The organism is Bacillus sp. FSL W7-1034 (assembly GCF_038593365.1).
In the GTDB taxonomy this organism is placed as follows: Bacteria; Bacillota; Bacilli; order Bacillales; family Bacillaceae; genus Bacillus; species Bacillus altitudinis.
Window position 1 is genome coordinate 1153012 of record NZ_CP151989.1, and the last position, 922746, is coordinate 2075757.

950 protein-coding genes, 1 tRNA gene, 2 other RNA genes, 8 pseudogenes, 11 riboswitches and 1 other annotated feature (2 of these 973 cut by a window edge) are annotated in these 922746 nt (G+C 40.9%); of the genes and pseudogenes, 647 read left to right on the forward strand and 314 right to left on the reverse strand.

Annotated features, from left to right (window positions below; all coding sequences use genetic code 11):
* The 3 genes from cls to pepF form a co-directional block, all read left to right on the forward strand.
* Positions 1 to 887, forward strand: the 3' portion of a protein-coding gene (gene cls, locus NST73_RS05755; RefSeq protein ID WP_008348473.1) for a cardiolipin synthase. It extends 634 nt beyond the left edge of the window; the window shows 887 of its 1521 coding nt (coding positions 635–1521); its start codon lies off the left edge, out of view; its stop codon occupies positions 885 to 887.
* Between the two features lie 161 nt (positions 888 to 1048).
* On the forward strand, positions 1049 to 2209 hold the full coding sequence (locus NST73_RS05760; RefSeq protein WP_338706115.1) for a competence protein CoiA family protein: 1161 nt from the start codon (positions 1049 to 1051) through the stop codon (positions 2207 to 2209).
* Between the two features lie 214 nt (positions 2210 to 2423).
* Entirely contained in the window at positions 2424 to 4250 is a 1827-nt protein-coding gene (pepF, locus tag NST73_RS05765) for an oligoendopeptidase F (protein WP_282746884.1), read from the forward strand.
* A gap of 226 nt (positions 4251 to 4476) precedes the next feature.
* Here pepF and NST73_RS05770 read toward each other — a convergent pair whose 3' ends face one another.
* From NST73_RS05770 to NST73_RS05790, 5 genes are all read right to left on the reverse strand, one after another.
* The gene (locus NST73_RS05770) at positions 4477 to 4650 is read right to left on the reverse strand and encodes a hypothetical protein (RefSeq protein ID WP_041092061.1); all 174 of its coding nucleotides are present in this window, start codon (positions 4648 to 4650) and stop codon (positions 4477 to 4479) included.
* A gap of 295 nt (positions 4651 to 4945) precedes the next feature.
* Positions 4946 to 5857 carry a ClpXP adapter SpxH family protein gene (locus tag NST73_RS05775; protein WP_007499002.1) on the reverse strand — a complete coding sequence of 304 codons (912 nt, stop codon included), beginning with the start codon at positions 5855 to 5857 and terminating at the stop codon, positions 4946 to 4948.
* Complete coding sequence (locus NST73_RS05780; RefSeq protein WP_007499001.1) at positions 5854 to 6252, reverse strand: thiol management oxidoreductase; 399 nt, start codon at positions 6250 to 6252, stop codon at positions 5854 to 5856. Before NST73_RS05780 ends, NST73_RS05775 begins: the two co-directional genes overlap by 4 nt.
* Before the next feature lie 277 nt (positions 6253 to 6529).
* Positions 6530 to 7294, reverse strand: coding sequence for a lytic transglycosylase domain-containing protein (locus NST73_RS05785; protein ID WP_008348461.1), 765 nt, complete (start codon positions 7292 to 7294; stop codon positions 6530 to 6532).
* Between the two features lie 25 nt (positions 7295 to 7319).
* A complete protein-coding gene (locus NST73_RS05790) occupies positions 7320 to 7895 on the reverse strand; it encodes a CYTH domain-containing protein (RefSeq protein WP_025207157.1) in 576 nt (191 codons plus the stop codon).
* A 217-nt stretch (positions 7896 to 8112) separates the two neighbouring features.
* Here NST73_RS05790 and NST73_RS05795 point away from each other — a divergent pair, with 217 nt between their 5' ends.
* The 4 genes from NST73_RS05795 (at position 8113) to NST73_RS05810 (ending at position 10918) form a co-directional block, all read left to right on the forward strand.
* Positions 8113 to 8478 carry a hypothetical protein gene (locus tag NST73_RS05795; RefSeq protein WP_340940637.1) on the forward strand — a complete coding sequence of 122 codons (366 nt, stop codon included), beginning with the start codon at positions 8113 to 8115 and terminating at the stop codon, positions 8476 to 8478.
* A gap of 33 nt (positions 8479 to 8511) precedes the next feature.
* A complete protein-coding gene (locus NST73_RS05800; RefSeq protein WP_008348457.1) occupies positions 8512 to 9141 on the forward strand; it encodes a GTP pyrophosphokinase family protein in 630 nt (209 codons plus the stop codon).
* 65 nt (positions 9142 to 9206) lie between these two features.
* On the forward strand, positions 9207 to 10007 hold the full coding sequence (locus tag NST73_RS05805; RefSeq protein WP_008355343.1) for an NAD kinase: 801 nt from the start codon (positions 9207 to 9209) through the stop codon (positions 10005 to 10007).
* A 17-nt stretch (positions 10008 to 10024) separates the two neighbouring features.
* On the forward strand, positions 10025 to 10918 hold the full coding sequence (locus NST73_RS05810) for an RluA family pseudouridine synthase (protein WP_342499550.1): 894 nt from the start codon (positions 10025 to 10027) through the stop codon (positions 10916 to 10918).
* A 40-nt stretch (positions 10919 to 10958) separates the two neighbouring features.
* On the opposite strand, the gene prpE is transcribed toward NST73_RS05810, so the two are convergent.
* Positions 10959 to 11702: a bis(5'-nucleosyl)-tetraphosphatase PrpE gene (prpE, locus tag NST73_RS05815; protein WP_335352294.1), complete on the reverse strand. Its 744-nt coding sequence runs from the start codon at positions 11700 to 11702 to the stop codon at positions 10959 to 10961.
* A 160-nt stretch (positions 11703 to 11862) separates the two neighbouring features.
* Between prpE and NST73_RS05820 the strand changes: the two genes are divergently transcribed.
* From NST73_RS05820 to NST73_RS05865, 10 genes are all read left to right on the forward strand, one after another.
* On the forward strand, positions 11863 to 13710 hold the full coding sequence (locus tag NST73_RS05820) for a monovalent cation:proton antiporter family protein (protein ID WP_007498989.1): 1848 nt from the start codon (positions 11863 to 11865) through the stop codon (positions 13708 to 13710).
* Between the two features lie 53 nt (positions 13711 to 13763).
* Positions 13764 to 13873: riboswitch (TPP riboswitch) on the forward strand.
* A gap of 78 nt (positions 13874 to 13951) precedes the next feature.
* The gene (tenA, locus tag NST73_RS05825) at positions 13952 to 14662 is read left to right on the forward strand and encodes a thiaminase II (protein ID WP_017367022.1); all 711 of its coding nucleotides are present in this window, start codon (positions 13952 to 13954) and stop codon (positions 14660 to 14662) included.
* On the forward strand, positions 14637 to 15254 hold the full coding sequence (gene tenI, locus NST73_RS05830) for a thiazole tautomerase TenI (RefSeq protein ID WP_342499451.1): 618 nt from the start codon (positions 14637 to 14639) through the stop codon (positions 15252 to 15254). The genes tenA and tenI overlap by 26 nt, the downstream gene beginning before the upstream one ends.
* On the forward strand, positions 15238 to 16350 hold the full coding sequence (thiO, locus tag NST73_RS05835) for a glycine oxidase ThiO (RefSeq protein ID WP_342499452.1): 1113 nt from the start codon (positions 15238 to 15240) through the stop codon (positions 16348 to 16350). The genes tenI and thiO overlap by 17 nt, the downstream gene beginning before the upstream one ends.
* Entirely contained in the window at positions 16347 to 16550 is a 204-nt protein-coding gene (gene thiS, locus NST73_RS05840; RefSeq protein ID WP_017367025.1) for a sulfur carrier protein ThiS, read from the forward strand. Before thiO ends, thiS begins: the two co-directional genes overlap by 4 nt.
* A gap of 4 nt (positions 16551 to 16554) precedes the next feature.
* On the forward strand, positions 16555 to 17322 hold the full coding sequence (locus tag NST73_RS05845; protein WP_342499453.1) for a thiazole synthase: 768 nt from the start codon (positions 16555 to 16557) through the stop codon (positions 17320 to 17322).
* On the forward strand, positions 17319 to 18332 hold the full coding sequence (locus NST73_RS05850) for a thiazole biosynthesis adenylyltransferase ThiF (protein WP_342499454.1): 1014 nt from the start codon (positions 17319 to 17321) through the stop codon (positions 18330 to 18332). The genes NST73_RS05845 and NST73_RS05850 overlap by 4 nt, the downstream gene beginning before the upstream one ends.
* A 17-nt stretch (positions 18333 to 18349) precedes the next feature.
* Positions 18350 to 19156 carry a bifunctional hydroxymethylpyrimidine kinase/phosphomethylpyrimidine kinase gene (gene thiD, locus NST73_RS05855; RefSeq protein ID WP_047945548.1) on the forward strand — a complete coding sequence of 269 codons (807 nt, stop codon included), beginning with the start codon at positions 18350 to 18352 and terminating at the stop codon, positions 19154 to 19156.
* Between the two features lie 148 nt (positions 19157 to 19304).
* Positions 19305 to 20081: an enoyl-ACP reductase FabI gene (gene fabI, locus NST73_RS05860; protein ID WP_003211867.1), complete on the forward strand. Its 777-nt coding sequence runs from the start codon at positions 19305 to 19307 to the stop codon at positions 20079 to 20081.
* A 113-nt stretch (positions 20082 to 20194) separates the two neighbouring features.
* Positions 20195 to 20770, forward strand: a complete 576-nt coding sequence (locus NST73_RS05865) for a CotO family spore coat protein (RefSeq protein WP_047945549.1) — start codon at positions 20195 to 20197, stop codon at positions 20768 to 20770.
* A gap of 37 nt (positions 20771 to 20807) precedes the next feature.
* On the opposite strand, the gene NST73_RS05870 is transcribed toward NST73_RS05865, so the two are convergent.
* The 5 genes from NST73_RS05870 to NST73_RS05890 form a co-directional block, all read right to left on the reverse strand.
* Positions 20808 to 21251 carry a CotY/CotZ family spore coat protein gene (locus tag NST73_RS05870; RefSeq protein WP_008348434.1) on the reverse strand — a complete coding sequence of 148 codons (444 nt, stop codon included), beginning with the start codon at positions 21249 to 21251 and terminating at the stop codon, positions 20808 to 20810.
* 212 nt (positions 21252 to 21463) lie between these two features.
* Positions 21464 to 21955, reverse strand: coding sequence for a CotY/CotZ family spore coat protein (locus NST73_RS05875; RefSeq protein ID WP_144666782.1), 492 nt, complete (start codon positions 21953 to 21955; stop codon positions 21464 to 21466).
* A gap of 147 nt (positions 21956 to 22102) precedes the next feature.
* Entirely contained in the window at positions 22103 to 22588 is a 486-nt protein-coding gene (locus NST73_RS05880) for a spore coat protein (protein ID WP_008348431.1), read from the reverse strand.
* A gap of 88 nt (positions 22589 to 22676) precedes the next feature.
* Positions 22677 to 23012, reverse strand: a complete 336-nt coding sequence (locus NST73_RS05885; RefSeq protein WP_035392394.1) for a hypothetical protein — start codon at positions 23010 to 23012, stop codon at positions 22677 to 22679.
* Between the two features lie 44 nt (positions 23013 to 23056).
* The gene (locus NST73_RS05890) at positions 23057 to 23443 is read right to left on the reverse strand and encodes a spore coat protein (RefSeq protein WP_007498962.1); all 387 of its coding nucleotides are present in this window, start codon (positions 23441 to 23443) and stop codon (positions 23057 to 23059) included.
* A 177-nt stretch (positions 23444 to 23620) separates the two neighbouring features.
* Here NST73_RS05890 and NST73_RS05895 point away from each other — a divergent pair, with 177 nt between their 5' ends.
* The 5 genes from NST73_RS05895 (at position 23621) to NST73_RS05915 (ending at position 25093) form a co-directional block, all read left to right on the forward strand.
* Complete coding sequence (locus NST73_RS05895; protein ID WP_058337473.1) at positions 23621 to 23971, forward strand: DUF1360 domain-containing protein; 351 nt, start codon at positions 23621 to 23623, stop codon at positions 23969 to 23971.
* A gap of 71 nt (positions 23972 to 24042) precedes the next feature.
* The gene (locus tag NST73_RS05900; protein ID WP_008348422.1) at positions 24043 to 24171 is read left to right on the forward strand and encodes a hypothetical protein; all 129 of its coding nucleotides are present in this window, start codon (positions 24043 to 24045) and stop codon (positions 24169 to 24171) included.
* Between the two features lie 84 nt (positions 24172 to 24255).
* Positions 24256 to 24477 (forward strand): hypothetical protein, encoded by a 222-nt coding sequence (locus tag NST73_RS05905; RefSeq protein ID WP_008348420.1) that lies wholly within the window; start codon positions 24256 to 24258, stop codon positions 24475 to 24477.
* 84 nt (positions 24478 to 24561) lie between these two features.
* The gene (locus NST73_RS05910) at positions 24562 to 24699 is read left to right on the forward strand and encodes a YjcZ family sporulation protein (protein WP_008348419.1); all 138 of its coding nucleotides are present in this window, start codon (positions 24562 to 24564) and stop codon (positions 24697 to 24699) included.
* A 136-nt stretch (positions 24700 to 24835) separates the two neighbouring features.
* On the forward strand, positions 24836 to 25093 hold the full coding sequence (locus NST73_RS05915; RefSeq protein WP_008348417.1) for a stage VI sporulation protein F: 258 nt from the start codon (positions 24836 to 24838) through the stop codon (positions 25091 to 25093).
* Positions 25094 to 25109: 16 nt separating this feature from the next.
* Here NST73_RS05915 and NST73_RS05920 read toward each other — a convergent pair whose 3' ends face one another.
* The gene (locus NST73_RS05920) at positions 25110 to 27419 is read right to left on the reverse strand and encodes an ATP-dependent helicase (RefSeq protein WP_342499455.1); all 2310 of its coding nucleotides are present in this window, start codon (positions 27417 to 27419) and stop codon (positions 25110 to 25112) included.
* A 126-nt stretch (positions 27420 to 27545) separates the two neighbouring features.
* Between NST73_RS05920 and NST73_RS05925 the strand changes: the two genes are divergently transcribed.
* Positions 27546 to 27803 (forward strand): hypothetical protein, encoded by a 258-nt coding sequence (locus NST73_RS05925; RefSeq protein WP_008348414.1) that lies wholly within the window; start codon positions 27546 to 27548, stop codon positions 27801 to 27803.
* 83 nt (positions 27804 to 27886) lie between these two features.
* Here NST73_RS05925 and NST73_RS05930 read toward each other — a convergent pair whose 3' ends face one another.
* Genes NST73_RS05930 through NST73_RS05940 form a run of 3 tightly spaced genes read right to left on the reverse strand, consistent with a single transcriptional unit; the run spans position 27887 to position 29636 of the window.
* Positions 27887 to 28321 (reverse strand): GNAT family N-acetyltransferase, encoded by a 435-nt coding sequence (locus NST73_RS05930; RefSeq protein WP_047945552.1) that lies wholly within the window; start codon positions 28319 to 28321, stop codon positions 27887 to 27889.
* A gap of 6 nt (positions 28322 to 28327) precedes the next feature.
* A complete protein-coding gene (locus tag NST73_RS05935; RefSeq protein WP_024720139.1) occupies positions 28328 to 28843 on the reverse strand; it encodes a YjcG family protein in 516 nt (171 codons plus the stop codon).
* Positions 28844 to 28895: 52 nt separating this feature from the next.
* Entirely contained in the window at positions 28896 to 29636 is a 741-nt protein-coding gene (locus NST73_RS05940; RefSeq protein ID WP_019743058.1) for an esterase family protein, read from the reverse strand.
* A 220-nt stretch (positions 29637 to 29856) separates the two neighbouring features.
* A riboswitch (SAM riboswitch) is annotated at positions 29857 to 29978 on the forward strand.
* A 79-nt stretch (positions 29979 to 30057) separates the two neighbouring features.
* Between NST73_RS05940 and NST73_RS05945 the strand changes: the two genes are divergently transcribed.
* The 3 genes from NST73_RS05945 (at position 30058) to NST73_RS05955 (ending at position 32552) form a co-directional block, all read left to right on the forward strand.
* Entirely contained in the window at positions 30058 to 31176 is a 1119-nt protein-coding gene (locus NST73_RS05945; protein ID WP_326242333.1) for a methionine biosynthesis PLP-dependent protein, read from the forward strand.
* Complete coding sequence (metC, locus tag NST73_RS05950; RefSeq protein ID WP_025207169.1) at positions 31173 to 32351, forward strand: cystathionine beta-lyase; 1179 nt, start codon at positions 31173 to 31175, stop codon at positions 32349 to 32351. The genes NST73_RS05945 and metC overlap by 4 nt, the downstream gene beginning before the upstream one ends.
* A gap of 128 nt (positions 32352 to 32479) precedes the next feature.
* Positions 32480 to 32552 (forward strand) — tRNA-Val (locus tag NST73_RS05955).
* A gap of 782 nt (positions 32553 to 33334) precedes the next feature.
* On the opposite strand, the gene NST73_RS05960 is transcribed toward NST73_RS05955, so the two are convergent.
* Positions 33335 to 33553: a hypothetical protein gene (locus NST73_RS05960; RefSeq protein ID WP_224563074.1), complete on the reverse strand. Its 219-nt coding sequence runs from the start codon at positions 33551 to 33553 to the stop codon at positions 33335 to 33337.
* A 494-nt stretch (positions 33554 to 34047) separates the two neighbouring features.
* On the opposite strand from NST73_RS05960, the gene NST73_RS05965 reads away from it, so the two are divergent.
* Complete coding sequence (locus tag NST73_RS05965; protein WP_017359644.1) at positions 34048 to 34272, forward strand: hypothetical protein; 225 nt, start codon at positions 34048 to 34050, stop codon at positions 34270 to 34272.
* A 412-nt stretch (positions 34273 to 34684) separates the two neighbouring features.
* Here NST73_RS05965 and NST73_RS05970 read toward each other — a convergent pair whose 3' ends face one another.
* Together NST73_RS05970 and NST73_RS05975 are read right to left on the reverse strand one after the other, a co-directional pair.
* Entirely contained in the window at positions 34685 to 35629 is a 945-nt protein-coding gene (locus NST73_RS05970) for an acetyl-CoA carboxylase carboxyltransferase subunit alpha (protein WP_342499456.1), read from the reverse strand.
* Positions 35630 to 35661: 32 nt separating this feature from the next.
* Positions 35662 to 36108, reverse strand: coding sequence for a MarR family transcriptional regulator (locus tag NST73_RS05975; protein ID WP_072367639.1), 447 nt, complete (start codon positions 36106 to 36108; stop codon positions 35662 to 35664).
* A 250-nt stretch (positions 36109 to 36358) separates the two neighbouring features.
* Between NST73_RS05975 and NST73_RS05980 the strand changes: the two genes are divergently transcribed.
* The 4 genes and pseudogenes from NST73_RS05980 (at position 36359) to NST73_RS05995 (ending at position 38960) form a co-directional block, all read left to right on the forward strand.
* The gene (locus NST73_RS05980; protein WP_342499457.1) at positions 36359 to 37189 is read left to right on the forward strand and encodes a sialate O-acetylesterase; all 831 of its coding nucleotides are present in this window, start codon (positions 36359 to 36361) and stop codon (positions 37187 to 37189) included.
* Positions 37190 to 37316: 127 nt separating this feature from the next.
* Positions 37317 to 37464: pseudogene (locus NST73_RS05985) on the forward strand (CatA-like O-acetyltransferase); the annotation flags it as partial.
* A gap of 226 nt (positions 37465 to 37690) precedes the next feature.
* Positions 37691 to 38809, forward strand: coding sequence for a Rap family tetratricopeptide repeat protein (locus NST73_RS05990; protein ID WP_342473996.1), 1119 nt, complete (start codon positions 37691 to 37693; stop codon positions 38807 to 38809).
* Positions 38799 to 38960 carry a RapH phosphatase inhibitor gene (locus NST73_RS05995; protein ID WP_178930054.1) on the forward strand — a complete coding sequence of 54 codons (162 nt, stop codon included), beginning with the start codon at positions 38799 to 38801 and terminating at the stop codon, positions 38958 to 38960. The genes NST73_RS05990 and NST73_RS05995 overlap by 11 nt, the downstream gene beginning before the upstream one ends.
* Before the next feature lie 543 nt (positions 38961 to 39503).
* Here NST73_RS05995 and NST73_RS06000 read toward each other — a convergent pair.
* Complete coding sequence (locus NST73_RS06000) at positions 39504 to 39692, reverse strand: hypothetical protein (protein WP_045035248.1); 189 nt, start codon at positions 39690 to 39692, stop codon at positions 39504 to 39506.
* A gap of 51 nt (positions 39693 to 39743) precedes the next feature.
* Entirely contained in the window at positions 39744 to 40250 is a 507-nt protein-coding gene (locus NST73_RS06005) for a hypothetical protein (protein WP_342499458.1), read from the reverse strand.
* 609 nt (positions 40251 to 40859) lie between these two features.
* Between NST73_RS06005 and catA the strand changes: the two genes are divergently transcribed.
* The 5 genes from catA to NST73_RS06030 all read left to right on the forward strand — a co-directional run bounded on the left by catA (position 40860) and on the right by NST73_RS06030 (position 44861).
* Positions 40860 to 41522 (forward strand): type A chloramphenicol O-acetyltransferase, encoded by a 663-nt coding sequence (gene catA, locus NST73_RS06010; RefSeq protein WP_342499459.1) that lies wholly within the window; start codon positions 40860 to 40862, stop codon positions 41520 to 41522.
* A gap of 504 nt (positions 41523 to 42026) precedes the next feature.
* On the forward strand, positions 42027 to 42521 hold the full coding sequence (locus NST73_RS06015) for a hypothetical protein (protein WP_342499460.1): 495 nt from the start codon (positions 42027 to 42029) through the stop codon (positions 42519 to 42521).
* A gap of 56 nt (positions 42522 to 42577) precedes the next feature.
* Positions 42578 to 43459 (forward strand): hypothetical protein, encoded by an 882-nt coding sequence (locus NST73_RS06020; RefSeq protein WP_342495374.1) that lies wholly within the window; start codon positions 42578 to 42580, stop codon positions 43457 to 43459.
* A gap of 287 nt (positions 43460 to 43746) precedes the next feature.
* Positions 43747 to 43920, forward strand: a complete 174-nt coding sequence (locus tag NST73_RS06025) for a RapH phosphatase inhibitor (protein ID WP_216894933.1) — start codon at positions 43747 to 43749, stop codon at positions 43918 to 43920.
* A gap of 110 nt (positions 43921 to 44030) precedes the next feature.
* Complete coding sequence (locus NST73_RS06030) at positions 44031 to 44861, forward strand: SMI1/KNR4 family protein (protein WP_342499461.1); 831 nt, start codon at positions 44031 to 44033, stop codon at positions 44859 to 44861.
* Positions 44862 to 44902: 41 nt separating this feature from the next.
* Here NST73_RS06030 and NST73_RS06035 read toward each other — a convergent pair whose 3' ends face one another.
* Complete coding sequence (locus tag NST73_RS06035) at positions 44903 to 45151, reverse strand: DUF2651 family protein (protein WP_039168808.1); 249 nt, start codon at positions 45149 to 45151, stop codon at positions 44903 to 44905.
* A 599-nt stretch (positions 45152 to 45750) separates the two neighbouring features.
* On the opposite strand from NST73_RS06035, the gene NST73_RS06040 reads away from it, so the two are divergent.
* Entirely contained in the window at positions 45751 to 46647 is an 897-nt protein-coding gene (locus NST73_RS06040; protein WP_072367645.1) for a macrolide 2'-phosphotransferase, read from the forward strand.
* A 42-nt stretch (positions 46648 to 46689) separates the two neighbouring features.
* Here NST73_RS06040 and NST73_RS06045 read toward each other — a convergent pair whose 3' ends face one another.
* Together NST73_RS06045 and NST73_RS06050 are read right to left on the reverse strand one after the other, a co-directional pair.
* Entirely contained in the window at positions 46690 to 47565 is an 876-nt protein-coding gene (locus NST73_RS06045; protein WP_008348346.1) for a LysR family transcriptional regulator, read from the reverse strand.
* A 23-nt stretch (positions 47566 to 47588) separates the two neighbouring features.
* Positions 47589 to 48287: an amino acid racemase gene (locus tag NST73_RS06050; RefSeq protein WP_047945578.1), complete on the reverse strand. Its 699-nt coding sequence runs from the start codon at positions 48285 to 48287 to the stop codon at positions 47589 to 47591.
* A 192-nt stretch (positions 48288 to 48479) separates the two neighbouring features.
* On the opposite strand from NST73_RS06050, the gene NST73_RS06055 reads away from it, so the two are divergent.
* Complete coding sequence (locus tag NST73_RS06055) at positions 48480 to 49004, forward strand: DinB family protein (protein ID WP_079919373.1); 525 nt, start codon at positions 48480 to 48482, stop codon at positions 49002 to 49004.
* Between the two features lie 4 nt (positions 49005 to 49008).
* On the opposite strand, the gene NST73_RS06060 is transcribed toward NST73_RS06055, so the two are convergent.
* Positions 49009 to 49572 (reverse strand): GNAT family protein, encoded by a 564-nt coding sequence (locus tag NST73_RS06060; protein WP_035700391.1) that lies wholly within the window; start codon positions 49570 to 49572, stop codon positions 49009 to 49011.
* 16 nt (positions 49573 to 49588) lie between these two features.
* Complete coding sequence (locus tag NST73_RS06065) at positions 49589 to 50494, reverse strand: LysR family transcriptional regulator (RefSeq protein ID WP_019743043.1); 906 nt, start codon at positions 50492 to 50494, stop codon at positions 49589 to 49591.
* A gap of 112 nt (positions 50495 to 50606) precedes the next feature.
* Between NST73_RS06065 and NST73_RS06070 the strand changes: the two genes are divergently transcribed.
* The 3 genes and pseudogenes from NST73_RS06070 to NST73_RS06080 all read left to right on the forward strand — a co-directional run bounded on the left by NST73_RS06070 (position 50607) and on the right by NST73_RS06080 (position 53517).
* On the forward strand, positions 50607 to 51767 hold the full coding sequence (locus NST73_RS06070) for an MFS transporter (protein WP_327861973.1): 1161 nt from the start codon (positions 50607 to 50609) through the stop codon (positions 51765 to 51767).
* Positions 51768 to 51841: 74 nt separating this feature from the next.
* Positions 51842 to 52279, forward strand: a pseudogene (locus NST73_RS06075) (GNAT family N-acetyltransferase).
* A 104-nt stretch (positions 52280 to 52383) separates the two neighbouring features.
* Positions 52384 to 53517, forward strand: a complete 1134-nt coding sequence (locus tag NST73_RS06080) for a tetratricopeptide repeat protein (protein WP_096881305.1) — start codon at positions 52384 to 52386, stop codon at positions 53515 to 53517.
* Between the two features lie 785 nt (positions 53518 to 54302).
* On the opposite strand, the gene NST73_RS06085 is transcribed toward NST73_RS06080, so the two are convergent.
* Positions 54303 to 54566: a hypothetical protein gene (locus NST73_RS06085; RefSeq protein ID WP_024720168.1), complete on the reverse strand. Its 264-nt coding sequence runs from the start codon at positions 54564 to 54566 to the stop codon at positions 54303 to 54305.
* A 251-nt stretch (positions 54567 to 54817) separates the two neighbouring features.
* On the opposite strand from NST73_RS06085, the gene alr reads away from it, so the two are divergent.
* Positions 54818 to 55999: an alanine racemase gene (gene alr, locus NST73_RS06090; RefSeq protein WP_342499462.1), complete on the forward strand. Its 1182-nt coding sequence runs from the start codon at positions 54818 to 54820 to the stop codon at positions 55997 to 55999.
* 78 nt (positions 56000 to 56077) lie between these two features.
* Here alr and NST73_RS06095 read toward each other — a convergent pair whose 3' ends face one another.
* Positions 56078 to 57190 carry an NAD(P)-dependent alcohol dehydrogenase gene (locus NST73_RS06095; RefSeq protein ID WP_007498906.1) on the reverse strand — a complete coding sequence of 371 codons (1113 nt, stop codon included), beginning with the start codon at positions 57188 to 57190 and terminating at the stop codon, positions 56078 to 56080.
* A 214-nt stretch (positions 57191 to 57404) separates the two neighbouring features.
* On the opposite strand from NST73_RS06095, the gene NST73_RS06100 reads away from it, so the two are divergent.
* The 4 genes and pseudogenes from NST73_RS06100 (at position 57405) to hag (NST73_RS06115) (ending at position 61940) form a co-directional block, all read left to right on the forward strand.
* A complete protein-coding gene (locus tag NST73_RS06100) occupies positions 57405 to 58019 on the forward strand; it encodes a TetR/AcrR family transcriptional regulator (RefSeq protein WP_159159569.1) in 615 nt (204 codons plus the stop codon).
* Between the two features lie 145 nt (positions 58020 to 58164).
* Positions 58165 to 59696 (forward strand): annotated as a pseudogene (locus tag NST73_RS06105) (kelch repeat-containing protein).
* A gap of 225 nt (positions 59697 to 59921) precedes the next feature.
* Complete coding sequence (gene hag, locus NST73_RS06110; protein ID WP_058337454.1) at positions 59922 to 60824, forward strand: flagellin Hag; 903 nt, start codon at positions 59922 to 59924, stop codon at positions 60822 to 60824.
* 294 nt (positions 60825 to 61118) lie between these two features.
* Positions 61119 to 61940: a flagellin Hag gene (gene hag / locus NST73_RS06115; RefSeq protein WP_024719584.1), complete on the forward strand. Its 822-nt coding sequence runs from the start codon at positions 61119 to 61121 to the stop codon at positions 61938 to 61940.
* A gap of 32 nt (positions 61941 to 61972) precedes the next feature.
* On the opposite strand, the gene NST73_RS06120 is transcribed toward hag (NST73_RS06115), so the two are convergent.
* The gene (locus tag NST73_RS06120) at positions 61973 to 63442 is read right to left on the reverse strand and encodes an FAD-dependent monooxygenase (RefSeq protein WP_342499463.1); all 1470 of its coding nucleotides are present in this window, start codon (positions 63440 to 63442) and stop codon (positions 61973 to 61975) included.
* 221 nt (positions 63443 to 63663) lie between these two features.
* Here NST73_RS06120 and NST73_RS06125 point away from each other — a divergent pair, with 221 nt between their 5' ends.
* Positions 63664 to 64488, forward strand: coding sequence for a methyl-accepting chemotaxis protein (locus NST73_RS06125; protein ID WP_019743472.1), 825 nt, complete (start codon positions 63664 to 63666; stop codon positions 64486 to 64488).
* Positions 64489 to 64527: 39 nt separating this feature from the next.
* Here the strand turns inward: NST73_RS06125 and NST73_RS06130 are convergent, their stop codons facing one another.
* The gene (locus NST73_RS06130) at positions 64528 to 64899 is read right to left on the reverse strand and encodes a DUF5412 domain-containing protein (protein ID WP_017359605.1); all 372 of its coding nucleotides are present in this window, start codon (positions 64897 to 64899) and stop codon (positions 64528 to 64530) included.
* A 244-nt stretch (positions 64900 to 65143) separates the two neighbouring features.
* Between NST73_RS06130 and NST73_RS06135 the strand changes: the two genes are divergently transcribed.
* Positions 65144 to 65767 (forward strand): poly-gamma-glutamate hydrolase family protein, encoded by a 624-nt coding sequence (locus tag NST73_RS06135; RefSeq protein WP_024719586.1) that lies wholly within the window; start codon positions 65144 to 65146, stop codon positions 65765 to 65767.
* Here NST73_RS06135 and NST73_RS06140 read toward each other — a convergent pair.
* Positions 65758 to 66342 carry an ImmA/IrrE family metallo-endopeptidase gene (locus tag NST73_RS06140; protein WP_342499464.1) on the reverse strand — a complete coding sequence of 195 codons (585 nt, stop codon included), beginning with the start codon at positions 66340 to 66342 and terminating at the stop codon, positions 65758 to 65760. The two genes, NST73_RS06135 and NST73_RS06140, sit on opposite strands and share 10 nt — an antisense overlap.
* A 311-nt stretch (positions 66343 to 66653) precedes the next feature.
* On the opposite strand from NST73_RS06140, the gene NST73_RS06145 reads away from it, so the two are divergent.
* Positions 66654 to 67553, forward strand: a complete 900-nt coding sequence (locus NST73_RS06145) for an N-acetylmuramoyl-L-alanine amidase (protein ID WP_017359601.1) — start codon at positions 66654 to 66656, stop codon at positions 67551 to 67553.
* On the opposite strand, the gene NST73_RS06150 is transcribed toward NST73_RS06145, so the two are convergent.
* The 6 genes from NST73_RS06150 to NST73_RS06175 form a co-directional block, all read right to left on the reverse strand.
* On the reverse strand, positions 67542 to 67673 hold the full coding sequence (locus NST73_RS06150) for a hypothetical protein (protein ID WP_256734188.1): 132 nt from the start codon (positions 67671 to 67673) through the stop codon (positions 67542 to 67544). The genes NST73_RS06145 and NST73_RS06150 overlap by 12 nt on opposite strands.
* Positions 67674 to 67772: 99 nt before the next feature.
* A complete protein-coding gene (locus tag NST73_RS06155; RefSeq protein ID WP_008346289.1) occupies positions 67773 to 67949 on the reverse strand; it encodes a type II toxin-antitoxin system SpoIISB family antitoxin in 177 nt (58 codons plus the stop codon).
* Entirely contained in the window at positions 67918 to 68688 is a 771-nt protein-coding gene (locus NST73_RS06160; protein WP_342499465.1) for a type II toxin-antitoxin system SpoIISA family toxin, read from the reverse strand. The genes NST73_RS06155 and NST73_RS06160 overlap by 32 nt, the downstream gene beginning before the upstream one ends.
* 146 nt (positions 68689 to 68834) lie before the next feature.
* Positions 68835 to 69833: an inorganic phosphate transporter gene (locus tag NST73_RS06165; RefSeq protein WP_017359158.1), complete on the reverse strand. Its 999-nt coding sequence runs from the start codon at positions 69831 to 69833 to the stop codon at positions 68835 to 68837.
* Positions 69834 to 69848: 15 nt separating this feature from the next.
* Complete coding sequence (locus NST73_RS06170) at positions 69849 to 70466, reverse strand: DUF47 domain-containing protein (RefSeq protein ID WP_017359157.1); 618 nt, start codon at positions 70464 to 70466, stop codon at positions 69849 to 69851.
* Positions 70467 to 70672: 206 nt separating this feature from the next.
* Positions 70673 to 71131 (reverse strand): ASCH domain-containing protein, encoded by a 459-nt coding sequence (locus NST73_RS06175; RefSeq protein WP_073414248.1) that lies wholly within the window; start codon positions 71129 to 71131, stop codon positions 70673 to 70675.
* Positions 71132 to 71358: 227 nt separating this feature from the next.
* Between NST73_RS06175 and ggt the strand changes: the two genes are divergently transcribed.
* The 18 genes from ggt (at position 71359) to NST73_RS06265 (ending at position 88694) form a co-directional block, all read left to right on the forward strand.
* The gene (ggt, locus tag NST73_RS06180; protein WP_342499466.1) at positions 71359 to 73113 is read left to right on the forward strand and encodes a gamma-glutamyltransferase; all 1755 of its coding nucleotides are present in this window, start codon (positions 71359 to 71361) and stop codon (positions 73111 to 73113) included.
* A gap of 262 nt (positions 73114 to 73375) precedes the next feature.
* A complete protein-coding gene (locus NST73_RS06185; RefSeq protein ID WP_045034931.1) occupies positions 73376 to 74407 on the forward strand; it encodes a sulfate ABC transporter substrate-binding protein in 1032 nt (343 codons plus the stop codon).
* An 11-nt stretch (positions 74408 to 74418) separates the two neighbouring features.
* Positions 74419 to 75264, forward strand: coding sequence for a sulfate ABC transporter permease subunit CysT (gene cysT, locus NST73_RS06190; RefSeq protein WP_024719596.1), 846 nt, complete (start codon positions 74419 to 74421; stop codon positions 75262 to 75264).
* 5 nt (positions 75265 to 75269) lie between these two features.
* On the forward strand, positions 75270 to 76139 hold the full coding sequence (gene cysW, locus NST73_RS06195; protein ID WP_159145609.1) for a sulfate ABC transporter permease subunit CysW: 870 nt from the start codon (positions 75270 to 75272) through the stop codon (positions 76137 to 76139).
* Positions 76140 to 76154: 15 nt separating this feature from the next.
* Entirely contained in the window at positions 76155 to 76886 is a 732-nt protein-coding gene (gene cysA / locus NST73_RS06200; RefSeq protein ID WP_024719598.1) for a sulfate ABC transporter ATP-binding protein, read from the forward strand.
* A 240-nt stretch (positions 76887 to 77126) separates the two neighbouring features.
* A complete protein-coding gene (locus NST73_RS06205; protein WP_008346265.1) occupies positions 77127 to 77594 on the forward strand; it encodes a PTS sugar transporter subunit IIA in 468 nt (155 codons plus the stop codon).
* 50 nt (positions 77595 to 77644) lie between these two features.
* On the forward strand, positions 77645 to 79018 hold the full coding sequence (locus NST73_RS06210; protein ID WP_007498866.1) for a PTS transporter subunit IIC: 1374 nt from the start codon (positions 77645 to 77647) through the stop codon (positions 79016 to 79018).
* Between the two features lie 19 nt (positions 79019 to 79037).
* The gene (locus NST73_RS06215) at positions 79038 to 79316 is read left to right on the forward strand and encodes a PTS sugar transporter subunit IIB (RefSeq protein WP_017367077.1); all 279 of its coding nucleotides are present in this window, start codon (positions 79038 to 79040) and stop codon (positions 79314 to 79316) included.
* A 62-nt stretch (positions 79317 to 79378) separates the two neighbouring features.
* Positions 79379 to 79825 (forward strand): hypothetical protein, encoded by a 447-nt coding sequence (locus tag NST73_RS06220; protein ID WP_008346260.1) that lies wholly within the window; start codon positions 79379 to 79381, stop codon positions 79823 to 79825.
* On the forward strand, positions 79822 to 80853 hold the full coding sequence (locus NST73_RS06225) for an alcohol dehydrogenase catalytic domain-containing protein (RefSeq protein WP_017367078.1): 1032 nt from the start codon (positions 79822 to 79824) through the stop codon (positions 80851 to 80853). The genes NST73_RS06220 and NST73_RS06225 overlap by 4 nt, the downstream gene beginning before the upstream one ends.
* A gap of 178 nt (positions 80854 to 81031) precedes the next feature.
* On the forward strand, positions 81032 to 82015 hold the full coding sequence (gene pdhA / locus NST73_RS06230) for a pyruvate dehydrogenase (acetyl-transferring) E1 component subunit alpha (protein WP_048001645.1): 984 nt from the start codon (positions 81032 to 81034) through the stop codon (positions 82013 to 82015).
* Between the two features lie 31 nt (positions 82016 to 82046).
* Complete coding sequence (locus NST73_RS06235) at positions 82047 to 83027, forward strand: alpha-ketoacid dehydrogenase subunit beta (RefSeq protein WP_026050078.1); 981 nt, start codon at positions 82047 to 82049, stop codon at positions 83025 to 83027.
* Positions 83028 to 83044: 17 nt separating this feature from the next.
* Entirely contained in the window at positions 83045 to 84367 is a 1323-nt protein-coding gene (locus NST73_RS06240; RefSeq protein ID WP_342499467.1) for a dihydrolipoamide acetyltransferase family protein, read from the forward strand.
* 12 nt (positions 84368 to 84379) lie between these two features.
* Positions 84380 to 85762 (forward strand): dihydrolipoyl dehydrogenase, encoded by a 1383-nt coding sequence (lpdA, locus tag NST73_RS06245; protein ID WP_056407862.1) that lies wholly within the window; start codon positions 84380 to 84382, stop codon positions 85760 to 85762.
* 31 nt (positions 85763 to 85793) lie between these two features.
* Entirely contained in the window at positions 85794 to 86489 is a 696-nt protein-coding gene (locus NST73_RS06250) for an SDR family NAD(P)-dependent oxidoreductase (RefSeq protein ID WP_024719603.1), read from the forward strand.
* Entirely contained in the window at positions 86467 to 87252 is a 786-nt protein-coding gene (locus NST73_RS06255; protein ID WP_024719604.1) for an SDR family oxidoreductase, read from the forward strand. The genes NST73_RS06250 and NST73_RS06255 overlap by 23 nt, the downstream gene beginning before the upstream one ends.
* A gap of 92 nt (positions 87253 to 87344) precedes the next feature.
* Complete coding sequence (locus NST73_RS06260) at positions 87345 to 88301, forward strand: sugar-binding transcriptional regulator (protein WP_017359143.1); 957 nt, start codon at positions 87345 to 87347, stop codon at positions 88299 to 88301.
* A 63-nt stretch (positions 88302 to 88364) separates the two neighbouring features.
* The gene (locus tag NST73_RS06265; protein ID WP_008358910.1) at positions 88365 to 88694 is read left to right on the forward strand and encodes a hypothetical protein; all 330 of its coding nucleotides are present in this window, start codon (positions 88365 to 88367) and stop codon (positions 88692 to 88694) included.
* A 13-nt stretch (positions 88695 to 88707) separates the two neighbouring features.
* On the opposite strand, the gene NST73_RS06270 is transcribed toward NST73_RS06265, so the two are convergent.
* Complete coding sequence (locus NST73_RS06270; RefSeq protein ID WP_136944426.1) at positions 88708 to 90033, reverse strand: amino acid permease; 1326 nt, start codon at positions 90031 to 90033, stop codon at positions 88708 to 88710.
* Between the two features lie 329 nt (positions 90034 to 90362).
* Here NST73_RS06270 and NST73_RS06275 point away from each other — a divergent pair, with 329 nt between their 5' ends.
* Positions 90363 to 91313 carry a ring-cleaving dioxygenase gene (locus tag NST73_RS06275; protein ID WP_342499468.1) on the forward strand — a complete coding sequence of 317 codons (951 nt, stop codon included), beginning with the start codon at positions 90363 to 90365 and terminating at the stop codon, positions 91311 to 91313.
* A 42-nt stretch (positions 91314 to 91355) separates the two neighbouring features.
* Here NST73_RS06275 and NST73_RS06280 read toward each other — a convergent pair whose 3' ends face one another.
* Positions 91356 to 92675, reverse strand: coding sequence for a trypsin-like peptidase domain-containing protein (locus NST73_RS06280; protein WP_024719608.1), 1320 nt, complete (start codon positions 92673 to 92675; stop codon positions 91356 to 91358).
* A gap of 169 nt (positions 92676 to 92844) precedes the next feature.
* Here NST73_RS06280 and proG point away from each other — a divergent pair, with 169 nt between their 5' ends.
* From proG to NST73_RS06330, 10 genes are all read left to right on the forward strand, one after another.
* The gene (gene proG / locus NST73_RS06285; RefSeq protein ID WP_342499469.1) at positions 92845 to 93669 is read left to right on the forward strand and encodes a pyrroline-5-carboxylate reductase ProG; all 825 of its coding nucleotides are present in this window, start codon (positions 92845 to 92847) and stop codon (positions 93667 to 93669) included.
* A 189-nt stretch (positions 93670 to 93858) separates the two neighbouring features.
* Positions 93859 to 94683: a M55 family metallopeptidase gene (locus NST73_RS06290; protein WP_274660228.1), complete on the forward strand. Its 825-nt coding sequence runs from the start codon at positions 93859 to 93861 to the stop codon at positions 94681 to 94683.
* 18 nt (positions 94684 to 94701) lie between these two features.
* A complete protein-coding gene (locus NST73_RS06295) occupies positions 94702 to 95637 on the forward strand; it encodes an ABC transporter permease (RefSeq protein WP_048001639.1) in 936 nt (311 codons plus the stop codon).
* Positions 95634 to 96596: an ABC transporter permease gene (locus tag NST73_RS06300; protein ID WP_024719611.1), complete on the forward strand. Its 963-nt coding sequence runs from the start codon at positions 95634 to 95636 to the stop codon at positions 96594 to 96596. The genes NST73_RS06295 and NST73_RS06300 overlap by 4 nt, the downstream gene beginning before the upstream one ends.
* A gap of 7 nt (positions 96597 to 96603) precedes the next feature.
* On the forward strand, positions 96604 to 97617 hold the full coding sequence (locus NST73_RS06305; RefSeq protein WP_326113135.1) for an ABC transporter ATP-binding protein: 1014 nt from the start codon (positions 96604 to 96606) through the stop codon (positions 97615 to 97617).
* Positions 97614 to 99233, forward strand: coding sequence for a peptide ABC transporter substrate-binding protein (locus NST73_RS06310; RefSeq protein ID WP_072367664.1), 1620 nt, complete (start codon positions 97614 to 97616; stop codon positions 99231 to 99233). The genes NST73_RS06305 and NST73_RS06310 overlap by 4 nt, the downstream gene beginning before the upstream one ends.
* Before the next feature lie 115 nt (positions 99234 to 99348).
* The gene (locus NST73_RS06315; RefSeq protein ID WP_212361525.1) at positions 99349 to 100290 is read left to right on the forward strand and encodes an LD-carboxypeptidase; all 942 of its coding nucleotides are present in this window, start codon (positions 99349 to 99351) and stop codon (positions 100288 to 100290) included.
* On the forward strand, positions 100287 to 101366 hold the full coding sequence (locus tag NST73_RS06320; protein ID WP_342499470.1) for a dipeptide epimerase: 1080 nt from the start codon (positions 100287 to 100289) through the stop codon (positions 101364 to 101366). The genes NST73_RS06315 and NST73_RS06320 overlap by 4 nt, the downstream gene beginning before the upstream one ends.
* Positions 101366 to 102283, forward strand: a complete 918-nt coding sequence (locus NST73_RS06325; protein WP_342499551.1) for an NlpC/P60 family protein — start codon at positions 101366 to 101368, stop codon at positions 102281 to 102283. The genes NST73_RS06320 and NST73_RS06325 overlap by 1 nt, the downstream gene beginning before the upstream one ends.
* The gene (locus NST73_RS06330; RefSeq protein ID WP_008346217.1) at positions 102273 to 103241 is read left to right on the forward strand and encodes an oligopeptide/dipeptide ABC transporter ATP-binding protein; all 969 of its coding nucleotides are present in this window, start codon (positions 102273 to 102275) and stop codon (positions 103239 to 103241) included. Before NST73_RS06325 ends, NST73_RS06330 begins: the two co-directional genes overlap by 11 nt.
* Positions 103242 to 103302: 61 nt before the next feature.
* On the opposite strand, the gene NST73_RS06335 is transcribed toward NST73_RS06330, so the two are convergent.
* Positions 103303 to 104163, reverse strand: coding sequence for a dimethylarginine dimethylaminohydrolase family protein (locus NST73_RS06335; protein ID WP_268449365.1), 861 nt, complete (start codon positions 104161 to 104163; stop codon positions 103303 to 103305).
* 179 nt (positions 104164 to 104342) lie between these two features.
* On the opposite strand from NST73_RS06335, the gene NST73_RS06340 reads away from it, so the two are divergent.
* The 5 genes from NST73_RS06340 (at position 104343) to NST73_RS06360 (ending at position 107222) form a co-directional block, all read left to right on the forward strand.
* Positions 104343 to 104864 carry an acyl-CoA thioesterase gene (locus NST73_RS06340; protein ID WP_008346212.1) on the forward strand — a complete coding sequence of 174 codons (522 nt, stop codon included), beginning with the start codon at positions 104343 to 104345 and terminating at the stop codon, positions 104862 to 104864.
* 114 nt (positions 104865 to 104978) lie between these two features.
* Positions 104979 to 105305, forward strand: coding sequence for a PadR family transcriptional regulator (locus tag NST73_RS06345; RefSeq protein ID WP_017367090.1), 327 nt, complete (start codon positions 104979 to 104981; stop codon positions 105303 to 105305).
* A 4-nt stretch (positions 105306 to 105309) separates the two neighbouring features.
* Positions 105310 to 106062, forward strand: a complete 753-nt coding sequence (locus NST73_RS06350) for an NADH dehydrogenase (RefSeq protein WP_047945981.1) — start codon at positions 105310 to 105312, stop codon at positions 106060 to 106062.
* Between the two features lie 110 nt (positions 106063 to 106172).
* Positions 106173 to 106661 (forward strand): small multi-drug export protein, encoded by a 489-nt coding sequence (locus tag NST73_RS06355; RefSeq protein ID WP_007498817.1) that lies wholly within the window; start codon positions 106173 to 106175, stop codon positions 106659 to 106661.
* 15 nt (positions 106662 to 106676) lie between these two features.
* Complete coding sequence (locus NST73_RS06360) at positions 106677 to 107222, forward strand: GNAT family N-acetyltransferase (RefSeq protein ID WP_342499471.1); 546 nt, start codon at positions 106677 to 106679, stop codon at positions 107220 to 107222.
* A gap of 18 nt (positions 107223 to 107240) precedes the next feature.
* On the opposite strand, the gene NST73_RS06365 is transcribed toward NST73_RS06360, so the two are convergent.
* On the reverse strand, positions 107241 to 108284 hold the full coding sequence (locus NST73_RS06365; RefSeq protein ID WP_268373179.1) for a trifunctional transcriptional activator/DNA repair protein Ada/methylated-DNA--[protein]-cysteine S-methyltransferase: 1044 nt from the start codon (positions 108282 to 108284) through the stop codon (positions 107241 to 107243).
* A gap of 197 nt (positions 108285 to 108481) precedes the next feature.
* A riboswitch (guanidine-I (ykkC/yxkD leader) is annotated at positions 108482 to 108591 on the forward strand.
* 66 nt (positions 108592 to 108657) lie between these two features.
* On the opposite strand from NST73_RS06365, the gene NST73_RS06370 reads away from it, so the two are divergent.
* Positions 108658 to 108987, forward strand: a complete 330-nt coding sequence (locus tag NST73_RS06370; RefSeq protein WP_024719620.1) for a multidrug efflux SMR transporter — start codon at positions 108658 to 108660, stop codon at positions 108985 to 108987.
* On the forward strand, positions 108984 to 109298 hold the full coding sequence (locus tag NST73_RS06375; protein WP_017359126.1) for a multidrug efflux SMR transporter: 315 nt from the start codon (positions 108984 to 108986) through the stop codon (positions 109296 to 109298). The genes NST73_RS06370 and NST73_RS06375 overlap by 4 nt, the downstream gene beginning before the upstream one ends.
* A gap of 33 nt (positions 109299 to 109331) precedes the next feature.
* On the opposite strand, the gene NST73_RS06380 is transcribed toward NST73_RS06375, so the two are convergent.
* Positions 109332 to 109517, reverse strand: coding sequence for a hypothetical protein (locus NST73_RS06380; RefSeq protein WP_017359125.1), 186 nt, complete (start codon positions 109515 to 109517; stop codon positions 109332 to 109334).
* Between the two features lie 163 nt (positions 109518 to 109680).
* On the opposite strand from NST73_RS06380, the gene purU reads away from it, so the two are divergent.
* The 6 genes from purU (at position 109681) to NST73_RS06410 (ending at position 115251) form a co-directional block, all read left to right on the forward strand.
* Entirely contained in the window at positions 109681 to 110583 is a 903-nt protein-coding gene (gene purU, locus NST73_RS06385; protein ID WP_342499472.1) for a formyltetrahydrofolate deformylase, read from the forward strand.
* Between the two features lie 43 nt (positions 110584 to 110626).
* Positions 110627 to 110846 (forward strand) — a binding site (T-box leader).
* A gap of 56 nt (positions 110847 to 110902) precedes the next feature.
* Complete coding sequence (proB, locus tag NST73_RS06390; protein ID WP_058337559.1) at positions 110903 to 112000, forward strand: glutamate 5-kinase; 1098 nt, start codon at positions 110903 to 110905, stop codon at positions 111998 to 112000.
* Positions 112001 to 112012: 12 nt separating this feature from the next.
* The gene (locus NST73_RS06395) at positions 112013 to 113260 is read left to right on the forward strand and encodes a glutamate-5-semialdehyde dehydrogenase (protein WP_081114173.1); all 1248 of its coding nucleotides are present in this window, start codon (positions 112013 to 112015) and stop codon (positions 113258 to 113260) included.
* A gap of 125 nt (positions 113261 to 113385) precedes the next feature.
* Positions 113386 to 114522, forward strand: a complete 1137-nt coding sequence (locus NST73_RS06400) for a Rap family tetratricopeptide repeat protein (RefSeq protein ID WP_024719625.1) — start codon at positions 113386 to 113388, stop codon at positions 114520 to 114522.
* A complete protein-coding gene (locus NST73_RS06405) occupies positions 114512 to 114646 on the forward strand; it encodes a hypothetical protein (protein WP_008346190.1) in 135 nt (44 codons plus the stop codon). The genes NST73_RS06400 and NST73_RS06405 overlap by 11 nt, the downstream gene beginning before the upstream one ends.
* Positions 114647 to 114822: 176 nt before the next feature.
* A complete protein-coding gene (locus tag NST73_RS06410) occupies positions 114823 to 115251 on the forward strand; it encodes an organic hydroperoxide resistance protein (RefSeq protein WP_007498801.1) in 429 nt (142 codons plus the stop codon).
* A 33-nt stretch (positions 115252 to 115284) separates the two neighbouring features.
* Here the strand turns inward: NST73_RS06410 and NST73_RS06415 are convergent, their stop codons facing one another.
* Positions 115285 to 115731, reverse strand: a complete 447-nt coding sequence (locus NST73_RS06415) for a MarR family transcriptional regulator (protein WP_008346188.1) — start codon at positions 115729 to 115731, stop codon at positions 115285 to 115287.
* Between the two features lie 161 nt (positions 115732 to 115892).
* Here NST73_RS06415 and NST73_RS06420 point away from each other — a divergent pair, with 161 nt between their 5' ends.
* Positions 115893 to 116309 carry an organic hydroperoxide resistance protein gene (locus NST73_RS06420; RefSeq protein ID WP_047945985.1) on the forward strand — a complete coding sequence of 139 codons (417 nt, stop codon included), beginning with the start codon at positions 115893 to 115895 and terminating at the stop codon, positions 116307 to 116309.
* Between the two features lie 76 nt (positions 116310 to 116385).
* Here the strand turns inward: NST73_RS06420 and NST73_RS06425 are convergent, their stop codons facing one another.
* The 3 genes from NST73_RS06425 to NST73_RS06435 all read right to left on the reverse strand — a co-directional run bounded on the left by NST73_RS06425 (position 116386) and on the right by NST73_RS06435 (position 120707).
* Positions 116386 to 116856 carry a nucleoside deaminase gene (locus NST73_RS06425; protein WP_008346184.1) on the reverse strand — a complete coding sequence of 157 codons (471 nt, stop codon included), beginning with the start codon at positions 116854 to 116856 and terminating at the stop codon, positions 116386 to 116388.
* 141 nt (positions 116857 to 116997) lie between these two features.
* Complete coding sequence (gene metE, locus NST73_RS06430) at positions 116998 to 119286, reverse strand: 5-methyltetrahydropteroyltriglutamate--homocysteine S-methyltransferase (RefSeq protein WP_047945987.1); 2289 nt, start codon at positions 119284 to 119286, stop codon at positions 116998 to 117000.
* 155 nt (positions 119287 to 119441) lie between these two features.
* A riboswitch (cobalamin riboswitch) is annotated at positions 119442 to 119634 on the reverse strand.
* Positions 119635 to 119747: 113 nt separating this feature from the next.
* Complete coding sequence (locus NST73_RS06435; protein WP_007498796.1) at positions 119748 to 120707, reverse strand: S8 family peptidase; 960 nt, start codon at positions 120705 to 120707, stop codon at positions 119748 to 119750.
* Between the two features lie 461 nt (positions 120708 to 121168).
* Here NST73_RS06435 and NST73_RS06440 point away from each other — a divergent pair, with 461 nt between their 5' ends.
* From NST73_RS06440 to NST73_RS06480, 9 genes are all read left to right on the forward strand, one after another.
* Complete coding sequence (locus tag NST73_RS06440; RefSeq protein ID WP_041092341.1) at positions 121169 to 121471, forward strand: hypothetical protein; 303 nt, start codon at positions 121169 to 121171, stop codon at positions 121469 to 121471.
* Entirely contained in the window at positions 121461 to 121676 is a 216-nt protein-coding gene (locus NST73_RS06445; RefSeq protein WP_169476040.1) for a helix-turn-helix transcriptional regulator, read from the forward strand. Before NST73_RS06440 ends, NST73_RS06445 begins: the two co-directional genes overlap by 11 nt.
* A gap of 199 nt (positions 121677 to 121875) precedes the next feature.
* Complete coding sequence (locus NST73_RS06450) at positions 121876 to 122562, forward strand: response regulator transcription factor (protein WP_019743445.1); 687 nt, start codon at positions 121876 to 121878, stop codon at positions 122560 to 122562.
* A 3-nt stretch (positions 122563 to 122565) separates the two neighbouring features.
* On the forward strand, positions 122566 to 123915 hold the full coding sequence (locus NST73_RS06455) for an ATP-binding protein (protein WP_268361394.1): 1350 nt from the start codon (positions 122566 to 122568) through the stop codon (positions 123913 to 123915).
* A gap of 66 nt (positions 123916 to 123981) precedes the next feature.
* The gene (locus tag NST73_RS06460) at positions 123982 to 124671 is read left to right on the forward strand and encodes a PepSY domain-containing protein (protein ID WP_342499473.1); all 690 of its coding nucleotides are present in this window, start codon (positions 123982 to 123984) and stop codon (positions 124669 to 124671) included.
* A 93-nt stretch (positions 124672 to 124764) separates the two neighbouring features.
* Positions 124765 to 125283, forward strand: coding sequence for a PepSY domain-containing protein (locus tag NST73_RS06465; protein ID WP_008346169.1), 519 nt, complete (start codon positions 124765 to 124767; stop codon positions 125281 to 125283).
* A gap of 174 nt (positions 125284 to 125457) precedes the next feature.
* Positions 125458 to 125601 (forward strand): hypothetical protein, encoded by a 144-nt coding sequence (locus tag NST73_RS06470; protein WP_008346168.1) that lies wholly within the window; start codon positions 125458 to 125460, stop codon positions 125599 to 125601.
* Between the two features lie 131 nt (positions 125602 to 125732).
* Positions 125733 to 125896: riboswitch (M-box (ykoK) riboswitch) on the forward strand.
* A 207-nt stretch (positions 125897 to 126103) separates the two neighbouring features.
* Positions 126104 to 127462, forward strand: a complete 1359-nt coding sequence (gene mgtE / locus NST73_RS06475) for a magnesium transporter (RefSeq protein ID WP_007498785.1) — start codon at positions 126104 to 126106, stop codon at positions 127460 to 127462.
* Positions 127463 to 127563: 101 nt separating this feature from the next.
* Positions 127564 to 127962 (forward strand): lipoprotein, encoded by a 399-nt coding sequence (locus NST73_RS06480; RefSeq protein ID WP_039170299.1) that lies wholly within the window; start codon positions 127564 to 127566, stop codon positions 127960 to 127962.
* 145 nt (positions 127963 to 128107) lie between these two features.
* On the opposite strand, the gene NST73_RS06485 is transcribed toward NST73_RS06480, so the two are convergent.
* A complete protein-coding gene (locus NST73_RS06485) occupies positions 128108 to 128971 on the reverse strand; it encodes a LysR family transcriptional regulator (RefSeq protein ID WP_039170301.1) in 864 nt (287 codons plus the stop codon).
* A 205-nt stretch (positions 128972 to 129176) separates the two neighbouring features.
* On the opposite strand from NST73_RS06485, the gene NST73_RS06490 reads away from it, so the two are divergent.
* Positions 129177 to 129539 (forward strand): cupin domain-containing protein, encoded by a 363-nt coding sequence (locus tag NST73_RS06490; RefSeq protein WP_163116621.1) that lies wholly within the window; start codon positions 129177 to 129179, stop codon positions 129537 to 129539.
* 258 nt (positions 129540 to 129797) lie between these two features.
* On the opposite strand, the gene NST73_RS06495 is transcribed toward NST73_RS06490, so the two are convergent.
* Positions 129798 to 130127, reverse strand: a complete 330-nt coding sequence (locus tag NST73_RS06495; protein ID WP_007498778.1) for a MerR family transcriptional regulator — start codon at positions 130125 to 130127, stop codon at positions 129798 to 129800.
* A gap of 192 nt (positions 130128 to 130319) precedes the next feature.
* On the opposite strand from NST73_RS06495, the gene NST73_RS06500 reads away from it, so the two are divergent.
* The 3 genes from NST73_RS06500 (at position 130320) to NST73_RS06510 (ending at position 131500) form a co-directional block, all read left to right on the forward strand.
* The gene (locus NST73_RS06500) at positions 130320 to 130475 is read left to right on the forward strand and encodes a hypothetical protein (RefSeq protein WP_008346151.1); all 156 of its coding nucleotides are present in this window, start codon (positions 130320 to 130322) and stop codon (positions 130473 to 130475) included.
* A gap of 38 nt (positions 130476 to 130513) precedes the next feature.
* Positions 130514 to 130678, forward strand: coding sequence for a hypothetical protein (locus tag NST73_RS06505; RefSeq protein ID WP_008346148.1), 165 nt, complete (start codon positions 130514 to 130516; stop codon positions 130676 to 130678).
* 357 nt (positions 130679 to 131035) lie between these two features.
* Entirely contained in the window at positions 131036 to 131500 is a 465-nt protein-coding gene (locus tag NST73_RS06510) for a MarR family transcriptional regulator (RefSeq protein ID WP_088004396.1), read from the forward strand.
* A 30-nt stretch (positions 131501 to 131530) separates the two neighbouring features.
* Here NST73_RS06510 and NST73_RS06515 read toward each other — a convergent pair whose 3' ends face one another.
* Positions 131531 to 133954 carry an EAL domain-containing protein gene (locus NST73_RS06515; RefSeq protein ID WP_342499474.1) on the reverse strand — a complete coding sequence of 808 codons (2424 nt, stop codon included), beginning with the start codon at positions 133952 to 133954 and terminating at the stop codon, positions 131531 to 131533.
* A gap of 248 nt (positions 133955 to 134202) precedes the next feature.
* On the opposite strand from NST73_RS06515, the gene NST73_RS06520 reads away from it, so the two are divergent.
* The 4 genes and pseudogenes from NST73_RS06520 to NST73_RS06535 all read left to right on the forward strand — a co-directional run bounded on the left by NST73_RS06520 (position 134203) and on the right by NST73_RS06535 (position 138051).
* Positions 134203 to 134817 (forward strand): DedA family protein, encoded by a 615-nt coding sequence (locus tag NST73_RS06520; RefSeq protein ID WP_039169164.1) that lies wholly within the window; start codon positions 134203 to 134205, stop codon positions 134815 to 134817.
* Positions 134818 to 134895: 78 nt separating this feature from the next.
* Positions 134896 to 135002, forward strand: a riboswitch (yybP-ykoY riboswitch).
* A pseudogene (locus NST73_RS06525) lies at positions 134998 to 135890 on the forward strand (TerC family protein). It overlaps the preceding riboswitch by 5 nt.
* Before the next feature lie 215 nt (positions 135891 to 136105).
* Positions 136106 to 136861: an RNA polymerase sigma factor SigI gene (gene sigI / locus NST73_RS06530; protein ID WP_008346139.1), complete on the forward strand. Its 756-nt coding sequence runs from the start codon at positions 136106 to 136108 to the stop codon at positions 136859 to 136861.
* The gene (locus NST73_RS06535) at positions 136858 to 138051 is read left to right on the forward strand and encodes an anti-sigma factor domain-containing protein (RefSeq protein WP_335352266.1); all 1194 of its coding nucleotides are present in this window, start codon (positions 136858 to 136860) and stop codon (positions 138049 to 138051) included. Before sigI ends, NST73_RS06535 begins: the two co-directional genes overlap by 4 nt.
* Before the next feature lie 39 nt (positions 138052 to 138090).
* Here the strand turns inward: NST73_RS06535 and NST73_RS06540 are convergent, their stop codons facing one another.
* Positions 138091 to 138285 carry an alpha/beta-type small acid-soluble spore protein gene (locus tag NST73_RS06540; protein WP_008346135.1) on the reverse strand — a complete coding sequence of 65 codons (195 nt, stop codon included), beginning with the start codon at positions 138283 to 138285 and terminating at the stop codon, positions 138091 to 138093.
* A gap of 124 nt (positions 138286 to 138409) precedes the next feature.
* A complete protein-coding gene (locus NST73_RS06545) occupies positions 138410 to 139126 on the reverse strand; it encodes a DUF1836 domain-containing protein (protein ID WP_024719639.1) in 717 nt (238 codons plus the stop codon).
* Positions 139127 to 139406: 280 nt separating this feature from the next.
* Here NST73_RS06545 and htpX point away from each other — a divergent pair, with 280 nt between their 5' ends.
* The 5 genes from htpX (at position 139407) to NST73_RS06570 (ending at position 142758) form a co-directional block, all read left to right on the forward strand.
* Entirely contained in the window at positions 139407 to 140306 is a 900-nt protein-coding gene (gene htpX / locus NST73_RS06550; RefSeq protein ID WP_342499475.1) for a protease HtpX, read from the forward strand.
* 143 nt (positions 140307 to 140449) lie between these two features.
* Positions 140450 to 141796 (forward strand): TrkH family potassium uptake protein, encoded by a 1347-nt coding sequence (locus NST73_RS06555; protein ID WP_007498761.1) that lies wholly within the window; start codon positions 140450 to 140452, stop codon positions 141794 to 141796.
* A gap of 98 nt (positions 141797 to 141894) precedes the next feature.
* Positions 141895 to 142422 (forward strand): YetF domain-containing protein, encoded by a 528-nt coding sequence (locus NST73_RS06560; protein ID WP_008346127.1) that lies wholly within the window; start codon positions 141895 to 141897, stop codon positions 142420 to 142422.
* Entirely contained in the window at positions 142419 to 142583 is a 165-nt protein-coding gene (locus NST73_RS06565; RefSeq protein ID WP_008346124.1) for a hypothetical protein, read from the forward strand. The genes NST73_RS06560 and NST73_RS06565 overlap by 4 nt, the downstream gene beginning before the upstream one ends.
* Positions 142576 to 142758 carry a hypothetical protein gene (locus NST73_RS06570; protein ID WP_008346122.1) on the forward strand — a complete coding sequence of 61 codons (183 nt, stop codon included), beginning with the start codon at positions 142576 to 142578 and terminating at the stop codon, positions 142756 to 142758. Before NST73_RS06565 ends, NST73_RS06570 begins: the two co-directional genes overlap by 8 nt.
* Before the next feature lie 33 nt (positions 142759 to 142791).
* On the opposite strand, the gene NST73_RS06575 is transcribed toward NST73_RS06570, so the two are convergent.
* Positions 142792 to 143811 (reverse strand): acyltransferase family protein, encoded by a 1020-nt coding sequence (locus NST73_RS06575; RefSeq protein WP_007498757.1) that lies wholly within the window; start codon positions 143809 to 143811, stop codon positions 142792 to 142794.
* A gap of 293 nt (positions 143812 to 144104) precedes the next feature.
* Between NST73_RS06575 and NST73_RS06580 the strand changes: the two genes are divergently transcribed.
* From NST73_RS06580 to NST73_RS06590, 3 genes are all read left to right on the forward strand, one after another.
* Positions 144105 to 146300, forward strand: coding sequence for a PAS domain-containing sensor histidine kinase (locus tag NST73_RS06580; RefSeq protein WP_024719640.1), 2196 nt, complete (start codon positions 144105 to 144107; stop codon positions 146298 to 146300).
* Position 146301: 1 nt separating this feature from the next.
* Positions 146302 to 146793, forward strand: coding sequence for a methylated-DNA--[protein]-cysteine S-methyltransferase (locus NST73_RS06585; protein ID WP_058337424.1), 492 nt, complete (start codon positions 146302 to 146304; stop codon positions 146791 to 146793).
* Between the two features lie 89 nt (positions 146794 to 146882).
* Entirely contained in the window at positions 146883 to 147017 is a 135-nt protein-coding gene (locus NST73_RS06590) for a hypothetical protein (protein ID WP_017359454.1), read from the forward strand.
* Positions 147018 to 147041: 24 nt separating this feature from the next.
* Here NST73_RS06590 and mtnA read toward each other — a convergent pair whose 3' ends face one another.
* Together mtnA and mtnK are read right to left on the reverse strand one after the other, a co-directional pair.
* Positions 147042 to 148103 carry an S-methyl-5-thioribose-1-phosphate isomerase gene (gene mtnA, locus NST73_RS06595; RefSeq protein ID WP_039169153.1) on the reverse strand — a complete coding sequence of 354 codons (1062 nt, stop codon included), beginning with the start codon at positions 148101 to 148103 and terminating at the stop codon, positions 147042 to 147044.
* 6 nt (positions 148104 to 148109) lie between these two features.
* Positions 148110 to 149303, reverse strand: a complete 1194-nt coding sequence (gene mtnK, locus NST73_RS06600; protein WP_342499476.1) for an S-methyl-5-thioribose kinase — start codon at positions 149301 to 149303, stop codon at positions 148110 to 148112.
* 79 nt (positions 149304 to 149382) lie between these two features.
* A riboswitch (SAM riboswitch) is annotated at positions 149383 to 149546 on the reverse strand.
* Between the two features lie 163 nt (positions 149547 to 149709).
* On the opposite strand from mtnK, the gene NST73_RS06605 reads away from it, so the two are divergent.
* From NST73_RS06605 to NST73_RS06630, 6 genes are all read left to right on the forward strand, one after another.
* Positions 149710 to 150900 carry a pyridoxal phosphate-dependent aminotransferase gene (locus NST73_RS06605; protein WP_342499477.1) on the forward strand — a complete coding sequence of 397 codons (1191 nt, stop codon included), beginning with the start codon at positions 149710 to 149712 and terminating at the stop codon, positions 150898 to 150900.
* Between the two features lie 44 nt (positions 150901 to 150944).
* A riboswitch (SAM riboswitch) is annotated at positions 150945 to 151046 on the forward strand.
* Between the two features lie 99 nt (positions 151047 to 151145).
* The gene (gene mtnW, locus NST73_RS06610; protein ID WP_342499478.1) at positions 151146 to 152363 is read left to right on the forward strand and encodes a 2,3-diketo-5-methylthiopentyl-1-phosphate enolase; all 1218 of its coding nucleotides are present in this window, start codon (positions 151146 to 151148) and stop codon (positions 152361 to 152363) included.
* Positions 152364 to 153059 (forward strand): 2-hydroxy-3-keto-5-methylthiopentenyl-1-phosphate phosphatase, encoded by a 696-nt coding sequence (locus NST73_RS06615; RefSeq protein WP_017367123.1) that lies wholly within the window; start codon positions 152364 to 152366, stop codon positions 153057 to 153059.
* Positions 153023 to 153655, forward strand: a complete 633-nt coding sequence (locus NST73_RS06620; protein WP_048002296.1) for a methylthioribulose 1-phosphate dehydratase — start codon at positions 153023 to 153025, stop codon at positions 153653 to 153655. Before NST73_RS06615 ends, NST73_RS06620 begins: the two co-directional genes overlap by 37 nt.
* 16 nt (positions 153656 to 153671) lie before the next feature.
* A complete protein-coding gene (locus NST73_RS06625; protein ID WP_024719646.1) occupies positions 153672 to 154202 on the forward strand; it encodes a cupin domain-containing protein in 531 nt (176 codons plus the stop codon).
* Positions 154203 to 154503: 301 nt separating this feature from the next.
* Positions 154504 to 154746 carry an aspartyl-phosphate phosphatase Spo0E family protein gene (locus tag NST73_RS06630; RefSeq protein WP_008346101.1) on the forward strand — a complete coding sequence of 81 codons (243 nt, stop codon included), beginning with the start codon at positions 154504 to 154506 and terminating at the stop codon, positions 154744 to 154746.
* A 51-nt stretch (positions 154747 to 154797) separates the two neighbouring features.
* On the opposite strand, the gene NST73_RS06635 is transcribed toward NST73_RS06630, so the two are convergent.
* On the reverse strand, positions 154798 to 156297 hold the full coding sequence (locus tag NST73_RS06635) for an ATP-binding protein (RefSeq protein WP_007498739.1): 1500 nt from the start codon (positions 156295 to 156297) through the stop codon (positions 154798 to 154800).
* A gap of 204 nt (positions 156298 to 156501) precedes the next feature.
* Between NST73_RS06635 and NST73_RS06640 the strand changes: the two genes are divergently transcribed.
* Positions 156502 to 156957, forward strand: coding sequence for a MarR family transcriptional regulator (locus tag NST73_RS06640; RefSeq protein ID WP_003211701.1), 456 nt, complete (start codon positions 156502 to 156504; stop codon positions 156955 to 156957).
* Between the two features lie 186 nt (positions 156958 to 157143).
* Here NST73_RS06640 and motB read toward each other — a convergent pair whose 3' ends face one another.
* From motB to NST73_RS06655, 3 genes are all read right to left on the reverse strand, one after another.
* Positions 157144 to 157911, reverse strand: coding sequence for a flagellar motor protein MotB (motB, locus tag NST73_RS06645; protein WP_024719648.1), 768 nt, complete (start codon positions 157909 to 157911; stop codon positions 157144 to 157146).
* Positions 157904 to 158698, reverse strand: a complete 795-nt coding sequence (gene motA / locus NST73_RS06650) for a flagellar motor stator protein MotA (RefSeq protein ID WP_008346088.1) — start codon at positions 158696 to 158698, stop codon at positions 157904 to 157906. The genes motB and motA overlap by 8 nt, the downstream gene beginning before the upstream one ends.
* 562 nt (positions 158699 to 159260) lie before the next feature.
* The gene (locus NST73_RS06655; protein ID WP_039169142.1) at positions 159261 to 161366 is read right to left on the reverse strand and encodes an ATP-dependent Clp protease ATP-binding subunit; all 2106 of its coding nucleotides are present in this window, start codon (positions 161364 to 161366) and stop codon (positions 159261 to 159263) included.
* A 245-nt stretch (positions 161367 to 161611) separates the two neighbouring features.
* On the opposite strand from NST73_RS06655, the gene NST73_RS06660 reads away from it, so the two are divergent.
* The 6 genes from NST73_RS06660 (at position 161612) to NST73_RS06685 (ending at position 165742) form a co-directional block, all read left to right on the forward strand.
* Entirely contained in the window at positions 161612 to 162655 is a 1044-nt protein-coding gene (locus tag NST73_RS06660; protein WP_058337417.1) for a hypothetical protein, read from the forward strand.
* A gap of 71 nt (positions 162656 to 162726) precedes the next feature.
* Positions 162727 to 162771: riboswitch (PreQ1 riboswitch) on the forward strand.
* Between the two features lie 159 nt (positions 162772 to 162930).
* Entirely contained in the window at positions 162931 to 163587 is a 657-nt protein-coding gene (gene queC / locus NST73_RS06665) for a 7-cyano-7-deazaguanine synthase QueC (protein WP_008348090.1), read from the forward strand.
* Complete coding sequence (queD, locus tag NST73_RS06670; protein WP_024719651.1) at positions 163588 to 164028, forward strand: 6-carboxytetrahydropterin synthase QueD; 441 nt, start codon at positions 163588 to 163590, stop codon at positions 164026 to 164028.
* Positions 164021 to 164752: a 7-carboxy-7-deazaguanine synthase QueE gene (gene queE, locus NST73_RS06675; RefSeq protein WP_047946004.1), complete on the forward strand. Its 732-nt coding sequence runs from the start codon at positions 164021 to 164023 to the stop codon at positions 164750 to 164752. Before queD ends, queE begins: the two co-directional genes overlap by 8 nt.
* Positions 164753 to 164767: 15 nt before the next feature.
* Complete coding sequence (gene queF, locus NST73_RS06680) at positions 164768 to 165265, forward strand: preQ(1) synthase (RefSeq protein ID WP_003211403.1); 498 nt, start codon at positions 164768 to 164770, stop codon at positions 165263 to 165265.
* A 258-nt stretch (positions 165266 to 165523) separates the two neighbouring features.
* Positions 165524 to 165742 (forward strand): hypothetical protein, encoded by a 219-nt coding sequence (locus tag NST73_RS06685; RefSeq protein WP_019743915.1) that lies wholly within the window; start codon positions 165524 to 165526, stop codon positions 165740 to 165742.
* A gap of 124 nt (positions 165743 to 165866) precedes the next feature.
* On the opposite strand, the gene NST73_RS06690 is transcribed toward NST73_RS06685, so the two are convergent.
* Complete coding sequence (locus NST73_RS06690) at positions 165867 to 166055, reverse strand: DUF2187 family protein (protein ID WP_003211747.1); 189 nt, start codon at positions 166053 to 166055, stop codon at positions 165867 to 165869.
* A gap of 167 nt (positions 166056 to 166222) precedes the next feature.
* Between NST73_RS06690 and NST73_RS06695 the strand changes: the two genes are divergently transcribed.
* The 16 genes from NST73_RS06695 to NST73_RS06770 all read left to right on the forward strand — a co-directional run bounded on the left by NST73_RS06695 (position 166223) and on the right by NST73_RS06770 (position 184610).
* Entirely contained in the window at positions 166223 to 166417 is a 195-nt protein-coding gene (locus tag NST73_RS06695; RefSeq protein WP_008348081.1) for a hypothetical protein, read from the forward strand.
* 306 nt (positions 166418 to 166723) lie between these two features.
* Positions 166724 to 167377: a cell wall hydrolase gene (locus NST73_RS06700; RefSeq protein ID WP_045035134.1), complete on the forward strand. Its 654-nt coding sequence runs from the start codon at positions 166724 to 166726 to the stop codon at positions 167375 to 167377.
* A 113-nt stretch (positions 167378 to 167490) separates the two neighbouring features.
* Complete coding sequence (locus tag NST73_RS06705; RefSeq protein WP_041092385.1) at positions 167491 to 168807, forward strand: polysaccharide biosynthesis protein; 1317 nt, start codon at positions 167491 to 167493, stop codon at positions 168805 to 168807.
* A 54-nt stretch (positions 168808 to 168861) separates the two neighbouring features.
* A complete protein-coding gene (gene stoA, locus NST73_RS06710; protein WP_047946017.1) occupies positions 168862 to 169350 on the forward strand; it encodes an endospore biogenesis thiol-disulfide oxidoreductase StoA in 489 nt (162 codons plus the stop codon).
* A gap of 294 nt (positions 169351 to 169644) precedes the next feature.
* Positions 169645 to 171564: a heavy metal translocating P-type ATPase gene (locus tag NST73_RS06715; protein WP_342474019.1), complete on the forward strand. Its 1920-nt coding sequence runs from the start codon at positions 169645 to 169647 to the stop codon at positions 171562 to 171564.
* A 104-nt stretch (positions 171565 to 171668) separates the two neighbouring features.
* Positions 171669 to 172763 (forward strand): Xaa-Pro peptidase family protein, encoded by a 1095-nt coding sequence (locus NST73_RS06720; RefSeq protein ID WP_326242489.1) that lies wholly within the window; start codon positions 171669 to 171671, stop codon positions 172761 to 172763.
* Positions 172764 to 173055: 292 nt separating this feature from the next.
* Entirely contained in the window at positions 173056 to 174045 is a 990-nt protein-coding gene (locus NST73_RS06725) for a LacI family DNA-binding transcriptional regulator (protein WP_268361441.1), read from the forward strand.
* Between the two features lie 55 nt (positions 174046 to 174100).
* A complete protein-coding gene (locus NST73_RS06730; protein WP_017359435.1) occupies positions 174101 to 174955 on the forward strand; it encodes a transcription antiterminator in 855 nt (284 codons plus the stop codon).
* 202 nt (positions 174956 to 175157) lie between these two features.
* Positions 175158 to 177257, forward strand: coding sequence for a glucose-specific PTS transporter subunit IIBC (gene ptsG, locus NST73_RS06735; protein ID WP_024719659.1), 2100 nt, complete (start codon positions 175158 to 175160; stop codon positions 177255 to 177257).
* Between the two features lie 93 nt (positions 177258 to 177350).
* Positions 177351 to 177617 (forward strand): phosphocarrier protein HPr, encoded by a 267-nt coding sequence (locus NST73_RS06740; protein WP_003211078.1) that lies wholly within the window; start codon positions 177351 to 177353, stop codon positions 177615 to 177617.
* Positions 177617 to 179335: a phosphoenolpyruvate--protein phosphotransferase gene (gene ptsP / locus NST73_RS06745; RefSeq protein WP_008348058.1), complete on the forward strand. Its 1719-nt coding sequence runs from the start codon at positions 177617 to 177619 to the stop codon at positions 179333 to 179335. The genes NST73_RS06740 and ptsP overlap by 1 nt, the downstream gene beginning before the upstream one ends.
* Positions 179336 to 179433: 98 nt before the next feature.
* Complete coding sequence (locus NST73_RS06750; protein ID WP_034646394.1) at positions 179434 to 179676, forward strand: transcriptional regulator SplA domain-containing protein; 243 nt, start codon at positions 179434 to 179436, stop codon at positions 179674 to 179676.
* A gap of 80 nt (positions 179677 to 179756) precedes the next feature.
* Positions 179757 to 180785 (forward strand): spore photoproduct lyase, encoded by a 1029-nt coding sequence (splB, locus tag NST73_RS06755; RefSeq protein ID WP_007498710.1) that lies wholly within the window; start codon positions 179757 to 179759, stop codon positions 180783 to 180785.
* A gap of 115 nt (positions 180786 to 180900) precedes the next feature.
* Complete coding sequence (locus NST73_RS06760; RefSeq protein WP_024719660.1) at positions 180901 to 182862, forward strand: methyl-accepting chemotaxis protein; 1962 nt, start codon at positions 180901 to 180903, stop codon at positions 182860 to 182862.
* Between the two features lie 76 nt (positions 182863 to 182938).
* Positions 182939 to 183724, forward strand: coding sequence for an SDR family oxidoreductase (locus NST73_RS06765; RefSeq protein WP_017367137.1), 786 nt, complete (start codon positions 182939 to 182941; stop codon positions 183722 to 183724).
* A gap of 13 nt (positions 183725 to 183737) precedes the next feature.
* Positions 183738 to 184610 (forward strand): NAD(P)-dependent oxidoreductase, encoded by an 873-nt coding sequence (locus NST73_RS06770; protein WP_041507385.1) that lies wholly within the window; start codon positions 183738 to 183740, stop codon positions 184608 to 184610.
* Positions 184611 to 184724: 114 nt separating this feature from the next.
* On the opposite strand, the gene NST73_RS06775 is transcribed toward NST73_RS06770, so the two are convergent.
* A complete protein-coding gene (locus tag NST73_RS06775) occupies positions 184725 to 185522 on the reverse strand; it encodes a CAP domain-containing protein (protein ID WP_007498701.1) in 798 nt (265 codons plus the stop codon).
* A gap of 336 nt (positions 185523 to 185858) precedes the next feature.
* On the opposite strand from NST73_RS06775, the gene NST73_RS06780 reads away from it, so the two are divergent.
* A complete protein-coding gene (locus NST73_RS06780; protein ID WP_047946013.1) occupies positions 185859 to 187982 on the forward strand; it encodes a penicillin-binding protein 2 in 2124 nt (707 codons plus the stop codon).
* Between the two features lie 156 nt (positions 187983 to 188138).
* Positions 188139 to 189965, forward strand: a complete 1827-nt coding sequence (locus tag NST73_RS06785; RefSeq protein WP_144678870.1) for a PAS domain-containing sensor histidine kinase — start codon at positions 188139 to 188141, stop codon at positions 189963 to 189965.
* Between the two features lie 25 nt (positions 189966 to 189990).
* Here the strand turns inward: NST73_RS06785 and NST73_RS06790 are convergent, their stop codons facing one another.
* Entirely contained in the window at positions 189991 to 191163 is a 1173-nt protein-coding gene (locus NST73_RS06790) for an aminotransferase A (protein ID WP_007498694.1), read from the reverse strand.
* Between the two features lie 294 nt (positions 191164 to 191457).
* On the opposite strand from NST73_RS06790, the gene NST73_RS06795 reads away from it, so the two are divergent.
* Positions 191458 to 192342 carry a cation diffusion facilitator family transporter gene (locus NST73_RS06795; protein WP_039169114.1) on the forward strand — a complete coding sequence of 295 codons (885 nt, stop codon included), beginning with the start codon at positions 191458 to 191460 and terminating at the stop codon, positions 192340 to 192342.
* A gap of 64 nt (positions 192343 to 192406) precedes the next feature.
* On the opposite strand, the gene NST73_RS06800 is transcribed toward NST73_RS06795, so the two are convergent.
* Positions 192407 to 192559 carry a hypothetical protein gene (locus NST73_RS06800; RefSeq protein WP_017367142.1) on the reverse strand — a complete coding sequence of 51 codons (153 nt, stop codon included), beginning with the start codon at positions 192557 to 192559 and terminating at the stop codon, positions 192407 to 192409.
* Between the two features lie 300 nt (positions 192560 to 192859).
* Here NST73_RS06800 and NST73_RS06805 point away from each other — a divergent pair, with 300 nt between their 5' ends.
* From NST73_RS06805 to NST73_RS06815, 3 genes are all read left to right on the forward strand, one after another.
* Positions 192860 to 193399 carry an RDD family protein gene (locus NST73_RS06805; RefSeq protein ID WP_045035146.1) on the forward strand — a complete coding sequence of 180 codons (540 nt, stop codon included), beginning with the start codon at positions 192860 to 192862 and terminating at the stop codon, positions 193397 to 193399.
* A gap of 124 nt (positions 193400 to 193523) precedes the next feature.
* Complete coding sequence (locus NST73_RS06810; protein ID WP_144678869.1) at positions 193524 to 194834, forward strand: MFS transporter; 1311 nt, start codon at positions 193524 to 193526, stop codon at positions 194832 to 194834.
* A 73-nt stretch (positions 194835 to 194907) separates the two neighbouring features.
* Positions 194908 to 195816 (forward strand): chemotaxis protein, encoded by a 909-nt coding sequence (locus NST73_RS06815; RefSeq protein ID WP_024719666.1) that lies wholly within the window; start codon positions 194908 to 194910, stop codon positions 195814 to 195816.
* A 238-nt stretch (positions 195817 to 196054) separates the two neighbouring features.
* On the opposite strand, the gene NST73_RS06820 is transcribed toward NST73_RS06815, so the two are convergent.
* The 4 genes from NST73_RS06820 to NST73_RS06835 all read right to left on the reverse strand — a co-directional run bounded on the left by NST73_RS06820 (position 196055) and on the right by NST73_RS06835 (position 198675).
* A complete protein-coding gene (locus tag NST73_RS06820) occupies positions 196055 to 196516 on the reverse strand; it encodes a YkyB family protein (RefSeq protein WP_007498684.1) in 462 nt (153 codons plus the stop codon).
* A gap of 165 nt (positions 196517 to 196681) precedes the next feature.
* Positions 196682 to 197839, reverse strand: coding sequence for a tyrosine-type recombinase/integrase (locus tag NST73_RS06825; RefSeq protein WP_243173004.1), 1158 nt, complete (start codon positions 197837 to 197839; stop codon positions 196682 to 196684).
* A gap of 44 nt (positions 197840 to 197883) precedes the next feature.
* Positions 197884 to 198357: an ImmA/IrrE family metallo-endopeptidase gene (locus NST73_RS06830; protein ID WP_342499479.1), complete on the reverse strand. Its 474-nt coding sequence runs from the start codon at positions 198355 to 198357 to the stop codon at positions 197884 to 197886.
* 12 nt (positions 198358 to 198369) lie between these two features.
* On the reverse strand, positions 198370 to 198675 hold the full coding sequence (locus tag NST73_RS06835) for a helix-turn-helix transcriptional regulator (RefSeq protein ID WP_106032416.1): 306 nt from the start codon (positions 198673 to 198675) through the stop codon (positions 198370 to 198372).
* Positions 198676 to 198946: 271 nt separating this feature from the next.
* Here NST73_RS06835 and NST73_RS06840 point away from each other — a divergent pair, with 271 nt between their 5' ends.
* From NST73_RS06840 to NST73_RS07070, 47 genes are all read left to right on the forward strand, one after another.
* Positions 198947 to 199147 carry a helix-turn-helix domain-containing protein gene (locus tag NST73_RS06840; RefSeq protein WP_243173037.1) on the forward strand — a complete coding sequence of 67 codons (201 nt, stop codon included), beginning with the start codon at positions 198947 to 198949 and terminating at the stop codon, positions 199145 to 199147.
* Positions 199134 to 199406, forward strand: coding sequence for a hypothetical protein (locus NST73_RS06845; RefSeq protein WP_243173006.1), 273 nt, complete (start codon positions 199134 to 199136; stop codon positions 199404 to 199406). The genes NST73_RS06840 and NST73_RS06845 overlap by 14 nt, the downstream gene beginning before the upstream one ends.
* A 138-nt stretch (positions 199407 to 199544) precedes the next feature.
* Positions 199545 to 199712: a hypothetical protein gene (locus NST73_RS06850; protein WP_326378895.1), complete on the forward strand. Its 168-nt coding sequence runs from the start codon at positions 199545 to 199547 to the stop codon at positions 199710 to 199712.
* Positions 199709 to 199960 (forward strand): hypothetical protein, encoded by a 252-nt coding sequence (locus NST73_RS06855; protein ID WP_243173008.1) that lies wholly within the window; start codon positions 199709 to 199711, stop codon positions 199958 to 199960. The genes NST73_RS06850 and NST73_RS06855 overlap by 4 nt, the downstream gene beginning before the upstream one ends.
* 57 nt (positions 199961 to 200017) lie before the next feature.
* Complete coding sequence (locus NST73_RS06860; protein WP_326378897.1) at positions 200018 to 200254, forward strand: hypothetical protein; 237 nt, start codon at positions 200018 to 200020, stop codon at positions 200252 to 200254.
* Positions 200255 to 200421: 167 nt separating this feature from the next.
* Positions 200422 to 200823 (forward strand): hypothetical protein, encoded by a 402-nt coding sequence (locus NST73_RS06865; protein WP_326378899.1) that lies wholly within the window; start codon positions 200422 to 200424, stop codon positions 200821 to 200823.
* Between the two features lie 10 nt (positions 200824 to 200833).
* Complete coding sequence (locus tag NST73_RS06870) at positions 200834 to 201604, forward strand: Replication protein O (RefSeq protein WP_326378901.1); 771 nt, start codon at positions 200834 to 200836, stop codon at positions 201602 to 201604.
* Positions 201597 to 201956: a replicative helicase loader/inhibitor gene (locus tag NST73_RS06875; RefSeq protein ID WP_326378903.1), complete on the forward strand. Its 360-nt coding sequence runs from the start codon at positions 201597 to 201599 to the stop codon at positions 201954 to 201956. Before NST73_RS06870 ends, NST73_RS06875 begins: the two co-directional genes overlap by 8 nt.
* Complete coding sequence (gene dnaB, locus NST73_RS06880) at positions 201953 to 203281, forward strand: replicative DNA helicase (protein WP_326378904.1); 1329 nt, start codon at positions 201953 to 201955, stop codon at positions 203279 to 203281. Before NST73_RS06875 ends, dnaB begins: the two co-directional genes overlap by 4 nt.
* On the forward strand, positions 203278 to 203493 hold the full coding sequence (locus tag NST73_RS06885) for a hypothetical protein (protein WP_144531709.1): 216 nt from the start codon (positions 203278 to 203280) through the stop codon (positions 203491 to 203493). The genes dnaB and NST73_RS06885 overlap by 4 nt, the downstream gene beginning before the upstream one ends.
* Positions 203490 to 203648, forward strand: a complete 159-nt coding sequence (locus NST73_RS06890) for a BH0509 family protein (RefSeq protein WP_216099811.1) — start codon at positions 203490 to 203492, stop codon at positions 203646 to 203648. The genes NST73_RS06885 and NST73_RS06890 overlap by 4 nt, the downstream gene beginning before the upstream one ends.
* A gap of 35 nt (positions 203649 to 203683) precedes the next feature.
* Positions 203684 to 204349 (forward strand): dUTP diphosphatase, encoded by a 666-nt coding sequence (locus NST73_RS06895; RefSeq protein WP_326378907.1) that lies wholly within the window; start codon positions 203684 to 203686, stop codon positions 204347 to 204349.
* A 102-nt stretch (positions 204350 to 204451) separates the two neighbouring features.
* The gene (locus NST73_RS06900; protein WP_326378909.1) at positions 204452 to 204646 is read left to right on the forward strand and encodes an XtrA/YqaO family protein; all 195 of its coding nucleotides are present in this window, start codon (positions 204452 to 204454) and stop codon (positions 204644 to 204646) included.
* A 100-nt stretch (positions 204647 to 204746) separates the two neighbouring features.
* The gene (locus NST73_RS06905; protein WP_326378910.1) at positions 204747 to 204938 is read left to right on the forward strand and encodes a hypothetical protein; all 192 of its coding nucleotides are present in this window, start codon (positions 204747 to 204749) and stop codon (positions 204936 to 204938) included.
* Positions 204939 to 204952: 14 nt separating this feature from the next.
* Entirely contained in the window at positions 204953 to 205456 is a 504-nt protein-coding gene (locus NST73_RS06910; protein ID WP_342499480.1) for a sigma factor-like helix-turn-helix DNA-binding protein, read from the forward strand.
* The gene (locus tag NST73_RS06915; RefSeq protein WP_243173019.1) at positions 205446 to 205880 is read left to right on the forward strand and encodes an ArpU family phage packaging/lysis transcriptional regulator; all 435 of its coding nucleotides are present in this window, start codon (positions 205446 to 205448) and stop codon (positions 205878 to 205880) included. The genes NST73_RS06910 and NST73_RS06915 overlap by 11 nt, the downstream gene beginning before the upstream one ends.
* Before the next feature lie 81 nt (positions 205881 to 205961).
* The gene (locus NST73_RS06920; protein WP_185107928.1) at positions 205962 to 206183 is read left to right on the forward strand and encodes a hypothetical protein; all 222 of its coding nucleotides are present in this window, start codon (positions 205962 to 205964) and stop codon (positions 206181 to 206183) included.
* 146 nt (positions 206184 to 206329) lie between these two features.
* Positions 206330 to 206551 carry a hypothetical protein gene (locus NST73_RS06925; RefSeq protein ID WP_326377917.1) on the forward strand — a complete coding sequence of 74 codons (222 nt, stop codon included), beginning with the start codon at positions 206330 to 206332 and terminating at the stop codon, positions 206549 to 206551.
* 115 nt (positions 206552 to 206666) lie between these two features.
* Positions 206667 to 207011 (forward strand): structural protein, encoded by a 345-nt coding sequence (locus tag NST73_RS06930; RefSeq protein ID WP_326377918.1) that lies wholly within the window; start codon positions 206667 to 206669, stop codon positions 207009 to 207011.
* 127 nt (positions 207012 to 207138) lie between these two features.
* Entirely contained in the window at positions 207139 to 207300 is a 162-nt protein-coding gene (locus tag NST73_RS06935; protein ID WP_185106914.1) for a hypothetical protein, read from the forward strand.
* Between the two features lie 3 nt (positions 207301 to 207303).
* Positions 207304 to 207681: an HNH endonuclease gene (locus NST73_RS06940; RefSeq protein ID WP_342499481.1), complete on the forward strand. Its 378-nt coding sequence runs from the start codon at positions 207304 to 207306 to the stop codon at positions 207679 to 207681.
* Positions 207682 to 207942: 261 nt separating this feature from the next.
* Positions 207943 to 208431: a phage terminase small subunit P27 family gene (locus tag NST73_RS06945; protein ID WP_061418885.1), complete on the forward strand. Its 489-nt coding sequence runs from the start codon at positions 207943 to 207945 to the stop codon at positions 208429 to 208431.
* The gene (locus NST73_RS06950) at positions 208418 to 210145 is read left to right on the forward strand and encodes a terminase TerL endonuclease subunit (RefSeq protein WP_342499482.1); all 1728 of its coding nucleotides are present in this window, start codon (positions 208418 to 208420) and stop codon (positions 210143 to 210145) included. Before NST73_RS06945 ends, NST73_RS06950 begins: the two co-directional genes overlap by 14 nt.
* A gap of 14 nt (positions 210146 to 210159) precedes the next feature.
* Positions 210160 to 210360 carry a hypothetical protein gene (locus NST73_RS06955; RefSeq protein WP_216942384.1) on the forward strand — a complete coding sequence of 67 codons (201 nt, stop codon included), beginning with the start codon at positions 210160 to 210162 and terminating at the stop codon, positions 210358 to 210360.
* 6 nt (positions 210361 to 210366) lie between these two features.
* Positions 210367 to 211602, forward strand: coding sequence for a phage portal protein (locus NST73_RS06960; protein WP_144739477.1), 1236 nt, complete (start codon positions 210367 to 210369; stop codon positions 211600 to 211602).
* Positions 211580 to 212170: an HK97 family phage prohead protease gene (locus NST73_RS06965; protein WP_342499483.1), complete on the forward strand. Its 591-nt coding sequence runs from the start codon at positions 211580 to 211582 to the stop codon at positions 212168 to 212170. The genes NST73_RS06960 and NST73_RS06965 overlap by 23 nt, the downstream gene beginning before the upstream one ends.
* Before the next feature lie 54 nt (positions 212171 to 212224).
* Entirely contained in the window at positions 212225 to 213406 is a 1182-nt protein-coding gene (locus NST73_RS06970) for a phage major capsid protein (RefSeq protein ID WP_342499484.1), read from the forward strand.
* Between the two features lie 12 nt (positions 213407 to 213418).
* Positions 213419 to 213721 (forward strand): head-tail connector protein, encoded by a 303-nt coding sequence (locus tag NST73_RS06975; protein WP_211063501.1) that lies wholly within the window; start codon positions 213419 to 213421, stop codon positions 213719 to 213721.
* Positions 213703 to 214035 carry a head-tail adaptor protein gene (locus NST73_RS06980; protein ID WP_342499485.1) on the forward strand — a complete coding sequence of 111 codons (333 nt, stop codon included), beginning with the start codon at positions 213703 to 213705 and terminating at the stop codon, positions 214033 to 214035. The genes NST73_RS06975 and NST73_RS06980 overlap by 19 nt, the downstream gene beginning before the upstream one ends.
* Positions 214035 to 214418 carry an HK97-gp10 family putative phage morphogenesis protein gene (locus tag NST73_RS06985; protein ID WP_073206589.1) on the forward strand — a complete coding sequence of 128 codons (384 nt, stop codon included), beginning with the start codon at positions 214035 to 214037 and terminating at the stop codon, positions 214416 to 214418. Before NST73_RS06980 ends, NST73_RS06985 begins: the two co-directional genes overlap by 1 nt.
* On the forward strand, positions 214415 to 214807 hold the full coding sequence (locus NST73_RS06990; protein WP_212362278.1) for a hypothetical protein: 393 nt from the start codon (positions 214415 to 214417) through the stop codon (positions 214805 to 214807). Before NST73_RS06985 ends, NST73_RS06990 begins: the two co-directional genes overlap by 4 nt.
* A gap of 14 nt (positions 214808 to 214821) precedes the next feature.
* Positions 214822 to 215430 (forward strand): major tail protein, encoded by a 609-nt coding sequence (locus NST73_RS06995; protein ID WP_342499486.1) that lies wholly within the window; start codon positions 214822 to 214824, stop codon positions 215428 to 215430.
* 74 nt (positions 215431 to 215504) lie between these two features.
* The gene (locus NST73_RS07000) at positions 215505 to 215828 is read left to right on the forward strand and encodes a hypothetical protein (protein WP_061418915.1); all 324 of its coding nucleotides are present in this window, start codon (positions 215505 to 215507) and stop codon (positions 215826 to 215828) included.
* 235 nt (positions 215829 to 216063) lie between these two features.
* The gene (locus NST73_RS07005; protein WP_342499487.1) at positions 216064 to 219726 is read left to right on the forward strand and encodes a phage tail tape measure protein; all 3663 of its coding nucleotides are present in this window, start codon (positions 216064 to 216066) and stop codon (positions 219724 to 219726) included.
* The gene (locus NST73_RS07010; protein WP_340937675.1) at positions 219723 to 220550 is read left to right on the forward strand and encodes a phage tail domain-containing protein; all 828 of its coding nucleotides are present in this window, start codon (positions 219723 to 219725) and stop codon (positions 220548 to 220550) included. Before NST73_RS07005 ends, NST73_RS07010 begins: the two co-directional genes overlap by 4 nt.
* Positions 220551 to 220555: 5 nt before the next feature.
* Positions 220556 to 222460 carry a phage tail protein gene (locus tag NST73_RS07015; protein WP_342499488.1) on the forward strand — a complete coding sequence of 635 codons (1905 nt, stop codon included), beginning with the start codon at positions 220556 to 220558 and terminating at the stop codon, positions 222458 to 222460.
* Positions 222461 to 222501: 41 nt separating this feature from the next.
* A complete protein-coding gene (locus NST73_RS07020) occupies positions 222502 to 224406 on the forward strand; it encodes a right-handed parallel beta-helix repeat-containing protein (RefSeq protein ID WP_340937672.1) in 1905 nt (634 codons plus the stop codon).
* Positions 224403 to 224702, forward strand: a complete 300-nt coding sequence (locus NST73_RS07025; RefSeq protein ID WP_342499489.1) for a hypothetical protein — start codon at positions 224403 to 224405, stop codon at positions 224700 to 224702. The genes NST73_RS07020 and NST73_RS07025 overlap by 4 nt, the downstream gene beginning before the upstream one ends.
* Positions 224683 to 226182: a BppU family phage baseplate upper protein gene (locus NST73_RS07030; RefSeq protein WP_340937668.1), complete on the forward strand. Its 1500-nt coding sequence runs from the start codon at positions 224683 to 224685 to the stop codon at positions 226180 to 226182. The genes NST73_RS07025 and NST73_RS07030 overlap by 20 nt, the downstream gene beginning before the upstream one ends.
* A gap of 10 nt (positions 226183 to 226192) precedes the next feature.
* Positions 226193 to 226540 (forward strand): XkdW family protein, encoded by a 348-nt coding sequence (locus tag NST73_RS07035; protein ID WP_165378956.1) that lies wholly within the window; start codon positions 226193 to 226195, stop codon positions 226538 to 226540.
* Positions 226530 to 226706: an XkdX family protein gene (locus tag NST73_RS07040; protein WP_340937665.1), complete on the forward strand. Its 177-nt coding sequence runs from the start codon at positions 226530 to 226532 to the stop codon at positions 226704 to 226706. Before NST73_RS07035 ends, NST73_RS07040 begins: the two co-directional genes overlap by 11 nt.
* 33 nt (positions 226707 to 226739) lie before the next feature.
* A complete protein-coding gene (locus NST73_RS07045; protein WP_034324986.1) occupies positions 226740 to 226952 on the forward strand; it encodes a BhlA/UviB family holin-like peptide in 213 nt (70 codons plus the stop codon).
* Between the two features lie 20 nt (positions 226953 to 226972).
* The gene (locus NST73_RS07050) at positions 226973 to 227236 is read left to right on the forward strand and encodes a phage holin (RefSeq protein WP_340937663.1); all 264 of its coding nucleotides are present in this window, start codon (positions 226973 to 226975) and stop codon (positions 227234 to 227236) included.
* Between the two features lie 59 nt (positions 227237 to 227295).
* Positions 227296 to 228096: an N-acetylmuramoyl-L-alanine amidase gene (locus NST73_RS07055; RefSeq protein WP_061418942.1), complete on the forward strand. Its 801-nt coding sequence runs from the start codon at positions 227296 to 227298 to the stop codon at positions 228094 to 228096.
* Between the two features lie 307 nt (positions 228097 to 228403).
* Positions 228404 to 229126 (forward strand): hypothetical protein, encoded by a 723-nt coding sequence (locus tag NST73_RS07060; protein WP_061418945.1) that lies wholly within the window; start codon positions 228404 to 228406, stop codon positions 229124 to 229126.
* A gap of 324 nt (positions 229127 to 229450) precedes the next feature.
* On the forward strand, positions 229451 to 230584 hold the full coding sequence (locus tag NST73_RS07065) for a RapH N-terminal domain-containing protein (protein ID WP_061418948.1): 1134 nt from the start codon (positions 229451 to 229453) through the stop codon (positions 230582 to 230584).
* The gene (locus NST73_RS07070) at positions 230574 to 230711 is read left to right on the forward strand and encodes a hypothetical protein (protein ID WP_165378952.1); all 138 of its coding nucleotides are present in this window, start codon (positions 230574 to 230576) and stop codon (positions 230709 to 230711) included. The genes NST73_RS07065 and NST73_RS07070 overlap by 11 nt, the downstream gene beginning before the upstream one ends.
* A 27-nt stretch (positions 230712 to 230738) precedes the next feature.
* On the opposite strand, the gene NST73_RS07075 is transcribed toward NST73_RS07070, so the two are convergent.
* Positions 230739 to 230930 (reverse strand): hypothetical protein, encoded by a 192-nt coding sequence (locus NST73_RS07075; RefSeq protein ID WP_144739449.1) that lies wholly within the window; start codon positions 230928 to 230930, stop codon positions 230739 to 230741.
* Between the two features lie 783 nt (positions 230931 to 231713).
* Positions 231714 to 231929: a hypothetical protein gene (locus NST73_RS07080; protein WP_058337408.1), complete on the reverse strand. Its 216-nt coding sequence runs from the start codon at positions 231927 to 231929 to the stop codon at positions 231714 to 231716.
* A 165-nt stretch (positions 231930 to 232094) separates the two neighbouring features.
* Between NST73_RS07080 and NST73_RS07085 the strand changes: the two genes are divergently transcribed.
* Positions 232095 to 232271 carry a hypothetical protein gene (locus NST73_RS07085; protein ID WP_162837046.1) on the forward strand — a complete coding sequence of 59 codons (177 nt, stop codon included), beginning with the start codon at positions 232095 to 232097 and terminating at the stop codon, positions 232269 to 232271.
* Between the two features lie 220 nt (positions 232272 to 232491).
* On the opposite strand, the gene NST73_RS07090 is transcribed toward NST73_RS07085, so the two are convergent.
* The 3 genes from NST73_RS07090 to NST73_RS07100 form a co-directional block, all read right to left on the reverse strand.
* Entirely contained in the window at positions 232492 to 233769 is a 1278-nt protein-coding gene (locus NST73_RS07090) for an MFS transporter (protein ID WP_083588753.1), read from the reverse strand.
* Between the two features lie 73 nt (positions 233770 to 233842).
* The gene (locus NST73_RS07095; RefSeq protein WP_024719572.1) at positions 233843 to 234340 is read right to left on the reverse strand and encodes a L,D-transpeptidase family protein; all 498 of its coding nucleotides are present in this window, start codon (positions 234338 to 234340) and stop codon (positions 233843 to 233845) included.
* 156 nt (positions 234341 to 234496) lie between these two features.
* Positions 234497 to 235354 carry a metallophosphoesterase gene (locus NST73_RS07100; protein ID WP_024719571.1) on the reverse strand — a complete coding sequence of 286 codons (858 nt, stop codon included), beginning with the start codon at positions 235352 to 235354 and terminating at the stop codon, positions 234497 to 234499.
* A 139-nt stretch (positions 235355 to 235493) separates the two neighbouring features.
* Between NST73_RS07100 and fadH the strand changes: the two genes are divergently transcribed.
* From fadH to NST73_RS07175, 15 genes are all read left to right on the forward strand, one after another.
* Entirely contained in the window at positions 235494 to 236258 is a 765-nt protein-coding gene (gene fadH, locus NST73_RS07105; protein ID WP_019743904.1) for a 2,4-dienoyl-CoA reductase, read from the forward strand.
* 64 nt (positions 236259 to 236322) lie between these two features.
* A complete protein-coding gene (locus NST73_RS07110; RefSeq protein WP_039168704.1) occupies positions 236323 to 237543 on the forward strand; it encodes an EAL-associated domain-containing protein in 1221 nt (406 codons plus the stop codon).
* 261 nt (positions 237544 to 237804) lie between these two features.
* Positions 237805 to 238701 carry a manganese catalase family protein gene (locus NST73_RS07115; RefSeq protein WP_019743902.1) on the forward strand — a complete coding sequence of 299 codons (897 nt, stop codon included), beginning with the start codon at positions 237805 to 237807 and terminating at the stop codon, positions 238699 to 238701.
* A gap of 184 nt (positions 238702 to 238885) precedes the next feature.
* A complete protein-coding gene (locus NST73_RS07120; protein WP_003212254.1) occupies positions 238886 to 239128 on the forward strand; it encodes a DUF1797 family protein in 243 nt (80 codons plus the stop codon).
* Between the two features lie 139 nt (positions 239129 to 239267).
* Positions 239268 to 239783: a ribonuclease H-like YkuK family protein gene (locus tag NST73_RS07125; protein WP_268382301.1), complete on the forward strand. Its 516-nt coding sequence runs from the start codon at positions 239268 to 239270 to the stop codon at positions 239781 to 239783.
* Between the two features lie 149 nt (positions 239784 to 239932).
* On the forward strand, positions 239933 to 240124 hold the full coding sequence (gene abbA / locus NST73_RS07130; RefSeq protein WP_008347999.1) for an antirepressor AbbA: 192 nt from the start codon (positions 239933 to 239935) through the stop codon (positions 240122 to 240124).
* 146 nt (positions 240125 to 240270) lie between these two features.
* Positions 240271 to 240714 carry a cyclic-di-AMP-binding protein CbpB gene (gene cbpB / locus NST73_RS07135; protein ID WP_007498671.1) on the forward strand — a complete coding sequence of 148 codons (444 nt, stop codon included), beginning with the start codon at positions 240271 to 240273 and terminating at the stop codon, positions 240712 to 240714.
* Positions 240715 to 240810: 96 nt separating this feature from the next.
* Entirely contained in the window at positions 240811 to 241692 is an 882-nt protein-coding gene (locus NST73_RS07140; protein WP_039168691.1) for a LysR family transcriptional regulator, read from the forward strand.
* Between the two features lie 95 nt (positions 241693 to 241787).
* Positions 241788 to 242195: a DUF4275 family protein gene (locus NST73_RS07145; RefSeq protein WP_058337405.1), complete on the forward strand. Its 408-nt coding sequence runs from the start codon at positions 241788 to 241790 to the stop codon at positions 242193 to 242195.
* Between the two features lie 199 nt (positions 242196 to 242394).
* A complete protein-coding gene (locus tag NST73_RS07150; protein WP_008347992.1) occupies positions 242395 to 242871 on the forward strand; it encodes a flavodoxin in 477 nt (158 codons plus the stop codon).
* The gene (locus NST73_RS07155) at positions 242861 to 243754 is read left to right on the forward strand and encodes an exo-alpha-sialidase (protein WP_342499490.1); all 894 of its coding nucleotides are present in this window, start codon (positions 242861 to 242863) and stop codon (positions 243752 to 243754) included. The genes NST73_RS07150 and NST73_RS07155 overlap by 11 nt, the downstream gene beginning before the upstream one ends.
* 16 nt (positions 243755 to 243770) lie before the next feature.
* Positions 243771 to 244229, forward strand: coding sequence for a flavodoxin (locus tag NST73_RS07160; RefSeq protein ID WP_008347989.1), 459 nt, complete (start codon positions 243771 to 243773; stop codon positions 244227 to 244229).
* A 109-nt stretch (positions 244230 to 244338) separates the two neighbouring features.
* Positions 244339 to 245049 (forward strand): 2,3,4,5-tetrahydropyridine-2,6-dicarboxylate N-acetyltransferase, encoded by a 711-nt coding sequence (gene dapD, locus NST73_RS07165; RefSeq protein ID WP_058337403.1) that lies wholly within the window; start codon positions 244339 to 244341, stop codon positions 245047 to 245049.
* 34 nt (positions 245050 to 245083) lie between these two features.
* Entirely contained in the window at positions 245084 to 246262 is a 1179-nt protein-coding gene (locus tag NST73_RS07170; protein WP_046527697.1) for an N-acetyldiaminopimelate deacetylase, read from the forward strand.
* A gap of 50 nt (positions 246263 to 246312) precedes the next feature.
* Positions 246313 to 246555, forward strand: a complete 243-nt coding sequence (locus NST73_RS07175; RefSeq protein ID WP_024424725.1) for a YkuS family protein — start codon at positions 246313 to 246315, stop codon at positions 246553 to 246555.
* Between the two features lie 22 nt (positions 246556 to 246577).
* Here the strand turns inward: NST73_RS07175 and NST73_RS07180 are convergent, their stop codons facing one another.
* Positions 246578 to 247387, reverse strand: coding sequence for a mechanosensitive ion channel family protein (locus tag NST73_RS07180; RefSeq protein WP_058337402.1), 810 nt, complete (start codon positions 247385 to 247387; stop codon positions 246578 to 246580).
* A 271-nt stretch (positions 247388 to 247658) separates the two neighbouring features.
* On the opposite strand from NST73_RS07180, the gene ahpA reads away from it, so the two are divergent.
* The 3 genes from ahpA to NST73_RS07195 all read left to right on the forward strand — a co-directional run bounded on the left by ahpA (position 247659) and on the right by NST73_RS07195 (position 250000).
* Entirely contained in the window at positions 247659 to 248201 is a 543-nt protein-coding gene (gene ahpA / locus NST73_RS07185) for a biofilm-specific peroxidase AhpA (RefSeq protein ID WP_007498654.1), read from the forward strand.
* Between the two features lie 276 nt (positions 248202 to 248477).
* The gene (locus NST73_RS07190) at positions 248478 to 248936 is read left to right on the forward strand and encodes a TlpA disulfide reductase family protein (RefSeq protein WP_008345174.1); all 459 of its coding nucleotides are present in this window, start codon (positions 248478 to 248480) and stop codon (positions 248934 to 248936) included.
* 482 nt (positions 248937 to 249418) lie between these two features.
* A complete protein-coding gene (locus tag NST73_RS07195; RefSeq protein ID WP_007498648.1) occupies positions 249419 to 250000 on the forward strand; it encodes a hypothetical protein in 582 nt (193 codons plus the stop codon).
* 62 nt (positions 250001 to 250062) lie between these two features.
* Here NST73_RS07195 and NST73_RS07200 read toward each other — a convergent pair whose 3' ends face one another.
* Complete coding sequence (locus NST73_RS07200) at positions 250063 to 250980, reverse strand: sigmaE regulated sporulation protein (RefSeq protein WP_342499491.1); 918 nt, start codon at positions 250978 to 250980, stop codon at positions 250063 to 250065.
* 83 nt (positions 250981 to 251063) lie between these two features.
* Here NST73_RS07200 and NST73_RS07205 point away from each other — a divergent pair, with 83 nt between their 5' ends.
* The 6 genes from NST73_RS07205 to moaD are packed head-to-tail and all read left to right on the forward strand — an operon-like array spanning position 251064 to position 255194.
* Positions 251064 to 251645 carry a molybdenum cofactor guanylyltransferase gene (locus NST73_RS07205; RefSeq protein ID WP_208755865.1) on the forward strand — a complete coding sequence of 194 codons (582 nt, stop codon included), beginning with the start codon at positions 251064 to 251066 and terminating at the stop codon, positions 251643 to 251645.
* Between the two features lie 29 nt (positions 251646 to 251674).
* Positions 251675 to 252691, forward strand: coding sequence for a thiazole biosynthesis adenylyltransferase ThiF (locus tag NST73_RS07210; protein ID WP_113766986.1), 1017 nt, complete (start codon positions 251675 to 251677; stop codon positions 252689 to 252691).
* A 9-nt stretch (positions 252692 to 252700) separates the two neighbouring features.
* Positions 252701 to 253975 (forward strand): gephyrin-like molybdotransferase Glp, encoded by a 1275-nt coding sequence (gene glp, locus NST73_RS07215; protein ID WP_342499492.1) that lies wholly within the window; start codon positions 252701 to 252703, stop codon positions 253973 to 253975.
* Positions 253957 to 254484: a molybdopterin-guanine dinucleotide biosynthesis protein B gene (gene mobB, locus NST73_RS07220; RefSeq protein WP_144678859.1), complete on the forward strand. Its 528-nt coding sequence runs from the start codon at positions 253957 to 253959 to the stop codon at positions 254482 to 254484. Before glp ends, mobB begins: the two co-directional genes overlap by 19 nt.
* A complete protein-coding gene (locus NST73_RS07225) occupies positions 254477 to 254968 on the forward strand; it encodes a molybdenum cofactor biosynthesis protein MoaE (protein WP_008345161.1) in 492 nt (163 codons plus the stop codon). Before mobB ends, NST73_RS07225 begins: the two co-directional genes overlap by 8 nt.
* A complete protein-coding gene (gene moaD / locus NST73_RS07230; protein ID WP_008345159.1) occupies positions 254961 to 255194 on the forward strand; it encodes a molybdopterin converting factor subunit 1 in 234 nt (77 codons plus the stop codon). The genes NST73_RS07225 and moaD overlap by 8 nt, the downstream gene beginning before the upstream one ends.
* A 47-nt stretch (positions 255195 to 255241) precedes the next feature.
* On the opposite strand, the gene NST73_RS07235 is transcribed toward moaD, so the two are convergent.
* Entirely contained in the window at positions 255242 to 255619 is a 378-nt protein-coding gene (locus tag NST73_RS07235; protein ID WP_039168668.1) for a hypothetical protein, read from the reverse strand.
* Positions 255620 to 256136: 517 nt separating this feature from the next.
* Here NST73_RS07235 and NST73_RS07240 point away from each other — a divergent pair.
* From NST73_RS07240 to lepB, 8 genes are all read left to right on the forward strand, one after another.
* Positions 256137 to 256757: a YIP1 family protein gene (locus NST73_RS07240; RefSeq protein WP_024719557.1), complete on the forward strand. Its 621-nt coding sequence runs from the start codon at positions 256137 to 256139 to the stop codon at positions 256755 to 256757.
* Between the two features lie 20 nt (positions 256758 to 256777).
* A complete protein-coding gene (locus tag NST73_RS07245) occupies positions 256778 to 257884 on the forward strand; it encodes an efflux RND transporter periplasmic adaptor subunit (protein ID WP_144678858.1) in 1107 nt (368 codons plus the stop codon).
* The gene (locus tag NST73_RS07250) at positions 257881 to 258567 is read left to right on the forward strand and encodes an ABC transporter ATP-binding protein (RefSeq protein WP_045034218.1); all 687 of its coding nucleotides are present in this window, start codon (positions 257881 to 257883) and stop codon (positions 258565 to 258567) included. Before NST73_RS07245 ends, NST73_RS07250 begins: the two co-directional genes overlap by 4 nt.
* Positions 258568 to 259761 carry an ABC transporter permease gene (locus NST73_RS07255; protein ID WP_024719554.1) on the forward strand — a complete coding sequence of 398 codons (1194 nt, stop codon included), beginning with the start codon at positions 258568 to 258570 and terminating at the stop codon, positions 259759 to 259761.
* A gap of 335 nt (positions 259762 to 260096) precedes the next feature.
* Positions 260097 to 260852, forward strand: coding sequence for a DeoR/GlpR family DNA-binding transcription regulator (locus NST73_RS07260; RefSeq protein WP_008345143.1), 756 nt, complete (start codon positions 260097 to 260099; stop codon positions 260850 to 260852).
* A complete protein-coding gene (gene pfkB / locus NST73_RS07265; protein ID WP_047946873.1) occupies positions 260849 to 261760 on the forward strand; it encodes a 1-phosphofructokinase in 912 nt (303 codons plus the stop codon). The genes NST73_RS07260 and pfkB (NST73_RS07265) overlap by 4 nt, the downstream gene beginning before the upstream one ends.
* 13 nt (positions 261761 to 261773) lie before the next feature.
* On the forward strand, positions 261774 to 263666 hold the full coding sequence (locus NST73_RS07270) for a PTS fructose transporter subunit IIABC (protein WP_008345139.1): 1893 nt from the start codon (positions 261774 to 261776) through the stop codon (positions 263664 to 263666).
* A gap of 210 nt (positions 263667 to 263876) precedes the next feature.
* A complete protein-coding gene (gene lepB, locus NST73_RS07275; protein ID WP_039168702.1) occupies positions 263877 to 264449 on the forward strand; it encodes a signal peptidase I in 573 nt (190 codons plus the stop codon).
* Between the two features lie 63 nt (positions 264450 to 264512).
* Here the strand turns inward: lepB and NST73_RS07280 are convergent, their stop codons facing one another.
* Entirely contained in the window at positions 264513 to 264788 is a 276-nt protein-coding gene (locus tag NST73_RS07280) for a hypothetical protein (RefSeq protein WP_024719551.1), read from the reverse strand.
* 144 nt (positions 264789 to 264932) lie between these two features.
* Between NST73_RS07280 and NST73_RS07285 the strand changes: the two genes are divergently transcribed.
* Complete coding sequence (locus NST73_RS07285) at positions 264933 to 266552, forward strand: ATP-binding cassette domain-containing protein (RefSeq protein WP_007498620.1); 1620 nt, start codon at positions 264933 to 264935, stop codon at positions 266550 to 266552.
* A 40-nt stretch (positions 266553 to 266592) separates the two neighbouring features.
* On the opposite strand, the gene NST73_RS07290 is transcribed toward NST73_RS07285, so the two are convergent.
* The 3 genes from NST73_RS07290 to mreBH form a co-directional block, all read right to left on the reverse strand.
* On the reverse strand, positions 266593 to 267825 hold the full coding sequence (locus NST73_RS07290; RefSeq protein WP_046527027.1) for an aminopeptidase: 1233 nt from the start codon (positions 267823 to 267825) through the stop codon (positions 266593 to 266595).
* 107 nt (positions 267826 to 267932) lie between these two features.
* Entirely contained in the window at positions 267933 to 268064 is a 132-nt protein-coding gene (locus NST73_RS07295) for a protein YkpC (protein ID WP_003210922.1), read from the reverse strand.
* Between the two features lie 74 nt (positions 268065 to 268138).
* On the reverse strand, positions 268139 to 269146 hold the full coding sequence (gene mreBH / locus NST73_RS07300; RefSeq protein ID WP_017359401.1) for a rod-share determining protein MreBH: 1008 nt from the start codon (positions 269144 to 269146) through the stop codon (positions 268139 to 268141).
* Positions 269147 to 269422: 276 nt separating this feature from the next.
* Between mreBH and NST73_RS07305 the strand changes: the two genes are divergently transcribed.
* From NST73_RS07305 to ade, 5 genes are all read left to right on the forward strand, one after another.
* On the forward strand, positions 269423 to 269701 hold the full coding sequence (locus tag NST73_RS07305) for an AbrB/MazE/SpoVT family DNA-binding domain-containing protein (RefSeq protein WP_017359400.1): 279 nt from the start codon (positions 269423 to 269425) through the stop codon (positions 269699 to 269701).
* 144 nt (positions 269702 to 269845) lie between these two features.
* Positions 269846 to 271135: an ATP-binding protein gene (locus tag NST73_RS07310; protein ID WP_017359399.1), complete on the forward strand. Its 1290-nt coding sequence runs from the start codon at positions 269846 to 269848 to the stop codon at positions 271133 to 271135.
* A 27-nt stretch (positions 271136 to 271162) separates the two neighbouring features.
* Complete coding sequence (locus NST73_RS07315) at positions 271163 to 272005, forward strand: gamma-glutamylcyclotransferase family protein (RefSeq protein ID WP_047946864.1); 843 nt, start codon at positions 271163 to 271165, stop codon at positions 272003 to 272005.
* 37 nt (positions 272006 to 272042) lie between these two features.
* Entirely contained in the window at positions 272043 to 272711 is a 669-nt protein-coding gene (locus NST73_RS07320) for a TrkA family potassium uptake protein (RefSeq protein ID WP_008345123.1), read from the forward strand.
* Between the two features lie 263 nt (positions 272712 to 272974).
* A complete protein-coding gene (gene ade / locus NST73_RS07325) occupies positions 272975 to 274705 on the forward strand; it encodes an adenine deaminase (protein WP_342499493.1) in 1731 nt (576 codons plus the stop codon).
* 99 nt (positions 274706 to 274804) lie between these two features.
* Here the strand turns inward: ade and rnjA are convergent, their stop codons facing one another.
* On the reverse strand, positions 274805 to 276472 hold the full coding sequence (gene rnjA, locus NST73_RS07330; RefSeq protein ID WP_012009818.1) for a ribonuclease J1: 1668 nt from the start codon (positions 276470 to 276472) through the stop codon (positions 274805 to 274807).
* Between the two features lie 5 nt (positions 276473 to 276477).
* A complete protein-coding gene (locus tag NST73_RS07335; protein ID WP_008345114.1) occupies positions 276478 to 276687 on the reverse strand; it encodes a DNA-directed RNA polymerase subunit epsilon in 210 nt (69 codons plus the stop codon).
* Between the two features lie 394 nt (positions 276688 to 277081).
* Here NST73_RS07335 and NST73_RS07340 point away from each other — a divergent pair, with 394 nt between their 5' ends.
* The gene (locus NST73_RS07340) at positions 277082 to 277861 is read left to right on the forward strand and encodes a Cof-type HAD-IIB family hydrolase (RefSeq protein ID WP_342499494.1); all 780 of its coding nucleotides are present in this window, start codon (positions 277082 to 277084) and stop codon (positions 277859 to 277861) included.
* 38 nt (positions 277862 to 277899) lie between these two features.
* On the opposite strand, the gene def (NST73_RS07345) is transcribed toward NST73_RS07340, so the two are convergent.
* The gene (gene def, locus NST73_RS07345) at positions 277900 to 278457 is read right to left on the reverse strand and encodes a peptide deformylase (protein WP_008345111.1); all 558 of its coding nucleotides are present in this window, start codon (positions 278455 to 278457) and stop codon (positions 277900 to 277902) included.
* A 112-nt stretch (positions 278458 to 278569) separates the two neighbouring features.
* Positions 278570 to 278743, reverse strand: a complete 174-nt coding sequence (locus NST73_RS07350) for a YjcZ family sporulation protein (protein WP_117590933.1) — start codon at positions 278741 to 278743, stop codon at positions 278570 to 278572.
* Between the two features lie 235 nt (positions 278744 to 278978).
* Here NST73_RS07350 and NST73_RS07355 point away from each other — a divergent pair, with 235 nt between their 5' ends.
* From NST73_RS07355 to lpdA (NST73_RS07375), 5 genes are all read left to right on the forward strand, one after another.
* A complete protein-coding gene (locus NST73_RS07355; RefSeq protein WP_342499495.1) occupies positions 278979 to 279647 on the forward strand; it encodes a YkyA family protein in 669 nt (222 codons plus the stop codon).
* 567 nt (positions 279648 to 280214) lie between these two features.
* Positions 280215 to 281330, forward strand: coding sequence for a pyruvate dehydrogenase (acetyl-transferring) E1 component subunit alpha (gene pdhA / locus NST73_RS07360; RefSeq protein WP_007498599.1), 1116 nt, complete (start codon positions 280215 to 280217; stop codon positions 281328 to 281330).
* A 3-nt stretch (positions 281331 to 281333) separates the two neighbouring features.
* Entirely contained in the window at positions 281334 to 282311 is a 978-nt protein-coding gene (gene pdhB, locus NST73_RS07365; RefSeq protein ID WP_007498597.1) for a pyruvate dehydrogenase complex E1 component subunit beta, read from the forward strand.
* 108 nt (positions 282312 to 282419) lie between these two features.
* Positions 282420 to 283763, forward strand: coding sequence for a dihydrolipoamide acetyltransferase family protein (locus NST73_RS07370; RefSeq protein WP_342499496.1), 1344 nt, complete (start codon positions 282420 to 282422; stop codon positions 283761 to 283763).
* A gap of 4 nt (positions 283764 to 283767) precedes the next feature.
* Entirely contained in the window at positions 283768 to 285180 is a 1413-nt protein-coding gene (gene lpdA, locus NST73_RS07375) for a dihydrolipoyl dehydrogenase (protein ID WP_003211097.1), read from the forward strand.
* A 325-nt stretch (positions 285181 to 285505) separates the two neighbouring features.
* On the opposite strand, the gene NST73_RS07380 is transcribed toward lpdA (NST73_RS07375), so the two are convergent.
* Positions 285506 to 285886, reverse strand: coding sequence for a hypothetical protein (locus tag NST73_RS07380; protein WP_223255627.1), 381 nt, complete (start codon positions 285884 to 285886; stop codon positions 285506 to 285508).
* A 316-nt stretch (positions 285887 to 286202) separates the two neighbouring features.
* On the opposite strand from NST73_RS07380, the gene NST73_RS07385 reads away from it, so the two are divergent.
* Positions 286203 to 286322, forward strand: a complete 120-nt coding sequence (locus NST73_RS07385) for a GapA-binding peptide SR1P (RefSeq protein WP_003212464.1) — start codon at positions 286203 to 286205, stop codon at positions 286320 to 286322.
* 43 nt (positions 286323 to 286365) lie between these two features.
* Here the strand turns inward: NST73_RS07385 and NST73_RS07390 are convergent, their stop codons facing one another.
* The gene (locus tag NST73_RS07390) at positions 286366 to 287838 is read right to left on the reverse strand and encodes an aminotransferase class I/II-fold pyridoxal phosphate-dependent enzyme (protein WP_138278475.1); all 1473 of its coding nucleotides are present in this window, start codon (positions 287836 to 287838) and stop codon (positions 286366 to 286368) included.
* Between the two features lie 190 nt (positions 287839 to 288028).
* On the opposite strand from NST73_RS07390, the gene NST73_RS07395 reads away from it, so the two are divergent.
* Positions 288029 to 288298: a UPF0223 family protein gene (locus NST73_RS07395; protein WP_008345089.1), complete on the forward strand. Its 270-nt coding sequence runs from the start codon at positions 288029 to 288031 to the stop codon at positions 288296 to 288298.
* A gap of 27 nt (positions 288299 to 288325) precedes the next feature.
* Here NST73_RS07395 and NST73_RS07400 read toward each other — a convergent pair whose 3' ends face one another.
* The gene (locus tag NST73_RS07400) at positions 288326 to 288961 is read right to left on the reverse strand and encodes a DUF1054 domain-containing protein (protein WP_045034227.1); all 636 of its coding nucleotides are present in this window, start codon (positions 288959 to 288961) and stop codon (positions 288326 to 288328) included.
* Positions 288962 to 289247: 286 nt separating this feature from the next.
* Between NST73_RS07400 and NST73_RS07405 the strand changes: the two genes are divergently transcribed.
* From NST73_RS07405 to NST73_RS07430, 6 genes are all read left to right on the forward strand, one after another.
* Positions 289248 to 289436: a hypothetical protein gene (locus NST73_RS07405; RefSeq protein ID WP_008345085.1), complete on the forward strand. Its 189-nt coding sequence runs from the start codon at positions 289248 to 289250 to the stop codon at positions 289434 to 289436.
* A gap of 133 nt (positions 289437 to 289569) precedes the next feature.
* Positions 289570 to 290376, forward strand: a complete 807-nt coding sequence (locus NST73_RS07410) for an inositol monophosphatase family protein (protein WP_100324953.1) — start codon at positions 289570 to 289572, stop codon at positions 290374 to 290376.
* 111 nt (positions 290377 to 290487) lie between these two features.
* A complete protein-coding gene (locus NST73_RS07415; RefSeq protein WP_342499497.1) occupies positions 290488 to 292413 on the forward strand; it encodes a hypothetical protein in 1926 nt (641 codons plus the stop codon).
* Entirely contained in the window at positions 292403 to 292666 is a 264-nt protein-coding gene (locus NST73_RS07420; protein WP_178897104.1) for a hypothetical protein, read from the forward strand. Before NST73_RS07415 ends, NST73_RS07420 begins: the two co-directional genes overlap by 11 nt.
* A complete protein-coding gene (locus NST73_RS07425) occupies positions 292666 to 293184 on the forward strand; it encodes a sigma-70 family RNA polymerase sigma factor (RefSeq protein WP_072367728.1) in 519 nt (172 codons plus the stop codon). The genes NST73_RS07420 and NST73_RS07425 overlap by 1 nt, the downstream gene beginning before the upstream one ends.
* On the forward strand, positions 293181 to 293474 hold the full coding sequence (locus NST73_RS07430; protein WP_058337387.1) for a zf-HC2 domain-containing protein: 294 nt from the start codon (positions 293181 to 293183) through the stop codon (positions 293472 to 293474). The genes NST73_RS07425 and NST73_RS07430 overlap by 4 nt, the downstream gene beginning before the upstream one ends.
* Before the next feature lie 43 nt (positions 293475 to 293517).
* Here the strand turns inward: NST73_RS07430 and NST73_RS07435 are convergent, their stop codons facing one another.
* Both NST73_RS07435 and NST73_RS07440 read right to left on the reverse strand, forming a co-directional pair.
* Positions 293518 to 294153: a hypothetical protein gene (locus NST73_RS07435; RefSeq protein ID WP_072367717.1), complete on the reverse strand. Its 636-nt coding sequence runs from the start codon at positions 294151 to 294153 to the stop codon at positions 293518 to 293520.
* A 273-nt stretch (positions 294154 to 294426) separates the two neighbouring features.
* Positions 294427 to 294606, reverse strand: a complete 180-nt coding sequence (locus tag NST73_RS07440) for a DUF5325 family protein (protein WP_003211596.1) — start codon at positions 294604 to 294606, stop codon at positions 294427 to 294429.
* Positions 294607 to 294719: 113 nt separating this feature from the next.
* Between NST73_RS07440 and typA the strand changes: the two genes are divergently transcribed.
* Together typA and NST73_RS07450 are read left to right on the forward strand one after the other, a co-directional pair.
* Positions 294720 to 296558: a translational GTPase TypA gene (gene typA, locus NST73_RS07445; protein ID WP_012009833.1), complete on the forward strand. Its 1839-nt coding sequence runs from the start codon at positions 294720 to 294722 to the stop codon at positions 296556 to 296558.
* Positions 296559 to 296612: 54 nt separating this feature from the next.
* Positions 296613 to 296936: a YlaH-like family protein gene (locus tag NST73_RS07450; protein WP_007499841.1), complete on the forward strand. Its 324-nt coding sequence runs from the start codon at positions 296613 to 296615 to the stop codon at positions 296934 to 296936.
* A gap of 29 nt (positions 296937 to 296965) precedes the next feature.
* On the opposite strand, the gene NST73_RS07455 is transcribed toward NST73_RS07450, so the two are convergent.
* A complete protein-coding gene (locus NST73_RS07455; RefSeq protein WP_008345063.1) occupies positions 296966 to 297196 on the reverse strand; it encodes a YlaI family protein in 231 nt (76 codons plus the stop codon).
* Positions 297197 to 297504: 308 nt separating this feature from the next.
* On the reverse strand, positions 297505 to 298122 hold the full coding sequence (locus NST73_RS07460) for a YhcN/YlaJ family sporulation lipoprotein (RefSeq protein WP_342499498.1): 618 nt from the start codon (positions 298120 to 298122) through the stop codon (positions 297505 to 297507).
* Between the two features lie 140 nt (positions 298123 to 298262).
* On the opposite strand from NST73_RS07460, the gene NST73_RS07465 reads away from it, so the two are divergent.
* Positions 298263 to 299585: a PhoH family protein gene (locus NST73_RS07465; protein ID WP_259254357.1), complete on the forward strand. Its 1323-nt coding sequence runs from the start codon at positions 298263 to 298265 to the stop codon at positions 299583 to 299585.
* Positions 299586 to 299600: 15 nt separating this feature from the next.
* Here the strand turns inward: NST73_RS07465 and NST73_RS07470 are convergent, their stop codons facing one another.
* Positions 299601 to 300083, reverse strand: coding sequence for a peptidyl-prolyl cis-trans isomerase (locus tag NST73_RS07470; RefSeq protein ID WP_173407980.1), 483 nt, complete (start codon positions 300081 to 300083; stop codon positions 299601 to 299603).
* A 120-nt stretch (positions 300084 to 300203) separates the two neighbouring features.
* Between NST73_RS07470 and glsA the strand changes: the two genes are divergently transcribed.
* The 5 genes from glsA (at position 300204) to NST73_RS07495 (ending at position 308019) form a co-directional block, all read left to right on the forward strand.
* Complete coding sequence (gene glsA / locus NST73_RS07475) at positions 300204 to 301133, forward strand: glutaminase A (protein ID WP_019743436.1); 930 nt, start codon at positions 300204 to 300206, stop codon at positions 301131 to 301133.
* Between the two features lie 122 nt (positions 301134 to 301255).
* Complete coding sequence (locus NST73_RS07480; RefSeq protein WP_003212509.1) at positions 301256 to 301537, forward strand: YlaN family protein; 282 nt, start codon at positions 301256 to 301258, stop codon at positions 301535 to 301537.
* 210 nt (positions 301538 to 301747) lie between these two features.
* Positions 301748 to 302959 carry a putative lipid II flippase FtsW gene (ftsW, locus tag NST73_RS07485; RefSeq protein WP_008345051.1) on the forward strand — a complete coding sequence of 404 codons (1212 nt, stop codon included), beginning with the start codon at positions 301748 to 301750 and terminating at the stop codon, positions 302957 to 302959.
* Positions 302960 to 303038: 79 nt separating this feature from the next.
* Positions 303039 to 306485 (forward strand): pyruvate carboxylase, encoded by a 3447-nt coding sequence (gene pyc, locus NST73_RS07490; RefSeq protein WP_041092203.1) that lies wholly within the window; start codon positions 303039 to 303041, stop codon positions 306483 to 306485.
* A gap of 100 nt (positions 306486 to 306585) precedes the next feature.
* Positions 306586 to 308019 (forward strand): deoxyribodipyrimidine photo-lyase, encoded by a 1434-nt coding sequence (locus NST73_RS07495; protein ID WP_146270188.1) that lies wholly within the window; start codon positions 306586 to 306588, stop codon positions 308017 to 308019.
* A 39-nt stretch (positions 308020 to 308058) separates the two neighbouring features.
* Here NST73_RS07495 and NST73_RS07500 read toward each other — a convergent pair whose 3' ends face one another.
* Positions 308059 to 308982, reverse strand: coding sequence for a heme A synthase (locus tag NST73_RS07500; protein WP_024720295.1), 924 nt, complete (start codon positions 308980 to 308982; stop codon positions 308059 to 308061).
* 389 nt (positions 308983 to 309371) lie between these two features.
* Between NST73_RS07500 and cyoE the strand changes: the two genes are divergently transcribed.
* The 6 genes from cyoE (at position 309372) to ctaG (ending at position 315556) form a co-directional block, all read left to right on the forward strand.
* Positions 309372 to 310289 (forward strand): heme o synthase, encoded by a 918-nt coding sequence (gene cyoE / locus NST73_RS07505; protein ID WP_007499825.1) that lies wholly within the window; start codon positions 309372 to 309374, stop codon positions 310287 to 310289.
* Between the two features lie 278 nt (positions 310290 to 310567).
* A complete protein-coding gene (coxB, locus tag NST73_RS07510) occupies positions 310568 to 311635 on the forward strand; it encodes a cytochrome c oxidase subunit II (protein WP_039168612.1) in 1068 nt (355 codons plus the stop codon).
* Between the two features lie 188 nt (positions 311636 to 311823).
* Complete coding sequence (gene ctaD / locus NST73_RS07515) at positions 311824 to 313695, forward strand: cytochrome c oxidase subunit I (protein ID WP_007499823.1); 1872 nt, start codon at positions 311824 to 311826, stop codon at positions 313693 to 313695.
* Positions 313692 to 314315, forward strand: a complete 624-nt coding sequence (ctaE, locus tag NST73_RS07520; RefSeq protein WP_089374148.1) for a cytochrome c oxidase subunit III — start codon at positions 313692 to 313694, stop codon at positions 314313 to 314315. The genes ctaD and ctaE overlap by 4 nt, the downstream gene beginning before the upstream one ends.
* Before the next feature lie 2 nt (positions 314316 to 314317).
* Entirely contained in the window at positions 314318 to 314647 is a 330-nt protein-coding gene (gene ctaF, locus NST73_RS07525; RefSeq protein WP_003211520.1) for a cytochrome c oxidase subunit IVB, read from the forward strand.
* A 30-nt stretch (positions 314648 to 314677) separates the two neighbouring features.
* The gene (gene ctaG, locus NST73_RS07530; RefSeq protein ID WP_017367183.1) at positions 314678 to 315556 is read left to right on the forward strand and encodes a cytochrome c oxidase assembly factor CtaG; all 879 of its coding nucleotides are present in this window, start codon (positions 314678 to 314680) and stop codon (positions 315554 to 315556) included.
* Between the two features lie 30 nt (positions 315557 to 315586).
* Here ctaG and NST73_RS07535 read toward each other — a convergent pair whose 3' ends face one another.
* Entirely contained in the window at positions 315587 to 315952 is a 366-nt protein-coding gene (locus NST73_RS07535; RefSeq protein WP_008345035.1) for a YugN family protein, read from the reverse strand.
* A 161-nt stretch (positions 315953 to 316113) separates the two neighbouring features.
* Between NST73_RS07535 and NST73_RS07540 the strand changes: the two genes are divergently transcribed.
* The 9 genes from NST73_RS07540 to coaD all read left to right on the forward strand — a co-directional run bounded on the left by NST73_RS07540 (position 316114) and on the right by coaD (position 321175).
* Entirely contained in the window at positions 316114 to 316536 is a 423-nt protein-coding gene (locus tag NST73_RS07540; protein ID WP_039168696.1) for a CBS domain-containing protein, read from the forward strand.
* A gap of 122 nt (positions 316537 to 316658) precedes the next feature.
* Entirely contained in the window at positions 316659 to 317702 is a 1044-nt protein-coding gene (locus tag NST73_RS07545; protein WP_058337381.1) for a CAP domain-containing protein, read from the forward strand.
* A 109-nt stretch (positions 317703 to 317811) separates the two neighbouring features.
* Positions 317812 to 318225 carry a YlbD family protein gene (locus NST73_RS07550; RefSeq protein ID WP_024720298.1) on the forward strand — a complete coding sequence of 138 codons (414 nt, stop codon included), beginning with the start codon at positions 317812 to 317814 and terminating at the stop codon, positions 318223 to 318225.
* A 19-nt stretch (positions 318226 to 318244) separates the two neighbouring features.
* Positions 318245 to 318493: a YlbE-like family protein gene (locus NST73_RS07555; protein ID WP_017359376.1), complete on the forward strand. Its 249-nt coding sequence runs from the start codon at positions 318245 to 318247 to the stop codon at positions 318491 to 318493.
* A 73-nt stretch (positions 318494 to 318566) separates the two neighbouring features.
* On the forward strand, positions 318567 to 318974 hold the full coding sequence (locus NST73_RS07560; protein ID WP_007499810.1) for a hypothetical protein: 408 nt from the start codon (positions 318567 to 318569) through the stop codon (positions 318972 to 318974).
* Between the two features lie 57 nt (positions 318975 to 319031).
* Complete coding sequence (locus NST73_RS07565; RefSeq protein WP_017359375.1) at positions 319032 to 319481, forward strand: YlbF family regulator; 450 nt, start codon at positions 319032 to 319034, stop codon at positions 319479 to 319481.
* A gap of 65 nt (positions 319482 to 319546) precedes the next feature.
* Positions 319547 to 319819, forward strand: a complete 273-nt coding sequence (locus tag NST73_RS07570; protein ID WP_008345023.1) for a YlbG family protein — start codon at positions 319547 to 319549, stop codon at positions 319817 to 319819.
* 312 nt (positions 319820 to 320131) lie between these two features.
* A complete protein-coding gene (gene rsmD / locus NST73_RS07575) occupies positions 320132 to 320689 on the forward strand; it encodes a 16S rRNA (guanine(966)-N(2))-methyltransferase RsmD (RefSeq protein WP_007499805.1) in 558 nt (185 codons plus the stop codon).
* A gap of 3 nt (positions 320690 to 320692) precedes the next feature.
* Positions 320693 to 321175 carry a pantetheine-phosphate adenylyltransferase gene (coaD, locus tag NST73_RS07580; RefSeq protein WP_007499803.1) on the forward strand — a complete coding sequence of 161 codons (483 nt, stop codon included), beginning with the start codon at positions 320693 to 320695 and terminating at the stop codon, positions 321173 to 321175.
* Between the two features lie 13 nt (positions 321176 to 321188).
* Here coaD and ylbJ read toward each other — a convergent pair whose 3' ends face one another.
* A complete protein-coding gene (gene ylbJ / locus NST73_RS07585) occupies positions 321189 to 322397 on the reverse strand; it encodes a sporulation integral membrane protein YlbJ (RefSeq protein WP_061418996.1) in 1209 nt (402 codons plus the stop codon).
* 156 nt (positions 322398 to 322553) lie between these two features.
* On the opposite strand from ylbJ, the gene NST73_RS07590 reads away from it, so the two are divergent.
* Complete coding sequence (locus NST73_RS07590) at positions 322554 to 323333, forward strand: patatin-like phospholipase family protein (protein ID WP_017367186.1); 780 nt, start codon at positions 322554 to 322556, stop codon at positions 323331 to 323333.
* A gap of 4 nt (positions 323334 to 323337) precedes the next feature.
* Complete coding sequence (locus NST73_RS07595) at positions 323338 to 324366, forward strand: SepM family pheromone-processing serine protease (RefSeq protein ID WP_017359372.1); 1029 nt, start codon at positions 323338 to 323340, stop codon at positions 324364 to 324366.
* Positions 324367 to 324399: 33 nt separating this feature from the next.
* Here NST73_RS07595 and NST73_RS07600 read toward each other — a convergent pair whose 3' ends face one another.
* A complete protein-coding gene (locus tag NST73_RS07600) occupies positions 324400 to 325827 on the reverse strand; it encodes a nucleotidyltransferase (protein ID WP_342499499.1) in 1428 nt (475 codons plus the stop codon).
* Between the two features lie 26 nt (positions 325828 to 325853).
* Here NST73_RS07600 and NST73_RS07605 point away from each other — a divergent pair, with 26 nt between their 5' ends.
* From NST73_RS07605 to gerR, 3 genes are all read left to right on the forward strand, one after another.
* Complete coding sequence (locus tag NST73_RS07605) at positions 325854 to 326372, forward strand: DUF177 domain-containing protein (protein ID WP_061419002.1); 519 nt, start codon at positions 325854 to 325856, stop codon at positions 326370 to 326372.
* 21 nt (positions 326373 to 326393) lie between these two features.
* Positions 326394 to 326567, forward strand: a complete 174-nt coding sequence (gene rpmF / locus NST73_RS07610) for a 50S ribosomal protein L32 (RefSeq protein WP_008354700.1) — start codon at positions 326394 to 326396, stop codon at positions 326565 to 326567.
* 138 nt (positions 326568 to 326705) lie between these two features.
* Positions 326706 to 327245, forward strand: coding sequence for a sporulation-specific transcriptional regulator GerR (gerR, locus tag NST73_RS07615; RefSeq protein WP_342499500.1), 540 nt, complete (start codon positions 326706 to 326708; stop codon positions 327243 to 327245).
* 53 nt (positions 327246 to 327298) lie between these two features.
* On the opposite strand, the gene NST73_RS07620 is transcribed toward gerR, so the two are convergent.
* Positions 327299 to 327778, reverse strand: coding sequence for an N-acetyltransferase (locus tag NST73_RS07620; RefSeq protein WP_007499784.1), 480 nt, complete (start codon positions 327776 to 327778; stop codon positions 327299 to 327301).
* Positions 327779 to 327988: 210 nt separating this feature from the next.
* Between NST73_RS07620 and NST73_RS07625 the strand changes: the two genes are divergently transcribed.
* The 59 genes from NST73_RS07625 to NST73_RS07915 all read left to right on the forward strand — a co-directional run bounded on the left by NST73_RS07625 (position 327989) and on the right by NST73_RS07915 (position 390410).
* Complete coding sequence (locus NST73_RS07625; RefSeq protein ID WP_058337377.1) at positions 327989 to 328882, forward strand: 2-dehydropantoate 2-reductase; 894 nt, start codon at positions 327989 to 327991, stop codon at positions 328880 to 328882.
* A gap of 65 nt (positions 328883 to 328947) precedes the next feature.
* Positions 328948 to 330567, forward strand: a complete 1620-nt coding sequence (gene bshC, locus NST73_RS07630) for a bacillithiol biosynthesis cysteine-adding enzyme BshC (RefSeq protein ID WP_058337376.1) — start codon at positions 328948 to 328950, stop codon at positions 330565 to 330567.
* A gap of 128 nt (positions 330568 to 330695) precedes the next feature.
* The gene (mraZ, locus tag NST73_RS07635) at positions 330696 to 331127 is read left to right on the forward strand and encodes a division/cell wall cluster transcriptional repressor MraZ (RefSeq protein WP_003211163.1); all 432 of its coding nucleotides are present in this window, start codon (positions 330696 to 330698) and stop codon (positions 331125 to 331127) included.
* Positions 331128 to 331193: 66 nt separating this feature from the next.
* Positions 331194 to 332126 (forward strand): 16S rRNA (cytosine(1402)-N(4))-methyltransferase RsmH, encoded by a 933-nt coding sequence (rsmH, locus tag NST73_RS07640; RefSeq protein ID WP_125588912.1) that lies wholly within the window; start codon positions 331194 to 331196, stop codon positions 332124 to 332126.
* A gap of 36 nt (positions 332127 to 332162) precedes the next feature.
* Positions 332163 to 332510 (forward strand): cell division protein FtsL, encoded by a 348-nt coding sequence (gene ftsL, locus NST73_RS07645; protein WP_058337375.1) that lies wholly within the window; start codon positions 332163 to 332165, stop codon positions 332508 to 332510.
* Positions 332511 to 332517: 7 nt separating this feature from the next.
* Positions 332518 to 334668, forward strand: coding sequence for a penicillin-binding protein (locus NST73_RS07650; protein ID WP_024720306.1), 2151 nt, complete (start codon positions 332518 to 332520; stop codon positions 334666 to 334668).
* A gap of 125 nt (positions 334669 to 334793) precedes the next feature.
* The gene (locus tag NST73_RS07655; RefSeq protein WP_017359366.1) at positions 334794 to 336713 is read left to right on the forward strand and encodes a stage V sporulation protein D; all 1920 of its coding nucleotides are present in this window, start codon (positions 334794 to 334796) and stop codon (positions 336711 to 336713) included.
* A gap of 211 nt (positions 336714 to 336924) precedes the next feature.
* Complete coding sequence (locus tag NST73_RS07660) at positions 336925 to 338400, forward strand: UDP-N-acetylmuramoyl-L-alanyl-D-glutamate--2,6-diaminopimelate ligase (protein WP_058337374.1); 1476 nt, start codon at positions 336925 to 336927, stop codon at positions 338398 to 338400.
* A gap of 136 nt (positions 338401 to 338536) precedes the next feature.
* On the forward strand, positions 338537 to 339511 hold the full coding sequence (mraY, locus tag NST73_RS07665) for a phospho-N-acetylmuramoyl-pentapeptide-transferase (protein WP_007499771.1): 975 nt from the start codon (positions 338537 to 338539) through the stop codon (positions 339509 to 339511).
* Positions 339512 to 340867: a UDP-N-acetylmuramoyl-L-alanine--D-glutamate ligase gene (gene murD, locus NST73_RS07670; protein ID WP_144678839.1), complete on the forward strand. Its 1356-nt coding sequence runs from the start codon at positions 339512 to 339514 to the stop codon at positions 340865 to 340867.
* Positions 340868 to 340926: 59 nt separating this feature from the next.
* Positions 340927 to 342027 carry a stage V sporulation protein E gene (gene spoVE, locus NST73_RS07675; protein ID WP_039166797.1) on the forward strand — a complete coding sequence of 367 codons (1101 nt, stop codon included), beginning with the start codon at positions 340927 to 340929 and terminating at the stop codon, positions 342025 to 342027.
* A gap of 198 nt (positions 342028 to 342225) precedes the next feature.
* Complete coding sequence (gene murG / locus NST73_RS07680; protein ID WP_024720309.1) at positions 342226 to 343320, forward strand: undecaprenyldiphospho-muramoylpentapeptide beta-N-acetylglucosaminyltransferase; 1095 nt, start codon at positions 342226 to 342228, stop codon at positions 343318 to 343320.
* Positions 343321 to 343350: 30 nt separating this feature from the next.
* Positions 343351 to 344262 (forward strand): UDP-N-acetylmuramate dehydrogenase, encoded by a 912-nt coding sequence (gene murB, locus NST73_RS07685; RefSeq protein WP_144678838.1) that lies wholly within the window; start codon positions 343351 to 343353, stop codon positions 344260 to 344262.
* A gap of 136 nt (positions 344263 to 344398) precedes the next feature.
* Positions 344399 to 345178, forward strand: a complete 780-nt coding sequence (locus NST73_RS07690; RefSeq protein ID WP_017359362.1) for a cell division protein FtsQ/DivIB — start codon at positions 344399 to 344401, stop codon at positions 345176 to 345178.
* Positions 345175 to 345864, forward strand: a complete 690-nt coding sequence (locus NST73_RS07695; RefSeq protein ID WP_007499760.1) for a DUF881 domain-containing protein — start codon at positions 345175 to 345177, stop codon at positions 345862 to 345864. The genes NST73_RS07690 and NST73_RS07695 overlap by 4 nt, the downstream gene beginning before the upstream one ends.
* A gap of 20 nt (positions 345865 to 345884) precedes the next feature.
* Complete coding sequence (locus tag NST73_RS07700; protein ID WP_007499758.1) at positions 345885 to 346610, forward strand: DUF881 domain-containing protein; 726 nt, start codon at positions 345885 to 345887, stop codon at positions 346608 to 346610.
* The gene (locus NST73_RS07705) at positions 346610 to 346978 is read left to right on the forward strand and encodes a small basic family protein (protein WP_003210988.1); all 369 of its coding nucleotides are present in this window, start codon (positions 346610 to 346612) and stop codon (positions 346976 to 346978) included. The genes NST73_RS07700 and NST73_RS07705 overlap by 1 nt, the downstream gene beginning before the upstream one ends.
* 159 nt (positions 346979 to 347137) lie before the next feature.
* Positions 347138 to 348460, forward strand: a complete 1323-nt coding sequence (gene ftsA, locus NST73_RS07710) for a cell division protein FtsA (RefSeq protein ID WP_007499754.1) — start codon at positions 347138 to 347140, stop codon at positions 348458 to 348460.
* A 33-nt stretch (positions 348461 to 348493) separates the two neighbouring features.
* Entirely contained in the window at positions 348494 to 349639 is a 1146-nt protein-coding gene (gene ftsZ / locus NST73_RS07715; RefSeq protein WP_007499752.1) for a cell division protein FtsZ, read from the forward strand.
* Between the two features lie 307 nt (positions 349640 to 349946).
* On the forward strand, positions 349947 to 354260 hold the full coding sequence (locus NST73_RS07720) for a S8 family serine peptidase (protein ID WP_342499552.1): 4314 nt from the start codon (positions 349947 to 349949) through the stop codon (positions 354258 to 354260).
* Positions 354261 to 354509: 249 nt separating this feature from the next.
* Positions 354510 to 355439 carry a sigma-E processing peptidase SpoIIGA gene (gene spoIIGA, locus NST73_RS07725; RefSeq protein ID WP_017367198.1) on the forward strand — a complete coding sequence of 310 codons (930 nt, stop codon included), beginning with the start codon at positions 354510 to 354512 and terminating at the stop codon, positions 355437 to 355439.
* A 59-nt stretch (positions 355440 to 355498) separates the two neighbouring features.
* Positions 355499 to 356218, forward strand: coding sequence for an RNA polymerase sporulation sigma factor SigE (gene sigE, locus NST73_RS07730; protein ID WP_007499746.1), 720 nt, complete (start codon positions 355499 to 355501; stop codon positions 356216 to 356218).
* 143 nt (positions 356219 to 356361) lie between these two features.
* Complete coding sequence (gene sigG, locus NST73_RS07735; RefSeq protein ID WP_003211879.1) at positions 356362 to 357141, forward strand: RNA polymerase sporulation sigma factor SigG; 780 nt, start codon at positions 356362 to 356364, stop codon at positions 357139 to 357141.
* A gap of 150 nt (positions 357142 to 357291) precedes the next feature.
* Positions 357292 to 358230 (forward strand): sugar-binding transcriptional regulator, encoded by a 939-nt coding sequence (locus tag NST73_RS07740; RefSeq protein WP_024720314.1) that lies wholly within the window; start codon positions 357292 to 357294, stop codon positions 358228 to 358230.
* 243 nt (positions 358231 to 358473) lie between these two features.
* Positions 358474 to 359718, forward strand: coding sequence for an SAF domain-containing protein (locus NST73_RS07745; protein WP_274660257.1), 1245 nt, complete (start codon positions 358474 to 358476; stop codon positions 359716 to 359718).
* Between the two features lie 12 nt (positions 359719 to 359730).
* Positions 359731 to 360162, forward strand: coding sequence for a transcriptional regulator GutM (locus NST73_RS07750; protein ID WP_008354650.1), 432 nt, complete (start codon positions 359731 to 359733; stop codon positions 360160 to 360162).
* A 17-nt stretch (positions 360163 to 360179) separates the two neighbouring features.
* Entirely contained in the window at positions 360180 to 360710 is a 531-nt protein-coding gene (locus tag NST73_RS07755; RefSeq protein WP_003210918.1) for a PTS glucitol/sorbitol transporter subunit IIC, read from the forward strand.
* Between the two features lie 13 nt (positions 360711 to 360723).
* Complete coding sequence (locus NST73_RS07760; protein ID WP_024720315.1) at positions 360724 to 361734, forward strand: PTS glucitol/sorbitol transporter subunit IIB; 1011 nt, start codon at positions 360724 to 360726, stop codon at positions 361732 to 361734.
* Positions 361735 to 361760: 26 nt separating this feature from the next.
* Positions 361761 to 362117, forward strand: coding sequence for a PTS glucitol/sorbitol transporter subunit IIA (locus tag NST73_RS07765; protein WP_007499733.1), 357 nt, complete (start codon positions 361761 to 361763; stop codon positions 362115 to 362117).
* 128 nt (positions 362118 to 362245) lie between these two features.
* Positions 362246 to 363022 carry an ABC transporter ATP-binding protein gene (locus NST73_RS07770; protein WP_019743283.1) on the forward strand — a complete coding sequence of 259 codons (777 nt, stop codon included), beginning with the start codon at positions 362246 to 362248 and terminating at the stop codon, positions 363020 to 363022.
* A 79-nt stretch (positions 363023 to 363101) separates the two neighbouring features.
* Complete coding sequence (locus tag NST73_RS07775; protein WP_008344958.1) at positions 363102 to 363338, forward strand: YlmC/YmxH family sporulation protein; 237 nt, start codon at positions 363102 to 363104, stop codon at positions 363336 to 363338.
* Positions 363339 to 363550: 212 nt separating this feature from the next.
* Positions 363551 to 364414 carry a peptidoglycan editing factor PgeF gene (gene pgeF, locus NST73_RS07780; protein WP_035700679.1) on the forward strand — a complete coding sequence of 288 codons (864 nt, stop codon included), beginning with the start codon at positions 363551 to 363553 and terminating at the stop codon, positions 364412 to 364414.
* A gap of 6 nt (positions 364415 to 364420) precedes the next feature.
* Positions 364421 to 365110, forward strand: coding sequence for a YggS family pyridoxal phosphate-dependent enzyme (locus tag NST73_RS07785; protein WP_026050091.1), 690 nt, complete (start codon positions 364421 to 364423; stop codon positions 365108 to 365110).
* Position 365111: 1 nt separating this feature from the next.
* Entirely contained in the window at positions 365112 to 365570 is a 459-nt protein-coding gene (gene sepF / locus NST73_RS07790; protein WP_342499501.1) for a cell division protein SepF, read from the forward strand.
* Between the two features lie 3 nt (positions 365571 to 365573).
* Positions 365574 to 365858, forward strand: a complete 285-nt coding sequence (locus NST73_RS07795; RefSeq protein ID WP_255290858.1) for a YggT family protein — start codon at positions 365574 to 365576, stop codon at positions 365856 to 365858.
* Between the two features lie 54 nt (positions 365859 to 365912).
* Positions 365913 to 366689: an RNA-binding protein gene (locus NST73_RS07800; RefSeq protein ID WP_216895060.1), complete on the forward strand. Its 777-nt coding sequence runs from the start codon at positions 365913 to 365915 to the stop codon at positions 366687 to 366689.
* 26 nt (positions 366690 to 366715) lie between these two features.
* Positions 366716 to 367210 (forward strand): DivIVA domain-containing protein, encoded by a 495-nt coding sequence (locus NST73_RS07805; protein ID WP_008344947.1) that lies wholly within the window; start codon positions 366716 to 366718, stop codon positions 367208 to 367210.
* Positions 367211 to 367566: 356 nt separating this feature from the next.
* The gene (gene ileS / locus NST73_RS07810; protein ID WP_342499502.1) at positions 367567 to 370332 is read left to right on the forward strand and encodes an isoleucine--tRNA ligase; all 2766 of its coding nucleotides are present in this window, start codon (positions 367567 to 367569) and stop codon (positions 370330 to 370332) included.
* Between the two features lie 160 nt (positions 370333 to 370492).
* On the forward strand, positions 370493 to 370867 hold the full coding sequence (locus NST73_RS07815) for a hypothetical protein (protein ID WP_008344944.1): 375 nt from the start codon (positions 370493 to 370495) through the stop codon (positions 370865 to 370867).
* 94 nt (positions 370868 to 370961) lie between these two features.
* The gene (gene lspA / locus NST73_RS07820; RefSeq protein WP_008344942.1) at positions 370962 to 371429 is read left to right on the forward strand and encodes a signal peptidase II; all 468 of its coding nucleotides are present in this window, start codon (positions 370962 to 370964) and stop codon (positions 371427 to 371429) included.
* Positions 371426 to 372340: an RluA family pseudouridine synthase gene (locus NST73_RS07825; protein WP_024720321.1), complete on the forward strand. Its 915-nt coding sequence runs from the start codon at positions 371426 to 371428 to the stop codon at positions 372338 to 372340. The genes lspA and NST73_RS07825 overlap by 4 nt, the downstream gene beginning before the upstream one ends.
* 170 nt (positions 372341 to 372510) lie before the next feature.
* Entirely contained in the window at positions 372511 to 373053 is a 543-nt protein-coding gene (gene pyrR, locus NST73_RS07830) for a bifunctional pyr operon transcriptional regulator/uracil phosphoribosyltransferase PyrR (RefSeq protein ID WP_007499718.1), read from the forward strand.
* Positions 373054 to 373207: 154 nt separating this feature from the next.
* Positions 373208 to 374536 (forward strand): solute carrier family 23 protein, encoded by a 1329-nt coding sequence (locus NST73_RS07835; RefSeq protein WP_024720322.1) that lies wholly within the window; start codon positions 373208 to 373210, stop codon positions 374534 to 374536.
* 130 nt (positions 374537 to 374666) lie between these two features.
* On the forward strand, positions 374667 to 375590 hold the full coding sequence (locus NST73_RS07840; protein ID WP_017367206.1) for an aspartate carbamoyltransferase catalytic subunit: 924 nt from the start codon (positions 374667 to 374669) through the stop codon (positions 375588 to 375590).
* Positions 375574 to 376860: a dihydroorotase gene (locus tag NST73_RS07845; protein ID WP_008344934.1), complete on the forward strand. Its 1287-nt coding sequence runs from the start codon at positions 375574 to 375576 to the stop codon at positions 376858 to 376860. The genes NST73_RS07840 and NST73_RS07845 overlap by 17 nt, the downstream gene beginning before the upstream one ends.
* Positions 376857 to 377951, forward strand: a complete 1095-nt coding sequence (locus NST73_RS07850; protein WP_019743288.1) for a carbamoyl phosphate synthase small subunit — start codon at positions 376857 to 376859, stop codon at positions 377949 to 377951. The genes NST73_RS07845 and NST73_RS07850 overlap by 4 nt, the downstream gene beginning before the upstream one ends.
* Positions 377936 to 381151, forward strand: coding sequence for a carbamoyl-phosphate synthase (glutamine-hydrolyzing) large subunit (gene carB / locus NST73_RS07855; protein ID WP_039166760.1), 3216 nt, complete (start codon positions 377936 to 377938; stop codon positions 381149 to 381151). Before NST73_RS07850 ends, carB begins: the two co-directional genes overlap by 16 nt.
* Positions 381148 to 381924, forward strand: a complete 777-nt coding sequence (locus tag NST73_RS07860) for a dihydroorotate dehydrogenase electron transfer subunit (protein ID WP_007499709.1) — start codon at positions 381148 to 381150, stop codon at positions 381922 to 381924. Before carB ends, NST73_RS07860 begins: the two co-directional genes overlap by 4 nt.
* On the forward strand, positions 381918 to 382850 hold the full coding sequence (locus NST73_RS07865) for a dihydroorotate dehydrogenase (protein WP_017359348.1): 933 nt from the start codon (positions 381918 to 381920) through the stop codon (positions 382848 to 382850). Before NST73_RS07860 ends, NST73_RS07865 begins: the two co-directional genes overlap by 7 nt.
* On the forward strand, positions 382822 to 383526 hold the full coding sequence (gene pyrF, locus NST73_RS07870; RefSeq protein ID WP_039166754.1) for an orotidine-5'-phosphate decarboxylase: 705 nt from the start codon (positions 382822 to 382824) through the stop codon (positions 383524 to 383526). The genes NST73_RS07865 and pyrF overlap by 29 nt, the downstream gene beginning before the upstream one ends.
* 7 nt (positions 383527 to 383533) lie before the next feature.
* A complete protein-coding gene (gene pyrE, locus NST73_RS07875) occupies positions 383534 to 384172 on the forward strand; it encodes an orotate phosphoribosyltransferase (protein WP_017359346.1) in 639 nt (212 codons plus the stop codon).
* Positions 384173 to 384330: 158 nt separating this feature from the next.
* Positions 384331 to 384433: riboswitch (SAM riboswitch) on the forward strand.
* Between the two features lie 74 nt (positions 384434 to 384507).
* On the forward strand, positions 384508 to 384654 hold the full coding sequence (locus NST73_RS07880) for a YezD family protein (RefSeq protein ID WP_008344920.1): 147 nt from the start codon (positions 384508 to 384510) through the stop codon (positions 384652 to 384654).
* Between the two features lie 45 nt (positions 384655 to 384699).
* Complete coding sequence (locus NST73_RS07885) at positions 384700 to 385401, forward strand: phosphoadenylyl-sulfate reductase (protein WP_008344917.1); 702 nt, start codon at positions 384700 to 384702, stop codon at positions 385399 to 385401.
* A 13-nt stretch (positions 385402 to 385414) separates the two neighbouring features.
* Entirely contained in the window at positions 385415 to 386479 is a 1065-nt protein-coding gene (locus tag NST73_RS07890) for an inorganic phosphate transporter (RefSeq protein ID WP_008344915.1), read from the forward strand.
* Between the two features lie 57 nt (positions 386480 to 386536).
* Positions 386537 to 387673 carry a sulfate adenylyltransferase gene (gene sat, locus NST73_RS07895; RefSeq protein WP_045034247.1) on the forward strand — a complete coding sequence of 379 codons (1137 nt, stop codon included), beginning with the start codon at positions 386537 to 386539 and terminating at the stop codon, positions 387671 to 387673.
* Between the two features lie 13 nt (positions 387674 to 387686).
* The gene (cysC, locus tag NST73_RS07900; protein WP_008344911.1) at positions 387687 to 388280 is read left to right on the forward strand and encodes an adenylyl-sulfate kinase; all 594 of its coding nucleotides are present in this window, start codon (positions 387687 to 387689) and stop codon (positions 388278 to 388280) included.
* 28 nt (positions 388281 to 388308) lie between these two features.
* A complete protein-coding gene (cobA, locus tag NST73_RS07905) occupies positions 388309 to 389064 on the forward strand; it encodes a uroporphyrinogen-III C-methyltransferase (RefSeq protein WP_144678834.1) in 756 nt (251 codons plus the stop codon).
* Between the two features lie 76 nt (positions 389065 to 389140).
* Positions 389141 to 389926 (forward strand): sirohydrochlorin chelatase, encoded by a 786-nt coding sequence (locus NST73_RS07910; RefSeq protein ID WP_146270213.1) that lies wholly within the window; start codon positions 389141 to 389143, stop codon positions 389924 to 389926.
* Complete coding sequence (locus tag NST73_RS07915; protein ID WP_039166748.1) at positions 389907 to 390410, forward strand: NAD(P)-dependent oxidoreductase; 504 nt, start codon at positions 389907 to 389909, stop codon at positions 390408 to 390410. The genes NST73_RS07910 and NST73_RS07915 overlap by 20 nt, the downstream gene beginning before the upstream one ends.
* Before the next feature lie 31 nt (positions 390411 to 390441).
* Here NST73_RS07915 and NST73_RS07920 read toward each other — a convergent pair whose 3' ends face one another.
* The gene (locus NST73_RS07920) at positions 390442 to 392151 is read right to left on the reverse strand and encodes an NFACT RNA binding domain-containing protein (RefSeq protein ID WP_024720332.1); all 1710 of its coding nucleotides are present in this window, start codon (positions 392149 to 392151) and stop codon (positions 390442 to 390444) included.
* 165 nt (positions 392152 to 392316) lie between these two features.
* Here NST73_RS07920 and NST73_RS07925 point away from each other — a divergent pair, with 165 nt between their 5' ends.
* From NST73_RS07925 to spoVM, 17 genes are all read left to right on the forward strand, one after another.
* The gene (locus tag NST73_RS07925; RefSeq protein WP_041090558.1) at positions 392317 to 394992 is read left to right on the forward strand and encodes a calcium-translocating P-type ATPase, SERCA-type; all 2676 of its coding nucleotides are present in this window, start codon (positions 392317 to 392319) and stop codon (positions 394990 to 394992) included.
* Positions 394993 to 395075: 83 nt separating this feature from the next.
* A complete protein-coding gene (locus NST73_RS07930; protein WP_007499682.1) occupies positions 395076 to 395951 on the forward strand; it encodes a YicC/YloC family endoribonuclease in 876 nt (291 codons plus the stop codon).
* 76 nt (positions 395952 to 396027) lie between these two features.
* On the forward strand, positions 396028 to 396297 hold the full coding sequence (gene remA, locus NST73_RS07935) for an extracellular matrix/biofilm regulator RemA (protein WP_008344898.1): 270 nt from the start codon (positions 396028 to 396030) through the stop codon (positions 396295 to 396297).
* Positions 396298 to 396306: 9 nt separating this feature from the next.
* The gene (gene gmk / locus NST73_RS07940; RefSeq protein WP_007499680.1) at positions 396307 to 396921 is read left to right on the forward strand and encodes a guanylate kinase; all 615 of its coding nucleotides are present in this window, start codon (positions 396307 to 396309) and stop codon (positions 396919 to 396921) included.
* A 3-nt stretch (positions 396922 to 396924) separates the two neighbouring features.
* Entirely contained in the window at positions 396925 to 397128 is a 204-nt protein-coding gene (rpoZ, locus tag NST73_RS07945; RefSeq protein ID WP_008344896.1) for a DNA-directed RNA polymerase subunit omega, read from the forward strand.
* A 115-nt stretch (positions 397129 to 397243) separates the two neighbouring features.
* Positions 397244 to 398461, forward strand: coding sequence for a bifunctional phosphopantothenoylcysteine decarboxylase/phosphopantothenate--cysteine ligase CoaBC (gene coaBC / locus NST73_RS07950; protein ID WP_144678832.1), 1218 nt, complete (start codon positions 397244 to 397246; stop codon positions 398459 to 398461).
* On the forward strand, positions 398458 to 400866 hold the full coding sequence (priA, locus tag NST73_RS07955) for a primosomal protein N' (RefSeq protein ID WP_024720335.1): 2409 nt from the start codon (positions 398458 to 398460) through the stop codon (positions 400864 to 400866). Before coaBC ends, priA begins: the two co-directional genes overlap by 4 nt.
* 15 nt (positions 400867 to 400881) lie before the next feature.
* A complete protein-coding gene (def, locus tag NST73_RS07960) occupies positions 400882 to 401364 on the forward strand; it encodes a peptide deformylase (protein WP_017359337.1) in 483 nt (160 codons plus the stop codon).
* Positions 401365 to 401369: 5 nt separating this feature from the next.
* The gene (gene fmt, locus NST73_RS07965; RefSeq protein ID WP_017359336.1) at positions 401370 to 402323 is read left to right on the forward strand and encodes a methionyl-tRNA formyltransferase; all 954 of its coding nucleotides are present in this window, start codon (positions 401370 to 401372) and stop codon (positions 402321 to 402323) included.
* The gene (gene rsmB / locus NST73_RS07970) at positions 402310 to 403653 is read left to right on the forward strand and encodes a 16S rRNA (cytosine(967)-C(5))-methyltransferase RsmB (protein ID WP_058337363.1); all 1344 of its coding nucleotides are present in this window, start codon (positions 402310 to 402312) and stop codon (positions 403651 to 403653) included. The genes fmt and rsmB overlap by 14 nt, the downstream gene beginning before the upstream one ends.
* Positions 403654 to 403656: 3 nt before the next feature.
* On the forward strand, positions 403657 to 404745 hold the full coding sequence (gene rlmN, locus NST73_RS07975) for a 23S rRNA (adenine(2503)-C(2))-methyltransferase RlmN (protein ID WP_024720337.1): 1089 nt from the start codon (positions 403657 to 403659) through the stop codon (positions 404743 to 404745).
* Positions 404746 to 404748: 3 nt separating this feature from the next.
* Complete coding sequence (locus NST73_RS07980; RefSeq protein WP_034647887.1) at positions 404749 to 405519, forward strand: Stp1/IreP family PP2C-type Ser/Thr phosphatase; 771 nt, start codon at positions 404749 to 404751, stop codon at positions 405517 to 405519.
* Positions 405513 to 407468, forward strand: a complete 1956-nt coding sequence (gene pknB, locus NST73_RS07985; RefSeq protein ID WP_135008918.1) for a Stk1 family PASTA domain-containing Ser/Thr kinase — start codon at positions 405513 to 405515, stop codon at positions 407466 to 407468. Before NST73_RS07980 ends, pknB begins: the two co-directional genes overlap by 7 nt.
* Before the next feature lie 12 nt (positions 407469 to 407480).
* Positions 407481 to 408377 (forward strand): ribosome small subunit-dependent GTPase A, encoded by an 897-nt coding sequence (gene rsgA / locus NST73_RS07990; protein WP_326241488.1) that lies wholly within the window; start codon positions 407481 to 407483, stop codon positions 408375 to 408377.
* Between the two features lie 3 nt (positions 408378 to 408380).
* A complete protein-coding gene (gene rpe / locus NST73_RS07995) occupies positions 408381 to 409031 on the forward strand; it encodes a ribulose-phosphate 3-epimerase (protein WP_017367226.1) in 651 nt (216 codons plus the stop codon).
* Between the two features lie 59 nt (positions 409032 to 409090).
* Positions 409091 to 409735: a thiamine diphosphokinase gene (locus tag NST73_RS08000; RefSeq protein WP_342474041.1), complete on the forward strand. Its 645-nt coding sequence runs from the start codon at positions 409091 to 409093 to the stop codon at positions 409733 to 409735.
* Between the two features lie 71 nt (positions 409736 to 409806).
* The gene (gene spoVM, locus NST73_RS08005; RefSeq protein ID WP_008354550.1) at positions 409807 to 409887 is read left to right on the forward strand and encodes a stage V sporulation protein SpoVM; all 81 of its coding nucleotides are present in this window, start codon (positions 409807 to 409809) and stop codon (positions 409885 to 409887) included.
* A gap of 69 nt (positions 409888 to 409956) precedes the next feature.
* On the opposite strand, the gene rpmB is transcribed toward spoVM, so the two are convergent.
* Positions 409957 to 410145, reverse strand: a complete 189-nt coding sequence (gene rpmB, locus NST73_RS08010) for a 50S ribosomal protein L28 (protein ID WP_003212514.1) — start codon at positions 410143 to 410145, stop codon at positions 409957 to 409959.
* 271 nt (positions 410146 to 410416) lie between these two features.
* On the opposite strand from rpmB, the gene NST73_RS08015 reads away from it, so the two are divergent.
* The 93 genes from NST73_RS08015 (at position 410417) to NST73_RS08475 (ending at position 504268) form a co-directional block, all read left to right on the forward strand.
* Positions 410417 to 410779: an Asp23/Gls24 family envelope stress response protein gene (locus tag NST73_RS08015; protein WP_008344871.1), complete on the forward strand. Its 363-nt coding sequence runs from the start codon at positions 410417 to 410419 to the stop codon at positions 410777 to 410779.
* A 15-nt stretch (positions 410780 to 410794) separates the two neighbouring features.
* Positions 410795 to 412468 carry a DAK2 domain-containing protein gene (locus NST73_RS08020; protein ID WP_017367228.1) on the forward strand — a complete coding sequence of 558 codons (1674 nt, stop codon included), beginning with the start codon at positions 410795 to 410797 and terminating at the stop codon, positions 412466 to 412468.
* Positions 412469 to 412617: 149 nt separating this feature from the next.
* Positions 412618 to 413280, forward strand: a complete 663-nt coding sequence (gene sdaAB, locus NST73_RS08025; RefSeq protein WP_017367229.1) for an L-serine ammonia-lyase, iron-sulfur-dependent subunit beta — start codon at positions 412618 to 412620, stop codon at positions 413278 to 413280.
* A gap of 20 nt (positions 413281 to 413300) precedes the next feature.
* On the forward strand, positions 413301 to 414203 hold the full coding sequence (gene sdaAA / locus NST73_RS08030; protein ID WP_024720342.1) for an L-serine ammonia-lyase, iron-sulfur-dependent, subunit alpha: 903 nt from the start codon (positions 413301 to 413303) through the stop codon (positions 414201 to 414203).
* Positions 414181 to 416229 (forward strand): ATP-dependent DNA helicase RecG, encoded by a 2049-nt coding sequence (gene recG / locus NST73_RS08035; protein WP_041507316.1) that lies wholly within the window; start codon positions 414181 to 414183, stop codon positions 416227 to 416229. Before sdaAA ends, recG begins: the two co-directional genes overlap by 23 nt.
* Before the next feature lie 112 nt (positions 416230 to 416341).
* Positions 416342 to 416908, forward strand: coding sequence for a transcription factor FapR (fapR, locus tag NST73_RS08040; RefSeq protein ID WP_008344859.1), 567 nt, complete (start codon positions 416342 to 416344; stop codon positions 416906 to 416908).
* A 15-nt stretch (positions 416909 to 416923) separates the two neighbouring features.
* Positions 416924 to 417922 (forward strand): phosphate acyltransferase PlsX, encoded by a 999-nt coding sequence (gene plsX / locus NST73_RS08045; RefSeq protein WP_017359101.1) that lies wholly within the window; start codon positions 416924 to 416926, stop codon positions 417920 to 417922.
* A 15-nt stretch (positions 417923 to 417937) separates the two neighbouring features.
* A complete protein-coding gene (gene fabD, locus NST73_RS08050; RefSeq protein ID WP_342499503.1) occupies positions 417938 to 418882 on the forward strand; it encodes an ACP S-malonyltransferase in 945 nt (314 codons plus the stop codon).
* Complete coding sequence (fabG, locus tag NST73_RS08055; RefSeq protein ID WP_008344855.1) at positions 418882 to 419625, forward strand: 3-oxoacyl-[acyl-carrier-protein] reductase; 744 nt, start codon at positions 418882 to 418884, stop codon at positions 419623 to 419625. The genes fabD and fabG overlap by 1 nt, the downstream gene beginning before the upstream one ends.
* A gap of 81 nt (positions 419626 to 419706) precedes the next feature.
* On the forward strand, positions 419707 to 419940 hold the full coding sequence (acpP, locus tag NST73_RS08060) for an acyl carrier protein (protein ID WP_003212028.1): 234 nt from the start codon (positions 419707 to 419709) through the stop codon (positions 419938 to 419940).
* Positions 419941 to 420124: 184 nt separating this feature from the next.
* Entirely contained in the window at positions 420125 to 420868 is a 744-nt protein-coding gene (rnc, locus tag NST73_RS08065; protein ID WP_017367233.1) for a ribonuclease III, read from the forward strand.
* Positions 420869 to 420973: 105 nt separating this feature from the next.
* Positions 420974 to 424534 carry a chromosome segregation protein SMC gene (gene smc, locus NST73_RS08070; RefSeq protein ID WP_342499504.1) on the forward strand — a complete coding sequence of 1187 codons (3561 nt, stop codon included), beginning with the start codon at positions 420974 to 420976 and terminating at the stop codon, positions 424532 to 424534.
* Between the two features lie 21 nt (positions 424535 to 424555).
* Positions 424556 to 425542 (forward strand): signal recognition particle-docking protein FtsY, encoded by a 987-nt coding sequence (gene ftsY / locus NST73_RS08075; RefSeq protein ID WP_017359097.1) that lies wholly within the window; start codon positions 424556 to 424558, stop codon positions 425540 to 425542.
* 141 nt (positions 425543 to 425683) lie between these two features.
* Complete coding sequence (locus NST73_RS08080; RefSeq protein WP_008344844.1) at positions 425684 to 426016, forward strand: putative DNA-binding protein; 333 nt, start codon at positions 425684 to 425686, stop codon at positions 426014 to 426016.
* A 13-nt stretch (positions 426017 to 426029) separates the two neighbouring features.
* Positions 426030 to 427373, forward strand: a complete 1344-nt coding sequence (gene ffh / locus NST73_RS08085) for a signal recognition particle protein (protein ID WP_008344842.1) — start codon at positions 426030 to 426032, stop codon at positions 427371 to 427373.
* Positions 427374 to 427478: 105 nt separating this feature from the next.
* Positions 427479 to 427751 carry a 30S ribosomal protein S16 gene (rpsP, locus tag NST73_RS08090; protein WP_003212139.1) on the forward strand — a complete coding sequence of 91 codons (273 nt, stop codon included), beginning with the start codon at positions 427479 to 427481 and terminating at the stop codon, positions 427749 to 427751.
* Complete coding sequence (locus NST73_RS08095) at positions 427751 to 427996, forward strand: KH domain-containing protein (protein WP_012009937.1); 246 nt, start codon at positions 427751 to 427753, stop codon at positions 427994 to 427996. The genes rpsP and NST73_RS08095 overlap by 1 nt, the downstream gene beginning before the upstream one ends.
* 103 nt (positions 427997 to 428099) lie before the next feature.
* Entirely contained in the window at positions 428100 to 428486 is a 387-nt protein-coding gene (locus NST73_RS08100; RefSeq protein WP_008344839.1) for a YlqD family protein, read from the forward strand.
* A 9-nt stretch (positions 428487 to 428495) separates the two neighbouring features.
* Positions 428496 to 429020 carry a ribosome maturation factor RimM gene (rimM, locus tag NST73_RS08105; RefSeq protein ID WP_138278510.1) on the forward strand — a complete coding sequence of 175 codons (525 nt, stop codon included), beginning with the start codon at positions 428496 to 428498 and terminating at the stop codon, positions 429018 to 429020.
* A complete protein-coding gene (gene trmD, locus NST73_RS08110; protein WP_007499635.1) occupies positions 429017 to 429751 on the forward strand; it encodes a tRNA (guanosine(37)-N1)-methyltransferase TrmD in 735 nt (244 codons plus the stop codon). The genes rimM and trmD overlap by 4 nt, the downstream gene beginning before the upstream one ends.
* Before the next feature lie 137 nt (positions 429752 to 429888).
* Positions 429889 to 430236 (forward strand): 50S ribosomal protein L19, encoded by a 348-nt coding sequence (rplS, locus tag NST73_RS08115; RefSeq protein WP_008344834.1) that lies wholly within the window; start codon positions 429889 to 429891, stop codon positions 430234 to 430236.
* Positions 430237 to 430326: 90 nt separating this feature from the next.
* On the forward strand, positions 430327 to 431175 hold the full coding sequence (ylqF, locus tag NST73_RS08120) for a ribosome biogenesis GTPase YlqF (protein ID WP_007499632.1): 849 nt from the start codon (positions 430327 to 430329) through the stop codon (positions 431173 to 431175).
* Positions 431176 to 431251: 76 nt separating this feature from the next.
* Positions 431252 to 432016 carry a ribonuclease HII gene (locus tag NST73_RS08125; protein ID WP_268431951.1) on the forward strand — a complete coding sequence of 255 codons (765 nt, stop codon included), beginning with the start codon at positions 431252 to 431254 and terminating at the stop codon, positions 432014 to 432016.
* 28 nt (positions 432017 to 432044) lie between these two features.
* Positions 432045 to 433775, forward strand: a complete 1731-nt coding sequence (locus NST73_RS08130; RefSeq protein ID WP_342499505.1) for a glycosyltransferase — start codon at positions 432045 to 432047, stop codon at positions 433773 to 433775.
* Positions 433772 to 434047, forward strand: a complete 276-nt coding sequence (locus NST73_RS08135; protein ID WP_008344827.1) for a FlhB-like flagellar biosynthesis protein — start codon at positions 433772 to 433774, stop codon at positions 434045 to 434047. The genes NST73_RS08130 and NST73_RS08135 overlap by 4 nt, the downstream gene beginning before the upstream one ends.
* Before the next feature lie 176 nt (positions 434048 to 434223).
* Positions 434224 to 435384: an ADP-forming succinate--CoA ligase subunit beta gene (gene sucC / locus NST73_RS08140; RefSeq protein WP_008344824.1), complete on the forward strand. Its 1161-nt coding sequence runs from the start codon at positions 434224 to 434226 to the stop codon at positions 435382 to 435384.
* Positions 435385 to 435406: 22 nt separating this feature from the next.
* On the forward strand, positions 435407 to 436309 hold the full coding sequence (sucD, locus tag NST73_RS08145) for a succinate--CoA ligase subunit alpha (RefSeq protein ID WP_007499624.1): 903 nt from the start codon (positions 435407 to 435409) through the stop codon (positions 436307 to 436309).
* Between the two features lie 63 nt (positions 436310 to 436372).
* Positions 436373 to 437275: a DNA-processing protein DprA gene (gene dprA, locus NST73_RS08150; RefSeq protein WP_041090524.1), complete on the forward strand. Its 903-nt coding sequence runs from the start codon at positions 436373 to 436375 to the stop codon at positions 437273 to 437275.
* Positions 437276 to 437469: 194 nt separating this feature from the next.
* Positions 437470 to 439545: a type I DNA topoisomerase gene (gene topA / locus NST73_RS08155; RefSeq protein ID WP_008344821.1), complete on the forward strand. Its 2076-nt coding sequence runs from the start codon at positions 437470 to 437472 to the stop codon at positions 439543 to 439545.
* A 70-nt stretch (positions 439546 to 439615) separates the two neighbouring features.
* The gene (trmFO, locus tag NST73_RS08160; RefSeq protein ID WP_007499618.1) at positions 439616 to 440920 is read left to right on the forward strand and encodes an FADH(2)-oxidizing methylenetetrahydrofolate--tRNA-(uracil(54)-C(5))-methyltransferase TrmFO; all 1305 of its coding nucleotides are present in this window, start codon (positions 439616 to 439618) and stop codon (positions 440918 to 440920) included.
* A gap of 62 nt (positions 440921 to 440982) precedes the next feature.
* Positions 440983 to 441900 carry a tyrosine recombinase XerC gene (gene xerC, locus NST73_RS08165; protein ID WP_039166693.1) on the forward strand — a complete coding sequence of 306 codons (918 nt, stop codon included), beginning with the start codon at positions 440983 to 440985 and terminating at the stop codon, positions 441898 to 441900.
* Between the two features lie 14 nt (positions 441901 to 441914).
* Positions 441915 to 442460 carry an ATP-dependent protease subunit HslV gene (gene hslV / locus NST73_RS08170; protein WP_007499614.1) on the forward strand — a complete coding sequence of 182 codons (546 nt, stop codon included), beginning with the start codon at positions 441915 to 441917 and terminating at the stop codon, positions 442458 to 442460.
* Between the two features lie 16 nt (positions 442461 to 442476).
* Positions 442477 to 443877: an HslU--HslV peptidase ATPase subunit gene (hslU, locus tag NST73_RS08175; protein WP_008344818.1), complete on the forward strand. Its 1401-nt coding sequence runs from the start codon at positions 442477 to 442479 to the stop codon at positions 443875 to 443877.
* Positions 443878 to 443911: 34 nt separating this feature from the next.
* Positions 443912 to 444691: a GTP-sensing pleiotropic transcriptional regulator CodY gene (gene codY, locus NST73_RS08180; protein WP_144678823.1), complete on the forward strand. Its 780-nt coding sequence runs from the start codon at positions 443912 to 443914 to the stop codon at positions 444689 to 444691.
* A gap of 289 nt (positions 444692 to 444980) precedes the next feature.
* Entirely contained in the window at positions 444981 to 445370 is a 390-nt protein-coding gene (gene flgB, locus NST73_RS08185) for a flagellar basal body rod protein FlgB (protein WP_186365886.1), read from the forward strand.
* Positions 445370 to 445822 (forward strand): flagellar basal body rod protein FlgC, encoded by a 453-nt coding sequence (flgC, locus tag NST73_RS08190; protein ID WP_007499610.1) that lies wholly within the window; start codon positions 445370 to 445372, stop codon positions 445820 to 445822. The genes flgB and flgC overlap by 1 nt, the downstream gene beginning before the upstream one ends.
* A gap of 11 nt (positions 445823 to 445833) precedes the next feature.
* Positions 445834 to 446151 carry a flagellar hook-basal body complex protein FliE gene (fliE, locus tag NST73_RS08195; RefSeq protein ID WP_007499609.1) on the forward strand — a complete coding sequence of 106 codons (318 nt, stop codon included), beginning with the start codon at positions 445834 to 445836 and terminating at the stop codon, positions 446149 to 446151.
* Between the two features lie 50 nt (positions 446152 to 446201).
* Complete coding sequence (gene fliF, locus NST73_RS08200; protein ID WP_017359091.1) at positions 446202 to 447794, forward strand: flagellar basal-body MS-ring/collar protein FliF; 1593 nt, start codon at positions 446202 to 446204, stop codon at positions 447792 to 447794.
* An 11-nt stretch (positions 447795 to 447805) separates the two neighbouring features.
* A complete protein-coding gene (gene fliG, locus NST73_RS08205; RefSeq protein ID WP_034281776.1) occupies positions 447806 to 448822 on the forward strand; it encodes a flagellar motor switch protein FliG in 1017 nt (338 codons plus the stop codon).
* The gene (gene fliH, locus NST73_RS08210) at positions 448815 to 449579 is read left to right on the forward strand and encodes a flagellar assembly protein FliH (RefSeq protein ID WP_024720351.1); all 765 of its coding nucleotides are present in this window, start codon (positions 448815 to 448817) and stop codon (positions 449577 to 449579) included. Before fliG ends, fliH begins: the two co-directional genes overlap by 8 nt.
* Positions 449576 to 450892: a flagellar protein export ATPase FliI gene (gene fliI / locus NST73_RS08215; RefSeq protein ID WP_008344803.1), complete on the forward strand. Its 1317-nt coding sequence runs from the start codon at positions 449576 to 449578 to the stop codon at positions 450890 to 450892. Before fliH ends, fliI begins: the two co-directional genes overlap by 4 nt.
* A gap of 8 nt (positions 450893 to 450900) precedes the next feature.
* The gene (fliJ, locus tag NST73_RS08220; protein ID WP_024720352.1) at positions 450901 to 451344 is read left to right on the forward strand and encodes a flagellar export protein FliJ; all 444 of its coding nucleotides are present in this window, start codon (positions 450901 to 450903) and stop codon (positions 451342 to 451344) included.
* A gap of 12 nt (positions 451345 to 451356) precedes the next feature.
* Positions 451357 to 452043 (forward strand): MotE family protein, encoded by a 687-nt coding sequence (locus NST73_RS08225; RefSeq protein ID WP_144665396.1) that lies wholly within the window; start codon positions 451357 to 451359, stop codon positions 452041 to 452043.
* Positions 452044 to 453366: a flagellar hook-length control protein FliK gene (locus NST73_RS08230; protein ID WP_342499506.1), complete on the forward strand. Its 1323-nt coding sequence runs from the start codon at positions 452044 to 452046 to the stop codon at positions 453364 to 453366. It abuts the gene before it with no gap.
* Positions 453366 to 453809, forward strand: a complete 444-nt coding sequence (gene flgD, locus NST73_RS08235) for a flagellar hook assembly protein FlgD (protein WP_144678821.1) — start codon at positions 453366 to 453368, stop codon at positions 453807 to 453809. Before NST73_RS08230 ends, flgD begins: the two co-directional genes overlap by 1 nt.
* Positions 453810 to 453830: 21 nt before the next feature.
* Positions 453831 to 454625: a flagellar basal body rod protein FlgG gene (gene flgG, locus NST73_RS08240; protein ID WP_144678820.1), complete on the forward strand. Its 795-nt coding sequence runs from the start codon at positions 453831 to 453833 to the stop codon at positions 454623 to 454625.
* 37 nt (positions 454626 to 454662) lie between these two features.
* Complete coding sequence (locus NST73_RS08245; RefSeq protein WP_008344794.1) at positions 454663 to 454878, forward strand: flagellar FlbD family protein; 216 nt, start codon at positions 454663 to 454665, stop codon at positions 454876 to 454878.
* Positions 454875 to 455303, forward strand: coding sequence for a flagellar basal body-associated protein FliL (gene fliL / locus NST73_RS08250; protein WP_041507304.1), 429 nt, complete (start codon positions 454875 to 454877; stop codon positions 455301 to 455303). Before NST73_RS08245 ends, fliL begins: the two co-directional genes overlap by 4 nt.
* 32 nt (positions 455304 to 455335) lie before the next feature.
* Positions 455336 to 456334: a flagellar motor switch protein FliM gene (gene fliM, locus NST73_RS08255; RefSeq protein WP_008354483.1), complete on the forward strand. Its 999-nt coding sequence runs from the start codon at positions 455336 to 455338 to the stop codon at positions 456332 to 456334.
* Positions 456324 to 457445 (forward strand): flagellar motor switch phosphatase FliY, encoded by a 1122-nt coding sequence (gene fliY, locus NST73_RS08260; protein WP_007499588.1) that lies wholly within the window; start codon positions 456324 to 456326, stop codon positions 457443 to 457445. The genes fliM and fliY overlap by 11 nt, the downstream gene beginning before the upstream one ends.
* A gap of 27 nt (positions 457446 to 457472) precedes the next feature.
* Positions 457473 to 457835 carry a response regulator gene (locus NST73_RS08265; protein ID WP_003212360.1) on the forward strand — a complete coding sequence of 121 codons (363 nt, stop codon included), beginning with the start codon at positions 457473 to 457475 and terminating at the stop codon, positions 457833 to 457835.
* An 18-nt stretch (positions 457836 to 457853) separates the two neighbouring features.
* The gene (fliZ, locus tag NST73_RS08270; RefSeq protein WP_041090515.1) at positions 457854 to 458513 is read left to right on the forward strand and encodes a flagella biosynthesis regulatory protein FliZ; all 660 of its coding nucleotides are present in this window, start codon (positions 457854 to 457856) and stop codon (positions 458511 to 458513) included.
* On the forward strand, positions 458506 to 459171 hold the full coding sequence (fliP, locus tag NST73_RS08275; RefSeq protein ID WP_007499580.1) for a flagellar type III secretion system pore protein FliP: 666 nt from the start codon (positions 458506 to 458508) through the stop codon (positions 459169 to 459171). Before fliZ ends, fliP begins: the two co-directional genes overlap by 8 nt.
* A 16-nt stretch (positions 459172 to 459187) precedes the next feature.
* On the forward strand, positions 459188 to 459457 hold the full coding sequence (gene fliQ, locus NST73_RS08280; RefSeq protein WP_003211206.1) for a flagellar biosynthesis protein FliQ: 270 nt from the start codon (positions 459188 to 459190) through the stop codon (positions 459455 to 459457).
* 6 nt (positions 459458 to 459463) lie between these two features.
* The gene (gene fliR, locus NST73_RS08285; protein ID WP_007499578.1) at positions 459464 to 460243 is read left to right on the forward strand and encodes a flagellar biosynthetic protein FliR; all 780 of its coding nucleotides are present in this window, start codon (positions 459464 to 459466) and stop codon (positions 460241 to 460243) included.
* Positions 460240 to 461328, forward strand: coding sequence for a flagellar biosynthesis protein FlhB (gene flhB / locus NST73_RS08290; RefSeq protein ID WP_008344784.1), 1089 nt, complete (start codon positions 460240 to 460242; stop codon positions 461326 to 461328). The genes fliR and flhB overlap by 4 nt, the downstream gene beginning before the upstream one ends.
* A 29-nt stretch (positions 461329 to 461357) precedes the next feature.
* Positions 461358 to 463391 carry a flagellar biosynthesis protein FlhA gene (gene flhA, locus NST73_RS08295; RefSeq protein WP_045034262.1) on the forward strand — a complete coding sequence of 678 codons (2034 nt, stop codon included), beginning with the start codon at positions 461358 to 461360 and terminating at the stop codon, positions 463389 to 463391.
* Entirely contained in the window at positions 463391 to 464509 is a 1119-nt protein-coding gene (gene flhF / locus NST73_RS08300) for a flagellar biosynthesis protein FlhF (RefSeq protein ID WP_017359083.1), read from the forward strand. Before flhA ends, flhF begins: the two co-directional genes overlap by 1 nt.
* The gene (locus NST73_RS08305; protein WP_342499507.1) at positions 464506 to 465411 is read left to right on the forward strand and encodes a MinD/ParA family protein; all 906 of its coding nucleotides are present in this window, start codon (positions 464506 to 464508) and stop codon (positions 465409 to 465411) included. Before flhF ends, NST73_RS08305 begins: the two co-directional genes overlap by 4 nt.
* The gene (locus NST73_RS08310) at positions 465408 to 466490 is read left to right on the forward strand and encodes a chemotaxis response regulator protein-glutamate methylesterase (RefSeq protein ID WP_024720361.1); all 1083 of its coding nucleotides are present in this window, start codon (positions 465408 to 465410) and stop codon (positions 466488 to 466490) included. The genes NST73_RS08305 and NST73_RS08310 overlap by 4 nt, the downstream gene beginning before the upstream one ends.
* Positions 466491 to 466495: 5 nt before the next feature.
* Positions 466496 to 468523 (forward strand): chemotaxis protein CheA, encoded by a 2028-nt coding sequence (locus tag NST73_RS08315; RefSeq protein WP_039166663.1) that lies wholly within the window; start codon positions 466496 to 466498, stop codon positions 468521 to 468523.
* 24 nt (positions 468524 to 468547) lie between these two features.
* Positions 468548 to 469009: a chemotaxis protein CheW gene (locus tag NST73_RS08320; RefSeq protein WP_007499568.1), complete on the forward strand. Its 462-nt coding sequence runs from the start codon at positions 468548 to 468550 to the stop codon at positions 469007 to 469009.
* Between the two features lie 12 nt (positions 469010 to 469021).
* Positions 469022 to 469648 carry a chemotaxis protein CheC gene (locus tag NST73_RS08325; protein WP_024720363.1) on the forward strand — a complete coding sequence of 209 codons (627 nt, stop codon included), beginning with the start codon at positions 469022 to 469024 and terminating at the stop codon, positions 469646 to 469648.
* Positions 469648 to 470148: a chemotaxis protein CheD gene (locus tag NST73_RS08330; protein WP_007499566.1), complete on the forward strand. Its 501-nt coding sequence runs from the start codon at positions 469648 to 469650 to the stop codon at positions 470146 to 470148. The genes NST73_RS08325 and NST73_RS08330 overlap by 1 nt, the downstream gene beginning before the upstream one ends.
* A 24-nt stretch (positions 470149 to 470172) precedes the next feature.
* A complete protein-coding gene (locus NST73_RS08335) occupies positions 470173 to 470940 on the forward strand; it encodes a FliA/WhiG family RNA polymerase sigma factor (protein ID WP_007499565.1) in 768 nt (255 codons plus the stop codon).
* A gap of 21 nt (positions 470941 to 470961) precedes the next feature.
* Entirely contained in the window at positions 470962 to 471501 is a 540-nt protein-coding gene (locus tag NST73_RS08340) for a hypothetical protein (protein ID WP_045034267.1), read from the forward strand.
* 155 nt (positions 471502 to 471656) lie between these two features.
* The gene (gene rpsB / locus NST73_RS08345; RefSeq protein WP_007499561.1) at positions 471657 to 472391 is read left to right on the forward strand and encodes a 30S ribosomal protein S2; all 735 of its coding nucleotides are present in this window, start codon (positions 471657 to 471659) and stop codon (positions 472389 to 472391) included.
* Between the two features lie 91 nt (positions 472392 to 472482).
* Positions 472483 to 473364: a translation elongation factor Ts gene (gene tsf, locus NST73_RS08350; protein WP_007499558.1), complete on the forward strand. Its 882-nt coding sequence runs from the start codon at positions 472483 to 472485 to the stop codon at positions 473362 to 473364.
* 134 nt (positions 473365 to 473498) lie between these two features.
* Complete coding sequence (pyrH, locus tag NST73_RS08355) at positions 473499 to 474221, forward strand: UMP kinase (protein WP_008344767.1); 723 nt, start codon at positions 473499 to 473501, stop codon at positions 474219 to 474221.
* A 1-nt stretch (position 474222) separates the two neighbouring features.
* Positions 474223 to 474780: a ribosome recycling factor gene (gene frr / locus NST73_RS08360; protein WP_008344764.1), complete on the forward strand. Its 558-nt coding sequence runs from the start codon at positions 474223 to 474225 to the stop codon at positions 474778 to 474780.
* Positions 474781 to 474909: 129 nt separating this feature from the next.
* Positions 474910 to 475692 carry an isoprenyl transferase gene (locus NST73_RS08365; protein ID WP_342499508.1) on the forward strand — a complete coding sequence of 261 codons (783 nt, stop codon included), beginning with the start codon at positions 474910 to 474912 and terminating at the stop codon, positions 475690 to 475692.
* Between the two features lie 12 nt (positions 475693 to 475704).
* On the forward strand, positions 475705 to 476499 hold the full coding sequence (locus NST73_RS08370; protein ID WP_007499550.1) for a phosphatidate cytidylyltransferase: 795 nt from the start codon (positions 475705 to 475707) through the stop codon (positions 476497 to 476499).
* A 39-nt stretch (positions 476500 to 476538) separates the two neighbouring features.
* Entirely contained in the window at positions 476539 to 477690 is a 1152-nt protein-coding gene (dxr, locus tag NST73_RS08375) for a 1-deoxy-D-xylulose-5-phosphate reductoisomerase (protein WP_017359078.1), read from the forward strand.
* A 6-nt stretch (positions 477691 to 477696) separates the two neighbouring features.
* Positions 477697 to 478962: an RIP metalloprotease RseP gene (rseP, locus tag NST73_RS08380; RefSeq protein WP_007499546.1), complete on the forward strand. Its 1266-nt coding sequence runs from the start codon at positions 477697 to 477699 to the stop codon at positions 478960 to 478962.
* Between the two features lie 80 nt (positions 478963 to 479042).
* On the forward strand, positions 479043 to 480740 hold the full coding sequence (locus NST73_RS08385) for a proline--tRNA ligase (RefSeq protein ID WP_024720366.1): 1698 nt from the start codon (positions 479043 to 479045) through the stop codon (positions 480738 to 480740).
* A 135-nt stretch (positions 480741 to 480875) separates the two neighbouring features.
* Positions 480876 to 485129: a PolC-type DNA polymerase III gene (locus NST73_RS08390; RefSeq protein WP_342499553.1), complete on the forward strand. Its 4254-nt coding sequence runs from the start codon at positions 480876 to 480878 to the stop codon at positions 485127 to 485129.
* Positions 485130 to 485552: 423 nt separating this feature from the next.
* A complete protein-coding gene (locus NST73_RS08395) occupies positions 485553 to 487403 on the forward strand; it encodes a glycoside hydrolase family 9 protein (protein WP_035392050.1) in 1851 nt (616 codons plus the stop codon).
* A 17-nt stretch (positions 487404 to 487420) separates the two neighbouring features.
* Positions 487421 to 489529 carry a glycoside hydrolase family 48 protein gene (locus NST73_RS08400; RefSeq protein ID WP_342499509.1) on the forward strand — a complete coding sequence of 703 codons (2109 nt, stop codon included), beginning with the start codon at positions 487421 to 487423 and terminating at the stop codon, positions 489527 to 489529.
* Positions 489530 to 489608: 79 nt separating this feature from the next.
* The gene (locus tag NST73_RS08405; protein ID WP_041507294.1) at positions 489609 to 490835 is read left to right on the forward strand and encodes an endo-1,4-beta-xylanase; all 1227 of its coding nucleotides are present in this window, start codon (positions 489609 to 489611) and stop codon (positions 490833 to 490835) included.
* A gap of 23 nt (positions 490836 to 490858) precedes the next feature.
* Complete coding sequence (locus NST73_RS08410) at positions 490859 to 491989, forward strand: cellulase family glycosylhydrolase (protein ID WP_268431946.1); 1131 nt, start codon at positions 490859 to 490861, stop codon at positions 491987 to 491989.
* Positions 491990 to 492230: 241 nt separating this feature from the next.
* Positions 492231 to 492704: a ribosome maturation factor RimP gene (gene rimP / locus NST73_RS08415; protein ID WP_008344744.1), complete on the forward strand. Its 474-nt coding sequence runs from the start codon at positions 492231 to 492233 to the stop codon at positions 492702 to 492704.
* A gap of 32 nt (positions 492705 to 492736) precedes the next feature.
* Positions 492737 to 493852 carry a transcription termination factor NusA gene (nusA, locus tag NST73_RS08420; RefSeq protein WP_007499530.1) on the forward strand — a complete coding sequence of 372 codons (1116 nt, stop codon included), beginning with the start codon at positions 492737 to 492739 and terminating at the stop codon, positions 493850 to 493852.
* A gap of 15 nt (positions 493853 to 493867) precedes the next feature.
* Complete coding sequence (locus tag NST73_RS08425; protein ID WP_008344742.1) at positions 493868 to 494152, forward strand: YlxR family protein; 285 nt, start codon at positions 493868 to 493870, stop codon at positions 494150 to 494152.
* Positions 494145 to 494447 (forward strand): YlxQ family RNA-binding protein, encoded by a 303-nt coding sequence (locus tag NST73_RS08430; RefSeq protein ID WP_007499528.1) that lies wholly within the window; start codon positions 494145 to 494147, stop codon positions 494445 to 494447. Before NST73_RS08425 ends, NST73_RS08430 begins: the two co-directional genes overlap by 8 nt.
* A gap of 19 nt (positions 494448 to 494466) precedes the next feature.
* Positions 494467 to 496587, forward strand: a complete 2121-nt coding sequence (gene infB / locus NST73_RS08435) for a translation initiation factor IF-2 (RefSeq protein ID WP_007499526.1) — start codon at positions 494467 to 494469, stop codon at positions 496585 to 496587.
* Complete coding sequence (locus tag NST73_RS08440; protein ID WP_017359071.1) at positions 496584 to 496862, forward strand: DUF503 domain-containing protein; 279 nt, start codon at positions 496584 to 496586, stop codon at positions 496860 to 496862. Before infB ends, NST73_RS08440 begins: the two co-directional genes overlap by 4 nt.
* Positions 496863 to 496879: 17 nt before the next feature.
* A complete protein-coding gene (rbfA, locus tag NST73_RS08445; RefSeq protein WP_007499525.1) occupies positions 496880 to 497230 on the forward strand; it encodes a 30S ribosome-binding factor RbfA in 351 nt (116 codons plus the stop codon).
* Positions 497231 to 497298: 68 nt separating this feature from the next.
* Positions 497299 to 498228 carry a tRNA pseudouridine(55) synthase TruB gene (gene truB / locus NST73_RS08450; protein ID WP_144678816.1) on the forward strand — a complete coding sequence of 310 codons (930 nt, stop codon included), beginning with the start codon at positions 497299 to 497301 and terminating at the stop codon, positions 498226 to 498228.
* Between the two features lie 18 nt (positions 498229 to 498246).
* On the forward strand, positions 498247 to 499197 hold the full coding sequence (gene ribF, locus NST73_RS08455; protein ID WP_039166641.1) for a bifunctional riboflavin kinase/FAD synthetase: 951 nt from the start codon (positions 498247 to 498249) through the stop codon (positions 499195 to 499197).
* 155 nt (positions 499198 to 499352) lie between these two features.
* Positions 499353 to 499622 (forward strand): 30S ribosomal protein S15, encoded by a 270-nt coding sequence (rpsO, locus tag NST73_RS08460; RefSeq protein WP_008354438.1) that lies wholly within the window; start codon positions 499353 to 499355, stop codon positions 499620 to 499622.
* A 183-nt stretch (positions 499623 to 499805) separates the two neighbouring features.
* Positions 499806 to 501923 carry a polyribonucleotide nucleotidyltransferase gene (gene pnp / locus NST73_RS08465; protein WP_007499522.1) on the forward strand — a complete coding sequence of 706 codons (2118 nt, stop codon included), beginning with the start codon at positions 499806 to 499808 and terminating at the stop codon, positions 501921 to 501923.
* Positions 501924 to 502108: 185 nt separating this feature from the next.
* A complete protein-coding gene (locus NST73_RS08470) occupies positions 502109 to 503002 on the forward strand; it encodes a polysaccharide deacetylase family protein (RefSeq protein WP_223255630.1) in 894 nt (297 codons plus the stop codon).
* A gap of 33 nt (positions 503003 to 503035) precedes the next feature.
* On the forward strand, positions 503036 to 504268 hold the full coding sequence (locus NST73_RS08475) for a pitrilysin family protein (RefSeq protein WP_041090488.1): 1233 nt from the start codon (positions 503036 to 503038) through the stop codon (positions 504266 to 504268).
* 52 nt (positions 504269 to 504320) lie between these two features.
* On the opposite strand, the gene NST73_RS08480 is transcribed toward NST73_RS08475, so the two are convergent.
* Positions 504321 to 504584 (reverse strand): acyl carrier protein, encoded by a 264-nt coding sequence (locus NST73_RS08480; protein ID WP_052463354.1) that lies wholly within the window; start codon positions 504582 to 504584, stop codon positions 504321 to 504323.
* A 170-nt stretch (positions 504585 to 504754) separates the two neighbouring features.
* On the opposite strand from NST73_RS08480, the gene NST73_RS08485 reads away from it, so the two are divergent.
* The 3 genes from NST73_RS08485 (at position 504755) to NST73_RS08495 (ending at position 509330) form a co-directional block, all read left to right on the forward strand.
* Complete coding sequence (locus NST73_RS08485) at positions 504755 to 505675, forward strand: aminoglycoside phosphotransferase family protein (protein ID WP_235672179.1); 921 nt, start codon at positions 504755 to 504757, stop codon at positions 505673 to 505675.
* 173 nt (positions 505676 to 505848) lie between these two features.
* On the forward strand, positions 505849 to 507618 hold the full coding sequence (locus NST73_RS08490) for an ABC transporter ATP-binding protein (RefSeq protein WP_160757700.1): 1770 nt from the start codon (positions 505849 to 505851) through the stop codon (positions 507616 to 507618).
* The gene (locus tag NST73_RS08495) at positions 507615 to 509330 is read left to right on the forward strand and encodes an ABC transporter ATP-binding protein (protein WP_144678815.1); all 1716 of its coding nucleotides are present in this window, start codon (positions 507615 to 507617) and stop codon (positions 509328 to 509330) included. Before NST73_RS08490 ends, NST73_RS08495 begins: the two co-directional genes overlap by 4 nt.
* Here the strand turns inward: NST73_RS08495 and NST73_RS08500 are convergent.
* The gene (locus NST73_RS08500) at positions 509317 to 509577 is read right to left on the reverse strand and encodes a phosphopantetheine-binding protein (RefSeq protein WP_041507289.1); all 261 of its coding nucleotides are present in this window, start codon (positions 509575 to 509577) and stop codon (positions 509317 to 509319) included. The two genes, NST73_RS08495 and NST73_RS08500, sit on opposite strands and share 14 nt — an antisense overlap.
* Positions 509578 to 509678: 101 nt before the next feature.
* Between NST73_RS08500 and NST73_RS08505 the strand changes: the two genes are divergently transcribed.
* The 4 genes from NST73_RS08505 to NST73_RS08520 are packed head-to-tail and all read left to right on the forward strand — an operon-like array spanning position 509679 to position 513634.
* Positions 509679 to 510692, forward strand: a complete 1014-nt coding sequence (locus tag NST73_RS08505) for a hypothetical protein (protein ID WP_082627052.1) — start codon at positions 509679 to 509681, stop codon at positions 510690 to 510692.
* Positions 510693 to 510711: 19 nt separating this feature from the next.
* Complete coding sequence (locus NST73_RS08510; RefSeq protein WP_342499510.1) at positions 510712 to 511290, forward strand: CYTH domain-containing protein; 579 nt, start codon at positions 510712 to 510714, stop codon at positions 511288 to 511290.
* A gap of 5 nt (positions 511291 to 511295) precedes the next feature.
* Positions 511296 to 512441, forward strand: coding sequence for a nucleotidyltransferase family protein (locus NST73_RS08515; protein WP_342499511.1), 1146 nt, complete (start codon positions 511296 to 511298; stop codon positions 512439 to 512441).
* A 23-nt stretch (positions 512442 to 512464) separates the two neighbouring features.
* Complete coding sequence (locus NST73_RS08520) at positions 512465 to 513634, forward strand: hypothetical protein (protein ID WP_342499512.1); 1170 nt, start codon at positions 512465 to 512467, stop codon at positions 513632 to 513634.
* Here NST73_RS08520 and NST73_RS08525 read toward each other — a convergent pair.
* Positions 513631 to 514713: a serine hydrolase domain-containing protein gene (locus tag NST73_RS08525; RefSeq protein WP_268363000.1), complete on the reverse strand. Its 1083-nt coding sequence runs from the start codon at positions 514711 to 514713 to the stop codon at positions 513631 to 513633. The two genes, NST73_RS08520 and NST73_RS08525, sit on opposite strands and share 4 nt — an antisense overlap.
* A 109-nt stretch (positions 514714 to 514822) precedes the next feature.
* On the opposite strand from NST73_RS08525, the gene NST73_RS08530 reads away from it, so the two are divergent.
* The 53 genes from NST73_RS08530 (at position 514823) to NST73_RS08790 (ending at position 578365) form a co-directional block, all read left to right on the forward strand.
* On the forward strand, positions 514823 to 516052 hold the full coding sequence (locus NST73_RS08530) for a methionine adenosyltransferase (RefSeq protein WP_058337555.1): 1230 nt from the start codon (positions 514823 to 514825) through the stop codon (positions 516050 to 516052).
* Positions 516053 to 516057: 5 nt separating this feature from the next.
* On the forward strand, positions 516058 to 517092 hold the full coding sequence (locus NST73_RS08535) for a hypothetical protein (protein ID WP_342499513.1): 1035 nt from the start codon (positions 516058 to 516060) through the stop codon (positions 517090 to 517092).
* 14 nt (positions 517093 to 517106) lie between these two features.
* Positions 517107 to 517658 carry an AAA family ATPase gene (locus NST73_RS08540; protein ID WP_052463351.1) on the forward strand — a complete coding sequence of 184 codons (552 nt, stop codon included), beginning with the start codon at positions 517107 to 517109 and terminating at the stop codon, positions 517656 to 517658.
* Between the two features lie 4 nt (positions 517659 to 517662).
* The gene (locus NST73_RS08545) at positions 517663 to 518652 is read left to right on the forward strand and encodes a phosphotransferase (protein WP_342499514.1); all 990 of its coding nucleotides are present in this window, start codon (positions 517663 to 517665) and stop codon (positions 518650 to 518652) included.
* Positions 518649 to 519377 (forward strand): SDR family NAD(P)-dependent oxidoreductase, encoded by a 729-nt coding sequence (locus tag NST73_RS08550; RefSeq protein WP_045034282.1) that lies wholly within the window; start codon positions 518649 to 518651, stop codon positions 519375 to 519377. Before NST73_RS08545 ends, NST73_RS08550 begins: the two co-directional genes overlap by 4 nt.
* 14 nt (positions 519378 to 519391) lie before the next feature.
* Positions 519392 to 520165 (forward strand): SDR family oxidoreductase, encoded by a 774-nt coding sequence (locus NST73_RS08555; protein ID WP_100325000.1) that lies wholly within the window; start codon positions 519392 to 519394, stop codon positions 520163 to 520165.
* Positions 520166 to 520181: 16 nt separating this feature from the next.
* Entirely contained in the window at positions 520182 to 520988 is an 807-nt protein-coding gene (locus NST73_RS08560; protein WP_144678989.1) for a histidinol-phosphatase, read from the forward strand.
* 24 nt (positions 520989 to 521012) lie between these two features.
* Positions 521013 to 522095 (forward strand): myo-inositol-1-phosphate synthase, encoded by a 1083-nt coding sequence (locus tag NST73_RS08565; protein WP_268374141.1) that lies wholly within the window; start codon positions 521013 to 521015, stop codon positions 522093 to 522095.
* 3 nt (positions 522096 to 522098) lie between these two features.
* A complete protein-coding gene (locus NST73_RS08570) occupies positions 522099 to 522950 on the forward strand; it encodes an HAD hydrolase family protein (protein WP_342499515.1) in 852 nt (283 codons plus the stop codon).
* Positions 522951 to 524087 carry an aminoacyl--tRNA ligase-related protein gene (locus NST73_RS08575; RefSeq protein WP_052472182.1) on the forward strand — a complete coding sequence of 379 codons (1137 nt, stop codon included), beginning with the start codon at positions 522951 to 522953 and terminating at the stop codon, positions 524085 to 524087. It abuts the gene before it with no gap.
* A complete protein-coding gene (locus tag NST73_RS08580) occupies positions 524074 to 525204 on the forward strand; it encodes a nucleotidyltransferase family protein (RefSeq protein WP_041507277.1) in 1131 nt (376 codons plus the stop codon). The genes NST73_RS08575 and NST73_RS08580 overlap by 14 nt, the downstream gene beginning before the upstream one ends.
* A gap of 4 nt (positions 525205 to 525208) precedes the next feature.
* The gene (locus NST73_RS08585) at positions 525209 to 526465 is read left to right on the forward strand and encodes an ATP-grasp domain-containing protein (protein ID WP_342499516.1); all 1257 of its coding nucleotides are present in this window, start codon (positions 525209 to 525211) and stop codon (positions 526463 to 526465) included.
* Entirely contained in the window at positions 526452 to 527762 is a 1311-nt protein-coding gene (locus tag NST73_RS08590) for a hypothetical protein (protein WP_161565247.1), read from the forward strand. The genes NST73_RS08585 and NST73_RS08590 overlap by 14 nt, the downstream gene beginning before the upstream one ends.
* A complete protein-coding gene (locus NST73_RS08595) occupies positions 527728 to 528921 on the forward strand; it encodes an acyl-CoA dehydrogenase family protein (RefSeq protein WP_161565248.1) in 1194 nt (397 codons plus the stop codon). Before NST73_RS08590 ends, NST73_RS08595 begins: the two co-directional genes overlap by 35 nt.
* A 25-nt stretch (positions 528922 to 528946) precedes the next feature.
* Entirely contained in the window at positions 528947 to 529942 is a 996-nt protein-coding gene (locus NST73_RS08600; RefSeq protein WP_058337322.1) for a hypothetical protein, read from the forward strand.
* Positions 529911 to 530465, forward strand: coding sequence for a hypothetical protein (locus NST73_RS08605; protein ID WP_058337321.1), 555 nt, complete (start codon positions 529911 to 529913; stop codon positions 530463 to 530465). Before NST73_RS08600 ends, NST73_RS08605 begins: the two co-directional genes overlap by 32 nt.
* A gap of 12 nt (positions 530466 to 530477) precedes the next feature.
* Positions 530478 to 532445, forward strand: a complete 1968-nt coding sequence (gene asnB, locus NST73_RS08610) for an asparagine synthase (glutamine-hydrolyzing) (RefSeq protein WP_326241454.1) — start codon at positions 530478 to 530480, stop codon at positions 532443 to 532445.
* 61 nt (positions 532446 to 532506) lie between these two features.
* A complete protein-coding gene (locus NST73_RS08615; RefSeq protein WP_282747179.1) occupies positions 532507 to 532779 on the forward strand; it encodes a YlmC/YmxH family sporulation protein in 273 nt (90 codons plus the stop codon).
* A 123-nt stretch (positions 532780 to 532902) separates the two neighbouring features.
* A complete protein-coding gene (dpaA, locus tag NST73_RS08620; protein ID WP_017359065.1) occupies positions 532903 to 533805 on the forward strand; it encodes a dipicolinic acid synthetase subunit A in 903 nt (300 codons plus the stop codon).
* Positions 533802 to 534395 carry a dipicolinate synthase subunit B gene (dpaB, locus tag NST73_RS08625; RefSeq protein ID WP_017367267.1) on the forward strand — a complete coding sequence of 198 codons (594 nt, stop codon included), beginning with the start codon at positions 533802 to 533804 and terminating at the stop codon, positions 534393 to 534395. The genes dpaA and dpaB overlap by 4 nt, the downstream gene beginning before the upstream one ends.
* Positions 534396 to 534534: 139 nt before the next feature.
* Positions 534535 to 535554: an aspartate-semialdehyde dehydrogenase gene (gene asd / locus NST73_RS08630; protein WP_017359063.1), complete on the forward strand. Its 1020-nt coding sequence runs from the start codon at positions 534535 to 534537 to the stop codon at positions 535552 to 535554.
* Positions 535555 to 535646: 92 nt separating this feature from the next.
* Positions 535647 to 536861, forward strand: a complete 1215-nt coding sequence (gene dapG, locus NST73_RS08635) for an aspartate kinase (protein WP_342462535.1) — start codon at positions 535647 to 535649, stop codon at positions 536859 to 536861.
* Between the two features lie 30 nt (positions 536862 to 536891).
* Entirely contained in the window at positions 536892 to 537758 is an 867-nt protein-coding gene (gene dapA / locus NST73_RS08640) for a 4-hydroxy-tetrahydrodipicolinate synthase (RefSeq protein ID WP_008344717.1), read from the forward strand.
* A gap of 171 nt (positions 537759 to 537929) precedes the next feature.
* Positions 537930 to 539597, forward strand: coding sequence for a ribonuclease J2 (gene rnjB / locus NST73_RS08645; protein WP_008344715.1), 1668 nt, complete (start codon positions 537930 to 537932; stop codon positions 539595 to 539597).
* Positions 539598 to 539718: 121 nt separating this feature from the next.
* Complete coding sequence (locus NST73_RS08650) at positions 539719 to 540447, forward strand: ClpP family protease (protein WP_008344713.1); 729 nt, start codon at positions 539719 to 539721, stop codon at positions 540445 to 540447.
* Positions 540444 to 540680 (forward strand): YlzJ-like family protein, encoded by a 237-nt coding sequence (locus NST73_RS08655; protein ID WP_008344712.1) that lies wholly within the window; start codon positions 540444 to 540446, stop codon positions 540678 to 540680. Before NST73_RS08650 ends, NST73_RS08655 begins: the two co-directional genes overlap by 4 nt.
* Before the next feature lie 110 nt (positions 540681 to 540790).
* Positions 540791 to 543166 (forward strand): DNA translocase FtsK, encoded by a 2376-nt coding sequence (locus NST73_RS08660; RefSeq protein WP_178930159.1) that lies wholly within the window; start codon positions 540791 to 540793, stop codon positions 543164 to 543166.
* 164 nt (positions 543167 to 543330) lie between these two features.
* Positions 543331 to 544056, forward strand: coding sequence for a GntR family transcriptional regulator (locus tag NST73_RS08665; protein WP_008344706.1), 726 nt, complete (start codon positions 543331 to 543333; stop codon positions 544054 to 544056).
* 100 nt (positions 544057 to 544156) lie between these two features.
* Positions 544157 to 545389 (forward strand): MFS transporter, encoded by a 1233-nt coding sequence (locus tag NST73_RS08670; RefSeq protein ID WP_173408013.1) that lies wholly within the window; start codon positions 544157 to 544159, stop codon positions 545387 to 545389.
* A gap of 319 nt (positions 545390 to 545708) precedes the next feature.
* Positions 545709 to 548825, forward strand: coding sequence for an MMPL family transporter (locus NST73_RS08675; protein WP_058337318.1), 3117 nt, complete (start codon positions 545709 to 545711; stop codon positions 548823 to 548825).
* A 145-nt stretch (positions 548826 to 548970) separates the two neighbouring features.
* A complete protein-coding gene (locus tag NST73_RS08680) occupies positions 548971 to 550251 on the forward strand; it encodes a pitrilysin family protein (RefSeq protein WP_342499517.1) in 1281 nt (426 codons plus the stop codon).
* The gene (locus tag NST73_RS08685) at positions 550248 to 551540 is read left to right on the forward strand and encodes a pitrilysin family protein (RefSeq protein ID WP_342499518.1); all 1293 of its coding nucleotides are present in this window, start codon (positions 550248 to 550250) and stop codon (positions 551538 to 551540) included. The genes NST73_RS08680 and NST73_RS08685 overlap by 4 nt, the downstream gene beginning before the upstream one ends.
* Before the next feature lie 152 nt (positions 551541 to 551692).
* Entirely contained in the window at positions 551693 to 552169 is a 477-nt protein-coding gene (locus NST73_RS08690; RefSeq protein ID WP_024720380.1) for a MarR family transcriptional regulator, read from the forward strand.
* Positions 552147 to 555266 (forward strand): MMPL family transporter, encoded by a 3120-nt coding sequence (locus NST73_RS08695; protein ID WP_144678802.1) that lies wholly within the window; start codon positions 552147 to 552149, stop codon positions 555264 to 555266. Before NST73_RS08690 ends, NST73_RS08695 begins: the two co-directional genes overlap by 23 nt.
* A 29-nt stretch (positions 555267 to 555295) precedes the next feature.
* Complete coding sequence (locus NST73_RS08700; RefSeq protein ID WP_135008876.1) at positions 555296 to 556024, forward strand: SDR family oxidoreductase; 729 nt, start codon at positions 555296 to 555298, stop codon at positions 556022 to 556024.
* A gap of 72 nt (positions 556025 to 556096) precedes the next feature.
* Positions 556097 to 556354, forward strand: a complete 258-nt coding sequence (locus NST73_RS08705; protein WP_003211590.1) for a DUF3243 domain-containing protein — start codon at positions 556097 to 556099, stop codon at positions 556352 to 556354.
* A 131-nt stretch (positions 556355 to 556485) separates the two neighbouring features.
* On the forward strand, positions 556486 to 557277 hold the full coding sequence (locus NST73_RS08710) for a DUF3388 domain-containing protein (protein ID WP_003211480.1): 792 nt from the start codon (positions 556486 to 556488) through the stop codon (positions 557275 to 557277).
* A gap of 23 nt (positions 557278 to 557300) precedes the next feature.
* Positions 557301 to 558212, forward strand: coding sequence for a helix-turn-helix domain-containing protein (locus tag NST73_RS08715; protein ID WP_335352771.1), 912 nt, complete (start codon positions 557301 to 557303; stop codon positions 558210 to 558212).
* Positions 558213 to 558287: 75 nt separating this feature from the next.
* A complete protein-coding gene (pgsA, locus tag NST73_RS08720; RefSeq protein WP_070325845.1) occupies positions 558288 to 558869 on the forward strand; it encodes a CDP-diacylglycerol--glycerol-3-phosphate 3-phosphatidyltransferase in 582 nt (193 codons plus the stop codon).
* A 16-nt stretch (positions 558870 to 558885) separates the two neighbouring features.
* A complete protein-coding gene (locus tag NST73_RS08725; RefSeq protein ID WP_342499519.1) occupies positions 558886 to 560136 on the forward strand; it encodes a competence/damage-inducible protein A in 1251 nt (416 codons plus the stop codon).
* A gap of 177 nt (positions 560137 to 560313) precedes the next feature.
* Complete coding sequence (gene recA / locus NST73_RS08730; RefSeq protein WP_007499478.1) at positions 560314 to 561357, forward strand: recombinase RecA; 1044 nt, start codon at positions 560314 to 560316, stop codon at positions 561355 to 561357.
* Positions 561358 to 561657: 300 nt separating this feature from the next.
* Positions 561658 to 563220 (forward strand): ribonuclease Y, encoded by a 1563-nt coding sequence (gene rny / locus NST73_RS08735; protein WP_003211958.1) that lies wholly within the window; start codon positions 561658 to 561660, stop codon positions 563218 to 563220.
* Positions 563221 to 563309: 89 nt separating this feature from the next.
* Positions 563310 to 564104, forward strand: a complete 795-nt coding sequence (locus tag NST73_RS08740) for a TIGR00282 family metallophosphoesterase (RefSeq protein ID WP_342499520.1) — start codon at positions 563310 to 563312, stop codon at positions 564102 to 564104.
* Positions 564105 to 564306: 202 nt separating this feature from the next.
* Positions 564307 to 564567, forward strand: coding sequence for a stage V sporulation protein SpoVS (gene spoVS, locus NST73_RS08745; RefSeq protein WP_003211281.1), 261 nt, complete (start codon positions 564307 to 564309; stop codon positions 564565 to 564567).
* A gap of 203 nt (positions 564568 to 564770) precedes the next feature.
* Positions 564771 to 567815, forward strand: a complete 3045-nt coding sequence (locus NST73_RS08750; protein ID WP_138278535.1) for an efflux RND transporter permease subunit — start codon at positions 564771 to 564773, stop codon at positions 567813 to 567815.
* Positions 567816 to 567993: 178 nt separating this feature from the next.
* Positions 567994 to 569058 (forward strand): L-threonine 3-dehydrogenase, encoded by a 1065-nt coding sequence (gene tdh, locus NST73_RS08755; protein WP_342499521.1) that lies wholly within the window; start codon positions 567994 to 567996, stop codon positions 569056 to 569058.
* Positions 569055 to 570236, forward strand: a complete 1182-nt coding sequence (locus tag NST73_RS08760; RefSeq protein ID WP_007499472.1) for a glycine C-acetyltransferase — start codon at positions 569055 to 569057, stop codon at positions 570234 to 570236. The genes tdh and NST73_RS08760 overlap by 4 nt, the downstream gene beginning before the upstream one ends.
* A gap of 158 nt (positions 570237 to 570394) precedes the next feature.
* Positions 570395 to 571921, forward strand: coding sequence for a tRNA (N6-isopentenyl adenosine(37)-C2)-methylthiotransferase MiaB (miaB, locus tag NST73_RS08765; RefSeq protein WP_007499471.1), 1527 nt, complete (start codon positions 570395 to 570397; stop codon positions 571919 to 571921).
* Between the two features lies 1 nt (position 571922).
* A complete protein-coding gene (locus NST73_RS08770; RefSeq protein WP_008344661.1) occupies positions 571923 to 572357 on the forward strand; it encodes a RicAFT regulatory complex protein RicA family protein in 435 nt (144 codons plus the stop codon).
* A gap of 462 nt (positions 572358 to 572819) precedes the next feature.
* The gene (gene cotE / locus NST73_RS08775; protein WP_007499466.1) at positions 572820 to 573365 is read left to right on the forward strand and encodes an outer spore coat protein CotE; all 546 of its coding nucleotides are present in this window, start codon (positions 572820 to 572822) and stop codon (positions 573363 to 573365) included.
* Positions 573366 to 573489: 124 nt separating this feature from the next.
* The gene (mutS, locus tag NST73_RS08780; RefSeq protein WP_342468026.1) at positions 573490 to 576066 is read left to right on the forward strand and encodes a DNA mismatch repair protein MutS; all 2577 of its coding nucleotides are present in this window, start codon (positions 573490 to 573492) and stop codon (positions 576064 to 576066) included.
* A gap of 22 nt (positions 576067 to 576088) precedes the next feature.
* Positions 576089 to 577990, forward strand: coding sequence for a DNA mismatch repair endonuclease MutL (gene mutL / locus NST73_RS08785; protein WP_268382660.1), 1902 nt, complete (start codon positions 576089 to 576091; stop codon positions 577988 to 577990).
* Positions 577991 to 578191: 201 nt separating this feature from the next.
* Positions 578192 to 578365, forward strand: coding sequence for a hypothetical protein (locus NST73_RS08790; protein ID WP_155720697.1), 174 nt, complete (start codon positions 578192 to 578194; stop codon positions 578363 to 578365).
* Between the two features lie 145 nt (positions 578366 to 578510).
* Here NST73_RS08790 and bslA read toward each other — a convergent pair whose 3' ends face one another.
* Complete coding sequence (bslA, locus tag NST73_RS08795; RefSeq protein ID WP_024720390.1) at positions 578511 to 579047, reverse strand: biofilm surface layer hydrophobin BslA; 537 nt, start codon at positions 579045 to 579047, stop codon at positions 578511 to 578513.
* Between the two features lie 125 nt (positions 579048 to 579172).
* Complete coding sequence (locus tag NST73_RS08800) at positions 579173 to 579574, reverse strand: hypothetical protein (protein WP_178896752.1); 402 nt, start codon at positions 579572 to 579574, stop codon at positions 579173 to 579175.
* 590 nt (positions 579575 to 580164) lie between these two features.
* On the opposite strand from NST73_RS08800, the gene NST73_RS08805 reads away from it, so the two are divergent.
* The 3 genes from NST73_RS08805 to NST73_RS08815 all read left to right on the forward strand — a co-directional run bounded on the left by NST73_RS08805 (position 580165) and on the right by NST73_RS08815 (position 583016).
* Positions 580165 to 580638 carry a CarD family transcriptional regulator gene (locus NST73_RS08805; protein WP_007499456.1) on the forward strand — a complete coding sequence of 158 codons (474 nt, stop codon included), beginning with the start codon at positions 580165 to 580167 and terminating at the stop codon, positions 580636 to 580638.
* Positions 580639 to 580952: 314 nt separating this feature from the next.
* Positions 580953 to 581702 (forward strand): poly-gamma-glutamate hydrolase family protein, encoded by a 750-nt coding sequence (locus NST73_RS08810; protein WP_056704764.1) that lies wholly within the window; start codon positions 580953 to 580955, stop codon positions 581700 to 581702.
* A 165-nt stretch (positions 581703 to 581867) separates the two neighbouring features.
* Positions 581868 to 583016, forward strand: coding sequence for a Rap family tetratricopeptide repeat protein (locus tag NST73_RS08815; RefSeq protein WP_056704766.1), 1149 nt, complete (start codon positions 581868 to 581870; stop codon positions 583014 to 583016).
* 89 nt (positions 583017 to 583105) lie between these two features.
* Here NST73_RS08815 and NST73_RS08820 read toward each other — a convergent pair whose 3' ends face one another.
* Positions 583106 to 584431, reverse strand: coding sequence for a S8 family peptidase (locus tag NST73_RS08820; RefSeq protein ID WP_342499522.1), 1326 nt, complete (start codon positions 584429 to 584431; stop codon positions 583106 to 583108).
* A 584-nt stretch (positions 584432 to 585015) separates the two neighbouring features.
* On the opposite strand from NST73_RS08820, the gene NST73_RS08825 reads away from it, so the two are divergent.
* Both NST73_RS08825 and NST73_RS08830 read left to right on the forward strand, forming a co-directional pair.
* Positions 585016 to 585750 (forward strand): poly-gamma-glutamate hydrolase family protein, encoded by a 735-nt coding sequence (locus tag NST73_RS08825; protein WP_041507253.1) that lies wholly within the window; start codon positions 585016 to 585018, stop codon positions 585748 to 585750.
* 76 nt (positions 585751 to 585826) lie between these two features.
* Complete coding sequence (locus NST73_RS08830) at positions 585827 to 586276, forward strand: OsmC family protein (protein ID WP_047945891.1); 450 nt, start codon at positions 585827 to 585829, stop codon at positions 586274 to 586276.
* A gap of 46 nt (positions 586277 to 586322) precedes the next feature.
* On the opposite strand, the gene NST73_RS08835 is transcribed toward NST73_RS08830, so the two are convergent.
* The 4 genes from NST73_RS08835 to NST73_RS08850 form a co-directional block, all read right to left on the reverse strand.
* Positions 586323 to 586691: a multidrug efflux SMR transporter gene (locus NST73_RS08835; protein WP_047945890.1), complete on the reverse strand. Its 369-nt coding sequence runs from the start codon at positions 586689 to 586691 to the stop codon at positions 586323 to 586325.
* Positions 586692 to 586706: 15 nt separating this feature from the next.
* Entirely contained in the window at positions 586707 to 587024 is a 318-nt protein-coding gene (locus NST73_RS08840; RefSeq protein ID WP_268363049.1) for a multidrug efflux SMR transporter, read from the reverse strand.
* Positions 587025 to 587026: 2 nt separating this feature from the next.
* Positions 587027 to 587569 (reverse strand): TetR/AcrR family transcriptional regulator, encoded by a 543-nt coding sequence (locus NST73_RS08845; RefSeq protein ID WP_041507251.1) that lies wholly within the window; start codon positions 587567 to 587569, stop codon positions 587027 to 587029.
* 113 nt (positions 587570 to 587682) lie between these two features.
* Positions 587683 to 587946: a hypothetical protein gene (locus NST73_RS08850; RefSeq protein ID WP_017359036.1), complete on the reverse strand. Its 264-nt coding sequence runs from the start codon at positions 587944 to 587946 to the stop codon at positions 587683 to 587685.
* A 104-nt stretch (positions 587947 to 588050) separates the two neighbouring features.
* On the opposite strand from NST73_RS08850, the gene NST73_RS08855 reads away from it, so the two are divergent.
* From NST73_RS08855 to NST73_RS08895, 9 genes are all read left to right on the forward strand, one after another.
* A complete protein-coding gene (locus NST73_RS08855) occupies positions 588051 to 588452 on the forward strand; it encodes a YmaF family protein (protein ID WP_007499437.1) in 402 nt (133 codons plus the stop codon).
* A 68-nt stretch (positions 588453 to 588520) separates the two neighbouring features.
* Positions 588521 to 589471 carry a tRNA (adenosine(37)-N6)-dimethylallyltransferase MiaA gene (miaA, locus tag NST73_RS08860; protein ID WP_342495453.1) on the forward strand — a complete coding sequence of 317 codons (951 nt, stop codon included), beginning with the start codon at positions 588521 to 588523 and terminating at the stop codon, positions 589469 to 589471.
* Positions 589472 to 589496: 25 nt separating this feature from the next.
* Positions 589497 to 589718: an RNA chaperone Hfq gene (hfq, locus tag NST73_RS08865; protein WP_003211269.1), complete on the forward strand. Its 222-nt coding sequence runs from the start codon at positions 589497 to 589499 to the stop codon at positions 589716 to 589718.
* Between the two features lie 161 nt (positions 589719 to 589879).
* Positions 589880 to 590212 (forward strand): YmzC family protein, encoded by a 333-nt coding sequence (locus tag NST73_RS08870; RefSeq protein ID WP_035391989.1) that lies wholly within the window; start codon positions 589880 to 589882, stop codon positions 590210 to 590212.
* A gap of 79 nt (positions 590213 to 590291) precedes the next feature.
* Complete coding sequence (locus NST73_RS08875; RefSeq protein WP_045035119.1) at positions 590292 to 590504, forward strand: hypothetical protein; 213 nt, start codon at positions 590292 to 590294, stop codon at positions 590502 to 590504.
* A gap of 265 nt (positions 590505 to 590769) precedes the next feature.
* Positions 590770 to 591162: a class Ib ribonucleoside-diphosphate reductase assembly flavoprotein NrdI gene (nrdI, locus tag NST73_RS08880; protein ID WP_017359034.1), complete on the forward strand. Its 393-nt coding sequence runs from the start codon at positions 590770 to 590772 to the stop codon at positions 591160 to 591162.
* Complete coding sequence (gene nrdE / locus NST73_RS08885; protein WP_017359033.1) at positions 591122 to 593224, forward strand: class 1b ribonucleoside-diphosphate reductase subunit alpha; 2103 nt, start codon at positions 591122 to 591124, stop codon at positions 593222 to 593224. The genes nrdI and nrdE overlap by 41 nt, the downstream gene beginning before the upstream one ends.
* A gap of 17 nt (positions 593225 to 593241) precedes the next feature.
* Positions 593242 to 594222, forward strand: a complete 981-nt coding sequence (gene nrdF / locus NST73_RS08890) for a class 1b ribonucleoside-diphosphate reductase subunit beta (RefSeq protein WP_024720404.1) — start codon at positions 593242 to 593244, stop codon at positions 594220 to 594222.
* Between the two features lie 84 nt (positions 594223 to 594306).
* The gene (locus NST73_RS08895) at positions 594307 to 594924 is read left to right on the forward strand and encodes a hypothetical protein (protein WP_007499431.1); all 618 of its coding nucleotides are present in this window, start codon (positions 594307 to 594309) and stop codon (positions 594922 to 594924) included.
* Positions 594925 to 594979: 55 nt separating this feature from the next.
* On the opposite strand, the gene NST73_RS08900 is transcribed toward NST73_RS08895, so the two are convergent.
* On the reverse strand, positions 594980 to 595738 hold the full coding sequence (locus tag NST73_RS08900) for an N-acetylmuramoyl-L-alanine amidase (RefSeq protein ID WP_138278542.1): 759 nt from the start codon (positions 595736 to 595738) through the stop codon (positions 594980 to 594982).
* A gap of 320 nt (positions 595739 to 596058) precedes the next feature.
* Here NST73_RS08900 and spoVK point away from each other — a divergent pair, with 320 nt between their 5' ends.
* From spoVK to glnA, 5 genes are all read left to right on the forward strand, one after another.
* Positions 596059 to 597018, forward strand: coding sequence for a stage V sporulation protein K (gene spoVK, locus NST73_RS08905; protein WP_008344008.1), 960 nt, complete (start codon positions 596059 to 596061; stop codon positions 597016 to 597018).
* A 120-nt stretch (positions 597019 to 597138) separates the two neighbouring features.
* On the forward strand, positions 597139 to 598401 hold the full coding sequence (gene hflX, locus NST73_RS08910) for a GTPase HflX (RefSeq protein ID WP_342499523.1): 1263 nt from the start codon (positions 597139 to 597141) through the stop codon (positions 598399 to 598401).
* An 18-nt stretch (positions 598402 to 598419) separates the two neighbouring features.
* Entirely contained in the window at positions 598420 to 599700 is a 1281-nt protein-coding gene (locus NST73_RS08915) for an aminotransferase class I/II-fold pyridoxal phosphate-dependent enzyme (protein WP_342499524.1), read from the forward strand.
* Positions 599701 to 599791: 91 nt separating this feature from the next.
* Positions 599792 to 600202, forward strand: a complete 411-nt coding sequence (locus NST73_RS08920) for a MerR family transcriptional regulator (RefSeq protein ID WP_007499423.1) — start codon at positions 599792 to 599794, stop codon at positions 600200 to 600202.
* A 60-nt stretch (positions 600203 to 600262) separates the two neighbouring features.
* Entirely contained in the window at positions 600263 to 601597 is a 1335-nt protein-coding gene (glnA, locus tag NST73_RS08925; RefSeq protein WP_007499421.1) for a type I glutamate--ammonia ligase, read from the forward strand.
* Between the two features lie 115 nt (positions 601598 to 601712).
* Here glnA and NST73_RS08930 read toward each other — a convergent pair whose 3' ends face one another.
* Positions 601713 to 601973, reverse strand: coding sequence for a YesK family protein (locus NST73_RS08930; protein ID WP_024720407.1), 261 nt, complete (start codon positions 601971 to 601973; stop codon positions 601713 to 601715).
* Positions 601974 to 602007: 34 nt separating this feature from the next.
* Entirely contained in the window at positions 602008 to 602427 is a 420-nt protein-coding gene (locus NST73_RS08935) for a hypothetical protein (protein ID WP_024720408.1), read from the reverse strand.
* A 190-nt stretch (positions 602428 to 602617) separates the two neighbouring features.
* Here NST73_RS08935 and NST73_RS08940 point away from each other — a divergent pair, with 190 nt between their 5' ends.
* The 5 genes from NST73_RS08940 (at position 602618) to NST73_RS08960 (ending at position 607614) form a co-directional block, all read left to right on the forward strand.
* Positions 602618 to 603463 carry an SMI1/KNR4 family protein gene (locus tag NST73_RS08940; protein ID WP_284725267.1) on the forward strand — a complete coding sequence of 282 codons (846 nt, stop codon included), beginning with the start codon at positions 602618 to 602620 and terminating at the stop codon, positions 603461 to 603463.
* Between the two features lie 398 nt (positions 603464 to 603861).
* On the forward strand, positions 603862 to 604971 hold the full coding sequence (locus tag NST73_RS08945; RefSeq protein WP_039166523.1) for a RapH N-terminal domain-containing protein: 1110 nt from the start codon (positions 603862 to 603864) through the stop codon (positions 604969 to 604971).
* Entirely contained in the window at positions 604972 to 605106 is a 135-nt protein-coding gene (locus NST73_RS08950; protein ID WP_259254329.1) for a hypothetical protein, read from the forward strand.
* A gap of 88 nt (positions 605107 to 605194) precedes the next feature.
* On the forward strand, positions 605195 to 607120 hold the full coding sequence (locus NST73_RS08955; protein WP_144665462.1) for a T7SS effector LXG polymorphic toxin: 1926 nt from the start codon (positions 605195 to 605197) through the stop codon (positions 607118 to 607120).
* Between the two features lie 5 nt (positions 607121 to 607125).
* Positions 607126 to 607614, forward strand: a complete 489-nt coding sequence (locus NST73_RS08960; RefSeq protein ID WP_144665464.1) for an immunity protein YezG family protein — start codon at positions 607126 to 607128, stop codon at positions 607612 to 607614.
* Between the two features lie 69 nt (positions 607615 to 607683).
* Here the strand turns inward: NST73_RS08960 and NST73_RS08965 are convergent.
* A pseudogene (locus NST73_RS08965) lies at positions 607684 to 608150 on the reverse strand (macro domain-containing protein).
* 185 nt (positions 608151 to 608335) lie between these two features.
* Here NST73_RS08965 and NST73_RS08970 point away from each other — a divergent pair.
* Together NST73_RS08970 and NST73_RS08975 are read left to right on the forward strand one after the other, a co-directional pair.
* Positions 608336 to 608867 (forward strand): annotated as a pseudogene (locus NST73_RS08970) (GNAT family N-acetyltransferase).
* A 140-nt stretch (positions 608868 to 609007) separates the two neighbouring features.
* Positions 609008 to 609589, forward strand: a complete 582-nt coding sequence (locus NST73_RS08975) for an undecaprenyl-diphosphatase (protein ID WP_342499525.1) — start codon at positions 609008 to 609010, stop codon at positions 609587 to 609589.
* A 57-nt stretch (positions 609590 to 609646) separates the two neighbouring features.
* Here the strand turns inward: NST73_RS08975 and NST73_RS08980 are convergent, their stop codons facing one another.
* Positions 609647 to 610018 carry an iron chaperone gene (locus NST73_RS08980; protein ID WP_024720418.1) on the reverse strand — a complete coding sequence of 124 codons (372 nt, stop codon included), beginning with the start codon at positions 610016 to 610018 and terminating at the stop codon, positions 609647 to 609649.
* A 385-nt stretch (positions 610019 to 610403) separates the two neighbouring features.
* Between NST73_RS08980 and NST73_RS08985 the strand changes: the two genes are divergently transcribed.
* The 5 genes from NST73_RS08985 to NST73_RS09005 all read left to right on the forward strand — a co-directional run bounded on the left by NST73_RS08985 (position 610404) and on the right by NST73_RS09005 (position 614637).
* On the forward strand, positions 610404 to 611057 hold the full coding sequence (locus NST73_RS08985) for a CotZ-related putative spore coat protein (protein WP_096881450.1): 654 nt from the start codon (positions 610404 to 610406) through the stop codon (positions 611055 to 611057).
* Positions 611058 to 611131: 74 nt separating this feature from the next.
* Positions 611132 to 611476 (forward strand): S-Ena type endospore appendage, encoded by a 345-nt coding sequence (locus NST73_RS08990; RefSeq protein ID WP_008343952.1) that lies wholly within the window; start codon positions 611132 to 611134, stop codon positions 611474 to 611476.
* 44 nt (positions 611477 to 611520) lie between these two features.
* Positions 611521 to 612594, forward strand: a complete 1074-nt coding sequence (locus NST73_RS08995) for a collagen-like protein (protein WP_342499526.1) — start codon at positions 611521 to 611523, stop codon at positions 612592 to 612594.
* A 245-nt stretch (positions 612595 to 612839) separates the two neighbouring features.
* Positions 612840 to 613952, forward strand: coding sequence for a tetratricopeptide repeat protein (locus NST73_RS09000; protein WP_342499527.1), 1113 nt, complete (start codon positions 612840 to 612842; stop codon positions 613950 to 613952).
* A gap of 463 nt (positions 613953 to 614415) precedes the next feature.
* A complete protein-coding gene (locus NST73_RS09005) occupies positions 614416 to 614637 on the forward strand; it encodes a hypothetical protein (RefSeq protein WP_178930202.1) in 222 nt (73 codons plus the stop codon).
* A 38-nt stretch (positions 614638 to 614675) separates the two neighbouring features.
* On the opposite strand, the gene NST73_RS09010 is transcribed toward NST73_RS09005, so the two are convergent.
* Positions 614676 to 615371, reverse strand: a complete 696-nt coding sequence (locus tag NST73_RS09010) for a YoaK family protein (protein WP_008343947.1) — start codon at positions 615369 to 615371, stop codon at positions 614676 to 614678.
* A gap of 34 nt (positions 615372 to 615405) precedes the next feature.
* Positions 615406 to 617271, reverse strand: a complete 1866-nt coding sequence (locus tag NST73_RS09015) for a DNA ligase D (protein WP_342499528.1) — start codon at positions 617269 to 617271, stop codon at positions 615406 to 615408.
* A gap of 115 nt (positions 617272 to 617386) precedes the next feature.
* Between NST73_RS09015 and NST73_RS09020 the strand changes: the two genes are divergently transcribed.
* A complete protein-coding gene (locus NST73_RS09020) occupies positions 617387 to 618235 on the forward strand; it encodes a Ku protein (protein WP_035391954.1) in 849 nt (282 codons plus the stop codon).
* Positions 618236 to 618263: 28 nt separating this feature from the next.
* On the opposite strand, the gene NST73_RS09025 is transcribed toward NST73_RS09020, so the two are convergent.
* A complete protein-coding gene (locus NST73_RS09025) occupies positions 618264 to 618707 on the reverse strand; it encodes a DUF2188 domain-containing protein (RefSeq protein ID WP_007499382.1) in 444 nt (147 codons plus the stop codon).
* Between the two features lie 159 nt (positions 618708 to 618866).
* Between NST73_RS09025 and NST73_RS09030 the strand changes: the two genes are divergently transcribed.
* The 7 genes from NST73_RS09030 (at position 618867) to NST73_RS09060 (ending at position 624901) form a co-directional block, all read left to right on the forward strand.
* Positions 618867 to 619340 carry a VOC family protein gene (locus NST73_RS09030; protein WP_053215847.1) on the forward strand — a complete coding sequence of 158 codons (474 nt, stop codon included), beginning with the start codon at positions 618867 to 618869 and terminating at the stop codon, positions 619338 to 619340.
* A gap of 48 nt (positions 619341 to 619388) precedes the next feature.
* The gene (locus NST73_RS09035) at positions 619389 to 619802 is read left to right on the forward strand and encodes an Rrf2 family transcriptional regulator (protein ID WP_144678744.1); all 414 of its coding nucleotides are present in this window, start codon (positions 619389 to 619391) and stop codon (positions 619800 to 619802) included.
* A 135-nt stretch (positions 619803 to 619937) separates the two neighbouring features.
* Positions 619938 to 620786: an SDR family oxidoreductase gene (locus NST73_RS09040; RefSeq protein WP_342499529.1), complete on the forward strand. Its 849-nt coding sequence runs from the start codon at positions 619938 to 619940 to the stop codon at positions 620784 to 620786.
* Positions 620787 to 620978: 192 nt separating this feature from the next.
* Entirely contained in the window at positions 620979 to 621695 is a 717-nt protein-coding gene (locus NST73_RS09045) for a (Fe-S)-binding protein (protein ID WP_007499377.1), read from the forward strand.
* Positions 621696 to 621716: 21 nt separating this feature from the next.
* On the forward strand, positions 621717 to 623141 hold the full coding sequence (locus tag NST73_RS09050) for a LutB/LldF family L-lactate oxidation iron-sulfur protein (RefSeq protein ID WP_342462572.1): 1425 nt from the start codon (positions 621717 to 621719) through the stop codon (positions 623139 to 623141).
* A complete protein-coding gene (locus NST73_RS09055; protein WP_268363534.1) occupies positions 623138 to 623860 on the forward strand; it encodes a lactate utilization protein C in 723 nt (240 codons plus the stop codon). Before NST73_RS09050 ends, NST73_RS09055 begins: the two co-directional genes overlap by 4 nt.
* Positions 623861 to 623992: 132 nt before the next feature.
* Positions 623993 to 624901, forward strand: a complete 909-nt coding sequence (locus NST73_RS09060; protein ID WP_039167701.1) for a DMT family transporter — start codon at positions 623993 to 623995, stop codon at positions 624899 to 624901.
* Between the two features lie 13 nt (positions 624902 to 624914).
* Here the strand turns inward: NST73_RS09060 and NST73_RS09065 are convergent, their stop codons facing one another.
* The gene (locus NST73_RS09065) at positions 624915 to 625106 is read right to left on the reverse strand and encodes a hypothetical protein (protein ID WP_326242680.1); all 192 of its coding nucleotides are present in this window, start codon (positions 625104 to 625106) and stop codon (positions 624915 to 624917) included.
* 107 nt (positions 625107 to 625213) lie between these two features.
* Here NST73_RS09065 and NST73_RS09070 point away from each other — a divergent pair, with 107 nt between their 5' ends.
* The 8 genes from NST73_RS09070 to NST73_RS09105 all read left to right on the forward strand — a co-directional run bounded on the left by NST73_RS09070 (position 625214) and on the right by NST73_RS09105 (position 637076).
* Positions 625214 to 627430 carry an RNA ligase gene (locus tag NST73_RS09070; RefSeq protein ID WP_342499530.1) on the forward strand — a complete coding sequence of 739 codons (2217 nt, stop codon included), beginning with the start codon at positions 625214 to 625216 and terminating at the stop codon, positions 627428 to 627430.
* A 64-nt stretch (positions 627431 to 627494) separates the two neighbouring features.
* A complete protein-coding gene (locus NST73_RS09075; protein WP_047946233.1) occupies positions 627495 to 628205 on the forward strand; it encodes a DUF421 domain-containing protein in 711 nt (236 codons plus the stop codon).
* A gap of 228 nt (positions 628206 to 628433) precedes the next feature.
* Positions 628434 to 629015: a TetR/AcrR family transcriptional regulator gene (locus NST73_RS09080; protein WP_058213736.1), complete on the forward strand. Its 582-nt coding sequence runs from the start codon at positions 628434 to 628436 to the stop codon at positions 629013 to 629015.
* Between the two features lie 21 nt (positions 629016 to 629036).
* Complete coding sequence (locus tag NST73_RS09085) at positions 629037 to 632180, forward strand: bifunctional cytochrome P450/NADPH--P450 reductase (protein ID WP_342499531.1); 3144 nt, start codon at positions 629037 to 629039, stop codon at positions 632178 to 632180.
* Positions 632181 to 632425: 245 nt separating this feature from the next.
* On the forward strand, positions 632426 to 633334 hold the full coding sequence (locus NST73_RS09090; protein WP_160757649.1) for a trypsin-like serine protease: 909 nt from the start codon (positions 632426 to 632428) through the stop codon (positions 633332 to 633334).
* 146 nt (positions 633335 to 633480) lie between these two features.
* Positions 633481 to 635475, forward strand: coding sequence for a glycosyltransferase family 39 protein (locus NST73_RS09095; protein ID WP_326242675.1), 1995 nt, complete (start codon positions 633481 to 633483; stop codon positions 635473 to 635475).
* Positions 635476 to 635702: 227 nt separating this feature from the next.
* Positions 635703 to 636083 (forward strand): NucA/NucB deoxyribonuclease domain-containing protein, encoded by a 381-nt coding sequence (locus NST73_RS09100; protein WP_224559893.1) that lies wholly within the window; start codon positions 635703 to 635705, stop codon positions 636081 to 636083.
* Between the two features lie 144 nt (positions 636084 to 636227).
* Complete coding sequence (locus tag NST73_RS09105) at positions 636228 to 637076, forward strand: STAS domain-containing protein (RefSeq protein ID WP_017359585.1); 849 nt, start codon at positions 636228 to 636230, stop codon at positions 637074 to 637076.
* Between the two features lie 32 nt (positions 637077 to 637108).
* Here NST73_RS09105 and NST73_RS09110 read toward each other — a convergent pair whose 3' ends face one another.
* Complete coding sequence (locus NST73_RS09110; protein WP_017359584.1) at positions 637109 to 637651, reverse strand: IseA DL-endopeptidase inhibitor family protein; 543 nt, start codon at positions 637649 to 637651, stop codon at positions 637109 to 637111.
* Between the two features lie 296 nt (positions 637652 to 637947).
* Here NST73_RS09110 and NST73_RS09115 point away from each other — a divergent pair, with 296 nt between their 5' ends.
* Entirely contained in the window at positions 637948 to 638391 is a 444-nt protein-coding gene (locus NST73_RS09115) for a hypothetical protein (RefSeq protein ID WP_144678736.1), read from the forward strand.
* Positions 638392 to 638438: 47 nt separating this feature from the next.
* On the opposite strand, the gene lexA is transcribed toward NST73_RS09115, so the two are convergent.
* On the reverse strand, positions 638439 to 639059 hold the full coding sequence (gene lexA / locus NST73_RS09120) for a transcriptional repressor LexA (RefSeq protein ID WP_326242672.1): 621 nt from the start codon (positions 639057 to 639059) through the stop codon (positions 638439 to 638441).
* 159 nt (positions 639060 to 639218) lie between these two features.
* Here lexA and yneA point away from each other — a divergent pair, with 159 nt between their 5' ends.
* From yneA to NST73_RS09150, 6 genes are all read left to right on the forward strand, one after another.
* Complete coding sequence (yneA, locus tag NST73_RS09125) at positions 639219 to 639530, forward strand: cell division suppressor protein YneA (RefSeq protein WP_007499348.1); 312 nt, start codon at positions 639219 to 639221, stop codon at positions 639528 to 639530.
* Between the two features lie 17 nt (positions 639531 to 639547).
* A complete protein-coding gene (locus tag NST73_RS09130) occupies positions 639548 to 640195 on the forward strand; it encodes a recombinase family protein (RefSeq protein ID WP_017359583.1) in 648 nt (215 codons plus the stop codon).
* Between the two features lie 69 nt (positions 640196 to 640264).
* Positions 640265 to 640495, forward strand: coding sequence for a DUF896 domain-containing protein (locus NST73_RS09135; protein ID WP_061419189.1), 231 nt, complete (start codon positions 640265 to 640267; stop codon positions 640493 to 640495).
* A 188-nt stretch (positions 640496 to 640683) separates the two neighbouring features.
* The gene (gene tkt, locus NST73_RS09140; RefSeq protein ID WP_144678735.1) at positions 640684 to 642687 is read left to right on the forward strand and encodes a transketolase; all 2004 of its coding nucleotides are present in this window, start codon (positions 640684 to 640686) and stop codon (positions 642685 to 642687) included.
* A gap of 198 nt (positions 642688 to 642885) precedes the next feature.
* Positions 642886 to 643332 (forward strand): sporulation inhibitor of replication protein SirA, encoded by a 447-nt coding sequence (gene sirA, locus NST73_RS09145; protein ID WP_041507216.1) that lies wholly within the window; start codon positions 642886 to 642888, stop codon positions 643330 to 643332.
* Between the two features lie 84 nt (positions 643333 to 643416).
* The gene (locus NST73_RS09150) at positions 643417 to 643635 is read left to right on the forward strand and encodes a YneF family protein (RefSeq protein WP_003212379.1); all 219 of its coding nucleotides are present in this window, start codon (positions 643417 to 643419) and stop codon (positions 643633 to 643635) included.
* A gap of 268 nt (positions 643636 to 643903) precedes the next feature.
* Here the strand turns inward: NST73_RS09150 and NST73_RS09155 are convergent, their stop codons facing one another.
* On the reverse strand, positions 643904 to 644071 hold the full coding sequence (locus tag NST73_RS09155; protein ID WP_008343814.1) for an aspartyl-phosphate phosphatase Spo0E family protein: 168 nt from the start codon (positions 644069 to 644071) through the stop codon (positions 643904 to 643906).
* A 214-nt stretch (positions 644072 to 644285) separates the two neighbouring features.
* Between NST73_RS09155 and NST73_RS09160 the strand changes: the two genes are divergently transcribed.
* Both NST73_RS09160 and NST73_RS09165 read left to right on the forward strand, forming a co-directional pair.
* Positions 644286 to 644993, forward strand: coding sequence for a cytochrome c biogenesis protein CcdA (locus NST73_RS09160; protein ID WP_008343813.1), 708 nt, complete (start codon positions 644286 to 644288; stop codon positions 644991 to 644993).
* A gap of 94 nt (positions 644994 to 645087) precedes the next feature.
* On the forward strand, positions 645088 to 645570 hold the full coding sequence (locus NST73_RS09165) for a cytochrome c biogenesis protein CcdC (protein WP_056703240.1): 483 nt from the start codon (positions 645088 to 645090) through the stop codon (positions 645568 to 645570).
* Positions 645571 to 645591: 21 nt separating this feature from the next.
* Here NST73_RS09165 and NST73_RS09170 read toward each other — a convergent pair whose 3' ends face one another.
* The 4 genes from NST73_RS09170 to sspO all read right to left on the reverse strand — a co-directional run bounded on the left by NST73_RS09170 (position 645592) and on the right by sspO (position 647080).
* A complete protein-coding gene (locus tag NST73_RS09170; RefSeq protein ID WP_007499335.1) occupies positions 645592 to 646020 on the reverse strand; it encodes a DUF2621 domain-containing protein in 429 nt (142 codons plus the stop codon).
* Between the two features lie 257 nt (positions 646021 to 646277).
* Positions 646278 to 646667, reverse strand: a complete 390-nt coding sequence (locus NST73_RS09175) for an Hsp20/alpha crystallin family protein (RefSeq protein ID WP_024719083.1) — start codon at positions 646665 to 646667, stop codon at positions 646278 to 646280.
* Between the two features lie 102 nt (positions 646668 to 646769).
* The gene (locus NST73_RS09180; RefSeq protein WP_058337579.1) at positions 646770 to 646916 is read right to left on the reverse strand and encodes a small acid-soluble spore protein P; all 147 of its coding nucleotides are present in this window, start codon (positions 646914 to 646916) and stop codon (positions 646770 to 646772) included.
* A 17-nt stretch (positions 646917 to 646933) separates the two neighbouring features.
* The gene (sspO, locus tag NST73_RS09185) at positions 646934 to 647080 is read right to left on the reverse strand and encodes a small acid-soluble spore protein O (protein ID WP_017359581.1); all 147 of its coding nucleotides are present in this window, start codon (positions 647078 to 647080) and stop codon (positions 646934 to 646936) included.
* Between the two features lie 220 nt (positions 647081 to 647300).
* Between sspO and acnA the strand changes: the two genes are divergently transcribed.
* The 7 genes from acnA (at position 647301) to NST73_RS09220 (ending at position 652093) form a co-directional block, all read left to right on the forward strand.
* Positions 647301 to 650030: an aconitate hydratase AcnA gene (gene acnA / locus NST73_RS09190; RefSeq protein WP_342499532.1), complete on the forward strand. Its 2730-nt coding sequence runs from the start codon at positions 647301 to 647303 to the stop codon at positions 650028 to 650030.
* Between the two features lie 66 nt (positions 650031 to 650096).
* Positions 650097 to 650600, forward strand: a complete 504-nt coding sequence (locus NST73_RS09195) for a TlpA disulfide reductase family protein (RefSeq protein WP_008343807.1) — start codon at positions 650097 to 650099, stop codon at positions 650598 to 650600.
* A gap of 76 nt (positions 650601 to 650676) precedes the next feature.
* Entirely contained in the window at positions 650677 to 650802 is a 126-nt protein-coding gene (locus tag NST73_RS09200; RefSeq protein ID WP_003211002.1) for an FbpB family small basic protein, read from the forward strand.
* Between the two features lie 51 nt (positions 650803 to 650853).
* Positions 650854 to 650997, forward strand: coding sequence for an acid-soluble spore protein N (locus NST73_RS09205; protein ID WP_008357830.1), 144 nt, complete (start codon positions 650854 to 650856; stop codon positions 650995 to 650997).
* Positions 650998 to 651012: 15 nt separating this feature from the next.
* Positions 651013 to 651255, forward strand: a complete 243-nt coding sequence (gene tlp, locus NST73_RS09210) for a small acid-soluble spore protein Tlp (protein ID WP_017359579.1) — start codon at positions 651013 to 651015, stop codon at positions 651253 to 651255.
* Between the two features lie 103 nt (positions 651256 to 651358).
* Entirely contained in the window at positions 651359 to 651781 is a 423-nt protein-coding gene (locus tag NST73_RS09215) for a thioesterase family protein (RefSeq protein WP_008343800.1), read from the forward strand.
* Positions 651782 to 651784: 3 nt separating this feature from the next.
* Positions 651785 to 652093, forward strand: a complete 309-nt coding sequence (locus NST73_RS09220; protein ID WP_144678734.1) for a hypothetical protein — start codon at positions 651785 to 651787, stop codon at positions 652091 to 652093.
* 41 nt (positions 652094 to 652134) lie between these two features.
* On the opposite strand, the gene NST73_RS09225 is transcribed toward NST73_RS09220, so the two are convergent.
* The gene (locus NST73_RS09225; protein ID WP_008343795.1) at positions 652135 to 652422 is read right to left on the reverse strand and encodes a HesB/YadR/YfhF family protein; all 288 of its coding nucleotides are present in this window, start codon (positions 652420 to 652422) and stop codon (positions 652135 to 652137) included.
* 96 nt (positions 652423 to 652518) lie between these two features.
* Entirely contained in the window at positions 652519 to 653100 is a 582-nt protein-coding gene (gene plsY / locus NST73_RS09230; protein ID WP_008343794.1) for a glycerol-3-phosphate 1-O-acyltransferase PlsY, read from the reverse strand.
* Between the two features lie 155 nt (positions 653101 to 653255).
* Between plsY and NST73_RS09235 the strand changes: the two genes are divergently transcribed.
* From NST73_RS09235 to parC, 3 genes are all read left to right on the forward strand, one after another.
* Entirely contained in the window at positions 653256 to 653669 is a 414-nt protein-coding gene (locus tag NST73_RS09235; RefSeq protein ID WP_007499324.1) for a CoA-binding protein, read from the forward strand.
* A 415-nt stretch (positions 653670 to 654084) separates the two neighbouring features.
* Entirely contained in the window at positions 654085 to 656052 is a 1968-nt protein-coding gene (gene parE, locus NST73_RS09240; protein ID WP_007499323.1) for a DNA topoisomerase IV subunit B, read from the forward strand.
* A gap of 2 nt (positions 656053 to 656054) precedes the next feature.
* Complete coding sequence (gene parC, locus NST73_RS09245; RefSeq protein ID WP_217967110.1) at positions 656055 to 658496, forward strand: DNA topoisomerase IV subunit A; 2442 nt, start codon at positions 656055 to 656057, stop codon at positions 658494 to 658496.
* A 53-nt stretch (positions 658497 to 658549) separates the two neighbouring features.
* Here the strand turns inward: parC and NST73_RS09250 are convergent, their stop codons facing one another.
* The 3 genes from NST73_RS09250 to NST73_RS09260 form a co-directional block, all read right to left on the reverse strand.
* On the reverse strand, positions 658550 to 658675 hold the full coding sequence (locus tag NST73_RS09250; RefSeq protein ID WP_008343787.1) for a hypothetical protein: 126 nt from the start codon (positions 658673 to 658675) through the stop codon (positions 658550 to 658552).
* A gap of 29 nt (positions 658676 to 658704) precedes the next feature.
* The gene (locus NST73_RS09255) at positions 658705 to 659052 is read right to left on the reverse strand and encodes a hypothetical protein (RefSeq protein ID WP_008343786.1); all 348 of its coding nucleotides are present in this window, start codon (positions 659050 to 659052) and stop codon (positions 658705 to 658707) included.
* Positions 659053 to 659246: 194 nt separating this feature from the next.
* On the reverse strand, positions 659247 to 660419 hold the full coding sequence (locus tag NST73_RS09260) for an MFS transporter (protein ID WP_025207405.1): 1173 nt from the start codon (positions 660417 to 660419) through the stop codon (positions 659247 to 659249).
* A 77-nt stretch (positions 660420 to 660496) separates the two neighbouring features.
* On the opposite strand from NST73_RS09260, the gene NST73_RS09265 reads away from it, so the two are divergent.
* Together NST73_RS09265 and NST73_RS09270 are read left to right on the forward strand one after the other, a co-directional pair.
* The gene (locus NST73_RS09265) at positions 660497 to 661660 is read left to right on the forward strand and encodes an isocitrate/isopropylmalate dehydrogenase family protein (protein ID WP_326378386.1); all 1164 of its coding nucleotides are present in this window, start codon (positions 660497 to 660499) and stop codon (positions 661658 to 661660) included.
* Between the two features lie 2 nt (positions 661661 to 661662).
* Positions 661663 to 662217, forward strand: coding sequence for a sugar O-acetyltransferase (locus tag NST73_RS09270; RefSeq protein ID WP_326241979.1), 555 nt, complete (start codon positions 661663 to 661665; stop codon positions 662215 to 662217).
* A 211-nt stretch (positions 662218 to 662428) separates the two neighbouring features.
* Here NST73_RS09270 and arsC read toward each other — a convergent pair whose 3' ends face one another.
* The 5 genes from arsC to NST73_RS09295 form a co-directional block, all read right to left on the reverse strand.
* Entirely contained in the window at positions 662429 to 662821 is a 393-nt protein-coding gene (gene arsC / locus NST73_RS09275) for an arsenate reductase (thioredoxin) (protein WP_144678728.1), read from the reverse strand.
* Positions 662822 to 663454: 633 nt separating this feature from the next.
* Positions 663455 to 663907: a VOC family protein gene (locus NST73_RS09280; RefSeq protein ID WP_135008836.1), complete on the reverse strand. Its 453-nt coding sequence runs from the start codon at positions 663905 to 663907 to the stop codon at positions 663455 to 663457.
* Between the two features lie 188 nt (positions 663908 to 664095).
* Positions 664096 to 664809 (reverse strand): DsbA family oxidoreductase, encoded by a 714-nt coding sequence (locus NST73_RS09285; protein WP_342499533.1) that lies wholly within the window; start codon positions 664807 to 664809, stop codon positions 664096 to 664098.
* A gap of 125 nt (positions 664810 to 664934) precedes the next feature.
* The gene (locus NST73_RS09290; RefSeq protein ID WP_041507208.1) at positions 664935 to 665555 is read right to left on the reverse strand and encodes an NAD(P)H-dependent oxidoreductase; all 621 of its coding nucleotides are present in this window, start codon (positions 665553 to 665555) and stop codon (positions 664935 to 664937) included.
* A 127-nt stretch (positions 665556 to 665682) separates the two neighbouring features.
* On the reverse strand, positions 665683 to 666327 hold the full coding sequence (locus tag NST73_RS09295; RefSeq protein WP_113747409.1) for an NAD(P)H-binding protein: 645 nt from the start codon (positions 666325 to 666327) through the stop codon (positions 665683 to 665685).
* A 227-nt stretch (positions 666328 to 666554) separates the two neighbouring features.
* Between NST73_RS09295 and NST73_RS09300 the strand changes: the two genes are divergently transcribed.
* Positions 666555 to 667136, forward strand: coding sequence for a TetR/AcrR family transcriptional regulator (locus NST73_RS09300; RefSeq protein WP_135009132.1), 582 nt, complete (start codon positions 666555 to 666557; stop codon positions 667134 to 667136).
* Between the two features lie 562 nt (positions 667137 to 667698).
* On the opposite strand, the gene NST73_RS09305 is transcribed toward NST73_RS09300, so the two are convergent.
* From NST73_RS09305 to NST73_RS09325, 5 genes are all read right to left on the reverse strand, one after another.
* A complete protein-coding gene (locus NST73_RS09305; RefSeq protein ID WP_144680412.1) occupies positions 667699 to 668802 on the reverse strand; it encodes a threonine synthase in 1104 nt (367 codons plus the stop codon).
* A 72-nt stretch (positions 668803 to 668874) separates the two neighbouring features.
* Complete coding sequence (locus NST73_RS09310) at positions 668875 to 669249, reverse strand: RidA family protein (RefSeq protein WP_017367342.1); 375 nt, start codon at positions 669247 to 669249, stop codon at positions 668875 to 668877.
* An 11-nt stretch (positions 669250 to 669260) separates the two neighbouring features.
* The gene (locus tag NST73_RS09315) at positions 669261 to 669911 is read right to left on the reverse strand and encodes a PAS domain-containing protein (RefSeq protein WP_046343659.1); all 651 of its coding nucleotides are present in this window, start codon (positions 669909 to 669911) and stop codon (positions 669261 to 669263) included.
* A 162-nt stretch (positions 669912 to 670073) separates the two neighbouring features.
* Positions 670074 to 670733 carry a TetR/AcrR family transcriptional regulator gene (locus NST73_RS09320; RefSeq protein ID WP_342499554.1) on the reverse strand — a complete coding sequence of 220 codons (660 nt, stop codon included), beginning with the start codon at positions 670731 to 670733 and terminating at the stop codon, positions 670074 to 670076.
* 63 nt (positions 670734 to 670796) lie between these two features.
* Complete coding sequence (locus tag NST73_RS09325; RefSeq protein ID WP_326241986.1) at positions 670797 to 671966, reverse strand: NAD(P)/FAD-dependent oxidoreductase; 1170 nt, start codon at positions 671964 to 671966, stop codon at positions 670797 to 670799.
* Positions 671967 to 672222: 256 nt separating this feature from the next.
* On the opposite strand from NST73_RS09325, the gene NST73_RS09330 reads away from it, so the two are divergent.
* The 3 genes from NST73_RS09330 (at position 672223) to NST73_RS09340 (ending at position 673549) form a co-directional block, all read left to right on the forward strand.
* Entirely contained in the window at positions 672223 to 672411 is a 189-nt protein-coding gene (locus tag NST73_RS09330) for a hypothetical protein (RefSeq protein WP_326241988.1), read from the forward strand.
* Positions 672412 to 672519: 108 nt separating this feature from the next.
* Positions 672520 to 672624 carry a YdhR family protein gene (locus NST73_RS09335; protein WP_256689349.1) on the forward strand — a complete coding sequence of 35 codons (105 nt, stop codon included), beginning with the start codon at positions 672520 to 672522 and terminating at the stop codon, positions 672622 to 672624.
* Between the two features lie 157 nt (positions 672625 to 672781).
* On the forward strand, positions 672782 to 673549 hold the full coding sequence (locus tag NST73_RS09340; RefSeq protein WP_326241990.1) for a pentapeptide repeat-containing protein: 768 nt from the start codon (positions 672782 to 672784) through the stop codon (positions 673547 to 673549).
* Between the two features lie 43 nt (positions 673550 to 673592).
* On the opposite strand, the gene NST73_RS09345 is transcribed toward NST73_RS09340, so the two are convergent.
* From NST73_RS09345 to NST73_RS09370, 6 genes are all read right to left on the reverse strand, one after another.
* The gene (locus NST73_RS09345) at positions 673593 to 674015 is read right to left on the reverse strand and encodes a cytidine deaminase (RefSeq protein WP_024719066.1); all 423 of its coding nucleotides are present in this window, start codon (positions 674013 to 674015) and stop codon (positions 673593 to 673595) included.
* A gap of 224 nt (positions 674016 to 674239) precedes the next feature.
* A complete protein-coding gene (locus NST73_RS09350) occupies positions 674240 to 675166 on the reverse strand; it encodes an alpha/beta hydrolase (protein ID WP_326241992.1) in 927 nt (308 codons plus the stop codon).
* 26 nt (positions 675167 to 675192) lie between these two features.
* On the reverse strand, positions 675193 to 675594 hold the full coding sequence (locus tag NST73_RS09355; RefSeq protein WP_048002667.1) for a MerR family transcriptional regulator: 402 nt from the start codon (positions 675592 to 675594) through the stop codon (positions 675193 to 675195).
* A gap of 236 nt (positions 675595 to 675830) precedes the next feature.
* Positions 675831 to 677297, reverse strand: a complete 1467-nt coding sequence (locus NST73_RS09360) for a family 1 glycosylhydrolase (protein ID WP_167493205.1) — start codon at positions 677295 to 677297, stop codon at positions 675831 to 675833.
* 23 nt (positions 677298 to 677320) lie between these two features.
* On the reverse strand, positions 677321 to 679213 hold the full coding sequence (locus NST73_RS09365; protein WP_342499534.1) for a beta-glucoside-specific PTS transporter subunit IIABC: 1893 nt from the start codon (positions 679211 to 679213) through the stop codon (positions 677321 to 677323).
* Between the two features lie 118 nt (positions 679214 to 679331).
* On the reverse strand, positions 679332 to 680174 hold the full coding sequence (locus NST73_RS09370) for a PRD domain-containing protein (RefSeq protein ID WP_212361881.1): 843 nt from the start codon (positions 680172 to 680174) through the stop codon (positions 679332 to 679334).
* A 375-nt stretch (positions 680175 to 680549) separates the two neighbouring features.
* On the opposite strand from NST73_RS09370, the gene NST73_RS09375 reads away from it, so the two are divergent.
* Positions 680550 to 680858 carry a DUF4870 domain-containing protein gene (locus NST73_RS09375; RefSeq protein ID WP_024719064.1) on the forward strand — a complete coding sequence of 103 codons (309 nt, stop codon included), beginning with the start codon at positions 680550 to 680552 and terminating at the stop codon, positions 680856 to 680858.
* Between the two features lie 56 nt (positions 680859 to 680914).
* On the opposite strand, the gene NST73_RS09380 is transcribed toward NST73_RS09375, so the two are convergent.
* The 18 genes from NST73_RS09380 to NST73_RS09465 form a co-directional block, all read right to left on the reverse strand.
* The gene (locus NST73_RS09380; RefSeq protein ID WP_342499535.1) at positions 680915 to 682318 is read right to left on the reverse strand and encodes a HAMP domain-containing sensor histidine kinase; all 1404 of its coding nucleotides are present in this window, start codon (positions 682316 to 682318) and stop codon (positions 680915 to 680917) included.
* Positions 682319 to 682320: 2 nt separating this feature from the next.
* Positions 682321 to 683028 (reverse strand): response regulator transcription factor, encoded by a 708-nt coding sequence (locus NST73_RS09385; RefSeq protein WP_024719062.1) that lies wholly within the window; start codon positions 683026 to 683028, stop codon positions 682321 to 682323.
* A 131-nt stretch (positions 683029 to 683159) separates the two neighbouring features.
* On the reverse strand, positions 683160 to 684425 hold the full coding sequence (locus tag NST73_RS09390) for a glucuronoxylanase (protein ID WP_326241997.1): 1266 nt from the start codon (positions 684423 to 684425) through the stop codon (positions 683160 to 683162).
* A gap of 41 nt (positions 684426 to 684466) precedes the next feature.
* Entirely contained in the window at positions 684467 to 686011 is a 1545-nt protein-coding gene (locus tag NST73_RS09395) for a glycoside hydrolase family 43 protein (RefSeq protein ID WP_326241999.1), read from the reverse strand.
* A 224-nt stretch (positions 686012 to 686235) separates the two neighbouring features.
* The gene (locus NST73_RS09400; protein WP_274660332.1) at positions 686236 to 687696 is read right to left on the reverse strand and encodes a CoA-acylating methylmalonate-semialdehyde dehydrogenase; all 1461 of its coding nucleotides are present in this window, start codon (positions 687694 to 687696) and stop codon (positions 686236 to 686238) included.
* Between the two features lie 366 nt (positions 687697 to 688062).
* Positions 688063 to 689394, reverse strand: coding sequence for an alpha-glucosidase/alpha-galactosidase (locus NST73_RS09405; RefSeq protein WP_007499268.1), 1332 nt, complete (start codon positions 689392 to 689394; stop codon positions 688063 to 688065).
* Between the two features lie 31 nt (positions 689395 to 689425).
* A complete protein-coding gene (locus NST73_RS09410) occupies positions 689426 to 690256 on the reverse strand; it encodes a carbohydrate ABC transporter permease (protein ID WP_039167804.1) in 831 nt (276 codons plus the stop codon).
* Entirely contained in the window at positions 690256 to 691188 is a 933-nt protein-coding gene (locus tag NST73_RS09415; RefSeq protein ID WP_342499536.1) for a sugar ABC transporter permease, read from the reverse strand. The genes NST73_RS09410 and NST73_RS09415 overlap by 1 nt, the downstream gene beginning before the upstream one ends.
* Before the next feature lie 30 nt (positions 691189 to 691218).
* The gene (locus NST73_RS09420) at positions 691219 to 692475 is read right to left on the reverse strand and encodes an ABC transporter substrate-binding protein (RefSeq protein ID WP_342499537.1); all 1257 of its coding nucleotides are present in this window, start codon (positions 692473 to 692475) and stop codon (positions 691219 to 691221) included.
* A 217-nt stretch (positions 692476 to 692692) separates the two neighbouring features.
* Entirely contained in the window at positions 692693 to 693733 is a 1041-nt protein-coding gene (locus tag NST73_RS09425) for a LacI family DNA-binding transcriptional regulator (RefSeq protein ID WP_326242006.1), read from the reverse strand.
* Positions 693734 to 693916: 183 nt separating this feature from the next.
* Positions 693917 to 694609: a D-allulose 6-phosphate 3-epimerase gene (gene alsE / locus NST73_RS09430; RefSeq protein WP_039167812.1), complete on the reverse strand. Its 693-nt coding sequence runs from the start codon at positions 694607 to 694609 to the stop codon at positions 693917 to 693919.
* 17 nt (positions 694610 to 694626) lie between these two features.
* Positions 694627 to 695889 (reverse strand): PTS ascorbate transporter subunit IIC, encoded by a 1263-nt coding sequence (locus tag NST73_RS09435; protein ID WP_268382090.1) that lies wholly within the window; start codon positions 695887 to 695889, stop codon positions 694627 to 694629.
* Between the two features lie 26 nt (positions 695890 to 695915).
* The gene (locus NST73_RS09440) at positions 695916 to 696182 is read right to left on the reverse strand and encodes a PTS sugar transporter subunit IIB (protein ID WP_017359544.1); all 267 of its coding nucleotides are present in this window, start codon (positions 696180 to 696182) and stop codon (positions 695916 to 695918) included.
* A gap of 15 nt (positions 696183 to 696197) precedes the next feature.
* Positions 696198 to 698270, reverse strand: coding sequence for a BglG family transcription antiterminator (locus NST73_RS09445; protein ID WP_342499555.1), 2073 nt, complete (start codon positions 698268 to 698270; stop codon positions 696198 to 696200).
* Between the two features lie 397 nt (positions 698271 to 698667).
* Complete coding sequence (locus NST73_RS09450; RefSeq protein ID WP_024719051.1) at positions 698668 to 698967, reverse strand: contact-dependent growth inhibition system immunity protein; 300 nt, start codon at positions 698965 to 698967, stop codon at positions 698668 to 698670.
* Between the two features lie 160 nt (positions 698968 to 699127).
* Positions 699128 to 699583: a hypothetical protein gene (locus NST73_RS09455; RefSeq protein ID WP_024719050.1), complete on the reverse strand. Its 456-nt coding sequence runs from the start codon at positions 699581 to 699583 to the stop codon at positions 699128 to 699130.
* 14 nt (positions 699584 to 699597) lie between these two features.
* Entirely contained in the window at positions 699598 to 701193 is a 1596-nt protein-coding gene (locus tag NST73_RS09460; protein ID WP_342499556.1) for a T7SS effector LXG polymorphic toxin, read from the reverse strand.
* A 168-nt stretch (positions 701194 to 701361) separates the two neighbouring features.
* Positions 701362 to 701781, reverse strand: coding sequence for a MarR family transcriptional regulator (locus tag NST73_RS09465; protein ID WP_052463405.1), 420 nt, complete (start codon positions 701779 to 701781; stop codon positions 701362 to 701364).
* Positions 701782 to 701951: 170 nt separating this feature from the next.
* On the opposite strand from NST73_RS09465, the gene NST73_RS09470 reads away from it, so the two are divergent.
* On the forward strand, positions 701952 to 703475 hold the full coding sequence (locus NST73_RS09470; RefSeq protein ID WP_017359534.1) for an MDR family MFS transporter: 1524 nt from the start codon (positions 701952 to 701954) through the stop codon (positions 703473 to 703475).
* 41 nt (positions 703476 to 703516) lie between these two features.
* On the opposite strand, the gene NST73_RS09475 is transcribed toward NST73_RS09470, so the two are convergent.
* From NST73_RS09475 to NST73_RS09495, 5 genes are all read right to left on the reverse strand, one after another.
* A complete protein-coding gene (locus NST73_RS09475) occupies positions 703517 to 704386 on the reverse strand; it encodes a class II fructose-bisphosphate aldolase (protein ID WP_024718283.1) in 870 nt (289 codons plus the stop codon).
* Positions 704387 to 704388: 2 nt separating this feature from the next.
* The gene (locus NST73_RS09480; RefSeq protein ID WP_178930230.1) at positions 704389 to 704847 is read right to left on the reverse strand and encodes a fructose PTS transporter subunit IIA; all 459 of its coding nucleotides are present in this window, start codon (positions 704845 to 704847) and stop codon (positions 704389 to 704391) included.
* 15 nt (positions 704848 to 704862) lie between these two features.
* Positions 704863 to 706278 (reverse strand): PTS fructose transporter subunit IIBC, encoded by a 1416-nt coding sequence (locus tag NST73_RS09485; RefSeq protein WP_039167833.1) that lies wholly within the window; start codon positions 706276 to 706278, stop codon positions 704863 to 704865.
* Between the two features lie 12 nt (positions 706279 to 706290).
* The gene (gene pfkB, locus NST73_RS09490) at positions 706291 to 707205 is read right to left on the reverse strand and encodes a 1-phosphofructokinase (RefSeq protein ID WP_041092776.1); all 915 of its coding nucleotides are present in this window, start codon (positions 707203 to 707205) and stop codon (positions 706291 to 706293) included.
* 130 nt (positions 707206 to 707335) lie between these two features.
* Positions 707336 to 708112 carry a MurR/RpiR family transcriptional regulator gene (locus NST73_RS09495; protein WP_007499235.1) on the reverse strand — a complete coding sequence of 259 codons (777 nt, stop codon included), beginning with the start codon at positions 708110 to 708112 and terminating at the stop codon, positions 707336 to 707338.
* Positions 708113 to 708272: 160 nt separating this feature from the next.
* Between NST73_RS09495 and NST73_RS09500 the strand changes: the two genes are divergently transcribed.
* On the forward strand, positions 708273 to 709679 hold the full coding sequence (locus NST73_RS09500) for a phospholipase D family protein (RefSeq protein ID WP_342499538.1): 1407 nt from the start codon (positions 708273 to 708275) through the stop codon (positions 709677 to 709679).
* 12 nt (positions 709680 to 709691) lie between these two features.
* Here the strand turns inward: NST73_RS09500 and NST73_RS09505 are convergent, their stop codons facing one another.
* From NST73_RS09505 to NST73_RS09515, 3 genes are read right to left on the reverse strand one after another with little or no spacing between them, the layout of a single operon-like run.
* Positions 709692 to 710177 carry a DMT family transporter gene (locus NST73_RS09505; RefSeq protein WP_024718278.1) on the reverse strand — a complete coding sequence of 162 codons (486 nt, stop codon included), beginning with the start codon at positions 710175 to 710177 and terminating at the stop codon, positions 709692 to 709694.
* A gap of 21 nt (positions 710178 to 710198) precedes the next feature.
* Positions 710199 to 710885 carry a Crp/Fnr family transcriptional regulator gene (locus NST73_RS09510; RefSeq protein WP_041092782.1) on the reverse strand — a complete coding sequence of 229 codons (687 nt, stop codon included), beginning with the start codon at positions 710883 to 710885 and terminating at the stop codon, positions 710199 to 710201.
* Between the two features lie 13 nt (positions 710886 to 710898).
* Entirely contained in the window at positions 710899 to 711324 is a 426-nt protein-coding gene (locus tag NST73_RS09515; protein ID WP_008343684.1) for a DMT family transporter, read from the reverse strand.
* A 212-nt stretch (positions 711325 to 711536) separates the two neighbouring features.
* Here NST73_RS09515 and NST73_RS09520 point away from each other — a divergent pair, with 212 nt between their 5' ends.
* From NST73_RS09520 to cysI, 3 genes are all read left to right on the forward strand, one after another.
* On the forward strand, positions 711537 to 712964 hold the full coding sequence (locus tag NST73_RS09520) for an aldehyde dehydrogenase family protein (protein ID WP_135008810.1): 1428 nt from the start codon (positions 711537 to 711539) through the stop codon (positions 712962 to 712964).
* 213 nt (positions 712965 to 713177) lie between these two features.
* Positions 713178 to 714989, forward strand: a complete 1812-nt coding sequence (locus NST73_RS09525) for an assimilatory sulfite reductase (NADPH) flavoprotein subunit (protein WP_340936643.1) — start codon at positions 713178 to 713180, stop codon at positions 714987 to 714989.
* A 33-nt stretch (positions 714990 to 715022) separates the two neighbouring features.
* Positions 715023 to 716741, forward strand: a complete 1719-nt coding sequence (gene cysI, locus NST73_RS09530) for an assimilatory sulfite reductase (NADPH) hemoprotein subunit (protein ID WP_342499539.1) — start codon at positions 715023 to 715025, stop codon at positions 716739 to 716741.
* 29 nt (positions 716742 to 716770) lie between these two features.
* Here the strand turns inward: cysI and NST73_RS09535 are convergent, their stop codons facing one another.
* The 10 genes from NST73_RS09535 to NST73_RS09580 all read right to left on the reverse strand — a co-directional run bounded on the left by NST73_RS09535 (position 716771) and on the right by NST73_RS09580 (position 728977).
* The gene (locus NST73_RS09535; RefSeq protein WP_342499540.1) at positions 716771 to 718705 is read right to left on the reverse strand and encodes an AMP-binding protein; all 1935 of its coding nucleotides are present in this window, start codon (positions 718703 to 718705) and stop codon (positions 716771 to 716773) included.
* A gap of 14 nt (positions 718706 to 718719) precedes the next feature.
* Entirely contained in the window at positions 718720 to 720243 is a 1524-nt protein-coding gene (locus tag NST73_RS09540) for an acyl-CoA carboxylase subunit beta (protein WP_338705070.1), read from the reverse strand.
* A gap of 18 nt (positions 720244 to 720261) precedes the next feature.
* A complete protein-coding gene (locus NST73_RS09545; protein ID WP_338705071.1) occupies positions 720262 to 721044 on the reverse strand; it encodes an enoyl-CoA hydratase in 783 nt (260 codons plus the stop codon).
* Positions 721045 to 721059: 15 nt separating this feature from the next.
* Positions 721060 to 721965 carry a hydroxymethylglutaryl-CoA lyase gene (locus tag NST73_RS09550; protein WP_342499541.1) on the reverse strand — a complete coding sequence of 302 codons (906 nt, stop codon included), beginning with the start codon at positions 721963 to 721965 and terminating at the stop codon, positions 721060 to 721062.
* 12 nt (positions 721966 to 721977) lie between these two features.
* Complete coding sequence (locus NST73_RS09555) at positions 721978 to 722193, reverse strand: acetyl-CoA carboxylase biotin carboxyl carrier protein subunit (RefSeq protein ID WP_212356232.1); 216 nt, start codon at positions 722191 to 722193, stop codon at positions 721978 to 721980.
* Positions 722190 to 723539, reverse strand: coding sequence for an acetyl-CoA carboxylase biotin carboxylase subunit (locus tag NST73_RS09560; protein ID WP_342499542.1), 1350 nt, complete (start codon positions 723537 to 723539; stop codon positions 722190 to 722192). The genes NST73_RS09555 and NST73_RS09560 overlap by 4 nt, the downstream gene beginning before the upstream one ends.
* Positions 723540 to 723547: 8 nt before the next feature.
* Positions 723548 to 725185, reverse strand: coding sequence for an AMP-binding protein (locus tag NST73_RS09565; RefSeq protein WP_342499543.1), 1638 nt, complete (start codon positions 725183 to 725185; stop codon positions 723548 to 723550).
* Positions 725186 to 725227: 42 nt separating this feature from the next.
* Positions 725228 to 726370, reverse strand: coding sequence for an acyl-CoA dehydrogenase family protein (locus tag NST73_RS09570; protein ID WP_342499544.1), 1143 nt, complete (start codon positions 726368 to 726370; stop codon positions 725228 to 725230).
* A 159-nt stretch (positions 726371 to 726529) separates the two neighbouring features.
* Positions 726530 to 728065 carry a family 10 glycosylhydrolase gene (locus NST73_RS09575; RefSeq protein WP_342499545.1) on the reverse strand — a complete coding sequence of 512 codons (1536 nt, stop codon included), beginning with the start codon at positions 728063 to 728065 and terminating at the stop codon, positions 726530 to 726532.
* Between the two features lie 24 nt (positions 728066 to 728089).
* Positions 728090 to 728977: a tyrosine-protein phosphatase gene (locus NST73_RS09580; protein ID WP_096881502.1), complete on the reverse strand. Its 888-nt coding sequence runs from the start codon at positions 728975 to 728977 to the stop codon at positions 728090 to 728092.
* A gap of 90 nt (positions 728978 to 729067) precedes the next feature.
* Here NST73_RS09580 and NST73_RS09585 point away from each other — a divergent pair, with 90 nt between their 5' ends.
* Together NST73_RS09585 and NST73_RS09590 are read left to right on the forward strand one after the other, a co-directional pair.
* On the forward strand, positions 729068 to 729820 hold the full coding sequence (locus NST73_RS09585; protein WP_017359514.1) for a DeoR/GlpR family DNA-binding transcription regulator: 753 nt from the start codon (positions 729068 to 729070) through the stop codon (positions 729818 to 729820).
* Between the two features lie 121 nt (positions 729821 to 729941).
* Positions 729942 to 730331, forward strand: coding sequence for a tautomerase family protein (locus NST73_RS09590; protein WP_035704432.1), 390 nt, complete (start codon positions 729942 to 729944; stop codon positions 730329 to 730331).
* Between the two features lie 33 nt (positions 730332 to 730364).
* Here the strand turns inward: NST73_RS09590 and NST73_RS09595 are convergent, their stop codons facing one another.
* A complete protein-coding gene (locus NST73_RS09595; RefSeq protein WP_342499071.1) occupies positions 730365 to 730919 on the reverse strand; it encodes a branched-chain amino acid aminotransferase in 555 nt (184 codons plus the stop codon).
* A gap of 125 nt (positions 730920 to 731044) precedes the next feature.
* Here NST73_RS09595 and NST73_RS09600 point away from each other — a divergent pair, with 125 nt between their 5' ends.
* The 6 genes from NST73_RS09600 to NST73_RS09625 all read left to right on the forward strand — a co-directional run bounded on the left by NST73_RS09600 (position 731045) and on the right by NST73_RS09625 (position 738778).
* Positions 731045 to 732178, forward strand: coding sequence for a sugar diacid recognition domain-containing protein (locus tag NST73_RS09600; RefSeq protein ID WP_326111955.1), 1134 nt, complete (start codon positions 731045 to 731047; stop codon positions 732176 to 732178).
* A 77-nt stretch (positions 732179 to 732255) separates the two neighbouring features.
* On the forward strand, positions 732256 to 733665 hold the full coding sequence (gene glcD / locus NST73_RS09605) for a glycolate oxidase subunit GlcD (RefSeq protein ID WP_024719419.1): 1410 nt from the start codon (positions 732256 to 732258) through the stop codon (positions 733663 to 733665).
* Positions 733662 to 735002 (forward strand): (Fe-S)-binding protein, encoded by a 1341-nt coding sequence (locus NST73_RS09610; protein ID WP_340959539.1) that lies wholly within the window; start codon positions 733662 to 733664, stop codon positions 735000 to 735002. The genes glcD and NST73_RS09610 overlap by 4 nt, the downstream gene beginning before the upstream one ends.
* 78 nt (positions 735003 to 735080) lie before the next feature.
* A complete protein-coding gene (locus NST73_RS09615; RefSeq protein WP_041507167.1) occupies positions 735081 to 736568 on the forward strand; it encodes a spore germination protein in 1488 nt (495 codons plus the stop codon).
* Positions 736569 to 736580: 12 nt separating this feature from the next.
* Positions 736581 to 737681: a GerAB/ArcD/ProY family transporter gene (locus NST73_RS09620; RefSeq protein WP_025207468.1), complete on the forward strand. Its 1101-nt coding sequence runs from the start codon at positions 736581 to 736583 to the stop codon at positions 737679 to 737681.
* Positions 737678 to 738778, forward strand: a complete 1101-nt coding sequence (locus NST73_RS09625) for a Ger(x)C family spore germination protein (RefSeq protein WP_342499072.1) — start codon at positions 737678 to 737680, stop codon at positions 738776 to 738778. Before NST73_RS09620 ends, NST73_RS09625 begins: the two co-directional genes overlap by 4 nt.
* Positions 738779 to 738821: 43 nt before the next feature.
* On the opposite strand, the gene NST73_RS09630 is transcribed toward NST73_RS09625, so the two are convergent.
* Positions 738822 to 739052: an excisionase family DNA-binding protein gene (locus NST73_RS09630; RefSeq protein WP_008346618.1), complete on the reverse strand. Its 231-nt coding sequence runs from the start codon at positions 739050 to 739052 to the stop codon at positions 738822 to 738824.
* Between the two features lie 155 nt (positions 739053 to 739207).
* Between NST73_RS09630 and NST73_RS09635 the strand changes: the two genes are divergently transcribed.
* The 3 genes from NST73_RS09635 to NST73_RS09645 are packed head-to-tail and all read left to right on the forward strand — an operon-like array spanning position 739208 to position 741169.
* The gene (locus tag NST73_RS09635; RefSeq protein ID WP_056703132.1) at positions 739208 to 739627 is read left to right on the forward strand and encodes a GtrA family protein; all 420 of its coding nucleotides are present in this window, start codon (positions 739208 to 739210) and stop codon (positions 739625 to 739627) included.
* A 4-nt stretch (positions 739628 to 739631) separates the two neighbouring features.
* Positions 739632 to 740513 carry a UTP--glucose-1-phosphate uridylyltransferase GalU gene (gene galU, locus NST73_RS09640; RefSeq protein WP_061419301.1) on the forward strand — a complete coding sequence of 294 codons (882 nt, stop codon included), beginning with the start codon at positions 739632 to 739634 and terminating at the stop codon, positions 740511 to 740513.
* A gap of 53 nt (positions 740514 to 740566) precedes the next feature.
* A complete protein-coding gene (locus NST73_RS09645; RefSeq protein WP_007499192.1) occupies positions 740567 to 741169 on the forward strand; it encodes a DedA family protein in 603 nt (200 codons plus the stop codon).
* A 39-nt stretch (positions 741170 to 741208) separates the two neighbouring features.
* Here NST73_RS09645 and NST73_RS09650 read toward each other — a convergent pair whose 3' ends face one another.
* Positions 741209 to 742030 carry a uroporphyrinogen-III synthase gene (locus tag NST73_RS09650; protein WP_342499073.1) on the reverse strand — a complete coding sequence of 274 codons (822 nt, stop codon included), beginning with the start codon at positions 742028 to 742030 and terminating at the stop codon, positions 741209 to 741211.
* A 148-nt stretch (positions 742031 to 742178) separates the two neighbouring features.
* On the opposite strand from NST73_RS09650, the gene NST73_RS09655 reads away from it, so the two are divergent.
* Positions 742179 to 742799 (forward strand): GPR1/FUN34/YaaH family transporter, encoded by a 621-nt coding sequence (locus NST73_RS09655; RefSeq protein WP_007499188.1) that lies wholly within the window; start codon positions 742179 to 742181, stop codon positions 742797 to 742799.
* 38 nt (positions 742800 to 742837) lie between these two features.
* Here the strand turns inward: NST73_RS09655 and NST73_RS09660 are convergent, their stop codons facing one another.
* Positions 742838 to 743863 carry an LLM class flavin-dependent oxidoreductase gene (locus NST73_RS09660; RefSeq protein ID WP_342499074.1) on the reverse strand — a complete coding sequence of 342 codons (1026 nt, stop codon included), beginning with the start codon at positions 743861 to 743863 and terminating at the stop codon, positions 742838 to 742840.
* Between the two features lie 175 nt (positions 743864 to 744038).
* Between NST73_RS09660 and NST73_RS09665 the strand changes: the two genes are divergently transcribed.
* The gene (locus tag NST73_RS09665) at positions 744039 to 749981 is read left to right on the forward strand and encodes a hypothetical protein (RefSeq protein WP_342499075.1); all 5943 of its coding nucleotides are present in this window, start codon (positions 744039 to 744041) and stop codon (positions 749979 to 749981) included.
* A gap of 21 nt (positions 749982 to 750002) precedes the next feature.
* Here NST73_RS09665 and NST73_RS09670 read toward each other — a convergent pair whose 3' ends face one another.
* The 9 genes from NST73_RS09670 to nirB (NST73_RS09710) form a co-directional block, all read right to left on the reverse strand.
* Complete coding sequence (locus NST73_RS09670; RefSeq protein WP_058336768.1) at positions 750003 to 750563, reverse strand: CatB-related O-acetyltransferase; 561 nt, start codon at positions 750561 to 750563, stop codon at positions 750003 to 750005.
* Positions 750564 to 750627: 64 nt separating this feature from the next.
* The gene (locus NST73_RS09675; RefSeq protein ID WP_035703202.1) at positions 750628 to 751995 is read right to left on the reverse strand and encodes an MATE family efflux transporter; all 1368 of its coding nucleotides are present in this window, start codon (positions 751993 to 751995) and stop codon (positions 750628 to 750630) included.
* A gap of 19 nt (positions 751996 to 752014) precedes the next feature.
* Positions 752015 to 753499, reverse strand: a complete 1485-nt coding sequence (dacB, locus tag NST73_RS09680; protein ID WP_324657967.1) for a D-alanyl-D-alanine carboxypeptidase/D-alanyl-D-alanine-endopeptidase — start codon at positions 753497 to 753499, stop codon at positions 752015 to 752017.
* 131 nt (positions 753500 to 753630) lie between these two features.
* Positions 753631 to 754611, reverse strand: coding sequence for a pectinesterase family protein (locus NST73_RS09685; protein WP_008346597.1), 981 nt, complete (start codon positions 754609 to 754611; stop codon positions 753631 to 753633).
* A gap of 99 nt (positions 754612 to 754710) precedes the next feature.
* On the reverse strand, positions 754711 to 755403 hold the full coding sequence (locus NST73_RS09690) for a DUF421 domain-containing protein (RefSeq protein ID WP_024718337.1): 693 nt from the start codon (positions 755401 to 755403) through the stop codon (positions 754711 to 754713).
* Between the two features lie 66 nt (positions 755404 to 755469).
* Positions 755470 to 755793, reverse strand: coding sequence for a nitrite reductase small subunit NirD (nirD, locus tag NST73_RS09695; protein WP_008346593.1), 324 nt, complete (start codon positions 755791 to 755793; stop codon positions 755470 to 755472).
* A 23-nt stretch (positions 755794 to 755816) separates the two neighbouring features.
* Complete coding sequence (nirB, locus tag NST73_RS09700) at positions 755817 to 758228, reverse strand: nitrite reductase large subunit NirB (RefSeq protein ID WP_058336766.1); 2412 nt, start codon at positions 758226 to 758228, stop codon at positions 755817 to 755819.
* Between the two features lie 89 nt (positions 758229 to 758317).
* Entirely contained in the window at positions 758318 to 760456 is a 2139-nt protein-coding gene (locus tag NST73_RS09705) for a nitrate reductase (protein WP_342499076.1), read from the reverse strand.
* Complete coding sequence (gene nirB, locus NST73_RS09710; protein WP_342499077.1) at positions 760453 to 762714, reverse strand: nitrite reductase large subunit NirB; 2262 nt, start codon at positions 762712 to 762714, stop codon at positions 760453 to 760455. The genes NST73_RS09705 and nirB (NST73_RS09710) overlap by 4 nt, the downstream gene beginning before the upstream one ends.
* Positions 762715 to 762883: 169 nt before the next feature.
* Between nirB (NST73_RS09710) and NST73_RS09715 the strand changes: the two genes are divergently transcribed.
* On the forward strand, positions 762884 to 764086 hold the full coding sequence (locus NST73_RS09715; RefSeq protein ID WP_008346586.1) for a nitrate/nitrite transporter: 1203 nt from the start codon (positions 762884 to 762886) through the stop codon (positions 764084 to 764086).
* Positions 764087 to 764149: 63 nt separating this feature from the next.
* On the opposite strand, the gene gltD is transcribed toward NST73_RS09715, so the two are convergent.
* On the reverse strand, positions 764150 to 765634 hold the full coding sequence (gene gltD / locus NST73_RS09720; protein ID WP_024718332.1) for a glutamate synthase small subunit: 1485 nt from the start codon (positions 765632 to 765634) through the stop codon (positions 764150 to 764152).
* Between the two features lie 16 nt (positions 765635 to 765650).
* Positions 765651 to 770222 carry a glutamate synthase large subunit gene (gene gltB, locus NST73_RS09725; RefSeq protein WP_159159710.1) on the reverse strand — a complete coding sequence of 1524 codons (4572 nt, stop codon included), beginning with the start codon at positions 770220 to 770222 and terminating at the stop codon, positions 765651 to 765653.
* A gap of 153 nt (positions 770223 to 770375) precedes the next feature.
* On the opposite strand from gltB, the gene NST73_RS09730 reads away from it, so the two are divergent.
* The 3 genes from NST73_RS09730 to NST73_RS09740 all read left to right on the forward strand — a co-directional run bounded on the left by NST73_RS09730 (position 770376) and on the right by NST73_RS09740 (position 774932).
* Entirely contained in the window at positions 770376 to 771278 is a 903-nt protein-coding gene (locus tag NST73_RS09730; protein ID WP_024718330.1) for a LysR family transcriptional regulator, read from the forward strand.
* Between the two features lie 94 nt (positions 771279 to 771372).
* Positions 771373 to 773106, forward strand: a complete 1734-nt coding sequence (locus tag NST73_RS09735; RefSeq protein ID WP_046526851.1) for an ABC transporter ATP-binding protein — start codon at positions 771373 to 771375, stop codon at positions 773104 to 773106.
* Positions 773103 to 774932, forward strand: a complete 1830-nt coding sequence (locus NST73_RS09740; RefSeq protein ID WP_024718328.1) for an ABC transporter ATP-binding protein — start codon at positions 773103 to 773105, stop codon at positions 774930 to 774932. Before NST73_RS09735 ends, NST73_RS09740 begins: the two co-directional genes overlap by 4 nt.
* A 59-nt stretch (positions 774933 to 774991) precedes the next feature.
* Here the strand turns inward: NST73_RS09740 and NST73_RS09745 are convergent, their stop codons facing one another.
* The gene (locus tag NST73_RS09745) at positions 774992 to 775813 is read right to left on the reverse strand and encodes a MerR family transcriptional regulator (RefSeq protein WP_342499078.1); all 822 of its coding nucleotides are present in this window, start codon (positions 775811 to 775813) and stop codon (positions 774992 to 774994) included.
* An 88-nt stretch (positions 775814 to 775901) separates the two neighbouring features.
* Here NST73_RS09745 and NST73_RS09750 point away from each other — a divergent pair, with 88 nt between their 5' ends.
* Together NST73_RS09750 and NST73_RS09755 are read left to right on the forward strand one after the other, a co-directional pair.
* Complete coding sequence (locus NST73_RS09750; RefSeq protein ID WP_268360977.1) at positions 775902 to 776471, forward strand: GNAT family N-acetyltransferase; 570 nt, start codon at positions 775902 to 775904, stop codon at positions 776469 to 776471.
* Positions 776472 to 776525: 54 nt separating this feature from the next.
* Positions 776526 to 776819: pseudogene (locus NST73_RS09755) on the forward strand (IS5/IS1182 family transposase); the annotation flags it as partial.
* Positions 776820 to 776872: 53 nt separating this feature from the next.
* Here the strand turns inward: NST73_RS09755 and NST73_RS09760 are convergent.
* The 4 genes from NST73_RS09760 to proC all read right to left on the reverse strand — a co-directional run bounded on the left by NST73_RS09760 (position 776873) and on the right by proC (position 780801).
* Positions 776873 to 777436: a GNAT family protein gene (locus NST73_RS09760; RefSeq protein WP_178896681.1), complete on the reverse strand. Its 564-nt coding sequence runs from the start codon at positions 777434 to 777436 to the stop codon at positions 776873 to 776875.
* Between the two features lie 86 nt (positions 777437 to 777522).
* The gene (locus NST73_RS09765) at positions 777523 to 778791 is read right to left on the reverse strand and encodes a glutamate-5-semialdehyde dehydrogenase (protein ID WP_058336760.1); all 1269 of its coding nucleotides are present in this window, start codon (positions 778789 to 778791) and stop codon (positions 777523 to 777525) included.
* A gap of 18 nt (positions 778792 to 778809) precedes the next feature.
* A complete protein-coding gene (proB, locus tag NST73_RS09770) occupies positions 778810 to 779928 on the reverse strand; it encodes a glutamate 5-kinase (RefSeq protein ID WP_008346569.1) in 1119 nt (372 codons plus the stop codon).
* Between the two features lie 27 nt (positions 779929 to 779955).
* Complete coding sequence (gene proC / locus NST73_RS09775; RefSeq protein WP_342499557.1) at positions 779956 to 780801, reverse strand: pyrroline-5-carboxylate reductase; 846 nt, start codon at positions 780799 to 780801, stop codon at positions 779956 to 779958.
* A 422-nt stretch (positions 780802 to 781223) separates the two neighbouring features.
* Here proC and NST73_RS09780 point away from each other — a divergent pair, with 422 nt between their 5' ends.
* Positions 781224 to 782420, forward strand: a complete 1197-nt coding sequence (locus NST73_RS09780; protein WP_024718322.1) for a cytochrome P450 — start codon at positions 781224 to 781226, stop codon at positions 782418 to 782420.
* 117 nt (positions 782421 to 782537) lie between these two features.
* Complete coding sequence (locus NST73_RS09785; protein ID WP_342473274.1) at positions 782538 to 784577, forward strand: molybdopterin oxidoreductase family protein; 2040 nt, start codon at positions 782538 to 782540, stop codon at positions 784575 to 784577.
* Positions 784578 to 784623: 46 nt separating this feature from the next.
* Here NST73_RS09785 and NST73_RS09790 read toward each other — a convergent pair whose 3' ends face one another.
* The 3 genes from NST73_RS09790 to xylA all read right to left on the reverse strand — a co-directional run bounded on the left by NST73_RS09790 (position 784624) and on the right by xylA (position 788269).
* Positions 784624 to 785310, reverse strand: coding sequence for a glycoside hydrolase family 11 protein (locus NST73_RS09790; RefSeq protein WP_007500674.1), 687 nt, complete (start codon positions 785308 to 785310; stop codon positions 784624 to 784626).
* A 94-nt stretch (positions 785311 to 785404) separates the two neighbouring features.
* Positions 785405 to 786898, reverse strand: a complete 1494-nt coding sequence (gene xylB / locus NST73_RS09795) for a xylulokinase (protein WP_342467384.1) — start codon at positions 786896 to 786898, stop codon at positions 785405 to 785407.
* A 33-nt stretch (positions 786899 to 786931) separates the two neighbouring features.
* The gene (gene xylA, locus NST73_RS09800; protein WP_342499079.1) at positions 786932 to 788269 is read right to left on the reverse strand and encodes a xylose isomerase; all 1338 of its coding nucleotides are present in this window, start codon (positions 788267 to 788269) and stop codon (positions 786932 to 786934) included.
* A 213-nt stretch (positions 788270 to 788482) separates the two neighbouring features.
* On the opposite strand from xylA, the gene NST73_RS09805 reads away from it, so the two are divergent.
* Positions 788483 to 789643, forward strand: a complete 1161-nt coding sequence (locus NST73_RS09805) for an ROK family transcriptional regulator (protein ID WP_035703222.1) — start codon at positions 788483 to 788485, stop codon at positions 789641 to 789643.
* Positions 789644 to 789689: 46 nt separating this feature from the next.
* Here NST73_RS09805 and NST73_RS09810 read toward each other — a convergent pair whose 3' ends face one another.
* The 3 genes from NST73_RS09810 to csaA form a co-directional block, all read right to left on the reverse strand.
* Positions 789690 to 791297, reverse strand: coding sequence for a glycoside hydrolase family 43 protein (locus NST73_RS09810; protein ID WP_159145746.1), 1608 nt, complete (start codon positions 791295 to 791297; stop codon positions 789690 to 789692).
* Between the two features lie 25 nt (positions 791298 to 791322).
* Positions 791323 to 792714 carry an MFS transporter gene (locus tag NST73_RS09815; protein ID WP_024718316.1) on the reverse strand — a complete coding sequence of 464 codons (1392 nt, stop codon included), beginning with the start codon at positions 792712 to 792714 and terminating at the stop codon, positions 791323 to 791325.
* 517 nt (positions 792715 to 793231) lie between these two features.
* Positions 793232 to 793564, reverse strand: a complete 333-nt coding sequence (gene csaA / locus NST73_RS09820; RefSeq protein ID WP_017367427.1) for a chaperone CsaA — start codon at positions 793562 to 793564, stop codon at positions 793232 to 793234.
* A 267-nt stretch (positions 793565 to 793831) separates the two neighbouring features.
* Here csaA and NST73_RS09825 point away from each other — a divergent pair, with 267 nt between their 5' ends.
* Entirely contained in the window at positions 793832 to 794311 is a 480-nt protein-coding gene (locus NST73_RS09825; RefSeq protein WP_007500681.1) for a hypothetical protein, read from the forward strand.
* On the opposite strand, the gene NST73_RS09830 is transcribed toward NST73_RS09825, so the two are convergent.
* The 7 genes from NST73_RS09830 to NST73_RS09860 form a co-directional block, all read right to left on the reverse strand.
* Positions 794308 to 795933, reverse strand: a complete 1626-nt coding sequence (locus NST73_RS09830; RefSeq protein ID WP_342499080.1) for a YndJ family protein — start codon at positions 795931 to 795933, stop codon at positions 794308 to 794310. The genes NST73_RS09825 and NST73_RS09830 overlap by 4 nt on opposite strands.
* Positions 795926 to 796531, reverse strand: a complete 606-nt coding sequence (locus tag NST73_RS09835) for a DUF4166 domain-containing protein (RefSeq protein ID WP_135009153.1) — start codon at positions 796529 to 796531, stop codon at positions 795926 to 795928. The genes NST73_RS09830 and NST73_RS09835 overlap by 8 nt, the downstream gene beginning before the upstream one ends.
* A complete protein-coding gene (locus tag NST73_RS09840) occupies positions 796494 to 797375 on the reverse strand; it encodes a hypothetical protein (RefSeq protein ID WP_058336751.1) in 882 nt (293 codons plus the stop codon). The genes NST73_RS09835 and NST73_RS09840 overlap by 38 nt, the downstream gene beginning before the upstream one ends.
* 151 nt (positions 797376 to 797526) lie before the next feature.
* Positions 797527 to 798099 carry a TetR/AcrR family transcriptional regulator gene (locus NST73_RS09845; protein ID WP_008346533.1) on the reverse strand — a complete coding sequence of 191 codons (573 nt, stop codon included), beginning with the start codon at positions 798097 to 798099 and terminating at the stop codon, positions 797527 to 797529.
* A 3-nt stretch (positions 798100 to 798102) separates the two neighbouring features.
* Entirely contained in the window at positions 798103 to 798822 is a 720-nt protein-coding gene (locus tag NST73_RS09850; RefSeq protein WP_342499081.1) for an MBL fold metallo-hydrolase, read from the reverse strand.
* A gap of 38 nt (positions 798823 to 798860) precedes the next feature.
* The gene (locus NST73_RS09855) at positions 798861 to 799337 is read right to left on the reverse strand and encodes a GyrI-like domain-containing protein (RefSeq protein ID WP_046526860.1); all 477 of its coding nucleotides are present in this window, start codon (positions 799335 to 799337) and stop codon (positions 798861 to 798863) included.
* A gap of 53 nt (positions 799338 to 799390) precedes the next feature.
* A complete protein-coding gene (locus NST73_RS09860; protein WP_160757592.1) occupies positions 799391 to 800314 on the reverse strand; it encodes a YafY family protein in 924 nt (307 codons plus the stop codon).
* Between the two features lie 118 nt (positions 800315 to 800432).
* On the opposite strand from NST73_RS09860, the gene NST73_RS09865 reads away from it, so the two are divergent.
* The gene (locus tag NST73_RS09865) at positions 800433 to 800957 is read left to right on the forward strand and encodes a mother cell-specific membrane sporulation protein (RefSeq protein ID WP_160757591.1); all 525 of its coding nucleotides are present in this window, start codon (positions 800433 to 800435) and stop codon (positions 800955 to 800957) included.
* Positions 800958 to 800992: 35 nt separating this feature from the next.
* On the opposite strand, the gene czrA is transcribed toward NST73_RS09865, so the two are convergent.
* Complete coding sequence (czrA, locus tag NST73_RS09870) at positions 800993 to 801322, reverse strand: Zn(II)-responsive metalloregulatory transcriptional repressor CzrA (RefSeq protein WP_007500691.1); 330 nt, start codon at positions 801320 to 801322, stop codon at positions 800993 to 800995.
* 187 nt (positions 801323 to 801509) lie between these two features.
* Between czrA and NST73_RS09875 the strand changes: the two genes are divergently transcribed.
* Both NST73_RS09875 and NST73_RS09880 read left to right on the forward strand, forming a co-directional pair.
* Positions 801510 to 802835 carry an APC family permease gene (locus NST73_RS09875; RefSeq protein ID WP_017359483.1) on the forward strand — a complete coding sequence of 442 codons (1326 nt, stop codon included), beginning with the start codon at positions 801510 to 801512 and terminating at the stop codon, positions 802833 to 802835.
* 97 nt (positions 802836 to 802932) lie between these two features.
* On the forward strand, positions 802933 to 803595 hold the full coding sequence (locus tag NST73_RS09880) for a lysozyme family protein (RefSeq protein ID WP_017359484.1): 663 nt from the start codon (positions 802933 to 802935) through the stop codon (positions 803593 to 803595).
* 34 nt (positions 803596 to 803629) lie between these two features.
* Here NST73_RS09880 and prpB read toward each other — a convergent pair whose 3' ends face one another.
* The 4 genes from prpB to NST73_RS09900 all read right to left on the reverse strand — a co-directional run bounded on the left by prpB (position 803630) and on the right by NST73_RS09900 (position 807848).
* On the reverse strand, positions 803630 to 804547 hold the full coding sequence (gene prpB / locus NST73_RS09885) for a methylisocitrate lyase (RefSeq protein WP_144679497.1): 918 nt from the start codon (positions 804545 to 804547) through the stop codon (positions 803630 to 803632).
* A gap of 12 nt (positions 804548 to 804559) precedes the next feature.
* Positions 804560 to 805996 carry a bifunctional 2-methylcitrate dehydratase/aconitate hydratase gene (locus NST73_RS09890; protein WP_277518536.1) on the reverse strand — a complete coding sequence of 479 codons (1437 nt, stop codon included), beginning with the start codon at positions 805994 to 805996 and terminating at the stop codon, positions 804560 to 804562.
* Positions 805997 to 805998: 2 nt separating this feature from the next.
* Positions 805999 to 807141: a citrate synthase gene (gene mmgD / locus NST73_RS09895; RefSeq protein WP_342499558.1), complete on the reverse strand. Its 1143-nt coding sequence runs from the start codon at positions 807139 to 807141 to the stop codon at positions 805999 to 806001.
* Positions 807142 to 807308: 167 nt separating this feature from the next.
* The gene (locus NST73_RS09900; protein WP_008346516.1) at positions 807309 to 807848 is read right to left on the reverse strand and encodes a DUF420 domain-containing protein; all 540 of its coding nucleotides are present in this window, start codon (positions 807846 to 807848) and stop codon (positions 807309 to 807311) included.
* 204 nt (positions 807849 to 808052) lie between these two features.
* Between NST73_RS09900 and NST73_RS09905 the strand changes: the two genes are divergently transcribed.
* Complete coding sequence (locus tag NST73_RS09905) at positions 808053 to 808559, forward strand: GNAT family N-acetyltransferase (RefSeq protein WP_039165503.1); 507 nt, start codon at positions 808053 to 808055, stop codon at positions 808557 to 808559.
* Between the two features lie 152 nt (positions 808560 to 808711).
* On the opposite strand, the gene NST73_RS09910 is transcribed toward NST73_RS09905, so the two are convergent.
* The 8 genes from NST73_RS09910 to NST73_RS09945 form a co-directional block, all read right to left on the reverse strand.
* A complete protein-coding gene (locus NST73_RS09910; RefSeq protein ID WP_007500712.1) occupies positions 808712 to 809503 on the reverse strand; it encodes a 3D domain-containing protein in 792 nt (263 codons plus the stop codon).
* Positions 809504 to 809759: 256 nt separating this feature from the next.
* On the reverse strand, positions 809760 to 811541 hold the full coding sequence (gene recQ, locus NST73_RS09915; RefSeq protein WP_274660366.1) for a DNA helicase RecQ: 1782 nt from the start codon (positions 811539 to 811541) through the stop codon (positions 809760 to 809762).
* 135 nt (positions 811542 to 811676) lie between these two features.
* A non-coding RNA gene (gene ssrS, locus NST73_RS09920) (6S RNA) lies at positions 811677 to 811862 on the reverse strand.
* A 133-nt stretch (positions 811863 to 811995) separates the two neighbouring features.
* Positions 811996 to 812496, reverse strand: coding sequence for a TraR/DksA C4-type zinc finger protein (locus tag NST73_RS09925; RefSeq protein WP_144679491.1), 501 nt, complete (start codon positions 812494 to 812496; stop codon positions 811996 to 811998).
* Between the two features lie 89 nt (positions 812497 to 812585).
* On the reverse strand, positions 812586 to 813233 hold the full coding sequence (locus NST73_RS09930) for an SDR family oxidoreductase (protein ID WP_144679489.1): 648 nt from the start codon (positions 813231 to 813233) through the stop codon (positions 812586 to 812588).
* A gap of 177 nt (positions 813234 to 813410) precedes the next feature.
* On the reverse strand, positions 813411 to 813752 hold the full coding sequence (locus tag NST73_RS09935; RefSeq protein ID WP_008346505.1) for a PH domain-containing protein: 342 nt from the start codon (positions 813750 to 813752) through the stop codon (positions 813411 to 813413).
* Positions 813753 to 814029: 277 nt separating this feature from the next.
* Positions 814030 to 814173, reverse strand: coding sequence for a YozQ family protein (locus tag NST73_RS09940; RefSeq protein ID WP_242730570.1), 144 nt, complete (start codon positions 814171 to 814173; stop codon positions 814030 to 814032).
* 43 nt (positions 814174 to 814216) lie between these two features.
* Positions 814217 to 814429, reverse strand: coding sequence for a DUF6501 family protein (locus tag NST73_RS09945; protein WP_017367443.1), 213 nt, complete (start codon positions 814427 to 814429; stop codon positions 814217 to 814219).
* Positions 814430 to 814638: 209 nt separating this feature from the next.
* On the opposite strand from NST73_RS09945, the gene NST73_RS09950 reads away from it, so the two are divergent.
* The 4 genes from NST73_RS09950 to NST73_RS09965 all read left to right on the forward strand — a co-directional run bounded on the left by NST73_RS09950 (position 814639) and on the right by NST73_RS09965 (position 820017).
* Complete coding sequence (locus NST73_RS09950; protein ID WP_017359492.1) at positions 814639 to 816123, forward strand: aldehyde dehydrogenase family protein; 1485 nt, start codon at positions 814639 to 814641, stop codon at positions 816121 to 816123.
* 100 nt (positions 816124 to 816223) lie between these two features.
* Positions 816224 to 818101 (forward strand): prenyltransferase/squalene oxidase repeat-containing protein, encoded by a 1878-nt coding sequence (locus NST73_RS09955; protein ID WP_144679487.1) that lies wholly within the window; start codon positions 816224 to 816226, stop codon positions 818099 to 818101.
* A complete protein-coding gene (locus tag NST73_RS09960) occupies positions 818094 to 818915 on the forward strand; it encodes a superoxide dismutase (RefSeq protein ID WP_144679485.1) in 822 nt (273 codons plus the stop codon). The genes NST73_RS09955 and NST73_RS09960 overlap by 8 nt, the downstream gene beginning before the upstream one ends.
* Positions 818916 to 819066: 151 nt before the next feature.
* Positions 819067 to 820017 (forward strand): bile acid:sodium symporter family protein, encoded by a 951-nt coding sequence (locus NST73_RS09965; RefSeq protein WP_024718578.1) that lies wholly within the window; start codon positions 819067 to 819069, stop codon positions 820015 to 820017.
* A 31-nt stretch (positions 820018 to 820048) separates the two neighbouring features.
* On the opposite strand, the gene odhB is transcribed toward NST73_RS09965, so the two are convergent.
* The 7 genes from odhB to cdaS form a co-directional block, all read right to left on the reverse strand.
* The gene (odhB, locus tag NST73_RS09970) at positions 820049 to 821305 is read right to left on the reverse strand and encodes a 2-oxoglutarate dehydrogenase complex dihydrolipoyllysine-residue succinyltransferase (RefSeq protein WP_007500721.1); all 1257 of its coding nucleotides are present in this window, start codon (positions 821303 to 821305) and stop codon (positions 820049 to 820051) included.
* A 14-nt stretch (positions 821306 to 821319) separates the two neighbouring features.
* Positions 821320 to 824154 (reverse strand): 2-oxoglutarate dehydrogenase E1 component, encoded by a 2835-nt coding sequence (gene sucA, locus NST73_RS09975; protein WP_017359494.1) that lies wholly within the window; start codon positions 824152 to 824154, stop codon positions 821320 to 821322.
* 224 nt (positions 824155 to 824378) lie between these two features.
* Positions 824379 to 826295, reverse strand: coding sequence for a VWA domain-containing protein (locus NST73_RS09980; RefSeq protein WP_058336741.1), 1917 nt, complete (start codon positions 826293 to 826295; stop codon positions 824379 to 824381).
* An 11-nt stretch (positions 826296 to 826306) separates the two neighbouring features.
* The gene (locus NST73_RS09985; protein WP_008346487.1) at positions 826307 to 827185 is read right to left on the reverse strand and encodes a MoxR family ATPase; all 879 of its coding nucleotides are present in this window, start codon (positions 827183 to 827185) and stop codon (positions 826307 to 826309) included.
* An 89-nt stretch (positions 827186 to 827274) separates the two neighbouring features.
* The gene (locus NST73_RS09990) at positions 827275 to 827853 is read right to left on the reverse strand and encodes a superoxide dismutase family protein (protein ID WP_008346485.1); all 579 of its coding nucleotides are present in this window, start codon (positions 827851 to 827853) and stop codon (positions 827275 to 827277) included.
* Between the two features lie 77 nt (positions 827854 to 827930).
* Complete coding sequence (locus tag NST73_RS09995) at positions 827931 to 829262, reverse strand: peptidoglycan endopeptidase (protein WP_144679481.1); 1332 nt, start codon at positions 829260 to 829262, stop codon at positions 827931 to 827933.
* Positions 829263 to 829666: 404 nt separating this feature from the next.
* Positions 829667 to 830293, reverse strand: coding sequence for a sporulation-specific diadenylate cyclase CdaS (cdaS, locus tag NST73_RS10000; RefSeq protein WP_024718575.1), 627 nt, complete (start codon positions 830291 to 830293; stop codon positions 829667 to 829669).
* Positions 830294 to 830374: 81 nt separating this feature from the next.
* Here cdaS and NST73_RS10005 point away from each other — a divergent pair, with 81 nt between their 5' ends.
* The gene (locus NST73_RS10005) at positions 830375 to 830500 is read left to right on the forward strand and encodes a hypothetical protein (protein WP_003215647.1); all 126 of its coding nucleotides are present in this window, start codon (positions 830375 to 830377) and stop codon (positions 830498 to 830500) included.
* A gap of 59 nt (positions 830501 to 830559) precedes the next feature.
* Positions 830560 to 831927: an MATE family efflux transporter gene (locus NST73_RS10010; protein ID WP_144679479.1), complete on the forward strand. Its 1368-nt coding sequence runs from the start codon at positions 830560 to 830562 to the stop codon at positions 831925 to 831927.
* A 21-nt stretch (positions 831928 to 831948) separates the two neighbouring features.
* Here NST73_RS10010 and bshB2 read toward each other — a convergent pair whose 3' ends face one another.
* The 4 genes from bshB2 to rarD all read right to left on the reverse strand — a co-directional run bounded on the left by bshB2 (position 831949) and on the right by rarD (position 834241).
* Complete coding sequence (bshB2, locus tag NST73_RS10015; protein ID WP_024718573.1) at positions 831949 to 832614, reverse strand: bacillithiol biosynthesis deacetylase BshB2; 666 nt, start codon at positions 832612 to 832614, stop codon at positions 831949 to 831951.
* 17 nt (positions 832615 to 832631) lie between these two features.
* Positions 832632 to 832982 (reverse strand): YojF family protein, encoded by a 351-nt coding sequence (locus tag NST73_RS10020; protein WP_008346474.1) that lies wholly within the window; start codon positions 832980 to 832982, stop codon positions 832632 to 832634.
* Entirely contained in the window at positions 832979 to 833260 is a 282-nt protein-coding gene (locus NST73_RS10025) for a hypothetical protein (RefSeq protein ID WP_008346472.1), read from the reverse strand. The genes NST73_RS10020 and NST73_RS10025 overlap by 4 nt, the downstream gene beginning before the upstream one ends.
* Before the next feature lie 78 nt (positions 833261 to 833338).
* Complete coding sequence (gene rarD, locus NST73_RS10030) at positions 833339 to 834241, reverse strand: EamA family transporter RarD (RefSeq protein ID WP_024718571.1); 903 nt, start codon at positions 834239 to 834241, stop codon at positions 833339 to 833341.
* 95 nt (positions 834242 to 834336) lie between these two features.
* Between rarD and NST73_RS10035 the strand changes: the two genes are divergently transcribed.
* On the forward strand, positions 834337 to 834810 hold the full coding sequence (locus tag NST73_RS10035) for a spore gernimation protein GerT (protein ID WP_024718570.1): 474 nt from the start codon (positions 834337 to 834339) through the stop codon (positions 834808 to 834810).
* A gap of 40 nt (positions 834811 to 834850) precedes the next feature.
* On the opposite strand, the gene NST73_RS10040 is transcribed toward NST73_RS10035, so the two are convergent.
* Both NST73_RS10040 and NST73_RS10045 read right to left on the reverse strand, forming a co-directional pair.
* Positions 834851 to 835069: a hypothetical protein gene (locus NST73_RS10040; RefSeq protein WP_003215921.1), complete on the reverse strand. Its 219-nt coding sequence runs from the start codon at positions 835067 to 835069 to the stop codon at positions 834851 to 834853.
* A gap of 75 nt (positions 835070 to 835144) precedes the next feature.
* Positions 835145 to 835477 (reverse strand): winged helix-turn-helix transcriptional regulator, encoded by a 333-nt coding sequence (locus NST73_RS10045; RefSeq protein ID WP_144679477.1) that lies wholly within the window; start codon positions 835475 to 835477, stop codon positions 835145 to 835147.
* 141 nt (positions 835478 to 835618) lie between these two features.
* On the opposite strand from NST73_RS10045, the gene NST73_RS10050 reads away from it, so the two are divergent.
* The 3 genes from NST73_RS10050 (at position 835619) to NST73_RS10060 (ending at position 838170) form a co-directional block, all read left to right on the forward strand.
* Positions 835619 to 836236 (forward strand): nitroreductase family protein, encoded by a 618-nt coding sequence (locus tag NST73_RS10050; RefSeq protein WP_008346464.1) that lies wholly within the window; start codon positions 835619 to 835621, stop codon positions 836234 to 836236.
* Between the two features lie 237 nt (positions 836237 to 836473).
* Positions 836474 to 836692 (forward strand): DUF3311 domain-containing protein, encoded by a 219-nt coding sequence (locus NST73_RS10055; RefSeq protein ID WP_017359680.1) that lies wholly within the window; start codon positions 836474 to 836476, stop codon positions 836690 to 836692.
* Positions 836677 to 838170 (forward strand): sodium:solute symporter, encoded by a 1494-nt coding sequence (locus NST73_RS10060; RefSeq protein ID WP_041507073.1) that lies wholly within the window; start codon positions 836677 to 836679, stop codon positions 838168 to 838170. The genes NST73_RS10055 and NST73_RS10060 overlap by 16 nt, the downstream gene beginning before the upstream one ends.
* Before the next feature lie 40 nt (positions 838171 to 838210).
* Here the strand turns inward: NST73_RS10060 and NST73_RS10065 are convergent, their stop codons facing one another.
* On the reverse strand, positions 838211 to 839596 hold the full coding sequence (locus tag NST73_RS10065) for a S41 family peptidase (protein ID WP_135009166.1): 1386 nt from the start codon (positions 839594 to 839596) through the stop codon (positions 838211 to 838213).
* Between the two features lie 151 nt (positions 839597 to 839747).
* Here NST73_RS10065 and NST73_RS10070 point away from each other — a divergent pair, with 151 nt between their 5' ends.
* A complete protein-coding gene (locus tag NST73_RS10070; RefSeq protein ID WP_144679475.1) occupies positions 839748 to 840446 on the forward strand; it encodes a class I SAM-dependent methyltransferase in 699 nt (232 codons plus the stop codon).
* Between the two features lie 92 nt (positions 840447 to 840538).
* Positions 840539 to 840802 (forward strand): hypothetical protein, encoded by a 264-nt coding sequence (locus NST73_RS10075; RefSeq protein WP_024718566.1) that lies wholly within the window; start codon positions 840539 to 840541, stop codon positions 840800 to 840802.
* 49 nt (positions 840803 to 840851) lie between these two features.
* On the opposite strand, the gene NST73_RS10080 is transcribed toward NST73_RS10075, so the two are convergent.
* The 5 genes from NST73_RS10080 to NST73_RS10100 form a co-directional block, all read right to left on the reverse strand.
* Positions 840852 to 841682 (reverse strand): M15 family metallopeptidase, encoded by an 831-nt coding sequence (locus NST73_RS10080; RefSeq protein ID WP_017367458.1) that lies wholly within the window; start codon positions 841680 to 841682, stop codon positions 840852 to 840854.
* 68 nt (positions 841683 to 841750) lie between these two features.
* Entirely contained in the window at positions 841751 to 842446 is a 696-nt protein-coding gene (deoD, locus tag NST73_RS10085; protein ID WP_144679473.1) for a purine-nucleoside phosphorylase, read from the reverse strand.
* A gap of 110 nt (positions 842447 to 842556) precedes the next feature.
* Complete coding sequence (locus tag NST73_RS10090) at positions 842557 to 842874, reverse strand: hypothetical protein (RefSeq protein WP_007500756.1); 318 nt, start codon at positions 842872 to 842874, stop codon at positions 842557 to 842559.
* A gap of 54 nt (positions 842875 to 842928) precedes the next feature.
* The gene (locus NST73_RS10095; protein ID WP_047946640.1) at positions 842929 to 843537 is read right to left on the reverse strand and encodes a phosphatase PAP2 family protein; all 609 of its coding nucleotides are present in this window, start codon (positions 843535 to 843537) and stop codon (positions 842929 to 842931) included.
* A 51-nt stretch (positions 843538 to 843588) separates the two neighbouring features.
* On the reverse strand, positions 843589 to 843759 hold the full coding sequence (locus NST73_RS10100) for a YozD family protein (protein WP_008346445.1): 171 nt from the start codon (positions 843757 to 843759) through the stop codon (positions 843589 to 843591).
* A gap of 119 nt (positions 843760 to 843878) precedes the next feature.
* Here NST73_RS10100 and NST73_RS10105 point away from each other — a divergent pair, with 119 nt between their 5' ends.
* Positions 843879 to 844013: a hypothetical protein gene (locus NST73_RS10105; protein WP_017359686.1), complete on the forward strand. Its 135-nt coding sequence runs from the start codon at positions 843879 to 843881 to the stop codon at positions 844011 to 844013.
* Here NST73_RS10105 and NST73_RS10110 read toward each other — a convergent pair.
* The 7 genes from NST73_RS10110 to cgeC all read right to left on the reverse strand — a co-directional run bounded on the left by NST73_RS10110 (position 844010) and on the right by cgeC (position 850111).
* Positions 844010 to 844690: a hypothetical protein gene (locus NST73_RS10110; RefSeq protein WP_144679471.1), complete on the reverse strand. Its 681-nt coding sequence runs from the start codon at positions 844688 to 844690 to the stop codon at positions 844010 to 844012. The two genes, NST73_RS10105 and NST73_RS10110, sit on opposite strands and share 4 nt — an antisense overlap.
* A gap of 147 nt (positions 844691 to 844837) precedes the next feature.
* The gene (locus NST73_RS10115) at positions 844838 to 845062 is read right to left on the reverse strand and encodes a YozE family protein (protein WP_003215834.1); all 225 of its coding nucleotides are present in this window, start codon (positions 845060 to 845062) and stop codon (positions 844838 to 844840) included.
* Between the two features lie 79 nt (positions 845063 to 845141).
* Positions 845142 to 845423 carry a YokU family protein gene (locus NST73_RS10120; RefSeq protein ID WP_024718564.1) on the reverse strand — a complete coding sequence of 94 codons (282 nt, stop codon included), beginning with the start codon at positions 845421 to 845423 and terminating at the stop codon, positions 845142 to 845144.
* A gap of 2 nt (positions 845424 to 845425) precedes the next feature.
* Positions 845426 to 846826 (reverse strand): lysine 2,3-aminomutase, encoded by a 1401-nt coding sequence (ablA, locus tag NST73_RS10125; protein WP_008346434.1) that lies wholly within the window; start codon positions 846824 to 846826, stop codon positions 845426 to 845428.
* 116 nt (positions 846827 to 846942) lie between these two features.
* Positions 846943 to 848319 carry a sigma 54-interacting transcriptional regulator gene (locus NST73_RS10130; protein WP_065460575.1) on the reverse strand — a complete coding sequence of 459 codons (1377 nt, stop codon included), beginning with the start codon at positions 848317 to 848319 and terminating at the stop codon, positions 846943 to 846945.
* Between the two features lie 157 nt (positions 848320 to 848476).
* Entirely contained in the window at positions 848477 to 849772 is a 1296-nt protein-coding gene (locus tag NST73_RS10135) for a glycosyltransferase family 2 protein (RefSeq protein ID WP_144679469.1), read from the reverse strand.
* Between the two features lie 18 nt (positions 849773 to 849790).
* On the reverse strand, positions 849791 to 850111 hold the full coding sequence (gene cgeC, locus NST73_RS10140) for a spore maturation protein CgeC (RefSeq protein ID WP_007500768.1): 321 nt from the start codon (positions 850109 to 850111) through the stop codon (positions 849791 to 849793).
* A gap of 208 nt (positions 850112 to 850319) precedes the next feature.
* Here cgeC and NST73_RS10145 point away from each other — a divergent pair, with 208 nt between their 5' ends.
* On the forward strand, positions 850320 to 850721 hold the full coding sequence (locus tag NST73_RS10145) for a hypothetical protein (protein WP_007500770.1): 402 nt from the start codon (positions 850320 to 850322) through the stop codon (positions 850719 to 850721).
* A gap of 183 nt (positions 850722 to 850904) precedes the next feature.
* Positions 850905 to 851699: a DUF3880 domain-containing protein gene (locus NST73_RS10150; protein WP_235672201.1), complete on the forward strand. Its 795-nt coding sequence runs from the start codon at positions 850905 to 850907 to the stop codon at positions 851697 to 851699.
* Positions 851700 to 851727: 28 nt separating this feature from the next.
* Here the strand turns inward: NST73_RS10150 and NST73_RS10155 are convergent, their stop codons facing one another.
* Positions 851728 to 852450: an acylneuraminate cytidylyltransferase gene (locus NST73_RS10155; protein WP_058336733.1), complete on the reverse strand. Its 723-nt coding sequence runs from the start codon at positions 852448 to 852450 to the stop codon at positions 851728 to 851730.
* Between the two features lie 254 nt (positions 852451 to 852704).
* Here NST73_RS10155 and NST73_RS10160 point away from each other — a divergent pair, with 254 nt between their 5' ends.
* A complete protein-coding gene (locus NST73_RS10160; protein ID WP_342499082.1) occupies positions 852705 to 853736 on the forward strand; it encodes an SDR family NAD(P)-dependent oxidoreductase in 1032 nt (343 codons plus the stop codon).
* 53 nt (positions 853737 to 853789) lie between these two features.
* Here the strand turns inward: NST73_RS10160 and msrB are convergent, their stop codons facing one another.
* Both msrB and msrA read right to left on the reverse strand, forming a co-directional pair.
* Complete coding sequence (msrB, locus tag NST73_RS10165; protein ID WP_007500777.1) at positions 853790 to 854221, reverse strand: peptide-methionine (R)-S-oxide reductase MsrB; 432 nt, start codon at positions 854219 to 854221, stop codon at positions 853790 to 853792.
* Positions 854221 to 854754, reverse strand: coding sequence for a peptide-methionine (S)-S-oxide reductase MsrA (gene msrA, locus NST73_RS10170; RefSeq protein WP_017367464.1), 534 nt, complete (start codon positions 854752 to 854754; stop codon positions 854221 to 854223). The genes msrB and msrA overlap by 1 nt, the downstream gene beginning before the upstream one ends.
* Positions 854755 to 854892: 138 nt before the next feature.
* Between msrA and NST73_RS10175 the strand changes: the two genes are divergently transcribed.
* From NST73_RS10175 to NST73_RS10185, 3 genes are all read left to right on the forward strand, one after another.
* Positions 854893 to 855324, forward strand: a complete 432-nt coding sequence (locus NST73_RS10175) for a MarR family transcriptional regulator (protein ID WP_007500780.1) — start codon at positions 854893 to 854895, stop codon at positions 855322 to 855324.
* Positions 855325 to 855376: 52 nt separating this feature from the next.
* Positions 855377 to 855637 (forward strand): hypothetical protein, encoded by a 261-nt coding sequence (locus NST73_RS10180; protein WP_008346413.1) that lies wholly within the window; start codon positions 855377 to 855379, stop codon positions 855635 to 855637.
* Between the two features lie 117 nt (positions 855638 to 855754).
* Positions 855755 to 856423: a DUF4397 domain-containing protein gene (locus NST73_RS10185; protein ID WP_144679467.1), complete on the forward strand. Its 669-nt coding sequence runs from the start codon at positions 855755 to 855757 to the stop codon at positions 856421 to 856423.
* 188 nt (positions 856424 to 856611) lie between these two features.
* Here the strand turns inward: NST73_RS10185 and ypmT are convergent, their stop codons facing one another.
* The 7 genes from ypmT to ilvA all read right to left on the reverse strand — a co-directional run bounded on the left by ypmT (position 856612) and on the right by ilvA (position 861440).
* Positions 856612 to 856809 (reverse strand): protein YpmT, encoded by a 198-nt coding sequence (gene ypmT, locus NST73_RS10190; RefSeq protein ID WP_144679465.1) that lies wholly within the window; start codon positions 856807 to 856809, stop codon positions 856612 to 856614.
* Positions 856810 to 856833: 24 nt separating this feature from the next.
* A complete protein-coding gene (locus NST73_RS10195; protein WP_024718556.1) occupies positions 856834 to 857400 on the reverse strand; it encodes a YpmS family protein in 567 nt (188 codons plus the stop codon).
* A 9-nt stretch (positions 857401 to 857409) separates the two neighbouring features.
* Complete coding sequence (locus NST73_RS10200) at positions 857410 to 858171, reverse strand: SGNH/GDSL hydrolase family protein (RefSeq protein ID WP_017359696.1); 762 nt, start codon at positions 858169 to 858171, stop codon at positions 857410 to 857412.
* A 69-nt stretch (positions 858172 to 858240) separates the two neighbouring features.
* Positions 858241 to 858831, reverse strand: coding sequence for a cytochrome c oxidase assembly protein (locus NST73_RS10205; RefSeq protein ID WP_007500791.1), 591 nt, complete (start codon positions 858829 to 858831; stop codon positions 858241 to 858243).
* 22 nt (positions 858832 to 858853) lie between these two features.
* Positions 858854 to 859696, reverse strand: coding sequence for a DegV family protein (locus NST73_RS10210; protein WP_135009175.1), 843 nt, complete (start codon positions 859694 to 859696; stop codon positions 858854 to 858856).
* A 187-nt stretch (positions 859697 to 859883) separates the two neighbouring features.
* A complete protein-coding gene (locus tag NST73_RS10215) occupies positions 859884 to 860135 on the reverse strand; it encodes a YpmP family protein (protein ID WP_008346400.1) in 252 nt (83 codons plus the stop codon).
* 36 nt (positions 860136 to 860171) lie between these two features.
* Positions 860172 to 861440: a threonine ammonia-lyase IlvA gene (gene ilvA / locus NST73_RS10220; protein ID WP_045035067.1), complete on the reverse strand. Its 1269-nt coding sequence runs from the start codon at positions 861438 to 861440 to the stop codon at positions 860172 to 860174.
* A 180-nt stretch (positions 861441 to 861620) separates the two neighbouring features.
* On the opposite strand from ilvA, the gene NST73_RS10225 reads away from it, so the two are divergent.
* Together NST73_RS10225 and NST73_RS10230 are read left to right on the forward strand one after the other, a co-directional pair.
* The gene (locus NST73_RS10225) at positions 861621 to 862589 is read left to right on the forward strand and encodes a sigma 54-interacting transcriptional regulator (protein WP_024718555.1); all 969 of its coding nucleotides are present in this window, start codon (positions 861621 to 861623) and stop codon (positions 862587 to 862589) included.
* A 13-nt stretch (positions 862590 to 862602) separates the two neighbouring features.
* Positions 862603 to 863238 (forward strand): hemolysin III family protein, encoded by a 636-nt coding sequence (locus tag NST73_RS10230; RefSeq protein ID WP_008346394.1) that lies wholly within the window; start codon positions 862603 to 862605, stop codon positions 863236 to 863238.
* A 38-nt stretch (positions 863239 to 863276) separates the two neighbouring features.
* Here the strand turns inward: NST73_RS10230 and NST73_RS10235 are convergent, their stop codons facing one another.
* From NST73_RS10235 to NST73_RS10290, 12 genes are all read right to left on the reverse strand, one after another.
* Positions 863277 to 863900 (reverse strand): acyltransferase, encoded by a 624-nt coding sequence (locus NST73_RS10235; protein ID WP_035703293.1) that lies wholly within the window; start codon positions 863898 to 863900, stop codon positions 863277 to 863279.
* A gap of 19 nt (positions 863901 to 863919) precedes the next feature.
* On the reverse strand, positions 863920 to 864408 hold the full coding sequence (folA, locus tag NST73_RS10240) for a type 3 dihydrofolate reductase (protein WP_024718553.1): 489 nt from the start codon (positions 864406 to 864408) through the stop codon (positions 863920 to 863922).
* Complete coding sequence (locus tag NST73_RS10245) at positions 864405 to 865199, reverse strand: thymidylate synthase (protein ID WP_017367468.1); 795 nt, start codon at positions 865197 to 865199, stop codon at positions 864405 to 864407. The genes folA and NST73_RS10245 overlap by 4 nt, the downstream gene beginning before the upstream one ends.
* A 103-nt stretch (positions 865200 to 865302) precedes the next feature.
* Positions 865303 to 865830, reverse strand: a complete 528-nt coding sequence (locus NST73_RS10250) for a phosphatidylglycerophosphatase A (RefSeq protein ID WP_008346387.1) — start codon at positions 865828 to 865830, stop codon at positions 865303 to 865305.
* 18 nt (positions 865831 to 865848) lie between these two features.
* Complete coding sequence (locus tag NST73_RS10255) at positions 865849 to 866466, reverse strand: YpjP family protein (protein WP_024718552.1); 618 nt, start codon at positions 866464 to 866466, stop codon at positions 865849 to 865851.
* Positions 866467 to 866732: 266 nt separating this feature from the next.
* The gene (locus tag NST73_RS10260) at positions 866733 to 867530 is read right to left on the reverse strand and encodes a class I SAM-dependent methyltransferase (protein WP_144679463.1); all 798 of its coding nucleotides are present in this window, start codon (positions 867528 to 867530) and stop codon (positions 866733 to 866735) included.
* A 65-nt stretch (positions 867531 to 867595) separates the two neighbouring features.
* Entirely contained in the window at positions 867596 to 868030 is a 435-nt protein-coding gene (locus tag NST73_RS10265) for a BrxA/BrxB family bacilliredoxin (RefSeq protein WP_008346384.1), read from the reverse strand.
* A gap of 81 nt (positions 868031 to 868111) precedes the next feature.
* The gene (ilvD, locus tag NST73_RS10270; RefSeq protein ID WP_007500822.1) at positions 868112 to 869788 is read right to left on the reverse strand and encodes a dihydroxy-acid dehydratase; all 1677 of its coding nucleotides are present in this window, start codon (positions 869786 to 869788) and stop codon (positions 868112 to 868114) included.
* 310 nt (positions 869789 to 870098) lie between these two features.
* A complete protein-coding gene (locus NST73_RS10275) occupies positions 870099 to 871238 on the reverse strand; it encodes a conserved virulence factor C family protein (RefSeq protein WP_017367471.1) in 1140 nt (379 codons plus the stop codon).
* 30 nt (positions 871239 to 871268) lie between these two features.
* Entirely contained in the window at positions 871269 to 871892 is a 624-nt protein-coding gene (locus NST73_RS10280; RefSeq protein ID WP_039165605.1) for an HD domain-containing protein, read from the reverse strand.
* A gap of 2 nt (positions 871893 to 871894) precedes the next feature.
* Positions 871895 to 872377, reverse strand: a complete 483-nt coding sequence (locus NST73_RS10285) for a glutathione peroxidase (RefSeq protein ID WP_007500827.1) — start codon at positions 872375 to 872377, stop codon at positions 871895 to 871897.
* A gap of 74 nt (positions 872378 to 872451) precedes the next feature.
* Complete coding sequence (locus tag NST73_RS10290) at positions 872452 to 874134, reverse strand: formate--tetrahydrofolate ligase (RefSeq protein ID WP_144679461.1); 1683 nt, start codon at positions 874132 to 874134, stop codon at positions 872452 to 872454.
* A 138-nt stretch (positions 874135 to 874272) separates the two neighbouring features.
* Between NST73_RS10290 and metA the strand changes: the two genes are divergently transcribed.
* Together metA and NST73_RS10300 are read left to right on the forward strand one after the other, a co-directional pair.
* Positions 874273 to 875181, forward strand: a complete 909-nt coding sequence (metA, locus tag NST73_RS10295) for a homoserine O-succinyltransferase (RefSeq protein WP_008346374.1) — start codon at positions 874273 to 874275, stop codon at positions 875179 to 875181.
* A 227-nt stretch (positions 875182 to 875408) separates the two neighbouring features.
* A complete protein-coding gene (locus NST73_RS10300) occupies positions 875409 to 876560 on the forward strand; it encodes a diglucosyl diacylglycerol synthase (RefSeq protein WP_007500831.1) in 1152 nt (383 codons plus the stop codon).
* Positions 876561 to 876595: 35 nt separating this feature from the next.
* On the opposite strand, the gene NST73_RS10305 is transcribed toward NST73_RS10300, so the two are convergent.
* Complete coding sequence (locus NST73_RS10305) at positions 876596 to 877297, reverse strand: AIM24 family protein (protein WP_007500832.1); 702 nt, start codon at positions 877295 to 877297, stop codon at positions 876596 to 876598.
* Between the two features lie 267 nt (positions 877298 to 877564).
* On the opposite strand from NST73_RS10305, the gene cspD reads away from it, so the two are divergent.
* A complete protein-coding gene (cspD, locus tag NST73_RS10310; protein ID WP_003215784.1) occupies positions 877565 to 877765 on the forward strand; it encodes a cold-shock protein CspD in 201 nt (66 codons plus the stop codon).
* Positions 877766 to 877816: 51 nt separating this feature from the next.
* Here the strand turns inward: cspD and NST73_RS10315 are convergent, their stop codons facing one another.
* From NST73_RS10315 to NST73_RS10325, 3 genes are all read right to left on the reverse strand, one after another.
* Entirely contained in the window at positions 877817 to 877999 is a 183-nt protein-coding gene (locus tag NST73_RS10315; protein WP_008346368.1) for a hypothetical protein, read from the reverse strand.
* A gap of 171 nt (positions 878000 to 878170) precedes the next feature.
* A complete protein-coding gene (locus tag NST73_RS10320) occupies positions 878171 to 878353 on the reverse strand; it encodes a zinc-finger domain-containing protein (RefSeq protein WP_008346366.1) in 183 nt (60 codons plus the stop codon).
* Position 878354: 1 nt separating this feature from the next.
* Positions 878355 to 879026 carry a ribonuclease H family protein gene (locus tag NST73_RS10325; RefSeq protein WP_024718547.1) on the reverse strand — a complete coding sequence of 224 codons (672 nt, stop codon included), beginning with the start codon at positions 879024 to 879026 and terminating at the stop codon, positions 878355 to 878357.
* 94 nt (positions 879027 to 879120) lie between these two features.
* On the opposite strand from NST73_RS10325, the gene NST73_RS10330 reads away from it, so the two are divergent.
* Genes NST73_RS10330 through NST73_RS10340 form a run of 3 tightly spaced genes read left to right on the forward strand, consistent with a single transcriptional unit; the run spans position 879121 to position 880376 of the window.
* Entirely contained in the window at positions 879121 to 879810 is a 690-nt protein-coding gene (locus NST73_RS10330) for a queuosine precursor transporter (RefSeq protein ID WP_007500834.1), read from the forward strand.
* Between the two features lies 1 nt (position 879811).
* The gene (locus NST73_RS10335; RefSeq protein WP_017359712.1) at positions 879812 to 880207 is read left to right on the forward strand and encodes a reverse transcriptase-like protein; all 396 of its coding nucleotides are present in this window, start codon (positions 879812 to 879814) and stop codon (positions 880205 to 880207) included.
* A gap of 43 nt (positions 880208 to 880250) precedes the next feature.
* A complete protein-coding gene (locus tag NST73_RS10340; protein ID WP_008346357.1) occupies positions 880251 to 880376 on the forward strand; it encodes a hypothetical protein in 126 nt (41 codons plus the stop codon).
* A gap of 40 nt (positions 880377 to 880416) precedes the next feature.
* Here NST73_RS10340 and NST73_RS10345 read toward each other — a convergent pair whose 3' ends face one another.
* The 7 genes and pseudogenes from NST73_RS10345 to NST73_RS10375 form a co-directional block, all read right to left on the reverse strand.
* Positions 880417 to 881304: a 5'-3' exonuclease gene (locus NST73_RS10345; RefSeq protein WP_024718545.1), complete on the reverse strand. Its 888-nt coding sequence runs from the start codon at positions 881302 to 881304 to the stop codon at positions 880417 to 880419.
* A gap of 274 nt (positions 881305 to 881578) precedes the next feature.
* The gene (locus tag NST73_RS10350; protein ID WP_100325388.1) at positions 881579 to 881842 is read right to left on the reverse strand and encodes a YpbS family protein; all 264 of its coding nucleotides are present in this window, start codon (positions 881840 to 881842) and stop codon (positions 881579 to 881581) included.
* Positions 881843 to 881883: 41 nt separating this feature from the next.
* The gene (locus NST73_RS10355) at positions 881884 to 885477 is read right to left on the reverse strand and encodes a dynamin family protein (protein WP_342499083.1); all 3594 of its coding nucleotides are present in this window, start codon (positions 885475 to 885477) and stop codon (positions 881884 to 881886) included.
* A 131-nt stretch (positions 885478 to 885608) separates the two neighbouring features.
* Complete coding sequence (fbpC, locus tag NST73_RS10360) at positions 885609 to 885716, reverse strand: Fur-regulated basic protein FbpC (RefSeq protein WP_306172627.1); 108 nt, start codon at positions 885714 to 885716, stop codon at positions 885609 to 885611.
* A gap of 64 nt (positions 885717 to 885780) precedes the next feature.
* Positions 885781 to 886290, reverse strand: coding sequence for an isoprenylcysteine carboxylmethyltransferase family protein (locus NST73_RS10365; protein WP_144679456.1), 510 nt, complete (start codon positions 886288 to 886290; stop codon positions 885781 to 885783).
* The gene (locus tag NST73_RS10370; RefSeq protein WP_144679454.1) at positions 886290 to 887387 is read right to left on the reverse strand and encodes a 3-oxoacyl-[acyl-carrier-protein] synthase III C-terminal domain-containing protein; all 1098 of its coding nucleotides are present in this window, start codon (positions 887385 to 887387) and stop codon (positions 886290 to 886292) included. The genes NST73_RS10365 and NST73_RS10370 overlap by 1 nt, the downstream gene beginning before the upstream one ends.
* Before the next feature lie 307 nt (positions 887388 to 887694).
* Positions 887695 to 887886, reverse strand: a pseudogene (locus tag NST73_RS10375) (IS5/IS1182 family transposase); the annotation flags it as partial.
* Positions 887887 to 888197: 311 nt separating this feature from the next.
* Between NST73_RS10375 and NST73_RS10380 the strand changes: the two are divergent.
* Positions 888198 to 889052, forward strand: a complete 855-nt coding sequence (locus NST73_RS10380; RefSeq protein ID WP_144679452.1) for a polysaccharide deacetylase family protein — start codon at positions 888198 to 888200, stop codon at positions 889050 to 889052.
* A 64-nt stretch (positions 889053 to 889116) separates the two neighbouring features.
* On the opposite strand, the gene pbuX is transcribed toward NST73_RS10380, so the two are convergent.
* The 12 genes from pbuX to NST73_RS10440 all read right to left on the reverse strand — a co-directional run bounded on the left by pbuX (position 889117) and on the right by NST73_RS10440 (position 902269).
* A complete protein-coding gene (pbuX, locus tag NST73_RS10385; RefSeq protein ID WP_039165638.1) occupies positions 889117 to 890436 on the reverse strand; it encodes a xanthine permease PbuX in 1320 nt (439 codons plus the stop codon).
* Complete coding sequence (gene xpt / locus NST73_RS10390; protein WP_144679449.1) at positions 890433 to 891017, reverse strand: xanthine phosphoribosyltransferase; 585 nt, start codon at positions 891015 to 891017, stop codon at positions 890433 to 890435. The genes pbuX and xpt overlap by 4 nt, the downstream gene beginning before the upstream one ends.
* Before the next feature lie 118 nt (positions 891018 to 891135).
* Positions 891136 to 891235, reverse strand: a riboswitch (purine riboswitch).
* 338 nt (positions 891236 to 891573) lie between these two features.
* Positions 891574 to 893079 (reverse strand): carboxypeptidase M32, encoded by a 1506-nt coding sequence (locus NST73_RS10395; RefSeq protein WP_024718539.1) that lies wholly within the window; start codon positions 893077 to 893079, stop codon positions 891574 to 891576.
* Between the two features lie 127 nt (positions 893080 to 893206).
* Entirely contained in the window at positions 893207 to 895144 is a 1938-nt protein-coding gene (locus NST73_RS10400) for an ATP-dependent DNA helicase (RefSeq protein WP_025207526.1), read from the reverse strand.
* A 75-nt stretch (positions 895145 to 895219) separates the two neighbouring features.
* Positions 895220 to 895417 (reverse strand): hypothetical protein, encoded by a 198-nt coding sequence (locus NST73_RS10405; protein ID WP_017359721.1) that lies wholly within the window; start codon positions 895415 to 895417, stop codon positions 895220 to 895222.
* A gap of 105 nt (positions 895418 to 895522) precedes the next feature.
* Positions 895523 to 896677, reverse strand: a complete 1155-nt coding sequence (locus NST73_RS10410; protein WP_039165648.1) for a class I SAM-dependent RNA methyltransferase — start codon at positions 896675 to 896677, stop codon at positions 895523 to 895525.
* 108 nt (positions 896678 to 896785) lie between these two features.
* An RNA gene (gene rnpB / locus NST73_RS10415) (RNase P RNA component class B) lies at positions 896786 to 897167 on the reverse strand.
* 60 nt (positions 897168 to 897227) lie between these two features.
* Positions 897228 to 897533 (reverse strand): cell division regulator GpsB, encoded by a 306-nt coding sequence (gene gpsB, locus NST73_RS10420; RefSeq protein WP_008344631.1) that lies wholly within the window; start codon positions 897531 to 897533, stop codon positions 897228 to 897230.
* Positions 897534 to 897608: 75 nt separating this feature from the next.
* Positions 897609 to 898151 carry a DUF1273 domain-containing protein gene (locus NST73_RS10425; RefSeq protein WP_202394241.1) on the reverse strand — a complete coding sequence of 181 codons (543 nt, stop codon included), beginning with the start codon at positions 898149 to 898151 and terminating at the stop codon, positions 897609 to 897611.
* Positions 898152 to 898200: 49 nt separating this feature from the next.
* The gene (cotD, locus tag NST73_RS10430) at positions 898201 to 898437 is read right to left on the reverse strand and encodes a spore coat protein CotD (RefSeq protein ID WP_072368252.1); all 237 of its coding nucleotides are present in this window, start codon (positions 898435 to 898437) and stop codon (positions 898201 to 898203) included.
* 314 nt (positions 898438 to 898751) lie between these two features.
* The gene (locus NST73_RS10435) at positions 898752 to 899999 is read right to left on the reverse strand and encodes a ribonuclease H-like domain-containing protein (RefSeq protein WP_144679447.1); all 1248 of its coding nucleotides are present in this window, start codon (positions 899997 to 899999) and stop codon (positions 898752 to 898754) included.
* 23 nt (positions 900000 to 900022) lie between these two features.
* Positions 900023 to 902269 (reverse strand): DEAD/DEAH box helicase, encoded by a 2247-nt coding sequence (locus NST73_RS10440; protein ID WP_144679445.1) that lies wholly within the window; start codon positions 902267 to 902269, stop codon positions 900023 to 900025.
* 160 nt (positions 902270 to 902429) lie between these two features.
* Here NST73_RS10440 and NST73_RS10445 point away from each other — a divergent pair, with 160 nt between their 5' ends.
* Positions 902430 to 903548 (forward strand): NADH-dependent flavin oxidoreductase, encoded by a 1119-nt coding sequence (locus NST73_RS10445; RefSeq protein ID WP_024718533.1) that lies wholly within the window; start codon positions 902430 to 902432, stop codon positions 903546 to 903548.
* Between the two features lie 49 nt (positions 903549 to 903597).
* Here NST73_RS10445 and NST73_RS10450 read toward each other — a convergent pair whose 3' ends face one another.
* Positions 903598 to 904104 (reverse strand): PTS glucose transporter subunit IIA, encoded by a 507-nt coding sequence (locus NST73_RS10450; RefSeq protein WP_008344623.1) that lies wholly within the window; start codon positions 904102 to 904104, stop codon positions 903598 to 903600.
* A gap of 168 nt (positions 904105 to 904272) precedes the next feature.
* On the opposite strand from NST73_RS10450, the gene NST73_RS10455 reads away from it, so the two are divergent.
* On the forward strand, positions 904273 to 904692 hold the full coding sequence (locus NST73_RS10455; protein WP_007500867.1) for an Hsp20/alpha crystallin family protein: 420 nt from the start codon (positions 904273 to 904275) through the stop codon (positions 904690 to 904692).
* 21 nt (positions 904693 to 904713) lie between these two features.
* Here the strand turns inward: NST73_RS10455 and NST73_RS10460 are convergent, their stop codons facing one another.
* The 3 genes from NST73_RS10460 to NST73_RS10470 all read right to left on the reverse strand — a co-directional run bounded on the left by NST73_RS10460 (position 904714) and on the right by NST73_RS10470 (position 905920).
* Entirely contained in the window at positions 904714 to 905145 is a 432-nt protein-coding gene (locus NST73_RS10460) for a YppG family protein (RefSeq protein WP_025207531.1), read from the reverse strand.
* Positions 905146 to 905253: 108 nt separating this feature from the next.
* Positions 905254 to 905625, reverse strand: coding sequence for a YppE family protein (locus NST73_RS10465; RefSeq protein ID WP_017359730.1), 372 nt, complete (start codon positions 905623 to 905625; stop codon positions 905254 to 905256).
* Between the two features lie 58 nt (positions 905626 to 905683).
* A complete protein-coding gene (locus NST73_RS10470; protein ID WP_024718530.1) occupies positions 905684 to 905920 on the reverse strand; it encodes a DUF5446 family protein in 237 nt (78 codons plus the stop codon).
* A 193-nt stretch (positions 905921 to 906113) separates the two neighbouring features.
* Here NST73_RS10470 and sspM point away from each other — a divergent pair, with 193 nt between their 5' ends.
* Positions 906114 to 906218 carry an acid-soluble spore protein SspM gene (gene sspM, locus NST73_RS10475; protein ID WP_017359731.1) on the forward strand — a complete coding sequence of 35 codons (105 nt, stop codon included), beginning with the start codon at positions 906114 to 906116 and terminating at the stop codon, positions 906216 to 906218.
* Between the two features lie 23 nt (positions 906219 to 906241).
* Here the strand turns inward: sspM and NST73_RS10480 are convergent, their stop codons facing one another.
* Complete coding sequence (locus NST73_RS10480) at positions 906242 to 907198, reverse strand: DUF2515 domain-containing protein (protein WP_024718529.1); 957 nt, start codon at positions 907196 to 907198, stop codon at positions 906242 to 906244.
* 46 nt (positions 907199 to 907244) lie between these two features.
* On the opposite strand from NST73_RS10480, the gene recU reads away from it, so the two are divergent.
* Positions 907245 to 907880, forward strand: coding sequence for a Holliday junction resolvase RecU (gene recU / locus NST73_RS10485; protein WP_017359733.1), 636 nt, complete (start codon positions 907245 to 907247; stop codon positions 907878 to 907880).
* Positions 907881 to 907899: 19 nt separating this feature from the next.
* On the forward strand, positions 907900 to 910572 hold the full coding sequence (locus NST73_RS10490) for a PBP1A family penicillin-binding protein (protein ID WP_035702944.1): 2673 nt from the start codon (positions 907900 to 907902) through the stop codon (positions 910570 to 910572).
* 35 nt (positions 910573 to 910607) lie between these two features.
* Here the strand turns inward: NST73_RS10490 and NST73_RS10495 are convergent, their stop codons facing one another.
* From NST73_RS10495 to bshA, 13 genes are all read right to left on the reverse strand, one after another.
* Positions 910608 to 911117, reverse strand: coding sequence for a YpoC family protein (locus NST73_RS10495; protein ID WP_144679443.1), 510 nt, complete (start codon positions 911115 to 911117; stop codon positions 910608 to 910610).
* Positions 911114 to 911776 (reverse strand): endonuclease III, encoded by a 663-nt coding sequence (nth, locus tag NST73_RS10500; protein ID WP_144679441.1) that lies wholly within the window; start codon positions 911774 to 911776, stop codon positions 911114 to 911116. Before nth ends, NST73_RS10495 begins: the two co-directional genes overlap by 4 nt.
* Positions 911777 to 911793: 17 nt before the next feature.
* Positions 911794 to 912498, reverse strand: a complete 705-nt coding sequence (locus tag NST73_RS10505) for a DnaD domain-containing protein (RefSeq protein ID WP_144679439.1) — start codon at positions 912496 to 912498, stop codon at positions 911794 to 911796.
* A gap of 97 nt (positions 912499 to 912595) precedes the next feature.
* A complete protein-coding gene (asnS, locus tag NST73_RS10510; protein WP_024718525.1) occupies positions 912596 to 913888 on the reverse strand; it encodes an asparagine--tRNA ligase in 1293 nt (430 codons plus the stop codon).
* Between the two features lie 117 nt (positions 913889 to 914005).
* Positions 914006 to 914491, reverse strand: coding sequence for a cell wall elongation/penicillin-binding protein regulator TseB (gene tseB, locus NST73_RS10515; protein ID WP_144679437.1), 486 nt, complete (start codon positions 914489 to 914491; stop codon positions 914006 to 914008).
* A 12-nt stretch (positions 914492 to 914503) separates the two neighbouring features.
* Positions 914504 to 914674 carry a YpmA family protein gene (locus NST73_RS10520; protein ID WP_008344594.1) on the reverse strand — a complete coding sequence of 57 codons (171 nt, stop codon included), beginning with the start codon at positions 914672 to 914674 and terminating at the stop codon, positions 914504 to 914506.
* Between the two features lie 132 nt (positions 914675 to 914806).
* Entirely contained in the window at positions 914807 to 917599 is a 2793-nt protein-coding gene (gene dinG, locus NST73_RS10525; protein WP_144679435.1) for an ATP-dependent DNA helicase DinG, read from the reverse strand.
* Between the two features lie 115 nt (positions 917600 to 917714).
* Positions 917715 to 918098 carry an aspartate 1-decarboxylase gene (gene panD / locus NST73_RS10530; RefSeq protein WP_017359738.1) on the reverse strand — a complete coding sequence of 128 codons (384 nt, stop codon included), beginning with the start codon at positions 918096 to 918098 and terminating at the stop codon, positions 917715 to 917717.
* The gene (panC, locus tag NST73_RS10535) at positions 918091 to 918957 is read right to left on the reverse strand and encodes a pantoate--beta-alanine ligase (protein ID WP_144679433.1); all 867 of its coding nucleotides are present in this window, start codon (positions 918955 to 918957) and stop codon (positions 918091 to 918093) included. Before panC ends, panD begins: the two co-directional genes overlap by 8 nt.
* A complete protein-coding gene (gene panB, locus NST73_RS10540; protein WP_008344587.1) occupies positions 918954 to 919793 on the reverse strand; it encodes a 3-methyl-2-oxobutanoate hydroxymethyltransferase in 840 nt (279 codons plus the stop codon). The genes panC and panB overlap by 4 nt, the downstream gene beginning before the upstream one ends.
* A 199-nt stretch (positions 919794 to 919992) precedes the next feature.
* Complete coding sequence (locus NST73_RS10545) at positions 919993 to 920976, reverse strand: biotin--[acetyl-CoA-carboxylase] ligase (protein ID WP_144679431.1); 984 nt, start codon at positions 920974 to 920976, stop codon at positions 919993 to 919995.
* Positions 920949 to 922151, reverse strand: a complete 1203-nt coding sequence (locus tag NST73_RS10550) for a CCA tRNA nucleotidyltransferase (RefSeq protein ID WP_144679429.1) — start codon at positions 922149 to 922151, stop codon at positions 920949 to 920951. Before NST73_RS10550 ends, NST73_RS10545 begins: the two co-directional genes overlap by 28 nt.
* On the reverse strand, positions 922144 to 922746 hold the 3' portion of the coding sequence (gene bshA / locus NST73_RS10555) for an N-acetyl-alpha-D-glucosaminyl L-malate synthase BshA (protein WP_144679426.1). The gene runs 543 nt beyond the window's last position; 603 of the gene's 1146 nt are visible here — the last part of the coding sequence; its start codon lies off the right edge, out of view; its stop codon occupies positions 922144 to 922146. The genes NST73_RS10550 and bshA overlap by 8 nt, the downstream gene beginning before the upstream one ends.

Here is a 922746-nt window from a genome sequence, read left to right on the forward strand (position 1 = left end):
CCCGTCAATATATTGCTGACTTAGAAAAGGCTGGCGTGCAGATCGTTCCGTTTTTACCAGTGAGACTGCCCTTATTAAATAATAAAATCAATTTCCGAAATCACCGGAAAATCGTGGTGATTGATGGAGAAGTAGGATTTGTCGGCGGACTTAACATTGGGGACGAATATATGGGTAGAAGCAGACAATATGGATTTTGGCGTGATACCCACCTGATGATTAAAGGTGAGGCCGTTCGTGATTTGCAGCAGATTTTTATGCAGGATTGGTATTACATGACCAACGAAAGGTGCTCGGGTGTGGATTATTTTAAAGATTTCAGCCATATGGAGAGTCGAGCAGAAGGCGTACAAATGATTGCGGGTGGTCCTGATAAACAGTGGGAAGTCATTAAAAATCTTTTTTTCTCCATGATTATCTCCGCCAAAAAATCAATTTGGATTGCTTCACCATATTTTGTACCTGATGATGATATTTTGTCCGCACTGAAAATTGCTGCGTTGAGCGGAGTCGATGTGCGAATCATTGCGCCGAAAAATCCAGATAAACGCATCGTATTTCATGCGTCCCGTTCATACTTCCCCGAACTTTTAGAAGCAGGTGCGAAGGTATACGAATATGATCAAGGCTTTATGCATAGTAAGTTTATCATTGTGGATAGTGAGCTAGCTTCAATTGGTACAGCAAATATGGATATGAGAAGTTTTCATCTGAACTTTGAAGTGAATGCTTTCCTCTATAAAACAAAAAGCACAGAGAAGCTGGTCAACGATTTCTTAGGTGATTTAGAGCAGTCACATGAAATTGTTCCAGAAGAATTTGCGAAGAGACCTTTGAGGGTGAGGCTGTTTGAATCAACAGCAAGATTATTATCACCACTTTTATAAAAATTGTATTTCCCCCTTTTCTAAAAGGGGGATTTTTGATTTTACTAAGGGAAAGCAGGTTGAAATCGTGTTTTGACACGTTAAAAGTTCATTTTCCATATTCGCTTTCTTGTGAGAGAAAAAGCTATAATACGGTCATCAAAGAGCAAGGGGCGAAATATATGAATGCAGCGATCATGGAGAATGGCGAGCTGGTTCGCATCACACAACATCTGACTAAAAGGCGGCTAGAGCATGTAAGAGCTACGTGCAAATTTTACTGTCCTGAATGTAGGCAGGAGGTTCTATTAAAGCTAGGTGAGCATCGTGTCCATCATTTTGCACATAAACAGCTCTCGGCATGTCCATTAGCGTCCACCGGTGAAACAGCTTATCATCAGGCAGGGAAAATGGATCTTAAGGATTGGCTCACGCAGCTTGGATATGAGCCGTTACTAGAGAAATATGTTTCAAACATTCAGCAGCGCCCTGATGTGACCGTTGCTATAGAAAATAAAAGCTATGCCATCGAATTTCAATGTGCAAATATTTCGTGGAAAGAGCTACATAAACGAACGGAAGGTCTCCATGCTGCGGGGCTCTATCCTATATGGATCATAGGGGCGAATCGTTTAAAACGAATGGCTGGCCAGCTCTTTTCATTCTCCTCCATTCATTGGGGAATTTTAAGGCAGTCAAAGAATAGGAGACTCATTTTTTATTGTCCGATCCAAAATAGATTCATCCACCTGGATCAACTTCTCGTGTTTCAGCCAACGAAAATATGTGCCTCAATGACCGTTAGACCGCCTTCAGCTTATCGCCAACTACCAGCACTCTTATCTGTTTCCTCGAGCAATCATCAATTGTATAAAGAGTGGCTCAAGTGTATTCGGCAATTTAGGGAGCGGCCACCCCGCATTTTAGCAAATGAAAGCAAGCGTTTAAGAACCATTTTTTATGAGCATCATCAAACAGCATGGCCATTTCTACCGACAGAATTATTTATCCCCCTGACAGAAGCATATATCTTTTCAAGCCCTGTTTATGTGTGGCAAGGATGTCTTTATGATTGGATGGTTAGAAAGGGAAAAGAACAAGTGACCATTCATCTACTTTTAAAAGAAATTAAGCGATGTGTCCAGAATAAAGAAGTGAAGCTCCGATATACCAATGTCACAATAGAAGAAATCAAAGGGGTGATCATTTCATATGTACGGGCGCTTGTGAATCTAGGGTTTTTATACATGACGAAAGAGGGTAATTATCAAGTAACGTCGAATCAAAAGCCTATACAAACAGCAGATGAAGCGATAAAACGAGATGCTTTCTTATTTCATTAGCATGTTTCATGCCCACTTTGATCATGATAAGAAAAAGGTGGTGCTGCTATTGAATAGAAAGAAACGCTTTTTTCTCATTTTTTTAGTTTGTTTGGTATTTATTTCTGCATATGATTTGACAAATATAGTTCAAAACAAAGAAGATAAATACAACACCAATTTCTTTCACTTTCCGAAAGGTTGGTTCAACACAACTCATGCAAGGGGGATTCATATGACTTCACAAAATAACAACAATCATTTACCAGACAGAAGCGAAGTAAAAGAAGAAAACAAATGGCGCCTTGAAGATATTTTTGAAAGTGTCGATTCTTGGAATAAGGAATTCGAAGCTGTAAAAAAAGAAATTCCGAAGCTCGCCCAATTTAAAGGCAAGCTGGCCCATTCTGCTGATGTCTTGTATGAAGCCCTAACATTTCAGGATCAACTTTCTGAAAAGCTTGGTAAGCTTTATACATATGCGCACATGAAATACGATGAAGATACAACAAATTCATCATTTCAGGCTTTAAATGATAAAGCATCCAATTTATTTACACAGCTGTCTAGTACATCTGCCTATATTGTTCCGGAAATTTTATCTATTCAAGAAGATAAGCTGCAGCAATTTATTTTGGAAAAAGAAGAATTAAAACTTTATTCTCACGCTCTCGAAGAAATTAACAAAGAGCGTCCGCATATTTTAAGTGAGGAGCAAGAAGCTTTATTAGCTGAAGCCTCTGAACCTTTATCAACATCATCCACTACGTTTAGTATGTTTAATAATGCAGATATTTCGTTCCCTTCTGTTAAGGATGAAAATGGAGAAGAAAAGAAAATTACTCATGGCAACTTCATTACCTTTTTAAACAGTGATGATCGTGAAGTGAGAAAGAATGCTTTTAAAGCCGTTTATAAAACGTATGATCAATATAAGAATACTTTGGCGTCTACACTCAGCGGCTCGATTAAAAAGGATAATTTTTATGCGAAAGTACGTCATTACAAATCTGCAAGAGAAGCAGCGTTATCACGCAACAGTATTCCTGAAGAAGTGTATGACAATCTAATTGATACAGTTCATCAATATTTACCGTTATTACACCGCTACATTGAATTGCGTAAAAAGGTATTAAAGCTTGATGAAGTGCACAATTATGACTTGTATACACCATTAGTAAAAGATGCTGGCATGAAGCTGACCTATGATGAAGCAAAAGATTATATGCTGAAAGGGTTAGCGCCATTAGGAGAAGAATATGTTTCGGTATTAAAAGAGGGACTCGAAAATCGCTGGGTAGACGTTTATGAGAATAAAGGGAAACGAAGCGGTGCGTATTCTTCTGGAAGCTATGGTACGAATCCTTATATCTTAATGAACTGGCAAAATAATATTGATAATTTATTTACACTGGCTCATGAATTTGGTCACTCTGTTCATAGCTACTATACAAGAAAGCATCAGCCATATCCGTACGGAAACTACAGTATTTTTGTAGCGGAAGTAGCTTCTACAACAAATGAAGCATTACTAGGTGAATACTTACTGAATCATTTAGAGGACAAAAAGCAGCGCTTGTATGTGCTCAATCATTTGTTAGAAGGATTTAGAGGGACGGTATTCAGACAAACGATGTTTGCAGAGTTCGAGCACCTGATTCATGTGAAAGCGCAAGAAGGGGAGGCATTAACGCCAGAGTTTATGACGAACCTGTATTACGACCTGAATAAGAAGTATTTTGGCGAAGGTATGGTTGTGGATAAGGAAATCGGATTAGAATGGACGCGAATTCCGCATTTCTATTACAACTATTATGTGTATCAATATGCGACAGGCTATAGTGCGGCTCAGGCATTAAGTAAACAAATTTTAGAAGAAGGGAAACCTGCGGTGGAGCGCTATACAGACTTCCTTAAAGCAGGAAGCTCTGACTATCCAATCAACGTGCTGAAAAAAGCTGGTGTAGATATGGCATCGAAAGAGCCAATTGAGGCAGCATGTCAATTGTTTGAAGAAAAATTAAAGGAAATGGAAGAGCTCATCTCAAAGACTGGTGAGTAACGAGAAGACTTCTGTCAGGTGTGTGAGTGCAAACTCACCTTTTGGCAGGAGTTTTTTCTTGAAATAAAAAGACCAGATTGTTGACAAAGGGCTAAAATGAACTTGATTTTAGCCCTTTGACTTCTTTGTAGCTTGATAGAAAACCTTTGCAGGACTGACACGGAATGCGAGGGTTTGCCTACACGCTAGACCTCGTCTATATGAACGAGGTTTGTACATTCAATGATTACGTTTTAAATCCTTTGAAGGTTTTTCGGTGATTCATTCGATAGAGTGTAAAGAGAATGGAAGCGAATAGGAGTGGAGATGTCAGGTAAAGAGGCAGCATCTTCATTAAGCCTAATATATTTAAACAGAAACATAAGCCAATGGCAACAAGTCCAATGGTTGTGCTGCGCATGCAGATCCCCCCATTTTTTTGTTACTTTCACTATATGAAAGTGACAGTCCTCTTATGTTTTGTGACAAAAATATGAACATATAGTATATCGGTTGTCATAAGTCGACAAAATTTGATATACTACAGATGTGAAATTAATCACATACAAACATTACCCCTTTGTTTGACCGTGAAAAATTTCTCCCATCCCCTTTGTTGTCGTTAAGACATAGTGAAACCGCGCTTATCCCGGCGCGGTTTCTTCGTACTTATAAATAGAACAAGTGTTCCTTTGAGAGTGAAGAAAAAACATGGGTCAGCACCCATGTTCATTCTCACAGCGGTAGACATCAAGATCTGAATGATTGTCTCCTTCTGTATAACGCCAAAACATTTCTTGATGTACTTGTACACGTTCTACCTTTTTAGCAAATGCGAGCTTTTTCATCTCGCGTTCAACTTCTTCAAGTGTCAGGTCATATACAACGGCAATTTCTTTTGCTGATGCAAATTGAAAGTAAGCGATAAACCATTCAATTGGCGGTCGTTCTGAAGGTGTTGGTTTTTCGCCAATCATTTCAAAGAGAATTTCCTCGTAAATATCATAAGAATATGCACCTGAAATTTTTAATCCTTCTTCACCATTTATCGTATTAAAAAAGGCGAAAGTGGGAAGCTCAGACACATCCATTTCAGCTGCGATTTTCATATCACATTGGAGCGCTTTGACAGCACTTTGAGAATGGATATCTCGCTGGAACTCTTCAATGTCCAGTCCAGCCGTTTTTGCATTTTCTAGCAAGACTTGTTCACTGGTGACGTCCTGCTGATGGCAAAAAAGCGATTCTTGAATGAGTCGTAAAAATTTCATTCCGCATTTTCTGCCCTGAAGTTCAGCTGCTTTTAATGCAAGAGAGGCGAGATAAGGTGATGTCACAATTTGTTCAGACAGCATTTGTTCTTTTTTGGTCTGAGTTTTCGTGGCAAATTTCCCCCACGCTTCTGTTAGTAAATGTTTTTTTCGTTTCCGGTTCAAAGCATTAATACTAGAACTTGTAACCGTTCGTAAAGTGAAGAAACGGCCATATTTCATTTTCAACTTTTTAATTGATGGCTCTAATAACCAGCAGTCCGGGCTGAGAGGATCAATGAATACATAGATTTCAATCGGCTTTTGAGGATGTCCGTGACAATGTGAGAAATATTGCTCATGCGGATTGCAGCTCAAGATCGTCCGTCCTTTTCAGGTATTTGGTTGACCATGTGACGAGCCGTCAAAGACAGTCGCTCAAATAAAAAGTCACGAATATCGCCGGTTAGTCCTACTTGATCCATTGCATCCTCCATGCATTCAAGCCATGCGTCCGCTCGCTCCTCAGTAATCGGAAAAGGGAGATGTCTCGCCCGTAGCATTGGGTGACCATGCTCCTCAGTATAAAGCGGCGGTCCGCCTAAATATTGAGTTAAGAACTGTTTTTGTTTTCTTGCTGTTTCTTTTAAGTCATCCGGGAAAATAGGATGAAGCAAAGGATGACACTTTACATTTTCATAAAAAGTATCAACAAGTTGCGATAGAAGTTCCTCTCCAACCGCTTCGTAAGGTGCGTTAAACGATTGTACCATGTTGACTACTCCTTTAACTCGTAGCTAATAGGATGGCTCACCCTATTGCGAATTTCATGTATTTCAAAAGTGATATTCAGTTTGTTCTATTTTGTTGTTTCTATTCTTGTATACTTATTTTAACAACCTCTACTCAATTCCACAAACAAACCGCTTTGGTCCTTTGGGAATAGTGAGGGAGACAGGGTCCGTGTTCAATTGACCATATCATAACACATTCAGTCAAAAAAGGGTGAAAAGCGACATACAAAAAACCGAAGAGGTTATTCTCTTCGGTTTAGGCGAAATATTGAGCTGTGATTTTCTTTACATAATTTTGTGTTTCTTTAAATGGAGGAATGCCTCCGTACTTATCTACATTCCCTGAGCCTGCGTTATAAGCGGCTAAGGCAAGTGAGACATTTCCATTATATTTTTGCAGCATTTGTTTTAAATACTTCGTTCCGCCTTCAATGTTTTGGGCTGCATCAAAGGCATTGTTCACGCCAAGTGATTTAGCAGTAGACGGCATAAGCTGCATCAGTCCAAGTGCACCAGCATGGCTGACAGCATTCGTGCGATAACCGGATTCTTGCTTGATCACTGCGTGGATCAGCTTTTCTGGAACTCCGTGCTTTTGAGCCATTTGTGAGACGATCTGATTAATCTCTTTTGATGAAGAGCCTGAAACAGCTTTTTGAAGCGGCGGTGTGTAGCTGTTATTTAAGACGTTTCCAATACCATTTGCGGTATTCAATTGGCTGTCATTTGCATAAAGAGACTGAGATTGAAGCTGTTCACTGCCCGCTATCGCAGATAAATATGGATTCATGCGTGCATATTGCGTGTTCGGAGACGTTGATGGGTCCGATCCCATGAAAGCAGAAATGGAAAGCGGGAGACGAGATAATTCTGATCCGCCTAAAAAATCTTGCAACAGCGACTGGAATGAAGTCTCAGCGCTTGATTCTTGTCCAGCTGTGAGTTGTGTTTGTCCATTATCAGATTGTAACGTTTTGAGTGCTTGAAGCTGCATAAAGGATTGAAGTTGATTGACGTTCATCATGTTCCTCCTTCAAGGAATTCATCTATTCTTTTGTTTTCATTTTTTCTTCATAAAAACGTACGACTTTGTTTTTCGTGTGTCTTGGTGGGATTTGAAATAGCTGAAGCAATGCTGTGAAAGCGGCTTGTCCAATGTCTAAATCGCTCACTTCAAATTCAAGTTCATAGTCCTCTACTGTTAAATATCGGCTATGATCCAAAACAATTAAGCCTTCTTTGATCATTTTTTCTGCTCTTGACGTTTCCAGTGAACCAAAATACACGATTTGATCCTTTTGAATGTGAAGGTGTACTAATCTGTCTGCCACTTCACCTTCTGGCAGGTGGAAATGTTCAAGACTTTCGGGAGGATCGATCGTTTGGTGAGTTTCCAAAAGGCCGATCTCATGCGGTTCCTTTAATGTGAGGACCCATTGCCCGCCTTTTTCTCTCATTCGTAATGCAGCGAATTTGGATTTTATATCAAATTGAGGTGTATCAAAATAATAGTTGGTTTGAGTGTGGAAGTCCTCGTCCTTTAATTGAAAATATTCTTTTAGCTGTTCAAATTCTTCTTTCATTAATAATTGTTTTAGTTCTATCTCAATTTCCTGTGCCATTTTGACATCAACCTTTCATTTAGAGGAAATATGATTATTGTACATGAAAAGCTTCTTTTTTTCTTATTTATTCCTTAAAAAGAGACGTATATAGATGTTAAATGAGGCAAAATGAACAACGAAATGGAGAAATCAAATTTTCTCAAAAAGTTCGGTTTATCAATATTGAACTTGATATGATAAAATAAAGCTGTACTTTGTTGTAAAGGAGATCATGATGCAAAACAGAATTGAAATCACAGAAGCAACTTTAAAAGAAGACAGGCTGATCTTGACGGTCCAGTCAGATGAGCAAATTCAAAAAGCAAAAGCATCAGGACAAATGCTTGTTGATTCTGATCACTTTGCGTTCGTTTACATACTTGAGACTGAGGAGTCTTTTACGTATCTTATTTTAGGAGAACATACATGGACTCCATTAAAAGAAGCAATGAATCGTGAAATCCCTGTCTATTTGGCGGCGGAAGAGCAAACGCTAGAACTCATTCAACTTCATCAGGAATTAAACTATTTAATCGACAATATTAAAGACAATGCCAATTACGGAGATATGGAAGAGAAAGTGAAGAGCACATTCCTCTGAAATAATTAGGTATTTGGAATTGGGGGAAGTTTCATGGACAAAAAACAATGGGATCAATTCCTCGCACCATATAAGCAAGCAGTCGAAGAATTAAAAGTGAAACTAAAAGGCATTCGAAAACTGTATGAATTTGAGGATGACCATTCACCAGTAGAATTTGTCACTGGCCGAGTGAAACCCGTTGCCAGCATATTGGAAAAGGCAAAGCGTAAAAACATCCCGATGCATGAGATTGAAACGATGCAGGATATTGCAGGGCTTCGCATTATGTGCCAATTTGTAGAAGATATACAAGTCGTCAAGAAAATGCTCCAGTCACGAAAAGATTTCGTGGTTGTAGATAAACGCGACTATATTGCAGAACATAAAGAAAGCGGATACCGCTCGTACCACCTTGTTGTGTTATATCCGCTACAAACGATCAATGGAGAGAAGCAGCTCCTCGTCGAAATCCAAATCCGTACATTAGCCATGAATTTTTGGGCGACCATCGAGCATTCTCTGAATTATAAATATAGCGGGAATATCCCGGAGAAGGTCAAGCAGCGCCTTCAAAGAGCTTCTGAGGCAGCATCTCTTCTTGATGATGAGATGTCTGAAATCAGAGGGGAAATTCAAGAAGCGCAAGTGGCATTTTCCCGGAAAAAGAAAAACGATAGCTGAGCCTAAGCTTGATCAAATATGATGCTGCTTTCTCGTCGCAGCAAGGTGGAAAAGGAGAAGAATTCATGAAATTTGCAGTTTCTTCGAAAGGGAATTCTGTATCTGACACACTTAAAAATAAAATACAGACCTACTTATTGGATTTTGGAATGGAATTAAATGAAGAGGAACCCGATCTCGTCATTACAGTTGGCGGAGACGGAACCCTTTTATACGCTTTTCACCGGTATAGCAACCGTCTGAACGAAACCGCTTTTGTCGGCGTACATACAGGCCATCTTGGTTTTTATGCGGACTGGGTCCCGAGTGAAATTGAAAAGCTTGTGTTAGCCATTGCCAAAACGCCTTATCATATTGTGGAATATCCGATTCTTGAAGTCATCGTCAGGTACAACGATGGGGGCAGGGAAGAAAAATATTTAGCAATGAATGAATGTACGATTAAAAGTATGGAAGGTACACTTGTGGCAGATGTTGAGATTAGGGGTCAGCTTTTTGAAACATTCAGAGGAGATGGTCTTTGTTTGTCTACACCATCTGGCAGTACAGCCTATAATAAGGCACTTGGCGGGGCTATTATTCACCCATCCATTAGGGCGATCCAGCTGGCAGAAATGGCTTCAATCAACAACAGAGTGTTTAGAACGGTCGGTTCGCCGCTCATTTTGCCCGACCACCATACGTGTGTGATCAAACCGATTAATGATGTGGATTTTCAGGTGACGATAGATCATTTGTCGCTGCTGCATAAAGATGTGAAATCCATTCAATGCCGAGTGGCAGACGAGAATGTCCGGTTTGCCCGATTTAGACCATTTCCGTTTTGGAAAAGGGTGCAAGATTCCTTTATCGGCAAAGGAGAATAAGAAAGAGGTTGTTCTCGCTGGAATACTTTAAGATAAACAAAACCATATCAGCCAAAGAAGAAGGCAGGCTGCTGAAGGACTATTTAATCGATCTTGGCATTTCAAAACGAATGCTGACAGATATTAAATTTGATGGCGGTGACCTTCTGATTAATGGAGAGCATGTGACCGTGAGATATGAGCTACGCGAGGGAGACAGGCTCACCATTTTATTCCCCGAGGAAAAAGTGAGTGAAGGGCTAAAACCTGCGGCCATTCCGCTTGATATTTTATTTGAGGACGAGCACGTGCTTGTGCTGAATAAAAAGCCGTATATCCCATCGATTCCTTCTCGAGAGCACCCTGAGCATAGTATTGCAAATGGGGTGCTTCACCATTATGCTGAGCAGTCCGTTCGGCTGACTGTCCACTTGGTGAACCGTCTTGATCGTGATACTTCTGGTGTCATGTTAGTCGCTAAACATCGCTTTGCACACAGCCTTTTATCAAAGGCGCAGAAAAAAGGGGAAGTCAAGCGAACGTATAGAGCCCTTACACATGGCATGATCACGCAAAAGGCAGGAACAATTAGAGCAAAAATTGCTCGAAAAGGGGACAGCATTATTGAACGAATGGTGGATGAATCTGGTCAGGAAGCCGTAACACATTATACGGTGCGGGCGGTACATACTCATTTAGATATGTCTGAAGTGTCCCTTATCCTTGAAACGGGAAGAACTCATCAAATTCGTGTTCACATGCAATTCCTTGGTCATCCGCTTGTTGGAGATACGCTATATGGTGGAACAAGCGAGAGAATAGGCAGGCAGGCACTTCATAGTGAAACCCTTGTTTTTCCGCATCCGATAACAGGGGAGTCCATGACCTTTTCGGCTTCTTTGCCGGATGATATGACATTATTGCTTCAGTAAACAAGTAAACCCGGTCACCTGTCATGGTGGACCGGGTTTTTTATTGCGTGAAAAGCTGAAATCTTGAATCATCATATGGCATAGATGAAGGAACAGATACTGTCTCAAGCTCTGGATATCTAAGGGCAGAGAGCTTGTGGCCAAAGACGCAGCCTGTATCAATGTTAACCGTTCTACCGATAAATCTTGGTTCTTTTACGGGTGTATGCCCGTACACAATCCATGGTTTTCCGTGATATTCCTTTGCCCAGTCCTTCCTGACAGGTCGACCGTCTGGCCATGTTTCTCCGGTGACTGCTCCAAATAATAGATAAGACCTCATCTGTTTGTTCGGTTTTTTGCCAATATCCTTTTCCTTCATCGCTGCGTGTGCAATGATCAGTTCATTCGGAATCAGTACATCATAAAGCGGTGCCTTTTCAAATAAATGTTTAAATTCACGTGATAAAATGGTTTGTTCATCATGCGGCAGGTTTTTGATTTCGTTCACCGTTGTTTCAATGCCATGCAGTAATTTTACGGGATTTCCTTTCAAATAGCGATACAGCTTAAAACAATGGTTGCCAGGCACATAGCGGATTGCGCCCTTAGAATAGGCGTGTATGACAAATTGCATGACGGCAACTGATCGAGGGCCGCGGTCTGTTAAATCACCAACAAGGGCCAGTGTTCTCTTATCAGGGTGGACAGGTAGTCCATGTTTGAGTTCGTATCCTAGTTTGTGTATGAGGGTAAGTAGCTCTTCGTAGCAGCCGTGGATATCGCCGATGATATCGAATTTCATAAAGGTTCCTCCTGATTTTTTCATCCATTGATCGGATATAAAGAAGTTTGAATTTTAGAAAATATAACGAATGGCTTTCATTTATTTTAAGCAATTGTTAGAATCAATGCTTTAACGTAAAACTTAAAAATTAAACAAGAATGTTAGGAGGCTTTAGCCAATGGAGCATACATCTGTTTCATCACTCGTTGTCGTTATTATTGTAGCCTTTTTCACCCCCATTTTATTGCACCGATTTAAGCTGACCATCCCGGTCGTTGTCGCTGAAATCATCATGGGGCTCATCATTGGAAAAAGCGGTCTTCAACTAGTTGTTGAACACGACGCATGGCTAGATACGTTATCCATGCTAGGTTTTATTTTTCTTATGTTTTTAAGTGGACTTGAAATAGATTTTTCTTCTTTTGAATCAAAGAAGAAAGCGCGAGAACTGCCAAATGGTTTAAAAGAACCGAATACATTTAAAACAGCGACCATTATTTTTGTTGGCGTATTTTGTATGTCCTTTATCCTGTCTTATGCGTTTGTCCTTGCAGGATTTATTCAAAATGCCTTTTTAATGACGCTTATTATTTCCACCATCTCATTGGGTGTCGTGGTTCCTACCTTAAAAGAGGAAAAGTTGATGCAGACGAATATTGGTCAAATCATTTTGCTTGTAGCCGTCATTGCTGATTTGGTGACAATGATTTTACTTGCTGTGTTTTCCTCCATTTATGGCGATGGAACAGGGAACATGTGGTTGCTCTTATTATTATTTGCGGCAGGTATTCTTCTTTATTTATTTGGCCGGGTATTTAAGACAAAGTCCATTTTTCAGTCCATGTCAAAAGGAACGGTGCAAATTGGGACAAGAGCCATCTTTACTCTCATTATAGTCTTAGTTGCCTTATCTGAATCACTCGGTGCTGAAAATATTCTTGGGGCTTTTTTAGCAGGTGTGCTTGTGTCTCTTCTTTCACCTAATAAAGAGCTCGTACAGCAGCTGGACTCGTTTGGCTATGGATTTTTAATTCCGATCTTTTTTGTGATGGTCGGTGTGGACCTGAATATATGGTCACTCTTTAAAGATCCAACCATCATGATCATGATTCCGCTGCTGTTTATCGCATTATTGCTTAGTAAACTCGTTCCGATTCTTTATTTAAAAAAATGGTATGACATGAAAAAAGTCATCGGTTCTGGTTTTTTATTAACCTCGACGTTATCCCTTGTCATTGCTGCTGCAACGATTGGTGAGCGGCTTGGTGTCATTGATCATAAAATGTCAGGAGCCCTTATTCTAGTCGCTGTGCTCACGAGTGTTTTAACACCTGTTTGGTTTAAGGCGTTATTTAAACAAGAACGTGAAACCAATCATAAAAAGCGTGTGACGTTTATTGGAGCGAATCAGCTGACGTTACCTGTGACGCTTGATTTGCATCAGGATGAATATGACATCCGTATTTTACACGTCTTTCAGGAAAATAAAGAAGCCTTGCTTGCTGACTCCATCTTTGAAGTTGAAGCGATTGAACAATATGACGATGATACGCTCAGGCAGGCTGGCATCGGGCAAGAGGATGTGCTCGTTGTGGCTACAGGCAGTGAAACGAAAAATAAGGAAATTGCTTTATTTGCAAAAGAAGAAGGGTCTAAACAAGTCATTGCAAGTGTTAACAAAGCGGAAGCCGAGCTGACTTTAAAGGAAGCAGGGATCGATACCTTTTCTAACTTCTTATCATCTAAAACGGTGCTGAGGGCATTGATTGAAGCACCTGATGCGATTCGCTTGTTAACAAATGAGGATTCTTCTTTGTATCAAATTCAAATGAACAATCATCGGTATCATAATGTCATGCTGAGGGAATTTCCTTTTACCGGCGATTTGGTGTTTGTCCGTATTTTTAGAGGAATTGACAGCTTAGTACCGCATGGGGATACGACGCTTAGAAGCGGTGACCGCGTGCTTGTGTCTGGCTCCCGGGAGTATGTGGCAGGACTTAGAGCCCAATTAGAGTTGCAATGAACCCTTGACCGATGAACAAATCCTGATTAAGATAGAGGTACAACAATATATGTTTGATCCACTAGGGGAGTCCTTTAAAAGGGCTGAGATAAAAGTGTAGACTTTTAGACCCTCATTACCTGAACAGGTTCATACCTGCGTAGGGAAGTGGTGCGGTGTTTGACTATGCTTTTTACAAATTCCAAACCACTTTCCACGCGGAAAGTGGTTTTTTTATATGGAAAAACAGGAGGAGAGGAACATGACATTTTCGAACGAATGTAAAGAAGCAGCAGCTAGATGGTGGAATGGGAGCTTTACACACCCTTTTGTGAAAGGGATTGGTGATGGCACACTTTCACTCGATCGTTTCACTTATTATGTGATGCAGGATTCGTACTATTTAACTCATTTTGCAAAAGTACAATCGTATGGAGCCGCTATTAGTGAGGACTTACATACGACAGGCAGAATGGCATATCATGCGCAGGGTACGTATGAAGCAGAGCTATCACTGCATAGAAAGTTCACAGAACTGCTCCAGATATCTGATGAAGCGCTGGCAAACTTTAAACCTTCTCCAACTGCTTATGCATATACCTCGCATATGTACCGATCTGTGAAAAGCGGTCGTTTTGAAGAAATTTTAGCCGCATTATTGCCGTGCTACTGGCTTTATTATGAGGTAGGAGAAAAACTGAAACAAACAACACCTGACCATCCGATTTATCAAGAATGGATTTTGACATATGGCGGGGATTGGTTTAAAGAGCTTGTTTTTGAACAGGTGAACCGTTTTGATGAACTTGCAGAAAAAGCGCCAGAACATGTGCGGGCTAATATGAAAGAAAATTTCGTGATTTCAAGCTATTACGAATACCATTTCTGGGAGATGGCGTATGAAAAAGAAATGTGGCAGACAGCATGCTTAGATGGGGTTGGTGCAAATGGAACTCCATGCAGTGACAAATGATACGCTTCCTGTCAGGGAGCTCATCAAGCAAATAAAAGACATTGCGTCTGAAGTAGACTTTATTCATATTCGTGAACGATCGAAGGCAGCAGGTGAGCTGGTTCACCTCGTGAAACAACTACTAGCAGAAGGTGTTCCGAAAGAAAAGCTGATTATAAATGACCGAGTTGACGTTGCGCTGCTGACCAATATTCACCGGGTTCATCTTCCAGGACACAGCTTTTCGCCAAAGGAATTAAGACAAAAATTTCCTCACCTCCATGCGGGAGTATCGGTTCATTCGATAGAAGAAGCCAAAGCAGCAGAGAAGAACGGGGCAGAGTATGTCATGTTTGGGCATGTGTATGATACCGCATGCAAACCCGGACTTCAGGCGAGAGGCATAAAGATTGTGGAAGACATGACTTCTGAGCTGTCCATTCCAGTCGTTGTCATTGGTGGAATCACACCAGAACGACTGCCAGAATTGATGCATGTTGATTTAAAGGGAATAGCCGTCATGTCGGGAATTTTTGCTCATCCTCAGCCGCGCAAAATGGCGCAAACATTTTCTGAAAAGCGAAAGGAGAATCCTTATGAACAAGCATTATGATGTTGCAATCATTGGTGGTGGAATCATAGGGATGTCGATCGCTTATCACCTTGCAAAAGCAGGAAAGCAGATTGTCTTATTTGAGGCAAATGAGATCGGGAAGCAAACGACGAGTGCGGCTGCTGGCATGCTGGGTGCTCACGCTGAAGGAGAAGGTGATGAAGATATTTTCTTTCAAGTAGGCAGACAAAGTCAGGTTTTATATGAAAAATTAACGGTCGACCTTCAGCATGAATCGGGCATTGATATTCGGACATCAGTGGGCGGGATTATGAAGGTGGCTTTTACAGAACAAGAAAAGCGAGCGCTTTGCCGGATGCAGCATTTGCCCACATTTGAATGGCTTGAAGCAAGCAGCGTAAAAGAACGTATGCCTCAAATAGCAGATGACATCGTAGGAGCAGGCTTGATAGCAGATGATGTACATGTCGAGCCATATGCGGTATGCAGGGCTTTTTGGCAGGCGGCTGTTCGGCACGGAGTGGATGTGAAGGAGTTTACCCCCGTTATCGATGTGAAGAGGGGAAAAGAAACTTTGACAGTCAGTACAGCTAAAGGCATCTTCACATGTGATCATCTGACTGTAGCAAGTGGTGTATGGTCAGGCCGTTTTTTAGAAGAACTGGGGTTATCAAATTCTCTCTATCCTGTAAAAGGAGAATGCGTGTCTGTTTGGAATAACGGTCCAGCGCTTGCACACACCATCTATCATGATCATTGTTATATCGTTCAAAGGGATAGCGGTAAGCTAGTGATTGGTGCAACGATGAAACCGAATGACTGGCAGGCCGTTCCGACACTTGGCGGTATTGAAGCAGTTATTCACAAAGCATCTCAGCTCATGCCTTCTATTCGAGAGATGCCGATTGATCAATGCTGGGCAGGTCTACGGCCAGCGACAAGCGACCGGCACCCCTATATCGGAAAACATCCGGAAGACGAGCGTATTCTTTTTGCAACGGGACATTACCGAAATGGCATTTTACTTGCGCCGATTACGGGGGAAATCATTCGCGGCTTGATAGTAGGCGAGTCTGTGAATAAGGAATGGCTTCATGCGTTTCGTATTGGGCGAAAGGAGGCATTGTTTGTATGAAAATTCAATTGAATGGAAGAATGGTTGATTTCGATAAGGAAAATGGCACGATTTTTGATCTGCTATCAGCCTATCAACTTGAAAACCGAGTGGTGATCGTTGAAAAAAATCAAGAAATTATAGATAAAGAAGCCTTTCAACAGGTAAAAATTCAACCAAATGACACGATTGAAATCGTTCACTTTGTAGGAGGAGGATGACACCATGCTGCGCATTGGCGGAAAAACATTTACATCAAGACTATTACTAGGGACAGGAAAGTATCCATCATTTGAAGTTCAAAAAGAGGCGGTCAACGTATCAGAAGCTGAAATTTTGACCTTTGCTGTGCGAAGAATGAACATATTTGAACCATCACAGCCTAATTTTTTAGAGCAGCTCGATTTATCAGCCTATACATTGCTGCCAAATACTGCCGGGGCAAGTACAGCGGAAGAAGCGGTGCGGATTGCCTGTTTAGCGAAAGCTTCTGGACTGTGTGACATGATCAAAGTAGAAGTCATTGGCTGTTCAAGGTCACTTCTGCCAGATCCAGTCGAAACGTTAAAAGCATCTGAAATGTTATTAGAAGAAGGTTTTATCGTGCTGCCATATACGTCAGATGATGTGGTGTTGGCAAGGAAATTAGAAGAACTTGGTGTCCATGCCATTATGCCAGGTGCTTCTCCAATCGGTTCAGGTCAAGGGCTTTTAAACCCTCTGAATCTATCGTTTATTATCGAACAGGCAAAGGTGCCAGTTATTATTGATGCGGGTGTAGGTTCTCCGAAGGATGCTGCTTATGCGATGGAATTGGGCGCTGATGCTGTATTACTGAATACAGCCGTGTCTGGCGCAAAGGACCCTGTGAAAATGGCTAAAGCGATGAAGCTGGCGATTGAATCTGGAAGACTCGGGTTCGAGGCAGGCCGTATTCCACTCAAAAACTATGGAACAGCCAGCAGTCCGCAGGAAGGAATGCCAGCATTTTGAGCACACGTTATTCACGCCAAGAGCTTTTTAGGCCTATTGGAGAGGAAGGACAAAAACGGCTACATGCCTCAAAGGCCGTCATTATTGGGGCTGGGGCACTTGGAACAGCTAGTGCCGAAATGCTCGTTCGTGCCGGCGTAGGATCTGTCACCATTTTGGATAGAGATTATATTGAATGGAGCAACCTGCAGCGTCAGCAGCTATACACAGAACAAGATGTTCTTGATCGGCTGCCAAAGGCTGTGGCTGCTGAGAAAAGACTCAAGCAGGTGAACAGTGATGTTCACGTGAGAGGAATCGTCCTTGACGTGACCGCTCAAAATATTGATGAGTACGTCAGCGGGGCATCCATCATCGTGGATGCAGCGGATAATTTTGAGGTGAGAATGATTGCGAACGATGCAGCCGTCAAACATCAAATTCCGTTCCTTTACGGAGCCTGTGTAGCAAGCTACGGTATTCAATTCACAGTGATTCCTGGTGAAACACCATGTTTACACTGCCTACTTGAGCATTTACCTGCACAAGGCATGACATGTGATACAGCAGGAATTATTAGTCCAGTTGTGCAACAGGTTGCGGCCTATCAAGTGGCGGATGCACTGAAGCTTTTAACAGGACACCAAATCACTCCGGTATTAAGATCGTTTGATTTATGGACAAACGAGCGATCTGACATACGATCCGTTTCGTCTTTAAAAAAGAAACAATGCCCAAGCTGCGGTCTTAAGACATATCCATTTCTATCATATGATCAAAGAGCAAAAGCAGATGTATTATGTGGACGAAATACCGTACAAATTCGCAGTGCACTAGGGGCACCCCCGGCGCTGCATGAAGTAGCCCGTCAGCTAAAGAAAGCAGGAATGGATGTGCTGGAAAATCCTTATTTACTTTCGTGTCAGAAGGATGAGTACAAGCTCGTTTTATTCAAAGATGGCAGAGCGCTTGTACATGGGACAAATGATATTGCGAAAGCGAGAACGATTTATCATCAATGGATTGGCTAATGAGAGGGTGAGATGACATGACGATTAAAAAAGCATTAACCATCGCAGGTACTGATTCTGGTGGTGGAGCAGGTATTCAAGCAGACTTGAAAACCTTTCAGGAGCTTGGTGTGTACGGAATGTCCGCCATTACGGCCATTACAGCTCAAAACACACTTGGTGTTCACGGTATTTATCCACTGTCTATCGAGGCGCTCGAAAGTCAAATTGATGCAGTAGCAGAAGACTTGTTGCCAGATGCCGCTAAAACAGGGATGCTGTGGAGTGCCGACATGATCAGTGTCGTTGCTGAAAAGACGAAGCAATATGACTTGAAACTAATTGTCGATCCAGTCATGATTGCCAAAGGCGGCGCTTCTTTATTAAATGAAGATGCGGTCTCTGCTATGAAAACACAGTTACTACCTGTCAGTTATGCAGTCACACCGAATCTCCCTGAGGCAGAAGTGCTGACAGGCATGCGCATTCAGACAAAAGACGATCGCCATAAAGCAGCAGAACGACTTTATGAGCTTGGCACGTCCTATGTTGTGATCAAAGGAGGTCATAGCCCTTCAGACGGCCTCATTACAGACCTTTTGTACGATGGAAAAAGCTTTTTTGAACTCAGTAATGAACATATTGATACACCACATACACACGGAACAGGCTGTACATTTGCAGCGGCATTAACGGCAGAAATAGCAAAAGGTCGTTCCATGAAGGAAGCCTTTGAAACGGCAGAAACCTTTGTCCATGAGGCGATCAAATTCCCTCTGAATATTGGCGCTGGGCACGGACCGACTAACCACTTTGCTTATCAGCAAAACAGAGTCAAAGCATAAAAAGAAGACTGTCTTCACTTGTGAGGGCGGTCTTTTTGCTGAAATAAAAACTTTCTTTCAGCAAAATTGTCAATATCTCATGATTTGTGATAAGATTATGATCAGGTACTAATACTATGTCTTGAAAAAATAGGAGGCTTTAATACATATGAACTTTTCTTTAGAAGGCCGTAATATTGTGGTGATGGGTGTTGCCAATAAACGAAGCATCGCTTGGGGAATTGCTCGTTCACTTCACGAAGCAGGAGCTCGTTTGATTTTTACTTATGTTGGAGATCGTCTGGCAGAATCAGTAAAAGAGCTAGCAAGCACGCTAGAGCGTGATGATTCCATTATTCTTCCGTGTGATGTGACAAGTGATGAAGAAATCGAAAAATGTTTTGCAACGATTAAAGAAAAAGTACAAGTCATCCATGGTGTTGCACATGCGATTGCATTTGCGAACAAAGAAGAGCTTGTCGGTGAATATTTGAACACGAACCGTGAAGGTTTCCTTTTAGCGCACAACATTAGTGCCTATTCACTAACAGCTGTAGCAAAAGCAGCACGTCCGCTCATGACAGAAGGCGGAAGCATTGTCACACTTACTTACCTAGGCGGAGAGCGCGTTGTCTCTAACTACAATGTCATGGGTGTAGCAAAAGCAGCCCTTGAAGCAAGTGTGAAATACTTAGCAGCTGATCTTGGAGCGGAAGGCATCCGTGTGAACAGCATTTCTGCTGGTCCAATTCGTACGTTATCTGCAAAAGGAATCAGCGGCTTTAATACGATCCTGAAGGATATTGAAGAGCGTGCACCGCTTCGCCGTACAACGACTCCTGAAGAAGTTGGCGATACAGCACTATTCTTATTCAGTGATTTATCGCGCGGCATGACAGGTGAGAATCTTCATGTTGATTCTGGCTTCCATATCATTGCCCGCTAAACGAATAAATGATTTGCAGCATACCAATCACTGGTATGCTGTTTTTTATTTTTCTTCTGATTTGGGGTGTCCTCTCATATATATAAGGAATGAATCATTCGGGAGGGATCAGTATGTCAAATAAAGGTGATGAGAATCAAAAGCCGCTTATGTATATTGTTCAGCCGAGCTATGATGAATCAGCGCCGGCCATGCAAAATATTGTGAGAAAGCGCAAGAAGTCAGAAAAACCTTCAGAAACCAAAAAAAGCGCCAAAGAGGATGCAATCGAAGAAAGCGTGCAAGAACCTGTATCACAGGAAGTAAAGCAGAAAAAAGAAGAGCCGCCTGCGCTACAGCAAGAGCGGGAGATCAATCAAGAAAAAGATAATTCACAAAATCGAGAGCCAGTACAAGAACAAGAAAAACAGCCAGAAGGCGTATTTCATGAAACAAAAGAAGAACCAAGAAGAAAACGAGTGAAGAAGCCGTTAAGCCAAATGAATATCGAGGAGAAAGTCGATTTTCTTACAAGTCTGCCGCATAATATGCCGAGAGCGCTTTGCCTCATTGAAGCCGATGGAAAAACATACAGAGGAATCATCATGGAGAGAAAAGACAATATGGTGGTCATCCGCACAGCAGGCGGCGGTAATCCAGTGGAATTAGCGATTGGTGATATTTCTTCTATTCATCCACTTGGTTTTTAATGAACATAAAAAAAGTCCCATAACGGGACTTTTTTTGTTAGCAGCTACGGTTGATGAGTCTTGGATTTAAGCACTCGATTGCGCAGAAGCAGTCAAGGTCTACTTCAATGCAATATTTTGATTTTTCTAAACGGAACACATCACATACGGAATCTTTATCTGTAAAATCTAAAATATGACGATCTTTGTCAAATGCAATAAGCAAGCTGAGTGTTGCGCAGTGATCAGAGATGTGTTCGACTCTGAAAAATGCAGTGCTGAAGCAAGGGCCAGCATCTACTTCTCCGACGTTTCCGAATGCGACGAATGGTTTTGATTTTGAGGTAAATAGAACAAACGGGACAGTGTCACCTAATGAATGTGATGGAGAAAGGAGATTGCTGTAACAGCTGGTCGGGCAATCCTCTTCGACGGCATTTTGTAAGTCGTTTATGTTTTCAACAGCCTCTGCTACACAGTTCCATGAATGTTTGCGGCTCATATTCAACCCTCCTATACAAGGAAATTTGTTTGAGTGTTTGAGCACTGTCATCATCATCTATAAGCTTTATTATGTGTCTCGCCGGTTGATGCATCTAATGTCAATCAATGCGGAAGCGGCCGCCTTTTGCTGACTGCTCCGCATGATTGGTTGTCATTCGTGAGGAAGGGGATGCTTTGACTTATGACAAGTTAGATGAGCGAGCGATTGGTTTAGCCGTGGTGATGATGCTTTTTATCTTTTGTTGGCAGGACTCTGTCGACAAGTTCTGGATTTAAACATTGGATCGCGCAGAAACAGTTCAAATCAACTTCGATACAAAAGTCCGCTTTTTCTAAACCAAAGAAGTCAGGATCGCAAGGGTGACAAACGCTTAGCGTATGTCCGTGTACATCAACAGGTCTTAATACAGATAATGTGGCACAGCAGTCATGCAATTTTTCAACCCGGAAGAAAATGGATTCGAAGCATTGGCAATCGTCAACAAATCCTCCAATGTTTCCGAAAGTAGAGAACAATCCGCCCTTTTTATCAAAAAGTAAAAACGGAATCGTATCTTTTCCAGAAACTGTCGGGCTTAATAAATTACTGTAGCAGCTCGTAGGACATTTATCTTCTACAGCTTCCTGCTCTGCTAAAATCTTATCAACCGCATCGCATACACAGTTTTCATCATGTCGGCCATGGTGTTTTCCGCAGCTCATGGATTTCAGCTCCTTTAACAAGGTATTTGACTTTAGTCCTTAACAACATATGTATGCGCCCTCTAGTTGGTGTGGGTAAATGACTATTTATCTTTGTTGTATTTTTAGAAAAAGGAAAAGCAGAGCTTTTCGCTCTGCTTTTGTACATTAGAGGATACCAATTGCAACGATCGTCGCAACAAGTGTCTGTGTAAGCGTTTGGATGGCAATAGAGATGTCTGCATCGATTGTAGAAACTGTAACGTTTCTAGAGTTTTCGATAACAAGTTTCTGGCGATTTGTTTGTTTGTGGCTAGCTGCTTGCAATAGATCTTGCGTGACGCGGTCAGCTAGGTCACCATCAGCGATTGAGATGTTTGTAATGGTGATGATCGCTGTTTGAACAGCTGCTTGGATAGATGCTGCAACCTGTGCATCAACAGAAGAGACGTTAATGTCACAAGAATCTCTAACGATAATGACTTCCTCAGATGTCTGCTTTGTTACACTCACTTGATCAAAGTCTTGTAAAACATCTTCATCATCATAATAGTGGCCGTCACAAACTGCTTTTCTTTCGTAGTTATGATGGTAATCGCCGTGGTGTGTACAGTTGCGATCTAGAGCGACCCAAGAGTATGGTTTAGAATCCATTTCTTTTCCTCCTTCCGTTTACTTTATTAAATGCTGGAATGATTGGTTTTGTCTCGGGCATTTATCCTAGCAGGCAACCCATTTTTATTTAATCGTTATTTTGCTGCGCTTGACGACGCTGCTGGATACGTTCTCGAAGTGAATTTCGTTTAGGGCGCACTTGTGGTTCAGGCTCGACCTCTTCTGCATGTTTTGCTGCCTCTGCCTGACGCTTTTTCTCCTGCTGCTGCTGTACGAAATCATCTGCTTTCTTTTGTAAATCCTGAACCAGCTTCAAAATCATCCTTCTTTGATCTTCTGAAAGGTTTGCTTTCTGATCATCTGTGACATTATTTTTGTTTAAAATATCACTCACAAGAAGGCTTGTTAATGGATCAACATCAGTGTTGATTTGAAACTCCTTTTTTTCGTTCTCTTCAGCCACGATTATTTCACCTCTTTCATACATGATGTTAGAAAAAGAAAGGGTCAAAGAATGCCGGCTTCAACTAAAAGTACATTCAGTGTTTGAGTGAGAATTTGTACGGAGTTCATAATGGATGCATCAGATAATGTAATCGTGACGTTATAACAATTGATGATTTGAATCACTGTTTTCTTTTGAACTGTCACTTGTTGTGCAGCTAAAAGCTGTTCTGTGATGTCTGCAGCCAATTCATCATCTGGTACAAGAATTTGAATTAAAAGAGTAATGATTGTCGTTACGGTCGCTTGAAGGGAGAGTGCGGCTGTTACATCTGTTTTATGAATCGTGACATTTTCGGAATCCTTGATCTCGATGAAATCATCATAATTGCTGATTAATTCGTTTAACAGTTGTGTGTATAATAAATCAGCACTTTCTTCAATAGACAATACTTTCACTCCTTTCTTATCTATACATTATTTAATGCAGCAGAGGCTCAAGGTGGAATCGGAAAGCATGAAAAAGTACAACCCAATTTTATTTGCACCCGATTCATCATGGTGGTCTTTCTTTTTGCATATATAAAGAAAGGACGGAAAAAGAAGAATGAAGGAGGTGGAGGTTCCATGAGCGGCGCTTTGTCATTTACTATATTTGCCCTCGCATCCTTTAGGCTGACGAGATTGATCGTGTTTGATACGATTACAGCCCCCTTTCGCCGTCTATTTCATGAAGAGCAAGAAGAGGTAAACGAACAAGGTGAAGTCGAGACCTATATCGTCATTAAGGGGAAGGGACTGCGATCGTGGATAGGAGAGCTGTTAAGCTGTTATTGGTGTACGGGTATATGGTGCACTGCTGCTTTATTACTGATATACATATTTTTTCCTGTCATCAGCATGTGGCTTAATTTACTATTAGCGATTGCCGCCGCAGCAGGCTTGATTGAAGCAGTCGTGTCGAAGCTTGTGAAATAAACAGGCATTCTGATCAGACACGCTTAAAGAAAATGCATATACTAACATGGAATAGGAAAGGAAGGGTTGCGATGAAACCAACTGAAACACCGTCACATATGCTTCAAGGGTATCCAGCGCAGTCAAATCAACAATCTGTATATACGAAGAAAATCAAGAAGACTGGCTGCGGCTGCGGGAAGAAAAAGAAACCTCAATAGGGAAAAACAAAAGCCGGATTTATCCGGTTTTTTTGTTGCCCTTTTTTTGGGTGATGCATATGTAAGAGAGAAGGGGTGACCAGAATGGATGCATTCGAACAATTAATCGGTTCCTTGTTCACTAAACCCCATGATGGGAAAGAGCAAGCGCACGAAAAAGCTGAAATGGATCTAGCGAATAAAGCGAAGGATCTTGAAGAGCACTTAAAAGCATTTGGCGAGAAAATGGACACTTTTGCGAAAGAAACAGAAGCATTCATGATCCGTCATGGAGAGGCAGATTACGTCTTTAAACAGCAGAAATAAAAATTCCGCACTTTTTTATGTGATCGTCCAAACCATTTCATGTATTTTTCATATTTTGTAAGGGAGAAGAGGAGGTGCTTAAATATGAGTTGTTACGGTTACGGTGGCGGTTATTGCGGAGGTTATGGTGGCGGCTACGGCGGCGGTTATGGTTCAACTTTTGTTCTTGTCGTCGTGCTTTTCATCCTTCTAATCATCGTTGGTGCTTCTTTCTTTAACTAAACAGTAAGAAGGTGAGGGAAGCAATAGGGAAGCCTTTTGCTTTCCTTTCTCTTTGCTAACAAGGCAGCAGGATAGGCACATATCTCGCCTATTTTCATATAGTAAGGTGATTACTCCACAAAGAGGAGGCAAAGGAATGGATAATAAGTTCTTTAAAAGTGTGGAAAATAAAACAGGTGTAAATATGAATGATGTCTTTAAGCTTGCAGGTTCTTTGCAAAACGCGAACTTTAAAGATGAGAATACCGTTCGAGGTGTCATTAAAAAAGTAGCGCAGCTTGCAAACAAACGTGTACCTAAAGAAATGGAAGACAAAATCGTTCAATCGATTACAAGTGGAAAAGAAAAGCTTGATTTTAATACAATCGCTAAAATGATGAACAACAAAAAATAAACAACAGGCTCTCCATTTAAAGGGGGGCCTGTTGTTTTTGGGTAAAACCTTCACGATGTTTCTTTAAAAGAGGGTACAAAAAGCGGGAACGGTGAGCAGTTTTTCCTCTTCTATATGATGGAACGGATAGATAAAGGGATTGTTCTGCTCTCGTCATGGCAACGTATAATAAGCGCCGCTCCTCTTCAATGGCTTCTTCATCACCGCTTCTCAGCTCATCAAGTGCAAAGTCATGAGGGAGCGCCCCATCAACCACGCTCGTGATGTACACTGTTTGGAATTCTAGTCCCTTCGCACGGTGGATCGTCATGAGCTGAACGCCTGGTTCATCTGATTTTTCCTTTTCAGCAGATTTCATATGTTCGGCATGAGCGAGGAAGGCTTCAATTGTTTCAAAACGTTTCGCCGCTGTTTTCACATCTCGTACATCATCTGTTCCTTTTTCAAGCACATTCGTATCATTCACACGTTTTTTTAAATAATCACCAAGTCCCATCCTTTGTTCAATAAACGCTACAGCTTCAGATGGCTTTAACGATTTTAACGTTCGAAACAGGGGAACGATCGATTGTAGTTTTTTGCGCTGAAACGGCTGAATGTCTGTTAGCTTTCCAAGTGCCTCTACCATAGAACAATCTTCCGTAATGGTCAGCGCCTTCAGGGTATTCAGTGTTTGCTGCTTTAAAAAGAAAACGGGCAGCAGCAGCTTCATTGCGGCGACATCATCTGCATCCTGACTTAGCGAAAGAAAAGCGAGCAGCACCCGAACAATTCTTCTGCTATAAAAGGCTTTTACACCAGCATCGGTTTGATACGGAATCGCCGATTGATGAAGACGTTCATAAATCGCACGGCCTCCTGTATTCGTTCTAAACAGCACGCAAAAGTCATTCGGTTTTGCACCGTTTTTAATTTTCTCCTGAATATCTGCTACGATCATGGTCGCTTCCTCTTCCTCGTCATATGGATAAAAAAGAGTCGGCGGAATTTTCTCCACGCGAACGGCTTTTAACGTTTTCTCGTAACGATGCTGGTTCTTCTTAATAATGGCGTCTGCACTTGCGACAATCGTATGATGAGAGCGGTAATTTGCATGTAAATGGACGATCTCGGCCGAAGGATAGTCCTGTTTGAAGTCAAGAATAAAAGCAGGATTGCTTCCTCTAAATGCATAGATGGCTTGATCATCATCGCCTACACAAAATAGCTGCTCGGATTCTCCAGCTAAAAGCTGGATTAATTGATATTGTACGGGATTAATATCTTGAAATTCATCTACTAAAATATACTTGAATCGTTCTTGATATTGTTTGAGCAATTCAGGCTGCTTATTCAGCATGTGTAAACAGGCAATCGCCATGTCATCAAAGTCAAATTGTTGATTTTCACGCTTTTGCTGTTCGTATGACTGATAGATTGTCCACATTTGCTTTTCCTTTTCATCTTTCAGCTCAGGAAGTTCGTTTGGTAAAAAAGCATTTTTCCAATAGCCGATTGATTGCAGCACTTGATCGGTTGGATAGTCTTTTTCATCAAGTCCTTCATTCATGATCGCTTTGCGAATATACTGCTCTTTTTGCCAGTCGAATTTAATCAAATGCTGTCCGTTCCATTTACCCCGATCATCGTGAAGCAGCATTTTATAAAATAGACTGTGGAATGTGCCTGTCACAACTTGGCTCGCCTGTGAAGGATGAAGCTGATACTGCATACGCAGTCTTTCTTTCATTTCACTGCTTGCTTTTGTGGTGAAGGTCACGAGCAGGATATGGTGAGCAGGGATTTGATGGTATGACATCAGATAAGCAGCTCTTGCTGTCAGTACCCTTGTTTTCCCGCTGCCGGCGCCAGCTAGCACAAGCATCGGACCGTCTTTGTGTGTGACTGCTTGAAGCTGTGGTGCGCTAAAGGTGATGTGTGGAAAGAGGTCAATGGTATGCACTTCTTCATTCTTTTCTAAATGAAAGGTTTCGCCAAATTGAATGGACCGTGGTTCCTGCCAGTCATCCGATTCTTCTGTTTGTGAGCTGATCTGTTTGCCGGTTGGAAAGCGAAAGCCGCCAAGTTCTTTGTAGGATGCATCTTCCTCTCGTTCAGCCGGTTTCTTTTCCTCTTGTTGTTCTCTTTTTTCGCAAATCTCTTGCTGAGATATTTGCTTATGGATAAAGGCAGGTTCTTCATGTATATTTAATCTAAAAAAGACGGGTTGTCCGCAATATGGGCAAGATAAATGCCCTTTTTTCCCCTCATCATGGAGGAATTGATAGTGTTCTCTCGAATATGTATGTAATGAGATCGTTCGATCATGTCGTCGTGCGCATTTCAAAGCTAGTCCTCCAATAGTCAATCAATCTTAAAAAGAAACACATCTAATCATATCAAATGAGGCGTGTTTCAAACAGTCATAATTAGGGAATAGTAGAATAGAAGAGAAGCAAAGGAGGCGTTCTTGATGGGATATATAGCCCCGATTCAGCCGGATCTGTATTTTCAATATATCAATCGTCCTGCTCCTCAGGATAAAGAAGACTATGCGAAAGTGACGAAGGTCACCCGCACCTTTCATGACAAGGTATACAGAGAGCTGGAGAAAAAAGAGGATTTAGTGACAGAAGCGGAAACGAAAGTACAGCAAAAAAAGCGGGAACGCTTTGTACGAGATATGTTTATGGAAGAAGGTAAGGGCGTTCATATCAATACTTACGTCTAAATGACTGCGCTTTCTTCCTGAGCGAACGAGATGGAATCAATAAAAAGCCAGAGCATCCATGATGCCCTGGCTTTTTATTTTCGTTAAACGGATAGTGTTTTTGTCATTTTGACATGTGTAATCCCTGCTTCTTCAAACGGTTCTGAAATGGCTTTGTAGCCTTTCTTTTCGTAGAAAGGAAGAGCTTGGACTTGTGCATGCATGACAGCTTCTTTCGCTCCGTTTGCCATCGCTTCAGACTCAAGTGCTTCTAAAAGCTGGTGGCCAAGACCGAAAGAGCGCGCCTCTTTTAATACACAAATTCGTTCAAGCTTTGCCTTATGACCTTCAATTATGCGCAGTCTAGCAGCAGCTTGTGGTTTGTTGTCATCATTATAAATGACAAAGTGAATGGCTTCGTCCTCAAGTTCATCAATTTCGATCTCTAACGGGACTTCTTGTTCTTTTACGAAAACTTCTTTTCGAACATAATAAGCATCTTCTCGTTGTGTTTGTTCTTTTACGATGACTGTATTCAAATGTCTTTAACCCTCTTCTCCTAAGATAAATGTTTCATAAACGGTCCAAGAACCGTTCTCTAATTGATATAAAAGGTGGAAGCGGTCAACCGTTTCCTCGTGATCAATTTTTCTCAGCTTCAATGTGCCTAGAACGTCTGAATGCTCATCGTCTGATAACTTTTGAGCCACTGTCACATGCGGAACAAATGCATATTCAGGTGTACCAGCAAGCGGATCAGTGTACAACTTCTCATTGAGAGTCATTAATTCTTCGTTCGGTTCTACTTTCATATAAATCACGTTGTTTACAGGAGCGAATGAACTGAATTTTTTAATACGTAACGTAATAGGAGAAGCATTTTTTGCGTACTCTCGCAAGGTGGAGACGACCTCAGCTGCTTCTAGATCCGTTAATTCAAAAGGTGTTCTTAATGTTAAATGAGGTGGTATGAGTGCATAGTTCGGATCATAACGTTTCCGATAAGAGTTCGCAATGTCTTGCAATTTTTTTGATGGAAATAAAACAACTCCGTATTTCATCATGTTCCCTCCTGATTAAGAAAGTATTTATTATTTTTTATTATAACAAAATTCAGTTGATTAACGAATATGGGAGCATTCTTTTTAACGAAGGTGAAATGAGCGGTTGCCAAAACGTCCATTTATGATCGCCTTCGAATGTCTCAAATAAATAATCCGCACCAGACTTCTCCAAAAGGACCTTTAATTCTTCGTTCGGCTGAATAAAGTCTAGCACTTGCCCATCTGTCGTTTTCACAGCTGTTTCTTCTAACCCGATTTGATGGATAATCGCATAATGAGCAAGGGATGATGACTGTTTGACTGCTTGAAGGACCGACTCATCCACGTAAGGAGACTGCAAAATCAATCCGCCAAATAACGAAGGATAATCAATGGCTGTCATAAGTGAGATCGTAGCACCTAATGAATCACCAATAAATGTACGACCTGATCCAACTTGATACGTTGGATAGTGTTCATCAATATACGGAACTAGTTCATTTGCCAAAAAGCGTTTATACGCCTCGAACTTTGGTCCGTCTGGATGATACGTATTTCGCCTTTCAGTAACATTTTCATATGGGACACCAATGATAATCGAGCGTTCCATTTCTTTGTTTTGCATTAATTCTTCCGCTTGTCTGCCTATTTTACCTAGACGGAAATAATCATGACCATCTTGTGCAATGATGACATGATATGTATAAAGGGGGGAGTAATTGACTGGCAAATAAATCAAAATGGTCATATCTGCCCCAAGTTCTTTTGACTGTAAGGTTTCTTCTTGAATGATGCCTGTTTTCTTCACCATAATCCATTCCTCCAGCTAACCAAATTCATCATAAGTGAAACGTTTCCATTCATTGTAACACGAAAAACAGCGTTGTTCCTATATGCTAACATGCAATCAAATTGACTGACATTCAATCTAGTGCAAAATACAGAAAATTTTAATTAATCGTTACATTTCCCCTTGAAAAATGAGGTTTAATGCGTTACAGTATTAAGAATTAGAACAGACAGACAACACATTCTTATCGTGAGAGGTGGAGGGACTGGCCCTTTGAAACCTCAGCAACCGGTATGCATCACTTCATGTGATGTACCAAGGTGCTAAATCCAGCAAGCAGCTTTTTTGCTTGGAAGATAAGAGGAAGCGATTAAACCCCTTCTTCTTATGAAGAAGGGGTTTTTCTGTTTTGAAATTAGATTTTTACTTAGGATGGTGTCAAATGACAGAACATGTGGAAACGAAGTTAGCGCAAATTGGAAACCGCAGCGAAGAGGTGACTGGTACTGTCAGTCCTCCCGTTTATCTTTCAACAGCTTACAGACATAGAGGCATTGGGGAATCAACAGGATTTGATTATATTCGGACGAAAAACCCAACAAGGCAGCTTGTAGAAGATGCGATTGCTTCACTCGAAGAAGGAACGGCCGGTTTTGCCTTCAGTTCGGGAATGGCTGCCATCCAAACGATCATGGCGCTGTTTGAGAGCGGGGATGAACTCATTGTTTCATCAGATTTATATGGCGGTACATACCGTCTATTTGAAAACGAATGGAAAAAGTACGGACTGCGCTTTGTTTATGATGATTTTTCAGATGAAGACTGTTTACGCTCTAAAATGACGCCAAATACAAAAGCCGTCTTTATTGAAACGCCAACAAACCCACTCATGCAGGAAGCGGATATTCAAAAGGTTGCGAAAATCGCAAAAGAACACGGTGCATTGGTCATTGTGGATAACACCTTTTATACGCCCGTCTTGCAAAAACCGATTACACTCGGAGCGGATATTGTCATTCATAGTGCAACCAAATATTTAGGCGGACATAACGATGTTCTTGCCGGACTTGTCGTCACAAAAGGAGAGAAGCTATCTGAAGACATGTTCCAGCATCAAAACGCCATTGGGGCGGTTTTATCTCCATTTGACTCATGGCTTTTAATGAGAGGAATGAAAACATTGGCGCTGAGAATGCGTCAGCACGAAGCAAATGCGAAGGAATTAGCTGATTTTCTAAAGCAGCAGCCTGAAATTCAAGATGTCCTTTACCCAGGAAAGGGAGGCATGCTGTCATTCCGAGTAGCCAAAGAGGACTGGGTCAATCCATTTTTGAAGCAGCTGAAAACGATTTGTTTTGCTGAAAGCCTTGGCGGAGTGGAAAGCTTCATTACGTATCCTGCAACGCAAACCCATATGGACATCCCAGAAGAGATTCGTATTGCAAACGGTGTGTGTAACAAATTGCTCCGTTTCTCAGTCGGGATTGAGCATGTGGAGGACCTAAAAGAAGACCTGAAACAGGCACTATCAAATGTGAAAGAGGAGGTACACACGAAATGACCACACACGATTGGACATTAGAAACACAACTCGTTCATAATGCATTTAAAACAGACCGTTCAACAGGTGCAGTCAGTGTACCGATTCAACATGCATCGACGTTTCACCAAAGCAGCTTCGATGACTTTGGTCAATATGACTACTCCAGATCGGGAACTCCGACACGTCAAGCATTAGAGGATACGATTGCAGCGCTAGAAGGAGGAACGAGAGGGCTTGCCTTTGCGTCAGGTATGGCAGCCATTTCAACCGCTTTTCTTCTGTTATCAAAAGGAGATCACGTTCTTGTCACAAGAGATGTGTACGGCGGGACTTTCCGAATGATCACCCAAGTTCTTTCAAGATTTGGGATTGAGCATACCTTTGTGGACATGACCAATTTGAATGAAGTGAAACAAGGCATTCAATCAAATACAAAAGTCATTTACATGGAAACACCGTCAAACCCTACACTCGGTATTACGGATATTGAAGGTGTCGTACAGATTGCGAAAGAACATGACTGTCTGACTTTCTTAGATAATACGTTTTTAACGCCTGCGCTTCAGCGTCCGCTGGACCTTGGTGTTGACGTTGTGCTGCACAGCGCAACGAAATTTTTAAGCGGCCACAGTGATGTACTTTCAGGCTTAGCCGTGGTGAAAGATGAGAAGCTAGGAGACGAACTTTATTCGCTGCAAAACTCCTTCGGGGCGGTGCTTGGCGTACAGGATTGCTGGCTTGTGCTTAGAGGATTAAAGACCCTTCAAGTCAGATTAGAAAAAGCCAGTCAAACCGCATTAGAACTAGCTTCATTCCTCAAAGAACATCCTGCGGTCAAAAAAGTATATTACCCAGGATTAGATGATCACCCAGGGGCAGACATTCAGCGGAAGCAGGCGAGCGGTGCAGGTGCTGTTCTTTCATTTGAACTAGAAAACCAAGCGGCTGTCAAAGAATTGGTCGATGGCGTCACATTACCTGTATTCGCCGTCAGCCTCGGAGCAGTCGAATCCATTCTTTCCTATCCGGCCAAAATGTCCCATGCCGCTATGCCAAAAGAAGAAAGAGAAAAAAGAGGTATCTCGGATGGTTTACTTCGATTAAGTGTGGGCGTAGAAAACGGAGAAGACCTCAAAAGGGACTTCAAACAAGCACTAGATCAACTAAAGCCAGCTCTTGTAAATCAATCATAAAAGTCAGTGAAAAGCCGGTATGGATACCGGCTTTGTGCCTTTTTTGAACAAAACCATTGACGACTGATCATGATGGTTATATAATAGAGATTGTCAGTAACAGAAAGCCCAGAACTGATACATAACCCGATTCCGTAGCTCAGCTGGGAGAGCGCTACCTTGACAGGGTAGAGGTCGCTGGTTCGAGCCCAGTCGGAATCATCGTTTAAACCCTTGCCTAGCAAGGGTTTTTTGTTTTTTTTTGACAACGAATGTTTGTTCTGTTTCTTTTGTTTGGGGGCGAATTGGGGACGAACTTTATCCACCAGATTGTTTCTCAGTATCTTTAGGATCAAAACGATTAAAGTGTTCTGCAGTGTTTTAAGGGTTAATTTCTAATAATTCGCGAGCTTCTTCTTCTGTAATTTCTCCATCTCGAGAAGCGATTAATGTTTCGAGATCTTTTTAATATTCGACTTGTTGTTTCTACCTTTGGGAAGAACATCAATCGAGACATCTAAAATGTTCGATATAGCTATTAACGTATTATGGTCTGGTTCTCTTGTCCCTAATTCATAGGCTGTATATGCTGAGATACCAAGTTTATTTCCATATATTGTTGCGTTAGCTATTTCTCTTTTCTATTTGTTGTTGCCTACCCTTTAATAAATACATTCTAACGTAACGTTTAGTTACATATAAGCGCATGTAACAAAAAGAAACGTTTTTTCTCAAAGTGGTTGATTTTGTAACAAACGGTGGAAACATAAGCATAAGGGGGGAAAAGTAAACGGACTAATACCAACTTTTCAATGTTAATATTCTTAGATGGGAACAAACAAAAGGTATTTGGAACTCATCAACAGACAGTAATTATCAAGGTTGAATTAAAATCTTGAAATCACTAACATAGGCATAGTGAAGGCGGCTATATATTTTAAAGTTAGCTAATTAAAAATGATAGGAGGGTCACCCCCCTATCTATTTTGCCTGTCCAAGTACCATCACCCTTTTATGCATCTTTTAATAAAGAGACCGAAACATTTGATAGATTCTTTTTGTGTATTGGCTTTTAGATGAATAGTTTTCAGCTCATCTTGAGGAGTTATTACCTTTTGACTCATGTTGCTGTCTGCATTAGAAGTTGAAGCGAATGCAGGAGATGCAGAAACAAGTAAAGCAAAGGATAATGCCGAAAAAGTTAAAACTTTTTTTAATCTCATTTAAAACTCTCCCTTGTTTATTTTGATATTCCTGATTATCCCATTTTTTATAATAAAATCAAGGGCGTTTTGTAAAAATATGAACGGTTTTTAGAGTTAGATAGATTATAAGAAAATTTCAATATGAACTTTCAAGGAGTGGTAAGGTGAAATCTGTATATTACCAGGGATCGATGAGAAGCAAGTTGAAATGCTCTAATCAAGGAGCTGAAGGTCTATAGGGCTCTGAAGGTGAAGGAAGAAAGGAACAGTTACATTAATTATATTGATGATCTTTTATACTGCTATTATAGTTTGGCTAAACAAAAAATTAAAGAAATTAGAACGCGAGAGCCGACTAATGATGAAATTAAAGCATCGTTCTAGGCGTATAAAAATATTAGGATTGTTGGTGCATCAGAAGCGTCTTTGTCTAAACAAGGTGAATTGATTGAGGATTTTAAAAGAACTCATGTTATCATAGAAGAAAATGGATATTGGAGGATTGTCGTTAAATGCTCAAATCAAAGTTAGTTGTTTGGACGTTTATCGTTGTGACTGGATTCTATATGCTGGTGAGTATATGGAACATTGCTGTATTTCCTGATAAAACATGGACAGATTACGCAGGACAGATTTTGATTGTAGTTTTTGGAAGTATGGTGAATGGTTTAATCGCTGCATTCTTTATGTACGCAGCAGCTATGTTAGTGAAATATATTAATGGTGATAAAGCTTAAAACAGGTGTATAAAAAAGTAATAAAAAAGGTAACATTTTTTTCGGTTTTTAAAAAATACGAAGGAACACCAGAGGATATCGGTGATAATCACAGGATCTACATATCTACCTTGACAGGATAGAGGTCGCTGGTTTGAGCCCAGTCGGAATCATCGTTGAAACCCTTGCCTAGCAAGGGTTTTTTGATTGTCGGTAACAAATGTTTGTTCTGTTTCTTTTGATTGGGGGCGAATTGGGGGCGAATTTTATCCACCAGATTGTTTCTCAGTATTTTTAGAATCAAAAAATCCCTTTTCCATACCGATCGCACACTTTTAATAGTATCAGCATATCCAGTTTAAGAGGTTACTTACAAAATATCTAGAACTTTTTAGTAAGAATTCTCAGAAATGTAATACGGTTTTAAGTATTTTCATTTATAATTCTCTATTTGTCTATACTTGTCATACCGCTGTTGTATAAGTTTTTCCGAGGATAATCGTATCAATTTTTTAAGAGATGATTCGATTGCAGATTCAATCAATTTTGCTTGTGATTTTATATCATTTTGTGCTCCACCCTTAATTTCAGGAATGATTTCATCAATAATTCCTAAATGCTGTAAATCTTTTGCTGAAATTTTCATATGTTCAGCAGCTTCTGGAGCATACTTAGCGTCCTTCCATAGGATAGATGCTGCTCCTTCTGGCGAAATGACCGAGTACCATGAATACTCTAACATATGGATATGATTACCGACACTAATACCAAGAGCTCCACCACTTGATGCCTCTCCAATTACAATACAAACAATTGGCACTTTAAGTGTAGCCATTTCCAATAGATTTCGAGCTATCGCTTCAGAAATTCCACGTTCTTCAGACCCTTTGCCTGGATAGGCGCCAATTGTATCAATAAATGTAATAATAGGGCGATTAAATTTATCAGCTTGTTTCATCAGTCTTAGCGCTTTTCTATATCCTTCTGGATGTGACATTCCAAAATTTCTTTCTATATTTTCCTTTGTACTTCTCCCTCTTTGATGACCAATAACCGTAACGGGCATCCCTTTAAATTTTGCAATACCACCTATCATTGCTTGATCATCACCATATAATCGATCACCATGAAGTTCTAGAAAGTTTGTAAACAATAAAGGTATATAATCCAATGTCGTGGGCCGGTTACGTAGCCTTGCAATTTGAACTCGTTGAAAAGGTGTAATATTAGAATAAATTTCATCTTGCATTTTATTTAAACGTTTTTCTAATTCTTGAATTTCTGATGATAAATCTACATTATGTTCTTCCATCATTTTCTTTAATTCATCAAATTTCTCTTTTAATTCAATAATAGGACGTTCAAAATCCAAACTCATTTTATCCTCCAAAGGGTATGATTTACCTCACTCTAATCAAAAGACTTAGAAATAGAATCAATAAATAATTCAAAACCATCCACAACTATTTTTTGTTCTGATTCTGATAAATTATTGAGGATACGTTGATAAAATGTAAGGGATTGTTCTCTTAAGCGATTAACAGTAATGTGGCCTCTTTCTGTGAGGTGCAGAAAAAGTTCTCTTCTGTTTTCTTCATTTACTTCACGATAAACAAGTCCCTTTTTTACTAACTTATCTACCAATCTACTTACAGTTGAAGTCTCTAATCTAAGTTTATTGGATAGTTGCCAAACAGTTAATTTTTCCATCTCTATTTCCTCTAACGCCATCATTTGAGAGGTTGGTAGAGGTTTTTCAAATGGTCCATTGGGCAAATTTTGAGATTCAAAAACCCCAGTTATTATAATCATTTTTTTAATATCTGATCTTAGTTTTAAGGCATCTTCTCTTTTCAAAAAGGTCACCCTCCTAAAATTCATGTATGATACATCAATTGTATTATACATGAATATGTTTTTTTCACAAGTTTAACGTAAGCCCATATGACAACATGGACAAGAGATTTCTTCTTGTTAAAATGGTTTAAGTGGATTGATCATAGTCGATCCACCTGATTGATAGATGCATCAGGATCTTACCCTAAGTAATTGCTGTTTACTGTTCTTTCAACAAAAATATGAAAAATAAAGAGAGGGGGAGAAAAATATGAAGTCATTTTTACTAATTGGACAATCAAATATGGCGGGTCGAGGCTTTAAGCATGAAGTGCCGCCAATTTATAATGAAAGAATCATGATGCTGCGAAATGGAAGATGGCAAATGATGACTGAACCGATTCATTTTGATAGACCGGTAGCTGGTGTAGGACTGGCGGCTTCCTTCGCGGAGACTTGGTGTAAGGATCATGAGGGAGAAAAAATTGGTCTTATCCCATGTGCCGAAGGTGGCAGTTCCATTGATGAGTGGTCACGAGATGGGGCATTATTTCGTCATGCAATAAATGAAGCTACATTTGCAAAGGAAGATAGCGAATTGGCCGGGATATTATGGCATCAAGGAGAAAGTGACAGCCAAGATGGGAAATACAAAGAATACGATGAAAAAATAAGAAGATTATTTCATGAGCTAAGAACTGAATTATCTGTACCTAACATTCCGCTTGTGATAGGTGGTTTGGGCGATTTCTTAGGAAAGACAGCATTTGGCTCAGGATGTGTGGAATATCAACTGATCAATGAGGTACTACAAATATATGCAAATCATCATGAAAATTGTTATTATGTTACTACGAAAGGCCTTATACCTAATCCGGACGGAATTCACATTAATGCGTTGTCCCAAAGAATATTTGGTATAAGATACTATGAAGCATTTCGAAAAACAGAACATATACATGAACCATTACCAAATGAACATGAGCTAGTGAATGACTGTCATAATAGAATGAATACCTCAGCGGAGAATACATATATAGCACTAGAAAAATTCACGTTGGGCAAGATAACTTACGAAGAGTTGCTGCAGGCTTTAACGTAGGTAAAGGTCATGGTAGTCTTTGAATAGACAGAAACATGATATATCTTTTGAAAGGATGATTGTGGTGGTAAAAACAGATAAAGCTTCCTCCTGAATACAAGAAATTACATTCAGGAGGAGATAAAAAATGTTTAAACAAATAGATGAAAATTATCCGAGAAAAGAGCACTTTCATCATTATATGACATTATATGACGGTAACCCGATGCTCATATAGTCTGGTGATCGATCTAGACATCACGAAATTGTATGCAATATTAAAAGAAAAAAGGCTAGATTCAATGCAAATTACCTGAAGACAAAAGGTATTCTCATGGAAATCTAGAAGATGAAGGCAGACTGAAATGAGTCTGCCTTTTAGTTTTGTGATGATAAAGACATGTGCCAAAGGTTTATTGATGTACAATGGTTCTTTTTGCGGTTTCTTTTCGGTGTCTTGTAAATTTCTGTATGTCATAATAAATGTAATATAAGGAAATCTTGTAGAAGGGGAGTAAGGGGATGGAGAAGGTTCTTTCTTCACATGTTGGTGTGAAAATAAATGAATGGTATAAAATGATTCGTCAATTTAGTGTTCCAGATGCAGAGATTTTGAAAGCTGAGGTAGAACAAGAAATTGAACGAATGGAAGAAGACCAGGATTTACTGATTTACTATCAATTGATGTGCTTTCGTCATCAGCTTATGCTTGATTATATTAAGCCCTCTGATCAACGCTCTTTATCCATTGCAGACTTAGTTGATAAAATAGAAAACTCCAATCATAAATTGTCCGGCATGCTGCAGTATTACAACGCTTTTTTTCGTGGGATGTACGAGTTCAGTATAAAAGAATATGTACAGGCCATCCAATACTATAAAATGGCGGAGAAACAACTTACGCTAGTTATAGATGAAATTGAACAAGCTGAATTTCATTTCAAGGTGGCTGAAGCTTACTATATTATGAAACAAACCCACGTCTCGATGCATCATATTTTAAAAGCTCTGGAAATCTACGATCAATATGATCTGTATAAAGTAAGAAAAATTCAATGTTTATTTGTCATAGCAGGAAATTATGATGATTTGGCTCGACATGATAAATCAATTCCTCATCTAAAGAATGCAATTAAAATAGCAGAGGAAATTGGAGATCAAAAAATCCTAACTAAAGCATTTTTGAATATTGGCCATACATTTGATAGAGACGGTCAATGGGATGAAGCAATCAATTATTTTGAGAAGGCTATTCTAAAGGCAGATGATGATTCTGAGCTTCTTACAAAATTGTATTTTGCGATTAGCTGTACGCAATTTAAAGCAGGAAGACTTAAAGAAGGAGAAGCATCTTTAAAACAAGGAACTAATATACTTAAGGAAGCCCCTAATAAGCTTTATGAAAATCTATTTAACTTCTTAGAAGCGGTTTATGTTAATAATATAAATGAGGAGCAGCTGGCCGAAGTATTTCAGTATCTAGAACAGAAACAGCTTTTCGCTTACGCTGAGGCATGCTATATAGTGTATGCAGATGAGTATGGGAAAAAAGGTCAATTTGAAGAAGCAACAGCTGCTTATCAAAAGGTATTAGAAACACAACTCAAAATTCAGAGAGGGGATTGTTTGTATGAGTTTTAAGAAGGGTTTTAAGATGATTGCTCTTACTGTGGTTGCAGCTGCAGGAGTGTACACTATTGCAACTGATCGAAACACAACATCGATACAAATACAAAAAATCGATCGAAACACGACTATGATCGATCGAAACACAACTTCTCAAAACGTATAGGCAAAATTAAAACAGACCCTGCATGGTCTGTTTTTTATGGGGACGGATTGGGGACGAACCCTTTCAGCTCTCTTCAGAAATGCACATTTTTTATCAGAAAGGCTCATCATAGAATCTTATTAAATCAGCCTTTTTCAGGGAAGGTCTGTTTGCTTCGGATGAGGTCATTCACCTTGACAGGATAGAGTTCGCTGGTTCGAGCCAGTCGGAATCATAGATGTTGATACAGAGCCACTCTCGAGATAATCGAGAGTGGCTTTTGTATTTTTAAAACCAAAAAGAAAAAGGTAACATTACCAAAATAAAAACCACACTGAAAATATAGTGTGGTTAATTTAAAATGCCGTCCATTTGATCAGCTATCTGTTGGCCTGTTGAAGTTAGTACATGAGCATATGTTTGAAGCGTTACTTTTATACTTTTGTATCCTAGTCTTTCACTCACTACTTTTACAGGTGCACCATTTAACAATAAAATAGGTGGTGGTTCGTTGACCTGTTTTTCTTAATCAGGGAGCTACATAAAGTGGCTCTCTGCACAGAATCAATCTTTCTTTTTTTTGTAGTCTTTTACTAAGCTTGAAACAGTTAAACCCATTACACCGAAAGCTACTACATAAAATAAAATATTTGTTACAGGTGTATCAATTTTCCCTAAAATCAAGACAACAGCTATAATAGCGATGGGTAAAGTAATTAACAAACTTTTGGATGCTTTATTTTCCTGTGTCATTAACCAAGAACCTCCTTTTTGTTTCAGCATCTAGGTGTGTTTTAGTACATTTTAAAAAACGAACAACATGATGGTTTTAGCAACCCACCATGCTGCATTTTCACTTCCAGTAACTTTAAGAGCACCTAAATAAATACCATGTTCAAGAGTGCCTGTATAATGTTCAATAGTTATTAGAATTGTTTCTAACCCTGTAACACCGCCTATCATTACTTTCAGTTTTGTAGGTAATTGATCATAAGCTTCTTTTATTTCTTTTATAGCCCATGTGAATTTACCGTGTGTAATAGCTTCTCCATTTGTTTTTGATTGAGCTCCTTTAATTGCTTTTTTGAACTTTTCTGTTTCTACTTCATTTAAATTCCAATACTGTGTTATTTCATCTATTGTAGGCTCTTTTGCTTGATCAAAAGAAGATTTTACAAATGAATAAGAATAGAACTGTTCTTTCTCAAAAGCTTTAGATGCATTTGCTTCTGCAAAAGGTGAGAGTATAAAAACAGAAATTCCTGCAACCATTGATAATATTAAACCTTTGGAAGTACTTGATTTTCCCATAATAAGCTCCTACTTTGGAATATTTTTTAGATTAAGCTTTCAACTAATTAATAATTCAATAATTGTTTTAGTTGTTAGAAATATTCTTCCTTCTTTAAATAATGTTATCATTTGTAAATAAATGAAGTAAATAGGTTATTTGTTATAGGATAGAATGGTATAATATACATATTAATTACGAAAAGACATGACTAGCAAAGAATTTAAATCATTCGTAGAATATAAAAAAGGAATATCTTTTTTGCTCTTAAAAACGAAGAAATACCAGAGGGGGATATTAAAGAAGAAGAGGAGGATAAATAGCTTCTACAGAAAAGATAGAAGTGAATACAGTATATCGTTAATAATTACAGGATTTTTATATCTTCTTTGTAAGCTGAGAAAGATATAGAGCACTAGAAAAGTTCACGTTAGTCAAGATCACTTAAGAAGAATTGCTGAAGGCTTTATCGTAGGCTAAGCTTATGGTAGCCATTGAATGAAAACGTTATAACTTAGAGTAGTGGTAGACAGAAACATAACCTACCGGTTGAAAGGATGATCGTGGTGGTAAAAACAGATAAAGCTTCCTCCTGAATACAAGCAATTACATTCAGGAGGAGATAAAAAATGTTTAAACAAATAGATGAAAATTATCCGAGAAAAGAGCACTTTCATCATTATATGACGGTAACCCGATGCACATATAGTCTGGTGATCGATCTAGACATCACAAAATTGTATGCAATATTAAAAGAAAAAAGGCTAAAAGTATATCCTGTGCAAATTTATTTGTTAGCAAGAGCTGTGCAGCAAATTCCTGAGTTTCGGATGGATCAAGTGAACGATGCACTTGGTTACTGGGAGATTCTCCATCCTAGTTATACGATTTTAAATAAAGAAACAAAGACATTTTCAAGTATCTGGACGCCTTATGACGAAAACTTTGCTCGGTTTTATAAAAGCTGTGTAGCGGACATGGACACTTACAGCAAAAGTAATAACCTATTTCCGAAACCTCATATGCCAGAAAACATGTTCAATATTTCAAGTCTGCCGTGGATTGATTTTACTTCTTTTAACCTTAATTTATCTACAGATATAACTTATTTACTACCAATATTTACGGTAGGTCAATTTAAGATGAAAGAAGAAAAAATCACCTTGCCAGTCGCGATTCAAGTCCATCATGCTGTTTGTGACGGCTATCATGCCGGTCAATATGTGGAATATTTGAGGTGGCTTATTGAACATTGTGAAGAGTGGTTAGACGATTCATTGGATATGTCCTAAATGTCAGGAGTGATTTGCAAGAGGTTTCCAATGGTTTATAGAAGTTAGCATAAAGCAGACTTTAACGAGTCTGCTTATTTGTTGTGTGATGAAGAAGTTATTAGTTTGCAAATAAGGCAATCATGTTTTGTTTCTCAATTATTTTTGCGGTTTCTTTTCGGTGTTTTATAAATTCCATTATGTGATAATAAATGTAATATAAAGGGAATTGATGGAGTGTGGATAGGGGTATAGAAATTTTCAGCTTGAAACTGTCTTCAAGAGTAGTAGGCCTGAAAAATGATTCTGAGTGTTTGTCATGTAAGCTTCTAAATTAATTAATGATAGGTGATGAACTACGGAGTAATGGAATATTTTGAAACTGTAAAAAGGGCGGGAGATTCTTATAGAAGAAAGCAGTGATTTTGTCGGATGTGAAAAAATGTATGCTCACTCTATCCTAAAATCATTATATTGAATTAAATGTATATGTATTTACTCTAAAAATTGATAAAGGTGGTTTACATGATGAAAAAAAGCAATACATTATTACTGTCTTCAATATTTTTAGCTAGCACGATATTCCCTGCAACTGTTTCAGCAACTACTGTTGAGAAAAATGAAACTGAATGGATAACAATTGCAGAGGATACTTCAACGGATTCTGTATCGCATTCAACTAACAAAAAATCGGCAAAAGCTGACTATGTTACGAATTGGAAACTAAGAAAAACTGGTGGATTGATTGGCGAGATATTTCAATGTAACTACAGCATGTTAACGACAGCGAAGTCAAAGGGTAAAATTGATTATATAGAAGCAAAATCACGACTATATGGAGGAGATGGAGGACTTTCTAAAAGCAAGACCGATTCTGCGAAGAAATCAAATTATGCTGGAGCGAATGCTGCCGGTGGTGTTGATGGTGGCTGGGGATGTAAAGGTAGAGCGATTGGAAACTCTTTATATAAAGATAGTGGTTATAAAACTGTTAGTCGCCAAAAGACTTTTAAAATTTAATAGTCGTGATGAGACATAGAACAATTTTATTCATAACCATTTTCATCGTATTACTAATGACTTTTATTTTATTTGTCAGACAAGGAAAAGTCTCTGGCGATATAGACTATAATGATGAAATGTTGGATGTTACTGGACCAGGAACGGAGACCGTATCATATGGTATGTATGAACCTGAGGGGAAGCTTCTTGATACTCTAGATATCGGTTTGATTAAGAAGAACCAAATGAACAAAGTTCTTTCCTTCTCACACTACATAGACGCAGATAGAAAGTACACGTTATTCTTACTAGCAAATTTTAATCAAATAGCATTTTCTGCAGATAATCATAGACCAGCTAAATCATACACATTTGAGATGACTAAAGACCAGGTGATGACATTACCAATCAAAGCGACATTACCAAAAGATGTTGGAGAAATAGCGTTTATTATTGTTCCCGAAGCAAAGTATCATTTGAAAGATAGTCATATAGATATAGCGACAGGTTTACAAGAAAATTATATTATGCGATTCATTACAAAAAAAGCTTCATCTCATCATATTAGAAGTGAATTTTCTCCAATATATAAAACGGATGAATTAACTGGAGAAGAAATTTTCATGGCTTCAGGAAAGGTTTCAAATAAAGTGCTGTATACTTCAAAAAGTCAAATGCCGGTCTATCTCCAAGTGGATAATACAAGTAAAGAAAAAATGAATTATGCTTTAGTCGCATTCTCGGAATTCGATCAACAAAAATTCAATGGAAAACCTGTGATGTATGTATCTGTAGAAAGTGAAAAAACAAATGTTTATCAAATAAAATTGCCAAAAGTGAAAAAGGAAAAGAATTTTCAAGTCATTGCTTTTCCTGCACCTTTTGATAATAGTACTAAATTTGAGGAAGTTAATTTTAGAGGCTATTCTTCTATTAGAACGTTAATTCAACCATAGGAGGCAATTTTATGTGGATGATCATTATTTTATTCATTATATTGATAGGATTTACAGGGAACATGGTATCGATTTAGAGAAATATTCAACAATCTAATGAAAAGATTATAAAATTATTAGAAGAAAATCAGACACACAAGTAGTCCATTGAGTTATGGTTTATGACAGCGTATTTAGCACACTGCTCCTGAGAGGGAGCTCTTTATTTACGGTTTCTTTTTGGAAAGAGTAGCAGAATAGAAAGGCTCTTAAAGCTCAAAATGATATTCAAAAAGGAGAGTGTCTGTATGGTGATTAAAAGACTCCTAATCATTGTATCCATTGTATTGTTAAGTGTTTCAACAGCAGAAACTTTAAAAATCATTGAAACAAAATCAATTCGGAATACAACAATGGAGGAACAAAAATCATATCGAAACACGACTATGATTGATCGAAATACAACTTCTGAAAACGTATAGACAAGATTAAAACAGACTTTAAGAGTCTGTTTTTTTATGAAGTAGAATGAGTAAATGAACAGTTGGTCAATGTTATACTTATCTCAGATAGATACGAGGAGGCATCCACTTTGAAATCATTCTGGGAGAAAGATGAAGAGAGTCCTTTTACGTTAGAAAAGATAGATGAGGAACAAATTCATGAAGCAGAGGGAACGCTTGGTGTCACTTTACCTGATACATACAAAAAACTCATTTTAGAATGGAATGGTGGTTTTACAGTTCGCAATGCTTTTCCAACCGAACGGCCGAATTCATGGGCAGAGGATCATGTTCAATTCGACCATCTAAGAGGAATCGCCAAAGATGATGTAATTATGAATAGTGTTCAGTTAAGTGATGAATTGGAGCTGCCTGAGGGACTTATTTTCATCAGCGGGGAAGAAGATACATGGATCGCCATGGATTATCGAGAAACGAAGGAACATCCTCCTATTCACTATTTCGATTTAGAGCTGGAAGTAGATTTTAAGCTGGCAGATAGTTTCGATGAATTTGTTGAGCGGTTATATACAGCTGACGACGCCATGGTTGAAGTAATAGAGATTGAGGAGGAAGCTTCGGATTTATATATCAGTAAAGAAGAGCTTGAACACATTTTTGAGAGAGGAGACCTTCGTCAGCAGAATCTCTTCAAAATAGCGCATTATCCGATGGAAGACATTGAAGAGATTGCATGGTTTTTCTTGCGCATGAAACAGTGCATTCAACAGATAAAAGATCAACATGTCTTGTATGAAACAGCTACTGCTATTCACTCCAACCTTCTGTTAAACCCAGATATGCCAAGGAATGACCGTATCAATCAAGAGCTGCAAGAAATGGCTGAATTTCTAGAAAATAGTGGAGATCCGAATATCGCCTTTTTGGGAGGGGACATTCATCCAGTGAAAGAACGATAGTGAAAGATGAAAAGCCCTTTCTAGGGCTTTTCGAATGTAGTTTATGATCTCTTTTTATTTAAAATTTTCATAATGAATAATGCTATATATGAAGCAATGAATGAGCCCAAAGTGTAAACAACAGCCCAGCCAAAGAAAGAGACATTAAAAAGTGTAAATGTCAGAATGAGCAAAATGATAAAGCTCACAACTGGCATGAAATAAACCTTTTGTACAAACAATGTGACGATTAATGAAGCGATCAAAATACTTACTGGAAGCAAGCCGAATGCGAATTCTAAATGAGTCATATCCATTCTCCTTTTAAAAATGACTTAGCTACATTTGATTTGTTCTCATTGTCTCTCATACACTCAAAATTCATAGTACATCGGGTTTTTGAGTTTAATAAATTATATTAGACAGAAGAATCAATAGCCATATCATAACACAGAAAAATGAAATTATTTCATTTTATGTAATTTAAAGGATGTTTGATGATTTTAAATCCTTCTTTTTGTCATCTTATTGAAAGTCATATTTAAATAAAGTATAGTAAATTTATATGATAAAGAGGAGGATGGTTAAAGATGATGCATTCAGGAAGATTACGCCAGAAAACTTTGAACAATCAGTAATTTCATATGTTCAAAGGCTCTGTTTTCATCAAACGGAGTAAACGGGGTAGTCTGCACATTTTTAATGATCTTCAGCGGGAAAGTATGCAATTTCACTAGAAAAGAGGCAGCTAATCGATCTGTCTTTTTTTTGTATGTTTTTTATGATGCAAAGAAAGGCATATGTCTAGCTTTGTTTACTCTGACCACATAAAGTAGCCTGTTTGTGGGTTTTGTGATGATATTCTTGGTGCCTATTGATCATGACTAAATGAGCAATTGGAGGAATGGATATGAACAGACTGGAATTAAAGCAGTTAGTCAAACATCACGGATTAGAGATTTTAGAGAATACCATCAAAATAAATGAATCAGGTGTGGATTTCCGTGTCGCTCACGTCGAAGATTTACATGGTGATCAATGGATATTAAGAATGCCTCGCAGACCTGAATCAATGAAACATACCTTACAAGAAAAAAAGACATTAGATTACATTAGTAATCAGGTTCACTTTCAGGTTCCTAAGTGGTCTATCTTTACAGAAAATCTGATTGCTTATAAACAATTAGAGGGGGTACCGGCAGCTAGTATTGATGTGGAACAGCAATCTTATGTGTGGAGTTTTGACCAAACGAATGTACCGCAAGCTTATTATGAATCATTAGGAAGAGTTTTAGCGAATGTACATTCCTTAGATCAACAGCCTTTTAAAACGATCGGTGTGGAGATGATCAGTGCACATGAATTAAGAGGATCAATGAAACAGCGAATGGAATGTGTCAAATCGCAATACACCATTAACAGCGGTTTATGGGAGCGTTGGCAAGAATGGCTAGCTAAAGATTCTTTATGGCCGCCTTTTGTGGGAGTGAAGCATGGAGATTTGCATCCTGGCCACATTCTGATTGATGAAAATCAATGTGTTACCGGTGTGATTGATTGGTCTGAAGTGGGGATTGGTGATGTATCTGCCGACTTTTTGTCGCATCAACTTCTGTTTGGGAAAGAAGGATTAACGAAACTTATCCATGCGTATGAAAAAGCAGGCGGGAGAACTTGGTCAGGAATGGATGAACATATAATAGAACTTCTGACGACAAGTGCGATCACTGTGGCCGAGTACGCACAGAGATCAGGATTGAAAGATATGCATGAATCTGCCGAATACATGTTGGCAAACGAAAGCTGATCAATCAGAACGAATCCAAAAAAGCCCCAAAAAGGGCTTTTTTTAATCTAATTCATGAAAAAACTGTTTGAGTTGATCAATGAAAACGGATTTGGATTTTCCCTTTTTATAGATAAACTCAATATTGATGTTGAAATTGATAGATGGATCGATTGAAATTTGTTTTAATGTTCCTTGTTTTACTTCATTTCTAACACAATGATGAGGAAGAAACGATAGTCCCATTCCTTGCAGCACCAAATTTTTTGCAGTTTCCATATGATCAACCTCAATGGAAATGTTCGGTGTGATGTTGTTTTTTTGAAATAATCGGTGGAGCATCAACCAATCAAATGACCCATAGTCAAAGAAAATAAAAGGTTGTTCTTCTAGTTCTTTCATATTGATGTTGCCATGGCTGGCGAGCGGGTGATGAGTTGGGACGAACAGCCCGATTGGATCGCTGAAAATCGGGATTGATTCAATTTGAGGATGTGTTTCAGTCCTGACAATGCCAAAGTCTACTTGGTTGTTAATCACTTTTTGGACAACATCCTTTGAATGTCCTGTTACAATTTTCACTTTCAGGTTTTCGTATTTTTCTTTTAGGGCGGGCAATATGTTAGGCAATAGATTATTGGAAATAGAGGATGCGCATCCAATCGTCAATTCATAAGGGATCATCGTTTGTTTAAGACTATGCTTTGCTTCTTGATAAGAATGGAGAATCTTTTTGGCATGAGGGTAAAACTGTTCACCTTTTTCCGTCAGAGATAATTTATTTCTCTGTCTATCAAATAATTTCAGATCTAATTCTTTTTCTAACGATTGAATACGTGCCGATACAGAAGGCTGGGTTAAATACAGTGCTTCTGCAGCTTTATTGATACTGCCTAGTTGGCATACATAAATAAACGCTTCTATATTCTCAATATTCATGTTATCCCCTTATATGACGTTCTTTAAATGTTTAGCTTTTCAAGCTCATACACTAATTTTACAGCTTCTTTCGCCAAAATGACAGTAGGGTCAATCACTTTCACAGCTTTGGTTGACCTTAGAACTAAAGGAATTTCTGTACAGCCGGCAATGATGGCTTCTGCTCCTTGATTGATTAGAATTTCTGCAGCTAACGCCAGTTCACTTTCGCCTTTACTCAATTTCCCTGCTTTCACGGCATAAATCCCATTCATCACGTTTTTCTGAAGAGTTTCACTAGGAGTCATGACATCAATCTTGTGATGGGCACAAGCCTTTTGATAGAGCTGGGTTTTTAATGTGCCATCAGTACATAGTAAGCCCACAGACGTATAGTGATGTTTGTTCAGGTGCTTTGCGGTTTCTAATGGCATATTCATGATAGGGATATGAGTGGATTGTTGTACGTTTTCTAAAAAGAAGTGAGCGGTATTGCATGCAATCAGAATAAAGTCCGCTCCTGCGCGTTCTAATCTTTTAGCTGATGCAATCATATATTCTGTAGGATCTTCGCCTTTTCCAAATATGGCATTGGTTCTATCAGGGATTTGCGGATAATTATCAGCAATCACATGGAGATGATCCTGATCTTTAATAGCTGGTGTATGAGAGATAATTTTTTTCATCAGATCAATCGTCGCTAAAGGGCCCATACCACCCATAATCCCAATCGTTGTAGACATCACTATCACCACATTTCATTTTTTTCTATTATAAAAAAAGAAAGGAGGGTGAGTGTTATAGAAAAGTTCTATTTGTATATAGAAGGTTGATCAAAAGCACCTTTTATTTTCTTCTTTATCTGTTTTGCGGTAAGAGTTGCAATCTAATCAAAAAACATTAGAATAAAGAAAAATTGATAAAGGAGCAGCCATATGAATTTCAATTTGGATGAAGCTTTAGATATGTTGAGTCGAACTCCTCGTACATTAGAAAGTCTTTTGTCAGGTTTATCGAAGGATTGGCTTCACAGTCGTGAAGGGGAGGGAACGTGGAATCCCGTTGAAGTCATTGAACATTTGATTGAAGCAGAGAAATTCAACTGGATTCCTCGATTAAATGTCATTCTTGCTGATGGAGAGAATACCCCATTTCCTGCATTTGACCGCTACGCCCATTTGAATCAAACTGAAAGACAGATAGAACAAGCACTAGCGGAGTTTCATCATGTGCGGATGGAGAATGTGGCATACATTCAGCGTATGACACATTCAAGTCTTGATCTAGAGAAAAAGGGCGTCCATCCAGAATTCGGCGTCGTGCAAGTGAGCGAATTACTTTCTGCGTGGGTTGTCCATGATTTCACCCATATCTCCCAAATTGTTCGGGTCATGGCGGAACGATATCGAACCGATGTAGGACCGTGGAGCGCCTATTTAGGGATTTTGAATAGGAAATAAATGATTAATGACGCTTCGCGGCCCACTCGGATTGAAGAATCGCATATTGATACTCATCGACCCAATGTCCTTTTGACATATAATTTTGTAGCAAATGTCCTTCGCGTCTCATGTCTAAACGTTCCAGCACTCGAATAGATTTTTCGTTTCGTACATCTGTAAAGGCAATGATTTTATGCTTGTTCAGTGTAGTGAAAATATATTCGATCATTGAATTCAAGGCTTCATGAATATAGCCCTTTCCTTGAAATTCAGGCGCGAGTGTAAATCCTATTTCAACGATTCTAGGCTCGCTGCCGAGTGTATGAATGGCGCAATCTCCTATCAGCTGATTGGATTCAGATAAGGCAATCGCATATTGAAACCACGTCCCTGGTTGATTAGGTTGTTGCGTCATTTGGTGTTGTACAAATGATTCAGCGTCTTCGTGCGTGTAGTTTTCCCAGGATTGAAATGTGGCAATAGAGGGATTTGATCGGTATTGATAAAATGCTTCAATATCCTGCTGATCAAACTGACGAATCACAACCCGGTTTGTTCTTGTAAATATGCTGTTTGCATTCTTCATGTGTTACCCTCACTTTTTAGTTTGTTCTTGATTTAAAAAAGTCTATTAGCCATTCAGATAGCTGTTTTTGCGCTTTGGTCACAAATCGATCGGCATAATACGTTAATTCAAGATGCCGAACAGGAGCAGGAGCAGAAATAGGGATAGAGACAATATTAGGCCATGCTGAATGTTGCTTTAACAGCCCTCTTGGCTGGATGGTGGCGCCGATACCGGCTTCAACCAGCTGCAATAATGAAGTGGCAGACCCAACATCCATGACCGTGTCCAATTCAAAACCGTGTTCTTTACATACGTCATCGACCAAATCTCTTCCTAGATAGCCTTTTGGATACATGACCAGTGCATGTTTTGTCAGCTCTTTTAGCGTCACTTCACGCCTTTTTGCCAGTTCACTGTCTGAATGAACAAACAATTCGTAGGGCTCATCGCCAAGTGGAATTTGAATCAGGCGTTTATCCGCAGGCCCGCGCAGCCCAATTCCGATATCGACTTTATGTGAGAGCACCTCGTCACGAACAAAGATGGTCGAAAAAGCCTTTAGGTTGATCTCTGGATACAGCGTTTTAAATTCTACAAAAAGCGGAACAAGCTGAAAGTCAAGATCAGAGGGGAGGACGGCAAGCCGAACAGTGCCCCGCTGTTCAGATAACAGTTCTTTCATAGCATTTTTGGCATCTCGTTCAGCCTGAAGCATTTTCATGCCATATTGATAAAGAAGCGTACCAGCTTCAGTTGCAACTACTTTTTTACCGATTCGGTCAAAAAGCGGCATCCCAACTTCAGCTTCAAGCAGCTGAATCTGTTGGCTTAATGTAGGCTGTGATATACCTAGTTGCTCTGCAGCCTTTGTGAAATGTAAATGATCGAATACAGCCATAAAATAGGTAATGTGACGAGTATCCATATGCCATCCTTTCATTAATGATAGTATTTTCCTATCATCATAATACGAATTATTGTATTGATCAATGAATGAAGCGGATTTATACTCATAGTAACCTCAACAAGATGAGAGAGGAAGAAGAGTATTGATAAAAAAAATATTTTATTTAGCTGCTTTATTTTTAGCTGCCTTAAACTTGCGCCCAATCATTACATCCGTAGCTTCTATGATGAGCATGATTCAATCAGACCTTGGCGTTAGTGCACTCACGGCAAGTCTTTTAACCACTTTGCCGGTCTTGTGCATGGGAGTGTTTGCCCCTGTAGCAACGAAACTAAGCCGCCGGTTTGGATTAGAGAGAACTCTTTTTTTCTCGATTTTTCTTATCACAATTGCGACTGGACTGCGTGGTACAAGTCAAACGGTTACCATCCTTCTTACGACTGCTTTTGCAGGAGGAGTTGGAATTAGTTTTGCCGGACCATTGTTGTCTAGTTTTATTAAAAAGTATTTCCCGAAAAGTCCTGGGATTGTCAGTGTGTACTCTATATCGATGACAGTTGGAGCTGCACTTGCTTCGGGCTTGACCATTCCGATTTACCTTCGCAGTGAGCATAACCTTCCACTTGCGTTATCCTGCTGGGCGGTTTTAGGCGTTATTGCACTGATTTTATGGCTCGGTCTAGCTCGTCAAAACCAACAAGCGGATCATGCAGATGTGCCGCTGAGATTACCGCTGCGAAACAAAAAAGCCATTCAATTCACCTTGTTCTTTGGCTTTATGTCTAGCATGTTCTATTCGTTAACAGCGTGGATTTCACCCATTGCGCTTGATTTTGGGAATAGTCCGCAGTATGCCGCCATGCTGCTTACGATATTTACACTCATTCAGATTCCGGTGGCATTACTCGTTCCAAACATCGTCAATCGTCTAGGAAAGCCGAAATTATTTCTGATCTTATGCAGTTTGTCAGAGCTGATTGGCCTCATATTCCTTCTATTGCCAATGCCGATCCTGCCAGCTGTTATTTTTCTAGGGATTGGAGCAGGTGGATTATTTCCTTTGGCGCTTATGTTGCCTATTATTGAAACGCGTACGCCAGAAGAAGCCGGTACATGGTCAGCGATGTCACAGATGGGCGGGTACATCATGGGAGGATTTGGTCCATTTTTAATCGGTTTGATTTTCGATATCAGCGGACATTTTCAAGCTGCTATTTTCGCAATGCTCGCCATCGTGATGCTGATGATTGGTGTTCAGTTATCTATGAAGTTAGGGGGAAAACGTGAAGAAGGATCCAGCTCATAATTTTACTCGCTGGAAGCATTTCGGTCATTATGTCTAGAGGCTGCCCTATTTAATTGGAAATTGGAGGGATTCACATGCTTATACGAGAAGCAAAAACGATCGACTATCCACAATTAAGAGACATTTATTTCGAATCCCGCCGGCAAAGTTTTCACTGGCTCCATACGGAAGAAATACATCAGCATGATTTTGATCAGGATACCCAGGAGGAACAAATTTTTTTAGTCGAGAAGAACAATAAAATCCTTGGTTTCATTTCTCTCTATGTACCAGATCGTTTTATTCATCTCTTGTTTGTCCATCCAAATGCGGCTGGTCAAGGGGCTGGAGATCTATTGCTTCAACATGCTATAGAAGTTCTAGGAACACCGGTCACCCTCAAATGAATCTCCTAAAATCACAAGGCTTTATCTTTCTATCACAAAAGAGGTTGGAAAGCAGTGGTAGAAGAAGGAGAACCGGGGGCGGAATACTGGGTTCTTGTTTATGAAGAAAGATCATTTATGTTTTAGCTCCTTTACAAGGGGCTTTTTTGCGGTTTATTTTCGGTGTCGAAAGGTTTATGAAATGATAATATATGTCATTATAGGGAAAATAGAGGGAGGAGTAGGGGTGGATGAAAAAAGTACTTTCTTCTCACGTCGGCTTGAAAATCAATGAATGGTATTATCATATTCAAAGATTTAATGTTCCTGATGCCGAGGCGTATAAAGAAGAAATCAAATCGATGCTTGATGATATGGAAGAAAATCAGGATTTATTATTATATTTCTCACTCATGGAGTTCAGACATAAATTAATGCTAGATTACTTGGATCCTTTAGAAAATGGGAAAGAACGAGCGAACTTCAGGGAACTTGCAGTGAAGATAAAAAAAGATCAAGAGAAATTAACAGGATTGCTAGAATATTACTTCAATTTTTTCTACGGCATGTATGAATTTGAGAACTACGAATACTTAAATGCGATTACCTTCTATAAGCGGGCAGAAAAAAAGTTAACCCTTGTAAGTGACGATATTGAACGTGCCGAGTTCAATTACAAAATGGCTGAAATCTATTACCACATGAAACAAACCCACATGTCCATGCACCATATCGCACAGGCGATAGAATGTTACCGAGAAAAAGATACATACACAGTTAGAGAAATTCAATGTTCTTTTGTCATTGGCTTAAACTATATCGATATGGGCTGTCCCGAAAAAGCCATTCCACATTTTGAACGCGCACTAGAACAAGTTGCCGATCACTCAACAAAAAGATTAGAAGGGTCAGCGCTCTATAATTTAGGGTTGAGCTATTTTCATCATGGTGACCTAGCACAAGCAATTATTCACTTTAATGACTCGATTCGAGCATTTAAAGAGCGGGGCTACGAGCATTTAAATCGGATTTTAGACCCTCTCGTGATGTTGTCAAAAGCCTATTTTAAAAAGAACGAACAGGATTTAGGTACGTATGCTTTGCATAGCGGAATAGAACTATCTGAAAAACTGAAAGATCATGTGCTGTTACGTATCTTTACGTTTTTAAAATCACTATACGTTGACAACAATTTTGAACAACTAGAACAAATTTCAGAATGGTTAGAGATGAAGTCCATGTATCCTGACCTTGAAGACTTAGCAAAAGATGCCGCAAAATATTATAATGAATTGGGAGATAAAGACAAGGCAATGCTGTTTTATGAAAAAATTCTTTATTTCCAAGTTCAAGTAAAGCGGGGTGACTGTCTATATGAAATTTAAAACTGTATCCATTGTATTCGTGGTGATGAGTGTGATAAGTGTTGTGAGTTATTTCACATCTGAAGTTACAGCAAGTCATGATGAAGCTAGGAGAGGTCATACAGCAAGTATCGGTTATTCTGCTTAGTAAAAGGCCCTTAAAGGGCTTTTTACTTTAAAATGGAATTTATGCAATGGATAAAGTATATTTTTCACATAAAATATACTGAGGAGGAAGTAAAATGACAATGTTAAAATCCAAATGATTTCGAAGGATTTTCATTATATTCTTTGCTTTAACCTTTATGATTAGCCTGTTAAATATGGCTGTATTTCCAGGGACGCCAGTGTCTTATTATGTTGGTCTGATTTGTAAGATGTTGTTAATCAGTTTGTTAAATGGTATGTTTTTCGGCACAATCTTCTATTTGATTGTCACCTTTCTTATCGCTAAAGATTTTAATCAAAATCAATAGTTAGCAAAGCATTCATGAATCTAACATTCTGATTGGAAGGCAGGCAGTATAAGCCGATACTAGAACAACAAAGATTCAAAAGTTCTCAAGTCTCATTTTTCATTCGCAAAACTCCACTATAAACTCATTCAAAATTTGAATTGCCAATGTTAAATTTCTCTTTCACCTTTATATCGATTCAATGTTGTTAATAATATGAGAATAGCTAGAAAAGTGTACCACATGAAAAATGATTACTAGGGGGAATCACAATTTCATGTGAGGCCTCTAAGTAAGTGAAGTAAAAAAATCTGCCCTAATAAAGGGGGCAGATTTTTTTGCATTTTTACATTATTCGTAAACATAACAAGTGCCGCTTATAACAGTGACACATTCATAAGTATTAGAGTAAGACTTACCATTCGAATCTCTAAAGAAAACGGTAACGGTTGCTACTCCACTGCTATTGTAGCCATTCCATTGATATTGATAGCCATCATACTTGTCCCTAATAGGGATTAAATTCGAAGCGGCATCAGCAGGAATTGCAGAGAACATTAAAGCACCAGTGAAGAGAGTAGCTCCCACTATTTTTTTCATTTTTCCCTTAAACATTAAAACATCTCCCTTTTCCTTATTTTTCTATTAAACCAATGTTTAACAGATGCTTATAAGAATAGCACGTCTAGTAGGAGAAAAATGTCAAAAAATGTCTAAATAAATAAAAATTCAAAAAATATACATATTTAGGAATTATTTGTTTTTGGCATGATTGAATGTTTTTTCCTAAAAATGAATAAAGATAGACTACGCATAAAAGCGAACATGGATAAAGGGATGATTAAATTGATTAGGAGGAGAAATACATGCAAAAGCTTTGCAGGGAAGTCTGGATCGAAGTCAATCTTGATGCGATAAAAAGGAATATCGAAGCGATTCAAGCGCATATTCCAAGAAAAAGTAAGATCATGGCTGTCGTGAAGGCGAATGCTTATGGACACGGTTCAGTGGAGGTAGCACGGCAGGCACTGGAAAGCGGTGCGACGGAGCTCGCAGTTGCTAGCTTAGAGGAAGGCATTGTGCTGCGAAGAGCAAAAATTGAAGCGCCGATTTTGGTTCTTGGATTTACACCGCTCGATTGTGTGAAAAGGGCCGCAGCCTGGAGAATTGATCTCTCCGGCCTTCGAGAAGACTGGATTGCTCAAGCAAATGAGATCTTAGCGGAAGAAGAAAGCCAGCGCCGGCTTGGGATTCATGTCAATGTTGACACGGGGATGGGGCGATTAGGTGTACGGACAAAGGAAGAGCTGTTAGCGGTGGTGAAGGCGCTTGAAAAGAGTGAAAACCTGAGGTGGGATGGAATATTTACGCATTTCTCCACTGCGGATGAGCCTGACCCTGATTTCACGTTGCTGCAGCACAGCATCTTCATTGATTTTCTTCGGTTTTTGAAAGAAGAAGGGATCAAACTGCCGACCGTACATATGAACAATACAGCTGCTTCGATTGCGTTTCCTGAATTTAGCGCCGATATGATCCGGCTTGGTATCGGACTTTATGGATTGTATCCCTCGCAATACATTGAAAGCTTAGACGCTGTTCAGTTAGAGCCCGCTCTCAGTTTAAAAGCAAGGATTGCGTTCGTGAAGAAAATGGTGACAAAGCCAAGAACCGTCAGCTATGGGGCAACCTATGTGGCAAAGCCTGACGAAGTCATTGCGACCATACCGATTGGTTATGCAGATGGGTACTCACGTGCTTTATCCAATCGAGGGTTTATGCTTTTCCGCGGAGAAAGAATGCCGATTGCTGGCAGAGTCACAATGGATATGACGATGATCAGCTTAGGAGAGATGAAAGCAAAGCAAGGCGAGGAAGTCGTCATTTATGGCCGTCAAAAGGGCGGAGAAATTTCTGTTGATGAAATTGCTGAAATGCTCAATACGATTAACTATGAAGTCATTGCAACATTAAGCCGCCGTGTTCCAAGGTTTTATCGTCGAGGCGGGAAGATTATTAAAATATCGACGCCGGTGATATATGTGTGAAAGTAAGGACGGCATGAAAGTCCAAAAATCCCCCTTTATATGGAAAGGGGGATTTTGAGTTTCATGTCTTATTTCGGCTTAAGCTCGATACTCTTTATCTAAAATAAGAATTGGTTTAATCGTAGATCCATTTTTAGAATCTTCAAAAGCTTGTTCAATCTCTTCTAATTCGTAGAATTTTGCTAGTTTCTCAACTGGGAATTGTCCATTTTTAAAGAACTTGACTAGTTTAGGAATGAATAGTTGAGGAACGGCATCGCCTTCTATCACACCTTTTAACGTGAGCGCATTGAGCATGAGATCATTTGTGACATTAAACGTTAAATCGCGTTTTCCTACTGCTACTGTTGCACAAGTTCCTTTGACACGCAGGCAGTGAAGGGCAGCTAGCGTGACTTCTGGTACTCCAGTTGTTTCAAATGAGTAATGTGCCCCTTTTCCTTCTGTGATTTCCTTCACTTTTTCAGCTGGGTTCTCATGTTTACTGTTGATGACATGTGTTGCACCTAATTCTTTTGCTAGCTCAAGGCGGCTATCATGGATATCAACGGCAATAATCGGATCACAGCCTGCAATTTTTGCTGCCATTAACCCACTTAAACCAACAGCGCCTGTACCGAACACAACAAAGCTTGTACCTGGAGCTGGAGCAAGTGAATTTAAGACAGTACCGCTCCCAGTCATTAAGCCGCAACCGAATGGTCCTAAATAACGTAAATCAGTTTCTTTGTCTACTTTCACCACATTTTTCTCATCAACCGTTGCATATGTACCAAATGACGATTGACCAAAAAATTGTGATACATCTTGATGATCATGTGTATGGATAGGCGTTTCATTATGTTTATTACGACCAGAAAAATTCAGTGGAATCATGTTTTCACATCCACCAGCGTTCCCGTCAAGACAATTATGGCAATGACCGCAATAAGCGAAACCAAGTACAACGTGGTCTCCTTCTTGAACGGTTGTGACATTAGAACCTGCTTTTACGACAATGCCAGAGCCTTCATGTCCTAATAAAGCAGGACGTGGGACAGGAAGCGTGCCATCTAATACTGTGGCATCCGTATGACAAACGCCAGATGCAACGATTTTGACAAGCACTTCATCTGCTTTTGGATCATCTAGTAATAGTGTTTGTTTCTCGAAATCTTTTTCATTTGTTGTGACCATCGCTTGAATTTCCATATCATGTGCCCTCACTTTTTGTATAGTATGATATTCTGAAGAAAGGTTAGATCAAAAGTCACAAAAAATTCATTTCTTTATGACTAAGTTGATTGTAGGACGAAAGATTTTCCGTTTCAATCAGCAAAAAATCTTTTTTGTATAGGTTTTCAACACAAATAAATTTATGTATCTCTAATCAACATTTATTAAAAAGTGTCTAAAGGAGGGGCCCATGATCAAAAAAGAGGATCGCCGTGTTGAGCGAACAAAAGAAACACTTCGTCAAACATTCAAAATACTAGTAAAAGAAAAAGGATATTCGCACGTAAAAGTGAAGGATATTGTGGAAAAGGCAAACTATAATCGGACGACGTTTTATGTGCATTATGAAAGTAAAGATGAATTAGCAGCAGATGTTATTCACCGGGAAATGGTAGATTTCGAATATGAATTTTGTAAGCCGACTCGTGAAAATCCACTGTTGGATTTAACTCGCATGAAACCAGAGGGCACCGATGTATTTCAATATATCGTTGAAAATCGCGACTATTATGATTTATTAGTGATGGAAGACCGAATTCCCCACATACAAGAACAATTGCTTAAGAAAATACAATATATTTTCCAAAATAGAATGTCATTTGTGAGTGATCAGTATGCAGAAATCAACGACAGTTATTTTGTCCAGTATCGTTCATACGGCATCTTTGGTTTTATCATTGAATGGATCAGAAATGACTACAATGCATCTCCCTCAGAAATGGCACGACGTATTATCAATTTATTATATATTCAATCCTCACTCATGATTCAGTTGAAAAATGAAGAAGCGATTATGAAAAGGTAATGTCCTATAAAATTGATATATGTAGAAAGATATTAATAGAAATAAGAGCGTCCTAAATTTATGACAGGCACAACGGTAAAAATTAAATTTTATTACAAATATGTCGATAAAAGGAGGGGGATTTAAGAGATGGAGGAAAGAAACGATGAAAAAAGGATTATTTTTAGTGCTTTTGACCATTTTTATGATGGTCACAATTCATCCGTTAAAAACTCATGCAGCTGAGAGACAAATGGTTGGACGAAGCGAGCGGACTTACCGGAAGAGCGTATCGGAGCAAGTGTAGGTGTAGTTGACGGAAAAATATATGTATTCGGTGGAGCTAGCCAGCAGTCTAAGTTCAATGATTCAACATATATGTATGATCCTAAAACTGATTCGTGGACAGAAAAATCAGTTATGCCTAGGTCAAGAACAGGTGCTGCTTATGCGACAGTAGATAAAAAAATCTATGTCATTGGCGGTCTCTATGAAACGACTAAAACAGTTCATAGAACTATGGATGTTTATGATACAGAACTTGACCAATGGACAGAAGAACCGATTAAGATGCCTGATAAATTTATATATACATCCTATACAACAGGTGCCTTACGAGCTGTTACAGTTGGAGAAAAGATTTATATCTTATCCTCTTTATCATCCTATAAAGAAAATTTTTATTCCTATGATACGGTAAGTGGAGAGTGGGAATCTTTAGATAGTTCCCTATTAGTGAATCACCAAGGTAGAAGTATTTCAGAAATAAATGGGAAAATATATATTGCTGGTGGTGAGGCTAATGTTAGCCGAGGGAAAGATAAAGACATTTTAGAATATGATAGGTCGCAAGGGAAGTGGCAACGCTTAAAGGATGTTCAATTAAATTCTTTTGCCTATGAAGCTGCATTTGCGACATATAATCATAAATGATTTATCATTGGTGGACAGCAAATTGGAGATAGATCTAGCAAATTATTAAAACAAGTTCAAATATTTGATCCAAAAACTAGTCAAGTTAAAGATTCTTTATATGAAATCCCTGAAGGTAGAGTTGGATCTGTGGCAGTTATTGCTGATGATCAATTATATGTTATTGGTGGAAGAGACTATGCTGAATCAATTGGTAGTCATTCTGTCAAAAACAATTTTAAATCTGTTATCTCTATTCCATTAAAAGATCTGCAAAAAGTGTCAACGGATCAGGAGGAAACAAAACCAGATGATGGTACAACCGAAGAGCCGAAAGATCAGGATGGGACAAATCCAGGTGATGGCACAACAGAAGAACCGAAAGATCAGGACGGGACAAATCCAGGTGATGGCACAACAGAAGAGCCAAAAGATCAGGACGGAACAAAACCTGGTGATGGGTCAACCGAAGAGCCAAAAGATCAGGACGGAACAAAACCTGGTGATGGGTCAACCGAAGAACCGAAAGATCAGGATGGAACAAAGCCAGGGGAAGAATCAACAAAAGGTATACTTTCAATTACTATGATAAACGGACTGCAAAAGGATTATCTGCTCTCAATGAAAGAAATCAACAATTTTCTTAACTGGTACAAAGAAAGAAGCTTTGGAATTGGGATGAACTTTTATGAGATCAATGATGAACACAATAAAGGACCTTTCACAAGTAAGAAAGATTACGTGGTGTACCAAAATATCTTAATGTTTGATATCAAGCAATATTGATAAAATGAAAGCTGCTGATAATAGATTAGCAGCTTTTTATATTTTGTATTATTGTTAAAAATAGGATGAACATCATAAAAAAACAAGATATTTTTTTAAAAATCTGCTAAACATCCCATAACCACGTCCGATAATAGAATTGTCAGGGTTGATAAGCCCTAGAATAAAGGACTTTTTTCAGACAAGGACGTCTGTCAGGTCCCACATACATGGAGGTAATAGGAAATGAGAATTAACCACAATATCGCAGCACTTAACACATTAAACCGTTTGTCTGCAAACAACGGTGCGAGCCAAAAGAACATGGAGAAACTTTCTTCTGGTCTTAAAATCAACCGTGCAGGAGATGACGCAGCAGGTCTTGCAATCTCTGAAAAAATGCGTGGACAAATCCGCGGATTAGAAATGGCTTCTAAAAACGCACAAGACGGTATCTCTCTTATCCAAATCGCTGAAGGTGCATTGACTGAAACTCACTCAATCCTTCAACGTGTACGTGAGCTTGTTGTTCAAGCTGGAAACACTGGTACACAAGATGATACAGATCTTGGTGCAATTCAAGAAGAAATTAATAACCTTGTCCAAGAAATTGGTAACGGATCTAACAAGAATGGTATCTCTGACCGTACAGAATTTAACGGTAAAAAATTGTTGAATGGCGATTTCGCTGACGGTACAGCTACTCTAACTTTCCAAATTGGTGCAAACAAAGCACAAAAATTAGATGTTAACATCGAAGCAATGTCTTCTGATGCTCTAGGTGCTACTGATGCATCTGGCGCACTTGTAACTGGTCAAGCTGTATCTGACCTTGATGTAACACAATTTACTGCTGCTACACCAACTCTTACATTTGATCAACAATTAGACATCGTTGATGGCGCTATTAAACAAGTTTCAGATCAACGTTCTAAACTTGGAGCAGTCCAAAACCGTCTAGAGCACACAATCAACAACCTTGGTGCTTCTGGTGAAAACTTAACAGCTGCTGAGTCTCGTATCCGTGACGTTGACATGGCGAAAGAAATGAGTGAGTTCACGAAGAACAATATTCTTTCTCAAGCGTCTCAAGCAATGCTTGCACAAGCGAACCAACAGCCACAAAACGTACTTCAATTACTACGTTAATGAAAGGCCCCTTGATGGGGCTTTTTTTTATGCTCTTTTTTCTTCGTTTTTTCTCCTCCTCCTTACTTATGATTCTTAAATCCCTCTGATAAATCATGAAAAATGACCTTTAAATTTGGCATACTCTAGCGAAACGATCATAATGAATAAGACTTTTTCCTTATTTATTCCTTTTTTGTTAAACATATTCCATTAAAGTTCGATAAATGGATTGTAAGGCTTACAAAAAAATTCTAATTTAGAACTTTTGGACATGGATGTCTAATGGGTTCAAACACATGGAGGTCATTTAATATGAGAATTAACCACAATATCGCAGCACTTAACACACTGAACCGTTTGTCTGCAAATAATGGAGCAGGGCAAAAGAACATGGAGAAGCTTTCTTCTGGTCTTCGTATCAACCGTGCAGGAGATGACGCAGCAGGTCTTGCGATCTCTGAAAAAATGCGTGGACAAATCCGGGGGTTAGAAATGGCGTCTAAAAACGCACAAGATGGTATTTCTCTTATTCAAACAGCTGAAGGTGCATTAACTGAAACACATGCGATTCTTCAACGTATGCGTGAATTGACAGTTCAAGCGGGTAACGTAGGTACACAGCAGACTGAGGATTTAACGGCGATTCAAGATGAGATTAAAGCACTTGTTGAAGAGATTGATGGTATCTCAAGCCGCACAGCATTTAACGGAAAGAACCTTTTAAATGGAGATGTTACAGACGGATTCCAATTCCAAATTGGTGCGAACAAGGAACAACATATTATTGTTGAAATTGGTAAAATGGATGCAGAAACATTAACAGTTAAAGATATTGATGTAAGTGTTGATGGCTTCAATTTCGATACTGAAATTGAAAAAATCGATGCGGCAATCGGAGCTGTATCTAAACAACGTTCATCACTTGGTGCAGTCCAAAACCGTCTAGAGCACACAATCAACAACCTTAGCGCTTCTGCTGAAAACTTAACAGCTGCTGAGTCTCGTATTCGTGACGTTGATATGGCGAAAGAAATGAGTGAGTTCACAAAGAACAACATTCTTTCTCAAGCTTCTCAAGCTATGCTTGCACAAGCGAACCAACAGCCACAAAACGTACTTCAATTATTACGTTAATTAAAAGCCCCCGTTGAGGGGCTTTTTTTATGTTAGTTTGATTTTAGCAATTGATGTAATTGAAAGTCTGGAACAGCTTCATAGAAGAAAGCTCGATTTAATTCATCATTCTTTTGATCCCACCTATGCCACCAGTTGCCGACCTCACCAGTGGAGTCAGCTTGAATCATGTCTTGCAGCTGCTCTAGGTTGATGATTTTTCTCGGTTCTATTAAGAATGAATGCATACGATGATACGCCTCAAGGCATTTAGGTTGTTTTGTTTGAACGGCATATTGTACATAATAATTGAAAAATTCTTGTACAAATGTCAGATGGGGAATGGGGGTTCCTTTTAACTCGACGCCTTCCCATGCCATATCCGCAATTGCACAAAGCCACCAGCCAAGCTCATTGGCGTGCTGCATTTGTTGTAAGGTATGCCGTTCAAAAGAAATAAGCCCATCTTCTTGTGCTTGTTTGAGCATACGCTCAAGTGTCTGTGCCTCAAGAGCTGCCTTTGTCATTCCCTGACCATGTATTGGATCTAATGTGCATAAGGCATCACCCATGACCAATAAGCCGCTTGGCCAATCTTCCATTTGTTCATAGTGGTTTCTGACACAAGCCGGAACTCTAAATCCTTTTGGTTCCGTATAGGGAATTAAATGAGTGATGGCTTCTGCTATCGAGGGATTGGTCAGCCTAGCGGTCTCTGCATCAAACTGATCAGCGTCCGTTGTTGGATAATGAGAGCCGCCAGCTGCTGAGAGAAGAACCGCTACTAAATCATGATCTACTCGTTCAAACAGTCCTGTTGGAATTTTCTTATTTGGCTGTCCAACGATGACCATTGGTTCCAGATTCGGTGCCTCAGGTGGTATTTGGTAGTATCTTGTGCTATAGCCAAGAGACACGATTAGCTCATCTGTCTGCGGCAAGGTTCGTCCTGCGCTTTTCAGCCATTTTGGCAATTTAGACATTCTTCCAGACGTATCAATCACTAAGTTTGCTTTCAATTGGTGAATGATTCCAGGCTTTATCCTCCGATCTTTGACCTGTAATCCACTCACTTGAGTCGTTTCTTCTTCAAAAAGAAGAGCGATCGCTTCATGTTTTTCTAAAAATTGAACACGTTCCTCACGTAACATTCTTTGCATCAGCACCCACTCTAGCATGGCACGTCGTGTGACAGCTGTTTCTTCAGTATCGGTGAGTACTAACTCGCCATCTTTTGTCATAAATCGAGATGTCTGATGCCATGTGTTGTACCCGCCCATTTCGAGTAATTCTTTTGTATAACCAGGAAATAGACGTTCCACTATTTGTTTGCCTAGTGGCAGCATTCTATGTGGATGAAAAGCTTGAGGCGTGCCAAGACGATTCTCAGGAGCGTCTGGCAATTCGTCCTTTTCAATAATCAATACTTCAAGGTAAAAACTTGATAAAACCTTTGCAGCGAGCATTCCCGTTATTCCGCCTCCGATGACGATCGCCCGCTCATACTTCATGGGTTGTGTCACAACATGCGCCTCCAGTGAATATATCAAATGGTTACATGACCATTTCATCATATATTGATTTTCTAAGTATAGCAAATTCTCGTTTTTTTGAATATAGAAAGGAATTGGCATACTTTTTACTCGTAAATATGAAAAAAACTTCAATCATGATCATTATTTTTAAAAAATAATGATCAAATTTAAGAGGAATGACCGATAAATACATTAAGGGGGTAGAGAAAATGGATATACTACAGAGTATTGTAACCGCAGCACCTTATATGATGAAGATTTTAAAAGATGAAGTGACGATGGGGGTCATTGATCGAGAAAAATTCTTGCTGTATTTGCCATCAAAAGATGTGGATTTTCAAATACGGACAGGAGATCCCATTAAACCAGATGATCAGAATATGAAAAATGCGCTTAGAGGCGAAACATCAAGTACATTTGTACCTGAATCGGTGTATGGGACGCCTTTAAATGCAATGGGATTGCCGATTTTCGATGAAAATCAACAAGTCATTGGTGCAATCGCTTTAGGTTTTCCACTTAAAAATCAAATAGAACTTGAGGCGTATATGGAGTCATTGAACGACATCATTCAAAGTATTCAAGAAAAAGTACATGTGGTGGCGGCTCATTCAGAAGAGCTCTCTGCGACAAGTGAGGAAATGACATTCCAAACACAGCAAACACTTGAAAGCTCGAAAAAAACTTCAGATATTACAAAAATGATCAAAGGTATCTCTAAGCAAACGAGTTTGCTAGGGTTGAATGCTTCAATTGAAGCGGCCAGGGCAGGGAAAGAGGGAGCGGGTTTTAGTGTGGTAGCGAGCGAGGTTCAAAAGCTCTCAAGCGAAACCTCACGTGCAACAGAAAACATAGAAAGCTCATTGCAAGGGATTTCCTCTAATATACATACGTTACTTGAGAGTATGGGCCATATGAAAGGGTCATCTTCAGAACAGGCTTTATTAGTGACGGAGTTTAGTGAAATTGTAGACAGGTTGACGACGGTTAGCAAAGAAATGAAAGAATTTATGCAAAAGGTGATGTCAACGTAAAAAACGAATCCAAAAAGGGTTCGTTTTTTTGCTGGCTCGTTATTTTCTATTTTTCTGATCAAAGCGATAATCGTATGTTTCACCTTTGACCACATTTAAAAACTCATGTCCAATTTGAACGAGCTGTGCATTTTCCCATTTGATCAGAGGATCTTTATCAGGGTACTTCCAGTAGATTGTTTTTTTGTGATGGGTGAGTTTGTTTTCAATTTCTGCTCTGACCGCATTCTCTTTTAGCTTTCCTCCGCTATGTCGATATGTGTTAATGGTATAGGTTCCATCAGGTGATGATATCGAGCGGATGAATGTCCCGTGAGACACGCCTTGAAGAGAGAAGCATTTCCAGTAAATAATTCCGGCGAAGCTAAGACATAAGATGGCAAGGATGATGGTGGTTTTCTTTTTAAACATGAATTCCTCCAGGTGTAGATCGCAATATTCTAATATATGAGAGAGATTACAAAAAGATTCATATAGTCCAAAAGTTCTATTCATTTCAATTATCGGTCATTTTTTCTCAACATTCAACAGTTAGCCCGTAAAGATAAGGAAAATTTAAGGATGCATTCAGATCACACTGGTTATTCGAAAACACTTTACAAAAGAATTTGCGATCAGTAGACTTATGCTCATATAGAGAAATGGGGCAGATGGAATGAATCAAATCATAGATACGTATCAAAATTATGAAGAGCTTTCCGCTCATGAAAGAAAAGGGATCGACTATCAGATTCTTCATCAGCGGAAAGGGGATCAGCTTCTCGTCCTGTCACCTCATGCGGGAGGAATTGAATCTGGCGTGAGCGAGCTGGTCCATGAAGTAGCAACCGATTATTCTATGTATTTATTCGAGGGCCTTAAAGTGAAAGGCAATCATGTTCTTCATATTACGAGCACACGTTTTGATGAGCCGATTTGTCTTTCTCAAGTGCATACACATCATTATACGTTTGCACTCCACGGCTATGGAGAAACAGACGTCCTACAAACTTTAGTTGGCGGTACCGACAGGGAAAAAGCTGCTGAAACAGTGAAGTATCTCACACAAAATGGCTTCCATGCCTTACTTTTATCTGAATCGGATCAATTTGCTGGAACACATCCTCAAAATATTAATAATCAATGCCTCACAGGAAAAAGTGTTCAAATTGAAATTAGCCAAGCTCAGAGAAGAGCTTTCTTTCAAGACTTTAGGCGGAGCCGTAGGCGTGATACACAAACCGAACAATTTTATCAATACACAAATGTACTGAAACAAGTGTTAAGCCTTTATGAATAAACTTCTGACGTCACGTGTGTTGACGCTTTTGTTTGATATTTAGCTTCATTTTCTGCGACCTTGCTGGCTCTCATTAAATAAGAAGTGAATTCTTTTTGAAATTGAATGCCGGCTCTTCGCTGTTCAAATAGAGCAAGCCGTTTTTCAGCAAAAGTCCGAGTGACATGAAATGTTTGAGCAATATGCAAAATGGCTTGCTGCCTAAGGTTTGGGAGCGTCATTTGCAGCAGCATAAAAGTCGGAACACAAAAGTGATACATGAATTGTTTTGCTTGAAACTCTTGCAGTTCTCGAAAGAGCTTGTGCATGTTAAAGTGGTTGCCTGTATGCTTTAGCACATGACAAAGCTCGTGGGCGAAATCCTGCCACTGTTCTTCTGACGATAAGGCTCTGTTTAAAATAATACTGTAAAGACCTTGATGTTTGATCATCATGCTGCCAGTATCCTCGTAGTGTACCCATACATGAAATTCAGCGGCGATCCTATGCATGTCTACATAGGCAGGACCGCTTATTTGCAGTTGAGTGTATAACCGTTTAATATCTTCTTCTAAATGGGTTAAAAAATAAGTCATGTCAAAACCTCCATACAAACGTATGTTCTATTTTTGCCGTAAAAGAAAAGTCCATATAGGACTAAATGGCTAATAAAGCTATCGCTTACTTTTTATATCGGCTTGTTTTTAACAATTTTAACATAAAATTAAAGAAAATTGGAAGTTTTTCCTGTTTTTTATTCTAATTTTTTATTTTTTACAAAGATAAAACGGCGATTGAATTCAAATTTTACCATAGTCTTATGACGAAAACAAACAAATTTGTCTTACGTTTGCCACCGATTGATGAGCAAGATCAAACATCAATTTAACAAAAAGGAGTGCAAAACATGGTACAAATTTATCAAGATTTTATTCCAGTTGGAAACGGAAATCGGCCAGGATATGCTATGACGCCGCTTTATGTAACTGTGCATAACACAGCCAATACATCTAAGGGAGCTGACGCAAAAAGTCACGCGGCATATGTCAAACGCTCAACAACAGAGGTAAGCTGGCACTTTACAGTGGATGACAAGGAAATTTTTCAGCATCTCCCTTTAAATGAAAATGGATGGCATGCTGGGGATGGACATGGAGATGGCAACCGAAAATCAATTGGCATTGAAATTTGTGAAAATGAGGATGGAAACTTTCAACAAGCTGTCAAACATGCCCAGTGGCTTATTCAAAAGCTTTTAAAAGAACATGGCATTCCATTAGCAAATGTGGTGACGCATCAGCATTGGTCAGGAAAAACATGTCCACGTCTGCTACTAGCTACATGGGATGAATTTAAAAGAGGAATTGAGACTGCAGGTGATCCGGAAACGGTTATCACATATGTGGTGAAAAGCGGGGATACGCTAACGAGTATTGCCAAAGCCCATGGTGTCACAGTGAGTGATTTACAGACATGGAATCAGATTAGTGACCCGAACATGATTCGAGTTGGACAAGTTCTCAAGATTTATCATGCAGAAGAAAAGCTCAGTTATGAACTGCCGGATGGGGTGTTAAAGGTGACATCACCTCTGACAAAAGGGGAGCATGTACGTCTCGTCCAAAAAGCGCTTGCTGCTGTGTATTTTTATCCTGACAAAACAGCTGTAGATAAGGGCATTGATGGCGTTTATGGGGAAAAAACAGCCAATGCCGTCGCGCGATTTCAACTGATGAATGGTCTAACAAGTGATGGAGTATACGGTCCTAAAACAAAAGTGAAGTTGCTTCAACTATTAAATCAGTGAGTCTTTCTTTTTGGCCGCTTGAATGACGGCTACACTTTTTTCGTGTAATCGGCAGACATAAGGGGATGGCTTAAATTCAGCAAACTGAACATACCTCAATTGTTTAAGTTTCTTTTTCATATTGGCACCTCAATCGTTGCAGCAGTTGGTTTTATTGTATGCAAGTAGATGTGAAAACGGAAGTAGGACGCGGATGAAGTTCCGCGTCCTTTAGTGTAATCAAGCTTTTTTATTTTTATACTCATCTAGGAGCTGTTCATTCTTTTTGAAAATACGCTCCGTATGGGGACTTACTTTGTAATCAGCCATACTAATATGGCGCTTTTTCTTTAAAATCTTAAATGGGTTTTTCTTGCGATTGTTATTATCCCCTTGAAGTGCGTGTTCCATCTTCATCACCTTCCTCTTCGTCAGGCAAGATTAGGTCATAAATCGTTGTAAGTGAAGTCATTAATAAATAGTCGAATTCAGTGACAATTTCCTCAGAGGTCAGCTTAATCACAAAGTGTGCATTCGCTACTGAAAACGGGATGAGAACCAATTTGCCGAAATCATCGTAATACACTTCCTGCCTGTCAAGCTTTGCTTGAATGAGCGCTCTCTGATCAAGTGTCCGCAGCAGGTCATCTTTTTGCTCCTGCGTATCATAAGGACAATGAACTGCTTGAATATTCATTTTTTCTGCAAAAGAATAGATCAGTCGTTCAATTCCCTCTATATATGCTTCTATACTTCCATAATATACATGGATCGGTTCGTTTTTCAATAGGTATTGGTACGTTTTTAGTTTATTGAGGTAAGAATGAAGTAGGTCGTTATTTTGTTCTAGGAGTTGATGGGTGTCGGTTTCAAGTTCATGATTTCCGAGTTTTTTAATATAGGAGCTGAGGAAAATAAAGGCATCAGTTAATGCGAAAAAAACAGCAATAATCAGGTAGTGCATCCAATCGGTGAAGATTGAAGCAGGGTCATTTGTCCAGTACACAACAGCACCCGCTACATAAATCCAATACCACGTTTTACGAATCGCAAACATCTTTTCTTTTACTTTTTGTTCAAAGCGCCATACCGCAAATACATATACAGCCAGAGCACCTAGCAATAACCAAACAGTCAATTGAAAAAATAATAGCATGTTCTTCTCTCCCATAGACAGATGGATACTTATTTATTTCTATGGATATGATTGGAAACCCTGCTTCATGAAAAAATGGCTTGCAGAAAAAGAGCATTTGAGGATGCAAACAAATAAAAAAAGACCTGTTAGACAGGTCTTTGATATTAAAGAATCGCATTTAACACAAAGTATATAAGTGCCCCTAGAGTTCCCGAAATCGGTAATGTGATCACCCAAGTGACAAGCATACGTTTTGCCGTACCCCAGTTGACTCCTTTTACTCTATGTGCAGATCCTACACCTAGAATAGAAGATGAGATCACGTGAGTGGTACTAACCGGTAAGTGAATAAATGTTGCACCGAAGATAATAGCTGCACCCGTTAAGTCTGCAGATACTCCGTTTACTGGACGAATCTTCATGATTTTACCGCCGACTGTTTTAATAATCTTCCAGCCGCCAATAGACGTACCTAGTCCCATTGCAAGCGCACAAGAGAATTGTACCCAGAAAGGAATGTCGTCTGTTGTATGCAAATTACCTGCAATTAAAGCCATCGTAATAATTCCCATCGCTTTTTGCGCATCGTTTGTTCCGTGGGTATACGATTGCAGTGCAGCCGTTAAAATTTGAACACGTCGGAATTGTTTATTTGTTTTTGCGAGATTGTTGTTTCGGAATATAATTTTGATAATGGTATACACGATATATCCCAAAACAAAAGCCAGGATAGGTGAAAGCAATAGTGCTTGAATGATTTTAATGAATCCCGAATAGTTTAAAGCGCCAAAACCAGCGGAGGCAATAACAGCTCCTGCAATTGACCCGATCAGTGCGTGTGAAGAACTACTCGGAATCCCGTAATACCAAGTAAGCAAGTTCCAAGTAATGGCTGCAATTAAAGCAGCCAAAATGACGACAGATCCGTTTTGAAGTGTAAAAGGATCTGCGATGTCTTTTGTAATGGACTTTGCCACACCTGTAAATGTCATTGCTCCTAAGAAGTTCATAAACGCTGCCATAATAATAGCATGTCTTGGCTTTAACGCCTTTGTTGAAACTGAAGTAGCAATGGCATTTGCTGTATCGTGGAATCCGTTAATGAAATCAAAAGCAAGTGCACAAATGACAATAAGTATGGTAAGGATGAGTAATGTATCCATGTTTAACTAACCCCGTTACGCATTCTTCATAATGATTGTTTCTAGATTGTTGGCAACACTTTGACAGGAATCTGCGATTTCTTCAAGTGTTTCGTAAATTTCTTTGTATTGAATGACCTTAATTGGGTCTGTTTCTTTTCCAAACAAGTTCTTTAGTGATTTGCGGTGAAGATTGTCACAATTATGCTCAATCTCTTTAATTTTGATTGCGTGCGGATGAATATCTTTCAAGCGATTATCAGCCAGTAATTCAATAGTCGTTAAAATTTCTTTCGCACATTCTCTGATGTAGTGGCTGAATTTGTCGATATGTTCGTCAGAGCTTGTAATTGAATAAATTTCTAAAGTTGCTGAAAAATGCTCAATGCCGTCTAAAACATCGTCGAGGCTATTCGTCAATTGAAGAATGTCTTCACGTTCAATCGGTGTAATAAAGGCTTTGTTCAGCTCTTTAATCATGGTATGAACATGATTATCACCTTTTGTCTCATATTCCTTCAATGTGTCAGAAAATTCTTTCAGAGTGGTTTGATTTGTTACTTTATAGCTAACAAAATACTCAGCAGTTTCATCTAAATTTTTAGCAATTTCCGTTAACAAGACGGAAAACTTGTCTTTTTTCCTTTTTAACATGTAAAAACCCTCCATTGTATAAATGAGACAATGCACACATCAAATAATTATATATTCTTTTGTCGAAAAAAAACAGGTGTAGTCGAAAATTTCTTCACTTTTTCTATTTGATCTTATTCTGACCTAAAGATGTGATCTCAACTCACCTTTTTCAGAAAGGGGAAAAGAAAGCAAAAAAGCGGACCATTTTTGGCACCGCTTAAAAGTTAAGAAGCTGAATAAACAAGCTTAAATCGCTCACAAACAAGAAGCATATCTTCCTTAAATGTTAATCCGTACGGCTTAAGGGCTTCTGTGAAAAATTCTTCATGTTCTTTGTACCAATAGTCATATGAAAGATCGCCTTCACCTTCTGCTTTTGCAAATGATTCAGGAACCTCATTCATTGGCATGATATCTACTTGCGTGATCTCTATGATGGCTTTTGGTTCCTCCTGGCTATCCAAAATGACCGCATATTGACCGGGTTTTGGAAGAGGCTCTTGTTCTTTTTCGTAAAAAAGGTATCCAGAACAAGTGGCTGTTTTTTTCCCTTGTTGTACAAGGTCAAGCAAGTGATCTGGATTTGCGCCAAATGCCCAAGCAGAAACAGAGGCGTGATCAGGAGTTTTTTCTGATTTTTCTTCCCAATAAGATTCCCAAAATAAAGTGCTTTTGTGGTTCATTCTTTTCCCCCCTTTGTTATGAGTTTATTATATCGTGAAGTTTCAAACTTGGAAAACGTATGTCTTTATTACTACGAGATGTGCATGTCATATGTTTTGAAAACATGTGTTTTGTTTGGCAGATATAGGATGATAGAATGAAAAATTTTGAAATTTTAGAATAATCTATTGTATTCTGGTCAAGAAGTCGGTAAGGTCAAAGTAAGAATATGGAAGGGGTGTTGTTCATGAAACGCATTTCTCTAACTGTTTTGTCCATATGTCTGTTTGTTTTCTCGTTTTTCCTGCCGGTCAGCCAAGTCACTGCAAACGAAACTCATGGGAATAAAGTAGCTGTTGGCAAAGATGGTATGGTGGCTACTGCACATCCGCTTGCATCGGAGATTGGTGCTGACGTATTGAAAAAAGGTGGGAACGCAGTGGATGCTGCTGTTGCCATTCAGTACGCACTTAACGTAACAGAGCCAATGATGTCTGGAATTGGCGGTGGCGGATTTATGATGGTTTATGATGGGAAGACAAAGGAAACATCCATCATCAATAGCAGAGAGCGAGCACCACAGGGCGCAACACCTGACATGTTTTTAACAGATGATGGAAAAGTGATCCCGTTTGCTGAGCGATCTACACATGGAAATGCGGTAGGTGTTCCAGGGACTGTAAAAGGTCTTGAAGCTGCATTAGATAAGTGGGGTACTCGTTCTATGAAGGAATTGATTGAGCCCTCCATTCAACTTGCAGAAGATGGTTTTGAAATTGATTCTGTCTTGGCAAATGCGATTGATGATCACCAAGGAAAATTGAAAAAAACGGCCGCAGCGCCAATTTTTCTTCCAAATGATCAGCCGCTCGAAGAAGGAGATCTGCTTGTCCAGCCAGGTCTTGCAAAAACATTTAAACTCATTGCGAAAAAAGGAAGCAAAGCGTTTTATGAAGGAAAAGTAGCAAAGGCACTTGCAAATACAGTTCAAGATTTTGGCGGGACGATGACTTCAAAAGATATCAAACGTTATGAAGTCAAGACTGACAAGCCAATCTGGGGAGACTATAAAGGATATCAGCTTGCAAGCATGCCTCCACCAAGCTCAGGCGGGGTGTTTATGCTACAAATTCTCAAAATACTTGACCATTTTAACCTGTCTCAGTATGACCCCAAATCATTCGAAAAATATCAGCTGCTTGCTGAAACAATGCACCTCTCCTATGCTGACAGAGCCGCATATGCCGGCGACCCCGAATTCGTAGATGTTCCACTAAAAGGACTACTAGACGATGATTACATTTCAGAAAGAGCCTCTCTCATTCAATTAGATCAAATGAATCGCAGCCCGAAAGAAGGAGATCCTTGGGCATATGAGGATGAGAAAAATCCATCCCCAATTGTTCCTCAGCCAGAAGATAAAACCATTGGTGAGACGACCCATTTTACTGTTGCAGATCAGTGGGGAAATGTTGTGTCATTTACCACTACCATTGAACAATTATTTGGTACAGGGATTCTTGTTCCAGAGTATGGATTTTTCTTAAATAATGAACTGACTGATTTTGATGCAAGACCTGGCGGGGCAAATGAAGTCCAGCCCAATAAACGTCCATTATCAAGTATGACCCCGACGATCATTTTTAAAGATGGAGAGCCTGTCATGACTGTTGGGTCTCCTGGTGGAACGACGATCATTGCTTCTGTTTCACAGACGATTCTCAATTTACTTGAATATGACATGGAGCTTCAGGATGCGGTAGAAGAGCCAAGAATCTACACAAACAGCTTAACTTCGTATCGTTATGAAGTAGGTGTCCCTCTAGATGTAAGAACAAAGTTAAATGATATAGGTCACCAGTTTGGCAGTTCCCCTATTGATATAGGGAATGTGCAAGCTTTACTGATTGATCGAAAAGCAGGGACATTTACTGGAGTAGCTGATTCAACGAGAAATGGAACTGCTGTAGGTGTCAATCTAAAGGTAGCTGCAGATCAATAGCATTTCCCGGGAAAAGAAGCGCCTCATCAAGAAGGCGTTTCTTTTTAGTTTTCATTAAAATAAAAACACAGTTGACACCTGTGAATAGTTTGAATAATATATAGACTAACATCAATCATACATAGCTGATCGGACAACCGAAGGCTCTTGGCATTGACGTACAGGACTTTTTTGTACTTCAATCGCTGAGGGCCTTTTTTGCGTATAGAACTGAAAACGGCAAGGTTGGTGTCACTATTCAATGTGAAAGGGAGCGGATAACATGAAAAAATGGATATGGATTTCTATTGCGATGACACTTTTCATCATCACAAGTGCTGCATGCTCAAATGCGAATGAAGCCTCAAATCAAAAGGGAAAGGTTGAGCTGTTGAATGTGTCATACGATCCTACACGTGAATTGTATCAGGAATACAATCAAGCCTTTCAGACTTATTGGAAAGACAAAACCGGTGAGGATGTGACAATACAGCAGTCTCATGGAGGGTCAGGTAAGCAGGGGAGATCGATTATTGATGGACTCGAAGCAGACGTGGCTACACTTGCTCTTGGGTACGACATTGATGCCATTGCAGATCGAGGGCTACTTTCAAAGGATTGGCAAAAAGAATTTCCGAATCAGTCCACACCTTATACGTCTACTATTGTGTTTCTTGTGAAGAAAGGAAACCCCAAAAAAATTAAAGACTGGGATGACTTGATTCAGCCGGGTGTATCTATCATCACACCAAATCCAAAAACGTCAGGCGGTGCAAGATGGAATTATTTAGCCGCATGGGCATATGCAGATAAAACCTTTCATGGGGATGAAGAAAAAACGAAGGATTTTGTGAAAAAGTTATATGAGCATGTCGAGGTGCTCGATTCAGGTGCTCGTGGCGCCACAACAACTTTTGTCGAGCGCGGTCTTGGTGACGTGTTAATTGCTTGGGAAAATGAAGCCTATTTAACACTGCATGAATTAGGCAAAGACAAATTTGAGATTGTCAGTCCCTCCATTAGTATTTTAGCAGAGCCGCCCGTTGCTGTTGTCGACCAAAATGTGAAACGAAAAGGAACAGAGAAAGTGGCAAAGGCTTATTTAGATTATTTGTATTCTAAAAAAGGACAGGAAATTGCGGCTAAAAACTATTATCGCCCAAGAAATCAAGAAGTGCTAAACAAATATAAAGATCAATTTAAAGAGATTGATATGGTGACCATTGATCAGGCATTTGGCGGATGGCGAAAGGCGCAGAAAAGATTTTTTGATGATGGCGGATTATTTGATCAAATATATAGCGGACAAAAATAGGGGGCGACGTGATGAAGAAAGGCTATGCTGCCGCCAATAAAAGAAAACGTGTATTGCCTGGATTCGGGCTGAGTCTCGGAGTGACACTTGTTTATGTCAGTGCGATTGTCGTGATTCCTTTATCTATGGTATTTATTTGGACGGCTTCATTAGGAGCAGAAGGAATTTGGAATGTCTTTAGTGATGCGCGGGTGCTAAAGTCGCTGCAGCTTACGGTTACGACTTCTTTTGCAGCTGCACTCATCAATGCAGGTTTCGGTGTACTGATCGCATGGGTTCTCACGCGGTACTCGTTTCCAGGAAAGAACATCCTGGATGCCCTCATCGATTTGCCGTTTGCTCTTCCAACGGCAGTGGCTGGCATCGCTTTGACGACTCTATATTCTCCGAATGGGTGGATTGGGCAATTTTTGCATGTGAAGGTGGCATACACCCCGCTCGGTATTATTTTGGCACTGATTTTTATTGGCGTTCCATTTGTCATAAGAACGGTTCAACCGGTCATTGAGGGGCTTGAGCAGGAAGTGGAAGAGGCCGCAGCTATACTTGGTGCTACAAGAAAACAGACCTTTTTTCATGTACTGCTGCCTGCCTTGTTTCCAGCGGTGCTGACTGGATTTTCTCTTGCATTTGCAAGAGCACTCGGTGAATATGGCTCCGTTGTGTTTATAGCGGGAAATATTCCGTTTAAAACAGAGATTACACCACTGATGATCATGTCTAAGCTTGAGCAGTATGATTATCAAGGTGCCGCAGCCATTGCCTGTTTCATGCTGCTCTTATCATTTGTCATTTTGTTATTGATTCACGGATTGCAGTGGTTTGTCGAGCGGAAAAAACAAGTGGAAGTGAGGTGAGATGATTGGAAAGGGAGCTTATTAAAGAGCACCGCATCAAGTACAGGAGTCCTGTGACGGAATCAAAAGCGGTGAAGAGTATGTTGATTGGTGTGGTGTATGCTTTTTTGATTTTGTTTTTACTCATGCCGTTGATTGCTGTGTTTTCAAAGGCTTTTGAGAAAGGATGGAGTTCTTATCTTCTTGCCATCTCACATCCAGACACGCTTGCGGCAATTAAATTGACTGTTTTCATTGTGATGATCACATTGCCGCTTCAAATGATTTTTGGGGTCAGTGCTGCTTGGCTCATCACAAAATTTCATTTCCCGGGAAAACGTTTGTTAACGACTGTCATTGATCTTCCGTTTGCGGTGTCACCTGTCATTGCAGGACTTGTATTTGTACTTTTATTTGGTTCAAATGGACTTTTAGGACCGTGGCTTTTAGCAAATGGATGGAAAGTGATTTACTCTGTACCGGGGATGATTCTTGCGACCATCTTTGTGACATTTCCTTTTGTTGCGAGAGAGTTAATTCCGTTTATGCAAAATGAAGGCATTCATGAGGAAGAAGCATCGCTTACGCTTGGTGCCAGTGGATGGCAGACCTTTTTCCTTGTGACACTTCCAAATATAAAATGGGCCCTTTTTTACGGCGCCATTTTAGCAGGGGCTAGGGCAATTGGTGAATTTGGTGCAGTGTCGGTTGTATCCGGTCATATCCGCGGAATGACGAATACGATGCCGCTTCATATAGAAATTCTATACAACGAGTATCAATTCCAAGCGGCTTTTGCCGTGGCCTCTCTCATGGCATTTGTGGCGGTCATTACATTAATCATCAAGCAGATCATTCAGCAGATGGATCATAGGCTTGGCAAGCGTTCAAAATAAATGGAGGGATCAGCCTTGGGGATTACAGTGAAACAAATATCAAAGCAATTTGGGCAGACGAAGGTTTTGCAAAACGTGGATTTGACGATCGGAAATGGGGAATTGATTTCCTTACTTGGACCGTCTGGGTCAGGTAAGACGACTTTATTAAGAATTATTGCAGGGCTTGATGATGCGAATACAGGGCAAATCTTATTTGGAGAACAGGATTATACTTATATTCCAGTGCGAAAACGGCAAATTGGTTTTGTCTTTCAGCAATATGCGCTTTTTCGAAATATGACGGTATTTGATAATGTGGCTTATGGATTGAAGATGAAACCTAGAGGAGAAAGGTTGCCTAAAAAAGACATCAAAGAGCGGGTGCATGAGCTGCTGAAAGTCGTTCAATTAACGCAGTATGAACATCGTTATCCAGAGCAGCTGTCAGGTGGACAAAAGCAGCGTGTAGCACTCGCACGTGCACTTGCCGTCAAACCGAAAGCTCTTCTCTTAGATGAACCTTTTGGTGCACTAGATTCAAAGGTGAGAAAAGACTTAAGACATTGGCTGAAAAAAGTTCATCAAGAATTTCAAATGACGACCATCTTTGTGACGCATGATCAAGAAGAAGCGTTTGATATCGCTGATCGTGTTGTGGTGATGAATGAGGGCAGAATCGAAAAAATCGGCACAAAAAAAGAAATGACAGAGCAGACAGACAACCTTTTTGTAGCTGAATTTTTAGATATAGGAAGCCATATTTAACAAGAAGTTGATGTGATGTAATGAAAGAGATGCGGCAAAAAGCTGCATCTTTTTTTATAAAAATTTTCCTAGGAACATTGACTTATAATTTCGAATATTATAATATCTTTACAAAGGTAACAGTATTGAACATTTTATAACACATCTGTTTGTAAGCGCTTTATAAAAGGTTCTATTTTAAAATGTTCATTCTTTTTGTTACATGTGTTCATATTTATACCAAATGAAAGGGGTGGTTGTTTGAACAGCTTGTTTGAGTTAGATCAACAGCTGATTGAGCTGCAATACGAAGCATCTTCAAGTGAGGAGGTGACTGCCTATTTAGCAGAAAGGTTAGAAACTGGAGGGTATATTAAATCGAGCTTTTTACCAGCAGTGCTTGAAAGAGAAAAAACATATCCGACCGGTCTTCCTCTTGCGACCTTTGGGGTAGCCATTCCCCATACAGATCCTGAACATGTAAACAAACCGGCAATCAGTGTAGCGACATTAAAGGAACCTGTTATTTTTCATAAGATGGGAAGCCCTCATGAGACAGTTCAAGCTAAAATTGTGTTCGTTCTGGCAATCTCTGAACCTAGTAAGCAGCTCGTGATGTTAGAGAAACTGATGACGCTTTTCAGAAAAGAAGAAGTAATGACAAGTTTATCTCACATGACATCGTATGAAGAAGCCGTTGATGTACTTCAAAAAGAATTAAACCAATAGTTATTCAAGACATAATGTAAGCGCTTTATTTAAAATCAGGAGGTGGATGTATGATCAAGCAAGCCGTCGATTTCATCTTAGACTTAGGGCCAACAATTATGCTCCCAATTATTATGACGTTATTCGGTATGATTTTAAGGCAAGGATTTAAAAAATCCTTCCGTGCAGGTATTACCATCGGAATTGGATTTGTCGGGGTCAATCTGGTCATTAATTTACTTGTAAGCGGTCTTGGACCAGCAGCCAAAGCCATGGTCAATTCCCTTGGATTAAAGCTTGATATTTTAGATGTCGGCTGGCCGATTGGAGCCGCCATTTCATTTGGTACACCTGTTGCCCCTTTGATGATTCCTCTTGTGCTCTTGTTAAATGTCATTTTGCTGTCTGTTAACTTTACGAAAACATTGAATGTGGATATTTGGAATTTCTGGCATTTGATTTTCGCTGCTTCTGTTACTTACTACGCTTATCATAATATGTTCTTAGCTCTTGCCGTTGGTTTAATCGTTTCTGCGATTACACTAAAACTCGCCGATTGGACGGCACCGACGATTGAACACCATTTCGGATTAAAAGGCGTATCGATGGCTCATGCTGAAACGGTCAACTTCGCTCCGCTCATGTATGCGTCAAACCGCGTGATTGATAAAATCCCTGGTCTAAACAAAATTCATGCGGATCCAGAAACTTTGAAAAAACGTTTTGGCATCTTTGGTGAACCGCTTGTGATGGGTCTTATACTTGGTATCATTATTGGTCTTCTTGGGGGCTATGATGCAAAAGGTGTCATGACCCTTGGAATTCAAATGGCTGCAGTGCTTGTGTTAATGCCAAGAATGGTTGCTTTATTAATGGAAGGACTTATTCCAATCTCTGAGGGTGCTCGTTCTTATATTCAAAAGCGTTTCCCTGGAAAAAATGTCTATATTGGTTTGGATACAGCGATTGTCATTGGTCATCCAGCGAATATGGCTGTAGCCCTTTTGATGGTGCCAATCACCATTTTGCTCGCTGTCGTTCTTCCTTACAATGGTATGCTGCCGTTTGCAGACTTATCGGTTCTGCCATTTACAGTAGTATGGGCAGTAGCAGCCGCTCGTGGGAATATTATTCGCGGCCTCATTAACAGTATTTTTACCTTAATGATTGTCTTCTTCATTGCAACGAACCTTGCACCACTCGCCACAACAATGGGGAAAGCAGTTGGTTTCGACTTCCCAGAAGGGGCAAATATGATCTCTGGTATCGATCTTGGTTCACACGTCATTCCTTGGATCATGGTAAGACTTCTTGATCCGAGCAATCCTTACTTCATTGCAGCGATTGTCTGTGCACTGGCATATGCGCTTCTTTGGTACTGGGTGCGAAATGATATTAAAAAGCAGTATGCAAAAGAAATGGGCTTAGATCAGAAAGATCAATAAACGAGCTGGAGGGATTCTCATGGCAAAAAAAATATTAGTATCTTGCGGAACGGCAGTTGCGACGTCAACGGTTGTGGCAAAAAAGGTAGAAGAGACATTAAAGGAAAAAGGATACGATGTCATCGTTGAACAGTGTAAGGCATCTGAGGTTCCGCAGAAAGCGGAGGGTGCTGATTTAATTGTGACGACAACGCCTGTTAGTGATACAAAAGGAACGCCTGTGATTCAAACGTTATCTTTTTTAACGGGATTTGGCATTGAAGATGATATTGAAAAAATTATCGATCATATTAAGTGAACGATGATTGCGTGGAGGAGCTGCGAAAGCTCCTTCCATGTCATTTGAAAGGGGGAGCTCTCATGCAGCAGCATGCTTATAGCCGAACGTCTGCCATGTTTTCTATTTTCCTTCCGGCCTTGTTAATATGTGTGTTTTTTCTCTGGTCTCTTTATACGTTGATGTCGGCAGGACCTGAGCCATTAGCTGTGTTAGGTGTCTATACGCTGCCTATCCTTATGCTTTCTAGCATCACTGGCCTGAATCAGCCAACGAATATCATGATTAGTGAAGATGAGCTGAAAATAGGTGCTTTTGGCAGGTGGCACACATATGCCGTGTCCGATATTAAAGGAAAATTGTTTTTAAAACCATATCCTCATATCGGGAAAGTATATGTCAGAGTGGGACCTGCGCGAATATTTGGCGGACGCTACTGGATTTCAAGTGAGATGAGTGAGTACAAGCAGCTCGTTCAATCCTTGCAGAGTCTTGCGACATGTGATGAAAAGGAGGATGCGGCTAAATGAAATCAGCTGTCTTTTATTCTTCAGAGGACATTCGTTACGAGGAGCGGAAGCGGCCAGCCATTGGTGATGATGAAGTGTTATTAAAAATGCGTGCCTGCGGGTTATGCGGGACGGATATTTATAAAGCGACACATGAGACGGTACCTCCTGGCACAGTGCTAGGGCATGAAATCGCTGGTGACATTATCGAAACAGGCCGTCACGTCACACATGTTCAAACGGGAGACAGGGTGTATGTAGCGCATCATGTCCCTTGTTTTACATGTGACTTTTGTCAAAGAGGATTTTATACAATGTGCCCGCAATTTGCAGCCACAAATGTAGAGCCGGGCGGTTTTTCGGAATATATTCGTGTTCCTGCTTTACATGTTAAGCATACAATGGGCAAGCTCCCACATGACGTCTCATATGAACAAGGAGCGATGGTCGAACCGGTTGCCTGCTGTCTTCACGGCTTTGAAAGGGCGCCCGTTCATCCTGGAGATTCGGTCTTGATTCTTGGAGCGGGGCAAATTGGCTGCATTCAATTACAGCTTGCCAAATATTATTTGGCTGGAAAAGTGATGATCACAGACGTAAATGAGAACAGGCTCCTTCAAGCAAGAAATCTTGGGGCGGACGTCGCTTTTCATCCAGCATCTGAGCCAGTAGAAAACCGCGTCATGAAAGAAACAGATGGAAAGGGAGCGGACCTTGTCATTATTTCTGTGGGGAGCAGTGCGCTTTTAAAAGAAGCATTTCAAGCTGTCGCAAGAGGCGGAACGATTTTGGTCTTTGCTCACTTTCCGAAAGGGGATGTCTCCATTCCAGCAGAACGTTTTTTCCATGATGAAGTGAAAGTAGTCGGAGCTTATTCCTCGCATCCCTATCATTATCGTGAAGCGCTAGAGCTCTTAAAAGCGAAAGTCGTTCATACAGAAAAAATGGTGACGCATCGATATCCATTAAGTCAGCTTCGTCAGGCGATAGAATGCGCTAGGCATCCAGAAGGTGAAAGCGTCAAAATCATGATGTATCCAGATGAATGAGAATGTACGAGATGGAGAGAAAGAGAAGGTCTTTGGAAAAGGGCTTTGCCTTTCTCTTTTTTTCTGAAAAAAGATGAAAACGCTTAAAAAAAACGGAAATGCTTGACTTCAATGAGAGTTAAACGTATGATAATTACAAATGTAACACATAAGAACAAATGTAAAGGGGAGAGAAGAAATGCAAAAACAAATCACTTTGCCTGAACAGATTAGTCATGAGAAATTAGCAGATTTATATAAACAAATGTGGTTAGTAAGATATTTTGATGAAAAGGTCGATCAATTCTTTGCTAAAGGATTAATCCATGGAACGACCCATTTATGTGTTGGACAGGAAGCATCGGCTGTTGGATCTATTGCTGTGTTAAAGGATGAAGATAAGATTGTCAGTACACACCGCGGACATGGTCACTGTATTGCAAAAGGTGCAGAGGTCAATAAAATGATGGCTGAACTGTTCGGACGTGAAACGGGTTACTGCAAAGGAAAAGGCGGCTCCATGCATATTGCCGACTTAGAAAAAGGAAACCTTGGGGCAAATGGAATTGTTGGCGGCGGTATTCCGCTTGCAACAGGTGCGGCGCTCACGTCCAAGATGAAAAAGGAAGGCTTTGTGGTCCTTTGTTTCTTCGGAGACGGCGCCACAAATGAAGGCAGCTTCCATGAAGCGCTGAATCTTGCTTCCATTTGGGATTTACCTGTTGTGTTTATTTGTGAAAACAACCAATACGGCATGTCTGGTCCTGTGAAAGAAATGATCAACATTGAAGACATTTCAACAAGAGCAGAAAGCTATGGAATCCCAGGAAAATCGATTGATGGAAATGACATGGTTGAGATTATGAACACAGTAGATGAAGCGGTCAGCCGTGCAAGAGCTGGAGAAGGTCCATCACTTATTGAAATGAAAACGTATCGCTGGAAGGGTCACTCTAAGAGTGATGCGAAAAAATACCGTACACGTGAAGAAGAGACAGAATGGAGACAAAAAGACGGAATTAAACGCTTTAAGTCACTCTTAATGGAGCTAGATGTTCTGACAGAAGAGCAGGCTGCTCGTTTACAAGAAGAAGCGAAGCAAGAGATCGAGGCATCTGTTGAATTTGCGAAAAATAGTAAAGAACCATCAATTGACACACTATTAGAGGATGTATACGCCTAATTAGGAGGGGAATCACGTGACAAACACGACAGTGAGAGAGATTTCATATTTAGAAGCCGTTCGAGAAGCAATGAGTCAGGAAATGAGAAAAAATCAAGATGTCTTCATTTTAGGTGAAGATATCGGCGTATACGGTGGCGCATTTGGTGTCACGCGCGGGATGATCGAGGAATTCGGTCCAGAACGCGTCCGCAATACGCCGATTTCAGAGGCTGCCATCGCAGGGGGGGCAGTCGGAGCGGCTTTGACAGGGATGCGTCCGATTTTAGAACTACAATTCTCTGACTTTATTACAATTGCAATGGATCAGCTTGTAAACCAAGCAGCGAAAACACGTTACATGTTTGGCGGAAAAGGGAAAGTGCCGCTTGTTGTCAGAACACCAGCAGGTTCCGGGACAGGTGCCGCAGCGCAGCACTCCCAAAGCTTAGAAGCGTGGATGGCTCATATTCCTGGACTAAAGGTGGTTCAGCCTTCAACAGCTTATGATGCAAAAGGACTTTTAAAAGCAGCAATGGATGATGACAACCCTGTCATTTTCTATGAACACAAGCTTTTATATAAAACAATTGGTGAAGTACCAGAAGAGCAGTATTCGATTCCTTTAGGGAAAGCGGATGTGAAGAGAAGCGGAAAGGACGTCACAATTGTTGCAACAGCCATTATGGTGCACAAAGCGCTCGAAGCAGCGAAGGAACTAGAAGCGGAAGGAATCGATGTCGAGATCATTGATCCGAGAACGCTCGTCCCATTAGATGAAGAAACCATTATTGAATCTGTGAAAAAAACAGGCAAATGTATCGTTGTGCATGAGGCAGTGAAACGAGGCGGCTACGGCGGAGAGATTGCCAGTATGATAGCGGAAAGTGAAGCCTTCGACTATTTAGATGCACCTATTAAACGACTTGGCGGTCTTGCCGTCCCAATACCGTACAACCCAACGCTGGAAAAAGCAGTCATTCCACAAGTGCCAGATATTATTGAAGCAGCAAAAGAGCTCGTGCGCTCTTAAGTAAAGGGGAGAAGATCATGCCAAAAGAGATATTTATGCCGAAGCTAAGCAGTACGATGGAGATCGGTACCTTGCTTCAATGGTTTAAAGAAGAAGGAGATTCGGTTGAAATCGGTGAGCCTCTATTTGAGATTATGACAGACAAAATCAATATCGAGGTTGAAGCCTATGATGATGGCGTTTTTCTAAAGAAATATTACGAAGCAGATGATCAGATTCCAGTTAATGCTGTCATTGGATATATCGGAGAGGCTAATGAGCAGGTACCGAGCGAGCCGCCAGCGCAGTCAGATGAAGCATCTTCTGAAGACAGCGGAACGTCATCACCATCTGAACCATCTGTTTCGACTGAAGTTGAACCAGCGGTGGGTGAGAAAGTACGCGCAACTCCTGCAGCGAGAAAAACGGCAAAAGATCACCAAGTAGCCATTCACGAAGTATCTGGTACAGGACCAAAAGGCAGAATTCAAAAACGGGATGTCGAAGCGGCCCTTCACACGAACGAGGAAGGCCAGCGCGTATCACCACTTGCAGGAAAAGTGGCTGCTCGTGAAGGGATCGACTTAGCGAATGTTGCTGGTTCTGGCGCTCACGGCAAAATCATGAAGAGTGATGTGACAGCAGCAGGCGCACAAAAGGCAGAGGCTGCTCCAGTGAGAACACAAAAACTAGCCGGGATGAGAAAAGTGATCGCAGATCGCATGTCACAAAGTGCCTTTACAGCGCCGCACGTCACATTAACAAGTGAAATTGATATGACAAAAGCAAAAGAAGTGCGCAAACAGCTGCTCCCAGCGATTGAAAAAGAGACAGGCTACAGATTGTCGTTTACAGAAATCATCATCCATGCGGTCAGCAGTGTCCTCACGCGCCATCCGCAAATCAATATGACGTTTGAACAAAATGAGCTCCATTTCCATGAGGATGTGCACATTGGTCTTGCGGTTGCTGTGAAAGACGGCTTAATGGTTCCGGTCATCTCTCATGCAAATCAAAAAGGGCTGAAACAGCTCACAAAAGAAGCAAAAGAAATTGGTCGAAATGCACGCGATCAAAAGCTACTGCCAGACCAGTTGAAGGGGTCTACATTTACCATTAGTAACTTAGGGATGTATGCCATTGACACGTTTACCCCAATTATTAATCAGCCGGAAGTGGCGATTTTAGGCGTTGGACGCATTCAAGAAAAACCTGTAGTGATCGATGGAGAAATTCACGTGCGGCCAATGATGGGCGTCAGTTTATCATTTGATCATCGAGTGGTAGATGGTGCACCAGCAGCAGCCTTTTTAACAGACCTTAAAAAAGTGCTTGAACAACCATTTGAATTGCTAATGTAGGAGATGAATCGGATGACAAAAACGTATGATCTAACAGTCATTGGCGGAGGGCCTGGCGGATACACTGCCGCCCTTCAAGCCGCTGAACGTGGACACAAGGTTGCATTGATTGAAGAGGATTTTCTAGGGGGGACTTGTTTAAATCGAGGCTGTATCCCTTCAAAGACACTGCTCAAACATGCAGAAGTTATTGAATCCATTGAGAAAGCAAAAAGCTGGGGAATCGAAACAGGTGAGATGGTTCTTTCCTTCGATAAAATGAGAAAACGTAAAGATGATGTCATCGAAAAACTCAGGGGCGGAATCGCCTTTTTATTAAAGCAAGGAAAGATTGATGTATATAACGGCAGAGGCACAGCTGTGACAAAAAATCGCATTGACATTGAAAAACAAGATGGGTCAGAAACGATTGAAACAAAAGAGCTGATCATTGCCACTGGCTCATCACCTGCTATTCCGCCTATTCCAGGGCTCAAAGAGATTCAATTTGACACAAGTGATACGATCTTTGACATCCCAGATATTCCTGCATCTGTCGTCATTATTGGCGGGGGTGTAATTGGTCTTGAGCTGGCATGCATCTTCCAGAGTCTCCAATCAAAAGTCACCATTATAGAAGCCGCTCCGTCGATTATTCCACAGGAAGATGAAGAAGCGTCGAAATTACTAGAAAAAGAATTGAAGAAAAAAGGCATCCATATCGCAAAGAAAACGACGGTGACAGAGGTAACAGAAAGCGAAGGAGTCAAAGCGATTCATGCGACAGACGATAAAGGAGAGACGCACATCTTTACGGCTGAAAGACTGCTAGTTTGTGTCGGAAGAAGACCAAATGTTTCTGCTGTCAGTCAGCTTGATCTTCAGCTGGATGGTCCTTTTATTAAAGTAAACGATGAGATGAAGACAAGTGCTGAAGGTGTTTATGCAATTGGAGATGTAGCCGGCGGCTATCAGCTCGCTCATGCGGCGATGGCAGAGGCAGCTGTTGCGGTTAGCAATATATGCGGCGAGCCTGAAAAAATGAATCACGACATCGTTCCTAGATGTATTTATACATTGCCAGAAGTAGCGAGTGTGGGACTGACAGAGAAAGAGGCAAAAGCCAAAGGGCTAAACGTGCGGGCAGAGCGATTTGATTTAGCTGCAAGCGGAAAAGCGTTGGCAGCAGGTGTTCAAACCGGTTTTATTAAACTCGTGTACGATACCGTATATGGTGAAGTCATTGGCGCTACAATGGTTGGTCCGCATGTAACGGAGATGATATCAGAGGCTTCCTCATTTATGTATTTAGAAGGAACAGCGGAAGAGATGGCCAAAATGATTCATCCGCATCCAACCATCTCAGAAGGCTTTTATGAAGCAGCTCTTGATATTGTGAGTAAGCTGAGAAAATAAATGCCAAATAAGAGATAGGGAGGAGATCCGTGTGCACGTCCAGCTTCATCAGAAAGTGGCACTTGTGACAGATAGCACAGATGGATTTGGAGAAGCCATCTGCCTAGCTTTGGCCCAGGCAGGTGCACATGTTTTCATACACGCTTTTCGTGATGAATCAAAAGCAAAGTCGATAAGCGAAGACATTGAAAAATTAGGCGGCCAATCGACTGTTGTCATCAATCCGCTTGAGACACCGCGTGATGCTACGCTTATGCTAAGACAAGTCATCGATACATGCGGCAAGCTTGATATTTTAGTCAATCAAGCCGAGCAAAAAGCAGATGAGGAGATTGATGACGTAAGTCCTGAGATATGGGTCGATGAAGTGGAAAGATCCGTAAATACAGTCTTTCTTTCCAGTCAAGCCGCTGTGTGGCATATGGTGGATCAGAAACAGGGCTGCATCATTAATATTTCCTCATCAGGCAGCATAACAGGTGATGGCGGGATCTCACATGCTACATCAAATAGTATGTTGAATGCCATGACAAAAGGATTAGCGCGCGAATTTAAAGATAAAGGCATCCGGGTATTGGCACTACTTCCGCCGCCTCTCCATTTGCTTCCTGACAAAGAGCAAATCAAGGAGACGGTGGCTCATATGACGGTTTTCTTAAGTACATCGTACGGTGCATTTACAGATGGAGCAGCAATTATGCTTGATGGGGGTGAGAGCGCTGGCTAATCAACAAAAACCAGTTCTCATCGTAGGTGGCGCCCAAGGAATCGGCAAAGAAATTGCTCAGCGTTTTTTAAAAGAAGGGCATCGTGTAGCTGTGTCAGATATAGATGAACAGGGACTTTCGCTTTTAAAACAACAGCATCCTCAGCTGCTGACGTTCCAAGCTGACGTTTCATCGTGGGAAAGTGTTCAGCAAATGGCGTCAGCAGCTGAAAGGGAGTTGGGTGGCATTGGGCATCTTGTCTATTCAGCAGGAATGACGAAATCCCTTCCTTTTTTAGAGGTTGATTTTTCACTTTGGAAAAAGACACTGGCTGTGAATCTATATGGTCTTTTCTACTGCATCAAAGCATTAGCACCCTATCTATGTGAGCGGAAAGAAGGCAGCGTTGTCATTATTGGATCAGGATCTGCGATAACAGGCTCTGGCGGCGGCATCCAGTATTACGCGTCAAAAGCCGGTGCATTTGGTCTCATGCGTTCGCTTGTAAAGGAATTGGGTTCCCATCATGTCCGCATCAATGTCATTGCACCGCGCGTCATTGAATCTCAGATGCTTGATACGCTCTATCCGACTGAGCTTGAGAAAAGTCAGCTTCGATCCCTTATTCCGATCGGGAGATTAGGAAAACCAGAAGATATTGCTGGAGTCACTTTATTTCTCGCAAGTGACGAGGGAAGCTATTTGCACGGACAGATACTCTTATTAGATGGCGGGAGAACGTATCAGCCTAAATATAGCGAGGGAAAAAGAGCGGAGAGTTAATCGCTCTTTTTTTATTTTCATAACAATTGTTCCAATTAGAAACGAATGTTTGGTATACTGGTAATCATAGTATATTAAAAGGATGATGTCACATGCTGAATTGGGAAGAAAGACGACAGCTCGTCAAGGTTGCTCATCTTTATTATACAGACGGGTGGACGCAGCAGGAGATTGCAAAAAAGCTCAATGTCTCAAGACCAGTCATTTCAAAGCTCTTACAAAAAGCAAAAGATGTGGGAATCGTTGAAGTGTACATTAAAGACGAAAGTATTCATACAGTGGAACTTGAAAAGCAGCTGGAAACGACCTTTCAATTAACGGATGCTGTCGTTGTCCCAAGTGTCGGGACAATGTCTGAGATGGTCAAACGGGCAGTCGGTCAAGCGGGCGCCTATTATCTTTCTAAAAACATGAAAGGCGCTGAGAAAATCGGTATTTCATGGGGAACCACACTTGCCGAGCTCGTGAAGGAATATCCATTTGAGCGAAGAAACGATGTCAAAGTCATTCCTTTAGAGGGCGGAATGGGCAGGCAGGCAGTCGACATTCACGCGAATCAGCTGGCATATGAGCTGGCAAAGAAGATGAATGGTACGTGCTCCTATTTATATGCACCTGCAATTTTAGAAACAGAAGAATTAAAAGAGCGGCTGATGGCGATGCAGGACATAGAAGCTGTGCTTGAAGAAGGCAGAAATGTTGATATTGCCCTGATCGGTATTGGGAATCCGCATAAAGGCTCTACATTGAAAACAGTCGGTTATTTAAAAGAAGAAGATTTGTCTGGTTTAAGGCAATCAGGAGCTGTTGGAGATATTGGTTTTCGTTTCTTTGACGGGGAAGGGAAACCAGTCCAAGATGAGTTGAACCAAAAGGTGATTGGATTATCGTTAGAACAATTAAAGAACGTGAAAAAAGTCATCGCAGTTGTGGAAGGAACTCATAAAGCTGAAAGTATTTTAGGGGCTTTAAATGGCGGCTTTATTCAGGTGCTCGTCACCGATGAATTGACTGCGGCAGCTATTTTAAAGGAAGCATCTGTCCAATAAACAGCTGACAGCCATCGTATTGTATAAAAAGAGCAACATCAAACGAGAAAGGAGCTGTGTATCTTGAAGAAAACCGAAATGGAAGCAAACCTACACTGTACTCGGTGCCAAGAAGAGACCCTCCACAGCATCGTTTATGTGAATGATCAGATGAAAAGCGTTGAGTGTACAGAGTGTCATCAGAAGATCAGTGTGCAAGTCGACATCATGAAGGAATTTTACAAAGAAGTGTATGAAAAAATTGCCACAAAGCCGAAGCGGATGACGCAGGAGTATAAGGCGAACCTGAATGGATTTATTTCAAGACTCCCCATCCGGGTTTTAAGTAAGCCATACCGGCTGATGAGATATTTAAACGAATCTTATAAGGTCATTAAGCAATATAAAAAATAAAGCAGAGGCTGTCTTAGCGCTCTGCTTTATTTTGTGTTTTTTTCATATAGTAATAAATCGGCAGTCCGGCAATGCCGATCAGCATGGAGATCAGACAGCTTTGCCAATCGGTGATCATGGTGCTGATTAAGACAAAGAAAGAGCCGATAATCGCAATGATCGGTGTGAGCGGGTAAAGTGGTACGCTATAAGCGCGCTTCATTCCCTTGTTTTGTTTTCTTAGCTTAAAGACAGCGAAAAAGGCCATCACATAAAAGATGTAAATCATGAAAATCGAAACCTCTGACAGCTTCTCGGGATTACTGACGATCATAAACACAATGGCAATCAAAATCTGTACAAATACAGCGATCCAAGGTGTTTGAAAAGTAGGATGAATGCGTGAAATGGCTTTGGCAAATGGAATTTGTTTTCGTTCTGCCATCGCAAAAATGACACGCGGGAACGAAAGAACCTTTCCATTCAAACAGCCAAAGATACTAATGATGATTCCGATACTAATAATTTTACCGCCAATTGGACCAAAGAGCATTGTAGCAGCTGTGCTTGTTGCATTTTCACCTAGTTGAACGATTTGATCAGCTGGTAACACATGCAAAAGGGCGATGTTAATAAAGAGATAACATGCTGTGACAATTAAAATACCGCCTGCCATCGCACGGGGAAGCAGTTTCTCTGGATTTTTCATTTCACCACCAAGTGCTGCAAGCAAAATCCAGCCATCATAGGCGAATAATGTTGCCAAAATTGCTGCACCGAAGTTCATTTGTGCGATACTCTCATTGACGGCTGTGAAAATATGTTCATTTCCTTTCCATAAGCCAAACACAATAATTGCTGCAATTGGAACAAGCTTTCCGATCGTGGTCAGTCCTTGGACAAAACCACCGTATTTCGTTCCCATGATGTTGATCACACATAAAAAAAGAACGGTGATAATGCCAATCGTTGTAGCCCATAAAGAAGAAAGAGAAAATAAATTAGCTAATAATGAACCAAAATAAAGACCAAGAGCACCAATAATCGCTGGTCCGTAAATAATAATTTGCACCCAGCCACATAAGTAGCCCCAAAATTCACCGTATACTTCTTCTAGGTAGGCATATAAACCGCCAGTACGTGGGATTTGTGTACCAATTTCAGCGACTGTGAGTCCGCCTGCAAGGGTTAAGATCCCGCCTAACAGCCATGCGGATAAGGCGATGCCTGAGCTTCCTGAATAAGAAAGGACGTTGCCAGGCTTCATAAAAACGCCAGATCCAATAATTGTTCCGATGACAAGAGATAGGGCAAAAAATAAGCCGATGTCTTGTTTTAACGCTGGTTGTTCTTTGTTCATTACACACGACCTCCTGCATCACTTTCGTACGTTACTGTGACATGTATTTTGTTCATTGTAATACGATTTTAGGAAAACAAGAATTAAAAAAATTTTCTGATTTTCGTATTTGTATTTAAAAGTGTTCGTTTATTGGAGATATTAGGATGAATGTTATCTTAAAAGCGAACAATATAAGAATATTTTTGATGTAATGTTAATTTAATGGGCGAAAACCGAACATCCAATAAAGATGCAGTCGAATGGTTGACTTTTCTTCTAAAATGACCTATTTTATTCATAAGGATATTATCTTGAATTCGAGATATTTTATAATAGGAGTGAACACAATGAAAATAAATGGGATTCACCACGTATCAGCACTAACAGCAAATGCTCAGAAAAACGTTGATTTCTACCGCCAAATCCTTGGCTTAAAACTGGTGAAAAAAACAGTCAATCAAGATGATCCATCGATGTATCATCTATTTTATGGAGATGAGGTCGCCTCACCTGGTACAGAGCTGACGTTTTTTGAAATACCGATGCTCGCCCGCCGGCTGGACGGAACAAATGCGATCTCACGCACAGGTCTGATTGTCACTTCAGAAGAGGCACTCACCTTTTGGGAAAAGCGCTTTGAAGAAAAAGGTGTAAAGAAAGAAACAGCTTCTTTAAGAGGCGGCAGACCTGCTTTGAAATTTACAGATCCAGAAGGACAGCAGCTGTTTTTGACTGTAGAACCAAACGTGCAAGATGGAGCGAAGCCACCAGTGCATGATGAGATTCCTGCTGATTTTGCGATCAGAGGTTTGGGACCAGTAGAATTAACAGTCGCAGAAGCAGATAAAACGATCAGTGTGTTAACGAGCATCCTTGGTTTCACAGAAAAAGCACGTGAACAATCAAATGATGGGGAAATCGTAACGATTTTTGAATCAGGACAGGGCGGAGCTGGAACAGAGATTCATGTCATTGAAAAAGCAGAAGGACCTGCTGAGCGATCTGGCAGAGGGAGTGTTCATCACGTAGCCTTTCGTGTAGCGGACGCAGAAGAGCTTGAAAAATGGCATGATAAAATAGCCAAAGCCGGTTTCACCAACTCTGGTGTTGTAGAACGTTTTTATTTTAAAGCCCTATATTTTAGAGAGCCAAACGGCATTTTGTTTGAAATCTCAACAGACGGTCCGGGATTTACAGTGGATGAAAGCGTGTATGAACTTGGTGATCAATTAGCACTTCCGCCATTTTTAGAGCACAAACGAGCAGAAATTGAACAAAGATTGGTCCCAATCAAGTGAACATGAAAAAAGCAGCTCAATTTTTATGAGCTGCTTTTTTCGTTAAGAACTGACTTGCTTTGATTCAGATTGTGTTAATGTCACTTGTTTTGTTTCTTCTTTTCCATTACGAACGAGTGTGATGCTGATGGTATCTCCAACTTTTGCATTCGTGTAAAGCTCGTGGCGTAATTCACTGCCGGTTGTCACTTTTTTGCCATTGATGGCGGTGATGACATCCTCTGCCTTTAATCCAGCTTTTGCAGCAGGTGAGCCAGCAGCGATTTCTTTTACATACACGCCTTTATCCAGCTGACTGCTTGTCAGTCCAAGCGTTTCCTTTTGATAAGCATCTGGTACTTGTTCGAGATCAAGCATGCTGATACCGATATAAGGTCGTTCGATTTTTCCTTTTGTGAGAAGCTGCTCTGCAATTGGTTTGACATCATTGATTGGGAGCGCAAACCCGATACCTTCCACACCTGTTTCAGAAATTTTCATACTGGTGATCCCCACAACCTTTCCGTCTGTTGTTAAAAGCGGTCCGCCGCTGTTACCGGGGTTAATGGCGGCATCTGTTTGAATGACATTAATACTGCTTTCGCCAGCTGATGTATCCATAGAAACTGTTCGATCGACACCGCTGACAATTCCTTGTGTCACTGTTCTTGATAAATCTTCACCAAGCGGGTTTCCGATTGCGATGACGGTTTCTCCTGCACGAAGGGATGAGGAGTCTCCGAGTTCAGCGACTTTTGTAACGCCGCTGCTGCTAATTTCCACGACAGCAAGATCAGTCAGCGGGTCAGAACCAACCACTTTTCCTGCTACCGTCTTGCCATTATGCAAGGAGACTGTTAATTTATTTGCTCCTTCAATCACATGGTTGTTTGTTAATACATAGGCTTTACTGCCGGATTTTTTGAAAATAACCCCTGATCCGGTACCGCTTTCTTGTTCTTGACTGCTGCTGTTTTGATTTTGCTGTGATCCATCAAAAGGTGTGTTCATATCGCCAAAATCTGTGGTTGTTTGACTTTGTGTTTGATAGTTTGTAATGCCGACGATGGCTGGTGATACGTTTTCGACCATATTTGAAATACTGCTGGTCGAATTCGATGTTTGTGACGCTGTTGTTTTTGACGAATTTGTACTTGTATCATTTGTCGATACAGCGGCTGTTTTCGTTGACGAATCAGTTGAACTATTTTCTGAATGCTGAGCATATGGAGTTAGAACGTAAACACCTAACGCTAACGTACCTCCTACAATACCGCTGACAAATGGCTTCAGCCAGCCACTTGGCTTCTTCTGCTTTTGTTTCGGTTGTTCAATGGTTTGTAATTCATAAGAAGTGTGTTTTTCATCTTTGTGATGTGTCATCAAGATCACTCTCTTTCATCGATTTTTACATGTATGTGTTTAAGGTGAATGACCGTATGTGGTGGATACTGACTTTATCGTAAGAAAAAAGTGTGGGATAAAAATGAAAACATTGTGGGAAATTGTTAAAATAAGTAGTGAATCTAAGCAAAATAGAGGAGATTAAACTGTGGAGACTATTGGAATCATTGGATATGGAAGCATGGCAGATATGATGGTACAAAAATGGCTGGACAAAGGTGTACTTCATGCCAGTCAGTTTATGATCCATACAAGAAGTGAAACGGAGCGGCTGCAACAGCTGAAAGAGAAGAACCAGCATGTCAACATTTGCTCTTTAGATGACATCTCTGCATCATGTGATGTCGTGTTTGTTTGTGTACCACCGCTTGCTGTACTTGACGTATTAGATCAGCTGAGCCCCGCAAAGACATCTCTTCATATCGTATCAGTGGCAGCGGCTGTCACGTTAGACAAATTAATGCAACATACGAATCAGCCGGTTTCTAGATACATTCCCACTTTGACATCAGCCGTAGGGACGGGTGTATCCCTTGTGGCGCATGGTGAAACTGCTGGACAGGAGGCACAAGAACGACTCCACCGCCTGCTTTCAGCTTTTAGTATCGTCAGGGAAGTGGAAGAGGACCGGTTTGATGCGGCGAGTAATTTGACAAGCTCTTCTCCGGGCTTTATTGCAGCAATCTTTGAAGAAATGGCGAGAGCCGCTGTTCGGAATAGTGAGCTTTCTTTAGACGAAGCCTATGAATTTTTAACATATGCGCTGCTCGGTACAGGACAAGTTCTTGTTGAACACGGACTGACATTTGCTGAAACGGTGAATAGGGTCGCAACAAAAGGCGGGATTACAGGAGAAGGCGCTGCAGTCATCCAGCGGCAGGCACCGCAAATGTTCGATGACTTGTTTACACAAACGCTGAAAAAATATGCGCAGCTAAAATCGCAAATCGATGAAGCAGACAAACACCACTAAAGACATAGCTAGTGGTGTTTTTTCTGTCAAATAAATCCTTTCGCATCAATGCTTTTGACCTGTATTACCTGAGTCTAATTTCCTTATTTTCAGACATTGTATTGAAAAATCAATCAAGTTCTCATATAATTTTTTAGAAAATTTAGAAAAATATACACAAATTTTAAGTTTAATTAAAGGGGGATGGGGATGAAGCTCTATGTATCAGTCGATATGGAGGGAATTACTGGTCTAGCTGATCATACATTTGTTGATAGCCGCCAGCACAATTATGAGCGCGGGAGAAAAATCATGACAGGTGAAGTGAACGCCTGTGTAGAAGCTCTTCTTACACATGGGGCGACCGATATTTTAGTGAATGATAGCCATTCTAAAATGAATAATTTGTTGATTGAAGATTTGCATGAGGAAGCATCTCTCATATCAGGGGATGTAAAGCCTTATTCAATGGTTCAAGGATTAGATCAAACGTATGATGCCGCTGTTTTTTTAGGCTACCATGCGAGGGCATCAATGAAAGGTGTGATGTCTCACAGTATGATTTTTGGTGTCAGACATTTTTACATAAATGATCATCCAGTTGGTGAAATGGGCTTTAATGCGTATGTCGCAGGCTATTATGGTGTTCCGGTCATTCTTGTATGCGGAGACGATCAAGCGGCACTTGAAGCAGAAAAGTTAATGCCTGGCGTGAAAACAGTGGCGGTGAAAGAAACCATTTCAAGATCTGCTGTGAAATGTCTTACTCCTGCCAAAGTCAACCAATTAATCTCTCAGCAAGTGGAAGTCGCAATGAAAGAGATTCATCACATCAAGCCGCTGACGCCACCTGATCAGCCGCTGCTGAAGATTGAGTTTGCCAATTATGGACAAGCTGAATGGGCGAATTTAATGCCTGGTACTGCCATTATTGATGGGACAACAACGGTGACGTATCAAGCAGAGAATATATTAGAGGCCTACCAAGCGATGCTTGTCATGACAGAGCTTGCCGCACGTACAACATTTTGTTAAGCGAGGGGGAGACGGCAGATGACCAGCTTTTTGCTCAAGCGTTTGATTGCGATGATTGCCACGATTTTAACGATTACGACGTTAACGTTTATTTTAATGAAGGTCATCCCAGGATCGCCCTTCAATGAAGAACGAAATACAAACGAAACTGTCCAGCGAAACCTCGAAAGCTACTATCACTTAGACGAACCACTCTATGTTCAATATATGATCTATTTAAAATCCATCGTTACTTTTGATTTTGGTCCTTCCATTAAAAAGCCTTCTGAAAGTGTCAATGATTTATTGGCGAGAGGTTTTCCAGTCTCATTAGAACTTGGTCTTATCTCTATTTTGATTGCTGTCATCTCCGGCATCTTGCTCGGAATCATGGCTGCCCTCCGGCATAATGGCTTGATTGATTATATCGCCATGACGATTGCTGTTTTCGGTATATCCATACCAAACTTTATCTTTGCTACCTTATTAATTCAGCAGCTTGCTGTGAATGTAAAGCTCTTTCCTACAGCAATGTGGACAAGTCCAATGCATATGGTGCTTCCTACCATTGCACTGGCGGTAGGTCCAATGGCTATCATTGCCCGGTTAACGAGATCGAGCATGATTGAAGTGCTGTCGCAGGACTATATTCGAACTGCAAAAGCGAAAGGACTTTCCCCTTATAAAATTGTGTTTAAACATGCCCTGCGGAATGCACTTTTACCTGTTGTCACGATCCTTGGCACACTTGTCGCAAGTATTTTAACAGGCAGTTTTGTGATTGAAAAAATATTTGCGATCCCTGGAATGGGAAAATATTTTGTCGAGAGTATTAACAACCGTGACTATCCTGTCATCATGGGAACCACTGTTTTTTACAGCATCATCTTAATTACCCTTCTTTTCATTGTAGATGTGACATATCGTCTGCTTGATCCAAGGATCCAGCTGCATCAGAAAGGAGGAAAGGCATGAGTATACACCTTCAGCATGATCAAACGAATCAAGCGCATGAAGTGCCAGATGAATGGTTTGCTCCTAAAGAACAAAAGACATCTGAAGTCCATGCCATTAAAAGACCCTCGCTTTCGTATTGGGCAGATACTTGGCGACGGTTAAAACAAAATAAACTCGCTATGTTTAGTTTATCGGTGCTGATTTTCCTTTTCGTCATGGCTGTATTAGGCCCACTCCTGGCACCGAATAGTGTGACAGAACAGCGGCTTTCCATGCAAAACTTGCCACCTTCAGCTGCTCACTGGTTTGGAACAGATGAACTTGGACGTGATGTGTTTACACGTACTTGGTACGGCGCACGCATTTCATTATTTGTGGGCGTGATGGCCGCTCTCATTGATTTTGCAATCGGTGTCATCTATGGCGGTATTGCAGGCTATAAAGGCGGGAAGTATGACCATGTCATGATGCGGATTGTCGAGGTGCTTTACGGTCTGCCGTATTTACTCGTCGTCATTTTATTGATGGTTCTGATGGGGCCTGGGCTTGTCACTATTATTGTGGCGCTCACTGTCACAGGATGGATTGGGATGGCAAGAATCGTGAGAGGTCAAGTCCTTCAGCTGAAAAGCCAAGAATATGTCCTTGCCTCGAAAACCTTTGGCGCAAAAAGTCTGCGCATCATCCGCAGAAATTTACTGCCGAATACGATGGGACCGATTATTGTGCAGATGACGCTAACTGTACCAACAGCGATATTTGCTGAAGCGTTCTTAAGTTTTCTTGGTTTAGGGATTCAAGCGCCGTTTGCAAGCTGGGGTGTGATGGCCAATGATGCCTTGCCGACAGTGCTATCAGATAATGGTCACTGGTGGCGTTTATTCTTTCCGGCATTTTTTATTTCGCTGACGATGTTTTGCTTTAATAATTTAGGTGATGGCTTGCAAGATGCGCTTGATCCGAAGATGAAGAGGTGATGGCGTGATGAAAAAAATGCTTCGGATTATCGATCTGCATGTTAGCTTTCGGACATATGGCGGTTCTGTTCAAGCGGTACGCGGGGTGAATGTGGATGTGTATGAAAAAGAAACCCTCGCCATTGTCGGAGAATCAGGCTGCGGAAAAAGTGTGACGTCTCAAAGTATCATGCGGCTTCTCCCTCCATACAGCGCACAAGTCGATCAAGGGGAAATTTGGTTTCGTGATCGCAACTTGCTGTCATTATCTGAAAAAGACATGCGCAGCATACGTGGTGTCGATATCTCCATGATTTTTCAAGATCCTATGACGGCACTCAATCCGACGCTGACAATTGGAGATCAGCTGATGGAGGCTGCAAAAGTACATCAGAAGCTGACAAAAAAAGAAGTGAAAGAAGAGGCGCTTCGTATGCTTGATTTGGTGGGGATTCCGCAGCCGAAAGAGAGGCTGAAGCAATATCCGCATCAATTCAGCGGTGGCATGAGGCAGCGGCTCATGATTGCAATGGCTCTTATTTGTGAGCCGAAGGTGCTGATTGCAGATGAACCGACAACTGCACTAGATGTCACCATACAGGCGCAGATTTTAGAACTATTTAAAGAGATTCAGAAAAAAACAGGCGTGACGATTATTTTAATCACACATGACCTAGGGGTCGTAGCACAAGTCGCTGATCGAGTGGCTGTCATGTACGGGGGAAAAATCGTTGAAGTTGGGACAAGGCGAGATATCTTTTACAGTCCACAGCATCCCTATACAAAAGGGCTGCTGCAATCCGTTCCAAGGCTGGATATGAAAGATGAACTCATTCCTATTGAAGGAAGCCCGCCAGATTTATTTGCTCCGCCAAAAGGTTGTCCATATACCGATCGATGTCCGTCTGCGATGAAAGTGTGTGATCATATTATGCCGCATGAAACGCAGCGTTCACCTACACATGCAGTACATTGCTGGCTTCAAGATGAACGAGCGAAGCAAACGGTTTTATCTTCAACACAAAGGGGGAGTTTTTCATGAGAAAAACAGGTTGGATTCTCAGTATGTGCTTTATCACAGTGATGCTGCTTGCAGGATGTACAGCCAATGAGCAAGCAGGCAAAGGATCTTCAAGCAAGGGTGAAGAGAAAGTTTTAACATTAAATAACGAAAACGAACCGACATCATTTGATCCACCCATTGGTTTTAATAATGTGTCCTGGCAAGGGCTCAATAACTTAATGGAAGGATTAACGAGACTGAATGAGAAGCACGAACCATCTGCTGCCATGGCGGAAAAATGGGACATCTCAAAGGACGGAAAAACGTACACGTTCCATTTAAGGGATGGGATTAAGTGGTCAAATGGTGATCCAGTCAAAGCAAGTGACTTTGAATATGCGTGGAAGCGGCTGCTAGATCCAAAGACGGGCTCTTCTGCGGCATTCTTAGCTTATATGATTGAAGGGGGCGAAGCGTTTAACAGCGGAAAAGGGAAGAAAGAAGATGTAAAAGTCAAGGCTGTTAATGATCAAACGCTAGAGGTCAAGCTAGCATACCCGCAGAAATCTTTCTTAAATATGACGGCAAACCCTGCCTTTTTCCCAGTGAATGAGAAGGTAGCGGAAAAGGACCCGAACTGGGCCAAGGATGCGAAAACCTTTGTCGGCAATGGACCGTTTAAGCTGACAGAGTGGAAGCATGATGAAAGCTTTACAATGGAAAAAAGTGACACGTATTGGGACAAACAAACGGTCAAGCTAGATCAAGTGAAATGGCTCATGATCAGTGATCGAAACACAGATTACCAAATGTATCAATCAGGAGATTTAGATACGGCCTTCGTTCCGGCAGAACAAAGTGAAGACCTGTTAAAAAGCAAAGATGTGCAAATTGAGGATCAAGCAGGGCTGTTTTTTTATCGTCTAAATGTCAACATGGAGCCTTTTCAAAATAAGAACATTCGCAAAGCCTTTCAAATGGCGATCAATCCTCAGGATATTGTAGAGTATGTGACGAAAAATGAAGAGAAGCCAGCACGTGCCTTCGTTTCACCAGGAATTTTAGATTCAAAGGGTGAAGATTTCAGAGAAGCTGGCGGCGACCTTGTCAAACATGATACGAGTGAAGCTGTAAAACTATTAGAAAAAGGGTTGAAAGAAGAGAACTATTCAAAGCTGCCGCCTGTCACATTAACATACAGTACAAAGCCTGAAAATAAGAAGAAAGCAGAAGCCATTCAGCAGCAATTAAAAGAAGCGCTAGGGGTAGATGTGAAGCTTGCAAACATGGAAGCAAATGTGTTTGCAGAAGATCAAAAGGCACTCAAATTCCAATTCTCGCAAAGTTCATTTCTAGCTGACTATGCAGACCCTATCAATTTCTTAGAGAGCTTCCAAACAGGAAATGCGATGAACCGGACAGGTTGGTCAAATGATACGTATGATCAGCTGATCAAAAAGGCGAGTCAAGAAGCAGATGAACAAAAGAGAAATCGTATGCTGCATGATGCCGAGGCACTTCTGATGGAAGAAGCACCGATCATTCCCATTCATTTTTATAACCAAGTCTATTTACAAAAAGAAGGCGTAAAGGGCATTGTCCGCCATCCTGTTGGTTACATTGATTTGAAATGGGCACAGGTAGATGGAGAGTAAATGAAAAAAATGAGAGAACGGGACGCTTTGAAAAAAGCGTCTGTTCCTTTATTTGTTCATGTTATGAAGAAGATGCCCATAGATTGAAAGAAACGAAGAGAAAGAGGGGATTGGCGTGAACCATCTGCCAGTGGCACTTCAAACAGGAGATACAGTGGGAATCATTGCACCAGCAAGCCCGCCTGATGAGCTGAAATTAGCAAGAGGTATTTCTTTTTTAGAAAGCTTAGGGCTAAAGGTGAAAAAGGGGAAGTATATCAACTCCCGGTATGGTTATTTAGCAGGTCATGATCATGAACGAGTGGAAGATATTCATCACATGTTTCAAGATCCAGACGTGAAGGCAGTGATTTGTGCTTGCGGAGGATACGGAACAGGAAGAATTGCAGAAGCCATTGATTATGACTTGATTCGCCGGAACCCAAAAATCTTTTGGGGATACAGTGATATTACATTTTTACATACAGCCATTCAGCAGCAGACGGGTCTTGTCACCTTTCATGGTCCAATGCTCTCCTCTGATGTGGGACTTGAAGAGGTTCATCCGTATACAAAGGATACCTTTTTACAGCTATTCACTCCAAAAGCCTTTTCGTATACGAACCACCTGTCACCTCTTCACACTTTTTATCATGGCACGGCTTCAGGCGAAATCACCGGAGGAAATCTTGCCCTTATTGTCACGACACTTGGTACACCTTTTGAAATTGATACAAAGGGGAAGCTTTTATTGATAGAAGATATTGACGAAGAACCATATAAAATCGATCGAATGATGCAGCACTTAGTATCTGCAGGGAAATTACATGATGCGGCGGGATTTATCATTGGTGATTTTCATCAATGTGAGCCGAAAAAGAAAGAGCAGTCGTTAACGCTGGATCAGTTATGGGAGACGTATATTGTCCCGCAACAGAAACCTGCACTTGGCGGATTTCGGATCGGTCATTCCTCTCCAAACTTCGCCATTCCAATCGGTGTGCAGGCTACATTAGATGCTACAGGGAAAAAACTGCAAATTTCCCCAGGTGTTGCAGCGAAAGAGGCGATCAAATGAAAATCGTAGATGTTCGCACATGCAGAACGAGTGTACCGCTAAAGAAGCCTTTCAAAACAGCATTAAGAACGGTGTATGACGCCGCATCTCTTATTGTGATCATCACCTATGATCAAGGTGATGTCAGCTATGGAGAGGCAGTGCCGACATCGGTCATTACAGGTGAAACACTGGAAAGCATCGACTATGCTATTTGCGCTGTGATGAGGCCGCTCTTGATTGGGGCCTCATTGACACAATATGAACAAATCTTTTCAGCGATCGACCGTGTACTTGTAGGGAACACGAGTGCAAAGGCTGCGATAGATATGGGTATTTACGATGGTTTAGCGAAGCAGGCTGGCCTGCCGCTTTATCAATATCTTGGTGGTTATCGTGATCAGCTGGAAACGGATTACACGGTTAGTGTCAACCGTCCGTTAGAAATGGCAGAGGATGCGAAGCAATATGCAGCTGAAGGCTTTCGTACCTTAAAGATCAAAGTGGGAAAAGATGATATAGATACGGATATTCAGCGGATCAAACGGATTCGAGAAAAAGTCGGGCCGGATATTCAAATCAGGCTTGACGCCAACCAAGGCTGGACATGGAAGGAAGCGATTGTCGCCATTCGAAAAATGGAGGCACTCGATATTGAACTAGTCGAGCAGCCAGTGCCTAAAGAAGACATCGAGGGTCTGCGCCGGGTGACGGAAGCAACAGACACATTGATTATGGCAGATGAAAGTATTTTTAGCCTCCATGATGCCATCAAGGTGTTAGAAACGAGAAGCTGTGATCTCATCAACTTAAAATTAATGAAAACAGGCGGTATCAAAAAAGCGCTGAAAATCAATAGTTTAGCAGAAGCATACGGCGTCAAGTGCATGGTTGGCAGTATGATCGAATCAAAACTAGGGATTACCGCAGCCGCTCATCTTGCTGCAAGCCAACCGAATATTACCCGTTACGATTTTGATGCGCCGCTTATGCTCAAAGAGGACTTAATAGACGGAGGAATTATCTATCAAGGGAAAGATATTCTCTTTCCACCGCATCATGGGTTAGGCATTCAAAGAGTGAAAGGGGTCTTATGATGTTATATGAATCAAAGGTTCCAGTCGCAAATATATGGACAGCACCGCAGTCACCGAGAGAAACAGATCGACACGTTCTTCAAAGTTCCGTCCAGATCAAAGAATGGATTGATGAGCAAACATATGAACAGAAATTGGCCTTATGTGAAGAAAACCTTATTCAAACCCAAGTACTGCTTGGCGAACGAGTCATTGGGCTGGAGGAAACAGATGGCTGGATGAAAGTTGTCATCCCGCAGCAGGCAAGCCGGAAACACCCGCAAGGCTATCCAGGTTATATCCCTGTAGAGCAATTAAATGAAGTATCAGAGAGTGAACCACCTGCTAGTCCCTTGATTGTTTGTCAGAAAAAAGCGGTTTTATATCAAAACGGAACACCGGATATGGAGGTTAGTTTTTTAACAGAACTAGCACCTGTTGAAGAAACGAGCGATTCCTTTGATGTTCTAACTCCAGTAGGAAGAAGAGAAATCAAAAAAGAAGATGTGCGCCGTGCTTCATCACCTTCTTCTATGAGCGGTAAGGATGCCTTAGCCATAGGAAAACAATTTATTGGACTGTCATATTTGTGGGGCGGCATGAGCAGCTATGGCTACGACTGTTCGGGTTTTGTTTACAGCATGTACAAAGCGTGTGGATGTGTATTACCGAGAGACGCAAGTGACCAAGCAGTTCAAGGAACTCCAGTCGCATCAAACCATTTGGCGCCAGGTGATCTCATGTTTTTTGCCAATGACAATGGGAAGGGAGCAGTTCGCCATGTAGGGATGTATGCTGGAGATGGCATGATGCTTCACTCACCTAAAACGGGCAGACAGATTGAACTTCTTTCTCTTTCTGGTACTTCATATGAACAGGAATGGGCAGGAACAAGGCGGTATTTGAAAGCTGAGAGGGGGAGATGTGATGGGAAGTGAACCACTTCTGCAAGTCAACAACTTAAAAAAGCATTTTCATCTATCGAAAGGAAGAACGCTAAAAGCATTAGATGGTGTCACCTTTCAGCTGAAACAAGGCGAAACCTTTGGACTTGTTGGTGAGTCAGGCTGCGGTAAATCTACACTTGGAAAAGTGCTCATGCGGCTTTATGACCCGACAGAAGGTGAGGCTTTGTATGAAGGAAAAAGTCTCCATCACTTATCGAACCGAGAATCATTTGATTTCAATAGGCAAATTCAAATGGTGTTTCAAGATCCGTATTCTTCTTTAAATCCTAGGCTCTCTGTAAAAGATATTATGCTAGAACCGATGGAGATCCACCAATTGTATGGCAGTCAAAAGAAAAGACTCGAGCGTGTGAAGGAACTGCTTGAAGCGGTGGGGCTAAGTCATGATTTTGCTACACGCTATCCTCACGAATTCAGCGGAGGTCAGAGGCAAAGAATAGGGATTGCTAGAGCACTCGCCTTATCGCCAAAGTTTATCGTGGCAGATGAGCCGATTTCTGCACTAGATGTATCCGTTCAAGCTCAAGTCGTGAATTTGCTGAAAAAACTGCAAAAAGAAGAAGGATTGACGTTTTTATTTATTGCCCATGATTTATCGATGGTTAAATATATTAGCGATCGAATCGGTGTCATGTACTTAGGACATCTCGTGGAGATGACTAGCAGTGATGCTTTATATAAAACACCGCTTCATCCATATACACAAGCATTGCTGTCTGCTATCCCGATTCCAGATCCTGATGTGGAAGATAAACGCAAGCGGTTTATTTTAAAAGGAGAAATTCCAAGTCCAGTGAATCCGCCAAGCGGCTGCGTATTTCGGACAAGATGTCCTGCTGCAATGGATGTATGTGCGGACAAAAAGCCAGTATTACAAGCAGTCGAAGAAGGGCATGAAGTGGCTTGTCATTTATATGATAGGAAATAGATAGAGGGAAGAAGGTAAGCATTTAAAAAGCCAGCGAGTAGACAAGCTGGCTTTTTGGCTTTTATGAACGCCTAATAGGTAATGTACAGCATCTAAAAGAGCCGCCGGATTTAATGATTTCTGAAAAATCTACTTCAATGACGGTGTAGCCGCGGGCTGTTAATGCAGCATTTGTTTCTTGGTTGATTGGTAAGCTGATGACTTTTTTCTGACCAATGGACAACACATTTGGTCCAAGTGTGAACTGCTCTTGCTCACTTATTTCAATGAGATCATAATGCTTTTTGAGCATATGAAGATCCTTTTCCGTAAAAGCTTCAGGGTAAATCAAGATCTCATGATGAGAAAGAATATTCATCACACAATCAAGATGCAAAATGTGAGAAGGAAGATGAATAGGAATGATGTCGTGATTCGGCAGTTCTTTTTTGAGCTGCTGGATGGCGGCTAGATTTGTTCTTTTGCTGACCCCCACAAATACACGGGTTTGGTCTACAAGCACATCGCCGCCTTCAATCGTTCCATCATTCAGCGTGATGGTTGTCCATCCTTTTGTCTGTGCCCATTCTTTTAAGGAATGTTCTTCTCCTTGTCTGACAGGGGCTGCCATGTTTGAAACAAATAAAGTCTGTCCAATTGTAAATCCAATATCCCGAGTGAAGACTTGTTCAGGGAAACGTTCATTTGCAGGAAGAAGGACAGGCCGGACATGATGGTTTTTCAGCGTTTGGATGAATTGCTTATGCTGCGTGAGGGCTTTGATTTGAGAAATATTTTCTCTTGCAAAATGCTTTTGGGTTTCATTGATGATCTGTTTAATTTCCATATAAATTGGACTGCATAAGAGGACTTCTTGTAAATCATCATATTCACTCATACATTGCGGCGTTTTATACACTTTCTCTGATTTCATAGAATCCATCAAAGGGCCTCCTTGTTTATCGATAGTTATATTATTCCTCCTTCTAGTAAATGTTGAAACATTTCCGAAAGAAAATCTCTCATGAGAGACTAAAGCAAAAAGTTTAGACAAACCTAATAGAATAGTGTTTAATAAAAGTCGTTCCGCATCAACGAAAACAGCAAGAAGGAGCTATGACGATGAGTGAAGAAAATTTCAAATACTGCAAGGAATCGAAAGTTGTGAAAACCAGCAGGGTATTCCCCCTCGATACGAATAACCACCAAACGTTATTTGGCGGGAAATTAATGAGTTATATAGATGACATTGCTTCCATCTCGGCAGCAAGACACAGCCGTAGTGAAACAGTCACCGCATCAATGGATTCAGTTGATTTTTTAGAGCCGATTGGACAGAAAGAGTCCGTCTGCTTAGAATCTTATGTGACATGGGTCGGCACATCTTCTATGGAAGTATTCGTCAAAGTCATTAAGGAAAACTTGATGTCTGGAGAGCGCAGACTCGCAGCAACTTCATTTCTTACCTTTGTCTCGCTTGATGAAAACGGGAAGCCAAAACGAGTTCCACAAGTCATGCCGGAAACAGAGGAAGAAATCATGCTTCATCAAACAGCGAAGCAGCGGGCAGAGGAAAGAAAAAGCCGCCGGAAGCATAGTAAAGCTTTGGCTGACGCACTTGGGACGGATAAGCCTTGGGCGTAAAAATCACCCTTTAAGCGGTGATTTTTTTCTGAGCCGGTATCTTGCATGGCAAGATAGTGTGTGGTAAGATCAAACTATCTTGTCATGCAAGGTACTGAAAGCGGAGGATCGATGATGACACAATCAACACAAATGCTAAAAGGAATTTTAGAAGGATGCCTGCTGTCGATTATTTCTGAAGGTGAAATTTATGGCTATGAAATGACAAAGAAGCTTGCTCACTATGGGTTTGATCAAATTAGTGAAGGCAGTATTTATCCGATCTTGCTGCGCATGCAAAAAGAACAACTGGTTCATACGTCCACAAAAGCATCGGCGAGTGGACCGAAAAGGAAATACTATACGCTCACACAAAGAGGCGAAGAAGCGCTGACGGATTTTACCATGCGATGGAATGAGCTGTCAGGGAATGTAGAGCGATTATTACATAAAGGGAAGTGAGAAGATGGTAACAAAAGAAACGAGACATATCTTATTAGAGCTGCAACTCTATCTCATATCAAAAGGGAAAAATCAGGACGAGATCGACGAAGTGATGGATGAATTAACGACACACGCTGTCGAAGCTGAGAAAGATGGGAAAACTGGGGAAGATGTATTTGGCGGAGATCCACGGGGCTTTGCTGACGAGCTAGCGAAAGAGCTCTCTAGAAATCATAAAGACTGGGTTCCGTTTGTCAGTGCTTTTTTAATTGGATCTCTTTTTTACATGATGTTAGCAGATGCCATCAGTCAAAGTTTATCGTATTCTTGGTATGCACTCATTGGTTATCCGCTGATAATAGTGGCCAATGTGATCATGACCATTGTGATGTTTAGAGCTTCTGCCTTTCAAACAAGCGGGAGGGCATTCTTTTACTTTTGGATATTAGGTGTTTTTCAGATGACAGCCTTGATCACAGTGAAATTATTGGACCAAAAACTTGGTACTCCTTTACTTGTGCTGACCTCGAGCCAAAGATGGGGCGTCATTCTTCTGTTGCTGCTGTGTATTGTCTTATTGAATGCCATATTAAAGGCGAATATGATGTCGCTCATTCCGTTGATCTTCTTTGGACCGCAACTCCTATTCGAATGGCTTGGATGGACATCACCTCTGATGCTTCTTTTCACAAGTCTGGTATCCATTGTGATTTTAGTCTTGCTCACAATCGCTTTTTTACAGAAAACAAACAAGAAAAATGAACATTTAATGTAGATAGAGCACATCACTTGCGATGTGCTTTTCTTTTTCTAAAAAAATGTAGATATGGGATCACATTTTTCTTTACAATGAGAAGAGGACAAAAATGAAAAGGGGTTCTGTGATTGGATATTGTATGGGGGTATGTACTCGTTTTTATATTGGCTGCTTTACCTTTCTTTGAAGTGGTTGGTGTCGTTCCGCTAGGGATTTTAAGTGGTCTGCATCCTGTGACAACGGCAGTTATTGGATTCGTCGGCAACTTTCTTACCGTCTTGCTACTCATCGTCTTCGTGGACCGATTTAAAGCGTGGTGGCTGAAGAGGAAAGAGGAGAAACATGATGAAAAAGGAGAGAAAAAACAGCTGAAAGCCAGAAAGGTTTGGGAACGGTACGGTCTCCCTGGTTTGGCACTTATCGGTCCTTTTATCATTGGCAGTCATTTAGCGGCTTTTATGTGTATGAGCTTCGGGACGAAAAGAAAACAAGTCACTGTGTGGATGACGGTCAGTTTAATCATGTGGACCGCATTAGCTGCTAGTTTAACGGGTGCGGGGTTCCATTACTTTGCCCCAGATTCAAATGGGTTGTTCGGAGATATTTTTAGCAAGTAAGCAGGGGGGATAAAAATGGCACATCAAACACGGATCGTGCTTGAAACAGAGCGCCTCAGACTGAGAACAATGGATGAAGACGATGCGCCTTTTTTATACGAAAAGCTGTTCCAAGATGAAGAGGTCATGAAGTATTATCCTTCACTAAAGGATGAAAAGCAGACAAAAGAGTGGATTGCTTGGAATCAAAAGAATGACCGCACATTTCATACATCCCTGTGGATCATTGAAGAAAAAGAAACGAAGGAACCACTTGGTCAAAGCGGAATTGTTCTCCAAAACGTCGAAGGACAAACAGAGCTTGAAATTGGCTATATGCTAAAGAGATCGGCATGGGGAAAAGGATATGCTGTTGAGGCTGTAAAAGGCTGTCTTGCGTATGGTTTTGACGAAATGAAGGTGAGGCGAATGGTCAGCTTAATTCGCCCTGACAATGAAGCGTCAGTCAAGGTCGCAATGAAAATGGGGATGAAAAAAGAAAAAACCATTTCAAAATGGGATCAAATGATTGATGTTTACAGTGTTACTCGTGACGGAAAAAGCGGCTCGCTTGAATCATAAGGAGAGCCGCTTTTTCTTTTATAGACGCTGTTCTAACTGAAGTAAATATTTCTTTCGTTCGATTCCCCCGCCATATCCGCCAAGTTCACCGCTTGTTTGAATGACTCGGTGACAAGGAATGATGATGGCCAACTGATTGGCACCATTTGCATTTCCAACTGCCCGAACCAAATGGGGATCGCCAAGCATGATGGCAAGATCTCGATACGATCTCGTTTCGCCTGGCGGAATCTGTAATAGAAGATCCCATACCCTTTTCTGAAAAGGGGTGCCATGTATAGCAAGTGGCACAGTAAACTGCGTGAGTTTCTTGTCAAAATATAAGGCCAATTCCTTTGCTAATTGCTGATGGACGTTTGTTTCTCCAACTAAAATACGGGCATGATGTTTTTTTCTGATGTTCTCAATTTCTCTTTCTAATCCTCGCCTGTCCATAAATTCAAGCAAATACACATGGGTTGCATCTGAAATGCTCATCATCCGCCCAATCGGAGTAGAAATAAAATTCGCATGCAAAATATTGACTTGCGCCTTTTTGGGTGGATTCCCCATGATTTTCGTAAAGGCGTCATTGAAGGCACTGGAAGACTCGTAACCGAAGGTGACTTGCTGATCAATGACTTTTTTTCCGTTCAGAATCTCTTTAAACGCTAGCCCCATTCGGCGTGATCTAGCATATTGAACAAAGGTCATTCCATAGATTTCTTTGAATTTTCTCCGAGCTGTTGCAGAGTGAATCCCTAATTGGCGAAAATCTTCTTCTTTCCACCGTTTCTCAGGGCTCTCTTCAACTGCTGATACAAGTGTTTTGACTTCTTCTGGAATGCTGTTAGGATATGTTAAAGGCGTGCATCGCTTACACGGCCGATACCCTGCAAGCAGCGCCTCCTCTGCTGTAAAGAAAAACTCGCAGTTCTCATATTTTGGTTTTCTAGCAGTGCACGTGGCATGGCAGAAGATGCCGGTTGTTTTAATACCAGCAAAAAACGTGCCGTCATATTGCGGATTTTTATCAACAAGTGCTTGATAAAATTCGTGTTTTTGTTCGTCGGTCATCATCATTTGATCCACCTCTTGTTTTATTATATCAGTGATGTGGTCGTTCCTCTTTCTAACATTTAGTATACTTCGCTTTCATCCACTTTCTTTCGAAAAATGAACAAGTATATTTGAAGGGAAAAAGCAAAGTGGTAGACCGGCATATCAGGGTGTGATACACTTTTTCATACAGAATCGGCTGTATGCTAGCTGATTATCATGAATTGGTTTTCTAGGGTTCCGTGCGGGCAGCGCAGTCTGGACCGAGAGAAAACACATAGGGTCTAGACAATAGACCGTATGGACACGGAGGGATAAAAGCCCGGGAGATTTGATCAAACGATCGATTTCCGGGCTTTTTTTATTGCTTGGAATCGGTAAGAAAGGAAGAGATCGAATGAAATGGGGAAATGTTTTGATTGCAGCCGTATTTGAAGTCGGCTGGGTGATGGGGTTGAAATATGCTGGCTCTATATTGGAATGGAGCGCAACCATCGTTTGTATTGTTGTCAGCTTTTATTTACTCCTGAAAGCCACGACTGTACTTCCAGTTGGCACACTTTACGCCGTTTTCACCGGACTTGGAACAGCCGGTACGGTCATAGTAGGGATGGTCATGGGTGAGCCGGTACAGCTAGTAAAATTACTTTTGATCATGGTGCTTTTAAGCGGTGTATTAGGACTCAAATTGACCACAGGTGAAAAGAAAGGGGAGGCTGAATCGTGAGCTGGCTTTTACTCATTGGGGCAGGCATCTTAGAAATGCTTTGTGTCACCATGATGAATCAATTCCAGAAAGATCGCCATGTCAAATGGATTTTCTTCATAGCAGCTGGATTTTCGCTATCCTTTTTGATGCTGTCTCTTGCGATGAATACAATTCCGATGGGAACGGCGTATGCGATTTGGACAGGAATCGGAGCAGCTGGAGGAGCGATTGTTGGGATGCTGTTTTATGGTGAGTCGAAAGACGCAAAACGTATTTTATTTATCGCACTGATTTTATCTGCAGCGGTCGGGTTAAAAATCATTGAATAAGAAAAGGCTGGCAAACATGTGCCAGCCTTTTTGCTACATCGAATGATGATTGGAATCGTTTTCATTTTTGCGGTAAAGTTGACTCACAAGCAGAAAACATACACCAAATGTAAGTAAAGGAATGAGTCTTTCTCCGGTCATAAATAGATAAATGCCCGTGATTAGACATACGATGCCGAGCCAAAAGCTCACTTTACCAAACAAAGTCATGTTTTTCATCTCCATCACTCCTTTTGTGATAAAAGGTCTATCCATATTATATCACGCCAGGTGCAGAATTGAATGAATATTCAATAAAAAACACGACGCTTAATTGCTTTTTCTCTTTCCAGTCCAGTATAATATTTCATTAGAATGAAAAATGTAAATGAGGTCATAAGACATGAGAACATTGATTACAGAGAAACTTGAATTACACAGACAAAAGCATGAGCAAAAAGGAAGGCTTTTAGTCAGCTGCCCGGATCAGCCTGGTATTGTGTCAGCTGTTTCTACTTTTTTATTTGAACATGGAGCAAACATCATTGAATCTAGTCAATACACAACAGATCATGAGAGCGGCCGGTTCTTTTTAAGAATTGAATTTGATTGGAAAGACATCTCGGCCAACTTAGATCAACTGAAAAGCAGCTTTGTGCCAATTGCGCAATCATTTCACATGACATGGAGCATGTCGCGTGCAAGTGATCTGAAAAAGCTGGCGATCTTTGTGTCCAAGGAGCTTCATTGTTTACATGAACTTTTATGGGAATGGCAAAGCGGTAATTTAATGGCTGAAATAGCGGTTGTCATCAGCAATCATGAAACGGCAAAAGATACAGTCGAAGCACTCGGCATTCCATTCCACTTCGTGAAAGCAAATAAAGACATTCGCCAAGATGCAGAAAAACAACAGCTTGCATTATTAGAAGAATATGATATTGATGCGGTTGTGCTTGCTAGATACATGCAAATTTTGACGCCAGCCTTTATCGAACAGCACCCGAACAAAATCATTAATATTCATCATTCCTTCCTGCCGGCTTTTATAGGGGCTAACCCTTACAAGCGTGCATATGAGCGAGGGGTTAAACTGATTGGGGCGACTTCTCATTACGTGACAAATGATTTAGACGAAGGGCCAATCATTGAACAGGATATTGAGCGAGTAGATCATAGAGATGATGCAGAGGCATTAAAAAATATTGGCCGCACGATTGAGCGCAGTGTGCTTGCCCGAGCTGTCAAATGGCATCTGGAAGATCGAATCATTGTCCATGAGAATAAAACGATTGTGTTTAATTGACCGCTTGACTTTTCTGAAGCAATTGGTGATAATATAAAAAAATTAACGAGCGTTGAGAAGGAATAGTAAGCAGGACCTGCTGTGTAAAAGAGAGCAAATGACATGCTGAAACATTTGCCGCAGACAGCTGCTGAACCTACCCTTTGAGCCTTAGAGGAAAAATCTAAGCGCATGCCTGGCGTTACAGGAGTTGAGTGGAATAAGCAGACGTGTGCTTATTCAATGAAGGTGGTACCACGGAAAATCCCTTTTTCGTCCTTTACATAAGGAGAAAAAGGGATTTTTTATGTGGTGAAAGGTATAGCGGAGGGAATCAATGATGAAAAAGCAAAGGATCGTCATAAAAATTGGTAGCAGTTCATTAACAGAGCAAAAGGGAGCCATTGATGAACAAAAAATGCAGGATCATGTCAAAGCCATTGCAAAGCTAAAAGAGGCAGGCCATGAAATCATTCTCATTTCGTCAGGAGCCGTTGCGGCGGGATTTGGCAGTTTAGGATATCCGTCAAGACCTGTGACCTTAAAAGGGAAGCAGGCTGCTGCTGCTGTTGGTCAAGGCTTGTTAATGCAGAAATATACAGAACTATTTTCACAGTTTCAGATGACGCCTGCACAAATGCTTTTAACACGTAATGACTTTTCAGATCGTACAAGATATCGAAATGCTTACGCAACGATGATGGAACTGCTCGAAAGAAAAATTTTACCGATCATTAATGAAAATGACTCTGTGTCCATCGAGGAGCTTACCTTTGGTGATAATGACATGTTATCAGCACTGGTCAGTGGCTTAATTCATGCAGACCAATTGATCATTTTAACAGATATCAACGGAATTTATGATGCCAATCCAAGTGAGAATCCTGATGCGAAGCGGTTTGATGTGCTGACTCACATTTCAGATGAATTGTTCTCATATGCGAAGAGTACGGGTTCAAAGGTTGGAACAGGCGGGATGAAATCTAAGCTTTCAGCTGCACAAACAGCTCTCTCCCTTGGCGTTAAAGTCTTCATTGGCACAGGTACAGGGGAAGACAAGCTTCTTCACATTCTCGCTGGTCAAGGAGACGGCACATATATTGGTGAACAAGACTTATCATCAGTCAATAACCGTCGCCAATGGATTCAATTCCACTCACCAGTCTCTGGGAAGATCATGATTGATGCGGGGGCAGAGGCGGCGATTTTGCATAATGGAAGGAGTCTTCTTCCAGCTGGTGTCATTGATGTAGCTGGTGAATTTTCTAAAGGAGAGGTCGTCGAAGTTGTTGGTCCAAACGGATTAGTCGGTAAAGGACAAACATTGTATGATTCAGATGAGCTTCTTGGCATTAAAGGGATGCGAAGTCATGAGCTTTCTTATGAAAAACCTGAAGTCATTCACCGAGATCACTGGGTTCAGCACGTACAAAACTGAGGAGGGAAAACGATGAATGAAGTTCTAGAAAAAGCAAAAAAGGCAAGCGCAGCCAAAGATCAGCTGCTATTAAAAACGACTGAACAAAAGAATGCTGCATTAGACGCTATTGCAAAAGCATTAAAAGCATCTTCAGCTTATTTAATTGCCGAAAACCAAAAAGATGTTCAGGCGGCTATAGACAAAGAGTTCACGCCATCTGTGATCGACAGAATTACATTAACAGAAGAGAGAATTGAAGCGATTGCAGACGCTACGCATCAACTCATTCAGCTCAAAGACCCAATTGGTGAAACATTAGAGACCATTCAAAAAGAAAACGGGCTTTTCATTGAAAAAGTACGTGTGCCTCTTGGAACGGTTGGGATGATTTACGAAGCAAGACCAAACGTGACAGTCGATGCGGCCACTCTTTGCTTGAAAACTGGAAATGCTGTGATTCTTCGAGGAAGTTCATCGGCCATTCATAGTAATAAAGCGATTGTGAAAGTCATTCACGAAGCGCTGCAACCAACGGATATTCCCGTAGACAGTGTACAATTGATTGAAGATACAGGCCGTGAGACGGCTAAAACCCTGTTCACTTTAAATGACTATCTAGATGTCCTTATTCCACGCGGCGGGAAACATTTAATTGATCTTGTTGTGAGAGAGTCTACTGTTCCAGTACTTGAGACGGGTGCAGGGAATTGTCATATTTACATTGATGAAACAGCCCAAAAAGAAATGGCTGAACAAATTGTTCTGAATGCGAAAACACAAAGACCATCTGTTTGTAATGCCATTGAGAGCATTGTCATTCATGAAACATGGGCAAAAGAACATGGCGCTTCGCTTTTTGAAGCACTTCAGACACATGGTGTAGAAATACGGGGCGATGAAGCAGTATGTGCACTTGCACCTAGTGCCACATTAGCGACGACCACTGATTTTGAAACGGAATTTTTAGCGCCGATTGTCAGTATTAAAACCGTCAAGACCATGGAAGAGGCGATACAGCATATTCAAATGTATAGCTCTAAGCATTCTGAAGCGATCATTACGGAAAACGAGCAGCATGCGGCACTTTTCTTAACAGCCGTTGATGCTGCCGCTGTGTATCATAATGCATCTACCCGGTTTACAGATGGCTTTGAATTTGGCTACGGAGCGGAAATCGGCATTAGCACACAAAAATTACATGCTAGAGGACCAATGGGTCTGCCAGCCCTAACCTCTGAAAAATTTGTCATTCGTGGTCAAGGACAAATAAGAGAATAACCCATCCAAAAAGAGAGTCTTATCGCACAAGGCTCTCTTTTTCCTTTCATTTTTGTATTTCTTCGGTCAAGTATGATAAAATATGGTAATGTTTTATATTTTGAGAAGATTGGAGAAGGCAACGTATGGCGAAAATCATTCCCTCTTCGGATATTGGAGTGAAAATCAACAAGTGGTATGAATTAATCCGCAGATTTGATTCAGAACAAGCAGAACAGTTAAAGCAGGAAATTCGCACCTCTCTTGATTCAATGGAAGAAGATCAGAATTTGCTTCTCTATTTTTCTTTAATGGAATTCAGGCATGAGGTCATGCTCGATTATTTAAAGCCATTAAAGGAAGGAAAGCTTCGCGCCAACTTTTCCGAGCTTTCGAAAGAAATAGATGAGCATCAAACGCATGTCACAGGCATGCTTGAATATTACTATCATTTCTTCAGAGGCATGTATGAGTTCGGCCGGAGAGAGTACATTGCTGCCATATCGTCCTATCAAAAGGCAGAGCACAAGCTTTCTTTTGTATCCGACGATATTGAACGTGCAGAATTTCATTTTAAAATGTCAGAAATATATTATCACATGAAACAAACACACATTTCGATGCACCATGCCAAACTAGCGCTGGATGTCTATATTCAGCACGAACTATATGCGCTTCGTACCATTCAGTGTGAATTTATTGTAGCCGGTAATTATGATGATATGAGAAGGCATGAAAAGGCATTGCCACATCTCGAAAGAGCACTTGCAAGATCAAGAGACTTTCAGAATGTGCGTTTTATTGCTTCTTCTTTGTTTAATATGGGCAACAGCTATTACAGAATGGGAGACTTGAACCGCGCACTCGACTTAATGAAAGAATCCATCTCATTATTTGATCAAAACCAATCTGATCATCTTCGTCGATCGATAGACCCTCTTTATACAGCCGCTCAGATCTTATACAAACAAGGTAAAAACGATGAAGCATTATATTACAGAGAAGAATGTATGAAACGAGCAGAAGCTCTGCAGGATGACATTCATATTCAGAAGACCATTTTTTTAGAAGCGTTGTACTTACGACAAGATGCAGAGCATATTAAACGGATTTTCCATTTTTTAGAATCTTCCTATGCATATCCAGATATAGAAGAGCTGGCTTTAGACACCGCAAAGTATTATAATGAAATGGAGGATTATGAAAAATCTTCCATGTTCTATGGGGAAGCGGAACATGCTCGTATCTATATTCAGAGAGGGGATTGTTTATATGAATTTTAAAAAATGGGCAGTCGTCTGTACAAGCATCACGATCTTGGCATTATGGATCACATCACCTAATGCCGACCCCGATAACAGAAACCATACGCTAGAAAAACCGAATCCGCAGCATATCACGATCTGAAAAGCCCTTTTTAAAGGGCTTTTTTTATTGACCGCTTCAATCATCGTAGGTTGCACATTCATAAAAATAAAAAATGGAGGAAAGATGAAAGTGAGTGTTTTTCATTGACTCTTGAATTTAAATTGTGTACAATTCAATTGTAGAAAACATTAATAGAGCGAAAGAGGGTTATATTCATGTCAGAAGTTTTATTTACTGCAACGGTATCAGCTGTAGGAGGAAGAGAAGGTAAGGTTGTTTCAACAGATGGTGTACTAGAGCATGATGTAGCAATGCCAGGAACGCCAAGAGCGAAAAAGCTTGAGAAAGCAACGAATCCAGAGCAATTATTCGCAGCGGGCTATTCTGCATGTTTTGATTCAGCCCTTCAAATGGTCGCAAGACAAGAGCGTATCCGTTTTGAAAGTGAAGTAACGGCACATGTAAGCTTAATCAAAGACAGTTCAGACGGCGGTTTCAAACTAGGTGTTAAATTAGAAGTAAAAGGAACTGGAATTGAGCAATCTGCACTTGATGAACTTGTTCATAAAGCACACGGCGTTTGTCCATACTCAAAAGCAACGCAAGGAAACATTGAAGTAGAATTAGTAGCTGTCGCTCAATAATAGACATCAAAAAAAGGCTGAGGGAATATTCCCTCAGCCTTTTGATTGTGTTAATTTTTGCAGAAGCTCATGTAAAGAAGCGCGAAGTGTTTTCAGCTCTTCTTCTGATCTGCCTGTTCCAGACAGCATTTGAAATGGAATCGAAGTGGCCTTCTCTTGTAAGGCTTCTCCGTATTCTGTTAAACGAATTTGGACCGAACGCTCATCCTCTTTTGAACGTTCACGGATGATGAGTCCATTTTGTTCCATTCGTTTTAGCATAGGTGTGAGTGTACCGGAGTCTAAATATAAAAGCTCTCCCATTGTTTTCACATTTAATGTCCCATGCTCCCATAACAAAAGCAGTGCCAAATATTGCGGGTATGTGATATTTAACTCTTCTAATAATGGTTTATATTGCTTCGTCATTTCTCTTGAACTTGCATATAACAAGAAACAAAGCTGATTTTCCAGCTTCATATGTTCAAATTCATTTGTCATATCTGTCACCAACTATTTTTTGTCATACTTATCATTGTATAAGATTTTCTTCCTTTTTAAAATAAATACAGACTAAAAATGAAAAATTCTTCAATGTGCCATAAATGTTTGAGCAACGAATAGAACGTGAAAGGTATAAGTAGTAGAAGGAGGAGATCAAGATGAAACCATTATTTACTGCAAAAGTAAAAGCACAGCACGGAAGAGCAGGACATGTTCGTTCTGATGATGGTGTGCTTGACCACAACATTGTGATGCCAAACGCAAAGAAAGATGGAGAAACTGGTACGAATCCTGAACAATTATTTGCAGCGGGTTATGCGGCCTGCTTCGGAGGGGCGCTTGAACAAGTCGCCAAGAAGCAAGGTGTCGAAATTGAATCAGAAGTAGAAGGACATGTCAGTCTATTAAAAGATGAAAGTGATGGCGGTTTTAAACTTGGCGTGAAGCTGATTGTTTCCGCTAAAGGGCTTGATCATGAGAAAGCGAAAGAGCTTGTTGAGGCTGCACATGAATTCTGTCCATATTCAAAAGCAACAAGAGGAAACATCGAAGTAGAGCTTGAAGTGGCGGACTAATGAAAAGAAAAAAGGGCTGAAATTTAGCCCTTTCTCAAGCATCTACTGACACCTGCTGTGGAGCAGGTGTCTTTTTTTAGTATTCTTTCTTTTTGTCGTATGTGTCCCATGCTTCAAATGGAGCAAGGGTTTTTTGAAGGGTCAGCTGGTAAAATGGAATGTTTCTTGATTCGTATTCTTTATTGATTTCTTCATAAATAAAGGAGTCATCAAAACCAGAAGTCGCTGCATCCTTGTGTCCAGCGGCAAAATATACGGCCTTTGGTCTAGCCCAATAGATAGCACCAAGACACATTGGACAAGGCTCACAGCTTGTATACAAAATACAGTCTTCTAATTGGTATGTATGTAGTGTTTGGCATGCCTTTCGAATAGCTGTCACTTCTGCATGTGCAGTTGGATCATTACTCGTTGTGACATTGTTGCTTCCCTCTGCAATAATCTGACCGTCTTTGACAATGACCGCTCCAAAAGGGCCGCCTGTGCCACTATTTACTCCTTCTACTGCAAGATCAATTGCGCGTTGTAAAAAAGCTTCGTGATTCATTGTCTTCCTCCCTTTGTTCGACTGACTTCTCTAGTATAAACGAATCATGATAGAAAAGGAATCATTGTAGGAGGAGATCGAACAGGACAATTTGCGCATAAAAACCCCTGCCAAATGTTCAGCAGGGGAAGAGTGAGTCCATTATGCGTGCTGCGCTAGCTTTTTACGAGCGACTTCAGCAGCTGTCACCATGTTTTTCAAAGCAGCAATGGTTTCAGGTTCTTGTCTTGTTTTCAGTCCACAGTCAGGGTTGACCCAGAAGCGATCTGTCGGACATACGTTCAGTGCATCATCAATGATTTTACTCATTTCTTCAACAGATGGAACGCGCGGGCTGTGGATGTCATATACCCCAAGTCCAAGACCTTTCAAATACGGGTGTTTTTCTAAATAATCGAGGAACCCACCATGACTGCGTGAATGTTCAATCGTAATCACGTCTGCATCAAGGTCTTCAATCGTATCAACAATATCCTCGAAGTTGCTGTAGCACATATGTGTATGAATTTGCGTTTCATTTTGAACAGACGATGTCGATAGACGGAATGACTCTGCTGCCCAGTTTAAGTATGCTGCCCAATCACTCTCTTTTAAAGGAAGACCTTCTCTTAGCGCAGGTTCATCCACTTGAATCACTTGAATACCCGCTGCTTCTAACGCTTCTACCTCTTTGCGTAAAGCAAAAGCGATTTGGAAGGCAATGTCTTTACGAGAGATATCTGTTCTTGGGAAAGACCAGTTTAAGATCGTGACAGGCCCTGTCAGCATTCCTTTGACTTTTTTCTCCGTTAAGCTTTGAGCGTAAACCGTTTCTTTCACTGTCATTGGCTCTGTAAATTCTACATCTCCATAAATGATCGGCGGCTTCACGCAGCGTGATCCATAAGATTGAACCCAAGCGAATTTTGTAAAGGCAAATCCAGCGAGTTTTTCACCGAAGTATTCAACCATGTCTGTACGTTCAAATTCTCCATGAACGAGTACATCTAGGCCAATCTCTTCTTGAATATCAATCCATCTTTTTGTTTCTTTTTTAATAAATTCATCATACTCTGCATCTGTCCACTCATTTTTGCGCCATTTTTGACGAGCACTGCGCACCTCAGCTGACTGAGGGAAGCTTCCGATTGTTGTGGTTGGAAGAAGCGGCAGTCCGAGAGATTCATTTTGAATGCGTAGTCGTTCTTCAAAAGCAACTGGACGTTTAAAATCTTTTGATGAAAGGCTGTTGCGCTCTGCTGTCAGGTCCGCATTCGTTCCTTTTGCGAATTCTTTTAACGTCAGAAGTGCTTCATTTGCTGCATGGATGTCTGCATCAATGGCAGCCGCTCCTTTTGATAAGCCTTCTTTTAATAGCGTTAATTCAGCCAGTTTTTCAGTGGCATAAGAAAGTCCGTTTAATAGTTTTTCTTCAAGCTGTTCGCTCGGATGTTTTGCAACTGGGACATGTAGCAGGCTGCTTGAAGGCTGCAGCCATACTTCTTTCGGCTGAACATCAGCAATCACTTCAGAAATAAACGATAATCTTTCTCCTAGATCTGATCTCCAAATATTTCTGCCGTCAATGATACCGGCTGCTAAAATTTTATCTTTTGGGAAGCCGTGTTTTTTCAATTGTTCAAGGTTTCGTCCTTGATCATGGACAAAATCAAGACCGATGGCTTCAACAGGATACGTCACAAGCTCTTCATAGGCATCTACTGAGTCAAAGTATGTTTGAAGGAGAACGTTTAAGGCAGGTACAGCTTCTTTAATCGTTTGATAGATGGCTTTTACTGCTTTCACGTCTTCACTTGAAGCTGTGACTAAAGCAGGCTCATCAATTTGAACCCATTTTACACCGGCTTCTTCAAGCTCTTTTAACAACTGAGTATAAAGCGGCACTAGGCGTTGCTGAATCTCTTTCACTTCATTGGCTTCATAGCCTTTAGAAAGAGAAACAAATGTATAAAGACCAAGAACGACAGGTTTTGTTTCAACACCAAACGCTTTTTTCACCTTTTCGTATGCTTCAAGCGGTTTGTTATGTGTGAGTTTGAATTCTGTGCTTTTTTCGTATTCTGGAACGATGTAGTGATAGTTTGTATTAAACCATTTTGTCATTTCACTTGAGACAGCATCTTTTGTTCCTCTTGCCATCGCAAAGTATGTATCTAGCGGGTCTTTCAAGCTGCGGAAGCGCTCTGGAATCCAATTGAACATAACGGCAGTATCCAGCACGTGATCGTAGAAGGTGAAGTCCCCAGAAGGTACAACGTCAATTTGTTGATCAATTTGAGTTTTAATAGCGGCTAAAAATTGTTCATCGAGTGTGCTTAAGAGGGTTTCTCGGTCAGTTTGACCTTTCCAATAAGACTCAAGTGCTTTTTTCCATTCTCTGTTTAAACCAATTCGCGGAAAACCTAGATTACTTGTTTTAACAATTGTCAATTCCAATTCCTCCTCTAAATATAAAAAGACACTCACACTCATGGTCAAGATTGATGAGGGCAAATGTCTGGTTTAAAAAGACAAAATGTGTGTGCGAAAGAAGGCGTAAGTATCAATGACGAACGCTTTTCCGACATCTCCTATCAACCGTAGGGGGTTTGATGTGATAGAGCGGCTGGTATCCTGGCTAGTGAATCTGCAAGCTTTTCATCCTTCCCATCTTCACGACAGTGGATGATTAACGAAAAGCTCTCCTCACTTACAGTGGCGGGACCGCGCCGGATTTTCACCGGTCTTCCCAATTAAAATTCGACGTGTGATCGAATTACCGACTCTCAAACTATGAATTTATTGTGTTCGATTATATAACGTTCACTTCATTTCGTCAAAGTAAATTTTGAATAATTTTAATTAAAAAAATCCTGAGAAAATTCTATCTTTTCTCAGGACCTAACATGTACCTATAGAGACAAAAGTTCTGCTTCCAATGTTTTCTCAAGAAGCACATCTGGTGCAGTTAAATATAAAAACCCGTTTCCTACAAGGGTTTTCGATTGTTTTAGCGGAAGGGTTCTCCGTACGAGCTGAGCATATACCTCAGGTTCTGTCAGCTTACGCTGGAACGCTTCTTCTTCGGCATTTTTAATAATGGCGAGTGCACCGCTCACATGAGGGGCAGCCATGGAAGTGCCTGTTAGTCTTCCGTATTTATGGTTAGGGAGAGTGGATAAAATGTCTTCACCTGGAGCGACGAGGTCGATTTCTTTATTCGCATTGGAGAATTCAGAGGATTCTCTTGCAAGAGAGACAGAGCCGACGGCAATGACCTCGTTGTATGCAGCTGGGTAGGAGAACTCTTCAGTACGCTCGTCTCCGTCACCTTCATTTCCTGCTGCGCAGACAACAAGCACACCGCTGCTTACCGCATGTTGGATGGCCTTTTGTAGTTCTGGTTCATTGCTTGGCCCACCGAGAGACATGGAAATAATATCAACCTTCTGTTCAACCGCATAGTTAATGCCATTGATAATCCATTCGTATTTCCCGCTGCCATTTTTCCCTCCAAGAACTTTCACGATCAACAGCTTGGCTTCAGGCGCAACACCTAAAATGCCGCCATTTTGATCCGTTGCTGCAATCGTTCCTGAGACATGGGTACCATGCCCGTTGTAGTCTTTTACATTCTCAGCATCGCCATTGTCATCATCGGTAAAGTTTTTTCCTCCGATAATCTGATCTTTTAAATCGGGATGCTCCGTGTCGCAACCTGTATCAAGGACAGCAATGGTTATGCCTTTTCCTTTGAAGCCACTTGACCAAAGTTCGGGTGCTTTAATCTCCTGAATACTTTCCGGCGTCTCTTTCGCTTCCATCACATTGGCTTTTACTTCATACGGAATTAAGCGAATTTCACCTTTCATAAGAAAGCCCTCCTTATTTTGTTTTCAAAGTAGATTCAGGTTGCGTAATGTTATTGTATAAAACAAATGTTTGATCGGAAAGGGTCAATTGTAATAATTTTTCAAATAATCAAATAATTATTTATTGTGCAGTTCTCCTCATATCTTGCCGAAAGAAGTCACCTTTTGAGGAAAACTCTTAGTATCATATGAAAAAGAATGAAATGTTGCATAGTGAGCTTGCACCTGTACAGATGAAAATGGGTGAAAAGAACTAAAAAAGGCAGATCGAAAAAACAATCATATAAAGAGATAGAGGATGACAGAAAAGAAAAAGGTACATGACATGTGCAGATTAATTGTTTTTTCATTATAATGATCGAAAGAATATAGAATGTAAAAAGTATTTGACATTTTTTAAGCGGATGATATGATTTAAATGTAAAAAGTATTTGACATTTTGATTGGGAGGGGACTACCCGTTGGATGTTGTCAAAGTTGTGTATTCAGTCATCTTATTAGTGGTCGGACTGTTCATTTTTATCGCGCCTATGATTCAAAAGGGTGATGAAAGAAAGAGATTTATCTACTCAAAAGCTCAATCGTATGCATTTATGGTGGTCATTGGTATGCTTTTATTAGAAGTCGCAGAGTCCATATTTTTAACGACCCAAGGGAACAATTCTGATAAGGGGTTTGGGATTTCTCCCATCATGTTCCTAACTGTGATTTCGGTCATATATTTAGTTACATTACTCATATACAGAAAAAAATATGGTGATTAAATTGCAAAATCATATAAGAGAACTAAGAAAATCCATTAAATTATCCCAAGAAGAACTTGCTAAACGATGTAAGGTCTCGAGACAAACCATCAATGCCATTGAAAACGATAAGTACGACCCTACTTTACAATTAGCCTTTGACATCGCCTCTGTTTTGAATACGACTGTAGATGAGCTTTTTGTCAGTCAACCTAAAAAGAAGTAAGGGACCAGCCTCAGAAAAGAGGCTTTTTTTGTTGATTTGTGTAATGTGAAAGGATCAGCTGAAAATAAAAATCAACCATATTACATAACAATTCCTTATTCATGAAAAATAAGATATGAAGATTGTGACTGTTCCAATGGAGAAAGGCAACATATAATAATGGAAAGACAAGCTTGCCTTTCAGATAGGAGAGATAGAGATGAACAAAGGGAAGATACTCGTGGTAGAAGATGAAAAGAAAATTGCAAGAGTGCTGTCATTAGAACTTGAATATGAAGGATATGAGGTCACAGTCCAAGATACAGGGATGAAAGGACTCCAGGCGCTCGAAGAGGAGAGTTTTGATTTAGTGCTTCTAGATGTCATGCTTCCAGAATTAAGCGGACTTGAAGTGCTTAGAAGGGTTCGAAAGACAAATACGGCAACACCGATCATTTTGATTACCGCAAGAGGAAGTGTTCCCGATAAGGTCAGCGGTCTTGATCTTGGGGCAAACGATTATATTACAAAACCCTTTGATATAGAAGAATTATTAGCGCGAATTCGTGCACAGCTGAGGTTCAATCACAATGCGCAAGAGGAAAAGGAAATTGAGCTAAGTATTGCAGATTTAACGGTGAATGAGAAAACAAGAGAAATTCAAAGAGGCGATCAGACGCTTGAGCTGACACCGAGAGAATATGACTTGCTTGTTCATTTATTGAAACATCAGCAGCAAGTGCTCACAAGAGATCAGCTTTTAACAGCTGTTTGGGGTTTTGATTATTTTGGTGACACGAACGTGGTTGATGTCTATATTCGCTATTTAAGAAAAAAAATCGATTACCCGTTTGAAAAACAATTGATTCACACAGTGAGAGGTGTGGGTTATGTGATGAAAGGATAAAGCATGAGATTAAAAAATAAGATCCAGCTTTATACATCGTTGTCCTTGTTTTTAATGGTGCTGCTGTTTCATACAGCGATTTATTTTATTTTTTCGATGACCTTGACGCAAAAAGATATGTCCAGACTGTCGGAAGTAGCTGAAAATATTGCTATTGCACTAAAGAAGTCAGAAGAAGAGGGACTTCCATCTTCAGAGCTTCTGAAAGCGTATCTGCCTCAAAATGGTATGATCCGTGTCGTCACAGAGAAAGGTGAATCAAAGCTGACCGTCACGAAGGAATCTACGTTTAGCTCACTTCCTTTTACATACGAATCTGGTCAGACAGCAGAAATTCAAGAATACAATAAGCATATGATTGCGTTCGCGGCTATCCCTGTCATTTGGACAAATGGGGACATTGTGTCGCTGCAAGTATATGAAGAAATTGAAAATACAGAAGAGAACTTGGCGTTATTAAAAATGATTTTAATCACTACTGGCGTTTTGTTTATTGTGCTTTCTTATTTTGCAGGCCACATTTTAACAAAACAAATTGTCCGCCCAATTAGTCGAATGACCAATACGATGAAAGCAAGTATGAGAGAAAAGGCATTTAAACGAATTGAATTAACAGGCGATTCAAAGGATGAACTGTATCAAATGGGTCAAACCTTTAATGAAATGGCCGAAATTCTCGAGAAACATTATGAGAAAGAGCAGCAATTTTTACACGATGCTTCTCATGAATTGAAAACACCCATTACCGTCATCATGAGCTACAGCAATTTACTAAAACGCTGGGGGCAAAGCCGGCCAGAGGTCGTAGAAGAATCCTCTCAAGCCATTCATGATGAGGCAAAAAAAATGAAAAGGCTGACAGATCAACTACTCACACTGGCGAAAAATGGGCAGCCGCTTTACTTGGACATGAAGCCGGTTGATCTTGGTCAATTGTGCAGCCAAGTTGGGCATACACTTGAAGTGGCAACCAATCGAACCATCTTTACTCATGTACAAACAGATCAGCCTGTGATTGCTGAAGGGGACGAAGAGAAGATCAAACAGCTTTTGACCATCTTGATTGATAATGCGGTTAAATATAGTGCAGAGCCAGTTGATGTGAACTGCGGACGAGCAGGAGAGAAACCGTTTATTTCGGTTGTTGACAAAGGAATTGGCATAAAAGAAGAGGATCTGCCGAAAATCTTTGACCGCTTTTTCCGTGTGGATGAAGCGAGAAACAGTGAGACGGGCGGAACTGGGCTTGGCCTGTCAATTGCGAAGCAAATTGCTGAAGAGCATGGGGCTGAGCTAAAGGTAGACAGCCGTATCGGTGAAGGAACCGTGATGACCATTCTTTTTCAGAAATAAGTAGGTCTTTTCTCATCAATTTCTCATTTCCTCCTTATAAAATAGGAAATAGGAAGGAGGCGCTGCATGTCTAAAAAAATGAAAATGCTGCTTACGCTCGCAGGATGTCTTTTCATTCTTGTGGCTTTTGCAATGCTCATGATTCAAACCATTGACAAAAAAATATTAAGCGAAGAAGACATTAAAAAAATCATCGCAAAAGACTACAATGGAAACATCACAAATATTGATCTGATCAATCATAAACAGGACTATACATTGACGCTTGAAAATTCAAATGGCATCTATCAAATCATTGCATCTTCCTCAAGCGGTCAAATGAAAGAGATGAAACAGTTAAAGAGCTATCAAAAACCAAATGAGAAAAATGCCGAACTCCAAGCAGAAGAAGTGGCAGTGAAAAAAGTGAAGGGTACCGTGATTCAAAAGAAAGAAAAATCGGATCGCTTTATCTTTACGATTCAATCAAAAAAAGAACTGTATCAAGTGGATGTTGAAAAAGACACGTTCAAGGTGATTGAAGCAGAAAAGAAACAGCCAACCTCTAAAGAAAAGAAGCTGACAAAAATAACGGTAGAAGAAGCCATTCAGATTGCCGTAAAAGAAGTGGGCGGCACAGTGGATGATGCAGATCTTGAAACTTTTAGCGGAATGCTCGTGTTTGAGGTAGAGCTTGATTTGCCGGATGGAAGAGAGGCAGAGGTGTTAGTGAATGCCTATACAGGAGATATTGAAGGCATTACGTACGAAAACTAATCATTTTCTCATGATTTTCTCATGTTCCTTTCCTTCCTTTATCATCTTGTTTTTTTAAGATAAAGGAGAAATCAAACAGAGGAGGAATGAAATATGATAAAAAAAGTACTAGTAGCTACAGCATTCACAGGAGCCCTTGTCGCAGGTGGTTTCACCCTTCAAGCGCAAAATACCAATCAAACGGCAAATGCCGAACAAGTGGTGCAAAAGAAATCTTCATTTGTCTCAAAGAAACAGGCTGAAAAAGCAGCATTAAAAGTTGTGAAAGGCTATGTAGATGATGTAGATCTTGAGCGTAAAAAAGGAAAATGGGTATATGAGGTCGAGATTAAAAAAGGCGGCTTTGAATATAAAGTATATGTCGATGCCAAAACAGGCAAAGCGCTCAATGATCCAGTCAAAGAAAAGAAACAAAATGTAAAAATCACCAAAAAACAGGCTGAACAAATTGCCCTTGCAAAAGTAAAAGGAACAGTCACAGATTCAGAATTAGATAAAGAAAATGGTGTGTACTTGTATGAAATTGAAATTACGACACCAAGCGGCGAAGAAGTTGATTTTGAGATTTCCGCTAAAACAGGCAAAATCCTCAAGCAAGAATGGGACGATTAAGCTATAAATGAACCTTTGAGCGTGATAGAAAACCTTTGCAGTCCTAGGAAGGACGAGTACTGGCGCGGGGCGAATTTGACATTCGTGAGCACCAGCACGCACACGCTGAACCTTACACTTTTATGTGTAAGGTTTTTTCATTGGGACAAACTACTGGAAAGGAGGCGAGAGAATATGATGAAGAAAAAAGAAGAAGAACAGACGATGGATCGTGCGGAATATGTTCCCCATCCTGATGGAGAAGGATATGCTTTGTTTTTGCATGATTCTTTTCATCTCCTCTCCCAAGAGGATATGAATCAGCCAGAAGAGGAATAGAAGACATGAAAGGGCGATGGTCAACTTGTCTATCGCTCTTTTTTTGAAAAGTAAGCGAATACATCAGAAAACTTGGCATCTTGCTTATTGACATCATTGCGCTTTTTCTGTAATCTCAGTGTGTCAACAATATGAGACTTCGTTAGGTGAGGCTCCTGTATGGAGATACGCTGCTGCCCAAAAATGTCCAAAGACGCCAATGGGTCAACAGGAATCATCGACATAAGGTGATTTTTAATGCAGCTGGATGAATCCTATGCCATACAGTGCTAAAGCTCTACGATTGAAGGAGCAAGTGTTTATTTGTCATGCTTACAAAGCGCCTTCATTCGGTTGAAGGTGCTTTTTTATGAGAAAAGGAGGTGTGGGGATGGATCATCCCGATTCGAGACACATAGAGAGTATCTCAAAAGATCAGATTGACGCATCAGATAGCGGAGATCCTGACCCCCGCACAATCTAAGGGATTCGGGTATCTCCTGATTTTGGGGAGGTAACAGCGATGATACAGAACATTACGTACGATGAACTCATTTTACGCATCATTATTTTACTAAGAGATGGGAAACGTAAAGAATTTAAAAACATTATGGAAGAACTTCAGCCTTATGATATGGCCTACTTATTCAAGGAGCTTCCAGAAAAACACCGCGGCCGCTTTCTCAGCTTTTTAACAGTCGATGACGTGACGGAAATGATGGGTGAACTGGAGCGGGAATATCAAGAGATTGTTCTTGAAAAAGTAGGGAAAGACAAAGCCACCTTCGTCACAAACAAAATGGATAACGATGATCTAGCCAACTTGTTTGATGAGATGGAGGATGAGCTGAAGGATCAGCTTTTATCTAACATGGAAGCAGAGGAATCCAAGGCCGTCCAGCTTCTCATGAATTACCCTGCTGAGACAGCAGGCCGGATCATGACCAATCGGTACGTTTGGATTCCGCAGCATTATACGGTTCAGGATGCCGTGGTGAAGCTGAAAAGCTTTGCTGAAATTGCCGAATCGATCAACTACTTATATGTCATAAATGATCAAAAACAGCTTGTAGGGGTACTCTCATACAGGGATCTTATTTTAGGTGAACCGGATGAAAAAGTGCAGGATCTTATGTTTACAAGAGTCATTGCCGTTGGTGCCTTTCAAGACCAGGAAGAAATCGCAAAGCTCATTGAGCGATATGATTTCCTTGCTATCCCTGTTGTAGAAGAGAACAATGTCTTAGTCGGAATTGTGACAGTCGATGATATCATTGATGTTGTGATTCAAGAGGCAGGAGAAGACTATGAAAAGTTTGCTGCCTCTGGTAAAGATATCACGTTCGACACACCGGCATTTGTGGCGGCATACCGCCGTCTTCCATGGCTCATTTTGCTCCTATTCATTGGGCTGATTTCAGGCAGTATCTTGAATTATTTTGAAGATACCTTGCAGCAAGTTGTTGCTTTAGCATTCTTCATGCCGATGATTGCAGGCATGACAGGGAATACAGGGACACAGTCTCTAGCGGTTGTCATTAGAGGATTGTCAAAAGAAGAATTAACGAAAAAAACCATTATGCGCTTGATTTTCAGAGAGCTGAGAACAAGTATTTATATTGGGATTGTTTGTTCAATCATTATTACGGTCGTTGCCATGGTATGGCAGGGCAATATGATTTTAGGTTTTGTTGTTGGTTCCTCGCTTCTTGCAACACTGATTATTGGGACGATGGCAGGTACGGTCGTGCCGATTATTTTACACAGATTAAACGTCGACCCAGCCATTGCATCTGGACCGCTGATCACAACATTGAATGATATTTTATCCTTACTCATCTATTTTGGAATTGCAACAGCATTTCTTCATACACTGATGTAGTCAAAAGACTGTAAAATGTAACGTTTTACAGTCTTTTTTGAATAAAGATTGCATATAGCGCTTCCATCCTTTACATTTTAAGGAGAAGGTGGGAGAAAAAAATGAAGAAGTTTTTATTCATTTTCATGTGCATTGTTTTGCTAAGTGCATGTTCAAGAGAAGACGAGGGGAAAGACAGAAGACTGGTAGCGTCAGAGCATATGCTTGAAGCGATAACTGAAGGAAATAAACGAAAAATGGACAACGTCTATGTCGAAGGCGCAGTCCCAAGCCCAAGTGACATTCTTAAATCGAAAAAGGAATGGGGAATTGAGACGCTTTCTTATGAAGATTTTCAATTGGAAGAAGCCAGCATCCACGTCTTTCATGCAAATTATAAAGATGTAAACACTGGAGAAAAAAAGGCGCTTGCCTTTCGGGTGAAAGAAGATCCTGAAAAAGGCGGCGTACGAATTGACTTTGTAGGGGTTGTTGAAGGAACTGACGCTTCATCTAAATAAAAAGTATCGTTCATATGCTTTATGATAAATCAGGCATAAGTTGAGATAATGTAAAAGGATAGAAGAGCTGAAAGAATGTCGCTCTATCTATCCTCTTTTTTTAACACACATGATCTTATTAATGAAAACAATGATTTGTCTCAGATCACATATTCGTAATGCCTATTAACTCCATAAATTGTGACAGAGCACTGGTCATGTACGAATCACGTCGCCTGATCAACACAGTGGGCACGATCCGATGCGGTTCCGGTAATGGATGACAGGTAAATTTGCCTTCCCCCCGAGATTCAACCATAGATTTTGGTAATATAGTCACTCCCAGCCCGCTTTCAACACATTTAAGGACGCCCTCTAACGTACCATATTCCATGACCTTCATAGGAGGATAGCCGTTGTTCTCTAGCCACTTTTGCCATCGTCCTAAATAAATACAATGGGCGAATGACGAGAGCAACGGCTCATGTAAAATAGATTCTACCTGGAATTGCTCCGTGGAGTAGCTTGTAATGAGAACGAGGGATTCTTCCAATACAGGATACTCGATGATTTCTGGATGAAGAATTGGCCCATCTACTAACGCGCTGTCTACTTTGTAGTTGAGGATAGCGCTAACTTGGTCGACTGTAGGTGCCATATACAAGCTCAATTCTACTTGTGGAAATTTTTTGTGATATTCTGTGAAAATGCTGGGCAATCTTGTAGATGCGGTGGACTCTATAGATCCAATGTGTAAAGACCCCCGCGGAGTAGAGGAAAGCTTTACTGCTTCTATCGCTTCTTCGTAATCGTATAGTAATTTATTTACATAGGGCAGCAGTTCACGTCCTGCAGGCGTTAAAGATATTTTCTTATGATATCGATAGAGAAGAGGTACACCTAACTCTTGTTCAAGACGTTGGATTCTTGCGGTGACATTGGACTGCACATAATTTAATTTTTGAGCAGCTTTTGTGATGCTTTGTTCAATGGCAACGGCTTTAAATACTTCCAAAGATTTAATATCCAAACTAACTCTCCTTTTTTGCATCACAAATTGTGATGATCTATATGCTATTTTTTGATTTTACGTGATCCAAAGAAGTATGTAAACTAAATGATAGAAGAGGTTGATGCTCATTGCGTCCCTTTTATCTGATCGAGAGGAGAAAATGAGAATTTTTTAGCTGTGGCAACTAATACAGACGTTTCCATTTAATAAGGAGGGGAATCGATTGATTTCAAAGGTAAATATCGAAGAAAAATTTTCGCAAATAAATGATTATTGGAATCCTAGAATAGGTGGAGAGTTGAACGACTCATACATGAAAATGGTGAAAATGAAGGGTGAATTCATTTGGCATCACCATGATGATGAGGATGAAATGTTCTTTGTGTGGAAAGGCAATCTAGTCATCCGTTTTAGGGATAGGGAAATAACGCTTAATGAAGGAGAATTTCTTGTGATTCCAAAAGGAGTTGAACATCAGCCAATTGCTGAAGAAGAAGTTCACTTGCTCTTAATAGAACCCAAAACGACGCTAAACACGGGGAATGTGCTCAATGAGCGAACTGTTTCGATTCCTGAACAAATTTGAAAAACTAAATCGTTAAAGATCAAGTATCTTAGGTGATAAATAGTTGAATGGTTGTTTTAGCTAATAACGAGGCTGCAATTGCTGCCTCGTTTTGTTGCTTCAATGATTCAAGATGAGCTGTAACGCATTTCCTTTCGCTACCTGAAATAGACTCTTCAGCAAGAATCGGTCTTTGGGTCAGTTCGTGCTTTCATCGATTCATATTCAGGACGATCAGATGCTAAGTCTATTTTGCCGAGTAAGCGATTGTTATTTAGTTCATCGATTCTTGTACCGGAAGTGCGCGTTGATCTGTCCTTCCAGCATTTTTTTCTTATATTGTCCGCTTTTTAATGCCTGTTCTTTTTTCTTCATGTCTTTTAAAATTTCCGCTGTCTGCACACCATCTTCCCGTTTATTGGCGATATCCATTAAACGTTCTACATCAGAAAAAGAATATTTCCGTGTGCCTCTTGTTGAGCGCTGGGGGTAGATGAGTTTACGTTCCTCATAATATCGGATTTGCCTGACGGAAAGTCCTGTTAATTCACTCACAATCCCAATTGAAATGACTTTTTTATCTTTATAAGATACATCTTCCTGCGTCATATCCTCACCCCTGCAAGTCTTTTCTTCATATTATATCCAACAGTCAGTAAAAAAACCTAACGTTTGTTAGATAATATAACACAAAAATGAAAAAATCGAAAAACAATGGAAGGAAAAATAACATATAAAGTGCAAATCATATCACGTGAACATATGATAAGAAAAAGAAAAAATAAGGAGGAGGCGCACTTGATGGAGAAAACACAGATCATCCGTATGGCAAAAGAAATCATCGCATTAGATGTGAAGAGGGATGAACTGCTGGAGCAGTTCATGCAGGCTGCAGGTCAGAATGCACATGCTCTTCTTAGAGCCGTACAAAATGATTTGTATAAAAAGTCCTCATAAGCACCCGATCCATATCCATTGATAGGAGGGGAGAAGTCATGCGGCGTATATTAAAAGAAGCTTTAGCGAAAGAAAGACATTATTATACGAAGCAGCTTTGCTCACTTGGGGTGTATAGCCCTGATATGACCAAGAACATGACAATTAGTGACTTAAAAAAAGAGTATCATTTCTTTTTCAACAAAACCGATCGCTATCTTTAACATCCCTTATCATGTGCGTTGTCACATGAAGGGTTCTTTTTTTGTGTGTTTAATATTATAGCAATATTGAATTTTGTAGAAATTTGACGAATCAAATGTAAGAAAATATAGAGCCTTTACAGATTATGTTAAAATTTGTCGTAACATGATGGTTTGCTGGAAAAGCTTTTTTTCGAGATGATTGTGAAAAATAAGAAGGATTTTAAAAGTTTATATCGAAATCTTATACATAACACGAATGGAGTCACTTATGTGGTTGAAAGGGTTTTCAAAAACGTACTTCTATTTTTTACGAAAGGCTCCAACTGCACCGCAAGAAAGCCTTGAAGTTAAAAAAATATTATAAGAGGTAGATATGTGATGAGACTATCGTTTAATGAAGAAGAAGTAGAACGTTCAATGACGCTTTACAAAGTTTTTGCAAGGGCATTTAAAAGCGTTTCCGAACACAGTATTAGAGACAGCAAGGAGCATGGATTCAATCCAACTGAATTTGCCGTTCTCGAATTACTGTATACGAGAGGTGCTCAAAAACTTCAGCAAATCGGCTCAAGACTCCTGCTTGTCAGCGGGAATGTTACGTACGTAATTGACAAGTTAGAACGAAATGGTTTCATTGAAAGAGAACAGGACCCAAAGGATAAGCGGTCAGTTTATGCCCATTTAACAGATAAAGGGCGCAGTTATTTGGATAAAATTTATCCAATCCATTCTCTTCGAATTGCGCGGGCGTTTTCTGGTCTTTCGCGTGAAGAACAGGAGCAATTAATTAGTCTGCTGAAAAAAGCAGGTATTCACAGTCAGCATTTGTTATTTAGATAAAACGAAAAGGTGCCATGGTTGGCACCTTTTTTATGTATCCAGCTGATGAGCAGGATAGGCGATAAATTTTTCAATGTCACTAGCTGGAAGTGGCTTGGCATAATAAAAGCCTTGTAGATCGTCACAGCCCTGCGCAGATAAAAGTTGCGCTTGTGCAAAAGTTTCAACACCTTCAGCAATGACTTCTAGAGATAGCTGGTGCCCCATTGCAATAATAGCCCCTGTGATTTGCTCAGACTTTGAATCGCTCAAAATATCCTCGATAAATGATTTATCAATTTTCAGCCGGTGAATCGGCAAATCCTTCAAATAGCTTAAAGAGCTGTGGCCTGTACCAAAATCATCAATACTAATACGGACGCCAAGTTGTTTTAGAGATGTCAGTACTTGTTTTGACTGCTTGATGTTGTCCATTGTCATGCTTTCTGTCACTTCAAGCTCAAGAAGTGATGGTTGAAGGTCGTATTTTTTTAGCGTTAGTTTGATCAAATCAATTAAGTCTTCAGAGTTAAACTGCTTAGCAGATAAATTGACCGCTACAGGGATTTTCAATTGCTTGTCATACCACAATTTTGCCTGCTTACATGCTGTGTCAATGACCCACCTTCCAATATCGATAATCAGGCCCGATTCTTCAGCAAGTTCAATGAAAGCCTCTGGTGATTTTAGAGAACCGTCTGGTGCTTTCATTCTTAAAAGGGCTTCAACACCTGTCATCTGTCTTGTTTTGGCGCTGATTTGCGGCTGATAATGAAGCACAAACTGCTTTCTTTGAATGGCATCTCGTAGCTCTAGTTCGCGATTGAGTCTGTCCTCACTCAATCTCTCCATAGATTCAGTAAAGAATTCATAGCGGCTTTGTTTATGTTTCTTTGATAAATACATGGCCATATCTGCTTTTCTCATCAATTCCATACCATTCTTTCCGTTTTGCGGAGAGATGGCGATTCCAATACTAATGGATGTAATGAGCTGATGGTTTTGAATGAAAAAAGGACGTTCAAATTGGCGAATGATGTTTTTCAAAAGCTGTTCAATTTTATGTGTGTTATGCTCCATGTGAGGAAAGATCATTAAAAATTCATCCCCGCCAATTCTTGCAATAAAGCCATTGTCAGGCAAACATTTGGTTAGTCTGTTTGCGGCCGCTTTCAACAGCAGATCGCCTATGTTATGACCAAGGGCATCATTAATAATTTTAAACCGGTTTAAATCAAGAAAAAGAACTGCCGTTGACGTTTTTGTCTCTTCTTGAGCGGATAAAACATCATTTAAATGATTAATTCCGTGACGACGGTTCGGAAGTTCAGTTAATGCATCATAATGTGCCATCACATGGATTTCTTTTTCAGCAATCTTCTGCTGTGTTAAATCCTTTAAAACGAGATAAATGCTGTCAAGTGTATGGTTGACGTGTACGGGTATGTATGTAACATGATAATAATAAAAACGATCTGCTGCTTTCAGTTCTGCTTCACGCGTAATTGCTTTTTTTGATTGATAAATAAAGTCTTCCCACATCTCAGTCGGCATGACGTATTGACTCACATCATCACCAATCCAGGAATTGCACATTTTCAAAATGTGTTTGCCTGGGTCATTCGCCGATATCACTTTTCGATCAACAGATAACACGATAATAGCATCTATATTATGTTTGATCAGTGATTGGAACCGCTGTTCATTTTCTTTTAGCTGATCTGATTGTGACATAATCCGTTGATCAATATAGGCGCCGAAAATCATGAGTGATTGGACGATAAGCGTCATCAGGCCGATGAAAATGGACAGGCTAAATGGTGACATTTCAAGAGAACCACCCGTAGCGACCTGACCATCTGAATGAAAAAACATCGTCGAAGACGCCATGCCAGTGTAATGCATGCCCGCAATAGCACCGCCCATCATCAGTGCACCCGCTATTTTTAACAGCTGATCCTCCCGCCTTTTCTCAGAGCGATGGAGCCGGAAAAAAAGGTGTAATGAAAAGAATGAAGCGAGCGCACCAATAAAAAACGAAAGAAAAAAGAGAACAGGATCATAGCTGATGGTGACATTCGCCATTGATTCCAATCCGAGGTAGTGCATGCTGCAAATAGCTGAGCCCATCGTGATCGAACTAATCAAAAGTCGCCTTGTGGAAAGTTGCTGCTGAATACATATTGAAAAAGCAATGAAAGAACCGATAAAAGAGGCCAAAATCGATAAAATGAGTAAGGGTGTTTCATATGTGATACCAGATCGTAGATGAAACGCCATCATGCCAATAAAATGCATTGACCATATTCCCATCCCCATGATCATCGCACCAATGATCAACCATACTCTTTTCTTTGCGCCGCTCGACTGGATCACCCGGCTGGCTAATTGAAGAGCTGAGTAGGAGGCGACAGCGGCGACAGCGACTGACAGAAAGACAAGCCATCCATTGTAACTTCCTGTTAAATGTGTCATGTAAGAAAACCTCCTGTATCTAAAAACAGACATATACTTAATATATCGGATCAAGTGGCGCCTGTGTTCACTTTTCCTTTACTTAAAAAGGGCATTCAGCATTTTTTTTGAACATTTTTTATAGTAAAATCAAATTTAATGTAAAAAAACGAAGAAAAGTGAATCATTTTTGGTTTTTTATTCGTTTAATAGGTGGCACGGTACGATTTGCAAGCATAGCCTGTCAAACTGATTATGTGTGAAAGGGATTGATAAACATCGAAGATTTTATTATTTCATTAGCTGATGCCTTTAAGAATTTGTCGTACTTCGGCATCTTTCTTGCATTATGCATTGAATTTGTTCCTGCTGAAGTGGTGTTGCCTCTTGCAGGTTACTGGGTTTCAAAAGGGGACATGGCCTTCATCGGTGTTGTGGCTGCCGGTTCTATTGGCGGTGTGGCAGGCCCCTTGACCTTGTACTGGTTAGGGCGTTATGGAGGGAGACCCTTTTTAAATAAATATGGGAAGTATTTCTTTGTTAAACCTGAGTCACTTGATAAATCGGATGCTTTTTTTGAAAAGCATGGCGGATTTGTTGCGTTTAGCGGCCGGTTTATTCCAGGGGTCAGAACCCTTATTTCCATTCCGTGCGGGATTGCGAAGATGAATGTGTGGGTTTTTTGCCTGTATACGTTTTTGGCGATTACGCCGATTACATTTGTGTACGTGTATTTAGGATTTGTCCTTGGAGAGAACTGGCAAGAGGTTGGAACCATTTTAGAACCATATGTATTGCCGATTGGAATTGGTGTGCTCTTGTTGTTTGTTGTCTACGTGTGGCTCAAACGAAGAAAAAGAAAAACAGAAACACCAACGGCTTAATCAGCGGGTGAAGATGAAAAGTCACCTGTTGACAATCCGGGGTCTGTTGATTATGATATAAGTAATCTAAATATTCTTAATCCCACCAAAGGGGAGTAGCGTCCGGTTATCACCGGAAACAAAGTCGTCATTACATGGAATCTCATTCCATCGGCTTTGTTGGCATGATTTACATATCACATGTCTAGCAAGACCTTTGCCATTACAGGCAAAGGTCTTTTTTGCATTCATAAGCCTTTGTCTGTTGTGGGACAATAGATAAAAAATAAGGAGGAATGATGATGGATGCAGCAATTATTTTAGAGTACGGGTGGGTTCTTCTCGTATTGATTGGATTGGAAGGCATTTTAGCAGCTGATAATGCGCTGGTTATGGCTGTAATGGTCAAACACCTTCCTGAAAAACAAAGAAAAAAGGCATTGTTTTACGGACTTGCGGGAGCATTTGTCATGCGATTTGGTTCTCTTTTTCTTATTTCGTTTTTAGTAGATGTGTGGCAAGTTCAAGCCATTGGCGCAATTTATCTTCTCTATATTTCGATTCACCATATTTTAAAATCGCACGTATTTAAGAAAAAGGAAGCAGACACAAACATGAAACAAAGCGGCTTTTGGGCAACCGTCGTGAAAGTTGAGCTTGCTGACATTGCATTTGCAGTAGATTCTATTTTAGCAGCCGTTGCATTAGCTGTGACTTTGCCAGCAACAAACCTTCCACAAATTGGCGGGCTTGATGGCGGTCAATTTATTGTCATTCTATTAGGCGGTATCATTGGTCTAGTGATCATGAGGTTTGCGGCGACTGTATTTGTGAAACTGCTTAAAACGAGACCAAGCCTAGAAACAGCAGCATTTGTCATTGTCGGATGGGTTGGTGTGAAGTTGACGCTCTATACACTTTCTCATCCAGCCATTGGGATCGTGTCCTCTCATTTCATTCATTCAACATTATGGAAAATCATTTTCTGGACGGTCCTTCTCGCGATTGCAGCATTTGGTTGGTTTTTATCAAGTCCATCAAGAAAAGGCGGCCAGCAAAACGAGGAAAAACAAGAGATTCGGCTGGAAGAGTAGGTTTTTTGAAAGAAATATCATTTCATTTTCATAACACGTATATTACAAAAAAGGGGGGGATACCCCCTTATTTCTTTGCTTTTAAACGAAACGTTGTAAAGTAGATAAAGAAATACATGTCACAATTGAGTAACAGGAAATGAATTCCTCATTTCTTCCTTTGCGCTTCCCTCATAAATTAGCTATCATAAATGAGTAATATAGGGAGAACTGAGGTGAAACCATTGCTTAGCCTTTTGTTTAAAAAGGGAAAGAAAAAGCAAACATTAGAGCAGTCGGCAATCAACATCCAACAGGGTGATACCGAGCTGCAAAATGCATTAATAGAGCAATACAAACCATTTGTCGCTAAGACGGTTTCATCCGTTTGTAAACGATATATAGATGAAAAAGATGATGAATTTAGCGTAGGCTTAATTGCCTTTAATGAAGCGATAGAAAAATACTCTGCCGAAAAAGGCAACTCACTCCTTGCATTTGCGGAGTTAATTATTAAAAGAAAAGTAATCGACTATATTCGAAAAGAAGCAAGAAACGCGCCAACGGTTCAAATGGACCTTCAAGAAAGTGAGAATGGCGAATACTCGCAAAGCATGATTGAAGCAGAGCTTTCTGCAAATGAATATAGGCGTTTAATTGAACAAGAACATAGAAGAGAAGAGATTGAACATTTTAAAGAACGATTGAAAGTATATGGTCTTACGTTTCAAGAACTGCTTGAGCATTCACCAAAGCATGCGGATGCGAGACAAAATGCCATTAAAGTGGCCCATACACTCGTTAAGCACGATGAACTGAGAACCATTTTATTTCAGAAAAAACAATTGCCAGTCAAACAGCTGGAAAAGCTAGTGGAAGTCAGCCGCAAAACGATTGAGAGAAATAGAAAATATATTATTGCGATGGCGATCATTATGACAGGTGATTATGTGTATTTGAAAGATTACCTTAAAGGGGTGCTTAATTCATGAGAAGAGGCATTATAGTAGAGAAAAACAAAAAATATGTCACACTGCTGACCCCTGATGGACAATTTCTGCGTACAAAGTATGAACAGCAAGACTATGAAATCGGTCAAGAAGTGACGTTTCCGAATGAATCACGTCTCGAAAGAAAAAGAGCCGGTTTTTTTGACCTGCTTCGTTTACGTCCGTTAAATGCAGGAATTCTATCAATTGCAGCAATTATTGTCGTGATTTTCACTATGATGCCATCTTTCTCAAGTCAAAAAGCATATGCATATATGACGATTGACATTAACCCAAGCTTTGAGCTGAAACTCGATCACAATTATCAAGTGATCGGTGTCACTCCGCTGAATAAAGATGCGAAGCAAGTACTGGCCAGTATGAAAGATTTAGAAAAAAACGACATGACCAAAGTCGTGCAGGAAATCATCGATGATTGTGATAAAAAAGGATACGTGAACCACTCTAAAAGCATTTATATTTCAACTGTTTATGAAAACAAGCAGGATCATACATACAAAACAAACGTAAAAAGTAAAATCAGCACCATCTCGGGGGAATATCAAAAGCGCAATTATAAGCTGGAAACTGTGGAAGGTGACCTGGAAACAAGAGAAAAGGCACAAAAAGCAGGCATTTCAACAGGAACTTATATTAGAAATCAAGAAATGCAAGACAACGAACAAGAGGACGTTAAAAAAGAAGATGAAGATCCAGCAGATGACGAGGCTGTCAAAGAAGAAGAGCCGAAAAATGCTGATGAAGATCAAAAAGACGAAGACAAAAAAGATGACATAAAGACAGACGGTAGCGATGAGATGCAGCCGGATAAAGAAGCTCCTGAAGGCGAAGACAAAGAGCAGAAGGAAGTTGAGAGGGAAGAGCAAGGAGCTGTTCAAAAGCCTCACCAAACAAGCCCTAATCTTGACAACAAAGAGAAAAAGGGAAAAGAAGAAAAGGATCGCTCTTTTGAAAAAGACAAAGAGCAAAAAAAAAATCACTCAACTGATCCAGATGAAAAAAAACATCCAAACGGCACATCACGTGGTGATGCTGAAAAGCATGTAAAAAAAAACGACAGTGGTCAGAATCGTCCGTACGGCGAACGTAACAGAGATGGCGTCAAACAAAAAGGAAACAACACATCGCCCTCATACCGTGAAAACCGGGATGAGCCTACATATGAACAGTAAAAAAACGCCAGAATAGATCCGGCGTATTTCACCATGTCTTTATTTAGTTGAATGGCCCATTTGAGATTGCGCCTGCTGTACGAGTCTTTTTGTCATCTCGCCGCCAACAGAACCGTTTGAACGTGCGACTGTATCTGAACCGAGATTCACGCCAAATTCTTGAGCGATCTCGTATTTAAATTGATCTAAAGCTTGTTCTACTCCAGGAACAAGAAGTTGATTTCGATTTGCCATCACATATTCCTCCTTTCACCTCATGTTTGTTGCGCCTTCTTATTTTGAAAAAAACAGCCTGCAATTATGCTGGCAATTGCTGCACAAAAAAGCCGAGGTGATGAAAGTCACCTCGGGCTCAGTTTTAAGCCTTTTTCAGCTGAAGCGTATTAAACATCATTTCTTGCGCTGTGCTTTGCAAGTGAGAAGTGAAAACGGAGAAAACGGTAGAACTGATAATGCCTTTAATCAAATGCCATTGCGGCTTCGTCAATTCTGTAAACTCTTCGTGTAGCTTGTCCGTCTGCTCTTCTGTCATTTCTCGTAAATTCGTTTCCTTTAATGGAAAATGTGTATGGTGATAAATAAAATCAAGGACGTGCGCATATGCTTCATAAAAACGGATGGGGCTGATAATATCATCCGTTCGATCTGTGATCGTATTAAATAAGGCAGATAAAATCGTACGAATAGCATCAAAATCAAATACTGATTTTAAATCCCGGACAATTAATAAAATAACGACTTGATCAATGGAGTACTTCTTGCCAAGCTCTGGATGGCCGATCATATCTTTAATATCGCGCTTGATCCAGTTTTGAATGGCTGTTGATTTAAGTGAAGTCAGCTCACACAAGTTGCCAAGCTCAACGATTTCGTTCGTTGAAAGCCCGTGCTCTGATTTTTGCTTCCGCCGTTCGAGTTTTTCAAAAAAAGAAGGGATTTTTAATTCATCATATTCATGTTCCTTATCGCTTTTTACAGATAAATTCAAAAGCTGAAGCGGAGTCAGATCTCCCTCGCCTTTTAGAGAATACAGAAGTCTCGTCATGTCAATTCTCGTTAATTTAAAAGTCACCATGTTCCACCTCATTTTGTACGTCAAAAACGTGATTATTGATCTAATTCAACATCATAATCTCTTTTTAATGAAAATGCAAAATAAACTAAAATAGGACCGCTGCGTCACAATTTGTTCACTTGTTTGCGGATGCAAGTAGCGTAATCATTGAAATGACGAGGTTTTAGCCAGTATGATAAACATAGTAAAACGATTCCTTTTTCCTTGCAATTTGAGACGTTTATTTTTATAATTTTATTAATAAGTTCAAATGAACTTAATATGACAGCGGAGGTTATGTATGGGTAAAAGAATATTTCTGTTTATATTAACGAACATTCTTGTTATCACTACGATTGGTATTGTCCTATCGGTTATTAGTGCAGCAACTGGTGTTAGTTCTTATATAGGAGCAGACGGAAGACTTAATATCCTTTATCTTCTTGTATTCAGTGCAGTTGTTGGTTTTGTAGGCTCGTTTATGTCACTAGCGATGTCTCGCTGGATGGCAAAAATGATGATGGGTGTGCGTGTGTTAAATCCAGAAAAGGATTCTTTAACATATGATGAGCAGCAGCTTGTTGACCGCGTTCACAGACTATCAAGAGCAGCAGGCCTTTCTAAAATGCCTGAGGTCGGTATTTACCAATCATCTGAAGTAAATGCATTTGCGACAGGTCCTTCTAAAAGAAGATCGCTTGTTGCCGTATCAACTGGATTGCTTCATGAAATGGATGATGCAGCAGTTGAAGGGGTTATCGCTCACGAAGTCGCTCACGTAGCGAACGGTGACATGGTTACAATGACGTTACTTCAAGGAATCGTCAACACGTTTGTTGTCTTCCTTTCAAGAATTGCGGCATGGATCGCAAGCCGTTTCGTTCCACGTGAAGAGCTTGTGCCGATTGTTCACTTTATCGCTGTGATCGTCTTCCAAATTATTTTCTCTATCTTAGGAAGCCTTGTCGTATTTGCTTACTCTAGACATCGCGAATTCCATGCAGACCGCGGCGGTGCGGACCTTGCAGGAAAAGATAAAATGATTCATGCGCTTCGTTCACTAGAGGCGTATACATCAAGAATCAAAGATGATGATCAAGCAGCTGTTGCTACACTGAAAATCAGTGGTAAAAGAAAAGCTTCTCTTTTCTCAACACACCCTGATTTAAACGAAAGAATTAGAAGACTAGAAGCAAAATAAGAAAGATCAAAAGACATTCTGCGTAAGGATGTCTTTTTCTTTTTGATGAAAAAGTAAATAAAGCACAAAATACCTTTAAAATCTTCTTCCTTTTCATTAAAATGATATAGTATTCGAAAAGAAAGATAAAAGAAGGAATAACCATGAATCCAATGAAAAAACTAATCGACCGGCTGTCGGCTTTTCAGTTGATTGCCCTTTATTATTTTCTTGCTGTGACCGTGTCGTTCATTCTACTCAGTCTACCAGTGGCTCATCAAGAAGGAGTCAAATGGACATTTATTGATGCGCTGTTTACAGCTGTGAGTGCTGTCAGTGTCACGGGTCTGACTGTTGTCGATACGTCACAAACATTTAGTGTGACCGGGATGTGGATCCTTGCATTTGTTTTGCAAATCGGCGGTATCGGCATTATGACCCTTGGTACATTCGTCTGGCTGGTTATGCGAAAAAGGATCGGCATTAAAGAAAGAAAATTAATTATGGCAGACCAAAACCAGAGCAACTTATCAGGAATTGTAAAACTCATGAAGCAGGTCTTATATTTAATCTTGCTGATTGAGTTTGTAGGCGGTCTGATTTTAAGTATGTATTTTCTAAAGTATTACGATGTGCAAGGCGCTTTTTTACACGGATTTTTCTCTAGTATCAGTGCCACAACCAATGGAGGCTTTGATATTACAGGGAATTCGTTAATTCCTTATAAAGATGACTATTTCGTCCAATTTATCACGATGCTGCTCATCATTTTTGGCGCTATTGGCTTTCCGGTACTTGTCGAAGTAAAGGATTATTTATTCAATCAAGACCGAAAACATGCATCGTTTTCATTGTTTACGAAAATTACAACAATCACGTTTGGCCTCCTTGTTGTCGTTGGGGCAATTGGGATTTATGCACTTGAAGCCCGGTTCACTTTTCTAGGGAAGAGCTGGCATGAAATCTTGTTTTATTCTTTGTTTCAATCAACAGCTACCAGAAGTGGCGGGCTTTCGACATTAGATATTACGCAATTGACAGAGCCGACACTGTTATTTTTATGTTTGTTGATGTTTATCGGGGCATCTCCAAGCTCGGTAGGGGGCGGAATACGGACAACCACGTTTGCCCTTAATTTACTTGCTTTGTTTCATTTTGCGAGAGGGAATAAGTCCATTAAAATCTTTAAAAGAGAGCTTCATCAAGCGGATATTAATAAATCCCTCATGGTGACGATGATGGCCTTTATTTTAGTGTTTGGTGCTACGTTTCTGTTAACTTTATCAGACCATCATACACTTCTTGAAACTTTATTTGAAGTTTGTTCTGCCTTCGGAACAACGGGACTGTCGCTCGGAATTACGTCTGACTTGTCCGTATTTGGAAAGTGTATTATTATGGTCGTCATGTTTATAGGACGGATTGGAATTCCAAGCTTCTTGTATTTAATTGGCCGCCGGGAAAGTGAAGCGAATTATCATTATCCGAAAGAGCGTGTGATCATCGGCTAACCAGCATTCCTACTGAATGCTGGTTTTTTTATTTCCATTATATAACTGGCTAAATCACAAAGGATGTTCGCAATCTATAGGTAAGAGGTGAAAGAGACGTGCTGGATGTGTTATGGAAAGCAATTGTAATGCTGCTCGTTGGTACTTTGCTGCTGAGAATAGCAGGGCCCAAATCCATTAGTCAATTAACGGTTCAACAGACAGTCATCATGATTTCGATTGGATCGATTATTATCCAACCCTTTATTGAGCATAATTTACTTGAAACCATTTATGCGGCCGCCATTTTTATTGTGGCGCTTGTGATTATGGAAAAGCTGTCGATCCAATTTGATTTTTTTGAAAAATTGGTTTCAGGGAAGTCTGTGGTGATTTTAGAGGATGGGGAAATGCTTGAACACAAGCTGAAAAAAACGCGGCTGACAAGGGATCAATTCAAAATGCGCTTAAAGCAGCAGGGCATCACAGACATTTGCAGTCTCAAAAAAGCAACACTAGAAGCGAATGGGCAAATTGGATATGAGTTAAAGCCTGAGGAAAAACCAGTGACAGTCAAACAAATGAAAGAGCTGTTTGATCAATTGAGCGAAGAACTAAACATGTTAAAAAGGAATGATGACAAATGAAAAGAAAAACAGCAAAAAATGAAGCACTCACGAATAATATGACGCCTACAGAAAGCATGGCACACGATCAAGGACAAACACAATTTGACGAGCAATCAGAAGACCGCCAAGCGAACCGAAATTCTCATCAAGGTAAACAGGGGGGAGCATCTCGTGACTAAAAAACATGTGAAAAGTAAAGATATGAAAGACCATAAAAAACCGATGAACCCCGATATCTTGGAAGAGGAATTTGGCAGCGAGCTAGGAGATATAAACAGCAGTAAATGGATTGATACCTTAATGAAGCCTAAAAAAAACGATGAATGTCACACTGAACAGAAAAACAAAAAATAAATAGAAAAAAACGATCCTGAGAGATCGTTTTTTCTATTTAATATAACTGTTTTGTCTGCCAGTAATGGTTCGCATCAGACTGGTCATTTTGAGCTCGATGACTGGTTGTGCAACAGTTTTAACAAATGTACTAGATAGGGTAAAGGTTAAGAGGACCGTAAGCAGCAATAGAATCAATACACTTGCCGTATTTAGAGCCCAATCATCAAACCAAGTCGTTCTTAAAAGCTTAATCACAAAGCCATGAAGTAAATAGACATATAACGTTCTTGTGCCCCATTTGGTAAAGAAGAACCGGCGTGTAGGGACTAATGCAAAGAAACTAAAGGTAGCAGCAAATGCAAGTAAATACCATGCCATTCGTTTCATCGCTGCAATGAGTCCTTCATCTCCAAGAGAAGCGTACGATTGTGACCCAAATAAAAAGGAATAATCGAATTCATAAAAATAGCAAAACATGAACACAGCCATCAGTACAAGAAGTGCAGTCAGTTTCCCTTTGCTTGTTCGGATAAATTCAAAGTGCTGCTTTTTTAAATAAAAGCCAGCTAAAAACATCGGTAAAAAGACAAACGTACGAGATAGGCTGAGCGTATCGCTAATGCTGTCCACGTAACCGACAAGTAACGCCATCGATAAACTAACAATCATTGCCCAGTGGAATGGCAGTTTTGAAAAAGGAATGAGTAGTAAGTTCCAAAAGAATAAACTGATTAAAAACCATAAAGACCATTGCGGATCAATCGGATTTAAGTTAGAGATGCTTTGATCCTGTAAGAAATAATAATACACAGAATAGATGACCTGAAAAATCAAATATGGGATGATCAGCTTAACTGCGACTTTTTTCATAAAACCTGGTTTTCTAAAACCTTTGGCAAAGAAGCCAGACACCAATATAAAAGCGGGCATATGGAATGTATAAATAAATTTATATAAGTAGAGTATCCAGTCATTATCATGTATGAATGACCGTAACAAATGACCAAAAACAACTAGAAAAATCAGAAGAAATTTTGCATTATCAAAATAACTGTCTCTCGTTGACGTCATAACATCACCTTTCCTGCTTCTTTTCGAACATAAACGTTCTAAGTGCACTGTTCCCTCATTTGCCCCATTTTAAAATACAAATTGGCTCATTTCGCTATTTGATGTGAAATTGTAGAACGGTTGTAAAAGAAGCGTAAGAAAAGAGAATCGTTATACAATCGTGTCATCCAAATGAAACAAATGAAGCAAGCCTCGTGTAAAAAGTTCTCTTTTTTTATGAGTCGAATGAAGGAACAATGAAAATCTTGTAGAAATATTGTAGAGGAATGAGGCTGGAAAAGGAGTGTAAGAGAATGACTGAAACGCTCGATGGTGCGAAAAATATCAGAAAATTAGAAAAAGAGAACGAATATTTGCGAAATGAATTGATACAGCACAAAATGCTGTTAAATAAGACGTTAGATGCGATTTTTATATTTGATCAGCACCTCAACATTATCCAAGCCAATGAAGCGACATGCAGGCTTGTGCAAACACCGAAAGAAGACCTCCTCAATAAATCCGTTCTAGATTTCCTATACGGCATCCCGAAAAACAAAATTGACTGCTCGCTTGAGATTTTTTTTCGAAAAGGAACGTTAAAAAGAGAGATCTCCATTCAACTTGAAAATGGAGAGACAAAATATATTGAATTTGTAGCAGAGCACGACGTGGTGAATCAACAATATATTGTCGTCATGCGTGATATTTCTTCAAAGAAAATATTAGAGCGAGAACGTTCGATGAATGAGCAGCTGTTTAAAGATTTATTTGATCGAGCGATTGACGGTATGGTCATTTTTGATCAGGATGGTTGTATGATTGACGCCAATCACTCTTTTTGCCAGAGCTTTGAACTTCAAAAAACAGATTTAACAGACCGCTACTTAAATGAATTTGTTGAAGAAGAAAACCTTCCAGCGCTCCAGCAGCTCTTAACTTCATTGAAAGAAACAGGGAAAGCAAAGGGAGAACTTCCTGTTACCCTTCAATCTGGGCAGCACAAATTATTCGAACTGACCATCACATCCAATGTGATGAGTGGTTTTTACATGTCCATCATGCGTGATATTACAGAAAAAAGATTAATGGAAGAAAAGCTGCTAAAAAGTGAAGAACGTTTTAGAGAAATATTCGAAAATGCGATGGATGCCATCATCATTTGGGCGGATGATGGAGAAATTGTCAGGGCAAATGAATCAGCCTGCCGAATTTTTGAATTACCGATGCATCAGCTGATTGGCAAGAAACTCATGGATTTTCTAGTCAAATCTGATCGCAGATACCGGCCGACAAGAAGACGGTATATAAGGAATCTTGAAATCAGAGAAGAACTCCTCTTTAGAATGGCGAATGGCCAATTCAAAGAGCTTGAGTTCACCTCTAAGCATGCGGTATTAGAAGGGCAGCACTTAACCATTCTACGGAATGTCAGTGACAGAAAGCGAATGGAAGAGGAGCTGCGAGAAAGTGAGCTCAAATTCCGTAAAGTATTTAATGGCTCTATGGATGGCATTGTTCTTTTCGATAATCAATACCGGATTATTGATGTGAATCCATCCGCAAGTGAACTGCTTGGCCTCAAAGATGATCACTTAACGGAAATGAATCTTTTTCATATCCTTGCGCCATATCAAATTGAAAATTTGGCGCAGCCGGCTCAGGCGATGTCATTAGATGAGATGGACAATGAAGTTCCATTTGTGCTGAACCATCCAGATCAACGTATTTTGGAGTTTTCTTTTAAACGAAATATTATTCATAACATGAATTTGGCCATCTTTAGAGATGTGACTGAACGCAAGGAATTAGAGGAGCGGGTAAGAAAATCGGATACGCTTCATGTTGTCGGAGAGCTTGCCGCTGGAATTGCCCATGAAATTAGAAATCCAATGACGGCTTTAAAAGGTTTCATTCAGCTGCTCAAAGGAAACATTGAAGGGGAGTATTCGCTCTATTTTAATGTCATCACATCAGAGCTAAAAAGAATCGAATCCATCATTACAGAATTTTTGATTTTAGCGAAACCGCAGGCCATCATCTATGAAGAAAAAAATGTCGTGCAAATTGTCAAAGACACGATGGACCTTCTTCACGCACAGGCCAATCTTGGCAATGTACAAATGCATTTAGATGTGCTCGATGATATTCCGCTCATCTACTGTGAACAAAATCAATTGAAGCAAGTCTTTATTAACATTTTAAAAAATGCGATTGAAGTAATGCCTCAGAAAGGAAATGTATACGTGAGCATTCAAAGGAAGGGGGAGGAGCACATTGTGATTTCTCTTCGTGATGAAGGCTGCGGCATGACAGAGGATAAACTAAAGCGTCTCGGAGAACCATTTTATACAACAAAAGAAAGAGGCACTGGACTTGGGTTAATGGTTAGTTATAAAATTATTGAAGAGCATCAAGGAACCATTGAAGTAGAGAGTGAAGAAGGGGTCGGAACAGTGTTCCATCTCACGCTTCCACTCCGGCAGCAGAAACAAGAAGGGGAGCTTTAATGTGTATTATACAGTCTATACCGCACCAATCGGGGCATTATATATACTAGAGAAAGATGGTGCCATCATTGAAGTGAAGTTTGATGATGAATCGTTTTTGGTCAAAGAGCAGAGAGACCGTTTTAAACAAGAAGACACGCCTGTATTAAAAGAAGCGAAAAAACAGCTGGATGAATATTTTAAGGGCGATCGGAAAGTGTTCGATCTCCCGCTCAAGCAAGCAGGCTCTCCGTTTCAAGAGCAAGTGTGGGAGGCACTTTCTACTATTCCGTATGGTGAATCAAAAAGCTATGCTGATATTGCAGAAGCGATCGGCAATCCAAAGGCTGTCAGAGCCATTGGACAAGCTAATAGACGCAATGCATTGCCTATTTTTATCCCGTGTCACCGGGTCATTGGAAAAGACAGGACTCTGACTGGTTATGCAGGGACGAAGACAGGGATGAAAGCGATCTTATTAGAATTAGAAGGCATCCCATTTGTTCAAAAATAAATGAATTGACCTGTTCCAAATGTTTAGTGAGCGACATATCCTTTTATTAAGCTAAAAAAGTTGGTCTAGGGAAAAAGGAGGCTGCTAACATGTTATGGGGCAAAAAAGATAAAATGTACGCCGTCACATCACTATGTGTCAAAATGAACGTGTTGACAGAAGAACAGAAAAAAGAAATATTAGCAAAAACGAACGAAACAAAAAAGCGCGGTGCTCTTAAATGATAAGAACCCCGCGCTTTTGTTTGATTAAAGTGACGCGCTTTCGGTGAATAGTGCATCAATTTCTTCTGTATAGTTGGAAGTGATAATGCCTTTTTCTGTAATGATTCCAGAAATGAGGTGGTGAGGAGTCACATCAAAGGCAGGGTTAAATACCTGCACGTCAGGAGGCGCAATTTGGATGCCGTTTAATTCCTTTACTTCCTGTGGGTCGCGTTCTTCAATCGGAATATCTGACCCATCCTGAGTTGACACATCAAAGGTCGAAAGAGGCGCAGCCACAAAAAATGGAATTTGAAAGTGTTTAGCTAAAATAGCCAGACTTAACGTTCCAATTTTATTTGCTGTATCACCGTTTCTAGCGATTCGATCTGCACCAACAATAACGGCAGAAATTTGTTTTTCTTTCATCGTATGGGCTGCCATATTATCCGTGATAAGCGTCACATCTACGCCACCCTGCATCAATTCCCATGTCGTCAGACGAGCGCCTTGAAGGACAGGACGTGTTTCACATGCGTAAATGTGAAGATCGAGGTTTTTCTTTTTCGCTAAATAAAAGGGTGCAAGCGCTGTTCCGTACCGGCTTGTGGCAATGGAGCCTGCGTTGCAAATGGTCATAATTCGATCACCAGATTTAAAGAGCTGAAGAGCATTTTGACCGATTTGCCGGCATGTTTCTTCATCTTCGATTTGAATTTGAATGGCTTCATGGACAAGATCAGTTTTGGCTGCATTCACCGAAGCAGCACGCTCAATGCGCTGATAAAGCCGGTCTAATGCCCAGGCAAGATTCACAGCGGTTGGACGAGCACTGTTTAAATATTCTTTCAGGCGAGCGACTTCTCGCTTAAAGAGATCAATGTCTTCTGTATCAATCTCTTGTGCACTGAGTGCGAGCCCAAAAGCCGCTGTAATGCCAATAGCAGGTGCTCCGCGCACTTTTAGTGTCACAATGGCATCATACACATCTTCTTTTGTATATAAATGCTCAAACACGGTTTCAGCGGGTAATTTTTGCTGATTCAAAATGTTGATACGGTTTTCTTCCCATTCGACGGAACGGGGAACTTCAAATTCTTTAGACAAAACTCGTCACTCCTTTACAGTTTGCTGGAATAATGCGACGAGGTCAGACGCTGTTTCCACTGTATGATATTGTTTGATCAATGTTTTTCCTAGTGTAAGTGCTGCTTTTTTCTGCTGAAGCCTTCTAGAATGTGATGGAATCGCATCGAGATCAGCCGCATGTGCAAGACCGATGGTTCGGCGAACAAGCTCACAGCCAGCAAAGCCGGTGGCTTCTTTTAAAATACGGTCAAACGTTGTTTCTAAAAAGCTGTCCGATACACTAAACGCTTCAATACTGTCTTCTTTCCATGCTTTTGTGAACACTTCTTTGAATGTTGCCCACACATTGACGACATGATCAAAAAGGTGCTGCTGATCCTGCTCATTCTCATGAGATAAAGCATTAATGAACAGATTGGCAATAAAGTGACCGATATCGAATCCGAAAGGACCGTAAAAAGCGAACTCTGGATCAATGATTTTCGTTTCCGTTTCGTTTGCAAAAATACTGCCGGTATGAAGATCTCCATGTACCAGTGTTTCAGCAGAGGTTAAGAAGATCCGTTTCAATTCGGCTGCTTTTGCTTGCAGTTCAAGATCAGCCCATAGTGCTTCTGCCTCTTCCCTTAATTCCTCTTCGAAGTCATTCGTTTCGCTGTCAAAGAAAGGATCTGTGAAGACGAGTTTTTCTGTAATGTCACAAAGATCAGGGTTCGTAAACTGTTTCACGAATTGTTTTTTGATTTTAGGATTTGTGGCAAAGTCAGACGTGTAAAATAGTGTTTTGCCTAAAAATTCTCCGACATGATCTGATAAATACGGATAATGTTTTCCGGCAATTAGCCCTTTTCTGACGATTTCAAGGTGTGATAGATCCTCCATTGCCGTCACTGCAAGAGCTGTATCCGAATAATAGACGGCTGGTACAAGATGAGGTGCATACTCTGACTGCTTGATGAGTGCTGCACTTTCAATTCTTGCACGATCTAATGTCAGCGGCCAGCTTTCTCCAACGACCTTTGCGTAAGGAAGGGCCTGCTTGATAATCAGTCCTTTTGCTTGTTTGTGATCATAAATATGAAAGACGTAATTTAGATTTCCGTCACCGATTTCAGTGCATGTTAAATGACTGCTCTCCTGAATCAATCCAAGTCTAATGGCTAGTGCAACTGCCGAACTTTCTGTTAATTCTTCATATGATGCCGTAAGTGTAACCAATTGTTTCCCCTCCAAATCATATAAAAAAGCCTCTTTCTCCTGAGAGAAAGAGGCTTGATGGCGTGTATGCTCGAAGCCTCTCTTATCTCTCAGCACATACGTCTGATGGAATTAGCACCGTGCCCTATAAGACAATGAATTGTCTTGGCGCTGTTCTTGCTGCGCCCCACTTCACAGTGGTATTAACGGTCGGTTGCTGTTGGGGTCAAAAGGCCAAATCCCTCGCCCAACTCTCGATAAGAGAAATCAATATGTAATTGTTTCATGTCTGCTTGCATTTCTTAATTCTAGATATTATCAGAGCTGCAGTTCACATGTCAATCTTTTTTCAAAATTGCTTTACAATTCATAAAACAATCCATTACAGTGATTGTATTGTCACGTAACTTGAATAGAAGGTGAAAAAATGGAATTCCAGCAATCGGATGTATTGAAACATTTACCGAAACAATTTTTTGCGTCGCTTGTACAAAAAGTACAGAAAAAAGTGCAGGAAGGGGCAGATGTGATTAATTTAGGTCAAGGAAATCCTGATCAGCCCACTCCTCCACATATTGTGAAAGCGATGCAGGAAGCGGTAGCAAAACCTGAAAATCATCAATACTCCTCATTCCGCGGGACAGCGAAACTAAAAAAAGCTGCAGCTACTTTTTATGAAAGAGAATATGGCGTCACGCTTGACCCAAAGACAGAGATTGCCATCTTATTTGGAGGGAAAGCGGGACTAGTCGAATTGCCACAATGCTTACTGAATCCAGGTGATACGCTGCTTGTTCCAGACCCAGGATATCCTGATTACTGGTCAGGCGCTGTGCTTGCCGGAGCTCGCATGGTCACAATGCCTCTTCTTGAACAAAATAACTTTTTGCCTGACTACCACCAACTGTCTGAGGAAGATAAGAATCAAGCAAAATTGATGTACTTAAATTACCCAAATAATCCGACTGGTGCGACTGCAACCCGGACATTTTTTGAAGATACTGTTGCGTTTGCGAATGAAAATAAGATGTGTGTAGTCCATGATTTTGCATATGGCGGCATAGGATTTGACGGCGAAAAGCCCCTTAGTTTCCTGCAAATAGACGGAGCAAAAGAGACAGGTATTGAAATCTATACATTGTCCAAAACGTATAATATGGCTGGTTGGAGAGTCGGTTTTGCAGCAGGGAATGCCTCTGTTATCGAAGCCATTGAGCTTTATCAGGATCACCTGTTTGTGTCACTGTTTAAAGCAACTCAAGATGCAGCAGCAGAAGCACTTTTAAGCGATCAAACGTGCGTACAAGTACAAAATGATCGGTACGAAAAAAGACGAAACACTTGGATTGCTGCATGCAAAGAGATTGGCTGGGACGTCAGTGCGCCAAAGGGCTCGTTTTTTGCTTGGTTAAAGGTGCCTGAAGGGTATACATCGGAAACTTTTTCTGATGTATTATTAGAAAAAGCACATGTTGTTGTTGCACCGGGGAATGGCTTTGGTGCTCACGGTGAAGGCTACGTCAGAGTCGGACTTTTAACAAGTGAGGAGCGGCTAAAGGAAGCCGCTGATCGTATCGCTGCCTTGCAGTTATTTGAAAAAAAGCCATTGACAACGTAAAAAAATGGTGCGATAATTCAGGCAATATTTAAGAAAATTGAATATTCTTATCAAGAGTAGGCAGAGGGACTAGCCCAATGAAGCCCGGCAACCGACTTCCATGAAGCACGGTGCTAATTCTTGCAGCAAGCGCTGAGAGATAAGATTCGGATGAATGAGACGAAACCTCTTTAACGCGCTGATCAAGCACTTAAAGAGGTTTTTTTATTGACCATATACAGGACGCAATCGAAAGGGGATTCCTAGTGAGTGAACTACTGGCAACATACGTACTAACACATCGAGAGGATGAACAAATAGACCGAAAAGCAGAGCAGATCGCACTTGGGTTAACGGTCGGGTCATGGACGGACTTGCCGCAGCTCAAAAAGGAGCAGCTGAAAAAACATAAAGGCCGTGTGGTGAGCGTAAAAGAACAGTCTCCCGCAAATGGTGGTCTGTATCAAACAGAGGTGACCATTGCTTATCCTGAGGCGAACTTTTCAGCTGATATACCAGCGGTGTTGACGACGATTTTTGGAAAGCTTTCACTGGATGGGAAAGTAAAGCTCGTCGATATCGAATTTTCGGAAAGGTTTAAAAGCTGTCTGCCAGGACCGGTATTTGGCATTGAGGGGATACGAAAGAAAGTAGGCGTGTTTGATCGGCCGCTATTGATGAGTATATTTAAAGGCGTGATCGGTCGTGATATGGAGGATTTAAAAGAACAGCTCCGCTTACAGGCTTTAGGTGGAGTAGACTTCATCAAAGATGATGAGATTTTATTTGAAAGCCCATTAGCTCCTTTTGAAGATCGAATCAAGGAAGGAAAAAAGATATTAAAAGAAACATATGAAGAGACAGGACATCGCACGCTTTATGCTGTTAATTTAACTGGTAGAACTTTTGATTTGAAAGATCGAGCAAGAAAGGCAGCCGAACTCGGGGCTGATGCGCTTTTATTCAACGTTTTTGCCTATGGACTTGATGTCATGCAAAGCTTGGCTGAAGATCCAGAGATCCCATTGCCGATCATGGCACATCCGGCAGTGAGCGGTGCATTGACATCATCTCCAGACTATGGATTCTCGCATTCTCTTCTTTTAGGCAAATTAAATCGATATGCTGGTGCTGATTTAAGTCTTTTTCCCTCTCCTTATGGATCAGTCGCCCTTCCGAAAAAAGATGCCATTGGCATTTTCGAAGCATGTGTGAAAGAGGATACAGTTCAACAAACATTTCCTGTCCCTTCAGCAGGCATTCACCCGGGAATGGTGCCGATCTTAATCAAAGATTTTGGACTTGATCATGTCATTAATGCAGGCGGGGGAATTCACGGACATCCGCGGGGAGCAATTGGAGGAGGGAAAGCCTTTCGTTCGATCATTGATGCGGTGGTCAAAAAAGAGTCTATCGAAGAAAAAGCATCAACTTGTCAAGACTTACAAGCAGCACTTGATCTTTGGGGAAGGGTAGCAGAATAAATGAAAAAACCAATTGTATGTTGTGATTTTGATGGCACGATTACGAAAAATGATAATATCATTCGCATCATGAAGCAGTTTGCTCCAAAAGAATGGACGAAATGGAAGGATGGTGTTCTAGCAAAAGAGATCACGATCCAAGAAGGCGTCGGGCAGATGTTTCAGTTACTGACGAGTGATCAGAAAGAAGCCATTCGGTCATTTATTTTAGAGGATACAGAGATTCGTGAAGGATTTGAACAGTTTGTCGATGATGTCAAAAAAGCAGACATTCCTTTCTATGTACTCAGCGGCGGTATGGACTTTTTTGTCTATCCTATCCTTGAAGGGATAGTCGAACAAGAGAATATTTATTGTAACCATGCATCATTTAAAGAAGATCATATTCAAATTGAATGGCCGCATGCCTGTGATTCAGAATGCCAAAATGGCTGTGGCTGCTGCAAGCCTTCCATTATTCGAGAGCTGACGCAGGAAGATGATTTTATTATCATGATTGGTGATTCAGTGACTGATATTGAGGCAGCGAAACATGCGGATCTCACGTTTGCACGTGATTATTTACTGAACGAATGTAAAGAGCTAGGGCTCGTACATAAAGAGTATGAAACATTTGTTGATCTTAAAGCGCAATTTGATCAAATAAAGGAAGTGAAGGAATGGCAGACGAGAAGAGTAAACGCTGGAAGGAACTAGCAGACGTCAAACGTGAATTGGCACAAAGAGACTGGTTTTACGGAACAAGCGGCAATTTATCGATAAAAGTGTCGGATGATCCCATCACGTTTTTGGTGACGGCAAGCGGCAAAGATAAACGAAAAGAAACCGATGAAGATTTTGTTCTTGTTGATGCAGCAGGTCAGCCGGTTCATCCGAATCAGCCGCTCAGGCCATCAGCTGAAACACTGCTTCACACATACGTTTATGAGCGGACGAAAGCAGGATGTTGTCTTCACGTCCACACGATCGATAACAATGTCATTTCTGAGCTGTATGGCGATAAAGGAGAAATTCGTTTTAAAGGTAATGAAATCATTAAAGCGCTTGGTTATTGGGAAGAGGATGCAGAAGTTGCTGTTCCTATTATTGAAAACCCAGCTCATATTCCGCACCTTGCAGAGCAATTTGCAGTGCACCTGACGGACGATGCTGGTGCTGTACTCATTCGTAATCATGGCATCACCGTTTGGGGGAAAACCGCATTTGAAGCCAAACGAGTCTTAGAGGCTTATGAATTTTTATTTACCTATCATTTGAAAGTAGCGCTTTATCAAAAGCAGCTTGTTAAATAAAAAGGAGGAAAAACACATGGCGACCATTTACATTCATAATGAAGAGAACACGTTACTTGAGAACGAACAAGAGGTCCAGGCGTATTTAGAACAGCAAGGGGTCATTTATGAACATTGGGATATTGAAAAACTACCAAAACAGTTATCAGAAAAGTACGATTTAACAGATGATGAAAAGGAAGAAATTTTAACTGTGTTTCAAGAGGAAATAAAGAGTATTTCCGAGCGAAGAGGATACAAAGCGCAGGATGTGATTTCATTATCAGATGCGACCCCTAACCTGGATGAACTGCTTCAAAACTTTAAACGTGAGCATCATCATACGGATGATGAAGTCAGATTTATCGTGAGCGGTCATGGAATCTTTGCCATTCAAGGCAAAGACGGCGTCTTTTTTGATGTGAGACTGAATCCAGGTGATTTAATTTCTGTGCCCCCGAATATTCGTCACTACTTTACACTTCAAGAAGATCGTCAAGTCGTCGCAGTTCGCATATTTGTCACAACTGAGGGCTGGGTGCCAATTTACGAAGAAGAAACGGTTTAATAGTGGGAGCTGATCATTTCGCATGAGGCGGAAGATCAGCTTTTTTTTAGGAAAATAGACATAAAATGAGAGAGAAAATAGTTGATTTTGGTCTTCTGCATAGGATAAAATTCTGTTTAATCAATGTGTCAGTCCTGTCCAATTTTGAAGTTTACCCCCAGAATTCATTGGGTAAAAGGTCTTTAGGCTGTAAAAAATTAAATAAAATAAGCATATTTAATTTAATTTACAAATAAAGTATAATTTTGGTGTCGGATCATTTAGAGCGTAGACAGACGAATTCATAGCGGGAGCTGAGATCATGAATATTTATGTACGGAAAGAACAGCTATTAATGTCAATTGATGAAAAGAGAAGACAAATGGTAGAAGCTGCTCAAGTAGAAGGCTATACAGGTGAGACGACAATTAAATATAGTCAAGAACTGGACAACCTGATGAATGAGTATCAGTATCTTCTTTTTCATGAACAACAATCTGTTGCTTCCTTTCATGATCTTGTATCACAAATGAGTCTCCTTTCTGTCAATCGTCCTTCTTATTGACATCAAAAAACCGGTCTTGCCATTAGCAAAACCGGATGAATGTTTCAGTTATTAGTGTGCAGAAGGGAGCATGATGATCACGGTTGTTCCTTTATTCACTTCGCTCTCGATATCGATTGTCCCCCCATACATCGAAATGATTCGTTTACACACAACAAGCCCAAGACCTGTTCCTTTTTCCTTCGACGTAATAAAAGGGAGGAAGATATGTTTCAGCATCTCTTCTGGTATACCTTCACCTGTATCTTTCACTTTTATGATGACCTGTTCTTTTTCAGCCTCAATGACAATCTTCAAATGACCGCCATTTGGCATCGCTTCTAACGAGTTTTTCGCTACATTCAATACCACTTGTTTAATGTGATCCTTCGTGCAATACACGCCAACATCTTGAATGGTATTGATTTGCAAATCAACCTCGACATTATAAAGGTTCGCCTCAGAAAATACAATGGGCATGATCTCACTCACAATTTCCTTCACAGAATTATTTTGCCACTTTTCAGCCGTTGGTTTTCCTAGCACAAGAAACTCACTGACGATTTGGTTAATCCGTTTAATTTCTTCCTCGATGACAGAAAAATAAAGCTGATCCTCTTCTGAACGATACTTCTTTTGCAAAAGTTGAATAAACCCGCTAATGCCTGTTAATGGATTGCGAATTTCATGCGCTGTACTTGCCGCAAGTGTTCCAATGAGTTCAAGCTTTTGTGCTTCATTTTGGTGGCGTTCCTGCTGGGTTTGTCGTCTTAAAATGATATATTGGACGAGTGTGAATAAGATATTTAAGAGAATAAATGCACTGGATAAAGGAAACAGCATCACAGACAGTACTTCACTAGTTGTCGCACGCTGCGGAAAAACCTCCAGCTTCCAGCTGTTTTCATCTAAATATGTAGACACGGTGCTATCACTTTCAGATGCTGGCTGTGGACCACTTGTAAACACAACGTCTCCATTTTGATTCAGCATCTTAAAATGAAGCTCTGGGTTTAATACATTCATAATATTTCTTAAATAATCAATTTGAATCGCAGCGACTAGCACATCCGTGACTTCGTCGTTCTCATTCAAAACAGGGACACAAATGGAGAGAATCCGCTGCTTAGTAATGCGGCTTACATAGTTATCTGTAATGACGGTCTGTTTTGTGACTTGAATACGTTTAAAGTAATCTCTAAATGACAGGTTGATTTTTTCCTTTAATGGTGTGGTGCTGGCTGTGACATTTCCTTTTTGGTCTAGGAGATACAGGCCTGAAAAACGAGGTTCTTGTTTATAGATTTTCTCTAGGATGTTTTGTACTCTTTTCGCTTCAAGCGGCTGGTCAAATCCCATGGCAAGGGAAGTTAATCTTGCTTCTGTTTCACTGATTAAATAATTCATTTGGTTTTTGTGAATATTTAACATAAGTGTAGCGGTTTGTTTGTTTTTTACATCAATTTTCTCAGTTTCTTTTTCGTAGATAAAATAACTAATGATGAGGGTTGGAATTACGACCAAAATAAGGTAAAGCTTGATCTTCTTCCAAAACCCTTTCAGTATACTCATGATTCATCGCTCCAACGTATTACCTAATAGACTTATTATAGCATTGAACCTATCTTTATTACGATGACTTGTGAGATTTTTAAAAAATTAGGTGATTCGTTCTGGTCTCTTTTTCATGCTAAAAATGGTTCAACATGTTGACATTTTACTTATTGTTTATTAATGTCACATTAGTGGGTTGCATTTCATAAAGGATGATAAAAAATGGAAAATCATAATGTTGAGAAATCTTTGAAATTATTTATTGTACTATCACGTGCCTATCGCTCCATTAATCACCACATGAACAAACATATTGTGAAGCACGGTCTGAATCCGACTGAATTTGCTGTATTAGAATTGCTGTATCATAAAGGTGATCAGCCGCTTCAGCAAATAGGTGATAAGATCTTACTCGCAAGCGGAAGCATCACGTATGTGGTTGATAAATTGGAGAAAAAAGAACTCCTTAGCCGGAAAGCTTGTGCAGAAGACCGCAGGGTGACATTTGCACATATTACGGAGCAGGGAAGAGCTTTACTTGATGACATCTTCCCAGATCATGCAAAAGAGATTCACGAGATGATCAGTGTGCTTAGTGAAGAGGAGAAGGATGCCTGCATCGATATGCTCAAACATGTAGGACTGCGTGCCAAGCATTTATATGATCATAAAGAATAAACACATAAAAAAGGAAGCCGTTGGCTTCCTTTTTAGTATGTAGACTAATCCTCGCATATGGTGTCAGTCCTGCGCACCGATAAACGCCAAGCGCTTTCAATCGCGCTCATAAGAAAGACAAAGGACTAAAATAAACATCATTTTAGCCCTTTGTCATGATCTGAAAGGAAGCTGCTGGCTTCCTATTTATTTTGCTTTTTTCTCAATTGGTAAAATAAGAACTTCGACGCGTCTGTTTTTACTTCTGCCTTCTGCGGTATCGTTAGAGGCAATCGGTTTAAATTCACCGTAACCTTTTGTGCTAAAGTTCTCTTGGTCTAGGTTGCTGTTTTCAAGGAGAATATTTAAAAAGTTGACCGCACGAATGGCGCTTAAATACCAGTTGGATTCAAATTCAGAATTCCGAATCGGAACGTTATCTGTATGTCCGCTAATGACGATATCACGAGCAGGGTTAATGACGAGCAGCTTGGATATTTCTTTGGCTAACGGAACATCCTGCGAGCGGATCACCGCTCGCCCAGAATCAAAGAAGATGCTGTCTTCAATTGTAATAAGCAGACCTTCATCCGTCAGCTTTGTTTCAAGCTTCGAACCAAGTTTTTTATCCGCAATGAATGAATCTACTTGCTTTTTAACCTTTGTTAATACCGCTTGGTCACGAGCTTTCGCTTTTGCTTCTTCTTCTTCATCTTCTGCTGATTTTTTGGTTTGATTGCTGTTTTCTGTTTCTTCGGTGCTCTGCATGCTTGATTGGTCCATTACGCCAGTGCCGCCAGTAAAGACAACATTAAACGATTTAGCCATCTGTTCATATTTTGCCGCATCAATGGAGCTAGATGCAAACAGCACAATGAAGAGGGCGAGAAGAAGCGTAAGAAGATCGGCGTAAGGGATCAGCCAAGACTCATCTACATGGTCTTCATGATCATGTTTTTTACGTTTCCTAGCCATTCTGTTTTTCTCCTTCTTCAATGACAAGATTTGCACGTTCTTTTGCTGGTAAGTACATCAGAAGTTTTTGCTCAATGACCTTTGGAGACTGGCCTTCAAGGACAGAAAGAATCCCTTCAATCATAATGAGACGAAGCTTTACTTCTTCCTTTGATTTACGCTTCAGCTTGTTGGCAAATGGATGCCACAACACATACCCTGTAAAAATCCCAAGCAGTGTGGCGACGAAGGCAGCACTAATCGCATGTCCAAGTGCTTCAATGTCTCCCATGTTTGCAAGTGCGGCAATAAGTCCGACAACGGCACCAAGTACCCCTAGAGTCGGAGCGTATGTACCAGCTTGTGTAAAGATTAATGCGCCTGACTGATGTCTCTCCGACATGGCATCGACTTCTTCAGTTAAGACGTCGCGAATAAATTCAGCACTTTGACCGTCAACTGCCATGCTTAAGCCGTTCTTTAGAAAATCGTCATCGACTTCCTCAAGATTTGCCTCTAATGCCAAAAGACCTTCACGACGAGCAATTTGTGCCCAGTTTGAAAATAGAGGAATCATTTCTTGTATCGTTGGAAGTTTGCTATCTTTGAAAATTTTGCCGAATAATTTTGGTGTTTTCTTAATTTCACTAGATGGGAAGGCAATGACAACAGCTGAAATTGTCCCAACCACAATGATCAATATAGCCGCCGGGTTGATAAGAGCGGTTAGACTCACACCTTTCAAAACCATACCGACACTCAGTGCAATAAATGCTAAAATAATACCAATTAACGATGTTTTGTCCATTATCTCACCAAATCCTTTAACTATCTTTTTCTATAGTTAATATCGGTGTCTTCTAGAAGGGTTTTAGTCAGAATATAAAATTAAGACAGTTTATGTGAAGAAATTTTGACGAAAGCGCTTTCTGAAAGCCGTAAAAAAAGAAACTCCCTCATATAAAAGGGAGTTTTCAGCGTGTAGACAAACCCTCGCATTCGGTGTCAGTCCTGCGCTCTGGTGCTCACGAATGCCAAATTCGCTCCGCACAAGTAGCTGTCCTTCCTAGACTGCAAAGGTTTTCTATCACGCTGAAAAGAAGACAAAGGGCTAAAATCAAGTTCATTTTAGCCCTTTGTCAACAATCTGGAAACTTCATCTTTTTTGAGCTGTTTCATCTAAGAGCAATTCTTTTAATTTTTCTTCATGTATGATTTTGATCAAATCGTAGTTCCAATTGATCATGTGATCCATGTAATCCACCTCTTTTTCTTTTATCGTAAAGGAAAAGAGGCGGGGGAGCGTCGGCGCTCAGATGGAATTTAGACACTGCAACATGATGGAGCTGAAGATCCTCCTTAGGATGTACTTAGCTCTTTTTCACAACAATTTCGTCATGTTCAACATCGACTGTAAATCCAGTAAGTTGTTCTTCTTCAAGCAAGATGTCCGTCATTTGATCCTCAACATGCTCTTGAATCGTTCTTCGTAACGGACGAGCCCCAAATGCTGGATGATAACCAAGTTCAGCGATTTTTTCTTTCGCTTCATTTGTGACGTGAACAGTTAGATTTTGTTCTTTTAACTGCTCTGACAAATCTTTGAGCAGAAGATCCACAATTTTGACTAAATCGTCTTTATCTAATGAATCAAACTGAATGATGCTGTCAAAACGGTTCAAGAATTCCGGTTTGAAATAAGCGCTCAGCGAATCAATCAATGATTGTTCTTCGATGGCTTCTTCTTGTTCAGACTGGAATCCGACTTTGACCGCTTTTTTATCTGTGCTGCCAGCGTTACTTGTCATAATGATGACTGTGTCTTTAAAGCTGACGGTTCTGCCTTGGCTGTCTGTTAGACGACCATCTTCCATGATTTGAAGGAACATATGCTGGACATCAGGGTGCGCTTTTTCGATTTCATCGAGCAAAATGATGCTGTATGGTTTTCTGCGAACCTTTTCCGTGAGCTGTCCGGCTTCATCATGTCCAACGTAACCAGGAGGAGAACCGATGATTTTGGACACGGAGTGTTTCTCCATGTATTCACTCATATCTAAACGAATGATCGCTTCTTTTGAGCCAAATAATTCTTCCGCTAATGTTTTAGACAATTCGGTTTTCCCGACGCCTGTTGGCCCAACGAATAGGAAGGAGCCAGTTGGTCTGTGTTTTGATTTTAAGCCGGCTCTGCTTCTTTTTACGGCTTTCGCCACTTTTTCAACCGCATGTTCCTGACCAATGACGCGGGCTTTTAAGCGGACATCAATTTCTTTCATTTTTGTTTGTTCGTCTGCTTGTAGTTTGCCGACAGGGATACCTGTTTTTTGTTCTACAATCGACTGAATGTCCTCAGCTGTGACGACATGTTCTTTGTCATTTGTTTTGTTTTGCAATCTCGCTTCAATCGCTTCTTCTTCGTCTCGAAGCTTCGCTGCTTTTTCATAGCGTTCTTCATTTAAAGCGGCTTGTTTTTCAGCGGCAATTTGCGCAAGACGGTTTGTTAATTCATCTTCACTTGCTGCATCAATGGAGAGATTCGCTTTTGAACCTGCTTCATCCATTAAATCAATGGCTTTATCTGGCAAGTGGCGGTCTTGAATATACCGCGAAGATAATTGAACACACGCTTTAATGGCTTCGTCAGAATAGGTGACGCCATGATAGGCTTCATACTTATCCTGAATGCCTTTTAAGATCTCGAATGCTTCATCCTGTGTTGGCTCATCAACGATGACAGGTTGGAACCTGCGTTCAAGGGCAGCATCTTTTTCAATCTGACGATACTCTTTTAATGTTGTCGCACCTACTAGCTGCAGTTCCCCTCGAGCTAGAGCTGGTTTCAAAATGTTTCCGGCATCCATTGACCCTTCGGCAGAGCCTGCGCCTACAAGAAGATGAATTTCATCAACGAATAAGATGATATTTTTACGGCTTTGCAATTCTTTGATTAATTGCTTCATCCGTTCCTCAAATTGACCACGTACACCTGTGTTTGCCACAAGTGAAGAGACATCTAATAAATAAACTTGTTTGTTCTTTAATTTATTTGGTACATCTCCATTTGCAATTTTTAGTGCTAGTCCTTCGGCTATGGCCGTTTTACCAACACCAGGTTCACCAATGAGGACAGGATTGTTTTTATTTCTTCTATTTAAAATCTCAATGACTCTTGTGACTTCTTCATCACGGCCAATGACAGGATCGATTAAACCAGCATGTGCGCCATCCGTTAAGTTCCGGCCAAGCTCATCGAGTAAGCCTTTTTGTTTAGGCCGCTCTTGGCTCGTCGCATGTCCTGCTTGCTCAGAGAAGAATGAACCGCCCCCGAAAAGGTTAGGACCCATTTTCATTTTTGACTGTTCCATCAAAGAGGTATAGCAGTCTTCACATAAAACCATTTGGCTACGGGACGAATTTACTTGCATATTCAGGCGAATAGTTGCTTCATTTACTTGACAATGTTGACAACGCATGAGCCATGACCTCCTTAAAATAAAGTTTGACTTTATTTGACCAATGAATGTTAAATAAAATGGTCTGTTGTTTGACCATCTTTGACTATAGTATACTCTGACCTATTTTGACTTTCAACTGTTTTGCTCATAGCTGAATGAAAAATCCTTTTTTGCATTTAATCATGGTTTGTCCTTCTTTTCAAGGAACTTGTTTCATAGGATAAAAAAGAGACAATCGAAAGTGATGGGTGCGGAGGGGTCATATGAAACGTTCAAATGAATCCGCTTTTCAGCTTGCCTTTGTATATGTAGGAACAGTGGTTGGAGCTGGGTTTGCGACAGGAAAAGAAATCGTAGAATTTTTTGTTCGTTTTGGCTGGATTGGATTGATCGGGATTTTGATTAGCGGTGTTATTTTTACCGGCCTTGGCGCAAAAATGATGCTTATTTCCAAACGAATTGAAGCGGAGTCTTATCAAGATATGAATCGGTTTTTATTTGGAGCTGCTGCGAGTCGATATATTAACATCGTCATGTTTTTTATATTACTAGGTGTGACGTCAGTGATGATTTCTGGAGCAGGCGCTATTTTTGAAGAACAACTTGGCATCTCAAAAGAATATGGTATTTTTTTAACGATTATTTTAAGTGTCATTGTCCTTTTTAAAGGTTCAAAAGGGTTATTTGGTGTCAATGTACTTGTCGTTCCAATGCTGATTTTCTTTTCGCTGATTGTGTTTCTAGACTCATTTGTGTTTAGTAGCGGTGAAAGCCACGTTCTGGGGCTGCAAATGGGAGAGGGCGAATGGATGTTGTCTGCGATTTCATATGGTGCATTTAATTTAGCGCTGTCTCAAGCCGTATTAGTGCCGGTTGCAAACGAAATGACATCCGAAGCCGTCATAAAAAGGGGAGCGGTGCTTGGAGGTCTGATGCTGACACTCATTCTGCTCGCCTGCTTTTTATCCCTTTCTTCATTAGAAATGCTGGAAGCGTATGATATTCCGATGGCCCAAGTGGTGTATCAAGTCGCAAACTCCATTCATCTCATCTATTTATTCGTGATCTTTGGTGAAGTCTTTACATCCGTTATAGGAAATTTATACGGTCTCGAAAGACAGGTAAGGGCGTATATCCGATTGAACAGTATGTATACGATATCCTTTATTCTGCTTTGCTGTTATGTCATCAGTAAAATTGGATACGGCACACTCATTTCAACGGTTTACCCTGTTTTTGGCTATGTCAGTATCTTTTTTATCCTCTTTCTTTGTCTGAAAAAAGTGCCTGCATCACGTGATAAGTAAAGAAGGGATAGCTTGTACACCAATTATGTGGTACACTATCCTCTGTGAAAATTGAACAAAAATCCGTGAAAACGGGAGAGGTTCTAGCAAAACCCTCTATAAAAAACTAAGGACTTGCCGTATCCTTGGATGTGGCATTTTTTATTTTTTATGGCTGGGACACCTCATACACATGTAAAGGTGTCTTTTCTTTTGAGAAAAATAGGGGTTTTCATGAACCTTTCAGATGCAGCTTTGTGCGGAGGTACGGGTCTGCAAAAGGAGGAAAAGGAAAAATGAAAAATGAAAAAGCGGTCGTTGTCTTTAGCGGGGGACAAGACAGTACGACATGTTTACTATGGGCACTTCAACAATTTAAAGAGGTTGAAACGGTAACCTTTCATTATAATCAGCGTCATCAAGAAGAAATTGATGTTGCCAAAAGAATTGCTGACAAGCTAGGTGTGAAAAATCATCTATTAGATATGTCTCTTTTAAATCAGCTTGCACCCAATGCCTTAACAAGAGATGACATTGATATTGAAGAAAAGGAAGGAGAACTGCCTTCCACATTTGTTCCGGGGAGAAACTTAGTTTTCTTATCCTTTGCATCCATTCTTGCGTATCAAATTGGAGCACGTCATATTATCACGGGTGTGTGCGAGACAGACTTTAGCGGCTACCCAGATTGCCGAGATGAGTTTGTGAAATCTTGTAACGTCACGGTGAATTTGGCAATGGAAAAACCATTTGTCATCCATACGCCGCTCATGTGGCTGAATAAAGCTGAAACGTGGAAACTGGCTGATGAACTGAATGCGCTAGATTTTGTGAAAAATGAAACACTCACTTGCTATAATGGCATCATTTCTGATGGCTGCGGGGAATGTCCTGCATGTAAGCTTCGGAAAAATGGCTATGACACTTATATGGACATGAAGGAGGCGAACTAAATGCTTTCTCAAATCTATCCACAGACGAATCATCCATTTTCGTTTGAATTGAATAAAGATATGCATGTATCGGCAGCCCATTTTATCCCGAGAGAAGATGCTGGCGCTTGTAGCCGTGTACATGGTCATACGTATACGATTAACATTACGATTGCAGGAGATCATCTAGATGATTCAGGTTTCCTTGTGAATTTTAGCACGCTAAAAAAACTCATTCATGGACAGTACGACCATACACTGCTCAATGACCATGAAGAATTCTCATCAAATGATCCATACGCGATGCCAACCACTGAGGTTGTCGCAAAGACTGTGTATGATAAAGTGGCCGCATATTTAACGACTTTAGCGAACAAACCAGTATGTGTTCAAGTTTTTGTCAGAGAGACACCAACAAGCTACTGCATTTACCGTCCGAAACGAGTTGAGCTCAATGACTAAAGCGATTCCTGTCTTAGAAATCTTTGGTCCGACCATTCAAGGAGAAGGAATGGTTATTGGTCAAAAAACCATGTTTGTCAGAACGGCTGGCTGTGACTACTCTTGCAGCTGGTGTGATTCAGCTTTTACATGGGATGGATCAGCTAAGCATGATATTCAGTGGCTTCAGGCAGAGGACATTGTAAAAGAGCTGAAGAGAATAGGTGGAAAGGCATTTTCTCATGTCACCATTTCAGGTGGGAATCCTGCGCTCTTGAAACAAATGGAATCACTTATTGATTTATTGCATGAAGAAGGAATTGATACGGCGCTTGAAACGCAGGGAACGATGTATCAAGATTGGTTTTTGAAGATAGATGATTTAACCATTTCTCCAAAACCACCAAGTTCAAATATGAAAACAGATTTTACGAAACTTACGCGTATCATAGATGAATTGAAAAAGGGAAACAGGTTGCAACATGCAAGCCTGAAGGTCGTGATCTTTGATGATCTTGATCTAGCCTATGCAAAGGATGTCCATGCGAAATACCCAGAACTCCCCTTTTATTTGCAGGTGGGAAATGATGATACAACAACAGCTGATGATGCGTACTTATTAACGCACTTATTAAAGAAATACGAAATGCTTGTAGATCAAGTAGCGCAAGATCCTGATTTGAATCGTGTGAGAGTCTTACCACAACTGCACACGCTATTGTGGGGAAATAAACGAGGCGTATAGAAAGGAAGAGACAAAATGACGACAAGAAAACCAGAAGAATTAGAAGGTGTCACTTTACTAGGAAATCAGGGGACCAATTACTTGTTTGACTATGCACCACAAGTGCTTGAAACGTTCCCGAATAAACATACGAATAGAGATTATTTTGTGAAATTCAACTGCCCAGAATTCACATCCCTTTGCCCGCAAACAGGGCAGCCAGATTTTGCGACCGTGTATATCAGCTACATCCCAAATGAAATCATGGTCGAAAGTAAATCATTAAAATTATATTTGTTCAGCTTCCGTAATCACGGTGACTTCCATGAGGATTGTATGAATATTATCATGAACGACCTCATTGAATTAATGGACCCAAGATATATCGAAGTATGGGGCAAATTTACACCAAGAGGCGGTATTTCAATTGATCCGTATACGAACTACGGAAAACCTGGGACAAAGTATGAAGAGATGGCATCGTATCGTATGATGAATCACGATATGTATCCAGAAACGATTGATAATCGCTAATAAATAAAAAAAGACATGTGGATGACATGTCTTTTTTTATGGAATAGATTATGATGGCACATAAAAAAAGAGAAGAGTCATGTCACTCTTCTCATACCAATAGGAATAGAACTTGCTAGGACGGCTGGGGGCTACCAGCTCGTATGTATAGTATACACGACAGAACGTATGTTTGTAAAGGTGTATCATGCTTTTATTCTTCATATATTTACTTTAAGATAAAATTGAAACGAGCGAATGAAAATGGAGGCGTTTGTGTTGGCAAACAAAGAAGACAAAACAGAGAAGCTGCTAATGGAATTAAGGGAAGAGCTTCAGATGCTTGAACATCAAAACAAAGAACGATATAAATGGAGTGCCTCCACATTACTTGGAGTGATCGCCCTTTTAATTGATAAAGGCGTGATAACACCTGAAGAAGTTGATATGTACAAATCAAAAGCGGAAATGCAAACCTTTCACGCGCAAAAAGACTGACGCCACTTTATATGGTTGTCAGCCTTTTTCATATGTGATTGTCAAAAGAGAACAGAGCTGTGACACGAGTCAGCTTTGCTGTGTATATCTTTATGTAACGGTAGTCTGAATTGAGGATTGCAAATTAATGTACGGAGTCTTTGATGATTTTATAGTTTTTATGATTAACGACTGTTAGTGAATCCAGTTCTAAATCTCTATAGTTGTCCATAATGGTGACATCCACAATAACAGAGTTTTCATTCACTTTTTCAACTACACCTGTTAAACCATTTCTAAATTCGATCACATTCCCAATTTTTGCAATCTTCAACCGATCCCTCTCCTTTAAAAACAGATTTCATTCCCTATTAAAAAGTATTTTGCAATATTTTCATACCAATGTAAAGGATAAAGACGTTTTTCTTTCGTTTTCGTTGTACGCTTTGAAAACGAATGGTATATTTAATATTTGATCAAGGCTGAAAAGGAGCGGTTTCTTTGACTGAAGAACACATCAACACAATACTAGAATCATTACGGAATGGTACTGAAAAACAAGTGACCATTCAAAAGGATGATTTTTTAACATTTCGTTCTGTATTGGTCAATCAAGATGATTTTAAACATTTTCGCGGAATCGCCAAGCATGGTGGAGATGTTATTTTTGAATATCTTAAAGAAGCAAGAAGCTAAAGCTTTTTCTCATTCATGAGAAAAAGCTTTTTATTTTGGTTCTTTTGTCACACTTCAAACCAGCTTGATACATATGAAAAGAAAATGTAATAACCCATAATCAGGAGCATAAGGATGATTATAGGCTAAAAAGAGACTATATTAAACGCTTACATTACCAGTTCATGCGTATTTCAACTAGGACATGCCATTTAATGACGGAATTTGGACAGGCATGAAAATCTTTGTGCGTGAAAATAGAAGAAGCTCTTGTTAGAGTGGACAAGTATCTTACGGCCTACATTAATTAAGGGAGGAATGAGGCGAATGATCAAAATTCATACAGCTCTTTTTGCCATCCTTATGCTCATCTCAGCGATCAAGATGGACAATATACAAGAGCAAGAGGGCACATTAAGTCAGAAACTTGAACAAGCACCTGAAAAGCATCAGCTTTCATATATAGATCAAGATAATAAGCATACCGTGATTCCAGCGTTTTCAGAGGAGAAACATCAGCCGAAAGTGAAAATGCTAAGCACATCAACAGAGGAAAAGGCATCAAAACCGAAGCCGAAGAAAAAGGAAACGGCAAAGCCAGCAAGCTCAAGAAATCAATCACACTATTCTAATGAAGAAATGGACTTGCTTTCTCGGTTGGTACATGCAGAAGCAAAAGGTGAATCTTACGCAGGGAAAAAAGCTGTAGCAAGCGTCGTCTTAAACCGCGTAGAACACCGCTCTTTTCCTGACAGTGTCAGAGGCGTGATTTATCAGCGAAATGCCTTCCAGCCCGTATCAAATGGAAGTATCAATGATAAGGCAGACCAGGATTCCGTAAAAGCTGTGAAGCAGGTTGTCAAAGAAGATGACAGAACAACAAAGGCGATTTATTTTTATAATCCAAAAACGGCGACAGATAACTGGATTCGTTCTCGTAAAATTGTAGAACGCATTGGCCGTCACGTGTTTGCAGTGTAAAGAAAAGCAGCGATCAATCAGTCGCTGTTTTTTTGTCTTCAATTATTAAAATATTTTCAGGACTTGTCTCATAGAATGTGAAAAGAATTTGCTTTTAGACAAGGGGAGGCTACATGAATCGATTTGTAAAAGGGGTCATTCTGCTATCTGTCGCAGCTTTCATTGCTGAGTGTATCGAGTTTTTAGTCAATATGATTTTAGCGAGAGAGCTTGGAGAACATGGAATGGGTTTATATATGAGCATCCTTCCCATCATCATGCTTGTGCTTGTGATCGCCAGCTTAGAGCTGCCAGTCTCCATTTCTAAATTCATTGCAGAATCGCATGAGCGGCTTCATAAAAGTATGCTTCGCCATGCATTTAAAATGACGCTTGTGGTGACATGCACAACAACGGCAATAGCAGCCATTGTACTGCCTTTCATTCCTGTATTTCAATCGTATCATCCGCTGATGAAGGGCTTGGTTCTGTCACTCATTCCAATCATCGCATTTACGTCCATTGCACGCGGTTATTTTATGGGCAAGCAGCAAATGGGTAGAATTGCTCTAGCCAATATGCTGAAAAAAACGATCCAGCTTATCTGTTTGTTTATGTTTTTTCATTGGTATTCGTTTGATATTGAAACAGCGGTGCTTATCGCGATTGGTGTGATTGTTGCAAGTGATCTCGTTGTCTTTATCTATTTATATTCCCAATACGTCATGGCAAAAAATGCTGTGAATGTCAGATCGGTTGAGTTAAGAGGGATTGACGTCAGAAAACGTTTGTTAGCAGTCTCCATTCCGACAACAGGTATGCGTATCTTTCATGCCATTGCCAATGCGATTGAACCGTTTTTAATCAAAGGAGCCCTCGTTGCAGCGGGCATTTCTGGTACGCTTGCTGTTGATCATTACGGAATGCTTGCTGGCGTAGCGATGTCGATTGGTTTTTTTCCGGCGTTTATCGCTCATTCCATTATGATTGTGATGATTCCGAATGTATCAGAAGCCTATGCCTTGGGGCAGTATGATCTCGTGAAAAAACGTGTCAGACAAGCGATTCTCATTACGTTTGGCTATGGGGTGCCAGCGGTGATGATTATGTATTATTTCGCTTATCCGCTCACGCAGCTCTTTTTTGACTCACCTCAAGCAGCCGTCTACTTGCAGCTGCTCTGGCCTTACTTCTTATGTCACCTGTTCGTCATGCCGTTTCAAGCGTGTTTAATTGGTATGGGTCTCATTAAAGATGTGTTCCTACATAATATATGGGTGCACGTGGTGTCGTTCTCTATGGTGTATTTCCTAGGATCCATCGAATCCTTAAATATGATGGGCGTTATCTTAGGAATGAACACGGGGATGCTGCTATTAACGGCTTTGCATTATGCGACGATTTGCAAAGAACTCGGCGTCTCCATGTTTCTTACATTGAAAAAAGCTTGAATGTCATGTGCAGCTAGCGGGCAAGCTATAGGAAAATCAGGAAGGAAGATGCTGATGAATCGTAAATATCTACCCGCCAGTCTTCTCATGATGACCCTTCTTTTATTTCTGATGAGCATAGAGGCTGAAGCAAAAGAGCCTGTAATGGCGCCGAGGATAGAAGCTCCTACATTAACAGGTGAAACGCAGGTGATCCCGGTGAAAGGGAAGCGGACCATTCTGCATTTTTGGACAACGTGGTGCCCGTCCTGCAAAATGGAGCTGCCAGCCTTTGAACAGATCGTGAAAGAAAATCAAAGTGATGTAGACATACTAACTGTGAATTTACTTGGTGCTGAGCAAAGCAAGCATGCAGTTGCCCAATTTGTGAAAGACAGAAAATTTACATTTCCGATCGTTCTCGATGAACACGGAGAAATGATGAAAAAATACCAAATCATTACGATCCCGACGACCTTTTTCATCAATGAAAAGGGTGAAGTGGTCAAAAACCATGTAGGTCCGCTGACGAAAAAACAAATCAAAGAGTGGACAAATTCTTAGAACACAAGCTTTCTGTAAGAACCAATGGGCGATCCGTTGGTTCTTTTTTGTGTTCAATTACCTTTCAGATGAATAAAATGTGCTCAGAAAGAGGAAGAAATGTCGGACACTAATAATGATAATTATTATCAAAAAGAAATTATAATAATTATTAATTGAAAATTGGTCAGAACCTGTTATAATGAGTTACAGACCTATAAAAAGCTTGAAATAGCAGAAAATATAGATGATAAACGGAACGGGCAACGATTGATAATGTGAAAATCATTATCAATTAGAGAGGAGAAAGTAATCATGAATGAGAATACAGCACTTTATCAAACGACAGATCAAAAGGGATCCAACTCGCTCTTTCAAAAATGGGCACAGCACGGAGAATTAATCGCAGCAGGTATTTCGGGGATTCTCATCTTGATTGGATGGTTTCTAAAGGATGAAACGATGTGGAGTATTCCTCTTTTCATTCTTGCTTTTGTTATTGGTGGTTTTGCAAAGGCAAAGGAAGGAATTGAAGAAACCATTTCATCCAAGACATTAAATGTAGAACTTTTAATGATATTTGCTGCGATAGGCTCAGCGATCATTGGCTACTGGGCAGAGGGCGCCATTTTAATTTTTATTTTTTCGCTTAGCGGTGCGCTAGAAACGTATACGTCAAATAAAAGTAAAAAAGACTTAACGGCCTTAATGAGTATCGCTCCAGATGAAGCCACTTTAATTGAAGAAGATGGCACCACCATCCAAATCGCTGCTTCTTCACTTACACCAGGCGACCGTATTTTAATCAAAGCGGGCGAACGAATTGCAGCAGATGGTGTGATCATGAGCGGAAGAACAAGTGTAGACGAATCTGCCTTAACGGGTGAATCGGTGCCTCAGGAAAAAGGGCAAGGTGAAGATGTGTTTGCAGGAACAGTGAATTTAAATGGTTCATTAACAGTAGAAGTAACAAAACATAATGAAGAAACACTTTTTCATAAAATCATTAAGCTGGTGGAATCTGCACAAGAAAGTGTATCGCCAAGCCAAGCGTTTATTGAAAAATTTGAAGGTGCCTATGTAAAAGGTGTGCTCATCACTGTAGCGATTTTAATGTTCCTACCTCATTTTGTACTTGGCTGGAGCATGAGTGAAACGTTTTACCGCGCGATGGTGTTTATGGTAGTTGCCTCACCTTGTGCACTTGTTGCCTCAATTATGCCAGCAGCTCTTTCACTCATCTCAAACGGTGCAAGAAACGGTATGCTTGTAAAAGGAAGTGTCTTTTTAGAAAAACTGGGCACAAGTACGATGATTGCATTTGATAAAACGGGTACGATTACAAGTGGAAAACCAGCTGTTGAAAAAGTGGTCTTGGCAAAAGGGCAAGATGAATCGACCTTTTATCAAGCGCTCTATCAAATTGAAAGTCAGTCAAACCATCCATTAGCTAAAGCCATTTCTGATATGGCAAAAGAGCATCATACAGAGCGGGCAGCCCACGTAACCATTGAAGAAACATCAGGTTTTGGTGTGGAAGCACAATTAAATGAGGATATATGGCGGATTGGGAAGAAAGATTTTGCTGGAAAAGCTTCAATGGATCGTGATATTGAAGTGAATGGCGATGTTCTTTCATCCAAAGGATATACAGTTGTCTATGTTCAAAAAAATCAAGAAGTCGTCGGCTGTCTCGGTTTGAAGGATCAAATCAGACCTGAGGCCAAAAAAATGATTCAGGAGCTGAATGATTTAGGCATCCAAACCGTCATGCTCACAGGGGATCAACAAAAAACAGCTGAAGCGATTGCAGAGGAAGCAGGCATCCAAACCGTTGTCGCTGAATGTCTTCCAGATGAAAAGGTACACGAAGTCAATCAACTGAAAAAACAAGGTGATTCGATCATTATGGTCGGAGATGGAATCAATGATGCACCTGCACTCGCCACAGCGGATGTTGGCGTCGCAATGGGCGGAGGCACAGATGTTGCTTTAGAAACAGCAGATCTCATTTTAATGAAAAATAACTTAAACAATCTAACAAAGATGATCCGTCTTTCAAGAAAGATGAACCGAATCATTAAACAAAACATCATCTTTTCATTAACAGTTATTTGTTTGTTAATCTGTGCGAATTTCTTACAAGTTCTTGATTTACCTTTTGGTGTCATTGGGCATGAAGGCAGTACGATTTTGGTTATTTTAAACGGACTTCGTTTGCTTCGTGCTTCTTAAGCAAATCACAAAAGCGCACTGGCTTTAGGTTAGTGCGCTTTTGTGCGAAATACAGTGAAAACTGATACAATAGATCAGTAGTCAAACGTGTGAGGAGGATCACGATGAATCGAATGAAAGACTTGTCTTCTTGGCTTAAGAAAAAAGACATTCAAGGTGCATTTATACATACAAAGGAGAATGTATTCTATCTATCTGGATACTTCACAGAGCCGCATGAAAGAGTGATGGGGCTGTTTGTTTTTCAGGAAGCAGATCCATTTTTCATTTTGCCTAAGATGGAAGTTGAGCAAGCAAAAAATGCGGGATGGGCTGGAGATCTCATTGGATATGAAGACCATGAAAACCCCTTTGATTTCATACAAAAGGCACTAGAAAAACGAGGAGTAAAAGCGACTCGCCTAGCGATTGAAAAAGAGTCCATTCCTTTGCAAAGAGCAGAGCAGCTTCAAGCTGTCACTGGGGCAGAAACATTTGTCCGGGCAGAAGATGTGCTCAATCAGCTAAGACTAATTAAAGACGAAGCTGAAATTGAAACATTGAAAAAAGCTGCTCAATTGGCAGACGAAGGCGTCAAAATTGGGGTTCATGCCCTAAAAGAAGGGGTGACGGAAACCGAAGTTCTTGCTGTCATCGAATATGAACTGAAGAAAAAAGGCATTCAGGGCATGTCCTTTTCAACCATGGTACTATTCGGAGAAAAATCAGGAGAACCTCATGGAAATCCGGGGCAGGCAGCCTTGAAAAAAGGTGATTTTGTTTTATTTGACCTCGGCGTGATTGTGGATGGCTATTGTTCAGATATTACAAGAACCTTCATCTATCAAGAAGCGTCTGAACAACAAAAGGATATTTACAACACCGTCTTGAAAGCCGAATTGGCAGCACTTGATATGAGCCAGCCGGGTGTGAGAATTGGTGACCTTGACTTAAAAGCAAGAGGGCTGATCGCAGAAGCAGGATATGGCGAATACTTCCCGCACCGTCTAGGGCATGGACTCGGGGTTTCTGTTCATGAGTTCCCTTCTATGAGTCAAGCAAATGATGACCTTCTAAAAGAAGGGATGGTCTATACGATCGAGCCGGGTATTTATGTACCAGGAGTCGGCGGGGTTAGAATTGAAGACGATGTTCTCATTACAAAAGATGGCCCAGTCACCTTAACCAATTATCCAAAAGAGTTGACGATCATCAAGTAATGAAAAAAATCACGATGAACGTCCAAGTGTTGGGAGCGTCATCGTGATTTTTTTGTCACTCTTTGCGATCCTTATCAACAAAAAAATCATCAATTGATTGAAACGGCTTGATTTTATGTTCTTTTCCTAAAGGATGTAGTGCGAATCGAGCAGAAAACAAAATAGTCAAACATAATATGATCCATATGATAATACCCATCTTGAATTCCCCTTTCCACCCAGTGATTTGTTCAGCTCACATACATCTTAAAGTATGAAACGCTTACCATATCAAGAGAAAGTAGGAGAAAAAATGCCTAACATAAGGGATATTGCGAAAAGAGCGGGTGTATCGGTTACCACCGTATCACGAGTGATGAATGATCATCCTTATGTCAAAGAAGAAAAGCGAGAGCGCGTACTTAGTGCGATGAAAGAGCTCAAATATACACGGAATATTCAGGCAGTGCATTTAGCAAAGGGCTATTCCAATATGCTTGGAATTGTACTTCCGACAATTGATCACTCCTATTTCAGCGGAATTGTCACAGGGATTGCAGAGAAAGCACAGGAGTGCGGAATGCATTTTGCCTTGTTTCAAACAGGATATGACCCATTAAAGGAAAAAGAAGCATTAATGAGCTTAAAAGAGCAGCGTGTGGATGGTTTAATCTTTTGCTCAAATGCGTTAAGTGATCAAGAAATTTTAAAGTGGCAGGAATCTGGTCCTATTATCTTTTGTCATCCTACACCGCATGATACATGTTCATCGGTATCGATTGCGCATGATCAGGCTTTTAAGGAAGGGCTTGAACACTTAGCGGCATGCGGTCATGAGCGAATCGCAATCGTTCTTGCTAGAACAGAAGGGGAGAACAGCCAAGTTCGCATTCAGACTTATCAAGAAATGATGCGGTCGCTTGGGCAGGACATTGATGATGAATGGGTCATTGAAGGAAAACTGACCATTTTTGATGGCAAGCAATTATTTACAGAATGGAAAGAGATGAAAAATCGTCCGACAGCCTTACTGATTACAAACGATGATGTCTCAGCAGGTTTTTTACTAGAAGCACAGCGTCACCAAATAAACGTTGGAGAATCACCAGCCATACTTGGCTTTCAAAACGATCAATTGAGTGAAGCATTGGGGATTTCTAGTATAGACATTCCCCTCAAACAAATGGGGCAGGAAGCATTTGACTTGTTCAACCAAGTATTACAAGGTGAGGCACCAGAAAAAAGGGTGCTGTCATATCGACTCGTTGAGCGCACAACGACTATTTTGAAAAACAATCGTTGACGCACGTTTCATCTGTTTTGTACGATAAGAAGGATTGAATAAGAAGGAGGTGGGGATGTTCATGGAATCCTTCACCGTTGATAAAGCGTTAAATAATAATGTCATCATCGCAAAACACCCTTCTTTAGGCGAAGTGGTCCTGATTGATAAAGGGATCGGCTTTGGGAAAAAATCGGGTGACGTTCTCGATCAAGCGGCATTTGAGAAAATGTTTGTGTTAAAGAACACAAAAGAGCAAACAGAATACAAACAATTGCTGCACCACATTAATGAGGACATGATTGAGCTTGCCAATGACGTCATTTATCATATACGAGAAAAAATGGGGCATCGTTTAAATGAGCATATTCATATTGCACTGACAGATCATATTGCCTTTAGTTTTAAGCGAGTTAAGCAAGGCTATGATATCACCAATCCTTTTATGCTTGAAACGAAATCCTTATACCCGAAAGAATACGAGGTCGCAAAGGAAGTCGTGGAACTGATAAATGCGCGGCCAGATGTTGAAACAAAGCTGCCCGAAGGAGAGATTGGGTTTATTGCGCTCCACATTCACTCTGCTTTAACGAACCGGCCTTTATCCGAGGTCAACCGTCATTCGCAGCTCATGACACAAATGGTCCAAGTCATAGAAGATGCATTTCATATGAAAGTAGATAGAGAAAGTATTCATTATTTACGCTTACTGCGCCATATTACGTTTTCGATTGAGCGTATTAAACGGGAAGAATCATTAGAGGAGCCAGAAAAGTTGCTTCATCTATTGAAAAATGAATATCCTTTATGCTACAATACTGCTTGGAAAATGATCAAAATTTTGCAACATGCATTGAAAAAGCCTGTACAAGATGCCGAAGCTGTCTATTTGACACTTCACCTGTACAGATTGACGAATAAAATTTCATAGTTTCCTTGAAACGTGTAACTGATTCGATCAGGCATGAGTGACTTAAGGTAAATACAGGATAAGATCCTGTTATTTGCGCAACCTTATATCACCATGCCTTTTTTGTGTTCTGAAAGTGAAATGTAAACGGTTAATTATGAAATGTACGTCAGTTTGTAATTGAAATGCATGTTGTAAGCGAAAACAAAAGGAGGTTCAACCAGTGTTTAAATCACTTTTTGGTGTGTTGCAAAAAATTGGACGAGCACTTATGCTTCCAGTTGCGATCCTTCCTGCTGCTGGTATTTTACTAGCACTCGGAAATGCGATGCAAAATCCGCAGCTGATTGATGTCGCTCAATTTTTAAGCAATGATACAATTCAGCTTGTTGCTAGTGTTATGGAGAATGCGGGGAATATTGTCTTCTCGAATCTTCCGCTCCTATTTGCTGTAGGGGTTGCCATCGGTCTTGCCAATGGAGACGGTGTGGCAGGGATTGCCGCGATCATCGGTTACCTTGTCATGAACGTAACGATGAGTGCCGTATTAATGGCCAACGGTTCCATTCCATCCGATTCAATCAAATTGGCTAAGTTCTTTAAGGAAAGTCATCCAGCGTATGTGAATATGCTCGGCATACCGACCTTGTCTACCGGCGTGTTTGGCGGGATTATTGTCGGGGTATTAGCCGCTTATATGTTTAATAAATTTTACAAAATTGAGCTCCCGCAATATCTTGGCTTCTTTGCTGGTAAGCGTTTTGTTCCAATCGTTACGTCGATTTCAGCACTTATTTTAGGGCTTTTGATGCTCGTCATTTGGCCGCCAATCCAAGGTGCATTGAACTCATTTTCAACTGGACTGCTTGCAGCGAATGAGCCGCTAGCTGCCTTTGTATTCGGTGTCATTGAACGCTCATTAATTCCGTTTGGTCTGCACCACATATTCTACGCACCATTCTGGTATGAATTTTTTAGCTATAAGAGCTTATCAGGAGATATTATCCGTGGTGACCAGCGTATTTTCATGGCGCAAATCAAAGATGGTGTTCAGCTGACAGCTGGGACATTCATGACAGGGAAATATCCGTTCATGATGTTTGGACTTCCAGCAGCAGCACTTGCGATTTACCATGAAGCAAAACCTAAGAATAAAAAACTTGTAGCAGGAATTATGGGGTCAGCGGCCCTTACTTCTTTCCTAACAGGGATCACTGAACCGCTTGAATTCTCATTCTTGTTTGTTGCACCGATATTATTTGCGATTCACTGTGTATTCGCTGGATTATCCTTTATGATAATGGATATTCTAAACGTGAAAATCGGGATGACCTTCTCAGGAGGGTTAATCGACTTCTTCCTATTTGGTATCCTGCCAAATAGAACCGCTTGGTGGCTTGTTATTCCAGTCGGTCTCGTACTGGCTGTCATTTACTACTTCGGATTCAGATTTGCGATTCGCAAGTTTAATCTGAAAACGCCAGGACGAGAAGATGAAGCAGCTGACGGTGCAAGCAGCGCTCAATCTGGAAAAGGCGATGACTTACCTTATGAAATTCTTGAAGCAATGGGTGACCAAGAAAACATTAAACACCTAGATGCTTGTATTACGCGTTTACGTGTCACTGTAAATGATCAGAAAAAAGTGGATAAAGACCGCTTGAAAAAGCTTGGCGCTTCAGGTGTCCTTGAAGTAGGGAATAACATCCAGGCCATCTTTGGACCACGCTCTGATAATTTAAAAACACAAATGCAAGACATTATTGCAGGGCGCACACCTCGACCAGCGAAAGACCCTTCTGCAAAAGAAGAAGTCAGTCAGCAGGTTGAAGAAGTCATTGCAAAACCGCTTCAAAACGAACAAGGGGAAGAAACGTTTGCTTCACCAATTACAGGGGAGCTGCATCCAATTACAGATGTGCCAGATCAAGTATTCTCAGGGAAAATGATGGGTGACGGTTTTGCTATCTTGCCAAAAGAGGGAACAGTGGTTTCACCAGTAAGAGGAAAAATCTTAAATGTGTTCCCAACAAAACACGCCATCGGCCTCCAGTCTGATGGTGGACTTGAAATCTTGATTCACTTCGGGATTGATACAGTCAGCCTCAAAGGAGAAGGATTTGAAGCATTTGTACAAGAGGGAGACCAAGTAGAAATCGGTCAAAAACTTTTAGAGGTTGATATTGATAAAATTAAGTCAGAAGTACCATCTTTAATGACACCAATTGTATTTACAAACTTAAGTGAAGGACAATTTATTGACCTTCAAGAATCCGGTGAAATCAAAGCTGGCCAAGAAAACATCATGAAAATTTCAAAATAATTTTCATAACTGCCGTTCTTGTTAGATGACAAGCTCGGCAGTATGATATAATATTGTGGATGTATGAAATGTATAAAAAGGAGATTGATAAAAATGGCTCAACAAACATTCAAAGTAACTGCAGATTCTGGAATTCACGCACGTCCTGCAACAGTTCTTGTACAAACTGCTAGTAAATATGATGCTGATATCAACTTAGAATATAATGGTAAAACAGTGAACCTGAAATCTATTATGGGTGTAATGTCTCTAGGAATTGCGAAAGGTGCTACAATCACAATCTCTGCTTCTGGTTCTGATGAAAATGATGCACTTGCTGCGCTAAAAGACACAATGAAAAGTGAAGGCCTAGGCGAGTAATGCAACAACTGAAAGGAATCGGTGCTTCAGCAGGCGTTGCGATTGCAAAAGCATATCGTCTGGAAGAACCAGATTTAACAGTTCACCAAAAAGACATCAATGATCCAGAGACAGAAGTGAAACGCTTTGAAGAAGCAATTCATGTTTCAAAGCAAGAACTTGAAGCAATTAAAGAGCATGCGCTAAAAGAACTTGGCCAAGATAAAGCGGATATTTTTTCTGCACACCTTCTTGTGTTAAGTGATCCAGAGCTGCTCAACCCAGTGAAGGATAAAATCACATCGGATAAAGTAAATGCTGAATTTGCTTTAAAAGAAACAGCAACAATGTTTGTTACAATGTTTGAAGCAATGGACAATGAATACATGAAAGAACGTGCAGCGGATATTCGCGACGTTACAAAACGTGTCACTGGTCATTTGCTAGGCGTTGACATTCCAAACCCAAGTATGATTTCTGAAGAAGTCATTATCATTGCTGAAGATTTAACACCTTCTGATACAGCTCAGCTGAACAGACAATTCGTCAAAGGTTTTGCGACAGATATCGGTGGTCGTACTTCTCACTCAGCAATTATGGCAAGATCAATGGAGATTCCAGCCGTTGTTGGAACAAAAGAAGCAACAAAAACGGTGAAAAACAATGATCTGATCATTGTTGATGGTATTAGCGGAGACGTCATCATTCAGCCTTCTGAAGATGAAGTGAAAGCGTATCAAAAAAAGCATGAAGACTACTTAGCTCAAAAAGCGGAATGGGCGAAACTTGTTGACCAGCCAACGGTCACAAAAGACGGCGTTCACGTAGAGCTAGCTGCAAATATCGGAACACCTGAAGATGTGAAAGGTGTACTTGAAAATGGCGGCGAAGCAGTTGGATTGTACCGTACAGAATTTTTATACATGGGCAGAGATCAGCTCCCAACAGAAGAAGAGCAGTTCGATGCGTATAAAACCGTTTTAGAGAAGATGGAAGGCAAAGCAGTGGTTGTCCGCACACTAGATATTGGTGGCGATAAAGAACTTCCTTACTTGCAGCTTCCAAAAGAAATGAACCCGTTCCTTGGCTATAGAGCGATCCGCCTTTGCCTTGAAGAGCAGGAGATTTTCAGAACACAGCTACGCGCGTTACTTCGTGCAAGTACATATGGAAACTTGAAAATCATGTTCCCTATGATCGCGACGTTATCAGAATTTAGAGAAGCAAAAGCTATTTTACTTGAAGAAAAAGAAGCATTGGTTGCTGCTGGTACAGAAGTATCTGATTCCATTGAAATCGGAATGATGGTAGAAATTCCATCAACAGCTGTTATCGCAGATCAATTTGCAAAAGAAGTAGATTTCTTCAGTATTGGAACAAATGATTTGATTCAATACACAATGGCTGCTGATCGAATGAACGAACGAGTGTCTTATCTTTACCAGCCATACAATCCAGCTATTTTACGCCTCATAACGCTTGTGATTGAAGCAGCGCATAAAGAAGGTAAATGGGTTGGCATGTGCGGTGAGATGGCAGGAGATGAAATCGCAATCCCGCTCCTACTTGGATTAGGATTAGATGAATTTTCAATGAGCGCAACATCGATTCTTCCAGCAAGAACGCAGTTAAGCAAGCTTTCTAAGGAAGAAGCTGCATCATTTAAAGAGCATATCTTATCACTTAGTACAACTGAAGAAGTGGTTGATTTCGTGAAAAAAACGTTTCAACATAACTAGGTGATGTAAACCAGACAGGTCAAACTGTCTGGTTTTTTTGTCGAATTTTATCATAATCAGTCATATCGCATGAAGAGAAGGGCATCCTAAAATAAAAAATGGAGGTGACCAGTTTGTCTTTCTCTAACTATAAGCCAGGTGATCAAGTATATGTGATTTATCGAAATCCACATGCAGCCAATGTCGCACAAATTAAAGAAGCGGAAATCGTTTCACATCCTTACAATGAGCAAGAGCTTGCGCTATTTCTACTTGAAACATATCACCCATTAGCCCCTGATGATGCCGTATTTCCAACATACGAAGAAGCAGAAGCCCTTTATCAAGATCTGTTTGAATAAGGGAGATTTTAGAAAGGATAGAAGCCATCCTGAGAGGTTAAAGTAACGATATGAACCTATAAGGTAAGGATGTGCTAATTATGATCAAACCGTTCGTTCCCCAGCTTGTGTATATTGAACCTCGGGCGCTAGAGTACCCATTAGGACAAGAGCTGAAAGAAAAGTTTGAAGGCATGGGAATTGAAATTAGAGAAACAACCTCACACAACCAAGTGAGAAATATTCCGGGGAAAAATGATTTGCAAAAGTACCGTAATGCAAAGTCGACGCTCGTTATCGGCGTGAGAAAAACCTTAAAATTTGATACATCTAAACCATCTGCAGAGTATGCCATTCCGTTTGCGACAGGATGCATGGGGCATTGCCATTATTGCTACCTGCAAACGACTATGGGGAGTAAGCCGTACATTCGCACATATGTCAATGTAGAAGAGATCTTAGATCAGGCTGAACAGTACATGAACGAGCGTGCGCCTGATATCACGCGATTTGAAGCCTCGTGTACATCTGATATCGTCGGAATTGACCATTTGACTCACACACTCAAACGAGCGATTGAATACTTTGGTCAAACCGATCTTGGCAAACTACGCTTTGTTACGAAATTTCATCATGTAGACCATTTGTTAGATGCAAAACACAATGGACGAACAAGATTCCGCTTTAGTATCAATGCCGATTATGTCATTAAATATTTCGAACCTGGCACATCACCACTCGATCAGCGGATTGAAGCGGCTGTAAAGGTAGCGAAAGCAGGCTATCCACTGGGCTTTATTATTGCCCCTATTTACATTCATGAAGGGTGGCAAGAGGGCTATAAAGTCCTATTTGAAAAACTCGATGCAGCTCTTCCTGAAGAAGTGAGACAAGATATCACCTTTGAAATGATTCAGCACCGTTTTACAAAACCGGCGAAGCGTGTCATCCAAAAAAACTATCCAAAAACAAAACTAGAACTAGATGAAGAAAAGAGAAGATATAAGTGGGGTAGATACGGAATTGGAAAATATATCTATCAAAAAGATGAAGAACAAGAACTTAGACAGACATTAGAATCATATATAGAACAGTACTTTCCGTCTGCAAAAATTGAATATTTTACTTAAAACAAGTCATTATGGCTTGTTTTTTCTATTTAAATTTTCTTACAACTATTGAATGCGGTACCAATTTTGCCGATATACACATTAAGATGCGAAAGTAGGATGTAGGGGTGATGAGATGTTTAAGAAACTTCAAGTGAGAATAGCTGTTTTCATCTCAGTTATTTTAATTTTAACCGTTGTCGCAGTTCAAGTGGGTTCCAATTTAGTATTAAGACCACTGATTGAACGAGATGCGAAAACAACGACAGCAGCAACGGCAGAAAGCATGAGAGACATCATAGCACTAAAGCTTGAGAATTACGGTGATACGATTAACAAATTGGCAACAAGTACACTTACTGAAGATTTTGCACAGAAACAAACAAAACAGACATTGGCATTTGAAAACGATGAATTAAAAGGATTGCAGGAGCAGGATGAACTCATCTCGCTTGCCTATATAGGAACAAGTGATGGTAAAATGTTCGCTTTCCCGGAGTCCGATTTTGGTGAAGGGTATGATCCGTCTAAACGAGACTGGTATATTCAAGCGGCTGAAAAGCCTGACGACGTCCTATGGACAGATCCGTACATTGATAAAGCAACAAATGAAATGGTCGTTTCAGCCACAAAGGCGATCGTACGAAACGGGAAAGTAGTCGGTGTCGCTGGACTTGACTTGAAACTGGCTTCCATTCAGTCTTATATAAAAGAACAAAAGATTCCTTATATGGGAACGGCTTTCTTAGTTGACGGCACAGGGACCATTTTGGCACATCCAACAGAGCAAGGAAAAAATATCTCAAAAGTCGCTTCTGTGAAAAAAGCGATCGACAACTCGGGTATTGATGATGACAAACAGCTGACCGTCATCTCAAAAATTAAAGAGGCAAACTGGACGATCGGTGTGAGCTTCGAGAAAAAGAAACTTCTTTGGATCACTGAACAAATGAATCAGACAAGTATCATTATTTCTGTCATTGCCATTATACTTGCCATGATTCTAAGCTACTTATTGGCTAGAAGCATTACAACACCAATTAAACGCCTCATCGAGCATGTTCGTAAAGTGTCTGAAGGCGATTTAACCAGCTCGCTTGAGTCGAAGTCTCAGGATGAGATAGGGTTCCTGACGAAAAGCTTTAATCAAATGACTGAAGGCATCAGGGATTTAATTGAAAAAGTGAAAGAGTCTTCAGATCAGGTTGTGAAATCAACGGATGAAGTGACCCAAATTTCAAACGAGACCTTGCTGTCTAGTGAACAGATTGCAACGGCTATTCAAGAGGTCGCTGTAGGAGCGACGAAACAAGCATCAGAAGCGGAAACCATTAATGAAAAATCAGAGCATTTGTATGAAAAAGTTCGTCATATGGGTGAGCTTGCCACGCAAATGCAAACCAACTCAAAATCATCGGAAGATGCAAGCTATAGAGGACTTGATGCTCTTGGTCTGCTCGTCCAAAAATCAACACAAGCGAATGAAGAATCGAAGAAGGTAGAGCAAATGCTGCTTGACCTTGAGCATAAAACGAAAAATATTGAAAACGTCGTAACAGCGATCTCTGAAATCTCAGATCAAACGAATTTACTCGCACTGAATGCAAGTATTGAAGCAGCGAGAGCAGGAGAAAGCGGAAGAGGATTTGCTGTTGTTGCAGAAGAAGTCAGAAAGCTGGCTGAACAATCTGCAGAATCAACGAAACATATTAGTGAAACCGTAAAACTCATTCAAGATGAATCGAAAAAGGCAGCTGAAGCGATGACAGCAGCAAGCAAAATGAATGAAGAACAAGGTGATGCGATCAATTCAACAGGTGAGGCACTCAGCAGTATCACAATGGAAATGCAGGCACTTGTCGGCTCCATTGACAGCATTCATACACAAATCAATGAAATGACTGAAGAACAGCAGAAAATGAATGATTCCATTCAAAGTATTGCGGCCATTTCACAAGAATCCGCCGCTTCAGCTGAGGAAGTACATGCTTCCACAGACGAACAAGTACAAGCTTTAGAAAGAACGAAAACATCAACAGAAATGTTGAACGAATCAAGTCAGGCACTGCGTCAGGCAGTCAATCGGTTTAAACTATAATCTTGTAGAAAAGAACCTTGCCATGTGAGCAAGGTTCTTTTTGTATGATAAAATATGAACAGAGGAGGGTGCCAACATGCATGTTAATCTATCTGGAAAAAAAGCATTGGTCGCTGCAAGCAGTCAAGGTATCGGTAAAGCCATTGCCTTTCATCTTGCAAAAGAGGGAGCAGATGTGATGCTCTCGGGAAGACATGAGCACACGCTGCAAGAAGCGGTCAAAGAATTATCCCCACTTGTAAAAGGGAAGCTGACGTATCAAGTATGTGATGTATCTGATGCCGAGCAAATTAAAGCGCTTGTCGTCGCAGCAGCAGGTGATGAAAAACGTCTTGATATACTAGTGAACAATACAGGCGGTCCTCAAACAGGAACACTTGAAACCTTAACAGATGAAGATTGGATGGAATCCTTTCAGCTTCATTTACTCAGCTATATTCGGTTATTAAAAGAAGCCTTGCCGTATTTAAAAAAACAAGGTGCACGAGTGTTAAATATTGCATCTATGTCGGTCAAAGAACCGATCCCAGGCTTGATGCTGTCGAATACATTTAGACCGGCCATTACCGGCTGGACAAAAACAGCTGCTCAGGAGCTTGCCAAAGATGGCATTTTGATCAATACCTTAGCCCCGGGGAAAATTGAAACAGAGCGCGTGAAACAGTTGGACAAACACCGTGCACAAGAGGAGCAACAATCGGTTGAAGAGATCAAAGCACAAGCTGAACGTATGATTCCGCTGGGCCGTTACGGACAGCCAGAGGAATTTGCAGCATATGCGGCTTTTCTTTTATCTGAAGCCAATACATATATGACAGGTCAAACCCTCATCATTGATGGTGGATTGACAAAGTCTCTATAAGGAGGAATTCTTGATGGCACAAATCAAAACAGTTGGTTTTATTGGAATCGGTGTAATGGGACGTAGTATGGCAGGGCATTTAATGGATGCTGGCTACGAAGTTCTCGTTTATACAAGAACAAAAGCAAAGGCAGACACATTGGTTCAAAAAGGTGCTCTTTGGAAATCGACCGTAAAGGAGATCGCAAAGGAGGCAGATGCCGTCATCACAATGGTCGGGTATCCATCAGATGTAGAAGAAGTCTATTTAGGAGAAGATGGACTCTTGGAACATGCTGCGCCTGGTACATACCTCATTGATATGACCACATCGAAACCGCAGCTGGCAAAAGAAATTGAAGCGAAAGCGAAGGAAAAAGGACTATTTGCATTAGATGCGCCGGTCTCTGGCGGAGACGTAGGAGCCAAAAACGGCACGCTGGCCATCATGATTGGCGGAGAAAAAGCAGCCTATGAAGAGTGCCTGCCGCTATTTCAGCAAATGGGCGAAAATATTCAATATCAAGGACCTGCAGGAAGTGGTCAGCATACAAAAATGTGTAACCAAATTGCTATCGCAGCAGGGATGGTAGGTGTGGCAGAGGCAATGGCTTATGCGGAAAAATCAGGACTTGATCCAGAGCAGGTACTTAAAAGTATCACAACAGGAGCAGCCGGCAGCTGGTCTTTGTCAAACCTTGCGCCAAGAATGCTGAAAGGTGATTTCGAGCCAGGATTTTATGTGAAGCATTTTATTAAGGATATGGGCATTGCACTTGAAGAAGCAGAGCTGATGGGAGAAGAGATGCCAGGCCTGTCACTAGCGAAGTCATTATATGAAAAGCTCAGCGAACAGGGCGAAGAAAACAGCGGAACACAAAGCATCTATAAATTATGGGTGAAATAAAAAAACTGCTCCGCCTAGGTGGAACAGTTTGTAGCGTGTAAACAAGCCCTCACATTGCTGAAAAAAGAAGACAAACTAAAAACCTGTCCCAAATAGAGACAGGTTTTTTTGATCTTATTTTCCGATGAATTGCTGCGTCCAGTAGTTACCAGATTTCACATAACCTACACCGATATGTGTATAGTTTTTGTTTAAAATGTTCGCTCTGTGACCTTCACTGTTCATCCAAGCTGTGACTACTTCTTGAGGTGATCTTTGACCTTGCGCAATGTTTTCACCTGCTGTTTTGTACGTGATACCAAATTGCTTCATTTGATCAAATGGAGATCCGTAAGTTGGGCTTGTATGAGAGAAATAGTTTTTATCTTTCATATCTTGTGATTTAGCGCGAGCAGATTTGCTTAATTTAGAATCAACAGAAAGAGCTTTTAAGCCTTGTTTTGCACGCTCTTTATTTGTCAGCTCAACCACTTCTTGTTCAAATGCATTTAAGCTGCTGTCTGCTTTTGTTGCAGTTGTGTCTTTTTGATCAGATTTTGAGCTGTTGTTCGTTGTGTTTTCTTTTGCTGGTGTGCTTGGTTTAGAAGCAGCTGGTTTTTTCACTGATTCTTGTTTTTGCTCATTTTTTGCTTTGTTTACTTCTTTCACCACTTTTGTTCCAGTAACAGGTTGACCACTTTTGATCAGCTTGTTTAATAGAGCTTCGATCTCTTTTTGATTTGAAGTGCTTAGCTTGTTTACATCTGAAGAGATATGTAATTTTGCAGCTAATGTATGAAGATCAATGGCTTGATGCTGTACGTTTATGACTTGTTTCAGGTTAAGCTCTTTCGCATCAGCTGAATGCCCTCCAGTGAACGTGATCAATGCAGCAGCTGTCAGCGCTGAAAAAATGAATGATTTCTTTTTCATTTTGTAACTCCTCCTAAAATCTTTGTTTTGTTTTCTCACAGAAAATCATAACATGGACTTTTTGTTATAAACGTACCAGCATCCTCCATTGACAACGCCCATTTGTCATTTTTGTTAAAGTCAAAGAAAGAGTCTCCTTATATCAATGAATGGAGAATCTTTCTATTTAAAGAAAACGACATAAACATACCAATATTTTAAAGTGTTAGTATATTTTTTTGCAGAATAGGGATTGACAGCTTTTTTTCACTTGTTTCGCTGTAACAACTATTACAAAAGTGTTACAATAATGAGTGGTAATTGTAAAAGATTGAAAGGATGAGAGGAGCTACATAAGTGGGAGAGAAACAGCATCAAGGTGCTGCCGAGCAGAAAAAAATGAAGCGCCGGAACGCCTGGAGAATTAATCTCTTTTTCTTCGCTGTATTTAGTTTATTTGCTGGACTTGTCATCAAGCTCGGTGTGCTGCAAATCGTCAATGGTGAGGATTATAAAAAGCAAGCCAACCGAACTGAGGTCAAAACAGCATCATACCCGTCTCCAAGAGGAAAAATGTATGACGCGAGAGGAAGAGTCGTTGTTGATAACGAAAGTGTACCTGCCATCGTTTATACATCAGAAAGCGGTGTGAAAGCGGAGGATAAGATTAAAGTAGCAAGAAAACTTGCGACTTATATAAAAATGGATACAGATTTTTTGAGAGAGCGTGACATTCGAGATTTTTGGCTGGCCAGCCATCCGAAAGAAGCGGATAAGCTCATTTCAAAAGCAGAGCAAAAGAATCTTAAAGCAAAAGATGTCTATCCTCTTCAAGTAGAGCGTGTGCCTAAGAAAGAAGTCAAGGCGATCGAAAAAGATGCAGAGGAAAAAGCAGTTGCAGCGATCTATCGCAGGTTTACAGGCGGATATGCCTTTGAACCTCAAATCGTGAAAGCGATGGACCCGAACGAAGAGAAAAAAGGGGACGAAAAAGTTGCGTTGCTTGATGAAACAAAAGAATCAAAACAGACATCATCCGTAAGTTTGACATACGAAGAGATCTCACTTGTATCAGAGCATCTTGATGAACTGCCTGGTGTAAATGTCATCAATGACTGGACAAGGAAATATCCGTATGAAAAAACCCTCTATAATGTCCTTGGCGGTGTCACCACTCCAGAGCAAGGCATTATAAAAGAGCGTGAAGATTACTATATGGCAAGAGGTTACTCGAGAAATGACCGAGTAGGAAAAAGTTATTTAGAATATCAATATGAAGATTTTCTCAATCCAGAAAAAGCAACTGTTCAATATACACAGGTCGGCGGCAAACTGCTTGATGAAATCAAGCGGACAGAAGGACGAAGAGGACTTGACCTTGCACTCACATTTGATATGGAGCTGCAAAAGGAAGTCGACAAAATCGTTGAATCAGAGCTAAGATCCGCTAGTGCAAGAAACTATATGATGGACCGTGCCTTTGTTGTGATGATGGACCCTAACACAGGTGATGTTCTCGCAATGTCAGGGAAGAAAATGGACGGAAGAGACGTCACAGATTATGCGATCGGAACATTTACGACTCAGTATGAAATGGGCTCTGTTGTCAAAGGAGCTACTGTCCTCTCTGGTTATCAAGATGGCATGTCACACAACCAATCCTATACGGATACACCGCTGTATTTTGCGGGAAATGGAAAACCGAAGAAATCATATACCAATCTTGGCTGGGTTAATGATCTTCGAGCGCTACAAAAAAGTTCAAACGTCTATATGTTTCATGTAGCGATGAGAATGGCAGGGATCACCTACCAAAAGAATGGGCCATTACCGGCAAGACCTGAACACTTACAAAAAATGAGAAACTACTATGCGCAATTCGGTCTTGGCGTAAAAACAGGCATCGATTTGCCGCAGGAATCAAGCGGAATGCAGACGCATCCTAAGACAGTCGGCGGACTCTTACTTGATGAAGCGATTGGCCAGTATGACACGTATACACCACTTCAAGTTGCACAATACATGTCGACCATCGCAAATGGAGGTAACCGTATTCAGCCAAGAGTGGTGAAAAGTGTTCACTTCCCAACGAATAAGGAAGAAGTAGGTCCTGTTGTGAAGAAATATGAGCCGAAGGTGCTGAACACCATTAACAACTCGAAAGCAGATATCGACCGTGTCAAAATGGGACTAAAAATGGTCACATCAACAGGCGGGACTGCAGCTGGCCGGTTCGGTCAGCATGATGTCGCAGGGAAAACGGGTACAGCCCAAACCTTCTACTATGGTGCCAACCGGAGCTGGTGGGGGAATGCCACGTACAATTTAACCTTTGGAGGATATTATCCTTCTTCCAATCCGAAAGTGGCATTTAGTGTCGTCACACCGTATGTATCAGATAAAGATCCTGTCATTAAAACCATTCCAAGTAAAATTGTTGATAAGTACGTTGAATTACAAAAGAAATATGAAAAGCAATAAACAGCAGGGAGCACAGCAAGAGAAAGTGCTCCCTTTTTGCTGAAAATATGGACGTTTCACAAGAGATTGGGAGGAAAATACGGTTTTTCTAGCGAATCCTTTTTATACATCAAACTAAGGACAACCCTAAAAAAATTAAAGGAGGGTCGGACGACGATGGAACAAAAAATGAAAGATTCGAATCAGCTGTACTCGAATATTGATTTACATGCCGTTCTTTCTTCTAATGGCCGCTTTCTCTACATTTCTTCCAATTGTAAGCAGCTTTTGCTCTATGAACAAAAGGATTTACTAGGGTGTTTTTTGAAAGACTTTGTTCATACCGAAGATCAATTTCTCGTCGAAAGTTATTTCTATAATCAGCACATGCTAGAGATTTGCCACTTTAGACTGCTTAGAAGTGATCTTACAGCTGTATGGGTAGAAGCAAGCATTGATTTTGTTGCTTGTGATGGGTTAGACAACGAATTAAGTAGAGAAATGATCCTGAAAATGAGGGTAATGAATACAGAGCCTCAAAAAGCAGCATTTCAACCAACAGAAGTGTCAGAACAGTCGTTAGGCAGTCTACCGGCTTTCCAAGATGTCAGTGAAGCTGAAAAGCTGATTGCCATGCTGCCAAATCCGTTATGTATTACGGCGCTTGGGAAAATTGTGTATGCCAACGATGCGATGCTGCAATTAATGGGTGTATGTACAAAAGATGAAATGATCGGCAAGTCTGCGTTTGATTTTATTGCCGAGGAGTACCATGACATTGTGAGAAGCCGAATCAAAAGACTACAGCAAGGCCTTCCAGTCGGAATGATTGAACAAATATGGAAAAGGAAAGACGGGAGCATGATTCATATTGAAGTGAAGTCATCTCCGGCAATTTATCAAAATCAACGGGCAGAACTTTTACTATTAGTGGATATCTCTTCCCGTAAAAAATTTCAAACCGTTCTTCAGAAAAGCAGAGAGCGGTATCAGCTGCTTATCCAAAATTCTATTGATACCATTGCCGTCATCCACGATCATAAATGGGTATTTATGAATGAATCAGGTATTAAATTATTTGAAGCCGAACATTACGATAAATTAATCGGAAAAGATATCTTTCATCAAATCCATTCATGTGATCAGCAAAAAGTCAAAAAGAGCATATCACGTATTATCGAAAGAGCATCAGATTCTGAGATTGTGACGATGAGCTGCCATACGTTTAAACACCGGTTGATTTATACAGAAATGGTGTGTATCCCTACCACATTTTTTGGTGAAACAGCCGTTCAAATTATTTTAAGAGATATATCTGAACGAAAACAAACAGAAGAACTCATGTTGCGCTCTGAAAAATTATCAATCGCAGGTCAATTGGCAGCAGGCATTGCACATGAAATAAGGAATCCACTGACGGCGATTAAGGGCTTTTTACAGCTCATTAAACCAAAAACAAAAGACCGTGATCAATATTTTGAAATTGTCTTCTCTGAGCTGAGCCGGATTGAAATCATCTTAAGTGAGCTACTAATGCTTGCGAAGCCGCAGCAAACGGCATCCATGCAGACGCTTGATTTGAAAAAAATCATTAGCGAAGTCACCGCTCTGTTAGAGACACAGGCCAACTTAAATGGAATTTTGATGAACACAAGTGATATCGAGGAGGATCTTCTGATGAATGGGGATCAAAACCAGCTGAAGCAGGTGTTTATCAATTTAATCAAAAATGCCGTCGAATCCATGCCGGACGGAGGGAAGGTAGACATTACCGCCAAAGCCGAAAAAGAAGGAATACTTGTCACGATTAGAGATGAAGGAATTGGTATTCCTGAATCGGTCATGAAGCGGATCGGCGAACCTTTTTTAACAACAAAAGAAAAGGGAACAGGACTTGGGCTCATGGTGACATTTAATATTTTAGAAAATCACAACGGAACCATCCGGGTAGATAGCCACCCAGAGAAAGGGACTGTGTTTCACATCATGTTTCCCGCAAAATAAAAACAACGGCAAGAGAGCCGTTGTTTCATCCGTCTATTGATTGTATGGAACGCTTTTCAAGAACAAATTGTTCGAGACGGTCAAGTCCTTCTTTTAACGTTTCAAGTGAATATGCATAGGAAAGACGCACATATCCTTCTCCGAGTGAAGAGAAAGCAGAACCAGGTACGACCGCAAGTCTTGTACTTTCTAACAACTCCATGCAAAAATCAAATGAACTCATCCCAAACGATTCAATGGAAGGGAAAATATAAAAAGCGCCGGAAGGCTTAATGACCGGAAGCCCCATAGAAATGAGCCGATCATATACATAGTCGAGTCTTTTCTTATATTGCTCTCTCATGATCAGTGCATCATCCACACCATTTGTCACTGCTTCAAGTGCCGCCTTTTGTGAGATAGCCGAGGCACAAGACACGTTATATTGATGTACTTTTAATACATGTTTAGCAATAGGAGCGGAAGCAAATAAAAAGCCGATTCTCCATCCGGTCATGCTATGAGATTTTGACAGTCCATTGATGACAATCGTCTGTTCCTTTAAGAAAGAAGCAATGGAATGATGCGGACGATCAAATGTCAGCTCACTATAAATTTCATCAGATAGAATAAAAATATCCTTTCCTTCAAGAAGCTGTGCAATTTCTTTCAATTCTTCTTCTAATAGCGTGACCCCAGTTGGATTTGAAGGGTATGGAAGGACAACACACTTTGTCTTTTCCGTTAATGCATCTTCAATCAGCTTGGCGTTTAATTTAAAACCGGCATTTGTTGTGTCGATATGCACAGGCACCGCACCGCACATCCGAATGATCGGTTCATAGCCAGGGTACACAGGGCCGGGCAGGATGACCTCATCGCCTTCAGTCAAAATGGTTCGAAACGCAGCATCAATTGCTTGACTAGCACCTGTTGTCACAATGATTTCTGTCTCTGCATCATAATCAAGATGGACTTTCTTTTTGATGTACTGCTGGATCGCTTGTCTTAGCTCTAAAAATCCAGCATTATGAGTATACGAGGTGAAATTCTCGTCAATGGCTGTTTTGGCAGCTGTTTTGACATGATGCGGCGTATAAAAATCGGGCTGACCTATGGTCAATGAAACGACATCCTCATATGAAGATACGAGATTTGAAAATGTTCGAATGCCTGAAATTTCAATATCCTTTACTCTTGGATTCAGCAAATGCTCCATTTCTCATCACCTTAAAAATTTATGTTTTTATCCTATTTTACCATTCACTGCATAAATGTCACCTGCGGAAAGGCTTCGGATATCGTTATATGTAGTCTATTCTCCTATCCATCACAGCATGAGTGATATATGAAGAAAGAGCAACATTTATTATAGCGTAACCTGCTCGGAAAATACAGCTCTGCTTAAGATGATTAGAATAAGGCAAAACGGTATAAACTGAAAGAACGAGAGAATCAAGTCATGGGAATTGCTTTCACAGGCATACGATCTCCTGAAGGAGGACGATAATAGATGGATCAATCAGCAAAGACATCGAAAATAGCCTTTTTATCCGTCATGAGTAATACGTTTGTTGTGGTCCTTAAAATCATTGTAGGGGTGTTAACTGGATCTGTTGCGGTTTTATCAGAAGCCATTCACTCTTTTCTCGATTTAATGGCCTCTTTTATTGCATTTATCTCTGTTCGTATTTCAAGAAAGCCGGCAGATTCAAAACATCCTTATGGACATGGGAAAGTTGAGAATATTTCTGGAACGATTGAAACTTTGTTGATTTTTGTTGCTGGGATTTGGATCATTTATGAATGTGTTCATAAATTAATGCATCCAGAGCCTGTTAAACTGCCGGTACTTGGTATTGTGGTCATGCTGATCGGGGCACTTATCAATTTTGTTGTGTCGAGAGTTGTGAACAAAGAGGCAGAGCGAGTACATTCTGTTGCCATGAAATCGAATGCACTGCATCTTTTAACAGATGTGTTTACGTCACTAGGGGTCGCCATTAGTTTATTGCTTGTTGCATTAACGGACTGGTATTTCCTCGATCCGATTATTGGAATGGTGCTAGCGCTCTATATTATGCGTGAAGCGTTTAAACTCATGAAGGAAGCCTTCCCGCCGCTTGTCGACGCCCGGTTAACTCCGGAAGAAGAACAAGCGATAGAGGGCATCATTCAAACATTCAGTCAAGAATTCATTGAATATCATGACTTTCGAACAAGACGATCCGGTGCTGAAGAATATATTGATTTTCATTTGATTGTTCATGGAAAAACAACCATTGAAGATGTTCACCAATTATGTGATCGAATTGAAGAGAACATTCAGCAGGCGTTTCCGCATGCACAAATCTTTATTCATGTAGAACCTGAAAGTGAAAGAAGCACACAAACGTAAAAAGGCGATACCACCTCTTTGAAGGTTGTATCGCCTTTTTTTACGCTTCATCTATGAAATGAAATCAATATCCATAAGCAGTATCGTAATCTTCATACCAAGAGATATAAGCAGCATCTTCATTAGATAAACCATGTTTCATATCTAAAAAATCAGCTTCGCAAATATCTTCAATCACAGTCATTTCGTTGTTCTTTAATAGTACGACAGTTCCCATCATGAACACCTTTCTTTAAAAAATCCTTGACTATTGTATCATGTGAAATGTGATTGTCAACAGAAGAATCGAAATGAGACAAAAATATCACAAAATGTTAAAAAATCAGGCGTTGAAAGAACTAGATGTGCCATAATTTTCGTGAATTTTCAGTATTTATTCACATAAATCATCATTACAAAATGATCTAAAATTCATGTAAAAATGAAAAGCTCCATTGATCTTGCGATATTCATAAGATATAATAACGAATGATTATAAGAAATTTATAGAAAACATACATAATAAAGGAGAAATAGGATGGAAACAAACATGTCAGAAGCACCTATTCAAGAAGAAAAACATCCTGAACTAGCTGGAGTAGGTTATCGTTTTCTTGCTCATCTTTTAGACGGTGTCATTATTAGTGTACCATTCTCATTCATTGTATTTATTCTCGCAACACTCTTTTTTGTCTCAAGCCCTGAGGCGGCATTTTTAATGTATGATGATAGCTATTACTATTCTTCAACGGTGATCACGGATGAAGAATGGGCAGTCATAATGGGCTTTATCTTTTTCTATGGCGTAACGATTTTAGTCGGTATCGCGGTGACTTGGCTGTATTATGCGATCATGGAATCATCAAAGCTGCAAGGAACTCTTGGCAAAATGGCTCTTGGAATCAAAGTGACAAAAGTAACGGGTGGAAAAATAACATTCGGGCGCGCGACAGGTCGCTTTTTTGCAAAAGGCTTTTTGTCTCCAATCTTATGTATTGGCTACATCATTGCGTTTTTCACAGAAAAAAAACAAGCACTTCACGATTTGATTGCAAGTACCATTGTCGTAAAGAAATAATGAAAAGAAGCACCTCTGCTAAATAGTAAGGGGTGCTTTTTGTATAGATTGCTTGTATGGAAGAGGGAAACGTCACATAAAGTAGAATGATAGTGAAAATAAAGCAGAGAAGGGAGTCAATCTATTGAAAAGAGGGAAAATGATCGTTCAGAAAAAAGGGGCAAGCTTCGGGCTCTTTTTCACCGCACCTGTTTTGGCCTGGGCATTGTATGATTTTGCAAATACGATATTTTCATCGAATATGATCACCATTTTCTTCCCATTTTACTTGCAGGAGACGATAGGCGACAGTGCGAGGATGGATCAAATAGCCAGTACATTTATTTCTTATGCGAACGCATTTGCAAGCTTTTTCCTCGTCATTTTTACGCCTTTATACGGTGTGCTGATTGATCGTACAGGGAAAAAGAAGCGGTATATCACGGTGTTTACCCTGATTTGTATTGCCTGTACCTTTATGATGGGGATCTTTGCTGGGATTGATTTCTCAAGCGAATGGTTTGGTCTTCCTGTTTCCTTATTGGTGGTGGTTACCTTGTTCGTCATCGCCAAATTTTTCTATCACTCTAGTCTTGTTTTTTATGACACCATTTTGCCCGATCTTGGGACAAAGGATGAAATCCCCCTCATTTCTGGATTCGGTATTGCTGTCGGCTATTTAGGTACACTTGTCGGCCTTTCTGTTTATTTACTTGTAGGAAATGACCAGTTTCATGAAGCATTTATTCCGACAGCCCTTTTATTCTTTCTCTTTTTTCTTCCCTTTCTCTTTATTATAAAAGATCCTCAACCTCTCCCGCAGCAAGAGAAAAAGGCGTCTTTTTTCAGCGGGTATAAAGAGATTATTCGTACGTTTAAAGAGATGAAGCAGTACAAACCGGCCTTTATTTTTATGATCGCTTTCTTTTTTATGAATGATGCGTTGCAGACAGCGATTGCGATGATGGCGGTTTATGCGAAAATTATCATTGGCTTTACGGCAGGTCAATTTATTTTGCTTTATCTTGTGTCCACGATTTCAAGTATCATTGGCTCGTTTCTATTCGGATATGTCACAAAGGCCATCGGGGCAAAGCGCTCGATTACAGTCGTGTATGTCATTTTAATTGTGGCGCTCATTCTAGCTGTGACAGCGACAACTGAATGGGTCTTCTGGGTAGCAGGCAGTCTATTCGGAATTTCACTTGGCGCAAGCTGGGGATCATCACGAATCCTCATTATTGAGCTGACGCCTAAAGAAAAACGAGGGCAATTTTTTGGTCTCTTTGCGTTTTCGGGAAAGGTGTCTTCAATTGTTGGTCCCATCATTTATGGCTCCGTCACACTGCTATTTGCAGCACATGGGAATCTCGCAAGCCGTCTTGCATTAGGGTCTTTGCTCATCCTTGCAGCCATAGGACTTGTGATTCATCAATTCGTGCGAGAGAAAGCGTAAAGAAACGTCAACTTTTTACCCATGCTGCCGATATAAAAAGTACAATCTTATATTGAAGAATAGAGGGATTTCCGTGGCTTTAAACAAACAAGAAATTTTACTTGACTCTGGTACTAATGAATTGGAAATTGTGAAGTTTGAAATTGGTTCAAATCAATTCGGCATTAACGTCATGAAAGTAAGAGAAATTATTCAGCCAGTTGAGGTGACAGTTATACCGCACTCTCACCAAGATGTAGAAGGGATGATTAGTTTACGAGGCGAGATTTTACCAGTCATCAATCTATTTTCCTTTTTTAATGTCGAGTCAGATCAGTCAGAACAAGAGAAATACATTGTGACTGAATTCAACCAACGGAAATTTGTGTTCCATACAGGAACGGTATCACAAATTCACCGCGTCAGCTGGGAAGAGATTGAAAAACCAACTGCACTCAATCAAGGAATGGACCGTCATTTAACAGGGATCATCAAGCTTGACGAGAAAATGATTTTCCTTCCAGATTACGAAAAAATCATTTATGATATTGAATCCGCATCTGGCGTAGACACATATCATATGTTTGACGGTGAGAAAGACGAGAGAAGAACAGGGAAGAAGCTGTATGTTGTTGAAGATTCTCCGCTTCTCATGCGCTTATTAACAAATGAATTAACCGAGGCAGGCTATAAAAACATTGTAACCTTTGAAGATGGGAAACAAGCATATGACCATGTCATGGATCTCGTCAGTAAAGGCATTAGTGTGACAGAAGAAATTGATATGATTATTACAGATATAGAAATGCCAAAAATGGATGGACATCGATTAACAAAGCTGCTGAAGGACAATCCTTTAACACAGTCCATTCCAATTCTCATTTTCTCTTCATTAATTACGGACGATCTGCGTCATAAAGGGGAAACCATCGGTGCAGATGATCAAATTAGTAAACCAGAAATTCATCAGCTGATTGAAAAAGTAGATCATTTTATTATCTAAAGAAAAAAACCACTCGCTTTGAGTGGTTTTTCAGCGTGTAGACAAACCCTCGCATTCTTTGTCAGTCCTGCGCTCTGGTGCTCACGAATGCCAAATTCGCTCCGCACAAGTAGCTGTCCTTCCTAGACTGCAAAGGTTTTCTATCACTCTGAAAAGAAGACAAAGAGCTAAAATAAACAACATTTTAGCCCTTTGTCCATAATATGAAAAACCACTCGCTTTGAGTGGTTTTTTCTGTTTAAAAATAACTTTCCCCGAGCCGTTTGAAGACGGGTTTTGTATAATGTGATTTTTGTTTTGTGGCGGCAGGTTTTTCTTTTAAACCGACATACGTTTGAAGTATTTGTTTTGCTCGATTTAATGACATATTCGCTTTCGGATTGCGATATGATTGATTTAAATTTCCTAAGTGTGGCAAAAATTCGAAGTCTTCTTTAGTTGGTGGCAGATGAAAATAATAATCTCCGATTTCAATCAGCACGTCGGACTGTTGTTGACTATATCTGGGATTGTTAGAGAAATGTAGGCCCACTTTTCTTCCTTTACCTTCTTGCAATAGTTTTTGCAGCGCACGTTTTTTCAAAAGATAAAGAAACTTGGGATTTGGTGCGGTTTTAGCATGGCGGTTAACAGTATAAATGGCTTTTGCGATGTTTTCTGCTGTAGGTTCTATGTCTTTAGTATGAGCATAATCGTCCATTTTTTCTCTCCTTTGTCTTTCGTCTTCCTGTGCTTAGTATAAATTATACGTTTTTATTAGTAAATTGCAAATATACTTATTGTAAAAAGAAAACCTTTGGTATAAAGGGATTAGAGGGGATTAAAAATTGATTGTTTTAGAATCCCCCCCAAAATATCCCCCAAATTATAAATTCATAGCCTCTTCAAAAACTTCAACTGACTCTATTTCTAATTCTTCAAAAGTATGGCTATAGATATCATTAATCATTTGAGGGCTGTTCCCAAGACGATCAGCTATTACTTTGACTGGAATTCTTTTGCTTATAAGTATAGTCGCATGAGTATGCCTTAAACCATGAACAGTTATTTTTTTTAGTTTTTGATTATCAGCGACAGTATTTACAGCATAATTAAGTGAGTTAGGTGATATAGGTTTTCCACTTGTTCGACTGATTAATATGAAATCTTCTTCTTTTAGAGGTTGACCAAAGGAAAGCTTTAATTCTTTACACCATTTTTGATATAATTTTAATTGGTTTATTACTTTCCCCCCGACTTTTATAGTGCGGTAACTATTATTAGTTTTTGGGGGGCGTAAACCATCATAATCACGGGTTTTGTTTATTGTGATTCTGAATTTGTTAAAATCAATGTCTTTCCATGTTAGACCTAACGCTTCACCCTTACGCATACCTGTACTTGCAAGTATGAGAAGTGCAGTATAATGTGAAATACTTTTAAGCGCTTGAGCGCCTTCCAGAAAAATGCTTAATTGTTCAGCAGTATAAAAATTATCGACAATCAGAGTGCTTGGATTGTCTTTTCTTATTTTCACCTTTTTAAAGCGGTTTTTCTTTATTATTTCGTTTTCGACAGCAGCATTAATTCCGATTTTGAAGATTGTATGGTACGCATGAACCGTACTGGGAGTTAATTTGTCTAATAACTTATTTATAAACTTCTTCTTATATGTTGCTGCGTCTAGGTTATTGATCTTTATATTTCCCAACAAAGGTTTTATGTGGTTCTCTATCGTGAAAACCCTCGCTTTGATAGTAGGAGTTTTCCATTGATCTCGGTTTGTCTCCATCCAAATATCAAACCACTTAGAAATAGTTAAATTTGTACTTTCTATTTCTTTAATCTCTCCATCTAATATAGAAGATTTCACCTTTAAAAGCATTCTATAGGCTTCGCTTTCACTTTTGAAACCTTGTTTTGAAGCTTCACGACGCTTACCAAATTCATCATAATAACGGTATCGATAACACCACCGTTTTTCATTTTTAGCATTAAAATAATAAAACAAATGATCATCTTTATTGCTTTTTTCCATCTTCATTGTATCAGCCCTTTCCACGTGGACAGACGCATTAAAAGGGGCGTTTATTTAGGCATCACCTCCTCAAAATTTTCAATGACTCCTAAAGGCTCGAAACAAATAGTATGCTTTCCCACTTGTTTATATAAGCCATATTTCTCCTTATATCTTTTTAGAGCATCTTCAAGGAATTGTTCAGTTACATTCAAGTATTCAGCTAATTCAAAACGATTTCTTATCCCTTCTTTTTGTGCATCAATTAATCTTTCCAGGGGGAACAACAACTTATATCCCCATTCACGTGCACGCAATTCCTGCTTCCTGTTTTTAAGTTTAGTTTGATCGAGTATGTTTCCGTAAGTAGTAAAGTGATGACCAAGTTCTTCAGCAAGGGTACATGTTTTCTCAACACTAGATAATGTTTGATTGATCCATATCACATTATCACCGTATAAGCCTTTAGTTTTGAGTGATAATACTTTTTCGTAAACGTCGATTCCGCTTGCTGTCGCACTTTGTAATAAAGAATGGTAGTCCAATGATGCTGCACCTCAATTTTGTTCTCTCTTAGATTTAATAAATTGGAGAAATTTTTCTATTTCTTCTAATTCTTCGGTTGTCCATTCTTCGCCATCATGGTGCGCTGCGACGGTTTCAATAGGAGACTCAACCCTTCCTAAAAGATAGTCAATTGAGACATCAAAATAATCAGCGACTTTTTTCACCTTATCAACGCCGGGTGTTTTATCATCCCATCTTCTAATTGTTCCGTTTGATAAGTTAGTTCTTCTTTCTAATTCTGCTAAAGTTATTTTACGTTCATTAGCTAACTTTTTTATTTTCTCAACTATTGTCATATCAACCATCCTTAGGTTAGCTTATGACTGGAATAAACTTTATGCTAATTTGTGTTTGACAAATAGCATATAGTCTATTAAACTGTGTTCATAAGCTATTTATTCAGCTATCGAGACACGACAAACTATAGCCTAAAACCACGTTCCCCAACGCAAAAGGCTAAATTTGTATGCTTATTTCGCTATGCCTAGATATTAGCATATATCCTAATCCTGGTCAACGAAAAGCTGAATAATTAGCACAAAAAAACATTGAAAGAAGGTTTTAATGATGCAAGCCGACTTCGGAAAGAAAATTAAAACGTGGCTAATCATGAACGACATGCAGCAAAAAGAATTAGCCAAACAATTAAATATCTCAAACGCATACCTATCTGACATTTTATTAGGAAAGCGTCAAGGTAAGAAAGTGAGAGAAAAAATCGTTCAAATTGTAGAGAAGAAAGGAGCGTCTTGGCTTGGCGATAGTTAATTTTGATGTGGATGTTAATCAAGATGAAATTCGCAATTATATTTATCAGCAACTAGAAGCAGCACTTGAAGAAGTTTTGTTCACTTGGGACATAGAACAAATGGCAAAAAGAACTTGCATGAGTAAAAGCTTTTTAGAGAATGAATTTTTACATGATCCAAGAATGAAACTTCTTGAGAGACGCAAGGAAAGAGGGAAGCGGTTTTGGTTCTATGAAGAATCAAAAGAAGTCATGAAACAAATTATGGATGAATGGTAAATAAAAGCGTGGACAGACGCAATTTAAGGAATTTTTAAATCCGCTGCAACTCGTATTAGTGAAAGGTCACTCTTTCTTATAGAGGGGTGAACTTTGAATAAATTGATCAATAACATTATTCGATAGGAGGAAATGAAAATGGACAAAAATACAAAAAATCCATATGCGCCTGGTCCGGTGAAGGTATGGAAAATGACTAAAGAAGAACTCGAAGCGTATATAGAGAAGCATCCTATTATCTATCGGGAGGAATTAAAACCGTCACCAACCTTTCGTACGGGTAATTGGGGGGCTGAAAAACTATGAGTCTACCAAAACATATCGAGTTATTGCATACCGTCAAAGCCTGTAAAAATCAAACCATGCAAATTGAGGATGCAGCGACTCATCTAAAAGTACCCGGTTTTGTCATTCCTATGTTAGTCAAAAAAAATGATGACTTGAGCATTCAAGGGAATCTGATTCTAGCAAAAAAGGAGTCAACGGGACAAGCTGTTTTCATGATTTTAACATTCATTAGCATCATCATTATTGCCGGTTTTTTCGGGGAATAAGGAGTCATGCCGCTCATGATTTTCATCACATTAAATAGATTTATAGGAGGTACAAGCATGACTAATAAAATCGTTTGTCCAAGCTGCAAGAGTGAAACGGGCTTTTTTACAAAAGAAAGGGTCACGGGTTCAGCTACCGTCTATTACAATTCCAATGGAGATTTGGAAGAAGATCAGCACGCAATGTATGATTCGTTATTACATTATGGAGGTTCAAAAGCGTATTGCAGAGCTTGCGAACATTACATAGGGCGTACTGATGCATTGTGGAGCGGCGATAGAGTGGGAAAATAAAAAACTGATCCGCTCGGGATCAGTCAAGCTTCTTACTTGTACATTATAGGGTCATGCAAGTAAGGAAGGTACGGGAAGTTTAGGAGCTTTCCCATATTGATTCGACTTTAACATGATTAACAAAAATATACAATAATCAAATTTGAGATAAAAAGGGGATTTTTCAAATGAAATTAATGGGTACACCTGCAACTGTTTCTAAAGTTAGAGCGAAGTTACAGCATATCGGACGTCAAGAAGATAAAGAGGCTCAATTCTATGATGCGGGCATGGTATCAGTCTTGAAATTTGTTGCCGCTAAAACCCTTTACGATCCACAAGGGGCGCTTAATGCTGACATTGAATGGTCTGAATCTACAGTACAGGCGCAAGAAAATGTAGATGACTTGTACGAGAAATTAGAAGGGCTTTTATCACATTCTAAAAATATATTAAAAGACTTTGATTCAGCACATGCAGCAAAGGCAGGTCTTGAAGTTGAGGATGCTTTTGTGACTGGATTCGTGGCAGGTTTCCGCTATTTGATGAATGAAGCAGCGTACAGCAAGAACGTCAATTTTCTAAAGTAAGGTGATTGTAATGATTGGTTGGATTAAGCTTCATCGGAGCATACAAGATCATTGGATATATCAAGAAAAAAGGAAATTTTCTAAATATGAAGCTTGGCTCGATTTACTTATGAAAGCCAGTCATAAAGATAATAAATTCGTGTTAGGAAATGACCTTCATGAATTGAAGAAGGGCGAGCTAGTGACTTCAATTCGTAAACTTGGTGATCATTGGTCTTGGTCAAATACGAAGGTTTCCCAGTTTCTCGACCTGTTAAAAAGCGACGGGATGATTGACTATAAAAAAGACACAAAAAAGACGCTTATAACCATTGTTAATTATGGGGTTTACCATGATTCAGAAAATGAAAAAAAGACACAAAAAGAACACGAAAAAGACACGAAGCGAACACAAAAACACACAATCAAGAATGAAAAGAATGTAAAGAATGAAAAGAATATAAATAATTCTCGTCACAAGTACGAACCTTGTGACATGGAGAATGCCAATTTGCTTTATCAAAGAATCCTTGAAAATAATTCGCAAGCTAAAAAACCGAACCTGGAAAAATGGGCGAGTGATTTTAGGTTAATTAGGCAGATCGACAAGCGGACGGATGCACAGGTAAAGTATTTGATTAACTGGACACAAAAAGATAATTTTTGGAAATCAAACATATTGAGTCCTGCTAGTCTTAGAAAGCAGTTTGATAAATTGACCGTAAGAATTAAAAGCGAAAGAGAAGCAGCAAAGAGAAAAGCGGCTGTGAATGAAAAGGAGTTTGATTTGACTGATGACTAAAGCTGAAACACTAGAGTTACTTAAACTAATCAAGACATATTATGAGCATTTTGAATTTGATCAAACAAAGCTAGACGCATGGGCTAGAATCTTAAAGCCCGAGAATTACGAGAAGATCGAAAATAATTTGATAGATTACGTTAAATACAATCAGTTCCCGCCAAAAGTGGCTGATCTAATCAAAGTAAAAGAAGCAAGGAAAGACCGGTCCGCTGCCATACCGAACGTCGAGGAAACTCAAAACTATCTTTCTGAACTGGACAAGGCTGAACCAACCCAAGAAGAACTAGAACAGATCGAGCAGCATAAAGCAGAGATACGAAAGGTGCTTGGGATAGGTGATCCGTCATGACAGGAGCGGTATTTTATTTCAACGACGAAGCAGAACAGCAATATCTAGGCGCAATCTTACAAGAGCCGGACTTGATTAAATATTCACAACTCAAGCCAATTCATTTCTACCGACAGCAAAATCAATCCATTTACAAAGCCTTTCAAGAGCTTGATAAAAAAGGCGATCCTATTGACATAGTGTCAGTTATTGAGCATGTGGGACGAGAAAATCTAAAAGGGATTGGTGGAAGAAAATACTTAACTGAATTGTTGAACGCCTCAATCACTACAGCAAAACAAGCATTCTATGAAAATCTAATTATTGATTATTGGAAAAAACGAGAGATTGCGAAAGTTGGTGTCAAACTTAAAGAATCTTCCAACAGCGACGATACGAGCCAAACCATACAAGAGGGTATAAGCTCTCTCATGAGTTTAGAGGATGCGACAGGCACGGACGACGACGGGTCTATCAATAATGACCTAGTTGAAATCTATCAAGAGTTAGAAACGCCTAAAGGTGATGTAACTGGTATGCCTAGCGGTTTTACTGAATTGGACCGAATGACGTCGGGTTTTCAGCGGCAAGAATTTATAATCGTCGCCGCTCGTCCATCCGTAGGAAAAACCGCCTTTTGTTTGAATGTAGCAAGCAATTTCATGGAAAACCCGCTTAATTTAGGTAAAGGCGGAGCGGTTGGCATCTTTTCACTTGAAATGTCACGTAAGCAATTAATAAAACGGATGCAATCAAGTATCGGTAACATTAACGCTCAATCCATCCGCACGAGTAATTTAAACGCTGATGAGTGGGGCAGATTAAGCAAAGTGAACGGGGTTTTAGATTGTGCCGCTCTTAGAATATTTGATCAACCAGGCATGACGATAAATGACATTTGGGCAAAGGCTCGCAAGATGAAACGGGAATTTGAAGGCAAGGACATGATGATCATTATTGACTATCTGCAATTGATCGTCGGCAATCCAGTCCATAGAGGAAACAGACAAGCAGAAATCGGAGAAATAAGCCGTATGCTCAAGCAAATGGCAAGGGAATTAGACATTGCTGTCATTGCATTGAGTCAGCTTTCACGTGGAGTTGAACAACGCCAGGAGAAGCGCCCTATGATGTCAGACATTAGAGAATCGGGGCAGATCGAGCAAGACGCTGATGTTATCGCATTTCTCTATCGTGATGACTATTACGACAAAGAAACAGAGAATAAGAACATTATTGAAATCATTATTGCTAAACAGCGTAACGGTCCAGTCGGTACGGTTTCACTAGCGTTCGTTAAAGAATATAACAAATTCGTTAACCTGGAATATAGGGAATCGGCATGACGGTCAAAGATTGGTATAAAGAGGCGATAAAGCTCAATCAGTACGCCTTGATATTGCTGATCGAATTTCTTGTTTACGAAAAGGCAGTGATAAAAATGACGGATCAAGAAGAAAAACTTTTCTTTTACTTACAACCGAAATTTCATTCGAGAATGAATGATCATTTGAAGCACTATCATACAAAAATTCAATTGGAGGAATCGGGCATATGAGCAACGGAAAAGAGCGGTTAACAGAAGATCAAAGACAATTTTTAATTGAATGGTTAACAGTTATCGGGCGAGGGTATTCACGGGAATTTTACGAGAAAATGAATGACCAGGAACTAGAAAAACAATATTTGCTTAACGTTCCCCAAGAAATTTGATTAAACGAGAGCTTATCGGCTTAGGAGGAAACAAAATGCACCCTTTAAGAATGTTAAAAATGTTTGAAATGCAAGCAGAGTTAGACAGGAAAATCATTGAAGAAAAAGGGCTAGAAGGTCAAGACCTTCTGCCTGGACTTATCTTGGCGTTACAAGTGGAGCTAGGGGAGTGCGCTAACGAGTGGCGAGGCTTTAAATTTTGGAGCAAAGACCTGCAACCATGCACCGAAAAGTTGATAGAGTGTTCTCTTTGCATGGGAACTGGCGATATAAATTACGAAAGGGTCGCAGAGGAAGCAGAAGGCAGCGGAGGACACGAATATATCAAATGTGAAGAATGCAACGGAGAAGGAACGACAGGTACAAAAAACCCACTCTTAGAAGAATACGTGGACTGTCTGCATTTCATCTTGAGCATTGGAAATAGTATTGGTTATTCATCACGTATTTGTAATGTGAACTTATTGAGTAGAATCATCAAAGAAGTGAGCGTAGAAAAAGCGTTTCTAGGTGTCTTCAAAAGCGTTGCATTCCTATTTACGGAAATTGATGATTTTGTTATGGTTTATCACCACTATAGAAAAATTTTTAATGAATTTAACGAGCTAGGAAAAGCACTTGGTTTTACCCCTAAAGAAATAGAAGATGCGTACATGAAAAAGAACGCTGTCAATCATTTGCGGCAGCAGGAGGGGTATTGATGGATTTTGCTATCGTTAAACGACTACTAATCTTTTATATTGTGTTCGGATCGCTGTCCGCTTTAGCGATCATGCATATAAATTAAGGAGGCAATGAAAGACTTGAGATTACAAGACATTCCAAGTAAAATTATAGATATTGAGACTTTAGACACAGGAAAAGAGCCTATAATTTTCGTTTTATCTAATGGCATATTTAAATATGCACCGCTGCCGCCGCATGGTGAAACAAAAATCGTTACACATGACAACAAAGTAACTCGTGTTAGCTTCAATGAAGGCGAGTTATTCAAGTAAATAAAACCGTTCTACCGGAAAGCCGGGGGACACTGATCATAACAGCAAAGCGCTGTGTGATTGGTGTCCCTTTTTTTATTTCAGAAAAGGAGAAACCTAAATGAAAACGTTGAGAGCTGCTTTTATAAAAGCGGGTTATAAATCTATACCAACAAAAAGAACTGACGTTCCTAAGAACAAATGTGCTCGAAATCACACGCAGAAGCTTTCACAAAAAGAAATAAGAGAGCTTATGGGTGTTTACCGCCCAACATATAAAAGAGGGCGTGGCGGGGCATTTAAAAGCAAATAAAAGGGGGTGGTATTTTGAAAGATTTAATCAAGGAATATAAAGCAACTTTAGAAGAAACTAAAAGAAGTTTGACAGCATCTACAGACGAAGAAGAAAAGAAAACGTACCGCTCAATAATCTATGACTTAGAATATGCGGTCGAGTGGATGGAAACAGAAAGAGAACCAGGGGCAAGGCGTGACACGGATCGCCGCTCTTATTATCAACGTACTTTACTTGCAGATAACGGGTTGCTTGATGCCTTATCGTCAAAATATCATGTACCCGAACCCTCTCCACTTGAAATAAACGAAAATGAACTAGATTTACTCAATTATGTCTTGTCTACGCTGACGGATAAGGAGAAAGAGATTTTTATAACCGTTGTTGGTCACAATGTATCTTTCAGCAAATGCGCCGCACTTTATGGGATAGCAAAAGGATCAGTCCAAAAACATATAGAGAGGGGAAGAAAAAAGATCGCTCAAAAGGTAGCAGAATTGAGAGCGGGAGAAAGGGGATATGCTGATGTTGGGTGAACCGCCTGTAATTGATAAAAAGGAAACGAGAAAAAGAGTTGAAAGGATTCTCGACAACTATCGTTTGTATCTTCTCCAAGTCCCGGACGATATGCTTCCGAAGATAACAGGAGGATTCAGCATAGTGCCGCCCGCTACTACCAACGCTTTCCGTTCGTCAACTGAAAGCACAGCCATTAAACGTATTGAATGGGAGCAGAAACGAAATGCCTTTCTTGAGAAGGTGCAAAGAGCGGTCAATCGTCTTCCGTATAACGAGAGACAGATCATTATAAAACGTTACATGCAGCAAGAACCTGTTTTCGATTACCAGGTATATAACGAAATTGGCATGAGTGAAAGATCATATACACGCCTGAAAGGAAAGACGTTCCTAGACCTGGCGTATGCGCTCAATGAAGTTGTATTTAAAGCACCCGTTTAGAGGTGTTTTTTTCGTTCGACAAATTTCGTAGATAGTATCATATATTCGCTTTTTGCCGATAAAAAGGAGGGAGGGGATAAAATGTGGAATAAACACCACTTTAGCAATCACAACACAGCGGAGAAACCTTTTTTTACGATAGCACAAGATAACGGGAACGTGGATATTCTTTATAAACAAGGTGATGACAAGAAAATTGGTGTAAACACTGATGGCATGTATATATTAATGCGAGCATGGCTTGAAACTAATCATATGCTTGATCCAGAAAAAAGAAATAAATTAATAGAACTTTTGAAATAGCATCCTGCGGGGTGCTTTTTTATTTTGGCTTTATATTGGCGGAAAACTGGCGTATTTTTGGCGTTATGTTGGCGCAGCATGACAGAAAAAAGGTTGTAATATTGTATTATGCGATAGTTTGATAAAGAGAAAGCGAGGTAATTGATTTGAAGATTACCGTTCATAGAATGGAGCGGCATGCAACAAAACTATACGAACAAGGCACTTTCGTTTATGAACAAAATGTAACTATTACCGTTCAAGCTGAAGTCGTGCTTGAGAATCAAGTTTCTTTTTTAGCCGAGTTTACCTTTCCTGGTGTTAAAGATATTTCCTTTTCTAAAGCTGCTGAACTTGTACAAGAGCATTTAAAGCATGGCATTGCATAATTGCAGTGCTTTTTTTATTTGTTGGGAACGGCTGCCTTTTGGGATTTTGGTTGTGTAGTCGCAAGCGTCTTGAGGAATGGGATAGAGGCGCAAATAATAAAAGGAGTTGAATTACATGGCATCATTAAAAGGAGTGTCGGCTAATCCGACAAAAGCCAATCATATTCTAGGAGAGGACAAGGTCGTGCGTGTAGCTGTCAAGAATGACAATGACTATATCGCAGGTCCGAATCTTATTCCGCAGCGCAAGGTTAACGGTAAATGGGAAACGATTAAAACCAATTCCCCGAATCCACTTAACCCAGGCGAAAAGTTGTTTGATGAATTCAGTATGAAGGAATCATTTGGGAACAAAAAAGGGACATACCGATTTAAGGTGGACGCTGAACGATATGACAAGCAGGGCAACCACGTTGAAACCATTGGTACGTTCTACACTAGCGAATTTTATATTAAGTAATGATTGAAGCACCGTCTTTCATGGCGGTGTTTTTCTATTTGCTGTAAAGCGTCCCTGTCTGTTTACAAAATCAATGGCGGCTAACAAACGGGGGCGGCTTAGAACAAATAAAAAGGAGAGTGTAACCATGCGTATTTTAATTATCAAAAGCCGCTCCGCTTTAAGTGATAAGGCGAAGACAGCTTTGAAAGCAGAAGTAGAAGAAGCAAAACAAACGGGTCTTCTAGTCCTGGATCAAAACTATACATTCGATCTTATAAAGATTGATGACATTGACACAGAGGGATAACAAATGCCGTTAAAACGTTGTAACGTTCCCGCCTGCCGGGAATATATAGACTGGACCGAACGCTACTGTATGAAGCACCAGGGCTATGCTGATAAGCAATACAACAAAGATGTGAGATACAACAGGGAGAACGAAGCGCATTACAAATACTATCAAAGCAGAGAATGGAAATCACTTAGAGCAGCAAAGTTACGTGAGAGTCATTACAGATGCGCTGTATGTGCCGCAGAAGGACGTGTAAACATGTCCAATAGGTTAGTGGTCCATCATAAGTATAAAGAGCTTAGAGAGGTATTTCATGATGATATAGAGCGCAATGATTTAAACAATCTTGAAGTGCTTTGCCAGTTTCATCATAACCAGGAGACATTTAAGAAGTGACGGCATTTTCATTTCATTTTTTTGATTTAAGTCCCCCCGACATTTAACGGGGTGGGCTTTTTTGATTCCTGGAAATCGGCGTCCCCTCAACTTTAAAAAAAGTGTTGAAATGGAGTTTTGATTTTTCCCGTTTTTTGCGGTTTTTCACTCATTCATAAAATGGCTTGATCCTTTACAGGCGTTGAGATAGAGCGGAATCACTCATTTGTTTAATTGCCTAAAATTAATAGGTTGGATTTTGCTGAAAGGTGGTGGTTTTTATTGGCGAGAAGAAAACAAATGACGGACACATTAAAAGGGCAAATTTCAAACGAAGAACGAGAGCAGCGGCAGCAGCATGAAGAAAAATTGAAAGGCATTTCGCCATTGAAAGAGAACCCGCCTTATTGGCTGTCAACAATGGCAAAAAACGAATGGATCAGAATTTACCCTCATATTATCGAGCTGCCTATTTCGGAACTGGATCGCACTTTGTTGGCTATGTACTGTAATAGTTACGCACAGTATCGACAGGCACTAGAAGATGTGGCAAAAGAGGGACAAGTCGTTTTTGAAGTAAATAGTAAGGGGTTTGAAGTGAAAAAGAAAAACCCGTCTATTGAAATCATGATGCAAATGTCGAAAGAGATTCGAGCCATTGCGGGACAACTTGGTCTTGCGCTTGATGCCCGATTACGTCTAATCGGTTTAGGTGATGACAGCGAAGAAGACGATATTTTTGAGGCAATGAGGCAGGATGACGACGATTAAAAAAGACCCCGGTACTCTTTACGCTAAAAAAGTAGTAAACGGGGAAATTGTAGCAAGTAAAAAAGTCATCCAGGCATGTGAACGACATTTGCGGGATCTTGAAAAATCAAAAGACCCTAACTATCCATACGAGTACAAGCCCAAAAAAGGGGCGAAAGTTGTAAAGTTTCTTGAAATGCTGCCGGATATTTCAACGGGGAAACCTACGTCATTAGCACTCTTTCAAAAATTCATTGTCTATATGATATTTGCTTGGCGAGTCAAAGAAACAGGATATAGACGATTTACAAAAGCATATATCAGCATGGCACGTAAAGGCGGTAAATCCGTTCTTGTTGCCGGGATCGCTTTATATGAATTGCTTTTCGGTGATGCGCCTAGATATGATAGACAGATTTACACGACTGCAAACTCTCGTAAACAAGCAAAAGCGGTTTTTAACATGATTGTTATGCAACTTAAAAAGTTGCGGAAGAAATCAAAACAAATTAAGAAAATGACCAAGATCATTCAAAATGAAATCCGTTTCTTGTTAGAGGATAGCATCATCATGCCGTTATCTCGTGATACAGATAACCTTGACGGCTTAAACGTATTACTTGGCATTCTTGACGAATTTCACACGGCTACAAATACTAAAATGTTAGAAGTTTTAGAGTCCTCACAAATGCAACAAGATCAAAGCCTCATTTTGATCATTAGTACAGCCGGTTTCAAATTGAATGGTCCTATGTATGCTCAAGAATATCCGTATGTGACGGATATATTGAGCGGAAAGAAAGAGAACGAAAGTTATTTTGCCGTTGTCTATGAACAAGATGACGAAAAAGAGATAAGCGACGAAAGCACTTGGATAAAAAGTAACCCGTTGCTTGAAGTTGAAAGCATGAAAAAGAAATTGCTCAAGAACTTACGCAAAAAATTGAAAGAAGCCCAGGAAAAAGACGATCTGAACGGAACGCTTGTTAAGAACTTCAATTTGTGGCGTTCTGCTTCTTCGGATAGTTTGCTTAATGGCGACGATTGGAAAGATTGTGCCATTGAGGAAAAGCCGGATATATACGGGAAGCCTGTTTATATCGGTGTGGATTTGTCCAGGTCGGAAGATTTATCTTCACTCGGTTTTATTTATCCTTTAGAGGATGCCGAGGAAAACTTTTATATTGATAGTCATTCGTTTGTCGGGCGTAAAGGCGGTTTAGAAAACAAGATACAGCGTGACAAAATTGACTACAAGCGGCTTGAGCAAGAAGGGTATTGCACAATAACAGACAAAGAGTCCGGCATCATTAATTTACAACAGGTGATTGACTACATGGTCGATCATATAACGAAATATGATTTGCAAGTGAAGGGCATCTTTTATGATCCATATAACATTTCATTGTTTTTAAATGAAATTGAAAAATACGGCTACCCTGCTTTTGAAGTAAGGCAAGGGGTAAGGACGTTATCAGAGCCAACGAAAAACTTTAGACTCAACGTTATGGATCAGCGTCTCTTGCATACAAACAACCCATTGCTAAACCTTGCAATAAACAACGCCATTTTGAAAAAGGTCAATGATACGGTGCAGATCGACAAGGATTTGAACCGGGAAAAAATTGACCCAATCGCTGCCGTTATGAATGCATATACAGAAGCAATGTACCATTACGAGCAAAACGAAACGGATTGGGACGCCTACTATCAAAGTGAAGATTTTGGAATATAGAAGGAGGGGAAAGAGTGCCGAAACAATTCAATAATCTAATTTTAGGAGTATGGCGGTTCTTCATATCGAACCTTCATACTCTTTTGTTTTTGTTAGGGCTAATCCTCATCAATACCGCCGTTTATATGGTCGGGATGATTTTGGGGATTGCGGCTAGTGGTATTTTGCTAGTCTTTGTCGCCATTCTTCTCAACCATGAAACAGAAAGGGGGTAGAGGAAATTGGCGTTCTTTAGATCAATCAATCAACAAAGCGCAGGACAAAGGGAATTTAATGAAATTTTGGTGGGCTTAGATGGTTTAAGTTATGTTCCGGCAACAGCTATTAAAAATAGTGATGTGTTCACAGCGGTTCACGTCTTAGCGTCAGACATAGCAGCAAGCCCCATCATGATAAGAAACAACGGAATAGAAGAAAAGGATAGTGACCTGTTTCAGCTTATCAACGAGCGCCCAAACGAATATTACTCGGGGTACTCATTTAAATATATTCTTGTCGCTAATGCGCTTTTAAACGGTCAATCGTTTGCTTATATCAAACGGGATAAAGACGGCACGCCCTGGGAGCTTATTCACATGTTAAATAGTGAAGTCTCGGTTGATCAAATAAAGGGACGAAACGATATTGTTTATCGTTATTATCCTTCTGACGGAAAAGAAACTACTTTGAAACCGTCTGACGTGCTGCATATCAAATTTTCCTCACTGGATGGGGTAAACGGAAAGAGCCTCTTATCATGTCTCAAGCATGAACTTGAAAGCCAGGAAGCGGGCAAAAGGCTTGTCACGGACTTTTTCAGACGTGGTACAAATTTAAGCGGCATTGTAACGCTTAAAAAAGGCGTACCGTCGCCCGAAGCAAGGGAAAACTTGCGTAATGAATTTGAAAAGGTCAATTCGGGTGTTAGGAATCAACAAAGAATAGCGGTTTTGAGCGAAAACGAAGAATTTAAGCAGCTAGAAATCAGTACAAAGGTTCTTGAGATCGTCAACAACTACACGCATTCAACCAAACAAATTGCGAAAGTGTTCGGGCTGCCGCCTCATAAGTTGGGAATCGAGCAAGTGAACACTTCACTAGAACAAGCGAACCTGGATTATTTGACAAACACCCTTTCAAATTACTTTGCTGCCATTACAGCGGAGTTAAATTTCAAAATGCTTTTTTACCCGGAAAGCAGGACCAAACGTTTTCAGTTTGATGCAAGACGATTTAAGGAAACAGACGCTAAAACAAAGCGAGAAAACGTCATTGCATTACTTCAAAACGGCATTTATTCGCAAAACGACGCATTAGCAGAATACGGGATTGCGCCTATTGAAAATGGAGATAGGCGCTTTATGAGTTTGAACTATGTGGATGTTGACATTATGGACGAAATCCAAAAAGCAAAGGCGAAGGGGCTTCCTATTCCTTCACTTGATAAAGGGGGTGATGATATTGGAAAAGGAGATTAGAGCCATTCAAGAGGGTTCACTAAAGGCTACAGAAGAAACCGATAAAGGCAGGATGATCACAGGTTATGCATTGAAATTTGGTACACGCAGCCGAAACCTGGGCGGCTTCATTGAAACCATTGAAAAACGAGCGCTGCAAAATGCTGATATGTCAGATGTAAGGGCGCTTATTGATCATGATCCGTCAAAGATTCTAGGAAGAACCAAAGCCGGAACACTGAAACTATCTGTGGATGATATTGGCTTGCGTTTTGAATTGTCTCTACCTAACACGCAATACGCAAACGATCTATACGAAAACTTGAGACTTGGCAACATTTCAAATTGTTCATTCGGTTTTCATCTTGCGAAAAACGGCGACAGCTTTAAACGTGATGAAAAATCGGGGCTGCCGTTGCGGAGCTTAACAAATATTTCACGGATTACTGATGTTTCTATCGTCACTTATCCAGCTTATGAAGATACGGACGTATCAATTGCACAGCGGCATTTAAAGCAGCATCAAAGCAGCCATTTAGAAAAAGAAAAAATCAAGTTAGAGCTTGAGCTAATTAAATTAAGTCTTTAGAAAGCACTCGTACATTGCGGGTGCTTATTTTATTTGGAAAAGGAGCATGTACACATGTTAAAAGAGAAAATCCAAGAATTACGTTCAGAGATCACAAAGAGACAAACGGCTATTAATACAAAAATCAAAGAAGCTCATCAAAGAGCGGAAGAAGACAAGCTAGAAGAAGCAAAAACGATTAAAGATGAAATCACTTCTTTAAAAGCAGAGATTGAGACAATGACAGAAAAGCTAAAAGAATTAGAAGAATTGGCAGGAATGGAAGCGGAGGAAATCACAGAGGGAGCACGTGGAGGAAAAACAGGCGAAGAAAGAACATTTCCATTAGGTACGCCTCAAGTGCGCCTGGATAAAGGAATCGAAGAACAACGCCGCAGCTTTGAAACGTTCTTGCGTACTAGAGGTGAAGTCCGGGACGGTTTGACAACAGAAGGAGCGGCGGCAATTATCCCGATTGAGGTTATTACGACACCGCAGAAAACGCCGGAAGATATTATTGACTTAGTTGAATTTGTGAATAAAGTCAACGTGACAGCACCATCCGGCTCATATCCAGTTTTAGAAAACACAGAAACCGAACTTGTGTCGGTTGCGGAACTTGAGAAAAATCCAGAGTTAGCAAACCCAAAATTCAATAAAATTGATTGGAAAGTTGAAACGTATCGTGGTCAATTGGCTATCTCTCAAGAATCAATTGATGATTCCGGCGTTGATTTAACGGCACTTGTAGCGGATCATTTGCAACAGGTCAAACGAAACACAAGAAATACAAAAATTGCGGGTGTCTTAAAAACGTTTACAGCTAAAACAGTTACAGGAACGGACGACATTAAAAAGATTTTAAATGTTGATTTAAAGCAAGCCTATGCCCGTAATGTTCTTTCGACGTCATCCGCATTTCAATTCCTAGACACGCTAAAAGACAAAAACGGTCAATACATCTTGCAAAGTAACATTTCTTCACCATCCGGCAAAACGCTTTTCGGAAGCCCGATCAAAGTTGTTGATGATACATTACTCGGCAAAAAAGCCGGTGATATGAACATGTTTATCGGTGACTTAAAACGAGCTGCCTTCTTTGCTAATCGTGTGGACGTTGTTGCGAAGTGGGTTGAAAATGCGGTCTATGGTCAAGTCCTTTCCCTTGCTATTCGTTTCGACGTAAAGCAAGCAGACAAAAACGCAGGCTTTTATGTAACAATCAAGCCGCCAGTTGAAACAGGCGCTACAGAATAGGAGTGAAGAAATATGACCCTTGAAGAATTAAAACACGCTTTAAGGATCACTCATGACCTGGATGACAAAATGCTAGAAACCATAAAAGCGGCTGCTGAAAAATTTATAAAAGATAGCGTCACTTTATCGAAAGAGAGGGACGCTTTTTTTAATGACAACCCTTGTTTTGATGATGCGGTCATGATGCTTTGTGGACATAGGTACGAAAACCGATCAGCGGTATCAAACAAGAATTTGCAAGAAGTGCCATTCGGCGTTATGTCTTACATCCAACAATTCAAAGGAGAATACCCATCATGGACTACGGACGATTAAATACGCCGATCTCTTTTGTAAAAAAGGAAAATACAAAAGACCCTATATCCAGGGAGAACACGACCACACTAGAAAGACTTTTCACCACCTGGGCGGAGCGGCGAGACCAAAAATTAAGAGAAAAGCTATCAACAGCCGGAACGGTTTTAGAGGATAGTTTGACGTATGTTATTCGCTATCAACAAATATCGACCATTTCAAACGCTATGCACGTACAGGACCACTTGACCAACGAGCTTTATCAAGTCATTGATATTCTGCCAAACGAGCAGGACAAAGACTTGATCAATGTCTTTGTAAAGAAGGTGAGTTGATGGCGCTTGAAGCTAATGGTTTAGAAGAAACATATAAAGCCATTGAAAAGATGGCTCGTCAAAACATAAAAGCGGAAAAGGCTGCCGTTCTTGCAGGAGCACAAGTGATGGCGGATGGCTTGGAAAAGAACACGCCATTTGATAGCGATAGCGGCAACAAGAAGCATTTAAAATCAGATGTTTTCTATTCCAAACCAAGAGAGGACGGGGAAATATATTCAACCGTTGGCTATGGTAAGGAAACGGCTTATAGGCTGCATTTTACTAACTTCGGAACGATCAAGCAGCGCCCGCAAAGTTTCATAGAGCGCACGATCAACGAGTATGAACAACTCGTTTTATCGAAAATGCAAAGTGTTTATAGGGGGTTGCTCGGGCTATGATGCTACCAATTCAAGAAGTAGAAATGATTTTGACAGGATCAGCCGATCTGACAAGCTACGTGCCGGATGAGAAAGTCTTTCTTGTGGACGTGCCGGAGTTAGATCAAAAGGTAGATCAAGCCCCAATGATCCGCATTAATGAGCTTGAAAGCTATCGTAATGCGTATGAGGATGATCAAGCGACAGGCATTAGCGTTGATATACAAATAGATTTATGGACCGGGACAATTAAGGAAGCACAAGAAATACAACCGATTATTGATCGTTTGATGGCTTCGGCTGACTATCAGCAATACGCTTCCGCATTTGATAAAGACCCGGATATACAACTGTACAGATATGCAAGGCGGTACAGAGCAAATAAAGAAATAGAAATCAATTTTTCATAGAGAGGATGAAATAAATGGCTACAACAGGATTGAGAGATATTCAAGTCGGCGTTTTTGAGGATGACGCCGCCAAAGAAGCAACCGAAGTAATAAAAGTACCTGGGGCAATTGAATCAAAATTAGAACCAAGCTCGGAAATTGCCGTTCTTTACGGGGATGATGGGGTATTTGATCAAGAAGGCTCGGGAGTTGGTGAAGCAAAGCTAGAAATAAATGTGGCTGACCTTACAACAGAAATGAAAAATAAATTGCTAGGCGCTGAATTAATTGGCGGCTGGCTTGAGGCATACGGAAAAGATACTGACCCGCCTTTCGTTGCTATCACGTTCCGGCAGAAAACAAAGGGTGGTTTTTGGTATGTTGGGCTTTTGCGAGGTAAATTCGGTATTCCGTCTAATGAAGGTAAAACAAAAGAGGATAAAGTCGAATTTATTACGCCAACTATTGAAGGACAATTCATGCCCCGGAAATTTGATGGTTGGACGTATATCATGGCGCACAGCGCAAGCCCTGGATTCACCGAAAAGGGATTTTATGATTTTGTCTTTAAAGGGATCGCCCCTAGCACTGATGATGACAATGGAACAGCGGAAGCGCCATCAAGCACCACAACAAAAAAATAGTGTTTTCTGATAGCCAGGTAATTTATTTTACCTGGTTAAACTGGATTCATTAAAAAATATACGAGGTGTTTAATATGTTGAAATTAACAATGATTGATGCACAAACAAAAGAAGAAAAAACGTACACAAAGGATATGCCGTCAGCTCGTCAATTAAGACGTGCGCTTGAATTGCAAGCTCAAGGTGAACAAGAAAATTTAGACGCAACAACAATGCTAGATGAAATGATTGCCTATGTTGTGGACGTATTCGGGCAACAGTTTTCATATGATGATTTTTTAGACAACATCCCGTCTGACGAAACATTTCAAACCATTGCTGATGTCATCCTGCAAGTGACAGGACAGAAAAAGGGAAACGACGGCTTGAAAAAGAAAGCGGTGAAAGCACAGAAATAGAGCATTTAGAAACGTGGCAAGATTACCTAGATTCATTAGATGACATATACGAAGATTTGATGAAAGAAGGGTACAAATATCATGAGATAGACAACATGGACTTGAACGGATTTTTACGTCTTGCGAATCGAAAAGGACAAAGCACGGGCAGCGTTCCAATAGATCAGATTTTAAAACCAGGAGGCTTTTGAGCCTTCTTTTATTTTTGAATTTTTAAGGAAAGGAGGTAAACCATATGGCTACGGAAGGGCGTCCGATAGGTTCATTAGTCGTTAATACGACGTTAGATAGTACAGGGTTTGACAAAGGCGTCACAGCCTTGAGGCAGCAGCTTAAAACGGCACAGTCCGCAACCAAAGCAACCGCAGCCGAATTTAAAGCATTAGATGACAAGCTCGGCGAAAGTAAAAGTAAGGTGTCGGGTTTGTCGGATCAATTGAAGATTCAAGAAAGAATTGTAGATTCCTATAGACAAGCATATGAAAAGCAAGTGGAGCAATACGGCGAGGGATCAACCCAGGCGCAGAAATACGCACAACGCTTAAACTCTCAAATAACAAGTTACCGCAATATGCAAAACGCTTTAAGACTTGCACAAAGTCAAGTGGAGCGGCTTGAGCGTGCCGAATCAGAAGCAGCAAACAGCGCCGAAGATTTAGCGGCCAGTCATCAAAATGTATCTAATGATGTAACGGCAGCGGGTAAAGAGGTTTCCAAACTCTCAAGCATTTTAAAGGGCGGATTTGCTACGGCAGCGGTGGCGGGTACGGCAGCCATTGGAGCATTAACGGCAGCCGTTGGCACGCTTGGTGCAAAAATGACGGCTGATATACAAGCGTCACAAGGGCGTTTAAGAGCGCAGCTAGGTTTGACGGGTGATGAAGCCAAAAAGCTCACAGGAATAGCAAAAGACGTGTGGTCACAAGGCTTCGGAGAGAATTTGGATGATGCCAGGAATGGTCTGTTTCAAATTAAACAAAATATCCGAAGTATTGCAGACAAGGACCTTACTGACGTAACCAAAAAAGCCCTGGTTCTTGCTGATGCTTTTGATTCCGAGGTAAACGAAGTTGCGAGAGCAGGAAACAACATTATGAAAGGTTTTGGCGTGTCTGTGAGTGATGCGTTCGATCTCATGACATATGGAGCGCAAAACGGATTGAATTTTTCAAACGAAATGTTCGATAACCTGTCCGAGTATTCAACGTTATTCGGGAAAATGGGTTATTCAGCACAAGAATATTTTCAATTACTCGTCAATGGAACAAAAGCGGGCGTATATAACCTGGATTACGTCAACGACGTTATGAAAGAGTTTCAAATTCGAGTCAAAGACGGTTCAAAATCTACCAATGCCGCCATGATGGATTTGTCCAAACCAACTCAAAAGATATGGGAAAATTTCTTGAAAGGTAAAGGAACTGTTAAAGATGTTTCAAATGCCGTTTTAAAAGAGTTGAAAGGCATGAAAGACCAGGTGGACGCTAACAATATCGGCGTGGCTCTTTTCGGGACAAAATGGGAGGACTTAGAGGCTGACGCCATGTATGCCCTGGGCGGCATTGATGGGAAAATCGGTGACGTAAAGGGCAAAGCTGACGAAGCAGGGGCGGCGTTGCAAGACAATCTAGGCACACGCTTTAAAAAGATCGGGCGTCAAGCACTGTCAGCATTAGAGCCAATAGGAGGCGCAGCGGCTACATTTCTTGAGAAGGCATTTAATATTGCTGATCCGATCATGAAACAAATGTCCAGCGCTGGCAATACAGTAAAACAGGCAATGGCGGGTATTTGGGGCATATTGCAAGGTGAGGGAAGCGCTGAACGCTTAGAAGGGTACGGCATATTATCGCAGCTTTTCCCGCCTGGCGTGGTTGATATGATTGTCAGCACCACTGATACAGTGAAAGGCGTAATAGATACTGTTAAAAATTCATTTAAGAGTATGCAGCCGACTTTCCAGGCAATAGGCGGCATTTTGATGAATGTATTTGTTACAATGGCGCCGATTGTAAAACAAGCCCTGGGCGGCATTCTGTCATTTATCGGACAGCTTGCCGCAGTGTGGGGAACATTTTGGAAAGAAAACGGCGGTGTCATTACACAAGCCTTACAAAATATATGGTCCGTTGTTCAATTTGTTATGCCCGCAATTATTGCCATTATCAAAAGCGTTTGGGGCAACATTAAAGGGGTTGTCATGGGCGCAATGCAAGTGATTCAAGGTGTCATAAAATTCTTCTCGGGTTTGCTAACGGGAGACTTCGGTAAGATGTGGGAAGGCATTAAAGATGTGTTTTTCGGCTCGATTACTTCGATATGGAATTTTGTTCAACTTTCCTTTTTCGGAAAGATTCTCGGGATTGCGAAATCGCTAGGAAAAGGGCTTTTAGGCATCTTCCCGAAAATGTGGTCTAGCATTGTCGGTTTCTTTAAAAATGGAGCTGCAAACACCGGGAAAATGGTCACTTGGCTTAAAGACAAAGCCGTTTCAATTGCAACAAGCATGAAAGATGGCATGATCAAACGTTTTTGGGACATTGTAGACGCAGCCAAAAAATTGCCGGGTAAAATCGGTAATGGAATTAAAAACATGGCATGGGAGGCGCTAAAAGGCGTCAAGGCATTAGCAAATAAAATGAATGACAAACTTTCCTTTGTTGTGAATGGCGTAATAGGTGGCGTTAACTGGGTTCTTGGTAAAGTTGGCGTTCCAAAAGAAAATCAAATACCGGAATGGACACCGCCAAAATACGCAAAAGGGACAGGCGGACACCCAGGGGGACCCGCCATTCTAGGCGACGGAGGGATGCAAGAACTGTTTATCACGCCTGGCGGTCAAATGGGGCTGTCTCCTTCAACTGACACAATGATGAACCTGCCTAAAGGCACGGAAGTATTGTCAGGACCTAAAACGAAAGCGTTGTTTGATGGCGTGCCATTTTATAAAGATGGTACAGGCAAGGGCGGCAATTTCATTTCTAGTCTTTTCGGTAAAGTGAAAGACCTGGTACTTGATGTGTCTGACTTCATTACAAAGCCTAGCAAGCTACTGAATACATTACTTCAAAAAATGGGGATCACGACCCCGAGCATGGCAGGGGGCTTTGGTCAGATCGTTAAAGGCAGCTTTTCTTTTATCAAGGACAAAGCGGTTTCCTTTATTAAAAACAAGATCAAAGACTTTGGTTTTGTTCCTGGTGAGGGAGGCAGCGCAGCCGTCAAAAAGTGGGTTGCTCAAGCTATTGCAATTAAAGGTATTTCCCCTTCTTTTTCAAAGGCGCTTGAAACGATCGCCATGAAAGAATCGGGCGGAAATCCTACAGTTGTAAACAATTGGGACAGCAACGCAAAAGCGGGGCATCCGTCCCAGGGACTTATGCAATTTATACCAAGCACATTTGCAGCAAACAAAGAGCCGGGTTACGGAAATATCAAAAATCCTGTACACCAGGTTCTTGCGGCTATCAACTATTTGAATAGTCGGTATGGCGGAATTAACAAGCATCCTGGTTTAGTCAACATGAGAAAAGGCGGCAAGTACATTGGCTATGATAAAGGCGGTATCATTACCCGAAATCATACGGCAGAGGTCCACAAAGGGGAAATGATTTTACCTTTAAGGCAATTCAGAAGAAACAGAGCTATGCAGGTGCTTGCTCAAGCTAATCGAATGGTTGGCTATCAGCCCGAGCAGCCAGGGCAAGGATCAACAAATGTGATTGTTCAAAATGATAGTGCCGAGGCTATTAAGCAGCTAGAAAACAAGTTTGATCAAATGATCGGCTTGTTGACACAAATCGCCATGAAAGACACCACGATTAATGTTGAGGGACTAAACAAGTACAATATGGATTTACTCAAAAATAGGCAGCGTAGGGGAGGGTTTGCGACTTGAGCTATGAATTTTATACGGATTACGGGGAAGGGCTTCAATTGATCAGCAAGCGCCTTCCCTTTTTACGTTGCGTAAAATTTACGCCTGTGTCGGCTTCTATCGAACGTCAAACGGCAGTAGTGGCAAATAGACCAGGATTAAAACAAACGTCGAAAAAAGTCCGTTTTAAAGAAAGAAAGATCAAAGCACGATTTTATATTAAAGCAAAAAGCACGGATCAATTTAATAGATACAGGGCAGCGCTCACCAGGGAGCTAGTAAGAGAAGAACCCTATTACATTAGTTGTTCTTTTTCACCTGGTATACGTTACCTGGTGACGTGTGATGATGAAATAGAAATCGAAAAAGATGACGGGAAAAATTATAAAGAAGTTGATGTGGAATTCACCGCAGGGCTTGGGCTTGGCGAAACCGTCTTTAATACTGAAAAGCTTTTGAATTTGAGCGGTGAAAATTTTCATATCGGCATGAATTTGCCGAGTCAAGACAATCTCAAATATAGCTTTACGTCCAAGACGTTTAAAGTCTATAACGCTTCTGATGTGACAATTGATCCGATTGACTTTGATTATAGCGTCACCCTGTATTTAACAGGTAAGGACGTGAAGATACGCAATGATGCTACGAAAGAGGCGTTAACGATAAAGGGATCAGTTTCAAAAAAGCAAAAAATTATTGTCACAAGACAATATGTCATGATTGATGGGAAAATGGCGGATACGTCCGGTCGCTTTCCGAGTTTGCGCCCTGGCTTTAATCCATTTGAGATCGAAGGCGCATCCAGTATTGATATGCGGTTTGTCTTGCGCTTTTACTATAAGTAGGTGACATGATGAATCAATTATTTGTACAGTCAAAGCACGATCCAACAAATAAAATACCTTTGGAACATGTAGAACCCGAAGTCTCGGATAAATTAGACGGCACAAAGCAATTGTCATTTCAATGTTTGCAAATACCCGAGACTGAACTGGCTTTCGATATGCTTGTAAATGACAACATTTTGCTTATAGATGAGATCGAGCATAAAGCGCAGCGATACATTATTGTCGAGGATGAAAAGCGCACAGAAAACGGCGTGTCATTCCGAAATGTGGTGGCTGATCATATGTATATTGTTCGTCTGACATATAACCAGGTGGATGAAGAAATTAACGGAGAAATAGATATAGACACAGCACTTAAACACGCTTTAAAAGGAAGCGGTCTTTCCTTTACCATCATGCCGGATGCTAAAGGATTGAAAGCCAAACTAGAAGGATTCGGCAAGAAAAAGTCGTTAGAGCTGATGAACGATCTTATATCGGCTTTTGTTGTTGAACTTGATGTAAACAACGATCATATTTACGTGTATAAAGAAATCAAAAAGCGGATCAATTATAAATTAGATACCAGGGCGAATATGAATACGATCAGTGTCAAAAGCAGCCTGTCCGAGTCTTACACAAGAATAAAAGGTTATGGCAAGGTAAAAGAAGAAAAGGACACAGCAAGCGAGGAAACTAAAGGCTATGATAGTAAATCGGGGAAATGGAAAACAAACAGTGATTTAAACGCCATGTATGCGGAGGATGTTGGACAAACGTTCTCTTTTAAATTCAAAGGAACAGGCTTCAGCGTGAAACTGATCAAAGAGAAATTAGGCGGGAAAATCACGTTCAACATTGATAAAAAGACAAACAAAACATTCAGCACGTACAAAGACACGGGCAAAGAAAGTCATGTGGTTGAAACGGTTGACGTGATCCGAGGTCTTGAGGATAAAGAGCATACGGTCGTTGCAACGTTTAAGGGAAAGGACAGCAAAAACCCGAACACGAAAAAAATGAAAACGGGTTTCCGGGTGAGCGTGCCTAACGGGAATTTTATTGGACTTTATCGGACCTTTAAAAATGATGAAAAGTATATGTTCCCACCTGTGACATACATTCACCCCGACGAAAAACTTTTTCTTGTAGATGGTCGCCCTAGAGTAGCAGAAACAATTTACGAGGATTCCATTTCAAAAAGAGAAGACATGGAAAAATTTCTGAAAGGGAAAATTGATCCTTATCCAAAATTAACAATAGAATTGGATTTTGAAAAAGTGTATGATCCGAAGCTCGAAGCGATTGAGGACAATATTTCCAAAGGAGCTATTATTCCAGTCATTGCCGATACAGCTTACGGCATCCTGTTTGAAGGAGAGGTAAGGGTACAGGAGATCAAATACAACCCTCTTAATTTGGACTTAAAGCCGTCTGTCACGCTGACAAACTATCGTAAAGACATTATTGACTATCAACTAGAGCAGACCGTCGCAATGAAAAAGCAGCGGAATTTAATCAAAAAAGAAATAGCAGAAATGCTTGAGGCACAAAAGAGCATAGCAAGCAGCACGCAAAGCCAATTGAATAATATCAATATGAAGGTTTCCCAGGATTTGAGTTTGTCATATTCAAGTATTACGAAAACCTGGTCAATTGATGATAGCAGCGTTGACGGTGCGGAAATTGACGAGATAGGGAATACCATTGATATTGATATAGGAATTGACATAAAACCGAAAAGTCCCAGGGCGGGAGTTGATTTTGATTTAAGTCTAAAGGGGATTACGGCAGGCGCAACCGTTGATACTACCAACCCAAGCGGCATGAATATTATGCTTGCTAAAGGTGGTCAAAGGATCAGCCCAACGGCTGCCGATTTACCAAACGGCGCACAAATTAATATTTCATTTTACTTAGATAGCTGACGGGAAACCGTTGGCTATTTTTTATGGAAGGAGCTGATAGAATGGGAAGGTTTAATTTATTGAAAGTCTTTAAAATTGGCAAGAATGCAGAGTTTGAAGATAACCTATCGCAAAACGCAAGGTCCACGGAAAACGCTTTGAATCAACTGGACATAGAAATCAAAGAACATAAAGCAAGCGATAAAGCCCACGAAGCGTCAAGCATCATCCACAGAGGGAAAAGCGTCGCACATTGGCTCAATAGTTATTGGTCACGACTTGTTAATCTAATCGTCAATCATGACGGCAACGATATAAAAGAGGTTGTGGACGGAAGGGTTTCACTTGATGCGACCATTCACCCGACTTTGAATGATCGGCTTGAATATGACTTTGATCAAGTGTATAAACGCTTTGATTTTTTGCCGGATATAAATGTTATTTTACTTGGAGCTGATCCGACAGGGAAAAAGGATTCTGCCCCAAGTATACAAGCTGCACTTGATCGTGCGAAAGGCGGTAAAAGCGTAAGGGTATATATTCCCCCAGGCACTTATAAATTAGGTGCGCCATTGATCAATTGGGGAAATACGTTAGTAAGTGCAAGAGGTGCGACCCTTTTAAATTATTATGGTAGATATATGATGACAAATGGTGATGGATCGACTGAATACTATGCTTACAACGGAAACGGAAATATTGTAATTGAAGGCGGCTTATGGGATTGCCGAGGAACAAAAATTTCAATGCGAAGTAACTGTTTTTCATTCGGACACGCCAGTAATATTTTGATTAAAGAAGCGACGTTTAAAGACGTGCAAAGTTACCACGCTGTGGAATTTAACGCATGTCGTCATTTCAAAATTGTTGATTCAAAATTTATCGGGTTTGTTGATCCTGATGGAACAAGGTACTTCTCCGAAGCGGTTCAAATAGACCTAGCGCAGCGCAAGGAAGTTTTCGGAGCGTTTGGAGCTTATGATTTTACTGTCTGTAAAGATGGTTTAATTGATAATTGTTATTTTGGGGCATCCGGCACAGCGGGTACGCAAGCATGGACAAGAGGCGTCGGTTCTCATTCGTCCACAATTAATTATTGGCACGAAAATATTACGGTTCGCAATTGTACGTTTGATGATATTGATGGATGGGCAGTGCGTGGATATAACTGGCTGAATACAACTATTACCGAAAATACGCTTCGTAATTGTCGTTTTGGCATTACTGTAAGTGCAATTGATCCAACCAATCCCGCACATACAAAGAACGATAAATTTGAACAGCTTTCAAAATCACAGAAGTTTTATCATGTGGTTATTTCCAATAACACCATTTTGAAAACACGTGCCAATGAAGGGATTTATGTACGTGGGATCGGTGAAGATGGTTTTGTAAGAAACGTGAATATTGTTGGAAATATTATCGACGGAGTAGATGGACCGAATCAAGCGGCAATTAGATTAGATTCTGTTAGAAATGGCGTTGTTGTTGCCAATCAATTATCTAATACTTCCGGTGACGGGGTGAGAATGAATGATTGTGTAGGTGTCAACGTAGGAGATAATCAGATCAGCTTTATCGGTCGGGACGGAATTGCAGCGTTTGGAGAGTCTACCCTTCTAGTGATTAACGGAAATAATATCCGACGTCCTGGACGCTATGGTATTGAACAGTCGGGCGTTTTAATTGCATCCATAACAGGCAATTTAGTCACTGGTGCAGGCTACAACAAGCATGGTGAATACGAAGCGATACGGATCGCAAATGGCGCACGTGACATTTTACTTGCAGGAAACACATGTAGGTCGTTATCTTCCCTTAGTAACCTAGCAAGGGCGGGTATTTATATTACTGATTCAGCGAAAAGAGTTGTTAGATACGGAAATGTTTGCCGGGGAGATTGGACCATAGGCGGCATTGTTGATAATGCGCCGGACACAATCACAGACGCAAAGGATGTGGCATGATGTTTTTAGTTATGGGAAATGAAAAAATAGAGGTTGATTCTGTCATTCTATCAAGAAATGAGTCAATCACGGGTTACAGCAGCGAAGGGGAAAAAATTATTCGGCTCGAGGGCGTAAACTTCCAAAATGTTTATTTGGAAGATGCAGACGGTCAAAAGGTTGATTTTCCTGTAGAACAAACAACAAACCCTAGCGAGATTGAAGAAATGAGAAAGACCATCAAGGAACTTAATGAAAAAGTGCAGCAGCTAGAGGAAAAAGAAAAGGTGGTAGAACATGACCAATCAGTTATTTAAAAATGGTGTGCTGCCTTTCGTGGTTGACGCCTATGATCAAAGCGTGTACGATTCAAAAATTGTTTTTTCGACCCAGGACATAGGCACAGCAAAGTTAGTCTTTCAAATGCGTAAAGATGGTGTGCCACTTCCGTTGTCAGCGGTTGACGGAAAACTCGTACTAAAATTTGCAAATGGATCGAAAAACATTCGGAATATCACTCTTATAGACAAGGTTGAGGGAATAGCTGAATACGTCTTAGATAATGACGAAATCAAGCTATACGGCAAGGTCCAAGCGTCATTAAACTTGTATTATCGGAACGGGCAAGCCTTGTCCATTCACGAATTTACTTTCGATATACAACGAAATTTAATTGACCAGGACATTGCCCCGGCAGCGGAGTTTTATATTGATGATTTTCAATCGTTGAAAAAACAAATTGAACGTATGGCAGCGGAGCTTGAAGCAGATATAAAAAAGCGCACTGACGATATGCAAGGGAAGATTGATACAACCACTCAAGAGCTTCAAGAGCAGCTAGACAGGATGAAAGAGAAACTTGACGATCTCGAAGCGCTTGAAACCAAACAAGGCGCACAAGATAAAGTAGACAAAGCGCTTGCAGCAGCTAAAAAATATACGGACGATCATGCAACAGATCAAAAAATACATGTGACCGAAGATAAACAAAAAGCGTGGGACGCAAAAGAAACAACTTCCGGCGCTCAAACTAAGGCTAATAAGGCTTTGAGTGACGCAAAATCATACACAGACGAGTTATCCCAAAAAGCACAGATGTATAAATTGACGACAGATTCAGGATTTAGACAAGCAGTGCCAACCACAATCGGAGGAACTAATTTGTTTGATTTACCGCCTGGCTTCTATTATGGCGCAGGTCAATATTTTACGAATCTGCCGACCACAAATGATACATCTTGGTTTAACGTTGATGTATTTACAACAGGTATTAGAAAGAACTTCCATGTCATCCGCAGCGCAGATAATACACATTGGGTTGGAACAATTCATACAGACGGGACATTTCGGGGATGGAAAAGAATACTAACAGTAGAAGATGTGGCGAACAGCACTTATGTTGATACCTATGATCAAGATAATTCATCGGTTTCCGCTGCTGAAAATGTAGCGACCAAGCTTGTTTTTGGGGCGACACGAGCGGACGATTTATCAGAGTATAACCGTTCTCGTGCTGAAATCACACTGAAAAATAGTGGTCTATATTTGATCAGGCTTTATATAACTAGCACAAATATTACAGTTGGATCGGATAATATTTTATCGTGCTATGTGAATGGAACAGAATTTCAACGTTTTGGAAACTGGAATCCAGCAACATCATCAAGTACGTGCGTGCTTTATTTATTACAAAAATTTAAAGCCGGGGATAAGGTAACTTTCTATATAACACCACGAGGGACCAACAAAACAGTATCAATAAACACAGCTTACGTTACCATGTCTCAATTGAGATAGGAGGGAAAAGATGAATAAAGCGCTAGCGATTAAACATTTATACCCGAATGCAGAACTAGGTAAGGATTATTCGGTTCGGGATGATGGAGAGGGACAATTCATAGACAAGTGGTCATTAGATGATCCTATCCCGTCAGATGAAACGTTAGAAGTCGCATGGAATGAATACCTAGCCAAGAAAGATGAAAAGCCCTTATCTAGCGTTGAAAGGCAACTCCTACTTCTAGGGGAACAACTTGCCCTAGAAAAAATAGGGCGTCAACAGTCGGATAGAATGAATGCAACGCTAGGGCAGCAGCTTGCAGAAATGCGAATAGAAATCCTTAAATTAAAGGGAGGGTTTACAGATGAATCTTAATTTTTGGGTGTTAGCTCTTTTTTATAAATGGGCTACAATTGCAATGGTCAAACAAGCTATGTCTTTTGATGACTGTAGTATTGAAGATTTAGAAGAAGGTATTCAAAAAGGGTATTTAACGATTGAACAATATGAGCAGATCACAGGTGAGCCGTACGAGGTATAGGCTTATTTTTTATGGCGGGAGTAGGTGAGTATGGTGGAAATGGATTTGGCGCAGTATTTGATGACACAAGGACCGTTTGCGGTTCTTTTTTGTTGGGTGTTGTTTTATGTCCTCAATACAACTAAAGAGCGTGAGAACAAGCTAAACGAACAAATTGACGCACAAAATGACGTACTAGCAAAATTCAGTGAGAAATATGACGTGGTAATCGAGAAATTGGATCGTATCGAAAGAAACCAAAAATAAAACGAAAAGAGGAAATTAATATGAAAAACTTTGACAAAGGCACGGTCGTTCGCACGGTGCTTCTTTTTATTGCACTAATCAACCAGGCGTTAATTATGTTTGGAAAACCTGTTTTGCCGATCAGTGAGGACCAGGTAAACACATTAACAGAAACGTTATACCTTGCCTTCTCAATGATCTTTACTTTAGTGACAACCCTTGTCGCATGGTTCAAAAACAACTATGTGACAAGTCGAGGGAAAGCCCAAAAAGAAGCGCTGCAACAAAAAGGATTAACAAAATAAAGGGCTGCCCAGGCAGTTCTTTTTTAATACCAAAAACAATTTTAAGGAGACGATGAACAATGGTGAAAATCATTCAAGACTTCATTTCAAAAGGGAATAAAAATCGACCAGGCAACTATATGAAGCCTTTATATATTACAGTTCATAACACAGCCAATACGTCAAAGGGCGCAGACGCAGCAAGTCACGCTAATTTTGTGAAACGCTCATCCACGGCGGTGAGCTGGCACTACACTGTAGACGAAAATGTGATCTATCAGCATTTACCGTTAAACGAAAATGGTTGGCACGCAGGAGACGGCAGAGGAACGGGCAATATGAAGTCAATTGGAATTGAGATTTGCGAAAATGCAGACGGCAATTTTGAGAAGGCGGTCGAAAATGCTCAATGGTTAATTCGCCAGTTAATGCAGGATCAAGGGATTCCATTAGCAAACGTTGTGCCGCATAAGCATTGGAGCGGGAAAGAATGTCCCCGCAAGCTGCTTAATCGTTGGGACAGCTTCAAAGCCGGGATCGCCGTTGCTCACACAAATAAAAAGCCGACTGTTAAACCAACAACAGCAGCACCATCCAAAACAGCAGCTTCCAAGCCTGCTAAAAAGTCATACAACCTGCCTACTGGCATTTTAAAAGTTACAAACCCTCTTACAAAGGGATCAGCAGTAAAAGCCGTACAAGAAGCCCTAGCGGCGGTTTACTACTACCCGGATAAAAAGGCAAAAAACAACGGGATTGACGGATATTATGGACCGAAAACAGCGGATGCGGTCAAGCGATTCCAATTGATGCACGGTCTTGCCGCCGACGGCATCTATGGTCCGAAGACTAAAGCAAAGCTCGAAAAAGCATTGAAATGAGTAAAACCCCTGTCCTTTTTAGGATGGGGGATTTTTTTGTATGTTGATTAGTAACATCGAATAAGTAAACTTTCTGAAGTATAGTTAAATATCTAAAGCATTTGCACCTATAAAAAAACATACATATTCCCATATATATTTTATGTATTTGTTTAAATCCCTTTTGATTAATTCGATCTAAGTAATATATTGTATTCAATACCATAATATTCTATAATTAACACTTGGAAGATCGTTAAAGTGTTGATTATCAAATTACGAGTCTAGGTCGTAATTTTTTAATAATACAATTCAAAGGGGAAACAAAATGAAGAGATTTATAACAAGTTTGAAAATCTTTGTTGCTGTCCTATTATTGTTTGCGATCACACCCATTGTAGCAACCGCAGAAGAAACTAACGATCAGTATTTAACGTTTGAAAAAGCAACGGATATTGTAACAAATGAAGACATAGAAAACTACAAGGCTCTAAGTGAAGAAGATATTATTGATCAAAAGACAGCAATTAGTGAGGGTTATGATGAAGGTGATGTTTTATCAAAAGAAGATACCTTATTTTTATTAACTCAAGCAGTTGTTGAACGTCAGGAACAAAACGAGGAAATTTCCACTAAAGGGATTAAATCATCAAAAAGTTTCACTGTTTCTAAAAAGAAATATGGAACAAAAGTGACTGTAAAAGGTACAATGTATCAAAATATTGCATTCCTTGCAGGTACATCATCGTATCGTGGGAATATAATAGCGACTCGAAACAGTGGAAAACTAAAACAAGTCTCCCTTAAAACGTATCATGATTCATTCGGTATTATAGGGTGGGGTGGAGGCTTTCCATCTATCGGTAAAGTATATGGTGGAAAAGTGAGTCATAAAAAGGTTGCTAATGCCAAAAGATATGCAATGGATAAAACACACCGTTACAATTCTATTATTCCAGCATATACAACTATGTGGACAAAAGCATCTGTGGTGACGAAGTCAAACAATGCGTATGATGTAGCTTCTAAAACATGGTCTAAATGGCATTAAATCTTTATGAAAGGAGATAGTAAATATGCCTTGGAATACGATTATTGGGGTTAGTCTATTTGTGGTTATACCTGTAGTCATAATCGCAGCAGTAATTTATTTTATTAAAAGAAAGAACACGAAAACATCTAATAGCTGATGACTTAAAAAAGAGCCGTTTATTTTAATTAGGCTCTTTTTTTATATTAGTTAATCAAAATTGCTCCGAATAAGGCTATACCATATCAAACACCCTAACTTTTGCGGTTTCTTTTCGGTGTGGAATTATTCAGAAAATGATAATATATGTCATTATAGGGAATAGCAAGGAAGGGGTAGGGTCTTATGGAGAAAGTTCTTTCTTCTCATGTCGGTATGAAAATCAATGAATGGTATTACCATATTCAAAGATTTAACGTACCGGACGCCGAAGCATATAAAGAAGAAATAAAATCTTTGCTCGATGATATGGAAGAAAACCAGGATTTATTATTATATTTCTCACTCATGGAGTTCCGACATAAATTAATGTTGGATTATTTGAATCCATTGGAAAATGGGAAAGAGCGTGCCAACTTTAGAGAACTAGCAATGAAAATAAAAAAGGATCAAGAGAAATTAACAGGCTTGCTAGATTATTATTTTAACTTTTTCTACGGCATGTACGAATTTGAAAACTATGAATACCTCAACGCAATTACCTTCTACAAACGAGCAGAAAAAAAGCTATCTCTTGTAAGTGATGATATTGAACGTGCCGAGTTCAATTACAAGATGGCTGAAATCTATTACCACATGAAACAAAACCACATGTCTATGCACCATATAGCCCAAGCAATAGAATGTTATAGAGAAAAAGAAACTTATACCGTTAGACAGATACAATGTTCCTTTGTCATTGGATTAAATTATATTGATATGGGTTGCCCCGAAAAAGCAAAGCCTCATTTTGAACACGCACTAGAAAAAGCAACGGAAAGCGACACTAAAAGATTAGTAGGATCAGCGCTTTATAATTTGGCGTTAAGCTATTTCCACAATGATGAAATTGTTGCTTCAATAAAATACTTAAATGATTCAATCAATGCTTTTAAAGAGCGAGGATATGAGCATTTTAACAGAATACTTGATCCATTAAGCGTGCTTGTAAGGTCGTATTTTCATGAGAAGGAAAACGATTTAGGGTTATATGCCCTTAACCAGGGAATAGAACTGGCTGAAAAATTAAATGATGACGTGATGCTTAAAGTGTTCACTTTTTATAAGGCGCTTTATGTCAAAGATGATTATGATAAAGTGTTGAGTGATACCGAATATTTAACCGATCGGGGAATGTATGCAATTCTTGAAGAATTGTCGAAAGATGCAGCAAGGAAATATAAATCAGTAGGAGATAAAGACAAGGCGTCGAACTTCTATGAGAAGGTTCTTTACTTCCAACAATTAATTAAAAGGAGCGATTGCCTTTATGAAATTTAAGTCAGTAGTAGCAACCCTCATCATTATTGGCACTTTGAGTACGCTTGGTTATTTTGCTTTTTCACAAAACCATGAAGAAGCTATAAGAGGGCACACATCAAGTATCGGTTATGATAAATTCCATTAAAAAAAGCCCTTTTCGGGGGCTTCTTTTTTATTTGAACCGCCATTCCTTCTTTTCCTTATCCCATGTCAATTCATTTCTTGAAATAAGATTTTTAACGGCTTTTCGTATAGATTGTTCGTCTTTACCTGTTTTTATTTTTAAGTCCTCAATTGTGGGGTTCTTGCGAAACCTGCTCATATTATAGATGATCCTGTATAGCTTTCTCTCAAGATCATTCATGAAATCACCACCGTGAACTATTTTATTTGAATATCTTTTTCATTAGCTTGCCGGATGCTTTACCCGCAGCACGTCGCATGATACGTTTTCCGATAGTACCCTTTTGAACGGCGTTGACGTCACCCAGGTATTTTGATGTCTTATAAAGGAATGATCTTATTTTGTTTATGTTCATTTTAAGCTCCTTTTACGTCTGTCCATTATAAAAAAACTCCCCAAACTTCCCCCAAACTTCCCCCCAAAAGAATACTATCATATAGTTGACTTTAAGAAGGTGGAATTTTTGTGAATTAGGAGAAAGTCAGTCATATCAATACTTTAATTTACTTAGAACGTACGTTTGGTAATGTGTTGGATTATTATTAGTAAATTGCAAATAGTCTTATTGTAAAAAGCAATGAGATTACATGGTTATTATTTAAAATAGCCAAAAATCATAATGTTGAAACCTTGCTGAAATTTGAAGAGGTCGACACATCTTTCTATCACTTTTATGATGAATGTCTCGCTGTTTTAGATGAAAAGCATACCATTATGTTAAATATTCAAGTGGTAGGAATTGGCTGAGCATTGGTAGAAGATGCAGTAGGGGTGCATAAGTTAAAAGATCGTTTGTTTTCGATCATTAGAGGATGTAGTGAAATGTATACAAAGTGAACTATCATAACAAGATAACTACCTATTTGAATCAATGGGTAGTTTATCAATGTATAGATGGTTCATCGTGTAAAATTTACCATATGCAAGACAATCAAAGTCGAACATATGGCTTAAAAACATGGACTATTTCGTATGGCTAGAATAAGCACAGTAAAAACAGCCGTTAAAATCAGTTTCACTCGTCATTTTTTTGGCTTCATCCATGGCGCTTTCACTGTTCATGTGCAGACCAATCAACGTACGGCTTGCTGCATCACCTAAAAATGCGCAGTCTTCTGTATGTACAACATATTGTCCTTGTTCATTTTTTGAATGAATAAAATAATAGCTTTTTAGCATATCCCTCACCTCCAACCTGACTATATTACTATAAAACTTCCAATATTGTAAAGAATTTTTATTAAAAATGTTGCATTTATACACATCCCTTTTATTTCATAAAAAGAAAAATTTGTTATAAGATAAGAAGAGCAAGGTCAATGAGAACAGAAAGGACGGTTTAGATTGAAAGATATTTTAACGCCTTTATTGGTCGCTTTTGTCGTTGGAGGTATTGTGTACGTGATAGATGATCAGCCGATTCATCCTTTTCTTCTTTTTCTCATCTTATTTATTAGCATTTATACAGTCGATAGAATCGTTCATTTTGCTTCAAATCATTTCGATGAGCAGAAAAAATAAGCGTCGTTTATGTTACTGCCATGAAAAAAGGACTTTCTATAGAAGAAAGTCCTCAGTGTGTAGACAAACTCTCGCATTCTTTGTCAGTTCTGTGTGCTGGTGCTCACGAATGTGAATTTCGCTCCGCGCCTAGTCCATCTTAGACCGCAAAGGTTTTCTATCACGCTGAAAAGAAGAAAAAGGGCTAAAATAAACATTATTTTAGCCCTTTTTGCTTCATCTATTGTACTCCCTGACCTTTTAATTCACGCTGTACATCTAAGTCAGCAGCTTCTCTGCTGAACTTTGGCAGTGTAATGAAGTAAAAAAGGAAGACGAGTAAAATAATAATACCCATTCCGTAATAAATGTAAGAAACATTGGTGATGAGCTTTGGAAATAACACGGCAATTAAACCTAGCGTCAATGATTGTGCAAACATGGTGAGCGGATCAACCCACCCTGATACGCGTCCCATCAGACGAGGGTGAACAATTCTTGGGAGCCAGCCTCCAATGACAATGTTGACTGGACCAATACATGTACCAATGACAAATGATGTGACATAAAATAACCATAATGTATGGGTAGAACCAAGGACAAAAATTAAAATACCTGCAATTAGAATTGGAATCGACATGAGATATTGCATCTTTACCTTTTTCGCAAGAATAGAGCCAAGTAAGCTTCCAACTAGAAGTCCGGCACCGATTGCGATCGTAAAAAAGGATGTATGCAGTTCAAAATGGTCCGGTGAAAGACCGTATTTCATTGTAAACATCGGAAGAACGGCAAATGCGCCATTCACAAGACCGAAAACAAAAAAGCCAAAAATTAAAGAAGCCAATAATTTATTCTTTAAAATATAGAGAATGCCTTCTTTAAAATCTTTTAGAGATGTTTTAACGGTCATGCCTTTCCAGCCTGCTTGTCCATTTGGCTGACGTGCTTCAATTGGAATATTGCATGATCGAATGAGAATACCGGAAATAATAAAACTGACCAAATCAATGGTAATGGCACCGTGAAGTCCAATCGTTTTATACATAATGGCACCAATACCAACACCAAATACCATAAACAAACTAAACAGCATCTGATTTAAACCTGCAGCTTTTGCATATTGATCTTTATTTAAAATGGCCTGAACGAGAGAGGCTTCAGCTGGATAGAAGAACTTCGTAATGGCACTTCTTATAAACAAGATCAAGAAAATAAGCGGCAGTGAATTAAAATAAATGACGATAAATAAAACGATCGTCAGCCCAGCTCGTATCCAATCACAATTCTCTGCGACTTTTTTACGATCAAAACGGTCTGCGACCACACCGACCATAAAAAAGACAAAGATCGTAGGCAGTGAATACATTAGCTCTGCTAAAGTGGCGTAAGCGGGCTGATGACTAAAATGGTCAAGCAAATAAAAGGCAAACGCCATATTGCCTACTGTTGTCCCCATTTGCGAGGCAAGTGCTGCAAAAAAGAGACGAACAAAATTTCTGTTTTTAAAAATATCCATAAATACGCTCCTTAACCTGAAGATCCCACTTTCTATCATATAAAATTTTAACCATTCGTACAATTGATTTCTCCTACTGGCTAATGGTCACAGGTGTTCCATTTGGAACAATTGAAGCAAGTTCGATGACATTCTGATTGTACATGCGAATGCACCCTCTAGACACAGCTTTACCAATTGAAGACGGGTTATTCGTTCCATGGATGCCGTAATGAACTTTTGAAAGGCTCAGCCAATAGGCGCCAAAGGGACCTCCTGGGTTTGGCTGTCTGTTGACAATATAATAAGAACCTGTTGGTGTCATGTTTAATATTCTGCCAGTTGCAATCGGGTATGAGCGCAAGAGCTGTGATCCAGAAAACAGCACGAGACGTTTCGCTGAAATTGACACAGATATGCGGTAAGGGATCGTGTTAGGATCCGGTAACCCAGGGATGATGATGACTTCATTTTGTTCTGGCTCGCGGGCTTGAAGTGACGGATTTGCAGCCTTTAAATCATCTGTCGTTGTTCGAAAATCAAGTGCTATAGAAGCAAGTGTTTCTCCACTTTTTACCGTGTATCGCAGCACGAAAGCACACTCCTTTTACTCAAATAAAAGAAGCCATGATCCCCGCCTCACATATACTATATGGACGGGATCAGGCCCAGTAAGGTTTCTCCTAACATTTGTCATGAGAATGATCTTTGTTTATACATATGCAGGAAAAGGTGATTTGGCTTCTCTTTACACGTGAGATGTTAAGGTGAAAAAAGTGATTTCAGGTTTGGCTAAAAACCGAAGCGGCAGTCTAGTTGTCCCAAGCCCGCGGTTGACATAGATACGGTGCTGATAGCTACCGTATAAGCCTTCGACATATGTACGCCCAAAAGGTGCTGTGAGAATCGGTCCATAGAAAGGAAGCTGTATTTGACCGCCATGCGTATGCCCAGAAAGCTGCAAGTTAATAGGTGTTGTTTCAAGTTCTAGTGCGGCATCAGGCTCATGCACAAGCAATAACGTAAAGAGATCAGAAGAGACTTCTCGTTTGATGAAATGGTAATCAGGCATACTCATCATGAGATCATCCAGTGTAGCGATCTGTATGCGTCCGCCTTCTTTTTCTAAGTGAAACACTTCATTTTTACATAATGTAAAACCGCAAGCTTTCATCGTTTCTTCATATACATCAATGCCAAAGGGTCCGTAGTCATGATTTCCGCATATGGCAAACTTTCCAAACGGAGCATCAAGCTTAGACAAAGAGGCTTTGGCTTTTTCATGTTCTTCAATCGATGCTTCAAAATCAACAAGGTCACCTGTAAACACAATGAGATCTGGAGATGCAGCGTTGATCTTTTGGACAACAGTCTCTAAATCTTTTGCCGAAAATGTATCACTTAAATGAACGTCACTAAATTGCGCAATTTTAAATTGGTCAAAAGAAGCCGGTAGCTGAGCATCATGAATGGTGAGTGATACGGTGTCGATCATGCGCGGCTCAATGTACCGAGCATAGCCATAACCGGATGTGGTCGCCAAAAGTCCGAGAATACTCGCACCAGCTGCTCCTTTTAAAAACTGCCTACGGGAAAGTTGCTTCATATAAGACTCCTTTAAAAATAAAATTAAGTATAGCATGATTTTTGATGAATCTCCCATATGGTGTATGGAGGGGAAATCATGATATGATAGATGGATAATGAATGAATAATCATTCAAAACACACAAAGGGGGAGAACAAATGACGAAGCAAACAGTGATTGTCACAGGAGGATCAAGCGGAATGGGAAAGGCGATGGCGACTCATTTGGCACTCGGGGGCTGGAATGTTGTGATTACTGGAAGAACAGAAGAGACCCTTGAAACAACGGCAAATGAAATCAAACAGCAAGGTGGTTCGATCGCTTATTTTCAAATGGACGTGCGACATCCAGAAGATGCTGATCAAATGGTGAAGTTTGCGGTAGATACATTTGGTGATGTGGATGCACTTATTAATAACGCGGCAGGCAACTTTTTAGTTCCAGCAGAAAAACTGTCTCCTAACGGCTGGAAAGCGGTCATTGATATTGTGCTAAATGGCACCTTTTTTTGCAGCCATGCAGTGGGCAACTATTGGATTCGTCAAAAGAAAAGCGGAAGTATGATCAACATGGTCGCCACATATGCATGGGGGGCTGGTGTTGGTGTAGCGCATTCAGCAGCCGCAAAAGCAGGCGTACTATCACTTACCCGAACGCTTGCAGTCGAATGGGGAAAGCAATATCGGATTCGCGTAAATGCCATTGCGCCGGGGCCCATTGAAAGAACAGGTGGTGCAGATAAACTGTGGGAATCAGAAGAGGCTGCCCAAAGAACATTAGATAGTGTTCCGCTCGGTAGACTTGGCACACCAGAAGAAATTGCAGAACTTGCGAGTTTCTTATTATCTGAGCATGCATCTTATATTAATGGAGATTGTATCACGATGGATGGGGGGCAATGGCTCAACCAATCACCATTTTGAATGACCGTGTAAGACCTGCTTTTGATATGGTATAATCACACAAAGAGAGAAGCAGGTGATGAAAATGGTCGATCCATTGGATATTTTAACGAATATTGAAGATGTTTTCCCGCACTATCAAGCGATCTTCAGTGCGGAGGAACAAAAAGTGATAGGCTATGAGATTCTTGGAAGAATGAAGCTTGAGTCGGGAACAGTTAGTCTAGGCTCCTTCTTTACGGATTCATCTATTCCTGACGAATATAAATTGGAAGTAGATCACAAAGTATTAAGTCAAGCGCTTGATCTCTTCACGACCGCAGATGAAGATTTGCTCATCTTTATTAATCATGATGCGAATGTCCTCATGCTTGATCATGGCGAAAGTTTTTTAGAACTTTTAAAAGAATATGAAGCAAGGGGTATTCAGCTTAGCCGGTTTGTCATTGAAATTACTGAACATACGTTTAGCGGCGACATTGAACAGCTTTACCATACGTTAACGTATTATCGTACATATGGGATCAAAATCGCCGTATCTAATATAGGAAAAGAAAGCAGCAATCTTGACCGGATTGCTCTGCTTTCACCTGATCTATTAAAAATAGATCTACAGGCTTTAAGGGCTTCGTCTCCATCTCCTTCCTATGAATATGTGTTATACAGCATTTCACTTCTTGCAAGAAAAATAGGAGCGGCTTTAATCTATGAAGACATTGAAGCGAATTTTCAGCTGCAATATGCATGGAGAAATGGCGGAAGATATTTTCAAGGCTTCTACCTTCACGAGCCTGCCGCACAATTAATTGACCGTAACAAACGAAAAGAGCAGCTTAAAGAAGAATTTCAACAATTCATTGCCCATGAGAAAAAGAAACTCCAAGCTGTCTATGAACATTCTGAAACCTTTTATAAGCGAATTCATCAAGCCGTCAGTACGTTAAAAAAATCATGCAGCACAAATGATGAACTTATACAAAAACTGGCACTTGAACTAACCGATTGCAGCTTTCGCATTTATATGTGTAATGAAGAAGGGTTTCAAATCACTGGAAACGTATTTAAGAAAGAGAAAGAATGGCTGTTTCAGCCAGAGTATATAGAGAAAAACTGGAGCTGGCGCCCTTATTTTCTAGCAAATATTCTTCAAATGAGAATTAGCGGAAAAGGATTTTTCAGCGATATCTACAGTGATTTAGAAACTGGAGAACGAATACGTACGTTTTCTTATCCGTTAGAGGGAGACGTGTATTTGTTTGTAGATCTTCCGTATGCTTATCTATATGAGCAGGAAGGATTAATTTAAAAGCAGCCGTCAAGGCTGTTTTTTTTATTAGAAAAAAGATAGAAAAAATGGTTGACAATGAAACTGATAATCATTATCATTTAGTTATAGAGAGAAGCTACTCTCTGTTCCCCAACCCCTCTATCAGATCAAGATCCAAAAAACTTGGCGCTACCCCCGCCAAGTTTTTTTTGTGCGCCAATCACTCCCTTCATGCATAGGACATCCCAATTCATCCATACACCTTAAATGATGATAGTTAGACAGTAGGAGGGAAAAGTCATGATCAAACGTGACAAGCGGCTGCTGATTGATTTACCAATGCCAGATCACCCAGATGCAAATGGTGCAGCGGCTGTGCAAGAATTACTCGGCGGAAAATTTGGTGAAATGTCCACATTAAATAACTACATGTTTCAATCGTTTAACTTTAGAGGGAAACGAAAGCTCAAACCATTTTATGATCTTGTATCAAGTATTACAGCTGAAGAATTCGGTCATGTAGAGCTTGTGACAACTGCAGTCAATCTCATGATTACGGGAACCACCCATGGGGGCGATCCAGATACGACCCCGATGAAAGCGGCTGTTGATAAACGAAATACGCAGCATTTTATCCAAACGGCACAAACAGGCTATCCGTTTGACTCCATGGCAAAGCCGTGGACAGGTGAGAATGTGTTCTCAAGTGGTAATCTGATTCTGGATCTTCTTCATAACTTCTTCCTAGAGTGCGGAGCTCGTACGCATAAAATGCGCGTATATGAAATGACGGATCACCCTACGGCAAGAGAAATGATCGGTTATTTACTTGTCAGAGGCGGCGTTCATGTTGTGGCGTATGCAAAAGCCCTTGAGGTAGCGACAGGGGTAGATGTTGGGAAGATGCTGCCAATTCCAAATCTCGACAATAAATACTTTGACTCTGCAAGAAAGTTTGAAGATCAGAATATTCATACAAAACTGTATACATTTAGTGATACGGATTATAAGGATATCAATCAAATTTGGAAAGGAAACCATCCGATTGATGGAAAGCCGCTGACGGTTATTGAGGGCACGCCAAAAGGTGCACCCGTGCCAGATTATAGAGATTTGCCGGAAGAGTTTGCTCCAGGTATTTCAAAAGAAGATTTTGACGAAATTGCGAAACGCCTGATGAGATCGGCCGGTTTATAAAAAACAAGATGCATGAGAAAAGAAAAAAGACTCAAAATAAAAAAACAGATTCTTTTTCTTTTTTTGAATTCAAGAGGAAAAATATCATCTGAGAACACTTTATGGTATGATGCTTTGTAGGACTTGTGTATAATCAATACGGGTTCATCTTGAGTTGTTTTTTTGAAAGGAGTCTTTTTTTAGAATGTCACAATTAATGGGTATCATTACAAGGCTGCAAAGTCTTCAAGAGACAGCAGAAGCTGCAAACGAGCCGGCACAGCGTTATTTCGAAGTGAACGGTGAGAAAATCTGTAGTGTTAAGTATTTCGAAAAGAATCAAACGTTTGAATTGACTGTTTTTCAACAAGGGGATAAGCCAAACACTTTCCCATTTGACAACATTGATATGATTTCGATTGAGATTTTTGAGCTTCTACAATCCTAAGCTGAATCGTATGAAATGTTTTTTCTAAGAATTCCTTCGTTGATTGCGGAAGCATACACTTCATAAGTGATGAACAAATGGAAGATGATCATTCAGTGCATTATTCGGATAAGAGACCATTGAAAAGGAGTTCCTTTCTGTGAGTGATTCTTTTTTCTTTAATCTTTCTGAAGAGCATTTAGCGTTTTCTGATGTTGTCATGAGAATGAAAGACTTTATTCAAAAAGACCCGAGATCTGTTTATGTACTATCAATTGGTACGGACTCTCAGGTCAATCAGAATGTCACAAGATTTATGACTGCAATTCATCTTCACCGGATCGGCAAAGGAGCTTGGGGCTGTCTCACGCAGCAAGTGTTGAATCGGCCTGTACAAAGTCTTAGAGAAAAAATTTCATTAGAGACAGCGTTTAGCCAAAAGGTATGTGCAGACATCCTTGAGGGACCTTTAACAGAACTGATGGATTTGCTTCTTCCGTTTGCTGAGGAAGGGGCAGACCTTCGTTTTGAAGTCCATCTAGATATTGGCAAAAAAGGAAGTGCAAAAGAGCTGATCCAGGAAATGACCGGAATGATCACAGCCATGGGAATTGAAGCAAAAATAAAACCCGACTCATACGCAGCATTTTGCTACGCCAATCGATACACAAAATAAATTCCGTCATTTTTCTCCAAACGTTGTCGAAACGTGCGGTTGACGATTCGATTCTAGTTCCTTATTCTAGCTGTATAGAGAGGAAGCAGACATTCAAACGCCTGCTAATCAATATAAAAGCATATATGAAACAGGGGGCCTGATGTTGAATGAGCGTCATCGAAAATCGTTTTAATGAAGAAGAGAAAAAGCTATTATTAAACGTATTACTGAATCAGGAATATGCTGTCGAATTACTAAGCAGTGAGATCAATGATATAGAATGTGGAACAAAAAATGTCGACGACAATACGTATAAGAAATTGATCACATTGTATGACAGAGTAAGGTTTGAGAATTAATATCGATTGAACATTCTATTAGATACTCTACGCTGAGTATCTTTTTTATGCAGAAAAAAATCTTTCGACAAAATTCGTTTTAGTTTATGCTTAATGTTAAAGGGGAATGTATGATTGATGATTGAGAGAAAAGGGGTCGAAGAAACATGATAGAGATAGAACCGGCTCAATTACTTGAGTCAACAGTAGCTGAGCATATGATTGATGCAGATAAAGTGGCACACGTTCAAATTGGAAATAATCTTGAGCACGCCCTATTGGTCCTGACAAAAACAGGATATACAGCCATACCTGTTCTGGATGCTTCTTATCACCTTCATGGGTTAATTGGAACAAATATGATCATGGATAAAATCTTTGGCTTAGAACGAATTGAATTTGAAAAGCTCGACCAATTGAAGGTAGAAGAGGTCATGCTATCAGATATTCCAAGACTGAAAACGACGGATCCTGTTTTAAAAGGCGTTCACGCTGTGACGAATAATGGATTTGTTTGTGTGGAAAATGAAGAGCAAGTATTCGAAGGAATTTTCACTCGGCGTGTTGTATTAAAGCGCTTAAATGAGGTCATTCATTCCGCAAAAAAATGAGCTGCAGCCCAGCTTATTTTTTTTGCCTTCATAAGCTATTATTTATATAATGACTATATAAAATAAGAAAAACTTATCAAGAGAAGGAGGGCGCCCATGCAGCTTCAAGAGTTACATATGCTTGTTGTACTTAGTGAGGAATTGAATATGAGAAAGGCTTCAGAGCGGCTCTTTGTCTCTCAGCCTGCCTTATCTCAAAGGCTGCAAACGATTGAAAAAGAGTGGGGAACCAAAATCTTTTTTCGTTCACAAAAAGGCTTGACAGTCACTTCAGCTGGCGAACAGATTATTCAATTCGCCAAAGAGGTCACGACTGAGCAGGATCGAGTGCGAGAGAGAATTGACGAGCTTGAAGGAGAAATTCACGGTACACTCAAGCTTGCAGTTGCGTCCATTATTGGTCAGCACTGGCTGCCAAAGGTGCTGAAGCGGTATGTCGAGAAATACCCAAATGCCAAAGTATCTCTTGTGACAGGCTGGAGTAGTGAGATGCTTAAAAGTCTGTATGAAGACCATGTCCACATTGGCATCATTCGCGGGAATCCTGATTGGAAGGGCACAAAGGAATATTTAATGACCGATCATTTATATTTAGTCGATTCTGTCATCAAGGACGTGGATGAGTTAATTGAGACAGAACGCCCGTTTATTCAATTTAAAAGTGATAGCACCTATTATCAAGAAATTCAGCACTGGTGGCATCAAAAGTTTAAAGTGTCGCCAAAACAGACGATTCTTGTGGACCAGATTGAGACATGTAAACAAATGGCCTATCACGGTATCGGCTACGCCATTTTGCCTTCGGTCACCTTATATGATCATGAGAAAAGTGTACACAAAACCCCGCTCGTAGACGCAAATGGAGAGCAAATCGGACGTGACACATGGCTGTTAGGATATGAAGCCTCTTTTCAGTTAAAACAAGTTCAAGCATTTGTTGGTGTGGTGAAAGAAATGCTTGAAAGTGAGGCAGTGTAAGTACTTCTGGAAGAGGAGGTGCTTTTTAGGATAAGTGGTTTGATTAGGTTTCTAATAGATTTATCTACTGAAAAAGCAGAAAGCTGGAAGAAATGATGAGAAATCAACAAAAAAAGAAGATGGATATACCGAAGTGGGGAACTTATTTACGCGAGAGATGGCGTGGACGTTTTGCAAGTCATCTTTCTTTAGAAGAACAAAAAGAGATTGGGATGGATGGTTTCCTATGGCACTTATGCAGCTGGGGAAAAGTTGAATGCCTTGAAAAAGAGGCAGCGATAAACGCCTTTCATCAGCAATCAAAGCATACATGTACTATTTTTTATCAATTTACTCAAGAAGCGTATCTGTTTGAAAACGCCAAGGAACTGTCAGTGAAGGAATTGCCATATACAGACGGACACATGGACTATAGCGATCTGTATGTCATGGATTGGGAAGAAAATTGGACATTTGTGATGACGCACGAATCCGATTGCGGTCCATATTTTATTCAGAAATAAAAAAAGAGTAAATCACAAAGAGATAGAGTGATAATCAATTATAGCCGCCTTCCAATTGGAATGAGCGGTTTTTTGATGTACGTCATGTTTATTTTGAACAGCACCTTTTCATAAAACATTTGACAATGAAAATCATTATCATTTAAAGTGTACATATAATAATTGAAAATGATTATCATTTAGATGAGGTGACCAATAGATGAAAGCACTAATTGCATTTGCGAGTATGTCTGGCAATACGGAAGACATGGCAGCGATCTTAAAACAAACGCTTGAAGGAAAAGGGATAGAGACAGAGATGATGGAATTTGACGACACAAGTGCAGAAGATCTTTCTTCATACGATTATGTCATGATCGGCTCTTACACATGGGGTGACGGTGATCTCCCTTATGAAGCTGAAGATTTTTATGAAGAGGTCTCAGCACTTGAACTTAGTCACATCAAAGCGGCGGTATTTGGATCAGGCGATTACAGTTATCCGAAGTTTTGCGAGGCTGTTCATACCTTTCATGACATGCTGAAATCGACAGGTGCATCCGTATTTCCTGAAACATTGAAAATGGAACTTGCACCAGATACAGATGAAGATGTGGCGTGCTGTGAGGAGTTTGCAACGAGCTTTTTAACGTGGGCATCATTGTCTGAGAAAAGAGTTGAAAATCATGTTTCATAAAGGTGCGACAGCTGTTGCTGCGTCTAAAAGTGGCGGCTACTTTGTTGCCGTCAAACGAGAAGGTATTTTTCATTACAGTGTGGAGGGCGGATGGCAGCAGCTTTTTAAGCTCAAGCATAAAATCCACGCTATCAGTTATATTGGTCCGTATTTGTTCGGAGTTGGTGAAAATGGAACTGTCATACGATCAGGAGATGAGGGCCACACATGGGCGCTATCATCTTTTCCAACAAATGCAGTTGTTTGGTCTATTACAGGACGCAAAGATGGGTTTGTATGCGCACATGGAAAGCATAGTATTTATGTGTCAACCGATTTCGGAATTTCCTGGGAAATTATGAAGCCGTTTGCTCATGTGAATCAGCCCCCTGTGATTCGTTCATTATGTGTAGCCGGTGATTATCTTTATATTGGAACGCAGATTCATGAGGTGCATGGAGGAATATGGGTGTATGACTTGCAAAGTGAACAGATTTTTCTCCTAAACAGAGAAGAGCACCGAATGACTGCTTCTATGCTGCTTTGCAGGGAACACCTCCTTGTCTGTGCGTTGGGCTCTAAAAAAGGGAAAAGAGGGTCTGTTCAAATTTTAGACTTACATACAAATATGCTGCATGATATTCAATCACAAGCTTTTGCGCGAGAGGAATCATTTTTGGATGTGTCAGAGGATAACGGCATTGTGTACGTGACCACTTCACAGGATGAGTATGGATTTTCTAAAGTGTATCAGCTTGATATAGAGCAAAAAGAGCTCAAATGGTTTGATACGATCAAAGGGCACGGTTTTCGTGTCGCCAATCAAAAGGAGAATTTTTTCTGTGCGGGTTTATATGAAAGTAAGTTTGTCAGGCCTTATGAGGAACCTGCACTGATTCATTAATAAGGAGGAAGAAAAAGTGACGAAAAAAGTTTTATTGGTGTATGCCACAATGTCAGGAAATACAGAAGCAATGGCTGATTTAATCGAAAAAGGATTAAAGGAAGCTGGTGCTAGCGTGGACCGGCATGAAGCGATGGATATTGATGCTGAACTTCTTCATGATTACTCGCACATTCTGTTAGGTGCATATACTTGGGGAGATGGTGATCTTCCAGATGATTTTATTGATCTATATGAAGAAATGGAAGAGCTTGATTTGACGGGTAAAGCATTTGCTGTATTCGGTTCTGGAGATACATCTTATGAACATTTTTGTGGAGCTGTGGATTTAATTGAAGAAAAAGTGAAGGAGCTGGGCGGTGATATCGTCCTACCATCCATCAAAATAGAGCTGAATCCAGAAGGAAACGAGGAAGAGGAATTGATTTCTTTTGGGAGACAATTTGTTCATCTTCACCAGCAAGAAGCGGGATAAAGAGGCCCGCTTGTTTTATTTGCCAAGGCGCAGACAATTCTTTCACTTGTCATTAAAACTCTCCTTTGGTACAGTAATGAAGTATAAATTAAGAGGAGGACATACATACATGAAACAAATGGACGCTAATGAAATTATTTCATTTATTCAAAATAGTACAAAATCAACACCTGTTAAAGTCTACATTAAAGGGGACTTAGAAGGTATTGAATTTGGTGAACATGCAAAAACATTTATCACAGGTAACACTGGTGTTGTCTTCGGTGAGTGGAGCGAAATTCAAGAAGCTCTAGCATCAAACAAAGACAAAATTGAAGATGTTGTCGTGGAAAATGACCGTCGTAACTCTGCGATTCCTATGTTGGATTTGAAAAACATCAAAGCACGTATTGAGCCAGGTGCAATCATTCGTGATCAAGTGGAAATTGGCGATAATGCAGTCATCATGATGGGTGCTTCTATTAATATCGGTTCAGTCATCGGTGAAGGTACGATGATTGATATGAACGTTGTTCTTGGCGGCCGTGCGACAGTAGGTAAGAACTGTCATATCGGTGCGGGATCTGTTCTTGCAGGTGTTATTGAGCCGCCTTCTGCTAAGCCAGTTGTAGTAGAAGATGATGTTGTCATCGGTGCAAACGCTGTTGTTTTAGAAGGTGTGACCATTGGGAAAGGTGCAGTTGTAGCAGCTGGAGCGATCGTTGTGAACGATGTCGAGCCTTACACGGTTGTAGCAGGTACACCTGCAAAGAAAATCAAAGACATTGATGAACAAACAAAAGGTAAAACTGAAATCAAACAAGAACTGCGTCAGCTTTAATTGACACAATTCGCAGCTGAAGACATAGACGTGGATGATATATCCACGTCTTATTCGTATAGAGGAAAGGAAGCGAGTTCACTTGTTAAATCGTGAGCAATTAATATCCATTCGAAGAGATTTGCACCAAATTCCTGAGCTTGGTTTTAAGGAATTTAAAACACAAGCTTACCTCATCAAGCATCTCGAATCGTACCCAACAGATCGAATCGAGATGGAAACATGGCGGACTGGACTTTTTGTGAAAGTAAAAGGGACAAATCCTACGCGCGTCTTTGCGTATCGTGCAGATATGGACGGATTATCTATCCCTGAAGAAACGGGCTACCCATTTCAATCGGTACATGAGGGCCACATGCATGCATGTGGACATGATCTTCATATGACCATTGCTCTTGGTATCATTGATCATTTCGTGCATCAGCCAATCAAAGAAGATCTGCTATTTATTTTCCAACCGGCAGAAGAAGGGCCAGGCGGAGCTGAACCAATGCTTACAAGTGATGTTCTAAAAAAGTGGACGCCAGACTTTATTACAGCGCTGCATATTGCACCTGAATATCCAGTCGGCACGATTGCAACAAAGCCGGGCCTATTATTTGCTAATACGAGTGAGCTTGTGATCGATCTTGAAGGAAAAGGCGGGCATGCCGCATACCCTCATTTAGCAAATGATATGGTGGTGGCTGCAAGTGCACTAGTAGGGCAGCTGCAATCGGTGATTTCACGAAATGTGGACCCTCTTGATAGTGCCGTCATTACAGTTGGCACGATTACAGGTGGCACTGCTCAAAATATCATTGCGCAGCACGCAAAGCTGGATGGAACCATTCGTACGCTCTCGCCAGAGTCTATGGAAAAGGTGAGAAAACGAATTGAAGCACTTGCAAAGGGAATTGAAATTGGCTACGAATGCAAGGCGACAGTTCGATACCCTTCATCTTATTACGAAGTGGACAATTCAAAGGATTTGACAGAGGAATTTATGTCATATGTAGCCGAAGAAGGGCTTGCGAATGTCATTGAATGCAGAGAAGCGATGACAGGAGAAGATTTCGGCTACATGCTGAAAAAATACCCTGGGTTCATGTTTTGGTTAGGGGTAGATTCAGAATATGGTCTGCACCATGCCAAGCTGACTCCTGACGAAAATGCGATTGAAACAGCTGTGAACGTCATGACGGCTTATTTTAAAAAGCAAGCAGGTGAATGAATAATCAAATGGTCTCCTGTACACCTTATGAACAGGAGGTGTTCTTGATTATGACAAGAATTGGTGTAGAACAATCTTTATCCGATGTAGAAGAGCTTTTGAAGCAAAAAGGGTATGATGTCGTACGTATTCAAAATGAACAGCAAATGGATCAGTGTGACTGCTATGTGGTCACAGGACTAGATTCAAATGTTCTTGGCATTTCAGACACAACGACAAAGGCATCTGTCATTACAGCGTCAGGTATGACGGCTGATGAAATTTGTCAAGAAGTAGAACAGCGTGTTCAATAAAACAAACAAAAGAACCAGGATTTTATGATCCTGGTTCTTTTTGCTCTTTTTCTAGATCAAGTGCTTCTTTCATTTTTTTGCGCAGAATTCGTTCGACACGCCATTGCTCCATCGTTTCAGTTTTTGCAATGATACGAAGGACGAGGGATGAGGAGCCAAATGATTCCACTCCAACGACTTGAGGACCTTCGATGATTTGCGGCATGCTCTCACGAACTTCATCACAGGCTGCTTGCAAAGTGGTGATCATCTGATCCACATTTTCATCTGGGGATAATTCGATATCAACGAGTGCCTGCATCGTCCCTCGTGAATGATTGCTTACATTAAGTATACTTCGGTTCGGAATGAAATGAAGAGTGCCATCAAAGCTTCTAAGCTGTGTTGTTCTCAGTCCAATTTGTTCAACGATCCCATCGAAACCAGCAACCGTTATATACTCGCCGACATCAAATTGTTTTTCCAGCAGTATGAAGAAGCCTGTCACAATATCACTCACTAATCCCTGAGCGCCAAAACCAATGGCAAGTCCTACAACACCTGCCCCAGCCAGCAAGGCGGTTGGGTTATAATGAAATAAGTCGAGGATCATCACAACTAGAATAAAAATCAGCAAGTAGGCGAAAATATTTAAGGTAAGACTTTGCAGCGTTTGAGCTCGTGATAAAGAGACATCGTGCTTCTCAGAGAATGCTGAATAGGCACGCTTAATCATCTTGTTTCCAATCGCTCTGATGATAAAATAAATCACAAAAATAGCGATTAGTTTTAACAAAATTATACTGCTGTTCATGATGATGGAAACCCAATCTACTTGTTCAAGTGCTTTCATGATCTTCAAAACCTTTCTATGTATGTGCGAAATGAGAAGCTAATCATTTGTTCCCTTATGCAAGTCATGTTAAACTTTTAATAGTTGGAGCTAGAGATTGTGACAAATCGTTAATTAAATTTATTATTAATTAATATTGACTAAAAATCGCTTAAGTATTATAATTATATTTGTGAAGTTATTAACTAAATGAGAATTTAACCTATTGATTCTCATTTTATATACAGCTAAGAAGTCTGTATAAAGATATTATTTTTGGAGGGATTTACATATGGCAGAGCGTTTTGTAGGAAAACAAGCTCCACGTTTTGAAATGGAAGCAGTACTTGCTAATAAGGAATTTGGTAAAGTGAGTTTAGAGGAAAACATCAAGAATGACAAATGGACAGTTCTTTTCTTCTATCCAATGGATTTCACTTTTGTTTGTCCAACTGAAATTACAGCAATGAGCGATCGTTATGATGAGTTTGAAGATTTAGATGCTGAAATCATTGGTGTATCTACTGATACAATCCATACGCATCTTGCTTGGATCAACACAGATCGTAAAGACAATGGTCTTGGAGAATTAAAATATCCACTAGCTGCTGACACAAACCACACAGTATCTAGAGAATACGGTGTTTTAATTGAAGAAGAAGGAATTGCACTTCGTGGTCTATTCATCATTAACCCAGAAGGCGAACTTCAATATCAAACAGTATTCCACAACAATATCGGTCGTGATGTAGATGAGACACTACGTGTTCTTCAAGCATTACAAACTGGTGGACTTTGCCCAGCGAACTGGAAGCCTGGTCAAAAAACACTTTAATTGATAGTTGAAGAAACAGTCTAACTGATGTTAGACCTTCAGATTGTTGACAAAGGGCTAAAATGTTGTTTATTTTAGCCCTTTGTCTTCTTTTCAGCGTGATAGAAAACCTTTGCAGCCCTAGGAAGGACGAGTACTGGCGCGAAGCGAATGTGACATTCGTGAGCACCAGCACGCAGGACTGACAAAGAATGCGAGGGTTTGTCTACATGCTGGGGTCTAACTGATGTTAGACCTTTTTGTTTCGAGACATACAATGGATGGAGGCGCTTCAAAATGAAATTACGTCAACCAATGCCAGAACTAACTGGTGCAAAAGAATGGTTAAATGGAGAAGTAACAAGAGAAGAATTAATTGGTGATAAACCAACATTGATCCACTTCTGGTCAGTTAGCTGTCACCTTTGTAAAGAGGCGATGCCGCAAGTGAACCAATTCCGTGATGAATACAAGGATCAACTAAACGTGATCGCAGTTCACATGCCACGTTCAGAGGATGACCTAGATCTAGAAAAAATCAAAGAGGTTGCAAATGAGCATGAAATCACACAGCCAATCTTTGTAGACAGCGACCATAAATTAACAGAAGCCTTTGAGAACGAATATGTACCAGCTTACTATGTATTCGATAAAACAGGTGCTTTACGCCACTTCCAAGCTGGCGGAAGCGGTATGAAAATGCTTGAAAAACGTGTCAATCGAGTTCTTTCTGAGTCTGAAAAGGCTGCAGAATAGGCTTTCCCCCCCATGAATGGGGGTTTTTTCATGGGGAAAAATAGGAGACATATTGCACTGGATGAATATGATTGTAGGTGGAATGCCTAAGAAAAGAGAAAATGAGGGATTTCATTAAAAAAATTTCCTGAAACAAAAAGGTATTATGACCTATTTACATTTTTATTTTGAAATGAAAATGTAAAGATTTTAACTTTTTACTATTCAGAACGTTTTTGCACAAAAGAAATTTCAGTTTGGTAAATAACTATATAAATCAAGTAGTATAAGCATTTATTCAAAATTTTTACAATATTTTAAAGGTGGTCAAAAGCCTATAGTGGCAATGAAATGGGTGCCGATTTTTCTTCTTTGGCAAAATTTTAGTTGGAAATACCTATCTGATAACAAACTGTAAAATGATAAAAAAATAGTTGATAAAATTAGTTTTCTAATCTAATATTTACTATAGAATATTTTTTATATGATGAGGGGGAAATCCATTGTTTAATGAGAGGGAAGCGTTACGTTTACGATTGGAACAATTAAATGAAGCAGAAGTAAAGGTCATCCGTGAATATCAAATTGAACGAGATGCGATTTACGCAAAACTAAGAGAATTAGACCGTCAAGGTACAGGTCTCGTCACAGATACAAAAAAAGAAGTGCGTACAGAGAGAAAAACAGATTCACTGCCTGTATTAGCTGAGCTGGCTGCACAAGAAATGAGAAGCTACAATCAGCCTGCGCAAACGCAGTCAAACGTTACATCATCTTTAGGAACAGGTCAGCTAAATGGTGCACCTGTAGGTATTCCTGAAGGATCTACAAGACGCAGAAGAGGCACAGCTAGACCTGGATCAAAGGCAGCTAAGCTTCGTGAAGCTGCAATCAAAACATTAAAGCGTCATAATGCGGCGATTAAAAGCTCTGAACTTCAAAAAGAGATTGAAAAAGAGAGCGGTCTTGAAATTCCAAATATGACAACGTTTATGCAAAGCTTAATTAAAATGTACCCAGAAGTGAAGAAACCTTATCGCGGACAGTATATTTTAGAAGGCGACATTCAAACAGAAGACGAATAAATAAAAAAGAAACTGCTGGGCTTAAATGCCAGCAGTTTTTTCTTGCGTACGTGATGAACTGATCACTTTTTTTGATCAACTGTATAGACAATCTTTCGTTCTTTGGGCATGTTGTCGCGCTGTTTTTTAAATCCATCGATCTTCACTGTCATGACCTCTCCACTCCGCTGCACAGCATCGACTTTTGCCTGGAGCGTTTCTACTTGTTCGTTTAGTTTCTTCAAAATCGGTCCTATTTCTTCGGTTGTTTGCAAAATAGGGTCTTGTGAGAACGGCTCGGCATTTGTTTGGGCTGACTGGTCGATATCAGCAAAATGAGAAGCGATCCATTCCTCGCTTTCGGCTAACTGTTTTTGGTAGCTCGTGAGCGTTTCATAAAAAATGGATTCTTTTGCTTTTTCGATTTGCAGTAATTTTTCTTGTGTTTCATAAAAACGCTCCTGTAGATGCCGGACGCCTTCTTGTAATAAATGTAGCTCTGCGTTTTTATCGCCTAGAGTTTGCTGCAGTTTTTCAATCACCACGGATAAAGTATTTCCTTTTTTCTCCTCTTTTGCAAGCTGTTTATCTTGGTCTAGTAATCGCTCCTGTAGTTGCTGAGACATTTCCTTATATTTTACAACCTTCAAATGCAATCGGTGCTTTTCCTCTGTTTCTTTTCGTCTATGATAGGTTTCCTTTTGCAGCATTTCATGAAGAAGGACGATTTTATGTAATAATTCCGATTTGCTATAAGAGAGATCCTGTATTTTAGATGATGCTTCGTCTTGGTCAATGGTCATTTCATCCAATTGTTGTTTTAATTGAGTGAAATCCTTTTTCATCTCATGATATTCTTGAGATAGCTTCTTGTTTTTAGCATAAGTATATGTGGACTGTAAATCTGAAATCATCTGTTGATATTTGGCCGTTTCAGCTTTTAAAAATAGATTTTCTTGAGACAGATCATGGAATAGGGGAGAAGCATGGCGCCGGTTCATAGGTAGACCCTCCTTATTCATGTTATCAATAAAGTATGCGAAATGAGTGCGATTAGAACAACCATATCAAAGGGGATGAGATGATGAGAATAGTGAATGTGATACTAGCCGGAGGTGCTTCTAGGCGTTTTGGAGAGCCAAAGGCAAGTCATGTCTATCAGGGGAAACCACTATATGAACATGTGAAAGAGCAACTTTTGAAAGGGGAAACCATCATCATCAGTCACCCGAAGCTTCTGCCTTTTTTCAAAGCGAGAGGGGAACAAGCTGTTTGGTTAGATGATGAACAGATGCGTGGGTATGGCCCGCTTGCAGGCATATATACCGCTATGCAAAAGCAAGAAGCAGAGTGGTATTTAGTGACGGCATGTGATATGCCATTCATACGAAAAGAGACAGCCGTCGCTTTATCTTCTTATTGCCATGAGCATGTAGATGCTGTGGTCCCGATGGTGCAGGAAAGATTACAGCCGTTATTTGCGCTTTATCACCGCCGCAGTCTTCCGTTTATTTATGCGTGCTTAAAAGAGAATCAATTAGCTATTAAAGACTTATTACAAAAACTTCACGTCCAGGTTGTTCCAGCCGACGAACTGAACGTGGCACCAAATGAATTTCACAATATCAATAAAAGAAGCGATTTACCTGAAAACGGTATGATATGATACATAAAAACGAGGAGGAGAGAACAATATTGAACGAGCGATATTCAAGGCAAATCTTGTTCCCTCCGGTAGGGGAAAAAGGGCAGTCTGCGCTTGCCGAAAGTCATGTCCTTATTGTTGGAGCTGGTGCACTTGGAACAGCGTCTGCTGAAGGGCTTGTCCGTTCAGGAATTGGTACTTTGACGATTGTAGATCGTGATTATGTCGAATTCTCAAATTTACAGCGGCAGCAGCTGTACACTGAACACGATGCAAAGATGCATGTGCCAAAAGCGGCAGCAGCTAAAAAACGTCTCCAAGAGATCAACCATGAAGTGACCATTCACGCTCTTATTGAAGATGCAGGAGTAGAGCTGTTAAGACCTTTATTCCGAAAAGCAAATATCGTCATTGATGCGACTGATAATTTTGAGACAAGAATGGTGATGAATGACTTATCTTTAGAAACAAATACGCCTTGGATTTACGGTGCCTGTGTGAGCAGTCAGGGAATGTATATGACCATTTTGCCGGGCAAAACACCTTGCTTATCCTGTGTGTTTACCTCAATGCCTGTTGGGGGGTTGACATGTGATACAGCTGGTATTATTTCTCCTGCTGTCCAAATGGTGTCGGCTTATCAGCAAACAGAGGCATTAAAATATTTAACAGGGCATGAAGAGCAAATGGAGCGAAAGTTTGTCACGTTTGATTTGTGGCAGTCGTCTTCGTTTAAAATGGATGTATCTCGTACGAAGCAGGAGAGCTGTCCTTCTTGCGGCACAAATAGAACGTATCCATATTTACAGGAACAGCGCAAAAAAACAGCGGTTCTTTGCGGACGTGACACCGTTCAAATCATATCGAAGGATTTAGAAAACCTTTCATTTCAGCATGTAAAAGAGCGTCTGTCCTCTATTTGTGAGGTGGAAGTGAACGATTTTTTAATTCATATACGCTATGAAAGACACCGTATCGTTTGTTTTAAAGGAGGACGTGTATTAATCCATGGGACAAATGATGAAAAAGTAGCCAATTCATTACTAGCAAGACTGCTAGGCATATAGGAGTGAGAAGTGATGGAAAGACGACAGCCAATTCCAGTAGAAGAGGCAGTAAAGAAAGTCTACCAATTTCAAAAACATGGACAAGTCGAATGGGTTCCTTTAAAGAACAGCCTTGGAAGATGGATTGCAGAGGATATTTTAGCAGATCACGATGTTCCTGCCTTTGATCGTTCTCCGTATGATGGTTTTGCACTTCGAGCAGAAGATACAAAGGATGCATCGAGCGAGCATCCGGTTGAATTTGAGGTCATTGATCATATAGGGGCAGGTATTGTTTCTGCAAAAACGATCGGTCCTTTTCAAGCGATTCGCATCATGACAGGAGCGAAGATTCCAAAAGGAGCAAATGTTGTGATCATGCTCGAATTGACGAAAACGTTTGAAAAAGACGGTAAATCAATGATGTCACTTAAAAGACCTCTGAAAAAGGGTGACAATATTTCTCGCCAAGGAGAAGAGACCCTCAAAGGGAACGTCATGATCAAAAAAGGCTCAAAAGTAACCCCAGGCGTGACGGCGATATTGGCAACGTTCGGGTATGCGGTTGTGCCGGTCGTCAAAAAACCGGTCATCGGTATCATCTCAACAGGCACCGAGCTCCTACAAGTAAGTGATGCCATGGTGGACGGTAAAATTAGAAATAGTAACCTGAGTATGGTCTACGCCCAGGTTCTTGAAGCTGGAGGAGAACCGCTTGATTTAGGCGGTGTATCCGATGATTTTGATCAAAGCTATGAAGCCGTAAAAGCAGCCTTAAGCAAAGTTGATATGCTCATCACAACAGGTGGTGTATCGGTAGGTGATTTTGACTTTTTACCTGCTATTTATGAAAAACTAGGTGCAGATGTGTTGTTTAATAAAGTCGCCATGAGACCTGGAAGTGTGACGACCGTTGCTGCGTTGCCAAATGGTCAATTGCTTTATGGGCTGTCAGGAAATCCAGCTGCCTGTTTTGTTGGCTTTGAACTATTTGTCAAACCGATCATTTATAAATGGTGTTTGAAAGAAAATCCATTTCCCGTTTTTACTGAGGCGAAGCTGACACATGATTTTCCAAAAGCCAATCCGTTCACACGATTTGTTAGAGCATCACTTGATTTTACTGGCAGTCAGCTAAGTGTGACGCCAACAGGTCTTGATAAATCTAGTGCGGTGACATCTATTGCTCATGCTGATTGTTTCATTGTATTGCCCGGAGGAACAAGAGGGTTTAGTGCAGGTGACCAGGTCAGCGTTCTGCTATTTCACCACGAAGGCGGTGCTCCATGTTGGATGACAAATTAAACATTCTACAAGTCGTGGGGTATCAAAATAGTGGTAAAACGACGCTGATCGAAAAATTATGTCAGCTGGCGGATGAAGAAGAAATGAAGCTAGGCTGCTTCAAACATCACGGACATGGTGGAAAGCCAGACCGTCTGTTCAAACAAAAAGATACGGATCGATATGTTCAAGCGGGTGCATTTGCCGCAGGTGTGGAGGGAGAAGGTGAATGTCACTTTTTCATACGGCACATGACATTCGTGCAACTACTCAACATGTGTCAGCATCTTCCTTTAGATGCCGTCTTGATCGAAGGATACAAACAGGCGCCTTACCGCAAAATCCTGTGTGTCAAAGACGAACAGGAACTCATTGATCTTTCAACACTTTCTCATATACAAGCAGCCATTTATTTCAATAAAGAAATACAATTCACTGAGAAATACCCGTTTCCTGTGTTTTCAGCATTTGATAAGCGCGGGATCACATTTGCTTTTAATTTATTGAAGGGGGAAGCCTCGTATGAATGAACTTTTTAAGATCACAAAAGAGCCAATTGATGTGAATGAATTGATTCAGCATGTCACAAGACGCAAAGCGGGAGCCATTACGACATTCATAGGCACGGTAAGAGAATGGACAAATGGCAAAAAAACGCTGCGTTTAACATATGAAGCATACATACCAATGGCGGAAAATATGTTGAGTCAAATTGGACAAGAAATTAAAAAACGCTGGCCCGATACAGAAGCTGCTATTGTGCATCGTATTGGCACTCTTGAGATATGTGACATTGCAGTGGCAATAGCTGTTTCATCACCTCATCGGAAAGCTGCATACGAAGCCAATGAATATGCGATTGAACGAATAAAGGAAATCGTTCCTATTTGGAAAAAGGAATACTGGGAAGATGGAGAGGCTTGGATAGGTGATCAGCTTGAAACCGTTTCATACCCGGAAGGAAAACCTAGTACTCTCCAACTTAACGAGAAAGAAGGGAAGCGGCATGATTAGCGTATTATTGTTCGCCGGCCTTGCTGAGAAGGCCGGTAAACAACAAATCATCATTCAAAAAGATCAAACAACGGTTGATGAGATTAAAATAGAATTACAGGAGGTATATGGAGTTGATACTGCACAAAACGTGATGGTTGCAGTCAACGAAATATATACGAGGGGAAATGCTGAAGTGCGTAGCGGGGACACTGTTGCACTCATTCCTCCTGTAAGTGGTGGATAATAGATATTAGAGGATTTGGTTATGGCCGGCGGCTGTAACCAATTTTTTTATGTGTGAAAAGATTGTAGAGGTACTTGGGTATGATCTTCATAAATAAAACATCCCCGGCGTGCTTTAGAAATGTGAGGATCGAGCTGTTGAATGAGATCATACAATTCGCTGATTCGTCTCACATTGAAATCTGTTCGTGCTTGAAGCTGTTCTTTTAATTCTTTTGTGCTCACAATGCTTCCCTTTTTTTCTTTAATAATATCTACACACCTTGCTGCGTAGTATATTTTGTCATTAGAAGGTCTGCTCTCTTTCATATCAAGTAATTTAAGCTCATGATAAATCAGTTCTCTTTCCTTTCGAAAGTATTGCCATGCTTCTTGTTCCTTTTCATAAAGTAAAATCAATTGCAGTTTCAATTTTTCTCTTAACATTCACTTGACTCCATTTCCACTATCATTTAACCTACCTCTATTTTACATTATATGAAAAAATAACATTTGATCAAGTAAAATCCTTTTATTTTTATTTTTTTAATATGAAAGTATTGTTACTAAAGGCTCATCTGTTCTATAAAAGGCGCTAAACATAGTCCTATAAAGCCGGGATTCATTGAAATTACTAGGAATATTTTAACAAAAAATTGTTGTGTCTAACTGAGACCATCTGAATCCAAAGGAAAAGGATATTTATTCCGAAAGACATGTTGTTTACTTCATAAAATGTTTTTCAGTCAGTAAAATCAGGATTTTTTCATATGAATATGGTCGGTCCAAGTATCATTTGAAGGATGTCGTTCATGAAAATAGAATAATAGATTCAATCCTATCACTATGAAAATAAGAAAATCAAATGATCTATCACTTATTGGCAATCTTTTGATAAAATAGAAACAACAAGAGTATGAAAAAACGTTTCCATACTTACAGCACATGGAGAGGATGACATTTGATGAAAGAAACAACGCAAAAACCCACAATTATAGGCGTAAGCACAAGACCATCAGAGCATTTAAAAAGAGTGTGGGAGCAGCCATTCGTTTGGTGGCCTTTATCATGTGTGCTTGTATTAACAGTTGTTGTCACTTATTTGTCTCAGCTAGTGAATGAAGGAATGTGGGCAGATTTAATTTTACCAATCCCTTTCGTTTATGTGATCACGCTCATTGGTTTGGTCATTGGGATTGTCATTAATACTGCCGTATACAAGTTCATCGTCTTTTTAGCAAAAGGTGATGCAACGTTTCAGCAGCTATTTTCAGGTGTGCTTTATATCACACCTATTACGATCATTGGTACGATCATTTCTCATTTAGCGATCATCATGTTTCATGTGCCAAAAGATATCACTATTACCTCATTAAACGCATTCATTCGAATGTCTGGTTCATGGCATGCTGTGTTAGGAAATATTGACCTTTTTGTGATTTGGAATCTTGTTTTAACAGGCTTTTTATTGATCAAGGTCGGCCGCATTTCGCCAAGAATATCTTGGATTATTGTGAGTGTCTTTTATGTATTATCTTTAATTTTTCAATATGTAGGAACTACGATCACCATCAACATGCAGTAAGCTGGAGGTAGAATGTTTTTATGAGAAAGAAAATCATCATCGGATCCATTATTATTATTGTGATTGGTCTATTTATTGGATTTAATATTGCAAAAAACCAATCAAAGCCTGCTTCTACGGCATCATTTAAAACAGTCCAACTTGCATCAAAAGAAATAACCTCTAAGGTGATGACGCCTGGAACACTTTCATTCTCGGAGGAGCAATTTATTTATACAGAAGAGGAGAAGGGAAGCCTGAATCATATCGCTGTGAAAGAAGGAGAAAAAGTGAAAGCTGGAACACCGCTCCTTACATATGAAAATAAGGAACTGGAGCTTGAAGAACAGCAGCAAGCACTTGCGGCTGAATCAAGTACACTAAAGCTTGAACAATTACAAAATAGACTCAATTCATTAGATGAAAATCAGGGAAAAAAGGCGGGCTCTGATTCGAAAAACGAGCGAGATCAGCTTGAACTCGAACTCAAAGCTGCTGAATTAGAGCAAAAACAAGCGGAGCTTAACCAAGAAAAAGTAAAGGCACAAATAGAAGATTTAACGATACATAGCAAAATTGAAGGAACAGTCATCTCCATCGAGCAAGATGCTGGCGCAGGGAAGCTAGAAGAGAGACAGCCGGTAATCCATATTGCCAATGAGAAAAAAATGATTGTACGAGGCTTAATCAGTGAGTATGATGCTATGAAAGTCAAAAAGAAACAAAAAGTAAAGGTAACGTCTGATGTCATTCGCGAAAAGAGTTGGCAAGGAGTGGTGAAAAAAGTGGGCGCTGTGCCTGCCCAGTCAACAGCAGAAACAGCTGCTAGTGATCAAACCGTACAATATCCAGTCGAAATTGAAATAAAAGGGAAAAAGCCGGATGCAAAACCAGGCTTTAAAATGATCATGGAAATTGAAACGGACAAGCGTCAAGTGCACACAATTCCTGAAACAGCTGTGAAAAAAGAGAAAGATGGTTCATACGTTTATGTTGTTGAAAAGAATGCACTGAAGAAAGTAAAAGTGACATTAGGTGAAACGTCAGGTCAAGATCTTGAAGTGACGAAAGGTTTAACAAAAGAAGATCAAATCATTGCAGAGCCATCAGATGATATGTATGACGGAATGGAAGTGAATGCTGAATGATTCAGCTTTCAAACGTGACAAAAAGCTACGAAGTCGCTGAGGAGACATTTGATGTATTAAGTGAAGTGGACCTCGTCATTGGTAAAGGCGAGTATATGTCCATTATGGGCCCGTCCGGCTCTGGGAAATCAACGTTAATGAATATCATTGGCTGTCTGGACCACCCGACCTCCGGACAGTACCATTTTCAAGGTATGGAGCTGTCGGCAGCAAAGGATCAAGAACTGGCAGTGATTCGAAATCGATCCATTGGTTTTGTTTTTCAACAATTTTATTTACTGCCTAGATTAAATGCGAGGCGAAATGTTGAACTTCCGATGATTTACGCTGGTATCAGTCAAAAGGAAAGAAAAGAACGTGCGGAAATGGCACTTGAAAAGGTTGGTTTGGCAGATCGAATGAAGCATATGCCAAACGAGTTGTCAGGGGGTCAAAAGCAAAGAGTAGCCATCGCACGTGCGATTGTCAATGAGCCGGAGCTTATCTTGGCAGATGAACCAACAGGCGCTCTTGATTCAAAAACGAGCGGCTCGATTATGGAACAGTTTACAAAGCTCAATGAGGAAGGAACAACGGTTGTGCTCGTTACTCATGAAGAAGAAATAGCTGCGTATACAAACCGGATAGTCGTTGTGAGAGATGGACGCCTCGCTCAAGATAGATTGATACAAGGAGACGAATGAATGAAACTCTTTGAAAATATCAAAATAGCGCTGAATTCTGTCCTTGCTCATAAATTGCGGTCTATTTTAACGATGCTTGGCATTATTATTGGGGTTGGCTCGGTGATTGCAGTCGTTGCCATCGGTCAAGGCGGCGAGCAAATGCTGAAAGAATCAATTTCAGGGCCAAACAATACCATTGATATGACCTATACACCCTCTGATGAGGAGTTAAATGCGAATCCGAATGCGTTATTTGAAGCCACATTTACTGAAGAAGACATTCAAAGTGTTCAAGCATTGAATGGGGTTAAACAGGTTGCCTCCTCCACGGCACAAGGCATGCAATTAAGGTTCCAAGATACAACAATAGATGCAACGGTCAATGGGATTAATGAAGGCTACACGAATGTACATTCATTACATATAGCAGAAGGACAGGACTTACGTGAAATCGATTTTAGGAGCGGAAGAAGGGCAGCTGTTATTTCAGAAGGGATACAAAAAGAATTGTTTAATGGAGAGAAGGCAGTAGGCGAGTTGATTTGGATGAATGGACAGCCGGTTGAGGTGATCGGGGTTTTAGCAAAACAGGAAGGGCTGTTTTCATTTGATATGAATGAAATATATGTCCCTTTTGCAATGCTGACAACTGCATTTGGTGTGAAAGAATATGATAAGTTGTCTATTCAAGTCGCACATGCTGATCAAATGAAAGAAGTAGGAAAGAGTGCGGCTGCACGATTAAATGAAAATCACCATACAGACGATGCTTACGAAATGATCAATCTGGAAGAGATTGCAGCAGGCATTGGTCAGATTACGTCTGTCATGACAACAATCATTGGCTCAATTGCTGGTATCTCATTACTTGTCGGCGGCATTGGTGTCATGAATATTATGCTCGTATCAGTCACAGAAAGAACAAGAGAAATTGGAATTCGAAAGGCACTTGGGGCAACTAGGGCTCAAATACTCGTTCAGTTTTTAATTGAGTCTGTCGTCCTTACACTGATCGGTGGGTTACTTGGAATCGCGCTTGGCTTAGGAGGTGCTTCACTTGTGTCACTGTTTGCAGGGTGGCCTTCTCTTGTATCGTGGCAGATCGTATGTGGAGGCGTCCTATTTAGTATGCTCATTGGTATTATTTTTGGACTGATTCCTGCCAATAAAGCAGCGAGGCTCGATCCTATTGAATCACTTAGATATGAATAATCCTAAAGTTAACGTTCAAGGTGCTGACAAGAAGGTAGAACGAGATATGTTGCCTGCTGTTCCGCACCTGAAGCCTTTATGCAAAACGCATAAAGGCTTTTTTTCGTTCAATTGAATGAAATGAAAAATGATAGAAATGCTAATATCATGACTTTCTTCTCAATGTCACATATTTTTCAGTTTACAAATGGTACATATAAAGGTAAGATGACCATTGTGAAAGATTTTGATAGTTATTGAATGTATTTGATTGTTTTGTATTGATAATGTTGAAAAAAGCGATTACAATAAAGGTGCGCGCAAAATGAATACGTTTTCAAAAGGGGGTGTTTTCAATGCTAACACCAGAAAGACATCAACTCATTATCGACTATTTAGAAGAAAACGATGTCATCAAAATACAGGACTTAACGATTATGACGGATGCGTCTGAATCTACAATTAGAAGAGATTTATCAGCCCTCGAAGAAAAAGGCTTTCTTAAAAGAGTTCACGGAGGAGCTGCTAAAATATCTAGTATTCGTCTTGAACCAGATGTGTTTGAGAAATCTGCCAAAAACCTTCATGAAAAGTCATTGATTGCAGAGGCAGCTGCATCACTTTTAAAACAAGGCGATTGTATTTACTTAGATGCTGGTACGACAACACAGCAAATGATTGACTTTATCGATCCAGATCAAGATATCGTGGTGGTGACAAATGGTGTCATGCACATTGAAGCACTCATGAGAAAAGGCATTTCTTTTTACCTGATAGGCGGATCAGTGAAACATCGAACAGGAGCCATGGTGGGAGCCGCAGCTTTGACAGCTATGGAAAATTACCGTTTTGACAAAAGCTTTGTTGGGACGAACGGCATTCATCCCGAGGCAGGGTTTACAACACCTGATCCAGAAGAAGCGCTCATTAAAAAAAGAGCCATGAAGCAGGCGAAAAAAACCTACATCTTAACAGATGCCTCAAAGTTTGGCGAAATATCGTTTTCAACCTTTGCTAGTTTACAGGAAGCCACCATTATCACAAACGACGCAAAAGAGGATTCATTCGATAATTACCATGAAAAAACGGTTATAAAGGTAGTGAAAACATGATTTATACAGTTACTTTAAACCCATCAGTTGATTACATCGTACACGTGGAGGATTTTGCGGTCGGCGGTTTAAATCGTTCAACCTATGACAAAAAATATCCAGGTGGTAAAGGAATCAATGTCTCAAGGCTTTTAAAACGGCACGGTGTTGAATCAAAAGCACTTGGATTCATTGGCGGTTTTACAGGCAAATATATTCAAGACTTTTTACAAAACGAACAATTACAAACAGCCTTTCATGAGGTGTCAGAAGATACACGTATCAATGTGAAACTAAAAACAGGCGAAGAAACGGAAATCAACGGGCTCGGTCCAAGTATTACTGAAGCACAGTTCGATTCGTTTTTATCCCAATTCACTTCATTAACAGAAGGCGATGTCGTTGTATTAGCAGGCAGCATTCCTTCTTCACTGCCTCATAACACATATGAGCGCATTGCTGAAGTATGTGCGAAGCAAGGGGTAAGAGTCGTACTTGATATTTCTGGAGAAGCCTTAAAAAAAGCAGCAGATCTGAAACCATTCTTAATGAAACCGAACCATCATGAGTTAGGTGAAATGTTTGAAACCAGTATTTCATCTGCAGAAGAAGCCATTCCTTATGGGGAAAAGCTGTTGGAACAAGGTGCTGAACATGTCATTGTATCTATGGCTGGAGACGGCGCTCTCTTATTTAGTAAGGAAGGGATCTTTCAATCTAATGTTCCAAAAGGCAAGTTGATCAACTCAGTTGGTGCAGGGGATTCAGTCGTTGCAGGATTCTTAGCTGGCGTTTCTAAAGGCCTTTCCATAGAAGAATCATTTAAGCTTGGCGTCACATCAGGAAGTGCTACAGCATTTTCTGAGGAACTTGGAACAAAAGAGCTTGTCGATACATTATTGCCACAAGTAAAAGTCACACGCATTTAAAGGAGGAGTCATCATGAAAATTACAGAACTACTCACGAAGCATACGATTAAGCTTCAATTAGACAGCCAGCAAAAAGAAGCCGTTATTGAAGAACTGGTCACTGTATTAGATACAGCTGGTAAATTAAATGATAAAGAAGGCTACAAAGCAGCTGTTGTTAATCGTGAAAAACAAAGCTCTACGGGAATCGGAGAAGGAATTGCGATTCCTCATGCGAAAACAGCAAGTGTGAAAGAACCTGCCATTGCATTTGGTCGTTCAACAGCTGGTGTAGATTATGAATCATTAGACGGACAGCCAAGTCATCTTGTCTTTATGATTGCAGCAACTGAAGGCGCAAACAACACGCATTTAGAAGCACTTTCTCGTTTATCCACACTTCTCATGCGTGAAGAGATCCGAAAGCAGCTTCTTGAAGCGGCTACTGAAGATGAAATCATTGAAATTATCAATACACATGATAAAGACGATGAAGAAGAAGAGGAAGTCAAAGAGGAACCGGCCGCACCGGGAAAACCTGCTAAAATTTTAGCGGTGACAGCTTGTCCAACAGGCATCGCGCATACATTTATGGCCGCAGATGCTTTGAAAGAAAAAGCAAAAGAAATGGGCGTTGACATTAAAGTTGAGACAAATGGCTCTAGTGGAATTAAACATGCCCTGACAGCAAAAGAAATTGAAGAAGCGCCAGCTATTATTGTGGCAGCTGATAAACAAGTTGAAATGGAACGCTTTAAAGGCAAACATGTTATTGAAGTACCTGTGACAGCTGGAATTCGCCGTCCGCAAGAATTGATCGAAAAAGCCATCAATCAAGATGCGCCGATTTATAAAGGTTCAGGCGGCAGTTCTTCAAAAGATGAAAATGAATCGTCAGGTAAGGGAAGAAGTGGATTCTATAAGCACTTAATGAGCGGTGTAAGCAACATGCTTCCGTTTGTTGTTGGGGGCGGTATCCTCGTTGCGATTTCATTCTTCTGGGGAATTAACTCAGCTGACCCTAAAGATCCTTCTTTCAATTCATTTGCAGCTGTATTAAAAGGAATTGGCGGAGATAATGCGCTTGCCTTAATCGTTGCTGTATTAGCTGGATTTATCGCAATGAGTATTGCAGACCGTCCAGGTTTCGCACCAGGTATGGTTGGCGGATTCATGGCCTCTGCAGCAGGTGCTGGATTCTTAGGCGGATTGATTGCTGGTTTCCTTGCTGGTTACATTGTGGTGCTACTCAAAAAAGTATTCACTTTTGTACCACAGTCGCTCGATGGTATTAAACCAGTTCTGCTCTATCCATTGTTCGGTATTTTCTTTACAGGGATTATCATGCATTACATCGTCAACACACCTGTTAAAATGGTCATGGACGGATTAACACACTGGCTTGAATCACTTGGTACTGGAAACCTTGTATTAATGGGGATTATTTTAGCTGGTATGATGGCCATTGATATGGGTGGTCCGATTAACAAAGCGGCCTACACATTTGGTCTTGCGATGATTGCTGCTGGCAACTATGCACCGCATGCTGCGATTATGGCAGGTGGAATGGTGCCGCCTCTAGGAATTGCCCTAGCGACAACGATCTTTAGAAACAAATTCTCTAAACGTGACCGCGAAGCAGGTATTACATGCTACTTCATGGGAGCTGCGTTCATTACGGAAGGGGCGATCCCGTTTGCAGCGGCAGATCCTCTGCGCGTCATTCCTTCAGCTGTGATTGGTGCAGCAGTTGCAGGTGGATTAACAGAATTCTTTAGAGTGACGCTTCCTGCACCACACGGCGGACTATTCGTTTTCTGGGTAACAAATCATCCAGTTCTTTACATCATCAGCATCTTAATCGGTGCCATTGTTACAGCGCTACTTCTCGGAATTCTAAAAAAACCAGTCCGACAAGAAGCTTAATTTGAAAAGAAGCATCGTGAAGAGCGGTGCTTCTTTTTGTTTAATCATCAGCAAATTAGGAAAAAATATCTAATTGAATGGTTGTCTTGTGAATTTTTAAATAACATGTGATAAAGTAAAGTTATTCAATTCGCGTTTCAAGTCTTTTAGCAGAAAGTCTTAGGAGGAAGCAGTATTTTGAACGAAGAAAACAAACAAAACGAAAATGACATTCAATCTGATGGGAAACAAGCCAAAAAAGAGAAGAAAAGTTCTCTGTTTGAATGGATCAAAGCCATTTTAATTGCACTTGCCCTCGTCCTCATCATCCGTACGTTTATTTTTGAGCCGTATGTGGTGGAAGGAGAGTCAATGGAACCAACCCTTCATGATGGAGAAAAGCTGTTTGTTAACAAAACCATCAACTATCTCGGTGGAGTCAAACGTGGTGACATCGTGATTATTAATGGAAAAGACGGTCAGAAAATTCATTATGTCAAACGATTGATCGGCCTTCCAGGCGACACGATTGAAATGAAGGATGATACGCTTTACATTAATGGTAAAAAAGTAGATGAGCCTTATTTAAAAGAGAACAAGGCGCATGCCAAAGAGTATGAGGTACATTTAACAGGAGATTTTGGTCCAGTGAAAGTACCGAACAACGATTACTTTGTTATGGGTGACAACAGACTGAATTCTATGGACAGTCGAAATGGACTCGGACTCATTGAAAAGGATCGGATTGTCGGCACATCAGAATTTGTTTTCTTCCCATTTGGCGATATTCGACAAACACAATAAATACACCTTTCTCAATGCGTAAGAAAGGTGCTTGAATGGACGACCCTTCATGTAGGGTCGTTTTTAATTTGGTGTGAGCATCGTGACAATGATGACAATGGCCAAAACAGAAGCGAAAACGGACCCGGTAATCGCCACAACAGAACGGAATAATCCAATTTTCACATTGTCTTTTCCGCGCTTTTGTAAAAAGCGTTTTGAAAAGATATGGACCAGTGTGTAAATGAGGACAAGTCCAATATAAAGGCCAAAGTCTCTTGCATTAAAGCCAGTCGCCGATAAATAAATGCCCATAAAGAAAATCAATAAACAGTATTCCATGAGTGTGAGTAATCTCAAATCGCCCGAACTCCTTCAACAAAAACATTCCCACTTATTATACCATATTGGACAAAAAGCCTTTGTTCTTAGCGAGAGACGTTTCTATCAATCGTTATTCATGTTATACTTCATATTGATGAATGAGTGATGGAGGATTAATAAATGATTGCAGTGAATAATGTTAGTTTGCGATTTGCTGATCGTAAATTATTTGAAGAAGTAAATATTAAGTTCACTCCTGGCAACTGCTACGGACTAATTGGTGCCAATGGAGCTGGTAAATCAACGTTCTTAAAGATTCTTTCTGGAGAAATTGAAGCTCAAACGGGCGATGTTCATATGAGTCCTGGTGAACGTTTAGCGATTTTAAAACAGAACCACTTTGAATACGAAGAGTTTGAAGTGTTAAAAGTCGTCATCATGGGTCACAAACGTCTATATGATGTGATGCAAGAAAAAGATGCGATTTATATGAAACCTGATTTCTCAGATGAAGACGGGATTCGTGCAGCAGAGCTTGAAGGTGAATTTGCTGAGTTAAACGGATGGGAAGCGGAAAGTGAAGCTGCGATCCTATTAAAAGGTCTTGGCATTCCAGAGAGCCTACAATCGAAGAAAATGTCTGAGCTTGGTGGATCTGAAAAGGTAAAAGTGCTTTTAGCACAAGCTTTATTCGGCAAACCTGACGTTCTCCTTCTCGATGAGCCAACGAACCATTTGGACTTACAAGCCATTCAGTGGTTAGAAGAGTTCCTCATTAACTTTGAGAATACCGTCATTGTCGTATCGCATGACCGTCATTTCTTAAACAAAGTATGTACGCATATTGCAGACCTTGACTTTGGAAAAATTCAAGTGTATGTCGGAAACTATGATTTCTGGTATGAATCAAGCCAGCTGGCATTAAAACTCAGCCAGGATGCCAACAAGAAAAAAGAAGAACAAATTAAGCAGCTTCAAGAATTCGTTGCTCGGTTCAGTGCGAACGCATCTAAATCGAAGCAAGCGACATCAAGAAAGAAATTGCTTGATAAGATTTCGCTAGATGACATTAAACCATCTTCTCGTAAATATCCTTATGTTCATTTTGCGCCAGAGCGTGAAATCGGAAATGATGTCCTTCAAGTAGAAGGTCTATCAAAAACGATTGACGGTGTAAAAGTACTGGATAACGTCAGCTTTATTATGAATCGTGAGGATAAAATTGCGTTCTTAAGCCGTAATGAGCTTGCTGTCTCTACTTTATTTAAAATCCTTGCTGGTGAAATGGAGCCAGACAGCGGGACGTTTAAATGGGGCGTGACAACATCTCAAGCCTTTTTCCCTAAAGACAACAGCGAATATTTTGAAGGAAGCGATTTAGATCTTGTTGATTGGCTTCGTCAATATTCTCCTAATGATCAAAGTGAAAGCTTCCTGCGTGGTTTCTTAGGCCGTATGCTTTTCTCTGGGGAAGAAGTGAAGAAAAAAGCAAGCGTCTTATCAGGTGGAGAAAAGGTTCGTTGTATGTTATCAAAAATGATGCTGTCTGGAGCGAATATTTTGCTGTTAGACGAGCCGACGAACCATTTAGACCTAGAGTCCATCACAGCGCTGAATAACGGTCTAATGAGCTTTAAAGGGGCTATGCTCTTCTCATCTCATGACCATCAGTTTGTTGAAACAGTTGCAAACCGGATTATCGAAGTGACGCCAAATGGCATCGTTGATAAACAAACAACTTATGATGAGTTCTTATCAGATCAAGAGATTCAAAAAAGACTACAAGAACTGTATGCATAAACATAAAGAAAAGACATCCACATGAGGATGTCTTTTTTCTTTAAAAAGCCCAATTTCCATTTCGGAAAATCGGTTCACGTTTACCATCTTTTGTGATCCCATCAATATTCATTTCCTTTGAACCAATCATGAAATCGACGTGTGTAATACTGCTGTTCACACCAGCTGCGTCTAATTCCTCACGTTTCATCTCTTTACCGCCTTCGATATTAAATGCATAACCGCTGCCGATGGCAAGGTGATTGGATGCATTTTCATCGTAAAGTGTATTGTAATAGAGGATATTTGAGTTAGAAATTGGTGAATCATCTGGTACAAGGGCAACCTCACCTAGATAATGTGAGCCTTCATCTGTTTCAACGAGAGAGGTTAAAATGTCTTCGCCCTCTTTTGCTTTCACATCTACAATACGCCCATTTTCAAAGGTTAACGTAAATTCATCGATAATGTTTCCTGCATAACTAAGTGGCTTAGTGCTAGAGACAGTTCCGTTTACACCATCTTTTTTAGGTACGGTAAAGACCTCTTCTGTTGGCATATTGGCCATGAATGATACGCCGCGTTCACTCACGCTGCCAGCACCTACCCAAATATGCTGCTCTGGAAGTTCAATCGTTAAATCTGTACCTGGTGCTTCATAGTGCAGCTTGTGGTAGTGACGTTCATTTAATACTTTTACTTTTTCATTTAGTGATTCATCATGCTTTTTCCACGCTTCAACAGGATCTGGCTGATCAGCGCGGGCGACTTTAAAGATTTGTTCCCATAATAATGCAACAGCTTCTTCATCTGCATGCTCAGGGAAAATCTTTTTCGCCCAATCTTTTGATGCAGCCCCGACGACTGTCCATGCAACTTTGTCAGATTGAACGTATTGACGATATGTATGAAGTGCTGAACCTGCAGCTTTTTGCTGTGAAGCAATTTTTTTCGAGTCAATGCCACTTAGAAGATCAGGGCTTTCTGACAAGATCGTAATAAAAGCACCGCCACGTTTTGCGATGGTTTCCATCATCTGTGCTTCCCATTCTGGAAATTGCTCAAACACATCTTGTGGGGCATGTTCATATTTTAAACGGGTCAGAACACCATCACTCCAGCGGATATGTACGTTTTTTGCTCCGCGCTCATATGCGTGTTTTGCCACAAGGCGGACAAGGTCTACAGATTCAGTGAACGCAGATACGACCACTTCTTGACCACTTTGAACATTTACACCTACTTCAACGATGGTTTTTGCATATTGATCTAGTTGTTTTTCAAATGAACTCATAAAAAAACCCTCCTTTAGTCATGTTCATCATATCAGATTTAAGACCGAAAAGGAAAATGGGGAGCCGTCCCGAAGCAAAATAAAAAAGCCGCTTTCGTGCGGCTTTTTTAGCGGTTCAGTTGTTTCACAGGCTGTGCATTAGAAGGGGGCATATGTGAAAACGACAGGCTCATTCCTCCTAAAATAATACCGGTTAAAATGACTGTGACAACGACCCGTTTACCTAAATCAAGCAACATGTTCTTCCTCCTTCACGTTTATCCATTCATCACGATATGATCGAAATGAAGAAAAAAGAAGTAGAACATGAAGATTATTTTAATGTTTTTTGCAATTTGTCGATTACTTCTAATGAACGACCTGTTCCAATTGCGACAGATTCAAGAGGATTTGCTGCGATATGAACTGGGACGACAATTTCTTGAGAGAGCCATTCTTGAATGCCGTTTAATAGTGCACCACCGCCAGTTAGAATGACGCCGCGATCTACGATATCACCACTCAGTTCTGGAGGGCTGTCTTCTAATGTAGCCCGAATCGCCTCTAAAATATGAAGAAGTGATTCTCGCATAGCACCTTGAATTTCTGTTGATTCAAGTGTAATTGTTTTTGGAAGACCTGTGACAAGGTCGCGTCCACGAACTTCTAATGACTCGGGTTCGTGTTCAATGAGTCCATAACCAATTTCCATTTTTACCTGTTCAGCTGTCCGTTCACCGATCAGTAAATTGTATTTCTTTCTCACAAAAGTAATGATATCTTCATCCAGTTGATCTCCGCCAATTCGGATCGAGTGGCAAGAGACAACTCCGCCAAATGAAATGATCGCTACCTCTGTCGTTCCTCCGCCAATATCTACAACGACGTTGGCAACAGGCTCGTCCACCGGGAGATCAGCACCGATTGCAGCTGCGACGGGTTCTTCAATTAAATGCACATGCTTTGCTCCGCAATTTTTGACAGCATCGCTGATCGCGCGGCGTTCGACAGCTGTTGAACCTGAAGGTGTACAAACAACCACAGTCGGCTTTCTAAAGGTAAACCCAATATTTTTTCCTGCTTTTTTCATAATTTGTTTAAGTAAATCGGTTGTCATATCATAATCAGCGATGACACCATCTTTCATCGGACGGATCGCTACAATTTTTCCAGGTGTTTTCCCAATCATCTCTTTTGCTTCTGACCCCACTGCAAGGACAGTTTTTGTTTCCGTATCTACTGCCACAACGGATGGTTCATTGAGAATAATTCCTTTATTTTTACTGTAAACCAATATGTTAGCTGTTCCTAAATCAATTCCAATTTCGGCATTTTGAAACATGTTTTCACCCAATCTCTATTTTTGCTGTTTTAAACAATTTTACATTTAAAAGTTCAGAGGGTTGAGGTCATTTGTGGGGGTTTGTGATCACCTTGAAATGAATCTGTAAAATTCAAGTCTCATTTTGACAATCACAATAAATTTTCCCTTTGGTTTTTCGATTTTGAAAAAAATTTTTATGCAGGAGAAACCTTTTAAGAATCTCTTACGTCTACGATATATCAATTGGTGAAAAACAGATTGATCTTGAGCTAATGAAAGAAAGAGGGAACGAAATTGAAATCTATCGGAGTTGTAAGAAAAGTAGATGAACTAGGGCGTATTGTGATGCCAATCGAATTGAGAAGAGCACTTGATATCGCTATTAAAGACAGTATGGAATTTTTTATAGATGGAGATAAAATCGTCTTGAAAAAATATCAGCCAGAGGGCGTCTGCCTGATGACTGGTGAGATTACTTCTGAGAACCACGAGTATGGAAATGGTCAAATTACATTAAGCGCTGAAGGCGCAGAACTACTGCTAAAAGAGCTTCAAGAAGCCCTTCAGCAGTAAATAAAAATAGCCTGTTCTCTCCCATTGTGCTGAGAGCAGGCTATTTTTTCTAAAAAAGTTCCTTAAAAATGCCGCATCTCCCTCAAAAAATAAGTGGAAAATGGTACAATTGACAAAGAATCTCAGGGCGGCAGGTGGAATTATTTGAACAAAACATATCAAGTACGGATCCTGTTATCCGTTCTTGCATTTATATTAATTTTGAGCTGGGATTTCTTTTATTATCTTAGCGGCTATCACATTAATTGGCCGCTCGATCTAGCCTTTACAGTCGTTGTTTTGGCCGGTATTTGGAGCATCTCAGGCTATGTGGACCGGTTGAATTTGCTTGTATCAGATTTAAATAAACGAGAAAAAGAAGCACACGAACTGACAGAGCGGCTGAATCGAATAACAGATAACTTGCAAGAAATCGTCTTTGAAACCAATGAAAAAGGTGAAATCATTTTTTTAAATCAAGCATGGAAACAAATGACGGGTTACGACATAGAGGAGTGTCTAGGTACGATGTATAATCAGTACTTTGATCAAGAAGAGCATGTCGTTCAGCATTTGTTGTCTGTGATCAAAGAGCATAAGGATGAGGGGCGGGTGGAGCTGCAGCTTCTCCATAAAGAAGGAAAAAAGGTATGGGGAGATGTGCATTATAAGCTTTATTTCGATGAACAGCACCAGTTTACTGGAGGTATTGGAACGGTTGCAGATATCACGAAACAAAAGCAGGCAAAGCTTGAACTTGAAAGATCAAATCAGCAATTACAAATGCAGGCACAAAAGCTGGCTGTTGCAGGACAAATAGCCGCTGGCATTGCCCATGAAGTCAGAAATCCGCTCACCTCAGTCAATGGATTTTTGCAGCTGATGAAAACGCAATATCCTGAAAGAACCGATTATTTTGATATCATCTTTTCTGAAATTAAACGCATTGATTTTGTTTTAAGTGAGCTGCTTGTCTTAGCAAAACCTCAATCGGTTCAATTTCAAGAAGTACAGCTCCATGATTTGCTAGAGCAGGTGATTACGTTATTAAAGACCAATGCCGTTCTTTCAAATATTGATCTCAAACAGCCATTTAAAAAGCAGGATGCTGGCACGATATTAGCAGACGCCAATCAAATGAAGCAACTGTTCATTAACTTAATCAAAAATGCGATCGAGGCGATGCCTGAAGGCGGCAATATATACATATCAACAGAAAAAGTGATGAATGAATGGAAAATCACGATTCAAGATGAAGGAAAAGGAATGTCCGAAGAGGACATTCTGAAAATATATGATCCTTTCTTTTCGACTAAAAAAGAAGGTACAGGACTTGGTTTAACGATCTGTGCGACGATCTTAAAAGATCACCATGGAAGAATGGATGTAAAGAGCGAGCTCAGCAAAGGGACGGCTTTTGATATTTACTTACCTGTGTATCAAAAAAGCAGATAGTAGCAAGGTGAGAGGATGTGATGTGTGATGACGAAAGAGACAAAGACGTTATTTGTGTATGGGACACTTTTAAAGCACGAAAAGTATCACGAGACATTGATGAAAGAAAGCAGTCCATTAGCAGCATCTGCTTGGATAAAAGGGAGACTGTACGATACAGGTGAGGGTTACCCTGTGTGTGTTGTCTCGGAACAAAACACAGTATATGGAGAATTGTATGAGGTCAGTGATGAAACGCTGCATAAGATAGATGAGCTAGAGGAAGGGTATGACCAGCAGGAAATAGAGGTTATGACAGACCAGGGGCCAAGGTCAGCCGTTGCTTATACAATATGTAAGCAGAAGGCATCGAGCCTGAAGGAGATTGAAAGCGGCTGCTGGAAGTCATATCAACTATGGGAGCGCAAACCGTCTTCCTTCTATTATTTTGCCTATGGGTCCTGTATGGATGATGCAAGGTTTAAGCTTGCGAAAGTGGAACATTATTTCAAACAAATCATCGGCGGCGGCACACTTGATCGTTTTACCACAAGGTTTACATTGGTGCGCCCTGATGGATCAAGAGCAGATATGGTAGAAGACGGCGGAGAAACAGAGGGTGTTCTATATGAAGTACCTTTTGATGCCATTCGTTATTTGTACAAACGAGAAGGTGTAAATGAAGGGACTTATCGTCCAGCATTTGTCGATGTCACAGTAGGTGATCAAGTGTATGAGGACTGCTTGACGTTTCTCGTTTTAAAAAAGAGCGAAGAAATTGCGCCTCCTGGTCATTATCGCAGTGAAATCGAAAAAGGAGCAGACCTTTACTTAAGTGAAGCGTTCCGTAAAAAAATACGGTCGCATATGGATTCATTAATGAAACCGTAGTAAAATGCATGGTAAGTGATATAAAAGGAGTCTGAACATGAAAAAGGAATATGCAGTCATTGGTCTTGGACGCTTCGGCGGAAGTATCTGCAAGGCGCTAAGCGAAGAAGGACTTGAAGTCATGGCCATGGATATGAATGAAGATCGTGTGAACGAATATGCTAAAATTGCATCACATGCCGTGATTGGTGATTCGACGGACGAATCTGTCCTAAAAAACCTAGGCATCCGCAATTTTGATCATGTGATCGTGGCGATAGGTGAAAACATTCAGGCGAGTATTTTAACAACGATTATGCTGAAAGAGCTTGGTGTCAAAATGGTCACAGTGAAAGCTCAAAATGACTACCATGAAAAGGTTTTGAATAAAATTGGTGCGGACCGTATTGTCCATCCTGAACGAGACATGGGCAGACGGATTGCACATAAAATTATTTCTAACAACGTGCTTGATTATTTAGAGCTGTCAGATGAGTACAGCCTCATTGAAATCGTCGCCAACAGCAGACTTGCTGGGCACTCTTTGTTAGATCTCGACATTCGTGCAAGGTACGGGATCAATATCGTGGCAATTAAACGCGGGAAAGAAGTGATCGTTTCACCGCTCGCAGATGAAATGATTCAAAAAGAAGATATCCTCATTGTCATTGGGGCAGTGGCAGATATCGGGCGCTTTGAAAAACGGGAAATGCAGAACGACTATTAAACACTCCGAGAAGGGGTGTTTTTTTGCTTTAGAAGTGTACATATTGGGCGGACATTGTGGGAGAGAACAAAGTGGAAAAGAGCCGTTTACTTTCTAAAAGAACAGCAAAATAGAACATGGTTATTTTTCAGCCAATTATCACTATTCAGAAATAAAAATCAATCTTTTGATATGGTTGATTTTCTCTAAATGTCATTGACTGGGCAAACAGATTCGTTTACGATAAGAAACATTATATTGTTTACTCGGAGGAGGCAGTGTCGTTGGATAAGGAGCTTTTCAGACATCAAATTGAGGTAGCTGCAAAGAGAAAAAAAGCAGCCCTAGTGATTAAACATGCGAAGGTTATGGACGTGTTTAACCAGGAATGGATAGACGCTGATGTCGCTGTTGAAAATGGAAAAATAGTAGGAATTGGGGAGTATGAAGGAGAACAGGAGCTGGATGCAACAGGTCAAATGCTTGTTCCCGGTTTCATTGACGGCCACGTTCATATCGAATCCTCGATGGTGACTCCTGCTGAATTTTCCAAAGCTGTCGTTCCTCACGGTGTGACAACTGTTGTAACAGACCCGCATGAAATTGCCAATGTATCCGGTGTTGCAGGTATCCGTTTTATGCTCGAAGAAGCGAGAAAAGCTGCTCTAAATATATATTTCATGCTGCCATCCTGTGTACCGGCAGTCAGCTTTGAACGATCAGGTGCTACACTAAAAGCAAAAGATTTAAAGCCTCTTTATCAGGAGAAAGAAGTGCTTGGTCTTGCCGAAGTGATGGATTATGTCGCGGTGGAACAAGCGGAAGAAGATATGCTTCAAAAACTGCTTGATGCTCAACATGAACATAAACTCATTGATGGCCATCTAGCAGGATTAACGGACCGATTAATTAATGTGTACCGAACAGCTAATGTCCAAACGGATCATGAGGTGACAACAGCTCAAGAGGCCCTTGAACGTGTCAAAAGAGGCATGTATGTCATGCTGAGAGAAGGCTCTGTTGCTAAAAACGTGAAAAACGTATTGCCTGCTGTCAATGAGAAGAATGCGAGACGCTTTTTCTTTTGTACGGATGATAAACATTTAGATGATTTAATGGCTCAAGGAAGTATTGATGAACAAGTACGGATGTCGATACAAGAAGGATTGGACCCCTTTTTAGCATATCAAATGGGAAGTTTAAACGCAGCGGAGTGCTTCGGTCTCAAAACAAAGGGAGCAATTGCACCAGGCTTTGACGCGGACTTTATGCTCATTTCTGACTTACATGAGGTAGGAATTACAAGCGTCTTTATCGCAGGAGAATTGGTCTCTGAACATGGAGAATATTTGCCAAGTGTCGACAAGATCACGCCAAATTCTTCGCTCATGCAATCGGTACATGCAGTGGACGTTCAAGAGAAAGATCTAACGCTGCCTATAACAGATCACCAAAAGATGAATGTCATTCGCATTATACCGAATCAGCTTGAAACGAAATTAGAACAAATATCTCCTTCTGGAAGCGATGGACAATTTACGAGTGATATTGATCGAGATGTATTAAAAATAGTACTTGTCGAACGCCACAAAGGTCTATCTGAAATTGGGATAGGGGTTGTCAGCGGTTTCGGCTTAAAAGAGGGGGCGATTGCAACAACAGTTGCCCATGACTCGCATAACTTAATTGCTGTTGGAACAAATGATGCTGATATGATCAAAGCCATTGAGACGTTAAAAGAAGCAGGGGGCGGTTTGACCGTTGTAAAAGACGGAGAAGTTCTTCATACGCTTCCATTACCGATTTCCGGTTTATTATCAGATCAACCTGCACATACGGTCAATGAAAGCCTTCATGCACTCCATGATGCTTTAAAGGAAACAGGCTTTGCCGTAGACTTTAATCCGTTTTTGACATTATCCTTCTTGGCACTGCCAGTCATTCCTGATGTGAAAATGACAACACAAGGATTGTTTGATGTGAGAAGTTTTCAGCATCTCCCGATTCAATCGTAAAACAATGACTGAACCCGCACGTATCGTACAGATATGCGGGTTTTTTTATTACGCATAAAAAAGAGACACAGCCAATTGGCTGTGTCTCCTTGTACGTCATTACACTTCCATAATAATCGGTAAGATCATTGGGCGGCGTCTTGTTTTTTCATAAAGGAAAGGAGCAAGAGTGTCAGTAATCTCGTTCTTAATTTCTGACCATTGAGTCGTCTTACGTTCCATTACTTTTTCAAGATGCTTTGAAATGAGATCTTGTGCGTCGTTGATGAGGTCGCCAGATTCTCTCATGTAGACAAAGCCTCTTGAGATTAAATCAGGACCTGCAGAAATTTTGAATTCTTTCATATCCATGCTGACAACAACAATGACAAGACCTTCTTCTGAAAGAATGCGGCGGTCTCTTAACACGATGTTGCCGATATCACCAATACCGCTACCGTCGATATACACGTTGCCTGATGGAATTTTGCCAGCGACACTTGCTTCGTCACCTTTCAGTGCAAGTACTTCACCGTTATCCATGATAAAGCAGTTTTCCTCAGGGATTCCGCAATCATTCGCAAGTTTAATATGCGTTTTTTGCATGCGGTACTCACCGTGAATCGGCATGAAGAATTTTGGTTTAATTAAACGGAGCATCAGCTTTTGTTCTTCCTGCCCGCCGTGTCCAGAGGTATGAATATTATTGAGTGAGCCATGAATGACTTCAGCACCAGCACGATAAAGCTGGTTAATGGTACGGCTTACGCTAATATTGTTACCTGGGATCGGTGAAGACGAGAAGACAACAGTGTCTCCAGGGTTAATTGAAATCTGGCGGTGCGTACCGTTGGCAATACGAGAAAGAGCGGCCATCGGTTCGCCCTGACTACCAGTACAAAGAATGGTTACTTTGTTTGCTGGTAGACGGTTGATTTCATTGTGTTCAATGAACGTGTTTTTTGGACATTTAATGTAGCCAAGATCTTGTCCAATATCAATAGCAGACTCCATACTTCGTCCAAACACCGCAACTTTTCGACCGTTGGCAACAGCGGACTCGATCACTTGCTGAAGTCTGTGAATGTTTGAAGCAAACGTAGCAAAGATGATACGGCCGTCGACTTTTCTAAAAATGTCATCAATGCTTTCACCTACGCGTCTTTCAGACATCGTAAATTCTGGAATTTCACTGTTTGTACTATCGGATAAAAGACATAGAACGCCTTCTTTCCCGATTTCAGCCATTTTTGTTAAGTTGGCAGGCTCGCCAACAGGCGTAAAGTCAAACTTGAAATCACCTGTATGTACGATGTTACCAGGAGGTGTCTTCACGACAATTCCATAAGAATCTGGAATACTGTGTGTTGTTCTAAAGAAAGACACAGCTGTTTTTCTAAATTTAATGGTATCTTCTTCTTCAAAAATGTGAAGTTTTGTCTGTCTCAAGAGACCGTGCTCTTCCAATTTATTACGAAGTAGGCCGATTGCGAGTTTGCCGCCGTAAACTGGAATATTTACTTGCTTGAGAAGGTAAGGGATACCGCCGATGTGGTCTTCATGTCCGTGAGTGATGAAAAGACCTTTGATTTTATCTTCGTTTTTAACTAGGTACGTATAGTCAGGGATGACGTAGTCAATTCCAAGAAGCTCATCTTCAGGGAACTTAATACCAGCATCAATCAAAATGATTTCATCTTGAAATTGAACGCCATACGTGTTTTTACCGATCTCGCCTAATCCGCCGAGCGCAAAAACTGCCGCCTGATCGTTTTTTACAAATTTCATTCCTCTCATAGCTCCAATACTTTAAAATTTTCACTTTCTCGTTCATAGTCTAAAAAAGCACCGTCTACAGGCTGAATGAATTCAATATTGTAGTTATGTTTTTTCAACTTATCGCGTACGTCTCTTTCAGAAACCGCTTCAACGTATAGTGAATCTGTGTGTTCTCTCACAGGTACCTCAGTCGTACTTGCCTGAAAAAATACCTTATATATCATCCAAATCTCTCCTTAAATACCGTATGTTACACTCGCTTATTCTATTATATTAAAAAAACGCGCATAAGAAAAGTCTCAGAGAAAAAAGGACCTTCAGCAAATGTGCGGAAGATCCTTTTAAGCAATCGATTTTTTACGAAGCATGTCCTTCCATTGTCTTCGAATTTTCTTGCGCAGACGACGAAGCATCGCGGATCGCCTCCTTTCGGTATGAGTCTCATTCAGCCATTTGTTCCGTTCTCTCTATATACTTGTATTATATGATGTTTCCACTTAATGTTACATGGTTATATGTGGGAAATGGGCGTTTTAAGAGGAAGTGGTTTCGTCAGTGAAGATCTTTCTGTATGATGAAGGGGAGAGGGTATACATAACAAGAGACAGGAGACGAGATATGAATAAAAAAGTCATCTTCTTTGATATCGACGGTACTTTATATGACCATGATAAAAAAATACCTGAATCAACGAAGCGAGCTGTTCGTTTATTAAAAGAAAAAGGGCATCATCTCTTCATTGCATCTGGCCGTTCGCCTTTTCTCATCCAGCCTATTTTAGAAGAAATAGGGCTTGACTCATTTATTGCTTATAACGGTCAGTATGTCATGTACGAAGGAGAAGTCATTTACGGCAATCCGCTTAAGCAAGAGCTGATGGATAAAATTTATGAAACAGCGGATCAACATGATCATCCGCTTCTTTTCATGGGAGAGAAGACGATGAAGGCATCTGTGCCGAACCATCCATTTATCCATGAAGGGATTGGCACTTTAAAAACAGAGCATCCCGAGCATGATTTGTCATTCTTTAAAGAAAACGTCATTTATCAAATGCTACTATTTTGTAAAGCAGAAGAGGAACATCTATATGAAGCGTTCCGTGAAGAAATTGATCTCGTCAGGTGGCATGAGCTGTCTACTGATGTCCTGCCAAAAGGTGGATCAAAGGCTGAAGGAATTAAACGAGTCATTGAAAGACTTCCTTACGATCAAAAGGACACAATTGCCTTCGGTGACGGGCTGAACGATCGAGAAATGATTTCTTTTGTTGGAACAGGCGTTGCGATGGGGAATGCAGTCAATGAATTAAAAACATTAGCTGACTTTGTCACCAAACCTGTAGATGAGGATGGCATATTCCACGCTGTGACTGAATTAGGCCTTATTGATGAATAAAAAACAAGACCCGCTGATGGACGGGTCTTGTTTTTATGTTATGATCTGCCGATCGCAACCGCGTTGTCTGGCTCGGCGAATGGATGATCTTTTTGAATATGATCATAAAACATAATGCCATTTAAGTGGTCAATTTCATGCTGAAAAACGATGGCCGGAAACCCTTTTAGGCGAATATCAATGTCTTCACCTTCAAGCGTTGTACCTTTCACCCTGATTTTTTCATAGCGCGGGACGAATCCAGGGATGGCTTCATCAACAGATAAACAGCCTTCTCCAGTAGCTAAATAAGCTCTTTTGACTGAATGGCTAACAATGCGAGGATTGAATAATGCATAGCTGTAAAGTTCTCCGCCCTCGTCTTCACAGTGAACAGCGATCATTCGTTTACTGATATTGATTTGCGGAGCTGCTAGGCCAACACCGGGTCTAAGTTCATATTTTTCAGCAATGTCTGCATCCTGACTGTTTTTGACAAATTCAATCATGTCAGCTAATTGCTGTTTTTCTTCTTCTGTTGGCGGGAGTTCGACCGCTTCAGCTGTTTGTCTTAAGACGGGATGCCCGTCTCGTACGATATCATCCATGGTAATCACAAAACTTCACTCCTATTTCCTTTGTATGTAAAGTATATAAAATGATACACAACATATGCAATGAAATAAAGAAGACCGGTCGTATGAGACCGGTCAGAGGCTTATTCAGCCATTAGCAGCAGCCACCGCCGCCTAAGAATGCTGCGCCAACAATGATCAATAGAATGAATAGGACGACGATTAAAGCGAATGTACGTCCACCACCGTAACCGTATCCACCACCATAACTTGGATAGCAACAACCGCCGCCGTATCCATAACCGTAACCGCCGTATCCACCATACATACTTCCATGACTATAATTAGACATACTTTTGACCTCCTTTGGAAATACACTCGGCCTCTCATAAGTGAAGGCGAAGCGTGTAATATAAACTATGTATGAATGCACTATTTGTATAGTCATGAGCCTAGAGCATGAAAAAAATCTTCTTTCCCCTCAAAAAACCATCCTCTTTCCTTGTCACAACCGCCCTGAAAAATTATAGTGGTATGTGGAGATGTAAAGGGGGACCTTGTAATTGAAACAGATGAAAAGAAGAATAAAAGCAGGTGCAACTTTAGCGGGGATATGTACCCTCTTGCTTGCGGGCTGCGGAGGTCAAAATCCGCTTTATGAGATGCAAGATGCCATGACAAAAATGAGCGAAAAAGAAGCATCCTTTGAAAAAGAACAAGGCGCACTGCAAAGCTATGAAAAAAAAGAGCAGCAGTTGTATAAACAAATGATTCAAACAACAAAAGACCACACAAAAACCGTCTCAAACTTGTCTGATCAAGCATTAGCATCGGCAGAAAAGCGTGAAGAACATTTAAAAACAGAAAAAGACAGCATGGATCAATCGAAAAAAGAATTTCAATCTGTAAAGGAATTCGCTGGACAGATAAAAGATGCAGAAGTAAAAGACAAAGCAGAACAAACAGTCAAATCAATTGAAAAAAGATACGCATCGTATGATCAGCTTTACCGTGAGTATCAAAAGGCGCTGAAACAAGACAAGCACTTGTATGAATCCTTAAAAAGAAAAGACTTAGGATACGCCGAACTGAAATCCAAACTGAAAACAGTCAATCGTTCCTATAGTAAAGTTAGAAAAGAAAGCAAGAAGTTCAATCAATATACAGATCAATTGAACGAATATAAACAAGCTTTATACAAAACAGCTCAGAAAGAATCACAAAATAGCTAAAAACAGTACTTGCATATTTGCTAGCTCTGTTTATCGCTGCTACTCCCAAAGTGCCTGCGTGTCGTTACTCGTTTTTCCAAGATGTCAAACTGAAAAGAAGAGAAGGGGTTAAAATGAAGTTCATTTTGGCCCTTTGTCCATCACGATCAAAAGAGCTGAAAATAGCTCTTTTTTTATTTTTTGACAAAAACAAACATGTGCTATTGTAGTACAGTGATCCACTCTATACTAGTACAGTTTGTGCTGTTGATTAAACAGATTGGTACAGGTCACCATAAAAAGTAAAGCGAATACATTTATTTAAATAAAGCCGTTAAATCAATTGACGGACTATTTTTCTTGTTGTAAACTATTCCTTGTTAACAGAAGTTGTATTAGTTTTTTGTGAACTATCGTTAATACAGTTAGAAAAACTCAAAAGCAAGCGATCATCCAATGTTTCGACAATGATCTTTGTGGCTATTATATACAGGAGTCATATGAGCATTTTGGGTTATCCTATATCTGTATGTATAAATGGATTCACGACAAATTGACTGTTAAAAGAAAGGAAGAGGTGACTTTAGAATGGCTGCAAAAACAAAAAAAGCAATTGTTGATAGCAAAAAGCAATTCGATGCCATCAAAAAGCAGTTTGAAACGTTCCAAATTTTAAACGAAAAAGGCGAAGTCGTAAACGAAGCGGCAATGCCAGATCTTTCAGATGACCAATTAAAAGAATTAATGCGCCGTATGGTGTTTACACGTGTATTAGATCAACGTTCAATTTCATTGAACCGTCAAGGACGTCTTGGCTTCTATGCGCCAACAGCTGGACAAGAAGCTTCTCAGCTTGCAACTCACTTTGCACTTGAGAAAGAAGATTTCATTCTTCCAGGATATCGTGATGTACCACAATTAATCTGGCATGGTCTTCCACTAACAAAAGCATTCTTGTTCTCTCGTGGACACTTTGTTGGAAACCAAATGCCTGAAGATGTGAATGCACTTTCTCCGCAAATCATTATCGGTGCACAAATCATTCAAGCTGCTGGTGTAGCTCTTGGTTTGAAAAAGCGCGGTAAAAATGCTGTTGCAATCACTTACACTGGTGATGGTGGAGCTTCACAAGGTGATTTCTACGAAGGTATTAACTTTGCAGGGGCTTACAAAGCGCCAGCGATTTTTGTTGTCCAAAACAACAGATATGCGATCTCTACACCTGTTGAAAAGCAATCTGCTGCACAAACGATTGCACAAAAAGCAGCTGCAGCTGGTATCGTAGGCGTACAAGTTGACGGTATGGATGCATTAGCTGTATATGCAGCGACTGCTGAAGCTCGTGAGCGTGCTGTAAATGGTGAAGGTCCAACATTAATTGAAACTCTTACATTCCGTTACGGCCCACATACAATGGCTGGTGACGATCCAACAAGATATCGTACAAAAGAAGATGAAAATGAGTGGGAGCAAAAAGATCCATTGGTACGCTACCGCAAATTCTTGGAAAACAAAGGCCTTTGGTCTGAAGAAGAAGAGAATAAAGTCATCGAAGATGCAAAAGAACAAATCAAACAAGCAATCAAAGAAGCTGACGAACAGCCTAAGCAGAAAGTCACTGATTTGATTGAAAACATGTACGATGTGAAACCATTTAACTTGGTTGAACAGCTTGAAATCTACAAACAGAAGGAGTCGAAGTAAGCCATGGCGCAAATGACATTGATTCAAGCGATCACTGATGCGTTACGCACAGAACTGAAAAATGACGAAAACGTTCTCGTTTTCGGAGAAGACGTTGGTAAAAACGGCGGCGTATTCCGTGCGACTGAAGGATTGCAAAAAGAGTTTGGTGAGGATCGTGTATTCGATACTCCACTTGCTGAATCTGGTATTGGCGGTCTTGCAATTGGCCTTGGACTACAAGAATTCCGCCCAGTAATGGAAATTCAATTCTTCGGATTCGTTTACGAAGTATTAGATTCTGTTTCTGGACAAATGGCTCGTATGCGTTACCGTTCTGGTGGACGCTGGCATTCTCCAGTGACAATCCGTTCTCCATTTGGCGGAGGAGTTCACACACCTGAGCTTCACGCTGATAGCTTAGAAGGTCTTATTGCACAACAGCCTGGTATCAAGGTTGTTATTCCTTCAACACCTTACGATGCAAAAGGACTATTAATTTCTGCAATCCGTGACAACGATCCGGTTGTATTCCTTGAGCATATGAAACTTTATCGTTCTTTCCGTCAGGAAGTTCCTGAAGAAGAGTACACAATTGAAATCGGTAAAGCTGACGTGAAACGTGAAGGTTCTGACCTTTCAATCATCACTTACGGTGCAATGGTTCACGAATCACTTAAAGCTGCTGAAGAACTTGAAAAAGAAGGCGTTTCTGCTGAGGTCGTCGACCTTCGCACAGTGAGCCCGCTTGATATTGAAACAATCATCGCTTCTGTTGAAAAAACAGGCCGTGCGATCGTTGTTCAAGAAGCACAAAAACAAGCTGGTATTGCAGCAAACGTAGTAGCTGAAATCAATGATAGAGCAATTCTTAGCCTAGAAGCACCAGTACTTCGTGTAGCTGCACCTGATACTGTATTTGCTTTCTCTCAAGCTGAGAGCGTATGGCTTCCAAACCATAAAGACGTGCTTGAAACAGCTAAGAAAGTTCTTGAATTTTAATTAAATGACAGAGGGGAAAAGAATTTATTTCTCTTCCCCTTTATCAATTACATGACCGTGTAATGTTGACAGAACAAGGGTTTAACATAATCTAGGAGGCGAAAAACAGTGGCATTTGAATTTAAACTTCCGGACATCGGAGAAGGTATCCACGAAGGTGAGATCGTTAAGTGGTTTGTAAAACCAAACGACGAAATCAATGAAGATGACGTTTTAGCAGAGGTACAAAATGATAAAGCAGTTGTAGAAATTCCTTCACCTGTTAAAGGAAAAGTATTAGAATTAAAAGTTGAAGAGGGAACAGTTGCAACTGTAGGACAAACAATCATTACGTTTGATGCACCTGGTTACGAAAATCTTCAATTTAAAGGCAGCGAAGAAGAAGGCGAAGCGAAAACTGAAGCTCAAGTACAAGGTACTGCTGAAGCTGGTAACGAGCCTGAAAAGAAAGAAGTTGCTCAAGAAGAAGTGGCAGCAGCAACTGGTGCTGGCGCACAAGAGCAAGTAGATGCTGATCCTAACAAACGCGTTATTGCTATGCCATCTGTACGTAAATATGCGCGTGAAAAAGGCGTTGAAATTTACAAAGTTGCAGGTACTGGTAAAAATGGCCGCGTGCTAAAAGAAGATATCGACAGCTTCCTTAATGGCGGTTCTGCAGCAACTCAAGAAGCAGCACCTCAAGCAGCTGAAAGTGCGAAAGAAGCAGCGGCTCCAAAAGCGGCAGCAGCTCCAGTTCTAGAAGGAGAATTCCCAGAAACTCGCGAGAAAATGAGCGGAATCCGCAAAGCGATCGCGAAAGCAATGGTGAACTCTAAGCACACAGCTCCTCACGTAACATTAATGGATGAAGTTGATGTAACAAACCTTGTTGCACATCGTAAACAATTCAAACAAGTTGCAGCTGATCAAGGAATCAAGTTAACTTACTTGCCTTACGTTGTAAAAGCTCTAACTTCTGCTTTGAAAAAGTACCCAGTACTTAACACTTCTATCGATGATAAAACAGATGAAGTTGTTCAAAAGCATTACTACAACATCGGAATTGCAGCTGATACTGAAAAAGGCTTGCTTGTTCCAGTTGTGAAAAATGCAGATCGCAAAGCGATTTTCGAAGTATCTAACGAAATCAACGAGCTTGCAACAAAAGCACGTGATGGTAAATTGGCTCCAGCTGAAATGAAGGGTGCATCTTGCACAATCACAAACATCGGTTCTGCTGGTGGACAATGGTTTACTCCAGTCATCAACCACCCAGAAGTAGCGATCCTTGGTATTGGCCGTATCGCTGAAAAAGCGGTTGTTCGTGATGGCGAAATCGTTGCAGCTCCAGTCTTAGCTCTTTCCCTAAGCTTTGACCACCGTATGATTGATGGAGCTACTGCGCAAAATGCCCTTAACCACATCAAGCGTTTATTGAATGATCCACAATTAATTTTAATGGAGGCGTAAATTCATGGTAGTAGGAGATTTCCCAATCGAAACAGATACTCTTGTCATCGGTGCAGGTCCTGGTGGATATGTAGCTGCTATTCGCGCTGCACAGCTAGGACAAAAAGTAACAATCGTTGAAAAAGGAACACTTGGCGGCGTATGTCTGAACGTCGGCTGTATCCCTTCAAAAGCATTGATCAATGCTGGACATCGTTTCGAGAATGCAAAGCATTCTGAAGACATGGGTATCAAAGCTGAAAACGTAACAGTTGATTTCACAAAAGTTCAAGAGTGGAAAGCTTCTGTTGTAAACAAATTAACAGGTGGAGTTCAAGGTCTTCTAAAAGGAAATAAAGTAGACATCGTCAAAGGTGAAGCTTATTTCGTAGACAGCAACTCTGTACGTGTCATGGATGAAAATTCAGCGCAGACTTATACATTTAAAAATGCAATTCTTGCAACTGGATCTCGTCCAATCGAATTGCCTACATTTAAATACACAGACCGCGTGATTAACTCAACTGGTGCTTTAGCGCTTAAAGAAGTACCTAAAAAGTTAGTTGTCATCGGTGGTGGATACATCGGTACTGAGCTTGGTACTGCTTATGCGAACTTTGGAACAGAAGTTGTCATCCTTGAAGGTGGAGACGAAATCCTTCCAGGTTTTGAAAAGCAAATGAGCTCATTAGTGAAACGTAACCTGAAGAAAAAAGGAAACGTTGAAATTCACACAAACGCTCTTGCAAAAGGCGTTGAAGAAAAATCTGACGGTGTCACTGTTACTTTCGAAGTAAAAGGTGAAGAAAAAACTGTCGATGCTGACTACGTACTTGTGACTGTTGGTCGTCGTCCAAACACAGATGAGCTTGGTCTTGAGCAAGTTGGTGTTGAATTGACAGACCGCGGAGTTGTCAAAACTGACAAACAATGCCGTACAAGCGTTTCAAACATCTATGCAATTGGTGACATCGTTGATGGACCACCACTTGCACACAAAGCTTCTTACGAAGGTAAAATTGCTGCTGAAGCAATCGCTGGAGAGCCAGCTGAAATTGATTACCTTGGTATTCCTGCTGTTGTATTCTCTGAGCCAGAACTTGCAACTGTTGGATATACTGAAGCAGAAGCAAAAGAAGAAGGAATCGACATCGTTGCAGCGAAATTCCCATTCGCAGCGAACGGACGTGCACTTTCTCTTGATGCAACTGATGGCTTCATGAAAATGATCACTCGTAAAGAGGATGGTCTAGTTATCGGTGCACAAATCGCAGGTGTTGGTGCTTCTGATATGATTTCAGAGCTTAGCCTTGCAATTGAAGCTGGTGTGACAGCTGAAGATATCGCAATGACAATTCACGCTCACCCAACTTTAGGTGAAATTACAATGGAAACGGCTGAAGTAGCAATCGGAAGCCCAATCCATATCGTAAAATAATGAACGTTGAAACCCTCTCCACACGGAGAGGGTTTCAGATTGTTGACAAAGGGCTAAAATGAACTTGATTTTAGCCCTTTGTCTTCTTTTCAGCGTGATAGAAAACCTTTGAAGTCTAGGAAGGACGAGTACTGGCGCGGAGCGAATTTGACATTCGTGAGTACCAGCACGCAGGACTGACAAAGAATGCGAGGGTTTGTCTACACGCTGAAGCCCTCTCCACATGGAGAGGGCTTTTTATGAATGTGAAACCTCGCTGAAAAAGAAAAACCCTCATGAGCTGAGGGTTTTTTTCATATGGATATATAAGTGCAAAGTCGAATCGTTAATTTGTATTCACTCGATCTAATGCTTGGCATATAGGTGATAAGATATCCTCTTTACTTCGGACATTACCTTCCACCTTCACAATGACCTTTTCATTATTGACAAGTAAAATAGCCGGCAGTTCGTCTACTTCATTTTTCCAGCCTTTACGATCTTCTTTGACAATCATCTTGGACATTTCCTTCGGATATTCATTTTTTAAATCGAGCACTGCGTCATAATAAGGACTTTCTTTATCAAGATTTTCTGCATCAGTAAAAAAGAGAATTCTCGGCTTTTGAATATGACTGACCTGGTCTGTCTGATTCGGTATGATATACGCAAATGAGCATGAACTAAGTACAAAGAGCATAGGGAATATAATGAGAAGGGTCCTCATAAAATACAATCTATTCACCTCAAAATCCTTTGGGGTTGTACCAACATTTTTAGGAGCCAGTTCCCTGTTAGTCACTCTAGTGTATCACGTCCTTTTTGACAATTTTCGATTGTTACTCAATTGTTACAGAATTGATATGAAGCAAAATACATTTGAAACGTTTCCTCAATATGATGAGAAAAAAGCATATTTTTATAAAAAATGATTAAATGTGTCATACAATTAACCGTTGACAACTTAAATGTGACATCATATTATAGAGGTATGAAATAGATTAAACGCTTTCAAACTTTGAGTAAAGAAAAGGGGAATGTACGTGGGTACAATTATTTGTCAAGATTGCAATGAAACCATTGATCAATTTGAAAATGAAAAAGTGACAACACTTTATGGAACATGTGGTCACTGTCATTGCTGTGATGAAGCCTCTGAATAAATAAAAAAGCATGCAGCTCCAATTGGGGCTGCATGTTTCTTTTTTATAAAATGGCTTTTTGTTCTTTAATGACACGAATCATATTTAGTGTGGAATCTTCAGGTCCTTGAACAGGAAGACCGATTTCGATATTTTTAAAGATATAGGAGATATTTTCTTCTGTAATGATTTCTCCTGGTATAAAAATAGGAATACCAGGCGGATAAACCATGACAAATTCTGCAATGATCCGGCCAGCCGCTTCTTTAAATGGAATGACTTCCGTTGTTGCGTAAAAAGCGTCACGCGGCGTCATCGCAAGCGAAGGGATCTCAGGCAGTAACACTTCTGTCACGGCTTGTTTTCCGCCTTGACGTGCAGAGGTGGCCGCAATTTCCTTCATAGCCGTTACAAGCGTATCAATCGTCTCATCACAATCGCCAGGCGTTACGATACATAAAATGTTGTATAGGTCAGAGAGCTCTACTTCAATTCGGTAGCTTTCTCTTAGCCATTTCTCCACATCATGGCCATTGAGTCCAAGGTCTTTAATGGAGATGATTAATTTTGTTGGGTCATAATCATAAGTAGAAGGTGAACCGAGAATTTCTTGACCAATACAAGTAATACCTTCAATTTCGTTTAAACGAGTTCTTGCTGATTCAGCTAATCGAATGGCTTCATCTGCAAGTGCCTTTCCTTCAGTCGCTAATCGCTTTCTAGCGACATCCAGGGAGGCTAAAAGCAAATAAGAAGTAGACGTAGTTGTCAGCATGCTTAAAATAGATTGTACTCGATCCTTTGAAACAAGCCCTTCTTTTATATTTAAAATCGAGCTTTGGGTGAGAGAGCCACCAAGTTTATGCACACTTGTTGCTGCCATATCAGCTCCCGCCTGCATCGCAGACAGTGGAAGCTCATCGTGAAAATGAATATGCACACCATGTGCCTCATCTACAAGAACAGGTACGTCATATGAATGAGCAATCTCTACAATGGTTTTTAAATCAGCTGAAATACCAAAATACGTTGGGTTAATCACAAGCAGCCCTTTCGCATCTGGATGTTTAGTCAGCGCTTTTTTAGCTGACTCTGGCGTGATGCCATGAGAGATGCCAAGTTCTTTGTCAATTTCCGGGTGAATAAAAACAGGTACTGCACCAGAAAATACAATAGCAGACATAATCGACTTATGGACATTACGTGGAACAATAATTTTGTCTCCAGGGCCACAGACGGTCATCACCATTGTCATGATCGCGCCGCTTGTTCCTTGTATAGAGAAAAACGTATGGTCGGCACCAAATGCTTCTGCTGCAAGCTCCTGTGCTTCTTTGATCATTCCTCGAGGCGAATGTAAATCATCAAGAGGTTCTATATTAATAAGGTCAATGCTTAATGCATTGTCTCCAATGAATGCTCTAAATTCAGGATCCATTCCGGCTCCTTTTTTATGGCCTGGAATGTGAAATTGGACTGGATTGGTTGAAGCGTGTTTTTTTAGTCCAGTGTATAAGGGTGTATCATGTTGTGACAATTGCTTTCCCACCTTCATCGAAATACCTGCTATTATTATCCCAATAACAGCAGATTTCATTGCATAAAACAAAAGAATTATATTATGAACTGATCGGAATGTAAAGCATAAAATCAATCGGATTCTGATCAAACAGATGCTATAATAAAAGTTCAAATAAGAAATGTGGATTAAAGTGAGGGACAAGTAAATGGAATATCAATATCCAATGGACGTCGACTGGACAACTGAAGAAAAGATGGCGGTCATTTCATTTTTTCAAGCCGTTGAAAAAGCCTATGAAACAGGAATTGCGAAACAAGCGTTACTAGAGGCTTATAAACGATTTAAAGAAGTTGTACCATCAAAAGCAGAAGAAAAGACGCATTGTGCGGCGTTTGAAAAGGGAAGTGGGTATTCCCCTTATCGCACAGTAAAAAGTGCAAGAGAGGCTGAAGAAACAGCTATGATACGGATGTAAAAAACGAGCCAATATAGGCTCGTTTTTTTATACAGATTCTTTTTGTGTAAAGCGGTATAGATAAGTTACTGTGCGGAAGGCATCTTCAATTTTTGATAAGAATTCTTCATTATTCATTTGAATAACTTCTTCTCTAGGAAGCTGGATGCCGCAAAGGAGTTCGGCCTTTTTGACTGTTTGAACACGTTCAAATAGTGTTCTCAGCTGTTCAGCATCAAGTTCGCTGTGGCGGAGGACGTCCGGTTTCATATGATCCTTAGACCAAACAAAGTCTTGAGGTATTTTCTTTTGGATCGTGTCCAGCTCTTTTTCGAATAGTTGCCCATATTCACCTTTCACTGGAGATTCATAAATGAGCGCAAACCATACAAATACATGAGTTTTCCAAAGCCCAATTTGAAAATGAGGGAGCTTTTTATACCCACGCTTACTGTTAGCGAAAGCCACCCAAGTGTCATTTGGCGGGTTGACTGATCTTCTTGCATGTTTTGCCACGTGGACAAACATTTCGTCACCTGTAATAGAAGAAAGAAGCGGTGCAAAATGTTCACCAAGTGCTTCAAGCTTTGGACGGACTCTCTCTTTTAATACGGTCATACGTTCATCTAAACCGTCTACTGTGAATGTTTCAAAATCTTCATCTCTAAAACGCATTTCACTCATGTTATGCCTCCTGTATCTTTTCGCTGATCATATTTTATCATAGCTTGGGTCAAGCTCAAAAAAAGATGCACTTTAAAGAGAAAGATAGCAGGGATCTTGGTTCGGCGTTTAAAAACTTCGATTTTGTGGTACATAACAAATAGGTAAAAACACAATTTTCAGAATGTCGTTGCGGTTATGCGATCGCTTCATACGATATAAGCAAGAACCATTTCTCTTATCGATTGTATTTTTATCAATGAAAACTGACAAGGAATGAATCATTCTCTGGAAGGGGCGTTGACCAGTGAAGCAAATCGTGAAGCATGGGTATAGACAAGAGAAGAAGAATCGCATCGCTGTGTGGAGATTAGAGGTTGATTATGAGCTTTCTACGCTTCATGAAGCCATCGAGCAAAAAGATGATATCCAGGTAGAACGCAGCAAACGAAAGCTTGAGCGCCTAAGAAAAGAATGGGAGCAGCTTCAAGGGTAAAACAAGGTGAGGTAAAAACGAACCAATTCATCGGTTCGTTTTTGTATGAAGCTGCTTTTTTCTTGCTTTTACGTACATAATATCAGTATGCTAATACAAATAGGTACTACATAGAAAAGAGGTTTACAGTCCGATGACAAACTGGGTGGAAATTGACCGACTTGCAAAGCTTTGGGTAAAAGAAGCGGGTAGCCGCATTAAAGCATCCATGCAGGAAGGTCTATCAATTGAAACAAAATCAAATCCAAATGATCTTGTCACAAACATCGATAAAGAAACAGAACGTTTCTTCATTGAAAAGATACAGTCGACATTTTCAGATCATCATATTTTAGGAGAAGAGGGCCAAGGGGAAGAAGTGACCTCTCTAGACGGGATAGTATGGATCATTGATCCAATTGATGGCACCATGAACTTTATCCATCAAAAACGAAATTTTGCCATTTCAATTGGGATATTTGAACATGGTGTGGGGAAAATCGGCCTTATTTATGACGTCATCCATGACGAGCTCTATCATGCAGTCAAAGGAGAAGGGGCGTATATGAACGATACCTTACTCCCGCCTTTAAAAGATGTTGCCATTGAAAAAGCCATTGTCGGCATTAACCCAACATGGGCGATTGAAAGCCCCCATTTTGACGCTAAGCCGTTTGCCCGTCTCGTACGCGATGTGAGAGGAACACGAACGATTGGGTCAGCTGCACTTGAACTAGCTTATATTGCAAGCGGAAGAAGCGACGCATATGTCACGTTAAGGTTAGCGCCTTGGGATTATGCGGCTGGATGTGTGTTACTTGATGAAGTAGGCGCTGTTTACTCGAATATTCACGGCGAACGCTTGACATTTCTAGAGAAAAATAGCATTGTTGCTGGAAATCGATCCATCTGTGAAAAAATCTTGCATGATTACATAAAAGGAAGCGGAAATAAAAAATAAACAACATCACTTCATGAGAATGAAGTGATTTTTTGTATTTGATGAAACTTTTTGACAAGTCAAATGTCTATACGAACGAGGCCTTAATTTGAAGTAAAGGATTGTGTAGCGATGTTTGATTTGTTTAGTGATTTATCCCTCCATTTTGAAAGGTTTTTTATTTTAAATGAGTACAGTATCCACATGATTCAATGGTGTGTGCTTGGACTATTTGTCCTTTTTATTACACTTCCCATATGGAAAGAAAAGAAGAGTAGTTATGTATTTTATGCTGGAATCGTATTAAGAGTAGTTCTGCTAGGGAGTATGACACTTGAGATGATCCACCAAGTGCTAGCTAGACAGTATACGATCGAAACATTTGAAGTGCTGACAGATTTCATGCAATTTCTCATCTATGGATATGTCTTGCTTGCATCACTTTTCTATGTGATTTCTCTTCCTTATTTAAAAAATAGGGGCATGTTTTTTGCGTTTGATTTATCTGTGTTACTTCTGCCTTTATGTCAAACGGTATTTATTGTGTTAGTTGAAAGCAAAAAGTTCTTTCTCAGCGGTGATACGGAGCTGGTATGGAGAAATTTGATGACCATTGTGCTTATGATTGGCTTTGCCGCTTTGGTACTTCACCTATTCTTTCGTTTGTTTTGGCATCAGAAGTGGAAAGAATTGCTGTTTTTCTATGGCCTGATTTTCGCTGCGCTGCTGTATATTTTTTATCCTTCTATCTCGAAGCATGAGCTGCAATCTTCGTTTAAATCCATTGTGATTTTAGTAGCGGCCGCAGGAAGCTTTATGACATTACATTTGTTATGTGCGTTACTACAAAACAAGGTGAAGTTGAGACAGTGGGGTGCTTGGGGAATTGTCGTCTTTTTTATGCTGATGCTGAACCCGATCTTAAATCTTCCACATATCATGTTTCAATTTACTAAAACGGAACTGACAGATACTTTCTCAGAAGAATATCGCCCTTTATCTGAAGCAAGTGCAAAAGCATTCGCTTCAAAGTTTGTACCAGCGGACATTTCATTATATTCAACGACTATTAAGCAGCCGATCTCTGATAACTACGTGTTTGCAGCCGATCAGTATGAAGTGAATGTTTCTGCGTTTACAGGTGAATTAAACAGCTATTTTTATCATGGTCGCGCAAAGGGTCAGCATTTGACCGATAAAGAATATAGGGAAAAAACCATTGAATTTTTTGAAAGAAGCGGCCGATCCGTTGATCTAGACCGCATTCATGTAGTGGTTGAAAAAGAAGACGGGGAGACAAGCGTTCTTCTTTTGCCAAAAATGTCTCAGAATAAAGATGAGAGCTTAGCGTTTGCCACCTGGAAAAAAGAGACGCTTCGACAAGCGCAATATGGGAACGCCATCTTTCAATTGAAGGATGTAGATGGGATCAATTTAACAAACAAAGAAATGAAAACGAAAATTAATCGTATTTATAAAAAGTTAAATTTACAGCCCCCAGCTTACCAGATCACAGACGTTGATGCTTTTTATTTTGAATGGCAGCATGAAGTGGCGGTAAAGACAGCCGATCAATCTGAATTTCTGTTTAATGGTTCAACGAAAGAATTGCTGAAAATACAGCTATCAAAAGCGATTCTTCAACAGAAAAAAGGAAATATCAGTGACGAAGATTTGTTGGAATTGATAGGGGAACAGTCAAAAGACGTGAAGATAGAAACAGGAACTCGTGAACACAAACAATATACTTTTCACGGATCATCAAATTTACTTCATGTGACGAGAGATGCCGATGGAATTGAGTTGAATTGGCAATCAGACTCTTCTTTACCGCATACGGTATCGAATCAAGAACGTGATGAAGTCTATCAGCAAGTTCTCAAAAAGTATGAACCTTATGCCATCTATAAAAAACAAATCAAGCCGGTGAGAATGATCGACAAAGAGGGGAAAATGAGCATTTCGTGGTTTGTGATCATTCAAACCTTCGGATCGAATGAGCGGAAAATATATGAAGTAAATGGACGAACAAAAGAGGTGCAACGTTTTGACAGATAAAGAAAAACAAGCCATCTTTCAAGACTTATATGAATTGTATCAGGAAGGGGAGCTTGGAGAAGAGGCTTCTAACTGGATGAAGACGCATGAAAAGCAGTTTCAGCATTCTGTTAAGGGAAACGATTTTGCTCCTGTCCACACTGAGGATCAGAGCGATTATCACGAATTAAAACGCATGAAGTGGTTTATTTCTTCGTTATACTTCTTTTTTATCGTTTTATCAATTTGGATGACTGTGTGGTTTTATTTTTGATGTCTAGACCGACCAATCAAATTGAAAAAATATATGAAGAATATTTTCAGGAAATCACCAAATATTTATATCGCAGAACGGGAAATGTCGAAACAGCCAAGGATCTTGCGCAGGATGTATTTATCAAGGCACTGCATGGATTATCCTCTTTTAAAGGACATTCAAGCATTAAAACATGGCTTTACACCATTGCTTATCATACATTTGTCAACGACTATCGCCGAAAAGTAAAACGAACTTTTACGGATGTAGAAAAAGCTGACTTTTTAGAGCAGCAGATATTCATGACACCTGAAGAGCATTTAGAAACTCAAACGGATATTCAAAGGCTGTGGAGCCATATCAATCAATTGAAGGATTCTTACCGAGAAGTCCTCATTTTAAGAGATATTCAGGAATTATCGTATGAAGAAGTAGCGGAAATTTTGAATTGGACTTTATCTAAAGTAAAGACAACCCTTCATCGAGCAAGATTAGAGCTGAAACGAAAGCTACATTGTGAGGAGTTCAACAAATGAACTGTTATTTGATTGAAGAACTATTACCACTTTATATAGAAGGGGACACGAGTGAAGAAACAAATCAATTAGTGAATGAGCACTTACGTTCATGCAAAAAATGCCTTCATCTATATGAAGAAATGAAAGAACCAGTCTCTATTGCAAAGTCAACAGATTTCATACCGTTCATAGATGAAAAAGAAGAAAAAAGAAAGTTTGAAATGCGCTACTATGGAAAACTGTTATTACGGGCAAGTATCGTTTTTAGTATCGTCTATCTCATCATGCTCTTGATCTATTGGATATAAGAAAGAACCCCCATCTGGATGAACCGGATGGGGGTTTTTGAGCTTAGTTCAATTTTTCTTTAGCAATTTGAACTGCATCATAGAATGTTTTTAATTGCTCTTGAGGAATTTTCTTAAGCAATTGGTTGAAAACAAGTAATTCAGTAGAGCTGAATCCAAGACCTTTAGCGATTTTAGAATCAATTACAACGTTTCCTTTTTTGTCTAGAACAAGTGCATCACCAGCAAGATCAGCAATTCTGATCACTGATTTGAAAAGCTTTTCGAATTTAGTTGCTTCTTCTTTAGTTAGACCAAGTTCAACAGCTTTCGCTGCATCAAAAACCAATTTCCCTTTTTCGTTTTTAGAGATGCTTTCACTGAAAACGATTGTAAGAACAGCTGCGCGATCTAAGAATTTCTCAGCAGTCGCCGCTTCTTCTTCAGTCAAACCGAGCTCAACAGCTTTTTTCACATCAAATGTGTAGTTGTTGTCTTCCTCAACAAATGAATTGATGAGAATGTTGATAACACGCTCGTTTTTCTCCAATAATTCTTTAATAATTTGTTGCTGCTCAAAAGGAATCCCTTTGAAAGTTGCAGCACTTGCTTGCCCAGGAGCTACTGTTGTGAAAGTAAAAATGATAGCTAAAGCGAAAAATACAACAGAGCTGAGCGATTTGCTCAAAAACTTCTTCATGCTTCTTTTCTCTCCCTTTTCTGTTAAATTTTGTTGCAAGAACAGCATACCATGAGAAACTTTGTGGAAGAATAGGAAAAATGTAACTTTGTGTTTGATTTTGGAGAACTATAAAAGTTCTTGTCGAAAAATGGAAGAGTTCAGATTGCTTAGATTTGCCAACACTATATGAATTTTTTAGTTGAATCATTAGGATTACATAGGTGGTTGGTCTTGTTTTTACCCAAAATAAAAGCCTTCTACATGTAAAATGTAAAAGGCTTTTCATAAATTTTATGATTGTACGTTTAATTTTCGTTTTAATGTAAATCCTGTACCCATGAAAATCATGGCGAACACAATACTTAGACAAATACCCAGCACGTTTTTTTCTGCAAGAGTTACCCCAATAAACGCCATACTGACAACCGCAAGTAATGCACATAATAATAGAAGCCATTTGATTTGTTTCATTTGTCTCCATCCCTTTTTTTAGAGTTAATATAAGTTTACAGAAAAACGATCGGCATTTAAAGGGGATTGTGATATAATATGAAAGTTATCTAATTATTTTAGGAGATGAAAATGTGAAACTTCGAAAAGACCTTCGCAACATCGCAATTATTGCCCACGTTGACCATGGTAAAACGACGCTTGTTGACCAATTGCTCCATCAAGCTGGTACTTTCCGTGCGAATGAAAATATCGCTGAGAGAGCCATGGATTCAAATGATTTAGAGCGAGAGCGCGGTATTACGATCTTAGCTAAAAATACTGCGATCCATTATAAAGATACACGCATTAATATTTTAGATACACCAGGACACGCCGATTTCGGTGGTGAAGTTGAGCGTATCATGAAAATGGTAGATGGTGTACTTCTCGTTGTGGATGCATATGAAGGTTGTATGCCTCAAACACGATTCGTGCTAAAAAAAGCACTTGAGCAAAACTTAACACCAATTGTTGTTGTCAATAAAATTGACCGTGACTTTGCTCGTCCAGCTGAAGTAGTCGATGAAGTCATTGACTTGTTCATTGAATTGGATGCAACAGAAGAACAGCTTGAATTCCCAGTTGTATATGCATCAGCAATCAATGGTACAGCAAGTAACGATGCTAGTAAGCAAGATGAAAACATGGAATCGTTGTTTGAAGCGATTGTCAACCATATCCCATGCCCAGTCGACAACCATGAAGAGCCGCTTCAATTCCAAGTGGCGCTACTTGATTACAATGATTATGTTGGAAGAATTGGAATTGGCCGTGTATTTAGAGGAACGATGCAAGTAGGACAGCAAGTTGCTCTAATGAAAGTGGATGGCAGTGTAAAACAATTCCGCGTGACGAAGATTTTTGGTTTCCAAGGGTTAAAACGAGTGGAAATCAATGAAGCGAAAGCTGGAGATCTTGTCGCAGTATCTGGTATGGAAGACATCAACGTAGGTGAAACAGTCTGCCCGGTAGAACACCAAGAGGCTTTGCCGATCCTTCGTATTGATGAGCCGACACTTCAAATGACATTTGTTGTGAATAACAGCCCATTTGCAGGCCGTGAAGGAAAGTACGTGACATCACGTAAAATTGAAGAGCGTTTAGAACAGCAGCTTCAAACAGACGTAAGTCTTCGTGTAGATCCAACGGATTCACCTGATGCTTGGGTCGTATCAGGACGCGGTGAGCTTCACTTATCCATTCTGATTGAGAATATGAGACGTGAAGGATTTGAACTGCAAGTATCGAAGCCAGAAGTTATTGTAAAAGAAGTTGACGGTGTTCGATGTGAGCCTGTTGAGCGCGTTCAAATTGATGTACCAGAAGAGCACACTGGCTCTATCATGGAATCAATGGGCGCAAGAAAAGGTGAAATGATTGACATGATCAATAATGGTAATGGTCAAGTTCGCCTGATCTTTACAGTGCCATCACGTGGTTTAATCGGATATACAACTGAATTTCTTTCATTAACTCGTGGTTTTGGTATTTTGAACCATACGTTTGACAGCTACCAGCCGATGCAGTCTGGTCAAGTTGGCGGACGCCGTCAAGGTGTACTTGTTTCAATGGAAACAGGTAAAGCAACTGCTTACGGAATCCAAGGCGTTGAAGAGCGCGGTGTGATTTTCGTTGAGCCGGGTGTTGAAGTATACCAAGGAATGATTGTTGGTGAGCATAACCGTGAAAACGATCTTGTTGTCAACGTGAGCCGTATGAAACAACAAACAAACGTACGTTCAGCGACAAAAGATCAAACGGTTAGTATGAAAAAACCACGTATTATGTCACTTGAGGAATCTCTTGAGTACTTAAATGAAGACGAATACTGTGAGGTTACACCGGAATCTATCCGTTTAAGAAAGAAAATTTTAGATAAAAACGAACGTGAGAAAGCAGCGAAGAAGAAAAAGCTAGCAGGATTATCGTAATTCCATGAAGAATTAAAAAGATAGAACCCTGAAAGATAAGGGGAGGGAATCTTTTTGAATGATCAGGAAGTAAGTGAGAATCTATCCTTTTTCGCGATGCTGTTTCGTGTCGATGAAAATCCGCAAACAGGGATGTGGCTCTTATATGGCACCATCCTTGTTTTAGCGATTATTGTTTTTAAACTCGGCTTTGCTAGACGTTTACCGATTTTAAAAGCACTTGTCATTTATTTGTTTTTGATTTTTGGCTGCACGTTTCTCACATTTCTAGGTATCTTCTTGCCAGTCGCAGAAGGCCTGGTTGTGGCAGCTGTCATTTTGATTATTTATAAAATACGGCTGCATCGTGCGAAAAAAGAAGGAACAGTAAGTACGTAAAAAAGACCTGAACTTGTGTCAGGTCTTTTTTACGTCTTCTGTTCTTTTTTTCCTTTTTTCTTCTTTTTCTCTTTCGTCGCAGGATCTTGATAAAGAGAGAATCTGCCAGTTTTGATGCGTGCCTCTGTCTTTACTTTAATTCTTTCCTGGCAGTCATCGCACATATATGTATGAATCGGTCGATTTCTTAACCGTTTAGCAACAAGTGTATCATCATTAATGGTTTCAAGCTTTTCACATAATGAGCACTTCACTCTCATCATTTTCACCTCACTTTGGTCATGCCTTCATTATAGCATGTTTTTTGAGCCACTTAAAATCAGCATAAAAAAGGCTTATATCACAAGAGATATAAGCCGCAGCGTGTAGACAAACCCTCGCATTCGGTGTCAGTCCTGCGCTTCGGTGCTCACGAATGTCAAATTCGCTCCGCGCCGATGCTCGTCCTTCCTAGACTGCAAAGGTTTTCTATCACGCTGAAAAGAAGACAAAGAGCCAAAATAAAGTTCATTTTAGCCCTTTGTCAACAATCTGATGATTATATCACAAGAGATATAAGCCGTTCTCATTATTTCTTCTGATTCATATGATGGTTTGATTGATCATTTTGGTTTTTTTCTAATTGCTTTTGATCTTGTTGTTTGAGCTGATGATTCGGATCATTTGTCGTATCTATTTCGTTACGGTCGATTTCATTTCGAGGCATTTCTGGCATAACACGGCCCACAATAGCTGCTAATTCGTCCATAATTCCACTTACTGGCCTGCCAGCTTGTATTTCTTTGCCCATTTCCTTTAAACGGCTCACTGTATCAGGGTCAGCGACGACAACAGCATTCGCACCTTCTGGGTCATTTTTCAGTGCTTTGGCGACTGAATATTTAATGGTTTCAACTTTGCTTCTATCTAAATCATCTTTTACATCAATGCCGACGACAGCATACTTGCCGATGACGATTGCTGTTGCGTCATTTACATCTGCTACATGCTCAGTCACATTCACTAGGTGCTTTGCCACATCTGTTGATGGGCGGGCTTTGTCAGTGTTTTTCTTGGATGAGTCTGATACTCTTACTAAATGCTTGTTTCCGTCTTGATGTTCTTGTGCCAAAGGCTTCTCTTGATGCTGGCAAGCGCCTAATAAAAGAATGGTTTGAACCATGAATAACGTCAAAAATAGTCGCATGTGTATTCCCTCCTTCACAAACTGCATGATTTATTTTATTGTTGAATTAACCTTCTAACTTTATTCATGAAAACATATATTTTAACAATCGTTTTTGGAAAGACAAGGATGAATGAAACCCCGATCAGGAGGCGAAGGACCTGAGTAAAATTTATGTATTAGACACAAATGTGTTATTACAGGATCCGAATTCAATCTTTTCATTTGAAGACAACGAGGTCGTGATTCCGGCCGTAGTGTTAGAAGAAGTAGACTCGAAAAAAAGATATATGGACGAGGTTGGGCAAAATGCACGACGTGTCTCACGTTTAATCGACGGGTTGAGATCGAAAGGGAGACTGCATGAAAAAATTACGCTGGAGTCAAAAGGAACGCTGCGTATTGAGCTGAATCATCGCTCTTTCCATGAACTTCAAGAAATTTTCATCGAAAAAACAAACGATAACCGAATTTTGGCTGTTGCGAAGAATTTGAGCCTAGAGGAAGAAACAAAACCGGATGGCCGGCCTGTTATTTTGGTCAGCAAAGATGTCCTAGTGCGAGTAAAGGCGGATGCCATTGGTCTGCAAGCAGAGGATTTCTTAAGCGATCGAGTGCTACAAAATGAAGACATTGATAACGGCTATCACGAGCTCTATATTCCGACTGAGCAGCTGAATACATTTTATAAGCAAAATCAGTTACCGATAAAAGAAGTCACCCAGGCGCCATTAAACCCTCATCAATTTATCATTATGAAGGGAAATGAAGGTGGTTCTGCTTTGGGGATGCTTGATCAAAAAGCAGAGCATGTAAAACGGCTTATTTATGACCAAGAACATATTTGGGGAATTCGCCCAAAAAATGTCCAGCAAACGATGGCGCTTGAGTTACTTTTACGCCGCGATATTCCGCTTGTGACACTTATCGGAAAAGCGGGAACAGGAAAGACACTGCTTGCACTTGCTGCTGGATTAATGCAGACAGAGGACCTCGGCATGTTTAAAAAGCTCATCGTGGCCCGCTCCATTGTTCCTGTTGGTAAGGACTTAGGGTATTTGCCAGGCGAAAAAGAAGAGAAACTCAGACCGTGGATGCAGCCGATCTATGACAACCTAGAATTTTTATTTAACACAAAAAAACCTGGTGAACTCGATGCGATACTAGCGGGCATCGGTTCAATTCAAGTGGAAGCTTTAACGTATATTCGCGGGAGAAGTATCCCTGATCAATTTATCATTATCGATGAGGCGCAAAATTTAACAAAACACGAAGTAAAAACATTATTAACGCGGGTTGGTGAGGGAAGTAAAATTGTGCTCATGGGAGACCCAGAGCAGATAGATCACCCTTATTTAGACAGCTTAAATAATGGGCTCACATATGTCATTGAGCGTTTCAAAGGGCAGCAAATATCTGGACATGTCAAGCTTGTCAAAGGAGAAAGGTCTGGACTTGCACAGCTTGCAGCTGATTTATTATAGTCCAGACCCGTCATCTTATGTAATGATTAACTCTTTGACGCCTTTAATCGGCTGAGTGATGTTGGACTGATCCTCGAAATAGACGTGGATTGGTCCTTCTTCTGTTATAGGCTTTCCATTTTGGCTGAAATGGGCAATGCTATCCATCGCCTTAGAGAGCGGAACAGCAATTGTTTCTGTTTCTGTGACAAATTCACACGTCTCCGCTTGTTTGAGCGGTTCTGCATTTTTTATCATGTCGCCAAGTTTCATCCCGAAGCTGCCTGTGACAAGCCTTTCTTTTTCGTACTTTTTCTCTGTTTTTAATGTGGGTGGAAGTGTTTGACCTTCTCTTATGACCCGCTCTTGATCGAGCTCCTGATCTAGCTGCTGCTCTTCGCTTGCTGCACTTTTCTCAAAAAATGAATCCATTAAAAATTTACGGTCATCAAAAATCCATACACTCGGATCAATGGTGATCTTGTATTGTACGTTCCCCTTGATTTGAATAATGCTCATGTTCAAGACAACCCCTTTCCAACATAAATTATAGAAGTTTTCGCCCGCTTTGTCACTTTCATAAACATGCACTTCCTTGTACACACTACGATTAGACGAAAAATAGGGAGGATTTTGGACATGGCATGTCGTGACAATGAAGAGCTTCAGCGATTTGTAGAAGAGGCAAAAAAGGTGGCCAAAAATGGAAAGGTAGCATCCTATATTCCGGCACTCGGTAAAGCGGATCAATCGGATTTATCTGTCGCTGTTTATCATGTGAGTAATACGTGCCACTCAGCGGGAGATGTTGATAAACGATTCACCCTGCAAAGTATTTCAAAAGTATTAGCACTGGCGCTCGTGCTCTCAGAAGAAGGACCGAAAAAAGTGTTTCAATATGTTGGACAAGAACCGACTGGCGACCCGTTTAATTCGATGATTAAACTAGAGACTGCAAGCCCCAATAAGCCGCTTAACCCAATGATTAATGCAGGAGCGCTTGCCGTTACAAGTTTAATAAGAGGGGCAACGCCGCAAGATCAGCTGAACCGGCTGCTTGGTTTTATTAGAGAGCTTGCCAATGACACCACCATTACATATTGCAAAGAAACAGCTGCATCCGAATTTGAAACATCAATGATTAACCGCGCAATGTGCTATTATATGAAGCAATATCATATCATTAAAGGGAATGTAGAAGAGGTGATGGATGTCTATACGAAGCAGTGCGCCGTCATGATGAATAGCCTGGATTTGGCGAAGATCGCGTGTGTTTTTTCATTAGATGGCAGGCATCCAGAGACAGGAAAGCAAATCCTTTCGAAAGATGTTGCTAGAATTTGTAAAACGTTTATGGTCACATGCGGTATGTACAATGCGAGCGGGGAATTTGCGATCAATATCGGAATCCCTGCTAAAAGTGGTGTTTCAGGCGGAATTATGGGGGCGGCGCCATACGACTTTGGGATAGGTATATTTGGGCCTGCTTTGGATGAAAAAGGGAATAGTATTGCGGGTATTAAGCTGCTTGAACTCATGAGTGAAAAATATGAGATGAGTATCTTTTAATGACGAATGGCTTCTTTTTATTTTTACAGAGCGAACTGTACAAATCTGCTTGCAATTTTGGGCGTTTCGCTTTATGATAAATAGAAGAATTAGGTACTCGCCTGGGGAACGGAGGGATACTTTTGGCGTCAGAAATTTTAGTCGATCATCGGCAAAAAGCACTGGCTTTATTAAAATTGGATGCAGATAAAATTTTAAAATTGATCCAAGTGCAAATGGACAACTTAACGATGCCGCAATGTCCTCTTTATGAAGAGGTTTTAGATACTCAAATGTTCGGATTATCGAGAGAAATTGATTTCGCTGTCCGGCTTGGATTAGTTGATCAACATGAAGGCAAAAAACTACTCGATAAACTTGAGAGAGAACTGTCCGCACTTCATGATGCGTTCACAAAAAAATAATGATTGAAAACTCAAACTTCCACAACATAAGTTTGAGTTTTTTTGTCCGCCTTTTTATTTTGATTGATGCCAAACGGACTTGATTGTCTCATGAAAGACGAACAATATAAAGAGGTAAAACGGGATCAAACGGAGAAAATGTAGTAGAATAAGAACAGCTAAGAGAAGAGAATATCAAGCAGTAGAAATAGACGTTAGGAAGAGGATTATATGTTAAAGAGAATGCTAAAATCGTATGACTACTCATTATTGTTCGCCATTATATTAATTAGCGCATTCGGCTTGGTGATGGTGTATAGCTCAAGTATGATTACATCTGTGATCAGATATGATGCTGCGCCAGATAATTTTTTCAAGAAACAGCTTTTATTTATGATTGTCGGGGCGGTCATCTTGATTTTTACAGCCCTCATTCCGTATCAGCTGCTCTTAAATAAAAGATTCCAAATTGTGATGCTTTTGCTATCTGTGTTTTCTCTCATTTATGTGTACTTTGGCGGTCACATTGCAGGGAATGCTAGAAGTTGGATCAAATTTGGACCTTTTAGTCTTCAGCCAGCGGAATTCGTGAAGATCGTTGTCATCATTTATCTTGCTGCTGTCTATGCAAAGAAGCAGCATTATATTGACCATATTTTAAGAGGGGTTACACCTCCAATTGTGGTTGTCTCCATCCTATGCGGATTTATTATTTTGCAGCCAGACTATGGGACAGCTTTTATCATTGGTATGATTGCCCTTGCGATGATTTTATGCTCAGGGTTTAGCGGTAAAACGCTGGCCAAGCTGCTCGCTTTATTTAGTGCGGTGATGGTTGTTGTGACACCGTTTATTATTCTTTTTTGGGATAAAATTTTCACGCAGAATCGTCTTGGACGTTTTGAGAGTTTCCAAGATCCATTTAAAGACGCAGGCGCTTCTGGGCATCAATTGATTAATTCATATTATGCGATTGGGTCAGGCGGCTTTTTTGGGCTTGGTCTTGGAGAGAGTGTACAAAAGTATGGATACCTTCCAGAACCACATACAGATTTTATCATGGCAATTATCTCGGAAGAGCTTGGTTTTTTCGGTGTATTTTTTGTCCTTGCTCTCCTTGGCTTTATTGTTGTGAAAGGTTTTTACATTGCGAGAAAGTGTGAAGATCCGTTTGGAAGTTTGCTTGCAATAGGAATTTCTTCAATGATTGCCATCCAAACGTGTATTAATTTGGGCGGTGTTTCAGGCCTCATTCCGATCACTGGGGTCACACTTCCGTTTATCAGCTACGGGGGATCCTCTATCATTTTACTGAGTGGATGTATGGGAATATTGCTGAATATCAGCATGTTTACTGAATATAAAGAGCGTTATAAAAAGAAAAAATCAATCAGCAAACCATCGATTCAAAAAAATGGATTGCAGAAAACTTTGAATCTTTAGAAAACAAAAGTGTACAGTTTTCATTTCTTCCTTTATTATAGAGTACATATAAAATTTTAAGGGATATGGAGGAGTGAGAATGTCACAGAGAACAATTCAAAAGGTTCTAGTTGCAAACAGAGGGGAAATCGCTATCAGAGTCTTTAGGGCCTGTACGGAGCTCAACTTACGTACAGTGGCCATTTACTCCAAAGAAGACTCGGGCTCTTATCATCGCTATAAAGCCGATGAAGCATATCTAGTTGGAGAAGGGAAAAAGCCGATTGATGCCTACCTTGATATCGAGGGGATCATCGAAATTGCAAAACGAAATGACGTGGATGCGATTCATCCAGGATACGGATTTTTATCTGAAAACATTCATTTTGCAAGACGATGCGAAGAGGAAGGCATCCAATTCATCGGCCCAACTTCTCAACATTTAGATATGTTTGGAGATAAAGTAAAAGCGAGAGATGAAGCGAAAAAAGCTGGAATTCCAGTCATTCCAGGAAGTGACGGGCCAGTTGATTCGGTCAAAGAAGTCGAAAAATTCGGTGAAGAATACGGCTACCCGTTTATTATTAAAGCTTCACTTGGAGGCGGCGGCCGAGGTATGCGGATTGTCAGATCAAAAGAGGAGCTGAACGAAGCCTATGACCGTGCAAAGTCAGAGGCGAAAGCGGCTTTTGGAAATGACGAAGTATATGTTGAAAAGTTGATTGAAAATCCGAAACATATTGAAGTGCAGGTGATTGGAGACAATCACGGCAATATCATTCATTTATACGAGCGTGACTGCTCTGTTCAAAGGCGTCATCAAAAAGTCATTGAGGTTGCGCCAAGTGTGTCTCTTTCTAATCAATTACGTGAAGACATCTGTGAAGCGGCTGTTCAGCTGGCCCAGAATGTATCGTATATCAATGCAGGGACTGTAGAATTCCTAGTGGCAAATGGGGAGTTTTATTTTATTGAAGTCAATCCTAGGGTCCAAGTGGAACACACGATCACAGAAATGATCACAGGTGTCGATATCGTCCAAACCCAAATTCTTGTCGCAAAAGGACATGACCTCCACAGCAAAGAAGTCGGGATACCAAAACAAGAAGATATCTTTACACATGGATTTGCCATTCAATCAAGGGTCACAACAGAAGATCCTTTGAATGATTTTATGCCAGATACAGGAAAAATCATGGCTTACCGTTCAGGCGGTGGTTTTGGTGTACGTCTTGATACAGGGAACAGCTTCCAAGGTGCGGTGATTACACCTTATTACGATTCACTGTTGGTCAAGCTGTCAACTTGGGCACTTACATTTGATCAAGCTGCGGCTAAAATGGTCCGAAATTTACAAGAATTCAGGATTCGCGGTATTAAAACAAATATTCCGTTTCTTGAAAACGTTGCAAAGCACGAGAAGTTTCTAAGAGGGGAATATGATACATCGTTTATTGATTCAACACCTGAGCTATTTAACTTCCCTAAGCAAAAAGACCGCGGAACGAAAATGCTTACTTATATTGGTAACGTTACCATTAATGGGTTCCCTGGTATTTCGGAAAATAAGAAGCCTCATTTTGATCAACCAAATGTGCCGAAACTTGCTGTCCATGAAACGATTCCTTCTGGAACAAAACAATTGTTAGACAAGCATGGACCTGAGGGGCTCGCCAATTGGGTGAAAGAGCAAAGCGGTGTACTCTTAACGGATACAACCTTTAGAGACGCACATCAATCCCTGCTTGCAACACGCTTTAGAACACACGACTTAAAGAAAGTTGCTCAGCCAACAGCAGGTTTATGGCCAGAGTTATTCAGTATGGAAATGTGGGGCGGCGCTACATTTGATGTGGCATATCGTTTCTTGAAAGAAGATCCTTGGGAAAGATTGAAAGAGCTTCGTCAAGAAGTGCCAAACACTTTGTTCCAAATGCTATTAAGATCATCAAACGCTGTTGGATATACAAACTATGCGGATAATGTGATTAAAGCATTTGTAAAGGAATCGGCAGAGGCAGGCATTGATGTCTTCCGTATTTTTGACAGCCTAAACTGGGTCAAAGGCATGACGCTTGCCATTGATTCTGTTCGTGAATCCGGCAAAGTGGCAGAGGCAGCGATTTGTTATACAGGTGATATTCTTGATCCATCACGTCCGAAATATGATTTGAAATATTATGTCTCTCTTGCGAAGGAGCTTGAATCCGCAGGCGCTCATATTTTAGGCATTAAAGATATGGCGGGATTATTAAAACCGCAAGCGGCTTATGAGCTTGTATCGGCTCTAAAAGACGAGCTCACGATTCCAATCCATCTTCATACACACGATACGAGTGGAAATGGACTCTTCACCTATGCAAGAGCGATTGATGCAGGTGTTGATATTGTTGATGTTGCTGTCAGCTCTATGGCGGGGCTCACATCACAACCAAGTGCGAGCTCATTATATTATGCTTTAGACGGACATGAAAGAAAGCCAGAAATGAATGTTCAAGCGGTTGAACGTCTTTCTCAATATTGGGATTCCGTCAGAAAATATTATCATGAGTTTGAAAGCGGAATGAATTCACCGCATACAGAAATTTATGAGCATGAAATGCCTGGCGGTCAGTATAGTAACCTGCAGCAGCAGGCGAAAGGGGTCGGCCTTGGCGAACGCTGGAATGAAGTAAAAGAAATGTACAGACGTGTAAATGACATGTTTGGTGACATTGTGAAAGTGACACCGTCTTCTAAAGTGGTCGGAGATATGGCACTTTATATGGTGCAAAACGATCTGACAGAAGAGGATGTTTATGAAAAAGGAGCAACACTGGATTTCCCAGATTCGGTTGTTGAATTGTTTAAAGGTTATTTAGGGCAGCCTCATGGCGGATTCCCAGAAAAGCTGCAAAAGCTGATTTTAAAAGGGGAGGAGCCGCTTACTGTCAGACCGGGTGAGAAACTGAAGCCTGTGGACTTTGAAGAGATCAAAAAGCAGTTCAAAGAATCACATGATCTGACGTTGACAGAACAAGATGCCATTGCATATGCTTTATACCCGAAAGTCTTTTCTGAATTTGTTCAAACAGCAGAAAGCTATGGAGATATCTCTGTTCTTGACACACCTACCTTCTTCTACGGCATGAGACTTGGTGAAGAAATTGAGGTGGAAATTGAAAAAGGGAAAACCCTCATTGTCAAACTCGTGTCCATTGGAGAACCGAATCCGGACGCTACAAGAGTGCTTTACTTTGAACTGAATGGACAGCCGCGTGAAGTGGTCATTAAGGATGAAAGCATCAAATCCTCCGTTCAAGAAAAAATGAAGGCAGATCGCTCAAATCCAAATCACATTGCGGCATCAATGCCAGGCACTGTCATCAAAGTACTTGTTGAAAAAGGACAGAAAATTTCACAAGGTGAGCATTTGATGATCAATGAAGCGATGAAAATGGAAACGACGGTACAAGCACCGTTCTCAGCAGTCGTGGATGAAATTCATGTCACGAATGGAGAAGGGATTCAAACTGGAGATCTGTTGATTGTCTTAAAGCCTGAATAATGAGTGAGACACATCCATTTGGATGTGTCTTTTTTTGAGCGCATTAAAATGTGCAGCCGTCCGCTAGAGTGATTACACTATAGAATGAGGTGAAGAAAGAGTGGAAATTGTCGTGATTTGGTTTCGCCGAGATATGCGATTGGATGATCATATCGCCTTATCAAAAGCGATCACATATGCAAAAAAACATCAGTACCGATTATTTGCTTTTTATCATCTAGATCCATTTTTTACAGAAATGGAACTGGATTTGAACAACGAACATTTCTTTCAAAACTTGGCCAATTTCGTCAAGGAAGCGAGAGAATCTCACATGTATGTTCATCTCATTCATGATGATATTTTGTCCGCTTTTCAAAAGCTCATGAATGCTTATGACATCAATGCGGTCTTTTTTAATGAGGACGAAGTAGGAAATGGTCGAATTCGTGATGAGCAAGTGACCTGTTTCTTAGAAGAAAAGGGCATTCATGTGTCAAAGTGGCAAGATACGCATCTGCATGGGGCGAGAGATATTTTAAAAGCGGATGGGACTCATTATCAAGTGTTTACTCCATACTATCAAGCGTGGCGGAAGCAGGAGAAGCAGTCTGTGATAAAAGTTGACAAATCATTTCTGAGCAGCAAGCATACGATTTGTGATGAGTCACTTTCTGAAAAGGGAGATGAGAAACTAAGGGACATCATCAAGAAATGTACAAGGAAATTCGATCAGATTGGATCAGACAAAGCGATGAGCACGCTAGGCGGCTTTATTCAAGAAAGATTGACGCATTATCACGAGAAACGAGATATTCCGTCTGTTTTTGGGACGAGCAAGCTGTCTCGGTTTTTAAAAACCGGGACCATTTCTATTCGCACGATCTTTCATGCAGTCAATGAGGAAGAACTTTTTGAAGATAAGGGCAAGGAAACATTTATGAAAGAGCTAGCGTGGCGTGATTTTTATCATATGATCTTTGCGCATTATCCAGAGATGAAAGAAAAAGAAATCAACGCCTCCTTTCAACATATAAAATGGAATGATGATCAGACACTTTTTGAAGCTTGGTGTAAAGGACAAACAGGCTTCCCACTCGTTGACGCTGGGATGAGACAGTTAAATGAAGAAGGCTGGATGCATAACCGTTTGAGAATGGTGACGGCTTCATTCCTGACAAAAGATTATCTCATCGATTGGAGAATGGGCGAAGCGTATTTCGCGAGAAAACTTGTCGACTATGACGAGGCTTCGAATATTGGAGGATTTCAGTGGGCAGCCTCTGTCGGAACGGATGCTGTTCCTTACTTCCGTATTTTTAACCCAACGACCCAGTCGAAACGATTTGATCCAAGCGGAGAATATATTAGAAGGTATGTACCAGAACTAAAGCATGTGAATGAAAAATGGATTCATGAACCGAGTAAAATGCCGATAGATGAGCAAATGAAATCGGGATGTGTGCTGGGGGATACATATCCTCTGCCTACAGTCGATCATCAAGAAAGACGAAAAAAGGCCATTTCGCTATTTGAAGAAGCGAAACAAACATGAAAGAAATCCCCCTTTTCGGATGAAAGGGGGATTGTATGTTTATCTGAAAGGCTCTCTATTTTCATATTTAAACCGGGCAATGAGTAAGCAGAAGTAGCATAGTACCCCAAACAAACAAGAAATAAAGAATGAATGAGCAAGCGCATAACCGAGTGCGAGCTGAGAATAAACAGACATGACACCTGAGATCGCTTGAAGTGTAATCAGAATGGCTGAAATGATCCATCCATAATACAGCTGCTTTTGTTCTTTATAATGTTTAAGGGCATGGAACATCGCAACAAATATCCAAACGAATAAAAGAAGGGCTGCTGCTCGGTGAGACATTTGAACCCATTGATTAAAATACGCTGGAAGTGCGCCGTCTTTTGAACAAAATGGGAAGACAGAGCATGCAAGACTTGATTTTGTATGTCTCACATAGGCGCCCGTATACACCACAATATACGTATATGTGATCAACCCATAAATATGGAACTGCATTCTTTTGCCGATATGAAGCGGCTTCACAAGCTTTGTTTCAGATCTGGTGGCTTCAAACACAAGTAGTGCCAGCAGTAAAACGGAAGCAAAAGAAATCAGTGAAATACCGAAGTGCAGTGCCATGACAAGTGCGTTAGAACCAAACACAACGGCGAGTGCCCCTAACAGCGCTTGAAGCAGTAAGAATATAATGGACATGATGACCAAAAATTTGGTTTCACGGAATACTGGACTGATTTTTTTCCAGCATAAGACCGCCAGTGCCAATACAAGAATGGTGGAAACTCCTGTTGACATGCGGTGGCTCCATTCGATAATGGAAGCAGGGTTCATTTCTGGAAAGAAACGACCGTGGCAAAGGGGCCATTGTCTGCCGCAGCCAAGACCGGAGCCAGTTTTCGTCACAAGCGCACCGCCAATCAGAACGATCAGCATCACAAATGTTGTGACAACGCTCAATAACCTTAAAGCAAATTTCATCAAATGATTTCACCTTCTCTAAATAACTTCTGATCTAAATGAAAACCTCACATGCTCTCAAGTTTAAGCCAAATGCGTGTTCTGTTGCAATTCATAATGACCAAAGTTCACAAAAAAATGATATGTTAGTTCACAAAGTTTACAGATTTAGAGTGCTTGATCTTTCTTTGACAGTCTGATAGAAATAGAGGAGAGAATATTTCATTTTGCACCGCCTTCTGAAACGCACATCCTAATAAATTCACGAAAAGTTCACAAATAACTTCAAGTTTGTCGTTTATTATTTAATAGGATGTTTTTTTACAGCTCTTTATCTTGTATGATAGAGTTGTAACGATTTTACGTTTTATTCGTTCGTTTGAAGGTTTGGGCAAGGGAGGTTATACACATTGGCAAATTCCAAAACAGCCGCGGAAGCAGCTATTCATGGACAAATAGAAGAAACAACCGCTTTAAAAGATTTTCTTGCTCTTATTAAAATGGGCATCGTCAATTCCAATTTCATTACAACATTTACTGGAATGTGGCTTGCTTTTTATTTTACAGATATGAGTTTTCTTGGGAATCTTGATATTGTGCTGTTAACAATGATTGGTTCTTCTCTTATTATTGCCGGTTCATGCGCCATTAATAATGCGTTTGACCGTGATATTGATATACTAATGGAAAGAACAAAAACAAGACCGACGGTGACAGGTAAAGTTCAGCCAGGTCAAGCGTATGCATTTGGTATTCTGCTTGTTGTACTTGGACTGATTATGCTTCTGATGACAACTGTTACATCAGCAGTGATTGGATTTATCGGTGTCTTTACTTATGCAGTTCTATACACGATGTGGTCTAAACGTCATTACACCATTAATACAGTCATTGGGAGTGTATCTGGTGCGGTTCCGCCATTAATTGGCTGGACAGCTGTTACAGGCACCATCGACACAACGGCTTGGGTCCTGTTTATGATTATGTTCATCTGGCAAATTCCGCATTTCTTATCACTTGCGATTAAGAAAACGGAAGATTACCGTAAAGCAGGTATTCCAATGCTGCCAGTTGTTTACGGCTTTGAAGTCACAAAACGCCAAATCATCATTTGGACAGCATGTCTTCTTCCGCTTCCATTTTTCTTAGGTGGATTAGGATGGCCGATTGTCGCACTTGGCACATTGCTGAACATTGGATGGCTCGTCATTGGGCTTATGGGCTTTAAAATGAAAGATATCATGAAGTGGTCAACACTCATGTTCGTTTATTCATTAAACTACTTAACGATCTTTTTCGTTGCGATGATTATTATTACACTATTCTAGAGTGAAATACACTTTGATCACATCAAAACAATGGCTATATCTTATAACACAACATTTTCTTACAACTATGAAAGCCGCCTGATATTCAGTTCTATTTAGGCGGCTTTCTGTTTATACATAGATGGTATTTTGAGTAAAAACATCATTTTTTTATGAAAAGAGGAAATGTAAGTGCTTTTATAAGAGGCGGGGGTTATGGATGGGTGAAAGGTGATTTTATAAATAAGAGGTAAAAGCGAAAGGCAAAGGAGATCAAGCAAAAGGGGTTGGGACAAATTATGATAAGAAAATGGCGTGTTTATTCACTGTTTCTCTTACTGACGCTCGTTTTGGCGGGCTGCGGTGAACCATACTTATCAACACTCAAGCCAGTTGGGGAAGTAGCAGATAAACAGTTTTTCCTAACGGTACTGAGTACACTTATTATGGTTCTTGTCGTTATTGTTGTATCGATCATTTTCTTTTACGTCATCATTAAATTCAAACGTTCTAAAGTGGGAGAAGATACGATTCCTAAACAGGTAGAAGGGAACCGTAACCTCGAAATTACGTGGACAGCGATTCCGATACTTCTACTCATTATTCTCGTTGTACCTGTTGTGGCATACACGCTTGAGCTAGGGGATACAAGCGCCATGGATAAGAAAAAACGAGATCCTGAAAAGACACTTGTAGTGAATGTAAGAGCCAGCTTATATTGGTGGGAATTTGAATACCCTGATTATGGGATTGTGACAAGTCAGGAATTGATTGTTCCAACTGATCAAAAGGTTTATTTTAAGCTGAAAGCATCTGATGTGAAACACTCATTCTGGATTCCATCAGCTGGGGGTAAAATTGATACAAATACAGACAACGAGAACAAGTTTTATTTAACGTTTGACTCAAAACGAACGAAAGATGCTGGAGAATATTTCTATGGGAAATGTGCAGAGCTTTGTGGTCCATCACATGCTTTAATGGACTTTAAAGTTAAAACGCTTTCTCAAGATGAGTTTTTAGGCTGGACGAAAAAGATGACAGATTATAAGAAGCCTGCATCTACGTCAGATCTAGCCCTTGAGGGTGAAAAACTCTTTAAAGAGAAAAACTGTTTAAGCTGTCATGCGGTAGAGCCTGGAGATGAACGGCCAGAGGCGGCAAGGACTGCACCAAACCTTGCAACCTTCGGAGAGCGGACAAAAGTAGCTGGAATTAAAGACATGAACAAAGAAAATGTCAAAGCATGGCTGAAAGATCCAGAGAGCTTTAAACCAGGTAATAAGATGACAGGGACGTACCCTAAACTAAATGACTCAGAAGCAGACGCACTCTACGAGTATTTAAAAGGTCTTAAAATACAGTAAATGCCTTGAGCAGCTTGAAGTTGCGCACATTCAAAAGGGTATACGATCTATGTGAAGTTTTTGTTAAGAGCTCCCGAATAAGTCTCTACATCCAAGAATAAGTCATCTGTCAGATATAGTCTGTTTTTAGAACGTGAAGATAGACATTGATATGAAAAGGGGCAAATGGGAGATAAGAGGGGGATTTCATGGTGAGTACAATAGCTAAAAAGCGGGGGTTTGGCGCTGTCTTATGGGATTACTTAACGACGGTTGACCACAAAAAAATTGCCATACTATATTTAGTGGCAGGGGGATTTTTCTTTTTAATTGGTGGCCTGGAAGCGATGATTATCCGTATTCAGCTAGCCATCCCTGAAAATGATTTTGTGAGTGCAGGGTTTTACAATGAAGTCATGACGATGCATGGAACAACGATGATTTTCCTTGCAGCAATGCCGCTTTTATTTGCATTAATGAATGCGGTTGTACCCATTCAAATTGGTGCACGTGACGTAGCGTTTCCATTTGTGAATTCACTTGGTTTTTGGCTGTTCTTTTTCGGAGGTATTTTCTTAAACCTTGGATGGTTTATGGGCGGAGCACCTGATGCAGGCTGGACTGCCTATGCGTCGCTCACGCTGAATTCAGAAGGGCACGGCATGGATTTCTATATTTTAGGGTTGCAGATAGCGGGTATTGGTACGCTAATTGCCGGAATCAACTTTCTTGCAACGATTATTAATATGAGAGCGCCAGGTATGACGTATATGAGAATGCCGCTCTTTACCTGGACGACGTTTGTGGCATCTGCACTAATTTTATTCGCATTCCCGCCGCTGACAGCAGGGCTTGCGATGCTGATGCTTGATCGAATGTTTGATACGAGCTTTTTTAATCCAGAGCTCGGCGGAAATACAATCATCTGGGAGCATTTGTTCTGGATTTTTGGACACCCAGAAGTGTATATCTTGATTTTGCCGGCATTTGGGATTTTCTCTGAGATCATTCCGGTGTTTGCAAGAAAAAGATTGTTTGGTTATTCGTCCATGGTGTTTGCGACTGTATTAATTGGTTTCCTTGGATTCATGGTGTGGGCGCATCACATGTTCACAACAGGACTTGGTCCAATTGCCAATGCGATCTTTGCCGTAGCCACAATGGCGATTGCGGTGCCAACTGGAATTAAAGTATTTAACTGGTTGCTCACCATATGGGGCGGTAATGTGAAGTTTACAACGCCGATGCTATATTCCGTTGCGTTCATTCCGTCATTCTTACTTGGCGGTGTAACCGGCGTCATGCTTGCAGCAGCAGCAGCGGATTATCAGTTCCATGACACGTACTTCGTTGTGGCGCATTTCCACTATGTCATTATCGGTGGTGTGGTCTTCGGTATTTTAGCAGGTGTGCATTATTGGTGGCCGAAGATGTTTGGGAAAATACTGAATGAGAAGCTTGGGAAAATTGGCTTTGTGCTGTTTTTCGTCGGTTTCCATTTAACGTTCTTTATCCAGCATTTTCTCGGTCTTTGGGGCATGCCGCGCCGAGTCTTTACATTCTTACCAGGTCAGGGTCTTGACCTTGGGAACTTGGTCAGTACGATTGGGGCACTGTTCATGTTTGTAGCAGTTGTCATCATGCTGATTAATATCATCTGGACGACAGCAAAAGGGGAGCGTGTATCGGGCGATCCTTGGGGAGATGGAAGAACGCTTGAATGGGCAGTATCTTCACCTCCGCCAGAATATAACTTTAAGCAGCTGCCTCTTGTACGGGGACTTGATCCATTATGGATTGAGAAAATGGATGGTAAAAAAGGAATGACAGCATCTGAACCGCTCGATGATATTCACATGCCGAATAATTCCATCTTGCCTATCATTATCTCATTCGGTCTATTTGTGTCAGCGTTTGGTTTTATGTATCGTCAAGAACACAGCTGGGGTCTACCGGTGATCTTCATTGGTCTTGGGATCACGTTTGCGACCATGCTCGTTCGCTCTCTTAAAGATGATCATGGATACCATATTCACAAAGAAGATTTGACGGATGACGATGACAAAGGGGTGAAAGCATAATGGAACCACAAAAAATGACAGCGGAAACCTTTCCGGCTTCTCCTGAGAAAGCCACGTTAGAAGGAAAGAATAAGTTCGTCGGGTTCTGGTTGTTTCTTGGGGGAGAAACGGTCCTGTTTGCATCTTTGTTTGCCACTTATTTGGCGCTGAAAAATTCAAATGCAGGCGGCGCAACAACAACTGAAATGTTTGACCTCACACTTGTCTTTATTGCCACAATGCTTCTGTTAACGAGCAGTTTAACGAGTGTGTATGCTATGTATCATATGAAAAACTTTGCCTTTAAAAAAATGCAGCTTTGGCTAGGTGTAACCGTTCTTTTAGGTGCTGGATTTTTAGGGGTAGAAATTTATGAGTTTTATCATTATGTGCATGCGTATGAATTTACCATTACGAGCTCTGCACTTGGCTCTTCCTTCTATACGCTTGTTGGAACACACGGGGCTCACGTCGCATTTGGACTTTGCTGGATCACCGCTCTGATGATTCGGAATATGAGACGCGGACTCGATTTATACAATGCACCAAAATATTATGTGGCAAGCCTTTATTGGCACTTCATTGATGTTGTGTGGGTCTTCATCTTTACCGTTGTATATTTAATGGGAATGGTGGGATAAGAATGGGAAATAAAAACACAAATCAGTCCAAAGTCGATCTTGTCTATCGGAAAAAGAAAAATGCCGAAGAAATGAAGCATCAGCTCATTTCTTTCGGCTTGATGATTGGTTTAACGTTTGTTGCCTTTTTAACAATCGCCTCTGAAGACGTCGGAAATTGGTTCGCTGTCCCTTTTATTTTACTGCTTGCAGTGATTCAGGTCGCTTTTCAGCTTTATTATTTTATGCACATGAACCAAAAAGGGCATGAAACACCCGCGTTGTTTCTTTACTCAGGTGTGTTTGTCGCGTTTATTACCGTTTTAGCCTTTTTGACCATTATTTGGTGGTAAGCTCGCTTTGCCCTTGAAGGAGGCGCAGCAATGGAAAACTTAGAGATATTTGGATTTCGTGCATTATGGAGTCCTTACTATTTGACATGTATTGTAGCAGCAGCCGCTTTTTATCTGCTTCTCGTGACGAAGGGTAAGCACCGTGCGACGGTGAAAGAGAAAACGCTGTTTCTCACGGGACTTGTGTTGCTTTATGCAGTGAAGGGGAGCCCGATTGATTTAATGGGGCATATTATGTTCAGTGCGCATATGGCGCAAATGGCAGTGCTCTATTTGGTCATCCCGCCCCTTCTTATTACAGGTTTACCTGCGGCGATTTGGGAGCGGATCATTCAAACACGGGGTATTCAGCCGATTTTCCGCTTGTTTTCTAAGCCGTTGATTGCCTTACTCGGATTTAACGGGTTGTTTTCGCTGTATCATATTCCGCTTGTGTTCGATTTTGTCAAAACAGATCCGTTTTATCACGCATTGATGACGGTTGTCATTTTTATCGCTGCCTTTTTCATGTGGTGGCCGCTTGTCCATAAAGTGCAAAGTCAGCCGCAGATTACAGGCATTTTAAAGCTTGGATATATTATGGCAGATGGGATTTTAATGACACCTGCCTGCGCACTCATTATGTTTAGTGAAGCGCCTATCTATGCCACTTATTCAGATGCCGGCGCATGGATACAAGCACTGCACCTATGCGTACCGAGTGATATGCTTGCAGGTCTTGCGCTTACGGGACCTGACATGTTTCATACATTGCCGCTGCTAGAAGATCAGCAGCTAGGTGCTATTTTGATGAAAATCATTCAAGAGATTGTATACGGATCCATTCTTGCTGTTGTCTTCTTTGACTGGGCGAGAAAAGAAAGAGCGAAAGATGCCGTACCAGATGCGCTCATTCCGAAATATGAATAAATGAAAAGCACAGCCGCAGGGGCTGTGCTTTTATGCTTCAGCAGTTATCGCTTCTAGTTTTTCTTTCAATTGGTTCAGTGTTTTTTTGCTGGATTGAATAAGAGATTTAGGGAAATCTTCGCCTTCTCCATATTCAACACCATGCGGATAATAGTGTTTTCCAAGTAAAGGTGTCAGCAGCTGGATGTGGGCTTTTTTGGAGCCGACATCTCCCTCAGTGGCGTAGCCAGAGATCCGTAAGTAAAACGTCCCCTCTACCATGTTATACTTCCTGTCGTACGTCACACGCTCATAATCCCATTGATCGGCTCGTACAAATCCTTCACTTTCCATAATGAAATCCAATTTATTTAAGTCAGCTGATACCTTTTCAATCCCCGTACCTTCAAACTTCACCCAAAACCCCTCCTTATAAAAATTCCCTTTACTGACAATCATAGTATGAAAGCGTTAAACTTTCAACTGTGAAAGGTATGTTCTTTTATAAGCTGGTTACAGTAATAAAGAAAATAACGGATGGAGGAATCAACGTGAAAACGAAAAAAATCAAAGATATCATGACGAAAAAAGTAGTGACGTTGCAAAAGGACGACAATGCGTATGAAGCGGCAGTCAAAATGAAAGATAATGACATTGGTGCCATTCCAGTAGTCGACGGAGATCAGCTTGTTGGTATTGTCACAGACCGCGACCTTGTACTTAGAGGTATTGCTGAGAAAAAGCCGAACTCACAAGAGGTTGGTGCCCTCATGACGAAGGAAGTTTTGACAGCTGAAGAAGATGCAACCCTAGAAGAAATTGTCCGGTTGATGTCAGAACATCAGCTCCGCCGTATCCCGGTTGTCAAAAACGGGGCACTCACAGGAATCGTAGCCCTTGGGGATTTATCAGTTGAAGATTTATCAAACGATCGTGCAGGTGATGCCCTGACGGAAATCTCTCAACAAGACCAGGATCATGGCCAAGGATTTCTTCATTAGGAGGGGCATATTTTAAATTCGTGTTAAATAGGCTGTATTGTCGTTGATAAATGGAGCAAGTTTTGTTTAAATGACAGTAGAAGGTACTTTTTGTACCTTGCCAATTTAACGGAGGTGTTTATTTGAAAACTGTGCTGAAAACACTCTTCATCCTCCTGATTATATCTGGAACGTACGTTCTGTTTATTCAATATGGATCTTCACCAGAAAAAGAAAACAGCAATGAGCCGAAGGTGTCTAATGAAGAAACATCTAGCGATAAGCCGATCAACATTCCGAAAAAAGGTCTCATGTCCTTTATGGGGAAGTCTTCAAACGAAGTGCTTAAACAGCTAGGGGAACCAGATCGCATTGATCCTTCCGCATATGATTATGACTGGTGGATATACAATCAATCGAAGAAGCACTATATTCAAGTAGGGGTAAAGGACAGTAAAGTGGTGACCTTGTTTGCGACAGGGGATGGGCTGAATGTTGAGCCGTTTAAAATCGGTCAAGCCACAAGTGAAGTGTTTAAAAAAACACAAATCGCTCCTTACATTCATGTAGAGGACGAGGGAAATTCATATCGCTTTGAATTCTCAGAAGATGATATGAATACCAGGCCGACGGTGAAAGTAGGAGATGATGTGTATGTCCAGCTCTACATGGATAAGTTTGAAAGCACTCTTTCGAGCATTCGAGCCTTTAACGCAGATACATTTGTCAAACAAAAGCCGTATGAAGTCGTTTATCGAGGTCAATTAATTGAACCTGAGGCGATATCAGGCGAAAAGTGGAAGGATATTGAAGCGTCGAGTCAAAAACAAATTTTTGATATGACCAATATTATCCGCCATAAGTACAAACTGCCGACCTTAAAGTGGGACGATGAAACCTCTGAAGTGGCATTCATGCATAGTGAGGACATGAAGGATAATCATTATTTCTCCCATGAATCTAAAAAATACGGCACGCTGAAAGACCGGTTAGAAAGAGGCGAGGTCGCATTTCAGCTTGCGGGGGAAAACATTGCGTATAATTATGTTGATGGCCCTGCAGCTGTAGAAGGTTGGCTGAATAGCGAAGGTCACCGGAAGGCATTGTTAAATCAAGATTACACGCACCTTGGCGTTGGTGTGAAAGAAAAGTATTATACACAAAACTTCATTAAGAAAACGTCTTAATCCTCTAAACAGCTGCGCACAGATGGCGGCTGTTTTTTTATGAAAAGGGCTCACCAAAATAGACCCAGATGTATATAGTATAGTAGGCATTTGTATGGGGGGTGAGGATATGACAAATAAGCAAAAGCAAACATCCATTGATGAATTTAAACAGTTCGTCAGACGCCATCCGAAATTAATTCAAGAAGTGCAGACGCAAGAAAAAAGCTGGCAAAGTTTATACGAGAATTGGGTCATGTTTGGTGAGGAAGATGACATGTGGTCTCCTTACCGGCAAACACAAACGGAAGAAGCAAAAGAAGAAAAAGCCGCTAAGCAAAGTGAACCGGGAAAAGCAGATTTTATGTCTAAAATGGTTTCTGCAGTGAAAAAAATGGACGCTGATCAAATGAATGAACAAATTAATAAAATGAGCCAGTCTATTTCCTCTTTACAAAGCTTACTCGGTCAATTTTCATCAAATGGCTCAAAGAAGGGTTCATCTGGAGGCAGCCAGCACCCATTCTCCTTCAGGAAAGATTAATTGAAAGGGGATGCTTTTGGTGCGAAGAGAAGTACAAGAGTTTGTCATGGCCGAAGAGGATCGAATCAAATTCATCAGGCAGCGCCCACTCTGGTATAGACAGTTAACGCGGCATCCTGAAAATGTCACTTCGTTTGAATTAGATAAAATGAACTTTTACGAAAAAACCATTCCTCATCGTGTGAGCCAGTTGAGCAATAGTGTCCAAATGGCTGAAATGATGATCCAGATGTTCCAAGCAATGCGCAATCAAAATGGAGCCGGGTGAGGCTTTTTTTGAGTTGATTAAGATGTCTATTTCATGAGCATCCTATGAAAGTAGACGAAAGGAGAATCAGAACATGAAATGGATGCTGTCAATATGCGCATTGCTTTTTCTTCTCACCGGATGTCAAAGTCAACATGATCAAGAGCAAGTAACTAGGCAAGAACCAGCAGTACCAGTCATGCAGCAGACGCAAAGTGAAATGAAGCAGCAAGGCTTTTTAAAATACAAAGTGCAGGGATCTGTTGTGTATATAGAAAGTACACTTCAAGATTTTCACCTTGAACCTTCACCCCTAAAAAAGGATAAGAAGGCTGGGTATTTTACTGTGTATGTAGACGGGAAACGGGCAGGCAATGAGTATACTGCGGCGTTTGTGGTCAAGCACCTTTCAAAAGGAAAGCATAAAATGACCGTTGTGCTAAATTCTCGTCACCCTGAATATAAGCAGAAAAGAGAGACGTGGGATGTATTTGTTACGTAAAAGCATTTTCTGATCCATAGGTTTCGTGGTAAACTATGAATTGGAGGTGCAACATTTATGTATGCGACAATCGAATTCGTGGAGCTCCAAGAGGAAGCAAATCAATTGGCTGCCATGATTCTTCAGTCGGAGGAGGCTGAACATTACCGCAACTGCTTTAAGCGTCTCCAGCAAGACGAAGAAGCCCAACAAATTATTGCCCATTTTACAAAAGTAAAAGAGCAATATGAAGATGTGCAGCGGTTCGGCAAATACCATCCGGACTATAGAACGATCTCAAAAGAAATGCGTGAGGTCAAAAGAAAGCTAGATCTTCACGATACAGTGGTTGATTTCAAAAAAGCAGAAACAGCGATTCAATCCATCTTAGATGAGATTAGTATTGAAATCGGTCAAGCTGTATCAGCATATATTAAAGTTCCAACAGGGAACCCATATTTTGATGGTCTATCATCATGCGGCGGTGGCTGTGGATCAGGAGGCAGCTGTGGCTGTAAAGTATCTTGACGAGACTTGAACGTCTCGTCTTTTACATAATGAACGGAAAGAATTGAAAAGCGGCAGGTGAAAAGATGGATACCAAACGTCAAGGGATGGTCGTTTGGCTGCATTCGTTAAAGCAGTCAAAAGCGCTAAGGAAATTTGGGAATGTTCACTATATTTCAAGGAAAATGAAATATGCAGTGATTTATTGTGATATGAATGATCTTGAGCGCCACATGGCTAAGCTCAGTTCATTGCCATTTGTAAAACGTGTTGAGCCTTCCTATAAACCTTTTATTAAATTAGAGTACGAATCGAAATTGGACAAAGCAAAAGAGTATGATTATAAGGTGGGCTTTTAAAGACACAAAAAAACCCCCGCGGCATCACCCGCGGGGTCCTTCTATTCTTAATGATTCATTAAGGAGAAGGCAAAGGGAGAGGAGAAACCGGAGGAAGAACTTATGGGGAAACGTAAGTCTTCTCCGCGGTTGGCAACAGCACCACATCAGATGCTGTTAACAGTAGTATGACCCTCTCTTTTGTGATCTATACATAGAAAATGAATGGAATTCAGTGCATTGTCCCATGTGGAGTGGATATGGTAAGATAATGTTGAATTTTTTGTCATCAAACAATATTCAATAGATGCAAGCAGAAAAAGTGGTGGAAAAATGAGAGTGATTTCTGGAACAAAAAAAGGCCGCACGCTGAAAGCCGTACCCGGCCAATCAACAAGACCAACAACAGATAAAGTAAAAGAATCCATTTTTAATATGATTGGACCGTATTTTGATGGGGGATGGGCCCTTGATTTATTTGCTGGAAGTGGTGGTTTAGGAATTGAAGCGCTTTCTAGAGGATTCGATCATTGTATATTTGTGGATCGAGATATGAAGGCGATTCAGACGATTAAAGGCAACTTGAATCAATTGTCGCTGATGGATCAAAGTGAAGTGTTTCGAAATGATGCAAACCGTGCACTCGCCGCTGTAGTGAAGCGAGAAGAATCTTTTCAAGCCATCTTCCTTGATCCGCCGTATAAAGATCAAAAGTTGAAAGCACTTCTTGATACGATTGATGAGCATTCCTTATTAGCAGATGATGGCGTCATTGTGTGTGAGCATGATAAAGATGTGACACTGCCAGAGGAAGCAGGACAGCTGCATATCTCAAGGCAGGAAATGTACGGAATGACTGGCATTACGATCTATAGAAAGCGGGGAAATTAAAGCATGGGGAATATAGCCGTTTGTCCGGGTAGCTTCGATCCAGTCACATTGGGCCATTTGGATATTATCAAAAGAGGGGCAAAGATTTTTGATGAAGTATATGTGTGCGTCCTCAATAACTCGTCAAAAAAGCCGTTGTTTACTGTTGAAGAGCGATGTGAACTCATTCGTCAAGCAACAAAGGAGCTACCAAATATCAAAGTGGAATCCTTTCATGGACTGCTCGTTGATTATGCGAAACAAAAAGAGGCGAAAGTCATTTTGCGCGGACTTAGAGCGGTGACGGACTTTGAATACGAGATGCAAGGGACATCAATGAACAAAGTGTTGAATGATGACATTGAAACGTTCTTTATGATGACGAATAATCAATACTCCTTCTTAAGTTCAAGCATTGTTAAAGAAGTAGCGAAATATCATGGATCAGTCAAAGAGCTTGTACCGCAAGAGGTCGAAGCTGCGCTGAAAGAGAAATTTAATGGATGAGTGCATTGTGCACTCATCCATTTTTTAATTTCTGATAATAGAGCGCAATATACACGATCAGACTGAACAAGGTGATGAGAGGACCAGCAGATACAAGCTGATTCCATAACATGCTGCTAAACATCACGACTTGCTCGCTTGTTTCAAATGCCCCTGCTGGAAGCGCCATGTCTGCTTTAGAGACATAAAGGGGTTTGAATAACAAAAAAGCAAAGACGGCTGCGTAAATACCGTGAAGCAAACGGGCGAAGAAAAACGGTTTAAAGCGTATATCGGTGGCTGCCAAAATCCCGGCTACCTGAGCTTGAACGGAGAATCCGCTAAATCCTAAAATAAAGCTGACCACAATTGTTTTAGCGAGCATGGAAACCTCTTGTGATCCTGTGAGCTGACTTCCTAATGTGATTTCAAATAGACCCGCAATCATGGCTAGATCTAATTCCGGCGGAAGGTGCATCGTTTTCAGTATAGAGCCGATCCCGATAGAGAGAAGATCTGTCACATGAACGACAGCGAGCATTTGACTAAAGACAGAAAATAAAATGATAAAGCCGCCAATCATAAAGAGCGTTTGAACAGATGACATGACAGCGTCACTTAATATTTGGCCAAGTGGTCTTTTTTCTGCAAGTCTTGCCGTATGAAGAGCGCTGAATGCTTCTCGAATTGGAGGCAATAAAAATCCTTTTCGGCTTCTGAGGTGCGCATCATGACGTGCTTTATATCCGCGCATCGTCACCCCAACCGCGAGATTTCCTAAATAATGTGCACAGGCTAACACAATGCCTATAGCTGGGTGATGAAAAAATCCTACAGCCACTGCTCCAAAAATGAACAAAGGGTTTGAAGAATTGGTAAATGACACAAGGCGTTCTGCTTCAATTCTTGTCAGCTGTCCTTCCTGCCGAAGTCTTGTCGTCAATTTAGCGCCAGAAGGAAAACCAGAGGCCATTCCCATCGCCAGTACAAATCCGCCGACACCAGGCACCCGAAAGATAGGCCGCATAAATGGCTCTAATAATACGCCGACAAATCTGACAATCCCGAAACTGATTAATAGCTCGGACAAAATAAAAAAAGGTAGCAGCGATGGAAAAACCACTTCCCACCACATTGCAAGTCCATTTTTCGATGCTTGCAAAGAGGCTTGTGGATGTGTAATCACAGTGGCTGTTAAAAAGATAAAAAAAGCAGCGATGAACAGAGTGTTCCATTTTTTCATGGAGATGTCGCCCCTTGCCGTTATAATCTATTGGCGAGCTCGTGATTAAAGAAAAAGAGATGCTAGCCGAGCCTGTCTTCTATTACTATACGATGAGAAGGGGCATGTTTAGACCTATAGATTCGTATATATGCATAGAAAGAGGAGGGTGGATTCATGAAACGACCGATTATCGGGCTTGCGCTGGGCTCTGGGGGTGCCAGAGGGATGGCGCATATCGGGGTTTTATCTAGTCTTGAGAAACAAGGAATTCAGGTGGATATGATCGCAGGAAGCAGTATTGGTGCTCTTGTGGGGAGCTTTTATGCAGCAGGACAAGACGTAGAAAAAATGAAAAAACTTGCACTTGTCTTCAGAAGAAAGTATTATGCTGACTATACACTGCCAAAAATCGGTCTGTTAAAAGGAAATCGAATTTTGCAACTGATTCACACGTTTACATATGGGAAGAATATTGAAGAAATGCGCGTGCCTCTTGCGATTGTCGCCTGTGACCTTCAGACAGGGGAGAAGGTTGTGTTCAAAGAAGGGTCTGTCTCACAAGCAGTCAGGGCAAGCATTAGCATTCCGGGTGTGTTTGTTCCGCATGAAATAGGCGGCAGGCAATTGGTGGATGGAGCGGTAGTGGACCGCATTCCTGTTTCTGTTCTCAAAGAAATGGGGGCAGATCTCATTATCGCCTCTGATGTATCAAGGGTGAAAAAAACAGAAAAGGCAACGAGATTATCGGATGTCATTATGCAAAGTTTGGACATCCTTCAAAATGAATTGGTTCGTCACCAAACCATTCATGCAGATCTCATGATTCGGCCGAAGCTCGAGACCTTTAGCTCTAGTGCGTTTACACAGGTTCAAGAAATGATTGAAGCAGGTGAACTCGCCGCCGACCAACTAAAAGGAAAACTGAAAGATGTCATTGATAAATGGGAGTGTTAATCGAATGAAAAAATTAAATATTCGCTGGCTCAGCTTTTTTGCTGTTGTTCTAGTCTTATTTGGCTTAACTTTTGTGAAACTGCCCTATTACGTCACAAAGCCAGGTGATGCAACAGAAATTGCGCCACACATTCAAGTAGACGGAGGATATGGCGAGAAGGGCAGCTTTTCTCTTATGACCATTAAAGTAGGTCCAGCCAATCCATATACGTATTTGCTTGCAAAAATGAACAAGTATGACGAAATCGTTCCAGAAGAAAATATTAAAGCGGACGGAGAGTCTGATGAGGATTATATGAAACGGCAGCTGCAGCTCATGAAAAGTTCTCAAGAAAATGCGATGATTGCCGCTTATACAAAAGCAGGGAAAAAAGTAGATTATACGTTTAATGGGGTATATGCGAGCTATGTGATGAAAGGAATGCCTGCATATGGGAAGATTGAAGTTGGTGATAAGATCAAAAGCGTCGACGGCCATACATACGAGTCAGCAGATAAAATGGTTTCGTATATCAGCAGTAAAAAAGCAGGCACGACTGTCCGTTTTGTACTTGAACGTAATGGCAAAGAAATCACGCAGAACGTGACGTTAAAACCATTTAAAGAAGAGCCAAAACGAGTGGGAATTGGCGTATCACTATTTACAGACCGTCATGTGAAAGTGTCTCCTTCTGTGAAAGTGGATATTGAAAACATCGGCGGTCCATCGGCTGGTTTAATGATGTCACTTGAAATTTACAATCAGCTGACAAAAGAAGATGAAACACATGGCTATGCGATCGCAGGAACTGGAACGATTGATGCAGATGGTACAGTCGGACCGATTGGCGGAATTGATCAAAAGGTTGTTGCAGCAGACAAAGCAGGAAAAGACATCTTCTTTGCACCGAATGATAAAGGTGACCCAAACTCTGACTACAAAAATGCAGTCAAAACAGCAAAAGATATTAAAAGTGATATGAAAATCGTTCCTGTGGATACCATGCAGGACGCACTAAACTATTTAAACAAATTAAAAGAGAAAGCATCATAAAAAAGAGCAGCCTGCAAATCAGGCTGCTTTTTTCTATCGAGATGAAAAGAGTCCGCTCTCTTCATCATATCGAATCGGTGATGTTTTAAACTCTGCTTTTGTTAACTCTGTTTGCATGGGTTCAGAGATGGGAAGGCTGAACACCCTTGAAGCGCGAATATCAAGATCAAGGGCGGGATGTGAAAAGGAAGACAGTTTACTCACAAGTGTTACATCCAACTCTTTTTTTACAAGAGACAAGTACTGTTGTCCTTTCCTTGTCATTCCAAGTAAACGAATATAGGGCGCTTTTTTCTCTTCAAGCAGCTCGTGCATCGTCTTTTTCTTCACGTTCATTAATAGATGCGTATTCATCCGCTGTAACCTTGTCCACGTATATCGTTTTGTTTTGACAAGTGATAGATACTCCTCGTAGGAAGATGCATGTGTCATGGCTTTTTGCATGCGGTGTTCAATGCCTTCTTCAATTTCATAGATGCCCTCTAGTTCACTCGTATCCATTGTATGAAAAACGTGTTTCAGAAAGCGAAAATAGGCTTCTTGCGTATGTAAAAGACCATATGAAGAATGATAGTCGTGTAATTGCTTTAAAGTAGCGTCTGGGAGGTAGGGCGTGACTTCTTGAAATGAGCACTGTTCTTTTAAAGCTTTTCGGATACTTGTGGCGCTTGCGATTTTTTGGTTGTCAGGCAGTTCTTCATCATGATAATCAGATGCAATTCTTTGAGACGTAAAAGGCTGCATGTGAGGAGCTCTCTCTAAGATGGCTTTAACATAATGAAAGCCTAAAATGTTATTTGGTTTGGACAAATCCAGTAAGTGTTCAGAATGAATGGCCTCTTGAAACGCACCTGCTGCTGCTGCGGGATAACTAAGACCTTCTTTCACCTTTTCTTTTGTTAAAAGATCAATCTCTGCCTTTTTTTCATGCCAAGCGTGTGCTGTGCGCTCAAATGCGTTGATCTCTCCATCCTCACTGCCGAAAAAAAGAGAATGGCATTTTAATGCATCGAGGATGGACACAGCGCCATTGGCGAAGGTTTCTGCCTTTTGTACGGCATATATGTATGGAAGCTCACACACAATGTCTACACCGTTTTGCAGTGCCATTTTTGTACGTGCCCATTTTGAGACGATGGCAGGCTCCCCGCGCTGGAGGAAAGAACCGCTCATAACGGCAATGGCAACATCTGAGGAGGTTTGTTTTTTCGCCTGATTCACATGATAGGCATGCCCATAATGAAATGGATTGTACTCGACAACGACTCCCACTGCTTTCAATAGATGTTCCGCCTTTCTTGCTATGGTTAAATGGTCTGTGCTACAGTAGCATAAGGGAAAAATGAAGACCATTTTTTTCAGTGTAGGCATTCCGAGAACTGATGTCAAACAGCCCTTTGACATCATGAAGGACTGTAAAGAAAAAATATTGACAAATAGCATGATGAAAGCTATAATCATGTTTGTTGCTCTTAGAGGTGATACAATTGAAATGGACAGTTTATCAGTTACATCAAAAAGCTAAAAACAGCTTCGATTTTCATGAGACGGTTGACTTAAATGAACTTACTAGCCTTCATTCAGATATACGTCGTATTTCACCAGTAGAGGTGAAAGGGACTGGAGTGATCGAATCAAAGCAAGTCGCATTTGATTTAACCATCACAGGTGAAATGACATTGCCTTGTTCAAGAACGCTTGTTGATGTAAATTATCCATTTGCGATTTCAACAAAAGAACTATTTGTACTTCATAAGACAGACGATATAGAAGATGAAGACGTATCTGTTGTAGAAGACGATATCATCGACTTAACGCCTATAGTCAAGGAAGAAATTCTTCTTGAAGTGCCTATGCAAATCTTTTGCGACCAAGCTGGCGTAAAAGGTGCTGCACCACAGGAAGGGAATGACTGGGCAGTCATTTCGGAAGATGCACATCAAAACCGAATTGATCCTCGTCTGGAAGGCTTGAAGAAGCTCTTAGAAGAAAATAATGAATCTTAACTCTTTAAGGAGGTGGGAATAATGGCTGTACCTTTTAGAAGAACTTCTAAAATGAAAAAAAGATTGCGTCGTACGCATTTCAAACTACAAGTACCTGGTATGGTAGCTTGCCCAGAATGCGGTGAAATGAAAATTTCTCATCGTGTCTGCAAATCTTGCGGAACATACAAAGGCAAAGACGTAAAAAGCAACTAATGCTTGATAAAAAAACGTGAGGGAATCTTCCCTTGCGTTTTTTTATTGATCTATTTTTTAGGTTTCTCTCCTGCAAATAGTCTATCTACTCTAGTAAGCGCATATGATGTGGTATTCAGATTCAGGGGGGATGATGAGTTGACGATTACACGGCAGGACGCATGGACACAAGATGAAGATTTACTTTTAGCAGAAGTTGTTTTAAGGCATATCCGAGATGGGGGTACCCAGCTTTCAGCATTTGAAGAGGTTGGAAAAGCATTGTCAAGAACAGCAGCAGCATGTGGATTCAGGTGGAATTCTTACGTCAGAAAGCAGTACCAAGCAGGCATTGAGCTTGCCAAAAAACAGCGAAAAGAACTGCGTAAAAAAATTGGTATCCATTCTTCGGGTTTACCGCAGCATGCGTTCACCATAGAGGAGAAGGCATCTTCTGATCAGACTGAACTGACGCTTCGAGAAGTAATTCGGTTTCTAGAGCAGCTTGAGAAAGAACCATCTGGTCCAGCTTATTTACGGCAGGAGCTTAAAGATGCACAGCATCAATTAAAATCACTCACCGAAGAAAATGAACAGCTGAAACGTCAATTAAAAATGACAGAAGAAGATTACCGGGCACTTATTGGTATTGTTGAAAGAGTCAAACAGAATATCAGCTTAAAAGATTACGCAAAATAAGAAAACGCCCCTCACAGATGGAAAGAGGGGCGTTTTCTTAATGATTAAAATGATTAAGCGGACTCACCTGTGTTCTTTTGAATATGTGCAGGCTCCCAAATGAGTGGGTTTTCTCCTTTATCGCGTTCCATATCATATTTCACCGCTTCAAAGCCCATTTTATCCCAAAAACCGGCAGATTTGACGCGTGGATTCGTTCGAATTGGAAGGCCAAAAGATTTTGCGAAATCAACAAGTGCTTCGCCGTATCCTTTACGCTGATATCCTGGCAGCACTTCTAGCTTCCACAGCTCTAGATAATCATGATTATGGTCAAAATACGTCGTCGTCGAGCCATCTACTTGATAGAGGCTCATACGTGCCACAAGCTTATCTCCAAAGTAAATCCCATAAAATGGAGAGTTGCTGTCATTTTCAATCATATTACTTTCTAGGTCTTCAAGCATGGAAAGTTCTTGTATGCCATATTCCTTAAATTGTTTAAATTCCTCTAATGTTTTGTAGTTAATCAGAAGACGTTTTACTTGTGTCATGTGATCTTCCCCCTTACACACATAATGTCGACAGTGATGTCATTGAAGGCGTTTTCATCCCATCCGCCTAAAAAAGTTTTTACACTTATTATTATAGTTTTTTAATTAAAAAAATTCAATCATAGCGCGTTATCTGCTTTTTGCATCGTAGCACTAAACTGGTAAAATGGTTGATAACATGAAGTAAACAGAAAAAAGGAAGTGCGGCAATTGAAAATTGGAATCATTGGCGGTGGTGCGATTGGTCTGCTTTGTGCCAGTTATTTATCAGAGCATCATGACATCACCGTCTTTACAAGAAGAAAACAGCAGGCAGAAGAAATTCGAGCATTAGGCATCGAACGAATGGTAAGAGGGGAAACCATTCAATCAGCTGTTGGGGCCGATACGAGGGTCAAAGGAATATTTGATTTGCTGATTGTGACAGTGAAGTATCATCATCTGCAAGATGTTCTAGGGGAATTATCGGGACTGCCTCGTCATCGGATCTTATTTTTGCAGAACGGAATGGCCCACCTCGTCGATTTAAAGAACTGGAAAACGGCACATCAGTTATATATTGGTGTAGTAGAGCATGGCGCAATGAAGGTGTCTGATCGCGCAGTAAACCATACAGGAATTGGTGTCATCAAGTGGGGAGCATTTCTGCATGAGGAAAAAGAACCTATGGGTAGTGAACTATCAACGGTCGATTTTCAAATGGTTTATACAGATGAATGGAAGAAAGTACTGGAGGAAAAACTGCTCGTCAATGTGTGTATTAATCCGTTGACGGCTTTATTACATGTGAATAATGGGGAATTGGTATCGAACCCGTCATATGAACATATGATGACATGTGCATTTGAAGAAGCGGTTTCCATTCTAGGGTTGCTTGAGAAAGATCGTCTATGGGCTCATGTGAAATCAATTTGCCATCAAACGGCTGCCAATCAATCGTCGATGCTGCAAGATATCGTCAAAGGCCGCCAAACTGAAAGAAAAGCAATCATTGGCTACCTTTTAAAAAAAGCTCAAGGTCAAGGGATGACGCCGCCATTCCTCACTTTCTTGAATAGAAGCTTGGAAGTATTGGAAAAAAAGCAAACAAAATCTTTTGAGTGAGCTCATTTACATGCTATACTTTTTTCGGGAAACTAACTATTTATTGAAGAAAGGAAGTTCTAAACATGCAATTGACTGAACTTTCCATCCGAAGTCAGAATTTATTCATACGTGATTATATAGAAGAAAAAAAAGAGATGACTGCTTTTTTTGATTATGATATACATTCTGAGCACACATGGAAAAAGAGATACGACGATCTCATGGAAAGGAGCTTCCCGCGCGAGGCTTTAGCGGATTATATGAGCGCATATCATGCAAAATTTGATTCGGCTGCCATGCGTGAGAATATTGAGAAGATCCGTGATGAACGGAGCGTCATGGTGGTTGGAGGACAGCAGGCAGGCCTCTTAACAGGTCCGCTTTATACCATACATAAAATCATTTCCATTATTCAGTTTGCCAAAGAAAAAGAATCAGAGCTTGGCGTTCCTGTTATTCCGGTCTTTTGGGTAGCGGGTGAAGATCACGACGTAGACGAAATTAACTTTGTGTACACGTCTGGCGAAAAAGGCCCAGTCAAACAAAAGCTTCCATTACATCATGTGAAAAAAACAGCTGCGAAAAGAACACCTCTCCACCAAGAGAAAACAGAGAGATGGCTTCGTGATGTATTTTCAACCTATGAGGAATCTGCTTACACAAATGACTTGTTTGATCAGCTTCTTCGATGTTTACGCAAATCAGAAACGTTTACTGATTTCTTTGAGTGGATTGTTTGCGATCTATTTGAAGAAGATGGACTGCTGTTATTGAATTCAGGAGACTTCGGCGTGAAGCCACTTGAACGTACGTTATTCAAGCAAATTGTGGAGTCGAGTGATGCGATCGTGGCTCACTTAAATAACACGCAAGCTGCCATGGAACAAGCGGGGTATCAGCCGATTATTGAAGCTGGTGACCATCAAGCCAACTTGTTTTACGAATATGATGATGAGCGTTTCCTCATTGAACAAGAGAATGGCCAATTTTCTATATCTGAAGTGGGGCTTACTTGGACAAAAGATGAGCTTTTGCAGGAAGTCGAGGAGCACCCAGAGCGGTTTAGCAATAATGTGGTGACCCGTCCATTGATGCAGGAAACCCTTCTTCCAACGCTTGCTTTTATGGCTGGACACGGTGAAGTGAACTATTGGGGTGAGCTGAAAGGCATCTTCGAGTACTTCGATGTCAAAATGGCACCCGTTCTTCCAAGATTGCACGTCACCATTCTTGAAAGGCATATTGATAAGAAGCTGCCGATAAGAGAATTGTCGGTTGAAGAAGTGCTGACAAAAGGCGTGAAAGAAAAGAAGGATGCGCACTTTCAGCAAAGTCTTCCAGACAGCTTCGTTCAATCGGTTCAACATGCTAAACGTGAATTAGCGAATGTTCACGAGGCCATGAGACAAGAAGCGCTAGAGATCGAACCAAGCTTTGAACAGCTATTAGATAAAAATGCCAAATTTATAGAAGACCAGCTTCAATTTGTTTATCAAAAGGTTGCAAAGCGTGTGGAAGAGAAGGAAGGATACATCCTTCGAGATTTTGAACGGATTGAAAATAGTTTAAAACCACTCGAAGCACCACAAGAAAGAATTTGGAATATCATGTACTTTTTAAACAAATATGGTCCAGAATTCTTCAAAACGTTCAAAAATCTGCCATTTTCATTTCAAAACAAGCAACAAATTGTCAAACTTTGAAATAAAGTTTTAATGAACCCTGACTAGTTCAGGGTTTTTTTTTATGTAGAAACAGTGTAAAATAAGTTTTGTGGAGAGAAGTGGTGGATAGTGGAGAGTATAGGTGAGAAAGTGGGGCTCTGATGATCATGTTCATGGGTGAATACCAACATACGATTGATACAAAAGGGCGCATGATCATCCCTGCTAAATTTAGAGACGGTCTCGGAGAACAGTTTGTGCTGACGAGAGGGCTTGATCAATGTTTATTTGGCTACCCTATGAGTGAGTGGAAACTAATTGAAGAGAAACTCAAAGCACTGCCGCTAACGAAAAAAGATGCACGTGCGTTTACCCGGTTCTTCTTCTCCGGCGCAGTTGAATGTGATCTGGACAAGCAGGGGCGCATTAACATCGCATCCAACCTACTCCAATATGCAAAACTCGAAAAAGAATGTGTGGTCATCGGCGTTTCAAATCGAATTGAGTTGTGGAGTAAGTCGATCTGGGAACAATATACAGAAGAGCAAGAAGATTCTTTTGCTGAAATTGCTGAAAACATGATTGGATTTGATATATAATAATCCCTTGTGCAGCAAGCTTTCTACACATTCATTTCTATTTGAAAAAGGTGGGACCATATCATCATGTTTCAACATGAGACAGTATTATTAAAAGAAACAGTTGACGGTTTAAACGTCAAAGAAGACGGTACATATGTGGACTGCACGCTAGGCGGCGCAGGTCATAGCTCATATTTACTATCTCAATTATCAGAAAAAGGTACATTAATTGGGTTTGACCAAGACGATGCTGCACTGGATCATGCACGAGAGAAGCTCGCGGATTCTAAAGCGAACATTCTTTTCATAAAAAGCAACTTCCGATATTTAAAAGAACGTCTGAATGAACAAGGAATTACAAGCGTAGACGGTGTGATTTTTGACCTTGGGGTTTCATCACCTCAGCTTGACACACCAGAGAGAGGCTTTAGTTATCACCATGATGCACCTCTTGACATGCGAATGGATCAAACCGCTGCTTTGTCGGCAAAACAAGTGGTGAATGAATGGCCATTTGAAGATCTAGTTCGGATTTTCTACAAATATGGGGAAGAAAAGTTCAGCAAGCAAATCGCACGCAAAATTGAAGAAGCCAGAAAAAAAGCGCCAATTGAAACAACAGGAGAGCTTGTCGACATTATTAAAGAAGGAATTCCCGCACCTGCAAGACGAAAAGGCGGACATCCAGCGAAAAGAGTATTTCAAGCGATCCGAATTGCCGTAAATGATGAATTGAAAGTATTTGAAGAAGCACTAGAACAAGCAATAGAGTTACTCAATCCGAAGGGGAGAATTTCTGTCATTACATTCCATTCACTTGAAGATCGGATTTGTAAAAGTACATTTAAAGAAATGTCTTCTCTTCCAGAACTTCCGCACGGACTGCCAGTGATTCCAGAAGGACTTGAACCAAAACTGAAGCTGATCACGAGAAAACCAATCGTTGCATCAGAACAAGAGCTGGAATATAACAACCGTGCCCGTTCAGCGAAGCTCCGAATTGCAGAAAAAAAGTAAACGACACCATAGATGATGATAAAAAGGAGGTTTCTTATGAGTAATTTGGCTTACCAAAGAGAAGTAAAGCAACATCAAACCGAGCAACAAGGTCAATCGGTTGTGATTAGAAGAAGAGGTTCTATTACACTTGGTGAAAAAATCTTACTTGTCATGTTTGTCATGGCTCTCATGTGCAGCTCGATCCTCATCATTTCGAAAGCCTTTGCTGTTTATCACGCAAATATCGAAGTGCAGAAACTAGAACAGCAAGTGACTTTAGAATCGAAAAAGATCACTGAACTGCAAAAGCAAAAAGATTTACTAAGTGAACCAGAGAGAATCATTGAAGCCGCTAAAAAAGCAGGCTTAAGCATGTCGAAAGATGTTAAGAAGGTCGATTAACATGGCGATGCCTAAAAAGAATAAAATGATGAACAGAGGCGCGGCAATTGCGAGTATTTGCTTCGCCCTGTTTTTCTTTATCATCCTTGCACGTTTTATTTATATTCAGATTACGGGAACCGTCGATGGACAAGTGTTAGCTGCAAAAGCCAATGAACAATATCAATCGAAAAAAACACTTGAAGCCAAAAGAGGGTCCATTTTAGACAGAAACGGAAATGTGATTGCGGAAGATACATCTGTGTATAAACTGATTGCGATCATGAGCAAGAAAATGACGGTCGATCCAAAGCATCCGATGCATGTCGTTGACAAAGAAAAGACAGCAAAAGAGCTGTCAAAAGTCATTGATATGAGTGAGAGTGAAATTTTAAAGCGTCTGAATACAAAGGATGCGTTCCAAGTCGAGTTTGGTAAAGCCGGAAAGGATATTAGTTTTTCAACTAAGGAAAAAATTGAAAAGCTAAAACTTCCTGGGATCGCCTTTGAAAAAGATACAAAGAGGTATTATCCAAACGGCATGTTTGCTTCGAACTTAATCGGTTATGCTAGATTAGATGAAGCCACCAAGGACATGTCAGGCGCAATGGGTCTAGAAAAGGCTCTGAATAAATATTTAAAAGAAAAAGATGGCTATGTAACGTATAACAGCGACAGAAGCGGATGGGCACTTCCAAATAGTAAAGAAGACATCGTTGCCCCGAAAGACGGGAAAAACGTCACATTGACCATCGACCAAAAAATTCAAGCATTTCTTGAAGAAAGTATGACGCAGGTCGCTAAAAAATATAAGCCGAAGAAAATCATTGCGACAGTCGTTGATCCGAAAACTGGAAGAGTTCTTGCAATGGGACAGCGGCCAAGCTTTAATTTAAATGAACTCGACATTACGAATTATAACAACGATGTCATTTCTTACGCATTTGAACCAGGTTCAACGATGAAAATTTTTACACTCGCTGCTGCTATCCAAGAAGGAGTGTACCAAGGCAGTGACAAGTATCAGTCTGGTACTTATAAAGTAGGCGGCGGTCTTGTAAGAGACCATAACAACGGAAATGGCTGGGGAAAAATTGATTTTCATGAAGGTGTTCTACGTTCTTCAAACGTAGCTTTTGCGAAATTGGCAAAAGAAAAATTAGGTTTCACACGCTATGAACAATACTTGCAAAAATTCCATTTCTATGACAAAACAGGCATAGACTTGCCGAACGAAGCGTCTAGTAAAATCAATTTCAGATACGAATATGACAAAGCATCGACTGCTTATGGTCAGGCGTCCGCGATTACCCCAATTCAGCAAATTGAAGCGGCGACAGCCATTGCAAACGGTGGAACGATGATGAAGCCATATGTAATCGATCATATTACAGACCCGAACACAAACAAAACAATTTTACAGCACGAACCAACAGTAGCAGGAAAACCAATTTCTTCTGATACAGCGAAGCAAGTCCGTGACATTTTAGGTGAGGTCGTTTCCTCAAAAATTGGCACAGGACAGCCATATCAAATCAAAGGTTTTGATGTCGCTGGGAAAACGGGTACAGGACAAATTGGCGGTGCTGGCGGCTACCTTCAAGGGAGAAACGATTACGTCTTTTCATTTATGGGAATGGCACCAAAAGATGATCCGAAGCTGCTCGTTTATGTGGCTGTCCAACAGCCTCAGCTATCTGAAACACAAACAGGCTCTGCCCCTGTTTCAGAAATCTTTAACCCTGTGATGAAAAATAGTTTGCTCTATTTAAATATCGCACCAACAAAAACAGACGATAAAAAATCTGGCAAACAGAAAATAAAACAAGAAACAATGCCGTCATTCCTAGATTTAGAAGTGAAACAGGCAGAAACAGAAGCAAAAAACAAAAAGTTATCACCTGTTGTCATTGGTGACGGTTTATCCATTAAACGCCAATGGCCAAATGCGGGCTCTGAATTCTCTGAAAGCCAGAAAGTCTTTTTGAAAACAGCAGGGAAAACCATTAAAATGCCTGATATGACAGGCTGGTCCAGAAGGGAAGTTCTTCAATATGCGTCTATTTCAGGTGTGCATATTGAAACAAATGGACAGGGATATGCTGTCAAACAAAGCGTGAAAAGTGGAGCAGAGATTTCAGATAAAGTCGTCACAGTGACCTTCAAAAGTCCAAATTAACTTGAAAACCTAGCAAATCATTTGCTAGGTTTTTTTCTTTTGCTTGAGCGATGGACGAGATCGTTCTATAAAAAGACGAGCCTGCATATGATGAAAACAAGCCATATGTAAGGAGTGAACCGGGCGTGCGAGTGTCAAGTGTAACAGTGAGAAAACGATTGCTTTTCGTGCTGCTGTTTGGGGTGATCATTTTTTTCATCATAGATACTAGATTAGGATATGTGCAGTTTATTATGGGCGAGAAGCTGACAAGTTTAGCGAAAGATTCATGGAGCCGTAACCTCCCATTTGAACCAGAACGAGGAGATATTTTGGACCGAAATGGGGTGGAGCTTGCGACGAACAAAAGTGCTCCCTCTATTTTAGTCGTGCCGCGGCAAGTGAAAGACCCAGCAGAAACAAGCAAAAAATTAGCTGCAGTACTGAATATGTCTGAGGAGAAAGCGTACAAGCATGTCACCAAGAAAACGTCTATAGAGCGGATTTCTCCAGAGGGGAGAAAAGTATCTCATGAAAAAGCAAAAGAAGTCAGAGAGCTCGATTTAGATGGAGTCTATGTAGCAGAGGACAGCATCAGACATTACCCGTTTGGAAGTTTCTTATCTCATGTATTAGGTTTTGCTGGAATTGATAATCAAGGCTTACTTGGGCTAGAAGCGTACTATGATGATGACCTAAAAGGTGAAAAAGGCTCTGTGAAATTTTATTCTGATGCAAAAGGGCAGAAAATGCCAGATGAAGCAGATGATTATACACCGCCTAAAGATGGCCTTGATATGAAATTAACAGTTGATTCAAAAGTGCAAACCATCATCGAACGAGAACTAGACAATGCTCAGGCAAAATATAACCCAGATGGCATGATTGCCATTGCCATGAATCCGAAAAATGGTGAGGTGCTGGGAATGTCGAGCAGACCTGACTTTGATCCGGCTGACTATCAATCAGTTGATTCAAAAGTATTTAACCGAAACTTACCGGTGTGGAGCACATATGAGCCAGGATCGACGTTTAAAATCATTACACTGGCAGCTGCCTTGGAAGAAAATAAAGTGAATTTAAAACGTGATCATTTTTTTGACAGCGGATCTGTGACAGTGGATGGCGCAAGGCTCAGATGCTGGAAAAAGGGAGGACATGGATCACAGTCGTTTCTAGAAGTGGTACAAAACTCTTGTAACCCAGGTTTCGTCGAGCTAGGCGACCGTCTTGGAAAAGATAAACTATTTTCTTATATTAAAAATTTCGGCTTTGGTCAAAAGACAGGAATCGACCTTCAAGGAGAAGGTAGAGGAATTTTGTTCCCGCTTGATCGTGTTGGTCCTGTAGAACAGGCAACAACAGCCTTTGGTCAAGGTGTATCTGTTACGCCGATTCAACAAGTGGCTGCAGTGGCAGCCGCAGTAAATGGAGGAACGCTTTACACGCCGTATATTGCAAAAGAATGGATCGATCCAATTACAAAAGAGGTAGTTAAAAAGCAATCACCAATTGCCAAGAAGAAAGTCATTTCAGCGGAGACGTCTAAAGAAATCAGGTATGCCCTTGAAAGTGTAGTCGCTCAAGGAACTGGTCGGAATGCATTCGTTGAAGGATATCGCGTGGGCGGAAAAACAGGAACAGCACAGAAAGTAAAAGACGGAAAGTACATGGAAAATAACCACATTGTGTCATTTATCGGGTTTGCACCTGCGGATGATCCAAGCATTGTTGTATATGTAGCAGTAGATAACCCCAAAGGCACGATTCAATTTGGTGGGACAGTAGCCGCACCTATTGTGGGCCATATTATGCGAGACAGTCTGCCTGAAATGGGCGTGAAAAAAAGAAAAGGACAAATTGAAAAGAAGTACCAATGGCTGGACACAAAAACCATTGAGGTACCGAATCTTGTAGGAGGATCTGTTTCTGACCTTGAATCACTCCTGATTAATTTAAAGATTGATGCTTCAGGAACTGGCAGTAAAGTGGTGAAGCAATCGCCTGCTGCCGGCACAAAGGTCAAAGAAGGTTCCACGATCCGATTATACTTAAATGATGAATAATAAAGAATGAACAGAGGGTAGCCGCACTCATTCGGCTGCCTCTTTTTGTTGAAAGAGAAGGGTCGGTTTAAAAAAAGAGCATAAAGTGTGCTTTTTCCAAGAGAAACTTAAGGAATACGCTGGATGTATCCTTTTTTTTACGATAAAATATAGACTGTGTGTTTTTTTCACAAGACATGCACGTGAACGAATTTGAGAGGTTTGATATGAAATGAAATTACAAGAACTCCTTACATACTTTAAAAGTGAAAACAGTGAACTGATAAACGAAAATCCGGAGATTACTTCCATTGAAATGGATTCAAGAGAAGTGAAAAAAGGGAGTCTTTTTGTCTGTATAAAAGGCTATACAGTAGATGGACATGATTACGCTGAAAAAGCTGTGAAAAGCGGGGCTGCAGCGATTGTAGCAGAACACCCACTTCACCTAACAGATGTACCAGTCATTATTGTAAAACACTCTCAAAGAGCACTTGCAAGAATGGCAGATGCTTTTTACGAACAGCCAACTCATAAACTCAATCTAATTGGTATTACAGGAACGAACGGGAAAACGTCTACAACACACATGATTGAGCAAATCATGAGAAAAGCCGATAAAAAAACAGGTTTAATCGGTACGATGTATATGAAGGTAAACGATGAAATTCTCGAAGTGAAAAACACAACACCTGAGAGTGTCACCCTTCAGAAGACCTTTAAGCAGATGCTTGATCAAGACGTAGATACGGCCATTATGGAAGTATCATCACATGCTTTGCATCTTGGGCGTGTTCATGGATGTGATTATGATATTGCCGTCTTTACAAATCTTACCCAAGATCATCTGGACTACCACAACACAATGGAAGAATATAAACATGCAAAAAGCTTGCTCTTTTCCCAGCTCGGAAGTGCCTTTCAGCACGATAAGCCGAAGCATGCCATTTTAAATGCAGATGATGAAGCGTCTAGTTATTTTGAAAAAGTCACAGCTGCTGAAATTATGACGTATGGCTTAGAGCAAGAATCAGATGTAATGGCAAAGAACATTCAAATCAAACCAAAGGGAACACAATTTGATTTGATCACCCCAATCGGCACAAAAAACGTGACGGTTGCCCTTATTGGGAAATTCAATGTGTATAACATTCTAGCAGCTGTATCAGTAGGAATTGTATCAGGCTTAACGTTTGAAACGATCGTTAGTGCCATTGAAGAACTTGAGGGAGTCAAAGGAAGATTCGAACTTGTGAATTTTGATCAAGACTTCCCAGTCATCGTTGATTATGCGCACACACCTGACAGTTTAGAAAATGTACTGACTACGTGTAGAGAATTAACAGAAGGTAGAATTTTCTGTGTAGTTGGCTGCGGGGGCGACCGTGATAAAACCAAGCGCCCTCAGATGGCCCAAATCGCTGTGAAATATGCAGATGAGCCTGTTTTCACATCAGATAATCCAAGAAGTGAAGATCCATCAGCCATTTTGAAAGACATGGAAAATGGCGTGCCAAACGCCTATTATCACAGCTTTGTGAACCGGAAACAGGCCATCTTTTTTGCCATTGCTAATGCAAAAAAGGGCGATACAGTCTTAATAGCTGGAAAAGGCCATGAGACGTACCAAATCATTGGTGATCAAGTCTATGACTTTGATGATGCCAAGGTGGCAGCGGACGCTATTTTAGATCTAAACAAATCTTAAAAATGATGAAAAGAGTGTAATGAAATGAAGCATTTTGTACAAAAACAACATACGAAAGACACGAATGAATATCATAATAATGAATGCTATTTTCTAATGGAAAACGGCTTTGGAAATTCGGAAGGAGTAAAGAACAATGCTTGAACAGGTGATATTGTTTACAATCATAATGGGATTTTTAATCAGTGTTCTTTTATCCCCGATTTTTATTCCGTTTTTAAGAAGGCTTAAATTTGGTCAAAGTATTAGAGAAGAAGGACCTCAGTCTCACCAAAAGAAATCTGGTACCCCAACAATGGGTGGAATTATGATTATCTTTTCTATTACAATTACAACGATCGTGATGATTAACAAATTCTCTGAGATTAGTCCAGAAATGTTTTTATTGTTATTTGTCACCCTTGGCTACGGATTATTAGGATTTTTAGATGATTATATTAAAGTAGCGATGAAACGAAATCTTGGCTTAACATCGAAACAAAAACTGATCGGGCAAATTGTGATTGCTGTGATTTTCTATGCAGTCTTCCATTATTATGAGTTTGCAACGACTATTCGCATTCCAGGAACAGATGTCAGCTTTGACTTAGGATGGGCATACTTTATCCTCGTCGTTTTCATGCTTGTCGGTGGTTCTAATGCGGTAAACCTTACGGATGGACTTGATGGTTTATTATCTGGAACAGCTGCTATTGCATTCGGAGCTTTTGCTATATTGGCTTGGAATCAATCTCAGTATGATGTGGCGATCTTTTCGGTAGCAGTAGCAGGCGCTGTCCTTGGGTTCCTTGTCTTTAATGCGCATCCTGCAAAAGTATTTATGGGTGATACGGGATCGCTTGCTTTAGGCGGTGCCATAGTGGCCATTGCCATTTTAACGAAACTTGAGATTTTACTCGTCATTATTGGAGGAGTATTTGTTGTTGAAACGTTATCCGTTATCCTTCAAGTCATCTCCTTCAAAACAACTGGAAAAAGAATCTTTAAGATGAGCCCGCTTCACCACCACTATGAGTTAGTTGGCTGGTCTGAGTGGAGAGTAGTTGTCACCTTCTGGACAGCTGGTTTATTGCTTGCTGTTTTAGGAATTTACATCGAGGTGTGGTTATAATTGAATAGGATGCAAATGTTAAAAGACGAACATGTACTAGTACTAGGCCTTGCAAAAAGCGGATATGCGGCAGCCTCAATTCTTCACGAGCACGGAATAAACGTGACGGTCAATGACCAAAAAGCTTTTGAAGAAAACGAGCCTGCTCAGTTACTTTCTGAAAAGGGGATTGATGTCATTTGTGGCAGTCATCCTCTTCGTATGTTCGACGATAAAGAAATTACGATTTTAATTAAGAACCCTGGAATTCCTTATGAGAATGTGATGGTTCAAGAGGCGCTTCGCCGAAAAATTCCAGTTTGGACTGAAATAGAATTGGCGTATCATTTGACCTCATCTCCTTTTATTGGGATTACCGGATCAAATGGAAAAACGACCACGACCACTTTGATTTATGAAATGTTGAAAAAAGACAGTCAAAAAACATTGGTAGCAGGTAATATCGGAACGGTCGCAAGTGAAGTTGCCGCGCGTGCAGCGGGCGATGAATGGATCGTAACTGAGCTCTCATCATTTCAGTTAATGGGAACCGTTGAATTCAGACCTAAAATCAGCTTAATATTAAATATTTTTGACGCACATTTAGACTATCATCACACGCGTGAAGAATACGAAAAAGCAAAACAGAAAGTGTATGCACATCAACAAGAAAATGACGTAGCTGTGGTTAACCTAGATGATCCATCTGTTGTCAAACTAGCAGAAGATTCGAAAGCGCAAAAAGTGTTTTTCTCAGTTAAAGAGCCGGTAGCACATGGAGCGTTTATTAAAGATGGTGCCATCTACTATATGAATGAACATGTCATTGACCTCAAGGATGTTGTTCTTCCTGGTGAGCATAACCAAGAAAATATTCTAGCAGCTATTTGTGTTGTAAAAAATGCAGGCTGCTCAAACGAAGCGATTGCGCAAGTTCTTACTACATTTAGTGGAGTGAAGCATCGTTTGCAATTTGTGGAGACGATTCAAAATAGAAAATTTTATAATGACAGTAAAGCGACCAATATACTGGCAACAAGTAAAGCTTTGTCTGCCTTCAAGCAGCCGACCATTTTACTAGCAGGTGGACTGGATCGTGGCAATGAATTTGATGAATTAAAACCTTTTATGAAGAATGTAAAAGGAATAATTACATTTGGTGAGACTGCGCCTAAGTTTGTGAAGCTTGGTGAAGAGCTGGGAATACATCACGTAAAACATGTCGATAATGTTGAACAAGCAGTACCTGCGGCGTTTAGCATATCTGAAGAAGAAGACGTGATTTTATTGTCTCCAGCTTGTGCAAGCTGGGATCAGCATAAAACATTTGAAGAACGTGGAGACATGTTTGTAAACGCCGTGCATATGCTTAAATAAGGGCTTGTCTCTCATATGACTGACAGCCCAAATGAAATTATGCTTGGGGTGTCGGTCTCTTGACGAATAAGAAAACTTCTCCGGATTTTTTGCTTGTTGTCATTACGTTACTTTTATTGACGATTGGTTTAATTATGGTGTACAGCGCAAGTGCTGTGTGGGCATCGTATAAATTTGATGATTCGTTTTATTTTGCAAAAAGACAGCTTTTGTTTGCCGGAATCGGAGTTATCGCAATGTTTTTCATTATGCGGGTCGATTATTGGACGTGGCGGACTTGGTCAAAGATACTGATTGCAGTGTGTTTTCTCCTACTCGTGCTTGTCTTGATTCCTGGTATCGGTATGGAGAGAAATGGTTCAAGAAGCTGGATTGGTGTCGGTGCGTTTAGTATTCAGCCCTCTGAATTTATGAAGCTTGCGATGATTGCGTTTCTTGCAAAATTCTTATCTGAAAAGCAAAAGAATATCACATCCTTTCGTAAAGGTTTCGCCCCAGCACTAGGCATTGTGTTTTCTGCATTTGCCATCATTATGCTGCAGCCGGACCTAGGTACAGGAACGGTTATGGTTGGAACCTGTATTATTATGATATTTGTTTCAGGTGCGAGAATCGCTCACTTTATCTTTCTCGGTCTTTTAGGGCTTAGCGGATTTGCCGCACTTGTCTTATCAGCACCCTATCGAATAAAACGAATTACATCTTATTTAAATCCTTGGGAGGATCCACTTGGCAGCGGGTTTCAAATTATTCAATCCTTATACGCTGTCGGTCCAGGCGGTCTGTTTGGAATGGGGCTAGGTCAGAGTAGACAAAAATTCTTCTATTTGCCTGAGCCTCAAACAGACTTTATCTTTGCTATATTGTCTGAAGAACTTGGATTTATAGGTGGATCACTCATTTTGCTGCTCTTTAGTGTTCTATTGTGGAGAGGCATTAGAATAGCCCTCGGTGCACCAGATTTATATGGAAGTTTCTTGGCAGTGGGCATCATCTCAATGGTTGCCATTCAAGTAATGATTAATATCGCAGTTGTCACAGGTCTCATCCCTGTGACGGGCATCACACTCCCATTCATAAGTTATGGCGGTTCATCACTGACATTAATGCTGATGGCAATTGGCGTACTTTTGAATGTAAGCAGGTATGCTAGATATTAATGTGCTGATAGTTCATGAAACCATATAGACTTTTATTTTGCAAAAGTATGAAAAAATGATTTGAAGAGTGAAAATGGCAGTTTCTGTTTCGAAAACATGGTGATTGACTCTTCTTTACAGGTTTTGACGGAGCCCTGTTGTTTAAAACAGGGTTTATACTTTGTTCAGAGCAGAAAAAAATTGAGGGGAAATGGTATAATGCGTATAGTTATTAGTGGAGGCGGAACAGGCGGGCATATTTATCCTGCTCTAGCTTTTATTAAAGAAGTGAAAAGACTGCATCCTGATGTGGAATTTTTATATATTGGCACTGAGAATGGGCTTGAAAAGAAAATTGTAGAAAGAGAAAATATCCCTTTTAAATCAATTGAAATTTCAGGTTTTAAAAGAAAGCTTTCCTTTGATAATGTAAAAACAGTGATGAGGTTTCTAAAGGGCGTCCAAAAAAGTAAATCTTATTTAAAAGAATTTAAGCCGGATGCTGTTATTGGAACAGGTGGTTATGTGTGTGGTCCAGTTGTTTATGCTGCGTCTAAGCTAAAAATCCCAACGATCATTCACGAACAAAATAGCCTGCCAGGCATCACAAATAAGTTTCTGGCACGGTATGTGAATAAAGTAGCCATCTGTTTTGAAGAAGCAAAGGAACACTTTCCTTCAGAAAAGGTTGTTTTTACGGGAAACCCAAGAGCCTCTGAAGTCGTCTCTATTAAAGAGGGAAAATCTCTTAAAGAGTTCGGGCTGGATGAGAAGAAAAAAACGGTTCTTATTTTTGGCGGGAGCAGAGGTGCAGCTCCAATCAATCGAGCAGTGATTGACATGCAAGATGAATTAAAGGCAAAGAACTATCAGCTTTTATATATTACAGGTGAGGTTCATTATGAAAAAGTGCTGAACGAATTAAAAGAAAAAGGTGAAGCACCGAATATGATCACAAAGCCTTTCTTGCATCAAATGCCGGAGTATTTAAAATCAATTGATGTCATTGTCGCAAGAGCGGGAGCCACAACGATTGCTGAAGTGACGGCACTTGGAATTCCGACTATCTTCATTCCAAGTCCATACGTGACCGCAAATCATCAGGAAATTAACGCTAGATCACTTGAAAAACATGATGCTGCGATCGTTTTAAGAGAATCAGAGCTTTCTGGAGATCGCTTGCTTCATGCAATTGATGAAATTGCTGGTAATGACGAGAAACTACATCAAATGAGCCGTTTAACAAAAGAACTTGGAGTACCAGATGCGGCCACACGTTTATATAATGTGTTAAAAGAAATTACGACTTCATGATGAATGATATGAGGTAAGGCGGAGGGTAATATGGAGAACTTGAAGAATGAATTATTAGAAGCGCAAGTTGGTAAAGTACTTGAAAATGAACCGCTTGCAAATCATACGACAATGAAAATAGGCGGACCGGCCGATCTATTAGTCATCCCTAAAGATATCGATGCTGTCAAAACAATTATGGATCAGGTGAAAAAACATGATACTCAATGGACGGTCATTGGGAGAGGATCCAATTTACTTGTCCTTGATAAAGGAATTCGCGGGGTCGTTTTAAAGCTGGGCGCTGGGCTTGATCACTTAACTGTCAATGATGAAGAGATTACAGTTGGTGGAGGCTATTCAGTTGTAAGACTCGCGACGTCTCTTAGTAAGAAGGGGCTGTCAGGATTGGAATTCGCAGCTGGTATTCCAGGATCTATTGGTGGCGCTGTTTATATGAACGCAGGGGCACATGGATCTGACATTAGCAAGATTCTTGTGAAAGCGAGAGTCTTATTTGAAGATGGAACGATCGAGTGGTTAACTAATGAGCAAATGAATTTTAGCTATCGAACTTCTGTGCTTCAAAAGGAACGCCCTGGAATTGTTCTCGAAGCAGTGTTCAAGCTTAAACAGGACGAACGTGAGAAAATCACAAAGAAAATGCAGCAAAATAAAGATTATCGCAAGGAAACACAACCGTATAATAAACCATGCGCCGGCAGTATTTTCCGAAATCCATTACCTGAATATGCAGGACAGCTTGTAGAAAAGGCGAATTTAAAAGGATATCAGATTGGCGGCGCTAGAATTTCTGATATGCACGGAAACTTTATTGTCAATGCTGGTGGGGCGAAGGCTCAAGATGTGCTCGACTTAATTCAGTACATTCAAAAGAAAATCAAAGATGACTACAATGTAGAGATGCATACAGAAGTAGAAATTATTGGTGAAGCAAATTAAAGGCTACTACTTATGAATGATGGTATCACAGGAAAACAAACGGCATTTTTTCATGCCGTTTGTTTTCTAATCAATATGAGATAAAGAATGATCCAAAGGTGCGGACAAGCAGCTTTGAATGAGGTGAAGAGTATATATGCGGCCTGATCATGAAAATGAAAAGATCGTCAATATAGAAGAGCGAATCCCTAAAATTAAAGAACAAAGGAAGCAGAAAGCGAATCGGAGATTAATCTCTTTTATTCTGCTGTTTTTTATCATGGTTTTAATTATTGTCTATTTGCAAACACCAATCAGTAAAATTTCTTCTTTAACCATTACCGGTAATGAACATGTACCAACAAAACAGCTCGTTAAACTTTCGCAAATTAAAGAAGGCGAGACAGAGTTTTGGAATTTAAATAAAGATATGACAGCAGACCATATAAAGCAAAATAAATTGATTAAAAGTGTCAGTATCAAAAAACATTTCCCTAATAAGGTCAGTATTGCTGTCAAAGAGTATGCAAATATTGCGTATCTGCAAAAGGGACATTTTTATTATGAGCTTCTTGAAAACGGGACGGCTTTGCCCGATGAAGTAACGCCAAGTCACGCAGGACCTATTTTTGTCGATTGGGACAATAAAGAGAAATTGAAGCAAACAGTGAGAGCTCTGAATCAACTGCCGGCTTCTATTCAGGAACTAATCTCAGAAGTATATTACGTACCGACTAGCTCCAATCAGTGGCTCGTTAAATTTTATATGAATGATGGAAACACCGTTATTGCATCAATTAAAACATTCGCAGATAAAATGACGACGTACCCTGCCATTGTCAAAGAGCTTTCGTCCTCTGAGAAAGGTACGATTCATATGGAAGTAGCTACGTATTTTGAAGCTTTTAAATCTAAGAAAAAGGAAGATGAACGTTGAGAGGCAAAACCGTCATATTCTCAATTGTAATGCTTGTTCTTGGATTTCTGATTTCTTTTTCATACCAATATACGAAGCAGCATCGAGCAGATGTCAATCGAACAGAACAATGGAAAAAAGAATATTCTTTGAAAAGTCAGCTAACAAAGCAAGAAAAGGCGAATCAAAAACTTGAAAAAGAACTTTATCGTCTTCAATCAAAAGTCCAAGAAACAGAGTTTGGTTTGAAAAATGAAAAAGAGCAGTATTTTAATGTTTTGGAAGATGTTGAGAAATACAGAATGTTTACAGGAGAAATAGGTGTAAAAGGGAAAGGGGTAAAAGTATCTCTTGAAGATGCATCTTATATCCCGAGTGGACAAAATGTCAATAATTACATTGTGCATGAGAGCCACATTTTCCATGTGATAAACGAACTATTTATATCAGGGGCATCTGCTGTAGCTATAAACGGACAAAGAATCACACACCAATCATACATACATTGTAACGGTCCAGTCGTCACGGTTGATGGTGTTCAACATCCAGCACCATTTGTCATTTCTGCTATTGGAGATCCAGCTGTTTTAATTCCTGCATTAAACATTGCAGGCGGGGTGGTTGATCAGCTGACAAGTGATCATATTTCCATGACGATTGAAAAGAAGGATATTCGTATGAATCCTCTTCTAAGAAACAAAGATTAAATGTGAAAAGGTGAGTGGTGTTGAGGAAAAAGAAGCCATTACTTAGTTTGACAGTCCTGATGGTCATATTTGGCATCATGGTCTCCATCCAGTTTAACTCTCTACAAAAGCCTAAAGTTCGCGATACTCGAGACGTTTGGGAATTAAGAGAGGATTTATCTGCATCTAAAAGTAAAGAACTGGATTTATTGAAAGAAATTGATAAATATGATGAAATGCTAAAAAAGTATGGCAACCAAGAAGATCAATCAAAAGAAGCACAATTAACAAAAACGTTGAAGGATTTGAAAGAAAAGGCTGGTTTTACAGAGGTAACGGGTGAAGGAGTTGAAATAGAAATTACTCAACTTTTTTCTAAGGAACTTACCGGAGAAGAAGTCAAAAATATACCACCTGATCTTCTAAAAAAATTAATCAACGAAGCCAATATGTTTGGGGCAAAACATATTTCCATTAATGAACACCGGGTGATTAACACCAGTGTTATTCGAGATATTAATGGTACGACGAAAATGGATGGTTACAGCATAGATGGTGATACAGTCACGATTAAGATGGTCAGCGAGCAGGCCGATAAATTATACAGCCGTTTAAATGTATCAGATATTGGTGATTTGTTTGCTCAGGAAAATTTCAGTTTGAGTATTAGACCGCCGAAGAAAAAAATTCATTTAAAAGCATTTGACGGTACAATTCAATTAAATGAATTGAAGCCTCTTGACGATGTAAAGGAGGGAAAATCTTAATGTGGCTTCCTGTACTTGGTTTAATCATAGGAGTTGCGATCGGTTTCTTAACGAATTTTACGATACCGAATGAGTATTCTAACTATCTTTCCCTCGCCGTACTTGCTGCGCTTGATACATTGATTGGTGGAATCAGAGCACATCTGCAAGGGGCATACGATGAACTAGTGTTTGTATCAGGTTTCTTCTTTAATATTATACTCGCAATAAGTTTAGCTTTTCTGGGCGTCCATCTTGGTGTAGACTTGTATTTAGTCGGAATGTTTGCATTCGGTGTTAGATTGTTTCAAAATATCGCCGTTATTCGAAGAATTCTACTAACAAAATGGACAATTTCTAGAGAAAAAAAGAAAAAAAGTGAGTCATAAAAAAGGATATACATATGATGTAACGAATATTTTCAGTAATCCTAATAAAAAATGTTGATTTTTTAAGTTTTGTTACACACTTGTAAAAACACATTCATTGTATTGTTGTTCAGCAAATAATAGAATAGAAAGTATTGATATGTGAGGAGGTGCCATAGAATGAACAACAATGAAATTTACGTCAGCCTTGACATCGGTACATCCAATATAAAAGTCATCGTCGGAGAAATGGCGGATGATTCGCTTAACATTATAGGTGTTGGAAATGTCCCTTCAGAGGGGTTAAAAAAAGGATCGATTGTTGATATAGATGAAACAGTTCATTCTATTAGACAAGCATTTGAACAGGCTGAGAGAATGGTAGGTTTTCCTTTACAAAAGGCGATAGTCGGAATTAACGGAAACCACATTCATATTCAGAATACGAGCGGCGTTGTCGCAGTGTCTAGTGAAAATAAAGAAATACATGCTGAAGATGTGAGACGTGTCTTGGATGCTGCACAGGTAGTATCTATTCCGCAAGAACATCTCGTAGTAGACGTAATTCCGAGACAATTTATCGTCGACGGAAGAGATGAGATCACAGATCCGAAAAAAATGCTAGGTGTACGGCTAGAAGTGGATGGATCGTTAATCACTGGTTCTAAAACGATTCTACATAACTGGCTCCGATGTGTAGAGCGGGCTGGTATTGAAATTATGGATATTTGCTTGCAGCCACTCGCATCGGGTTCAGCGGCGTTATCGAAAGATGAAAAAAATCTAGGGGTAGCTCTTGTCGATATTGGCGGCGGCTCTACTACGATATCCGTATTTGAAAACGGGCATCTCTATTCTACTCACAGTATCCCATTGGGCGGAGAGAACATTACAAAAGATTTGTCTATAGGACTTAGAACTTCCACTGAAGAAGCTGAACGAATCAAAAAGCAATTTGGGCATGCATTCTATGATGAGGCATCGTCTGAGGAGACATTTGAAGTTTCCGTCATCGGTACGGACCAAAAACAGACGTATACACAACTTGAAGCAGCCAATATCATTGAAGCACGATTGGAAGAGATTCTGCTTTTTGTGGCAGAGGAATTACGCAATATGGGTGTCCATGATTTGCCTGGCGGATTCGTTCTAACAGGTGGACAGGCAGCTATACCAGGTATCCTTTCTCTGGCACAAACGGTCTTACAAAACAATGTAAGAATCGCAAGTCCTAATTATATTGGGGTCAGGGAACCTCAATATATGACAGGAGTGGGCCTGATCCATTTTGCTTATCGCAATGCAAAGATTCAGGGCAGACAGGTTGGATTCCAAATGCCGGATGAAGCATTTCATGAAGTAGGCGCGTCCATGGAGCCGGTTTCTTCTACACCACAAGTAAAAGAAGCTCAGCCAAGACCGAAAGTGAAACAAAAAGCGCAACAAGAGACAAATAAAAAACCGGGCAAAATGAAAAAACTATTTAATATGTTCTGGGAATAGAACTAGATTTTCGACGGATTAGGAGGATTCAGCATGTTGGAGTTTGAAACAAATATAGACGGCCTAGCATCAATTAAAGTAATCGGTGTAGGTGGCGGCGGAAATAACGCTGTCAACCGAATGATTGAAAATGACGTACAGGGTGTCGATTTTATTGCAGTGAATACAGATGCACAGGCGTTAAACTTATCAAAAGCAGAAACAAAAATGCAAATCGGTGCTAAGCTGACAAGAGGGCTTGGAGCAGGTGCGAATCCTGAAGTCGGTAAAAAAGCTGCTGAAGAAAGCAAAGAACAAATTGAAGAAGTTCTAAAAGGCGCTGACATGGTCTTTGTGACTGCCGGTATGGGCGGTGGAACTGGTACGGGTGCTGCACCTGTCATTGCGAAAATCGCAAAAGATTCTGGAGCCTTGACAGTTGGAGTTGTGACTCGTCCTTTCACATTTGAAGGAAGAAAGCGTCAGCTTCAAGCAGTTGAAGGGATTGCTTCTATGAAAGAAGCAGTTGATACGTTAATCGTGATTCCAAACGATCGCCTGCTTGAAATTGTCGATAAAAACACGCCAATGCTTGAAGCATTCCGTGCAGCAGATAACGTGTTAAGACAAGGTGTTCAAGGGATCTCAGATCTCATTGCAACACCAGGTTTAATTAACCTTGACTTTGCTGACGTGAAAACGATCATGTCTAACAAAGGTTCTGCTCTTATGGGAATTGGTGTCGCAACAGGCGAAAACCGTGCTGCTGAAGCAGCGAAAAAAGCCATTTCTTCACCACTTCTTGAAACAGCGATTGATGGAGCACAAGGTGTTATCATGAATATTACTGGTGGTACGAACCTTAGTCTTTATGAGGTACAAGAAGCAGCGGATATTGTTGCATCAGCCTCTGATGAAGATGTCAACATGATCTTTGGATCTGTCATTAATGATAACTTGAAGGATGAAATTGTGGTCACAGTCATCGCAACCGGTTTTATTGAGCAAGAGCCGGAAGTGACAAAACCTCAAAGAAATCCATTAGGACAAGGATTAAAGCAAAATCAATCCATTCCACAAAAGCGTGAAGTGAAACGTGAGGAACATCAGCAAACATCATCACAACCAAGACAAAATACACAGTCAAGTGATGATACATTGGATATCCCAACGTTCTTACGTAACCGCAACAAACGATAAGCAAGCACGATTCATCCCCTTCCTTTGGAAGGGGTTTTTTTATGTCTGCATGGTGAGAAGATCCTGCGTCTGATTGATATAAAAGTCTTGTTTCCGACGTGTTGTTTGGAACTATCGTATGTGTTTTGGTTTGAGTCTTTTAAGTCAAAAGAATCATTTTTAATTCCCTTTACAAAAAACGACAAAATGTTGAACTTTATTTGACTACATTAATGAGAACACCATGAAACTTGTCATGATCAAAAAGAAGGGGGAGGGGCAGGATACACACTGTTTGACCATTTGAGGAGGAGGGATTTTATTGAAAGTGAAGTTTCGTAAAACCGCCGTCTATCGTTTCATGAGTCTTTTGGTGATTGGTACTTTAACGATGACAAGCTTTGGGATGGTTCAAGCAAAATCGACTTCTACCTCATATCAGGAGGAAGCCGTTTCCTCTAAGACAACAAAAGCCAAGATTTCTTCGAGATTAAAGAAGCAGTTTCAAAAGGAAGATAAGGTGACCTTCTTAGTCAAAATGAAGGAACAAACGAATGTACAAAAAGTAGCAAAAGAAGCTGTATCAAAAGCAAAAAAACAAAAATTAACTGCGGCTAAAACGCAGTACACAAAAAGATCAGCCGTTGTATCTGAGCTGAGAGCAACATCTGATGAAACGCAGCAAGCGCTCCTAGCGTATTTACAAAAGGAAAAAAAGAATAAGCAAGTGAAAGATATTCATTCCTACTATATTGTGAATGGTCTAGCTGTGACGGCAACAAAAGAAGTGATGGAAAAGGTTGCTTCTTTTCCAGAAGTAGCTCAAGTGCTGCCGAATGAAACTCGTCAACTTCATCGTCCTGTTGATTTGAAGCATGCTAAGCCAAACAAACAAATCAAAGCAGTAGATGGAGTCGAATGGAATATTGCTCAGGTGCATGCACCAGAAGCGTGGGATTTAGGCTATGACGGGACCGGAACCGTTGTGGCAAGTATTGATACAGGTGTCGAATGGGATCATCCTGCGCTAAAAGAAAAATACCGCGGGTTTGATCCTGCTCGTCCGAACGAACCATCTCATGAACTGAATTGGTATGATGCCACGACAGGCTCTGAAGTCCCTTATGATGACTTGGAGCACGGGACCCATGTGACAGGCACAATGGTTGGTTCTGAGCCAGATGGAAAGAATCAAATTGGGGTCGCACCGGGAGCAGAATGGATTGCAGTGAAAGCTTTTTCAGAAGATGGCGGTACAGATGCTGATCTGTTAGATGCCGGTGAGTGGATTTTAGCACCGAAAGATCATAACGGAAATCCTCACCCAGAAAAGGCACCTGATGTTGTGAATAATTCGTGGGGCGGTGGGCCAGGTCTTGATGATTGGTATAAAGATGTAGTGAATGCTTGGAGAGCAGCAGACATCTTTCCAGAATTTTCAGCCGGTAATACCGATTTATTCAATCCAGGCGGTGCGGGTTCGATTGCAAATCCTGCTAACTATCAAGAAGCCTTTGCTACAGGCGCAACAGATCATGACAACAAGTTAGGGTCTTTCTCCCTTCAGGGTCCTTCTCCATATGGCGTAATGAAACCAGATATTGCTGCTCCGGGAGTAAACATTCGTTCTTCGATCCCGGGAAAAGGATATGAGGATGGGTGGAATGGTACATCGATGGCAGGTCCGCATGTCTCAGCTGTTGTTCTTCTTCTTCGCCAAGTGCAATCAGACCTTTCTGTTGATGAAATTCAGCAAATTCTCATTGAGACAGCGAAACCACTGACAGATCAGCAATTTCCTGAATCCCCTAACAACGGCTATGGGGCAGGGTTAGTGGATGCAAGAGAGGCGATTACTGCTTTAACCAATGGAATCGGTACGATTGAAGGCCAGGTGACAAAAGAGGGAGAAGATACAGAACCACCTGTTTTTTCACATAAAGGTCCGAATGAAATTTTTGCTGCAACGCCAACCCCATTGACCATCACTGCAGAAGATGGGATAGCAGTGACAAATGTTTCTTTGACTTACCGAGTAGATCAAGGTGAATGGGAGACGTTGCAAGCCAACCGCACGGATGGAAATCATTTGAAAGGAACCTATACGGTGCAGCTCCCTGAACTTGAGGGGGAAAACGTGACGTACCGATGGATTGTGAAAGATTTTGGAGAAAATGAAGCGGCATCAGATTCTTATACACTTCCAATTAAAACATCCATCACCACTGGCTACTCACAAGATTTTGAAGCATGGCCAAGTGGATGGTTCAGTGGTGGAACAAAAGATCCGTGGCAGTGGGGAAAACCGTCCACAGGTCCAAAACAAGCATTTAGCGGGGAACATGTCTATGCCACCAATTTAGACAGTCCTTATGAAAATAAAACGGACGCCAATTTGTCTATGCCGCTCATTGCTGTACCAGATTCAGGTTCTTCCTACCTGCAATATCAATACTGGCATGATCTCGAAGCCAATTATGATTATGTGCATGTCTATGTACAGCCAGAGGGTGAAGACGCCGTTCAAGTGACAGCTTATACGGGGAAAACAAATGCGTGGACAGCAGGCGAAGTTGATTTATCTGCTTATAAAGGGCAAAAAGTGAGAGTCCTGTTTCAGATAAGAACAGATGGCAGTGTCACAAAAGATGGCTTTTATTTAGATGATGTGAAAATCACAGATGAGGCTTTGTCTCAACAAGCTAAGAACCAGCTAGGTGTGATCAAAAAAGAAAAATCCACAAGCCAGAATAAGAAATCAGTTGATCCAAAAAAGGCAAAGCCTGCTAAAGTAAAAAATAAACATGTACAACTTCAAAAGCAAAACAGTCATGATGCTCCGTCTATTCAAGCTCTTCCAATGAAAGCGCAAATCAGTGTTCTAGAAAGCGGAAAATCAACTTCCACCGATGAAGCGACAGGGAAATATCAGCTGTCTCAAGGAGCAGGAGAATGGACAGTGAAAGCGGAAGCTTACGGCTTTGAATCACGGTCCCAAAAAGTCAAAGTGGCATCAAAAGAAACAGCAGAAGCGAATTTCTCCTTACAGCCGCTAGAGAAACGAACGATCTCCGGCACGGTCGTCAATGAAACAACTGGTGAAAAGGTGAAGAATGCAACTGTTTATCTTGTGGAGGACGCAAAAATTGAGCCGGTGAAAACAGATGAATCCGGTGAATTTTCTCTAGAGGCATTAAGCGGTGTCTATACAGTCAAAATTTTTGCAAAGGGGTTTAAAGGCTATACGTTTACAGCGGATGTGACGGAAAAGCCACTTGAAAAGTCAGTGAAACTTGAGCCTTTTATCGGTTTTCCGGGAGAGATTGGCTACGATGATGGAACGGCTGAAAATGCACGGGCTTTCTACGATCCTGGCAATGGCTGGGCTGTAAAGTTTTCATTAGAAAAAGGAAAGAAACAAGCACAAGTGACAGGTGGTCTTTTCCGGTTTTGGACATCAGAATGGCCAGCTCCTGGAGGCGATGAATTTGCTGTTGAAGTATATGATGCTTCTGGGAAGGGTGGCGCACCAGGTGAGAAAATCGCAGGACCTTTAAAAGCAAATGCGCTGCGTAATGGTGAATGGACAAAAGTAGATTTAGAAGATCAAGCCATTACAGTGGATGGAGATTTCTATCTTGTTTATATTCAAACGAAAAAGAATACCGAATCTCCGGGACTTGCCACAGATGAAGATGGCCCTAATGCTGAAAGAAGCTGGCAGCTGACGAGCGGTGCTTTTTCTCCTTCTCCGAAAGAAGAGGGGAATTATATGATTCGTGCGCTCGTAAACTATGAAGCAGATGTACCAGAAATCACTTCTCCAAAGGAAGGAACCATTACAAATCAAGGTGAATTGACGATTGAAGGCACAGCCTCTCCGGGTCTCGATGTGGCCATTTATCAGAATGATGAAGAGGTGGCCAACGTCAAATCAGATGAGTCGGGTACTTTCAAAGAAAATGTATCTGTTCCAAGTGGAGAGCATGTCTTCACGGCGGCGACTGTAACGGATAAAGGCTCAACAAAACATTCCAAGCCAGTCAAGGTGATCATCGATCAAACAGCACCGACGTTGACCATTGATACACCGAAAAAAGGCGACAAGTCTAATAGAGAATCACTCACGGTGGAAGGGAAAGTAGCGGATGATTATCTAGATCAAGTCACAGTCAATGGAAAAAAAGCGACCGTAAAGGATGGGGCATATTCTGCAAGGGTGCTGCTTGAGAACGGGAAAAATACAATCAAAGTGACAGCAAAAGATGCAGCTGGAAACAAAACGACTAAAAAGGTCGACATCGATGTTCAATATGATGCACCTGTCATTTCTGAATTAACGCCAAAAGACAATATGAATCTATCATCAGGTGAATCGGTTAAGATTTCATTTAAAAGCAGGGAAAAGCTAGATGCCACCTTTGTTCTTCATATGCCGCTAACAAATGCTAGATCAAAACTTCAAAACACAACCGAACTGCCGATTCGTGAAGTAGCACCGGGAACATATGAAGGCTACTGGACGGCGACATCTATTGCAAAAGCAAAAGGTGTAGTGATTGAAGTCATTGTCAAAGATGATTATGGAAATGTCACAAGACAGAAGGCAGAAGGAACACTCACCATCAATGAGAAAGAATGACAGCGAAAAAGACACGACTCTTCGGAGCGTGTCTTTTTTTGTGCAATGGGTAGAGGAGACACTTGTCCAACAAATCATTCGGATGTTCTTTCTGTCTCATACGTCGACAAAAACGATAACAATCCACCAAAAGTTCTCTATCATCCCCTACAAGAATTGACAGACTTCCATCCGATGACTGTTTTATACTGGTACAAACAAGTGCAAGTACTGCTTTTGATTCTTTGTTTCAGATGAAAGGAGCAGAAGGTGGTCATTTATTTAGATGTCATTTGGCTGTTAAACTTTTGTTTTGATCTATTGCTGCTCTTACTCACGGCATTTATTCTCAAACGACAAGTGAAAAAAAGGCGATATATGTTAGGAGCTCTCATTGGATCGAGCATTGTTCTCTTGCTCTTTACGCCATTTGCAATGATTGTGTCGCATCCTTTAGGTAAACTGCTTTTTTCTGTCTTGATCGTGCTTGGAACCTTTGGCTTTCAAAGATTTCGTTCCTTTTTTCAAAACCTGTTTGCTTTTTACTTTGTCACATTTTTGATGGGAGGGGGCATGATCGGGGTTCATTCGTTTTTGCAGACAAATACAGTCATTCAAGATGGACTGCTTATTTCACAAAATGATGGATTTGGTGATCCCATTAGCTGGCTTTTTGTTCTCACTGGCTTTCCGGCCATTTGGCTGTTTTCAAAGAAACGATTAGGAGAGGTTGGTGCGAAAAAAAGACAATATGACGAACAAGTACTTGTGGAGATACACATTCAAGGAGAAACAATCCGCTTAAATGGTCTGGTCGATTCTGGAAATCAGCTGTATGATCCATTGACGAAAACACCTGTCATGATCGTCCAGCTCGATCAGCTCACATCTATTTTCGGAGAGCCATTTATAGAAAAAATGAAACAGTTTCATCCTGTTGAAGTGATGCAAAAGCTTGATGACCATTTTCCGCTGCTTGATCGTTTAAGACTCGTTCCGTATCGCGCAGTCGGTCATGATCACGGGTTTCTACTATGCTTTAAACCAGATACGGTCGTCCTTTATACAAAAACGCATATGATCCAGCCAGCGAAGTGTTTTGTTGGGATGAGTCTAAGTGGATTATCAGCAGATCAGGAATTTCAATCCATCATTCATCCAGAGATGTTAGACGGAAAAATGATACAAGGGGTGTCGTAGTTTTTTTGTGATGTCTTTTATCTTACGAAGTCAACTGGACATTTAGAAGGGAGAAGAAGATGAAAAAATTAAAATTTAAACTCACTTACTACTGGTATAAACTCCTCATGAAGCTAGGGCTAAAGAGTGATGAGATTTATTATATTGGTGGAAGTGAGGCACTGCCTCCGCCATTATCAAAGGATGAAGAACAAGAATTGCTCGTTAAATTACCTAAAGGTGATCAAACAGCAAGAGCCATTTTGATCGAAAGAAACTTGCGATTGGTCGTTTATATCGCAAGAAAATTTGAAAACACAGGCATTAATATTGAGGATTTGATTAGTATCGGAACGATAGGCCTCATAAAGGCAGTAAATACGTTTAATCCAGAAAAAAAGATCAAACTGGCCACATATGCGTCTAGATGTATTGAAAATGAAATTTTGATGTATTTACGCCGAAATAATAAAATTCGTTCAGAAGTATCGTTTGATGAACCGCTTAACATCGATTGGGACGGCAATGAATTGCTTTTATCAGATGTACTTGGGACAGATGATGATATTATCACCCGGGATATTGAAGCAAATGTCGATAAAAAATTACTGAAAAAAGCGTTAGAACAATTAAACGATCGTGAAAAACAGATCATGGAACTGAGATTCGGTTTAGTTGGCGGTGAAGAAAAGACCCAAAAAGATGTTGCCGACATGCTTGGTATTTCTCAGTCCTATATTTCAAGGCTCGAAAAAAGAATTATTAAACGATTGCAAAAAGAATTTAATAAGATGGTCTAAAAAAAAATTTTTGAAAGCTTTATCCCTGTACTGTCAAAGGGATCACCATTTTTTCACATATTTCTCGTCATAGACCGTGCATATTTTTCCATCCCACGGAGATACTGAACTTTGTACAACAGCTCCTGTAGGGAGGGAAAAAAGTGTCCAGAAATAAAGTGGAAATCTGCGGAGTCGACACCTCCAAACTGCCTGTTCTGAAAAACGACGAGATGAGAAAATTATTCAGACAGCTGCAAGATGAAGGTGATGATACAGCAAGAGAAAAGCTAGTCAATGGCAATTTGCGGTTGGTTTTAAGTGTGATTCAGCGTTTTAACAACAGAGGCGAGTATGTTGATGATCTCTTCCAAGTAGGCTGTATCGGATTAATGAAATCAATTGATAATTTTGATTTAAGCCACAATGTCAGATTTTCAACTTATGCGGTCCCTATGATCATAGGAGAAATCCGTCGATACTTGCGCGATAACAACCCCATCCGGGTGTCTCGTTCACTAAGAGATATTGCCTATAAGGCGCTTCAAGTCCGTGAGAGACTGATTAGTGAGACAAGCAAGGAACCAACGGCAGAAGACATTGCCAAAGTGTTAGAAGTCCCTCATGAGGAAATTGTTTTTGCCCTAGATGCCATTCAAGATCCTGTTTCTTTGTTTGAACCGATTTATAATGACGGAGGAGATCCGATTTATGTGATGGATCAAATTAGTGATGAACGGAACAAAGATACACAATGGGTAGAAGAATTGGCCTTAAAAGAGGGAATGCGCAGATTGAATGATCGAGAAAAAATGATTCTTCGTAAACGCTTTTTCCAAGGCAAAACACAAATGGAAGTGGCAGAAGAAATCGGCATTTCTCAAGCACAAGTATCAAGGCTTGAAAAAGCAGCAATCAAACAAATGAATAAAAATATTTTTTAAAGCCGCCGCTGATGTGCGGCTTTTTTCATTCTTTTTAGAGAACCCATCTGTAGTATTGACTCTGTTATTTTTTTCATTTAATCTGTTTTTAACAAATGTTATTTAAAATATCATTTGTGAGGGAATAGAGAAGCGGAAAGAAGGGTTATTATGACATTCCATGATGAAAGAAGGCTGCTCATTAAGGTTGCGCATATGTACTATGAAGAAGGCGCCACTCAATCTAAAATTGCAGAAGCTGTTGGGGTTAGCCGTTCGCTCATATCGAAATATTTGGCAAAAGCACGTGAAGCAGGAATCGTGGAAATCATTATTCATGATGAAGTAAATCAACAATATGGTTCGTTAGAAAGAAAAATAGAGCGAAAATATGGGCTGCGAGAAGTCGTGTGTGTGGAATCTCTCAGTCAAGAAACAACAAAAAGTCGAATAGGAGCTGCGGCTGCGGGCTTTTTATTAAAAGTCATGAAGGATGGACAAGTCATCGGTTTTTCATCAGGGACAACCTTGCATGAAATGGCGAAAGCGCTTACGTCTGTTCAGCATTTTCCATCTGTGACATTTGTTCCGCTTGTCGGAGGCGTCGGAAATGAAGATGTTGATATTCATGCCAACTATATTATTGGAAGATGCTCAGAAGCACTCAAATCCAAATGTGAGTTTTTACATGTGCCTGTCATGCTTGATACGAAAGAAGCGAAAGATGTACTCATTAGACAGCCGTCGATCAAAAAAGTCATTGAATTAGGAGAATCATCAAATATCGCGGTCGTAGGAATAGGTGGGGTTCCGCAACATTCAACGATGGTGAAATCCTATATGACAAGTGGTGAGGAAGATATCCTGCAAGCGAAAGATGTCGCGGGTGACATTTGTTATAACTTTATTGATCATAAAGGTGAAGTGTATCCGCATCCGTGGAACGACCGGGTGATGGGGATCAGTCCTCTAAAACTGAAAGAGATCCCACTTGTGATTGGTGTCGCTGGAGGAGAAGAAAAAATTGAAGCGATCAGGGCAGCGTTAGAAGGTGGATTAATTCATGTGTTAATTACAGATGAACAAACCGGAGATGCCCTATTAAAGTAACTACCTAAGCCGATTAGGTAGTTTTTTTGAGTCTTTAGACTCAAAAAGATTGAGAATTTTATCGATTTTATCTTGACACAAAGTTGACACATCATATAAACTAAGTTCATAACAAATGATAAATAAAATAACAAATGTTACAGTAAACAGATTTTTGTTAATTTTTATAACATTTGTTAAAAGTTTCAGATTATTTTTCTAGCAATCTATTGTGAAGCAAGAAAACCTGAAAGGATGATTTAGATGTCAATTTATCAACAATTGTTAGCACGAGAACGCAGCGGAGATCCAATCAAAGTTGGGATTATCGGGGCAGGTCAAATGGGGTTTGGACTCATTTCACAAATTTCTAAAATTCCAGGCATGATTGTCGCAGGTGTTTGTGATATTCATCTTAGTGCAGCTGAGAAAGCAGCGAATTTTTACAAGCAACATGCGAAACCACATCAAATGGTCGTCACAAATGATTACAGAGAAGTGATTCAATCAGATTCTGTGGAAGTCGTTGTGGATGCAACAGGTGTTCCAGAGGTCGGAGCAAACATTTCTTTGGAAGCGCTTAATTCAAAAAAACATCTCGTTCTTTTAAATGTAGAAGTCGATATTACGATCGGCTTGGTCATGCATAAATTATTCACGAATGCAGGACTTGTTTACTCTGGATCAGCTGGAGATGAACCAGCAGCAACGCTAGAACTATACGAATTTGCAAAAACAATGGGGCTTGAAGTATTGGTTGCTGGGAAAGGTAAGAACAACCCATTCTTCCCAGAAGCAAACCCAGATACGTGTAAAGCTGAAGCAGATAGTAAACATATGAGTGCCCACATGCTGGCAGCATTCCAAGACGGAACAAAAACGATGGCAGAAATGAACCTATTAAGTAATGCAACAGGACTTTTGCCTGATAAAGTCGGCATGCATGGAGTAGAAGCGAATTTAGAAAATGTAGCAGATAAATTAAATCAAAAACAGCAAGGCGGCGTACTGGATAACTTCGGAGTCGTTGAATATGTAAACGGACTTGCACCAGGTGTCTTTGTCATCGTCAAGAGTGAGCTTGAGCCAGTAGATGAAGAACTTCGCTACTTAAAAGTTGGAAAAGGTCCTCACTACACACTGTATCGTCCTTTCCACTTAGCAAGTCTTGAAACACCAGTGACGATCGCAAAAGCAGTCTTACAACACGATTCTTCAATCCATCCAATTGGTGTACCAGTATCAGAAACTGTCGCTGTGGCGAAAAGAGATATTAAAGCAGGAGAAACACTTGATGGTATTGGCGGATACTCCGTAAGAGGTGTACTTGAAACACATCAAGACATGAAAGCGAACGGCCACATCCCAATTGGCTTAATCAGCGGAAAAGTGGTAGCGAAAAAAGATATCAAATTGGGGCAATTCCTATCTCATGATGATGTAGAACTTGATGCAAGCACAACGGTCTGGAAGCTGCGTTCATTACAAGATCACTTATTTCAATCATAAGGACGTGAGGCTATGGAAAAATTAGCAATCGTACTTTGTATCATTTTGATTGTGCAGTATGGTTTATCGTTTATTCAAATCAAGTACTACCGCAAGAGCATGGATTCACTGATTGACGACTATAAAGGGAAACAAGGCTATCACTTGTTTTCAGGAATGGAGCGGCGCAAATTTGGTCCTGGAGCCATTGCGCTCATCATTGTCGATGAATCATACATCATTCAAAAGTGTCATGTGCTGGGTGGCGTCTCGATTTTGTCTAAATTTAAGGAACTGCCTTCCTATGAAGGAAAACATGTGGGGGCTGTGCTTGATGAGCATCACATGATGAAACAAACATTGAAAAAGCGCAAAAGGGGACCAGCTGTCATGCAAGCACTCTCCATGGCAGCGGAGCAGGCGCTTGTCTCGATTTCTAAAAAAAATATAACAAATGTGAACTAAGAAAGGGGAGATGAAACATGGAATGGATTCAATGGTTTGGAGAGCACTTTATCGGGATGTTTGAAGCCGGCGGAAAGCAGTTCATGGGTCTTGTGACAGGTATCGTTCCAACGCTTGTTGTGTTACTTACTTTCACTTATGCTGTCATGAAGTTTATTGGAGAAGAGCGAGTGAATAGAGCGATTCAGTTTGCAGCGAAATATACCATTTTGCGCTATACGTTAATGCCGATCTTATCCGTTCTTATTTTGACAAACCCAATGGCTTATACGTTTGGCCGCTTCTTACCTGAAAAACAAAAACCAGCATTCTATGATTCAGCTGTTTCATTTGTTCATCCGGTGACATCACTGTTCCCGTATGCCAACGCAGGAGAACTGTTTGTCTACTTAGGAATTGCGAACGGGATTAAAGAAGCTGGATACTCTATGTCAGAGCTGGCTGTTCGTTACTTCTTAGTCGGGATCGTTGTCATTTTACTTCGCGGAATCATTACGGAATGGATCACAAAGTACTTAGCAGGAAAAATGAAAGCGAATTCACAATAGGGGAGGGTTAGACATGACAAACCACAAAGTATTTGTTGCAAAAGGTGCTGGCGGATGGGGAAAAGGATTAGAGCTTGAACCAACCGGTAAAAGAAGAAAGGTCGTTTCCATTACAGGAGGAGGCATTCACCCAGTTGCACGTAAAATTGCAGAAATGACAGGAACAGAAGCATGTGATGGCTTTAAAAATTCTATACCAGAAGATGAAATGATGTGTGTTGTCATTGACTGCGGAGGAACAGCGCGAATCGGACTTTATCCAATGAAACGCATTCCAACTGTCGATGTGCTGGCATCCTCTCCTTCTGGACCGCTTGCAAAACACATTACAGAGGATATCTTCGTATCAGGCGTCACAGAAAAAGATATTTCCTTTGCTGAAGCATCTGATAGTGAAGGGAATGTAGAAGGTCAAGAAAGCAGCGGCCCAATTGACAAAGAGAATTTCAAAGAAACCTATTCAAAATTGAAAGAGGAAAATATCGAACGTCAAGAAAAAGGGAATTTCCTCATGAGATTCTCAAGAGGAATCGGAAAAGTAACCGGCACATTCTATCAAGCTGGTCGTGATTCTGTTGATATGCTCCTTAAAAACATTATTCCATTCATGGCCTTTGTCAGTATGTTAATTGGAATTATCAATTATACAAAAATCGGTGATCTGATTGCCCATTTCCTTTCACCTTTGGCAGGATCTTTATGGGGGCTCTTACTGCTCGTTGTTGTCTGTACCTTACCGTTCCTATCGCCTGTCTTAGGACCTGGGGCAGTCATCGCACAAGTCATCGGTGTACTGATTGGTAGTCAAATTGCACTAGGAAACATTCCGCCTCAATTTGCTCTTCCAGCACTGTTTGCGATCAACGGTCAAGTAGGGTGTGACTTTATCCCGGTTGGGCTATCACTTGGTGAAGCGAAGCCGGAAACGGTACAATATGGGGTACCAGCTGTTTTGTATAGCCGTCTCATTACAGGCGTTCTATCTGTTGTGATCGCATACGTTGCCAGCTTCGGTATGTATTAAACGTATTAAAGGAGGAATCGAGATACATGGTAACACAATCTGTCGTAAAAGAAATTGGGATCTTAGTCCCGCAGTTTAAAGAAGATAAGCTGATTGTTTTATTTGGACCAGCAGCGCCGCAGGAATTAAGAGATATGTCTGTCATTCATGAGTTTGAACACTTAGAAGAAGAGCCGCTGAAATTAGGCGGAACGATTCAAGTGGGCGACCAAACTTATACCATTACTGCTTTAGGCAATAAAGCAAATGACAACTTTAAGGAACTCGGCCATATTTCGATCTACTTCCAAGAGCCGTTTGATGATGTATTACCGGGAGCTGTCTTTGCATCCCCACATACGTTTCCTGATATTAAAGAAGGCGTACGAATTGAAATTTCGTAACCATGGAAAAAAGCTGTTCCTTATAGGGAGCAGCTTTTTTGCGTTAGGTTTACTGATTGAAACATTTGCGATATGCTGTAGACGTTATTATTTGTATATTCAGAATTTTTATTCAGGGGGAAAAGATCGTGTCGCTTGACTTGAAGGATGTTTCTTTAAAACGAAATGGAAAATGGCTGCTTCGTTCTATTGACTGGCAGGTGAAAAACCAGGAACACTGGGTGCTTTATGGTTTAAATGGTGCTGGGAAAACGGCTTTATTAAATATGCTTTGCTCATATTATTTTCCAACGTCAGGTGAGATGACGGTGTTAGGCCATGTGTTTGGCAAGGAAGCGCTTGGTGAAAAACTAAGGAAGAAAATTGGTCTCATCTCTGCTGGTCTTGAAAAGAAGCTGCACAGAGATGACAATGCATTTGAAATTGTTTTGAGCGGGGCATTTGCTTCCATCGGACTTTATGAAACACCGACAGATGAGATAAGAGAGAAGGCGATTGATTTATTAAAAACATTTGGCTCGTTTCAATATGCCAATCGCACGTATGAAACCCTGTCGCAAGGAGAGAAACAAAAAGTGCTCATCGCAAGAGCTTTAATGAATGATCCGAAGCTTCTGATCTTAGATGAACCTGTGACGGGTCTTGATTTTTTAGCAAGAGAACAGGTGCTAGAGACGATCTCATTGATTGCATCAAAACCAGATGCGCCCACATTGCTCTATACGACCCACCATGCAGAAGAGATTCTCCCGATTTTTCAGCACACCTTATTATTAAAAGAAGGTACTGTTTTTCATAAAGGGGAGACAAAGCAGATGATGACAAGTGACTTGCTTTCTTCCTTTTTTGAATGTCCAGTCGAAGTCATGTGGCAAAACGGCCGCCCTCACTTAAGTAAATTGTAGATAAGAGAAACTATTGGTCTGCTTCCCTGCTTTTCCATCATACATATTATAGTAGAAAACGAAAGGCGGGGAAGGACAGATGATCAGTATTTCTGAATTCCAAATCAAAGATGTCGTCGATGTGTCCAGCGGAAAAAAATTAGGTACTATTGGAGACATCGATATCAATGTCACGAGCGGTAAAATACAAGCGATTATCATTGGCGGTACAGGTAAAATGATGGGATTTTTCGGAAAAGAAGAGGAAATGATTGTCCCGTGGAGAAATATAGTAAAAATTGGCGAAGATGTGATACTTGTCCGTTTGTCTTCTTAATTTGTGTAAATTCCTCAACTAATAGATCAAATTTTCCTTAAAACAAGCTCTCCATTCTCAGCAATCAATGTCTTTTTCGGGTAAAAAGATTACGTTTTCATATCAATTTGAAAAAAAACCTGTAGAAAGGGCACATTTGAGTGTAATATTTAATGAATCCCACTAACTGTCTTAGCAGGTCTTGTGGTAAAATAGGAGCGATATTAAGAGAGATGAATGAAAGGTGGGAGGCAGCTTTGATAGACAAATATGACCCCTTTCAGCAGAAATCACCTTATGCAATGCTGATTCATGATTGGACGAACATGACATGTTCTGGAAAAGAGATATTGGCCGGTTTTACGACAAAAAATGGCGGCTTTAGTCTTTCTCCATATCAATCAATGAACACTGGACTCCATGTAGGAGATGATGCTTCTAGTGTCCAAATGAATCGTCAAGTCATTGCAGACGCTACTGCTGTGCCGCTCTCTAATTGGGTGTTTGCTGACCAAACACACGAGGATCGCATCATGAAAGTCACGAAGGAACAAAAGGGAAGAGGAAGTCTTCAGTATGATGAAGCACTCTCTAGAACAGATGGTTTATACACCTCTGAACCAAACATCATGCTCGCTCTTTGTTTCGCTGACTGTGTTCCGCTTTATTTTCTAGCTCCGCAATCTGGGCTGATTGGAACGGCTCATGCCGGCTGGAAAGGAACCGTCAAACAAATTGGCGCCAACATGGTTGATGCATGGGTTCGCCAAGAAGGCGCTGATGCCGATCATATACAAGTCGTCATTGGACCATCCATTGGCAGCTGCTGCTACATAGTAGATGATGTTGTCATAGATCAAGTGAAACAGCTTCCTTTTTCAACAGAGGATGTGTATTCCGAGATGTCACAAGGACAATACAAAATTGACTTAAAAACACTAAACAAAAACGTATTACTTCATGCAGGATTAAAAGAAGAAAACATACATGTCAGTTCGATGTGCACAAGTTGCAATGAGCAGCATTTCTTCTCACACCGGCGTGATCAAGGGAAAACAGGACGTATGATGTCTTTTGTCGGGTTTAAGGAGGCATAAGTGCAATTGAATGTACGAGAGAATCTCAGACAAATAAATGAACAAATAAACGAAGCATGTAAAAGAGCAGGTAGACATCCAGACGATGTATCGGTTGTCGCTGTCACAAAGTATGTCTCGATTGAACGAGCATTAGAAGCCAAGGATGCCGGAATTTTGCACTTTGGTGAAAATCGTGACCAAGGGTTACTTGAAAAACAGGCAGCCATAACCGATGAAAACATTAGCTGGCACTTCATCGGCAGTTTACAGACGCGAAAAGTGAAATCTGTCATTCAGACCATTGACTACTTACATTCGCTAGACAGAATGTCTCTTGCGAATGAAATTGAAAAAAGAGCGGATCACACGGTTCGCTGTTTTGTACAGGTGAACACATCACTTGAGGAGTCAAAACACGGCTTACAAAGCGAAGACGTGATTCCATTTGTCAAACAGCTGGCTGATTTCAAACATATTGAAATTGCTGGACTCATGACGATGGCTCCATTTACAGATGATCACACGGTGATACGAAACTGTTTTAAAACATTAAAAAGCCTTCAACAAGAGGTAAAACAACTGAACCAAGTAAATGCACCTTGTCAGCATTTATCGATGGGCATGTCAAACGATTTTGAAATCGCAATTGAAGAAGGTGCGACATTTGTTCGGATTGGCTCTTCACTTGTTGGAAATGAAACAGGAGGTGCGTGACATGAGCATAAAAAATAAGTTTAAAAGCTTCTTCACACTCGATGATGAAGAGTATGAGTACGAATATATTGATGAAGAAAGAGAACCAGCACAAGAAGAAAAAAACACAAAAGATAAAGCGGCATTTCAAGAGCGTTCTCAGGCAGGAAAACAAAATGTCGTCAGCTTGCAAAGCGTGCAAAAATCCTCTAAAGTGGTGTTAAGTGAGCCGCGTGTTTATGCAGAGGCACAGGAGATTGCAGATCATATTAAAAATCGGCGTGCAGTCGTCGTCAATTTGCAGCGCATTCAGCACGATCAAGCAAAGCGAATCATCGACTTCTTAAGCGGAACGGTTTATGCAATCGGTGGAGACATTCAGCGTATTGGCTCGAATATATTCCTCTGCACACCTGATAATGTGGATGTATCTGGCACAATATCAGAACTATTGACAGAGGAAGAACCTCAGAGGTGGTAAATCATAGTTATTCTAAATTTCATTTTTAATATTTTGGGTACGGTATTAACGATTTACTCATTCGCGATCATTATTTACATCTTTATGTCATGGGTGCCATCTGCAAGAGAAACAGCGATTGGCCGCTTCTTGACAAACATTTGCGAACCGTATTTAGAACCATTCCGTAAAATTATTCCGCCAATTGGCATGATTGACATCTCGCCGATTGTGGCATTGCTTGTGATTCGTTTCGCATCATCGTATGGACTAACTGGTCTTTATAATATGATTGTACGATTCATGTAAACAGGCTGCCGGGCTTGGCATCTGCCAGGCTCTTTTACATAAAAGGGGAACAAAATGAGCGATATTTATCAACATTTTAGAAAAGACGAACAGCCATTTGTCGACCAAGTATTAGGCTGGAAAAACATCGCACTCGAACAATATCGAATGAAATTAACAGACTTTCTTGATCCGCGTGAGCAGTTCATTACCCAGTCCGTGATTCAGCATTCTGATGAGCTGGGTCTCATGTTTTTTGGCGGGTATGAGGAAGCAGAGCGGAAAAGGGCTTTGATCTATCCTGACTATTTAGCACCGACCATGCAGGATTTTGAACTGACTTATTTTCAGGTGAACTATGCGAAAAAGTTTATTTCGATAGAACACCCCAACCTTCTCGGTTCGCTCATTGGGACAGGCCTGAAGCGTCAAAAATTCGGTGATTTGTTGTTTTCAGAGGACAACGTGCAATTTATTTGTACAAGCGATGTTGCCGATTTTGTTCGGGCTCAGCTGACGCATGTCGGCAGAGCATCTGTTTCATTAGAGGAAATCAGCAAGGCAGATCTTCAGCCAGTCATCAGCAAAACCGATATCAAAGAAGATACGATTTCTTCACTGCGGCTTGACGCTGTATGTGCTGCTGTCAGCCGTCAGTCTCGGCAAAAAGCACAGCTTTTGGTCAAAAATGGTCTTGTCAAAGTAAACTGGAAAGTCACTGAAGACCCTTCCTTTACAATTGGTGAAGGTGATCAGCTCTCTGTCAGGGGATTTGGCCGCTTTAGCTTAAAAACAATTGATGGGAAGACGAAAAAAGATAAATTCAAAGTAACATTTGAGCTTCTGACATAACGAATTTGAATCTGGAGGTGGCAAGAGTGCCATTAACACCTAATGATATTCATAATAAAACATTCACAAAAAGTTTTCGCGGCTATGACGAAGATGAAGTAAATGAGTTTTTAAGCCAAGTACGTAAAGATTACGAGATCGTACTTCGCAAAAAGAACGAGCTTGAAGACAAAGTCAACGAGCTTGATGAAAGACTAGGCCATTTTGCAACAATTGAAGAAACATTAAACAAATCCATTCTTGTGGCGCAAGAAGCAGCAGAAGACGTGAAGCGTCATTCTGATAAAGAAGCGAAATTGATCATTCGTGAAGCTGAGAAAAATGCAGACCGTATTATCAACGAAGCGTTATCAAAATCAAGAAAGATTGCAATGGAAATCGAAGAGCTCAAGAAACAGTCGAAAGTCTTTAGAACTCGTTTCCAAATGCTCATCGAAGCTCAGCTTGATCTTCTGAAAAATGATGATTGGGATCATTTGCTGGAATATGAAGTTGACGCTGTCTTTGACGAAAAAGAATAAGCGCATCACCTTGACATGACGTGCTCATGTTGCATATAATACCATCATAAATTAACAAGAGATAAACGTTTGAAAGGGACACTCGCAGCGGTTACATGCGTAATAAAGCGAATCAGGGACGGTGGAAGCCTGACATTACGAAACGCTGCAATGAGATCACCCCTTTAGTTCCTTTTCTGAAATGAATGAGTAAGAAAAGGCGTCAGATCACGTTACGATTTTAGAGTGGATAAGCGGCAATTTCAAAGCGCTTGTCTAAAAGGGTGGTACCGCGAGACAAGCCTTCTCGTCCCTTATGGGATGAGAGGGCTTTTTTTATTGTTTTTTAATACGAATTTGCATGTGGAGGAATAGGTATGAACTACAAAGACACCTTATTAATGCCAAAAACAGAATTCCCGATGAGAGGGAACTTGCCGAACAAAGAGCCTGAAATCCAAGAGGAGTGGGCAGAAAAAGACATCTATCAAATGGTTTTAGAGCGGACAAAAGGACGCCCAACCTTTATTTTGCATGATGGACCTCCATATGCGAATGGTGACATTCATATGGGGCACGCACTCAATAAAATCCTCAAAGATTTTATTGTCCGTTTTAAATCAATGAATGGATTCCATGCACCGTACGTACCGGGCTGGGATACACATGGCTTACCGATTGAAACAGCCCTTACGAAAAATAAAAAAGTCAAACGCAAAGAAATGTCGACAGCAGAATTCCGTAAACTATGTGAGGAATATGCTTGGAAACAAATCGAAGGTCAGCGCAATCAGTTTAAACGTTTAGGCGTAAGAGCAGACTGGGATAATCCATATGTGACATTAAAGCCTGAATACGAAGCGCAGCAAATTCTTGTCTTTGGTGAAATGGCGAAAAGAGGCTATATTTACAAAGGTCTTAAGCCTGTTAACTGGTCTCCATCAAGTGAATCAGCACTTGCTGAAGCAGAAATTGAATACAAGGACAAACGTTCACCATCGATTTACGTATCATTTAAAGTGAAAGATGGCAAAGGCGTACTTGAAAACGGCGAGCAGTTCATCATCTGGACAACAACACCTTGGACACTTCCTGCAAACCTTGGCATTTGTGTACATCCAAACCTAGAGTACAGTGTGCTTCAAGTGGGTGCTGAGCGATATGTCATCGCATCTGAGCTAGTTGAACAAGTGGCAAAAACACTTGGCTTTGAAGAGTACGAAGTTGTGAAAACCTTAAAAGGTAAAGAATTAGATAAGGTCGTTGCAGCACATCCAATTTACGATAGAGATTCTCTAGTGATGCTTGGCGATCACGTCACAACAGATGCAGGAACAGGCTGTGTTCACACAGCGCCAGGTCACGGGGAAGATGACTTTATCGTAAGTATGAAGTACGGTCTTGATGTGTTATGTCCAGTAGATGAAAAAGGTGTGATGACAGAAGAAGCACCTGGTTTTGAAGGACTATTCTATGAGGATGCCAATAAAGCCATCACAGAACAGCTTGAAGCAAAAGGCGCATTGAAAAAGCTCGACTTTATCACGCACTCCTATCCGCATGACTGGAGAACGAAAAAACCAACAATTTATCGTGCAACTGCTCAGTGGTTTGCTTCCATTAAAGATTTCAGAGAAGCACTATTAGATAATATTAAAGAAACGAAATGGGTTCCAGCTTGGGGCGAAACGCGCCTGTTCAATATGGTGCGTGACAGAGGTGACTGGTGCATTTCAAGACAGCGTGTATGGGGCGTTCCAATCCCAGTCTTCTATGCTGAAAATGGTGAGCCAATCATCACAGATGAAACGATTCAACACGTCTCTCAATTATTTAGAGAACATGGCTCGAATATTTGGTTTGAAAAAGAAGCAAAAGAATTATTGCCTGAAGGCTTTACACATCCAGGCAGCCCGAATGGTGAATTTACGAAAGAGCAAGATATCATGGATGTATGGTTTGATTCTGGTTCTTCTCACCAAGCGGTATTAGAAGAACGAGATGACCTGGTTCGTCCGGCAGACCTTTACCTTGAAGGTTCTGATCAATATCGCGGCTGGTTTAACTCATCTTTATCTACAGCAGTTGCAGTCACTGGAAAAGCGCCATATAAAGGTGTTCTCAGCCATGGCTTTACGCTTGATAAAGAAGGACGCAAGATGAGTAAATCATTAGGCAATACGATTGATCCGACGAAAGTGGCGAAGCAGCTTGGTGCGGAGATTCTTAGACTTTGGGTATCTTCTGTCAACTATCAAGCCGATCATCCAGTGTCTGACGACATTTTAAAACAAGTCGCAGAAGTTTATCGTAAAATCCGTAACACGTTCCGCTTCTTGCATGGTAACCTGTTTGACTTTGATCCAGCAGTCAATGCAGTACCAGTCGAAGAGCTTCGCGAAGTGGATCAGTATATCTTAATCAAATTAAACAAATTGATTGATAAAGTGAAAAAAGCTTATGATGATTACGAATTTGCGGTTGTTTATCATGCCATCCACAACTTCTGTACGATTGAGCTTAGCTCTTTCTATCTCGATTTTGCAAAAGATGTGGTATACATTGAGCATGCGGATCATCCAGACCGCCGCAGCATGCAAACGGTTTTCTATGAAACATTAATGGCGTTAGTGAAGCTAACAGCACCAATTCTTCCGCATACAGCAGATGAACTATGGAGCCACTTAAGCTTTGTTGAAGAGCCAAGTGTTCAGTTAACAGATATGCCAGAAGGTGTAGCTGTTCCTCAAGCAGAAGCGACAGAAGTGAAGTTTGACCGCTTTATGGAAGTACGTGACGATGTGCTAAAAGCGCTGGAAATTGCGCGTAATGGGAAAGTCATCGGACGTTCACTTGAAGCGAGTGTGACCCTTTATGCAACAGAGGAAGTGAAAAACCTTCTTGCATCCATTAAAGAAGATGTGAAGCAGCTCTTTATCATTTCTGAGTTAACAGTAGAAGATGAGAAGCATGCAGACGCATCAGCGCCTGAATACACATCAGGACGTATTGTTGTTCAAAAAGCAGAAGGCGAACTGTGCGAACGTTCCCGCATTATTTCAAAAGATGTTGGCGCAAATCCAAAATACCCAACATTGTCGCTCAAAAATGCTGAAATCGTGGAGAAATATTACCAGAATTAACAGCGTGATATCACCAACTAGCGCCCCGCATATAGCGGGGCGTTTTTGATATAGAGAAAATGACAGCGTTTAGAACGAAAGGAAAAATCTTATGGCTTTAAAGTGAACAGGCGGGGCAACAATATGATTATCACGACAGGGCAGGAGTTGAAACAGCGACATGAATGGCGATCTAGAGACGATTTACATGGAACTCCTTCAAATGAGAGAAGAACTGCAATCGAAACTGTTTGAATATGCATCATTGCGTTCACCCGCTGAACATGTCACGTTCGATCAAGCAAAAACGACCACGCTTCTTTATCACATCAAAGAAGAACTGCAAGATGTTTCGCTCGCGATTGCAAAAATTGAACAAGGAACTTATGGCATATGCGAGGCGACAGGGCATACAATGCCCATTGAACAAATGAGTATTCTTCCGACTGCTCGTACGACTGACGACTTTTTATATCATAAGCAATACGAGAAAAAAGCATTCACCCCTTATCCTTATGAATCAAACGATTCTCATTTTGAAGCCTTCCACATGTAGGGAGGTTTTTGTCTGTCAACTAAAGTTTCTTTACTCCATCCTGTTTTCTTGATAAAATGCATAAAGACCAAAGTATGAAGATGGAGGAACGTGTGTGTTCTATTACATAATCGCATTCGTGATAATTTGTTTAGATCAATTAACAAAATGGCTCATTGTCAAACATATGATGCTCGGTGATTCTATTCCTGTGATTGATGGCTTCTTTTACATCACATCCCACCGAAATTCAGGAGCCGCATGGGGGATTCTCCAAGGACAAATGTGGTTTTTCTATGTGATCACACTCGTTGTTATTGCAGGAATTGTTTATTATTTGCAAAAACATGGACAAAAGGACAAGCTACTTGGCGTAGCGCTTGCCTTAATGCTTGGCGGAGCGATTGGAAACTTTATTGACCGTATTTTCCGTCAAGAAGTGGTTGATTTTGCTCATTTCGTATTTGGGGATTATCATTATCCAATCTTTAATATCGCAGATTCCTCTCTATGTGTGGGGGTCATTCTGCTCTTTATTCAAATGCTGTTAGATGGAAAGAAAAATAAGGAGTCAACTACATGAATCAAGTAAACATTGCCGTTTCAGAAGAACAAACGAGTGAACGGCTTGATAAATTTTTAAGCACAACTGAACCAGAATGGTCAAGAACTCAAGTCCAGCAGTGGGTGAAAGATGGTCTCATCGAAGTAAATGGAAAACAAGTGAAGGCCAATTATAAAGTACAAGCTGGAGATCAAATCAAAGTAGAAATTCCAGATCCAGAAGCACTAGATGTAGAAGCGGAATCAATGGATCTTGATATTTATTATGAGGATGAAGATGTACTAGTGGTTAATAAACCAAGAGGAATGGTCGTTCATCCAGCACCAGGACATGTGACAGGTACTCTTGTTAATGGCCTCATGGCTCATTGCAATGATTTGTCAGGCATTAATGGTGTGATGAGACCAGGAATTGTCCACCGGATTGATAAAGATACGTCAGGGCTTTTAATGGTCGCAAAAAATGATATGGCGCATGAATCACTCGTCAATCAGCTGGTGGCGAAAACGGTCACTAGAAAATACACAGCCGTTGTTCATGGCATCATTCAGCATGATACTGGAACGATTGATGCACCAATTGGTCGAGACAAAAAAGATCGCCAAAGCATGACGGTCACAAAAGAAAATGCAAAGCAGGCAGTCACTCATTTTGATGTGATGGAGCGCTTTAAAGACTTTACCGTTGTAGAATGCCGCCTTGAAACAGGAAGAACCCATCAAATTCGTGTTCATATGAAATACATTGGTTATCCTCTTGCCGGAGATCCAAAATATGGCCCGAGAAAAACCGTTGATTTCAATGGACAACTGCTGCATGCAGGCGTGTTAGGATTTGATCACCCTAGAACAGGAGAATATATGGAGTTTACAGCTCCAATTCCAGCTGATATGCAAGCTTTTATCGATTCATTAAGAAATAACGATTGACAGGCCGTTCTTTTTTTGAAATAATAAACGAAGAAATTGAGATTCTTTAAAACAGTCCAGAGAGGCTGAGAAGGATAACGGATCAATTTGTGCACGAGTATGCACAAATGAGCGCCCCTCTCTGCCCTTTGCAGAAGGGGCTTTTTATTTGTCAAAAAGAGGTGTAAAAGATGGAACAAAAAGCAGTTATTCTTGATGAACAAGCGATAAGACGAGCGCTTACCCGTATTGCACATGAAATGATTGAGCGCAACAAAGGGATGAAGGATGTCATCCTGGCCGGGATCAAGACAAGAGGTATTCATCTTGCAAAGCGCCTTGCAGAGCGCATCGAGCAAATAGAAGGAAACCCCGTGACTGTGGGTGAACTGGATATTACGCTATACCGTGATGACCTGACAAAAAAGACAGAGAATCAAGACCCGCTTGTCAAGGGTGCAGACATTCCAGCTGACATTAATGACAAAACACTCATTGTCGTGGATGATGTGCTGTTCACAGGCAGAACGGTGAGAGCAGCTATGGATGCGCTTGTGGATGTAGGAAGACCATCTTCCATTCAGCTGGCTGTTCTAGTCGACCGGGGACACCGGGAGCTGCCGATTCGGGCAGATTATATCGGAAAAAACATCCCGACATCAAAAGCAGAGACAGTCATGGTTCAGCTCAATGAAGTAGATCAAAACGACCTTGTCGCTATATATGAAAAATAACCTTTTTAAATGCATTCCAGAGAGTTTGCAAAGAGGGCAATAACAGAGACACCGAGCACACGACTAAAGTGACGTGTACGGTTTTTCTAGGCCTCTTTGCGCATACTCGCAAAGAGGCTTTTTTAATGAAAAGGACACATCTAGGAGGAAAATCATGAGTCAGCAAAAAGCCAATTTAGGCATTCGAGATATCCCAAAACCGTTCACATGGCTGTCACTCAGCCTGCAGCACTTGTTTGCCATGTTTGGTGCAACCATTCTTGTACCAAAGATCATTGATATGAGCCCAGCCGTTGCGCTCATCTCAAGCGGGGTTGGAACCATTGTGTACTTAATCATCACAAGAGGACAGATTCCGGCGTATCTTGGATCGTCCTTTGCCTTTATCGCCCCTATCTTGAATGTAAAAGCCACCGGCGGCCCAGGAGCCGCAATGGTAGGTGCCTTTATGGCGGGTGTGGCATATGCACTCATCGCATTATTTATCAAATGGCTCGGCACAGGCTGGTTAATGAAGCTTCTGCCGCCTGTTGTTGTAGGACCCGTCATTATGGTCATCGGACTCGGACTCGCTGGAACAGCTGTTAACATGGCGATGTACGTGGATCCAAATGCAAAGGAGCTTGTTTACAGCCTTAAGCATTTAATGGTTGCAGGCTTCACGCTCGCTGTCACCATTATTAGTATGATCTTCCTAAGAGGATTCCTTAGCTTGATTCCAGTCTTAATCGGCATTATCAGCGGCTACCTTTTTGCTTTAACACAAGGCATTGTGAACTTCCAGCCGGTTATTGACGCAAAATGGTTTGCTGTACCAGACTTTGTTGTGCCATTTGTCGACTATACACCTGCTGTGACCTTAAGCATTCTCACAGTGATGGTGCCGGTTGCCTTTGTGACCATGTCTGAGCACATCGGCCATCAAGTCGTGTTAAGCAAAGTTGTTGGACAAGATTTTATTAAAAAGCCAGGTCTTCATCGCTCCATTTTAGGAGACAGTGCGGCGACAATCTTCGCTTCACTCATCGGCGGACCTCCAACAACGACTTATGGAGAGAACATTGGTGTCCTTGCGATCACAAGAGTGTTCAGTATCTTCGTTATCGGCGGAGCAGCGGTGTTTGCGATATGCTTCGGCTTTGTTGGGAAAATTTCAGCATTAATCAGTACAGTACCATCCGCGGTTATGGGGGGCGTTTCGTTCCTGCTCTTTGGAATCATAGCCTCAAGCGGACTGCGAATCCTGATTGATCATAAAGTGAATTTTGAAGAAAAGCGCAATCTCATTATCGCATCAGTCATCTTAGTCATTGGAATTGGCGGGGCATTCATTGAGGTGAAACAAATCAATCTGACGCTGTCAGGAATGGCACTCGCTGCCATTACTGGCGTCCTGTTAAACATGATTCTGCCGCATCAGAAGGCAGAAGATGATGAGTCAAATGAATCGAATACCGAAAACCTTTTAAAAGAAGTCCAGTGAGGCTGACAAGGGTTCTAAACGGAGCAGAACGTGCGAAAGCACCCCTGCTTCTTTTGGAGAACCCTAAGCTGCCGAGGCTTAGGGTTTTTTTGAACCTGAAAGTGATGAAAAACTAGAGGGGGCAGAAAAAATGAATGATTTATCGACAATGAGCAGCTTGTCAAAGGAAGAAATTTTACAGCTGATTGAAGAAGCATGTGCATTGAAAAAAGGGAAACAGGAACATGGTTTAGCAGGTGAATTTGTAGCGAACCTCTTCTTTGAACCAAGTACAAGAACGCGTTTTAGCTTTGAGGTGGCAGAGAAGAAACTTGGAATGAATGTGCTGAACCTAGACGCAGCAAGTACCTCTGTTCAAAAGGGAGAGACCCTTTACGATACAGTGAAAACACTTGAATCCATCGGAGTCAAGGCATGTGTCATCAGAGACAGTACCGACGAATATTACAAAGAGCTGATTGGGAAGGTCGGGATTCCAATCATTAATGCTGGAGATGGCTGCGGACAGCATCCTACACAATCATTGCTGGATTTGATGACGATCTTCGAAGAGTTTGGCGGCTTTGAAGGATTAACGATCTCGATTCATGGTGATATCAAACATAGCAGGGTGGCAAGGTCCAATGCTGAAGTCCTCGCAAGACTAGGAGCGACAGTGCTCTTTTCAGGACCAGCTTCCTTCCAAGATGAACAAAATCCTCATGGAACGTATGTCGAAGTGGACGAAGCCATGAAGCGGTCTGACGTGGTGATGCTGCTGAGAATTCAGCATGAAAGACACTCAGAAAAGATGGGCAACGAGGGTTACTTATCTACTTATGGATTAACAGTAGACAGGGCAAGCAAAATGAAAGAAAGAGCGATTATTATGCATCCAGCACCAGTAAATAGAGGTGTTGAAATAGATGATTCATTAGTAGAGTCAAAACAGTCAAGAATTTTTAAACAAATGGAAAATGGTGTGTATATCCGAATGGCTGTGTTAAAAAGAGCTTTTCAAAATAGCAGACTACATCAAAAAGGGAGAGATTCTGTCTATGTCATATCTCATTAAAAACGGTTTTATCTTATCAAGCACAGGGGAAAGAGTGCAGCAGGATATTAGGGTAGAAGGAAAAGTGATTCAAGCAATGGGTCACTTAGAAAGAGAAGACGGAGAAGAAGTCATTGATGCAGCAGGGCTATTTGTATCACCAGGTTTGATTGATCTGCATGTGCATTTAAGAGAGCCAGGCGGCGAGAAAAAAGAAACCATTGAAACAGGTTCTAAGGCAGCAGCAAGAGGCGGGTATACGACCATTGCAGCAATGCCGAATACACGACCAGTTCCAGATACAAAAGAACAAATGGAATGGCTGATGAATCGAATCAAAGAGACCTCCTCTGTAAGAGTACTGCCATACGCTTCCATCACGACGAGACAAATTGGCGAAGAGATGACAGACTTTGCAGCGTTAAAAGAAGCGGGCGCATTTGCCTTTACGGATGACGGTGTTGGTATTCAAACCGCAGGCATGATGTACGAAGCAATGAAAAAGGCAGCAAGCCTTGATCAAGCCATAGTGGCGCACTGTGAAGATAACTCACTCATTTATGGAGGGTGCGTTCATGAAGGAGACTTTTCAAAAGCAAATGGGTTAAACGGGATACCGTCCATTTGTGAATCGGTGCATATTGCAAGAGATGTCCTCTTAGCAGAAGCAGCGAATTGTCATTATCATGTATGTCATATCAGTACAAAGGAATCCGTTCGAGTGGTACGCGATGCAAAAAAAGCAGGCATTCGTGTGACGGCTGAGGTCTCTCCACATCACCTTCTCTTATGTGATGCAGACATTCCAGGTCTTGACACAAACTATAAAATGAATCCGCCGCTCAGAGGAGCAGAAGATCGCGAGGCACTGATCGAGGGACTTTTAGATGGCACGATTGATTTTATTGCCACAGACCATGCACCGCATACAGAAGAAGAAAAGAACGAAACGATGCAGAGGGCACCATTTGGGATTGTCGGACTTGAAACAGCGTTCCCGCTTCTGTACACACGTTTTGTGAAAACAGGGGAATGGACATTAAAAGAACTTGTTGATTATATGACCATCAAACCAGCAGAAGCCTTTGCTCTTCCATACGGAAAGCTGGAAGAAGGTCAAATCGCTGATATCACACTGATTGATTTAAACAAAGAAATGGCAATTGACAAAAAAAGCTTCTTATCTAAAGGACAAAATACACCGTTTGACAAATTGACTGTATCAGGATGGCCGGTCATGACACTTGCATCTGGGAAAGTCGTTTATGAAGAGGGGAGACTAGTAAAATGAAGAGACGCTTAGTGCTAGAAAACGGAACAGTATTCGAAGGAACAGGCTTTGGCAGCTTAGAACCGTCAGTCGGAGAAGTCGTCTTTAACACAGGGATGACAGGCTATCAAGAGATTTTGTCTGACCCGTCGTACTGCGGACAAATTGTCACACTCACTTACCCGCTGATCGGCAACTACGGCATTAACCGTGATGATTTTGAATCGATCACACCGTTTGTGAAAGGGCTGATCGTGAAAGAGCTTTGTGAAAAGCCTTCAAACTGGCGCTCTTCATACTCACTTGATGAGTATTTAAAAATGAAAAATATCCCGGGCCTTAGCGGCATTGATACACGCAAGCTCACGCGCATGATTCGAAGTGCAGGTACATTAAGAGGAGCTTTTGCAGGACCGGATGAACAAGTAGAAGACGTTGTGAGCCGCCTTCAAACGATGCAGCTACCAACAGATCAAGTAAGCCAAGTATCTGTGAAAAATGCGTATCCAAGCCCAGGAAGAGGCAAAAGAATTGTGCTTGTCGATTTCGGCATGAAGCATGGCATTTTGCGCGAACTCAATAAGCGAGATTGTGATGTCATTGTGGTGCCATACAATATCACGGCAGATGAAGTATTACAGTTAAAACCAGATGGCATCATGCTTTCAAACGGACCTGGGGATCCAGTCGATGTGCCAGAAGCGGTTGAAATGATTCAGCAGCTGATTGGAAAGGTACCACTCTTTGGTATCTGTCTAGGACACCAGTTATTCGCGCTTGCGTGCGGCGCAAGTACAGAAAAAATGAAATTTGGTCATAGAGGATCCAATCATCCAGTCAAAGAACTAGCAACTGGCAAGGTAACCTTGACGTCTCAAAACCATGGCTACACGGTTAGCGCCATTAATGAAGACGTGCTTGAAGTCACACATATTGCGCTAAATGATAATACCATTGAAGGATTAAAACATAAAGAAGCACCAGCATTCACTGTCCAGTATCACCCAGAAGCATCACCGGGTCCAGAAGATGCGAACTACTTATTTGACGAGTTCATGGACATGATTCATACAACTGAGAAAGAAGGGGAAGAAGTATGCCAAAACGCGTAGATATCAAAAAGATTTTAGTGATCGGTTCAGGTCCAATCATCATCGGTCAGGCAGCGGAGTTTGACTATGCAGGCACACAGGCTTGTTTAGCGCTAAAAGAAGAGGGCTATGAAGTCGTTCTTGTGAACTCTAACCCTGCGACGATCATGACGGATACAGAAATGGCCGATAAGGTATACATCGAACCACTGACACCAGAATTTTTAACACGAATCATTCGAAAAGAACGTCCTGATGCGATTTTGCCGACACTTGGCGGACAAACTGGATTGAACCTTGCTGTTGAATTATCAGATCTTGGTGTACTCGCTGAATGCGGTGTTGAAGTACTAGGCACCAAGCTGTCAGCTATTCAAAAAGCAGAGGACAGAGATTTATTCCGTAATCTAATGAATGAATTAAATGAACCTGTACCAGAAAGTGAAATCATCCATAACCTTGAAGAAGCGATGGCATTCACAGATCAAATCGGTTTCCCGGTCATTGTGAGACCAGCCTATACACTAGGCGGAACAGGCGGCGGAATTTGTACAAATGAGCAAGAATTAAAAGAAATCGTCGAGAATGGACTGAAGTTAAGTCCGGTGACACAATGTTTGCTTGAAAAAAGTATCGCAGGCTTTAAAGAAATTGAATATGAGGTCATGCGTGACAGCGGAGATCATGCCATTGTGGTTTGTAACATGGAAAACTTTGATCCTGTCGGCATCCACACAGGTGACAGTATCGTTGTGGCTCCAAGTCAAACGCTAAGTGATCGTGAATATCAGCTGCTTCGTAATGTGTCACTCAAGTTGATTCGTGCACTTGGCATTGAAGGCGGATGTAACGTACAGCTGGCGATTGACCCAGACAGCTTCCAATACTATATCATCGAAGTAAACCCGCGCGTGAGCCGTTCTTCTGCTCTTGCGTCTAAAGCAACTGGATATCCAATTGCAAAACTTGCAGCGAAAATCGCAGTCGGCCTAACACTTGATGAAATGATGAACCCAGTCACAGGCAAAACATATGCAGCGTTCGAGCCAGCACTTGACTATATTGTTTCAAAAATCCCGCGCTGGCCTTTCGATAAATTTGAATCTGCCAACAGACGACTTGGAACACAAATGAAAGCAACGGGTGAAGTCATGGCGATTGGCCGCACATTAGAAGAGTCTCTTTTAAAGGCTGTTCGTTCACTTGAAGCGGATGTGCATCACATTGAATTAAAAGACGAAGCGGACATTACAAACGAAGTGCTTGAAAAGCGGATTATCAAAGCAGGAGATGAGCGTCTGTTTTATATCGCTGAGGCGCTAAGAAGAGGCTATACTGTCGAACAGATTCATGAATTCTCGAAAATTGATTATTTCTTCCTTCATAAACTGGAAGGCATCATCGCATTTGAAAAGACACTAAAAGAAAACAAAGGCAATGTAGACGTTTTAAAAGAAGCGAAAGAAAAAGGTTTCTCAGATATTTATATTAGCCGCGAATGGAATATGAATGAGGCAGATGTCTATAACCTAAGAACAGAAGCAGGCATCGTTCCTGTGTATAAGATGGTGGACACATGTGCGGCAGAATTTGAATCAGAAACACCGTATTTCTACAGCACATATGAAGATGAAAATGAATCCGAACGAACAGATAAGAAAAGTGTCATCGTGCTAGGCTCAGGTCCAATCAGAATCGGACAAGGGGTTGAATTCGATTATGCGACCGTTCATTCAGTGTGGGCAATCAAACAAGCAGGCTATGAAGCCATTATTATTAACAACAACCCTGAAACCGTCTCAACAGACTTTAGTATTTCAGATAAGCTCTACTTTGAACCACTCACTGTAGAAGATGTGATGCACATCATCGACCTTGAACAACCAGAAGGTGTCGTTGTTCAGTTTGGCGGACAAACAGCGATTAACTTAGCAGATGAATTATCAAATAGAGGGGTTAAGATTCTTGGAACTTCGCTTGAAGACCTTGACCGTGCGGAAAACCGTGACAAGTTTGAACAAACATTAGAAACACTCGGCGTACCGCAGCCAAATGGTAAGACAGCGACGTCTGTACCAGAGGCAGTAGCGATTGCGAATCAAATCGGTTACCCCGTGCTTGTCCGTCCTTCCTATGTATTAGGCGGCCGTGCAATGGAAATTGTGTATCAAGAAGCTGAGCTCCTTCACTACATGGAGAATGCGGTGAAAGTCAATCCGCAGCACCCAGTACTCATTGACAAGTATTTGACAGGAAAAGAAATTGAAGTAGATGCTGTGTCTGACGGAGAAACGGTTGTCATACCAGGCATTATGGAACACATTGAAAGAGCCGGCGTTCACTCTGGAGACTCCATTGCGGTCTACCCGCCGCAAACTTTGTCTGAGGACATCAAAGCGAAAATCGCAGAATACACGATTAAACTCGCAAAAGGCCTTAACATCATTGGGCTTTTGAACATTCAATTTGTTCTATCAAAAGGTGAAGTGTATGTACTTGAAGTGAATCCGCGTTCAAGCCGGACTGTCCCATTCTTAAGTAAAATTACAGGCATTCCAATGGCGAACTTAGCTACAAAGGTTATTCTAGGAGAAAAACTGAAAAACTATGGCTACCAAGAAGGGCTTCATGTTGAGCAAGAAGGCGTATATGTTAAAGTTCCAGTCTTCTCTTTTGCAAAACTAAGAAGAGTAGATATTACACTAGGGCCTGAAATGAAATCAACAGGTGAAGTCATGGGGAAAGATGTCACAATCGAAAAAGCCCTCTACAAAGGATTGATTGCATCAGGCATTCAAATTCCAAAAGACGGAACGGTTCTCCTGACAGTGGCTGATAAAGATAAAGAAGAAGGACTTGAGATTGCAAGAAGATTCCATTCCATCGGCTATCATATTTTAGCAACAGAAGGAACAGCGAATTACTTAAAACAAGCCTCCATTCCATCAAGTGTTGTTGGCAAAATAGGAGAAGAAGGAAAGAATCTGCTGGATGTCATTCGAAATGGTGAAGCCCAATTTGTCATCAACACCTTAACAAAAGGAAAACAGCCGGCAAGAGACGGCTTTAGAATTAGACGTGAATCTGTTGAAAATGGTGTCGCTTGCTTAACGTCACTAGATACAGCGGAAGCGATTTTAAGAGTGCTAGAGAGCATGACATTTAGAGCAGATGAAATGCCAGAAGTGAAAACGAATGCTGAGGTGACAGTAACGATATGAAAAAAGCATACTTGACGGTCGTCTCAAACCGAGAGATCGCTGATCATATTTACGAAATGACATTAAAGGGTGATCTTGTTGAATCCTTTCAAACAGCTGGACAGTTTCTTCATATAAAGGTCAGTGAATCCATGACACCGCTGCTGAGAAGACCGATCAGTATTGCCAACATTCATGCCGAAAAGCAAGAAGCAACCATCATTTACCGCGCAGAGGGAGAGGGCACAAAGCTCCTTTCCCAAAAGCGGGCGGGAGAGTCAGTCGATGTGTTAGGACCGCTTGGAAACGGCTATGACCCTTCAGTCGTTCAGGCTGGACAGACCGCATTATTAGTCGGTGGAGGAATCGGTGTGCCTCCGCTATATGAACTGTCTAAGCGGTTAACGAAAAAAGGCGTCATCGTAAAACATGTTCTCGGTTTTCAATCGAAAAAGGATGTATTTTATGAGGAGAAGTTTCAAGCACTCGGAGATACGTTTATCGCAACTGTAGATGGGACATATGGTTCGAAAGGTTTCGTGACAAATGTCATTGAAGAGAATGAGCTGGACTTTGATGTCTTGCTTTCCTGTGGACCGACACCTATGTTAAAAGCACTAAAAGACTCTTATCCCGATAAGCCTGTCTATATTTCAATGGAAGAACGAATGGGCTGCGGAATCGGTGCATGCTTTGCTTGTGTCTGTCATACCGATCAGCACGAGAAACCGTACGTTAAAGTTTGTCTGGATGGACCTGTTTTTAAAGCGGAGGAGGTGGCGCTATCATGCTAAACATCGAATTACCCGGCTTATCTTTAAAAAATCCAATCATTCCTGCATCAGGCTGTTTTGGATTTGGAAAAGAATTCGCATCATTATATGACCTTTCCTTGCTGGGTGGCATCATGATTAAAGCCACGACCCTTGAACCGAGATTTGGCAACCCGACACCGAGGGTAGCTGAGACAGGAGCCGGTATGCTGAATGCGATTGGTCTCCAAAATCCAGGTCTAAAAGGCGTGCTTGAACATGAATTACCTTGGCTTGAGCAGTTCGATACCCCTATTATTGCCAATGTTGCTGGATCACAAGTTGATGATTATGTTGAAGTAGCAAAGCAAATTAGTCAAGCAAGCAATGTTCACGCCCTTGAACTGAATATCTCGTGTCCGAATGTGAAAACAGGCGGAATTGCCTTTGGGACCGATCCAGAAATGGCGGCTACATTGACAAAAGCTGTTAAGGAAGTTTCCTCCGTTCCTGTTTATGTGAAACTGTCACCTAATGTAGCCAATATCGTTGAGATTGCTAAAGCGATTGAATCGGCTGGAGCGGATGGACTCACCATGATCAATACCTTGATTGGGATGCGTTTAGATTTAAAAACAGGCAAACCCATTCTTGCCAATAAAACAGGCGGATTATCAGGTCCTGCTGTAAAACCTGTTGCCATCCGAATGGTGCATGAGGTCAGTCAGGCCGTTTCTATTCCGATTATTGGAATGGGCGGGGTGCAAAGCGCTGAAGATGTACTTGAATTTTTACTAGCTGGCGCAAGTGCGGTAGCTGTTGGGACAGCCAATTTTGTGAACCCATTTATTTGCCCGGAAATCATTGATGAACTGCCGAATGTGTTAGCGGCTTATGGGTATTCATCTGTAGAGGAATGCATCGGAAGGAGCTGGAAACATGAAGCACTTGCCCATCATCGCGCTTGATTTTCCGTCAGGACAGGAGGCGCACGCCTTTATAGATCGTTTTGAAGGCACTCCATTATTCGTAAAGGTCGGCATGGAGCTGTTTTACCAAGAAGGTCCTGCCATTATTGATGCACTGAAAGAAAAAAATTGCCGTATTTTCCTTGATCTGAAGCTTCATGACATTCCAACAACTGTGCAAAAAGCGATGAACAGGCTTGCTGCACTTGGTGTTGATTTGGTGAATGTGCATGCAGCCGGCGGGAAAAGAATGATGCAGGCGGCCATAGAGGGGCTTGAAAGCGGAACCCCTGCCGGGCAAAATCGCCCAGGCATTATTGCAGTGACCCAGCTGACAAGCACGTCAGAAGATATGATGAAAAAAGAATTACTAATTAACTGCCCATTGCAAGAGGCTGTGCTTCATTATGGACAATTGGCATATGAAAGTGGACTTGATGGTGTGGTGTGCTCTGTTCATGAATCAAAACAGCTTCATGAACAAATCTCTCCTTCCTTTCTCACTGTGACGCCAGGAATTCGCTTACCAAATGATCAAACGGATGACCAAAAGCGTGTGGCGACACCTGCCTTTGCCAAAGAACAGGGTGTTTCACAGATTGTTGTGGGAAGATCGATCACAAAAGCCACAAACCCAGTGGAAGCTTATCAACAAATTTTGAAAGAGTGGGAGTGACTGCCGGATGAAAACGAAAATCGCGAAGCATTTATTACAAATCAAAGCTGTCTCTTTAAAACCAGACGAACCATTTACATGGGCGAGCGGTATCAAATCACCGATTTACTGTGACAATCGCCTCACCTTGTCTTATCCTGAGGTCAGAGGGGACATTGCGGAAGGTTTAAAAGACTTGATTCTCACTCATTTTGAAGGAGCGGAAGTTGTCGCAGGTACAGCTACTGCTGGCATTCCTCATGCGGCATTAGCAGCTGATCGTCTGAATGTACCGATGTGTTATGTAAGAAGTAAACCAAAAGCACACGGAAAAGGAAATCAAATTGAAGGAGCCGTATCACCTGGACAAAAGGTGGTTGTCGTAGAAGACCTCATCTCAACTGGAGGCAGCGTTCTTGAAGTTGTGGCTGCTCTAGAAGAAGAAGGCTGTGACGTACTCGGAGTTGTTGCGATCTTCACTTATGGACTGCCAAAAGCAGCTGCGGCTTTTCAAGAGAAAAACATTCCCTATGTCACGCTGACAGACTATGACACACTGACAGAAGTGGCACTTGAGCTAAAAGCAATTGAGCCTTCTGCTATGAATAAACTAAAACGCTGGAGACAGGATCCTTCGTCTGAATCTTGGATGGAAGAAACGGTCTAAAAAGCTTGTCTTGTTTTAAAAAAGCTGTGCTGCACTGCACAGCTTTTTATTTGGTTAAAAATAGTAAAATAGACTCAAATTTAAATAAAAACTAATCCTATCAATAAAGTCGGGTTGACTTTTGTTTGAATTGTGTTAATATTTAATACAAATTAAAACTCTTATCCAGAGAGGTGGAGGGACTGGCCCGATGAAGCCCGGCAACCTGCGATTTGCAAGGTGCTACTTCCTGCAAAATGATTCTATTTTGAAAGATAAGGAAATCGTGAGCTTCCTCATCTTTCTTTCGGACTGAAAGAAAGTTTTTTTATTTTAACGGTGAGGAGGAAGAGGAGATGGAACTGAAACAAAACCAGGATGAGGACTTAGTGAAGCATATGCAAGAGCTGATTGGGGATATGAAATTCGGTTCAATTACGTTGATCGTTCAGGACGGTCAAGTGATTCAAGTGGAAAAAAATGAAAAAATCAGATTAAAGTAGTGCGGAGAATAGCAATAGAAGCAGTACTCCGGAAGGGGAGAAACAATGTTAACTTATGAAAATTGGCAAGAGCCGTCCATTACATTTCAAGAGGACGATTTGTATAAAGGGGCCCTATCTGTGCTGAAATGGGCGTACGGCCACTATGGTGATCAGCTCGTTTATGCATGCAGTTTTGGCATTGAAGGCATTGTCCTGATCGATCTTATTGCGAAAGTAAAAAAAGATGCAAGAATTGTCTTTTTAGATACAGGTCTGCATTTCAAGGAAACATACGACACCATTGATGCAGTTAAGGAAAGATATCCCGGGTTAGACATCGTGCTGAAAACACCTGAGCTGACGGTGGAAGAGCAGAATGAGCAGCATGGTGATAAATTATGGGAAACGAACCCTCAAAGCTGCTGTCATATGAGAAAGGTCATTCCATTGCAAGAGGCACTATCTGGCTATCCGGCATGGCTGTCTGGTTTAAGAAGAGAGCAGTCGCCTAAACGAGCAGGTACGAACTTCTTAAATAAGGATGAAAAATTCCAATCAGTCAAAGTATGTCCGCTCATCCACTGGACGTGGAAGGACATATGGAGATATGCGTCTAGAGAGGATCTTACTTATAATCCGCTACATGACCAAGGATATCCAAGCATCGGGTGTGCACCTTGTACACAGCCGGCATTTACTGCTGATGATTTGCGTTCTGGAAGATGGTCAGGGACAGCAAAGACTGAGTGCGGATTACATGAGTAAGGGAGCATAATGTATGGAAATCGCCGCAATTTTATTTAGCTTATTCTTTGCTTTAAATATTGGCGCAAGCGGAGCAGCCGCTTCGATGGGCATCGCATATGGTTCAGGTGCGATCAAAAAGCCAATATACGCGCTCAGCGTTTGTGCAGTTGGAATATTAGCAGGTTCAGTGATTGGCGGCGGCGAGGTCGTCAAAACGATCAGCTCCGGGATTATGCCTGAATCTGTCATCACACTTGAAATTGTGTGTATCATCATTGGCTCGGCCGCATTATCACTTTTCATAGCGAATCTCTTGGCCATTCCTTTATCCACAAGTGAGGTCACAGTAGGAGCTGTGGTCGGTGTGGCAGCCGCATATAAAGTGCTGTATGTGAAATCGATCTTAGTCATTGTCTCTTTTTGGGTGATTATTCCGATTGTTGCCTTTGTTTTTACCTTTGCTGTTGTCAAAATCATCAGATTGTTCCCTAAACGGACATTATCCAAAAAGGGTACATTGATCTTATCTGTTGTTTTGATTATCAGTGGGTTTTTAGAAGCGTTTTCAGCCGGCATGAACAATGTCGCCAATGCGGTCGGCCCGCTTGTCGCGTCAGGTGTTTTATCAGTCGGGCAAGGAACCCTTTACGGCGGAATCTTTGTGGCCATTGGGGCGCTGCTTCTAGGAAGAAGGGTACTAGAAACAAACGGAAAGAAAATTACACGCTATCAAACGGGTGAAGGCATTCTATTATCGAGCACCGGTGCAGGACTTGTCATCGTCAGCTCTATATTCGGACTCCCTGTTCCCCTTACTCAAATTACCTCCTCGTCCATTATTGGGCTTGGTATGGCAAAGGGTGGACCGAACATTTTTCATAAACATGTTGTGAAAAAAATGCTGAAGGTATGGGTTGTGTCACCTTTCTTATCACTTAGTCTATCTTATTTGTTGGTAAGCCTTTTCTTAAAAGGAGACTATTACTCTATCTTTATCATGATGAGTGTACTGCTTGCTTCACTAGGTGCACTGAGTCTTATGAAGGCAGTTAAAAATGAGAGCAGCTCGATTCATGAACAGGGCGGCGGGATTTAAATATAAATCCGACTATTAACATCTAATAAATATGAACATTGAGAGGAAGATGAACAAATGAGTTTAACACCACATGGTGGCGTATTAATTAATCGAGTAAATGAAGAATTTGATCTAAGCACAGCTGCGAAAGAAATTGAGCTGGATGCCATCTCTTTTGCAGACCTTGAACTCATCGCAATTGGCGGGTATAGTCCAATTGAAGGGTTTTTAACGAAAGCTGATTATGAAGCAGTTGTCAGCAGTATGCGACTAGCAAGTGGTGTCGTTTGGTCTCTTCCGATTACTTTGCCTGTCACAAAGGAAAAAGCAGCGGAGATCAATCAAGGTGACATTGTTCGTCTATCGTATAATGGAACAGTATACGGGGTCATTGAGGTGGAAGATCAATACACACCTGATAAGGAAAAAGAAGCAGTGAATGTGTATAAAACAGATGACCGCAATCACCCAGGCGTGAAAAAATTATTTGAACGCGGTGATACGTATATTGGTGGTAAAATTACACTGACGAAACGCAGCGAAAAACCTTTCCCGCAATTTACGTATGAGCCAGAAGAAACAAGAAAACAGTTTAAAGAAAACGGCTGGAAAACCATCGTCGGTTTCCAAACGAGAAACCCAGTCCATCGTGCGCATGAATACATTCAAAAGACAGCACTGGAAACAGTGGATGGTCTATTTCTAAATCCACTTGTTGGTGAAACAAAATCTGATGATATTCCAGCAGATGTAAGAATGAAAAGCTATCAAGTGTTACTGAACGGTTATTACCCGAAAGACCGCGTCTTTTTAGGTGTTTTTCCTGCTGCCATGCGTTATGCTGGACCAAAAGAAGCCATTTTTCATGCGCTTGTGCGTAAAAATTATGGCTGTACACATTTTATTGTCGGCAGAGATCATGCAGGTGTTGGTGATTATTACGGCACATACGAAGCGCAGGAGCTATTTGAACAATTTACAAGCGAAGAAATTGGGATCACACCATTAAAATTTGAGCACAGCTTTTACTGCAATACATGTGAAGCCATGGCAACACCGAAAACATGCCCACATGATAAAAGCGAACATGTCATTCTCTCAGGTACAAAGGTCAGAACGATGCTGAGAAATGGTGAATTACCACCGAGCACGTTCAGCCGAAAAGAAGTCATTGAAACATTAATCGAAGGATTAAAAACGACGGTATCTTAAAGGAGGATATGACATGAGCAACGAACATATCGTGTGGCATGATTCATCTATTACTAAAAAAGAATATCAACAGAAAAACAACCATACAAGCGGGATCATTTGGCTGACAGGTCTAAGCGGTTCAGGTAAATCGACGATCGCCAACGCAGCGGCTCGAGAGCTGTTTGAACAGGGGTACCAAGTGACAGTTCTTGACGGCGATAACGTACGCCATGGACTCAATAAAGACTTAGGCTTTTCAGATGACGACAGAAAAGAGAACATTCGGCGCATCGGTGAAGTGGCGAAATTATTTGTTGAGCAAGGAACGATTGTTATTACTGCTTTTATTTCACCATTTCAAGAAGACCGCCAAATCGTAAGACAGTTAGTCGAAGACGGAGAATTTCACGAAGTGTTTGTGAAATGTGATCTAAACGTGTGTGAAGAGCGTGATCCAAAGGGATTATATAAAAAAGCAAGAAACGGCGAAATTCCATTTTTCACGGGAATCGATTCACCATACGAAGAGCCAGCTGCGCCTGAGCTCGTCCTAGATACAGGTGAATTATCACGCGAGGAGTCAAAACAGCGCCTTGTTGATTATGTAAAGGATAAAACGAAATAATCGCCTGATGGCAGGGGGAGAAAGCAAGATGGGGAAAGTATACATTGTTGGTGCCGGACCGGGTGACCCAGACTTAATTACACTAAAGGCCCATAAGGCAATACAGCAGGCAGATGTCATTTTATATGATCGTCTTGTCAATCAAGAGATTCTTGCCCATGCCAAACCGGAGGCGGAGTTGATCTATTGCGGCAAACTGCCGAATCATCATACGATGAGACAGGAAGCGATTAACGAAGCACTTGTTGCTCATGCGAAGGAAGGGAACATAGTCGTTCGTCTAAAAGGCGGTGATCCCTTTGTATTTGGCCGTGGCGGTGAAGAAATCGAATGCTTAGCTCAGCATGGTATTCCGTATGAAGTTGTCCCGGGGATTACTTCTGGCATTGCAGCCGCTGCTTATGCAGGCATTCCAGTCACGCACCGAGAATTCAGCTCAAATGTTGCGTTTGTGACAGGGCATTATCAAAAGGATGAACATTTTGAAGAAAAGTGGGAAGCGCTGGCGACGGGGATTGATACCCTTGTCATTTACATGGGCGTCAAAAACGTGGAAAGAGTTCAGCGGCTGCTTTTGAAAAATGGGCGGAATCCTGAAACCCCAGCTGCGTTTATTCACTGGGGAACGACCACAAGGCAAAAGACGACTTGCTGCACGGTGGCGACACTATCTGAAACGGTTGAAAAAGAAGGGATCGAGCACCCAAGTTTAATCGTGGTAGGAGATGTCGTTCACTTTCATCAAAAGTTGAACTGGTTTGAACCAGCACTGATTGAGAAATGAGAACAAAGGTGAAAAGACACGTGTGGACATCGTGTCTTTTCGTCTGAATAAAACTAGGGTTGCAAGGAGGAGTCAAATGAAACAAGCTGTCCTTTATGTTGGGCATGGAAGCAGGGTAAAAGAAGCACAGGATAAAGCCATTTCTTTTATGAAAAGCTGTATGCCGTTAGTCGAAGCAGATATCCAAGAAATTTGTTTTTTAGAGTTGACGGACCCTTCAATCGAAGAAGGGTTTGAGACTTGTGTACAAAAAGGAGCAACCCACATTGCGATCGTCCCGCTCCTCCTTTTAACTGCCATGCACGCCAAATCAGATATTCCAGATGAGATTGTGAAAGTACAAAAACGTTTCCCACAAGTGAAGGTGACATATGGAAGACCTATAGGCGTGAACCAAGAAGTCACGAAAGCGGTTATCGCAAGGATTGAAGAAGCAGGATACAAGGGAGAGCGTGCAAAAATTCTCTTAATTGGCCGCGGAAGCTCTGATCCAGATGTAAAGCGGGATGTGTTTGGCATTGCAGATGATGTCCGAAGCATGTTGCCTTGTGCAGAGGTTTTTCCGTGTTTTATTACAGCGTGTGAACCGAATTATCGTGACGTCTTAGCACAGTTAACAGTAGATAATGATACGCCTGTCTATCTCGTGCCTTATCTTTTATTTACCGGCATTTTAATGAAAGAGATTGAGAGTGAAGCGAATCAGGCGAGAGAGCGGCTGCGAGATGTCCGTGTCTGCCGATATATTGGGTTTCATCCCCATGTAAAAGCAGCTTATATTGAACGTGTGCAGGAAACCATCTTAAACAAAGAGGATGCGTTTCGTTTTCAAGGAGAAAGCCATGCTTCCAGTTCATCTTGATCTAACCAATAAACATGTGCTAATTGCCGGCGGTGGAAGGATTGCGGCTAGAAGGACGAGTGCGCTATGCATGGAGCCATGCAGCATAACCATTGTGAGCCCTGACATTTGTGATGAAATGGCGAATCTCATTGAGACATATCAGCTGACTTGGAAGAAAAAGAAAGTTGATGCGGAAGATGTAAAGGATGCATTTTTAATTGTTGCTGCTACAGATGATCCTTCAGTAAACGAGTGGATGACGCAATCAGCGCTTCCGCATCAGCTCGTCAACTGTGTGAGTCAGTCAGAGCTAGGCAATGTGATTGTGCCAAAGGTTGTAAGGGCAGGAAAAGTGACAATCTCCATATCTACGAGTGGTGCAAGCCCAGCCCGTACTAAACAGCTGGCTGCGGCCATTGAGACCTTGCTTGAACAAGAGGATGTAGATGCACTGGATGAGCTCTATATAGAAAGAAAAAAAAGACAAAGAAAAAGCCGATAAAATCTCATCTAAAGATTTAATCGGCTCTTGTTTATTTTCTCAGCTTTAGGACAACATCCTCATCAGGCGTCACAAATAATGTTTGCTGCTGATCATATGTGACAAAGCCCGGTTTTGCTCCGTTTGGTTTTTTCACATGCCGGATTTTCGTATAATCGACAGGGACGGAGCTTGATTCTTTTGCCTTCGAGAAGTAGGCAGCAATTTGTGCCGCTTCAAGCAAGGTTTGTTCATCAGGCGCTTTGTGACGAATGACAACATGTGATCCAGGAATATCCTTTGTGTGCAGCCAAATGTCATCACGAGCTGCCGCCTTTGTGGTCAAATATTCGTTTTGCTTGTTGTTTTTTCCAACGAGAATCGGAACACCTTGAGAAGATTCATATGCTTCAAGCTGAATGGCCGATGGTTTTTTCTTTTTGGCGTTGCGTTTTTGTTTGGGACGCAAATATTTTCCTTCCACCAGTTCTTCTCTTATTTCCTCTAAATCTTTTGGTGAGGCAGAGGACAGCTGCTGGATCAGCTCGTCAAAATAAACAATTTCTTCATGTGTTCGCTTGATTTGTTCATTTACGGCCTCTACTGCATTTTTTGCCTTTTGGTATTTTGTAAAATACGCTTGTGCATTTTCAGAAGGGGTTTTGTTTGTTTTGAGCGGGATCGTGATCTCTCCGCCTTCTTCATCATAATAATTGATAACAGTCGCTTCTTTATCCCCTTTTTTAATCGCATATATATTGGCAGTAAGCAATTCACCATAAAGCTGATACTTATGAGCATTTTGAGATTCTTCAAGCGTTCTTGTTAGTTTTTTTAGCTTGTTTTCATTTTTCTTTTTTTCATTCGCAACAAAACGTTCAAGATCAGCCGCCTGCTGTTTGACTCTATCTCTTTCAGCTTTTCCGAAATAAAAGCGGTCAAGTAGCTCACTAAGAGAATCAAACGTCTTCATGTCACCATCGACGTGCTGAAGTTCTAATAAATAAAAATACTCTTTCCCATCTTTTCTCGTGAGCTGAGGGGTAAAAGAATGCGCCTGAATGAGCTGAAACATCTCGAGCAATGTACTTGGAATCGTTTCCTGATTGGCAAGACCGGCCCTGTGGACAGCTTCCTTAGCAAACAGCGGAGAAACCCCAGAGAATGTATCGACAATTTGATTGGCGATTTTCCCTTCTTGAAAACGTAAATGCTTTAAAATATCTTCCTTCGTCACGTCAAAAGGATTCAGCTTTTGCTGTGCCGGCGGCAGAAGATATTGATGTCCGGGCAGCACCGTTCGATAGCTGTTCACAGATGGAGAAAGATGTTTCAGTCCGTCAATGATCTGCTCCGTTTCGTCCTCCACGAGAATTAAGTTGCTGTGCCTGCCCATAATTTCAATATACAGCTTACGGGTTTGTTCATCGCCAATTTCATTTCGGCTTCGCACGTGCAGCACGATCACCCGATCTAACCCAATTTGTTCAAAACGTTCAATGAACCCACCCTCAAGATGTTTTCTGAGAAGCATACAAAACATTGGCGGTTCGCTCGGATTATCATCATGGTGCTCAGTGAGCTGTACCCTTGCATAGCTCGGGTGAGCGGATAAAAGAAGCTTATGATTCTTCCCCTTTGACCGGATATGAAAAATCAGCTCATGCTTGTAGGGCTGATGTATTTTTGAAATTCTTCCACCAGTTAATGTTTCTTGCAATTCATTTGTCATACCATATGTAAAAATGCCGTCAAATGACATGTTGGATACACCCTCTTCTTTCACACAAATCTACTGAAAGAACCTTACGTTTTCTCGTTCTTTAGGCAGTCTTATTATTATAGCATGATTTAGGACGAGTCTGAATAAACTGGCTTATAGAACACTGCATAAGAGAGAGAACAAAAGAGGAGTGGACGAGGTCAAATGAATTGGCATGAACTGAACCAAACCGATTTATTAAAAACAATGAATACATCGATAGGTGACGGACTGTCAGAAAAAGATGTGCAAAAGCGGCTTGAAAAGCATGGGCCAAATGAATTACAGGAAGGGAAAAAGGTGTCGGCGTTCGTTATTTTTTTAGCGCAATTTAAAGACTTTATGGTGTTAATCCTGCTTGCGGCAACGATTATTTCTGCTTTTTTAGGTGAATACATTGATGCTGTGGCGATTGTGGCGATTGTGCTGATAAATGGTGTGCTTGGCTTTTATCAGGAACGCCGTGCAGAAAAGTCTCTCCAAGCACTAAAGGAATTATCAACGCCGCATGTCTATGCAAGGAGAAACAATGAATGGGTCAAGATCCCGTCCAAGCACCTCGTGCCGGGAGATATTGTGAAGTTTTCAAGCGGGGACCGAATTGGGGCAGATATCAGATTACTAGAAACAAAGAGTTTGGAAATCGAAGAATCTGCCCTCACTGGAGAGTCCATCCCAGCGGTCAAACATGCGAGTCCGCTCTCGCGAGATCATGTCTCGCTTGGAGATTTGACGAATATGGCCTTTATGGGGACGCTTGTCACAAGAGGAAGCGGTGTAGGGGTTGTCATTGGTACAGGGATGAATACGGCGATGGGACAAATTGCTGGTATGCTGGATTCAGCAGGTAATATGGAAACACCGCTGCAAAGACGCCTTGAGCAGCTGGGGAAAATTTTAATTGTTGCTGCATTATTTTTAACTGTTCTTGTGGTTGTTCTTGGTGTGGTGCAAGGTCATGATTTGTATCATATGTTCTTAGCGGGTGTATCTCTCGCTGTTGCTGCGATTCCAGAAGGACTGCCGGCGATCGTCACTGTCGCACTTTCCCTAGGTGTGCAGCGAATGATTAAACAAAAATCCATTGTCAGAAAGCTGCCGGCTGTGGAAACACTCGGCTGCGCCTCGATTATTTGCTCAGATAAAACAGGCACAATGACACAAAATAAAATGACAGTGACACATGTATGGGCAGAGGGGAAAACGTGGAATATTTCTGGCACTGGGTACGAGCCGTCAGGTGATTTTACCTTAAACGGAGAACTTGTCCATGTAGACAAACATCCAAGCCTGCAAAAGGTGCTATTATACGGAGCACTTTGTAATACATCGACCATCGTTGAAAAAGACGGAGAGATGAGACTTGATGGCGATCCGACAGAAGGAGCACTTCTAACCGCTGCGCGTAAAGCGGGTTTTACAGAGCAATTCATCGAAGCGGGATTTCGTGTGGTGGAGGAATTCCCTTTTGACTCTGAAAGAAAGATGATGTCAGTCGTCGTGGAAACGAATCAGAAGGAGCGGTATGTCATTGCCAAAGGGGCGCCAGATGTGCTGATGAACCGTTCAAGTCATATGATGCACGGCGGACGCACCGCCTCATTTTCAAAGGCCCACCGGCAAGAAACAGAAGCTGCCATTCAAGGTTTAGCAAGACAAGCGCTTAGAACCATTGCGATTGCATATAAAAAAGTAAGCCTGACAGAAAAAATCACCTCTGTTCAGCAGGCAGAAACTGGCCTCACATTTATCGGTCTAGAGGGCATGATTGATCCACCTCGTCCTGAAGTGAGACGAGCGATTAAAGAATGCCGGGATGCTGGCATTAAAACAGTGATGATTACAGGCGATCACGTAGAAACGGCTAAAGCGATCGCTAAAGATTTAAGTCTCTTACCGAAGCAAGGAAAGGTGCTTGATGGAAAAGCTCTGGATCAGCTAAGCGACAAAGAGCTGGAGCAAACAGCAGAAGATGTGTACGTCTTTGCCCGTGTATCACCTGAGCATAAACTGAGAATTGTGAAGGCCTATCAAAAAAACGGCCATATTGTCGCGATGACAGGTGATGGGGTGAATGATGCGCCAGCGATTAAACAGGCGGATATCGGCATATCCATGGGGATTACCGGAACAGATGTTGCCAAAGAAGCTTCTTCTCTTATTTTGCTTGATGACAACTTTGCGACCATTAAATCCGCTATTAAAGAGGGCCGGAATATTTATGAAAACATTCGCAAATTTGTCCGCTATTTGCTGGCATCGAATGTGGGAGAGATTTTGGTCATGCTGTTTGCGATGCTTCTTGCGCTTCCATTGCCTCTCGTTCCAATTCAAATTTTGTGGGTAAACCTTGTCACAGACGGCTTGCCGGCTATGGCACTTGGAATGGATAAACCAGAAGGCGATGTCATGAAGAGAAAGCCGCGGAACATGAAAGAGGGGATTTTTGCAAGAGGGCTTGGCTGGAAGGTCATATCAAGAGGGTTTCTGATCGGGATTGCCACTTTGTTAGCCTTTATGTTTGTGTATCACCGTGATCCGAACAATCTTCAATATGCGCAGACGGTTGCATTCAGCACACTCGTTTTGGCGCAGCTCATTCATGTGTTTGACTGCCGCAGTGAACGGTCTATTTTTGAACGCAATCCATTCGGGAATATGTACTTGATCGGCGCTGTTGTGTCTTCCCTGCTGCTGATGCTTGTGGTCATTTATTATCCACCGCTTCAGCCAATTTTCAAAACGGTGGCGGTCGCCCCAGTCGATTGGCTTCTGATCATCGGTATGTCTGCATTGCCAACTTTTTTACTGGCAGGATCACTTTTGACAAGAAAAAAATAATTGGTTATGGTATAATTTTGAGGTAATAGTGTCTGCTATTACCTTTTTCATTTTATTAATATGAAAGAATTGGGTGTTTTCACATGATACGCAGTATGACGGGATTCGGCCAAGCGAGTAAAACGGATGGAGAACTGACAGTGTCAGTTGAGCTAAAATCGGTCAATCACCGTTTTAAAGAGGTTCATGCCCGTTTGCCGAGGCCGCTTTTATATTTCGAAGATACATTAAAAAAAATCATTCTTCGTCACGTGCAGCGCGGTCGAATTGAGCTGTTTGTTACGATTGAAGGCGGTAAACTTGCAAGCCGGTCTTTACAGATTGACTGGCCGCTGCTTGATGAATATATGAAAGCCGCAAAAGACCTTGAGGACCGCTATCATATTTCAGGTATTCAGCATGCACATGACTTACTGAAGCTGGAACAGGCTGTTCAGGTGGAAGAGTCAGTCAGCCGGAATGAGCAGCTGGAGCATTTGCTGATTGACACTTGTGAAGAAGCTGTCAAGGAGCTTTGCTTTATGAGAGAGCAGGAGGGAACATCACTTCAAAAAGACTGTGAACTCAGGTTGTCTGAACTCGAGGCATTTACAGAAGAAATCAAAGTGTTTGCACCAGAGGTTGTGAGTCAGTACAAAGAACGATTGAATCAAAGATTGCAAGAATGGATCGGAGAGGCGCTTGAAGAGAGCAGACTGACCACAGAGGCGGCCATCTTTGCTGATCGCTGTGACATTACAGAAGAGATTACCAGGCTGAAAAGTCATTTTCAGCAGTTCCAGCAAATTTTGACGCAAGGCGGCGCTGCCGGACGAAAGCTTGACTTTCTTGTACAGGAGCTCAACCGTGAAGTGAACACGATTGGATCAAAAGCAAACCATCACCATTTAACAAAGCTGGTGGTTGAAATGAAAAGCGCTATTGAAAAAATAAAAGAACAAGTGCAAAATATAGAATAGTCATTGTGTATGCTGTTTACAGTGCGTCTCTTTCGGCGAGACTAGAGACGTTTATATTACAGGGGGACGAAAGAAGATGACCATAAAGTTGATCAATATCGGATTTGGAAACATCATTTCAGCGAATCGGATGATTTCGATCGTCAGTCCGGAATCAGCACCGATTAAACGAATGATACAAGACGCAAGAGATCGAGGCATGCTCATTGATGCGACATACGGAAGAAGAACCCGTGCTGTTGTCATTATGGACAGTGACCATGTCATCTTATCTGCCGTTCAGCCTGAGACTGTCGCGCAAAGACTTTCTGTAAAAGAAGAAATCATAGATGAAGGGCAGGGGTAATACGCCGTTATGAAAGAAAGAGGACTTTTAATCGTTCTCTCTGGACCTTCGGGAGTTGGAAAAGGAACGGTCAGACAAGCCATTTTCTCCCAGGAAGATACAAAATTTGAATACTCTATTTCTGTGACAACCCGCAAACCGCGTGAAGGTGAAAGAAATGGTGTTGATTATTTCTTTAAAACCAGGGAAGAATTTGAACATATGATTGAAAACAAAAAGCTGTTAGAATGGGCAGAATATGTCGGGAATTACTACGGCACGCCTGTTGACTATGTAGAACAAACATTGAGCGAAGGAAAAGATGTTTTCCTTGAAATCGAAGTGCAAGGTGCACTTCAAGTAAGAGAAGCATTCCCGGAAGGTCTCTTTATTTTCCTTGCACCGCCAAGTCTTTCAGAACTTCAAAACCGCATTATTACACGCGGGACAGAATCTGAGGATCTCATCCGTAACCGAATGGCTGCTGCAAAAGAAGAAATTGAAATGATGGATGCTTATGACTATGTCGTTGAAAACGACGATGTCGAGCTTGCATGTGAAAGAATTAAAGCGATCGTCCTTGCAGAGCACCTGCGAAGAGACAGAGTCGCACCAAGATATAAAAAAATGCTGGGGGTAGAATAAACCATGTTAGATCCTTCAATTGACTCATTGATGAACAAACTTGACTCAAAATATACACTTGTCACAGTGTCTGCACGCCGTGCACGTGAAATGCAAATCCATCAAGATCAACAAATCGAAAACACAAAATCCTATAAATTTGTAGGGAAAGCTCTTGAAGAAATCGATGCTGGTCTTTTGACATTTGAAAAAGAAGAGCAAGAATAACATCGCTTCTGCTATGCAGATACGATACGTTCAAAAAAGTCAAAACTATGATTGGTTTTGACTTTTTTGAATTGTAGACGAATTTGTGAAAAAGGCCGTTAAGGGGGACAAACAAATGTTACAGTCAAAAAATATTTTACTCGGCGTCAGCGGAGGAATCGCCGTATATAAAGCAGCTGCACTCACTAGTAAACTTGTACAGGCAGGCGCAAACGTAAGAGTGATTATGACAGAATCTGCCCGTGAGTTTGTGTCTCCGCTCACCTTTCAAGCCCTATCTCGGCATGAGGTGTATGTGGATACATTTAAAGAAAATAATCCAAAAGTCATAGCGCATATTGATGTAGCTGACTGGGCCGATCTCATTCTTGTTGCCCCTGCAACAGCACATACCATTGGTAAAATGGCCGCAGGACTTGCTGATGATATGCTCACAACGACCTTGCTTGCTTCAACAGCTCCTGTATGGGTTGCACCGGCTATGAATGTGCACATGTATGACCATCCAGCTGTCAAACGGAACATCCGCACTTTATATGAAGACGGCTACCGGTTTATAGAGCCAAGTGAAGGCTATTTAGCATGCGGCTACATTGGAAAAGGACGCTTAGAGGAGCCTGAAAAAATTGTTGAACACATCCGTGCGTTTTTTGATGAGCCAACCAGCTTGCCGCTTTCAGGCAAAAAAGTTGTGGTCACAGCTGGTCCTACACGAGAAGTGATCGACCCTGTTCGTTTTCTTTCAAATCGATCTTCTGGGAAAATGGGCTATGCCATTGCAGAAGCTGCCGAGCAAATGGGGGCTGATGTCACGCTCATTTCAGGACCTGTTTCGTTAACTGCGCCTGAGCATGTGAATGTGGTGCAAGTGGAATCGGCTGAGGAGATGTATCAAGCAGCGTTAGAGGTGTACGAGACAGCAGATATAGTGATTAAATCAGCAGCCGTTGCCGATTATACGCCTGTCACGACGTATTCTCATAAAATGAAAAAACAAGACGGTGAACTAGCGGTTGAATTTAAGCGGACGAAAGATATTTTAAAAGAGCTTGGGAAGAGAAAAGAACATCAGGTGCTAGTCGGCTTTGCAGCTGAGACGCAGGATGTAGAATACTATGCGAAAAAGAAAATCGAATCCAAGCATTTAGATATGATTGTCGCGAACAATGTTGCAGCAGAGGGCGCGGGCTTTGGCACAGATACGAATGTCGCAGCATTGATCAAAGCAGACGGAACAAAAAAAGAGCTGCCAATGATGAGCAAAAAAGACCTTGCCTTTGAAATCTTACAGGAGGCAAAGCAGCTGCTGCCAAAAGAGCGTGATCGAGCATGATTGCTGAAGTGATCGTCGATGTCACAACGAAAGCCATTGACAGGCCATTTGACTATCGTGTGCCAGACCGCTTTAAAGGTCTTGTCAAGGCTGGTATGAGGGTAGTGGTTCCTTTTGGCCCAAGGAAGATTCAAGGGTTTGTGACAAAAATCAAAGAAGAAACAGACGTACAGTCAGGAAACATCAAGGACATTGTCGATTTATTTGATTTATCTCCTGTTCTGACAGATGAGCTATTGGAGCTTTCCCACTGGCTGACGGAAAAAACATTGTCCTATCATATTACGGCGCTTCAATCGATGCTTCCAGCAGCGATGAAAGCCAAATATGAAAAAGAAATTCAGGTGTTATCAGCTGAGGAACTTCCGCAGTCATTGAAAGAGCTTTTCGGTCAGCAAGAGAGCATCCTTTACGCTGACATTCCGCCTGAACAGCTGAAGCCTATTCAAAAGCATGTCCAAAAAGGTCATCTAGAAGTCAGATATCACGTCTCACAAAAATCCGGAAAGAAAAAGGTGCGGACACTTCAGATAGCAGTTACGAAAGAAAAACTTGAAGAAAAGCAGGAACAGTTAAAGAAAAATGCGGTGAAACAGAAGGCGCTGCTTACCTTTTTATTTCAAGCGAATGAAACGACGTTTTTAGCAAAAGATTTGCAGCAGCAAACAGGTGCTAGTTCTCAAACGATAAAAGCCTTGATTCAAGAAGGTCTGTTAACAGAAAGCTATGAAGAGATTTATCGAGATCCTTATCGAGACAGAAAGTTTACACCATCTACTCCTCTTGATCTCACAACAGAGCAAGCAGAAGCGGCAAAACCCATTCATCAAGCAGTGAGCGATGAAAAACATGAAACGTTTTTACTGCACGGGGTCACAGGAAGCGGTAAAACCGAAATTTATTTACAGACGATTGATCATGTCCTCCAAAAGGGAAAAGAAGCGATCGTCCTAGTTCCTGAAATTTCATTAACGCCTCAAATGGTCCAGCGTTTTAAAGAGCGCTTCGGGTCCAATGTGGCTGTCCTTCATAGCGGCTTATCGACTGGGGAAAAATACGATGAATGGCGGAAAATCCACCGCAAGGAAGTCAAGCTTGTCGTTGGCGCAAGATCGGCTGTTTTTGCCCCGTTTGAAAATCTAGGAATGATCATTATAGATGAAGAACACGAATCGTCATATAAACAAGAAGAAATGCCTCGGTATCATGCGAAAGATGTGGCCATTGAACGAGCAGGGCGGCACCAATGTCCGGTTGTATTAGGCAGTGCAACGCCTTCACTTGAGTCATATGCGCGTGCGAAAAAGGGTGTGTATACACTGCTGACGCTCAAACGGCGCGTCAATCAGCAGCAGCTGCCGCACGTTTCGTTAATTGATATGAGAGAAGAATTAAGAAACGGCAACCGCTCCATGTTCTCAGAAGAATTAATGCTCAGGTTAAAAGAAGTACTTGAAAGGAAAGAGCAGGCGGTTTTATTTCTCAATAAAAGAGGTTATTCATCCTTTGTGATGTGCCGGGATTGCGGATATGTGGAACAATGTCCTCATTGTGAGATCTCTCTCACTTATCACCGCTTTCAAAAACGGCTGAAGTGCCATTACTGCGGTCACGAAGCTCCTGTACCTGCAGAATGTCCAGAATGCCATAGTGAGCATATTCGCTATTTTGGTACAGGCACGCAGCGTGTGGAAGAAGAGCTGACGAAGGTATTGCCAGAAGCAAGGGTCATCCGAATGGATGTAGATACAACCTCTCGGAAAGGCGCACACGAAAAGCTTCTCACGTCCTTTGGTAATAAAGAAGCAGACATTCTGCTTGGGACGCAAATGATTGCAAAAGGATTAGACTTCCCAGATGTTACACTTGTCGGTGTCCTTAGTGCGGATACGTCTCTTCACATCCCTGATTTTCGTTCAAGTGAAAAAACGTTTCAGCTTCTTACACAAGTAAGCGGACGTGCGGGACGTCATGAAAAAGCGGGGTCAGTCATTATTCAATCATATACACCTTCGCATTATAGTATTGAATTAACCAAACAGCATGATTATGAAGCCTTTTATGAGCAGGAGATGTTGCACCGTCGTCATCAGTCCTATCCGCCATTTTATTTTTTGGCGATGGTGACTGTATCACATGAAGAAGTGACAAAGGCAGCGCATGTCACAGACAAAATTGTTCAGTTCCTGAAAATGAATTGTGCACCGAATACAAGAATTCTCGGTCCTGCTGCTTCTCCGATCGCTAAGATCAAAGATAGATATCGATATCAATGCGTGATAAAATACAAAAGGGAAAATGAACTGGCAAGTTTATTACGAAAAATACAAGATCATTATCAAAAAGAAATGGAACAAAAACAGTTGATGATATCAATCGATATGAATCCATATATGATGATGTAAAACGGAGGTCTTTTCGTGGCAATCAAACCGATAGTCTTACATCCTGCAGACGTGCTTGAACAACAAACAGAGCTTGTTGATACATTCGATAAAAAACTGAAAAAACTGCTGGATGATATGTATGATACAATGCTTGAACTAGATGGAGTCGGCCTAGCCGCACCACAAATCGGCATCTCAAAAAGAATCGCCGTGGTCGATATCGGAGAAGATTCTGGGAGGATTGACTTAGTAAATCCTGAGATTCTTGAAGTGGAAGGGAGCCAGACAGACATTGAAGGCTGCCTGAGCTTTCCATCTTTGTACGGAACGGTTGAAAGACCAAATTATGTGAAGGTGAAAGCCTTTGATAAGAAAGGCAAACCATTTACAATAGAAGCAGAAGGATTTTTAGCAAGAGCTTTATTGCATGAAATTGATCACTTAGACGGCGTATTATTCACGTCGAAGATCATTCAAACGTATACAGAAAAAGAACTTGCGGAAATGGAAGGGTGAAGAAAATGGCACGTATCGTATTTATGGGAACCCCTGATTTCTCAGTACCTGTGCTGCAAACACTTATAACAGAAGGATACGAAGTTGTCGGGGTCGTCACACAGCCAGATCGCCCGAAAGGCAGAAAACGAGTGCTCACGCCGCCTCCTGTAAAAGTAGAAGCCTTAAAACACGGCATTCCAGTTTTACAGCCTGAAAAGGTACGTCTTGATGAAGAAATTGATAAAGTGCTTGCGTTAAAGCCAGATTTGATCGTAACAGCAGCATTCGGACAAATTTTGCCAAAAAGATTACTTGATGAACCTGAATTTGGCTGTATCAACGTTCATGCCTCACTGCTCCCAGAACTAAGAGGCGGTGCACCGATCCATTATGCGATCCTGCAAGGCAAAAAGAAAACAGGCGTGACGATCATGTATATGGTAGAAAAGCTTGATGCAGGTGACATGATTAGCAAAGTAGAAGTAGAAATTGATGAATTAGACAACGTCGGAACACTGCACGATAAATTAAGTGTGGCTGGTGCGGCCTTATTAAAAGACACAGTTCCAAATGTGTTAAGCAGGTCTATCTCGCCAATTCCGCAAAATGAAGAGGCAGCAACGTATGCACCAAATATTAAGCGAGAGCAGGAAAGGTTAGACTGGACCAAGCCAGGGGAAGAGCTTTACAACCAAGTTCGCGGCTTAAATCCATGGCCAGTTGCCTATACTGAATGGAACGGTGCTAACTTAAAAGTATGGGAAGCGAAAAAAGTTCCGCTTCAAGCACCAGAAGAACCTGGGAAAGTGATTGAGCTTCAAAAAGAAGGACCAGTCGTTGGAACAGGAAATCAGCAAGGCCTTTTATTAACGAGTGTACAGCCCGCTGGAAAGAAAAAAATGAGCGGTGAAGACTTCTTAAGAGGCGCAAATATCGAAATTGGACAGAAATTAGGGCTAATCAATGAAGAAAAGTAATGTGAGAGAAGTAGCGCTAGACGCTTTAATCAAACTCGAACAAAATCAAGCCTACAGTAACTTGCTTTTGCAGTCAGTGATGAAAGAGAAAGAACTCTCCGATCAAGACAAACCGCTATTAACAGAACTTGTATACGGTACACTGCAAAACAAGCTGGCACTTGATTATATGCTCACACCCTTTGTGAAAAAACCGCAAAAAGTGGCTCCTTGGGTGATGCAGCTTTTACGGATGTCTCTTTATCAGATGGTTTATCTTGAAAAAATTCCAGATCGTGCAGCCATCCATGAAGCAGTGGAACTCACGAAAAAGCGCGGACATAAAGGTATTTCTTCACTAGTCAACGGCGTTCTTCGTTCTGTGCAGAGAGAAGGCGTGCCATCATTTGATGCGATCAAAGATCCGGTCAAGCGGCTATCGGTTGAGACAAGCCATCCATTGTGGCTCGTACAAGAATGGGTGGAGGCGTACGGTTTTGAAGCAGCAGAAAGCATGTGCCGTATTCATTTAGTCCCGCCAAAGCAGACATTGCGTGTCAATCAAATGAAAAAAAACCGCACTGCACTGCAGCAAGAACTCATGGATGCAGGAATTGAGACAGAACTCGGCGATCTCTCTGAGGATGCACTCAAACTCATGAAAGGATCTATCGTATCCACTCCTTTCTTTCAAGAGGGCTTTGTCACGATCCAAGATGAAAGCTCCATGCTTGTCGCAAGAGCGCTGGACCCTCAGCCGGGAGAAATGGTGCTTGATGCCTGTGCCGCCCCTGGTGGTAAATCAACACATATTGCAGAGCGAATGAACGATGAGGGGAACATTGTGTCTCTTGATTTACATGAGCACAAAGTAAAACTGATCAAACAGGCGGCAAAGCGTCTAAACTTAACGCATATTGAGGCAAAAGCGCTTGATGCAAGAAAAGCATCCGACCATTATGATGATGCTTCGTTTGACCGTATTCTCATTGATGCACCATGTTCAGGTTTTGGCGTCATCAGACGAAAACCAGATATGAAATATACAAAGTCCTCGGAAGACTCAGCAAGACTTGCGACAATTCAGCAATCGATCTTGCATGAAACAGCCCAGCTGCTAAAGCCAGGCGGAACCCTTGTATACAGTACATGTACAATGGATCCAACAGAAAATCAACAAGTGATTCATGCGTTTTTACAAGAACACCAAGACTTCGAACCCGATCTATCTCTTAATGAACGGCTGCCTGAGCAGGTTGCTCCGTTTGTTCAAAACGGAAGTGTACAAATACTTCCTCATTATTTCGGAACAGATGGTTTCTTTATTTGCAGCATGAGAAAGAAGGGATAAAAAATGACAGAACAAAAACAAAAAGTAAGAAAAGAACTGAAAACAGACATGCCGTCGATCTACTCGTTTGAGCTAAATGAAATCAAAGACTGGTTAAAGGAACAAGGCGAAAAGCCTTTCCGTGCAACACAAATTTTTGAGTGGCTTTATGAAAAACGCGTCACATCCTTTGATGAAATGTCTAACCTTTCAAAGGAATTAAGAGAAAAATTAAAAGATCAATTCGCCATCACGACTTTAAAAACAGTGATCAAACAAACATCTCAAGATGGAACGATCAAGTTCTTATTTGAATTACACGATGGCTATACCATTGAAACCGTGCTAATGCGCCACGAATACGGCAACTCTGTCTGCGTCACAACACAGGTTGGCTGCCGGATTGGCTGTACATTCTGTGCATCTACACTTGGTGGATTGAAACGTAACCTTGAGGCGGGAGAAATTGTGGCCCAAGTCTTGAAAGTACAACAGGCGCTTGATGAAACAGATGAACGTGTCAGCTCAGTTGTCATTATGGGAATTGGCGAACCGTTTGATAACTTTGATGAAATGCTTGCATTCCTTAAAATCATTAACCATGATAACGGCTTAAATATTGGAGCACGTCATATTACGGTTTCGACGAGCGGGATCATTCCAAAGATTTATCAATTTGCGGATGAGCAAATGCAAATCAACTTTGCTGTCTCCCTGCACGCACCAAATACTGAAATTCGAAGCCGCCTCATGCCAATCAATAAGGCATACAAGCTGCCAAAATTAATGGAAGCTATTGAATATTACATTCAAAAAACAGGCAGACGCGTGAGCTTTGAATACGGTCTGTTTGGCGGAGTCAATGATCAAGTCCATCACGCAGAAGAACTTGCTGATTTATTAAAAGGAATCAAATGCCATGTAAACCTCATCCCGGTGAACTATGTACCAGAAAGAGATTACGTGAGAACACCAAGAGAACAAATCTTCCTATTTGAAAAAACGCTGAAAGAACGAGGCGTAAACGTAACGATTAGACGAGAGCAAGGCCATGATATTGATGCTGCTTGCGGTCAGCTAAGAGCGAAGGAGCGTCAGGAAGAGACGAGGTGACGAATGTTGATAAGGGCAGCCTTTCAAACCGATACAGGAAAAGTCCGTCAGCATAATGAAGATGATGCAGGTATTTTTGAAGCAAAAGAAGACACACTTCTAGCTGTTGTAGCAGATGGAATGGGAGGTCATCTTGCTGGTGATGTAGCCAGCAAGATGGCAGTTTCTTCTTTAAAAGAATACTGGCAAGAAACATCTTCAATTCCAAATAAACCAGCCGATCAAGAAAATTGGTTAATCTCAAAAATTAGCGACATTAATGACCAAGTATACGAACATGCGAAAAACAATGAGGAATGCCAAGGAATGGGGACGACCATCGTTTGTGCGCTCGTGCATTTGCAAACGGTCACAATTGCCCATATTGGTGACAGCCGCTGCTATTTGCTAAGAGAAGGCGCGCTGACCCAATTAACAGATGATCACTCACTAGTGAATGAGTTAGTGAAAACAGGAGAGATTTCAAAAGCGGATGCAGAATATCATCCAAGAAAAAATGTGCTGACCAAAGCGTTAGGAACAGATAAACACGTTCAAATTGATGCACGAACTTTTGAAGTGGATCCAGGAGATCAAATTTTGCTTTGCTCAGACGGATTATCGAATAAAGTAGAAGAAGAACATTTGATTCAGATTTTATCGCAAACAACCGCACCAGATGAAAAAGTAACAGAGTTAGTTCAAACAGCGAATGACAACGGCGGTGAAGATAACATTACAGCAGTACTGTTAGAAATCTCCTCCCAAACAGAGGAGGGTGACAGCAAGTGTTGATCGGAAAAAGGATCAGCGGCCGTTATCAAATTCTTCGCGCCATAGGCGGAGGCGGAATGGCCAACGTTTATTTGGCGGAGGATATGATTTTAGATCGCGAAGTGGCGATTAAAATTTTACGGTTTGACTTTGCAAGCGATGATGATTTTATTAGACGGTTCCGGAGAGAAGCGCAATCAGCAGCCAGCTTAGATCATCCGAATATTGTCAGTATCTACGATGTAGGAGAAGAAGATGACATTTATTATATTGTCATGGAATATGTCGAAGGGATGACGCTGAAAGAATACATACACGCCAATGGACCGCTTCATCCAAAAGAAGCCGTTCGCATTATGGAGCAAGTCGTTGCGGCGATGGAAGAAGCCCATGCGAAACAGCTCGTCCATCGAGACATTAAGCCTCACAATATATTAATAGACAACTTGGGAAATATCAAAGTCACTGATTTTGGCATTGCCATGGCACTTAGCTCAGCGACCATTACCCATACGAATTCTGTTCTTGGCTCCGTGCATTATTTGTCCCCAGAGCAAGCGCGCGGCGGTCTTGCAACGAAAAAGTCAGACATTTATTCACTGGGTATTGTTCTTTATGAGCTGATTTCAGGACGCATGCCATTTGAAGGAGAATCCGCTGTCAGTGTGGCACTGAAGCATTTGCAATCAGAGCCGCCATCTGTGAGAAGATGGAATCCTTCTGTACCACAAAGCGTGGAGAACATCATTTTAAAAGCGATGGCCAAAGATCCATTCTATCGATACGAAGATGCATCTGAAATGCAAAAAGACTTAAAAACGACTTTTGACCCTGCAAGACTAAAAGAAAAGCGCTTTGTCATTGAAGAAGATCATGAAGCAACAAAAGCCATTCCTATTATAAAAGATCATCAAGTCGATCAAGACAATGAAAAAACAGCCGTCCACCCGGTTCAAAAACCAAAGAAAAAAGAGAAACAAAAGCCGAAGAAAAAACGGAAAAAATGGCCGTGGATTGTAGCGTCGTTCTTATTTGTTTTGACGGCTGCGACCATTTTAGCGATCACGGTCTTCCCAGGATTACTCTTTCCAAAAGACGTAGAGGTAACCGATGTTTCTGGCATGACGGTTGAAAAAGCGGAAGATACCTTGAAGAAAGCCGGATTTACCGTCGCTTCTGAACCCATTGATATTGCCGACGAGAAGATTGAAAAAGGGCTGGTTGTCAAAACAGACCCGAAAATCGGAACAAAGGTAAAAGAAGGGACAGAAATTCAGCTTTATCAAAGTACAGGTAAAGAAAAAACCGAATTACCTGATGTAACAGGTGAAAAGGTCGAGAAAGCAAAAGAACTATTAGAGAAAAAAGGGTTTAAACAGGTTGTTGTAGAGGAAGTGAATGATAATGACACAGAATCAGGCATTGTCATGGAACAGAAACCTTCCGCAAATACAGAACTTGTCGCAGCAGATGAAGAAGTCACATTGACCGTCAGTATAGGCCCTGCCGATATTACCTTACGGGATTTAACGACGTATAGTAAACAGGCCGCATCAAATTATCTAGAGGATAATGGACTAAAGCTAGATGAAAAAGAAGCATATTCTGACGATGTGCCAAAAGGTGAGGTCATGAAGCAGGAACCAGGAGCGGGGACAGCTGTTAAACCTGGTGATACGGTTAAAATTACGTTCTCTCTTGGCCCAAAAGAGAAACCGGCTAAAACGGTGACTGAAAAGATTGCGATCCCCTATGAACCAGAAACAGAAGGACAAGAAATGAATGTTCAAATATCTATTGATGACGCAGAACATAGCATTTCTGATTTATATGAAACCTTTAAAATCACTGCGCCTACTGAGCGAACGATTAAATTTAAGATAGAACCTGGTCAAAAAGGATACTATCAGGTGACAGTGGATGATAAAGTAGTAAGCTCCAAAACGATTGAATACCCTGATGATGAATAAAGGAGGGACTTTATGCCTGAGGGCAAAATTATTAAAGCATTAAGCGGATTTTATTATGTGCTGGATGAGTCTCTAGAAAGTGGCAAAGTAATTCAGTGTAGAGCAAGAGGGATTTTTCGTAAAAACAAAATAACCCCTCTTGTTGGAGATTATGTCGTCTATCAAGCAGATAACGATAAGGAAGGCTATTTGCTGGAAGTAAAAGAGCGGACCAATGAGCTGATTCGGCCGCCTATTAGCAACGTTGATCAAGCGGTGCTCGTTTTCTCAGCAGCAGAGCCGACCTTTAGTACATCGCTTTTAGACAGATTCCTAGTGCTTGTTGAAGAGAGCCGGATTGAACCGATTATCTGCATCACAAAAATGGACTTGCTGAAAACAGAGCAAGAGCGAGAAACGATTCAAGCCTATGCAGAAGACTATCGCCAAATTGGATACGACGTTCATTTAACATCGACGATCGAAGGGGATGGAATTGAAAAGCTGACCCCGCATTTCCATCACAAGATTACTGTATTTGCAGGTCAATCAGGTGTAGGGAAGTCTTCTCTCTTAAATGCGATGAGTCCTGATTTAGCACTGAAAACAAATGATATTTCCTCCCATCTTGGCAGGGGGAAACATACAACAAGACATGTGGAACTCATTCGAACGGCTGAAGGGCTCATTGCTGATACACCAGGATTCAGCTCGCTTGAATTTACAGGTATCGAAGCGGAAGATTTAGGGCTCTATTTCTTAGAAATCAGAGAGAAGAGTGCAGAATGTAAATTCAGGGGCTGTTTGCATGTAAAAGAGCCTGGATGTGCGGTAAAAGAGGCAGTAGAAGACGATCGCATCAGAGAGTATCGCTATCAGCATTATTTAGAGTTTTTAACTGAAATTAAAGATAGAAAGCCGAGGTACTAAGTCATGGTTTATATTGCCCCATCCATTTTATCAGCCGATTTTGCCAATCTGGAGAAAGATATCCGTGATGTGGAACAAGGTGGAGCGGATTATATTCATATTGATGTGATGGACGGTCATTTTGTACCGAATATGACATTTGGACCAAATGTAGTGGAGGCGATCAGGCCGCATACAAAGCTGCCGCTCGATGTTCACTTAATGATTGAGCAGCCAGACCAGTATATCCCTGCATTTGCAAAAGCGGGCGCTGATATTATTTCTGTTCATGTCGAGGCGTGTCCACACTTACATCGCACGATTCAGCATATAAAAGAACAAGGTGTCAAAGCAGGGGTTGTTTTAAACCCGCACACACCCGTTTCTCAAATCGCGCATGTATTAGAGGATGTTGACCTTGTCTTATTCATGACGGTGAACCCTGGTTTTGGCGGACAGGCGTTTATTCCATCTGTTCTCTCAAAGGTAAAAGAAGTAAAGACACTTAGTGAACAAAAAGGCTTAACTGATTTACTCATTGAAATAGATGGCGGTGTCAATGTAGAGACAGCAAAGAGCTGCAAAGAAGCAGGCGCTAATCTACTTGTTGCCGGCTCAGCGGTATATGGGAAAGATGACCGCGCGGCGGCCATTCAGGCCATTCGAGAAGCATAAGAAAAGGAACCAAAGTCATTGTGATCTTTGGTTCTTTTTCAATGGAGAGGAGCGTAATCATGCACATACATATCGTAGCCGGCGGTCCTTTTGCGTACATCCCGCCGCTTGATCATGAAGCATCTGAGGAGGACATTCTCTGGGTCGGCGTAGATCGGGGAACCCTTTTCTTACTAGAGCATGGCATTGTACCTGACAGAGCATTTGGTGATTTTGATAGTGTGACAGAAGAAGAGCTTCATGAGCTGAAAAAGAAATTGCCTGCACTCAATCTATTTCAGGCAGAGAAAGATGAAACGGATTTAGAACTTGCGCTGAACTGGTCTTTGCGTCAGAATCCAGCACATATTCAAATTTACGGCATCACAGGCGGAAGAGCAGATCATTTTCTTGGGAATATCCATCTCCTTTACAAAGGCATTCAGCACAAACAGAGCATGACCCTTGTAGATAAACAAAATATCATTCAAATGTTTGGACCTGGTACATACGAAATCAAACAAGACCTGGATAAAAAATATGTGTCGTTTTTGCCTTTCGGTACATCGATTGAAAAGCTGACATTAAAAGGTTTCAAATATCCTCTGAAAAATTGTCATATTGAGCCTGGTTCCACACTATGTATTAGTAACGAACTCATCCACTCAAATGGTACTTTTTCTTTTCATGAAGGCATATTAATAATGGTAAGAAGCAAAGATTGACCAACCTATCAATGTGGATGGCTGATTAAGCTCAATTGTGCTGCAAGCGGTACTTTTAGGAGGGGGACAAAATGAAATTTTATACAATCAAACTGCCTAGATTTCTTGGCGGCATTGTCCGTGCGATGCTTGGTTCATTTAAGAAAGATTAATGAGTAATCTCCTTTATTTCCACATAAAAACGCCTGCTACATTTAACTGTAGCAGGCGTTTACTCTTGCTTATACACGCTCAACTTTACCAGATTTCAAAGCTCGAGCTGATACATATACTCTTTTAGGCTTACCGTCCACTAGAATACGAACTTTTTGAAGGTTCGCGCCCCATGTACGTTTTGTAGAGTTCATTGCGTGAGAACGGTTGTTCCCAGCTTTTGTTTTTCTGCCTGTAATAACGCATTTACGTGCCATTTGTTTCCCTCCTAACTGCGAAAACATCATCATATTCTTCATATACGTACTTAGAGATGCCTCAAGATACTTTAATAATTTACCACAGCTTCAAGGGGTTTGCAAGGATTGTTTGCTCCTCTTTCAAGAAAAATACCTTGACATCTTGATAAAAAATCAAGGCTATAGTATAAGTAGGATTGGGTCGGATTGAATGATTTCTTTTAAAAAGAAGGGTCTTATAGTAAAATAGTGATAACTCAGGGCAATTTCTCAAAAAGGGGGAACCAATGTGTCCATTGAACTTAGAACGAAATACGGACAAATTGATATATCAAATGAAGTCATTGCAATGGTGGCAGGAGGCGCTGCGATCGATTGCTATGGTATTGTTGGCATGGCGTCCAAAAATCAAATAAAGGATGGCTTGACGGATATTCTCCGCAAAGAGAACTTCAGCCGGGGTGTTCTTGTGCGTCAAAAAGAAGATCGCATTCATATTGATATGTACATCATCGTCAGCTACGGTACAAAAATATCAGAAGTCGCACATAATGTTCAAACGAAAGTCAAATATACGATTCATCACACGATTGGACTTTCAGTTGACTCAGTCAACATTTATGTACAAGGAGTAAAAGTTACGAACCCGTAGTAAGGAGGAAATATATTGTCTATTAGAAATCTGGGTGGCCGCTCATTTGCAAAAATGATTCTTGCAGGTGCTCACCATCTTTCTCAAAACGCACAAATTGTTGATGCGTTAAATGTTTTTCCAGTGCCAGACGGAGACACGGGGACAAATATGAATTTGTCAATGACTTCAGGGGCAAAAGCAGTTGAAGAAACAAATACCGATCACATTGGTAAGGTCGGGGTGGCTCTGTCAAAAGGGCTGTTAATGGGGGCAAGAGGAAACTCAGGTGTGATCCTGTCTCAGCTCTTCAGAGGTTTTAGCAAAAATATAGAACAAAAAGAAACAATTGATGCAAAAGAATTTGCGCTTGCCTTGCAGGCCGGTGTTGATACAGCATATAAAGCCGTCATGAAACCGATTGAAGGAACCATCTTAACGGTTGCAAAAGACGCAGCAAAGAAAGCGGTTGCTGTTTCAGCAACAGAAGACCAAATCGATCGTGTGCTTGAATTAACGATTGAGGAAGCAAGAGCATCACTTGACCGCACACCAGATCTCCTTCCTGTTTTAAAAGAAGTCGGCGTTGTAGATAGCGGCGGTAAAGGACTTCTTTGTGTATATGAAGGATTCCTTGCTTCATTAAGAGGAGAAGAGCTTCCTCCTAAAACAGCCTCTTTGCCAACATTAAAAGAATTAGTGAGTGCAGAGCATCATAAAAGTGCACAAAGCCATATGAACACAGAAGATATTGAATTTGGCTACTGTACAGAATTTATGGTGAAATTTGAAGAAGACAAACAGTCCTTTGACGAAAATGCCTTCAGAGAAGAATTAAGCGAATTCGGAGATTCACTTCTTGTGGTATCTGATGATACGCTTGCAAAAGTTCATATTCATGCAGAGCAGCCAGGGGATGTCTTATCATATGCACAGCGCTACGGCAGCTTAATTAATATGAAAATTGAAAACATGAGAGAGCAGCATAGCTCGATCGTCAATGAAGAAAAAGATCACTCGCCTGCTGCACCAAAAGCAACAGCTGCTGAAAAACAGCGTTTTGGAGTAGTGAGTGTCGCAATGGGAGAAGGGATTGCTGACTTGTTTAAAAGTATCGGAGCATCCGTCGTCATTGAAGGCGGACAGACAATGAATCCGAGCACAGAAGACATTGTCAAAGCAATTGATAGCATTCATGCCGAAACCGTCTTTATCTTACCTAATAATTCTAATATTGTCATGGCAGCTAAACAGGCGGCAACTGTCTCAAGTCGTGAGGTCGTTGTTATTCCGACAAAGACCGTTCCTCAAGGAATGTCGGCACTTCTTTCTCTAAATGAAGCAGCTTCAAATGAAGACAATGAAGCAGCGATGTTAGAAGCGATTGATCATGTGAAAAGCGGCCAAATTACCTTTGCAGTGAGAGATACCCAAATTGATGGGATCGACATTGCCAAAGGCGATTATATGGGCCTATACAATGGAAAAATCACCTTAACAGCTAAAAATCAATTAGATGCAGCAAAAGAGCTTTTGACCCAAATGGTGACAGAAGATGATGAGATTGTCACAATCATCAAAGGGGAAGATGCATCATCTGATGAGATGGAAGCTTTAGAAGCATATATTGAAGAAACATTTGAAGATGTAGAAGTTGAAGTCCACGATGGAAAACAGCCGCTTTATTCATATATTTTGGCTGTTGAATAAAGAAAGAAGGGCACATGAAGCCCTTCTTCTTCTTTTGCATTTTTTTACTATGTGTTCATCGGTGAAATGAGTTGCGGGAATCGAATGAATCCATTAGTCTAAAGGGAGTAACAAACCAATCTGTGATTGGTGATGAGAGGGGAAGACCTATGAAATTTAGAAGTGTGTTTGATATTATTGGACCCGTCATGATTGGTCCATCAAGTTCGCACACGGCGGGTGCGGCTCGTATTGGAAGAGTGGCTCGCAGCTTGTTCGGAAGAGAACCGAAACGAATTACTGTATCGTTTTATGGCTCTTTTAAAGATACGTATAAAGGACACGGGACAGATGTAGCCATTATCGGCGGTGTTCTTGACTTTGATACATTTGATGAACGAATTAAAACAGCGATCGATATTGCAAAAAGCAAAGAAATCGACATTGAGTTTAAAGAAGAAGATGCGGTGCCAGCGCATCCAAATACAGCAAAAGTAGAAATTTCAGATGCGAATGGAAGCCTTGAATTAATCGGGATTTCCATTGGCGGAGGTAAAATTGAAATCACAGAATTAAATGGCTTTGAACTGAGACTCTCAGGGAATCACCCGGCCATTCTTGTGGTTCATAACGACCGTTACGGGACGATTGCAGCAGTTGCCAATGTGTTAGCGAAATTCGCCATCAACATTGGTCATATGGAAGTGGCACGTAAAGAGGTCGGGCAAGAAGCACTCATGACGATTGAAGTGGATCAGAATATTGATCCAGCGGTTTTAACAGAGCTTGAGACGCTGCCAAACATTATTCAAGTCACACAAATTGCAGAGTAACAACAAGGAGGTTATGTATGATGTTTAAAAACGTCAAAGAACTCGTGCAGCTAACAGAAGAACGGAATACCTCCATTTCAGAAATTATGATTACTCAAGAAATGGAAGTGACAGGGAAGTCACGTGAAGACATTTTCTCGCAGATGTACCGCAACCTAGAAGTGATGGAACAGGCCGTTGAAAACGGACTGAAAGGTGTGAAATCATTATCTGGTTTAACAGGCGGGGATGCTGTGAAACTTCAAGCATATATCGCATCAGGCAAAACATTGTCTGGTCATACCATTTTAGATGCTGTCAGTAAGGCAGTGGCAACAAATGAAGTGAACGCAGCAATGGGAACGATCTGTGCAACGCCTACAGCTGGCTCAGCAGGTGTTGTGCCAGGAACGCTCTTTGCGGTGAAAGAAACATTAAAGCCAACAAAGGAACAAATGGTCAGATTCCTATTTACATCTGGTGCATTTGGTTTTGTTGTCGCCAATAACGCAAGTATCTCTGGTGCAGCAGGCGGCTGTCAGGCAGAAGTAGGATCTGCATCAGGTATGGCAGCAGCAGCCATTGTAGAAATGGCAGGCGGTACGCCGCAGCAATCCGCTGAAGCCATGGCCATCACCTTAAAAAATATGCTAGGTCTTGTTTGCGATCCAGTCGCAGGACTTGTGGAAGTGCCATGTGTGAAACGAAACGCAATGGGCGCTTCTAATGCGATGATTGCAGCAGATATGGCACTTGCCGGCATTACAAGCCGCATCCCTTGTGATGAAGTCATTGATGCGATGTACAAAATTGGTCAAACGATGCCAACCGCTCTTCGTGAGACTGCACAAGGCGGACTTGCTGCAACACCGACAGCAAGGGAGCTTGAAAAGAAGATTTTCGGAGGTGTGACCTCATCTCGTGATACAGAAATTGCAAGATAAGATCTCTGCCTTGAAAGGGATTGGAGAAGAAACAGAAAAAACACTAAATGAACTTGGAATCTACACAGTAGCCGATTTACTCGGCTACTTTCCTTATCGATATGACGACTATGAGCTTCGCAACTTAGAAGAAGTCAGGCATGACGAACGTGTCACAGTTGAAGGAAAAGTGCACAGTGAGCCCGTTCTCACCTATTATGGAAAAAAACGAAGCAGGCTGACATTCAGGCTGCTTGTCGGTCGTTTTTTGATTACAGCCATATGCTTCAATCGCCCTTATTTAAAACGAAGTCTTGTTTTAGGCGATACGGTATCCGTCACAGGGAAGTGGGATAAAAACCGGCAATCCATTATGGTTCAGGAATTTAAAAAAGGAACACACGAACAAGATGGCAGTATAGAACCTGTTTATTCAGTCAAAGAAAATGTAACCGTGAAGATGATGAGACGATTTGTAAAACAAGCGTTGTCACTCTATGTAGATCATGCAGAAGATCCACTGCCAAAGCAGCTTGTAGCTGCTTATAAACTCATGTCTTATCAAGAAGCACTAAAAACCATTCATCTCCCTGAAACGAGAGACTCGCTCAAGCAAGCAAGACGACGCTTCGTGTACGAGGAATTTCTCATCTTCCAGCTGAAGATGCAGGCGATCAGAAAAAAAGAACGAGAAAAAACATCAGGCATCCAGCATCCGTTCTCAAAAGAGGCGGTCTTTGAGTTTGTTCATAGCCTGCCGTTCCCGCTGACAAAAGCACAATCAAGAGTGCTGGATGAAATTATGTCAGATATGGCATCCCCGTACCGGATGAACCGGCTTCTTCAAGGGGATGTTGGATCGGGGAAAACAGCTGTAGCGGCAATTGCCCTTTATGCCGCCCATTTATCCGGCTTTCAAGGTGCGCTGATGGTGCCAACTGAAATTTTGGCTGAACAGCATGCCGATTCACTGTATCAGCTATTTGAAAAATGGGGGCTAAATATTGCTCTTTTGACGAGTTCAGTGAAAGGAAAGCGCCGCAGAGAACTGCTTGAACGTCTGAAAGAGGGAGATATTGATATTTTAGTCGGCACGCATGCCCTTATCCAGGACGAAGTGGAATTTCAGCAGCTTGGTCTTGTTATTACAGATGAACAGCACAGGTTCGGCGTGGAACAGCGGAAAAAACTGCGAAGCAAAGGGCAGGACCCAGATGTTTTGTTTATGACCGCAACGCCGATTCCAAGAACGCTTGCCATCACAGTATTTGGAGAAATGGACGTCTCTGTCATTGATGAGCTGCCAGCTGGCCGAAAGCAGATTGAAACGTATTGGGTGAAGCATGACATGCTTGAGCGGATTCTTGCTTTTGTTGATAAAGAGCTGAGAAAAGGCAGACAAGCGTATATTATTTGTCCACTTATAGAAGAATCAGACAAACTGGATGTCCAAAATGCGATTGATGTTCACAGCATGCTGACAGAGGCGTATCGCGGAAAATGGTCGATCGGCTTGATGCACGGGAAACTCGCAAGTGATGAAAAAGATCAAGTGATGAGAGATTTCACTTCCAATGAAGTGCAAATCCTTGTGTCAACGACAGTTGTTGAAGTTGGAGTCAACGTGCCAAATGCGACCATCATGGTCATTTATGATGCAGACCGTTTTGGACTGTCACAGCTTCATCAGTTAAGAGGCCGGGTCGGACGCGGAGAGCATCAATCTTTTTGTATTTTAATGGCGGACCCTAAATCAGAGACCGGTAAAGAGCGCATGCGGATCATGTCTGAAACAACGGATGGCTTTGAACTGTCTGAAAAGGACTTAGAACTAAGAGGCCCTGGCGACTTCTTTGGCAAAAAACAAAGCGGAATGCCTGAATTTAAAGTGGCAGATATGGTTCATGACTATAGAGCGCTTGAAACCGCTAGAAAAGATGCGGCAGAGCTCGTGCAGTCTGAAGCCTTTTGGACAGACCCTGAATACAAAGAACTTAGGCAAACACTCGTAGACAGCGGTGTGCTTGGCGGAGATAAATTGAGCTGATCAAGTGCTGGAGGAATTTTCTTGTCTTTTTGAAACAAGGATTGATTTATCATCTATGAGATTATATACTACTATTAGTACCTAGTCATAAATGTACGGATGGTGTCTGCATATGAAACTAAATAAAAAAGAACGACAAAGGCTTCTCCAGCAAACGATCAGCTCGACTCCGTTCATTACTGATGAAGAATTGGCAAGTAAGTTCGGTGTAAGCATTCAAACAGTTCGTCTTGACCGTTTGGAGCTGTCAATCCCTGAATTACGCGAACGAATTAAGCACGTGGCCGAAAAGACATTAGAGGATGAAGTGAAGTCTCTTCCGCTGGATGAAGTCATTGGAGAAATGATTGATGTAGAGCTTGATGATCAAGCGATTTCCATTTTTGAAGTAAGAAAAGAGCATGTATTCAGCCGTAACCAAATTGCCAGGGGACATCATCTTTTTGCCCAGGCAAATTCGCTGGCAGTAGCCGTCATCGACGATGAACTGGCTTTGACAGCAAAAGCAAATATTAAGTTTACAAGGCAGGTCAAACAAGGCGAAAGAGTCGTCTCAAAAGCCAAAGTTGCCTCACATGATAAAGAAAAAGGCAGAACGGTAGTTGAAGTAAACAGCTATGTAGGTGAGGAAGTTGTCTTCTCAGGCGATTTCGTCATGTATCGCTCAAAACAAAAGTAAAAGGTGGCACATAACATGAGAATTGCAGTCGATGCAATGGGGGGAGATCATGCCCCTAAAGCCATTATTGACGGTGTGCAAAAAAGCTTAGAAGCATTTTCAGATATCGAGATTACACTAGTCGGCGATGAAAGCAAGATCAAATCATACATAACAAATCATGAACGCATCACGATCTTAGATGCAAAAGAAGTCATTGAACCAACGGATGAGCCAGTGCGTGCAGTGAGACGTAAAAAGGATTCTTCTATGGTGAAAATGGCGCAGGAAGTTTCAGAAGGAAGAGCAGATGCCTGTATTTCAGCTGGAAATACTGGGGCTCTCATGACAGCAGGCCTGTTTATCGTAGGCAGAATTGATGGCATTGACAGACCAGCACTTGCTCCGACGTTGCCAACACTTGATGGCAGCGGGTTCTTATTGTTGGATGTCGGCGCAAACGTTGATGCAAAGCCAGAGCATCTTGTGCAATATGCCATGATGGGATCTATTTACGCAGAGCATGTCTTCCCGAAGAGCAATCCACGCGTTGGACTTTTAAATGTCGGGACAGAAGATAAAAAAGGCAACGATTTAACGAAAAAAACCTTTGAATTATTAAAAGCATCAGATTTGAATTTCGTAGGAAATGTAGAATCGCGTGACTTATTAGAGGGTGTAGCTGATGTCGTTGTCACAGATGGTTTCACTGGGAATATCGCCCTTAAAACGATCGAAGGCACAGCCCTTTCTGTTTTTAAAATGCTGAAAGAAACCTTAACATCCAGTTTCACTGCTAAAATAGCAGCAGGTATGATGAAGCCAAAATTAATGCAGATGAAATCTAAAATGGATTACTCCGAATATGGTGGTGCCGCATTATTTGGTTTAAAAGCGCCCGTTATTAAAGCGCATGGTTCCTCTGATGAAAATGCGATTTTTCATGCCATTCGTCAGGCGCGCGACATCGTTAAAAAAGACGTTTCAGCTATCATTCATCAAGAAGTTCAAAAAGAAGACACGAATGAGTCGTAATGGAGGTAGAGCAGCATGAGTAAAATTGCTTTTTTATTCCCAGGCCAAGGTTCTCAAAAAATTGGCATGGGAAAAGATTTATTTGACCAAGAAGCAGCATCTAAAGCTGTGTTTGAAGAAGCAGATCAGACCCTTGGTTTTGATTTATCTTCAATGATTTTTGAAGGAGATGCAGAAGAACTGACGCTGACATATAATGCACAGCCAGCTCTTTTAACGACAAGCATCGCGATCTTAAAGAAGTTTGAAGAGAGCGGAATCAAAGCAGATTATGCAGCAGGGCACAGCCTGGGTGAATATACAGCCCTTGTTGCAGCGGGAGCTCTTTCGTTTAAAGATGCCGTTTACGCAGTGAGAAAGCGCGGCGAATTAATGAATGAAGCCGTTCCAGCAGGAGAAGGCGCAATGGCGGCGATTCTTGGCTTAGACCAAGCAGCGCTTGTAGAAGTGACAAAAGAAGTGACAGAAAGCGGTCATCTTGTAGAACTTGCGAACTTAAACTGTCCGGGCCAAATCGTCATCTCTGGTACAGCAAAAGGTGTGGAACTTGCATCAGAGAAAGCGAAAGAAAAGGGCGCAAAACGTGCAATTCCACTTGAAGTGAGTGGACCTTTCCATTCTGCATTAATGAAACCAGCAGCTGAAAAATTCACAGGTGTATTATCTAAATTAGACATTTCTGATGCCGCGACGCCAGTGATTTCAAACGTAACAGCAGACATCGTGACATCACGTAATGAAATTGAAACGAAGCTGATTGAACAATTGTATTCTCCTGTTCGATTTGAAGAAAGTGTAGAACGCCTGATTGACTTAGGCGTGACAACATTTATTGAAATTGGTCCTGGTAAAGTGCTCTCAGGTCTTGTGAAAAAAGTCAATCGCCGCCTGACGACCATTTCCGTATCAGATCAAGCAACAATTGAAGCAGCCATTCAAACACTCAAGGGGGATTCTTGATGCTTACAAATAAAACAGCCGTTGTCACAGGTGCATCTCGCGGTATTGGTCGTTCGATTGCGATCGATTTGGCGAAAAAAGGTGCCAATGTTGTGGTGAACTATTCAGGCAACGAAGCAAAAGCAAATGAAGTCGTAGATGAGATCAAAGCACTTGGCCAGCAGGCTTTTGCTGTCAAAGCGGATGTGTCAAATGCAGAAGAAGTACAGGCATTAATGAAACAAGCCGTTGATACATTTGGTTCAATCGACATTCTTGTGAATAATGCTGGAATTACAAAGGACAACCTGCTCATGAGAATGAAAGAAAATGAATGGGATGATGTCATTAACATAAACTTAAAAGGTGTCTTCAACTGTACAAAAGCTGTGACACGTCAAATGATGAAACAGCGCAGCGGAAGAATCATCAATGTAGCATCTGTTGTCGGCGTTTGCGGAAACCCTGGACAAGCAAACTACGTTGCAGCAAAAGCTGGTGTGATCGGTTTAACGAAAACAACAGCGAAAGAGCTGGCCAGCCGTCATATTACAGTCAATGCCGTAGCACCAGGCTTTATTTCTACTGATATGACTGACAAGCTTGATGAGAATGTTCAAACAGAAATGCTTAAGCAAATCCCGCTCGCACGCTTTGGTGCGCCTGAAGATATAAGCAACGTTGTTGTCTTTTTAGCTTCAGAAGGAGCAGGTTATATTACAGGCCAAACCATCCAAGTGGATGGCGGAATGGTTATGTCCTAAGAAATATCAAAATTTCGTTACGTTTTCTCTAGTTTTTTAAAAACGAATCAACTATAATACTTTGAGGGGAGGTGAAAGGCAATGGCAGACGTATTAGAGCGTGTATCAAAAATTATTGTAGACCGCCTTGGCGTTGATGAGGCTGACGTGAAAATGGAAGCTTCATTTAAAGAAGATTTAGGCGCTGATTCCCTTGATGTAGTTGAGCTAGTTATGGAACTTGAAGATGAGTTCGATATGGAAATTTCTGACGAAGATGCTGAAAAAATTGCAACAGTCGGTGACGCTGTGAACTACATAAATAGCCAGCAATAAGCGTAACAAAGTCCCGTCTATTTTCATGGCGGGACTTTGAAAATTTATGTTAGTTTCAACATATTCAGCTGATCAATTGTCAGCCTTTTTCAGATGCTAAGGAGCACGGTTTCCTTGCATGTAGAAAGAGAGACTCCATATAATCAGTATCCTTAAAGGCGATGACGCCTACCTGGAGGTTGCTATGCCAAAACACTATAAAGACAAACAGAAACAGAGCAAAAAACTAGAGCAATTCAGAGAATTTCAGCAGCGCATTTCTGTACACTTTAAAAATGAAAAACTACTCTATCAAGCCTTTACACATTCCTCTTATGTGAATGAGCATCGGAAAAAACCTTATGAGGATAATGAAAGACTTGAATTTTTAGGGGACGCTGTTTTAGAATTGACGATCTCACAGTTCTTATTTGCAAAGTATCCAGCCATGAGCGAGGGAGATTTAACAAAATTGAGAGCGGCGATCGTATGTGAGCCATCACTTGTGTCATTAGCACATGAGCTGTCCTTCGGAGACCTTGTTCTTTTAGGAAAAGGGGAAGAAATGACAGGCGGCAGAAAGCGTCCGGCACTCTTAGCAGACGTATTTGAGGCGTTTATCGGAGCGCTTTATTTAGATCAAGGACTTGAGCCTGTTGAACGATTCCTAGAAGCCTATGTGTACCCGAAAATTAATGACGGGGCATTCTCACATGTTATGGACTTTAAAAGCCAGCTTCAAGAATTTGTTCAGCGAGATGGAAAAGGTGTACTTGAATACCGAATCCTGCATGAAAAAGGCCCAGCACATAACCGGGAATTTGAAGCCAATGTATCCCTTAGAGGAGAAGTGCTCGGAATTGGAAATGGCCGTTCAAAAAAAGAAGCGGAACAGCATGCTGCACAGGAAGCACTTGCTAAATTACAGAAACATCATATGAACCAATAAAATCCCCCTCGTGATTCAGGGGGATTTCACTCTGTTTTCCATCATCTTTTTTCAGTTCATATGGTAAGATAATAGTACTTTAAATACATAAGGAGGATCACTCTCATGTTCCTCAAACGTTTAGACGTGATAGGATTCAAATCTTTCGCACAGCGGGTGACTGTAGACTTTGTCAAAGGGGTTACAGCTGTTGTTGGACCAAACGGAAGCGGCAAAAGTAATATTACTGATGCGATCCGCTGGGTACTTGGAGAGCAATCAGCAAAAAGCCTCCGCGGAGGAAAAATGGAAGACATCATTTTTGCAGGAAGTGACTCAAGAAAACGAGTCAACTTAGCAGAAGTGACATTAACGCTCGATAACGAAGATCACTTTTTGCCGATCGATTTTCACGAAGTCAGTGTGACAAGAAGAGTCTATCGTTCTGGAGAAAGTGAATTTCTCATTAACAATCAATCTGTCCGCTTAAAGGATATTATTGATCTTTTCATGGATTCAGGTCTTGGAAAAGAAGCTTTTTCGATCATCAGCCAAGGTAAGGTAGAAGAGATTCTATCGAGTAAAGCTGAAGAAAGACGTAGCATCTTTGAAGAAGCAGCTGGTGTCCTGAAATATAAAACAAGAAAGAAAAAAGCCGTGAACAAACTGTTTGAAACGCAGGACAACTTAAACCGGGTAGAAGATATTCTGCATGAACTAGAAGATCAAGTAGAACCACTAAGAATGCAGGCATCTATTGCAAAAGACTATCTGCAAAAGAAAGAAGAACTTGAAAATGTAGAAATTGCTCTCACCGTCCATGATATTGAAGCACTGCACAAAAAATGGACAACACTTGGTGAAGCTGTCGAGCGGTTCAAACAAGATGAAATGAAGCAGTCCACAGACATTCAAGCGAAGGAAGCCAAAATCGAAGAATCGAGAGACCGTATTCAGGCGCTTGACGATTCGATTCATGACCTCCAAGAAGTCCTCCTTTTCACAAGTGAAGAACTAGAAAAGCTTGAAGGGAAAAAAGAAGTTCTAAAAGAACGGAAAAAAAATGCGGCCGCTAACCAAGGGCAGCTAGAAGACACGCTCGTGCGTTTAACCGAAAAACAGGCGTTGTTAACGGAAAAGATTGAACAGCAGAAAGTCACACGTGACAGCCTGCAAACAGAAGTGCAGCAGCTAAAAGATGAAGTGAAAACAAAACAGCATCAGCTGTCTCTTCATAGTGAAGATGTGGAAGGGCAAATTGAACAGCTGAAAAGCGATTATTTTGACCTATTAAACGAGCAAGCTTCTATCCGAAACGAACGTAAATTACTAGAAGAACAGCAGCGCCAAGCAGCCTTGCAGCTAGAGCGGTTAACGCAAAATAATCAGAAACATATCGAAGAACGGGTATCTGTGAAGGAAAAGAAAACAGAAGCCGAGAAGCAACTTTCAGAACGAGAAGAAGACATTTTGGCTCAGGTGAAACGCTTTAGAGAAGCGGAACAAAAGCTAGAGCAGATGAAACGTCAATACGAGAAAAAAGAAACGGCACTTTACCAAGCCTATCAATATGTACAGCAGGCAAAATCTAAAAAAGAAATGCTTGAATCCATGCAGGAAGACTTCTCAGGATTTTTCCAAGGAGTGAAAGAGGTTTTAAAGGCAAAGGATCGGTTAGGCGGTATTCACGGGGCGATTGCAGAGCTGATTCAAACAGAGCAGCAACATGAAACAGCGATTGAAATTGCACTTGGCGCAGCCACGCAGCATGTCGTTACTGAAAATGAAGCGGCTGCCAGACAGGCCATTGGATACTTAAAGCAGCATTCCTTTGGGCGTGCGACCTTCCTGCCGATGAACGTCATCAAAGAACGAACCATTCAGTTCAGAGATATTCAAACAGCTGAGCAGCATGACGCATTTATCGGCGTAGCGAGTCAGCTCGTTTCCTTTGATGAAAAGTATGAAAAAGTCATTCGGAATTTGCTTGGAACGGTCCTGATTGTTCGAGACTTAAAAGGTGCCAACGAGCTAGCGAAAATGCTTGGACATCGTTATCGTATCGTGACCCTTGATGGGGACGTGGTGAACCCAGGCGGTTCAATGACTGGGGGAGGCGTAAAGAAAAAGAACAATTCCCTCCTGTCCAGAAACCGAGAGATTGAAACATTAACAAAGCAGCTCGTTGAGATGGAAGAAAAAACAACGATCCTTGAAAAAGAAACAAAAGAAACGAAGCAATCGATTGCCGAAAGCGAAGTCCAATTAAATGAATTGCGTCAGCGCGGCGAAATGCTTCGAGAAAAGCAGCAAGAGTTAAAAGGGACATTATATGAACTGCAAGTAGCTGAAAAAAATATTAACGCTCATCTAGAGCTCTATGATCAAGAAAAAGAAGAGTTGCAGCAGCGCTCTAGCGAACTTGCGAGCAAGGATAAAGAGCAGGCAGCCCTTGAAACATCTATAGGTGAGAAACTGACCTCTCTTGACGAAGAGATCAACACGTTAACAAAACGGAAGCAGACCCAAAGCTCAACGAAAGAAACCATTTCTTCCGAATTAACAGAGCTGAAAATCTCGCTTGCCAAAAAAGAGCAGTCTTTAGCAAATGAACAAGAAAAACTGTCGAGCTTAACGGCTGAATTAGAAGAGGCTGAAAAGACGCTGACGGAAACAAAAGAAGATTTGTCCCTCTTAACAAGTGAAATGTCATCCAGCTCAAACGGCGCCGAACAACTGGAAGAAGCGGCAAAAGAGAAACTGGAACATAAAAACAAAACGACAGCGCTTATCTCAGAGCGACGCAAACAGCGCCTGGCTCTTTCTGAAACATTAGAATTCGCTGAACGTGAACTGAAAGAGCAAAAACGCCTGTATAAACAGCTCACGACAAGCTTAAAAGATGAAGAAATCAAGCTTGGCCGCATGGAAGTTGAACTTGATAACCTCATCGCCTATTTAAACGAAGAGTATGCCCTTTCGTTTGAAGGAGCAAAAGAAATGTATCATCTGACGCTATCGCCGGATGAAGCAAGAAAACGCGTGAAATTGATCAAACTAGCCATTGAAGAGCTTGGAACAGTGAACTTAGGCAGCATTGACGAGTATGAACGTGTGAATGAACGTTTTCTCTTCTTAACTGAACAACGCAATGATCTGACAGAAGCGAAAAATACGTTATTCCAAGTCATTGAAGAAATGGATCAGGAGATGACGAAACGTTTCTCTGAGACATTCTCTCAAATCCGCGGACATTTTGAATCTGTTTTCCAAGCATTATTTGGCGGAGGAAGAGCAGACCTTAAGTTGACAGATCCAAACGATTTACTAAACTCAGGTGTCGATATTGTGGCGCAGCCGCCGGGGAAAAAGCTGCAAAATCTAAGCCTGCTTTCAGGCGGAGAAAGAGCATTAACAGCCATCGCTTTATTATTCTCGATCTTAAAAGTGAGACCTGTTCCATTCTGTGTGCTAGATGAGGTAGAAGCGGCGCTTGATGAAGCGAATGTGTTCCGCTTTGCCCAGTATTTAAAGAAATACAGCCAAGAAACACAGTTCATTGTGATTACACACCGAAAAGGAACCATGGAAGAAGCAGATGTTCTGTACGGTGTCACGATGCAGGAGTCAGGTGTCTCAAAACTGGTATCTGTCAAACTAGAGGAAACGAAAGAGCTTGTCCAGTAATTAAAGGAGGTTTTTGAACCCATGAGCTTTTTTAAGAAATTAAAAGAAAAATTTACGCAGCAAACCGATTCAGTATCAGAAAAGTTTAAAGATGGACTTGAAAAAACGAGAAATTCATTTCAGGGAAAAGTAAATGAACTCATTTCTCGCTATCGTAAAGTGGATGAAGACTTTTTTGAAGAACTAGAAGAAGTGTTAATCGGTGCGGATGTTGGTTTCACGACTGTGATGGAACTGATTGATGAGCTGAAAAAAGAAGTGAAATTAAGAAACATTCAAGACCCAAGTGAAGTACAAGCAGTCATCTCTGAAAAACTCGTGGAGATTTACAATAGTGGTGAGGAACAAATTTCTGAACTGAACATTGAAGACGGCCGTTTAAATATTATTTTATTCGTAGGCGTGAACGGTGTCGGTAAAACCACAACCATTGGTAAGCTGGCAAACAAGCTAAAAAATGAAGGGAAATCCGTCATTTTAGCAGCAGGTGATACGTTCCGTGCGGGGGCGATTGAGCAGCTTGAAGTATGGGGCGAGCGCTCTGGTGTTCCTGTCGTTAAACAAACAGCAGGCTCTGACCCGGCAGCGGTCATCTATGATGCCGTTCAATCAGCTAAAGCCAAAAAAGCAGATGTCTTGATCTGTGATACAGCAGGCAGACTGCAAAACAAAGTCAACTTGATGAAAGAGCTAGAGAAGGTCAAGAGAGTCATTGAACGCGAAGTGCCCGATGCACCGCACGAAGTACTGCTTGCCCTTGATGCGACAACGGGTCAAAATGCGATGGCGCAAGCGAAGGAATTTTCTAAAGCAACAAACGTGACAGGTATCGCTTTAACAAAGCTTGACGGTACTGCAAAAGGCGGGATTGTTCTTGCCATTCGCAATGAGCTCAACATCCCTGTAAAACTTGTCGGATTAGGTGAAAAAGTAGACGATCTGCAAGAGTTCGATGCTGAATCGTATGTGTACGGATTATTCTCAGACATGATTGATCAAGAAGACTAATCAAACTGCCGGCAAAACTGCCGGCTTTTTTATTTAAATATCGCCGCAGGAAGTGACAAGATAAAAACTTGACACATAGATCAGAACCGTGTAAACTTAGTTGTTGTAAAGGGAATGAACTTAACAAAGGGGAGAGAGCCCATGACGCTTGAAAAGACAACGAGAATGAACTACTTGTTTGATTTCTATCAATCGTTGTTGACCGCAAAACAAAAGAGCTACATGTCGCTTTACTACCTAGACGATTTTTCCCTCGGTGAAATTGCGGATGAATATGAAGTATCAAGACAGGCTGTTTATGATAATATTAAACGGACTGAAGCGATGCTTGAACAATATGAAGAAAAGCTGCTCTTGTTTAAGAAATTTAAAGAGCGTAAAGAACTTCTCACAAAAATGAGAGAGCTTGTAGCAGATTCCGCGCAAAAGGAAGAAGCAGAAGCTTTAATTGAATCGCTTGAGAAATTAGATTAGGAGGCGGCACAGTATGGCATTTGAAGGATTAGCCGACCGACTGCAGCAGACGATTTCAAAAATCCGCGGCAAAGGAAAAGTGTCAGAACAAGATGTAAAAGAAATGATGCGCGAGGTACGCCTTGCCCTTCTTGAAGCTGACGTCAATTTTAAAGTAGTCAAAGACTTTGTGAAAAAAGTAAGCGAGCGGGCAGTTGGACAAGAGGTCATGCAAAGTCTTACCCCAGGACAACAGGTCATTAAAGTTGTAAAAGAAGAACTCACTGAATTAATGGGCGGGGAAGAGAGTAAAATCGCTGTAGCGAAAAAATCTCCAACTGTCATTATGATGGTTGGTCTTCAAGGGGCAGGTAAAACGACCACAACTGGAAAGCTTGCCAACTTACTTCGCAAAAAACATAATCGCAAGCCGATGATGGTGGCCGCTGATATTTACAGACCAGCAGCGATCCAGCAGCTTCAAACGCTTGGGAAACAGCTTGATATGCCCGTCTTCTCATTAGGTGATCAAGTCAGTCCTGTCGAAATTGCCAAACAGGCAATTGAAAAAGCGAAAGAAGAACATCATGATTATGTCATTTTAGATACAGCAGGACGTCTTCATATTGATGAAGACTTAATGGATGAACTTCAGAAAGTAAAAGAAGTCGCAAATCCAGAAGAGATTTTCCTCGTTGTTGACTCGATGACTGGTCAAGATGCTGTCAATGTCGCAAAAAGCTTTAATGAACAGCTTGGTTTAACAGGTGTCGTTCTGACAAAACTAGACGGTGATACGCGAGGCGGGGCAGCACTATCAATTCGTGCAGTCACAAATACGCCGATTAAATTCGCCGCACTAGGTGAAAAGCTTGATGCAATTGAACCATTCCATCCAGAGCGGATGGCATCGAGAATTCTTGGCATGGGAGATGTGCTCACGCTTATTGAAAAAGCACAAGCAAACGTTGACCAAGATAAAGCGAAAGAGCTTGAACAAAAAATGCGGACAATGAGCTTCACGCTCGATGATTTCCTCGAGCAGCTTGGGCAGGTTCGCAACATGGGTCCACTTGATGAACTGATCCAAATGATGCCGGGAGCCGGTAAAATGAAAGGGCTCAAAAACGTCCAAGTAGACGAAAAGCAGCTCAATCACATCGAAGCGATCATTAAATCAATGACGACCGAAGAAAAAGAACAGCCAGAGGTCATCAATGCAAGCCGCAGAAAACGGATTGCAAAAGGAAGCGGAACATCTGTACAGGAAGTCAATCGCCTTTTAAAACAATTTGACGAAATGAAAAAGATGATGAAGCAAATGACCAATATGTCCAAAGGAAAGAAAAAAGGCGGCTTTAAATTACCATTTATGTAATTGGTTATACATGATAAAACCGTTGTTAAGAAAAAACACTTTACAAACCCTTTTATCATTGTTAATATACTATCTTGTTGAAATATTTTCGGAGGTGCTAGTAAAATGGCAGTAAAAATTCGTTTAAAACGTATGGGATCAAAAAGATCTCCTTTCTATCGTATTGTTGTAGCAGATTCTCGTTCACCACGTGACGGTCGTTTCATCGAAACAGTTGGAACATACAATCCAGTGTTATCACCAGCTGAGGTGAAAATCAACGAAGAATTAGCGCTTAAATGGCTTCAAAATGGTGCGAAACCATCTGATACAGTTCGTAACCTTTTCTCAAGCCAAGGAATTCTTGAAAAATTTCATAATGCGAAAAACAGCAAATAATGAATGAGCTGTCCTTGGAAGAATTGATTGTGTCCATCGTCGAGCCACTTGTTGATTTCCCTGAAGATATTCACGTATCTTCATTAGAAAAAGATGAGCAGGTCATTTACACACTGTCTGTCAATGCTGAAGATACCGGAAAAGTGATCGGAAAGCAGGGACGTACAGCTAAAGCGATACGAACAGTCATGTTTGCAGCAAGTGCAGAGTCTTCTAAGAAAGTTCAACTTGAGATTGCTGACTAAAAAGGGAGAGGGCTTAGGACCTCCCCTTTTTTTACACGTTTAAATCTATTTTTCGTTATACTGTAGAGGACAAATGCCTTCGGATAGGGGGACAAAAAGGAAGATGCAGATCATTCAACATGTCACCGTCATGCAAGTATTAACTGAAAGCAGTAAGGACAAACTGTTAACGACTTTTTTGGAGAAAAAAGAAAGACTAGAACGTGAGTGCAATCAACTATATTTTCAACTAAAAAAGCATGAAAAAGAACCACATCAGCAAGAAGCCATCCCTCAATTTCAAAAAGCCATTGAAAAAAGACAAGAGAAAATGAGGCAAATTGATTTTCAAGTCGAGCAGCTGCATATCTTGCCTCTTGGCAGTGAAATGAAAGAAACAGAAGTGGATGCGCTGATTGAAGTAAAAATAGGTGATAAATGGGATGACAAAATGCAAGACAATGTCATCGTCGTGAAAGACGGCACCATTGTGGAAATACGTCAGGGGTGATTATAGAACATGGAACTAGAATGGTTGAATGTCGGAAAGATCGTCAATACACATGGAGTGCGCGGAGAAGTACGTGTTGTGTCAAAGACTGATTTCCCAGAAGAACGCTACAAAAAAGGCAGCGTCCTTTATATTTTCAAACAAAATCAAAAAGAACCGCTAAAAGTGACTGTCGCATCACATAGACAGCACAAACAATTTGATTTACTGACATTTGAAGAAGTCGGTTCATTAAATGAAGCTGAGCAATTAAAAGAGTCGATTTTAAAAGTAGAAAAAGAACATCTTGGTTCATTAGATGAAGGGGAATACTATTTCCACGAAATCATCGGCTGTGAAGTATATGATGAAGAGGACAAACTGATTGGTCAAATCAAAGAAGTTTTAACGCCAGGGGCAAATGATGTATGGGTGGTTGGAAGAAAAGGCAAAAAAGATGCCCTCATCCCTTATATTCCATCTGTCGTCAAAACAGTTGATATTTCATCCAAGAAAGTACACATTGAAGTGATGGAAGGACTCATTGACGAATGAAAATTGACTTTTTAACACTGTTTCCTGAAATGTTTGAAGGAGTGCTTCACTCATCGATCTTAAAAAAAGCTCAGGAAAAAGATGCGGTCTCATTTGATGTCGTGAATTTTAGGGAGTATTCCGATCATAAACATAAAACAGTGGATGACTATCCGTATGGCGGCGGTGCTGGCATGGTTCTGAAAGCACAGCCTGTATTTGATGCGGTAGAAGATTTAACGAAAAAAGCAAACAAGAAGCCCCGCATTATTCTTGTCTGTCCTCAAGGAGAAAGATATACACAAAAGAAAGCAGAAGAGCTTGCAAAAGAAGAGCATCTTATGTTCATTTGCGGCCACTATGAAGGCTACGATGAGCGCATCAGGGAGCATCTTGTCACAGATGAAATCTCAATCGGGGATTTCGTTCTCACAGGCGGAGAGCTGCCAGCGATGATGATTGCAGACAGTGTGGTCAGGCTTTTGCCTCATGTGCTTGGAAAAGAAGCGTCTCATATCGAAGATTCATTTAGTACAGGTCTGCTTGAGCATCCGCACTATACAAGACCAGCTGATTATAAAGGATTGAAAGTACCAGATGTGCTTCTCTCTGGAAATCATGCCAAAATTGAAGAGTGGCGGCGTAAAGAATCGTTGAAGCGAACCTATACAAGACGGCCAGATTTGATCGATTCTTGCAAAACATTAACGGATGAAGAAAAAAGATGGCTTTGGCAGCTTCATAATGACTAGATTGTATTGCACAAGGTATACAGGTGTGGTATGATACTACTTGTGACTTGGACGGCTTGCCGATTCAAGTTTGAAAACGATGTTCCGCTGCAATGAAGAAAGAGGACATGAGCATCTGTTGGAAGGAGTTGAAAACGATGCAACAATTGATTGAAGAAATCACAAAAGAACAATTACGCACTGATCTTCCTGCGTTCCGTCCTGGTGACACTTTACGTGTACACGTGAAAGTTGTCGAGGGTACTCGTGAGCGTATCCAGATCTTTGAAGGTGTTGTAATTAAGCGTCGTGGTGGTGGAATCAGCGAAACTTTCACAGTTCGTAAGATCTCTTACGGTGTAGGCGTTGAGCGTACATTCCCTGTACACACACCAAAAATCGCTAAGATCGAAGTTGTACGTCACGGTAAGGTACGTCGTGCGAAACTTTACTACCTACGTGAACTTCGCGGTAAAGCGGCTCGTATCAAAGAAATCAGACGATAATGATATCAAAGGAAAGAGCTTGTTACCTGTAACAGGCTCTTTTTTTGTACAATGTATAGAGACAACCGTTAGAAGAGAGAAGGTGCACATATGACAATTCAATGGTTTCCAGGCCATATGGCAAAAGCAAGACGGGAAGTCACAGAAAAATTAAAGCTCATCGACATCGTATTTGAATTAACCGATGCAAGAATTCCGATGTCCTCTAGAAACCCAATGATTGAAGAAATCCTCCAAAACAAACCGAAAATTATGCTTTTGAACAAAGCAGATAAAGCAGATCCTCGTATGACAAAAGAGTGGCAGGCACACTTTGAAGCGCAAGGTGTACGGTCGCTTGCCATTAATTCTGTCGATGGACAAGGGTTAAATCAAATCATTACGACATCAAAAGAAATCTTAAAAGAAAAGTTCGATCGAATGAAAGCAAAAGGTGTTAAGCCGCGTGCCATTCGAGCTTTGATTATCGGAATTCCCAATGTCGGCAAATCAACGCTGATCAATCGGTTGGCAAAGAAAAATATTGCGAAAACAGGAGATCGACCTGGTATTACGACGTCACAACAATGGGTGAAGGTCGGAAAAGAACTTGAACTGCTCGATACCCCCGGAATTCTCTGGCCGAAATTTGAAGATGAACAAGTAGGTCTTAGGCTGGCCGTCACTGGAGCGATTAAAGACTCAATCATCAACTTGCAGGATGTCGCAGTGTATGCGCTCCGCTTTTTAGAAGAGCACTATCCAGAGCGGTTAAAAAAACGCTATGATTTAGCAGAAATACCTGAAGATACAGTTGAGCTGTTTGATGCCATTGGCACAAAACGCGGCTGTCTGATGAGTGGAGGATTCATTAATTACGACAAAACGACCGAAATCATTATTCGGGATATTCGAACGGAAAAATTTGGTCCCCTCACTTTTGAGAAGCCTGAAAGCTAAAAGACACGCAGCTCATGCGGGTCTTTATTTTTTGCGAAAAACTGCCGATATAAAGAAGGAGGCTGCGGAAAAGCCAATGTACACGGTCAAACAAATAAAAGAATTAATAGAACAACATGCTGACGACGAGTCATACATTCGTGAACTATTGAAAGACGATACAAGAAAAAGTGTCCATAAGCTGATGGACAAATGGAACAAAGAGAGAGAAAAGCAGCAAGAACTGCATGCAGCATGGAAGCAAATGCTGCAATTTGAAACCAAAGCAAGAGCGCAAGGATACACTTGTATTGCAGGCATAGATGAAGCAGGAAGAGGACCACTGGCTGGCCCAGTTGTTGCGGCAGCTGTGATATTAAAAGAAGATACCGTCCTACTCGGTTTAAATGATTCAAAACAGCTATCTGAGAAAAAAAGAATGACCTATTATGAGCTCATTCAAAAGGAAGCACTCGACATCGGCATCGGCATTGTTGATGCGGCAACGATTGACGAAATAAATATATACGAAGCATCAAGACTGGCGATGGTGAAGGCTGTAAAGCAGCTCACTCACACACCTGATTATCTACTCATAGATGCGATGACGCTCCCGCTTCCTACTCAACAGGAGAATATCATCAAAGGAGATGCTAAAAGCGCATCCATCGCAGCTGGTGCATGTATTGCCAAAGTGACAAGGGACCAAATGATGGAAGAGTATGGACGCCAGTACCCTGAGTATCAATTTGAAAAACATAAAGGGTATGGAACGAAAGAGCACCTGGCTGCCATTCAAACACATGGCGCCACACCTATCCACCGGTTATCATTTGCACCAGTGAAATCTGTTATTTCATAAATATTTTGACACAAGGAGGCTGCCTGTGATGACAAGAGTTGAAGATATACATACTGCACTGAATAGTCGGCTGAATACGGCAGAATCTGTTCCGCTTAACACGGAAGGAAAGGAAAATATTCACCGGCTCATTCTTGGCAAAGTACTGAAAATGCTCGGGGATGATACAGCACTAGTTCAAATAGGTTCGACCAAAATCAAAGCGCAGCTAGCGGCTCAGCTAAAAGCCGATTCTTTCTACTGGTTCCAATTAGAACAAGAAGGTGGAGGCAGTCTGAGTAAATTAAGACCTGTTCAGCAATTTGACCAAGATCCTAAAACATTAAAGGATGTCGCAGCTAAACTACTAGAAGGTCTGTCGCTTAAAAATGGACTTGAACAAATGTTAACAGCTACAGCCTTTTTAAAAGAAAAACCGGTCATCAACGAAGCAGAGTTAAAAACGGCAGTAAAATGGATTGAACAACTTCAAGGCGCGGATATCAAAAAAGGCCTGCAAGCACTTCTTTTTGCTTTAAAGAAAGATTTGCCGATTCAACAAGGAGTGCTCCAATCAATATTAGCGATGAAATCCCCCTCTGCACTTCATCAGGATGTGACAGCACTGCTAGATCGATTAACACAGCTTCCGAAGCAATCAGAAGCCACACAGGCTCTTACACAGGCCGTTCGTACGGTTGTAAATGCTGAGACAACTGTTCATGCAGAAAAGCTCTTATCGGTGCTTCTAGGAGCAAAAGAAGGTCAAACGAAGCAAGGAGAAAGCTTGCAGCAGGTGCAGCCTCATGTCAATCCGGCTCAGCAAACAAAGCAGAGCCAGCCCGCCGTTATACAAGGGCGACAGGTGGATACAGTGAATCAGAACAGCGTGCAGCAATTATTAAGTCCAAAACAGCTCCCGCTTCAGCAAATAGAACGCATTCTGACAAGCATCACAAAGCAAGGCACAGACGGACAGCAGCTTGATGTAAAACAACTCACATCGCTGGTTCAAGCAGTCCAGCAGGCAGGACCACAGGCTGACGCAAAGGCAGCCGTGCTTCAAAAAGAATTTCCATTTCTTTCGAAAACAGAGGCGAACGCATTGGTAAAGGTCATTCAGCAGACTGAACCAGCATTAAGCAATAAAACCGATGTACTCGATTTACTGATGACGATGAAAAAAGCGATAGGTGTACGAGATGAAATTGGGATGCTGAAATTACTGGAAAAGGGCAGCCAAGATGTCAAAAGCCAAGAGCTTCACCAATTAAAGATGGTTTTAAATGATGCAAGGCAAGCTGATGTTCCGGAACCCGTAAAAAAAGAAATGGATCAATTATTCCATAGATTAAATGGGCAGTTACTAGTGCATCAGGAAAACCAAACAGTTAGTCAAATGATGGTTTCTTACCCGCTTTTCTCAAAACATAGTGTTCAAGATTTAACCTTTATTCTAAAAGGGCATAAGAAAAAAGATGGCTCTATTGATATTTCTCAGTGCCGTTTAATGTTTTATTTAAACATGGAGAACTTAGAAGAAACGTTAATAGACTGTACGATTCAGCAAAAAGTGATGTCAATTACAGTCGAGACGGCTCACGAACTTCAAGGGACCATTAATCCAATGATTCCAGCTGTTCGAGAGAATTTAAATGCCCTAGGGTATAGTTTAACGGGGATTACAGCGAAAAAGAGAGAAGAGCCAATTGATCCGTCTGACTTTCTAGATGAACACTTTCATAAAATCAGCGAGAAAGGGCTGGACTTACGAGTATGAAAGATTCAAAACCGCTTAGAAGAGCGGTCGCTCTACACTATGATGAAGAAAAACAAAAGGCGCCAAAAGTCGTTGCAACAGGCAGCGGCTATGTGGCTGATCATATTATTGAAGAAGCTCAAAAAGCTGGCGTCCCTATCCAAGAAGACCGTAATTTAGTAGAACTGATGCGCCACTTAACGCTCGATGAGGAAATCCCAGAAGCGTTATATGATACTGTAGCAGAAATATTTTCATTTATCTATCGATTGGATCAAAAAATGAAAAAATAAGGTAAAATAAGTGTTTTGACTGAAAAATTTATATTTTTAATAAAATAAAAGTTTGAATGTTTAGAAGGATTTTACGATTTTACATAGAACCCTAGACATTCTCTTTTTTATTCTTTAAAATGAAAGCGCAGTCTATTTTATAATTTTTGTTTCTACATATGTTGGGAGGATGGGAAATGAATATCCATGAGTACCAAGGAAAAGAAATCCTAAGAAAATATGGGGTTTCAGTTCCAAATGGTAAAGTAGCATTTACACCTGATGAAGCAGTGAAAGCATCAGAAGAGCTAGGAAGCTCTGTATATGTCGTAAAAGCACAGATTCATGCAGGCGGCCGTGGTAAAGCAGGTGGGGTAAAAATTGCAAAAACAAAAGATGAAGTGAAAGGGTTTGCAGAGGAATTGCTCGGCAAGACACTTGTCACACATCAAACAGGGCCTGAAGGGCGCGAAATAAAACGCTTACTTATTGAAGAAGGCTGCGATATTCAAAAAGAGTACTATGTAGGACTCGTTTTGGATAGAGCGACATCAAGAATTGTTTTGATGGCTTCTGAAGAAGGCGGTACTGAAATTGAAGAAGTAGCAGAAAAAACGCCAGAAAAAATCGTGAAAGTGGTCATCGACCCAGCGATTGGTCTCCAAGCCTATCAGGCGAGAGAAGTTGCGTTTAAAATTAATATTCCAACAAAATTAGTTGGTCAAGCTGTTAAGTTTATGACAAGCCTTTACAATGCGTTTATTGAAAAGGATTGTTCAATTGCCGAGATAAATCCTCTTGTTGTAACAGGTGATGGAAAAGTCATGGCACTTGATGCAAAATTAAACTTTGATAGCAATGCCTTATATAGACAAAAAGATATATTAGAATACCGTGACCTTGATGAAGAAGATCCAAAAGAGATTGAAGCATCTAAATATGACCTAAGCTACATTTCTCTAGATGGGAATATTGGCTGTATGGTGAATGGAGCAGGCCTTGCGATGTCTACAATGGATATCATCAAGCATTACGGCGGGGACCCTGCAAACTTCCTTGATGTTGGCGGCGGTGCAACTGCTGAAAAAGTAACGGAAGCATTTAAAATCATCTTATCTGATCAAAATGTCAAAGGGATTTTCGTGAACATTTTTGGCGGCATCATGAAATGTGATGTCATCGCAGAAGGTGTTGTTGAAGCGACGAAACAAGTCGGCTTAACATTACCACTCGTTGTACGTCTTGAAGGAACAAACGTTGAATTAGGGAAGAAAATCCTGAGTGATTCAGGCTTAAATATCACTTCTGCTGAGTCTATGGCTGACGGAGCAGAAAAGATCGTATCTTTAGTCAAGTAGAGCAGAAAGGCAGGGAACCTAAATGAGTGTATTTATTAATAAAAATACGAGAGTAATTGTTCAGGGGATTACCGGTTCAACCGCATTATTCCATACAAAACAAATGATTGAGTATGGAACAAATATCGTTGGCGGTGTCACACCTGGAAAAGGTGGAACTGAAGTAGAGGGAGTTCCTGTATTTAATACTGTATCTGAAGCAGTACAGACAACTGGAGCAAATGCTTCTGTTATCTATGTACCAGCACCATTTGCAGCAGACGCCATTTTAGAGGCTGTTGATGCAGAAGTGGATCTAGTGATTTGTATCACAGAACACATTCCAGTTCTGGATATGGTTAAAGTGAAACGCTATATGGAAGGTAAGAAGACAAGACTTGTTGGACCGAACTGTCCTGGCGTGATTACACCTGAAGAATGTAAAATTGGTATCATGCCTGGCTACATTCATAAAAAAGGTCATGTTGGTGTTGTGTCTCGTTCTGGAACGCTTACATATGAAGCGGTACATCAGCTTTCAGAGGCTGGTGTTGGTCAATCAACAGCTGTAGGAATTGGCGGAGACCCTGTCAATGGCACGAACTTTATTGATGTATTAAAAGCCTTCAATGAAGATCCTGAAACGCATGCTGTGATCATGATTGGTGAAATCGGTGGTACTGCTGAAGAAGAAGCAGCTGAATGGGTAAAAGCAAATATGACCAAGCCGGTTGTTGGCTTTATTGGCGGTAAAACAGCGCCTCCAGGAAAACGTATGGGACATGCTGGTGCCATTATTTCTGGTGGTAAAGGAACTGCTGATGAAAAAGTAAAAACAATGCGTGAATGTGGAATTGAAGTGGCAGAGACACCATCTGTCATGGGAGAAACCTTAATTAAAGTGTTAAAAGAGAAGAATCTCTTCGAAGCTTGTAAAACGCATTAATGACACAAGAAGACTTGTTCTTTGACAAGTCTTCTTCTTTCTATCTTAAACTGGAGGAATGGTATGTACAACGTGTCCGAAAGAATGATTTTTCACCGCTTAAAAGGCCTCATCTCACCCTCTTTGTTAACAAAATGGTGGAAAGTCGATCCTGAGCTATATATAAATGAAGAAACACATCATTTCAAACAGGATCGATCATTACAAAAGATCGACTTTACCCGCTTACAACAAGCTGAAGAAAATGAATTCCCCATTTTTCAACACATCGTTCAAGCCTATTTAAAGCAAAATATTCACATGATTCCCATCACATCACCTTTATATCCCAGCTCACTAAAACACATTTATGATCCTCCCCCAGTATTATTCCTAAAAGGAAACGTTACCTATTTAAATGAAGAAAAAAGTTTAGGTGTAGTAGGTACACGAGTGCCATCCTCTTACGGAGAAGCGTGCGTGAAGAAAATTGTTGGAGAACTTGTAGAGGAAGATTGGATGATTGTGAGTGGTTTAGCAAAAGGAATTGATGGACTTGCACACAAAGAGTGCATAAGAAAAAAAGGAAAAACGATTGGTGTTGTAGCTGGCGGCTTTCAACATGTATATCCAAAAGAACATGTGCAAATGGCTCAATATATGGGAGAACATCATTTACTGTTGTCAGAGCATCCGCCTTATATCAAACCAGAAAAATGGCATTTTCCAATGAGAAACCGATTAATTAGTGCCCTGACAAGAGGAACCATCGTGGTCCAGTGCAAAGAAAAGAGCGGTTCGCTTATTACAGCCTACCAGGCATTAGAGCAAGGAAAAGAAGTGTTTGCTGTTGCAGGATCGATCTTTGATTCTAATTCTATAGGTCCAGCTAGACTGATTCAGCAAGGTGCCAAGCTTGTTCATTCAACGAAGGATATTTTAGAGGAATTCTCCTTGAGTGGTGTTCAATATACTGAACTCCCATAAAAATATCGTTTGACAAAAGACATCGGAATATTTAATAATAGTGAGGATTTAAGTTTACACTTTGTTTTTCGTGTTTATAATGATGTTCATCATAAAGAATTTTTAACGATTGCCTGTTAAATAGGTGCAATTAACATAAATATAAATTTGTGAAATGGATAAAGAGAGAACACCTCTTAAGGGGGATTTTGAGTATGGCTGATTATTTAGTCATCGTTGAGTCGCCAGCAAAGGCGAAAACGATTGAGCGTTATTTAGGAAAAAAGTATAAAGTAAAGGCTTCAATGGGGCACGTAAGGGATTTACCGAAAAGTCAGCTTGGTGTTGACACTGAGCATGACTTCGAACCGAGATATATTACGATTCGAGGAAAAGGTCCAGTCTTAAAAGAATTAAAAACAGCAGCGAAGAAAGCAAAAAAAGTATATCTCGCAGCTGACCCCGACAGAGAGGGAGAAGCGATTGCTTGGCATTTAGCCCACAGCCTTGACCTTGACCTCTCTTCAGATTGCCGCGTTGTCTTTAACGAGATTACAAAAGATGCAATTAAAGATTCCTTTAAACATCCACGTATGATCGATATGGACTTGGTTGATGCGCAGCAGGCAAGACGAATCTTAGATCGTCTCGTTGGATATAAAATCAGCCCAATTTTATGGAAGAAAGTCAAAAAGGGCTTAAGCGCCGGTCGTGTTCAATCAGTTGCACTCCGCCTGATTATTGACCGCGAGAATGAAATTAATGAATTCAAACCAGAAGAATACTGGACAATTGATGGTACCTTCCTAAAAGGGAAAGAAAGCTTTGAAGCGAGTTTCTTTGGCGTAAATGGCAAAAAACATCCGCTAAAAACAAAAGAAGATGTAAAAGAAATCCTTTCGAAATTAAAAGGAAGCAAGTTTTCTGTTGAAAAAGTGACGAAAAAAGAACGTAAACGCAACCCAGCTGTTCCGTTTACAACATCTACCTTACAACAAGAGGCAGCGAGAAAACTAAACTTCCGTGCGAAGAAAACGATGATGATTGCACAGCAATTATATGAAGGAATTGATCTTGGTAAAGAAGGTACAGTAGGTCTCATTACATATATGAGAACGGACTCGACACGTATTTCCAATACGGCAATTGAAGAAGTATCTGCTTTCATTGATCAAACGTATGGCAAGAATTTCTTGAATACAACAAAACGTACTGCCAAAAAGAACGAAAATGCACAGGATGCTCACGAAGCCATCCGTCCGACTTCTACGCTAAGAAAACCAGCAGATGTCAAACACGTGCTAAGCAGAGATCAGCTTCGTCTTTATAAATTGATTTGGGAACGTTTTGTGGCAAGCCAAATGGCACCAGCTGTTCTTGATACAATGAGTGTGGATCTTGAAAATAACGGGCTTACTTTCCGTGCAAATGGAAGTAAGGTGAAATTCCCTGGATTTATGAAAGTATATGTTGAAGGGAAGGACGACCAGTTAGAAGAAAAGGACAAAATGCTTCCTGATCTGAAAGAGGGAGATACCGTTCTTTCAAAAGATATTGAACCAGAGCAGCACTTTACGCAGCCGCCTCCACGCTACACTGAGGCTAGACTTGTCAAAACCCTTGAAGAGCTAGGTATCGGCCGCCCATCGACGTATGCACCAACATTAGATACCATTCAAAAGCGCGGCTACGTGGCACTTGATAACAAACGGTTTATTCCAACAGAGCTTGGAGAGATTGTGCTCAACTTAATTATTGAATTCTTCCCTGAAATCATTAACGTAGAATTTACTGCGAAAATGGAAAAAGAACTTGATAGCGTTGAAGAAGGTACGATTGAATGGGTACGCATTATCGACAGTTTCTATCAAGATTTTGCAAAACGGGTAGAAAAAGCAGAAGCAGAGATGCAGGAAGTTGAGATCGAGCCTGAATACGCCGGAGTTGATTGCGAAGAGTGTGGTCATCCAATGGTGTACAAAATGGGGAGATACGGTAAGTTCATGGCATGCTCTAATTTCCCTGACTGCCGTAACACAAAACCAATTGTCAAAGATATTGGTGTCAAATGCCCAACTTGTCATGAAGGAAATATCGTTGAACGGAAATCTAAGAAGCGCCGCATTTTTTACGGTTGCGATCGTTTTCCAGAGTGTGAATTCGTCTCTTGGGACAAACCAATTGAAAGAAAGTGTCCAAAATGCGAAAATATGCTTGTAGAGAAAAAGCTGAAAAAAGGCATTCAAGTTCAATGTGTTAACTGTGATTATAAAGAGGAACAACAAAAATAGCGGTGAGCAACCTTGTTCACCTGCTTTTTTATGTCATCAAATAGAACTTACGAAATAGGAGAGTTGTACAATGAGTCAATTTGTAAATGTGATCGGAGCAGGTTTAGCAGGAAGTGAAGCGGCATGGCAAATTGCCAAGCGCGGAATTAAAGTTCATCTGTATGAAATGAGACCTGTTAAACAAACACCAGCTCACCACACTGATAAATTTGCGGAGCTCGTATGCAGTAACTCATTGCGTGCGAACGCTTTAACAAACGCAGTAGGTGTACTAAAGGAAGAAATGCGTCATTTAGACTCAGCAATCATCGCAGCAGCAGATGAAAGCTCGGTTCCTGCTGGTGGAGCGCTTGCAGTAGATCGTCATGAATTTGCAGCTAACGTCACAGACCGCGTGAAAAATCACCCGAATGTGACGGTCTTTCAAGAAGAAGTGCAAAGCATTCCAGAAGGTCCGACGATTATCGCAACGGGTCCTCTAACATCAGAAGCACTTTCAAAAGAATTAAAATCCTTAACAGGTGAAGAGTATTTATATTTCTACGATGCAGCAGCGCCGATCCTCGAGAAAGACAGCATCGATATGGATAAAGTGTACTTGAAATCACGTTATGATAAAGGGGAAGCGGCTTATTTAAACTGTCCGATGACAGAAGAAGAATTCGATCGTTTTTATGAGGCGCTCATTTCTGCTGAAACTGTGCCGTTAAAAGAGTTCGAAAAAGAAATCTTCTTCGAAGGCTGTATGCCCATTGAAGTCATGGCCAAAAGAGGGAAAAAAACCATGTTGTTTGGCCCGATGAAACCAGTTGGACTTGAAGATCCAAAAACAGGAAAAAGACCTTACGCTGTTGTTCAATTAAGACAGGATGATGCAGCAGGTACTTTATATAATATTGTTGGGTTCCAAACACATCTAAAATGGGGCGATCAAAAGGAAGTATTCCGTTTGATCCCAGGTCTTGAAGAGGCAGAGATTGTTCGCTATGGTGTGATGCACCGTAATACATTTATTAACTCGCCAAGCCTTCTAAAACCGACGTATCAATTTAAAAATAGAGACGACTTATTCTTTGCCGGACAAATGACTGGTGTTGAAGGATATGTTGAGTCCGCGGCTTCAGGACTAGTGGCTGGAATCAACGCAGCTCGTTTTGTTAAAGGAGAAGAGCTTGTGACACTTCCAGAAGAAACAGCGATTGGCAGTATGGCTTACTACATCACATCAACAAACAAGAAAAGCTTCCAGCCGATGAATGCAAACTTTGGCTTGCTGAAAGATCTTGGCGTTCGAATTAAAAACAAACAAGAGCGCTATGCAGAGTACGCTAAACGCGCAATCGAAACTATTCAAACTATTTCGAAATCTCTGTAGTAAAACATTGCACGGGAAGCAAGATATGTGATACCATTTAAAAGCCTTAAAGAGGTGTAAAAATGACAGAGAAACAGCGTCTTGTCCACTTATTCATTGAATATTTGCAGATTGAAAAGAACTATTCAGCTTTAACGATCTCGGGTTATACTGAGGCGATTGAAGAGTTTGTCAGATTTATGAACATTCAAGGAATAGACGGTTTTGAAGAGGTATCCTATCAAGATACGAGAATTTATTTAACAGAAGCTTATGAAAAAGGCCTTACAAGAAGAACGATTAGTAAGAAAGTCTCTGCACTTCGCAGCTTTTATAAATTTTTATTAAGAGAACAGCTTGTGAAAGAAAATCCTTTTTTACTCGTTAGCTTACCAAAGCAGGATAAGCGAATTCCTTCATTTTTGTATGAAGAGGAGCTAAAAGAGCTATTTACAGTTTCTGATGTAAATACACCGCTTGGTCAAAGAAATCAAGCCATTTTAGAACTTCTTTATGCAACAGGTATGAGGGTCAGTGAGTTATGTTCATTAAAAGAATCTGATCTTGATTTATCGATGGATACAGTGCTTGTTCATGGGAAAGGCAGCAAACAACGGTATGTACCTTTCGGCTCTTATGCACATGAAGCGCTCTCCACATATTTAGAGGATGGAAGGCAGAAGCTGAAAGTGAAGGGAAAGGATCGTGCTGATTCACATGTGTTTTTGAATCAGCGCGGAGCTCCTCTTACAGACAGAGGCGTTCGATTCATTCTAACTGAATTAATGAAAAAGGCGTCTGGCACATTACATATCCATCCTCACATGTTAAGGCACACCTTTGCTACGCATCTTTTAAACGAGGGAGCGGATTTAAGAAGTGTTCAAGAACTTCTCGGTCACTCAAATTTATCATCAACACAGGTGTACACACATGTATCAAAAGATTCTTTAAGAAAAACGTACATGTCTCATCACCCAAGGGCTTTTAAACGATCCTAAAAGGAGGTTTTTTCATGTCATCATTTCATGCAACCACAATCTTTGCCGTTCAACATAAAGGAAAAAGTGCGATGGCTGGAGACGGTCAAGTCACTTTTGGGCAGGCTGTCGTTATGAAACACACAGCAAAAAAAGTGCGCCGTCTTTTCGGAGGCAAAGTACTCGCAGGTTTTGCTGGTTCAGTTGCAGATGCATTTACACTCTTTGAGAAGTTTGAAACGAAGCTTGAAGAATACGGTGGTAACCTAAAACGAGCAGCTGTAGAACTGGCGAAAGAATGGCGAAGTGACAAGATGCTCAGACAGCTTGAGGCCATGCTGATCGTCATGAATAAAGAAAGCATCCTGCTCGTATCTGGAACAGGAGAGGTCATCGAGCCAGACGATGGCATTTTGGCTATCGGGTCAGGCGGTAACTACGCGCTTAGCGCCGGGAGAGCACTCAAAAAACATGCAGGTGACCATCTCTCAGCTCGAGAGATTGCAAAGGCGGCTCTTGAAACGGCCGGAGAAATCTGTGTCTACACGAACGATCAAATCACTTTAGAAGAGCTTGAATAGAAAGGACATGAGACGTATGGAGAAAAAGCCGTTCACCCCAAGAGAGATAGTTGAAAAGCTCGATCAGTACATTATTGGTCAGCTTGATGCGAAAAAAGCAGTGGCGGTGGCTTTAAGAAACCGTTACAGAAGAAGTCTTTTACATGATAAGCTAAAGGATGAAGTCGTTCCTAAAAACATCTTAATGATTGGTCCGACAGGTGTGGGGAAAACAGAAATTGCCCGCAGAATTGCAAGGATTTCTGGTGCACCTTTCATTAAAGTGGAAGCGACGAAGTTTACTGAAGTTGGATATGTTGGACGTGACGTAGAATCAATGGTCAGAGATTTAGTGGAAACAGCAATCAGACTAGTCAAAGAAGAAAAAATGAAGGATGTTCAAGAAGAAGCGGAAAAACAAGCAAACAAACGGCTTGTTCATCTACTTGTTCCTGGAAAGAAAAAAAGTCAGTCTGTGAAAAATCCTTTTGAGATGCTGTTTGGTGGTTCTGATGCTGATGAAAGTGATCGAGATCACTCAAGTGAAGAAGTAGAGCTTGAGTCGACGAGAAAACGCATTGCGCACCAGCTGGCGATGGGTGAACTTGAAGACCATTACGTCACGATTGAAGTTGAAGAGCAGCAGCCTTCCATGTTTGATATGCTTCAAGGCTCGGGTATGGAGCAAATGGGTATGAACATGCAGGATGCGCTTAGCAATCTCATGCCTAAAAAGAAAAAACGCAGAAAGCTGACCGTCAGAGAAGCGAGAAAAGCGTTAACTGCTGAGGAAGCTTCAAAACTGATTGATATGGATGAAGTCGGTCAGGAAGCCGTGCAAAAAGCAGAGCAGCAAGGAATAATCTTTATCGATGAGATCGATAAAATTGCCAAAAGCGGTGGTGCATCGTCTGCAGATGTTTCTCGTGAAGGGGTTCAACGTGATATTTTACCGATTGTAGAAGGTTCCACTGTGATGACGAAGTATGGGGCTGTGAAAACAGATCATGTTCTATTTGTAGCAGCAGGCGCTTTTCATATGGCGAAACCCTCGGATTTGATTCCAGAGCTTCAAGGACGCTTCCCAATCCGTGTAGAATTAGATAAATTAAGTATAGAAGACTTTGTGAAAATCTTAACGGAACCAGATAACGCGTTATTAAAGCAATATAAGGCTCTACTTGAAACAGAAGGTATATCTCTTGAATTTTCTGACGATGCTATTCATAAGATTGCCGAAGTGGCTTATCACGTCAATCAGGAGACGGATAACATCGGTGCAAGAAGGCTTCACACCATACTTGAGAAGCTGCTAGAAGAGCTCTCATTTGAGGCGCCTGATATTACGATGGAAACAGTGACCATTACCCCTCAGTATGTAGAAGAGAAGCTAGGAAAGATTGCAAATAATAAAGACTTAAGTCAATTTATACTTTAACAAATGAATAAAGTAATCTAGGAGGATCATTATTATGGCGTTACTACAAAAAACAAGGATTATTAACTCGATGCTGCAAGATGCAGCGGGGAAGCCGGTTAATTTCAAAGAAATGGCAGAAACATTGAGAGATGTCATTGATTCAAACATTTTCGTTTTAAGCAGAAGAGGGAAACTTCTTGGCTACTCCATTAACCAGCAGATTGAAAATGCACGTATGAAAAAAATGTTGGAAGATCGTCAGTTCCCTGAAGAATATACAAAGAGTCTATTCAACATCCCTGAAACATCTTCAAATCTTGACATCAACAGTGAGTATACAGCTTTCCCGATTGAGAACCGTGATTTATTCCAATCAGGTTTGACAACGATTGTACCAATCATCGGAGGCGGAGATCGCTTAGGGACGTTAATCCTTTCTCGTTTGCAAGATACATTCACAGATGATGATTTAATTCTTGCTGAATACGGTGCAACAGTTGTTGGAATGGAGATCCTTCGTGAGAAGTCAGAGGAAATCGAAGAAGAAGCAAGAAGTAAAGCAGTTGTCCAAATGGCGATTAGTTCTCTTTCATATAGTGAGCTTGAAGCCATTGAACACATCTTTGAAGAACTTGATGGCAACGAAGGGCTTCTAGTGGCAAGTAAGATTGCAGACCGTGTAGGAATCACTCGTTCAGTGATCGTAAACGCACTGCGTAAGTTAGAAAGTGCAGGCGTTATTGAATCACGTTCTCTTGGAATGAAGGGAACATACATCAAAGTATTAAACAATAAATTTTTAATTGAACTTGAAAATTTAAAATCTCACTAATCAGAAAACCCCTTTTCGGCCGAAATAAATGTTGAAAAGGGGTTTTTTGTATGAAAAAAGAGGATTTGTCCGAAAAATGACACTCTTTTTCCCAAGAAACCCCTTACAATTCTGTAGTGCTTTGAATCTAGGCCTTTATACCTATTCGTAAAATAGATATATATTACGAGTTTTTTTTACAATTACATCATAGACTTTAATCCTATTATTTCTTACAATGAACATATGGTTTTACAAATCTCGACATGATTAAATGGAATGAAATACATATGATTGGAGGTATATGGTTTTGGATATATTTTCTGGAACGATAAGCAACCTTGAGAATGCCTTGGGCAGAGCGAATGTTAAGCAAAAAGTCATAAGCGATAATATCGCGAATATAGACACACCGAACTACAAGTCTAAAAAAGTTGCATTCCACGACATGCTAAATGATGCGTCAATCAAATTAGATGCTAAAAAAACATACCAAGGTCACATTGATTTTTCTAAAACAGGGTCTAATTATTCAGTTGTTTCGAGTAACCGTACTTCTTATCAAGAAAACGGAAATAATGTCGATATTGATCAAGAGATGAGTGAACTCGCTAAAAACCAAATTCAGTATAATGCGTTGGTTGAAAGAATGAGCGGAAAGTTCAATTCTCTTAAAACAGTTTTGACAGGAGGTAAGTGATGTCGATTTTTTCAGGCGTGAACGCTTCGGCCTCAGCATTAACAGCACAGAGGCTCAGAATGGACGTTGTATCCTCTAACCTTGCGAATATGGATACAACAAGAGCTAAACAGGTTGATGGCAAGTGGGAGCCTTATAGACGCAAGCTCGTCACATTACAGCCGTCAGGTGAATCATTTTCATCTATATTGAACTCAAGCATGAATTCGAGCGGCAAATTAGGAAACGGCGTCAAAGTAACAAAAATTACTGAAGACGAAACTCCATTCAACCTTCAATATGATCCTACAAATCCCGATGCCAATGAAAATGGATATGTTCAAACACCAAACGTTGATCCATTAAAGGAAATGGTTGATCTCATCAGCAGCTCAAGATCATATGAAGCAAACGTGACTGCGCTGAATGCGAATAAAAGCATGCTGATGAAAGCTTTAGAAATAGGAAAGTAAGGTGAAAAGAATTGGTTAACGCAATATCTCCTTTCCAGCTTCAAACCGCTCAGCAAGCAAGTGAATTGACGAATGCATCGTCTGTGCAGGCGGCTGCACCTAAAAGTCAAACGAATTTCTCTGATGTGCTGAAGAATTCCATTGAGGCATTAAATCAATCACAGCTGAAATCAGACCAGTATACGAATGCTCTCGCACAAGGGAAAGATGTCAATCTCGATGAAGTCATGATTGCTTCACAAAAAGCGAGTGTGACACTCACAGCTGCAACCGAGTTTCGGAATAAAGCAGTCGAAGCGTACCAAGAGATTATGAGAATGCAGATGTAGGAGGTGCTGGTGGACAAAAAATAGACTGAATGGAATGACCGGGGGTTAAGATGAATCGTACTTTAATGCAATTAAGAACAAAAACAGTTGAGTTTTGGCGAAATCGATCAAAATTACAAAAAATACTCATGATTGGCGGCGTAGCTGCCCTAGCAATCATTATTACGGTTGTTAGCATCTTTGCTTCTTCTGAAAAAATGGTTCCGTTGTTTAGAGATTTGTCTGAGGCAGAAGCAGGGCAAATCAAACAGGAACTGGATGGCAAAAACGTTAAATCGGAACTTGCAAATAACGGAACGACGATTTTAGTTCCAGAAAAGCAAGCAGACACTTTAAAAGTAACACTTGCATCAGAAGGACTTCCTAAAACAGGGAATATTGATTACTCCTTCTTTGCGAACAATTCCGGCTTCGGTTTAACAGATAATGAATTTGATGTTCTGAAAGTAGACGCAACTCAGACAGAACTATCCAATCTGATCAACACGATTGATGGGATTAAAGATTCAAAGGTTATGATTAACCTGCCAAAAGATTCCGTTTTTGTTGGAGAAGAGCAAAGTAATGCATCAGCATCAATTGTGCTGCAAGTTCAACCAGGCTACACGCTTACTCAGCAACAAGTAAAAGGCCTTTATCATCTTATTTCAAAAAGTGTGCCGAATTTAAAAACAGAAAACATTGTCATTATGGACCAAGATTCCAACTACTATGACTTAAACAGCAGCTCAGATTCCTATGCAAGTGGAATGGATGCACAGCAGCAGAAAAAAGAGGAGATTGAAAAGAATCTTCAACGAAAAATTCAACAGCTGCTTGGAACGATGATGGGTCAAGAGAAAGTTGCCGTATCGGTCACTACAGACATTGATTTTACTGAAGAAAAAAGAAAAGAAGATCTTGTCGAACCAGTTGATCAAGAAAACATGCAAGGAATTGCTGTCAGCGCTGAAAAGATTGCTGAAACTTATTCAGGCAATGGCGCAGCAGCTGGAGGCACCGCTGGAACAGGTGACGATGATGTCACAAATTATCAAGGCGCCGATGGAACGAACGGAAGCGGAGATTACGAAAAGAGCGAAGATCGTATCAATTATGAAGTCAACCGCATTCATAAAGATATCAAAGAAAGTCCTTATAAAATCAGAGACGTTGGCATTCAGGCACTGGTTGAACCGCCTACTGCAAACGATCCGAATTCATTAACTGCTGAAAGGCAGGATGATATCAAAAAAATTCTTTCAACCATCATCAGTACATCGATTGATAAAGAATACACAAACGGTCAAGCGCTCACTCAAGCTGACTTAGATAACAAAATCGTTTTATCTGTATCAAAATTAGACGGTAAACAGCAAACGGCAGCAGAAAACCCTTCAAACAATATTCCGATTTGGGTTTATATTGTTGGCGGTGTGCTACTACTCGCCATTATCGCTCTCATCATTCTTCTCGTACGTAAGCGAAGAAAAGAAGAGGAAGAAGAGTTTGAGTTTGATGAACGTACACCAATTCATGTTCCTGATATCGATACTGAGCCAGAAACAGAAGAAATGGTGAGAAAAAATCAGCTTGAAAAAATGGCAAAAGATAAACCAGAAGACTTTGCTAAATTGCTACGCAGCTGGCTGTCCGAGGATTAGGAGGAATACACATGTCGAGAAAAGATCCAAATCGACTAACAGGCAGACAAAAAGCAGCAATCCTAATGATTTCCTTAGGGCTAGACGTGTCAGCATCTGTATACAAACATCTGTCTGAAGACGAAATAGAAAAATTAACATTAGAAATTTCCAATGTACGAAGTGTAGATACTGCTAAAAAAGATGAAGTCATCGAAGAGTTTCACAGCATTGCCATCGCGCAGGACTACATATCACAAGGCGGCCTTATGTACGCAAGACAAGTGCTTGAAAAAGCGCTTGGTGAGGACAAAGCGGACAGCATCTTAAATCGCTTAACATCCTCACTTCAAGTGAAACCATTTGATTTTGCTAGAAAGGCTGACCCAGAGCAAATTTTAAACTTTATCCAGCACGAGCATCCACAAACCATTGCGCTCATTCTTTCCTACTTAGATCCAGTACAGGCTGGACAGATTTTATCTGAGTTAGGCGAGGAAGTACAAACTGAGGTTGCAAGAAGAATTGCTTTAATGGATCGCACATCTCCAGAGATCATCAATGAGGTGGAACGTATTCTTGAACAAAAGCTTTCTTCAACCTTTACGCAAGATTATACCCAAACGGGCGGAGTCGAAGCGGTAGTCGAAGTACTGAATGGTGTAGACCGTGCAACGGAGAAAACCATTTTAGATACACTGGAAATTCAAGATCCTGAGCTTGCTGATGAAATTAAGAAACGTATGTTTGTCTTTGAAGACATTGTTACTCTTGATAGCAGAGCCATTCAGCGCGTGATTCGAGATGTTGAAAATGACGATTTACTACTTGCACTCAAAGTGGCAAGCGAAGAAGTCAAAGAAATTGTCTTCCGCAACATGTCGCAACGTATGGTCGAAACGTTCAAAGAAGAAATGGAGTTTATGGGACCTGTCCGGCTTAGAGATGTCGAGGAAGCACAGACTCGTATTGTCAGCATCGTAAGACGACTTGAAGAGGCTGGAGAAATCGTCATAGCTCGAGGTGGAGGAGACGATATCATTGTCTAGGATTATCAAACATGAAACATCTGTTATTCCTGAACAAGGCCGTCAAACCATTCCCTTGCAGCAAGTGGAATTCAAAAGAGAACATCACGAAGAAGAGCTTGTCAACGAGACAGAAGCATCTCAGCTTGTATTAAGTGATGCACAAGATGAAGCAAGCCGTATTTTAGAACAAGCAAATCGTGAGCTGGAACAAACAATGGCTGAAATCAATCAGCGGCGAGCTGATTTTGAAGCAGAAAGAGTACAGCTCATTGAAGAAGCGAAACAAACAGGATATCAAGATGGTTTTCAAAAGGGCGAAGCAGATGCGAATTTACAGTATCAATCGATTCTTGATCAAGCGAATGACATTGTCAGCCTTGCAAAGCAGGACTATGAAGCAAAAATCGAAAGCTCTGCTGAAGAAATTGTCGAACTTGCGTTTGAGCTCGCTAAACGAGTATGGAATGCAGCTGAGGACACAAAAGAACAATTTTTAACGCTAGTGAAGCAGGTCGTTTCAGAAGTGAAGGAATATGACGATATTTCCATCTATGTCGACCCTGCACATTACGAACATGTGATGGAATATAAAGACGAATTAAATAGAATCCTTCAAAAGAATACACATCTTGCCATTTACTCGGATGAAAAAGCACCAAAAGGTACTTGTTACGTCGAAACAAGCTTTGGAAAAGTGGAAGCGAGTGTTGATACCCAAATGAATCAGTTAAAAGAAAAGTTATTAGAAGTCATTGATTCAGGTGATCACAAATGAACATAGATGTGCTAAAAGAAACGATTGAAACCGCCGATCCTTACAAACGTTTTGGTAAAGTCAATCGAGTTGTTGGACTGATGATTGAGTCCAAGGGGCCAGAAAGCTCAATCGGTGATGTATGTCTTATTCACAAAAAAGGGAGTAAGAATCATCCAATCAAAGCAGAAGTCGTTGGCTTTAAAGATGAAAACATTTTGCTCATGCCCTACGTAGAAGCCTCTAACATCTCACCAGGCAGTCTTGTTGAAGCAACAGGTGAGTCGTTAAAGGTCAAAGTAGGAACTGGTTTAATCGGGCAGGTTGTTGATGCCTTCGGTGATCCACTGGACGGCAGCATGCTTCCTAAAGGACTTGCACCTGTCTCAACAGAACAATCTCCTCCAAACCCGATGGACAGACCGCCTATTCGTGAAAAAATGGGCGTTGGTGTCAGAGTGATTGACAGCTTGCTCACAGTCGGCACTGGTCAAAGAATTGGCATATTCGCGGGAAGCGGTGTTGGTAAAAGTACCTTGATGGGGATGATTGCCAAGCAGACAGAAGCGGATCTCAATGTCATTGCACTTGTTGGAGAGCGTGGACGTGAAGTTCGCGAGTTTATCGAAAAAGATTTAGGAGCTGAAGGACTGAAGCGTTCGATTGTTGTTGTCGCAACTTCAGATCAGCCCGCACTGACAAGATTAAAAGCAGCCTATACTGCAACAGCTATTGCCGAATATTTCAGAGACAGAGGCAAAAATGTCATGTTTATGATGGATTCTGTCACAAGGGTCGCCATGGCACAGCGCGAAATAGGACTTGCAACCGGTGAACCGCCAACAACAAAAGGATATACGCCTTCAGTGTTCGCTATACTGCCAAAATTGCTAGAACGAACTGGTACAAATCAACTTGGTTCCATCACAGCGTTTTACACAGTGCTTGTTGATGGTGACGATATGAATGAGCCAATCGCTGATACAGTGCGGGGGATTTTAGATGGCCACATAGTACTTGATCGTGCACTGGCCAACAAAGGACAGTTTCCAGCTGTCAATATTCTGAAAAGTATCAGTCGTGTCATGAGTAATATCGCAAGTCATGATCACAAGGAAGCGGCTAACCGGTTCCGCCAGCTTTTATCCACATATCAAAACGCTGAAGACCTCATTAACATTGGAGCATATAAAAAAGGCTCCTCTAAAGATATTGATGAGGCCATGCAAGCTTACCCACAACTGATTTCATTTTTGAAGCAGGACGTTGAAGAGGCTGTATCGATTGAAGACAGCGTGAGGATATTGCTCAGTTTGATGAATAGAGAGGATTGACAAAAACAGTGAGATATCAATACAAATTTCAAAAGCTCTTAGAATTGAAAGAAAGTGAAAAGGACAAATCACTCGCAGCGTATCAACAATCCGTTTCGGCATTTGAGCAAGCCGCTGAAAAACTCTATGAAAATATGAGTAAAAAAGAGCTAATGGAAAAGAGCAAAGAAGAAAAGCTGAGAAGTGGGATGAGTGTTCAAGAAATGCGTCATTATCAGCAATTTGTGACGAACTTAGATAACACCATTCATCATTATCAGCAGCTTGTGATCATGAAACGCCATCAAATGAATGAAAAACAATCTGATTTAACAGAAAAAAATATTGAGTTTAAAAAGTTTGAAAAAATGAAAGAAAAGCAATTTGAAAAGTTCTCCCTTGAACATAAGGCAATTGAAATGAAAGAAATGGATGATATCTCTATCAGCCAATTCATGTTTCAAGGACATTAGGAGTCGAGATGAATGCCTAAGAAGGAAAAAACAAAGGAATCAAGCGGCGGCGGTAAATTTCAATGGATCTTGTTTATTGTCATTATCCCATTGGTTGTGCTTGTGATTGTAACGGGCACAATCCTTTATATGGCAGGTTATGATCTAAAGAAACCGCTCCAAAACATTCCGGGGATTAGCAGCTTGGTTGGATCAGATGACACATCAAAAACGTCATCTTCAAATAACGATCAACGTGATACAGAGTTGAAAGCGTTGAAAAAGACGATTAAAGAACAAGAGAATGAACTTGAAATTGCTCAAAAAGACTTGAAGACAAGTGATGAAGAGATTAAACGATTGAATCAAAAAATCAATTCACTTGAAAAAACCTCTGATAAAGAGAACACGTCAGCAAGTGACAGTTCATCAAACAGTACATCATCAAGTAATAACGCATCAGGATCTTCAACTGATTCGTCAGCATCTTCTAATCAGCAATCAAAAGGAAAGATCGCCAGCATTTATGAAAGCATGGATGCAGGGAAATCTGCCAAAATTCTATCAGAGCTAAGTGATAAAGAAGCTTTGAAGATCCTTGAAGAGCTGAGTAAAAATAAGCTGACGGACATATTAGCAAAACTGACACCTCAGAAGGCAGCAACGTTCACGAAGGAGCTTGCCAAAAAAGAAGAAAGTGAAAATGGAGGTGGACAATAAGTGAAGCTATTGGACATTGGAGCCTTACAGCAATCTTCCCAAGGTCTCTCGGGACTAAAGGGAGAGGGGGCAGTATCTGCTCGCGGCCTGTTTAAACAATTGTTAAATGGCGCAGGTATTCAAAGTGGTCCAGCTATTTCTCAGCCAGCGGAAACTACTCTATCCATGAATGATGCGATGCAAATCATTGAAAAATGGATGCAATCACCTCAAGAAGGAATAGATGGAGATCTTCTTGCGGCACTTCAGGCGCTGCAAGGTCAAAAGCTTGAGGGGGCTGACTTAAAGTCACTTGAAGAGCTATTTCAAAAGATGGAATCGGTTATCTATGGCGATCAGGATGAGAAGCCAGTTGCTGAACATAGTGAACAGCTCATACAAGTCCACTTTTTCTTATATCAAATACTGAATCAGCAGCCGGTTAACTTTGATGCAAAACTTGTACAGGATATTCAAGCAAAAGGTGAAGATTTCATCAAGTTTCTAACGAAAAACGGAGCAGATGAAAAGCTCATTCAACAAGTAAAAGAGCAGTTCTTCGCGCAAGGATCGGCACCTAAGCTGAATAATATGTCGCAAAGCGAGCTGAAACACTTTAATCAGTTAATCGATCATATGATGGCGAATGCGAAAGGGTCAGATAAAGAGTGGAAAATTTCCTTAGGAGAGTTAAAAGAAATGGTTGCTCCAAGGCAAGAATCTTCCTTCTCATCTCCAGCAAAAGGTGTTGCCTCACTTGAATGGCTCATGAAAAAAGAAGTCACCAAAGGTCAAGGCACTACGGCACCTGCTTCTGAAAAAACAATCACCCATACGCTGCTTCCAGGGCATAAACAGTTCTTCCAACTGCAATCAGCTGCTCCTGTGCAGCAGACGCAAACAACTGACGAAAAGCCAGGCACGGTTGATCAGCAGATTTTAAATACGTGGAAACAAATGAAGTTCACACCATTTGGCAATTCAAGCGGACGGTTTACCGTACGATTAAATCCAGAAAATCTAGGGTTTATTACCATCCAGCTAACGAAACAAAACGGGATGTATGCGAGTAAAATTACAGCTTCAACGCAAGCAGCAAAAGAGCTGCTCGAGCATCATCTGCCGCAGCTCAAGCAGGCGCTACCGAATATGTCGGTTCAAGTTGACCGTTTCCATATACCGCTTCAGTCAAATGAGCAGCCGTCTTTTGGACAATTTAATGAGGAAGGCAAGCAGCAGCCATCAAAAGGACAAAGTTTCCAGCAGCCTGAAGAACAGGAAGCTGAATTCCAAGATGTACTAGATGCGCTTGTTGGATCAGAAGAAGAAGAGGAGGAGATCTAATGGCAACTGTTGATGCGACGAATAGAACAGCCGCACAAGCGGACACTTCTTCAAACGCAGCAAAGAAAACAGATACACTTGGCCGAGATCAGTTCTTGAAAATCTTACTTACGCAGCTTCAAAACCAAGATCCGACAAACCCGATTGATGACCGTGAGTTTGTCACACAGCTTGCAACATTTTCTTCTTTAGAACAGCAAATGAATATGAACGAATCTATCACTCAAATGAATCAGATCATGTCTACATTTGTTGCACACCAAGATCCATTTACGACATATGTAGGATGGATTGGTAAAGAAGTAGCGGGCAAACAAGATGATAAAGACATATCTGGTACTGTGAAGTCTGTGAAAAACATAGACAATGAATACTTCCTATATTTAGAAGATGGAACGAAAATCAGCCCATGGGATGTTACAACTGTTGGAGAAAAATCGTAAGCAAATCGAGGAGGAAAATAAATGTTACGCTCACTTTACTCAGGAATTAGCGGAATGAAAAACTTCCAAACAAAATTAGATGTTGTAGCCAATAACGTGGCCAACGTCAATACACACGGATACAAAAAAAGCCGTATCACTTTTAAAGATATGGTCAGTCAAACCATTGCAAGTTCTGGTGGACCGACGAATAACTCTGGTTCAATCAACTCAAAACAAGTTGGATTAGGATCAGCTTTATCTTCTATTGATAAAATCATGACATCAGGTTCTTCTCAAAATACAGACGAACCATATGATTTCTATATTAATGGAGATGGATTTTTCCGTATTGAAAAGCAAGGTGAAATCCTTTTTACAAGAACAGGGAACTTCAGACCTGATTCAGAAGGGAATTTAGTAACATCTGATGGAAACTATCTTCTTGGCATGGATGGGCAGAGAATCAACATTCCACGAGACAATGTGTCAAGTGTTAGTGTTGGGCCAGATGGGACCGTTTCTGTTGTTGAGAACAACGTTTCTCGTACTGTTGGACAAGTATCACTTGTGTCTTTCAGTAATGCAGGAGGACTAGATAAAGTTGGGGATAACTTATATCGCCAAACGCTCAGTTCCGGTGCACCAAGTAATGCCATGGCTCCTGGAACTCAAGGAACAGGTGAACTTCAAACAGGTAAACTCGAAATGTCAAACGTTGATTTAACAGACGAGTTTACAGAAATGATTATCGCACAGCGTGGATTCCAATCGAATGCAAAGACGATCACAACATCTGATGAAATTCTGCAAGAACTTGTGAATCTGAAACGATAGGAGGTAGGAGGAGCGGTTTATCGCTTCTCTGCTTAATATGATTGAAGTGACAAGATTAAATGGCAAAGGATTTATGCTCAACGCTCTCCATATCGAGCAAATCGAAAGCTTTCCAGACACGACCATTACACTCGCCAATGGAAAGAAATTCGTTGTGAAAGAAGATGAAGAGCAGCTTCAGGAGAAAATCATTTCTTTCTATAGAAAAATCCAAGTCATTTCATTGAATCAAGGAATAGAGGAGTTTGAATGAAGAAGAAATTAGTCGTAGTAATGCTAATCATGATTATTGCTATCGTCGGAATTGGAGCAGGTATTTTCTTTCTGGTGAATGGGTCAGACGAAGCAAAAGCAGAAAAAGAGCCAACAGCAGATGAAGTCGTAAAAGCTTCTGTTGAAATTCCTGAGATTGTGACCAATTTAAAATCTGAAGGAAATGCGGTTAAACTTGTACTAAATATTGAAACTGATTCAGAAAAAGCCAAAGAAGAGCTTGAAAAAAGAAGCTTCCAAGTGAAAGATGCCGTGATTGACATTTTATCAGACACGAATGCAGATGAACTTGATGGCAAAAAAGGCAGAGAACATTTTAAAACACAGGTCAAAAACAAAGTGAATAACTATTTGCAAGATGGCAAGGTGAAAGAAGTTTATATAACCTCCTTTAATCTGCAATAGAGGCGATTAATTGACACGATGGAGGTGAAGAAATGTCAGGAGAAGTGCTTTCCCAGAATGAGATCGACGCATTATTATCCGCCATATCAACAGGCGAAATGGATGCAGAAGAGCTGAAAAAAGAAGAAACGACGAAAAAAGTGAAAGTGTACGACTTTAAACGTGCACTGCGCTTTTCAAAAGACCAGATTCGAAGTTTAACAAGAATTCATGATAACTTCGCTAGACTGCTTACCACACACTTTTCAGCGCAGCTAAGATCATATATTCAAATTTCTGTCAGCTCGGTTGACCAAGTGCCATATGAAGAATTTATTCGTTCGATTCCTAATATGACATTATTAAACTTATTTTATGTCAGCCCGCTTGAAGGAAGAATCATGCTTGAAGTGAACCCAACGATTGGCTATGCCATGATGGATAGGCTGATGGGTGGGATTGGCATTAGTCATAATAAGACAGAATCACTGACAGAAATCGAAACAAAGATTATCTCAAACATGTTTGAGGGAGCTTTGGAAAACTACAGAGAAGCGTGGCAGTCCATAACCGACATCGAGCCAGAAATGGCAGATTTCGAGGTAAATCCCCAGTTTGTTCAAATGGTGTCACCAAACGAAACAGTTGTCGTCATTTCTCTTAATACACAAATTGGTGAGGTAAGCGGGGTTATTAACCTCTGTATTCCTCACGTAGTATTAGAGCCTATTATTCCGAAGCTGTCTGTACACTACTGGATGCAATCTGAACGAAATGAACCGAAACAAGAAGAAACAAAGGCCATTGAAAAACGGATTATGACGGCGAAAATACCGGTAGTCGCAGAGCTTGGACAATCGGAAATGACGGTGGAAGAGTTTTTGAATTTGGAAATTGGTGATTGTATTGCCTTGGACAAACCAGTAAATGCGCCTCTTACTGTTATGGTCGGAAATAAACCGAAATTCTTGGGACAGGCCGGCCGCGTGAATCGGAAACAGGCGATTCAAATTCTAGATCACGACATAAGAGGTGAAGAAGATGGAGAATAACGGAAGTAAATTATCACAAGATGAAATCGATGCGCTCCTTAAAGGAGGCAGCAATGACGATATAGAGCCTGATACACTCCTTTCTGCAATGGAACAAGATGCCATTGGGGAAATCGGAAATATATCATTTGGAAGCTCTGCAACAGCACTTTCAACCCTATTAAGTCAAAAAGTGGAGATTACAACTCCAACTGTCACAGTGATTCAAAAAAGCAAGCTGAATGAGGAATTTCCTCATCCGTATGTCGCGATTGAAGTGAATTATACGGAAGGCTTTAGCGCTAGTAACCTGCTTGTCATCCAGCAAACCGATGCGGCAGTCATTGCGGATTTAATGATGGGCGGAGATGGAACAAATGCTGACCCGTCGTTAAGTGAAATTCACTTAAGTGCAGTACAAGAAGCGATGAACCAAATGATGGGTTCAGCAGCGACGTCCATGTCAACAGTCTTTAATAAAAAGATTGATATTTCTCCGCCTCGCGTTGAGTTGCTTGATGTGAAAGAAGGAGAAGGCACAGACCGCATTCCAGCTGAAGAGATGCTTGTCAAAGTGTCCTTTAGATTAACAATAGGTGAACTCATAGATTCAAATATTATGCAGCTTTACCCTATTACGTTTGCGAAAGATTTGATTGCAGAATTAACAGACCCAGCGGAAGAAGAGCCGGTTCAAGAAGCACCTCAGAGTGCACCTGAACCACAGCAGGCTGCTCCGCAAGCACAATCTGCTCCTATGCAGCAATCGGCACCGCCGAAAAGACAGGCGAAGCCAAAGCCGGCAGAACCTGTCAATGTGGCGCCAGTTGAATTTGAGGCATTTAGTGAGCCTCAGCATACAACAAGTCAGCTCGGTAATCTTGATATGCTGATGGATATTCCACTTTCCATTACAGTGGAGCTTGGAAGAACGCAGCGCAGTGTGAAAGAAGTACTTGAACTTTCCGCTGGAAGTATCATTGAACTGGACAAACTTGCAGGTGAGCCAGTCGACATTCTGGTCAACAAACGAATCGTCGCCAAAGGAGAAGTTGTTGTCATTGATGAGAACTTTGGTGTACGTGTGACTGACATTTTAAGTCAGTCTGAAAGACTTTCTAATTTAAAATAAACAAACATATAGGGAGAGAATAAGTAAATGGCTACTAAGGTATTAATCGTAGATGATGCAGCATTCATGAGAATGATGATTAAGGATATTCTTGTAAAAAACGGATTTGATGTAGTAGGAGAAGCAGAAAACGGCGCACAAGCTGTTGAAAAATTTAAAGAAACATCTCCTGATCTAGTCACAATGGATATTACAATGCCAGAAATGGACGGGATCACAGCATTAAAAGAAATTAAACAAATCGATGCTTCTGCAAAAATCATTATGTGCTCAGCGATGGGACAACAATCAATGGTTATTGATGCCATTCAAGCAGGTGCAAAAGACTTTATCGTGAAGCCATTCCAGGCAGACCGTGTACTTGAAGCAATTAATAAAACGTTAGGCTAAAAAAGGGTGTAAGACTTGTTGAAAAAACGTTTGATATGTATAGCAATGATCAGTTTTATGCTTTTCTTGACAGCGCAGCCAGCCTCACTGTTTGCTGAAACAAAAGATCCTGAAAATGGCATGGTGAATGACTGGATCAAAGATGAGAAAGAAAGCAAAAAGGATACAGAAAAGAAAACCACTGACAATCAAACGAATCCGGCAGAAGAAGTTCCCTCTTCTTCTGTCTCCATTATGGATTTTGTCAAAATGATTGGTGCCTTACTTTTTGTCATCCTGCTCATTTACGGATTGGTGAGATTTGTTGGAAAGCAAAACCGCTTACTCAAGCCATTTCGCTATGTTGAAAATATTGGCGGAACGACGGTTGGTCAAAATCGTTCAGTTCAGCTGATCAAAGTGGGCAAACGAGTATTAGTTGTCGGCGTAGCAGACTCAATCCAGCTACTAAAAGAAATCGATGATGAACAAGAATGCGAAGCGATTGTGAAACAATACGAAGAAGCGATGGAAAGTAAGACTGACTTACCGAAAATGATGCAAAAATTAACATCGCAAGTGAAGAAACACGATCAGCCGACCACTTCTTCTTTTTCAGCCAATTTAAAGGCGCAGCTAGCCGAATTGAAAAAGACCCAATCAGAAGTCAGAAAGAAAGGCCCGAAACAAAATGAATGAGTTTATCGATTTATTTAATTCCAGTGGCGCAGGGAATATTAGCACATCTGTCCGTCTTCTTTTATTGTTAACTGTATTTTCAGTTGCACCAGGCATTCTTATTTTAATGACCTGTTTTACACGGATTGTGATTGTTCTTTCGTTCGTCAGAACATCACTTGCAACCAACTCAATGCCGCCAAACCAAGTGCTTGTAGGACTTGCTTTGTTTCTCACATTTTTTATTATGGCACCCACGTTCTCAGAGATTAATAAAGAGGCACTCACGCCGCTTTTAAATGATGATATTACGTTAAATCAGGCCTATGAAAAAGCCGAAGTGCCAATTAAAGAGTTTATGAGTAAACATACGAGACAGAAAGATTTGGCTTTATTTCTTAGTTACGCAAAAATGGATACCCCTGAATCGATTAAAGATATTCCTTTAACGGCGATGGTACCAGCGTTTGCAATTTCAGAATTAAAGACGGCATTTCAAATTGGTTTTATGATTTTTATTCCATTTTTAATTATTGACATGGTGGTCGCAAGTGTCCTGATGTCGATGGGGATGATGATGCTTCCGCCGGTTATGATATCGCTCCCTTTCAAAATATTGTTATTTGTATTAGTTGATGGATGGTATTTGATTGTTAAATCTTTGCTGCAAAGCTTTTAGAGTAGGTGCTTAAAACATGAGTTCAGAATTTGTCATTACGATGGCTGAAAGATCAGTGTATGTTGTATTACTTGTCAGCGGGCCGCTTCTAGCGCTCGCACTAATCGTGGGACTAATTGTCAGTGTGTTTCAGGCGACAACCCAAATCCAAGAACAGACGCTTGCGTTCATTCCGAAAATTGTTGCAGTGCTCATTGGGCTTGTTGTGTTTGGTCCGTGGATGCTTTCAACAATTGTGTCATTTACAACAGAGCTGTTCTCGAATTTAGATCGATTTGCAGGTTAATCAGAGATGTCAATCATAGAATTATTTCCTGCCTTTCTTCTCGTTTTCATTCGGATCACCGCTTTTTTCGTGACAGTGCCGCTATTAGCGCATCGAACGATACCAGCAGTTCACAGAGTTGGTTTTTCACTGTTTTTGGCTGTCATTAGTTTTAGCACCATTAAAGAACCGCCAGCACTCGATATCGATGGTCTTTATATGATGCTTGCCGTGAAAGAAGCAATGGTCGGACTTCTTCTTGGACTGATTGCATATATCATGGTGTCCGCAGTTCAAATTGCCGGCTCATTCATCGATTTTCAAATGGGTTTTGCAATCGCCAATATTATTGATCCACAAACAGGGGCGCAAACGCCGCTGATGGGGCAGTTTTTTTATACGGTGACCTTGCTACTGATGCTGGCAACAAATGCACATCATTTGCTGCTTGATGGAATCTATTACAGTTTTCAATATATTCAAGTTGATCAGTATGCGCTGAACTTCGGTAGTGAATCCTTTGCTTACTTTATTGCAAAGAGCTTCAACCAAATGTTCATCATAGCCTTTCAAATCTCAGCACCTGTTGTGGCTAGTTTGTTTTTAGTCGATTTGGCATTAGGAATTGTGGCACGTACAGTTCCACAAATGAACGTATTTGTCGTTGGACTTCCCATTAAAATGGGCGTGAGTTTTATTATGATCATCATTTGTATGGGTGTCATCTTCGGGGTCGTCCAAAATACATTTGAAACGATTGTGCTCACCATGAGGAATTTCTTAGCATTGGTCGGTGGTTCGTCATGACGACAAGACTTAGACTCGACTTGCAATTTTTCGCAGGTGAAAAAACAGAAAAAGCAACACCGAAAAAAAGACGGGATTCACGTAAAAAAGGGCAGGTTGCCAAAAGTACCGACGTCAATACAGCCATCTCATTTCTACTAATCTTTTTATCATTCTTTTTTATTGGGCCTTTTATGAAAGAGCGTATTATTGCGCTCATTGAACGTTTTTATTCAACAACGATGCTAATGAAGGTTAGCACATCTAATATTCACCAGTTGTTCTTGGAATTGCTTCAAGAGACAGGTCTCCTCCTCATGCCAATTCTTGGTGTTGGGATGCTTGCAGGGATCATTAGTAACTATTTGCAGGTTGGCTTTCTCTTTTCGACAGAAGTAATCAAACCGAAATTAGAAAAACTCGATCCAATCAAAGGGTTTAAACGAATATACAGTATTCGAGCACTCGTTGAGCTATTAAAATCCATTTTGAAAATTGGTTTTGTTGGTTTTGCAACATTTATCGCTCTATGGATGCACTTTGACGAAATCTTGCGGCTCCCTCTACTCACTGCAGAGGAAACTCTTCATTTCGTGGCAAATATGACCTTGATTATGGGGCTATATGCAGCAGGTGCTCTTCTGATCTTAGCCGGGCTTGATTATATGTATCAGAAATTTGATTATGAAAAAAACTTACGGATGTCTAAACAAGACATCAAAGATGAGTATAAAAAATCAGAGGGTGACCCGCTCATAAAATCAAAAATTAAACAGCGGCAAAGGGAAATGGCCATGAGACGGATGATGCAGGAAGTCCCAAAAGCGGACGTCATCATTACAAACCCGACCCACTACGCAATTGCCTTGAAATATGACGAAGAAAAGATGGACGCACCCTATGTTGTGGCAAAGGGAACAGATATTTTGGCTTTGAAAATTAGAACAATTGCGAAAGAACATGATGTCATGACTGTAGAGAACCGGCCACTCGCCCGCGCCCTCTATGATCAAGTGGATATCGACCAAGCGGTGCCGGAAGAGTATTTTAAGGCGATCGCAGAAATTTTGGCTTACGTATATAAAACGAAACAAAAGATTTTATGAATTTTTGGTTTTAAAAGGAGAGAACAGGCATGTCAGCAAGAGATTTATCTGTTTTATTCAGTGTTATTTTAATCGTGGCGATGCTGGTCATACCGTTTCCGCCCATCCTATTAAGTATTTTAATCATTATTAATATTTCTCTTGCGCTTATCGTGCTTCTCACCACAATGAACATGCAAGAACCACTGCAATTTTCCATTTTTCCATCTTTGCTTTTGCTCTTAACACTGTTTCGTTTAGGGCTTAACATCTCTACAACCCGTTCTATTTTATCAACTGGAGATGCTGGTAAGGTTGTAGAAACGTTTGGATCATTTGTTGTTGGGGGCAATATACTCGTTGGTCTGGTTGTCTTCCTTATTCTGATCATCATTCAGTTTATTGTCATCACCAAAGGGGCAGAGCGTGTATCAGAGGTTGCGGCCAGATTTACACTCGATGCGATGCCAGGTAAACAGATGAGTATTGACGCAGATTTGAATGCAGGAATGCTGACAGAAAGTGAAGCTAGAAACCGCCGTGAAAAAGTAGCAAGAGAAGCAGACTTTTATGGTGCAATGGATGGTGCAAGTAAGTTCGTTAAAGGGGATGCCATCGCAGGTATTATTATCGTCATTATCAATATTATTTTTGGCATCATTATTGGGATGATTCAGCAAGGAATGTCAATTCAAGAATCAGCTTCCCACTTTACTCTTTTAACAGTGGGGGATGGAATTGTTTCGCAGATCCCTGCACTTCTTATTTCAACAGCGACAGGGATTGTTGTCACGAGAGCGGCTTCTAACGGAAACCTTGGTTCAGACATTACGGGTCAGCTCTTTGCCTTCCCTGCCATGCTTTATGTCACAGCAGGTACGATCTTCCTGCTTGGATTGTTTACGCCAATTGGCGTACTTTTGACAGGGCCGATCGCAGGTTTACTTGCACTCGGTGCGTACATGATGTCGAAAAACAAACAGGATCAAGAAGAGATTGAAGAAGTACTGGAAGAACAGGCAGAGGTAGAAGAGATGAAAAGTCCAGAAAGCGTCATTCATCTCCTGCAAATGGATGCCATTGAATTTGAATTTGGCTACGGGTTAATCCCACTTGCAGATGCCAATCAAGGCGGAGACCTGCTAGACCGAATTGTCATGATCAGAAGGCAGCTTGCTCTTGAACTAGGTCTTGTCATTCCAGTTGTCCGTATTCGAGACAACATTGCGCTGAACCCGAATGAATACAGGCTCAAAATAAAAGGGAACGAAGTGGCAAAAGGAGAGCTGCTGCTCGATCATTACTTAGCGATGTCTCCAACGCCTGATGATGATCCGATTGAAGGAATTGAAACAATCGAACCATCCTTTGGTCTGCCGGCAAAATGGATATCAGAAGCAGAAAAAGATCAGGCTGAAATGCTTGGGTATACAGTGGTCGATCCAGCATCTGTTGTGTCTACCCACATCACAGAGAAGATTAGACAGAACACCCATGAACTGCTTGGACGCCAAGAAACGAAGCAATTAATCGATCATCTGAAAGAAAGTTATCCAGTTCTAGTAGATGAGGTAACACCGAATCCACTAGCAGTCGGGGATATCCAAAAAGTACTTGCAAAACTTCTGAAAGAAAAGGTCTCCATTCGAAACCTTGTGACCATTTTTGAGACCCTTGCAGACTACGGAAAATTAACGACTGATACAGACTTGCTAACAGAGTATGTTAGACAGGCACTTGCAAGACAGATTACTGCACAGTATGCAAGAGAAAATGAATCACTGAAAGTCGTGACATGCTCAGGCCGAGTCGAAAAGGTGATTGCAGACAGCGTGCAGCAAACAGAGCATGGGAACTACTTATCGTTAGATCCAGAATCCTCTGAAAGTGTGATTCAATCAGTGGCGAGAGAAATTGAACAGCTTTCGCTTCGTCAGGAAACGCCGGTTCTATTATGCTCACCTCCTATAAGAATGTACGTCAAACAGTTGTTAGAAAGATATTTCCCAGAATTACCGGTACTATCTTATAACGAACTAGAAGCAAATGTGGAAGTACAGAGCATCGGAGTGGTGGATATCTAATGAAAATGAAAAAAATCACAGCGAATTCTATGCAGGAGGCAACGATTCAAATCAGGCAGCAGCTTGGGAAAGATGCCGTCATATTAAATTCGAAAACCGTTGTCAAACGAAAGCTGTTCGGTTTAAAGAAACAGCAAATGGTCGAAGTGATTGCAGTGCTGGATCAAGATTTTGAAGAAAGAGCCGGTAAAGGATTACAACCAGCAGCTGCGCCTATCCCGGTGTTACCGAAAAAGGAGCAGACTCAACACCTTACACAAGAGCTGCCGGCTGCTGCTCAAGCAGTCAAAGCAGCGCCTTCTCATTCTCAGCCTATAGAATATGCAAGAAACGAACGCCATGCCGGGATCTTGCCGGATTCTCTCATGAAAATGGATCAAAAGCTAAAGGATCAAGGTCTTGATGATGAGATTCGAGATGAGTGCTTAAAGGGTCTTTTAACAAAAGGTGCTGTGAAAGAAGAGCAGATTGAAAAAGAACTTGAAAAACTACTCACAGGGATGCTGCCGGCTCACACTTCTGATGAGCCGATGATTCGTTCGAAATACATTGTGCTGTTTGGTTCAACTGGTGCTGGTAAAACGACAACGATTGCAAAGCTGGCTGCGAAAACGGCTATTCAGCAGCAAAAGAAAATTGCTTTTATCACAACAGATACGTACCGGATTGCAGCGATTGAACAACTAAAAACATATGCTGAACTGCTGAATGCACCTCTTGAAGTTTGTTATTCAAGAGAGGACTTTGTGAAAGCACAGCAGACCTTTAAAGACTATGATCATATTTTCATCGATACAGCAGGCCGTAACTTTAAAGAAGAGGCGTATATTAAAGAGCTGACGGATATCATTCCATTTGATGAAAGCATTCAAAGTTTTCTTGTCATGAGTGCGACGTCGAAGTATCAGGATATGAAAGCCATGGTCAAACGTTTTGAACATGTTCCAATCGATCAATTTATTTTCACAAAAGTTGATGAAACAGACACGATGGGAACGATCTTTCAAATCATTGCAGAATCTCAAATCGGGCTCGGATTTTTAACAAATGGTCAAAATGTGCCTGAGGATATTCTTGAGAGTTCCCCCCTTGATTTGACAAGGATGGTCTTACAATGATGAAGCCTGACCAAGCCGAAGGTTTAAGAAAGCTTGTTCAGCAGAATCAACTGATTGTACCGAACACTCTTCGTGCGAATGGACAGGCGAAAACCATTGCTGTCATGAGCGGTAAAGGCGGAGTAGGTAAATCGAATTTAACGCTGAATATGGCACTGTCTATCGCAAGTACGGGCAAGCAAGTGCTCATCATCGACCTCGACTTTGGCATGGGGAATATTGATATTTTACTAGGGAAAACATCGACCAGCTCTATATTAGACGTGCTTGTTAGAAAAAAATCCTTCCAAGCGGCTATGACAAAAGGAACGGACAATCTGTATTACATTTCTGGCGGAAGCGGGCTTGAACAGCTGTTTTCTTTAGACAAAGATCAATGGTCGTTCTTTTTAGAAGAGATGGAGAAAATATTGAATGACTTTGATTGTATATTCTTTGATATGGGTGCAGGCTTGTCAAAAGATCAACTCCCTTTTGTCTTATCGGCAGGAGAGGTGGTCGTTGTGACAACGCCAGAACCAACATCCATCATGGATGCCTACAGCGCAATTAAGCACTTAGCCATTCATCAGTTTGAACAGTCTGTTCAAATCATCGTCAACCGGTGTAAAACCCCGTCAGAAGGGTCTGAAACGTACCGGAAATTAGCAGGAGTGGTGACATCCTTTCTACACCGAAAGCTTGTGTTTGCTGGGGCGGTGCCTGATGATCCTGCTGTTCCTAAAGCAGTCACTGAACAAATTCCATTTTATATGAAGCAGCCTCATTCAAGGCTAAGTAAAACCATTAAAATGCTGGCTGAAACACTGTATCATCAGCAGACAAGAGAGGCACGGAGAGAGCAGCATACGTTTATAGATAAGTTGTCCTCTTTTTTTAAAAGGAGGAAGGTGGACTCATGATTAGAGTGCTTGTAGTAGATGACTCGGCTTTTATGAGAAAACTCATCAGTGATTTCCTAAGTGCCGAGCAAGAAATTGAAGTCGTCGGAACGGCGCGAAATGGAGAAGATGCCTTAAAGCGGATTAAGGAATTGAATCCAGATGTTGTCACACTTGATGTGGAAATGCCTGTTCTAAATGGAACAGAAGCATTAAAACAAATTCTGGCTGAACACGACCTTGCTGTAATTATGGTGTCAAGCCAGACGAAGCAAGGGAAGGAATTAACCATCCATTGCTTAGAACTCGGTGCTTTTGACTTTGTGACAAAGCCTTCAGGAAGTATTTCGCTCGATTTACACAAAGTAAGAGGTCAAATTGTAGAGCGGGTACTTGCGGCAGGCCTGTCGAGAAAACGTACTGAGAAACAAGTTTCTCCTAAGCCGTTCATGAAGCCGCCAAGTCCAATTCCAGCGGTCGCTCCCCGCCTGCAAGAAGTAAGAAGCGGTTCATCACTCCGAAAGATTATTTCAATCGGAACTTCTACGGGAGGGCCTAGGGCGCTTCAACGAGTCGTCACGAAGCTGCCAAAAGACATAGAGGCGCCGATTTTGATTGTGCAGCATATGCCGGCAGGATTTACGGCATCGCTGGCTACTAGATTAGATCATTTATCACAAATTACGATCAAAGAAGCTCAAGATGGAGACATCGCTAAAAATGGAGTGGCTTACATAGCTCCTGGTGGATTGAATATGTCACTTCATGAACAAGGGGCAGCTTTAGTGATCAGGCTGTCCCCAGAAGACACTGACAGCCGTCACAAACCTTCTGTTAACTATTTATTTGAATCCATCAGCAACATAAAAGGTTACGAGAAAATCGCTGTCATTATGACAGGAATGGGTAGTGATGGCACAGAAGGTGTCAAAAAAATGGTCGCAAGCGGTCATACAAAAGTCATTGCAGAAAAAGAAGAATCATGTGTTGTTTTCGGAATGCCTAAATCAGTCATTAAAGCAGGCCTTGCACATGAAACAAGGCATGTGGATGACATCGCACATGCAATTATAAGCTCCATGAAAAAAGAGAGGGCGTGAACACGTTGGATGTAAACCAATACTTAGATATCTTTTTAGATGAAAGCAGAGAACACTTACAAACTTGTAATGAAAAACTTCTTGAATTAGAAAAGAACCCAACAGACTTGCAGCTAGTGAATGATATATTCAGAGCCGCTCATACACTGAAAGGCATGAGTGCAACGATGGGCTTTGATGATATGGCTCAATTAACACATCATTTAGAAAACATGTTTGATGCCATCAGAAACGAACAAATGATTGTCACTCCTGAATCAATGGATACGATGTTTGAAGCACTCGATCACCTTGAAGCAATGGTTCAATCGATTGCAGAGGGCGGGGATGGAAAACGTGATGTCACGGAGATTAGTAAAAAACTAGATGTGACAGGAAGCCATGCAGAAACAGCCTCTGCCGTTGAGACTGCTGAAGCATCATCAGCTGCAAGCGACCTAGACTATAACGAATTTGAACGAACAGTTCTTGATGAAGCGAGAGAACAAGGCTTTAAATGTTATGAGCTGAACGTGACATTAAGTGACGCATGCTTATTAAAAGCCGTTCGTGTCTATATGATTTTTGAAAGACTGAACGAAGCAGGAGAAGTTGTCAAAACGGTTCCGAATGCAGAACTTTTAGAATCAGAAGATTTTGAATCTGAATTCAGCATTTCTTACTTATCGAAACAGCCGATGGAAGAAGTGAAAAAAATCGTGACAGCGATCTCAGAGGTTGAACAAGTGGAGATTTCTGAAGTCTCTGCCTTTGAAGAAGTGGCTCCGGCTGAAACAAAAGCAGAGAAACCTGAGCAGAAAAATGAAGAAGTCGCAGCTCCTGCTGCTAAAGCGCCAGCAAACGATGCGCCAAAAGCAAATGGCAATAACGGTGCAGCTGCTGGCGGAACGAAAACGATCCGTGTCAACATCGATCGTCTAGATTCGCTTATGAACCTGTTTGAAGAGCTTGTCATTGATAGAGGACGTTTAGAACAGATTGCCAAAGAACTTGAAAACAACGAACTCACGGATACAGTGGAAAGAATGTCCCGTATTTCTGGAGACCTGCAATCGATCATCTTGAACATGAGAATGGTGCCTGTAGAAACGGTGTTTAACAGATTCCCACGTATGATTCGTCAATTGACGAAAGAGCTCAATAAGAAAATTGAACTGATCATTGAAGGTGCTGAGACAGAGCTTGATCGAACAGTGATCGATGAAATTGGCGATCCGCTCTTACACTTACTTAGAAACAGTCTCGATCACGGGATTGAATCACCAGAAGAACGTGTGAAAAAAGGCAAACCAGAAAAAGGAACTGTTCTTTTAAAAGCATATCATAGCGGAAACCATGTCTTCATTGAAGTCGAAGATGATGGAGGCGGGATTAACCGTAAAAAGGTCCTTGAAAAAGCATTAGAGCGCGGGGTTATTACAGAAAGAGAAGCGGAAACACTTGAAGATCACCAAATTGATTCATTGATCTTTGCAGCAGGGTTCTCTACAGCGGATACGATTTCTGATATCTCGGGCCGAGGTGTAGGTCTTGACGTTGTGAAAAACAAGCTGGAATCATTAGGTGGTTCTGTGAGTATTAACTCAACAGAAGGTCAAGGCTCACTGTTCTCAATTCAGCTTCCACTCACATTATCGATCATTTCCGTACTTCTTGTGAAACTAGAGGAAGAAACATTTGCTATTCCGATTTCTTCTATTATAGAAACGGCTGTCATTAAGAAGAGTGACATCCTTCAAACGCATGATCGTGAAGTCATTGATTTCCGTGGATTTATCGTACCGGTTGTGTACTTGAAGAAACAGTTCAACGTACCAAATGCGAATGATTTAGAAGAAGAACTGCACATTATTGTTGTCCGTAAAGGAGACAAGCTAACAGCATTTGTGGTCGATTCGTTTATCGGTCAGCAAGAGGTTGTATTGAAATCACTTGGTGATTACCTACCAAACGTATTTGCGATATCAGGCGCAACAATCTTAGGTGACGGTCAGGTTGCACTCATCGTTGACTGTAATGCACTGATTAAGTAAAAAACAATAGAGGAGCGGTCTGAAATGAGTACAGATATCAAAACTGGCGAAAAGATGATTGTGTTTATCGTAAACAAAAAAGAATACGCCATTTCAGTATCAGAAGTAAAGTCCATTGAAAAATGGCAGCAGCCGACAAGAGTTCCTGGCGTTGCCCCTTATATATGCGGTGTCATTAATCTACGTGGTGTCGTGACACCTGTCATTGACCTTAGAGTGAGACTTGGATCAACTGACAACGAGATTACAGACGAAACAAGAATGATTATTGTACAAGTTGGTGACATTGAAGTCGGCTGGATTGTTGATGAAGCAAATGATGTCATTACTGTCCATCAGGAAGAGGTAGAATCTTCTACTGATACAGCTGAAAAAGAAGGACTGTCATGGGTGACAGGAATTATTAAGCATGATCAGCGTCTATTCAATATCATTCATGCTGGTGCGGTCCTCGACAAGAGCGTGCAAGATGCACCTGTTCATTAAGGGGGATGTGAAATGAGCATTTTCAATGAAATTAAAGATGAACAGCTAGATATTTTAAGTGAGGTTGGGAATATCGGAGCAGGCCATGCAGCGTCTGCTCTTGCCAGCCTATTGAATCGCAAAATTGATATGGCTGTTCCTTTTGTCAAAGTTCTCTCGTTTGAAGATTTAATGGATTTCTTTGGTGGAGCAGACCTTCCAGTTGCCAGTATCTTTTTGCGAATGGAGGGTGATCTTACCGGTTCAATCTTTTTCATTATGCCGTTTGAACAAGCTGAACAATTTGTAAGAGAGCTTGTTCAGGACCCAGCATTTGATATTGATACGATTCATGAACACATGCTAGGAACATCAGCGCTTCATGAGCTAGGAAATATTTTAGCGGGCTCTTATTTATCAGCACTTGCCGATTTAACAAAACTGCAGCTTCAACCAAGTGTTCCAGATGTCACGCTCGACATGTTCGGGGCTGTCATTAGTGAAGGATTAATGCAGTTTAGCCCTCTCGGCGATCAGGCGATTGTGATTGATACATCGATTTTTGATGATCAAAATCAGCAAGAGCTGAAAGGAAATATGTTTCTATTACCAGACTTTGAATCGTTTGAAAAACTGTTCAAAGCATTAGGTAACCTATAATGAACGTGCAGATTCCGGCAGTTGTAAAGGTTGGTATAGCGGATGTTCAGCTTGTGAAAACACCGGACCGTATTCGGACATCCGGTCTCGGTTCTTGCGTAGGACTTGTCCTTTTTGACCAAGAAAAAAAACTGGCAGGACTTGTCCATGTCATGCTTCCAGACTCCTCTCTTTCAAAAGGAGCGGTAGAGAACTTGGCTAAGTATGCAGATACAGGTGTCAAGCATACAATTGATCTGCTCTTAAAAGAAGGAGCGCGCAAACATGCGCTAAAAGCGAAGCTTGCTGGCGGCGCAGAAATGTTTAAATTTAAGTCAACCAATGATCTGATGAGAATTGGACCTAGAAATGTATCAGCTGTGAAAGAACATCTGTCTCTTCATCATATCCCGATCATTAGTGAGGACACGGGCGGAAACAATGGACGCACGATTGAATTCGATCCGCTTACAACAGAACTTGAGATCCGCACTGTGAAACAAGGCATTATGAAGATATAACTAAGGAAGTATAGGGGGAGAAAGATGCAATCCTTAAATTACGAAGATCAGGCGCTATGGGCTAGATGGAAAGAGTGGAAGGACCCAGCTGCTGGAGATGATCTTATGCGCCGCTATATGCCGCTCGTCACATATCATGTTGGAAGAATTTCCATCGGTCTCCCGAAGTCAGTGCACAAAGAAGACTTGATCAGTCTAGGGATGCTCGGTTTATATGATGCCCTTGAAAAATTTGACCCCGGAAGAGATCTGAAGTTTGATACATATGCATCCTTCAGAATTCGCGGGGCCATCATCGACGGTCTTCGTAAAGAGGACTGGCTGCCTCGTACATCAAGAGAAAAAACAAAAAAAGTAGAAGCGGCAATTGAAAAGCTTGAACAGCGATATTTACGAAATGTGACACCAACAGAGGTTGCTGAAGAACTCGGCATGAGTGAACAAGATGTGGTCACAACGATGAATGAAGGGTTCTTTGCGAATTTGCTCTCGATTGATGAGAAGCTGCATGATCAAGAAGACGGAGAAAACGTTCAAGTCATGATTCGCGACGAAAAGACTGTGACACCTGAAGAAAAAATGCTGAAAGATGAATTAATTGAACAGCTTGCCGAAAAAATGACAGAGCTTTCGGAAAAAGAAAAGCTTGTGATTAGTCTTTTCTATAAAGAGGAATTGACGTTAACGGAAATTGGTCAAGTGCTTAATTTATCGACCTCCCGCATTTCGCAAATTCATTCAAAGGCATTGTTCAAGCTTAAGCATCTGCTTGATAAAGCCATTCAATCTTAAAGAGTTAGTGAGTGAAAAAATATGCTATGGCTGATTAGCTTTATGCTTCATGCTGCACTTATTTATTTTGTGATCATTTTATACACGAGAATGAATTCGCTGAAGGCAACAGAACAAAAGCAGCGAGAGCTTTTAGAAGAAACGGAAAATACCCTGGCTGCATTTTTGATGGAAGTCAAAGAAGAGAATGAAAAACTATCAAAAGCTGCAGCCACTTCCCCTGATTTTTCTGCTGAAGAGCTGAAATCGGATCTTCAGACACCAAAGCAGCCACAACCACCAATTGAATCCCAGCAATCGGTAGAAAGTGAAGATCCAGTTCCAGAGCACCTGTCGGCTCTCCTTAGCGAAGTTGAGGTGCAGGAAGAGAAGGTAAACGAACCCGTTTCAAGTCTCGAAACAGAAGCTTCTGCGCCTTCTGAAAGTGAAAGAGAAGAAACATTCGAGGATCAAGTAAAGGCCTTATATGATCAAGGGCTATCATTAGAAGAAATAGCGAAAGAATTAAAAACGGGCAAGACAGAAATCGAGCTTTTATTAAAATTTAGCGGAAAGCTGTAAAGGATTCTTGATTGTCAGTCCATCATGTGTTATATTATTTCTTGGTGTTAAATACACACGCTTAATGATTCGTATGAAGGTGCTGCCGTGGCGCAGTTTTATGTGAACATGACTTAAGCGGAGGAAAAAAAACCATTATATTAGGAGGCAACAACATGTCAGTTATTTCTATGAAACAATTGCTAGAAGCTGGTGTTCACTTCGGTCACCAAACACGCCGTTGGAACCCAAAAATGAAGCGTTACATCTTTACAGAGCGTAACGGTATCTACATCATCGATCTTCAAAAAACGGTGAAAAAAGTAGAGGAAGCTTACAACTTCACGAAAAACCTTGCTGCTGACGGAGGAAAAATCCTTTTCGTTGGTACGAAAAAGCAAGCACAAGATTCAGTGAAAGAAGAAGCAATCCGTTCTGGTATGTTCTATGTAAACCAACGCTGGCTTGGTGGAACGTTAACAAACTTTGAAACAATCCAAAAACGTATCAAACGTTTAAAAGATATCGAAAAAATGCAAGAAAACGGTACGTTCGAAGTTCTTCCTAAGAAAGAAGTCGTTCAACTGAAAAAAGAATTAGAACGTCTTGAAAAATTCCTAGGCGGAATCAAAGACATGAAGGGTCTTCCAGATGCACTTTTCATTATCGACCCTCGTAAAGAGCGTATTGCAGTTGCAGAAGCTCGTAAATTGAATATCCCAATTATCGGTATCGTTGACACAAACTGTGATCCAGACGAAATTGATGTTGTGATCCCTGCAAACGATGATGCAATCCGTGCTGTAAAACTTCTAACTGCTAAAATGGCAGATGCGATTCTTGAGTCTAAACAAGGCGAAGAAGAAGCTGTTGTAGAAGAAACGACAGAAACTGAAACAACAACTGCGTAACCTATTCAAAAGGTGATAAGAGGGAACTGCCTTTTATCACCTTTTTTTCACCTAGTAATCCGTGTTTTAACATAGAAGGAGGAAATGTAAAATGGCAATTACTGCTCAATTAGTAAAAGAACTGCGTCAAAAAACTGGTGCAGGTATGATGGACTGTAAAAAAGCGTTAACAGAAACTGATGGTGACATCGACAAAGCAATCGATCTTCTAAGAGAAAAAGGGATCGCAAAAGCTGCGAAAAAAGCAGACCGTATTGCGGCAGAAGGATTAACTCTTATTAAAACTGACGGCAATACTGGCGTTATCCTAGAAGTGAACTCTGAGACTGATTTCGTTGCGAAAAACGAAGGATTCCAAAATCTTCTTAACGAACTTGCTGATCATTTACTTGCTGCGAAACCTGCAACAATTGAAGAAGCACATGCTTCTAAAATGGAAAATGGTTCAACAGTTGAAGAACATATTACTTCTGCAATTGCGAAAATCGGAGAAAAAATTACGCTGCGCCGTTTCTCAGTCATCACAAAAGAAGATAACGCTGCATTCGGTTCTTACTTACACATGGGCGGACGCATCGGTGTATTAGCGGTTCTTAACGGAACAACTGATGAAGAGCTTGCGAGAGACATCGCAATGCACGTTGCTGCTGTAAACCCTAAATACATTTCTCGTGACCAAGTGTCTGAAGAAGAAGCAAACCGTGAGCGTGAAGTATTAACACAACAAGCGCTTCAAGAAGGAAAGCCTGAAAATATCGTTGCTAAAATGGTAGAAGGCCGTCTAAACAAATTCTTCGAAGAAATTTGCTTACTTGACCAAGCATTCGTTAAAAACCCAGATGAAAAAGTGAAACAAGTTGTAGGTGCGAAAAACGCAACTGTTCAAACTTATGTTCGCTATGAAGTGGGCGAAGGTATCGAAAAGCGTCAAGACAACTTTGCTGAAGAAGTCATGAGCCAAGTGAAAAAATAATGTTTGAAAAGCTCTCTGGGGCTTTTTTAGGGAGCACAAGCACTGTGTTCCCTATTTTTTAGAGGATATTGATTTACAAAAGACGGTTTCTTACGCATAATAAGAGACGGTATAGTTTACACTTGGAGGTTATCATGAGCAAACCGAAATATAATCGCATTGTACTGAAGCTAAGTGGAGAAGCACTAGCTGGTGATGCTGGAAATGGAATTAACCCAACTGTCATTCAATCAATTGCAAAGCAAGTAAAAGAAATTGCAGAACTTGATGTTGAAGTTGCAGTCGTTGTAGGCGGAGGAAACCTTTGGCGTGGTAAGACAGGCAGTGACTTAGGAATGGACCGGGCAACAGCAGACTATATGGGAATGCTTGCAACAGTGATGAATTCATTGGCATTACAAGACAGCCTAGAAACGCTTGGCATTCAGTCTAGAGTACAAACCTCTATCGAAATGAGACAGGTTGCAGAGCCATACATAAGAAGAAAAGCGATCCGTCACCTTGAGAAGAAACGTGTCGTGATTTTTGCTGCAGGTACTGGTAACCCTTATTTCTCTACTGATACAACAGCAGCACTTCGTGCAGCTGAAATTGAAGCAGATGTCATTTTAATGGCGAAAAACAATGTAGACGGTGTCTACAGTGCTGATCCTCGTACAGATGCGGATGCAGTAAAATATGATAAGCTTTCATATCTTGATGTACTAAAAGAAGGGCTTGCTGTAATGGATTCTACTGCGTCCTCATTATGTATGGACAATGACATTCCATTAATCGTCTTCTCTATTATGGAAGAAGGAAATATTAAACGTGCCGTCAATGGCGAATCAATCGGAACGATCGTGAGGGGGAAATAACGTGTCAAAAGAAGTGTTGAACCAAACAAAAGAAAAAATGGAAAAAGCCGTTCAAGCATACGGACGTGAACTAGCAACTGTCCGTGCGGGCAGAGCTAATGCTTCCCTTTTAGACAAAGTAACAGTGGATTACTATGGTGCGCAAACACCACTAAACCAAATTGCGTCAATTACAGTGCCAGAAGCACGTATGCTGATTATCACACCTTACGATAAAACAGCGATCGGTGATATCGAAAAGGCGATCCAAAAGTCTGATCTTGGTATCACACCAACAAGTGACGGAAACGTGATCCGTATTGCGATCCCAGCACTAACAGAAGAAAGACGTAAAGAACTTGTAAAAGTTGTGAGAAAATACTCAGAAGAAGCAAAAGTAGCTGTTCGTAACGTTCGTCGTGATGCAAACGATGAATTGAAAAAGCTAGAGAAAAATGGGGAGATCACTGAAGATGAATTAAGATCATCTACAGAGGATGTTCAAAAATTGACAGATGAATATGTCGCTAAAATTGATGAAGTGACAAAAGATAAAGAAAAAGAAATCATGGAAGTTTAAGAAAAAACTATGTACAATAGATAATAGTGAAAAGACCCTCTTCATGTTTACAGGGGGTTTTTTTGTTAATACTGTTGAGGACTATATTATTAGCGGGAACGCAACCTTTTTGGGTGATGGAGGAATCTCATGCTCAATATACTCAAAAATTGGAAGAATCAGCAAACAGCAGCTTCCAACTTAGAAAGCCTGACAAAAGAAGACATATTAAATGGAGAAATTCCTGAACATATCGCCATTATCATGGATGGGAATGGAAGATGGGCGAAGAAACGTGCGCTTCCACGGGTAGCAGGACATCATGAAGGAATGAAAGTTGTCAAGCGCATGACCAAGCTTGCAAATGAGCTGAATGTCAAAGTGCTGACTTTGTATGCTTTCTCTACAGAAAATTGGAAACGTCCAAAACTAGAAGTAGACTTTTTAATGAAGCTTCCTGAAGAGTTTCTAAACATCTATCTGCCTGAACTTATCGAGGAAAATGTCCGTGTACGTTTAACAGGTGATCCAGACGGCCTCCCGCAGCATACGAAAAAAGCGGTAGAGAACGCAGTGAAGAGTACGGCGAATAATGACGGACTCATTTTAAATTTTGCGCTCAATTATGGAGGACGGACAGAAATTATTTCTGCATGCAGACAAATTTCTGAAAAAGTCAAAGATGGCAAGCTTCGAGCAGAAGACATCACAGAAGAGATGTTTTCAGCTTATTTAATGACAGAATCTCTTCAAGATCCGGATTTGCTTATTCGCACGAGTGGAGAAATTAGATTAAGCAACTTTATGCTTTGGCAAATTGCGTACAGTGAGTTTGTCTTTACGGATGTGCTTTGGCCTGACTTTTCTGATGAGCATCTCATAGGCGCTATCGGAGAGTACCAGCGCCGCGGCCGGAGGTTCGGTGGAATTTAGAGGGTGGTGCAGATGAAACAAAGAATTTTGACGGGTGTTCTGGCAGCTGCAGTGTTTTTACTTGCAGTGATTTATGGACAAATGCCATTTACCCTGCTGATTTATTTAATGGGAAGTGTCGCTCTCTTTGAGCTTCTTAGAATGAAAAAGATTTCGATTTTCAGCTTTCCTGGCATTGTCAGCTTAATATTGCTTTGGCTTTTAATGGGCGGAGAAAATAGCTTCTTCCCGAACGTAGACGCATCAAAAATGCAGATTGCTTTATTTGCAGTCTTAATCCTTTTAACTTATACAGTTCTGAGCAAAAACTCTTTCACATTCGATGAGGTTGCTTTTGTTATATTAGCCACATTATATATTGGCGTTAGTTTCTATTATTTTATTCAAATTAGAGGCTTGTATGGCATGAGTGCGATCTTCTTCGCAGCGGTGATTATTTGGTCCACTGACTCAGGTGCCTATTTTATTGGGAAATCTATGGGGAAACGAAAGCTTTGGCCAGAGATCAGCCCAAACAAAACAGTAGAAGGATTTATCGGCGGAATCGTCACAGCGGTCGTGCTGTCACTTGTGTTCCAGGCGGTTACAGGATTTTTGCCATCATATCTGCTTGTTATGTTTATTACTCTTTTGCTCAGTATTTTTGGACAGCTTGGCGACCTTGTGGAATCTGCTTTAAAGCGTCATTACCATGTGAAGGATTCAGGGACAATCCTCCCAGGTCATGGCGGAATTTTGGACAGGTTTGACAGCTTTTTATTCGTTCTGCCGTTTTTATATTTATTGCTGGCCACGTTTGCTAGCTAACCTCATAGAAACTAATTGAACGAGAGAAGGAGTGGCAATTTGAAATATATTTCGCTATTAGGCGCAACAGGATCAATTGGAGAACAAACATTAGATGTGATCAGGCAGCATCCAGACAAATTCAAGTTGAAAGCGATGACGTTTGGCAGAAATATAGACAAGGCCATCCCTATCATTGAACAATTTCAGCCTGAATTTGTTGGATGTGTAGACGAAGCGACCTATCGCACGTTAAAAGGTCATTCATTTCAATACGATGTCAAAATGGCTGCGGGTGATGAAGCAAACATCGAAGCAGCGACCTATGATGCAGTGGATGTTGTGGTCAATGCACTGGTAGGAAGTGTCGGACTTGTACCGACATTAAAAGCCATTGAACAAAAAAAGACGATCGCACTTGCAAATAAGGAAACACTTGTGACAGCTGGTCATATAGTAAAAGAGTACGCCAAAAAGTATGACGTGCCTTTACTTCCTGTCGATAGTGAACACTCCGCTATTTTTCAATCCCTGCAAGGTGAACAAGCTAAAAACATTGAACGCTTAATCGTCACAGCTTCAGGCGGCAGTTTCCGAGATAAAAAACGCACGGAGCTTGAAGGTGTAACGGTAGAAGAAGCGCTAAATCATCCGAACTGGTCCATGGGCGCAAAAATCACGATCGATTCAGCGACCATGATGAATAAGGGGCTTGAGGTGATTGAGGCGCATTGGCTGTTTGATATCCCATACGATCAAATTGATGTGCTGTTACATAAAGAGAGCATCATCCATTCCATGGTGGAATTCCATGACAAAAGTGTCATGGCTCAGTTAGGTACACCTGACATGAGGGTTCCGATTCAATACGCGCTCACTTATCCTGATAGAGCGCCATTAAAAGAAGCGAAATCATTAAACCTTTGGGAGATTGGACAATTAAATTTCCAAAAAGCGGATTTTGACAGGTATCGCTGCTTACATTTTGCTTATGAATCAGGTAAAATAGGAGGGACAATGCCTACTGTGCTTAATGCAGCCAATGAAATAGCTGTTGATGCATTTTTAAAAGGCAAAGTAACGTTCCTGCAAATTGAAGAATTGATTGAAAAGGCACTGAACAGACATCATGTGATTTCAACGCCTAGTTTGCAAGATATCCATGAAGTGGACAAAGATACACGAGACTTTGTTCAATCAATCCTCGCATAAGGTGGTATGTTCGTGAATACAGTGATTGCGTTTATTATTATTTTTGGAACGCTCGTTTTTTTCCACGAGCTTGGCCATTTAATTATGGCGCAGCGCGCAGGCATTTTATGCCGCGAGTTCGCAATTGGTTTTGGACCGAAGATTTTCTCCTTTAAACGAAAAGAAACCGTCTATACCATCAGACTTCTGCCAATCGGTGGATTTGTTAAAATGGCTGGAGAAGACCCTGAAGTCATTGAAATTAAACCGGGTCATACAGTGGGGCTCTTATTCAATGAGCAAAATGAAGTAGAAAAAATCATTTTAAATGATAAAGAGAAATATCCTGATGCACTTGTCATTGAAGTTGAACAAATTGATTTAGACCATGCGATGAGAATTTCAGGATATGAGGCTGGAAATGAAGACATTCTGACTGGCTACAATGTAAGCCAAACAAGCTTCTATATTGCAGATGGTGAAGAAATTCAAATTGCGCCATACAACCGTCAGTTTGGTTCAAAAACAGTATGGCAGCGTATTAAAGCCATTGCAGCTGGACCGATTATGAACTTTATCCTGGCATATGTGATTCTAGTGGCTTTAGGATTTATTCAAGGTGTAACCGTGGATGATCCTGTACTTGGTAAGCTGACAAAAGACGGCCGGGCAGCGCAAGCTGGGCTTATGCAGGGAGATCATATCGTTTCAATTAACGGGGATAAAATGAATTCTTGGACAGACGTTGTTCAAACGGTTCAAAAGAACCCAGATAAAAAAATGAATGTCGTCATTGACCGAGACGGCAAAGAAAGCACCATCCAAGTTGTACCAGAAGCTGTGAAGGCCGAAGGAAAAACCATTGGCCGTTTTGGCTCTTATCCGCCAACGGAAAATGGCTTTCTCAAAGTCATCTCATCCTCAGGAACGACAGTGATATCTACAGCAGGTCTCATCTTAACGAACTTGCAAAAGATTGTCACAGGACAATTTTCATTAGATATGCTTGCAGGGCCTGTTGGAATATATGACATGACAGGAGAAGTAGCGAAACAAGGTGTGTTAACATTAATGCAGTTTGCTGCGTTTCTTAGTATCAACTTAGGGATCGTGAATTTATTACCGATTCCTGCATTAGACGGAGGAAGATTACTTTTCCTATTCGTTGAAGCCATTCGCGGCAAACCAATTAATCGTGAGAAAGAGGCACTTGTTGTCTTCATTGGTGTTGCGTTCCTCATGCTATTAATGCTAGTAGTGACATGGAATGACATCCAGCGATTATTTTTATAAAAACCAATGTCTCTTGTTTCTCATTCTGGGAAACAAGAGTTTTTGTGAGAAGTCCTATTTCTTAAATGAGGTGTAACGACATGAGACAATCCCTGACTTTCATTCCAACTCTTCGAGAGGTGCCGGCAGATGCTGAGGCAAAAAGTCATCAGCTATTAGTAAGAGCTGGATTTATTAGACAAAACACGAGCGGTATCTATCATTATCTGCCGCTAGCACATAAAGTGATTCAGCACATTCAAGCCATTGTTCGCAAGGAAATGGAAAAGGCGGGTGCAGCTGAGCTGTTAATGCCAGTGCTGCAGCAAGCAGAAATGTGGCAAGAGTCAGGAAGATGGTATACATACGGTCCAGAACTCATGCGTATGAAAGATCGCCACGGCCGCGAGTTTGCACTTGGCCCAACACACGAAGAAGTGATCACATCACTCGTACGCAGTGAAGTCAAATCGTATAAAAAGCTTCCTTTGACACTTTATCAAATCCAATCTAAATTCCGTGATGAACAAAGACCTCGCTTTGGGTTATTGCGCGGACGTGAATTTATTATGAAGGACGCCTATTCATTCCACTCTTCACCAGAGAGCCTTGATGACACATACAACAAAATGTTTACAGCTTACTCGAATGTCTTTTCAAAAGTAGGTCTTAACTTTAGACCCGTCATTGCCGATTCTGGGGCAATGGGAGGAAAAGATACACATGAGTTTATGGCACTGTCAGAAGTAGGAGAAGATACAATCGCATACTCTGACACATCTTCCTACGCTGCGAACATTGAAATGGCTGAGGCTGTGTATCACGGAGAAGAAGCAAACCCTGCGGACTTCAAAGAACTTGAGAAAGTACACACGCCGCAGGTGAAGACGATACAAGATGTTGCGTCATTCTTAGAAGTGGCTCCTTCTACATGTATTAAATCTGTCTTGTTTAAAGCGGACGATGCGTATGTACTTGTCCTGACAAGAGGCGATCATGAAGTAAATGATGTGAAAGTGAAAAACTTAGTTGGAGCACAGCTTGTAGAGCTTGCTTCACGTGAGGAAGTACTAGACGTGATCGGAACAGAACCAGGATTTGTTGGACCAGTGAAGCTTGAAGCGGAAGTAACGATTTATGCAGACCACGCTGTAAAAGGAATGACAAATGCAGTTGCAGGTGCAAATGAATCGGATTATCACTATGTCAATGTCAATCCTGCTCGTGATCTATCAGTGAAGGAATATACAGATCTTCGCTTGATTCAAGAAGGAGACGTTTCTCCAGATGGTGAAGGCACAATCCAGTTCGCAAAAGGAATTGAAGTAGGACAAGTCTTTAAGCTAGGCACACGTTATTCAGAGGCAATGGATGCAACATACCTCGATGAAAATGGACGTGCGCAGCCAATGATCATGGGCTGCTATGGCATCGGAATTTCTAGAACCCTTTCTGCGATTGTTGAACAACATCATGATGACAAGGGGATTATTTGGCCAGAAACAGTTGCGCCATATGATCTTCATCTACTTGCCTTAAATATGAAAAACGATGCACAAAAGGAACTGGCTGAAACGCTGTATGAGCGTTTACAGGAAGAGGGCTATGAAGTCCTTTTCGATGACCGCCAAGAGCGTGCAGGCGTCAAATTTGCCGACAGTGACTTAATTGGACTGCCAATTCGCATTAGCTGCGGGAAACGTTCAGAAGAAGGTATTGTCGAAGTGAAATTTAGAAAATCAGGTGAATCACACGAAGTATCTGTTGATGAACTGATTTCATTTATACGCCAAGCATAAAAAACGAACAAAAAAATGAAGGTACCTCCTGCAAAAAAGAGGTACCTTTCTGATTTGCAAAAGGAGGGTCCTGTCTTGGATGAACAATTACCGATTACCCGGCGGCAATTTCATATATTACTCAATCAGATTCAAATGACAGATGATGACCTCAGCCGTTACTTTGAAGAAGGCGAGATCGTCAAATTGACGGTGCATAAGGCGGCAAAAACGTGGCATTTCCATTTTAAATTTAAGGCGCTTTTGCCTTACAAAGTATATGCAATGTTTTTAAGCAGGCTGACAAATGCATTTTCTCATATCGCACAAGTCACTTGTACGATTGAAGTCAATGATCCGCACATATCTGAAGAGCTCGTTCAATCGTATTGGTCACATTGTGTGGAAGAGCTTCAAGGAATTTCTCCCCCAATCATTAGCTTGCTTCAACAGCAAAAACCAGCGCTGTCTGGACATAAGATCATCATCAAAACAAAAAGCGAAACTGAGGCTTTGGCCATCAAAAAGAAATATAGCCCAATGCTTCAGGCTGCATTTAAACAAGTCGGTTTTCCAGAACTTCAATTTGATACAGAAATTTTTGTATCAGATCAAGAGATTCAGAAGTTCAGAGAACAAAAACTTGCTGAAGATCAAGAAAGAGCCATGCAAGCCCTTGTTGAGATGGAGAAGAAGGAAAGTGAGGATCAAGAGGAAGCCCCTTCTGGCCCTCTGATGATTGGCTATCAAATCAAAGACAATGAAGAAATACGTACGCTTGATAGTATTATGGACGAAGAAAGACGAATCACCGTCCAAGGATACGTGTTTGATGCAGAAACGCGCGAACTAAAAAGCGGCAGAACCCTTTGTATCTTTAAAATTACCGATTATACGAATAGTATTTTGATCAAAATGTTTGCGAGAGAAAAAGAAGATGCCCAGCTCATGAAATCCTTGAAAAAAGGGATGTGGGTCAAAGCAAGAGGAAGCATTCAAAACGATACGTTTGTGAGAGATCTTGTCATGATCGCAAATGACGTCAATGAAATGAAACCTCAGCTGAAAGAAGATACTGCACCTGAGGGAGAAAAGCGTGTTGAGCTTCATTTGCATTCGCCAATGAGTCAGATGGATGCTGTCACTGGCATCGGTAGACTTGTTGAACAAGCAAAAAAATGGGGGCATGAGGCCATTGCCCTGACAGATCACGCCGTTGTACAATCCTTTCCAGATGCGTATGCAGCAAGTAAAAAGCATGGCATCAAAATGATGTACGGGGTGGAAATCAATTTAGTCGATGACGGGGTACCGATTGCGTATAATCCAGAGCACCGCTTGTTAGAAGATGCGACGTTTGTCGTATTTGATGTTGAGACAACGGGACTCTCTGCTGTGTATGATACGATCATTGAGCTTGCAGCTGTGAAAATCAAAGGCGGGGAAATCATTGACCGCTTTGAGGCATTTGCAAACCCTCATCATCCGTTATCAGCAACAACCATTGAACTAACCGGTATCACGGATGACATGGTGAGAGATGCACCAGATGTGGTCGATGTTGTTCGAGATTTCAAAGAGTGGATTGGACAAGGTATCCTTGTTGCTCACAATGCGAGCTTTGATATGGGCTTTTTAAATGCAGCATATAAGCGCCTGTTAAAAACAGATAAAGCGTCAAACCCTGTCATTGATACACTAGAACTCGGCCGATTCCTTTATCCTGAATTTAAAAATCACCGGCTGAACACGCTGTGTAAAAAGTTTGATATTGAACTCACGCAGCATCACCGGGCGATTTATGATGCAGAAGCAACTGGTTACCTCATGCTGAAGATGCTAAAAGATGCGGCTGAAAAAGAGATTGCTTACCACGATCAATTGAATGAAAACATGGGACAGTCCAATGCGTATCAGCGCTCACGTCCTTACCATGCAACCGTGATTGCACAAAATGAGACGGGTCTAAAGAATTTATTTAAGCTTGTTTCACTTTCTCATATTCATTATTTCTACCGCGTGCCGCGTATCCCTCGCTCACAGCTTGAGAAATATCGAGAAGGTTTAATTGTTGGGTCTGCTTGTGATAAGGGTGAAGTGTTTGAAGGGATGATGCAGAAGTCACCTGATGAGGTAGAAGACATTGCCGCATTTTACGACTATTTAGAAGTTCATCCGCCAGAAGTGTATCAGCATTTACTCCAGCTGGAGCTTGTTCGGGATGACCGTGCATTAAAAGAGATCATCACAAACATTGTGAAACTTGGTGAAAAACTGAATAAACCAGTAGTGGCGACTGGAAATGTGCACTACCTGCATCCAGAAGACAAAATTTATCGCAAAATCTTAATTTCATCACAAGGCGGGGCGAATCCGCTTAATCGTCATGAACTGCCAAAAGTTCATTTTAGAACAACTGATGAAATGCTAGAAGCCTTCTCTTTCCTTGGAGACGAGAAGGCGAAAGAGATTGTCGTGACGAATACGCAAAAAGTATCTGAGATGGTCGAAAGTATTAAACCAATCAAAGACGATCTTTATACACCAAAAATCGAAGGTGCAGATGAAGAAATTCGGGAAATGAGCTATAACATGGCTCGCAGCATCTACGGTGACGATTTACCGAAAATTGTAGAAGACCGGATTGAGAAAGAATTAAAGAGTATTATTGGTCACGGTTTCGCTGTTATTTATTTAATTTCTCATAAGCTTGTTAAGAAATCACTTGATGATGGATATCTAGTTGGTTCAAGGGGATCAGTTGGTTCATCTCTCGTTGCGACATTAACAGAGATTACAGAAGTAAACCCGCTTGCGCCGCACTATGTATGTCCAAGTTGCAAGCACTCTGAGTTCTTTAATGACGGATCGGTTGGCTCAGGATTTGACCTTCCTGATAAAGACTGTCCTGAATGCGGGACGCCGTATAAAAAAGACGGACACGATATTCCGTTTGAAACGTTCTTAGGTTTTAAAGGAGATAAAGTGCCTGATATCGACTTGAACTTCTCAGGAGAATATCAGCCGATTGCCCATAACTATACAAAAGAGCTGTTTGGTGAAGAGTATGTATACCGTGCAGGTACAATCGGTACCGTTGCAGAAAAAACGGCATATGGTTATGTGAAAGGCTACGCAGGAGATCATAACCTTCATATGAGAGGTGCTGAAATTGACCGGCTCGTACAGGGCTGTACGGGCGTCAAACGGACAACAGGCCAACATCCAGGCGGTATTATCGTCGTGCCGGATTATATGGACATTTACGATTTCTCACCAATACAATATCCAGCAGATGCGACAGGTTCTGATTGGAAAACGACGCATTTTGATTTCCATTCAATCCATGATAACTTGCTGAAACTAGATATTCTTGGACACGATGATCCAACGGTCATTCGTATGCTTCAGGACTTGAGCGGAATTGATCCAAAAACGATTCCGACAGATGATCCTGAGGTCATGAAAATCTTCCAAGGAACGGAACCTCTCGGTGTCACAGAAGAACAAATTGGATGTAAAACGGGAACACTTGGGATCCCAGAGTTTGGCACAAGGTTTGTTCGTCAGATGCTTGAGGATACAAAACCGACCACCTTCTCGGAGCTTGTTCAGATCTCTGGTCTATCTCACGGTACAGATGTATGGCTCGGCAACGCCCAAGAGCTGATTCATAATAAAACGTGTGAACTAAGCGAAGTGATTGGCTGTCGTGATGATATTATGGTCTATCTGATTTATCAAGGTTTAGAGCCGTCACTTGCCTTTAAAATCATGGAATCTGTTCGTAAAGGGAAGGGACTTCCTCCTGAATGGGAAGAAGAAATGAAGAATAATAACGTACCGAACTGGTACATTGATTCTTGTAAAAAGATTAAATACATGTTCCCTAAAGCCCACGCGGCTGCTTATGTATTAATGGCCGTTCGGATTGCTTATTTCAAGGTGCACCATGCACTTCTGTACTATGCGGCTTATTTTACCGTTCGTGCTGATGATTTTGATATCGAAACGATGACAAAAGGATCGAATGCGATTCGAGCGGTCATGGACGATATTAACTCAAAAGGTCTTGATGCATCACCGAAAGAGAAGAACCTATTAACTGTACTAGAGCTTGCACTTGAAATGTGTGAAAGAGGCTATCACTTTAAAAAAGTAGACCTATACCGGTCAAGTGCCACTGAGTTTATCATTGATGGAGACGGGCTAATCCCGCCATTCAACTCCATCCCTGGACTCGGAACAAACGTTGCGTTAAATATTGTACGCGCACGCCAAGATGGTGAATTCCTTTCAAAAGAAGATTTACAAAAACGAGGAAAAGTGTCTAAGACCATCCTTGAGTATTTGGATCGTCAAGGTTGCTTAGAAGCACTTCCTGATCAAAACCAGCTTTCTTTGTTCTAATGTGAAAAATGAGGAGCGCCCTTAAAGGGCGTTCTTTTTTGTATATACAATAATATTATTATGTTAACTAAATATTTTAACTGGAATTATTTTCTTGTTGTTTCATATATCTTGATTTAACGTCGTGTTTTGAGAGAAGAGATTGTATGTCATTCTTTCTACCCAAATAGAGCAAAAAAGAGAATTTAGCCGTCTGAAATGTTCTCATACGACATATGATCATTTTGGGTACAGTCACATGAAGAATCAGGAGAAAACCACCCTCGGTGAGCGTCAAGCTGATGGCTGTTTACTATGCACATTTTTGAAACACGCTTGATTCTTTTCAACACTGTACAAAACACGAACGGAATAAAAAGGAGGTGGTCATTTCTTGTTCAATGTTTCACGTTTAAGAAAAAAGAAGGGGTGAGAAGTAGGTACATGTCAGATTACAACTATGTAGAGGTGCTTCAAAAATCCATTTTGTTTTACGAAGCCCAGCGTTCCGGAAAGCTTCCTGAAAGCAATCGTCTTAACTGGCGAGGGGATTCTGGACTAGAGGATGGGAAAGATGTTGGTCATGATTTAACAGGCGGCTGGTACGATGCTGGTGATCATGTGAAGTTCGGGCTTCCGATGGCTTACTCTGCAGCCGTGCTTGCATGGACAGTCTATGAGTACCGAGAAGCTTACGAAGAGGCAGAGCTGCTTGATGATATGTTAGATCAAATCAAGTGGGCAACCGATTATTTTTTGAAAGCCCATACAGGTCCAAATGAATTTTGGGCACAAGTAGGCGATGGGAATGCGGATCATGGCTGGTGGGGTCCAGCAGAAGTGATGCCGATGAACCGGCCGGCATTTAAAATTGATGAACATTGTCCAGGAACAGAAGTAGCCGCCCAAACCGCAGCCGCTTTAGCAGCAGGTTCAATTATTTTTAAAGAAACTGATGCGCCTTATGCAGCAAAACTTCTCACCCATGCAAAGCAGCTTTATGCATTTGCTGACCAATATCGCGGTGAGTATACAGATTGTGTCACCAATGCGCAGCCATTTTATAACTCTTGGAGCGGCTATATTGATGAGCTCATTTGGGGTGGAATATGGCTGTACTTGGCGACAAATGACCAGACCTATTTAAACAAAGCACTAAAAGCAGTAGAAGAATGGCCGAAGGATTGGGACTATACGTTTACGATGTCGTGGGACAATACCTTTTTTGCTTCGCAAATTTTACTTGCGAGAATCACAAAGGAGAAAAGGTTTATCGAATCGACGGAGCGTAATCTCGATTACTGGTCGACGGGTTTTGTTCAAAATGGAAAAGTAGAAAGAATCACTTATACGCCTGGCGGACTAGCGTGGTTAGATCAATGGGGTTCACTTCGTTATACAGCAAATGCTGCATTTTTAGCGTTTGTGTACGCAGATTGGGTCTCTGATCAAGAAAAAAAGAATCGATACCAAACGTTTGCGATCAGGCAAACACACTATATGTTAGGGGATAATCCGCAAAATAGAAGCTATGTCGTTGGGTTTGGCAAAAATCCGCCGATGCATCCACACCATCGAACTGCGCATGGCTCATGGTCTAATCAGTTGACAACTCCTTCTTCTCATCGGCACACGCTTTATGGAGCGCTTGTTGGGGGGCCTAATGCACAGGATCAGTATACCGATGACATCTCTGACTATGTATCAAACGAGGTAGCAACAGACTATAATGCCGCCTTTACTGGAAATGTAGCCAAAATGGTGCAGCTGTTTGGTCAGGGGCAGTCAAAGCTGCCGAATTTTCCGCCTAAAGAAAAAGTGGAAGATGAGTTTTTTGTAGAGGCAGCTGTCATGAGTAACGATACAACATCTACTCAGATCAAAGCCATTCTATACAATCGATCAGGCTGGCCGGCCAGAAGTAGTCAATCACTTTCTTTTAGATATTATGTCAATCTGAGCGAGATATTTGCGAAGGGATTCACTGATAAAGATATTCAAGTGACAGCTGTCTACAATGAAGGCGCTTCCTTATCTCCGTTAACGGTGTATGACGCATCATCCCATATCTATTTTACAGAAATCGATTTTACTGGCGTAGCTATTTTTCCAGGAGGCGAATCGCTTCATAAGAAGGAAATACAGTTCCGGTTATCTGCGCCAAATGGTGCGAATATATGGGATGCCTCAAATGATTATTCCTTTCAAGGATTAACATCCAATATGCAAAAAACAGCGAGAATTCCTGTTTTTGATCAAGGTGATTTAGTATTTGGTACGCTTCCGAATAAATAAATATAAAGGGTGAGGACATGACAAATAAAGAACGGTTTTTAACACTTTATCATCAAATGAAAAACGAGACGAATGGATATTTTTCAAAAGAAGGCATTCCGTATCATTCCGTTGAGACACTCATTTGCGAGGCACCTGATTACGGACATATGACAACTTCAGAAGCTTACAGCTATTGGTTATGGCTTGAAGCATTGTATGGTCATTACACAGGCGATTGGAGCAAACTAGAAGCGGCTTGGGATAATATGGAGAAGTTTATCATTCCAGTAAACGAAGATGGACATGACGAACAGCCGCATATGAGTTCTTACAATCCATCCAGCCCAGCCACATACGCTTCAGAAAAACCATATCCAGATCAATATCCGAGTCAGTTGACGGGTGCTCGCCCTGCTGGTCAAGATCCAATTGATCATGAGCTGAGGTCAACTTACGGAACGAATGAAACGTATTTAATGCATTGGCTTCTTGATGTAGACAACTGGTATGAATATGGGAATTTGCTCAACCCATCACATACAGCCGCATATGTAAACACATTTCAGCGGGGTCCGCAAGAATCCGTATGGGAGGCCATCCCTCATCCATCACAAGATGATAAAACAGCCGGAAAGCCCAATGAAGGTTTCATGAGCTTGTTCACAAAAGAAAATCAAGCGCCAGCCGCCCAGTGGCGCTACACAAATGCGACGGACGCTGATGCACGTGCGATACAGGCAATGTATTGGGCAAAGGAACTTGGCTATAATGGGTCAGTCTATCTTGATAAAGCGAAAAAGATGGGTGATTTCCTTCGTTACGGAATGTACGATAAATATTTTCAAACAATTGGAAGCGGCAAGCAAGGTAATCCGTATCCTGGAAATGGAAAAAGTGCATGTCATCACTTAATGGCATGGTATACCTCTTGGGGCGGGGGACTTGGAGAATATGCGAATTGGTCATGGCGTATCGGTGCGAGCCATTGTCATCAAGGGTATCAAAATCCAGTCGCTGCTTACGCTTTATCCTCAGATAAGGGAGGCTTAAAGCCAGCGTCACCGACTGCTGCAAGTGATTGGGAAAAGACGTTAAAGAGACAGCTTGAATTTTACGTCTGGCTTCAATCAAAAGAGGGAGCGATTGCAGGAGGTGCTACCAACAGCTGGAATGGAGACTATAGCGCTTATCCAGCAGGAAGAAGTACATTTTATGATATGGCTTATGAAGATGCGCCTGTTTACCATGATCCTCCGTCCAATAACTGGTTTGGAATGCAAGCATGGCCGATTGAGCGTGTAGCAGAGCTTTATTATATCTTTGCAAAAGATGGCGATAAAACATCTGAAAATTTCCAAATGGCCAAATCTGTCATCACAAAATGGGTCAACTATTCACTAGATTATATTTTTATTGGCACGCGTCCTGTGTCGGATCAAGATGGATATTTTTTAGATGGTCAGGGTCAAAGAATTCTAGGGGGGACCAATGTTGCTGTTGCTACGACGAGTGCACCGGGAGAGTTTTGGATTCCTGGGAATATAGAATGGAGCGGTCAGCCTGACACTTGGAGCGGGTTCCAATCTGCAACAGGTAATCCAAATTTAACGGCAGTTACAAAAGATCCTACTCAAGATACTGGTGTACTGGGCAGTCTAATCAAAGCACTCACATTCTTTGCTGCTGCAACACAGAAAGAGACAGGAAACTACACAACACTTGGCATAAGAGCAAAAGAGACAGCGGCACAGCTCCTTGAGGTTGCTTGGAATTACAATGATGGTGTAGGGATTGTGACAGAGGAAGACAGAGAAGACTACCACCGTTTCTTTAAAAAAGAAGTGTACTTCCCAAATGGCTGGAATGGAACATTTGGTCAAGGAAATCAGATTCCTGGTTCCAGCACCATTCCTTCTGACCCGCAGCGAGGAGGTAACGGAGTGTATACGAGCTTTGCAGATCTTCGTCCGAAAATCAAGCAAGACCCAGCCTGGTCAGCACTGGAGAGTAAATATCAATCATCTTTTAATGAAGCAACAGGCAATTGGGAAAACGGAGCGCCAAGTTTCACCTACCACCGTTTCTGGTCGCAAGTTGATATGGCTACGGCTTATGCAGAATACCATCGTCTCATAAACGAATAGAACGTAGTACAGCTGCCGGCTTTTTTAGCCGGCGGTTTCCTAATAAGATAAATGAAATGAAAGCAAAGGTGATGTCATCATGGTTAATAAGAAAGAATTTATGAATCATTCATCGAATGGCGGATCACAGGAACAAGAAAATCAAAGCTGGAGAAAAGAAGCAAATAATCGAATCTTACAACATAGACAAAGAGAGCTTGTCATAAACGTCATCAATAAGGAACAAAAGCCAGTTGCCGGAATAGAGGTGGAAATAAAACAAATCAGACATGAATTTGCATTTGGTTCAGCAATGAATGACCAAGTACTATTCAATCAAACGTATGCTGATTTTTTTGTTCAACATTTTAATTGGGCTGTGTTTGAAAATGAGGCAAAATGGTATGCAAATGAGCCTGAAAGAGGGAAAATAACCTACGAAAAAGCAGATGCCATGCTGAATTTTGCCAATAGACACCAAATTCCAGTGAGGGGGCACGCCTTATTTTGGGAGGTAGAGGATGCCAATCCAAACTGGCTGAAATCATTACCGAATCATGAAGTATATGAAGCCATGAAAAGGCGGCTTGAGCATGCAGGCAATCATTTCAAAGGGAAATTCCGTCATTGGGATGTAAACAACGAAATGATGCATGGTTCATTTTTTAAAGACCGGTTTGGGAAACAGATTTGGAAATGGATGTATGAAGAAACGAAAAAAATTGATCCTCAAGCCTTGCTGTTTGTCAATGATTATAATGTAATCTCATACGGCGAACATCACGCATATAAAGCACATATCAATGAACTTCGTCAGTTGGGGGCACCAGTTGAGGCTATTGGAGTTCAAGGTCACTTTGAAGATCGAGTGGATCCAGTCGTTGTAAAACAAAGACTAGATGTGCTTGCTGAGCTTGGTCTACCGATATGGGTGACAGAGTATGACTCTGTTCATCCGGATGCCAATAGACGAGCGGATAACTTAGAAGCTTTATATCGGGTTGCCTTTAGTCATCCAGCCGTAAAAGGTGTGCTGATGTGGGGATTTTGGGCGGGTGCTCATTGGAGAGGTGAGCACGCAGCCATCGTGAATCATGATTGGTCGTTAAATGAAGCAGGCAGGCGTTATGAAAAGCTACTACAGGAATGGACGACACAAAGAGTGGAAAAAACAGATGCGAATGGCCAAGTGACATGTCCAGCGTTTCACGGGACGTATGAGGTTCGAATTGGTGAAGAAAGTAAAATGTTGCAGCAGCAGACGATTGAACTTGATTCAACTAAACAAACACCGCTTCAACTAGATATCATCGTACCAGTAGAATAAGAGATTGTGAGGAGGAGAATGGAATGAAAAAATGGGTTCAACGGGTGGCTTGTTTTATGCTGCTGATCACTTTATGGGCGGGTTGGTTCACTCTGACCGTAAAGGCCTCCTCCTATGTGCAAACATCTGGTACACATTTTGTATTGAACAACCACCCATTTTACTTTGCTGGCACAAATAATTATTATTTCCATTACAAATCAAAAAAGATGGTAGATGCTGTTTTTGACGATATGAAGGCAATGGATTTAAAGGTTATTCGTATTTGGGGATTTCACGATGGTACCCCTCAAGAAAACTCAGTCTTACAATCTCGTCCAGGTGTTTATGAAGAATCCGGTTTTCAAAAACTAGACTATGCGATTTATAAAGCAGGGCAGGAAGGAATCAAGCTGGTCATCCCGCTCGTGAACAATTGGGATGACTTTGGCGGGATGAATCAATATGTGAAGTGGTTTCAGGCAGGATCACATGATCACTTTTATACAGATTCTCGGATTAAAACAGCTTACAAAAACTATGTGCGCTATGTATTAGAGAGAACCAATACGTACTCAGGTGTTCAATATAAAGATGATCCTGCTATTATGACATGGGAGCTCGCCAATGAGCCGCGCGCTCAGTCAGACCCTTCGGGAGATATACTAGTAAACTGGGCAGATGAAATGAGTGCATGGATCAAATCAATTGACTCGAATCACCTTGTTGCAGTAGGAGACGAAGGGTTCTTTCGCATGACAGGTCATGACGATTGGTTTTACAGTGGGGGAGAAGGTGTTGATTGGGATCGTTTGACTGCTCTCCCTCATATTGATTATGGAACCTATCATTTATACCCGGATCACTGGAATCAGTCTGCTGCATGGGGAGTGAAATGGATAAAAGATCATATCACCCGAGGAAACGCAATTGGCAAACCTGTTGTATTAGAAGAGTTTGGCTATCAAAATCAAGCAGCCCGTCCTGAAGTATATGATAGCTGGCTGAAGACAATTGAACAGCTCGGAGGCGCAGGTAGCCAATTTTGGATTTTAACAAGCATTCAAGACGATGATTCCCTCTACCCGGATTATGACGGGTTTCGAGTTTTAAAGGAGAGCCGGGAGGCAGGAATCATTCGTGAACACGCCAAAAGAATGAATGGAAAGAACTGATGAAGAATGCCTGTTTATAAGGAACTTCATTTGCATAAAAAAATTGGATATGGTATAGTTTTTATGGAAATGCTAACGATTACCGAGACAAGAGTGGGGAAACCCGCTCTTTTGTATTGAACAGGCAATTTTTGTCTCGACATTATTCATCCGTTTTCTGCTCCCCCTGCTCACAATAAAGCAGGGTTTTTATGCAGAATGATTGATAAGAGCGTTTATCGAAAGCACAAGGAGGAAGAGAATGAGCAAAAAAGTAGTGGACATCGTAAGCGACATGGTACAGCCAATTTTAGATGGCTTACAGCTTGAACTCGTTGATGTTGAATTTGTCAAAGAGGGTCAAAACTGGTTCCTTCGCGTATTTATTGACTCTGACAAAGGCGTCGATATCGAGGAGTGTGCCAAAGTGAGCGAAGCCTTGAGCGAAAAGCTTGATGAGGCAGATCCAATTAGCCAAAACTACTTTCTTGAAGTGTCCTCTCCTGGAGCGGAGCGCCCATTAAAGAAAAAAGCTGATTTTGAAAAAGCACTTGGAAAAAATGTTTTTATGAAAACATACGAACCAATTGATGGTGAAAAGGCATTTGAAGGTGAGCTTACAAGCTTTGATGGTGAGATTGCAACAGTGACAGTGAAGATCAAGACAAGAAAGAAAGAGATCAATATTCCATACGAAAAAATTGCTAACGCAAGATTAGCAGTTTCGTTCAATTAACCTTTTCATTGATATAAGGGGGAACCATAAAAATGAGTAGTGAGTTGTTAGATGCCCTGACTGTTCTTGAGAAAGAGAAGGGCATTAGTAAAGAAATTATTATTGAAGCGATAGAAGCTGCACTCATTTCTGCATACAAGCGTAATTTTAATCAAGCACAAAATGTGCGTGTTGATTTGAACCGTGAAACGGGAACGATTCGCGTATTCGCAAGAAAAGATGTTGTAGATGAAGTGTATGATTCTCGCCTTGAAATCTCTGTAGATGATGCAGCAAATATCAACCCAAATTACATGGTTGGTGACGTGGTTGAAATTGAAGTCACACCAAAAGATTTCGGACGCATTGCAGCTCAGACAGCGAAACAAGTCGTGACGCAGCGAGTGAGAGAAGCAGAGCGAGGTGTGATTTACACTGAGTTTATCGATCGTGAGGAAGACATCATGACGGGAATCGTTCAGCGAATTGACAGTAAATTCATTTACGTGTCACTTGGCAAAATCGAAGCCCTTCTTCCGGTCAATGAACAAATGCCAAATGAGGACTACAAACCACATGACCGCATTAAAGTGTTCATTACGAAAGTAGAAAAAACAACAAAAGGACCACAAATTTATGTATCAAGAACACACCCAGGTCTTTTAAAGCGTTTATTTGAAATCGAAGTGCCAGAAATTTATGATGGTACTGTAGAGCTTAAATCTGTCGCTAGAGAAGCTGGGGACCGTTCTAAAATATCTGTTCGTACAGATGATCCTGATGTTGATCCAGTTGGTTCTTGTGTAGGACCTAAAGGTCAGCGTGTACAAGCAATTGTCAATGAGCTGAAAGGCGAAAAAATTGACATTGTTCATTGGTCTAATGACCCTGTTGAATTTGTTGCCAATGCGTTAAGTCCATCAAAAGTTCTTGATGTCATTGTAAATGAAGAAGATAAGGCGACAACTGTCATTGTCCCTGATTATCAGCTGTCATTAGCCATTGGTAAAAGAGGTCAAAATGCGCGTCTTGCAGCGAAACTAACGAGCTGGAAGATTGACATTAAAAGCGAAACAGATGCAAGAGAACTCGGTATTTTCCCAAGAACTGAAGACTCTGAATCTCTTTTCTTAGAGGCTGAACCAGTAGCTGAGGAATCTGACGAATAAGAGGTGATATAAAAGGTGAAAAGCCGAAAAAAAATCCCGCTTAGAAAATGCGTCGTGACGGGAGAAATGAAACCAAAGAAAGAACTGATTCGCGTTGTTCGTTCAAAAGAAGGTGAAGTGTCTGTTGACGCAACCGGAAAAATGAACGGGCGCGGCGCTTACCTTTCTCTCGATAAAGAAACCATTCTTGCGGCGAAGAACAAACGTAGTTTACAGCAGCAATTTCAGACACAGATTGACGAACACATTTTTGAAGAATTACTAGAACTAGCTGAAAAGGTGAAAAAACCTAATGACTGAATCTGAATGGTATCCTTTGCTTGGTCTAGCAAATCGAGCTCGTAAAGTCGTGTCAGGAGAAGATCTGGTGATCAAAGAAATTAGACATGCGCGTGCTAAGCTGGTTCTTCTTGCAGCAGATGCCTCATCCAACACAGAGAAAAAGGTATCTGACAAATGCAAATTTTACAATGTTCCGGTTAGAAAAGTTGAAGACCGTTCCGTTCTCGGACGTTCTATTGGGAAGGAAGCTCGCGTAGTTGTCGCTGTCACTGACCAAGGCTTCGCTAAGAAGCTCATAAGCTTGCTCGATTAATTTATTTGGGGGTGAACGAATGGCTAAAGTGAGAGTATATGAATACGCAAAAGCCATAGATGTTTCAAGTAAAGATATTATAGCAGCGCTTAAGGATATGAACGTGGAAGTGAACAACCACATGGCGACGCTTGAAGACGACACTGTGAAAAAGCTAGACGCTATCTATAAAAAAGCCAAAGCAAAAGAGACAGCTAACGAGAAACCCGCAGAACAAAAAAAACAATCATCTAACAAAAACAATGATAGAAAGAAGAATGACGTGCAGAATAATCAATTTAATAAAAACAAAAAAAACAACAACCAAAACAAAAACAAAAATAAACGTGGCGGCAACAACAAGGCGCAGCATCAGCAAGCAAGACCTGTGAAGCCGAAAAAAGAGCTTCCTGAAAAAATTGAATTTACAAATTCAATGACAGTCGGTCAGCTTGCTGACGAGCTTGGCAAAGAAACTGCTGAAATCATCAAAAAACTGATGATGCTTGGTGTCATGGCTACGATCAACCAAGAGCTCGACAAAGATACAGTTGAATTAATTGCTTCTGAATATGGTGTTCCAGTAGAAGAAGTGATCATTTTAGAAGAAACTGAACTTGAAAAGTATGAAGTTGAAGATAAAGAAGAAGATATGCAAGTACGCCCTCCAGTAGTAACGATCATGGGACACGTTGACCACGGGAAAACAACGCTTCTTGACAGCATTCGTAAAACGAAAGTTGTTGAAGGCGAAGCGGGTGGAATTACGCAGCATATTGGTGCATACCAAATTGAAGAAAACGGCAAGAAAATCACGTTCCTTGATACACCAGGACACGCAGCTTTCACTACGATGCGAGCACGTGGTGCTGAAGTAACAGATACGACGATCTTGGTCGTTGCAGCAGATGACGGTGTCATGCCGCAAACGATTGAAGCAATCAACCACGCAAAAGCGGCAGAGGTGCCAATCATTGTGGCTGTCAATAAAATTGACAAACCAACAGCGAACCCTGATCGTGTGATGCAGGAGTTAACTGAGCATGGTCTTGTACCAGAAGCTTGGGGCGGCGAAACGATTTTCGTTCCACTATCTGCGAAAACAGGTGAAGGCATTGACGAATTGATCGAAATGATCCTTCTTGTCAGCGAAGTAGCAGAACTAAAAGCCAACCCAAATCGTGCGGCAAAAGGAACTGTGATCGAGGCTGAGCTTGATAAAGGAAGAGGTTCTGTTGCAACCCTTCTCGTTCAAACTGGTACACTTCAAGTAGGTGACCCAATCGTTGTCGGAAATACATTTGGCCGTGTACGTGCAATGGTCAATGACATCGGACGCCGCGTGAAAACAGCAGGACCATCTACACCTGTTGAAATCACTGGTTTAAATGATGTGCCGCATGCAGGGGATCAGTTCCTCGTATTCAAAGATGAAAAAACAGCTCGTCAAGTCGGTGAGGCGCGTGCGTCTAAACAACTTGATGAACAGCGTTCAGACAAAGCGAAATTATCTCTCGATGACCTATTTGAGCAAATCAAACAAGGTGATGTGAAAGATATCAACTTAATCGTAAAAGCAGACGTACAAGGTTCTGCTGAAGCACTGACGGCAGCTCTTCAAAAAATTGAAGTAGAAGGCGTCAAAGTGAAAATCATCCATACGGGTGTTGGAGCGATTACAGAATCTGATATCATTTTAGCAAGTGCTTCTAATGCGATTGTGATTGGATTTAACGTACGTCCTGATGGCAATGCGAAGAGCACAGCTGAAACAGAAAACGTAGATATTCGCTTACACCGCATCATCTACAAAGTCATCGATGAAATTGAAGCTGCGATGAAAGGGATGCTTGACCCTGAATATGAAGAAAAAGTCATCGGTCAAGTTGAAGTTCGTCAAACGTTCAAAGTATCAAAAATCGGTACAATTGCTGGTGGCTATGTCACTGAAGGTACCATTACTAGAGACAGTGGTATCCGCTTAATTCGTGATGGCGTCGTTATCTTTGAAGGTGAAGTCGACGTATTAAAACGATTCAAAGACGATGTGAAAGAAGTTTCACAAGGCTATGAATGTGGTATTACCATTAAGAAATACAATGATATCCGTGAAGGTGATGTCATGGAATCATTCGTTATGCAAGAAATCGAAAGAAAATGATCGGTTATACCGAGTGTGAGTGTATGATCTATGATGCATCCTCACTGAAGGAAAAACGTGCGGTTCTGCAGCGTATCATGACAAGAACGCGCCATAAATTCAATGTGACCATTGCTGAAATGGACTATCAGGATACATGGCAGCGTACTTCGATCGGAATCGCCGTCATTTCCTCCTCCCGGGTTCAAGTGGAAAAGGAACTTCAGCGTGTGTTAAGCTTTATTGATTCTTTTCCGGAAATTGAACGAACGATCACGAAAACTGAGTGGTTTTAATTAGAGGTGATAAGATCATGAGTATGAGAGCAACCCGTGTGGGTGAGCAAATGAAAAAAGAATTAGGCGACATCCTTGGCAGAAAGCTAAAAGATCCAAGAATCGGCTTTTTGACTGTAACGGATGTTGAAGTATCCGGTGATTTGCAAATTGCCAAAGTCTACATTTCTGTTCTTGGCGACGAGAAGAAAAGAGAGGAAACCTTAAAAGGCCTTGCAAAGGCGAAAGGGTATATCCGCTCTGAAATTGGCAATCGAATCAGACTTCGCAAAACACCAGAGCTTCACTTTGAATTCGATGAGTCTGTAGATTACGGTAACCGAATTGAAAGCCTGATTGCTGAACTAAACACAAAAGATCACGAATAAGACGTTGAAATAAGGATAGGCGATGATCGTCTGTCCTTTTTCATCGTTTATGAAAGGAGAGAACGCAGGTGCAAAACGGTGTTCTTTTATTACATAAAGAAAGAGGCATGACCTCTCACGACTGTGTGTTTAAAGTGAGAAAGATTTTACACACAAAAAAAGTGGGACATACAGGGACACTCGATCCAGAGGTTTCAGGTGTTCTGCCTATTTGTATTGGACGAGCGACAAAAATTGTGGAGTACTTAACAGATAAATCGAAAACGTATGATGCGGAAATCACCATTGGATTTTCTACAACGACAGAAGACCAAACAGGTGAAGTAGTAGAAGAAAAAAAGATGCCGGTACCGATGTCAGAAGATGACATTGATGCTGCGTTGAAACAATTTGAAGGAACCATTGAACAGATCCCCCCCATGTTTTCTGCTGTGAAAATTGGCGGAAAAAAGCTCTATGAATATGCAAGGCAAGGCATTGAAATTGAACGTCCAAGCCGTGAAATTACCATTCATCGTATCGAGCGGACAACACCTGTCACATTTGAAAATGGAAAGGTATCCTTTAGATTCACCGTCCTGTGTTCAAAAGGCACATATGTGAGAACGTTAGCCGTCGATATTGGAAAAAAACTTGGGTTTCCAGCCCACATGTCTCACCTCATTCGCATAGGATCTGGTGACTTTACGTTAGATGAATGTATCACTCTTGATGAGTTGCGGGAGATCAGCGAGGAAGGAACGGTTGAGGAACATCTTGTGCCGATCGAGCGTGCGCTCAATCATTTGCCGAAATGGGAGATAAATGATACATTAGCAAGTAAAGTGGAAAACGGTGCAGTCCTACCTATGCCTGATGAATTTGCTCATTTTGCAGAGGAAGATCGTGTCGCTGTCTTTGCTCCTTCAGGCCGTTGTATGGCGATTTATATGAAGCACCCGACCAAACAGAACCTGATGAAGCCGGCGAAGATTTTATCACAGGACAAGCAATCTTAAAGAAAAGGTGACCATCTCGTGAAGACTATACATATTTCACACCCACATACATTGAATCAAAAGGATCAAGTCCCGTCTGTGATGGCTTTAGGGTATTTTGACGGTGTTCACCTCGGACACCAAAAAGTGATTGATGTAGCGAAAAACATTGCGGAAAAAGAGGGTTTAGCTCTAGCTGTCATGACTTTTCATCCGCATCCATCGCATGTTCTGCAAAAAGCACGTGAACCAAAAGACTTAATCACACCGCTTGAGGATAAGATTGATTTTATCGAACAATTAGGTGCTGACTACTTATACATTGTGCAATTCAGCGAAAACTTTGCAGCACTGTCTCCTCAAGAGTTTGTCGATCAATATTTGGACGAACTGAATGTGAAGCATGCAGTCGCTGGTTTCGATTTTACCTTCGGCCGGTTTGGTGCAGGCACAATGGAAACGTTTGACGAATACGGGAAAGGGCGGATTGCTGCGACCATTGTACCTAAGCTTTCCAACCAAGACCGAAAAGTCAGCTCGACCCTTATACGTTCCGCATTGAAAAATGGAGACGTTGAATATGTGAGTGAGCTTTTAGGGAAACCGTATCAGCTGCGAGGCATTGTCATTCATGGAGATAAACGAGGACGCACGATTGGCTTTCCAACCGCCAATGTTGGTTTATCTGCTGAATACATCATCCCGCCAACAGGCGTATATGCAGTGAGAGCGGAAGTGAAAGGCAAGGTGTATGACGGTGTTTGTAACGTTGGCTACAAACCAACATTTTACGAAAAACGTCCTGACCAGCCTGCGATTGAAGTGAACCTTTTTGATTTTAACGAAGAAATTTATGGTGAACCGATTAAATTACAGTGGTACAAACGGATTCGCAGTGAACAAAAATTTAACGGTATCCAAGAATTAACGGCTCAAATTAGTCAAGATAAAGAAGAAGCGATTCAGTTTTTTCAAGATCATCTTCATTAAACAAAAAAATCGCAGAAAAACCGCTCTATCATTTGCAAAATCGGCATATTTTTAGTATGATAATTCCTGTAGCTTTAAAACCACTTACTTGGCAGGCCGACTTCACCGACGGTTGCGAGGTAGATGGGGCTAACATGATTTGGAGGTGAAACAGGATGGCTATTACTCAAGAGCGTAAAACTCAATTAATTAATGAGTTCAAAACACACGAATCTGATACTGGATCTCCAGAAGTTCAGATCGCTGTCCTAACAGAATCAATTAACAACTTGAACGAGCATTTACGTACTCATAAGAAAGATCACCACTCACGTCGCGGTCTTTTGAAAATGGTAGGTAGACGTCGTAATCTTCTTACGTATCTACGTAATAAAGACGTAACTCGTTACCGTGAGTTAATTAACAAACTAGGCTTACGTCGATAATCGTAAAAAGCGGGAGGATTCCCGCTTTTTTATCGTATAATCACTAATATTTTATGGTTAAAATGTTGAAAGAATGGCAAAAACCCTTCTACATACAGCTTTCACATTGATATGTGAAAATCATTTTGTTCATAATAAGAAATAACCTAAAAACTTTACGACAAGAGAGGAGTTTATCTCAGAATGGGACAAGAGAAACAAGTCTTCACCATAGACTGGGCTGGACGTCAACTGACAGTTGAAACTGGCCAGCTTGCAAAGCAAGCAAACGGAGCGGTTCTCGTACGCTACGGAGATACGGCTGTGCTTAGCTCAGCAACAGCTTCTAAAGAACCAAAACCACTTGATTTTTTCCCGCTCACTGTAAACTACGAAGAAAGATTATATGCAGTTGGTAAAATTCCTGGTGGTTTCATTAAAAGAGAAGGCCGCCCAAGTGAAAAAGCAATCCTTGCGAGCCGCTTAATTGACAGACCGATCCGTCCACTATTTGCAGACGGATTTAGAAATGAAGTACAAGTCATTAGTATTGTCATGAGTGTGGATCAAGATTGTTCATCTGAAATGGCTGCAATGTTTGGCTCATCTTTAGCTTTATGTGTGTCTGACATTCCATTTGAGGGACCAATCGCTGGCGTGACAGTAGGACGAGTAGATGGAAAGCTCATCATCAACCCGAATGTTGAGCAGCTTGAACAAAGCGATATCAACCTTGTTGTAGCTGGAACAAAAGATGCAATCAACATGGTAGAAGCTGGTGCTGATGAAGTACCAGAAGAAACAATGCTTGAAGCCATCATGTACGGCCATCAAGAGATCAAACGCTTAATCGAATTCCAAGAAGAAATTGTGAAAGCTGTCGGTAAAGAAAAAATCGATATTCCTTTATATGAAGTCGATCAAGCATTAGCAGAGGAAGTAAAACAACTTGCTGAAGCGGATCTACTGAAAGCGATTCAAGTACATGAGAAGCATGCTCGTGAAGATGCCATCAGTGCTGTGAAAAAAGCTGTCGTTCAAAAATTTGAAGAAGAAGAGCGTGACGAAGCAACGATTAAACAAGCGAAGGATGTCTTAAATAAGCTTGTGAAAAACGAAGTTCGCCGCCTTATTACTGAAGAGAAGGTACGTCCAGATGGACGCGGCGTCGATCAAATCCGTCCACTTTCTTCAGAAGTAGGACTTCTTCCAAGAACGCACGGTTCAGGATTGTTTACAAGAGGCCAAACACAGGCACTCAGTATTTGTACATTAGGTGCACTTGGTGATGTACAGATTCTTGATGGTCTTGGTGTTGAAGAGTCTAAGCGATTCATGCACCATTATAACTTCCCGCAATTCAGTGTTGGTGAGACCGGCCCAATGCGTGGTCCAGGCCGTCGTGAGATTGGACATGGTGCGCTAGGCGAACGTGCATTAGAGCCAGTCATTCCATCTGAAAAAGATTTCCCTTATACGGTTCGCCTTGTGTCTGAGGTGTTAGAATCAAACGGTTCTACTTCACAAGCAAGTATTTGTGCGAGCACACTTGCGATGATGGATGCAGGTGTTCCAATTAAAGCACCAGTTGCAGGGATTGCAATGGGACTTGTTAAATCTGGTGAATACTACACAGTGCTGACAGACATTCAAGGAATGGAAGATGCACTTGGAGATATGGACTTTAAAGTAGCAGGTACATCTAAAGGTGTAACAGCGCTTCAAATGGACATTAAAATCGATGGTCTATCAAAAGACATTTTAGAAGAAGCACTTCAACAAGCGAAAAAAGGAAGAATGGAAATTTTAGATAGCATGCTGTCAACGATTCCAGCTTCTAGAGGAGAATTGTCACGTTATGCACCAAAAATCTTAACGATGACAATCAATCCAGATAAAATTCGCGATGTCATTGGACCAAGCGGTAAACAAATCAATAAAATCATTGAAGATACCGGTGTGAAAATTGATATTGAACAAGACGGTACAATCTTTATCTCTTCTACTGAAGAAGACATGAACCAAAAAGCGAAGAAAATCATTGAAGATCTTGTCAGAGAAGTTGAAGTTGGCCAACTTTACTTAGGTAAAGTAAAACGAATTGAAAAATTCGGTGCCTTCCTTGAAATCTTCAGCGGCAAAGATGGACTTGTTCATATTTCTGAGCTTGCACTTGAACGTGTTGGCAAAGTAGAAGATGTCGTGAAGATTGGTGACGAACTACTCGTCAAAGTCACTGAGATCGATAAACAAGGCCGTGTAAACCTTTCTCGTAAAGCTGTTTTACGTGAAGAAAAGGAAAAAGAAGAAAAGCAGTCTTAATGAGAACAAATAAAATGTGTTAGAAGCCAGGTATCCGTGCCAGGCTTCTTTCTTTTCTTGCGCGTAACAATAGTTCTAGCTTGTTTCTCCCTATCATAATTTGTGGTAAAGGGGAGGGACAACCATTGAAAAAAACGATACCATTCTTTGTGTTTGTATTTTTACTGCTCGTGTCATATCAAACGATGAAGCAGCCGGCTGCTGTTACATATATGAATTCAATGAAAGAGCACGCCGAGGTAGCATCTGTTTCAAAAGATATTCTGTATCAAGAGATCGAATCGAAGTCTTCTGACTATGAAGAGAAGCCGCAAAATGCTAAGATTGATAAAGTGTGGAAAAAGATGCCTGGTTTAAATGGACAGACAGTCGATATCGATGCTTCTTACGAAAAAATGAAAAAACAGGGCTCTTTCGATGAAAAGCTGCTTGTTTTTAAAGAAACAAAACCATCTGTCCATTTACATGAACTTGGTGCTGAACCTATCTATAAGGGACATCCAGACAAAAAGATGAATGCATTCCTGATCAATGTAGCTTGGGGCGACGAGCATTTAACAAAGATGTTGAATACACTAGAAAAGCATCAAGTGAAGGCAACCTTTTTCTTAGAAGGCAAATGGGTGAAAAACAGTCCAGACCTTGCTAAAAAAATCGTGGCAGATGGTCATGAAATTGGAAATCATTCATACAATCACCCGGATATGCGCACACTGACAAGAGAACGAGCATTAGAGCAGATGATTAAAACAAATCGCCAAATTGAAGAATCCCTTGGGAAAAAACCGATATGGTTTGCGCCTCCAAGTGGCAGCTTTAAAGAAGAAACAGTAAAGCTTGCGAAACAAGAAGGAATGGAAACCATTATGTGGACAGTAGACACGATCGACTGGCAAAAACCATCACCAGCTGTATTACAAAAACGAGTGCTTGGGAAAATTCACAATGGGGCGATGATATTAATGCATCCAACAGACGCAACAGCGAGAAGTCTTGACGCACTTATCACTCAAATCAAAGAAAGAGGATATGAATTAGGAACGGTTTCTGACCTCCTAAGTGAAAAAAGACATCCGTGATGCGATCTGTTTGTTGAATAGGAGGAGCAAAACTTGGTCAAAACGTATACATGCCAAAACGGAGTAAGAATTGTACTTGAAAACAATCCCACTGTAAGGTCTGTCGCAATTGGCGTCTGGATTGGAACAGGTTCTAGACATGAGACACCAGAAGTAAATGGGATCTCACACTTTTTAGAGCATATGTTCTTTAAAGGAACAAAGACGAGATCTGCACGTGATATCGCAGAATCCTTTGACCGCATTGGTGGTCAAGTGAATGCCTTTACGTCAAAAGAATATACTTGCTATTATGCAAAGGTACTTGATTCACATGCTGGCTATGCCCTCGATGTATTGAGTGACATGTTTTTCAACTCTGCTTTTGACGAAGAAGAGCTGAAGAAAGAAAAAAATGTGGTCTATGAAGAAATTAAAATGTATGAAGATACTCCTGATGACATCGTTCATGATTTGTTAAGCAAAGCTATTTACGGTGATCATTCATTAGGTTATCCGATTTTAGGGACAGAGGAAACACTCTCTACTTTTAACGGTGATTCCCTTAGAAAATATATGGACGAATTCTATACGCCGGATCGCGTCGTCATCTCTGTAGCAGGGAACGTCGATGACACCTTCATTCGTGAGGTCGAAACATTATTTGGTTCGTATGAAGGAAAGGGGAAAAAGCAGCCTGTCGAAGCCCCGCAATTCCACTATGACAAACTGACACGCAAAAAGGAAACAGAGCAGGCGCACCTTTGCATGGGCTTTAACGGACTTCCTGCTGGAGATCAGGGCATCTATGACTTAATCGTCTTAAATAATGTTCTAGGCGGTAGCATGAGCAGCCGATTGTTCCAAGACGTAAGAGAAGATAAAGGACTTGCGTATTCTGTATTCAGCTATCATAGTTCATTTGCAGATAACGGAATGCTGACGATCTATGGTGGAACTGGAGCGAAACAGCTGAATCTGCTATCTGAAACCATCTTACAAACATTAGACGTCTTAAAACGTGAGGGAATTACGCAGAAAGAACTTGAAAACTCTAAGGAGCAAATGAAAGGAAACCTCATGCTTAGTCTTGAAAGCACAAACAGCAAGATGAGCCGAAATGGTAAAAATGAATTACTCCTTGGCAAACATCGTACGCTTGATGAAATTATTGATGAAATCAATCGCGTCTCATTAGACGGCGTGAACAATTTATCGAAAAGAATCTTTACAGAAGATTATGCCCTCTCGCTTATTAGTCCAACGGGTGATGTACCTTCTGCTTAATCAAAAAAAGGCATGTCTTTTAAAAGAGATGCCTTTTTTTCATGTCTAAAGATTAATCAGCTAACTTGTTTTGCAGCTGATGAACAATTTTATTGATTGTCGAAAAGTGCTCGGTCAATAGTTCCTCATCTGCAAATTGAATATCAAAAACCTCTTCTAATTCCAAAATGAGTGAAACTGCTTTAATTGAATCGAGACCGTGATTTGTTAACTCTTCATCTGCACCAATAGAAATCTTGCTATCATCGTCCAAAGAACGCAGGACCAAATCCTTTACTTGACTTGATAGTGAAAGGGCATCCGTCGTTTCATTCATCTGCAACGCTCCTCTTTACAAATTTTCTATTCTTTACATAAATTAACTATATTAGAATGGAAAAACATTGTAAAGCAGTTTCGATATAAATAGGAATTGTTGATCATTCTCTTCAAATGAAAAATTTGGTAGAGTGAGAAGAAAAGAGACTGGGAAGGATGGATCAATCCATGAATAAAACAGACCTTATGCAGCACATTCCCTTATTAAAAAAAGCGATCTCCATAGACCAGATTGATAAAGGCTATTCTCGAGATGAAAAATGGGTCGTGACGATGTCATCAGGTGAAAAGTATGTCCTTCGATTCACAGATCAAGATCAATATGACAAAATAAAGACGCAATTTGAGCTCCTTTCCCAATTAAGACGTCACGGTGTTCAGTGTGCTGATCCAGTGAAAATGGGTGTTCTAGATGAAACACAGCAAGTGTACTATATTTTATCGTTTGTAGAAGGTCAAGAAGCAAAAGAAATCATGAGTCAGTTAACAGAAGAACAGCAGTATGCGATCGGGGTAAGTGCAGGACGGGATTTACGAAACATGCATACATATCCAGCGCCATCACATATCGAACCTTGGGAAGAGCGTGTTGTGAAAAAGCATCATCGATATTTAACTGCTTATCGGGAAAGCGGTATCTCCATAGAAGGGGATGAAAAAGTTGCACAGTTTATCGCACAGCACATCGATAAGGTGAAGGGAAGGCCTAACCAATTTCAGCACGATGACTTTCATTTAGGGAATATTATTATAAAGAATGATAAATATGCAGGCGTTATTGATTTTAATAATTTTGATTGGGGAGATCCCATTCATGATTTTTATAAAGTAGCTCTTTTCAGTAGAGAAACAAGTGAAGTCTTTGCGGCTGGTCAAATCAATGGGTATTTTGATGGTGAAATACCAGCTGATTTTTGGCAGCTTTACTCTGTATATGTCGCAATGAGCATCTTTTCATCGATTATGTGGGTCATTAAATTTGATCCAGGTCAAATGGATGAGATGATCGAAAGACTAGAAAATGTATTAAAAGATCATGATTATTTTCGTCAAATAGAACCTCATTGGTATACGCGTATCACTAGATAACAGTGAAATATAGGACGATTAGGCGGTGATGGAAGTCGCTGCCTTTTCTGTTATAATGATACAAATTACACATTGTCATGAGTAGAAACATTTTATATAATCCTAACAAGGATCGAAAAAGTTGTAAAAAAATTCCGTTTTTTGTTGAAAAAGAGCAAAAGGCTGGTGATGGATTGAAACAAATCGACAAAGATTCAAAGCAGTTATGGCGTGTATATTTATGGACACTCTCATTTTTAAAGCCTTATACAGGTAAAGTGATTCTAGTCATTATGAGTGGATTCGTTATTACCTTGAGCGAACTCATTATACCTAAATTTATTCAATATTTTATTGAAACGATTTTGCCAGCAAAAGACTTTTCTAAAATGAATGGATTATTGTTAGGCCTGACTGGCTTGATAGCACTTGGTATTATACTGACAGCTGCACGAAATTTGTGGCAAAGAAAATTAATCGAACAAGCCTCAAGAGATTCACAATTTGCTGCCTTCCAGCAAATCCGTCAACTCGGTTTCTCATACTACGAACAACATTCTGTTAGTGAAACACTCTCCTTTGTTAACACACAAACACGAGCTGTACAAGAAATTTACAGACGCTACTTCCCACAATTTATCAATCAGACACTATTTATCGCCATCTCACTATACTTTATGATACAAATTTCTATCTTACTCACTCTCATCATCATTCCAAGTTTTATTCTCTACTATATCTTTGGACCTTGGCTTGAAAAAAAGGCAACGATCTACGGAAGACAAAGTGCAGAAGGTTTTCGCACGTTGCAAACAAAATTATACGAAAGTCTTGCTTCAATGGAAGAGCTTAGAATTTTAGGTTATATGAATTGGGACATGGAGCGGATTCAAAAGCTGCATGAACAGGTCCGCCAAGATCATGAAAAAAATGTTTTTTTCGCTTACTTACGAGGAAGCAACCGCAGGCTCACTTATTATATTGGTGCTCTAGCTACATTTGCTCTCGGCATCTACCTTGTAAATAATGGCCAGCTGACGACAGGCGGTTTTGTGGCATATATACTATATTATTTTTCAGCAATGCATATGCTTACTTCTATTGTCACACTTCTAACAGAACAACGAATCTTAACCTTTCAAATTGAACCTTTATATCATTTTATGAAAAAAACACCCGATATTAGAGAGCCTCGTCACCCAATACTACTTGATCAAGTCGAAGGCGATATCGTGTTTCATGACGTTGATTTTCATTATCCCAATCATCCTCCTTTATTAAAGGGGATGAATCTACATATTCGGCGTGGTGAAAAAGTGGCGCTTGTCGGTACGAGCGGTGGAGGGAAAACATCGCTTCTTAAATTAATTGGACGCTTTTATGACCCCTCATCTGGGATGATTACACTTGATGGAGTTGATTTGCGCTGTTTATCTACTAGTCAAATAAGAGGTGCGATGGGGTTTGTTTTTCAAGAAACGTTTTTATTTAATATGAGTGTAAAGGACAATATTCGTTTTGGAGATACAAGTCTTTCAGATCAACAGATTATTGAAGCCGCTAAAAAAGCAGATTGCGACTCATTTATAAGAGAACTAGAAAACGGATACGACACCATACTTGGGGAAAGAGGATTAAAACTATCTGGTGGTCAAAAGCAAAAGATCGCCATTGCCCGGCTATTTGCTAAGAATCCAAGTGTTGTATTACTCGATGAAGCAACAGCATCTCTTGATAGTGTCAGCGAGCAAAAAGTCCAGCAGGCATTACATCAAACATTTAAGGAATCGACTGTCATTGCAGTCGCTCATCGTTTATCTACTGTAAGACATTTTGACAGAATTATTTTGATAGAAGACGGTCGTATGTTAGAAACTGGACATTTTAATGAATTGATGAGAAAAAAGGGACATTTTTATCAATTGGCGTCTGACCGCTCAGAAAAGGAGGCAGGTGTAACATGAGGAAAAATTGGCTGTTTCTTTTGATCACAAAGCAAAAATGGATGCTCATCCTCGCTCTTTTACTCGTTTTGATTGAAGCAGCAGCTAATTTAGCCATGATTGGGCTGCAAAAGTGGCTCATTGACGATGTCCTTTTGAATAGCGGCAATCAACATTTCCCCCATATCTTGATGCTGTTTGCCATCATTTTTCTTGTCTATGTTGTCATGTTTGTCGCCAGCCCATATGTGATGCACAAAAACTACCTTACCATCCACCATTCATTACAGAGAAAGATGTTAGATCAGCTTCAGCAAGTATCGATGAGATCATATAAAATTCATCCAGTTAGTTATTATCTACACAAGCTTAACCAAGATGTAAAGACAGTCGCTGTCACAGCTGCTTTACATATACCGAAGATTGTACAAACTATTTTTATGGCCGTTGTTTTATCGATCATTTTACTATCTGTGAGTCCTGTATTATTTTTCTTGCTTCTTTTTGCAAGTACGTGTTATTTCATTGTCGGTAAAAAAATGGCGAAAACGGCAACAAACATCGCAAAAGAAGTGCAAGAGAGAAAGTCAGATCTATTCGTGCATGTCGAAGAAGGAATTTCTTCTACAAGAGAAGTGGTTGCATTTGATCGACGTAAATGGGAAATCGGTTTGTATGAAAAGCTATTTAACAACATGATGGATCGTGTCATAAAAGAAGGTAAGTTTCAAAATAAGCTTCTATTTTTAACAGAACCATTGAAATGGTTTGGAATACTATCTGTGCTTGTGTTTGGCACATATCAAGTAGCAGCAGGAAACATGTCAATCGGCTTGTTTGTCGTCATTTACCAATATGCTTCTCAATTAATGAAAAGTTATCAGGAGTTATTCCAGTATGTATTTGAATTTTTCCAGCAGCGTGCATCTGTTCATCGAATTGCAGAAGTACTGCAAATAGAAAACGAAGAAAAAGGAACGAAGCGAATACATTCTGTGGAAGATGTGGTGTTTGAAGATGTTTGTTTTTCTTATGAACAAACATCTAAAGGGGCTTTAAACGACTTGAATCTTCATATTCAAAAAGGAAAAAAAGTGGCCATTGTTGGAGCGAGCGGCAGCGGGAAATCGACTATCTCAAAGCTGGCACTGGGACTTTATCAACCGGATAGCGGAAACATTTTAGTAAATGGCGTTGAACGATCAGAGATAGAGCCATCTCATTTCTTAAAACGGGTAGCCGTTGTCCCGCAAGAACCCTATTTCTTCCCAGACACCATACGCCTCAATCTCATCATGGGATTAACTGATATTACTGAAGAACAACTTGAACAGGTTTGTGAGATTGCACAAATTCTTCCCTTCATTAAAGGACTTGAAAAAGGATTTGATACAGTCATTGGAGAGAGGGGAATATCCTTGTCAGGGGGACAACGACAGCGTTTAGCTATCGCTAGAGCGCTTTTAAAACAGGCTGATTTCTTGATATTGGATGAGGCGACATCGGCCCTTGACCGGCAGACAGAAAGGCAGGTTCAAAAAGGGATAGACGATACAAAAGGAGGAAGCACATTGCTTGTGATTGCACACAGATTATCGACCATACAAAATGCAGATATGATCTATGTACTTGAAGACGGTGCCGTTCAAAGCTGCGGTACTCATGAGGAGCTGATGGAAGCCTCCTCGCATTACCGCTCTTTATTTATGGCGCAGGTCATCACAGCGTCTTAGTCAGTTTGGTTTTGACCAAAGTAAAGAGTCGATCTAAGGTGCGGAAGTGGTCAGGGTGTAATTCTTCGTCTTCAAACGCAATGTGAAAGGTGTCCTCTAATGAAATAACAAAAGAGACAATTTGGACAGAATTTAATCCTAAAGCTTTTAAACTATCATCAAGGCCTGGCTGCTCAGTGAGCGACAACTTATTCATCACAAGTTGGACAATTTTTTCTTCAACTTCTGTTCGTGTCAGTTCATTCATGTCGTGGCTCCTTTCTAAAAGATTAATATATGTTATATTTTGGTGGATTAAGGAGAAAATTGCAATTGTTTTTATCAATCTATCATAAGGGGTGGCATTCATTGTCATATGTAAGCTATCAAAAAAATAATGTTCGTGTGGTATTAGGGGCAGATGAATCAGTTCAGAATTTAGTCATCAGTAAAGTACATCCCTATGTTGAGTGCAGCAAAATAACAGACAGACTTGAAGGAGACGTTTGGACGATTTTAACCAGCAAATATGCACAAGACATTCAAACAGAAGTGCCACTTGAAGAAGTCTTTTATCAAACCAAGATGGAACCTCGCTGCCGCTACCTGTATCACGGAGAGAAGAAAGTCGTTGTAATAGATGAACCAAAAGATGTCAGATGGACAGCACAACACGCACTGCGTTTAATAAGAGTATTGCTTCGCCTTTTGTGTTATCAGGATGGACTTGTCTATTTGCATGGCGGCATGATGGAGATGAATCAAAAAGGGATTGCACTAGTAGGCGGATCAAGAGCGGGCAAAACATCCACCATTTTATCCTTGTTATCCTTAACCGATGCAACGTACATCACAAACGATGATATAGGGATTTCATATACGAACAACGAGTACAAAGGAACTGGTTGGCCGAGATCTATGAGTATTCGGAAAGATTCTTTTGAAGCCATTGAAAAGCTTGGTACACCATATAGACTTCAAACATCGAGTCACCCATTTAATGAAGATGATAAGAACTATCATTTTGTCTATCCGGAGGAATTAGAAAAATGGTTTTCACGTGAAGTCAAAACAATGGGGAAAATTGATGTCATGGTGTTTCCTGAGTTTTTACCTCATGGGCAAACGGGCGCCACACTTTCGAAAATCAGTCCACATGAAGCAGCGGAACGTCTAAAGGAGCACGCAGTCATCAATCCTGGAAGACATAATGAGTTCCTCTTACCATATTTCACTTTACCGACACCCGAAGCGCTAGAACCATTTCTTGAACATCTAGCGGAAAAGATCCCTTGTTATTCATTAAAACAGGCATTTACTTCTTTAGAGAAAGGAATCTTTCTCATTCAAGAGCTTCTTGAACAATCCGATATGGTCGTGTAAGACGTTTTGGAGGTGAGTCATGGTTGAGCAGGAGTATAAATATTTGTTGTCACAAACAGATTTTCAACACATCTACAACATGTTAAGTCAAAATCATAAACCCGCGTATCTACTTAACTTCAATTACTATTACGACACCTCAGATTTTTTATTAAAACGATATGGCTATACCGTACGGATCCGTCAAACCAGCGGCAAACGAACACTTGAGATCAAATGTCCCAGTCAAACGTCTGGTTATAAAAGAGTAAGAGAAGAAAAGTCATTTCCTATTGAGGATCTACCGCAAAAACTAGATGTACAGAACATCGTAACGTCTTTACCTTTTACAATGACTGAACAGCCAGAGTTGTTAGGACTATTGGTTACTGAACGAACTACCTTTTATATCGAGACAGGCATCAAAGTGGATTTGGATCAAAGCAGTTATCTTGGCATCACAGATCATGAATTAGAAATTGAATATGACAGTGAAAAAGCATATGAGGCAGCTCAATGGTTTCATAGACTAACGGATAATTTGGACATACCAGTCAATCGAAAAGGGAAACGCTCTCGATTTATCACTAGATTTAAATCACTATACGGGAAGGAGTAATCCACATGCGGGCTGTTTTGGATCAATCCACTCTCTCAAATGAAGAGAGGCTACTATTACTTGGCTCACGTATTCAATTAAATGAAAAAGAAGAAGAGTTGATGAGAGAGGTATTAAAAGACGGCATCGATGTACCTCAATTGATTGGACTTGCATCAAGACATAAGGTGCTTCAACTGATGACGCCTCATTTGATTCGCCTTGATGATGAAAAAAAAATCACGACAACTTATAAATTTTTACTTCATTATCATTATATCGGGAATCGTCAAAAAAATATGGAGAGATTCAAGGAATTAAAGCGTCTCTTACAAACATTTCGAAAAGCAAAGCTGAAAGCAGTCCCTCTTAAAGGAGCCATTTTAACGCCTCTTGTTTACAAAGATTATGGACTCCGAATGATGTCAGACATTGATTTCTTAATTCATCCAGATGATCGAAAAAGAGCTTCTTCATTGCTCAAGGAGGAAGGGTTTATCATCGGGAAATATGACTGGGCAACCGATCAAGAAATACCGATTTCCCGAGAAGAAGAAATGATGTGGAGAATGAATGCCGGGAATCTTTATTCACATATTAAACGGAGCGGAGAAGACTTTTTGAAGGTTCACCGTGTTGATTTTTCATACGATGTTGAGCTGAAAAAAAACTACGACGCGACAAATGCCTTGCTAGATGCTGCTAATGAAAAGTCATTTTTGCAAGCGGATACTTATATGCTTGAACCTTTAGATTTTCTCATTCATCTTGCTTTCCATTTATACAAGGAAGCAACAAATGTGCAGTATGTCTATTTACATGCAGATCTCAATTTGATTAAGTTTTGCGATGTAAGGGAGTACGTCAAGTTTGCTGAAGAGCAAAACCAACTTGATTGGCATGCTTTGCAAGCAAGAGCGAAGGAATTAGGGGCCGAGAAAGCACTTTTTTACACGTTTACGTTTGTAGATTTATTGTATCAAACGAACTATATCGATCAATTGCAGCAGTTAGACATGAGTGACCAATCGTTCTTAGAAGCCTATGGAGAAAATGATTTTGGTTCTTCGAAAATGTGGAAAAAATCTTTTGTTGAGCGTTTTTTCAGCTTGGATAATCGTGATGAGCTTGAAGAGGAGCCTGTCGTACAGCTGTTCCCTGAAAGGCAGTAGCAAAATGAAGAGGAGGATTCTATATGGAGATAAAAGCGCTTTTTGAAAAGCCAAAGAACGATTTTCCTTATGAAAAATCATTTGTGTTTGCAGGTATTCATTTTCACATTTTATCAACCGAATCGCTGGCAATTGAAGATATCGAACATTATATCCCGAAAGAACCAGACAGCCATGTGGAGGATATGCCTTCACAGATTGATATACGGTTCATCATTGATCCTGAGCTTGAACAGTCCGTTCGCAATGCGTGCTTTCAAAAGGGTGAAACGATTACAGCAAAAAGGAAGTTTACTTACAAACGATTGAAATTAGACGATCAAGTATTGTTTGCCTCGCATGAAGGTGACGAGCCGCACAGTGTGGCGGTCTTTAAAGGGCGTTACGCTGTGATTGGAAAAAACAATAATGAATCTGCGATACGCTGTCCACTGCGAATCGTTCGAGAAATTGCCCTTAGAACATTAGAAAACCAAGGTGGATGCTTTACGCATGCAGCGGCTGTCTCTTTTGAAGATGGCCAAAAAGGAGCGCTCATTATTGGCGATAAAGGTGCCGGGAAGTCAACCACTATGTGGCAGTTTTTGCATCATGGAGGAGCAGATTTTATCACAAACGATCGTTCCATTTCAGTGCTTGAAGATCAGGAGCTTACTGTGTATGGATGGCCGATGTGCTTGGCGCTTGGAGTAGGAACCGTCCAAGCCACAACAAATATACAGGAACTGAAAAACAAAAAATTCAGCCGGTCTCAAGATAAAAGAATATGGGATGAAACCATATCAACAGAGGAAGAGGCAAAAGAAAAATGGGCGAGCGGCTGTAAGTTTGAAATTACACCAAAAGAAGCTGCTGACATGACAGGAACAACGATTCGGAGCTCTACGAAAGTAAATATGGTGATTTTCCCTTCACTCAAAATAGGATCAGGTGAGATCAGGCTTGTACCAGTAAAAAAAGATGATCAGAGAGCAAAAGATATCATGGTCGCCAATATAAGAGAACCAGAAGATCCTGACTATTTAAAAGGCTGGCTCGGCCTTCGGCATGTGTCAGATACCTTTCTGGAACAAAAGGCATCTGAGCTGATCCATCATTTATTCAATATGCCATGTTTTTATTTAGAGGGTGATCCGCGGTATCTGCAGGACGCGATTCCAGATTTATTAAACAAAAAAGTGAGTTCCATTTAAAGAGACGATTGTCTAAACATTCGTTTGAGCCGGTCTTCACGCTTTTTCATCTGTTCGTGATCTGCTGGCAGCATGATTTGAAAGAGCATGTCGGCAATCGGCCGTGCGAGCCTTTCGTCAGAGTTTAAGAGAATGCAAACACCTAATTTACGCTTTGGAATGAAGCCAATATAGGAGGTGAAGCCTTTAATTTCTCCGCTATGTTCAGCTAAGGTGAATCCGTTAAAAGGTCTCAAAAACCATGAAAGACCAACACCTCTAGTGAAATCTTCTTCAACCATAACGGGGCTTTGCATTTCTTTTAGCGAATGCTGATGAAGCAGACGGTTTCCGTCGTATTGAGCTTGAATGAATCGAATCAAATCATCTGCTGTAGAGAATAGTCCGCTTGAACCGTCCTCCCAAGATGGTGTTTCAGCACTTGGATAAGATATGCCGGAAAGACCAGAGGAAGTAAGGGTATACCCTTTGGCTGTCGATGCAGTTTCAATAAATCCAGTTTGCTGCAAATCGAGCGGTTCTAGTATGTGGGTATGCACTAATTCTCTAAATGGCTGTTGACTCACTTTTTCTAGTACTTTACTTAAGATTGAATAGCCAAGACTGGAATAATTGATGATAGACCAAGGCGGTGTAAAAATAGTCAGTATTTCCATGCACTGAGCTAATGTCATATCTCGCAGATGAGTTGCTTTATCGAGTGTTTTGGGCAGGCCTGAGATATGAGAGGCAATCATTCGAAAAGTGAGTGGAATTGGTTCAGATATGTGACTTTTTATGAAAGATAGTAAAGGTTCGTAAGTATGAATAGGCTCATCGAGTTGAATCAATCCTTCCTCTCGTATTTTCATCATGACCATTGCAGTAAAAGGCTTAGTCACAGAACCAATTCGAAAGGTTGTGTCTTTTGTAACAGGGGTGCCGCTTTCAATATCAGCTAGGCCCTCATGCCACGACCAAATGTGTTTATCTTCATGACAAATACAAATAGAGCAGCCAGGAATTTGATGTTGATTCAATAACTTCTTCATGTCAGTGGTTGTATCTTGCAAGCGTTGTAGGATCGATTCATTGATCAAAATAGACACCTCTTTCATACAGAATATATATATATTACCAAATGTTTCATGTTGTTTTAAGATAAAGGATCAATATTTTTATATTTTAAAAGAGAGCGGGCGATTGATAATGAAAACAATTCAAAAAACCATTCTTGATATTTTAAAAGGCGATGGCCAGGATATCGAACAAATTCCATATGAGCTTGTAGAACGTAAAGGAGTAGGGCATCCAGATACGATGTGTGACGCCATCGCAGAAAGAGCTTCTCAATATTATTCTCAATATTGCATGGAGCATTTCGGCAGAGTAGCACACCACTGGTTTGACAAAGTGATGCTTCTTGGCGGAGATGCTGATGTAACGTACGGAAAAGGAACAATGGTCAAACCTTATCAAGTTGTGTTTGCTGGAAAAGGGGCATACGCATATGGTGATGAGCCGATTCCTCTTAAAAAGATTCTTTTCGATGCAGCCAAAGATGTGTTATCAGAGGTGACGACCGGATTTGATGCTGACGAACATCTCGTCATTGACTGCCGGATTGTTGATCATCAAGGGGCAGGCCGTAAAAATTCAAGATATCGTCCGATGGTTGAAACAGACATGATCGAAATCGGGGATCCAAAGCTTGTTTCAAATGACTGTAATTTACTGCATGCTCATGCCCCGTTAAGCCGTCTTGAGAAACTCGTTCTCTATACAGAGCGTTATGTGAATGGACCAGAATTTAAAAAGGTGAACCCAGATACCGGCTGGGATGTGAAAATATTTGGAAGCAGACGTCATGAAGATTTCAAACTCATAGTAAACATGCCTTTTCTAGCAAAAGATATTCATAGTCTTGAGGAATATTTTTCCCGTAAAAAAGAATGTCAGGATCAAATCGCTCGCTATATTCATGAAACGTTAGGACTTACCCCTGATCTTATGCTGAACGCAACAGATCGCAATGGTCGCCCGTACTTAACAGCACTTGGTTCTGTAGCAGATACAGGCGATGTAGGTGTTGTTGGAAGAGGAAATCGATTAAATGGACTGATCACCCCAATGCGGTCTATGAGTATTGAAGCGCCGGCTGGTAAAAACCCGCTTGATCATACAGGGAAATTGTATGGAGTGCTCGCACAACGATTGGCAGATCAAATTTTTGAGACCATTCAAAAGCCAACAGAAGTGCATATCTTTACTTCAAAAGAAGCACCGCTCCACAACCCTGATGAAATTGCCGTCCGTATTGAACAGTGGGATGGAAATGAAGTGGATAGAAAGAGAATTGAAGACATTGTCATGAATGCGGTTCATTCGATGGGCGATGTGACAAAAGATTTAATTTTTAAAGGCGTGACAATGTGGTAATAAGGATGAAAGAAAAAGTCATTGATGCCGTTCATGCATGTATTCATACAAAAGAACCCATGGCAGTGACCATTCATCCATATGAAATTGAAAAACACCAACAATTGAATCAACATCATCTTCTATTGATGCTAAAGCCTGAATTAACCAGTATCCATAAAGGTGTACAGCTTGATCGAATACTAGATGAACTTCTCCTACGCTTAGATAATCATGATGTAGAAATAGGAGCCGTGCGCGTTATATCATCCTTATATTTGAAAGAAAAGAAAATAATAGAAAAACAATATGGAATGCTGAACAAAATCTCTAAAAACGGTCTGAGTGAATTGTCAGATACGGCAAAAAAGATGCTGTTCTTTAAATATCCAGAGTTTAAACAGAAGGAACATTTCATATATGGAGGCCATCAATTTTTACAAAAGTACGAAGAGCTTACGCCATATGGTTTAGAGCTTCTTACACGGAACATGAAGGTGGACAAGCTAGGGGCGGGCACATACGCCATAAAGGCCGAGGTGGATGGAGAACAGATGCTTCTGCTCAATTCATTCCACCCTTGTCAAATTGAGTGGTTCACTGCACCTGCAAAGTCTATTATCGTCATGGAATGTTTTTCAAAGAAGCCCATGAGGATGTTAAGAGAAGACTTTATCGGTGCAACGGACCCTAAAGAGGCAAAAGCAGGTTCTTTTAAACACATGCTGCTGTCGGAGCAAAAGCGGTTTGGTTTAACGAACGTGTGTACTCGATTTAATGGCATTCACCTGTCACCAGGACCTGTAGAAGCAATGGCGGGAATGATTCACTATTTTCGTACACCTGAAACAAGGCTGACCCCCGCACATACACTTTTTGGCCAGTTGTTAAAGAAAAATGGCTTTTCGGAGGAATCACTAGATCTGTTATGTGAAGATGTGTCCATTCATTCAAGCGAAGTGCCAGTATTTGAATTAACTGAAAACCTCAATTGGGATGAATCATTAGATCTGTTAACAAAAGTGAGAAACGACATTCAAAAGCATGAACGTGTTCTGTAACAGGGGGGAACCACTTGAATAATGAAGGAGCTAGCCAGCGAATATGGATTGTTGGTCCACCTGGATCTGGAAAAACGACCCTTGCCCATCACTTGAAACAGGAATTCATGTTACCTCACTATGAGCTCGATGCCCTGTTTTGGCAAGCGAACTGGAAAAAAACAGATCGGAAGTTGTTTATCGATAACGTCCATGAAGTTGTTAAACAAAAGAAATGGGTGATTGATGGTCAATATTCATCTGTTCACCATATCTTGACTGAATATGCTGATACGATCATATGGCTTGATGTGAAGAGAAGGAAGACATTCCCCCGTCTCATGAAAAGGACGTTCAAGCGGCTCATGACAAGGGAAAAACTTTGGAATGGAAATAAGGAGCGAATAGGTAATGCGCTCCAATTTTTCTCATATGCCTTTCATGTGTATCCAGAGGTGCTCCATCAAAACGAGAAGCTTTTTCATAAATTAAAAAAAGAATCACGTGTGAAATGCCTGCGCATAGACAAGCAGGAAGCAGCAGATCTGGTACTTAGGAAAATCAAAAACCTTGAGAAAAAGGGGTGAGGACATGATGAAATCTGATGATGCTGATAATGTCCTGAAATATTGGTTTTCGGAACAGCCAATCCGCTTAACACCTTTAAACGGAAGAAGCCCTAATGAAGGCTGGCTTGTAGAGGATGCTAAAAACCGCTTTGTCTTAAAAAAATGTGCGAGAAATCATGATGCAAAGTGGCTTCAATATTTAGAAGATTTAACAGATGCTTTGCTTGATCATGGTTTCCCGATTCAACCAATGATAGAGGCAGAGAACGGTCGTAAAACCATTTTATTCAAAGAACATTTTTGGCAGTTGCGGCCCTATTTTGAAGGAAGGCCATATGAAATGGGAAATCGTTCAGATGAACAAGAAGCCATTCGGGTATTAAGACAACTTCATTCATTAAAGAACTTACCGAAAGGGCCTGTGAACCCAAACTGTGAATTGAAAAACTGGATAACTTCACCGGACGAAACACTGGATAAGACGGCAAGTGTATTAAAGAAAGTCGTTTCTTCTCAAAAGGCTGCTTCTTTGCTTAAAGTGTATGAACAGGAGCTGATGAATGTACTCACGCTGCTAAATCCTAGTCTGTATGAGGCATTACCACATGCTGTCACACATGGTGATTTTCATTCTGGCAACCTGCTCATCCGTCATAAGAAGCTCGCCATGGTTCTTGATTTTGATACAGCAGGTTATAGACCACGAATTTATGATGCAGCCATATCTGCTTTTTTGTTAACGAGAATCAAGCGGGGAACATTTCAACTAGACATTGTGAAAACGATTCAATTTTTAAAGGCATATGCCAATGACTTATCTGAAAACGAGTGGCGTTCTATATCTGGTTTTATCAGACTTTTATATATTCCGACAGGTCGGTATTTAACACTTCTGCATACTTACACACCTCACTTATTGAACTGGTATATTGATTGGTCCTTGGAAGCACTAGAATCCGCATCAAGTCAGCTGAAAGAAGAATGGTATCTCCAAAAGGAGATGAGGATTTGAAGGTTGCTGTTGTCACTGGTGGAAATAGAGGCATTGGAAAAGAAGTGTGCAGACAGCTTGCGCAAGATGGCATGCTTGTCATTTTAACAGCACGGCAGATTGAAAATGCTGAATTAGCTGCTTCTGATATAAATGAGCAGGTTGTGCCATACCAGCTGGATGTGACAAATGAAGAGTCGGTTGAACGTCTGTCGGCATTTATGAAGGATTCGTACGGGAGAGTGGATGTGCTGATTAATAATGCGGGAGTCTTTCTTGACAACATAATGGATGACGCCTTTCCATCTTTTTTAGATCTTCCTGTATCGACACTTCAAGAAACGATGAATGTCAATGTGTATGGCGCAGCCAGAATGACCAAGGCGGTTTTCCCTTACATGAAAGAGGCTGGATATGGACGAATCGTCAATGTATCTAGCGGCATGGGAAGGCTCTCCGCCATCTCCGCTTCAAACGATGTTAGGCGTGACGGAAAAAGCGGTCCTTACTACAGGATGTCAAAAGCGGCTTTGCACGTTCTGACAAAAGTCACGGCTTTAGAGGGGGCGCCATTTTCTATTCTTGCGAATGCGGTTTGTCCTGGCTGGGTACAAACGGACATGGGGACATCAGAGGCGGTTAAAACTGTACAGGAAGGTGCATCAGGAATCGTATGGGCGGCACAGCTCCCCCGAGATGGACCAACAGGAGAGCTACTAAGAGACGGTAAAAGACTTCAGTGGTAAGAGGAGGCAGCTACATGCGAGGGATGAAAGAAAAGACAGTGATTGTGACAGGCGGGGCGCAGGGGATTGGATATGCGGTCGCAGAACGAGCAGCACAAGAAGGGGCGCAAGTCGTCATTGCTGATCACCATGTAGATTACGGATTAGCAGCAGAAAAAAGGCTCAAAGAAATTGGATATGATGTGTTGTTTATAGAAGCTGATATTGCTGATGAGGCAGCCATTGTCTCAATGGTAGAAAGAACAGTCGATCATTTTGGGAAAATTGACATGCTTGTGAATTGTGCAGCCGTTTTTATCATGCGTGGCCTTGAAGCTACTGTTGAAGAATGGCGGCGCATCATGGACTTAAATATTATGGGGCAAGCCCTATGTGTCAAACACACGTCACCTTACATGGAGAAAATAGGAAAAGGATCCATTGTAAATATTGCCTCCATTTCAGGTCATATTGCCCAGCCGAAATATTTAACATACAACGCAACAAAAGCAGCCGTTGTGAATATGACGCGATGCATGGCAATGGATTTGGCAGATGCAGGTATTCGTGTGAATGCAGTGAATCCCGGTACGGTGTGGAACAAAAATAACGAACGATTTCACTTGGAAGAACTTGGATTGACAAGAGATCAAGCAAATCAGCACCCTGATATTGGAGGGATGCACATGTTAAAACGAACAGCTGATCCAGAAGAGATCGCATCTGCTGTCATCTTTCTTCTCTCTGATGAAGCGAGTTTTATCACAGGAGAAAATCTAATGGTTGACGGCGGCTATACTGCCATGTAGAGGAGTAAACATTTTGATGAAATTTGATCTGCACACACATCATCAGCGCTGTGGTCATGCGGAGGGAAACATCAGAGAATATATCGATGAGGCTGTTAAACTAGGTCTAGAATGTATCGGAATATCGGATCACTCCCCGTTTTTTGGTGAAGAGGCTGATCATTTTAAACCATGGGTAGCGATGGCAAAGAGTGAATTTCAATCATATGTAGAGGAAGTCCAGCAATTGAAAAAGGAATATGAGGGGAAAATTCACGTGCTATTAGGTGTTGAATCTGACTATTTTCCAGAACACGAAGCCCTCTACCGAGACGTGTATCGACATTATCCATTTGATTATATCATTGGCTCGGTTCATGTCAGTAATGGATACGATCTATTCAACCGGAAACGCTGGGAACGAATCACAGAGCAACAAGCCATCATTGAAAAAGAGACATATTACCAGTTGATTAAGATGTCTGCTGAGAGTCAAATGTTCGACGTTTTAGGGCATATTGACGCCTTAAAAGGTTTTTATCCAGAAATTGCTCATCTCAAAACAGAAGCTGTCGATGATGCGCTAAAAGTCATTGCGGAGAGTGGTTCTGTGATTGAAGTGAATACCTCTGGCAAAACAAAAGACTGCGGCGGCTGGTATCCATCAATGGATCTATTAGAGCGAGCCAAATTTTATGGTGTGGAAGTCACGTTTGGCTCAGATGCTCATCAGCCCGCCCGCGTGGCAGATGATTGGCTGAAAGTGAAACAAACGCTAAAGGAATTAGGTTACCAGGAATGGTGTATTTTTCAATCTCGTCAAAAGCGAAAATTGGCTCTATAAATTCATAAAAAAGGGGTTATGAAAATGACAAAAGTTCGTGTAGCAATTGCAGGAGTAGGATCATGTGCGTCAAGTATCGTTCAATTTGTTGAGTTGGCTAAGGAAAAGAAAGATACGCTCTCTGGTGTTATGCATGACGTCATTGGAGGCTATCAGTTATCTGATGTCGAATTTGTTGCAGCTTTTGAAGTAGATCTAAATAAAGTCGGAAAAGACTTATCAGAGGCCATTTTTACTAAACCAACAGCTGCAGTGAAACATATCGATGTTCCGTTTTTCCAAGTAACCGTCGAAGCAGGTCCTTTATGTGATGGACTTGAAGGAGATTTGTCCAACTGCATTCAACCACATGAACATTCACTGAATATGAAAACACATGATGTGACGCAAAGGTTAAAAGATGTTCAGGCAGATGTACTCGTCTGCTTCTTACCAACAGGTTCGTTTGAAGCAGTTCGTGTGTACGCAGAGGCGTGTGCACAGGCTCAAACAGCCTTTATTAATGCGACACCTGAACCGGTGGCAAATGATCCTGAGTTTGTCAAAATGTTTGAAGAGTCGGATACCCCGCTCCTTGGAGACGATTTAAGAAGTCACTTAGGTGCAACCACACTGCATACAGCCTTAATTGAACTTTTAAAATCCCGCGGGATTGATATCACCAATACGTACCAACTAAATGTTGGAGGCAATACGGACTTTTTAAACCTAGCCAACCCTATGAGATCAACGAGTAAGCAAAAATCGAAGAGAAAAGCATTGTTCGCTTCAGGTATTGATGCCAGTGAAGTGGCAGCAGGTCCAAATGGTTATGTCAGCTACTTAGGGGATCATAAGGTCTGCTTCCTGCGATTAGAAGGGAATTCGGTTTTAGATTCTGACATTTCACTTGAAATTCGTTTACAAGTAGAGGATAGTCCGAATTCAGCTGGTGTCATTGCGAATGCGATGCGTGTTGCAAAAGCAGCTAAAGATATGAATCATAGCGGTGTCATACATGACGTCTGCCCATTCTTATTTAAGAGTCCACCAGTTGGACAAGTCGATTCAGAATCATTACGTCTGTTCAATGAATATGTGGCAAATGCTGAGCTGAAAAAGGTGTAACCAGTGGAAGCTGAACTCAATCTTCGCAAGATAAAATTTGCCGCTTTTGACTTGGATGGAACATTAATTGATGACAGAGGCGAGCTTATTGGTGATGTCCATGGCGCAGTGAACATGCTGCGCCAAAGAGGCATTATTCCCATCATTGTGACAGGAAGAACCTATGATTCTTTCTTCTCACTGGATTTAGATCGATCTCTACTCGCCTTATTTCATCATGATGTTTTGCTGAATGATGGGAATGTCATTTGTCATCATGAAAAGAAAACATTTGAGGTGAAGCGGTATGTAGATGCAGCTTTATGCCAACAGATCATCACATCACTTGATGGAAAAGCTGAATTTGTCATGGAATCTCATGGGAAGCACGTGGCATCAAGTAAAAGCGCTAAGTTGAAATACTGCATGCTATATAGCTTTCCACGAGAAAAAATAGAGGTTGGTCACAAGAAAGAATTTAGCTTTGACCATGTAACTAAACTATTTATTTTACCAAAAGAAAAAGTGGATCTTGCTCAACAATTAAAAAATTGTCATTGCGACGTAGCAGATGCCCAGTTTTTAAATGCTCAAGTCATATCTCCAAAAGGGATTTGTAAGGCAGACATGCTTGAGCACCATTTATTCGATTGTTTTGGAGAAAGAGATTTAGATCGTGTGATTGCCTTTGGAAATGGTCATAATGACAGGCTGATGCTGAAGAAGGCCAAGTGGGGGCTAGCCGTTCAAGATAGTCATCCGTCGGCGATTGAGTTAAGTGATGTTCATTTACAGGAGCCTATTTCTGATTATCTATTTAAAGTTTTACAATCATTTGAAACGCCGCACGTTATCAATGAAAAGGGAGGTATTTAGTTGAGGACCCTTCAACTGCCTTTACCAGAAGCATTAGAAGATACAATGATATCGGATTTTATGGAAAGAGTTTCATTTCTATCTGCTCATATTGTGCACGTGGCTCTTAACGAAGAGGAATCTATGATTGAAGTAACCGTAGATAAAATGGGAGACAAAGAGGCAATATCAACTGCGTTTTCGAATCTATCGTCAAATATCGCACAGCTGCGGAGATTTCGTGAAAAAGAAATAAAATCAAATATTCATTTATCTAGTGAGCCTGTTCATTCGAAACTAAGCGAAGAAGATCAGAAAAGAACTTTCTATGATGAAGTTGAATTGGAACTTTCAAACTACTTTGATCAATTATTTTTAAATATAGGGATTTCACTTGGAGCGAAAGTAAGGCGATACCCTTCGACGATCAGTAAAGATTTAATGGAAAAATGTAAGTATCATACGAATTTTCCACAAAATATTTATTCTGTTTTTGAGATCCCTCATGATTATCAAATCATTGATGATATTCGAGAAAAGCATCATGGTTTTCAGCCTGAACACTTCCAGCAGGCAGGCCGTTTTTTACAGCCGTGTATTTGTTATCACTGCTATGAGGAATGGGAAGGGAAGACATATACAGACAATCAAATGATGACAGCAACGGGGCAATGTTTTAGACATGAAATCTCTTGGAAAGTGGACCCTCTCAGGAAAATAGAATTTAGTATGCGCGAAATTGTCTTTATTGGTCATCAAGAATTTATCAATGAAACGAGAAAAACACTCCTTGAGAACACATGGGAATGCTTTCATCAACTTGGTCTAAGTGGAAAGGTCACGACCGCAAATGACCCTTTTTTCTTTTATGATGATATGGATAAAGCGAATTATCAATTAATGGCTAATAGCAAATATGAATTAGTCGCTGTGACAGAAAAGAAAGACGTTTCAATCGCTTCTTTTAACGACTGCGGAGAGATGCTTTGTGAAAGGTTCCATATTAGCGGAGAAGATGGTCTGCCGCTTTATTCAGGTTGTGCGGCATTTGGGATCGATCGTTGGGTTCAAGTGTTTTTACAAACATACGGTCGAAATCGAAAGGATTGGCCGAAAGACATGCTTCATTTAAAGGAGGAGCGCTATGCTGCAAAGTAATCTGACTCAAGAAGAACATACAGCTCTCACTTTATCGACTCCTTTTTTAAAAGCCAGTCAAATTGAAGAGATGCAGGAGCTTTTGTATAAGCAGCAAGACTGGAATGTCATTCTCGGGATGCTGCATGTTCACCGGACAGCAGGAATTGCGTGGAAGAATATTAAACGTTATGCCATTCATTTAAGAAAAGAGTTTAAAGCGACTTATTTTTTAAAGTCATTAGAGATTATGTATAAGGGTCAACTAGAAACGGCTCGAGACAATATCAAGTTAAATGATCAGTTATTTCAAGCACTTGATCAAAAAGGAATTGAATATGCCATTGTAAAAGGAAGTGTGATTGGCCAGTGGGCATACGGTGATGTTGGGCTTCGCTTATTTGGGGACAACGATCTCTTTATCTCACAAGATCAGCTGCAAGAAACTGGACACGTATTAAACGAATTAGGCTATATTCAAGGTTCTTGGAACTATGAAACGGAGACCGTCACACCTGCGAAACGCAAAGACATCCTTTACCTCATCATGAACTCACATCAAACCTACACCTATATGAAACCTACACCAGATTGCCGCTTTATTGATTGTCATAAAATTGATGTTCAGTTTTCAGTTGACCTCATGACAGGGAACCGAACGGATTCAATCGTCAAAGAAATGCTGTCTAGACGAATTCAAACGTCTGTTGACGAGCACCTTGTATGGTCTTTAAAAGAAGAGGATATGCTTCTTTTCCTATGTATTCATTTTTATAAAGAAGCGATTTATTTAAATGAAGTGGAATCAATGAAAGACTTACTGCTTTATAAACTGCTAGATATATATGGCATGTTTATGAAGGAAGACCTACTCGATGTGGATTTGTTTGTCCGCCAGACGAAAGCGTATGGCTTTGAAAAGATGGTCTATTTTGCTTTTCATTATGTGAATGAGGTCTTTCCTCAAACGATTCCTGAACTTGTCATGGATGCACTTCAGCCTGAATCGCTTACTTATTTATCCGAAGTGCTGGATGCAAATGATGTCGTTCATACTTGGAATCAACCAATTCGTAAACGATTCTTTCATATTAATCGATCTTTAGATATTAACAAGCATTCTGTGCATAAGGAGTAGTGTCATGAAAGATCCGGCATCGCTATTTGATTTTAAGGGAAGAAATGACGTGATTTGGTATGGGAATATGAATCAAGAACAAAGCTGGGATCAAACAAGAGCTTTACCAGTCATGACAGACCATGTTCAAAATGAACTGGTTCTTCAGCAAGAACAACAACTGCTTTTGATTGCATCTAAAGAGCATCATGTCATCTTGCATCATCAGCCTGATAAAGCTTTTTTAGCCTATTTGGAAAATCAAGGTGTCCAGCTTCCGCATATGACTCAACTAGACCAAGCATTTAAATTAAATGGACTGATTGTACCGTATCTTTTAGATGAATCACTTGAAAAAGAAGCATTGATTGAAAAAAGAACGATATACGGCTCAAATGCTACACTCGTAAAGCGGTTCAATCATAAGATTTCTACTAGAAGATGGGCAGAAGAACATCTGTTTAACGTCACATGCGGCGCTATCTGTCATGATGCTGACGAATTAAAACAGACGTATGAAGAATTAAAGGCGAAGAATTTCTCCAAAATGGTTCTGAAAATACCTTATGGATCATCTGGGAAGGGGCTGCGTATTTTAAAAAATGACCGAGAATTTATGCAGCTGCTGACCTTTATTGAAAGAAGGAATATCGAAACGGATTTACTCTTAGAGGGATGGCATCCGATTAAACGGTCCTTAAATGCCCAATTGCTCATTCAAGAGAAGGGGTCACACTTACTCTCCATTACAGAGCAGAAAATTAATGAGGACGGCATTTACTTAGGGACGGATTTTGCGCCTGTGTATGAATTGGACAAAAAACGTGAATACGAAGCAAGCATGCATCGAATCATAGAGCTTCTTTATGATGAAGGGTATCGTGGTGTGGTTGGTGTCGATTCAATTATTGATGAAAATGAACAGCTCATACCGATCATTGAAATAAATGCCCGGTTCACACAGGTCACTTATTTACTCCCGCTGATTTGTCGTTTTTTTTCAACCTACGAATATATCGAAAGCCGCTTTAAAAGATTCTCATGCCGCGCTGACCTGCCATTTGAAGATGTCTTAACGGAGGTAACAGAAGCACTTAATCCGGGAGAAGATGGCGGGTTCTTTATTTATACTTTTGGTAAGACGAGATCTGATGATATGTGGCACTATCGATTGTTTATCTTGTTTTACCATATGAAGAAGGACAAGCAGATTCATATGCTGACCATGTTTGATGAGATGGAATTTTCATCAGAAAGGAGGAGGAGAAGTGCTGGAAAATGACTTTACGCTCTTAGAGAAAGCGAATCGTTATGGGACGCCGATGTATGTATACGATGGAGATGCATTGAAAGAGCACTATGAGCACATTACATCATGGCTCCATCAAACAGCTGAGGTGTTCTTTTCATTTAAGTCCAATGGAAATGTCTCGATTGCATCATTGTTACGGTCTTTTGGAGCTGGTATAGAAGTGGCTTCTGAAGGAGAGCTTTTCATGGCGATAAAAGCAGGTTATTCACCGCAGCAAATCATTTTTTCTGGACCGGGTAAGCAGAAGGAAGAGATTGATACCGCTGTTCAGCATGAGATCTATTGTATTATCGCCGAATCTAAGGAAGAACTGACCTACATCGCTGAGTCTGCAAAACGTCAAGACAAGCAGGCATCAGTAGGCATTCGGATCAATCCAGAATCAATTGAATCACGAGCCAAAATAAAAATGGGCGGAGTTCCAAGTCCGTTTGGAATAGATGAATCTAAACTGAATGATGTATTTGATCTGTTTCAGAAGTATGATCATTCGCTGCTATTTAAAGGTATCCATATGTATCTGGGGACTCAAGTTCTTGATGAAACATCGCTTTTATCATCGTTTGAATACACACTTAACACAGCTGTTCGAATCAAGAATGAATATGGACGAACATGCCAGATGGTTGATTTAGGTGGCGGTTTTGGCATTCCGTATTTTCAGCATGAAACCCCGCTTCATGCTGAAAGGCTATTTCAACACGTAGCGGATTTGATTAGATCATATGAAACTGAGCTTGAATTTCCGAGGTTTATTATAGAAATGGGGAGATTTCTTTTAGCAGAATGTGGTGTTTATTTAACAACGATACAATATGTAAAAGAATCAAAAGGGCAGCCGTTTTTAATAGCAGATGGCGGGATGCATCATCATCAAGCGATGACGTTTAGAGGCAGACTGCTCCGCAATAATTACCCTATGCGGCTTATTAAACATTCCAGCAACACCGCAGACGTAGTGAAACAATCAATTGTTGGTCCACTTTGTACACCAGAAGACTTAATTGGCAGGCAGGTGGAGCTTCCGCAAGGGGAAGTAGGGGATCTTCTTTGTATTGAGAAATCTGGTGCATATGGACTGAGCTACAGCCCTACCTTATTTTTAGGTCATTCTTCTCCGCTTGAGCTACTGTTGTTTGAGGGGAACGATTATGTTGTGCGAGATAGAGGGACCCCGGAAGATCTCTTATGGAAACAAAATAGATCACTCTTTAGACAAAGGAGGGGTGGAAATGAAACTGACAGAGCTTCGACAAGAAACGATTGATCGTCTCATTCTCCAATTTTCAGAAAGAGCAGGGCAGCTGGATGCCGAATCTCGGTTCCCACATCAGAATCTAGACGAGCTGATTGATTGTGGATTACATGTCGCCAATATGCCAAAACAAGACGGAGGTCTTGGATATGGATTTGAAGAAACGATCACCTTGTTGTCACACATATCTAAAGGGTGTGCGTCAACAGGCCTCATTATGGCGATGCATTACTATTCGCTCGGCGCATTTTCTGAAGTGCTGACAAGTGAGCAGCAGGCTTCGGTATTTGACGATATTCGGCATTCAGGAGAGTTCATCGCTTCTGTCAGCGACCCGAATGTGATTTTTATTTATCAGCGAAAGCAAATGGAGGGAATTCCAACCATCACCGCCGAAAAAACAGATGGCGGATATCTTGTGAGTGGAACTAAGTTTACTGTGACAGGTGCACCGCGCATTAAATATTTGCCAATCTATTGTGAGTATGCCCCGTCGTCATGTACATCTCAATATGGAATGACGGCGCTTTTAATGACATTACCGAGTGAAGGTGCTGCGGTGGAGGAATCGTGGAATTATTCGGGAATGAGAGCATCGATGAGTCATCACATTCATTTTGATCAAGTGTTTATACCCGATCATCAGCTCATCGGGCGGGAAGGCTACGCAATAGAAGATACTGAACATTTAATCTATTGGTTTCGTTTAGCTGTTACCGCTGTTTATTACGGGATTGCAAAGGCAGCATATGAACATGCCCTCGGTATGGCATATAAAAGGAATGATCGAATTTCTAAGAAAAAATCAGCCTTTTTACCAGGTCAACAATTTCGTATTGCAGATATGAAAATGAAATTAGATGTTGCACATTCTCAGCTCATGGCCTGTGCCCAGCAAGCAGATCGAGAAAAGAAACAAACTCATTACTCGAGTGAGTTGTATACGAAGACGCTGATTACTAAACACTTTGTGACACAGGCGGCAGAAGAAATCGTGGAACTGGCTTCTCAGGTCGAGGGTTTTTCTTCATTACAGCAAGGATCTTTGCTTGAGCGCTTAAGCCGAGATGTGAAAGCGGCAAAATTTCATCCACCTTCAGAAGATGTATTAAAAGAAGTGATTGCGAAAAAAGAGCTGGGCATTATCCCGTTAAAAAATCGCTGGGTATGATGGCGTAAAAAAGGAGGAGACATATGTGGCTACTGCAGCACCTATTTACCGAAACAATTATTTAAACTGTTCTCAATTAACGATTGCAGCCATGCTTCTTAGACAAGGAATTCAAATCGACAGGATTTGGAGGCAAGCTGGTCTTGTTTATAGATCTCAAGACCAAGGATTTGTTTTGATCGGTTCCTTTAAACATTTTCGTGAAGATATTCTGCATCATAATGGCATTCATTTAGAAGAAATTTTTTACACCGAAGAGGAATTAGACCTCTATATGAATCGGGTTTTTAAACAGCATCCTGAGAGAGGCACTGTGTCTGTTTCTTTAGATATATTTGAATTACCGTACTGTCCATTTTTTGAAAGAGAACATGGATATCATACATTGGAAGTACTTGAGGTGAATGATGATCATGTAGTGATCAGTGACCATGCTTATTCCTATCATGGCACATTGAGTAAAGATCATTTGATGAAAGCCGCACGCTCTGTCTACGAACATACGCCTCGAACCGAAAATCGTTATAAATGGATCAAACAGGTTGATCTTGAGAAAGAACCGGATGTAATGAAAGTTTTAAAAGAGCATGTCGCCATATTAGAAGGTGCACCGCCACATTTTGAATTGCCTGGAGCTATCACAGGACTTGACGCAATTTCAGTCATTCAAAGAGATTATATAGATAGTATCAAAGGTGATGAAAATGGTAATTTATTAGACAATGTTTATTTTGAAGGACTAAAGGATGTCGCCAACTCCAGAAAACATATGGTGACATTTTTATCATCATATGAAAATGAGCATTTACAACCCCTTATTCAAGCATTTGAAGATGCTTATCAAAGCTGGACAGTGCTTGCTAATTTCACAGCTAGAGTCGGCCTCAGCAAAAATCCTCGCAGTATGATTGAAAGAACGTCGAATCGGTTTCAAAAAACATTAGAAGTGGAGACAAGCCTTCTCACGCAACTAAAAGAGGTGATTCAAAATGAAAACCTATCAACCCCTCACTCTTCATGATTATGTCAATAACAGAGGCATCACATATCAAAATGAATATGAAAAAGGCCAATTAACCATTGGCGGGGCTTCTTTGCCGGCTGAGTTGGTCATGAACGTGAAAGACTCTTTGGTCGAAGGCATTCCTTTTCAGTTCATTTATCAAGATCAAGGAGACAATATTGAATTAGAAGGTCAGTCTATTCAACTTCAGGCAGTTGAAGCAGAAGCGCTCCATGTCGTTGGCTGTTCATCTAATGGTAATCTCTACGAAAAGATGACATTATTACGAGAGGGGACCGTTGTCTTGGAATCTCGTCTTTCATTAACCGATGTGATTGAACGTGAACCTGCATTTGATGATCGATTGGCTTATGCATTTGATTATATTCATACGGTAGCCGGCATCAATCATCATTTGACATCAAACCTATGGATTGATTCGCTTTCCTTCTCGCAAAAAATCGTTTTTGATGAAATCCGCTTTCAAGATAATCCATTTATGCATATTTTCGCAATGACGATCCAGCAGTCAGATCAGTGATGGAAGGGAGCCATGTCTATGTGCGGCATTGCAGGTTATTGTCATTTTAACAAAGCACCACTTGATCCACACATCTTACTGAAGATGAAAAACGTACTTAGTGTGCGTGGACCTGATGATAGTGGTGTATATCAAGACGACTCAGTTGGTTTGGTTCATACGCGGCTTTCCATTATCGATATTCAATCTGGGCCGCAGCCAATAACAAATGAAGATGAGTCTATTTGTGTGATTTTAAATGGCGAGATATATAATTTCCAAGAACTAAGAGAGGACTTATGGAATAAAGGTCATACGTTTCGTACGCTGACAGATACAGAAGTACTTGTTCATGGCTATGAAGAATATGGTATTTCTTTTATTGAGCAATTAAATGGAATGTTTGCAGCTGCGATATGGGATCAAAAGAAGAAAGAATTCTTTTTATTTAGAGACCGGTCTGGGATTAAGCCGCTTTATGTTTCAGAATGTAGAGGAGGGCTTATTTTCGGATCGGAAATGAAGGCTCTTCTTCAGCATCCAGATATACAAATTGCCATTCAGCCTGAAGCTGTCCTTAGTTATTTATCCTTCCGTTATGCGGTCGGCGAGCAAACTTTCTTTCAAGGAATTCAAACATTACCCCCAGGGGTCATCTTGAAAATAGATGAAACAGGAATGACAAAAGAGGCCTATTGGCAATATCCTTTCCCATCTGATGGAATTGACAGGGGAGAACGTTATTATCAAAAGGGATTGTTTGAATTACTTCAAGATAGTGTCCAAAAACAAATGATGTCTGATGTACCTGTAGGAGCTTTTTTGAGTGGAGGAGTGGATTCGACTTCCATTGTTGCTTTGATGTCCAAATATGCGAACGAGAATATTCACTGTTTTTCGACCAGCTTTGAAGAGGAAGGTTTTTCTGAAGAAAGCTATGCCAAGCTCGCAGCAGAACAATACAACGTCAAGCTTCACTCGCATCGAATGAGTGAAGAAGAGTACTTTCAATTATTGCCAGAAGTTGTGAAACGAAGAGATCATCCTCTTTCCATTCCTCATGAAGTCGCTTTTTACCATATGTCACGTGAAGCAAAAAAGCATGTAACGGTTGTTTTGTGTGGTGAAGGAGCGGACGAATTGTTTGCAGGGTATGGACGTGTGTTTAGGAGTCCTTCAGATTGGCGTAAAATTTTATGGCTTCAAAAAAACCGAAAGCTGTCATCAATCCTTTCAAAGGTATTATTTGAACCGTCCTTTCAGCAACAGGTGCATCAATTTATCCATCTTGATGGGGAAATGGAACATTATAAAAAAAGATATGCTTGGTTTACCGATAGCGAAAAAGAGCAGCTCTTAGGTCAGCACGCTCATTCAATTGATTCTGCTGATTTGCACATGAATCAGTTGATCGCCCATTGCTTTAAAGAGATGGAAGGGGCGTCGTATGAAAACAAACTGCTCTATTTATTTCAACAAATTCATTTACCCAACTTGTTAGACCGGCTTGATATGATGACGATGTCACACGGACTAGAAGCACGTGTACCGTTTCTTGATCATCGCATCATCCAATTTGTCAACGATATGCCTTTCAAGTACAAACTTCCTTATAAAGGGCTACCTAGCAAAGTGCAAGCATTTTTCCAATCGAGCCTTAAAACAAGTGAGGTCCAAGATATTCCGAAATATATGTTGAAAAAGACAATGGAGCAAACGGTGGATAAGCGTATATTATATAGAAGAAAAATGGGTTTTCCGGTTCCGGTGTATCATTGGATGAACAAAAGAATGGGAGAAATCGAAGAGAAACTTCTTGATCAACAAAGTTTTGCAACACAATTATTTCAAAAAGAGCCGCTAGAACAATTTTTGCGACATCATTCGAATCAGAAGAACAAAAATGGAGCGGACCAAAAAGTGTGGATGCTTTACAACTTGGAATTATGGCATGATCACTATATCAAAGGGGCGCGTCTTCCGCTCCAAACTAGTCATTAAGAGGCCCGGTCTATTCACCATCCCTGCTGCATATATGATATGGAAGGGGAGTGATGCGATTTTGAGGCTGAGTGAGCTGTCAGGAAAAGAGATCGTCGATATTAAAAGAGCGGAGCGGCTTGGCGTGCTTGGACAAACCGACCTTGAAATAAATGAACAGGACGGTCAAATTACAGCACTCATCATACCTTCCGTCAAATGGTTTGGCTTTCGAAAACAAGGAAATGACATCCGCGTTCCGTGGAATCACATTCAAAAAATAGGATCAGATATGATCATTCTCGATGTGCCTGAAGAACTTCAGCCGCACGGAGAAAAAGGGCACCCACTATAAATGGGTGCTCTTTTTCTTTTCTCTCTCCGATTTGTTCACAGGCTGAATCCTCTCCTCATATGCTGAAAGGGAGATTCGGAAAATATTACAGACTTTTTTAAATAAAGAAGGTGAACGGTCAGTATGTTGAGCGGTTTAACGGTTGCGGTGATCGGGGGAGATGCTAGGCAGCTTGAAATCATTCGCAAGCTGTCACAGCAGCATGCCAAAGTGTTTTTGGTCGGATTTGATCAGCTGGATCATGGATTTATTGGTGCTGAAAAGCTGAAAATGTCAGAGCTTCCATTTGAACAAGTGGATAGTATGATCCTTCCGGTATCAGGTGCTACAGACGAAGGGGTCGTTGCCACCGTTTTTTCAAATGAGAAGGTCGTGCTAGAAGCTAAATATTTAGAAAGAACCCCTGCACATTGTACCTTGTACTCAGGTATTTCTAATATGTACTTAGACAATATGGCAAAGCAGGTGAACCGGAAGCTTGTGAAGCTGTTTGAGCGAGATGATATTGCCATATATAACTCTATTCCAACAGTTGAAGGGATTATCATGATGGCCATTCAGCAAACGGACTATACGATTCATGGGTCACATGTCGCTGTTCTCGGACTTGGTCGAACAGGGCTCACCATTGCCCGCACATTTCGGGCGCTAGGTGCGGAAGTGAAAGTTGGTGCTGCGGATACAGCCCATTTAGCGCGAGCCTTTGAGATGGGACTTGATCCATTTTCAATGGACCGTTTAAAAGATGAAGTAACGGATGTCGACATCATCATCAATACGATTCCAAGCTTAGTATTAGATTCATCTGTCATCGTCAGCATGACACCAAAGACACTCATTTTGGATATCGCCTCCCGCCCAGGTGGAACAGACTTTGACTTTGCACAAAAGCATGGAGTGAAGGCGCTTCTTGCACCAGGACTTCCAGGGATTGTGGCACCAAAGACAGCCGGGCAGATCATTGCAAAAGTGCTATCTGGTCTCTTATGTGAACTTGCGGAGGAAAAAAGGGGGATGGAATCATGACTACACTAAAAGGGAAAAGAATCGGCTTTGGTTTAACAGGTTCTCACTGCACGTACGAAGCCGTTTTTCCGCAAATCGAATCACTCGTGAAAGAAGGGGCAGAAGTGCGTCCTGTCGTGTCATATACGGTGCAAAATACGAATACGAGATTCGGAGAAGGAGCGGACTGGATTGAGCGGATTGAGAAGCTGACAGGATTTCAAGCGATTGACTCAATCGTCAAAGCAGAGCCGCTTGGACCAAAACTTCCACTTGATTGTATGGTCATTGCGCCTTTAACAGGCAATTCAATGGCGAAATTTGCAAATGCACTGACAGACAGTCCAGTCTTAATGGCTGCTAAGGCGACCATTCGTAATCATCGCCCTGTCGTTTTAGGCATTTCCACCAATGATGCATTAGGTTTAAATGGTACAAATCTCATGAGACTCATGTCGACAAAGAATATTTTCTTTATTCCATTCGGCCAAGATGATCCATTCAAAAAACCGACTTCCATGGTAGCGCATATGGATCTACTGACGAAAACAGTAGAAGAGGCGCTCGAGCATAGACAAATTCAGCCCATTTTAATTGGATCAAACGAATAATAGATTCACTAGAAAATCATGAAAGATTCAAAAAAGGTACTTCAAGCCTTGCTTTTCTATGGTAAAATAAAATGTAAAAAGTCATAGGATGGCCATCCGAAAGAAAAGAATCATGGATGGGTCGGAAGGAGTTTTACTGATGGGAAGAGGATTGCATGTAGCTGTAGTTGGAGCGACTGGAGCTGTCGGTCAACAAATGTTAAAAACACTAGCTGACAGAGATTTTGAAATGGATACACTTACTCTACTATCCTCAAAACGTTCTGCTGGAACAAAAGTGACATTCAGAGGTCAAGAGTATACCGTTCAAGAAGCAACACCTGAAAGCTTTGAAGGGGTCAATATTGCACTATTCAGTGCGGGAGGAAATGTTTCCAAAGCGCTAGCTCCTGAAGCAGTCAAACGAGGTGCAATTGTTGTCGATAATACAAGTGCTTTTCGTATGGACGAAAATACCCCTCTTGTCGTACCAGAGGTAAACGAAAAAGATTTGCATGACCATCAAGGGATCATTGCAAACCCTAACTGTTCAACGATTCAAATGGTAGCGGCGCTAGAACCGCTTCGTCAAGCGTATGGCATGAAAAAAGTCATTGTGTCTACTTACCAAGCAGTATCAGGTGCAGGACATGAAGCCATTGACGAACTGTACAGCCAGTCGCAAGCCATTTTAAATAAAGAAGATGTGAAACCAGAAGTCATGCCTTATCAAATTGCCTTTAATGCGATTCCGCAAATTGATAAATTCCAAGACAATGGCTATACATTTGAAGAAATGAAAATGATCAATGAAACGAAAAAAATCATGCACTTGCCAGAGCTGGAAGTAGCGGCAACATGTGTGAGACTACCAATTGAAACGGGTCATTCAGAATCGGTTTACGTTGAACTTGAATCAAATGACGCAACGGTTGATGACGTCAAGTCCATCCTAAAAGATGCACCAGGCATCACATTACAAGATGATCCGTCTCAGCAAATTTATCCAATGCCTGCAGATGCTGTTGGTAAAAACGACGTATTTGTCGGCCGCATTCGGAAGGATTTGGATCGTCCAAATGGCTTCCATATGTGGATTGTATCTGATAACCTGCTAAAAGGCGCTGCATGGAACTCCGTTCAAATTGCAGAAAGCTTACGAGCATTAAAATTAGTTTAACATTCAATGGATGATGAGGACGAATAGAAGAGAGTTAGGCATCTTTCGCCTGCTCTCTTCTGTTACGTCAGAATGAACTTGGAGTGAAAACAGTGAAAATAATTGTCCAAAAATTTGGCGGTACATCTGTCAAAGATGATCAAGGGAGAAAAAGGGCACTTGCACATATCTTATCTGCAAAAGAGAAAGGCTATAAATCGGTCGTTGTCGTGTCTGCCATGGGACGAAAAGGCGATCCTTATGCGACAGATACGCTGCTAGGTCTGCTTTACGGCAATGCGCAGCATATGACAAACCGAGAAAAAGATTTACTCGTGTCTTGCGGAGAAAATATTTCAGCTGTTGTTTTTTCAAGTATGCTGAATGAAAACGGGCTAAAGGCTGTAGCGATGACTGGATCACAGGCAGGCTTTGTGACAGATAAAGAACATACAAATGCGAAAATTATTGACATGAAGTGTGAACGTCTTGAGGCGGCACTTTCAGAGCATGATGTGGTTGTCGTTGCTGGATTCCAAGGCGCTGCAAAAAATGGAGACGTGACAACAATCGGACGAGGCGGCAGTGATACGTCAGCTGCTGCGTTAGGCGCTGCATTGCAGGCAGATTTCATCGATATTTTTACAGATGTAGAAGGGGTCATGACAGCAGATCCCCGTATCGTAGAAAATGCAAAACCACTGAGAGTCGTGACATACACAGAAATTTGTAACCTCGCATACCAAGGGGCAAAAGTCATTCACCCTAGAGCTGTTGAAATTGCCATGCAAGCAAAAGTACCAATGAGGGTCCGTTCAACATACTCTGATGATGAGGGCACACTCGTGACATCACACTACTCAGATAAAATGAGTCATGATGTGTACGACCGCCTGATTACGGGTATTGCACATGTCAATGATGTCACACAAATCAAAGTCCCAGCTAAAGAGGGACAGTACAGCGTACAAACAGAAGTCTTTAAAGCAATGGCAAATGCCCAAATCAGTGTCGATTTCTTCAACATTACACCGAGCGAAATCGTCTATACGGTGACAGGTGCAACGACTGAAAAAGCAACGGCGATCCTAAAAGATCTGGGCTATACGCCGATTGTCACGACAAACTGTGCAAAGGTATCAGCTGTTGGAGCAGGCATTATGGGTGTACCAGGTGTCACATCTAAAATTGTATCTGCACTATCTGAGCAAAATATTCCGATCTTACAGTCCGCTGACAGTCATACGACGATTTGGGTGTTAGTGAACGAAGAAAACATGAGAGCGGCTGTTAATGCCCTTCATGAAGTGTTTGAACTTTCAAGATAAATGTGATTGAATCATGATGAGGTGAAAAAAATGAATTTCGGAAATATCGCAACAGCTATGATTACACCTTTTGATAAAAAGGGCAACATTGATTTCCAAAAGCTATCAATTCTCATTGATTACTTGTTAAAAAACGGCAGTGACTCTTTAGTCGTTGCAGGGACAACAGGCGAATCGCCAACTTTATCGACTGAAGAAAAAGTCGCTCTTTTTCAGCAATCGGTGAAATTAGCAAATGGTCGTTGTAAAATCATTGCAGGAACAGGCAGTAATAACACAAATGCGTCTATTAAACTAACGAAAAAAGCAGAAGAAGCGGGCGTTGATGCAGTGATGCTTGTCGTACCTTACTACAACAAGCCATCACAGGAAGGCATGTATGCACACTTTAAAGCAATTGCCGAGTCTACATCTCTTCCTGTCATGCTTTACAATGTACCAGGAAGAACGGTTGCTTCATTAGCACCAGAAACAACGATTAAACTTGCGCAAATACCGAATATTGTCGCAATCAAAGAAGCAAGCGGTGATCTAGATGCCATGACAAAAATCATTGCAGAGACACCAGAAGATTTTGACGTTTATTCTGGTGACGACAGCCTAACGCTTCCTGCGGTTGCGGTTGGTGCAAAAGGAGTCGTCTCTGTGGCTTCTCATATCGTAGGCCTTGATATGCAGCAAATGCTAAAAAGCTACGCTTCAGGACAAACAGCAAACGCAGCATTGATCCATCAAAAGCTGGTGCCGATTATGAACCAGCTGTTCTCAGCGCCAAATCCAACGCCTGTCAAAACAGCTCTTCAGCTGAAAGGATTAGATGTCGGGTCTGTTCGACTCCCGCTTTTACCTTTATCAGAAGAAGAGAGACTGAATTTAAGCAGCGTATTAAACAGCTGATCAAAACAAAAAAATTCGTAAGCGGTCATTCTCAGATGTCCCTGAGTATGACCGTTTTTTATACATAAACACTTTCTTAAAATGTGACTTCATCTTGTTTTCTAAAATTAGATTCAGTTATAATAGCATTAAGCGATGATGGACGGGCTTGAGACTAGGAGGATAAGAATTTTGAAAAAGAAAAATACAGAGAACGTAAGAATTATTGCACTGGGAGGCGTTGGAGAAATCGGGAAAAACTTATATGTCATTGAGATTGATTCCGACATATATGTTGTAGATGCAGGACTCATGCATCCAGAAAACGAAATGCTAGGCATTGACGTGGTCATTCCTGATATCTCTTATTTAACAGAACGAGCTGATCGGGTGAAAGCAATTTTTCTTACCCACGGACATGATGAAGCAATCGGAGGCGTATTCCATTGCTTAAGCAAATTGTCTGTACCAGTTTACGGCACGAAGCTGACCCTTGCGTTACTTCGAGAAAAGTTAAAGCAATACGGATTCAATCAAAAAGCTGATTTGCGAGAGGTTCATGCAAAGTCAGTCATTACATTTGAAACAACAAAGGTATCATTCTTTAGAACGAATCACAGTATTCCTGATTCAGTCGGAATCAGCTTCAAAACATCTCTTGGTTCAATCGTATGCACAGGTGATTTTAAATTTGATCAAACCCCAGCGCTTAACCAAGCCTGTGACATCGGAGAGATTGCGAAAATTGGAAACAATGGCGTTTTAGCACTTCTTTCAGACAGTGCAAATGCTGAAAAACCAGGCTATACACCTTCTGAGGCGCTCGTCCAAGACGAAATCTCAAATGCGATGTACAATGCTGAAAATCGTGTGATTGTCGCTGTATCTTCATCAAATATTAACCGTGTACAGCAAATCATTAATGCCACAAACCAAAATGGCCGTAAGCTTGCAGTAGCAGGGAAAAATATGATGACAACGCTTCAGCTTGCGATCAAACTTGGTTATGTGACAGCAGACGAAGAATTATTTGTTCCAGTCCAAGAAGTGAAAAAAATGGCGAAAAACAGTGTGGTCATTCTCACAGCAGGAAGCCACGGTGAGCCTCTCGCTGCTTTAACAAAAATGGCGAAACAAAATCACAAACAGCTTCATATTGAAAAAGATGACACGGTTGTGATTGCGTCTACACCTCTTCCAGGACAAGAACTCACCTATTCAAAAACGGTAGATTTCCTTACAAGAAGCGGAGCACAAGTGATTTTTGCTCAAAAACGTGTGCATGTATCTGGACATGGCTGTCAAGAAGAGTTAAAGCTCATGCTGAACTTACTGAAGCCAAAGTATTTAATTCCAGTAAACGGCGAATATCGCATGCAAAAAGCACATTCTCGTATTGCTGAAGAAGTGGGCATGAAACGAAGCGACATTTTCTTAATTGATAAAGGGGATGTTGTGGAATTTAGAGGTCAAAACGTCAAAATCGGTGAAAAAGTACATCAAGGGAACATTTTGATCGACGGTCTTGGTGTTGGTGATATTGGGAATATTGTCTTACGTGATAGACGCCTATTGTCTCAAGATGGCATCTTAATTGTGGTCATTACGCTCGATAAACAAAAGAAACAATTAATTTCTGGACCTGAGATCATCACAAGAGGATTTGTTTATGTAAGAGAATCCGAAGAGCTGATTGTGAAAGCAACAGAAATGGTCAAAGGGATTGTGAAAGAGCAAACGGAAAACTCAATTGTTGAATGGTCAACACTGAAACAATCCATGCGCGATGTACTAAATCAATTCCTATATGAAAAAACAAAACGTAAGCCAATGATCATTCCAATTATTATGGAAGTGTGATGAGAAAAGTCCAAAGAGCACAAGCTCTTTGGGCTTTTTTGATGTGACATGATGAATGCGGATGGAATGTGACGATCTTGTTCATAATAGGAGGAGAGTTTTTAGGAAAGGATGGAGACAAATGGACGAACAGAATGAACAGCAGCCTGAGCGAAAACCAGAAGAAAAAGATAGCATTATGAGCAAAATACAACAGCTTGGTGAAACAGCCGTCCCGCAGTTATCACAAGATACAAACATACATTGCCTGACTATTATTGGACAAATTGAAGGGCACATGCAGCTGCCGCCACAAAATAAAACAACCAAATACGAACATGTCATTCCACAAATCGTAGCAGTTGAACAAAACCCAAAAATTGAAGGGCTTCTAATCATTTTAAATACAGTGGGCGGCGATGTAGAAGCAGGACTAGCCATTGCAGAAATGCTCGCTTCTTTATCCAAACCGACTGTATCCATTGTGCTTGGCGGCGGCCACTCTATTGGGGTCCCAATCGCCGTATCGTGTGATTATTCATACATTGCCGAAACAGCAACGATGACCATTCACCCTGTACGCTTAACCGGTCTAGTCATCGGTGTTCCGCAAACCTTTGAATACTTAGATAAAATGCAGGAAAGAGTCATAAATTTTGTCACGAGTCACTCAAACATTACAGAAGAAAAATTTAAAGAGCTTATGTTCTCTAAAGGCAATCTAACAAGAGACATTGGGACAAATGTCGTTGGCCATGAGGCGGCGGAATACGGGCTGATGCATGAAGTCGGCGGCGTTGGACAAGCGATTAAAAAGCTGAACGAGCTTATTGGAGAACGGGCTGCACAAAACGAGGGGCTGATCCAATGATTTTATATACACCTATGCCTTATGAAGCCATTTACGCTGAGGAACAAGGAGAACGCAAACTCCAGCAGGTAAACATTCAGGGCGTGCCAGTGATGGTTGAAATGAAAGAAGATGAAGCGGAAATCGTTCAAGTAATGAGTACGAATCCAATGGACTTTTTGAATCAGGAGCTTGCACCAGGTAAGCGATTGAAGTTACATTTAGGCACCAATCAAACCGACTCATATGAATGATTCTATGCTATAATAAAGGGAAAACTTACAACAAGATGCAGCCAAAACCAGGCTGCTTTCTTTCTGATCTTTTCGTAGGTTATATTTTCTTTTGTAGTAAGGTGATGAGTATGGCGAAAAAGAGAAAACGTAAAACAAGAAAAAAACAAAATAAACAGCTAAAACTGAAATATGAACTAAATGGGTTAGTCTGTATTGCCATAGCGATCATTGCCATTTTACAGCTAGGTGTAGTTGGACAAACCTTTGTACATCTATTCCGATTCTTTGCAGGTGAATGGTTTATTCTCTGCCTTATCGGATTATTTCTTTTTGGTGTGACGATCTTTTGGAAAAAACAAATTCCTGATTTACTGACAAGAAGAAAAGCAGGTTTATACTGCATCATTGCGAGCATCTTGCTTTTGTCCCATGTGAAGCTTTTTCAGCATCTTTCAGCTGCAGGCGTGATAGGTTCTCAAAGTGTGATCAGAAATACGTTTGAGTTATTTTTAATGGATATGAAAGGTGAGACAGGTTCGCCCGATTTAGGGGGCGGTATGATCGGTGCCGTATTATTTGCGGCCTCCTATTTCTTGTTTGCACAAGCAGGGTCGCAAATCATGGCCATTGTGCTAATGCTGATCGGCATTGTTCTGATCACAAACCGGTCACTGCAAGAAATGGTCAAAAAAGTGACGCTGCCTGTATCACAATTTTTGGTGAAGCAGTGGAAAGCATTTATTGAAGATATGAAAGGCATAAGGCAGGCGAAAAAGAATGCACCTGCGCAGAGAACAAGTGAAAAGAAAAAACGTTCACGCATACAAGAAGAGGCCGAAGAAGATCATGATCATATCTTGATCGAGGAAGAAGAGCAAGCTTCTGACAATCGTCAGCCGATCATCTCAAGTTTTGCTGATCGAGATGACATGCTCACACCGCCGGTTCAAAAAGATCAGCCGGTCAATGAGCCAGATCCTCTTCAAGAAACTGTACAAGGCACTCCGTCTCATGATACAGGGGATGAACCAAAAGAAGCTCCGCCTATGACGTTTACGGAGCTTGAAAACAAGGATTATGAGCTGCCATCGCTTGATATTTTAGCTGAGCCGCAGCATTCAGGTCAGCAAACAGATAAGAAGAATATTTATGAAAATGCAAGAAAGCTTGAAAAGACCTTCCAAAGCTTTGGTGTAAAAGCAAAAGTGACACAAGTTCATTTAGGGCCGGCCGTCACAAAATATGAAGTATACCCTGATGTCGGCGTGAAGGTAAGTAAGATCGTCAACTTGAGTGATGATTTAGCCCTTGCATTAGCAGCAAAAGACATTCGAATTGAGGCGCCGATTCCTGGTAAATCCGCCATCGGAATTGAAGTTCCCAACGCAGAAATTGCGATGGTTTCTTTAAAAGAGGTTTTAGAATCGAAACAAAATGACCGCCCAAATGCCAAGCTACTCATCGGACTGGGCCGAAATATTTCTGGTGAAGCTGTGCTGGCTGAAATGAACAAAATGCCGCATTTACTTGTGGCTGGCTCGACAGGAAGCGGAAAAAGCGTATGTATCAATGGCATTATCACAAGTATTCTCATGAGAGCAAAACCTCATGAAGTAAAGATGATGATGATTGACCCGAAAATGGTTGAATTAAATGTTTATAACGGCATCCCGCATCTGTTGGCTCCAGTTGTAACCGATCCTAAAAAAGCCTCACAGGCACTTAAAAAAGTGGTTAGTGAAATGGAGCGCCGTTATGAATTGTTTTCTCATACGGGCACAAGAAATATTGAAGGGTACAATGATTACATTAAACGAATGAATCAATCAGAAGAGGCGAAGCAGCCAGAACTCCCTTATATTGTCGTCATTGTAGACGAGCTTGCTGATTTAATGATGGTTGCTTCCTCTGATGTGGAAGATTCCATTACAAGGCTTTCTCAAATGGCACGTGCTGCAGGAATTCATTTAATTATCGCCACACAGAGACCTTCGGTTGATGTCATTACTGGTGTCATTAAAGCCAATATTCCATCTCGTATTGCATTTAGCGTATCGTCACAAACCGATTCAAGGACCATTCTTGATATGGGAGGCGCAGAAAAATTGCTGGGCAGAGGGGATATGTTGTTCTTACCGGTCGGTGCGAACAAACCAGTTCGTGTACAAGGCGCCTTTTTATCAGATGAAGAAGTGGAACATGTCGTTGATCATGTCATCACACAGCAAAAAGCACAATATCAAGAAGAAATGATCCCAAGTGAAGAAACGCAAGATCAGCTTGGGGCTGTGGACGACGACTTATATGATGAAGCAGTTGAACTGATCATTGGTATGCAGACGGCCTCTGTTTCTATGCTACAAAGGAGGTTCCGCATCGGTTATACTCGTGCTGCACGTCTTATTGACGCAATGGAAGAGCGCGGGGTTGTCGGACCATATGAAGGAAGTAAACCGAGAGAAGTCCTCCTTTCAAAAGAACAACATGACGAGCTCTCTTCATAATTCGAAGAGAGCTTTCCTAACACAAAGTTAACGATATATTGATTATGTTAACTGGATGTCAGACTATTTATTTATTTGCAAAAACGTGATATAGTTATGTTCATCTTATCTCGGAATAGAGATTTCTCATCTTATCATTTGCATTGATTAGACGGAGGGAAAACATGTCGACCAAAACAGACAATCGCCATTTATATTTGAAAGTGATTGACCGTATTAAAGAAGATATTCAAACAGGCGTATATGCCGAAAAAGAAAAGCTGCCTTCTGAATTTGAGCTCTCAAAGCTTTTAGGTGTGAGCAGAGCGACCCTTCGTGAAGCCCTTCGTATATTAGAAGAAGAGAAATATTTAATAAGAAGGCATGGTGTGGGGACTTTCGTCAACTCAAGACCGCTTTTTTCTACTGGCATTGAACAGCTGACAAGTGTTACAAAAATGATTGAACAGGTCAATATGACGCCAGGTACCATTTTTTTGTCCTCACAAGAAGGGGAGCCGACGGAGAATGATGTCATTCGTTTTCAGTGTGATGAATCCGAGAAGGTTTTTTCAATGGAACGCGTTCGAACAGCAGATGGACAGCCAGTCGTCTATTGTTTAGATAAAATTCCGGTTAAACATCTTCCCGCTTCTTTTACTCACGAGGAAGAGTCGCTTTTTGAGCTGTTTGGCAGAGAACCGCACAGCGGAATTAAATATGCAGTGGCAGACATCGAACCGATTGGTTATCACGATCAGGTTTCACCGATATTAGAATGTGACCCAGAAACAGCGTTACTATTACTGAAACAAATGCACTATGATCAAGATGATCAGCCGGTCTTATACTCGCTCAATTATTTTCGAGCGGATAAATTCAGTTTCCATGTCATACGTAAACGATTTTAACAAAGCAGTCGCTTCCATAGGCGGTTGCTTTTTGTTTGTCTATACATAAAACCCGTGAAACGTGCCACACTAATACGTAACAGTATATAGAATTGGGTGAATGATGTTGGGCGAGAAAACAGTCAGTAAAAAGAATATTATTGCATTATCATCAGTGCCTCTAATCATGACGCTTGGGAACTCGATGCTAATACCCGTATTACCAGAGATAGAAAAGAAACTCTCAATCACTTCCTTTCAAGTGTCACTCATTATTACGGTATACTCCGTTGTGGCGATTTTGTGTATTCCGATTGCCGGTTATTTATCTGACCGAATTGGGCGGAAAAAGGTACTTTTACCGTGTCTTTTAATCGCAGGGCTTGGAGGAGCTGTTGCAGCTGTGGCCTCAACCATCATGAAAGAACCGTACATGTGGATTCTATTTGGCAGGGTCCTTCAAGGTGTTGGTTCAGCTGGAGCGGCACCTGTCGTCATGCCGTTTATTGGCGATTTGTTTCACGATGATGAAGAGGTAAGTGCGGGACTTGGAGCAATCGAAACCTCTAACACAGCTGGAAAGGTACTCAGTCCTATTATTGGGGCACTTCTCGCTTCTTGGTTTTGGTTTGTGCCGTTTTGGTTCATTCCATTCTTTTCAATCATCAGTTTTGTGATGGTTCTGTTTATGGTTGAATCCGCAAAGAAAGAGGAAGATCCGCCTACATTTAAAGAGTTTTTAAAAGCAACAAAGACGATTTTTAAACATGAGGGACGCTGGCTTTATGCCATTTTTGCTATTGGCGGTTTTATTATGTTTCTTCTTTTTGGCGTGCTCTTTTATTTATCAGATAACCTAGAGGCAGCGTATCAAATAACGGGTGTCAAAAAAGGCTTGCTGCTAAGTATCCCGCTCCTTTTCTTATCAATCAGCTCGTATATTGCGGGGAAAACAATCGGGAAAGAAAAGGGGAAAATGAGGATATTTCTCATCGTTGGTATGGCTCTTTTATCACTTTCGTATATATTTTTATGGTGGAATCACAGTTTTTACGTGTTGTTTGTCTGCTTAAGTATTGGCGGCGTAGGAATTGGCATTGTGCTTCCAGCACTTGATGCGTTGATAACAGAAGGGATTGAAAAAGAGCAGTGCGGAACCATTACGTCATTTTATAGCAGTATGCGTTTTATCGGTGTTGCTTTAGGACCTCCAATTTACGCATTTCTTATGGATAAAGGAGACGCCATCGTTTTTATTCTATCGACCATATGTAGTCTCATTTCATTATTTTTGGTCCTCTTTTTCATCCAGCCAGATGAAAAGGATGAAAGTGAACAATTGAAAACGGTTTAAACATAGAAAAAAGACGGTATTTTGCCATCTTTTTTCTTTTTTATAAATTGACATGTAAAATTTTGATAGTTAAACTAATGTATAGTAATATCTTTTAAATTATCCCAAATAGGAGGTGTTCAAAAACATTCATTTTCTGTCTTTGTTTTAAGGCAGAAATTGAGCTCGTGGCTGATGATGGATATGCGTTTCTTCAACACGAAAGGACAATTGAATAGGTCATCCTGCCATTAGCACGTTGAAGGAGACGAAGTCAGCACTTCAGACACGCTCAAAAACAGCAAATTGATTGATGAACTAGAAGGAGCTTGAAGCAGCTATGTTGCAAATAATTAAAGCAAGATGGATTGTATTAATGGTGTGGATGATAACAGCTGTGATTCTGTTTATTACTGCGCCCGATTTAGAGGAATTAACAAGAGAAAAAGGGCAGTTAAAGGTTCCAGAGGGGACACCAACAGCTGAGGCACTTCACTTATTGGATAAGCTTTCAGATCATAATGGGAAAAAAGATACTGGTGTGATTGTATTCTCCGAACAACATTTGTTCCCTGCCAAAGAGCAGGAATTAAAAAAGGCTTTAGCTGCACTCATGACACATGCCCCAGAACTCCACATTGACGGAATTACTTCGTATTTTCATGTAGATCGTGACATTCAAAAACAACTTTTATCAAAGGATAAAAGTACACTTCTTGTTCCATTCAAATTCGACCACTACGAAACAAAAGCTGTGAAGGTTAAAGAACGAATTGAGGAAGTTTTAAAGCCCTACAACGTCTCATATGAAATGACAGGTCAAAAATTTGTGGACTCAGATGTCATTAAAAGCTCTCAACAAGGTCTGAAGAAAACTGAACTTATCACGATGATTTTTATTTTCTTTATTTTAATAATTGTATTCAGATCGATACTGGCACCTGTTGTTCCGCTTATTACGATTGGCATTTCTTATGCTGTCAGCCGGTGTATTGTGGCTTTTCTCGTAGAATATACACCATTTCCTCTGTCTAATTTCACTCAGATTTTTATGGTAGCCATTATGTTCGGTATAGGAACGGATTATTGTATATTACTTTTAAGCCGTTTTAAAGAGGAGATTGGTCAGGGGCGTGATGTCAAAGAATCGATTATCATCACGTATCAATGTGCAGGGAAAACAGTCTTTTTCAGCGGCTTAGCTGTGTTAGTCGGCTTCTCAAGTATTGGTTTTGCAAAATTCCAATTGTACCAATCAGCCGTCAGCGTTGCCGTAGGCGTTGGCATCCTGCTCATTGCACTTGTCACAATCGTTCCCTTTTTTATGTCGGTTTTCGGAAAATCCCTTTTTTGGCCGTCTAAAAGAGAAAACATTCGTCATCCACAAAGTAAGATTTGGGAATGGGCTGGGCGCTTTTCATTTAAAAGACCGCTCATCAGCTTAGGTGTAGTTGCACTCATCACTGTTCCTCCGATTCTGATGTATGACGGCACTCTTTCTTATAATAGTTTAAATGAGATTGGGACAAAGTATGAGTCAGTGTCTGCATTTAATACGATATCTGAGCAATTTGGCTTTGGTGAAGCGCTGCCGCTGAATGTGCTTGTCGAAAGTGACAATGAGCTCGATAATCAAGAAAAGATTGTCATGATTGAAAAACTGACCCGTAAGTTAAATGACATTGAGGAAGTGAAAGCGGTTCGCAGTGTCACTCGCCCAGTTGGAGACGGGTTAAGTCAGCTCTACGTTACCTCTCAAGCGAAAGAGCTGGGAGGAGAGCTTGGGAAAGGTCACGAGGGCATCGGGAAAATTACAGATGGCTTGACCGAAACAAACTTAGCACTTCTCAAACAAAAACCAAAAATTGAAGAATCCGCTAAAGGGATTGATCAATTGATTGATGGGACAAAAGCCATCAAAGGCGGTATCGGAGAAGTGAGGAAATCACTCATTTCTTTAGAGGATGGTGTGAGGCGCAGTAAAGAAGGCGTAGGAACCATTCGCACTGAAATCAAACAAGCGAAAAAAGAATTAGAGCAAGAATACCGCAGAAGTGAAACCATGATTCAAGATCTTGAACGAGTCGTAAGCACACTGGAAGGTCACGCAACATCAAATGAGCAACTGATGACAACGATTAAAAAAGTGAAACAATCCTATGAAAACGTATCATTTGAAGGGCTTGAAAACCGGCTCCCAGAAATCAAAGACATGAATGAATATAAAGAAATCAAAAAAGTATTCAAAGACACAAAAGGAATGCTCGATCAAGCTGGAGAGCAAATGAGTGTCTATGAAGAGGAAGCATCTGCCTTTAAACAAAAGATCAAGAAAGCAGATCAAGTCATTCAAACGTTCTCAAGCAAGCAAAAAGAAATCAAACAACAAGTAAAGGCGCTGATGACAGGTCTAGATCAAATTTATGATGGTCTTGATGAAACGAATAAAGGCCAAAAACAGCTCATCAAAGAAATGCCTAAAATTGAAGATGGCGCAGATCAGCTGACAGATGGCCAAAAAGCCGTGAAAAAAGGGTTTAACCAGCTATCATCTAAACTATCACTATTAACAGATGGATTAGATGAAAGTATTTCCGGACTTGAGCAAGTAAAAAGCGGCTTCACCGAGGCAGACAGCTACTTAAAACAGCTTCAGGAAGCACCAGATGAAGAAGTAACGGGCTGGTTTATACCAGAAGAAGTATTGAAACGCCATGAGTTTAAGAAAATATTTAATACGTATATGTCCCCAGATCGTAAATTAACAACCTTTGAAGTGATTTTAAATGTAAATCCATACAGCAATGAAGCAATGAAAGGTGTAGCAAAAATCGAAGAAACCCTTGATCAATATTTACCTGTAAGTGGTTTGAAAAATGCCAATTACGGTGTATCTGGTATCTCCAGTTTAAATGTTGACTTAAAAGAAACGTCAGACGGTGACTTTATCAGAACGGTTATTTTCATGTTAATTGGTATCTTTATTATTTTAGTTTTATTACTAAGGTCAATCGTCATGCCGATATACTTAACACTTTCACTCATATTAACGTATTTTACATCCATTGGCTTAACAGAATGGATTTTCAAAACATTCTTTGGCTACGATGGTGTCAGCTGGGCTGTTCCATTTTTCAGCTTTGTTATCCTTGTGACCCTTGGCATTGATTATTCGATCTTCCTGATGGATCGCTTTAATGAATGGAAGGGAGAGCATGTTCAAGCATCCATGATATCAGCGATGAGAAATATGGGGTCCGTCATTATTTCAGCAGTTGCTATTTTAGCGGGTACTTTTGCTGCGATGCTGCCATCGGGTGTATTATCATTAGTTGAAATTGCAACGGTCGTACTCATTGGACTTTTATTATATGCTTTTGTTGTTCTACCACTCTTTATCCCGGTCATGGTTCGCATCTTTGGAAAATGGAATTGGTGGCCGTTTAGAATGAAATAACAACATGCGTCTCTGCTTTTAGCAGAGGCGTTTTTATTTCCTATCCTTTCCTCTGATTGATATAATGACTATTAAATGGCTGTTTCACGTATATATCAGCTATGTTCTAATACATAATAAATAGGATGAACAAAGGAGGTTTCTCATGACGTACTTACAAGAGAAGACATTTGATACACCTGGTCTTCATACTCATATTGTCAAAACAGAAAAATTTAAAACCGTGACGATCCTTTTTAAAATGCTTGCGCCTTTATCCAAAGATGACGTCACCATGCGTTCCCTTTTCCCGCATGTGCTTTTAAGAGGAACAGAAAAAATGCCGAAAACGGGAGAGCTTCGTGCTTATTTCGACGAGCTCTATGGGGCGACCGTTTCCGCAGACATGGCGAAAAAAGGTGAAAATCACATCATTACCTTCCGTCTAGAAATGGCGAATGAAAAATATTTAAAGGATCAAACCCCTTTACTAGAAAAAGGGATTGCCTTACTTTCTGAACTATTATTCCACCCGTACGTGGAAAACGGAGTATTTCATGAATTGTACGTTGAGCAAGAAAAACGAACATTGAAACAGCGCATTCAAGCCGTTTATGATGACAAAATGCGCTATTCAAACTTAAGACTTGTACAGGAAATGTGTAAAGGTGAGCCATATGCACTGCACGTCAATGGTGAAATGGAAGACGTCGAAGCGATTACGGCAGAAGCGCTCTTTAAAGCATACGAACATGCACTTAAGTCCAACCAGCTGGATCTCTATGTTGTGGGAGACGTTGATGAACAAGACATCAATCGAATGGTCTCGCAATACTTTAAAACAAGTGAAAGAGAGCCAGTCAAACAAAATACCGAATCATCAAGATCACAAATAGAGCCAAAAGAAGTCATTGATGAAGAGGACGTAAAACAAGGAAAGCTGAACATTGGCTTTCGCTCACATACAACGATAGCAGATGAAGATTATCCGGCGCTGCATTTGTTTAATGGCATATTCGGCGGCTTCTCTCATTCAAAGCTATTTATCAATGTGCGGGAAAAAGCAAGTCTTGCGTACTATGCAGTCTCTAGACTTGAGAGCTTTAAAGGTTTGATGATGGTCATGTCAGGAATTGAAGTCGGCAACTATCAGCAGGCAGTAGACATCATCAAAGAACAATTTGATGCCATGCAAAAAGGCGATTTTTCTGATGAAGCAATTGAACAGACAAAGGCTGTCGTCAAAAATCAGCTGCTCGAAACCATTGATACGTCTTATGGAACAGCGGAATACTTATATCAGCATGCCGTCGTGCCAACAGGGGAGAGCCTCGATTCCTTTTTAGAAGCGTTAGACAGAGTGACAAAAGAGGACATCATCAAAGTGGGTCAAAAAATCGAATGGGATACGACCTATTTTCTTAAAGGAACGGAGGGTGCTTCATGACAGTGAAAACAATTCAATTCGACCAGCTGCAAGAAACGGTCTATCACGAAAAAATGGATAGCGGACTTGACGTCTATGTGCTCCCGAAGCAAGGGTTTAACAAAACATATGCAACCTTCACAACAAAATACGGTTCTGTCGACAATGAATTTGTGCCGCTTGGCAAAGAAGACATGATCCGAGTGCCTGATGGAATTGCCCATTTCTTAGAGCACAAGCTGTTTGAAAAAGAAGATGGAGATGTGTTTCATACATTTAGTAAACAAGGAGCAGCCGCAAATGCTTTTACGACATTTACGAGAACAGCTTACTTATTCTCAAGCACCTCAAATGTCGAACAAAACCTTGAGACACTCATTGATTTTGTGCAAGAACCTTATTTTACTGAAAAAACTGTCGAAAAAGAAAAGGGCATCATTGGTCAAGAGATTAACATGTATGATGACAATCCCGACTGGCGTTTATTCTTCGGTTTGATTGAAAATCTATATCAAGAGCATCCTGTGAGAATTGATATAGCTGGAACAGTAGAAAGCATCGCTCCGATTACGAAAGATCATTTGTATGAATGCTATGAAACGTTCTATCACCCAAGCAATATGCTTCTATTTGTTGTCGGTCCCGTTGATCCGAAGCAAATATTAGATCAAGTTCGAGCGAATCAGGCGAAAAAGCCATTTACAGACCAGCCAGAGATCAAACGAAAAGACATCAATGAGCCTGAAGGTGTGTACCGAAAAGAATACGAACTTCCAATGAACGTACAAGGCTCAAAATGTATGTTTGGATTAAAAACAAAGAATCCTCATAAAAAAGGCAATGAACTGTTAAAACATGAGCTCGGAATGAATCTCATTTTAGAGACGCTGTTTGGTAAAAGCTCCTTACAATATGAACAGATGTATGAAAAAGGCTTGATTGATGAGACCTTCAGTTACGATTATACGGAAGAAGGCGGCTTTGGCTTCACATCAGTTGGCGGAGACACAAATGACCCTGATCAACTCGCAGATGAATTAAAAGAAACGCTTCTTCAAGCAAAAAGCCTGATCACAGAAGAAAAGATTGAACTTGCTCGCAAGAAAAAAATTGGCAGCTTTTTAAAAGCGATGAACTCCCCGGAGTACATCGCCAATCAATTCACTCGATACGCATTCTTAGAAATGAGCTTATTTGATGTCGTGCCAGTACTGGAGCAAATCCAATTAACAGATATTCAGCAAATCTTAGACGAAGAAATTGATGAAGAAAGAATGTCAGTTTTTAAAGTCGTACCGAAAGCAAAATAAATGAAAAAAAAGACAAACTCAACGTATAAGAGTTTGTCTTTTTTGTGTCCAGCTAAAGAAAGCGCTTTATATGCGAAGATATTGATTGACAATTGTTTCGGTAATTAGTTAAACTCTTTAATAGTTAAACAATCAAACTAAAGGAGCAGCATATGGTACAAAATAAAATTGCCCAGCTCATCCAGAGATATGCGGACGTCTATCTCATGATGGAAAAAAAAGTATCGAGTATGATCACGGAAAAGCTCGATAAAGAACTGACACTTGATCAATATTACTCGCTTCGATACATCAATTTACACCCAGGATGTACATCAACAGACCTTGCCATCGAATGTAATGTCAACAAAAGTGCTGTGACATCCATGACCAATCGTCTTTTTAATAAAGATTATATTTATCGAGAGCATGATCAAGCTGATCGAAGAAACGTTCATCTTTATGTGACACCCGAAGGAAAAGAAGTGGTCAGCCGAATGGAAAAGCAGCTTCAGGATCTTGTTCGGTCATATTTAGAAAAATTTGATGAAAAAGAAATCGAATCATTTATTCAAACATATGAAAAGATTTATCAAATTATCATCGAAGAGGAGGCACAACATAGTAATGAGAGCAATCATAAAGGGTAGATGGCTGATCACGATCCTTTGGGTCGTACTAGCGGCTGTATTATTAATCACCGCCCCTAATATGGCGCAATTAACAAAAGAAAAAGGGCAGATTTCTGTTCCAGATGGTTATCCCTCTTCCTACGCCGATCAATTATTAAAGAACATGTCTGAAAATGGGGATACGGAAAAATCGATCGTCATTGTCTTTCAAGGAAAGGATATCGTCAAAGAAAGAGAAGCCTCTTTAAAGAAAGCGATGGAGATTTTAGAAAAGGATCAAGATCTCCATGTGGAAGACATCACTTCTTATTTTGATGCAAACAAAGATATCAAAAAACAGATGCTCTCTAAAGATCAAACAACACTTCTTGTTCCAGTTACATACGACTCGAACAAAATCAAAGCATCCGATTTTAAAGAAAGAGTCAATGAAAAGCTTAAGAGCCTGAACCTGAAATTTGAAATGACAGGGCAGCCGCTAATTGACGATGATGTCATCACAAGCTCACAAGAAGGTCTGAAAAAAACAGAATTCATTACAATTGGGTTTATTTTAATTGTTCTTGTGCTTGTCTTTAGATCCGCAGTGGCACCGTTCGTTCCTTTAGTGGCCGTGGCGCTTTCCTATTTGGTCAGCCAATCAATTGTGGCTTACCTAGTAAAGTATGTTGATTTTCCGCTCTCGACCTTTACCCAAATTTTTATGGTCGCCATCATGTTTGGGATTGGAACCGACTACTGCATCCTGTTGCTAAGCCGGTTTAAAGAAGAACTATCTCACGGAAAAGATAAGATTGAGGCGATTATTACAACATATAAGACGGCAGGCAAAACCGTTTTATTCAGCGGAATTGCTGTCCTCATTGGTTTTACGTGTATCGGTTTAGCCCAATTCCAACTGTATAAATCAGCTGTAGCCGTGGCGGTTGGTGTCGCCGTGTTAATTGTGGCACTGCTCACTGTCGTTCCATTCTTTATGGCGGTTTTAGGAAAAGTGTTATTTTGGCCGATCAAAGGCGATATTGCCCACCCACAATCGAAAATGTGGGAAACAGCCGGTCGTTTCTCATTTAAGAAACCACTTCTCAGCTTGCTAATCGTTGCAATTATTACCCTTCCAGCGATTCTTATGTATAAAGGAACACTTTCATATAACAACCTAGACGAAATCGGCAATAAATACGAATCCGTCAATGCATTTAATACGATCTCTGACAAATTTGGACCAGGTGAAGCCCTTCCAGCAACCGTTGTCGTGAAATCATCCGATCTTTTAGACAATAACGAAGGTCTGATTGCTGTTGAAAAACTCAGTCGTGCGATTGAGCAAACAGATGGCGTGAGTAAAGTAAGAAGTGCGACACGCCCTGTTGGAAAAGGACTGAATGATCTGTACGTGAAATCTCAAGCCAAAGAGCTAAATAGCGGGCTTGATAAAAGTAACGAAGGGTTGAAAAAGATCCAAGATGCTCTTACAACCATGAGTAAGTCCATCGAGGATCAAACACCACAAATTAAATCATCTGGAAAAGGCATTAACAAATTGATTTCTGGAACCGAATCCGTAAAATCAGGTATTCAAAACGTCGAAAAAAAGATGAGAGATCTGCAAAACGGAATTGATCAAAACAAAAAAGGTGTTTCTGAAATTAAAGAAAGAATAAAGGGTGCAAAAAAGGAATTAACAGATCAAGTCGCACAAGTGAATCAGCAAGTGGCACTTTATAAAAGCATTTCCAAAGAATTAAAAGCCGCATTGGCACAAGTCGATACTTCATCCTCTGCCGCAGCGGATGTGAAAGCTTTGATCAGTCAAGCAAATAAACAGTTCAGTACACTTGAGCAGCAAATTCCGCAAGTGAAAGAAAACCAATCATATCAAGCCATCAAAGCTTCATATAAGGAACTTTCTACTACCTTGCAAGAAGGAGCCAAACAGGCTGACAGCTATGCAAAACAAGCAAAAGAAGCAAAAAAACAGCTTGAAGCAGCAGATGCTTTTATCGCAAAAGCTTCAGAGCAGCAAAAAGTGTTTACAAATCAAATTGATGAGCTGATTGCTGGCTTAGAAGCCATTGAAAACGGGCTAGATCAAACGTCTAAAGGCCAAGGACAGCTAGCTGATAGTATGCCTAAACTTGCAAATGGAGCCGGCGACATCATTAATGGTCAAAAACAAATGAAAGAAAAAATTGGAGGCTTTGGTGACGATCTGACCAAGCTGACAGATGGTCTAAACAAAAGTGTCGACGGACTTGAGAAAATTTCAAACGGCTTAATGGGTGCAGGAGACTACTTAGATGAACTGAAAAACGCACCAGATCAAGACATGGCCGGTTGGTTTATTCCAAAAGATGTTCTAAAAAATAAAGCTTTCAAGCAAGTGTTCGATTCCTATATGTCGGATGACCGCAAAATGACAAAGATTGACGTCATTTTAGAAGACAATCCATATGGAAACGACGCCATGAAAACAATTAAACAAGTAGAAGCTTCGGTCAAACGTGCACTTCCTGAAACAAACCTAAAAGATGTTTCATTTGGCGTATCTGGTGTATCAAGTATGAACGCTGATTTAAAACAGCTGTCAGACCAAGACTTCAATAAGACGGTTTTTTACATGATGATCGGTATTTTCTTAATACTAGTGATTCTCTTCCGTTCTCTCGTGATGCCGCTTTACTTAGTTGGATCGCTGATTTTAACGTACTTTACCGCCATTGGTGTAACAGAATTTATTTTCACCCATTTCTTCGGATATCCGGGCATCAACTGGGCTGTTCCATTCTTTGGCTTTGTCATCTTAATGGCGCTTGGAGTCGATTATTCGATTTTCTTAATGGAACGTTTCAATGAATACAAAACAAAAGACATCCAGTTTGCCATGACTGAATCAATGAAAAATATGGGATCTGTTATTATGTCTGCTGCCGTCATTTTGGCAGGAACATTTGCAGCGATGCTGCCATCAGGTGTATTGTCACTCTTACAGATTGCAACACTTGTTCTCACAGGGCTTTTATTGTATGCGCTCGTTGTGCTACCATTGTTCGTACCTGTGATGGTCAAATTGTTCGGATCAGCGAATTGGTTCCCATTTAAACGAAAAGAATAAGGATTCCATAAAGAAAGTAGGAACAAAGTATGAGTCGTTGGGCACTGATTACTGGTGCCAGTGGCGGAATTGGGCAGGCGACAGCCAAAAAGCTTGCCCAAGAAGGCTGCCATCTGATGCTCCATTATCATCAAAATGAACAAGCGGCTAGCCGTCTTTCCGCTGATCTCAAAGAAACATATCAAGTAGAAACGTACGTCATCCAAGCTGATTTAGCGAAAACAGGCGGAGCAGCAGAGCTTGTCAGCCGCCTGCCGCTTGATCCAGATATTCTTGTTTTAAATAGCGGAAAGAGTCATGTTGGTTTAGTGACAGATACTGAAAAAGAAGTTCTAGCCAGCATGGTGCAGCTTCATGTGACAAGTCCATATGAGCTTACCCAATCCATTTTGCCTGCCATGATCCAAAAAAAGTCAGGTCATATTATTGCGGTTAGCTCAATATGGGGGGAAACGGGTGCCTCGTGTGAAGTACTGTATAGTATGGTCAAGGGTGCTCAAAATGCTTTCATTAAAGGGCTTGCCAAAGAGCTTGCCCCAAGTGGAATTAGAGCAAATGCAGTCTCACCAGGTGCGGTTCAGACTGATATGATGAAAAGCTTCACACAAGAAGACCTTGCGATGATGGAAGAGGAGATTCCACTCGGCCGTCTTGCCGCACCTGAAGAGATAGCCGATGTCATTTGGTTTCTCGCCTCAAAGCAGTCAAGTTATATGACAGGTCAAATTTTATCCGTTAATGGCGGCTGGTACTGTTAAAAACGTGTATAATTCGTCACTCCATGACAAAAGCTATGGCTGTAATTCATCTTTTCGAATGGAGGAATCGACATGTCAGTACTTGAGAACTGGGACCATTGGAAAAACTTTTTAGGAGACCGTTTAAATCATGCGCAGGATAAAGGCTTAAAAGATGATACTATCAATAACCTTGCGTATGAAATTGGCGGATACCTGGCTAATGAAGTTGAAGCAAAGAATGAGCAAGAAAGAGTACTTGCTGACCTTTGGAGCGTCGCATCAGAAGATGAGCAGCGCGCAATTGCCAATATGATGGTCAAACTGGTTGAAAATAATAGCTCGCACTAAACAAAAAGAGGGGTCGTTTGTGCCTCTCTTTTTATTTTAACTGTTTCACAACATTGTGCTTTCTAAAAATGTGAAAATGCTTTATGATAAAGGAAGGTAAAAATTTGCCACAATGAAGGGGGTAATATCATTTGGCAAAGCTCGAATGGTATTTTGAATATGAGATACAGGTGAACCGTCCCGGACTTTTAGGAGACATTTCTTCTTTAATGGGGATGCTTTCAATTAATATTGTGACAATTAATGGTGTTGATGTATCAAGACGCGGCATGCTTCTTCGCTGTGACCACACAGATCAAATTAAGCGGCTTGAATCAATTTTAAATACAATGGAAACGATAAAAGTAACGAAACTAAGACAGCCAAAACTTCGTGACCGTTTAGCTGTTCGTCATGGAAGATACATTCAGCGTGATGCGGATGACAAAAAGACGTTCCGTTTTGAAAGGGACGAGCTTGGTCTACTTGTTGATTTTATGGCTGAATTATTTAAAAAAGAAGGACATAAATTGATTGGAATTCGCGGAATGCCGCGGGTTGGAAAAACAGAATCAATTGTTGCTTCAAGTGTATGTGCAAGTAAGAGATGGCTGTTTGTATCGTCGACTCTTTTGAAACAGACCATTCGCAGTCAGCTGATTGCAGATGAATACAGCCCGGATAACGTCTTTATTATTGATGGGATTGTGTCGACAAGAAGAGGTTCTGAGAAGCACTTGCAGCTTTTAAGAGAAATTATGAGACTGCCTGCTACAAAGGTTGTAGAGCATCCAGATATCTTTATTCAAAATTCAGAATATACAATGGATGATTTCGACTACATCATTGAATTGCGTAATAGTGCAGACGAAGAAATTACATACGAGCACGCTGAAGAACCACAAGTGTTTGATCATTCTGGTTTTTCTGGCTTCGATTTTTAATATGGTAATGGTAGGTGTTTGTTTTGACTGAATTGGGAAAACGGCTCGTTGAGGCCAGAGAGGAAAAAGGGATGTCGCTGGAGGATCTGATGGCGGCTACCAAAATCCAAAAGCGCTATTTGCTAGCAATAGAACAAGGAAATTATGATATCATTCCAGGTAAATTTTACGTCAGAGCGTTTATTAAACAATATGCCGAAGCCGTTGGACTGAATCCTGAACAATTGTTCGAAGAGTTTCGTAAAGATGTACCAAGCACGTATAACGATGAAGTGTCTGATAAATTATCAAATATTAAACCGCAAAGAGAGCTGCCAAAGCCTGCCTCAAAGGTACTGGAGCTGCTTCCGACGATTTTAATCATTGGAGGGATCCTTGTGGTGATCGCTATCATTTATGTGATCGTTCAAGCGGTTAATCATGATAGCGGACAAAAAAATAATCAGGCGGCTCCTCAGCAATCAGAATCAAAATACGAAGTGTCTGAGGATTCATCGCTTGCAAAGGATCAAAAGAAAAAGGAAAAAGCTTCGTCAGATGATCAAGAAAAATCATCTGAAAAAGACGATTCCTCAAAGGATTCATCTAAAGACGATGAAGATGTTTCTTTGAAGGCGACGAATACAGAGGGTTCTACGACAACGTATGAAGTATCAGGTGCAGAAAAGATGGAGCTAACCATTTCTGCCTCACAAGCTTCATGGCTTCGTGTGAGAGACGAATCTGGAAAAGTGCTGAAGATGGGTGAATTGAAAGATGGCGAATCGTTTAAAACAGACTTAACTGATCTTTCCCAAGTCGATATCCGCTTAGGAAATGCATCGGGAATCGATATCAAAGTCAATGACGAAACGCTGAAGTACGAATTAGACCCTAAAAACACCATGACACAAAACATTGTGATTGTGAATAAAGGAAAGGAAAAGTCATCTTAAGCAAGTAGATGACTTTTCTTTTGTTCCTACTATTATATATACATAAAAAAATGGCTTATTGGAGGATTGAAATTCATGTTTAACTTACCGAATAAAATAACTCTTTCTAGGATCGCCTTGATCCCTGTTTTTATGATCATTATGCTTGCTCCATTAGATTGGGGTGTTGCGCGCTTTGGTGACGTCAGCATTGAAGTCACTCACCTTGTTGGAGCGATCTTGTTTATTATCGCTTCGACAACCGACTGGATTGATGGTTACTATGCACGTAAGCTCAATTTAGTCACAAACTTTGGTAAATTTTTAGATCCGCTTGCAGATAAATTGCTTGTTTCAGCGGCTTTAATTATACTTGTTCAATACAATCTCACACCGGCATGGATGGCAATTGTGATCATTAGCCGTGAATTTGCTGTAACGGGCCTAAGGCTTGTCTTAGCTGGAGGCGGTGAAGTGGTCGCAGCCAATATGCTTGGAAAAGTGAAGACGTGGGCGCAAATCATTGCGATTTCGGCACTTCTTTTGCATAACCTGCCGTTTGAACTTGTATCATTCCCTTTTGGTGATCTTGCCATGTGGGTAGCGGTGTTCTTCACTGTTGTCTCAGGCTGGGATTACTTTGCGAAAAACTGGGAAGCCTTAAAGAATTCTAACTAAAAAGGACGTGTACGCTTTGAAGTCAGAGAGAAAAGCAGAAATTATTGCAGTCGGTTCCGAACTTTTGCTAGGGCAAATTACGAATACGAATGCACAATTCATCAGCAAACAACTAGCTGAAATTGGTGTGAATGTTTATTACCACACAGCTGTTGGTGACAATCCAGAGCGTTTAAAAAGGGCCATTCAAGTGGCACAGGAAAGATCGAATTTTATTATCTTCTCAGGTGGTCTTGGACCAACGAAGGACGATTTAACAAAAGAAACCATTGCGAGTACGCTCGGTAAAGAGCTTGTGCTAAATGAAGAAGCATTTGAGTCTATTCAAGAATACTTCCGTAAAACCGGACGTGATATGTCGCCGAACAACCGTAAACAGGCGCTCGTTCTAGAGGGATCTGATGCGCTCGTAAACCGTTTCGGAATGGCACCTGGTATGTTTATACAAGAGGGAGATACGTTTTACATTCTGCTCCCTGGACCGCCAAGTGAATTGCACCCGATGTTTGAAAACGAAGCGAAGCCGCTTATTTCTGAAAAACTCGGCCTAAAGGAAAAAATCGTGTCTGTTGTCTTGCGTTTCTTTGGCATCGGTGAATCTCAGCTGGAAACAGATCTTGAAGATTTAATTGATGCACAGACCAATCCAACGATTGCACCGCTTGCAGCTGACGGGGAAGTGACGCTAAGGCTGACAGCCAAGCATGAGGATGAAAAAGAAACAGAGCGTCTGTTAAAAGAAACAGAAGCACAAATTTTAGAACGGGTCGGCGAGTACTTTTACGGATATGGTGATACATCTCTTGCCTTTGAAGCTTCAAAGGCCTTGCATGAACACGGGAAAACAGTAGCAGCGGCTGAAAGCCTGACTGGTGGTATGTTTTCAGAGTGGCTGACAGATCTCGAAGGGGCATCATCCATTTTAAACGGCAGTGTGGTTTGTTACACAAATCAAGTCAAGCAGCAAGTGCTGGGCTGCCGTGAAGAAACATTGTCTTCTCATGGTGCTGTCAGCAAAGAGTGTGCGTTAGAGCTCGCCGAAGGCGTTAGAAAACTGACGGGAAGCGATATCGGTATTAGCTTTACAGGTGTGGCAGGTCCTGAACCACACGAAGGACAGCCGGTTGGAAAAGTATTTATCGGGCTATCGACAAAAGACCAGACAGACGTGTTTGAATGGATGTTTACTGGCAGTCGATCAGGCATTCGCAAGCGTGCTGTGAAATATGGTTTGCACCACCTTCTCAAATTATTAAAAGAAAGTTAATTTTGTTTTTTATGAGGTTTACTCCTTTATAAAAGAGCGTTTTTTCTAATAGAAACAGCTCTTTTCTTAAATAATCTGCCAAGAAAAAATCGAATATGTGTTCGTTTTTTTCTTGGCAAATGACGTGAAACAAGGTATAGTATAGATAGTGGAATTGATAAAGGAGGAAACAATAGAATGAGTGATCGTCAAGCAGCCTTAGATATGGCTCTTAAACAAATAGAAAAACAGTTTGGTAAAGGCTCTATTATGAAACTAGGAGAGCAAACAGATACACGTATTTCAACAGTACCTAGTGGTTCGTTAGCACTTGATACTGCGCTTGGAATAGGTGGGTACCCTCGCGGCCGTATTATTGAAGTATATGGTCCAGAGAGTTCTGGTAAAACGACAGTAGCACTTCATGCGATTGCTGAGGTTCAGCAGCAGGGAGGACAAGCTGCATTTATCGATGCGGAGCATGCGCTAGATCCAGTTTACGCTCAAAAATTAGGTGTCAACATTGATGAGTTGTTACTTTCTCAGCCGGATACAGGAGAACAAGCACTTGAAATTGCAGAAGCACTTGTTCGTAGTGGTGCAGTTGATATTGTTGTCATTGACTCAGTAGCTGCTCTTGTACCAAAAGCAGAGATCGAAGGAGACATGGGAGATTCACACGTTGGTCTTCAAGCACGTTTGATGTCTCAAGCACTTCGTAAACTATCTGGTGCTATCAACAAATCAAAAACAATTGCGATCTTTATTAACCAAATTCGTGAAAAAGTAGGGGTTATGTTTGGTAATCCTGAAACAACGCCTGGTGGACGTGCACTTAAGTTCTATTCATCTGTTCGTTTAGAAGTACGCCGTGCTGAACAGTTGAAACAAGGGAACGACATCATGGGGAACAAAACGAGAATTAAAGTTGTGAAAAACAAGGTGGCACCGCCATTCCGTATTGCCGAAGTAGACATTATGTACGGTGAAGGTATCTCGAAAGAGGGAGAAATCATTGACCTTGGAAGCGAACTAGATATCGTACAAAAGAGCGGGGCTTGGTATTCTTATCAAGAGGAACGTCTTGGACAAGGACGTGAAAATGCGAAGCAATTCCTAAAAGAGAATAAAGACATTCTTCTTATGATTCAAGAGCAAATCAGGGAGCACTACGGTTTGGATACAAACGGAGTGAAATCAACTGACGAAGAAGGACAAGAAGAATTGGAATTGAATGACTAAAAAGACGCTGAAAAGCGTCTTTTTTTTACAATTACATAACAGCTAGCGGGTCAAAAGTTCTGTCTTTGCTTGAAATAACGACTTACGCCTTAGTCTGACTAGCTTGACAAGTATTTCCGACACAATTACAATGGGAATGTATCACTTGTTTTTCTTAACATGATTGATAACTAATTTAAACTTGACAAGGGCAGTGAGGATCTCATTCCCTGTGAAGGCCCTGTATGTTGAGACACAAAACAATGTACATGCCGACACTTTATTTGTAAAACCAAGTTCATAGCAAGAGGAGGTGAAAATATGTCGCCTACGATGTTTACGATCATCTCCATTTTGCTGAGCCTAATCTGTTTAGTTGTTGGCTACTTTGTTCGTAAAACCATTGCAGAAGCAAAAATATCCGGCGCAAGAAACATGGCCGAACAAATTGTTGAGGATGCAAAGCGTGATGCGGAAGCATTGAAGAAAGAAGCGCTCTTAGAAGCGAAAGATGAAATTCATTCGTTTCGTGTAGAGGCGGAGCAAGAAGTTCGTGAAAGACGTAATGAGCTTCAAAGACAAGAAAACCGTTTACTTCAAAAAGAGGAAAACCTTGATCGCAAGGACGAATCTTTAGATAAACGGGAGTCCCTGTTGGAGAAGAGAGATCATTCTCTGAATGAACGACAACAACATATTGAAGAGATGGAAAGCAAAGTGGATGATATGATTCGTTTGCAGAAAGCTGAGTTGGAGCGTATTTCTAGTCTAACTCGAGATGAAGCGAAACAAATCATTCTGGATCAAGTTGAAAATGAGCTTTCCCACGACATTGCAGTCATGACGAAAGAATCTGAAAACCGGGCGAAAGAAGAGGCTGATAAAAAAGCGAAAAACATTCTTTCACTTGCGTTACAGCGTTGTGCAGCTGATCATGTAGCTGAAACAACAGTATCTGTAGTCAATCTTCCAAATGATGAGATGAAAGGTCGTATTATCGGACGTGAGGGACGAAATATCCGTACGTTAGAAACGTTAACAGGTATTGACCTGATCATTGATGATACACCTGAAGCTGTCATCTTATCGGGCTTTGATCCGATAAGACGTGAAACAGCGAGGATAGCTCTGGACAAGCTAGTCCAGGATGGACGTATTCATCCTGCACGAATTGAAGAAATGGTGGAAAAATCACGCCGTGAAGTCGATGATTATATCCGCGAGATGGGTGAGCAAACGACATTTGAAGTCGGAGTTCACGGTTTGCATCCGGATCTCATCAAAATTCTCGGTCGCTTAAAATTCCGTACAAGTTATGGACAAAATGTCCTGAAGCATTCAATTGAGGTTGCACATCTTGCAGGTCTCATGGCTTCAGAGCTTGGAGAAGATGCAAAGCTTGCAAAACGAGCAGGTCTTCTGCATGACATTGGAAAAGCCATTGATCATGAAGTAGAAGGAAGCCACGTGGAAATTGGCGTTGAGCTTGCGACGAAATATAAAGAGCATCCTGTTGTCATCAACAGTATTGCATCTCACCATGGTGACCAAGAACCGACATCTATTATCGCTGTTCTTGTTGCGGCAGCCGATGCATTATCTGCAGCACGCCCTGGTGCAAGAAGTGAGACGCTTGAAAATTACATTCGGAGACTTGAGAAATTAGAAGACATCTCTGAATCTTATGAAGGTGTTGAAAAATCGTTTGCGATACAAGCTGGACGTGAAGTGCGTATTATGGTGAAGCCAGATTCAATTAATGATCTTGAAGCTCACCGTCTAGCAAGGGATATTCGTAAGCGGATTGAGGACGAGCTCGATTACCCTGGTCACATTAAAGTGACAGTTATTCGAGAAACTCGCGCAGTAGAGTATGCAAAATAGAGCGGTGCGCTTAGCGCCGCTTTATTTTTTTGTGTAAATATGCAACACTGATAAGAAGATCATTTTATAAGAGAAAGGGTTCAAAACGTATGAAAATATTATTTGTTGGAGATATCGTTGGTTCACCTGGCAGAGATACACTGAAAGAATATTTGCCAAAGCTAAAGAAAAAATACCAGCCACACTTTACGATTGTCAATGGAGAAAATGCGGCTCATGGGAAAGGACTCACAGAGAAAATCTATCACGAGCTGCTTCAAGCTGGGGCTGATGTGCTCACGATGGGGAACCATACATGGGATAAAAGAGATATTTTCGATTTCATCGATGATGCACCCCATATTGTTCGTCCGGCAAACTTCCCGCAAGGTACACCAGGGAAAGGGCTCACTTTTATTAAAAAACAAGGTAAAGAACTAGCTGTCATCAACTTGCAAGGCCGCACATTCTTACCTCCGATTGACTGCCCATTTCAAAAAGTAGATGAGCTCATAGCAGAAGCTTCAAAACGTACACCGTTTATTTTTATTGATTTTCATGGTGAAGCCACAAGTGAAAAACAAGCAATGGGCTGGTATACAGACGGCCGTGCATCATGTGTCGTTGGAACACATACACATGTTCAAACAGCAGATAACCGCGTCTTGCCAAAAGGAACTGCTTATATTTCGGATGTTGGCATGACTGGTCCTTATGACGGTATTTTAGGTGTTGATCGGGAAACGATTATTAAACGATTTAAAACGAACCTCCCTGTCCGTTTTGAAATTGCAGAAGGCCGCACGACATTAAGTGCAGTGATCGTAGAAATTGACGAACCGTCGAAAAAAGCTGTCAAAATTGATCGAATTTTGATAAATGATGACCATATTTTCTTTGAATAAATATTCACATATTTATTTCAGAAAAATATTAATCAGAAAGAAGGAATATGCGCCCTCTATCGTGAATATAGTAAAAATGGTAGGTAGCCTGCTATTTTTGAAAAACATTTTGGGGATGGATTTTCAAAAAAATAGCAACATCTAACAAAGATTGTTCTAATGAACACTCACTTATCCATTGTAAATTTAAGGGGGAGCAAAAATGGAAATTTTAAAAGTTTCAGCAAAGTCAAATCCAAATTCAGTAGCAGGAGCATTAGCCGGCGTTTTACGTGAACGCGGTGCAGCGGAAATACAGGCTATCGGCGCTGGAGCACTGAATCAGGCGGTCAAGGCTGTCGCCATTGCAAGGGGATTTGTTGCGCCTAGCGGAGTGGATTTGATATGCATTCCAGCCTTTACTGACATTCTTATCGATGGAGAAGAAAGAACAGCAATCAAACTGATTGTTGAACCACGATAATTCTAATTTTATTATTTTCAACCTGCTTACATCATGTAAGCAGGTTGTTTTTGTTTACCGCTATACATTTCTCATATAACATATTTCTTTCACAAAATAGATAGAAAATGACATATTAGAGCTTGCATTTTTTCACCATGATGATAAATTAAGATTAAGTTGAAAATACTTCATCAAAAATAAATATTTAAGTAGGTGAAATAATGATTGAAGCTTTTTTAAAAAGGGGAAAGCTTGTTTTTATTTTATTTTTTATCGTTCTCATTGCTGGAGGTTATTTGTTTACACAGCTTCCTAAACGAGAACTGCCAGAGTTTCAAGCAAATATTGTAACCATTTCGACTGTTTTCCCTGGTGCTGATGCAAAACAGGTAGAAAGTGATGTCACCAATAAGCTCGAGTCGGCCATTTCTGATATCAATGGTGTAGAGAAGACAAGCTCTGTTTCTGCTATTGGTTTCTCAAATATTGTGCTTGAAATTGATGATCAAGCCGATTTTCAAAAGGTGGCAAGTCAAATCAAGAGTGAAACCACAAATGCCGCCTCTTCTTTTCCAGATGGTGTGATGGAGCCAGATGTAAAGGATGAGTTTGGCAACGTGCCAGTTGGTTCTTATATGATTGTAGCAAGTAACTCATCTGAGTTAGCAAAAAGTCAGGAATCGCTGCGTGCATTAAAAGAAAAAGTGGAGGACATCAAAGGTGTTGATGGTGTCGTCATCAAAGGGTTCAATGACAAACAAGCAATATTGAACTTGGATTCAAGTAAACTGGAGGATAACGGGTTAAACGTGACCGATGTCACAAATGCCATCAATCAAGAATTTGACACATCCCCTCTAGGTGACGTCCAGGCAGATGGAGAAAAGGTCAAGCTGTCCATTGATGCCTATGATCGTTTAGATCAAATGAAAAAGATTGAGATTTTTTCAAAAACGAGCCGAGAGCCTGTTACAATCGGTGAGCTTGGTCGTTTAAAAGAAGTAGAAAAAGAGAAAAGTGATATCGTTTCATATAACGGAAAGCCAGCCTATTCATTTACAGTCAATATTAAGCCAGGACTGGATATTCCTAAAATGTATGACAAAGTCAGTGCGGTCATTGAAAAAGAGAAAGAGCTGCCAAATGGTGTGGATTGGATAGACTACTATTCACAAAAAAGTGAAGTAGATGCCATTTTTAACGATTTAATCAAAGAAGCGATCGTGGCCGTCATCGCCGTCATTGTCGTCACCACACTTGGTCTAACTATTGGTGGTGCGTTTATCGTTTCACTTGCGATTCCGCTATCCATAACGATCGGAACCATCCCGCTGCCGTTTTTACAAGTGGACCTTAATCAAATTTCAATTATTGGCTTTATCATTGCGCTAGGGATACTTGTAGATGACGCCATTGTCGTCAACGATAATATTTTGAGGCAGATGAAAAAATACGAAAGTCCGCTTAAAGGAACAATTGCAGGTGTAAAAGAAGTGGCTGGATCCATTTTGACGTCAACACTAGCTGTTGTCTTTGCCTTCTTGCCGCTTGTTTTCCTTTCTGGTGCGAACGGTTCATTTATTCGAGCGTTACCGTCTGTTCTAGTCACAACTGTACTTGCGTCAATGGTCATTTCATTGACACTTGTGCCAGTGTATCAATATACAGCAAATCGAAAAAGAAAGAACAAGAAGATTCAAAAAGAACCTGGTTTCTTAGGCAAACCATTAAAAAGGTTAGCCGATTTTTATGCAGATCGAGTACTGACAAACATCGTGAAGCGACCACTTCTCATTGGATTAAGTGGTTTGCTCGTTGCCACACTTGCCTTTTTGCTTATTTTCGCCACACCATTTGAGTTTTTCCCTGCGGCGAATAAGAAAGAGGTGGTTGTCACTGTGACACTGCCAAGTGAAACAACCTTAGATAAAACGAATGACACATTAGAGAACATAGAACAAGAGATCAAACAGCAAAAAGGCATTGAAGAGACGGCCATTTTTGCAGGCGGCGGTGTGCCGAACTTGTTTAATGAAAGTATCTCAAACGCAAGTGATCATACGGGTCAGGTTGTTGTCAGAGTAGACAATGAGCAGATGACAAGCAAAGCATTGATCGATCGTATGACAGAGCCATTGCGAAAGAAATTTAAAGATGCTGATATCTTTATGAAAACCATTGTTCAAGGACCGCCAACTGGGGCGCCTGTGACCGTAACCATTGCAGGAGAACAATTTTCAAAGCTCGTGGATGTGAAAGAGAAGCTCACAAAAGAAATGAAAGAAAGCGGAGCAAGCCTGATCACAGACGATGTCAATCAACCGGTGAAAACCATCTCATTTGAATTGAATCGTGACCGAATGGCAGAGGATGGGCTCACTGCTCAGTTTGTCAGCAGACAGCTTGGCCTTGTCACAGAAGGAATTCCATTAGGCACCTTTAAACAAGGAACAGATGACATCGACCTCGTAGTGAAACAAGACATGACCACACATCAAAACGGACTGAAGTTAAAAGACATCAAGGTGCCTGTGAGTACAAATGAGGGGGGAATGCCTCAACTTGAGCCGCTTAGCCGATATGTAAAGGAAAAAGAAACAGAGCAGTATGAAAGCATTCCGCATGAAAACGGGATGCCGACGATCACGCTAAAGGCATATCCTGGCACATCAGATACGTTTAAAGACGATATGACAGAAGTCATAAATGAAGTTGGGAAAAGCGATGCAACGAAGAATTTGACCATTTCTCAGGGCGGAGAAAATGAAGATCAAACCCAATTCTTTATTGAAATTAGTCTCTTATTTGGGGTAGTCCTGCTGCTCATTTATGTGACCATCGCTTTCCAGTTCAATTCACTCATGTTGCCGCTTTTAGTTCTTGGAACGGTTTACTTAGCGATATCCGGAGCCATTATTGGACTATTTGTCACTCAAACGCCGTTTAGCTTTATGGCCACAATGGGGATTGTCTCATTGGCAGGTATTGTTGTCCGAAATGCGGTCGTTTTGTTTGAATTTATTGAACAGAGGCGCAAGCAAGGTCTCGATCAACAGGCAGCTGTGATTGAAGCGGGGAGGGCAAGGATTAGACCTATTTTGCTGACAGCATTTACAGCACTTGTCGCTCTTATGCCCGTTGCTTTAAGTAATGACCCACTCTTTAAGCCGCTAGCGATCTGCATCGTATCAGGTGTCTTTTTCTCAACGATTCTGACACTACTGATTGTGCCGGCTTTATATGTAGCTGTTTCAAAAAAACGCTGACAACTTAAAAGCAAATCTCCGAATAAAAGGAGATTTGTTCTTTTTTTTTAGAAAAATATCTAAAAAAATATGTGGAGTGTTCATTTGTCTTTTCCTGAAAGACAGCGGTATTTACGTCTAAAATAAGACATGATAAGATCGGATTGGGAGAAGTTTTTTAACAAAGGGGTTGTACGTCATGTGTGGAACGATGAAAGCGATTGTTAAAAAAGAAAGCGCTTACGGAGCGACGATGATGGAAATGCCGATTCCAGAAATAAGTGATCATGAAGTGCTCATCCAAGTAAAAGCTACATCGATATGCGGAACGGATGTGCATATTTATAATTGGGATGATTGGGCGAAGGGGAGAGTCCAAGCACCGTACATTTTTGGTCATGAATTCACAGGGGAAGTTGTCAAAACGGGGAACCAAGTCTCACGAGCAAAAGTAGGGGATTTTGTATCGGCTGAGACGCATATTGTCTGTAATCAGTGTTATATGTGTTTAACGGGTCAGCAGCATTTGTGCAGCGAAACGAAAATTTTAGGGGTAGACATTGATGGCTGTTTTGCTGAATATGTCAAAGTACCAGAACAAAATGTGTGGCATAATCCAGCTCAAATGCCAGTGGAACTTGCATCTATTCAAGAACCGCTTGGAAATGCTGTTCATACAGTTTTGCATACACCTGTTTCAGGAAAGTCAGTGGCGATTTTTGGCTGTGGTCCCATTGGTTTAATGGCGATTGCGGTTGCAAAAGCCTCCGGGGCTGTCCAAGTGTTCGCTGTTGATAAAAATGAATACAGACTGGATCTTGCCCGTAAAATGGGTGCAGATCATATCGTGGATATCGGAAAAGATGATCCTGTTGCCATGATTAAGCAGCTCACGCGGATGGAAGGGGCAGACGTGATGTGTGAGATGTCAGGACATCCCGTTGCGATTAATCAAGCACTCGAAGCTTGTGCAAATGGAGGGAAAGTGAATATACTAAGTTTGCCAGAGCGGCCGGTAACCATTGACATTACGAATCAAATTGTTTTTAGGGGATTAACCGTGCAAGGGATCACGGGGAGAAAAATGTTTGAGACGTGGCGTCAAGTATCTGAACTTTTAAGAACGAATACCATTGATGTACAGCCGGTTGTCACCCATACGCTGCCATTTGAAGATTTTGAAAAGGGATTTGAATTCATGAGAAATGGTACTTGCGGGAAGGTCGTACTGATCATGCCATCATATCAAAGGGGGACGAAATGATGAAAGAATTTACGTATTTACAAGATGAATTGGACACAATGAAGCAGCAAGGCACCCATCAAACACTGAAAGAAATCGATTCCAAACAATCTTCCACGGTGACATTAAATGAACAATCCGTCATACAACTCTCTTCAAATAACTACTTAGGTCTCACCTCACATCCAAGGCTGATGAAAGCGGCAAAAGAGGCGATTGATGAATTCGGTGCTGGAACAGGATCTGTACGAACCATTGCTGGAACGATGACAATGCATGAACGGCTTGAAAAAAAGCTCGCTGCTTTTAAAAAGACAGAGGCAGCCCTCGTATTCCAATCAGGCTTTACGACCAACCAAGGGGTCTTATCCAGTATTCTTACAAAAGATGATATTGTCATTTCAGATGAGCTGAACCATGCCTCAATCATCGATGGGATTCGCTTAACAAAGGCAGATAAAAAAGTATATGCTCATTCTAATATGGAAGAGCTTGAGAAAATTTTAAAGAAATCGATGAATTACCGCGTCCGTCTTATCGTGACAGATGGTGTTTTCTCAATGGATGGAGATATTGCACCGCTTCCTGAGATTGTAAGACTTGCAGAAGCATATGATGCCTTTGTGATGGTAGACGATGCCCATGCGTCTGGAGTACTTGGTGAAAATGGGCGCGGAACAGTGAATCATTTTCAACTTGACGGCAGAGTGCATATTCAGGTTGGCACACTTAGTAAGGCAGTTGGTGTGCTAGGCGGTTACGTCGCTGGTTCTGCCGTTTTAATCGACTATTTAAAGCATAAAGCAAGACCGTTTTTATTCAGCACCTCACATCCGCCGGCTGTCACAAGAGCCTGTGAAGAAGCCATTGAAGTGCTGTTAGACGAACCAGAACGCATTGAAACACTTTGGGAGAACGCGGCCTATTTTAAAGAAAAAGTCATCGGTCTTGGATTTGAGGTGGCACCAACAGAAACGCCTATTATTCCGATGATGATTGGAGACGAGGCACTCACTTTCCGTTTTTCAAAAGCATTAATCGAGCGCGGCGTTTTCGCTCAAGGCATTGCTTTCCCAACTGTAGCGAAAGGAAAAGCGAGAATTAGAGCCATCATCACAGCAGAGCACACAAAAGAAGAGCTTGACCGTGCACTGACAATCATCGAAGAAGAAGCAAAAAAACTGAATATACTTGATTGAGAGAGCTGAGGCTCTCTTTTCTTTTGATCAAGAGTATTGATGACTGTCCAGATGAATAGACATTTTTCATAGAAAAAACACATATGAATTTATTTTCAATTCACGACAAAATAGTCTATACTGTAGGGTGGAGCTTGGTTTGAAAGGAGTACAAATTCATGAATGAAGAGCAGAGAAAAGCGAGCGGACAAGTAAGTTCATCGGACAAAAAATCCGAGAAGGACTACAGCCAATATTTTGAAGCTGTGTACATTCCGCCTTCCTTAAAAGATGCAAAAAAACGGGGTAAAGAAGAAGTCGAATACAATCAATTTCAAATTGACGAGCGGTTTCAAGGGTTAGGGAACGGCCGCAAGTTTTATATTCGCACATATGGCTGTCAAATGAATGAGCATGACACAGAAGTGATGGCTGGTATTTTTATGGCGCTTGGTTATGAACCAACAAATTCGACTGAAGATGCGAATGTCATCTTATTAAACACTTGCGCCATTCGTGAGAATGCAGAAAACAAAGTGTTTGGAGAGCTTGGTCATTTAAAAGCATTAAAGCGTGAAAAGCCAGATTTAATCTTAGGCGTTTGCGGATGCATGTCGCAAGAAGAATCTGTCGTTAACCGTATTTTAAAGAAACACCCATTTGTTGACTTGATTTTCGGTACCCACAACATTCACCGCCTGCCAGAGCTATTATCTGAATGCTACCTTTCAAAAGAAATGGTCATTGAGGTTTGGTCTAAAGAAGGCGATGTGATTGAAAATCTTCCGAGAGCCCGCCAAGGAAAAATTAAGGGCTGGGTGAATATCATGTACGGTTGTGATAAATTCTGTACATACTGTATCGTCCCTTACACGCGCGGTAAGGAAAGAAGCCGCCGTCCGGATGAAATTATTCAAGAGGTCAGGCGCTTAGCAGCAGAAGGATATAAAGAAATTACCCTTCTTGGTCAAAACGTGAATGCGTATGGAAAAGATTTTGAAGACATGGAATATGGTCTTGGTCACCTCATGGATGAGCTGCGTAAAATCGATATTCCACGTATCCGTTTTACAACAAGCCACCCGCGTGACTTTGATGATCACTTAATTGAAGTGCTTGCCAAAGGCGGAAACCTTCTCGACCATATTCATTTGCCGGTTCAATCAGGAAGTTCTTCTGTGCTGAAACTCATGGCAAGAAAATACGACCGTGAACGTTACCTTGACCTAGTGCGCAAAATCAAAGAGGCAATGCCAAATGCTTCATTAACAACGGACATTATCGTTGGGTTCCCAAATGAAACAGATGAGCAGTTTGAAGAGACGCTTTCCCTCTATCGTGAGGTTGAGTTTGATGCGGCTTATACGTTCATTTACTCTCCAAGAGAAGGAACACCAGCAGCCAATATGAAAGACAACGTGCCAATGCGTGTAAAAAAAGAACGTCTGCAGCGCCTGAATGCACTCGTAAATGAAATTTCTGCGAAAAAAATGAAGGAATATGAAGGGCAGACTGTCGAAGTATTAGTAGAGGGTGAAAGTAAAAACAACCCTGAGATCCTAGCCGGATATACAAGTAAAAGCAAGCTTGTGAATTTTAAAGCACCAAAAGAAGCGATTGGCAACATCGTCAAAGTGAAAATCACACAAGCCAAAACTTGGTCTCTTGACGGAGAAATGGTTGGAGAAGCTATCGAGGTGAATTAAAATGACGCTTTATTCAAAGAAAGAGATTGTCGAGCGCGCAAGAGAGCTCGCGAAAATGATTTCTGAAACAGAAGAAGTTGATTTCTTCAAAAAAGCAGAAGCGCAAATCAATGAAAATACAAAAATTGCAGCGATCATTAATCAAATTAAGGCGCTTCAAAAGCAAGCTGTGAATTTAAAGCATTATGGCAAACATGAAGCCTTAAAACAAGTGGAAGAAAAAATTGATGCCCTGCAAGAAGAACTGGATGAGATCCCAGTGATTCAAGAATTCAAAGAATCACAAACAGAGGTTAATTCCCTGCTTCAGCTTGTAGCGCACACAATTTCTAATCAAGTAACGGATGAAATCATTCTTTCAACCGGCGGTGACCTCTTATTAGGAGAAACCGGTTCAAAAGTGAAAAACTCATCCCCAAGTTGCTCCATTAAATGAGAAAACCCCGCAGATGCGGGGTTTTTTGTTTGTGTATTCTTATCTATATTTGTTATTTGTAGTTTAAAGGCTGTGACATCAACAATTTGTTGACGCCACAGCCCCTATTTTATTTTATATGGTTAGTTTATTTCTTTATGAAATACCTAATACGAGTTAAAAGAAGTAAAAATTTTTTGATATTCATTTTAATCTTTAATTCTAAACGAAAATTTATATTAATTTTTATATATAGCCACTCCTAAAGGGACTGTGACTTCATTATTAAATCACATCTTTCAGCTTCCATCAACCTCAATCTCTCACTCTCCAACTTTTCCAATTTTCAAGGCAAGTTTATGGGCGACCATGCATACACTGAAACAGAAATGAATTTAATTGAACATGAGACTCAAAATCGTGACACACTAGACGAATGCCCAGCATAAGATAAAACGATCAAGAACAAGGAGGCATGCCGGAATGTCTGAATACAGAGAAATTATTACAAAAGCGGTGGTTGCAAAAGGGAGGAAATTTACCCAAAGCACACACACCATTTCTCCATCGCAAAAACCAACCAGCATCCTAGGCGGTTGGATCATTAATCATAAGTATGATGCTGAAAAGGTCGGTAAAACAGTTGAGATTGAAGGTACATTTGATATTAACGTGTGGTATTCTTACGCAGACAACACGAAAACCGAAGTGGTCACAGAACGTGTAAAATATGTAGATATCATCAAACTGAGATATAAAGATAAAAACTTCCTTGATGATGAGCACGAAGTGATTGCGAAAGTCTTACAGCAGCCCAATTGCTTAGAAGTCACCATTTCTCCAAATGGCAATAAAATTGTCGTTCAAGCAGAGCGTGAATTCATTGCTGAAGTAGTAGGGGAAACCAAAATTGTTGTAGAAGTCAATTCAAGCTGGAAAGAAAAAGATGATCACGAATGGGAAGAAGAAGTGGATGAGGAATTAGAAGATATTCATCCAGAATTCCTCGCGGGTGATCCAGAAGAGTAATTGATGACTAGGGCGCATATCCCCCTAGTTTTTTTGTGCCTTGATCTAGGGAAAAAAGGTGAATTTTTATGCTATAATGAAAGATGGTATGAATTCGAAAGTAATATAGTGAGGGATTAGAAATATGGCAAGTTATACGCCCATGATACAGCAATATTTAAAGATCAAGGCAGATTACCAAGATGCCTTTTTATTTTTTCGCTTAGGCGATTTTTATGAAATGTTTTTTGATGATGCAAAAGAAGCAGCACAAGAATTAGAAATTACGTTAACAAGCAGGGATGGCGGCACGATTCCAATGTGTGGAGTTCCATATCATTCTGCGTCTGCATACATAGAACAACTGATAGAAAAAGGCTATAAAGTCGCCATTTGTGAGCAGGTGGAAGACCCTAAAACAGCAAAAGGTGTGGTCAAAAGAGAGGTCGTTCAACTGATTACACCAGGTACGGTCATGGATGGCAAAGGACTGAATGAAAACGAAAATAACTTTATCGCGTCTGTTTCCAGCTTTCAAAATGGCTACGGTCTTGCGCTTTCCGATTTATCAACAGGTGAAAACATGGCGGCTTTCATTGAACGGTTAGATGAAGTTGTGTCTGAAATTTATTCTGTCGGTGCAAAAGAGATTGTGGTATCAAAGCAGCTCGATGAAGAAACGGTGAAAACCCTGAAGGAACGCTGCCAAGCGACCATCTCATACGAAGATAGCGATGAATTAATAGATGAAGCTGAACGACTCGTTTCTCATCTTGACGAGCATCTGAAAATAGCATTTTTAACACTCTATGCATACTTAAGAAGAACGCAAAAAAGGAGTCTTGATCATCTTCAGCAAGTTCAAGTATTTGAGCTTGAACAAACGATGAAAATTGATCTTTACTCAAAAAGAAACCTTGAATTAACAGAAACCATCCGTTCAAAAAGCAAGAAGGGTTCTTTATTATGGCTCTTAGATGAAACAAAAACGGCAATGGGCGGAAGATTGCTGAAGCAATGGATCGATCGTCCGCTCATCCGCCTTTCACAAATCAAAGAACGCCAGGAAATGGTGCAAATTCTGATGGAACATTTCTTTGAGCGAGAGGATCTGCGAGAACGTTTAAAGCAAGTGTATGATCTTGAACGTCTAGCAGGCCGTGTGGCATTTGGAAATGTGAATGCCCGTGATCTTATTCAATTGAAAGAATCTCTCAAGCAAGTGCCGGCTATTAAAGAGCTTGTCCATTCTCTCCCGGAGGATATGGCGAAATCTAGAGCAAATGACATTGACCCATGCGGTGATTTACTTGATTTATTAGAAGATGCTCTTTATGAGAATCCGCCGATGACGTTAAAAGAAGGCAATTTGATTAAAGACGGCTACAATGCAAAATTAGATGAATATCGTGATGCGAGCCGAAACGGGAAAGACTGGATCGCTCGTCTTGAACAGCAAGAAAGAGAATATACAGGCATTCGATCGTTGAAAGTCGGCTTTAATAAAGTGTTTGGCTACTATATCGAAGTGACCCGTGCAAATACGCATTTATTAGAAGAAGGCCGTTATGAAAGAAAACAAACCCTTGCCAATGCAGAGCGGTATATTACACCTGAATTGAAAGAAAAAGAAGCCCTTATTCTTGAGGCGGAATCAAATATTAGTGAATTGGAATATGAACTATTTTCTGCGCTTCGGGAACAAGTAAAAGCCTATATTCCTAGATTACAGTTGCTCGCAAAACAAATGAGTGAGCTTGATGCGCTGCAATGCTTTGCGACTGTGAGTGAAAAGCGGCGTTATGTCCGCCCTGAATTTTCATCAGATGAAGTGGAAGTCATTGATGGTCGTCATCCTGTTGTTGAAAAAGTGATGGATCATCAAGAGTATGTGCCGAATGACTGCCAAATGGGCAAAGGGAGACAAACCTTGCTCATTACTGGTCCGAATATGTCAGGGAAAAGCACATATATGAGACAAATGGCATTGATCTCGATTCTTGCGCAAATTGGCTGTTTTGTGCCAGCATCAAAGGCAACCCTTCCGATTTTTGATCAAATCTTTACACGTATTGGGGCGGCAGATGATTTGATTTCTGGTCAAAGTACTTTTATGGTAGAGATGCTCGAAGCAAAAAATGCGATGGTGCATGCGACAAAGAACAGCTTGATTTTATTTGATGAAATTGGACGCGGGACAAGCACTTATGATGGAATGGCTCTTGCACAGGCAATCATTGAATTTGTGCATGATCATATTGGAGCCAAAACGCTTTTCTCTACCCATTATCATGAACTGACGGTACTGGAATCCCAATTAAGCGAACTGAAAAATGTCCACGTACGAGCAGAAGAACATGAAGGGACAGTTGTTTTCTTACATCAAATCAAAGAAGGAGCAGCGGATAAAAGCTACGGCATCCATGTAGCGCAGCTTGCTGAACTGCCTGATGCGATCATTGATCGAGCCCAGACCATCTTAACGGAGCTTGAGAGCGGATCACATGAAGTGATTCCGCGCGTCTCTAAAGCCCCGAAAAAAGAAGTGGCTGAGGAAAAACAGCAGCTATCTTTCTTTGAAGTGGAAGAAAAACCGCAAACAAAACCTGTGCTGAAAAACAAAGATCAAGCAGTGATCGAAGAATTAAAGTCATTTAATTTAATGGATATGACACCGCTTGAAGCGATGACAAAGCTATATGAATTGCAAAAGAAATTATAATGTAAGGTGAGGTGAGCAAGAAATGGCAAAGATTATTCAGTTATCCGATGACCTATCAAATAAAATTGCAGCAGGTGAAGTGGTCGAACGCCCGGCTTCTGTTGTGAAGGAGCTCGTGGAAAATGCGATCGATGCTAGTAGTACTGTCATTGAAATCGATGTAGAAGAAGCAGGACTTTCTTCTATTAGAATTATTGATAATGGGATGGGAATCGATGCTGAAGATTGTAAGCTCGCCTTTCAGCGTCATGCGACGAGTAAAATCAAAGATGAAAATGATCTGTTTCGTGTCAGGACGCTCGGTTTCAGGGGGGAGGCGCTGCCAAGTATTGCCTCCGTCTCTCACTTAGAAATGAAGACAAGTACCGGTGAAGGTGCTGGAACACACTTAGCTCTCCAAGGCGGGAAGATCATTTCGGAGAAAAAAACCTCTGGCCGTCGCGGCACCGAAATTGTGGTCACCAATTTATTTTATAATACGCCAGCCCGTCTAAAATACATGAAAACTGTTCATACGGAGCTTGGCAACATTTCTGATGTTGTGAACCGAATTGCACTTGCTCATCCAGAAGTGTCGATTCGTTTGCGACATCAAGGAAAAGTGCTGCTTCAAACAAATGGAAACGGAGATGTGCGGCATGTGCTTGCGGCCATTTATGGAACGGCAGTGGCCAAAAAAATGCTGCCACTACATGTACAATCACTTGATTTTGAAGTGAAAGGCTATATTTCCTTACCAGAAGTGACAAGGGCATCACGTAATTATATGTCTTCTGTTGTCAACGGTAGATACGTCAAGCATTTCCCACTGGTGAAAGCCATTCATGAAGGATACCATACACTGCTCCCGATCGGACGCCATCCGATTACATTTATTGAGATGAAGATGGACCCAATTTTAGTCGATGTGAACGTACATCCTTCTAAACTTGAAGTAAGACTAAGTAAAGAGCAGGAACTTCATGAATTGATCAAACAAGGGATTAAGGACGTCTTTCAAAAGCAGCAGCTCATTCCAAGTGCTACAGTGCCAAAAAAAGCACCAATGCCAGCAGTGAAAAATGAGCAGCAGTCCTTATCTTTTGATTCTAAACAAACAATGAATAGCCGAATGGAAACACCTGTTTCCTATGAGCCGGACTCGCTCGAATCGGCTGTATACGAGACCAGTCAGAACGACACATACGGGGTGCGTGAACCGGAAAGTACGGAAGCGACTTTACCAGCATCGTCTGAAGAAACGTTTGATCATGTATATGTAGAGGAATCTGCAGCTTCGCATGAACAACATGACGAAGTGATACTGGAAGACAGTGCAGCCCAGCATCAGGCTGAAAGTGAACGTGTCCCTGTGATGTATCCGATTGGACAAATGCACGGAACGTATATTTTGGCTCAAAATGAACGCGGTCTTTATATCATCGATCAGCACGCTGCCCAAGAGCGAATCAAGTATGAGTACTTTCGTGAAAAGGTAGGAGACATTGAACAGGAAGTGCAAGAAATGCTTGTTCCATTAACTTTTCACTACTCAAAAAACGATATGTTGATTATTGAAGAGCATATCGATATTTTAGCAAAAGTAGGGGTCTTCTTAGAGCCATTCGGATCAGGCAGCTATATCGTTCGATCGCATCCGCAGTGGTTTCCTAAAGGAGAAGAGGCTGAACTCATCGAAGAAATCATTCAGCAAGTACTTGATGAAAAGCGTGTGGATATCAAGAAACTGAGAGAAGAAGCGGCGATTATGATGAGCTGTAAAGGCTCGATTAAAGCAAATCGTCATTTGCGTCACGATGAAATCAAAGCCTTATTAGATGAACTCCGGCAAACACAAGACCCATTTACATGTCCGCATGGCCGGCCGATTATAATTCATCATTCCACATATGAAATGGAGAAGATGTTTAAACGGGTGATGTAGCAGGGTTTTAGCTGGTGGGTGAATCGGTTTGCCCACCAATTAATTTTTCAATCCGATAGTCTGTTTCGTGTTGTTGTGATGTGAAGATAAACATCCGCTGTCATGTTGTAAGGATAACCCCTTTCCTCAAATGGATAGGGGTTTTTGTTATTTGGTTATACGATTAGGTGAAGCGTGATATGATTGTAAAAAGGAGGGAATATGATGACATTTAAAAAAGCGTTCAATATAGGTTACTTTGTTTTGCTTTTATCTTTTGTTGTCGTATATTTTTTGCTTCCAGTCGATCAACTATTTACCGCAATTATGATCCTAACCTTACTATTTGGCGTATATCAATTTGTGATTTTTAAAAAACTAAAAGAGCAAAAATAACAATAAAAAACGCCATATATGGATTTGCCAACTAAATGATGACAGACCATCATGAGATATGGTGTAACAATTATATAAAATGCAGTAAGCACAGCGGCAAGACATGTGATAAATGAGAAAAAGCGCTCTAAGAGCGCTTTTTTGTTTAGCATCCGCAAGGATTTGGCGGTGTGACGACAACTGGTCGTTTATTAATATCAATCGTATCCTCTGCATAAAATGTGGAACCGATGCTGATCGCACGATTTTCTGCACGGAACGTATATGTACCTGCAGCAGGAAGTACTTTATGAGAAAGTTGTAATGTATATTGGGAACTTCCGAATAAATCGAAACGAGCTGGAATGCGGACAGTTTTTCCATTGTTCAAAATGTAACTGTCTTTTAAAGCTTTTCCATTGATAATATCCTTTGTTGTGGCTTGAAAACCTGCTGGTAAAGTAAATTCAACTGCACCAATACTTAGAACAGAATTTGGACGGTAAGTCAGGTCAATGTCAGAAAAAGACCATTCTTGTTTACTTGCTCCTGTGATTTTTGCATAAAGGGCAGCTGGCCTTGCATTCGTTGAAGCTTTGCTTTCCTCTGTTTTAGCCCCTTCAGCTGATGCGGCTAGCGGTACTGAGAGTGCCATGACCAATGTAAGCATCCCCATCATAATCATTGTCCATGTTTTCTTCATTTCTTCCTTCCCCCTTGGTTGATTATAGGTAAATAATAGATGATTACATCCATTATTTACCTATAAGGTTACCATATTCCTATATGTCATTAAATGGTATTTTATACCCTTATTTTGCTTGTTTTTTAGTAATAACGGGGTAGGAATGCATTTGGTTGGTTCATTCCGTAAGCATTTGCTGACATATGATGATTTGCAGGCATCATCATCTGCATATCATGATAGCCATATGGCTGGTAGGGAGCCATACCATAACCGCCGTAGTGACCGAAGTGATGGTGATCGTTCATTTGTACGTTTGAATAGGGTTCATACTGCTTCGTAAAAGGGGAATAGGCTGAATGATGATGCGGATGGTGTCCGCTATAAGCATCTTTTTTACCGGTATGATAATGATTTGGCATATTCATGGGGTCATGCATGTTTGGTGCGATCATATGCTCATGATTGGCTGTATACACATTTTCAAACGTGTGATAGGGATTCCCTTGATGGTAATGGTTGGTTTGGTTATTCATATTATTCATTTTGTATCTCATCCTTTTTTTCAGGTTGCCATATCTTATGAGCTGCACCTGTTTCATGAGCCTATCCATATGAAAGAAAAGAACGACATGCAACAAAAAAACCGGCTTTTCAGCCGGGAAAACAAAAAGCAGGTGCAGCGTCAAACACTAAAATGAGAAGCTATGTCTTTTTCTGCGACGCTTCTTACATCTGCTGCAGACACTTTTAGGAAAATAATGGGGATCGTAGCTTCTTGACGTATCCCAAAAATCGCTCTCAAACCAATCATCTTTTTTATGATAAAACTTCTTTTTTTCACACGGATCAATATGGTGATGATCGTCATGCTTTTTATAGCATTTTGAGTGGGAATGTTTGCTCTTGCATTTGCACATTGTCATCCCTCCTAAATGTGACTCAATGCTAGTATATGCAAGAAAGGTGTACGAGGACTGGATGGTGGCGCTCCTTTTGTAAAAAAAGGCTAATTCTTTAAAAACTCAAATAAAAAGAATTGACTAGTGCTAAATTAACATGATAAAATATAAATTTTTATCCTCTGCTGAAATGTGTTATAATGATATTGTGAATACTTTCGGAGGTGGCGGATTTGTTTCAAATAGGTGATAAAATTGTTTATCCAATGCATGGAGCCGGTGTGATTGAAGGAATGGAAGAAAAAGAGATTTTAGGTAAGACGCAGGAATATTTTCTGATTCAAATGCCGAATATGCAGATGATGGTCCCAAAAGGCAGAATCAATCAACTAGGTATACGTCCGGTAGCTGATCAAGCTACGCTGAAAGTTGTGATGAACAATTTTGCAGAAGAAACAAACGACGACACGCTTACTTGGAAGCAAAGATATGATGAAAATCTAAAAAAGCTAAAAACAGGTTCGATTGAAGATGGCGCAGACGTTGTTAAAGATCTGATGAGACGTAATCAGAAAAAAGCCTTAAATTCTAGTGAAAAGAAGATGCTTGAAGATGCACGGGGCATGTTAGTGAGCGAAATTTCACTGGCACAAGGCATGTCGCAAGATGAAGTGCTGACAGCATTAGAGAATGAATTAAGAGTTTAATGCTGGATATACAGAGACCGGCTGTAAACAGAAGGAGATATTCCTTTTGTTTACAGCTTTTTTATTTGAAAAAAGATGAAAATTCCCAATTTTGTAGGTGTTTTTGACTAAAACTAAAATGAGGTCATAGGATTTAGTTTTTACTTGCACATGAACCGTTTTAAAGAAGCCGAAAATACCTAAGGCAACATAAAAAAACAGGTAAGTTCTCCTGATTCATGAAAAGGAGCCGGACATTCTTTGAATTCTTTTAGCGATTGATAGTAAAATAATGCGATAAGATGACATCGAAGAGAATGAAAAGGAGCGGTGAAATGAAAAGACTACTCATATGTGGATTCATCTTTCTCATCCTGTGTGCTCTTTTAATGGTGAAATGCAGCCATTCTATCCAAGAAAATAAAGAGCAAAAACAACATCATGAAGAAGTAGAAAAGTATAAGAAAGAGCGAAAAAAAGGGGATCAATATGAAAGTTTTAAACAGCTTATACGGCATGAAAGAGACGGCTATGAGATAGAGTTTCATGAAAAAGGGGGAAGTGACTTACTTGTCTTTTCTCCTCATGGCGGCGAAATTGAACCAGGAACAAGTGAAATTGTAGAAGCATTTGAAAAGAAGTACTCTACGTATTTATTTGAAGGGACAAAACAAGACAACAATCGTGACTTGCATATCACTAGTACAAAATTCGATGAACCGATTTTGGTTCAAATGATTAAAACATATCCCTTTTCTATATCTATCCACGGCTATAAAAGTGATAGAAGACATACACTTGTGGGCGGGACAAACGAAAAAATGCAAGAAGCGGTTGTGCGAGAACTAAAAGACCGGGGCTTCTCCGCAGAGCTCGTGCAAAAAGGTGAGCGCCTCTCTGGAACGGATCCAAACAACATTAATAATCAAAATGCAAGTGGAGAAAGTGTCCAGTTAGAAATTAGTACGGCGCAGAGAAAAGCCTTTTTTGACAACTTTGATACGAGAAAAGGAAAGAAAAAAGCATTCAGTCGCTATGTCAGTGGTTTAAAAGAAGTGCTTAGAGAATTCGACCCTTCTTCGTAGAAAAAAGGTTTTGATGGGCAAAAGTACTCTCTTTAAACTTGGTAAAAAAGATAGAAATGTGCAAAATCAACATAAAATATGAAATAAATGACAATTTGCCTTAAAATCATAAATTATGTAAAATAATAGTTATCAGTTTGATATGATAGAATGGGGCTGAAGTGGATGGCACACAAAATACCATCTTCCGAAGTAGGTGTAAAAATCAATCAATGGTACACACATATTTGCAAATTTGAAGTTGATCAGGCAAACGATATGAAGCGCCTTGTTGAAGAAGACATTCATGAGATGGAAGAAGATCAAGATTTATTACTCTATTATTCCCTCATGGATTTTCGCCATCAAATGATGCTTCAGCACTTAACGCCAGTCCATGCAGGGAATGAATCGCTTCAAGCGGTCTCTTTTCCAAAAGAAATTGAAGAGGCAGAAGATGAGATGACGGGTTTATTGGGCTATTACTTTCATTTTTTCCATGGAATGTATGCATTTACCCAGCACCGGTATATCGAAGCCATTTCCTATTATAAGCATGCGGAACATCAGCTGATCTTAGTGACAGATGAGATCGAAAAAGCGGAATTTTATTATAAAATTGCTGAAGTATACTATCATATGAAACAAACCTATTTTTCTATGCATTATGCGAAAAAAGCGAGAGACATCTATAAGAAACATCAGCTTTATGGAAAAAGAAGCATTCAATGCGATTTTGTGATGGCAGGTAATTGGATTGATGTAAATCAGCATCAAAAAGCGCTCCCGTATTTAGAAAAAGCTTTAAAAGTGTGTGAAGCAATGGAAAGAAAAGAATGCACATCTTATTTTAAGGCGATGGCCCTCAATAACTTAGGAACTTGTCATTATAGTATGGGAACCTATCATACAGCGACTGTCTTCTTTGAACAAGCCATTTCACTTTATCAAAAAGATCAAGCTGCAACGATGATCAAATCATTGTTTTCACTGGCTCTTACTTGTTTTAAACTCGAAGATATGGAGCGAGCGAGTGAGGCTATAAAGGAAGGCATGAATCAGGCCTCTATATTGGGAGATGAAATTTATCAATTGAAATTCCAATTTTTACAGGCACTCTATATAGAAACAGACAGCTCTGAACAATTGAGATCAGCCCTTTTGGGACTACGAAACAAAAAAATGTTTGCTGATTTAGAGGAATTGGCACTTGATGCGGCTAATTATTATAAGGAACGCGACATGTACAAGGAATCTTCCACTTTTTTTGAAATTGTGATCGAAGCGCGTACGCACATTCAAAAAGGAGATGAGATGTATGAGAACGAAGCATAACATGTCAGCTGCTCAAGTAGAAGAAAGACTTCACACATAAAAACAGACAAAACAACACCCTTTACGAAAAACGTAAAGGGCTTTTTTATTTATTCTTGGATTGCTTTTTCTGCGTCGACGGCACCTGCTCCGTAAATCATTGGGTCCTCTCCAGACCACTTGCCTGTATTTTCTTTTAATAAGGCTTTGACTTCATCAGGTGTTAAATCTGGTGAATGCTCTAATAATAGTGCGCAGATACCGGCACAAATGGGTGTCGCCATCGAAGTGCCAGATAACGTCGTATAATCATCATCGACTCTACTTGATTTATCTAGTTTATCTAGGAATGATCTTGGTGATCTAAGAGAGACGATATTGACTCCTGGTGCGAGGAGGTCGGGCTTTGTTTCACCGTAGACCGTTGGACCTCTGCTCGAAAATGGTGCCACGACATCGTCACTTGATTCTGGCGTATTTCGATCATCATAGGCTCCGACTGTAATGACTTTTTGACTCACAGCAGGGCTTGCGATCGTTTGACTGTTAGGACCGGAGTTCCCGGCAGCAACGCATACGACAATCCCTTGATCCCAAGCTGCATTGACAGCGCGCACCATCGGATCGTCTTGTTCGTCATCATAACGCTGTGCATCGCCGCCTAGTGACATACTGATGATGTGAATTGGGTCATCAGGATGGTCTTCGTTGAACTGTATGCACCACTCAACACCTTCTATAATAGTAGAAAGTGATCCAGTCCCTTGTTTATTTAACACTTTTACCCCAATGATATTGGCTTTTGGAGCGGGTCCTTTGTATAAGCCGTCTGAGGCAGCTCCGTCTCCAGCCACATCCCCAGCGCAATGCGTTCCATGACCGTTATCATCATAAGGTTTCGTTTTTTGTTTGACTAAATCTACAAAGTCGCGAATTCTTCCATCTAAGTCCTCATGTGGGTATACGCCTGTGTCAACGACCGCAACCGTAATGCCTTCACCGGTTAAGGTTGTGCCATTTCGAACGACTTCATCCGCATGACTTGATTGTGTTGCCACATCCAGCAGTGCATGTACCTGTCTGTCTAAATATATTTTGCGAATATGCTCTTCATTCGCTAAGAGTTCCTCTAAAGCAGCAGGGGTAAGATCAGCAGCGCAGCAGTTAATATGTGAAAAATGTTTTTTGATGTTTGTTTTTCTGCTTTTTTTCATTAGCTGCTTTGTGCTTTGAATACCTGCTTCAACTGCATCTTCTTTAAATTCAATGATGACCCGAAGCTTCTTGCTCTTCTTTAGCCTTCCTTCAAAAAAACGATGAAGAAAACAAGGCGTCCACTTAAAAGGCTTATAGAGGTGAAGGACGGTTTCTCTTAAAGGCTGATCCAATTTACTAGCATGTGTTCTGACCATTTGTACCATGGAAAATCCAAACATGTGATGCCCTCCATTCTAGCTATCCATTCTCGTACACTCTTACGTTATGAACATGACAGCATCTTTGTTCGGATTCTTGTCCCTTCTTTTGTTCATATTGGCGGCTGACTCATTCCCTTTAAAAAGAAAAGCGCTTACATTTTGTAAAATAATAGAAAAAGGTGGAAATCATATCAAAACTGCCGATGATAGGTGGGAGAGTTCTTCTTAGAGAACCAGTAAAACAGAGGATTCTGCAGAAAAAAGGGGGGTTCTAGACAGGGTCAATGCTCATACAAATGTGATTCATTCCAGATGAAAAAAATCAAATTCGCATAAAAAAAAGACGAATTAAAGAAAACAGACTGGGTAGGACTAGGTCATTTTAAACATAACTTCATTTGTTTGTCATACTATTCTAACTCTGTTTTCAATCAGGAGAGGCGTTTCTGTGTATATAAATGCAATTATCTTATTTTTGAGGAATCTCATGATCTAGAGTGTTATGATCAAATTTGAAGAGAAAATGTGGAAAAAATGAAAAGAAATGATGATTCAATATTAATCATAGAAACGGCTTAGAAATCTGTTAAAGGAGAACGGGAATGAAGAAGTTTTTTGCTTTGCTTCTCCTGCTTGTCATCGGATGGGGCGTCTATTATACCATGCAAGCACAGGAACATGATGAGCCAGTGTCATCAGGTGGAGAAGACGAAAGCGGTTCAAATGATATGTATCGCAATTTTAAAGAACTGGAAGAGAATGAATCAACAGATCATTATCAAATTACATCCAATCCAGTGCCCGGCAGCCGTCTTCTAGTGATGTCGCCTCATGGCGGGAGAATCGAAGGCGGCGTTAGTGAGATTGTCCATTTTTTTGATAACGATTTTTCTACGTACTTATTTGAAGGTTTGAGAGAAAATGCATCAGAACTTCATATTACAAGTACAAACTTCGATGAACCAATCGGAGTCGCACAGGCAAAAGCACATGATTATGTATTAGCTGTTCATGGTTATAAAGGGGAGCCGGGAATTGATCACACCCTTGTTGGCGGAACAGACTATAACCGTGCTGAGAAAATTGTGAACTCATTAGAGCGCAACGGTTTTTCTGCTGAACTTGCAGTTGCACACGCAACCCTAAGCGGAACGAGCAATCATAATATTAATAATCTTACAAAAACAGGGCAAAGTGTACAGCTTGAGATTAGTAGAAGTCAACGGGAAGCGTTATTTGACAGTTTCGATTTTCGGCAGCGGTCGAGTACAAAAAACGAGACGTTCTACCGGTATGTCAGGGCGATTCGAACGGTGCTGGATGAAGAATATACGTAAGGATGGTGCACATCTTAAGACAGCAAGATGAATTCTTGTTACACTATAAAAAGTGATAACAAAAGGAGAGACAGATATGGCGCGTCATCATTTTCATCTTCAGGCAAGCTGGCCTGGTCTGCGTAACGATGTGGGGACAATCGAATGTGAACAGTTAAAGACGGAGATTTCCATTCCAAAAGAAATGGATGGACCGGGTATTGGAACAAATCCAGATGAGATGCTCCTAGGTGCAGCGGCCACATGTTATATCATTACACTTGCAGCCATGATGGAGCGGAGTCAATTAGAGAAAGAGGATTTATCGATGAGCTCTGAGGCAGTTGTCGATGTGACAAACGGTGTGTTTACATATGAGAAAATCATTCACCGTCCTGTCATCATTCTCAAAGAGTCGGCTACAGCACAGGACATAGAACGAGCTCGTAAGCTTGCACATAAAGCTGAAAGCTCATGTATGATCTCTAGAGCTGTGCAAGGGAATGTCCATATTTCCTTAGAAGAAACCATCAAAGCTGGTCATTAAGACAAAAAAGTCATTTTCTCTTGATTAATGGAGAAAATGACTTTTTTTATGACGTCCATTCGGTTTGATCGAATGGTTCTGTCTTTTCTTCCTTTTGTTTTTTGGATTGATTTAAGACAATGACGCCGCATATGACAAGTGCAAGACCAATGAATCCTTTCATATGAATGGTTTCGTTAAATAGCACGAGGCCCACAAGAGCAGTAAGTGCTGTACCGACCCCAGACCAAGTGGCATATGCAGATGACAGATCAATTGTTTTGAGTGCCAAACTGAGAAAGGTAAAGGCGCATCCAAATCCGATCATCACCCCCATACTCGGCAGCACCTGTGTAAAACCTTGCGAAAGCTTCAGCATCGTACTGCCAAAAACCTCTGTCAAAATGGCTCCTGTTAAATAAAGCATTCCTTTCATATCACTTCACATCCTTTAAGACATATTTAATAGTACGACCCCTGAAACAAGCATCGCCATTCCAATAAGTGCTTGACGGTTCAAGGTTTCTTTGAAAAAGAGCACGCCAAAAAAAGCCGTGAGGACGGTACCGACCCCAGACCAAGTGGCGTAAGACATGCTAAGTGGAATGATATTAAGGGTCAATGACAACATGTAAAAAGCAAGTGTGTAGCCAGCGACAACGACAGCGCTAGGTTTAAAGCGTGTGAAACCATTTGATAGTTTCAGCATCGCTGCCCCGATTGCTTCTGAAAAAATGGCGATAGTCAAAAAAAGATATCCGAGGATCATCATCATCCCTCCTCTAAAATGTGTAAAATCCGATGAAGTAAAAGGGTTTTTTCCTCTCGATTCAATGGTTCAAGCTGAAACATTTCTGAAAACCATATACCATCACAGGCAAGACGGATCAGCTGGCTAAGTGCAGGGTCATTGATTTCCTCGGTTGCTTTTTCTTTAAATTCCGCATAAAAATGACGCCAAGGATTTAATAATGCTTCATCAAATGACATGGTAGCCAGCATGCTTGTACATAGCTGTGTGGTGTTTTGTCTATCAAGGTCATTTAATGTGGCCAATATATAGGCACGTACATAAGGTGCCTTTTCGTTTTTGTATGTTTCCTGATACGTGTCAAGCTGTTGACGAAAAGAGGCAACCGCATGCTCATTCATTTGCTGGATCAGGTCTTCCTTGCTCGAAAAATGATACAGTAGCCCGGCTTTGGTCATATTTGCATGTTCTGCCACCTGCTGAAGGGTGAGCTGACTCAATCCTTCTTTTAGAATGGTGTGAGCTGCTGCCTCAAAAATTTGTTCTTTTTTCGTTTTAGACATAAAAAAAAACACCTACTTTACTGAACGGTCGGTAAAGTAAATGTTAACCTATGAAAAACAAATGTGTCAATCGATTCATTTTATAAGAGGATGTTTTCACTAAATCGTCATATTTAATAATAAGGGTATGGTCCATATGGCGGGTATGGCGGTGGATAAGGATAACCATAGCCATATCCTGGAGCAAGAAGCGACCCAGCTAAAAGTCCTCCAGCAAAACCACCTAAAAATGGCGGTCCAAAAAATCCAGGTCTCCCATAGCCAAAACCAGGGCGCCCAAACCCAAACCCAGGTCTTCCAAAACCAAATCCAGGGCGTCCAAATCCAAAAGGTCTTCTCATCTCATCTTGAACAAACGGTGCGTCAAAATAATTCATAAAAAAAGACTCCTTTCACATAAAATCACTGTAACTGACATCAGTGTATTCGAGTGGCCCACTTGTGTTTGGGTGAATGCCTAAAATAAGGAGGAATGTAAAAAATGGGCCTGTATCCGTCTGATTGGGCTAAATGTCCACCTCATGCACATGCTTATAAAGCGCGAACGGATGTAACAGAAGAACATTATCATTTAATAGAAGGTATTTCTCAGCCTGTGAATGGAAGCAGTACCGACAGACATACTCATTATTACCGGGGGATCACGTCATTTGAAAGAGGGCATTTTCATAGATATTATGGCGTCACTGGACCTGCTATCCCAAGAGTGGACGGGACGCACTACCATGAAATTGAGGAAGTCACGTTTTCTGCCTATACCGACTCTGTCCCGATTCCATATGGGGGAGTCGTTTACAGTCCAGATGAAGAAAGGCCAACGCATAAGCACCGTTTAAAAGGAAAGACATATGAAGTGGTCGGGAATGAACCACTTGGCTGGTGACGGGAGGATATAGGAGAGAAAGAGAAGTTATGCTATACTGTAGGCAGTTTGTAAAAGAGAGTGATGTTATGAAAAAACAACCAGTGATTGTATTAGTAGGTCCGACGGCTGTCGGAAAAACAAAGCTGAGCATTGATATAGCGAAAGCATTTAATGGAGAAATTATCAGCGGGGATTCCATGCAGATCTATAAAGGGATGGATATTGGCACAGCGAAAATCACCCCTGAAGAAATGAATGGCGTACCGCACCATTTAATCGATATTAAACAACCGGATGAATCGTTTTCTACAGCTGAATTTCAGCAGCTTGTCCGCTTAAAAATCAAAGAGATTGCTGCGAGAGGGAAAACGCCCATGATTGTTGGTGGAACTGGGCTATATATTCAGTCTGTTTTATATGATTACACGTTTACTGATGAGAAAAGTGATCCTGCTTTTAGAGAAGAGATGACGCTGTTTGAACAGCAACATGGACCGATCAAGCTGTATGAAAAGCTAAAAGAAGCCGATCCTATCGCTGCAAAAGCGATTCATCCGAATAACGTCCGCCGCGTGATCAGGGCGCTTGAAATCATCCATACAACAGGTCAGAAAATGTCTGATATGCAAAACGGGCATCAAGAAGTTCCTCTTTATGACACTGCCTTCATTGGGCTGAAAATGGACCGAGAGCTTTTGTACGAGCGCATTCATCAAAGAATTGATATGATGTTAGATGAAGGCTTAATTGAAGAAGTGAGCGCACTTTATCAATCTGGTTTGAAAGATTGTCAGTCTGTTCAAGCGATTGGTTATAAAGAGTTGTATGCCTATTTTCAAGGCGATTGCTCACTTGATGAAGCCATCCAGCAATTAAAACAAAATTCCCGCAGATATGCGAAGCGTCAGTTTACGTGGTTCCGTAATAAAATGGATGTCACCTGGTTTGATATGACACCACCTTGCCACTTTTCGGACAAAAAAGAGGAAATTTTCGCATATATAGCAGGAAAGCTTGGACTTAAAGCGAAACTGTAGTTATCAGAATCAAGGAGGACGAAACATGAAACCGATTAATATTCAGGACCAATTTTTGAATCAGATCCGCAAAGACAATACATTTGTCACAGTATTTTTACTGAATGGCTTTCAGCTTCGCGGTCAAGTAAAGGGATTTGACAATTTCACGGTGCTGCTTGAGACAGAAGGGAAGCAGCAACTTATTTATAAACATGCGATTTCAACATTTGCTCCTCAAAAAAATGTAAATCTTGAATTAGAATAAACACCCGTTTTCACCAATAGCCCCATGCAGCTGCGAATAAACCGGCCGAAACCCGCTACGTTTTTTGTCAGTGCAGAGGGGCTATTTTGTATGCCATGAAACTTTTCTGTCCAAGTTGCGTATAAATCCTTATTGGACATTTAAAAGGTGAGGGGATTTATATGGAAAATGCAGAGCTTGAATTGAGAAGGATTCGAGTGATCCTTCTTTTGATTGGAATCGTTGTCTTATTTGGATCATGCGCCATCTCGAACATCGAAACGAGACAAGAAAGTTGGCATAACCATTCTAGTGAGCATGATGGGAGCCATGTTGATGGTCTTTTACCATCATCTGTTGCGCTAAAAAATAATCACATTGCTGTTGTGAAAGATGATGAAGTACATGTATACCGGTTTGATGAAAAAGAAGGAGAGCTGACGCTCATTACGACAAAGTACATAGATGAATGGGATGAAGATGATGGTGATAGTGAAGACTTTGATGAAGAGTAAGCACGTAAATTTACAAATGAATGTGAAGTCGCTACACTATAAACATGCATTAGACATCTAGACAGAAAAGGATGAGTTCATGACACACAAAATTAAAATTAATCATTGGGAACAAACTTGTGAAGATGACTCCTGTTTCGAATATGGAACAAGCGTTTCTGTAAACGGGAAAGAGTTAGTAAGAGAAGCCTCGATCGTCTCTGCGCTTGAAGCGGTGCTCAAAGAATTAGGTGTTGCAGTGGAAATAACAGAAGTGTCAGAAGATTTACAGTGCGATGCCTACAAAAAATAAAACAAAAAGTCTAGTCTACTAAGCGATTTTTTTTCGTGTTATGATAGATTTCGGTTTCAGTTGAATAGGGAGTAGGGCAGTCTATTTTTAGAACCTGCTCTGCTCTATTTATTTGAACGTACGAGTTCGGCTATGAATGTTCGGCCGGGTTGGTTGATTTTTTTCGTTTCGAGTATCTATATATTGTGTTTTGAAAAAACATAGTATACTATATATAGTGAATAACGAAATGATCAACAATACTAAAAACTAGGTCGTGATGGAATTGATTCAAATCGTATTTGATTCAAAAACAGGAAATGTTCAACGCTTTTTGGACAAGACCCCTTTTACAGACAAACGAAAATTGACTGGAGAAGAGTTTTTGGATACGCCGTTTATTCTCGTCACCTTTACGACAGGATTTGGACAAGTCCCTGGTACCACTCAGTCATTTTTAGAGAAAAATGCGCACCTTTTACTAGGTGTAGCGGTGAGTGGGAACAAAGTGTGGGGAGATAACTTTGCCAAAAGCGCCGATACGATTTCTAAACAATATCAAGTTCCTATTTTGCACACCTTTGAACTAAGCGGAACAAAAAGGGATGTTGAATTGTTTACACAGGAGGTAGAAAGAATTGTCACAAAATCAGGTTCCAAAGTGGATACAATTAAATAACGAGATTATGATTCAAAAAGAAGGAAAGTTTCAGTTCGACAAGGACAAAGAAGCTGTACATAGTTATTTCGTAGATTATATTAATCAAAACACGGTCTTCTTTCATAATCTAGAAGAGAAGATTGATTACTTAATAGAAAACGACTACTATGAGGAAGAATTTTTAAGACAATACAGCATGTCAGATATTAAAGAAGTATTTGAAGCTGCATATGCCAAGAAATTTAGATTCCCATCATTTATGAGTGCGTTTAAGTTTTACAATGACTATGCACTGAAAACAAATGACAAAAAGAAAATCCTTGAACGCTATGAAGACCGCATTTCAGTTGTGGCTCTTTTCTTTGCGGGCGGAGACAAAAAGAAAGCACTCGAGTTTGTGGAACTGATGATCAACCAAGAGTATCAGCCAAGTACACCAACATTCTTAAACGCAGGCCGTAAAAGACGTGGTGAGCTGGTGAGCTGCTTCTTGCTTGAAGTGAATGACTCATTAAACGATATCTCAAGAGCCATTGATATTTCCATGCAGCTGTCTAAATTAGGCGGCGGCGTCAGCTTGAACCTTTCAAAGCTTCGTGCGAAAGGTGAAGCAATCAAAGATGTTGAAAATGCGACCAAAGGTGTCGTAGGCGTCATGAAACTTCTTGATAATGCATTCCGATATGCAGATCAAATGGGACAAAGACAAGGTTCAGGCAGTGCCTACCTGAATATTTTCCACAGAGATATTAATGATTTCTTAGATACGAAAAAAATCTCTGCGGATGAAGATGTTCGTGTAAAAACACTTTCGATCGGTGTCGTCATCCCAGATAAATTTATCGAGCTTGCTAGAGAAGATAAAACAGCTTACACATTCTATCCTCATACAGTTTATAAAGCTTATGGACAGCATCTTGATGAGATGGATATGGAAGAAATGTATGACGAGCTTGTAGAAAACCCGAAAGTCAAAAAAGAAAAAGTCAATCCGAGAAAACTTCTTGAAAAATTAGCTGTTCTGCGCTCAGAATCAGGCTATCCATATATCATGTTCCAAGATAATGTGAATAGAGAGCACGCTCTGAACCATATTTCACGCGTGAAATTCTCAAACCTTTGCTCAGAAGTACTTCAAGCTTCAGAAGTCTCTTCTTACACGGACTATGATCAAGATGATGAGATCGGACTTGATATTTCTTGTAACCTTGGTTCTTTAAATATCATGAACGTGATGAAAAACAAATCCATTGAAAAAACAGTCAAGCTTGCAACGGACTCACTCACACTTGTGTCTGAAACAACAGATATCCGCAATGCACCAGCTGTTAGAAAAGCGAACAAAGCGATGAAGTCAATTGGACTTGGTGCGATGAACCTTCACGGGTATTTAGCTCAAAACCAAATCGCTTATGAAAGTGAAGAAGCAAGAGATTTCGCTAATACGTTCTTTATGATGGTGAACTATTACTCCATTAAGCGTTCAAGTGAGCTTGCAAAAGAAAAAGGGGAAACATTCCACCGTTATGAGGGCTCTGGTTATGCAACAGGTGAGTACTTCAATAAATACGTAGAAAATGATTTCACTCCAAAAACAGAAAAAGCTGCTGCGCTATTTGAAGGGATGCACATTCCAACAAAAGAAGACTGGGCAGCACTCAAAGATTTTGTAGCGGAAAATGGCATGTATCATAGCTATCGATTATGTATTGCGCCAACAGGTTCTATTTCGTATGTTCAATCGGCAACAGCGTCTGTGATGCCAATTATGGAACGTATCGAAGAAAGAACATACGGAAACAGCAAAACGTATTATCCAATGCCAGGACTTTCAGCACAAAACTGGTTCTTCTATAAAGAAGCATACGATATGGACATGTTTAAAGTGGTCGATATGATCGCAACCATTCAGCAGCACGTCGATCAAGGAATCAGCTTTACATTATTCCTAAAAGATACGATGACAACGCGTGACTTAAACCGCATCGATCTTTATGCACACCATAAAGGCATTAAGACACTTTATTATGCAAGAACGAAGGATACAGGGCAGGAAGGCTGTCTTTCTTGTGTTGTTTGATTAAAGGAGAGTTTAACGTGACAAAAATTTATGATGCAGCCAACTGGTCAAAACACGAAGACGATTTTACACAAATGTTTTACAACCAAAACGTCAAGCAATTCTGGCTTCCAGAAGAGATTTCCTTAAACGGGGATCTCTTAACATGGAAATATTTAGGTGAAAAAGAGCAGGATACGTACATGAAGGTACTGGCTGGACTGACGTTACTTGATACAGAACAAGGAAATACAGGAATGCCGATAGTGGCTGAACATGTGGACGGTCATCAGCGTAAAGCCGTGTTAAACTTTATGGCCATGATGGAAAATGCAGTGCATGCAAAATCATACTCAAATATCTTCATGACACTTGCACCGACTGAAACGATTAGTGAAGTATTTGAATGGGTCAAGAAAAATAAATTCTTGCAAAAGAAAGCAGATATGATTGTAGGTCTGTACCGTTCCATTCAAAAGGATGACCCGATTTCATTATTTAAAGCAATGGTTGCTTCAGTGTATTTAGAAAGCTTCCTATTCTATAGCGGCTTTTACTACCCGCTATATTTCTATGGTCAAGGAAAGCTCATGCAAAGTGGTGAAATCATTAACTTGATTTTGCGCGATGAAGCGATTCACGGTGTGTATGTTGGATTATTAGCACAAGAAATTTACAACAAACAAACACCTGACGTGCAAAAAGAGCTTTATGATTTCTCTATCGATCTGCTTAATGAGCTTTATGAAAATGAACTTCATTACACTGAGGATATTTATGACCAAGTCAATTTATCGCATGATGTGAAAAAGTTCATTCGTTACAATGCCAATAAAGCGTTAATGAACCTTGGATTTGCCCCTTACTTTGAAGAAGAAGAGATCAACCCAATTGTATTGAACGGACTCAATACAAAAACAAAGTCACATGACTTCTTCTCAATGAAAGGGAACGGCTACAAAAAGGCAACAGTTGAGCCGTTAAAAGATGACGATTTCTTCTTTGGAGATGAATCATAATTAAAACGCAAAAGTCAAAACGCATCACTCGTTTTGGCTTTTTGCCATTTCTAACAATGTGTTACATACTGGAGGTTACCGAACATGGGAAAAATGGACGAAATGATTTTAGTTGCACCGCGCGCACGCGTGTTCCAAAACGAAACACTTGCGTTTAATGGTGTGAATAGTGAAGAGAAAACAATCAGCACCATTATGAAAGAGATCGAAGAGCACTTCGAGCAGATGCGAAGAGGCGATGCAGAAGAAAATCCTGACTTCAAACAGCCGATACCTTATGTCGTGATTAAGCGTGAGGACGAAGTGTATGTATATGAAAGACTTCAAGGTGGGGGAGAGACGCGCTTACATCATAAGTTATCTCTTGGCTTTGGGGGTCATATGAATTTCATTGAAGGAAAAAAATTTGCTGAGATTCTAAAAGAAAATACCGATCGTGAACTGGACGAGGAACTTTCGATTCAAGAAGAAGACAAACTTGAGATGAAAACCCTTGGACTCATTAATGATGATGACAACAGTGTCGGCCGTGTGCACATCGGACTGTTATCAGCCCTTGAATTATCGCCGGGTGCTCATGTAGAAGTAAAAGAAACAGATCAAATCTCAGGAAAATGGATGAAAGTAACAGATTTGAAAAAGCCTGAGTACTTCGATCGTCTTGAAACATGGTCTCAATTTGTCGTGAACATTTTAGCATAATTGGATAGACAACAAACCGGCTCTAAAGATGACTTGAGCCGGTTTGTTTTTTAGATTATTGAAAAACGAATGCGTCGTGACCGGCCTGCTTTAATCGAGAGACGAGGTCATCTGCATTTTGCTTTGAACGGAAAGCGCCAGCTTGGACTCGGTACATGCCGCTATCCAGTACGACCAGCGCTTCAAATCCTTTGGATTTGAGTGTAGCTGCTAGTTCATCCGCATTGGCTTTGACCTTGAAAGCCCCTGCTTGCACTTTATATAGGTTACTTGCTTTTTTTTTCAATTGAAGGGCTTTTTCTAATCCAGTGGCATGAGCACGAGCGATCCCTTGAAGGAAAGTAGCGTTACGGAGCTTATTTGCATCAGCTACCGTATCAATGAAACCGTTTTCAGTTAAAATGGCAGACATAGAAGTTTCCCGCAGAACGTGGAAGTTCGCCGTTTTCTTGCCGCGGTCGGCAAAATCAACGGAGCGGACAATCTCATCATGAAGGGCATTGCGATACGTGGTGGTTGGTGCTGAAACGCCAGGGTACACATAACTTTCAAAACCTGTGCCTCCGCCAGCATTAATATGAATAGACACGAAATAGTCAGCTCCCCAGCTGTTTGCCGCATTCGTACGCTGGGATAACGTGACGGATTGGTCAATTGAACGACTTAAGCGGACGGAAACCCCATCATATTCACTAATCAACATATCTCTCAGAAAAAGCGCAATTTGCAGTGTGATATTTTTCTCCAAAAGTCCATTAGCAGCAGCTCCAGAATCTGTTCCTCCGTGGCCAGGATCAATAAAAATTTTCACCATCTATTCATCACCTCGTCTTTATTTTATGAGGAAATAGAAAAATTGCCTGTACAAAATGCGGAAATCATTGAGACTCTTTTCTGCACAATTTGTGATGAAAAAGCGCCATTTTTCTAAGAAAAAACAAATTGTTGGTTTGTCCGCCCGAAATGGATGAATACAATGGAAATAGCACATCATTTCCTGGGAAACCGCACAATCCCCTACAATAACCGGTATCTCGGGTCATTTTGACAGTAAACAGATGCTAGTGCGGGCGATTGTCACGATTACAGCTCCACCCGAATAGATTAAAGAGAGAAGAGCGAGAGGTGAATACGTTGGAGCGAGCTGTCACATATAAAAATAACGGCCAAATCAACATTATACTTAATGGACAGAAGCAAGTATTGGTTGATGCAGATTCAGAGGCAGAATACCTAGAGGCCTTGCAAAAAAATGAGGCCAAACACAGCATCTTACGAGAAATAGAACGAGAAATGAACAGCCTTGTCGGGATGGATGAAATGAAACGAAACATAAAAGAAATTTATGCTTGGATTTTTGTCAATCAAAAAAGACAAGAACAAGGATTAAAGGTAGGAAAACAAGCGCTTCATATGATGTTTAAAGGAAATCCTGGCACAGGGAAAACAACGGTTGCACGGCTTGTCGGGAAGCTTTTCTTTGAAATGAATGTTCTTTCAAAGGGGCACTTAATTGAAGCGGAACGAGGAGATCTGGTTGGAGAATACATTGGACATACAGCTCAAAAAACAAGAGATTTGATTAAAAAATCACTAGGCGGCATTTTGTTCATCGATGAAGCCTATTCTCTTGCCCGCGGAGGAGAGAAGGATTTCGGGAAAGAAGCCATTGATACCCTTGTAAAACATATGGAGGATAAGCAGCATGAATTCATTCTCATCTTAGCTGGATACTCCAAGGAAATGGATCATTTTCTTTCTCTAAATCCTGGTCTGCAATCGAGATTTCCGATCAATATCAACTTCCCTGATTATACGGTCGATCAGCTGATGGATATTGCAAAACGGATGATGGCCGATCGGGAATATGTCTTTACCCAAGAGGCAGAATGGAAACTGCGAGACTATTTAATGCACATCAAGAGCACAACGAGTCCTGCTAAATTCAGCAACGGCCGTTTTGTGCGAAACACCATTGAAAAAGCGATTCGAACTCAGGCGATGAGGCTGCTTCTTGTGGATCATTATGATAAAAAAGACTTACTTACGATTAAAAGCCATGATCTGCAAATGAAAGAGGATACGCCTTCTTGAAATGGCGTATCCTTTTTGTAAAGAGACAAGAAATTAAACCTTCCGAATGGTGGTATACGTGTGGTGTGTTTGGTATGATGGTACTACTGAAACTTAAGTACAGAAAGGAAACAACTGACGTTGAATGAACATGAAATGATCGAAAAAGCGATCCTTGTCGGCTGTCAACTGCCGCATATAACGGATGAACGCTTTCAATATTCTATGGAAGAATTAGCTTCCTTAACCAAAACAGCTGGCGGTGAAGCTGTCAGCATCATGACGCAAAAAAGAAATAGACAAGACAGCGCGACTTACATCGGGAAAGGGAAAGTGGAAGAGCTTGAAGTGCTTTCCGACGAGTTAGACTGTGACGTTATTATTTTTAACGACGAGCTTTCGCCTAGCCAGTTAAAAGCTTTGGCGACTGCCTTAGATGTGAAAATTATTGACCGTACGCAATTGATTCTAGACATCTTTGCCAAAAGAGCCCGTACAAGAGAGGGGAAGCTGCAAATAGAGCTTGCCCAGCTTCAGTATGCCTTGCCAAGACTAAGTGGACAAGGGATCAGCCTTTCAAGACAAGGCGGCGGAATTGGCGCAAGAGGTCCAGGTGAAACAAAACTTGAAACAGACAGGCGTCATATTCGAAACCGCATACACGAAATTCACGGACAACTGTCTGCAGTCAAAGAACATCGCACGAGATACCGGGAACGACGGAAGAAAAATGGCGTATTCCAAATCGCTATTGTTGGGTACACAAATGCCGGGAAATCAACATTGTTTAACCAGTTAACAGAAGCGGATAGCCATGAAGAAGATTTGCTGTTTGCTACACTTGACCCAATGACGCGTAAAATGACACTTGAATCTGGCTACAGTGTACTGATTTCCGATACAGTTGGTTTTATTCAAGACCTTCCAACCACACTGATTGCAGCATTTCGTTCCACTCTTGAAGAAGTAAAAGAAGCAGACTATTTGCTTCATGTGATCGATTCTTCGAATGAGGATTATGAAGGGCATGAACGAACGGTTCATAAGCTTTTAGAAGAATTAGAAGCTGACCGTATTCCGATGCTGACTGTCTATAACAAAAAAGACCAAATCCGGCCGGATTTTATCCCTTCCTCAAAGCAGCGCCACATTTTAATCAGTGCTAGGCGCGAGGAAGATGTGAAGCGGTTAAAAACGGATATCATGGCTGAACTGAAAAAAGATTTTTTAAAGCCATATCATGTAAGAATTCCGGCATATGAAGGAAAACTCATATCTGCCTTAAAGTCAGAAACCTTGGTGGAATCACTGGAATTTCAAAAGGAAGCAGAGCTTTATGACATCACTGGATTTAGTGGTGAGGAGCAAACCATATTAGGACAAATCAAGAAGTATATGTTGTAGGAAAGGAATTAAATCACGATGTTTCACACTTTAAAACATGGCACCATTTTAGAAAAAATAGCAGCAGAAGCAGAACAAGACATTTCACAAATACATCAGCAAATTGATCGAAAGAGTGAACAAAATGAGTGGCGGGTTCTTGAAAGCTACCGGAAACATAAAGTCAGCGACTCTCATTTTAACCCGACAACTGGTTATGGCTACGATGATATGGGAAGAGACACGTTAGAAAAGATCTATGCGGATGTATTTGGAGGGGAAAGCGGTCTTGTACGCCCGCAGATTATTTCTGGAACACATGCCATTTCCATCGCCTTATTTGGTGTGCTAAGACCTGGTGATGAATTGATCTACATGACGGGGAAACCTTACGATACCCTAGAAGAGATTGTCGGGATTCGCGGCAAAGAAGGGACAGGCTCATTAAAAGATTTTCAGATCGATTACAAAGCCATTGATTTGCGTCAAGATGGATCTGTCGATTTCGACAAAGTCAAAGAATCTATTTCCCCAAAAACAAAAGTCATCGGAATTCAGCGTTCTAAAGGTTATGCGTCAAGACCATCCTTTACAATAGAAGAAATTGAACAAATGATTTCATTTGTGAAAGACATCAATGAGGACATCATTGTATTTGTTGACAACTGTTATGGTGAATTTACTGAATTACAAGAGCCGTGTCATGTGGGTGCAGACCTTATGGCAGGTTCGCTCATTAAAAACCCAGGCGGCGGCCTTGCCAAAACGGGCGGCTACATTGTTGGAAAAGAAAAATGGGTAGAAGCTTGCTCTTATCGAATGACATCTCCAGGCATCGGCAGTGAAGCGGGTGCATCGCTGTATGCGCTTCAGGAAATGTATCAAGGATTTTTCTTAGCACCGCATGTTGTTGCACAAAGTTTAAAAGGCGCCGTGTTTACAGCGCGTTTTCTTGAAAAACTCGGGTTCCAAACAAACCCGGCGTGGAATGCGAAAAGAACCGACTTGATTCAATCTGTAGAATTTGGAGACCCTAAAAAAATGATTGCATTTTGTCAGGCGATTCAATATGCATCACCGATTAACAGTCATGTCACACCGCATGCAAGCTATATGCCGGGATACGAGGACGATGTTATTATGGCAGCGGGCACATTTGTCCAAGGAGCCAGCATTGAATTATCAGCTGATGGTCCGATTAGACCGCCTTACACAGCCTATGTTCAGGGTGGTCTCACGTACGCCCATGTAAAAAATGCCATTTGCAGTGCTGTAGATGCCTTACTAGAGCAAGGTTTTATTGATGTGCCTGCTCGATAAAAAAATCCATGTTAATATTCCTAACATTTCGTTGACACATAATATAACATGACATATAATAAATTTAAGCAAAGAGGAGGAGACAGTTGAGATGAGTGATAACATTCGCCGCTCAATGCCTTTATTCCCAATTGGGATTGTCATGCAGCTAACAGAATTATCTGCAAGACAAATTCGCTATTATGAGGAAAATGGTTTAGTATTTCCAGCGAGAAGTGATGGGAATCGCCGATTATTTTCTTTCCATGATGTTGATAAATTACTAGAAATCAAAAACCTCATCGAACAAGGTGTAAACATGGCAGGAATCAAAAAACTTTTTGCCAAAGCTGAGGCAGAAAATCCATCGTCTGAAACAAAGACAGAGGAGAAAACCACAGCGAAGCACAACTTGACAGATGATGAACTCAGGAAGCTACTGAAGAAGGAACTCATTCAGGCTGGACGTTTCCAACAAGGAACGACCTTTAGGCAGGGGGATATGTCAAGGTTCTTCCGTTAACCAATTAGCAAAAGCATTGCTATACACATTTTACCTTTTGTAGGGGAGGAGTTTTACGAAATGGCAAAGTACACAAGAGAAGATATCGTAAAATTAGTAAATGAGGAAAACGTAAAGTACATCCGTCTGCAATTTACAGACATTCTCGGAACAATTAAAAATGTTGAGATTCCTGTGAGCCAGTTAGAAAAAGCTCTCGATAACAAATGTATGTTTGATGGTTCATCTATTGAAGGGTTTGTACGTATCGAAGAATCAGATATGTACCTATATCCAGATCTAAACACGTTTGTTATTTTCCCTTGGACAGCAGAAAAAGGTAAAGTTGCACGCTTTATTTGTGACATTTATAAGCCAGACGGAACACCATTTGATGGAGACCCTCGTAACAACTTAAAGCGTATCTTGAAGGAAATGGAAGAACTAGGATTTAGTGATTTCAACCTTGGACCTGAGCCAGAATTCTTCTTATTTAAATTAGACGAAAAAGGCGAGCCAACGCTCGAACTAAACGATAAAGGTGGATATTTTGACCTTGCACCAACAGATTTAGGTGAAAACTGCCGCCGTGACATCGTGCTTGAGCTTGAAGAAATGGGCTTTGAAATTGAAGCTTCTCACCACGAAGTAGCACCTGGTCAGCATGAAATTGATTTCAAATATGCAGGCGCCATCCGTTCTTGTGATGACATTCAAACGTTCAAGCTTGTTGTGAAAACAATCGCTAGAAAGCACGGTCTTCATGCGACATTCATGCCAAAACCATTGTTCGGTGTAAACGGATCTGGTATGCACTGTAACCTATCTTTATTTAAAAATGGTAAAAACGCATTCTTTGATGAGAAAGCAGACTTACAATTAAGCGAGACGGCTAGACACTTTATCGCAGGTATTGTGAAGCACGCAACAAGCTTCACAGCGGTCACAAACCCAACAGTGAACTCTTACAAACGTCTTGTTCCTGGCTATGAAGCACCTTGCTACGTAGCATGGAGTGCACAAAACCGCAGCCCATTGATTCGTATTCCAGCATCACGCGGCATTAGCACACGTGTAGAAGTACGCAGTGTAGACCCATCTGCAAACCCATACCTTGCACTAAGCGTATTACTTGCAGCAGGTCTAGACGGAATCAAAAACAAACTAGACGCACCAGCGCCAATCGACAGAAACATCTATGTCATGGACAAAGAAGAGCGCCTTGAAAACGGCATCGCTGACTTACCTGCAACACTTGCAGAAGCACTTGAGCTGCTCAAGTCAAACGAAGTCATGATCAACGCACTAGGCGATCACTTATTCGAGCACTTCATCGAATCAAAAGAAATCGAATGGGATATGTTCCGCACCCAAGTACACCCATGGGAACGCGATCAGTATATGTCTCAGTATTAATAAAGAAAACCCCTTGGAGCCATTGGCTTCAGGGTGTTTTTTGAGGGTGTTTTTATTTTAATTAGTATATTTTTATAATCGAAAGAGCCACTTCTTATGCAGAAGTGGCTCTATGTTATTTATGACTAAAATAACTCAAGGTACTATTAATAATTAAGGTGATCACAGATGCAATCAGTAAAGATATACTGATTGCACCCAGTCCTAAACCTTCCCACTTTCCTACGAAAAAACTTATTAATAATAAGATAATACTGATGAGAATGAGAATCGATGGTATTCCATACTGTAAAGGTGCATTCTTTCTTTTAAAGATCAAAGAAACACCCAATATAACAATCGTAAGGATAACTGTTAGCAGCCAAAATGATGACATTTATTGACCTTCCTTCTTTTAAAAATATATGAAATTATTTTATTTCCTCATCCATTACTTTCTTATACTTTTCAAATTCAGCATCTTTCATTTCACCGTTCATTTGTAATAAAAAGTTTCCTTTTGAATAGGTGTGAGAGAAGAACATAGATCCAGCATTGCCTAACTCATCATAATAAGATTTCGCCTGCTGTAAATCAGTTTCATTTCCAAATTTAAAAATCCGTCCACCAGCATTTTCACCTAAGGAAGGAACGAGAATTCTTTTTCCTTCTTCTCTTATATTTCCAAACTCTTTTTGTTTAAGATCAGATGGTTTTTCTGCTTCAAGCCCAGCACTTTTAAAAGCTTCAATAATATTGGCTGTCGTGAGCTGTTTTTCATTTGATGCTGCGCTACTGCAAGCTGTTAGCATCATTAAACAAATAAAAATGAATATAGATAATTTCTTCATATTGGATCCTCCTGATTTTTAGGTGCAAAGGAAATTTTACATGAAGTACCTTCTTTTTACTATCGTTTCGACAAAAATAGACAGCGTGAATGACTAAGTAACAAATATTCTTCTTTTATTTTGATTAAATTGTCAAATATACTCATCAAGGTGGTATACTTATGTGCATATTTTACTAGGAGGCATCACCTTGAAATCATTTTGGGAAATAGACGAGGAAGGTTACTATACGTTAAAAAAGATCAACGAAGCAGAAATAGCTAAAGCTGAAAAGAAACTTGGAGTCATTTTACCAGATACATATAAAAAGCTCATATTAAAACAGAATGGTGGTTATACCGTTCATAATGCTTTTCCAACCACTTACTCTAATTCATGGGCTGAGGATCATATTCAATTTAATCACCTGATGGGTATCGCCGAAGGTGAAGGAATTATGGATAGTGCCTACTTAATAAAAGAGTGGGAGCTGCCAGAAGGGCTTGTTTTGATTAACGGCGATGGCCATACTTGGGTAGCGATGGATTATCGAAAGACGAAAGAGAATCCTGCAATTCATTATTTTGATGTTGAGATGGAAGAAGACTTTAAGTTAGCAGATTCCTTTGATGAATTCATTGAGGGGCTTTATACAGCTGAGTACAGTGTTGATGAGGAAGCAGCAGAGGGTGAATACGAAGAAGAAGAGGAGGAATATATAACTAAAGCAGAACTTGAAGCGATCTTAGAGAAAGAAGCAGCTAATCCAGCCGATATTCATCAAATTACTAAATATCCGTTACAAGATTTAGAAGAAGTAGAGTGGTTCTTTAAAAGAATAAAAAGTTACATTGAATCTGTTAAAGATGAAGACGTTCTTTTTGAAGTAGCTAGAAGCATTGAAACAATCCTTATATTAAGAGTATATACAATGCCAAGTAACGATATTATAAAAAAGACATTATTTGAAATTGTAGACATTTTTGAAAAAACTAAAATTCCTCAGATAACTGTAACAGCTGGAAATTTCGCTGTTAATATTGATTTTTTAGATTAAGGTAAAATTAGAGCATGTAGAGTATACTGTATAGGTTGAATTTTCAAAGAGTGAATGAGAACGGATGTTTAATTATCTGTTTTGATTTCATTATAATATAATTTAGATTGACCCCTTCGTGAACCTGGCTGAAACTCAGTCAGGTCTTTTTATATCAATTTCAAAACAATATTTTGTGAATTTCTTTTTAAAAAATGAAGGTGGTCAATAAAAGAAATAAGTATCAAGTCCTTTCTGGCTACTCTCTCTTTTAACCAACTCTTATAATTGCATACCATTCAATTATTATCATATTTGCGGGATACCGAAAATTTCTATTATGAGCAGATTCACTTTACATATGTTGTAAAATGCGTGTTAGAATTATACTAGGGATTTGTTTAGAAGGGGGTAAAGGAATGTCAGGATTAATTGCCTCTCAGGAGGTAGGGAACATGTTAAACACTTGGAATCTTGCGATACAAAAAGGGGATTTATCGGCAGCTATAGAAATGCAAGATGACATAGACAGGGCAATTGATTTAATGGAAGAAAATCAAGATATTCTTTTGTACTATCAACTTTTGAGCTTTAGGCTTAAGCTGAAACTTCAGAATATTAGCAGAAATTTAGATAAGCCATTCTTTCAGCGGAATGCTCCAGACGAAAAAGAAGAAAAAACAAATAAACTCATGTCATATTACTTCTACTTTTATAATGGGATCTATCATGACTACTTGCAAGATTATGATAAGGCATTAAGTTACTTCAGAATAGCTGAAAAAAAGTTGGCTTATGTTGATGATGAAATAGAAAAAGCTGAATTTCATTATAAAATCGCAGTTCTATTTTATGATTTGAAAATGACCTTTTTATCAAAATATCATGCACAAATTGCGTGTGACACATTTAATGCGCATGAAACATATATCAAAAGACAGATTAACTGTAGGATGCTACATGCGTTAAACTTAATTGATCAATTTGAATATGATAAAGCAAGAGCTCTTTTTAGTGAAGCTGAGAATATGATCGAAAGTATTAATGACAATCATTTAATCATTCATCTATATTACAATATGGGTTTTCTAGAAAGCAAAAAAGAAAATTTAGAAGAAGCATCAGCACTATTTAGGCGCACGTTGAGTTATAAAGAGATCGAAAATCAAGATTTATTGAAGATGAGATGTTTATATGAACTTTCTAGAATAGAAATCTCCAGTAAAAGTAATGACGCGATTGAATGGATTGATCTAGGCATTTCTTTATCAGAACAAGTCAACCATAACGTTTTTCAAATAAAATTTAAATTGTTAAAAGAACTATTGTATGAAAAAAATCAATCTCAATTGAACAATATAAACAATCTGTGTTTAGAGCTTGAAGAGAAAAGAGTATGGGTTGATTTAGAGGAGATTCTGGTTGATGTGGCGAAATATTTAGAGGGGAGAGGCTTGCTGAAACAGTCATTAAATTACTATAAAAGAGCCTTACTCGCAAGCCAGTATGTAGGAAAAGGAGTGAATTAATTGAAGAAGTCGGTTTTTATTACATTTTCACTAGCTGTGGTAGCTCTAGGTACACTTTTCTTTACAAACGGTTTGACTCAACCTCTACATGAAGATGTCCAAACAGTTGCATCAAGAGGTAGCTCTGGAGGTTAATTGGTTAAAAAACGATAAAGTGGATTAAAGTGTCAGGCTCCTTATGGTATTCTGGTAAAAGAATATGCCATAAAGGAGTCTTTTTTATATGAAAATATTAGATGCTCCATCTTTACTTTCAGCTGTCGAACAGAGGTCAAAGGCCTATCATGAGCTTCAAGAAGAGATGAAACTTGTGAAAAAAGCATTAAAAGGTGTATCGGGATTAGGTGATGAGTTTACTGGAAAAGGTGCAGATAATATCAAAGCTTTTTATAATGATCTTGTACTATACACAGACACTTATCTTGATTTTATCGATATGCAAAAGGCTTTTTTAGATGGAGTGAAAGGAAAGCTGGATGATGAATCATTAGGCGGGAGTACATTTATTGATGAACACTTCCTAGATGCTCAATTGAAGCAAGGCATTCAGAACAATAAAGATATGGTCAAGGAACAAAAAGAAGCTCTATCAACGATTTTTGACGATATTAGTGATTTGATTGAATTACAGACATTTTCCAGCAAAAAAGTAGACGAGCATTTAGATGATGCGAACAAAAAAAGAAAAGATGCAATTGAGGCTATACATACATTAGATCATGTTCTAAAAACAGAATACGAAAAATCAGAAGCCATTGAGAAACATCTTGCTACTTTTTATACAAAAATGATGGCTGCTACAGGAAAAGGTAAGAACGCTCAGCCCATGTATTATGATGCAAAAGCATTTCACGAGACAGATGTGTACAAGAATCATGATAAAATTGATGCACAGGTGAAAGCTTACTTAAAAGTGAAAAAAGAAGAAAAAGAGAAACGAAGAATCAAAGAATTGAAGGAAAAGCTCAATGATCCTTCGTGTATATCAGTAGAGAAATACTTTGAGATTGTAGACGAAATTGGATATGAAAATCTTTCTTACGATCAAAAATTGTATTACAGTCAGCTTCTCCAGATCAAAGCGCAGGAAGAAGCATCGGAGGTATTCGTTGATAGTGTAAAAGGTGCTGCAGTGGGTCTATATGATGTAGCAAAAGATACAGTAGTTGGTATCTACGATCTTGTGACAGATCCTGGAGGTGCCGTTGAATCGGTCGTAACGGCTGTTTCTCATCCAATTGAAACGTCGAAAGCGATTGGAAAATCGATTTCAGACTCATTCCAAAAAGAAGTCATAAATGGTGACGCGTATTCGCGGTCACACTGGTTCGCCTATGCGACTGGTTCACTTGCAGAAATTGTCTTTGGTTCTAAAGGTGCAGGAGCCATCACAAAAACAGGCACAACAGCTGCCAAAACAACAGTGAAGAAAGGGCTTGAACAAGGGGCAAAATCATTAGATAGAGTCTCTATTCCGAATCTATTGCCATATTCACCAAAGTTTCAACTAGCAGGTGGAGGGAAACTCCCTTATAACGTGTTTGACGGAGAAAATCTCAAAAATAAACTCCTCTCCATGGCAAAGCGTCTAGACAACAACTCAGGATACGGAATCTCTAAGACAGGCAGAAGATTACCAGCACCCAAATCACCACCGACCGTTGTCAGTTACGGAGATCATTATGTGAGATGGAAACGTAAAAAAGTGCTAAAGCCTAATGTTGTCTATTCAACCAAACAAGGTTACACCTACACAACAGATCACTATGGCCGCATTGTCAAAGTCGAAGCAAGTGATTTAAAATATGGAGAGATGAAAAGAAACCAATATGCTCAATCCAATTCAGGAAAGCCGGATCGATTGCTGGATGATGATGGTGGTCATTTAATTGCGACTATTTTCAAAGGTTCTGGTGATATTGATAATCTGGTGCCGATGAATTCGCAGATTAATCGTAGTGGCGGGAAATGGTATGAGGTGGAACAGAAATGGAGAAAAGCATTAGCATCTGATCCCCCAAAGCGTGTAGAAGTTATAATTGAGCCGAAATATTTAAATGATTCAATTAGACCCTCTGAGTTTGGTGTGTTTTATAGCATAGAAGGAAAAGAAAAGTATCTAATTATTGAAAATAAAATCGGAGGGTGAATAATATGGAAAACATAACAATAGATTCTATCTATCAAAAAATAGCTGAACTTATTCATGATAACATTCCAGTTGAATGGGAAAAAATACGAATGTATACGGAAGTGGTCAAACACGAAGCAGAAATAACTTTTTACTTTAGAAAAAAGGGTGATAAGGAGTTTATTTACGGGCACAATATACCTAAATTATTTAATATCAGTAGATCAATATATATGGATTTTTTAGTTGAATTAACACGATTATTTAGACAGTTAAAAACATTTTATGAAAAAAATAATTATGGTTCATGGACTAATCTCACGCTTGAGATGGAGCATTCAGGTAAATTCTCGATTGAATATGGGTATGAAGATATTTTCTCATTAGGTATTGATGGTGATCAAAGAATAGCTGTTTGGGAATACGAAACGTTCGGATTTCTACCTGAAGATGAGGAAGATAAAGAAGCTGTGCTAGATTATTTGAAAAATAAAGAAGAAAATAGAAAATAGCAAATGACCCTCCATATCAATTAAGGAGGGTTTTTGTAATATTTGTTTCATAATAATTTCTCATTTTACTTATTTAAACCGATAAACCGTCACTTCACACTCACCAAGGACCTCTTCCATCATCTCTCGAACAACCGTCCAATCGCCACCTGCCAAGCCGCAGCCGATCCCATAAGGAATGGCGATAGAATGAAGGGAGTTCTCTTCATTTGGGTTTGTTACTGTCTGTTTTAGATGTTCAAAGCAGCTACGTAATGCGTCGTCATCTGTTTGTTTTGTTTTTCTTCCGTATCCAACTTGAGCGAATAAGTTGGCAATGGTTTTTCCATCGTTTGTTGTGATGAGCTGGACGGAGCTTAATAAGTCATCTCCTTGTTCTGCACATAAACGTTTATAGTCTTTATACACATTTGGGTATTTGCTTTTGATTTGCTTTGCTTTGCTAATCCTGCTCCCATGACACCCTTACAATTCACTTGGTGACAGATGATATCTTCTTCTGCGTCTAAAATATTGCCTTCTACCGTTTTGATCATTTCAAGTCATCCCTTTTCAATAAAATACAAACTTATGTTCTATTATATCAGTTTTGATGACATTATTTCATTACAAAAAGCGCTTGGAGTTTAAAAATGGATACGTCCATGCGATCAAATGATCAAAAACAGTCCATGACATCTAAAATAGTGAAAGATAAAGAAGAAATAGTAAGGAGACCCTTATGGATAAAATAGAAACAAAACGGTTAATTCTTAGACCATTTCGTGATGAAGATGCACCTGGAATGCTTGCATCCAAGAGTAAATTGTTTTCTGGATGATCAAATCTCTACATTAGAAGAAGCGGTCGCTAAGGTGTAAAAAAGAAAAGCAGATCACTCTTATATGGCGATTTGTTTAAAAGAAAGTCAGTTGATTATCGGTGAACTGTTTCATTTAAAAGATGAGCCTGACACGTATTCAATTGGCTGGAATTTTCATGCGTTATATGAAGGGAAGGGATATGCCCGTGAAAGTGCAGAAGCTCTCTTGTCATATCTATTTGTCAATCAAGGAGCAAGGCGCTTATATGCATATGTAGAAGATGACAATGATCGATCTCAAACATTATGTGAGCGTTTAGGCATGAGGAAAGAAGGCCTCTTTCTAGAGTTTGTTTCATTTACTACAAATGAGGATGGCACCCCTAAATATGACAACACCTATCAATATGCTTTGCTGAAAAAAGAATGGGAGCAGTTTCATTCTAAATAGTGCTTTGTTTCTTTGTATCCGGATGACAACGAAGTGACAAAAATGTGAGATGATCCCTTTATTTTGTTCGCTCGATCGATGTCACGGTCTTCTTTTTTCATTTATCCTTTTCCTAAACGAAGCAAAAGGAATGAAATGAGATGCAGGAGTTTAATGAACGGGTATTTCGGTCGATTAATCAACTTAGTATGAATCACGATGTCTTAAATCCAGTTCTTATTGGATTGGCTGAATATTCAGTGATGTTCATTGCGATCATGTTTTTGATCATGTGGTTTCAAAATCGGAGCAGAAGAAACAGATGGATGATGATATCTGCTGGGTTGACCTTTATCTTGGCAGAGATGTTAGGGAAAGTCGCTGGGCTCTTTTATTCCAATCAGCAGCCCTTTGCAGAATTGAATCAAGTCAATCTTTTAATCGAAAAGGAAGTGAACAACTCTTTTCCGAGTGATCACACCATTTTTATTTTTTCCATTTGTATAGTCTTTTGGCTTTTCCACAAGCGTCGTATTTATTGGCTTTTCATTGCCTGCGCTGTAGGGTTTTCAAGGATTTGGGTAGGTGTTCATTATCCATTTGATGTGTTGGCAGGTGCTGTGATCGCTTATTTAACGGCAGTAACGGTTGTTTATTTGCCGCTATTCCAAAAGGGCGTTAGTGTGCTTCTGTCGTGCTATGAATGGGTGGAGCAGAAATGGACAGGAGAGAGAATCAAATAATATGTAAGTCCACGAAAAAACACCCCAATCTGTTATGACATCAGATCGGGGTGTTTATTATTTTCGCCAAAATGTGGAACAATCTGCTTTGTCTTCAATGTTAAATTCGATGATTTTTTTTAACAGAGGATAGTCAATCGGTAAGCTTTCCTTCATCCGAAACATCTTTTTTCCATGGTCATAACCAGCTTGTACAATATCTGCTGAAAAGTGATCAATCCCTTTTCCTTCTGGTGCGACAGAAATGTGGTGTTTTGCGACGCTAAATCCAATAATAAATGTGCCATGATCTGTGAACATGGGCTGATTCCAAGCAATTCTTGGCTCTAATTGAGGGAATGTGTCTGATATCCATTGTAAGATGTCTTGCATGCGCTGTTTCAGCTCTGGATGACTGATGTTACTTACATATTCTTTAAAAACCTGCATTGTTTTCATCCTCCATATTCATCAAGCCTCAGACGGGATTCGAACCCGCACTCCTTTCGTAAGCATAGGCTAGGGGGCAACACGCTTCCCTACGGAATTTCACCGACAGGAGTTTCACCTGTCTCAGCTCATTTGCTTTTCGGTGCTTCTGAAACCCTTGCCTTGCGACCCGCCAGCTACAATTGTTTTACGGCGCTCTTCCCTTCTAGAGCTACTGAGGCACGGAAAGTTCTTGTTCATATTATATAGAGAAACTTGAAAAATGAAAAGCTATGCTCATCATCTAATCCAATCGCACAAAATAGTCAAAGGCACATATGATAAAAGACCATATAGTTATGTATACAGCATGGAATTGGGCTGATTGTAAGTGACAAACCTGTTGATGAGTAAACTAAAAGAGATAAACAATCAAACAAAATTAGAAGGCTTTACTCACAAACGTTCGATGAGTTCTCCCTTTTTGCTCACCATGGAAGATGGGGAACCTTTTTACTCATGGGTGTTTTTTGAAAGAAGTGTGTTTAAGACTTGCTATTTTTCTTTGAGCTCTATCAATGAAAAGCAGAATTGTGTGGTGTTGGAACTTCTTGTACCGTGCTGCAATAGATCAACATGCTGTCAAAAAGTTTTGTATCGATCCAGTTCGAAAATTCTTGTAGATCTTTCTTTTTTATGTGGAATCATTGAAGTAGGGCTTCCTGTATATGATGCGCTTATTTTAAAAAACATAGAATCTCACCACATCTTTCTTTGTTTTTCCACAACGCCCAGTTCGGTGGAAGTATGGCGGAATGGAACAAAATTTCTCAATACGGCAACTGTTGTGTTGCATCATCAAGATCATCAGGATGTACCAGTCGCAATTAGGATTCACACTGGTACATTTTGTTATGATCTTCTTGTCCAAAAAGGAGAAAGTCGTGCGATTACTGTGAAAGATGTGAAATTTATCTTGAAATCTCCATCAACTGAAAATGTGCAAGCACGATTAGACATGCAAATCAACATGGTGCAAAGAAGAAAAATAAAGCTTTGAAGCTGTGATAATCGCACAATCATCCAATATCAATGGATCATAGTCTATCAAGACTAGGTTGAAGGAGGGTTAAAATGGCTATTTTAGGCGGATGTAGTAATGAACAAGCGGGCTTTGTAAATGATGCAGTATGCTTCACACTTGATTTAGCAGCAGCAGCTGATGCAGTTGTCGTCTGGACAGATGGAACACCTTATGTCATAAACGGAACCATCATGGTGGAAAACAATGGGATTGTGGCTGTAGCACCTACTGTGGCTTTAGAGGTAAACGGTACAGCTGTTCCTGATTTCACGGTACCGCCAGGAGAGAGTCGATCCATTACGCTCAGTGATCTGAACTCGATTGGGATTTTAGCTACTGGTGGAACCTCGACTGGAAGTATTGTCGTTTCGTTTTCTCTCAATTATCAGTATTAGTGTGTATGTCTTGAAGATTCCACAGTTTGAAAGTAGTGAGAGACATGTGCGCCCAACTTAATATGTGTGGAGGAATAACCGGCCCGACTGGAGCCACGGGTTCAACAGGAGTAACCGGTGCAACTGGAGCCACGGGTTCAACGGGAGTAACCGGTCCAACCGGCTCAACAGGAGTAACTGGTCCAACTGGAGCCACGGGTTCAACAGGAGTAACTGGCCCAACGGGAGCCACAGGTCCAACCGGTGCAACGGGCACAACAGGTGACACAGGTCCAACGGGAGCCACAGGTTCAACAGGAGTAACCGGTGCAACTGGAGCCACGGGTTCAACAGGAGTAACCGGCGCAACCGGCTCGACGGGTCCAACGGGTCCAACGGGATCCACAGGTTCAACAGGAGTAACTGGTCCAACGGGAGCCACGGGTTCAACAGGAGTAACTGGCCCAACGGGAGCCACAGGTCCAACCGGTGCAACGGGCACAACTGGAGTCACAGGTCCAACCGGTGCAACGGGTCCAACGGGAGCCACAGGTTCAACAGGAGTAACCGGTGCAACTGGAGCCACGGGCACAACTGGAGTCACAGGTCCAACCGGTGCAACGGGTCCAACTGGAGCCACAGGTTCAACAGGAGTAACTGGTCCAACGGGAGCCACGGGTTCAACAGGAGTAACGGGCACAACTGGAGTCACAGGTCCAACCGGTACTAGTTTAACAACTAACTCGATGTACGCATCCAATACGTCGGGAAGTACGGTGCTGGTTGTTTTAGGCGGAACGGCAGTGACGCTGCCTAATAACCAAAGTTTAGATGGATTTACCGTAAGTGGTGGTAATACGGTGTTTACTGTACCTGTTTCAGGGCGGTATTTTATCACGTATCAAGTAAATACAAGCGCTGCACTTCTGGCAGGAACAAGGGTGATTAACAACGGAACACCCATAGCAGGGTCTATTTTAACACCTGCTTTATCTACATCTACCTACAATGTATCTCTCATTACAACACTTGCAGCAGGGAATCAAATTTCTCTTCAAATATTCGGTTTAGTCGCAACCGTAGTATTACTTGGCGGGGGATCTGTTGGAGCGGCATTAACCATTATCAGATTGGAATAAATCCAAAAAGCCCAATAAGGGCTTTTTTTTCAATTCAACCGTGTCCTTTAATAGAAAAAAGACGGAATTTTTAGTGTATACATCATTGACTAGGAGAAAGAAACGCAATAACAAAGGAATCAGTTATTGAAGATTCAAGTGATTCATATTAAAATGATGTCAAATGGACGAATTAGCAATTGCTAATAGAAGTTCCATATTTAGTGAAATCATGTGGTGTAGCTGAAGGTGATTGGGGGTGTAGAATGAGCAAAGTTCCTGTGGCGGAATTGGCATCACTATTAAATGACTGGAACATGGAAATCAAAAAAGATCATGCAGATGAGGCAGAACGGCTATTTGCTAAAGCGAAACAGGCAGTAGAGGAAATTGATGATGCTGACATCCTCATGTATTATTCTCTTCTAGAGAAAAGGCATCATATTCTGATGTACAATTTAAGAGGGCAAAAAGGCAATGTTTCAACGAAAAGTATAGAAGGCCATTATGGGAAAAAAGATGATGATTTGTCTAATCGCCTTGCTTATTATTTTGATTTTTATGAGGGTGTGTATGAACAGCATCAGGGGAATTATGAGGTTGCATTACAGATGTATCAAAGTGCGGAAAAGCTCTTAGATAAAATTCCAAGTGAAATCGAACGCGCTGATTTCGATTTTAAGGTCGCGTGGCTTTACTATCGCCTGAGTCATATTATGCTTTCATTAAGTTATATTCGTAGGGCTCTACACGTCTATAAACGTCACAAGCACTATGAAAGAAGAACTGCACTTTCATATTCTCTTATTGCAGCCAACCTTACAGAGATTGGCAGGTACGAAGAAGCGCTTGAGAATTATCGTTTAGCGGAAGAAGTGTTGACTAGCGAACAGGATGATTTTATGCTGGCTCAGCACCACCATAATGTGGCCATTTTATATTCATTTTGGAATAAACCGAAAGAATCTATACGACATCTTGAAAAAGCAATGTCTCATCAAGAGTATTATGATTCAGATTTCTTTTTCCATTCTACGTATCTGATCAGCCGGGAACTCTGTGTCATTGGTGAAAAGCAGCGTGCAAGCCAGTATATAGAGGCTGCATATGCCCGAATGAAAGAAGCTTCTCATGAAGTGTTTCAGCTCAAAATAGGCATCGTACATGATCTTTACTTAACGAATGTGCCACAAAGATTTCAGCTAATTAATGAGAAATTAAGAAAGTTAGAAGAAAAGAATGAATATCATGAAGTGAAAGAGCTTTCTCACTTTGCTGCAAAGTATTGTGAAAAGCAAGCACTTTATGAGCAGTCTGTTTTTTACTTGAATAAAAGTTTAGAAGCGGATTTACATATGAAAAGAATGGGGTTGATATAAGATGAAAACAGGATTAAAAGTATTATTCGTTGTAGGTTTAGCGGTCGCTGCGGCTGTTTTAACTGAAAATGTAGCGGGTTCTTTCGAAGTAGCAGAAAAAATCATTGGTGGTTAATCACCCAATCATATCCTCGCCCTTGTTGAGAATCATCAGCAAGGGTTTTTTATATGGGTGAAAATAGGCTCTTCTTATTAAACGCTACAAGAACGTTTAATAAGAAGAATTCGCAACAAAGGGGGTGTGCAAATTTGTTACCTGCTCCATTATTCTAAATAAACATTGGGCAGAGCAACAAGTTAAAAAGGTCACCTTTCTTTGCTTAATTTAATTTTTTGCAGGACTTTTCATTCAAATTTCATCAAATTGGTCTATTGTACATAGAAATTGTTACAAAAGAGGGAACACCGCTCCATTTGTCACGCATATGATGAGATGAGGTGTAAGTTGAAGGCAGGTGATTGTATGGATTCACGGGTGTATGGAGGCTTTCATGGAGGCGGTTTTAGCGGCGGAGCAGTGGGCCCTCATATTGGCTTTGGCGGGTATTATTTGAGCCCTGGTGTGTACTCTGGCTTAGGAGGTTATCCTGGTTATGGCGGATTCGGGACGTTTTCTGGATATTCTCCATATGGCTCCACATTCATTATGGGGCGTCCTCCTGGTTTTTATGTAAGAAGTTATTAGTGTTTCATCACAGTGATTGAAATAGCCATCTAAGATGGCTATTTCAATTGGTGAAAGTGCTTAAATGTAGCTGTGATCACAATAACCCCGAGGATGCAAATAGGCAGCCAAATGATGATAAACGGATCGTAAGCATCTGTATACGCAGCTAAAGCAGCACCTAGGCAGTAAAAGACAATAGAACCTATTCGCAGCAAGCTCACATGTTGAATAGGGGCTTTTCTTTTTTCCCGATTTGATAAGCGTTGCGCCAAATCTTCAAATAAGTTAGCAAGTGTACTCGTTAAAACAGTTGTAGAAATGCCAGCGACATTTAATTTGCGTGCGGCCGCCGTTTGCATGCCCATCGCCATACTTAAAAGGATAATCAGCATAAAATAAGCACCTTGCGTATAAGGAAAAATGGTCATAAGAGCAAATAGAAGCAAGATGATGACTTCTATGATAAAGATGCGTGTAACGGCTTTTGGCCAAAATGTTTTTTCTTGTTTTCCACCTATGACAACAGCTAGTAAAACACCTAGAACAAATCCGCTAAGTGCCGTGATGGAATGAAGAGCGGTTAACTGCAATGAACTGCCTGCTGCAATGCCAAGCAGTACAATATTTCCCGTCATATTTGCTGTAAACACATGCCCTAGGCTTAAATAGCCGATAACATCCACTATTCCTGCGGTAAGACATAAGAACATCAGGGCAATGTTTCGTATTGAGTGTGCGGTCAAAATGGTCATCCCTTTCTTTCTCTCTAATGAATAAGTGTAACGCTTAATGACCGCGTATGTCCATTTTATGAGCTGGTAACATGTCCTTCAGCTGATATAAAACTTGTCGAAAAGAATCATCATTCACATGGTGCCTCATTTGCCGGAATGGGTCGCCTTTTTCCTTTAGACGTTTCATAACAGCCGGCATCGTAAATAAAGAAGGGTGACATTCTTCACTATTTAATTCTTCCCATTCAATCGGTGTTGCAACAAGTCCGAGCTCGTTTCCTCTCGGGGAATACGGGGCGATGATTGTTTTTCCAGCATCATGTTGAAGGTAGTCTAAATATAAACGGTTGCCGCGGTTTTTCTTTAGACGCTCTAGCGTAAACAGCTCAGGTGCTTGTTCACATAAAAATTGGCAGATGAACGCAGTGAATTGTCTAGTTTGTTCATATGTGAAGGCATTTTTCTTCAATGGGATATAAACTTGTAGCCCTTTCCCACCACTTGTTTTAATAAATGCGGTGAGAAAGAGTCCATCTAAAATGACCTTGATTCGTTTGGCTGCTTCTATTGCTAGGTGAAACTCTTTAACAGAAGGCGGATCTAAATCAAATACAATTTCTACAGGCCGATCTGTATCTCTCGTTTCAAAAGGAATATGAAATTCCATCGCCAGCTGGTTACCAAGCCAAAGCAACGTGTCAGGATCATTACAGATTGTGTAAGTAATATCGTGCGCTTGATCTGTCTCAACAAAATCAGGCGCATAATCGGGCGTTGCCTTTTGATAAAAAAATTCTCCACCAGTGCCATGAGGAAAGCGTATTAACGTAAGACGTCTTTCACGTAAAAAGGGTAATAAATAGGGAGCGGCTTGCCTCAAATAAAGTAAGTAATCTGCCTTTGTGATATGAAGGGCAGGTACAACCGGTTTCTCTGGGTGGGTGATGTCAATCAAAGCTGGGAGCGGATAAAGCTGTTTGAGCATGTGTTGAAAGGTACACGTTGCTGGGTCTGCATCGAATAAAAACGAAGAAAACCGGGGCTCTCGTAAGGCTGATCCATCAAAAGAGATACAGGCAATCTTTGCGACAATGGATGGTGGGATTTCATAATGTGATGCTCCAGTCATTTGACCTTTGGTTAGAAATAAGGTGCGCAGGGTTTGTTCTTCTTCTTTAGAAAAACCATGCTTAAATTGGACAACCTCTATGAGATTCGTTTCTTGATAAAGACATCCTTGAAAATAGCCATTGTCTTTATCAAAACGAGTCACGATGACAGATACATACCGCCAATTTTTGATTTTGAGCCATTCTTTCGAGCGGGTATGCTCCTGCCATTTACTCATCTTCTTTTTAGCAACTAATCCTTCCGCTAAATAGGTCAGCATGATTTTTTTCATGTCATCAGGGCTGCTATCGGTTTGGATGATTTGAAGAAGAGAGGGGTGATTCAGCTGAACGGAGGGAGGAAGATTTGCTTCTTGGAACACCTTATGCAGCTCAGCTTTTCTTTCAATCAGCGGTAAATCAACGAGGGATTTCCCTTTAAATCTCAATAGATCAAATGCAATCAAATGACATGGAAACCGCTTAGCCTGGCGTTGAATGGTTTCTGTGTTTTTCAGGCGGCCTCTTTGCTGAACCTTTGTAAAGTCGCTTTCTTGTTCACTCAGTAAAAAGACCAATTCTCCATCTAGGGTCAGCGGTAAAAAAGGTGCAAGCTGCTTTGTTAGTTGCTGGCACTGATCAATGACTTCAGGAAATTGTTCATTTAATCGCTTTCCGGCTCTGCTCTCTAAATGGATGGTGTCTTTTTCCCAAATAAGAATGGCCCTGAAGCCGTCATATTTTAATTCATACAGCCAGTCTGCTCCAACAGGAATATCATGTGCAGACGTTAAACGCATCGGTTTCATTGTGTTTTTCACTTCCTTACATCATGTGTTCTTAGAGTGGGATGAAATTTTCATAAACATACATAACTCTGATGAAAACATTACATAGTAAGGAGAAAAGAACGGAGGCGTTACGATGCATACAGTATGGAAGGGTGGCATTAGCTTCGGACTGGTGAATATTCCAGTCAAGCTGTTTACCGCTACAGAAAACAAAGATATTAAATTAAGACAGCTTCATAAAGAATGCCATACGCCGATTAACTACAAAAAGGTTTGTGCTAACTGCGGCGAGGAGGTAGCGCCAGAGCAAATTGTAAAAGCGTACGAGTATGCCAAAAATAAATTCATTGAATTGGATGAGGAAGAACTCGAAAGGCTGAGAAAAGAAAATGAAGAAAAAGCCGTCGAAATCATTGATTTTGTGAAGATAGAAGAGATCGACCCCATCTATTATGAAAGAAGTTATTTTCTATCTCCAGATACCGGCGGAGCAAAGGCTTATTCATTATTAAGAAAAGCGTTACAAGAATCAGGGAAAATCGGTGTAGCCAAGATCATGATTCGCTCAAAGGAGCAATTAGCGATTGTTAGGTGCTACGAACATATTTTACTAATGGAAACCATTCATTTCCCTGACGAAATTAGGCAAGTATCAGACGTCCCGAATATCCCGCAAGAGGAAAATATCGTGAAGAAAGAGTTAGATACAGCACTCCTTTTAATTGAGCAGCTGACCACCACATTCGATCCAGCCGCTTATCGGGATGAATACAGAGAGCAGCTGATGAATGTAATTGGAGACAAAATCTCCGGAGAACATACCGTTCAACCAGAAACGACAGGTAAAAAAGAGGCTTCATCCAATGTCACTGATTTGATGGCCGCTTTGCAGGCTTCTATCGATCGATCAAAACCAGAAAAAACGAAAAAAGCAGCACCTAAGAAAAGAAAAGCACCCGCTAAAAAAGAAAAGAATGCATAAAGAAAAGACCGCTCGCCAAAGGGCGGTCTTATTTTGGCTTCACCACATCCTGAATCGTCCCGTCTGTTCGGTGGATGACAACTGCTGTTCCTTTTTTAGATGAAATCTCTTTCGCGCGGTCGATGGCTTCCTGTTTCGTTTCTTTTACCTCACTTGCACGCTTCGCTTTTTCAGTTTGAACCGCCCAGCCTTCATCATGTTTCACGACATGCTGCGCATGATCCATGAGCTCAGGTCGTGCAGAGCTGCTTTTCTTAGAAGGAGTCACAGAACCATGAGAGTGAAAGTCCTCCATTTCTTTTTCCGTCGCATTCTTTTTCCACTCTTTCGCTTGATTGATCGCAATTGGAATCGCTCTACCTTCTTCATAGCCTTCCTGCACCATTTTGTTGGCAATCTCAAGTGCTTTTTTTCGAATGACTTTGTCTAATGATTGGAATGAAGCTGGATAATCTTCCATTGTCCAAGGCATATTGAACGCTCCTTTCTTTTATTTGAACACCTTCCCCCATATGCAATGGATCAAACATTTAACCATCTCAATCCAATGGCTTGGTTGAAATACATCGTTTTGCTGAGGAAGAATGTTTTCAATTCCTGCACAATAGAAGATAGTAAAGGAGTGATTGAAATGATGTTGAAAGGTTTGTATGAAGCGCATTTGCCTGTGAGTGATATCAAGGCATCCATTTCATTTTTTGAAAAGTTGGAATTAACACTTGCTTATGAAAATGAAAGAGTGGCCTTTTTATGGATTGAGAAAGGAAAGAGCTGGCTTGGCATATGGAAAGCGGATATGTCCACTATTCCATATCATCCAGCGACTCGGCATGTTGCCTTCCAAATGGAAACATCCAGCATTGCACAGATCAAAGAATGGCTGATAGAAAAAGGGATCAGCATACATCCGATGTTTGGCTTTTCGGAAGAGCAACAGCCTTTAGTACTTGATAATCCACCACAATTTCATGCCGCCATTTATTTTCTTGATCCCGATGGAAATCTGCTTGAATGTATTGCACCGCTAGAAATTGATGCAGCAGAACATCATGAGATGATGACATTTGAAGATTGGGAAAGAAAGAAAAATCCGTTTATTGATTGACAAATCCATTCATTGTCACTATATTGGTTACAACGGTGGTGAAGGAATGTGAAACAAATTAGCAGCAGGTATACCATTGCTGTTCATATTTTGTCATTTATTGCGGGTGTTTCAAAAGAGTGTACAGGGGATTTTATTGCGGAAAGTGTCAATTCAAATCCTGTCATTATACGAAAAATGATGGCTATGCTGAAAAAAGCGGATCTCATTGAGATTCGCCGCGGAGTAGGCGGTGCTTCCTTAAAAAGACCGGCAGAGGACATCACACTGCTAGATGTGTACCGGGCTGTGGATGTAATCGAAGATGAAGAGTTGTTTAATTTTCATCAACCAGTCATTGCGTGTCGAATTGGTCAAGCCATGGATACGAGACTGCGGAAAGAACTCAAAGAAGCACAGTCTGCACTTGAGCATCATCTTAAACAAGTGACAATTAAGCAATTATTAATCGAGGCGAAGTAGAAAAAGCTCATACATAGAGCTTTTTTTACCCCTTAGTTGTAACCGTTTTGATTATAACGAATGATCTGATGCAAGAAACCAGCTGCTTCATACATGAAACATCACCGTTGAACGAAAAATGAGGAGGTCAAATTAATGAAATTATTAGTGACAGGTGCAACAGGACAACTTGGATCGCTCGTCGTCAAACATTTGCTCGCAAAAGTACCATCTGAACAATTGGCGGTCAGTGTTCGAAATCCGCAAAAAGCAGTACATCTAAAGGAAGCTGGGGTGGATGTGCGCAAAGGAGACTTCACACAGCCGGATACACTTCAATCAGCGTTTCAAGGGATTGACCGTCTTTTGATCATTTCGTCTGGGGATGGAGAACGAGTGAAGCAGCATCTAAATGCCATCGAAGCAGCGAAAGCAGCGAATGTATCATTTATTGCTTATACAAGTGTTGTCAATGCAAGAGAAAGTCAGCTTAACCTAGCACATGACCATGCAAAAACAGAAGAAGCGATTTTGGCCTCTGGCATCCCCCATGTTTTTTTAAGAAACAATTGGTATGTGGAAAATGAAAAAGATACGATTCTGGCATCAGTCAACGGAGCGCCGTTTATCAGCCCAATTGGTGAAGGTAAAGTCGGCTGGGCAACAAGAAATGACTATGCAGAAGCAGCAGCAAATGCGTTAACACTGCCGGCACATGATCAGGAAATCTATGAATTGTCAGGACCGCTTCGTACACATACTGAACTTGCACAAATGGTTAGCAACGTGAGCGGGAAAGAAATCAAAGTAGAACACATGGATGTAGATACATTTGGAGAATTTTTAGCGTCAAATGGTGTACCGAAAGAAGCTGTTCCATTTGTCAAAGCGATGCAAAGCGGAATTCGCGATGGGGCATTAGCAGTCGAAAGCCATGATTTCGAAAAACTATTAGGCCGTTCTTTAACACCTCTTGAAGACGGAATACGTGAAATGATTTCATAATAAACATGTCAAAACGCCCTGTAAAAAGGGCGCTTTTTTTATGTACCTTCACAAACATGATGTCCAAATTTTAGACAAATCCGTTCATTGAAATTTCAGAAATTTGGGATTAAAATGAAATGAAGGTCCATTATTTAGTCATCAGATGACCAGACATAAATCAAGGTGCAGCAAAAGAAAGGAAGTTCGCCGATGAGAGTCAGTTTATTTGTCACCTGTTTAATTGACACGATGCAGCCACATGTAGGAAAGGCGACTGTCGAGGTGTTAGAGCGGCTCGGTGTTGAAGTAGAATTCCCTGAAGCACAAGTGTGCTGCGGGCAGCCCGCCTTTAACAGCGGCTATACAAAAGAAACAATCAAAGCGGCCAAAAATATGATGAAAGCCTTTGAATCAGCTGAATATGTCGTCACACCATCAGGTTCTTGTAAGGCCATGTTTTTAGAATATCCGCACCTTTTTAAAGAAGACCGAGCGTGGTTCGCCCGTGCTCAGGCACTTGCTGCGAAAACATATGAATTAACGGAATTTATTGTTGATATATTACATGTAACAGATGTAGGAGCGAGTTTGAAAGGAAAAGCCACCTATCATACCTCCTGCCATATGACGAGACTGCTTAGAATTAAGGAAGCGCCTTTCACACTGTTGTCAAATGTCAAAGATTTGGTGATGGAACCATTACCTCGCGCTGAAAATTGCTGCGGATTTGGAGGAACTTTTTCAATCAAAATGACACCCATTTCTGAGCAGATGGTCGATGAAAAAGTACAAAGCATAGAGGAGGCAGGCGCTGAATATATCATAGGTGCTGACTGTGGATGTCTGCTCAATATCGGAGGAAGGCTGAATCGTCTTCATAAGCCAGTTAAAGTGATGCATATCGCAGAAGTGTTGAATAGCCGCTGAAGCTAAGAGGGGGAACGGCACATGAGTATGAAAATTGGAGAGAAGGCTTTTAAAGAGCGGATCGGCGAAGGATTAGAAGACGCTGTGATGAGAGGAGCTGTTTCCTCAGCACAGGAGCGTCTGTATAAAAGGCGGATGACTGCAAGTGAAGAGCTTGGAAACTGGGAAAAGTGGCGTGAACTTGGAGAGGACATCAGGCAGCATACACTTGCCCATCTTGATGACTACTTATATCAATTAAGTGAGAGCGTGAGTAGACGTGGAGGTCATGTGTTTTTTGCAAAAACAAAGGAAGAGGCATCGGCGTACATCCAAGATGTAGCACAAAAAAAAACAGCAAAAAAAATCGTGAAATCAAAATCAATGGTCACAGAAGAAATTGAAATGAATGAAGCGCTAGAAGAGATTGGCTGCGAGGTAGTTGAAAGCGATCTTGGAGAATATATTCTTCAAGTTGATGACCATGAACCACCTTCACATATCGTGGCACCAGCCCTTCATATGACGAAAGAACAAATACGGGAAGTTTTTCACGAAAAGCTTGGATATGATATGTCAGAGACTCCTGAAGAAATGACCAAATTTGTAAGAGCTTTGTTACGAGAAAAATTTCTTGAAGCAGATATTGGTGTGACGGGCTGTAACTTTGCTGTGGCTGACACAGGATCGATTTGTCTTGTGACGAATGAAGGGAATGCGGATCTTGTCACGTCCATTCCAAAGACACATATCGCAGTCATGGGGATGGAGCGGCTTGTACCAACGATGGAAGAGCTCGATGTCCTTGTCGGTCTATTGTGCAGAAGCGCAGTCGGTCAAAAGTTAACAAGCTATATCTCTGTCGTGGGACCAAAAGGAGAAGGAGAGGTCGATGGACCAGAAGAGTTTCATTTGGTCATTGTGGATAACGGACGGTCAAATATATTAGGGACGGAATTTCAGCCAGTTTTGCAATGTATTCGGTGTGCAGCCTGTATCAATGTGTGCCCCGTTTACCGGCATGTTGGCGGTCATTCGTACGGATCAATTTACCCGGGTCCGATTGGCGCTGTTCTTTCGCCGCTACTTGGAGGATATGACGACTACCAAGAGCTTCCTTTCGCCTCAAGTTTATGCGCAGCCTGTACAGATGCTTGTCCAGTGAAAATTCCACTTCACGAATTATTAATCAAACATCGACAAGTCATCGTTGAAAAAGAGGGGAGAGCGCCTAAAGCGGAAATGATGGCAATGAAAATGTTCGGAATGGGCGCATCCACTCCTAGAATGTATCGATTTGGAACAAAAGCAGCCCCTGTGCTCTTGAAACGTATGGCTTCAAACGGACAGATTTCAAAAGGGGCGGGTCCTTTAAAGAATTGGACAGAAATTCGTGACCTCCCAGCGCCAAGCAAAGAAAGGTTTCGGGATTGGTTTAAAAAGAAACAAAAGGAGGAGCGGCAATGAAAGGTACCATTTCTCATCGAGATCCATTTTTAGCACATATCCAGCAACAATTAGGCAAAAGCTCCTCCAAGCCTGCATCTAATCGGCGTCCGGTTTGGAAGCATCGAGTCAATTGGGAAACAAATGAAGGTCTGTCGAAAGAAGAATTGATAGAGCAATTGAAGGTGCAATGTCAGCAAATTCATACGAGAGTGGTAGAAACAACGCCAAAAGAAGCACCCTCAACGTTACGATTATTGATGAAAGAGTATGGAGAAGGTCCTGTGATGACTTCGAGCGATAGACGTTTTGCACAATATGAATGTCATCCTATGTTTCAAGCCTTGCGGAAAGAAGGAATCTCAGTCACTAGCTGGAATGCAGATACATCAAGAGAAGAAAATATAAGGCAGGCAGAACAAGCGAAATATGCAGTGGTATTCAGCGATTACACACTTGCAGAATCCGGAACCGTTGTTCTTTCCTCCCATCAAGGTCAAGGGAGAGCACTTCATTTTTTACCGATGATGTATATCGTATGTATTGAAAAAAGCACAATTGTCCCGCGGATGATTCATGCTGTTTCAGCTCTTCATCGCCTAGTAGAAGAAGGAGAGCAGACGAAAGGTGCCATTCATTTTATATCAGGTCCAAGTAATTCTGCCGATATTGAAATGAATTTAGTGGTTGGTGTTCATGGGCCGGTGCGGGCTGTTTATGTATTAATAGATGATGAATGAGGCTTTCGTGAAGAAAGCCTTTTTTATGTAAACATTCTTAAAATTCATCTTGCCTCTAGGCGAATAGTCATAGTAAGATGACGTCATACAAGATGAGAAGCTCATCTACTGCTGATGTAAAGGAAGCTGCTAATGGAAATGAAGACAAATGCTCCAAAGAAGTCGATTGCGGTGCCGCTTGTGATCTCAATCATTGCGATTTCGTTTTCGGCCATTATTGTGAAGTGGTCAAGTGCGCCTGCTGCTATTTTAAGTATGTATCGAATGATATTTGCGGCGGTTTTGATGCTTCCGTTTATTCTGCCGCGTCAAAAAGAGTTTGTCTCGTTAAAGCGGAGAGACTGGTTTTTCTTATGTATGTCAGGTTTCTTTTTAGGGCTCCATTTTGTTTTGTGGTTCGGCTCATTGAAGCTCACCACAGTGGCGAGCTCTACAATCATCATTGCACTTCAGCCGATGGTGTCATTATTAGGCGGATTTCTCATTTTTCGTGAACGAACAACGAAGTCAGCCATTTTCACAATGTGTGCGGCGATTGTTGGTGCGCTAATGATCGGATGGGGGGATGTCGGACATAGCCAAGACGCCATTATAGGAGACATTTTATCCTTTTTCAGTGTAATCGCTGTTGTTTGTTATTTATTAATCGGTCAACAAGCTGTGAGAAAGATATCTCATTGGATTTATAGTTTTTGTGTATTTGGTTTTGCCGGCCTTTTTTTAATTTTATTTAACCTTATACAGCAAACGCCTTTTGTAGGCTATTCGGGTAAAGAATGGGGGATTTTCTTACTGCTCGCCATTATCCCTACCATGTCCCATGTCATTAACAACTGGCTGTTAACCTATGTGAATGCGACAACTATTTCAATGAGTATTCTAGGCGAACCTGTTGGGGCAACGATACTCGCTGTTTTACTGCTTGGAGAGAAAGTCACGCTGCTGCAAATGTTCGGTGGTCTTCTTGTCCTTTTAGGTGTCTTTTTCTTTTTGATGCAGCAGCGACAAGGAATCGTGATGAAAACAAAAAAATCCGGTTAACTCCCGGATTTTTTTACTCTTTTAAATGATTTTTTTCAATTACTTTATTTAATCTAGCCTCGACTTTCTTCAATTCCACTTGTTTTCTTCTTATCATTCGAATGGCAATCACAATGATGGTCACGATCAATGCGATGGATAGAAGAGAAAATGCTTGGAATACGATATCCCCAATGTTGAATGCAGTATTCGCTTCATTAGGCATGTGTAACCCTCCTTATATCTATATATTACCATAATCAATAAAAGATTGAGATTTATCCATAATTTATCTATAATAGGTAAAATATCACTCATTAAAGGAGAACCATTATGAGAACTTTAGTCCTTTTACGAGGTCTCCCAGGTGCAGGTAAATCAACTTGGATCAAAGAACAAGGCTTAGAACCATATACATTATCAGCGGATCAAATCCGTCTGTTAACCCAGCCTCCGCAGTTATCAGTCAATGGGAAACCGGAAATTTCAAGCAAACATGATCATAAAGTCTGGTCTTTATTATTTGAACTCCTCACAGCCCGAATGGAACGAGGAGACTTTACTGTCATTGATGCAACACATGTCACAAGTAAGTCCATTTCGCAGTATAAATCATTAGCTACTTCATACCGCTATAGAGTGTATGTCGTCGATTTTACGCAAGTGCGTCTTGAAACATCCCTGCTGCAAAATCGCGGTCGAGAGCCGCACAAAGTAGTGAAGGAATCTGTGTTATATCAAATGAATGAACGGTTAAAGACAGAGAAGGTGCCTTCATGGGTAACCGTTTTGACGCCTGAGGAATATCCAGCCATTATGACTTATCAGCCCAGGTCTTTTGATCAGTATGAGGCCATTCACGTCTTCGGTGATATTCACGGCTGTTACACAGCTCTAAATACTTATTTGCAAGGAGACTTGAAAGAAAACGAGCTTTATATCTTTGCAGGTGATTTGCTTGATAGAGGAATAGAAAACAAGGAAGTTTTAGAATGGATGCTGGCACATAGAGAATGCCGCAATGTGATTGTCATTGAAGGAAATCATGATCAGCATCTTTACAAATATGCACATGAAGAAAAAGTGAGAAGCAATATGTTTAACCGTCATACTGCGCCTGAAATTGCGGAAGCAGGTTTTGACCTAAAAGAATTAAGGAAGTTTGTCAGAACATTTCATCAGCTCACCTATTTTACGTATCATGGTCAGACATTTCTTGTCACCCATGGTGGGCTTGCTCATTTGCCAGAAGAGCTTCTGCATGTCTCAGCGCAGCAGCTTATTCACGGAGTAGGTGAATATTCAGATGACATTGACCACTTATTTGTCCAAAACACTTCTGGATTAGATATCATTCAAATTCATGGTCATCGCAATTTATATAGACTGCCTATCCAAGCGGCGGATAGATCTTATAATCTCGAAGGTCAGGTTGAATTTGGCGGACAGCTGCGTGTGTTAAAAATCACAGCAGGCGGGATTGAGACACATGAAATTGACAATCCTGTCTACAGAGCTTCTGAAAACAAGCAACCGGTCTTTGTTCAGCCCAATGTGACGCTGGATGATTTTTTAGCCCATTTAGATCAGCATGAATATGTACAGGAATTAAAGCTGCCACACGATATTTCATCTTTTAATTTCACGAAAAAAGCATTTAGTGAAAGACAATGGGATGAAATAAATGTCAAAGCAAGAGGGTTGTTTATCAATATGACTTCAAAGCAGATTGTGTCTAGAAGTTATAATAAGTTCTTTAATATTGATGAACGTCCTGAAACCAGAATGCAGCATCTAGTGAATCATCTTCAATTTCCTGTGACGGTCTATGATAAAGCAAATGGATACTTAGGTACGGTTGGGTTTAACGACATAAAAGATGAACTGGTGTTTACGTCCAAATCGTATACGTCACATGTGAAGCAAAATCAGCATGCTGCTTGGGTCGAAGAGCTATTTTATGCGACCTTTGACGATGTGCAGGTCGATTACATCAAATCATATGTACGCGACAACCATGTATCCCTTGTATTTGAAGTCATTTTGTCAGAGAAAGACCCGCATATTATCACATATGATCATGATCAACTCATTTTACTTGATATCGTGAAGCGTCAGCTGAGCTATGAAAAAGAACCATTTGCTGAAGTGAAAAGGCTCAGTGAACAGCTTGGCATGCGGTGCAAACAGCAAGTGGCAGTGTTTCATGATTGGACCTCTTTCTATAAATGGTATCAATCTGTATCACACGATGACACAATCAAAGAAGAAGGCTATGTCATTGAGGATAACAGCGGCTTTATGACCAAGTTAAAGCTTCCTTATTATCAATTTTGGAAGCAAATGCGATCCATTAAACAGCGTGTTGCAGATAAGCGCTCCACCCAAAAATATATGCAGGCTTTGCAAACAGCAGAGCAAGCAAGATTTTATACATGGTTGCTTGAGCAAGATCCAGTAAACGTGAGAAACTGCTCAATCATTGAGCTGCGTTCACAATTTGAGCAAACGGAAGCGGGCCATTTGAATAATGACGGAATAAATGCATAGTCTAACAAAGAGTCTTTTCTAAAGAAAAGGCTTTTTTTCATGAAATCGAAAGGTGGAAGCTGAAATGCCAGATCATATTGAAGTCATTCTTCGAACCATATTTGCTTTTGCTATTTTATTCGGCGGTGCCCGTCTTCTTGGAAAGCAAACCATTGCGCAAATGAATATTTTTGATTTCATTGCAGCGATCAGTCTAGGTTCAATTGCGGCGAACCTGGCGTTTAATACTACGCTTCCGCTTCATCACACAACCATATCTTTTGTGTCACTTGTCATCATCATTTATGTCATTTCTTTGCTTGCTTTAAGAAGCCGGAAGATGAGAGGTTTTATGGCCGGTAAACCAACGCTTGTGATTCAAAATGGCAAAATCCTTGAAGAGAATATGAAAGGAATGAGGTATACACTTGATTATTTAAATCAACAGCTCAGAGAAAAGAATGTGTTTGACATTAGTGAAGTTGAATTTGCAATGATTGAAACAGATGGGCATATGTCAGTGAAAAAATACCCTTCATTTGATTATGTCACGCGAAAAGATCTTAACCTGTGGAAGCAGGCAGAGCGTTACATGCCCATTGAAGTCATTATGGACGGAAAGCTCATTTTGAAAAACCTTCAAGAAAACCAATTAACGGAGCAGTGGATCTATGAAGAACTTCAAAAAAGGCAGCTGTCTTTAAAAGACATTGTTTATGCGGTTCGTTCAAGTAATGGCAGTTTATATATTGATACATATGACGATCACATCCATTCTCCAATTGACCAAGAATGAACATATAGTTCAGACGACACCCACGCGTCACAGAACTGCCAATATTTATAAGTCGTTTGGATGTCATCTATCTAGGTATCATTTCTCAATTATTATTATTTTCAGAAAATGTAGTGACGGAGAAAAATAAGTATGTTTAAGTATAAATAGAAGAATTTAAAATATCAATATAATATACATCAAGCGGAATGAACATTCATTCCTATTAAAACGAAAGGAGAGGATGAAATGCCCGCAGCAACTACTGATAAACAGGAGCAGATTATGAAGGCTTCTCTGGACTTATTTATTGAACGGGGTTTTGACGGTACAACGATGCCGATGATTTCGAAAAGAGCCAATGTTGGAGCAGGAACCATTTATCGTTATTTTGATAGTAAAGAGGCTCTTGTGAACATTTTATACCAGCGAAGCCTGATTGCATTTATCGACAAGGTGAATACAAACAGTCCAGACCCTAAAGCAAGTATCAGGGCTTATTTCAAACATGTCTTTTACTGCTTAGTGCTCTTTACAAAAGAGAATCCAAGTGGTCTGTACTTCTTAGAAATTGACAAACGCTCACACTATTTAGATGAGACAAGTAAAGAGAAGATGCAGCAGCTATTAAATGAGCTATTTCATATTTTTGAAGAAGGCAAAAAGGATGGAATTCATCCAAATCTTTCAGGGAGAACGATTTTATCCATTGTATTTGGAGCGTTCGTTCAGCTTCATAAACAGATTCTAGCAGAGGAAATTGAGCCAACGATTGAATTTTTAGAAGATATTGAGCAATGCTTATGGCGTGCCATTAGCGTTGCATCATAAAGAAATAAAGGGAGTGGGCACATGCAACAAACATCAATCATTCCAAAACCAAAAACATACGGACCTTTAAAAAATATTCCTCATATCAAAAAAGGAGAGCTTTCTCAAACCTTTTGGCGGCTGGCAGATGAATTAGGGCCGATCTTTCAGTTTGAATTTTCAAAAGCAACAAGTATTTTTGTTTCCAGCCATGAACTTGCCAAAGAAGTATTTGATGAGAGGCGTTTTGATAAATTCATTGGAAGCAGTCTCAATAAAGTGAGAACATTTTCAGGGGATGGGTTATTCACAAGTTGGACAGAAGAGCCGAATTGGAGAAAGGCTCATCACATCTTGATGCCGGCGTTTAGCCAGCAGGCCATGAAGGGCTATCATGAGATGATGCTCGATATTGCCACACAGCTTGTACAAAAATGGCAAAGAACGGGCCGTGATGAAGAAATTGAAGTAGCAGAGGATATGACAAAGCTCACTTTAGATACGATCGGGTTATGCGGTTTTGATTTTCGATTTAACAGCTTTTATAAAGAAAATCAACATCCATTTATTGAAAGCATGCTGAATGGCTTAAATGAAGCGATGGATCAAGCAAGTAGATTGCCGGTCGCAGATAAATTAATGATCAAAAGAAGAAGAGAATTTGAACAAGATGTTGAATTTATGAAGCAATTAGTAGATGACATTATTCAAGAACGGAAAAAACAAGATAAAACGGGCAATGATTTACTTTCTCTCATGCTACATGCAAAGGATCCTGAAACAGGTGAACGCCTGTCAGATGAAAATATCCGTTATCAAATCATTACCTTCTTAATAGCAGGTCATGAAACAACAAGTGGGTTGTTGTCATTTGCGATTTATTTTTTACTAAAGAATCCAGACAAATTAAAAAAAGCCGTACAAGAAGCAGACGACGTGCTGCAAGGCGGACTGCCGACATTTAAGCAGGTTCAAAAACTAAGTTATACGCGTATGGTCTTAAACGAAGCACTTCGCCTCTGGCCGACGGCGCCTACGTTCTCTCTTTATGCGAAAGAGGATACAGTCATTGGAGGGAAATATCCGATCAAAAAAAACCAAAGTGTCAGTGTGCTACTTCCTAAAATACATCGGGATCAAGCGGTTTGGGGGGAGGATGCAGAAGAATTCAAGCCTGAACGTTTTATGCATCCTGAAAAGATTCCACAGCATGCCTATAAACCGTTCGGAAATGGACAGCGTGCGTGTATTGGGATGCAATTTGCCCTTCATGAAGCCACGATGGTTTTGGCGATGGTTCTGCACAACCTTGAACTGATTGACCATACGTCGTATGAACTGGATTTAAAAGAATCTCTGACGATTAAGCCGAATGATTTTAAAATCAAAGTGCGGCCAAGAAAGCAGCAATTCTTTATGGCGCCTCCGAAAGAAGAACCAACAAAAAGCACGGCATCTGCTGAAGTGAAAATAGCGAGTCATGGAACACCGCTATTGGTCTTGTACGGATCAAATCTTGGCACAGCAAAGCAGATGGCAAACGAATTTGCTGAAGACGGGAAAGCAAAAGGGTTTGACGTGACAACGGCACCGCTTGATGATTATACTCGAAAGTTACCAGAGTCAGGCGCAGTTTTAATTGTAACGGCTTCATACAACGGTCATCCGCCTGATCATGCGAAACAGTTTGTGGATTGGGTGACGCAGGATGAGGAGCAAGATCTATCAAATGTGACATTTGCAGTCTTTGGGTGCGGGGATCGAAATTGGGCGAGCACGTATCAGCGTATTCCTCGTCTGATTGATGAAGCACTTGAAAGAAAAGGGGCGAAGCGTGTAACGGATATTGGTGAAGGCGATGCGGGCGGTGATATGGATGAAGATAAAGAAACATTCCAGAAGACAGTCTTCGATGAGCTTGCAAAAGAATTCAATTTAACCTTGCAGGAGAAACGCCAAGAAAAGCCAAACCTATCCATTGCATATACGAATGAGCTAGTGGAACGTCCTGTTGCTAAAACATATGGTGCCTTTTCAGCTGTTGTATTGAAAAATCAAGAATTACAATCTGAAAGAAGTACCCGCCAAACAAGGCATATCGAACTTCAGTTACCTGAAGGCAAGCACTATAAAGAAGGAGATCATATCGGAATCGTGCCAAAAAATAGTGCAACACTCGTTCAGCGAGTGACCGATCATTTCAAGCTGGATCCAGAGCAGCACATGATACTCTCTTCGGAAAAAGAAGCAAGTCATTTACCATTAAATCAGCCAATTCAAGTCGGAGAATTGCTGGCGTCACATGTAGAGCTGCAAGAGCCTGTGACACGTACTCAGCTAAGAGATCTTGCAAAATATACGGTATGCCCACCTCATCGTATTGAACTTGAACAAATGGCGGGAGAAATTTATCAAGAAGCTGTATTAAAGAAGCGTGTGACCATGCTGGATTTACTAGAACAATACGAAGCATGTGAACTGCCATTTGATCATTTTTTAGCCCTTTTACCAGGATTGAAGCCTCGTTATTACTCGATCTCCAGTTCGCCAAAGGTAGATGAAAAGAGGCTTAGTATCACAGTAGCTGTTGTGAAAGGAAAATCATGGAGCGGACGCGGTGAATACGCAGGCGTCGCATCAAACTATTTATGCGGACTGCAAGAAGGAGATGAGGTGGCCTGCTTCCTTCATGAAGCTCAAGCAGGATTCGAATTGCCGCCTTCTCCTGAAATACCAATGATCATGATTGGACCAGGAACAGGTATCGCCCCGTTTAGAGGGTTCATTCAGGCAAGGGAAGCATGGCAAAATGAAGGGAAGTCGTTAGGTGAAGCCCATCTTTATTTTGGCTGCCGCCACCCGCATGAAGATGATCTGTATTATGACGAAATGCAGCTTGCACAAGAAAAAGGAGTCGTCACCATCCACCGTGCTTACTCTCGCTACGAGGAGCAAAAAGTGTATGTCCAGCACTTCATTAAAAATGATGGAGCCAAGCTCATTGAATTGCTCGACAAAGGCGCCTACCTGTATATTTGCGGGGATGGAAAGGTCATGGCACCAGATGTCGAGGCAACACTTATTGAACTGTATCAGACTGAGAAACAGTGTGCGAAAGAAACAGCTGAACAATGGCTGACATCTTTAGCCAATGACAACAGATATGTAAAAGATGTATGGAGCTGATCATGTTGAAAAGAAGACAAAGGGCTAAAATAAATCACATTTTAGCCCTTCGTCAACAATCTTGAAACCGCCAAAATGGCGGTTTTTTCTTTTTTCATAGAGAGATCGCTAGAATAAATATTTGGAAGATACGAAACACCTAATTTACAAATGAAATATTTTGTAAAAAATAAGAATATTCTCTCATTTACTCCAATATGAAACAATCGTATCATTTTTGATATAGGACATAAAGGAGGAATATGATGAAAAAGGTGAAAAAAATAATCCCTTCTCTACTCGTTTTTGGTGCTTTAAGTGTGCCTAGTTTTGCCCATGCAGCATCTGATTCAGTACTTACGTCTGATTATGACATGGTGACTTCTGACGGAAAGGTGATTTCTTCAGCTGACTTCCACAACGATATGAAAACCCCCTCATCCTTTGACAAAGTGGATGATCTCTCTTCTACTATTGGCGAAAAAGTAAAACCACTCACAACATATTTAAAAGACTTTCAAACAAAAGTAGTCATTGGAGACGATGGTAGAACAAAAGTGACGAATACAAGAGTAGCACCCTACAACTCTATTGCTTATATTACATTTGGTGGGTCTAGCTGCACCGGAACACTCATTGCTCCAAACAAAATATTGACAAACGGACACTGCGTCTACAATACAGCCACAAGAAGCTATAGTGCAAAAGGGTCTGTCTACCCAGGCATGAATGACAGCACGGCCGTGAACGGCTCAGCAAACATGACCGAATTCTATGTACCAAGCGGATATATCAACACGGGGGCGAGTCAATATGATTTTGCCGTCATTAAAACAGATACGAACATTGGAAATACGGTCGGCTACCGCTCTATTCGTCAAGTGACAAATCTAACAGGTACAACGATTAAAATTTCTGGATATCCAGGTGATAAAATGAGATCGACTGGCAAAGTGTCACAATGGGAAATGTCAGGTCCAGTCACGAGAGAAGATACGAATCTCGCATACTATACGATCGATACATTTAGCGGAAACTCTGGCTCTGCGATGCTAGATCAGAACCAACAAATCGTCGGGGTCCATAATGCGGGTTATTCAAACGGAACGATCAACGGCGGACCAAAAGCGACGGCTGCCTTTGTTGAATTTATCAACTATGCGAAGGCGCAGTAAAAAATAGAACAATCAGCTTGTTTCCTTTACAGGGGACAGGCTTTTTTTATCGTCAAATACAGAAAAGTTTCTTTTTTTGTTCATCACTATTTCATATTTACAAGCTATGCTGAATGAAATAAATGAAAAAGAAAGAAGAGATATGAGTGAAAAATAAAAAAATAGATATGATATTGTTGTTGATTTTATTGATTGCAGCTTTTCTCTACACTTATCAAATTTGGCAGAATGACAGTGCCAATCAATATTATTTAGCTGCAGTCAAAAGTATGTCCAAAAGCTTCCATCACTTTTTTTATGCCTCATTTGATGCAGCTGGATTCGTATCAATTGATAAACCACCCGTCGTTTTATGGATTCAAACCATCAGTGCACTTATTTTTGGCTTTCATACATGGAGTGTGATATTGCCGCAGGCACTTGCTGGAGTGGGGTCTGTTCTTCTTCTTTATCTCATGATAAAACCGGCTTTCGGTCAAGGTGCTGCAAGGATGTCAGCGGCCGTTATGGCTCTCACGCCAATTGCCGCAGCTGTGAGCAGAACGAACAATATTGACAGTATGCTCGTCTTCACATTACTTGCGGGTACGTATTTCTTGATGCGTGCTGTAAAAAGCGGAAAGATGCGCTGGCTTCTTATGGCCTTCGCTTTGGTAGCGGTAGGATTTAATATGAAGATGCTGCAAGCGTTTATGGTCGTTCCAGCATTTATTTTCTACTATTTTATTGCTGCTCGCGTACCGTTAAAAAAGAAAATTTTCTCTCTCTTATGCTCAATCGTCGTATTAGTCTGCCTATCTCTATCGTGGGCAGTTGCTGTAGATATGACAGCTGAAAGTGAGCGCCCTTATGTGGGAAGCAGCCAAACAAATTCAGTGTTAGAACTTGCCTTTGGTTATAACGGCACGGAACGGCTGCTTGGTCAGACGACAGGGAAATCCTTTGGTGACATGAATCAGCAAGCAGGTATGGTGATGCCAGACAATTCTGGATTAGGGAATTCGTCAGAGGATCAGTCAAACAGAAATCAGCCGCCTCCATCCCAAAATCAAATGATGCCACCTCAACATGGTTCAGGTAGTGGTTCTCCGCCTGGAAGTGCTGTAGGTCAACAAAGTATGAATATGTATGGCACTGGGAATCCCGGTATATTTCGTTTATTTCAATCTGCATTGTCAGGTCAAATCAGTTGGATGCTGCCGTTTGCTTTGTTTGGGCTTTTAGGGATGATCATCAGCTGGTGGAATGAGAGAAAAGCACAATTAAATGAATGGAAACAAACGATGTTTTGGACAGCATGGCTGATTCCTGCTGCCGGATTCTTTAGTATTGCGGGTTTCTTTCACCATTACTATCTCATTATGCTTGCCCCGCCTATTGCAGCACTATGCGGCATAGGAGCTAAGAAGATGGGAGAGTTATTTAAGGCAAACAAAGGAGTATCTGCGTATTTGCTTCCAGCAGCAATCGCTGTTACAGCCATCTTCCAAGGGTATATTTTGAGTAACTATACGACTCAAATCAGTAGTATTTGGATGTATGCCATTGCCATTGCGGGAACAAGTATCGCTATCCTATTGCTGATGTACAGAGAAAAACAATTGATCATGAAACGACTGCTCATCACTGCTTTGACAACGCTGTTACTGTTTCCAGGTTTTTGGTCCGCCACCCCAATCATATATGGTGGAAATGCTGTTCTTCCAGAGGCAGGTGTACAGCTGGCTAGTTCACGAGGTGGGAACATGTTTACATCTAGTGTCGATCAAGGCTTACTCACTTATTTAAAGGCTCATCAAACAGGTGAAACGTATTTATTTGCAACGCTTACGACTGTTACCGCAGCGCCATATATCATTGACGAAGATGAGAATGTCATGGCTTTAGGCGGTTTTAATGGGACAGATCCTATTTTGAATGTCAACAAATTAAAAGCACTTATTCAACAAGGAAAGGTGAAATACTTTTTATTACCAGACAATCAGTCATCAGCTAACAGCAAATTGGTTAGCTGGATTAAATCACATGGTACAGTCATCTCATCTGAAGAATATAAACGATCCACATCAGCTGAAGAGGGGATGCCATCCGAGATGTCTTCACAAAACGAAACATTATATAGAGTAGATGAAATATCTTAAGTAGAACAAGGCGAATGATGAAGAGATCATTCGTTTTTTCTTATGGATCAGTATCCAGGAAGATTCAGCTCATGTTTTTCACATGTCATCACTCAGCCACTCATACATTAAAAATGACTCATTCCCTTCAAGTCAACATCATTTCATCAAAAGTATGAGGAGGTCACGAGCTTTTGAAGATGAGAAAAGGCTGGATCGCTGCTGTCGTTCTTTGTTTTGTCATTTGGATGGGTGCGTTATTAGGTGGTTTTGGAGAGGATCGTTCCGCAAAAGGAGCAGATCGTTATGATCATGTGATTCAATTTCCTAAGGAACGGTATCCTGAAACAGGCAGTCATATTCAAGAAGCTATTCGAAAAGGGCACTCAGACGTGTGTACCATTGACCGAAATGGGGCAGATGCCCGCAGGCAAGAATCATTAAAAGGAATTCCCACAAAACCTGGTTTTGACCGGGATGAATGGCCGATGGCGGTGTGTCTTGAAGGAGGAAAGGGGGCAAGCGTTCAATATGTCAGTCCATCAGATAATAGAGGCGCTGGTTCATGGGTCGGGCATCAAATCAGCGGGTATCCTGACGGGAAACGAATTTTATTTATTGTCAAATAAACATAGACAAGAGGCTCCTTGAGAGGGGGCTCTTTTTGTTCAACAGGAGCGTATTCGAGCTAGCAGGTACAAAAGATTCAATGGTACAATCAATCCATCAGGTACAAAGACTGACAAGTAGAAAATGTGAAGGGACATATGCTTATGGAAAAGAACCGTGCATTATACGATTTTTTCATGCAACATGCAGAGAAACTGACTGAAACATGGTATGAATCAATTGAGGATGATGATCCAGAATCCATTTATCGTTCAACAGATTCCAGCATCATAGCAGAGCTTAAACGGCAAAATCAAGATTATTATCAGCATTTTATCCGCGCACTTATTGAAGACAAGACGTATTTACATACGAAATTTAAAAAATGGTCTGAAGACTTAGCAAGTGATCCGAAGCACTTGAACACACCATTAGATTACGTCGTGAGAGAATATATGTCCAATCAAAGAGTGGTTCTTCATTACTTAAAAGAGTTTATAAAACAGCATCAAGGTGATATTGACATTGATCGAATATTTTATTGGTATGATTTGATATCTGAGGCATTTAACATTTCGATTCATGTCTTTATTCAGCAATATGTGAAAAATACCACCAAAAAACTCGTTGCACAAAGAGACATGATTTATGAGCTGAGTTCCCCAGTCATTGTGTTAAAAAGTCATGTTGCCTTATTGCCTTTAGTTGGAGATATTGACACTGCGCGAGCAAAGATTATCTTAGAAAATACATTAAAACAGTGTTCGCAAAAAGGTGTTCAACATTTATGTATTGATTTATCAGGTGTCGTCATCATTGATACGATGGTAGCACATCAAATCTTTGATCTTGTCACGTCACTTCGGTTAATTGGGGTTGATACGACCATTTCAGGCATTAGACCAGAAATTGCTCAAACGGCTGTACAGCTTGGACTTCCTTTTAATGAATTTCAAACGGCTTCATCACTTGCTCACGCTTTAGATCGTATGACTGAATTTTCATCCATATAAAAACCAGGCCGAGTAAACGGCCTGGTTTTTATTTAGATCACAGCGTCAATTTTTGTTACTTTCCACTCGTTTTGTACTTTCTCGAAAGTGACAGTACGTTTTACTTTGCGTCCATCAAGTGTTGGAACTGTGAATTCGTATGTGCGGATTGTACTTTTCTTAGAGACGAGTTTAGGTGTTGCCTTATCCCAATTAAGCATATTGTCTCCATCACCAACTGGCACAGCCATTTTTCCTTTATGAACGATGAACTGATAGTCTTTTAAACCGTGAGTAATGGCATCTTTTGTGAAAACTTGAGATAGATAGCTGTTTAGTTTTTTCTTTGTATCAAATGTTTTAGACAGGTAGTTGTAAGTCATATCTTTATAAGTAAATGATTTTAATTTGTAATCTGAATGCTCTTTAATGTTGTAGCCTGACATCGCACTCCAAAAGTGTTCTCTTGCATCAAGGGCAATATGTAACGCTTCTTTATTTGTCAAAGCGGCTGATTTTTTGGAAGCGGCCAGTGTTGTTGTTTGTAATGAGATCATAAGCATAATAGCGGTTAATAAAACAAATAATTTTTTCAAGGCGATTGCCTCCTTTTCTCAATGAAAACTTCTTATGTTACAAATGTTACAATAGTTACAGAGATATTACAAGTATTAAATCTAAATGTTTTTTATTTCTTTTCTTTCTACATATATAACGTTTGAGGGAGACAAAAAGTTTTCATTTTTTTATTTTTTTCTTCCTCATTAATATTTAACCGTTCTAAAGAAGAATAAAACGTCTTTTGGAAAGATTTCTATTTGTCTCCTCAACACTCTTTTTTTATGTATGACATATACTGTCGTGATGAATGTCTAAGAAAGTGGTGTTTAGTATGTATAATCCATATGAAGGTACGTGGAATGGGCACTTGTACGATCGGCAGGTACAAAGCATGCCGGCGTTTCCTATTTCTCAAGTTGGAGGATTTCCCGGATTGCCATTCGGAGGGACTGGGCAAGGGCAAGGTGCAGGAGGACAGTCGGTCCCGCCAGCCCCGCCGCAGCATATCATCTCGCAATATCAACAAGCAGTTTCTCAGCCTCAAAGTATGCAGCCGCTCATTGCAGGGCAGAGTGTAGGCGGAAGCCAGCAAACGGTTCAATTTGCAGCTGGATGTAATAGAAGGTGGACCATTGTGTTCCTTAGAAACGGTCAAGTATTTCTCATGTATGTTCTTTCCTCGCAGCCTTTTGGCCGTACAACGGGTTTCATATGGCCGAACTTTACATTTGGCTCGTTCCCAAGCTCTAGTATTCTTGCATATTCTTGTTCATAAAAGAAAAAGCCGGCTCTCATCAGCAATTGATGAAATACCGGCTTTTTTTAATGAATATTTCTAAATACGCCAATCACTTTACCTAGTATACTCACATTCTGTAAAATAATCGGTTCCATTGATGGATTCTCGGGCTGTAATCTAAAGTGTGTATCTTCCTTATAAAAACGTTTCACTGTTGCTTCATCTTCTTCTGTCATAGCCACCACAATATCTCCATTGTTGGCAGTGCTTTGCTGACGCACAATGACGTAGTCTTTGTCCAAAATACCTGCATCAATCATACTTTCTCCCATAATTTCAAGCATAAATATTTGTTCATCTGGCGCTGCAAAAGTTTCTGGAAGTGGGAAATATTCTTCTACATTCTCAACAGCCGTGATAGGCAAGCCTGCTGTGACTTTTCCGATGACTGGAACATTCATTACAGCGCTTTTTGGAATATTCATTTCCTCTTCATCTAGTACTTCGATCGCTCTAGGTTTCGTTGGATCTCTTCTAATTAAACCTTTCGTTTCTAGTCTAGCTAAATGTCCATGGACAGTTGAACTTGATGCTAGACCGACAGCTTCACCAATTTCACGAACGGATGGGGGATAACCCTTGCTTTTTACTTCTTCTTTTATGAATTTCAGGATATCGAGTTGTCTTTTTGATAGCTTCGTCATCTTTTGCACCTCAAAACGTCAATTTTAAAGAAATTATAGCATGTTTTTCCTAACAGTACAAACATAGGTTCGAAAAAAACGTTTGACAGAAACGTTTGTTCGTATTTATAATGAGTGTCAGAAAGAACGAACACACATTCTATTAGGAGAGATGACATTATGAGGTTAAAGGAATCTATTATTTTTATTGGGCTATTCTCATTCATCGTTGGCATATTTCTCTCACTTATTGCAGTCACTAGCCATAATGATCCAAATCAATATGTTAAAATAGAGGTTCAATCAGGTGATACTCTTTGGGGATTAGCTGATCAAGTAAACGACAGTAAATCAATCGATAAAAATGCTTTTATTGACTGGGTAACTGAACACAATGATCTCGCTTCAACTGACATCCAGCCGGGAGATATCCTTGTAATTCCAGTTAAAAAAGAGCATCCAGTCGTATATCAACTTGCAACAGTACAGTAGAAAGGTCGATTGAAGACATGAATGCAATCATTTATGCGAGAGTAAGTACTGCCAAAGAAGAGCAAGAAACCTCGCTTAAAAGACAAGAAGAAGAACTGCTTGCTTTAGCTGCAGCGCACAAGATGAATGTAGTCAAAGTGATTAAAGAAAAAGCGAGTGGATACGATCTTGATCGTGACGGTGTTTTTGACATGCTGGCTGCGCTGAAAGAGGAAGAAATCGATGCTGTTCTCATTCAAGATGAGACACGCCTTGGAAGAGGGCAGGCGAAAATCGCTCTTCTTCATTGTCTGTTTAAAGAAAAAGTCAAGGTGTACAGCGTATTTCATAGAGGAGAGCTTGAGCTTTCAGAAGCAGATGAAATGGTCATTGAAATTGTAGGCGTTGTAGAAGAGTATCAGCGGAAAATTCATAATTTGAAAATTAAGCGTGGGATGAAAAAAGCTGTTGAGCGAGGGTATCAACCCGAACTAAATTTAAAACACCAAGAGCAAGCACCTGGCCGCGAACGTATTGAAGTACCGATTTCTGAAATTGTTCGATTAAGAAAAAACAACATGACATTCGCTGAAATTGCAGTGACATTGCAGGCACTTGGTTTTGACATTTCAAAAGCAACCGTCCATAGAAGATACCAAGAATATGAAAAAGGGCTTGCGACTTAAAGCGTGACTTGTTGTAAAAATGACTGATATTTAGTAGTATGTAGAGAAAATGTTTTAAAGGAGTTTGTCATGATTTCTAAAGAACAGCTTGCAAGAATCAATGAGCTTTCAAAAAAGTCGAAAGAGGCCGGTTTGTCGGACGCTGAGAAAGCAGAACAGAAGCAATTAAGAGAGGAATATTTAAAGGCTTTTCGTTCTTCTATGAAAAATACACTCAAAACCGTGAAAATCGTCGATCCAGAAGGAAACGATGTCACACCAGAAAAATTAAAAAGAGAAAGAGACCAGAATCTTCATTAAAGGTCATCATTTCTTTATTTTTGAAAAGATGGGAGGAATATTCTCATCTTTTTTCATATTTGCATAAGTTTTTAGGTGATCGATAAACTAAATGTGACAAAATCCTTCTTTTTCGGCGTGAAATAGTTGTGAAAAAAGGACAGTAGATTTATGATAATGGTGTACACAAGATACGGAAGGGGATTTATATGGAAACGATTGAATTGAAATCTATTGCAACAATACGTACTCTCTCCATAGACGCAATTGAAAAAGCGAATTCCGGTCACCCTGGAATGCCGATGGGCGCTGCACCAATGGCATACGCTTTATGGACGAATCACTTAAACGTAAGTCCGCAAAATCCAAATTGGTTTAACAGAGACCGTTTTGTGTTATCTGCGGGACATGGCTCTATGCTTTTATATAGCATGCTTCATTTAAGCGGATACAATCTGAGCATCGAAGATTTAAAACAATTCCGCCAATGGGGAAGCAAAACACCTGGACATCCTGAGTTTGGACATACAGAGGGTGTAGATGCGACAACAGGTCCTTTAGGACAAGGGATTGCGATGGCTGTAGGAATGGCACTTGCAGAAAGACATCTTGCAGAAACGTATAACAAAGATCACTTTAATGTTGTGGATCACTATACATACAGCATTTGCGGAGATGGAGACTTAATGGAGGGCATTTCCTCTGAAGCTGCTTCACTTGCTGGTCATTTAGGCTTAGGCCGTTTAATTGTTCTTTATGATTCAAATGACATTTCTTTAGATGGCGACCTCGATCGTTCTTTCTCTGAAAATGTGAAGAATCGTTTTGAAGCGATGAATTGGGAAGTTCTTTATGTAAAAGACGGCAATAACATTGACGAAGTGACGGCTGCCATTGAAAAAGCCAAACAAAGTACAGACAAACCTACACTTATTGAAGTGAAGACGACAATCGGTTTCGGATCTCCAAACCGTGCGGGAACGTCTGGGGTGCACGGTGCACCGCTTGGCAGTGAGGAAGCGAAGCTAACGAAGGAAGCTTATTCTTGGACGTTTGAAGAAGATTTCCATGTACCTTCTGAAGTGTACGATCATTTCAAAACAGCTGTTAAAGACGCTGGACAGAAAAAAGAAGCAGCGTGGAATGAACTGTTTGAGCAATATGAAAAAGAATATCCAGAACTAGCAGCTCAGCTGAAGCTTGCGATTGAAGGAAAACTTCCTGAGAATTGGGATCAAGAGGTTCCTGTTTATGAAGCAGGTTCAAGCCTTGCCTCTCGTGCCTCTTCTGGAGAAGTATTAAATGGCATTGCAAAACAAGTACCATTCTTTATTGGCGGGTCTGCTGACCTTGCTGGATCAAATAAAACAACCATTAAAGATACAACTGACTTTGGCAGAGAGAATTACGCTGGCAGAAACATTTGGTTTGGTGTGAGAGAATTCGCAATGGGTGCAGCATTAAACGGTATGGCACTTCACGGCGGACTTCGTGTATTCGGCGGAACATTCTTTGTTTTCTCAGACTACTTAAGACCTGCCATTCGTCTTGCTGCATTGATGGGACTTCCTGTCACTTATGTATTTACGCATGACAGCATTGCGGTTGGGGAAGATGGACCAACGCATGAGCCAGTTGAACAGCTCGCTTCATTACGTGCGATGCCTAACCTTTCTGTGATTCGTCCAGCTGATGGAAACGAAACAGCTGCAGCATGGAAAATTGCTGTATCTTCAACGAATAAACCGACAGCGCTTGTTCTTACTCGTCAAAACCTTCCAACGATTGATCAATCACCAGAGAAGGCGTATGAAGGCGTAGAAAAAGGTGGATATGTCGTCGTTGAAGCAGCTGATGCACAGCCAGAAGCTCTTCTACTTGCTTCAGGATCTGAAGTAGGTTTAGCCATTGAAGCGCAAAAAGCACTTGAAAAAGAAGGCATTCGCGTTTCTGTCGTGAGCTTACCTGCATGGGACCGCTTTGATGAGCAGTCAGACGAATACAAAGAGTCCGTTCTTCCTAAAGCAGTGAGAGCACGTGTTGCAATCGAAATGGGTGCTTCACTTGGCTGGGAACGTTACACTGGCCTTGATGGCGATGTGATTGCGATTGATAAATTTGGCGCTTCTGCACCAGGCGAAACCATTATTGAAAAATACGGTTTCACTGTCAGCAACGTGGTGAGCCGCGTAAAAGCAAAGCTGAATAAATAATCAGTCTCCAAGCATCATGCTTTTTTGCAGTCGGTTTGCAGAGCTTTTCACTATGCTCTGCAAACTTTTTTCTTTTTTCTTGTTTTTTTGACAAAACTAGTTTCTTCTTGCTTCATATATAGACAATTCTTTCTTTCACATTTTTGTATAATACAAGCAATAAGCGAGATTGACGAAATGTGAAAGGAAGGGATAGACATGGAACGCCATTATTATATTTATTGGATTGAGGATGAGTTTGCTCATCATTATTTTGGTAGAGAATCTATTTTGTTTCATTTGTTTGAATCGTTACACTGGACGAACCGCAGTGATGACGAATTAGTCATGCTTGTTAAGCAAGTGGATTATGTAACAAAACGAATCCCTGCTTTTCATATGCACCAGCGTTTAATGAACAATTTAACCAACATTCACTATACACAAATAGGCTCAATATACAGTGCATCGCTGCCAGATGGAAAAGGCACAGCCGCATTCATTATAAAAGACCGTTACATTCAAATGTCTGCCACAGGCAGTTATGAGGCAGAAGCGGTGTTTTTTGAAGTACTCAGAAAAATTAGTCCTTGTTTCCTGGCTATGGACTTTGGATCAAAGAAGCATGGGTGGCTCAATCCGGTAAAAGTGATGAATTTTGTTTAAAAAAATAAAATTGAACGTGAAATGTTGTATAATAGCCTTTTGTTTAGTACACTTTATACGAGACAACATGAAGGAGGAAGAATTATGGATTTATGGGTTGTCATCCTTGTAGGCGTTGTTGCACTGCTTGCAGGAGTTGCACTCGGATTCTTTATTGCTCGTAAGTATATGATGAGCTACTTGAAAAAGAATCCACCAATTAATGAACAAATGCTTCGAATGATGATGATGCAAATGGGCATGAAACCGTCCCAAAAGAAAATCAATCAAATGATGAAAGCCATGAACAACCAAGCGAAATAATACGTACGTTATTATGATCATAGATGGAACATGGTCCCTAAAGATTGGACAAGCGATGTCCTTTCTTTATTGAAGTCACCTTCATCAGACGCATAAAACCACTGTACTTGCATGAATAAAGCAGGGAAAGTGGTTTTTATTTTGCCGTGAACCGTTTGTTAATGACAAAACAAAAAACCCCTGTGAGCAGAGGTTTTCGTTTCTTTTATTGTCACACATATCAACTTTTCTAAAATCGTGCGGCATTTGTTTCTATCTTGAGATATCATTAGTTGGCTGAGTTTGAGTGTAAGTGTCGTTGATATTGTAAGAGGAGATGATCTAGCTGCTGGCTATGTTCGATGGTCACTGTTGACGTCATCCCATTATGCAAGACAACTTTCATCAGCTCTTCTCTTTTTTCTTCAATTTGAGTTAATAATGATGTTTTTACCAAAGTCATGTTCCTTTCATGCAAATCTTGATAAAAAGAATCGGTTCTATTATATCCATTTTAAGGTTTATTTTCAAATTTAAAGGGTTTGGTATCTTGATGTCAAATTAAATTATATAAGGTTTTAAGAGATTAGACCATCTTTATTGAGATGATGTAAAAAAAATGAAATGAATTTGTCATCTCTTATTGTATATTGTAAGAAGGGGGTGTTCTTTTGTCAGATTTGAATTACTTTTTAGCGTTTGGAGCAGGGTTTCTTTCTTTTATCTCACCGTGCTGTCTGCCACTTTATCCAGCCTTTTTATCCTATATTACGGGCGTTAGTATAGATGAAGTGAAATCTGAGAAGGTGATGCTGAGAAGGAGAAGTCTTCTTCATACATTATTCTTTTTAATTGGATTCTCTCTCATTTTTATTGCCATTGGATTTGGGACATCGTTTGTTGGGAAGTTTTTCATTGAATATCAAGATGCGATTCGTCAAATTGGTGCCATTCTCATTATTTTCTTTGGCTTTATGATTCTTGGTGTATTTCAGCCTTCTTTTTTAATGGGAGAAAAGAGGTTGCAGTTTAAAAATCGTCCAGCCGGTTTTTTTGGATCGATTCTCATCGGAATGGGTTTTGCTGCTGGTTGGACACCATGTACCGGCCCGATTTTATCAGCTGTTATCACACTTGCCAGCAACAAGCCAGAGTCCGCTGTGACCTACATGATTGCGTATGTATTAGGTTTTGCTATCCCATTTTTTGTTCTTTCCTTTTTCATCACAAAAATGGCTTGGATCAGAAAGCGTCAGCAGCTCATTATGAAAACTGGCGGGATTATTATGATCGTGGTAGGAATCTTGCTATTCTTTGATCTTCTGACGTGGATCATTATTATGTTCTCATCATTATTTGGAGGATTTACTGGTTTTTGAAATCGTTTTCTACAGTCGCGGCGAATGGTTTTTTTTCGTCAATTGGAGTATATTATACATAGGCTGACCTTAAAGAATAAAGGAATGATTTGATATGATGATCATAATTTCTTCTATAGTGGCGGTATGTATGGCGGTAGCCGTCATGTTTATTCGCATTAAATCATCTGCAAAACCTGCAACCGCGAAAAAAATTATTTTACCTCCTATCTTTATGAGCACTGGTGCACTGATGTTTTTTGTGCCAATGTTTCAAGTAACTGGAGCTGAATTTTTAGAGGCGATTACTGTAGGGATGTTTTTCTCTATCTTTTTAATTAAAACATCGAAATTTGAAATTAGAGGCAATGAAATCTATTTGAAGCGTTCAAAAGCATTTGTGTTTATTCTCATTGGGCTTCTTGTCCTTCGTATCGGAATGAAGACGATTTTAAGTTCTTCCATTGATTATGGTGCGCTTAGCGGGATGTTTTGGATTCTAGCCTTTGGCATGATTGTCCCTTGGCGGATTGCGATGTATTTGTCGTTTAGAAAGATGTCTAAACAATTAGATCTGCAGCAGGCCCAAATAAATTAAACCTCCTTTTTAAAAAGGAGGTTATTTTAATAAAGATTCATATGGTGAATGGTCGATCTTTTTTTCTTGAAGGCGCTTTAGTAGAAATTTATGATCCCGCTTCGGTGTAGCGATAATATAGCCGCGAATGATTAAGTCTAAATTAATGCTGGCCGCTTGTTCTTTAAGTGCCAGCTCGCCAATTTTACCGGCGATTTTTTCTTTGGCGACGTCTCTAAACAGCTCTGGAACCGGTAATACTAGCTCATTTAATAGCTGTTTGTCTTCATCGCGCCATAGGTGCAGGCTCTTTTGAATATATTCATCCTGCCAATCAAGCTCTGATTTCCCGTCTTCTTTCGGCAATCGTTTTAAAAACTTGCGAAACATAAAAAAGCCACCGATTGCTAGTAATCCAATCATCACTGTACCCCAAAATAAAATGAACCACAAAAACCAGCCGCTTAACATGTTCTCACTCCCTATATCCCTTCTCTCTATTCTATTTTACATGAAGGGAAGGTAGAAGAAAATAACAAAAATGTATGTGTTTTTTCTATTAACGCCTTTTTTGATTAAGAGGCGCCCATTTACTAGAATGACCCAAACCATTTAGTAGAAAAGGAATACATTATTGTATAGCGACTCTACTATTTGGCCATGGTGGTTCGCACAAGGTATTGACTTGAAACGAACGGAAGAGAGCCCGCCTGTATACAGGCGGGCTCTTAATGTTTGAAGTGTGGCATTTGAAAGGAAAATGCTCCGTCTTGACGATGGGCATCCTTTTTGATTTTGATTGATATGATTCTGTTTTCGTAATCTGTATCAATGTCTTTGTCATTCAAATAAAAAGGGAGCATGACACTTTTTTCAATCGGCTGTTCTCTTTCATCAATCAAATAAGCGAGGATGAGCTCACATCCGGAAAAGGTCAGTTTTAAATCAGTGATCGATAGGGTGGAGAGGTCGATCTCAATAATATAATCACGGCTCGTTTCATAAAGATCTATTGGGAGCTGTTCGTCATACCATGCAAAAGGATCGTCCATTAATACACTCAGCCAATCATCTATTTCAAGAAAATCAGAGGAATTCACTTGCTTTTCATTCTCCATAAACACTCCTCCATCACATCTCATAATAAATCATATGATGAAAGCTGAAATGTGTGAAAGACCTAAAACATCCCGTTTGGTCACGGGCTTTAGAGAAAATGTTTACATATCATGATGTGAATTGTGCTTTTGTCTTGTATGGTTGCGATTTTTCACTTTTTTACTGCCTGATAGTGGCTCAGGTTGCCCGCCTTGATGCTCTTTAGGAGAGTTTTGACGTATGTCTTTCCCAGTGTTTTTGTCCGTCATCATTTCTCACTCCTTTCTTATTGGTTTTTTTTACGCTTTTTATTGTTTTGCTTTTGTTCTTCTGTTAAAACGAGCTGATCATTTTCTATATAGCCTGCACCATTTCCTTGGCTTTTGGCTGCGTTCATGCCGTCAATGACATGATTTGCTTTTCTTTTTGTCATGTTCTATCACCTCAGCATTAGTATGAACCCGTGCTGCTCAGTTTATGAAGAGTAATCATTTCCTTGTGATAAGCTAAACTTATTGAATTTAATAAAAGCATTGTTATTTACTTATGTATGAATTTGTTTTAAGATGAAATTGTGAGAAAATTGTGGTGAAATACGACGATTTTTCTGAGAATTGAAATTGATCTTGATCATCAAAAGGGGGATTTTGGACATGTCGAAACAGCAGCAAGTCGCTAAACAAGACGCTTTTCAATCTAGAAAAACGTTTTCGACAAATGGGAAAACGTATCACTATTATTCGTTAGAAGCACTAGAGAAACAAGGAATCGGAAATGTTTCTAAGCTGCCTTATTCCATTAAGGTACTTTTAGAATCAGTGCTTCGCCAAGTAGACGGTAGAGTGATCAAAAAGGAACACGTTGAAAACTTGGCAAAATGGGGAACTGCCGAGGTAAAAGAAATTGATGTTCCATTTAAACCTTCTCGTGTTATTTTACAAGACTTCACGGGTGTGCCAGCTGTCGTTGACCTTGCTTCTTTAAGAAAAGCAATGGCAGATGTGGGGGGAGACCCAGATAAAATCAACCCTGAAATTCCAGTTGACCTGGTCATTGACCACTCTGTACAAGTCGATAAAGCTGGAACTGAAGATGCATTAAACATTAACATGGATTTAGAATTCGAACGTAACGCAGAGCGTTATAACTTCCTTAGCTGGGCAAAGAAAGCGTTTAACAATTATCAAGCTGTTCCGCCTGCAACAGGGATCGTTCACCAAGTGAACTTAGAGTATCTTGCAAGTGTTGTTCATGCAATCGAAGAAGATGGCGAGATCATCACTTACCCAGATACATTAGTTGGTACTGACTCACATACAACAATGATTAACGGTATCGGTGTACTTGGATGGGGCGTTGGCGGTATCGAAGCAGAAGCTGGTATGCTTGGTCAGCCTTCATACTTCCCAGTACCAGAAGTTATTGGTGCTAAATTAGTTGGAGAGCTTCCAAACGGAACAACTGCAACTGACCTTGCCTTAAAAGTGACACAAGTTCTTCGTGAAAAAGGCGTAGTGAACAAGTTCGTCGAGTTCTTCGGACCTGGTGTTGCACAATTGCCGTTAGCAGATCGTGCAACGATTGCAAACATGGCGCCAGAATACGGTGCTACTTGCGGATTCTTCCCAGTAGATGAAGAAGCGCTAGCTTACCTTCGCCTTACTGGACGTGATGAAGAGCAAATTAATATCGTTGAAGAATATTCTCGCGCAAATGGCTTATTCTATACGCCAGATGCAGAAGAGCCAATTTTTACAGATGTTGTGGAAATTGATCTTTCTCAAATTGAATCAAACTTATCTGGTCCAAAGCGTCCACAAGATTTGATTCCACTTTCTAAAATGAAAGAAACGTTCCATCAGCACATTGAAAGCCCAGCTGGTAACCAAGGGTTTGGCTTAGAAAAATCAGAGCTAGACAAACAAATCGAATTTGACCTAGCAAATGGTGAAAAAGCTGTGATGAAGACAGGTGCGATTGCGATTGCAGCGATTACGAGCTGTACGAATACATCGAACCCATACGTCTTAATCGGAGCAGGTCTTGTTGCGAAGAAAGCAAGTGAGCTTGGCATGAAGGTGCCAAACTACGTGAAAACGTCACTAGCGCCAGGTTCTAAGGTTGTAACAGGATACCTCGTGAACTCAGGACTTCTTCCATACTTAAGAGACCTCGGATTTAACATCGTTGGGTATGGCTGTACAACTTGTATCGGAAACTCAGGACCGCTTGAAAAAGAAATTGAAGATGCTGTCTCTGAAAATGATCTGCTGATCACTTCTGTTTTATCAGGTAACCGTAACTTCGAAGGTCGTATCCACCCGCTTGTAAAAGGAAACTACCTTGCATCTCCACCATTAGTTGTGGCTTATGCACTTGCTGGTACGGTGAATATTGATTTAACAAAAGATCCGATCGGTGTCGATAAAAATGGCGAGAACGTTTATTTCAATGACATTTGGCCATCAATGGATGAAATCAACAGCGTCGTGAAAAGCACTGTCACACCTGAGCTATTCCGTTCAGAGTATGAAACTGTTTTTGACAACAATGACCGCTGGAATGAAATTAAAACGACGGACGATGCATTGTATAAATGGGATGAAAATTCCACATACATTGCAAACCCGCCATTCTTCGAAAACTTATCAGTTGAACCTGGTAAAGTTGAACCACTTAAAGGATTGCGCGTAGTGGCGAAGTTCGGTGATTCTGTCACAACAGACCATATTTCTCCTGCTGGAGCGATTGGTAAAGACACACCTGCAGGTAAATACTTGCAAGAAAGAGGCGTATCGCCTAGAGACTTTAACTCATACGGATCTCGCCGTGGTAACCACCATGTTATGATGAGAGGTACTTTTGCAAACATCCGTATTAAGAACCAAATCGCACCAGGAACAGAAGGCGGGTATACAACGTACTGGCCAACTGGTGAAGTGACATCCATTTATGATGCATGCATGCGTTATAAAGAAGATGGAACTGGTCTTGCGATCTTAGCAGGTAAAGATTACGGAATGGGTTCTTCTCGTGACTGGGCTGCAAAAGGAACAAATCTTCTTGGAATTAAATTCGTTCTAGCGGAAAGCTTTGAGCGTATCCACAGAAGTAACCTTGTCTTCATGGGTGTACTTCCTTTACAGTTTAAAGATGGAGAAAGTGCAGAAACTTATGGACTAACAGGAACAGAAACATTCGAAGTAGATGTTGATGAAACAGTTCGTCCGCGTGATCTTGTCACTGTAAAAGCAATTGATACAGATGGCAACGAGAAAACATTTGAAGTAATTGTTCGCTTTGACAGTGAAGTCGAAATTGACTACTACCGTCATGGTGGTATCCTTCAAATGGTACTGCGTGAAAAATTGGCAAGCAACTAATAAAGCAAAGAAGAGAAGGCGATTAGACAGCTTTCTCTTCTTTTTTAACATAGTGGAGGATCAATCATGTGGAAAAAAGGAATGGCAAGCGCTGTTTTACTTGTGTTGATTGGTTTACTTGCATGGAATGTATTCGGACCAAAAGAACCTGCCATCGGTCTTGAAACAGGGGACAAAGCCCCTGATTTTGAGCTCAAAACCCTTGATGGCAAAACGGCATCGTTATCTGATTATCGAGGGAAAAAAGTACTCCTCAATTTTTGGGCGACATGGTGTAAGCCTTGCCGAACAGAAATGCCAGATCTAGACGCAATTAGAAGTGAAAATGACCAAGTTGAGGTACTAGCGGTGAATTTGACGAACACTGAAAAGAGTGTGGATCACGTCGCCTCATTTATTGATGAACTTAAAGTCAGTTTTCCTGTTTTATTAGATCAAAAAGGTATTCAAGCAAGATATCAGGTACTTTCCTATCCGACGACATACATACTAGATGAAAAAGGGCGTATCCTGTCTGTAAAGCATCAAATGCTCACAAAAAAAGAAATTGAAAAAGAGCTGGATCTATAATGATTCAGCTCTTTTTTGCTTATTTTCTAAATGTTTTGGCGAAAATGGTATGAACAGAGTGGAGGTGGTGATAGACATGAGAAGAAGAAAGCGCCGTACATTTGAAGAACTTGTGCTTGAAAATAAAAAAGAATTATTAAGCAATGAGGAATTTTTAAACCAGCTTGAAGAAAAGTTGGAAGAGCGATTTAGACAGAAATAAGTTATGATTTGTCCTTTTTCGTTCATCCTAAAGAAGAGGGAGGGATGAATGATGGGTAGAGAGCATGATAAACAAGCGCAGTTTACACCAGACCATTTAGGGACAAAACCTGTAGCATACAAACGAAATAAAGGCAAAAAGATGCATAATAAATCGAATGAACAGCCTGATGTGATACAGACGAAGGGCGAATAATAGGAGGGAAGCATGATGAATGACAAGTCATATCAATCCAATCCAGATGATCGTTCTGACAATGTTGAGAAGCTGCAGGATATGATCGAAAACACACTTGAAAATATTGATGAATCTGAAGCAGCAATGGGTCTTTCAACAGAGGAAGAAAAGCAGATGATCAAGCAAAAAAATGAAAACCGTAGAACGAGTATTGACGCAATGCGTTCTGAAATAAAGGACGAGGAAGCAGCAAGAAAGAGCGGTTACACTGAATAAACCAGGGATTCCTGGTTTATTTTATTGCCTCTTTTTAGAAGAACCATTTGGAATGTGGTAAAATGTCAGAGACGTTAGGTTTTGATAGGAGAGCGATGAAAACGTGTATGTATCTAAAAAAGAAATAGAAGTCCGTTATGCAGAAACAGATCAAATGGGCATTGTGTATCATGCCAACTATTTAATTTGGATGGAAGTCGGCAGAACAGCGTTAATTAAAGAATTAGGCTTTTCCTATGCCCAGTTAGAGGCAGACGGTGTCCTTGCACCTGTTGTTGATCTTCAGGTTCAATATAAGAAACCACTACTGTACGGTGAAACGGCTACAGTTCACACATGGATTGAAGAATATAACGGCGTGAAAACAGTGTATGGCTATGAAATACAAAAACCTGATGGACAAACGGCTATTACAGGGACCACCTCACATATTTGTGTGGACAAAGAAACCTTTAGACCGATTCAATTTAGAAAAGCTTTCCCTGCATGGCACAGCGTATACGAACAGTCCAAGAAGCAGGTTTGATTCATGGCCTTTGGAATTAAAAGAAGAGATTTGAATGCTTGGAAATCAGCTGTTCGGCAAGGGAAGGTGGCCTTTTTGACACACTATTGGCTTGATGACCGTTTTCCGCATGCGAATACTGTCACAAAGGCAGCCTGTCAGGATATGGAGCAATTAATCGCTTGGGGACAAAAGCATGGATTAAAGAAAGAATGGATCCATGTTCGCGAAGGTTTTCCTCATTTTGATCTCATCGGTGATTCGCAAAAACGGATTTTGCAAAAAGAGCGGTCATTAGGAAACATTCAGGAGTATGGACTTTATATTGAGTGATAAACAAAAAAGATACCCGAGGGATGAGGTATCTTTTTTGTTTATTCATAATGAAATTCTGGTTCTTTCACGGACTCGTTATAATCAATATGCAGATCATGGTTGTCAAAATACCAAATATCACTTTCTTCCACAAAGAAAGTAATGCCTTCTACTTCAGCGGTTGCGCCGGCATTTTGAGGTTCATCTTTTGCGACGCCGAGAGAAAAGCCTTTTTGTACATTACTGCACCCGCCATATCTGACAAAAAAGCGAACATGATCACCTTTTTCTAAATCCAGTTCATTCTTGTACCAATTGAGTGCATCATCTTTTATCGTTAATTTCAATGTGATCGCCCCTTTTTGAAGTCATGCTGTTTTTAAATGCAGGATGCAAAAACAGCTTTTCTTTACTTTTACCACATATTTAAATTGATGAAACGGCTAAAGCCATTTGATTTTCGGTTCAGTTTTGTTGAGAATTCGTTTGAGGTTGGCGATGTGTCTGAAGATCACAAAGCCAGCAAGAACAGCAACAACAATAATTAAAAATAGATCTTGGGTGAATATGCTGTAAATGAATGTGTAGATCCCAGTCAGCATAGATGATAATGAAACATATTTACTAATGTATAAAAATAAGAAAAAAGCAGCGATCATCGTGATAAATAAGAACGGGGCATAAAATAACAGCACGCCGCCTGATGTAGCGACCGCTTTTCCCCCTTTAAATTTTGCAAAGACAGGAAAGCTGTGACCGATAACAGCAGCAACTCCTGCTAATAAGGGATGAATGTCCAGTTGCATGAAAAACGGTAAAGCCGAAGCAAGAGTCCCCTTTAAAATATCAGCTGTGATAACGATGGACCCTGCTTTCACACCTAGTGTACGGAATGCATTCGTCGCACCTAGGTTCCCGCTGCCATGTTCACGGATATCGATTCCCTTTGCAGCTTTCCCGACAATGAGACCTGATGGAATACTGCCGAGAAGATAAGCCAAAATAAACATCAAAGCAATTAACATCTGCATAACTCCTTTATATTCTCCCTCTTGTCTTACATTTTAACATGATCTTATGAAAAACATGGCGATCTTTTTTTGAAAAAAAACGATGGCCGATGAATTCAGCTTTGTTTTTAACAAGAAATTCGCTAAAATAGAAGAAAAGGAGTGTCTGGATGAATCATCCTTCAAAACAAGAAATTGGGCGTATATTAAAAAGCAGTAAGCGAATTGCAGTTGTAGGTTTGTCAGATCAGCCGCACCGAACGTCCTATATGGTTTCAAAAGCCATGCAGGATGCCGGTTATGACATCATTCCTGTCAATCCAACGATTGATGAAGCACTTGGGGTAAAAGCGGTCGCCTCTTTAAAAGACATAAAAGAGCCTGTTGATATCGTCAATGTCTTTAGACGTTCTGAGTTTTTGCCTGAGGTGGCGAAAGAATTTCTTGAAATAGACGCACCTGTTTTTTGGGCGCAGCAAGGCGTATATCATGAAGAGGCAAAAAGGCTGATTGAGGAAAATGGCAAGGTCGCCATCATGGACTTATGTATCAAAGTGGCTCATGCGATGACAAAAACTCATTAAATCGTCAAAAATCCTTGGTTTTTCAAGGATTTTTGCTTTTTTGTTGCAGAAATATATTTGCGATTCTAGAAGAAAGCGATAAAATAAGGCGACAGGGACCTATCGGTGACCTTGCATATCGAGAAAAAGAGCGATAAGATAAATATAGAACATTTGTTCTGTTTTGCTAAAACCATCATATGATTGCATTTGGCTTATGAAACAGTCTTGTTTATAATGGACTTCTAGTTCTGATTGCAGAATGTAGAACATTCTCATAACCGTGCAAAAGAGCATGTATCGCTGAATCACACATGCATGGTGATGATGCAGCTTATTAAAGTGGACAGTAATGAGCAGCATGATCATCATTAAAATCTAGAGAGATCATTGATGATTAGCCGGTTATGTTTGTTAGTGAAAGGGGATTAAGCATTTGGTTAAAAAGCAGCAAGTAGATTATAACGATGATTCTATTCAGGTGCTAGAGGGGCTTGAAGCGGTCCGTAAACGCCCAGGGATGTATATTGGATCGACGGATTCACGCGGTCTTCATCACCTTGTCTATGAGATTGTAGACAACTCTGTCGATGAAGTGCTCGCTGGCCATGGAGATCATATCATTGTCAAAATACATAAAGATAACAGCATTTCCGTCCAAGATAAAGGGCGCGGAATGCCTACTGGTATGCATAAGCTTGGAAAACCGACACCAGAAATCATTTTAACGGTCCTGCACGCAGGCGGAAAATTTGGTCAAGGTGGTTATAAAACAAGTGGTGGACTTCACGGGGTTGGGGCGTCCGTTGTGAACGCACTTTCAGAGTGGCTCACCGTGACGATAGAACGCGATGGATTTATTTATCACCAGCGCTTTGAACATGGCGGAAAGCCAGTCACATCACTTGAAAAAATCGGGAAAACGAAAAAGACCGGTACACTGATTCATTTTAAGCCAGATCCAACGATGTTCAGTGTCACCACCTATAATTTTGATACATTATCAGAGCGTTTAAGAGAATCAGCCTTTTTATTAAAAGGGCTAAAAATAGAGCTGATTGATGAGCGCCATGATGTGCAGGAAACCTTTTATTATGAGACAGGTATTGAAGCGTTCGTTGCTTATTTAAACGAGGAAAAGGATGTACTTAGTGAAGTCGTTTCGTTTGAAGGCGAACATCAGTCCATTGAAGTCGATTTTGCCTTTCAATTTAACGACGGATATTCAGAAAATATTTTGTCGTTCGTCAATAACGTAAGAACCAAAGATGGCGGTACGCATGAGTCTGGTGCAAAAACGGCCATGACGAGAGCCTTTAATGAATATGCACGCAAAGTGACCCTTTTAAAAGAAAAAGACAAAAATTTAGAAGGTACAGATATTCGTGAAGGCCTGTCAGCTGTTATTTCTGTCAGAATTCCTGAAGAACTTCTTCAATTTGAAGGACAAACAAAAGGAAAGCTTGGAACGAGTGAGGCAAGGTCAGCTGTTGATGCCGTGATTTCTGAAAAATTGGCTTATTTTCTTGAAGAAAACCGCGAAACGGCGACACTGCTTGTGAAAAAAGCGATTAAAGCGCAGCAGGCAAGAGAAGCGGCTAGAAAAGCAAGAGAAGAAGCAAGGAGCGGCAAGAAACGGAAAAAATCTGAAGCAACACTCAGCGGAAAATTAACACCTGCTCAATCTAGAAACCCGGCAAGAAATGAACTGTATCTAGTAGAGGGCGACTCTGCTGGTGGATCAGCCAAGCAAGGACGTGATCGAAAATTCCAAGCGGTGCTACCGCTTCGAGGAAAGGTCATTAATACAGAGAAAGCAAAGCTTGCGGATATTTTCAAAAACGAAGAAATCAACACCATTATCCATGCCATTGGCGGCGGGGTTGGTGTCGATTTTAATGTAGAAGACATCAATTATGACAAAATTGTCATCATGACAGATGCTGATACAGATGGCGCGCATATTCAGGTTCTATTGCTTACATTCTTCTACCGCTATATGAAGCCGCTGATTGAGCATGGCAAAGTATTCATTGCCCTTCCGCCTTTATATAAAGTTAGCAAAGGCTCAGGGAAGAAAGAAGTCATTGAATATGCTTGGTCTGATGAAGAAATGGATGACGTGTTAAAGAAAGTTGGAAAAGGATATACGATTCAACGCTATAAAGGTTTAGGTGAAATGAATGCCGACCAGCTATGGGAAACGACAATGAATCCAGAGTCGAGAACGCTTGTCAGGGTGAAGATCGATGATGCTGCACGGGTGGAGCGCCGCGTCACGACACTGATGGGTGACAAAGTAGAACCACGCCGTAAATGGATTGAAAAGAATGTCGCCTTTGGACTTGATGAGGAAAGCAACATTCTTGAAAATGAAAACTTGTCGCTAGCTGAGGAGGTTTAAACATGGCACAACAAGAACGATTTCATGATTTACCGTTAGAAGAAGTGATTGGGGACCGTTTTGGTCGCTATAGTAAATATATTATCCAAGATCGTGCACTTCCAGATGCACGTGATGGATTAAAGCCTGTACAACGAAGAATTTTATATGCAATGTATGCGGAAGGAAATACACAAGATAAAAACTTCCGTAAAGCTGCCAAAACAGTCGGTAACGTAATTGGTAACTATCATCCGCATGGTGATTCTTCTGTTTATGAAGCAATGGTGAGAATGAGCCAGGATTGGAAAGTGCGAAATGTGCTGATTGAGATGCATGGAAATAACGGGAGTATCGACGGAGATCCTCCTGCTGCCATGCGTTATACGGAAGCAAGGCTTTCTGCAATTGCATCAGAGCTTTTAAAAGACCTCGACAAGGAGACAGTCGAATTTGTCGCGAACTTTGATGATACAAGCAAAGAGCCTGTTGTCTTACCAGCGATGTTTCCCAACCTTCTTGTGAACGGGTCAACAGGGATTTCAGCCGGTTATGCGACTGATATTCCGCCGCACCACCTAGGAGAAGTGATTGATGGCGTGATTAAGCGAATTGAACAGCCGCATTGTACGGTTGAAGATTTAATGACAGTCATCAAAGGGCCAGATTTCCCAACAGGCGGGATCATTCAAGGTGTGGATGGTATTAAGAAGGCATATGAAACAGGAAAAGGAAAGATTATGATTCGCGGAAAAGCGGAGATTGAAACCATCCGCGGTGGACGCCAGCAAATCGTGATCACAGAAATTCCTTATGAAGTGAATAAGGCCAATCTTGTCAAAAAGATGGACGAGTTCCGCATTGAAAGAAAAGTAGAAGGGATTTCTGAAGTTCGGGATGAGACGGACCGTACCGGCCTTCGGATTGTTGTAGAGCTGAAAAAAGAAGCGGATGCGAATGGTGTCTTGAATTTCTTATATAAAAATTCTGATCTGCAAATCCCATATAACTTTAATATGGTCGCGATACATAACAGAAGACCGACTTTAATGACGCTTACAACTGTACTAGACGCTTACATTGCTCATCAAAAAGAAGTGGTGACGAACCGCTCAGCATACGAGCTTCGAAAAGCAAAAGAACGTCATCATATTGTAGATGGATTAATTAAAGCTCTTTCCATTTTAGATGAAGTCATTGCGACGATTCGTTCGTCTAATGATAAGCGTGATGCGAAAAACAATTTGATGGAAAAATATGATTTTACAGAAGCACAATCAGAAGCGATTGTTTCTCTCCAGTTATATCGTTTAACAAATACAGATATCACTCAACTAAGAGACGAAGCAAGAGAGCTTGACGTGCGAATTGCAGAGCTTGAAGACATTTTAGCGAATGAGAAGAAGCTGTTTAAAGTCATTACGAACAACTTGAAGAAGTTGAAAAAGACGTATGCTGATGAAAGACGATCCGTCATTGAGGAAAAAATTGAAGAAATTAAGATTAACCTTGAAGTGATGATCGCATCAGAGGACGTGTACGTCACAGTCACAAAGGATGGATACATCAAACGGACGAGCCAGCGCTCCTATGCTGCATCAAACGGTAAGGACTTCGGTATGAAGGATACAGACCGACTGATTCACCAGTTTGAAATGAATACAACAGATGTTCTTCTGCTATTTACGAATAGAGGGAGCTACATTTACTGTCCAGTTCATCAGTTGCCAGATATACGCTGGAAAGACATGGGGCAGCACATTACGAATATTATTTCGATTGATCGCGATGAAACCATTCAAAAAGCGATCCCAATTAAAGAATTCGATGAATCATCGTATCTCCTGTTCTTTACAAAAGGCGGTATGGTGAAGAAAACAGAGCTTCTCCAATATAAAGCGCAGCGTTATTCAAAACCGCTTGTCGCCTTGAATTTAAAAGGTGATGATGAACTTGTAGATGTTCATGTCACAACAGGTCAGCAAGAATTGTTTATTGCAACGAAAAATGGCTATGGATTATGGTTTGATGAAGAAGAAGTGAGTGTGGTCGGTCCGAGAGCGGCTGGTGTGAAAGGCATCAATTTGAAGGACGGAGACGAGGTGGTCTCTGGACAAATCATTGATCCGAAGAACAATGTGCTTGTTCTTACGACACAAAGAGGTGCTGTGAAGCGGATGAACCTCTCTGAATTTGATAAGACATCAAGAGCAAAACGTGGAGTGATCATGCTAAGAGAATTAAAGAAAAACCCTCACAGAATTGTTGCTGTGATTGCTGCTTCACTGCACGATACACTTGAGATTGATACGGAAAAGGGTGCCACGATCCCGCTCGATATTTCCACACTAAGGGCAAATGATCGTTATAGCAATGGATCGTTTATTTTAGATGAGGAAGAGCAGGGAGAAGTAACTCAAGTTCTTTTATCACCTGCTGCATCTGACCAAGATGACAATAAATAAGCAAAACGAAAACCCCCTGCCTTACGCAGGGGGTTTTTTATATTGAGGTCAATTTAACTCTCGTGATTGCCAAACATGCTTGTGATGGCATGCACTACTTCAATTCCTTGGTAAACGAAAAGAGAAAGTGAAGTGACAGAGAATAGACCTAGAATGAATACTCTTAAGAAAAATAACATCGTGTAAAACCTCCCAATTTTTGTTTGATTTAAATGGTTGGGTTAACACGAGCTACTCGGAAATTCGAAGACTGGTAGAACACTGCAAGTAAATGCTTCTTTTTCCGGTCAAATCGATCAGTATAAGTGATGCGTGCAAATCCAGCTGCCATACTGCCAATGACTAGCAGTGCTGTAAATGCCGCAAATACTGCGTTCACATGTTTTTGTTTCTTTTCATCGCCTGCTGTCTGAACGATTTTCATTTCATGTGATTCTTGATCAGCAACCACCTTTGCATGATGGTATACCTGAACGGAATGAGGCATTGAGAACAAATGAAAACTTGCAAGTGCTATGAATAAGACTGCTAATTTTAAAAGCATATTTTTTTTCATTTTTCTCACCCCTTCCTGTTTATTTTCATGATCTTACCACGTTTTCAGTTATTTGAAAAGTCTTATTTTTTTACTTTCCCTCTTTAAAAAAGCGATAAACATCAAGACATCTATAGGACTGTTTCACTTCATGAAAGGTTTCAATTTTATTTATTAAATTTAAAAAAGTACCGAGATCAAAGATCTGGCACTTTTCAAAAAGAATGTATTGATGTCGGTTTTGCAACAGCTTTTGTAAAGATTCCTGCAATACAAATGGCAAACAGAACAAAAATAAACGCATGAAGCAGACCGACTTGATTGGCGAGCAGTCCTAAAACAGGGGGCCCTGATAGAGAGGCTGTATACCCAGATAAAGTGACGATACTGACACGTTTGACAGCATAGCGGCTATCATCACCAGCTGCTGAAATGGTCAGCGGGAAGCCTAAGGACGCGCCAAGTCCCCATAAAAAGATAGATATCATACACACGACGAGTGAAATCTTTAAAATCACCAAGAATAGTCCGGCGGCAGCAGATAAAATCGCGACTCTTAGCAACAGCACCCTGCCAAAGCGATCAATGAAACGTCCGCTCAGTAATCTGCCACTAATCATCCCGCACAAAAATAATGCATAGATGACCGTACTCATTGAATGAGAAACCTGATAGCCATCAACCATTGCTAGTGGAATCCAATCATTTGCAGAACCTTCTACAAATGCGAGACATAAGGCAATCATCGCTAATGAGATCGTCCGTTTGTTCAGCCATGATGTTTGAGAAGCCTCAACTGATTCTGTCTGCGTCTTATCCGGATCTTTTCCTGTCCCGTGCGGAATAAACCGTGTACAAATCAGGATGCTGAGAAAGAAAAGGAGTGCAATGGTGAGAAGGTGAATGAGGACAGACACACCTAAATAAATAAAGAGAATTCCGGCACCTGCACCAATTAACGTTCCAATACTGAAAGAAGCATGCAAAATCGGCAGGATCGTTCTCTTGATCTGATACTCAATCTCCGTTCCTTCTAAGTTCATGGCTACATTGCACATGCCTGAGCCTGAACCAAAAAGAAAAAGACCAGCAGTGACAATCAGCGTAGAAGAGAGGGCGGCGCCGATTGCAAGGGTTGAGAATCCAATAAACATCAAAAAAGCGCTGACCACAATCGCCACTCGGCCGCCTTTTTTGCGAACGAATACATTGGAAAGAATCAGCCCGACAATGGAACCTACAGATAAGCCGAGTAAAATGAGTCCCATTGTGCCTGTATCTGCTTGTAATAAATCTCTCACTTCTGGTGTTCTTGAAAACCAAGTGGAGATGGATATCCCAGACATCGTAAAAATAACAATAATCGCTTTATACCACTTTAATTTCATCTAATCCCTCATATCTATGTAGTCATACAGAACAAATCTACTCGATTATAAAGGAGACTTCTTGATTCGTAAATAACATGAGGGAGGATCATCATGAAGAAAATATTCCAACTTCATCATTCTTTGATAGAATAAAGACAAAAGGGGCGATACATATGTCATATCGAATAGGTATTTTAAAGGGAGACGGGATTGGACCGGAAATTGTTGATTCTAGTATGCGTATTTTAAAGACAGCGCTATCACAGTTCAAAGAACCATTTGTGGAATTTGTAGAGTGTCCTATCGGTGCTGAAGCCATTCATTCTCATCAAGATCCAGTGCCAGCTTCTACTATAGCCGCCTTGAAAAAATGCCATGGCTGGATATTAGGACCTCATGATTCAGCTTCATATCCTGATCAATTGAAAGAAAGAAGAAATCCAAGTGGAGAACTGCGTCATACATTTGATTTATTTGCAAATATTCGTCCATCGCAATCGCTGCCAGGTGTGAAAAGCGTTGCCAGTGGTGTCGACCTTGTCATTTTTCGAGAAAATACAGAAGGCTTTTATCCAGACCGGAATATGTATCAGGGGACAGGAGAGTGGATGATTACACCAGATGTCGCCATATCTACAGGTGTGTTTACAAAAAAAGCAATTACCCGTATTGCCCACGCAGCCTTTCAACGTGCAGTGGAGAGGAGGGGGAAAGTCACCATTGTTCATAAAGCGAACGTGATCAAATTAGGATCTGGCTTGTTTTTACGAACATGTCAAGAGGTAGCGAAAGCATATCCACAAGTGGAGGTAGAGGATATTCATATTGATGCGATGGCTGCTCATTTAGTGAGACGTGCAGGTGATTTTGATGTGATTGTGACAGAAAATATGTTTGGCGACATTTTATCTGATCTTGCAGGGGAACTAGTCGGCAGTTTAGGAATGGCACCCTCGTTAAATTGCAACGAAAATCAAGCGATGGCACAGGCGGCACATGGTTCAGCACCTGATATAGCTGGTCAAAATATCGCCAATCCAATGGGCATGATTCTTTCTACAGTAATGCTTTGTAACTGGCTACATGTGAAATATCAAGATGAAAGATTAAAACAGACAGCCAGTCTGATCGAACATACTCTTGATGAGACCTTAAAAAAGAACTTGAAAACGAAGGATTTAGGAGGAAATGAGACGACGACACAATTCACCGAGGCATTCATTCAAATGATGAATGAAGTTTCAATAAAAGGGAGATGAATATGAAAACAGAAAAAGAAAAGATGATCAAGGGAGAATACTATCACCCAAATGACCACACATTGATGGCAGATCGAGCAAAAGCACGACAATTGACATTTGCCTATCAGCAAACAAATGAGCCATCACAGAGAAAGGCCATTTTAAAGGAGCTTTTAGGCGCTTGCGGAGATGATGTGGTATTTGAAGGCAGAATACAATGTGATTATGGATACAATATCGAGGTTGGCGAGCATTTTTTTGCAAATTTTGATGCTGTGTTATTAGATGTTTGCAAGATTACAATTGGAGATCATTGTTTGTTAGGTCCGAATGTACATATATATACAGCTGGACATCCGTTAAATCCAGAAGAACGTCAAACAGGTATTGAATTCGGCAAACCAGTCACAATTGGACATCATGTATGGATTGGCGGCGGCGCCATTATCAATCCAGGTGTGACAATCGGAGATCATGCTGTCATTGCATCAGGAGCCGTTGTGACAAAAGATGTTCCGTCAAATGTGATTGTTGGCGGGAATCCTGCAAAAATCTTAAAACATTTAGAGGAATGAAAATCTGACGAATCAACCGTTGGATTTTCATTTTTGTTTTATCTCAATAAGATAAGTATACTTAATAATGAGACAAAGAAAATTCAATTGTTGTTTAACTTCCTAGAATATATATTATGTAAACTAGATATTAATTAATGCAAAAAAAGAGAACCTTTGACTTGATCCTCTTTATTATTAGATTTTATATTCAATTGACTCAAACGCAGCACTATTTTCCAGTCTCAGCAAACTGTTTCAATCGATCTCCAATTTCATCTCTTACCCTTTGGAAAAATACCCACTTCTCTTCTTCTGTTCCTTCTGCTTTTGCTGGATCATCAAAGCCCCAATGGACACATTGGACATGAGGAGGAGTCATCGGGCATTTATCAGCTGCGTCACCGCATAGTGTGACGACTAAGTCAGCGTGATGCAATATCTTCTGATCAATCAGGTCAGACGTTTGATGAGAAATATCAATCCCTATTTCTTTCATTGCTTTTACAGCATTCGGATTTAATCCATGAGCTTCAATACCAGCGCTATAGATCTTCCACTCATCTCCAAGATATTTTTTAGCCCAACCTTCAGCAGTATATAACTGAAAACTTATATAATCAATTGATTATATGAATTCAAACAAAGATTCATTCGTGTGAAAATGATTGATTTAAATACCCACTTCTCTTCTTCAAATGAAACCACATAGTTATTTAAATAGCCCAGTCCTCCTAATTGGCAAAAAGGTGTTGATAAAAACAAAAGACAGAGATCTTGTGCCTTTTATCATTCGAGTGAAATTAAATAATCAAGAAGAAAAAACTTACGAGCAAAGGCGGTTATACATGCCACTGGTACGTGGAAAAACCCTAACCCAATAAATGCTGAAGGGATTATGACAGAAAATGAACAATCGAATGGTATTCCTGATATTTTAAATCGCGATCTGACTCGGTATCAGAATTGCAGTAGTTGGCATTGGGCATTCTGCTGTTAACACTTTGCTCGAGCTGCCAAAGCTAAAAGAGACATCAAAAAGCACAGAAATGATATGGATTTTAAGAAAGCAGGATATTAGTGAGGTATTAAGAGGAGAAAACAATGATCAATTGCCTGCAAGAGGTCAACTAGATGGAAAGGACCCTTCTTGGTGTCCTTTGATCAGAAGGAGAAAGAGGGTCCATTAATAAAGATACAGTTATTGTTTCAACTAATTAAAGGACCCTTGTTCTTGTCTTGGTACAAATTAGATAGGTCATAAAGGTTTTTGGGGTAATTCCATTATTTGAATCTCCATTCCCCATGAAGTTGTGATATAGAAAAATCCAAGAGGACTCAGCTCTCTAACTTTAACATCAGACTGTTCTGCAAAATATTTTAAAGCTTCTTCTATATCGGTAACTGTAATAGCTAGATGAGCTACACCGATATCACTGGGTTTTAGGTGAACATTCTGTTGATCTGGCGTCGACCATTGAACCAGTTCAATCTTTCTACCGCCATATTGCAAAAATGCCGCCCCTTCTACAACTGAATGTTCGTGAACCCCAAAGTATCTTTTTAAACTATCGTCCTCAAACTGCATCCGTCCTGGCCGGAACAAGACTTCAAAACCCAAAATATGAGTGAAGAATTCAACTGCTACTTCGATATCGGGTACTACAAATCCTGAATGCTCGATTGTGCCTTGGAAAATTGTATTTTTCATATCGCTAAACCCCTTTGATTTTTTGGAAGTAAATGATTCATAATAAAGTGGTATTTAAAGCAGCTATAAATTAGGTTCAATACAAGTCAAGTGATGTTGGCACTACTGCAAGAATTAGAACAACAATACCTGAGCCTTGATATACTATAATATTCTTTTGTGATTTCTGAATCTTTTTTGAATATCCATTAAAATTTACATGTTCCATCTGAACAATAATCATCGAGCGACGACTCTAATTTATGCTCTTCAACCTTACGATTCGCGTACTCTTCTTTCCATACCTGTTGTAATGTTTCTAAAAACACTTCGCTAGGTTGTGCTCCTGAGATGACATATTTATCATTCACAACGTAAAAGGGCACGCCCTGAATCCCAATTTTAGATCCCTCGGCTCTATCAGCTGCGATATTCTCGCTATATTGATCATTTGATAAAACATCCAAAGCTTCGTTGCCATCAAGACCTATTTCACTTGTAAGTTGAGCAAGTGTTGCGTGATCACCGATATCTAGTGAATCTGTGAAATGAGCTTTCAAAATACGCTCCATAAACTCCCGAATCTTCCCTTTCTCTTTTGCATAATAAGAAAGACGAAGTGCATCATATGAATTTGTAGGAATCATTGTATCAAATTGATAATCTAACCCAACCTCTTTTGCTTTCTGTTTCAATTGATTGTTCAGTACTTTTGCTTTTTCATATGGGACACCATGCTTAGAGGATAATACTTGATGGATATCCATTCCTGTATTTTTTTTCGCATATGGATCTAATTGAAAATGTCGAAATAAGACTTCGACCTCTTCTTTATGTTCAAACTGTTCTAACCCTATTTCAAATTGACGTTTGCCAATATAACAAAACGGGCAAACAAAATCAGACCAAATTTCTACTTTCATCCTATGTTCCCCCTTTATGATTTTGATGAATGTATCTTGTCCATTCTTCTTTATTACGCTTTTGAACGTGCGAGCTGGGATGATGTTAATTAAAATCTTTTTAACTAATCCCACCAATGCTTTTTTTAAAACGTTCGTGCTACCGCTTTTGCTTTTTCAATTGTTGAAGTAACAATTTCTTCTTCTTTAGTTGGATCATAGTCAATACCTTCAACAAAAATCGTTGGTTCCACTTCAATTCCAACAAACTTCAGCGCACCTCTTACGTAAGAATCGGAATGTTCCATTCCAATTGCCTGCGAATAAAATCCTCCCATTCCATGAATATGGATTGCTTTTTTCCCTTTCATCAATCCTTCTGGACCTTCTGATGTATATTTAAACGTTTTTCCAGCACTCATGATTGTATCAAAATAGGCTTTTAATAAAGGTTGGATTCCTAAATTCCACATTGAAGACTGAATGATGTATTTATCTGCCTCCATAAATTGCTTTGTGAATGCATTCACTGCTTCTATTTTTTGTGCTTCAACATCTGTTAGCACTTCCCCACTTCTTAACTTCTTTTGTCCAGTTAAAAAATCAGCATCGATTAATGGCACATTTGCATAATAGACATCTACTTCTATTATTTCATCTGTTGGATTTACTTCCTTATATTCATTGATAAATGCTCTAGCAACTTGCGTACTTCTTGATTGTTCCTCACTTTGAGGTGTTCCTTTAACAAATAATACTTTTGACATGATCATTTCCCCTTTATGATTTTGATTTTGAATACTTATAAAAAGAATTCACACGCAATATTTTGGTATGACTCTAAATGATTCCTATAATTTCTGCTGAATCAACAACCTCATACAAAAAGCTCATTTAATGATTATAAACAATGGGCATTTTTCCGATTAATTGGGGTTGCCTAGCAGCGTCATACATGAGTTTAGCGACATTTTCCCTAGATACGGACATTTTAGCTGGCTGATCGCCGAATGAATAACCGTAAGATTGCCCGTTGTATTTGATATTAGGATTAATGATTCGAACGACTGTCCAATCCAGGTTCGATTGTTTAATCAGTTCTCCTATCTTCTTCATTTCGGCATAACCATTTGGCATGAGAAGTTTAGGCAATATTCTTGGCAATATCGTCGATAAGCTTTTCTTATCGTCTTCAGATTGCAAGGCTGGCGTCGCGAGTGTAATCAACCTTTTTTTGGTGAATTTCTTCATCGCTTTGACAATTCGGTTATGTCCGTCGGCGATCGGTGTACCTTTTTGTTTTCGAGACAAATCAATGCCGGGACCTAAGGTGCTTATCACGACATCAGCTTCTGAAACTGCCGTTTCAATAGCTGAAGTGTTCGTTAGTTCACCCGTTACAATGCGTAAATTCGAATGCTTTTGCTTGATTTTCTCAGGGTTTCTAACATATACCGTAACGAAATCTCCGTTTTCTAATGCAAACTGTGTTAAAAGTTGACCGATTGCACCAGTTGCCCCAAAAATAGTGATATTCATGGTCGTCTATCTCCTTTTGTTATTCAGAATGATCACAATGATTTCCTTGATCAAAAATCTTTCGTGATAACATGTGTTATTTAAGCAACGCGCGTTGTATAATTGATGATAAGATGAAAAAGAATAATAAACAATAACCAAAATAGCCAATATGTAGTTTACGCAACACTTCTATATGTATTGTCGTTTTTAGACAAGATGATGAACCCTAAAAGGAGAAAATGATTATGCCAAAAAAAGATCCGAGAATCCTTCGTACAAGACAGTTGATTGTAGACTCTTTTCTTTCGTTAGCTAGTGAAAAAGATTTCAACCATATAACGGTACGTGATATCACAGAAAAGGCTACTATTAACCGGGCTACATTTTATGCGCACTTTGACGATAAATTTGATTTGTTACATTCTACAATCACCAATACATTTACAGACAAATTGAAAAAAAGACTCAATGATCACGATGGATTCAATGAAAAAGTCATTGCAAATATTTTTCTAGCCATGTGTGATCACCATAAAGAGATAAGCGACCTATGTCCCAAAGGTTATCATTCTTTAGGAACTATTATCGAAAGTAAAATTAAAGAGGAGTTACAGAAACTAATAGCTGATCTTATGCTAAAAGGAACTAACAACATCATCGAATTAGAGGATAAACAAATGGTAACAACCCTATCTACTATGCTAAGTTGGGGGATATACGGAGCTGCATACACATGGAATAAGGATGGAAGACTTATTTCATCAGAAGAGCTAGTGACTAAGACACTGCCTATCTTTAGAAATGGTATGAGTCAGTATTTTCTTTAATGAAATGATGTTAACAATCTGCTTGAACCGGCAGTGCTAAATGATCAATTGTCTGCAAGAGGTCAATTAGGCAGGCTCGATTCGTTGTTGCTTAAATGACTGGTGATAAAGAGTCTGCTGCCTGTATTAGATGAGATATGTTATTGGGGAGAGGAACAAATGAAAAATAATTAGGTGGAGTGGAAAGAAAGCTACTACGGTTTAAACACGCTTTCTAAAGTAGCTTTCTCCTCATCTTATATCAATCCGATTGGCTCATTTTGTTGATGTGCTAACTCCATTCCTTCTGCCAGATAGAGAGCGTTCTTCTTATCTAATCAGGCCAACTGTGAATCAGTTGACGTAATATAACTGCAACGGTCCTACAAACATCTAGCATTAAGTAACTATCAGAATCCGAAAGATTCAGCAAAGGAATGATGTCATCTGTAAAGTTCTCAAATGGTATGTCCCCGCCAAAACCCTCCATATCATCTAAATTCATTTCGCAAATATTACTCCTGATTGAACCTATAATAGGACAACGAGGCACGCAACGCTCTATTCTACCAGAGTCCTAAGGTTATTTTGATTTAATCCCTGCCCCACAAAGAGGTATGATAATGGTTTCTTCTGATTCCTTTTGATATTTCATGTAGCCAGCAAAATTGATGGCAGATGTCACTTCGACATAAAATCCTTTCTGACTCAGTTTAGAGCGTGCATGTATAATTTCTCCTTCTTCAATATCAATAAACGTACCATTCGTCTTGTATACAGCTTCTAAAATTTGTTTAGAACGCGCTGGGGCAGCAATAGCGATCCCTTCTGCTACAGTCCCTTTATTTGTCACAGGCGTTGCTGATTCTTCTTCATTTTGATAGGCTTTCACAAGGGGTGCGCAGTTTTTCGCTTGTACAGCAACAATTTTCGGTATTTTATGAATGAGACCATTTTCGAATAACTCTCTAAAGCCATAATATGCACCGAGCAGCAGAGTGCCGTTTCCAACCGGAATGATTAAAGCATCCGGTGCTCCTTTTAGTTGCTCATAGATTTCATAGGCGTATGTTTTTGTACCCTCGAAAAAATAAGGGTTATAGACATGGCTTGCATAAAAAACGTTTTCTTCGTCTACTGCCTTTTGGGCCGCAGCTGCAATGTCCTCTCGTGTACCATGAATTTCTTTAATCGTTGCTCCGTGGGCTTTTATTTGAGCGACTTTTTTAGGTGATGTTTGATCACTTAGATAGATGTCACAGGCAATACCACAACGCGCAGCATACGCAGCAATTGCCGTTCCTGCATTCCCGCTGCTATCAGCAATGACTTTTGTTACCCCTAATTCCTTAGCTTTTGTCATTAACACAGCTGCTCCACGGTCTTTAAATGATAGTGTCGGCATCATATAATCAACTTTTACATAAGTGTTTGGCTCATTAGGATCTAGAACGATTAAAGGAGATTGGCCCTCGCCCATTGTCACAGTTTCCCACGTCTTAGAATCTTTTGGAAATGGCATGGTTTCAACATAACGCCATAATGAATTTGGATAGTGATCCCAAGCTGTGACGTCTATTTTCGGGGTATCTTTCACTAGATTTAATACTCCACCACAATCACATTTCCATAGAGTTGGTGTCATCTCATATTTTTTCCCGCAATGGTTACAACTTAATTGATTCATTCTTCATCTGCCCCTTTGAATATTTTTTTATACAAAATATAATTTTTTATATAGGGTGGTCAAAAAAATATTCTAAATATATGCAATGGCATCCATTTCAATTTTGAAACCAAAATGTAATTCATTCGTTGGTACAATCGTACGTGCTGGTTTATGTTCACCGAAAAATTCGGTATAAACCGCATCTACTTTGTCCCATAATTCAATATCTGAAATGTATAATGTCATGCGCAAAATCTTTTCTTTTTGACTTCCAGCAGCCTCTACAATCATCTCTACATTCTTAAGCGCTTGTAATGTCTCTTTTTCAATGGGGCCGAACTCTTTTTCTGTCGTTTCAGGATTGATGGCAAATTGTCCTGACACATAGACCGTGTTTTGATGAATGGTTGCGAATGCATAGTGTCCGTTTGATTTTAGATTTCCTACCTCGAGTATGCTTTCCATTTTGACACTCCTTACCTCGATTTATTTTTGATTTCATCCAAATAGCTATAGACGGTTACTTTGGAAATACCTAACATAGATGCGACCTTCTCAACAGATCCTTTCATTAAAAAAATGCCCTTTTCATCCATAAATTTGATTAGTTCAATTTTTTCATGACGTTTCATGACTGGGTGAACACTGTTTTGAATGATTTGTTGAATCAATTGATCTACTATTTCTTCCACATTTTCAAGATCATCATTTGATGTTGTTTCTTTCTCTTGAGCTTCCACCTGTGTAGTAAGAAAAGTATCCATAAATTGCTGCATTTGATTCAGTGCTTCAACATCAAAATTGATACAGAAAGCACCGATCACTTTTTGCTTTGAATCACGTATTAATGAAGTCGAAGAACGAATCGTACGCTTATCTTCTGTTACAAATGTATAACCAGCCAGATAATCTTCTTTAAAATCTTCTGATTGTAATACAGTCTTGACTAGATGATCAAATGATTGGCCGATTTCTCTTCCTGTCACATGGTTATTTACTGTAAACATGACAGATGCTTGAGGATTCGTTAAATCATGAATCACCACTTCACAATTTGGTCCAAACATTTTTGCAGTAGATTTTGCTAAAGGAATATAACTCTCTAATAACTTTTTAATATGTTCCATGCCTAAGCACCTCATTTTTTTATTCCACTAGATTATATAATTTTTTATATATAAAAACAATATATAGATTTATTTATATATTGTAATGCTCACAAGATCACAAATATGAAAATCACCACATAAAAAAAGCAGCCATTGACTGCTTTTTGCTTATGCTCCTTTCTAATTGTCTTCCTGCTGGATTCCATACAAAATGACGTCAATTCCCCATCGGAATCGTTCCATTGATACGGTATCACCTGCAAACATTTCTTCTTTTACACGATGAATGAAAGGAAACTGCGTTTTGTCTGCTTGAAGAAATGCTTTTTTTGTGTCTGAAATCTGTGAAGAGCCTTGTTTCTTCCAAGAGACCTTTTCGTAAGCTACAGAAGATACGTATAACAGCAATAGGTCTACTCCCCATGCTGCGGATGTAGATTTGATCCCACCTTCATGCAATGCAGCGAGAATACGTTCGGTCAACTGAAGAAAGTTCGTTCCTTGTGGAATGGTGGAAAGAGAAATTTCAGCGAGACCCGGTTTTTCGAATAGCAGTAGGAAATAAGTATGCAATATGTCGAATAACTGTTCTTTCCATGTGCCATCCTCTGAATCTGGATAAACCATTTGTCCGAGACCATAATCCAAAACGAAAGCACTGAGTTCTTGAACATTATTCACGTAGACATACAAGGATGCAGGTCCCGTATCCAATGATTTAGCCACCTTACGCATACTCATGCCCTCTATTCCTTGCTCCTTAAGAAGCTCATAGGCCGTTTTCACAATCAGCTCACGGCTTAAGGGTTCTTTAGCCGGCCGAGACCGGCGACTGATCATACGACGATTTGAATTGTTCATACTCTCTTTATAACATGTCAAAGTAAAATAGTAAATTGAGCATCAATCATCATCCTTTTGAAAAGAATTCATCATATTTGCAAGCTTGACCGCAGCGTCATTTGAAAAACACAGTTTTAAACTATTCTCCGATTCATGCGCTTTTTCCGATGAATATTCATACATCATGTCTTCGTATTCTTCAATCGCCTTTTCAATATGATGAGGATGTCGGACAATAGCAAGTGCTAGCTCCCTTGCATCACACATCGCCATGTTCACACCCTCGCCTGCGAATGGCGACATGACGTGCGCTGCATCACCGATAAGCGTTACTCCTTTATGACGATTCCATTTAAAACTGGTAGGAAGCGTATAAATCCGCCTTGGAATGATGGCATCTTCTGCATAACGAATATAGTTTTTTAGCTGATCATCCCAATCACTAAATAACGCTAATAATTGTTCTTTTGCTTCTTTCGCTTGATGAAATGGTATACCACAAGTCTCGATCCAATTGCGTTCTACCATGAAGCTTGCGTACACTTTGATTCGGCCATCTCCGTTTAACTGCCCAATCAGTCCTTTGTGGTCTGCCAAAGCAAACATCTTACCTCGTTTATTAAATTCAGCTAAATCAGGGTGGTTCTCCTCTACGCTTAAGACATTCAGTTCTAGCATCGTGAGCCCAGAGTATTCAATCTCAATATCTGTTAACAGAGGACGCACACGAGAAAAAGCACCATCAGCCCCAATCAAAAGGTCAACTGTTTCGACAACTCCGTTTTCAAAATGAAGCTCGGTCATACCACTTTCTAATGAAACGCATCTTTCTAGTTTATATCCATATTTGATGGTTTCAGCATCAATTTGTTCTAATAGTAGTTCACATAACACACCACGATCAATTTCCGGGCGAGTACCTTTTTGATCTGATTCCGTTTCTTCATCTAAATAAATTCTTCCTGATTTATCAAGTAATCGGAAATCTTCCCCTTCATAGCGGGCATTCCTTTGAAATTTCTCATAAACTCCTGCTTCTTTTAAGGCTTTTTGACCTGTTTCTTCGTGAATATCCAGTGAGCCCCCTCGTTCAAGGCTCTTGTCATGCATCTCCCGTTCATAGATGGTTGTTTGTATACCGTAATTTTGCAAAATTAAGGCAAGTGTTAGTCCCCCAGGTCCTCCTCCAATGATAGCGATTTGCTTTTGATTCTTAGATAATGACGTCATCTTCTGTATCTCCTCATCCCTTTGTGGAAAGCGTTTTAAATTTCATTTCATTTATATTATAACGAACACCGTTCGTAAAGAACAGTGTTCGTTTAAAATTGTTTGTTGTATGATTGTGTTTTCATGAAAAGAAACCAATCGCCTACCATCATATGATACACTCCATTTAGGACGGTTAAAGGTTGTCGAATCATAACAATGATACTTAGATCAGTAGGTCTCCATTGTTCTCACTCTAAGTGTAAGAGGTGTTTCTATGAATAAATTATTGGCCATGTTGATATTAGGATTGAGCTTTAGTGGTGCTGTGCTCATTCTTTCAGTCCCTTTGTTATTCAAACCGAAACCAGAACAATTTGAGCTGGTGTTTGCTGCTGGATCAGCGGGCGCTTTCGCAGTATTTGCTGTCTCATGCCTAGTTCTTCGAAAACGATTCAATCGCTAAAAAACCTAAACAAATACCCATTGTTTATGACGGTGGATTTTGTTTAGGTTTTTGTGATTTACCTTAGTGTTCAGTCAAAGAATGTATACAAGCTGACCCCGATAGGGAATCTACTTATTCAAAACAAAAGAAACCGCTGAAACATATCACGATATGCACGCTAAACGAATCACTAGCTTTGGCATAATAGACATCAAATGCGAAAATCTTTAATATGAATTCTGACATTCCTCATATCACAAAAGGTCCATTAAACGCATATCGTTTTGTGATATAATCTTGAGTCAAAGAAAAGCGCTAAGAGAAAATGAACTGGCTGAATGGACATCATGATTGTGAAAAATTCTGAAGAAATGATAGGGTGATAGCGATGAGAAGACTTGAGTCTGGTATATCAGTAGACAACGAAACATTTTCTGATGTTGCCAGGTATGAAAACGAAACAATCAGCAGAACGACGATCATCAACTCAAATGTTCGTTCTCCTATTTTTTGGAGCTGTCACTTGGATCATCTTGTATTTGATACGTGTGATCTGACGAATGCGAGATTTTTTGCCGGTAGTACGATTGATCGTTGTACTTTTAGTCATTCAGACTTGCGCTCTGTGGGCATTGGCAATAACGAAGCCGTCTTCACCAATTGCGAATTTTCTTCCTGCGATATGAGGGGAATGACATTGGAGAATGCTACGTTTATCGATTGTACTTTCTCTAATTGTAGATTCAATGACCGTGGTTTACAGGCAGCGAACATCGTCAATTGTACCTTTGCTGGTAAGCTAATAGATATAACGTTTGAGGGAAATGGCAAACAAAAGCTGATCGCCAATTTTGAAAACTGCACCCTTGATGGTGTTCGTTTTATAGGCTGTGACCTAGCGGCATGTATTCCGCCAGCATCCAAAAACCATTTATATGTTGAACATGTATCTGCACGTGTGAAAAAGGCCTTAGAGAAGATAGATGATGATCCTACTCTGTCTGACCATGATCGGAAAATACTAGTGCGGAGTCTGCGGAAGCTTGAACAAATGGAACAGTATATTTTTAACACGAAATATATGGAGAACATACATGGGGCCGCTTTTGTTGACCGCTTTTTCAGTCATCTTGGATGTAGCAAGAATCACATATAACGTTTGCTACATCCCTTTTCCTATTTTATCTTTATGTGGTACATCAGTTTCGAGTATATTTGAGCGGAATGAGTTCTTCGATTTTCACCTTGACCAGCTCCCCATCCATATCAAGGATGACAAAACATGTTGGCCCAAAGTCTGAAATGAGCTCTCGGCAGATGCCGCAAGGGCTGACTACCCTAATTCTTCTATCTTCTTCATCTGAATAAGGGTGTCTCACTGCAACAATTGTATCAAAATCTTTGTATCCATTCGATAAAGCGCTACCAATCGCAATGGCTTCTGCACAAACAGTTACCCGTCCGATATAGGCTTCTATATGGACAGCTGATATGATTTCTCCTGTTTTCATGCGGATCGCTGCCCCTACATGATGCTTGTCATCTTCATAAAGACTGATAATCTTCTTTTTTGCTTCGTCTATTAATTCGATATCTTCTTGTGATAGATCAAACGTTTTCATTGCGTTCCCCTTTCACCTCACTGCTCGTATGTATTATACCAAACATGAGGTGATGAACTGAATTTCACTCTCCTTTACAAACCAGCCAAAAGACCGTTTAATCTGTAGTGAATTGCCATTCTGAATGTATTTCATATTCAATTGAAAAAGGCTGCTTTCAAGTAAGCAGCCTTTTCGCCTATTTACATCAGAACATGTACCCTTTCTAGGTGTGAACTGAATCCCTAACGATTGATCACTTGAATGATTTTCTTCAGAGCATCTGCCGCTTCTGGAATTGGCATGACAACAAACACATGTAGCATTTCAGGATAAACAAAGGTTTTGATGTCCATTCCTTGTTCTGATAGTTTTTCATCAAGTTTTATGGCATCTGGATATAACATATCATGTGTTCCGATAAAATGAGTGATCTTCCCGAGCCCTTTAAAGTCACCGTAAATGGGACTAATCAATGGGTCTGTGAGACTTTGATCAGCTGCCCACATTTTTGTGATGACTTCCATCCCTTCATGACCTAGAATCGGATCCTTTTTTGCATATTCAAATATGAGAGGGTTGCTCATGCTCATATCCACACACGCAGATAGTAACACGATATCCTTCGGTTGCGGCAGATCCTCTTTCTTTAAAAGGTGCGCAAGACCAAGTGAGATGTTTCCCCCAGCTGAATCTCCCATGATCGTCAATTGATTGGCACTTCCGGCAGTTTTCAGAAGGTCTTTATATAGGTTAAGCATTTTCGGATACGTATCCTGGTTGCTATAATGAGGTACTTTTGGGTAAATAGGAGCGACTACTTTCGCACCTAGTGATTGCGCCATTTTATCCATAAACCACCAATGGACATTCAAAGGCTGATTTGTCCACGCACCACCATGTAGATAGAGAATGGTTTTTTGATTTTGTGATGCTTGTTCATTCAATGTGAAAACTTGCATGCCTTCGAATGTCTGCTCTTGTACCTCACTGATTAACTTCACATCATCCCCAATGGCATAAGGCTGCGTATTTTCAATTCCTTTTTGCTTAAGAAATTTTTTTGTCTGTTCGATACTAGAAAAACTCTCTTTATTACTTTGCGAAGCGAATAATGTTTCAAATTGAATACTTTCTTTAGAACGTTCACCATGATACATTTCTACACTCATTTTTTTCTCTCCTTCACTCAATAGGTTTATTGATCATCCTGCATTGGAACACGAAATGATTCCAGGTAGACTTGTACTTTTTTTTCAGGGGTTTTTAATAAGTTAGATAAAAGGTCTTGAATGAGACGAAGGCTTTTAATTTTCTTTTCAATTTCTTCATGTTTAAGATGGACAATTTGTCTTAGGGTATCAAGGTCTATGTCTTGACTTAGCATGTCCATAATTTCAGCTATTTCCTTTAATGAATAACCGAGCGTTTTCGCATCTTTGATCAATTGAATTTTCACAACATAGTCGTCTGTATAGAATCTGTAACCGTTTGAACGTCGTCTTGGAGCAGGTAATATGTTGTGCTCTTCATAGTAACGAATTGCGGCAGGACTCACTCCTGTTTTTTTGGCAAGTTCTCCTCTAGTCATCAACTCCATCGTTACTCCTTTTTTATTATTTTGTTTTACTATATGTACATTATAAAGGTTGAACTACACTTCAAGGTCAAGGTGAAACATTTTTCGGCTAACTTTTATTATCAAATGATTGTAGCGAAGAGATCTCTAGTGCTTGCTATGACATCATTAAGGTTACTTTTCGGTAAACAAATAAAACACCATCGCACCCGGCCAATTAAGGCGGATGCAATGGTGTCATCATTATTCCATCTGGATTATGATAAATCTTCCCCATTTGTTTCAATCACTTTTTTGTACCAGTAGAAGGAATCTTTTTTGTAACGATTTAATGAACCATTCCCTCTGTCGTCCTGATCTACATAGATCAAACCATAGCGCTTACTCATTTGAGATGTTCCGCAGCTAATTAAGTCAATACAACCCCATGGTGTATACCCCATTAAGTCGACACCTTCTTTGACTGCTTCTTTCATCTGTTCAATATGTTGTTTTAAATAATCAATTCGATAATCGTCGTGAATTTCTCCGTCTGGTGTCAATGTATCTCTTGCGCCAAGTCCGTTTTCACAAACAAATAAAGGTTTTTGGTATCTGTCATACAGTTTAATTAATGAAATGCGCAGACCCATAGGATCAATTGGCCAATCCCATTGTGATAACTCCAAATGCTCATTTTTGATTGGACTATCAAATGTACCCGCTAGCTCAGCTGCATCTTCTCGCGCTTCTGCTACGTGCGACATATAGTAGCTGATCGCCACAAAATCAACAATGCCCTCTTTCAAAATTTGCTCATCCTGCTCTTCGATATCCAGCTTTATGTCGTTATCAGCAAAATATTTCACCATGTATGTTGGATATTCACCTCTAGCTTGAACATCCGGATAGAACATATTCAATTGGTTCGATTTTACCGCTTGCAGCTGGTCCTCTGGCTTCGTTGTTTTTGCATAGGCTTCTATTTGGTTAATCATACAGCCAATTTGTGCATGTGGAATGATTTCTTTTGCAGCCTTCACTGTGAGAGCGCTGGCGATAAATTGGTGATGTGATGCTTGATACGCAGCCTGTAATTTATGGTCTACTAGGTCCTCTAAAATTCCAGCACCGGTGTAAAGGCTGTTCAGGTTCATATTCATTTCATTGAATGTAATCCAATACTTCACTTTATTTTTATATCTTTCTAAAATGGCACGGGCATATTTTTCAAACAACGGGACAAGCTCTCTACTCATCCAGCCATTATATTTCTCTGTTAAAGTAATCGGCATTTCGTAATGAGACATCGTGACTAGCGGTTCAATTCCATATTTCGCACACTCATCAAATACGTTATCGTAAAAAGCCAATCCTTCTTCGTTCGGCTTGTCTTCTAAACCAGTTGGAAAGATTCTTGCCCATGAAATAGACAAGCGAAACACTTTAAAGCCCATCTCTGCAAATAATGCAATATCCTCTTCATATCGATGGTAAAAATCGATTCCGCGTCTTTTCGGGAAATCAAATTCATCGGGTTGTTCCTTGTATCTTGTTAATTCAGCTGAACTCACATCGAAAGTAAAGTTGTTCACTTTTCCTTTTTCATAAGGATCTTTATATGCAGCAAAGTCTGACGTCGACAGGCCCTTGCCACCTTCTAAGTATGCGCCTTCTATTTGATTGGCAGCAGTTGCGCCACCCCATAAAAAATCATCTGAAAATCCTTTTTTTACATTCTTCATTTCAATCATCCCTTCTCTTTATATTAGTGAATAAGCATTAAGAGCTTATTTTGACCTGCGGTGACATGAGCGTCACCTGTATGAATCACATCAAGGTATTGCGTTGAATTTGTGACGATAATAGGTGTCACTACATCTAAATGGTTTGATTGAATTCCTTCTATATCAAACGATAATAAATGATCCCCCGTCTTCATCTCATCGCCCTCTTTTACGAGTACATCAAAGAATTGGCCATTTAGGCTGACGGTATCAATCCCCACGTGGATCAATAATTCAATCCCATCATCTGAAACGAGTCCGATGGCATGTTTAGTAGGTGTAACAGTCACTACTTTTCCTGAGAACGGTGCTTGTACCACCCCCTTATCAGGCAAAATTGCGACTCCCTTCCCCATCATTTCACTTGAGAACACGGAATCATTCACTTCAGATAAAGGAATGATCTTTCCACTCATAGGTGCTTGAACTTCATAAGGGGTTGTTTGCTTAGATATTTGTTGATTCTCTGTACTCTCAGTGTGATTTGGCTTTTCTGCTGTTTGCTCGTTAGCGGCCGTGACAGACTCCTGAAATCCAAGGAGAATGGTGATGAGAAGTGACACGATGAAGCTAAGGGCGATTCCAATCAGAGCCAGCTGAAAATTATTTGTCCCTTTCATAATGTAAGTTGGCAGTGAAGTAATGCCTGGGATCGAAAAGGCTGTCGTTTTAACTGAAAATAAACCGTAAAAACATCCACCGACTGCGCCGCCAATTAATGAAGCATAAAAAGGTTTTTTTAGTCTAAGTGTGACTCCATAAATGGCTGGTTCTGTGATCCCGAAGAAACTAGGAAGCAATGTTGAAAGCGCTAATGACCTTGTTTCTACCCGCTTGGTGCGGATGATGACACCTAACACAGCGCCTGCTTGTGCCATATTCGCAATGAAATTCATCGGAAGCAGCATGATATCGTAACCCACTTTTTCAAAGCTGGCTAACGTGCTTGGGAAGAATGCGTAATGCATTCCAGTTAACACAATGAGTGGCATCAAGCCTCCCATTAATAAACCGGCAATCGGACCAGCGAAATTGAACAAAGAAGTGAAAAAGATTTCTAAATATTGCCCAGAAACGTTCCCAATAGGAGCGATAAAAGCCAGTGTAAGAGGAGCTGTGATCATCAGGCTCAGTACCGGTGTAAATACGATACTTAAGGATTTTGGGATCACTTTTGTTATCCACTTATCGACAAAACTTAGTAATAGCACACCTAAAATAATAGGTAATACAGAAGATGTGTAATTATTTAGTGGAATACTTAACCCTAAAAAACTTAACGGGTCTGCTCCTTTTGCTGCACCTTCGAGCATCGTTGGATATAGTAAAATTCCTGCTAATGCGAGTGCGAGAGATTCTCGCGTTTTAAATTTCTTCGCTGCTGAATAAGCAATGAGGAAAGGTAAAAAGTAAAAGACAGCATTTGAAAAAATTTGAAGTACTTGATAGGTAGAGCTTGTCTCCGCCAGCCAGCCTAAGCTAACGAACAGTGCCATGATCCCTTTGATCAATCCACTACCAACAATCGCTGGCAAAATAGGTGTGAAAATCCCGCTGATCACATCGAATACGACTTCAATTGGATTCATCTTTGACGTGTTTTTAACAGGAGCCGAATTATTGCTGCTATGACCTGCCAGATGATCGATTTCCTCATAAACCTCTGCTACCTTTGCTCCAATAATGACTTGGAACTGTCCACTTTGGAATTGAGCACCTAAAACACCATCTAATGTTTTCAGCTCATCTACTTTTACCTGACTTTCATCGTTGAGATTAAATCTTAGCCGTGTGATACAATGCCAACTTTGAGATATATTTTCGGTTCCACCAATTAATTTCACAATTTCTCCAGCCAATTCTTTGTTTTTCATGCCTTCACCCCTTCATTTTCACAAAAAAAACCTAAACAAAATCCACCATAGAAAAGATCATTCTTTCTCATGGAGATTTGTTTAGGTTAATGCTTTTTCATAACACGCCTAAATGAAATTATTTATTTTTTTGGTGTTCCTTTGTGATTCTCTCAATATGGATGACTAAAAAAACAAGTTCGTCTTCTGTCACATTCCAATTGAATTCTCGTTTTAACATTTCTTTGATGATCAATCCGCAGGCATAACTCTTCATATAACGATCCTGTATTAATTCTTTTAACGAGTCATCCATCTGCTGCGGTGGTTGATTGGTTTCCTGCCTGACAATAAAATATCTCAAGTGGGTAATAAACCTCGAATAATTAATGGATGATTTATCCAATATCATCTCGAAAATATTTTGAATAATTTTGACGATTTCTTTCGTAAGGTGAGTCATCTTAATGGTGTCTCCCATAGACTGACCATCTATTTGAGCGTTTACAAAATGCAGGGCAATGAGTGAAGCTTCAGTATCTTCAAAAGAAGTGCCCATCATCTTTTGAATAATTGTCAGTGCTTTTTTCCCGACTTGATATTCTTGAAAATAGAGATGTGGAATTTCCCACACAATGGGGTTTTCATACGCCATTTTTTCTTCGTGTCTTTGAATAGCGAAAGTGAGATGATCGGATAGCGAAAAGAGCACGCTGGAACCTAACTTCTTATTCAACATCTCTTCGCCTACGCGAATGATTTTTTCAGTTAATAAAAGGATATCAGTTGGGATAGCGGCAAGTTGAGATTCTAATGGAGACGTCTGATCAGAATAAAATGTCTTACTGACAGCGCTCTCATCAAGGGTATCACCTTTCTTCTTTTTAAAACCTATTCCTGTTCCAAACACAACGACTTCATTTTGAGCCTCTGTTAGAGCTAATACAATATTATTATTTAAAACTTTAACGACGGTGAACATCCTCATCCCACCTTAACTAAAATGCTAAAAAAAGCATAAAAAAACACCAAAATCTCAGCAAACAACGTACAAATGTACAATCTGTTTACCTGACTTGGTGGTGCCTGATCATATCAGTAACACTCCTGCATCGGTTACGACTTTATTTTATACAGAGGGAATGACCAAAGTCAACTATTTTTTCAGAAAAAATAGATTGAAATACCTATAATGATTTTATCTTGCATTGATCATTCTACAGTTTAACAAATTTAAGGTTGCTGTAAGGTTCGGATTAATACGAGTTAAGGTTGAGGTTGTACAATGAGTTTGTAAGGAATTGAGGGATGAGTCAAATGGTCCCCTCTTCTAAATCAATCATAGAGGTGAAAAGTTTTGAGAGAAAATAAAATTTTGTCTTCATTATGTTACTTCAGCATCTTTTTTGCACCATTTCTATTTCCGATTATCGTTTATTTCTTAGGAAAAGACGAAGTGAAATACCATGCGAAAAAGTCACTATGGACGCATGTTATTCCTTATCTGATTTTCGGTCTTGGGATTGCCGGTTCAGGTTTACTTGGCATGAACGATATCAGTCATGCTGGTCCGTTCTTAATTGCAACGTATGCTGTGACATTCCTTGTGGCGATCTACTTTTTCATTTGGAACATTGTGAAAGGCATTAAAGTGTTTTCAGAATAATAGATGGAAAAACGGTTCTGTGATTGAGCAGAACCGTTTTTTTTTTGTATGTCCGTTCAAGCGGGTAATTGGATATCAATCGTTGTTCCTTCTCCTATCATACTTTGTATTGTAATATCTCCCCCGTGTTTTTGGATGATATCTTTTGCAATCGCCATTCCAAGACCTGAGCCTGCATGTGTCCCTCCTGTATTCGTCCCTCTATAGTAGCGGTCAAACACTTTTTCTAGCTCTGCCTCTTCAATTCCTTTGCCGTTGTCTTGAATGGTGATGTGGGTATGTTCTTTTTGTTCAAGCTGTACAATGATGTTCACATCAGCATCATTGTGAACAAGGGCATTTAAAATAAGATTGGTGACCGCTCTTCGTATGAGGATCGTATCAATATTCAGCATAAGCTTGTCTACATTCGTTTGCAGCTCAATGGTCTGATCTGCATATCTCGAATCGTTGAGGATATCAATTAACGTTTCACGCAGCAATGGCACAATGTTCACCAGCTCTTTATGCAGCATCACGTCGTTATTTTTCAGCCTTGTTGTTAAATTGAGATCCTCCATCACATCTTTGATGTACAGTGATTTATTCTCAATGATGTCAGCGTAATGTCTGATATCTTGTTCTGAAAGAGGATAATTTGGATCTTTCATGATTTCTGCATAGCCTTGAATAGAGGATAATGGTGTTTTAATATCATGAGAAATATGACTGATCCACTCTTCCCGCATTTGCTCTAATTTGTCTTTTTCTTTTTGGCTTGAAGCGAGCTGCTCGGATAAGTGATTGACATTATAGAACACATCTTTATATATTCCCTTAGTTGGCAGATTCGTCGTATAATCTCCGTTTGCGAGCCGCTGAATGCCGTAAATGGCACGGCCGAGCGGTTTGATGAGTTGCCGGCTGAATAAGTATCCAATGAATAAGGCAATGATGGCATCAATCGATAATAAAATCATCGTCCCGATATTGAATTGCGATATTAATTCTTTCGTATCAAAAGAAAATAAATATTTTCCGATGGAAGGGTCCTTAAATCCGATGAAGTAGCTGTATTCCTTACCCTTTCCATTTTTCCCCCCAGCATAGATCGTCGACATCAATTGCTTATCTTTATATTTATGTAAGTTTACAATTTCTATAGGTGTGTATTTGCTCTTTATGCCTTTAGGTGCTAGTGCATGATAGACGTCTTGTCCATTTTCGTCTAATATTTGAATCCACGCATTTTGTTGTTTTAAGGCTTGCTGTCCTTCTTTACTCACAGTGATATTTTGATCAGACAAGATGATGTATTGTTCAAATGTTCTTGTGAAGGTTTCCGGCGTATTTCCTTCGTTTTGCTGACTGCTTGCTTGTAGTACAAGCCATATCATGAATCCAAATAAGTTAATAAAGACCGTGATAATGGTCACGATAATGACAGAGACCATGTATCTGCCTGTTAATCGCCATTTCATCTTTACGCATCCTTTACAACAAATTTATAGCCAAGCCCTTTGACCGTCACGAGAAATTCTGGTGTAGATGGGGAATGTTCTATTTTTTCCCGCAGTCTTCGTATATGAACCATTACCGTATTATCAGAACCGAAGAAATCCTCTCCCCAAACCGTTTGATAAAGCGTTTCTTTACTGATTACGCGATTCGGATGCTGCAAGAAATAAGTCATCAACATAAGTTCTTTCGGAGTGAGCTCAATTGCCGCTCCGTTTTTCGTCAGTTCGGCTTGCTGCTCGTTTAACTCAAATGGGCCTTTTTTGATCACGGGCTCCGCTTGAGAAGGCTGTAAGTATGATGACCGTCTTAGCTGGGCTTTTACCCGGTAAGCGACTTCTTTTGGACTGAACGGTTTTGTAATGTAATCATCGCCGCCAATGGCAAGTCCTACAATTTTGTCTGATTCCTCTCCCTTTGCTGATAAAAAGATAATCGGAACATGCGAGACGTCTCTAATTTGTTTGCAAATATCGTAGCCTTCTCCGTCTGGCAGCATAATATCCAGTATGACGAGATCTGGTTGTTCTTGATGAAATTGCGTGAGTCCATCACGGGCAGTTGAAGCTGTTAACACCTGGTCAATGCCTTCTCTTGTTAATACTGTATTAATTAATTCTAAAATTTCTTTTTCGTCATCTATAATCAATACTTTGCTTTGAACCTTTGGCATGATGATCACTCTCCTGAAGTCATTGTTATTATTATACCCAAAGTGTTGACGTCGTGAAAAATCAACTTTCTATTTACACAGAAAAAAGCCAATTTTCTTTTTTAATGAGAAAATTGGCTTTTCGTGTTTCTTTAGCGTTTGACCACAAATGTTGTCACACTTTGAGCAGGGAGATGAGCCCAAAATTGATTTCCTGATATGTTTAAGTCAGTTCCAGGCTGAAGGTTGCTGCTGCCGCTCGTCACCCATCTAGACGCCTGAGAAACGGAGCCATTTTGCACGACGAAGTGTTGATTGACCCCTGCATTGTTTTTATTAATCGCCACAATGACGACCTGATTGTTTCCTTTGTAGGCTGAGACGAAAACATTCGATTCGGGGCTTTTTGTTGCATCAATCCTGACGTACCCTGGACGCACAAACTTGGAGAAATGCGCCATGTTGTATCCACGTTTGCTAATCATTCCATCTTCTTTCATAGGACTGTATGATCTCCGGATGTACCACCACACATACGCCTGAAAGTCCCCTTCCACCATTGAATGGTGAATATGCTCTGATACCCCTAATGCCTCAGGCCAGCGGTCCGCTGAATTGTTATCACTATTCGGATAGTAGACCTCTGTCATCCATAGCTCTTTCCCTGCCCCTTTTTGTTTGAAAAGAGGATACGGAAGCTGGCTAATTTGGGTTCCGTATAGATGAGCGCCGAGAATGTCCATATTTCTAAGCGCCTGCGGATCGTTTAAGATAGGATCTGAGATATTCTTAAGGTATTGAAAGGATTCAGGTGCAATCACACGTGCATTAATGGAGCCGGCATTTTCTCTCATGAATCGCAGGATTTCCTGAGGTGTCCACCATGTCCATTCGTGTGCATAATCGGGCTCGTTTTGAACAGAAATCGCATAAAGATTGACTCCGTTGTTTTTCATGTAAGTGACAAAATCATTCAGATGCTGAGCATATGCTGCGTATTGATTGTATTTAAGCCGCTTGGCAGGTGATCCATTCCGGTTGAATGTTTCAACCATACTGCTTGGAGGATTCCAAGGGGAAGCAATGACTAGAGCACCATGCTCGATCGCTCGTTTGGCCGTCGCGACTTCTCTGCTCCAATTGTTTCTGTTTTCGTCTACATAAATTCTAAGAATGGAAAACCCTAACTGATTTTGTCCATTGCCAAAGGCGGTTTCCCTTTGTGGTGCTGTCAAATCACCAATCCAAGCTGGATGGTTCATTCCGCCAAAACCACGAATCACTTGTCTTTCTGCGTTGAGGTTAATGTTTGCGTCAGCTGCTGATACTTCAGCTACTCCGGGCCCTATGAACATGACAGATAGCATGGTGAAACACACCAATAAAGCAAGCATTGGTTTTTTTATACTTGACATCAAATTCCCCACTCCTCTATCAAACATTTAAGCACCTTTATTCGCTACCTTTGAGTAAACTGCCAAGAATCAAATTGGAATAGATTTCCCCCGCCTGTTCCGGTAAAGACAAAAAATACGTTGTGCACTCCGGATGCGCCGTTAATCGATGTTTCTATTTCCCGCCAGTTGTGTGTTCCACCGGTGGAAGGGACATTCAGTGTACCGACCAGTCTGCCGTTCGCGCTGCCAAGGCGTACTTCTATTTTCCCGCCTACTGTCGATGCGACATTGGCTTTAAATGTTCTAGCGCCATTTGAACCAAAGTCTACATTCCCTAAAGCGACCCAATCGCCATTTTGAATATTGGTGACATGCTGGTTATTCACTGGTCCTCCTGGTGCTGACGAGGCTTCTGTCAAAATGCGTCCATTCCAAGCGAATGTTTCAGCTTCAACACGTTGATATGGATTCAGATTAGATAGCTGTTTCACTCCTTCATAATTGGCTGCTACTTCTCGAAGGGAGCCATCTGCATTATGCACAAGCTTGTTAATATGTGGAGAGCGATAGCCTTTGCCGCTTCCGTATAATGCAGAGCTAACGGTTTGCGTATGATACACCACATACCACTCATTTTTAAAATTGAATACCGCATGATGGTTGTTACCGCCGCCACCAAAAAAAGCACCCGGATTTTTCAGAAAGTGTCCTTTATACGTGAAGGGTCCCATCGGACTTGAGCTCGTCATATAGCCGATTTCACCAGGTGGTTTATCAGCAGGATGTGAGCCGCCAAAATTGATGCAATAGGAATAGTAATAGGTTCCGTTATACTTATGCATCCCTGAGTCTTCAAACATAAAAGGAGCATCAATGGTGGATGCGCTACTGGCCACACTTGTCATATCAGCACCTAGCTTCAAAACTCTTGCTGTTTTAGGATTTGCCCATTGTCCCTGCGTTGGATTGGAACCACCTGGAACGCCTCCGCCGGCATATAGATAACCAGTACCGTCATCATCTACAAATACGGCCGGATCAAAAAGCCATACAACTCCGGACATGCCAGGTGTACTTGGCGTAACGAGTGGTTTTCCAATCGGATCAGTCCATGGGCCGATCGGGCTGTCTGCTGTAAGGACACCTATCCCTCCGCCGCTGTTAGCGAAATAAAGGAAAAATTTATCCTTTCCGTTGATCTTCTTTACCGCTGCTGATGGGGCCCATGATGCGCCTGCCCATTTGGCAATGCCTCTGCCGCCATTTGCCCCATTTGCCCCCGCAACTGGAATCGCTCCGTGATCGGTCCAGTTGACCATATCCGCCGAAGAGATGACGAATACTCTATTCAGATTTGCAAATGAATTGTCCTTAATCGTTCCGTTGCTTTGATATTCATAGTCATCACTCGACATATAAAGGTACACTCTTCCGTTATAGGTAAGCGCAAACGGATCTGCTCCTAAGTGATGGTCAATGAGCGGGTTTGCATTTCCTACTTGCTTGGCAATAGGAGTGCTTGCCGCATTCGCTTCATATACCGGCAAACAACTCAGTACCAAAGTGAAAATCAATAAACAAACGCTGCACTTCATCCTCGTCCTCATCGTGTCATTTCCTCCTGTTTTCATCTTCCTGATATTGGGGTTTAGGCCCAATTTCAAATTATGTTGATGTTTCGTGATGAAGAATGAATACAAAGAATGATTTCTCCCTGTGAAACCCTGTAAAGAGTGCGATGAAAACCCTTACTTTTTAACTAGAAGACAACAAAAAAATGCAGTCTCCATTTTGGAGCTGCATTCTTTCTCAATGTTCAATAAATGTACTTCTACATATACCGAGCGGTCACCATTTTCTTTCTCGTGTAAAACTCTACTCCGTCTGTTCCATTGGCGTGTAAGTCTCCGTAGAAGGAATCTTTCCAGCCGGAAAATGGGAAGAAAGCCATTGGAGCAGGAACACCAATGTTAATGCCTAACATGCCGGCTTCGATGTTTTCACGAAATTCTCTTATGCTTGAAGCGCTGTCTGTGTATAGGCAGGCACCGTTTGCGAATTTTGATTGATTGGACAGGTCGATTGCTTCTGCGAGTGATGAGACACGGACAATGGATAAGACTGGGGCAAAAATCTCGTCCTGCCAGATTTTCATTTGATTTGTGACATGATCAAAGATCGTTGGTCCGACAAAATACCCTTCTCCATTTGTTTCGTTATCTTGTCTGCCATCACGAATCAGGCTTGCGCCTTCTTCAATTCCTGATTGGATATATTGAAGAGTTCGTTCTTTATGCTCTTTCCGAATGACTGGTCCGAGAAAGACATCTTCATTTATTCCGTTTCCGATGACAAGCTGGTTGGATTCATCGACCAATTGTTGAATCAAGTCGTCCGCCACGTCTTCTTCCACTGCGACAACGGCTGCTGCCATGCAGCGTTCACCTGCTGATCCAAAAGCAGCACCAATGATCTGTTTTGTTGCCGATTCTAAATCAGCATCTTTCAAGACGATGGAGTGATTTTTTGCACCGGCAAGTGCTTGTACACGTTTACCATGTGCTGTCCCTTTTTTATAGACGTATTCTGCGACTGGCTGAGAGCCGACAAACGAAATGGCTCTTACCTTTTCATGTTCAAGCAGACCGTTTACTACATCGTGAGCGCCATTGACAATGTTGAGCACACCTTTTGGAAGTCCCGCTTCTTCAAATAGTTCTGCTAACCGTGCAGCAAGGATTGGCGTCCGTTCTGAAGGCTTTAAAACAAATGTATTTCCACAAGCGATGGCAAGCGGGAACATCCAGCATGGGACCATCATCGGAAAGTTAAACGGGGTAATGCCGCCGATGACGCCAATTGGGTAGCGGTACATGCCAGACTCTAGACCAGTCGCAATATCAGGCAGTTGTTTCCCCATCATTAAGGTTGGTGCACCAGCGGCAAATTCCACACATTCAATTCCTCGCTGCACCTCTCCTTTTGCTTCTGTTACACTTTTTCCGTTTTCCAGCGTGACGAGTTCAGCCAACTCATCCCATTTCTCAACGAGTAACTGTTGGTATTTAAATAAAATACGTGCCCGCCGGGGAACAGCTGTTTTAGACCAAGTGGTGAACGCTTCCTGTGCTGCTTGGACTGCATGTTCTACATCCGTTTTTGTTGAAAGCGGTACTTCTGCGATGACTTCGCCAGTAGCTGGATTATAAACAGCTTCCGTTTGGTTCGTTTCGGCGTCCACCCATTGTCCACCAATATAATTTTTCAACGTTTGTACATCTGTTTTGGTCATGTTCCCTCTCTCCTCTTTGTTTGGATTGTGATGCAATCGTGTGTTGATTTATCGTCATTGTCTCATCTAAGGGGCCTTCATCTGTATACACTCTTTGTCAAATGAAACCACAGTTTTGCTTTACGTTCTGATAAAACATGTGAAGTCTATACCTTCTAGCTCTTTTGGTTCCGAAGATCTGTCCCCCTTTTAGGTCGTTTTGAATGTGTGGCATGATCATGTTAACTAATTGATGGTGTATTTTTGGTTAACTGTTGGTTAACTTTAGAAAAATCATAATATTAAAAACACTTCCAGTCAATGATCAGTTTGTTGATCTAAAAAAACCTGATGCCAAGTGCATCAGGCTAAGACTATTTATGTTAGTTATTTAGAAGAAATTGCGTATTGACTCGGCTCTGTATAAGCCGGGAGCATCTCCCCGTGTGCTTCAATTAATTCATTACATAGTTTGATGGTGTCATCAATTGATAATTCAGCACTTGTATGCGGGTCTAATAATGCCGCTTGGTAAATGTGTTCTTTTTTGCCGCTGATTGCAGCTTCAATCGTCATGAGCTGTGAGCTGATATTGGTCCGGTTGAGTCCAGCCAATTGTTCAGGTATCTCTCCGATATAACATGGCATGATACCGCTCCGGTCTGCAACACATGGCACTTCGACACAGGCTTTTTCAGGAAGATTGTGAATGAGTCCACCTGTGTTCAGTACATTTCCACCAAATTTAAAGGGAACGTTCGTTTCAATCGCTTCAATGATACGTGAACCATATTCTTTAGAGCGCGTATGCGTGATCTGTGTGTTTCCCACAAGGTCATGTTTCATCGTATTCCAATTGTTGATTTGTTCCTCGCAGCGTCTTGGGTATTCATCGAGCGGAATGTTAAACTGTCCAATCAGTTCTGGATAACGAGATTTGATAAAATACGGATGATATTCTGCATTGTGCTCTGAGGATTCGGTGACATAGTAGCCGAATTTATCCATTAGTTCAAAACGAACCATATCTGGATGCCGCGTTTTTTGTTTTTCTTTTGCTCTTGCTTTGATCTCTGGATACAAGTCTTGACCGTCCCGTTTTACTTCTAATAACCATGCCATGTGATTAATGCCGGCAATTTTTTCTTCAATGCCTTCATGGTCCATTTCAAGTGATTGAAATAAATCTTTCGTACACACCTGTACGCTATGGCAAAGACCAACCGTTTGAACCCGAGTATAACGGAGCATAGCGCCAGTCAGTGTGGCCATTGGATTCGTGTAATTTAATAATAAGGCGTGTGGACACACCTCTTCCATATCCTTTGCGAAGTCCAGCATCACGGGAATGGTTCGAAGTGAACGGAAAATGCCGCCGATGCCAACTGTATCCGCAATCGTTTGTCTTAATCCATATTTTTTTGGAATCTCAAAATCAATGACAGTGCTTGGCTGATAGCCTCCCACCTGGATGGCATTGATGACATATTTCGCATTCTTTAAGGCTTCTTTCCGGTTGTGATACGACTGAATAGTCACATGTGCACCGTAGTTCTCTTTTAAGTGACGCAGCATCGTTTCTGATTCTTTCAGCCGGTTGTGGTCGATATCATATAACGCAAATTCAAAGCCGGCAAGTGCGGGAACGAACAGACAATCTCCTAATATATTTTTAGCAAACACGGTACTTCCTGCACCGATAAATGTAATTTTAGACATAGACGACACTCCTTTTTACATCAAGGTTGGATTACCCTTTAACAGAGCCTTGAGACAGCCCTGCGATAAAGTATTTTTGCAAAAGTAAAAACATCGTGACCATTGGCAGCATCGCAATGAGAGCAGCGGCGCCAACGAGCTGGAGCTGGTGTTGATTTTGACCAAAGAAATTGGATAAGGCGACTGTCAGTGTATGCATCTCTTTATCTTGCAAGAAGAAGATGGCAAATTGATAGTCGTTCCAAATATACACACAGGCAATGATTAAAACAGAAGCGGTAATCGGCTTCAGCAGCGGAAAAACGACGGTGAAAAAGACTCTAAGTGTTCCCGCACCATCAATACGAGCTGCTTCTTCAAGCTCCTTTGGAATCGTCGACCGGATAAAACCGGCATATAGAAAAATCGTCAGTGGCAAAAAAGCAGCAACATTGTTTAAAATAGCGATTTGATAAGTATTCATCATGCCAATTTGTACAACCATTTTGTATAAAGGGACAAGGGCTGTGAGCGGCGGTATCACCATAATGGCAATGAATAAGAGATAGACCGCTTGATTCAGCTTTGTTCCTCTTCTTGCGAGCGGATAGGCGGCAAGTGATCCAAAGATGATGAGTAGGGCAGCCGAGCTGAACGTAATGATCACTGTATTCAAAAAGGACTGGCCAAGCTGAGCATCTGTCCATGCCATGCGAAAGTTTTCAAAATGAAGCGTTGATGGGAACAACCATTTTGAGCTAAAATCTCCTATCCCCTTTAGAGAGGTCGTGACTAAAATATAAAATGGAATCAGGTGCAGCAATGTTATCAAAAGGGCGAGTAAGGAGTACCATCTTTTCTTTCGTTTATAGGCGTTATCCATCACACCTCGGTCTCCTTTCGTTTGAAATAAATAAGCGCTGCAACACTAACGACAAGGATGATGACAGCCATAAAGACACCTTGCGTCGCTGCATAGCCTGCATCCTGCCGTTTGAAATACAAATCGTACATAAAAGTCGACATCGATTGCGAGGAATCTCCGGGTCCTCCGCCAGTGAGCGCGACAATGACATCAAACAATTTAAGTCCACCGATCACATTGAGCACAACATTGATGGTGATAGATGGCATTAAAAGCGGTAATGTGATGCGCCAAAATTGCTGAAGACCTGAAGCTCCGTCGAGTTGTGCTGCTTCATAATAATCTTTAGGAATGCTTTGGAGTCCTGCTAAATAAATGATCATGGCAATCCCGACGAATTGATACGTATTCACAAACACGATGATCCAAGTGTTTAGCTGCGGATTACCAAGTGCGTTCATTGGATCAAATCCAAAAAGGGTAACAACGTCGTTTAAAGCACCACCTTGGTACGCAAAGACAAAATACCAAATATAGCCCATGGCAATCGGGCTGATCATGACGGGTAAATAGATCACCGTTCTTGTGATGGCTCTCATTTTTAAACTTTGATTTAATAAGAGTGCATATCCAAGACCAATCATATTTTGTAAGATGGTGCTCCCGATGCCGTAAATAAGGGTATTTTTCACAACAAGCCATGTAGTTGGATCTTGTAGTAGCCGTTTGTATTGATCCAGTCCGATCCACTTATACTGTTGTGAGAAACCGTTCCAATTTGTAAAAGAGAGCTGAATCCCGTTAAAAAAGGGATAAATGATAAAGGTACTGACAACGAGAACAGCAGGCAGATACATCCACCAAAGTGAAGAATTTTGGCTATTTTTCATCTTCTGTTTTGGAAAAGAGGTAAATGTCGCCGCCTGTTTTTCTTTTGTGATGTCACTCATTGGCTTCACTCCTGTTTCAGCATGAGCCTGCTATTGTTTTTTCAGACGCTTATATTCCTCTTCCATTTTCTTCGATAGTTGTTCCGGTGTGATGGAGCCTGCTAATAATTCTTGACCGGTCGTTGCCATGACAGCCCACATGCCGCTCGGTAAGTATTTCCGATCAAAATATGGTTCAATCTTAATATCTTTATATTGCTCGTAAAATGTAGAGTAATAGTTTTTGGCTTTGACTTCTTTTAAAGCCGTTTCAGAGGAAGTGCCCTCTGCGATTTTTTTTGCGTTTTCAGGCTTTGCTAGAAAGTCAATGAATTGTTTTGCTTCTTTTAGATGCTTGGAGTCTTTCCATGCCGCGACAGTAAAGCGTTCCCCGCCAATCCAGCTTTGCTCATCTCCTTCATGAATCGCTGGTACGGGCATGGTGCCTACTTTGATCGATTGATTGAGTTCAGTCGCCTCAGGTCCTAAAGATCCTCCCACAAAGGTGAAAGCGATTTTGTTTTGTGCCATCAGCTCAGGTGCTTGGGATAGTTTCGCCGTGAGTACATCTTTGTTTAAAAGGTCTTGATCTTTCAGCTCCTTCATAAACTGTGCAAGCGGTGTATAGTGAGACCAATCAAATGATCCATTTTCAAGGTCTTTTCCGTATTGATGTTTTTGATCGGTAATGAGTAAAGGCGTTGCCAGCTCATCAAAGACTTGGGCAATATTTGAATTATCGCCTCCTGGAATCCAGAGCGGCACAACGTCTCCTTTACTTTTTTCTTTGACAGTTTGTAAAGCACTTTTCAGTTCATTCAGTGTTTTAGGAACTTTTATGCCATATTCTTTTAGTAGATTGGCATTAAAACTAAGTCCGTCTTTTGCTTGATTCAGCGGATAAGCATAGACTTTGCCATCTTTGTCTTTTAAAATTTGATCGAGTGAAGGATCGAGTTGTTTTACCCAGTCCATCTCCTTTAGATCAGCCACGTATTCGCTATATCGCAGCTTGGCCCAGCCGTGTGTATCAAATAGGTCTGGCATGTCGTTTGCGCCCATTTTGACGCGTATCATATCTTCATAGCTGTTGCCAGGGAAGTTGGCATCAATTCGGATGTTTTGATGTTCTTTTTCAAAGTCACGGATCACTTCTTCAAATGCCTTTCTCTCCCCGCTGTTGCTCATTGTAGAGAATAGAGTCAAGGTCACTTTTCCGTTTGCTTCAGACGCACCGTTATTGCCACAAGCAGACAAGATCATCGACAAAACTAGAGCTGCACACAGCATCAAAATTTTTTTATTCATCGTTTCCTCCTTTTGATCACTGAAAATTCAGACGATTATCGGTAGAATTCATGCAGTTGCGGAAACAAAAGAAGTCCATTATACTGGAATTCTATTCTTTTCAAAGAGATAAGAGAGCAATTGGGTGAACTGCGTTGTTTTCAGCATGATCTGGCCATCATGCTCAGCAGCTCCCTTCCTGCTTTTTTGTCTCTTTTTTGTTTACTGAAATGCTTATTCACCCCCTTTCATGGATTGGGCATGTGCTGCCTCTTTGCATGAGTTTTGTTGGCACGACGACTTTTAAAGGAAGCTTTCTTCCTTCTATCCGCTCAAGCAAAAGCTTTAGACCTACTTCCCCCATTTCTTCTGTATATACTTTAACCGTTGTGAGCGGCGGGCTTGAAAAGGAAGCGGCTTCGATATCATTAAACCCCACGATTGAGACATCTTGAGGTACACGAAGGCCGTCTTCATGTAGCGCTCGCATAGCGCCTATTGCCATAGAGTCACTTCCGATAAAAAAGGCTTCTGGAAGCTTTCCTTTCTGAATGGCTTTTTGCATAAGCGAGTAGCCTTCTTGCATCGAATATTCGCCTATGTGGATGTCATTCATATGAAGAGTTCCCGCTTCTTGCATTCTTTTGATAAAAGTTGTTTGTCTTTCGTCCTCAATCACAGCATTTCCTTCGAAATAATGCTCCCTCTCTTTCCCGCCAATATAGCCTAGATGTGTGTAGCCGAGAGATTGCAGATGACGAATGGCACGATCTGCCGCTCTGACAAAATCCACATGTACACAATCATACAAATCTTCATCCGCATAATGATTGATAAAAACGATATGTTCCATTCGGTTTGTCATCTTTTCAACCGTATCAGGGCTGATTCGTCCAATGACAATCAAACCGTCAATATCCTTTAGTATCGCCCCTTTATCCATGTTTCTTAGGCGAAAGGTGTGGAGAGTAGACAGACCTTGTTTGGCATATTCTTTTTCAATTCCTTTTCGAATCGATGAAAAAAAAGGATCATTTAATTCTTCGTCAATGGATTGGGCGACAACGACACCGATGACTGGGGATGCGGGTGGGCTTTTTACTTCTGCTTGATCGGCTTTTCTTGCTCTGACTGGGGTATAGTTTAATTTCTTGGCTATGTCGAGGATGTTTTGTCTTGTTGCGTGTGAAACGGCAAGCGTTTGGTCGCCATTTAACACACGGGATACAGTAGAGACGGATACTTTTGCATCATGAGCAATATCTTTGAGTGTAGTCATAGGCAAACTCCTCATCATTTTTGACTAAATGTTTACTAAAGATATTTGAAGAATAACACATAAATAAAGCGCTTTCAATTATAAATTTGTGCTTTTATGAAGTTTTTGAGTATGTTTTGATAAGGAGATAGTTTGTTTAGTAAAATTGCGTAAAAAAGAGGATGGGCTTCATCCTCTTTTTTACTAAGGTGATTTCATTGTGGCTGTTTCTTTTGCGAACAATTGCTTCATTATTTCCCATGCTTTATCTAATTCTTCGTGAAGTCCAAATAAACCTGAGGTGCCGATGATGTAAATTTCATTTCCTGCCTCAGCAAGCAATCGGAACGTGCTTTCATTACAAGAGCCGTCTACCTCAATTGAAAATGAGTATCCCCCCTTCTCTTTGATTTCTTTCACCTCTTTCATTTTCGGAAGCATTTCTTTGATAAAAGGCTGACCCGCAAACCCTGGATCAATTGTCATGATCGTCACCCGGTCTATTAAATGAATAAAAGCATCTAATGCTGCAACTGGTGTGGCGGGATTGAGAACAAAGCCGACCTCACACTTTCTTTCGTGGATATGCCGAATGATTCGAAAAACGTCTCTTTGCACCACTTCTGGATGTAAACAAATCATCGTTGCGCCTGCATCAATACATGCATCAATTAAAAATTCCTGAGGCTGTTCGGCCATTAGATGAACATCAATCGGAACGTCTGTCAGTTTCCGAAGTTGTTCAATGAAAAAGGGTGATAAGGTCATATTTTTTACATAGTGACCATCCATGACGTCGACATGATAACGGTCTGCCCTTGTGTTCAGCAGCTGAATTTGTTCACGGAAGTGCGTTAAATCCATGCACATCAGTGAAGGTGAGAAAATAGCTGTCATCCTGAAATGCCTCCTTTTTAAAGATGAAATATAAATTTGATCAATCCAATCAAGATTCCGATGATACCGAAGTCTGTATCGCCAAATGTTGTCCCTTCAAAGCCAAGAGTGCCTAACACAGGAAGTAAACAAGCTGGTAAAAATGAAAGGAGTATTCCATTCACAAAGGAACCGGCGACTGCACCTCTCACTCCCCCTGTTGCATTGCCATATACGCCCGCTGTCGCACCGCAGAAAAAGTGCGGCACAAGTCCAGGAACAATGACAGTTAAACCAAACAAAGGAAGAAGGAAAATAGACACGATGCCTCCAGCAAAACTGCATAAAAAACCGATGATCACCGCATTTGGAGCAAATGGGAAAACAGTTGGCGCATCAAGTGCCGGCTTTGCCCCTTTGACGAAACGATCGGCAATCCCTTTGAAAGCAGGCACAATTTCCCCGATTGCCATCCGTACACCTGCTAAAATAATGTACACCCCAGCAGCAAAGGTAATGGCCTGAATGAGAATGAAGACAGCAAAGTTCGTACCACCACTAATGTTTTCTATATATGAAATTCCCGCAAACGGTGCAATCGCAAAGAAAAGCAAAGCCATCGTAATGGAGATGGCCACCGATGTATCTCTTAGAAAACCGAGTGATTTAGGCACTTGAATGGTTTCCGTTGATTTCTCTGGGCGCCCGACCCATTTGCCGATCATTCCCGCTGTAAAATAGCCGAACGTACTGAAATGACCGAGCGCCAGATCATCACTTCCAGTGACTTTCCTTGTAAACGGCTGAAGGATTGCGGGAGCAATGACCATCGCTGCACCTAATACGATTGAACCAGTGATGATCAGCAGCGTTCCTTGCATGCCGGCTGTTGACAGAACGACTGCAAGCATAGCCGCCATATATAGCGTATGATGACCAGTTAAAAAGACGTATTTAAAGGGTGTGAATTTTGCCAAAAGCAAATTGACCACCATACCAAAAATCATAATGAGCGCTGTCTGTGTACCGAATTCCTTTTGGGCAATGGCTGCCATGGCATCTGTATTTGGGACAACCCCTTGAATGTGAAACGCTGCTTCAAACATCTTCCTGAAAACCCCAAGTGAATCAGATACGACTGTGGCGCCCGCTCCTAATATTAAAAAACCCATTGTTGTTTTTAAGGTGCCTGATACAGTATCGGCAGCTGACTTTTTCTGCAAAAGTAAACCAGCCAGGGCAAACAAACCGATGAGAATTGCGGGTGTGCCCAATATATCGTTCATGATCAGTTCTATCATGATGTGAATCCCCCTTTTTCCGTCGATTATATGTGTTTACGAAGGACGTCTTTAATGGCTTCCTGGTCTAACAAGTTATTTAATCCAGCGACCTTTCTTGTGCCGTCATCCAGCTGATCGATAATGTCTGTTGCTCCGATATAGAGGTCTGCTTGTTCATTTTTGCTTGTACTGAGATCGGTGTGATCCACTTCCGCTAAAAGTCCTAATTCTTCTAAAGCCTTTTTGACATTCATTTCAACAATAAAGCTGCTTCCTAAACCGTTTCCGCATACAACTAGAATTTTTTTCATTCTCTTTTTCCTCCTTTAAACTTGTGAAAATTGATTGATTAGTTGTTGGATGGTTGCTAATTCCTCTGCTTCAATCAATTGTCTCACCCGTTTTTCTTCACTTAACAGCATCGTCAGCTGTTTGAGTGCTTTCAGGTGGGTCATACTGTCAATGGCAGCTAATACAATGATGAGCCGAACTTGCTTTTTTCCATCCTTTGAAAAGAAAACGGGCTGATGACATGACATAAGTGACATGCTTAATTTGTTCACGCCATCCTCTGGCCTGGCATGCGGAATCGCCACTTGTGGCGCAATCACAATATAAGGGCCATTTTGATGAACAGACTGGATCATCGCTTTCACATAACTTTCCTGAATCGCTTGTTGATCAAGCAAAGGCTGCGCTGCTTTTGTAATGGCCTCCTGCCATGTGTCTGCTGTTTGCTGGAGCTGAATGGTTTCTTCTGTTAATAAATCGTTTAACACTGGTTTCCACCCTTTCTGGTGTGATACATATGTGGAATGAAGCAGCTCCTTCAAGTCATGAAGCAATGCTTTTTCATTTTGAACGATGGTATGCTGCTGAATGATATTGAATAAAGCATTCACATGGTGCTCATCAAGCTTAGGTTCTGAGCCTTCTCCATATTGAAGCAATGTTTTTTTCTCATAAGCAGTGAGAATAGGGTGAACGAGATGAACAGGTTTTCCTTTAAACGAAATAGGTGTCGTTGATACAACAAAGTCGGCATCAATGGTTGTTAATTCTTCATATGAACGTTTTGATAACAGTCCGCGTATGTCGATGTAGCCGATTAATTCAAGAAGCTGCGTTTTCAGCATGTGACTTGTGCCAATTCCTTCTCCGCAGACAATGTAAACAGAACGTTTCGCAATCGACGAAATCCCTTCTCTTCTCATCCAGCCGCCAAAATGCATCGCCACATAGGCAATTTCATGATCGCTCATCTTTGAACAGGCCGCCTTCTCTAAATGGCAAGCAACCTTTTGCGTGATGTCAAACACCTCTGGCTGTGCATGTTTCATGGAATCTGTTAATTCATTGATGATATCAATGTGATAGATGAGTCTATAATAGGCAGGAATTAAATGCATGGTTAAGTTTTGTTCCAAGACTTCTACTTCCTGGAAGGAAATACACGCATAACGCTGAAAGTCAATGATCATTTGTCTCGCAATGGTTCGAATGAGATGTTCTTCTGGTTTTTGACTTGATGGAAGTTTTTGTTTTTTGGCACTGAGCCATAGCGTACTAAGAAAATAGATTTCATCATCATGAACCAAAAGACTGGTTTCTTTTTGAATTTGCGCCATGAAACGAATAGCAGCCAAGCATTCATCTGTTTCCTGCAATGTCCGTTTTTCTTCTGTTGAAATGTGTACAGCACGTCCTAGCTTCATCCGTTTGAAGTAGAAAAAGAGATCCATAGACAGCTGATCCAGCATGTCATCTGCAAACTCAAGCTTCAGATCTTGTTCGGACTGTTGAAGGAGAGCATGTATTCTCTTATATGAGATAGGACCCTTTAACCAAACCGATGGAAATGTTTTTTCATTTTTTATCATGTTGCGAATGAAATGAATATAAGGTTTCAGCGCCAACCGAATTGTTCTTTCTTCTCCTGAAATTAAATAGCCACTGGCCGCCTGATAATGAAGTGTAAGCTGCTGTTTTGAAAGTGCTTCTTTTAGTTGTTTCATATCTTCAAGCAGTGTATTGCGGCTTACCTTCGTCATCTCCATAAAATCATCAATTTTTAGATGCTTCTCACTGCATGTAATGGATAGGAGCAAGATGGCACGTCTTTCTTTTACACATGGTTCATAGTCATGACCGACTAGAACGGTGTCAGCTTTTTCGATAATGACTTCTTTCTCGTGTGGATTTAAATAGTAGCCTCGTTGATCTTTTCGCTGGACGCCACTAAGCTGATGGGTTTCCAGCCAGCTATTCATTCGCTTGATTTCAGCGTAGACCGTTCGAGTAGAGACATTCAGTCGATTCTGTAAATCTTCAATTGATAGATAAGTGGTCGTGTGAAGCAGCATCGATAATAAAGTCGTGCCCCTCTTGGTTAAGTGCAGTTGGAATCCCTCCCTTCTTCCCTTTGGTTATAAGTCTAATCAACTCACATGTGTCAAAGAAGTCCAAATGTCTTCAGTAAATGCTGTGCAGCTTTTGGATGCTGTTTTTTCGTCAAAAAAGCACACCCGTATGAGTGTGCTTTTAAACTTATATCCAAAGAGTTCTTTGTCTTCTTTTATTATGAAAGGAATGAGGTCATGAATGTCCTGGTAAATCTTTTTGAATGCTATATTTTAATATTTCTCAATGCCTTTCGCGTTCTTGATTCACCCATATATACTGCATAAAACGGACATTCATCACAGGGCCAATATCCTTTGTTTCGGTTTTATTCGGTTTGATGCGCAACAAACCCCAAAACCTTAAAAGGCATAAAGACAATCAAGATTCATTTTGTTACTTCATTTTCACTGCTTCTTTCATTTCCTCTATTACTTTATCAAACCACTGTAGAGGATTTAATGAGATCGCCGGAAAGTAGATTTCTGCATTATTTTCGATAAAGCTTTCTTTTTCCTGTATTGTTAAAGGACTATTCGAAAAATCCTGACAATCCTTTATAGTGGACAGCAGACATTCTTTGCTAGCTTCATGAATAAACTCATCTAACGCTTCTTCTGGTGACACGATATCCTGATGAAATGAACCACCTAAAAAATCTTTTAACTTCTTTAAATAACTGGAGCTCTCATTCATTGAATCACCTATCATAATTAAAATTATCAGTTTAAATAGTCGAATTTAAAAACCTTCATCTCATAGAAAACAATGTAGTGGTGTTTGCTAACCTAATTAATGTCAAACGAGAGATTTCAGGTTGTGGCTCTGCTCTTTGATTAATTAATCTTGCTTACAATTAAATTGCGCAGTTTCCAATATGAAGTTCAAAGTGTTTTTCTTCTGAAAATATTTGAGCAATTTTACCTGTTATTTTATCTGCTACAATGATGCTATGATTCTCTGAAAATAGCCAAATTTCTTCAATTGCCTTATCGAAATCTAAAGCTTTTACATTTGCCCAAACAGGAAAAGGGTCATTTTCAATTAAAATAAACCATTCTTTTTTCTCTTTGAGAAAATCTAATGAATTTTTTAACCAAGTCATAATCGAGTCTTTGTCTGTATTTGTTAATATTTCGGAAGGTGTTGAATCTATTTGACGAAATTGTTTTAATACTGTTTCACATAATTTTAGCCATTGAGAAGCATCATCTTCAAAATCAATTACCTCAATATATGCTAATTGTTGTATTTTCTTTTTAGCATTCATCAAAGCAATTTTTTTCTGTATTTTTTCATTTTTATATACCATTTTTTCATTCCTCGTTATTCATTATAATAGATATGGTGATCACCATTTGGTCCATATATATTTGAATATCTTTCTTTTTTAAAATCATAATTAAATGGATCGGCACCCTCTTTTGGTTTCCCTGCATGAGTGTGTAATTTTCCATCATTAGTATGTTGTACTATAACTCTTTTTCCTTTTGGGGTATCAAATTCATAGTACCGACCATGGTGAGTATGGTTAGAACTGTACTCATAATTACGATGTTCTTGCCCTTTCTTAAAAACATTATCTCCTACTTGCCATTGACGAGTAGGTTGTTGAGATCTAGGTATCCCCCCTAAATCCTTAGCGTGTCGCAAAGCCCTTTTTCGATTAAATCCTTCTGGACTTTGAGAACTTAACCCTATCTTCCCATGAAACCCTTTTGCCCCAAATGGCAAAAGCATCCCCAAAGCCGCATTCATACTCGCTTCCTGCTGTTCTTTCGAGATTTTATTCCCAAACATATCTCGACCCGTAATCGCTTCGCTAAAGCCGTTGGTCGCGGTGAGTCCATATAAGCCTTTTTGTGATGTTTTCAACGCATCGAAAGACTTCTGTGATGTCTTGTAAATGTCTACTGCTCTGACTGCGGCGGACGTGGCTTGAGTCGTTTTATAGACGGCTTTTCCGCCTTTGAAAATCCGGCCCGCCCATCCGACAATCGGGATGTAGCCTGCTGCTGCCATGCCGCCTGCGGCGACTCGCTGGCCTGCGGTGAGTTCTTCACCTGTGATCGGATCGACACCTGTTGCGGCACGTTTTGCATCGTTCACGCCTGTCAGTTCATTGACGATATTTCCTCCGTAATCAAGAGCTTTTTCATACCAAGGACGGTTGGCGAGCGCTTCTTGTTCCTTTGCGATCTTGCGGGCTTCTTCTTGATCTTTTTTGATTTTTAGATATTCAGAAGTTTGCTTCTCAATATCGCTTTTTGCCTTGTAGATTTCGCTATTTTGATACGCTTTCTTGTCAAAATTCATAGGCAAAATGGATTTTCCGTCATTTGTCGCATTCATCATTTCTGCGTACAATGCCATTGTAGCCTTCTCCTCAGTCTCTGACAAAGCATATTCATCTTTTAGATTTTGATCAAGTTCTATTAAATCTTTAACCGTTTTCTTCCGTTCATCTTCCGCATCTGCAATCTTTTCGTCAAAGGTTTTACTATCAAATACCTCCAGAGAAATGAGGTCATCAATATCTTGAAAAATCGTTTTGAGTGCCTTTTTTTGATCCTTCACGATGCTTTTGGCATTCTTGATTCCCATATGTACAGCGTTGTCTAAAAAGTGTTCTTCTACAAAGGTGTCGCCGCCAAAATTTGTATCATCAAGCGTTCCAGAAACACCTTCATGAAAGGCTTTTTGTTTATCAATGAAGCTAATAAACATGTCCACATTTCCGGCGAGTTCTTTGTAGAAGCTTTTAATGTTATCGGCACCTTTTCCAGTGAAGTCGTCACCGAGATTGGCAACACCTTGTAATGCCTTTTTTAAATCTATCATTTGTTCGCGGAGTTCCTGATAGTGTTTTGCCCTTGTATCCATGGCACTGGTTAGTGCTTTTGCATCAAGTATCTTGCCCAGAAGAATTCACTCCTTCCTATTCATTGACGAGGTCAATTTTACCAACACGAAGTTTGTCATTAAATAGGAATAAAGATACAAAAACAGTACTTAATATGTAAATGATCAGAAGCATATCCTCGCTATTTTATTTTTCAAAGAAAAGCACCCCCTTAACATTGTGCTCTCTTAAGACTTAGACTTAAGCAATTGTAGCTCTTGGTCCATAATATCTGCTGCTTCGTTAATAAATTGAATGATCAAGTCTAAATCTTCTTGTTTGTATTCGTTTGTGAGCTGTTTAGTTGATGCCGATAAAGATTGAAAGAGTTCCTTCACCTGTGATTTCCCAGCCGTTAATGGAACAATGATGACTCTTCGCTTGTCTTTTGGGTCCTTCTCCCTTTTGACGTAGCCTGCTTTTTCTAACCGGTCAATGAGAGCTGTGACCGCACCTGAGCTGAGACCGGTTTTTTCACTTAATTCACCTGCTGTGAGTGGTCCAAGTTCGTTTAACAAATCTGCTGATTTGAGATCTGTTGGGAAAAGGCCGAGCGATTGAGCGGCTGCTTGGTGAAATAGGACTGTTCGTGTAGCAAGGCGTCTCATCGTATGAATGATCTGGTCCGCTCGATCTTCTGCCTCGTTCTTTGTTGACAACTTGTTCTCCTCCCTTTAAAATCAATTTATCTTGATCATCAAGATAAATGTTCTCTTACTTTATAATTAACTTGATCATAGCAAAAAAGTGAAGAGAACGTAAGCAGGGGGTAAATGAAATGAATAACGTGGATCATAAAGGCAAGGCATCCACTCGCTTTGTTGTCATCGGGTTGCTGTTAGGGATTTTTATGGCAGCGATGGACAACACCATTGTCGCAACAGCAATGGGAAGCATCGTCGCCGATTTGGGCAGTTTTGATAAATTTGCTTGGGTGACTGCTTCTTATATGGTGGCAGTGATGGCCGGTATGCCGATTTATGGAAAGCTTTCAGATATGTATGGTCGAAAGCGTTTTTTTCTGTTTGGACTTATTTTCTTTTTAATTGGATCTGCGCTGTGCGGCATCGCACAAACGATGGATCAGCTTATTATTTACCGTGCGATTCAAGGACTTGGAGGCGGTGCTCTTCTTCCGATCGCTTTCACGATTATCTTTGATATCTTCCCGCCAGAAAAGCGCGGGAAAATGTCCGGTATGTTTGGTGCAGTTTTTGGTCTATCCAGTGTATTAGGACCGCTGTTAGGAGCAATTATTACGGATTCGATCGGCTGGCATTGGGTGTTTTATATTAACGTACCAATTGGTATCGTCAGTGTGTTCTTGATCGCCAAATTTTATCAAGAATCGCTCGAGCATCGTAAGCAGAAAATTGACTGGTCAGGTGCCATTACACTTGTCGTTGCGGTTGTCAGTTTAATGTTCGCTCTTGAGCTTGGCGGTAAATCGTATGCATGGGATTCTGTTCAAATCTTGACACTATTTGCTGTGTTTGTTGTCTTTGGCACCATCTTCTTCATTGTTGAACGGAAGGCAGAAGAACCGATTATTTCATTTTGGATGTTTAAAAATCGTCTGTTTGCGACATCTCAAATCTTGGCGTTTTTATATGGCGGGACGTTTATTATTCTAGCTGTCTTTATTCCTATCTTCGTCCAGGCGGTGTACGGTGAATCTGCAACAAGTGCCGGGTTCATTTTAACACCGATGATGATTGGTTCCGTGATTGGCAGTATGATTGGCGGAACGATGCAGACGAAAGTACCTTTTAGACGATTAATGACCATCTCTGTGATTTCATTTTTTGCTGGGATGCTGCTGCTTGCCAATATGTCGCCTGATACAGCAAGATTGTGGCTTACGCTCTTTATGATGATTTCAGGTTTTGGCGTTGGATTTAGCTTCTCCCTTCTGCCATCTGCTTCAATGAATGATCTCTCTCCGCGCTACCGCGGCAGTGCTAATTCTACCAATTCGTTCATGAGATCACTTGGGATGACTTTAGGCGTGACGATTTTTGGAACGATTCAAACCAATGTCCTGACAAATCGTTTAGCAGATGCTTTTAGCGGAATGAAAGGAGCTTCTTCTCAAGTTGGTGATCCACAAGCCATTTTCCAAGAGGGGGCACGCTCACAAATTCCGCCTGATATTTTAAATAAAGTGATTGATGCGATGTCACAAAGTATTACGTATGTATTTATGATTGCTTTATTCCCGATTGCACTTGCGGCGATTACGGTCGTATTTATGGGAAATGCACGAGTACGTACATCAAATGAAATGAAAGAAAGCGAATAATGTGAAAAAAGCAGAGTGATGCGGCTCTGCTTTTTTTCATCTTATTGATATAAAAGTTGGGCTTTTCCTTCACTGCCAACGATCTTTATTTTAGATGTGACCATGTCTTTGGCTGCTTGTTTTGCTTTTTGTAAATACATACGCGGATCTAAGCTTTCAGGTTCGTTTGAGAAATGATCACGAATCGCTTCAGAGTATGCATTTTTCAGTTCAGTGGACACATTGACCTTTGCCATACCGAGTGCGACACATCTTTTGACATCCTCATCTGGTACAGCTGAACCACCATGAAGGACAAGCGGCACATCGACAAGCGCTGCAATTTGTTCAATGCGGTCAAAGTCGATATCCGGCACCCCTTTATAAATGCCGTGGGCCGTGCCGATCGCAGGTGCTAAAGTAGGTACACTAGTATCTTCTACAAATTGACGGCATTCTGATGGAATGGCTTTTTGAGCATCCTTTTCATCCACGACAATATCATCTTCTACCCCGCCTACCTTGCCTAACTCGGCTTCTACATTCACACCTACTTTTAAGGCAAGGTCCACCACTTCTTTTGTGCGGCGTACATTTTCTTCATATGAATGCATGGAAGCATCGATCATAACGGATGTATATCCCGCTCGTATACAAGTAAGAATCACATCAAAATCAGTGCAATGATCAAGATGAAGGCCGATTGGTATTTGGTATTGATCAGCTGCCGCCTTTACTGTATCTGCAATGGCTTTTGCGCCAAGCGATTGGACCGTGCCAACCGTTGTTTGCAAAATGACAGGTGATTTTAATTCAGCTGCCGTTTCGAGTACCCAGTAAATACTATCAAAGGAATGTACATTGAATGCGACAATTCCGTATTTTTCTTTTTTTGCTGCTTCAAGCATAGGTGTTGTGGAAAGTAAAGGCATGGTCAAACATCCTCTCTCGTCAAAATATCTGTTTTTAATACAGCGAGCATTTCTTCATTTGTTCTTGTTTCGAGCAGTTTTTGCCGTTTCGTTTCATCCATTAATCCGCGTGAAAGAGCAGAAAGTGCTTGTAAGTGAGTGGTTCCTGCTTCACTTTTTGGAATGAGTAAGGATAAGAAGAAAAAGCAAGGCTTCCCATCAAAAGCGTCCCATTCGATTCCGGTTTCTGTACGAACGATGACGAGTGCCGGTACTTGAATGGCGTCTGACTGTGTATGCGGAATGGCAAATCCATCTTGAAAGCCGGTTGTACTCAGAGCTTCTCTTTCAGCTAGTCCTTTTTTGACTGCCTCAGGAGATGTACAAATCCCTGCTTCAGAGGCAATGTCAGCTATGGCTGCGAAAACGCCAGCCTGTGAAGAAGCGGTTTCATGTAGATTCATATAAATATGTTCCATCATTTCTCTTCCTCCCTATTAAACTGCGGGTTTGTCTATTTTCTTGCGGTAAAGTCCGTATAGAATCGCACCTACAAGTGAGCCGATGAGTATGGAAAGCACCCACTGGAATGCGCCTGTGACGACTGGAAGGACAAGGAATCCGCCATGCGGAGCTGGAACCTGTACGCCAAAGAGATACGTCAATATAGCAGAGATGGCGGAACCAAACATGATAATTGGAAGGACAACGACTGGGTTTTTTGCTGCAAATGGAATGGCTCCTTCGGTAATATGAGTCGCTCCGAGAATATAGTTGATCATCCCAGCATTTCGTTCTTGTGGTGTAAAATGTTTTCGGAAAATCGTTGTGGCAATCGCAATGATAAGCGGCGGTGTGATACATGCTGCTGACACCCCTGCCATGAAGTAAAGGTTACCTTCTGCGAGTAAAGCCGTTCCTGTGACATAGGCTGCTTTGTTAAAAGGTCCTCCCATATCAAATCCACACATGGCTCCAACAATTAAACCTAAAAGCAATGGATTTGTGGATTGAACTGAGGAGAGAAAATCCATTAATGAATTATTTAGCCCTGTGATTGGAACTAATAGCGGGGTCATGACAGCCCCAATTAAGAAAATACCAATGACAGGATAGATGAAAATTGATTTTAATCCGTCAAGTGATGCTGGTAATTTTTGAAGCAGGAATTGAAGAAGTACGATGATATACCCTGCTGCAAAACCTGCGATAATACCACCTAAGAATCCAGCGCCTCCATCGTTTGCAAGCAAGCCACCGATAAATCCGACAACCATCCCTGGGCGTTTGGCGATTGAATCAGCGATAAATGCTGCTAAAATAGGCACCATTAAGCTAAAGCCGAGTCCGCCAATGTTTTTCAAGTAGGCAGCAAACGGATGATACGTTTCATGCTGAGGATCAGCTGAGTAAATACCGAATAGAAAAGATAAAGCAATTAAGACCCCGCCTCCAACAACAAATGGAAGCATATGTGATACACCGTTCATTAAATGTTTGTAGATGGTGTGTATCCACTTATTCGCTGACTTTTGTTGAGCTGATGAAGGCGCAGATGTTTTTTCTGTTCCAGAAGCTCTTCCTTTCACTTGATGAACGGGGGCTTCTCCATTGATAATGCCCTGAATCAGTTCATTTGGTGTGCGAATCCCCTTTGCTACAGGCACTTCAATGAGTGGTTTGCCGTGAAAGCGATCTGTATTCACATCTTTGTCAGCAGCGACAATGACCCCATCGGCCTCCAAAATGTCTTGATCCGTTAAAGCGTTTTCAATTCCTACTTGACCATGCGTTTCAACTTTGATGTCGACCCCTAATTGCTCAGCTGCGATTTTTAATGCCTCAGCTGCCATAAATGTGTGCGCAATGCCTGTTGGACAGCCAGTGGCAGCGACAATTTTCTTGCGGCTCATGTGAACTCCCCCTTATATGTTCTGAATGTGTATTTGCTCAATTAATGAATCAATGTCATGTAAATCACTTAACCCTTTTGAAAAGGCGGTAGATGCCCCTGTTGCAATGCCGTATCGTAAGCATTCTTCATGAGGTTGTCCTTCCAGCTGTTTACTTAGGAATGCAGCGAGCATGGCATCACCAGAACAAGCCGTGTTTACGACCGTTCCTATTGGTGCATTTCCTTTTAATACGGCTTCGTTTGTAAGGAATAGTGCACCTTCTCCTCCTCGGGAAATGAGTACTTGCTCTGCACCCATCTCGATCAGCTTTCGTCCTGATTCAACGAGTTCTGTTTCTGATAAACGGTGGGTTTTCCCAAAAAATGCGGCAATCTCTTCTTCATTTGGTTTTAGTAAATATGGTTTGTATTGAAGTGTTTCTAAAACCGCTTTAGAGCTTGTGTCTAAAATAAATTTCACGTTGTTTTGATGACAAATAGCGGCTATCTCTGAGAAAATGCTAGCAGGAACGCCTTTAGGCAGACTGCCTGACATAATGAAGATGCTGCCTTTTGGAATGGTCGAGATTTTTTCGCGAAAGGCATCAAGCGCTTTTGCCTCAATAGCAGGTCCTTGATTCACAAGCTTGTATTCTTCCGTTGTGTTAATAAATACATTAATGCGTGTAATCCCATCCACTGGGATAAAATCAGTTTGAATGGAGAGATCGTTTAACGATTGTTCAATATATGAACCTGAAAACCCAGCAATAAATCCTAATGCAGTGCTGGTGAAGCCATATTTCTTTAGCATAATGGACACATTAACACCTTTTCCATTCGGCTGATAATCCTCATCTTCAGTGCGGTTGACTGTATCTGCCCGCATTTCTTTTAATGCAATATATAGGTCAATAGCAGGATTTAAGGTGCAGGTATAAATCAATTGGTTTCACCTTCTTTCTTTTCTCTAAAGAAAGTATCTCATACGATTCAGTGAAAATGTTTTCAGATTGTGTAAAGGTTTTCACGGTAAAAAGCCTCCCATCATAAAGTGTGGAAGGCTTTTTGAGTGTTTATTTCATCCGAATCACATAGGCGTCTAGTAAAATGCGGGCAATGACATGAAGCGACAGGCGGGACCTGACTTCATAATCTGGGAAGAATGATTGTTCCCCTTTATATCCGACGAGTGTCATATCTGATATTTTACTTAATGTAGAATCAATTCTAGTTGTGACCGTAATGGTCGTGACCTGCTTCATACTGAGGTTTTGGCAGGCTTCCACTAGTTCCGACGTTTCTCCATTTAATGAAACAAAGATGGCAAGCTCGTTTTTATCAATGTCACGCGATTTGAGCCGAATGATATTCGGGTCGTCATGAACTTCACATGTTTTTCCGATGAGCTGCAATTTGATGGTCATCTCTTTGGCGATCATCTCTGAAAAGCCTCTGCCAAAAATATAAATTTTGTCTGCATCATGGATCTTTTGAACCGCATCCTCAATTTGCCCAATACTTTGCAGTTGAATCGTCTTTAAGACCTCTTCTTCATTTTTTCGAATGGCTAGTTTGATGTCTTCGTCAATATTTTTTAGTTGATCACTATCATCTGTCATTTTCTTTTCTTGTTTCAATCGATATTTAAAGGATGTATAGCCATTGTATCCGATTTTCTTCATCAGTCTGACAATGGTCGCCGTCGACACGTTGGCTCTTTCACTTAATGTGACGATGGATAAGGTGGAGATATCCTCTAAATGCTGGTGAATATAATGCAGTAAATAACGTTCTGTTTCACTTAACGTTTGGTACACATCACTTGGTATATTAAATAATGGTTCATTCAATGCGATTCCCCCTTACTCATTTCATACTATAATTAAATGCCCTATGAAAACAAGGTGATTCTTTTATCCTGTATTTTTTATTAGAAAGCTGGATGAGTGAAATTTTGTTTTTAACATAAGCTAACAAAAAGAACGGTTTGTGTGAAAGGAGTTGATCACTGTGCTTCAATTCTTGTTTTTTCTGATCCTTTTATATGTGGTGTATGTATTTTTGACCGCATTTGTCTTGTTTTATTTACCGTTTCAAAAAACTTGTAAGGAACATTGCATCTATAAAGCTTCTTCCATCTCAGGAGACGACCAAGGCATAAATCAAGTCATGCTGCTTGATGACGGATTTGAATCGGGTCAAGTGAGAGTTCAAATGATTCGCGAGGCTAAAAAGAACATTCGTTTGAGTTATTATTCCATTCAAAAAGGAAAAACCGCCGAATGGGTGCTTGGTGCTTTAATTGAAGCGGCTGATCGAGGAGTAAAAGTTCAGCTGTTGTTAGATGGCATTTGCCATAGCCTGCGTGGACCGCTAAAGCATTTGCGTTATGCTGTGGCGAATCACCCGAATATGGCCATTCGTTTTTATGAGCCTTTTCGTTTGTTCAAGCCATGGACGTGGCATAACCGCCTTCACGATAAGCTTCTTTTGGCAGATGGCAGGGTCGCTGTCATGGGCGGCAGAAATATTGGTGATAAATACTTTGCAGATCAGCCGCCGAAAGACTTTGCATATGACCGAGATGTGCTGCTTTACAATGCCAAAAAGGGAAAAGTATTAGATGAAATGGAACAGTATTTCGTTTATTTGTGGAATCATGATTTTACGAAAAGAACGAAAGATGTATTTTCCAAGGCAAAAGCGAAAAAAGGAAAAAAGCTAAGAAAACAGCTACTTCGATCTTATCAGGAAGCCATTCGTACAAAAGAACCCTTTGTCATGTCCACATATGATTGGGCAAAAGACGCCATTCGTGCAAAACAGATTGCATTTTTCACAAATCCAGTGGAACGCTTAAATAAACGTCCGCTCGTCTTGAAAAAGTTAAACGATCTCGCACAGCGGTCAAAGCGTTCGGTTCTTATCCAGACGCCTTATGTCATACCGACACGGCCAATGAAAGACGGACTCACGCCATTACCAAGTGATATTCAAACGACGATCGTGACGAATTCTCTTACAGCGACACCAAACCCTTTAGCATTTGCAGGATATTTAAGCACGAAAAAGGAATTGATGGAAACAGGTGTTCATTTGTATGAATATCAAGGTCCGTATTCAATTCACGCCAAATCAATGGTCATTGATGATAACTTAAGTATTATTGGAACATATAATCTAGATGCAAGATCCAGCTTTTTAAATACTGAATCGATTTTGGTGATTGATAGTGCACCATTTGCGTTATCTCTTACGGAAGCAATCGAACGAAAAATCGCTTATAGTGTTCTCGTAGCGAAAGATCGAACAGAATATAAAGCAAGCGACTATGGACAGAAAAAAAAGCCTTTCATGAAAAGGCTCCTTTTAACTGGTTTATCTACCATAACGGTTTTATGGCGGCGGTTGATTTAAATAAAAGGGCAGCTACTTTTGTGGCAGCCCTTTTTCTCTGGACTGCTCCTCTTCTACTGGTTCAAGCTTGGTTAACTTAAATACGAGGATTCCTGCCACAATGACAAGTACACCTAATAATTTTGTAAAAGAAAATGTTACTTTTTCTAACCCAAGCCAGCCAAGCGAATCAAATAGAAGCGCACAACCTAGCTGGGAGGTGAGAACAATCGAGATTCCATAAGTGGGACCGAGACGTTTGATGCTCTGAACAAGACAGATGACAACGCCTACCCCGATGGCTCCGCTTATCCAGTACCAGGCTTCCATATGCCTTAATTGAAACATGCCGGTTCCTTCTAACAAAAGACCCATCAAAAGTGAAGCGATAAAGCCCATTCCTAGAACTAGCGTCGTTGTTGACCAAGAGCCTGTATGCTCATTGACTTTACTATTAAAAATGGTTTGTAAGCTGACAAGTGCCCCAGCAGTGACAGCTAATATTATTCCTATGATCATATAAAAGTCCTTTCGTTTCTTCTATTCATAAATGTTGTGTTCTGCTATTTCTAAAAGCCCTTTTTGATCACAAATCGTAATCTTTCCTCTTCGCCTTTCAATCAGCCCTTTTTCTTGGAACTGCTGAATGACCCGGTTAATATGGCGGTAGCTTGTTCCAATTAAGCTCGCTGCATCCGTGAGGCGAAGCGTGCGTGCGTGCGCGTCATCATCACCTGTTAAAACAGACAATAAATAGCTTGCAAGCCTGACCTCTACAGGGTATAAAAGGTGGAAGCTTAGATCATTTGATTTTGTATAAAATTTGTTTGTGATGCCCTTAAGCAAAAAGGTTAAAACTCGAGGATCGTCCTTTGCATGACGCATGAGGGCTTGATGAGAAATCCTGAGCATATGTACTTCTGTAACGGCTTCAACTGTATTGACCATATCTGTCTGCTGAACGTATTCAATATCTCCAATCGCTTCAAGAGGGTTTTTAAAGCAAAGAATAAATGTTTTTCCTTCTTTTGTGGTGGTGAAAATCTTTAATTTTCCTTTCACCAGCAAGTACATATACTCCCTTTTATCCCCTTTTGAACAAATCAGCTCACCTTGCTGATAGCGCCACAAGCTCACATGTGAGATGAGTTTTTGATGAAAGACATTCTGTAACTGATGCGTCTTCATATAAGAGGAAAAAAGAGATTCATCATGCAGCTCCTCCATCTGATGCCCTCCTTTATAGTTTTAAGATGATGACGCCTGCAATCATTAAAAAGATACCTGCATAATGGGGCCATTTCATTTTTTTCTTCTGAACACCAAACCATCCTTTTGCATCGATGGCAAAGGTAAACGCAAGCTGTGCGATAAGTAAAGCAGCGATGGTGAGTGTCACACCAATGATTTGAATGGCAGTGACCTCATTAAAGATAATAATGGCTGCAAATGCACCTCCAATTAAATAAAGAGGCTGCACTTTTTTGTATTCCTTAAAGTGGCCATCCCGTACGATGAGTAAAATGACGAGAGAGATGATAAACCCTGTCAGCTGCGTGATCGTTGCCGCCTGCCACGTCCCGATATCTTGACTAATTCTGGCGTTGGCTACGCCTTGCAGTGTAATACAAGCGCCTCCTAATAATGCAAAAATAACACCTTTCATTCGTTCAAAAGCTCCTTCTTTTTTCAGTCTAGTTTCATTAAATGATAGATGCCCTCATGTTGAAAAGGACATATGTCCCACTTTGCGTATTATATCAGAAACTTTTTCTCATGCAGTTTCTCCGTTTTAGATTTTTCACAGTGGGTACAGTTTTATATGAGCTGAAAACAGAATATTGGATTCAATCACATACAAAAAGGAGACATGTCAGAATGAGAAATCAAGAGAAACACTTTATTAATGGAGAATGGGTCGCATCAACAGGAAACGAAACGACGGAGGTCATTAACCCTGCGACAGAGGAAGTCATTGGCACCATTAGTTTAGGAACGAAAGAAGATTTAGATCAAGCTGTCAAAGCAGCTCGAGCCGCCTTCCCTTCTTTCTCAAAAACATCTCGAAATGAACGAGTAGAAATGTTGGAAAACATTGTGCGCGGGTACGAAAAACGCAAGGATGAACTTGTAGAAGTGATGACAAAAGAGCTTGGTGCACCGCTGAAAGTATCCGAAGAAGTTCATTACAAAATGGGTTATGAACATTTTTCTAAAGCAGCGGAAGCACTGAAATCTTATACATTTACCGAAGACCGCGGTGGACATACGATTATAAAAGAGGCGATTGGTGTCAGCGGATTGATTACACCGTGGAACTTCCCGACGAATCAGACATCTCTTAAAATTGCGGGTGCCATTGCGGCAGGCTCAACAGTTGTCTTAAAACCAGCGGAAATTACCCCTTTTGCTGCGATGATTCTTGCAGACATTATTGATGAAGCAGGTGTACCGAAAGGAGTCTTCAACTTAGTAAACGGAACGGGTGACGTGATTGGTGACGGCATTAGCTCACATCCTGATATTGACTTCGTTTCATTTACAGGATCAGGTGCCGTCGGCTCTAAAATTATGGAAAACGCAGCGGATAATGTGAAGAAAGTAGCACTTGAGCTTGGCGGAAAATCCCCTCTTATCGTCTTAGACGATGCAGATGTGGACGAAGCAGCAGAAACAGCTATTCATCATATTGCAATGAACACAGGTCAAGTATGCTCTGCAGCTACACGTGTGCTGATTCCAGAATCAATGAAAGACAAGTTTGAAAAAGCGCTGCTGAACGCCCTGCCGAAGTTTACAGTTGGTGATCCGAGAGAAGATCACGCTACTGGCCCGCTTGTTTCTAAAAAGCAGTGGGATACGGTGCAATCTTATATTGAAAAAGGAATCGAAGAAGGTGCTACCCTTCTTGCTGGGGGAACTGGAAAGCCAGACGGAATCGATAAAGGATATTTCGCCAAGCATACCATTTTCACCAATGTGAAAAATGATATGACCATTGCGCAAGAAGAAATCTTTGGGCCAGTCATGAGTGTGATCACGTATCAAGACCTCGATCATGCCCTTGAGATCGCCAACGATACAGTGTATGGTCTTGCCGGGTATGTTGTTGGTCAAGATGAAAAAACATTAAAATATGTCGCTGAACATATTCGTGCCGGTCAAATCACCATTAACAATGCTGAAACAGATTACTTTGCCCCATTTGGCGGTTTTAAGCAGTCTGGTATCGGAAGAGAATGGGGAGATTTCGGTATCGAGGAATATTTAGAAGTGAAAGCTGTGATGGGGCTTCCAACGGCGTAAGTCAGGCGAAAAAGAGGAAAACGGTGATCCGTTTTCCTTTTTTTGTGCCCTCTCCCCTATTCATCCGTGTTTTGTCATTAGAAATCTTAATCATGACAATCAATATTATATATTTTACTTAATGGCAAACTTTCGGTAAAGTTCAAATTGAACCTATATATATAATTCCTATCGAATTAATCTATGTTTATATTCCTTGTGAGGTGGATATTGTTGCAACTTCATGTATTGAACAGTCCGTTTAGCCAGGAGCAGGCAGAGTTACTCAATCAGCTGCTTCCGACTTTAACAGATCAGCAAAAAATTTGGCTTACTGGTTATTTATCAGCGCAGGCAGCGCTTGCCGGCTCAGAAGCTGTCACTCCGGCGCCTTCTGCCGCAGCACCTGTACAGCCTGTGAGCAAAGATGTGACCGTGCTTTATGGGTCGCAAACAGGCAATTCCGAAGGGTTAGCAAAAAAGACAGCCCAGCATCTTGAAGAGAAAGGCTTTCAAGTGACGCTCTCTTCTATGTCCGATTTTAAACCGAATAATCTGAAAAAAATAAACAATTTACTGGTCATTGTCAGCACACATGGCGAAGGAGATCCGCCGGATAATGCCCTTTCGTTCCATGAATATGTTCACGGCAGACGTGCGCCAAAGCTCGATCATTTAAGCTTTTCTGTCCTTTCATTAGGTGACAGCTCATACGAATTCTTCTGTCAGACAGGAAAAGAATTTGATGAACGCTTCCAAGAGCTTGGCGGTACTCGCCTGTTTGACCGAGTGGACTGTGACCTTGATTATGATGAGCCGTTTTCAGAATGGCTTCAAGGTGTTGCCTCTTCTTTGAGTGAAGGTGAAGCTGTCTCACTGCCGCAAGAATCAGCGGGAGCCAACAGTACGGCCGTTTCTGAATATTCAAGAACGAATCCTTTTTATGCTGAAGTTCTTGAAAATATCAACTTAAATGGGCGTGGATCTAATAAAGAAACACGTCACTTAGAGCTTTCGCTTGAAGGTTCAGGTCTCGTGTATGAGCCAGGTGACAGCCTTGGCATTTACCCGACAAATGATCCTGCGCTTGTCGACGAACTGATTCAAACATGCGGGTGGAATGCAGAAGAATCCGTCACCGTTCATAAAAATGGAGACACTCTTCCTTTAAAAGAAGCACTCACCTCGCATTTTGAGATCACGGTTTTAACAAAACCACTTCTTCAAAAGATCGCTGAACTGACAAAAAGCGAATCCTTGCATGCCCTTTTAGAAGAAGGAAACGAAGAAAAACTGAAAGAATATATCGCAGGCCGGGACTTAGTAGATGCGGCTCGTGATTTCGGTCCTTTTGAAGGAACCGCCGCAGATTTCACAGCCCTTTTAAGAAAAATCCCTGCACGCCTTTATTCCATTGCAAGCAGTCTCAAAGCAAATGACGAAGAGGTTCATTTGACGATAGGGGCTGTCAGATATGATGCGCACGGCAGAGAACGCCAAGGTGTCTGTTCGATTCTATGTGCAGAGCGCCTGCAGCCAGGTGATACGTTACCTGTTTATATTCAGCACAACCAAAACTTTAAGCTTCCTCAAGATCCAGATGCACCGATCATTATGGTAGGACCAGGCACAGGCATCGCCCCTTTCCGTTCATTTATGCAGGAACGTGAGGAACTGGGTGCAAACGGAAAGTCATGGTTATTCTTCGGTGATCAGCATTTTGTGACGGATTTCTTATACCAAACAGAATGGCAAAAGTGGTTAAAGGATGGCGTCTTAACGAAAATGGACGTGGCTTTTTCAAGAGATACTGAGGAAAAAGTATATGTCCAGCACCAAATGAAGAAACAAAGCAAAGAATTATTTGAATGGCTTGAGCAAGGTGCTTACGTGTATATTTGCGGAGATGAAAAGCATATGGCGCATGATGTTCACAATACCCTTCTATCCATCATTCAAGAAGAAGGTGCGATGAGCAAAGAAAAAGCAGAAAGCTATCTTGCCAACTTACAGCAGCAAAAACGCTATCAGCGTGACGTTTATTGATTTGATGCTTGAAAGAAAGGAGCTTTTACTTACATGGTGAAGACAGCATTAACAGCGCCGGATGGACCTCCGAGCGACGTAGAGGAAATCAAAGAAAAAAGTGATTATTTACGGGGTACGTTAAAAGAAGTGATGCTTGATCCGATTTCAGCGGGAATTCCGGATGATGACAACCGTCTGATGAAGCATCACGGCAGCTACTTACAAGATGATCGTGACCTGAGAAATGAACGACAAAAACAAAAGCTTGAGCCTGCCTATCAATTTATGCTGCGTGTCCGTCTGCCTGGCGGAATCGCCACATCTAAGCAGTGGCTTGTGATGGATGAGCTTGCTCACAAATACGGAAACGGTACGTTAAAGCTGACGACTCGTGAAACCTTTCAGCTTCACGGTATTTTAAAATGGAATATGAAAAAAACCATTCAAGAGATTCATTCTACTATGCTTGATACAATTGCTGCTTGCGGCGACGTGAACCGGAATGTCATGTGTACATCAAACCCCTATCAATCAGAAGTGCACCATGATGTATACGAGCTGGCGAAAAAATTAAGTGATGACCTGCTCCCACAAACAAGAGCCTATCATGAGATTTGGCTTGATGAGGAAAAGGTTGCGGCAACGCCAGATACGGAAGTTGAACCGATGTATGGTCCGCTTTATTTGCCAAGGAAATTCAAAATTGGTGTGGCGGTCCCTCCTGCTAACGATATTGATGTCTTTTCGCAGGATTTAGGCTTTATTGCCATTATCGAAAACGATCAACTGGTCGGTTTTAATGTCGCAATTGGCGGCGGAATGGGTATGACGCATGGTGATACAGCGACTTATCCGCAGCTTGCAAAGGTCATCGGCTTTTGTACACCTGAACAGGTCGTAGAAATTGCCAAACAAGTCATCACCATTCAGCGTGACTACGGAAACCGTTCCGTGCGAAAAAATGCCCGCTTTAAATATACGGTGGACCGCCTTGGTCTTGAGAATGTAAAAGAAGAGCTTGAGCGCCGTCTTGGGTTTACTCTTTTAGAGGCAAAGGATTATCACTTTGATCATAACGGTGACCGTTATGGCTGGGTAAAAGGCATTAATGGCAGATGGCATTATACGATGTTTGTAGAAGGCGGACGCATCACAGATTATGATGATTATCCGCTGATGACAGGCATCCGCGAAATCGCCAAGGTTCATACAGGTGACTTCCGTTTAACAGCCAATCAGAATTTAATCATTGGGAATGTGACAACTCATAAAAAGAAACAAATCGAACAGCTCATTCAGAAGTTTGGTTTATCAGACGGCCAGCAGCACTCTGCCCTGCGCCGCAGCTCAATGGCTTGTGTATCTTTGCCAACTTGCGGCTTAGCGATGGCTGAAGCAGAGCGCTACCTTCCTCGATTGATTGATAAAATCGAAGACATCGTTGAAGAAAACGGATTAAGTGATAAAGAAATCACCATTCGAATGACTGGTTGTCCAAATGGCTGTGCTCGTCATGCGCTTGGAGAGATTGGATTTATCGGAAAATCACCTGGTAAGTATAATATGTATCTTGGTGCCGCATTTGATGGCAGCAGATTAAGTAAATTATACCGTGAAAATGTGGGTGAGGAAGACATTCTAAAAGAACTTGGCTCTATTCTCCCCCGCTACGCAAAAGAACGAGAAGAAAATGAACATTTCGGCGATTTTGTCATTCGGGCAGGGATTGTGAAAGAGACAACAGATGGAACGAATTTTCATGTGCAATAAAAAAGAGACAGGAACCATCCTGTCTTTTTTTATTTTTTCTGTTTTTTATTCAAGTATTCGGTCAGACTCTTATACACATCTGGATTGTCTAATGAAGATAGATCGGGTGAAGGCTGCTTTTCATACGCCCCTTTAAGTAAACGCCGTACGATTTTTCCATTCCTTGTTTTCGGCAAAGCTGAAATGAGATGAACTTCTTTTGGTGTGAGCGCTTTTCCGGCATGTGAACCAACATGGGCTGAAAGCTCTTGGATAAGGGCAGCTTCTTCAAAAGCATGCGGACTGGTCACGATGAAACAGACGAGCGCCTCCCCTTTCACCTCATCCTTTACCCCGATCACAGCGGCTTCATGCACGGCAGGATGCCAGGTAAGGATGGATTCAATTTCAGCTGGCCCGATGCGTTTCCCTGCTGTATTAATGACATCATCCGATCTGCCGGTGATGTGGAATTCTCCGTCCTCTGTTTGCATGACCCAATCTCCGTGTGTCCATACACCATCAAATCGTTTGAAATACGTATCTTCATAACGCTCCGGTTCGTTCCAAAAACCACATGTCATGCCGACCCATGGCTTTTTCACCACAAGCTCCCCTACTTCATTCATCACGCTTTGCCCAGCTTCATTGTATACATCTGCCGCCATTCCTAAGATTGCCGCATTAAAGAGAATCGGTTTGATGGGGCGAAGCAGCGTACTGCCTACAATGCCACCAGAAACCTCGGTTCCTCCTGAATAATTTAAGATTGGAATGTTCTTTTGACCAATGGTGTGAAATAACCATTGCCACGGAGCTTCATTCCATGGTTCCCCTGTAGAAATAATGGCTTTGACATGAGATAGCTCGACCCCATCAATCGTTTGCTGCATCGCAGAACGAACAAATGTAGGGGAAAGTCCAAAATGAGTGACTTTCTTCTCGTGGATGAATGACCAGAGCTGCTGCTCATCTGGATAATCGGGAGCGCCGTCATATAAAACGATGGCAGCTCCATTGATCAAGCCGCCAAAGACGAGGAATGGCCCCATCATCCAGCCCATATCAGTCAGCCAAAACAGCCGGTCTCCTTTTGCCACATCCATACATAGCCCGGCATCAAAAGCTGCCTTTATCGGAAAGCCTGCGTGTGTATGAACGGCTCCCTTAGGTGTGCCGGTTGTGCCTGACGTATACAAGATCATCAGCGGGTCTTCATTTGTGACATAGGTCGCGCCGGTGAACGGCTGTTCTTTTAACAAATCATTCAGCAGGACATCGTCCTGATATCCGGTATGAGAGGAAGTGTGCACAATCACTTTTTGCACAGTTGTGGTTTTGTTGATGGCATCCGCCACACATTCCCGCATGTTGATCGTTTTCCCTCGCCGCATCATTTCATTCGCTGTGACGACAATGGATGCGCCTGACGCACGAATGCGTACAGCGAGTGGCTCGCTTCCATAGCCTGAGAAGACTGGGCTGAAAATAACACCAATCTTTGCAAAGGCAAGCATGACGGCGACCGTTTCTGGAAGCATTGGCATATAGATGATGGCTACATCCCCTTTTTGAAGCCCTTCTTTCAAAAAGCCAGCTGCAAGACGGCTCACTTTCTCTTGAAGTTCGAGAAATGACCATTTCTTTTCTTCACCGGCTTCATTGCTCCAAATGATGGCGGGCTGATGCCTCGTCTCTTCTTTTTCAGCCCATTTGTCCACAGCCGTTTCGGTGATGTTTAGTGTGCCGCCCTGATACCATTTCGGCCACATCAATGAGTGGTGACCTAATGCCGCTTCATATGGTTTTTTCCACTGAATGCCGACCGCCTTTTCCGCTTCTCTCCAAAACCAGTCTGTGCGTGCAATACTGGCTTGATAGAATGAGTCATACGTAGAAAAACCAAGAGATTTCATCCACTGATGCAAACGTGTTTTTTGGCTCTGCTTTTCTTCCGGTATCCATTCTGGTTTCTGGTTGATCATGAGGTCTGCCCCCTTTAGACCGGATAGACCGGATGTTTTCGTTTTGTAAATGTCATGTCTTTCGATGAATAGGCTAGTAATCTATGACAAAGTTCCGTTCTGAGACGGTCAAATGGGATGACGCCATCGACAATCATTTCAGAGGCAAGCTCATAGATATTCATATCTTCCTGGTATTCCTTCCGTTTCTCTTGTATAAATGAAGCCCTCTCTTCGGGCGGGAGTTCTGCAATTTTATTTGCATAGACGGCATTTACAGCGGCTTCTGGACCCATCACAGCGATTTGCGCCGATGGAAGAGCGAGACAGCAGTCTGGCTCAAAAGCAGGGCCTGCCATTGCATATAGTCCTGCTCCGTATGCTTTACGGACGATGACGGATATTTTCGGAACGGTCGCTTCTGACATAGCGGAGATCATTTTTGCCCCATGACGAATAATGCCGGCTTGTTCCACTTTTGTTCCAATCATAAATCCTGGTATGTCCGCAAGAAAGAGCAGCGGGATATGAAAGGCATCACAGAGCTGAATAAACTTGGCGGCTTTATCAGCTGAGTCGTGGAATAATACGCCGCCTTTTACTCTTGGCTGATTGGCAATGAGACCGACAGGCTGACCGTTCATTCTGCCAAAGCCGGTGATTAACTCTGCGGCAAACAGCTTTTTGATTTCAAAAAATGACCCTTCATCAATCAGTAAATCGATGAGTTGATACATATCAAATGGGGTATTCTGGCCTTTAGGGATTAAGTCTTGGATAGTGATTTCAGATGGTTTAGGTGCTTTTGCTGCTGTCGTTTTTGGTTTTTCTGTATAGTTGGCAGGCATATAGGTTAAATAATCACGTGCAATTTGAATGGCCTCTTCCTCTGTTTTGGCTAATATATCTCCGCATCCAGAAATGCTGCAATGCATTTTCGCACCGCCCATTTCCTCAAGTGATACTTTTTCACCGATCACCATTTCAGCCATTCGCGGCGAGCCTAAATACATAGAGGCATTTCCTTCGACCATGACGACAATGTCACAAAAAGCAGGGATATACGCACCACCGGCTGCAGATGGACCGAAGAGTAAACAAATTTGAGGAATGCGCCCAGACAGCTTGACTTGGTTATAAAAAATGCGCCCTGCTCCTCTTCTGCCTGGGAACATTGCGATCTGATCGGTGATTCTTGCACCCGCTGAATCGACTAGATACAGCATCGGACAATTGAGCTTCTCGGCCGTTTCTTGAATTCGAATGATTTTTTCTACTGTTTTGACACCCCACGATCCTGCTTTAACCGTAGAGTCGTTTGCCATGACACAAACAGTCTGCCCATTCATACGACCGGTTCCGGTGACGACACCATCTGCTGGTAAATGTTCATCTTTGCACTCTGCAAACATGGCATCTTCAATGAAAGAATCCTCATCTAATAACAAATGGAGCCGATCACGGACAAATAATTTTCCTTTTTCTTTGTTTTTTTGATGGTAGCGTTCTGCCCCGCCCTTTTCAATTCGTTGTTTTTTTAATTCATATTCTTCGATCATAAACATTCCCCTTTCTTGCTATTTCCCTCTGTAATAAGGCGTTCGTTTTTCTTGAAAAGCCTTGAGACCTTCTAGTCGATCTTCTGTATGAATAAGCCGCAGATAAGCTTCGTATTCTTTCGTCAGACCTGTTTGTAAATCGTGATCAAGGCTGGATTGAATGGCTTGTTTTGCTTCTTTTAAAGCGATCGGTCCATTCTTGGTGATTTGTTTTGCGAGTGTGATGGCATCATTCATCAGTGAATCGGCTGTAGAGATACGTTCAATCAGCCCAATTTGAACGGCTTCTTCTGCTCGTAAAGAAGTGCCTGTGAAGATCATTTCTTTCGCTTTCCCGGGTCCGATCAGGCGCGAAAGTCTTTGTGTGCCCCCTGCTCCCGGCAGGATAGCTAGTCCTGTTTCCGGCAGGCCGAGCGCTGCACCCGCTCTTGCGATGCGGAGATCACAGGCGAGCGCGAGCTCAAGACCTCCGCCAAGTGCGTGTCCGTTTATCACGGCAATTACAGGAACTGGCAAAGATTCAATGTCTGTAAAGGTTTGCTGAATGGTCAGAACGGCTTCTTTCGCTTCTTGTTCTGTCATCAATCGCCGTTCTTTTAAGTCTGCTCCTGCGCAAAAAACTTTAGCGCCAGCTCCTGTCATGAGCAAACAGCGCATGTTTGCATCATGTTTGATTTCTTGAATCGTTTGGTTGATTTCCTCTAGCATAGCAGCGGAGAGAGCATTGGCTTGCGCTGGTCTATTTAATGTCATGATGCCAATATGATCATCTTGTATTGAAAAATTGATCAATGAAGTCATGTGATTCACCCTTTATCAAGTAGTGTGAGACTGAAAAGCGCGTAAACAGTGACTTGGCAGGGTTCGATCCACTTTTGCTTCAATCCATTCAGCCGCTTTAATCAAGCGAGGGAGGTCGACATTTGTTTCGATCCCGAGTTTGTGAAGCATGTGCACCACGTCTTCTGTCGCCACGTTTCCGCTGGAGCCAGGTGCATAAGGACATCCGCCAAGCCCCCCACTAGAGGCATCAAATATGGTGATGCCGGCTTTTAATGCTGTATAAATATTGGCAAGCCCCATTCCTTTCGTATCATGAAAATGAAGTGCGATTTTATCAGCAGGAAAGCGTTCAAGTAAAAGGTCTAACCGTCTTTCTACTTGCAACGGATGGGCTTCCCCAATGGTATCCCCAAGTGATATTTCATCAATGCCGAAGGACAGCAGCTGTTCCGTTAATCGCAGCACTTGGTCCATCGGCACTTGTTTTTCATAAGGACATCCAAACACGGTTGAAATATAGGCCCGTGTTTGCCGTCCTTCTGCTTTTAAATCGGCTGTCATTTGTTTGATCACAGGCAATGTTTCCTGTATAGATCGATTCAGATTCTTTTTGTTATGTGTCTCACTCGATGAGATAAACATAGCCCCTACCTCAAGGTTTGCTTCAAAAAAATGAGCTAACCCCTTTTCATTTGGGATGAGTGCGGCATAGGTGATATCCTCTTTTTTGTTTAATGATTGGGCTAATTCTTTGGCGTCTTTTAAGGCTGGAACCCATTTCGGATGAACAAATGAGGTGACTTCAATATAAGGAAGATGGGCTTCTTCGAGTAAATGGATCCATGTTCGCTTCTTCATTGTGTCCAGCCAAACGGATTCATTTTGTAGTCCATCGCGCGGGCCGACCTCTCTAATGAGCACATTTTTTGGTAATGCCATGCGGCTTTCCCCCTATTCTGTCAGCTCCAAAAGTATCTCTCCCTCGTCAACAAATTCCCCCTCCGCTTTATACACTTTACTGATTACACCTGCTTCTTCTGCAACAATGGGAATCTCCATTTTCATCGATTCTAAGATGGCGACTTCCTGTCCTTTTTGCACATCATCACCCTGTTTCACAAGAAGCTTCCATAAGTTTCCGGCCATTTGTATCGTGACAGTTTTCATGAACGGTTTTCCTCCCTTTTTTTCATCAGATAATCGGTTGTGATGCGGCCATGTAAAAAGGCAGTTGATTCGGCCATTTCCTTTAAAAGCGGTACATTGGTTTTGATCCCTTCTATTTCATATGCTTGTAATGCTGCTTTTAATCGTTCTATGGCGAGTTTTCGAGTATCACCGTACACAATCATTTTCGCAATCATTGGATCGTAAAATGGGGTAATGACACTTCCGCTCGTGACGCTTGACTCATGACGGATATATGGGGCATCAGGTGTAGAAAGCCGAGTGATCGTGCCTGGCGAAGGGTAAAATGTCACAGGGTCTTCAGCGTATATTCTAACTTCAATCGCGTGCCCAATTTGATGAATATCCTCTTGGCTGAAGGACAGGGGCTCTAATGCGGCAATTTTTAGCTGCTCCTCGACAAGGTCAATCCCGGTAATTTCTTCTGTGACAGGGTGTTCTACTTGCAATCTCGTATTCATTTCTAAGAAATAAAATTGCTGGTTTTGATCGACTAAACATTCAATCGTGCCCGCATTTTCATACCCAATTGCTTTGGCAGCTTTGACGGCCATCTGTCCCATTTGCTGTCTCACCGTTTCTTCAAGACAGACGGCTGGTGCCTCTTCAACAATTTTCTGATGTCTTCTTTGGAGTGAACAATCTCTTTCAAATAAGTGAACGCCGTGACCGAACGAATCAAAAAGAACTTGAATTTCGATGTGCCGTGCGTGTTCAATCACCTTTTCCATGTATAAAGTTCCGTCTTGAAAGAAACTTTGTGCTCTTTTTTGATTTCCTTCAAACGCTCGATGCAGTTCTTCGTCGTTGCGGACGAGCTGCATACCAATCCCGCCGCCACCGCTCGATGCTTTTAGCATAATGGGATAGCCGAGTGTCTGTGCTTTATGAACACCTTCGTCTGCATCATGGAGTGGGGCTGAAACACCAGGAACGATTGGGATGCCCGCTTGTTCCATCGTTTTTCTCGCTTCAATTTTATTTCCCATATGCTGAATGACTTGTGCAGATGGTCCAATAAAGGCAATGCCTTCGCTCCGGCAGCGTTCAGCAAATGCCGCATTTTCTGATAAAAGACCATACCCTGGGTGGATAGCATCAGCATTTGTTTGTTTGGCAACCTTAATGATCGCTTCCATGTTTAAATAGCTTTCAGAAACTTTAGCGCCGCCGATATAATAGGCGCTGTCTGCTTCTTGCACATGAAGTGCATGCTGATCAGCCTCTGAATAAACGGCAACGGTTTTGATTCCGAGCCGTTTACATGTCCGAATCACTCTACGGGCAATTTCGCCTCGATTGGCGATCAATACTTGTTCAAACATCGCTGCCTTCACTCCTTTATTAGATCAAGCGCCTGCTTTTTCAAGCGGAATTTCTGAATTTTGCCTGAGGCGGTCATTGGGTACTCATCTGTAATGAAAAAGTATTTCGGGATTTTGTAGCGTGCCATTTGCGACTGACAATAGCTCGTTAATGTCTCAATTGAGACCGACTTCCCTTGTTTCAGCCGAATGAATGCGGCTACTTCCTCGCCGTATGTCTCGTCAGGAATACCAACGACCTGTGCGTCAAGAATGGCAGGGTGAGTGTATAAGACATCCTCAATCTCTTTTGGGTACACATTCTCTCCGCCTCTGATGATCATATCTTTGAGCCGGCCTGTGATTTTCACATAACCGTCATGATCCATCTCAGCTAAATCCCCTGTATGAAGCCATCCGTCCTCATCAATGACTTCATTAGTTGCTTCTTCGTTTTTATAATAGCCCTTCATGACATGATAGCCTCTTGTACAAAGCTCCCCTTGCTGTCCTCTTGGCACTTCTTCTGACGTTCCTGGTAAGGCAATTTTGACTTCAATTTGAGGAAGCGCACGTCCGACCGTTTGAACGCGTCTTTCAAACGAATCATCGGTTCTTGTTTGGGTAATGACGGGTGAACTTTCGGTTTGACCATAGGCAATCGTGAGCTCTCTTAGTCCCATTTTTTCAATGACTGCTTTCATGACGTGGGATGGGCAGAGTGAACCGGCCATAATCCCCGTTCGTAATGTGGACAGGTCATAAGAGTGGAAATTTGGATGATCGAGCTCTGCGATGAACATGGTTGGTACACCGTGAAGAACGGTGCATTTTTCTTTTTCTACTGTTTGAAGGACTCGTTCTGGATGGAAAGATTCAAGTGGGATGATCGTTCCCCCTTTTGTGAGACAAGCAAGTACACCAAGAACAGAGCCGAAGCAATGAAAAAACGGCACTGGGATACACATACGGTCCTGCTCTGTTAATTTCATACAATCTGCGATCTGACTCGCATTACAGACGATGTTTGTGTGGCTGAGCATGACGCCCTTTGGATAGCCGGTTGTGCCTGAAGTGTACTGCATATTAATAACGTCATCAGGCGTGAGCTCATTCATTCGCTTCTCCCATTCATGATCTTCGGTTCTTTTGGCAGCCACTTGAAGACGACCCCAGCCGAGCATGCCGTTTGGTACATGCTGACCGATATAGATACATCTTTTTAAATAAGGAAATTGTGTGGAAGTGATCTCCTCTTGATGAGCGGTTTGAAGTTCTGGAATTAGCTCTTCAAGCATGTTGACATAGGACGTTTCTTTAAAGCCGTCTACAATAAACAACATTTTGCTGTCAGAATGCTTGAGTAAATAGGCGAGTTCCTGTGATTGAAAATTGGTATTCACAGTGACAAGAACAGCACCAATGGAGGCGCAGGCAAATTGAAGAATGAGCCATTCAGGTATATTTGGTGCCATAATGGCGATGTGATCTCCCTTTTGAACCCCTAATGCCATGAGACCTTTACCTGTTTCCTTGACCTTTTGATAAAACGCTTCGTACGAATAACGTAAAGAACGTTCTGGGTAAACAACGGCTTCATGTGCTGGATGCTGTTCTTTTTTTTCTCTTAATAGGGAGCCAATCGTTTGCGGGTGAATCGACATCATTGCTTTCCTCCCTCATGTGTAGTAAGCGTTTTCATTAAGGTATTACGCTAACAACTGTCTTGCGATCACGAGCCGCTGAATTTCAGAGGTCCCTTCTCCGATTTCCATGAGCTTGGCATCTCTCACAAGCCGTTCAACACCGCATTCTTTCATATAGCCTGTTCCGCCATGAATTTGGACCGCATCAAGACTTGCTTTTGTCGCCATTTCTGAAGCAAACAGTTTGGCATAGGCCGCTTCTTTTGTAAATGGTTTGCCTTGATCTTTCAGCCAAGCGGCTTTCCAGACCATTTGTCTTGCAAGCTCTATTTGCATCGCCATATCCGCCAGCTTAAACTGAATGGCCTGGAAGGATGAGAGCGTCTTTCCAAATTGCTTTCTTTCTTTTGCATAGGAAAGTGAAGCATCAAGTGCAGCTTGTGCAATTCCGACAGATAAGGCTGCAATGGAAATTCGTCCGCCGTCCAATGTATATAAAAATTGCTTGAATCCTTTCGATTTGTCTCCCAATATATGATGCGCTGGTACACGCACTTCGTCTAAAATGATTTCAGCGGTATCTGAACCGCGAACCCCCATTTTGTCATATGGATTTGTAATCGAAAGTCCCTTTTGTCCTTTCTCCACAATAAAGGCGGAGATGATCGGACGTCCGTTTTCATCATGATCCGTCACAGCGGTGACAATAATCGTTCTGGCATAATTGGCATTGGTGATCCAGCACTTTTCCCCACTGATGACATATTCTTGTCCGTCTTTAATGGCTTTTGTTTTTGTTCCTTTTGCATCTGATCCGGCGTTTGGCTCTGTTAATCCGAAGGAGCCAAGCGCTGTTCCAGAGGCTAATGGAACAAGATGGTCCATCTTTTGCTCCTCCGTGCCGAAGTAATAAAGTGGACTTGCGCCTAAGGAAACCGCTGCGGCATAACTTAGACCTGTACTGGCACACTGCTTGCCAATTTCCTCTACTGCCAGTGCATACGAGATCGTATCTCCTCCAGAACCTCCATATTTCTCTGGAAAGGGTATACCCATAAAACCGAGCTCCCCCATTTTTTGAAATGTGTTCATCGGAAATGCTGCCTGTTCATCAACTGTTTGGGCGTGTGGTGCAATTTCTGTTTTTGCAAATTCTTTGACCATCTGACGGATCATTTGCTGCTCTTTCGTTAATTCAAAATCCATTTTGCTTCCCCCTTTGGCGCTTTTCTATCATATTTATTATTGAAATAGCTGCTTCATGCCAAGCTTGATTGAATTCAGAAAATTAAAATAAAAATAGTAGAAAAATAGAGAAAGCAAAAAAGCATAAATGGAGGAAACCCCTCATTTATGCTGTCTTTGTTATTTTACTGTTTTTGTAGAAGGTTTGCTTTCATGATGAAGGCGATTGAGTGCAGTCACTTTATAGGTATAGCTCTTCTTTTGATTTGCTAAAATGTCTTTCGTTTGTGTGAAGGAACCTGTTTCTTTTCTGACCGTTTGCGCAAATTCGTATGTCCCTTTATTCGACAATCGATAGACTGCATAATAGGATGCACTAGAGCGCGGATCATTTTGTATCTGTAAAACTGCACCATCCTCTGTCTTTTTCACAGATTGAATGATTGGTTTTTTAGGCGCTTTTTGATGAAGCCATGGCATCTCTGGTATGAGAGCCGGTTTGCTATAGGTTTCTTCTATTAATCGTTTCTTTACATTCAAGGGATTCCGATTGATATCTTTCAGACTAAAATGCATGCTTCCTTGTACGAGCTGTGACTGCCTGTTCAGCTCGATCTGGCGAAAATACTCGTCGGGATCAGACCAAGCAGGATCACTGTTTTGATTGATTTTATACGTCGCTTGACCAATGTACAAGTGAACAGGCTGCCCCTTCACTTCATTTGACCACCATTTCGTCAGCACATCATAGGCAGCGGGCTGAAAGCCGATACTCCAATAAATTTGCGGGGTGATATAATCAATATGGTGCTGCTGTATCCACTCTCTTGTATCAGCATACAAATCATCATAATTGGTCATCCCTGCAGTTGTGTTTGAACCGGTTGGGTCATCTTTTATGTTGCGCCATACACCAAATGGGCTAATACCAAATTTCACATACGGCTTTTCTTTCTTAATGGTGTTATTGATCTGCTTCACTAGCTCGTTCACATTATCCCTTCGCCAATCTTCTATATGAGTGAACTTCTTCCCGTAAGTTTCATACGTTTCTTGATCTGGAAATGGCACACCAGCGATTTTATTCGGGTAAAAATAATCATCCATATGCACCGCATCAATATCGTAGTTTTTCACTACTTCCTCTATCCCGTCAACAATGAAGTCCTGAGCATCTGGAATGCCTGGATTAAAGTAAAGCTGATTTCCGTAGGCGATGGTCCACTCAGGATGTGCTTTTGCAGGATGATCGGCTGATAACCGGTTGAGATCGGTATGATTCATGGTGATTCGATAAGGGTTAAACCAAGCATGAAATTCAAGACCGCGTTTATGTGCTTCTTCTATCATAAATTCAAGCGGGTCATATCCAGGGTCTTTCCCTTGTGTACCAGTCAAATATTCAGACCATGGCCCGAATTTCGATGGATAAAAGGCATCTGCTGTTGGTTTAATTTGCATGATGACGGCGTTCATATTCATCGCTTTGATATCGTCTAACAGTTGAATGAACTCTTGTTTCTGCTCATCTGCGGGCAGTCCTTTCTTTGAAGGCCAATCTAAGTTATAAACTGATGCGACCCACACTGCACGCATCTCTCTTGTGCTCTCAAGCTTCCCTTTTGGCATCGAACGAGCTAGACTACTAGACGGAATCAATAAGAAGACACCCATGAAAACTAGTGTCAGAACCGTCATACTGATCTTTTTCAGCATGTTTTGCATCACCTCATATTAAGTTTATTCTGCGTTTTGTGATGGAATGCCAGCAGATGGTGTAAGCAAGATGTTTTTTACTTTAAGCAGCTGAGCTTTAGGGACGTCGCAGGCTTCTACTAAATACCGCTCTGCACTTCCGTATGTATCCATCATCTCATTCAGTACATCTTCAAGATAATCTTGCTGAACGCCGAGGAGGGGCTGAATTTGTTCTTTTGACACCCGATATAAACTCATCATGCGAACAAATCGTTCTTGTCTTTTCACTAGCATTTTCACGCCTTCATTGGAACGCATGTATTCACTTAAAACGGTATGCACCGGCACACCCGCTGCTAATTGAATAAGAGCAGATAAAAAGCCTGTACGGTCCTTTCCACTTGTACAGTGAAGCATAAGCGGATAATTTTTTTCATCGGACAGTAATGTAAACAATTGCTGAATCTCTTTTTTTCGCTCATAGAGCATGCTTTGATATACATCTTTCATGATCGGTGTAAAGGATAGAGATTTTCCTTCTGCTATCAGCATACGAAACATGGTCCATTTGCTAGGCATCATGCTGTCAGGCTGCATAGGGATATGAACAATTTTGTCATGTTCCATGATCTTTGGTGGGTGTGATTTTCGTTCTGAGCTTGTACGTAGGTCACAAATCGTTTGAATTCCAAGTGTTGAGAACGTCAATATGTCTTGCTTCGTGAGACGTGATAAATCGGCAGAGCGATAAATCATTCCTTGTTTGATGACCATCTGATCCGTTGTTTGGAGTCCCCCTACCTCTCTAAAATTTGCAAGCTTTGAAAATTGTATGTTGTGTTGATTCATAGAAGTGAAAATCCTTTCTATCCTCTTTTCCCTATCATACGCTTTTATGAAAAATGAGAAAAGATAAGAGAAAAAGATCATTCGATTCTCCCATGTTGATCAGTGACATCTTTTACGTGGAATTATTGTTATAATAGAATCAGCATATTCGTATTGATTGGAGATTGTAGCATGATAAAAACAAAACGTATTCAGCAAATAAAAGAGTATGTATTTGACCGGGAATCTGCCTCTCTTGATGAGCTTGTGACGCATTTTGGCGTCTCAAAAAACACCATACGCCGAGATGTACAAGCATTGGTAGAATCCGGCGTGCTAAAGAAAGTGTACGGCGGCGTCGCTGTGAATCACTCAACATTGGTGGTGTATCAGGAGCGAAAGACTCGTCAGCTGAGTAAAAAACAATTGATCGGACAGGCTGCCGCTGCTTTTGTTGAACATGGTGATATGATTTTTGTTGATTCTGGTACAACGACACTGGAGATGCTTCCCTATTTGAAGGAGAAACGGATTACCGTTGTGACAAATAACGTGGATTTCATTACACAGGCTATGCCTTATGAACACCTCACCATCTTTTCAACCGGCGGTATGCTAGAGCGAAAAACAAATTCTTTCGTTGGTTATCAAAGTGTTGAGCGTCTAAAAGCATACAATGTCAATAAAGCATTTATTGCGTCAACGGGTTTATCCATTGATCACGGCGTCACGAATTCCTCCCCGCTTGAGACAGATATTAAAAAAACGCTCGTTGAAAAAAACGCCAAAACCTTTTTATTAGTCGATGATAGTAAGTTTGACCATTATGCCTTGACCACGTTTTGTGACTTAAAAGACATAGACATCGTCGTGACGAATGAACAACCAAATGAAGATTACCTTCAATATGGAAAAGAGCATGATGTGAAATTTGTCACGCCTTAGTCCAGAGCAAAAAAGCCAAGCGTCAATGTTTTGGCTTTTTTCTTATGCGCAAAAGAGTGAAACGGCGAAGTGTTGGTTACATTATGATTGTACATTTAACACATGTTTGGAGGTTGACCTGATGCCGTTGTTACGATTTGACGTGATAGAGGGCCGTTCAAAAGAGGAATTAAAGAAACTGCTGGACACTTGCCATGAAGCAATGGTTGATGCCTTTGGGGTACCTGAACGAGATCGCTATCAAATTGTTCATCAGCACCGCCCTGAAGAGATGATCATTGAAGACACTGGGCTTGGTTATCCGAGAACAAAGGATCTTGTTGTCATTAGTGTTGTCAGTAAACAGCGGACGAAAGAACAAAAGGAACAGCTTTATGCACAAATCGCAGAACGTATAGAAAAAGAATGCGGGGTTGCCAAGACGGATGTGATGATCTCCATCGTGGAAAATGGAGACGCCGATTGGAGCTTCGGGATGGGTGAGGCTCAATTCATAAGAGGATGGCTTTAAAAAACGGCTCAGGAGTGTGAGCCGTTTTTTGATTCATTTATTTTCAAGCTGTATGAGCAAGTTGAATAAATAGCGGTACACTGCTGAGATCACACCAATTAAAGGCGTATCTTCTTTGATGTCTTCTAGTTCAAGAAGCGGAATGTTGATATCAAATAACCCGTCTTGTCCATTAAATTGAAGCTGAGCACCATTTAATGTTGAGAGCATCTCTTTTAGTAATCCAGTATCTTTTTTAGGACGCTTCAATCCGAATAACACGGTATACGTCTGAAATACTTCATCCCATTCTATGGCAAGTCCGTCGGCTCTCACCACATCAAACCACTTCGACTCGATATAAATGAATTCTTTTTGTTGTTTTTTTACGTATGTAAGAGGTGTATTTAAAAAGGAAGCATTTTCTGTTTGAATCATTTCCTCCGATTCCTTGTCTACACGTTCTATATAAACATCTGCAAAGCGTGCTTCTTCTGTCATTTTTGCCCCTTCTAGCGGCCAATTTTGACTTGCGGCTTTGTTATATTCAAAGTCGGTGAGCGCCTGCCCTTCTTTCAATAAATCTTGTAAGCGATTTTGCAGTGACATGACTGTATCTCCTTTCATCTACTTCATATGCGTTTTTTATTTTAGCATAACACATGAAAAGAAAGATATGCCTGAGCATATGATGGTATGATAGTGTAAAAAGAAACATCTCGGAGGGGACCGTTTTGCTCACAATGACACTGGCAGAAAAAATCGTAGATGAGGTCAAAAAGGTACTGACGGAAGAAATCATCATCACACAAACAAACGGTACCATTATTGCTGCAACAGATCCAGCACGCATTGGTCAATTTCATGAAGGAGCATATGTCACATCCTTAGAAGGGCAGAAACGAATTCTCACAAAGGATGATGTGCTGCAGATGAAAGGCGTCAAAGCCGGTATCAATCTGCCTATTTATTTCAAACAAGAAGTCATTGGGGTCATTGGAATGACAGGTGATCCAAGGCATGTCTCCCCTTTTGGCGACATTTTACGTAAAATGACGGAGCTGCTCATTCAAGAGCATGAATTCTTTCAAGAAACGGAAACAGATGAACGGCAGCTTGAAGCATTTGTATTCGACTGGCTTCATCTGCCAGAGACAGCGGTTGGTATGACCGAGAAGGCGCAGCGGCTTGGCTTTGATGTCAACAAGCAGCGTGTCGCTATTCTCATTGATTGTCAAGACGAATCGTTTATGAAGCAGGATCAATACAAACTGATGAAGGACAAATTGCACCTCACCAATCAGGAGATCATTGTGCGCTGGGGGCATGCACGTTTTTTGCTCATGCTACAAGCCACACCAGATGGTCGTGATACATGGCACAAGCGCTTGTTCCATATTCATGCTGCGCTCACAGCGTTGTCACCATCGAGGATTTTAATGGGGGCAGGAAAACCAGCAGCTTCTCATGTCATGAAGCAGTCCTTTCATCAAGCTTTTCGCGCTTTAAAATTGGCACATGCTGAAACACCCATTGTGTTTGATGAAGATTTGACGCTTGAACTTTTTATGGAGGAAATCAGTCAGGAAACAAAAGATACGTTTCTTGATCGAACGATTGCGTCTCTTTTCCCCTATCCTGAACTAGTGAAAACATTGCGGGTGCTCATCGCTTCGGATTACTCATTGAAACATACAGCAGAAACTATGCATGTCCATATTAATACACTTCATTACAGATTAAAACGGATCCAGGATTTAACGACACTTGATCCAAAGCGCATGCAAGATGCGATGCTTTTTTATTTAGCCTTGCTGCTTTTAGATCATGATACAAAAAATACGATAAAACAGCCTGATATTTTGTAGAATCGTCTATAGTCATGTGACGGTTCTTTTTTTATACTGGTAGAAACGAGACGTTAAATGAGCGGGAGTGATTGCATATGCTAGATTCAGAATTTTCAAATCAATTAAAAGAGATTGTCGGTGCGCCCAATGTCCAAGACAGCAAGGCGGATCGTCTTGCCTACTCTTATGATGCGACACCAAATTTTCAACAGATGCCAGATGCCATCGTGACACCTCGCACAGCAGAAGAAGTGCAGCAAATTGTGAAACTGTGCGCCTCTTACAAAGTGCCGATCGTCCCAAGAGGCTCAGGGACGAATCTGTGCGCAGGAACATGCCCTACTCAGGGCGGATTGGTGATTCTCTTTACTAGAATGAATCAATTATTAGAAATAGACGAAGAAAATTTAACCGCAACGGTGCAGCCTGGCTTAATTACGCAGGAATTGATTCATCAAGTAGAGGAAAAAGGTCTCTTCTACCCGCCTGATCCAAGCTCTATGAAAATTTCCACATTAGGCGGCAATATTAACGAAAATTCAGGGGGACTGCGGGGGTTAAAGTATGGAGTGACAAGAGATTATGTCCTTGGGCTTGAAGTGGTTTTGCCAAATGGTGACATCATCAAAACAGGCGGAAAGCTTGCAAAAGATGTTGCTGGGTATGATATGACTCGATTGTTCGTTGGTTCAGAAGGAACACTCGGGATTGTCACAGAAGCAGTGCTAAAGCTCCTGCCGCTTCCAGAAACGAAACAAACAATGCTTTGTTTATACGAAAGCCTTGAAGAAGCTGCGACTTCTGTATCGGCCATCATTGCTGAGCGTATCATTCCTGCTACATTAGAATTTATGGATCAGCCGACCCTTGAAGTCGTTGAAGATTTTGCAAACATCGGCCTGCCCACCGACGTTCAAGCTGTGTTATTAATTGAACAGGACGGCAACCCTGAAGCTGTTTCTCGTGATATCCAAAAAATCGCAGAAGTCTGTGAGCAGCACGGGGCTAAAAGCGTCAAGATTGCACATTCAGAAGAAGAGGCAAGTGCGCTCTTAACAGCGAGACGCTCTGCTTTATCTGCCCTCGCTCGATTAAGTCCTACAACGATTTTAGAAGATGCTACCGTTCCCCGGTCTGAAATTGCCAATATGGTTCGTGCAATCGAAGACATTGCACGAAAGTACGAGGTGAACATTTGTACGTTTGGTCATGCAGGTGATGGCAACTTACACCCCACTTGTGCGACAGATGCAAGAAATGAAGAAGAAATGAAACGTGTAGAAGCTGCCTTTCAGGCCATTTTTGAAAAAGCCGTTGCACTTGGCGGCACCATTACAGGCGAACATGGCGTGGGTCTCATGAAAGCCCCCTATTTGGAGCTGAAGGTCAAAAAAGAAGGAATCGCTGCCATGAAGGCGATTAAACAGGCACTTGACCCGGCAAATATCATGAACCCAGATAAAGTGTTTGGAAAAGCCTCAAGAAAGCGAGTGGTGGTCTCATGAGTTCTTCTTCTAAGCAAAAAGAGATCCAGCAGCAGTTTCAGGAGCAAATGGATGAAAAGGAGCTGCTTAATTGCATGCGCTGCGGATTCTGCCTCCCTTCCTGCCCTACCTATATTGAATCTGGACAACAAGAAACGCACTCTCCTCGGGGCCGAATTGCGTTAATGAAAGCTGTAAGAGATGGCGTCATTGAGCCAGATGAAGATGTTGAACATTCCCTTAATCTTTGTCTTGGCTGCCGTGCATGTGAACCAGTCTGCCCTTCTGGCGTCAAGTATGGACAGTTGCTAGAAGATGCCAGAGACATTATTCAACAACATAAAAAACAATCATTTCCTGTCAAATTGATGAGACGTGTTGTGTTTAAAGGTCTCTTTCCGTCACAAAGTCGTATGCGACAAGCTGCTAGTTTCCTTCGATTTTATCAAACATCTGGTCTGCAAACAGCCGCCAGGAAGACGCGCATACTGAAGGTGCTTCCCTCCCATTTACAGTTGATGGAACAGGCACTTCCAAAGGTGCCGCCTCAAAAGAAAAAACGTTTGAATGAATATAAAGCCATCGGTCAGGCAAAAAAACGGGTGGCGTTTTTTACTGGCTGTTTAATGGATACAGTTTTCTCAAACACAAACAAAGCGACCATTCATCTCTTGCAGCTGGCAGGCTGCGATGTGATCGTTCCTCCTATACAAACGTGCTGCGGTGCGCTACATGGTCATAGCGGAGAAAAAGACCAAGCAAAACAGTTAGCTAAGCGGAATATTGAAGCATTCGAGGAAACAGATGCCGATGCGATCATCATGAACGCGGGCGGCTGCGGTGCCTTTTTAAGTGATTACGATCATTTGCTTCAGGATGACCCAGATTTTCAAAAACGAAGTAAAGCTTTCTCACAGAAAATAACAGATATATCAAGTATCCTTGTAGAGCTGGAGTTTCACCGCCGCGTGCCACTGGTTTTGCCAGCGCAAGTGATCACCTATCAAGACTCCTGTCATTTACGAAATGGGATGAATGTACAACAGGCGCCGAGGGTGCTCATGAAAGCCATTCAAGGGGTAACGTTTAAAGAAATGAAAGATGCCGGCCGCTGCTGCGGATCTGCAGGAATCTACAATATCTTGCAGCCAGACATGTCGATGCAAATTTTAGATCATAAAATGACGGAAGCGAGCAACACAGCTGCAGCTGCCATTGTGACGTCGAATCCAGGCTGTCAATTACAAATGGCAGCAGGCGTCAAAAAGGCAGGACATACGCCTAGCATGAGAGCGATTCATCTGGCTGACTTTTTATTAGAAGCCGTTCAATATGGAAAAAAAGCGTCCAGCTCATGAAGCTGAACGCTTTTTTTATGCATATCTTCAGACGATTGGTTGGATAATAGAGGAAAATCGCGGAAGGAGATGGTTCAAGTGCTGAAGAAAAACAAATCAAAACAGAAAGACCCGAATTCAGTATTTGAGGCACTATCGCGTTCCTCTGATTTTATCAATGAATTATCAAGTTCCGGAGGTTTCCTTTATAGAATTTCTTTTTTTCGTCCTTTAATTAATGGCAATCTCCTTCATGAACAAATCTTGCCTTTTATTCAGCAATTGCATCTGACACCCACCCTTGAAGAGCTGAAAGAACACATCCCAATCGAACAAGCTGTGATTACGAGGGACCTTCAAAAAGTGGAAGAAGCTCTTCATCGAGGCAGTATTGCTGTTCGAATTGAGACAGACTGGGGCAAAGCGCTCCTTTTGCCGATTGAAGAAAAGAAAGGCAGACAAGTGAGCCAACCTGAGATTGAATTCGGGATTATCAGTGCGCAGGAAGCCTTTGTGGAAGGGCTGGATACAAACTTAAACTTGCTCAGACGCAGGCTGCCCACTCCTGACCTTAAAGTAGTTGAACACACAGTTGGTACCCTTTCTCAAACGAAAGTAGCCGTTGTATACATAGAGGATATCGCCAACCCACAGAACATTGAAACCGTTCTTCAGCGGATTCAAGATGTTGACTATGACCAAATTCTAGATTCTAACTATCTTGCGCAAATGCTTTATGATGTGTCCAATACAATCTTTCCATTGTTTTTAAATACAGAACGGCCAGACAGGGTTTCCTCAGGTCTAACGGAAGGAAAAATAGCCATTATGGTTGACGGTTCGCCTCATACCCTGCTTGCACCTACAATTTTACTCGAGTATTTTTCTACAATGGAAGACTATAACATGTCTTGGATCGCAGCATCCTCCTTTCGGCTGTTACGCATTTTTGCAGTGATATTTTCTATTTTTGCAACCCCTTTGTATGTAGCTGTTTTAACGTTTCACTATGAACTGATTCCTAAGGACTTATTAGAAACGATAGTAGCATCACGCTATCTCGTTCCCTTTCCGCCTATTATTGAAGCATTATTTTTAGAGATATCGATTGAGCTACTTAGGGAAGCCGGGTCTCGCCTTCCTGCAAAAGTCGGACAGACGCTCGGGATTGTTGGAGGTATTGTGATCGGACAGGCTGCGGTTGCAGCGGGATTAACAAGTAATATCCTGCTCATTATAGTTGCATTATCAGCTCTTGCCTCTTTTGTCACCCCTATTTATAAAATGGGGACAACCATTCGTCTCTTACGTTTCCCATTCCTTTTTGCTGCACAAGTGTGGGGAGCGCTAGGGATTTCGCTAATGGGGGCTTTTCTTCTTACACATTTAATGAAATTAACGTCTATAGGCCAGCCCTACTTAGAGCCAATCTTTCCACTTCGATTGGCCGATTTAAAGGGGAGTTTAATTCGTCCCCAGCTCCGCTTTTTGAAAAAGCGTCCAGAAAATTTACGCCCGCAAAATGAAACGATACACCGCCAAAAGCCAAAGCAAGGCCGTAAGGGGAAAAATGATTTTTATGAATAAGGAAGTGAAGGCATGAGCTCTTCTTCTGTGAAAGAAAAATTTCAAGTATCCCCTTTTTTTGTGTTTTTTCTGATCAATGCCAATCAAGTAGGTGTTGGTATTTTAAATTTCCAGACGAATCTTGTCCGGACGATTAATAATGATGGGTGGATTGCCATTTTAATTGCTGGTGCTAGCGTCAATTTGATGATTTTCCTCATTTACTTTTTGTTTAAAAAAGCACCTACTGACGAATTTAGTGACATTACGCAATCTGTGTTTGGTAAATGGCTTGGACAATTCATCAACATTCTCTACATTTTGTATTTTTCTTCATTATCTTTGATCGTGCTTGTTCATTATATGGATGTGATCCATGTTTGGCTGTTTAAAGAAATTCCTGGTCTTTTATTTGCATCAGTGCTGCTCATCCTCGTCTATTACATTCACACAGGCGGATTTAGAACAATCGCTGGCTGGGCATTCTTTAGCATTGTTCTAACGTACTGGATGACCTTTATCTGTTTTTATGTCATGAAATATAGTCACATCCGGTTTATGTTCCCAATGTTTGATCATTCATTTTCACAACTCATGATGGGGGTCAAAGATGCCTCTTTATCCATGTTTGGTTTTGGAACATTGCTTGTCTATTATCCCTTTATTAAAAAAGCACAAACGTCGCAAAAATTTGCACATATGGGAGTGTTGCTAACTACATGCCTGAATTTGCTTGTATTTCTCGTCTCTATAGCGTACTACTCAAGTGCTCAGCTCGAACTAACGAAATGGCCAACATTGACATTAACCAGCATTGTCAAACTTCCGTTTATCCAGCGCTTTGAATTTATTGAAGTGTCGCTATGGCTTTTGCTTATCGTTCCAAATATCGCTATTCCATTATGGGCAGCCAGCAGAATGGCAAAACAAGTGTTTCACACGAGCCAGCGCACCACGTTAATAGTTCTCAGCCTTCTCATTCTCGTCATGTTTTCATTTTTTATCAGAGCTACCTCATTTGAGACATTTAATAAATGGGTGGAATATAGCGGATACATCCTCATCTATGGATTGATTGGATGTATGATCATTGGGCTGCTGCTGAAAAAAAGGTGGGTGAAAAAACGAACATGAAACATTCTATTCTGATATGTCTCATGTTATTGAGTCTTTTCTTAACGAGCTGTGCACAGCCTCGTCTCTTAGATGAATTAAGTATCTCGCAGGCGGCGGGATTTGACTTATTGGAAGATGGAGAAATGAAGGGCTTCTTTGTTTTCCCTGTTTTTAAAAGCGAAGAACAAGGAAGCTATCAAATTGTAAGTGCTAAGTCAAATACCATTAGTAATATTCAGTTTCTTGTTTCGGAAAAATCGCCTTTCCCCGTTGTCATGGGACAAGTACTCGTGATTTTAATAAGTGAAAAGCTGGCGAAAGAAGTGGGTATGATTGATTTGATGAATTACATCTATCGTGATCCGATCATTGGGTCTCGTCAAGTATTTGCCATAGTAGACGGAGAAGTTGAAGATTTATTGCATACAAAAATGAATCAAACCAACTTAAATATCGGTGTATATCTTTCAGATTTACTGGCTCAAAACATGCGAAACGGCAATCAACCTGTGACCAATCAGCATATTTTTATGAACCAGATGATGGCAAAAGGCGTGGATGCCTACCTCCCTTACATTAAAAATACAAGCAACTCTATTAAAGTGTCAGGTGTCGCTCTTTTTGATCAAGAAAAAATGGTTGGGCATATTCCAGGGGAAGATACGTTTACGTTTAAAGCGATGATTGAAAATCATAAAAATGGGATTTATGAGTTTCGATTTAATGACAGAAAGAAAACCCATGTTGTCATTGAAAATATCAAATCACATGTGTCTTATCACATTAAACCAACTGAAAACCTTTCAAAAAAGCCTCATATCACCATTGATATCAAGCTGAAAGGTGAGTTAAAAGAATTCATGAAATCAAAAAAAATCGATACGCCTTCTATCTTGCAGCATGTTGAAAAAGAAGTGGAGAAGCGTGTGGCCCAGCAAGGAAGAGAACTTGTTCAATCCTTTAAAAAGCAAAAAATTGATCCACTTGGACTTGGTTTGAGGTATCGCTCTAAAGATAAAGCCATGACACCGGAGGAATGGCAAAAACTCTACCCTGATGCAGATGTCCAAGTGAATTGTCATATGAACATTGTCCAAACGGGTGTCAGCCAATAAAAAAGACTGTATGAAAAGGCCCTCCCTTCTCGTACAGTCTTTTTTAATCTTCATCTTTTACGTCCGGGTCCTCAGGGATTGGTTCATTTAAGATGTCTTGAATGAGCTCTTTATATTGTTCTAGCTGTTTCATATGGGTTTGAAACTGCCCTTGATAAATGAGATACGATTCCCCGTCAAATACGTAACGAATCTTTTTTTGCTGGATTAATTTTTCAACATATGCTTCTGATACTTCTAAGTATTCAGCTGTTTCTCCAATTGTTAAATACATGCATGTGCACCACCGTTCGTTTCATCTTACAAATTATATCACGAGCTGGTGAAAAAACAGATATCGCTTGTTCATGTTTTTTTCATCTTTTCTTCACTGATTCGTCAACTCGCTTTTGTACAGTATTCATACACCCACTCAAACACTAGGAGGTGATGATCCTTCGCATGACAAAGAAAAATATTCGGACCTATGCCACATTTTTAACTATAGGCGCAAGCAATACGATGATTGACTTTCTATTCTTCTTTTTTTTCACTGCTTGCTTTGTTCCCTCTTTTCTTGCACAGTGCCTGTCCTATACAGCAGGAATGCTGAACAGTTATGTTTGGAATCGAAAATGGACGTTCCAAGTAAAAAAGAAAGCGGATAGGTGGGAATGGATCAAGTGGGCCACAGTCAACGGCGTCGCGTGTCTCCTCACCTATGTTGTCTTATATGTCATGCAGCAAGCAGGCTTCTCATTATTCATTAGTAAAGCGATTGGTACCCTTCTTGGCATGATGATCACTTTTACTGGAAGCCGCCTATGGGTGTTTCCATCAGAAAACAAACGATCAGAAATGGAGCGATGATTCAATGAATATCAAAAAAGCCGTTATACCAGCAGCCGGATTAGGCACACGTTTTTTACCCGCAACGAAAGCACAGCCAAAGGAAATGCTGCCGATTATCGACAAACCCGCCATTCAATACATAGTTGAGGAGGCTGTTCAATCAGGCATTGAAGATATACTAATTATCACAGGAAGAAATAAAAAATCGATTGAAGATCACTTTGACCGTTCGATTGAGCTAGAACAGAATTTGCTTGAAAAAGGAAAAAAAGAACAGCTGGCTGAAATCAAACATATTGCGGATATGGCCAATATTCATTATATTCGTCAAAAGGAGCCCTTAGGTCTTGGACATGCGGTATTATGTGCACGTCATTTTACTGGCAACGATCCTTTTGCGGTGCTTTTAGGTGATGATGTCATGGTGTCAGAAAGACCTGCACTCTCTCAGCTCATGGAAGTCTTTGAAGACAAACAAAGAGAGGTCATTGGCGTCCAGCAAGTGGATCGTCTAGATGTCAGTAAGTATGGTATGATAAGACCAGCTAGAGTAGACGGTCAAGTGTTTGAAGTCACAGACTTAGTGGAAAAGCCAGCTATTCATGAAGCTCCTTCCGATTTAGCCGTGATGGGCAGGTATCTGTTAACACCATCGATTTTTCCTATTCTACAAGGAATCGAGAGAGGTGCTGGGAACGAAATCCAGCTGACAGATGCCCTGAAAATCATTGCACATGAATCACCCATTTATGCAAAACAATTAGATGGGATGAGATTTGACGTTGGTGATAAGCTGGGCTCATTTAAGGCAGCGGCTGAAATTGGATTAATGCGTCATGATATGCGGCCAGCCATGCTAGCATATATGCAAAGCATACTCATGAGAGAAGCAAAACAAGCATAGGCTCTTATAAGGATGCTTGAAGAAAATTCGTATTTAAAGGCAGAGTGAAATGAATGGGAACCTTGTTTAATGAAATTTTAACCTGGCTGACAAGCCTTGGTTACGCAGGTGTTGCACTTGGACTGATGATTGAAATTATTCCGAGTGAAATTGTACTTGCCTACGGCGGATATATGGTGTCAACAGGAAGCATTGGATTTGTTGGAGCTGTCATCGCTGGGGTTATTGGAGGAACACTTGCCCAGTGCTTTATTTACTGGATCGGCCTTTATGGCGGAAGACCTTTTTTAACAAAGTATGGGAAGTATTTATTCATCCATGAGCATCATATTGCCACGGCAGAACGCTGGTTTGACCGATATGGAACTGGTGTCGTATTTACAGCTCGTTTTATCCCAGTCGTGCGCCACGCGATCTCGATTCCAGCTGGTATTGCAAAGATGCCATTTCTCAAATTTGTTCTTTTGACCGGATTAGCCGCCATCCCTTGGTCCATTCTATTTATTTATCTTGGAATGCAGCTTGGGACAAAATGGGACCACATTCAAAGTGTCGCTCACACGTATACAACACCAATTATGGTCATTGCCATCGTTCTGATCGTACTGTATTTCGTTTTGAAAAAAATTCGCACAAATCGAAAACGGACAATCTAACAAAAACGCCTTTCACTCGTCATGTGAAAGGCGTTTTTTCTATGCGTGCGTCGATTGTTTTTTCATATATTGAGATAATTCCATAATCATTGCACCCATTCTTTCAAGTGATGGGGCTAGAATGCGGCTTATCCCCTCTTCTTTTAAAGCTTCAGCTGTGACTTTTCCAACAGCTACAGCTAATACATGCTGCTCGAATAGATGTTGCAGTTCTTCTTTTTTGCCCCATTCTTCTGCTAGTTTGAAAAAGGCATGAACCTGAACAGCGGTTGTAAAACAAACGGCATGGACCTTCCCTTCTTTCATTTCTTGAAGCAAAGTGGCCGCCGCCTCTGGTTCAGGGGGCGTGTGCTGATATGGCATGAGCTGCAAAACGTCTGCTCCCTTGTGATGTAAAAAATCAATGAGAGCTGGTGCATTTTCGCCGTGAAGCTGTACCATGACCCGTTTACCTTGAAGTTCTTTGTCTTCTAACTTTGAAATGAGGTCACGAACGGTTCCATCTTCATCAGAAACATCTGGCTGAATGCCGTGTTTTTTTAGAGCCGCGAACGTTTTGTATCCTCTTGAAGCGATATGGGCACTTGATAAAATGTTCATAAAAGCTTCTCCAAGCTGCAGCTCTTCTGCACTTTCAATTAATGTGTCTGTGCCGATACCCGTTGTTAAAATGACCCAGTCAGCTCCCTTCTTTACAAAGGTTTCTATGCCTGGCTTCAATTCCTCTTTGGCTAAAAATACAGTGCCCTGAAGAGAACGAATAACAGCTTGTCCTCCTTGCTTTTCAACAAGTGTACGCATTTCTTCTGTTTTTCTTGTTCCGCATATGGCAATGGTCTTTCCAGCTAAGCCTTTACTCATTCTCATCCCTCTTTTTCTATCACATGTATGATGTATTGTATTAAATATAGATTTATTTGGAAGACGTTGCAAGTGTCTACTAAAAAAGAGCTTGACGTTTCTATCGAATTCGAGTATCTTTTGTAAGTGCAAATTGTAGGAGGTCATTATGGAAAAACAGAATGTTCAAGCAATTCGATTATCAATCGCAGACCCAACACCACTTGGTTTGTTTGGTTTAGCAATGGTGACGCTTGTTGCGTCTTCACAAAAACTAGGAATCACAGATGGCACATCCCTTATTTTACCTTGGGCTATCTTCCTTGGAGGAATCGCGCAGCTGATTGCGTCCATACAAGATTCAAAGCATCATAATATTTTTGGAGCCACTGCCTTCGGCGCATTCGGTCTTTTTTGGATGGGCGTTGGAACCACTTGGCTCATTCAAGCGGGCGTTTTTGGGAAAACGCTTGCGGGAGCTGCGGACCCAAAACAACTAGGTTTTGCTTTTATTGGTTATTTGATTTTCAGCTTATTTATGACGATCGGTGCAATGGAAACACATAAAGTATTGTTTTTGATTTTCGTCTTTATTGATTTCTTATTCATTGGCCTGTCCCTAAGCTCGTTTGGTGTGATGTACGATGTGACTCATACGATGGCTGGTATTGCAGAATTGATTATTTCTCTTCTTTCATTTTATGGTTCTGCAGCTGTTGTGCTGAATACACATTTTGGTCGTACAGTACTGCCAGTTGGACAACCATTTCGCGTGTTTACTAAAGCATAAATAAAAAAGAACTGCTCTTGGCAGTTCTTTTTTTATTCTTATTTTTCTTGTTCTTGTTCCTCTTGAAATATCTCTGCAATGATTTCATAAGAACGCATTCTTTCTTGATGGTCAAACATATCAGAATTAATCATGACTTCATCTGCTTGAGTCGCCTCAATAAAGGCTTCTAACTCTTTTTTCACCTTTTGTTTATCCCCGATCATCGTCGAACTTAATTGTTCGTCCACCATCGCCTTCTCATATGGACTCCATAGCCCATCCATACTTTCAACAGGGGCTTTGAGTTTTCCTGGTGTATTGCGAATGAGGCTCAAGAAGCGCTGATAATGAGACGTCGCCAAATATTCAGCCCGCTCTGTTTGATCAGCAGCAAAAACCGTCACACCAACCATCGCATAAGGTTCTTTTAACACATCTGAAGGTTGAAATGCCTGTCTGTATAATTCTAAAGCAGGAATGGTATTTTTAGGGGAGAAATGTGCCGCAAAGGCAAATGGCAGTCCCAGTTCTCCTGCAAGCCTTGCACTAAAACCACTTGAACCAAGAAGCCAAATTGGTATATCCAATCCTTCTCCCGGAACGGCTCTTACATGTTTTTTGACCTGACCAGTCGGTTTGAAATATTGCCGAAGTTCTTCAAGCTGCTCAGGGAAATCCTCCCCATTATGAAGATTACGTCTAAGTGCCCTTGCCGTTAACTGATCTGTTCCTGGTGCCCTGCCAAGACCTAAATCAATTCTCCCTGGATACAAAGTCTCCAGTGTTCCAAATTGTTCTGCAATAACGAGTGAAGAATGGTTTGGAAGCATAATCCCCCCAGAACCAACCCGGATCTTTTCAGTCCCTCCAGCAATATGTCCAATCAAGACGGATGTTGCTGAACTCGCAACCCCTTCCATATTATGATGCTCCGCAAGCCAATATCTATGGTAGCCCCACTTCTCAGCTTTTTTTGCTAAATCCATACTATGTTCAAATGACTCTTTGATTGTGCCACCTTCTGTTACAGAGGATAAATTTAACACGGAATATGCTGCACGTTGTAAAACTGATTGACTCATACATGATGCCCCATTTCTTTCAAAAATCATACTAGTTTCATTCTTTCAACACCATAACATAAAACGATTTAACTTTTAAATGATTTGATTCGATGAACTTCGAACTAAAAAATATCATTTAGCTGAATTCCGCTTTTTAAATTTCCACATAGAATAAAATATTAACTTTTAGGAGATGGGGAATTTGTATAATCAGTACGATAACAAATGTCCCTTTTGCGGAAAAAAGCATGATTGGCAACCTCATTACAGAAAATCTCGTCACGATAGACCTTTATTTGATGATTGCCCTCTTCTTAAACGAGAATGTAAAAAGAAAAAAGTTGTTAAACATCACAACACTTGTGCTAAAGCAAAAGGACGAAAAAAAACAAATACTAAGATTGTAAAAAGAGGTCCAACTGGTGCAACTGGACCTACCGGAGCTACTGGTGTTACTGGAGATACCGGACCTACTGGTGCGACTGGTGATACGGGTCCAACCGGTGCGACTGGTGTAACTGGTGATACTGGTCCGACTGGAGCCACTGGTGCAACTGGAGATACCGGACCTACCGGTGCTACTGGTGTAACTGGTGATACGGGTCCAACCGGTGCGACTGGTGATACGGGTCCAACCGGTGCGACTGGTGTAACTGGTGATACCGGACCTACTGGTGCGACTGGTGTAACTGGTGATACCGGACCTACTGGTGCGACTGGTGTAACTGGTGTAACTGGTGATACCGGACCTACCGGTGCGACTGGTGTAACTGGAGTAACTGGAGTTACTGGTGATACCGGACCTACTGGAGCCACTGGTGCAACTGGAGATACTGGTGCAACTGGAGTTACTGGTGCAACTGGAGTTACTGGAGATACCGGACCTACCGGTGCTACTGGTGTAACCGGAGATACTGGGCCTACCGGTGCAACTGGAGTTACTGGAGATACCGGACCCACTGGTGCAACTGGAGATACCGGACCTACTGGAGCCACTGGTGTAACTGGAGTTACTGGACCTACTGGAGCCACTGGTGCAACTGGAGATACCGGACCTACTGGAGCCACTGGTGCAACTGGAGATACCGGACCTACCGGAGCTACTGGTGTAACTGGAGATACTGGTCCTACTGGAGCCACTGGTGTAACTGGTGATACCGGACCTACTGGAGCCACTGGTGTAACTGGAGATACTGGACCTACCGGTGCTACTGGAGTAACTGGAGCCACTGGTGTAACTGGAGATACCGGTGCAACTGGTGCTACTGGAGTTACTGGCCCTACCGGTGCAACTGGTGCTACTGGAGATACCGGACCTACCGGTGCGACTGGAGTAACTGGTGCTACTGGAGATACGGGTTCTACCGGTGCAACTGGTGCTACTGGAGTAACTGGTGCAACCGGAGATACTGGCCCTACCGGTGCTACTGGAGTTACTGGAGATACTGGTCCAACTGGAGCCACTGGTGTAACTGGTGATACGGGTCCAACCGGTGCCACTGGTGTAACTGGTGATACTGGTCCTACCGGTGCCACTGGTGTAACTGGTGATACTGGACCTACCGGTGCAACTGGTGCAACTGGAGATACTGGTCCAACCGGTGCCACTGGTGTAACTGGTGATACTGGTCCTACCGGTGCCACTGGTGTAACTGGTGATACTGGTCCTACCGGTGCTACTGGAGTAACTGGAGATACCGGCCCTACCGGTGCAGGATTAACAGGAATTGAAGCGTTTGATCCGGTAGTAAGTCCTACTTACCCAGTAGGGCAAGTAGTGACCTTTAATGGCAGTACGTATGTAGTAAATACTGCACCACCGACAGGTACACCAGATACTTCCCCAGACTACACATTGCTGGCTGCAGCAGGATCAACTGGAGTAACTGGTGATACCGGACCCACCGGTCCAACCGGTGCAACTGGAGATACCGGACCCACTGGTCCAACCGGTGCCACTGGTGCTACCGGAGATACTGGACCTACTGGAGCCACTGGTGTAACTGGAGATACCGGACCCACTGGTCCAACCGGTGCCACTGGTGTAACTGGTGATACTGGACCTACCGGAGCGACTGGTGTAACTGGAGATACCGGACCTACCGGTGCGACTGGTGTAACTGGAGATACCGGACCTACCGGAGCTACTGGTGTAACTGGAGATACTGGACCTACTGGAGCCACTGGTGTAACTGGTGTAACTGGTGATACCGGACCCACTGGTCCAACCGGTGCCACTGGTGTAACTGGTGATACTGGACCTACTGGTGCGACTGGTGCGACTGGAGTTACTGGAGATACTGGTCCAACCGGTGCGACTGGTGCGACTGGTGATACCGGACCTACTGGTGCAACTGGTGATACTGGTGATACTGGACCTACCGGAGCGACTGGTGCAACTGGTGATACTGGTCCAACCGGTGCGACTGGTGCAACTGGTGATACTGGTCCAACCGGTGCAACCGGAGATACTGGGTCAACCGGTGCAACTGGAGTTACTGGAGATACTGGTCCAACCGGTGCAACTGGTGATACCGGGCCTACTGGTCCAACTGGAGCCACTGGTGTAACTGGAGATACCGGACCTACCGGAGCTACTGGTGTAACTGGTGATACTGGACCTACTGGAGCCACTGGAGCCACTGGTGTAACTGGTGATACCGGACCCACTGGTCCAACCGGTGCCACTGGTGTAACTGGAGATACTGGACCTACCGGTGCGACTGGTGATACTGGACCTACTGGAGCCACTGGAGCCACTGGTGTAACTGGTGATACCGGACCCACTGGTCCAACCGGTGCCACTGGTGTAACTGGAGATACTGGACCTACTGGAGCCACTGGAGATACTGGTCCAACCGGTGCGACTGGTGCGACTGGTGCAACCGGAGATACTGGGTCAACCGGTGCAACTGGAGTTACTGGAGATACTGGTCCAACCGGTGCAACTGGTGATACCGGACCTACTGGTGCAACTGGTGATACTGGTGATACTGGACCTACCGGAGCGACTGGTGCAACTGGAGATACTGGTCCAACCGGTGCGACTGGTGCCACTGGTGCAACTGGAGATACGGGGCCTACCGGTGCAACTGGAGCCACTGGTGTAACTGGAGATACCGGACCTACTGGTGCGACTGGAGTTACTGGAGATACTGGACCTACTGGTGCGACTGGTGCAACCGGAGATACTGGGTTAACCGGTGCAACTGGAGTTACTGGAGATACTGGTCCAACCGGTGCGACTGGTGCAACCGGAGATACTGGTCCAACCGGTGCGACTGGAGTTACTGGAGATACTGGTCCAACTGGAGCCACTGGTGTAACTGGAGATACCGGACCTACTGGTGCGACTGGAGTTACTGGAGATACCGGACCTACCGGTGCAGGATTAACAGGAATTGAAGCGTTTGATCCGGTAGTAAGTCCTACTTACCCAGTAGGGCAAGTAGTGACCTTTAATGGCAGTACGTATGTAGTAAATACTGCACCACCGACAGGTACACCAGATACTTCCCCAGACTACACATTGCTGGCTGCAGCAGGATCAACTGGAGTAACTGGTGATACCGGACCCACTGGTCCAACCGGTGCCACTGGTGATACCGGTGATACTGGACCTACTGGAGCCACTGGTGTAACTGGAGATACCGGACCTACCGGTGCGACTGGTGTAACTGGTGCGACTGGAGTTACTGGAGATACTGGTCCAACTGGAGCCACTGGTGTAACTGGTGATACCGGACCTACTGGTGCCACTGGTGTAACTGGTGATACTGGTCCAACTGGAGCCACTGGTGTAACTGGTGATACCGGACCTACTGGAGCCACTGGTGTAACTGGTGTAACTGGTGTAACTGGTGATACTGGCCCTACCGGTGATACTGGCCCTACCGGTGATACTGGAGTAACTGGAGCCACTGGTGTAACTGGTGATACTGGTCCAACCGGTGCGACTGGAGTTACTGGCCCTACCGGTGCCACTGGTGTAACTGGAGATACCGGACCTACCGGACCTACCGGAGCTACTGGTGTAACTGGAGATACTGGCCCTACTGGAGCCACTGGAGCCACTGGAGCCACTGGTGTAACTGGAGATACCGGGCCTACTGGTCCTACTGGAGCCACTGGTGTAACTGGAGATACCGGACCTACCGGTGCGACTGGAGTTACTGGAGATACTGGCCCTACCGGTGCGACTGGTGTAACTGGTGATACCGGACCTACTGGAGCCACTGGTGTAACTGGTGTAACTGGTGTAACTGGTGATACTGGCCCTACCGGTGCTACTGGAGTAACTGGAGCCACTGGTGTAACTGGAGATACTGGTCCTACTGGAGCCACTGGTGCTACTGGTGAGACTGGTCCAACCGGTGCGACTGGAGTTACTGGAGATACTGGTCCAACTGGAGCCACTGGTGTAACTGGAGATACCGGACCTACTGGTGCGACTGGAGTTACTGGACCTACTGGTGCGACTGGTGCAACCGGAGATACTGGGTCAACCGGTGCAACTGGAGTTACTGGAGATACTGGTCCAACCGGTGCGACTGGAGTTACTGGCCCTACCGGTGCCACTGGTGTAACTGGAGATACCGGACCTACCGGAGCTACTGGTGTAACTGGAGATACTGGCCCTACTGGAGCCACTGGTGTAACTGGTGATACCGGACCTACTGGTGCCACTGGAGTTACTGGCCCTACCGGTGCCACTGGTGTAACTGGTGATACTGGACCTACCGGTGCAACTGGTGCAACTGGAGATACCGGACCTACCGGTGCGACTGGTGCCACTGGTGTAACTGGTGATACTGGTCCTACTGGTGCCACTGGTGTAACTGGAGATACTGGACCTACCGGTGCCACTGGTGCAGCTGGAGATACGGGGCCTACCGGTGTAACTGGTGATACTGGACCTACCGGAGCGACTGGTGCAACTGGAGATACTGGTCCAACCGGTGCGACTGGTGCAACCGGAGATACTGGGTCAACCGGTGCAACTGGAGTTACTGGAGATACCGGACCTACCGGAGCTACTGGTGTAACTGGAGATACTGGCCCTACTGGAGCCACTGGTGTAACTGGTGATACCGGACCTACTGGTGCCACTGGAGTTACTGGCCCTACCGGTGCCACTGGTGTAACTGGTGATACTGGACCTACCGGTGCAACTGGTGCAACTGGAGATACCGGACCTACCGGTGCGACTGGTGCCACTGGTGTAACTGGTGATACTGGTCCTACTGGTGCCACTGGTGTAACTGGAGATACTGGACCTACCGGTGCCACTGGTGCAGCTGGAGATACGGGGCCTACCGGTGTAACTGGTGATACTGGACCTACCGGAGCGACTGGTGCAACTGGAGATACTGGTCCAACCGGTGCGACTGGTGCAACTGGTGATACCGGACCCACTGGTCCTACCGGTGCCAATGGTGTAACTGGTGATACTGGACCTACTGGTGCCACTGGAAGCACTGGTGCCACTGGAGCTACTGGAAGCACTGGTGTCACTGGAGCTACCGGAAGCACTGGTGTCACTGGAGCTACTGGAAGCACTGGCCCAACTGGAGCTACTGGAAGCACTGGTGCCACTGGAGCTACTGGAGCTACTGGAAGCACTGGTGTCACTGGAGCTACTGGAAGCACTGGTGTCACTGGAGCTACTGGAAGCACTGGCCCAACTGGAGCTACCGGAAGCACTGGTCCTACTGGAGCTAGCGGTCCAACTGATACGTCACTTTATGCTGGAAATACAACAGGTCCTACAATCATTACTATTGCTGGTGGTACGAACATTGCTTTACCAAGTAATCAAAATATTAATGGATTTACGCCGAATGGTTTAAATGATACATTCACAGTCCAGCAAACAGGTAAATACTATATCACATATCAAGTAAATACCACTGCTGCACTTTTAGTGAGCACAAGGCTATGGTTGAATGGATCAACTGCTATTCCAGGTTCAATTCAGTCGTCTGCCGTATCTACAACTTTTATGAGCAATACAGTTATTGTCAATTTAACAGCAGGAAATACAATTTCATTACAATTTTTCGGAGCGGTTGTAACAGCCATTCTAATAGGTGGTGGTGCAACCGGTGCATCGCTTACCATCATCAGACTCAGCTAAGCTAAAAAAAGAAAGGCTCTGTCAGCCTTTCTTTTTTCTATCTTCAATTACGCTTATACAACGGTCAATATCAGGAGATTGCAAAAGGTGAAAAATAGACTGTATGATCGAAAACTCTAAATTCCACCATTCTAATAACTGAAGTTTTTCAATGATATCAGAAGAAAACCGATATTTCATGAGCCGCTGTGGGTTCCCTGCGACAATCGCATATGGAGGCACATCTTTTGTAATCAGACTATTTGCTCCAATGACTGCCCCGTTTCCTATCTGTACCCCTGACATGATTGTTGCTCCATATCCAATCCAAACATCGTGCCCTATACACACATCCCCTTTTGATCGTGGATGTCCTTCAATGTGGGCAGCATCTGTGAAAATTTGATTGAAGGGATATGTGGTGACCCAATCTGTTCGGTGTTCACCACCAAGAAAAACTTTTACTTCGTTTGCGATGGAACAAAACTTTCCTACATTCAGCGTTGTTCCTTCTCCCCACGTCAAGACTTGAAAATCTGGTCCAGCATAAGTGAAGTCACCGATATCATACGAACTGAGCTCACTTCTTTGGTTTAAAAACATAGAAGATCAGACCCCCTACAAAGTAATTGATCTTCGTATATATATGCCAGATGATAGGCTCACATTATGATTGGACAAGTGCAACGATCTGCTTTTTCTTCCATACCAGTCGATAATAGCCGTATTGGAGCAATAAGTTTACAAAAAAGGCTGCAGGATATCCTATCCAGATTCCTTTGATCCCAAGCGATGTATGATGTGATAGCACATAAGCCACTGGTACTTCAACAAGCCAAATGGAACAAATACTAAAGATGGTCGGCCATAGAACTGTGCCACTTGCTCTCATTGTGGCTGCAACGATTTGTGCTGTTCCGAAAATGAGATAGCTCCATAGGGTAATCACGACCAAACTATATGCAATGTCAATCGTTGCAGGATCTGTTAAAAAGATAGATAAAATTTGCGGTGCGAAAATATAGACGAAAATAATAATCAATCCGCCTATTGCAAAGTTTAGCCCCAGCCCAATTTTAATGACATCCTTCAAACGATTCATGTTTCCTGCGCCAATGAATTGTGCGGCGAAGATAGAAACCGCAATACCAAGGCTCACTGCAGGCATCTGTACATAACTTACGACTTGATTGACAACGCCATAAGCTGCGGTCGCCTGTGATCCATAATCGTTGACAAAAGAAATGACAGCAATTTCTGATAAAGAAATGAGAATCATATTAATACTAGAAGGGATACTTAACTTTAATAGCGTTTTTAATAAATCCCCTTTCATCAATAAATGCTTTCTAACCGACGCATCAATGCGCAGCGGGTGCTTTGTTTTATAAAGATAGATATGAAGAATGATAAACGTAACGATTGTAGAAATCACAGAAGAATACGCAGCACCATATAAACCAAATGCCGGTAAACCAAGCCAGCCGAATAATAAAATTGGCAGCAATAAAATATTGGTTCCTGTACTAATCATTAAGAAATAAAATGGTGTTTTTGAATCTCCTGTTCCTCGTAAAAAAGTTGTATAGACAAAATAAAGAAATAAGATGGGCATGGAGATGAATAGGATTCTGGCATATGCCGCACTTTCCTCCACAATATTTGCAGGTGTCCCCATCAGATGTAAAATATCTGTGGCAAAAAAACCTCCAATGACAGCTAAAGAAAGTCCGATTAAAAAGGTGAACGAAAGCGTTGTACCGATAATTTCCTTTAACCTCTGCTCATTTTTTGCTCCGTATGCTTGTCCAATAAGGATCGAGCTCCCTGATCCAATCCCAATGGAAAAAGAAACAAGTAAAAAGAAAAGTGGAAAGAATGCCGAAATTGCAGCTACTGCATCCTCTCCAATCCATCTACCGACAAGCACAATGGAAACAAGCTGTCCAATTGATTGCAAAATATTGCTTAATAAAAGTGGAATTAGAAAGATCGACATGGTTTTTACTAAAGATTGATTATTATCTAACGTCATGATGGTTCTCCTTCTCTGTCTAAAGATCCTCAGCTAACATGCTGACAATGCGGTCTTCTATCTCTTTTCCTTTTTCGTCATCAACGAGATGATTCAATAAGATGGAAAAAGCAAGCGTTTTTCCACTCTGCGTTTCAATATATCCAGATAGTGTGCTGACCGTTGATAGTGTACCTGTTTTTGCACGCACTTTTTCTAGTGTAGCTGGTTCTTTCAATCTATTTCTTAATGTACCTCCCACCATACGCTCACTTGCCCCAGCTAACGGAAGTGCATGGACATAGGTGTTAAACCATTTTTCCTTTTGAATGTTTGTCAAAAATAACGTGAATTGATTTGCAGAAACAAGGTTAATCGGTGATATGCCTGATCCGTCTCTCAACACAGTCATAGATGCATCTATGCCATAGGCAGGAAGACGTTCATTCAGCACGTCAAGCCCTTTGTCAAAACTCCCTTTGTTCTTTACCCGCTTCCCAAGTTCTTTTAACAGAATTTCTGCATGTGTATTGTTGCTTAATTTCATCATCGGAACAAGAAGATCGGATAAAGGCATTGATGTATGGGAAGCGATTTTTTTCGCTTTTTTAGGAACTTGTTTTGTTTTGAGTGGTCCTTTCAGCTGAATCCCCTCAGCCTTTAATGCTCGTTTCATTAAGTCTAAAGCATACGTTGTCGGTTCCCATAATGCGACCCATTGTTTAGACGAGGATGCTTTTAGCGGAATCGTTCCAGTCAGTGTAATTTTGTTTGTACCGTGAGAGCGTTTAAAAGATATTTTCTTCTTTCCGCCTTCTGGCACAGTTTTCACTTGATTGACAACTTGAGCGACGTCAGTCTTCGGGATCATCTCATAGCTGGCCTTCTGCCCTGCTTTCTTTCCCGGCTTAACTTCGAGAATGATCGTCCCTGCATCATAATCCTCATTCGGTGAAGCAGTAAGAGCAGATATTTGAGCGCCGTAATATTGATCTTCATCACTCCACGGCAGATCGATGGAATACCTTGTGTCATCAAACCAAGTATCATCAGCTGCAAGCTGTCCACGAATCGTATGTATTCCGGCCTTTTTGACTTGTTTGGCTAATGCGGCAAAATCGCTTTCTAACAATGTCGGGTCTCCAGTGCCTCGGAGATAAAGATTGCCGTGCAATGTTTTTTTGTGAATTGAACCATCTATCCAAACGTCTGTTGGAAAAGTGTGTGTTTCACCCAGTAGATCGAGTGCGATAGCAGATGTGAGTAATTTCATATTAGAAGCAGGAGTCAGACGGATGTCCGCTTGATGTTCATAAAGAAGAGAAGTGTCAGAAGTATCGCGTACGCTGATGCCAGCAATTGCGCCCTCTAAATCAGGTGCTGTTCGAATGAATTCGTCTAAAGAAGTGATCCATTTTGATTGATCATCATGAGCTGTTAGTTGTTCATCTTTCACTGAAAAAGGGAGAAATAACATCGACAAAATACATAGTTGTAAAAACATGACCTGTGAGAAACGTTTCACGCAATCCCTCCTTTTTAGAAAAGCAGCCAAATTTAGCAGATTATGTTCATTATACACAAAAGAACGTTTGTTCTCAAAGGTTTTTTAAACAGAAAAGTCAGCTTTCTTTGACGAAAACTGACAAGCCTCTTTTACCTTTTTTCAGGATTCCAGCCATCGCTTCCGCTAAGCACGGCTTGAACGGTGATTTGACTTGCTTCGTTTTTTGTTAATATCGTTGACCACTTCACCCGGTTTGCCACATGACTCCCTGCGCCCGTTGATCCATATTCTTGATATCTAGCCGTTCTTTCGTTGTCTTTGTTCTCCCAGTTATGCCATCCCTCAGCTTTAATATGTTCATCCATTTTTGTTTGGAGGAACGTGACAGCCGAATGAGGTCTCCACGGACGGCCTAAGTACACAGATTGAGACGCAGACGTTCCTTTATTTAACGTGGAATCAATAAAAACGTAGCCATACTTTTGCGCTTCTGTTGTGGATGCCGCTGTAATATACCCATTTCCAAGACTTTTTATTTCAGCTCTTTTAAATACAGCCGTTGCTGAACCAAAGATGAAGTCAACCGTGCCCTCGATATAGCAATCTTCATAATATTGTCTCCCTGTGCCTGTGGCATAAAGTGTATCTTGATAACCGAGAACACGTACGTGTTTAAACACAGCCCGGTCCCCGGATACATAAAGGGCAACCGCCTGCCCTGCGTTTCGGCCAGCTGTATTTTGAAACGTGATATTTTCTGCGTAAAAATGATTTGCCCGAATCATTGTACTAGAGCTATTGGTTGTGCTCCCGCTGCTTGCATTTGTATCATCATACGTCAGAATCGTCTGATACTGATTTTCTCCAATAAAGGACACATACGGCTTATTTTGCGGAAGGAGAATCTTTTCTTTATACACACCATTTTTAATATATATCGTCGTTTGCTGTTGATTGTTCACTGGTATCGCATCAATGGCAGATTGAACCGTTCGAAATGTCCCATTTCCTTTTTGATCGACAATAAGCACGCGGTTTGTTTGATGGTTGTGTCCAGCTGCTTGCGCATAAGCTGAGTCAAAAAGCAGTAAGGCCAATACCATCATCAGCAGTCGTTTTCCATACTTCATCACACATCTCCCCCTTATATTGTGAACGTTTTCATTGACGTATTCTTTTTGATCCTATTCACTTATAAAACAAAAAAACACAAAAAAACATCCACTGTGTTAGGTTGTGGATGTTTTTTCATATTTCATCGCATAAATTCCTTCATTTTCAATCCATTCACAAAATAGGACGTCTTTATAGGAGGAAATGTGCTGCTTTTTCAATTGCTCTCTCAGCCACGCTTCATCAAATCCAGCTTCCTTTAAATCTTTTCTTAAAATCTCTCCGTCGATAATAAACGTTCTAGGCAATGTGACTTCTTTTCCTTTCACGTTCACATCTTCGGCTGTAGCTGGTGCATATTTCATTTTCGGAAGCACACTCACAGACCCATCCGTTTCCAAAATGGCAAATTCAATTTCATTAAGAGCAAAATGCCCTTTCGCTCGAATCAGTGTCTGCAACTGATTTAAATCGAGCATATTTTTCTTTAATCGATTGTAGTGAATCTTTCCTTTATCAATCACAAGAGTGGGTCTTCCCTCTAAAAAAGCGCGAATGGATTTGAATTTTTGTGAAAGCCATTCAACTGTGTAGATTAAAACGCCCCAGACTGCAACTGCAAAAAGGATATGTAGCACGCTGACTTCTGGATCAAAAATGGCGTTACCGACCATCTCCCCTAAAATCAGTGCAGAAATAAAATCAAACGGCGTGATTTGTGCAAATTGTGTTTTCCCTAATAGCTTTGTAATGGAAAATAAAGCGAAAAATCCGATAAAGAGTTCAATCAAAATATTAAAAAATGGCACACATATACCTTCCTTTCTCACTGCATGTACTTACAGCATGTACAGGAAAGGAAGGTTCTAAACCATTTATGAAGGCAGTAAAATAAAGACGTCGTCTCCCTCAACCAATGCTTCATATGTTTTCACGCATCCATGATCTGGTTCTTGAACATTTCCTGATGAAAGATTGATTTTCCAATCATGCATTGGACAGAAGACATGATCTCCGCTCACCATTCCTTCAGCTAGTACACCGCCTTTATGAGGACAGCGATTTTCAATGGCTTTGAACTGCTTGTTAGAGGTTTGAAAAACAGCTAATTCAAGTGGACCGGCTGCGACTGTTTTCCCTAGCTGCAACGGGAAATCTGATATTGTACCAATATGAACTTTTACAATTGAAACTGTCATCTGATCTCATCCCTTCAATTGATTTAGACGGAAGCAGTTGCCTTTTGAAATAATTGTCTTGTTTCTGTTTCGTTCTCTCGAATCTCTTGCCACGGTTCTTCATAAGTTGAAAGTGCGATGTCCATTCTTTCGATGAGTGCTGCACGCCTCTGGTCATCTAGCAGTACCGTTTGGATATGATTCAATCCAAGCCGTTCAACCCAAGCGGATGTTCTCTCTAAATAATTTGCGGTTTCTCTGTAATATTGAAGGTAGGCTGCGGCCATTTGTTCTACTTCTTCTGCTGTACTTACTTTCATTAATAAGTCTCCAGCTCGTAAATGTGTCCCTCCATTCCCGCCAGCGTACAATTCAAATCCCCCATCGATACCTACGATGCCAAGATCTTTAATCCCAGATTCAGCACAGTTTCTTGGACAGGCTGATACGGCCATTTTGACTTTGTGCGGTGTGGCAAGTCCTTCAAATTTCTTTTCAAGCGCGATCCCAAGAGATATGGAATCCTGCGTTCCGAATCTGCAAAATTGTTCTCCAACACATGTTTTGACAGTTCTTAATGATTTTCCGTAAGCATAACCAGACGGCATATCTAATTCAGCCCATACTTTTGGTAAATCTTCTTTTTTGACACCTAAAAGGTCGATTCGCTGACCTCCAGTCATTTTCACAAGCGGTATCTCATATTTGTCAACGACATCCGCTATTTTTCTCAGGTCATTAGCATTAGTCACGCCCCCGTACATACGTGGAACGACCGAATAGGTACCATCGTTTTGGATGTTGGCATGCATTCGTTCATTCACAAATCGCGAGCTTTTTTCATCTTTGTAGTCAAGAGGATACATCATCCCTAAATAGTAATTCAGTGCAGGCCGGCACTTTGAACAGCCTTCTTCTGTTTCCCAGTCAAGTACATTCATCACTTCTTTGACATGCTGCAAACCTTTCTCTTTTATTTCATGAATCACTTCATCTCTTGATAAGGTGGTGCAGGCGCAGATGGTTTCTTTTTGCGCAGTGCGGTTTGCATCATCGCCTAAAGTGTGCCATAAAATCTCTTCCACAACAGATTGACAGCCTCCGCATGACCGAGAAGCACTTGTACATTGCTTGACCTCTTGTATAGTCGTTAGGCCTTCTTTTTGAATAGCTGCCACTATTTGACCTTTTGAGACACCATTACAGCCACAAACGATATGGTCGTTTGCCATTTGTTCAATCGTGTTTTCTTGCGCCAGCTCATTTGATGTTAAGACAGATACTTTTTCCATATCTGACATATCAACACCTTCTCTAATGTACGAGAATAAACGTGGTCCATCGCTTGTTTCTCCAAACATGACGGCGCCGACTAATCGGTTTTGCTGGAAGACTAGTTTTTGATAAATACCTTGCTGTTCATCAAAAATTTTAATTGCTTTTTTCTCATCGTTTTCGATAAAATCTCCAGCTGAAAATACATCAACCCCTGATACTTTTAGCTGTGTCGATAGTACAGATCCTTCATAAGGCGTCGGGGCCATATCACAAACATGCTTCGCAAGCACGTTTGCTTGATCGTATAATGGCGCAACAAGACCGTACGTTTGTCCTCTATGTTCAACACATTCTCCGACTGCGTAAATCCGCGGGACACTTGTTTCCATGAAATCATTGACGATAATCCCCCGGTTCACTTCAATGCCGCTCGTTTCGGCAAGCTTGTGATTCGGTTTAATTCCTGCTGCCATGACCACCATATCTGTCTCTAATGTAGAACCATCTGAAAATGTTAGCCCTTCTACCCTTGTATCTCCTAAAATCTCATTTGTCTGTTTTCCTAATAGAAAGCTCATGCCTTGTTTTTCTAAAGCTGCTTGCAGAAGCTGACCTGCCACCGGATCGAGCTGCCGGTCCATTAGATGAGAGCCAAGATGAATGACGGTCACTTCCATTCCTAAGTTTAGTAGACCACGCGCGGCTTCAAGTCCAAGGAGCCCGCCTCCAATGACGGCTGCTTTTTTGTACATCATAGATGCTTTGACCATTTCCTCTGTGTCTTGTAATGTACGAAAAGCTGTTACCCCTTTTTTATCGCTCCCTGGAATGGGCGGGATGAACGGGAGTGACCCTGTCGCTAAAATTAAACGGTCATAATGCACGGTCCGTCCTTGATCACTCATAACGGTTTGATTGTCTGGATCGATCTTCACAATGGTCTCATTTGTAAACAGCTGAATATGATGTTCCTTGTACCAATTCCAATCGTTTAACGTAATATCCTCTGTCTTTGTATCCCCTTGGAGAACTTTCGATAAAAGAATCCGATTATAGTTAGGATACGGCTCAGTTCCAAATACAGTCATGTCGAATCGTTCATTGTCTGTTTTTAAAATGTTTTCGAGCGTTCGGATACCAGCCATACCATTCCCTACTAATACGAGTTTTTCTTTCATGAAAAACACCCCTCATGTGATCGTTTTTTAGAAAGTACCATAATCTAAACAAAGATGGAAAATACATGTTAAAATTTCTCACATAGTTTTCAATTCTTGTAGGCTGACAGCTGTACAGGACAATATTTAAAACCTGGCATTTTACTGTGTGGATCTAACTGTTTACCAATTAATAGGTTAATTGATTGATGTTTATTCCAGTGAAACGGAACAAACACAGTATCTTTTCGGATGCTATCTGTTATGTGGCACCTCATGATGACACTACCTCGTTTTGACTGGATGGTGACGAGTTCCCCGTGCTGAATCCCGTAAGCTTTGGCTGTATCAGGATGAAGCTCTACATAAGCTTCAAACTGCCGGGCAACAAGAGAGGTGCTTTTTCTTGTTTGAACGCCCGTTTGGTAATGAGCCATCACCCTGCCGGTCGTTAAATAGAGTGGATATTCTGGACTGACTGGTTCTTTTGCACCCTGTTGTCCATGTGCAACGACTGCAAATTTTGCTAATTGATCAGGATGTGAGAATTGATGCTCAAATAGTCTTTCTGTTCCTCGGTCTTCCAAATGAGAGCAGGGCCATAATATGCCTTGCGTCTTCCTTAACCTGTCATAGGTCATACCGGAATAATCGGCTTTGGCTCCTTTCGTTGCTGTTCTCAATTCCTCAAAGATGTCTTCTGCAGATGAAAAAGAAAAAGAGCCGCCTTTGCCTAATACTGCTGCTATATCACAAATGATTTGCCAATCGTGCTTTCTTTGGTGTTTGAGTGGATAGGTTGCTTCTCTCAGCGTAACGCGTCCTTCTATGTTCGTCATGGTCCCTTCGTCCTCTAAATATGACGAAGCTGGTAAAATAACATCTGCGAGTGCAGCCGTCTCAGAGATAAATAAATCAATTGCGACAAAAAAGGACAGCTGCTCGATGGCTTTTTTGATAAAACTTGCATGCGGACCTGATTGAACGGGATTAGAACACATTAAAAAGAGCGCTTTTATCTCTCCTTTCTGCATTTTTTCAAACATTTCAAAAGCAGATACACCTTTTCCAGGCAGTTCTTTTTCATCGATCTTCCATATTTCAGCCATTTCTTTTCTATGTACTGGGTTTGTGATATCACGGTAACCAGGAAGCTGATCTGCTTTTTGTCCATGCTCTCTTGCACCCTGTCCATTTCCTTGCCCAGTAATCGCGCCATAGCCACACCCAATCCGGCCAATTTTCCCAGTAACAAGCAGAATATTCAGGAAATTGCGAACGGATGCTGTCCCGTCTATTTGCTGCTCAATGCCTCTTGCAGTCAGAATCATGCCTGTTTTTTCGCGGGCGAATTTTCTCGCTATTTTTTGAATGACTTTCATCGATACACCGGTTTGCTGCGTAATGTCTTGCAGGGACATGTGTGAAATATGCTGTTTCATTTCTTGAAAACCTGATGTTCGTTTTTTAATAAATTCTTCGTCTAGTAACTGTTCATGAAGCATGACGTGTAAGATTCCATTTGCGAGTGCAGCATCTGACCCAGGCCTTAAGCTGACATGTAAGTCAGCTAGTTTGGCTGTTGCTGTTTTTCGCGGATCGATCACGATGAGAAATGCCCCGTTCTTTTTAGCTTCTTCCAAGTACGGCATGAGGGTCGGCTGACATTCCGCTATATTGGTTCCAACCAATAGTAAAACCCGGGCATGCTTGATGTCACGAAGCGGAAAGGTTAGACCCCGATCAAGTCCAAATGTTTGGTTAGCTGCTGTTGCTGCTGAAGACATACACAGTCTTCCGTTGTAATCAATGTATTTCGTTTTAAGGGCGACCCTTGCAAATTTTCCGAGTAAATAAGCTTCTTCATTTGTAATCGATGCACTACCATACACACTGATAGCATCGTGTCCATGCGCCGCTTGAAGGGTTTGAGTGCGTTTTTTGATTTCATCAAGAGCCTCCTGCCAAGTCGCTTTGACAAATTGACCGTTTCTTTTGATGAGGGGGTGATTTAATCGTTCCTTGTGCAGTGCGTGCTGGTGGGCATGCTGCCCTTTCATACAGATCCTGCCGAACGTGGTTGGATTATGAATACCTATCGTCTGGTAGCGTGTTCGCCCTTCTGCGTGCTGCTCGACTAATTGCATTTTGCACTGCATACTGCAAAACGGACATTGAGATGGGAACACCCTTTTTCGCTCTTGCTGCTCTGATGTTTGCTGCACATATTGTAAGAAAGATTGATTCATACATTCACACCCTTTTGTCTACTTTGCTCAAATTGTTCGCAGAGCTCTTCTCTCATTTCCTCATCGAGCAATTTTTCTCGGATGGAAATGATGCCGTTTTTTTGGATCCAGTCTCCAATAGATTCTTGAAAATATGCACGTTTTCTATAGTCTTCAAGCAGTGCTTTTAAAAAAGGAATCAGCTCATCCGTTCGGCTCACAGAATAAAAAAGCTGACCTGCCTTAGGTTGACGTATGCTGCCTCCTATATAAATGTCCCATTCATCCAGCTGCTTCTTGATGCAGATGTCATAGATGGGGCTGAAATGACATACGCAGGAAGGACCAGCGATATGAATCGATGTGACTGCAGGTAAAAGCGTGTTTTCTAGTTGTCTTTCGATCTCCATGACAAGTGTTGTGACAGATGGATCGTGACGACAATCACATGAAAGAACATGAGAAAGTCTCTTGCTTTCCTGTGGCATGATGTGTCCATGTTCTTTTACAATATGGGCGGCCTCTTGTGAAATACCGATCAGCCGAATTCGTTTATTCTCCGTTAGTTCTACGTGCTGAATTTGCTTTTGCTCTAATAATCCGGTTATCATCTGTAAAAATGTCAGATCAAGACGGCCACCATATAACTGAGGCATTAGTATGTGCTCATGATCTGATGGGCTGTCTTTTACGAAAAGATCTTGAAACTGCTCAAGATAGTATGGAATGGCTGCTCGGCACTTGTCACAGCCGTTATCTGTCATCCAATTAAATTGTCTTCTTACTTGCTCTTCATTCAGCGGCTGCTGATTTTTGATATACGAAAAAATGGTCTGTTTCTCTACATTTGTGCACGAGCAAAACGTGTCCAGTGCTTCCGTTAGCTGATTTGATGAGACATGGCAGCAGGCACGAACAAGCTCTTGACAGCCTCCGCAGCCCGTTGCGGCCCCTGTCTGTTTTTTTATCTCTTCTAAATTTGTCAGCTGATGGGCCGATATGCTTTTGAATATCGCTCCCTTCGTCACCGTGTGGCATTGGCAGATGAGGTCCTCTGTTTTTAATGAATCTAAAGGGGATATCTGCTCTTCATTCAGTGATTTCATGACTACGCTTTTATCACGCCCCACTTTTACATCCTGCAAAAGCTGCTCAGCTCTCTCAAGTTGACCAACTAATACAACGCCTGTGAGCACATCATGTTCAAACACTAGTTTTTTATATACTTCTTGTTCTTCATCTAAGTAAGTCACCACTGAAGCGGAGGGGGATCGGTTTACAATACTGCCAGCAGAATAAATAGATATGTCATTTGCTTTCAATTTTGTTGAACAAATGGCAGGAGGTAAATTCGTGACCAGTTCATCTAATAAATGATTCGCAAGCACGTTTGCTTGTTCATAAATAGGCTGCACAAGACCGTGCACCATCCCCTTATGCTCTGCACATTCTCCAATAGCATAAATATTCTCAACGTTTGTCTGCATGACATCATTTACAACAATGGCTTTTCTTGTATGAATGCCGTGCTGTTTTGCAAGCTCTATATTCGGACGGACCCCTGTTGTGAAAACCACGAGATCAGCATCCACGATGTCTCCACTCTTTAACAGAACGCCTTCTACTCTCTCGTTTCCTAAACATGCAATCGTATGAGCATTTGTTTTTACCTGAATCCCCTTGCGACTTAATTGTTGAGACAAGAGCCCTGCAGCTGTTTCATCTAATTGGCGTTGCATAAGCCAATCCGTGTGATGAATCAAGGTTGTCTTCAGTCCAGCGATCTGTAAACCAGCGGCCACTTCCACACCAAGTACACCACCTCCAATGACTGCTGCACGCTCATAGCGTAAAGAATCAGCGTAAATGGCCTCATAATCGTCAATCGTACGAAAAGCATAGACCCCTTTTTTGGATACGCCTTGTATAGGCAGAAAATGAGGCGATGAGCCTGTGGCGATAACCAGTTTGTCATACGGGATATTCCGGCGTGCTTCTGTCATGAGCAATTGACGCTTTGTATCGATGTGGACAACTGCTTCGCCTGTTTGGATGGTGATGTCATGTTTGGTGTACCATTCTTTTGGCTTTAGTTCAATCTGAGACAATGATTCACTTTTTTGTAAAACCGATGAAAGTTTTATTCGATTGTAAGCTGGGTGCTTCTCTTTTCCAATGATTGTGATGGAATAGCGTTCTGGCTGTTTCTTTACAATATGTTCGATACATTTCATACTCGCCATGCCGTTTCCGATAAACAAGAGTTTACGTTTTGCCATGTGAGATCAACCTTTCTAGCTTTTTGCGCCAAAGCAATGTTTGCCTAGATTATGGCACACATTTGTAAAAAAGTGTTTATCCATGTCATTTTTTCTAACACAATACTTCCATTCCTTCTATCAACTCGCTATCTTTAAGTCAGAAAATTCAAAATAAAGGAGGGGTTTTGTGAAACTCTCAGAATTGACTTCTAGTGGTCACCCTAAGACATTGTTTGGTTCATTTTTATATTTTGACGTGAGTTTCATGATTTGGGTTTTGCTGGGGGCACTCGGTGCTTTTATTGCACAAGATTTTGCCTTATCGACAATAGAAAAAGGCATGATTGTAGCCATTCCGATTTTATCCGGATCTTTTTTTCGAATTGTGCTAGGCCTATTAACAGACCGAATGGGACCTAAAAAAACAGCGATGATGGGCATGATTTTGACCACCATTCCGCTCATATGGGGGTTTTTCGGTGGTACAACCCTTTCAGAGCTAGTACTGATCGGGATTTTATTAGGGGTTGCAGGTGCGAGTTTTGCGGTCGCTTTACCGATGGCAAGCCGCTGGTACCCTCCTCATTTACAAGGGGTAGCGATGGGAATTGCCGGCGCCGGAAACAGCGGAACACTGATCTCGACACTCTTTGGACCAAGGCTTGCGGAGATGTATGGCTGGCATACAGTGATGGGGCTCGCTCTTATTCCTTTAAGTTTCGTCTTTTTGTTTTTTATTTTCACAGCAAAAGATGCACCAAACCAGCCCGCCCCTCAGCCGCTTCGGTCCTATTTTTCAGTCTTTCAAGTGAAAACAACGTGGTTTTTCTGCCTGCTTTATGCGATTACATTCGGTGGTTTTGTCGGCCTTTCAAGTTTCTTGAGTATTTTCTTTGTGGACCAATATGCGATTTCAAAAATTCATGCTGGTGATTTTGTGACGCTTTGCGTGGCGGCAGGCAGCTTCTTTCGACCAGTTGGCGGTTTGATTGCCGATAAAATTGGCGGGATGAAAGTACTGCTCGGTTTATTTGCTTTGATTGGTATCTGTTTAGGGGCAGTGAGTAGTCTACCTGCTTTACCAGTGGTCATTGCGCTTTTATTTGTCGGAATGATGTGTCTTGGTATGGGGAATGGGGCGGTGTTCCAGCTTGTGCCGCAAGTGTTTCATAAGGAAATTGGAATTGTGACTGGAATTGTAGGGGCTGCAGGAGGCATTGGGGGATTCTTTTTACCAAACGTTCTTGGCAGTTTAAAAGAAATGACGGGCTCCTATACGTTTGGTTTTTTGACCATTTCTCTTTTTGTTCTTGCTGTCTTCCTCTGTTTGGTTGTATCCCAGTTCAAACGTAAAAAAGTCATTATCCAGCCAACCATGTCTGAATCATAAAAAGCCATGACCACTCTTTGGTCATGGCTTTTCTCTATATATGGTAAACACCCTTTGTTTGACCTATTTTGGCAGAACCGAACTCCCCATTAAATAACGGTCTACCTCATGCGCCACTTGTCTGCCTTCGTTAATTGCCCAGACAATCAAGCTTTGACCGCGTCTTGCATCTCCCGCTGCAAATACGCCTTCTACATTCGTTGTATATTCCCCATATTTTGCGTCAATCCGATTGTTTTTGCTGTCCACGCCAAAGTGTTTCACTAGTGGCTGTTCAGTTCCCTCAAAACCAATCGCAATAAAGACTAGCTGAGCTGGCCATACCTTTTCTGTTCCTGGAATCTCATGAAATTCAAACTTCCCTTGTTCGTTTTTCACCTTTTCCATTTGAATGGTATGAAGCTCTTTTAACTTCCCATTTTTATCAGCCACAATCTTTGTGGTTTGAATCGAATATTGGCGCGGGTCTTCTCCAAATTTTGCTTGTGCTTCTTCGTAAGCATAATCTAGAGAGAAGACATAAGGCTGTTCTGGCCACATGTTATCCCCTACACGTGTATCTGGAAGCTTTGGATGCTTTCCGAATTGAACAACACTTTTTGCTTTTTGGCGAAGTGCAGTTGCGACGCAGTCAGCGCCTGTATCTCCTCCGCCAATCACAATGACGTCTTTCCCTTTTGCGTCAATAAAGTTTTTATCTTTGAATCCTGAATCAAGCATGCTTTTTGTTGCGAGTGTTAAATAATCCATTGCCAGATGAATCCCTTTTGCTTCCCTGCCTTCAATTAACAGGTCACGCTGCTTTTGTGCACCTGTACAAAGGATGACTGCATCAAATTGCTCTTTCAGTTCATCAGCCGTGATATCCACACCAATTTCTGTATTGGTCACAAAGTCAATCCCTTCTTGTCTTAGAAGTTTAACTCTGCGCTCAACGACTTCTTTGTCGAGCTTCATATTCGGAATACCATAAGTGAGCAGTCCGCCTAGACGATCAGATCGTTCAAACACGGTTACAGCGTGTCCTGCTTGGTTTAGTTGGTCTGCACTTGCCAGTCCTGCTGGTCCTGATCCGACAATAGCGATCTTTTTCCCTGTACGGCTTGAAGGAATTCTTGGTGTAATCCAGCCATTTTCAAAACCTTTATCAATGATCGTCCGTTCGATATTTTTAATCGATACTGCTGGATCATTGATCGCGACGGTACATGAGCCTTCACAAGGTGCTGGACATACTCTTCCAGTAAATTCAGGGAAATTGTTCGTTTTTTGTAGTCTTTCAAGCGCTTCTTTCCATCTGCCCCGGTAGACAAGGTCATTCCATTCTGGAATTAAATTGTAGATCGGGCAGCCAGAAACGCCGCCCCTGATCTCCATTCCAATTTGACAAAACGGTGTTCCGCAATCCATACATCTAGCACCCTGCTGTTTCAATACCTCATCTGTATAAGGAGCTGAATATTCTTTCCAGTCATTTTGACGAGTGAGAGGGTCACGTTCATTTGGCTTTTCTCTTTTATAATCCATAAAACCTGTTGCTTTGCCCATTGTCCTCTCCCCTTTCTTAATGAGCGACGGCTGCTTTTTGCCCGTTTGCCGTTTCTTTATTTTTCGGTTTTGTGTTTGCTTCAAATGCGAACATAACAGCTTCCTCGTGGCTGAGGCCTGCTTGTTTTTGTTCCTCAATGCTTTGAAGCATCATTTTGTAATTTCTCGGAATGATCTTAATGAATTGATTCTTTTCTTGTGCCCAGTTCTCTAGAAGCGCTGCTGCTTTTGAGCTGTTTGTATAATCAAGGTGTTCCTGAATCATTTGCTTCACTTCTTGTTCTTCTTCGTGATCTGTGAGTTTTTCAAACATGATCATTTCCATGTTACACATTCTTTTGAACTGTTTTGCATCGGATGTATGCACGTAAGCGATACCGCCAGACATCCCTGCGCCAAAGTTCTTCCCAACGTCACCTAAAATGACAACACGTCCGCCAGTCATGTATTCACAGCCGTGATCACCGATTCCTTCAACGACCACATTGACACCTGAATTACGCACGGCAAAACGTTCACCTGCACGACCGTTAATAAACGCTTTTCCGCTTGTCGCGCCGTAAAATGCAACGTTACCGACAATCACGTTCTCATGTCCATTTTGTACAAAGTGATCAGATGTTTTGACAGCAATTTTGCCTCCAGAGAGTCCTTTGCCGATATAGTCATTTGAGTCACCTGTTAAATATAAAGACATCCCCTTTGGAACAAATGCGCCGAAGCTTTGTCCAGCTGAACCAGTGAACCGAAGTGTGATCGTATCCTCTGGCAGACCTTCTTCGCCGTAGCGCTTAGACACTTCACTGCCCGTAATCGTTCCAGCTACACGGTGAATGTTGCGAATGTTTAGTGACAGATCAACTGGTGTTTGATGATCGAGCGCTTCCTGTACATAAGGGAGAATCTCATTCATATCCAGTGATTCATCAATTTTATGATTTTGCGGCGTTCTGAATGTGCGTGGTCCCTCTGGCTGATAAAGCAGGGTTTCAAGGTTCAGCTGTCCTGCTTTCCAGTGTGCTTTTGCTCTTTCACTTACTGATAAAACATCCGTACGCCCAATCAATTCATCCATTGATGTAAAGCCAAGTTCAGCTAAAATTTCTCTTACTTCCTCTGCAATAAACATCATGAAATTGACAATGTGATCAGGGTCACCCATGAATTTTTTGCGAAGTTCAGGGTTTTGAGTAGCGACTCCGACTGGGCAAGTATCTAAATGACATGCTCTCATCATGACGCATCCTAATACGACAAGTGGAGCTGTCGCAAAGCCGTATTCTTCTGCTCCTAAAATCGCAGCCATGACAACGTCGCGTCCTGTCATTAATTTGCCATCCGTCTCAAGAACGACTCGCTCTCGAAGGCCGTTTAAGACAAGGGTTTGATGCGCTTCTGCCAATCCAAGCTCCCAAGGAAGTCCTGTATGTTTAATACTTGTTTTCGGAGAAGCTCCAGTACCGCCATCATATCCACTAATTACGATGACATCCGCTGTCCCTTTTGCTACACCTGCTGCAATCGTACCAACGCCAGCTTTAGAAACTAGCTTGACACTGATGCGTGCATCACGGTTTGCATTTTTCAAATCATGGATCAATTGAGCCAAATCCTCGATTGAATAAATATCATGGTGAGGCGGTGGTGAGATTAGGCCAACACCTGGCGTAGAACCACGTACGTCTGCGACCCAAGGATATACTTTATTTCCTGGCAGCTGTCCGCCTTCTCCCGGCTTTGCACCTTGCGCCATTTTAATTTGCAGTTCATCTGCATTGACTAAATAATGACTTTTCACGCCAAAGCGGCCAGAAGCAATCTGTTTAATCGCACTTCTGCGATCATCCCCGTGCTCATCTACTGTGAAGCGTGCAGGGTCTTCCCCGCCTTCTCCGCTGTTGCTTTTGCCGCCAATTCGGTTCATCGCAATCGCTAGTGCTTCATGCGCTTCTTTACTTAGTGAACCAAATGACATCGCACCTGTCTTAAAGCGGCGTACAATGGATTCAGCAGATTCAACTTCTTCTAGACGAACTGGCTTTTGTTTTGAACGAAAAGCAAATAGATTTCTAAGGAAACCAATTCGTTCTTCATCCGCCGCCTTCGTATATTGCTTAAATAGATCATAATCTTCGTTGCGGCATGCCCACTGAAGGGTATGAATGGTTTTTGGATTAAAGGCATGATGCTCTCCATTTTTTCTCCACTGGAACTCACTGCCTGATTCTAGCGTTTGATCTGTTGATGCCTGATACCCAGCCTCATGACGAAGCTTTGCTTCACTTGCAATGGTGTCAAGATCAATACCGCCTAGCTGTGAAGCTGTTCCTGTGAAATACGCCTGGATGACATCTTCACTAATGCCGACTGCTTCAAAAATTTGTGCGCCTCGATAGCTTTGGACAGTGGAAATTCCCACTTTAGACATTACTTTAACTACGCCCTCAGTCACACTTTTCCCAAACTTTGTGACAGCTTCATCAAAGCTAATCGCAATCGCTTCTTCAGCAATAAGCTGTTTGTATGTTTCGTAAACGAGGTACGGATGGATCGCATCTGCACCGTAGCCAATCAGTGCGGCAAAATGATGAACCTCTCTTACTTCTCCAGATTCTACGATTAAGCTCACCTTTGTTCGTAAGCCTTGACGCACAAGATGCTGATGAAGTGCACTCAATGCAAGAAGTGGTGGAATCGGCACTTTTTCTTCCGTCATGTCACGATCGGAAAGAATTAGTAAAGATACCCCTTCACGAATCGCTTTTTCTGCCTCTTCAAACATCGCATCAAGACCACGTTTTAGGTCATCAGTGAAAAGTGTATGAATCGTTTTGCTTTTAAAGGCGTTATGAACAATCGTTTTCAAGCCGTTGAACTGCCCGCTTGTTAAAACTGGTGTATAAAGTTTAATTCTTCGGCATGAATATTCATTTGGATGTAAAATATCTCCCTCAGCACCTAACCAAGTCATGGTCGATGTAACGAGCTGCTCACGAATGGCATCAATTGGCGGGTTCGTCACTTGAGCAAACAGCTGTTTAAAATAAGAAAACAGCGACTGCGCACGATCTGATAACACAGCAAGCGGTGTATCACTTCCCATTGAGCCGATTGGGTCCTTGCCTTCTTCTAGTAAAGGAATTAAATATTTTTGAATGTCTTCGTACGTATAATGGAAAGCACGCTGACGTGTTAACAAATCACTCATTATACTAGAATTTTCTGAATTTTCTTCAGAGCGATTGACGTGAACCATTTCTTCATCGAGCCATTTTTGATAAGGAAGTTCATTCGCAATCGAAGATTTCACTTCTTCATCCGAAATAATGCGTCCTTCTTCTAAATCGATTAACAGCATTTTACCTGGCTCAAGACGGTCTTTATACTTCACATCTTCTTCATTTGTGTCGATGACGCCGACCTCAGATGAGAAAATGATATGATCGTCATTTGTTACGTAGTATCTCGCAGGTCTTAATCCGTTCCGATCTAAGATGGCGCCGATTTGTTTACCATCCGTAAACGAAATCGCTGTCGGGCCATCCCACGGCTCCATTAACGAACTATGATATTCATAAAATGCCCGTTTCTCTTTAGACATGTGCGTATTCTCCGTCCACGGCTCAGGAATCAGCATCATCGCTGTATGAGCAGGAGTACGCCCTGCAAGCACGAAAAATTCAAAGGCATTGTCTAAAATGGATGAATCACTTCCGTCTGCATTCAGCACTGGCAAAATCTTGTCTAGATCTTCTCCGAAGGCTTCAGACACGAATTGTTGTTCTCTTGCTCTCATCCAATTGATGTTTCCTCTTAATGTGTTGATTTCTCCGTTATGAATTAAGTAACGGTTTGGATGCGCTCGTTCCCATGTCGGGAATGTATTTGTACTAAATCTTGAATGAACAAGTGAAAATGCAGAAACAAATGTTTCATCCTGTAGATCAAGATAAAAAGCATCAACTTGATCTGATGTTAAAAGCCCCTTATATACAATGGTTTGACTAGACAGACTGACAAAGTAAAATTGTTTTTCCTCTGCTGTTCCCCAGTTTTCAGCCTGCTTACGGATGACATATAATTTTCGTTCAAATGACAAACGGTCTGTTACGTTGTCGTTTGCTCCGATGAACACTTGCCGGACAACCGGACAGCTCTTCGCTGCAACCGTTCCAATTTTCCCAGCATCAACAGGGACCGTTCTCCAGCCAATTAATGTTTGCCCTTCTTGTTTAATGAAGCCGTTGATCTTTTGTTCGATCGCTTGACGCGTTTTGGCATCATCATCTTTTGAAAAGAACACCATTCCTACCCCGTAACGGCCCTTTTCAGGAAGTGCAAAGTCTTGACAGTTCTTTCTAAAAAAAGCGTCTGGCAGTTGTACCATTAAGCCGGCACCATCACCTGTATACGGATCACTGCCTTGCCCGCCGCGGTGATCAAGCTGGCACAGCATTTGCAATCCCTTTTTGACGATGCTATGTGTCGCCTCCCCTTTTAAATGGGCGTACAGTCCGATTCCACATGCATCATGTTCAAATTCAGGACGGTAGAGACCTTGTGGTTGTGGTAGTTGATTATAAGTCATCGTTTCTCTCCCCCGTTTAAAAGATCCGTTTTTTCACAGTAATAAAATCTCACAAACTCTGTAACTTATTTTAAGTTTTCAAATTAATATAAACAATATATAATTTAGATCAAAACAATCTCTTTTTGAGATAGATGGGTGTGAAGTGCAAAAATGGAGCTTCGTCAATTACGTTATTTTGTAGAAGTTGCTGACCGTGAACACGTGTCAGAAGCGGCTGAAAACTTACACGTTGCCCAATCTGCCATCAGCCGGCAGATTGCCAATTTAGAAGAAGAACTTGGAGTGGCTTTATTCGAACGAGAAGGACGAAATATCAAATTAACGAAAATCGGCAGACAATTTTTGGACCATGTCAGAACCGCCCTAAAAGCGATAGATTACGCCAAAGAACAAATTGATGAATACTTAGACCCCCACAAAGGGACAGTGAACATTGGATTTCCTACAAGTCTAGCAAGCCAAGTGCTCCCTTCTGTCATTTCCGCATTTAAGCTGGAATATCCAGAGGTCGATTTTTTACTTCGTCAAGGTTCCTATAAGTTTCTGATTGAAGCTGTCAAAAATCGAGACATTGATCTTGCCTTTTTAGGACCCGTCCCGACAAACGATCCTCAAATAGAAGGAAATATCTTGTTTTCCGAAAGCATTTATGCCCTTTTACCTATTAGTCACCCCTTTAGCGGGCAAAGAAGTATTCATTTAAGTGATTTGAGAAAAGACCATTTCGTTTTATTTCCTGAAGGGTATGTGCTGAGACAAATTGCGGTTGATGCCTGTAAGCAGGCTGGCTATGAGCCAACTATCTCATCTGAAGGAGAAGATTTGGATGCCATTAAAGGTCTTGTGTCAGCGGGTATGGGCGTTACTTTATTACCCGAAAGTGCTTTTTATGAAACAACACCGCGATTTACAGTGAAAATTCCCATTGATTTCCCTCAAGTGAGAAGAACGGTCGGAATTATTGCTTCTAAATCGAGAGAGATGTCTCCTTCTGCCCATGATTTTTATATGTTTGTAAAGGACTTCTTTTCAAAAATTGAACAATATAAATAATTCATTAAAACAAGACATTTCATTTGTAGAAATAATCCCTCTTTGTATATGATGAGTTACAGAACAACAGACTATATGGAAGAAAGGTAATCGTATGAAATCAATTTTATCGTTTTTAAAGCCCTATCGGCTATCCGTTGTGTCCATTGTGATTCTCACCTTTTTAAGCAGTATGCTCCAGCTGTATTTACCGACGCTTACGGCAGATATCGTTGATGTCGGGATCGTCCAAGGAGATGTCGCTTATATATGGAAGGTTGGGGGCTGGATGGTGGCTTGTTCTTTACTTGCAATCTTGCTCACGATTTGGAAGTCCTACTTGTCATCTAAGACAGCTCTAGGCTTCGGGCGTGATATGAGAAGACAGCTGTTTGTGCATGTCGAACAATTCTCATTAGAAGAATTTCAAAAAATCGGGACATCTTCCTTTATTACAAGATCCACAAATGATGTGAAACAAGTTCAAGATGTCACGATCATGATCTTACAAATGATGACACGGGCGCCTCTTATGCTCGTTGGTGGAATTATTTTGGCTGTATCTAGAGATGCTGTGTTATCTCTCATCTTTTTAGCAGCTCTTCCCCTTCTTGGCGGGTTCATTTATTTGGTGTCAAGAAAAGCAATCCCCCTCTTTGGCCAGCTTCAGAAAAAAACGGACCGGCTGAACTTGATTATGAGAGAGTCGCTTTCAGGCATTCGGGTCATTCGTGCGTTTAACCGAGTAGATGACGAAAAGGAACGTTTTCAAGAAGCCAATACATCGTATAAGGATACTGGCCTTAAAGTCAATCGATTAATGGCGTACTTGTTCCCTTTTATGCTCATTATCATGAACTTCACGAATATCGGCATTGTCTGGATTGGCGCTAATCGGATTGATGCCGGACAGATGGAAGTCGGGAATCTGATCGCCTTCATTCAATATGCGATGATGATTTTAATGGCACTCATTATGCTGTCTATGAGTTTTATTATGGTGCCTAGAGCTCAGGCATCAGCTAAACGGATGAATGAAGTGTTAAATCTAGAACCAAAAATTAAAGACAAAAAAGAAGCTGTCACTAAACTTGATCAGCCAGCCCAGTCCATTCGCTTTGAGGATGTGTCATTTTATTATTCAAATGCTGAAAAACCAGCCGTTCAAGACATGACGTTTGAAGCCAAAAAGGGTGAAACGACGGCAATCATCGGCAGTACAGGTTCCGGGAAAACGACCCTTCTTCAGCTGATGACACGTTTTTACGAGGCAACAGAAGGAAAAATTACATTAGATGGTGTCGATATTAGAGAATTGCCTCAAGAGAAACTGAGAAGTCAGATGGGTTATGTTTCTCAAAAAGCCATTTTATTTAGCGGAACCATTGCCGATAATGTGCGCTTTGGCAAACGAGATGCTACAGATGACGAGATTTGGCAGGCACTGCGGACAGCACAGGCCGAAGAATTTGTTTTGCAAAAAGATGGCGGAATTCACGCAGAGATAGACCAAGGGGGTTCGAATCTCTCTGGCGGTCAAAAACAACGTCTTTCGATCGCAAGAGCACTCGTAAGAAAACCCGCATTCTACCTGTTTGACGATAGCTTCTCTGCCCTTGATTACAAAACGGATGCAAAACTTCGGTCAGCGCTAGAAGCTGAAAAAGAGCATGCTGCTTTGATTATTGTGGCCCAAAGAATCAGCACAGTGAAGCATAGCGATAAAATCATTGTGTTAGATGATGGAAAAATAGCAGGTATCGGTACACATGAACAGTTACTGAAAGATAACCTTGTCTATCAAGAAATAGTCGCATCACAGGAAGGTCAGGAGGTGGAGCAAGGATGAGTAAAAAAATGTCTTCTGGAATGGGACATAAAGGCGGTCACCCAAGGGGCCCAGTACAAAAACCGAAGGAATTTAAAAAAACACTTCTTCGTTTAACGGGCTATTTAAAACCGAGGAAATTTCAGCTGATCATTGTCCTGATTGCAGCGATCGGTTCAACCGTTTTTAATGTCGTCAGTCCAAAATTACTTGGGGATGCCACCTCTTCCCTATTTGAAAGTTTTACACAAGGAACTGGCGTTCAATTCGATGTCATTTCACGCATTTTATTGCTGCTTGTTCTATTATATGTCGTGGCATCTCTTTTCTCATTCGTGCAGCAATATGTGATGGCGGGTGTCTCGCAGCAGACCATTGCTGAATTAAGGCAAGAAGCAAATGACAAGCTCACACGTCTCCCCCTTCGTTATTTTGATAAAACAACACACGGAGACACGCTGAGCCGGGTGATGAATGACATTGATAATATTAATACTTCTTTACAGCAGGCACTCACGCAAGTGATCACATCTGTCATTACAGTCATTGGAATTGTCGTCATGATGCTTTTCATCAGTCCGCTACTGACGCTGCTTGTTTGTTTGACGCTGCCTCTTAGTTTGTTTGCGATTCGAGGCATTACATCATTTTCGCAAAAGCATTTTAAAGCACAGCAAAAAGAACTAGGGATGATCAATGGACATATTAATGAAATGTTCACAGGACATCAGACGGTTCGTGCGTATGGCTATGAAAAGAAAGCCATTGATACATTTGATCAATTAAACGAACAACTATATGAATCTTCAAGAAAAGCACAATTTATCTCCGGCTTAATGATGCCGATGATGACCTTTATTGGGAATCTTGGCTATGTGGCGGTAAGTGTTGCTGGCGGAATTCTTGTCATTAACGGGAATATTCGTGTTGGGGATGTGCAAGCATTTATCCAATACACACAGCAAATGTCGCAGCCGCTTGTGCAAGCATCCAGTGTTGCAAACTTAGTTCAATCTGCTATCGCTTCTGCTGAACGGGTGTTTGAAATTCTGGATGAAGAAGAAGAACATGCGCAAGAAGATGCAGCGATTGATCTTAAATCCCTTTCCGGAGATGTGGCCTTTGAGCACGTTCACTTCGGTTATGAGAAAGATCAACCCATTATTAAAGATTTGAATTTACAAGTCCGAGAAGGACAAACGGTGGCCATTGTTGGGCCAACAGGTGCTGGAAAAACAACGATTATTAATCTGTTAATGCGCTTTTACGAGCTAGATCAAGGCTCCATTCGCATTGGCGGCGTAAAAACAACCGACCTCAGCCGAGAGCAAGTGCGTGACTTATTTGCGATGGTTCTTCAGGATACATGGCTCTTTGAAGGCACAATTTATGACAACATCGCATATGGCAGACCAAATGTTTCAAAAGAGGATGTGTTGAAGGCCGCTAAACATGCCTATGCAGACGATTTCATCCGCACCCTTCCAGATGGATATGACACACTCTTAACAGAAGATGCCGGCAACCTCTCACAAGGTCAGCGTCAACTGTTAACCATCGCCCGTGCCATCTTATCTGATCCGAAGATATTAATCTTAGATGAAGCAACAAGCAGTGTCGATACACGGACAGAGATGCATATTCAAAAAGCGATGAATGAATTAATGAACGGCAGAACAAGCTTCGTCATTGCACATCGACTTTCAACGATTAAAGATGCCGATCTCATTTTAGTCATGAAAGATGGCACGATCATTGAAAAAGGAACTCATCGTGAGCTTTTGAAAGAAAAAGGCTTTTATGCAGACCTCTATATGAGTCAATTTGCCGAAAACCAAGTCGGTTAAATAGCACCAAAAAGGATAGACAGCATGTAAAAATGCCTGTCTATCCTTTTTGTTATGCCTTAAGCTTCCCGTTTTCTGACTTTCACACTAAGTTTTGTCATGTAATCCGCTTCATTTTTAGACATCAGAGAATGAAGTAAATACTCCTCAAAGACAGCCCCATCCAGTATCATATCCTCTGCTTCGATTCGATCTAATAAACGTGAATAGGCAGTCTCCATCTCTTCATATGTTCCTTGTTGATACATGACTGCATATAGACCCGCAGGCTTTTTGACTGCATCCGGCCCTTCCATTCGGCAAAACAGCCTATCAGACTGATGATAATGACGCTGCAAAAACTGCTCCTTGTTTAAAACAGAACCATTTGCCGCGGCACCTTTAATACCAATCCCTTTCAGAAATTCTCCTACAATTCGAGAAATTTCTTCTATAGGTGTGTTTGAATCAATCGGGTTTGATGTACTGAGGACGATCGATTCATCTGGCAGTTCTTGAAACAAGACCTCCCCTGTTTTCACTGATGATAATTCATTCGTTGTCTCGATCACACGAAAAAGAAAAGATTGAATATCCTGTAGTTTTTGGATCTCCTCCCCGACCTTTTCTGCTTGCTCAACCGCCAGGCTTTGCAATTTTTCCTGAGAAGGCTCAGTAAAGTATTGTTTTAATTGCTTGATCGGAAATTGAACAGCGCGAAGAGATTGAATGGCCATGAAATGATCAAACTGTTCAAATGTATAATAACGGTACCCATTTTCCTGAACACCTGTCGGCTTAAACAAATCGATTTTATCATAATAGAGCAGTGTATCTTTTTTCACTTCAAATAATGCCGCAAATTCTCCAGTTAAAAATGTTTTTTGAACATCGCTCATCATTTTTAGGGCTCCTTTCTTGACTATGGAGTTACTCCATTCTTTATGATAACATGCAGAAACACCACATATGTGGAGAAAGGATTTACACATGAACAAAATCTCACAAGATCAAGTCACATTATCACTTGCAAAACAAGAGGACTTCCCTTTGATGAAAAAAGAACTGCAAGATGCTTTTACAGCTGGCATCATTGATGCATTTGGCGATGCAGAAGGTGGACCAATTCCACCTGATAAATCGATTGATGAATCTTTTTATTCGACTGAGAACCTTGTCTATCATATTTTACTAAACGGTCAAAAGGCAGGAGGGGTTGTTTTAAAAATCAACCCTCTCACACACCGCAATTCGGTGGACCTATTATACATTTCTTCATCATCTCACAGCCGCGGCATTGGTCAGGCAGCATGGAAAGCCATTGAGGCGCAATATCCAGAAACGAAGGTGTGGGAAGTTGTCACTCCTTATTTTGAGAAGCGCAACATTCATTTTTATGTGAACAAATGCGGGTTTCAGATTGTTGAGTTTTATCACTTGCACCATCCAGATCCGAGCTTGCCTCATGAGAACGATCAAGAAAATGACCCTTTAGCGCCTGAGACATTTGAATTTTTCAAATTTGAGAAAGTCATGAAAAAAGACCGTTCAAGTTCATAAAAAACTCCCCCTCATATGGGGGAGTTTCAGCGTGTAGACAAAACCTCGCATTCGCCAAGAACAAAAGCTGGTTATTTGAAAAGAATGAATACGTGTATGATGCATATTTTGATTGTTACATTTGCCCCAACGGGCATTATCGTACAACGACTAGAGAAGGCTATAAGCAATATGCGTCTGATTCAGAGATATGCAAGTCCTGCTCGTTTTTAGATAACTGTACACAAAGTCAATTGGACGAAACTTCGTGGACTCAAAAAAGTTTCAATATAGGCGATGCTTACTTTCGCTGCCATGAATCTCAAAAAGCTAGCAAACTGGACATGGAAAGGACCATGTCCAGCCTAAGTTAACAGATAAATTTTATTAAAATCAGTGAAAACCCCTCATCTGGGGAGTTTTTATTTTGATATAATGTGAGGCCTTTCATCCGTCGCAAGAATCGCAAACAAATAATGATCTTTCCACTCCCCATTGATTTTTACATTTTGTCTAGATAGACCTTCTTTTTGAAAACCTGCCTTTTCAAGTACTCGTATGGAACCTATATTATGAGGCTGAACACCTGCTTCAATTCTGTGAAGATCCAGCACATGAAATGCCTCATCTAGCATGAGGGCAATTGCTTCAGTTGTGTAGCCTTTTCCATTATGTTTTTGATCAAGTCCGTATCCAAGCCAGGCGCTTTGAAGAACATCTCTGACAACACCAGATAATGTGATTGTGCCAATGAGCTGATGTGACGCGCGGTGGAAAATTCCTTTTGCATATGTTTCGTCTTTTTGGCGGCTTTGCTGAAATGTCTGAATTCGCTTCAATTGTTCGGGGATGGTGTAAAAATCCTCTTGTCTAAATGAAGTAAATGGCTGAAAGAACTCGCGATTTTCATATTCAAGTGTTGCCAGTGCTTCAGCATCGCTTTCTTTGAAATCTCTTAAATAGATCGATGTGTTGATCGTTTCCATGTCGTTCCCCCTTTTTTCTCTCTTCTTTTATCATACACTAAAAAAACACTACCCCAAGGAGAAAGGTAGTGTTCGTTACATTCATTCTAGCTTCTAATCTGACCATCACCAGACAGAAGCAGCTTTGTCGTTGTCAGTGCAGGAAGTCCCATTGGCCCTCTTGCGTGCAGCTTTTGAGTAGAAATGCCAATTTCAGCGCCATATCCTAGTGCACCGCCATCTGTAAAACGTGTAGATGCGTTATGATAAACAGCGGCCGCATCGACTTCGTTTAGAAAGATTTGTGCGTTTTTTTCATCCTCTGTTACGATGGCTTCTGAATGTTTCGTTCCGTACTGATCAATGTGGTGAATGGCGTCCTCAATTGAGTCAACGACTTTCACCGCAAGATCAAGACTTAAATACTCATCTGTCCAATCTACTTCCTCCGCAGGAACCGCTTCGGAAAAGAAAGATTGAGCGTCTTGATCCCCATGCACAGTGACATGATGCTGAAGGAGTGCTTCATTCAATGCTGCACCATTTTCTTTCAGCCAATCGCGATGAACGATCAGAGTCTCAAGCGCATTACAAACGGCCGGACGATTTGTTTTCGCATTGATGACAATCTGAATGGCTTTTTCTACATTCGCTGTTTGATCAATAAAGATATGGCAGTTCCCTGTCCCTGTTTCAAGAACTGGAATGGTCGATTCTTCTACAACTGTTTTGATTAACGAAGCCCCGCCTCTCGGAATTAAAACATCGATCCATTCTTTTAGATGAAACATCGCTTGAACCGATGAACGGTCTGTTTGTTCAATAAACTGTACCGCATCACGAGGGATCTTTGTTTGATCCAATGCCTCATGAATGACGCGGACGATGGCTTTGTTGGAAGAAATAGCGGAGGAACCGCCTTTTAAAATCACTGAGTTGCCTGCCTTGAGGGCAAGCCCTGCTGCATCGACAGTGACATTCGGTCTCGCTTCATAGATCATCCCGATCACGCCGAGCGGTACTCTTCGGCTTTTCACATGTAAGCCGTTTTCAAGAGTCCATTCATCCAATATTTCTCCAACAGGATCTGTTAATCTCGTCACAAGCCGCAAACTTTCTGCAAACTCATGAATTCTCTCTTCATTTAACATTAATCGATCCATTAATGCTTCAGAGAAGCCCTTTTCTTTTCCTGCCTCTAAATCCTTTTGATTTTCCTGTAAAATAAAATCACTTTGCTGTTCGAGTGTTCCTGCTATTTTCAGCAGCGCCTCATTTTTTTCCTCTGTTTGAAGTAAACCTAGTTTTTTTGATACGTGCTTTGCTTTTTTCGCTTTTTCTTTGACCGATGTGACAACTTCAGCTGTCAGTGTCATGAAATTCCTCCCTTATGATTAGCAAACTGGTATTGATAAATCTAAATGACAAACAAACGCTTCAAGATCTACGACATGCACCACTTCATCCTGTAGCAAGTCACCGTTCAGTGCGAGTTCGTCGGACGCATAATTGACAATGCCAAGCCCTATTTCTCTTTCATCTTGATCTAAAATACGGACAACATCGCCTTTTTTAAACGAACCCTTTACATCGACTATGCCGTCAGAATCCAGACTTTTCTCACGATGCATGAGAAGCTCCTGTGTTTTCTCTTGAACAACGATTTCGCCTTTTGGGCCAGAATGAAAAGCAATCCACTGTTTTTTATAATTCAGCGGCGCTAAATTTTCGTCAGCTGTAAAATAAGTGCCGTCCTCTGTCCCATTAATGGCTTTGTCTAAAATGTGAGGCGTATCGGCTTTTCCCAAAAAGCCATTGATGCCTGAGGCCATTGAAATTTTAAAGGCGTCGAGTTTTGATTTCATTCCGCCTGTGCCAACGCTGCTTCCCGCATCTCCAGCGGCTGCTTCGATGTCTTCTGTGATTTCTGTGACTTCTAGAATTCTCTTCGCATTCGGATTTGTATGAGGGTTATCTTCATACAAGCCGTCAATATCAGATAAAATAGCGAGGAAATCCGCATCAATCAGTCCAGCTACTTTTGCAGACAATGTATCATTATCTCCAAATTTCAACCGATTGATCGTCACTGTATCATTTTCATTAATAATCGGGATGATCCCTCGATCTAATAACACATTCATTGTATTTCGCACATTTTGATAGCGCGTTTCATCTGAAAAATCGCTTCTTGTAATTAATAGCTGTGAAGCAATATAACCGTGCGATAAAAATAAAGTAGAATATGACTCCATTAAAAGCCCTTGCCCTATTGAGGCAGACGCCTGTTTTTCTGGCAGTGTTTTCGGTCTATCAATAAATCCTAATTTTCGGTAACCAGCTGCAACCGCACCAGATGAGACCAAAATGACTTCGTGTCCTTCATCTTTGAGTTTTACAATTTGATTGACGAGGTTTTCTAGTTTTTTTAAACTAATCTCACCTTGAAAGCTAGTAAGAGAGCTGCTTCCGATTTTCACAACAATTCGTTTTCTCTCTTTATCTGCGTACACCTTATCACTCCTGTATTGAGGCTCTATTTATATCGTTACTTTTTGTTTTTGCTGTTCACTTATTTCTTTTGATCGATTGGCAGCATGTTTGACAGCCTGTTTGATGGCTTCTCCTCCGCCAAAATCATCTAATGCATCTAGTCCTGCAGCAGTTGTTCCATTAGGTGACGTAATTTTTTCTCTGAGGACAGAAGGATTTTCAGCTGTTTCTTGCAGCATCTTCGCTGCACCGAGAAGTGTCTGTGTACCGATTTGACGGGACATTTCTTTTGATAAGCCAGCTTCTTCTCCAGCCTCTTCGATTCTTTCCATTAAGAAATAAAAATAAGCTGGACCACTTCCGGCAATTCCTGTGAAAATATCCATTTGCTCTTCCTGAATGGTATACACTTCTCCCATTTCAGATAAAAGAGCCCGACTCATGCTTACATGTTCATTTTTCACATAACGTCCAGCAGATAAAGCGGTCGCCGACGCCCCAATCGTACTTGACGTATTTGGCATTACTCGCATAACAGGCTGCCCTTCATGCAGCATGTCTTCAATATACGATGATGTCACACCTGCAAGTACAGACAGGATGAGCTGATCTTTCTGAATATGAGGTTTTAATGATTCAAGTGCTGTTTCAGCATCCTTTGGCTTCATTGCCAGGATCAACATATCCATTTCTTCAAAAGGAAATGAATCCATTGTGGCTGTTTGGATTCCGTAGCGTTTCGTTAGTTCGTTTAATCGCTGCTTATTTTGCTTGTTTGTTGCGTAAATTTGGCTGAGCGGCATCTGACCTGATCGCACAATACCTGCAATCATTCCTTCCGCCATAGAACCTGCTCCAATGAAAGCAACTTTCTTTTGATCAATGATATTGATCCTCTCCCTTGTTCGCTTTTTGTTCGTGTTTTTCGCACGTTAGTTATCGTAACATGATGAGAAATCGTGTCAAGAAAGAGCCAGCGCTTTTCAAAAGTCCCGAATACACGCTGAACAGCTTGCGGTATGTATGTTAGCCGTGTTTTTTAAAATCATCAATTTAGATCAAAAGAACTATACAGATTTGAATCATAGTACCCTTTCGTTCGACTGAATTCACCATTTTATTTTTGGTTTCGGTGACTTCAATTCTAGTTTTTAGAAAGCGCTATCATTTTAATGACTTTCTATTTTCCTATAGGAAGAATGTGTTTGAATCTTTCGATTAGACTATTGACATATTTTAGAAAACATGTCCGTTGAAATGCGTTTTTCGTGGTGATACCGTGAAAGGGAAATCAAGTGAAAAAGGAGCGTTCATAATGAAAGTAAAAGAAAATTACGTCAATGTCATCCCAATGAAAGAAATCCGATCTACAGATGACCTTCTTTTCCCATTCCCTATCTACAATGAATTAAGATCGCAGGGTGATATTCGATACGACGAAACGAGAAAGTGCTGGGATCTCTTTCGATATGCTGATATTCAGTCCGTTCTGAAGCAGCCAAAAGTGTTTTCATCACAGCGAGGAAGAAGTACATCTAAAACGAGTATTTTAACAATGGACCCTCCAAAACATACCAAAATGAGAGCACTCGTCAATAAAGCCTTCACGCCAAAAGCGATCAAACAAATAGAAGAAAAGATCAAAGACTTGACCCATGATCTATTACATCAAGTAAAGGATCAACGGACCTTCGATATTGTGCAAGATCTGGCCGCTCCCCTACCTGTCATGATCATCGCCGAGCTTCTCGGTGCAGAAGTGAAAGACAGAGAGCTGATCAAAAAACATTCAGATGCTCTAGTTGCAGGAGCAAAAGATGATTCAAAAGAAGCTGTTCAAGCCGTTGTCGACATGCAAAAACAAGCAGAAAAAGAGCTGTCAGAGTACTTTGCTCATTTGATCCAAAAAAGAAAAGAAACGCCAGCCGATGATTTAATCTCCCTTCTCATCCAAGCGGAAATTGACGGTGAGCGTTTATCAGAAAATGAACTGCTTGGCTTTTGTATACTCTTACTCGTTGCTGGTAATGAAACAACAACGAATTTAATCACAAATGCCGTACGACTTTTAACAGAGCAGCCGCATATCGCCGAATCAGTGCGGCAAGACCTGTCTCTCATTCCTCAATTGACAGAAGAAACGCTACGCTATTATCCGCCTGTTCAAGCGATTGGGCGAGTTGCAGCAGAGGATGTTCAGATTGCCGGTTCTCACATTGAAAAAGGAGACTATCTTATCAGCTGGGTGGCATCTGCGAATCGTGATGAACGGAAGTTTGACGATCCAGATACGTTTCGTCTTGACAGAAAATCAAATCCGCATTTGAGCTTTGGCTTCGGCATCCATTTTTGTCTTGGTGCCCCTCTCGCCCGGCTTGAGGCTCATCTAGCACTTGAGATTTTACTCCGTACGTTTCGGGAAATCACCTGTGCGGCAGATCAGCTGAAACCGATTCAAAGCACGTTTGTGTTTGGGGTCAAAGAATTCCCTGTGCAGGTCACCCGTTTTTAAAAGTCCCTTTCATCAGGGGCTTTTTTCATATGCTTATCCTTACCTTCCTGGTCTGAACATGCTAAAATAAAATCCATATGTACAGTGATCACGGAATTCGGAAAGGAAGCTAAACGTATGACCGATTACACAGCAATGAAAGACGGAATATTCAAATCAGTTTGTTCGTTAGATTGCCCTGATCAGTGCGGTCTTTTAATACATAAAGAGAACGGAAAGATCGTTAAAGTTCAAGGAGATCCAGATCATCCAGTCACTCAAGGAAACATTTGCAATAAAGTGCGGAATGTCACAGCTCGTTTATATGATGAAAAACGTCTGACAACACCATTAAAACGTGTAGGTCAAAAAGGTGACCGGCAGTTTGCTCCAATTACGTGGGAAGAAGCGATTGAAACCATTCGTCAAAAATGGACAAAGCTGATCGAAGAAAAAGGACCAGAAAGCATTTTGCCTTACAGCTTCTATGGGAATATGGGAAATCTCAATGCAGAAGGAATGGACCGCCGCTTTTTCTATCGACTTGGCTCAAGTCAGCTAGACCGAACCATTTGTCAGTCAGCTGGAACAACTGGCTATAAATATACAATGGGCGCAAGCATCGGGACAGACCCAGAAGAGACCATTCATACGAAACTATTTATCTTTTGGGGCATCAATGCGGTTTCAACCAATATGCATCAAATCACGTTGGCACAAAAAGCTCGAAAGCAAGGGGCTAAAATTGTCGTCATTGATGTGCACAAAAACCAAACGGGCCGGATGGCAGATTGGTTCATTCCGCTTCGCCCTGGCACTGACAGTGCGCTAGCTCTTGGGATCATGCATGTCCTTTTTAAAGAAGACCTCACAGATACGTCATTTTTAGAGGCTTACACGGTCGGTCACAATGAACTTCGCGAGCATGTGAAGCAGTACGATCCAGAAACGGTTGAACAAATCACGGGTGTCCCGAAAGAAGACATCATCACACTTGCGAGAATGTACGCAGAGACATCGCCGTCTCTCATTCGTATTGGCAATGGGCTACAGCATCACGATAATGGCGGTATGAGTATTCGAACCATCTCCTGCCTCCCTGCCCTCACCGGTCAATGGCTGCACAAAGGCGGCGGTGCGATGAAATCGAACTCTTCTTTTCTTAGTTATAATGAAATCGCTCTTCAGCGGCCGGAATTATTAAAGGAACGCAAACCTAGAACATTTAATATGAATCAGCTGGGCAGCGTGCTAACGAACGCAGAACCTTCTATTGATTCTCTTTTTGTCTACTCTTGCAACCCGGCTGTTGTGACACCTGAAGCAAATAAAGTAAGAGACGGTTTGATGCGGGAAGACTTATTTACGGTTGTCCATGACTTGTTCATGACAGAGACAGCCTCTTATGCGGATATTGTTCTGCCAGCGACCTCTGCCTTTGAAAATGAGGATTTTTATACTTCTTACTGGCATCATTACATTCAAATTCAAGAACCTGTTATAGAACGTTATGGAGAAAGCAAATCAAACACAGAAGTGTTTCGTCTTTTGGCTCATGCGATGGGCTTTGAAGATGAAGCCTTTAAAGACACAGATGCGGAACTAATGGAACAAGCTCTTCATCATCCTGAAAATCCGCACTATGAAAACATTTCATATCAAGCGTTAAAAGAGAAAAAGTGGATCAAAGCAAAACGAGGGCCTTTCGAAGATTTAAAGCTCCCTACCCCAAGCGGGAAAATTGAGCTTTACTCTGAACAAATGAAAAAAGATGGATATCCAGCCCTCCCAACCTATGTACCTTTATTCAAGGAAAGTGATTATCCACTGACGTTTATACCGGGACCAAACCATAATTTTCTTAATTCCACCTTCTCTCTTCATGAGAAGCATCAAAAGCTTGAGAAATTTCCGAAGCTTCATATGAATGAACAAGATGCAAAAGAAAGACAGATTGAAGATGGGGACATGGTTCGTGTGCTGAATGATCGAGGAGAATGCGAGCTCATCGTGTCAGTCGGACAAAATGTGTTATCTGGCGTTGTTGTCAGCCAGGGATTATGGGCAGACCAAAAAGGCAAAAAACATTTGGTGAATGGCCTCACACCTGATCGTTTGGCAGATATGGGCGGTGGTGCGACGTTCTTTTCCGGCAGAGTCGAAGTTGAAAAATTATGATAGAAAGAGCCAGGCGTTTTGCTCCCGGCTCTTTTCTTTGACTTTTTTAGTTGCCAATAAACAGCTGATTGGTCATCACATTTGCACTTCCGCTGCTTTGGTAGCCTTCTACAGTAAATGCCGTTTCATACATTTTCCCCATTGGCATCCCTAAGCTTTCCCATTTTCTAAAATGCGCACTGACGGAGACCGTTCCGCTTGTACGTTTCGTTTGACGTACACTCCAATATTGCTTGAAGGTCGCAATCCCGATAATGGAAGGCTGATTGACACGGGTTGTTTCATAAATGTCATATGTGCCTCCATCAGCATAAAATGATCCTTTATACGCTCCTGTTGGACGATACGTGCCCCATGAATCAACAATGTAGTATTCTGCTAATGGAGATTGTGTCCAGCCATAGACACATAGATAGGAATTCCCGCCTGGGTTAAAACTTGCGTTGTAATTGATGGAGATGTTGCCAAGCTGATGGTGAGTTCTAGTGGAATCAAACTTTTTCCCTTTTCTAAATAAAGCATTTCCGATATTGTTCCAGCCTGCACTAAATGCCCCGCCGTTATTGAGTGTCATCGAGGTGTTTCCATAATCCTTCCATAATTCATAATCGTACCCGCTATGGTTACCCATTTCATTATTCGTAATGGTTCTCGCATGGGCCGGTACAGCCGTCAGTATAAGCGTCAGTCCAATACACATCACAAACAACAGTCTTAATTTTCTCAAATTCATCTTCCATTCCTCTCCTTTTTCATCCTTTTGATTCTGTCATCTCTAAGATGAAACGAATTCATCACCTCCTTTCATGCCCCCACTCACTACTAGATTATCGATACTGTGCTAGCCCCGCATGAATGTCTCTTGTGTTTGTATAAATGCTTTGATACAAACGAAAGAGATGATCATATACATCGACATGCTGTTGATTTGGTGTAAATACGGCTGCTTGTTGGATAAACTGATCCGCGCACGCCTCAAGTGACTGGTACCAGCCGCATCCAACTGCTGCAAGCATCGCTGCACCTAACGCAGGCCCTTGCTCATTTTCAAGCTGAATCACCTTAGCTTGAAAAATGTCTGCCTGCATTTGAAGCCATGTATGACTTCTCGCACCTCCACCAATGGACACAATAGCATCGATTCTTTTTCCGGCCTGCCTGAATAAAGCGATCGATTCATTTAATGAAAAAGTGATTCCTTCGAGCACAGCTCTAACCATATGCGCTTTTTCATGCCGGCTGTCTAATCCAATGAAGCTTCCACGAATGACTGAATCTGCATGAGGCGTTCTTTCCCCAACTAAATATGGCGTAAACAGCAATCCATTTGCGCCAGGCGCTATATCCTTTGCTCCGGCTAAAAGGGCTTTAAACGAATCATTTGGAGCAAGTAAAGATTTAATCCAATCGAGGCTATAACCTGCTGATAAAGTGACTCCCATTGTATAAAAAGCGTCTTTTTTTGCATGATGGAATAAATGCAAGTTTCCATTCAGCTCTCTGTTATGATTTTCTTCATAGGAAAGAATGACACCTGATGTGCCAATGCTGCATAGTGTGTGACCTGATGATAAAATGCCGGCACCAATGGCACCGCAAGCATTATCCGCGCCACCCGCAAAAACCTTCGCCTCTTCTGTCATCCCGGTTTCCTTTGCGATCTGCGGCAAAAGTGTTCCAACCTCCGCCTCCGATGAAACGAGCGGCGGGCAAATACGAATCGGAATATCAAAGGTTTGACAAATCTCCTCACTCCATGTTTGTTCTCCAATATCCAACAGTAACGTACCAGCCGCATCAGAATAGTCCATATGAATAGCGCCGGTTAATCGATATCTGACATAATCTTTTGGAAGTAAAAACAAATGGATTCGTTGATCAATTTCTGGTTCATGTTCCTTTACCCATAACAACTTTGGCAGTGTAAACCCTTCTAACGCCTGGTTTTTTGTGATCGCTTGCAGCCTGCCTCCTAGCTTTTCTGTCATGCGCCCGCATTGCGATGTTGTTCTTGTGTCATTCCACAAGATGGCAGGCCTGAGCACCTGAAGGGATTCATCCAATAAAACAAGTCCGTGCATTTGTCCAGAAAAACTGATGCCTTCTACCTGCATTGACTGAACAGGCCTTCTCTCCATAAGTTCTGTCATCGCGGCCATCGTCTGCTCTACCCAGTCTTCAGGATTTTGCTCACAATAACCTGGTTTGCTTTGAATGAGGCGGTAAGATTTAGTCGTCTCGCAGCATACCTTCCCGCTCTCATCTACTAATATCACTTTGACTCCGCTCGTTCCAAGATCAATTCCCATCACATACTTCATGTGTTCACTCCTTCAAAACATCAGCCCGCTCCATTAATCTTCTAACAAATATTGATTCAATCTGGCTTTCAGCTGTTCCTCTCTGCCAGATTCGTTTCTGATGAGCGGATGTTTCAGTGCATATTCTTCTAATGTATGAAAGTTTGCCGTTCCTTCTGAAATCTCCCGCCCAATTCCTTCAGAAAAACTACGGTACCGGTGCTTGATCACATCTTCAAACACACTGTCTTCTATGAGTCTATGAGCCACCCGCAGCCCTTTTGCGAATGCATCCATCCCCGCAATATGGGCATACAGAAGATCTTCCAGTTCAAAGGAGGCTCTTCTGACTTTTGCATCAAAATTGAGACCGCCTGTTCCAAGTCCGCCATTTTGCAAAATTTCATACATGGCGAGTGTTGTGGCATATAAATCCGTTGGGAATTCATCTGTGTCCCAGCCTAGAAGGGAGTTTCCTTGGTTGGCATCAACGGAACCGAGCAGTCCATGAATTCTTGCTACACGCAGCTCATGCTCAAACGTATGACCCGCTAATGTCGCATGATTGGCCTCGATATTTAATTTAAAGTGTGTATCCAATCCATATTGTTTTAAAAAGGCGATTGATGTCGCTGCATCCGTATCATATTGATGAGTTGTCGGTTCCTTCGGCTTTGGTTCAATTAAAAATTGACCTGTAAATCCAATTTCTTTTGCATAATCCACCGCCATATGCAAAAAGGTCGCCAAATGGTCAAGCTCTCTTTTCATATCTGTATTCAGTAGTGTGTCGTAACCTTCTCGTCCTCCCCAGAAAACATAATTTTCTGCGCCGAGTTCCTTTGCTGTTTCGATGCCCTTTTTCACTTGTGCGGCTGCATAGGCAAATACATCTGCATGACAGGATGTCGCTGCACCGTGAACAAATCTTGGATGCTTAAACATATTAGCCGTGTTCCATAGAAGCCGAACCCCGCTTTGCTGCATGTAATCTTTCATTCTTTCTATGATGATGTCTAACTGCTGATTGGTCTCTTGGAGCGTGTCGCCCTCTGGTGCAATATCACGGTCATGGAATGAAAAATACGGAACATCCAATAGATCAAAGAGCTGAAAAGCCACTTCCAATCTAGCTTTCGCCAAATCCATTCCACTATAAGAATCCCAAGCTCTTTTCATCGTGCCAGTTCCAAACATGTCTGTTCCATCAGCAGTCAGTGTATGCCAATAAGCGACGGAAAATCGCAGGTGTTCTTTCATTGTCTTTCCGCCAATCATTTCGCTCGGATTATAATATTTAAATGCGAATGGGTTCTTTGAATGTTTTCCTTCATATTGAATGTTGCCAATCCCCTGTAAACTACTTAACGAAGTCATATTTGATTTGACCATAAGTGATTCCCCCTATATATTCACTTAGTAAGTTGATTCAACAAACGAACGAACGAGTTTACCAACTAATCTCTTTGAATTTTCCATATTTTTTAGTTTTTTAGAAATATTTTCGTTATAATAAAATGAAAAGCATGTTTTATAGAGAATGAACACGATAAAAAGTGGCTTTTCTTCACTTAATCTAAAGACGAAACAAATGGAGTGGATACAATGGATATTGCGGATCAGAACTTTGTGAAAAAAATAAATCAAAAGCTATTGCTAAACGAAATTCTGCACCATGCACCAATTTCCAGAGCAAAATTATCTGAACGCACTGGGTTAAATAAATCGACCGTTTCTTCTCAAGTGAGTACATTAATGAAAGAACATCTTGTTTATGAAATCGGTCAAGGCGAATCTAGCGGCGGAAGAAGACCCGTGCTCCTCATGTTTAATAAACGTGCAGGTTACTCTATCGGCATTGATGTCGGTGTTGATTATGTCAACGGCATTTTAACAGACCTTGAAGGGTCGATTATTCATGATGAGCAGCTTAAGCTCCCATCCAGCACACCTGATGTGACCGTCCGAATATTAATTGAATTGATTCAGCAGTTACGTTCACACATTCCTTCTTCTCCATACGGGCTGATTGGTATAGGGATTTGTATACCAGGTCTGGTCGATGCAGATGAACAAATTGTGTTTACGCCTCATTCAAAATGGAAAAATGTCGATCTGAAAACAAGTCTCCAAGACACATTCCAAGTACCGGTTTTTATCGAGAATGAAGCAAATGCCGGTGCGTACGGTGAAAAAATCTTCGGTGCTGCTAAACATTATGACCATCTGATCTATGCAAGTATCGGCACTGGTATTGGAATAGGCATCATTATCAATCATCATTTATATAGAGGCACAAACGGTTTTTCTGGTGAAATGGGACATATGACGATCGACTTTAATGGACCGACATGTAGCTGCGGAAATCGTGGTTGCTGGGAACTGTATGCATCTGAGAAGGCACTGTTCCAATCGCTCCAAACAGATGGTCAGCCATTCACCTATCAAGATATTGAGCGGCTGGCGAAGTTAAATGATATGAAGACACTCAATGCCTTGCGTAACTTTGGCTTTTACATTGGGGTAGGTCTCACAAACGTTCTGCATACCTTCAACCCACAAGCCGTTATTTTACGAAACAAGGTCATTGAATCTGAGCAGGCCGTTCTGAGTGTCATTCAAGATGAAGTATCCTCTAGAATGGATGCACAATTCAGCTCACGGGTGGAGCTGCTTCCTTCGTCATTAGGACAAAACGCACCAGCCTTAGGGATGACATCTCTTGTCACTGAAGCTTTTTTGCGTGATGTCACGCCTTCACCATAATGGAATACATGTTAAAGAGAGACAGCCTTTAGAGTGTTGTCTTTTTTTATTCAGTTGTTTCTTCGTATCGAAAATACTTAAAATCGGCAGGCAGACGTTCGCCGCTTGTGTCTTGGCACTGCATTCCGACAAAAGCCCCTGTAAAGAACCCCCCTCCTCGAATAAAATCATCTGATAAATGAGTCGATTCAAGCGGTATATCTATTTTTTTCCACTCTTGTTGATCAAAAGAATAAGAATACGTGTACGTCTCTCTCTGAACGGTCACTTTTAAATACACATACGGAATCTCGTCTGGGATGATGATTTTTTTAATTAGCGGCTGAGAAAAGGCCAGATTTTCACACACAGATAACTCAAGGATACGGCCAAGCGCCTCGTCATAAGTCACCTGAAGTGCAGTCCAATTTTCCGTATTATAATAATTCACAAGACCTGCCGCTTGCTGAAAGTTTTTCGGAAAGAAGGAAACCGCTGTCTCTGCTTCAAAATAAAAGCTTTGCCAGCGCCTCGCAACAAACGCTTGGGTAAATTTAGACGTTAAAGATTCCTGCCCATACAGCCTTAAATGATGAGGATTTTCCGTCACTGAACCAATCTGATCCGTAAATGGGATTCTTAATGTTTGAAAATGTCTATTTAACGATGAATCTTTAAATTCATCGACTATGTGATAGGTTGGAGAGAACTCTTTTACGCTCATCGCAGGCGCTTCAACCTCTAGGAGCCCCTCTTTTCCGCCTACCACATACGGCCAGCCATCTTTCCATTCAAGCTTTTGTATGGCTGTCTCTCTTCCTAAAGGGCACCAGCCTCTTTGCTGAAAAATGGATTCCTTCCTTGAATGAATTGGGCGGCCAGTCAGATGAGCCATATACCATTCATTTGTATGCGTTTGTACAATGGAAGCATGCCCGCATTTTTGTAGTGGATGGCTAGGCGCGTGAAAAGCCGTTAAAATTGGGTTGTCAGGATGAACCTCGTACGGCCCATCAATACGCGAGGAACGGGCGATTGTGGCTGCATGTTCGTAACGTGTTCCCCCTTCAGCTGTTAATAAATAATAGACATCATTGATGTAATAAAGATGCGGGGCTTCTGTCAGTTTGATTGGCGTGCCTTTAAAAATGACCTTCCGCTCACCGACCAGTTTTTTTTCAGATACACTATATTCCTGCAAGGCTATACCTGCAAAGGAGTGATGTTTTTCTCGATGGTCCCACAGCATATTCAACACGTATTTCTTTCCGCTTGGATCATGGAACAAGGAAGGATCAAACCCAGAACTATTGAGCCGAACCGGATCGCTCCACTCGCCATCTACTTCGTCAGCTGTGACCAAATAATTATGACCATCCTTAAACGGACCATCTACTACTTTAATATCTGAATAAATGAGCCAAAACTGACCATCCGCATAACTTAAACACGGCGCCCAAACCCCGCCGGAATCAGGATTTCCTTTCATATCGAGTTGAGAAGTTTTTTGCAAGGGACGCGCGGCGAGCCGCCAGTGGACGAGATCCTTCGAGTGATAAATTTGCACCCCCGGGAACCATTCAAATGTAGAAACCGCCATGTAATAGTCCTCTCCCGCACGGCAAATACTTGGGTCAGGGTTAAACCCTTTGAGCACTGGATTAGTAATCTTCAATTGAACTTCCTCCTCTTTCAGAGAACTACATTTTAAAGTCGTCCATATGATCGATATACACCTTGTCTCTATTCTCAAGCTCTCGTACGACTTTTTTATGTTTTTCTTCATCTAGGTTATAAAAATTAATATCAACCATCGCTAAAATTAGTAAGCATACAGGAATCACCGTTGTCGTGATTAAAATGCCCAGTAAAGCTTCTGGTGTTTGCACTTGATTTGCAATATAACCAAATCGGTCAAGGACAAGCCCTGGAACGATGCCGCCTAAGGCCATCCCAAATTTAAAGAAGAAGCCAATCACTGCGTAGATCAGTCCACCCATTCTTTTCCCTGTTTTATATTCACCATATTCAACGGTTTCAGGAATGAGTGCCCACATGTAAGCACCTGCTGTAATACTCCCTGCAGCCGCAACGAGCCTGAAAACAAGTATTAAAGTGATTTGACTCGGCGGGATCACAAGTAATGCAAGAAGGCCAACAATATTCAGCAATAATGAATAATTCAGCAGCTTTTTCTTTCCTAACAACTTGTGCAGCTTAGGAATAAACGGCAACACCATTAAAGCTGGCAGACTGCCAATCAGGCCGTACCACTTCACTAAATCTTCTCTGCCGAGGTTATACGTCACATAATAGATACCGACTGAGTTGCTGATCGAGTTCACACCAAAGATAATGATAAAGAAAATGCTTAGCACAACAAGCGGACGATTCACTCGTAACTGGACAAAGAGATCACTGAACTTGATCTTTTCCTCTGGCTTTTGAAGCGTGACGCGCTCATTCGTACTTTTAAAACAGAAAATCAATAATCCGCCCCCAAGTACACCGAGAAATGCCATCGTGATCTGCCAGCCAAGTGCTGTATTTCCTGTTGTATCACTCAAAAACGTCGCAAGAAACGGAACAAAAAAAGCAACAACTAAACCACCGAGATTTGCAAAAAGCATACGAACAGACGTAATACTGACGACCTCTTGGTTATTTCTTGTCATTGCGGAAGTTAAAGCACCATAAGGAACATTGATGAACGTGTATGTAAGCGATAAACCAACATACGTGATGTACGCATAAATGAGTTTTCCCATTTCGGAAAAATCCGGTGTCGTAAAACAAAGAATGGCAAGAACGGCAAAAGGTAACGCACCAAATAACAAATAAGGTCTAAACCGGCCAAAACGGCTGTTCGTTCGGTCAACCATCGCCCCAATAAACGGATCTGCAAGCGCATCGATGGCCCGAACCACCAAAAACATTGTCCCTGCTGCTGCTGCTGATAATCCATAGACATCCGTATAAAAAAATAATAGATACGTAGAGACAGTTGCATAAATTAAATTACATGCGAAATCTCCTGAAGCATACCCCACTTTTTCAGACATACGAATCTTCTTTAAATTCTCACTCACCATGAGTTTTCTCCCTTCTTCACTTAGCCTCTTCTAACGGACAGATGGTGCAGGGCAGCAGCAATCAATAGGTCGAAAATAAAGCGCTTTCAATTCGTTGTAAAAATGAAGCTGAACATCTCTTTCTTTCAGCTTAGCCCACATAGCAGCAAATCATTCGCTTTACACAATAGATCAATAGATGATCGACATCTTAGTTTATCGATTAAACAAACTAAGATGAATTCATTTTATAAAATATGATCTGACTTTTCAATATTTTTTGAAAAAATAATCCAAATAATTGATTTCTTGTCATTTTTTCTATGATATGAGGATATGAACCTTCTTTTTTTCTTCCAAAAACAAAGAGAACTCAAATAATGGTTGCATTCATACCAATCCCATGCTATATTAATCAAGCGATGAGCTGAATTGTGTAAGTCGGGTAACACGTCTCTTTGAGACACACACGAATGTGGCGTGTGGTTATTCCGCCTCAATACGCAAAAGACATCTTCTGATGAAGATGTCTTTTTTCTTACCCTATTTTGGTGCCATTTTCAACCGGCTCATCGGTGGCAAGCAGGACAACGTCTTCTTTTGACGGCATGCCTCCTAAGACAAGCACCTCTGATTTAAACCCGGCAATTCTTCTTGGCGGGAAATTGACCACTGCAATAATTTGTTTCCCAGTGAGATTCTCAGCCTGATAACGTTTTGTCAGCTGTGCACTAGATTGTTTTATGCCAATCTCATCCCCAAAGTCAATCTTCAGCTTGAAAGCAGGCACTCTTGCTTCTGCAAAAAATTCTGCTTCTACTATCGTCCCAACGCGAATGTCTAACGCTAAAAACTGTTCAATATCTGCCATTAGAATCTCTCTCCCTTTCAATCTTTCATAAAAAAGGTCACATTTTTCTTCTGCTGGATGACCACTTGTCTTCCACTAATTTCTTTATTGTAGCACACCCTACTCTTCTAAAAGAAAGGGTTAAAAAGCCTATTCATTGAAAATTCTTTTTAGTTTACATAATAATTTTATAGTAGTCTATTAAATGTTTGCATCATGAAAATGAATTCGGTAAAATGGCAAATAATCCTACTGCTTCCTCTCGAATATTTCGGGGAGGGTTAACACTTGTTTACATTATCAGATATGTGGACGTTTTGCTGGTCGTTTTTCGTCATTCTTCCTATCGTTGCCATCTTGCATCAGCTGGGTCACATTGTAGTCGCCTGGCTGTTTGGAGCAAAGGTTTCGTTTGCGCTTGGCAGAGGCAAAAAAGTATTGAAAATAGGCGTCGTTGAAATTAGAAGAATCTATTTTCTAGATGCATTTTGCCACTATGAAGAAATGAGGAGAAATAACCGTTTCTCACACATTCTTGTCTACTTAGGCGGATCATTATGCAACCTGCTCAGTGTTCTCATATTGAACACAATGATCGCCAACGATTTCCTGCCAGAACATCAATTTTTCTATCAATTTGCTTACTTCTCAGTCTACTATGTATTTTTTGCTTTACTGCCAGTACAGTATGCAGATCATCATCCGAGTGATGGGCAAGCGATTGTGAACATCATTCGTCACGGTGAACCATGTGACATCATTGATTAAGATGAGTGGCTTTCACTGTCGATTTGATACTGAATCGTTAAAAAAGGAATACCGAATAGCTTCATTTGATGAATTGCTGTGAGACTTTTTTCCGTCTCCGGTTTCATATGAAAGCTTTCTTCCATTGGCAGTTTCATGGTGATGAAAGACGTATGCAAATACAATCCTTCATCACCCGTACTGCCTTTTGGACTTTTACTTTTTAATAGAAAATCTTCCTTTTCATTCAAAGGTTTTAAAATAGCCGTAAGCTGTGAAAAAGGAAGCGGCAAAGCAATATTCATATAGACTGTCTCTTCATCATGGTGCTGAGCATAGAGCGCATAAAAGACTTGCTCGCCTTTCTCATTGCGCCTGATCCACACACGTACATTCTTCCTTTCTTCAAGAGGATGTTGAAATCTTGAAAGACTCCCCGGCATTTCATATGGCATTCGTGATGACCCTAAATAGAGCTGTCCTATTTGTCTAAAAACAGGTTGAAGCAAAAAGACAAACGGCCTTACCCACCAATGAAAACAGACGGCTGCTTTTAACTTAAAGGACATCGGGTCCTCATAAAATCTGCGAATAACAGGTGACACACTCTCTGCTGAAAATGCCTTTCCATTTAATTGGTCAAGAGAATCGACTAAACCAATCTTCTCATCATGCTGCATGTCGTCATGTTGAAAAGACATGATCTGAAAACGACCGTGAACTCTCGATACCGGAAAATCCTTCTGTTTCAATCGATCAGCTGGTCTTTCAATCAACCATCCAATGAGGCCTGGTAAAATAACCAAACTTGCATTGATACTGCCATGAAACCAAATCATTTGATCCATGCTGATGTAGGTAACATGTAAAAGCATTCCGGCAGAATAAAGGAATGATAGGACGATCGTTCCCATTAACATAATGCTAGAAAACACAACGAACCCTTTTGCGACAGTTGAACGAAAAGAAGTTTTCATACACAAAATTCCATACAAATAAAGTGCTATCACATAAAGAACGACGCTGAACGTATCAAACAGGCGAGAATAGCTGATTCCAACAGCTATCATCACTGGCGACAGTAAAATAACCCAGCCACCCACTTTGTATAGCGTCGTCTCTTTTTTCAGCTGCCTTCCTAATAAGCCATAAAAGATTGGGATAAAAAAAGCCGAATAATGAAAATGAATAGCTGTCAAAAGAACAATCATCGGTGAAAATGTCATCACTTGTATATCTGCTATGTACAGCCAGAACCAAAGCCCACCTAGAGCGATATACATACATGCGCCATCGATCATCAGCTCATGAAGCGGATGAGCCCCTCTTTTCAGCAAACGGGTGAAACCAAATAAAGCCAGAATCATTGTAAAGAAAAGCCATCCCAATGCAAGCCAAAGAGAATGATAGATGAATGCGCCTGTTGCACATAGAGCTGCTACTGGAAAGGCTTTCATTATGAAACCGATCAGCCCCTTCTGCTGCGGTTTCTTCTCTTCCTGATAAAAAAAGTGTAAGAAAGCGGGAAGAAAAAATAAAATCGCAATCAAAACAAAAAATTCTGGTATGGGAGCTGTCGTCAAACGTGTAAAGAGAAAGCAGGACATCAACACGATGCTACACATCAAATGCCATTTATTCATAAGGTGACACCCTTTCCGTAAACCGGCCCTTATAAGTAAAAAGAGTGCCAAAAAGGCGATTTTTCACTTGAACATCAATCGTATACTCACCTGCACGCTCATCGTACCCTTCTGTTACATCAGATTCACCATAAAGCCAAGAAGGGAGCGGCCACTCCCGCCCAAACAGCAAAAACTTTTGCTTACCTGATTGAATGTGCAAGAACCCTTTTTCCGTGACTGTAAAATGAAGCTCTGACACAAGAAGCCTAGGTTTTCCAAAGTAGTCCAGTACTTGATGGCTCTTCTGATCAATGATCATATCTGCATCAAAATGTCTTTCCTTGTCAGGAAAATAGAACGTTCGAAACCAGTGCATCCCTTCTTCTCCCTTACTTGTCGTAAAAGGCTTGTTCACAATTTGGAAGGGAATATTTCGCCCTCTTTCAGGAAAAAAACAGCGAAACAATGGGCCGATTTTGAATAACAATCGGATGAGCTTTGTCCCGCCTCCTATTTCCTCCATGATGCCTTCGGCCGTAAACGCGCGGTTATAACGTTCTTTTAATGTTGGATGCAGCTTATCGTAGTCCTTTACTTGATGATGATGAACGACCATGTCTACCTCCCCTTTTTCGTTTGATCGAAAACACATCTACACAATCTTTTAAGTTGATCATTCCTGCAACAGATAAAATCAAAAATGCACTCAGCACCAGCGGCTCGTGCAGAGTCGTTTCTGGCGATAAAATCCCTATACCAAGCATCAGCAACAGAAAGATGCTTTGAAGGATGAATATATATTTCTTTGGCAGTTTAGGCATGAGCCATGATACACCTAATAGCGCATAAAACAATCGAAATCCGGTGCTATGTTCAAATGCAGAAGGTGAAAAAGGAATGATCGCTTGACATAACCAGACGATAGCAAACAACAAACAAATGCCATAATGGGCAAGTGTTCTCTCTAGCAGCAACCGGGGATGCGTGCCCTTTTCAAGCCACGTCTTTAATGCGCCAAAGCTAAAGGCAGTCATAAACCCCATCATTGGTCGAAAAAACAAACGGTCTGCCCATTTCCACCCTTTTCCTTCCTTTGTTTCATAATCAAATTGCGTTTGAAACACAATGTGATCATTCGTTTTCATGTATTTCCAATACCCTCCGCCTTCTTTGATGAAAGACAAAGGGTGTGATGATTTAAATTGAAGTGAGGATGCTCTTTCATGACGCTCATCCTTCACGCTCGTTCGATACGCTCCTGTCCCAGTTACACTAATGCCGAATCCAAGGTGTTTCTCATACAAAAAGGATTGGGGCTGTTCATCACTAGGTCCATTTAATGAAATGGTCGAAAATCGCAAATCCCATTGTTCATGAAGCTTTGGATTTTGCGTATACTCCCATACTTTTTCAATAGGTGCTTGAATGGTTGTTTCCACATAAACAGGCTTTCTTTTCATCTGCCTCTACTCCTCTATGTGAATTATTTCACATAATAAGCATACCATGTTTCACAAAACTGTCAAATCTTTATTGGTTTTTTGCCCAAAAAATGTTTTGATTTGTTTACATCTCCTTCATCATATCGGTTCGATACATAAAAAAGACCTGTCAATGAGACAGATCTTCTTGCTCTTTGATGCCTGCAATATAAAGACGGACCGCATAGCTCACACTATCTTCAAGCTGTTCTTTCCGTTGAAATCCTTTTTTGTTTGAAATATCTCCAAAACCGTGCAGTAAGCTTCTGAGCCCTCTCACGACATGCGTCATGTCCTCTTCTTTTACACCAAAACGAGACATGATGGATTGGACAAAATCAGCAAGATTCTCTGCAGCCACACTGACTTCTTTTTCATTCATATGTGAAAAAGCAGCCTCATAAAGACCGGGATGCTGACGAACAAATTGAACATATTGTCTTGCAAATGCTAAAACAGCGTCTTCTTTTTCCAGCCCCGCTGTTACTTGTTTGCCGGCCTCACAAAGCATTGTCAGCCCCTTGACAGCAAGAGCTGCCTGTATTTCATGAAGACCAGATATATGGTTGTAAAGAGATGGTGGTCTGATGTTAAGCCGTTTGGACAATGTAGCAATAGTCAAAGCGGAAAAGCCCTCTTCATCGACAAATTCGATGGCAGATTCAACAATTTTTTCTTGTGTGATACCCATTCTTGGAGACATGGCTTACTGTCCCCCCTTTTGTAGCTGCTGCTTCCTTTTTTCGATAGCGGCTCTGAGCTTTGCCTCAGGCTCTATGATGAGATCACCATGCCCTGCTGCGAGACAAGACAAGGGAAGTGCCAGTAATTTTTCAGCGCTTTTTAGTGCTGTTTCTGCATCCCAAGTGGCAAAAGCCGGGAATGGGAAGGTGAAGCGAAACTCACCCGTTACAAATAAACCGACTTTTGTCACAACTGCATCACCCGCAATGACAACCCCTGACTTTTCATCGTATAAAGAGATGCTTCCTGGTGTATGTCCTGGTGTGGCAATGACTTTCAGGGACCCAATCTCGTCCCCTTCTTCAACAAGCACGTCTGGTTTTGTGTGAATGTCTTTTGAAAAACTGCCTTTGACTTTTTTCTCTGGCTCACCAGGAAGTAAAGAGAAATCGCCAGCAAACAGGCGAGCATCTCGTTTCGATAAATAAACAACTGCCTCTGGAAAAGCCTTTTTCACTTCATCTAGTGCGCCAATATGATCCATATGACTATGAGTCAGAATAATTTTTTTAATGGGTTTGTTTAATTGATGTGCAAATTCAATTATCGAGCTTGCTGCCATTTTCAAAGCTGCATCAATTAAGATGAGTTCATTCTCTTCCTCAAATACATAACAATTTACCGGAAAAATACGCGGCATTAATGTAAGCTGGTGCAAACGGTCAAATGTTGTCAATCTCATCTTGTTTTCCCCCTAAAACTAATGTCGTTAGTTTTATATTAACTAATATCATTAGTTTTAGCAACTATTTTTTCATCGACAGCAATATAAATATCAATTTGCGCTTCTTTTGGATCAATCGATCGTTCGTCGTACCATTCAAAATCGCCAGTATATGTTCGCAAATAACGCTGATCCCAACTCCAAATCTGCTGCCATGTTTCAAACACAACCTCTTCAATCGGGCCCTTTCTCGTTTGAAATCTTGCGTAGGTGGAGCCTGGAATCTCTTTTGCATCTTGTGCTAGCTGCTGGTCAACCAATTGCCCCGCTGTGAACAAATAAGCACCATTTTCATCCTTTTCATAATCTGAATACAGCCCTATGACTGGCGCATGTCCTCCGCGAAGCTGCTGCGTGAAAAATTGCTGCCAAAGCGGTGCAATCTTCCGCTCGTTTGTTTGCTCCATTTCGTTTGTTGTTCGAACAGATAATCCCTTGATCCATTGTTTCTGTAAAATCACGATATCGTACATACATTCTCATCTCCTTTTTTCCATCATATAAAAAGAAACCTGACAACATTGTGTCAAGTTCCTTTTGGTTTTTGAAATTGTTTCAACTTGAGATCAAACGCTTCCCGAACGGATGGCGGAGAGACAATCTCGATATCTGGCCCTAAATAAAAAAGAAAGCTATATAACCAATCATCCTGAGGCAACGTGATTGTGGCAAGATACGTACCATCTGCACATACGGTGAATTCATTTTCATCTATCCATTCCTTCACTTTACCAACAGAATCTTCAGTCAACCTGAGCGTTAGTGTACTGACGGAAGGTTCTTCGTGCCAAGAATCATTCCAAGGCTTTTCTTCATTTTTTATTCGTTTAGGAAGAAAAGATACTGAATGGGTGATAAGGTCTGACATTCTTTTGAGTTTAAACAGGCGAAACGCTTTTTTCACGCAGCAATACGCATACAAATACCAGTGTCTTCCTTTTAAGACAAGTGTATAAGGCTCTACTTTTCTAGGAAGTGTTTCGCCTTTTGCATTGCGATAGGTGAACTGGATATATTGATGCGCTGAGGCAGCGGTATGAATGAGCTGGAGCTTCTTTTCTAAATAACTGTCTTTCCCCCAAGAGCTTAAATCAATAAATACATGTTGCTGTTTCTCATTTTGAGGCGGGATCAGGGATTTCATTTTCTTTAGTACATGTTCACTTTCTTTAAAGGTGTATGCACTCGTAATGCTTTCAAGAGCTGTTAAAATCAGTTCAATATCATCATCAGTGAATAATTTTTTCTCTAGACGATAGTCGTCAACGAGTGAAATTCCACCCCCTGCGCCTTGTTTTGTGACAACTGGAATCCCCGCTTGATTAATCGTATCAATGTCACGGTATATGGTTCTCACGCTCACTTCATGTAGTTCAGCGAGGTCTTTCGCCTGTACTTGCCGTTTGCTAATCAGTATCATCACAATGGACAAAATGCGATCGATTTTCATGACTTTTCCTCTTTTTCATAAATATAGGTTTTGATTTGATAAAAAAAGAAAGAATGGTAATGATAAGTAACAGCCAGCATTCGTTTACATCCCTGCCTGTGCAGGAGGAGGTTGCATCATGACACATCACGTATGGCAGTTGTTCATGATCGGGATCGTCATGCTCGTCTGGATCATCATTCGAATGAATCGAATGAGACGCTATCAGCTTGTGCGCCCGATAAATCTTTTCATGAGAATGTATGTATTTAGTCTCACTGCCCTTATTCTCTTATCAGAAGGATGGCAAAATCACAGTATTTTTATCTATGCCGTCATTGGCATGATCTTCGGGAGCAGTCTCGCCGTTCACGCCTATCAGACGATTCAGATGAAATTAGAAAATGGCCGGCTGTATATGAAAACAAGTAAATGGATTGAAAGCTTTATTTTATGTTTGTTTTTATCTAGGCTTGCATTTAAATCGGTCAATCTGACAACACATGCGATCACCAAAATGGATATCGTTGAATTGTATCAGCATATTGTCAGTGATGATGCGCTGACAATACTCAGCTTTTTCCTTCTAGCGGCTTACTATATTGTGTTTTCTTATCAAATGATGAAAGCAAATAAACGATCAACCCAAGTACATCATGCATAAAAAACCTTCCTATATAAAAGTAGGAAGGTTTTTTCTCAATCATGCTGTGCATGGTGTATCATTTGTTCAAGCACTTCCATCACATGCTGATCTTCAGGACTGTAAAAAATCGAGGTCCCTGCTCGTCTAGATTTCACGAGACGAAGATTTTTTAAAAAGCGCAGCTGATGAGATACGGTTGATTGCATAAGGTTTAGTGTTTCTGCTATATCATTTACTGAATGTTCACCTTGAGACAGCAAATGCAGAATACGAATACGCGTCGGATCAGATAAGGCTTTAAATGTTTGGGAGACAAGAAATAGACTTTCTTCGTCCAGCTCCATCCGTTCCTGTTCTTGATTTGTATTCAGTTCTTCCTTCATTTCGCTTCACCTTTCTTGTCAGTCAACTCACGACTTATTCTATGTATCATCATATACCAAAACGTGTAGCATGCAAAGCTTCCACACCTTTTGAAAAAAGATTTATTCAAATAGCATTGACACGTGGTAGCATTCTTTTTAAAATGAGCATTATTTATTCATTTTTTTAGAGGAGCTGATAGGCAAATTGACTGAAGAGCCAAGACTAAAACGCAGCCTGACTGTTTTTCCACTTGTTGTGATCGGGCTTGCTTATATGGACCCACTTGTCGTATTTGATTCATACGGCATTGTTGCTCAGCTGACGAAAGGACACGTTGCTGCAGCTTATATCTTTACTTTACTGGCATTACTATTGACAGCGCTTAGCTATGGGAATATGGTGAAGGCTTTTCCAAAAGCAGGATCTGCATATACATACGCGCAAAAAAGTATTCATCCTCACGTCGGCTTCCTTGTAGGATGGACACTATTGCTTGACTATTTATTTTTGCCTATGGTGAATTTTGCAATTGGAAGTGCATATTTAACCGCAGCCTTTCCTGATGTACCTCATTACATTTGGATCATCATACTTGCTATCGCCATAACGACTGTCAATGTAATCGGTATACGTCTTACAGCCAACATTACAGCGCTATTTGTGACCTTTCAGGTGATTGTCGCTGTGACATTTGTTGGGTTTATTATTTATGGGCTCACGCAGCATGCAGGCACGGGAGAGATACTGTCAACCCGTCCGTTTTATTCAGCGAGCTTAGATCCCGCCCTTATTTTTTCCGGCGCGACGATTTTATGTTTTTCTTTTCTAGGATTTGATGCGATTTCGACCATGTCTGAGGAAACAATTAAACCAAAAAGAACAATTCCTCTCGCCATATTTTTAACGGTCGCTATTGGAGGTGTGCTGTTTACCCTCACCTCTTATTTTTTACAGCAGGTGTTTCCAAATTTTCAACAGTTCAAGCATCCAGATGCGGCATCACTTGAAATTGCAGAATTTGTGGGCGGCGCGTTTCTCCACTCATTCTTTTTAGCCGGCACCATGGTCGCTGTCATCTCTTCCTCCCTATCATCACATGCGAGTGCCGCAAGACTCTTGTATGCGATGGGAAGAGATCAATCATTACCAAAGCGTTTCTTCGGTTATATTCACCCAACATTGAAAACGCCTGTATTTAATATTTTATTAATTGGTGTTTTTTCGTTAACCGCAGTTGTTGGTGAGCTTGAGGTCATTTACTCGTTTATCAGCTTCGGGGCATTAATTGGATTTACGTTTGTTAACTTGTCTGTTTTCGCTTACTATTTCATCAAACAAAAACAAAGAGGTGTATTAAACACACTGAGGTATGCCATCATCCCTCTTTGCGGAACGGCTTTTTGTATTTGGCTCTTAACAAGCATCAGTACAAATGCATTAATCATCGGCATGGTGTGGCTCATGATCGGTTTTGTTTATTTCTGCTATAGACTGAAAACAAGAACAGAATTTACGTTTGGCTATGATTGAATATAAGGTTTTCACTTGGTATCCTGTGCAGGATATGGCATAATATAAAGGCTGTACTTCCCTTTTAAAAGCGGGGCAAAACAGGGGTGAACTGACCTTGAAAAAGAAAAAAACAGGATGTTTTGCCATTTCAGGCTGTTTCACGATTTTTCTGTTTGTTTGCGTATTAGCGGCCATTGTCATTTCCTTTAATCAAAAGGAGTTAAAAAAGCTGCCGATTGATACGGAATCAATTGTTTTGTCGAGACTGGATGATTACAAACCGCTTGTAGAAACAGAGTTAAGAGATCAAGATTTAGATCAATATACCGCGTTAATTCTCGGTATGATGTATCAAGAATCAAAAGGCAGAGGCGGAGATCCAATGCAGTCCTCTGAATCTCTTGGTTTGAAACGAAATGAAATCAATGACCCTCAGAAAAGCATTAAACAAGGAGTCCATCATTTTTCGACCATGTACAAGCATGGGAAGAAAAAAGGCGTTGATTTGGAAACCATTATTCAAAGCTATAACATGGGAATCGGCTATATTGATTTTGTTGCAAAAAACGGGGGAAAACATTCCGAAAAATTGGCAAAGCAATACTCCAAAAAGCAAGTGAAGCGAAACCCTGAAGTCTATACATGCGGGGGCGACAAAGATAACTTTCGCTATCCGTATTGCTACGGTGATTTCACTTATGCTGAAAAAGTAAAAGAAAAAACGAAAACAGTTGAAGAAAAGATGAAATTGGCTTCATCATCCACACCATCATCGTAAAAAAAGCACTTCCGTTTAGGAAGTGCTTTTCATTTTATGAATGCTCTTTCCCGATTTCCGGCAGGATCGTTTTGGCTAAATGCTGATCCATTTCTTCATATTCATCATAATGAATCGTTTCATATAGCTCTTTTCTCGTTTGCATGTCCTCCAGTATTCCCTGTTGCGTCCCCTTTTCTTTAATCTCTGTAAATAAACGCTCATACGCTTTTGCAGCAACTCTCAGGGATGACACTGGATAAATCACCATTTGAAAGCCAAACATAGAAAATTCGTCTGCATGATAATAAGGTGTTTTTCCAAACTCCGTCATGTTTGCAAGAAGCGGCCCTTTTATATTATTTGAAGCATACGTGAAATCTTCTGCTGTGATCAGCGCCTCAGGAAAAATGGCATCTGCTCCTGCTTCTAGATAGAGATTCGCCCGGTGAATGACATCCTCCATCCCGTTTACTGACTTCGCATCTGTTCTTGCGATGACGAGAAGTGTAGGTGCCGCTTGTTTGATCGCTTTGATTTTCGCCATCATGTCTTCTACAGAAACGAGTGATTTTCCGTTTAAATGTCCGCATTTCTTCGGCATTTGCTGATCTTCAATTTGAACAGCCGCTACCTTGCTCTCCACCATTTCTTTTGCTGCCCTGGCTGCATTTAATACCCCGCCATAGCCAGTATCCATATCAACTAAAAGAGGCAACTGAGAAGCTCGAATGATTTCCTTTGCCTTTTCTGCCATTTCAGTGGAATGAATCATACCGAGGTCAGGAAGCCCTTTGCTTGCGCAAAAAGCGGCACCCGATAAATAAAGCCCTTGAAATCCCATTTTCCTCGCATAGAGCGCAGACATTCCATCATGAACGCCTGGAATTTGAAATAAAGCGGATTTGTGCATTTGCTCTTTAAAAGCTGCGGCTAAGTCAGCTTGATTTACTTCATCATTCACGATCCACACACTAGCTCCCCCTTATATGACAAATAAATCCATAAATGCTGGTACTGTCGTTGTTTTTAACTGATTTGGATTTTGACAAAGTGAAACAATTTGATCGACTTGTTTTTGTGGAAATCTCGTTTTCAAATGATACACCCATTTCTTTTCAAGCAGCGGGACCCCTTCCTGCCTTCTTCTGCGATGACCAAGCGGATATTCAATTTCAATTCGATCTGTCATCGTTCCGTCTTTAAAGAAGATTTGAACACAGTTTGCAATTGATCTCTTTTTCGGATCTAAATAGTCTTCTGTATACCGTTTATCTTCTTTGACGATCATTTGATCACGCAAACGGTCAATGAGCGGATTCTGCGCCGTCTCTTCTTCATAATGATCAGCAGTCAGCTCACCATAGATTAACCCAATGGCCGTAATATACTGCAAGCAATGGTCACGGTCTGCCGGGTTGTAAAGCGGTCCTTTTTTATCAATAATTCGAATGGCTGATTCATGTGTCGTAATCTCAATTCTGTCAATCTCATCTAAACGGTCTTTTACCGCATCATGTAGAATGACAGCGGCCTCAGCGGCAGTTTGCGCATGAAATTCTGCTGGATAGGCAATTTTAAAAAGTACATTTTCGATCACATATGACCCGAGCGGCTGGGCAAGTGTGAGTGGTTTTCCTTTCATTAACACATCTTCAAATCCCCACTTTTCTGCACTGAGGGGCGTCTGATAGCCCATTTCTCCTTTCAATGTCATCATCGCTAGTCTCACCGCACGGCTTGTGGCATCCCCTGCTGCCCACGATTTCCTTGATCCTGTGTTCGGGGCATGCCGGTACGTTCTAAGTGGTGAATTATCCACAAATGCTTGTGATAACACATGCTGCACATCTTCTTTCGTTCCGCCAAGCATTGCACAAACGACTGCACTTGATGCCACCTTGACAAAAAGAACATGATCCAAGCCATTTCGATTCAAACAATTTTCTAAAGCAAGCACACCTTGTATTTCATGTGCCTTTACAATCGCATGCAGTACGTCATTCATCGAAAGCGGTTCTTCTCCGTTTGCAAGCCTCGTTCTGCTGATATAATCGCTTACAGCCAATATCCCGCCCAGGTTATCTGAGGGATGGCCCCACTCCTGTGCAAGCCACGTGTCATTATAATCTAACCAGCGGATCATACATCCTATATTAAAAGCCGCTTGAACAGGATCTAATACAAATGAAGTGCCGGGCACTCTTGCTCCGTTAGGCACAACAGTTCCAGGTACGATGGGTCCAAGATGCTTCGTGCATTCTGGAAAGTTGAGCGCCAGCATACCGCAGCCGAGTGTATCCATGAGTACATACCGAGCTGTTTCAATGGCCTCTTTGCTCGTAATTTCTCCATCCACGGCATAGGCTGCGATATCTTCTAATAGTTGATCTGTTTGATTGGCTACTGCTGTTTTATTCATATTCATTCCCCCGTTTTTCCATCATCATTTGAGCCTTTTAATCCTCTTGGTCCTAAATACCGTACTCTCGGTCTAAAAATCCGATTGTGTGAATGCTGCTCGATGACATGCGCTGCTAATCCGCTTGCTCTCGCAGCAAAGAAAATCGGTGTATAAAGTGAAATAGGAATGCCGAGCACGTAATAAATAGGTGCTGCGTAATAATCAAGGTTTGGATAGAGGTTTTTCTTTTCTTTCATGTATGCCTCGCCTGCGACGCACATGTCATAAAGCGTCGTGTCTCCTTTTGATTCGGTAAGCGTTTTCAAAGATCGTTTTAAAAGAGCCGCTCTTGGGTCCATTTTTCTCATGTATACTCGGTGTCCAAAGCCCATCATTTTTTCTTTTGCGGCTAATTTACGTTCGATGAGCGCAAGGAAACCTTCTGTTGTTTTGCCTTCGAGGAGCATGTGCATGACTGCTTCGTTTGCGCCTCCGTGTAAGTCACCTTTTAATGAAGAAATCGCTCCAGTAAAAGCACCATACATGTCAGAATGAGTAGATGCAATGACTCTTGCTGCAAATGTGGAATTCGGCAGCTCATGCTCACTATAAAGCGTGAGTGTTTGGTCAAATGCTTTGATTTCGTCTTGTGCCGGAGTGCGGCCTGTTAACATCGCTAGAAAGTTTTCAGTGTAGGATTTGGTCTGGTCTGGAGTAGGTGTGGTGTCTTGTGTGAGAATATGATAGCTTCCCGCAACAATCGCTGGTAGCTGGCCAAGTAATCGAACGGCACGCGCTTGCTGGCATGCTTCTGATCGATCATTCAATTGTTCATCGTACCCTGCAAGAGCTGATAAACACGTTCTCATGGCATCCATTGGGTGGGTGGTTTTTGGCAGTTTTGTCAAAATGGTTTGAATGGTTGGATGTAAGCTTGTTTGTGAGGAAATATCTTGCTGAAATTGGTGATATTCCATTGCATCTGGTAATCTTCCATAAATAAGCAGATAGGCTGTTTCTAAGTACGTCTTGCTTTGTGCCAGCTCGATGAGGTCATAACCGCGAATCACAATTTCTTCTTGCTGGACATCTAGGAACGAAATTGACGTTTCGCTTGCCACAATGTCTTCAAGCCCCGGTTTGTACTGCAATTGTTCAGTCATCATATAACCCCCGTTTCGTTCAATTGTGTTCTCCAAACGAGCAAACGGCCAGACATGATGTGATTCTATAGGTGGGAAGATACCGTGCAAGTCGGATACCCAATTCCCATTTTATCCAAAGCACTTCATCTTGTAAATAAAAGAACGTATGCCCAGATGGACACACGTTAGCTGTAGTATGGAGAAATCATAATATATACGATGACACCTGTTAGACTGACATAGAGCCAAAGGGGCATGGTCCATCTGGCAATTTTACGATGACGTTCGACTTGCATTTGTGCGCCTCTAAAGAGAGTGATCAGTGCAAGCGGTACAATGACGGCAGATAAGACGATATGTGTGATGAGAATAAAGAAGTAAATCGGACGAATGATTCCTTCTCCCCCGAAGTGTGTATCAGCTGCCATTGAATGATACGTCACATACGAAATTAAAAAGACAAGTGTTGTTGAAAAAGCCGCAAAGATAAATCGTCTATGGGCTTTAATGTTCTTTTGTTTAATCATAATGAGCGCTGAAAGTAAAAAGATAAACGTAAAACTGTTCATCACGGCATTCAGTAACGGCAGAAATGTAATATCCAGATGACTAAATTTATCTGTTTTTGGCATGAAAAATAATAAAGCAATTAAGCCGTTTATGGCAATTGTTAAAAACACAACAATGCCGGTGAAATTTTTCGGTTTTTGATTCTGTTCGTTCATGTTTGAAAACCTCTCTTTATTAGTTCCGACTAAGAGTATGTTATTTAACTTTCTCTCTAAAGTCAATGAATTCGCTGTCTTCGTCGAATTTTAGACAAACTTGCCGATTGCCTGCCTTCTAGCGGCTTGAAAGATCCACTCACTTCCTTTAGAATGGGAATTTGTGTGGTTTTTATCAACTCTTCTATGAAAGGAGCAATAGACTTGTCAATCTTACAGGAAACAACAAAAGATGTGAAGACATTAGAACAAGAATTACAGCAGTTGCAGTTCCAAATGTATCGAATGCAAGAAAATATAAAAGATATTTCAAAAAAAGCAAAGATTATTGGCATTGATCAAGCGAAGGAAGATGAATGGATGATCGTCTCTGCAATTGAGAATGCAGATACGTGCAAAATCATGTTAAGCGATTGTGAAAAAGCTTTTCGCGGACAATCTGATTTTTCCTTGATCGCGGAATATCCTGAAGAAGGAAAGATTCACATTGCCGATATTAAAGGCCCACCTGATAATGGCTATGGATCCATCTGTATGAAGCATTTAAAAGAAATCGCAAGAGAGCAAAACATTCCAGTCATTACTGGGGATCTCGTCAAAAGAGATTGGAACCATGTGGACCGCCTGATTCATTTTTATGAAAAACACCAGTTTGATGTCCAAATTAATTGGAAAGAGCAAAGCGGAGAAATTTATTGGGTGGACAGCTAACGACACAAAAACCAGCGTTGAGATAGACTTATACGCTGGTTTTTGTCGAAAATGCGAATTTTTCAGAAAAATATGTGTATTTCCGGCCAAAAAAAGGTATAATAAAAGCATCAGGCCGCCACCTGATGCTTTCTTCCAAAAACAATAGACTACTAGTTAAGTACTTTCACTTTGACTGATTTTACGCCCCAATTTTTAGCTTGGGATTTGCTTGGTACGTGTACATCAATTTTGTTACCTTTAATTGCGCCGCCAGTATCTGCTGCGATGGCTTCACCGTAGCCTTCAACATAAACCTTACTTCCTAATGGAATGACATTAGGATCTACTGCGATTACTTTTGCATTTGGGTTTTTGTTTAAGTTTACCCCTGTTGCAGTGATACCTGAGATGCCACCATCATTTGCTGTATAAGCCGTAGCCGTTACAGTCATTTCTTTTTGAACACTTTGACTAGCAGAAGATGATTCTGCTTTAGCTGTTTCCTTTTTAGGAGCAGCTTTTTTCGTTGTTTGCTCTTTTTGGACAGGTGCCTGTTTTTGAACAGGTTCTGAGCTTACCGGAGCTGAGCTTTGACCAGCAACACTTAATGTTGAACCAATCATAATTATATCTGAGTTTAAGTTATTCCAAGACTTAATATCGCTAATTGACACATTGAATTTTTGAGCGATTTTCCAGAGGCTGTCCCCCTTCTGGACTTTGTACTGCTCCTGAGTTTTCTCTTTTGAAGAGATTGTCAATTTATCTCCTACATAGATCATGTCTGTAGATAAATTGTTCCAACCCTTTAGGTCCTTTAGAGACACATCATTTTTTTGAGAGATTCCCCAAAGTGTATCACCTTTCTGTACAGTGATTTCCTTTGCAGAAGCTTGCTGTGCTCCTAATGCTGTTGTTGAGATTGCTGCAACAGCAACCAAGGACATAATAGTCTTCTTCATAAAGTAAATCCTCCCTTGTTAGCTTTTTATGGCGGCTAACGAGTGCTATCGTAACATATGTAAATGTCATTTCAATAACAAAACGATATGTTTTAGATTACAGTTCCTTTACATGAAACATCTCTCTCCATTGGTAAATCAGCCCACTAAATGGCTCAATTCCGCATCATATCAAGGTTTTAAAGGGATGGAAATCATCATGATGAAAACGCGTCCAAGTGAAACGAAAAAAATTTATTTTCCTTCTTCAAACTCTTTATTTTTTCTCTTTTTCTATAAATAAACGAATTTCTTCTAAAAAAACATCTCCATATTTCTCTCTTTTTTGTGCACCGACACCTTTAATATTTAAAAGTTCTTCTTCTGTTTTAGGCTCTACTGCTGACATTTCCTTCAATGTTTGATCAGAAAAGACAACAAATGGCGGAACGCCCTGCTCTCTTGCCAACTTCATTCTGACCATTCTTAACTGCTCAAATAATGCATCATTTTCTTGAATAGCCTCTGCTTTTATCGCCTGCTTTTTATAGACGGTCTCCTGCCCCACTAGCACTTTCTTTCCTTTTTGTGTCACTTTTAGTGTTGGAAAAGCTCCTTCAGACATGCGTAAATACTCTTCTGTAATTAAAAATTCAATGAAATCACTGATATGTTGGGCTGAATGCTGTTTCATTAAAGCATAAGTAGGAAGCCGGTCGAAACCAAAATCAAGCACTTTTTTATTTTTAGAGCCGGCTAATACTTGAGCAATCATCATTTTTCCGAATCGTTCGTTCATTCTAACGGTACACGACAAAACCATTTGTGCTTCTCTCGTGACGTCTTCACGCTCTCTCTCGTCTAGACAGTTGCTGCATTTTTGACAAGGGGCACTTGATGATTGGTCAAAGTAATCCATCACAAATTGCTGAAGGCACTGTTCCGTATGACAGTAGTCTACCATTTGTCTCAACTTGAGCAATTCATGCTGATACCGCAATTCATCTTCTGTTGATTGTTCAATGAGAAAGCGCTGCACGCGTACGCCTTGCGGTGAAAACAGTAAAATGCATTCACTTTCAAGCCCGTCTCTCCCGGCACGTCCTGCTTCTTGGTAGTAACTTTCAATATCTCTTGGAATTTGATGATGAATGACAAAACGTACATTAGACTTATTAATCCCCATACCAAATGCAGATGTAGCTACCATTACTTGAATATCATCATTTAAAAAAAGATTTTGCTGTTCTTCTCTCACTTCATCATCTAATCCTCCGTGATAAACACCCGCTTTGATCTTTTGCTTTTTTAGACGATGATAAATTTGATCTGCTTCTTTTCGTGTGGCTGTATAAATAATGCCTGACTCAAGACTGTTTTTCTTCATATATTGTGTGATGAATTGGTCGCTGTTTTGTCCTTTCACCACTTGAAAAGACAAATTTTCTCTAGCAAAACCAGTAAAGATTGTTTCTTCTTCGTCCATGCCAAGTTGCTCACATATATCCTGTTGGACCTTCTTTGTAGCAGTGGCTGTTAATGCTACAATAACAGGCCTTTTTGAAAGCTTGTTTACACATTCTTGTATAAAGCGATAGCTCGGTCTAAAATCATGTCCCCACTCAGATATACAGTGCGCTTCATCAATAGCCATTAAAGGAATCGTCAATCGATCAAGCAGCTGAAAAAAACGTTCATTTTGTAAGCGTTCAGGGGTGATATAAAGCAAATCATACTCCCCCTGTTCACATTTTTTCAGCCTTGTATTCATTTCACCTGCTGAAAGTGTACTATTTAAAAAGGACGATCGTATTCCCATCTCATTTAACGCATCAACCTGATCTTTCATTAAAGAAATAAGCGGAGATACAACGATTGTCGTTCCTTCCATCATAAGGGCAGGAATCTGGTAGCAAACCGATTTACCTCCGCCTGTCGGCATAATGCAGACCGTATCCTTCCGTTTATTCACAATCGATTCAATGGCTTGTTTTTGTCCTTGTCTAAAAGCATCAAAGCCATAATATTGTTTAAGAAGTGCTTCTGCTTGTTGTAACATCCAATTCCCTCTCCGTCGTTTGTTTTGTCTATTTTAACATACATTTGTACATCCACATTCGGTCTGTTCAAAATCGTATTTTGGACAAAATAAAAAGCCATTTTCCAAAAATGGAAAATGGCTTGAATCATCCTAGGAAAAGCTGCGGATGCCGTAATCTAAGTAAGAAAGTTTTAAACCACCACTCCTCAAAGTGGGTGTTTGCAGAAACGTTCCTGTCTTCCTCTCGAAGGAGGCGTGACATTCCGGCTTCAATATAAAACTCCCTATTACAGCTTAAAGGTTAAAACTTAATTAACATTACGCGCATCGCAGCCTTTAAACTATACTACACGAAAGTTTATTAAATTTCAAGATATGTTTTTTCTAAAAAAATACTCATGTATACAAGATTTTTGTCCATGTAGACGTGGGAAAACATTATGTTGAGAAAACATAAATTCCTCTCATCATGTTATTTTTCCTCATCTACATCAACATCTTGCTCTTCTTCTAGCCTTTCATACGTATCTGAATGTAATTGATCCATTGTTTCTCTATTTGTTAAATCACGCATTTGCTCAGAGAACGAACGGTCAAATTCATTTGGATCTTGATTGGTTTCTTCATTTTTCTTTACATCAATTGAATAACGAGTATAGGGTACTGCTTTCAAACGTTCATATGGAATGTCTTTTCCTGTTTTTTCACAAATTCCATATGTTCCGTCTTCCATCCGCTTAAGCGCCGCATCAATTTCACCTTCGAGCTGATCATCGACTTGATCCAGCGTCTGTTCGGTCATGCGATCTAAATAGATGCTTCCGTGATCTGCGATATGGTTTCCAACACCATTTGAAATCTCATTCGATTCGACCAGCATGGATTCTTCTTTCTTTTTTGATCCTTTCACATCTTCTTTTAATTGAATAAGTCTTTCATATAAATCAGCTTTTTGCTCTTTCGTTAAGCTCACGGTCAATCACTCCTTTCTCTTTACCTTCCCGCTCCATGTGAAATGAAAACATCAAAAAAGCCGCCGCCTTTGGCAGCAGCTTTCTTCATTTAAAGATTACGAAGTGCTTCTTCTACTGGTATATCACCTTTGATTAAGTCAAAGGCTTTATTTTTCACATTGGATTCCGTTAAGCTTTCCACTAAGACAGTGGCTACATCTTCTCTTGAAATCTCAATGTCACGATCGTCTGGAATATGAGCAGCCGCTTCTATTTTCCCTGTCTTCTCCTCATGCAGCAGTGCTCCTGGCCGCACAATGGTGTAAGAAAGACCAGACTGTTTTAAATGTTCATCGGCTTTTCTTTTCGCTTCATAATAAAGCTCCATACTGCCTTGTCCTTTTCCTTGATGAGGATCGTCGGCATTATAAGAACTCAGCATCACAAAATGCTGAATATTTTCTTTTTTGGCTGTATCAACTAGGCGTTTTGCTCCCTCTTGATCAACAGCGATGGTTTTATCTGCACCTGTTTTTGAGCCTGAACCAGCTGCAAAGATGACAGCTTCTGCTTGCTTCACAGCATCTGTCACATCCTCTTCAAGATCACCGATGACAGGCGCTGCACCAAGTTCTTTTAGAGCATCTGCTTGTTTTTCATCTCGAATGAGAGCAAGCGGCTCATGTCCTTTTTCTTTTAAATATCGAATGACAAGTCTCCCTGTATGTCCGTTTGCTCCAGCAACTAATACTTTCATTGTTCATTCTCCTTTCTGTATCTGTTTCATCTTTATCCTTTTTTGATGTGATTCAAACACACGAATAGAAAAAAGCCTTCCCCACTGTAGTGGGAAAAGCTCAAGGGATATGCGATAGATAAAAATAAGAACAAAGAATGAGAAAAGTGCATGTGATCTATGTAATCGCATCGTTGATCAGCAAAGATGTTTTGTTAAAATGGCCTGCACGTCACTCAAATCTGTATCTTTAGAAAAATCGAGTTCAAATACTTTTGAGCTTGTAACAAGCAGCATACCAGTGTCCTGATCAAACACGCCAGCTTCTTGAATGGCAAAACTTTCAATTGATCGATACGGCAAGGAGACCCTGACTTTCTTTTTAGAAAATACGCGGTTATCGCCAAAGATCAGTCGTTTATTGGTAAAACAAATTTGGTCGTGACGCAGTCTGTAAACAGCCTCAATTCTTTCTCCTTCAATTAATAAGGATTCGAATTTTTTATGATCATTTTGTTTACTGACAGAAAAAATACCCACGTAAACCCCCTCTTCCTGCATCAAATTCCTTTATGACAAAACGGCCACACGGCTCTGTGGGTACGTTTTATTCTCACTTATAGAATACGCTATAAATCGTCGTTATTCCATTACGAATAGATTAAATTTCATTTAACTTTTTCTTTTTGATCCGATGCTCTTTCCTCTACTTATTTAGACTGTTAAAGCAGGAAAAAAGTTTCAGTTTTTTTCAAGAAATCATTCGTTATGAGACCATAAAAAAACAGTGATTATGTAAAATCACTGTTTTAAATGACTATTCATCTTTCGGGGTATCAATCGTTCCTTCGGCATACACGTCAGAAATTTGCTCAAGTGTAATCGCCATATCAGCATCTTCATTGTCATGCCAAGCATTTTGATGTTTCTGCTCTTCTTGCTGCTGCTTTTTCATCATCATCACCCTTTACTGTTTTTCTTAGTATGAGTGATGACCATCAAAATCATTCAGCAGAATTGTCTTCGAAATACTCTTTGTAGTACCCGCCTACTTTACCCGTATTATCAACAACAAAGAGAAATTCCTCTGTTTCATTTTTCACATCATATGTGTGTCCAACCGTTAATGCCCGGTCAACCATATATTTTTTCGCATTTGTATGTACACATTTTACTTGTTTTACCGTTTCAGCCGTTTGCCAGTTTTGATGGATCATGATTTAAAAACTCCTTTTTTCATCTATACATTTATTGTAGCCAATTTTTCGTGAAATGCAATGAGTGTTATCGATTGCTTTCAAAGATGTCGTGTAATATGATAAATGTATACGTTTACATGTGTGTGCGTATACAAATGGCTTCATGTCCACTTTTTCCACCTAGAACTCGCAGAACAACCCATATCTTTAAGGAGGTTTGTTTATTTATGAGCTCTACAACACTTCAAATCAGTTCAAAACTCGAATCTTTTCTCCAAGGGACGAAAAAACTCTACATTAACGGTCAGTTTGTCACAAGTCATGATAACAAAACATTCTCTACGCCTAACCCTGCCACAGGAGAAACCCTTATTGATGTATATGAAGCAGGTGCAGCCGACATTGATGAGGCAGTAAAAGCTGCTAAAAAGGCGTTCCATGGACCTTGGCGTTCTATGTCTGCAGCCGAACGTGCCCGCTTGATGTTTAAGCTGGCAGATTTAATGGAAGAACACCAAGAAGAACTGGCTCAGCTTGAAACACTTGATAATGGAAAACCAATTAATGAAACAACCAATGCGGATATCCCTCTTGCCATTGAGCACATGCGCTATTATGCAGGGTGGACCACAAAAATGACTGGACAAACCCTTCCTGTCAGCCAGGGATATTTTAATTATACTCGCCATGAGCCTGTTGGCGTTGTGGGACAAATCATTCCTTGGAACTTCCCGTTGCTCATGGCCATGTGGAAAATGGGTGCTGCACTAGCAACAGGCTGCACCATCGTTTTAAAGCCAGCTGAACAAACGCCACTATCTGCTTTATATTTAGCTGAATTAGTGGATAAAGCCGGATTCCCAGAAGGCGTAATTAACATCGTTCCTGGATTCGGTGAAACAGCCGGTGAAGCATTAACCGATCACCCTGATGTCAATAAGCTGGCTTTCACTGGATCAACAAGTGTTGGGAAATTGATCATGGAGAAAGCAGCCAAATCCATCAAGCGTGTTACTTTAGAGCTTGGCGGAAAATCGCCGAATATTATTTTACCAGATGCCGATTTAAAGAAAGCCATTCCAGGTGCATTAAACGGCGTGATGTTTAACCAAGGTCAAGTGTGCTGTGCAGGATCAAGGGTCTTTGTGCACCGGAGCCAATATGATGAAGTCGTCGATCAAATGGCTAAATATGCGACATCATTAAAACAAGGAGCTGGTCTTCATCATGATACCCAGATTGGGCCTCTAGTGAGTAAAGAGCAGCATGAACGTGTGTTAGGTTATATCGAAAAAGGGAAGTCAGAAGGTGCAACAGCCGTAGTCGGTGGTGACTGCCCTTATGAAGCAGGCTATTTCGTCTCCCCTACTGTCTTTAGAGATGTAGAAGATGAAATGACAATCGCAAAAGAAGAGATCTTCGGTCCAGTTCTATCTGCGATTCCTTACGATTCCATTGATGAAGTGGTCGAACGGGCCAATCAATCTGACTATGGGTTAGCGGCAGGACTTTGGACAGAAAACTTAAAGCATGCTCACGATATCGCTGCACGCCTAGAAGCAGGAACCATTTGGGTCAACTGCTATAATGTCTTTGATGCCGCCTCCCCGTTTGGCGGATATAAACAGTCAGGCCTTGGCAGAGAAATGGGATCATATGCCCTTAACAACTATACAGAAGTCAAAAGCGTGTGGATTAATCTGCAAGACTAATCATTTAAGAAAGCCGATGACGATGTCATCGGCTTTTTTTGTGCTGGCATGTGACAGGCCGACTCCTGAATATAGTGATAAAGGAAAGGAGCATGGCCGAATGCAAGATTTTAAAACGAGAGTCAACGAATATATCGATGAACTGCACATGCAGGTAGAACGCAGACAAAGAGAAGATGGCGCATTTATTTTCTGCTTTGAAGGACCTATGATGACAAATGCTTTTTTCATTATGCTGTTAAAAGCCGTTGGTGACCCTGATCAGCAATTGATCCATCAATTGGCCGAAGCAATACATGCCAAACAAAATGAAGATGGTTCCTTTTCTTTGTATCATGACCAGTCGGGACATCTCACAGCTACAGTACAAGGTTATTGCGGTATGCTCGCATCTGGCAGATTTCAAAAAGACGAGCCCCATATGGAAAAAGCAGCACAATATATTCGCTCAAAAGGTGGACTAAAGAACGTTCACTTTATGACAAAGTGGATGCTTGCCGTAAATGGCATGCACCCTTGGCCCTACTTCTATGCACCTCTTTCCTTTTTACTCATCCCTACGTCTTTTCCGCTGCACTTCTACCACCTTAGTGCCTATGCAAGGATTCATTTTGTACCCATGATGATCGCACTGAACAAACGGTACACCTCTCATGCTACGTTTCCATCATTAGCCCATCTTGATGAAAACATGTCTAAAAATCCATTTGACTGGTTTATGGCAAGAGAAGAACGTTCGACTGATCACTTCCTCATGTATATGCGGTCATATACAGCCCTCGACAGCCGGCTCGACTTTTTCGGATATGAAGCGGCAAAGCGATACATGTTTGACCGTCTTGAAAAAGATGGGACGCTGTACAGTTACTTAAGTGCAACCATCTTTACGGTCTATGCCCTCATGAGCCTTGGGTACTCCCCTGGACATCATCTCATCCAAAAAGCAGTCAGAGGTATGAAAAAGCTCGTCACCTCCTGTCAAGGCAAGATATATGCTGAGAATTCCACCTCGACTGTGTGGGATACAGCGCTTGTCAGTTACGCTTCTCAAAGAGCAGGAAGAAAACGAGAAGATCCCATGATCATGAATTCCTTCACCTATTTGCTGGACCGGCAGCAAATGAAGAAAGCGGATTGGGCAGTTCATAACCGTCATGCTGCTCCCGGGGGCTTTGGTTTCTCACATATCAATACGAATAATCCTGATTGTGATGACACGCAAATTGTGTTAAAAGCGATCCCAAAAGAATACGCTCCACTTCAGTGGAAACGAGGATATGACTGGCTTCTCTCCATGCAAAACCGTGATGGCGGCTTTTCTGCTTTTGAAAAAAATCAAGATCACTTTCTACTTCGTCACCTTCCGCTTGAATCTGCGGAGGATGCGGCGATTGATCCGTCAACTCCTGATATTACTGGTCGTGTGCTCCATTTGATTGGTTTAGAAGAAAAAGATACTGCTTCACCCTCGATTCTCAGGCAAAAAGATCGATGTGTAAAATGGCTCATTGACCACCAAGAGAAAAACGGATCATGGTTTGGCAGATGGGGTGTTTGTTATATTTATGGAACTTGGGCAGCGTTAACAGGACTGAAAGCGGCCGGCGTCCCCTCCTCACACCCTGCTGTGCAAAAAGCATGCCGTTTCCTAAAGCAGATTCAGCTTGAAGATGGCAGTTTCGGAGAATCGTGTAAAAGTGCAGAACTGAAAACCTATGTTCCGCTTCCCTTTGGCACAGTGGTTCAAACCGCATGGGCGACCGAGGGGCTCCTCCAATATGAGAAAGCAAATAACGTAGCCATTTTGAAAGCTGTCTCCTTTTTAGTGAACCATCACCATACTGAAGAAGCCATGTACTATCCAGTCGGCATTGGACTGCCAAAACAATTTTACATCACCTATCATAGCTACCCATTTGTGTTTCCGATGATGGCCTGTTCTACATTTTTAGACGAAATGAGGCGTATACATGAATAAAGAAGAATATCGCTCACAGCTCAAAGAGTGGCTTAGCACGATTCAACATGTGTGGCAAGATGATAAAATTCATCGAAAAGTGGAAAATTTACGACTCAAAATGGAGGATGACCATTCGAGTGAGCAAGAATGGTACGAACTAGCCGAAAGGATTGCAGAAGACATGCAGCCACACGAAGAAGTGCGCGATATAGCAGCTGGAAAACATCAGTTACCACCACTGCCTTACCGGTATGACGCGCTCGAACCTTATATTTCAAAAGAAATTATGTACTTGCACCATCAAAAGCATCATCAAACTTATGTTGATGGTCTAAATCAAGCTGAACTTGCGCTAAAAAAAGCAAGAAGAACCAACGACTTTACGATGATCAAGCATTGGGAACGTGAACTTGCCTTTCATGGGGCAGGACATTATTTACATTGTATCTTTTGGTTTTCCATGAGTCCTTCAGGAAAAAGAAAACCTACTGGTCAAATGCTTCGTCTCATTGATCAATCATTTGGCAGCTATGAGGCGTTCAAGTCACATTTTTCAGCTGCTGCCAAACAAGTAGAAGGTGTCGGATGGGCGATCCTTGTATGGTCCCCGCGATCTCAGCGTTTAGACATTTTACAAGCAGAGCGCCATCAGTTCCTCTCGCAGTGGGACATCATCCCCCTTCTTGCTCTTGATGTGTGGGAGCATGCCTATTACCTCCAATATCGAAATGAAAAGGCGCAATATGTAGACCAGTGGTGGAATGTCGTTGACTGGCGTGATCCAGAAGCAAGACTAAAACAGGCTCAACAAGTGAAATGGACACCTTTTTGATCGCATACTCCACATAGTTCATATACTATGTGGTTTTTTATTAGTTTACATAATAATATTATGAACACCCAATACAAAATCATAGGTTGTTTTTTCAGAAAATTCATTTAAAATAGAAAAGATATGAAAAGAAAGAGAGTTGAATGATAGTATGAAGACCCTTTTACACATTAGTCATTTTGCAGGAAGAACATTTGCTATATGGGTCATTGTCTTTGCTTGTCTAGGCTTTACTTTTCCTGCGGCATTTTCTTTGATTGGACCTTATATCCCTTTTTTACTTGGCATTATTATGTTTGGCATGGGGCTGACACTGTCTTCTGAAGATTTTAAAGAGCTTTTTAGAAAGCCTCTTTATGTATTGATCGGGGTTTTAGCGCAGTATACATTAATGCCACTCATTGCATTTTTATTGGCCTATGGGTTACATTTGCCTTCTGAAATCGCTGTTGGTGTCATTCTCGTCGGCTGCTGTCCAGGCGGGACTGCATCCAATGTAATGACCTTTTTGGCGAAAGGAAATACGGCCTTATCCGTTGCCGTGACAACGATCTCGACACTACTTGCTCCCATTTTGACCCCTGTTTTCATTTATATCTTTGCAAAATCTTGGTTATCTGTATCACCGGGTGCTTTGTTTTTGTCGATTGTCCAAGTTGTCTTAATTCCGATTATTTTAGGGGTCATCGTCAAATTGTTTTTTAAAAAACAAGTGACGTATGCTGTACAAGCACTCCCACTTGTATCTGTTACTGGCATTGTCGCCATCATTGCAGCTGTTGTCAGCGCAAATAAAGAACAGATTCTGCAATCTGGACTGCTTATTTTTGCCGTTGTTGTTTTACATAATGCTCTTGGTCTATTATTGGGTTACCTCATTGCAAAATGGTGTAAAATGGACATTCCTTCTCAACGAGCAATTTCAATAGAAGTAGGGATGCAAAATTCTGGACTTGGCGCAGCCCTTGCAACCGCACATTTTTCTCCACTTGCCGCCGTTCCCAGTGCCATTTTTAGCGTATGGCATAATTTATCTGGCTCTTGGCTGGCAACATTTTGGTCAAAAAGAGGCTACCCAGAAAATAAAGACCAAAAAAGCTAGTACCCTCATCGGTACTAGCTTTTTCTTTCGATTATCCTTCAAGCAATAGCTGTTCAGGATCTTCAAGTAGATTTTTAATCGTGACAAGGAACCCAACAGCTTCTTTACCATCGACAATACGGTGGTCGTATGAAAGAGCTAAATACATCATTGGACGGTTTTCAAAGCGTTCTTCATCAATTGCAACAGGACGAAGCTGAATTTTATGCATACCTAAAATTCCAACTTGAGGACTGTTTAAAATTGGTGTTGAAAGCAGAGAACCAAATGTTCCTCCGTTTGTGATCGTGAATGATCCACCTTGTAATTCATTGAGCGATAATTTGTTATCTCTTGCTTTTTTCGCAAGATGACCGATTTCTTTTTCAATTCCAGCAAATGATAGTCTGTCTGCATCACGGACAACTGGTACCACAAGCCCTTCATTGGCGGCTACAGCAATACCGATGTCATAGAATTTTTTAATGACAAGCTCATCACCTTGAATTTCTGCGTTGAGAAGTGGATATTTTTTAAGTGCTGCTACCACTGCTTTTGTGAAGAAGGACATGAAGCCCAGTTTCACATCGTTTTGTTCAAGGAAGGCATCTTTGCGACGCTTTCTTAGATCCATGACAGCTGTCATATCGACTTCATTAAATGTTGTCAGCATCGCTGCCGTTTGTTGAACTTCAACTAAACGTTTTGCAATGGTTTGTCTGCGGCGTGACATTTTTTCACGCTCAACTGGTTTCCCTGCTTGATCATTTTGCACCGCAGCATTTGCTTTTGGCGCGGCTTTCGGTGCACTTGCAGGAGCTTCATTCTTTTGGTAAGAAGCTACATCCTGCTTTCGTACCCTGCCCAGCGGATCTGCGGTTGGAATCTCAGATAAGTCTAACCCCTTCTCTCTTGCTAGTTTTCTAGCTGCTGGAGAAGCGATCGTTCTGCCATTACCAGATTTCGGCTCTTCTTTTGCTGCCTCTTCTTTTTGTTCAGCTGCTGGTTCTTCTTTCGAAGCTGGTGCAGAATCTTGCTCAGGTGCTGGAGCTGCGGACTCGCTTCCGCCAGCTTCACCTGCTGCAATCGTTCCGATGACTTCTCCAACTTGGACAGTGTCACCAGAATCTTTCAGTACTTCTTTTAGAACACCAGATTCTTCAGCTGTCAATTCGACATTGACTTTATCTGTTTCAAGTTCTAACAGGTATTCCCCCTGCTCAACATAATCGCCCGGCTGTTTTAGCCACTGAGCAATTGTTCCTTCCGAGATTGATTCCGCTAGTTCAGGTACTTTAATTTCCGCCATTTTTCATTTCCCCCTTAGTTTTTGCGAGTCAAGCTATCAGATACAATTCGTTCTTGTTCTTTTTTATGAACAGTTGGATCACCCTCAGCCGTACTTGAACGTCTTCTGCGGCCGATGTAACGTACTTTTACTTTTTCAGATGCAATTTCACGTAAATATGGCTCAATATATCCCCAAGCGCCCATATTTTGCGGTTCTTCTTGCACCCATACGATTTCTTCTAAGTTCGTCAGTTTTGATAAAATGGCTTTAATATCTTTGGCCGGGAATGGATATAATTGTTCCACTCTCGCAATATGAAGCCAATCTTTTGAGTCTTCCATTTGAGTAAAACGATCACTAATATCGATCGATACCTTCCCGCTCGATAGCACAAGGCGTGTTACTTTTTCATGATCATGCACAAGGCCCGGCTGTTCAAGAACTGGACGGAACTGTCCATCTGTTAGTTCTTGGACTTCGGATAATGTGTTCGGGTTACGAAGCAGACTCTTCGGTGTCATGATGACAAGAGGACGAATCTCTTCACGAAGTAGCATTTTCGCCTGTCTTCTAAGAATATGGAAGTATTGAGCTGCACTTGTCAGGTTCGCAACTGTCCAGTTATTCTCAGCAGCTGATTGCAAGAAGCGTTCTGTTCTTCCACTAGAATGTTCTGGACCTTGTCCTTCATATCCATGTGGCAAGAGCATCACAAGCCCTGACTTTTGTCCCCACTTGGCGCGGCCTGCTGAAATAAATTGATCAAAATACACTTGAGCCGCATTTGCGAAGTCTCCAAATTGAGCTTCCCAAATCACTAATGTTTCAGGAGAATAGACATTATAACCATATTCAAACCCGATGACAGAGCCTTCTGACAGTGGACTATTATGGACTGTAAATGATGCATTTGCATCACTCAGTTCATGAAGAGCAATGAATTCATCTCCCGTTTGACTGTCGTGAAGAACAAGGTTTCTTTGAGCAAATGTGCCTCGCTCAGAATCCTGTCCGGTCATTCGAATCGGCGTACCGTCTTTTAATATAGATGCAAATGCCAGTGCTTCACCAAGTGACCATTCCACTTTGCGATCATCTGTAAACACTTTTGCACGTTTTTCAAGGATCCGCTTTAGCTTACCGAATACTTGGAAGTCTTTCGGCCAGCTAATTAATTCTTCATTCAGCTTTCTTAATACATCAAACTCTACAGATGTATCAACTGCAGGGAAGCCGTTAGATACAGGCTCTGGCAGTTCGATTTCTTGAATCGTATGTTCTTTCTTTGAAGGTACTTTTTTATAAGCTTCTTCAATTTTTGCCGTGACAGCCTGCTCAATTTCTTCTCTTTGTTCTTTTGACAGAAGGCCCTCAGTGACAAGCTTATCTGCGAAGATATTCTTGACCGTTTTGTGCTTTCTGACCGCATCATACAGCATTGGCTGAGTAGTAGATGGCTCATCCATTTCGTTATGGCCATATCTGCGGTAGCCAATCAAGTCAATTAAGAAATCCTTTTTAAACCGTTTACGGTATTCTACCGCCAGCTGAACAGCTGCTAAACAAGCTTCTGGATCGTCTGCATTGACGTGAACAATTGGAATCTCGAAACCTTTTGCAAGGTCACTAGCGTATTTTGTTGAACGAGATTCATTGCTTTCTGTGGTAAATCCAATCATATTGTTGGCAATGATATGGATCGTTCCCCCCACTTGATAGCCAACTAATTGACTTAAATTTAATGTTTCTGCGACAATTCCCTCTCCAGGAAATGCAGCATCCCCATGAATTAAGATGGCTAACGCTTTTTCAACGTCTTGAACTGGATAGCCTTTTTGAGTACGCGATTCTTGAGCTGCACGAGTGCTTCCTTCAATAATCGGGTCAATAAATTCCAAGTGACTTGGGTTATTGGCAAGTGTGACTCTTGCACTCTTTGTATCTTCATCTTTGATTTGGCGGTCAGCACCGAGATGATATTTTACATCCCCTGTCCATCCGTAGCTGATGCCGATAGAGCCTTCTGATGGTACAAGCTCTTTATTAGGCGCATGCTGGAATTCTGAGAAAATGATCTCATATGGCTTTCCTAACACATGTGCTAATACATTTAAACGGCCTCTATGTGCCATTCCAATGTTAATATTTGAAGTCCCTTGTGTAACAGACTCGGATATAATTTCATCAAGTACTGGAACAAGTGCGTCTAATCCTTCAATAGAAAAACGCTTTTGTCCAACAAATGTTTTGTGAAGGAACTGCTCAAATTGCTCGACTTCTGTTAATCTTTTGAATACAGAAACTAGTTTATCTGCTGGTTTTTTCTTAAATAATTCACCAGACTCAATAGATTTAGAGAGCCAGTTGCGCTCTTCGAAGTCATGTACGTGATCAAACTCAAATGAAATGGTACGCTTATACGTATTTCTCAAATGGTTAATGGCTTCTATGCCGTTTGAAATGTGTTTAGGTGCATCTGGACTAATAATTGATATTGGAATATTCTTAACGTCTTCTTCAGTTAAACCGTATTCCTTTAATGGAAACAGCTCTTGTAATTCCTTTTCTTTGCGAAGAGGATTGACGGAAGCATTTAAATGGCCATACGTTCTGATGTCTTCTGCCAGTTTAACGACTGATGCTATCTTTTGGATTTGTTCAGAAGTAACTACGCTATTTTCTTTTTTCCCAATTTCCTCCTTCATTTCACTCGGTGGTGCACCAAGTTCATCAAATATGCCTCTTATGTCTTCATCAACACTAGTAGGATCCTGGACATATTGATCGTAGAGCTCGAGCACGTAGCCGAGGTTCGGACCATGAAATTCTTCCCAACTCAACGGTTGTTTCACATCATTTTGAAACATTTTGAACACTACCCCCAACTTTGATCATCAAGTGATTGAACACTATCTCGATATAACTTCCAGAACACAATGACCAAATTTATGTAATAAAACGCTTCCAATCATATTCTACCACTGTTTCGGATTACTTTCTACATTCTTTGTTCAATTAAAGATAAAAAATTCAAAGAAAAACAAAAAATTTAAATCATTCCGAAAAATATTTTAAAGAAAGGGGCAAAACCTTATGCCCCAATGCTTTTATGCAGCAATTTCTTGAGTAATGGATATAGCACATCTGGCAATGTATCGACATCCGGTACAAAAATGCTGAACTTGCCATACATATCTTGGATCGTTTTCATCTGCGCCTCTTCAATCGGAGAATTGGATAAAAACACATTGATCACTTCAATTCCCTTTTTTCTCGCTTCGAGAACCGCTTCATGTGTATCCACGATCCCATTTTGTTCGTAGCTGAATGCAGCCGGCTCTCCGTCTGAGAAAACAATGAGGAACTTTTGCTCTTCTCTTCGTTTTAAAATCATTTTTGTCATTTGGCGAATCGCATAGCCGTCCCGGTTATCCTCTTCTGGCTCAAGTGACATAATGGATGGTCCTGCGTCAAATAAGGAATCTTTGAACGATACGACGGTGTTAAAGTAGTTCGGCTGACTTGTTTCAGTTGCGTCATTTGTATCTTCCCAGAACCCTACAATTTGATGAGGTACCTGCACTGATTTTAAAGCTTCATGAAACAGAACAATCCCTTTTTTTGTCTCATCCATCTTGTCAAACATACTCGCAGAACAGTCAACTAATAAAGTGAACACAGCATCAATTTGAGAAGATGGCGCTTGTTTTTTATAAAATAGTCGAGGATTAGACTCTGTAAAATAACGAATGAGCTTTTTACTGAGACGTCCTGCATGAAGATCTGTTTTTGGCCATGATTTTTTATGCTCAAGTGTTTTTTGAATCATTTGTTTTAAGCGTTTCTGATAAGGCTCGATTGCCTTTGCGTGCTGCTTGTACACATCTATTTGCTCTGGTGAAGGAGGTTCTGGTGAAATCATGACTGGAAATGCATATTTGTTTTCTTTTCCATTCTCATGCGCATCTGCCCCGCTTTCTTCTCCTTCTGCCTCTTCTAGTGCTTCAAGCTTTGAATAGTCTTTTCGATGGGTTTGTTTGGCTGAACCTTGAACCGTTCCAAGCGCCTGATCTCCATCGTCACCTTCTCTTGCCGCATCTTTACCGAGATCGCTTTTACCACCGTGTTCTAAATCAAATTGAAGGAAACTTTTAGATGGTGCTTCCGTTTCTCTATGCCATACTTCCATATATTCATTATGGATGTCTTCATCCCCCTCTTTTTCCCGATCGACTTTTATATCCTCACTTAACTTAGGCTTTCTTTTGAGGTCATGGAAAAGCGGTTCTTTTGCCGCTTTTTCATAGTCCAATTCTGGGAAGAAAAAGTATGTGTTCAGCATATCCTTTTCAAGGAGCTCATCGAAGCCTTCTGTCAATTCCTTCACAATGATGGCGATATCAGATGTCGAGCGTGCGTCATATACACGTTCAAGACTTGACTCAATAAACGGAATCATTGGATCTATCCGCTCATGAAGGGGTGGAATTTCTTCAAGCGGAGATTCGGCTGTCAGCTTCACGTATATCGCACAAAAGAGTGCATCTGTTAAAATACTGCGCTCTTGGTTAATCGTTAATTGTGTTTTAAAGTGACGTCTGTAAAGCTCTCTTCTCCGTTTAAACACCTTTTTTGTTCCTGGGCGGTCACGTTTAATCCGCTCTTCAATGCGGATATCTTCAAACAGCATAAACAATTGTTTGCACACATCAGGAATGGATAATGTGTGGGCATAGCGAATGATGTCTTCAAATACTGTAAGATCGCTATACACTGTCCCTACTGCTCGCAGGAACACATCACTTTTTAGGCCTGCCATCATATCCTCTTGATGACGATCATCCCAAAAATGGCTGATGAAAATTTTCTTTTCAAACGGTTCATAGTACGACTGAACACCGTATTCAAGCTCCACATCATCACTTTTGGCAAGTGTTTTGGCTAAATCCGTTAATTCCATAAATAGAAATGAATCGATTCTGCTGTCATTAAATTTGATGAATTTCAAAAGTCAGAACCTCACTCGAATAATGTTTGAGCGATATTTCTTACCGCTGCTTTTTCCCGGTCATCTTCTAGCTTCTCTACAATTCCTCGTTCAATTGCACGAAGCGGCGGGATATATTGCGCAAGATCACATGTATCTAACAGTGCGCGAATGGATGCGGCTTCTTCACTGACCTGTCCATTGTGTGCTTGGACGATGAGATCTGATGAGAGCTGTACGAATTGATCGATTAAACGCTCATCCTTTAATACAGATTGAGTGTGCAGTACTTCTTTTAAAATGCCACCGCCAATGTAAGGAACTTCAATGACGACAAAACGGTTTTTCAGCGCTTCATTGAGCGGCACTGTCCCCACATACCCCTCATTGATTGCTGCAATCACGCCAAAGCCTTCTTCTGCTCTAACGACTTCACCTGTAAATGGGTTTGTCATCATTTTTCTGTAATCAAGCACACCGTTTAAAATAGGCAGTGTTTCTGGTTTTGCCATGTTGATTTCATCAATATATAAAAGGTGTCCTTTTTTCATTGCTTTTGTAACGGGTCCTTCAATGAATTCTATAGAAGCAACTTGTCCATCATTATGGATGGTTTTATAGCCAATTAGACTTTCTGCATCAAGGTCAACTGAGCAGTTTACACTGTGCATCGGCTGTTGAAAAAACGCGGATAAAGTTTCTGCTAGTTTTGTTTTACCTGAGCCCGTCGGTCCTTTTAACAGAACATTTTTTCCTAGGGCAAGTGCAATCATGGCATCTTGAATAATAGACGTATCTTGTGATTCATAGCCGCTTGTTCCGATAAGCGGACGAAATTCTTCTTCGAGAACTTTTCCTTTTGCTTCGATCATTGCTTGAATTTCTTCTGGGAGTGCTGGTTGGTTAAACATATATGATTAATTCCTCTCTTCGATCATTTTCCTCACCAAGTATACTAAAAAAACCTTTATGCACTCAATACATAAAGGTTCGTCTTCTGTTATTTTACCATTTCTTTTGTGATGGCTCCGCAAGCAATGCGTTTCCCTGAGTTGCCAGAAGGGTTGCTTAAGTAATCATCTGCTTCTGCATGGATGATGAAACTTCGCCCGTTTTGATCAACCAATTGATTCGGGCCTCCTTTGACCGTCACATTCGGAACATTCACAACGACGTCAATTTGACCATCTGCCCCTACTTCTAAATTAGGCATATCTCCAGCATGATGCCCTTTTGGGTTGTCGAAGCCATGCTCTCTATGTGTCGGATTAAAGTGAGCCCCCGCCGTTTCAAAATCTGGCGTTTCACATATTCCTGTTTCATGAATATGAAAGCCGTGAGGACCTGGCGGCAGTCCTTTCGCTTTCACATGCAGATCCAGCCCATTTTCTGAGGACTCTCTTATTTCAATGCTCCCTATTTTTTGCCCGCTTTCGTTTATGAGTGACGTTGTCACTGGTGCTTGTTTAGGTGCGGCAACTTCTCTTGTTTCTTCTGTCGTTTCTTTTTTTGGCGGTGCATGACATGCTGATGCGGTAAAGATCAAACATATCATGATCATCCACACTGACTTTTTCATTTATGACTGCCCCCTTTTGCTATCAGTATGGACAAACTGATGAGAAGGCAAACAAAAAAAGCCGAAAATCGGCTTTTTTAGAAGAAACGTTTCGCACCTAGGTAGGCTTTTTTCCAATAAGGGTTGCTTAAGTTTGAAATTCCTACTCCGCTGTCACTTGCATGAAGGAAATCTCCTCCACCTAGGTATAGTCCCATATGAGAAGGACCTGCTTTGTACGTTGTGAAATAAACAAAATCTCCAACTTGTGGTGTGCTGACAGGCGTCATCATATTCCAGTATCCTGCTGTACTCAATCTAGATACTGATGAAACCTTATTAATGAGATAGTAAACAAAGCCGCTACAATCAAATCCAGCTGGTGTATTGCCGCCCCATCTGTAAGGTATGCCTGTGAGCTTTTTACCTTCTTGAATCATTGTCGTGATTTTTGCATTCATTGGAACGTCATTTTTATTATTGTTGACCGGTGTTGTTGAACCATTTGACGTAGAACCATTAGATCCCGTTGAACCGGAAGCTGTTCCGTTGATTTTTAATACTTGTCCAATTCTCAGCACATCACTTTTCAAGCTGTTTGCTGTGCGGATTGATTGAACCTGCACCTTAAACTGATTCGCAATTTTCCATAATGAATCACCTGATTTAACCGTATAAGATGTGGTTTTACTACTTGAAGACTGATTGCTGTTTGAAGGCGTGCTAGGTTGAGCAGGTGCTTTCGGCTGACTTGGTTTTGACGTCACCGTTCCTTTTACCTTCAATACTTGATTTGGATAAATCGTATCAGATTTTAGCGAGTTCAATGTTTTAATTTCACCAATCGACATATTTAACGAATTGGCAATTTTCCAAAGTGAATCGCCTAATTTCACTTTATATGTACTAGATGCTGACGACGAACTATTAGAACTCGTTGATTTGTTACTTGAGCTAGAATTAGATGTTGAGTTTGAATTTGAGGACTGGCTGCCGCTCGTTTTCGCTGTTCCAGACACTTTCAGCTTTTGTCCAGGACGAATGAGGTCACTGTTTAAGCTGTTCAAACTTTTCAAACTTGCAACTGACATTTTGTGATTCTTCGCAATCAGCCATAATGAATCCCCAAGCTTGACTGTATAGCTAGATGTTGTTGAAGCACTTGATTTCGTTGCTTTTGAACTTGTTGATGAGCTGGATTTTGAACTTTTTGCACTAGGAATCTTTAAGCTTTGTCCTGCAAAAATCATCGTCGTTTTTAATTGATTAAGAGATTGAAGTTCCGAAATACTTGTGTTGTACTGTTCGGCAATCTTCCAAAGTGAGTCACCGCTTTTCACCTTGATCGTCTGTGCTTCTGCCGGTGCAGCAATAACAGCTGAGCCTGCGATCGCTGAAACTGTGAGGCCGGTTACTACTTTTTTCTTCATAGATGAATCTCCGCCTTTCATGATTTCGTACCGTAAGACTTATGTACTAGTTTTGAGTTTAGCATTTAATGGTTCTGCTTCTCTTGCACTATTTTATCTTTATTTCTATAATATTACTCGACATGAAGACGTTGGGCAATACTAAATAGGTTTTAGAGCAGCAAACTCAAAATGCTAAAACAAAGCCATATCGTTTCTATCGGCTGTTTGCTGTATTTATAAACATTTTTTAAGGAATTTTTAAGTTGACGTTTAGAAATTTGTCAAAACAAGCACGTTGCTAGTTTCATAGTTCTATTCTACATGACAAATTTTTCTGTATCAAATGACTTTTTACTTAATTGCCTGTTTTTTCTCCTCAATAAAAAAAGCACCCTTCCCAATGAAGAATGCTGTGTTCATGTTTACTTTCTGATTTCTTGATCTTTTACAGTTAACGGATAGAGGACGCCTTCTTTCGCAAACGACATTTTCCCTGTTTCTTCTGATACCACAAGAACAAGGGCATCGGTCATGCCAGAAAGTCCAATGGCTGCCCGGTGTCTTGTGCCTAGAGAAGGGCTGACTTTTTTCGAGGTGAGCGGTAGGACATTTGCAGCGGAAACAAGCGTGTTTTCTTTCACTAAAAGGGCGCCATCATGAAGTGGGTTTCCAGGATAGAAAATGCTTTCTATTAATGATGCGCTAATTTTCGCATGGAGGTTTGTCCCTTTTTGTATATAATCCTCCACCTCATCTCTCCTTTGAATCACAATCAGTGCGCCATGCTTTTGTTTTGATAAGTTCTCAATGGCTAAAGAAAATTGAGCAAAACCTGGTGTGAATTCTTCCATATATGCTTGTAAATAAAACGAGGAAGCCTCTGCATGCATTTCATTAAACTGATCATGCAATGATTCGAGTTCACAAAGAAGGCATTGTTCCGTCTGGTCAAGGGAATCGACGATTTTCCTTGCATCCATCATAATTTGCGTTAAATGAGATTTCATTTCTAACTTAAACATCGCTTCTTCATTTGTGCGATTGATCATCTCACCATGTCCCTCCTTCTTTCGCTAGTGTCATAAAATAACAAATTGTGCACATTCTATTTGTATGGAGGTGAATTCAATATGACCATTCAAAAAGTGATTCAATATGCTTGCAGCATTTTAGGTGTTGTCAGTCTTTCTTTTATTTATGCCCAAATGTTCAAAAAAACGAAGCCCTCAAAGAAAAATAATCCGACGGAGAATTGATTTTTTTACATAGCGTGATATAATTCCTCTCGTTATTTCTGTTCAGAGAGGAACTTATGATGAGAGAAACGAATAGTATTCGAGCAAAGTTGGCACAATTTTTAACCATATTGATTCCGATTTTAATTACACAAGCAGGTCTTTCGCTCATCACATTTTTAGACACGGTGATGTCTGGAAAAGTGAGTGCAGAAGACCTGGCAGGTGTAGCGATCGGTTCGAGTATTTGGACACCTGTTTATACTGGTCTCGCTGGTATTTTAATGGCTGTTACCCCTATAGTGGCTCAGCTGATGGGCGGCGGCCGCAGGGAAGACGTTCCTCGTGCAGTCTTCCAGGCCATTTATTTATCTTTTCTTTTAAGTATCGTGGTGATTGTTATTGGATCGTTATGTGTTCCTTTTATTTTAGGGAGACTTGGGCTTGAACCATCCGTAGAAACCATTGCCCGTCATTTTCTCAGCTTCCTTGCTATTGGGATCATCCCGCTTTTTGGTTATTCAGTCATGAGATCGTTCATTGATGCATTAGGAAAAACACGTGTGACGATGTTCATTACGTTAACCGCACTTCCTATTAATTTTGTTTTAAATTATCTCTTTATTTTTGGAAACTTTGGGTTTCCAAAGCTTGGCGGTGCAGGGGCAGGTCTTGCATCTGCGCTGACGTATTGGGCAATTTTCATCATGAGTATTTGTATTGTCATCAAAGCCGAACCGTTTGCATCCTTTCGGTTGTTTCAGACATTACCTCGTTTTAACGTCTCCCGAATGGGTCAAATACTGAAAATCGGTATCCCTATTGGGTTTGCGATCTTTTTTGAAACAAGTATTTTTGCAGCTGTCACGCTCTTAATGGGTCACTTTGATACCGTGACAATCGCCAGTCACCAAGCAGCGATGAACTTTGCTTCTATTTTATATATCCTGCCGCTTAGTATCTCAATGGCTTTAACGATTGTTGTAGGTTTTGAAGCCGGTGCCATGCGGTATAAAGACGCAAAAAGCTACAGCTATATTGGCATTGCAACAGCTGTTTTGTTCTCATTATGTACCGCAGCACTCATCTTGTTATTTAGACCTGAGATCGCTGGTTTATATACAACTGAATCAGCTGTTTTACAAATGACACAGCACTTTTTGATGTATGCGATCTTTTTCCAGCTGTCAGATGCGATCGCCGCACCAATTCAGGGAGCTCTACGCGGGTATAAAGATGTGAATTATACACTGATTGCTGCGTTTGTCTCTTACTGGGTCATCGGCCTTCCAGCTGGCTACTTGATTGGCACGTATACCTCATTTGGAGCGTTCGGTTATTGGATTGGTCTGATTACTGGGCTTGCCGCAGGTGCCATCGTCCTATTTGTTCGTCTTAGATTGATTGAAAGACGTATGCATTCTGATACAACAGGAAAAGGCAGCTGACTGAAGTCAGCTGCCTTTCATTTAGTCATTCCATTGATACGTCCAGAAAATTTCTTCATCAAACCATTTTTGAACGACTGGTTCTTTGTTTTTCAACTTTTGTTCAAGCTCTCTTAGCATGCCTTCTGTTTGTGTTCTATGCGCTCTTAGTGCATTTAATTTGATATCGGCTACATCCGTAATATCAATCACAATATCGGCATTTCCTAGCACTTCTTCTCGATTTTTCGTAATGGCCATACAGTATGTGACGGGACGGTCTTCTTTTTTCTTGCGGTATAGAGCACGAATGACCGCTTCACCTGTCGCGTCATGATCAGGGTGTACACCATGACCTGGATAAAATGTGACAATAAGGGTTGGTTTCACTTCATCAATAATACTTTCCATCACATCCGCTAAATACTCATCATCTTCAAATTCCAACGTTTTATCCCGAAGACCAAGCATTCGCAAGTCTGTGACATCCATTTCTTTACATGCATTGATTAATTCCTGTTTTCTTAATTCAGGAAGTGTCTCACGGTTAGCATATGTTGGACTTCCCATATTTCTTCCCATTTCTCCAAGTGTCCCGCATGCATACGTCACTGGAATTCCACGTTTTCTGCTTTGCGCGATGAGCCCTGCGACCCCGAAGGATTCATCGTCGGGGTGAGGCAGCATCACAAGTACATGTTCGTTCATCACTGTTCCCCTCTCTCCTACACCTGAAATGGTGTTTCACTAATTTGTAATGAGATCGCTAGTTTTCCGTCTGGCAGGTGACCTGCTAACAGCAGGCGGCCTTGTTCATCAAACACGTAATCGGTTAAACCTTCTGCGTAAATCCAGCCATCTTCTGTTTTCATTCCGACTCGGTATGGACCTTGTCCTTTTATTTTCGCCTGTGAATAGACGACTTTTGCGTTGCGGATATACGCCACGACCGTCATATTTTGTTCATTCACATGAGCTGAATAAGAACCAGTTGTCGTTTCAAGATGAACGAAGACTGGCCGATTTAAAAACGATTCAAGATGTGCTGTGACATCTTCCGTTTGAATTGGTTTCATGAGTGGTTCCTTCCTTCATTTTGAATTAGTTCTCGCAGCTTTTTCGTATGTAAGCTGATCAGCTGTAGTTGATGACCCTGTTCAATCGTGCTTTCTAAAATTCTTTCCACAGCGAGTACATACTTTTGATGCAATGACTTTCTTGCGCGAGGATGGGTGCGTGCATCAAGCAAATCATCTCGTATCGCCTCGTGTAATGAAGTCATATCCACTACATCAAGCTGCCGATTTTTCCATAAAGATTGATAAGCGTGTGCAAGCTCATCGACTGATGACATGTGATCACCTCTACAGTTTTGGTAACAACTTATTATGACATGATCCGCCTGCAAAAAAAAGCAAACTGCTTCGTTTCTTTAATGAGAATTCGCTGTTTTTTTCATTCGCAGTTGAGAGGTTGTAAATAGTAAAATCGCCACCCAAATACAGAGGAATGTCACGATTTTTGCTGCAGATAAGTGTTCGTGATACACAAACAGCCCCAAAAAGAGTGTAATGGTCGGTGCAATATACTGCAAAATACCAACTTGATATAAAGGAATTCTTTTGGCCCCTTCAGAAAATAAAAGAAGCGGTACAGCTGTAAAGACACCTGCAAAAAATAATAGCCCAAGAGAGCCGAAGCTGCTCGGATTCATCGTGACAACAGGTTCTTTTAAGAAGAAGAATAAGTAAACAAGCGCAGCTGGTGCAAGAAGCAGTGTTTCAATGGTTAATCCAATGGCACTCGTAAAACTCATCCTTTTTTTAATCAGTCCATAAAACCCAAAACTAAAAGCCAATACGAAAGCCACGACAGGAAATGAGCCGTACTGAACAGTTGAGATGATGACCCCAGCTGCGGCAATGAGAATGGCGGTGGTTTGCATTTTATTCAGTCGTTCTTTTAAGAAAATGATGCCTAGTAAAACTGATACAAGCGGATTAATATAATACCCTAAACTCGCTTCCAGCATAAGATCGTGATTTACCGCCCAAATGTATACATACCAGTTGACCGAAATTAAAATAGCCGATAAAAGTAATGAAAAAAGTGCTTTTCCATCTATCATCAGACCTTTCACAGTCTGCATCGCTGGACGGACTTGCTTTAAATATAAAAGAATACCGCACATAAAAACAAAGGACCATACTATTCTGTGCGCTAAAATTTCGCCTGACGAAATATGCTCCATCAGTTTCCAATATAATGGGAACAACCCCCATAATGTAAAAGATGCAGCCGTATATAAGACACCTTTTGATTGTTGTTCGTTCAATCTAACCATTCCTTTCTAAACCTATCGTATATTATAGCACGCACATCACTTTATGGGCATATACTAATTCAGGGCATTTAGAAAGGATGATTTGCATGTTTGACTGGAACCGATTATTCCCTTTTCAAAAGCAATTTTCAAAAGAAGCGTTAAAAAATTCAGATCCTAAAGACGTTGAGCAATATGTCAATCAAGTCATGGAAAGTGTTTTCGGCTCCAATTATTCTGCTCAATTCCCCTTTCAGGATCCGCTGTCTCAGCAGCAGAAAACAAGAGAGACAGACGATAAAAAAAAGAAAGAGCCGAATGTTGAAGTATTTGAGACGACAGATCACGTGTTTGTCAAAATAGAGCTCGATCGTCCGAACACGGAAAAAGTAAAAATCAAACATACAGCCAATCTGCTGTTTATTGATCATTTTCCTGAAGAGAATAAACAAAAGAAGGTTGTCCTGCCTGCTGCTGTGAAAAGAAAAGGAACGAAGGCTTCGTATCAAGATGGTATTTTAGAAATTATGTTTTTAAAGCATGATGATCCAGGCATTTCTGAAATTGATATTCCATTATAAAAAGCCTGCTTTGAAATGGAAGCAGGCTTACTCTTTTTTCTTAATAATATGGTGGATATCCGCCGCCATAAGGTGGTGGAACAGGCGGTGGTGGTGGCGGGTAATATGGACGAGGATAATTAAAAATCGCACTTCCTAGAAATCCGCCAAGCAGTCCGCCGACTAAAGGAGCGCCAAAACCAAAAAACAAAGGGACTCTAGATTCATATGGCGGAATGCCAGGGGCACCGCCTCGAAAATACGGAGTATGAGGGTACATGCATTTCTCCTCCTTTGTCATGTGCCTAACATCAGCATATTCATTAGGAGACAAAACGTTTGGGCAAACCTAAAACTAGGCTTGCTCTTTTTTTTCACGAGATCCAGCATACTCCCCTGCCCAGCGCGATACTTCTCCGAACACACCATGTAATGCACTCCCTTTTTCGGTTAGACAATAGATGACTTTGACTGGCGTTTCAGGAAGTACAGTGCGCTTTATGATTCCTTCTTGCTCAAGCTCTTTTAAGCGTTCTGCGAGCATTTTTTGACTGATGGATGGAATAATGTCCGTCAGGTCTTTAAACCGCTTCGGACCATCAAGCAATACATGAATGATGAGACCATTCCACCTTTTTCCAAGAAGCAAAAAAGCTTGCTGAATGTTTGGACATAATTGAAATTCCATATATTTCAGCCTTTCTTTTCATAATCGTTTGACAAACTAACGGTATACAATTTAAAATATATCTCTAGTTACAATAAGTAAGTTTCTCACTTTTTTATTTATTGTACCATACTATTTGCAAAAACGGGAGGAAATATCCATATGGCGAGCGATCAAAAAACGATTGACATTTTAAAAGAAAGAGCTTCAGTAAAAGAGTATGATACAACTCATGAAATGACAAAAGAAGAGTTAAAAGAGCTTCTTGATATCACAACAAAAGCACCATCTGCTTGGAACCTTCAGCATTGGCATTTCACTGTTTTCCATAGTGCTGAATCAAAAGCAAAACTTCTTCCAATTGCTTACAACCAAAAACAAGTCTCACAAGCATCAGCTGTGATTGCTGTGCTAGGTGACCTTGAAGCCAATCTAAAGGGTGAAAAAATCTACAGTGAGCTAGCAGAACAAGGCTTCATCACAGAAGATATTAAAGAAACACTGATGACGCAAATCAATGGTGCATACCAAAGCGAGCAATATGCACGTGAAGCTGCGTATTCAAACGCTTCGTTAGCTGCTATGCAGTTAATGATTGCGGCGAAAGCAATGGGATATGATACATGCGCAATGGGCGGTTTCAGCAAAGAAGCGTACGTAAAAGAATTCAATGTGAGTGGTCGATACGAACCAGTGATGTTGATTTCTGTCGGGAAAGCAGCAAAAGAAGCTCACAAAAGCAATCGTTTTGACATCGAAGAAGTATCTGATTTCCTATAAAAAACGGCACAGTCTCAGCGTCATGCTGGGGCTTTTTTATTTGCTCTAAATATTATTTTTCCATACTTATTTTCAAGTCTTCCTTTCTCATTCTTCAGTATTTACCTCTTTTTAAAAATGAAAGCGTTATATTAGTATGATATTCATAAAAATGATTGTTTTTTCTGAAAATGGTCTTGTGATCTAATCTGACAACTGCTATTATTATGAAATTACAAAATATTAGAGGAGGAAAACATGAACAAAAAACTGATACTGGCGCTACTCATCGCGATTCCATTCATTGGACAGCTTGCACTGCTCCCCTTTGTGAATCGTATTCATCCATTTGTCATCGGGCTGCCTTTTTTCCACTTCTGGCTCTTACTATGGATTGTACTCACACCCGTTTGCACATTTATCATTTACAGGATGCAACATTCAAATGGAGGAACTGACGAATGCAAGGAAACTTAACAGCTTTATTGATTACTGCAAGTATCATTTTCATCGTCGTGGTCATCGGTTTTGCCGCTGGTCGTGATAAATCATCAAGACAATCAGTCGAAGAATGGTCTGTTGGCGGGAGAAAATTTGGCGGGCTTCTCGTCTGGTTCCTTGTTGGCGCAGACTTATATACTGCTTATACCTTTTTAGGGCTCACAAGTACAGCTTATACAGCAGGAAGTGTTGCTTTTTTCGCTATCCCCTATTCCGTTCTTGCTTATTTTATTGCGTATTTCTTCTTACCAAAACTTTGGACGGTTGCAAAAAATCACAAGCTGACAACACTTGCTGATTATGCACGTGAGCGATTTGACAGTAAACTGTTATCCAGTTTGATTGCCATTGTTGGTGTACTTATGCTCATTCCATACATTTGTCTTCAGCTAAGCGGGATTCAAGATACGTTAACTGTCGCTGGAACGAGTTATATTAATGTGAATGCAGTGGTTATGATTTCATTTATTTTAGTTGCACTTTATACATTTTTCAGTGGTATTAAAGGTCCTACATATACAGCCATTATTAAAGATATTCTTGTTTGGGTGATCATGCTCTTTATGGTCGTTTCCCTCCCGATTATTCATTTTAACGGCTGGACACCAATGATGAATACGTTAGCTAAGGAGGCCCCACAGCTTCTGACGATTCCTGAAAGCGGCCCTAAAGGCATTTTGTGGTTTATTACCGCATCAGGTGTTTCTGCACTCGCATTATTTATGTGGGCTCATGCAGCAACTGGTGTTTTCACAGCCAAAAGCGCAGATGCCATCCGTAAAAACAGTATGTTTTTACCTCTTTACAACATTGTATTGATTTTGGTCATCTTCCTTGGCTTCATTGCCTTTTTAGTCTTACCGGAAGATACAAATCCAAGATTTGCTCTTCTTCATTTAATTCAGACGTCATATGGCGGCGTGATGCAGGGGCTTGCGTATTCAACGATTGCACTTGCTTCTCTCATTCCATGTTCGATCATGGCCATTGGGGCGTCGAATTTATTTGCCAATAATTTGTACCGTGATTTAATCCATCCAAATGTGTCACCTAAACGGTTAACGATCATTACACGTTCGATGGTATTTATCGTGATCGGGCTTGCTCTTTTATTCGGTATGCTGTTCCCGACTGCGCTTGTCACGCTTCAGCTGATCGGTGTTTCTGGAATGGTTCAAATTTTCCCAGCCATTGCCATCAGCTTGTTCTGGAAAAAACAATCGAGAGAAGCAACGATTGCGGGGCTCATCGTAGGAATTATCGTGACCTTTACAGCGAATATGACACAAATGACATTCGGCCTTTATGAAGGCTTTCTCGGTTTACTAGCAAACGTTGTGGTCATCCTGATTTTGAATCCATTCTTCCAGAAGAATGTCACATCTAATTCTGTGACAAGTGATTTGTTTGAAAAGAATGGGAAAACAACGGAACCTGTGGCTAACAAAGCGTAACACAAGAAAAAAAGCAGTCCCCTGATGAGGGCTGCTTTTTCTATTTCATTTCTTTTTTCAACACTTCAATGGCTTTTTTCATTTGCGTATCATTTTTCTTGAGCTTATCTTGGATGTTTGTCATCAGTACCGTCGTTGTGTCCCCTGTCAGAATACCATCAGCCTTTAGATCGTGATCTGATTGGAACCTTTTCACGACCGACTGGAATGCTTGATCATATTCTCCATTGGCTTTTGCTTTGTAGCCAAGCGCTTGGAACATTTTTTGAGCCGCTTTGACTTCATCTCCATCATCATTCAGTTGATACGTCTTTTTCGGACTTAAATATGGCAGCTTCGCATAACTCGGCAGAGATGCTTTCACCTGTGGCTCAATTCCTTTTTTGTGAATCCAAGACCCGTCTGGTGTCAGCCACTTGGCAATGGTTAATTTCACACTAGAACCATCATTGTAGCTTTGGGCATTTTGAACAGTCCCTTTACCAAATGTCTTTTCTCCAACAAGTTGAATGCTAGAGGATTGGTGCAGAGCTGCCGCCATGATTTCAGCAGCACTCGCTGAACCGCCGTTTACAAGAACAACTGCCGGCTGATGAACTTTGCGTTCTTTTTCCGCTTTGTACACTTGTTTCTTTCCTTTTTCCTCAACCTGCATAATGACTTTTCCTTTATCGATAAAGTCATTGCTCATTTCAATTGCTTCTGTCATAATGCCGCCTGGATTATCTCTCAGATCAATGACAAAACCTTTTGCCCCTTTTTTCTCGAGGTCATCAATCGCTTTATCTAACTCTTTAGACGTCGTTTCAGCAAAAGACGTGATTTGGATTTCGCCTATTTTATCTTTTGTTAGTTTAGCATACACCGTTTCAAGCGGGATGGTATCTCTTGTGATTGTCACATCCACATTTCCAACACCTTGTCGGTTCAAATGCAGTTTGACATCCGTTCCTTTTTTCCCTCTGATAAGAGAAACGGCTTTATTCACTGACATACCTTTTGTACTTTTACTATCCACTTTTAAAATACGATCATGAGGTTTCAAACCAGCTTTTTCAGCAGGAGAGCCTTTAATCGGTGCGACAATTAAAATTTGTCCATCCTTCTCTTCTACTTGTGCACCAATTCCTTCAAATGAAGATGAAATGGTGTTGTTAAACCCTTCGGCTTCCTCCTGATCCATATATGTAGAGTATGGATCATCAAGTGATGCAATCATGCCTTGAATCGCACCGTCTACTAGTTTTTGATCATCCGTTTTTTCGTAATACTCGTTTTTTACCTTCGTATATGCAGCCATGAGTTTACTAAACTTCTCATCTCCTGAAACGCTGACAGCACCTTGTTTTGTGATCACAAATGTAATCGCTGAGGAAAGTGCTGCTGTCACCAGAATGGCTATCACGAACTTGAATTGTTTTTTCAAAAAAACACCACCTTTATCTCCTTTCATTATTATCAAGGACGATTCTTCATCCGTCAACCAAAGGATCAAACTTCTATTTGAAAAGATAAGCCATTTAGCCCTGCAATGCATAATCTTTAGAGAGAAACATGATAAAGAAAGAAGGGATTCCATGAGTGACTATGTAGAAATGCTTGCCTATTTTGGGGTATCAGGTGCCCATCCTGGTGGAATTGAGCTAACAAAAACGATGATTGAGCATCTTAACTTGGCGTCTGACGATCGTATACTGGATGTTGGATGCGGCACAGGACAAACAGCCACCTATTTAGGACATTTAGGTTATGAAGTAGAGGCGATTGATACACACCCTTTGATGATTGAAAAAGCCAATCTGCGATTCGAGCGGGAACAACTACCTTTCCGTGCACAGCAAGGATCGATCGAACACCTGCCATTTGCGGATGACTCGTTCTCTCTACTGATCAGTGAATCTGTTTTAAGCTTCACCCATTTACCTGCTGCGCTTGCTGAGATAAAACGGGTGCTTGCTCCTGGAAAACAATTGATCGCAAATGAGGCTGTGTTAAAAGTGCCGATTTCCTCAAAAGAACAGGCAGCCATTCGGGAGTTTTATGGGTTTCACTCCCTCTTTTCATTTTCTGAATGGAAAAAACAGTTAGCGTCCGCAGGATTCCGTGACATTCAGATTCTCTCATTCGATGAGCACATGGTGCAGGAGGAGCCGACCGAAATGGAATTATCAGATCAAATACCACCTTCTCTTTATGATACATTGCAGACACACTATGACCTGATTCAAACACACCGAGAACATCTGAGTCACCTTGTATTTGAATGTACAGTATAAAATGAGCGAATCTCCTATATGTTTTGTCCAAACTCTATGAAGTCTTTCGCATAGGATAAGAGTGAAAAGAGTTTGTCATAAGGAGGAAAAACATGGAGCGCTACTATAAACTTTGTCAGCAGCATATGGGGAAAGTAGCTAGAATTACTGATCGTCATGGCAGAGTACATGTTGGACGTATTGAGCGGGTGACAAACCGCAAAGTTTATATCCGACCAGTCGGCGGGTCCCGCGGGGGCTTAGGATTTGGCTATTACGGAGGTTATTACGGAGGCTATTATGGCTGGGGTCCAGCTTATGGCATTGGACTCGGTTTTATTACCGGCTTCGCATTAGCAGGTTTGCTCTTTTTTTAAAACGGCGTATAAAAGAAGGCCTCCCAGCTTCGGGAGGCCTTTTATTTGTTTATATTTTCTTCACTTTGTTCATGTACTCTTCGAATGTTAAATCATGATCATGCATCGCTTTTGCAGCTTCTTTCCCTACATAGCGCAGGTGCCACGGCTCATATTCATATTTCGTGATGTCTTCTTTCCCTTTTGGATAACGAATGATAAAGCCATATTTATAAGCATTTTTGGCTACCCATTTACCATCAGGTGTTTCACCAAATTTTTCAGAGATTTCAAAGCCGGCACTTTTTGAGGAAATATCCATAGCTAGACCTGTTTGATGTTCACTTTCCCCTGGTAAGGCTACGGCTTCTTGGGCTTTTTCTTTCCCTTTTAGTTTCACTTCACTATCAAAAATGACTTTTTGACGGTCATAGGAACGATAGCCCGATACTGCAGCAAGCTCAAAGTTTTCCTTTTTAGCACCTTTGAATAACTTCGCAAGTGCCTCCGCTGCTTCTTTTCGAATATATCGTTTTTCAATATCCTCTGAAAAAGAGAATTCCACTTTTGGTACAACGAGATCAGAAGGTTTATAGGTTCCTGGCAGTGCATATTCTTTGTTCACTAAAGCAAGCACATTTTCAGGGTTTTGAATGGTCTTCAGTCCGCTCACTACCTTGATGTCATTGAAATATTCACTCTTTAACGTCAGCTCTTGATTAGATGAATCTGCCGTATCGTTTGAGTTTTGCTGGGGTGATGAACTTGCTGCGTTCTTTTGTTCGTTTGTTTTGTTAGATTCAGTGGTACCGCTTTTCTGATCCAGCAACTGGCAACCTGATAATGCGGCCGTCAAACCAAGAATCGATGCGATTGAGAGTATTTTATAGCTTTTCTTCATGACATACCTTCCTTTTGCTCTACTAAAAAAATAAAGATGCGCTACATCGTAGCACACCCTTTATACTATTATAAAACAGAATCTAGTGCAATTAAGATCATTTCGTCAAATGTCGTTTGACGCTCTTCAGCAGTTGTTTCTTCTCCTGTTAGCACATGATCACTCACTGTCAGAATCGACAACGCTTTTCTGCCAAATTTTGCAGCAAGCGTATAAAGAGCCGTTGTCTCCATTTCGATCGCTAGAATTCCATATTGGTCCATCAGCTCAAGTGGTTTTTCATTATAAAATTGGTCTGCTGTAAATACATTCCCAACACGCACAGCTACATTTTTCGCTTCTGCTGTGTCGTAGGCTTTTTTCAGTAAACCAAAATCAGCACATGGTGCGTAATCAATCGGTCCAAATGCCACACGGTTCATTTGAGAATCTGTTGATGATGTTTGAGCTAAGATGACGTCACGTACATTGACATCTTTTTTGATCGCTCCGCAAGAACCGACACGGATTAAGCTTTGAACATCATAGCTTTGGATCAGCTCATTCACATAGATCGAAATAGACGGTACGCCCATTCCAGTACCTTGTACAGAAATGCGTTTTCCTTTATATGTTCCAGTATAACCATACATGCCGCGCACTTCGTTATAGCACACAACATCTTCTAAATATGTATCTGCAATATATTTCGCACGAAGCGGATCGCCTGGCAGCAATACCGTTTCTGCAATTTGTCCTTTTTCTGCTCCAATATGTACACTCATTTTTTAGCCTCCACTTACGTTTAACATGTGTTTAGTCCCATTTATTATAAACGATTGAGATCAAAAAAGAAAATACCAGCTGAAAGTAAAGCTGGCATCGTCGTTTATATTTAACTCATCGTCATTAGGCGTTCACTGCGTTTCCATCCTGCCGGAAAGAGCTGGTAGTAGCACTTCCCTTTTTTCTGGTCATCAATCACAACGATATCCCCTGTTGTGATAAACCGTGCATTGTAATCATTAGGGACTGTATCTTGTACATTAAATGTCGAGAATGCTTTTTCTAGTACATCAAGGTGTGTCCTGCCGCCAATCTTTGTCCGGTACACAGGCTGATGCCCGCTTTCTGCACCATATTCAGGTGTTTGATAAATGGTTAAGTGATAAGCTGAAGGTTTCTTTTGAAAAAATCTCAACGTCAATTGCATTCAAATCCCTCCCCTTTTATATAAAATTGGCTGGGATCTATGAATTTCCTTCTTCTATTTTTGTCGAATGACGGACAATTTTTCGTCAATCTTTTTACATATGAGAAATAAAGCTAGTCCTATCGCAAAGCCCCCTGCTACATCAGTGACATAATGAACACCGATATACATCCTGCTGATGCCGATCATCAGCACACAACATCCTGTCACCATGTAGACTGCTTTTTGTCTCTTTTTCAGCCACGGAACCATTTCAATTAATAGATAGGCGATAAATGGATAGATCGTTGCTGCATTCATAGAATGACCGCTCGGAAAGCTGTAATAGGTCTCATTCACTAGATGATCAAAGGCTGGACGCTCTCTAGCAAACAGTCCTTTCAGTTCATGATTGACCGTTTTTTCTGCTATATATAGTAGAAAAAGCAGCATAATAGAGTGGTAGCGTTTATACATAAACAGCACCACGCTAAAGATGAGCATGATTGGGACAAGCAGCGCACTGATACCAAAGTCAGTCAAAGTCAGCATGACATCATTTAAAAAAGGAAGTCTGATGTTTTCAAACGATAAGATGATCTGGTTGTCCAACTCCTGGAACATGCCAGACACCATAAGCGCAGCGATGGCGCCAAACAAAAGGAAAAAAATGATGACATACACGCGAAACAATTCCCCTCCCTTTCTACTCAGAATCTCTTCAAAGTATAGTGCCTACCGCGCCTCTTCTTCAACTATCATTGCTTTCCTCAGCATATATTCAAATGTAATATCGGCAAGCTCAAACGTTTCCAGCTCAGATGGTATGTACCCTCTTTTGACCAGCTCCGTGTAGAAGAATTCTGCAATTTCCTCTGTATCAATCACCAAATCTGCTTCTTTCATTGCTTTCCGCCTCCTTTTTTATGATGTATGAACGTCGCCTTATTTTTATTACAATTTGTCATAATGGCTCATTCCATACATATAAATGCAGTAAACGAAAAGAAAAGGGGCATGGGGCAATGAAATGGTTAAGCATTTTAGATGGACATACTTTTGATCAGGTGATGGGCCGTATCTTGAGGGGATGGTTTTATGTGATTGCTTTTTTCTGTGTTCCTTACTTTTTATTCGTGTTAGGACAAGTCTTCTTTTAACCAAAATGTTCGTTTAAACTTTCCAAAATAAAGTCCATCATATCCTTATATTCTTGGTCTTTGAAAAATTCATAGAGAATTTTATAATCATTGTAAATATCAAGAAGCTCATCCACTATAGATACAGCGAGAAATTCTAGTGATGCTTCGCTTTCTTGTTTCTCTTCTAACTGTAATAGAGCGGTTTGCACCATATCTTCCTCTATTTCTTTTGAGGTTTCTCCAACGTAATGCACAAAAAGAAGCTGATGAACAAACTGATCCATCTCATATTTCCTTAGGACAAGCGTCAAGTCTTCTTCTTCTGTTTCCAGCCATTCTCCGTCTTTTAACCTTGTCAGTTCATAAATGACATCTTCCCAGCCATCTTCAAGGTAGCGCCATATCTCAGTCCGATGGCCAATGATTTTAAATAGCTCTTTCCCGTAATCCTTTACATATACAACATCGCCAATGAGGAACTCATATTCAATGTCCAGCTTTTCTGTATCTACAATCACCCCGTCGTACTCATCGTAAAGCTGAAGTGATGTTTCAAAATAAAGCACCTCATTATGATTGACCTCATATAGATAATGCTGGTCAATTTGATGGACTTTTGTTATCGTTCCAACTGTGCCGTACATGACAACGACGACAATATCCCCTACTTTATATTTTGGTGCTTTCGCCTTCATTCTGTCTCCCCCTTGCCCGACTTTTGGTCTTAACGTATCGTATGCCGGCGCAAGGAATTCTGCATGGGCAACAACACCATGCAAAACGCCATTTTATTTCTTCATGAAAAAACCGCTTCTTCCATACGGAACAAGCGGTTGTGTGTGTTATTTTTTTTTGACTTCTACTTCGTATTGCTCAAAAGCCTCATCAAATGTCGTCATGGAGCTTAAATAGTCCCCATTTAACTCTAAATAGGCACATAGCTCATGATAATCAGTGGATGCTTTAGGAAAGCTGTGATCTTCATAAGCAGCATTTGCAAAATGACTGATTTCATCCTTCGGTTTTGGATGTCTGTACTTCATTAAATAATGGTAAAACGACTTCACCTGTTTTTCCCTCCGCGACACTCTATTTTGTTGTTATATTATACAGGAATTTGATGACTTGTATAGGCGGAGGTACAACTTATGAAGAAAAATCAAAGTAATTACGCTTTAATAACCGCTCCATGCTCATTAATTCTTCATATGAGATTTTTTCTGGAAGTTTTGTTTGATCGACTAAAATTAATTGATCTTCTATCTCTTTTACTGTCTCATCCTTCTGATACGTCATCCCGCAATGCGTGCAAGAAATCGAAGGCGTTTCCAAAATTTCAATCGATTGTGTGCCCGTGATGAGTTCCCAATAGACTGTGGTCTGTCCTGCGTTCGCTTTCTTCTCCTCACACCAATCACATGTCAGCAACGTTATTTCTCCTCCTTTACGGTTTGTTCTTTTTTGAGCTGGGCTTGATATTTCTTCTCTTTTAATTCATCTCGTTTTTCGCGTTTGTTTTTGAGCGTATCATGTTCAGGATTCGTTTCATAAGACTCTCTTCGTTTCATTCGGCTTAAATTTTCAGGCGTAAAGGATCTTGCTTCATCCTCAAATAGAGCTGTTATGCCAATGGCGGGTTCTTTCTTTTCTTCATAGATTTCATTAAAATACGCATCCGCTTGGCCGGCGACGTAATGTTCTGGCTCCGGATAAGAGGTGATCACACCTTCAAAGTTACGCAGGACCACTTTCTCTGGGCTTTGAGATAATAAATAATTTGGCTGTAAGGTGATCTTACCTCCTCCACCTGGTGCATCTACAACAAAGCTTGGCACAGCATAACCACTCGTATGTCCTCTTAAACCTTCAATGATTTCAAGGCCTTTTGAAACCGGTGTTCTAAAGTGGCCGATCCCCTCAGATAAATCACATTGATAAATATAATAAGGTCTGACGCGAATCATGACGAGATCATGCATCAGCTTCTTCATAATTGGAACACTGTCGTTAATTCCTGCTAGGATCACCGCCTGATTACCAACAGGCACGCCAGCATTGACAAGTCGCTCACACGCTTCTTTCGCTTCTTTTGTGATTTCAATGCTTGTATTAAAGTGAGTGTTCAGCCAAACAGGATGATATTTTTTTAAAATCTCACACAATTCATCTGTAATTCGCTGTGGAAACACGACCGGCGCACGTGTTCCAATTCGAATGATTTCAACGTGAGGAATGTCTCGTAAGTTTTTCAAAATGTATTCAAGCACTTGATCATTAATTAACAGCCCGTCACCGCCTGAAATTAACACATCCCGCACTTCAGGGGTTTCTCTAATATATCCAATGGCGGCATCTAATTGCTTTTTCGGCACACCCATCCCGATCTGACCGGAAAAGCGCCTTCTCGTACAATAGCGGCAGTACATGGAGCACTGATTTGTGACAAGAAACAGCACACGATCTGGGTAGCGGTGCGTTAAACCTGGAACAGGTGAATCCTCATCTTCATGGAGCGGATCTTCGAGGTCATATTTTGTTTTATGAAGCTCCTCTGCAATCGGTACAGACTGCATACGAATTGGGCATCTTGGATCGTCTGGATTCATCAGTGAGGCATAGTAGGGTGTAATGTTGAGTGGAATGGTTTTCGTAGAAATCTTCACCCCTTCTTTTTCCTCTTCTGTTAAGTTCACGACTTTTTCTAAATCTTCAAGCGTTTTGACCGTATGCGTCAGCTGCCAAATCCAGTCGTTCCACTTTTCCTCGGGTACGTCCTTCCAAAGTTCAATGTCCTTCCAATGTCGCGCAGGTTGATACAGTTTTTGATTCATATCCATTCCCCCTATCAGCATTCACTTTATACTATGCAAGTTATGTGCCAACATGGGAAAATGCCCCTATTCTTTACAAAAGGAGCTTTTCCGTCAAATTCACCTGTTTGAAGTGCCTACTTTTCGGCATCTGTATATTTTTTTAGTTTATACTGCAATGTTTGTCGAGGAATTTTTAAAGCGGCTGCCGTTTGCTTAATATTCCCTGCGTGCTGTCTTAAAGCTTCTTGAATCAGCGTTTGTTCAAATGACGTCACTTGACTTTTTAATGAGGACTCTGGCGGATGACTTTCTATCTGATGCGTCCGCAAATGAGCAGGGAGATATGCTGGGGTGATTTCTTCTGCTTCCTTTGGCATCATCAAGACGGCATGCTCGATCGTATGTTTTAATTCTCTGACATTCCCTGGCCACTGATGGGCCATAAATACTTGGACGGTTTCTTCAGAAAGGCGGTTGACGTTTTTAGAAAATTGCTGATGATACGTTTGAATAAAGTGGCGGGATAACAGCTGGATATCATGCTTCCTTGTGCGAAGCGGCGGGATATGAAATGATGACACATGCAGTCTATAAAATAAGTCTTCTCTTAACATTTGTTTTTTAACGGCTTCAAATGGGTCGATATTGAGGGCAGTAATCACTCTGACATTTACTTGAACCGCCTTTGCATCACCTATCCGGCGGACAACACCATCCTCTAACACACGCAGTAATTTTGTTTGAAGCGTAAGCGGCATCGCTTGCAGCTCATCAAGAAAAAGCGTACCGCCATCTGCTAACTCAAACAGCCCCTTGCGATCTATTGCGCCCGTATAACTTCCTTTGACAGACCCGAATAAAAGACTTTCAAGCAGCGATTCTGGAAGAGCAGCGCAGTTTTGCGGGATAAAGACTTGATCTTTCCGATCAGATGCATGAACAATCGCTTGTACGAGTACCTCTTTTCCTGTCCCAGTTTCCCCGAAGACCATAACCGATGAAGGATATGCAGCAGCTTTTTTCGCTTTTTCCAGCATCTCTTTTAAGTGTGGATCATTTGTTAAAAATGAAGAAAAATCGAGCATTTGAGTGGTCTCCACGGCACCATCCGTTCGTTTTTTTTGATCTAAACGATTCGAAAGCGCCGACAGCTTCGACACATCCTTCGCTACTTCTACCGCCCCAATTAACTTGCTGCCTTCCATAATGGGCAGTGTGGTGTTGACAGTCTCAATTTTTTCTCCATTTTTATTCAAATAGGTTTGCAACGAATGATAAATGGGTTTTCCTGTTCTAAGTACATGCATGAGTGTACTTGTCTTTTCAGTTAATGAAGGATACACATCCAGTATGTACTTGCCAATCACCTCTTCTTTCGCTAAACAGTCGAACTTCGCTGCATTATGATTATAAAAGATGGTGACCCCTTGATCGTCTACAACGTGAATCGCTTCATCGATAGCTTCTAAAATTAATTCAAACCAATCCGCTCTTTCGACAACCTTCCCCACTATTTCCCCCTCACTTTCTATGCCGAAAATCCGGCACAGTATTGCCCAATTTTCAGCGGTTTGATGATATTCAACGTGTTCCCCTATCCTTTTCACGTTTCGCTTTTTCCTTTCGATCTCCTGCTTTTTTCGTCAATTCTAAAAAAAAGCACCCCTCTTATGAGGAGTGCTTTCGTCCTGACATCTGATAAAGAGACAAGTCAAATTCCTGAAGAGACTCCATATACAGCGGCACAATTGGCTTTCCTTCTTGAAAAAATGCAAATTGAGAAGGTTGTAGTTTGATTGGCTGATGGTAAAACGCAAATATTTTCACTACCTCAGGAACAATTCGGCAAAAGGTATCATGCACAAATAAATAGACATCTTGTTTCCATTTAAACAGCCGTCTATTTGGTGGGCTGAATATAGGAGATACTTGAATGATCTTGCCATCCTCAAACGTCTCCAGCTGCTGTTTTGTGACCGTGTATATCTCCTTTTGATGAAACTGAAAATATTGCACATCACGTTTTGAATCAAACCGTCTTTTTGTCTGATGTTCAATATAATAAAATGTTCTGCCGTTATCTGCGGTGACGACTGTATAATTTGGGACTGTCAGCGGCTCGTTCATTTCATATTTCATCGCACATAACGAGGGAACACGAATCGCACGCCTGTTCTTTTCATTCACCCAGCGCCTGTCAATGCGATGAAGATATCCGCTAGCGATTTGATAATAAGCACCTTCTCTGTCAATCACAGCTCCGTCAATTAAATCGTAGGGCATACTCGCAAACATATGATGGAATGATTGTGGCGTTTTATATGTGGTATCAAGTACTTCTTTTAATGGAAAGAACGCAGCAAAATGATTCAGTCTCATCCAAAACACAGAGTCAGCATGATGCCAATGTTTTGGTTCGTCGGCCCAGTATTGTCCGTATTTTTCACGAATAAGCGGAAGCAGCCGGCTTCTATGCATAACAGAGCAATGGTCGACTTGAAAGGATGCATGCTCCAACACTTGATCTGCTTCTCGAACGAAGCTCGCCGTTTCCACCAAATGCTGATTCACATGCACGACACGCTGCGAGGAATAGACGATATCTATGTGAGGCTTCGATTGAAAAACCTCGACCATTTTCTCTAAACGATCTTTTCTGTAGACTGTATCATCAGTTACATAACAAACCAGCTCACCTGTTATACGTGTTAATGCTTCATTAATTAGCGTTGCATAACGTACAGTCTTCAGCCGGTTTGCAGGATGAATTTGATGAGAATACAATTGAATGCGCTTATCCACTAAATAAGGCTGCATCTTTTGGATCGTTTCTTGTTCAGAGCCATCATCCATGATCAAAAGCTCCCAATGCTGATACGTTTGTTCTACCACACTCTTTAGCACACGTTCAATGAAATCAGGTTTGTTGTAGCTTGTTAATATCACTGATACTTTCATGACCATTATCCTTTTTTAAATAGATTAAAAAGCCCCCCAGCTGACAATGTTCACATAAGGAACACTTACTCTTAGTTGATTTGTCGCATTTTTAAAGACTGCTACTGAGTCAAACAATTGTACGACAACCACGTTTTGCAGCACATCTCCATTGACTAAATGAACACGCGGCAGCGGAATGCCGAGCTCAAGCCACGGGCGCAGCAATTCTTTAATCTCTGACGCACTCCCTTCCTCACTTTCCTCTAAAAGATGAAGAAGAAGTATAATCAACACAACTTCAAGTATTCCTTCTGTTTCTAGTAATTCTTCGTTCCAGCCATTTAATAGTTGTTCAAATTCCATTCAGATTCCCTCTTTCTTCTCGTTTGATCTTTACTAGAGTATGAGGATCACTTCATTTAGCATCAGCATTTGAAAACATTTTTCAAAAATGTGTGAAGTCATTAAATAAAAAAAAGAACAAGGAATGAGCATTCTGCTTATACCAAAAAAAGAGAACGGCATATACATAGTGGTGTGTTTGAATGGATGAAGAAAGGATGGGGAAAACATGAGCGAAAAGCGTGCCGAATTAAAAAAAGAGCTATTAAAGCTGTTTTTCAAACCGCTTAGTCATGCGTTAACAGTTAATCTCGAAGAAGGAGGAGTTCAAGTGGAAGAAAAATTGAACGATTTATTTAGTGAGGTGGCTGCTGAAGCATCACCTTCAGATTCTGCTACAACACTCGACGTATCTCAACCAGCAAGATGGATTTTCGCAAGACTTGCACCTGGAACAGTCATTAGCATTGTCATGGACTCAGGTGACTTAATCGGACCCGTACAATTCGTATCATTCGATGCTTCAACAGGTGTTGTTTTCGTCACACAAGAAAGCTCTGTGACACCTACAGGCTCTGCAACGACTCTATTAGATGTAGATAAAGTAGAAAGTGTTACGTTCACATCTTAATGTGAGAGGGCCATCATGAAGCTTCTTTATATCAGCTCTGGCTACGGTGGAATCTATCGGATGTTCGATCAATGGATAGAAGATAGCTTCATTGATTCCCCCTTTTCATGCGTCAAGGTGGAAAGGGAAACTCTACCCGCTCATATGCACAAAATCCGGACATTTTCTCCGGATTTTGTTTTCATGATGATCGGTGATCATATTCCAACAGAACTGCTTCATCAATTCAAACAAGAAAAGATCCCCGTTGTACTGTGGATGACAGAAGACCCTTTTTATATAGATGTGTCAGCTGCATGTGTAAGTGATGCACAGCTGATCTTAACGATTGACGAAGGTGCTTTGTCATTTTACAAACAAATGGGCGCTGATCACACGCACTACTTTCCCATTCCAACCAATACACACGTATTTCAGAAAAAAGAATCACCACATGAGTCGTGCATCTATGACATTGCACTCATTGGCTACCCTTATCCAAACCGCATCAAAGCCATCGATACACTCTTACATCAAAACAAATGGCGCATTCTCGTAGCAGGAAAAGAGTGGCATCGCGTGTTGAATAAATCACGCAGACGATATCGCGATCTCACACTGATGACCCACTGGCTGAGTCCCGAGCAGATGGCAGACATCTATCAAACATCAGCCATTGTTCTGAATCCGCACAGGCCCGCGCAATTTGCCTATAATCAAAACAAAACCAATGTTCAAAATATGAGCCTCAACAACAGAGCATTTGATATCGCTGCAAGCGGAGGCTTTCAGTTGACAGATCTACAACCGTCACAGGCATTTTCAAGCTTCGCTTTTTACACACATGAAAACGATTTGATTAAGCAGGTCGAGCACTATGTAAAAAACCCTCAACAAAGACAAACGGTTGCAGAGAACAATTACGAGCAAGTCGTTCGCTGGAACACATTTGATACGCTGCCTTACAGACTTTATGAAATAGTCAAAAGCGCCCTATGACCGGGCGCTTTTTCTAATTGCCATCATCTTATGCCGTTCCTTCTGCATCTTGTCGAGCCAATAAAATCTTCTCTGCCTTTTTCCGATCTTCCTCACTTTTCACAACAAGCGATTGCGCATGATCCATCATATATGCACCAACAGATCCTTCTAAAAAGGAATGAATGCATTCTTTTGCATATGGAACATGAAACGCATAGACAGTTCCATTTAAACGTCCATACGTATAAGGGTGCTCCTGAGTTGGTACAAAAAAATAATGATTGTCCTTATACAGGCTGGCTTCATTGGTGTCATGAAGTGTCCAAGTTTCATTTGGATTTTCTAACGCCTCTGTAAAAGAAGCCGCACAATCATATCCCCCCTCTACTAGAAGCTGCAAGCAGTTCTCAATATCTGCCGTCTGCCTTAGTGGTGATGCTGGATGCAAATACAAAACAATATCAAACGTCTTTCCCTCTCGTTCTAAATAAGCAAGTGCATGCTTCACAGCTACTAAAGAAGGTGTTTGTTCCGTCACATGTGTGCTTGGCAGTTCAATCACATTTGCTCCGTAGTGAGATGAAATGATTTGAGTATTCACATCCTCTGAAGATACGATGACTTCATCTAATTCAATCATTTGTAATAATGGCTGAATGGTCCAATAGATCAGCGGCCGCTCCGCCAATACGCGAATGTGTTCAGCATGATGTCCCTGCTTGCTGCTAAAAGCTGGTATCATAGCTAAAATACGATTTCCCCTATACATGTATGATCTTCTCCCCTCGCGCAGCTCAGTATCAGAGAATAAATTCTGAGAGCTGAACTGATCACCGTACTGAAGTTCTTCAGGTGCCTCGCTATTCTACTTAATCTTCTATCTCTACATATTCTATTAAGTCGTCAAGCAGATGGTTATAATTGGTTCACCTAATTTATGCATAAAGTGGTTCTTTTCCTCAAACGTCTTCCACTCTTTCACATATGATGCAAAGTAGAGAAATGAGAGTTGGGGGATTAGATATGTCCAAACAAATAGAAACGAGTTTGAAGACCTTTTTTCGTGACAAAATCATCTTGGTCACAGGCGGTACGGGTTCGATTGGCCGGCAGATTGTGAAAAAATTAACAGCCTGCTCTCCTAAAAAGGTCATTGTCTTCAGTAAAGATGACAGTAAACAATACATGATGAAAAACGAATATGCGGCGCATCCAGAGGTCGTATTTGCACTTGGAGATGTGCGGGATGCCAGCCGCGTCAGGCAGCTTGCCAAAGGGGTAGATATCATCTTCCATGCAGCTGCACTCAAACAAGTACCCACCTGCGAAGATAATCCGTTTGAAGCTGTCCAAACCAACATCATCGGCGGACAGCATGTCATTGAAGCAGCACTTGAACATGAAGTCAGTCATGTTGTCAACATTTCAACCGACAAAGCGGTTTCTCCGACAAATGCCATGGGAGCTACAAAATTAATTTCAGAAAAATTGTTTTTTCAAGCGAATGAAAGTATTTCAAATCAGAAAACGAGGTTTTGCTCTGTCCGGTTTGGCAATGTGCTTGGATCAAGGGGTTCCGTCATCCCCATCATGCTTCAACAGTTGTTAAATGAACAACCTCTAACTGTAACTGATCCTAAGATGACACGCTTTTTTATGTCTATCGAAGAAGCTGTATCCCTCACGCTTGAAGCAGCTATCATGATGAAAGGCGGCGAAACATTCATTCTCAAGATGGAGTCATTACAGCTGGCTGATCTATTGAAAGCATTTCATGAATATGCCGGTCGTCAGATTAATGTTCCTTCTCCTGATATTCTCGTTGTCGGAAAAAGACCTGGAGAAAAACTTCACGAGGAACTCACATTCCCTCACGAGGCAGATGCACTGTTTGAACATGAACAATTTTATGCCATTTTACCAAGACCACATCTTCACCCTCATTTTCAAAAAGTTCATTTGACCCATTACACATCAAACGAAGCACCGCTCATTACAAAAGAGAAGCTGTTTCACATCATTGAACAATTACATCATACCCACCATAAAAAATAAAAAAATCGTCACACGGAAGCAGCTGACTTCCATGTGACGATTTTTAAAATCAATTATTGAAAGATGTGTTTCAAATGACCATAGCCTTCTTTTTCAAGATCATCCTTCGGGATAAACTTTAAAGCGGCAGAATTAATACAATATCGAAGACCGTTTGGCCCTGGGCCGTCAGGGAATACATGACCAAGGTGAGAGTCGGCCGTCTTACTGCGAACTTCAGTCCGCACCATGCCATGGCTCGTATCTACTTTCTCTTCTACCTCTTGATCTTCAATCGGCTTTGTAAAACTTGGCCAGCCGCAATGGGCATCAAATTTATCTAAAGAAGAAAACAATGGCTTGCCTGAAATGATATCTACATAAATGCCCTCTTCCTTATGATCCCAAAATTCATTTTGAAATGGCGGCTCAGTTCCATTATTTTGCGTCACTTCGTACTGCATTCGGTTTAATTCTTTGATGCGCTGCTCTTTTTCGTTAGCCATTATTTATCACTCCAATGAGATTGAATAAAACCTGCTCTGCCCGAACCGACATGGTATCGTTCGTAGTGCATTTTGTTCTTTTTATAATAATGCTGATGATATTCCTCAGCAGGATAAAAAGGACCAGCCTCTAAAATTTCTGTCACGATTGGCTTTTGGAAAATTCCACTTTGGCTCAGCTGCTCTTTTGATGTTTCTGCAAGTTGCCTTTGTTTTTCATTGTGGACATAAATCCCTGTACGGTAGGACTCTCCTCTATCACCAAATTGTCCTCCATCATCTGTTGGGTCTATTTGCTGCCAATATAGTTCTAATAGCTTCTCATACGGAAAAACGTCTGGATCAAAGGTAATTTGAACGGCTTCTCTATGGCCTGTTGTATTTGTACATACTTCCTCATAGGTTGGATTCACTGTATGTCCGCCAGTATACCCTGATTCAACTTTGATAATGCCTGGCTGTTCATCAAAAGGTTTAACCATACACCAGAAACAGCCTCCAGCAAATGTGGCTAATTCTTGTTTTTCAGACATATTAGTGCCCCCTTCATTTAAAAAATGGTATCATCATATTATAACATGATAAAAAATAATGAAAATGATACGACTTGTATACCTAAAAACAAATGAAAGCATTCTGTCGTATCTTAAAATATAATGGGGGTTTAATGATTGGAACAAAGAAAACAAATGATGTATGAAATGGATACTTTACTGAGAACCGTATTTAAGCAAATACGTTATGAAATTAACAGCTTGCTTGAAAACGAATTATCTCGGAATGAATTTCTCATTTTAAATCTGCTGCGTGAACAAGGCGCAAAAAAAGTAACGGAATTCGCCTCAATTCTCGGTGTATCAGCAAGCCATATTACAGCTGTAACCGACACGCTTGTAGAAAAAGGCTGGATCACTCGTATCCGTTCAAAAGAGGATCGACGCATCATCAAAATCCACTTAACCGATAAGGGTAAGGAAATTACTGAGCATTTTGAGAAAAAGAAAACAGAATACTTCATGGAACGATTTGAATCATTTGATGATGAAGAACTGAAAACGATGATCAAGTTATTTAAAAAGCTGGATAAAAGTCAAAAGGATTAAGCATAGATTTTAGCGTGGAGGACATGCTACGGATAAAAAGGTGGAATGAACCATGACAAGTCCATATCTTTGTCCGAACTGCAAAACCAACAGAACGCGTTTTAACCTCATCGAGCAGCATTCAGAACCTGTGAAACTTGATCCAGCAACTGGAGCTATTGTCGAAACATATGAAGGAGATCAGCTTTCTCCTTTTCACATGAACTATCAAGGACCGAAAATCAAAGTCCAGTGCGGCGTGTGCGGATTAATTGAGGATGAAAAAACGTTCATTAAGCTGGCTGAATATCATCAATATTCATCTCCTTCTTAATACGAGAGCCTGACACTTTTTGTCAGGCTTTTTTCTATGTTTCTTTTGCCTATACAGATCGTCCCTTTCTTGCATACGCTACAAAAAACACATTGCAGAGAAAGAAGGGATAAAGACGTGCAGCAGCTCTACGAGATGAATCAATTTCTATATCGTCCATTAGCTACCTTTCCCCCATACCATCCGAGAAACACCATTTCCAAAGCTATTATTCGTTTATTTCACGCTGCACCGGATTTAAGTGAGCTTGCTGTATTTGTAAATCAGCAGCCAATCCAAAAAAAGCTGCCATACGGTCAGCTGTCTGCTTATATGGAATGGGATGAGGGTGTTTATGAGATAGAAGTATTCAAGCTGGCTACAAAAGAAAGAATTCTTTCTTCTCGTATGATGATTAATGGAAACGAGACTTACACGCTATGTATCACAGGAGCTCGTACCGGCTTTGCGCTGCTCACAGAAAAGCAAGACTCGCTGATTAAGCAAGATGAGCTATCAGCACTCACGTTTATCCAGCTGTCACCAGACCTCCCTTTCATTGATATATATGAACGAGATCAAGGCATGTTATCAAAGGAGCTCGGATATGTGAACGGCACCCAAACCCACCACTTCTCTCCGAATAAGTATCACTTTGAATTAAAAGCTGCCGGTACTCAAAGTGTACTGCTTGATATTCCGAAAGTTCACCTGCAAACAAAGCGGGCCTATCTTATTTTACTTCATGGATTTGCAAACGGAGAGCCAGAGCTAATGGCAAAAGTCGTCTTGTCTCACCAAATGTAAACAGAGCCTTTCCAAATGGAAAAGGCTCTCAGCGTGTAGACAAACCCTCGCATTCGGTGTCAGTCCTGCGTGCCGGTGCTCACGAATGTCACATTCACTCTGCGCCGGTACTCGTCCTTCCTAGAATGCAAAGATTTTCAATCACGCTGAAAATAAGATAAATAGCCTTTCCAAATGGAAAAGGCTATTTACGAGACATCTTCAGATTTTTCTTGTTTTTGAAAATCAAAAGCAAGAATCATGGTACCTAAAAATAATGCACAATAGGCGATATTTAAGTAAAACTGGTCGATATTTTCTGCTTTTAAATGAGAGGCAGCTGTCATGCCAAAGTATGCAGCAAATAAGAGCGACAGTAAACTAAAATATTGATAGACTCGCTTCATAGTTTCACTCCTGACTTACACGTTCTATTGCTTTGGATGATAATATGAGAATTCAATTTCATCATTCTCAAGGTCAATTTTGTTCGCTTTGACATACATATCATTCGTCAGCGGCATTTCTGAAAGGCGCACTTCCACCGTTTTTTGGTCTGGTTTCACATGAACGAAATCAGGCAGTTCATAGAATTGACCCATGTAGCTTAAAACAAAACTGATTGGGATGCTTAATTGTCCAATTGAAAAGTCATCTACTTTCAGCAGAACATCCCCATTATCTTCAACAGATGGTGTAAATGATACATTTGCATTAATCGTTGAAGAAAAAGCTTTGATTGCACCTGTTACTTTCACATCTTGGTCAATCGCAACATGAAAATCGGGCATATCGCTTGATCCTTGGTTTTTCAAATAATCATTGACAAAGCTGGTAAGCGACTCTTTTGAACTAGAAATGTTAAAAGCATACTCGCTGTTTACTTCTTTTTTCGAAGCGGATTGATCGCTCGGCAGCAGCATAAAAATACCGCATACAAGAACAATCAATAGATTAATTGACAGTAAAATAAAAAATAAACTCTTCCATTTTTTCATCTTTTCACCCTATTCCTTCGGCAGTCCTTCTTTTTTCACTTCTGAGAATAAACGATTTGCCATAAGAGAGTACCCCTTTTGGTTTGGGTGGAAATCATCATCTGCCAGTAATTTTTCATCTTTATCATCTTCAAATAAATCTGCTACATCGATCATATCAGCATTGCCGTCTTTTTTTAGTTCTTTTTCGGCAGCAGCATTCCAGTCTTTGACGACCTCATCAATATCTCTCAGCTCAGACAAGCTGAACTTAAAAGGATTGTACATACTGACATACATGATTTTTGCATGGTCATTATGCTCTCTTAATTGAGCAAGAATGGTCTTAAAACGCTCTTCAAAAGGACCTTGCTCTTTTTGAAAAGGAGCAAATGTCAAGTTGAGCACATTTTGACGGACGACATGCATTAAGTCATTTCCGCCGATCGTAAAGAAAATATAATCAGCGTCTTTCAGTCCATCCTGCACTTTTTTTTCTTTTAATCTTTTTAATAAATCTACCGTTCTACTGCCTTTAATGGCATAGTTTTTTAATGTAACAGACTGTACACCGTCCACCGCTTCTATCTTGTCACGGGTGATGCCGGCATACCCTTTTTTATTTTGATCTCCGATTCCTTCTGTTAAGGAATCTCCAACCGCTGCGATCGTAATATGTTCTTTTACGTTTTGTGTGTCTTCTAGTTTATCCTTTATGCCAGCCTCTTGCGCGGAACATGCAGAAAGAACAAAAGCTAGAGACATCACAATCAAAATCAAACGAGCCTTCAAACGATGATGTCCCTCCTTTTTCTGATTAAAAAAGTGTATCATGTTTTCGCTCATTTGAACATCCTCATGCTAGCTTCGATTCAGTGTTTTGATGTCCTTGATGATTTCATCATATGGCGTATTTTGAACACCATCATAGTTTTTCATCACTTTTCCTTCTTGATCAACGAGGAAAAACAGAGATTGGTGTATCACTTGGTCTTCGTCTTCAGGTTTTTTCACAATCGTCTTAAAGCTTTTCATTGCAAATTTTTCAATCGCTGACTGCGAGTAACCAGTGAGAAAATCCCAATTTTTAAAGGATAATGGATATGCTTTTGCAAATTCCTTTAGCTTTTTCGGTGAATCCACCTCTGGGTCGACGCTAAATGAAATGATGTGCGCATCCAATTTTTCCTCTTTTAACCGTTTTTGTAGCTCTGTCATATGTGCGGTCATCGGCGGGCAAATCGTTTCACAGCTTGTGAAAATAAAATCTGCCACCCAGACTTTCCCCTTTAAATCGTCGAGCGACACCTTTTGACCATCCTGGTTTTGATACTCAAACGGCTGGATTTGATAATTTAACGCATCCTTGATTTGTCCATTTGAACATGAGACTAAAAGAAGCACGCTTATGATCGTAAGCGCACCAAATAAGGCTCCCCTTTTTGTATACATGACAATTACATCCCCTTTTCAATCAATCGGTATAAAAAGTAAAGCCTATAGCGCCCTTACCAGTATGACAGGAAATAATCGGTGTTGTATAAGCGATGTCAACTAGTGCATCAGGTGTGTGATCAAGCAGTGCTACTTTAAGCTTTTCTGCAAGTTCTAATGCGTCTGCATGTGCAATCCCAATGGCCTGAACGGTTTTCCCTTTCACCGCCTGTACATACTGTTTTGTCAAATAGCGGACAAGAGCGGAGTAACTTCTCACATTCGCTTCTGGTGTGTATATGCCGTCTGTTAAGCTGGCAATTGGTTTAATATGAAGAAGTGAACCGATCAGCGCCTTTCCTCTTCCAATTCGTCCACCTTTCACGAGATTTTCTAATGTATCGATTGTGACAAATAGCTTTGTTTTAAGACGAATTTTGTCCATTTCTTTGAGGATGTCATCACGGCTTGCCCCTTTTTTTGCAAGCTCTGCTGCTTTGGTGACTTGAAACCCTAAACCATAGGAAATAAAATTCGAATCGATGACAGTGATATGTCCGTCTACCATTTTAGAAGCGCTTTCAGCAGTTTGAACCGTACCACTCATCCCACCAGTTAAATGGATACTAATAACTTCGCTTCCATCTGCCGTCAGTTTTTCATATAATTCGACGAATTGACCGATGGCAGGTTGAGACGTTTTCGGCAGTTCCTCAGCGGCCTCCATTTTTTCAATAAATTCATCTGGCTGTATGTTCACTCGGTCAATATAATCAACCCCAGAAATGGAGATATTGAGCGGAATGACATGAATGGAAAGATCATTGATTTTTTCTTGCGGAAGGTCCACAGTTGAATCTGTTACAATTTTAATTTGTTTCACTATCGTCTCATCCTTGCTGTCTTAGTCTTTACATATGATATTACCTTATTTCGTGCATACTTGAAAACAACTGTCAGAACGTTTTTGAAATTGTCACATTTTCTTCTTTTCATGTAAAAAATCCTTGCCAAGATGAGTAGCCGCCATTTGAAAATGGCCGCTCACTCTCTTTGGCAAAGATTCCAATTTACGCATTGTGTTTTAGTGTAGGCTCTTGGTAGATCTGTTCATATGTGCTCCACTTGACGTTACGTTTCACATCCTCCCTGAAAGAGTACACATGCCTCTTTCCCTTAGATACATAGACTTTTTTCAAGAAAGCTTCAAGTCTAAAGGTGAGCATGAAACCATAGGATTCATCTCCCTTTAAAACAGGGACTTCTGTTACCTTGATCTGAGCTCCATCCATCCGTCTAAAACATATTGTTTTGAGCAGCACAAACGATCAATCCTCTTTTCCAATTATCTGTTAAGCCTAAATAAATAGGTGGAATAAATCTTGATCTTTATTCACTTCAACATAGTGGAAGCCTTTTTTATTCATTCGGTCAATCAGCGCTGCATAGTCATCTCTTTCTTTCAATTCGATCCCAACAAGCGCAGGTCCTTTGCTTCGGTTATTCTTTTTCGTATATTCAAAGCGTGAGATATCATCATTTGGCCCTAACACTTCATCTAAAAATTCCCTGAGAGCACCTGCTCTTTGCGGAAAATTAACGATGAAATAATGCTGGAGTCCTTCATAAATCATGGAGCGTTCTTTGATTTCTTGCATTCGGCCAATGTCATTATTGCCTCCGCTGACAATACAAACGACATTTTTCCCTTTAATCTCCTCACGATGTGCATCTAAAGCCGCGATCGGTAACGCACCCGCTGGCTCAGCTACAATTGCACATTGATTATACAGCTCTAAAATGGTTGTACATACTTTTCCTTCTGGTACAAGACTAATCTTATCGACAACAGACTGAAGCGACGTAAACGTCTTTTCGCCAATCCGCTGAACCGCTGCTCCATCTACAAACTTATCTATTGAATCAAGTGTGACAACCTCCCCTTTCTCGTGGGAAGCATGAAGTGAGGCGGCACCAAGCGGCTCGACTGCAATAATTTCTGTTTCTGGTGCGATATTTTTAATATACGTGCCAACGCCAGATAACAAACCTCCGCCCCCAACACTTGCAAATAAAAAGTGAGGCTCCACTTCGATATCATTTAATATTTCTACAGCAGTTGTTCCTTGTCCTGCCATGACATCTAAATCATCAAATGGATGGATAAATTCCCGCTTTTCCTTATCTCCGCATTTGACTGCTTCATGATACGAATCATCAAAGGTATCTCCGGTTAAGATAATGTCAACATATTCTTTTCCGAACAGCTCCACTTGAGATACTTTTTGCCTTGGTGTGGTAGCAGGCATAAAGATTTTCCCGTGGATACCTAAATATTTGCAAGAATAGGCAACGCCTTGTGCGTGATTTCCTGCACTGGCACAAACAATGCCGTTTTCTAGTTTTTCTTTTGGCAACTGGCTCATTTTATTAAAAGCGCCTCTTAATTTAAAAGAACGAACAACTTGCAGGTCCTCTCTTTTTAAGTAGACATTACATTCATATCGTTCAGAAAGTCGCTCATTTTTTTGAAGTGGTGTGTGAATCACTACATCCTTCAAATTTTGATGGGCTTTTAAGATGTCTTTCACTTGAATTAGCGTGTTTTCTTTGAGCAACGGTTTCATGTACAAGATCCTTTCTCTTTAACCTTATTTAATTTGTCATTATAACATGAATATTCAAAAAATAAACCAATAGATCATGGATCGGAGATAAATTTCATGAACTTTTTCGTTTTTCTATACATTTGTTCTAATTGGGTGTTATAATAAAACCAATTAGAACCAAAAGAAAGGAATCGCTCGATGACCACACATCCGTTTGCTAATATATATGGAGAACACCAAGATATAAAACACGCCATTCATTTGGCAAAACAATTCACGAAAAACGATCAGCCTGTGTTGATCACAGGTGAAATTGGAACAGGCAAATCACGCTTTGCACAAGAAATGGCCCATTCATTTGCTGCGCAGGCTTCGATGAAATATATCTATTGCCCCATTGTAGATGAAGTGACTTTGCAGGAAGCATTTACTCATGCGGCAAATCATGTGCTTTATTTAGACGAAGTCAGCGCACTCAGTATTCCTATGCAGCATCAGGTCATTCGTTTTCTCGAAGATTCTCCTGCAACAAAAATCATTGCTTCTTCGTCTTTATCATTAGAGGCGATGAGCGTTTCGTCCAGTTTTTTACCTGAGCTGTTTTATCGGCTCAATGTGCTTCATATCCCTCTCCCGCCTTTAGAAGATCGAAAAACAGATATTCCTATTTTAACCGCTGCTTTCTTTCAAGAACTGAACATGACGCCTGATATCGACTCAAGTGTGTGGGAAGTCTTACAGCAATATTCGTTTGAAGGAAATGTCCAGGAGCTCAAAAATATCGTTCATTATGCAGCCGCGATTCTCGAAGGGCAAACAGTTTTCTTGCATCACTTGCCACCTTTTGTATTATTACCTCAACAAACAGCTGGTAAAGGAAAAAAAGAAGAACACCAGCTCACGCTTATGGAGAAACAAGAATTTGTTTTCTTACTCGAAGCCATTAAGTCTCTAAATGAAAAAGGAGAAGCAGCCAGCAGACGTATCTTGTCTGAGTTAAGCAAACAAGGCGACATCCCGCTGACCCCTCAGCAAGTCAGGAGTCGATTAGATGATCTTGAGAAAAAAGCCTATGTGACAAAAGGGAAAGGCAGAGCTGGAACGAAGATTACACTTGAAGGTCTCTCATTTCTGAAGTCGCTTGATGGTTATATACCGGTTCAATAAAGGAGGACATCCATTGTTTACTGTAAAAGAAGAAATTGCCAACGCAATTACACATGGCATTGGCGTCATTTTATCCATTCCCGCCATTGTTTTTCTCGTTTTATTCGCTGTTCAATACGGCACTGTCACTGACATTATTAGCTTTTCGATATTTGGCGCGTCGATGCTGCTGCTTTATTTAAGCTCTACTTTGCTTCATAGCATTCGGCACAAAAAAACAAAAGATGTATTTGAAATCCTTGACCACTCTGCGATTTATGTATTGATTGCTGGTACATATACGCCATTTTTGCTTGGCCCATTAAAAGGCGCACTTGGCTATACTCTTCTTGCAATTGTATGGGCGCTTGCTGCAGGCGGTATCGTTTTTAAAATCTTTTTCGTCAAACGGTTTATCATTGTATCCACCCTTGTTTATTTATTAATGGGCTGGATGATTATCATCGCAATTAAACCTCTGTACATTCAATTAACAGGAGCTGGATTCAGCCTCTTACTATTAGGCGGTATTTTGTATTCAGTCGGAACGATCTTTTATATTTGGCGGAAAATTCCCTATCATCATGCGATTTGGCACAGCTTTGTTCTCGGCGGAAGTGCATCCATGTTCTTCTGCATTCTATTCTATTGCGTCAACATCCCAGCATGATCAAAAAACCAGCATCCGAATGTGGATGCTGGCTTTTTCTATGCGCGCTTTTGTGCGTAATCACTCATCTTGACCGGTGCTTTTATATGGATATCGACATTAACTGGACGAAGTCTTTTGACGATCTTCCCTGTTAAAAGACGGTCTGTGCCGCTTGTTTCAACCGGAACAAGTGAGCAGTTACATTCTTCAGCAAGCGTTTCTGCCATGACACGATACTGTTCAGAAAGCAACAGACTCTGGCCAGATAGAACTCTTTCTCTTGCTTCTTCTAATAACGCCTCATCAGATTGATTCTGCTTGATCACCGCCATCTTCTTCAACCATTGTTTTAAGATGGGATAGCGAAACAGATGCGGTTTTGCCATAAAAGCAAATGGCTTCTCTAAGTGACCAATCAGCAATGTCGTCGTCACTGGATGATGTGCTTCTGTGACATAAATAACAGGACCATCTGGCAGCTTTTTTTGCTGATGAATGGTCATGACCGACCCTGATTGATCAATACACCCTCTGGCAAACCTTTTTGCATGCTCATGGATGAGATGCATTCGTTTCGTATAGGAAATGCGTGGATCCGTTAATTCATGATCATACAAATGCCTTATACTTTTAAAAAAGGATACAACAACATAAATCGTTAAAAACCAATAACGAAACAACCGTACTCCTCCTACTCACTTATCCTTCTTTTCTGTCATAGACGACAAATTCATAATTGTAGGGGTTCTTTTCGTCACGATGGCCTTTTTCACGTGATACAACCGTCCAATTCTCTTCATCGTAATAAGGGAAGAAACGGTCGCCTTCAAATGAATGATGAATGTGCGTGATATATAGACGATCTGCATATGGCATCATTTCCTCATACAGCTTAGACCCGCCAATGATCAATAATTCTTCCTCGGTCTTCGCAATGGTTAAAATATCATCGATTGAATGAACTACCTCGCATCCTTCAGCTTGAAAAGAGGAACTTGTGGTTAACACGATATTCCGGCGGTTAGGCAGTGCTCGTCCAATTGATTCAAACGTTTTTCTGCCCATGACAATGGTATGTCCACTTGTGACTTTTTTAAAATACGCTAAATCAGCGGGTAAATGCCAAGGCATTTGATTATCTTTGCCAATGACTCTGTCTTTTCCTGTCGCCACTATCATGGAAATCATACACTGACTTCTCCTTTAATATGCGGATGTGGATCATAGTTCTCAAGCACAAAATCATCAAACGTAAAATCAAAAATACTTTTGACATCTCTAGTGATGCGAAGCTGCGGAAGTGTGCGCTCCTCACGCTCTAATTGCATTTTGACCTGCGGAAGATGATTTTGATAAATATGAGCATCTCCTAGCGTATGAATAAACTCTCCTGGCTCAAGGTTTGTCACTTTGGCAATCATCATCGTTAGAAGTGCATACGAAGCAATATTAAAAGGCACACCTAAAAAGATATCTGCCGAACGTTGATAGAGCTGGCACGATAATTTACCGTTTGATACGTAAAATTGAAACAAGCAATGACAAGGAGGCAGCGCCATCTGATCAATTTCTCCTGGATTCCACGCACTGACAATCAATCTTCTCGAATTAGGATGATTCTCAATATCATGGATCAGCTTGCTGATCTGATCTACTGTCTCTCCGTCTCCACTCGCCCATGATCTCCACTGCGCACCATACACACGCCCTAGCTCTCCATTTTCATCTGCCCATTCATTCCAAATACGGACACCATTTTCTTGAAGATATTTGACATTTGTATCACCTTTTAAAAACCACAGTAACTCATGAATGATTGATTTCAGGTGTAATTTCTTTGTTGTTAATAAAGGAAACCCTTCCTGTAAATCAAATCTCATTTGGTAACCGAACGTGCTGATAGTGCCTGTTCCTGTTCTGTCACCTTTTTCATCCCCGTGCTGTAATACATGACGGCATAACTCTTTGTATTGTTTCATTTTTTTCATCCTTTATTTATGTTCTTGTTGTAGTTTACCTTATTTCTGCTTTTGTTGAAACCAAAAAAACATGTCTGCAAGATGAGCAGACATGTTTTTCTTTTTATGCTTGATTCACTCGATCCTGCTCTTCGTCCTTAATATCTTGGTGAGAGTGAGCTATGCGACTTGCTGCTGCAGCGGCAAGCGCAGCGACAAGGTCATCGAGGAAGGTGTGTACTTCACCAGGACGACCTTCATCTAATTCTCTAATAATACCAAATTTCTCTTTGTCTAGATAACCGAAGTTGGTCAAACCGATTGATCCATATACATTGACAATGGAAAGCGGAATAATCTCATCAATTCCATATAGCGGTTCATCTGTTTCAACTAAATGCTGCAAAGGTTCTGGCAAAAGCTTTTTTTCTGCCAGCTGATCAAGAGCAAGTCCTGTCAAAACTGCGTGGACAATTTCCCTTTTATTCAGCACTTTTTCAACATTTTCAATGCAGACACTAAGTGGAAGATTTGGGTTGTATTTCTCTTGGAGTTTCAGCACAATGTGTGCAATATCTTCTATTTTCACTCCACGCTCGTTTAACATCTGTTTTGTAATGCGAACCATTTCGTTCATTGTATACTTTTTCAATTGGCATGACATCTCCTTCTAGTGGCTCATCCAGCTCGGCGGGGTGTTTTTATCCCAGTAAATATTACCGAGTTCATGATGCGTCTGGAATCCATCTTCTGCTGTATGGTAGTGAAAGTTAAACCAATATCCGCTGTGAGGCGGCTGATCTCTCCTGACATGAAAACGAAGCAAATCTTCTCCAGTCTTTCTATTATAAATGTGGAAGATTTTTTCCCCATTTCCGCTTGAAGGCTGATCAGTTAAAACAACATCTTGAAATTTTTCGTCATCTTTGAAATTTGTTAAAAAGTCGGTTAACACTTGTTCAATTTTTGGTTGAATCTCTTCTCTATACTCGTCCTCAATGACAGGTGTGATTTTACGACCAAATTTGAGAAAGGATTGGTTTTCTGCACTTGATAGAACCTCTTGCTTATATTGCTCAAAGGGGTCTACCCGCTCTTTGTTGTCTTCTTGCGATAATTCCCAGCTGCGCGTATCATCTGATGTATCATAAACTGCTGTATAAGGTGATTTATCAGATGAAGAAAGTTCAGATGGCTTGTCTGTCATCAAAGCTGATGGAGGAGAGATTAAGCCAAAAGTCGCAATCGTAAAGAGTGCAACGAGCGTTTTTCTCATCCACATTTTCATGATATCTAATTCCTTCCATAAGTTATCATACTGCTATTCTAGCATATAATGAATTTTCAGTCATTCAATTTGGTCATTGAGTTGAGACTTTCTTTTTCATGATAAAACGTTTACAATGACAGTAACGACGACTAAAATTTGGGAGGAATGGATATGCTTGAAGGATTTTTCATCACAGCTTCCTTGCTGACGTTATTTTATTTTGTCTATATGGAGATCACCGATTAAAAGCCCTGAAATAGGGCTTTTTTAATTGTTAAGAGTGATTAAAGTTTTGTTGATTTGTCTTCTTCTATTGAGATATATCCGTAATGGAATTGGGCGGTTTTACGTTTCATCACCTGAAATTGATAGGAATCAGTGGTAAATCGTGTGCTTTTCCAATGATCTTTTAAAACCACTCTTTTTCTAGCCACTCTCATTGCTTCTTTCACAGCGGTTTCATGGTCAAAATGATGCTCAGCTGCATGACGAAGCGGCATCATACTAGCAGACTCTTGTATGGTTTCTTCAAACATTGGGTCAAAATAGACGATATCATAGGATCGATCAGGGAGCTTCTTTAACTGCTCAATACTATCCCCGCTGATGACAGATATCCGTTTCATCGCTTCGTCTGCCTCTTTCACACCCGTTTCCCATGTGCTGAGTCCTTCTCGAACAAGCAATGCCGTCATTGGATTTTTTTCAATACCGGCCACTTTTCCATTGGCTCCTGTAGCGCAGCTTGCGGTAATCGCATCAGATCCTAAGCCAAGCGTACAATCTAAAAAGGAATCGCCCGGCTTTAATTGTGCTGCTTCTATTAATGGATCTTTTTCCCCTCGCATAACCCGCTTCACCCTAAACATCGCTGAGCTTGGATGGAAAAAGAATTTTTCACCATTTGGCTGATACCATTCAAATCGTTCTTTCCCAACAACCAGTACATCCCCCCGCTTGATCGCAAGCTGTTTGACAGATTGTTTGCGCCGCTCGATATACTCACCATGCAAGTCCTTTGCGAGGGCCTTTGCCGTTTCAATTGTTTGTTCATTTGCTCTAAAGCTTGTTGTAATGAGCATGACGTTCCTCCATCATAATCAAGAAAAAATGCCCTGATGGATCACAGGACATTTCAACATTTGTATTAGCAATGTTTTTCAAATGCAGATAAGACGTTCTTCATAATATCTTCCATTTCATGACCTTCAATTTCGTCACGCGGGATAAAATGAACAAGTTCATTTCCTTTTAAAAGTGCCATAGATGGAGAAGATGGCTCCTCACCTGTGAAGTATTCTCTCATTTTAGCCGTTGCTTCCCGGTCCTGACCAGCAAAGACCGTCACCATTCGATCTGGTGCTTTTTCTGCTTTCATGACAGCTTGAGTAGCAGCAGGGCGTGCTAAACCGGCAGCACATCCGCATACGGAATTGACGACAACAAATGTTGTTCCTTCTGCTTCCTGCATCGTTTTTTCTACTTCTTCTTCAGTCGTCAATTCTTGAAACCCTGCACTTGTCAGTTCTTGGCGCATTGGTACGACGAGCTGACGCATATATTCTTCATATGCCATTGACATAAAAAAGCCCCCTCTATAATCCTTATGTTGTGAATAAAGGATACTATAGAGAGAGCCAATTTTCAAATGTTCAATTTCACATTAAATTTTCATGATTCCGCCTGTATTGGCTGATGTCACAAGTTTTGAGTATCTGGCAAGGTAACCTGTTTTTACTTTTGGCTCAAAGCCTTTCCAGTTTGCTTTTCTTTTTTCCCATTCTTCTTCCGGGACATCTACACTTAAAATGCGTTTTTCGATATCAACAACGACATGATCACCATTTTCAACAAAGGCAAGCGGGCCGCCTTCTGCTGCCTCTGGAGAAACGTGTCCAATAGACAATCCGCGAGAAGCACCGGAGAATCGTCCGTCTGTAATTAAAGCAACCTTTGGACCAAGTCCCATTCCAACAATTTGTGAAGTTGGTGCAAGCATTTCAGGCATGCCTGGACCGCCTTTAGGTCCTTCATAACGAATAATGACAACATGTCCTGCTTCTACTTTTCGATTAATGATTCCTTCAAGTGCTTCCTCTTGGGATTCAAATACGATCGCAGGTCCTTCATGACGCGTAATGCCGTCTTGTACACCGCCTGTTTTAATGATCGCTCCATCTGGCGCAAGGTTTCCAAATAAAACGGCTAAACCGCCCTTTTCAGTAAATGGCTTGTCAATTGGATAAATGACGTTATAATCTTTTACCTCATGCCCCGCGATGTTCTCACCTAACGTTTTCGCTGTGACGGTCATGGTATCTAAATGAAGAGCCCCCTCTTTTTTGGACAATTCATTTAGTGCAGCGGTCACTCCGCCAGCTTCATGTAAATCTTCAATATAAACATCTGAAGCTGGAGCAAGTTTCGATAAATGAGGCACTCGTTCTGCGACTTCATTGATACGCTCAAGTGAATATTCAACGCCTGCTTCATTTGCAATCGCCAATGTATGAAGAACTGTATTTGTTGAACCACCAAGTGCCATATCTAAAGCAAATGCGTTATCAATCGCTTTTTCAGTGACAATATCACGTGGTTTAATGTCTTTTTTGATTAGCTCCATCAATTGTTTTGCTGACTTCTTCGCAAATTCTCTTCGTTCTGGTGAAGTCGCCAAAATGGTTCCATTTCCAGGAAGAGCAATCCCTAGCGCCTCTGCTAAACAGTTCATTGAGTTTGCTGTAAACATACCAGAGCAAGATCCGCATGTTGGACAGCCAAATTGCTCTAATTCGTTTAATTCCTCTTCATTAATTTTCCCTGATTGGTATGCGCCTACGCCTTCAAAGACAGAAGAAAGAGAAATTTTTCTGCCATCACTTGTTCTACCAGCTTCCATCGGTCCACCACTGACAAATACAGTTGGGATATTCACACGCATGGCAGCCATCATCATACCTGGCGTGATTTTATCACAGTTAGGAATACAAACCATGCCATCAAACCAGTGTGCCGACACCACGGTCTCTACTGAATCAGCAATGATTTCACGGCTTGGCAATGAATATCTCATCCCAATATGCCCCATCGCAATACCATCATCTACCCCAATTGTATTGAATTCAAATGGAACACCGCCAGCTTCACGAATGGCTTCTTTCACAATTTTTCCGAATTCCTGAAGATGGACATGCCCTGGGACAATATCAATATAGGAATTACATACGGCAATAAACGGTTTGCCAAAATCCTCATCTTTTACCCCAGCTGCTCTTAGTAAGCTTCGGTGAGGTGCTCTGTCAATTCCTTGTTTAATCATATTACTGCGAAGTTCTGCCATCTGTTTAAAAAGCCTCCTATACTACTAGTCTTGTTGACTGTATGATTTTGAGTTCATTTTATTTTACAAATTTTCTGTTTATTTAGCCACCTATAATAGATAGTGACTGATTTCTCTGCTGAAGCAAGTGCTCAGCAAGGATTGTGTCATAAAATCTGACCTCCAATATTCTATATTGGTACTACTATATAGAGTTTTTTCTCATATTTCAACAATATTCAAAATAATTTTTCTAAAAAAATTTTTCTGCCAATAAAAAAGCCATTTTCAGAAAACAAGCTGCCTTTTATTGGCAGCCCGCTCGTCTTTCTTATGATTCTGATGCATTTTTTCTACTTTCTGTCATTTGCTTCCACACAGAGCCTTTTGCTTCTTCTCCGTGCTCAATTCGTTCGATGGCCATTTTCACTTGAAGACTCACTTCAAATTCAGGGTCCTGCTCCGCTTCTTTTAAAGCTTCTAGTGCTGTTTCGTCACCTTCTTCATAAAGGAACATGGCCGCACGCCAGCGGACAAGCTTACTTGGGTCCTTTAAGGCTTGGATCATCGCTTCAATCGCACTAGGATCACCAAGATCCGAAATACAATCTCCAGCAGTTCTTCTAACCGTCACTGTTTTATCTTCAAGCCCTTTATACAAAATAGGCAAAATGGCTGGATCTTCAATCATGCCAGCATTCACAACAGCTTGTCTGCGAATCGATGTTTTTGGATCCTCCATCGCTTTCATTAAAACAGGTATATCTTTTTTCTCTGGCTGCATTTGCTCTAAATGAGCAAAACGTTTCTTCCAATCTTCATCGCGCAGCATCTCTTCTGTCACATCATATGCTTTTCGGTTCACTTGTTTATCTACAGCCTCTTGACCTTCCTTCACTGCCTCTGTTAAACGGGATAAACGCTCGTCGTCATATGCAGCTTGCAGCTCTTCTGTGACTTCTTGACCGATATCAGCAAATTCTCCAAAACGTACGCCATGTTCTTTCCACACACGTTCAAATACAACATTATCTGAACTGCTTCTTAGCTTTAAAATCGCTGCCTGGAAACGTTCAGGCATTCCAAATCGTTCTTCTCTTTCACCGTCTGTCAGCTTCACCTGCATCGGAATCCCATTAAACATTTGAACAAACACTTTGACTTCTCCAAATGTGTCATCACCTGACTGCGATTCTCCCTGAAGCCCTTCTGTTTCTTGTCCAAAGGCTTCTCTGACTTGCTGTAAAATACCTTGCCAGTCAAATTTCGCATTACGCTCAACCGCTAAGAAATCGGCTACATGGTAAACACCTTTTACACCTTCAATGGTTAAAATGCGCTTGATCATCTCTGGCGCTTCGTCTTTTTGATCTTTTTTGTAGTTATTGCTTTTACCGCCTGCAAGCGCTTCTGTCAAAATGACTTTCATTGTATTCGGGCTTGGCGTTGGTTCTATGGCAGTTATTTTCATCTATACATCCTCCTTACACACATAAAGACCCTACTCATCTGTAAGGCCGCATTCTTCTTTCCATGTCTTAATAAATAGACACATAAACTCATGTCGCTCATGAGCCAGCTGCTTTCCAGCACGTGTGTTCATCAAGTCTTTTAATTGAAGCAGCTTTTCTTGCATATGCAAAAGTACTGTGCCTTGGTGAGCACCCTCTGTATAGTGAGGCTCCCCTTTTGCACCTGCATATGTAAACACCCTTGCAATTCCGGTTGCACCTATTGCATCCAGTCGATCTGCATCTTGAACAATGGCCCCTTCTAATGTCACTGGCTTATGTTGCATATGCCGGTGACGAAAAGACATCGTTGTAATGATATCCATGATATAGCGAATATCTCGCGTGTCCACTTCCCACAAAAGGAGCTGCTGCTTGAGATCATGCGGTGAAAGCTTCCATTCACTAGACAGCTTGTCATCAATTACATCATGGACAATCGCTGCCATTTCAATGACAAAAAGCGACCCGCCCTCCTGTTGTGCAATATGGACGGCAAGCTGGCGAACACGATTGATATGAGCTTCATCGTGTCCAGTCGGTTCATTCTTTAGCTGTTTTGAAACAAAGGAGGCAGCTGCCTCCAATTGTTCTTGCTGCTTACTCGAATACATGCTTATTTCTCCAAAAGAGCGATAATGGAGCTTTCTAATTCTTTTGGTGGTGTTTTAGGAGAGAATCGTTCAGTCACTTCTCCGTTTTGGTCAACGATAAATTTTGTGAAATTCCATTTCACCGTTTTTGTACCAAGCACACCTTTCGCATGACTCGTTAAGTATTTGAAAAGCGGATGCGCATTGTCACCATTGACATCTACTTTTGCAAACATCGGGAAGGTCACACCATAGTTTAACGAACAGAATTCTTGAATTGCTTCTTCCCCTTCTGGCTCTTGATTCATAAATTGATTGCACGGAAATCCTAAAATTTCAAGGCCCTTTTCATGATATTGATCGTATAACTCTTGTAATTGTTTAAATTGAGGGGTCAGTCCACATTTGCTCGCTGTGTTCACGATGATCAGTACTTTCCCTTTGTAATCTGCCATTGATTTTTCCTGACCGTTAATGGTCTTGACCTGAATATCATAAATTGACATCTCATAGCCTCCTAGGATTCACTTTTTCCTATCGTAACATGCTTCTTTTAGAAAATCGCTTTTTATGCTTCCTGCTAAAAGAGTCCAGTCACACTGCCGTCTTCTAATAAATCCATCTCAAGTGCCGCAGGTTTTTTAGGGAGACCTGGCATGGTCAGAATGCTTCCCGTTAGTGCAACGATAAAACCTGCTCCTACAGATGGTTTTAACTCCCGAATCGTAACGGTGAAGCCTTTTGGTCTGCCGATTAAAGCCGGATCATCCGATAGTGAATATTGCGTTTTTGCCATACAAACCGGCAAATGGGCCCAGCCATTTTTCTCAATTGCAGCTAGCTGCTTTCTTGCTTTTGATGTAAGGTTGACGCCGTCTGCACCATAAACCACTTTGGCGACTTTTGACAACTTTTCTTCAATGGAATCTTGCTCCTCATATAAATAAGAAAAGCTGTTTTCATTCTTTTCAATGAGTGTCGTGAGCTCTTCGGCAAGTGCTACGCCGCCAGCTCCTCCTTCTTCCCATACATTGACGGCTTTGACTGGATGTCCATTCGTTTCGCACCAGTTTTCTATTGCTTGAATTTCTTCTTTTGTATCGGTAATAAAACGGTTCACTGCAACGATGTATGGTAGACCGAAGGCTTGCACTGTTTCAATATGCTTCTCTAAATTATGTATACCTTCTAATACAGCCTGTGCATTTGCTTCCTTGAGCTCTGTTTTCTGCATTCCGCCATGCATTTTAAGCGCCCTGACAGTTGCTACAATGACAACAGCGCCTGGTTTAAAATCACCGGCTCTTGTTTTAATGTGAAGAAATTTTTCCGCGCCGAGGTCTGCACCAAATCCCGCTTCTGTTACGACGTAATCTGCTAGTTTTGCCGCCATTTTTGTGGCAATTAAACTATTGCATCCATGTGCAATATTGGCAAAAGGACCACCATGAACAAGGGCTGGAGTTCCTTCAATCGTTTGAACAAGGTTTGGTTTCAGCGCATCTTTTAAAAGCAAGGTTAATACGCCTTCATATCCTAGATTTCCAACTGTGACCGGTTCACCTTCTTGATTGTAGGCAACAACAATAGAAGAAAGACGTTTTTTTAGATCGTTTAAGTCGTCTGCTAAACAGAGGATGGCCATCATTTCGGATGCAACCGTAATATCAAATCCATCTTCTCTAGGGTACCCATTTAATTGACCGCCAAGTCCTACGACCACTTGTCTTAGAGCACGATCGTTTAAATCTAACACTCGTTTCCATACAATTCGGCGTGCGTCGATCCCAAGCTCATTTCCGTGATGGATATGATTATCAATAAAAGCAGATAAAGCGTTATGTGCAGATGTAATCGCATGAAAATCCCCTGTGAAATGAAGATTGATTTCTTCCATAGGCAACACCTGTGAATATCCGCCGCCAGCTGCACCACCTTTAATACCCATTGTGGGACCTAGTGAAGGTTCACGCATGGCAATGATCGCTTTTTTCCCAATTTTCTCGAAGGCTTGACCTAGGCCAACTGTTACGGTGGACTTCCCCTCACCTGCTGGCGTTGGGTTGATCGAAGTCACAAGAATCACATTTCCTTCTTTTTGTTCCTTTAAACGGTCAAAAATAGTCAAAGATATTTTCGCTTTTGTGAAACCATAGCATTCTAATTCTTCGTCATGTATTTGTAATTTTGCTGCGATGTCTTGAATCGGTCTCAGCTCTGCCTTTTGGGCAATGTCAATATCTGATAAATGCTTTGTGATCATGATTAATGGCCTCCTTTTTTGACAGAAACAGCTTTCTTTTTTGCTCTATTTTTCATTGTAACATAATTGAAACATTGAAATATCGCCAGAAAGTTCCTATAATGAAGTGAAATTAGCTTTGGTTCAGGGGGTGGCGAGTTGCCTATTAACATACCAGTTCATCTGCCGGCAAAACAAATACTAGAGAGCGAAAACATTTTCGTCATGGATGAGACAAGGGCATTCAAACAAGATATCCGTCCTTTGAATATCGTGATCTTAAATTTAATGCCAAAAAAAATACAAACTGAAACGCAGCTGCTGAGAATGCTCGGAAATTCTCCTTTGCAAGTGTATTTTACATTTTTGATTCCAAGTACACATACACCGAAGAATACATCGAGAGAGCATCTAGATGAATTTTATACGACCTTTGACTCGATTCGCCATAAAAAATTTGATGGCATGATCATTACAGGTGCACCAATTGAGCATTTAGCTTTCGAAGAAGTTTCCTATTGGAAAGAACTGCAGGACATTTTGGACTGGAGTAAAACGAATGTGACGTCTACTCTCCATATATGCTGGGGGGCACAGGCTGGTCTTTATCATCATTATGGCATTGAAAAAATCAAGCTTCCAGAGAAAAAATTCGGTGTTTTTGAGCATCTTGTCAAAGAGAAAAAAGAAAGATTAGTAAGAGGTTTCGATGAAGTATACTATGTCCCACATTCTAGGCATACAGATATTAATACAGAACAATTAAAAAACACGCCGAATCTAAAAGTATTGAGCACGTCTGAGGAAGCTGGTGTTTGTTTAATTGTTTCAGATGATGATAAACAAGTATTTTTAACTGGACATCCTGAATACGATACAGATACATTGAAGCAGGAATATGAAAGAGATTTGTTGAAACATGATACAGTCAAAAAACCCGTCCACTATTTCATCGAAGATGGAGACACATTAGTTCCAGTGAACCGCTGGAAAGCCCATGCTACTTTGCTGTTTATGAATTGGCTTAATTACTATGTTTATCAAGAAACACCATATGTGTGGGAATAAAATAGACTGTAGTCTGATGATAAATGCTTAAAATGTGTTAAAATACAAATGGCTCTGTCTTCCATTATCAATTTAGTCTGTTTGTTTTTTAAAATTAGTTTAATTCTTTCGTAACGAATGATATGCTCTCGCTGTTTATATGTTATCTTTATGTATATGTAGACCTATGAGATTTATAGTTTCGTACGAAGTTTTGTTGTTGTTGATTACATTTGAGGTGAATATTCTTGAATACCAATAAAAAAATATTAATCTTGACCGCAAATTATGGAAATGGACATATGCAGGTTGCAAAAACACTGTATGATGAATGCAAATCCCAAGGGTTTGAACATGTGATAGTTTCTAATTTGTATCAAGAATCAAATCCCATTGTGTCCGAAGTGACTCAATATTTATATTTAAAGAGCTTCTCCATTGGGAAACAATTTTATCGCTTGTTTTATTACGGTGTAGATAAAATTTACAATAAACGCAAATTTAACATTTATTTAAAGATGGGAAATAAGCGTCTAGATGAATTAATTCAATTACACAATCCGGATATCATCATCATTACATTCCCGATGATTGTTGTACCTGAATACCGAAACAAAACAGGTAAAGTCATTCCAACATTTAATGTGATGACAGACTTTTGTCTTCATAAAATTTGGGTACATGAAAACATTGACCGATACTATGTTGCAACCGATTATGTGAAACAAAAGCTAGTAGAAATCGGCACACATCCAAGCGATGTCAAGGTAACAGGCATTCCGATTAGACCACAATTTGAAGTAGACGTGCCTAAATCGATCATCTATAAAAAATATGGATTATCATCAGACAAAAAAGTCCTTCTCATTATGGCGGGTGCCCATGGTGTACTAAAAAATGTGAAGGAACTGTGTGAAGCACTACTTCTTGACAGTGAAGTACAAATTGTTGTTGTGTGCGGTAAGAATGCAGCGCTGAAGCAATCGCTTAGCGAACTTGAACAAGCACACCCAAATCAATTGAAGGCGCTTGGATATGTGGAACAAATTGATGAATTGTTCAGAGTAACGGACTGTATGATTACAAAACCGGGCGGAATTACATTAACAGAAGCAACAGCAATTGGTGTCCCAGTTATTCTTTACAAACCTGTTCCAGGACAAGAAAAAGAAAATGCTCTTTTCTTTGAAGATTACGGTGCTGCCATTGTCATCAACAGACACGAAGACATTTTAGAATCTGTCACCAACTTGTTGCAAGACGAAGAAAAATTAGAATCCATGAAACAAAACATCAAAAAATTACACTTAAAACAGTCTTCTCAAACCATTTTAGAAGATATCGTCGAACAATCAGATCTGATCATGAGCAACAAATCGTATGCTCAAGCATTATCATAAAAAGGTGTCCGTCATTGACGGACACCTTTCTTCTTTTAACCTTGATTCCCATTCGTTGTATACACTTCTTCAAACGGCTGCACGACAACAAAGCCGCTTCCGCTAAACTTCATTTGAATAGACTCTCCGCTTCCCCTGCCAATAAACGTTTTGAACGATACATCTGTCACAAATTCAGTCTGCAAATCTCCTGACCATGCGACCGTCGCATTCGGATCTGTATAAACAGAATCACCTGGCTGAACAATCAGCGTCAGCGGTTCGTAATGACTTGTGATTGCCACAAGACCTGGTCCTTCAAGTTTGACATTAAATAATCCGCCTGCAAGCATGCCAGACACCTTTTTCATTAATTTAATATCCCACCGAACAGACGGTTCAAATGCGAGCAAGTCGTTTCCATTAACGAAAATAGACTCCCCTTGAGCCAATCGAAGAATCGAAATTTTTTTCCCTTGGTCTGCTACATATAATTTCCCATCACCTGTGGCCTTCATCAAAGAAGTTCCTTCTCCTGATAACATTTTTTTGAACATCTTTGACACACCGTGTTCAAACACACCTTCCCGTTCAAACTTTATTTTCCCGCGATATGAAACCATGGAGCCTGTTTTTGCCCAAATGGTATCCGTTAAATTAATTTCTAACAATCTTGGTGTTTCAAGTTCAAAAACCCCTTCCCCTTTGTCTTCTTGCTGCGTATTCTGAACAAACTCCTCAATTGTGTAACGATTCATGACGCACCTCTTTCTGTATTTTTACTATATACGGACAAGTTATACGTTAGGTTTCATGAGATTAGGACGTTTTATAGATAAATGTCATTCACTAAAAAAACAAAAAAATCAAACATTCTGCTCAAAATTTGGCTTGCCTGCTTGACGCTTTACTTTTGATGGTGTATAGTGGAACCATCATTTAACAACTTCTTAAGTCGTTAGGTGATGAAAAATTTTTTTTAGTATGCCGAAAGGTGTGCTACAGTACTAGGAGGAAAAAGCAATATGCAAAACGGTAAAGTAAAATGGTTCAATAATGAAAAAGGTTTCGGCTTCATTGAAGTTGAAGGCGGAGACGACGTATTCGTTCACTTCACAGCTATCGAAGGTGACGGTTACAAATCTCTAGAAGAAGGACAAGAAGTTTCTTTTGAAATCGTTGAAGGTAATCGTGGACCTCAAGCTGCAAACGTAACAAAAATCTAATCAACTCAATCAATGATGAAACGACAAAATAAAGAGAGGCATATGCCTCTCTTATTTGATTTTCAGCTGAATTTCAATCGCTAAAATATTTTGCTTTAATCTTTGTTCGATTTCAGAGATATCTTTTTCGAGAAAAGGTCTTCCCTTCTTTGCTACATCTACCAGTTGCTCTAGATCACTGTACACCTCTTGAAATGTCCGATGTAATACCGTTTCAAAATCCTTATTATCCATGCCGGCCTTCCCCTTTTCCTCTATTATCCGTCACTTAGTCAAAAAGTAACTCAACCAAAACTTTCTATAGTTATATCGGCTCATTTTTCAGAATATGTTCTTTTTTTACACATTCTATTCGTTTTTTTTCGTGAACGTGTGATACATCTAGGGGAAAACCGGAGTGTACGCTTATTTTTTGAGTAATTCATTCCCGTATTGTTTGATCTTCTCTCCTACCGTGCATTGCTGTATACAAAAGGAGTGCGCGTATTTTTTGCCAAATTCTTTACGAAAGTGCTTCTTAATCAAGCAATCTGAACAATACGTGTCTTGAAGATCTGTTAATTCTTTTACTGCTGTTTTTTTATCCACTTTATTCAGCTCCGTCTGCTTCTAATTTCAACTTACTTTCGATAGGGACGTCTGCAAGTATCTGTCTGGCAAGCTGATCTGCTTCTGCATTTTGTTTACGATCGATGACTTCATATGTTGGCGTGAGCTTCAGCTCTTTGATCGCAGCCTCAATTCGGTCGAGCCATTTGTTATGTATATCATCATAACAAGGCCATTCCCCTTTGAGCTGATTCATCACAACAAGAGAATCTCCTCTAATCGTAACAGAGTTTCTGCTGGCTCCCAGTTCTTTTAAAGCTTTTACCGCTTCAAATAAAGCCGCATACTCTGCCTCATTGTTCGTGGTGCTCTGAAAAGGCTGATTCTTCCTTAACCGGTATGCATCCTGTCCGAGCTGATAATACACGACAATTCCAAGCCCAGCATCACCTGTTTCTTTGCGAAAACTCGCATCAAAATAGACCTGAAGCTGATCGGGTTCAAGCCTAAGTTCTTCGTTTAGCTTTTCAAGTTCTTTCATCGACCACATCGCACCCTTTTCATCTTCAAATGTTAGAAGTGACTGCGGTTCTTTTTTGTCTATATGTTTTGCTAAAAGCAAGGCCTCTTTGAGCTCCATCCAATCTTCTTGGAAAAAAGCAATGGACCCAATCGATTTCACTTTCATTGTATAGTGCGCTCTTAGTTTCATTGATCACATCGCCTTCCCATACTTTTAAGGTAAACGTTCGTTATGCTATAATCAAAAAGTTACATTTTACATTTAGAAAGGAAGTTCATGTCACTTGTTTAATGAAGGTATTTGGATCTTATTTGCGATCATTAATTTTATCATTGTTCTTCTATTTTATAAAGGATTTGGCAAGATGGGGCTTTTCGTCTGGATTGGTTTTGCAACAGTTGCTGCCAATTTACAAGTGGTCAAAACCGTTGAATTATTTGGCTTAACAGCAACACTTGGCAACATTTTATATGGCAGTGTGTTCTTTGCAACGGACGTCCTCAATGAAAAATATGGACAAACCGAAGCGAAAAAAGCTGTCTGGATTGGCTTTGCCACCCTTTTAACATTAACTGTTGTCATGCAGGAGGCTTTGCTTTTCCATCCCGCTCCATCTGACATTTCCCAATCATCATTAGAAACGATATTTGGCTTTATGCCAAGGGTCGCTCTTGGTAGTCTTGCTGCTTATATCATCAGTCAAATGTTAGATGTTTATGTATATTCGTTTATTCGCCGGATATTTCCTTCAGATGGTGCGCTCTGGCTGCGAAATGCGGGGAGTACAATGATTAGCCAGCTACTTGATACACTCGTTTTCACAACCATTGCCTTTCTTGGGACCTACCCATTCCATATATGGATCGAAATTTTCATCACGACTTATGTGATTAAATTTATCGTCGCTGCCATTGGCACACCTTATGCCTATGCGGCGAAAAAAATGGTTCCGATTGATGAAAGGGGGAAATAAATTGCCAGCTGAAATATATATTGACGGTGCTAGTGCCGGAAACCCAGGTCCATCTGGCATCGGCATTTTCTTGAAATATGACGGAAAAGCTGAGTCTTTCTCCATTCCTCTTGGCATCATGAGCAATCATGAAGCAGAGTTTTCCGCGCTCATTGAAGGCATGAAAATTTGCGTAGAAAAAGGATTACGGACCGTGTCATTCCGCACTGATTCACAAGTAGTGGATCGTGCAGCCAATGCAGGATTTGCTAAAAATCCATCTTTTCGTCATTTTATCGAAGAAATGCTGCAGCTTCAAAGCGAATTTGATTTATTTTTCATTAAGTGGATTCCGAGCAAGGAAAATCAAGTGGCTGATCAGCTCGCTAGAAAAGCGATTCACCTTTCAAAAGGATGAATCGCTTTTCTTTTGGTTATGCTAATGTGTGAGGTGATACGAATTGGATAAAGAGAACAGAGGCCGTGTCACAAACGGAACGACTCCTCAAGGTGATGCGCAAACAAAAGATAAACAGCCAATATCGCAATTAGAAAATAAGGCGAAAAAAAGCAACACAAAGGGCTAATACATGTAGCCCTTTGTTTCTTTTCTACATAAGAACAACCTTAACTGATTCCAAATTGACTTAAGCGGTTAACCATTGGTTCGATCCCTTTGATTTGATGCAAGCGAAGCATTGCCGCTGCCCGCTCTGGGTCCATTTTTATTTTTGTTTCGTCAATCGGACAGCTGAGTGGTACATCACATTTAATTTCTGCCAGTATACGAGAAAGCTTCAGATCTTCTAATCCTGCTTGCATTTTCTTTTGCTGAGCTGCCGTTAATGCATGAACATTTTCTAACAGTCGATCAATCGTTTGATACGTTTGGATAAATTTCAATGCTGTTTTTTCGCCGATTCCTTTTACACCAGGGTAATTATCGCTAGCATCACCCATCAGCGCTTTCATATCAATCAGCGCCTTTGGAGATATGCCCATTTCCTCTTCAAAAAGGGCTTTTGTATAATGCTTATAATTCCCGATGCCTTTTTGCATTAAAGCCACGGTCACTTGTTCATGCAAGATCTGCAGCAAATCTTTATCTCCTGTTAAGACGGTCACATGTGCTTCGTTTTGATAGATTGATGCAAGCGTTCCAATACAATCATCTGCTTCAAAACCTTTCACACCAATGTTCATGATCCCCAGTTCTTCTGTCGCCTCTTTTGCTAAATCAAACTGCGGGATAAGCTCAACAGGCGCCTCGCCTCGATTGGCTTTATAATCTTGAAACAATTCGTTCCGGTATGTCTGGCTCCCCATATCCCAGCAGCATACGATATGAGTCGGCTCAAATGTTTGGACAGCTGTTAACAAATGCTTCAAATAACCATTCACTCCATTTGTCGGCACACCACGATCATTTATCATAAAATTGCGATGGACGGCCGTCGCATAAAACGACCTAAAAAGAAGTGCCATGCCATCTACAAGTAAGACGTGTTTATTCATTCATCTAAACTCCCTTTTTATAAACAATACTCCTATTCTATCATAGAACATCGAAACGAACATAAAAAAGGCGCCTTCTTCTTTTGATAAAGAAGAGGCAGCCCGATTACTTTTTACCATATTGCATTTTTTTCGTTTCCGCTTCTGCGTAGGATGGCATGCCTTTTTCCTTCGGCATGCGCTCCTCCTGCTGCTTTACGTTTTGCTTTTTTGCCATGAACATTCCCCTTTCTGGTTCATTTGTTAAGATGACCAAAAATGAGAAAGTTACTCTTTACTTCTGTTTACGCTGGGTGTATTCCTCCACCATCTCAATCGTGACATGTTTACGAAGCGGAACAATTCCGCCTCGAGCAAGCTCATTCATTTTAGACGTAATGGCATTGATGTCATCTGTTGAAAATGGTTCATTGTGTTCACATTTTTTCACAGCCGATTCAATCGCCTGCTCTCTTTTTTGTTCAAGTGCAAGAAAAGATTGGATGTGGGCATGTTGTTTCTGTGAATGTGCAGAAATTTCTTCGTGTACGCTCGTCATCGTCTATCAACTGCTTTCTTTTTTATATAGTCTACCATGAATCATATCGTTTTCAACTGGTTCTTCCATTCATTTGTTTGTTCATAAACTTGTTCAATGACCGCCTGTTTTTCAGCATCTGTTGTAAGGCTCGTCATAAATGTCTGTTTTTGCTCATTGAGCTGTTGGAGAGCATCTTGTTCGTACCTTTCCGTATAGGTCTTCACTAGCTTTTCATATCTGCTCAGCAACTCTTCTTTTTCGTTATCTGCCCAACGTGTTGTCATTTGATGTAGAACATCTCGAATGGCTTCAATAAACGTAGCCTTTTCATTTTGTTCAAAGAAGGCTTTCGCTGATTTTTGTTTCTTTAAAAGCGGCTCAAATGGTGTAATCTCTGCTTCAACTTCAATTTGTTTTAGCTCAGCATTTTTCTCCTCAGGGGCTGACAGGCTAAGAGAAAAGTAAGGATCTTCCGCACATGCAGCCTGCATCCCTTTTTCCCACTCCTCCTGGAAATAATGATGGATAAACGATTCCATTCGGATATCAAGTGCCTTGAGCTCCTGCACAAATTCAAATTCATACTCCTTTAACGCTTTCTCAAGTGCCTTTTTTAACTGCTGACCAAAATTCCCTTGAGATATGCCAGGATAAAAAGCCGACTTTAATAGATCATTCGCAAATAATGAAAGCCGCTGTACAATATGATAGAGCTGTTCATGCACGTCTTTTTTTACGCTTTCGGTCACAAGTTTAGACCGTTTCACATCTTGCATTTTTTCGAGAATGGCTTCATAGGATGTCTTGATGTTTTTCTTTTCAGCTTCTTTCTCATCTTCTGATTGATGCAAGGTCGCACGTAGTCTATCGACCGTTGTACATAATGTATTAGCTTCAAAATGCAAAAGTTCAATGGCATCTTTCGTTAATTCTTCCTCAATAAAATAGTCGAGCTGTTTTCTCAGTGTTGCATATTGATTATAAGATGTCGGCTCTTTCCCTTCGATCTCTTCCTTACTAGACACATGATGCAGGTTTGGATTGCGGATACCTTCTTTTGTGAGCTCGCTTCGTACATAGTCAAATACGGTTTCAAGCTCTGCTTGATCCTTAGCCAAATCAGCTGCATTGATGATAAAGAACATTTTATCCATGCTAAAGGAATCTTTTACGAGTCCAAGCTTCCGTAAAAATGAGCGATCAGCTTTTGAGAAAGAATGCTGATAATACGTTAAATAAAGAAGGGCGTCTGCATCCTTCATATACTGGAAGGCGATTTCTGTATGACGCTTATTCATACTGCTAGCACCTGGTGTATCGACAATCGTCAGTCCTTTATCTGTCAGAGGTGTACTTAAATACACCGTCACTTCCTTCACCACACAAGAAACAGATTCTTCCGCTACATAAGGCTTTAATTCTTGAAGTGTGACATGTAAATTGGTTTGGTTGTCAATGTCATCATGAAACTTGGCATAGGCTTGTAGAAAATGTTCTACAATGATTCGGTGATCCTGTTCGAGCTGCCGTTTTTTCAGTACTCTTTCCAGCTTTGCCTTAAACGAATCTCCTTTTTCTGTTGTGATCGAAAATCCAAGAATCTGATCGAGTTCCTCTAGAATGTCCTGCTTGGTTTTAAACACCACTTTGACACTTTCATGAGGATGATCTTCCGTAGGTCGTGTCAGTTTGTTAATTGTTGCAGTTGTTGGCGTAGGAGATGATGGTAACACCTTCCGTCCAACAAGCGCATTGGCAAAAGAAGATTTTCCAGAACTAAAAGCGCCAAATAAAGCGAGTGTAAATTCTTTTGCCTGTAGCCGTTCTGTTCGTTTTTCAAAGGAATCTCTTTGAGACTTTAGAATATCTAAAGGCGATAAAATGCGGGAAAGCTCTTTAAATTGTGCAATCGATTGTGCTGTTGTTAAATGCTGCGATTGACGGTATTGATCGCGCTTTGTCCGTTCAGCAGCTTGATCGCTCTCTTCAACATGAATTGATGCGCGATTCTTCTCCAGTTGGTCGTGCTGCATCCATTGCTTTTTCGCATAAAACCAGTCACCTGGGATATGCTCATCCGTTCCGTTTTGCCAAATATCCCATAAATGCTGAATATCCTGTCTTATTTGTTCATTTTTTTCGTTATACCCCTCAAGGCTCTGAAGCTCTTGTTTCGCTTGCTCCCATTTTTTCTCTTGCTTCTCCTGTTCATTTTTGAGCTGGTCTTTCAAGGTTTCAATCATCTGTTCAATCAATTGAAGCGCTTGCTGTTTCGCCTGTCTTTTCAATGCTTCACCAGCATCTTTCGCATATTGAAGAACATATTCGTTAGAAAAAGTTGCCCCTTGGTGAATGACCTTTTCAAGCAGGGATTCTTCAATAGGTGTCTCAAATGCCATGGCTTTGTCTAATAACGCTTCCCCAAGCTGATGCTGTTTTATTTCTTTTTTGAGGAGCTCGGCAATGTGCCAGTCAACTTCCGCTTTCATTCTCTTTTTTACATCTGCTAAGAAATCATTTGCCCGCTTTTCCTTTTCCTGCTCGGTTTTATTTTTGGCAAAAAGTAAACCTACTTTAAAGCCAGGTGCTTTCGATTCGATATAGTCACTTGCAAGCTCTCGCATCTTAAATGGCGTGAGGTTTGCATTTTTTAAGATGTTCTCTACTTCAGAAGACACTTCATCTTCTACCTGCTTTGCACCATTTTCAATAAATCGGCGTTTCTCTTCTAGTTCTTTCACTTCATTCCTTTTTTCTTGAAGCTGCGCGTCAAGGTCCTCTTCATGCAGTTCTTCTTTTAACGAGTCTATATGTTCTTTTAAAACATGTTCGATTTTCTGCTCTGTATAGGCTCGAAGTGATGCTTTAGGCATGGTTTGTAATTCTTGTAGTTTCTTCACTAAACGGATCATTTCGTTTTTTGGGTGTGCCTCATCCGTCACAGAAGTAAAATATAGATGTTCTTCTTCAATGCCTTCTTTTAAAAGCATCTCAACGACTTGTTTTTTGTAGTTTTCAAAAGTTGTCTCTTGTTCATCATGCCGATCCACTTGATTGACGATGAAATAAAGATTGGGCACTTTCTCCTTAATCGAGCGAATGAAGCGAATGTTTTCTTCAGAATGGACATGGTTATAATGAACGACATAAAAAAGCGCATCCGCTTGATGAAGAATAGAAGCAGCGGATAAAAAGTGCGCATGATCCGTTGAATCAATTCCCGGCGTATCAATGAGTGCCACTTTTTCTTCAAGTCCACTATAATCACCGCTAATTTCCACCATCTCAATTTGTTCCCCATCTTTACAAAAACGCTGCACCGCTTCTTTATCATAAGAGCCGCTCATTTTTGCAAAACGTCCATCAGACGTATGGAGCTGAACTTCACTGACCCCTTTCCTGACAACAACCAAGTTTGCACTCGTTGGAATTGGGCTTGTGGGCAGGATGTGATCATGAAGAAGATGATTCACTAGTGATGACTTACCAGCAGAATAGTGACCGGTAAATGCGATATATACTTCTTCTTCAGCTTCCTTTTTCATAATAGATGCAAGTTTGGCTGCGCGCTCGTGATCATCCCTTTTCAGAAGGCTTTGATATAAAGCACCTGTAGTTTGAACGAGCGAATCTTGAATAGACAAGTCTTTCATGACGATAAACCCCTTTGTTTTTAGAAAAGTCAGTTATGTATGTGTACCATTTTACACAAAATAAAGAGATTTTTCTTCTCATCTGAGGAAATAAAAAAATCTGCTGCCCGATCAGTCGCAATGGACTGCAATCAGGAAGCAGATTTTTTTGAAACACCTTTTAATACGAAGCCAATCAATAAGCTGTATACACAGACCGTACCGAGTAAGAAAATCATTGTCATGTGATCACCGTCCATCCTTCATGATTGAGAATGTTTATCATTAATGAAAGTGTAGCACAATTGATAATGATTTTCAATATTAATTTAGTAAATACTGATTCAGTGCTTTTTCTTCTGTTTGTATTCTGACCATCATCATCCATCCATTTAAACACGTAAACAAAATGGCAGTAATAAATGCGTTAAATAGCAGCGGAATGAACATCAGTTCAATCGCCACCACCACATAGTTAGGATGCTTCAACCAGCGATACGGCCCCTTTTTTACAATCATCGCATTTGGAACGACTAAGATTTTTGTATTCCAAAACGTCCCAAGTGAACATAGTGCCCAGTACCGAATCACCTGGATAGCAAGCAGGAACACAAGCAGCAATAGGAAAAAACGAGACGGTTGACGATGCAGCAGCCATGTCTCTCCAATAAGCGAGAGGAAAAAAGCTGCATGCATAGCGACCATATAAGGATAATGGCTTGCACCAAATTCAATTGCTCCAATCGCCTTCACCTTCTTTTCATTTCTTTTCGCCACAAGCACTTCAATGAGGCGCTGACAAATGAAAATGCCAATCACTATCCAGAAAATCATCACGAGAGCCCCTCCCATTTCATGAGCAATAATTCTGACGAAAAGCCTGGACCAAGTGCTCCGCAAAGCCCCACCTGTCCTGCATCTAGTGACTGATGTTCAAGAAAATGCTTCATGACATATAAAACGGTGGCAGAGGACATGTTTCCATTCTGTTTCAGAACCTCTTTTGAAGAAAATAGCTGATGCTCTTGTAAAGATAGGCTTTCAAGATAGGCATCAATCACTTTTTTTCCTCCAGGGTGAGCAAGAAAAACGGATACATCCTCTGTTGAAAACCCTAGCTGATGTAAAAATTGATCCACTTGCTCTTTTAACCATCCAGAAATGATGGACGGAATGTCACGTGAGAAGATGACCCGAAATCCGTCGGCGGTAAAATCCCATCCCATCACATCCTCAGAATCTTTCATGGTCACTGACTGCGTGCCAAGCACTTTAGGTACTGTTTTTAACCGCGTATACTTAGAGGCAGCCTTTTCTCCAGTTAAAAGAACGGCCGCAGTCCCGTCACCGAACAGCGAGGTTCCAATTAAATTGCTTTTTGATTGATCTTGCGGCTGAAAAGTGAGGCTGCAAAGCTCGCAGGCAACAACGAGCACTTTTGCTTCTGGATACGCCCTGATGTATTCATAAGCTCGGGATAAGCCTGCCGCCCCGCCCCCGCATCCTAACCCCCAAATTGGCACTCGTTTCGTATAAGGAGAAAATGGAAGAACATTCATCAGCTTTGCATCAAGACTTGGCGTTGATAACCCTGTACTGGAGATGAAAAACAAAGCATCAATCTCATCAAAAGGAACTGGCATTGTAAGGAACGCTGTTTCATGCAGACAGTGAAAAACGGCTTCTTTCGCATGAGCCAATGCTTTTTCGACATAGAGATTATTTTTCTCTTCAAAAGAGTGATGTTCTTGATACCAATCAATAGGCTGTACAAACTGCCTGCTCTCTATTTCGCCATTATTAAAAGCTTTTAATAGCCGATCAATATCTTTAAACGATCGTTTAAATTGAGACCTTGCAAATTGAGCAGCTGCTTGCTGATCCACATGATGTTTTGGCAGACTTGTTCCAACTGAAAGAATGTATGCCATCGGCTTCACCTCTTTTTTCGGTTAATATCCCCAATCAAAAAAAGGATATACATGCCAAAACGACACAATTCAGTCAAAATATTTTCCTCCGTCTAACTTTTTGTCTTGACGACAATTGATAAATATTGGATAATATAGGTGAAAACATGATGTAGTTTTCCTCCTTCACAGGTTCGTTCCAAGCCAAGCGAACCTGCTTTTTTTATGCAATTTTAATAGAATTAGTTAACATAGCTTTATGCAAAAAAACACCTCTCAAATGAGAAGTGCAGACCGTAGACAAACCCACCTTTACTTCAAGTAAAAGTGCTGTATGAAAGGAATAAGCAAATGACTTTTCACGTACACCTTTTACATAGTAGCCAATCTCTGATTCAGTTGTACTGACTTTGCTTTCTTTTGTTTCTTCTTTATTTTGTACGGTAAGAGCTTTTCTCTATGTATTTCGCGATTGATAGCCTCTATCTCCAATATCCACATGAGCATCCTTTTTTTCAATGAAATCGGCATTTTACAACACTTTCATACGGGATCTCCTTTCACTTCGCATTAATGGTTAAATCTGTTGCTACCTTAGCGTATAAATACCAACGTTTCGATCATTATTTTTCATTTAAACATGAATGGATCACCTTTTTTCTGATCAACACAAATAAATAACCATAAAATGCTAATTTATTTGATGATTATATATGAAAAGGTGTTTTTTTCCTGTATACTTAATCAATATGAACACCATGAAAAACAGTGAAAAAAGACAGAATCTACTACATGATTCGGCACAAAATTTAATTGACTGGAGTGATTGTCATGAAAAAGGTGTCCAAAAAACAGACACCCTACAACACGATATTTCTCTCGAAGATAATTGGTTTAGTGCTTCTTACACTGTTTCTCGTTTTTATCTGGGATATGTCTAAACCCCATTTGCAGGCGACAAATGGGCAAGCAAAAATTGTTACTAACAGTGACTTCCGAGACACAAGTATCAGTCTGAAAGCAAAAGATCATTCTACAAGAACATTGGATCAACAATTTAGGACCAATCCAAACCAACAGACAACGAATAAAACGGTCTTTTTAACATTTGATGATGGCCCTTCTGCTACATCAAATCAGCTGTTAAATGTCTTAAAAGCACATCAAGTGAAGGCGACATTCTTCATGCTTGGACCGCAAATCCAAGCTCACCAAGCAGCTGTGAAAAGACTTTATCAAGAAGGACATCAATTAGGGCTTCATGGCATGACGCATGATATAAACCGCTTTTATCAAAACAGTGAGTCTCCCGCAAATGAAATGAGAGAAGCTCAGCTCATTCTTGCTTCTGTTACAGGCGTTTACACCCGTCTTGTGAGAACACCTTATGGCAGTGTTCCAAATTTAACATATGATCAAAAAGTACGTTTAAACCAAAATGGCTTTATTTACTGGGATTGGACGATTGATAGCCTTGACTGGAGATATAAAAACTCACAATATGTTCCAGAGGTATTGAATCAACTGGAAATGTTTGAGAAAAATAAACCATGGGAACCAAAAGTTATTTTAATGCATGATCAACCCTCTACCACGAACTATTTAGATAGCCTGATTACACAACTAAAAGCAAGGGGCTATACATTTGCAGTCATTAACGAAACAATGCCGCCGGTACAACATTAATAGCACTAATCACAACAAGCCCGTATCCAAAGGATGCGGGCTTTCACCTCTCCAAGAGAAGTGTTTACATAACAGATTGCTTAGGTTCTTCCATTAGCTCCTGCTCTGTTTCTTTTTTAAAAGGAATCATGTGATAAATAATATGAAGCAAAATAGCGGTAAAGCTTCCGGCGACGATTCCGTTACTTGTTAACAATTTAATCGATTCTGGCAAATGATCAAACATTTGCGGTACCACCGTTACTCCGAGCCCGATGCCAACTGAGCATGCGACAATGAGTAAGTTTTCCTGTTTTGCAAAATCGACGCGTGAGAGCATTTTAATCCCGTACGCAATGACCATGCCAAACATGGCGACCATTGCACCGCCTAGAACGGATTTAGGAATAATCGTTGTAAATGCCGCGATTTTAGGAAAAAGGCCAAATACCATTAATAATACACCTGTCACCACAATGACCTGATTTTTCTTCACACCTGTTAATTGGATCAATCCAACGTTTTGGGAGTAGGCTGTGTATGGAAAAGCGTTGAAGATACCGCCTAATAAGACGGCAATTCCCTCTGCACGATATCCCTTTGCTAAATCCTTCTCTTTTAATGAACGATTCGTTAAATCTCCGAGCGCAAAGTATACACCCGTTGATTCGACTAATGACACAATGGCAACTAATGTCATCGTCATGATTGGTGCAAACTCAAAAGTAGGCAACCCAAAGTAAAAAGGCTCAATGATGCGGAAAACTTGTGCATTCGCCACTTCTGCCGTCTCCACCTTCCCTAAGAAAGCAGCAACTGCTGTCCCAAGTAGAATGCCGATTAAGATAGCAATGGCTTTCATGAATCCCTTTGTAAATCGGTAGAGAAGGACAATAATAAACAACACTAGAAAAGCAAGTCCAAGATTCTCAAAAGAACCATAGTCTGCACTTCCTTCACCACCTGCCATATTGTTCATGGCTACCGGAATTAAGGTAATTCCAATGATCGTGACGACGGAACCTGTGACAACGGGCGGGAAGAATTTCACAAGCTTCCCAAAGAAAAATGAAAGAGCAATGACAATACACCCTGCGGCGATAATACTTCCATATATAGACGAAATTCCATATTTAGAGCCAATCGCAATCATAGGAGATACCGCAGTAAATGTACAGCCTAGTACAACAGGCAAACCGATGCCAAAAAAGCGGTTTTTCCATACTTGAAGCAGTGTGGCGGCACCGCACATGAAAATATCTGCCGAAATTAAGTACGTCAGCTGGGCTGGCGTGAGCCCAAGCGCATCTCCAACAATGAGCGGGACAAGAACCGCACCTGCATACATCGCCAGTACATGCTGTATCCCTAGCGAAAGGGTTTTGGCTTTTTTAGCGGCACTCATGATTGTACCTCGCGTACAAACGTGACTTTTCCTTCCTCGAGCGATTCGATACGTGCGAGTGACTCGACTCTATAGCCCATTTGCACAAGCTCTTTTCTTCCAGGCTGGAATGATTTCTCGATAACAATTCCAAAACCAGCTACTTTTGCTTTCGCTTGCTTTGCGATTGCAGCTAGTCCCTTAGCGGCTTCTCCATTTGCTAAAAAGTCGTCGATAATTAACACACAATCGTCCTCACCAAGGTGCGTGTTAGAGACAGCGATCGTACTTTCTACTTTTTTGGTAAAAGAATACACACTTGCTGTCAAAAGGTTATCCGTTAAAGTCAGTGATTGCCGCTTTCGGGCAAAAACAACTGGCACATGAAGGGCAAGTCCAGTCATGACAGCAGGTGCAATACCAGAAGATTCGATTGTGATAATTTTAGTAATTCCATCATGCTTAAATAATCTAGCAAACTCTTGACCGATCTCATGCATTAACACAGGATCAATTTGATGATTTAAAAAAGCATCTACCTTTAGCACTTGATTTGACAGAACGATTCCTTCGTTCTCGATCTTTTGACGTAACAATTCCATCATTCTTCCTCCCAGCATATTAGCAACTTTCATTTTTTTGCATAAAAAAAGCATTGCTGTCCATTAAGGAGCAAGCAATGCGAAAACGATCCACGGGATCTTCAGCTCATACAAAAGCTGTTTCATTTTGCTCACTCATAGTCGGACGGTATCGGTGTCCGGTAGAAACTTGCGTGCCTTCATCACGCGATTATATGAGTGTTATAGTGTTCAAATTATAACAAGATTTCAGACGCTTGGAAAGCACTTTTCTAGAAAAATACCGAACTTAAATAATCATTAAGCTTTAAACGTTCGTTTTTAGAATATTCAACCAGCAAAAAAGCACCCTTCTGATTAAAGGGTGCCTCAGATTGTTGACAAAGGGCTAAAATGAACTTTATTTTAGCCCTTTGTCTTCTTTTCAGCGTGATAAAAAACCTTTGCAGTCTAGGAGGGGCGAGCACCGGAGCAGAGCGAATTTAACATTCGTGAGCACCAGCACGCAGGACTGACAACGAATGCGAGGGTTTGTCTACACGCTGAAGCACCCTTCTGATCAAAGGGTGCCTTTCATTTATGATAAATACAGTTTCGTGTACTTATCTGTTAAATAATCAATTAAGTATTGAACATTTAATTCTTCACCAGTTGCGTCTTGAATGATCTCAGATGGCTTTTTCCGTTTTCCATGCTTGTGGACATGTTCCGTTAGCCATTCTTTTATTGGTGCAAAAGACCCATTTTGAATCAGTTCATCAAAATTCGGTAAATCTTTGATCATTTGCTGTTTTAATTGCGCCGCATACATATAACCAAGTGCATATGAAGGGAAATAACCAAAACTACCATCAGACCAGTGAACATCCTGCAAAATACCAAGCGCATCGTTAGGCGGCGTAATGCCAAGATATGCTTTATATTTTTCATTCCATAACGCTGGCAGATCTTCAACGGCTACTTCTTCATTGAAAATGGCTTTTTCAATTTCATAGCGAATAATAATGTGAAGTGGATACGTGAGTTCATCTGCTTCAATTCGAATGTAAGTCGGCTTCGATTCATTCACCGCATGCACAAATTCTTCTAAAGTGACATCTTTAAATTGTTCAGGAGATGCCTCTTGCAGCTTTTGATAATACGTTTTCCAGAAATCTTCATGTCTGCCGATAAAGTTCTCAAAGAAAAGAGACTGTGATTCATGAATACCCATTGATGTGCCGTCACATAAGAGCGTTCCGCTCAGTGCCTCATCAATATTTTGTTCATAAATGGCGTGGCCACATTCGTGAATGGTGCCAAAGATCGCCATGCGAAAATCGTGCTCATCATAACGCGTCGTCACACGTACATCCCCTCTGCTTAATGTCACAGCAAATGGATGAACCGTTGTATCAAGTCGTCCTGCGTCAAAGTCATACCCTAACTCTTTTAAGAAAAAGAGACTCAGCTCTTTTTGTTTGTCGATCGGGAAGCTTTTCGATAAAAACGAAGTATCCGGTTTATTTGGCGAAGCTTCAATTTTTTTCACGAGAGGAACGATGGCGTCTCGAAGTGCACCGAATTTTTGATCGAGTTGTTCAACCGTCATATCCGGCTCATAATTATTGAGCAGCACATCATATGGTGTTTTTTTCACGCCCCAATACTGGATGAAACGCTTGTTAAAATCAATCAGTTGTTTTAAATAGGGTGCAAAGAGTGAAAAATCTGATTTCTCCCTTGCTTCTACCCAAACATGTTCTGCTTTTGATTGTAGAATAGAGTATTCTTTAAATTCTTCTTTTGGAATTTTACTGTTTTCATCATATTCTTTTTGCGATAATTCGAGTGCCTTCTGCGTGTCTTTTGACAGCTTTTCTTTCTCTTTATTTAATGCATCAAGAAGATCTCTCATTTCATCAGAAGTCTTCATATTAAAGATATCGCTGGATAATTGACCGATGGTTTCTGCTCTGAAATCAGCGCTTTTTTTAGGCGCTTGTGTTCGAGAGTCCCAATAAAGTAAATGAAGCGCCTCTGTATAATGGGCGATTTTTCCTAGTAATTGATAAAACGCTTTCTCTTTTGATTCAAGACTCATGCGTTCGTTCCCCCAATCAATAAAATATGTATGTACGTTTCAAGGCTACTTCAATAAATGTTCTTTTGTCAATGAAAAAGGAGGATACGCTGATCGTATCCTCCTCTTATTGAATGGTTTTCTATCATTAAGAGATCACTGGCTTTACTGGAAGAACGGATTCAATTTTACTTTGTAGCTCAATATCTTTCTGACTGCCAAAGTAAATATGAATGCTGCCAGCATCTTGGCTTGTCCGAATCAGTCTCCCAATGCCCTGCCTTAGACGAAGCAACATGTACGGAAGATCCACTTCAGTAAATGCATCTTTCGCTTCATTCCGTTTTGCTTCAAATACTGGGTCATGCGGTGGATATGGAAGTCCCCAAATGACCACATTTGTTAGAGACTGTCCTGGAATATCCAGCCCTTCCCACAAGTGAACGGAACATAACACAGATGTTTCATCCGCTTGGAACTTTTGAACAATGGTACTGATCTCCTCGTCTCCTTCAAAATACACATGGAAAGGCAGTGATTCATTTGATGCATCGAGCTGCTTTCTAAATACATGCAGTTCATCAAATGAAGGGAATAAAATAAGAGAGCGACCGCCATTTTCTTTTACCTGAGATAGCACGTGCTGACCTTTTACAGCTGACTCTGTCATTGGCTGCTGAATTCCGTGGAAATACATTTGCATTTGCTCCTCATAATCATATGGCGAAGCCACACTCATGGATAAATAATCTTTGATCCCAAGGCTTTCAGCTAAATAATCAAATGATTGATTTTCAGACAACGTAGCAGATGAGAAAATATAAGGGATTTTTTGCGAAAATACCTTTTCACCGAGAACTTCTGCTACCGTTTTTGGCATGACGACAAAGGTGGTATCTAATTCCTGCTTCTCCAGCCAGCTAATGGCATTTTTCTGATAAAGCGACAAAGAATACGCCATCTGTTCAATGTACTCTTCCACAACAGACAATTCGTATTGATCAATTGTGTACATCTCTGATTCAAATACGAGCGCTTCTCCAATCTTCTCAAGCAAATCACATAATTCACTTGCTGAACGCTTTACCTCATCTACACGACCAATTTCAAGACGGTGTGATCCTTTGATTTCTTTGGCATTCGTTTTTAAGAGATAAAAGAACTGATCGTTTGTTGCAAGTGCATCTTCAACAAGCTCTGCAAACTCTTCACGAATATCATTTTGCAAAAGACGCTCCAAAAACGTCTCAAGTGTTGATTGCTTCACTCGGTATGTTAGCGCTTTTTGTGCTGCAAACTCAAGAAGATGTCCTTCATCAAATACAACAGAGCTATGCTCAGGAAGGAGCGGCAGCTGTCCTTCACGTTTACGTGACTCCTTTGTCCATACATGCTCCATGTAAAAGTCATGAGAACAAATGATGAGATCTGTTGCTTTTCGGTAATGGTCTCTTGATAAATTCAAGCCACAGCGGTGCCGCATGTCGCACGTTAAGCAGTCCTGAAAAGAGTCATATCCAATTCTTGACCACTCATCATTTGTTAATTCTGGATACTCTTTTCGATCACCATACGGATAAAATGTCTGCATCCCATGAGATTCATGAACAAATGAAGGAAGCGATTCATAAATGTCGAGCCACTTCTCATCATCTTCACGTTGCATCGTTTTCTCTAGTTTCTTTAAGCATAAATATTGATCATGCGATTTACTTAATCTCGCATCTATTTGAATATCAAGGTGATTGGCAATTTTATAGATATCACCTTCTTGTTTGACCAGCTGTTCAATTAACGTTTCGTCTGCACATGCAATGATCGCAGGTTTCCCTGTATATCTTGCATATGTGACCGCAAATAAAAGATAAACGATTGTTTTGCCTGTGCCTACCCCAGCTTCGGCAAACATCACACTTTTTTCTTTAAAGGCTCTTTCTAACTGAAAAGCCATAAATATTTGTTCATCTCGAAGATCAAAGCCCTTTTCTGGCAAAATGTCATAAAACACATCACCAATCCAGTTGCCCAGTTCTTCGTAAAAATTATGTTCTTTTGTTAATGAAAAAGGCAAACGAGATGCTGTCACCTGCTTCAACCCCCAACTTTTGAATCATTCAGACATTCAATAGTAACATTTATGCTGGGGTATGACAATCTTTTTTTAAGAGCGCAGGCGATGCTGGTAGCTTTCCTTCATTAAAAATGCGTGCTCTGAATGGTCTATGTAGTTTTGAGCCATTGCTAAGTTCTCGATGGCTGCCGTAAGTTTAGCAGATTGTCCCGTTTCAATCCCCTCTATTTCTCGGGCCGTCGAAGCGAGTGCTTTTTGAATTAACTGAAATTGATCATAATGAATCATGAAGACACCTCTTTTTTTAAAATCAAGTTCAGTTTATTCCGTCCCGTCAAGACTTATACCTTTTTAGCATAAAAAATCCACACCTTCTCGTGGTGTGGACATTTGTTACGATTCAGTTGTTTGCTTTCTAGGCCGGCGTTTTCCCCAGTATTGATAATAGTCTGTTTTAATAAATCCATTAAACAGTTTTCTCTTTTTCGTCGCTTTTCTTCCGAAACACTCTTCGAATTTTTCATGTGACGTTAAAATGTAAATGGACCACGTATCTAGGTTTTTCAATGCTTCGCCCATGCCTTGATACATTTTTTCCACAGCTGGCTTATCGCTGAGACGTTCACCGTAAGGCGGATTTCCGACAATCACACCATACTCATCTTTAGTTTGAAAGTCTTTCACTTGCATTTGCTTAAATTGAATCAGTTCACTAAGACCAGCTTCTTCTGCGTTCAGTTTCGCAATCTCTACCATACGATGATCAATATCGCTCGCGATAATGTGAAGCGGCTGATCATAATTCGCCTTTTCTTCTACTTCAAGGCGTGCTTTGTTCCAAACGTCCTCACCGATCCATTCCCATGATTCAGATGCGAACTCACGGTTAAATCCAGGAGCAATGTTTTGTCCAATCATCGCTGCTTCAATAGCAATTGTTCCTGATCCGCAAAAAGGATCGACAAACGGACGGTCAGGTGTCCAGTTCGTTAATAAGACAAGCGCCGCTGCAAGGGTTTCTTTAATCGGAGCGCCCCCTTGATCTGCACGGTATCCACGTTTATGAAGACCCACACCAGACGTATCAAGCGTCAGCAATACTTTATCTTTTAAAAGCGCTACCTCGATTTTGTATTCAGGGCCTGTCTCTTCTAGCCATTCAGACTGTATGTTGTAAGATGATCTAAGTTTTTGCGCGATAGCCTTTTTGACGATGCGCTGACAATCCGGCACACTGGCAAGCTGAGATTTAACAGATTTACCAATGACGGGAAATGTGCTATTTTTCGGTAAAAATGCGGCCCAGTCAATGGCTTTAGTCTGTTCAAAAAGCTCATCAAATGTTCTAGCCGAAAATTCAGCAACTTGGACCTTGATCCGGTCTGCTGTACGCAGCCATAGATTCGCACGGCAGATGGCAAGCGCATCCCCTTGAAAAATAACTTTTCCGTTATCTACGGTGCACTCATACCCGAGGTCTCTTACTTCTTTTGCAACTATCGCTTCAATTCCCATTGGCGCTGTTGCGATGAGTGTATAGGTTTTCATTTGTTTATCACCTGTTTTCTCGTTCTTTTCTTAATCAAGATAAAAGCTCTCCATATGTAGAAATAGGAGAGCTTTGATTTCATCATGTTTATGATAACGGATATAACGTTCTGTAAGCCATGTTTTGTTCCATCGTACTGCAAACGGCAAAAGCCTCGTACTCAGGTGGTAATCATCTATCTACAGAATTCTCTGTCCTTCTCTCCGTTTGGTTCCTTTGAGAAAGTTCCCCTACCAAGTTTGGGTTTCTCGCTCGAGGGGTTTACCGCGTTCCACTCTCACCATTTCTAGTGAGACTTCGTCACTGTGGCACTTTCAAGGATACTTTGCCATATCCTAAAAGGACGTAGGCATTTTTCCTGCCGTCAGCCTTTCCCAGGCTGCCCTGGCTTATTTTTTCGCCAGGCACGAACACTACGGGCATCTCAGCACCGTGCGAGCATGGACTTTCCTCTGCAATGTCAAAGCATTACAGCGATTACCCGAACGTTAATCAACATGCGTTATTATAAACGACAATGTCATCTGACACAAGCTTTTTTGGTATTACTCAATCATAAAGTTTGCTGCCGAAAACGTGTTTCTCAAGATTAGATAGTCTTTTTAAAATATCAAAGTTTGTTGTATTGGACTGTGCAGGCTGTCTTTTCCCTTGTTCAACCGCTTCTTCAAGCTGTTTTGACAAGTGAAGGTTTTCTTGTTGGAGTTTTTCAATTTCTTGATGGAATGTCTCATAGTCTTTAATGACCATATCTAGAAATTTATCGACTTCTTCTTGTTTATACCCTCGGACACCTGTTTTAAATTCTTTTTCTAAAATTTCTTTCGCAGAAAGCTTTACTTTATCAGCAAGCATCTTTTTCACCTCATATCGTGAATTCATAGTATATTTTTTCAGAAATACGTGACGTTGTCAAATTTTCTCTTGCTTTTAGTCAAAAAACGGATCTTCCGCCTCAACCTGTGCTCTTAAATCATCCATTGTGATATACATAATTGGGTAGTCGGTATAGGTTTCAGCTTCTTTGATCATATATTTTGGCGAGCCTTCGTGCTCGGGATCATATAAGACGAGAAGGCCGTCCGTTTTTTCAATAAAAAAGCGGTTCTTTTGTTTAAATTGTGCCGGACTTTCATACGGTCTATGCGTGACACTTTCTACAAAATCAGCTTGTGCAAGAACGCCTTCATACAGCTCTTTATTTTGTTCATTCCAGCGCTCTTCCTGTTCATAAAATGGTGTAATGACAGCAAGTTTTAAATCTGGAAACTCCTCTTGAAGCTCAAAGACCACTTCAGCTGTCCATATTTCTGCCCCTAACTGACCTGAAATGAGCACCCATTCCAGCCCGTCTTCAATGAGTGCCGTCAGCCTTTTCCGAAGTTCCGCTTTTATGTATTGAAGTGCAGGCTCGTCTTGTTTGAAGATCCCAAGCTCAAATGGCTTGTACCCTGTGACAGCAATAATTTTCATTTTTTCACCTGCTTTTAAAAAAAGGGACTTATAAAAGTCCCATTTCACTTTATCTGTTACAGCAAGGTCCACCGCAGTTAAAGTGTTGATGTGTTGCCGGGTCCACCTGAGAAAACGTATGCGGGAAGTAGTGAACATGTTGGAAATTTTGGTGATGAACATTTGTTACATGCTGCGGGTGGATGTGCGGCACAATTGTAGTTGACTCACTGTGCGTACAGCAGTGATTCGTTGGATGTACAATTGGCTGTGTAACATTTGGATTGCAATGATGATGATGGTACATGTAGCATTCCCCTCTCCTTGATTTTCTTACATTAATAATGTATGAATCAAGAGGTGTACATGTACTAATGCATTAACCTATTTTAAAAGTTTGCAAGAAAAACATCTTTATAGTTTGAAAACACAAACGCGACCAATATGACAACAAGAAAAAACAAGTAGAAAAGACCCTTATACATGCTCTACGCTCCTCATTCAATATCTAACGTTATTTTACAGGATTCGTGACTTTTCTACAATAAAAGTGCTAAACAATTTTTATTTTCGGCCGAGAGCCGAACGTTGTCTTTTTTTGCGCTTTCCCAGGCAATAATTTCATTGCCCAGCTTTTCTTAAGAGCCGCTTTTCTCGCTTGTCAAGTTCCACAATGTCTCGTTCACTTAAAGACGATTGTGATAACAATGTTTGGGTAATGGAAAGGGCTGCTTTTGGATCTTTTTGACGGTGTTCTTCATACTTTGCAAGCTCTACACCCGCTTTTAATCTTAAATGAACATCACTTGATTCAAATAGACGTCTCCATATGCATGCCGCTTCATCCCATTGTTTTAATCGCTTGTACTGTAACGATAGATCATAAGCTGCTTGATCCGCATGCTCAAACGCTGCTCCCGTTAATTCTTGCAGGTGCTTTGTTGCTTCCTGCACATCACGGTGAGCAAGATGCCACTTAGCTAATGCATATTTCTCATCGTCTTCCTTCACCGCATCTTTGGATAAGATTTTTTTAGACAAATGAATGTAGAGACTGATTAACGATAAGACATCAAGTTCATTGTGAGTCAAAATTCCTTCAATCAGTTTCGGGTTTTGTTCCTTTAAAAAGTGAAAATAGATCATTGGTGCGAGGAACCCCGGTGTATCTCCCTCTCGATTGACGTGCAGTTCCTCTTTTTCTACAACCGAAAGAGCCATACGCTCATATTTATGTTTCCACAATCTCCTTGACCCATGCAGAAGGTCAAAATGACCAAATTCAGGTAGAGCAGGTATTTGATCGCGTAATAATGTATGCCTCGTTTTGACTTGAGGCCAATCAAATGATTTTCCATTATATGTCACTAGCGATTCAACATCCACCTCACTAAGAAAGCTATTGTAAAGTGCCGCTTCATTTCCTGGATTCGTGAGCAGATGTTGTTTTACCACCACTTTATCTGAATAAACTCTCGCATGCCCAAGTAGAAAAATCATATTTCCCGTTCCGCCAGATAGTCCTGTTGTTTCTGTATCGAAGAAAAATAGCTCGTGAGGCTTGTAGCCTTTTGCAGAAAGAGAATGCTGAATCTCACTTTTGTTCCATGCACTCACCATCTCCGGCAGTTCTGCAAATGAATATCGCCCATGCTGATGGTCAAGTGGATAGGTCACTTCCCGAACGAGGCAGAAAGAGTCTTCAAAGTAGTAAGGAGCTGCACCTAATTCCCCCCACTCTTTTAGAAATGGAATGGTTTCAGCCGTCACAGTGGGCGTTTGTCCCTCTTTTACTGCCCCACGCTTTTCATCTGACTGATTGTGCGACAGGTGTTTTTTCATTCTGTTTAATTTTCCTTTTAATGACATGAGTAGGTCTTTTCCCCCTTTCCTTAAAATCCTGCCATCAATTGAATGATACTGCTTTTTCCATCGATCTCTTTCATTTCCATGCCAATACAAGATGGACAGCCGTTCTCGCAGCTGCATCGCTCAATCAGCTGAGTGGCTGCACGGGCAATTTCATCAAAGCGAGCCTGCACCTCTTTACTTAAACCGATTCCACCTGGGTAATGATCATATAAAAATACGGTCGGTTTCCCGGTATGGGCTGCCTTTATTTGAGAAATGACATGAATGTCTGAACGGTCACACATGACAAACGCCGGAACAATATGCTGAAGAACATTGGCAATACCGAGCAAGAGCTGTTCAAGTGTTTTTTCTTCAAATGTCCGCTCTGCTTCATGTAATTCAAACCAAGCAGCACTCGTATGAATCTCTTCTTCAGGTAAGTGAATCGGGCCGGAACCGATATTTTCCCCGGTTGATAATCGAATTTTTTTGAAAATAGTCGGCATTGCATTGACGGTCACATCACCGTAGTGAACAGATACCGCCTCTTTCTCTGTTGTTTGATCAATTTCAAGCACCTTGAGCTGAACTGCTAAATTCGCATCTGTATAATATTCTACATCGACTTGTTTCACATAAGCCTTAAGATGCTCATAATCTAGCTTTTCCACTTGATACTGAACCCCTTCATGTAAATAAATCGCTTCATCATGAAGTAAGGTCATCGCACTGAATCGATCCATCTCCCCAATAATTCGAACGTTCGCTACATCAGATTGATCGACAATGACGACATTTTCCTGACTTGCAGATCTCAGACTGATGCCATGAGCCGGGAACGATTGATCTGACCAATAATAACGGTTCCCGCTGAAATGAAGAACCCCTTCTTCATGTAAGTATTGCAAGATTTCTTCTACTTCCATACCGCCAAACTGTTCATCTTCTCGAAACGGTAGCTCGTAGGACGCACATTTTAGATGATCGACTAGGATGATAAGGTTCTCAGGATTGATTCTTGCCGATTCAGGTGGTCTGTTAAAGAAGTATTCAGGGTGTCTGACAATATATTGGTCAAGTGGCGATGAGCTTGCGACCATGATAATGAGTGCTTCCTCATGACGCCTTCCAGCTCGTCCAGCCTGCTGCCACGTACTCGCTACACTGCCAGGATATCCGGTCATGATACAGACTTTTAGCTGTCCAATATCTACTCCTAATTCTAGTGCGTTTGTGCTGACAACACCGAGAATGTCTCCTTCCCTTAAGCCTTTTTCAATCATACGCCGCTCTTTCGGCAAATAGCCCCCGCGATAACCACGGATCGATTTAGGACCAATTTCTTTTTTCACTAGTTCTTGAATATGACTTAGGATGACTTCAACTCTTACCCTACTTCTAGCAAAAACAATCGTTTGAATTTTTTCTTTTAAAAATGTTTTAGCGAGTTGATTCACAACAGTGGCCGCACTTTGTCTAATATTTAAAGGCTTATTGACGACTGGCGGGTTGTAAAAGACAAAATTCTTTTTACCGCTAGGTGCTCCGTTTCGTTCAATGAGATGCACCTTGCTTCCGGTCAGCTGCTCTGCGAGCTCTTTCGGATTCGCAATGGTCGCTGATGTACAAATAAAGGTCGGGTCACTTCCGTAAAATGCACAAATTCGCTTTAGTCTACGAATGACATTGGCGACATGACTGCCAAACACGCCTCGGTATGTATGAAGTTCATCAATGACAATATACTTTAAGTTCTCAAATAAACTGACCCATTTCGTATGGTGAGGCAAAATCGCTGAGTGCAGCATATCTGGATTTGTGATGACAATATGTCCTGCCTGTCTGACGCGCTGGCGAATCGCTGAGGAGGTGTCCCCGTCATAGGTTTCACTGTGAATTGGAACATCCATCTCATGAATGATTTCGTTTAATTCACTTTTTTGATCTTGCGCAAGTGCTTTTGTTGGAAATAAATAGAGGGAGCGGCTTGTCTGATCTTCTGCGATCGACTGAAGAACTGGCAGATTGTAGCAAAGCGTTTTACCTGAAGCTGTAGGTGTCACAGTCACCACATTTTCACCATCCATCACACGTTCAAAGGCTTCCTTTTGATGAATGTACAGTTCGCTCACACCTCTTTTTTCAAGCGCCACTTTGAGTCTGTCATTTACTCTTTCAGGAATTGAAGAAGTCAGTGCAGGCTTCGCTTCAATTTCATGCCAATGCTCAATCTGTTCATCTTTTTTTAAATCTTCTATGAGTTCGTTCATTGTTTTCTTCTTCATCTGGTATCCACCTCTCATTCTAGTGTACCGAATATTTGTTTGCATGACTAGGCGGCAATTTTTTGATGCACCGCTTGTGAGCAAATATTTTGATGTGTTGTAACAATATCTATTACACTTCTATAGTGAAATGATTTTATCAAGGAAGAAGATGATCAGATTGAAAAACGAATTTAAGCCTTTATTTGAACCTTTTACATTCCCAGGGGGTGCCTCTATTGATGGCCGTTTAGTCGTTGCACCAATGACACACTTCGGTTCTCATGAGGATGGCACGATCTCAAAGGAAGAAATTGATTTTATTACCGCTAGATCAAGCGAAATGGGCATGGTCATCACCGCATGTGCAAACGTAACGCCAGATGGTAAGGCGTTTGAAGGACAGCCTTCTATTGCAAGGGATGAAGATATACCTGGCCTTCAAAAGCTTGCTTCTGCGATTCAAGCGAAAGGAACAAAAGCCATTATGCAAATTCATCATGGCGGCTCTCAGGCTCTCCCTCATTTAGTCCCAAACGGGGATGTCGTTGCGCCAAGTGATGTATTTAAAGATGGAAAACAAATTGCGAGAGCTTTGACAGAAGAAGAAATTCCTCACATCATCGACTCATTTAAAGAAGCAGCAAGGCGCGCAATCCAAGCAGGATTTGATGGGATCGAAATCCATGGAGCGAACGGATATTTATTACAGCAATTCTACTCCCCACATAGTAATCAGCGTACAGATCAATGGGGCGGAAGCGAAGAAAAACGTCTCGCATTTCCAATTGCAGTTGTAGATGCGGTGAAAGAAGCAATCAAAGAGCATGTAACAAAACCATTTATCTTTGGGTATCGATTATCACCTGAAGAACCAGAAACACCTGGTTTAACCATGACAGAAACATTTACTTTAGTGGACGTACTTAAGACAAAAAACCTTGATTACTTGCATATTTCTTTAATGGAGATTGACGCTAAGGCAAGACGTGGTGCTGATACAAGTAAGACGCGGATGGAGTTATTAAAAGAGCGCTGTGGTGACACGCTTCCACTCATCGGCGTCGGCAGCGTCATTACAGCTGAGGATGCACTGAATGCATACAATCAAGGGATTCCACTCATCGCTGTTGCAAGAGAAGTCATTGTTGATCCCGATTGGGCAGTAAAGATTAAAGAAGGCAGAGAAAACGAGATTGAGACCGTCATTAAACGCAGTCAAAAAGACAAGTACATGATTCCAGAGGGTTTATGGACTGTCATGGAAGCAAGTAAAGGCTGGGTTCCAATGGAGGATTAATCTCCTCAATAAAAAAACTACCCTATCAACTCAGGGTAGTTTTTTTGGATTATTTCATTTTCACTGTAAAAAGCTTGGACGTCTGCTTTTCTACAGAGCCCTTAGGTTCTTTGTCAAGATGTTCTACTAAATCACCATTCATGATGACAATTGGTGTCACTGTGCTTGCCGCTTTTTCTTCAATCAGCGCTAAATCACATGTAATGAGAGGATCACCTGCTTTCACTTTATCCCCTTCTTTTATGTGTGCTTCAAAGCCTTCACCATTTAATCCAACCGTTTCAAGTCCGATATGAATCAGAAGCTCAAGCCCCGAGAGTGTTCGAATCCCAATTGCATGTTTTGTATGGAAGAGTTGAATAATTTCACCATCTACTGGCGACACAATGGTTCCGTTTTTTGGTTTTACAGCTACGCCGTCTCCCATCATCTTTTGAGAAAAAACGGGATCTGGTACATCGGTCATATCCATTAACTCTCCATCAACTGGAGAATAAATGACTTCTTCCTTTACATCATCTTGGTTTTTTCCGAAACCGAATAATTTTTTCAGCAATGTTCATTTGCTCCCTTCAAGCTTTGCTTCTAGATCTATTCAGCGTATAAACTTTCACGCCCATACACCTTGCTTCATTCAACACTATTTAATCATAATTTTTTCCTCTCATCAATTGATAACCGCCTGAGCCCCTTTTGCATAGGCTGTAGATGAGAGGTGATTCAAATGAAACATGAAAGTGAAAAGAAACACGAGTTGTTAGCAAATGAAGACATTCTATATGAAGCAATTGAACAATTTTTTGCATCATCGCCGTTTCACGACATTTTAAATAGTGCAGAGGCGCTGATGACCACGAGCCATTCACTTGCATCCATTACAACTGATGTGACAGAAGATGATCAATATGTATATATTGAGATTCGATTTCCAGACCATTTTGTCGAAGGTGATATCGCACTAGAAGTGAAAGCGCAATATTTACACTTATCGGTACAGGAAAAAATCAAAACAGACACGACTTCCTCCTATTCAAGTTTTACCAAAACCATTTTAATGCCTGCAAAAATAGATGAAACCAATATGAAGAGCGTTTGGAAAGATCAATCACTTCGTGTGACTGCGCCAAAACAAACAACCCAATAGATGTATATCTATTGGGTTTTGCTATGCTTTAAAAATACTAGTAAATCCTTTCGCCAATGAGCCCACTTGATTCATTGTACTCATCATTTGTCCAGCAGTATCAAACATTTTATTAAAATCGTATTGCCCATTCGTTTTTTTAAATTGTGACAGCACACTTTTAAATTGAGATGATTGCTGTTTTTGCGGCCTTGGCAAAGGATAAGGATTCATAGGCTGCTGCATAGGCATCATGCCCGGCGGCTGCATTTGCGGCTGATTCATTGCTTCAGGCTGCGGCTGATAAGGCTGGAAGTTTTCCTGATATCCAAAAGGCGGCTGGTTCATTTCACCTTGATATGGGGGCATGAAATATTCTGGAGGCTGCGGAGGTTGCTGCATATCTGGATACGGAAAAGGCCGTTGCTGAAATTGATTCATTTCATAAGATGGTTGGTTTGAATAAGGGAACATGCATCTCGCTCCTCTCGCTCTGAAAACATATTGAAGTCAATGATATATTATGTTCAGGAAGCAGAAGATGTGCCTACAGCAGCCATAAGAAAAACGCAGCCTGTTTCATCAGCTGCGTTTGTTGATTTCTTCTATTAAAAGGTTCAGTGTATAAATCACTGACTCAACTAAATTTTTCACACGAGGTGCATGCTGTTTGCCAAAATAAGATTGCAGCACAACCTCTTTTCCATTTTCTTGGACGGCTTCAAGCTGTTCTTGATGTAAGTATCTAGGTTTGGCCTGATGAATAAATGAGGTAGCAGCAGTAAGCCACTCTTCCATTTGCTGATCAAATTTGACAACGGCCGGTTGAATATCGTTGTAAAAATCATAAACTGGGTATTCCTCTTCTGCCTTTCCCTTTAGGTACTGCTCGTATGCTTCTTCGATCCACGTGATCAACTCTTGTGTATGTTTAAGTAATGTTTGATTATCCAAAGTGTTCACCTCTATGAACCATCCTATCAAACGTTTACTTATTGCTCAAATAGAAAAGCTATCCGGCGTGATATGCGGGTCTTGCCTGCAGCTTATACTCTGCTGCATGAATTTTCAATTCACATTCCTTCACTTCAGATTCAAGACGGTCAATGATTTGTTCTTGCTCCTCTACGGCAGCGTTTTTTGTTTTTTTGACAGCTAAAGACAGTTCTTCTTCCACCGCATCAATCTTTCGCTCAATTTCCTCTAACAACTGCATAATGGATTCTTTTGATACAAATTCGCTCATCATCAGATTCCTCCTTTATCATCTCTCGTTACATTCTCTTTTCTTTTGCCCCCTCCTTCATACATGACAAAACTAGAACTAAATCGCCAATCTAAGTGAAGATAAGCGCAATTTCTTCCATTTCGACACGTGCTTGTCCTTCTTTGTATGATCGCGTCCGATTGTGTAAATTCTAAGGACAAAGGAGGTAGATGTCATGAAAAAGCAGCAAGCACCAAAAGAGCAAAAAACAAAAGGGAAAGAAAACAGTACAGATCAGCTTGATAAAAAGCTCGGCGGCCCTAACCGTCCATCCACGTAAAAAAAGCAGGTACCCCCTGCTTTTTATTTATGCAAAAAATAGTGTTCTAATGAGAAAAGAAAACGAAGCTGCCTTTTTTTATGAAAATACCAGTCGGTCAGCTCAATTTGTTTTGGTAAACGCTCTGCTTCAAACAAGGCTGGACTCAATTTCTTTTGAAACCAATCTTCCCTTTGATCGTCTAATGAATGTGTCATGACTGGATACACCGTTCTGAGGAAAGGGCTTGACCTTCGCGCAATCCCTAAAAACGGTTCAAAATCAAATCGAGATCCCGTATGCGGCACGGTATGCAAAAAATGATAAAAATCCGAAAACAAATCGGCTCGAAACAATAGTTTTGCTAGTTTTTTCCCTAACGTAATGCGCTCTTTTACTTGGGAAAACTTTCGTATGGTTAACCCATACAAATGCCCGTCTACTGTCGGAAAAACGACGGTTTGAAAATGTGCCCACTCGCTGAAAAGATATTGAATCGAGTGAAAAACATTCTTTTTCAGGAGAGGATTTTGTATAATAGGAGATTGTATAGTATATTGTTCATTTATGATGAGTGCATGCAGCAGTCGCTCTGTGTCACGCGTTTGCCAAAATCGTTCCCACTCAGCGCTCATAAAACGAGACACACCGAAATGGGGCAGCAGATGAAATAAAGGTTTACGGCACCTTTTTGACCATTCATACAAGAGAAGCTGCGGGTAAGCATCTGAAAAGATCAACCAATTCGCTCTTTCATATGCTGTAAAGAACAGATGCCCTTGCTGATCCGTTAAACCCGGATGAAAGAGCTCGCCTTTTAAATCTGTCATCGACCATCCAGCATTTCTGGAGACAAAAGAAGCAAGCAGAGACCATTTCATCTCTGGATGACGGTCATAAAAGCGCTTGTACGCATTTGTCCTTGTCAGGTTATCCTTATTTTTCGCTTTCGTTTCATGTAAAATATGCTGGGTAATCATGTGCTCTTGTTGTGACAACATGGTGATCTCTCCAATACAAAATGCATTAAAAGGAGGCTGAAACTTGATGATTCGGTATCCTAACGGAAAATCGTATCAGCCCATTCAACAAATTGGGACAAAAAAAAGAATCAGCGGCGAATCATCTTATAGTAACCGCGGGATGACGCTTGAAGCTGACTTAAATGAAACGAACCAGTACTATTTGGTCAACGGGATCGCAGTCATTCATAAAAAGCCTACCCCTGTTCAAATTGTCAATGTGGATTATCCAAAAAGAAGCGCTGCTGTCATTAAAGAAGCCTATTTTAAACAATCCTCCACAACAGACTACAACGGGGTATACAAAGGGCGTTATATCGATTTTGAAGCAAAGGAAACCAAAAGCACCACCTCGTTTCCGCTCAAAAATTTCCACGACCATCAAATTGAGCATATGAAACAGGTTGAAAAGCAAGGCGGTATTTGTTTTGTTATTATATCCGCATTTGGTTCCGTTTATTATTTGTCCGCTACTGACCTCTTCTTCTTTTGGGAGCGGCAGCAGCAAAACGGCCGTAAATCCATTAGCAAAGATGAATTAATGGAAGCAGGTCACCTCATGACACTTGGATATTCGCCAAGAATTGATTATATTAAAGTAGTGGAGACACTTCATTTTTCGGATGACAGCAAGCAACATTTACGTTCGAAAAAGGTTTAACACGAAAGGTTGAGATGTGATGTCTGATCAATTTACAAGTCGTGAACAGCGACGTAAAGCAAGTCAAGAAAACAATAAGAAGCAAAAGAACAAAAAAGGCAAAAAGAAAGCAGGTCTATTTAAAAAAATATTTTTATCTTTACTCGTGATCGGTCTTCTTTGTTTAGTAGCCGGAATCACAACTTTTGCCGTTTTTGCATCAAGCGCTCCTTCTATTGATGATAGCAAGCTAAAAACGCCGTATTCTTCAAAACTTTACGATAAAGACAAAAAAGTCTTTGCAGAAGTCGGGGCGGAAAAAAGAACGTATGTCTCGATTAAAGATATACCCGACGTGGTAAAAGACGCGTTTATTGCAACTGAAGATGCACGTTTTTATAAACACCACGGGATTGATCCTATCCGTATTGGCGGTGCTCTTGTCGCAAACGTCGAGGACGGTTTTGGAGCAGAAGGTGGAAGTACGATTACACAGCAGGTTGTGAAGAACTCCCTGCTTAACAATCAAAAGACGTTAAAACGTAAAGTACAGGAAGTATGGCTCTCGATTCAACTTGAGCAAAAATACTCTAAAGATGAAATTTTAGAAATGTATTTAAACCGTATTTTCTTCTCTCCTTATGCTTATGGTGTTGGGAAAGCGGCTGAACAATTTTTCGGAGTGACAGATTTAAATAAACTAACTGTTGCACAGGCTGCCACACTTGCAGGTATGCCGCAAAGTCCATCTGCCTATAACCCAGTGAAACATCCAGAGGCTGCGGAAAAACGCCGTAATATCGTTTTAGGCCTAATGAAAAAACAAGGCTATATTTCAGAGAAAGAGTATGAGGAAGCAAAAGCAACACCTGTCAGCAAAACAGTTGTTTCAGCTGATAAATATAAGAGTCAAAACTCAAGTAAGTACTCTGCTTATATTGAAGAAGTCATGGAAGAAGTACAGAAAAAAGCCAAAGTAGATGTATCAACAGATGGATTAAAAATCTATACTTCTCTTGATCGAAAAGCTCAGGATCATCTGGATGACATCATCAATGGGGATTCAGCCGGATTTACGAAAGGTATGCAAGCTGGAGTCACCCTGCTGGATACAAAAAATGGTGAAATTCGTGCCATTGGTGGTGGTCGTGATGTGCCAGCCGGCGGCTTTAACTATGCCACTGATGCAAAACGCCAGCCGGGATCTACAATTAAACCAATTTTAGATTACGGTCCTGTAATTGAAAACAAAAAATGGTCAACATATCAGCAAATTGATGATGCGCCTTATACGTACTCTAACGGTACACCAATTAACAACTTTGACAGAAGACACTTAGGGAAAATGTCGATGAGAAGTGCTTTGGCACAATCACGAAACATCCCTGCTTTAAAAGCTTTCCAAGAAGCTGGTACAGATAATGCTGTTCAATTCGCCAATAACTTAGGTTTGGACTTACCTTCTGACATTCCTGAGTCTTACTCAATCGGCGGATTTGACGAAGGTGTCTCATCTCTTAAAATGGCTGGTGCATTTAGTGCATTCGGTAACAACGGATACTATAATGAACCGCATGCCGTAACGTCTGTTGAATTTAATGACGGGACGAAGCTTGACTTAACACCAGACTCTAAAGCAGCCATGAGTGATTACACTGCATTTATGATCACAGATATGCTGAAAACTGCTGTACAATCTGGAACAGGTACACTCGCACAAGTACCGAATGTTCAAGTAGCTGGTAAAACAGGTACAACCAACTTTACACAAGATGATATTAATAAATACAACATCCCTTCTGGCGGGGCGAAAGATTCATGGTTTGTCGGTTACACGCCGCAATACACAGCAGCTGTGTGGACCGGAATCGGCAACTCAAAAGATGCAGACGGCAAAATGTGGCTCACGGATTATGAACAACGTGTTGCCAAAGTTGTCTTCCAGAAATTAATTTCTCAAATTGATGATGGAAGCGGCTCATTTGAAAAGCCAGACAGTGTCGTTGAAGCAACGGTTGAAAAAGGATCAGATCCAGCGAAGTTAGCTGGACCAAACACACCAAGTGATAAGAAGACAACGGAATACTTCGTCAAAGGAACTGTCCCAACAAAAGTTTCTGACACATATGAAAAGAAAGAAGCTGACAAACCATCTGACTTAAAAGCGGTGTATGATGAAGAGAAAAAGTCGATTACACTCACTTGGGGTTATGATGACGATGCAGATGCAACATTTAATGTGAAGCAAGCGGTCGATGATGGAGGCTATAAAGACATTCAAAACAGCTCTTCTAAAGAAGCCGTCATCTCTGATGTGAAGCCAGGATCCACCTATAAATTCCAAGTGACAGCGACTGTAGACGATGTCACAAGTAAAGCTGCTTCTACCTTCCTCACCATTAAAGATGACGAAGAAGAGGAAGAAAAAGCAGATGATGAGAACAAAGAAGAAGAAGAGCCACAGCAACCTGATGATGAGCAAACAGATCAAACAGATGATAATCAAAACCAAGGCGGCACTGATGAGCAGAAGCCTGATGATAAAAAAGATCAAGGCGGAAATACCGAAAATGGTGATGGCTCAGACAGTACAAATGGAAATAGCAACTCACAGAGCGATGCCAATAAAGATAAAAAGAAAGACGACGAGAAAGCCAATTCTCAAAGCTCAAATACTCAGTCAAATTCTACTTCTCGCAAAGAAGACGAATAACAAAAAAGCACTTGCCGTATGTGGCAAGTGCTTTTTTAACGATTTTGTTTTAACTTTCTGAGTGCTTCGTATTTTCCATACTGCTTTTTGAGCTCTGTGTATAACTCGTCCAATTGAATAAAGCAATGATATTGAGTAGGTTTAAGTAAAATAAACTCTAATCGTTCTGTCCAGTTAATGGGGGCTACTGGAAACGTCTGTTGTTTGATTTCCTCCCAATCAAAGGTTTGAAGCTTCTCTCCTTTGATCCAGTAAAACATTGCAATCATACTGACAATGCCTTGCAGCATATCATCCTCTTCACACCGAGATTTTCTCGTTTGAAAGCGAGGAAGCATGTTGTCTTTTAATTCATTCCACAGATCAAACATCAAAGGAACAAATTCTTCCGTTTTCTGCCACGGTTGCTCATCTAGTAAAGGTTCTGAAGATAGATCAAATGCGAGTGGATTCATTCTTAATATATCCTTTTTTTCGCCGCTTATCTCTACCTTTTTCTCTTTTAGCTTTTCGACATATGAGGTGAAAACAGCTGCTCCGCTCATGCCAGCTTCACCAGCCCTTTTTTCAGCCTCTTCTGCCCTTCTCTGCACATATCAAGAAGTGGACAAGATTCACACTGTGGCCGCTGCGCCTTACAGTGATATCTGCCGAAAAAAATGAGACGATGATGTGTCACGGACCAATCCTCTTTTGGCACCTTCTTCATTAAGGTTTGCTCTACCTCAAGAACAGAATCCTTCCAGCGGCAAATCCCAAGTCGTTTGCTGACGCGCTCGACATGTGTATCTACTGCAATGGCGGGAATTCCAAAAGCGACAGATACAACGACATTTGCTGTTTTCCGTCCAACCCCTGGAAGCTTGATTAGCTCATCTCGATCTCTTGGCACTTCACCGCCATAATCTTCAATCAGCATTTGGCTTAATTTTTGAATGTTTTTTGCCTTATTACGATAAAGACCGATCGAACGAATATCCTGCTGCAACTCTTCAAGCGGCACACTTAAATAGTCTTCTGGTGTTTTATATTTTTGAAATAGATGTTTGGTCACTTTGTTCACTAAAACATCTGTACATTGCGCTGAGAGTGCGACAGCAATCACTAGTTCAAATGGATTGGAATGAACAAGCTCACACTCAGCTTCTGGAAACATATCTCCTATAATATATAAACATTCATTGATTTGTTTTTTTGATAACATGCCTTCTCCTTTATTGGTTATTGTTCCAGCCAATTATAAAAAGGAACTTGTCTTTTATATGAAGATGTTTCTTCTTTTGAAGGTGGGGCTTTTTGCTGCGAACGGAAATGCTGGCTATGCTCTTTCGCTTCTTCCACTGTTTTCAGCCCTTTCTTTTTCCACTCAAACAATATTCGATCGATATAGCGAAAATTTAATTTTCCTGATAAAACGGCTTCTCTTAGAGCAAGACGAATCATCTCAGCATCATGATGGTCTTGGTCCATCCAGATCGAGAGTGTCTCCCCTTCAAGAGGAGAAAGTGGTCTGCCAAACTCATCTTCAAATAGCGCATATAAAGATTTTTCAGCCTGCACATGATTTTTTTGCAGGTCTTTCGCCTGTTTTGCTTCTAAAAAGTCATACAGCACACCCCATAAGGGTTCTACCGAGTACCGGTCATGCTGAATACCAGACCTGTCTTCAAACGGCTGGATCGAAATAAACCCTTTTTGAATCAAATACTGCACCATATAAGCACATTCTTCGGCCGAAATGGTCATACCATGTGAAAGCTCTTCAAATGTTTGAAAAAAGACGCCTTGTTCTTCATTCATTTTAATCTTTAACATGACCATCATTTGTGATTCATTCAGTCCTAATTGCTCATAATGGGCAATCAGCAAATTAGGCAAACTGGTCGAACCCATTTTCTGCATATCTATAAATTGCTGCCTTTTCATCGGATACACCTCTTCACTTTCAGTATATCACGTTTTCTCATACGTGCTGCCCTTAAGACGTTTGAAAAAGCCTCCATATGTTGGAGGCTTTCACGTCTTAAGGATATAAACGGTTTAATAATCTTGGGAATGGAATTGTTTCACGCACATGCGGCGCTCCGCTAATCCAAGCAACTGTTCGTTCAAGTCCAAGACCAAAACCTGAATGTGGTACAGAACCATACTGTCTTAATTCTGTGTACCATTTGTACGTTTCTTGATCTAACCCATGTTCTTTTAGTCTTGCTTCAAGCAGATCTAAATCATGAACACGTTCAGAACCGCCGATAATCTCTCCATAGCCTTCTGGCGCAATTAAATCTGCACAAAGGACGACATCATCACGGTCTGGTGCAGGCTGCATATAAAATGGTTTTAATGAGGTTGGGTAATGAGTGATAAAGACTGGTTTATCATAGCTTTCAGCGATCGCTGTTTCATGCGGCGCACCGAAATCATCTCCCCATTCGATGTCATCAAATCCTTTATCCTGCAAGAATTTAATCGCTTCATCATATGTGATGCGCGGGAATGGTGCTTTGATGTTTTCTAATTTTGCTGTATCACGGCCAAGTGTGTGCAGTTCTACTTTACAATTTTCAAGTACACTTTGAACAACGTGAGACACATAATTTTCTTGGTACTCAAGGTTCTCATTAAATTCAACAAATGCCATCTCAGGCTCGATCATCCAGAACTCGATTAAATGACGTTTTGTTTTCGATTTTTCTGCTCTAAATGTTGGACCAAATGAGAATACTTTTCCTAGTGCCATTGCAGCAGCTTCCATGTAAAGCTGTCCACTTTGAGAAAGGTACGCATCTTCATCAAAATATTTAGTAGCAAACAGCTCTGTTGTTCCTTCTGGAGCACTTCCTGTTAAGATTGGCGGATCCACTTTCACGAAGCCTTCTTGATGGAAAAACTCATATGTAGCACGAATAATTTCATTACGGATTTTCATAATGGCATGCTGTTTTTTAGAACGCAGCCATAAATGACGGTGATCCATTAAGAATTCTGTTCCATGTTCTTTTGGTGTAATTGGGTAATCTGTTGCTTCGTGAATCACTTCAATGGATTTCACTTGTAATTCAAAACCAAGTGGTGAACGTTCGTCTTTTGTTACTTGTCCTGTGACATAGACCGATGTCTCTTGTGTCACTGATTTCGCAAGCTTAAAGACTTCCTCTTCCACCTCTGCTTTTACAACGACTCCTTGAATAAAGCCTGTCCCGTCGCGAAGCTGCAAGAATGCAATTTTCCCGCTTGAACGTTTATTGGCAATCCATGCGCCGATTGTTACTTCTTCATCGACGTGTTTGAACACTTGATTAATAGTTGTTTTCAACATATTTCCCTCCAAAGCCAGAAAGAAACTCACCTTGTTTAGATAGGTGTGATTCTTTTTTCATACATTTTATTATAACCGTTCTAAATCAGCATGGTCAACGCAAGACAGAAGAAACTATGGTGTTAAATTTTTTTCCACTCGTCCTGTCGTAAAATCAACATAGCTGAAACTATATTGGTTGTTCTCATTTAAGTACGTTACTTCCCAAAGGAGGACGTCACCTTCTCGTGCTAATTGAACATTTTTTAGCTTAGAAATGGTGTTCTCCTTTTGAACGGCTTGTACTGCTTGGTTTGAAGTAATGCCTTCTTTTGCTTTTTTAGCAATGACTTTTTCTTTTTTGCTGGCAGGTACCCACACATAGATCGCTTCGTTTTGTTTGTTTTTACCTTCCACAATAAATTGCTTTTCTTTCCCAACAAAGGTATCCACTTGCTCTACTTGTTCTATTGATGCTTGCTTTTTTGCTCGTTCAATCGCTGCCTCATGACCTTCTTCTTTTTGTCCCATGGCAATTTGATAAATCCACGAAAAGCTAATGATGCCAATGAGTAAAACGAGCGCAGCAATGGATGAAATAATCCAAACTATTTTTTTCATGTCAAGCTTCCCCTATGTGCGATATATGGTAAATATCGCTTGATTTTGATCTTCTTGATCTAATGCTAATCCAAACATAAGATCTTCCCTTTTAAGCGTTCTGTTCAGCAAATCGACGATTTTGTATAGGTCTTCTGAATGCTTAATTTGAACAGTTGAAAGTACCTCTATTTTACTTTCCACTTCTAATTCCTCCTCGGTACGTAAATATTGTTAGTCATACTTTTCAATGTGAGAACCGATACTATTTTTACAACGGAACATAAAAAGCCGTTACGATAAATTAACTCCAAACCCACACCAGTGAAAGGCCGCTTATGACAGCGGCTTTTCGTTGTTAAGCTTTTCTATATACGCCTCAAGCGACTCTTTGGACATCTCGTGAACTGGCGCATGATGAAGTGATTCTAAAAATAGTTTTCCATACGAAGCGGTTTTCACTCGGCGGTCTAAAATCAGCAATGTTCCGATGTCTTTTTCCGAGCGCAGCAAGCGGCCTGCTCCTTGCTTAAAAGTTAACACAGCTTCCGGGAGAGCGACGGCTTTAAAGGGATTCTTCCCCTGTTTTTTTGCAGCTTCACATTTTGCTTCAATGAGCGGTGAATCGGGTGGTCGGAAAGGAAGCCTTGCCATAATGACGGTCGTTAGCTCTGAGCCAGGAAAATCCACACCTTCCCAGAAACTCCCTGTTCCTAGCAAGATGGCCTGCTTAGCCAATTTGAACATTTTTGTCAATTTTACAGGGCTCCCGCCTGTCAAACCTTGAGCAAACAATGCCGATTGCATACCTTCTGATTTCAGCTCTTCATACACTGCTTTTAACATCTCATGTGAATTAAATAACACCAATATTTTCGCTTGATCCTGTTTTTCCATGATCTTAATATATTTTGCAGCTTGCTTCACATATTCGCGTTCATCACGGTTTGTGATCGGCGGCATGTCAGCAGGTACAACGACCTTAAGCTGTTTTTCAAGTTCAAAAGGTGAATCAATTTGGACAAGGTGTGGGTAAAAATCTTGCAGGCCAAAACGTTCCAAGCAATAATCAAAGCGTTGATTGATGGTAAGCGTCCCTGATGTGAGGACAACGCTTTTTTTGTTCATAAAGAACCGATCAGCTAGCAGCTCCCCTGTATCCAGCGGCTGCGCGTGCATAAAGACAGCATTCTTGGCACCCTTTGCATCAATCTCAATCCAAACGGTTTCATCATTGTTTGGTTCAAAGATAAACCGGTACAGCGTACTGCAGAATGTCTGCATAAATGACATCACTTGATCGTATTCTTCTGCTTCAAATGCAAAGTGTTCTATGAACTGATCACTTTTGTGAAGTAACTCATTTTTTTGCTGCTCATACAGTTTCTCACAAGCAATCAATAACGAACAAAGCTTACTCGCTGATTCTTTAATTCGGACCCACTGAGCATGTTTTGAATGATGACGGACTCTATGAATGAGACGATTGATGTCCGCTTTTGGTTTTGTCCTTTTGACAAAAGAATGTACGGTACTAAAAAATGCGTCACTTTCCATCTGAAGCTGCTGAAGATACTCGTCCATTTCAATAAAGGTGTCAGTTGATAAACCTGCCCCATGAAATCTCTTTTTCAATTTCTTAAGCAGCCCGCCATGCAAAGAGCCAAGCTGCGTTAATTTCGCATGAAGCTGGATATAAGACGCACTGTCACCTAGCGTTTCATTGGCTGTTTTTTCAAATTGGTGGGCCTCATCAATCACATAGACATCTGCATGCTGAAAGATAGAAGCTCCTTCTGTTTGAGATAAAAGCAGACGGTGATTCGTCAAAATTAAATCAGCGGTTTGAGCCTTTCGTTTAGCCCGTTCATAAAAACAATGTTCTTTAAAACGGCGTTTTTTCGATGTAAATGGCATGTGCACACAAGAGATACGGTCTTTTATATTTGCAGCTCCTGACGGTAAATTCAGTTCAGACAAATCACCTGTTTCAGTGACAAGAAGCCACATTAAAATTTGCGCTTTTGTTAAGACAACATCATAGTTATCATCTTCCTCATGCAAGACATGCTCAAACTTATCTAAACAAATATAATGTGCCCGCCCTTTAAACACACAGGCGGCTGGCTCAAATGGGAGCAATTGCTTGAGTAGCGGAACATCGCGCTGAAGCATTTGCTGCTGCAGTAAAATTGAATATGTACTGATAATGACAGGTTTTCCTGATTTCTTTGCTTCTAAAGCAGCTGGTATAAGATAAGCGAGTGTTTTCCCGATTCCTGGCGCCGCTTCAATTAACGCATAAGCTCTTTCATGGAACGCATCTCTTACTTTGTTCATCATCGTGAGCTGGCCTTCTCTTACTTCATAGCCTTCTAATGTTTGAGGAAGTTTCTCTTTTATCTCCTCAAACAGTTGCTCGTCGTCAGCGCCTACTGCATATGTCGATTCAGTGATAGGATTGGTCACATCTTTCACAGCAAAAGATCCTACTTCTACAAGCGAATCATCCTGACTAGAGTGATTGGTTTCAAGCTGCTTAATTAAAAGTCCTATATCACTTAGAAGATAAGAGGATAATCTGCGCAGCTGTTTTAACACATTTGGCGGTGTATTCCTTAATTGATGTAATAAGGTTAAAAATAACATGGCAGTAACTTCCGCATCACTATCCGCTCTGTGCGGGTGGTCATGTGGAAGCATGAGCTCTTCGCTTAATTCAGTTAGCTTATAACCTTCAAGCTCAGGATAAAGAATTCTAGAAATTTCAACCGTATCAATCGCTAGCACATCCAGCTCATTTTTCCCGCATGCTTTTAGTTCATCGTTTAAAAAGTTCAAATCAAAATGAACATTGTGCGCAACAAAATAAGCGCCCTGTATGAGATCATACACCTCTTGGGCAATGTCCTCAAAAAACACCGCGTCATCAACCATGTGCTGCTTAATACCTGTCAGCTGTTCAATAAATCCAGGAATCGTTTTCCCTGGGTTCACATATTTTGAATACCGTTCGACAATTTGTCCATTTTCAATGACCACCGCAGCAATTTGAATGATTTTATCACCTTTTTTTGGTGAATTCCCGGTGGTTTCAATATCAACGACAACAAACCTTTGATCGGTCATAAAATGGACACCTCAATTCCTCGTTCCACTCATAGTGAAACACACTCTGGGCAATATAGCTGAAACAGAACAGCTTCCTTATGATGAAACTGTTCTGTTTCCATGTGAGCGTGCGTTATAAAATCGTTCTCGCAGGCTCTTGCCCAATCATTTGTTCAATTTGATTTTGTTTATTTAACACGACCACTTTAGGTGTGTGCGATTTCGCTTCTTCCTCTGACAACATCCCATAAGCGATAATAATGACTTCATCTCCTGGCTGAACCAATCTTGCTGCCGCACCATTTAAACAAATGACACCGCTCTTTCTTTCTCCAGGGATGATATATGTTTCAAGTCTAGCACCATTGTGATTATTAACAATTTGCACTTTCTCATTTGCCATCATGCCTGCCGCATCAAGCAAATCTTCGTCGATAGTAATACTGCCTACATAGTGTAAGTTTGCTTCAGTCACTGTCGCTTTATGAAGTTTCGAGGTCATAAAAGTTCTATACATGTTTTTCACCGCTTTCAGGAACATGGAAAATCACATTATCAATCAGTCTTGCCCGGGAGAACTTCACAGCAATGGCAATGATCACTTGGCCCGTTATGTGCTGAAGGGGTTCAAGCTCTGGGTAGGAGTAAATGTCAATATAATCGATTTCTCCACTCGTTTGAAGAATCTCCTCTTCCACTAATTGATAAATACGATTTACATCATGTTCACCATTTTCTACAGCTGTCTGTCCTTTTTTTAATGCCCGGTATAAAGCAGGTGCTTCTTGCCTTTCTGTTTCAGACAGATACACGTTCCTTGAACTTTTCGCTAAACCGTCTTCTTCTCGAACAGTAGGAACAGACACAAGGTGAAGATCAAAAAAGAAATCCTTGATCATCGCATCGATAACAGCGACTTGCTGTGCATCCTTTAGACCAAAGTATACATTGGTTGGTGCGACAAGGTGAAACAGCTTTGTCAGCACCGTGACAACGCCGTCGAAGTGTCCTGGGCGTTTCTTCCCGCATAAGACGTCTGTACGCTTTTGAACAGTCATCGTAATCGATGGCTCATCTTTGTACATTTCCTTCACATCAGGTGTAAATAATATATCTACTCCAGTTTCTTCGGCAAGACGCTGGTCTCTTTTCATATCTCTTGGATAGGATTCAAAGTCTTCATTCGGTCCAAATTGTAATGGATTAACAAAGATGCTCATCACTACGATGTCATTTTGATCTCTTGCTTCTTTTGCAAGCGTAAGATGTCCTTCATGAAGGAAACCCATTGTAGGGACAAATCCAATGGAATGCTGCTTCTTTTGATGCTGCTTGATCATTTCTTTTAGTTCATGAATATGGGAGACAACCTTCATTCCTTGATCCCCCCATATAAACCATCAAGGACTTCTTCTTTCATATGAAAGGTATGAGCATCCTCTGGGAATGTGCGTGCTTTTACTTCTTTTGTATATTGTATGAGCGCTTCTTCTAATACAGCATCGATTTGCGCGTATTGTTTCACAAATTTAGGTGTTCTAGACACGCCGTACCCTACCACATCATGGTAAACGAGAACTTGTCCATCTGCTTCAGCCCCTGCCCCAATTCCGATCACAGGAATCTTTAGCATGTCAGTAATCCGTTTTGTCAGTTCACCAGGTACACACTCTAACACAAGAGCGATGGCGCCTGCTTCCTCGCATTTCAGACTATCTTCAATCAATTTCTGTGCACTCTCTTTGTCTTTTCCTTGCACTTTATAGCCGCCAAGGACACCGACTGATTGAGGGGTCAGCCCTAAATGGCTTACAACAGGAATACCGCCTCTTGTAAGTGCTTGGATAGATTCAAATACTCCGTCTCCACCTTCAAGCTTTAAGGCATCAGCACCGCTTTCTTGCATAATGCGTGCTGCATTTTTCATCGTTTCTTCTAAAGAATAATGATAAGACATAAATGGCATATCCGTCACAACAAATGTGTCTTTTGCGCCTCTTTTGACTGCTTTTGTGTGATGAATCATATCATCCATCGTCACTTGCACTGTGGAATCAAGTCCAAGGACAACCATCCCAAGTGAGTCACCAACTAAGATCATGTCGACTTCCGCTTTTTCCGCTTGCTTTGCAGCTGGATAGTCGTATGCTGTCAGCATCACAATAGGTTCGTTTTGTTCTTTCATTTTGAAAAAATCTAACTTTGTCTTCATTTGTTCCTCCTCATTCTGGAGAGGAGATGGCTTGTCTGATCTCACACGCTTTTATCTCTCATGTGCAGACGAATCATCCCTCTGTCCAAGTCCCTTAGGATCAAGGCAGAAATTTATCGAATTTTTCTTCCTAACAGGTACAGTTCTTTTTCAGATACTGTCCACACGAAGTATATCAAAAATGTGCCGGGTGTTCCACTTAAGTTGACTTGATCTCAATGTCAGCGGAGTAGATGTTTTGGATTCCGCCCTCCGTTTCGAGTAAAAGGACCCCTTCATCATTAATCCCAAGCGCCGTTCCAGCATATTGTCCATTGACGGTGCGTGCGATGATACGCTTTCCAATGGTCATCGCATACGCTTCCCATAATTGTTTGATCGGAGCAAAACCATAAGTCATATATTCATCATACCTTTTTTCAAAGGTGGACATGATGGTTTGAATCAATGCCGCTCTGTCTATCTTTTCACCCAGCTCCATTTGCAAACTCGTCGCAACATCCTTTAATTCTTCAGGAAAATCATTTGCCGTCTGATTCACGTTAATGCCTGGACCAATAATGACTGCGTGAACTTGGTCAGCTTCTGCTTTTAATTCAGTCAAAATACCAACGACCTTTTTTCCGTTTAGCAAAATATCGTTTGGCCATTTGATTGATGGACTGAGACCCGTTTGCTGCGCTATGGCTTCAGCGATGGCGACAGATGCTAAAAGCGTCATTTGCGGCGCTTTGTGCAGCGGTATTTCCGGCCGGAGAATCAAACTCATCCAAATGCCTGTCCCATTTGGTGAATGCCACGTTCTTTGAAGGCGGCCTTTTCCGTTTGTCTGATGATCACTGACAACAAGCGAGCCGTGCGGGGCTCCTTTATTGACGAGGTCATGGGCAATGAGCTGAGTTGAGGCGACTTCTTCTTGAAAGTAAATATGCCTGCCAAACAGCTCTGTTTCCAAACCAAACAGAATTTCGTCTTCACTAATTTTGTCCGGTTTACGAAGCAGCCGGTATCCTTTTCTTCTGACCGCTTCGACCTCATATCCCTCTTTTCGCAAATCCTCTATATGCTTCCATACTGCCGTTCGGGAGCAGCCAAGCTCATCACATATTTGCTGGCTTGAGACAAAATCTTGCTCAGATGCTGTAAATAGTTCAATTAATCGTTTTCTAATCGCTGATCGCACGCTATGAGCCACTCCTCTATGGCTTCTTTTCGGTTTTCAAGCTGGTTTTGCAATACGGCTTTTTTTACAGAAGAAAGCTCTTCTGCAATCCATTTACCAGCTGGCTTTTGCCGAAAGGCCATCAAATCTTTTCCTGACACTGCAAGGTCTTGAAGCTGTTTAATCGGCAACGCATCATATGAACGTTTCGCCGCCTCCAGCTCATCAAAGAAAATGCGGCGCTCATGTTTGAGCTGCGTGATTTTCATACTAGAAAGCAGGACATGTTCACCAGCTTCAAACATTTTTTCCGCATCCCAGTCACAATCAACATATTTGCTAATGGCAACGGCTTCTTTTAAAAGTTTCGTTGATAACTTCCATTCTTTTAAAAAGGACACTGCCTCCGCCTCATCTAGACCAAGTAAATGGATAAAGGCTCCCCACACCTCATCTAACCCATCCAATAAATAATACGGGAAAGCTTGGAACGTTTCATTCAGCTGTTCCTTTTTGAGGCCGGGCAATTCTTCATACAATTTGGTGGAGATGAGCACCTTGATGGCTTGTTCACAGTAGCGGCCTTTTAAAAGTTTTTCCATTTCGATTTTTTTGCGTTCAACAGATATGTTAGCAAGCAGATGTTTATCTTTTTTCATTGCTTCTTCCGTCTCTTTAGAAAGCTCAAACCCGAGCTGGCTTAAAAACCGCACCGCTCTCATCATCCGAAGCGCATCTTCTTGAAAGCGGCATGCAGGATCTCCAACCGTTTGAATTCGTCTTCGCTTAATATCCCGCTTGCCGCCTACATGGTCAATGATGTCACCATGAATATCCATGGCCACTGCATTGATCGTTAAATCTCTTCTTAAAAGATCTTCTTTTAGTGATGAAATAAACGCCACTTCTTTAGGCCGGCGAAAGTCTTCATATTCTGATTCAGTCCGAAACGTAGTGACCTCATAGCTGACCCCGTCAAGTAACACAATAACAGTGCCATGCTCTTTGCCGACATCTACTGTTTTATCAAATAAAGACTCCACCACATCAGGTGTGGCATCTGTCGCAATATCGATATCTCCAATTTCCCTGCCTAAAAGGACATCTCTCACCGCACCGCCGACAAAATAAGCTTGATACCCATGTTCATGCAGTGTATGTAAAATAGGGATCGCATGTGTGAATGGTTCATTCATCTTCAACATCACCTTCGATCAATTCTAAGTAAAGCTCTTCATACTCTCTCACAATTTTGTTAGAAGAGAAATTGGCTTCAACACTAGACTTGGCTGCCATCGATATTTGCTTATGGAGCGCATTGTCTTTCAGAATAGAGATGGCATGTTTTGCTGCTCCATCTACATCACCAAGCGGAACAAGGAATCCTGTCTCTCCATGTGCAATCACCTCTGGAATTCCTCCAACGTCTGTTCCTATACAAGGTACTCCGCATGCCATTGCTTCAAGTAGTACAAGACCAAAACTCTCTTTCTCAGAAAGCAGCAGCTTCAAATCACTAATCGAATAGAGCTCCTCCACCTTCTCTTGCTTTCCTAAAAATAACACGCGGTCCGTTAATCCAAGCTTTTTCACAAGCTCGCAAACAACCGATTTTTCAGGTCCGTCCCCAATCAGTAGCAGTTTTGCATTCACCTGTTCAGAAATCTGTTTAAACACATGGATTACGTCATGCACCCGCTTCACTTTACGGAAATTTGATACATGGATGACGACCTTCTCATCCTGCAGAAGACCATAATGCGTCTTCAGCACTTCGTGATCTTCACGCAA

Coding starts and splice junctions, on each gene's coding strand:
- cysT (WP_024719596.1), top strand. CDS start 74,419: ATGAAGAAAGGCTATGCTGCCGCCAATAAAAGAAAACGTGTATTGCCT.
- carB (WP_039166760.1), top strand. CDS start 377,936: ATGCCAAAACGCGTAGATATCAAAAAGATTTTAGTGATCGGTTCAGGT.
- dinG (WP_144679435.1), bottom strand. CDS start 917,599: ATGACCGATCAAAGGTTTGTTGTCGTTGATATTGAAACCACCGGGAAT.
- NST73_RS09630 (WP_008346618.1), bottom strand. CDS start 739,052: ATGTATTTAACAATTGGAGAAACAGCTGAATACTTAGAAGTATCAGAA.
- NST73_RS07235 (WP_039168668.1), bottom strand. CDS start 255,619: ATGTTAAGAGAAAAATTGAAACTGCAATTGATTTTACTTTATGAAAAG.
- acpP (WP_003212028.1), top strand. CDS start 419,707: ATGGCAGACGTATTAGAGCGTGTATCAAAAATTATTGTAGACCGCCTT.
- NST73_RS09625 (WP_342499072.1), top strand. CDS start 737,678: ATGAAACATTCTATTCTGATATGTCTCATGTTATTGAGTCTTTTCTTA.
- NST73_RS06545 (WP_024719639.1), bottom strand. CDS start 139,126: ATGGTGACTTTTAAATTAACGAGAATTGACATGACGAGACTTCTGTAT.
- rsmD (WP_007499805.1), top strand. CDS start 320,132: ATGAGAGTGATTTCTGGAACAAAAAAAGGCCGCACGCTGAAAGCCGTA.
- NST73_RS10075 (WP_024718566.1), top strand. CDS start 840,539: ATGGAGCGCTACTATAAACTTTGTCAGCAGCATATGGGGAAAGTAGCT.
- NST73_RS07565 (WP_017359375.1), top strand. CDS start 319,032: ATGTATGCGACAATCGAATTCGTGGAGCTCCAAGAGGAAGCAAATCAA.
- NST73_RS08650 (WP_008344713.1), top strand. CDS start 539,719: ATGGACGAACAGAATGAACAGCAGCCTGAGCGAAAACCAGAAGAAAAA.
- NST73_RS07455 (WP_008345063.1), bottom strand. CDS start 297,196: ATGAGAGTGAAGTGCTCATTATGTGAAAAGCTTGAAACCATTAATGAT.
- NST73_RS07285 (WP_007498620.1), top strand. CDS start 264,933: ATGATTGCAGTGAATAATGTTAGTTTGCGATTTGCTGATCGTAAATTA.
- NST73_RS06365 (WP_268373179.1), bottom strand. CDS start 108,284: ATGATGATGACCGACGAACAAAAACACGAATTTTATCAAGCACTTGTT.
- ilvA (WP_045035067.1), bottom strand. CDS start 861,440: ATGAAACCGTTGCTCAAAGAAAACACGCTAATTCAAGTGAAAGACATC.
- NST73_RS07000 (WP_061418915.1), top strand. CDS start 215,505: ATGTTGAAATTAACAATGATTGATGCACAAACAAAAGAAGAAAAAACG.
- rbfA (WP_007499525.1), top strand. CDS start 496,880: ATGAGTATGAGAGCAACCCGTGTGGGTGAGCAAATGAAAAAAGAATTA.
- NST73_RS10060 (WP_041507073.1), top strand. CDS start 836,677: ATGCAAGGAAACTTAACAGCTTTATTGATTACTGCAAGTATCATTTTC.
- rplS (WP_008344834.1), top strand. CDS start 429,889: ATGCAACAATTGATTGAAGAAATCACAAAAGAACAATTACGCACTGAT.
- rpsB (WP_007499561.1), top strand. CDS start 471,657: ATGTCAGTTATTTCTATGAAACAATTGCTAGAAGCTGGTGTTCACTTC.
- NST73_RS05925 (WP_008348414.1), top strand. CDS start 27,546: ATGGGATATATAGCCCCGATTCAGCCGGATCTGTATTTTCAATATATC.
- NST73_RS10070 (WP_144679475.1), top strand. CDS start 839,748: ATGAGTGACTATGTAGAAATGCTTGCCTATTTTGGGGTATCAGGTGCC.
- hag (WP_024719584.1), top strand. CDS start 61,119: ATGAGAATTAACCACAATATCGCAGCACTTAACACACTGAACCGTTTG.
- pnp (WP_007499522.1), top strand. CDS start 499,806: ATGGGACAAGAGAAACAAGTCTTCACCATAGACTGGGCTGGACGTCAA.
- NST73_RS07410 (WP_100324953.1), top strand. CDS start 289,570: ATGACAAACTGGGTGGAAATTGACCGACTTGCAAAGCTTTGGGTAAAA.
- NST73_RS08390 (WP_342499553.1), top strand. CDS start 480,876: ATGACAGATGATGACCTCAGCCGTTACTTTGAAGAAGGCGAGATCGTC.
- NST73_RS09780 (WP_024718322.1), top strand. CDS start 781,224: ATGAAAGTAAAAGAAAATTACGTCAATGTCATCCCAATGAAAGAAATC.
- prpE (WP_335352294.1), bottom strand. CDS start 11,702: ATGAAATTCGATATCATCGGCGATATCCACGGCTGCTACGAAGAGCTA.
- NST73_RS09900 (WP_008346516.1), bottom strand. CDS start 807,848: ATGAACGAACAGAATCAAAAACCGAAAAATTTCACCGGCATTGTTGTG.
- NST73_RS07050 (WP_340937663.1), top strand. CDS start 226,973: ATGAAAAACTTTGACAAAGGCACGGTCGTTCGCACGGTGCTTCTTTTT.
- NST73_RS08100 (WP_008344839.1), top strand. CDS start 428,100: ATGCAGATCATTCAACATGTCACCGTCATGCAAGTATTAACTGAAAGC.
- dpaB (WP_017367267.1), top strand. CDS start 533,802: ATGACTACACTAAAAGGGAAAAGAATCGGCTTTGGTTTAACAGGTTCT.
- msrA (WP_017367464.1), bottom strand. CDS start 854,754: ATGTCTGAAAAACAAGAATTAGCCACATTTGCTGGAGGCTGTTTCTGG.
- coaBC (WP_144678832.1), top strand. CDS start 397,244: ATGTTACAGTCAAAAAATATTTTACTCGGCGTCAGCGGAGGAATCGCC.
- pyrH (WP_008344767.1), top strand. CDS start 473,499: ATGAGCAAACCGAAATATAATCGCATTGTACTGAAGCTAAGTGGAGAA.
- NST73_RS09415 (WP_342499536.1), bottom strand. CDS start 691,188: ATGAGTGACATCACAAAAGAAAAACAGGCGGCGACATTTACCTCTTTT.
- NST73_RS10135 (WP_144679469.1), bottom strand. CDS start 849,772: ATGGTCATGAAAGTATCAGTGATATTAACAAGCTACAACAAACCTGAT.
- NST73_RS06965 (WP_342499483.1), top strand. CDS start 211,580: ATGATATTGGAAAAGGAGATTAGAGCCATTCAAGAGGGTTCACTAAAG.
- catA (WP_342499459.1), top strand. CDS start 40,860: ATGTTTAAACAAATAGATGAAAATTATCCGAGAAAAGAGCACTTTCAT.
- NST73_RS06370 (WP_024719620.1), top strand. CDS start 108,658: ATGAAATGGGGAAATGTTTTGATTGCAGCCGTATTTGAAGTCGGCTGG.
- NST73_RS09295 (WP_113747409.1), bottom strand. CDS start 666,327: ATGAATATCACTATTTTTGGGGCAACTGGTGCAATCGGTCAACTTTTA.
- NST73_RS05995 (WP_178930054.1), top strand. CDS start 38,799: ATGAGTTTTAAGAAGGGTTTTAAGATGATTGCTCTTACTGTGGTTGCA.
- NST73_RS09765 (WP_058336760.1), bottom strand. CDS start 778,791: ATGACACTGACAGCTGAAGTTGTCACATCGGTCAAAGAAAAAGCGAAA.
- NST73_RS07980 (WP_034647887.1), top strand. CDS start 404,749: ATGTTGATAAGGGCAGCCTTTCAAACCGATACAGGAAAAGTCCGTCAG.
- NST73_RS09385 (WP_024719062.1), bottom strand. CDS start 683,028: ATGCCAAAGGTTCAAAGCAAAGTATTGATTATAGATGACGAAAAAGAA.
- NST73_RS09040 (WP_342499529.1), top strand. CDS start 619,938: ATGAAATTATTAGTGACAGGTGCAACAGGACAACTTGGATCGCTCGTC.
- fabD (WP_342499503.1), top strand. CDS start 417,938: ATGAGTAAAATTGCTTTTTTATTCCCAGGCCAAGGTTCTCAAAAAATT.
- NST73_RS06480 (WP_039170299.1), top strand. CDS start 127,564: ATGAAGAAGTTTTTATTCATTTTCATGTGCATTGTTTTGCTAAGTGCA.
- sspM (WP_017359731.1), top strand. CDS start 906,114: ATGAAAAAGCAGCAAGCACCAAAAGAGCAAAAAACAAAAGGGAAAGAA.
- NST73_RS07255 (WP_024719554.1), top strand. CDS start 258,568: ATGAAACTCTTTGAAAATATCAAAATAGCGCTGAATTCTGTCCTTGCT.
- NST73_RS10285 (WP_007500827.1), bottom strand. CDS start 872,377: ATGTCAATTTATGATATTCAGGTCAAGACCATTAACGGTCAGGAAAAA.
- NST73_RS06655 (WP_039169142.1), bottom strand. CDS start 161,366: ATGCGTTGTCAACATTGTCAAGTAAATGAAGCAACTATTCGCCTGAAT.
- hag (WP_058337454.1), top strand. CDS start 59,922: ATGAGAATTAACCACAATATCGCAGCACTTAACACATTAAACCGTTTG.
- NST73_RS10350 (WP_100325388.1), bottom strand. CDS start 881,842: ATGACGAGCGTACACGAAGAAATTTCTGCACATTCACAGAAACAACAT.
- NST73_RS07350 (WP_117590933.1), bottom strand. CDS start 278,743: ATGTATGGTGGATACGGCGGTTACGGTTATGGATACGGCGGCGGTTGT.
- NST73_RS06725 (WP_268361441.1), top strand. CDS start 173,056: ATGCCTAACATAAGGGATATTGCGAAAAGAGCGGGTGTATCGGTTACC.
- sirA (WP_041507216.1), top strand. CDS start 642,886: ATGGAACGCCATTATTATATTTATTGGATTGAGGATGAGTTTGCTCAT.
- NST73_RS07500 (WP_024720295.1), bottom strand. CDS start 308,982: ATGAAATTTGCTTTAAGGTTATTGAGCGTTGTCACAACATTTGTGATG.
- NST73_RS09395 (WP_326241999.1), bottom strand. CDS start 686,011: ATGAGGACGAGGATGAAGTGCAGCGTTTGTTTATTGATTTTCACTTTG.
- NST73_RS09050 (WP_342462572.1), top strand. CDS start 621,717: ATGAGTATGAAAATTGGAGAGAAGGCTTTTAAAGAGCGGATCGGCGAA.
- pfkB (WP_047946873.1), top strand. CDS start 260,849: ATGATTTATACAGTTACTTTAAACCCATCAGTTGATTACATCGTACAC.
- nirB (WP_342499077.1), bottom strand. CDS start 762,714: ATGGCAAAACGTAAACTCTTGTTTATCGGAAACGGCATGGCGAGTATG.
- NST73_RS06840 (WP_243173037.1), top strand. CDS start 198,947: ATGCAAGCCGACTTCGGAAAGAAAATTAAAACGTGGCTAATCATGAAC.
- NST73_RS07205 (WP_208755865.1), top strand. CDS start 251,064: ATGAGAATAGTGAATGTGATACTAGCCGGAGGTGCTTCTAGGCGTTTT.
- NST73_RS09450 (WP_024719051.1), bottom strand. CDS start 698,967: ATGAATGAGAGCTCCAGTTATTTAAAGAAGTTAAAAGATTTTTTAGGT.
- NST73_RS05970 (WP_342499456.1), bottom strand. CDS start 35,629: ATGAGTTTGGATTTTGAACGTCCTATTATTGAATTAAAAGAGAAATTT.
- sdaAA (WP_024720342.1), top strand. CDS start 413,301: ATGTTTAAAAACGTCAAAGAACTCGTGCAGCTAACAGAAGAACGGAAT.
- NST73_RS08305 (WP_342499507.1), top strand. CDS start 464,506: ATGATGAAGCCTGACCAAGCCGAAGGTTTAAGAAAGCTTGTTCAGCAG.
- ctaG (WP_017367183.1), top strand. CDS start 314,678: ATGGAAAACTTAGAGATATTTGGATTTCGTGCATTATGGAGTCCTTAC.
- NST73_RS09750 (WP_268360977.1), top strand. CDS start 775,902: ATGAACAAAATCTCACAAGATCAAGTCACATTATCACTTGCAAAACAA.
- bslA (WP_024720390.1), bottom strand. CDS start 579,047: ATGAAGAAAACATGGACAATGATTATGATGGGGATGCTTACATTGGTC.
- NST73_RS08815 (WP_056704766.1), top strand. CDS start 581,868: ATGGCACACAAAATACCATCTTCCGAAGTAGGTGTAAAAATCAATCAA.
- mutL (WP_268382660.1), top strand. CDS start 576,089: ATGGCAAAGATTATTCAGTTATCCGATGACCTATCAAATAAAATTGCA.
- ahpA (WP_007498654.1), top strand. CDS start 247,659: ATGGCAGAGCGTTTTGTAGGAAAACAAGCTCCACGTTTTGAAATGGAA.
- smc (WP_342499504.1), top strand. CDS start 420,974: ATGTTCCTCAAACGTTTAGACGTGATAGGATTCAAATCTTTCGCACAG.
- NST73_RS10425 (WP_202394241.1), bottom strand. CDS start 898,151: ATGAAAATTATTGCTGTCACAGGGTACAAGCCATTTGAGCTTGGGATC.
- xylB (WP_342467384.1), bottom strand. CDS start 786,898: ATGAAGTATGTGATGGGAATTGATCTTGGAACGAGCGGAGTCAAAGTG.
- NST73_RS07560 (WP_007499810.1), top strand. CDS start 318,567: ATGAAATGGATGCTGTCAATATGCGCATTGCTTTTTCTTCTCACCGGA.
- NST73_RS06730 (WP_017359435.1), top strand. CDS start 174,101: ATGTTCATGGAATCCTTCACCGTTGATAAAGCGTTAAATAATAATGTC.
- NST73_RS06000 (WP_045035248.1), bottom strand. CDS start 39,692: ATGACACAGGAAAATAAAGCATCCAAAAGTTTGTTAATTACTTTACCC.
- NST73_RS06005 (WP_342499458.1), bottom strand. CDS start 40,250: ATGGGAAAATCAAGTACTTCCAAAGGTTTAATATTATCAATGGTTGCA.
- NST73_RS10315 (WP_008346368.1), bottom strand. CDS start 877,999: ATGGATAATAAGGATTTTGAAACGGTATTACATCGGACATTTCAAGAG.
- NST73_RS09840 (WP_058336751.1), bottom strand. CDS start 797,375: ATGAAAAGAAAGCCTGTTTATGTGGAAACAACCATTCAAGCACCTATT.
- NST73_RS10055 (WP_017359680.1), top strand. CDS start 836,474: ATGAACAAAAAACTGATACTGGCGCTACTCATCGCGATTCCATTCATT.
- fliG (WP_034281776.1), top strand. CDS start 447,806: ATGTCGAGAAAAGATCCAAATCGACTAACAGGCAGACAAAAAGCAGCA.
- NST73_RS10355 (WP_342499083.1), bottom strand. CDS start 885,477: ATGAAAGACTTGTCTATTCAAGATTCGCTCGTTCAAACTACAGGTGCT.
- NST73_RS09165 (WP_056703240.1), top strand. CDS start 645,088: ATGATGATCATAATTTCTTCTATAGTGGCGGTATGTATGGCGGTAGCC.
- NST73_RS10480 (WP_024718529.1), bottom strand. CDS start 907,198: ATGTTGTCACAACAAGAGCACATGATTACCCAGCATATTTTACATGAA.
- NST73_RS07150 (WP_008347992.1), top strand. CDS start 242,395: ATGAAAGCACTAATTGCATTTGCGAGTATGTCTGGCAATACGGAAGAC.
- NST73_RS06785 (WP_144678870.1), top strand. CDS start 188,139: ATGGAACAAAAAATGAAAGATTCGAATCAGCTGTACTCGAATATTGAT.
- rsgA (WP_326241488.1), top strand. CDS start 407,481: ATGCCTGAGGGCAAAATTATTAAAGCATTAAGCGGATTTTATTATGTG.
- NST73_RS06450 (WP_019743445.1), top strand. CDS start 121,876: ATGAACAAAGGGAAGATACTCGTGGTAGAAGATGAAAAGAAAATTGCA.
- dnaB (WP_326378904.1), top strand. CDS start 201,953: ATGACAGGAGCGGTATTTTATTTCAACGACGAAGCAGAACAGCAATAT.
- NST73_RS07115 (WP_019743902.1), top strand. CDS start 237,805: ATGATCAAACGTGACAAGCGGCTGCTGATTGATTTACCAATGCCAGAT.
- ffh (WP_008344842.1), top strand. CDS start 426,030: ATGGCATTTGAAGGATTAGCCGACCGACTGCAGCAGACGATTTCAAAA.
- NST73_RS07775 (WP_008344958.1), top strand. CDS start 363,102: ATGATCAGTATTTCTGAATTCCAAATCAAAGATGTCGTCGATGTGTCC.
- NST73_RS08930 (WP_024720407.1), bottom strand. CDS start 601,973: ATGTCATCATTTTGGCTGCTAACAGTTATCCTTACGATTGTTATATTG.
- NST73_RS06080 (WP_096881305.1), top strand. CDS start 52,384: ATGAAAAAAGTACTTTCTTCTCACGTCGGCTTGAAAATCAATGAATGG.
- NST73_RS10455 (WP_007500867.1), top strand. CDS start 904,273: ATGAAACATGAAAGTGAAAAGAAACACGAGTTGTTAGCAAATGAAGAC.
- NST73_RS06540 (WP_008346135.1), bottom strand. CDS start 138,285: ATGGCAAATCGAAATCAACTTCTTGTTCCTGGAGTAGAACAAGCTTTA.
- NST73_RS10370 (WP_144679454.1), bottom strand. CDS start 887,387: ATGGCATACATTCTTTCAGTTGGAACAAGTCTGCCAAAACATCATGTG.
- NST73_RS09365 (WP_342499534.1), bottom strand. CDS start 679,213: ATGAAAAACAAAGAATTGGCTGGAGAAATTGTGAAATTAATTGGTGGA.
- NST73_RS05910 (WP_008348419.1), top strand. CDS start 24,562: ATGAGTTGTTACGGTTACGGTGGCGGTTATTGCGGAGGTTATGGTGGC.
- NST73_RS10150 (WP_235672201.1), top strand. CDS start 850,905: ATGATGATCGGTGATCATATTCCAACAGAACTGCTTCATCAATTCAAA.
- fabI (WP_003211867.1), top strand. CDS start 19,305: ATGAACTTTTCTTTAGAAGGCCGTAATATTGTGGTGATGGGTGTTGCC.
- NST73_RS06225 (WP_017367078.1), top strand. CDS start 79,822: ATGAAATCAGCTGTCTTTTATTCTTCAGAGGACATTCGTTACGAGGAG.
- NST73_RS08660 (WP_178930159.1), top strand. CDS start 540,791: ATGGCGAAAAAGAGAAAACGTAAAACAAGAAAAAAACAAAATAAACAG.
- NST73_RS06425 (WP_008346184.1), bottom strand. CDS start 116,856: ATGAATCACGAAGCTTTTTTACAACGCGCAATTGATCTTGCAGTAGAA.
- NST73_RS09285 (WP_342499533.1), bottom strand. CDS start 664,809: ATGAAAGTAGAAATTTGGTCTGATTTTGTTTGCCCGTTTTGTTATATT.
- NST73_RS05945 (WP_326242333.1), top strand. CDS start 30,058: ATGACAGAACATGTGGAAACGAAGTTAGCGCAAATTGGAAACCGCAGC.
- NST73_RS08750 (WP_138278535.1), top strand. CDS start 564,771: ATGATTGAAGCTTTTTTAAAAAGGGGAAAGCTTGTTTTTATTTTATTT.
- NST73_RS06335 (WP_268449365.1), bottom strand. CDS start 104,163: ATGGATTCTATGAAATCAGAGAAAGTGTATAAAACGCCGCAATGTATG.
- lpdA (WP_003211097.1), top strand. CDS start 283,768: ATGGTAGTAGGAGATTTCCCAATCGAAACAGATACTCTTGTCATCGGT.
- NST73_RS08330 (WP_007499566.1), top strand. CDS start 469,648: ATGAACGTGCAGATTCCGGCAGTTGTAAAGGTTGGTATAGCGGATGTT.
- NST73_RS06565 (WP_008346124.1), top strand. CDS start 142,419: ATGAAAAGAAAAACAGCAAAAAATGAAGCACTCACGAATAATATGACG.
- NST73_RS06465 (WP_008346169.1), top strand. CDS start 124,765: ATGATAAAAAAAGTACTAGTAGCTACAGCATTCACAGGAGCCCTTGTC.
- NST73_RS07440 (WP_003211596.1), bottom strand. CDS start 294,606: ATGAAACAAATCAAATGGCTTCTATTATTATGTGCATTACTTGCGGTT.
- NST73_RS06625 (WP_024719646.1), top strand. CDS start 153,672: ATGGCGACCATTTACATTCATAATGAAGAGAACACGTTACTTGAGAAC.
- NST73_RS06635 (WP_007498739.1), bottom strand. CDS start 156,297: ATGAGTATACTGAAAGGGTTTTGGAAGAAGATCAAGCTTTACCTTATT.
- NST73_RS06165 (WP_017359158.1), bottom strand. CDS start 69,833: ATGGATACATTACTCATCCTTACCATACTTATTGTCATTTGTGCACTT.
- NST73_RS08655 (WP_008344712.1), top strand. CDS start 540,444: ATGATTTTATATACACCTATGCCTTATGAAGCCATTTACGCTGAGGAA.
- NST73_RS07335 (WP_008345114.1), bottom strand. CDS start 276,687: ATGATATATAAGGTATTTTTTCAGGCAAGTACGACTGAGGTACCTGTG.
- NST73_RS07570 (WP_008345023.1), top strand. CDS start 319,547: ATGGATACCAAACGTCAAGGGATGGTCGTTTGGCTGCATTCGTTAAAG.
- NST73_RS09150 (WP_003212379.1), top strand. CDS start 643,417: ATGGATTTATGGGTTGTCATCCTTGTAGGCGTTGTTGCACTGCTTGCA.
- NST73_RS09890 (WP_277518536.1), bottom strand. CDS start 805,996: ATGAATAAAACAGCAGTAGCCAATCAAACAGATCAACTATTAGAAGAT.
- NST73_RS09520 (WP_135008810.1), top strand. CDS start 711,537: ATGAGAAATCAAGAGAAACACTTTATTAATGGAGAATGGGTCGCATCA.
- queC (WP_008348090.1), top strand. CDS start 162,931: ATGAAAAATGAAAAAGCGGTCGTTGTCTTTAGCGGGGGACAAGACAGT.
- NST73_RS10550 (WP_144679429.1), bottom strand. CDS start 922,151: ATGAATGAACCATTCACACATGCGATCCCTATTTTACATACACTGCAT.
- NST73_RS08675 (WP_058337318.1), top strand. CDS start 545,709: ATGTTGCAAATAATTAAAGCAAGATGGATTGTATTAATGGTGTGGATG.
- NST73_RS06920 (WP_185107928.1), top strand. CDS start 205,962: ATGTGGAATAAACACCACTTTAGCAATCACAACACAGCGGAGAAACCT.
- NST73_RS09010 (WP_008343947.1), bottom strand. CDS start 615,371: ATGACCATTTTGACCGCACACTCAATACGAAACATTGCCCTGATGTTC.
- NST73_RS07910 (WP_146270213.1), top strand. CDS start 389,141: ATGAAACAAGCTGTCCTTTATGTTGGGCATGGAAGCAGGGTAAAAGAA.
- NST73_RS08385 (WP_024720366.1), top strand. CDS start 479,043: ATGAGACAATCCCTGACTTTCATTCCAACTCTTCGAGAGGTGCCGGCA.
- NST73_RS06255 (WP_024719604.1), top strand. CDS start 86,467: ATGGGGGTGAGAGCGCTGGCTAATCAACAAAAACCAGTTCTCATCGTA.
- NST73_RS08325 (WP_024720363.1), top strand. CDS start 469,022: ATGAGCATTTTCAATGAAATTAAAGATGAACAGCTAGATATTTTAAGT.
- sucC (WP_008344824.1), top strand. CDS start 434,224: ATGAATATCCATGAGTACCAAGGAAAAGAAATCCTAAGAAAATATGGG.
- gltD (WP_024718332.1), bottom strand. CDS start 765,634: ATGGGCAAAGCAACAGGTTTTATGGATTATAAAAGAGAAAAGCCAAAT.
- mobB (WP_144678859.1), top strand. CDS start 253,957: ATGTTGGATGACAAATTAAACATTCTACAAGTCGTGGGGTATCAAAAT.
- NST73_RS06765 (WP_017367137.1), top strand. CDS start 182,939: ATGCATGTTAATCTATCTGGAAAAAAAGCATTGGTCGCTGCAAGCAGT.
- NST73_RS10205 (WP_007500791.1), bottom strand. CDS start 858,831: ATGTATACAAAAAGGGGAGCCTTATTTGGTGCGCTTACGATCATAAGC.
- dapA (WP_008344717.1), top strand. CDS start 536,892: ATGAATTTCGGAAATATCGCAACAGCTATGATTACACCTTTTGATAAA.
- NST73_RS07765 (WP_007499733.1), top strand. CDS start 361,761: ATGGTAACACAATCTGTCGTAAAAGAAATTGGGATCTTAGTCCCGCAG.
- NST73_RS10040 (WP_003215921.1), bottom strand. CDS start 835,069: ATGTACCCTCATACTCCGTATTTTCGAGGCGGTGCCCCTGGCATTCCG.
- NST73_RS10025 (WP_008346472.1), bottom strand. CDS start 833,260: ATGTCATCAGTCGATGAGCTTGCACACGCTTATCAATCTTTATGGAAA.
- NST73_RS08985 (WP_096881450.1), top strand. CDS start 610,404: ATGAGTAAACTAAAAGAGATAAACAATCAAACAAAATTAGAAGGCTTT.
- NST73_RS05965 (WP_017359644.1), top strand. CDS start 34,048: ATGCTCAAATCAAAGTTAGTTGTTTGGACGTTTATCGTTGTGACTGGA.
- rny (WP_003211958.1), top strand. CDS start 561,658: ATGTCGCCTACGATGTTTACGATCATCTCCATTTTGCTGAGCCTAATC.
- lexA (WP_326242672.1), bottom strand. CDS start 639,059: ATGACGAAGCTATCAAAAAGACAACTCGATATCCTGAAATTCATAAAA.
- NST73_RS06380 (WP_017359125.1), bottom strand. CDS start 109,517: ATGAAAAACATGACTTTGTTTGGTAAAGTGAGCTTTTGGCTCGGCATC.
- NST73_RS07400 (WP_045034227.1), bottom strand. CDS start 288,961: ATGAGTGAAATGCGTTTTAGAGATGAAGATTTTGAAACATTCACAGTA.
- NST73_RS06130 (WP_017359605.1), bottom strand. CDS start 64,899: ATGTTTAAAAAGAAAACCACCATCATCCTTGCCATCTTATGTCTTAGC.
- ptsP (WP_008348058.1), top strand. CDS start 177,617: ATGCAACAACTGAAAGGAATCGGTGCTTCAGCAGGCGTTGCGATTGCA.
- NST73_RS10100 (WP_008346445.1), bottom strand. CDS start 843,759: ATGAAAGAAGCAGATTTGGTGATTGATACAGAGGAAATTGCAGAATTC.
- mreBH (WP_017359401.1), bottom strand. CDS start 269,146: ATGTTTCAAAATGCCGAAATTGGAATTGATTTAGGAACAGCTAACATA.
- NST73_RS10080 (WP_017367458.1), bottom strand. CDS start 841,682: ATGAAGAAAAGCTATAAAATACTCTCAATCGCATCGATTCTTGGTTTG.
- bshC (WP_058337376.1), top strand. CDS start 328,948: ATGCAATTGACTGAACTTTCCATCCGAAGTCAGAATTTATTCATACGT.
- NST73_RS09675 (WP_035703202.1), bottom strand. CDS start 751,995: ATGACGTTAGATAATAATCAATCTTTAGTAAAAACCATGTCGATCTTT.
- NST73_RS05800 (WP_008348457.1), top strand. CDS start 8,512: ATGGACAAAAAACAATGGGATCAATTCCTCGCACCATATAAGCAAGCA.
- NST73_RS06770 (WP_041507385.1), top strand. CDS start 183,738: ATGGCACAAATCAAAACAGTTGGTTTTATTGGAATCGGTGTAATGGGA.
- NST73_RS06555 (WP_007498761.1), top strand. CDS start 140,450: ATGAATCCAATGAAAAAACTAATCGACCGGCTGTCGGCTTTTCAGTTG.
- fadH (WP_019743904.1), top strand. CDS start 235,494: ATGACGAAGCAAACAGTGATTGTCACAGGAGGATCAAGCGGAATGGGA.
- NST73_RS09235 (WP_007499324.1), top strand. CDS start 653,256: ATGAATCATCCTTCAAAACAAGAAATTGGGCGTATATTAAAAAGCAGT.
- NST73_RS08400 (WP_342499509.1), top strand. CDS start 487,421: ATGACAAATAAAGAACGGTTTTTAACACTTTATCATCAAATGAAAAAC.
- stoA (WP_047946017.1), top strand. CDS start 168,862: ATGAATCGTAAATATCTACCCGCCAGTCTTCTCATGATGACCCTTCTT.
- NST73_RS06240 (WP_342499467.1), top strand. CDS start 83,045: ATGCCAAAAGAGATATTTATGCCGAAGCTAAGCAGTACGATGGAGATC.
- NST73_RS10260 (WP_144679463.1), bottom strand. CDS start 867,530: ATGCTCATTACAACAAGCTTTAGAGCAAATGAACAAACAATTGAAACG.
- NST73_RS07880 (WP_008344920.1), top strand. CDS start 384,508: ATGGAACTGAAACAAAACCAGGATGAGGACTTAGTGAAGCATATGCAA.
- NST73_RS09300 (WP_135009132.1), top strand. CDS start 666,555: ATGCCAAAAAAAGATCCGAGAATCCTTCGTACAAGACAGTTGATTGTA.
- fabG (WP_008344855.1), top strand. CDS start 418,882: ATGCTTACAAATAAAACAGCCGTTGTCACAGGTGCATCTCGCGGTATT.
- NST73_RS09865 (WP_160757591.1), top strand. CDS start 800,433: ATGACACATCACGTATGGCAGTTGTTCATGATCGGGATCGTCATGCTC.
- NST73_RS06185 (WP_045034931.1), top strand. CDS start 73,376: ATGAAAAAATGGATATGGATTTCTATTGCGATGACACTTTTCATCATC.
- NST73_RS07140 (WP_039168691.1), top strand. CDS start 240,811: ATGCAGCTTCAAGAGTTACATATGCTTGTTGTACTTAGTGAGGAATTG.
- NST73_RS09205 (WP_008357830.1), top strand. CDS start 650,854: ATGGGTAGAGAGCATGATAAACAAGCGCAGTTTACACCAGACCATTTA.
- NST73_RS07155 (WP_342499490.1), top strand. CDS start 242,861: ATGTTTCATAAAGGTGCGACAGCTGTTGCTGCGTCTAAAAGTGGCGGC.
- ylbJ (WP_061418996.1), bottom strand. CDS start 322,397: ATGAAAAAATGGAACACTCTGTTCATCGCTGCTTTTTTTATCTTTTTA.
- NST73_RS09015 (WP_342499528.1), bottom strand. CDS start 617,271: ATGAAACCGATGCGTTTAACGTCTGCACATGATATTCCTGTTGGAGCA.
- flgD (WP_144678821.1), top strand. CDS start 453,366: ATGGCAACTGTTGATGCGACGAATAGAACAGCCGCACAAGCGGACACT.
- NST73_RS06065 (WP_019743043.1), bottom strand. CDS start 50,494: ATGAAAGGATGGCATATGGATACTCGTCACATTACCTATTTTATGGCT.
- NST73_RS08410 (WP_268431946.1), top strand. CDS start 490,859: ATGAAAAAATGGGTTCAACGGGTGGCTTGTTTTATGCTGCTGATCACT.
- NST73_RS06620 (WP_048002296.1), top strand. CDS start 153,023: ATGGCAGACGAGAAGAGTAAACGCTGGAAGGAACTAGCAGACGTCAAA.
- NST73_RS06405 (WP_008346190.1), top strand. CDS start 114,512: ATGAATTTTAAAAAATGGGCAGTCGTCTGTACAAGCATCACGATCTTG.
- NST73_RS10110 (WP_144679471.1), bottom strand. CDS start 844,690: ATGAAGGCGAAAGCACCAAAATATAAAGTAGGGGATATTGTCGTCGTT.
- NST73_RS09250 (WP_008343787.1), bottom strand. CDS start 658,675: ATGTTATTTTTCTTAAGAGTATTCATTCTAGGTCTATTCTCTGTCACT.
- NST73_RS06865 (WP_326378899.1), top strand. CDS start 200,422: ATGAAATTAATGGGTACACCTGCAACTGTTTCTAAAGTTAGAGCGAAG.
- NST73_RS09740 (WP_024718328.1), top strand. CDS start 773,103: ATGAGTAAAAAAATGTCTTCTGGAATGGGACATAAAGGCGGTCACCCA.
- NST73_RS06055 (WP_079919373.1), top strand. CDS start 48,480: ATGAATTTCAATTTGGATGAAGCTTTAGATATGTTGAGTCGAACTCCT.
- NST73_RS08520 (WP_342499512.1), top strand. CDS start 512,465: ATGGAGATAAAAGCGCTTTTTGAAAAGCCAAAGAACGATTTTCCTTAT.
- cysI (WP_342499539.1), top strand. CDS start 715,023: ATGGTGAAGACAGCATTAACAGCGCCGGATGGACCTCCGAGCGACGTA.
- NST73_RS09400 (WP_274660332.1), bottom strand. CDS start 687,696: ATGACCAAAACAGATGTACAAACGTTGAAAAATTATATTGGTGGACAA.
- NST73_RS09030 (WP_053215847.1), top strand. CDS start 618,867: ATGATGTTGAAAGGTTTGTATGAAGCGCATTTGCCTGTGAGTGATATC.
- ypmT (WP_144679465.1), bottom strand. CDS start 856,809: ATGAAGCGAGTCTATCAATATTTTAGTTTACTGTCGCTCTTATTTGCT.
- NST73_RS08545 (WP_342499514.1), top strand. CDS start 517,663: ATGATGAAATCTGATGATGCTGATAATGTCCTGAAATATTGGTTTTCG.
- panC (WP_144679433.1), bottom strand. CDS start 918,957: ATGAAGGTTGTCTCCCATATTCATGAACTAAAAGAAATGATCAAGCAG.
- NST73_RS09850 (WP_342499081.1), bottom strand. CDS start 798,822: ATGAGATTGACAACATTTGACCGTTTGCACCAGCTTACATTAATGCCG.
- ileS (WP_342499502.1), top strand. CDS start 367,567: ATGAACTACAAAGACACCTTATTAATGCCAAAAACAGAATTCCCGATG.
- NST73_RS06085 (WP_024720168.1), bottom strand. CDS start 54,566: ATGTTTAAGGGAAAAATGAAAAAAATAGTGGGAGCTACTCTCTTCACT.
- NST73_RS05900 (WP_008348422.1), top strand. CDS start 24,043: ATGAAACCAACTGAAACACCGTCACATATGCTTCAAGGGTATCCAGCG.
- moaD (WP_008345159.1), top strand. CDS start 254,961: ATGATTAGCGTATTATTGTTCGCCGGCCTTGCTGAGAAGGCCGGTAAA.
- NST73_RS09960 (WP_144679485.1), top strand. CDS start 818,094: ATGAATAAAGAAGAATATCGCTCACAGCTCAAAGAGTGGCTTAGCACG.
- ylqF (WP_007499632.1), top strand. CDS start 430,327: ATGACAATTCAATGGTTTCCAGGCCATATGGCAAAAGCAAGACGGGAA.
- NST73_RS06720 (WP_326242489.1), top strand. CDS start 171,669: ATGAATCGAATGAAAGACTTGTCTTCTTGGCTTAAGAAAAAAGACATT.
- NST73_RS08510 (WP_342499510.1), top strand. CDS start 510,712: ATGGTTGAGCAGGAGTATAAATATTTGTTGTCACAAACAGATTTTCAA.
- xylA (WP_342499079.1), bottom strand. CDS start 788,269: ATGGTCAAATCAAATATGACTTCGTTAAGTAGTTTACAGGGGATTGGC.
- NST73_RS08845 (WP_041507251.1), bottom strand. CDS start 587,569: ATGTCTAAAACGAAAAAAGAACAAATTTTTGAGGCAGCAGCTCACACC.
- coxB (WP_039168612.1), top strand. CDS start 310,568: ATGATAAGAAAATGGCGTGTTTATTCACTGTTTCTCTTACTGACGCTC.
- NST73_RS07290 (WP_046527027.1), bottom strand. CDS start 267,825: ATGAGTTCATTTGAAAAACAACTAGATCAATATGCAAAAACCATCGTT.
- murB (WP_144678838.1), top strand. CDS start 343,351: ATGGAGAACTTGAAGAATGAATTATTAGAAGCGCAAGTTGGTAAAGTA.
- NST73_RS09910 (WP_007500712.1), bottom strand. CDS start 809,503: ATGAAGAAGACTATTATGTCCTTGGTTGCTGTTGCAGCAATCTCAACA.
- NST73_RS08530 (WP_058337555.1), top strand. CDS start 514,823: ATGAAAACAATTCAAAAAACCATTCTTGATATTTTAAAAGGCGATGGC.
- lpdA (WP_056407862.1), top strand. CDS start 84,380: ATGACAAAAACGTATGATCTAACAGTCATTGGCGGAGGGCCTGGCGGA.
- proB (WP_058337559.1), top strand. CDS start 110,903: ATGAAAAAGCAAAGGATCGTCATAAAAATTGGTAGCAGTTCATTAACA.
- hslU (WP_008344818.1), top strand. CDS start 442,477: ATGGAGAAAAAGCCGTTCACCCCAAGAGAGATAGTTGAAAAGCTCGAT.
- fliR (WP_007499578.1), top strand. CDS start 459,464: ATGTCAATCATAGAATTATTTCCTGCCTTTCTTCTCGTTTTCATTCGG.
- NST73_RS07065 (WP_061418948.1), top strand. CDS start 229,451: ATGGAGAAAGTTCTTTCTTCTCATGTCGGTATGAAAATCAATGAATGG.
- NST73_RS10180 (WP_008346413.1), top strand. CDS start 855,377: ATGACAAGTCCATATCTTTGTCCGAACTGCAAAACCAACAGAACGCGT.
- NST73_RS10195 (WP_024718556.1), bottom strand. CDS start 857,400: ATGAAAAAATGGAAGAGTTTATTTTTTATTTTACTGTCAATTAATCTA.
- NST73_RS09315 (WP_046343659.1), bottom strand. CDS start 669,911: ATGGAACATATTAAAAAGTTATTAGAGAGTTATATTCCTTTAGCAAAA.
- fliP (WP_007499580.1), top strand. CDS start 458,506: ATGAATGAGTTTATCGATTTATTTAATTCCAGTGGCGCAGGGAATATT.
- NST73_RS08855 (WP_007499437.1), top strand. CDS start 588,051: ATGGGCCTGTATCCGTCTGATTGGGCTAAATGTCCACCTCATGCACAT.
- tenI (WP_342499451.1), top strand. CDS start 14,637: ATGGAACTCCATGCAGTGACAAATGATACGCTTCCTGTCAGGGAGCTC.
- fliQ (WP_003211206.1), top strand. CDS start 459,188: ATGAGTTCAGAATTTGTCATTACGATGGCTGAAAGATCAGTGTATGTT.
- pdhA (WP_007498599.1), top strand. CDS start 280,215: ATGGCTGCAAAAACAAAAAAAGCAATTGTTGATAGCAAAAAGCAATTC.
- panB (WP_008344587.1), bottom strand. CDS start 919,793: ATGAAGACAAAGTTAGATTTTTTCAAAATGAAAGAACAAAACGAACCT.
- ftsL (WP_058337375.1), top strand. CDS start 332,163: ATGAGTAATTTGGCTTACCAAAGAGAAGTAAAGCAACATCAAACCGAG.
- NST73_RS07690 (WP_017359362.1), top strand. CDS start 344,399: ATGCGGCCTGATCATGAAAATGAAAAGATCGTCAATATAGAAGAGCGA.
- NST73_RS09175 (WP_024719083.1), bottom strand. CDS start 646,667: ATGGAGAATGAAAAGCAAGTGAATTCCTCTGATTTTCTTGAAATAGAT.
- xpt (WP_144679449.1), bottom strand. CDS start 891,017: ATGGAATTGTTACGTCAAAAGATCGAGAACGAAGGAATCGTTCTGTCA.
- NST73_RS06705 (WP_041092385.1), top strand. CDS start 167,491: ATGAATCGATTTGTAAAAGGGGTCATTCTGCTATCTGTCGCAGCTTTC.
- rnc (WP_017367233.1), top strand. CDS start 420,125: ATGCCAAAACACTATAAAGACAAACAGAAACAGAGCAAAAAACTAGAG.
- NST73_RS07845 (WP_008344934.1), top strand. CDS start 375,574: ATGTCATATCTCATTAAAAACGGTTTTATCTTATCAAGCACAGGGGAA.
- NST73_RS06930 (WP_326377918.1), top strand. CDS start 206,667: ATGGCATCATTAAAAGGAGTGTCGGCTAATCCGACAAAAGCCAATCAT.
- NST73_RS09705 (WP_342499076.1), bottom strand. CDS start 760,456: ATGAATCAATCTTTCTTACAATATGTGCAGCAAACATCAGAGCAGCAA.
- NST73_RS09060 (WP_039167701.1), top strand. CDS start 623,993: ATGGAAATGAAGACAAATGCTCCAAAGAAGTCGATTGCGGTGCCGCTT.
- NST73_RS09785 (WP_342473274.1), top strand. CDS start 782,538: ATGACCGATTACACAGCAATGAAAGACGGAATATTCAAATCAGTTTGT.
- NST73_RS06660 (WP_058337417.1), top strand. CDS start 161,612: ATGAAACGTTCAAATGAATCCGCTTTTCAGCTTGCCTTTGTATATGTA.
- NST73_RS06350 (WP_047945981.1), top strand. CDS start 105,310: ATGGTAACAAAAGAAACGAGACATATCTTATTAGAGCTGCAACTCTAT.
- NST73_RS09090 (WP_160757649.1), top strand. CDS start 632,426: ATGAAAAAGGTGAAAAAAATAATCCCTTCTCTACTCGTTTTTGGTGCT.
- NST73_RS08565 (WP_268374141.1), top strand. CDS start 521,013: ATGACAAAAGTTCGTGTAGCAATTGCAGGAGTAGGATCATGTGCGTCA.
- NST73_RS08265 (WP_003212360.1), top strand. CDS start 457,473: ATGGCTACTAAGGTATTAATCGTAGATGATGCAGCATTCATGAGAATG.
- mraY (WP_007499771.1), top strand. CDS start 338,537: ATGCTTGAACAGGTGATATTGTTTACAATCATAATGGGATTTTTAATC.
- NST73_RS10265 (WP_008346384.1), bottom strand. CDS start 868,030: ATGTCAATGGCATATGAAGAATATATGCGTCAGCTCGTCGTACCAATG.
- NST73_RS07040 (WP_340937665.1), top strand. CDS start 226,530: ATGAATCTTAATTTTTGGGTGTTAGCTCTTTTTTATAAATGGGCTACA.
- NST73_RS09320 (WP_342499554.1), bottom strand. CDS start 670,733: ATGATCAGTCGCCGGTCTCGGCCGGCTAAAGAACCCTTAAGCCGTGAG.
- trmD (WP_007499635.1), top strand. CDS start 429,017: ATGAAAATTGACTTTTTAACACTGTTTCCTGAAATGTTTGAAGGAGTG.
- NST73_RS06750 (WP_034646394.1), top strand. CDS start 179,434: ATGGAGGTGACCAGTTTGTCTTTCTCTAACTATAAGCCAGGTGATCAA.
- NST73_RS10160 (WP_342499082.1), top strand. CDS start 852,705: ATGTCCAAACAAATAGAAACGAGTTTGAAGACCTTTTTTCGTGACAAA.
- NST73_RS09610 (WP_340959539.1), top strand. CDS start 733,662: ATGAGTTCTTCTTCTAAGCAAAAAGAGATCCAGCAGCAGTTTCAGGAG.
- NST73_RS08690 (WP_024720380.1), top strand. CDS start 551,693: ATGGTACAAAATAAAATTGCCCAGCTCATCCAGAGATATGCGGACGTC.
- NST73_RS09945 (WP_017367443.1), bottom strand. CDS start 814,429: ATGATCCATCAAAACTGGCAAACGGCTGAAACGGTAAAACAAGTAAAA.
- NST73_RS07340 (WP_342499494.1), top strand. CDS start 277,082: ATGAATAAAAAAGTCATCTTCTTTGATATCGACGGTACTTTATATGAC.
- NST73_RS08995 (WP_342499526.1), top strand. CDS start 611,521: ATGTGCGCCCAACTTAATATGTGTGGAGGAATAACCGGCCCGACTGGA.
- dpaA (WP_017359065.1), top strand. CDS start 532,903: ATGTTGAGCGGTTTAACGGTTGCGGTGATCGGGGGAGATGCTAGGCAG.
- NST73_RS08560 (WP_144678989.1), top strand. CDS start 520,182: ATGAAATTTGATCTGCACACACATCATCAGCGCTGTGGTCATGCGGAG.
- rnjA (WP_012009818.1), bottom strand. CDS start 276,472: ATGAAATTTGTAAAAAACGATCAGGCGGCAGTTTTTGCGCTCGGCGGA.
- NST73_RS07080 (WP_058337408.1), bottom strand. CDS start 231,929: ATGCTAAAAAGCTATTATTTTATTCATTCAAAAAATGAACAAGGACAA.
- NST73_RS10275 (WP_017367471.1), bottom strand. CDS start 871,238: ATGAAAATAACTGCCATAGAACCAACGCCAAGCCCGAATACAATGAAA.
- NST73_RS06640 (WP_003211701.1), top strand. CDS start 156,502: ATGGAAAATCATAATGTTGAGAAATCTTTGAAATTATTTATTGTACTA.
- NST73_RS09025 (WP_007499382.1), bottom strand. CDS start 618,707: ATGCCTTGGACAATGGAAGATTATCCAGCTTCATTCCAATCATTAGAC.
- NST73_RS06805 (WP_045035146.1), top strand. CDS start 192,860: ATGGAAACAAACATGTCAGAAGCACCTATTCAAGAAGAAAAACATCCT.
- NST73_RS08095 (WP_012009937.1), top strand. CDS start 427,751: ATGAATGAGCTGTCCTTGGAAGAATTGATTGTGTCCATCGTCGAGCCA.
- NST73_RS06455 (WP_268361394.1), top strand. CDS start 122,566: ATGAGATTAAAAAATAAGATCCAGCTTTATACATCGTTGTCCTTGTTT.
- NST73_RS09940 (WP_242730570.1), bottom strand. CDS start 814,173: ATGATGATGAAAAAGCAGCAGCAAGAAGAGCAGAAACATCAAAATGCT.
- pdhA (WP_048001645.1), top strand. CDS start 81,032: ATGCAAAAACAAATCACTTTGCCTGAACAGATTAGTCATGAGAAATTA.
- NST73_RS05845 (WP_342499453.1), top strand. CDS start 16,555: ATGCTGCGCATTGGCGGAAAAACATTTACATCAAGACTATTACTAGGG.
- NST73_RS09665 (WP_342499075.1), top strand. CDS start 744,039: ATGGGGAATTTGTATAATCAGTACGATAACAAATGTCCCTTTTGCGGA.
- NST73_RS09540 (WP_338705070.1), bottom strand. CDS start 720,243: ATGATCGAAGAATATGAATTAAAAAAACAACGAATTGAAAAGGGCGGG.
- NST73_RS09330 (WP_326241988.1), top strand. CDS start 672,223: ATGAATAAATTATTGGCCATGTTGATATTAGGATTGAGCTTTAGTGGT.
- NST73_RS07595 (WP_017359372.1), top strand. CDS start 323,338: ATGAAAAAATTAAATATTCGCTGGCTCAGCTTTTTTGCTGTTGTTCTA.
- NST73_RS07550 (WP_024720298.1), top strand. CDS start 317,812: ATGACAAATAAGCAAAAGCAAACATCCATTGATGAATTTAAACAGTTC.
- NST73_RS07660 (WP_058337374.1), top strand. CDS start 336,925: ATGAAATTACAAGAACTCCTTACATACTTTAAAAGTGAAAACAGTGAA.
- asd (WP_017359063.1), top strand. CDS start 534,535: ATGGGAAGAGGATTGCATGTAGCTGTAGTTGGAGCGACTGGAGCTGTC.
- NST73_RS06145 (WP_017359601.1), top strand. CDS start 66,654: ATGGTACAAATTTATCAAGATTTTATTCCAGTTGGAAACGGAAATCGG.
- NST73_RS05895 (WP_058337473.1), top strand. CDS start 23,621: ATGAGCGGCGCTTTGTCATTTACTATATTTGCCCTCGCATCCTTTAGG.
- NST73_RS09265 (WP_326378386.1), top strand. CDS start 660,497: ATGAGGGAGGATCATCATGAAGAAAATATTCCAACTTCATCATTCTTT.
- NST73_RS07840 (WP_017367206.1), top strand. CDS start 374,667: ATGAATGATTTATCGACAATGAGCAGCTTGTCAAAGGAAGAAATTTTA.
- NST73_RS06700 (WP_045035134.1), top strand. CDS start 166,724: ATGATCAAAATTCATACAGCTCTTTTTGCCATCCTTATGCTCATCTCA.
- NST73_RS06330 (WP_008346217.1), top strand. CDS start 102,273: ATGGGAAGTGAACCACTTCTGCAAGTCAACAACTTAAAAAAGCATTTT.
- msrB (WP_007500777.1), bottom strand. CDS start 854,221: ATGGCTAACGAAAAAGAGCAGCGCATCAAAGAATTAAACCGAATGCAG.
- NST73_RS07860 (WP_007499709.1), top strand. CDS start 381,148: ATGAAAAAAGCATACTTGACGGTCGTCTCAAACCGAGAGATCGCTGAT.
- NST73_RS09835 (WP_135009153.1), bottom strand. CDS start 796,531: ATGGTCGTTCATCATCATCAAGTAAAGGACTACGATAAGCTGCATCCA.
- NST73_RS07850 (WP_019743288.1), top strand. CDS start 376,857: ATGAAGAGACGCTTAGTGCTAGAAAACGGAACAGTATTCGAAGGAACA.
- NST73_RS06980 (WP_342499485.1), top strand. CDS start 213,703: ATGGACTACGGACGATTAAATACGCCGATCTCTTTTGTAAAAAAGGAA.
- rlmN (WP_024720337.1), top strand. CDS start 403,657: ATGACAGAACAAAAACAAAAAGTAAGAAAAGAACTGAAAACAGACATG.
- ftsW (WP_008345051.1), top strand. CDS start 301,748: ATGTTAAAGAGAATGCTAAAATCGTATGACTACTCATTATTGTTCGCC.
- NST73_RS08990 (WP_008343952.1), top strand. CDS start 611,132: ATGGCTATTTTAGGCGGATGTAGTAATGAACAAGCGGGCTTTGTAAAT.
- NST73_RS07100 (WP_024719571.1), bottom strand. CDS start 235,354: ATGAAGCAACTTTCCCGTAGGCAGTTTTTAAAAGGAGCAGCTGGTGCG.
- NST73_RS06580 (WP_024719640.1), top strand. CDS start 144,105: ATGACTGAAACGCTCGATGGTGCGAAAAATATCAGAAAATTAGAAAAA.
- dprA (WP_041090524.1), top strand. CDS start 436,373: ATGTACAACGTGTCCGAAAGAATGATTTTTCACCGCTTAAAAGGCCTC.
- nusA (WP_007499530.1), top strand. CDS start 492,737: ATGAGTAGTGAGTTGTTAGATGCCCTGACTGTTCTTGAGAAAGAGAAG.
- NST73_RS05870 (WP_008348434.1), bottom strand. CDS start 21,251: ATGAGCCGCAAACATTCATGGAACTGTGTAGCAGAGGCTGTTGAAAAC.
- NST73_RS09055 (WP_268363534.1), top strand. CDS start 623,138: ATGAAAGGTACCATTTCTCATCGAGATCCATTTTTAGCACATATCCAG.
- plsX (WP_017359101.1), top strand. CDS start 416,924: ATGAGAATTGCAGTCGATGCAATGGGGGGAGATCATGCCCCTAAAGCC.
- NST73_RS08915 (WP_342499524.1), top strand. CDS start 598,420: ATGTTTCACACTTTAAAACATGGCACCATTTTAGAAAAAATAGCAGCA.
- NST73_RS06025 (WP_216894933.1), top strand. CDS start 43,747: ATGGTGATTAAAAGACTCCTAATCATTGTATCCATTGTATTGTTAAGT.
- NST73_RS08945 (WP_039166523.1), top strand. CDS start 603,862: ATGTCAGGATTAATTGCCTCTCAGGAGGTAGGGAACATGTTAAACACT.
- NST73_RS09985 (WP_008346487.1), bottom strand. CDS start 827,185: ATGTTTAACCAACCAGCACTCCCAGAAGAAATTCAAGCAATGATCGAA.
- flhA (WP_045034262.1), top strand. CDS start 461,358: ATGTCAGCAAGAGATTTATCTGTTTTATTCAGTGTTATTTTAATCGTG.
- NST73_RS07110 (WP_039168704.1), top strand. CDS start 236,323: ATGGTCGATCCATTGGATATTTTAACGAATATTGAAGATGTTTTCCCG.
- NST73_RS09115 (WP_144678736.1), top strand. CDS start 637,948: ATGTATAATCCATATGAAGGTACGTGGAATGGGCACTTGTACGATCGG.
- NST73_RS07425 (WP_072367728.1), top strand. CDS start 292,666: ATGTCTAGACCGACCAATCAAATTGAAAAAATATATGAAGAATATTTT.
- NST73_RS07890 (WP_008344915.1), top strand. CDS start 385,415: ATGGAAATCGCCGCAATTTTATTTAGCTTATTCTTTGCTTTAAATATT.
- queE (WP_047946004.1), top strand. CDS start 164,021: ATGACTAAAGCGATTCCTGTCTTAGAAATCTTTGGTCCGACCATTCAA.
- NST73_RS08335 (WP_007499565.1), top strand. CDS start 470,173: ATGCAATCCTTAAATTACGAAGATCAGGCGCTATGGGCTAGATGGAAA.
- NST73_RS09995 (WP_144679481.1), bottom strand. CDS start 829,262: ATGAAGAAAAAAGTAGTAACCGGCCTCACAGTTTCAGCGATCGCAGGC.
- NST73_RS07460 (WP_342499498.1), bottom strand. CDS start 298,122: ATGCGACTATTTTTGACGTTATTCATGGTTCAAACCATTCTTTTATTA.
- tenA (WP_017367022.1), top strand. CDS start 13,952: ATGACATTTTCGAACGAATGTAAAGAAGCAGCAGCTAGATGGTGGAAT.
- NST73_RS10460 (WP_025207531.1), bottom strand. CDS start 905,145: ATGTTCCCTTATTCAAACCAACCATCTTATGAAATGAATCAATTTCAG.
- NST73_RS08485 (WP_235672179.1), top strand. CDS start 504,755: ATGAATAAAACAGACCTTATGCAGCACATTCCCTTATTAAAAAAAGCG.
- NST73_RS10325 (WP_024718547.1), bottom strand. CDS start 879,026: ATGAAACTAAGAGCGCACTATACAATGAAAGTGAAATCGATTGGGTCC.
- NST73_RS09100 (WP_224559893.1), top strand. CDS start 635,703: ATGGGTGCGTTATTAGGTGGTTTTGGAGAGGATCGTTCCGCAAAAGGA.
- NST73_RS08900 (WP_138278542.1), bottom strand. CDS start 595,738: ATGGTGAAAATTTTTATTGATCCTGGCCACGGAGGAACAGATTCTGGA.
- NST73_RS09645 (WP_007499192.1), top strand. CDS start 740,567: ATGGGAACCTTGTTTAATGAAATTTTAACCTGGCTGACAAGCCTTGGT.
- mgtE (WP_007498785.1), top strand. CDS start 126,104: ATGATACAGAACATTACGTACGATGAACTCATTTTACGCATCATTATT.
- recA (WP_007499478.1), top strand. CDS start 560,314: ATGAGTGATCGTCAAGCAGCCTTAGATATGGCTCTTAAACAAATAGAA.
- recQ (WP_274660366.1), bottom strand. CDS start 811,541: ATGTTACAACAAGCAGAAGCACTTCTTAAACAATATTATGGCTTTGAT.
- NST73_RS07070 (WP_165378952.1), top strand. CDS start 230,574: ATGAAATTTAAGTCAGTAGTAGCAACCCTCATCATTATTGGCACTTTG.
- yneA (WP_007499348.1), top strand. CDS start 639,219: ATGAGGTTAAAGGAATCTATTATTTTTATTGGGCTATTCTCATTCATC.
- NST73_RS06175 (WP_073414248.1), bottom strand. CDS start 71,131: ATGAACCACAAAAGCACTTTATTTTGGGAATCTTATTGGGAAGAAAAA.
- NST73_RS05820 (WP_007498989.1), top strand. CDS start 11,863: ATGGAGCATACATCTGTTTCATCACTCGTTGTCGTTATTATTGTAGCC.
- NST73_RS09255 (WP_008343786.1), bottom strand. CDS start 659,052: ATGAAAAAAAATATGCTTTTAAAATTAGCAGTCTTATTCATAGCACTT.
- rpsO (WP_008354438.1), top strand. CDS start 499,353: ATGGCTATTACTCAAGAGCGTAAAACTCAATTAATTAATGAGTTCAAA.
- tdh (WP_342499521.1), top strand. CDS start 567,994: ATGTGTGGAACGATGAAAGCGATTGTTAAAAAAGAAAGCGCTTACGGA.
- NST73_RS09420 (WP_342499537.1), bottom strand. CDS start 692,475: ATGAATAAAAAAATTTTGATGCTGTGTGCAGCTCTAGTTTTGTCGATG.
- NST73_RS09650 (WP_342499073.1), bottom strand. CDS start 742,030: ATGAGTAAAGGCTTAGCTGGAAAGACCATTGCCATATGCGGAACAAGA.
- NST73_RS09270 (WP_326241979.1), top strand. CDS start 661,663: ATGAAAACAGAAAAAGAAAAGATGATCAAGGGAGAATACTATCACCCA.
- NST73_RS10410 (WP_039165648.1), bottom strand. CDS start 896,677: ATGAAAACCTATACACTCATCGCAACAGCGCCAATGGGAATTGAAGCG.
- motB (WP_024719648.1), bottom strand. CDS start 157,911: ATGGCTAGGAAACGTAAAAAACATGATCATGAAGACCATGTAGATGAG.
- cdaS (WP_024718575.1), bottom strand. CDS start 830,293: ATGATCAATCGCACAAATGAAGAAGCGATGTTTAAGTTAGAAATGAAA.
- NST73_RS07815 (WP_008344944.1), top strand. CDS start 370,493: ATGAATGGCGATCTAGAGACGATTTACATGGAACTCCTTCAAATGAGA.
- rsmH (WP_125588912.1), top strand. CDS start 331,194: ATGTTTCAACATGAGACAGTATTATTAAAAGAAACAGTTGACGGTTTA.
- NST73_RS09670 (WP_058336768.1), bottom strand. CDS start 750,563: ATGTTTTTAAACCAAAGAAGTGAGCTCAGTTCGTATGATATCGGTGAC.
- sspO (WP_017359581.1), bottom strand. CDS start 647,080: ATGACAAAAAGAAAAGCAAATCATGTCATTGACGGCATGAACGCAGCC.
- NST73_RS06820 (WP_007498684.1), bottom strand. CDS start 196,516: ATGGACGATTATGCTCATACTAAAGACATAGAACCTACAGCAGAAAAC.
- NST73_RS09280 (WP_135008836.1), bottom strand. CDS start 663,907: ATGAAAAATACAATTTTCCAAGGCACAATCGAGCATTCAGGATTTGTA.
- tkt (WP_144678735.1), top strand. CDS start 640,684: ATGGAAACGATTGAATTGAAATCTATTGCAACAATACGTACTCTCTCC.
- NST73_RS08245 (WP_008344794.1), top strand. CDS start 454,663: ATGATTGAAGTGACAAGATTAAATGGCAAAGGATTTATGCTCAACGCT.
- NST73_RS09305 (WP_144680412.1), bottom strand. CDS start 668,802: ATGAATCAATTAAGTTGTAACCATTGCGGGAAAAAATATGAGATGACA.
- murG (WP_024720309.1), top strand. CDS start 342,226: ATGCGTATAGTTATTAGTGGAGGCGGAACAGGCGGGCATATTTATCCT.
- NST73_RS06305 (WP_326113135.1), top strand. CDS start 96,604: ATGAAAAAAATGCTTCGGATTATCGATCTGCATGTTAGCTTTCGGACA.
- fapR (WP_008344859.1), top strand. CDS start 416,342: ATGAAACTAAATAAAAAAGAACGACAAAGGCTTCTCCAGCAAACGATC.
- pdhB (WP_007498597.1), top strand. CDS start 281,334: ATGGCGCAAATGACATTGATTCAAGCGATCACTGATGCGTTACGCACA.
- ftsZ (WP_007499752.1), top strand. CDS start 348,494: ATGTTGGAGTTTGAAACAAATATAGACGGCCTAGCATCAATTAAAGTA.
- NST73_RS08825 (WP_041507253.1), top strand. CDS start 585,016: ATGAAGAAGTTTTTTGCTTTGCTTCTCCTGCTTGTCATCGGATGGGGC.
- NST73_RS06615 (WP_017367123.1), top strand. CDS start 152,364: ATGAAAAAACCAATTGTATGTTGTGATTTTGATGGCACGATTACGAAA.
- NST73_RS05795 (WP_340940637.1), top strand. CDS start 8,113: ATGCAAAACAGAATTGAAATCACAGAAGCAACTTTAAAAGAAGACAGG.
- NST73_RS09990 (WP_008346485.1), bottom strand. CDS start 827,853: ATGAAAAAGTCAGTGTGGATGATCATGATATGTTTGATCTTTACCGCA.
- NST73_RS06210 (WP_007498866.1), top strand. CDS start 77,645: ATGATCAAGCAAGCCGTCGATTTCATCTTAGACTTAGGGCCAACAATT.
- NST73_RS09425 (WP_326242006.1), bottom strand. CDS start 693,733: ATGACTACACTCAAAGATATTGCTCATGATGCAAAAGTATCCGTCTCT.
- queD (WP_024719651.1), top strand. CDS start 163,588: ATGCTTTCTCAAATCTATCCACAGACGAATCATCCATTTTCGTTTGAA.
- NST73_RS06800 (WP_017367142.1), bottom strand. CDS start 192,559: ATGGGAACTGTCGTACTATTAAAGAACAACGAAATGACTGTGATTGAA.
- NST73_RS06310 (WP_072367664.1), top strand. CDS start 97,614: ATGAGAAAAACAGGTTGGATTCTCAGTATGTGCTTTATCACAGTGATG.
- NST73_RS07920 (WP_024720332.1), bottom strand. CDS start 392,151: ATGTCATTTGACGGCATTTTTACATATGGTATGACAAATGAATTGCAA.
- NST73_RS08830 (WP_047945891.1), top strand. CDS start 585,827: ATGGCGCGTCATCATTTTCATCTTCAGGCAAGCTGGCCTGGTCTGCGT.
- hfq (WP_003211269.1), top strand. CDS start 589,497: ATGAAACCGATTAATATTCAGGACCAATTTTTGAATCAGATCCGCAAA.
- NST73_RS09470 (WP_017359534.1), top strand. CDS start 701,952: ATGAATAACGTGGATCATAAAGGCAAGGCATCCACTCGCTTTGTTGTC.
- NST73_RS09440 (WP_017359544.1), bottom strand. CDS start 696,182: ATGAAAAAAATTCTAGTTGTATGCGGAAACGGTTTAGGAAGCAGCTTT.
- trmFO (WP_007499618.1), top strand. CDS start 439,616: ATGAGTCAATTTGTAAATGTGATCGGAGCAGGTTTAGCAGGAAGTGAA.
- NST73_RS07030 (WP_340937668.1), top strand. CDS start 224,683: ATGACCAATCAGTTATTTAAAAATGGTGTGCTGCCTTTCGTGGTTGAC.
- NST73_RS07245 (WP_144678858.1), top strand. CDS start 256,778: ATGAGAAAGAAAATCATCATCGGATCCATTATTATTATTGTGATTGGT.
- nth (WP_144679441.1), bottom strand. CDS start 911,776: ATGTTATCAAAAAAACAAATCAATGAATGTTTATATATTATAGGAGAT.
- NST73_RS09135 (WP_061419189.1), top strand. CDS start 640,265: ATGATTTCTAAAGAACAGCTTGCAAGAATCAATGAGCTTTCAAAAAAG.
- NST73_RS06870 (WP_326378901.1), top strand. CDS start 200,834: ATGATTGGTTGGATTAAGCTTCATCGGAGCATACAAGATCATTGGATA.
- gltB (WP_159159710.1), bottom strand. CDS start 770,222: ATGACTTATAATCAACTACCACAACCACAAGGTCTCTACCGTCCTGAA.
- NST73_RS07800 (WP_216895060.1), top strand. CDS start 365,913: ATGAGCGATATTTATCAACATTTTAGAAAAGACGAACAGCCATTTGTC.
- mraZ (WP_003211163.1), top strand. CDS start 330,696: ATGTTCATGGGTGAATACCAACATACGATTGATACAAAAGGGCGCATG.
- NST73_RS07415 (WP_342499497.1), top strand. CDS start 290,488: ATGTTTGATTTGTTTAGTGATTTATCCCTCCATTTTGAAAGGTTTTTT.
- flhB (WP_008344784.1), top strand. CDS start 460,240: ATGACGACAAGACTTAGACTCGACTTGCAATTTTTCGCAGGTGAAAAA.
- NST73_RS05865 (WP_047945549.1), top strand. CDS start 20,195: ATGTCAAATAAAGGTGATGAGAATCAAAAGCCGCTTATGTATATTGTT.
- NST73_RS06515 (WP_342499474.1), bottom strand. CDS start 133,954: ATGACACATTTAACAGGAAGTTACAATGGATGGCTTGTCTTTCTGTCA.
- NST73_RS08225 (WP_144665396.1), top strand. CDS start 451,357: ATGCCTAAGAAGGAAAAAACAAAGGAATCAAGCGGCGGCGGTAAATTT.
- NST73_RS08975 (WP_342499525.1), top strand. CDS start 609,008: ATGCAGGAGTTTAATGAACGGGTATTTCGGTCGATTAATCAACTTAGT.
- NST73_RS07865 (WP_017359348.1), top strand. CDS start 381,918: ATGCTAAACATCGAATTACCCGGCTTATCTTTAAAAAATCCAATCATT.
- NST73_RS06935 (WP_185106914.1), top strand. CDS start 207,139: ATGCGTATTTTAATTATCAAAAGCCGCTCCGCTTTAAGTGATAAGGCG.
- cobA (WP_144678834.1), top strand. CDS start 388,309: ATGGGGAAAGTATACATTGTTGGTGCCGGACCGGGTGACCCAGACTTA.
- NST73_RS08920 (WP_007499423.1), top strand. CDS start 599,792: ATGAGTGATAACATTCGCCGCTCAATGCCTTTATTCCCAATTGGGATT.
- NST73_RS06395 (WP_081114173.1), top strand. CDS start 112,013: ATGAATGAAGTTCTAGAAAAAGCAAAAAAGGCAAGCGCAGCCAAAGAT.
- xerC (WP_039166693.1), top strand. CDS start 440,983: ATGACAGAGAAACAGCGTCTTGTCCACTTATTCATTGAATATTTGCAG.
- NST73_RS07225 (WP_008345161.1), top strand. CDS start 254,477: ATGAATGAACTTTTTAAGATCACAAAAGAGCCAATTGATGTGAATGAA.
- metC (WP_025207169.1), top strand. CDS start 31,173: ATGACCACACACGATTGGACATTAGAAACACAACTCGTTCATAATGCA.
- NST73_RS06790 (WP_007498694.1), bottom strand. CDS start 191,163: ATGGAGCATTTGCTGAATCCAAGAGTAAAGGATATTGAAATTTCAGGC.
- NST73_RS07650 (WP_024720306.1), top strand. CDS start 332,518: ATGCCTAAAAAGAATAAAATGATGAACAGAGGCGCGGCAATTGCGAGT.
- NST73_RS10490 (WP_035702944.1), top strand. CDS start 907,900: ATGTCTGATCAATTTACAAGTCGTGAACAGCGACGTAAAGCAAGTCAA.
- glsA (WP_019743436.1), top strand. CDS start 300,204: ATGGCATGTCGTGACAATGAAGAGCTTCAGCGATTTGTAGAAGAGGCA.
- infB (WP_007499526.1), top strand. CDS start 494,467: ATGGCTAAAGTGAGAGTATATGAATACGCAAAAGCCATAGATGTTTCA.
- NST73_RS06835 (WP_106032416.1), bottom strand. CDS start 198,675: ATGACAATAGTTGAGAAAATAAAAAAGTTAGCTAATGAACGTAAAATA.
- ggt (WP_342499466.1), top strand. CDS start 71,359: ATGAAACGCATTTCTCTAACTGTTTTGTCCATATGTCTGTTTGTTTTC.
- pyrF (WP_039166754.1), top strand. CDS start 382,822: ATGAAGCACTTGCCCATCATCGCGCTTGATTTTCCGTCAGGACAGGAG.
- NST73_RS09080 (WP_058213736.1), top strand. CDS start 628,434: ATGCCCGCAGCAACTACTGATAAACAGGAGCAGATTATGAAGGCTTCT.
- splB (WP_007498710.1), top strand. CDS start 179,757: ATGATCAAACCGTTCGTTCCCCAGCTTGTGTATATTGAACCTCGGGCG.
- NST73_RS09955 (WP_144679487.1), top strand. CDS start 816,224: ATGCAAGATTTTAAAACGAGAGTCAACGAATATATCGATGAACTGCAC.
- topA (WP_008344821.1), top strand. CDS start 437,470: ATGGCTGATTATTTAGTCATCGTTGAGTCGCCAGCAAAGGCGAAAACG.
- sigE (WP_007499746.1), top strand. CDS start 355,499: ATGAAAAAATTAAAATTTAAACTCACTTACTACTGGTATAAACTCCTC.
- NST73_RS06275 (WP_342499468.1), top strand. CDS start 90,363: ATGAAAATAAATGGGATTCACCACGTATCAGCACTAACAGCAAATGCT.
- NST73_RS08870 (WP_035391989.1), top strand. CDS start 589,880: ATGGAAAATGCAGAGCTTGAATTGAGAAGGATTCGAGTGATCCTTCTT.
- flhF (WP_017359083.1), top strand. CDS start 463,391: ATGAAAATGAAAAAAATCACAGCGAATTCTATGCAGGAGGCAACGATT.
- pyrE (WP_017359346.1), top strand. CDS start 383,534: ATGAAAACGAAAATCGCGAAGCATTTATTACAAATCAAAGCTGTCTCT.
- NST73_RS10145 (WP_007500770.1), top strand. CDS start 850,320: ATGAGCGAAAAGCGTGCCGAATTAAAAAAAGAGCTATTAAAGCTGTTT.
- rimP (WP_008344744.1), top strand. CDS start 492,231: ATGAGCAAAAAAGTAGTGGACATCGTAAGCGACATGGTACAGCCAATT.
- sepF (WP_342499501.1), top strand. CDS start 365,112: ATGAGCATAAAAAATAAGTTTAAAAGCTTCTTCACACTCGATGATGAA.
- NST73_RS09735 (WP_046526851.1), top strand. CDS start 771,373: ATGAAATCAATTTTATCGTTTTTAAAGCCCTATCGGCTATCCGTTGTG.
- NST73_RS06495 (WP_007498778.1), bottom strand. CDS start 130,127: ATGACGCAGGAAGATGTATCTTATAAAGATAAAAAAGTCATTTCAATT.
- NST73_RS06345 (WP_017367090.1), top strand. CDS start 104,979: ATGACACAATCAACACAAATGCTAAAAGGAATTTTAGAAGGATGCCTG.
- NST73_RS08495 (WP_144678815.1), top strand. CDS start 507,615: ATGAGGAAAAATTGGCTGTTTCTTTTGATCACAAAGCAAAAATGGATG.
- NST73_RS08955 (WP_144665462.1), top strand. CDS start 605,195: ATGAAAATATTAGATGCTCCATCTTTACTTTCAGCTGTCGAACAGAGG.
- NST73_RS10470 (WP_024718530.1), bottom strand. CDS start 905,920: ATGATGAGCGAATTTGTATCAAAAGAATCCATTATGCAGTTGTTAGAG.
- NST73_RS09170 (WP_007499335.1), bottom strand. CDS start 646,020: ATGTTAAGCGGCTGGTTTTTGTGGTTCATTTTATTTTGGGGTACAGTG.
- NST73_RS07755 (WP_003210918.1), top strand. CDS start 360,180: ATGGAATGGATTCAATGGTTTGGAGAGCACTTTATCGGGATGTTTGAA.
- NST73_RS06155 (WP_008346289.1), bottom strand. CDS start 67,949: ATGAAGATGGAACACGCACTTCAAGGGGATAATAACAATCGCAAGAAA.
- NST73_RS09200 (WP_003211002.1), top strand. CDS start 650,677: ATGAGAAGAAGAAAGCGCCGTACATTTGAAGAACTTGTGCTTGAAAAT.
- sucD (WP_007499624.1), top strand. CDS start 435,407: ATGAGTGTATTTATTAATAAAAATACGAGAGTAATTGTTCAGGGGATT.
- NST73_RS10005 (WP_003215647.1), top strand. CDS start 830,375: ATGACCATTCAAAAAGTGATTCAATATGCTTGCAGCATTTTAGGTGTT.
- NST73_RS07120 (WP_003212254.1), top strand. CDS start 238,886: ATGTCACAATTAATGGGTATCATTACAAGGCTGCAAAGTCTTCAAGAG.
- NST73_RS07885 (WP_008344917.1), top strand. CDS start 384,700: ATGTTAACTTATGAAAATTGGCAAGAGCCGTCCATTACATTTCAAGAG.
- NST73_RS07250 (WP_045034218.1), top strand. CDS start 257,881: ATGATTCAGCTTTCAAACGTGACAAAAAGCTACGAAGTCGCTGAGGAG.
- NST73_RS06100 (WP_159159569.1), top strand. CDS start 57,405: ATGATCAAAAAAGAGGATCGCCGTGTTGAGCGAACAAAAGAAACACTT.
- NST73_RS07600 (WP_342499499.1), bottom strand. CDS start 325,827: ATGATTATAGCTTTCATCATGCTATTTGTCAATATTTTTTCTTTACAG.
- NST73_RS09480 (WP_178930230.1), bottom strand. CDS start 704,847: ATGATGGAACATATTTATATGAATCTACATGAAACCGCTTCTTCACAG.
- NST73_RS10440 (WP_144679445.1), bottom strand. CDS start 902,269: ATGAAGAAGAAAACAATGAACGAACTCATAGAAGATTTAAAAAAAGAT.
- NST73_RS09325 (WP_326241986.1), bottom strand. CDS start 671,966: ATGACGTCATTATCTAAGAATCAAAAGCAAATCGCTATCATTGGAGGA.
- NST73_RS06135 (WP_024719586.1), top strand. CDS start 65,144: ATGAATCAAATCATAGATACGTATCAAAATTATGAAGAGCTTTCCGCT.
- NST73_RS10155 (WP_058336733.1), bottom strand. CDS start 852,450: ATGTATAGGGGAAATCGTATTTTAGCTATGATACCAGCTTTTAGCAGC.
- NST73_RS09260 (WP_025207405.1), bottom strand. CDS start 660,419: ATGAAATTAAAGTGGTATAAAGCGATTATTGTTATTTTTACGATGTCT.
- NST73_RS06280 (WP_024719608.1), bottom strand. CDS start 92,675: ATGACACATCACAAAGATGAAAAACACACTTCTTATGAATTACAAACC.
- NST73_RS09590 (WP_035704432.1), top strand. CDS start 729,942: ATGCCGTTGTTACGATTTGACGTGATAGAGGGCCGTTCAAAAGAGGAA.
- rpe (WP_017367226.1), top strand. CDS start 408,381: ATGGTTTATATTGCCCCATCCATTTTATCAGCCGATTTTGCCAATCTG.
- NST73_RS07170 (WP_046527697.1), top strand. CDS start 245,084: ATGATATATCCACGTCTTATTCGTATAGAGGAAAGGAAGCGAGTTCAC.
- NST73_RS09545 (WP_338705071.1), bottom strand. CDS start 721,044: ATGACTTCATTGATCAATTTTTCAATACAAGATGATCATATTGGCATC.
- NST73_RS05760 (WP_338706115.1), top strand. CDS start 1,049: ATGAATGCAGCGATCATGGAGAATGGCGAGCTGGTTCGCATCACACAA.
- NST73_RS09465 (WP_052463405.1), bottom strand. CDS start 701,781: ATGAGACGCCTTGCTACACGAACAGTCCTATTTCACCAAGCAGCCGCT.
- NST73_RS09550 (WP_342499541.1), bottom strand. CDS start 721,965: ATGGCATTACCAAAAAATGTGCTCATTAGAGAGGTCGGCCCGCGCGAT.
- NST73_RS08440 (WP_017359071.1), top strand. CDS start 496,584: ATGATCGGTTATACCGAGTGTGAGTGTATGATCTATGATGCATCCTCA.
- ablA (WP_008346434.1), bottom strand. CDS start 846,826: ATGAATCAAAAACTGTATCAACCTGCGCGACATTGGAAGGACATTGAA.
- miaB (WP_007499471.1), top strand. CDS start 570,395: ATGAATGAAGAGCAGAGAAAAGCGAGCGGACAAGTAAGTTCATCGGAC.
- cgeC (WP_007500768.1), bottom strand. CDS start 850,111: ATGGAATTTGAACAACTATTAAATGGCTGGAACGAAGAATTACTAGAA.
- NST73_RS07395 (WP_008345089.1), top strand. CDS start 288,029: ATGGAATATCAATATCCAATGGACGTCGACTGGACAACTGAAGAAAAG.
- mutS (WP_342468026.1), top strand. CDS start 573,490: ATGGCAAGTTATACGCCCATGATACAGCAATATTTAAAGATCAAGGCA.
- NST73_RS08800 (WP_178896752.1), bottom strand. CDS start 579,574: ATGAATAATATGAATAACCAAACCAACCATTACCATCAAGGGAATCCC.
- NST73_RS10365 (WP_144679456.1), bottom strand. CDS start 886,290: ATGATTTTCTGGATAGTGATTGGCATTTTCATTTGTCAGCGCCTCATT.
- NST73_RS09930 (WP_144679489.1), bottom strand. CDS start 813,233: ATGAAAGTATTAGTTGCTGGAGCAAACGGACATACAGGGAGACTTGTC.
- NST73_RS08320 (WP_007499568.1), top strand. CDS start 468,548: ATGAGTACAGATATCAAAACTGGCGAAAAGATGATTGTGTTTATCGTA.
- NST73_RS10020 (WP_008346474.1), bottom strand. CDS start 832,982: ATGAAACCAATTCAAACGGAAGATGTCACAGCACATCTTGAATCGTTT.
- NST73_RS08125 (WP_268431951.1), top strand. CDS start 431,252: ATGTACACGGTCAAACAAATAAAAGAATTAATAGAACAACATGCTGAC.
- fliL (WP_041507304.1), top strand. CDS start 454,875: ATGAAGAAGAAATTAGTCGTAGTAATGCTAATCATGATTATTGCTATC.
- NST73_RS10050 (WP_008346464.1), top strand. CDS start 835,619: ATGGCGAGCGATCAAAAAACGATTGACATTTTAAAAGAAAGAGCTTCA.
- pbuX (WP_039165638.1), bottom strand. CDS start 890,436: ATGAGTGCCGCTAAAAAAGCCAAAACCCTTTCGCTAGGGATACAGCAT.
- NST73_RS08480 (WP_052463354.1), bottom strand. CDS start 504,584: ATGAATGAAACGACGGATGCCCTTTCACTATCAAGTCAAGTAAAGGAT.
- cbpB (WP_007498671.1), top strand. CDS start 240,271: ATGATAGAGATAGAACCGGCTCAATTACTTGAGTCAACAGTAGCTGAG.
- bshB2 (WP_024718573.1), bottom strand. CDS start 832,614: ATGAACGAACATGTACTTGTGATGCTGCCTCACCCCGACGATGAATCC.
- NST73_RS09855 (WP_046526860.1), bottom strand. CDS start 799,337: ATGTACGATATCGTGATTTTACAGAAACAATGGATCAAGGGATTATCT.
- NST73_RS09580 (WP_096881502.1), bottom strand. CDS start 728,977: ATGATCTTTTTCTCTTATCTTTTCTCATTTTTCATAAAAGCGTATGAT.
- NST73_RS07145 (WP_058337405.1), top strand. CDS start 241,788: ATGAGAAATCAACAAAAAAAGAAGATGGATATACCGAAGTGGGGAACT.
- NST73_RS07745 (WP_274660257.1), top strand. CDS start 358,474: ATGTCAATTTATCAACAATTGTTAGCACGAGAACGCAGCGGAGATCCA.
- NST73_RS08680 (WP_342499517.1), top strand. CDS start 548,971: ATGACGTACTTACAAGAGAAGACATTTGATACACCTGGTCTTCATACT.
- NST73_RS07240 (WP_024719557.1), top strand. CDS start 256,137: ATGAAAGAAACAACGCAAAAACCCACAATTATAGGCGTAAGCACAAGA.
- NST73_RS07705 (WP_003210988.1), top strand. CDS start 346,610: ATGTGGCTTCCTGTACTTGGTTTAATCATAGGAGTTGCGATCGGTTTC.
- NST73_RS06605 (WP_342499477.1), top strand. CDS start 149,710: ATGGAATTCCAGCAATCGGATGTATTGAAACATTTACCGAAACAATTT.
- NST73_RS09000 (WP_342499527.1), top strand. CDS start 612,840: ATGAGCAAAGTTCCTGTGGCGGAATTGGCATCACTATTAAATGACTGG.
- pgsA (WP_070325845.1), top strand. CDS start 558,288: ATGTTTAACTTACCGAATAAAATAACTCTTTCTAGGATCGCCTTGATC.
- NST73_RS09555 (WP_212356232.1), bottom strand. CDS start 722,193: ATGAAAACTGTCACGATACAAATGGCCGGAAACTTATGGAAGCTTCTT.
- NST73_RS08430 (WP_007499528.1), top strand. CDS start 494,145: ATGACTGAATCTGAATGGTATCCTTTGCTTGGTCTAGCAAATCGAGCT.
- odhB (WP_007500721.1), bottom strand. CDS start 821,305: ATGGCGGAAATTAAAGTACCTGAACTAGCGGAATCAATCTCGGAAGGA.
- NST73_RS06290 (WP_274660228.1), top strand. CDS start 93,859: ATGAAGCTCTATGTATCAGTCGATATGGAGGGAATTACTGGTCTAGCT.
- NST73_RS06940 (WP_342499481.1), top strand. CDS start 207,304: ATGCCGTTAAAACGTTGTAACGTTCCCGCCTGCCGGGAATATATAGAC.
- NST73_RS08535 (WP_342499513.1), top strand. CDS start 516,058: ATGAAAGAAAAAGTCATTGATGCCGTTCATGCATGTATTCATACAAAA.
- NST73_RS06855 (WP_243173008.1), top strand. CDS start 199,709: ATGAGTCTACCAAAACATATCGAGTTATTGCATACCGTCAAAGCCTGT.
- NST73_RS06895 (WP_326378907.1), top strand. CDS start 203,684: ATGCACCCTTTAAGAATGTTAAAAATGTTTGAAATGCAAGCAGAGTTA.
- NST73_RS09760 (WP_178896681.1), bottom strand. CDS start 777,436: ATGGAAACGATCAACACATCGATCTATTTAAGAGATTTCAAAGAAAGC.
- rimM (WP_138278510.1), top strand. CDS start 428,496: ATGGAACTAGAATGGTTGAATGTCGGAAAGATCGTCAATACACATGGA.
- mmgD (WP_342499558.1), bottom strand. CDS start 807,141: ATGACTGAACAATTGCAGTACAAACCGGGGCTTGAAGACATTGTGGCA.
- NST73_RS06015 (WP_342499460.1), top strand. CDS start 42,027: ATGATGAAAAAAAGCAATACATTATTACTGTCTTCAATATTTTTAGCT.
- NST73_RS09085 (WP_342499531.1), top strand. CDS start 629,037: ATGCAACAAACATCAATCATTCCAAAACCAAAAACATACGGACCTTTA.
- recU (WP_017359733.1), top strand. CDS start 907,245: ATGATTCGGTATCCTAACGGAAAATCGTATCAGCCCATTCAACAAATT.
- nirD (WP_008346593.1), bottom strand. CDS start 755,793: ATGACAGTTTCAATTGTAAAAGTTCATATTGGTACAATATCAGATTTC.
- NST73_RS09595 (WP_342499071.1), bottom strand. CDS start 730,919: ATGTCACTGCAAAATCGCTTACAAGATTTATTGAAAGAAGGGCAGGCG.
- NST73_RS06890 (WP_216099811.1), top strand. CDS start 203,490: ATGAGCAACGGAAAAGAGCGGTTAACAGAAGATCAAAGACAATTTTTA.
- NST73_RS09575 (WP_342499545.1), bottom strand. CDS start 728,065: ATGCTGAAAAAGATCAGTATGACGGTTCTGACACTAGTTTTCATGGGT.
- miaA (WP_342495453.1), top strand. CDS start 588,521: ATGAAAAAACAACCAGTGATTGTATTAGTAGGTCCGACGGCTGTCGGA.
- cotE (WP_007499466.1), top strand. CDS start 572,820: ATGTCTGAATACAGAGAAATTATTACAAAAGCGGTGGTTGCAAAAGGG.
- NST73_RS07020 (WP_340937672.1), top strand. CDS start 222,502: ATGGGAAGGTTTAATTTATTGAAAGTCTTTAAAATTGGCAAGAATGCA.
- NST73_RS08875 (WP_045035119.1), top strand. CDS start 590,292: ATGACACACAAAATTAAAATTAATCATTGGGAACAAACTTGTGAAGAT.
- rsmB (WP_058337363.1), top strand. CDS start 402,310: ATGAAGAAAAGTAATGTGAGAGAAGTAGCGCTAGACGCTTTAATCAAA.
- NST73_RS09745 (WP_342499078.1), bottom strand. CDS start 775,813: ATGATGAGCGATGTTCAAAAAACATTTTTAACTGGAGAATTTGCGGCA.
- NST73_RS05990 (WP_342473996.1), top strand. CDS start 37,691: ATGGAGAAGGTTCTTTCTTCACATGTTGGTGTGAAAATAAATGAATGG.
- NST73_RS06950 (WP_342499482.1), top strand. CDS start 208,418: ATGACGACGATTAAAAAAGACCCCGGTACTCTTTACGCTAAAAAAGTA.
- NST73_RS05875 (WP_144666782.1), bottom strand. CDS start 21,955: ATGAGCTGCGGAAAACACCATGGCCGACATGATGAAAACTGTGTATGC.
- NST73_RS06470 (WP_008346168.1), top strand. CDS start 125,458: ATGATGAAGAAAAAAGAAGAAGAACAGACGATGGATCGTGCGGAATAT.
- NST73_RS08670 (WP_173408013.1), top strand. CDS start 544,157: ATGATGTTGGGCGAGAAAACAGTCAGTAAAAAGAATATTATTGCATTA.
- NST73_RS08580 (WP_041507277.1), top strand. CDS start 524,074: ATGCTGCAAAGTAATCTGACTCAAGAAGAACATACAGCTCTCACTTTA.
- NST73_RS09370 (WP_212361881.1), bottom strand. CDS start 680,174: ATGTTCACCGTCGTTAAAGTTTTAAATAATAATATTGTATTAGCTCTA.
- NST73_RS06630 (WP_008346101.1), top strand. CDS start 154,504: ATGAATATTTATGTACGGAAAGAACAGCTATTAATGTCAATTGATGAA.
- NST73_RS06860 (WP_326378897.1), top strand. CDS start 200,018: ATGACTAATAAAATCGTTTGTCCAAGCTGCAAGAGTGAAACGGGCTTT.
- NST73_RS08395 (WP_035392050.1), top strand. CDS start 485,553: ATGTCAGATTACAACTATGTAGAGGTGCTTCAAAAATCCATTTTGTTT.
- NST73_RS08555 (WP_100325000.1), top strand. CDS start 519,392: ATGCGAGGGATGAAAGAAAAGACAGTGATTGTGACAGGCGGGGCGCAG.
- NST73_RS07025 (WP_342499489.1), top strand. CDS start 224,403: ATGATGTTTTTAGTTATGGGAAATGAAAAAATAGAGGTTGATTCTGTC.
- NST73_RS05770 (WP_041092061.1), bottom strand. CDS start 4,650: ATGCGCAGCACAACCATTGGACTTGTTGCCATTGGCTTATGTTTCTGT.
- thiD (WP_047945548.1), top strand. CDS start 18,350: ATGACGATTAAAAAAGCATTAACCATCGCAGGTACTGATTCTGGTGGT.
- pepF (WP_282746884.1), top strand. CDS start 2,424: ATGACTTCACAAAATAACAACAATCATTTACCAGACAGAAGCGAAGTA.
- csaA (WP_017367427.1), bottom strand. CDS start 793,564: ATGGCAGATATTGAACAGTTTTTAGCGTTAGACATTCGCGTTGGGACG.
- NST73_RS08500 (WP_041507289.1), bottom strand. CDS start 509,577: ATGAATGAACTGACACGAACAGAAGTTGAAGAAAAAATTGTCCAACTT.
- NST73_RS07270 (WP_008345139.1), top strand. CDS start 261,774: ATGAAAATTACAGAACTACTCACGAAGCATACGATTAAGCTTCAATTA.
- flgC (WP_007499610.1), top strand. CDS start 445,370: ATGTCGATTTTTTCAGGCGTGAACGCTTCGGCCTCAGCATTAACAGCA.
- NST73_RS05790 (WP_025207157.1), bottom strand. CDS start 7,895: ATGGCACAGGAAATTGAGATAGAACTAAAACAATTATTAATGAAAGAA.
- NST73_RS08685 (WP_342499518.1), top strand. CDS start 550,248: ATGACAGTGAAAACAATTCAATTCGACCAGCTGCAAGAAACGGTCTAT.
- NST73_RS08080 (WP_008344844.1), top strand. CDS start 425,684: ATGACGCTTGAAAAGACAACGAGAATGAACTACTTGTTTGATTTCTAT.
- NST73_RS07055 (WP_061418942.1), top strand. CDS start 227,296: ATGGTGAAAATCATTCAAGACTTCATTTCAAAAGGGAATAAAAATCGA.
- NST73_RS07435 (WP_072367717.1), bottom strand. CDS start 294,153: ATGAAGAAGTTTTTGAGCAAATCGCTCAGCTCTGTTGTATTTTTCGCT.
- ftsA (WP_007499754.1), top strand. CDS start 347,138: ATGAACAACAATGAAATTTACGTCAGCCTTGACATCGGTACATCCAAT.
- sdaAB (WP_017367229.1), top strand. CDS start 412,618: ATGAAATTTAGAAGTGTGTTTGATATTATTGGACCCGTCATGATTGGT.
- NST73_RS08700 (WP_135008876.1), top strand. CDS start 555,296: ATGAGTCGTTGGGCACTGATTACTGGTGCCAGTGGCGGAATTGGGCAG.
- NST73_RS09075 (WP_047946233.1), top strand. CDS start 627,495: ATGCCAGATCATATTGAAGTCATTCTTCGAACCATATTTGCTTTTGCT.
- NST73_RS06300 (WP_024719611.1), top strand. CDS start 95,634: ATGAGTATACACCTTCAGCATGATCAAACGAATCAAGCGCATGAAGTG.
- flgG (WP_144678820.1), top strand. CDS start 453,831: ATGTTACGCTCACTTTACTCAGGAATTAGCGGAATGAAAAACTTCCAA.
- NST73_RS07315 (WP_047946864.1), top strand. CDS start 271,163: ATGACGAAAGAGACAAAGACGTTATTTGTGTATGGGACACTTTTAAAG.
- cotD (WP_072368252.1), bottom strand. CDS start 898,437: ATGTACCATCATCATCATTGCAATCCAAATGTTACACAGCCAATTGTA.
- NST73_RS09070 (WP_342499530.1), top strand. CDS start 625,214: ATGAGAACTTTAGTCCTTTTACGAGGTCTCCCAGGTGCAGGTAAATCA.
- NST73_RS09340 (WP_326241990.1), top strand. CDS start 672,782: ATGAGAAGACTTGAGTCTGGTATATCAGTAGACAACGAAACATTTTCT.
- NST73_RS10305 (WP_007500832.1), bottom strand. CDS start 877,297: ATGAATCGTTACACAATTGAGGAGTTTGTTCAGAATACGCAGCAAGAA.
- NST73_RS08960 (WP_144665464.1), top strand. CDS start 607,126: ATGGAAAACATAACAATAGATTCTATCTATCAAAAAATAGCTGAACTT.
- codY (WP_144678823.1), top strand. CDS start 443,912: ATGGCGTTACTACAAAAAACAAGGATTATTAACTCGATGCTGCAAGAT.
- NST73_RS08470 (WP_223255630.1), top strand. CDS start 502,109: ATGAAGCAGCCGGCTGCTGTTACATATATGAATTCAATGAAAGAGCAC.
- NST73_RS06045 (WP_008348346.1), bottom strand. CDS start 47,565: ATGAATATTGAGAATATAGAAGCGTTTATTTATGTATGCCAACTAGGC.
- NST73_RS08810 (WP_056704764.1), top strand. CDS start 580,953: ATGAAAAGACTACTCATATGTGGATTCATCTTTCTCATCCTGTGTGCT.
- NST73_RS06140 (WP_342499464.1), bottom strand. CDS start 66,342: ATGACTTATTTTTTAACCCATTTAGAAGAAGATATTAAACGGTTATAC.
- NST73_RS08740 (WP_342499520.1), top strand. CDS start 563,310: ATGAAAATATTATTTGTTGGAGATATCGTTGGTTCACCTGGCAGAGAT.
- NST73_RS07035 (WP_165378956.1), top strand. CDS start 226,193: ATGAATAAAGCGCTAGCGATTAAACATTTATACCCGAATGCAGAACTA.
- rpoZ (WP_008344896.1), top strand. CDS start 396,925: ATGTTAGATCCTTCAATTGACTCATTGATGAACAAACTTGACTCAAAA.
- NST73_RS10225 (WP_024718555.1), top strand. CDS start 861,621: ATGACCACACATCCGTTTGCTAATATATATGGAGAACACCAAGATATA.
- NST73_RS09290 (WP_041507208.1), bottom strand. CDS start 665,555: ATGTCAAAAGTATTATTTGTTAAAGGAACACCTCAAAGTGAGGAACAA.
- NST73_RS06435 (WP_007498796.1), bottom strand. CDS start 120,707: ATGAAAGGTGAAATTCGCTTAATTCCGTATGAAGTAAAAGCCAATGTG.
- NST73_RS06775 (WP_007498701.1), bottom strand. CDS start 185,522: ATGAAAAAGAAATCATTCATTTTTTCAGCGCTGACAGCTGCTGCATTG.
- NST73_RS09065 (WP_326242680.1), bottom strand. CDS start 625,106: ATGCCTAATGAAGCGAATACTGCATTCAACATTGGGGATATCGTATTC.
- NST73_RS09815 (WP_024718316.1), bottom strand. CDS start 792,714: ATGGTGAGTGAGAATTTAAAGAAGATTCGTATGTCTGAAAAAGTGGGG.
- rpmF (WP_008354700.1), top strand. CDS start 326,394: ATGGCTGTACCTTTTAGAAGAACTTCTAAAATGAAAAAAAGATTGCGT.
- NST73_RS07930 (WP_007499682.1), top strand. CDS start 395,076: ATGATACGCAGTATGACGGGATTCGGCCAAGCGAGTAAAACGGATGGA.
- NST73_RS06590 (WP_017359454.1), top strand. CDS start 146,883: ATGTTATGGGGCAAAAAAGATAAAATGTACGCCGTCACATCACTATGT.
- NST73_RS06795 (WP_039169114.1), top strand. CDS start 191,458: ATGGATCAATCAGCAAAGACATCGAAAATAGCCTTTTTATCCGTCATG.
- NST73_RS06360 (WP_342499471.1), top strand. CDS start 106,677: ATGGCACATCAAACACGGATCGTGCTTGAAACAGAGCGCCTCAGACTG.
- NST73_RS09510 (WP_041092782.1), bottom strand. CDS start 710,885: ATGGAGGAGCTGCATGATGAATCTCTTTTTTCCTCTTATATGAAGACG.
- NST73_RS07015 (WP_342499488.1), top strand. CDS start 220,556: ATGATGAATCAATTATTTGTACAGTCAAAGCACGATCCAACAAATAAA.
- hslV (WP_007499614.1), top strand. CDS start 441,915: ATGTCATCATTTCATGCAACCACAATCTTTGCCGTTCAACATAAAGGA.
- spoVS (WP_003211281.1), top strand. CDS start 564,307: ATGGAAATTTTAAAAGTTTCAGCAAAGTCAAATCCAAATTCAGTAGCA.
- galU (WP_061419301.1), top strand. CDS start 739,632: ATGAATATCAAAAAAGCCGTTATACCAGCAGCCGGATTAGGCACACGT.
- NST73_RS09560 (WP_342499542.1), bottom strand. CDS start 723,539: ATGTTTGAACAAGTATTGATCGCCAATCGAGGCGAAATTGCCCGTAGA.
- NST73_RS07200 (WP_342499491.1), bottom strand. CDS start 250,980: ATGAACCGGCGCCATGCTTCTCCCCTATTCCATGATCTGTCTCAAGAA.
- NST73_RS06975 (WP_211063501.1), top strand. CDS start 213,419: ATGACCCTTGAAGAATTAAAACACGCTTTAAGGATCACTCATGACCTG.
- NST73_RS08130 (WP_342499505.1), top strand. CDS start 432,045: ATGACAAGAGTTGAAGATATACATACTGCACTGAATAGTCGGCTGAAT.
- sat (WP_045034247.1), top strand. CDS start 386,537: ATGAGTTTAACACCACATGGTGGCGTATTAATTAATCGAGTAAATGAA.
- NST73_RS10035 (WP_024718570.1), top strand. CDS start 834,337: ATGTTTGACTGGAACCGATTATTCCCTTTTCAAAAGCAATTTTCAAAA.
- NST73_RS09345 (WP_024719066.1), bottom strand. CDS start 674,015: ATGAAAACGTTTGATCTATCACAAGAAGATATCGAATTAATAGACGAA.
- NST73_RS08695 (WP_144678802.1), top strand. CDS start 552,147: ATGAGAGCAATCATAAAGGGTAGATGGCTGATCACGATCCTTTGGGTC.
- NST73_RS06875 (WP_326378903.1), top strand. CDS start 201,597: ATGACTAAAGCTGAAACACTAGAGTTACTTAAACTAATCAAGACATAT.
- NST73_RS06415 (WP_008346188.1), bottom strand. CDS start 115,731: ATGACAAATGAATTTGAACATATGAAGCTGGAAAATCAGCTTTGTTTC.
- NST73_RS09505 (WP_024718278.1), bottom strand. CDS start 710,177: ATGATCATAGGAATAATATTAGCTGTCACTGCTGGGGCACTTGTCAGC.
- NST73_RS09380 (WP_342499535.1), bottom strand. CDS start 682,318: ATGAAATGGCGATTAACAGGCAGATACATGGTCTCTGTCATTATCGTG.
- NST73_RS09845 (WP_008346533.1), bottom strand. CDS start 798,099: ATGTCTCCAAGAATGGGTATCACACAAGAAAAAATTGTTGAATCTGCC.
- NST73_RS08790 (WP_155720697.1), top strand. CDS start 578,192: ATGATGACATTTAAAAAAGCGTTCAATATAGGTTACTTTGTTTTGCTT.
- dapD (WP_058337403.1), top strand. CDS start 244,339: ATGAAACAAATGGACGCTAATGAAATTATTTCATTTATTCAAAATAGT.
- NST73_RS10345 (WP_024718545.1), bottom strand. CDS start 881,304: ATGAATAAACACGTCTTACTTGTAGATGGCATGGCACTTCTTTTTAGG.
- NST73_RS06445 (WP_169476040.1), top strand. CDS start 121,461: ATGGTGATTAAATTGCAAAATCATATAAGAGAACTAAGAAAATCCATT.
- pyrR (WP_007499718.1), top strand. CDS start 372,511: ATGGAACAAAAAGCAGTTATTCTTGATGAACAAGCGATAAGACGAGCG.
- NST73_RS07320 (WP_008345123.1), top strand. CDS start 272,043: ATGAAAAAGGAATATGCAGTCATTGGTCTTGGACGCTTCGGCGGAAGT.
- NST73_RS05960 (WP_224563074.1), bottom strand. CDS start 33,553: ATGAGATTAAAAAAAGTTTTAACTTTTTCGGCATTATCCTTTGCTTTA.
- NST73_RS07740 (WP_024720314.1), top strand. CDS start 357,292: ATGACATTCCATGATGAAAGAAGGCTGCTCATTAAGGTTGCGCATATG.
- NST73_RS09790 (WP_007500674.1), bottom strand. CDS start 785,310: ATGAATTTGAGAAAATTAAGACTGTTGTTTGTGATGTGTATTGGACTG.
- NST73_RS05940 (WP_019743058.1), bottom strand. CDS start 29,636: ATGGTGAAGAAAACAGGCATCATTCAAGAAGAAACCTTACAGTCAAAA.
- NST73_RS06035 (WP_039168808.1), bottom strand. CDS start 45,151: ATGACTCATTTAGAATTCGCATTCGGCTTGCTTCCAGTAAGTATTTTG.
- NST73_RS06040 (WP_072367645.1), top strand. CDS start 45,751: ATGAACAGACTGGAATTAAAGCAGTTAGTCAAACATCACGGATTAGAG.
- NST73_RS07750 (WP_008354650.1), top strand. CDS start 359,731: ATGGAAAAATTAGCAATCGTACTTTGTATCATTTTGATTGTGCAGTAT.
- NST73_RS10435 (WP_144679447.1), bottom strand. CDS start 899,999: ATGTCATTAAAAGGAAAATTAAACAGAATGAAAAAACACCTGTCGCAC.
- NST73_RS06715 (WP_342474019.1), top strand. CDS start 169,645: ATGAATGAGAATACAGCACTTTATCAAACGACAGATCAAAAGGGATCC.
- NST73_RS09515 (WP_008343684.1), bottom strand. CDS start 711,324: ATGAAAGGTGTTATTTTTGCATTATTAGGAGGCGCTTGTATTACACTG.
- remA (WP_008344898.1), top strand. CDS start 396,028: ATGACCATAAAGTTGATCAATATCGGATTTGGAAACATCATTTCAGCG.
- spoVM (WP_008354550.1), top strand. CDS start 409,807: ATGAAATTTTATACAATCAAACTGCCTAGATTTCTTGGCGGCATTGTC.
- NST73_RS09130 (WP_017359583.1), top strand. CDS start 639,548: ATGAATGCAATCATTTATGCGAGAGTAAGTACTGCCAAAGAAGAGCAA.
- glcD (WP_024719419.1), top strand. CDS start 732,256: ATGCTAGATTCAGAATTTTCAAATCAATTAAAAGAGATTGTCGGTGCG.
- NST73_RS09965 (WP_024718578.1), top strand. CDS start 819,067: ATGAAGACCCTTTTACACATTAGTCATTTTGCAGGAAGAACATTTGCT.
- NST73_RS06260 (WP_017359143.1), top strand. CDS start 87,345: ATGCTGAATTGGGAAGAAAGACGACAGCTCGTCAAGGTTGCTCATCTT.
- NST73_RS06850 (WP_326378895.1), top strand. CDS start 199,545: ATGGACAAAAATACAAAAAATCCATATGCGCCTGGTCCGGTGAAGGTA.
- purU (WP_342499472.1), top strand. CDS start 109,681: ATGAGAACATTGATTACAGAGAAACTTGAATTACACAGACAAAAGCAT.
- NST73_RS05905 (WP_008348420.1), top strand. CDS start 24,256: ATGGATGCATTCGAACAATTAATCGGTTCCTTGTTCACTAAACCCCAT.
- NST73_RS09220 (WP_144678734.1), top strand. CDS start 651,785: ATGGCCTTTGGAATTAAAAGAAGAGATTTGAATGCTTGGAAATCAGCT.
- NST73_RS07175 (WP_024424725.1), top strand. CDS start 246,313: ATGACAAGAATTGGTGTAGAACAATCTTTATCCGATGTAGAAGAGCTT.
- fliM (WP_008354483.1), top strand. CDS start 455,336: ATGTCAGGAGAAGTGCTTTCCCAGAATGAGATCGACGCATTATTATCC.
- motA (WP_008346088.1), bottom strand. CDS start 158,698: ATGGACAAAACATCGTTAATTGGTATTATTTTAGCATTTATTGCACTG.
- asnB (WP_326241454.1), top strand. CDS start 530,478: ATGTCTATGTGCGGCATTGCAGGTTATTGTCATTTTAACAAAGCACCA.
- NST73_RS09950 (WP_017359492.1), top strand. CDS start 814,639: ATGAGCTCTACAACACTTCAAATCAGTTCAAAACTCGAATCTTTTCTC.
- NST73_RS08340 (WP_045034267.1), top strand. CDS start 470,962: ATGCTATGGCTGATTAGCTTTATGCTTCATGCTGCACTTATTTATTTT.
- htpX (WP_342499475.1), top strand. CDS start 139,407: ATGGGTAAAAGAATATTTCTGTTTATATTAACGAACATTCTTGTTATC.
- NST73_RS07090 (WP_083588753.1), bottom strand. CDS start 233,769: ATGGATATTTTTAAAAACAGAAATTTTGTTCGTCTCTTTTTTGCAGCA.
- thiO (WP_342499452.1), top strand. CDS start 15,238: ATGAACAAGCATTATGATGTTGCAATCATTGGTGGTGGAATCATAGGG.
- NST73_RS06410 (WP_007498801.1), top strand. CDS start 114,823: ATGTCAGAAGTTTTATTTACTGCAACGGTATCAGCTGTAGGAGGAAGA.
- NST73_RS08850 (WP_017359036.1), bottom strand. CDS start 587,946: ATGAATTATTTTGACGCACCGTTTGTTCAAGATGAGATGAGAAGACCT.
- priA (WP_024720335.1), top strand. CDS start 398,458: ATGATTGCTGAAGTGATCGTCGATGTCACAACGAAAGCCATTGACAGG.
- NST73_RS08585 (WP_342499516.1), top strand. CDS start 525,209: ATGAAAGATCCGGCATCGCTATTTGATTTTAAGGGAAGAAATGACGTG.
- NST73_RS09310 (WP_017367342.1), bottom strand. CDS start 669,249: ATGGAAAGCATACTCGAGGTAGGAAATCTAAAATCAAACGGACACTAT.
- NST73_RS10105 (WP_017359686.1), top strand. CDS start 843,879: ATGAAATGGTTAAGCATTTTAGATGGACATACTTTTGATCAGGTGATG.
- NST73_RS09405 (WP_007499268.1), bottom strand. CDS start 689,394: ATGTCTAAAATTACATTTATCGGTGCAGGAAGTACCGTGTTTGCTAAA.
- NST73_RS07470 (WP_173407980.1), bottom strand. CDS start 300,083: ATGAGCATTATTCAAATCAAGGGGAACGTACAATACAAGATCACCATT.
- NST73_RS05935 (WP_024720139.1), bottom strand. CDS start 28,843: ATGAAATACGGAGTTGTTTTATTTCCATCAAAAAAATTGCAAGACATT.
- fbpC (WP_306172627.1), bottom strand. CDS start 885,716: ATGGACGGTGATCACATGACAATGATTTTCTTACTCGGTACGGTCTGT.
- NST73_RS08515 (WP_342499511.1), top strand. CDS start 511,296: ATGCGGGCTGTTTTGGATCAATCCACTCTCTCAAATGAAGAGAGGCTA.
- NST73_RS06420 (WP_047945985.1), top strand. CDS start 115,893: ATGAAACCATTATTTACTGCAAAAGTAAAAGCACAGCACGGAAGAGCA.
- queF (WP_003211403.1), top strand. CDS start 164,768: ATGACGACAAGAAAACCAGAAGAATTAGAAGGTGTCACTTTACTAGGA.
- NST73_RS06060 (WP_035700391.1), bottom strand. CDS start 49,572: ATGAAGAATGCAAACAGCATATTTACAAGAACAAACCGGGTTGTGATT.
- NST73_RS06150 (WP_256734188.1), bottom strand. CDS start 67,673: ATGAAAAAGAAACTTAAACAATTGAGGTATGTTCAGTTTGCTGAATTT.
- NST73_RS09045 (WP_007499377.1), top strand. CDS start 620,979: ATGAGAGTCAGTTTATTTGTCACCTGTTTAATTGACACGATGCAGCCA.
- NST73_RS08605 (WP_058337321.1), top strand. CDS start 529,911: ATGAAAACCTATCAACCCCTCACTCTTCATGATTATGTCAATAACAGA.
- NST73_RS05785 (WP_008348461.1), bottom strand. CDS start 7,294: ATGAACGTCAATCAACTTCAATCCTTTATGCAGCTTCAAGCACTCAAA.
- gmk (WP_007499680.1), top strand. CDS start 396,307: ATGAAAGAAAGAGGACTTTTAATCGTTCTCTCTGGACCTTCGGGAGTT.
- NST73_RS06460 (WP_342499473.1), top strand. CDS start 123,982: ATGTCTAAAAAAATGAAAATGCTGCTTACGCTCGCAGGATGTCTTTTC.
- NST73_RS10395 (WP_024718539.1), bottom strand. CDS start 893,079: ATGAGTCTTGAATCAAAAGAGAAAGCGTTTTATCAATTACTAGGAAAA.
- pgeF (WP_035700679.1), top strand. CDS start 363,551: ATGAATGAAAGGTGGGAGGCAGCTTTGATAGACAAATATGACCCCTTT.
- NST73_RS09660 (WP_342499074.1), bottom strand. CDS start 743,863: ATGAGTCAATCAGTTTTACAACGTGCAGCATATTCCGTGTTAAATTTA.
- NST73_RS06885 (WP_144531709.1), top strand. CDS start 203,278: ATGACGGTCAAAGATTGGTATAAAGAGGCGATAAAGCTCAATCAGTAC.
- alsE (WP_039167812.1), bottom strand. CDS start 694,609: ATGACAGCTATTTTCTCACCTTCACTGATGTGCATGGATTTAACGCAC.
- NST73_RS07060 (WP_061418945.1), top strand. CDS start 228,404: ATGAAGAGATTTATAACAAGTTTGAAAATCTTTGTTGCTGTCCTATTA.
- NST73_RS07540 (WP_039168696.1), top strand. CDS start 316,114: ATGACGAAAAAAGTAGTGACGTTGCAAAAGGACGACAATGCGTATGAA.
- acnA (WP_342499532.1), top strand. CDS start 647,301: ATGTCGAAACAGCAGCAAGTCGCTAAACAAGACGCTTTTCAATCTAGA.
- NST73_RS06270 (WP_136944426.1), bottom strand. CDS start 90,033: ATGAACAAAGAACAACCAGCGTTAAAACAAGACATCGGCTTATTTTTT.
- NST73_RS09620 (WP_025207468.1), top strand. CDS start 736,581: ATGAGCTCTTCTTCTGTGAAAGAAAAATTTCAAGTATCCCCTTTTTTT.
- NST73_RS10495 (WP_144679443.1), bottom strand. CDS start 911,117: ATGAGCGGAGCAGCTGTTTTCACCTCATATGTCGAAAAGCTAAAAGAG.
- NST73_RS09830 (WP_342499080.1), bottom strand. CDS start 795,933: ATGAATAAATGGCATTTGATGTGTAGCATCGTGTTGATGTCCTGCTTT.
- NST73_RS08760 (WP_007499472.1), top strand. CDS start 569,055: ATGATGAAAGAATTTACGTATTTACAAGATGAATTGGACACAATGAAG.
- glnA (WP_007499421.1), top strand. CDS start 600,263: ATGGCAAAGTACACAAGAGAAGATATCGTAAAATTAGTAAATGAGGAA.
- NST73_RS08000 (WP_342474041.1), top strand. CDS start 409,091: ATGCACATACATATCGTAGCCGGCGGTCCTTTTGCGTACATCCCGCCG.
- NST73_RS09105 (WP_017359585.1), top strand. CDS start 636,228: ATGGAAAAGAACCGTGCATTATACGATTTTTTCATGCAACATGCAGAG.
- NST73_RS05805 (WP_008355343.1), top strand. CDS start 9,207: ATGAAATTTGCAGTTTCTTCGAAAGGGAATTCTGTATCTGACACACTT.
- NST73_RS09570 (WP_342499544.1), bottom strand. CDS start 726,370: ATGGATTTTGAATTAACGAAAGAGCAGCAAATGATCCGTCAGATGGTC.
- NST73_RS06535 (WP_335352266.1), top strand. CDS start 136,858: ATGAGAAGAGGCATTATAGTAGAGAAAAACAAAAAATATGTCACACTG.
- NST73_RS10505 (WP_144679439.1), bottom strand. CDS start 912,498: ATGAAAAGGCAGCAATTTATAGATATGCAGAAAATGGGTTCGACCAGT.
- NST73_RS09455 (WP_024719050.1), bottom strand. CDS start 699,583: ATGGTATATAAAAATGAAAAAATACAGAAAAAAATTGCTTTGATGAAT.
- thiS (WP_017367025.1), top strand. CDS start 16,347: ATGAAAATTCAATTGAATGGAAGAATGGTTGATTTCGATAAGGAAAAT.
- NST73_RS06400 (WP_024719625.1), top strand. CDS start 113,386: ATGGCGAAAATCATTCCCTCTTCGGATATTGGAGTGAAAATCAACAAG.
- NST73_RS07295 (WP_003210922.1), bottom strand. CDS start 268,064: ATGTTGCTTGATTTAGGTAAACGGGTCGTTGTCACAGTCATTTTAACC.
- NST73_RS06740 (WP_003211078.1), top strand. CDS start 177,351: ATGGCTCAACAAACATTCAAAGTAACTGCAGATTCTGGAATTCACGCA.
- NST73_RS09685 (WP_008346597.1), bottom strand. CDS start 754,611: ATGAAGTATGGAAAACGACTGCTGATGATGGTATTGGCCTTACTGCTT.
- fliI (WP_008344803.1), top strand. CDS start 449,576: ATGAACATAGATGTGCTAAAAGAAACGATTGAAACCGCCGATCCTTAC.
- NST73_RS09475 (WP_024718283.1), bottom strand. CDS start 704,386: ATGCCTTTACTTTCCACAACACCTATGCTTGAAGCAGCAAAAAAAGAA.
- coaD (WP_007499803.1), top strand. CDS start 320,693: ATGGGGAATATAGCCGTTTGTCCGGGTAGCTTCGATCCAGTCACATTG.
- cspD (WP_003215784.1), top strand. CDS start 877,565: ATGCAAAACGGTAAAGTAAAATGGTTCAATAATGAAAAAGGTTTCGGC.
- NST73_RS07260 (WP_008345143.1), top strand. CDS start 260,097: ATGCTAACACCAGAAAGACATCAACTCATTATCGACTATTTAGAAGAA.
- NST73_RS06125 (WP_019743472.1), top strand. CDS start 63,664: ATGGATATACTACAGAGTATTGTAACCGCAGCACCTTATATGATGAAG.
- NST73_RS06500 (WP_008346151.1), top strand. CDS start 130,320: ATGGAGAAAACACAGATCATCCGTATGGCAAAAGAAATCATCGCATTA.
- NST73_RS10405 (WP_017359721.1), bottom strand. CDS start 895,417: ATGATTCATTATGATCAATTTCAGTTAATTCAAAAAGCACTCGCTTCG.
- NST73_RS07835 (WP_024720322.1), top strand. CDS start 373,208: ATGAGTCAGCAAAAAGCCAATTTAGGCATTCGAGATATCCCAAAACCG.
- NST73_RS08840 (WP_268363049.1), bottom strand. CDS start 587,024: ATGATCCTCGGATATCTTTTTTTGACTATCGCCATTTTTTCAGAAGCA.
- gpsB (WP_008344631.1), bottom strand. CDS start 897,533: ATGCTTGCTGATAAAGTAAAGCTTTCTGCGAAAGAAATTTTAGAAAAA.
- NST73_RS06995 (WP_342499486.1), top strand. CDS start 214,822: ATGGCTACAACAGGATTGAGAGATATTCAAGTCGGCGTTTTTGAGGAT.
- rseP (WP_007499546.1), top strand. CDS start 477,697: ATGTTCGTGAATACAGTGATTGCGTTTATTATTATTTTTGGAACGCTC.
- NST73_RS08365 (WP_342499508.1), top strand. CDS start 474,910: ATGCTCAATATACTCAAAAATTGGAAGAATCAGCAAACAGCAGCTTCC.
- NST73_RS09195 (WP_008343807.1), top strand. CDS start 650,097: ATGTGGAAAAAAGGAATGGCAAGCGCTGTTTTACTTGTGTTGATTGGT.
- NST73_RS07620 (WP_007499784.1), bottom strand. CDS start 327,778: ATGACACAAGTAAAACGTCTTCTGATTAACTACAAAACATTAGAGGAA.
- NST73_RS08665 (WP_008344706.1), top strand. CDS start 543,331: ATGTCGACCAAAACAGACAATCGCCATTTATATTTGAAAGTGATTGAC.
- nirB (WP_058336766.1), bottom strand. CDS start 758,228: ATGAAAGAAAAACTCGTATTAGTAGGGAATGGTATGGCTGGTATCCGA.
- NST73_RS06915 (WP_243173019.1), top strand. CDS start 205,446: ATGTTGGGTGAACCGCCTGTAATTGATAAAAAGGAAACGAGAAAAAGA.
- NST73_RS10280 (WP_039165605.1), bottom strand. CDS start 871,892: ATGTATTCGAGTAAGCAGCAAGAACAATTGGAGGCAGCTGCCTCCTTT.
- NST73_RS10380 (WP_144679452.1), top strand. CDS start 888,198: ATGAAAAAGGTGTCCAAAAAACAGACACCCTACAACACGATATTTCTC.
- NST73_RS07180 (WP_058337402.1), bottom strand. CDS start 247,387: ATGAAAGCACTTGAACAAGTAGATTGGGTTTCCATCATCATGAACAGC.
- NST73_RS07380 (WP_223255627.1), bottom strand. CDS start 285,886: ATGAGGACCCTTCTCATTATATTCCCTATGCTCTTTGTACTTAGTTCA.
- NST73_RS06970 (WP_342499484.1), top strand. CDS start 212,225: ATGTTAAAAGAGAAAATCCAAGAATTACGTTCAGAGATCACAAAGAGA.
- NST73_RS07825 (WP_024720321.1), top strand. CDS start 371,426: ATGAATCAAGTAAACATTGCCGTTTCAGAAGAACAAACGAGTGAACGG.
- fliF (WP_017359091.1), top strand. CDS start 446,202: ATGAATCGTACTTTAATGCAATTAAGAACAAAAACAGTTGAGTTTTGG.
- NST73_RS07430 (WP_058337387.1), top strand. CDS start 293,181: ATGAACTGTTATTTGATTGAAGAACTATTACCACTTTATATAGAAGGG.
- NST73_RS09860 (WP_160757592.1), bottom strand. CDS start 800,314: ATGAAAATCGATCGCATTTTGTCCATTGTGATGATACTGATTAGCAAA.
- rpsP (WP_003212139.1), top strand. CDS start 427,479: ATGGCAGTAAAAATTCGTTTAAAACGTATGGGATCAAAAAGATCTCCT.
- NST73_RS06760 (WP_024719660.1), top strand. CDS start 180,901: ATGTTTAAGAAACTTCAAGTGAGAATAGCTGTTTTCATCTCAGTTATT.
- NST73_RS09410 (WP_039167804.1), bottom strand. CDS start 690,256: ATGGATAACGCCTATAAACGAAAGAAAAGATGGTACTCCTTACTCGCC.
- NST73_RS09485 (WP_039167833.1), bottom strand. CDS start 706,278: ATGAGCCGCAAGAAAATTGTCGCTGCCACTGGCTGTCCAACAGGCATT.
- NST73_RS09565 (WP_342499543.1), bottom strand. CDS start 725,185: ATGATGTCGATTCACCCGCAAACGATTGGCTCCCTATTAAGAGAAAAA.
- NST73_RS07925 (WP_041090558.1), top strand. CDS start 392,317: ATGAATTGGCATGAACTGAACCAAACCGATTTATTAAAAACAATGAAT.
- NST73_RS08405 (WP_041507294.1), top strand. CDS start 489,609: ATGGTTAATAAGAAAGAATTTATGAATCATTCATCGAATGGCGGATCA.
- NST73_RS06505 (WP_008346148.1), top strand. CDS start 130,514: ATGCGGCGTATATTAAAAGAAGCTTTAGCGAAAGAAAGACATTATTAT.
- NST73_RS06220 (WP_008346260.1), top strand. CDS start 79,379: ATGCAGCAGCATGCTTATAGCCGAACGTCTGCCATGTTTTCTATTTTC.
- pyc (WP_041092203.1), top strand. CDS start 303,039: ATGTCACAGAGAACAATTCAAAAGGTTCTAGTTGCAAACAGAGGGGAA.
- NST73_RS08705 (WP_003211590.1), top strand. CDS start 556,097: ATGTCAGTACTTGAGAACTGGGACCATTGGAAAAACTTTTTAGGAGAC.
- NST73_RS09180 (WP_058337579.1), bottom strand. CDS start 646,916: ATGACGGACAAAAACACTGGGAAAGACATACGTCAAAACTCTCCTAAA.
- NST73_RS07005 (WP_342499487.1), top strand. CDS start 216,064: ATGGCTACGGAAGGGCGTCCGATAGGTTCATTAGTCGTTAATACGACG.
- NST73_RS05780 (WP_007499001.1), bottom strand. CDS start 6,252: ATGGTACAATCGTTTAACGCACCTTACGAAGCGGTTGGAGAGGAACTT.
- NST73_RS06990 (WP_212362278.1), top strand. CDS start 214,415: ATGATGCTACCAATTCAAGAAGTAGAAATGATTTTGACAGGATCAGCC.
- NST73_RS09350 (WP_326241992.1), bottom strand. CDS start 675,166: ATGAGTGTAGAAATGTATCATGGTGAACGTTCTAAAGAAAGTATTCAA.
- NST73_RS09020 (WP_035391954.1), top strand. CDS start 617,387: ATGCATACAGTATGGAAGGGTGGCATTAGCTTCGGACTGGTGAATATT.
- NST73_RS08820 (WP_342499522.1), bottom strand. CDS start 584,431: ATGTTTGGATTTTCCATGGTACAAATGGTCAGAACACATGCTAGTAAA.
- tsf (WP_007499558.1), top strand. CDS start 472,483: ATGGCAATTACTGCTCAATTAGTAAAAGAACTGCGTCAAAAAACTGGT.
- NST73_RS09355 (WP_048002667.1), bottom strand. CDS start 675,594: ATGGAGTTGATGACTAGAGGAGAACTTGCCAAAAAAACAGGAGTGAGT.
- ilvD (WP_007500822.1), bottom strand. CDS start 869,788: ATGGCAGAACTTCGCAGTAATATGATTAAACAAGGAATTGACAGAGCA.
- NST73_RS07075 (WP_144739449.1), bottom strand. CDS start 230,930: ATGAATGATCTTGAGAGAAAGCTATACAGGATCATCTATAATATGAGC.
- deoD (WP_144679473.1), bottom strand. CDS start 842,446: ATGAGTGTACATATTGGAGCAGAAAAAGGACAAATTGCAGAAACGGTA.
- NST73_RS06215 (WP_017367077.1), top strand. CDS start 79,038: ATGGCAAAAAAAATATTAGTATCTTGCGGAACGGCAGTTGCGACGTCA.
- NST73_RS09585 (WP_017359514.1), top strand. CDS start 729,068: ATGATAAAAACAAAACGTATTCAGCAAATAAAAGAGTATGTATTTGAC.
- NST73_RS08310 (WP_024720361.1), top strand. CDS start 465,408: ATGATTAGAGTGCTTGTAGTAGATGACTCGGCTTTTATGAGAAAACTC.
- NST73_RS05915 (WP_008348417.1), top strand. CDS start 24,836: ATGGATAATAAGTTCTTTAAAAGTGTGGAAAATAAAACAGGTGTAAAT.
- czrA (WP_007500691.1), bottom strand. CDS start 801,322: ATGAAGGAAGAACTGAATACAAATCAAGAACAGGAACGGATGGAGCTG.
- NST73_RS09635 (WP_056703132.1), top strand. CDS start 739,208: ATGATCCTTCGCATGACAAAGAAAAATATTCGGACCTATGCCACATTT.
- folA (WP_024718553.1), bottom strand. CDS start 864,408: ATGATTTCCATGATAGTGGCGACAGGAAAAGACAGAGTCATTGGCAAA.
- NST73_RS06160 (WP_342499465.1), bottom strand. CDS start 68,688: ATGCTATTATTTTTTCAATTGACTGTTTGGTTATTGCTAGGTGCTCTG.
- NST73_RS06340 (WP_008346212.1), top strand. CDS start 104,343: ATGAGTGAAGAAAATTTCAAATACTGCAAGGAATCGAAAGTTGTGAAA.
- NST73_RS06325 (WP_342499551.1), top strand. CDS start 101,366: ATGTTATATGAATCAAAGGTTCCAGTCGCAAATATATGGACAGCACCG.
- cysC (WP_008344911.1), top strand. CDS start 387,687: ATGAGCAACGAACATATCGTGTGGCATGATTCATCTATTACTAAAAAA.
- NST73_RS08595 (WP_161565248.1), top strand. CDS start 527,728: ATGAAACTGACAGAGCTTCGACAAGAAACGATTGATCGTCTCATTCTC.
- ctaD (WP_007499823.1), top strand. CDS start 311,824: ATGGTGAGTACAATAGCTAAAAAGCGGGGGTTTGGCGCTGTCTTATGG.
- NST73_RS06050 (WP_047945578.1), bottom strand. CDS start 48,287: ATGTCTACAACGATTGGGATTATGGGTGGTATGGGCCCTTTAGCGACG.
- NST73_RS08980 (WP_024720418.1), bottom strand. CDS start 610,018: ATGCAGGTTTTTAAAGAATATGTAAGTAACATCAGTCATCCAGAGCTG.
- sucA (WP_017359494.1), bottom strand. CDS start 824,154: ATGTTTCAAAATGATGTGAAACAACCGTTGAGTTGGGAAGAATTTCAT.
- fmt (WP_017359336.1), top strand. CDS start 401,370: ATGGCACGTATCGTATTTATGGGAACCCCTGATTTCTCAGTACCTGTG.
- tseB (WP_144679437.1), bottom strand. CDS start 914,491: ATGAAAAAAATAGTTTGGATTATTTCATCCATTGCTGCGCTCGTTTTA.
- NST73_RS07915 (WP_039166748.1), top strand. CDS start 389,907: ATGCTTCCAGTTCATCTTGATCTAACCAATAAACATGTGCTAATTGCC.
- NST73_RS08770 (WP_008344661.1), top strand. CDS start 571,923: ATGACGCTTTATTCAAAGAAAGAGATTGTCGAGCGCGCAAGAGAGCTC.
- NST73_RS05880 (WP_008348431.1), bottom strand. CDS start 22,588: ATGGATTCTAAACCATACTCTTGGGTCGCTCTAGATCGCAACTGTACA.
- NST73_RS09535 (WP_342499540.1), bottom strand. CDS start 718,705: ATGATCAACCAGAAACCAGAATGGATACCGGAAGAAAAGCAGAGCCAA.
- NST73_RS08935 (WP_024720408.1), bottom strand. CDS start 602,427: ATGAAGAAATTATCTATATTCATTTTTATTTGTTTAATGATGCTAACA.
- NST73_RS09655 (WP_007499188.1), top strand. CDS start 742,179: ATGGAAAAACAGAATGTTCAAGCAATTCGATTATCAATCGCAGACCCA.
- NST73_RS10245 (WP_017367468.1), bottom strand. CDS start 865,199: ATGAAACAATACAAAGAGTTATGCCGTCATGTATTACAGCACGGGGAT.
- NST73_RS09005 (WP_178930202.1), top strand. CDS start 614,416: ATGGATTCACGGGTGTATGGAGGCTTTCATGGAGGCGGTTTTAGCGGC.
- NST73_RS08835 (WP_047945890.1), bottom strand. CDS start 586,691: ATGAAAGGAATGCTTTATTTAACAGGAGCCATTTTGACAGAGGTTTTT.
- NST73_RS09435 (WP_268382090.1), bottom strand. CDS start 695,889: ATGATAGAACTGATCATGAACGATATATTGGGCACACCCGCAATTCTC.
- NST73_RS07760 (WP_024720315.1), top strand. CDS start 360,724: ATGACAAACCACAAAGTATTTGTTGCAAAAGGTGCTGGCGGATGGGGA.
- NST73_RS09730 (WP_024718330.1), top strand. CDS start 770,376: ATGGAGCTTCGTCAATTACGTTATTTTGTAGAAGTTGCTGACCGTGAA.
- NST73_RS06170 (WP_017359157.1), bottom strand. CDS start 70,466: ATGTTAAAAAGGAAAAAAGACAAGTTTTCCGTCTTGTTAACGGAAATT.
- NST73_RS06905 (WP_326378910.1), top strand. CDS start 204,747: ATGAAAACGTTGAGAGCTGCTTTTATAAAAGCGGGTTATAAATCTATA.
- NST73_RS05980 (WP_342499457.1), top strand. CDS start 36,359: ATGAAGTCATTTTTACTAATTGGACAATCAAATATGGCGGGTCGAGGC.
- NST73_RS10290 (WP_144679461.1), bottom strand. CDS start 874,134: ATGATCACAAAGCATTTATCAGATATTGACATTGCCCAAAAGGCAGAG.
- NST73_RS06295 (WP_048001639.1), top strand. CDS start 94,702: ATGACCAGCTTTTTGCTCAAGCGTTTGATTGCGATGATTGCCACGATT.
- NST73_RS06575 (WP_007498757.1), bottom strand. CDS start 143,811: ATGACGTCAACGAGAGACAGTTATTTTGATAATGCAAAATTTCTTCTG.
- NST73_RS06095 (WP_007498906.1), bottom strand. CDS start 57,190: ATGGAAATTCAAGCGATGGTCACAACAAATGAAAAAGATTTCGAGAAA.
- fliY (WP_007499588.1), top strand. CDS start 456,324: ATGGAGAATAACGGAAGTAAATTATCACAAGATGAAATCGATGCGCTC.
- parC (WP_217967110.1), top strand. CDS start 656,055: ATGGCACAACAAGAACGATTTCATGATTTACCGTTAGAAGAAGTGATT.
- alr (WP_342499462.1), top strand. CDS start 54,818: ATGCAAAAGCTTTGCAGGGAAGTCTGGATCGAAGTCAATCTTGATGCG.
- ftsY (WP_017359097.1), top strand. CDS start 424,556: ATGAGCTTTTTTAAGAAATTAAAAGAAAAATTTACGCAGCAAACCGAT.
- NST73_RS08370 (WP_007499550.1), top strand. CDS start 475,705: ATGAAACAAAGAATTTTGACGGGTGTTCTGGCAGCTGCAGTGTTTTTA.
- plsY (WP_008343794.1), bottom strand. CDS start 653,100: ATGTTAATTGCTTTGATGTTTATTTTGGCTTATCTTCTCGGCAGTATT.
- NST73_RS06825 (WP_243173004.1), bottom strand. CDS start 197,839: ATGAAGATGGAAAAAAGCAATAAAGATGATCATTTGTTTTATTATTTT.
- NST73_RS06985 (WP_073206589.1), top strand. CDS start 214,035: ATGGCGCTTGAAGCTAATGGTTTAGAAGAAACATATAAAGCCATTGAA.
- NST73_RS06020 (WP_342495374.1), top strand. CDS start 42,578: ATGACTTTTATTTTATTTGTCAGACAAGGAAAAGTCTCTGGCGATATA.
- NST73_RS10255 (WP_024718552.1), bottom strand. CDS start 866,466: ATGAAAATGTGGATGAGAAAAACGCTCGTTGCACTCTTTACGATTGCG.
- NST73_RS08135 (WP_008344827.1), top strand. CDS start 433,772: ATGAAAGATTCAAAACCGCTTAGAAGAGCGGTCGCTCTACACTATGAT.
- panD (WP_017359738.1), bottom strand. CDS start 918,098: ATGTATAGAACTTTTATGACCTCGAAACTTCATAAAGCGACAGTGACT.
- NST73_RS08895 (WP_007499431.1), top strand. CDS start 594,307: ATGGGAAAAATGGACGAAATGATTTTAGTTGCACCGCGCGCACGCGTG.
- NST73_RS10090 (WP_007500756.1), bottom strand. CDS start 842,874: ATGCAATTGACGTTGAGATTTTTTCAAAAGAAACCTTCAGCTTATCAC.
- ctaF (WP_003211520.1), top strand. CDS start 314,318: ATGGGAAATAAAAACACAAATCAGTCCAAAGTCGATCTTGTCTATCGG.
- NST73_RS09805 (WP_035703222.1), top strand. CDS start 788,483: ATGGATATTGCGGATCAGAACTTTGTGAAAAAAATAAATCAAAAGCTA.
- rpmB (WP_003212514.1), bottom strand. CDS start 410,145: ATGGCACGTAAATGCGTTATTACAGGCAGAAAAACAAAAGCTGGGAAC.
- NST73_RS06320 (WP_342499470.1), top strand. CDS start 100,287: ATGAAAATCGTAGATGTTCGCACATGCAGAACGAGTGTACCGCTAAAG.
- tlp (WP_017359579.1), top strand. CDS start 651,013: ATGAATGACAAGTCATATCAATCCAATCCAGATGATCGTTCTGACAAT.
- NST73_RS07590 (WP_017367186.1), top strand. CDS start 322,554: ATGAAACGACCGATTATCGGGCTTGCGCTGGGCTCTGGGGGTGCCAGA.
- NST73_RS10010 (WP_144679479.1), top strand. CDS start 830,560: ATGAGAGAAACGAATAGTATTCGAGCAAAGTTGGCACAATTTTTAACC.
- NST73_RS07190 (WP_008345174.1), top strand. CDS start 248,478: ATGAAATTACGTCAACCAATGCCAGAACTAACTGGTGCAAAAGAATGG.
- NST73_RS10045 (WP_144679477.1), bottom strand. CDS start 835,477: ATGGAATTTCAATTATGTCCAAACATTCAGCAAGCTTTTTTGCTTCTT.
- abbA (WP_008347999.1), top strand. CDS start 239,933: ATGAGCGTCATCGAAAATCGTTTTAATGAAGAAGAGAAAAAGCTATTA.
- NST73_RS09360 (WP_167493205.1), bottom strand. CDS start 677,297: ATGAAGAATGTAAAAAAAGGATTTTCAGATGATTTTTTATGGGGTGGC.